General features: G+C 65.9%; 813 protein-coding genes, 14 tRNA genes, 3 rRNA genes, 1 other RNA gene, 7 pseudogenes and 2 riboswitches (2 of these 840 cut by a window edge). Of the genes and pseudogenes, 306 read left to right on the plus strand and 532 right to left on the minus strand.

Annotation, left to right across the window (positions count from 1 at the left end; genetic code table 11):
* From flhA to HNO51_RS12085, 24 genes are all read right to left on the minus strand, one after another.
* On the minus strand, positions 1-1595 hold the 5' portion of the coding sequence (gene flhA, locus HNO51_RS11970) for a flagellar biosynthesis protein FlhA (protein WP_197447571.1). The gene continues 487 nt to the left of window position 1, outside the view; the window shows 1595 of its 2082 coding nt (coding positions 1-1595); it begins with the start codon at positions 1593-1595; its stop codon lies off the left edge, out of view.
* Positions 1592-2788 carry a flagellar biosynthesis protein FlhB gene (gene flhB, locus HNO51_RS11975; RefSeq protein WP_209537523.1) on the minus strand — a complete coding sequence of 399 codons (1197 nt, stop codon included), beginning with the start codon at positions 2786-2788 and terminating at the stop codon, positions 1592-1594. The genes flhA and flhB overlap by 4 nt, the downstream gene beginning before the upstream one ends.
* Positions 2789-3110: 322 nt before the next feature.
* On the minus strand, positions 3111-3803 hold the full coding sequence (gene cheZ, locus HNO51_RS11980; protein WP_197447573.1) for a protein phosphatase CheZ: 693 nt from the start codon (positions 3801-3803) through the stop codon (positions 3111-3113).
* Positions 3804-3842: 39 nt separating this feature from the next.
* Positions 3843-4232 (minus strand): chemotaxis response regulator CheY, encoded by a 390-nt coding sequence (gene cheY, locus HNO51_RS11985; RefSeq protein ID WP_197447574.1) that lies wholly within the window; start codon positions 4230-4232, stop codon positions 3843-3845.
* A 75-nt stretch (positions 4233-4307) separates the two neighbouring features.
* Entirely contained in the window at positions 4308-6071 is a 1764-nt protein-coding gene (locus HNO51_RS11990) for a methyl-accepting chemotaxis protein (protein ID WP_209537524.1), read from the minus strand.
* A 64-nt stretch (positions 6072-6135) separates the two neighbouring features.
* Positions 6136-7197: a protein-glutamate methylesterase/protein-glutamine glutaminase gene (locus tag HNO51_RS11995; protein ID WP_242597112.1), complete on the minus strand. Its 1062-nt coding sequence runs from the start codon at positions 7195-7197 to the stop codon at positions 6136-6138.
* Between the two features lie 100 nt (positions 7198-7297).
* On the minus strand, positions 7298-8179 hold the full coding sequence (locus tag HNO51_RS12000) for a CheR family methyltransferase (RefSeq protein WP_209537525.1): 882 nt from the start codon (positions 8177-8179) through the stop codon (positions 7298-7300).
* 2 nt (positions 8180-8181) lie between these two features.
* Positions 8182-10368 carry a methyl-accepting chemotaxis protein gene (locus HNO51_RS12005; RefSeq protein WP_209537526.1) on the minus strand — a complete coding sequence of 729 codons (2187 nt, stop codon included), beginning with the start codon at positions 10366-10368 and terminating at the stop codon, positions 8182-8184.
* Positions 10369-10416: 48 nt separating this feature from the next.
* The gene (locus HNO51_RS12010) at positions 10417-12603 is read right to left on the minus strand and encodes a PAS domain-containing methyl-accepting chemotaxis protein (protein ID WP_209537527.1); all 2187 of its coding nucleotides are present in this window, start codon (positions 12601-12603) and stop codon (positions 10417-10419) included.
* A gap of 91 nt (positions 12604-12694) precedes the next feature.
* Entirely contained in the window at positions 12695-14026 is a 1332-nt protein-coding gene (locus tag HNO51_RS12015) for a methyl-accepting chemotaxis protein (protein WP_197447580.1), read from the minus strand.
* Between the two features lie 80 nt (positions 14027-14106).
* The gene (locus HNO51_RS12020; RefSeq protein WP_159552561.1) at positions 14107-14601 is read right to left on the minus strand and encodes a chemotaxis protein CheW; all 495 of its coding nucleotides are present in this window, start codon (positions 14599-14601) and stop codon (positions 14107-14109) included.
* 2 nt (positions 14602-14603) lie between these two features.
* Positions 14604-16691, minus strand: a complete 2088-nt coding sequence (gene cheA / locus HNO51_RS12025; RefSeq protein WP_209537528.1) for a chemotaxis protein CheA — start codon at positions 16689-16691, stop codon at positions 14604-14606.
* A gap of 28 nt (positions 16692-16719) precedes the next feature.
* Positions 16720-17667, minus strand: coding sequence for a flagellar motor protein MotB (gene motB, locus HNO51_RS12030; protein ID WP_209537529.1), 948 nt, complete (start codon positions 17665-17667; stop codon positions 16720-16722).
* Positions 17664-18536 carry a flagellar motor stator protein MotA gene (gene motA, locus HNO51_RS12035; RefSeq protein WP_197447583.1) on the minus strand — a complete coding sequence of 291 codons (873 nt, stop codon included), beginning with the start codon at positions 18534-18536 and terminating at the stop codon, positions 17664-17666. Before motA ends, motB begins: the two co-directional genes overlap by 4 nt.
* Before the next feature lie 183 nt (positions 18537-18719).
* The gene (gene flhC / locus HNO51_RS12040; protein ID WP_197447584.1) at positions 18720-19295 is read right to left on the minus strand and encodes a flagellar transcriptional regulator FlhC; all 576 of its coding nucleotides are present in this window, start codon (positions 19293-19295) and stop codon (positions 18720-18722) included.
* A 3-nt stretch (positions 19296-19298) separates the two neighbouring features.
* On the minus strand, positions 19299-19625 hold the full coding sequence (flhD, locus tag HNO51_RS12045) for a flagellar transcriptional regulator FlhD (RefSeq protein ID WP_197447585.1): 327 nt from the start codon (positions 19623-19625) through the stop codon (positions 19299-19301).
* A gap of 339 nt (positions 19626-19964) precedes the next feature.
* The gene (locus HNO51_RS12050; RefSeq protein WP_197447586.1) at positions 19965-20246 is read right to left on the minus strand and encodes an EscU/YscU/HrcU family type III secretion system export apparatus switch protein; all 282 of its coding nucleotides are present in this window, start codon (positions 20244-20246) and stop codon (positions 19965-19967) included.
* On the minus strand, positions 20227-21534 hold the full coding sequence (fliK, locus tag HNO51_RS12055; protein WP_209537530.1) for a flagellar hook-length control protein FliK: 1308 nt from the start codon (positions 21532-21534) through the stop codon (positions 20227-20229). The genes HNO51_RS12050 and fliK overlap by 20 nt, the downstream gene beginning before the upstream one ends.
* Positions 21531-21908, minus strand: a complete 378-nt coding sequence (locus HNO51_RS12060; RefSeq protein WP_242597113.1) for a flagellar protein FliT — start codon at positions 21906-21908, stop codon at positions 21531-21533. The genes fliK and HNO51_RS12060 overlap by 4 nt, the downstream gene beginning before the upstream one ends.
* Before the next feature lie 7 nt (positions 21909-21915).
* Positions 21916-22335 (minus strand): flagellar export chaperone FliS, encoded by a 420-nt coding sequence (gene fliS, locus HNO51_RS12065; RefSeq protein WP_209537532.1) that lies wholly within the window; start codon positions 22333-22335, stop codon positions 21916-21918.
* Positions 22336-22506: 171 nt separating this feature from the next.
* A complete protein-coding gene (locus HNO51_RS12070) occupies positions 22507-24192 on the minus strand; it encodes an HD domain-containing phosphohydrolase (protein WP_209537533.1) in 1686 nt (561 codons plus the stop codon).
* Positions 24193-24221: 29 nt separating this feature from the next.
* Complete coding sequence (locus HNO51_RS12075) at positions 24222-28253, minus strand: EAL domain-containing protein (protein WP_242597114.1); 4032 nt, start codon at positions 28251-28253, stop codon at positions 24222-24224.
* Between the two features lie 157 nt (positions 28254-28410).
* Complete coding sequence (locus tag HNO51_RS12080) at positions 28411-29631, minus strand: GGDEF domain-containing protein (RefSeq protein ID WP_209537534.1); 1221 nt, start codon at positions 29629-29631, stop codon at positions 28411-28413.
* Between the two features lie 185 nt (positions 29632-29816).
* Positions 29817-30047, minus strand: coding sequence for a DUF2835 domain-containing protein (locus HNO51_RS12085; RefSeq protein WP_197447592.1), 231 nt, complete (start codon positions 30045-30047; stop codon positions 29817-29819).
* 150 nt (positions 30048-30197) lie between these two features.
* Here HNO51_RS12085 and HNO51_RS12090 point away from each other — a divergent pair, with 150 nt between their 5' ends.
* From HNO51_RS12090 to HNO51_RS12140, 11 genes are all read left to right on the plus strand, one after another.
* Positions 30198-30698 (plus strand): hypothetical protein, encoded by a 501-nt coding sequence (locus HNO51_RS12090; protein ID WP_197447593.1) that lies wholly within the window; start codon positions 30198-30200, stop codon positions 30696-30698.
* A gap of 692 nt (positions 30699-31390) precedes the next feature.
* Entirely contained in the window at positions 31391-32389 is a 999-nt protein-coding gene (locus tag HNO51_RS12095) for a TRAP transporter substrate-binding protein (RefSeq protein ID WP_197447594.1), read from the plus strand.
* Between the two features lie 59 nt (positions 32390-32448).
* Entirely contained in the window at positions 32449-32961 is a 513-nt protein-coding gene (locus tag HNO51_RS12100; protein WP_197447595.1) for a TRAP transporter small permease, read from the plus strand.
* Positions 32962-32963: 2 nt separating this feature from the next.
* A complete protein-coding gene (locus HNO51_RS12105; RefSeq protein ID WP_209537535.1) occupies positions 32964-34232 on the plus strand; it encodes a TRAP transporter large permease in 1269 nt (422 codons plus the stop codon).
* Positions 34233-34266: 34 nt separating this feature from the next.
* A complete protein-coding gene (locus HNO51_RS12110) occupies positions 34267-35040 on the plus strand; it encodes an SDR family oxidoreductase (RefSeq protein ID WP_209537536.1) in 774 nt (257 codons plus the stop codon).
* 18 nt (positions 35041-35058) lie between these two features.
* Positions 35059-35994 (plus strand): 3-hydroxyacyl-CoA dehydrogenase, encoded by a 936-nt coding sequence (locus HNO51_RS12115; protein WP_209537537.1) that lies wholly within the window; start codon positions 35059-35061, stop codon positions 35992-35994.
* 29 nt (positions 35995-36023) lie between these two features.
* Positions 36024-36956, plus strand: coding sequence for a 3,5-dioxohexanoate:acetyl-CoA acetone transferase (kce, locus tag HNO51_RS12120; RefSeq protein ID WP_209537538.1), 933 nt, complete (start codon positions 36024-36026; stop codon positions 36954-36956).
* A gap of 12 nt (positions 36957-36968) precedes the next feature.
* The gene (locus HNO51_RS12125) at positions 36969-37487 is read left to right on the plus strand and encodes a gamma carbonic anhydrase family protein (RefSeq protein WP_209537539.1); all 519 of its coding nucleotides are present in this window, start codon (positions 36969-36971) and stop codon (positions 37485-37487) included.
* Positions 37488-37567: 80 nt separating this feature from the next.
* On the plus strand, positions 37568-38578 hold the full coding sequence (locus tag HNO51_RS12130; protein WP_209537540.1) for a LacI family DNA-binding transcriptional regulator: 1011 nt from the start codon (positions 37568-37570) through the stop codon (positions 38576-38578).
* Between the two features lie 286 nt (positions 38579-38864).
* Complete coding sequence (locus HNO51_RS12135) at positions 38865-40595, plus strand: PilZ domain-containing protein (protein WP_209537541.1); 1731 nt, start codon at positions 38865-38867, stop codon at positions 40593-40595.
* A gap of 23 nt (positions 40596-40618) precedes the next feature.
* Positions 40619-42868 carry a putative bifunctional diguanylate cyclase/phosphodiesterase gene (locus tag HNO51_RS12140; RefSeq protein WP_209537542.1) on the plus strand — a complete coding sequence of 750 codons (2250 nt, stop codon included), beginning with the start codon at positions 40619-40621 and terminating at the stop codon, positions 42866-42868.
* On the opposite strand, the gene HNO51_RS12145 is transcribed toward HNO51_RS12140, so the two are convergent.
* The gene (locus HNO51_RS12145; protein WP_209537543.1) at positions 42828-44204 is read right to left on the minus strand and encodes a DUF726 domain-containing protein; all 1377 of its coding nucleotides are present in this window, start codon (positions 44202-44204) and stop codon (positions 42828-42830) included. The genes HNO51_RS12140 and HNO51_RS12145 overlap by 41 nt on opposite strands.
* A 277-nt stretch (positions 44205-44481) precedes the next feature.
* On the opposite strand from HNO51_RS12145, the gene HNO51_RS12150 reads away from it, so the two are divergent.
* Complete coding sequence (locus tag HNO51_RS12150) at positions 44482-46449, plus strand: sensor domain-containing diguanylate cyclase (protein ID WP_209537544.1); 1968 nt, start codon at positions 44482-44484, stop codon at positions 46447-46449.
* 21 nt (positions 46450-46470) lie between these two features.
* On the opposite strand, the gene HNO51_RS12155 is transcribed toward HNO51_RS12150, so the two are convergent.
* Positions 46471-46833 (minus strand): hypothetical protein, encoded by a 363-nt coding sequence (locus HNO51_RS12155; protein ID WP_197447630.1) that lies wholly within the window; start codon positions 46831-46833, stop codon positions 46471-46473.
* A gap of 61 nt (positions 46834-46894) precedes the next feature.
* On the minus strand, positions 46895-48355 hold the full coding sequence (locus HNO51_RS12160) for a flagellin N-terminal helical domain-containing protein (protein WP_209537545.1): 1461 nt from the start codon (positions 48353-48355) through the stop codon (positions 46895-46897).
* Between the two features lie 210 nt (positions 48356-48565).
* On the opposite strand from HNO51_RS12160, the gene rfbB reads away from it, so the two are divergent.
* The 7 genes and pseudogenes from rfbB to HNO51_RS12195 form a co-directional block, all read left to right on the plus strand.
* Positions 48566-49624, plus strand: a complete 1059-nt coding sequence (gene rfbB, locus HNO51_RS12165) for a dTDP-glucose 4,6-dehydratase (RefSeq protein WP_209537546.1) — start codon at positions 48566-48568, stop codon at positions 49622-49624.
* Positions 49621-50493: a glucose-1-phosphate thymidylyltransferase RfbA gene (rfbA, locus tag HNO51_RS12170; protein ID WP_209537547.1), complete on the plus strand. Its 873-nt coding sequence runs from the start codon at positions 49621-49623 to the stop codon at positions 50491-50493. The genes rfbB and rfbA overlap by 4 nt, the downstream gene beginning before the upstream one ends.
* A complete protein-coding gene (locus tag HNO51_RS12175) occupies positions 50490-50912 on the plus strand; it encodes a sugar 3,4-ketoisomerase (RefSeq protein ID WP_209537548.1) in 423 nt (140 codons plus the stop codon). The genes rfbA and HNO51_RS12175 overlap by 4 nt, the downstream gene beginning before the upstream one ends.
* Positions 50887-51348 (plus strand): acyltransferase, encoded by a 462-nt coding sequence (locus HNO51_RS12180; RefSeq protein ID WP_276571201.1) that lies wholly within the window; start codon positions 50887-50889, stop codon positions 51346-51348. Before HNO51_RS12175 ends, HNO51_RS12180 begins: the two co-directional genes overlap by 26 nt.
* Positions 51345-52445 carry a DegT/DnrJ/EryC1/StrS family aminotransferase gene (locus HNO51_RS12185; protein WP_209537550.1) on the plus strand — a complete coding sequence of 367 codons (1101 nt, stop codon included), beginning with the start codon at positions 51345-51347 and terminating at the stop codon, positions 52443-52445. The genes HNO51_RS12180 and HNO51_RS12185 overlap by 4 nt, the downstream gene beginning before the upstream one ends.
* Positions 52446-52462: 17 nt before the next feature.
* The gene (locus tag HNO51_RS12190) at positions 52463-53215 is read left to right on the plus strand and encodes a sulfotransferase domain-containing protein (protein ID WP_209537551.1); all 753 of its coding nucleotides are present in this window, start codon (positions 52463-52465) and stop codon (positions 53213-53215) included.
* A 137-nt stretch (positions 53216-53352) separates the two neighbouring features.
* Positions 53353-53735 (plus strand): annotated as a pseudogene (locus tag HNO51_RS12195) (transposase); the annotation flags it as partial.
* A 48-nt stretch (positions 53736-53783) separates the two neighbouring features.
* Here HNO51_RS12195 and HNO51_RS21270 read toward each other — a convergent pair.
* The 9 genes and pseudogenes from HNO51_RS21270 to HNO51_RS12235 all read right to left on the minus strand — a co-directional run.
* Positions 53784-54011, minus strand: a pseudogene (locus HNO51_RS21270) (IS30 family transposase); the annotation flags it as partial.
* Between the two features lie 78 nt (positions 54012-54089).
* Complete coding sequence (locus HNO51_RS21165) at positions 54090-54230, minus strand: transposase domain-containing protein (RefSeq protein ID WP_338035283.1); 141 nt, start codon at positions 54228-54230, stop codon at positions 54090-54092.
* A 115-nt stretch (positions 54231-54345) separates the two neighbouring features.
* Positions 54346-58350, minus strand: a complete 4005-nt coding sequence (locus HNO51_RS12205; protein ID WP_209537553.1) for an O-linked N-acetylglucosamine transferase, SPINDLY family protein — start codon at positions 58348-58350, stop codon at positions 54346-54348.
* 211 nt (positions 58351-58561) lie between these two features.
* A complete protein-coding gene (locus tag HNO51_RS12210) occupies positions 58562-59395 on the minus strand; it encodes a flagellin N-terminal helical domain-containing protein (protein ID WP_209537554.1) in 834 nt (277 codons plus the stop codon).
* A gap of 297 nt (positions 59396-59692) precedes the next feature.
* Positions 59693-61054 (minus strand): flagellar filament capping protein FliD, encoded by a 1362-nt coding sequence (gene fliD / locus HNO51_RS12215; RefSeq protein ID WP_209537555.1) that lies wholly within the window; start codon positions 61052-61054, stop codon positions 59693-59695.
* Between the two features lie 129 nt (positions 61055-61183).
* Positions 61184-62551: a flagellar filament capping protein FliD gene (gene fliD, locus HNO51_RS12220; RefSeq protein WP_209537556.1), complete on the minus strand. Its 1368-nt coding sequence runs from the start codon at positions 62549-62551 to the stop codon at positions 61184-61186.
* Positions 62552-62724: 173 nt separating this feature from the next.
* Positions 62725-64605, minus strand: coding sequence for a methyl-accepting chemotaxis protein (locus tag HNO51_RS12225; protein ID WP_209537557.1), 1881 nt, complete (start codon positions 64603-64605; stop codon positions 62725-62727).
* 97 nt (positions 64606-64702) lie between these two features.
* The gene (locus tag HNO51_RS12230; protein WP_209537558.1) at positions 64703-65701 is read right to left on the minus strand and encodes an OmpA family protein; all 999 of its coding nucleotides are present in this window, start codon (positions 65699-65701) and stop codon (positions 64703-64705) included.
* Positions 65702-65829: 128 nt separating this feature from the next.
* Positions 65830-68349 (minus strand): EAL domain-containing protein, encoded by a 2520-nt coding sequence (locus HNO51_RS12235; protein ID WP_209537559.1) that lies wholly within the window; start codon positions 68347-68349, stop codon positions 65830-65832.
* A 346-nt stretch (positions 68350-68695) separates the two neighbouring features.
* On the opposite strand from HNO51_RS12235, the gene HNO51_RS12240 reads away from it, so the two are divergent.
* Complete coding sequence (locus HNO51_RS12240) at positions 68696-69061, plus strand: flagellar protein FlaG (RefSeq protein WP_209537560.1); 366 nt, start codon at positions 68696-68698, stop codon at positions 69059-69061.
* A 2-nt stretch (positions 69062-69063) separates the two neighbouring features.
* Here the strand turns inward: HNO51_RS12240 and fliE are convergent, their stop codons facing one another.
* On the minus strand, positions 69064-69393 hold the full coding sequence (gene fliE, locus HNO51_RS12245) for a flagellar hook-basal body complex protein FliE (RefSeq protein WP_209537561.1): 330 nt from the start codon (positions 69391-69393) through the stop codon (positions 69064-69066).
* Between the two features lie 312 nt (positions 69394-69705).
* Between fliE and fliF the strand changes: the two genes are divergently transcribed.
* The 13 genes from fliF (at position 69706) to fliR (ending at position 80882) form a co-directional block, all read left to right on the plus strand.
* Positions 69706-71442, plus strand: coding sequence for a flagellar basal-body MS-ring/collar protein FliF (gene fliF, locus HNO51_RS12250; protein ID WP_209537562.1), 1737 nt, complete (start codon positions 69706-69708; stop codon positions 71440-71442).
* Entirely contained in the window at positions 71439-72443 is a 1005-nt protein-coding gene (gene fliG, locus HNO51_RS12255; protein WP_197447643.1) for a flagellar motor switch protein FliG, read from the plus strand. The genes fliF and fliG overlap by 4 nt, the downstream gene beginning before the upstream one ends.
* Entirely contained in the window at positions 72436-73182 is a 747-nt protein-coding gene (locus tag HNO51_RS12260) for a flagellar assembly protein FliH (RefSeq protein ID WP_197447644.1), read from the plus strand. The genes fliG and HNO51_RS12260 overlap by 8 nt, the downstream gene beginning before the upstream one ends.
* 15 nt (positions 73183-73197) lie before the next feature.
* Positions 73198-74598 carry a flagellar protein export ATPase FliI gene (gene fliI / locus HNO51_RS12265; protein ID WP_276571202.1) on the plus strand — a complete coding sequence of 467 codons (1401 nt, stop codon included), beginning with the start codon at positions 73198-73200 and terminating at the stop codon, positions 74596-74598.
* The gene (gene fliJ / locus HNO51_RS12270; RefSeq protein ID WP_197447645.1) at positions 74595-75050 is read left to right on the plus strand and encodes a flagellar export protein FliJ; all 456 of its coding nucleotides are present in this window, start codon (positions 74595-74597) and stop codon (positions 75048-75050) included. Before fliI ends, fliJ begins: the two co-directional genes overlap by 4 nt.
* Before the next feature lie 19 nt (positions 75051-75069).
* Positions 75070-76344, plus strand: a complete 1275-nt coding sequence (locus tag HNO51_RS12275; protein ID WP_209537563.1) for a flagellar hook-length control protein FliK — start codon at positions 75070-75072, stop codon at positions 76342-76344.
* A gap of 111 nt (positions 76345-76455) precedes the next feature.
* A complete protein-coding gene (gene fliL / locus HNO51_RS12280; protein ID WP_197447647.1) occupies positions 76456-76929 on the plus strand; it encodes a flagellar basal body-associated protein FliL in 474 nt (157 codons plus the stop codon).
* Positions 76930-76947: 18 nt separating this feature from the next.
* Positions 76948-77994: a flagellar motor switch protein FliM gene (gene fliM / locus HNO51_RS12285; RefSeq protein WP_197447648.1), complete on the plus strand. Its 1047-nt coding sequence runs from the start codon at positions 76948-76950 to the stop codon at positions 77992-77994.
* Positions 77987-78559: a flagellar motor switch protein FliN gene (gene fliN / locus HNO51_RS12290; RefSeq protein ID WP_197447649.1), complete on the plus strand. Its 573-nt coding sequence runs from the start codon at positions 77987-77989 to the stop codon at positions 78557-78559. The genes fliM and fliN overlap by 8 nt, the downstream gene beginning before the upstream one ends.
* On the plus strand, positions 78556-78993 hold the full coding sequence (gene fliO / locus HNO51_RS12295) for a flagellar biosynthetic protein FliO (RefSeq protein WP_197447650.1): 438 nt from the start codon (positions 78556-78558) through the stop codon (positions 78991-78993). The genes fliN and fliO overlap by 4 nt, the downstream gene beginning before the upstream one ends.
* Positions 78990-79751, plus strand: a complete 762-nt coding sequence (gene fliP / locus HNO51_RS12300) for a flagellar type III secretion system pore protein FliP (RefSeq protein ID WP_234283462.1) — start codon at positions 78990-78992, stop codon at positions 79749-79751. Before fliO ends, fliP begins: the two co-directional genes overlap by 4 nt.
* A 62-nt stretch (positions 79752-79813) precedes the next feature.
* Positions 79814-80083, plus strand: coding sequence for a flagellar biosynthesis protein FliQ (fliQ, locus tag HNO51_RS12305; RefSeq protein WP_197447651.1), 270 nt, complete (start codon positions 79814-79816; stop codon positions 80081-80083).
* 7 nt (positions 80084-80090) lie between these two features.
* Positions 80091-80882, plus strand: coding sequence for a flagellar biosynthetic protein FliR (gene fliR / locus HNO51_RS12310; protein ID WP_197447652.1), 792 nt, complete (start codon positions 80091-80093; stop codon positions 80880-80882).
* A gap of 218 nt (positions 80883-81100) precedes the next feature.
* On the opposite strand, the gene flgL is transcribed toward fliR, so the two are convergent.
* The 11 genes from flgL to flgB form a co-directional block, all read right to left on the minus strand.
* A complete protein-coding gene (flgL, locus tag HNO51_RS12315; RefSeq protein WP_197447653.1) occupies positions 81101-82363 on the minus strand; it encodes a flagellar hook-associated protein FlgL in 1263 nt (420 codons plus the stop codon).
* Positions 82364-82383: 20 nt separating this feature from the next.
* Complete coding sequence (gene flgK, locus HNO51_RS12320; protein ID WP_197447654.1) at positions 82384-84057, minus strand: flagellar hook-associated protein FlgK; 1674 nt, start codon at positions 84055-84057, stop codon at positions 82384-82386.
* Positions 84058-84129: 72 nt separating this feature from the next.
* Entirely contained in the window at positions 84130-85266 is a 1137-nt protein-coding gene (gene flgJ, locus HNO51_RS12325; protein ID WP_197447655.1) for a flagellar assembly peptidoglycan hydrolase FlgJ, read from the minus strand.
* Positions 85266-86363: a flagellar basal body P-ring protein FlgI gene (locus HNO51_RS12330; protein WP_234283542.1), complete on the minus strand. Its 1098-nt coding sequence runs from the start codon at positions 86361-86363 to the stop codon at positions 85266-85268. The genes flgJ and HNO51_RS12330 overlap by 1 nt, the downstream gene beginning before the upstream one ends.
* A 63-nt stretch (positions 86364-86426) precedes the next feature.
* Positions 86427-87059, minus strand: a complete 633-nt coding sequence (locus HNO51_RS12335) for a flagellar basal body L-ring protein FlgH (protein WP_422674268.1) — start codon at positions 87057-87059, stop codon at positions 86427-86429.
* A 117-nt stretch (positions 87060-87176) separates the two neighbouring features.
* Complete coding sequence (gene flgG / locus HNO51_RS12340) at positions 87177-87959, minus strand: flagellar basal-body rod protein FlgG (RefSeq protein ID WP_197447657.1); 783 nt, start codon at positions 87957-87959, stop codon at positions 87177-87179.
* A 46-nt stretch (positions 87960-88005) separates the two neighbouring features.
* Complete coding sequence (locus tag HNO51_RS12345) at positions 88006-88761, minus strand: flagellar basal body rod protein FlgF (protein WP_197447658.1); 756 nt, start codon at positions 88759-88761, stop codon at positions 88006-88008.
* A 31-nt stretch (positions 88762-88792) separates the two neighbouring features.
* Complete coding sequence (gene flgE / locus HNO51_RS12350; protein WP_197447659.1) at positions 88793-90058, minus strand: flagellar hook protein FlgE; 1266 nt, start codon at positions 90056-90058, stop codon at positions 88793-88795.
* A gap of 68 nt (positions 90059-90126) precedes the next feature.
* On the minus strand, positions 90127-90819 hold the full coding sequence (locus HNO51_RS12355) for a flagellar hook assembly protein FlgD (RefSeq protein ID WP_209537564.1): 693 nt from the start codon (positions 90817-90819) through the stop codon (positions 90127-90129).
* Between the two features lie 5 nt (positions 90820-90824).
* A complete protein-coding gene (gene flgC / locus HNO51_RS12360) occupies positions 90825-91232 on the minus strand; it encodes a flagellar basal body rod protein FlgC (RefSeq protein ID WP_197447661.1) in 408 nt (135 codons plus the stop codon).
* 34 nt (positions 91233-91266) lie between these two features.
* Positions 91267-91680, minus strand: coding sequence for a flagellar basal body rod protein FlgB (flgB, locus tag HNO51_RS12365; protein ID WP_209537565.1), 414 nt, complete (start codon positions 91678-91680; stop codon positions 91267-91269).
* Positions 91681-91860: 180 nt separating this feature from the next.
* Here flgB and flgA point away from each other — a divergent pair, with 180 nt between their 5' ends.
* The 3 genes from flgA to HNO51_RS12380 all read left to right on the plus strand — a co-directional run bounded on the left by flgA (position 91861) and on the right by HNO51_RS12380 (position 93414).
* Positions 91861-92550 carry a flagellar basal body P-ring formation chaperone FlgA gene (flgA, locus tag HNO51_RS12370; RefSeq protein ID WP_209537566.1) on the plus strand — a complete coding sequence of 230 codons (690 nt, stop codon included), beginning with the start codon at positions 91861-91863 and terminating at the stop codon, positions 92548-92550.
* Between the two features lie 136 nt (positions 92551-92686).
* Positions 92687-92968 (plus strand): flagellar biosynthesis anti-sigma factor FlgM, encoded by a 282-nt coding sequence (gene flgM, locus HNO51_RS12375; protein ID WP_197447664.1) that lies wholly within the window; start codon positions 92687-92689, stop codon positions 92966-92968.
* Positions 92965-93414 carry a flagella synthesis protein FlgN gene (locus HNO51_RS12380; RefSeq protein WP_209537567.1) on the plus strand — a complete coding sequence of 150 codons (450 nt, stop codon included), beginning with the start codon at positions 92965-92967 and terminating at the stop codon, positions 93412-93414. Before flgM ends, HNO51_RS12380 begins: the two co-directional genes overlap by 4 nt.
* 146 nt (positions 93415-93560) lie before the next feature.
* On the opposite strand, the gene HNO51_RS12385 is transcribed toward HNO51_RS12380, so the two are convergent.
* Positions 93561-95558, minus strand: a complete 1998-nt coding sequence (locus HNO51_RS12385) for a diguanylate cyclase (protein ID WP_209539232.1) — start codon at positions 95556-95558, stop codon at positions 93561-93563.
* Positions 95559-95842: 284 nt separating this feature from the next.
* Between HNO51_RS12385 and HNO51_RS12390 the strand changes: the two genes are divergently transcribed.
* Entirely contained in the window at positions 95843-97588 is a 1746-nt protein-coding gene (locus HNO51_RS12390; RefSeq protein WP_197447666.1) for a putative bifunctional diguanylate cyclase/phosphodiesterase, read from the plus strand.
* Positions 97589-97612: 24 nt separating this feature from the next.
* On the opposite strand, the gene HNO51_RS12395 is transcribed toward HNO51_RS12390, so the two are convergent.
* A complete protein-coding gene (locus HNO51_RS12395) occupies positions 97613-99022 on the minus strand; it encodes an amidase (RefSeq protein ID WP_209537568.1) in 1410 nt (469 codons plus the stop codon).
* 99 nt (positions 99023-99121) lie between these two features.
* Positions 99122-100102 (minus strand): SDR family oxidoreductase, encoded by a 981-nt coding sequence (locus HNO51_RS12400; RefSeq protein ID WP_209537569.1) that lies wholly within the window; start codon positions 100100-100102, stop codon positions 99122-99124.
* Between the two features lie 192 nt (positions 100103-100294).
* Between HNO51_RS12400 and HNO51_RS12405 the strand changes: the two genes are divergently transcribed.
* Complete coding sequence (locus HNO51_RS12405; protein WP_197447669.1) at positions 100295-100534, plus strand: hypothetical protein; 240 nt, start codon at positions 100295-100297, stop codon at positions 100532-100534.
* A gap of 70 nt (positions 100535-100604) precedes the next feature.
* Here the strand turns inward: HNO51_RS12405 and HNO51_RS12410 are convergent.
* Positions 100605-100680: transfer RNA gene (locus HNO51_RS12410), tRNA-Ala, on the minus strand.
* A gap of 260 nt (positions 100681-100940) precedes the next feature.
* On the opposite strand from HNO51_RS12410, the gene uvrY reads away from it, so the two are divergent.
* The 6 genes from uvrY to HNO51_RS12440 all read left to right on the plus strand — a co-directional run bounded on the left by uvrY (position 100941) and on the right by HNO51_RS12440 (position 104570).
* Positions 100941-101588: a UvrY/SirA/GacA family response regulator transcription factor gene (uvrY, locus tag HNO51_RS12415; RefSeq protein ID WP_197451034.1), complete on the plus strand. Its 648-nt coding sequence runs from the start codon at positions 100941-100943 to the stop codon at positions 101586-101588.
* Between the two features lie 50 nt (positions 101589-101638).
* Positions 101639-103453: an excinuclease ABC subunit UvrC gene (uvrC, locus tag HNO51_RS12420; protein ID WP_209539233.1), complete on the plus strand. Its 1815-nt coding sequence runs from the start codon at positions 101639-101641 to the stop codon at positions 103451-103453.
* Positions 103454-103521: 68 nt separating this feature from the next.
* On the plus strand, positions 103522-104070 hold the full coding sequence (gene pgsA / locus HNO51_RS12425; protein ID WP_197447670.1) for a CDP-diacylglycerol--glycerol-3-phosphate 3-phosphatidyltransferase: 549 nt from the start codon (positions 103522-103524) through the stop codon (positions 104068-104070).
* Between the two features lie 71 nt (positions 104071-104141).
* Positions 104142-104216 (plus strand) — tRNA-Gly (locus tag HNO51_RS12430).
* Positions 104217-104249: 33 nt separating this feature from the next.
* Positions 104250-104323, plus strand: a tRNA-Cys gene (locus tag HNO51_RS12435).
* A gap of 161 nt (positions 104324-104484) precedes the next feature.
* A tRNA-Leu gene (locus HNO51_RS12440) sits at positions 104485-104570 on the plus strand.
* A 77-nt stretch (positions 104571-104647) separates the two neighbouring features.
* Here HNO51_RS12440 and HNO51_RS12445 read toward each other — a convergent pair.
* The 14 genes from HNO51_RS12445 to HNO51_RS12510 form a co-directional block, all read right to left on the minus strand.
* Positions 104648-104890 (minus strand): hypothetical protein, encoded by a 243-nt coding sequence (locus tag HNO51_RS12445; RefSeq protein WP_209537570.1) that lies wholly within the window; start codon positions 104888-104890, stop codon positions 104648-104650.
* Between the two features lie 64 nt (positions 104891-104954).
* Positions 104955-105122, minus strand: a complete 168-nt coding sequence (locus HNO51_RS12450; RefSeq protein ID WP_209537571.1) for a hypothetical protein — start codon at positions 105120-105122, stop codon at positions 104955-104957.
* Between the two features lie 505 nt (positions 105123-105627).
* Positions 105628-105849 (minus strand): hypothetical protein, encoded by a 222-nt coding sequence (locus HNO51_RS12455; RefSeq protein ID WP_209537572.1) that lies wholly within the window; start codon positions 105847-105849, stop codon positions 105628-105630.
* A 112-nt stretch (positions 105850-105961) separates the two neighbouring features.
* Positions 105962-106126, minus strand: coding sequence for a hypothetical protein (locus HNO51_RS12460; protein ID WP_209537573.1), 165 nt, complete (start codon positions 106124-106126; stop codon positions 105962-105964).
* Positions 106123-106455 carry a hypothetical protein gene (locus tag HNO51_RS12465; protein WP_209537574.1) on the minus strand — a complete coding sequence of 111 codons (333 nt, stop codon included), beginning with the start codon at positions 106453-106455 and terminating at the stop codon, positions 106123-106125. The genes HNO51_RS12460 and HNO51_RS12465 overlap by 4 nt, the downstream gene beginning before the upstream one ends.
* On the minus strand, positions 106455-107255 hold the full coding sequence (locus HNO51_RS12470; RefSeq protein ID WP_209537575.1) for a hypothetical protein: 801 nt from the start codon (positions 107253-107255) through the stop codon (positions 106455-106457). The genes HNO51_RS12465 and HNO51_RS12470 overlap by 1 nt, the downstream gene beginning before the upstream one ends.
* 26 nt (positions 107256-107281) lie before the next feature.
* Positions 107282-108805 (minus strand): phage tail tape measure protein, encoded by a 1524-nt coding sequence (locus HNO51_RS12475; RefSeq protein ID WP_209537576.1) that lies wholly within the window; start codon positions 108803-108805, stop codon positions 107282-107284.
* Between the two features lie 24 nt (positions 108806-108829).
* Positions 108830-110224, minus strand: a complete 1395-nt coding sequence (locus tag HNO51_RS12480) for a hypothetical protein (protein WP_209537577.1) — start codon at positions 110222-110224, stop codon at positions 108830-108832.
* Positions 110221-110580, minus strand: coding sequence for a hypothetical protein (locus tag HNO51_RS12485; protein WP_209537578.1), 360 nt, complete (start codon positions 110578-110580; stop codon positions 110221-110223). Before HNO51_RS12485 ends, HNO51_RS12480 begins: the two co-directional genes overlap by 4 nt.
* A 349-nt stretch (positions 110581-110929) precedes the next feature.
* Entirely contained in the window at positions 110930-112003 is a 1074-nt protein-coding gene (locus tag HNO51_RS12490) for a helicase RepA family protein (RefSeq protein ID WP_209537579.1), read from the minus strand.
* On the minus strand, positions 112000-113025 hold the full coding sequence (locus HNO51_RS12495) for a toprim domain-containing protein (RefSeq protein WP_209537580.1): 1026 nt from the start codon (positions 113023-113025) through the stop codon (positions 112000-112002). The genes HNO51_RS12490 and HNO51_RS12495 overlap by 4 nt, the downstream gene beginning before the upstream one ends.
* Positions 113025-113258: a helix-turn-helix transcriptional regulator gene (locus HNO51_RS12500; RefSeq protein ID WP_209537581.1), complete on the minus strand. Its 234-nt coding sequence runs from the start codon at positions 113256-113258 to the stop codon at positions 113025-113027. The genes HNO51_RS12495 and HNO51_RS12500 overlap by 1 nt, the downstream gene beginning before the upstream one ends.
* Before the next feature lie 98 nt (positions 113259-113356).
* A complete protein-coding gene (locus HNO51_RS12505) occupies positions 113357-114079 on the minus strand; it encodes a hypothetical protein (protein WP_209537582.1) in 723 nt (240 codons plus the stop codon).
* The gene (locus tag HNO51_RS12510) at positions 114076-115353 is read right to left on the minus strand and encodes a tyrosine-type recombinase/integrase (RefSeq protein WP_209537583.1); all 1278 of its coding nucleotides are present in this window, start codon (positions 115351-115353) and stop codon (positions 114076-114078) included. The genes HNO51_RS12505 and HNO51_RS12510 overlap by 4 nt, the downstream gene beginning before the upstream one ends.
* Before the next feature lie 953 nt (positions 115354-116306).
* On the opposite strand from HNO51_RS12510, the gene nadB reads away from it, so the two are divergent.
* Positions 116307-117905, plus strand: coding sequence for an L-aspartate oxidase (gene nadB / locus HNO51_RS12515; RefSeq protein ID WP_209537584.1), 1599 nt, complete (start codon positions 116307-116309; stop codon positions 117903-117905).
* Between the two features lie 34 nt (positions 117906-117939).
* Here nadB and HNO51_RS12520 read toward each other — a convergent pair whose 3' ends face one another.
* Together HNO51_RS12520 and HNO51_RS12525 are read right to left on the minus strand one after the other, a co-directional pair.
* Positions 117940-118332, minus strand: a complete 393-nt coding sequence (locus tag HNO51_RS12520) for a hypothetical protein (RefSeq protein ID WP_209537585.1) — start codon at positions 118330-118332, stop codon at positions 117940-117942.
* Positions 118292-118585 carry an FAD assembly factor SdhE gene (locus tag HNO51_RS12525; RefSeq protein ID WP_197447675.1) on the minus strand — a complete coding sequence of 98 codons (294 nt, stop codon included), beginning with the start codon at positions 118583-118585 and terminating at the stop codon, positions 118292-118294. Before HNO51_RS12525 ends, HNO51_RS12520 begins: the two co-directional genes overlap by 41 nt.
* Before the next feature lie 201 nt (positions 118586-118786).
* Here HNO51_RS12525 and HNO51_RS12530 point away from each other — a divergent pair, with 201 nt between their 5' ends.
* Genes HNO51_RS12530 through lapB form a run of 3 tightly spaced genes read left to right on the plus strand, consistent with a single transcriptional unit; the run spans position 118787 to position 120606 of the window.
* A complete protein-coding gene (locus HNO51_RS12530) occupies positions 118787-119083 on the plus strand; it encodes an integration host factor subunit beta (RefSeq protein ID WP_086508802.1) in 297 nt (98 codons plus the stop codon).
* 29 nt (positions 119084-119112) lie between these two features.
* Complete coding sequence (locus HNO51_RS12535) at positions 119113-119418, plus strand: LapA family protein (RefSeq protein WP_111414137.1); 306 nt, start codon at positions 119113-119115, stop codon at positions 119416-119418.
* The gene (gene lapB / locus HNO51_RS12540) at positions 119419-120606 is read left to right on the plus strand and encodes a lipopolysaccharide assembly protein LapB (protein WP_209537586.1); all 1188 of its coding nucleotides are present in this window, start codon (positions 119419-119421) and stop codon (positions 120604-120606) included.
* A gap of 3 nt (positions 120607-120609) precedes the next feature.
* Here the strand turns inward: lapB and pyrF are convergent, their stop codons facing one another.
* A complete protein-coding gene (gene pyrF / locus HNO51_RS12545) occupies positions 120610-121311 on the minus strand; it encodes an orotidine-5'-phosphate decarboxylase (protein ID WP_209537587.1) in 702 nt (233 codons plus the stop codon).
* A gap of 199 nt (positions 121312-121510) precedes the next feature.
* Between pyrF and cfa the strand changes: the two genes are divergently transcribed.
* From cfa to HNO51_RS12560, 3 genes are all read left to right on the plus strand, one after another.
* A complete protein-coding gene (gene cfa / locus HNO51_RS12550; protein WP_209537588.1) occupies positions 121511-122662 on the plus strand; it encodes a cyclopropane fatty acyl phospholipid synthase in 1152 nt (383 codons plus the stop codon).
* A gap of 233 nt (positions 122663-122895) precedes the next feature.
* Positions 122896-123807, plus strand: coding sequence for a GGDEF domain-containing protein (locus HNO51_RS12555; RefSeq protein WP_209537589.1), 912 nt, complete (start codon positions 122896-122898; stop codon positions 123805-123807).
* A gap of 142 nt (positions 123808-123949) precedes the next feature.
* A complete protein-coding gene (locus HNO51_RS12560) occupies positions 123950-125137 on the plus strand; it encodes an amino acid aminotransferase (protein ID WP_209537590.1) in 1188 nt (395 codons plus the stop codon).
* A 75-nt stretch (positions 125138-125212) separates the two neighbouring features.
* Here the strand turns inward: HNO51_RS12560 and HNO51_RS12565 are convergent, their stop codons facing one another.
* Positions 125213-125959: a Crp/Fnr family transcriptional regulator gene (locus HNO51_RS12565; RefSeq protein WP_197447681.1), complete on the minus strand. Its 747-nt coding sequence runs from the start codon at positions 125957-125959 to the stop codon at positions 125213-125215.
* 188 nt (positions 125960-126147) lie between these two features.
* Here HNO51_RS12565 and HNO51_RS12570 point away from each other — a divergent pair, with 188 nt between their 5' ends.
* Positions 126148-127686: an NCS2 family permease gene (locus HNO51_RS12570; protein ID WP_197447682.1), complete on the plus strand. Its 1539-nt coding sequence runs from the start codon at positions 126148-126150 to the stop codon at positions 127684-127686.
* A gap of 94 nt (positions 127687-127780) precedes the next feature.
* On the opposite strand, the gene HNO51_RS12575 is transcribed toward HNO51_RS12570, so the two are convergent.
* The 20 genes from HNO51_RS12575 to leuC all read right to left on the minus strand — a co-directional run bounded on the left by HNO51_RS12575 (position 127781) and on the right by leuC (position 149920).
* Positions 127781-128509 carry a hypothetical protein gene (locus tag HNO51_RS12575; RefSeq protein WP_209537591.1) on the minus strand — a complete coding sequence of 243 codons (729 nt, stop codon included), beginning with the start codon at positions 128507-128509 and terminating at the stop codon, positions 127781-127783.
* Positions 128510-129038: 529 nt separating this feature from the next.
* The gene (locus HNO51_RS12580; protein WP_197447684.1) at positions 129039-129509 is read right to left on the minus strand and encodes a Spy/CpxP family protein refolding chaperone; all 471 of its coding nucleotides are present in this window, start codon (positions 129507-129509) and stop codon (positions 129039-129041) included.
* 82 nt (positions 129510-129591) lie between these two features.
* On the minus strand, positions 129592-130902 hold the full coding sequence (locus HNO51_RS12585) for an MATE family efflux transporter (protein ID WP_209539234.1): 1311 nt from the start codon (positions 130900-130902) through the stop codon (positions 129592-129594).
* Between the two features lie 134 nt (positions 130903-131036).
* Complete coding sequence (locus HNO51_RS12590) at positions 131037-131621, minus strand: YceI family protein (protein ID WP_197447685.1); 585 nt, start codon at positions 131619-131621, stop codon at positions 131037-131039.
* A gap of 39 nt (positions 131622-131660) precedes the next feature.
* Complete coding sequence (locus tag HNO51_RS12595; protein WP_209537592.1) at positions 131661-132215, minus strand: cytochrome b; 555 nt, start codon at positions 132213-132215, stop codon at positions 131661-131663.
* Positions 132216-132356: 141 nt separating this feature from the next.
* Positions 132357-133553, minus strand: a complete 1197-nt coding sequence (locus HNO51_RS12600) for an O-succinylhomoserine sulfhydrylase (protein WP_197447687.1) — start codon at positions 133551-133553, stop codon at positions 132357-132359.
* An 11-nt stretch (positions 133554-133564) separates the two neighbouring features.
* Entirely contained in the window at positions 133565-135088 is a 1524-nt protein-coding gene (gene purF / locus HNO51_RS12605) for an amidophosphoribosyltransferase (RefSeq protein WP_197447688.1), read from the minus strand.
* Between the two features lie 60 nt (positions 135089-135148).
* Complete coding sequence (locus HNO51_RS12610) at positions 135149-135712, minus strand: CvpA family protein (protein ID WP_209537593.1); 564 nt, start codon at positions 135710-135712, stop codon at positions 135149-135151.
* A 4-nt stretch (positions 135713-135716) separates the two neighbouring features.
* Positions 135717-136427: an SPOR domain-containing protein gene (locus HNO51_RS12615; protein WP_197447690.1), complete on the minus strand. Its 711-nt coding sequence runs from the start codon at positions 136425-136427 to the stop codon at positions 135717-135719.
* 16 nt (positions 136428-136443) lie between these two features.
* Positions 136444-137730, minus strand: a complete 1287-nt coding sequence (gene folC, locus HNO51_RS12620; RefSeq protein ID WP_209537594.1) for a bifunctional tetrahydrofolate synthase/dihydrofolate synthase — start codon at positions 137728-137730, stop codon at positions 136444-136446.
* A 9-nt stretch (positions 137731-137739) separates the two neighbouring features.
* Positions 137740-138765 (minus strand): acetyl-CoA carboxylase, carboxyltransferase subunit beta, encoded by a 1026-nt coding sequence (gene accD, locus HNO51_RS12625; protein ID WP_209537595.1) that lies wholly within the window; start codon positions 138763-138765, stop codon positions 137740-137742.
* Positions 138766-138840: 75 nt separating this feature from the next.
* Positions 138841-139656 (minus strand): tryptophan synthase subunit alpha, encoded by an 816-nt coding sequence (gene trpA, locus HNO51_RS12630; RefSeq protein WP_209539235.1) that lies wholly within the window; start codon positions 139654-139656, stop codon positions 138841-138843.
* Between the two features lie 2 nt (positions 139657-139658).
* Positions 139659-140873 (minus strand): tryptophan synthase subunit beta, encoded by a 1215-nt coding sequence (trpB, locus tag HNO51_RS12635; RefSeq protein WP_197447693.1) that lies wholly within the window; start codon positions 140871-140873, stop codon positions 139659-139661.
* A gap of 63 nt (positions 140874-140936) precedes the next feature.
* Positions 140937-141575, minus strand: coding sequence for a phosphoribosylanthranilate isomerase (locus HNO51_RS12640; protein WP_197447694.1), 639 nt, complete (start codon positions 141573-141575; stop codon positions 140937-140939).
* Positions 141572-142516 (minus strand): tRNA pseudouridine(38-40) synthase TruA, encoded by a 945-nt coding sequence (gene truA / locus HNO51_RS12645; protein ID WP_197447695.1) that lies wholly within the window; start codon positions 142514-142516, stop codon positions 141572-141574. Before truA ends, HNO51_RS12640 begins: the two co-directional genes overlap by 4 nt.
* Positions 142517-142523: 7 nt before the next feature.
* Positions 142524-145127, minus strand: coding sequence for a FimV/HubP family polar landmark protein (locus HNO51_RS12650; RefSeq protein ID WP_209537596.1), 2604 nt, complete (start codon positions 145125-145127; stop codon positions 142524-142526).
* A 191-nt stretch (positions 145128-145318) separates the two neighbouring features.
* On the minus strand, positions 145319-146431 hold the full coding sequence (gene asd, locus HNO51_RS12655) for an aspartate-semialdehyde dehydrogenase (protein WP_197447697.1): 1113 nt from the start codon (positions 146429-146431) through the stop codon (positions 145319-145321).
* Between the two features lie 102 nt (positions 146432-146533).
* Positions 146534-147613 (minus strand): 3-isopropylmalate dehydrogenase, encoded by a 1080-nt coding sequence (leuB, locus tag HNO51_RS12660; RefSeq protein WP_197447698.1) that lies wholly within the window; start codon positions 147611-147613, stop codon positions 146534-146536.
* Positions 147614-147817: 204 nt separating this feature from the next.
* Positions 147818-148471, minus strand: coding sequence for a 3-isopropylmalate dehydratase small subunit (gene leuD / locus HNO51_RS12665; RefSeq protein WP_209537597.1), 654 nt, complete (start codon positions 148469-148471; stop codon positions 147818-147820).
* Positions 148472-148474: 3 nt separating this feature from the next.
* The gene (gene leuC / locus HNO51_RS12670; RefSeq protein WP_209537598.1) at positions 148475-149920 is read right to left on the minus strand and encodes a 3-isopropylmalate dehydratase large subunit; all 1446 of its coding nucleotides are present in this window, start codon (positions 149918-149920) and stop codon (positions 148475-148477) included.
* A gap of 351 nt (positions 149921-150271) precedes the next feature.
* Between leuC and HNO51_RS12675 the strand changes: the two genes are divergently transcribed.
* Complete coding sequence (locus HNO51_RS12675) at positions 150272-151162, plus strand: LysR family transcriptional regulator (protein ID WP_197447701.1); 891 nt, start codon at positions 150272-150274, stop codon at positions 151160-151162.
* Positions 151163-151220: 58 nt separating this feature from the next.
* Positions 151221-152549, plus strand: coding sequence for a hypothetical protein (locus tag HNO51_RS12680; RefSeq protein ID WP_234283461.1), 1329 nt, complete (start codon positions 151221-151223; stop codon positions 152547-152549).
* Between the two features lie 4 nt (positions 152550-152553).
* Here the strand turns inward: HNO51_RS12680 and HNO51_RS12685 are convergent, their stop codons facing one another.
* Positions 152554-153069, minus strand: coding sequence for a zinc ribbon-containing protein (locus HNO51_RS12685; protein WP_197447702.1), 516 nt, complete (start codon positions 153067-153069; stop codon positions 152554-152556).
* 208 nt (positions 153070-153277) lie between these two features.
* Here HNO51_RS12685 and leuS point away from each other — a divergent pair, with 208 nt between their 5' ends.
* The 6 genes from leuS (at position 153278) to HNO51_RS12715 (ending at position 159465) form a co-directional block, all read left to right on the plus strand.
* Positions 153278-155860 carry a leucine--tRNA ligase gene (gene leuS / locus HNO51_RS12690; RefSeq protein ID WP_209537599.1) on the plus strand — a complete coding sequence of 861 codons (2583 nt, stop codon included), beginning with the start codon at positions 153278-153280 and terminating at the stop codon, positions 155858-155860.
* A 22-nt stretch (positions 155861-155882) separates the two neighbouring features.
* Positions 155883-156380: an LPS-assembly lipoprotein LptE gene (locus tag HNO51_RS12695; RefSeq protein WP_209537600.1), complete on the plus strand. Its 498-nt coding sequence runs from the start codon at positions 155883-155885 to the stop codon at positions 156378-156380.
* 28 nt (positions 156381-156408) lie between these two features.
* Positions 156409-157467: a DNA polymerase III subunit delta gene (holA, locus tag HNO51_RS12700; RefSeq protein WP_209537601.1), complete on the plus strand. Its 1059-nt coding sequence runs from the start codon at positions 156409-156411 to the stop codon at positions 157465-157467.
* Positions 157468-157650: 183 nt separating this feature from the next.
* Entirely contained in the window at positions 157651-158043 is a 393-nt protein-coding gene (locus tag HNO51_RS12705; RefSeq protein WP_197447706.1) for a PA2779 family protein, read from the plus strand.
* A gap of 38 nt (positions 158044-158081) precedes the next feature.
* On the plus strand, positions 158082-159005 hold the full coding sequence (locus HNO51_RS12710; protein ID WP_242597116.1) for a PA2778 family cysteine peptidase: 924 nt from the start codon (positions 158082-158084) through the stop codon (positions 159003-159005).
* Positions 159006-159039: 34 nt separating this feature from the next.
* Positions 159040-159465, plus strand: coding sequence for a DUF488 domain-containing protein (locus HNO51_RS12715; RefSeq protein ID WP_197447708.1), 426 nt, complete (start codon positions 159040-159042; stop codon positions 159463-159465).
* A gap of 40 nt (positions 159466-159505) precedes the next feature.
* Here the strand turns inward: HNO51_RS12715 and HNO51_RS12720 are convergent, their stop codons facing one another.
* The 14 genes from HNO51_RS12720 to HNO51_RS12785 form a co-directional block, all read right to left on the minus strand.
* Entirely contained in the window at positions 159506-160471 is a 966-nt protein-coding gene (locus tag HNO51_RS12720) for a glycosyltransferase family A protein (RefSeq protein ID WP_197447709.1), read from the minus strand.
* A 23-nt stretch (positions 160472-160494) separates the two neighbouring features.
* On the minus strand, positions 160495-160986 hold the full coding sequence (locus tag HNO51_RS12725) for a DUF120 domain-containing protein (protein WP_197447710.1): 492 nt from the start codon (positions 160984-160986) through the stop codon (positions 160495-160497).
* Between the two features lie 22 nt (positions 160987-161008).
* Complete coding sequence (locus HNO51_RS12730) at positions 161009-162277, minus strand: hypothetical protein (RefSeq protein ID WP_197447711.1); 1269 nt, start codon at positions 162275-162277, stop codon at positions 161009-161011.
* A gap of 77 nt (positions 162278-162354) precedes the next feature.
* Entirely contained in the window at positions 162355-163056 is a 702-nt protein-coding gene (locus HNO51_RS12735; protein ID WP_197447712.1) for a hypothetical protein, read from the minus strand.
* 531 nt (positions 163057-163587) lie between these two features.
* On the minus strand, positions 163588-164976 hold the full coding sequence (gene sthA / locus HNO51_RS12740; RefSeq protein ID WP_197447713.1) for a Si-specific NAD(P)(+) transhydrogenase: 1389 nt from the start codon (positions 164974-164976) through the stop codon (positions 163588-163590).
* 114 nt (positions 164977-165090) lie between these two features.
* On the minus strand, positions 165091-165357 hold the full coding sequence (nqrM, locus tag HNO51_RS12745; protein WP_197447714.1) for a (Na+)-NQR maturation NqrM: 267 nt from the start codon (positions 165355-165357) through the stop codon (positions 165091-165093).
* Between the two features lie 18 nt (positions 165358-165375).
* A complete protein-coding gene (locus HNO51_RS12750; protein WP_209537603.1) occupies positions 165376-166152 on the minus strand; it encodes a hypothetical protein in 777 nt (258 codons plus the stop codon).
* The gene (nqrF, locus tag HNO51_RS12755) at positions 166149-167381 is read right to left on the minus strand and encodes an NADH:ubiquinone reductase (Na(+)-transporting) subunit F (RefSeq protein WP_197447716.1); all 1233 of its coding nucleotides are present in this window, start codon (positions 167379-167381) and stop codon (positions 166149-166151) included. Before nqrF ends, HNO51_RS12750 begins: the two co-directional genes overlap by 4 nt.
* Before the next feature lie 68 nt (positions 167382-167449).
* Positions 167450-168067, minus strand: a complete 618-nt coding sequence (gene nqrE / locus HNO51_RS12760) for an NADH:ubiquinone reductase (Na(+)-transporting) subunit E (protein WP_104201866.1) — start codon at positions 168065-168067, stop codon at positions 167450-167452.
* A gap of 1 nt (position 168068) precedes the next feature.
* Positions 168069-168737, minus strand: a complete 669-nt coding sequence (locus tag HNO51_RS12765) for an NADH:ubiquinone reductase (Na(+)-transporting) subunit D (protein ID WP_197447717.1) — start codon at positions 168735-168737, stop codon at positions 168069-168071.
* A gap of 11 nt (positions 168738-168748) precedes the next feature.
* Positions 168749-169561 (minus strand): Na(+)-translocating NADH-quinone reductase subunit C, encoded by an 813-nt coding sequence (locus HNO51_RS12770; RefSeq protein ID WP_197447718.1) that lies wholly within the window; start codon positions 169559-169561, stop codon positions 168749-168751.
* Positions 169561-170787 (minus strand): NADH:ubiquinone reductase (Na(+)-transporting) subunit B, encoded by a 1227-nt coding sequence (locus HNO51_RS12775; protein ID WP_197447719.1) that lies wholly within the window; start codon positions 170785-170787, stop codon positions 169561-169563. The genes HNO51_RS12770 and HNO51_RS12775 overlap by 1 nt, the downstream gene beginning before the upstream one ends.
* On the minus strand, positions 170787-172136 hold the full coding sequence (locus HNO51_RS12780; protein WP_197447720.1) for a Na(+)-translocating NADH-quinone reductase subunit A: 1350 nt from the start codon (positions 172134-172136) through the stop codon (positions 170787-170789). The genes HNO51_RS12775 and HNO51_RS12780 overlap by 1 nt, the downstream gene beginning before the upstream one ends.
* A gap of 364 nt (positions 172137-172500) precedes the next feature.
* The gene (locus HNO51_RS12785; RefSeq protein ID WP_197447721.1) at positions 172501-173964 is read right to left on the minus strand and encodes a glyceraldehyde-3-phosphate dehydrogenase; all 1464 of its coding nucleotides are present in this window, start codon (positions 173962-173964) and stop codon (positions 172501-172503) included.
* A 233-nt stretch (positions 173965-174197) separates the two neighbouring features.
* On the opposite strand from HNO51_RS12785, the gene mfd reads away from it, so the two are divergent.
* Entirely contained in the window at positions 174198-177647 is a 3450-nt protein-coding gene (gene mfd / locus HNO51_RS12790) for a transcription-repair coupling factor (protein ID WP_209537604.1), read from the plus strand.
* A gap of 193 nt (positions 177648-177840) precedes the next feature.
* Positions 177841-178920: a L,D-transpeptidase family protein gene (locus HNO51_RS12795; RefSeq protein WP_209537605.1), complete on the plus strand. Its 1080-nt coding sequence runs from the start codon at positions 177841-177843 to the stop codon at positions 178918-178920.
* 146 nt (positions 178921-179066) lie between these two features.
* Here HNO51_RS12795 and HNO51_RS12800 read toward each other — a convergent pair whose 3' ends face one another.
* The 9 genes from HNO51_RS12800 to HNO51_RS12840 form a co-directional block, all read right to left on the minus strand.
* Positions 179067-179330, minus strand: coding sequence for an Lpp/OprI family alanine-zipper lipoprotein (locus HNO51_RS12800; RefSeq protein ID WP_149326529.1), 264 nt, complete (start codon positions 179328-179330; stop codon positions 179067-179069).
* 192 nt (positions 179331-179522) lie between these two features.
* On the minus strand, positions 179523-180137 hold the full coding sequence (locus HNO51_RS12805) for a L,D-transpeptidase family protein (protein ID WP_197447724.1): 615 nt from the start codon (positions 180135-180137) through the stop codon (positions 179523-179525).
* Positions 180138-180327: 190 nt separating this feature from the next.
* Positions 180328-181572 (minus strand): GspE/PulE family protein, encoded by a 1245-nt coding sequence (locus HNO51_RS12810; RefSeq protein WP_209537606.1) that lies wholly within the window; start codon positions 181570-181572, stop codon positions 180328-180330.
* A 179-nt stretch (positions 181573-181751) separates the two neighbouring features.
* Positions 181752-182210: a hypothetical protein gene (locus HNO51_RS12815; protein WP_209537607.1), complete on the minus strand. Its 459-nt coding sequence runs from the start codon at positions 182208-182210 to the stop codon at positions 181752-181754.
* A 47-nt stretch (positions 182211-182257) separates the two neighbouring features.
* Positions 182258-182722: a ferritin family protein gene (locus HNO51_RS12820; RefSeq protein WP_197447727.1), complete on the minus strand. Its 465-nt coding sequence runs from the start codon at positions 182720-182722 to the stop codon at positions 182258-182260.
* Positions 182723-182876: 154 nt separating this feature from the next.
* A complete protein-coding gene (locus HNO51_RS12825) occupies positions 182877-183341 on the minus strand; it encodes a DUF6586 family protein (protein WP_197447728.1) in 465 nt (154 codons plus the stop codon).
* Entirely contained in the window at positions 183338-185965 is a 2628-nt protein-coding gene (gene topA, locus HNO51_RS12830; RefSeq protein WP_197447729.1) for a type I DNA topoisomerase, read from the minus strand. Before topA ends, HNO51_RS12825 begins: the two co-directional genes overlap by 4 nt.
* 266 nt (positions 185966-186231) lie before the next feature.
* Positions 186232-188703 (minus strand): DUF3141 domain-containing protein, encoded by a 2472-nt coding sequence (locus HNO51_RS12835; protein WP_209537608.1) that lies wholly within the window; start codon positions 188701-188703, stop codon positions 186232-186234.
* 127 nt (positions 188704-188830) lie between these two features.
* Positions 188831-189862 (minus strand): ATP-binding protein, encoded by a 1032-nt coding sequence (locus tag HNO51_RS12840; RefSeq protein WP_209537609.1) that lies wholly within the window; start codon positions 189860-189862, stop codon positions 188831-188833.
* A gap of 33 nt (positions 189863-189895) precedes the next feature.
* On the opposite strand from HNO51_RS12840, the gene HNO51_RS12845 reads away from it, so the two are divergent.
* A complete protein-coding gene (locus tag HNO51_RS12845; RefSeq protein WP_197447732.1) occupies positions 189896-190885 on the plus strand; it encodes a LysR family transcriptional regulator in 990 nt (329 codons plus the stop codon).
* Between the two features lie 179 nt (positions 190886-191064).
* Positions 191065-192117: a lipoyl synthase gene (lipA, locus tag HNO51_RS12850; protein WP_209537610.1), complete on the plus strand. Its 1053-nt coding sequence runs from the start codon at positions 191065-191067 to the stop codon at positions 192115-192117.
* A 100-nt stretch (positions 192118-192217) separates the two neighbouring features.
* Here the strand turns inward: lipA and lipB are convergent, their stop codons facing one another.
* The 11 genes from lipB to HNO51_RS12905 all read right to left on the minus strand — a co-directional run bounded on the left by lipB (position 192218) and on the right by HNO51_RS12905 (position 202622).
* On the minus strand, positions 192218-192913 hold the full coding sequence (gene lipB / locus HNO51_RS12855; protein ID WP_197447734.1) for a lipoyl(octanoyl) transferase LipB: 696 nt from the start codon (positions 192911-192913) through the stop codon (positions 192218-192220).
* On the minus strand, positions 192914-193222 hold the full coding sequence (locus HNO51_RS12860) for an HP0495 family protein (RefSeq protein WP_209537611.1): 309 nt from the start codon (positions 193220-193222) through the stop codon (positions 192914-192916).
* 67 nt (positions 193223-193289) lie between these two features.
* Entirely contained in the window at positions 193290-194489 is a 1200-nt protein-coding gene (locus HNO51_RS12865; protein WP_209537612.1) for a D-alanyl-D-alanine carboxypeptidase family protein, read from the minus strand.
* A 52-nt stretch (positions 194490-194541) separates the two neighbouring features.
* Positions 194542-195495, minus strand: coding sequence for a septal ring lytic transglycosylase RlpA family protein (locus tag HNO51_RS12870; RefSeq protein WP_242597117.1), 954 nt, complete (start codon positions 195493-195495; stop codon positions 194542-194544).
* Positions 195492-196556, minus strand: coding sequence for a lytic murein transglycosylase B (gene mltB, locus HNO51_RS12875; protein WP_197447737.1), 1065 nt, complete (start codon positions 196554-196556; stop codon positions 195492-195494). Before mltB ends, HNO51_RS12870 begins: the two co-directional genes overlap by 4 nt.
* Positions 196557-196617: 61 nt before the next feature.
* Positions 196618-197778, minus strand: a complete 1161-nt coding sequence (rodA, locus tag HNO51_RS12880) for a rod shape-determining protein RodA (protein ID WP_197447738.1) — start codon at positions 197776-197778, stop codon at positions 196618-196620.
* Positions 197779-197781: 3 nt separating this feature from the next.
* Positions 197782-199689, minus strand: a complete 1908-nt coding sequence (gene mrdA / locus HNO51_RS12885; protein WP_209537613.1) for a penicillin-binding protein 2 — start codon at positions 199687-199689, stop codon at positions 197782-197784.
* Between the two features lie 40 nt (positions 199690-199729).
* Complete coding sequence (gene rlmH / locus HNO51_RS12890; protein ID WP_197447740.1) at positions 199730-200197, minus strand: 23S rRNA (pseudouridine(1915)-N(3))-methyltransferase RlmH; 468 nt, start codon at positions 200195-200197, stop codon at positions 199730-199732.
* Entirely contained in the window at positions 200194-200556 is a 363-nt protein-coding gene (rsfS, locus tag HNO51_RS12895; protein ID WP_197447741.1) for a ribosome silencing factor, read from the minus strand. The genes rlmH and rsfS overlap by 4 nt, the downstream gene beginning before the upstream one ends.
* A gap of 66 nt (positions 200557-200622) precedes the next feature.
* The gene (gene nadD, locus HNO51_RS12900) at positions 200623-201252 is read right to left on the minus strand and encodes a nicotinate-nucleotide adenylyltransferase (RefSeq protein ID WP_197451040.1); all 630 of its coding nucleotides are present in this window, start codon (positions 201250-201252) and stop codon (positions 200623-200625) included.
* Positions 201253-201320: 68 nt separating this feature from the next.
* Complete coding sequence (locus HNO51_RS12905; protein WP_209537614.1) at positions 201321-202622, minus strand: glutamate-5-semialdehyde dehydrogenase; 1302 nt, start codon at positions 202620-202622, stop codon at positions 201321-201323.
* 90 nt (positions 202623-202712) lie between these two features.
* Here HNO51_RS12905 and HNO51_RS12910 point away from each other — a divergent pair, with 90 nt between their 5' ends.
* The 3 genes from HNO51_RS12910 to HNO51_RS12920 are packed head-to-tail and all read left to right on the plus strand — an operon-like array spanning position 202713 to position 205942.
* A complete protein-coding gene (locus HNO51_RS12910; protein ID WP_197447743.1) occupies positions 202713-203582 on the plus strand; it encodes a hypothetical protein in 870 nt (289 codons plus the stop codon).
* On the plus strand, positions 203575-204507 hold the full coding sequence (locus HNO51_RS12915) for a diguanylate cyclase domain-containing protein (protein WP_234283458.1): 933 nt from the start codon (positions 203575-203577) through the stop codon (positions 204505-204507). The genes HNO51_RS12910 and HNO51_RS12915 overlap by 8 nt, the downstream gene beginning before the upstream one ends.
* 37 nt (positions 204508-204544) lie before the next feature.
* Positions 204545-205942 carry a bifunctional DedA family/phosphatase PAP2 family protein gene (locus HNO51_RS12920; protein WP_197447744.1) on the plus strand — a complete coding sequence of 466 codons (1398 nt, stop codon included), beginning with the start codon at positions 204545-204547 and terminating at the stop codon, positions 205940-205942.
* Positions 205943-205964: 22 nt separating this feature from the next.
* Here the strand turns inward: HNO51_RS12920 and HNO51_RS12925 are convergent, their stop codons facing one another.
* The 3 genes from HNO51_RS12925 to mpl form a co-directional block, all read right to left on the minus strand.
* On the minus strand, positions 205965-206588 hold the full coding sequence (locus tag HNO51_RS12925) for a LysE family translocator (RefSeq protein ID WP_197447745.1): 624 nt from the start codon (positions 206586-206588) through the stop codon (positions 205965-205967).
* 71 nt (positions 206589-206659) lie between these two features.
* Positions 206660-207301 carry a flavin prenyltransferase UbiX gene (locus HNO51_RS12930; RefSeq protein WP_209537615.1) on the minus strand — a complete coding sequence of 214 codons (642 nt, stop codon included), beginning with the start codon at positions 207299-207301 and terminating at the stop codon, positions 206660-206662.
* Positions 207294-208673, minus strand: a complete 1380-nt coding sequence (mpl, locus tag HNO51_RS12935) for a UDP-N-acetylmuramate:L-alanyl-gamma-D-glutamyl-meso-diaminopimelate ligase (RefSeq protein ID WP_209537616.1) — start codon at positions 208671-208673, stop codon at positions 207294-207296. Before mpl ends, HNO51_RS12930 begins: the two co-directional genes overlap by 8 nt.
* Positions 208674-208854: 181 nt before the next feature.
* Between mpl and HNO51_RS12940 the strand changes: the two genes are divergently transcribed.
* Positions 208855-210114, plus strand: a complete 1260-nt coding sequence (locus tag HNO51_RS12940) for a 6-phosphofructokinase (RefSeq protein ID WP_197447748.1) — start codon at positions 208855-208857, stop codon at positions 210112-210114.
* A 63-nt stretch (positions 210115-210177) separates the two neighbouring features.
* Here HNO51_RS12940 and HNO51_RS12945 read toward each other — a convergent pair whose 3' ends face one another.
* Positions 210178-211944 (minus strand): protein kinase domain-containing protein, encoded by a 1767-nt coding sequence (locus HNO51_RS12945; RefSeq protein ID WP_422674238.1) that lies wholly within the window; start codon positions 211942-211944, stop codon positions 210178-210180.
* Positions 211945-212140: 196 nt separating this feature from the next.
* Between HNO51_RS12945 and ppa the strand changes: the two genes are divergently transcribed.
* The 8 genes from ppa to purH all read left to right on the plus strand — a co-directional run bounded on the left by ppa (position 212141) and on the right by purH (position 220879).
* Positions 212141-212671 carry an inorganic diphosphatase gene (ppa, locus tag HNO51_RS12950; protein ID WP_197447750.1) on the plus strand — a complete coding sequence of 177 codons (531 nt, stop codon included), beginning with the start codon at positions 212141-212143 and terminating at the stop codon, positions 212669-212671.
* A 230-nt stretch (positions 212672-212901) separates the two neighbouring features.
* The gene (dsbD, locus tag HNO51_RS12955) at positions 212902-214755 is read left to right on the plus strand and encodes a protein-disulfide reductase DsbD (protein WP_209537617.1); all 1854 of its coding nucleotides are present in this window, start codon (positions 212902-212904) and stop codon (positions 214753-214755) included.
* 208 nt (positions 214756-214963) lie between these two features.
* Positions 214964-215428, plus strand: a complete 465-nt coding sequence (accB, locus tag HNO51_RS12960) for an acetyl-CoA carboxylase biotin carboxyl carrier protein (protein WP_197447752.1) — start codon at positions 214964-214966, stop codon at positions 215426-215428.
* A gap of 27 nt (positions 215429-215455) precedes the next feature.
* The gene (gene accC / locus HNO51_RS12965; RefSeq protein WP_197447753.1) at positions 215456-216796 is read left to right on the plus strand and encodes an acetyl-CoA carboxylase biotin carboxylase subunit; all 1341 of its coding nucleotides are present in this window, start codon (positions 215456-215458) and stop codon (positions 216794-216796) included.
* A gap of 64 nt (positions 216797-216860) precedes the next feature.
* Positions 216861-217775 carry a 50S ribosomal protein L11 methyltransferase gene (gene prmA, locus HNO51_RS12970; protein ID WP_209537618.1) on the plus strand — a complete coding sequence of 305 codons (915 nt, stop codon included), beginning with the start codon at positions 216861-216863 and terminating at the stop codon, positions 217773-217775.
* A 69-nt stretch (positions 217776-217844) separates the two neighbouring features.
* Positions 217845-218888, plus strand: a complete 1044-nt coding sequence (dusB, locus tag HNO51_RS12975) for a tRNA dihydrouridine synthase DusB (protein ID WP_197447755.1) — start codon at positions 217845-217847, stop codon at positions 218886-218888.
* On the plus strand, positions 218885-219223 hold the full coding sequence (gene fis, locus HNO51_RS12980; RefSeq protein WP_197447756.1) for a DNA-binding transcriptional regulator Fis: 339 nt from the start codon (positions 218885-218887) through the stop codon (positions 219221-219223). The genes dusB and fis overlap by 4 nt, the downstream gene beginning before the upstream one ends.
* A 75-nt stretch (positions 219224-219298) precedes the next feature.
* Positions 219299-220879 (plus strand): bifunctional phosphoribosylaminoimidazolecarboxamide formyltransferase/IMP cyclohydrolase, encoded by a 1581-nt coding sequence (gene purH / locus HNO51_RS12985; RefSeq protein WP_209537619.1) that lies wholly within the window; start codon positions 219299-219301, stop codon positions 220877-220879.
* Between the two features lie 203 nt (positions 220880-221082).
* Here purH and HNO51_RS12990 read toward each other — a convergent pair whose 3' ends face one another.
* The 4 genes from HNO51_RS12990 to folE all read right to left on the minus strand — a co-directional run bounded on the left by HNO51_RS12990 (position 221083) and on the right by folE (position 224037).
* Positions 221083-222540: an NAD-dependent succinate-semialdehyde dehydrogenase gene (locus tag HNO51_RS12990; protein WP_209537620.1), complete on the minus strand. Its 1458-nt coding sequence runs from the start codon at positions 222538-222540 to the stop codon at positions 221083-221085.
* Positions 222541-222608: 68 nt separating this feature from the next.
* On the minus strand, positions 222609-222926 hold the full coding sequence (locus tag HNO51_RS12995; RefSeq protein ID WP_197447759.1) for a DUF4190 domain-containing protein: 318 nt from the start codon (positions 222924-222926) through the stop codon (positions 222609-222611).
* Between the two features lie 100 nt (positions 222927-223026).
* Positions 223027-223437, minus strand: coding sequence for a dihydroneopterin triphosphate 2'-epimerase (folX, locus tag HNO51_RS13000; protein WP_197447760.1), 411 nt, complete (start codon positions 223435-223437; stop codon positions 223027-223029).
* A gap of 42 nt (positions 223438-223479) precedes the next feature.
* On the minus strand, positions 223480-224037 hold the full coding sequence (gene folE / locus HNO51_RS13005) for a GTP cyclohydrolase I FolE (RefSeq protein WP_197447761.1): 558 nt from the start codon (positions 224035-224037) through the stop codon (positions 223480-223482).
* Positions 224038-224305: 268 nt separating this feature from the next.
* On the opposite strand from folE, the gene HNO51_RS13010 reads away from it, so the two are divergent.
* Positions 224306-224872, plus strand: coding sequence for a hypothetical protein (locus HNO51_RS13010; RefSeq protein WP_197447762.1), 567 nt, complete (start codon positions 224306-224308; stop codon positions 224870-224872).
* Between the two features lie 36 nt (positions 224873-224908).
* Here HNO51_RS13010 and HNO51_RS13015 read toward each other — a convergent pair whose 3' ends face one another.
* Both HNO51_RS13015 and HNO51_RS13020 read right to left on the minus strand, forming a co-directional pair.
* Positions 224909-225895, minus strand: coding sequence for a serine/threonine protein kinase (locus tag HNO51_RS13015; protein ID WP_197447763.1), 987 nt, complete (start codon positions 225893-225895; stop codon positions 224909-224911).
* 53 nt (positions 225896-225948) lie between these two features.
* Positions 225949-226731 (minus strand): ComF family protein, encoded by a 783-nt coding sequence (locus HNO51_RS13020; RefSeq protein ID WP_234283457.1) that lies wholly within the window; start codon positions 226729-226731, stop codon positions 225949-225951.
* Positions 226732-226916: 185 nt separating this feature from the next.
* Here HNO51_RS13020 and bioB point away from each other — a divergent pair, with 185 nt between their 5' ends.
* The 7 genes from bioB (at position 226917) to bioA (ending at position 232969) form a co-directional block, all read left to right on the plus strand.
* Positions 226917-228023 carry a biotin synthase BioB gene (gene bioB, locus HNO51_RS13025; protein ID WP_209537621.1) on the plus strand — a complete coding sequence of 369 codons (1107 nt, stop codon included), beginning with the start codon at positions 226917-226919 and terminating at the stop codon, positions 228021-228023.
* 5 nt (positions 228024-228028) lie between these two features.
* Positions 228029-229183, plus strand: a complete 1155-nt coding sequence (gene bioF / locus HNO51_RS13030) for an 8-amino-7-oxononanoate synthase (protein ID WP_197447765.1) — start codon at positions 228029-228031, stop codon at positions 229181-229183.
* The gene (locus HNO51_RS13035; protein ID WP_197447766.1) at positions 229183-229917 is read left to right on the plus strand and encodes an alpha/beta fold hydrolase; all 735 of its coding nucleotides are present in this window, start codon (positions 229183-229185) and stop codon (positions 229915-229917) included. Before bioF ends, HNO51_RS13035 begins: the two co-directional genes overlap by 1 nt.
* Positions 229914-230738, plus strand: a complete 825-nt coding sequence (locus tag HNO51_RS13040; protein WP_209537622.1) for a methyltransferase domain-containing protein — start codon at positions 229914-229916, stop codon at positions 230736-230738. Before HNO51_RS13035 ends, HNO51_RS13040 begins: the two co-directional genes overlap by 4 nt.
* Positions 230735-231433, plus strand: a complete 699-nt coding sequence (bioD, locus tag HNO51_RS13045; protein WP_197447768.1) for a dethiobiotin synthase — start codon at positions 230735-230737, stop codon at positions 231431-231433. Before HNO51_RS13040 ends, bioD begins: the two co-directional genes overlap by 4 nt.
* Positions 231434-231477: 44 nt before the next feature.
* A tRNA-Leu gene (locus tag HNO51_RS13050) sits at positions 231478-231562 on the plus strand.
* Between the two features lie 141 nt (positions 231563-231703).
* Entirely contained in the window at positions 231704-232969 is a 1266-nt protein-coding gene (gene bioA / locus HNO51_RS13055; RefSeq protein ID WP_197447769.1) for an adenosylmethionine--8-amino-7-oxononanoate transaminase, read from the plus strand.
* 88 nt (positions 232970-233057) lie between these two features.
* Here bioA and lpxC read toward each other — a convergent pair whose 3' ends face one another.
* The 17 genes from lpxC to rsmI all read right to left on the minus strand — a co-directional run bounded on the left by lpxC (position 233058) and on the right by rsmI (position 251968).
* Positions 233058-233969, minus strand: coding sequence for a UDP-3-O-acyl-N-acetylglucosamine deacetylase (gene lpxC, locus HNO51_RS13060; RefSeq protein WP_197447770.1), 912 nt, complete (start codon positions 233967-233969; stop codon positions 233058-233060).
* A gap of 111 nt (positions 233970-234080) precedes the next feature.
* Complete coding sequence (gene ftsZ / locus HNO51_RS13065) at positions 234081-235250, minus strand: cell division protein FtsZ (RefSeq protein WP_197447771.1); 1170 nt, start codon at positions 235248-235250, stop codon at positions 234081-234083.
* 33 nt (positions 235251-235283) lie between these two features.
* On the minus strand, positions 235284-236567 hold the full coding sequence (gene ftsA, locus HNO51_RS13070) for a cell division protein FtsA (RefSeq protein ID WP_111414243.1): 1284 nt from the start codon (positions 236565-236567) through the stop codon (positions 235284-235286).
* A gap of 194 nt (positions 236568-236761) precedes the next feature.
* Positions 236762-237484 carry a cell division protein FtsQ/DivIB gene (locus tag HNO51_RS13075; RefSeq protein WP_197447772.1) on the minus strand — a complete coding sequence of 241 codons (723 nt, stop codon included), beginning with the start codon at positions 237482-237484 and terminating at the stop codon, positions 236762-236764.
* A complete protein-coding gene (locus HNO51_RS13080) occupies positions 237481-238410 on the minus strand; it encodes a D-alanine--D-alanine ligase (protein ID WP_197447773.1) in 930 nt (309 codons plus the stop codon). The genes HNO51_RS13075 and HNO51_RS13080 overlap by 4 nt, the downstream gene beginning before the upstream one ends.
* Complete coding sequence (murC, locus tag HNO51_RS13085; RefSeq protein ID WP_197451043.1) at positions 238407-239819, minus strand: UDP-N-acetylmuramate--L-alanine ligase; 1413 nt, start codon at positions 239817-239819, stop codon at positions 238407-238409. The genes HNO51_RS13080 and murC overlap by 4 nt, the downstream gene beginning before the upstream one ends.
* Positions 239820-239877: 58 nt before the next feature.
* Complete coding sequence (gene murG / locus HNO51_RS13090) at positions 239878-240966, minus strand: undecaprenyldiphospho-muramoylpentapeptide beta-N-acetylglucosaminyltransferase (protein WP_197447774.1); 1089 nt, start codon at positions 240964-240966, stop codon at positions 239878-239880.
* Positions 240963-242219 (minus strand): putative lipid II flippase FtsW, encoded by a 1257-nt coding sequence (ftsW, locus tag HNO51_RS13095; protein WP_209537623.1) that lies wholly within the window; start codon positions 242217-242219, stop codon positions 240963-240965. Before ftsW ends, murG begins: the two co-directional genes overlap by 4 nt.
* Entirely contained in the window at positions 242212-243591 is a 1380-nt protein-coding gene (gene murD / locus HNO51_RS13100) for a UDP-N-acetylmuramoyl-L-alanine--D-glutamate ligase (RefSeq protein WP_209537624.1), read from the minus strand. The genes ftsW and murD overlap by 8 nt, the downstream gene beginning before the upstream one ends.
* A gap of 38 nt (positions 243592-243629) precedes the next feature.
* Positions 243630-244712, minus strand: coding sequence for a phospho-N-acetylmuramoyl-pentapeptide-transferase (gene mraY / locus HNO51_RS13105; protein ID WP_197447777.1), 1083 nt, complete (start codon positions 244710-244712; stop codon positions 243630-243632).
* Between the two features lie 9 nt (positions 244713-244721).
* Positions 244722-246089, minus strand: coding sequence for a UDP-N-acetylmuramoyl-tripeptide--D-alanyl-D-alanine ligase (locus HNO51_RS13110; protein WP_197447778.1), 1368 nt, complete (start codon positions 246087-246089; stop codon positions 244722-244724).
* Positions 246086-247594: a UDP-N-acetylmuramoyl-L-alanyl-D-glutamate--2,6-diaminopimelate ligase gene (locus HNO51_RS13115; RefSeq protein WP_197447779.1), complete on the minus strand. Its 1509-nt coding sequence runs from the start codon at positions 247592-247594 to the stop codon at positions 246086-246088. The genes HNO51_RS13110 and HNO51_RS13115 overlap by 4 nt, the downstream gene beginning before the upstream one ends.
* Before the next feature lie 31 nt (positions 247595-247625).
* Positions 247626-249335, minus strand: a complete 1710-nt coding sequence (locus HNO51_RS13120) for a peptidoglycan D,D-transpeptidase FtsI family protein (RefSeq protein ID WP_197447780.1) — start codon at positions 249333-249335, stop codon at positions 247626-247628.
* A complete protein-coding gene (gene ftsL, locus HNO51_RS13125; RefSeq protein WP_197451044.1) occupies positions 249332-249634 on the minus strand; it encodes a cell division protein FtsL in 303 nt (100 codons plus the stop codon). Before ftsL ends, HNO51_RS13120 begins: the two co-directional genes overlap by 4 nt.
* 35 nt (positions 249635-249669) lie before the next feature.
* Positions 249670-250626: a 16S rRNA (cytosine(1402)-N(4))-methyltransferase RsmH gene (gene rsmH / locus HNO51_RS13130; protein ID WP_197447781.1), complete on the minus strand. Its 957-nt coding sequence runs from the start codon at positions 250624-250626 to the stop codon at positions 249670-249672.
* A gap of 66 nt (positions 250627-250692) precedes the next feature.
* An RNA gene (rnpB, locus tag HNO51_RS13135) (RNase P RNA component class A) lies at positions 250693-251057 on the minus strand.
* Positions 251058-251110: 53 nt separating this feature from the next.
* The gene (rsmI, locus tag HNO51_RS13140) at positions 251111-251968 is read right to left on the minus strand and encodes a 16S rRNA (cytidine(1402)-2'-O)-methyltransferase (RefSeq protein ID WP_197447782.1); all 858 of its coding nucleotides are present in this window, start codon (positions 251966-251968) and stop codon (positions 251111-251113) included.
* A 101-nt stretch (positions 251969-252069) separates the two neighbouring features.
* On the opposite strand from rsmI, the gene HNO51_RS13145 reads away from it, so the two are divergent.
* Genes HNO51_RS13145 through HNO51_RS13160 form a run of 4 tightly spaced genes read left to right on the plus strand, consistent with a single transcriptional unit; the run spans position 252070 to position 255381 of the window.
* Entirely contained in the window at positions 252070-253824 is a 1755-nt protein-coding gene (locus tag HNO51_RS13145; protein ID WP_209537625.1) for a penicillin-binding protein activator, read from the plus strand.
* Positions 253808-254176, plus strand: a complete 369-nt coding sequence (locus HNO51_RS13150) for a YraN family protein (protein ID WP_209537626.1) — start codon at positions 253808-253810, stop codon at positions 254174-254176. Before HNO51_RS13145 ends, HNO51_RS13150 begins: the two co-directional genes overlap by 17 nt.
* A 28-nt stretch (positions 254177-254204) precedes the next feature.
* The gene (locus tag HNO51_RS13155; protein WP_197447785.1) at positions 254205-254798 is read left to right on the plus strand and encodes a phosphoheptose isomerase; all 594 of its coding nucleotides are present in this window, start codon (positions 254205-254207) and stop codon (positions 254796-254798) included.
* Between the two features lie 4 nt (positions 254799-254802).
* Complete coding sequence (locus HNO51_RS13160) at positions 254803-255381, plus strand: BON domain-containing protein (protein WP_209537627.1); 579 nt, start codon at positions 254803-254805, stop codon at positions 255379-255381.
* Positions 255382-255464: 83 nt separating this feature from the next.
* Here HNO51_RS13160 and HNO51_RS13165 read toward each other — a convergent pair whose 3' ends face one another.
* The 8 genes from HNO51_RS13165 to zapE all read right to left on the minus strand — a co-directional run bounded on the left by HNO51_RS13165 (position 255465) and on the right by zapE (position 261810).
* Positions 255465-255962 (minus strand): ClpXP protease specificity-enhancing factor, encoded by a 498-nt coding sequence (locus HNO51_RS13165; RefSeq protein ID WP_209537628.1) that lies wholly within the window; start codon positions 255960-255962, stop codon positions 255465-255467.
* Positions 255963-256011: 49 nt separating this feature from the next.
* Positions 256012-256638, minus strand: coding sequence for a stringent starvation protein SspA (sspA, locus tag HNO51_RS13170; RefSeq protein ID WP_197447788.1), 627 nt, complete (start codon positions 256636-256638; stop codon positions 256012-256014).
* 148 nt (positions 256639-256786) lie between these two features.
* On the minus strand, positions 256787-257554 hold the full coding sequence (locus HNO51_RS13175; protein ID WP_197447789.1) for a cytochrome c1: 768 nt from the start codon (positions 257552-257554) through the stop codon (positions 256787-256789).
* Positions 257554-258813, minus strand: coding sequence for a cytochrome b (locus tag HNO51_RS13180; protein WP_197447790.1), 1260 nt, complete (start codon positions 258811-258813; stop codon positions 257554-257556). The genes HNO51_RS13175 and HNO51_RS13180 overlap by 1 nt, the downstream gene beginning before the upstream one ends.
* A complete protein-coding gene (gene petA, locus HNO51_RS13185) occupies positions 258813-259412 on the minus strand; it encodes a ubiquinol-cytochrome c reductase iron-sulfur subunit (RefSeq protein ID WP_197447791.1) in 600 nt (199 codons plus the stop codon). The genes HNO51_RS13180 and petA overlap by 1 nt, the downstream gene beginning before the upstream one ends.
* Positions 259413-259623: 211 nt before the next feature.
* A complete protein-coding gene (gene rpsI / locus HNO51_RS13190; protein WP_149326461.1) occupies positions 259624-260013 on the minus strand; it encodes a 30S ribosomal protein S9 in 390 nt (129 codons plus the stop codon).
* A 13-nt stretch (positions 260014-260026) separates the two neighbouring features.
* The gene (gene rplM, locus HNO51_RS13195) at positions 260027-260455 is read right to left on the minus strand and encodes a 50S ribosomal protein L13 (protein ID WP_111414267.1); all 429 of its coding nucleotides are present in this window, start codon (positions 260453-260455) and stop codon (positions 260027-260029) included.
* A 170-nt stretch (positions 260456-260625) separates the two neighbouring features.
* Positions 260626-261810, minus strand: coding sequence for a cell division protein ZapE (gene zapE / locus HNO51_RS13200; protein ID WP_197447792.1), 1185 nt, complete (start codon positions 261808-261810; stop codon positions 260626-260628).
* A 190-nt stretch (positions 261811-262000) separates the two neighbouring features.
* On the opposite strand from zapE, the gene HNO51_RS13205 reads away from it, so the two are divergent.
* Complete coding sequence (locus HNO51_RS13205; RefSeq protein WP_197447793.1) at positions 262001-262450, plus strand: Z-ring associated ZapG family protein; 450 nt, start codon at positions 262001-262003, stop codon at positions 262448-262450.
* A 26-nt stretch (positions 262451-262476) separates the two neighbouring features.
* Here HNO51_RS13205 and HNO51_RS13210 read toward each other — a convergent pair whose 3' ends face one another.
* Entirely contained in the window at positions 262477-263238 is a 762-nt protein-coding gene (locus tag HNO51_RS13210; protein WP_197447794.1) for a Nif3-like dinuclear metal center hexameric protein, read from the minus strand.
* Positions 263239-263339: 101 nt separating this feature from the next.
* On the opposite strand from HNO51_RS13210, the gene HNO51_RS13215 reads away from it, so the two are divergent.
* Positions 263340-264545 (plus strand): Do family serine endopeptidase, encoded by a 1206-nt coding sequence (locus tag HNO51_RS13215; protein WP_197447795.1) that lies wholly within the window; start codon positions 263340-263342, stop codon positions 264543-264545.
* Between the two features lie 15 nt (positions 264546-264560).
* Here HNO51_RS13215 and hisD read toward each other — a convergent pair whose 3' ends face one another.
* The 9 genes from hisD to HNO51_RS13260 form a co-directional block, all read right to left on the minus strand.
* The gene (gene hisD / locus HNO51_RS13220; protein WP_197447796.1) at positions 264561-265883 is read right to left on the minus strand and encodes a histidinol dehydrogenase; all 1323 of its coding nucleotides are present in this window, start codon (positions 265881-265883) and stop codon (positions 264561-264563) included.
* Positions 265884-265936: 53 nt separating this feature from the next.
* Entirely contained in the window at positions 265937-266599 is a 663-nt protein-coding gene (hisG, locus tag HNO51_RS13225; RefSeq protein ID WP_197447797.1) for an ATP phosphoribosyltransferase, read from the minus strand.
* A gap of 42 nt (positions 266600-266641) precedes the next feature.
* Complete coding sequence (gene murA, locus HNO51_RS13230; protein ID WP_197447798.1) at positions 266642-267904, minus strand: UDP-N-acetylglucosamine 1-carboxyvinyltransferase; 1263 nt, start codon at positions 267902-267904, stop codon at positions 266642-266644.
* 13 nt (positions 267905-267917) lie between these two features.
* Positions 267918-268187, minus strand: a complete 270-nt coding sequence (locus HNO51_RS13235) for a BolA family protein (RefSeq protein ID WP_197447799.1) — start codon at positions 268185-268187, stop codon at positions 267918-267920.
* Positions 268188-268320: 133 nt separating this feature from the next.
* Positions 268321-268653, minus strand: coding sequence for an STAS domain-containing protein (locus tag HNO51_RS13240; RefSeq protein ID WP_209537629.1), 333 nt, complete (start codon positions 268651-268653; stop codon positions 268321-268323).
* Positions 268650-269312 (minus strand): MlaC/ttg2D family ABC transporter substrate-binding protein, encoded by a 663-nt coding sequence (locus HNO51_RS13245; protein WP_197447801.1) that lies wholly within the window; start codon positions 269310-269312, stop codon positions 268650-268652. The genes HNO51_RS13240 and HNO51_RS13245 overlap by 4 nt, the downstream gene beginning before the upstream one ends.
* 37 nt (positions 269313-269349) lie before the next feature.
* A complete protein-coding gene (gene mlaD / locus HNO51_RS13250) occupies positions 269350-269814 on the minus strand; it encodes an outer membrane lipid asymmetry maintenance protein MlaD (protein WP_197447802.1) in 465 nt (154 codons plus the stop codon).
* 37 nt (positions 269815-269851) lie between these two features.
* Positions 269852-270637, minus strand: coding sequence for a lipid asymmetry maintenance ABC transporter permease subunit MlaE (gene mlaE, locus HNO51_RS13255; RefSeq protein ID WP_197447803.1), 786 nt, complete (start codon positions 270635-270637; stop codon positions 269852-269854).
* The gene (locus HNO51_RS13260) at positions 270634-271446 is read right to left on the minus strand and encodes an ABC transporter ATP-binding protein (protein ID WP_197447804.1); all 813 of its coding nucleotides are present in this window, start codon (positions 271444-271446) and stop codon (positions 270634-270636) included. The genes mlaE and HNO51_RS13260 overlap by 4 nt, the downstream gene beginning before the upstream one ends.
* A 140-nt stretch (positions 271447-271586) precedes the next feature.
* On the opposite strand from HNO51_RS13260, the gene HNO51_RS13265 reads away from it, so the two are divergent.
* From HNO51_RS13265 to HNO51_RS13315, 11 genes are all read left to right on the plus strand, one after another.
* Positions 271587-272531 (plus strand): calcium/sodium antiporter, encoded by a 945-nt coding sequence (locus HNO51_RS13265; protein ID WP_197447805.1) that lies wholly within the window; start codon positions 271587-271589, stop codon positions 272529-272531.
* Positions 272532-272563: 32 nt separating this feature from the next.
* Complete coding sequence (locus HNO51_RS13270) at positions 272564-273577, plus strand: KpsF/GutQ family sugar-phosphate isomerase (RefSeq protein WP_234283456.1); 1014 nt, start codon at positions 272564-272566, stop codon at positions 273575-273577.
* A gap of 24 nt (positions 273578-273601) precedes the next feature.
* Positions 273602-274159 carry a KdsC family phosphatase gene (locus HNO51_RS13275; protein ID WP_197447806.1) on the plus strand — a complete coding sequence of 186 codons (558 nt, stop codon included), beginning with the start codon at positions 273602-273604 and terminating at the stop codon, positions 274157-274159.
* A 12-nt stretch (positions 274160-274171) separates the two neighbouring features.
* Complete coding sequence (gene lptC / locus HNO51_RS13280; RefSeq protein ID WP_197447807.1) at positions 274172-274792, plus strand: LPS export ABC transporter periplasmic protein LptC; 621 nt, start codon at positions 274172-274174, stop codon at positions 274790-274792.
* A complete protein-coding gene (gene lptA, locus HNO51_RS13285) occupies positions 274789-275328 on the plus strand; it encodes a lipopolysaccharide transport periplasmic protein LptA (protein WP_197447808.1) in 540 nt (179 codons plus the stop codon). The genes lptC and lptA overlap by 4 nt, the downstream gene beginning before the upstream one ends.
* A 7-nt stretch (positions 275329-275335) precedes the next feature.
* A complete protein-coding gene (lptB, locus tag HNO51_RS13290; RefSeq protein ID WP_197451046.1) occupies positions 275336-276061 on the plus strand; it encodes an LPS export ABC transporter ATP-binding protein in 726 nt (241 codons plus the stop codon).
* 158 nt (positions 276062-276219) lie between these two features.
* Positions 276220-277647 (plus strand): RNA polymerase factor sigma-54, encoded by a 1428-nt coding sequence (locus HNO51_RS13295; RefSeq protein WP_197447809.1) that lies wholly within the window; start codon positions 276220-276222, stop codon positions 277645-277647.
* A gap of 108 nt (positions 277648-277755) precedes the next feature.
* Positions 277756-278064 carry a ribosome hibernation-promoting factor, HPF/YfiA family gene (gene hpf / locus HNO51_RS13300; protein ID WP_197447810.1) on the plus strand — a complete coding sequence of 103 codons (309 nt, stop codon included), beginning with the start codon at positions 277756-277758 and terminating at the stop codon, positions 278062-278064.
* A gap of 6 nt (positions 278065-278070) precedes the next feature.
* Positions 278071-278541: a PTS IIA-like nitrogen regulatory protein PtsN gene (gene ptsN, locus HNO51_RS13305; RefSeq protein ID WP_197447811.1), complete on the plus strand. Its 471-nt coding sequence runs from the start codon at positions 278071-278073 to the stop codon at positions 278539-278541.
* A 45-nt stretch (positions 278542-278586) separates the two neighbouring features.
* Positions 278587-279507 (plus strand): RNase adapter RapZ, encoded by a 921-nt coding sequence (rapZ, locus tag HNO51_RS13310; RefSeq protein WP_197447812.1) that lies wholly within the window; start codon positions 278587-278589, stop codon positions 279505-279507.
* Between the two features lie 2 nt (positions 279508-279509).
* On the plus strand, positions 279510-279779 hold the full coding sequence (locus HNO51_RS13315) for an HPr family phosphocarrier protein (RefSeq protein ID WP_197447813.1): 270 nt from the start codon (positions 279510-279512) through the stop codon (positions 279777-279779).
* 117 nt (positions 279780-279896) lie between these two features.
* On the opposite strand, the gene pmbA is transcribed toward HNO51_RS13315, so the two are convergent.
* Positions 279897-281237, minus strand: coding sequence for a metalloprotease PmbA (gene pmbA, locus HNO51_RS13320; protein ID WP_197447814.1), 1341 nt, complete (start codon positions 281235-281237; stop codon positions 279897-279899).
* 149 nt (positions 281238-281386) lie between these two features.
* Between pmbA and yjgA the strand changes: the two genes are divergently transcribed.
* Positions 281387-281893 (plus strand): ribosome biogenesis factor YjgA, encoded by a 507-nt coding sequence (yjgA, locus tag HNO51_RS13325; protein WP_197447815.1) that lies wholly within the window; start codon positions 281387-281389, stop codon positions 281891-281893.
* Positions 281894-282089: 196 nt separating this feature from the next.
* Here the strand turns inward: yjgA and tldD are convergent, their stop codons facing one another.
* The 7 genes from tldD to HNO51_RS13360 all read right to left on the minus strand — a co-directional run bounded on the left by tldD (position 282090) and on the right by HNO51_RS13360 (position 292068).
* A complete protein-coding gene (tldD, locus tag HNO51_RS13330) occupies positions 282090-283544 on the minus strand; it encodes a metalloprotease TldD (protein ID WP_197447816.1) in 1455 nt (484 codons plus the stop codon).
* The gene (locus HNO51_RS13335; protein WP_209537630.1) at positions 283541-287374 is read right to left on the minus strand and encodes a YhdP family phospholipid transporter; all 3834 of its coding nucleotides are present in this window, start codon (positions 287372-287374) and stop codon (positions 283541-283543) included. The genes tldD and HNO51_RS13335 overlap by 4 nt, the downstream gene beginning before the upstream one ends.
* 7 nt (positions 287375-287381) lie before the next feature.
* Entirely contained in the window at positions 287382-288845 is a 1464-nt protein-coding gene (rng, locus tag HNO51_RS13340; RefSeq protein ID WP_197447818.1) for a ribonuclease G, read from the minus strand.
* Positions 288846-288898: 53 nt separating this feature from the next.
* Positions 288899-289504, minus strand: a complete 606-nt coding sequence (locus HNO51_RS13345; protein ID WP_197447819.1) for a Maf family protein — start codon at positions 289502-289504, stop codon at positions 288899-288901.
* A gap of 13 nt (positions 289505-289517) precedes the next feature.
* Positions 289518-290009, minus strand: coding sequence for a rod shape-determining protein MreD (gene mreD, locus HNO51_RS13350; protein ID WP_197447820.1), 492 nt, complete (start codon positions 290007-290009; stop codon positions 289518-289520).
* Positions 290009-290899, minus strand: coding sequence for a rod shape-determining protein MreC (gene mreC, locus HNO51_RS13355; RefSeq protein ID WP_197447821.1), 891 nt, complete (start codon positions 290897-290899; stop codon positions 290009-290011). Before mreC ends, mreD begins: the two co-directional genes overlap by 1 nt.
* 131 nt (positions 290900-291030) lie before the next feature.
* Complete coding sequence (locus HNO51_RS13360) at positions 291031-292068, minus strand: rod shape-determining protein (protein ID WP_104201758.1); 1038 nt, start codon at positions 292066-292068, stop codon at positions 291031-291033.
* A 181-nt stretch (positions 292069-292249) separates the two neighbouring features.
* On the opposite strand from HNO51_RS13360, the gene gatC reads away from it, so the two are divergent.
* The 5 genes from gatC to HNO51_RS13385 all read left to right on the plus strand — a co-directional run bounded on the left by gatC (position 292250) and on the right by HNO51_RS13385 (position 298052).
* Positions 292250-292537, plus strand: coding sequence for an Asp-tRNA(Asn)/Glu-tRNA(Gln) amidotransferase subunit GatC (gatC, locus tag HNO51_RS13365; RefSeq protein ID WP_197447822.1), 288 nt, complete (start codon positions 292250-292252; stop codon positions 292535-292537).
* Positions 292538-292609: 72 nt separating this feature from the next.
* Positions 292610-294070: an Asp-tRNA(Asn)/Glu-tRNA(Gln) amidotransferase subunit GatA gene (gene gatA, locus HNO51_RS13370; protein WP_197447823.1), complete on the plus strand. Its 1461-nt coding sequence runs from the start codon at positions 292610-292612 to the stop codon at positions 294068-294070.
* On the plus strand, positions 294070-295524 hold the full coding sequence (gene gatB / locus HNO51_RS13375; protein ID WP_197447824.1) for an Asp-tRNA(Asn)/Glu-tRNA(Gln) amidotransferase subunit GatB: 1455 nt from the start codon (positions 294070-294072) through the stop codon (positions 295522-295524). Before gatA ends, gatB begins: the two co-directional genes overlap by 1 nt.
* A gap of 57 nt (positions 295525-295581) precedes the next feature.
* A complete protein-coding gene (locus tag HNO51_RS13380; RefSeq protein ID WP_197447825.1) occupies positions 295582-296133 on the plus strand; it encodes a cupin domain-containing protein in 552 nt (183 codons plus the stop codon).
* Positions 296134-296354: 221 nt separating this feature from the next.
* Positions 296355-298052, plus strand: coding sequence for a methyl-accepting chemotaxis protein (locus tag HNO51_RS13385; protein WP_209537631.1), 1698 nt, complete (start codon positions 296355-296357; stop codon positions 298050-298052).
* 22 nt (positions 298053-298074) lie between these two features.
* Here the strand turns inward: HNO51_RS13385 and HNO51_RS13390 are convergent, their stop codons facing one another.
* The gene (locus tag HNO51_RS13390; RefSeq protein WP_209537632.1) at positions 298075-299451 is read right to left on the minus strand and encodes a DNA recombination protein RmuC; all 1377 of its coding nucleotides are present in this window, start codon (positions 299449-299451) and stop codon (positions 298075-298077) included.
* A gap of 194 nt (positions 299452-299645) precedes the next feature.
* On the opposite strand from HNO51_RS13390, the gene HNO51_RS13395 reads away from it, so the two are divergent.
* Positions 299646-300464, plus strand: coding sequence for a helix-turn-helix transcriptional regulator (locus tag HNO51_RS13395; RefSeq protein ID WP_111414303.1), 819 nt, complete (start codon positions 299646-299648; stop codon positions 300462-300464).
* Between the two features lie 93 nt (positions 300465-300557).
* On the opposite strand, the gene HNO51_RS13400 is transcribed toward HNO51_RS13395, so the two are convergent.
* Positions 300558-302057 carry an aldehyde dehydrogenase gene (locus HNO51_RS13400; RefSeq protein ID WP_209537633.1) on the minus strand — a complete coding sequence of 500 codons (1500 nt, stop codon included), beginning with the start codon at positions 302055-302057 and terminating at the stop codon, positions 300558-300560.
* Entirely contained in the window at positions 302047-303300 is a 1254-nt protein-coding gene (locus HNO51_RS13405; RefSeq protein WP_209537634.1) for a M20 family metallo-hydrolase, read from the minus strand. The genes HNO51_RS13400 and HNO51_RS13405 overlap by 11 nt, the downstream gene beginning before the upstream one ends.
* 164 nt (positions 303301-303464) lie before the next feature.
* Between HNO51_RS13405 and HNO51_RS13410 the strand changes: the two genes are divergently transcribed.
* From HNO51_RS13410 to aguA, 3 genes are all read left to right on the plus strand, one after another.
* Positions 303465-304874: an aminotransferase gene (locus HNO51_RS13410; protein WP_209537635.1), complete on the plus strand. Its 1410-nt coding sequence runs from the start codon at positions 303465-303467 to the stop codon at positions 304872-304874.
* A 92-nt stretch (positions 304875-304966) separates the two neighbouring features.
* Positions 304967-306436: a Na+/H+ antiporter NhaC family protein gene (locus HNO51_RS13415; RefSeq protein WP_209537636.1), complete on the plus strand. Its 1470-nt coding sequence runs from the start codon at positions 304967-304969 to the stop codon at positions 306434-306436.
* A gap of 8 nt (positions 306437-306444) precedes the next feature.
* Positions 306445-307572, plus strand: a complete 1128-nt coding sequence (gene aguA, locus HNO51_RS13420) for an agmatine deiminase (protein ID WP_242597118.1) — start codon at positions 306445-306447, stop codon at positions 307570-307572.
* Here the strand turns inward: aguA and HNO51_RS13425 are convergent.
* From HNO51_RS13425 to HNO51_RS13445, 5 genes are all read right to left on the minus strand, one after another.
* The gene (locus HNO51_RS13425; RefSeq protein ID WP_209537637.1) at positions 307565-308344 is read right to left on the minus strand and encodes a DUF2182 domain-containing protein; all 780 of its coding nucleotides are present in this window, start codon (positions 308342-308344) and stop codon (positions 307565-307567) included. The genes aguA and HNO51_RS13425 overlap by 8 nt on opposite strands.
* 23 nt (positions 308345-308367) lie before the next feature.
* On the minus strand, positions 308368-309000 hold the full coding sequence (locus tag HNO51_RS13430) for a DUF1326 domain-containing protein (RefSeq protein ID WP_209537638.1): 633 nt from the start codon (positions 308998-309000) through the stop codon (positions 308368-308370).
* 229 nt (positions 309001-309229) lie between these two features.
* Positions 309230-310735, minus strand: coding sequence for an aldehyde dehydrogenase (locus tag HNO51_RS13435; protein ID WP_209539238.1), 1506 nt, complete (start codon positions 310733-310735; stop codon positions 309230-309232).
* The gene (locus HNO51_RS13440; protein WP_197447828.1) at positions 310729-312132 is read right to left on the minus strand and encodes an aspartate aminotransferase family protein; all 1404 of its coding nucleotides are present in this window, start codon (positions 312130-312132) and stop codon (positions 310729-310731) included. Before HNO51_RS13440 ends, HNO51_RS13435 begins: the two co-directional genes overlap by 7 nt.
* 14 nt (positions 312133-312146) lie before the next feature.
* A complete protein-coding gene (locus HNO51_RS13445; protein WP_197447829.1) occupies positions 312147-312914 on the minus strand; it encodes a gamma-glutamyl-gamma-aminobutyrate hydrolase family protein in 768 nt (255 codons plus the stop codon).
* Positions 312915-313145: 231 nt separating this feature from the next.
* On the opposite strand from HNO51_RS13445, the gene HNO51_RS13450 reads away from it, so the two are divergent.
* Complete coding sequence (locus tag HNO51_RS13450; RefSeq protein WP_197447830.1) at positions 313146-314522, plus strand: glutamine synthetase family protein; 1377 nt, start codon at positions 313146-313148, stop codon at positions 314520-314522.
* A 57-nt stretch (positions 314523-314579) separates the two neighbouring features.
* On the opposite strand, the gene HNO51_RS13455 is transcribed toward HNO51_RS13450, so the two are convergent.
* From HNO51_RS13455 to hemA, 13 genes are all read right to left on the minus strand, one after another.
* Positions 314580-315155, minus strand: coding sequence for a glycine zipper 2TM domain-containing protein (locus tag HNO51_RS13455; protein ID WP_197447831.1), 576 nt, complete (start codon positions 315153-315155; stop codon positions 314580-314582).
* A gap of 194 nt (positions 315156-315349) precedes the next feature.
* Positions 315350-316642, minus strand: coding sequence for an NAD(P)/FAD-dependent oxidoreductase (locus HNO51_RS13460; protein ID WP_209537639.1), 1293 nt, complete (start codon positions 316640-316642; stop codon positions 315350-315352).
* Positions 316643-316668: 26 nt separating this feature from the next.
* Entirely contained in the window at positions 316669-317505 is an 837-nt protein-coding gene (locus tag HNO51_RS13465) for an ABC transporter permease subunit (RefSeq protein WP_234283455.1), read from the minus strand.
* Positions 317506-317507: 2 nt separating this feature from the next.
* Positions 317508-318416 carry an ABC transporter permease subunit gene (locus HNO51_RS13470; protein WP_209537640.1) on the minus strand — a complete coding sequence of 303 codons (909 nt, stop codon included), beginning with the start codon at positions 318414-318416 and terminating at the stop codon, positions 317508-317510.
* A 23-nt stretch (positions 318417-318439) separates the two neighbouring features.
* Entirely contained in the window at positions 318440-319516 is a 1077-nt protein-coding gene (locus HNO51_RS13475) for an ABC transporter ATP-binding protein (protein WP_242597263.1), read from the minus strand.
* Between the two features lie 168 nt (positions 319517-319684).
* Complete coding sequence (locus HNO51_RS13480; protein WP_197447835.1) at positions 319685-320785, minus strand: polyamine ABC transporter substrate-binding protein; 1101 nt, start codon at positions 320783-320785, stop codon at positions 319685-319687.
* A 65-nt stretch (positions 320786-320850) separates the two neighbouring features.
* Complete coding sequence (locus HNO51_RS13485; protein WP_209537642.1) at positions 320851-322197, minus strand: glutamine synthetase family protein; 1347 nt, start codon at positions 322195-322197, stop codon at positions 320851-320853.
* Positions 322198-322235: 38 nt separating this feature from the next.
* Complete coding sequence (locus HNO51_RS13490) at positions 322236-323531, minus strand: NAD(P)/FAD-dependent oxidoreductase (protein WP_209537643.1); 1296 nt, start codon at positions 323529-323531, stop codon at positions 322236-322238.
* A 240-nt stretch (positions 323532-323771) separates the two neighbouring features.
* A complete protein-coding gene (locus HNO51_RS13495) occupies positions 323772-324521 on the minus strand; it encodes a HesA/MoeB/ThiF family protein (protein ID WP_197451049.1) in 750 nt (249 codons plus the stop codon).
* A 5-nt stretch (positions 324522-324526) separates the two neighbouring features.
* On the minus strand, positions 324527-325027 hold the full coding sequence (locus HNO51_RS13500) for a winged helix-turn-helix transcriptional regulator (protein WP_197447838.1): 501 nt from the start codon (positions 325025-325027) through the stop codon (positions 324527-324529).
* Between the two features lie 179 nt (positions 325028-325206).
* Entirely contained in the window at positions 325207-326052 is an 846-nt protein-coding gene (prmC, locus tag HNO51_RS13505) for a peptide chain release factor N(5)-glutamine methyltransferase (protein ID WP_209537644.1), read from the minus strand.
* Positions 326052-327140: a peptide chain release factor 1 gene (gene prfA, locus HNO51_RS13510; RefSeq protein ID WP_197447840.1), complete on the minus strand. Its 1089-nt coding sequence runs from the start codon at positions 327138-327140 to the stop codon at positions 326052-326054. The genes prmC and prfA overlap by 1 nt, the downstream gene beginning before the upstream one ends.
* Positions 327141-327151: 11 nt before the next feature.
* A complete protein-coding gene (gene hemA / locus HNO51_RS13515) occupies positions 327152-328417 on the minus strand; it encodes a glutamyl-tRNA reductase (RefSeq protein ID WP_209537645.1) in 1266 nt (421 codons plus the stop codon).
* A gap of 232 nt (positions 328418-328649) precedes the next feature.
* Here hemA and HNO51_RS13520 point away from each other — a divergent pair, with 232 nt between their 5' ends.
* From HNO51_RS13520 to HNO51_RS13555, 8 genes are all read left to right on the plus strand, one after another.
* Positions 328650-330407, plus strand: coding sequence for a tetratricopeptide repeat protein (locus tag HNO51_RS13520; protein WP_197447842.1), 1758 nt, complete (start codon positions 328650-328652; stop codon positions 330405-330407).
* A 26-nt stretch (positions 330408-330433) separates the two neighbouring features.
* Positions 330434-331054, plus strand: a complete 621-nt coding sequence (gene lolB / locus HNO51_RS13525) for a lipoprotein insertase outer membrane protein LolB (RefSeq protein WP_197447843.1) — start codon at positions 330434-330436, stop codon at positions 331052-331054.
* Positions 331055-331070: 16 nt separating this feature from the next.
* Positions 331071-331925, plus strand: a complete 855-nt coding sequence (gene ispE / locus HNO51_RS13530; RefSeq protein ID WP_197447844.1) for a 4-(cytidine 5'-diphospho)-2-C-methyl-D-erythritol kinase — start codon at positions 331071-331073, stop codon at positions 331923-331925.
* 96 nt (positions 331926-332021) lie between these two features.
* The gene (locus HNO51_RS13535; protein WP_010629229.1) at positions 332022-332963 is read left to right on the plus strand and encodes a ribose-phosphate pyrophosphokinase; all 942 of its coding nucleotides are present in this window, start codon (positions 332022-332024) and stop codon (positions 332961-332963) included.
* A 111-nt stretch (positions 332964-333074) separates the two neighbouring features.
* Positions 333075-333716 (plus strand): 50S ribosomal protein L25/general stress protein Ctc, encoded by a 642-nt coding sequence (locus HNO51_RS13540; protein WP_197447845.1) that lies wholly within the window; start codon positions 333075-333077, stop codon positions 333714-333716.
* Positions 333717-333803: 87 nt separating this feature from the next.
* A complete protein-coding gene (gene pth, locus HNO51_RS13545) occupies positions 333804-334385 on the plus strand; it encodes an aminoacyl-tRNA hydrolase (protein ID WP_197447846.1) in 582 nt (193 codons plus the stop codon).
* 78 nt (positions 334386-334463) lie between these two features.
* Positions 334464-335555, plus strand: coding sequence for a redox-regulated ATPase YchF (ychF, locus tag HNO51_RS13550; RefSeq protein ID WP_197447847.1), 1092 nt, complete (start codon positions 334464-334466; stop codon positions 335553-335555).
* A 52-nt stretch (positions 335556-335607) separates the two neighbouring features.
* Positions 335608-335684 (plus strand) — tRNA-Met (locus HNO51_RS13555).
* A gap of 52 nt (positions 335685-335736) precedes the next feature.
* On the opposite strand, the gene HNO51_RS13560 is transcribed toward HNO51_RS13555, so the two are convergent.
* On the minus strand, positions 335737-337035 hold the full coding sequence (locus HNO51_RS13560; RefSeq protein ID WP_197447848.1) for a M18 family aminopeptidase: 1299 nt from the start codon (positions 337033-337035) through the stop codon (positions 335737-335739).
* 128 nt (positions 337036-337163) lie between these two features.
* Between HNO51_RS13560 and HNO51_RS13565 the strand changes: the two genes are divergently transcribed.
* Both HNO51_RS13565 and HNO51_RS13570 read left to right on the plus strand, forming a co-directional pair.
* Positions 337164-339239, plus strand: coding sequence for a carboxy terminal-processing peptidase (locus HNO51_RS13565; protein WP_234283454.1), 2076 nt, complete (start codon positions 337164-337166; stop codon positions 339237-339239).
* A 321-nt stretch (positions 339240-339560) separates the two neighbouring features.
* Positions 339561-342683, plus strand: a complete 3123-nt coding sequence (locus tag HNO51_RS13570) for a bifunctional diguanylate cyclase/phosphodiesterase (protein WP_209537646.1) — start codon at positions 339561-339563, stop codon at positions 342681-342683.
* Between the two features lie 79 nt (positions 342684-342762).
* Here the strand turns inward: HNO51_RS13570 and HNO51_RS13575 are convergent.
* The 4 genes from HNO51_RS13575 to HNO51_RS13590 all read right to left on the minus strand — a co-directional run bounded on the left by HNO51_RS13575 (position 342763) and on the right by HNO51_RS13590 (position 343266).
* A tRNA-Asn gene (locus HNO51_RS13575) sits at positions 342763-342838 on the minus strand.
* A 37-nt stretch (positions 342839-342875) separates the two neighbouring features.
* Positions 342876-342951, minus strand: a tRNA-Asn gene (locus tag HNO51_RS13580).
* 30 nt (positions 342952-342981) lie between these two features.
* Positions 342982-343057 (minus strand) — tRNA-Asn (locus HNO51_RS13585).
* Positions 343058-343189: 132 nt separating this feature from the next.
* Positions 343190-343266 (minus strand) — tRNA-Met (locus tag HNO51_RS13590).
* A gap of 162 nt (positions 343267-343428) precedes the next feature.
* Between HNO51_RS13590 and betI the strand changes: the two genes are divergently transcribed.
* The 4 genes from betI to HNO51_RS13610 all read left to right on the plus strand — a co-directional run bounded on the left by betI (position 343429) and on the right by HNO51_RS13610 (position 349813).
* Positions 343429-344049, plus strand: coding sequence for a transcriptional regulator BetI (betI, locus tag HNO51_RS13595; protein WP_197447850.1), 621 nt, complete (start codon positions 343429-343431; stop codon positions 344047-344049).
* Positions 344046-345515, plus strand: coding sequence for a betaine-aldehyde dehydrogenase (gene betB / locus HNO51_RS13600; RefSeq protein WP_209537647.1), 1470 nt, complete (start codon positions 344046-344048; stop codon positions 345513-345515). The genes betI and betB overlap by 4 nt, the downstream gene beginning before the upstream one ends.
* A 10-nt stretch (positions 345516-345525) precedes the next feature.
* A complete protein-coding gene (betA, locus tag HNO51_RS13605) occupies positions 345526-347217 on the plus strand; it encodes a choline dehydrogenase (RefSeq protein ID WP_209537648.1) in 1692 nt (563 codons plus the stop codon).
* A 151-nt stretch (positions 347218-347368) separates the two neighbouring features.
* A complete protein-coding gene (locus tag HNO51_RS13610) occupies positions 347369-349813 on the plus strand; it encodes an acyl-CoA dehydrogenase (protein ID WP_209537649.1) in 2445 nt (814 codons plus the stop codon).
* An 84-nt stretch (positions 349814-349897) separates the two neighbouring features.
* Here the strand turns inward: HNO51_RS13610 and HNO51_RS13615 are convergent, their stop codons facing one another.
* The 3 genes from HNO51_RS13615 to HNO51_RS13625 form a co-directional block, all read right to left on the minus strand.
* Complete coding sequence (locus HNO51_RS13615; protein WP_209537650.1) at positions 349898-351793, minus strand: SLC13 family permease; 1896 nt, start codon at positions 351791-351793, stop codon at positions 349898-349900.
* Between the two features lie 172 nt (positions 351794-351965).
* Positions 351966-352529, minus strand: coding sequence for a carboxymuconolactone decarboxylase family protein (locus tag HNO51_RS13620; protein ID WP_209537651.1), 564 nt, complete (start codon positions 352527-352529; stop codon positions 351966-351968).
* Positions 352530-352539: 10 nt separating this feature from the next.
* A complete protein-coding gene (locus HNO51_RS13625) occupies positions 352540-353868 on the minus strand; it encodes an aspartate aminotransferase family protein (protein ID WP_209537652.1) in 1329 nt (442 codons plus the stop codon).
* A 147-nt stretch (positions 353869-354015) separates the two neighbouring features.
* Here HNO51_RS13625 and HNO51_RS13630 point away from each other — a divergent pair, with 147 nt between their 5' ends.
* Positions 354016-354921 (plus strand): MurR/RpiR family transcriptional regulator, encoded by a 906-nt coding sequence (locus HNO51_RS13630; RefSeq protein WP_197447857.1) that lies wholly within the window; start codon positions 354016-354018, stop codon positions 354919-354921.
* A gap of 109 nt (positions 354922-355030) precedes the next feature.
* Positions 355031-357994 (plus strand): LysM peptidoglycan-binding domain-containing protein, encoded by a 2964-nt coding sequence (locus HNO51_RS13635; RefSeq protein WP_209537653.1) that lies wholly within the window; start codon positions 355031-355033, stop codon positions 357992-357994.
* Between the two features lie 69 nt (positions 357995-358063).
* Here HNO51_RS13635 and HNO51_RS13640 read toward each other — a convergent pair whose 3' ends face one another.
* A complete protein-coding gene (locus tag HNO51_RS13640) occupies positions 358064-359041 on the minus strand; it encodes an NADPH:quinone reductase (protein ID WP_197447858.1) in 978 nt (325 codons plus the stop codon).
* A gap of 91 nt (positions 359042-359132) precedes the next feature.
* Positions 359133-359693 carry a hypothetical protein gene (locus HNO51_RS13645; RefSeq protein ID WP_209537654.1) on the minus strand — a complete coding sequence of 187 codons (561 nt, stop codon included), beginning with the start codon at positions 359691-359693 and terminating at the stop codon, positions 359133-359135.
* Positions 359694-359821: 128 nt separating this feature from the next.
* Between HNO51_RS13645 and HNO51_RS13650 the strand changes: the two genes are divergently transcribed.
* Both HNO51_RS13650 and nadE read left to right on the plus strand, forming a co-directional pair.
* Entirely contained in the window at positions 359822-360586 is a 765-nt protein-coding gene (locus tag HNO51_RS13650) for a glycerophosphoryl diester phosphodiesterase (RefSeq protein ID WP_209537655.1), read from the plus strand.
* Positions 360587-360672: 86 nt separating this feature from the next.
* Positions 360673-362016 (plus strand): ammonia-dependent NAD(+) synthetase, encoded by a 1344-nt coding sequence (nadE, locus tag HNO51_RS21215; protein WP_338035268.1) that lies wholly within the window; start codon positions 360673-360675, stop codon positions 362014-362016.
* A gap of 77 nt (positions 362017-362093) precedes the next feature.
* Here nadE and HNO51_RS13665 read toward each other — a convergent pair whose 3' ends face one another.
* The 15 genes from HNO51_RS13665 to HNO51_RS13735 form a co-directional block, all read right to left on the minus strand.
* A complete protein-coding gene (locus HNO51_RS13665; protein WP_209537656.1) occupies positions 362094-363545 on the minus strand; it encodes a cobyric acid synthase in 1452 nt (483 codons plus the stop codon).
* Positions 363546-363549: 4 nt separating this feature from the next.
* Positions 363550-364161, minus strand: coding sequence for a cob(I)yrinic acid a,c-diamide adenosyltransferase (cobO, locus tag HNO51_RS13670; protein WP_209537657.1), 612 nt, complete (start codon positions 364159-364161; stop codon positions 363550-363552).
* A 9-nt stretch (positions 364162-364170) separates the two neighbouring features.
* Entirely contained in the window at positions 364171-365502 is a 1332-nt protein-coding gene (locus HNO51_RS13675) for a cobyrinic acid a,c-diamide synthase CobB (protein WP_209537658.1), read from the minus strand.
* Position 365503: 1 nt separating this feature from the next.
* Positions 365504-366271 carry an ABC transporter ATP-binding protein gene (locus HNO51_RS13680; protein WP_209537659.1) on the minus strand — a complete coding sequence of 256 codons (768 nt, stop codon included), beginning with the start codon at positions 366269-366271 and terminating at the stop codon, positions 365504-365506.
* The gene (locus HNO51_RS13685; protein ID WP_422674270.1) at positions 366271-367248 is read right to left on the minus strand and encodes a FecCD family ABC transporter permease; all 978 of its coding nucleotides are present in this window, start codon (positions 367246-367248) and stop codon (positions 366271-366273) included. The genes HNO51_RS13680 and HNO51_RS13685 overlap by 1 nt, the downstream gene beginning before the upstream one ends.
* Positions 367249-367258: 10 nt before the next feature.
* Positions 367259-368128, minus strand: a complete 870-nt coding sequence (locus HNO51_RS13690; protein ID WP_197451053.1) for a cobalamin-binding protein — start codon at positions 368126-368128, stop codon at positions 367259-367261.
* A 46-nt stretch (positions 368129-368174) separates the two neighbouring features.
* On the minus strand, positions 368175-369983 hold the full coding sequence (locus HNO51_RS13695; RefSeq protein WP_209537660.1) for a TonB-dependent receptor domain-containing protein: 1809 nt from the start codon (positions 369981-369983) through the stop codon (positions 368175-368177).
* Between the two features lie 152 nt (positions 369984-370135).
* Positions 370136-370365: riboswitch (cobalamin riboswitch) on the minus strand.
* Between the two features lie 52 nt (positions 370366-370417).
* Positions 370418-370846, minus strand: a complete 429-nt coding sequence (locus HNO51_RS13700; protein WP_209537661.1) for a bifunctional adenosylcobinamide kinase/adenosylcobinamide-phosphate guanylyltransferase — start codon at positions 370844-370846, stop codon at positions 370418-370420.
* Positions 370798-371439, minus strand: a complete 642-nt coding sequence (locus HNO51_RS13705; protein WP_209537662.1) for a histidine phosphatase family protein — start codon at positions 371437-371439, stop codon at positions 370798-370800. Before HNO51_RS13705 ends, HNO51_RS13700 begins: the two co-directional genes overlap by 49 nt.
* Complete coding sequence (gene cobS, locus HNO51_RS13710; RefSeq protein WP_209537663.1) at positions 371391-372149, minus strand: adenosylcobinamide-GDP ribazoletransferase; 759 nt, start codon at positions 372147-372149, stop codon at positions 371391-371393. Before cobS ends, HNO51_RS13705 begins: the two co-directional genes overlap by 49 nt.
* Positions 372146-372706, minus strand: a complete 561-nt coding sequence (locus HNO51_RS13715) for a bifunctional adenosylcobinamide kinase/adenosylcobinamide-phosphate guanylyltransferase (protein ID WP_209537664.1) — start codon at positions 372704-372706, stop codon at positions 372146-372148. Before HNO51_RS13715 ends, cobS begins: the two co-directional genes overlap by 4 nt.
* Positions 372703-373824: a threonine-phosphate decarboxylase CobD gene (gene cobD, locus HNO51_RS13720; RefSeq protein ID WP_242597119.1), complete on the minus strand. Its 1122-nt coding sequence runs from the start codon at positions 373822-373824 to the stop codon at positions 372703-372705. The genes HNO51_RS13715 and cobD overlap by 4 nt, the downstream gene beginning before the upstream one ends.
* A gap of 19 nt (positions 373825-373843) precedes the next feature.
* On the minus strand, positions 373844-374824 hold the full coding sequence (gene cbiB / locus HNO51_RS13725; protein ID WP_197447870.1) for an adenosylcobinamide-phosphate synthase CbiB: 981 nt from the start codon (positions 374822-374824) through the stop codon (positions 373844-373846).
* Positions 374821-375876: a nicotinate-nucleotide--dimethylbenzimidazole phosphoribosyltransferase gene (cobT, locus tag HNO51_RS13730; RefSeq protein ID WP_197447871.1), complete on the minus strand. Its 1056-nt coding sequence runs from the start codon at positions 375874-375876 to the stop codon at positions 374821-374823. Before cobT ends, cbiB begins: the two co-directional genes overlap by 4 nt.
* Before the next feature lie 55 nt (positions 375877-375931).
* Positions 375932-378208 carry a heavy metal translocating P-type ATPase gene (locus tag HNO51_RS13735; protein ID WP_209537665.1) on the minus strand — a complete coding sequence of 759 codons (2277 nt, stop codon included), beginning with the start codon at positions 378206-378208 and terminating at the stop codon, positions 375932-375934.
* A 97-nt stretch (positions 378209-378305) separates the two neighbouring features.
* On the opposite strand from HNO51_RS13735, the gene HNO51_RS13740 reads away from it, so the two are divergent.
* Positions 378306-379388: a PA0069 family radical SAM protein gene (locus tag HNO51_RS13740; RefSeq protein WP_197447873.1), complete on the plus strand. Its 1083-nt coding sequence runs from the start codon at positions 378306-378308 to the stop codon at positions 379386-379388.
* Between the two features lie 37 nt (positions 379389-379425).
* Here the strand turns inward: HNO51_RS13740 and HNO51_RS13745 are convergent, their stop codons facing one another.
* The 16 genes from HNO51_RS13745 to HNO51_RS13820 all read right to left on the minus strand — a co-directional run bounded on the left by HNO51_RS13745 (position 379426) and on the right by HNO51_RS13820 (position 395253).
* Positions 379426-380109, minus strand: coding sequence for a glutathione S-transferase family protein (locus tag HNO51_RS13745; RefSeq protein ID WP_209537666.1), 684 nt, complete (start codon positions 380107-380109; stop codon positions 379426-379428).
* A 106-nt stretch (positions 380110-380215) separates the two neighbouring features.
* A complete protein-coding gene (locus tag HNO51_RS13750) occupies positions 380216-381211 on the minus strand; it encodes a zinc-dependent alcohol dehydrogenase family protein (protein ID WP_197447875.1) in 996 nt (331 codons plus the stop codon).
* 57 nt (positions 381212-381268) lie between these two features.
* Positions 381269-382066: a DUF2797 domain-containing protein gene (locus HNO51_RS13755; RefSeq protein ID WP_422674271.1), complete on the minus strand. Its 798-nt coding sequence runs from the start codon at positions 382064-382066 to the stop codon at positions 381269-381271.
* A 49-nt stretch (positions 382067-382115) separates the two neighbouring features.
* A complete protein-coding gene (locus HNO51_RS13760; RefSeq protein ID WP_209537668.1) occupies positions 382116-382400 on the minus strand; it encodes a YeaC family protein in 285 nt (94 codons plus the stop codon).
* Positions 382401-382423: 23 nt separating this feature from the next.
* Complete coding sequence (locus HNO51_RS13765) at positions 382424-383272, minus strand: rhomboid family intramembrane serine protease (protein WP_197447878.1); 849 nt, start codon at positions 383270-383272, stop codon at positions 382424-382426.
* A gap of 209 nt (positions 383273-383481) precedes the next feature.
* A complete protein-coding gene (locus tag HNO51_RS13770) occupies positions 383482-384468 on the minus strand; it encodes a metallophosphoesterase (RefSeq protein WP_209539241.1) in 987 nt (328 codons plus the stop codon).
* 16 nt (positions 384469-384484) lie between these two features.
* The gene (locus tag HNO51_RS13775) at positions 384485-385378 is read right to left on the minus strand and encodes an NAD(+) kinase (RefSeq protein ID WP_197447879.1); all 894 of its coding nucleotides are present in this window, start codon (positions 385376-385378) and stop codon (positions 384485-384487) included.
* Positions 385379-385442: 64 nt separating this feature from the next.
* Positions 385443-386312, minus strand: a complete 870-nt coding sequence (locus HNO51_RS13780; RefSeq protein ID WP_197447880.1) for a carboxylate/amino acid/amine transporter — start codon at positions 386310-386312, stop codon at positions 385443-385445.
* Positions 386313-386370: 58 nt separating this feature from the next.
* Positions 386371-388071: a glycerol-3-phosphate dehydrogenase/oxidase gene (locus HNO51_RS13785; RefSeq protein WP_209537669.1), complete on the minus strand. Its 1701-nt coding sequence runs from the start codon at positions 388069-388071 to the stop codon at positions 386371-386373.
* A 154-nt stretch (positions 388072-388225) separates the two neighbouring features.
* On the minus strand, positions 388226-389968 hold the full coding sequence (locus HNO51_RS13790; RefSeq protein WP_197447882.1) for an ABC transporter substrate-binding protein: 1743 nt from the start codon (positions 389966-389968) through the stop codon (positions 388226-388228).
* 62 nt (positions 389969-390030) lie between these two features.
* Positions 390031-390303, minus strand: coding sequence for a DUF2160 domain-containing protein (locus HNO51_RS13795; RefSeq protein ID WP_197447883.1), 273 nt, complete (start codon positions 390301-390303; stop codon positions 390031-390033).
* A gap of 16 nt (positions 390304-390319) precedes the next feature.
* Positions 390320-391213: a carbohydrate ABC transporter permease gene (locus HNO51_RS13800; RefSeq protein ID WP_197447884.1), complete on the minus strand. Its 894-nt coding sequence runs from the start codon at positions 391211-391213 to the stop codon at positions 390320-390322.
* Position 391214: 1 nt separating this feature from the next.
* Positions 391215-392099 (minus strand): carbohydrate ABC transporter permease, encoded by an 885-nt coding sequence (locus tag HNO51_RS13805; RefSeq protein WP_197447885.1) that lies wholly within the window; start codon positions 392097-392099, stop codon positions 391215-391217.
* Positions 392096-393193: an ABC transporter ATP-binding protein gene (locus HNO51_RS13810; protein ID WP_209537670.1), complete on the minus strand. Its 1098-nt coding sequence runs from the start codon at positions 393191-393193 to the stop codon at positions 392096-392098. Before HNO51_RS13810 ends, HNO51_RS13805 begins: the two co-directional genes overlap by 4 nt.
* Complete coding sequence (locus HNO51_RS13815) at positions 393193-394281, minus strand: ABC transporter ATP-binding protein (RefSeq protein WP_197447887.1); 1089 nt, start codon at positions 394279-394281, stop codon at positions 393193-393195. The genes HNO51_RS13810 and HNO51_RS13815 overlap by 1 nt, the downstream gene beginning before the upstream one ends.
* Before the next feature lie 438 nt (positions 394282-394719).
* Complete coding sequence (locus HNO51_RS13820) at positions 394720-395253, minus strand: YqaE/Pmp3 family membrane protein (protein WP_197447888.1); 534 nt, start codon at positions 395251-395253, stop codon at positions 394720-394722.
* 223 nt (positions 395254-395476) lie between these two features.
* On the opposite strand from HNO51_RS13820, the gene HNO51_RS13825 reads away from it, so the two are divergent.
* The 3 genes from HNO51_RS13825 to HNO51_RS13835 all read left to right on the plus strand — a co-directional run bounded on the left by HNO51_RS13825 (position 395477) and on the right by HNO51_RS13835 (position 397771).
* Positions 395477-395884, plus strand: coding sequence for a CBS domain-containing protein (locus HNO51_RS13825; protein WP_197447889.1), 408 nt, complete (start codon positions 395477-395479; stop codon positions 395882-395884).
* 339 nt (positions 395885-396223) lie between these two features.
* Positions 396224-396297, plus strand: a tRNA-Gly gene (locus HNO51_RS13830).
* 145 nt (positions 396298-396442) lie between these two features.
* Positions 396443-397771, plus strand: a complete 1329-nt coding sequence (locus HNO51_RS13835) for a tyrosine-type recombinase/integrase (RefSeq protein ID WP_209537671.1) — start codon at positions 396443-396445, stop codon at positions 397769-397771.
* 132 nt (positions 397772-397903) lie between these two features.
* Here the strand turns inward: HNO51_RS13835 and HNO51_RS13840 are convergent, their stop codons facing one another.
* Complete coding sequence (locus HNO51_RS13840) at positions 397904-398623, minus strand: ParB/RepB/Spo0J family partition protein (protein ID WP_209537672.1); 720 nt, start codon at positions 398621-398623, stop codon at positions 397904-397906.
* Positions 398624-398862: 239 nt separating this feature from the next.
* A complete protein-coding gene (locus HNO51_RS13845; RefSeq protein WP_209537673.1) occupies positions 398863-399573 on the minus strand; it encodes a recombinase family protein in 711 nt (236 codons plus the stop codon).
* A gap of 923 nt (positions 399574-400496) precedes the next feature.
* Between HNO51_RS13845 and HNO51_RS13850 the strand changes: the two genes are divergently transcribed.
* From HNO51_RS13850 to putP, 4 genes are all read left to right on the plus strand, one after another.
* The gene (locus HNO51_RS13850) at positions 400497-400871 is read left to right on the plus strand and encodes a hypothetical protein (RefSeq protein ID WP_197447890.1); all 375 of its coding nucleotides are present in this window, start codon (positions 400497-400499) and stop codon (positions 400869-400871) included.
* A gap of 61 nt (positions 400872-400932) precedes the next feature.
* Positions 400933-401745 (plus strand): AraC family transcriptional regulator, encoded by an 813-nt coding sequence (locus HNO51_RS13855; protein WP_197447891.1) that lies wholly within the window; start codon positions 400933-400935, stop codon positions 401743-401745.
* A gap of 178 nt (positions 401746-401923) precedes the next feature.
* The gene (putA, locus tag HNO51_RS13860; protein WP_197447892.1) at positions 401924-405115 is read left to right on the plus strand and encodes a bifunctional proline dehydrogenase/L-glutamate gamma-semialdehyde dehydrogenase PutA; all 3192 of its coding nucleotides are present in this window, start codon (positions 401924-401926) and stop codon (positions 405113-405115) included.
* Between the two features lie 42 nt (positions 405116-405157).
* A complete protein-coding gene (putP, locus tag HNO51_RS13865) occupies positions 405158-406636 on the plus strand; it encodes a sodium/proline symporter PutP (RefSeq protein ID WP_197447893.1) in 1479 nt (492 codons plus the stop codon).
* A 56-nt stretch (positions 406637-406692) separates the two neighbouring features.
* On the opposite strand, the gene HNO51_RS13870 is transcribed toward putP, so the two are convergent.
* Entirely contained in the window at positions 406693-406989 is a 297-nt protein-coding gene (locus HNO51_RS13870) for a hypothetical protein (RefSeq protein ID WP_197447894.1), read from the minus strand.
* Between the two features lie 271 nt (positions 406990-407260).
* Here HNO51_RS13870 and HNO51_RS13875 point away from each other — a divergent pair, with 271 nt between their 5' ends.
* Both HNO51_RS13875 and HNO51_RS13880 read left to right on the plus strand, forming a co-directional pair.
* Positions 407261-407854 (plus strand): OmpW/AlkL family protein, encoded by a 594-nt coding sequence (locus tag HNO51_RS13875; protein WP_197447895.1) that lies wholly within the window; start codon positions 407261-407263, stop codon positions 407852-407854.
* Between the two features lie 226 nt (positions 407855-408080).
* Positions 408081-408713 carry an OmpW/AlkL family protein gene (locus tag HNO51_RS13880; RefSeq protein WP_209537674.1) on the plus strand — a complete coding sequence of 211 codons (633 nt, stop codon included), beginning with the start codon at positions 408081-408083 and terminating at the stop codon, positions 408711-408713.
* A 64-nt stretch (positions 408714-408777) separates the two neighbouring features.
* On the opposite strand, the gene HNO51_RS13885 is transcribed toward HNO51_RS13880, so the two are convergent.
* From HNO51_RS13885 to HNO51_RS13905, 5 genes are all read right to left on the minus strand, one after another.
* Positions 408778-409278 carry a gamma-glutamylcyclotransferase family protein gene (locus HNO51_RS13885; RefSeq protein WP_209537675.1) on the minus strand — a complete coding sequence of 167 codons (501 nt, stop codon included), beginning with the start codon at positions 409276-409278 and terminating at the stop codon, positions 408778-408780.
* Between the two features lie 32 nt (positions 409279-409310).
* Complete coding sequence (locus HNO51_RS13890) at positions 409311-409643, minus strand: YqcC family protein (RefSeq protein WP_209537676.1); 333 nt, start codon at positions 409641-409643, stop codon at positions 409311-409313.
* A gap of 68 nt (positions 409644-409711) precedes the next feature.
* Positions 409712-410458 (minus strand): amino acid ABC transporter ATP-binding protein, encoded by a 747-nt coding sequence (locus HNO51_RS13895; protein ID WP_209537677.1) that lies wholly within the window; start codon positions 410456-410458, stop codon positions 409712-409714.
* A complete protein-coding gene (locus HNO51_RS13900) occupies positions 410455-411129 on the minus strand; it encodes an amino acid ABC transporter permease (RefSeq protein WP_197447900.1) in 675 nt (224 codons plus the stop codon). Before HNO51_RS13900 ends, HNO51_RS13895 begins: the two co-directional genes overlap by 4 nt.
* A 17-nt stretch (positions 411130-411146) precedes the next feature.
* Positions 411147-411902 carry an amino acid ABC transporter substrate-binding protein gene (locus HNO51_RS13905; protein WP_197447901.1) on the minus strand — a complete coding sequence of 252 codons (756 nt, stop codon included), beginning with the start codon at positions 411900-411902 and terminating at the stop codon, positions 411147-411149.
* A 319-nt stretch (positions 411903-412221) separates the two neighbouring features.
* On the opposite strand from HNO51_RS13905, the gene HNO51_RS13910 reads away from it, so the two are divergent.
* From HNO51_RS13910 to HNO51_RS13925, 4 genes are all read left to right on the plus strand, one after another.
* Complete coding sequence (locus HNO51_RS13910; RefSeq protein ID WP_209537678.1) at positions 412222-413253, plus strand: DUF3549 family protein; 1032 nt, start codon at positions 412222-412224, stop codon at positions 413251-413253.
* Positions 413254-413289: 36 nt separating this feature from the next.
* A complete protein-coding gene (locus HNO51_RS13915) occupies positions 413290-413727 on the plus strand; it encodes an ATP-dependent zinc protease family protein (RefSeq protein ID WP_197447903.1) in 438 nt (145 codons plus the stop codon).
* A 29-nt stretch (positions 413728-413756) separates the two neighbouring features.
* Entirely contained in the window at positions 413757-414665 is a 909-nt protein-coding gene (gene rimK / locus HNO51_RS13920) for a 30S ribosomal protein S6--L-glutamate ligase (protein WP_197447904.1), read from the plus strand.
* Between the two features lie 110 nt (positions 414666-414775).
* Positions 414776-415219, plus strand: a complete 444-nt coding sequence (locus HNO51_RS13925) for a hypothetical protein (RefSeq protein WP_197447905.1) — start codon at positions 414776-414778, stop codon at positions 415217-415219.
* 15 nt (positions 415220-415234) lie between these two features.
* Here the strand turns inward: HNO51_RS13925 and HNO51_RS13930 are convergent, their stop codons facing one another.
* The 8 genes from HNO51_RS13930 to HNO51_RS13965 form a co-directional block, all read right to left on the minus strand.
* The gene (locus tag HNO51_RS13930; RefSeq protein WP_197447906.1) at positions 415235-415960 is read right to left on the minus strand and encodes a SanA/YdcF family protein; all 726 of its coding nucleotides are present in this window, start codon (positions 415958-415960) and stop codon (positions 415235-415237) included.
* Between the two features lie 65 nt (positions 415961-416025).
* Positions 416026-416598, minus strand: coding sequence for a putative Fe-S cluster assembly protein SufT (gene sufT / locus HNO51_RS13935; RefSeq protein WP_197447907.1), 573 nt, complete (start codon positions 416596-416598; stop codon positions 416026-416028).
* A 3-nt stretch (positions 416599-416601) separates the two neighbouring features.
* Entirely contained in the window at positions 416602-417861 is a 1260-nt protein-coding gene (locus tag HNO51_RS13940) for a cysteine desulfurase (protein WP_209537679.1), read from the minus strand.
* 14 nt (positions 417862-417875) lie between these two features.
* On the minus strand, positions 417876-419243 hold the full coding sequence (sufD, locus tag HNO51_RS13945) for a Fe-S cluster assembly protein SufD (protein WP_197447909.1): 1368 nt from the start codon (positions 419241-419243) through the stop codon (positions 417876-417878).
* A complete protein-coding gene (gene sufC / locus HNO51_RS13950; protein ID WP_197447910.1) occupies positions 419240-419992 on the minus strand; it encodes a Fe-S cluster assembly ATPase SufC in 753 nt (250 codons plus the stop codon). Before sufC ends, sufD begins: the two co-directional genes overlap by 4 nt.
* 199 nt (positions 419993-420191) lie before the next feature.
* Positions 420192-421634 carry a Fe-S cluster assembly protein SufB gene (gene sufB / locus HNO51_RS13955; protein ID WP_197447911.1) on the minus strand — a complete coding sequence of 481 codons (1443 nt, stop codon included), beginning with the start codon at positions 421632-421634 and terminating at the stop codon, positions 420192-420194.
* 70 nt (positions 421635-421704) lie between these two features.
* Positions 421705-422169 carry an SUF system Fe-S cluster assembly regulator gene (locus HNO51_RS13960; RefSeq protein ID WP_197447912.1) on the minus strand — a complete coding sequence of 155 codons (465 nt, stop codon included), beginning with the start codon at positions 422167-422169 and terminating at the stop codon, positions 421705-421707.
* Between the two features lie 243 nt (positions 422170-422412).
* Positions 422413-424143 (minus strand): putative bifunctional diguanylate cyclase/phosphodiesterase, encoded by a 1731-nt coding sequence (locus tag HNO51_RS13965; RefSeq protein ID WP_197447913.1) that lies wholly within the window; start codon positions 424141-424143, stop codon positions 422413-422415.
* A 264-nt stretch (positions 424144-424407) separates the two neighbouring features.
* Between HNO51_RS13965 and HNO51_RS13970 the strand changes: the two genes are divergently transcribed.
* Positions 424408-424881, plus strand: coding sequence for an Lrp/AsnC family transcriptional regulator (locus HNO51_RS13970; protein WP_197447914.1), 474 nt, complete (start codon positions 424408-424410; stop codon positions 424879-424881).
* Positions 424882-424919: 38 nt separating this feature from the next.
* On the plus strand, positions 424920-425825 hold the full coding sequence (locus HNO51_RS13975; protein WP_197447915.1) for a complex I NDUFA9 subunit family protein: 906 nt from the start codon (positions 424920-424922) through the stop codon (positions 425823-425825).
* Positions 425826-425868: 43 nt separating this feature from the next.
* On the opposite strand, the gene HNO51_RS13980 is transcribed toward HNO51_RS13975, so the two are convergent.
* From HNO51_RS13980 to HNO51_RS13990, 3 genes are all read right to left on the minus strand, one after another.
* Complete coding sequence (locus HNO51_RS13980; RefSeq protein WP_197447916.1) at positions 425869-426423, minus strand: hypothetical protein; 555 nt, start codon at positions 426421-426423, stop codon at positions 425869-425871.
* Positions 426424-426484: 61 nt separating this feature from the next.
* Positions 426485-427378: a ribose-phosphate diphosphokinase gene (locus HNO51_RS13985; RefSeq protein ID WP_197447917.1), complete on the minus strand. Its 894-nt coding sequence runs from the start codon at positions 427376-427378 to the stop codon at positions 426485-426487.
* The gene (locus HNO51_RS13990; RefSeq protein WP_234283451.1) at positions 427378-428970 is read right to left on the minus strand and encodes a thymidine phosphorylase family protein; all 1593 of its coding nucleotides are present in this window, start codon (positions 428968-428970) and stop codon (positions 427378-427380) included. The genes HNO51_RS13985 and HNO51_RS13990 overlap by 1 nt, the downstream gene beginning before the upstream one ends.
* 206 nt (positions 428971-429176) lie before the next feature.
* Here HNO51_RS13990 and HNO51_RS13995 point away from each other — a divergent pair, with 206 nt between their 5' ends.
* Both HNO51_RS13995 and HNO51_RS14000 read left to right on the plus strand, forming a co-directional pair.
* Positions 429177-430121, plus strand: a complete 945-nt coding sequence (locus HNO51_RS13995; protein ID WP_197447918.1) for a 2-dehydropantoate 2-reductase — start codon at positions 429177-429179, stop codon at positions 430119-430121.
* Positions 430122-430211: 90 nt separating this feature from the next.
* Positions 430212-430979: a class I SAM-dependent methyltransferase gene (locus tag HNO51_RS14000; protein WP_197447919.1), complete on the plus strand. Its 768-nt coding sequence runs from the start codon at positions 430212-430214 to the stop codon at positions 430977-430979.
* 87 nt (positions 430980-431066) lie between these two features.
* On the opposite strand, the gene thpD is transcribed toward HNO51_RS14000, so the two are convergent.
* From thpD to HNO51_RS14015, 3 genes are all read right to left on the minus strand, one after another.
* On the minus strand, positions 431067-431978 hold the full coding sequence (gene thpD / locus HNO51_RS14005; protein ID WP_267956279.1) for an ectoine hydroxylase: 912 nt from the start codon (positions 431976-431978) through the stop codon (positions 431067-431069).
* Positions 431979-432141: 163 nt separating this feature from the next.
* Positions 432142-432852 carry a hypothetical protein gene (locus tag HNO51_RS14010; protein WP_197447920.1) on the minus strand — a complete coding sequence of 237 codons (711 nt, stop codon included), beginning with the start codon at positions 432850-432852 and terminating at the stop codon, positions 432142-432144.
* Between the two features lie 39 nt (positions 432853-432891).
* Complete coding sequence (locus HNO51_RS14015) at positions 432892-433368, minus strand: YbhB/YbcL family Raf kinase inhibitor-like protein (RefSeq protein ID WP_197447921.1); 477 nt, start codon at positions 433366-433368, stop codon at positions 432892-432894.
* 75 nt (positions 433369-433443) lie between these two features.
* On the opposite strand from HNO51_RS14015, the gene HNO51_RS14020 reads away from it, so the two are divergent.
* On the plus strand, positions 433444-433905 hold the full coding sequence (locus HNO51_RS14020) for a flavodoxin family protein (RefSeq protein WP_197447922.1): 462 nt from the start codon (positions 433444-433446) through the stop codon (positions 433903-433905).
* Between the two features lie 72 nt (positions 433906-433977).
* Here HNO51_RS14020 and HNO51_RS21275 read toward each other — a convergent pair whose 3' ends face one another.
* The 3 genes from HNO51_RS21275 to fadB all read right to left on the minus strand — a co-directional run bounded on the left by HNO51_RS21275 (position 433978) and on the right by fadB (position 437684).
* On the minus strand, positions 433978-434163 hold the full coding sequence (locus HNO51_RS21275) for a CCGSCS motif protein (RefSeq protein ID WP_197447923.1): 186 nt from the start codon (positions 434161-434163) through the stop codon (positions 433978-433980).
* A 143-nt stretch (positions 434164-434306) separates the two neighbouring features.
* Positions 434307-435485 carry an acetyl-CoA C-acyltransferase FadA gene (gene fadA, locus HNO51_RS14030; protein WP_209537680.1) on the minus strand — a complete coding sequence of 393 codons (1179 nt, stop codon included), beginning with the start codon at positions 435483-435485 and terminating at the stop codon, positions 434307-434309.
* A 24-nt stretch (positions 435486-435509) separates the two neighbouring features.
* Positions 435510-437684 (minus strand): fatty acid oxidation complex subunit alpha FadB, encoded by a 2175-nt coding sequence (gene fadB, locus HNO51_RS14035; RefSeq protein WP_197447925.1) that lies wholly within the window; start codon positions 437682-437684, stop codon positions 435510-435512.
* Positions 437685-437940: 256 nt separating this feature from the next.
* On the opposite strand from fadB, the gene slyA reads away from it, so the two are divergent.
* Entirely contained in the window at positions 437941-438384 is a 444-nt protein-coding gene (slyA, locus tag HNO51_RS14040) for a transcriptional regulator SlyA (RefSeq protein ID WP_197447926.1), read from the plus strand.
* Between the two features lie 6 nt (positions 438385-438390).
* Here the strand turns inward: slyA and HNO51_RS14045 are convergent, their stop codons facing one another.
* Positions 438391-438927: a preprotein translocase subunit YajC gene (locus HNO51_RS14045; RefSeq protein ID WP_197447927.1), complete on the minus strand. Its 537-nt coding sequence runs from the start codon at positions 438925-438927 to the stop codon at positions 438391-438393.
* 100 nt (positions 438928-439027) lie between these two features.
* Here HNO51_RS14045 and HNO51_RS14050 point away from each other — a divergent pair, with 100 nt between their 5' ends.
* The gene (locus HNO51_RS14050) at positions 439028-439480 is read left to right on the plus strand and encodes a universal stress protein (protein ID WP_197447928.1); all 453 of its coding nucleotides are present in this window, start codon (positions 439028-439030) and stop codon (positions 439478-439480) included.
* Positions 439481-439483: 3 nt separating this feature from the next.
* Here the strand turns inward: HNO51_RS14050 and HNO51_RS14055 are convergent, their stop codons facing one another.
* Complete coding sequence (locus tag HNO51_RS14055) at positions 439484-441409, minus strand: ATP-binding cassette domain-containing protein (protein ID WP_209537681.1); 1926 nt, start codon at positions 441407-441409, stop codon at positions 439484-439486.
* 100 nt (positions 441410-441509) lie between these two features.
* On the opposite strand from HNO51_RS14055, the gene HNO51_RS14060 reads away from it, so the two are divergent.
* Together HNO51_RS14060 and HNO51_RS14065 are read left to right on the plus strand one after the other, a co-directional pair.
* Positions 441510-442403 carry a TatD family hydrolase gene (locus HNO51_RS14060; protein WP_242597120.1) on the plus strand — a complete coding sequence of 298 codons (894 nt, stop codon included), beginning with the start codon at positions 441510-441512 and terminating at the stop codon, positions 442401-442403.
* A 1-nt stretch (position 442404) separates the two neighbouring features.
* On the plus strand, positions 442405-442881 hold the full coding sequence (locus HNO51_RS14065; RefSeq protein ID WP_197447931.1) for a hypothetical protein: 477 nt from the start codon (positions 442405-442407) through the stop codon (positions 442879-442881).
* Here HNO51_RS14065 and HNO51_RS14070 read toward each other — a convergent pair.
* Positions 442867-443958, minus strand: a complete 1092-nt coding sequence (locus HNO51_RS14070; protein ID WP_209537683.1) for an ACP S-malonyltransferase — start codon at positions 443956-443958, stop codon at positions 442867-442869. The two genes, HNO51_RS14065 and HNO51_RS14070, sit on opposite strands and share 15 nt — an antisense overlap.
* Positions 443955-446180: a dehydrogenase E1 component subunit alpha/beta gene (locus HNO51_RS14075; protein ID WP_209537684.1), complete on the minus strand. Its 2226-nt coding sequence runs from the start codon at positions 446178-446180 to the stop codon at positions 443955-443957. Before HNO51_RS14075 ends, HNO51_RS14070 begins: the two co-directional genes overlap by 4 nt.
* 100 nt (positions 446181-446280) lie before the next feature.
* Here HNO51_RS14075 and HNO51_RS14080 point away from each other — a divergent pair, with 100 nt between their 5' ends.
* Entirely contained in the window at positions 446281-447132 is an 852-nt protein-coding gene (locus HNO51_RS14080; RefSeq protein WP_209537685.1) for a LysR family transcriptional regulator, read from the plus strand.
* Here the strand turns inward: HNO51_RS14080 and HNO51_RS14085 are convergent.
* Positions 447090-447674, minus strand: coding sequence for an elongation factor P hydroxylase (locus HNO51_RS14085; protein ID WP_276571204.1), 585 nt, complete (start codon positions 447672-447674; stop codon positions 447090-447092). The two genes, HNO51_RS14080 and HNO51_RS14085, sit on opposite strands and share 43 nt — an antisense overlap.
* 131 nt (positions 447675-447805) lie before the next feature.
* Here HNO51_RS14085 and HNO51_RS14090 point away from each other — a divergent pair, with 131 nt between their 5' ends.
* The 3 genes from HNO51_RS14090 (at position 447806) to HNO51_RS14100 (ending at position 451127) form a co-directional block, all read left to right on the plus strand.
* Positions 447806-449254, plus strand: coding sequence for an MATE family efflux transporter (locus tag HNO51_RS14090; protein ID WP_209537687.1), 1449 nt, complete (start codon positions 447806-447808; stop codon positions 449252-449254).
* 25 nt (positions 449255-449279) lie between these two features.
* On the plus strand, positions 449280-450278 hold the full coding sequence (locus HNO51_RS14095) for a DUF3080 family protein (RefSeq protein WP_242597121.1): 999 nt from the start codon (positions 449280-449282) through the stop codon (positions 450276-450278).
* A 135-nt stretch (positions 450279-450413) separates the two neighbouring features.
* Positions 450414-451127 (plus strand): hypothetical protein, encoded by a 714-nt coding sequence (locus HNO51_RS14100; protein WP_197447937.1) that lies wholly within the window; start codon positions 450414-450416, stop codon positions 451125-451127.
* A gap of 33 nt (positions 451128-451160) precedes the next feature.
* Here the strand turns inward: HNO51_RS14100 and tusA are convergent, their stop codons facing one another.
* Positions 451161-451418 (minus strand): sulfurtransferase TusA, encoded by a 258-nt coding sequence (gene tusA / locus HNO51_RS14105; RefSeq protein ID WP_197447938.1) that lies wholly within the window; start codon positions 451416-451418, stop codon positions 451161-451163.
* Positions 451419-451447: 29 nt separating this feature from the next.
* Here tusA and HNO51_RS14110 point away from each other — a divergent pair, with 29 nt between their 5' ends.
* The gene (locus HNO51_RS14110) at positions 451448-451735 is read left to right on the plus strand and encodes an antibiotic biosynthesis monooxygenase family protein (RefSeq protein WP_197447939.1); all 288 of its coding nucleotides are present in this window, start codon (positions 451448-451450) and stop codon (positions 451733-451735) included.
* A gap of 15 nt (positions 451736-451750) precedes the next feature.
* Here HNO51_RS14110 and rlmM read toward each other — a convergent pair whose 3' ends face one another.
* A complete protein-coding gene (rlmM, locus tag HNO51_RS14115) occupies positions 451751-452836 on the minus strand; it encodes a 23S rRNA (cytidine(2498)-2'-O)-methyltransferase RlmM (RefSeq protein WP_209537689.1) in 1086 nt (361 codons plus the stop codon).
* A gap of 250 nt (positions 452837-453086) precedes the next feature.
* Between rlmM and gdhA the strand changes: the two genes are divergently transcribed.
* Positions 453087-454439: an NADP-specific glutamate dehydrogenase gene (gdhA, locus tag HNO51_RS14120; protein WP_209537690.1), complete on the plus strand. Its 1353-nt coding sequence runs from the start codon at positions 453087-453089 to the stop codon at positions 454437-454439.
* A gap of 101 nt (positions 454440-454540) precedes the next feature.
* Here the strand turns inward: gdhA and sugE are convergent, their stop codons facing one another.
* The 12 genes from sugE to HNO51_RS14180 form a co-directional block, all read right to left on the minus strand.
* Positions 454541-454855 (minus strand): quaternary ammonium compound efflux SMR transporter SugE, encoded by a 315-nt coding sequence (gene sugE / locus HNO51_RS14125; protein WP_209537691.1) that lies wholly within the window; start codon positions 454853-454855, stop codon positions 454541-454543.
* Between the two features lie 141 nt (positions 454856-454996).
* Positions 454997-455112, minus strand: a 5S ribosomal RNA gene (gene rrf / locus HNO51_RS14130).
* 101 nt (positions 455113-455213) lie between these two features.
* Positions 455214-458194: ribosomal RNA gene (locus HNO51_RS14135) — 23S ribosomal RNA — on the minus strand.
* A gap of 198 nt (positions 458195-458392) precedes the next feature.
* Positions 458393-458468, minus strand: a tRNA-Ala gene (locus tag HNO51_RS14140).
* A gap of 86 nt (positions 458469-458554) precedes the next feature.
* Positions 458555-458631 (minus strand) — tRNA-Ile (locus tag HNO51_RS14145).
* A gap of 96 nt (positions 458632-458727) precedes the next feature.
* Positions 458728-460267: ribosomal RNA gene (locus HNO51_RS14150) — 16S ribosomal RNA — on the minus strand.
* The 16S, 23S and 5S rRNA genes sit together here with 2 tRNA genes alongside, the layout of an rRNA operon.
* 635 nt (positions 460268-460902) lie before the next feature.
* Positions 460903-462387, minus strand: a complete 1485-nt coding sequence (gene prpD / locus HNO51_RS14155; RefSeq protein WP_197447943.1) for a 2-methylcitrate dehydratase — start codon at positions 462385-462387, stop codon at positions 460903-460905.
* A 94-nt stretch (positions 462388-462481) separates the two neighbouring features.
* Positions 462482-463660 (minus strand): 2-methylaconitate cis-trans isomerase PrpF, encoded by a 1179-nt coding sequence (gene prpF / locus HNO51_RS14160; RefSeq protein ID WP_209537692.1) that lies wholly within the window; start codon positions 463658-463660, stop codon positions 462482-462484.
* 67 nt (positions 463661-463727) lie between these two features.
* Positions 463728-466337 carry a Fe/S-dependent 2-methylisocitrate dehydratase AcnD gene (gene acnD / locus HNO51_RS14165; RefSeq protein WP_197447945.1) on the minus strand — a complete coding sequence of 870 codons (2610 nt, stop codon included), beginning with the start codon at positions 466335-466337 and terminating at the stop codon, positions 463728-463730.
* A gap of 74 nt (positions 466338-466411) precedes the next feature.
* The gene (gene prpC / locus HNO51_RS14170; protein WP_197447946.1) at positions 466412-467539 is read right to left on the minus strand and encodes a bifunctional 2-methylcitrate synthase/citrate synthase; all 1128 of its coding nucleotides are present in this window, start codon (positions 467537-467539) and stop codon (positions 466412-466414) included.
* A gap of 49 nt (positions 467540-467588) precedes the next feature.
* Positions 467589-468479, minus strand: a complete 891-nt coding sequence (gene prpB / locus HNO51_RS14175) for a methylisocitrate lyase (RefSeq protein WP_197447947.1) — start codon at positions 468477-468479, stop codon at positions 467589-467591.
* Between the two features lie 33 nt (positions 468480-468512).
* Positions 468513-469223: a GntR family transcriptional regulator gene (locus HNO51_RS14180; protein ID WP_197447948.1), complete on the minus strand. Its 711-nt coding sequence runs from the start codon at positions 469221-469223 to the stop codon at positions 468513-468515.
* 234 nt (positions 469224-469457) lie between these two features.
* Between HNO51_RS14180 and pabB the strand changes: the two genes are divergently transcribed.
* On the plus strand, positions 469458-470828 hold the full coding sequence (gene pabB / locus HNO51_RS14185) for an aminodeoxychorismate synthase component I (RefSeq protein WP_197447949.1): 1371 nt from the start codon (positions 469458-469460) through the stop codon (positions 470826-470828).
* 125 nt (positions 470829-470953) lie between these two features.
* Complete coding sequence (locus HNO51_RS14190) at positions 470954-471571, plus strand: phosphoadenosine phosphosulfate reductase domain-containing protein (protein WP_197447950.1); 618 nt, start codon at positions 470954-470956, stop codon at positions 471569-471571.
* Between the two features lie 55 nt (positions 471572-471626).
* Here the strand turns inward: HNO51_RS14190 and cysB are convergent, their stop codons facing one another.
* The 3 genes from cysB to fdhF all read right to left on the minus strand — a co-directional run bounded on the left by cysB (position 471627) and on the right by fdhF (position 476194).
* Positions 471627-472598, minus strand: coding sequence for an HTH-type transcriptional regulator CysB (gene cysB / locus HNO51_RS14195; RefSeq protein WP_197447951.1), 972 nt, complete (start codon positions 472596-472598; stop codon positions 471627-471629).
* A gap of 147 nt (positions 472599-472745) precedes the next feature.
* A complete protein-coding gene (locus tag HNO51_RS14200) occupies positions 472746-473231 on the minus strand; it encodes a helical membrane plugin domain-containing protein (protein ID WP_197447952.1) in 486 nt (161 codons plus the stop codon).
* Positions 473231-476194, minus strand: a complete 2964-nt coding sequence (gene fdhF, locus HNO51_RS14205; RefSeq protein WP_209537693.1) for a formate dehydrogenase subunit alpha — start codon at positions 476192-476194, stop codon at positions 473231-473233. The genes HNO51_RS14200 and fdhF overlap by 1 nt, the downstream gene beginning before the upstream one ends.
* Before the next feature lie 398 nt (positions 476195-476592).
* On the opposite strand from fdhF, the gene trxA reads away from it, so the two are divergent.
* A complete protein-coding gene (gene trxA / locus HNO51_RS14210; RefSeq protein ID WP_197447954.1) occupies positions 476593-476916 on the plus strand; it encodes a thioredoxin in 324 nt (107 codons plus the stop codon).
* 14 nt (positions 476917-476930) lie between these two features.
* On the opposite strand, the gene HNO51_RS14215 is transcribed toward trxA, so the two are convergent.
* On the minus strand, positions 476931-478091 hold the full coding sequence (locus HNO51_RS14215) for an AI-2E family transporter (protein WP_111413743.1): 1161 nt from the start codon (positions 478089-478091) through the stop codon (positions 476931-476933).
* A gap of 177 nt (positions 478092-478268) precedes the next feature.
* On the opposite strand from HNO51_RS14215, the gene HNO51_RS14220 reads away from it, so the two are divergent.
* Positions 478269-479042 carry an SIMPL domain-containing protein gene (locus HNO51_RS14220; RefSeq protein ID WP_209537694.1) on the plus strand — a complete coding sequence of 258 codons (774 nt, stop codon included), beginning with the start codon at positions 478269-478271 and terminating at the stop codon, positions 479040-479042.
* On the opposite strand, the gene serS is transcribed toward HNO51_RS14220, so the two are convergent.
* Positions 479020-480309, minus strand: a complete 1290-nt coding sequence (serS, locus tag HNO51_RS14225; RefSeq protein WP_197447955.1) for a serine--tRNA ligase — start codon at positions 480307-480309, stop codon at positions 479020-479022. The two genes, HNO51_RS14220 and serS, sit on opposite strands and share 23 nt — an antisense overlap.
* 190 nt (positions 480310-480499) lie before the next feature.
* Between serS and ydiJ the strand changes: the two genes are divergently transcribed.
* Complete coding sequence (gene ydiJ / locus HNO51_RS14230) at positions 480500-483736, plus strand: D-2-hydroxyglutarate dehydrogenase YdiJ (protein ID WP_209537695.1); 3237 nt, start codon at positions 480500-480502, stop codon at positions 483734-483736.
* 84 nt (positions 483737-483820) lie between these two features.
* Here the strand turns inward: ydiJ and HNO51_RS21280 are convergent, their stop codons facing one another.
* Both HNO51_RS21280 and HNO51_RS21285 read right to left on the minus strand, forming a co-directional pair.
* Entirely contained in the window at positions 483821-484003 is a 183-nt protein-coding gene (locus HNO51_RS21280) for an ATP-binding protein (protein ID WP_368408052.1), read from the minus strand.
* Positions 483942-484193 (minus strand): annotated as a pseudogene (locus tag HNO51_RS21285) (ATP-binding protein); the annotation flags it as partial. The gene HNO51_RS21280 and the pseudogene HNO51_RS21285, both read right to left, overlap by 62 nt.
* A gap of 105 nt (positions 484194-484298) precedes the next feature.
* On the opposite strand from HNO51_RS21285, the gene HNO51_RS14245 reads away from it, so the two are divergent.
* Positions 484299-485549: a PQQ-dependent sugar dehydrogenase gene (locus tag HNO51_RS14245; RefSeq protein WP_197447958.1), complete on the plus strand. Its 1251-nt coding sequence runs from the start codon at positions 484299-484301 to the stop codon at positions 485547-485549.
* Positions 485550-485553: 4 nt separating this feature from the next.
* On the plus strand, positions 485554-486177 hold the full coding sequence (locus HNO51_RS14250; RefSeq protein WP_209537696.1) for a c-type cytochrome: 624 nt from the start codon (positions 485554-485556) through the stop codon (positions 486175-486177).
* A gap of 80 nt (positions 486178-486257) precedes the next feature.
* Here the strand turns inward: HNO51_RS14250 and trpC are convergent, their stop codons facing one another.
* Genes trpC through HNO51_RS14265 form a run of 3 tightly spaced genes read right to left on the minus strand, consistent with a single transcriptional unit; the run spans position 486258 to position 488738 of the window.
* On the minus strand, positions 486258-487064 hold the full coding sequence (trpC, locus tag HNO51_RS14255; RefSeq protein ID WP_197447960.1) for an indole-3-glycerol phosphate synthase TrpC: 807 nt from the start codon (positions 487062-487064) through the stop codon (positions 486258-486260).
* Between the two features lie 43 nt (positions 487065-487107).
* On the minus strand, positions 487108-488127 hold the full coding sequence (gene trpD / locus HNO51_RS14260; protein ID WP_197447961.1) for an anthranilate phosphoribosyltransferase: 1020 nt from the start codon (positions 488125-488127) through the stop codon (positions 487108-487110).
* 26 nt (positions 488128-488153) lie between these two features.
* Positions 488154-488738: an anthranilate synthase component II gene (locus HNO51_RS14265; RefSeq protein ID WP_209537697.1), complete on the minus strand. Its 585-nt coding sequence runs from the start codon at positions 488736-488738 to the stop codon at positions 488154-488156.
* A 357-nt stretch (positions 488739-489095) separates the two neighbouring features.
* Here HNO51_RS14265 and HNO51_RS14270 point away from each other — a divergent pair, with 357 nt between their 5' ends.
* Positions 489096-490082 (plus strand): metal ABC transporter solute-binding protein, Zn/Mn family, encoded by a 987-nt coding sequence (locus HNO51_RS14270; RefSeq protein ID WP_197447963.1) that lies wholly within the window; start codon positions 489096-489098, stop codon positions 490080-490082.
* An 83-nt stretch (positions 490083-490165) separates the two neighbouring features.
* Here the strand turns inward: HNO51_RS14270 and trpE are convergent, their stop codons facing one another.
* The 6 genes from trpE to HNO51_RS14300 form a co-directional block, all read right to left on the minus strand.
* The gene (gene trpE, locus HNO51_RS14275) at positions 490166-491650 is read right to left on the minus strand and encodes an anthranilate synthase component I (protein ID WP_209539242.1); all 1485 of its coding nucleotides are present in this window, start codon (positions 491648-491650) and stop codon (positions 490166-490168) included.
* A 239-nt stretch (positions 491651-491889) separates the two neighbouring features.
* Positions 491890-492555 (minus strand): phosphoglycolate phosphatase, encoded by a 666-nt coding sequence (locus HNO51_RS14280; protein WP_197447964.1) that lies wholly within the window; start codon positions 492553-492555, stop codon positions 491890-491892.
* A gap of 182 nt (positions 492556-492737) precedes the next feature.
* Complete coding sequence (locus HNO51_RS14285; protein WP_197447965.1) at positions 492738-494021, minus strand: PQQ-dependent sugar dehydrogenase; 1284 nt, start codon at positions 494019-494021, stop codon at positions 492738-492740.
* A gap of 76 nt (positions 494022-494097) precedes the next feature.
* Positions 494098-494427: a GIY-YIG nuclease family protein gene (locus HNO51_RS14290; RefSeq protein ID WP_197447966.1), complete on the minus strand. Its 330-nt coding sequence runs from the start codon at positions 494425-494427 to the stop codon at positions 494098-494100.
* A gap of 43 nt (positions 494428-494470) precedes the next feature.
* The gene (gene rpe / locus HNO51_RS14295; RefSeq protein WP_209537698.1) at positions 494471-495169 is read right to left on the minus strand and encodes a ribulose-phosphate 3-epimerase; all 699 of its coding nucleotides are present in this window, start codon (positions 495167-495169) and stop codon (positions 494471-494473) included.
* A gap of 33 nt (positions 495170-495202) precedes the next feature.
* Positions 495203-495661: a GNAT family N-acetyltransferase gene (locus HNO51_RS14300; protein ID WP_197447968.1), complete on the minus strand. Its 459-nt coding sequence runs from the start codon at positions 495659-495661 to the stop codon at positions 495203-495205.
* 164 nt (positions 495662-495825) lie between these two features.
* On the opposite strand from HNO51_RS14300, the gene HNO51_RS14305 reads away from it, so the two are divergent.
* Entirely contained in the window at positions 495826-496416 is a 591-nt protein-coding gene (locus HNO51_RS14305) for a YajG family lipoprotein (protein WP_197447969.1), read from the plus strand.
* A gap of 86 nt (positions 496417-496502) precedes the next feature.
* On the opposite strand, the gene HNO51_RS14310 is transcribed toward HNO51_RS14305, so the two are convergent.
* The 3 genes from HNO51_RS14310 to HNO51_RS14320 all read right to left on the minus strand — a co-directional run bounded on the left by HNO51_RS14310 (position 496503) and on the right by HNO51_RS14320 (position 498279).
* Positions 496503-497144 carry a thiopurine S-methyltransferase gene (locus HNO51_RS14310; RefSeq protein ID WP_197447970.1) on the minus strand — a complete coding sequence of 214 codons (642 nt, stop codon included), beginning with the start codon at positions 497142-497144 and terminating at the stop codon, positions 496503-496505.
* Positions 497145-497158: 14 nt separating this feature from the next.
* Positions 497159-497785: a TIGR04211 family SH3 domain-containing protein gene (locus tag HNO51_RS14315; RefSeq protein WP_197447971.1), complete on the minus strand. Its 627-nt coding sequence runs from the start codon at positions 497783-497785 to the stop codon at positions 497159-497161.
* A 164-nt stretch (positions 497786-497949) separates the two neighbouring features.
* Complete coding sequence (locus HNO51_RS14320; RefSeq protein ID WP_197447972.1) at positions 497950-498279, minus strand: DUF1820 family protein; 330 nt, start codon at positions 498277-498279, stop codon at positions 497950-497952.
* Positions 498280-498504: 225 nt separating this feature from the next.
* Here HNO51_RS14320 and miaB point away from each other — a divergent pair, with 225 nt between their 5' ends.
* The 5 genes from miaB to lnt all read left to right on the plus strand — a co-directional run bounded on the left by miaB (position 498505) and on the right by lnt (position 503943).
* The gene (gene miaB / locus HNO51_RS14325) at positions 498505-499848 is read left to right on the plus strand and encodes a tRNA (N6-isopentenyl adenosine(37)-C2)-methylthiotransferase MiaB (protein WP_197447973.1); all 1344 of its coding nucleotides are present in this window, start codon (positions 498505-498507) and stop codon (positions 499846-499848) included.
* A gap of 126 nt (positions 499849-499974) precedes the next feature.
* Positions 499975-501051 carry a PhoH family protein gene (locus HNO51_RS14330; protein WP_197447974.1) on the plus strand — a complete coding sequence of 359 codons (1077 nt, stop codon included), beginning with the start codon at positions 499975-499977 and terminating at the stop codon, positions 501049-501051.
* Positions 501048-501563: an rRNA maturation RNase YbeY gene (ybeY, locus tag HNO51_RS14335; RefSeq protein WP_209537699.1), complete on the plus strand. Its 516-nt coding sequence runs from the start codon at positions 501048-501050 to the stop codon at positions 501561-501563. The genes HNO51_RS14330 and ybeY overlap by 4 nt, the downstream gene beginning before the upstream one ends.
* Positions 501560-502435 (plus strand): HlyC/CorC family transporter, encoded by an 876-nt coding sequence (locus HNO51_RS14340; protein ID WP_197447976.1) that lies wholly within the window; start codon positions 501560-501562, stop codon positions 502433-502435. Before ybeY ends, HNO51_RS14340 begins: the two co-directional genes overlap by 4 nt.
* A 29-nt stretch (positions 502436-502464) precedes the next feature.
* Positions 502465-503943: an apolipoprotein N-acyltransferase gene (gene lnt / locus HNO51_RS14345; RefSeq protein WP_209537700.1), complete on the plus strand. Its 1479-nt coding sequence runs from the start codon at positions 502465-502467 to the stop codon at positions 503941-503943.
* Between the two features lie 77 nt (positions 503944-504020).
* On the opposite strand, the gene phaC is transcribed toward lnt, so the two are convergent.
* From phaC to prmB, 5 genes are all read right to left on the minus strand, one after another.
* Positions 504021-505859, minus strand: a complete 1839-nt coding sequence (phaC, locus tag HNO51_RS14350; protein WP_197447978.1) for a class I poly(R)-hydroxyalkanoic acid synthase — start codon at positions 505857-505859, stop codon at positions 504021-504023.
* Positions 505860-506028: 169 nt separating this feature from the next.
* Complete coding sequence (locus HNO51_RS14355; protein WP_197447979.1) at positions 506029-506487, minus strand: phasin family protein; 459 nt, start codon at positions 506485-506487, stop codon at positions 506029-506031.
* A 201-nt stretch (positions 506488-506688) separates the two neighbouring features.
* Positions 506689-507072, minus strand: coding sequence for a DUF6489 family protein (locus HNO51_RS14360; protein WP_197447980.1), 384 nt, complete (start codon positions 507070-507072; stop codon positions 506689-506691).
* A 69-nt stretch (positions 507073-507141) separates the two neighbouring features.
* The gene (gene aroC, locus HNO51_RS14365) at positions 507142-508227 is read right to left on the minus strand and encodes a chorismate synthase (protein WP_197447981.1); all 1086 of its coding nucleotides are present in this window, start codon (positions 508225-508227) and stop codon (positions 507142-507144) included.
* A 30-nt stretch (positions 508228-508257) separates the two neighbouring features.
* Positions 508258-509211, minus strand: coding sequence for a 50S ribosomal protein L3 N(5)-glutamine methyltransferase (prmB, locus tag HNO51_RS14370; RefSeq protein ID WP_197447982.1), 954 nt, complete (start codon positions 509209-509211; stop codon positions 508258-508260).
* Positions 509212-509327: 116 nt separating this feature from the next.
* Between prmB and HNO51_RS14375 the strand changes: the two genes are divergently transcribed.
* Positions 509328-509906, plus strand: a complete 579-nt coding sequence (locus HNO51_RS14375; RefSeq protein ID WP_209537701.1) for a Smr/MutS family protein — start codon at positions 509328-509330, stop codon at positions 509904-509906.
* On the opposite strand, the gene HNO51_RS14380 is transcribed toward HNO51_RS14375, so the two are convergent.
* From HNO51_RS14380 to HNO51_RS14390, 3 genes are read right to left on the minus strand one after another with little or no spacing between them, the layout of a single operon-like run.
* On the minus strand, positions 509903-510967 hold the full coding sequence (locus HNO51_RS14380; RefSeq protein ID WP_197447984.1) for a patatin-like phospholipase family protein: 1065 nt from the start codon (positions 510965-510967) through the stop codon (positions 509903-509905). The two genes, HNO51_RS14375 and HNO51_RS14380, sit on opposite strands and share 4 nt — an antisense overlap.
* A gap of 15 nt (positions 510968-510982) precedes the next feature.
* The gene (locus tag HNO51_RS14385; protein ID WP_209537702.1) at positions 510983-511852 is read right to left on the minus strand and encodes an alpha/beta fold hydrolase; all 870 of its coding nucleotides are present in this window, start codon (positions 511850-511852) and stop codon (positions 510983-510985) included.
* Complete coding sequence (locus HNO51_RS14390; RefSeq protein WP_197447986.1) at positions 511849-512664, minus strand: alpha/beta fold hydrolase; 816 nt, start codon at positions 512662-512664, stop codon at positions 511849-511851. The genes HNO51_RS14385 and HNO51_RS14390 overlap by 4 nt, the downstream gene beginning before the upstream one ends.
* Positions 512665-512883: 219 nt before the next feature.
* On the opposite strand from HNO51_RS14390, the gene HNO51_RS14395 reads away from it, so the two are divergent.
* The gene (locus tag HNO51_RS14395) at positions 512884-513831 is read left to right on the plus strand and encodes an AEC family transporter (RefSeq protein WP_197447987.1); all 948 of its coding nucleotides are present in this window, start codon (positions 512884-512886) and stop codon (positions 513829-513831) included.
* A gap of 31 nt (positions 513832-513862) precedes the next feature.
* On the opposite strand, the gene sixA is transcribed toward HNO51_RS14395, so the two are convergent.
* From sixA to HNO51_RS14430, 7 genes are all read right to left on the minus strand, one after another.
* Entirely contained in the window at positions 513863-514336 is a 474-nt protein-coding gene (sixA, locus tag HNO51_RS14400) for a phosphohistidine phosphatase SixA (RefSeq protein ID WP_242597122.1), read from the minus strand.
* Complete coding sequence (locus HNO51_RS14405; protein ID WP_197447988.1) at positions 514333-515406, minus strand: NAD(P)H-dependent glycerol-3-phosphate dehydrogenase; 1074 nt, start codon at positions 515404-515406, stop codon at positions 514333-514335. The genes sixA and HNO51_RS14405 overlap by 4 nt, the downstream gene beginning before the upstream one ends.
* Positions 515407-515522: 116 nt before the next feature.
* The gene (locus HNO51_RS14410; RefSeq protein ID WP_197447989.1) at positions 515523-516965 is read right to left on the minus strand and encodes an NAD(P)(+) transhydrogenase (Re/Si-specific) subunit beta; all 1443 of its coding nucleotides are present in this window, start codon (positions 516963-516965) and stop codon (positions 515523-515525) included.
* A gap of 16 nt (positions 516966-516981) precedes the next feature.
* Entirely contained in the window at positions 516982-518553 is a 1572-nt protein-coding gene (locus HNO51_RS14415) for a Re/Si-specific NAD(P)(+) transhydrogenase subunit alpha (RefSeq protein WP_197447990.1), read from the minus strand.
* Between the two features lie 281 nt (positions 518554-518834).
* Positions 518835-520739, minus strand: coding sequence for a molecular chaperone HtpG (htpG, locus tag HNO51_RS14420; protein WP_209537703.1), 1905 nt, complete (start codon positions 520737-520739; stop codon positions 518835-518837).
* 92 nt (positions 520740-520831) lie between these two features.
* The gene (locus HNO51_RS14425) at positions 520832-521302 is read right to left on the minus strand and encodes a PaaI family thioesterase (protein WP_197447992.1); all 471 of its coding nucleotides are present in this window, start codon (positions 521300-521302) and stop codon (positions 520832-520834) included.
* Complete coding sequence (locus HNO51_RS14430) at positions 521295-521816, minus strand: PaaI family thioesterase (protein WP_197447993.1); 522 nt, start codon at positions 521814-521816, stop codon at positions 521295-521297. Before HNO51_RS14430 ends, HNO51_RS14425 begins: the two co-directional genes overlap by 8 nt.
* A 195-nt stretch (positions 521817-522011) precedes the next feature.
* On the opposite strand from HNO51_RS14430, the gene HNO51_RS14435 reads away from it, so the two are divergent.
* Positions 522012-523964: a transglycosylase SLT domain-containing protein gene (locus HNO51_RS14435; RefSeq protein WP_197447994.1), complete on the plus strand. Its 1953-nt coding sequence runs from the start codon at positions 522012-522014 to the stop codon at positions 523962-523964.
* A 14-nt stretch (positions 523965-523978) separates the two neighbouring features.
* Here the strand turns inward: HNO51_RS14435 and HNO51_RS14440 are convergent, their stop codons facing one another.
* Positions 523979-524620: a LysE family translocator gene (locus tag HNO51_RS14440; RefSeq protein WP_209537704.1), complete on the minus strand. Its 642-nt coding sequence runs from the start codon at positions 524618-524620 to the stop codon at positions 523979-523981.
* Between the two features lie 329 nt (positions 524621-524949).
* Here HNO51_RS14440 and HNO51_RS14445 point away from each other — a divergent pair, with 329 nt between their 5' ends.
* Entirely contained in the window at positions 524950-525156 is a 207-nt protein-coding gene (locus tag HNO51_RS14445) for a cold-shock protein (protein ID WP_111413787.1), read from the plus strand.
* A 120-nt stretch (positions 525157-525276) separates the two neighbouring features.
* Here HNO51_RS14445 and HNO51_RS14450 read toward each other — a convergent pair whose 3' ends face one another.
* The 3 genes from HNO51_RS14450 to HNO51_RS14460 form a co-directional block, all read right to left on the minus strand.
* Positions 525277-526077, minus strand: coding sequence for a hypothetical protein (locus tag HNO51_RS14450; RefSeq protein WP_209537705.1), 801 nt, complete (start codon positions 526075-526077; stop codon positions 525277-525279).
* Positions 526078-526209: 132 nt separating this feature from the next.
* On the minus strand, positions 526210-528117 hold the full coding sequence (locus HNO51_RS14455) for a M48 family metallopeptidase (protein ID WP_209537706.1): 1908 nt from the start codon (positions 528115-528117) through the stop codon (positions 526210-526212).
* Positions 528118-528129: 12 nt separating this feature from the next.
* Positions 528130-528726: a LemA family protein gene (locus HNO51_RS14460; RefSeq protein ID WP_197447998.1), complete on the minus strand. Its 597-nt coding sequence runs from the start codon at positions 528724-528726 to the stop codon at positions 528130-528132.
* A 179-nt stretch (positions 528727-528905) separates the two neighbouring features.
* Here HNO51_RS14460 and HNO51_RS21220 point away from each other — a divergent pair, with 179 nt between their 5' ends.
* From HNO51_RS21220 to HNO51_RS14485, 4 genes are read left to right on the plus strand one after another with little or no spacing between them, the layout of a single operon-like run.
* The gene (locus HNO51_RS21220) at positions 528906-530402 is read left to right on the plus strand and encodes a DUF1538 domain-containing protein (RefSeq protein WP_330932872.1); all 1497 of its coding nucleotides are present in this window, start codon (positions 528906-528908) and stop codon (positions 530400-530402) included.
* Positions 530399-530749 (plus strand): P-II family nitrogen regulator, encoded by a 351-nt coding sequence (locus HNO51_RS14475; protein WP_111413792.1) that lies wholly within the window; start codon positions 530399-530401, stop codon positions 530747-530749. The genes HNO51_RS21220 and HNO51_RS14475 overlap by 4 nt, the downstream gene beginning before the upstream one ends.
* A 26-nt stretch (positions 530750-530775) precedes the next feature.
* Positions 530776-531162, plus strand: a complete 387-nt coding sequence (locus tag HNO51_RS14480; protein WP_010627336.1) for a CBS domain-containing protein — start codon at positions 530776-530778, stop codon at positions 531160-531162.
* 17 nt (positions 531163-531179) lie between these two features.
* Positions 531180-531467: a hypothetical protein gene (locus tag HNO51_RS14485; protein WP_197447999.1), complete on the plus strand. Its 288-nt coding sequence runs from the start codon at positions 531180-531182 to the stop codon at positions 531465-531467.
* Between the two features lie 78 nt (positions 531468-531545).
* Here HNO51_RS14485 and pepN read toward each other — a convergent pair whose 3' ends face one another.
* The 5 genes from pepN to HNO51_RS14510 all read right to left on the minus strand — a co-directional run bounded on the left by pepN (position 531546) and on the right by HNO51_RS14510 (position 536532).
* Positions 531546-534179 carry an aminopeptidase N gene (gene pepN, locus HNO51_RS14490; RefSeq protein WP_197448000.1) on the minus strand — a complete coding sequence of 878 codons (2634 nt, stop codon included), beginning with the start codon at positions 534177-534179 and terminating at the stop codon, positions 531546-531548.
* A 72-nt stretch (positions 534180-534251) separates the two neighbouring features.
* Positions 534252-534662 (minus strand): YbaN family protein, encoded by a 411-nt coding sequence (locus HNO51_RS14495; protein WP_197448001.1) that lies wholly within the window; start codon positions 534660-534662, stop codon positions 534252-534254.
* 137 nt (positions 534663-534799) lie between these two features.
* Entirely contained in the window at positions 534800-535330 is a 531-nt protein-coding gene (locus tag HNO51_RS14500; protein WP_209537707.1) for an Hsp20/alpha crystallin family protein, read from the minus strand.
* A gap of 173 nt (positions 535331-535503) precedes the next feature.
* On the minus strand, positions 535504-535989 hold the full coding sequence (locus HNO51_RS14505) for a YajQ family cyclic di-GMP-binding protein (RefSeq protein WP_197448003.1): 486 nt from the start codon (positions 535987-535989) through the stop codon (positions 535504-535506).
* Positions 535990-536073: 84 nt separating this feature from the next.
* Positions 536074-536532 (minus strand): GNAT family N-acetyltransferase, encoded by a 459-nt coding sequence (locus HNO51_RS14510; protein ID WP_197448004.1) that lies wholly within the window; start codon positions 536530-536532, stop codon positions 536074-536076.
* Positions 536533-536719: 187 nt separating this feature from the next.
* On the opposite strand from HNO51_RS14510, the gene HNO51_RS14515 reads away from it, so the two are divergent.
* The 9 genes from HNO51_RS14515 (at position 536720) to HNO51_RS14555 (ending at position 550545) form a co-directional block, all read left to right on the plus strand.
* The gene (locus HNO51_RS14515) at positions 536720-538225 is read left to right on the plus strand and encodes a RimK family protein (protein WP_209537708.1); all 1506 of its coding nucleotides are present in this window, start codon (positions 536720-536722) and stop codon (positions 538223-538225) included.
* A 367-nt stretch (positions 538226-538592) separates the two neighbouring features.
* Positions 538593-539939, plus strand: a complete 1347-nt coding sequence (locus HNO51_RS14520; protein WP_197448006.1) for a UDP-glucose dehydrogenase family protein — start codon at positions 538593-538595, stop codon at positions 539937-539939.
* Positions 539940-539948: 9 nt separating this feature from the next.
* Positions 539949-541877, plus strand: coding sequence for a glycosyltransferase (locus HNO51_RS14525; RefSeq protein ID WP_197448007.1), 1929 nt, complete (start codon positions 539949-539951; stop codon positions 541875-541877).
* 19 nt (positions 541878-541896) lie between these two features.
* A complete protein-coding gene (locus HNO51_RS14530; protein WP_197448008.1) occupies positions 541897-543456 on the plus strand; it encodes a PilZ domain-containing protein in 1560 nt (519 codons plus the stop codon).
* Complete coding sequence (locus HNO51_RS14535) at positions 543446-544321, plus strand: polysaccharide lyase (protein ID WP_234283740.1); 876 nt, start codon at positions 543446-543448, stop codon at positions 544319-544321. Before HNO51_RS14530 ends, HNO51_RS14535 begins: the two co-directional genes overlap by 11 nt.
* A 38-nt stretch (positions 544322-544359) precedes the next feature.
* Positions 544360-545604, plus strand: coding sequence for an alginate lyase family protein (locus tag HNO51_RS14540; protein WP_197448009.1), 1245 nt, complete (start codon positions 544360-544362; stop codon positions 545602-545604).
* Between the two features lie 38 nt (positions 545605-545642).
* A complete protein-coding gene (locus tag HNO51_RS14545) occupies positions 545643-548279 on the plus strand; it encodes a tetratricopeptide repeat protein (RefSeq protein ID WP_197448010.1) in 2637 nt (878 codons plus the stop codon).
* Between the two features lie 68 nt (positions 548280-548347).
* Positions 548348-549244, plus strand: coding sequence for a polysaccharide lyase (locus HNO51_RS14550; protein WP_197448011.1), 897 nt, complete (start codon positions 548348-548350; stop codon positions 549242-549244).
* Between the two features lie 47 nt (positions 549245-549291).
* The gene (locus HNO51_RS14555; RefSeq protein ID WP_209537709.1) at positions 549292-550545 is read left to right on the plus strand and encodes an alginate lyase family protein; all 1254 of its coding nucleotides are present in this window, start codon (positions 549292-549294) and stop codon (positions 550543-550545) included.
* A gap of 57 nt (positions 550546-550602) precedes the next feature.
* Here HNO51_RS14555 and HNO51_RS14560 read toward each other — a convergent pair whose 3' ends face one another.
* From HNO51_RS14560 to HNO51_RS14610, 11 genes are all read right to left on the minus strand, one after another.
* A complete protein-coding gene (locus HNO51_RS14560; protein WP_197448013.1) occupies positions 550603-551898 on the minus strand; it encodes an adenylosuccinate synthase in 1296 nt (431 codons plus the stop codon).
* Between the two features lie 100 nt (positions 551899-551998).
* Positions 551999-553204, minus strand: a complete 1206-nt coding sequence (locus HNO51_RS14565) for an ATP phosphoribosyltransferase regulatory subunit (protein ID WP_197448014.1) — start codon at positions 553202-553204, stop codon at positions 551999-552001.
* Positions 553205-553377: 173 nt separating this feature from the next.
* Positions 553378-554262 carry a protease modulator HflC gene (gene hflC, locus HNO51_RS14570; protein WP_197448015.1) on the minus strand — a complete coding sequence of 295 codons (885 nt, stop codon included), beginning with the start codon at positions 554260-554262 and terminating at the stop codon, positions 553378-553380.
* The gene (gene hflK, locus HNO51_RS14575) at positions 554263-555486 is read right to left on the minus strand and encodes an FtsH protease activity modulator HflK (RefSeq protein ID WP_197448016.1); all 1224 of its coding nucleotides are present in this window, start codon (positions 555484-555486) and stop codon (positions 554263-554265) included.
* Between the two features lie 148 nt (positions 555487-555634).
* Positions 555635-556951, minus strand: a complete 1317-nt coding sequence (hflX, locus tag HNO51_RS14580; protein WP_197448017.1) for a ribosome rescue GTPase HflX — start codon at positions 556949-556951, stop codon at positions 555635-555637.
* Between the two features lie 8 nt (positions 556952-556959).
* A complete protein-coding gene (gene hfq, locus HNO51_RS14585) occupies positions 556960-557211 on the minus strand; it encodes an RNA chaperone Hfq (protein WP_103968388.1) in 252 nt (83 codons plus the stop codon).
* Between the two features lie 90 nt (positions 557212-557301).
* On the minus strand, positions 557302-558240 hold the full coding sequence (gene miaA, locus HNO51_RS14590; protein ID WP_209537710.1) for a tRNA (adenosine(37)-N6)-dimethylallyltransferase MiaA: 939 nt from the start codon (positions 558238-558240) through the stop codon (positions 557302-557304).
* A 15-nt stretch (positions 558241-558255) separates the two neighbouring features.
* Positions 558256-560199, minus strand: a complete 1944-nt coding sequence (mutL, locus tag HNO51_RS14595; RefSeq protein WP_209537711.1) for a DNA mismatch repair endonuclease MutL — start codon at positions 560197-560199, stop codon at positions 558256-558258.
* A complete protein-coding gene (locus tag HNO51_RS14600; RefSeq protein ID WP_234283738.1) occupies positions 560196-561671 on the minus strand; it encodes an N-acetylmuramoyl-L-alanine amidase in 1476 nt (491 codons plus the stop codon). Before HNO51_RS14600 ends, mutL begins: the two co-directional genes overlap by 4 nt.
* On the minus strand, positions 561671-562171 hold the full coding sequence (gene tsaE, locus HNO51_RS14605; protein ID WP_197451064.1) for a tRNA (adenosine(37)-N6)-threonylcarbamoyltransferase complex ATPase subunit type 1 TsaE: 501 nt from the start codon (positions 562169-562171) through the stop codon (positions 561671-561673). The genes HNO51_RS14600 and tsaE overlap by 1 nt, the downstream gene beginning before the upstream one ends.
* Complete coding sequence (locus HNO51_RS14610) at positions 562152-563714, minus strand: NAD(P)H-hydrate dehydratase (protein ID WP_209537712.1); 1563 nt, start codon at positions 563712-563714, stop codon at positions 562152-562154. The genes tsaE and HNO51_RS14610 overlap by 20 nt, the downstream gene beginning before the upstream one ends.
* A 100-nt stretch (positions 563715-563814) precedes the next feature.
* Between HNO51_RS14610 and queG the strand changes: the two genes are divergently transcribed.
* On the plus strand, positions 563815-564915 hold the full coding sequence (gene queG / locus HNO51_RS14615) for a tRNA epoxyqueuosine(34) reductase QueG (RefSeq protein ID WP_209537713.1): 1101 nt from the start codon (positions 563815-563817) through the stop codon (positions 564913-564915).
* 159 nt (positions 564916-565074) lie between these two features.
* On the opposite strand, the gene orn is transcribed toward queG, so the two are convergent.
* The gene (orn, locus tag HNO51_RS14620) at positions 565075-565659 is read right to left on the minus strand and encodes an oligoribonuclease (RefSeq protein ID WP_197448022.1); all 585 of its coding nucleotides are present in this window, start codon (positions 565657-565659) and stop codon (positions 565075-565077) included.
* 87 nt (positions 565660-565746) lie between these two features.
* Between orn and rsgA the strand changes: the two genes are divergently transcribed.
* The 3 genes from rsgA to asd (HNO51_RS14635) are packed head-to-tail and all read left to right on the plus strand — an operon-like array spanning position 565747 to position 568547.
* Entirely contained in the window at positions 565747-566781 is a 1035-nt protein-coding gene (gene rsgA, locus HNO51_RS14625; RefSeq protein WP_197448023.1) for a small ribosomal subunit biogenesis GTPase RsgA, read from the plus strand.
* Positions 566782-566822: 41 nt separating this feature from the next.
* Entirely contained in the window at positions 566823-567653 is an 831-nt protein-coding gene (locus tag HNO51_RS14630; RefSeq protein WP_209537714.1) for a sulfurtransferase, read from the plus strand.
* Between the two features lie 33 nt (positions 567654-567686).
* Complete coding sequence (gene asd / locus HNO51_RS14635) at positions 567687-568547, plus strand: archaetidylserine decarboxylase (protein ID WP_209537715.1); 861 nt, start codon at positions 567687-567689, stop codon at positions 568545-568547.
* Between the two features lie 6 nt (positions 568548-568553).
* Here the strand turns inward: asd (HNO51_RS14635) and epmA are convergent, their stop codons facing one another.
* Entirely contained in the window at positions 568554-569543 is a 990-nt protein-coding gene (gene epmA / locus HNO51_RS14640) for an EF-P lysine aminoacylase EpmA (protein ID WP_209537716.1), read from the minus strand.
* A 63-nt stretch (positions 569544-569606) separates the two neighbouring features.
* On the minus strand, positions 569607-570173 hold the full coding sequence (efp, locus tag HNO51_RS14645) for an elongation factor P (RefSeq protein WP_197448027.1): 567 nt from the start codon (positions 570171-570173) through the stop codon (positions 569607-569609).
* Positions 570174-570275: 102 nt separating this feature from the next.
* Here efp and epmB point away from each other — a divergent pair, with 102 nt between their 5' ends.
* Positions 570276-571322 (plus strand): EF-P beta-lysylation protein EpmB, encoded by a 1047-nt coding sequence (gene epmB / locus HNO51_RS14650; protein WP_197448028.1) that lies wholly within the window; start codon positions 570276-570278, stop codon positions 571320-571322.
* A gap of 55 nt (positions 571323-571377) precedes the next feature.
* Here epmB and leuA read toward each other — a convergent pair whose 3' ends face one another.
* From leuA to HNO51_RS14670, 5 genes are all read right to left on the minus strand, one after another.
* Positions 571378-573084 (minus strand): 2-isopropylmalate synthase, encoded by a 1707-nt coding sequence (leuA, locus tag HNO51_RS14655; RefSeq protein ID WP_197448029.1) that lies wholly within the window; start codon positions 573082-573084, stop codon positions 571378-571380.
* A gap of 46 nt (positions 573085-573130) precedes the next feature.
* Positions 573131-573262 carry a hypothetical protein gene (locus HNO51_RS21170; protein WP_276571205.1) on the minus strand — a complete coding sequence of 44 codons (132 nt, stop codon included), beginning with the start codon at positions 573260-573262 and terminating at the stop codon, positions 573131-573133.
* 145 nt (positions 573263-573407) lie between these two features.
* Complete coding sequence (locus HNO51_RS14660) at positions 573408-573749, minus strand: protealysin inhibitor emfourin (protein ID WP_209537717.1); 342 nt, start codon at positions 573747-573749, stop codon at positions 573408-573410.
* Complete coding sequence (locus HNO51_RS14665; RefSeq protein ID WP_209537718.1) at positions 573746-574789, minus strand: M4 family metallopeptidase; 1044 nt, start codon at positions 574787-574789, stop codon at positions 573746-573748. The genes HNO51_RS14660 and HNO51_RS14665 overlap by 4 nt, the downstream gene beginning before the upstream one ends.
* Positions 574790-574854: 65 nt before the next feature.
* Positions 574855-575688 (minus strand): ion transporter, encoded by an 834-nt coding sequence (locus HNO51_RS14670; RefSeq protein WP_197448032.1) that lies wholly within the window; start codon positions 575686-575688, stop codon positions 574855-574857.
* Between the two features lie 252 nt (positions 575689-575940).
* Here HNO51_RS14670 and HNO51_RS14675 point away from each other — a divergent pair, with 252 nt between their 5' ends.
* On the plus strand, positions 575941-576795 hold the full coding sequence (locus HNO51_RS14675; RefSeq protein ID WP_209537719.1) for an SDR family oxidoreductase: 855 nt from the start codon (positions 575941-575943) through the stop codon (positions 576793-576795).
* Between the two features lie 77 nt (positions 576796-576872).
* On the opposite strand, the gene HNO51_RS14680 is transcribed toward HNO51_RS14675, so the two are convergent.
* The 6 genes from HNO51_RS14680 to pgi all read right to left on the minus strand — a co-directional run bounded on the left by HNO51_RS14680 (position 576873) and on the right by pgi (position 585194).
* Positions 576873-577130: a TIGR02647 family protein gene (locus tag HNO51_RS14680; RefSeq protein WP_209537720.1), complete on the minus strand. Its 258-nt coding sequence runs from the start codon at positions 577128-577130 to the stop codon at positions 576873-576875.
* A gap of 93 nt (positions 577131-577223) precedes the next feature.
* A complete protein-coding gene (serB, locus tag HNO51_RS14685; RefSeq protein WP_209537721.1) occupies positions 577224-578444 on the minus strand; it encodes a phosphoserine phosphatase SerB in 1221 nt (406 codons plus the stop codon).
* Positions 578441-580693, minus strand: coding sequence for a DNA topoisomerase IV subunit A (gene parC, locus HNO51_RS14690; protein ID WP_209537722.1), 2253 nt, complete (start codon positions 580691-580693; stop codon positions 578441-578443). Before parC ends, serB begins: the two co-directional genes overlap by 4 nt.
* Positions 580694-580862: 169 nt before the next feature.
* Positions 580863-582743: a DNA topoisomerase IV subunit B gene (gene parE, locus HNO51_RS14695; protein WP_209537723.1), complete on the minus strand. Its 1881-nt coding sequence runs from the start codon at positions 582741-582743 to the stop codon at positions 580863-580865.
* A 79-nt stretch (positions 582744-582822) separates the two neighbouring features.
* The gene (locus HNO51_RS14700; protein WP_209537724.1) at positions 582823-583458 is read right to left on the minus strand and encodes a YqiA/YcfP family alpha/beta fold hydrolase; all 636 of its coding nucleotides are present in this window, start codon (positions 583456-583458) and stop codon (positions 582823-582825) included.
* A gap of 56 nt (positions 583459-583514) precedes the next feature.
* Positions 583515-585194: a glucose-6-phosphate isomerase gene (gene pgi, locus HNO51_RS14705; protein ID WP_197448038.1), complete on the minus strand. Its 1680-nt coding sequence runs from the start codon at positions 585192-585194 to the stop codon at positions 583515-583517.
* Between the two features lie 232 nt (positions 585195-585426).
* Here pgi and cmoA point away from each other — a divergent pair, with 232 nt between their 5' ends.
* Complete coding sequence (cmoA, locus tag HNO51_RS14710) at positions 585427-586170, plus strand: carboxy-S-adenosyl-L-methionine synthase CmoA (RefSeq protein WP_197448039.1); 744 nt, start codon at positions 585427-585429, stop codon at positions 586168-586170.
* A gap of 1 nt (position 586171) precedes the next feature.
* Positions 586172-587164 carry a tRNA 5-methoxyuridine(34)/uridine 5-oxyacetic acid(34) synthase CmoB gene (gene cmoB, locus HNO51_RS14715; protein ID WP_209537725.1) on the plus strand — a complete coding sequence of 331 codons (993 nt, stop codon included), beginning with the start codon at positions 586172-586174 and terminating at the stop codon, positions 587162-587164.
* A 15-nt stretch (positions 587165-587179) separates the two neighbouring features.
* Here the strand turns inward: cmoB and cueR are convergent, their stop codons facing one another.
* Entirely contained in the window at positions 587180-587596 is a 417-nt protein-coding gene (gene cueR / locus HNO51_RS14720; RefSeq protein WP_197448041.1) for a Cu(I)-responsive transcriptional regulator, read from the minus strand.
* Between the two features lie 128 nt (positions 587597-587724).
* Between cueR and HNO51_RS14725 the strand changes: the two genes are divergently transcribed.
* Entirely contained in the window at positions 587725-587922 is a 198-nt protein-coding gene (locus HNO51_RS14725) for a heavy-metal-associated domain-containing protein (protein WP_197448042.1), read from the plus strand.
* 68 nt (positions 587923-587990) lie between these two features.
* The gene (locus HNO51_RS14730; RefSeq protein WP_242597123.1) at positions 587991-590552 is read left to right on the plus strand and encodes a heavy metal translocating P-type ATPase; all 2562 of its coding nucleotides are present in this window, start codon (positions 587991-587993) and stop codon (positions 590550-590552) included.
* Positions 590553-590556: 4 nt separating this feature from the next.
* Here the strand turns inward: HNO51_RS14730 and HNO51_RS14735 are convergent, their stop codons facing one another.
* The 11 genes from HNO51_RS14735 to HNO51_RS14785 all read right to left on the minus strand — a co-directional run bounded on the left by HNO51_RS14735 (position 590557) and on the right by HNO51_RS14785 (position 601274).
* Positions 590557-591813 (minus strand): MFS transporter, encoded by a 1257-nt coding sequence (locus HNO51_RS14735; RefSeq protein WP_209537726.1) that lies wholly within the window; start codon positions 591811-591813, stop codon positions 590557-590559.
* 233 nt (positions 591814-592046) lie between these two features.
* On the minus strand, positions 592047-593366 hold the full coding sequence (locus HNO51_RS14740; protein ID WP_209537727.1) for an erythromycin esterase family protein: 1320 nt from the start codon (positions 593364-593366) through the stop codon (positions 592047-592049).
* A gap of 81 nt (positions 593367-593447) precedes the next feature.
* The gene (locus HNO51_RS14745) at positions 593448-594122 is read right to left on the minus strand and encodes a zinc metallopeptidase (RefSeq protein WP_197448045.1); all 675 of its coding nucleotides are present in this window, start codon (positions 594120-594122) and stop codon (positions 593448-593450) included.
* Between the two features lie 137 nt (positions 594123-594259).
* Positions 594260-594748 (minus strand): 20S proteasome subunit A/B, encoded by a 489-nt coding sequence (locus HNO51_RS14750; RefSeq protein ID WP_197448046.1) that lies wholly within the window; start codon positions 594746-594748, stop codon positions 594260-594262.
* Positions 594749-594912: 164 nt separating this feature from the next.
* Positions 594913-595995, minus strand: a complete 1083-nt coding sequence (locus HNO51_RS14755; RefSeq protein WP_197448047.1) for an App1 family protein — start codon at positions 595993-595995, stop codon at positions 594913-594915.
* Positions 595996-596174: 179 nt separating this feature from the next.
* A complete protein-coding gene (gene cysN, locus HNO51_RS14760) occupies positions 596175-597614 on the minus strand; it encodes a sulfate adenylyltransferase subunit CysN (protein WP_197448048.1) in 1440 nt (479 codons plus the stop codon).
* Positions 597614-598585 carry a sulfate adenylyltransferase subunit CysD gene (gene cysD / locus HNO51_RS14765; RefSeq protein ID WP_422674240.1) on the minus strand — a complete coding sequence of 324 codons (972 nt, stop codon included), beginning with the start codon at positions 598583-598585 and terminating at the stop codon, positions 597614-597616. The genes cysN and cysD overlap by 1 nt, the downstream gene beginning before the upstream one ends.
* A gap of 119 nt (positions 598586-598704) precedes the next feature.
* Positions 598705-599439 (minus strand): phosphodiesterase, encoded by a 735-nt coding sequence (locus HNO51_RS14770; protein WP_197451067.1) that lies wholly within the window; start codon positions 599437-599439, stop codon positions 598705-598707.
* Positions 599439-599888 carry a DUF1249 domain-containing protein gene (locus HNO51_RS14775; protein WP_197448049.1) on the minus strand — a complete coding sequence of 150 codons (450 nt, stop codon included), beginning with the start codon at positions 599886-599888 and terminating at the stop codon, positions 599439-599441. The genes HNO51_RS14770 and HNO51_RS14775 overlap by 1 nt, the downstream gene beginning before the upstream one ends.
* A gap of 1 nt (position 599889) precedes the next feature.
* The gene (locus HNO51_RS14780) at positions 599890-600534 is read right to left on the minus strand and encodes an NUDIX domain-containing protein (RefSeq protein WP_197448050.1); all 645 of its coding nucleotides are present in this window, start codon (positions 600532-600534) and stop codon (positions 599890-599892) included.
* 104 nt (positions 600535-600638) lie between these two features.
* Positions 600639-601274 carry a TRAP transporter TatT component family protein gene (locus HNO51_RS14785; RefSeq protein ID WP_209537728.1) on the minus strand — a complete coding sequence of 212 codons (636 nt, stop codon included), beginning with the start codon at positions 601272-601274 and terminating at the stop codon, positions 600639-600641.
* A 204-nt stretch (positions 601275-601478) separates the two neighbouring features.
* Between HNO51_RS14785 and greB the strand changes: the two genes are divergently transcribed.
* The gene (gene greB, locus HNO51_RS14790) at positions 601479-602027 is read left to right on the plus strand and encodes a transcription elongation factor GreB (protein ID WP_209537729.1); all 549 of its coding nucleotides are present in this window, start codon (positions 601479-601481) and stop codon (positions 602025-602027) included.
* On the opposite strand, the gene HNO51_RS14795 is transcribed toward greB, so the two are convergent.
* From HNO51_RS14795 to HNO51_RS14805, 3 genes are read right to left on the minus strand one after another with little or no spacing between them, the layout of a single operon-like run.
* The gene (locus HNO51_RS14795) at positions 601997-603007 is read right to left on the minus strand and encodes a methyltransferase (RefSeq protein WP_209537730.1); all 1011 of its coding nucleotides are present in this window, start codon (positions 603005-603007) and stop codon (positions 601997-601999) included. The two genes, greB and HNO51_RS14795, sit on opposite strands and share 31 nt — an antisense overlap.
* Positions 603004-603813 (minus strand): methyltransferase domain-containing protein, encoded by an 810-nt coding sequence (locus HNO51_RS14800; protein WP_209537731.1) that lies wholly within the window; start codon positions 603811-603813, stop codon positions 603004-603006. The genes HNO51_RS14795 and HNO51_RS14800 overlap by 4 nt, the downstream gene beginning before the upstream one ends.
* A gap of 33 nt (positions 603814-603846) precedes the next feature.
* Complete coding sequence (locus HNO51_RS14805; protein WP_209537732.1) at positions 603847-605355, minus strand: amidase; 1509 nt, start codon at positions 605353-605355, stop codon at positions 603847-603849.
* A 120-nt stretch (positions 605356-605475) separates the two neighbouring features.
* Between HNO51_RS14805 and HNO51_RS14810 the strand changes: the two genes are divergently transcribed.
* Positions 605476-605552 (plus strand) — tRNA-Arg (locus tag HNO51_RS14810).
* Positions 605553-606109: 557 nt separating this feature from the next.
* Complete coding sequence (locus HNO51_RS14815; RefSeq protein WP_209537733.1) at positions 606110-606376, plus strand: hypothetical protein; 267 nt, start codon at positions 606110-606112, stop codon at positions 606374-606376.
* Positions 606377-606477: 101 nt separating this feature from the next.
* Here HNO51_RS14815 and HNO51_RS14820 read toward each other — a convergent pair whose 3' ends face one another.
* The 7 genes from HNO51_RS14820 to HNO51_RS14850 all read right to left on the minus strand — a co-directional run bounded on the left by HNO51_RS14820 (position 606478) and on the right by HNO51_RS14850 (position 619361).
* Entirely contained in the window at positions 606478-609849 is a 3372-nt protein-coding gene (locus HNO51_RS14820) for a DEAD/DEAH box helicase family protein (RefSeq protein WP_209537734.1), read from the minus strand.
* Positions 609849-610043 carry a hypothetical protein gene (locus HNO51_RS14825; RefSeq protein WP_209537735.1) on the minus strand — a complete coding sequence of 65 codons (195 nt, stop codon included), beginning with the start codon at positions 610041-610043 and terminating at the stop codon, positions 609849-609851. The genes HNO51_RS14820 and HNO51_RS14825 overlap by 1 nt, the downstream gene beginning before the upstream one ends.
* Positions 610040-610630: an ATPase gene (locus HNO51_RS14830; protein WP_209537736.1), complete on the minus strand. Its 591-nt coding sequence runs from the start codon at positions 610628-610630 to the stop codon at positions 610040-610042. The genes HNO51_RS14825 and HNO51_RS14830 overlap by 4 nt, the downstream gene beginning before the upstream one ends.
* Positions 610620-613970, minus strand: coding sequence for a site-specific DNA-methyltransferase (locus HNO51_RS14835; protein WP_209537737.1), 3351 nt, complete (start codon positions 613968-613970; stop codon positions 610620-610622). The genes HNO51_RS14830 and HNO51_RS14835 overlap by 11 nt, the downstream gene beginning before the upstream one ends.
* A gap of 138 nt (positions 613971-614108) precedes the next feature.
* Positions 614109-614960 (minus strand): Abi family protein, encoded by an 852-nt coding sequence (locus tag HNO51_RS14840; RefSeq protein ID WP_209537738.1) that lies wholly within the window; start codon positions 614958-614960, stop codon positions 614109-614111.
* A 211-nt stretch (positions 614961-615171) separates the two neighbouring features.
* Positions 615172-618051, minus strand: a complete 2880-nt coding sequence (locus HNO51_RS14845; RefSeq protein WP_209537739.1) for an SNF2-related protein — start codon at positions 618049-618051, stop codon at positions 615172-615174.
* 80 nt (positions 618052-618131) lie between these two features.
* A complete protein-coding gene (locus HNO51_RS14850) occupies positions 618132-619361 on the minus strand; it encodes a DUF4236 domain-containing protein (RefSeq protein ID WP_209537740.1) in 1230 nt (409 codons plus the stop codon).
* An 82-nt stretch (positions 619362-619443) separates the two neighbouring features.
* On the opposite strand from HNO51_RS14850, the gene HNO51_RS14855 reads away from it, so the two are divergent.
* Positions 619444-620535, plus strand: a complete 1092-nt coding sequence (locus HNO51_RS14855) for a hypothetical protein (RefSeq protein WP_209537741.1) — start codon at positions 619444-619446, stop codon at positions 620533-620535.
* On the opposite strand, the gene HNO51_RS14860 is transcribed toward HNO51_RS14855, so the two are convergent.
* From HNO51_RS14860 to HNO51_RS14870, 3 genes are all read right to left on the minus strand, one after another.
* Entirely contained in the window at positions 620515-621591 is a 1077-nt protein-coding gene (locus tag HNO51_RS14860) for a YagK/YfjJ domain-containing protein (protein WP_209537742.1), read from the minus strand. The two genes, HNO51_RS14855 and HNO51_RS14860, sit on opposite strands and share 21 nt — an antisense overlap.
* Before the next feature lie 178 nt (positions 621592-621769).
* Entirely contained in the window at positions 621770-623296 is a 1527-nt protein-coding gene (locus HNO51_RS14865) for a DUF3987 domain-containing protein (RefSeq protein ID WP_209537743.1), read from the minus strand.
* Positions 623293-623538: a helix-turn-helix transcriptional regulator gene (locus HNO51_RS14870; RefSeq protein WP_276571206.1), complete on the minus strand. Its 246-nt coding sequence runs from the start codon at positions 623536-623538 to the stop codon at positions 623293-623295. Before HNO51_RS14870 ends, HNO51_RS14865 begins: the two co-directional genes overlap by 4 nt.
* A 261-nt stretch (positions 623539-623799) precedes the next feature.
* Between HNO51_RS14870 and HNO51_RS14875 the strand changes: the two genes are divergently transcribed.
* The 6 genes from HNO51_RS14875 (at position 623800) to HNO51_RS21325 (ending at position 627501) form a co-directional block, all read left to right on the plus strand.
* Complete coding sequence (locus HNO51_RS14875) at positions 623800-624117, plus strand: hypothetical protein (protein WP_209537744.1); 318 nt, start codon at positions 623800-623802, stop codon at positions 624115-624117.
* A gap of 63 nt (positions 624118-624180) precedes the next feature.
* The gene (locus HNO51_RS14880) at positions 624181-625149 is read left to right on the plus strand and encodes a DUF932 domain-containing protein (RefSeq protein WP_209537745.1); all 969 of its coding nucleotides are present in this window, start codon (positions 624181-624183) and stop codon (positions 625147-625149) included.
* Between the two features lie 113 nt (positions 625150-625262).
* Positions 625263-625448, plus strand: a complete 186-nt coding sequence (locus HNO51_RS14885) for a hypothetical protein (RefSeq protein WP_209537746.1) — start codon at positions 625263-625265, stop codon at positions 625446-625448.
* A gap of 11 nt (positions 625449-625459) precedes the next feature.
* Entirely contained in the window at positions 625460-626254 is a 795-nt protein-coding gene (locus HNO51_RS14890; protein WP_209537747.1) for an ERF family protein, read from the plus strand.
* A 112-nt stretch (positions 626255-626366) separates the two neighbouring features.
* A complete protein-coding gene (locus HNO51_RS14895; RefSeq protein WP_209537748.1) occupies positions 626367-626978 on the plus strand; it encodes a lambda exonuclease family protein in 612 nt (203 codons plus the stop codon).
* A 214-nt stretch (positions 626979-627192) separates the two neighbouring features.
* Positions 627193-627501: a JAB domain-containing protein gene (locus tag HNO51_RS21325; RefSeq protein WP_479688688.1), complete on the plus strand. Its 309-nt coding sequence runs from the start codon at positions 627193-627195 to the stop codon at positions 627499-627501.
* Positions 627502-627877: 376 nt separating this feature from the next.
* Here the strand turns inward: HNO51_RS21325 and HNO51_RS14905 are convergent, their stop codons facing one another.
* Both HNO51_RS14905 and HNO51_RS14910 read right to left on the minus strand, forming a co-directional pair.
* Positions 627878-628198 carry a DUF2798 domain-containing protein gene (locus HNO51_RS14905; RefSeq protein WP_338035269.1) on the minus strand — a complete coding sequence of 107 codons (321 nt, stop codon included), beginning with the start codon at positions 628196-628198 and terminating at the stop codon, positions 627878-627880.
* 542 nt (positions 628199-628740) lie between these two features.
* On the minus strand, positions 628741-629178 hold the full coding sequence (locus HNO51_RS14910; protein ID WP_209537749.1) for a hypothetical protein: 438 nt from the start codon (positions 629176-629178) through the stop codon (positions 628741-628743).
* Positions 629179-629658: 480 nt separating this feature from the next.
* Between HNO51_RS14910 and HNO51_RS14915 the strand changes: the two genes are divergently transcribed.
* The 4 genes from HNO51_RS14915 to HNO51_RS14930 all read left to right on the plus strand — a co-directional run bounded on the left by HNO51_RS14915 (position 629659) and on the right by HNO51_RS14930 (position 633181).
* Entirely contained in the window at positions 629659-630609 is a 951-nt protein-coding gene (locus HNO51_RS14915) for a PDR/VanB family oxidoreductase (protein WP_234247253.1), read from the plus strand.
* 28 nt (positions 630610-630637) lie between these two features.
* Positions 630638-631819 (plus strand): Gfo/Idh/MocA family oxidoreductase, encoded by a 1182-nt coding sequence (locus HNO51_RS14920; RefSeq protein ID WP_209537750.1) that lies wholly within the window; start codon positions 630638-630640, stop codon positions 631817-631819.
* Positions 631820-631884: 65 nt separating this feature from the next.
* The gene (locus HNO51_RS14925; protein ID WP_086508639.1) at positions 631885-632370 is read left to right on the plus strand and encodes a MarR family winged helix-turn-helix transcriptional regulator; all 486 of its coding nucleotides are present in this window, start codon (positions 631885-631887) and stop codon (positions 632368-632370) included.
* 46 nt (positions 632371-632416) lie between these two features.
* Positions 632417-633181, plus strand: coding sequence for a class II aldolase/adducin family protein (locus HNO51_RS14930; protein ID WP_086508597.1), 765 nt, complete (start codon positions 632417-632419; stop codon positions 633179-633181).
* Between the two features lie 93 nt (positions 633182-633274).
* Here the strand turns inward: HNO51_RS14930 and nadC are convergent, their stop codons facing one another.
* From nadC to HNO51_RS14960, 6 genes are all read right to left on the minus strand, one after another.
* Positions 633275-634123 (minus strand): carboxylating nicotinate-nucleotide diphosphorylase, encoded by an 849-nt coding sequence (nadC, locus tag HNO51_RS14935; RefSeq protein ID WP_209537751.1) that lies wholly within the window; start codon positions 634121-634123, stop codon positions 633275-633277.
* 29 nt (positions 634124-634152) lie between these two features.
* Positions 634153-635049, minus strand: a complete 897-nt coding sequence (locus HNO51_RS14940) for a DMT family transporter (protein WP_209537752.1) — start codon at positions 635047-635049, stop codon at positions 634153-634155.
* An 89-nt stretch (positions 635050-635138) separates the two neighbouring features.
* Positions 635139-637055, minus strand: coding sequence for a TRAP transporter permease (locus tag HNO51_RS14945; RefSeq protein WP_209537753.1), 1917 nt, complete (start codon positions 637053-637055; stop codon positions 635139-635141).
* 35 nt (positions 637056-637090) lie between these two features.
* Entirely contained in the window at positions 637091-638089 is a 999-nt protein-coding gene (locus HNO51_RS14950) for a TAXI family TRAP transporter solute-binding subunit (RefSeq protein ID WP_086508593.1), read from the minus strand.
* 98 nt (positions 638090-638187) lie between these two features.
* Positions 638188-639180 carry a 4,5-dihydroxyphthalate decarboxylase gene (locus HNO51_RS14955; protein ID WP_086508592.1) on the minus strand — a complete coding sequence of 331 codons (993 nt, stop codon included), beginning with the start codon at positions 639178-639180 and terminating at the stop codon, positions 638188-638190.
* Between the two features lie 82 nt (positions 639181-639262).
* Positions 639263-640576, minus strand: a complete 1314-nt coding sequence (locus tag HNO51_RS14960; protein WP_086508591.1) for a Rieske 2Fe-2S domain-containing protein — start codon at positions 640574-640576, stop codon at positions 639263-639265.
* Positions 640577-641261: 685 nt separating this feature from the next.
* On the opposite strand from HNO51_RS14960, the gene HNO51_RS14965 reads away from it, so the two are divergent.
* From HNO51_RS14965 to HNO51_RS14975, 3 genes are read left to right on the plus strand one after another with little or no spacing between them, the layout of a single operon-like run.
* A complete protein-coding gene (locus HNO51_RS14965; RefSeq protein WP_209537754.1) occupies positions 641262-642641 on the plus strand; it encodes a thiamine pyrophosphate-binding protein in 1380 nt (459 codons plus the stop codon).
* A complete protein-coding gene (locus HNO51_RS14970) occupies positions 642568-642990 on the plus strand; it encodes a thiamine pyrophosphate-dependent enzyme (RefSeq protein ID WP_242597124.1) in 423 nt (140 codons plus the stop codon). Before HNO51_RS14965 ends, HNO51_RS14970 begins: the two co-directional genes overlap by 74 nt.
* Before the next feature lie 3 nt (positions 642991-642993).
* Positions 642994-643935 carry an aldehyde dehydrogenase family protein gene (locus HNO51_RS14975; RefSeq protein WP_209537756.1) on the plus strand — a complete coding sequence of 314 codons (942 nt, stop codon included), beginning with the start codon at positions 642994-642996 and terminating at the stop codon, positions 643933-643935.
* An 82-nt stretch (positions 643936-644017) separates the two neighbouring features.
* Here the strand turns inward: HNO51_RS14975 and HNO51_RS21030 are convergent, their stop codons facing one another.
* Positions 644018-644563, minus strand: coding sequence for a hypothetical protein (locus HNO51_RS21030; RefSeq protein WP_242597125.1), 546 nt, complete (start codon positions 644561-644563; stop codon positions 644018-644020).
* 92 nt (positions 644564-644655) lie between these two features.
* Positions 644656-644958, minus strand: a pseudogene (locus HNO51_RS21290) (Rieske 2Fe-2S domain-containing protein); the annotation flags it as partial.
* A 254-nt stretch (positions 644959-645212) separates the two neighbouring features.
* Here HNO51_RS21290 and HNO51_RS14985 point away from each other — a divergent pair.
* Positions 645213-647210, plus strand: a complete 1998-nt coding sequence (locus HNO51_RS14985) for an FAD-binding monooxygenase (RefSeq protein WP_209537758.1) — start codon at positions 645213-645215, stop codon at positions 647208-647210.
* Between the two features lie 80 nt (positions 647211-647290).
* Complete coding sequence (locus tag HNO51_RS14990; RefSeq protein ID WP_209537759.1) at positions 647291-647761, plus strand: MarR family winged helix-turn-helix transcriptional regulator; 471 nt, start codon at positions 647291-647293, stop codon at positions 647759-647761.
* Between the two features lie 584 nt (positions 647762-648345).
* Here the strand turns inward: HNO51_RS14990 and tnpC are convergent.
* From tnpC to HNO51_RS15010, 4 genes and pseudogenes are all read right to left on the minus strand, one after another.
* Positions 648346-649844, minus strand: a pseudogene (gene tnpC / locus HNO51_RS21175) (IS66 family transposase).
* 80 nt (positions 649845-649924) lie between these two features.
* The gene (gene tnpB, locus HNO51_RS15000; protein ID WP_276571232.1) at positions 649925-650236 is read right to left on the minus strand and encodes an IS66 family insertion sequence element accessory protein TnpB; all 312 of its coding nucleotides are present in this window, start codon (positions 650234-650236) and stop codon (positions 649925-649927) included.
* A 20-nt stretch (positions 650237-650256) separates the two neighbouring features.
* Positions 650257-650622, minus strand: coding sequence for an IS66-like element accessory protein TnpA (gene tnpA / locus HNO51_RS15005; RefSeq protein WP_209537761.1), 366 nt, complete (start codon positions 650620-650622; stop codon positions 650257-650259).
* A 117-nt stretch (positions 650623-650739) separates the two neighbouring features.
* Positions 650740-651993 (minus strand): tyrosine-type recombinase/integrase, encoded by a 1254-nt coding sequence (locus HNO51_RS15010; protein WP_209537762.1) that lies wholly within the window; start codon positions 651991-651993, stop codon positions 650740-650742.
* Between the two features lie 498 nt (positions 651994-652491).
* On the opposite strand from HNO51_RS15010, the gene HNO51_RS15015 reads away from it, so the two are divergent.
* Together HNO51_RS15015 and HNO51_RS15020 are read left to right on the plus strand one after the other, a co-directional pair.
* Entirely contained in the window at positions 652492-653526 is a 1035-nt protein-coding gene (locus HNO51_RS15015; RefSeq protein WP_209537763.1) for a sodium:calcium antiporter, read from the plus strand.
* Positions 653527-653704: 178 nt separating this feature from the next.
* Positions 653705-654640, plus strand: coding sequence for a manganese catalase family protein (locus HNO51_RS15020; RefSeq protein WP_209537764.1), 936 nt, complete (start codon positions 653705-653707; stop codon positions 654638-654640).
* A gap of 118 nt (positions 654641-654758) precedes the next feature.
* Here the strand turns inward: HNO51_RS15020 and HNO51_RS15025 are convergent, their stop codons facing one another.
* On the minus strand, positions 654759-655499 hold the full coding sequence (locus tag HNO51_RS15025; RefSeq protein ID WP_209537765.1) for a Crp/Fnr family transcriptional regulator: 741 nt from the start codon (positions 655497-655499) through the stop codon (positions 654759-654761).
* Between the two features lie 163 nt (positions 655500-655662).
* Here HNO51_RS15025 and HNO51_RS15030 point away from each other — a divergent pair, with 163 nt between their 5' ends.
* A complete protein-coding gene (locus tag HNO51_RS15030; protein WP_209537766.1) occupies positions 655663-655920 on the plus strand; it encodes a hypothetical protein in 258 nt (85 codons plus the stop codon).
* 94 nt (positions 655921-656014) lie between these two features.
* Here the strand turns inward: HNO51_RS15030 and HNO51_RS15035 are convergent, their stop codons facing one another.
* The 11 genes from HNO51_RS15035 to HNO51_RS15085 form a co-directional block, all read right to left on the minus strand.
* A complete protein-coding gene (locus HNO51_RS15035; protein WP_242597128.1) occupies positions 656015-656824 on the minus strand; it encodes a sulfite exporter TauE/SafE family protein in 810 nt (269 codons plus the stop codon).
* 214 nt (positions 656825-657038) lie between these two features.
* Positions 657039-658130, minus strand: coding sequence for a porin (locus HNO51_RS15040; RefSeq protein WP_209537768.1), 1092 nt, complete (start codon positions 658128-658130; stop codon positions 657039-657041).
* A 362-nt stretch (positions 658131-658492) separates the two neighbouring features.
* A complete protein-coding gene (locus HNO51_RS15045) occupies positions 658493-659653 on the minus strand; it encodes a ProQ/FINO family protein (RefSeq protein ID WP_242597129.1) in 1161 nt (386 codons plus the stop codon).
* Between the two features lie 115 nt (positions 659654-659768).
* Positions 659769-660293: a dihydrofolate reductase gene (locus HNO51_RS15050; RefSeq protein WP_197448062.1), complete on the minus strand. Its 525-nt coding sequence runs from the start codon at positions 660291-660293 to the stop codon at positions 659769-659771.
* Positions 660290-661144: a thymidylate synthase gene (locus HNO51_RS15055; RefSeq protein ID WP_209537769.1), complete on the minus strand. Its 855-nt coding sequence runs from the start codon at positions 661142-661144 to the stop codon at positions 660290-660292. The genes HNO51_RS15050 and HNO51_RS15055 overlap by 4 nt, the downstream gene beginning before the upstream one ends.
* An 81-nt stretch (positions 661145-661225) precedes the next feature.
* Positions 661226-662020, minus strand: coding sequence for a prolipoprotein diacylglyceryl transferase (gene lgt, locus HNO51_RS15060; RefSeq protein ID WP_197448064.1), 795 nt, complete (start codon positions 662018-662020; stop codon positions 661226-661228).
* A gap of 7 nt (positions 662021-662027) precedes the next feature.
* A complete protein-coding gene (locus tag HNO51_RS15065) occupies positions 662028-662822 on the minus strand; it encodes a sulfite exporter TauE/SafE family protein (RefSeq protein WP_197448065.1) in 795 nt (264 codons plus the stop codon).
* Positions 662819-664204, minus strand: a complete 1386-nt coding sequence (locus HNO51_RS15070; protein ID WP_209537770.1) for a response regulator — start codon at positions 664202-664204, stop codon at positions 662819-662821. Before HNO51_RS15070 ends, HNO51_RS15065 begins: the two co-directional genes overlap by 4 nt.
* 34 nt (positions 664205-664238) lie before the next feature.
* Positions 664239-665060, minus strand: coding sequence for an NRDE family protein (locus HNO51_RS15075; RefSeq protein WP_197448067.1), 822 nt, complete (start codon positions 665058-665060; stop codon positions 664239-664241).
* 10 nt (positions 665061-665070) lie between these two features.
* Positions 665071-667332, minus strand: a complete 2262-nt coding sequence (ptsP, locus tag HNO51_RS15080) for a phosphoenolpyruvate--protein phosphotransferase (protein WP_197451069.1) — start codon at positions 667330-667332, stop codon at positions 665071-665073.
* A 150-nt stretch (positions 667333-667482) separates the two neighbouring features.
* Positions 667483-667974 carry an RNA pyrophosphohydrolase gene (locus HNO51_RS15085; protein ID WP_197448068.1) on the minus strand — a complete coding sequence of 164 codons (492 nt, stop codon included), beginning with the start codon at positions 667972-667974 and terminating at the stop codon, positions 667483-667485.
* 219 nt (positions 667975-668193) lie between these two features.
* Between HNO51_RS15085 and HNO51_RS15090 the strand changes: the two genes are divergently transcribed.
* Complete coding sequence (locus HNO51_RS15090; RefSeq protein ID WP_197448069.1) at positions 668194-668850, plus strand: histidinol-phosphatase; 657 nt, start codon at positions 668194-668196, stop codon at positions 668848-668850.
* 128 nt (positions 668851-668978) lie between these two features.
* Here HNO51_RS15090 and HNO51_RS15095 read toward each other — a convergent pair whose 3' ends face one another.
* On the minus strand, positions 668979-669953 hold the full coding sequence (locus tag HNO51_RS15095) for a malate dehydrogenase (protein ID WP_197448070.1): 975 nt from the start codon (positions 669951-669953) through the stop codon (positions 668979-668981).
* 241 nt (positions 669954-670194) lie between these two features.
* On the opposite strand from HNO51_RS15095, the gene HNO51_RS15100 reads away from it, so the two are divergent.
* Positions 670195-671298: an efflux RND transporter periplasmic adaptor subunit gene (locus HNO51_RS15100; RefSeq protein WP_209537771.1), complete on the plus strand. Its 1104-nt coding sequence runs from the start codon at positions 670195-670197 to the stop codon at positions 671296-671298.
* A gap of 1 nt (position 671299) precedes the next feature.
* A complete protein-coding gene (locus HNO51_RS15105; RefSeq protein ID WP_209537772.1) occupies positions 671300-674383 on the plus strand; it encodes an efflux RND transporter permease subunit in 3084 nt (1027 codons plus the stop codon).
* A 95-nt stretch (positions 674384-674478) separates the two neighbouring features.
* On the opposite strand, the gene rsd is transcribed toward HNO51_RS15105, so the two are convergent.
* Positions 674479-674967, minus strand: a complete 489-nt coding sequence (rsd, locus tag HNO51_RS15110; RefSeq protein ID WP_197448073.1) for a sigma D regulator — start codon at positions 674965-674967, stop codon at positions 674479-674481.
* A 214-nt stretch (positions 674968-675181) separates the two neighbouring features.
* Between rsd and HNO51_RS15115 the strand changes: the two genes are divergently transcribed.
* The 13 genes from HNO51_RS15115 (at position 675182) to HNO51_RS15175 (ending at position 687906) form a co-directional block, all read left to right on the plus strand.
* Complete coding sequence (locus HNO51_RS15115) at positions 675182-677467, plus strand: bifunctional salicylyl-CoA 5-hydroxylase/oxidoreductase (protein WP_209537773.1); 2286 nt, start codon at positions 675182-675184, stop codon at positions 677465-677467.
* Between the two features lie 2 nt (positions 677468-677469).
* On the plus strand, positions 677470-678225 hold the full coding sequence (locus HNO51_RS15120; RefSeq protein ID WP_209537774.1) for an SDR family NAD(P)-dependent oxidoreductase: 756 nt from the start codon (positions 677470-677472) through the stop codon (positions 678223-678225).
* Positions 678222-678689 carry a MarR family winged helix-turn-helix transcriptional regulator gene (locus tag HNO51_RS15125; RefSeq protein WP_197448075.1) on the plus strand — a complete coding sequence of 156 codons (468 nt, stop codon included), beginning with the start codon at positions 678222-678224 and terminating at the stop codon, positions 678687-678689. The genes HNO51_RS15120 and HNO51_RS15125 overlap by 4 nt, the downstream gene beginning before the upstream one ends.
* Complete coding sequence (locus HNO51_RS15130; protein WP_197448076.1) at positions 678686-679495, plus strand: enoyl-CoA hydratase family protein; 810 nt, start codon at positions 678686-678688, stop codon at positions 679493-679495. Before HNO51_RS15125 ends, HNO51_RS15130 begins: the two co-directional genes overlap by 4 nt.
* Positions 679496-679515: 20 nt before the next feature.
* Positions 679516-680667 (plus strand): acyl-CoA dehydrogenase family protein, encoded by a 1152-nt coding sequence (locus HNO51_RS15135; protein ID WP_209537775.1) that lies wholly within the window; start codon positions 679516-679518, stop codon positions 680665-680667.
* Positions 680668-680740: 73 nt separating this feature from the next.
* On the plus strand, positions 680741-682411 hold the full coding sequence (locus HNO51_RS15140) for a benzoate-CoA ligase family protein (RefSeq protein WP_209537776.1): 1671 nt from the start codon (positions 680741-680743) through the stop codon (positions 682409-682411).
* A 72-nt stretch (positions 682412-682483) separates the two neighbouring features.
* Positions 682484-683626 carry an ABC transporter substrate-binding protein gene (locus tag HNO51_RS15145; protein ID WP_209537777.1) on the plus strand — a complete coding sequence of 381 codons (1143 nt, stop codon included), beginning with the start codon at positions 682484-682486 and terminating at the stop codon, positions 683624-683626.
* Positions 683627-683689: 63 nt separating this feature from the next.
* Positions 683690-684604, plus strand: coding sequence for a branched-chain amino acid ABC transporter permease (locus tag HNO51_RS15150; protein WP_197448080.1), 915 nt, complete (start codon positions 683690-683692; stop codon positions 684602-684604).
* Positions 684597-685643: a branched-chain amino acid ABC transporter permease gene (locus HNO51_RS15155; RefSeq protein ID WP_209537778.1), complete on the plus strand. Its 1047-nt coding sequence runs from the start codon at positions 684597-684599 to the stop codon at positions 685641-685643. The genes HNO51_RS15150 and HNO51_RS15155 overlap by 8 nt, the downstream gene beginning before the upstream one ends.
* Entirely contained in the window at positions 685636-686379 is a 744-nt protein-coding gene (locus HNO51_RS15160) for an ABC transporter ATP-binding protein (RefSeq protein ID WP_197448082.1), read from the plus strand. Before HNO51_RS15155 ends, HNO51_RS15160 begins: the two co-directional genes overlap by 8 nt.
* Position 686380: 1 nt before the next feature.
* Positions 686381-687061 (plus strand): ABC transporter ATP-binding protein, encoded by a 681-nt coding sequence (locus HNO51_RS15165; protein ID WP_197448083.1) that lies wholly within the window; start codon positions 686381-686383, stop codon positions 687059-687061.
* A gap of 10 nt (positions 687062-687071) precedes the next feature.
* Positions 687072-687485, plus strand: coding sequence for an acyl-CoA thioesterase (locus HNO51_RS15170; protein WP_197448084.1), 414 nt, complete (start codon positions 687072-687074; stop codon positions 687483-687485).
* 4 nt (positions 687486-687489) lie between these two features.
* The gene (locus tag HNO51_RS15175) at positions 687490-687906 is read left to right on the plus strand and encodes a RidA family protein (protein WP_197448085.1); all 417 of its coding nucleotides are present in this window, start codon (positions 687490-687492) and stop codon (positions 687904-687906) included.
* A 14-nt stretch (positions 687907-687920) separates the two neighbouring features.
* Here HNO51_RS15175 and HNO51_RS15180 read toward each other — a convergent pair whose 3' ends face one another.
* From HNO51_RS15180 to HNO51_RS15200, 5 genes are all read right to left on the minus strand, one after another.
* A complete protein-coding gene (locus HNO51_RS15180) occupies positions 687921-688772 on the minus strand; it encodes an alpha/beta hydrolase (protein ID WP_197448086.1) in 852 nt (283 codons plus the stop codon).
* Positions 688773-688794: 22 nt separating this feature from the next.
* Positions 688795-689316: a disulfide bond formation protein B gene (locus HNO51_RS15185; RefSeq protein WP_209537779.1), complete on the minus strand. Its 522-nt coding sequence runs from the start codon at positions 689314-689316 to the stop codon at positions 688795-688797.
* On the minus strand, positions 689316-690932 hold the full coding sequence (gene gshA, locus HNO51_RS15190) for a glutamate--cysteine ligase (RefSeq protein WP_242597130.1): 1617 nt from the start codon (positions 690930-690932) through the stop codon (positions 689316-689318). The genes HNO51_RS15185 and gshA overlap by 1 nt, the downstream gene beginning before the upstream one ends.
* Positions 690933-691049: 117 nt before the next feature.
* On the minus strand, positions 691050-693404 hold the full coding sequence (locus HNO51_RS15195; RefSeq protein ID WP_209537781.1) for a Tex family protein: 2355 nt from the start codon (positions 693402-693404) through the stop codon (positions 691050-691052).
* A gap of 71 nt (positions 693405-693475) precedes the next feature.
* Positions 693476-693721, minus strand: coding sequence for a DUF1127 domain-containing protein (locus HNO51_RS15200; protein WP_197448090.1), 246 nt, complete (start codon positions 693719-693721; stop codon positions 693476-693478).
* A 111-nt stretch (positions 693722-693832) separates the two neighbouring features.
* Between HNO51_RS15200 and HNO51_RS15205 the strand changes: the two genes are divergently transcribed.
* Positions 693833-694684, plus strand: coding sequence for a LysR substrate-binding domain-containing protein (locus tag HNO51_RS15205; RefSeq protein WP_197448091.1), 852 nt, complete (start codon positions 693833-693835; stop codon positions 694682-694684).
* On the opposite strand, the gene msrB is transcribed toward HNO51_RS15205, so the two are convergent.
* The 5 genes from msrB to yrfG form a co-directional block, all read right to left on the minus strand.
* The gene (msrB, locus tag HNO51_RS15210; protein ID WP_197448092.1) at positions 694677-695180 is read right to left on the minus strand and encodes a peptide-methionine (R)-S-oxide reductase MsrB; all 504 of its coding nucleotides are present in this window, start codon (positions 695178-695180) and stop codon (positions 694677-694679) included. The genes HNO51_RS15205 and msrB overlap by 8 nt on opposite strands.
* A 110-nt stretch (positions 695181-695290) precedes the next feature.
* Positions 695291-696847 carry a phosphoenolpyruvate carboxykinase gene (locus HNO51_RS15215; protein WP_209537782.1) on the minus strand — a complete coding sequence of 519 codons (1557 nt, stop codon included), beginning with the start codon at positions 696845-696847 and terminating at the stop codon, positions 695291-695293.
* Between the two features lie 315 nt (positions 696848-697162).
* Positions 697163-698038, minus strand: a complete 876-nt coding sequence (hslO, locus tag HNO51_RS15220) for an Hsp33 family molecular chaperone HslO (RefSeq protein ID WP_209537783.1) — start codon at positions 698036-698038, stop codon at positions 697163-697165.
* Between the two features lie 4 nt (positions 698039-698042).
* On the minus strand, positions 698043-698432 hold the full coding sequence (gene hslR, locus HNO51_RS15225; protein WP_209537784.1) for a ribosome-associated heat shock protein Hsp15: 390 nt from the start codon (positions 698430-698432) through the stop codon (positions 698043-698045).
* A complete protein-coding gene (yrfG, locus tag HNO51_RS15230; RefSeq protein WP_209537785.1) occupies positions 698425-699153 on the minus strand; it encodes a GMP/IMP nucleotidase in 729 nt (242 codons plus the stop codon). The genes hslR and yrfG overlap by 8 nt, the downstream gene beginning before the upstream one ends.
* 102 nt (positions 699154-699255) lie before the next feature.
* Between yrfG and nudE the strand changes: the two genes are divergently transcribed.
* Positions 699256-699843 (plus strand): ADP compounds hydrolase NudE, encoded by a 588-nt coding sequence (gene nudE / locus HNO51_RS15235; RefSeq protein ID WP_209537786.1) that lies wholly within the window; start codon positions 699256-699258, stop codon positions 699841-699843.
* A gap of 29 nt (positions 699844-699872) precedes the next feature.
* Here the strand turns inward: nudE and HNO51_RS15240 are convergent, their stop codons facing one another.
* The 5 genes from HNO51_RS15240 to HNO51_RS15260 form a co-directional block, all read right to left on the minus strand.
* Positions 699873-700970, minus strand: a complete 1098-nt coding sequence (locus tag HNO51_RS15240) for an oxidoreductase (RefSeq protein ID WP_209537787.1) — start codon at positions 700968-700970, stop codon at positions 699873-699875.
* A 69-nt stretch (positions 700971-701039) separates the two neighbouring features.
* Positions 701040-702884 carry a dihydroxy-acid dehydratase gene (gene ilvD / locus HNO51_RS15245; protein WP_197448099.1) on the minus strand — a complete coding sequence of 615 codons (1845 nt, stop codon included), beginning with the start codon at positions 702882-702884 and terminating at the stop codon, positions 701040-701042.
* A 118-nt stretch (positions 702885-703002) separates the two neighbouring features.
* On the minus strand, positions 703003-703548 hold the full coding sequence (locus tag HNO51_RS15250) for a hypothetical protein (protein ID WP_209537788.1): 546 nt from the start codon (positions 703546-703548) through the stop codon (positions 703003-703005).
* Between the two features lie 23 nt (positions 703549-703571).
* A complete protein-coding gene (locus HNO51_RS15255; protein ID WP_242597131.1) occupies positions 703572-705380 on the minus strand; it encodes a TRAP transporter permease in 1809 nt (602 codons plus the stop codon).
* Between the two features lie 52 nt (positions 705381-705432).
* Positions 705433-706410 (minus strand): TAXI family TRAP transporter solute-binding subunit, encoded by a 978-nt coding sequence (locus tag HNO51_RS15260; protein ID WP_209537789.1) that lies wholly within the window; start codon positions 706408-706410, stop codon positions 705433-705435.
* A 137-nt stretch (positions 706411-706547) separates the two neighbouring features.
* On the opposite strand from HNO51_RS15260, the gene HNO51_RS15265 reads away from it, so the two are divergent.
* The gene (locus HNO51_RS15265; protein ID WP_209537790.1) at positions 706548-707276 is read left to right on the plus strand and encodes an SDR family NAD(P)-dependent oxidoreductase; all 729 of its coding nucleotides are present in this window, start codon (positions 706548-706550) and stop codon (positions 707274-707276) included.
* A 69-nt stretch (positions 707277-707345) separates the two neighbouring features.
* On the opposite strand, the gene lon is transcribed toward HNO51_RS15265, so the two are convergent.
* The 10 genes from lon to HNO51_RS15315 form a co-directional block, all read right to left on the minus strand.
* Entirely contained in the window at positions 707346-709781 is a 2436-nt protein-coding gene (lon, locus tag HNO51_RS15270; protein ID WP_209537791.1) for an endopeptidase La, read from the minus strand.
* A gap of 121 nt (positions 709782-709902) precedes the next feature.
* Entirely contained in the window at positions 709903-711141 is a 1239-nt protein-coding gene (locus HNO51_RS15275) for a DUF945 family protein (protein ID WP_197448104.1), read from the minus strand.
* A gap of 54 nt (positions 711142-711195) precedes the next feature.
* Positions 711196-711669: a phosphatidylglycerophosphatase A family protein gene (locus tag HNO51_RS15280; protein WP_197448105.1), complete on the minus strand. Its 474-nt coding sequence runs from the start codon at positions 711667-711669 to the stop codon at positions 711196-711198.
* Positions 711666-712619: a thiamine-phosphate kinase gene (thiL, locus tag HNO51_RS15285; RefSeq protein WP_197448106.1), complete on the minus strand. Its 954-nt coding sequence runs from the start codon at positions 712617-712619 to the stop codon at positions 711666-711668. Before thiL ends, HNO51_RS15280 begins: the two co-directional genes overlap by 4 nt.
* Before the next feature lie 11 nt (positions 712620-712630).
* Entirely contained in the window at positions 712631-713137 is a 507-nt protein-coding gene (gene nusB / locus HNO51_RS15290; protein WP_197448107.1) for a transcription antitermination factor NusB, read from the minus strand.
* The gene (gene ribH / locus HNO51_RS15295) at positions 713134-713631 is read right to left on the minus strand and encodes a 6,7-dimethyl-8-ribityllumazine synthase (RefSeq protein WP_197448108.1); all 498 of its coding nucleotides are present in this window, start codon (positions 713629-713631) and stop codon (positions 713134-713136) included. The genes nusB and ribH overlap by 4 nt, the downstream gene beginning before the upstream one ends.
* A gap of 107 nt (positions 713632-713738) precedes the next feature.
* On the minus strand, positions 713739-714893 hold the full coding sequence (gene ribBA / locus HNO51_RS15300; protein ID WP_197448109.1) for a bifunctional 3,4-dihydroxy-2-butanone-4-phosphate synthase/GTP cyclohydrolase II: 1155 nt from the start codon (positions 714891-714893) through the stop codon (positions 713739-713741).
* A gap of 237 nt (positions 714894-715130) precedes the next feature.
* The gene (gene ribD, locus HNO51_RS15305; RefSeq protein WP_209537792.1) at positions 715131-716267 is read right to left on the minus strand and encodes a bifunctional diaminohydroxyphosphoribosylaminopyrimidine deaminase/5-amino-6-(5-phosphoribosylamino)uracil reductase RibD; all 1137 of its coding nucleotides are present in this window, start codon (positions 716265-716267) and stop codon (positions 715131-715133) included.
* Between the two features lie 14 nt (positions 716268-716281).
* Complete coding sequence (nrdR, locus tag HNO51_RS15310; RefSeq protein WP_197448111.1) at positions 716282-716764, minus strand: transcriptional regulator NrdR; 483 nt, start codon at positions 716762-716764, stop codon at positions 716282-716284.
* Between the two features lie 135 nt (positions 716765-716899).
* Positions 716900-717373, minus strand: a complete 474-nt coding sequence (locus HNO51_RS15315; protein ID WP_197448112.1) for a copper chaperone PCu(A)C — start codon at positions 717371-717373, stop codon at positions 716900-716902.
* A gap of 171 nt (positions 717374-717544) precedes the next feature.
* Here HNO51_RS15315 and dsbG point away from each other — a divergent pair, with 171 nt between their 5' ends.
* Positions 717545-718300 carry a thiol:disulfide interchange protein DsbG gene (dsbG, locus tag HNO51_RS15320; protein ID WP_197448113.1) on the plus strand — a complete coding sequence of 252 codons (756 nt, stop codon included), beginning with the start codon at positions 717545-717547 and terminating at the stop codon, positions 718298-718300.
* A gap of 60 nt (positions 718301-718360) precedes the next feature.
* Here dsbG and HNO51_RS15325 read toward each other — a convergent pair whose 3' ends face one another.
* The 8 genes from HNO51_RS15325 to HNO51_RS15355 all read right to left on the minus strand — a co-directional run bounded on the left by HNO51_RS15325 (position 718361) and on the right by HNO51_RS15355 (position 725616).
* Positions 718361-719377 carry a c-type cytochrome gene (locus HNO51_RS15325; RefSeq protein WP_209537793.1) on the minus strand — a complete coding sequence of 339 codons (1017 nt, stop codon included), beginning with the start codon at positions 719375-719377 and terminating at the stop codon, positions 718361-718363.
* 11 nt (positions 719378-719388) lie between these two features.
* Positions 719389-720036, minus strand: a complete 648-nt coding sequence (locus HNO51_RS15330) for a c-type cytochrome (RefSeq protein WP_209537794.1) — start codon at positions 720034-720036, stop codon at positions 719389-719391.
* Between the two features lie 39 nt (positions 720037-720075).
* The gene (locus HNO51_RS21225; RefSeq protein ID WP_338035270.1) at positions 720076-720351 is read right to left on the minus strand and encodes an ATP-binding protein; all 276 of its coding nucleotides are present in this window, start codon (positions 720349-720351) and stop codon (positions 720076-720078) included.
* Positions 720352-720474: 123 nt separating this feature from the next.
* Positions 720475-720888 (minus strand): DUF6691 family protein, encoded by a 414-nt coding sequence (locus HNO51_RS15335; RefSeq protein WP_197448116.1) that lies wholly within the window; start codon positions 720886-720888, stop codon positions 720475-720477.
* Entirely contained in the window at positions 720885-721346 is a 462-nt protein-coding gene (locus HNO51_RS15340; RefSeq protein ID WP_197448117.1) for a YeeE/YedE family protein, read from the minus strand. The genes HNO51_RS15335 and HNO51_RS15340 overlap by 4 nt, the downstream gene beginning before the upstream one ends.
* A gap of 25 nt (positions 721347-721371) precedes the next feature.
* Entirely contained in the window at positions 721372-723144 is a 1773-nt protein-coding gene (locus HNO51_RS15345) for a SulP family inorganic anion transporter (protein WP_197448118.1), read from the minus strand.
* Positions 723145-723155: 11 nt separating this feature from the next.
* Entirely contained in the window at positions 723156-724022 is an 867-nt protein-coding gene (locus HNO51_RS15350) for an MBL fold metallo-hydrolase (RefSeq protein WP_197448119.1), read from the minus strand.
* A gap of 184 nt (positions 724023-724206) precedes the next feature.
* Positions 724207-725616 carry an MBL fold metallo-hydrolase RNA specificity domain-containing protein gene (locus tag HNO51_RS15355; protein ID WP_197448120.1) on the minus strand — a complete coding sequence of 470 codons (1410 nt, stop codon included), beginning with the start codon at positions 725614-725616 and terminating at the stop codon, positions 724207-724209.
* A 251-nt stretch (positions 725617-725867) separates the two neighbouring features.
* On the opposite strand from HNO51_RS15355, the gene HNO51_RS15360 reads away from it, so the two are divergent.
* The gene (locus HNO51_RS15360) at positions 725868-729719 is read left to right on the plus strand and encodes an Ig-like domain-containing protein (protein WP_209537795.1); all 3852 of its coding nucleotides are present in this window, start codon (positions 725868-725870) and stop codon (positions 729717-729719) included.
* Between the two features lie 12 nt (positions 729720-729731).
* On the opposite strand, the gene HNO51_RS15365 is transcribed toward HNO51_RS15360, so the two are convergent.
* Together HNO51_RS15365 and HNO51_RS15370 are read right to left on the minus strand one after the other, a co-directional pair.
* Positions 729732-731084 (minus strand): HlyD family type I secretion periplasmic adaptor subunit, encoded by a 1353-nt coding sequence (locus HNO51_RS15365; RefSeq protein WP_197448122.1) that lies wholly within the window; start codon positions 731082-731084, stop codon positions 729732-729734.
* A complete protein-coding gene (locus tag HNO51_RS15370; RefSeq protein WP_209537796.1) occupies positions 731081-732829 on the minus strand; it encodes a type I secretion system permease/ATPase in 1749 nt (582 codons plus the stop codon). Before HNO51_RS15370 ends, HNO51_RS15365 begins: the two co-directional genes overlap by 4 nt.
* A gap of 266 nt (positions 732830-733095) precedes the next feature.
* Positions 733096-733175: riboswitch (cyclic di-GMP riboswitch) on the plus strand.
* A gap of 115 nt (positions 733176-733290) precedes the next feature.
* On the opposite strand from HNO51_RS15370, the gene HNO51_RS15375 reads away from it, so the two are divergent.
* Positions 733291-734565 carry a calcium-binding protein gene (locus tag HNO51_RS15375; RefSeq protein ID WP_209537797.1) on the plus strand — a complete coding sequence of 425 codons (1275 nt, stop codon included), beginning with the start codon at positions 733291-733293 and terminating at the stop codon, positions 734563-734565.
* Between the two features lie 102 nt (positions 734566-734667).
* Here the strand turns inward: HNO51_RS15375 and glyA are convergent, their stop codons facing one another.
* From glyA to HNO51_RS15395, 4 genes are all read right to left on the minus strand, one after another.
* Positions 734668-735933 (minus strand): serine hydroxymethyltransferase, encoded by a 1266-nt coding sequence (glyA, locus tag HNO51_RS15380; RefSeq protein ID WP_197451072.1) that lies wholly within the window; start codon positions 735931-735933, stop codon positions 734668-734670.
* A gap of 113 nt (positions 735934-736046) precedes the next feature.
* On the minus strand, positions 736047-737462 hold the full coding sequence (locus HNO51_RS15385) for a hypothetical protein (protein ID WP_209537798.1): 1416 nt from the start codon (positions 737460-737462) through the stop codon (positions 736047-736049).
* A gap of 150 nt (positions 737463-737612) precedes the next feature.
* On the minus strand, positions 737613-740213 hold the full coding sequence (locus HNO51_RS15390) for an ABC transporter permease (protein WP_209537799.1): 2601 nt from the start codon (positions 740211-740213) through the stop codon (positions 737613-737615).
* On the minus strand, positions 740210-740959 hold the full coding sequence (locus tag HNO51_RS15395; RefSeq protein ID WP_209537800.1) for an ABC transporter ATP-binding protein: 750 nt from the start codon (positions 740957-740959) through the stop codon (positions 740210-740212). Before HNO51_RS15395 ends, HNO51_RS15390 begins: the two co-directional genes overlap by 4 nt.
* On the opposite strand from HNO51_RS15395, the gene HNO51_RS15400 reads away from it, so the two are divergent.
* Positions 740958-741665, plus strand: coding sequence for an arylesterase (locus HNO51_RS15400; RefSeq protein ID WP_197448127.1), 708 nt, complete (start codon positions 740958-740960; stop codon positions 741663-741665). The genes HNO51_RS15395 and HNO51_RS15400 overlap by 2 nt on opposite strands.
* A gap of 73 nt (positions 741666-741738) precedes the next feature.
* Here HNO51_RS15400 and HNO51_RS15405 read toward each other — a convergent pair whose 3' ends face one another.
* The gene (locus HNO51_RS15405; RefSeq protein WP_197451073.1) at positions 741739-742632 is read right to left on the minus strand and encodes a DMT family transporter; all 894 of its coding nucleotides are present in this window, start codon (positions 742630-742632) and stop codon (positions 741739-741741) included.
* A 26-nt stretch (positions 742633-742658) separates the two neighbouring features.
* Positions 742659-742926, minus strand: a pseudogene (locus tag HNO51_RS15410) (Rdx family protein).
* A gap of 54 nt (positions 742927-742980) precedes the next feature.
* Between HNO51_RS15410 and HNO51_RS15415 the strand changes: the two are divergent.
* From HNO51_RS15415 to ettA, 4 genes and pseudogenes are all read left to right on the plus strand, one after another.
* Positions 742981-744296: pseudogene (locus HNO51_RS15415) on the plus strand (MFS transporter).
* 90 nt (positions 744297-744386) lie between these two features.
* The gene (locus tag HNO51_RS15420) at positions 744387-744821 is read left to right on the plus strand and encodes a PAS domain-containing protein (protein WP_197448130.1); all 435 of its coding nucleotides are present in this window, start codon (positions 744387-744389) and stop codon (positions 744819-744821) included.
* Between the two features lie 183 nt (positions 744822-745004).
* Positions 745005-745217, plus strand: coding sequence for a PA3496 family putative envelope integrity protein (locus tag HNO51_RS15425; RefSeq protein WP_197448131.1), 213 nt, complete (start codon positions 745005-745007; stop codon positions 745215-745217).
* Between the two features lie 159 nt (positions 745218-745376).
* Positions 745377-747038: an energy-dependent translational throttle protein EttA gene (ettA, locus tag HNO51_RS15430; RefSeq protein WP_197448132.1), complete on the plus strand. Its 1662-nt coding sequence runs from the start codon at positions 745377-745379 to the stop codon at positions 747036-747038.
* A 104-nt stretch (positions 747039-747142) separates the two neighbouring features.
* Here ettA and HNO51_RS15435 read toward each other — a convergent pair whose 3' ends face one another.
* The 14 genes from HNO51_RS15435 to HNO51_RS15500 all read right to left on the minus strand — a co-directional run bounded on the left by HNO51_RS15435 (position 747143) and on the right by HNO51_RS15500 (position 759645).
* Positions 747143-747301: a DUF1328 domain-containing protein gene (locus HNO51_RS15435; protein ID WP_104202220.1), complete on the minus strand. Its 159-nt coding sequence runs from the start codon at positions 747299-747301 to the stop codon at positions 747143-747145.
* Between the two features lie 137 nt (positions 747302-747438).
* A complete protein-coding gene (gene lpxL / locus HNO51_RS15440) occupies positions 747439-748353 on the minus strand; it encodes an LpxL/LpxP family Kdo(2)-lipid IV(A) lauroyl/palmitoleoyl acyltransferase (protein WP_197448133.1) in 915 nt (304 codons plus the stop codon).
* A 43-nt stretch (positions 748354-748396) separates the two neighbouring features.
* Entirely contained in the window at positions 748397-749515 is a 1119-nt protein-coding gene (gene alr, locus HNO51_RS15445) for an alanine racemase (RefSeq protein ID WP_197448134.1), read from the minus strand.
* Between the two features lie 132 nt (positions 749516-749647).
* Positions 749648-751096 carry a TolC family outer membrane protein gene (locus HNO51_RS15450; protein WP_209537801.1) on the minus strand — a complete coding sequence of 483 codons (1449 nt, stop codon included), beginning with the start codon at positions 751094-751096 and terminating at the stop codon, positions 749648-749650.
* A gap of 115 nt (positions 751097-751211) precedes the next feature.
* The gene (rpoS, locus tag HNO51_RS15455; RefSeq protein ID WP_197448136.1) at positions 751212-752198 is read right to left on the minus strand and encodes an RNA polymerase sigma factor RpoS; all 987 of its coding nucleotides are present in this window, start codon (positions 752196-752198) and stop codon (positions 751212-751214) included.
* A 144-nt stretch (positions 752199-752342) separates the two neighbouring features.
* Positions 752343-753428, minus strand: a complete 1086-nt coding sequence (locus tag HNO51_RS15460) for a peptidoglycan DD-metalloendopeptidase family protein (protein WP_209537802.1) — start codon at positions 753426-753428, stop codon at positions 752343-752345.
* The gene (locus tag HNO51_RS15465; protein WP_209537803.1) at positions 753421-754407 is read right to left on the minus strand and encodes a DUF368 domain-containing protein; all 987 of its coding nucleotides are present in this window, start codon (positions 754405-754407) and stop codon (positions 753421-753423) included. Before HNO51_RS15465 ends, HNO51_RS15460 begins: the two co-directional genes overlap by 8 nt.
* On the minus strand, positions 754404-755084 hold the full coding sequence (locus tag HNO51_RS15470) for a protein-L-isoaspartate(D-aspartate) O-methyltransferase (RefSeq protein ID WP_197448139.1): 681 nt from the start codon (positions 755082-755084) through the stop codon (positions 754404-754406). Before HNO51_RS15470 ends, HNO51_RS15465 begins: the two co-directional genes overlap by 4 nt.
* On the minus strand, positions 755071-755817 hold the full coding sequence (gene surE, locus HNO51_RS15475) for a 5'/3'-nucleotidase SurE (protein WP_197448140.1): 747 nt from the start codon (positions 755815-755817) through the stop codon (positions 755071-755073). Before surE ends, HNO51_RS15470 begins: the two co-directional genes overlap by 14 nt.
* 4 nt (positions 755818-755821) lie before the next feature.
* A complete protein-coding gene (gene truD / locus HNO51_RS15480; protein ID WP_209537804.1) occupies positions 755822-756886 on the minus strand; it encodes a tRNA pseudouridine(13) synthase TruD in 1065 nt (354 codons plus the stop codon).
* Positions 756883-757371, minus strand: a complete 489-nt coding sequence (ispF, locus tag HNO51_RS15485; protein WP_209537805.1) for a 2-C-methyl-D-erythritol 2,4-cyclodiphosphate synthase — start codon at positions 757369-757371, stop codon at positions 756883-756885. The genes truD and ispF overlap by 4 nt, the downstream gene beginning before the upstream one ends.
* The gene (ispD, locus tag HNO51_RS15490; RefSeq protein WP_209537806.1) at positions 757372-758109 is read right to left on the minus strand and encodes a 2-C-methyl-D-erythritol 4-phosphate cytidylyltransferase; all 738 of its coding nucleotides are present in this window, start codon (positions 758107-758109) and stop codon (positions 757372-757374) included.
* Complete coding sequence (gene ftsB / locus HNO51_RS15495; protein WP_197448144.1) at positions 758102-758437, minus strand: cell division protein FtsB; 336 nt, start codon at positions 758435-758437, stop codon at positions 758102-758104. Before ftsB ends, ispD begins: the two co-directional genes overlap by 8 nt.
* A 74-nt stretch (positions 758438-758511) precedes the next feature.
* Complete coding sequence (locus HNO51_RS15500) at positions 758512-759645, minus strand: GNAT family N-acetyltransferase (RefSeq protein ID WP_209537807.1); 1134 nt, start codon at positions 759643-759645, stop codon at positions 758512-758514.
* Between the two features lie 199 nt (positions 759646-759844).
* Here HNO51_RS15500 and edd point away from each other — a divergent pair, with 199 nt between their 5' ends.
* Genes edd through HNO51_RS15525 form a run of 5 tightly spaced genes read left to right on the plus strand, consistent with a single transcriptional unit; the run spans position 759845 to position 765590 of the window.
* Complete coding sequence (edd, locus tag HNO51_RS15505) at positions 759845-761731, plus strand: phosphogluconate dehydratase (RefSeq protein WP_209537808.1); 1887 nt, start codon at positions 759845-759847, stop codon at positions 761729-761731.
* Positions 761728-762696 carry a glucokinase gene (glk, locus tag HNO51_RS15510; protein WP_209537809.1) on the plus strand — a complete coding sequence of 323 codons (969 nt, stop codon included), beginning with the start codon at positions 761728-761730 and terminating at the stop codon, positions 762694-762696. Before edd ends, glk begins: the two co-directional genes overlap by 4 nt.
* 27 nt (positions 762697-762723) lie before the next feature.
* Positions 762724-763698, plus strand: coding sequence for an aldose epimerase family protein (locus HNO51_RS15515; protein WP_209537810.1), 975 nt, complete (start codon positions 762724-762726; stop codon positions 763696-763698).
* A 41-nt stretch (positions 763699-763739) separates the two neighbouring features.
* Positions 763740-764573, plus strand: coding sequence for an aldo/keto reductase (locus tag HNO51_RS15520; protein WP_209539250.1), 834 nt, complete (start codon positions 763740-763742; stop codon positions 764571-764573).
* Between the two features lie 42 nt (positions 764574-764615).
* Positions 764616-765590 carry a carbohydrate kinase family protein gene (locus HNO51_RS15525; protein WP_209537811.1) on the plus strand — a complete coding sequence of 325 codons (975 nt, stop codon included), beginning with the start codon at positions 764616-764618 and terminating at the stop codon, positions 765588-765590.
* Between the two features lie 4 nt (positions 765591-765594).
* Here the strand turns inward: HNO51_RS15525 and cra are convergent, their stop codons facing one another.
* Positions 765595-766593 carry a catabolite repressor/activator gene (gene cra, locus HNO51_RS15530; protein WP_209537812.1) on the minus strand — a complete coding sequence of 333 codons (999 nt, stop codon included), beginning with the start codon at positions 766591-766593 and terminating at the stop codon, positions 765595-765597.
* Positions 766594-766801: 208 nt separating this feature from the next.
* On the opposite strand from cra, the gene ptsP (HNO51_RS15535) reads away from it, so the two are divergent.
* From ptsP (HNO51_RS15535) to HNO51_RS15545, 3 genes are read left to right on the plus strand one after another with little or no spacing between them, the layout of a single operon-like run.
* Complete coding sequence (gene ptsP / locus HNO51_RS15535) at positions 766802-769684, plus strand: phosphoenolpyruvate--protein phosphotransferase (protein ID WP_209537813.1); 2883 nt, start codon at positions 766802-766804, stop codon at positions 769682-769684.
* A complete protein-coding gene (pfkB, locus tag HNO51_RS15540) occupies positions 769684-770658 on the plus strand; it encodes a 1-phosphofructokinase (protein ID WP_197448152.1) in 975 nt (324 codons plus the stop codon). The genes ptsP (HNO51_RS15535) and pfkB overlap by 1 nt, the downstream gene beginning before the upstream one ends.
* Positions 770655-772400: a PTS fructose-like transporter subunit IIB gene (locus HNO51_RS15545; RefSeq protein WP_209537814.1), complete on the plus strand. Its 1746-nt coding sequence runs from the start codon at positions 770655-770657 to the stop codon at positions 772398-772400. Before pfkB ends, HNO51_RS15545 begins: the two co-directional genes overlap by 4 nt.
* 185 nt (positions 772401-772585) lie before the next feature.
* Here HNO51_RS15545 and HNO51_RS15550 read toward each other — a convergent pair whose 3' ends face one another.
* Genes HNO51_RS15550 through zwf form a run of 3 tightly spaced genes read right to left on the minus strand, consistent with a single transcriptional unit; the run spans position 772586 to position 775451 of the window.
* Complete coding sequence (locus HNO51_RS15550; RefSeq protein ID WP_197448154.1) at positions 772586-773248, minus strand: bifunctional 4-hydroxy-2-oxoglutarate aldolase/2-dehydro-3-deoxy-phosphogluconate aldolase; 663 nt, start codon at positions 773246-773248, stop codon at positions 772586-772588.
* A gap of 15 nt (positions 773249-773263) precedes the next feature.
* Entirely contained in the window at positions 773264-773941 is a 678-nt protein-coding gene (gene pgl / locus HNO51_RS15555) for a 6-phosphogluconolactonase (RefSeq protein WP_197448155.1), read from the minus strand.
* 1 nt (position 773942) lies between these two features.
* The gene (zwf, locus tag HNO51_RS15560; RefSeq protein ID WP_197448156.1) at positions 773943-775451 is read right to left on the minus strand and encodes a glucose-6-phosphate dehydrogenase; all 1509 of its coding nucleotides are present in this window, start codon (positions 775449-775451) and stop codon (positions 773943-773945) included.
* Positions 775452-775647: 196 nt separating this feature from the next.
* On the opposite strand from zwf, the gene HNO51_RS15565 reads away from it, so the two are divergent.
* Complete coding sequence (locus tag HNO51_RS15565) at positions 775648-776505, plus strand: MurR/RpiR family transcriptional regulator (RefSeq protein WP_197448157.1); 858 nt, start codon at positions 775648-775650, stop codon at positions 776503-776505.
* 21 nt (positions 776506-776526) lie between these two features.
* On the opposite strand, the gene HNO51_RS15570 is transcribed toward HNO51_RS15565, so the two are convergent.
* From HNO51_RS15570 to HNO51_RS15590, 5 genes are all read right to left on the minus strand, one after another.
* A complete protein-coding gene (locus tag HNO51_RS15570; RefSeq protein WP_209537815.1) occupies positions 776527-777147 on the minus strand; it encodes a 2-dehydro-3-deoxy-6-phosphogalactonate aldolase in 621 nt (206 codons plus the stop codon).
* Positions 777144-778127, minus strand: a complete 984-nt coding sequence (locus tag HNO51_RS15575) for a 2-dehydro-3-deoxygalactonokinase (RefSeq protein ID WP_209537816.1) — start codon at positions 778125-778127, stop codon at positions 777144-777146. Before HNO51_RS15575 ends, HNO51_RS15570 begins: the two co-directional genes overlap by 4 nt.
* Before the next feature lie 10 nt (positions 778128-778137).
* Positions 778138-779286: a galactonate dehydratase gene (gene dgoD, locus HNO51_RS15580; RefSeq protein ID WP_197448160.1), complete on the minus strand. Its 1149-nt coding sequence runs from the start codon at positions 779284-779286 to the stop codon at positions 778138-778140.
* Positions 779283-780077: a FadR/GntR family transcriptional regulator gene (locus tag HNO51_RS15585; protein ID WP_209537817.1), complete on the minus strand. Its 795-nt coding sequence runs from the start codon at positions 780075-780077 to the stop codon at positions 779283-779285. The genes dgoD and HNO51_RS15585 overlap by 4 nt, the downstream gene beginning before the upstream one ends.
* A gap of 107 nt (positions 780078-780184) precedes the next feature.
* The gene (locus HNO51_RS15590; RefSeq protein ID WP_197448162.1) at positions 780185-781783 is read right to left on the minus strand and encodes a solute:sodium symporter family transporter; all 1599 of its coding nucleotides are present in this window, start codon (positions 781781-781783) and stop codon (positions 780185-780187) included.
* A gap of 263 nt (positions 781784-782046) precedes the next feature.
* Between HNO51_RS15590 and HNO51_RS15595 the strand changes: the two genes are divergently transcribed.
* From HNO51_RS15595 to HNO51_RS15605, 3 genes are read left to right on the plus strand one after another with little or no spacing between them, the layout of a single operon-like run.
* Entirely contained in the window at positions 782047-782916 is an 870-nt protein-coding gene (locus HNO51_RS15595; protein ID WP_209537818.1) for a putative selenate ABC transporter substrate-binding protein, read from the plus strand.
* Positions 782916-783680, plus strand: a complete 765-nt coding sequence (locus tag HNO51_RS15600) for an ATP-binding cassette domain-containing protein (protein WP_209537819.1) — start codon at positions 782916-782918, stop codon at positions 783678-783680. Before HNO51_RS15595 ends, HNO51_RS15600 begins: the two co-directional genes overlap by 1 nt.
* Positions 783677-785200 carry a PhnE/PtxC family ABC transporter permease gene (locus tag HNO51_RS15605; RefSeq protein WP_242597132.1) on the plus strand — a complete coding sequence of 508 codons (1524 nt, stop codon included), beginning with the start codon at positions 783677-783679 and terminating at the stop codon, positions 785198-785200. Before HNO51_RS15600 ends, HNO51_RS15605 begins: the two co-directional genes overlap by 4 nt.
* Positions 785201-785218: 18 nt before the next feature.
* Here HNO51_RS15605 and HNO51_RS15610 read toward each other — a convergent pair whose 3' ends face one another.
* A complete protein-coding gene (locus tag HNO51_RS15610; RefSeq protein ID WP_197448165.1) occupies positions 785219-785596 on the minus strand; it encodes a RidA family protein in 378 nt (125 codons plus the stop codon).
* Between the two features lie 285 nt (positions 785597-785881).
* On the opposite strand from HNO51_RS15610, the gene modA reads away from it, so the two are divergent.
* Genes modA through modC form a run of 3 tightly spaced genes read left to right on the plus strand, consistent with a single transcriptional unit; the run spans position 785882 to position 788417 of the window.
* On the plus strand, positions 785882-786655 hold the full coding sequence (gene modA / locus HNO51_RS15615) for a molybdate ABC transporter substrate-binding protein (RefSeq protein ID WP_242597133.1): 774 nt from the start codon (positions 785882-785884) through the stop codon (positions 786653-786655).
* 8 nt (positions 786656-786663) lie between these two features.
* Positions 786664-787356, plus strand: coding sequence for a molybdate ABC transporter permease subunit (gene modB, locus HNO51_RS15620; RefSeq protein ID WP_209537821.1), 693 nt, complete (start codon positions 786664-786666; stop codon positions 787354-787356).
* The gene (gene modC / locus HNO51_RS15625) at positions 787353-788417 is read left to right on the plus strand and encodes a molybdenum ABC transporter ATP-binding protein (protein ID WP_209537822.1); all 1065 of its coding nucleotides are present in this window, start codon (positions 787353-787355) and stop codon (positions 788415-788417) included. Before modB ends, modC begins: the two co-directional genes overlap by 4 nt.
* Positions 788418-788445: 28 nt before the next feature.
* On the opposite strand, the gene HNO51_RS15630 is transcribed toward modC, so the two are convergent.
* The 6 genes from HNO51_RS15630 to HNO51_RS15655 form a co-directional block, all read right to left on the minus strand.
* On the minus strand, positions 788446-788814 hold the full coding sequence (locus tag HNO51_RS15630) for a winged helix-turn-helix domain-containing protein (protein WP_197448169.1): 369 nt from the start codon (positions 788812-788814) through the stop codon (positions 788446-788448).
* Positions 788815-788900: 86 nt separating this feature from the next.
* Positions 788901-789755, minus strand: a complete 855-nt coding sequence (locus HNO51_RS15635) for a universal stress protein (RefSeq protein WP_209537823.1) — start codon at positions 789753-789755, stop codon at positions 788901-788903.
* 113 nt (positions 789756-789868) lie between these two features.
* Positions 789869-791359, minus strand: a complete 1491-nt coding sequence (locus tag HNO51_RS15640; RefSeq protein WP_197448171.1) for a SulP family inorganic anion transporter — start codon at positions 791357-791359, stop codon at positions 789869-789871.
* A gap of 339 nt (positions 791360-791698) precedes the next feature.
* Positions 791699-792613: a DMT family transporter gene (locus tag HNO51_RS15645; protein WP_197448172.1), complete on the minus strand. Its 915-nt coding sequence runs from the start codon at positions 792611-792613 to the stop codon at positions 791699-791701.
* Positions 792614-792678: 65 nt separating this feature from the next.
* Positions 792679-793482 carry a slipin family protein gene (locus HNO51_RS15650; RefSeq protein ID WP_197448173.1) on the minus strand — a complete coding sequence of 268 codons (804 nt, stop codon included), beginning with the start codon at positions 793480-793482 and terminating at the stop codon, positions 792679-792681.
* A gap of 64 nt (positions 793483-793546) precedes the next feature.
* Entirely contained in the window at positions 793547-795007 is a 1461-nt protein-coding gene (locus tag HNO51_RS15655; RefSeq protein WP_197448174.1) for an NfeD family protein, read from the minus strand.
* 278 nt (positions 795008-795285) lie between these two features.
* Here HNO51_RS15655 and HNO51_RS15660 point away from each other — a divergent pair, with 278 nt between their 5' ends.
* The 3 genes from HNO51_RS15660 (at position 795286) to HNO51_RS15670 (ending at position 799029) form a co-directional block, all read left to right on the plus strand.
* Positions 795286-796497, plus strand: a complete 1212-nt coding sequence (locus tag HNO51_RS15660) for an ABC transporter substrate-binding protein (protein WP_197448175.1) — start codon at positions 795286-795288, stop codon at positions 796495-796497.
* A 205-nt stretch (positions 796498-796702) separates the two neighbouring features.
* A complete protein-coding gene (locus tag HNO51_RS15665; RefSeq protein ID WP_197448176.1) occupies positions 796703-798397 on the plus strand; it encodes an ABC transporter permease in 1695 nt (564 codons plus the stop codon).
* Positions 798394-799029 carry an ATP-binding cassette domain-containing protein gene (locus HNO51_RS15670; protein WP_197448177.1) on the plus strand — a complete coding sequence of 212 codons (636 nt, stop codon included), beginning with the start codon at positions 798394-798396 and terminating at the stop codon, positions 799027-799029. The genes HNO51_RS15665 and HNO51_RS15670 overlap by 4 nt, the downstream gene beginning before the upstream one ends.
* Here HNO51_RS15670 and HNO51_RS15675 read toward each other — a convergent pair.
* The 3 genes from HNO51_RS15675 to HNO51_RS15685 form a co-directional block, all read right to left on the minus strand.
* Entirely contained in the window at positions 799019-799612 is a 594-nt protein-coding gene (locus HNO51_RS15675; RefSeq protein ID WP_197448178.1) for a hypothetical protein, read from the minus strand. The genes HNO51_RS15670 and HNO51_RS15675 overlap by 11 nt on opposite strands.
* 94 nt (positions 799613-799706) lie before the next feature.
* A complete protein-coding gene (locus HNO51_RS15680; RefSeq protein WP_197448179.1) occupies positions 799707-799985 on the minus strand; it encodes a hypothetical protein in 279 nt (92 codons plus the stop codon).
* 128 nt (positions 799986-800113) lie between these two features.
* Complete coding sequence (locus HNO51_RS15685) at positions 800114-802453, minus strand: PqqD family peptide modification chaperone (RefSeq protein ID WP_209537824.1); 2340 nt, start codon at positions 802451-802453, stop codon at positions 800114-800116.
* A gap of 293 nt (positions 802454-802746) precedes the next feature.
* Between HNO51_RS15685 and HNO51_RS15690 the strand changes: the two genes are divergently transcribed.
* The 11 genes from HNO51_RS15690 to HNO51_RS15740 all read left to right on the plus strand — a co-directional run bounded on the left by HNO51_RS15690 (position 802747) and on the right by HNO51_RS15740 (position 824698).
* A complete protein-coding gene (locus tag HNO51_RS15690) occupies positions 802747-803703 on the plus strand; it encodes a sulfurtransferase (RefSeq protein WP_209537825.1) in 957 nt (318 codons plus the stop codon).
* Positions 803704-804288: 585 nt separating this feature from the next.
* The gene (gene glgA / locus HNO51_RS15695) at positions 804289-805908 is read left to right on the plus strand and encodes a glycogen synthase GlgA (protein ID WP_209537826.1); all 1620 of its coding nucleotides are present in this window, start codon (positions 804289-804291) and stop codon (positions 805906-805908) included.
* Positions 805905-807719 (plus strand): malto-oligosyltrehalose trehalohydrolase, encoded by a 1815-nt coding sequence (gene treZ, locus HNO51_RS15700; protein ID WP_209537827.1) that lies wholly within the window; start codon positions 805905-805907, stop codon positions 807717-807719. Before glgA ends, treZ begins: the two co-directional genes overlap by 4 nt.
* On the plus strand, positions 807716-809836 hold the full coding sequence (gene malQ / locus HNO51_RS15705) for a 4-alpha-glucanotransferase (RefSeq protein WP_209537828.1): 2121 nt from the start codon (positions 807716-807718) through the stop codon (positions 809834-809836). Before treZ ends, malQ begins: the two co-directional genes overlap by 4 nt.
* Positions 809829-812612: a malto-oligosyltrehalose synthase gene (treY, locus tag HNO51_RS15710; RefSeq protein WP_209537829.1), complete on the plus strand. Its 2784-nt coding sequence runs from the start codon at positions 809829-809831 to the stop codon at positions 812610-812612. Before malQ ends, treY begins: the two co-directional genes overlap by 8 nt.
* A gap of 10 nt (positions 812613-812622) precedes the next feature.
* On the plus strand, positions 812623-813393 hold the full coding sequence (locus HNO51_RS15715) for a DUF2934 domain-containing protein (RefSeq protein WP_197448186.1): 771 nt from the start codon (positions 812623-812625) through the stop codon (positions 813391-813393).
* A gap of 39 nt (positions 813394-813432) precedes the next feature.
* Positions 813433-815637: a glycogen debranching protein GlgX gene (glgX, locus tag HNO51_RS15720; protein ID WP_197448187.1), complete on the plus strand. Its 2205-nt coding sequence runs from the start codon at positions 813433-813435 to the stop codon at positions 815635-815637.
* Between the two features lie 54 nt (positions 815638-815691).
* Positions 815692-817719: an alpha-1,4-glucan--maltose-1-phosphate maltosyltransferase gene (locus tag HNO51_RS15725; protein ID WP_209537830.1), complete on the plus strand. Its 2028-nt coding sequence runs from the start codon at positions 815692-815694 to the stop codon at positions 817717-817719.
* A 28-nt stretch (positions 817720-817747) separates the two neighbouring features.
* Positions 817748-821098 carry a maltose alpha-D-glucosyltransferase gene (gene treS, locus HNO51_RS15730; protein WP_209537831.1) on the plus strand — a complete coding sequence of 1117 codons (3351 nt, stop codon included), beginning with the start codon at positions 817748-817750 and terminating at the stop codon, positions 821096-821098.
* On the plus strand, positions 821091-823313 hold the full coding sequence (gene glgB, locus HNO51_RS15735) for a 1,4-alpha-glucan branching protein GlgB (RefSeq protein WP_197448190.1): 2223 nt from the start codon (positions 821091-821093) through the stop codon (positions 823311-823313). The genes treS and glgB overlap by 8 nt, the downstream gene beginning before the upstream one ends.
* 89 nt (positions 823314-823402) lie before the next feature.
* Positions 823403-824698, plus strand: coding sequence for an MFS transporter (locus tag HNO51_RS15740; protein ID WP_197448191.1), 1296 nt, complete (start codon positions 823403-823405; stop codon positions 824696-824698).
* Positions 824699-824747: 49 nt separating this feature from the next.
* On the opposite strand, the gene HNO51_RS15745 is transcribed toward HNO51_RS15740, so the two are convergent.
* The 12 genes from HNO51_RS15745 to doeA form a co-directional block, all read right to left on the minus strand.
* Positions 824748-825431 (minus strand): haloacid dehalogenase type II, encoded by a 684-nt coding sequence (locus HNO51_RS15745; protein WP_197448192.1) that lies wholly within the window; start codon positions 825429-825431, stop codon positions 824748-824750.
* An 87-nt stretch (positions 825432-825518) separates the two neighbouring features.
* Entirely contained in the window at positions 825519-826469 is a 951-nt protein-coding gene (locus HNO51_RS15750) for a cyclodeaminase (protein WP_209537832.1), read from the minus strand.
* Positions 826470-826498: 29 nt separating this feature from the next.
* The gene (gene eutB, locus HNO51_RS15755) at positions 826499-827497 is read right to left on the minus strand and encodes a hydroxyectoine utilization dehydratase EutB (RefSeq protein WP_209537833.1); all 999 of its coding nucleotides are present in this window, start codon (positions 827495-827497) and stop codon (positions 826499-826501) included.
* Between the two features lie 134 nt (positions 827498-827631).
* On the minus strand, positions 827632-829056 hold the full coding sequence (locus HNO51_RS15760) for an aminotransferase (RefSeq protein ID WP_209537834.1): 1425 nt from the start codon (positions 829054-829056) through the stop codon (positions 827632-827634).
* A gap of 127 nt (positions 829057-829183) precedes the next feature.
* Positions 829184-830683, minus strand: coding sequence for an NAD-dependent succinate-semialdehyde dehydrogenase (locus HNO51_RS15765; protein ID WP_197448196.1), 1500 nt, complete (start codon positions 830681-830683; stop codon positions 829184-829186).
* Between the two features lie 188 nt (positions 830684-830871).
* Positions 830872-833649 carry an aminotransferase class I/II-fold pyridoxal phosphate-dependent enzyme gene (locus tag HNO51_RS15770; protein WP_197448197.1) on the minus strand — a complete coding sequence of 926 codons (2778 nt, stop codon included), beginning with the start codon at positions 833647-833649 and terminating at the stop codon, positions 830872-830874.
* 67 nt (positions 833650-833716) lie between these two features.
* Positions 833717-834700: a C45 family autoproteolytic acyltransferase/hydrolase gene (locus HNO51_RS15775; RefSeq protein WP_197448198.1), complete on the minus strand. Its 984-nt coding sequence runs from the start codon at positions 834698-834700 to the stop codon at positions 833717-833719.
* A gap of 41 nt (positions 834701-834741) precedes the next feature.
* Positions 834742-836214 (minus strand): biotin carboxylase, encoded by a 1473-nt coding sequence (locus tag HNO51_RS15780; RefSeq protein WP_197448199.1) that lies wholly within the window; start codon positions 836212-836214, stop codon positions 834742-834744.
* 137 nt (positions 836215-836351) lie between these two features.
* Positions 836352-837221, minus strand: coding sequence for a carbon-nitrogen hydrolase family protein (locus HNO51_RS15785; RefSeq protein WP_197448200.1), 870 nt, complete (start codon positions 837219-837221; stop codon positions 836352-836354).
* A gap of 195 nt (positions 837222-837416) precedes the next feature.
* A complete protein-coding gene (locus HNO51_RS15790) occupies positions 837417-837896 on the minus strand; it encodes an Lrp/AsnC family transcriptional regulator (RefSeq protein ID WP_197448201.1) in 480 nt (159 codons plus the stop codon).
* A gap of 19 nt (positions 837897-837915) precedes the next feature.
* Positions 837916-838929, minus strand: a complete 1014-nt coding sequence (gene doeB, locus HNO51_RS15795; protein ID WP_209537835.1) for a N(2)-acetyl-L-2,4-diaminobutanoate deacetylase DoeB — start codon at positions 838927-838929, stop codon at positions 837916-837918.
* Between the two features lie 171 nt (positions 838930-839100).
* A complete protein-coding gene (doeA, locus tag HNO51_RS15800; protein WP_197448203.1) occupies positions 839101-840300 on the minus strand; it encodes an ectoine hydrolase DoeA in 1200 nt (399 codons plus the stop codon).
* Between the two features lie 208 nt (positions 840301-840508).
* On the opposite strand from doeA, the gene ehuR reads away from it, so the two are divergent.
* Together ehuR and HNO51_RS15810 are read left to right on the plus strand one after the other, a co-directional pair.
* Positions 840509-841915, plus strand: coding sequence for a MocR-like ectoine utilization transcription factor EhuR (gene ehuR, locus HNO51_RS15805; protein ID WP_197448204.1), 1407 nt, complete (start codon positions 840509-840511; stop codon positions 841913-841915).
* Positions 841916-841930: 15 nt separating this feature from the next.
* Positions 841931-842866 carry a 2-hydroxyacid dehydrogenase gene (locus HNO51_RS15810; RefSeq protein ID WP_209537836.1) on the plus strand — a complete coding sequence of 312 codons (936 nt, stop codon included), beginning with the start codon at positions 841931-841933 and terminating at the stop codon, positions 842864-842866.
* Between the two features lie 61 nt (positions 842867-842927).
* Here the strand turns inward: HNO51_RS15810 and HNO51_RS15815 are convergent, their stop codons facing one another.
* Positions 842928-844916 (minus strand): methyl-accepting chemotaxis protein, encoded by a 1989-nt coding sequence (locus HNO51_RS15815; RefSeq protein ID WP_242597134.1) that lies wholly within the window; start codon positions 844914-844916, stop codon positions 842928-842930.
* A 396-nt stretch (positions 844917-845312) separates the two neighbouring features.
* Here HNO51_RS15815 and HNO51_RS15820 point away from each other — a divergent pair, with 396 nt between their 5' ends.
* From HNO51_RS15820 to HNO51_RS15870, 11 genes are all read left to right on the plus strand, one after another.
* Positions 845313-846002, plus strand: coding sequence for a hypothetical protein (locus HNO51_RS15820; RefSeq protein ID WP_197448206.1), 690 nt, complete (start codon positions 845313-845315; stop codon positions 846000-846002).
* A gap of 96 nt (positions 846003-846098) precedes the next feature.
* A complete protein-coding gene (locus tag HNO51_RS15825) occupies positions 846099-847025 on the plus strand; it encodes a LysO family transporter (protein ID WP_197451077.1) in 927 nt (308 codons plus the stop codon).
* 172 nt (positions 847026-847197) lie between these two features.
* Positions 847198-848463, plus strand: a complete 1266-nt coding sequence (locus HNO51_RS15830; protein ID WP_209537837.1) for an ABC transporter substrate-binding protein — start codon at positions 847198-847200, stop codon at positions 848461-848463.
* 18 nt (positions 848464-848481) lie between these two features.
* Entirely contained in the window at positions 848482-849459 is a 978-nt protein-coding gene (locus HNO51_RS15835) for a carbohydrate ABC transporter permease (RefSeq protein ID WP_197448208.1), read from the plus strand.
* Positions 849459-850301 carry a carbohydrate ABC transporter permease gene (locus tag HNO51_RS15840; protein WP_197448209.1) on the plus strand — a complete coding sequence of 281 codons (843 nt, stop codon included), beginning with the start codon at positions 849459-849461 and terminating at the stop codon, positions 850299-850301. The genes HNO51_RS15835 and HNO51_RS15840 overlap by 1 nt, the downstream gene beginning before the upstream one ends.
* Before the next feature lie 94 nt (positions 850302-850395).
* A complete protein-coding gene (locus HNO51_RS15845; RefSeq protein WP_209537838.1) occupies positions 850396-852006 on the plus strand; it encodes an alpha-glucosidase family protein in 1611 nt (536 codons plus the stop codon).
* Positions 852007-852066: 60 nt separating this feature from the next.
* Positions 852067-853173, plus strand: coding sequence for an ABC transporter ATP-binding protein (locus HNO51_RS15850; protein WP_209537839.1), 1107 nt, complete (start codon positions 852067-852069; stop codon positions 853171-853173).
* Positions 853174-853265: 92 nt separating this feature from the next.
* Positions 853266-854321, plus strand: coding sequence for a LacI family DNA-binding transcriptional regulator (locus tag HNO51_RS15855; RefSeq protein ID WP_197448212.1), 1056 nt, complete (start codon positions 853266-853268; stop codon positions 854319-854321).
* 115 nt (positions 854322-854436) lie between these two features.
* Entirely contained in the window at positions 854437-855861 is a 1425-nt protein-coding gene (locus HNO51_RS15860; RefSeq protein ID WP_197448213.1) for an ATP-binding protein, read from the plus strand.
* A gap of 12 nt (positions 855862-855873) precedes the next feature.
* On the plus strand, positions 855874-856593 hold the full coding sequence (locus HNO51_RS15865; protein ID WP_197448214.1) for a response regulator: 720 nt from the start codon (positions 855874-855876) through the stop codon (positions 856591-856593).
* 116 nt (positions 856594-856709) lie between these two features.
* On the plus strand, positions 856710-857354 hold the full coding sequence (locus tag HNO51_RS15870; RefSeq protein WP_209537840.1) for a hypothetical protein: 645 nt from the start codon (positions 856710-856712) through the stop codon (positions 857352-857354).
* 81 nt (positions 857355-857435) lie between these two features.
* Here HNO51_RS15870 and HNO51_RS15875 read toward each other — a convergent pair whose 3' ends face one another.
* The 3 genes from HNO51_RS15875 to HNO51_RS15885 all read right to left on the minus strand — a co-directional run bounded on the left by HNO51_RS15875 (position 857436) and on the right by HNO51_RS15885 (position 860682).
* Positions 857436-858755 carry a TRAP transporter large permease gene (locus HNO51_RS15875; protein ID WP_209537841.1) on the minus strand — a complete coding sequence of 440 codons (1320 nt, stop codon included), beginning with the start codon at positions 858753-858755 and terminating at the stop codon, positions 857436-857438.
* A complete protein-coding gene (locus HNO51_RS15880; RefSeq protein ID WP_234283728.1) occupies positions 858752-859348 on the minus strand; it encodes a TRAP transporter small permease subunit in 597 nt (198 codons plus the stop codon). The genes HNO51_RS15875 and HNO51_RS15880 overlap by 4 nt, the downstream gene beginning before the upstream one ends.
* Positions 859349-859470: 122 nt before the next feature.
* Positions 859471-860682 carry a TRAP transporter substrate-binding protein gene (locus HNO51_RS15885; RefSeq protein WP_197448218.1) on the minus strand — a complete coding sequence of 404 codons (1212 nt, stop codon included), beginning with the start codon at positions 860680-860682 and terminating at the stop codon, positions 859471-859473.
* Positions 860683-861160: 478 nt separating this feature from the next.
* On the opposite strand from HNO51_RS15885, the gene betT reads away from it, so the two are divergent.
* The gene (gene betT, locus HNO51_RS15890) at positions 861161-863209 is read left to right on the plus strand and encodes a choline BCCT transporter BetT (protein ID WP_209537842.1); all 2049 of its coding nucleotides are present in this window, start codon (positions 861161-861163) and stop codon (positions 863207-863209) included.
* A 138-nt stretch (positions 863210-863347) separates the two neighbouring features.
* Positions 863348-865093 (plus strand): C4-dicarboxylic acid transporter DauA, encoded by a 1746-nt coding sequence (gene dauA / locus HNO51_RS15895; protein ID WP_197448220.1) that lies wholly within the window; start codon positions 863348-863350, stop codon positions 865091-865093.
* Positions 865094-865099: 6 nt separating this feature from the next.
* Here the strand turns inward: dauA and HNO51_RS15900 are convergent, their stop codons facing one another.
* From HNO51_RS15900 to HNO51_RS15920, 5 genes are all read right to left on the minus strand, one after another.
* Positions 865100-865519, minus strand: coding sequence for a secondary thiamine-phosphate synthase enzyme YjbQ (locus HNO51_RS15900; protein ID WP_209537843.1), 420 nt, complete (start codon positions 865517-865519; stop codon positions 865100-865102).
* Between the two features lie 159 nt (positions 865520-865678).
* Positions 865679-866116, minus strand: coding sequence for a cupin domain-containing protein (locus tag HNO51_RS15905; protein ID WP_197448222.1), 438 nt, complete (start codon positions 866114-866116; stop codon positions 865679-865681).
* 35 nt (positions 866117-866151) lie between these two features.
* Entirely contained in the window at positions 866152-866943 is a 792-nt protein-coding gene (locus HNO51_RS15910; protein ID WP_209537844.1) for a methyltransferase domain-containing protein, read from the minus strand.
* Positions 866944-867070: 127 nt separating this feature from the next.
* Positions 867071-867475, minus strand: coding sequence for an MFS transporter (locus HNO51_RS15915; RefSeq protein ID WP_209537845.1), 405 nt, complete (start codon positions 867473-867475; stop codon positions 867071-867073).
* Between the two features lie 28 nt (positions 867476-867503).
* Entirely contained in the window at positions 867504-867848 is a 345-nt protein-coding gene (locus HNO51_RS15920) for a DsrE/DsrF/TusD sulfur relay family protein (RefSeq protein WP_197448225.1), read from the minus strand.
* Positions 867849-867949: 101 nt separating this feature from the next.
* On the opposite strand from HNO51_RS15920, the gene HNO51_RS15925 reads away from it, so the two are divergent.
* The 4 genes from HNO51_RS15925 to HNO51_RS15940 all read left to right on the plus strand — a co-directional run bounded on the left by HNO51_RS15925 (position 867950) and on the right by HNO51_RS15940 (position 870932).
* Entirely contained in the window at positions 867950-868606 is a 657-nt protein-coding gene (locus tag HNO51_RS15925) for an ArsR/SmtB family transcription factor (protein ID WP_197448226.1), read from the plus strand.
* 181 nt (positions 868607-868787) lie between these two features.
* A complete protein-coding gene (locus tag HNO51_RS15930) occupies positions 868788-869411 on the plus strand; it encodes a sigma-70 family RNA polymerase sigma factor (RefSeq protein WP_197448227.1) in 624 nt (207 codons plus the stop codon).
* The gene (locus HNO51_RS15935; protein WP_197448228.1) at positions 869408-869665 is read left to right on the plus strand and encodes an anti-sigma factor family protein; all 258 of its coding nucleotides are present in this window, start codon (positions 869408-869410) and stop codon (positions 869663-869665) included. Before HNO51_RS15930 ends, HNO51_RS15935 begins: the two co-directional genes overlap by 4 nt.
* Before the next feature lie 19 nt (positions 869666-869684).
* A complete protein-coding gene (locus HNO51_RS15940; RefSeq protein WP_209537846.1) occupies positions 869685-870932 on the plus strand; it encodes a MerC family mercury resistance protein in 1248 nt (415 codons plus the stop codon).
* A gap of 106 nt (positions 870933-871038) precedes the next feature.
* On the opposite strand, the gene exaC is transcribed toward HNO51_RS15940, so the two are convergent.
* The 4 genes from exaC to pedF all read right to left on the minus strand — a co-directional run bounded on the left by exaC (position 871039) and on the right by pedF (position 876315).
* A complete protein-coding gene (gene exaC, locus HNO51_RS15945; protein WP_197448230.1) occupies positions 871039-872559 on the minus strand; it encodes an acetaldehyde dehydrogenase ExaC in 1521 nt (506 codons plus the stop codon).
* 269 nt (positions 872560-872828) lie between these two features.
* The gene (locus HNO51_RS15950) at positions 872829-874598 is read right to left on the minus strand and encodes a PQQ-dependent methanol/ethanol family dehydrogenase (protein WP_197448231.1); all 1770 of its coding nucleotides are present in this window, start codon (positions 874596-874598) and stop codon (positions 872829-872831) included.
* A gap of 297 nt (positions 874599-874895) precedes the next feature.
* Positions 874896-875822, minus strand: coding sequence for a substrate-binding periplasmic protein (locus HNO51_RS15955; RefSeq protein WP_234283727.1), 927 nt, complete (start codon positions 875820-875822; stop codon positions 874896-874898).
* A 55-nt stretch (positions 875823-875877) separates the two neighbouring features.
* Positions 875878-876315 carry a cytochrome c-550 PedF gene (gene pedF, locus HNO51_RS15960; protein WP_197448232.1) on the minus strand — a complete coding sequence of 146 codons (438 nt, stop codon included), beginning with the start codon at positions 876313-876315 and terminating at the stop codon, positions 875878-875880.
* 267 nt (positions 876316-876582) lie between these two features.
* Between pedF and HNO51_RS15965 the strand changes: the two genes are divergently transcribed.
* The 5 genes from HNO51_RS15965 to HNO51_RS15985 all read left to right on the plus strand — a co-directional run bounded on the left by HNO51_RS15965 (position 876583) and on the right by HNO51_RS15985 (position 882489).
* Entirely contained in the window at positions 876583-877755 is a 1173-nt protein-coding gene (locus tag HNO51_RS15965; protein WP_197448233.1) for an ABC transporter substrate-binding protein, read from the plus strand.
* A gap of 69 nt (positions 877756-877824) precedes the next feature.
* The gene (locus HNO51_RS15970; RefSeq protein ID WP_209537847.1) at positions 877825-878793 is read left to right on the plus strand and encodes a YVTN family beta-propeller repeat protein; all 969 of its coding nucleotides are present in this window, start codon (positions 877825-877827) and stop codon (positions 878791-878793) included.
* Entirely contained in the window at positions 878790-879566 is a 777-nt protein-coding gene (locus HNO51_RS15975) for an ABC transporter ATP-binding protein (RefSeq protein ID WP_242597135.1), read from the plus strand. Before HNO51_RS15970 ends, HNO51_RS15975 begins: the two co-directional genes overlap by 4 nt.
* Positions 879566-880381 (plus strand): ABC transporter permease, encoded by an 816-nt coding sequence (locus HNO51_RS15980; RefSeq protein ID WP_209537848.1) that lies wholly within the window; start codon positions 879566-879568, stop codon positions 880379-880381. Before HNO51_RS15975 ends, HNO51_RS15980 begins: the two co-directional genes overlap by 1 nt.
* Positions 880382-880386: 5 nt before the next feature.
* On the plus strand, positions 880387-882489 hold the full coding sequence (locus tag HNO51_RS15985; RefSeq protein ID WP_209537849.1) for a 4Fe-4S binding protein: 2103 nt from the start codon (positions 880387-880389) through the stop codon (positions 882487-882489).
* A gap of 76 nt (positions 882490-882565) precedes the next feature.
* On the opposite strand, the gene HNO51_RS15990 is transcribed toward HNO51_RS15985, so the two are convergent.
* The 9 genes from HNO51_RS15990 to HNO51_RS16030 all read right to left on the minus strand — a co-directional run bounded on the left by HNO51_RS15990 (position 882566) and on the right by HNO51_RS16030 (position 889542).
* Positions 882566-883462, minus strand: coding sequence for a beta/alpha barrel domain-containing protein (locus HNO51_RS15990; protein ID WP_209537850.1), 897 nt, complete (start codon positions 883460-883462; stop codon positions 882566-882568).
* Positions 883463-883500: 38 nt separating this feature from the next.
* Positions 883501-884610, minus strand: a complete 1110-nt coding sequence (gene serC, locus HNO51_RS15995; protein ID WP_209537851.1) for a 3-phosphoserine/phosphohydroxythreonine transaminase — start codon at positions 884608-884610, stop codon at positions 883501-883503.
* 10 nt (positions 884611-884620) lie between these two features.
* Positions 884621-885124, minus strand: coding sequence for a urate hydroxylase PuuD (locus tag HNO51_RS16000; RefSeq protein WP_197448239.1), 504 nt, complete (start codon positions 885122-885124; stop codon positions 884621-884623).
* Positions 885125-885259: 135 nt separating this feature from the next.
* Positions 885260-886399, minus strand: coding sequence for a pyrroloquinoline quinone biosynthesis protein PqqE (pqqE, locus tag HNO51_RS16005; RefSeq protein WP_209537852.1), 1140 nt, complete (start codon positions 886397-886399; stop codon positions 885260-885262).
* On the minus strand, positions 886362-886661 hold the full coding sequence (gene pqqD / locus HNO51_RS16010) for a pyrroloquinoline quinone biosynthesis peptide chaperone PqqD (RefSeq protein WP_197448241.1): 300 nt from the start codon (positions 886659-886661) through the stop codon (positions 886362-886364). Before pqqD (HNO51_RS16010) ends, pqqE (HNO51_RS16005) begins: the two co-directional genes overlap by 38 nt.
* A 90-nt stretch (positions 886662-886751) precedes the next feature.
* Positions 886752-886826 (minus strand): pyrroloquinoline quinone precursor peptide PqqA, encoded by a 75-nt coding sequence (gene pqqA, locus HNO51_RS21295; protein ID WP_114477445.1) that lies wholly within the window; start codon positions 886824-886826, stop codon positions 886752-886754.
* A 277-nt stretch (positions 886827-887103) separates the two neighbouring features.
* Entirely contained in the window at positions 887104-887772 is a 669-nt protein-coding gene (locus HNO51_RS16020; RefSeq protein ID WP_197448242.1) for an ABC transporter ATP-binding protein, read from the minus strand.
* Positions 887765-888529, minus strand: a complete 765-nt coding sequence (locus tag HNO51_RS16025) for an ABC transporter permease (protein WP_209537853.1) — start codon at positions 888527-888529, stop codon at positions 887765-887767. The genes HNO51_RS16020 and HNO51_RS16025 overlap by 8 nt, the downstream gene beginning before the upstream one ends.
* Positions 888526-889542, minus strand: a complete 1017-nt coding sequence (locus HNO51_RS16030) for an ABC transporter substrate-binding protein (protein ID WP_209537854.1) — start codon at positions 889540-889542, stop codon at positions 888526-888528. The genes HNO51_RS16025 and HNO51_RS16030 overlap by 4 nt, the downstream gene beginning before the upstream one ends.
* Before the next feature lie 220 nt (positions 889543-889762).
* Between HNO51_RS16030 and HNO51_RS16035 the strand changes: the two genes are divergently transcribed.
* Entirely contained in the window at positions 889763-890443 is a 681-nt protein-coding gene (locus HNO51_RS16035; RefSeq protein WP_209537855.1) for a response regulator, read from the plus strand.
* Here the strand turns inward: HNO51_RS16035 and HNO51_RS16040 are convergent.
* From HNO51_RS16040 to HNO51_RS16100, 13 genes are all read right to left on the minus strand, one after another.
* Positions 890403-892976: a hybrid sensor histidine kinase/response regulator gene (locus tag HNO51_RS16040; protein WP_209537856.1), complete on the minus strand. Its 2574-nt coding sequence runs from the start codon at positions 892974-892976 to the stop codon at positions 890403-890405. The genes HNO51_RS16035 and HNO51_RS16040 overlap by 41 nt on opposite strands.
* On the minus strand, positions 892963-894159 hold the full coding sequence (nosP, locus tag HNO51_RS16045; RefSeq protein WP_209537857.1) for a nitric oxide-sensing protein NosP: 1197 nt from the start codon (positions 894157-894159) through the stop codon (positions 892963-892965). The genes HNO51_RS16040 and nosP overlap by 14 nt, the downstream gene beginning before the upstream one ends.
* A gap of 110 nt (positions 894160-894269) precedes the next feature.
* Positions 894270-895418 carry a porin gene (locus HNO51_RS16050; RefSeq protein ID WP_209537858.1) on the minus strand — a complete coding sequence of 383 codons (1149 nt, stop codon included), beginning with the start codon at positions 895416-895418 and terminating at the stop codon, positions 894270-894272.
* A 172-nt stretch (positions 895419-895590) separates the two neighbouring features.
* Positions 895591-897330: a PAS domain-containing hybrid sensor histidine kinase/response regulator gene (locus HNO51_RS16055; protein ID WP_209537859.1), complete on the minus strand. Its 1740-nt coding sequence runs from the start codon at positions 897328-897330 to the stop codon at positions 895591-895593.
* Between the two features lie 16 nt (positions 897331-897346).
* The gene (gene ercA / locus HNO51_RS16060) at positions 897347-898510 is read right to left on the minus strand and encodes an alcohol dehydrogenase-like regulatory protein ErcA (RefSeq protein ID WP_197448250.1); all 1164 of its coding nucleotides are present in this window, start codon (positions 898508-898510) and stop codon (positions 897347-897349) included.
* A 114-nt stretch (positions 898511-898624) separates the two neighbouring features.
* Complete coding sequence (gene pqqE / locus HNO51_RS16065; RefSeq protein WP_209537860.1) at positions 898625-899776, minus strand: pyrroloquinoline quinone biosynthesis protein PqqE; 1152 nt, start codon at positions 899774-899776, stop codon at positions 898625-898627.
* The gene (gene pqqD / locus HNO51_RS16070) at positions 899769-900044 is read right to left on the minus strand and encodes a pyrroloquinoline quinone biosynthesis peptide chaperone PqqD (RefSeq protein ID WP_197448252.1); all 276 of its coding nucleotides are present in this window, start codon (positions 900042-900044) and stop codon (positions 899769-899771) included. Before pqqD (HNO51_RS16070) ends, pqqE (HNO51_RS16065) begins: the two co-directional genes overlap by 8 nt.
* Entirely contained in the window at positions 900041-900808 is a 768-nt protein-coding gene (gene pqqC, locus HNO51_RS16075) for a pyrroloquinoline-quinone synthase PqqC (protein WP_197448253.1), read from the minus strand. Before pqqC ends, pqqD (HNO51_RS16070) begins: the two co-directional genes overlap by 4 nt.
* 70 nt (positions 900809-900878) lie before the next feature.
* Positions 900879-901808: a pyrroloquinoline quinone biosynthesis protein PqqB gene (pqqB, locus tag HNO51_RS16080; protein WP_197448254.1), complete on the minus strand. Its 930-nt coding sequence runs from the start codon at positions 901806-901808 to the stop codon at positions 900879-900881.
* A 69-nt stretch (positions 901809-901877) separates the two neighbouring features.
* Positions 901878-901949, minus strand: a complete 72-nt coding sequence (gene pqqA / locus HNO51_RS16085; RefSeq protein WP_010627037.1) for a pyrroloquinoline quinone precursor peptide PqqA — start codon at positions 901947-901949, stop codon at positions 901878-901880.
* A gap of 212 nt (positions 901950-902161) precedes the next feature.
* On the minus strand, positions 902162-904345 hold the full coding sequence (locus HNO51_RS16090; protein ID WP_197448255.1) for an ATP-binding protein: 2184 nt from the start codon (positions 904343-904345) through the stop codon (positions 902162-902164).
* 27 nt (positions 904346-904372) lie between these two features.
* Complete coding sequence (locus tag HNO51_RS16095; RefSeq protein WP_197448256.1) at positions 904373-904894, minus strand: putative pterin-binding protein; 522 nt, start codon at positions 904892-904894, stop codon at positions 904373-904375.
* A 115-nt stretch (positions 904895-905009) separates the two neighbouring features.
* Entirely contained in the window at positions 905010-905822 is an 813-nt protein-coding gene (locus HNO51_RS16100) for a DUF2189 domain-containing protein (RefSeq protein ID WP_197448257.1), read from the minus strand.
* Positions 905823-906055: 233 nt separating this feature from the next.
* On the opposite strand from HNO51_RS16100, the gene HNO51_RS16105 reads away from it, so the two are divergent.
* Positions 906056-906430 (plus strand): c-type cytochrome, encoded by a 375-nt coding sequence (locus HNO51_RS16105; RefSeq protein WP_197448258.1) that lies wholly within the window; start codon positions 906056-906058, stop codon positions 906428-906430.
* A gap of 10 nt (positions 906431-906440) precedes the next feature.
* Complete coding sequence (locus tag HNO51_RS16110) at positions 906441-907757, plus strand: NAD(P)/FAD-dependent oxidoreductase (RefSeq protein ID WP_197448259.1); 1317 nt, start codon at positions 906441-906443, stop codon at positions 907755-907757.
* A gap of 14 nt (positions 907758-907771) precedes the next feature.
* Here the strand turns inward: HNO51_RS16110 and HNO51_RS16115 are convergent, their stop codons facing one another.
* The 3 genes from HNO51_RS16115 to HNO51_RS16125 form a co-directional block, all read right to left on the minus strand.
* Positions 907772-908200 (minus strand): universal stress protein, encoded by a 429-nt coding sequence (locus HNO51_RS16115; RefSeq protein WP_197448260.1) that lies wholly within the window; start codon positions 908198-908200, stop codon positions 907772-907774.
* A gap of 12 nt (positions 908201-908212) precedes the next feature.
* Entirely contained in the window at positions 908213-910810 is a 2598-nt protein-coding gene (locus HNO51_RS16120) for a TRAP transporter permease (protein WP_234283698.1), read from the minus strand.
* 151 nt (positions 910811-910961) lie between these two features.
* A complete protein-coding gene (locus HNO51_RS16125) occupies positions 910962-911942 on the minus strand; it encodes a TAXI family TRAP transporter solute-binding subunit (protein ID WP_209537861.1) in 981 nt (326 codons plus the stop codon).
* 310 nt (positions 911943-912252) lie between these two features.
* Between HNO51_RS16125 and HNO51_RS16130 the strand changes: the two genes are divergently transcribed.
* Positions 912253-912768, plus strand: coding sequence for a macro domain-containing protein (locus HNO51_RS16130; RefSeq protein ID WP_197448262.1), 516 nt, complete (start codon positions 912253-912255; stop codon positions 912766-912768).
* Here HNO51_RS16130 and HNO51_RS16135 read toward each other — a convergent pair.
* The 3 genes from HNO51_RS16135 to HNO51_RS16145 form a co-directional block, all read right to left on the minus strand.
* Positions 912765-914069, minus strand: a complete 1305-nt coding sequence (locus HNO51_RS16135; protein ID WP_209537862.1) for a TRAP transporter large permease — start codon at positions 914067-914069, stop codon at positions 912765-912767. The two genes, HNO51_RS16130 and HNO51_RS16135, sit on opposite strands and share 4 nt — an antisense overlap.
* Positions 914059-914538: a TRAP transporter small permease gene (locus HNO51_RS16140; RefSeq protein ID WP_197448264.1), complete on the minus strand. Its 480-nt coding sequence runs from the start codon at positions 914536-914538 to the stop codon at positions 914059-914061. The genes HNO51_RS16135 and HNO51_RS16140 overlap by 11 nt, the downstream gene beginning before the upstream one ends.
* 71 nt (positions 914539-914609) lie before the next feature.
* Positions 914610-915135, minus strand: the 3' portion of a protein-coding gene (locus tag HNO51_RS16145) for a DctP family TRAP transporter solute-binding subunit (protein ID WP_197448265.1). 485 nt of this gene lie beyond the right edge of the window; 526 of the gene's 1011 nt are visible here — the last part of the coding sequence; its start codon lies off the right edge, out of view; it ends in the stop codon at positions 914610-914612.

Here is a 915135-nt window from a genome sequence, read left to right on the forward strand (position 1 = left end):
GCCTTGGGCACCACCTCCTCGACCAGCGACTTCTGCTCCTCGCCCAGCTTGTCGAGCAATTTCTGCACCTCCTGGCGCCCCAGCATCTCGGCCGCGTGGCGGTGCAGCAGGTGGTTGAGGTGCGTGGCAATCACGGTACCGGCGTCGACCACGGTATAGCCGTAGACCTGGGCGTGCTCGCGCTGCCCCCCGTCGATCCACACCGCCGGCAGGCCGAAGGCGGGGTCGGAGGTCGGCGTGCCCTGCAGCTGGCCGGTGACCTGGCCCGGATCGATGGCCAGCCACTGGCCCGGGAAGGCCTCGGCGCGCCCGATCTCGGCCCCCTTCAGGGTGATGACGTAGGTATTGGCGCCCAGCTCCAGATTGTCGCGAATGTGCACCACCGCGGGCAGGAAGCCGACCTCCTGGGCGAACTTCTTGCGCACGCTCTTGATGCGGCCCAGCAGCTCGCCATCTTGGCGCTGGTCGACCAGCGGGATCAGGCGATGTCCGACCTCGAGCCCCAGGGTGTCCACCAGCTGCACGTCCTCCCAACTGGCCTCGGGCGCCTCGGGCGCCGGCGGTGGCTCGGCGTGAAGCTCCTGCGCCACCAGGCGCTGCTCCTGCTGACGTGTCAGCATCCAGGCCAGGCCGGCCAGGAGGCCGGTGAACAGCAGGAACACCATGTTGGGCATGCCCGGCACCAGGCCCAGCAGGCCCATGACCAGCGCCGCCAGCACCATCACCTGGGGGTTGACGAACAGCTGGCCGATCATCTGCTGGCCGACGTCCTGCTCGGTGTTGACGCGGGACACGGTCACTCCGGCGGCAGTGGAAATGACCAGGGCGGGAATCTGTGCCACCAGGCCGTCACCGATGGTCATCAGGACGTAGGTGCGGGCGGCATCGCCGAAGCCCATGTCGTACTGGAGCATGCCGATCAGCAGGCCGCCGATGATGTTGACTACCATGATCACCAGGCCGGCCATGGCATCGCCACGCACGAACTTGCTGGCACCGTCCATGGAGCCGTAGAAATCGGCTTCCTGGGCGACCTCGGCGCGACGCGCGCGCGCGTCCTCCTCGCCAATGAGGCCGGCGTTGAGGTCGGCATCGATGGCCATCTGCTTGCCCGGCATGGCGTCGAGCATGAAGCGCGCGCCCACTTCGGCAATACGTCCCGCCCCCTTGGTGATGACCATGAAGTTGATGACGACCAGGATCAGGAAGACCACCAGGCCCACGGCGAAATTGCCGCCGATGAGGAACTCACCGAACGCTTCGATCACCTTGCCCGCCGCATCGCCGCCCTGGTGGCCTTCCATCAGGATGACCCGCGTCGAAGCGACGTTGAGCGACAGCCGCAGCAGGGTGGTGAACAGCAGCACCGCCGGGAAGGCGGCGAAGTCCAGCGGCTTCTGGGTGAACATGCTGACCAGCAGCACCATGACCGCCAGCGCGATGTTGAAGGTGAACAGCAGGTCGAGTGCGAACGGCGGCAGCGGCACGATCATCATGCCCAGGATCATGATGATCAGGATCGGACCGGCCAGCAGCTTCATGCGGACATCGCCCATCCAGTCGCGGCGCCCGATGATATGGCTGAGTGACTTCATCGACGCGCTCCGTCGGGTTCGGACGACCCCGGCTCAGCGTTGCCCTCGGCCGCATCGGCCGCGGGCACTGCCAGGCTCTCCGGGATGACCAGATTCTCGGGTGTAGGCGGCACCTCTCCCCCTTCTCGTGACACGTGCTTGAGACGGAAGGCCCAGGCCAGGACTTCCGCCACGGCGGTATACAGGTCCAGTGGAATCTCGCGTTCGAGATCGACGTGTTGGTACAGCGCACGCGCCAGTGGCGGTGCCTGCAGCAGGGGAACTCCGGCGGCCTCGCCGAGTTCACGGATGCGCGCCGCCACCATGTCGGCGCCCTTTGCCACCACACGGGGAGCCCCCATGCGCGCCTCGTCGTACTGCAACGCCACGGCATAGTGGGTCGGGTTGGTGATGATCACGTCGGCCTCCGGCACCTTGCTCATCATGCGATTTCGCGCCATCGCCTGCTGCTGGGAGCGAATTCGCGCCTTGACGTGCGGGTCACCCTCGGACTCCTTGTGCTCACGCTTGATCTCATCCTTCGACATGCGCAACTTCTTGGCATGGCTCCAGAGCTGGTAGGGCACGTCGATCAGGATCACCACCAGCAGCGTCAGCACCATCAGCCCGCAGGCTTCGGCGGCCATCAGCAGCGCCCGGGCCAGCGCCTGGGTCGTCGGCTGATCCATCAGCGACAGGTACTCCCCCAGATTGTAATAAAGGTACGCCGTGCCGACCCCGCCGATGAGCACCGACTTGGCCACCGCCTTGAACAGCTCGATCAGTGCCTGAGTGCCGAACATGCGCTTCAACCCCTTGAACGGGTTGAGCTTCGACATCTGGGGCTTGAGCGACTTGGCCGAGATCAGCCAACCGCCCAGCAGCGCCGGCGCCACCAGCGCCACCAGGGTGAGCAGCAGGAACAGCGGCAGCATGGTCCACAGTGTCCGGGATCCCAGGTCGAGCACGTTGCTCAGCATGGGGCCGGTCTCGAAGGCTTGGCGACGCTCGAACAGGAAGGCCTGCTCCATCACCAGCCCCAACTGGTCGTAGAGCAGCGCTCCCATCGACCACATGCCCACCACGCCGCCCAACAGCAGCATGAAGGTGGTCAGCTCACGGGATCGGGCAACCTGGCCTTCCTCACGCGCCTTCTCCAGGCGCCGTGGCGTGGCCTCTTCGGTTTTTTCCTGATCGCTGCTCTCGTCGGCCATGGCACCCGCACACTTTTCCGCACGGTGGCCATTGTGGCGTCAACGGCAGGCTGTCGATACGCCAAAAAGCGCCGATGATCGCAGTCTTATCGACCACGACCGTCGGCGCCTATGAAGATGGAGAGCTTGAAATAGGCGGCTTAAGGACTTCAACGCCTATTCATGTCTATGCGAACGCTGAGCAAATCGCCGAGCGAGATGAAGCGCAAGGCGCGCGGCGCACAGGAACCGGAGCATATGGGGTATATGTGAGGATTCCGACCGGGCTGGCGCTCCAGCACCGCGCAACGCAGCGATTCGCTCGCGCAGGCATTTGTGCACCCTAGAAGCCCAGTTGATCGAGCAGATCATCCACCTGATCCTGATTGGTGACGACATCGACTCCCGGCTTGATCTGCGGGCCGTTGAGCAGCCCCTCCTCCCGGCGCCGGGCTTCGTTCTCCCACTGGTCATTGGCCTTGCGCTGCATGTTCTCGCGGGCCACTTCCTCGGGCACGTTGTCGATCAATACCTGTACCAGCTGGTGCTCGATCTCGCGGATGACGTCCATCATCTTCTTGATCACCTGGCCGGTCAGGTCCTGGAAGTCCTGGGCCATCATGATCTCGAGCAACTCCTTCTGCGTGGCCTGGGTCTTGTCGGGCACATCGGCCAGGTAGCTGCGTGTCTGCTTGACCAGGTCACGCGCCTCGTCTAACTCCTTGGGCTCGGCGAACCATTCGGCCCAGCGCTTGTCCAGCGACTCGGCGCCACTGCTGATCGAATCCTGCAGCGGCTGGGCACGGTCGATGGCGTTGAGGGCACGCTCCGCGGCCTGCTCGGTCATGGTGGCCACGTAGCTCAGTCGATCCCGCGCGTCGGGAATCGCCTCGGCCGCCTTCTCGATCTCCTTGTCCAGGCCCAGTTCGCGCATGCTTTCCCGCAGCATGCGGGTCAGCTGTCCGATGCGCTGGACCAGCTCCTCGCCAGCGGCGCCGGGCGATTGCGCCTGGCCAGGCTGCTCGTTTGCGCTCATCTCGTTCTCTCCTCCGCAAGCGGGACTAACCTGCCGGCGTCACTTGCCCAGTTTTTCGAAAATCTTGTTGAGCTTCTCTTCCAGCGTGGCGGCGGTGAACGGCTTCACCACGTAGCCGCTGGCCCCGGCCTGGGCCGCCGCGATGATGTTCTCCTTCTTCGCCTCGGCGGTGACCATCAGCACCGGCAACTGCTTGAGCGAGTCGTCGGCACGGATCTGCTTGAGCATTTCCAGGCCGTCGAGGTTCGGCATGTTCCAGTCGGAGACCACGAACTCGAAGGCGCCCGAGCGCAGCTTGGTCAACGCCTCCTGGCCATCCTCGGCCTCCTCGACGTTGGTGTAACCCAGCTCCTTGAGCAGGCTCCGAACGATCCGGCGCATGGTCGGAAAATCGTCGACCACCAGAAAGCTCATGTTCTTGTCAGCCATCAGGATTCCTCTTTCTCTATCAGACGTTGATCGTCATCCGACGACATCGATTGCCGTCGCGGTTGCAATGAGCGTTCAGAATTCTTCCCAGTCCCCCTCGACCACGGGCTCGGCCTGGGACTTGCGCTTGGGCTTGGGATCGATCTCGCGGCCTGCCGGGCGCTCCCGGCGTTCCGGGTTGGCCAAGGCGGGGACAGCAGTGCGTTGCGTCAGCGAAGCTCCGCCGTTCACGCCCTCTTTCTCACTCGGCGGTTGGCCATGCGCGGAGTCGCGCTGCGCATCGCCAGCCAGGCGAAATATGGCAACGGCCTGCTCGAGACGGTTGGCCTGCTCCTCGAGCGAGGCCGCGGCGACCGTGGCCTGCTGCACCAGCGAGGCGTTCTGCTGGGTGACCTGATCCATCTGGCCCACCGCCTGGCTTACCTGCTCGATACCATCGCTCTGCTCCTGGGACGCTGCGGAGATCTCGTCCATGATATCGGTCACGCGGCGCACCGCCTTGACCACCTCGTCCATGGTTTCGCCGGCCTGTTCGGCCAGGGTCGAGCCCTCCTTGACCTGGGCCACCGACCCCTCGATCAACTCCTTGATCTCCTTCGCCGCCGTGGCACTTCGGCTGGCCAGGTTGCGCACCTCGCCGGCCACCACGGCGAAGCCGCGGCCCTGCTCGCCAGCACGGGCCGCCTCCACCGAGGCGTTCAGCGCCAGGATGTTGGTCTGGAAGGCGATGGAGTCGATCACGCTGGTGATGTCGCTGATCTTCTGTGAGCTCGCGGAGATCCCACCCATGGTCTTGACCACGCGATCGACCACTTCGCCGCCACGCTCGGCCGTGGTCGAGGCGTCCAGGGCCAGCCCGCTGGCCTGGCGCGCGTTGTCGGCATTCTGACGGACCGTGGCGGTGATCTCCTCCATGCTCGAGGCGGTCTCCTCCAGCGACGCCGCCTGCTGCTCGGTGCGCGACGACAGGTCGGCATTGCCGCTGGCGATCTCACGCGTGCCGACATGGATCGAGCCGCTGCTGCCACGCACCTGACCGACGATGCGGGTCAGGCTCTGTTGCATGTTGCGCATGGCATTGAACAGCTTGCCGATCTCATTGCGGCTGCCCTCGGGGATCCTGCCCGTCAGGTCGGCCTTGGCGATGGTCTGCAGGTGATTGACCGCGGAGTTGAGCGGGCGGATCACCGTGGCACGCAGCCCGACATACACCAGCACCAGCACCAGGGCGGCCAGCACCAGCGCGGCCAGCTTGATGGCAGCGAAGCGATCGGCCCGCGCACGGAAGTCGGCCGTCATTGCCTGTCCGGTGCTGAAGCCATAGTGAACGAACTCGGTCATGCTGCTGGCCAGGGCGGCACTGGGTTCGATGAGTTCTTCGCGCAGCCTGCCGAACTGCGGCGTATCGAGCTGGTCGAGCGCGGCGTGCTGATCCCGAACCAGGCCGAGCACCGTAGTGAAGTGCTGCTCGAGGCGCTGCGCCAGGTCACGGGAGCCATCGAACTTGGGCACTGCTGAGAAGCTGCTCAGGCGTGCCTCGGCCCGGTCGATCCGATCCGCGGCGACATCGAGCTGCTGATTGGCATCGGCCGTGCGGCCCAGCATGATCTGGTTGGAGGCGATCTCGAGGCTGACCCGCGCCACGTTGAGCAGCGCATCGGCGCGGTTGACTTCGTTGAGCTGCTGGGCGTTGATGCGGTCGAGATCCGTCATGACCCGCTCCGCCTGGCGCTCGGACAGGAACGAGAGCAGCGCCACCACGCCGATCAGTACGGCGAAGCTGGCCAGTGCAGCGATCACGGACACGTTGATACTGATATTGCGAATCAGGCGGCTCATTACCGGGCGGCTCCTTGCGTAGGCTGACGACTTTTTTGTCGTCTTGTTCTTTTCTTGTAAAGGCTCAAACCCGCTGCGCGCGGCCCGAGGCCGCCACCAGCGCCATCAGGCGCTCGGGAATGTCCTCGAGGCTGGCCACCTCGGCGGCTCCGCCCAAGGCAATCGCCTCGCGCGGCATGCCGAAGACCACGCAGCTCGCCTCGTCCTGGGCCAGAGTGGCAGACCCCGCCTGGCGCATCTCAAGCAGGCCCGCGGCTCCATCCTTGCCCATGCCGGTGAGGATCACACCGATGGCGTTGCGTCCTGCCTGGGTGGCAGCGGAATGAAACAGCACGTCCACCGAAGGGCGGTGGCGGTTGACCGGCGGACCGTCGTCGAGCCTGGCCACGTAGTTCGCCCCGCTGCGTGCCAGCTTGAGGTGGGCGTCGCCAGGGGCAATGTAGGCATGACCCGGCAGCACTCGCTCGCCGTCACTGGCCTCCTTCACCGTCACGTTGCACAGGCGGTTGAGCCGCTCGGCGAAAGAGCGGGTGAAGCCGCCGGGCATGTGCTGGGTGATGAGGATGGCCGGGCTGTTGGCGGGAAGCGGCTCGAGTACGGCACGGATCGCTTCCGTGCCCCCGGTAGAGGCACCGATGATGATCAGCTTCTCGCTCGATACCAGCGGCGCCTTCAAGGTGGCCCGCGGCGCCGTCTGGGCCTGGCGCGCCTGGCGCGGGCGCGACTTGGCCGCGGCGCGAATCTTCTCGGCGATGTCATTGGCGTACTCGAGCATGCCATTGCGGATGCCCAGCGACGGCTTGGCGACGAAGTCCAGTGCCCCCAGTTCCAGTGCACGCAGGGTGATTTCCGAGCCGGCCTGGGTCAGCGACGACACCATCAGCACCGGCATCGGCCGCAGGCGCATCAGGCGCTCGAGGAAGTCGAGCCCGTCCATGCGCGGCATCTCGACGTCGAGCGTCAGGACGTCGGGGTTGTGGCGCTTAATCAGGTCGCGCGCCACCAGAGGATCGGGCGCCACGGCGACCACTTCCATGTCCGGCTGCGAGTTGATGATCTCGCTGAGAAGGTCGCGAATCAGCGCCGAGTCATCGACGCACAGCACCTTGATCCTGTTCGATCCCAAGACAAGTCTCCTGTTCATGGGTGAGTCATGGCGACCCATGGCATGCCAATATGAGATTCATCGGCACGGGCGGCGATAACTTTAGCCTCACGGCGTCTCGCTACCTGCCTGCGCCAGCCATCTCCGCCAGGGTGTAGACGGTCTGCCCACGCAGGCGAAACACCTTGCTGATATACGAAAAATTCTCCGAGTGGCCGGCAAACAGCAGGCCATCGTCCTTGAGCAGCGGCGCAAAGCGCTCGAGGATTCGAGCCTGGGTCTGCTTGTCGAAATAGATCATGACGTTGCGGCAGAAAATGGCATCGAAGGGCCCCTTGACCGGCCACTGCGGCGCCAGCAGGTTCATCGACAGGAACTCCACCATCGAGGAGACCTCGGGGCGCACCCTGGCGAGTCCCTCGTGCTGCCCCCGGCCCTTCTGGAAGAAGCGCTTTACCCGGCTCTCATCGATCTTGCGCACCTGCTCGACGGGATAGACGCCGGCCCGCGCACGCGTCAACGCCTCGGTATCGATATCGGTGGCCACGACACGCGCCTCCGTCGCCCGCGCGCCCAGGCTCTCGTGCAGGGTCATGGCGATCGAGTACGGCTCCTCTCCGGTCGAAGCGGCGGCGCTCCAGATGCGCACGGGCCCGCTGGCCTTGCGCACGTGCTCGGCCAGCAGCGGGAAGTGATGCATCTCACGAAAGAACGCCGTGAGGTTGGTGGTCAACGCATTGGTGAACGCCTCCCACTCCCTCGCATCGGGCTGGCGCGCCAGCTTTTCCAGATAGTCGCTGAAGCGGGTCAGGCCATGGTGGCGCAGGCGCTTGGCGAGTCGGCTGTAGACCATCTCGCGCTTGTGCTCCGCCAGCACGATACCCGCCCGCTGGTAGATCAACTGGCGAATCCGAGAAAAGTCTTCGTCGGTGAGGACCAGGTCACGCTCGAGGTGACCCAGCCCGGACCATTGCCCCGGTTCCACTCCGGGGCCCTGTGACATCGTCAAAATGTTTCCCACTCTTCATCGGCTGTTGCCTTGCTGGTCTTGCCAGGCGTCCGCGGCACGGGAAGCGGATCATGCCCCAAGGCGGGGGTGGCAGAACGTGGGCGCTCGGCTGAGGTCTCGGAGAATCTCTCCTGGCCGTGGGCGACGACCTGCTCGAGCCCGGCACCCCGCAGCCGAAAGACACGAATCGCCCGGTCGAGCAGCTCCGCCTGGCGCTGCAGGTCGCTTGCCGCCCGCGCGCTCTGCTGCACCCGCTCGGCGTTCTGCTGGGTCACCTGGTCCATCTCGGTGATGGCCTGGTTGATCTGGCCGATGCCGCTGCTCTGCTCCTCCGACGCCGCGGTGATCTCGCCCATGATGTCGTTGACCCGCTGCGAGGCCGCCACCACCTCGGCCATCGCGCTCTCGGCGCGCTGCACCTGGCTGGCCCCCTCGTGGATCTCGCTGGCGGAACCGTCGATCAAGCTACGGATCTCCTTGGCCGCCTCCGCGCTGCGCCCGGCCAGGTTGCGCACCTCGCCGGCCACCACCGCGAAGCCGCGCCCCTGCTCGCCCGCCCGCGCCGCCTCCACCGAGGCGTTCAGCGCCAGGATGTTGGTCTGGAAGGCGATCGAGTCGATCACGTTGATGATGTCCTTCATCTTCTCGGCGCCGGCGGTGATGCGCGCCATGGTCTGCACCACCCCATGCATCAGCTCGCCGGTGTCGCGTACGCGGCTGGCGTTGTCCAGCGCCAGCCCGCTGGCCTGGCGCGCGTTGTCGGTGTTCTGCTGCACCGTGGTGGTCATCTCCTCCATGCTGGAGGCGGTCTCCTGCAGCGAGGCGGCCTGCTGCTCGGTACGCGCCGAGAGATCCTCGTTGCCGCGCGCGATGGAACGCGACGCCGGCGTCACCACGTCGATGCCCTGCTGTACGCTGCGGGTCGTGCTGTAGAGGCTCTTGCGCATGGTGTTGAGCGCACCGAGCAGCACCCCGATCTCGTCACGAGTACGATCGGGCGAGCGCACCGCCAGGTTGCCCGAGGCGATCTGCAGGGTGAAGTCGACGGCGCGGTGTACCGGCCGGGTGATCGCCCGCAGGGTCCAGAAGCCCAGCAGGATCAGGAACAGGATGCCCACCGACAGCGCCGCCAGCTGACCCGTGAGCATCAGGGCCTGACCGCGCTCGGCTTCTTCCGCCAGCTGGTTGGCATAGCCGAGCTTGCCCTCGATCAGCACGTTGATGCTCTGGCTGATGCTCTCGACCTCCGGGCGCAGCACATCGTTGTAGGCCTCGTAGGCGGCAAAGCCGCTGCCGTCGATCAGCGCCTGCAGCGTGGGGCGGATGCCCTCATCGACGGCGACGCCGAGCTGGGCGTCGAGGGTCGCGATTTCCTCGTTCGTGGGGTCCTCGCCCTCCAGGAAGCTGTCCCAGGAGGCACCGACTCGCTCGACGACGACTTCGGATTCGTCTGCCAGCGCCTGGATCTGCTCCAGACGCAGCGCCCTGGGGTTGCGCACCGGGCGCTCCAGGTCGGTCATCAACTGGCTCAGCAGCTGGTCGACTCGTTGCAGATCGGCGATGTCCTGCACGCCATTGCCATTGATGTAGGCTACACGGTCTCCCGATACCTTGAGGCCATACAGCCCCACCGCCCCGCTGAGCAGCAGCAGCAGTACCGGCACCAGGGTCAGGGTGACCAGCTTGGCCCGCAGGGTATGCACGTTGAGCCGTGCAAACGCACCCAGCACCCCGCGCCGTACCAGCTGCCCCCGCCGGAATGCCAGCTTGGCGCGCCCTTCACGCAGCCGGGCATAGGCGCGAGCCACCGCCTCGGCGGCCGCCGGCTCGACCGCCGTGCGCACCGAGGTGTAGCCTTGGCACTTGCCGTCCTCCAGGATCGGCGTGACCGTCGCCTGCACCCAGTAGTGGTCACCGTCCTTGCGGCGGTTCTTGATCACCCCTTGCCAGGTCTCGCCCTTCTTGATGGTCTTCCACATGTCCGCGAAGGCCTCGGGCGGCATGTCGGGATGACGAATCAGGTTGTGCGGCGCCCCGATCACCTCCTCGTGGGCGTAACCACTGACCTCGACGAACGCGGAGTTGGCGTAGGTGATTCGCCCCTCCAGGTCCGTGCGGGTGATGAGCAGATGCTCCTCGCCCAGCTTGAATTCCCGCTGCGTTACCGGCTGATTGTCGCGCATCGTTATTATCCTTTGCCGCCTCGTGTAAGTGAGTCCCCTGCCACGCTACTAGAACGTCTCCCACTCCTCTTCGGGCGCCTGGTCGTGCGCCTTGGCCGGTGCCCGCTTGGCAGGAAGCGGGTCGTGCTGCGCGGCTGACGTGGCCGCCGGCGTGCTGGCGGCGCCGGCCGGCCGGCCGGCGGACTCCTTCGCGTCAGGCACCGTCTCGGGGCCAGCCCCCTGCAGGCGATAGACGCGAATGGCCTGGGCCAGCTGCTCCGCCTGGCGCTGCAGGTCGCTTGCCGCCCGCGCGCTCTGCTGCACCCGCTCGGCGTTCTGCTGGGTCACCTGGTCCATCTCGGTGATGGCCTGGTTGATCTGGCCGATGCCGCTGCTCTGCTCCTCCGACGCCGCGGTGATCTCACCCATGATGTCGTTGACCCGCTGCGAGGCCGCCACCACCTCGGCCATCGCGCTCTCGGCGCGCTGCACCTGGCTGGCCCCCTCGTGGATCTCGCTGGCGGAACCGTCGATCAAGCTACGGATCTCCTTGGCCGCCTCCGCGCTGCGCCCGGCCAGGTTGCGCACCTCGCCGGCCACCACCGCGAAACCGCGCCCCTGCTCGCCCGCCCGCGCCGCCTCCACCGAGGCGTTCAGCGCCAGGATGTTGGTCTGGAAGGCGATCGAGTCGATCACGTTGATGATGTCCTTCATCTTCTCGGCGCCGGCGGTGATGCGCGCCATGGTCTGCACCACCCCATGCATCAGCTCGCCGGTGTCGCGTACGCGGCTGGCGTTGTCCAGCGCCAGCCCGCTGGCCTGGCGCGCGTTGTCGGTGTTCTGCTGCACCGTGGTGGTCATCTCCTCCATGCTGGAGGCGGTCTCCTGCAGCGAGGCGGCCTGCTGCTCGGTACGCGCCGAGAGATCCTCGTTGCCGCGCGCGATGGAACGCGACGCCGGCGTCACCACGTCGATACCCTGCTGCACGCTCGCGGTTGTGCTGTAGAGGCTCTTGCGCATGGTATCGAGCGAGCCCAGCAGCGCACCGATCTCGTCGCGGGTCTGCTTCGGCATCGCCACCGCCAGGTTGCCCGAGGCGATCTGCAGGGTGAAATCAGCCGCGCGGCGCACCGGCCGGGTAATCGCCCGCATGATCCAAACGCTGATGATGATCAGCAACACGAAGCCGAGTGCCATGAAGCCCAGTTGGCCCACCAGCATCTGCTGCTGCCCCTGCTCAGCGTCCTCGGCCATGCCCAGGGCGGCGATGCGCTGCTGGTCGATCAATTGGTTGATCTGTACCGTCAAGGCTTCCGCACTTTCACGCAGCGGAGCCGTCTGGTTGTTCAGCGCCATCATGGCATCGAAGGCCTCCTCGCCGCCCAGCGCGTCGGCCATGGATGCCAAGCCTTCATCTAGGAAGCTCGTCAGCGAGGCGTCGAACTCCATCGCCATCGGCGTACGGTTGACGTCACGATCCAGGTACTCGTCCCACAGCTCCGAAAGCTGCCCGGCGATGCGAGAGAGTTCCTCGGCGCGCTGGTGCCGCTCGCCCAGGATATCCATGCGCTGTTCGGCGCTGAGCCCCTGCGGCCCCTCGTTGACGAGTTGACCGAGCTGCTGAAGTCGAATCACGTCCTGCAAGCCGTCACGGTTCAGTTCCGCCAGGCGCTCCCCCGACGCCTGCAAGCCGAAAAGCCCGACCCCGCCGCTGATCGCGAGCAGCAGCAGCGCCGAGAGCGTGAGCATGGAGAGGCGGGCGCGAATGGAGTGCAGGTTGATGCGTGCCAGCCAGCCCAGCGGGCCGCGCCGCACCACCAGCCCCTGGCGCAGGGCATAGGCGGAGCGCCCCTCGCGCAGGCCCGCGTAGATGCGCTCGGCCGCTTCGATCGCGCCGGGTTCGGCCACCGTGCGCACCGAGGTGTACCCCAGGCACTGCCCGTCCTCGATGATCGGCGTGACCGTCGCCCGCACCCAGTAGTGGTCGCCGTTCTTGCGCCGGTTCTTGACCAGCCCCTGCCAGGTCTCGCCCTTCTTGATGGTCTTCCACAGGTCCGCGAAGGCCTCTGGCGGCATGTCGGGATGGCGAATCAGGTTGTGCGGCGAGCCGATCAGCTCCTCTCTGCGATAACCGCTTACTTCGACGAAGGTGTCGTTGGCGTAAGTGATCTGGCCCTTGAGGTTGGTGCGGCTGATCAGCAGCTGCCGATCGTCCAACTTGTACTCCCGCTGTGTCACCGGCTGATTGTTGCGCATTGTAGTTTCCTTGCCGATTCGGCTCGATCAGGGCGGAACGGCTGGCATGACGCCGCCCCTGCGTTGTCTGGCACTGCGACTCCGGCGGGTCCTAGAACGAGGCCCACTCTTCTTCTTTCGGCTCTTCGTGCCGGCCCTTCGTGACGTTCTGGCTGCGCTTGGCGGGCAGCGGATCCTGCAGCGCAAGCGGGGCGGCCCGACCGGCTTGCCGGCCCGCCTTCGATGGTGTCTCGCCCTGCTGTCCCGCCAGGCGGAAACGCAGGACGGCCTCGCGCAGGCGAGCGGCTTCGGCCTCGAGCTGGGTCGCCGCCGTGGCGGCCTGCTGCACCAGCGTCGCGTTCTGCTGGGTCACCTGGTCCATCTGGGTCACGGCCTGGTTGACCTGGCCGATACCGTTGCTCTGCTCCAGGGAGGCCGAGGCGATCTCGTCCATGATGTCGCTGACCCGCTGGACGGCCGCGACGATCTCTCCCATGGTCCGACCGGCCTGGTCCACCCGTGCGGTACCGACATCCACCCGCTCCAGCGAGGTGTTGATCAGCGCGCGGATCTCGCCCGCTGCCGAGGCGCTGCGTCCGGCCAGGCTGCGTACCTCCTGGGCCACCACGGCAAAGCCACGACCGTGCTCGCCGGCACGGGCCGCCTCGACCGAGGCATTCAACGCCAGGATGTTGGTCTGAAAGGCAATCGAGTCGATGACGCCGATGATGTCGGACATCTTGTGCGAACTTTCGCTGATGTCGTGCATGGTCGCGACGACCTCGCCGACCACCTCGCCGCCCTGGGCCGCGGTGCGCGATGCCTCGGCGGCAAGCTGGCTTGCCTGGCGCGCATTGTCCGCGTTCTGCTCCACGGTGGAGGCCAGTTCCTCCATGCTGGAGGCGGTCTCGGCCAGCGAGGCGGCCTGCTGCTCGGTACGCGACGACAGCTCGCCGTTACCCTCAGCGATCTCCTGGGCCCCCAGGTAGATGCTCTCGCTGCTGCTGCGCACCGTGCCGACGGTGCCCGAAAGGCCATCCTGCATGTGTCGCAGCGAGGTGAACAGGCGTCCGATCTCGTTGCTGCCGCGGTTCTCCACCGGCTGGGAGAGGTCGCCCTGGGCCAAGCCCTCGAAATAACCGACCAGACGGGCGAGCGGTCGTAGCACATTGACGCTGATGCCCCACACCACGATGCCCATCACCACGACCGATCCCAGCAACACGGCGACGATCGCCAGGCGGATCAGACCGGTCGTAGCGGCAAACGAGGCCTGATGCGCCGCACCCGACTCTCCCGCGTGCGGCGCCATGGCGGCGACGGCGGCGCTGCCCTGTTGCAGAGCATAGAGACCCAGGACGCTCAGCACGACGAGCATCGCGCCGAAGAACAGCAACACCAGGAACCAGCTGGCCCGGACTGTCAGGTTGTCGAGTAACTTCACGTCATCCCCTTATGAGCGGCATGCGGAAAGACCGCCTTTCATACGGACATCGGCAAGGGCGAGGCGAACTTGAGCCCCCTTCACTCCGCCACACGCTCCACCAGTTCCATCTCGTCGCTGGTCAGCAGCTTGTCGATATCGACGATGACCAGCATGCGGTCCTCGAGACTGCCCAGCCCGCTGAGGAAATCGGAAGAGAGCGTGACCCCGAACTCCGGCGCCGGCTTGATCTGGTCGGGCGAGAGCGTCATGACGTCGGACACGCCATCAACGACGATCCCGACGACACGATCCTCGACGTTGACCACGATCACCACCGTCTGGCCGCCGTACTCCACCTTGTCGAGGTGGAACTTGATACGCAGGTCGACGATCGGCACGATCACCCCGCGCAGGTTGGTCACCCCCTTGATGAAGTCCGGCGCATTGGCGATTCGCGTGACGTTCTCGTAGCCACGGATCTCCTGCACCTTGAGAATGTCGACGGCATACTCTTCGTCGCCCAGCGAGAACACCAGGAATTCACGGTTGTGGGCTTCGGCAGCGGCGAGTGCCGCATCGTTCGTCTGGCTCATGATCAGTTCTCCAGCGCGTTTTCGGTCAGGACTTCAAGTGTCTGCAATCCCCGCTCGGGCCGGCGCTTCTCCTTCTTGGCCCGGCTGAGGCGATGCAAGCCGGTGATGTCGAGGATCAGCGCCACGCTGCCATCCCCGAGGATGGTCGCGGCGGAGACCCCCGGCACCTTGCGGTAGTTGGTTTCCAGGTTCTTGACCACCACCTGCTGCTGGCCGACCAGGTCGTCCACCAGCAGGGCATAGCGACGCCCTTCGCCCTGCACGATCACGGCGATGGTCTCGGTGAGCGTGGTCTTGGCGTTCGGCACGTCCAGCGCCTCGTGTACCGCCACCACCGGCAGGTACTCGTCGCGGACCTTGAGCACCACGTCGTCACCGGCCATGGCGTAGAGATCCTCCTTGGCCGGCTGCAGTGACTCGAGCACGGCGGACAGCGGCAGAATGAACATCTCGTTGCCGACCTTGATCGACATGCCGTCGAGAATCGCCAGCGTCAGCGGCAGCACGATGCGGATGGTGGTGCCTTCGCCCGGCGTGGACATGATCAGCACGTGCCCGCCCATGCCCTGGATGTTGCGCTTGACCACGTCCATGCCCACGCCGCGGCCGGAGACGTCGGTCACCTCCTTGGCAGTGGAGAAGCCGGGAGCAAAGATGAGCTGCCACACCTCGTCGTCGCTCATGGTGTCGGAAACGGGCAGGCCGTTCTCGCGCGCCTTGGCCAGCAGCCTGTCGCGATTGAGACCGGCGCCGTCGTCGATCACCTCGATGATGATGTTGCCGCCCTGGTGCCGGGCCGACAGCACCAGCTTGCCGGTGCGCGGCTTGCCAGCCGCCTCGCGCACGTCGGGCGGCTCGATGCCGTGATCGAGGCTGTTGCGCACCAGGTGCGTCAGCGGGTCGATGATGCGCTCGGTCAGGCTCTTGTCGAGCTCGGTGGCCTCACCCTCGGTGGTGAGCTCGATCTCCTTGCCCAGCTTGCCCGCGGTCTCGCGAACGACCCGGGGGAAGCGGCTGAAGACGAAGTCCATCGGGATCATGCGGATCGACATCACCGACTCCTGCAGATCCCGCGCGTTGCGCTGCAACAGGCTCATCCCGTTGAGCAATGCGCTGTCGGCGACGCCGTCCAGCTCGCTGACGGTCTGGTCGAGCATCGACTGTGTGATGATCAGCTCGCCCACCAGGTTGATGATCTGGTCGACCTTGTCGACCGATACTCGAATCGAGGTCGACTCGCCGCCCCCCTTGGCCTTGTTCTTCGCCTTGGCGGGTTTGCCATCGTCGGCAGCCATGGCGGCGGCCGCCGGCTTCGGCGGCTCCGCCACCGGCTCGGCAGGTGTCTCCTGCGGCGTGGGCGTGGGCTCGCCAGCCTGCATCGCCGGCGTGCCTTCGGCGGCGCGGATGTTGACCTGTTCGGCATCGACGATGAAACACATCACCGCCTCGATGTCGTCATTGCCGACCGACGAGGCGAGCGTCACCTCGTAGCACGCCTCGTCGCCACCGTGGGCGATGACCTCACCCAGCTGGCCCAGCTCTTCGACCAGCAGCTGACGGTCCTTCTCGCCCACGTTGAGCAACGTCACGATGCAGTGATTCGAGCCTGCCTCGCCGTCCTGCTCGCTCGCGGCGACGGGTTCCGGCGGCGGCTCCGGTTTGGGCGCCGGCGCTGAGGGCGCGCCCCCCTCCAGATCCTGGCCGATCTCTTCGAGCGCAATCTGCTGGAGCGTCTTGCAGATACGCTCGAAGGCCTCCTGATCGGGCTCGTCGCCGTTGCGGTAGGCGTCTAGCTGATCGCTGAGCATGTCCTTGGTTTCCAGAAAGGTATCGACGATATCCCGGCGCAGCTTGAGCTCGCCCTTGCGGGTATGGTCGAGCAGGTTCTCGAACAGGTGTGTGGTCTTCTGCAGCACGTCGAAACCGAACGTGCCCGCCCCTCCCTTGATCGAGTGGGCCGCCCGGAAGATGGCATTGAGATGCTCGGTATCCGGTGCCTCCACGTCGAGCTCCAGGAGGTAGCGCTCCATGTCGGCCAGCAGCTCTTCGGCTTCCTCGAAGAAAGTGTCATAGAAATCCGTGATATCCATGCGCTTCACCACCTGGTGTCAAAATGGGTTATTGGGGATTGAGGGTACGGCGCAGGCCTTCAGTAAATTGCTGTACGGGCGCCAGGTCGACCTCGCTGTCGAGGCGGGTGCTCATCGGACTCGGCACGCCCGGGCCGTTGAGAATGCTCGGCCGGCGAATGTACTCCGCCACCTCCGGCAGCAGTACCAGCAGCTCGATCCGGCGATTGTCCGCATCGAAGGGGTCGGTATCGGGCAGCAGCACGCGATCGGCGAAGCCGGATACCCGCAGCAGCTTGTCCGAGTCGAACCCGCCGGCGACCAGTTCGCGGCGCGACGCATTGGCCCGATCGTTGGAAAGCTCCCAGTTGCTGTAGCCCCGGTAGCCGCCCGCATAGGGCCGGCTGTCGGTGTGCCCACCGATACTCAGGTCGTTGGGCAGGTCGTTGAGCAGTGGCGCGATGGTACGCAGAAGGTTGCGCATGTAGGGCTCGACGCGGTCGCTGCCGATGGCGAACATGGGTCGCTGTTCGGTATCGAGTAGCTGGATACGCAGCCCCTCGGGCGTCAGATCGAAGCGCATCTGCTGGCGCAACTCGCGCAGCTCGGGGTCGGCATCGATCACCGTCTCGATGCGCCGCTGCAGATCCATGAAGAAGCGCCGCTGCTGCTCGCTTGGACGCGAGAACTCGCGAGTGTCGATACGCGCCCGCTCGCCCTCGCTGTGAGCCGGGTCGGGGCCGCCACCGGGAATGGCCCGGGTGCTGCCGGCACGATCCCCGCCGGTGACGGCACTGACCAAGGGCGTGCTGAAATAGTCGGCCACCCCTTCGCGCGCCTCCGGGCTTGCCACCGAGAGAATCCACATCACCAGGAACAGCGCCATCAGGGCCGTCATGAAGTCGGCCAGGGCAATCTTCCAGCTCCCGCCATGGTGAGCGTGGACGACCTTCTTGCGCCGAATGATGATCGGACGCTTGTCTCCCCCCGCACTCATTCTGCTGCCGCACCCGACTTGGCATTACGCACATAGGTCTCGAGCTCGGTGAACCCGGGGCGCTCGGCGGTATGCAAGGCCTTGCGGCCGAACTCCACCGCCAGCTGCGGCGCGTAGCCGTGCAGGCTGGCCAGCAGCGTGATGCGAATGCACTGGAGCATCTTCTCCGCTTCCTTGGCCTGGCGCTCGATGGTACTGGCCACCGGATTGACGAAGCCGTAGCCGATCAGGATACCGAGGAAGGTACCGACCAGGGCGTGGGCGATCATCTCGCCCATCTGCTCGGGGCCGGCATCGGCGTAGGTCAGCGCCTTGACCACCCCCATGACGGCCGCGACGATACCGAACGCGGGCATGGCATCGCCCACCTTGGCGATGGCATCCGCGGGGATGTGTGCCTCCTGCTCGAAGGTCTCGATCTCGTGGAGCATCAACTCGTCGATCTCCATCGGATCCATGCCACCGGCCACCATCAGGCGCAGGTAGTCGGTCAGGAAATTCATGATCATCGGATCGGCCAGCACCTTGGGGTGCTCCTGGAACAGCACGCTCTCCTGCGGGCTGTCGATGTCGCGCTCGATGCCGAGCATGCCCTCGCGGCGAACCTTGGTCAGCAGCTTGAACTGCACTGCCAGCAGCTCCATGTACATCTGTTTGTTGTACTTCTTGGTACGCCGCAGCTTGGGAAGGATCTTGAAGCTCGCCTTGATCGCCTTGCCGTTGTTGGCAGCGATGAAGGCCCCGATCCCGGCCCCACCGATCATCAGCAGCTCGGTCGGCTGGTAGAGTGGCCCAAGGAAGCCCCCCGCCAGCACGAAGCCGCCGAAGACACACGTTATGACTACGAGGTAACCCAGCAGAATCAGCACAACCGATACCCTTCAATGGATGCAAGCCGTCGTTACCATTGCTTATCGGCCAAGCGGCGCCACACTTGAGGCCCGGCGGGCTAAAAAGAACGACCGGCCTTCGGCCGACCCATCCAGCCCCCAACGACAAGACGCCGCCCGAAGGCGGCGTCTTGCTACGCAGGTGTGCCGGTCACAGCAACGTCAACCGACGCGCTTGAGCGAAACCTCACGACCGACGGCCTGCTCCGCCTCGCGCTCACGGCGCTTGCGCGTCTTGCCGGCGCGCGAAGGCGGCATGCAGATACCGCAGACATAGTCATGGTCCGGCGTGTGGGCATGGGCGACGAAGCGGCCACTGCAGTGGGTGCAGGTCGACAGCTGCAGGAGTTCGCTCTCGAAGAACCTGACCAGGGTCCAGGCGCGGGTCAGGCCCAGCACCGGCTCGGCCTGATCGATGCTGACCTGCTCGCCGTAGAGCCGGTAGGCGGTAACGAAGGCCTGCATCCGCTCGCACTTCTGCTCCTCGACCAGGCTGCGATAGATGTTGAAGAACAGCGAGGCGTGTACGTTCGGCAGCCAGGTGATGAACCAGTCGGTGGAAAAGGGCAGCATGCCCTTGGGCGGCGACATGCCACGCACTTCCTTGAACAGGCGAATCAAGCGGGCACGACTCAGGTCGGTCTCGGTTTCCAGCACCTGGAGACGAGCCCCCAGTTCGATCAGCTCGATGGCGAGCTGAACCTGCTGCATCTCCTCGACGAGGCTTTTCTGCGACATCGCTCACACCCCCCGCGACAGGGATGCGGTACCACGACCCGCCATGAGCAGCGAGGCATGGAACTGCGACAATCCATTGTCACGGGGGTTATCGATCACTTGACGCAGCTGCTCGGCGCCATCGAAGCCGAAGTGGCAAAGCAGCTGGTTGGTGCGAGCCAGGCGAGTCAACTGGGCGGCACCGAGCGACACGAGCAGATCGGCAGTCTCGTCATCGATCTTGAGACGAAACATGGCCGCCGCGCGGTCGTCGTTGAGCAGGCGCTGTGCCAGCAGCAGATAGGCGAGGTTGAGCTCCTGGATCTCATCCAGGTGATTCGTGTTCATCATTCAGTTTCCCTGCACGCTGTTGATTCGCGTGTCCTTTGTTTTCTTGTAAAGCACTTATTCAGGACTACGGCCTGGAGATACGTCGGATGGATCAACGACATGACCAGGCAGCACCTGATAAGGACATATCTCACACAGGCATTGTGACCACTGTTTTAATACCTGCCAACCTTTCTCAACGCAACATAACCTCAGCCGAAAAGATGAAGCGACTAAGCCTCAAGGATTAAATTGTTAACGCCTTGTGCCGCAACATAAAAAAAGACACATTAAAGGCTTGACAAATCCAGAAAAAAGCGCATTCGTTTACAATTTTTTACAAAAAACAGGCTGTCCGTTTCAACGCTGCTCTTGCGCTTCCGCAAGCTCATACACCCATACGAGCAATTCGGCGATCACCTGGTACAGCATCGGAGGGATGCGCTCGTCCAGATCCAGCCCCATCAGCAGCGCCACCAGCTCGGGGGCATCGTGAACGTAGATACCCTGCCGTCTGGCCTCGGCCAGAATCCGTTCGGCCATGTCGCCATAGCCCTTGGCCAGCACTCGCGGGGCATCATCACCCTCGCGGTAGGCCAGCGCGACCGCCTGGCGTCGCCGCTCAGGCTTCGGCTCCGTCATCGGCTCCTCCCCCGTCCATTGCTCCCCCCTCCCAGGGGCCGGCATCGATCAGCACCGGCGACAGCCCCGCCTCCTGAAGCCGCTGCTCCAGCTGCGGCAGCCCCCTCTTCAGGACCGACAGGCTACCCTCCTCCCTGGCCAGCAGTTGAAGGCGAAGGTGTGTCTCCTGCAGCCACAGCGCCACCCGAATCTCGCCCAGGCTTGGCACCGTGAGCTGGAGCTCGGAGTGCCAGGCCTCCTGCTGCCCCTCACCCTGACCCTGTTCGGTGCCCTCATGCTCATGCCGGGCACCGGCAGGCAGTTGGATCATCAAGGCCATGAAGATACCGGACCAGACGTCCCCTTCCCAGCGCAAGACGGGTGTGACCAGCATCTCGAGCTGATGCCGGACCAGCCCCTGGAGGCTTTCGTGGACCGGCTCCCCTCCCGTGGCCCGGGCACGAGCCGGCGGCTCGCCCTCCGCCTGCCCGGCCAGCTCCGCCCCTGCCACCCGTGACGCCGCCGGCGCCGGGGTGTCGCGCGCCGGGGCTTGAGACGGTGCCGGCATCTCGCCCCCGGCCCTCTCGCCACGCGCCGCTGCCGGATACAGCGACTCGGTGGCGACATAGGCGCTGGCTGCGGATGCTGCCTGCCCCGGCAAGGCCTGTCCAGGGGCTGGTGGCGCGGGCCGAAGCAAGCCGGGCTGCCCCGTAGCCGGCGCACCGGTGGCCGGCGCCCCGGCACCGGCCACCGGCGCCGGGGCGGGAGCGTTAGCCGGTGCCGCCGGCGTGAAGCGCAGCGTGCGCAGCATCTGGGGTTCACGTTCCAGCTGCTGGCGACTCATCTCGCCGCGGTACCAGCGGGAAAGATGCGCCTCGTAGAACAGTCCGCTGTCGCGCACGCCGGTTTGCAGCCGTTCGGCCAGGATAGAAGCGCTGGGGGCTTCGCCCGAGGTCATCAGCGGAGAGTTCGGACTGAGTACCGACGGCGGGGCCGGGAAGCGTACCAGCAGGTCGGCAATGGTACGCGCCGAGGGGCTGAAATGGGTCTGAAAGGATGCGGGAGACGGCGCCGGGTCGCTGCGCGATACCGGCACTTCGCCACGTTGATTGGGGGTTGCGGTGCCCTGCAGCGGCGCCATGCCGGGGCGGCGCCCCTCCAGGCGGGAATCGCTGTGCAGCGCCCTGGGCCCCTCGCCGGGGTCGACCGGTCTGACCGGCTCGGTCAACTCCCGCGGCGGGGCGGTATCGATACGCTTGCCCAGCACCTGATGAAGCAGCGTATCGAGCAGTGGCGTGATGCCACTCACGACGTCTCCGGGTCGAACTTGCCGGCAGCATCGATCACGGAGGCCGCCTGCTTGCCGTAACTGCGATGCAAGTCACGCTGGCGCCGGCTGGTATCCATGAGCTGCCCGAGCTCGCTGCGGCGCGCCATCAGCTGCTCACGGATCGCCAGGTCATCGGCCAGAATGGCCTCGAGCAGTTCGGCCTTGCACTGCAGACCTTCGTGATCGAGCCTGGCGTCCTTGTCGAGCTGGCGGACCCGATCGACGAGCTGCAGATAGCCCGATTGACGCTCGATGAGCGCATCCCACTCTCCGGCGCGTGCCAGTTCGAGCATGACGGCAACCTGTTGCCTGAGTCGGGTATAGCCGTCGAGTACGGCACGAGTGGTCGACATCGCCATCTCAGCCTTGCGCTCCAGCGCCGCCTATTTCTCGCCACGCCGAGGCGATGTCGTCCAGCAGCTTCTCGGCCTGGTCGAGGCTCTCCTGATCACTGTGCAGGTTGGCCGCCAGCAGCAGCCGACCGACGTAGTCGTAAAGCGAGCCCAGCCGATCGGCAATCTCGCCCCCTTTTTCAATGTCCAGCGCTGCCAGCAGCCCATTATTGACGATGTCGAGCGCCTTGGAGATGGCCTTGCCCTTCTCCACGGTATTGCCCGCCTGCATGTGGATGCGCGCCGCGCGGATGGCGCTCAGGGCACCGTCGAACAGCATCACGATCAGTTGATGCGGCGAGGCGGACATCACGGCGCTCTCGACGCCAACCCTGGCATAGGCACCGGCACCTCGTCCGTAAGCGGCAGCTCCTCGCATGGTACTCATGGGTCGTTCTCCGAAAAATCGTGGCGGCGAAACGGTCACGATGGCGATATGGCATTTTACGGATAGTTTGGCAGGCTTCGCGCCAACGGTTCCGGTGAAAAGCCCGCGACCTTGGGGTTATTTCCTGTTATCGGCGCGAAGCGCGTCGACTTTAGCCACGCACCGGAGCACTCACGTCGAGACGGGCACCTCTTCGACCATTTCTCCCAGGCGCGACGTGACATCCCCGCGCAGTACCTCCCCGAGCGCGTCTCCAGGCGGAGCCACATGCTCGGTCAGCTGTACCTGGAAGGGCTTGCCCTGCTGGTCGAGCCGCTGCACCCAGGCCAACGCGCCGCCGGAGAAACGCACCAGCGAGCCCACCGGGCGCAGCCCGAAGCGCTGCACGTATCGCTTCACCCAGCGCGGGTCGAACTGGCCAGGTGACTTGAGCAGATGCCGGTATACCGCGTCGATGCGCCAGGCGGGGCGGTCGGAGCGGTCGCGCCGCATGGCATCCACCACGTCCACCACCGCACTCATGCGGGCCAGCTCGGGCAAGCCTTCGCTCGTTGCCCCCGCCGGGTAACCGCTGCCATCGAGGCGTTCGTTGATGCCACCCACGACCGCACTCACGACCCCCGCCGCCAGCCATTGGCAACTGCCCAGCCGCTGCTTCAGCAGCATCACGTGCTCGCGGAGGCGAGCCCGCGCTTCTGGCCCCAGCGATTCGGCGGCCAGCAAGCCGGGGGGCAGCAGCCCCTTGCCCAGGTCATGCACCATGGCGCTGGCAGCCAGCGCCTTGCGTACGTCCCGCGGCACCGAGCCGCTGTTAGCCAGGGCCAGCACATGTACGGCAACCCCAAGCCCATGGCGGACCAGTAGTGGCTCCTGCCCCAGGCAACGAGTGGCGAACAGCAGCGCCTCGATGTCCTCCTCGGCCAGTTGGAGCAGCATGTCGGCATGGCGCGAGAGTTGAACCGAGTCGATCTCGTCACCCTGCTGCAGCTCGAGCAGTTGGGCATCGAGGTAGCCTGCCACCCGTGCCAGCCGACGCGCCATCGGTGTCGGGTAGGCCTGCAGGTTGCGCCTGCCGACCGGGGCCGAGGCGCCTGCCGACTGGCTCTGAAACAGCATCGAGGGCAGGCGGCCGACATCGGCATCATCGCCGTAACGCGACGACTCGCGCTCGATCTCGCGAACGAAGAACCACAGCTTGCGCTCCTGCTCGGCGGTACACTTCTCGAACTGGAACCCTACTCTCAGGGTCTGGCGATCGCTATCCGCCACCGTGTGGCGCGGCACCGCCTGTACGGTGAAGCGCGTATCGTTGGGAAAGCAAAGCTCTACCTCGACCAGCACGGCCTCGGCCAGCAGCGCAGCGGCCGAGGCGGGCAGTTCCAACTGACACCCCTGCTGGGAGAGATCCTTGAGGTCCCCTTGCACTGCGGTCTCGCCCTCGGCACCGCGCACGATGGCGCCGACTTCCATGCCCAGTCGCAGGCGGGCACGAAAGGACTCGCGCCGCTGCAGTTCTTCGAGATAGTGAGGATATTCGCAATGACACTGCACCCGCCCCCCCGCCGTCTCGACCTGCCGCGACTTGAGCGCCGGCGTGCGGATCATCTTGCCCTGCACCTGCCCCAGCAGGCGAAAGCCGACCCCGCGCTTGAGCTCACCCATGATTTCGCGAACGGCGGTGATATCGAGCAGAAGGGATTGCGGCGCCGCCTGCTCCATCACTACCACCGGCATGGGCGTGCTGTCGGGCTTGTCAAGCAGCAGTGAAGCTCCGCCGGGCTGGATCAACCGCTCCAGCAGCGCCTCGATCTCGCTCGGGCTCCCCACTCGAAGAAATTCGTCCTGAACCTGCGCCATCCTCGCTATCCCGCCCCTTCGGTAATGGTTTAGTGGTTATCGTCTGGCCACGACTGAGCCCCGGCCGTGAGCGCCTCACCGTCGAGCGGTATCGACAGGCTGTCACCTTGTCCGGGCACCGCGCCTCGTTGCGTCAAGTAGGCCTTAAGCTTTTCGAGAGGCATCGGGCGGGCAAAGAAGAAGCCCTGGAAGACGTCGCAGCCGTGCGCCGCCAGGAAGTCGCGCTGCGCCGCTTCCTCGATGCCTTCGGCCACTACCAGCAGCCCCAGGTGATGGGCCATGGAGATGATACCCTGCACGATGGCGCTGTCGTGGCGATTGACAGTGACGTCACGTACGAAGCTGCGGTCGATCTTGATCTTACCGATGGGCAGCTGCTTCAAGTAGCTCAAGCTCGAGAAGCCGGTGCCGAAGTCATCGATGGACACCTCCACTCCCATGTCGCGCAGACGATGCAGCGTCTCGACGGCCGCCGCGGTATCGCTCATCAGGATGCCCTCGGTGAGCTCAAGCTCGAGGCAGTCCGGCGACAGGCCGGTTTCCAGCAGCGCCTGCTGCAGGTTGCTCAGGAAATTGGCGCGGCGGAACTGCAGCGGTGAGAGGTTGACCGAGACGCGATAGCGGCCGTACCCCTTGGCGGCCAACCGACACATGTCACGGCACGCCTGGCGCAGCACCCATTCGCTGATCGGCCCGATCTGGCCGGTGTCCTCGGCCAGCGGAATGAACAGCCCCGGCGAAAGGTACCCCTTGACCGGATGCTTCCAGCGTACCAGCGCCTCGAAGCCGACCACCTGCCCGCCCTGTGCGGCGAGCAGGGGCTGGTAGTGCAGTTCGAAGTTCTCGGCCTCGATCGCTTCCTGCAAGTCGTTGCGCAGCGCCATGCGCTCGCTCACTTCGTCATTGATATCGCTGGTGAAACACTCCCAGGCGTTGCGCCCCTTCTGCTTGGCTCGGTACATCGCCATGTCGGCCTGCTGGATCAGCTCGACGGGATTTTCCAGCTCCTTGCGAAGGAAGGCGATGCCCACGCTGGCGCCGATGTAGAGTTCGTGCTCGCCAACCCGATACGGGCGTCCGATACAGGGAAGCAGCCTCTCGACCAGGCGGATGGCATCCTCTTCGCGCTCCAGCTCGGGCAGCAGGATGACGAACTCATCGCTGCCGAAGCGGGCCAGCGTATCGCCCGGGTCGAGCTCATCAGCCAGGCGCTGGGCGGCCTGGATCAAGACCTGGTCGCCCACTTCGTGGCCGAGGCTGTCGTTGATCGGCTTGAAATCATCCAGGTCGAGGAACAGTACCGCCAGGTGACACCCGTGCCGCTGGGCGAGCAGCACATCGTGCATCAGGTGATCCTCGAACAGCGAGCGGTTGGCCAGCCCCGTCAGCGCATCGTGACTGGCGTGATAGGAAAGCTTCGCCTCGTAGGACTTGCGCTCGGAAATGTCGTGCTGGATGCCGATGAAATGCGTCACGACGCCCTCGTCGTCCCGCACCGGCGCCAGGTAGAGATTGTTCCAGAACGGTGTGCCATCCTTGCGGTAGTTGCACAGCGTGACGTTGATTTCGCGCTGTTCGGCAATAGCCTGCCTCAACTGCGCCATGGCCTGGGTATCGGTATCGTTGCCCTGCAAGAAGCGCCCGTTGCGCCCCAACACCTCGTCGCGGCGGTAGCCGGTGATACGCTCGAACGCCTCGTTGACGTAGATGATGGGATTATTGGGCTGCCGGGCGTCGCTGATGATGATGCCGTTGATGCTGGCCTCGACGCTGCGCTGCAGGATGCGGAGCTCCGTCTCGCGGCGGTGCCGCTCCGTCATGTCCTTGGCAATGCCATAAAAGCCGATGATGCGGTCGTTGACCACGATGGGAAGGTTGGTCACGTCCAGATAGACGCTGCGCGCCTCGCGATGCGCAATGGTGACCGTATAGCGGAATGCCTCGCCCTTGTCGGCATCGCGATAGAGGGCAGCGACACGCTCACGGTCGTCCGACTCCACCAGCTTCGAGAAATGCAAGCCGATCAGCTGCTTCAGGGCGTAGCCTGTCACGCTGCTGCAGGCCGCATTGGCCGTGGTGAAATGCCCCTCCAGGTCGAGCGAGAAAACCGCGTCGGGATGGTAGGTGAACATCGAACGGTAGCGCTGCTCGTTCTCTTTCAGCGCTCGACGGTTACGCTCACGCTCCACCGCCAGCGAGACCAGTTCGGCCGCCTCGATCACACGTCGGCGGTCGCTCCGCGCAGGCTCGCCCGGCCGCTGATAGTAAATGGCGAAGGTGCCCAACAGCTGCTGGTTGCTGCCGACCACCGGACAGGACCAGCAGGCCCTCAGGCCATGGCGAGCCGTCAGCGCATGGTAACCGACCCAGCGCGGATCGTTGGCCAGGTCGGCGCATATCACGAAGTCACGAAGGTATGCCGCACGGCCGCAGGCACCGTTATCAGGGCCTATCGTCACCTCCCCGATCGCCTCGCAGTAGGCTTGCGGCAGGCTGACGCTGTACAGTCGCTCCAGCCGTTGCTGCGCCTCGTCGCAGAGCATGATCGACGCGATGCCACCCGGCACCTGGGCCTCGACGATCCGGCAGATCGCCTTCAGCGTATCCTCCAGAGGCTGGTCCCGCGCAATCAGTGTCTGTACGCGCTGCTGTGCCCTCAGGTGACGCTGGGTGCGCGCCAGGGCCAGCGAACGGCGCCGGCCCAGGCCGGCCATGCCGAGACTGAAGGCCAACAGATAGCTCATGACCAACCCGCCCACGGCGACGCCCAACGGCATCAGCCCCGTCAGGCTGGCCCTCTGCGGACCGGCATCGTGGACGCGCATCTTCATGGCCGCGCCGCCCGGCAGCATCACCAGGCCACGTCTGAGCTCCACCCCCTCGATATCCTGGCGGTGGTTGATCGGCAACAGGCTCTCATCACTCTGCAACGAGAGGCGCAGTGGGGTGACCAGCGTATTCACCTCTTCGCGAAACAGGCGCGTGAGATCGAGCACGGCGATCAGCTTGCCATGGGCGGGAGGCGACAGCGGCACGGAGACCAGGGCAAGCTCGGGGTGCGCTTCGTCCGGCAGCACCCAGCGTGGGTAGGGGCCACCCACCGCCAGCCAGTCCAGCAGCCAATCGTGTTTCGTCACCCAGCCGGCGAGTCGAAAATCGCCTTTTTCCCGCCCCCAGCGAAGCTGCTCGTCGAGCCCGGACTGCCAGTGGAGCGCCACCAGGCTCGGCATGTCACGAAAGTAGCCATCGACCTCCACTTCCCGATATCGCCGGGGCGGCAGGCCGCCAAACTCGACCCAGCGCTCCGCCATGCGCTGGATCTCGCGCTGCTTGTTGTCCACCACACGCTCGGCGCTGACCTTGAAGGTGAAGAACAGCTCCGCGGCGTGCTGCTGCCTGGCATCGTACTGCTGCATGGTAAGCGCATACCAGGCAATGCCGCTGGCCAGCACTCCACCAGTCAAGGCCAGGATCATCCCGCGATTCAGCGTGAGCACCACGCTCGGGTGCCGTGCCATCAGCATCATGGCCGTACCGCTCAGCAGCGCGGGCAAGGCGATGAAAGGCGTTGCGAAGGCGCTATCCCAGGGGCCGATGTCCAGCAGGTCGGGCCGCAGCCCCGCCACTACACTCACTCCCCCCACCAGGCACAGGCCAGCCCCTCCAAGCCACCAGGACAAGCGGGCGCGCACCGAGCGATTGCCCGCCATCAGGCAGGCGGCAACGATCAGTACCGCGACGCTGGTCATCGGCGTCAGCGGTGGCTGCCCGAACGTGAACGCCTCGCCAAACGCGGAAGCCAGCCATGCCAGCAGCGGCGCATAAAGGCCGATCGGCAGCAGCAGTGCCCCACAGAGCTGGGCCAACGGCACCCTGCTCACAAGCGTCGCCAACAGCCCTCCGCCAACCAGCACCATGATGGGCAGGCTGATGCCGGGCGGCTGCCACTCGACCGGGAGCTGCCAAGTGGCCAGGCCGTTGACGATGCCCATGATCAGCAGCAACACCGGCACCAGCACCAGCCAGGCATGGAGCGCCACTTGCTGAGAATTGTTGGGCATTCGGTCCCCACTCGCTAATTTCCCTGAGAGGGTTATCGGCAGCGAGCCGGAAGACTTGAGGAGTTCGGCGAGGGTCGTGCAGATCGCCAGGCGTGGCCACAGGATCGCCGTGCAGGAGCCGGCCATTGCCTGCCACTGAACTCATGGACCTGCGGGCTCAAGCGTCGCTTGGGTCCAGCGCGGCCACCACCTGGTTACGCCCCTCCCGCTTGGCCCGGTAGAGCGCTTCGTCGGCCCGCTTGAGTGCCTCCTGCGCCGGCTCGTCCTGCGCCAGGCGGGTCACGCCGATGCTGGTCGTGACGGGTATGGGCTCGCCAGCGTGGCCGTGAAACTCGGTCTCCTCCACGGCATGCCGAATGCGCTCGGCGACTTCCAGCGCCCTGGCCTGGCCGCTGCCGACCAGGATGATGACGAACTCCTCGCCCCCATAGCGCGCGACACAATCGTGACGGCGCGTCTGGTGCTCCAGCAGCTCGGCAAACTGGCACAGCACGCTATCGCCAGCCGAGTGGCCGTAGCTGTCGTTGATACGCTTGAAATGGTCGAGGTCCGCCAGCAGGAGCGAACAGGGTACGCTGCCGAGACTATCCTGCCCTTCGATGTCACGCTGCCAGGCCTGGACCTTCTCCAGATGTACCTCCAGCGCACCGCGGTTGTAGAGCCCAGTCAGCGGGTCGTGCGTGGCCTGGCGATAGAGCCGCAGCAGCAGGCTGAGCTGAAAGTGGTTGGCCGCCAGCGACACCAGCAACAGGCTGGAGAGCAGCCAGACGCTCTCCAGCCCGCGGCCGCTCATCCAGCTCCCGTCGTTCAGCTGCGAGAATGCCAGCAGCCCGAGCATGGCAAGGCCGGCCGCGAGCGATTCGATGAGGGTGAAGGGAAAGACGCTCAGCGCCGCCACCAGCAGGAAGGGGATGAACCCATACCCCACCAAGTTGCGTAGCTGCTCCGCCGGCAGCATGACCAGCACGAACAGGTAGAACCCCGCCGGCAGGGCCAGCAGCATGCCGGCACAGAAGCGGATGCGCCAGATCCGCTCGCGGCTGCAATAAGCCAGCACCAGCACGGCCACCAGCCCCAGCAGCAGCCCCACCCTTCCCGCCAGGGTCAGGTACAGCAGCTCGCTCGGCAGCACCAGGGCATCCACCACGATCCACAGCGGCGAGAGCAGCGCGAAGATGAGCGCCAGGGCCAGCACGCGGCTGCGCAGGTAGCGCGCATGGGCGAAAGCGAAGTCCCGCGAGTGGTGGCGGCTGCTCAGGGTATCGCGCAGGACGCTCAAGCCGACGAACAGCTCATGCCCCACTTCGGGCGGCTCGGCCAGTGCATCCAGGCGCCGGCTGTGGAACTCACGAGGCTCACGCGACTTGCTCAAGAGCATGGTAGGGCCTTGTCGTATGGCCGCACTTCCTGATGGCCGGTAACGGAGATGCCGCACGCCTGCCTGAACGGAGGGTAACTGTGCAGCTTCGTCGTTATATCAGAGCAAGCTCACGGTAACGAGCCCGAAAGACTCGATATGCGACGAACATCGTGCCATTTCATTGCCATTTCAATGCGCATGCATCATGCGAACCGATCCAGACGTGCGATCGATCGGAAGCGCCCCTCCGGCGTGAAGCAGAGGCGAAAGACGCCATGCACGCCATCCCGGCTCACCACGTGGCGCAGCGCCTCGGCAGGGAACGCCACGCGCCGGCCATCCAGGCTCATGGCCAGCACCTGCCCCACCCTGCCCTGGTAATGGGCGAGGCAGGCCTCGGCGGACAGCTTCAACACGACATCGACACTCGGCATGTGTTTCAACCGGCCCAGTAGGTTGCGTTTAAAGGTGGCGACCCCGCGGTGCGCATCAGCGACTTCTCATTCACTAGCTTCGCGCTTATTCTACGCGTCACACGATACCAACGATAAGAGCCCCGCGCTCAACCACGCAGGAACGTCACCTTGAACACAGTTGCTCTCTTCCGCGCCCCCCTGGTGGGCGGCGCCGTGATCGTAGGCACGGCCCTTTCACTCGCTACGGTCCAGGCGCAGGAGCCGGACTGGACCGCCGAGCCCAGCTACGGCAGCCACCACCTTTCCGCCGGCTTCACCCCCGACCCCTGGGTACAGAGCCTGCAGGCGGGCGGCTCCACGCCGGTGAGTGCCAAACTGGGCCCGAACTGCACCGGCTACATCATGGCCAGCGCCCCGGACATCGACCTGCACTACACCGCCGGCAGCATGCCGCTCTACATCACGGTCACTTCCAGCGCCGATACCACCCTGGTCGTCAATGCGCCCGATGGACGCTGGTACTGCAACGACGACTTCAGCGGTCTCGATCCCGTGGTCATGTTCCAGAACCCGCCCAGCGGCATGTACAACGTCTGGGTGGGCGTGCACGGCAGCGACCAGATGCAGCCGGCCACGCTCAAGATCACCGAGCTGAATCCTGCCAACTGAAGCGTGCCCCCTCCCGGGCGAAGATGCCAATAAAACTGCTGTCTTAATGCAGTAACGCCATGCTGCAAGCCCAAAGGGAGGGGGCCATGCCCTGCTCAAGCCTCAGTAACGGCCTATCTCCCCGCCACCCTTCCCTCATTGCAGCCGGTATATCTATTTGGCAGTCAGGCCGCAGGCGACATAACGCCCGGCAGTGATGTGGGTCTGGCACCTCTTTTACTCACTGCGCTGACGGCAGAGCAGCGCTGGCAGTTGAGCGGTAGAGCAGTTTCTGCTTGGGTGACTTCGACCATCCCGCCATGACAGGAGGGCCCCGCCTCTCCCGCCACCAAGGCAGCCGGGCGATTCCCACCAGCTTCCAGCCAGACCCATTTTCATATTGGCTTCACCTGGGCCCTCTTCAGGCTCGCACGCCCCGGGTGAAGCCCCGCCCACCAGATCGATTTTAAAGTTTAACGAATACGTATTCACTTTCTACTACTAAAGTATATTTACTTTAATTTCAAATAGTTATTAAGAACAGGTTTGGCAATGAACCTACCATTCATTGCATACGTATGCGCTATCACCTAGAACAACCCCTGGGCTTGGCCTTTTGGTTGGATACCGGCTGTTGAGCCCACATCGACTCAGGTAACAGACCACAACGATAACGCGCCCAGCGCTAACGCTGGCTTCATCAGGAGTTTTTCATGAACCGCTTGCAGACCAAGTCCCTACCCCTCACCTCCTTGGCAGCCGCCGTCGCTCTGGCCACATCAACTTCCGCTCTTGCCGAGCCAGAGCGTGTCATCGACGTCAGCCTCCCGCTGGGCCCCGAATCCCAGCAGGGTGTAGGCATTCTCAAGTTTGGCGAGGAGCTCGAACGCCTCTCGGGCGGCCGTCTGGCTATCGAGCCCCATTACGACAATGCCCTTGGGGCCGAGCGAGAGGTCGTCGAGGGCATGGGGATGGGCATGATCGACGCCGGCATCACCTCGACCGGCCCCATGGGGGGGTTCGTCGACGAGTTCATGCTCTTCGATCTTCCGTATGTCTTCGAGAACCACGAGCATGCCTACGCCTTCCTGGATAGCGAGCATGGCGAAGAGCTTGCTCGACTGGCCGAAGAGGGCATGAACGTCAAGTTCCTGGCGTGGATGGAGAACGGCTTCCGCCACAACACCAACTCGGTGCGTCCGCTCGAACATCCCAGCGACCTGGAAGGTATCAACCACCGCACCCAGGAAAGCCGCGTGCAGGTCGATACCTGGGAAGCGCTGGGTGCCAATGCCACCCCCATGGCCTGGACCGAGGTCTACACTGCGCTTCAGCAGGGCGTGATGGATAGCCAGGAGAACCCACTGGCGACCATCTACGATGTCAATTTCTATGAAGTTCAGGATTACCTGAACATGACCCAGCACGTCTACTCTCCGGCGCCCCTGATGATGAGCCTGGACCTTTTCAACTCCTTCAGCGAGGAAGACCAGGCCATCATCCTGGAAGCGGCCCAAATCGCGTTGCCCGTCCAGCGTGAAACCAGCCAGGAACTCGAGCAGCGCTACCTCGGTGAACTCGAGGAACTGGGCATGACCGTGACCCACCCCGATCTCGAACCGTTCCGCGAGGCTGTCCGCCCCGTCATCGACGAATGGGCCCCCACCGTCGGCGAGGACCTTGTCGACGCTGCCCTCAACTACGAGTACTGAGCCCCACGGCGCCCGCAGGCTGAAGCCCTGCGGGCGCCATGCTGACGCATGAGGCGCCCATGAAGACCTATCTATTGCTGGCCAATAGGGCCATCGACCAGTTTAACCGCCTGATTGGCTGGGGGCTGGCCGCACTCCTGCTGGTGATGACCGTGCTCATCTTCTGGCAGGTATTTGCCCGATTCGTGATAGGAAAACCTCTGTTCTTCTCCGATGAGATTGCCCGCTTTGCCATGCTCTGGCTCACCTTCATCGGGGCCGGTTACGCCTATCGCAGGGGCGCGCTGATCTCCGTGGATATCGTGCTGGAATATGCAGGAAAGACGTTGGGCTGCCTGCTGCGGATCGCCATTATCCTGTGTTCGGCGCTGTTCGCTTTCATCATGGTCAAGTACGGGCTGGATATCGTGGAACGCGTCTCGAGCCAGACCGCTCCCAGCACCCGGATTTCCATGATGTGGCCCTATCTTGCGGTGCCCGTGGGTGGCGTCGTCATTCTGATCAACAGCGTGGGGCTGCTGATCGATGAAGCACTCGGCAAACCGTACAGCCCTAAACAGGAGGTGAACTGACCATGGCACTGCTCCTGTTCCTGGTGTTGATTTCCCTGTTCCTCATCGGCGTTCCCATCGCCTTTTCGCTCGGCCTGGCTTCTGCCGTGACCGTATGGCATGGCGACCTGATGCCGATGCTGGTCATCGCCCAGCAGCTCATCGCCTCGGTGAACTCCTTCCCGCTGATGGCGATCCCGTTCTTCATCCTGGCAGGCTACCTGATGCAAGGGGGAGGCATCTCCCAGCGCCTGGTCGATTTCTCCAATACGCTGGTCGGCAGCATGACGGGGGGCCTGGCCATGGTCGCCATCGTCACCTCGCTGTTTTTCGCCGCCATCTCCGGGTCTGGGGCAGCGACTACCGCGGCGATCGGCTCCATCCTGATCCCTGCCATGCTGGCCAAGGGCTACCCCGGCGGCTACGCCGCCGCCAACCAGGCCGCCTCCGGCGCCCTCGGCGTGATCATTCCTCCCAGCATCCCGCTGATACTCTATGGCATCGCCGCCAACGTCTCGGTGGGCGACATGTTCATCGCCGGCATCCTGCCGGGCGTTCTGGTCACCTTGACGCTGCTGCTCTTCGCCTACTTCTTCGCCAAGGCCAACGGCCTGGGAGGCAACGAAAAGAGCTCCTTCAAGGACGTCCTCCGGGCCGGGCGGAAAGCCATTCTGGCAATCCTGATGCCGATCATCATTCTGGGGGGCATCTATGGCGGTATCTTTACGCCGACCGAAGCCGCAGTGGTGGCGGTTGCCTACTCCTTCCTGATCGGTTTCGTCATCTACCGAGAAATCAAGCTCGCCAGCCTGGTGGGCATCCTCAAGCAATCGGCAGTCACCACCGCGGTGGTGCTCAGCATCATCGGCGCCGCAGGGCTCTACGGTCGCATCCTGCAGCGCTTGAGGGTGCCAAACATGATTTCCGATTTCGTGATCTCGGCCATCGACAGCCCGCTGTTGTTCATTATCCTGGCCAACCTCCTGCTGCTGGTGGCCGGCATGTTCATCGAGGCGGCCGCGGCGATCCTGATCTTCGTGCCGATCCTGCTGCCTATTGCCATCGGCTTCGGCTTCGACCCGGTTCACTTCGGCATCATCATGGTGGTCAACCTGGCCATGGGCATGTTCACGCCGCCGGTCGGCCTCAACCTGTTCGTTGCGTCCCAGATCACCAACATCGGCATTGCCCGGCTCACCTGGGCCGTCATGCCCTTCGTCGGCATCGTGCTCATCAACCTGCTGATCATCAGCCTGCTGCCCTTCCTTTCCACCTGGCTGCCTTCGTTGTAAGCCCTACCCAGGTCAACCTGACTAGGAGAGACCCATGAACGTCGTTGAAAGCCTGGCGCCTCGCCATGGCCTCAGAGTCCTGATAACCGCCGGCGCCAACGGCATCGGCCTGGCCATTGCCAAGGCCTTCCAGGAAGCAGGGGGGCGGGTGCACGTCTGCGATATCGACGCCCAGGCCTTGGCCGCGCTGCCCGAGGGCATCACGCACACCCAGGCCGATGTCAGCCAGGAAGCGGATGTCGAGCGGCTGTTCCAGGACGCCGCCGCCCTGGGCGGGCTCGATGTGGTGGTCAACAACGCCGGAATTGCCGGCCCTACCGCGAGCATCGACGAGATTGATAACGAAAGCTGGCACCGCACCATCGACATCAACCTCAACGGCCAGTACCGCGTCGCGCATCGCGCCGCCCCACTCCTGCGCAAGAGCCACGGCCTACTGATCAACCTGGCCTCGGTCGCCGGCCGCCTGGGCTTTGCCTATCGCACGCCCTATGCCGCCAGCAAATGGGCCGTCGTCGGACTGACCAAGAGCCTGGCCTGCGAACTCGGCCCCGAGGGGGTACGGGTCAATGCCATCCTGCCCGGCATCGTGCGCGGTCCACGCATCGAAAAGGTCATCGAGGATCGTGCCGCCAAACGGGGCATCAGCTATGCCGAGATGGAGAAGGAAAATCTCTCCAAGATCTCCATGCGCCGCATGGTGGAGCCCACCGACATCGCGGCCATGGCGCTTTTCCTGTCGGCGCCGGGCGGCGCCAACATCTCGGGCCAGGCGCTGAGCGTCTGCGCCAACGTCGAATCCCTGTGACGGCAAAAGGAGCCCTACATGACAGCTCGAATAGGTATCGTGGGCGCCGGCCTGATCGGTCGTGCCTGGGCCATCGTCTTCGCCCGATCCGGCATGTCCGTTTCTCTCTATGACGTGGACGCAGGCGCCCTGGACAAGGCGCGGGAGGCCATCCGCCAATCCCTCACTGACCTCCAGCAGGCCGGCCTGATCGAGGACGTGGACGCCCCACTGGCACGTATCCAGACACAAAGCGACCTGACGCAAGCCATGGCAGGTGTCGAGTACGTCCAGGAGTGCGGCCCGGAGAACGTCGAGGCCAAGCGGCGCATCTATGCCGACCTGGAAGCAGTGGTAGCCAGCGATACCGTGCTGGCCAGTTCCACCTCGGGCATAGCCGCCTCGCAGTTCACCGACCACCTGAGCCACCCGGAGCGCTGCCTGGTCGCGCATCCGGTGAACCCGCCCTACCTGATCCCGCTGGTCGAGGTCGCCCCCGCGCCCGCCACATCGCAAGCCGCGGTCAACCGCACCATGCGCCTGATGGAGCAGGCCAACCAGGCCCCCATCCTGGTGCGCAAGGAGATCCAGGGGTTCATCCTCAACCGCCTGCAGGGCGCCCTGCTCAACGAGGCGCTGCGCCTGTTCCGAGATGGCTACGTCTCCGCCGAGGATCTCGACAAGACCGTCAAGCATGGATTGGGGCTGCGCTGGTCGTTCATGGGGCCCTTCGAGACCATCGACCTCAATGCGCCCTCCGGGGTGGTCGACTACGGCCAGCGCTACGGCCCCTTGTACCGCGACGTCGATCGCCAGCGCGGCGGTGACGATCCGTGGGAAACCACGAACCTCGCCGCACTGGGCGAAGCGCGCCGCGAGCAGCTGCCGAGCGACGGGCTCGCCGAGCGGCAAGCCTGGCGCGACCGTCGCCTCATGGCGCTGATGGCCCACCAGCGCCACCTTTCCGCTTCCTGACAGCCGCCAACCACGAGGAAACACACACCATGGCGAACAAACACAAGGTCATCATTACCTGCGCCGTAACCGGCGCCATTCATACCCCCTCCATGTCACCGCACCTGCCGGTCACCCCGGAGGAGATCGCCGAAGCGGGCATCGCCGCGGCCGAGGCCGGCGCCTCAATTCTTCACCTTCACGCCAGGGACCCCGAGAACGGCAAGCCCACGCAGGACCCCGCCGTCTTCGAACGCTTCCTGCCGCGTATCAAGGCTTCCACCGACGCGGTCATCAACCTCACCACCGGCGGCAGCCCGCACATGACCGTGGAAGAACGCATGCGCCCCGCCATGGAGTTCAAGCCGGAGCTCGCCTCGATGAACATGGGCTCGATCAACTTCGGTCTGTTCCCCATGCTCAATCGCTACGACAACTTCCAGCACGAGTGGGAGCGCGCCCACCTGGAAAACAGCCGCGACCTGGTGTTCAAGAATACCTTCGCCGACATCGAGACAGCGATGACGCTAGGCGGCAAGAACGGCACACGCTTCGAGTGCGAGTGCTACGATATCGGCCACCTCTACAGCCTGCGCAACGTGATGGATCGCGGCATCGTGGGGGGACGCATCTTCGTGCAGAGCGTGTTCGGCATTCTAGGCGGCATCGGCCCGCATCCGGAAGACGTGATGCATATGCGCCGCACCGCCAACCGGCTGTTCGGCAATGAGTATGAGTGGTCAGTGCTGGGTGCCGGCAGCAGCCAGATGCGCATTGCCGCTCAGGCGGCGGCCATGGGTGGTCACGTTCGCGTGGGGCTGGAGGACTCCTTGTGGCTCGCCCCGGGCAAGCTGGCCGAAAGCAATGCCAGCCAGGTGAGAAAGGTGCGTGAGATCCTCGAGGGGCTCTCCTTCGAGATTGCGACGCCCGATGAAGCGCGCGACATGCTGCAGCTGAAAGGTGCCGACAAGGTCGGCTTCTAAGGAGATTGGCTAATGCCCCTTTACCGACTCGAAGGCCATGCCCCCGAGATCGACCCTTCCGCCATGGTGTTGAACGAAGCCACCCTGATCGGAAACGTCCACCTGGACCGTGAGGTCACCGTTTGGCCGGGTGCCGTGCTGCGCGGCGATAATGAGCCGATTACCGTGGGCGCCGGCAGCAACCTGCAGGATGGCTGTGTGGTGCATACCGACCCGGGCCACCCGGTCGTCATCGGCCGTCAGGTCACCGTTGGGCACCTGGCCATGTTGCATGGCTGCCGCATCGGCGACGGTGTATTGGTCGGCATGAACGCCACGCTGCTCAACGGCGCCGAGATTGGCGAACACTGCATCATCGGGGCCGGTGCCCTGATCACCTCGGGCAAGAAGTTCCCACCGCGTTCACTTATCGTCGGCAGCCCCGCCAAGGTGGTCAGGGAATTGACCGATGAAGAAGTCCAGGGGGCGCTGGACAACAGTGCCGTCTACGTGAAGAAGATTCATCAGTATCAGTCTCTGGGGAAGCTATGAGCGCAGGGTCGGGCAAGACACGCTCTACGATTCTGGTGATTCGCTGCTTGTGATCTGCCCGGCTCCTGAGAGAGTGATGCATGAAAAGAAAATCCGTAACCTCCCGTGATGTGGCCAAGTTGGCTGGGGTGTCCCAATCGGCAGTAAGTCGCAGTTTTTCCTCCGACGCCAAGGTGGCGGAGAAGACACGCAAGAAGGTGATGGCAGCGGCCAGGGAGCTGGGGTACCGCCCCAACTCGATCGCTCGCTCGCTGATCACCCGCTCCAGTCGCACCATTGCCGTGGTGACTTACAGCCTCGACAACCCTTTCTATGCCTTCATGCTGGAAAAGGCGTCACGGTTCTTTCAGCAGCAGGGGTATCACCTGCTGCTGTTCTTTGCTCCCTCAGATAGGGGGTTCGACACCGTTATCGACGAAATCATCAGGAGCCAGGTCGAGGGCGTACTGTTGTTGGCCATCACCCTCGACAACGCCCAGGCAGAGGAAGTGGCCGATTTCGGGATACCCGTAGTGATCATCAACCGTACCGTGAACTATGCGGGGATCAGCCAAGTCGGCAGCGACAACTTCAGCGGCGGGTACTGGGCCGGTCAACACCTCGCCTCCCTTGGCCATCGCCGCATCGCCTATCTGGCGGGGCTGCCCGACTCCTCCACCGACCATCAGCGACATGCCGGCTTTATCGAAGGGCTTGCCACCATGGGTGCAGCCTGCCACGCGTTGGAGGTGGGCAACTACCGCTACACGGATGCCTGTGATGCCACGCGGCGCCTGTTTGCCGCGAAATCGCCGCCGGATGCACTGTTCTGTGCGAACGACGTGATGGCGATTGCCGCGATGGAAACCATGCGTCATGAATTCGGCCTGATGGTGCCGAATGACGTCTCGGTCATCGGTTTCGACGATGTGCCGATGGCGAGCTGGCCCAGCCACTCCCTGACCACCCTGCAACAGCCCGTCGACCAGATGATCATGAAAGCCACGGAGCTGCTGATGGGACAAATCCACCAGACAGACACCACACCGGAGCACGTCACTTTGCCCGTCACGCCAAAGCTACGCAGCAGTACCCAGCGTTTGGCGCGGTGAATGCAGGTGGCGGGTAACTGCCGTTTCCCTTTCCCAGCGGTATCCCCTAGAATGCGCCGGCTTTCGCTATACGCGTTCCCACAAAAGCCCGCCATGGGGCTCAGCGCCTCCCTTCGGATGCTTGGCTGCGGCTGGCACGGCGCCGTTCAGCCCGACCGAGGGCGATCGAACGACATGGCCGGAAGCAGCCGCTTGTCGCAAAAAAATGGGTCTGGGCTGGCTCCTCCCTTGACACATCCTAAGATATATTCACTACTCGGCACATGATCGACTCCGCAGGTAACTTATGAACGCCGCCCCACGCTCCGGCAATCCCTCCGCCCAGGTGATCCGGTCGCTGCTGCAGCACAAGCACCAGCTCTCGGTGCATTCGAAGAACGCCCCCTATGCGCTGCCGGCCCAGGTCACCGAGCTGGACCTGGAGGCCGGCCAGCTGGTGCTGGAGGCGGAGTACAGTGGCTCCGACATCGAGCAGTACACCAGCGGTGGCGGCATGAGCTTCGACATCGAGGCCCTGAAGGCCCCGGATGCCGGCGAGCGCGAGGTCTACAGCATCAGCAACGTGTCGGCGAAGATCCTGAAGACCGATAGCACGACCTACCGGCTGGAATGCCAGCTGCCTGAATCCGTCTTCGTCCAGGATAGCCGCGGGGCGATCCGCATCCCCTTTATCCTGGGTATGCAGGCACGCGTCAGCGTCGAAGTCTACCTCCACGAACTCAGCATCCCCGGGCGCCTGCGCAACCTCTCCGTCGGCGGCTGCATGGTGGATATCGACATAGCCGACAGCATTGCCATTACCGTGGGGCAGAGCGTGCCGGGCATCACCCTGGAATTTCCCAGCGGGGTGAGCTTCTTCGCCGAAGCAAGCATTCGCCACATGCGCCCCTTCGGCAACCACGGCCATGCAGCCGTGGGTTTCCAGTTCATCAACCTGACCACACCGCAGTCCGAAGCCCTGTTCCACTATGTCTCGGAAGCCGAGCGGGAAGCCGCCTACCGAACGGGAGCCAATGACGCAGTGGCCACGCACTCCCCCCTCTTCATTCCCGGTGCCAAGGAGAAGAAGATTCTGCAACGAGAAGAGCAGGAGCGCCAAAAGCACGCGCAACGCTCCCCCGTCCAGCGGGGGGTGATGGAAATCGCCCATCAGATCCAGATCGGGCTGATGTACATGAAGACCCGCCACCTCTTCCCCGAGGAGATCCTGTATGACTGTGCCGACACCCTGCTCTATCTCGTAGGGCAGGATCGCAAGGCGCTCCTCTATGCGCTGGCGTTCCTGCGCAACGAGCCGGACTGGGTACGCCATGCCATCCAGGTAGCCGGCCAGTTGGCGGACATGATGCTGCTGCGCGATCCCCATTCGCCTCATGTGCGCGAGGCCGTCCTGGGTGCGCTGCTGCACAGTATGGGCAAGCCGCTATTGGTCAGCGAGGAGCTGCCGTCCCTCAAGGTCCACATGAAGCCCTACCAGAAAGAGATCCTGAAAGGGCACGTAGCCGCCCTCAAGGAAAAGCTGCAGGCATTGGGCTGGTCGCCGAGTCCGACCTGTCGCGACGTACTGGTCAACGCCAACGAGCGACTCGATGGATCCGGCTACCCGGCGGGCAAACGAGGTGAACAGCTCTCGGAGCTGGCCAGGCTGGTTTCCGTGCTCAAGGCCATCAACAAGCTGACGCATGAGCGCAATGGCATTCCGCCGCGGGCGCCGCTCGATGCCTACCGCTGGGTCAACGATGCCTCTGGAGCCTATGACAAGACCGTCCTCGTCGAATACATCCAGTATTATGGTCTCTACCCGATCGGCAGCCTGGCCAAGTTCTCGGGCGGTTTCCTGGCCTGGATCATGGATATCGATGCCAAGGGCATGCCCACCAAAGTCAACGTCATCAAGAATCTATCTTTCAAGGACACCAATATCGACAGCGTCTTGACCAGCAAGGACTTCGCGCAGATAGGAAAGCTCGAGGGAGTGGTCAATCCCGCTGACTACGGGGTCCGGATCGCCAAGTAAGAAGCTTTGCCAAGGGGGGACCTATGCAGCTCGCAAACGCCGAGGCGAACATCGCCTTGGCCTTGGCCTTGGCGGCAGGCCTGCTGATGCTGGTCTTCCCCCTGCGGGATACCATGGGGCAGAGCGAGCCCGAGCATGACCAGTTGGTCTTTGCCGGCTCCGCGACCTACCCCCCGTTCCAGTGGCTCGACCGGCACGGCCAGGCGAAAGGCTTCGTCATCGATCTGCAGGAGAGCATGGCACACCACGCCGGGATCGACGCCGAACATCGGCTGATGGAGTGGGATAGCGCCCTGCAGGAAGTCCAGGACGGCAGGGCCGATGCCATTGCGCTGTTCGCCGCCGAAGAGCGTGCGCCTTTCCTCGATTTCACCGAGCCCTTCTATTACCTGTTTCACGGCATTTTTTCGCACGACGACGGCGAGCACTTCAGCAGCCTGGCGGCCCTGGAGGGGCACCGAGCCGCCGTGGTCTCCGGCAGCCATGCCGAAGCACGGCTGGCGGAAGAGCACCCAGATATTCCGCTGGTGCCGGTCGCCACCGAGTACGACTGCCTGCGCGCGGTGCAGGCCCGGCAGGCGGAGGCCTGTATCGAGGCCTCCCTCACCTCGATGCGCCACGCCGCCGAAATGAACGTACGCCAGTCGAGCCCCCCTTTCTGGCCGCAGCCCTACGTGTTCGGGGTTCGCAAGGGGAATACAGCCATGCTGGCCTGGCTGGAGCACCAGTTGGCCGTGGTCATGGCCGACGGTACCTTCAACGACATCTACCAGCAGTGGCGACCCGAGCTGGAGTGGCGGAAGCCCAGCATCATCGACAGCCTGCGCACCTATGCCTGGGCAGTTGCCGTTCTGCTCTTCATGGCGCTGCTGGGCTTCATGTTTTCCTGGTACCTGAAGCGTCAGGTATCCCTGCGCACGCGCCTACTGTCCCAGGAACTAAAGGCCCGTAGCCGACTCGAGGAAGAGCTGCGCTATCAGGCGGAGCATGACACCCTGACCGGGCTTCCCAGCCGCACCAGGTTCATCGAGAGCCTGGACCGGCGACTCCAGGAGCAGCCGAACTGGGAGCCCACGGTAATTCTCCTGCGCTTGCTCAGCCTGGAACAGCTCACCAGCATGTTCGGCTATCGCTTCGGCCACGAGCTGCTGCTCATTAGTTTCGCCAGGCATCTCGAATCGCTGGATTTTGCCCAGGTCAGCCACCTGGGTTCGGGCGTCTTCGCCATTCTGCGCCAGCACGACATCTCACACGACGATCTCGCGCAACGGGTGAACGATTCCCTCGTCGTCGATACGATCAGCATCGACGTGCAGGTCGCCATGGGCATCTGCGAGGGGCGCACCAAGCGGGACGAATGCAACGGCTCCGAGGCAGAAGAGCTGGTGCGCCGCGCCATGACGGCCTACTCCGCGGCAGCCGGCAGCGGCCAGGCGTGGCGTATCTACAGCCCTGACCTGGAACCCGACCCCAACGACCTGATACTGCTGCGAGACTTCCGTCGCCATGGCACACGCGACATGTACCTGCTTTACCAGCCCAAGCTCGACCTGGCGAGCGGTTATGTCCGGGGAGCCGAAGCGCTGGTCCGTTGGCAGCATCCGCAGTTGGGCAACGTGTCGCCCGCCCATTTCATCCCGCTACTGGAAGAGACGGGGCTGGTCACACGGCTGACCTACTGGGTCATGGAAGAAGCGATACAGGCCGTCGAGCGATGCCAGGAGCATGACGAGGATTTCAGCCTCAGCGTCAACATCTCATCCCGGGACCTGATGGAAGGATCCACGCTGATCGATTTTATCAAGACGAGATCGTTCGCCTACCGGAAACAGGCGCTGTGCCTCGAGATTACCGAGACGGGCGTCATCCACGACCAGCGCCACGCCCAGAAGGTCATCGAGCAGCTTCACGACGAGAACATCAGCTGTGCCGTTGACGACTTCGGTACCGGCTACGCCTCCTTATCCTACCTGAGTGCGTTTTCCGTCGATGAGGTCAAGCTGGATCGCAGCTTCATCAGCAACATGCTGGAAAACCGGCGGCACCGTACCATTATCGCCTCGACCATTGCCCTGGCGCATGAGCTGGGGCTCAAGGTGACGGCGGAAGGGGTCGAAGATGCCGCCACGCTTCGCGAGCTGGCCGGGTTGGGCTGTGACATGGCCCAGGGGTACGTCATTTCGAAACCCATCGCCGAGCGCGACTTGCATCAGCTCATCGGGCACCGGTACTTCAGCGAAACGCTTCTACAGGAAAAGGTTTCGCCTGACTGACCTCTCTCTCGCGAAGGGCAAGCGACTGCCGCTGGCGTGCGAGGCGGTTCATCACAGCGCCAAGATTGGCTTTCCATTCGCAGTGCCTTTCAACCAGATCGCTGAAGTTGCAATTGACAATGCCGCTTCCCGCGTCGGGTACCGGCACCAAGCCTGCCGGAGCAGCGAAACCGGCATCCGCCTTACGGCACAGCCACTGCAGCTCGCTGTCCTGTTCCGAGTGGCAGTTATGTATACCGGCCGCCGTAGAGGCAGCCGCCGTGCGCCAGTCCAACTCGTTGGCGCTGTCCACGGCACCGCCCAACAGGATGGCATCCCGGACATATCTCCCGGGCCCCTTACTGGCCAACGCCAGCAGAGCGAAGAAGATGACCCTGGCTCCCAGCGAATGTCCCATCAGAGTGAAAGTTCTATTCTCGGTACGGCTGATGGCCTCGGCCAGCAGCGCCCCCGCCTTCTCCGCGTTCAGCATGGCGGATTGCCAAGGGTTGAACGCTCCCTTTTCCCCACGGAACAAGATATCGCTCGTATGTGCGCCAGCTGCGGTTTTGGTCAGCAGCCCACCCAACCTACGCAGCGCTTTGGCTTCCCAATTCAAATACCAGAGCGAAGCATCACGGTAGTGTTCCGTCAGGCCATCGCACCAGTCATGGGCATCAAGATCCCCCTCGGACAAGGGACCATTGACCATAACGACCCGATGTCCACGGTCCTCGGGTGACGTACGCTTCAATACAAAATGGTAATCGGGGATGTCCTTCAGATAGGCATTTGCCAGCCCATAACCGGCCTTGCCACCCAGCCCGGCTCCGGCGGCGGCAATGATACCCAACTCTCCGCTCCCTACCTTGGTCAACGATGCCGAAGCGAGCAGGTCTTCGTGCGAAGCGTCGTGGCGGGCACGCCAGTAGGAGCCCCCCAGCGCCACCGCAATGCCTGGCGCCGCCAGGTAGCTGCTCGCCTCCCCGGCACCGGGTCCATTGCCATTGGCCAGGCCAACGAGGTTTTTCCTGCGTGGCCGCATCAGATACTTGAACTCTCCCAGTTCGAGTATCTTGGCCGTTGCCTTGGTGAAGTTCGGCATCGAGCCATCATGCTCTGCGCACAGCTCGCCATGCCACACCTGGGTCTGGCACTCATCTCCTGCCTTCCCATCGTCACCAATCACTGCGCGCGCCATGCTGTCGCAGTAGCGACACTGCGCCGTCAGAAGTTTGCATGAGGAGCACAGGAAGGTGGCGCGGCCAGAGCCATGCTTCTTGAACAAGGTATGGCGACTGAATTCTCCGCACCAGGAACACCAGGAATTCAAATGATGCAGGCGTACCTCGGACATGAGTGAATACCCCTTCAGAGCATCGCGAGCCTTCTGCTCCGAGCCATCCATACCGAACAGCACCTTGGCAGGACTCGCGTGATTTATTCTAAGAGGCTTAACGGCACCGCAAGTCGAAACTTTAATCGGATGGTACGGCTTACCCGTTTGTCCGTCTCGCTGGTAGTACCTGCCAGGCGGGCACTGCCGTCATATAAAAACAGCGTTTCCTTTCAGGGCGGCTTACCCTAGAATGCGCCGGCTCGAGCTTCGCTCGTCACTTTCGGAGGGTCGCCTGATGACGCTGCAAGTCCTCTGCAGGCGTTTGATCGCAGCCGTCGTCGTACCTGTCATCCTGGTGACGGCCACGCTGTACCCGATCCTCCAGGCCCACCTCGGCGCCCGGCTCGACGGCGCCGCCTCGGCCGCCGACGCCAAGCTCGAAGCCGGTTTGCGAGTGCTGCAGAGCGAGATCAACGCCAGCATCAACCACCTGCTGGCGACCGCCGAAATGCCGCTGCTCCAACGCTACCTGACTGGCGTGGGGACGGTTCAATCCCCACGGCAGGAGGCCACGGCACATCTCACCGAAGCCCGCCTCCACGCGCTGTTCGAAACGCTACTGCCACACTACGCACGTTATACCCAGTTAAGCCTGATAGATTCAGCCGGCCGGGAACTGGTACACGTCGGCGACGCACCGGCCCAGCCCGAGCGTCATGCCGAGGCGATTTTTTTTCTCGAAGCCATGGCGCTCGCGCCCCGGGACGTCTACGTTGCGGCGCCAAGTCATGCCCAAAACCGTCAAACGGCCGGCGCTTTCCAGTTGACTATCGCCACGCCCGTTTTCGACACGCTTGGCAAGCGCAAGGGCGTGCTGAGATTCACCCTGGATTGGCATCATCTGGCCACCGATATCCAGCGAACCGTTGCCATGGAAGTGGAATCGCTCCCCTTCATGATCGACGCACGGGGAACCTGGCTGCTGACCGAGATGGAGGGGCCGCTCGCGTTCGGTGACAGCTTTGCGGCACATTCACCGCTCATCTGGGAGGCGCTCTTGCAGCGCAATCGCGGTGAAGTGGACGATGGCGATCAGCGAGTCTTGTTTCGCGCTTACGATGCGCGTATTGACCACTATCATAGCCAGGCCGGGATGGTCACCGGCCCACCGGGCTATTATCCGTGGCGGCTGGGGATCACGGTGACCCAACCTGCTCTCGCTACGCTGCTCGCAGAGCAACCCACGGCCGTTCTGATCGCCCTGCTTCTCTATGTGCTTTCCATCACCTTCGGCGTGTACTGGGCGATCAGCCACCATCGCCAGCAGACCCTGCGCCAACAGGCGCAGCGGCTCTCCCAGCAGGCCCATGACTATGCCCATGAGGTGCGCGACCTCTACGAGAATGCGCCGTGCGGCTATCACTCGCTGGACGCCGACGGGCGCGTGGTCAAGATCAACCGTACCGAACTCAACTGGCTGGGCTACGCCGCCGAGGAGGTGATAGGCAAGCGGGACTATCGGGATTTCGTCACGCCCGAGACCCGCGAGGCGTTCGAAGCGGCATTTCGGCAGGTGCTGGGGCCGCAGCGGGAGGGCTCGGCGGAGTGCGAGCTGGTCACACGAAGCGGCGACACCCTGCCCGTGGTCATCCAGGCCACCGCCTATCACACACGGCAGGGGTTCGTGCACTCCCGCGCCATGGTGTTCGACCTGAGCGAACGCAAGCGGTTGGAGGAAGCGCTGGCTCGCCAGGCCATGACGGACCCCCTGACGGGGCTGGGCAACCGGCGCTACCTCAAGGACCAGGCCAGCCTGGAGATGGCCCGCGCCCGGCGCAGCGGCGCGCCCCTGAGCCTGATCGTCATCGACTTGGACCACTTCAAGCGTATCAATGACGAATACGGCCACGACATAGGCGACCTGGTGCTGCAGGACTTCGCCCGCAATGCCGCGGAGCAGTTGAGAGAGGGCGACGTGTTGTGCCGCATGGGCGGTGAGGAGTTTGCCGTGCTGTTGCCCGACACCCCTAAGGAGGCTGCCTTGCTGATCGCCGAGCGGCTTCGCCAGGCGCTGGAAAGTTCACCCGCAGCGGTGGATGAAGAGGTCGAGCCTTCGGGGCAGCTGCGCTATACCGCCTCGATGGGGGTCACGTGGGTCAATCCGGAAGCATCGACCCTGAAACCGGCCATCAAGCGCGCCGACACCGGGCTCTACGAGGCCAAGGCCCGCGGGCGCAACCGGGTGGTGTGGCAGGGAGAGTGACGCTAGGCGACTGTGGTAGCCTTATGCAGGATCGGTCTGCAGCTCTTGGGCGCGCTGGTAGAGACGACGAATTCTCTCGACAGCCACGGCTTCGTGCTCGTCCAGCTCCAGCCGAGTATCGTCCTTCCCTTCCGGCTCTTCCATGGCATCGACCAGCTGATCAGAGTAGCGCCGCAGCAAGTGCCCCAGGTTCATATTGATCATGGTGATCTCCAATTCGAACTCGTCCTTGAGTTCCTGAAGCCGCCGCGTTTCCCTGGGGTCGAGACTGTACTCAAGCTTGGCCCCGAGCGTTTCGCTCAGAAACTGCTCGGTTGCCTGGAGTTTCGGCAGAAGTTCGTCCAAAAGCTCCCTTGACGATAGGCTCGGATCGAATCCCGCCATGCTTTCTCTCTCAGTCAGAAATTTATGGATTATCCTACCCACCTCTCCTAAGAGCACGTGCTCAAGCCAGCAGCGACATCACGCCCCGCGGCGCCTGGTTGGCCTGAACCAGAACCGCGGAACCCGCCTGCTGGAGGAATTTCGCCTTGACCAGGGCGGAGGTCTCATGGGCGTAGTCGGCATCGACGATTCGAGACCGGGCAGCTCCCAGGCTTACCTGCTCATGCCCCAAGCTATCGAGGGCGGATTCGAAGCGATTGTGCAGTGCGCCGTAATGGCTGCGATAGCCATCCACCTGGCCCGTCGCCTGCTGGAGTTTCTGCATCGCCTCGAGGGCCTTCTCCCTCGGGTCCAACGCCACCCCCTCGAGCCCCAGTGAGTGGCTATCGGCTGGGGTAGGGCCAACGGTAATCTTATCGATTCCTTGGCCGAAGCCAGCACCGACCGCTATCTCAGTGGGCCTACTGACAGGGCTCATCAACGGTTCCGGCTCCTCGTATTCGATGGGCATCTCGTCCCAGGTTGCCCGGGCATTGAAAGCCCCCTCCCCTGCAACGAAAACGAGCAGGTTCTCGGTGACTCTGTCCAACGTGACCCGCTCCAGCATGTTGTCCGCCAAGCGACCGTCATTGAACTCGGTGCCGTCTTCATCAGCTGTATCCAGCGCCAGCCGATCGCCATCTCCGCTGTAAGCGATGTGCATGCCGTTGTAATCCAGTTGGATAGGCGGCGAATTCGGATCATGAGACCCCGCACTGTCCTGCAGCAGGCCGGCATCGTAGGAGGCATCTGCATTGAATCCGTTACCCACCGTTATCAGCCGGTCGTTGGCCGTCGCGGCGTCGCTGACGTTGCGGTACAGCCAGACATAATCGGGATGATCCCCTTCGATTGGCGTGCCGATGAGATGCTTCCCGTCTACCGTGAAAATCTGAATGTCGTCGTCGAAACTCAGCGAATCAATCTCCAGCATCACGTTGGTGGCACCCTGGGGAATGTAGGCCAATGACGCGATGCCGGAGGAGAAGCGCTTGAAAGTCGGCTCGAGCAGCTCGGTGATATGCGGTGCGTTTCCCAGCTTGACTGGCAGCGGTCGAGGTTCCTCCGGCGCAAGCGGGGTCTTGCCGAACGCCTCGGTGCCAAACGCGATCCGATCGATCTCCTTGGCAAGCTGCTGGTATTCGGCATCGATCGAGGCACGATCAGCCTCCGAGAGCGTTCCGTTGGCTGCCTGAACGGCCAGCTCACGCGAGCGATGCAGGATCTCATTGATACTGTCGAGCCCACCTTCGGCAGTCTGCATCAGCGAAATCCCATCATTGATGCCTCGCGACAGCACAGAGCCCGCGCGCAAGCCTGCCTCCATGCGGTTGGCAATGGCCTGGCCGGCGGCATCGTCCTTGGCGCTGTTCACGCGTAGGCCTGAGGCGAGCCGTTCCATGGACACCGCCAACTGGGACTGGCTGCGGGCAAGGTGGCTCTGGGTGTTCAAGGCAAGAGAATTCGATGTGACAACCACCATGCTGGCCTCCTTGGTAGGGCTCAAGCCACCATATCGTCCCCGTCGAAGAAAACTTTAACCATGACGAACCTGCAATAGGCAAGGTAATGGCCAGCTAATCGGAGGATTGTTAGCTACGGCGGCATGCCACCATCAGGCTGGGGGATGCCTGGTCGCCAGGCATGCCTCGGCGGTAGCGTGTCCACAAGGCAACAGGGTAAGCGTAGCGACATGAAAGTACTGATCACAGGTGGAGCGGGCTTCATTGGCTCGGCCGTCATACGTCACATTATAAAAAACACCCAGGATAGCGTCATCAACGTCGACAAGCTTACCTATGCGGGCAACTTGGAATCTCTATCAGAAGTCTCGAGCTCATCGCGCTACGCTTTTGAGCACGTCGATATATGCGATAGAACAAGGCTCGAAAAAGCCTTCTTCGAGCATCAGCCCGACGCCGTCATGCACCTCGCCGCAGAAAGCCATGTGGACCGCTCGATAGACAGCCCTGCAGCGTTCATAGAGACCAATATCATCGGGACCTATACTCTGCTGGAAGTGGCCCGTGCCTATTGGAAAAGTCTTGATGCCCAACGCCACGACACCTTTCGTTTTCACCACGTGAGCACGGATGAAGTCTACGGTGACCTCGAGGAAGGGACAGGGCTATTCACCGAAACTACTGCCTATGCACCAAGCTCACCCTATTCGGCTAGCAAGGCGAGTTCCGACCATTTGGTACGTGCTTGGCAGCGGACTTACGGCATGCCCACACTGATCACCAACTGCTCGAACAACTACGGCCCATATCATTATCCTGAAAAGCTCATTCCATTGATGATTCTGAATGCCTTGAGTGGAAAGCCGCTTCCGGTTTACGGCAAGGGTGAGCAGATACGCGATTGGCTTTACGTCGATGATCACGCTCGTGCTCTTTACAAAGTCATTAAAGGCGGGCAAGTAGGTGAAACCTATAACATAGGTGGCCATAATGAGAAAACCAACCTCGAGGTGGTGCATACGCTCTGTGATCTGCTAGAGGAACTGGCGCCTGCGACCATGCGCTACCATCGCTTGATCACTTTCGTCACAGACCGCCCAGGTCACGATCAGCGGTACGCGATCGATGCAAGCAAGATAGAGCGTGAGCTAGGGTGGGCGCCTCAGGAAAGCTTCGAAAGCGGTATTCGCAAAACCGTGATGTGGTATCTAGACAATCTCGAGTGGTGCCAACGGATCCAAGAACGCCCCCCTCATCAGCTACACCAACGCCTGGGAATCTCCGCATGAAGGGTATCATACTCGCCGGCGGTAGCGGCTCACGTCTGCACCCGATCACTTTGGGAATATCCAAGCAGCTTCTGCCAATTTACGACAAGCCGATGATCTACTACCCGCTTTCGGTGCTGATGCTGGCAGGTATTCGTGAGGTGTTGATCATTACTACACCAGAAGACCGCACCAGCTTCGAGCGACTGCTCGGCGATGGAAGCCAATTCGGCATCATGCTCAGCTATGCCGAGCAGCCAAGTCCCGATGGCCTGGCCCAAGCATTTACCATTGGAGAGGCATTCATCGGTAATGACAATGTATGCTTGGTATTGGGGGATAATATCTTCTATGGCCAAGGCTTTACCCCTAAGCTACGCCAAGCTGCCGCACAAATTCACGGTGCCACAGTGTTTGGCTACCAAGTTAAAGATCCCCAGCGTTTTGGCGTCGTTGAGTTCGATGCAAACAAGCGTGCGATTTCTATTGAAGAAAAACCCGCCAAGCCAAAATCTCATTATGCTGTAACCGGCCTCTATTTCTACGACAATGACGTAATCGAAATCGCCAAGCAGGTCATGCCCTCCCCCCGTGGCGAACTGGAAATCACCAGCATCAACCAGGCCTACCTGGAGAGAGGCGACTTGAAAGTCGAATTGCTTGGTCGAGGCTTCGCCTGGCTAGATACCGGTACCCATGAGAGCCTGCTCGAAGCGGCGCAATTTGTTGAGACGATTGAAAAGCGCCAAGGATATAAAATAGCCTGTTTGGAAGAGATTGCTTGGCGCAATGGCTGGTTGAGCATTGATGCGCTTGGAGCAGCAGGTAATAATTTGAACAAGAGCGGCTATGGACGGTATTTGCTCGCGTTGACGCAGGAGATGCTATGAGCCTTTTTCAGTGGATCGATTTTCCTCTCCTAGGTGATGAACGTGGCTCTCTGGTGGCTTTGGAGAGTAATCAAACAGTTCCGTTTGATGTTCGGCGCGTATATTACATTTTCGGCACACAGACAGGGGTTGCAAGGGGGTTTCATGCTCATAAGGCTCTCAAACAAGTAGCTGTTTGCGTCATTGGAAAATGTCGTATGGTACTGGATAATGGAAGAGTTCGAGAAAGTGCTTGGTTAGACAGTCCTACTAAAGGTTTATATATCACGGAAATGCTTTGGCGAGAAATGCACGACTTTAGCCCTGATTGTGTTCTTTTATTGTTGGCAAGTGAACACTACAATGAAGCGGACTACATTCGCGACTACAATACCTTCTTGAATGGTATTAATTATGAGCTATATCCATCCGTTGGCTGACGTCGGGCCATGTCTTTTAGGAAAGGGCACCCGTATATGGCAGTTTGCCGTAGTTATGAAAGGTGCCGTGATCGGTGAAGATTGCAATTTATGTGCCCATACCTTAGTTGAAGGTGATGTGGTGATAGGAAGTAGGGTGACTGTGAAGTCTGGTGTGTTCCTGTGGGCTGGGACACGTATAGAAGATGATGTTTTTATTGGTCCCAATGCAACCTTCACCAATGACAAGCACCCACGATCCAAAGTGTATCCGAAGCAATTTTCAGGCATCAAAGTTGCACGTTATGCAAGTATAGGTGCAAATGCCACATTACTGCCGGGTATTATCGTAGGTGAGTACGCCATGATAGGAGCGGGAGCCGTTGTAACAAAAAATGTTCCCGCACGTGCCGTAGTGATAGGAAATCCGGCAAAAGTCGTCAGGTACGTGAAATGAATATCCCCTTTCTCAATTTAAAGCACATTAATGCCCAATATCGAACAGCACTAATTGAGGCCGCTTCTCGTGTCATCGACTCAGGGTGGTATATCCAAGGTAAGGAAGTAAGAGAGTTCGAGCAGGAGTTTGCGGCTTTCTGTGACTCCGAAAACTGCATTGGCGTTGCTAATGGACTTGATGCACTAACTCTGGTCCTACGTGCTTGGAAAGAGCAAGGGCGGCTAAAAGATGGTGATGAAGTTATCGTGCCGGGCAATACGTATATTGCCAGCATCCTTGCTATCAGTGAAAATCGCCTAGTGCCTGTATTGGTGGAGCCTGATGAAAGGACTTATAATCTCTGTCCTTATAAGGTCGAAGCCGCGATTACCTCGCGAACCAAGGTTGTCTTGGCTGTTCATCTGTATGGCCAGTTGGCCGATATGCCTGCCATTCTAGAGATTGCCAGGCGTTATGATTTGTTGGTGCTGGAGGATGCAGCACAAGCACACGGAGCCAGTAGGCAAGGCCGCAAGGCCGGTAACTGGGGAGAGGCTGCGGGGTTCAGCTTCTACCCGGGAAAAAATCTTGGTGCTTTGGGCGATGCCGGGGCGGTTACCACCCAAGATGATGAGTTGGCTCGCATGGTTCGGACCCTTGGAAATTACGGTAGTCGAAGAAAATACGAGCATAGCGTCAAGGGTGTGAACAGTCGTCTTGATGAAATCCAGGCGGCGTTTCTGCGAGTCAAATTACGCAACTTGGAAGAGGAGATAGTACAACGCCGTCGCCTCGCCAGTACTTATCTCGCAAACATTAATAATGAAATTGTCGCTCTGCCGACGGTAAGCGACATGCAGGCTCATGTGTTTCATCTGTTCGTGGTGCGCAGTCCCCGGCGAGAGGCTTTTATTAATCATTTACACGAATCTGGAGTCGGCTCCTTGGTGCATTATCCGCTTCCTCCCCACAAACAACTGACTTACAGTGAGCTGAACGCGAGCTATCCGCTTTGTGAACGTCTGGCCAATGAGGTCGTCAGTATTCCTCTTTATCCTGGACTGACAGATGAACAGCAGGCCTTCGTCATCGAGTCCATCAACGCATTTCGATAAGTTAAGGTAAGAAAGACATGATCTATATTCACGTCGGGCTACCCAAGACTGGAACAACTGCGCTACAAAAACATTTTTTCCCCAGATTGAAAAACTCCCGATACCTGGGGGTGAGTCAACCACGGGGGACTGCCAACTCGAATATATATAAGGCCTTCCAGATCTACTCGATCGGGGGGATGACTTATGGAGATGCGGAACGTACCATTCTGAAGGAAGTAAAGGATCCTTCCGAAAAGCTAGTCTTGTCGGAAGAGATGTTCACTGTGTCCAGTCATGGGGTGACATGGGTGGAGAAACTTGAGCGGGTGGCTGAACTTGCTAAGTTGTTTAATGATTACAAAGTTATCATAACTACGCGGGAACCTACGGAAGCCAGCCTTTCGTATTATATAGAATGCTACAATAAACTGTTCAAGAAAAATGGAATAACTTGGCCGCAGGCAGTCAGGTATTCTCTCGACATGAAAATATACCATTACGATTATCTTTTAGGTGCACTGCAAGCTTGTTTTAACACAGCACGTCTGATTATCTTACAATACGCTGACATATTTGATAAACAGAAAGACCCAATGAGCAATATTTTCCAAGAGGAGGTACGATTTATCAACGCTAAGGAAAATATAACAGATAAAGAGCCTGGAGCGATATTCACGAAGCAGGGAATAAGAATCCAGGCACCTAGCGAAAACGAAATCAATGAAGTGAAAGTGCACTTGGAAGATAATTCAAGATTTTTTCGTGAGTTCATGAAAAGAGTGAGCTAAGCCTAAGTCTGGTGTATGGGAGGAAGTAGGAAGAATGGTGCCTCATGTTGATTAATCACAGCCAAGATTTTAATCAACACGAATGGATACGCCATGACCGGTTCTTCGCTTCAAACTTTTTTACACCAGAACCCCAGATTGCTGACCCCTTGCACGAACTGCTGCGCCAAGATGCCCATGATCTAATCGCCAAGGCCGTAGAAGCCGAGCTGGCCACCTTCCTGACGCAATATGCCGACCAACGGCTCGATGATGGACGGCAAGCCGTGGTCCTTAATAGCTACCTGCCCGAGCGTGCGATTCAGACCAGTATCGGTGATGTTAACGTACAGGTGCCCATGGTGCGTGACCACAGCGGCAGTGGCGCTCGCTTCACCAGCAATCAATGCCGCCCTACCGGAAGCAGGGCCGCAACAACGAGTACCTGATTCCCTGGCTCTATCTGAAGGGGGATTCTCATCGCCGATTACAAGAGGTCCTGGTGGCCCTGCTGGGCGATCAGGACAAGGGGCTATCGGCTAGGATCAGTAACTTTCTGGCAGTTGGTGTTCTCTGTAAAATGTTGTCAAATCAGTCCGTTCGTGCTTCGTTCGTCCAACGCTGACTGGAGCGGTAGGGGTCGCAGAAATAGTTGTCAGCGCTCACGGCATGAGCCACCTCTCGGTGTCCGGTAAGTTCCGAGCCGTTATCCAACGTAGAGGCTTCACGGCACCTCGACGTGGCTTCAGCAGCCAGTTCATAGTCCTGGCAGTTCCTTGTGCCGTAGTGTAGACAGCCTAGCGGTCAACAAATACCCAACTCCGGCGCTCGGTAAGCTCGCTATAAACCCCATCTGTTCAGGGCTGACTTAGAGCGGTAACGTCTCTTTCCAGCACTAGGGCAGCAGAGAATCAAGGCTACCATCGTCGACTAGGGTCGGCAACGTCTCGAGTACGAACTGCAAGCACTTGTAAGGTGAGTGACCGTTGGCCTTGGCGGTTTCGATCAGGCTGAAAATCGCTGCGGTGGCCTGAATGCTGCGCTTATTCTATGAACCCAAACTATAACTCGAAAAAGGGTGCGTAGAAAATATGCTTATAAAAGCAGCCCCTGGTGGGCTGCTTTTTAGTCAAGGTGATTGTGGCCTCTGATCAACTGTTGTATATTTGCTCGAGGCAGGAGATCCAGGCGCTTTCGATACGGGCAGCATTGTAGGTCTTCAGTATCTCCAGCTTTTGTTTCATGGCAAGCTCTTGACAATCGCTTACCTCAAAATCGTTTTCCAGCCACTCATGTCCAAAATAGAGTGCTTTCTTGTTATGCGACTCTAAAAAAGGCGTGTAATCGGATAAGCATAACGAGTTTGAGCCCATCATATTGATGGCTCTATCCGTGAATAGGTCGGGGTAACTCGGGGTCAGGTTAATATTGTAACGGGCTCTATTCATGATATGCAGAGCCTTTTTGTACTCCATTCTATCATAGAATACACAGCCTTGGTCTTTCTTGAAGGGCCACTCGCTTTTTTTCCCGCCGATGACGACGGTCTTGATGCCTCTAGCAGCGAGGACGCTGGATAACTTTTCGAGCTGGGCAGTCCGGTACTTATTCCTGAAGTGCTTGTCGACCAAGTCGAAATAGAGCAACGTCGTCTCAGTGGTCACACCTCTTTCCAGGGTGGGTTCCGCGAAGGGGTCACTACGCCGTTTTTCGATGAATTCACAAATGGCCTGCTGCTGGCTCTTGGGAATCTTCTTTTCCTTGGCCACCGCCTTGATAATGGACGTGGTGGACTTGGGTGCGTTCGGATAAAGCTTGCCGACAAAGACAGCGATGTTTTGCTTGTCTTTATACAATACAGGATCTATCTCAGGCGCCTTATGCGGTATGACGATACCCTTGATCTTTTTGGCGTTGCCGACCTGTTTGAACTCTTCGATGAGACGTGCCGACTTCGACCCGATGATAATGCTGTCGGGACTGTTGAGACATCTCGGCAACATGAAGTCAGCGTAGGCGTGATCATCAATGATAGAGAAAGGGGTTATGCCGAAGAGGTCGAAGACATTCTGCTTGATAACATACGGAGGGCTGTTCACCATGGTGTTGTAAAAAGAGTGTCCGGTGAAGAATATTTCTTTCTGGGCATCTTTTTTTGAAGCTGCAGACAAGAGCCCCTCAATGCCTTTGAGAGTTCTCTTTTTTGCCCCCACCTTAGCTAAGGCGCTATCGATTACCCCGTTATTTAAGATTTCGATGTTGTAAATCAGTGGATACTCGATCTGATTGAATATCCGGGCAGAGGTGGCGCTATCATGTGGAGGAGCATCCTCTTGGGCAACCGTTTGAGTAGACGTCAGGGGGAGCGGTACGACGCCTTTCTTCCAGTATCGCAAATAATCCTGTGCCTGTTCTTTGCCTTGCCAGTTGAGGACTTCATAGGCCGTGTCCTTAGCGCAGTAGACACTATGCAACAAAAAGGCGAGCTTTTTATGCTGGCTGCCGCTCAGTTCGGCCATACGCGTGCTTTCTGGAATGAACAGTGCGTCGGCGCTTGCCAGTTGTGAAACTTGGGCTTGCGGTTCGCCTTCCGCTGAGTTGCCTTGGTAGCTCAGAGTATTGAACCGCAGGAATCTCAAGCCGTGATCTTTAGCCCACTGGCTGATGCAAGCGAAATCGAGCTGGTGCTGATGGGTTGCTACGAAGTTGATCCGGGCCTGCAGCACCAATAGATTCTGCAGTGCGTTTTCGCCATGCTTCAGGATCGCCAAGCTATCATGGCGATCATCCAGCGCAAGAAGATCAATTGACTCCAGACCCTCGATGCTGTCCAGGGCAATACTTGGTATCGCATGTTCCTGTGTCAACGAGGTAGGCGCCGTCAGCGGCATCAGGCTGGTAATTTGCTCAGGATCGTCGCCCACCCGCAATGTAACTGGCTGACCGTCGCCAAGGGTAACCTGAGGATAATGGTGAAGCTCCCCGAACTGGGAAAGCGTTTCGGCATTCTGCAAGCATCCCGCAGGGTCGAAAGCCAGCAAAGCAATCTTTCCGCTGCCCAACAGCTGCTCCGCATCACTGCGGGATGCCAGGTTGCATCCGTTATCAAAAACGGTAACTGTCGATTCCAACTTCCAATCGAAACCTTCGTCCTGCTGGCTTGCGTTAGGAAGTGCGACTGGCGTGGCCACACCTTCAAAGCGCGCCTGACCGCTTTTAGTGAAGGTCAACGCGGTGGGCGCCTTGCCTTCACAATGGCGCTGCCAGATGGCTCGTAGTGCCGTTGTCAAATGTTTGGCGAAGCGAGGACCGTCGCAAATAGGTGAATCTGTGAGGATGGTACGCAGCGCGGCACGAATGACCGCGAGGTTTGGCAAATCGGATGCCAGCTCCTTGACACGCTTGCGAAACTCCTCCCAGTCATCGGTGACCAGTTCCGGAAGCCCGGCATTGACGAGATGGGTTGCACTGTGGCGCCCAGCGAAGGTAGGGCCAACCCGGGTCACCACCGGCACTCCCATCATCAATGCCTCGCAGGTGGTCAGGCCACCGGAATAAGGCCAAGTATCCAGGGCAATATCGATACGCTGATAGGTCGCCATGAACTCCTGGTGCTGTGCCGGGCCCTCCAGCAAGAGACGGTCCGAAGCAACGCCATGCTCCGCAAAAATATTGGTAATCTTGTCGCGATAGCGCGCACTTTCGAACTGGATACCACGTAAAAGCAACTTGCTACCGGAAACGTCATTAAGCAGCTTGGCCCATTCGGCCAGCATGGGAGGAGATAACTTGGCGGGGTTATTCAAACAACCGAAAGTAATATAACCATTGCTAAGCGCAGGAAGTGCATTACACGAAGGGGCATGCTCGGGAATATGATAGCAGATATAATCATCAGGGAGACGAATCAATTTCTCCACATAGAGATCATCGACTCCCTCGGGTGTCTCGATGCTGTCGCTCAGCAGGTAGTCGAAACAACTTAGCCCAGTCGTACTGATCAAGCTTCCCACCCACTTGACGATCAGCGGAGCTGGCTCACGAGTCAGGGTATCGTAGCGCGAGCCTTCACCGGCTCCGTTCATGTCGATCAGGATATCGATGGCATCATGGCGAATCTTCTGATCCAGTTGCTCTGCACTCAGACCTTCGACCACCTCCCAACGGCAGACGACATTCTGAAAACACTGCGTCAACTTATCCACTACTTGGTTTGTACTGTAAGCAATCAACTCGAACTGCTCAGCAGGTAAATTCTCCAGTGCAGGAAGTATCATCTGCCCTACCGGATGCATTCTGAATCCACCTGAAAGCAGTCCAACACGAATTTTTTTCGCAGGATTCTTAAGCGTACTTGCCCGAGCTGAGGCAAGCATGGCAACTTGCTTACCCCATTGTATTGTCATGTTGTAAAGATCCACCGCACTATACGCAGGATTATAGTGCGCCGCTACCAATAGATTTGAATAAACCTTCCTATTGGAAGGATTTAACTTCAGCTCTTTGTTGTAATGAAATTCGGCTTTTTCATATTCACTTTCTTTGACATAGAGTGCCGCAATATGGTTATTCACCCCCACATGTTTTGGGTTTATCTCAAGTAACCGCTTCAAGGTCTCAAGAGCGTCATCGTGTCGCTTAAGCTGTTCAAGTATGCGGGATCGCCATAGCAGTGTTTCTTCATGATAAGCGTCTAATGCTAAAGCACGATCATTTATCTCGAGCGCCCTGCGGTTATCACCCAGTTGATGGTAGGCTCGGCTCATCCATACCAATGCGGTCAAGTGGTCTGATTCTGCCTTAAGAATCTCATGCAGCGCTGCCGTCGCCTGCTTGGCCTGCCCTGCCAGCACTTGATACTGTGCCAATTTCAGCCGTTGAGCGGCGCCGGGCGCTGCCAGCTGGTCGATCACTTGGGCCATGGCCTCGCAGGCGTCGGCAAAGCGCTCCAACCGGCCCAGCACGTTTGCATGTAGCTCATGGGCCTGGGCAGCCTTCGGGTAGCGTCGCACCATGGCTTCGGCCAATTGCAAGGCTCGGAGGTAGTCTCCCCCACGATAAGCACTATCGAAAGCATCTAGCTGATCGGCTGGCAGGGCAGTGCCAGCCTGTGGAGCGGGGGAAGGGTAACGTCGACGAGCATTTTTCTTGGCCATGACCAGGGCACCTTGACAGTCGTATACGATGACAACTGCTCATGGTAAACCGCCTGGCGCCTCGGGATACGTGCAAAAGGACAAGCAACAACCCCCTTTTTCACTCTTAGGCTGAGTGGTTTCCCAGCAAGTATCCACAACGAAGCGAGGCTGGCCAATCGGCCAGCCTCGGGGGAGGGTTGCATAACACAACCCGATATCAACTTCGCGATTAGCCCAGCAGAGAGAGTACGCTCTGCGGAGTCTGGTTGGCCTGGGCCAGCATCGATGTACCTGCCTGCTGCAGGATGTTCGCGCGGGTCATGTTGGAAACTTCGACTGCGTAGTCGGCATCCTCGATTCGCGAACGGGCCTCACTGAGGTTGGTGACGTTGGTGGTCAGGTTTTCCACTACTGAATCGAAGCGGTTCAGGGTAGCACCGAGCGTAGCGCGCTGATCGTCGATCTGCTGAAGGGCAGCGTCGACAACATCGATAGCTGCTTGCGCGCTTGCAAAACTGTTAACGTCGATGTCTGCTACTGATGTGCCAGCAAGGCCAATATCGCTAGCCGTCATCGTCACGGTTGCGACTTCGATGGAGTCAGAGGTTCCGGTATTGGCACCCACTTGAATATTCAAAGTAGCAGAATTGCTGAGCAGTTGAGTGTCGTTGAAAGTCGTTGCCTCGGCAATACGAGTGATTTCTTCGACGCGCTTATCGATTTCCAGCTGGATGGAAGCACGGTCATCAGCTGAGTTGGTGTCGTTGGCTGCCTGCACCGCCAGCTCACGGATACGCTGCAGGTTGTCGCTCAGCTGGTTCAGGCCGCCTTCCATGGTCTGCACCATGGAGATGCCGTCGTTGGCGTTACGCTGAGCCTGCTGCATGCCCTTGATCTGGGCGCTCATGCGGTTGGCAATGGCCTGACCGGCGGCATCGTCGGCAGCGCTGTTGATGCGAAGGCCGGAGGAGAGACGCTCCTGCGCCTTGGCCAGCATGCTCTGGGAGGACTTCAGGTTGTTCTGGCCGATCAGGGCGGTGATGTTGGTATTGATCACTGACATGGTGTCATTCCTTCTTTACGTTGAGGGCTCCATTGACGGGCCCACTGAACCTTTCCTGCGGCCCAGCATCTCGGGCCTGTCTCAACGGCGCCGTTGGCCGTTACCCTAATTAACGGCTTACGGAGGAAAACCTTTAGGGGGCGAGACGACTTTTTTTGCTTTTTTTGAAGGATCGGACACCTTGCCAAGTCGGCTTCGGTGTCGTAAACGCTCGGGCCCGGCAATTGCCGGGCCCGGTAAATTGGCCAGGATGAGTCGTGATCCTGGCACCGCTGCAGAACTCTCTAGCGGCTTCTACTACTTCTTGGTCTGGACCATCTGCATGCTCAACATATCGAGCTGCTGCATCAAGTAAGAGCCAGTGGAGTTCATCTTGGCGAGCATGACATCGAGCTGACCGAACTGCTTGCGATAGCGCTCGATGGTTCGCTCGATGCTGAGCTCCATGCGCTCGTAGCGGCCGTTCAGGCTGTCCACCTTGGTTTCCGAACTCTTGATCGAGCTCTTCACCAAGCCCTCGGCGCCCAGCACCTGCTCCAGCGTCGTACCGAGCCGGCCAGCCATGCCGGCTTCCTTGCTATCTCCTGCAAAGAAATCAGACAGTGCCTGGGGATTGCTTGCGATCACCTCGTCGAGCTTGGTCTCGTCGAGTTCCAGCCGGCCGTTGGGCTTCAGTGAGATGCCCATCTGGGTCAACATCTGTATGTCGCCGCCCGGGACGAGATCACCCAGGTTTCGGCTGAGCCGCGATTCGATGGTGCGTACGGCACGGTCGCCGACCAGTTCACCAGCCGTATCGGCGTCTCCGGTCGCCTCGGTCATGCGACCGATGGTCGACTTCATCTCGTTGTAGGCGGTAACGAACCCTTTCACAGCCTCCTTGAGGACATTGTTGTCGCGCTCCACCACCACCGTCGCGGTTTTCCCCGCCGCCGCGGCGTCCAGTTCGAGCGTCACGCCCTGAATCGCGCCCTCAACCCGGTTGGAACTGCTGGTGATGGTGATATTGTTGATCAGAAGCTCGGCGTCTCTCCCGACCACCTTGACTGCCGTATCCTCGGTCAGCGCGGTATTGGCGAAGGCCATGCCCGTCACACTCTCTGCCAGCCCCGTCTCCTTGGAGTTCACCACCAGGCGGTAGCCGTTGCCGTCATTGATGATCGAAGCCGACACTCCGGCATCGGCATTCGCATTGATGGCATCTCGAATGTCCTCGAGACTCCCGCCTTCGGCGAGATCGACCGTGACGTCCGCCTTGCCCTGGAAACTGAGCGTCAGCGTATCGCCACCCGCGCCCACCAGCGCATCGGTGGTGCTTGCGACGCCTTGGCTGGCGATACTGCCCGCCTTGGCGGTGTGATTCACGGTGACTTCGTAGCGCCCCGGGCTCGCATCCGCTCCCGCGGTAGCGGTTATACCCTCGCCCAACACACTGGTCGTCAAGCTCTGGTACAGCTTGGCGTCATTGAGCTTGGTCACGGCGTCCTGGAACTTAGTCAGGCCGGACTGCAGCCGGCCATAGGCCGAGATCTTGGCCTGCTCCTGTGTCTTCTGGGCCGTGATCGGCTTGAGCTTCTGTCGCTCCGCCGCGTTCAGCTGATCGAGTAGCCCCGACAGATCCAAGCCAGAGCCAACACCGAGTGAGGAGATGCTTGCCATGGGACGATGCGCCCTCCGTGAGCGTCAATAACGGTTATGGGCCTACTATCGGCTGCTGAACCGGCAACTTTAGCCCTGTGGCATAATTTTTCTGACCGCTAGCGGCAGGCAAGCCCAAGCAGGGAGTGATCAGAGCATGCCCGCACCACCCTCGCCCTGGCCCGGTAAGTGGCTTAGCTGCTGCGTCAGGTAGGCGCTGGTCTGGTTCATCTGGGCCAGCATGCCGTCGAGCTGACCGAACTGCGTCTGGTAACGCGCGATGGTGGTATCGATGCTCTGCTCGGTACGGGTATAGCGCTCGTTCAGGCTGTCGATACGATTCTCGGCCCCGCCGATGGCCCCTTCCAGTGCTCCATTGCTGTCCAGCAGCTGTTCGAGTGTCGCGTCGAGCCGGCCCGCCATGCCATCCGTTGCGCTCTCTCCGGCGAAAAAGGCGCCGACCTCGCCCGGATCCTGCGCGAGCGCCGCTTCCAATTTCGTTTCGTCGAGCTCGAGCGTGCCATCGACACGCAGGGCGATGCCGAGGTCGGCCAGCATGGCGTGGTCACTCCCCTCGATCACGCTTGCCAGGTCGCTGCGCAGACGGGACTCGATGCCGCGCACCGCACTGTCCCCGATCAGCTCACCGGCCTCCCCGTCCTGGCCGTTGAAAGCCGTCAGCTTGCCTGCCGTGTCCTTGAGCTCATTGTAGGATTCGACGAAGTCGGCGACGGCCTGCCGAATGGAGTCCGTGTCCGGCTCGACCGTCAAGATGCTGCTGCCCGTGCCCTGAAGGCTGAGCGCGACCCCCTGGATGGCATCGTCAACCTGGTTGTCGGCACTCGCCACGGCGATGCCGTTCACCTCGAACCGGGCATCCCGGCCTTCCTGCAGCACCGCTTCGTCCTCCAGCGTTACCTGTGCCGCCACGGTCGCGAAGTTGGCATCGACGATGGCCGCCTGTTCGCCGGTCTCCTGCGACATCAGGGCCAGCCGGTAGCCCTCACCATCGTTGACGATCGAGGCCGTGACGGCCGCCTCGGCATCGGCATTGATGGCGTCTCGCACGTCTTCGAGAGTGCTATCTGCCGCTATGGCAACGCCATGATCGAGACTGTTATCCGCGAAGGCGAGTTCGAGCATGGCATCGGCATCGTTGAGTTCGGCATCGAGGCTCTCGACGCGCTGCGTGGCAAGACTGCCGGCGGTCGCCAATTGCTCCACCTCGATCGCATACTGGCCGGGCGAAGCCTCGGGGCCTGCCGCAGCCTGCACCGCATCGCCGTTCACGGACGTGGATAGTCCCTGAAAGAGAGCGGCGTCGTTGAGGGCCTCGTTGGCGGACTGGAAACCGGAAAGGGCTCCCTTCAATTCGCCGTAGGCGGAGATCTTGACCTGCTGGGTTTCGATCTGCTGTTTAATGGGTTCGAGCTTGCTGCGCTCGGCGTCGTGGAGCTGATTGAGCAGGCCGTTGAGATCGAGGCCCGAGCCGATGCCGAGGGAGGAGATGCTGGCCATGGGGAACTGCCTTCAGCCGGTGAGTTCGGGTATCGAGCGACACTGCATCGCTCGGTACCGTCCGTACCTAGCTTGTCGGCGGCAGCGAGCCAACCTTTAGGCTCGGAAGCGATTTTTTTCGTTGCCTATGAACAGGGCCGCCGAGCCTGTCTGGCTCAGCGGCCGGAAAGGACTCACTCCAGCTCGACGAGTTCACGCGACCGGGTTGGTGCCATCTCAATCTGCCTGGGAGCCTGCCGATCCACCCTGCGCTCGCTGAGCTTGAAACCACCCACGGCCTCGGCCAGCCGGTCGGCCTGGTCCTTGAGCTGCTCGGCCGCGACGGTGGATTCTTCCACCAAGGCGGCGTTCTGCTGGGTCATGCGGTCCAGCTCCGCCACGGCGATGTTGACCTGCCCGATACCGTCGCTCTGCTCGCCCGCCGCGACGCTGATCTCGCCCAACACCTTGGCCACGCGGCCGACCCCCTCGACCAGCTCCTCCATGGTGGCGCCGGCGCGCTGGACCAACGCGGTGCCAGAAGCCACTTTCTGGCCGGAAGCCTCGATCAACCCACGAATCTCGCGCGAGGCCTCGGCGCTGCGCGTGGCCAGCTGGCGCACTTCACCCGCCACCACGGCGAAGCCCCGGCCCTGCTCGCCGGCACGGGCGGCCTCAACCGAGGCGTTGAGCGCCAGCAGGTTGGTCTGGAAGGCGATGCCGTCCATCACCTTGACGATGTTGCCGATGCGCTCGGAGGAGGCCGTGATCTCCTCCATGGTGGTCACGACCTGGCCCACCACTTCGCCACCGCGGGCCGCCACCTCGGAAGCGGACTGAGACAGCTCGCTGGCCTGGCGCGCCGAATCCGCGGTGTGCTCGACGGTACTGGTGATCTGCTCGATGGAGGCCGAGCTCTGCTGCAGGCTCGACGCCGCGCTCTCGGTGCGCCGAGAAAGATCCTGACCGCCGGTGGCGATCTCCCCCGCCGCCACGGTCACCGACTCGCTGGCATCGCGGATGGTCAGCATGACGTCCTCGATGCGCGAGACGAAGCGGTTGAAGGCGGCGGCAACCTGGGCCACCTCGTCGCGGCCGTCCTCCGGCAAGCGCAGGGTGAGGTCGCCATCGCCGCTGGCAATGTCGGTCATGGCGTCACGCGCCACCTGCAGCCGACGGAACATCAGCTTGAGCAGCGTCCCCAGCACCAGGGCGGCACCCAGCACCACCAGCACCAGGGTTGCCAGCGAGGTACCCAATACGGCGCGCAGCCCGGCCGTGGCTTCGCGCTGGTCCAGCGCCACGACGAGTTGCCAGTCGGTTCCCTGTATCGGCACGCTGCGAAGCCACTTGCTGCGCCCCTCCAGGTCAAGCCGTACGGGCGCTTCGGCCCCGATCGGCGCAGTGAAATAGTCATTGCCGAAGGCCGGGGAGAGGCGTGACGCCGGCTCCAGCGTCATATCGGGATCGGGATGCGCCACCAGCGTACCGTCGGCGGTGACGAGGAAGGCGAAGCTTGCCGGCGTCGGCGCGATGTCGCCTACGTTGTCCACGATGGTGTCGATGGAGATATCGCCACCGCCCACCGCCACCAGCCGACCCTCGTCGTGGAAAGGCGTGGCAATGGTGACGATCAGTCCGCCGGTACTGGCATCCACGTAGGGCGGCGTGACGATGGTGCCGCCGGCCTCCACCGCCTGAAGGTACCAGGGACGCTGTCGCGGGTCGTAATCGGCGGGCGGGTTCCAGCCATCGGAGAAGATGCCCTTGCCGTCTGCCGGGTTCGCCAGGTAGGTCGACATGAAGCCACCGGCAGCGGCCACCTGCTGCAGAGCCGGCAGGGGGTCTTCGCCCTCGACGGCAGGCGCCAGCGCCTCCAGCATGCTGGCGCGGGCATCGATCCACTCGCTGATGGCGAGCCCGTTGCCCTGGGCTTCGGCTGACAGGTGGCGTGCGACCTGCTGGTCGTTATGGCGCTGGAGGGTAAAGTAGTTGATGGCGGCGTTGACGATCAGCGACGCGGCGATAACGACGGCCGTGACCAATAGCAAACGAAGTCGCAGGGAGGTGAGCATGGAGAGTTCTCGCTTGTAACGGAATGCGGAGCCGGTCACGTCCATGCGCCGGGGGTAACCGCATATCGGCTGCGAGTCGCTAGACTTTAGCCGCAAGTCAACGCGCGTGGATGATCACCTCGACACGGCGGTTCTGGGCCCGCCCTTCCCCCGTGTCGTTACTCGCCAGGGGCCGCGTGTCGGCCAGGCCCACCGCACGTAGGCGCTGCGAATCGACGCCTGAACGCTCCAGCGCGTGCACGATGGCGATCGCCCTGGCGCTGGAGAGTACCCAGTTGGAGGGAAACTCTTCGGTGCGGATCGCGCGGCTGTCGGTGTGCCCCTCCACGGCGACCTCCCCGTCATGGCGTTGGATCACCTCCATCAGACGCTGGATGAGCGCCTCGCCGTCGTCGCTCAGCTCGGCCGTGGCGGTGGGAAACAGCAGCCGGTCTTCCACGCGCAGCTTGATGCCTTCGGCCACGCGTGAAACTTCGACGCCCTCCAGGTCGGCCAGGTAGGGGGCATCGTCAAGGCGTGCACTCAGTGTCTCCTGCAAGGCTTTCGTCGCGGCAACGGCCTGCGGCGTGATCTCCATGACGCCATTCGGCGGGCGGTCGGTCAGCACCAGCGCGAAGTCGGCCGGCGAGGTCGGCACGCTGCCGTTTGCCACCAGCATCGGCAGCATGAGCGGTGGGGGTTCGCGCTGCGCCAGCAGGGCCAGCGGCGTGGGCGCCGCGAAGGCGATCCGCTCGCTCGGCGCCGGCGTCAAGCGCCGCGGCAACCCAGCCACGCCCAGCGCGGCCGAGATGGCCGACTGGCTCAGCCGCCCGGGAACCGGGCGAGGCATCTCCGCCAACGGCAGCGCCTGGGTCATCTCGCTGGGCAGCGGTATGGCGAAGGGCACCCGTGTGGCGAGCGGTGCCGCCTCGTCGCCGGGGCGCCCGAAACTCGAGAGCGTGAAGATGAGCACCATCAGCGCCACCAGCAGGGTCATGATGTCCAAGTAGCCGATCATCCAGGTACTGTCCTGATCGTGATCGTAGTGGGTCGGCATCAGCGACTCGTGGCGCATGGGGCCACGGTGATCGCCGCCGCTGGCGTGCAGGGAACTCATCGAGACGGCTGTCGATCCGGGGTTGGGGAGACGGACGAAGAAAGATACCAGACTAAGGGATCACGGCCACGGGCGAAGCCGTAAAAAGCGCCTGCCGAAGACAGTTTCTCATGGCCAGGCAATGGCCTTCAGGCATCTTGTGGTGCCACTCCGCTGCGGGAGAGATAGCGACTGGCGAAAAGATCGGCCGGTACCGGCTGACCGGTGAGGTAGCCCTGGACCAGTTCGACGCCGTGTCGAGCCAGGATGTCGCGCTGCGCCTCGGTCTCGACGCCAACGGCGGCGATACGCCACTCCATTTCTCCGGCCAGCCCCGCCACCGCAGCCACGATCGCCGCACTACCGCGCTGGCCGCTGTCCAGGCGCTGCACGAAACGGCGGTCGATCTTGAGCATGCTGATCGGCAGCTCCTGCAGGTAGCCAAACGAGGCGTAGCCGGTGCCGAAATCGTTGATGGCGACCTCGCCGCCCAACCGCCGCAGCCGCTTGAGCACGACGGCCGCCTGATGAGGCTTCTCCAGCAGCGTTCGCTCGGCGATCTCGAACCCCACCAGGCCCGGCTGAAGCTTGTGCTCGTTGAGCTTGGTAGCCACGCGTACGGGCAAATCGTGCTGCCAGAACTGGCGCGACGAGAGGTTGATGCTGACGGGGACCGGCGTAGCCCCCGAGGCACTCCAGCCGGCCAGCTGGGTGCAGACCTGCTCGAGGATGAACTCGTCCAGCTGCGGCAGCAGCCCCGCGCGCTCGGCCAGGGTCACGACGCTGACCGGCGGCACGCTGCCCAGCAGCGGATGATGCCAGCGCAACAGGACCTCGGCACCATGCAGCCGATTGCCGTCACGCTCGAACACCGGTTGATAATGGAGCTGCAGCCCCTCGCCGCTGATGAAAGCTTCACGCAGGGCGGTTTCCAGCGCGCGCTGGCGGTCGTCCTGCAGGTTCATTTCGTTGCGGTAGAGGCGGTAGCCGTTGCGCCCTTCCTGCTTGGCCTGGTACATGGCGACATCGGCATTGTGCACCAGCGACTCCGCCGTCGAGGCGTCATCGGGATAGAGGCTGATCCCCAGGCTGCAGCCGAGGCGGAACTCCTGGCCCTCGATCACGCAGGGCTCGCGCACGGCCTCCACCAGGCGCCGGGCCACCCGCACCACCTCGTCCACCTCCTCCAGATCGGGCAGCAGCACGAGGAATTCATCGCCCCCCAGGCGGGCAAGGGTGTCGTCCTCACGCAGGCGCGTCTGCAGCCGTTCGGCCATCATCACCAGCAGTTCGTCGCCGAAGGCATGGCCCAGCGCATCGTTGACCTCCTTGAAGTGGTCCAGGTCGACGAAGATCACCGCCAGCCGGCTCTGGTTGCGATGGGCGTGGCGTATCGCCAGCTCCAGACGATCCTCCAGCAGGCGGCGATTGGGCAGGCCGGTGAGGGCATCATAGTAGGCCAGCTTGCGAATGCGCTCTTCGCTGTCGCGCAAGTGGGTGATGTCGCTGAACAGCGCCGCGTAGTGGGTCGCCGTGCCGCTGCGGTCGGTGATCGCCGTGATCGTGAGCAGCTCCAGATAGAGCTCGCCGCTCTTGCGCCGGTTCCAGATCTCGCCGCGCCAGTTGCCGCTGCGCTGCAGGGTGTCCCACATCTGGCGGTAGAAGGCGGCATCGTGGCGACCCGAGGAGAGAATGGCAGGGGTCTTGCCGATCACCTCCTCGGCGCTATAGCCGGTCATGTGGCTGAAGGCGCGGTTGACGAATTCGATGCGATTGGCGGCATCGGTAACGATGATGCCTTCCAGCGAGGAGTCGATGACCCGCTCGGCCAGTTGGCGGTTCTCCCGCGACTGGGCCAGCGCACGGTCGCGCTGCTCCAGCGCATGGCGCAGGTCCTGCATGTAGAGGTGCTCGGCGCCGGCCAGCATGTCGCGAAAGCCCAGCAGCCCCACCACCTCACCGGCCTCGTCGAGCACGGCCAGGTGGCGCACGCGGTGATTCAACAGCAGGTCGCGTGCAGCAATCAGCGTGTCGTCCTGGCGCACCGTCAGCAGGGGCCGACTGGCCAGCGAATCGATCGGCGTGTTGCCCGGATGGCGCGCCACGAAGCGCACCAGGTCGCGTTCGGTGAGAATGCCCAGCTCGCCGCCCTCGCACTTGACCACCACGGCATCGCATTCCGAGAGGCGCATCGAACGCGCCGCCTGGGCCAGGCGCTGCCCCCCATCCAGCACCAGCGCCCGATGACGCATGGCCGCCTGGACCTCGCGCAGCCGCAGGTAGGGCTCGAGCCCCTGGTTCAGTGCCACGTCCGTCTGCGACAGGATGCCTAGCGGAGCGTCAGCGTCATCCACGACGAGAAAATGCCGGCGCCGCTCGGCGTTGAAGCGTAGTGCGGCCTCACTGAGCGGCGTGGAACCGTGCAGGCACACCACCGGCTGGCTCATGACCTGGGCTATCGGCTGGCGTACGGCTTCGGGGTCGGCAAAATTGACCGCCAGTGCATCGTGCTCCGTCCAGATTCCCACCGGCTGTCCTGCCTTGACCACGACGATCGAGCTGCACTGGCGCGCCGCCATGCGTTCGGCGGCCATCCACAGCGGTGTCTCGGGCTCGCACGTGAGGAGGCCGGACTGCATGATGCGTTCGATGGGTAGCTCTTGGCTCATGGCGCCTCGCTGGCTGGATACTGCTGCTTGAGTCGTCGTCGACATGGAACTCAAGAGCAACCTGCACGCGTCCCTGCACGGTTCAGGATCCCTGCCTGCCTGTCCGGAGTGGCGATGTGGAATGTAGCCAATCCGTAACTGCATTTTATCCACTTGGCCTGACTTTGCATCAACGCAGGGAAAAAAAGACCAACGCTTGGTGTTTTTCGCGCAAATAAAGCGGCACCAGACGCTAAAGTTGCCGGCTTGGCGGCCGATAGAGTTTGCGGGAGAGGCTGTCCGCCAGACGGCCTTGGGGGATGCTGAAAGATCGCTTCAGCAAGGCATACACAAGGAAAAACACGACATGTCTTCGCCACTGACCGATGCCACCAATGCCTTGAACACGTCGGCGTTACACGACCTGACACCGCGCCAGCGCAAGGAGACCGTGCTCGCCACGCTACCTTCGGCGGGCTCCGTGCTGGCCCAGGCCGCAAGCCTCGGCCAGGCACCCAGCCCAGCCGACCTGGTGGAACCGATTCAACGCATCAACGAAGTGCTTCGCCAGTATGGCGTGGAGTTCGAACTCAACGACACGTCACGGATCATCACTCGCATCGTGGATCGTGAAACGGGCGACGTGCTGCGCCAGATTCCTGCGGAGGAAGTGCTGGCCATCGCCGAACGGCTGGAGGAACTGCAGGGCAACCTGATCAGCCTCAAGGTGTAAGTTCACACCTGCATGTTCATGACGTCCTTATAGGCCGCCACCAGGCGATTACGCACCTGCAGCCCCATCTGGAAGGCGACACTGGCCTTCTGCATGTCGACCATGACGTCGTTGAGTTCGACGTTGGGATCGCCGGCCTGGAACGCCATGGTCTTGGCAGCGGATGCCTGCTGCAGGCGGTTGATGCGCTGTATCGACGCCTGCAACTCGCCAGCGAAACCGCCCTGGCCCACTTGAGTGGAAACCTGCTGCCCCTTGCCCGCCTGACCGCCGGCCTGGGTCGCCAGGGTCTGCATCTGGGCCAGTGCCGACTGGATGGCCGGTGAACTCATGATCCGCGCCCTCTCTCGTTCGCCATGGCATCTGCACCATGGAGCGTTTGCCTGCTGACGCCGGGGCCGCCGAATCGGGCCCCTGGCGAATGTAGAGCAAGGCTAACAGGTTACGAAGCGTCACCAAACTACCAAATGGCAGGAAAAAAAGGGGCTTTTCCCGCCTTTGGAGTGGATGGCGGCTCGCATAATAGCGTTCATCACAGTTGCGCCCCCACGGGGGCAGCCAGAACGCGGTGAACGGATGCAGTCGATGCCATCTTCGAGCAACATTTTCCAGGCAGCCGATGACGCTCTCCTACGGGGGGACGCATGAGCAACGGCGCCACGACGCAGGAGCGTCAGGCCTCCCCGGGCAGCGGGTCCTCCGCTGCGCTGCTGGAGCGCCTTCAGCAGCAGTTTCGCGGAAACCCGCTGATCGCCGTTCTGATCGGCGGTGCCGCCATGATCGCGATCGTGGTGGCCTTGCTGATGTGGGCGCGTGAACCGGAGTATCGCGTCCTCTACAGCAACCTCACCGAAGCCGATGGCGGGCGCATCATCAGCGAGCTGGATAGCCGCGGCGTTCCCTATCGCTTCAGCGAAGGCGGCACCGCCCTGCTGGTGCCGGGCGACAGCGTGCACAGCCTGCGCCTGCAGCTGGCCGAACAGGGCCTGCCGCGCGGCGGCAACGTCGGTTTCGAGCTGATGGACAGCCAAGCCTTCGGCGTCAGCCAGTTCGCCGAGCAGGTCAACTACCAGCGCGGCCTCGAGGGTGAACTGTCGCGCTCCATCGAGTCCCTGGGGCCGGTGGAGCGCGCCCGCGTTCACCTGGCCATGGCCAAGTCCTCCGTCTTCGTGCGCGACCGCGAACCCGCCAAGGCGTCCATCATCGTGACCCTCGAGCCGGGCCGCGTCATGGGTGAAAGCCAAGTCGCCGCCATCGTCCACATGGTCTCCAGCAGCGTACCGGACCTCGCGGCCGAGAACGTCACCGTGGTCGACCATAGCGGTCGCATGCTGTCGATGCCGAACAGCCAGGGCCGTGGGCTCGACGCGACCCAGCTCGACTACATCGCCGAAGTCGAACGCTCCTTCCAGCAGCGCATCGAGAACATCCTGGCGCCGATCCTCGGCCGCGACAGCATCAGCGCCCAGGTGGCCGCCCAGATCGACTTTTCGCGCCGCGAAGAGACCAGCGAGCGCTACGGCCCCAACCAGCCGCCCAACGAAGCCGCGGTGCGAAGCCGCCAGACCAGCCTCTCCTACAACGGCGACGACGGCGTGGCGCGGGGCATCCCCGGTGCCCTGAGCAACACCCCGCCGGGCGTGGCGCCCTCCCCCATCGAGCTGCAGACCGACGAGGAAGGCGAGCTCACCGAGGAGGCCGAGCAGAGCCTGCGCGCGCTAAACAATCTGAGCCAGGACGACGTCATCAACTACGAGGTCGATCGTAACGTCCAGCACATCCAGCATCGCCAGGGCCAGGTGACGCGCCTGACCGCCGCGGTGGTGGTGGACTATCGCGAGGAGCGCGACGAGAACGGCGAATGGCAGCGCGTTGCGCTCAGCGAGGCCGAGATCGCCCAGATCGAGCGCCTGGTGCGCCAGGCCATCGGCTTCTCCCAGGCGCGGGGCGACGCGATCGAAGTGGTCAACAGCCCGTTCAGCCGTGTGGTCGAGGAGAGCGAGGAGCTCGAGTGGTGGCAGTCGCCCGAGATCCATGCCCTGGCGCTGACCGTCGGCCGCTACCTGCTGGTCGCCCTGGGCATCCTGCTCGGCTACCTGCTGATCCTGCGCCCGTTGATCAAGCGCCACACTGAGCGTCCCGTGCTGGCGGCCGCGCCGGGCACCGGCCTGCAGGTCCGCGTGGGCGACGATGCCGAGGCCAGCGAAGGCGAGCTGCAGGCGGCCGGCGGAGAAGACGACGAACTGCGCCCGTACCAGAAGCCGAAGCGCAAGCGCCGCTCCTCGGCCTATGAGGACCACCTGGCCGAACTGCGTGAGCTCGCCCAGGAGGATCCCCGCATGATCGCCATGATCGTTCGCAGCTGGATGAACAAAGAATGAGCAGTGCCAAGCCCATGAGCGGCGTACGCCGCAGCGCCATCCTGATGCTGGCCCTCGACGAGGACAGCGCCGCGGAGGTGTTCAAGTACCTCGCGCCCAAGGAGATCCAGCAGCTCAGCATGGAGATGGCGGAGATGGATCAGGTCTCCCACGAGGACATGCAGCAGGTCATGCTGGAGTTCCATCGCGAGACCGAGGAGTTCATCGCCCTCAACCTCAACTCCAGCGACCATATTCGCTCGGTATTGACCAAGGCCCTGGGCAGCGAACGCGCCACCAGCCTGATCGAGGACATCCTGGAGTCCACCGGCACCAGCAGCGGCATCGACTCTCTGAACCTGATGGAAGCGTCGATGGTGGCGGAGCTGATCCGCGACGAACACCCGCAGATCATCGCCACCATCCTGGTGCACCTGGAGCGCCATCAGGCCGCCGATGTGCTGGAACTGTTCGACGACAAGCTGCGCAACGACGTGGTGCTGCGTATCGCCACCTTCAGCGGCGTCCAGCCGGCTGCCCTGCAGGAACTCACCGAGGTGCTCTCCGGCATGCTCGATGGCCAGAACCTCAAGCGCAGCAAGATGGGCGGCGTGAGAACCGCCGCCGAGATTCTCAACCTGATGAACTCCTCCCTGGAGGAGACCGCCATCGAGACGGTGCGCGCCCACAGCGAGGACCTGGCCCAGAAGATCATCGACGAGATGTTCCTGTTCGAGAACCTCATGGACCTGGACGACCGCAGTATCCAGCTGGTGCTCAAGGAGATCGACACCAACTCGCTGGTGGTGGCGCTCAAGGGCGCACCCGAAGGTCTCATGGAGAAGTTCCTGCGCAACATGTCGCGGCGGGCCGCCGATCTCTTGCGCGAGGACATGGAAGCCCGCGGGCCGATTCGCGTGTCCCAGGTGGAAGCCGAGCAGAAGGCCATCCTCCAGGTGGTGCGCCGCCTGGCGGATTCCGGCGAGATCGTGCTGAGCGGCGGAGACGACACCTATGTCTGAACGTTCGCCCGCCTCTTCCGAACGGCACGCGCCGTGGCAGCGCTGGCAGATGGGCCAGTTGCACGACGAAAACCCGGCCGAGCGACAGAGCCAGGAGTTGGACCCGGCCGAGCAGGCCAGGCGCCGCGCCGCCTTTCAGCGCCAGGCGGAGCTGAAGGCACTGCGCGAGAAAGTCATTCAGGAAGCCCGCGAAGAGGGTTATCGAGCCGGCTTCGAGACTGGGCGCCACGAAGGCCATGCCCAGGGCTTGAAGGAAGGACGCCAGGAGGCCGAGCAAGAGTTGAAGCGTCGCACTCACGAGGTCGTCACGCCGCTCAAGCCGCTCGCCGAGCAGTTCGCGAACGCGCTGGCAACGCTCGACGATGAGATCGCCACGGATCTGGTGGAACTGGCCTTGGCAACCGGCCAACAGCTGGCCGGGGAAGCGCTCAAGGCTCGGCCGCGCCAGGTACTGGAGCTGGTCAAGGCGCTGCTGCACACCGAGCCACCACTGGTCGGCCAGCAGCGCCTGTGGCTGAACCCCCAGGATCACAAGCTGGTGGAAGAACACCTGGGCGTCGAGCTGGCTGCCGCCGGCTGGAAGCTGCAGCCCGATGCCCAGCTGACCCGTGGCGGCTGTCGGGTGACGAGCGCTAATGGCGAGCTGGATGCCACCTGGGAAACACGCTGGCAGGCGGTAAAGTCGCAGGTGCGCAGGCGCCACTCGACGCCCCCCGCCGGCGACGGCAAAGATGACTAGCAGCGAGATGCGCCCATGACCGAAGCAGCGGTATCGACACCCAATGCGCACCGGATGCGCTGGCAGCAGGCGCTGCGGCACGTTCGCGAGCGTGTGGAGACGGTACCCGGCTACCGCACCAGCGGGCGTGTCCTGCGCGCCACCGGCATGGTGATCGAGGCCGTCGGCCTGCGTGTGGCGCTCGGCAATGCCTGCCGCATCGAACTGCTCTCCCCCGGCGGCAACGAAGCGCCGCAGTTCGCCGAGGCCGAAGTGGTCGGCTTCAACGGCGAACGCCTTCTGCTGATGCCGCTCACCGAGATCTCCGGCCTGATGCCCGGCGCCCGGGTGTACCCGCTCGGCGACGGCCCGGATCATGCCGCTCGCCGCTTCCCTCTCGGCGAGTCGCTGCTGGGCCGCGTCGTCGACGGCAACGGCGAGCCGCTCGATGGCCTCGGGCCGCTGGACGACGCCCCGCGCGCGCCGCTCAGCACGCCACCGCTCAACCCGCTCAGGCGCGCCCCGATCGACGAGCAGATCGACGTCGGTATCCGGGCCATCAACGCCCTGCTCAGCGTCGGTCGCGGGCAGCGCATGGGCCTGTTCGCCGGCTCCGGTGTGGGCAAGTCGGTGCTGCTCGGCATGATGGCCCGCTATACCGGCGCCGACGTCATCGTGGTCGGGCTAATCGGCGAGCGCGGTCGCGAGGTACAGGACTTCATCGACAACATCCTCGGCCAGGAGGGGCGCCGCCGCGCCGTGGTGGTGGCAGCTCCTGCCGACACCTCGCCGCTGCAACGGCTGCAGGGCGCCGCCTATGCCACGCGCCTGGCCGAGGGATTCCGCGATCAGGGCAAGAACGTGCTGCTGATCATGGATTCACTGACCCGCTTCGCCATGGCCCAGCGCGAAATCGCCCTCGCCATCGGCGAACCGCCGGCGACCAAGGGTTATCCGCCCTCGGTGTTCGCCAAGCTCCCCAGCCTGGTGGAGCGCGCCGGCAATGCCGAGCGCGGCCGCGGCTCGATCACTGCCTTCTATACCGTGCTGACCGAAGGCGACGACCAGCAGGACCCCATCGCCGACTCGGCACGCGCGATCCTCGACGGCCACATCGTCCTGTCGCGGGCCCTGGCCGAAGCCGGCCACTACCCGGCCATCGACATCGAGGCCTCGATCAGCCGCGTGATGACCCACATCATCGACGAACGGCAACTGGGCATGACCCAGGCGTTCAAGCGACTCTTCTCGCGCTACCAGCGCAACCGCGACCTGATCAGCGTGGGCGCCTACAGCCCGGGGCACGACCCTCAGCTGGACGAAGCCGTCCAGCGCTACCCGCAGCTGGAACACTTCCTCCAGCAGGGCATCAATGAGAATGCTTCGATCGAGGCTTCCCGACAGGTTCTTGCTGAGACCCTAGGAGTCAAGCAATGAGTGCACCGTCTCAACTCGCCATGCTGAGCGACCTGGCGCGGGATGCCCGCGATCAGGCCGGCCGACTGCTGGCCGGCGAGCGACAGAGCGAGCGCCAGGTGGCTTCCCAACTGGAGTCGCTCAGTCGCTATCGGCTCGAATATGCCGAGCGCCTGCAGCAGGCCATGCGGGAAGGTATCGACCCGGCCAGCATGCACAACTACCAGCAGTTCCTGGCTTCGCTGGATGCCGCCCTGCAGCGGGCCAGGCAGGCGCTCGATGCCCAGCAGCAACGCGTTCAGCAGAGCCAGCAACAGTGGCGACAGGAACAGCAGCGACTCTCGGCCTTCGATACCCTGGTGTCGCGCCGTGACGTCGAGCGGCAGCGTCAGGAGGAGCGCCGCGAACAACGCACCAGCGACGAGATGGCAGCCGGACGGCTACTGCGCCAGCGCGCCGGATACGCATCCTGATCCGGTCAAGGAGACAACCATGAATATCCAGATGATCCTGTCCGCCTTGCCGACGCCGCTCTCCGGCAAGCCGGACACCGGCGCCGGCCAGGGCCAGTTCGCCCTGGCACTCAGCCAGGCTGCCACGGCCACTCCCGACCAGGCGGGCAACGTCACGTTTGCCGCCCAACTGAGCGCCATGCCGACAGAGGGGTTACCGCCGCCGACCATGGCCGCTCAGCAGGCGCTGCTCCAGGCCCTGAACGGCCACGCCGGGCAGCGACTCGACGGCGAGGCCGAATCAGCCCTGCCCGATGCGGAGCTGCGCGAGATCATGGCGCGGCTCGCGCTGATCGAAGGCAGCAGCCAGGCGCCGGCCCTGCCCGATGCAGCGCTGCCGGCCGACCAGCAAACGGCACGCCCCGTTGACGAGATGAGCGTCGAGCTCGCCGAACACCCCCAGGCTGCGGCCCTGATGACGGCTGCCGTCACCGAGACACAGCGCCCTGGTACGGCAGCCTCTCCGGGCATGAATTTACCGGGTGAACGCGCCGCACAGCCCGGCCAGCCGGCTGCCGCTGCCGCCGGCCACCCGCTGACGGCGTCGCTAGCAGCCTCGGCAGCCGCCGCCGCGGAAGCGGGAGATGGTGCTGCGGCGTCGGCTCGGCCGGCCGACTTCGCCAATGCCTTGGCCAAGGCACCTGCGCCTCAGCCTACCGCCGAGCTGCGAGCCACCACCGCCGAGACACCGCGTGGCGGCTTCATACCGGATGCCGCCACCATGACACAGGCCACCACCGGCCCCACGGCACCCGCCCATGCATCGGCTCAGCCCGCCCCGCCCCCGGTCCCGGTCGCCCAGGCCAGCCTTGCCGCTCCACTCCAGAGTCCGGCCTGGCCCAGCCAACTGGGGCAACAGCTGGTGCAGTTCGCCCGCCAGGGCGGTGAACAGCAGGTCGAGATGCGCTTGAATCCCGCCGAGCTCGGGCCGCTCACGGTGACCCTGAAAATGACCGAGCAGGGGGCCCAGGCGCAGTTCCTGTCCGCCCATGCCCAGGTACGCCAGGTCCTCGAACAGGCCATTCCACAGCTCCGTGAGGCACTGGCCGAGCAGGGCATCAGCCTCGGCGAGACCTCCGTTGGCGAGCAGCGCAAACAGGACGCCCAGGCGTTCGCGGGCCGTGACGGTCAGCGTGGCCAGGGGGGAGCAACCCGGGGCGAAGACGGGCTGGCACTGCCGGATGGCGATGAGCCGGGCGTGTCCCCCTCCTCCATCACGCTCCCGCTGGATGGCCGGGTGAACCTCTACGCTTGAGACAAAAAGCCAAGATAGGCCCTTTCGCGCGGCCTGTTCCTGTCATCAGGGGTCGCGCACCTTCGGCATACTCTCCTCAACGGCTAGACCCACATTGACAAAGGCAAGGCAATGGCGAAATCGACGGGTGGCTCCTCCAAGCTCCTGTGGTTGATGATACTGCTGGTACTGCTCTCCACGGCGGCGGCCGGGGCGGCCATCTACATGGTCATGAACGATCGTAATGAAGGCGATGCCAGCCTCCAGACGCAGCAGATCGAGCGGCAGGCACCGATCTTCGTCAAGATCGACCCCTTCACGGTCAATCTCGCCGACGACAACTTCGGCTCGCGCCTGCTCTACACCGGCATCTCGCTCAAGGTCGGCGCGGACGAGACCCGCGAGATCCTGATCGAGCACATGCCACAGGTACGCAGCCGGCTGCTGATGCTGTTTTCCGGCAAGCAGGCGAGCGAACTGACCACGCCGGACGGCAAGCGCCGCCTGAGCGAGGAGGTCATCGCCGTGCTCTCGGAGCCGCTGACCGAACCCCAGCCGTCCCTCGAGATCCAGGACGTGCTGTTCACCGAGTTCATCGTGCAATAAACGGGTGCCCTGGCCACCATGTCCCAAGACGATCTGCTGTCACAGGATGAAATCGACGCCCTGCTCAAGGGCGTCAGCGGCGATGACGAGCCCGTTGCGCGCAGCGACGGCGACTCCCGCGTACGTCCTTATGACCCGGCGACCCAGCACCGCGTGATTCGCGAGCGCCTGCAGGCGCTGGATATCATCAACGAACGCTTCGCGCGGCACTTCCGCATGGGGCTGTTCAACCTGCTGCGGCGTAGCGCCGATATCACCGTCGATTCGGTACGCTATCTGAGCTACAGCGAGTTCTCCCGCAACGTGCCGGTACCGACCAATATCAACATCATCGGCATGAAGCCGCTGCGTGGGTCGGCGCTGATCGTGTTTCCGCCCAACCTGGTGTTCATGGTGGTGGACAACCTGTTCGGCGGCGACGGGCGCTTCCTGACCAAGTCCGAAGGGCGCGAGTTCACCAACACCGAGCAGCGCATCATCCAGCGCCTGCTGCAGCTGGCCATCGACGCCTACGAAGAGTCGTGGAAGTCGGTCTACCCGCTGCAGATCAGCTACCTGCGCTCGGAGATGCAGTCGAAGTTCGCCAACATCACCAACTCGCCCAACGAGATCGTGGTGAACACGAACTTCAACATCGAAGTCGGCAATCTCTCCAGCAGCTTCCAGATCTGCATCCCTTACCTGATGGTCGAACCCCTGCGCGACCTGCTGGCCAACCCGCTCAGCGACGGCCACCACGACCAGGATGGCTCCTGGACCAAGCGCATGGCCGGCGAGCTGCGTCGCTCCGAGGTGGAGCTGATCGCCAACTTTGCCGATGTCCCCACCCGCATCGCCCATGTCATGGCGCTCAAGGTGGGCGACGTCCTCCCTCTCGAGCTGCCCGAGACGGTCACCGCCAGCGTCGACGGCGTGCCGGTGATGGAGTGCGACTACGGTAGCCAGCACGAGCAACGCGCGCTGCGTGTCATCCGCATCATCGATCATGGTGCACAGAACCCGGCGTCAAAGGACGCTTTCATCAAGGGCGCAGCGCCTCAAGCCAAGGACTTCAAGCATGACTGATCCCAAGAAACCCGATCAGAACGTTTCCGACGACGACTGGGCCTCCGCGATGTCCGAGCAGGAAGGAAACGAGCCCGCGGCCGACGACGACCCCTGGGCCGAAGCCATGGCCGAGCAGCAAGCGGCCGAGTCTGCGGCCGGCGCCGAGGACGATCCCTGGGCGGAAGCCCTGGCCGAGCAGGAAGCGGCCGATGCCGCGGCCGACGAGGCCCCGGCGTCGGCCAGCGCGCCTGCCGCCGCCCCTCAGTCGGCCGGCGACCGGGTGTTCCGCCCGCTCGACAAGGGCAAGGAAGGCGGTGCCGCCCGCGACCTCGAAATGATCATGGATATTCCGGTCAAGCTGACCGTGGAGCTGGGCCGCACCAAGCTGACCATCAAGCAGTTGCTGGAGCTGACCCAGGGCTCCGTCGTCGAACTCGACGGCCTGGCCGGCGAACCGATGGACATCCTGATCAATGGCTATCTGATCGCCCAGGGCGAGGTCGTCGTGGTCGACGACAAGTACGGCATCCGCATCACCGAGATCATCACCCCCTCCGAGCGGGTACAGAAACTCAACCGATGAGCAACACCGCCTCTTCCGAGACCGCCTCGGGGCTCGAGTCCCTGGCCGTCGGTGGCGATGCCCTGGTGGGCATGGCCACCCTCGGCAAGACTGCCGCCGCCCTGGCGCTGGTCATTGCCATCATTTTCATCTGCACGGCGCTGCTGCGTCGCTGGAATCCCCAGAAGCGCGCGGCGGGCGGCCATCTGCAGGTCATCGGCAGCGCCGCCCTGGGCAACCGCGAGCGAGTGGTGATCGTCGAGGTCGAAGGTACCTGGCTGGTACTCGGTGTCGGCGGTGGCCAGATCAACAAACTGCATGAGCTCGCGGCTCCCGCCCGGCCCGCCGGAAATGGCTCGCACCCGATGCCCGAGGGGGAGCGCTTCGCCGCTCGCTTTGCACGCGCACTCAAGCACAACGCCGGCCTGGGCGGCCGCGGGCGAGGAGATGCATGATCGGCTCTCCTCGCTCGCTGCACCGGCTCGCCCTGGCCGTCGCGCTGATCCTCACCCTGTTGCCGCTCGGTGCGCAGGCCCAGCAGATTCCCGGAATCATCAGCCAGCCCCTCGAAGACGGTGGCCAGCAGTGGTCGATCCAGCTGCAAACCCTGCTATTGCTGAGCTCGCTGGCCTTCCTGCCGGCGGCGCTGCTGATGATGACCAGCTTCACCCGGATCATCATCGTGCTCAGCCTGCTGCGCACCGCCATCGGCACCCAGGCCACGCCGCCCAATCAGGTGCTGCTGGGCCTGGCCCTGTTCCTGACCTTCTTCGTGATGTCGCCGGTCATCGGCCTGGTCTACGAAACGGCCTGGGTGCCGCTGACTGCCGATGAGATCAACTTCGACGAGTTCCTGCAGCTGGCCCAGCAGCCCTTCCGCGAGTTCATGCTGGCCCAGACCCGTGAGCCCGACCTGGCGCTGTTCGCCCGCCTGGCCGAGGTCGGCCCCATGCAGGGCCCGGAAGACGTGCCGCTGCGGATCCTGGTGCCGTCCTTCGTCACCAGCGAGCTGAAGACAGCGTTCCAGATCGGCTTCACCATCTTCATCCCGTTCCTGATCATCGACCTGGTGGTGGCCAGTACGCTGATGTCGCTGGGCATGATGATGGTGCCCCCGGCGACGATCTCGCTGCCGTTCAAGCTGATGCTGTTCGTGCTGGTGGATGGCTGGCAGCTGATCATCGGCTCGCTGTCCGAAAGCTTCTTCATCTAGGCCCGGGCATTGATCCGGGCCTACGCGAAACAGGGCCGAGCCAGCCTCGGCGAGGAGTCCAAATGACACCGGAAATGGTCATGAGCATTGCCTACCAGGGCATGCGCGTCACGCTGTTCCTGGCCGGCCCGCTGCTGATCACCGCGCTGCTGACCGGCCTGATCGTGAGCCTGTTCCAGGCCGCGACCCAGATCAACGAGATGACCCTCTCCTTCATCCCCAAGATCCTTGGCGTCTTCAGCGTGCTGGTGCTGGCCGGCCCCTGGCTGATCGGCCTGATCGTCGACTTCACGCGCAACCTCTTCACCAGCATCCCCAGCATGCTGATGTGAGTCACGCATGGTCGAGGTGACTTTCGCCCAGCTGCACGGCTGGCTCGTCATCCTGCTGTGGCCCTTCGTGCGGATCCTGGCCTTCTTCTCGGCTGCCCCGCTGTGGGGCCACTCCAGTGTCCCGCGCCAGGCCAAGATCGGCCTGGCGTTCCTGGTCACGGTGGTCGTCGCGCCGGTGCTGCCCCCCATGCCCGACGTGCCGATCGTCTCCTGGGCGGGCCTCGGGCTGATGGTGGAACAGATGCTGATCGGCATTGCCATCGGCGTGGTGATGCATGTGACCTTCGCCGTGGTGCAGGCTGCCGGCGAGTTCATCGGCCTGAAGATGGGCCTGGCCTTCGCCACGTTCTTCGATGCCGGCAGCGGCACCAACACCATGATCCTCTCGCGGGTGTTCTACATGATCACGCTGCTGCTGTTTCTCGCCCTGGGCGGGCACCTGCTGGTGCTCGAAGCGCTGGTCTCCAGCTTCCACGGCCTGCCCGTCGGCATCGGTTCGTTCAACCCCGCCGCCTTCGAGATGCTGGTGCGCTACGGCGGCACCATCTTCGTGGCGGGCATGTCGCTGGCATTGCCGCTGGTGGGCTCGCTGCTGATCATCAATTTGGCCATGGGCATCCTCAACCGCTCGGCCCCTCAGCTCACCGTGTTCAACATCGGCTTCCCCATGATGCTGACTATCGGCCTGGTACTGCTGATGGTATTGATGACCGATATGTCGCGCTTCCTCCAGGGGCTGTTCAGCCACGGCATCCAGTTCCTCTACTCGCTCATCGACGCGATGGCGCCACTCGCCTGAACGCCTGAACGCCTGAACGCCTGAACGCCTGCCAGGCGAAACCCGCCCCACCCCCTGAACAAAAAAAACCGCCCCGGCGAACCGGAGCGGCGAAAAGAGACCCCATGGGTTTGCACCGACAAGGTCTGCAGGGAAGCGTAAAGCCTCGTCCGCCAGCTTTTGGACGCCGCTTAGGGAGATGCTGGCTGCACGAGCGAATTGCCGCGCAGCCTCGGGCCTCAGAGATAATTGAACAGCGACAGGCCCTTGACGTCGACGAAGGCCTTCTGCGCCGCCTGCAGCCCGACCTGACGCAGGCTGTACTCGGAAATCGCCTCGCTGTAGTCGAGGTCGACCAGGTCGGAGAGGGTCTGCTCGTAGTTGTTCATGCGGTTGCCGCCGACGGCCTCGATCACGTCCAGCTCGTTGAGACGCGCCCCCATGGAGGCGCGCACGGTGAGCACGTTGTCGAGACCGTTGTCGAGCTCCCGCATGGTGGTACGCAGCGTATTGGCCAGCTCGGCTTTCTCGGTCGGGGTGCCGGCCGGGTTCTCGAGCACACCGAGTGCCTTCTCCAGGGTCTTGAAGAGGTCATGGTTCATCTCGTCTGCGGTGGCAAACTTGACCCCATCCCCATCTTGGGGAGTTCCCTGCAGCTCGAGCCTCAAGCCGCCCACTTCGACCGTCTGGCCGGCAGGGTCGTAGGGCTCGTCGTTCAGGGCCGGTGCCGTATCGACCCAGTCGCCGTTATCGTCCTGCATCTTCACGGTATAGGTATGCGTTACGCCATCGCTGGTGAAGTCGACGCGAAACGCACGGCCATGGTTCGGGTCCGCGTTGTTCACGACCTGCGGACCGGAGAAGCGCACGTTGCCTCCGTTGCTGCCGGTAAGCGTACCGTCCGCATCCAGCGTCCCGGCCTCGGACAGGTAACCGGCACCACTCGCGACGCTGTTGAAGATGCGCGCGCCACTGTCCGACACCGGCATCTCGCGCGAGGCATCGACACGCTGCGCCCGGGCATTGTCGTCGCCGACATAGGACACGCCGTCAGCACTGCGTACGAAGGGGGGGCTCGAATCCTGATAGCCGCCGAACAGGTAGCGTCCGTTACCGTCGCTGGCATTGGCCTGGCCGATCAGCGTCTCGTAGATGCCGCGCAGCTCCGAGGCCACCGACTGGCGATCCGCATCGTTCAGGGTGTCGCTAGACGCCTGCACCAGCAGCGTCTTGGCGCTGGTGATGGCATCGCTGACACTGTTAAGTACGCTCTCGGCCTGGGCCAGCGAGTTGCGCGCCGATACGCGCGCATCGGCGAACTGCTGGCTCACCGCCATGGCCTGGGAGACGCCGACCGCCCTCGAGGCCGCCTGGGGATCGTCGGAGGGGTTCACGACGCGGCGCCCGCTGGCAATCTGCTGGCCGACCTTGAGGAAGTCGCTCTGCTGACGATTCATGGATGCCACGCTCTGATCGAACATGGTCACGGTGCTGATACGCATCGTACGAGACTCCCTGGTGATCAGTTACGCAAGCCGAGGATGGTGTCGAATACCGTGGAAGCGGTATCGATGACCCTGGCGTTGGCCATATAGAACTGCTGGTAGCGAATCAGGTTGGCCGCTTCCTCGTCCAGGTTGACGCCGGATTCTGACTGCTGCACCGCCTTGAGCTGGTCGGTGAGCCCCTGGCGGGCGTCGAGGTTGACCTTGACGATGTTGGCTCGATTGCCCACGTCGCTGACCATGCCGGCGTAGGCCTGGCTGAACGACGAGCGCCCGGCCACCAGCGCCTCGCTCTGCAGGTTCTGCAGGGCCAGGGCATTACGGTTGTCACCGGTACCGGACATGATCCAGTCGGCCGGATCGTCCGTCGGGTTGAGCGGCTGGGCCGCGGCAATCTTGTCCAGGTCGGAAACCTGCGACTCGAAGGCGGCTGCGGCACGCCGCACCGGTTGAACCTCGTAGCGATCGCCATTGGCAGGCGTACCGCTGAACTGCAACGTCACGCCTCCGAAGCCCAGCGTCGAGGTCCCGTCGTCCCAGGTGATTTCGTCGGCCGGTACCGCCTGGCCATTGTCCTTGCGAATCACCTGGGGGGGATCGCCCGGGGTACCGAAGCGCACCGTATAGTCAGTGGCGCGCAGCCTGTCGATATTGTCCGTATCGAAGCTGGCCGTCAGCACGTCCTCGCCGCTGGTGTTGCGCGGGTAGGAGTAGGCCTGAGGCTGACCGATGGTGAAGAAATCCCCGCCCGGATCGCCGTTGAGATCCATCCCTTGGCGATGCTGTTCGTTGAAACCCACCGTCAGCGATACGGCCAATTGGCCGATCTGGCTCTGGGTCTTGTCCAGGGTCTCGGCACGGAAGGTCATCAGGCCGCCCAGGGCCCCGCCCTGGATGGTATTTTCCGGTAGCGCTATCAGGTTGCCACCGGAGTCGCGATAGCCCAGCACGGTACGCTGCGGGTCGTTGGGGGCATCCATCGCCTCCAGGCGATAGTGGTTGGTGCCGGAAACCAGTGGCTGCCCGTTGGGCAGGCTGATGTTGTAGCTCTTGCCATCCTGGATATCCAGGCGCAGGTTCATGCGCTCGCTGAGCTCGGCCACCAACTGGTCGCGCTGGTTGAGCAGGCTGTTGGGGGCCTCGCCGCTGCGCGCACGGGCCAGGGCGATCTCGCGGTTGAGCGTGGCGAGCTGCTCGGTGGCGTTGTTGATCTGGGTGACTTCATCCTCGATCTGGCCGTTGATGCCCTCCTGCATGTCCTGCAGGTAACCGTCGAAGGCGCGGAACTGGGCGGTCATGGTGTCGGCGGTGCCAAGCACGCCCTGGCGCGCCGCCGGGTCGGAAGGTGCACCGGCGAGGTCTTCCAACGACGAGAAGAAGCTCTGCATCAGCGGTGCCAGACCCGCCTCCCGGTCGGCCAGCAGGTTGTCGATCTGGCTGATCTGGTTCTCGTAGGTCGACAGCGCGCTGGAGGAGCTGGTTGCTGCGTTGAGCTGCGAGGCGACGTACTGGTTGAACTGGCGCTGGATGTCGTTGACCTGCACGCCGGCGTCGGCACGGCTCTGCCCCAGGATCGTCAGTTCCCGGTTGTAGCCGGGGGTATAGACGTTGCTGATGTTGTTGCTGGTGGTGTTCAGCGCGTTCTGGGCGGCATTCAGGCCGCTCAGGCCGACGGAAAAAATGGTGCTCATGGTGTCGTTTCCTTTCGCCAATGCCCGTTATATCGGCCCGGGTCCGCGAACCTTTAGGCGCCGAGACGCAAATCAGTAGCTGAAGAAGACCAGCGAGTCGCCACGCTGCTGCACCGGCCCCATGGAGTTCATCACCGCGATCAGCTTGTCGGCGTAGGCCGGGTCGGTGGCGTAGCCGCCCGCCTGGAGGGCGCGAGCGGCCTGCTCGGCGCTGCCGGCGGTGGTGACCGCTGCATAGCGGGGGTTGTTGCCGATCAGCCGCGCATAGTCGGTGAAGGCCTGCTCGAAGGAGTCGTAGGCACGGAAGGTGTCGACCACTCGCGTGCGCCGCCCGTTGATGTATTCATGGGTGGTGACGTCAGTGGTACGCCCCTGCCAGTTGCGCCCCGCCTTGATGCCGAACAGGTTGTAGCTGTTGCCGCCATCGGCCGTGGCGATCTCGTGGCGCCCCCAGCCGGTCTCCAGTGCCGCCTGAGCCAGGATCAGCTCGGCCGGCACCCCGGTCTGGCGGCTTGCCGCCTGGGCGGGTGCCGAGAGGCGCTGCATGAAGCGTTGCACATGCTCGCCCCCCTGACCGTCGCTCGGGGCTGAGCGGAGCGCCTCGCCGGCAGCCGTGCCGGCGCTTCCTGGCTCGCCGGCGGCGCGGCTCGGGGCCGGCAGCGTGGCATCAAGGGCCGACATGAAGCCCCCGCGCACCGCTTCGAGCTCCTCGAGGAAGGTTGCCGGCAGGCTGGCCGCACGCTCTTCTCGCGCCGCCCCCGTCGCCTTGCCCTCATCCTGCGGGGCTATTGCCTCTTCGCCTGCCGGTTGCAGGGCATCCTGAAGCACCCTGGGCGTGCCGCGCGGTATCCCGGCAATCAATTCGCCCAGTTCGCGGTCGGCCACGCCCGAGCGGGACGACGAGGCACCCAACTGGCCTTCAAGCTGGGCGACGAGATGGTCGGCCAGGCCGATGCCGCGTCCGGCCATGGTCTGGGCCCACTGCTGGTCGAGCATCGACTGGTAGAACTCGCCCTGCTGGCTGTCGAGCAGGCCACCGTCAGGAATGGTGTCGCGCATGCTCTTGAGCATCATCTGCAGGAACAGTGCCTCGAACTGCTGTGCGGCACCGCGCAGGCCTGCCGCGCTATCCTGACGCGCGGTGTGCTTGAGCCGCTCGAGCCCCTGTACGTCGAGGGCGAACTGGCCGGTGGCGTCCTGAATGCTCATCAGAGGATCTCCAGCTCGGCACGCAGCGAACCGGATGCCTTGAGCGCCTCGAGAATGGCCATCAGGTCGGTGGGCGTGGCGCCGAGCGCGTTGAGCGCATTGACCACGTCGACCAGGTCGGCCCCTTCGACCACGCGCAGATAGGCATCCTGCTCCTGAACCTCGATCTCGGTATCGGGCACCACCACCGTTTCCCCTTCGCCGAAGGGCGCCGGCTGGCTGACCATGAAGCGCGGATCGATCACGATCGAGAGATTGCCATGAGCCACCGCGGCACGATGCAGCTTGACCGCACTGTTCATGACCACCGAGCCGGTGCGGGCGTTGAACACCACCTTGGCCGCCGCCTCCGTGGGCGTGACCTGGATATTCTCCACCTGGGCCATGAAATTGACCCGAGAATTGGCATTCATCGGCCCGTCGAGGGCGATGACGCGGCCGTTCATTGCTGCCGCCACCGGCCGGCCGAATTCGTCGTTGATGGCGTTGACCACGCGCTGCACGGTGCCGAAATCGGACTCCTTCAATTCCAGCTCGAGCAGCCCGCCATTGCTCCCGAGATCGAGCGGGACTTCACGCTCCACCATGGCGCCGCCGGCAATGCGCCCGCCAGCCAGCTGATTGACCTGAACCGAGGCGCCTCCCGCCGCCGCCCCAGCTCCACCAACCAGGAGGTTGCCCTGAGCGATGGCGTAGGTATCGCCGTCGGCGCCCTTCAGCGGGGTCATCAGCAGCGTGCCGCCACGCAGGCTGCGCGCGTTTCCGATCGACGAGACGTTGACATCCAGCCGCTGCCCGGGACGCGAGAAAGGCGGCAAATCGGCCGTCACCATCACCGCGGCAACGTTGCGCAGCTGCATGTTGGTGCCGGGCGGCACCGTGATGCCGAGTTGCGACAGCATGTTGGTCAGGCTCTGCCCGGTGAAGGGGGCCTGCATGGTCTGGTCACCGGTCCCGTCGAGGCCGACCACCAAGCCATAGCCCACCAGCTGGTTGTCACGCACGCCAGCGAAACTGGCGATCTCCCGGATGCGCTCGGCCTGTACCGGCAGCGCCAGCAGGAGGAGCCATGCCAGAAGCAGGAGTTTCGCCGCCATCGGAGGAGAACGGTATGGCTTGGACATCGTGAGAGTTGTCATGGTCGCCTCGCTCGCGGTCGCTCAGAAAGGCGAGATGTTGAGGAAGAAGCGCTGCATCCAGCCCATGTACTGCGCCTCGTTGATGTAGCCGTTGCCCACATATTCGATACGGGCGTCGGCCACGGCGGTCGAGGGCACGGTGTTCTGGCCGGTGATGGTGCGCGGATTGACCACCCCGGAGAAGCGAATGAACTCGACCCCCTGGTTGATGGCGATCTGCTTCTCGCCGCGCACCCGCAGGTTGCCGTTGTGCATCACCTCGAGCACCGAGACGGTGATGGTGCCGGTGAAGCTGTTGTTGGCCTGGGAGCCGCCGCCGCCGGAGAAATCGCTCTCGCCGGAGAGGTCGAAGCCGTACTCGGCCAGGCGCTCCAGCGCATCGGGCAGCTCGGCCAGGTCAAGACCGGCCGAGCCGCTGCGATCCATGTTGGAGCGCGAGTTCTTGCTTGCGCTGACCTGCTCGTCGAGCACGATGGTCAGGATGTCGCCCACCATGCGCGGTCGGCGATCCTCGAACAGCGGCTGGACCCCGCGATGCGCCTGGTAGATGGAACCATTGGCCAAGCGCGGCGGCGGCTCGACGATATTGATCTGCTCCTGCTCGCCGACCACCGAGGCACGCGGCACCTGGGCACATCCGCCCAGGGCCAGCATGATGATGGCGATAACCGCCGTGATCACTCTACCCGCCATCGAACTAGTACCCGTACCTTTCATTCTTGCTCGCTTCCGGCCGAACGCTTCAGCCCAGGATGTGCCGTTGATCGTCGATCAGAGCTGGCTCAGGCGGGCCAGCATCTCGTCGCTGGTCTGCACGGCACGGCTGTTGATCTCGTAGGCCCGCTGGGTCTGGATCATGCTGACCATCTCCTCCACCACATTGACGTTGGAGGTCTCCACGTAGCCTTGGAACAGCCTGCCGGCACCGTTCATCCCCGGCATGGCCTCGTTGCGCGGGCCCGACGAAGTGGTTTCGCGATAAAGGTTGCCGCCGATGCTCTCGAGCCCCGTCGCATTGACGAACGTCGAAATGGTGATCTGGCCCACCTCCAGCGCCTGGTTCACGCCCGGCTGGGTCACCGAGACGATGCCGTCCTCGCCGATGGAGATCGACAGGGCGTTGTCGGGAATGATGATGGCCGGCTCGAGCGGATAGCCGTTGGCGTTGACCATCTGTCCGTTCTCGTTGAGCTGGAAGCTGCCGTCGCGGGTATAGGCCGTGGAGCCATCCGGCATCAGCACCTGGAAGAAACCGTTGCCGTTGATCGCCAGGTCACGCGAATTTTCGGTCTGCTCGAGCCCGCCCTGGCTGTGCAGGCGCTCGGTGGCCACCGGACGCACACCGGTACCGACCTGCATTCCCGAAGGCAGGCGGTTCTGTACGTCGTTTTGTGCACCGGGCTGGCGCAGGTTCTGGTAGAGCAGGTCCTCGAACACCGCCCGCGAGCGCTTGAAGCCGTTGGTGCTGACGTTGGCCAGGTTGTTGGAGATGACGTCCAGCTTGACCTGCTGGGATTCCAGGCCGGTCTTGGCCGTCCACAGTGACTTGATCATGAGACTTTTCCTTTACCCTGCGCGCCGTCGGCTCGTGAGCGAGCCATCAGCCTTGTATAGAGAGCAGATTGTTGGCCCGCTGGGCATTCTCGTCAGCGGTCTTGATCGCCTTCATCTGCATTTCGTAGCGCTTGGCCACGTCGATCATGGCGACCATCGCCTCCACGGCGCTGACGTTGCTGCCTTCCAGCGCACCACTGGCAAGCCGCGCTTCCTCGTCGGCCTCCAGCGCGGCGACCTCGCCCTCCGCATTCGGCGGCACGCGGAACAGGCCATCATCGCCGCGCTGCAGGCTCTGCTGCGGCGTGACCAGCTTCAACCGACCTACGTCGACCAGTGCCTCGGGGCCTTCTCCCTCACCGATGGCGCTGAGGGTCCCGTCGGCACCGATGGTGACGCTCGAGCCCAACGGCACGATGAGGGGACCGCCCTCGCCGATCACCGGCCGCCCCACCACGGTGACCAGACCGTTGCCATCCACTTGCAAGTCGCCGCGGCGGGTATAGGCTTCGCTGCCGTCGTCGGCCTGCACGGCGAGCCAGGCATCACCTTCCAGCGCCACATCCAGCTCGCGCCCCGTTTGGGTGATCGGCCCCTGGCTGAAATCGCTGCCCGGCGTGGTCGCCGCGACCGATACGCGGGTCGGCAACACGCCGTCGCCCTGAACCGGCACGGCACGCATGGCATGCAGTTGGGCGCGGAAGCCGCTGGTCGAGACGTTGGACAGGTTGTGGCTGACCACCGCCTGCTGATCCATGCTCTGCTTGGCCCCGCTCATGGCGGTATAGAGGATACGGTCCACGATTTCGCTCCCTTGACGCTCGAATCAGCGCTTAGCGCAGGTTGATCGCAGTCTGCAGGAGCTCGTCCTGGGTCTTGATCGTCTGCGAGTTGGCCTGGTAGGCCCGCTGCGCCACGATCATGCTGACCAGTTCACGCGCCATGTCGACGTTGGACGTCTCGACCGCCCCGGAAACGATGCTGCCCAGCAGGCCGCTACCCGGCGCGCCGACCAGTTCCTGGCCCGATTCGTTGGAAGCGCGCCAGACGTTGTCGCCGGCGGGCGTCAAGCCTTCGGGGTTACGGAAGCTGACCAGGGCGACCTGACCGGCGGGGCGCGACTGCTCGTTGGAGTAGTTGCGCATGATGGTGCCGTCTTCATTGATGGTGATACCCACCAGGGTGCCCGAGGTGTAGCCATTCTGGGTCAGGCTGCTGACGGTAGAGGTGTTGCCGAACTGGGTGGTGCCGGCCAGGTTGAGGTCGAAGGTGAGATCCTCCGGCTCGCCGCCAAGGTAGTCGTTGGCGGCGAACGAGACACCCGCGATGGCGCCATTGGCATTGACGCTTCCCGCACCATTGATCAGCTTGCCGTTATTGTCGAACTGGACGGAAAATTCCGTCACGTTGCCGGCACCATCGTCCAACGTGGTACCGTCGAGCGTCATTCTCGCCGTCCAGTCGTTGGCCGCGGTCTTCTCGTAGTAGACAGTGATGTTACGCGGGTTGCCGAGCGAGTCGTAAACGGTGAAGTTATTGGAGTAGTGGTAGTCGATCATGGCCGGGTTGCCCGTCGAATCAACCGCTTCCACCGTACTAAGGTCGTCGCCGATCACCTTGCGCGCATCCAGGTTGAGCGTGGTACCGACGCGCGTGGTGGCGCTGGCATCCAGCTCTTCGGCAGAAACGTTCAGCGGCTGCGGCTGGCCGCCCACCTGTACCTGGCCGGCGGCGTTGAGGCCATAGCCCATGATCTGGAAGCCCTGAGCATTGATCAGGTTTCCGTCTGAGGTCATGGAGAGCTGACCGTTGCGCGAATAGACCACCTCGCCGCTGGTATCCATGTAGCGGAAGAAGCCTTCGCCGGCTACCGCCAGGTCCAGGTTGCGGTTGGTCGATTCGACGTTACCCTCGCTGAAGTTCTGCAGCACGGCCGACACCCGCGTTCCCAGGCCGACCTTGGAGTTGGCGAACACGTCGGAGAACTGGACGTTGGAGCCCTTGAACCCCACGGTCTGGGAGTTGGCAATGTTGTTGCCGATGGTGCCCAGCTTCTGCGACTGGGAATTCAGGCCGCTCAATGCTTGTGAAAAACTCATTGCTTCGTTCCTCTGCCTACCGGCGAAAAATGCCGCTATGCGCGGTTCTCGTATTCAGTGAATGTGGGTCAAAGAATCTGCTTGACCTGGTCGAGGCCGACCTGGCCATAGACGGCGCCCAGGTCCAGCTTCACGCCACCGTTCTTGTCGGGAGGCGTCACCCCACCGACCACGGCATAGTTGAGCGTGGTGCCGTCTACCGTCATGTCGCCGCTGGTGGCCTCGATACGAACGCGATAGGAGCCCGGAGCCGCCACCTCGCCCTCGCTGGTACGGCCATCCCAGGTGAACGACTCCACTCCCTCCTTGGCCGAGCCGATGTCGTAGCGATTGATCACCTGGCCGCTGGCATTGGTGATCACGACACGGACGTTATCGGCCGACTGGGGCAGCTCGATGCCGAACGGCGTGGTATGCGGCTCGCCCTCTTCGCCATGCTCGAGCAGCACGCGATCGCCCGGCACCAGCACGCCCTTGCCGATCAGGCCGGTGGCCTGCAGGGTCTGGCCGGCGTTCATCTGGTCGGTGATGCCCGAGAGCGTCTCGTTGAGATCCTCGATGCCGCTGACGGTGTTGATCTGCGCCAGCTGACTGGTCATCTCGTGGTTGTCCATCGGCTTGAGCGGATCCTGGTGCTGCATCTGGGCAATCAGCAGGGTCATGAAATTGTTGCGCAGGTCGGCAGACTGGCTGGCATCGCGGGCGGCCGGGCCGCCCTGGTTCATGCGCGTGACGACATTGGCATCAATGGTGTTCGACATGGCGATCAGCCCTCGCCCAGCGTGAGTGTCTTGAGCATCATCTGCTTGCTGGTGTTCATGACCTCGACGTTGGCCTGATAGGAGCGCGACGCTGAGATCATGTTGACCATTTCGTGCACCGGCTCGACGTTGGGCATCGACACGTAGCCCTCCTCATTGGCCAGCGGGTGCTCGGGGCGGTATTCCAGGCGCAGCGGCGCGGGGTCCTCGACGATGTCACGCACCCCGACGCCACCGATGCCCCGCCCGCCCTGCAGACGTGACTCGAACATGACCTGCTTGGCACGGTAGGCCTCGCCGTCCGGCCCGGCCACGCTGTCGGCGTTGGCCAGGTTGCTGGCGGTGACGTTCATGCGCTGCGACTGGGCGCTCATGGCCGAGCCGGCGATATCGAACACGGAAAACATCGACATGGTAATATCTCACTCCTCTGTCAGTTCCGGCCTGTCATTCCGGCTGCATGGCGTTCTTCAGCCCCTGGATGCGGCTGTTCATGAAGGTCAGCGCCGCCTGGTAGCGCACCGCATTGTCGGCGAACTGGGTACGCTCGCGGTCCATGTCCACGGTATTGCCATCCAGGCTCGGCTGGTCCGGAATGCGATAGAGCAGCTCATGCCGGGGCATCGCCATGGCCTGCCCCGCCAGGTGCCGCTCGGAAGTGCGCGCCAGCGATAACCCGCCGCCTGACGACCGCCCGTGCTCGACCGCCCTCTTCAGCTCGCTGGCGAAGTCGATGTCGCGCGCCTTGTAGTTGGGCGTATCGGCGTTGGCGATATTGCTCGCCAGCACCTGGTGGCGCTGCTGGCGCAGGCCCAGCGCCTGCTGGTGGTAATTAAAGGCGGCCTCGAGCTGGTCGATCATGCCGGCACTCCCGTGCAAACCCAGTGGATGACATGCGGAACTTCTTGAGGTTGAAGAATAGCGATGCCGTTGTCATGTCAATGGCAGGAACAGGCCGGTTTTCCTCGTTCATTTCCGCTGTTTCAGTCCGTCGCCTGTCGCTAGAATCTGGCCATCACCCCTGCTGGACGACCTTGCCCGATGCGTCTGATCCGCCTCGCCCTGCTGCTGCCGCTGACGCTGGCCCTCCTGCCGCTGCCTGCGGCGGCCACGGCTGACGACACCGAACTGCTGCAAGCCGTGCATGCGTTCCTGCACGAGCAGGCAAGCACCCTAGGCGACGAACTGATCATCGAGCTGCGTCTGCCATCAGCGAGGCTGCCGGCCTGCGAATCCCCCGAGCCCTTTCTTGCCCGTCCGGGCGACGTTCCCCTCGGGCGCGTTTCCGTAGGCGTACGCTGTGGCAGTGACGGCCGGCAGGTGCGCTACCTGCAGGCCGACATCGGCGCGCTGGGGGAGTATCCGGTTCTCACCGCTCCGCTGGCGGCAGGCGAGACCGTCCGTCGCGAACACTTGGCCATGCAGTCAGGCAACCTCGCCGAGCTGCCGAACCGAACCTTGCTCGATATTGACGAGATCGTCGGCCAGGTGGCGACCCGCCCGCTCAGCCCGGAGCAGCCCCTGCAGGCTCATCAGTTCCGCAGCCTGCCGCTGGTGGAGAGAAACCAGCGCGTCGTGGTCGAGGCCAGGGGCGCGGCGTTTCGCATCACCCGCGAGGGTCAGGCACTGGAGCCGGGAGCCATGGGCGACCGGGTCAGGGTTCGCTTCGACAGCCGTGAAGTCGTGACCGCCGAGGTGGTCGGCGAGGGCACCCTTGTCGTAGACTTCTGATATTGCCACGCTGGCGAGCCATACCGGACGAGGCAGGAGCAACGCCGCCTCGAAAACCTGCATCGAAGATCGGGCCTAAAGTTAATCCGCGCGCCGCCGATAACAGCTGAAAGCATCCGGTCATGAGGCCAATATCGTGAAGATCAACAGCCAGAACCCCCTGACTCGCCCGACGCAGACGACGCCGCGCGAGGAGACGCAGCCGGTCAAGGGCGCCACCTCGGCCAAGCAGCAGGAACCCGGTCCGTCGGCCGCCACCCACCTCAGCCAGAAGGCCGCCGACACCTCGCGCGACGTCGACATGGCGCGGGTCGAGGAGATTCGCGAAGCCATTCGCGAGGGGCGACTGGAAGTCCGTGCCGAGCGCATTGCCGATGCCCTGATCGAATCCCTGGCAGCGGAGCGCCGCGGGGAATGAGCCTGGCGAAGCTTCTTCAAGAGCAGCAGCAGCGCCTGAATGGCGTGATCGACCTGCTCCGGCACGAGCGCACCGTGCTGGCCGGTGCGCACATCGATGGCCATCTGCTCGGCGAGATCGCCGGGCGCAAGCAGGCGCTGCTGACCAAGCTGGAAACCAGCGAGACGCTGCGCCAGGGCGTGCAGCAGCGCCTGGGCTATGCCAGCGGAGCGCAAGGTGCGCGACAGGCAGCAGCCGACGCCGGCTGTGAGCACGCCTGGCTCCATACCCTGGAGCTGACCCGCGAGGCCCAGCGCCTCAATGCACTCAACGGCAAGCTGGTGGAGCTGCGCATGGAGCAGAACACCCGCCTGCTGGCGTTCATCCACCAAGCCGCCGAGAAGACCGTCTATCGCGCCAGCGGGCGCGTTGCCGCCCAATCGGGACGCATCAACGCCTCGGTCTAGGCACGGATTCGCCAGCCGCTTCCTCCCCTCGACTCGACAGTCGTCACAAGACCTCCTGCCACGACGCCTGACACCTCCTGCCACGACGCCTGACTCTGACGGCCCTCTGCGCTACACGCCCCACCGCTGCGGACGTGCCCGTGCCGCTACCACAGGCTGTTGATCAAATCGTCGTCGCAGGTCGTGATCACCACGGTATTACGCCCCTCCGCCTTGGCCTTGTAGCTCGCCTCGTCGGCACGCGCGAGCACGGTCTCGGCGGCTTCATCCCCCTCCTGCAGCGCCGTTACCCCCATGCTGAGAGTGATGCTGTACGTCTTGGCCTCGTTGGTTACGGTGACTTCGGACACGGCGCGGCGTAAGGACTCCGCGATCTCCCCTGCCTGCTTGAGCGTACAGCTGGGCAACAGGACGGCAAATTCGTCCCCGCCCTGGCGGGCGACGTGATCGCTGCGGCGAACCTCCCAGGCCACTACCTGGGCAACCCGGCGCAGCATCTCGTCACCCAGGGCGTGTCCGCCCTCGTCATTGATCGGCTTGAAGTGATCGAGATCGAACAGGATCAGCACCGAGGGAGTGCCCGTCTTGGCATACTCCGCCAGCGCCTCCTCGAGACGCCGCTCGAAGCCACGCCGATTGAGCAGGCCGGTCAGGGGGTCGTGTTCGGCCTCCCAGCGCTGCAGCGCCTCCTGCTGCCGACGCTCGGTGATGTCCTTGACCATGCCCACGAAGCCCAGCGCCTGCTCATTGCCCAGCACCTGGCTGGCATGCACCTCGACCCACAGCGTGGCCCCGTTGGGGTGGAGGAAGCGAAGCTGACGCACGAAGTCGCTACCGGTCGCCAGGGTATGACGCCACATGTCCTCGGCTCCCTGCTTGTCGGCCGGGTGAATGCGCTCCCACCAATCTTTGAATCCATGAGAAGCTTCCAATCCGAGGAGTTCGAGCAGTGCCGGATTCAGGTAGTTGAGGCGGCCGTTCAGATCCGCCACGAACATGCCGATGGGCGTCGAACCGAGAACGGCGTCGAGGAACGCCTGCCGATCGCGCAGGTGCTCGAGCGCCGCCAGCCGCTCATGCTCGAGCCGGTTGAAGCTGCTGGCCACCTGACGCAACTCATGCATATTGGTGGAGAGTTCCAGATAGCGCCTCTCTCCCGCCCCGACCTGGGCGATCTGCCGCTCGAGCCGATGCAGGGGACGCAGCAGCCGCCTCACCAGCAGACGCATGGTGACCAGCATGACGACCGCCAGCACCAGCCAGGCCCACCAGAGCCGCCCCAGGAAGTCACCCAGAGGTTGCCGAACCTGGGCCTGAGGCACCGCCACCTTGACGACCCAGCCGGCCGGCCAGATCTGACGATACGACATGAGGGTCGGCGTCCCCCCGCTGTCCCGGGCAACCGTCTCGCCCTGCCAGCCATCCAGCGCCAGCTGTCGCGCCGGCGCATCGGCGAGATCCTCCTCGCGGGCCAGCGATGGCTGCCGACGCGGATGAAAGAGCCGTTCTCCGCTGACGGCGAATACCGACACGTAGCCATCCTCGCCCAGGCGAATCGTCTCCAGGCGGCGAAACAGCCCCCCTCGGGCGAGGTTGATCATGCCCCCGACGACACCGGCGAAATGCCCTTGCTCATCAAAGCGCGGCACCAGCATGAGCACCAGCGACTCCCCGCTTGCCCTGCCGGTGAAGGGGCGGCTGACGTAGGGCCACGGCGAGTGCCGGACCATGCGGAAATATTCGGTGTCGGCGGTTTCCAGTCCCACACGACCTGGTACGATGGGCCAATCGGCGACCACGCGGCCTTCGGCATCGGTGACCATCAGCCCTTCGAACCACTCCATTAGCACTTGGCTGTTCGCCAACCGGGACGAAAGCTCGTCGGCCTCGACTTCGCGCAGGCTACGCTCGAGCCGCTTGAGCGCACCCAGCCGGCGCTCGACCTGCCGAGTCAGGTCGTCGGCAATCAGCCGCGATTCATAGCGCAGATGCGACAGGTTGGCCTCATCGACGAGCCCCTTGCCGAACTGCCAGGCCAATACCAGAACGATGCCGACGATGACCAGCCAGGTCATGGCCAGTCCGGCAAGGAGGCGCCCCTGCAGCGAGCAGATCGAGCGGGCCAGGGACGCGATAGATGCCATCACGTGCAATGAAATCTCCTGGATGGAGGGAAATAGGGCCTGTCGGCTTCGGCTTGACAGAGTGTGCCGCCTGTTCCTGGCAGCCCCGCACGGAGGCAGGAGAAGCTAACCTTGTTATCGGCACGCCCTAAGCGAACTTGAGCCCTGTAGACGCATCAAAGCATGTTACCCAACATGACGAACGCGCTCCTCAACGCAAGGAGGCTGCCTCGCTCAAGTCCTGGCGAGACAGGACGATATAGAACCTAGATCGAACCGAATTTCACTTTACCGAAGCCGTTCCGATGACCGAAAAAGGTAACCGCCCCCCGGGCAAGCAGCTGCACGTCCTTGCCCAGCATCCGGCTCGGCTGGTGCAACACGCCTTCGAGCAGAGCCAGACCGGCCTGGTCATCACCGATGGCGATGGCAACATTTTGCTGGTCAATGACGCCTTCTGTCGCATCGCCGGCGTCGACAGCGCTGAAACGCGCGGCTGGCCGATCGAGCACTTTTACCTTTCCCGGCGCATACCTTCGCATCTGCCGGTTACCGCTGAGACCCCTCCGAACGTGACACACTCCTGGCAGCAGGAGGTGCTCTGTCGCCGAGCCGACGGGGAATCGCTGCCGGTCCTGATGACGGTCGACGCCATTCTCGACGCACACCAGCAGCCGCGCCATTTCCTGCACACCTTCGTCCAGCTCACCAGCGCCAATGGCGAATGGCTCGACGATCGCCACTGGATACATATCGACCCCATCACCGGCCTGCCCAACTGGCTGCTGCTGCGTGATCGCCTGGGCCACGCCCTGGCCCAGGCCGAACGCGCCGACACCACCCTGGCGCTGCTGTTCATCGATATCGATCGGTTCAAGGCCATCAACGACTCGCTAGGCCATACCGAGGGCGATCGCATGCTGGGCGAGCTGGCCCAGCGCCTGCAGCGCGAAGTGCGCAGTAGGGATACCCTGGCGAGGCTCGGCAGCGACCAGTTCGTGGTGCTGCTGGAAAAGGACGGCACTCCCGAATCGGCACAGCTGGTCGCAGAGCGCCTGCAGGAGGCGCTGGAGCCGCCATTCACCTCCGGCGATCGTTACCTGCTGATGACGGCGTCGATCGGCATCGCCCTCTACCCCACCGATGCGCAGGACGTCGAAACGCTGCTCACGGCGGCTCGCGGAGCCATGTTCACGGCCCGCAAGAAAGGGCCGGGGCGACTGGCCTTCGTCGACCATCGGCTGACGGCGCAACTCAAGGAGAAGCACCGGCTCGAGACGCTGCTCAGCGAAGCCATCCACATGCCGAACCAACACTTCGAGCTGCACTACCAGCCGGAGCTCGATCGGCGCAGCCTGCACTGCACCGGCCTGGAAGCCGTGCTGCGCTGGAAGCGTCCCACGCGCTGGCAGCACCCCCCGGGGCACTACCTGGACACACTCGCCCGCCTGGGGCTAGGCGTACGGCTCAACCGCTGGATGATCCAGACGGCGGTCGCCGACCATCGTCAGTGGCACGACAGCGGGTCTGACCTCGGGCGTCTTCCCGTCTCTCTCCAGCTCTGCGAATCGCACCTGGCGCAGGACACCTTCGATCATCGACCGCTGGATCTCTTCCTGCGACACCAGGAGATGAACTCCTTCGAGTGGCTGACGCTGAAGGTGCCCGCCCACGGGCTCGGCAGCGACCTGGACCGAGCCATCCACTTGCTGAAGCGGCTCGAGCGGCTCGGCATCCGCCTTGCGGTGGAGGGCTTCGGCAGGGATTCCGTCGACCTCCCCTGGCTCGCCCGTCTGCCCTTCCAGAAAGCCACCGTCGATGCCCGGCTGGTCGGCATGCATCATGACGGACGGCGCCTGGTGGAAGCGTCGTGCCGCATGCTGAACGCTCTCGACATAGAGCCAGTGATCGTCGGTATCGACGACGAAAGCCTGGCGACAGCCGTGGAAGGCGTTTCCGCACGCCTCGTGCAGGGCAACCTGTACAGCCCGGCCATGGCGGCGGCAGCGCTGTCGCCATGGCTCGAGGCACATGGGCCGGTCGAGGAGTGACGGGGCTCGAGCCGAAAGGCGCCGCTAGCGCGCCAGGTCGAGCCGCTCGGGGAAGCTGGGCGGAAAGGCGGCGAGATAGGCCTCGCTGACCCGCAGCACCCGGGCATCGTCATGCTTGCCTCCCGCCAACTGGAATCCTACCGGCAGGCCACACGGCGTGAAGCCGCAAGGTACGGATGCGGCGGGCTGCTGGCTGAGATTGAAGGGGTAGGAAAACGGCGCCCACTCCTCCCAGTCTCGCATGCCGGCATCCGGTGGTACGTCATGATGGAGGGGAAAGGGGCGCACCGCTACCGAAGGTGTCATGACCAGGTGATAACGCTGATTGAAGTGTTCGAGCCTCTCGGTCAGGCGCGCCCGTTCCTTGAGCGCATAGAACATGTCCAGCGCACTCAGCCGTTCGGCCCGCTTGGCGTCGGCCACCAGGCCGGGGTCGAGCAGCCGACGCTGCCGCTCGCCGTGCTCGCGATACACCGCCAGCGAAGCGGTGAACCACAGCGTATTGAAGATTCGGATGGGCGACTCGAAGCCCGGGTCCACCTCCTCCACCACGGCGCCGAGTTCCTCGAGCCGATGGGCTGCCTTGCGCACGCACTCGGCCACCTCGGCCTCCACCCGGGCGTAGCCCAGCGTAGGCGAGTAGGCGATGCGCATGCCCTCGAGCCCTTGGCCGAGCTCCTCCCCCCAGTCCTGGGGCTGTCCGCGCAGCGCGTAAGGGTCGCGATAGTCGTAGCGTCCTATCACGTTCAGCATCCGGGCCGCATCGGACACGGTGCGTGTCAGAGGGCCCAGGTGCGAGAGCGAGGCCTCCTTGGAACGCGGCCACTCCGGCACCCAGCCGAAGGTGGGCTTGAAGCCGAACACACCGCAGAATGACGCGGGGATGCGGATCGAGCCACCGGAATCGCCCCCCTGGTGCAGCACCCCCATGTTGAGCGCCGCCGCCACCGCCGCGCCGCCCGACGAGCCGCCCGGTGTCAGCCCGGTGTGCCACGGATTGGCCGTCGCGCCGAAGATGCGGTTGTCGGTGATGGCCTTCCAGCCGAACTCGGGCGTATTGGTCTTGCCCAGAATCACCGCGCCGGCCTCGCGCAACATGCGTGCCGGCGGGGAATCCCGCTCGCAGGGCGCAGCCGACTCCGTCAACGACCCCTTGCGCGCCGGCAGGCCAAGAGACTCGGTCAGATCCTTCAGCGAGACGGGAATGCCATCGATATCACTGAGCGGGCGCCCTTGACGCCAGCGCCGGGCCGAGGCTTCGGCAGCCGCCTGCGCCCCCTCCCTGTCGACCACCACGTAGGCGTTGACGGCGCTGTTGAAGCGGTCGATACGCTCGAGTGCGGCATTCGTTGCCTCCAAGGGAGAAGCCGTGCCGCTTGCAAAGTGCTGGCGAAGCTGCCCCGCATCCATGGTGCCGAGATCGGTGTCGCTCACAAGAACCTCCGTTTTTCCAGTGAGACCCTCCTATGATTGTGGGAAAGACCTGCCATCTTGGGCAAATGGCGCGTACCCCACGCGGTATGGCCCCAGCGGCTAGCGGCGGACCGGTCGAGCCTCCCGCTGCCTGCTCAGCAGCCATGCGCCTGCTACCGCGGCGGCGGCCGCCGATACCAGCACCGCCCGGCGCAGGCGTGGCGAACGAAAGCGACCGTCGATGCGTCGCTCCCCCCGAGGCGGTGCGAACAGGTTTCCCGACGACTCGGCCACAGGCCGCGCCCGACGCAGCGCGGCTTCGACCAGGCCGGCATTGATTCGGCTGTAGCCAGGCAGCCATTGGGCCACCGGCGCCAGCACGGCGGGCAGACCGACGTAGACACTGTGCCGCGGGCGCATGGCGAGCCCGACGATGGCTCTCGCGGTACGCCGTGGGTCGTAGACCGGCGGCACAGGCGCAACGAGCCGGCCCGTATGGTTCGCCCCATCCCGGAAGCCCGGCGTGTCCATCACCGCGGGAAATACCTGGCAAACATGGATGTTCGGCCAGCGCCGCAGCTCACCGCGCAGGCTCTCGCCAAAGGCACGCAAGCCGAACTTCGCCGCGCTGTACGAAGCGGCGTACGGCTGCGGCGCCCACCCTCCCAGCGAGACGTTGTCGATCAGCGTACCGTACCCCTGCCGCTTGAAGTACGGCAGCACGGCATGGGCACCGCGCAGGCTGCCCAACAGGTCGGTCTGGATCACCTGCTCATGCGCCTCGCGAGGCACCTGCTCGAAGGCTCCCAGCGCGCCGACCCCGGCGTTGTTGACCCAGACGTCGATACGGCCTGCGGTCGCGTAGGCCTCCCTGGCGACTCGCGACATGTCGTCAGGCCGACTGACGTCGGCGACGACGATTCTCGCCTGGCCGCCCAGGCGATGGCACGCCTCGGCCACACCGTGCAGGGCCTGGCGGTCGCGGGCGACGAGAAACAGCGCAGCACCGCGACGCGCGAACTCGTGAGCAGCGGCTCGGCCAATGCCGCTCGAAGCACCGGTGAGCACGACGACCGTGTCGTGCAAGTCATGGGTACGCATCTCGACTCCTCCTCCCTGTTGGCGACGCTGCGGGCCGGTATCGACGGCGCGGCGCACCCGACACGCGTTGCCGTGCCCATAACGTAGCCGAGCAGGCCAGGAATGGCCCAGCGCATGCCGGCCATTTTGTATCCTTGCGTTTCAAGCGGCTAACCTTGGTTAATAGATACAAACGACGACAAGGAAATGAAAATGAACAAGGTATGGGTCGCTGCCGCCTGCGTGGCCGGCATCGGCGCCGGCATTTATCTACACAACGCCCGGAACCAGGCAGAACGGGTGAGCCCGGATGAGCTGACGCCGGACCAGCAGCGCTACTGTGAGCAGGTCGAACAGTGGTACCGGGAGGAGATGCTCGATGTCGCGCCCAAGTGGCGCCTCGGCCACCCCGACGAGCAGGGTACGTATACCCAGTGGTGCGCGGATAGATAGGACGCTGCGGCAGGCACACGAAAAAGCCGCCTGGCGCGATGCGCCAAGCGGCTGATTCGTAAAAGCTTGTTGGTGGAGCCTAGCGGGATCGAACCGCTGACCTCAACACTGCCAGTGTTGCGCTCTCCCAGCTGAGCTAAGGCCCCACGCGTTCCCGACCTCTCGAGAACGAGGCGTATCTTACCTACCGCGACAGAGCTCGTCAATAGGCTCGCGCCATGTCGTCCTTGCGTTGAGAGAAAGCGGGAATCGTGATGCTCGTTCAATTTCCCTTGCCTCACGAGTATGGCAAGCTTGCCTCTGGATGCCGAAGACTCGGCGATCGAGAGCCCAACCGAGCCCAAGCTCCCGCCGCGACTCCCGGTTCGTCGCCGCGAGCTCTCCCTAATGACGAGGAATGTCAGTCTTGATCAAGGTGCTCATTGTCGACGATCATCATCTGGTTCGCACCAGTCTTGCTCGCTTGCTTGAGAACGAAGAGGACATAGACGTGGTAGGCGAAGCCGCCAGCGGCGAGGAAGCCATCACCCTGTGCCGCCAACTCGAGCCCGACGTGATCCTGATGGACCTGCGCATGCCAGGCATCGGCGGCCTTGAAGCGACCCGCAAGATCATGCGCAACAACACCGACGTACGCATCCTGGCGCTGACCGGCTTCATGGAAGACAATTTCGCCCAGCGCATGCTCGACGCCGGCGCCGGCGGCTTCATCAGCAAGGATACCCAGGTACCGGACATGGTCGACGCCATCCGCAGCGTCTTCGCCGGGCATCGCTACATCAGTCCGGACATCGCCCAGCGCCTGGTGCTCTCCCGCTTCGATTCGGAGGAGAACCCCTTCGACAAGCTCTCGCAGCGCGAGCTGCAGGTGGCCATGATGATCGTCAATTGCCAGCGGGTCTCGGAGATCTCCGACCGGCTGTTCCTCAGCCCCAAGACCGTCAACACCTATCGCTACCGGATCTTCGAGAAGCTCGGCGTCGAGACCGACGTGGAACTCACCCACCTGGGACTGAAGCATGGCCTGATCGAAGGCTTCGACACCGCCAACTGACTGGGCCCTTCTGGTAACCTGTGGCTCCCATGCCAGACAGCCCGAGCGCCATGACCTTCGATTCGAGGCAGTTCCTTGCCAACCTCACACAAGCCCCCGGCATCTACCGGATGCTGGACGAGCACGGCGATACCCTCTATGTCGGCAAGGCCAAGCGTCTGAAGGCCCGCCTGGCCAGCTACTTTCGCGGCGCGCTCAACGCCAAGACCCAGGCCATGGTATCGCGCATCGCCGACGTACAGGTCACGGTGACGCGCAGCGAGATCGAGGCCCTGCTGCTCGAGCAGACCCTGATCAAGGAACTGCGTCCGCCCTACAACATCCTGCTGCGCGACGACAAGTCGTACCCCTTCGTGTTCGCCAGCGATCGTCACCCCTTCCCCGCCCTCGAGTACAAGCGTGCACGTCGGCGCCATGCTGACGGGCGCTACCTCGGCCCCTTTCCGAGCAGCGGCGCGGTGCGCGAGAGCCTCTCGCTGATGCAGAAGATCTTCCGCATACGCAACTGCGAGGACAGCGTCTTCGCTCACCGCACGCGCCCCTGCTTGCAATACCAGATCCAGCGCTGCAGCGCGCCCTGCGTCGGCCTGATCAGCGAAGCCGACTACCGGCGCGACCTGGAACACGCCATCATGTGCCTCGAAGGGCGCAGCGAACAGGTGACCCAGGAACTGACCGAGGCCATGGAGACCGCCAGTCGCGAGCTGGCCTTCGAGGATGCCGCCCGCCTGCGCGACCAGATCCAGCACCTGCGCCAGCTCCAGCACCGTCAGTTCGTCGACACCGAAGGGGGGGATGCCGACGCCTTCGCCCTGGCCGAACGCGAAGGAGCACTGTGCATTTCGGTGCTGGCGGTACGCCAGGGGCGACTCCTCGGGGCGCGCCACCACTCGCCTGACAATGGCCTGGGCCTGGAAGCCGCCGAGCTGCTGGGAGAATTCGTCAGCCAATACTACCTGGGCCAGGGGCGCGAAATCCCCCGCGAGGTGATCAGCAGCCTGCCGCTCCCCGACGGAGACATCCTGGAAAGCGCCCTGAGCAGCCGCGCCGAGCGCCGCGTACGGGTGACCCACAAGGTGCGCGGCCACCGCGGCCAGTGGCTCGAACTGGCGCGCACCAATGCCGAGCAGCAGTTGGCCAGCCGCTTGGCCAGCCAGAGCGAACTCGAGCGCCGCTTCGACTCCCTGCAGCAGACCCTGGGGCTCGAGGAGGCCGTCGAGAGGCTCGAGTGCTTCGACATCAGCCACAGCCATGGCGAGGCAACCGTGGCCTCGTGTGTGGTGTTCGACCGCAACGGCCCGCGAAAATCGGATTATCGGCGCTTCAACATCGAGGGCGTCACGGCCGGTGACGACTATGCCGCCATGCGTCAGGCTCTGGATCGGCGCTTCCGCCGCCTCGCCGAAGGCGAAGGGGTGACGCCGGACATCCTGCTGCTGGATGGCGGCAAGGGTCAGCTCAACCTGGCCCGTGAGGTGCTGAGCGAACTGGGGCTCACCAGCATTCGCCTGCTGGGCGTGGCCAAGGGCACCACGCGCAAGGCCGGCCTCGAGACGCTGTTCCTCGAGACGGTCGACCGCACCCTCGACCTGCCGACGGCCTCGCCGGCGCTGCACCTGATCCAGCACGTGCGCGACGAGGCCCACCGTTTTGCCATCACCGGGCACCGCAACCGGCGCGACAAGGCCCGGCGCAGCTCTGCCCTCGAAGACATCGACGGCATCGGCCCCAAACGCCGCCGGGAGCTGCTGCGCTTCTTCGGCGGGCTGCAGGGCGTCAAGCAGGCCAGCCGCGAGGAGCTCGCCCGCGTTCCCGGCATCAGTGCCACGCTGGCCGAGACAATTCATCGCTCGTTGCATGGATGATGCTGGCCGCTACAGATAGAATGGGGCCATTTCGGCTCTCCTGACCCAAGGCAAGGACCCCTCGCCACATGAACATCCCCAACATCCTGACGCTGGCCAGAATCGCCTTCATCCCGCTGCTGGTGGTGTTCGTCTACCTCCCTTATTCGTGGAGCATGCCGGTAGCGGCAGGCCTGTTCGCGCTGGCCTCGGTCACCGACTGGCTCGACGGCTACCTGGCGCGGCGCTGGAACCAGTCCACCCCCTTCGGCGCCTTCCTCGACCCGGTGGCGGACAAGCTGATGGTGGCCGTGGCCCTGGCCCTGCTCATCGAGCGCTTCGACAGTGTCTGGCTGACGCTGCCGGCACTGGTAATCATCGGTCGTGAGATCGTGATCTCCGCACTGCGCGAGTGGATGGCCGAGATGGGCAAGCGCGGCAGCGTGGCCGTCTCCTGGCTGGGCAAGATCAAGACGACCCTGCAGATGATCGCCCTGCTGCTGCTGCTGGCCTTTGCCCCCAGCACGCAGCTCTCCCTGCTGGGCGTCGTCACCCTGCATGTCGCCGCGATCCTAACGCTCTGGTCGATGCTGATGTACCTGCGCGCCGCCTGGCCCCACCTGTCCCGCTCGATGTGATCGAACGCCACCCGACGCCAACAAGTGATTGACACAAGCGAGCTTATCCGTATAATTCGCACTCGAGTCGAGCGGGAATAGCTCAGTGGTAGAGCATCGCCTTGCCAAGGCGAGGGTCGGGAGTTCGAATCTCCTTTCCCGCTCCAGTCTCTTCGTGAGGGAGACAAACGACTCAACGAGGCTGGATGGCAGAGTGGTCATGCAGCGGACTGCAACTCCGTGTACGCCGGTTCGATTCCGACTCCAGCCTCCATTCCTTACCCCTCGTCAGTTGTCTGCTCGAAACCGTGCCGCCCGGATGGCGAAATTGGTAGACGCAAGAGACTTAAAATCTCGCTAGTCAGCATGAAATATTCAATAAAATCAGAAAGTTGCACCTCCCACAATATCTCTATGTAGCGCTTATGTAGCATCGCCGGGGTGGTGGAATCGGTAGACACAAGGCACTTAAAATGCCTCGGCCCTTGGCCGTGCGGGTTCAAGTCCCGCCCTCGGCACCACCTCCGAACTACTCTGCGCACACGAAAAAGCCCCCGCATCCGCCAGGGCTTTTACTTTGGATGCAGCCATTACCGCGTCATGAAAGCTCTTTTCCTTGCGCCTCGAGGGTTCGCGCCTGCTCGTCGAAGCCTTCGGCGGCTCGTGAGCATTCCATAGCAGCAATGCCGGCTACCCGCTTCGCATGTTCCATGCCGTGCGGCGAATCGAGAAGCGCTAAGATCGCCTGAAAATGCGCCTCCGCACCTTGTAGACGCTCACGCGCCAGAGTCGTGGTGTCGTAGTGCCCATCGATAGGCAGGTTAGTATCATTGTGTGGCATATCGGCGTCTCCCTTTAGTGGCTGCCGGTGTGTATGGCCCTGGGGTGTTGCTGCACCTCGGGGCTTATTTCTTCTGTTCGTGCTCCAGGCCCGCATCTATCAGCGCACGCACCGCTGTTGCTCGCGTCACTGGCTGGCGCGTCACCTTCTCCAGCTTCTTGCGGTACTCCTCCACCCTTTGCAACAAATCTGCAGATAGCCGGATCGTGACATGCTGGTCGTGTGGTGCCATTCTGCGCCTTTCTCTGTGTTCGGTTGTGTTACAAGGTAGCCGAACCAATCACGCCAAGCAAGACCTCTTTTGAGCTCTACTGCTTTCCCCCATTGGTGGGTATTACGAAGGTTTCGTAAAACGACCCGCAGCCTGGGCACTTATCAGAGGTCACTACGAAATTTTTGTAGTGACGTGCGAATCAAATTGCCGGGCTTTTCGGTATATCTCGTCCACGCGGGGGGGGGTTGCGATGCGTCCAAACCTGGACGCACCTTCCTGAGCAAGGGGTACGCAAATTGCGTCGGCCTTGGCTACCGATTCAGCCCCCCGGTCAAATTGACCGACCAGCATGGGCAAGGGGGTACCCAAACCGATTTGGCCTTGGGATACCAGGGGTGTGAACTGGGCTCACCTCCTTACCCGTGCCGGTCGGTCAATTTGACCGGGGGACTGAACGGAACAGACCCCGAACCACCCATAACCCCCAATGGGGGAAAAGTGGTAGCGCCGAAGCCCTGGGTATCTAGCCGAACCTGCCGCGCATCTTACCCGGCCCCAGGTCGGCGTCCATGTCCTGCTCTAAGGCATCCAGGCGGCTCTCTAGCCACTCGATGACAGCCTCATCATTGCGAGCCATGGCCCACTTGAGGCGACGCATCAGGCGTTCGTGCTCTACCTGCAAGCGATCGGCACGGTAGGCGCTGGAATCGCGCATCTTGTGTGAGAACGGGTCGCGCTTGGCCATGTGGATCTCCTCGGCATGAAAATGCCCGCCACCACCTCCCGAAATGAGGTGCGCGGGCTGTCGGGGTTTTTCGCAACCGGGGCACTCGCCGACTGATCCCCATCGCCCTGGACTAGGCGTGTAGCTTTCTCATCAGCTCAAGGTGCCGATTTACGGCCTCGCTGGGCTGACGCTTATCGTTCGGGTGTTGGCGTCCCTGGTGGCCATGACGTTTTTGCCGCGCTTGCTGGCGGGCAATATCTGCGGCCTGCAAGGATGATTCTTTGCCGTAGCTCATGATTTCCACTCCATCGGGCGTCCATAGGCGTCGATGCGCTGGGCCTGGTCCATCATCAGCTCGGCCCCTTCGACGCGGCCTTGGTCTGAGGTCATTACCTGGCCGCTGTGCCGGCGCTTCATGAATGCTTGGTAGATAGCGTCTCGGCTGTCCTGGGCGTAGGTCGTGGCCGCGTCCGTGATTGCCATGGCGGGTGCGACAGACTCACCATTGCGCACAACACGGCTTGCACGACTAGGCGCGGGGCTGGCCGAATCCTTACCGCTGCGTCGGGCAACAAAGTCTTGGTAGGCCGCGTCTCGAACGGCCTGGGCATCGTTGGTGCGCATTACAGTTCCTCCACCAGCTTTTGTGTCTGGACGATCTCAACCACGCCGTCTTTCAGGTAGGCGTTGAACGTCGCATCATTCCTTGCTGCCTCGAATTGCTCTGGCGTCAGCTCGTTGTGGCCGGGGGCAAGCTTGGTACCGTTCTTGAGGCCAATGCCGGCGCGGTGATTGAACACGCCAGCGGAGTAGCCCACGTCCAGGCGGGTCGTGTAGAGCTTAGGGGCAGCCTGTTGGAGCGCCTGCATCAGCCGGTCAGCCTCGCTCAGCTCCTCGGCCTTGGCGTGCATCTCCTTGCTCAACTTCTCCATAGCTGCTGGGTCCAGCGTCTCGGCCATGGCCTGCAAGTCAGGAACGCGGAGCAGTGAGGCCCAATCCTTCGGCAGCTCAATTAGGCCGGTATCTGCTCGCTCGACTGCGGCCACCACCAGCGCGGCGTACATCTTGGCGCGTTGTTCATGGCTGTAGCCCCGCGTTGCTCCGATAATGCTGCGAGTTAGGAAAGCGCCGTCTCTGGCCTGGGCGGGCGTTAATCCTTGGTCGGCTCGGGCGATGGCGTATTGCTGAAAGACCAGCGCGGCACGCTCGGCAGTGATGGCCTTCTTGGCGGCTGCCTCGATGATGGCTTTCAGGCGCGGCCTATTGGCCTCTGTGTCGGTGTCAGCCGTCAGGGAGGTATGTAGTTCTTCTGCCTTGTCGAGCGCCTTCTGGTGGGCTTGCTGGGCGATCTTGGCGGCCTGCCGTTGGGCGGCGTCCTGCTCGTGGATCAAGCTATGCAGTTCGGCCAGGGCTGTCTTGGTCATGGTTGCGTCCTCTGTCGGTCGGTGGGTTATGCGTAGGGTTCTTGCCAGTCACGTGCGGCTTGTGTGGCATGAGTGCTCAAGCGGCGATCCACGGCAGCCGCTACGGCCTCGGGGTCGGTGGCGCCGTTGATGTGGAAATGGTTGGTCTGACTGCCCTGGTAGCGCTCGGGGAAGGATTCGCGCATCTGCTGGCGTAGGTATTCCCGATCCTCGGGCGTGAAGGTGCCGCGCTCCTGACGCTCTCGAATGGCGTCCAGGGCATCCATGTTGAGGCCGCGCTGCAGCTCATCTCCTCCAATGCCGCCAGGCACTCCGCCTCGCTGCATCTGCTGGATGGTGTCGAGCGTTTCGGGGTGCAGGTCAGGTATCCAAGTGTCGGCACCCCGGTCGATTCCTGAGCGCATTAGGTCGGACCATGCCGCGTCTACGGCGCTGGGCTGGCGTAGCTGAAACTCGGGCTCAAGCTCTACGGCGCTGGGCTGGCGTTCCCGGCGAAGTTGAGGCAGGTTGAGTGCGCCGGTGTTCGGACCTCTCAGCTCAGGGCGCGGCAGATTGTCCGGCACAAGATCCTCGATCGGTGTGAATAGCCAATCAGGCAGGTCGATACCGAAGGCTTCATTCACATCTTCAGCGGTCCAATTCCACATCGACATAAGGCCGCCAATGCCGGCAGCACCAACCAGGGTGGTCCCAGTCCCGACGGCTCCACCCATCATGCCAAGACCCTTCCTGCCGGCCTCAGCAGCCACAAGTACGCCGATACCGGCTGCAGTTGCCTTGATGTACGGCAGCGCCTCCTCGAACCCTTCTCCAAATTGTTCACGGTTATCGGCTAAGGTCTCAGCGAACCGGTCTAGGGCTTCGGACAAATCGGGAAGTATGCGCTCGCTAATTTCATCAGATACGCCGCCAATGGAATGCGACAGCTTGCCCAGGCTGCTGTTGAAGTCCTGGGCCGTCTGGATCATGTTCTGCGTGACAGGCCGCAAGCGCTGCGCATCTTGCATCAGGCTCTGAAAAGTCTCGGGGCCGGCATCGAATAAATTGAACAGAGAGCCCATCCCGAGTGAGCTCAGCATGCTGCGTAGCCGCTGCGTATCCATTCCAGCAGTGGCCATGGATAGGCGCTCCACAGCATCTGCAGCATCCTGGGCTCCCATGATGACTGACGAGTCGATACCGTGCATTTGCAGCGCTACCAGAACATCTGTGCCTTTGCCCTGCTTTAGGTCATCCAGCCAGCCGGTCATGGTCTCGAGCGCGCCCTGGGCATCGATTGCGTTGCCGCCCACCTGGTCTAGGACATAAGCCAGGTTGCTCGCATATTCGGCTGAAACGTCGAGGCGGTTGGTATATCGACCCAGCTGGTCGTAGTGCTGCGCAAAGCCCATTGTGAGCTGTTGCATGCCAAACCCACCGCCGACCGCTGCAGCAAACTGCAGCGCCGCCGAGCGCACGCCATTGAACATGGTTTCAGCTTGGCGGAAGGACTGGACATCGGAGTCGAGGCCCAGCTCGACCATGAGTGAGTCGATATGGTTGTTAGCCATGGGGTCGATACCTCTCTGTCAGGTTCATAGCCAGTCCTTGAACGGGCGGAGCTGGCGTTTCAGTCCAAGCGTTGTCACGACGCCAGCCACGCTGTTAGCGAGGTCGTCATGTCCGCCTGGGCCATGGTCGATAGTGTCCTTGCCGCTGCGTGCCGTGCGGCGCTCAAGGCTGACTAGCTCTTTCAGGAGCTGGGCATTCTCGGGTAGCGAGACTCGACCGCTGTTCATCAGCGGGAGCATGTCGCGGTACAGGTCGGAGCGAGGCCGGTCGGCAATCTCGTAGGTGATGCCCTGGTTGCGATACAGCTCGCGGGGGAACTCGCCTGCGTAACGGTCGCCGGTCACGCTTGAGATACGGTATTGCTTCAGCAGGTCAGAGAACTCGGCTACCACTGCCTCGGGCGAGAACGGCGGCTTACGGCTGCGTATGGCGTCCACCACGGCGACGCTGCCTTCCAGGTGGCCGATGGCCAGGGTGAAAGCGTCTTTGCCGCTGCCGCCTGCTGGATCGGTGAAGGCGGTATAACGGGTGCCGGTGATTGGCGGTAGCTCGATGCGGCCAAGCTCGGTGCAGGCTTCCACCACTTCGCGAGTCAGGAAGGCTTCAACGTCGCTGCGGAACTCAGCCAGGTATTCGGCCTTGGCGCTGGCCTCGTCACGCTCCAGGGCACGCTCCACAACGCGGGCGGGCAGTGTCGGATTCATGACGCGGCTTGGCGCCTGGGCTACCAGAATCTCGCTTTCCTTGCCGAAGTCCCTGCGGTACGTCTCCCAAAGCTCACCACGGCGGGCGTATGGGCTGGACAGTGCCACCAGGCGGCCCCCAAGCGTGGCCATGGCGGGACGAATGGCGTTGATGATTTCCTTGTCTGGGTTCGCGCTGTCCTCGCTACGCCAGAACGCTATCTCGTCGGCAATGACCAGCGGGGTCGAGTAGCCACGAACGGCACGGAAAGACGCGGTGTGAACCTCGATAGTGCAGCGGTTGGTCAGGTCGATGCTCTCGGCATCCTGACGCTCTACCAAGGCGGCCAGCATGGGGTTGGATTCAATCAAGCCAGTGATGTAGCGGAACGCGGAACGAGCCTGCTTGCGGTCGGCAGCCAGGACCATAACGGTAGCTCGCTCGCCTGGGCTCAGCTTGTCGCGGTAGTCGCGGAAACATGCTTCAAACACAGCCAGCAAGGCCGCTGCCTGGCTCTTACCACCACGTCGGCCTACTACCAGCCATAGCTCCTCAGCGGCGCTTGTGGGGGCAGAGCGGCGGGTTATCTGCTGCCATGCGTCCAGCTCATCATCTTGCAGCGGCAAGCCATAGAAGCCAGCCAGCAATGCACGCCAGCCAAGGAAGGATTCGTCCCCGAACTGGCCCCCGAACAATGCCGGGTCGATCATCGCATCGCGGATCGTGACGCTCATGCGTGGCTCTCACGTGCGGCGAGATAGTCAGCCAGGCTCGGCACGTCGCGGGCCTTACGCTCCAATCCCAACTTGGCGAGGATGCCTTGCAGACCGTTAGCGGCCTGAATCCAGCGGGACACGTCGAACTCTTTACCCTCGGCCAACTCCACTTCCTGCTGCTGTAGCCAGTATTCAAGCCATAGGGCACGCTCCACTAGGGAACGCTGGGCATAGCTCAGGCTCTCGGCTCCGCCAAGGTCTGAAGTCATAGCGGCGTATCGGCTGCGCATGGTCTGGGCAATGCCGGTTCGGCCATCCAGGGTGGACAGCCAGCCGGGGGAATACGTATCAGGTGGCGCTTGTAGCTTGGTCATATGCGGCCTATTCCGGGGCTATCTGATCCATATCTGATACCTATTTTATCTAAAAAAAATATAATTCATATATAACAGCAGCTTGAATAGCTTTTATTAGGGACTACATATCCCTTCCATTATCAAAATACGCTGTTCTTAGGGGTAGGGCCTAAAATTGTTAACTTTTGTTGCACCATCAGGTTAACTACCCCCTTCCTGTCCGAAACTTGTCCGAAACTTGTCCGGTTCCCGTCCGAAACGTCCGAAAAGCTGTGTCCGTCCGTCCGAAACCCCCTAGACGGGGTTCGGGACGGACAGCGGACAACGGACAGGACAGTAAAAACCCCGCTCGATGGCGGGGTATGGATCAGGTCAGGTATACGTGTGGATGGTCTACTCGAATGGCTCCCTGCTTCTCTAGGGCTTGCCGTGCTTCTGAGAATCGTCGCCGATCGGTTAGGCCGCTGGCTTCTTTCAGGGCTTCAATGTCGATGCGTGGCTCCCTGCCTGTGCCTTCTAGCCTGGCTTCGGCTTCCCGGTACAATGTCCTCAGAGCTTCGAGCAAGCGGGTCTGATTCTTCCCCTTGCCTGCGCTGGAATTGCTCTTTCGGATCGGCTCATAGCCAGCCAGCAAGTCGAGGTAGCAGCTTGTTGACGGACTGCCGTCCTCCTCACGGATCTCTGGAAGCTCCGCCACCTTGAGCGAAAACGCCAGGTTAGGCGGGGGCGCCGCGTCCTTCATGTCGATGGCTTCCATGACAATGGCCCCGGCAGCGTCCCGAGTAATGCTAAAACTTGAGTCGATGGCACCGCGGAGTGCTATAGACCCTCGCGGCCCGCTGGCCTCATCCTTGCCGGTGTGATGGACCACCAGGGCAGTGGCGTTCCAAGGTCGGCGGATCTGGTCAACGTGCTGCACAAACCGATTCATATCCTCGGTCGCATTCTCGTTACCGCCAAAGTTGCGGGCCAGGGTATCCACCACTATCAGGCTGGGTGCGCCATGCTCCTCAGCCATGCGGGCAATGGTGTTACCTACCATCATGGCGGCCTCGAGGTTCATCAAAGGGATTGCCGTAGGGGTGACGCCAATCCTTAGCTGTGAGGCTTCGACGCTGTTGGTCTGCATCCAAGCAAGGAAGCGGCGAGAAAGCCCTGCATGTCCCTCACCAGCGATATAGAACACGGTACCTGTCTTGGTGCGGTGCCCCTTCCACTCTAGGCCGCTGGCGATACAGCAAGCCCAATCGATAGCCAGGAAAGACTTTCCGCACTTAGGCGGGCCATAGATCAGCGCCAGGCTGTCCGCCTCCAGGTGGCCCTTGATGAGCCACTGGGGCGGCCTGACGTTGCGCACCATGTCCCAGACCATGGTGTAGCCGGGATGCCGCTCGGGCTCGTCATTAATCGCCGTGTCCAGGTGTTTCTTCGCCAGGCTCATCCCCTCACCTCCGAATCGAAGTACCAAGGGGACTCAAGCCACAGGTCGGCAAAGTCCGTTCCTTTGTGCCCCAGCCTGGCAGTTGGCCATACACAGCGACCCCCTACCGCGGCTGCCGCTTCCTTGCCGAGCCTGACGCCTGGATTGTCCTCCCGGTCATCACTCGGACCGTGGTCATTGTCGGCGTAGACGATGATCGGCGTCTTGGGGTGGCGCTTGCGCAGACTCAGGCAAACCGCCTTGAGGTTTCCCGCATCCATGGCGGCAGCCACAGCACATCCAAAGCCCATATGCACAGCGATAGCCGTGCCGACGCCTTCGCAGACAGCGATGTAGTCTTTGACGTGGCCCAGCGGCCAATAGGCGCCCTGCTTCGCGGTACCAGTGAGAAAGCGCTTTTCTCCGGTCGGGCTAATCGTCTGGTAACCGATGACGCCATGTCCATCGGTTAGGAACGCCACCAGATCAGGCCCTTTCTGACGAAGCGAAAACGGCTCGATGCGCTTCCTCGCCAGATACGGGTGCAGCGGGCTGGCTTCCGGCAGGCGGTGAAGCTCCTCTTGCGCCTCTGCTGCCGCCTGGGCGTGCCTCCGGGCCTGAGCTAGCCGGTACTCGCGGCGCCGGCGATCGGCTTCCTCGCGCGCCCTGCGGGCTTTCTCAGGGTCGCATGGCCCTTTGTCAAAGACATTGTGTTGTTCGCCTGTTGACCAATCGCCCCAGACAGCGAAGTCGTGACGGCAAACGTACCAAATGCGCTTATTGCCGCGCTTGCCATCGGGATGGTCTAACCGGTGAATCTCGCCATCTGCGATGACGTGGGGGTGAGCTAATCCGGTTGAGGCGAGTTGTTCCCGCAGGGCGTCCTGTACGTCTAGTTGCTCTGAAAGCGCGGCATAGACCGCCCAAGCGCCGACCGGCTTAGGGTGCGTGCTTCGGCGAGCAGTGCTATTATGAAATTCGTCAGATTTATCTGAATGCGCCCAGCCTCCCCCAAGGTTGGGCGTTTTCTTTTGGATCATCATTAGCCATCACCTCCTGTTGTGGAGGTGCGCGCGTTTTCTTCGAGCCACTCGAGAACATCATCAGCGCGATAACGGACATGCCGGCCAAGTTTAATAAAGCGGGGGCCTTCGCCAGCCCATCGGGCACGCTCACACCAGGCAGTAGACTTGCCGAGATAGTTGGCAAGCTCGCGCTGATTCATGAGTTTGGGAAGGATGGCGACAGCTTCGGGAGGGAGGGTTGTAGTACTCATAACTTGGACTCACTCGCTAATTGCTTTGAACGAGTCCAGTTTTAAGAATTACCGCTTTCCAATCGTGGGATAAGTTCGGCAGGAACTTTTACCACGGGCTATGTGCGGCGCACCTTCAAATAACGTTTTCGCCCATTGGCCGTGCGCGACTCCTTCCACAAGCCCCTTGCCTTAGAGGTCGAGATGTTCGCCGCCAAGGCCACGTAATGCGCCGCGTTATGCGGCTGGCCGGTAGCCGGCTCATCGTTACCTGTCGGAGGAATGTCGTAGAAGCTGCTAATATTATGAATAGCAAGCACGATACATGCATCAGCGATATCCTTCTTTCCGGCGCCTCCGCCCTGCTCTGCCGGCTGCGACACTTCCCGGCGCAACGCTTTTGCCCCGAACTCTACTAACTCGGTCGGTATCTCAGATCTCTGCTCTAGCAATTTCGATAATAAGTATTCGCACGCCCGGTAAGAAACCTGCCGCTGGCTAGACTCAGAAACTAACCAAGCAAGCCGCCCTTTATCGCTTACCGTGAAGGTAAGAGCCCCCCTCTTATCTGCTTCTGTTGCGGCCTCGTGGTTCGCGGTGCCTGGCATTAAATGGGCGGTAGAGGGCGACCAAGATTCGCCACAGCTATCTTCTATCTCAATGCCGGTTGACCACGCCAGGGACTTTACGAACGATTCTTGCCCATCAAATAATCTTTCTGAAGCAGGCACGCTTGAGCCGTACTCGATGCTATCAGCCGTCTCAAGGTCGCCATACCGGCGAAAATGGCGTGCCAGCTCCTGCTTGGCGACGATTAGCGCTACGTCCGGCGATAGCTTCATGCCCGCGCCCTCATCTCGATAACCTTGGCGCCTGGCTCGGACTTTCCTTCGACCATGCGGTAAAGCATCTCCAGGGATTCCAGCTTCTCATCAGCGAAGGCGTGGTGCTGGTAGTGCTTGCGCTGAACAGTGCCCATACCGTGACTCAGCAGGTGCGCCAGCACATCAGAGGACACGCGGTAAGGTTTGGCGATCAGGCGCGTCTCGACGGTAGCGCGGATCGAGCCGGCCGTGAACGGTCCGTTCTCCAGCTCCTCGGCCTTCTCCATCTCGGCGCGGATACGCTTCACTATGTCATTCAGAAATGCGTTATGAATGGGGGTCTTGCCGCCGTCGCAGCTAAAGACGTACTGGCCTCCACCAGTGATACGGTCGATTGCTTCCAGTGCCTCGGGTAGCAGCGGGATTACATGGATGCGGGGTTCTGTCCTACGGCCCTTGTAGTCAAGGATTCGCATGCTCGGTCCGTCCCGGTCGATGTCAGCCAGGGTGACGCGGGCAAGTTGTTGCTGGCGCTGGCCGCCTGTCAGGACGTGAAGCATGGCCAGGGAGCGGTGAGGTTCAGGAAGCGCCTTCACTCGCCGCCAGTAGGCGCGGAACTCAGCCAGGCTCAGCGCTCGATCCTTGGCATTGCTGCTGCCCTTCACCTTGCGCATATCTCGGGCCGGGTTGTACGTGATCTTGAGCCGGCGCATAGAGGCCGGCATGTTCACATCGCCGCGTGCATTGATGGCCTCGCTGAAGGCAGTGCGTATATAGCTGCGGATCTTGTCCGCCTGGCGGGGCTTACCCTCATCCTTGAGTTTGCCGACGATCTGCATGCAGTCCTCGAGCTGAATCTTGCTCACTGGTGCAGCCCATAGCTTCGGGAACGCCTTTTCAATGTCCCTGGCTATCTGATTCTTGACGTTGGAAGCGGATAGTTTACCCTGCTGCTCCAGCAACTCGACGTAGGCGCTCATAAGGTCGCCAAACGTTGGCTCGATCTTGTTGGTCGCATCCTTGGGGCTTGGATCTTGTCCTAGCTCCATCATCGATTGAATGCGCTTGGCGTCCTTACGGGCCTGCTCTGCCGTGATTCGGCCCAGCTTGCCTATGGTGATCTTCTTCAGCTTGCCCTTGAGGCGACCCTGGTAGAAGAATGCCCTGGACCCGCCAGGTGAGACGCGAACACCAAAGCCAACGATGTCGGTATCCCAGAAAACGAGCTGCTTGCCCTCGACCGGGGCTAGGCGCTCAACCGTTGTCTTGGTCAGCTTGATCTTAGAGGTCATGGCGGGATGCTCCCTAGCGGATATGTAGCAAATATGTACCGTGCAGGTTCAAAGCTACGCAAACAACCTAGGGATTATTTTAGGGTAAGTGCCTGTGAAATAGCAAGTTTTGGTGCTACATGGGATTTGTTCAAAGGTAGCTATCTGGACTTAAAATCTCTCGGTGGCAACACCGTGCCGGTTCGAGCCCGGCTCCGGGCACCAACGAATTCAGCCCTCACTCGCTATCGTCCCCTGCAACCTGTCACGGCGGCCAAGACCGGTGCTGTTGGTGGATGACGAATACAGCCATTTCCGCATTTTGCTGCTTAACGCAAACTGCTCGGGATCGCTGTCATCCAAGACCAACTGGGGCCTCGAGCAGCAGCGCTCGGCAGGATTCGACAAGCGAGGCCTGCGTGTCGCGCTCGGCCTGCAGTGCATCCAACCGGCGGCACATTTCCGGGGACGCCATTCCCCTGGTAGACGGCGAGTTCCGATAGCGGATATTGGCTGCTCATGACTGACCCTCTTCAGCTTGGCGGCATAGGCCATTGTCGCGGCCTTGAGCCTGCTCGGCCCTTTCTTTGATCGTGGCGCGCACAACGGACATCTCCTCCCATGAGTTTTTTATCGGCCGCGCCTCGTCGTGCTTGAACGAGAAACCTGCCTGCTTCCGTGCATCGTGGATGCGGTGGGCGTCATGGAGCCTCATGAAAAGGCGCCAGACTGATCGTTGGCGCCATGCTACAATCGCGCATTCTTCAACGATCTCAGTCAGCTAAGCTCCTGATAGAAAAGGGAACCGAAGTGCAAGCGCAGCCCCGCGACGAACTTGAAACTTCACGTTGGCAATACCGTGCCGGTTCGAAGCCGGCGCCGGGCACCAGGCGCTCCGCCGCCCACGCCTCCCTATCCTGTTGGGCCCCTTTGCGGCATGCTGGCTGATGCAACAGTCTCCAGCGAGAATGCGCATGGCCCCTATCCGTCCGGCCCGTAGCGAACACGACGTTCTTATCATCGGTGGCGGCGTTGCCGGCCTGACCCTGGCGCTGCACGTCGCCGGGACGCGCCGCGTCACCCTGGTGCGCCCCGCCAGCGACGATCAAGGCGCCAGCCGCTGGGCCCAGGGCGGCATTGCCGCCGTGCTCTCGCCCCAGGACGACTTCGACGCTCATGTCGCCGACACGCTGGTCGCCGGCGATGGCCTGTGCGACGAGCGGGCCGTGCGCTTCACCGTCGAGCAGGGGCCCGCGGCCATCGAGTGGCTGCTCTCTCTCGGTGTACCGTTCACGCGCGACGAAAGCCCAAGCGCCAGCTACCCCTATCACCTGACCCGGGAAGGCGGGCACGGCGCCCGCCGCATCATTCATGCCGAGGATGCCACCGGGCGCGCCGTGCTCGACACCCTGAAGAGCCACGTCGAGGCGCATCCGGCGATCGCCATTCGCGACGACCTGGTCGCCATCGGCCTGATGGGCGATGCCCAGCAGCGCTGTCGCGGCGCCCGCTGCGTGGACGAACGAGGCCAGCTGCAGGAGCTGCTGGCCGGCGATACGGTACTCGCCACCGGCGGTGCCAGCGGACTTTACCGCCATACCACCAGCCCCCACCCGGCCAGCGGCGAGGGCATGATGATGGCCGCTGAGCTGGGCGCCGAGCTGATGAACCTCGAGTTTCAGCAGTTCCATCCGACCTGCCTCTACGACCCGGGCGGCCCGCCCTTCCTGATCAGCGAAGCGGTTCGCGGTGAAGGCGGCAGGCTTTACAGCACGGATGGGCATCGCTTCATGCTCGAGCGGGACGAGCGCGCCGAGCTGGCGCCTCGCGACATCGTCGCCCGCGCCATCGACGCCGAGATGCAGCGTACCGGCTCGCCCCACGTCTGGCTGGACGTGACCCATCTCGGCGACGCGGCCATTCGCAGCCACTTTCCCACGATCCACGCCCACTGCCTGCATCGCGGGCTAGACATCACCCGTGCACCGATTCCGGTCGTGCCCGCCGCCCACTACAGCTGCGGCGGCGTTGCCACCGACCTCGACGGCAGCTCCAGCGTGCCGCATCTGTACGCCATCGGCGAAGTCGCCTGCACGGGGCTGCACGGCGCCAATCGCATGGCCAGCAACTCGCTGCTGGAGTGCCTGGTCTACGCGCGCAGCTGCGCCGGCAAGCTGGCGCTGCGCGCCCCCGCCGCCACGTCTTCGCCGACGGCGGGCACCGTGGGTACAAAACGGGTGGAAGCCCATCGCGTCGAGCAATGGCGCACGGCCATGCGCGACATCATGAGCCGCCACGTGGCCATCGTGCGCCGCGACGCCGGTCTGGAGGCCGCCTCGCGCGAGCTGAGCGAGCTGAGTCGAGAGATACAGGCCGCTGTCGAAAGCGCTGCACCCGATACGGCACTGGCCAGCCTGTGGCACGCCGTCAGGCTGGCCCGCCTGACCGTGATGGCGGCTCGCCAGCGCCGCGAGTCACGCGGCCTGCACTTCAACCCCGACTGCCCGCCCCACGACCAAACCGGCCTGGCGCCACGCCCTTCCCGGCTTCATCTGGCCGATCTCCCCGACTGAAGGACCCGCGCCGTCCGCCACCGACGCCTTGCCCCTAGCGAGCCAGCGCCCGCCGCAGTTGGCGCCGCGCTTCGCACGAGGCGCTGTCGGGCCACAGCCAGGTCCGTCGACGTTCGATGTCCAGCGCGATCAGCCAGGGGCCACGATAGGCGCAGCGCAGCCTGACGGGAACCGCCTCGGCAGCCGCCGCCGGGCGCCACAGCCAGCGCCAGCCGCCACCGGCTTCCGGTTGCATCTGCAGCTCACCGTGGGCCTGTCCACGCCAGAGCCACCCGCCCAGCCACAACAGCCACCCCAGGGCCGGCAGCGCCAGCCATCCGGGCGCATGGCTCAATACGCTGGCGGTGACCGCCAGCGCCAGCAGCCACTGGCAGCCCCAGGCCAACCTAGACGGGACGATGCGGATCGTTATCGGCGTTCTCGGCATGTTGCTGAATCAGCGTCACGATGCGGCGAAACTGCGGATCGGGCTCCTCGCGCTGCATCAGCCAGGCAAAGAGATCCTGGTCCTCGCCCTCGATCAGCGCGCGATAGGCCGCCTGGTCCCCGGCGCCGAGCCCATCGTAGCAGTGCTCGAGAAAGGGGATCAGCAGCAGGTCGAGTTCCCACATCCCGCGCCGGGAGTGCCAATAGAGCCGCTTGCGCAGGGCAGCGGCATCGGGGGTATTCGCTTCGCTCAACGTCGGCCTCGATGGTAGGAGGAATGAGGCACCAGTATACCGGAGCCGGAAAAATGGGGCAGCGCTTCGACCCGCATTGCCCCCTCTCTCTTGACCATGGTCGTAGTGCGTTGTTTTATCTCGGTTTGAGCAGTATGCTGACGGGAGAACAAGAATGCCACCCAGGTCCCACCGGACCAGGAAACGCCTGGAGATGACCCGATGACCAAATCCGAGTTGATCGAACAGATCGCCATGCGCCAGCCTGAGCTCTCGATCAAGGAAGTCGAATCCGCGGTTCGCCTGATTCTCGACGACATCACCGACACGCTGGCCGAGGGGGGACGGGTCGAGATCCGGGGGTTCGGCAGCTTCTCCCTGCACTACCGGGAGCCGCGGGTCGGTCGCAACCCCAAGACCGGCGAACCGGTCGCACTGGAGGGCAAGTTCGTGCCACACTTCAAGCCTGGCAAGGAACTCCGCGAGCAGGTCAATGCCAGCCGCGCCCTCGGCTATTAATACTTTCGTCATTCACAAGGGATAGACACATGCGTTGGCTCAAAGGCCTGATCCTGGCCATCATCCTGCTGGCGGTACTGCTTGTCGGCATTCTCTTCGCCGTCAACAACCAGCAGACGGTACCGCTCAACCTGATCTGGATGGAGCTGCCGGCCGTATCGCTCTCCGTGTGGCTGCTGGCCGCCCTGGTCTGCGGCGTGGTACTGGGCATGCTGGCGATGACAGGGGTCTGGCTGAGGCTGCGCACCGCGCTCTCGCGCGCTCAGCGCTTGAATCGACAACAGCGCAAGGAACTCGACCGTCTTCGCGTTCAGGAGCTCAAGGAACTGCCGTAAATGCCTGATGCCCTGCTGCTTGTACTGCTGATGGCCGCCGTTGCCATTGGCTGGTGGCTAGGCCGCCGTGAGCGCCAGGGCAGCCGCGATCACGCGCCATCGAACACGCTGTCACGGGACTACTTCGTCGGCCTGAACTACCTGCTCAACGAGCAGCCCGACCGCGCCATCGAGACCTTCGTCAGCGCGCTGGAAGTGAACAGCGAGACCATCGACACCCACATCACCCTGGGCAACCTGTTCCGCACCCGCGGCGAGGCCGACCGCGCCGTCAAGATCCACCAGAACCTGCTGGCCCGCCCCACCCTGACGGTTCTGCAAAGCGAACAGGTGCAGCTCGAGCTCGCCCGGGACTTCCTTCACCTGGGGCTGTTCGATCGCAGCGAGCGGCTACTCCAGCAGCTGGTGAACGACGCCAGCCACGACGACTTCCGTCATTCCGCCAAGCGCCTGCTGGCGGACCTCTTCGATCGCGAGGGAGAGTGGCAGGCCGCCTTCGACGTGGCCTACCCCAGCCTGATTCGTCGGCACGAGGACATCCGCCGTGCAGCGGCCCACTGGCTCTGCGAGATGGCCGACCAGGAACGCCGCTCGGCAAGCCCGGGGCTGGCCCGCAAGCACTTGCGGCGCGCGCTATCCATCGACCCGCGCTGCGTGCGCGCCAACCTGCTGCTGGCGGCACTGGCCCAGGATACCGGGCACTATCGCGATGCCATCCGTATCCTCATGCGCATCCCCGACCAGGATCTGGACATGATGCCAGTCGCGCTGGAACCGCTGCATCATGCCTTTGCGATGCTGAATGACGAAGCGGGACTGGTGGATTGCCTGGAGCGACTGCTCGAACGCGCCCATGTGACCAGCCTGATCATTCTGCTGGCGGAGACCCAGCGCAAACGCCACGGGCTGCAGGTGGCCATCGAGCTGGTCAGCGAACAGCTCAATCGGTCGCCGAGTCTGGGCGCCCTCGACTATTTGCTGGACCTCTACCAGCATCAGCAGCAGGAACAGGGGGCTCCCGACGACCGGCTGCAGCTGCTCAAGCAGCACACCCATACCCTGCTGACGGCACGGCCGAGGCATCGTTGCCAGCGCTGCGGGTTCGCCGGCCAGCCCCTGCACTGGCAATGCCCCAGTTGCCGCAGCTGGGGCACCACCCGTCCCATCACCGGCATCGAGGGGGAGTGAGGCTCAGCCCCGGGCCAGTTCCTGCTCGATGGCCGTCAGCGCCGCCATCGGATCGTCCGCCTGGGTCACCGGCCGACCGATCACCAGATGCGTGCTTCCCGCCGCCAGCGCTGCGGCCGGCGTCATCACGCGCCGCTGATCGCCATGCTCGGCACTGCGCGGCCTGATTCCCGGCGTCACCTTGAGGAAGTGTTCACCGCACAGCTCGCTCAGCCGAGCCGCCTCCTGCGCCGAGCACACCACCCCGTCCATGCCGCACCGATGCGCCAGCACGGCCAGGCGTTCGACATGCTCGGCCGGCGTGGCCGCGACGCCCACCTCGGCGAGGTCCTCTGCCGTCATGCTGGTCAGTACCGTCACGGCGATCAGACGGGTCGCCAGCGCGTGGCGATCCAGGCGTTCCCGTGCGGCCTCCATCATGCGCCGGCCACCGCCGGCATGCACGTTGACCATCCACACGCCCTGCTCGGCGGCCGCCTGTACGGCGCCGGCCACAGTGTTGGGAATATCGTGGAACTTGAGGTCGAGAAATATCTGAAAGCCGCGCCCATGCAGCGCATCGATCACCTCCGGGCCACTGCGGGTGAACAGCTCCTTGCCCACCTTGACGCGGCAGCGCTCGGGGTCGAGCCGGTCGGCCAGGCACAAGGCGGCATCGAGAGAGGGATGATCGAGGGCGATGATCAAAGGCGAATCACTGGACACGTTGGGGCTCCGGCTGCGGGGGTGATGGCCCGATTATACCAGCCACTGCCGGTTCACCGTTCTCTTCAGCCTGAACTATGCTCTTACCTAATATGAGCACGCCAGCACACGCCCGCTGTGCTCACCTCGTTCCAGGCACCACGACAACGACAACGGCTATGCCACGCATGCCCCTGAATCGATGGACCGGGAGGACTCCATGACAAGCGAACAACGCATTGGCCCGATCGTCCTGCCTGACAGCCGAGCCCAGCGAGTGCTGACCTCACTGCTGGAAGGCTCCGGCGTGACTCTCAACGGCGACGCGCCCTGGGATCCACAGATTTATCATCCTGACTTCTGCTCGAGAATCCTGCGCCAGGGTTCCCTGGGGCTGGGGGAGTCGTTCATGGATGGCTGGTGGGAATGCGAGCAGATCGACGAGATGGCCTGCCGCCTGCTCCTGCATGGCCTGGGCGAGCGGGCCCGCCCCCCTGCAGATCGCCTCATGTATCGTCTCCAGGCGGGGCTGCTCAACCTGCAGAGCAAGGCCCGGGCCTACATCGTCGGCGAAGCACATTACGATCTGGGCAACGACCTGTTCGAGCGCATGCTCGACCCCACCATGAGCTACTCCTGCGGCTACTGGAAAGACGCCGCGACGCTTCACGAGGCCCAGCTCGCCAAGCTCGAACTGGCGTGTCGCAAGCTCGAGTTGCGCCCCGGCATGCACGTGCTGGACATCGGCTGCGGCTGGGGCAGCTTCGCCGAGCATGCGGCCCGTCATCACGGGGTCTCGGTAACCGGCATCACCATCTCGCGGGAACAGGCGGAGCTGGCCAGGGAACGCTGCGCCGGCCTGCCCGTCGAGATCGAACTGAAGGACTATCGCGAACTGGCCGGCTGCTTCGATCGCATCGTCTCCATCGGCATGTTCGAGCACGTGGGCCATCGCAACTACGAGATCTACTTCCAGACCGTCGAACGCCTGTTGGCCGAGAATGGCCTGTTCCTGCTGCATACCATCGGCTCGAACCGCTCCGAGATCAGCGTCGATCCCTGGATCGACCGTTACATCTTCCCCAACGGGGTGCTGCCTTCGGCACGCCATATCGCCGATGCCAGCGAGGACCTGTTGCTGATGGAGGACTGGCACAACTTCGGCCCCGACTATGACAGAACGCTGATGGCCTGGCGCGACAACTTCGATGCCCACTGGCACGAGATCGCCGATCGCTACAGCCAGCGCACCGAGCGAATGTTCCGCTACTACCTGTCGGTATGCGCCGGCGCCTTTCGTGCGCGCGACCTTCAGCTCTGGCAGGTCGTCTTCTCCCGCGGCAGGCGGACGCGCTACGACGCACCGCGCTGAAGCCTCACGCCGCATGAGGCGTTATCTTACAAGCGCTGTAGGCAATTTCTTACAGCTTCCGCTAGATGATTTACGCTCTGTTACAACGTATATTAGACATTCTCTCAACGGCTCCCTTCCGTAGCTGGGTGGCTTCGCGTAGAAGCCAAGCATGCCCGTGACAAGGTACCGAGCCGTTACATAACAACACCAGGACTCATGCCTGTACGCAGCAGGCCACAAGGGACGCCCGCATGTCTGAAGAGAATGCCATGACGGGAGGGGAGCTGAATGAACCGACCAGCATGCGTGACTTCACGGAACGCCTGCCCGGCGTCGTCTTTCAGTTTCATCGTGACCATCACGGGCACATGCATTTCCCCTACCTGGCCGGAAGCGGCACCGGCCTGCCAGGAATCGATCGCGACGCCTTGAACCAGGACGCTCGCCACATGCTCGACCGCCTGGATGAGGAGGACTACCCGCGCGTGATGGCCGCCATCGAACGTTCGGCTCGCTGGCGCATCCCCATCGCCACCAAGTTCCGCATCCGCCTGTCGGGTCGCCGCTGTCGCTGGGTCGCGCTTCGAGCCCAGCCGGAGGATTCGGCGACCGGCGTGCTCTGGCACGGACTGATGATCGACATCACCGAACAGATGGCCGAGGAGGCCAGGCTACGCCGGCTCTCGGATACCGACGACCTGACCGGCCTGGCCAACCGCCGCAGGCTGATGACCCGGCTCGACGAGGAGATCGCGCGGAGCAATCGGCATGGAAGCCCGCTCTCCCTGATGTTGCTCGACCTGGATCACTTCAAGCGCATCAACGATACCTGGGGACACCTGCAGGGCGACCAGGTACTCGCCGAATTCGCCACCCTGTGCCACCAGCTGCTGCGCGAGGAAGACATCATCGGCCGACTCGGCGGCGAGGAGTTTGCCGTGCTGTTGCCCTTGACCCCGCTGGTCGCCAGCCACCCGCTGGCCGAACGGCTGCGCCACGCCATTGCCGCGCACGATTTCGGCATCGAGGCCGGCCAGGTCACCGCCAGTATCGGGCTTGCCGAGTACCGCCTGGGTGAGTCGAGAGACACCCTGATCGGCAGGGCCGATCGCAGCCTGTACGCGGCCAAGCATCAAGGGCGCAACCGCGTCATCAGCGGCTGAACATGCCGCCTCCCGTCGACACCCCATGTGGCAGATTGCGCAAGGCGATGGCATCATGGACAGGATGCGGGCCATGCAGAATGACGGTCCGACGTTGCCACGATTCCCTATTGTCGCCAGACCGACGAGGTAGCGAAACAACATGTTCGAACATATTGAGCGGGTCCCCGGGGACGCCATCCTCGGCCTGATCGAGGCCTTCAAGAAGGATACCAATCCCCAGAAGGTCGATCTCGGCGTCGGCGTCTACAAGGACGCCCAGGGCAACACCCCGGTGATGCGCGCCGTCAAGGAAGCCGAGGCCCTGCTGCTCAAGAACGAAACCACCAAGACCTACATCGGCTCCCACGGCGCGCCCGAGTACGGCGAAGTGATCCTGCCGATGGTGCTGGGCGAAGGCTCACCGGTCCTCGCGCCGGCCGCGCCAGCGGCGACGCAGTCGCCGGGTGGCACCGGCGCCCTGCGCCTGGCGGCCGACTTCATCAGTACCCAGCTCCCCGGCAAGGGCATCTGGGTCAGCAATCCCACCTGGCCGAACCACCACGGGATCTTCACCGCCGCCGGCATCGAGCTGCACAAGTATCCCTACGTCGACGCCGAGAATCGCCTCGATTTCGACGGCATGCTGGCCGCGGTCCAGCAGATTCCGGCCGGCGACGTCATCGTGCTGCACGCCTGCTGCCATAACCCTACCGGCTTCGACCTCTCCCGCGAGCAGTGGCAGCAGATTCTGGAAGTGGTCCGTGAGCGCGGCCTGCTGCCTCTGATCGACTTTGCCTACCAGGGCTTCGGTGAGGGTCTCGATGAAGACGCCTACGGCGTTCGCCTGCTGGCCGAGAACCTCGACGAGGTGATCATCACCAGCTCCTGCTCGAAGAACTTCGGTATCTACTGCGAGCGCACCGGCTGCCTGATCATGGTGGCGAAGAACCACGAGCAGATGGAGAACATCCGCTCTCAGGTGGCGATCGTCGCCCGCGAGAACTACTCCAATCCGCCTGCCCATGGCGGCGCCATCGTCAGCGAGATCCTCCACTCCGCCGAGCTTGCCGCCATCTGGCGCGAGGAGCTCACCGAAATGCGCGACCGCATCAACACCCTGCGCCGCGATTTCGTCGAAGCGCTGAAGCCCTATGGGCTCGACCAGAAGTATGCCTGCGTGGCCGAGCAGCGCGGCATGTTCTCCTATACCGGCCTGCAGCCGGAGCAGGTCGACCGCCTGCGTGACGAGTTCGGCATCTACATGGTACGTTCGGGCCGCGCCAACGTGGCCGGCTTCTCCCACGAGAACCTGCCCTACCTGGCCAAGGCCATCGCCGCGGTCAACTGATCCTACGCTCGCAGTCACGCCCCGCCCCGGCCTTGTCGGGGCGGGCTGAGCCGACGCACGTGCGACCAATCTTTTTTACGTAGGCGATCCGTCGAAGAGCGGGCGCATATTCTCGATCAGGTAGCGATCATCGAACCCGGCCTCATGCTTGAGCGCCTCCAGGTCCGGTATCGTCACGCGGTAGCGCTCGCGGAAGATCAACCCGTCGTCGTTCAATGCCGTGAAGGTTCGGCTGACATGGACCGGGCTGAGCCCGAGCAGGTCGGCCAGAATCTCCTGCGACAGCGGCAGGCGAAAGCTTTCGCAACCGTTACCGTGGGTCTGCTTGATGCGCTGGCACATCTCGAGCAGGAAATGCGCCAGCTTCTGGCGTGCGTTGCGCCGCGCCAGGTTGACCAGGCGCTCCGTCAGCATCACCTGCTGGCGGCTGGCGATGGCGAACAGGATCGAGGTGAGGGTAAAGGACTGGCGGAAGATGTCGACGAGGTGACGATGGGGAAAGAAGCAGACTTCGCCGTCCTCAATCATCTGCACCCCGGCCAGGCGCTGCGAAAAGGCAAATTCGCGCAGGCCGACGATATCGCCGGGCAGGTAGATATCCAGAATCTGACGCGTACCGTTCTCCAGCTCACGGTAGGAGAACGCCCAGCCGCGCTTGAGCGTGCAGAATTCGTGGGCCCGGTCGCGTTCCTCCCACAGGGGGAAGCCGGCCTTGACCGTGGTGGCGCTGTCCTCCAATCGAAACAGCAGCGCCTTGTCCTCGGCGGACAGCGGATAGTACTGATTGAAATGCCGAACGATGCAGCTCTCGTCTGGGTTCATCGAGCATCCCCCCTGAATTCATGAATGCGCCAAGCGACCCCCAGCGCAGCGAACCCCCGCAATGAGCCACTTCATCTTACGTGCTCGCCCTGCGGGTGAATACGACAAAGGCAGTCTTGACCAAATAGTCAGACAGTAGTCACACTGGACCTGCCTTGACTACAACCCCAACACACAAGAGGCTCATCATGGCGGCTTCCCCCGTGCACTACCCCTGGTACAAGAAGGAGGACACCGATGCCTTCTTCGCCCTCTTCCAGAACAATATCGCCAACTTCGTCATCATTGCCATCACCATGCTGGGCATGGGCTTTCCCGCTTCCATTGTCTTCGGTCAGGTATTGCCGGGAGCCGCGGTGGCCGTGATGGTCGGCAATTTCTACTACGCCTGGTCGGCGGCACGTCTGGCGCGCAAGGAGAACCGCAGCGACGTCACTGCGCTCTCCTATGGCATCTCCACGCCGGTGATGTTCGTCTTCCTGTTCGGCGTACTGCTGCCGGCCAAGCAGCTGACCGGCGACGCCGAGCTGGCCTGGAAGGTGGCGGTGGCGGCCTGCTTCATCAGCGGCGCCATCGAGGCGGCGGTCAGCCTGATCGGCCGCTGGGTCCAGTATCACCTACCGCGTGCCGCCATGCTCGGTGCGGTCGCGGGGGTCGCCTTGACCTTCATCGCCGGCGAGATGCTGTTCAAGACGCTCGAAATGCCGGTAATAGGGCTGCTGGTGCTGGCGATCATCATCGTCGGCCTGGTGGCGCGCGTCAGCATGCCGTTCCGCCTGCCGACCTCGCTGTTCGCCATCGTCATCGGCACCGCCATGGCCTACCTCATCGGCGATGCCGGCGGCGAGCGCTTCAGCGATGCCTTCACTCACCTGGGCTTCTACCCGCTGCTGCCCAACCTGGCCTGGTTCGAGGGGCTGGGGCTGCTGTTCACCGGCATGCTGGCGGTGCTCACCGTGGTGCTGCCGATCACGCTGTACAACGCCATCGAGACCATGAACAACGTCGAGGCAATGGAAGCCGCGGGCGACAAGTACGACGTTCGCGAGTGCCAGGCCGTGGATGGCGCCGGTACCATGATCGGCGCCCTGTTCGGCGGTGTCTTCCCCACGACCGTCTACATCGCCACGGTAGGGGCCAAGTGGATGGGCGCCGGTCGCGGCTACAGCATCCTCAACGGCGCCGTTTACGCCCTGGCCACCATGTTCGGCCTGATCGCCGCCCTCGCGGCCATCATCCCGGTCTCGGTGGTCGCACCGATCCTGGTCTTCGTCGGCATGTCGATGATCGCTACCGCCTTCCAGAGCAACGATACGCGCTATTATCCGGCGGTTGCGCTGGCCATGCTGCCCTACTTCGCCAACTACGTGATGACGCGCTTCAACCGGGCTGCCGAGGAGACGGTAACGGGAATCTCTTCGGGTGTCGTGCCGATGGGCCAGGGCGCGATGTTCATGGCCATCTTCATCGGCGCCATGACCGTCTCGGTCATCGACCATCAGTTCCGTCGCGCCGCCATCTTCGCCGCAGTGGCGGCGGCCTTCTCCTTCGTCGGACTGATGCACGCCCCGGAGCTGGCCGTGAACGCCGCCTGGGACTTCACCCTGGGCTATCTGGTGATGGGCGCGCTGTTCCTCTACTTCGCCTGGCAGCAAGAGAAGTCGGTAGCTCCCCATGCCTCCCCGTCCAAGCCCGCCGCGGCTCCCCAGCCGCCAGCGGCCGACTGAGGCACAAAGCATCGGGGGCGCAGCTGCGCCCCCGGTTCCCTTGACTGGCTCCCTCGGGATTCGTTGGGTTCGTTGAGAAGAAGCGGATCCCGGTTCAGTTGGCGTCGATGGTACTTTCGGCTTCCGTCTCGCCCTCTGCCGTCCCCCTGATGCGATCGCGATTCTCTTCGATCCGATCCTGGGCAGGTTCGGCAGCCCGCTCCGAGGCACGATCCAGCCCAGGTGCTTTCGGTTTGTCGGCTTCGGCTTCGACCTCCGTTTCCACGTCGGCATCCATATCGGACGTCGCGTCGAGGTCGTCAGTGGATTCCGATTCCGTCTCCATATCGCCGTCGAGGCTGGCATCGGTATCGCCATCGACGCTGGCATCGGTATCGCCATCGACGCTGGCATCGGTATCGCCATCGACGCTGGCATCGGTATCGCCGTCGACGCTGGCATCGGTATCGCCGTCGACGCTGGCATCGGCATCGCCGTCGACGCTGGCATCGGCATCGGCATCGCCGTCGACGCTGCCATCGGCATCGCCGTCGAGGCCGCCCTCGGCATCACCCTCGGCGCCGCCATCCAGGCCGCCCTCGGCACCACCTTCGGCGCCGCCATCCAGGCCGCCCTCGACACCACCTTCGGCTCCGCCATCCAGGCCACCCTCGGCATCGCCGGCCTGGGCCAGCAGCATGGGAGACGATTCGCTGGTCACTCCCAACGATGCCGCGGTGGAAACATTGCCGCTCTGCCACGTTTCACTCTCGGCATGAGCGGTCGCGCCGGCCAGGCCGGCAAAGATCAGGGCCATACTGGCAGTCAGTGTCTTGAGCTTCATAGCGCCTCCTTCTCCCCGTCTCCTTGGGGGTGGTTCGGTCAGACTCCTGATGAGCGGCTCGCAACGATACCGCTCATGCCCTACCTAGCGAGAGACATGCCATGCCTAACAAAAAATTCGTAAAAACAGGAAATTGAAAAAGAACGGCGTTCATGCAGCTGCCTGACAGCTGACTAGGGCAGCCTGGATACGTCGCAATCAAGAGACAGGCAATTAAAGCGCTCACCCAGAAAGCTCGCCCAGAGACACGCATGGTAAGAAGGCAAAGCCCCTGTCACCATTTCGCGACATTACGCCTCGAGCGCGGCAGAAGCCGGTCAACCCTTCCGACGCGACGAGGCCCTGCCGAACGTTCGACAGGGCCTCGTCGATACCCACCCGTGCGCTACGTCACGCAGCGTCGTGGGACACATCCAGGCCGCTCGGGTCGATGACGGCCACGCTGGTCAATCAGATCGACCAGGCATAGCTCGCCGACTTCACCCGAGGCCACAGCGACTCCCGCACGAGAGCCGCCGTGCAGGCAGCCTTACTCCGCAGGCTGGGCCGGCTGGCCCTGCTGCTGTTGCATCTGGTTCTGCAGGTCCTGCATCTGCTGCTGCTGCTGGGCAATCGCCTCGTCCAGCCGCTGCCGCTGCTCATCGGTGAACACCGACTCGATACGGGACTGCAACAGCACGGTTTCGGCGGTGATCTCCCCGGTCAGGTCGCCCAGGCGTGAAGCATCCTCACGAATGACATTCTCATCGTAGTCAGGACCGACATGATCGCCGAGGCGCGCCTGGAGGGCCTGGGCCTCCTGCTCCTTGGGTGCCAGCTGACGCTCGGCCTCGTCCAGCAGACCACGGATCTCCTGCTGCTGGTTCTCGTCCAGGTCGAGCAACTGATCGAGCTGGTCCACCTGGTCTCCCTGAGGCGGAGCCTGCATCTCCTGTGCCGCCACGACGCCAGTGATGCCCAGGGTGAGCACGATCGTTGTCAGAAACTTGGTGAGCTTCATCACTTACTCCATTCCATCAGAGTTGCTTTCATGACCCGTACGGTCGAGCCACTACGTCCTATCCCAGACAGCGCAACAGGCGTCAGGTTCGCTCACGCGGCAAAAGTTTCGACTCGACGCCTGCCTCGGCACTGCTGCGGGCCAGCATGTGGCGCATCAGCCGCCAGGCCAGCGTGCCCGCCACCACGTTACCGAAGGCCGCTCCCATGGCGAGCCCCGGCAGGCCAGCAAGCGACGATCCGAGCCAGAGGAACGGTAGGTAGCAGAGGAACAGCCTTGCGGTGGACATCAGCATGGCGCGCAGCGGCCAGCCCAATGCGTTGCCGGCAGATACCACCAGCATGCAGACCCCGAGGGCGGCGTAGCTCGGCAGCAGGAACCGGACCAGCACCGTCAAATCGCTCCGCACATCGGCGCTGCCCGCCAGGAGCTGAGAGACCCAGGGCGACAGCAGCGCCAGTCCCCCACCCAGCAGCAGCTGCCACCCGATGACGACCCTCAGCGCCAGGCGTATCAGCTGCCTGACCTGAGCCCAGTCACCGGCACCGTAGCAACGCCCCAGCCAGGGCGGGAGCGACATGGTCATCGCCAGCACCACGACCAACGCCAGCGTTTCGAGCCGACTCGCCAGCCCCCATGCCGCCACCGCCGACTCCCCCAGGCCAGCTACCACCGAGACGGCAAGCATAGCCGCCAGCGGCGGCATCAGCTGGCTGACCATGGCCGGCCCGGCGATGCCGGCGAAAGCGCCAGCCGAGCCGGCCAGCTCGCGCCTGAGCCCGTGACGCGTCAGCCAGTCGCGCCGGCGCAGCCGGTAGACGGCCAGCAGCAGCCCGCTGCCGAAGGCGATGGCCGTGGCCCAGGCCGCGCCGGGAAGACCAAGCCCTGCCCAGGGCCCGACGCCGAAGATGAACAGCGGGTCGAGCAGCAGATTGATCAGGCTCGTGACAACCATCAGCTTGCCGGGCAAACGCGTATCGCCGTGGGCGCGAAACAGGCTATAGACAAAGTAGAGGACCGCCCCCAGCCACGCCGCCAGCAGCTGCGGCGCCCAGTAGGCGCGGATCAGCGCACGTGCCGTCGCGTCGGCTCCCAGACGAGAGAAGATCGGCAACTGGGCCCACCACAGCACGAACACGAGCAGGGCGATGGTCACGCTACCCACTACCAGCACCAGCGAACCCAGGCGCCGGGCCCGTTCGACCTCGCCGGCCCCAAGCGCGCGCGAGATCAGTGCCGCTATGGCGATGCCGAGCCCTACCTGCACGCCGATGACGAGAAAGGTCAGCGGAAAGGTGAACGACTGCGCCGCCAGCGGTGCCGTACCCAGGCGGGCAACGAAAGCACTGTCCACCAGTTGGAAGCCCAGCAGCGCCAACACGCCGATCGCCATCGGCCAGGTCTGGCGCCACAGGGTCAGCCCCAACGAGGGCGCGGTATTGTCACTTTGTGTCACGCACTCTCCCGTACAAAACGCGACACCCCCGGATCAGTCCGGGGGTGGCAGTGTCATGACGTTGAGCCAGGTTACTGGCGCACCCCCTCGAAGGTGACGTAGAGCTCGAGTTCGTGCATCGCTTCTGGGAAATCGCTCATGTCGATACCGAAGTCCGCCAGGGTCAGCATGGTGCTGCCCTCGAAGCCGGCGCGATAGCCGCCCCACGGGTCTTCGCCCTCGCCCATCAGGGTGACCGGCATCTCGATCTCGTGGGTCTCGCCGTGCAGGGTCAGGTCTCCGGTCAGCACGCCCTCGTCGTCACCGTTGGGCGTGAAGCCGGTGGAGACGAACGTGGCAGTAGGATACTCACCGGCGTCCAGGAAATCGCTGCTGAGGAAATGCTTGTCACGCTCGGCATTGTTGGTGTTCAGGCTGTTTACCTGTACCTCCATTTCCACGCTGGAAGCCTCGAGATCCTCGGGGTCGTACTGGAAACGGCCCTCGAACTCCTCGAAGGAGCCGAGAATGTATGAGTAGCCCAGGTGATTGATCTTGAACTGGATGAAGGCATGCTGTCCCTCGGTATCCACCACGTATTCAGCGGCCGGTGCCGTACCGGCGGCGGCCAGGGAAACGGCGCCAAAGGCAGTAGCGAGTGCGGCTTTCTTGAACATCGAGTCTCTCCTTGGTTGAGCGCCCACAGGCGCTGGCGTTCAACGGCGACGCGTACGTGCCGGGTTCATCATGCGAATGAGAGTATCGTAGCGATCGAGGAAATGGTGCTTCAGTGCCGCCAAGGTATGGCCCGCCGCCAGCAGCATCAGCGCCACGGCACTGTACCAGTGGATCTCACCGGCAATGCTGGCCTGGTCGGGCAGGTGACTGACCAGCGCGGGCACCTCGAACCAGTCGAAGACACTGATGCCACGTCCGCGAGCGGTGGAGATCAGGTAACCGCTGACCAGCACCGCCAGCATCAGCACATAGAGGGCGATATGACCCAGATGGGCGGCAAAGCGCTCTGTGCGGCTACCGTGGGCCGCGGGGACAGGCTGGAACAGGCGCCAAGTTACGCGCAGCAGCGTGGCAAACAGCAGCAGCATACCGATGGAGCGGTGCCACCACGGAGCGCGATTGTACCAAGGGTCGTAGTAGCCCAGGTCCGTCATCCACCAGCCGAGCAGGAACAGGCCCACGATCGCCACGGCACTGGCCCAGTGGAAGAGGATGCTGACCAGGCCCCAGCCTGAGCGGGTGTTGCGCCACATCTCGTCGCTCCCGTTGCGCTGCGTGATCGATGGGAGGCAGCATACCGTAACGAATGCTCAGGATGCGCTGAAAAAACCGAACGTTACGTTCGTAAAAATTCCCGGTCGTTGTCACGGGGCGCCCTTCCACGCCCGGAGCGCTCAGATCAACGCATCGAGGCCGCGCGCCAGGTCGCTGCGAATGTCCTCGAACGCCTCGAGCCCTACCGCCACGCGGATCAGGCCCTCGCCGATGCCGGCCGCCTCCTTCTGCGCTTCGGAGAGTCGACCGTGGGTAGTGGTGGCAGGATGGGTGATGGTGGTCTTGACGTCTCCCAGGTTGCCGGTGATCGATAGCATGCGGGTGGCATCGATAACCGACCAGGCCGCCTCGCGCCCGCCTCTCACCTCGAACCCCAGCACCGCACCAAAGCCGCCCTGCTGACGCCCGGCCAGCTCATGCTGCGGGTGGCCCGGCAAGCCGCTGTAGTGAACACGCGCCACTGCCGGATGCCCCTGCAGCCATTCGGCCAGGGCCTGGGCATTCTCGCAGTGGGCGCGCATGCGCAGGCCCAGCGTCTCGAGTCCCTTGGTGAAAATCCAGGCATTGAACGGGCTCAGGCACGGTCCGCAGGTACGCACCACGCCAAACACCTCCTCGAGTTCCTTGTCACGTCCTACCACGGCGCCGCCGATCGCACGACCCTGGCCGTCCAGGTATTTGGTGGCGGAGTGGATGACAAGGTCGGCCCCCAGCGCCAGTGGCTTCTGCAGTGCCGGCGTCAGGAAGCAGTTGTCGATGGCCAGCAGCGCGCCCGAGCGATGGGCAATGTCGGCGAGCGCTGCGATATCGACAATCTCGGAGAGCGGGTTGGAGGGGGTCTCGGCGAACAACAGGCGCGTTCGGGGCGTGAGCGCCGCCTCCCAAGCCGCCAGGTCGGAGAGTTCGACGTAGCGTGTGGTGATACCCAGCTTGCCGAAGTACTTGTCGAACAGGCTGACGGTGGAGCCGAACAGCGAGCGCGAGGCGACGATCTCATCGCCGGCCTGCAGCAGGGCGAGCACGGTCGCGAGTATCGCCGCCATGCCGGAACTCGTCGCCACGCAGCGCTCGCCCCCTTCGAGCGCCGCCAGGCGGCGCTCGAAGGTGTGCACCGTGGGGTTGGTGAAGCGCGAATAGACGTTGCCCGGCTCCTCGCCCTTGAACTTGCGTGCCGCCTCGGCGGCGCTGGCATAGACGAAGCTCGACGTGGGGAAGATCGGCTCGCCGTGCTCCTGTTCATGAGTGCGGTGATGTCCGGCACGAATCGCCAGGGTTTCCAGCGCCCAGCCGTCGTCGGGGAATGTCTCGTCATGCATGCTCGGCCACCTCAGTCGTCGATGTCGTCTTCCTGATTGTGCATGCCCACCAGCGCGTGGGCACCGACGCTCTGCTGCTCCTTGGCAGCGTCGTTGCGCGAGGCCTCGAGGGCCGAGAGGTAGCCGTCGTCGATATCGCCGGTGATGTAGTTACCATCGAACACCGAGCAGTCGAACCGTTCGAGACCGGGGTTGACTTCGCGGCAGGCGGCCTTGAGGTCATCCAGATCCTGATAGAAGATGCGGTCGGCACCGATCAGCTCGCCGACCTCAGCCTCGCTTCGGCCATGCGCGATCAGCTCGGCGGCCGCCGGCATGTCGATACCGTAGACGTTAGGATAGCGCACCGGTGGCGCCGCCGAGGCGAAGTAGACCTTGTTCGCCCCCGCGTCGCGTGCCATCTGGATGATCTGCTTGCAGGTGGTGCCGCGAACGATGGAGTCGTCCACCAGCAGCACGTTCTTGCCCTTGAACTCGACGCCGATGGCATTGAGCTTCTGGCGCACCGATTTCTTGCGCTGGGTCTGCCCCGGCATGATGAAGGTACGGCCGATGTAGCGGTTCTTCATGAACCCTTCACGATAGGTCACCCCCAGGTGCTGGGCGAGCTCCAGCGCCGAGGTGCGCGAGGTATCGGGAATCGGGATCACCACGTCGATGTCGTGCTCCGGCCATTCGCTGCGGATGCGGTCACCGAGCTTGCGCCCCATCTGCATGCGCGTGCCGTAGACGTAGGCGCCGTCGAGGATCGAGTCGGGGCGTGCCAGGTAGACGTGCTCGAAGATGCAGGGCGACAGCGTGGGCGCATCGGCGCACTGCTGGGTATGGAATTCGCCCTCCATGTCGACGAAGATCGCCTCCCCCGGCGCCAGGTCGCGGTGCAGTTCGAAGCCGCCGACATCGAGCGCCACCGACTCGGAGGCGATCATCACCTCCTGGCCCGTGCCTTCGTCGCGGGTGCCGAACACCACCGGGCGGATGCCGTTGGGGTCGCGGAAGGCGACCAGGCCGACACCGTTGATGATCGCCACCGCAGCGTAGCCGCCGCGGCAACGACGATGCACCCGCCGCACCGCGTCGAAGATGTCGCCGGGGGAAAGGTGCAGCCCCTGCTTGCCCAGCTCATGGGCGAAGACGTTGAGCAGCACCTCGGAATCCGAACTGGTATTGATGTGGCGCAGGTCGGAGGAGAACAGCTCCTGCTTGAGCTGGTCGGAGTTGGTCAGGTTGCCGTTGTGCGCCAGCGCAATGCCGTAGGGCGAATTGACGTAGAACGGCTGCGACTCGGCTTCGCTGGACGAGCCCGCGGTGGGGTAGCGCACATGGCCGATACCCAGGTTGCCCTGCAGCCTCGCCATATGGCGCGTGTGGAACACATCGCGTACCAGGCCGTTGCTCTTGCGCAGCAGAAAACGTCCTTCGCTCCAGGTCATCATGCCCGCAGCATCCTGGCCGCGATGCTGAAGCACCGTCAGGGCGTCGTAGATCGCCTGGTTAACGGTCTGCTTGGCCAGAAGGCCGACGATACCGCACATTCCACCTTACCTCGCTTGCAGGGGGCCAACCGCAGTCGGCTTGATAATAGCAGTAGTGACTTACTGGGCGCCGGGCTCGGAAGTGCCGGCATCGCGGCGCTCGGGCAGCGAGAGATTCCGCCAGCCCTCGGGCGCCTCGGGAACGCGCCCTTCCCAAGCCTCGAGCTGGCTCACGGCCCAGTCGCGCAATTGCTCGAAGGTGGGCCGCAGTTCTGCATTCTGCCATGCCTGCAGCTGCGCCAGCGGCGTCAGGCTGATCAGGATGGTGGCTACCACCAGTATGGCCGCTCCGCGGGCGACACCGAAACAGGCGCCGGCGACACGGTTGAAGAAGCCCATGCCGACCCACTCCACGGCGGCATGAACCATGCGGATGACGATGCCGCACAGCAGTACCACGCCAAGGATCACCAGCACGAAGGCCAGCACCAGCCGGCCGTCGGGGTTGTCGATCAGTCCCGAAAGCAGATCGGCCACCGGCTCGGCCAGCAGTCGAGCGGCCAACAGGGCGATGATCCACGCCGCCAGGCCCAGTCCCTCACGAACCAGACCGCGCATGAAACCGGCCAGGGTCGAGACGGCCAGAACGGCGAGAAAGCCCCAGTCGATCCAGGTCAACATCATGCGTTCAGTCTCTCACACGGACCAGCAAACCCTGCAGGTTGACCTGCTCCTTGATGGCACTCATGGCGCGTTCGCCGGAATCCGAGGATTCGAAGGGCCCCACGTAGACCGTGGTCATGCCGTTCTCGCGCCGCCGGCTGTAGACGGGGAACCCCTGCTCCTGCAGCTGCGTCTGGAGGCGCTCGGCGTTGCCCGACTCGCCAAAGCTGCCCACCTGCACGGCCCACTCGCCCTCCGACGAGGCGCTCACGGAGTCCTGGCGTTCGGGTTCGGGATTCGCGGCAGTGGAGCGCTCGCCCTCCAGGCGTTCGGAGGCAGCCCGGGCCAGGTCGGCAATCGGATCCTGCCGAGGCGCCTCGGATGGCGGCGAGGCCTGCTCCGCAGCGCCGTTCGTCTCGCCCTGCTGCAAGGCCACGGCCGGTTCCGCCTCGACCCGTGCCGTATCGTCGGGCTCGGGCTCGACGTCTTGCAGTGGCGGCTGCGGTTCCACCAGCGAGGGATTCGTCTCGGGGGTGCGGATCTGCCCCAGGCTCGTCGGCGGCTGCGGGTCGGGCACGTTGCGCCGCTCCACCGGGACCGGCTGCTCGATGGTCAGCATCGGCTGGGGACGCTCGTCGCGGGGGGCCGGCTCATCGAACAGCATCGGCACGAAAATCACCGCCAGGGCAATCAGGATGATCGCACCGCTGATTCGTTCGCGCATTCCGTACTTCATCATCCCTCCTGCCCGGCTAAGCTGCCTGTGCCTGCTTCCACGCCAGTATGGCCGCTACCGTGAAGAAGGAGCCGCACACCAGCACGCGATCGTCGGGCGCCAGCCGCCCGGCCAGCCATGCCGCACCATCCTCGGGCGTCGGGGCCTGGTATGCGACATGTCCCGCTTGCCCCGCGATGCGCTCCGCCAGGTCCGCGGCGGTGCGTGCCCGCTCACCGGCCAGGGTCACGGCCACCCAGCCATCCGCCACGCCGGCGAGCGCGGCGACGACGCCATCGGCGTCCTTGTCACCCAGCATGCCGAGCAGCACCCAGGTTCGCCCGCGGCACGGCCGCTCTGCGAGACGGCCCGCCAGGTAGGCGGCAGCGTGCGGGTTGTGGCCCACGTCCAGGCACCACTGGCCCATCCACTGCATGCGGCCGGGCACCTGCAGGTCGCGCAGGGCCAGCCGGCAACTCACTTCGTCGAGCGCAATGCCGGCCGCGACCAAGGCCTGCAGCGCCGTCGCCGCATTGTCCAGCGGCAGCCCCGGGTCAGGCAAGTCCTCCACGCTTGGCGAGGCGTGATCGCCAACGGCTCCCTGCCAGCCGAAGCGGCCGACGGCACCGGGCGTCCAGCGAAACTCCTGCCCCAGCGCCAGGACCGGGGCGCCGCAAGCCTCGGCGCACTGGCGAACGCTGTCGGGGAGCTCGCTGCTGCCTAGGACGACGGGATGTCCGCCACGCATGATGCCGGCTTTCTCACGGCCGATTGCGTCGAGGTCGGTGCCGAGAAAGGCGGCATGGTCGAGGGCGATGGTGGTGATGACGGCGACGTCGGCATCGATCACGTTGACCGCATCGAGCCTGCCTCCCAGCCCGACCTCGAGAATGGCGAGGTCGGGGCGGCGGCGGGCAATGGCCCACAGCGCCGCCAGGGTCCCGGCCTCGAAGTAGGTCAGGCTGACAGGATCGTCGGCCAGGCGCGCCGTTTCCACGGCTTCGAAGCCGGAAATGAGCGTGACATCGTCCGCCTCGGCGCCATCGAGCCGCAGCCTTTCGTTGTAGCGCAGCAGGTGCGGCGAGGTGTAGGCGGCGGTGGTGAGGCCATGCGCCCTGGCCAGTGCCTCGATCATGGCGACGGTCGACCCCTTGCCGTTGGTGCCGGCGACGGTGATCACCCGCGTCGCCAGGCGCTGCTCCAGCAGTCCCATGCGGCGGGCCACCTCGGCCACTCGCTCGAGGCCGAGGTCGATGCCCACCGGGTGGATCCGCTCGAGGTAATCAAGCCAGGCGTCCAGCGTACGGGGTGACGGAGAGGTCATCACGGGCGATCAGCGCGGCGCATCGGAGCGATCGGCATCCGCGGAGGACGCCGATGGCGAAGCCTCTTCCGGTGCCTCGGGTTCGAAGGCGTCAATGACCTCGCCCTCCTCCGCCGCCGCACGCTCGGCCTCGTCGACCAGGTCCGGTTCCAGGGGCCCGGGAAGCTCCAGGCCCTGCGGAGGCTGGTGGGTGAGCTTGCGCAGCACGGCACCGAGACGGGCACGCATCTCGCTGCGGGTGACGATCATGTCCACCGTGCCATGCTCGAGCAGGAACTCGCTGCGCTGGAAGCCCTCCGGCAATTTCTCGCGCACGGTCTGCTCGATCACCCGCGGCCCGGCGAAGCCGATCAGCGCGTTGGGCTCGGCCACGTTGAGATCGCCGAGCATGGCCAATGATGCCGAGACGCCGCCGAACACCGGGTCGGTCAGCACCGAGATGTAGGGCACGCCGGCCACGCGCAGGCGTTCCAGCGCCGCCGAGGTCTTGGCCATCTGCATCAGCGAGAACAGCGCTTCCTGCATGCGCGCCCCGCCCGAAGCGGAGAAGCAGACGAAGGGAATGCGCTGCTCGAGCGCCAGGGTCGCGGCACGCACGAACTTCTCGCCCACCACGGCCCCCATGGAACCGCCCATGAAGGTGAACTCGAAGGCCACCACGACCACCGGCAGGCCGTCCAGGGTGCCACGCATGGCGACCAGCGCGTCCTTCTCGCCGGTCTCCTTCTGCGCCGCACCGAGGCGGTCCTTGTATTTCTTGGAGTCGCGGAACTTGAGGCGGTCCACCGGCTCCAGGTCGGCCGAAATCTCCTCCCGCCCCTCCTTGTCGAGGAACCAGTCGAGCCGCTTGCGCGCCGTCAGCCGCAGGTGGTGGTCGCACTTGGGGCAGACGTTGTGATGCTTTTCCAGTTCGGGAAGATAGAGTACCGCCTCGCATTTCGGGCACTTGCGCCACAGGCCGTCGGGCACGCTGGCCCGCCGGTCCTTGCGCTGAATCCGCCCCATCGAGGGAACAATCTTGTCGAGCCAGCTCATGTCAGAAAGGCTTCCGTATGCTGTTGCGCCCGGCTGTACCGGGCGTCATGAATCGAATCTCGGGCAAGGGCAAGCTCAGCGAGCGGGCAGCGCATCCAGGGCGCGGCGCATCTCCCCGAGTACCGCCTGGAGCTCGCCGGCAATCGCTTCGGGCCGCTCGGCGTTGTCGGCAATGCGACTGACCAGGGCGCTGCCGACGATGACGCCATCGGCGACCTTGCCGACCTCGGCGGCCGAGGCGCCGTCGCGGATGCCGAAGCCGACGCACAGCGGCAGCTCGGTCAGTTCACGCAGTGGCGCCAGGTGCTCGGCCACGTCCTCGGCATTGAGCGTGGCCGCCCCGGTCACGCCCTTGAGCGCGACATAGTAGAGGTAGCCCTCGCCATGGGCGCATATTGTAGCGGCCCGCTCCCGCGAAGTGGTAGGGGCAACGAGAAAGATAGAGGCCAGGCCGTGCTGCTTGAGCAGCGGGCCGAACTCGTCGGCCTCTTCGGGGGGCATGTCCACGGTCAGCACGCCGTCGATGCCGGCGGCCGCGGCCTGCTCGGCGAAGGCTTCGAGACCGATGCGCTCGACGGGGTTGAGATAGCCCATCAGCACGATCGGGGTCTGCTCGTCACGCTGGCGGAATTCGCGCACCATCTCGAACAGATGGGTGAGCCGTACGCCGTGCTCGAGGGCACGCTCACAGGCCTTCTGAATCACTGGCCCATCGGCCATGGGGTCGGAGAACGGCACTCCCAGCTCGAGCACGTCGGCGCCCGCCTCCACCATGGCATGCATGAACCCAACGGTATGCTGCGGCGCGGGGTCGCCGGCGGTGATGTAGGGGATCAGCGCGCGGCGCCCCTGGGCCTTGAGCTCGGCAAAGCGTCTGTCGATTCGATTCATCATCAGAACTCCAGCCCGTCGATCTTGGCGACCGTCATGATGTCCTTGTCGCCGCGGCCGGAAAGGTTGACCACGATGTTTTGATCGGGTCGCAGGGTCGGCGCCAGCACCTTGGCATACGCCAGGGCATGGGCCGACTCCAGCGCCGGCATGATGCCTTCCACCCGGGTCAGCTCGCGGAACGCCTCGAGCACGGCGTCGTCGTTGGCCGCCACGTACTGCACACGGCCCACATCCTTCCACAGCGCATGCTCGGGGCCCACGCCCGGATAGTCGAGACCCGCCGAGATCGAATGCGTGTCCGAGACCTGGCCGCCCTCGTCGGACATCAAGTAGGTACGGTTGCCGTGCAACACGCCGCGCGGCGCGTTGGACGCCAGCGGGGCGGCATGGCGCCCGGTGTCAACGCCGTCGCCTCCTGCCTCGACGCCGTACATGGCGACCTCATCATCTTCGACGAAGGGGTAGAACAGGCCCATGGCGTTGGAGCCGCCCCCTACGCAGGCGATCAGCGCATCGGGCAATTTGCCGAACTCTTCCAGCGACTGGCGGCGCGCCTCGCGGCCGACCACGGCGTTGAAGTCGCGCACCAGCATGGGATAGGGGTGCGGCCCGGCCACGGTGCCGATGATGTAGAAGGTGTCGTCGACGTTGGTCACCCAGTCGCGCAGCGCCTCGTTCATGGCATCCTTGAGTGTGCGGGTGCCGGACTCCACCGGGATCACGTTGGCCCCGAGCAGGCGCATGCGGTAGACGTTGAGCTTCTGGCGCTGAACGTCCTCGGCACCCATGTAGACCTCGCACTTCAGCCCCAGGCGCGCCGCGACGGTGGCCGTGGCCACGCCGTGCTGGCCGGCGCCGGTCTCGGCGATCACCCGCGGCTTGCCGCTCATCTTGGCCAGCAGCGCCTGGCCGATGGTGTTGTTCACCTTGTGCGCGCCGGTATGGTTGAGGTCTTCGCGCTTGAGCCAGATCCGTGCCCCGCCGAGCTGCTGCGACCATCGCTCCGCATGGTAGAGCGGAGAAGGACGGCCCACGTAATGGGCCAGGTCATAGTCGAATTCGGCCTGGAAGTCCGGATCGTCGCGAAGACGCAGGTAGGTCTTCTCCAGATCGTCCAGGGCGAAGCTCAGGGTCTCCGAGACGAACCGGCCGCCATAGGGGCCGAAGTGGCCGCGGGCGTCCGGCAGTCGGGTCAGGTCACTGAACTTGCTCACTAAAGACACCTCATAGGGTCGCCACAAGGGACAGGGATTGAGTCGGGCTTGGGCAGGGAGTCATCATGCCGGGCGCTTGCGATCCGCCTCGGCCACCGCCGCGGCGAACGCCGACAGCTGGCCGGGATCCTTGACACCGGGTTCGGCTTCCACTCCGCCGGAAACGTCCACCGCGAAGGGGCGCACGCGCTCAATGGCGCCGGCCACGTTGTCCGGGGTCAGCCCACCCGCGAGAATAACAGGTTTTGCCAGGCTTGCGGGGATTCGCGACCAGTCGAAGGTCTCGCCGGTACCGCCCGGCACCCCCGGGCGATAGGCATCCAGCAGCAGCGCCTGGGCGCCATCATAGGCCGCGGCGGCGGCGTGCAGATCGAGATCGTCACGCATGCGCAGCGCCTTGATCCATGGACGGCCGAACTGCGCGCAAAAGGACGGCGTCTCATCACCATGGAACTGCAGCAGGTCGAGGTGACGGCTGGCCCTCTGGACGAACTCCGGCGAGGCATCGACGAACAATCCCACCCGCGTGACGAAGGCCGGCACCTGGGCTGCCAATGCGGCAAGACGCGCCTCGTCGACGCAGCGCTTGCTGCCCGGCCACAGCACGAACCCCAACGCATCGGCACCGGCGGCCACGGCATCGGCCACGTCCCGTTCGCGGGTCAGGCCACAGAATTTGATGCGAGTGCGGGATGGCGTCATGACTTCCCCTCCTCCACCTCGGGTACACCGCTCGTCGACTCGGCGACGGGTCGGCCTCGGCGAAATTCGACCATGGGGCACGCCGGCAGTTCGCGCTCGCCGGTCCACTCGCCCAGGAAGGCCAGCAGGTTCGGACCCAGCGGCTCGCGCGGCAGGCCCCAGGTCTCATCGTAGAGGGAGTCGACGAAGTGTAGACCGCAGGCCGGCGCGGTGACGTCGGAGAGCGTACGGTCCTTCAGCGCCAGCAGCCCGGCCAGGTAGTCGTCGCCCCGCTCGCCGCGCCCCACGGTGACCAGGGCGCCGACGATGTTGCGGATCATGTGATGCAGGAAGGCATTGCCCTGCACGTCGATCACCACCAGCGGCCCGTGCCGATGCACCTCGATGAAGTGCAGGTGGCGCCAGGGCGTCTTCGATTGGCAGCCCGCCGCGCGGAAGCTGGAGAAGTCGTGCTCGCCGACCAGCGCCTGGGCCGCACGATGCATGGCATCGGCATCGAGCGGATCGCGACACCAGGTGACGTTGGCGCGCTCCAGGACCGGTCGGCTCGGCTGGTTGAGGATGACGTAACGGTAGCGACGCGCCAGCGCCTTGAAGCGGGCGTGGAAATCCTCGGGCACCTCGCACACCCAGCGCACCGCGACATCGCGCGCCAGGTTGGCGTTGACGCCGAAGACCCAGGCCTTCTGCGAACGGGGCGCGGGCGCGTCGAAGTGGACGATCTGGCGCGTGGCGTGCACGCCGGAATCGGTGCGCCCACTGGCATGGACGGTCACCGGCCGGCTTGCCACCTTGGCGAGCGCCCGCTCCAGCTCGGCCTGGACCGAGGGGGCATGCTTGAGGCGTTGCCAGCCACAGTAGGCGCTGCCGTCGTATTCCACCCCCAGGGCCAGGCGGCCGCTCAGGGGGTGGCGATCGTCAAGAGGTCGAAACAGGGTCATGCCGCCATCAGAGTCGGTAGTGAGTGAACAGATCCTGGGCCTCGCTGCGCACCTGCGGATCGCTGGCGTCCTTCAACAGCCGCTGAAGCAGCGGACGGGCCCGCTCCGCGTCACCGCTCTCGAGCAGGTGACGGGCCCGCTGCAGATCGTCACGTCCGCCGGCCTCGCCCAGGACGACACCATTATCGCGGTCCAGCGGCGGGAAGGCCACCTCCTCCACCTCCCATTCGGCTTCGCCGGCCTCCCCGGCCGCCGGGGCACTCGGGCGCGACGATGGTTCCGCCTCCGGCCCGGCGCCGCGAGCCGCGTCCATCCGCGGGAATTCGACGCTGGGCTGCATCGGCGTCTCTTCGCGCGACGGCGGGTCCGGGTCCAGCGCGGGAGGCTGGTAGTCGATCGTGCGCCACTCCAACGATTCACCGCGCTCATCCGCCGGGGTGGGCCCCTTGCCACCGCCTGGCGGTGCCTCGTCATCGGGCGAGCTTGGCGTTACGCCCGGCTCCTCGGCCCGCAGTGGCTCTCCCTGTGCCGACGATGCATCCTCGCGCCCGGCCAGCTCGCTGCGGGGGGCGTCGAGCGGCTCCCGCTCGGCCGGCAACGGCGCTTCCTGCCGCCCCACTGCGGGCGCCAGCGACTCACCCCCCGCGGCGGCGGCGGTGCGCGGCGGCTCGGCCCTGTTCGCAAGGGAATCGGGATCGGGCGCAGCGGGCTGAAGCTTGGCCAGCAACCGCCCCGCTTCGGCCACCAGGGCGGAGTCGCCGGTCTCGGCCAACCGCTGAGCCTCGCGCTCGGCCGCCTGCCGGTCACCCTGCTCCACGTGAACGTTGAGCAGTTTCAGGCGCAGGTCATGGCGCTCGGGTTCACGGGCCAGGCCCGCCTCAAGCATCTCCCTGGCCTGATCGTAGCGCCCATAGGCCATGAAGATATCCGCTTCGCTGATCGCTTCGGCCTGGGGCATGGTGGCGCGAGGCAGCTCTTCCCGATGAGTCTCCGGCTCATCCAGGCTCATGCCCGCCGTGGCGAGCGGGGCCGGACCGGCGGCGGTCCCTGGCGGCACCGCGACGTGGTCGGAGGGAGGCATGCCGTGGACCATGTTGGGCATTGCGCTACCTCCCGACGCGGGGGCGGCGTCGCGGCGCTGGCGGCGGCGCACCCACAGCCAGAGCCCCAGCAGAGCCGCCAGCCCGGCGCCGCCCAACAGCAGGTTGCGGTCGACATCGACCGGATATGCCGCCCCCCACCAGGGCGACTCGCCCGGCTCGTCCTCCTCGGCCTGTACTACCGCCCCGCCGCTGCCAACCTGCACTGCAGCCTGGTTACTGGCCAGCAGCGCCGCCAACTGCTCGCGCATGGCCTCGACCTCGTCGCGCAAATTACCAAGCTCGTGCTGCAGGGCGTCGCGCTCGGTCTGTACCGCTTCCAGCGCCGCGCGGCTCTCCTGCCAGCGCCGCTCGAGCAGCGCGAAGCGCGGGTCGTCCTGTGCCAAGGCCAGCTCGCCAGCCCCCAGCGTTGCCAACACGTCGGCATCGAGCCAGCCTTCGGCGCGCCCGCCCTCCTCACCGGCGTTCGCTGCCGCCCGGTCGCGCTCCACGGCAGCGCCCATGGCGGACTCGGCGGCCAGCTCCTCGTCGCTGAGCAGGGTCAGGCGCGGCGCGGGAAGGGCCGCCTCGGCAGCCATGCCCTGCTCGCTCGCTGTCGATTCGCCCGGCGTGCCGGAAGGCTCGGCGATCGCCTGCGCAACGGACATCGCGGCAGCCTCGAGCTCGCCGCCCGCCGCTACCCGAGCCCCCAGGGGGACGCGAGCCGGCGCACCGTTGCCGCGACTTGCCCAGGTCTGGTTCATGGCCTGCACCATCTGGGAAGCCTCTTGTGCGGAGCGCGCCGCAATGGCCTCCCGGGACGGCACGGTCAGCGTGTAGCCGGCCCGCATGGCGTTGATGTTGCCTGACGGGAACGCATCGGGATTGGCCTCGACCAGCGCCACCATCATCTGGTCCATGCTGACCCCGGCATCGGGACGCAGCCTGCTGGCCACCGACCAGAGGGTATCGCCACTGCCGACCCAGGCGCGTTCTTCCGCGCTGTTCCGCTCTCCTGCCGGTGCAGCGGATAAGCCTGAGGCGTCGGGCTCGGCATCGGCCACCTGCGCTTCGGCGGCGGATCGTGCCGCGGGGACAGGCTGACGACTCGAGCCGCTCACCAGTACCGGCATGCGATCGTAATCGGGAGGGTCGAGCAGCAGCGTCACCTCGCGCAGTTGGCGCCCTGACGGCCAATCGAAGCGCAGCAGCAAGTCCATCCAGGGCTCCCGCACCGCCCTTTCGCTCGAGAGACTCACGACCCACTGGCCCTGACGCACTTCCACGTCGGCCCGCACGCTGGCCGCCAGCGGCGTGCGCGAGAGGCCCGCAGATTCGAACTCCCGGGCCCCGGCCACGCTGACACGCAGCCGCTCGGGATCGAGCCCGTCCGTATCGGTGAGCGGAATGACGGCACGCAGCGGTGCATTGAGCGGGGAACGCACCTGAGCCTCCCCCACGCCCAGCGCCAGCGCCTGTGGGCCAGCGGCCGACAGTGCCAGCAGCATGGCGTATGTCAACTTGCGTTTCATGGAGCTCCCTTGCCTTGCTCGCTTGCCTGATAAGGCGTCCGGTTCTATTGAAGCCACGCTTCAGACCGCTGATGAATATGTACCATATCCCTGTACGCCCTGCTTCCACGCCAGCCAAGGCCAATCTCAGCCCCACGCAAAACGGGGCATCTCCCGCAGGAGATGCCCCGTCAACGGCACTGCAACGAGAATTACTGCTCGCGCAAGATCTTCAACATGCGCTTGAGCGGTTCGGCGGCACCCCACAGCAGCTGGTCGCCGACGGTGAAGGCCGAGAGATATTCGCCGCCCATGTTCATCTTGCGCAGGCGGCCCACCGGAACGTTCAGGGTACCGGTGACGGCAGCCGGCGTCAGCCCGGCAATGGTGGCTTCCTTGTCGTTCGGAATCACCTTGACCCACTCGTTGTGCTTGGCGATGCGCTCCTCGATTTCATCTATCGGCACATCTTTCTTCAACTTGATGGTGAAAGCCTGGCTGTGCGAGCGCATGGCGCCGATGCGTACGCACAGGCCATCGATCGGGACCGGGTTGGACTGCAGGCCGAGGATCTTGTTGCTCTCGACGCTACCCTTCCACTCCTCGCGGCTCTGGCCGTTGTCGAGCTTGGTGTCGATCCACGGCAGCAGGCTACCGGCCAGCGGCGCGGTGAAGTTCTCGATCGGAAAGTCCTGCCCCTTCATGGCCGCCGCCACCTTGCGGTCGATGTCGAGGATCGCACTGGAGGGGTTGTCGAGCTCGCTCTGGACCACGTCGCGCAGCGCGCCCATCTGGTTGAGCAGCTCGCGCATGTGCTTGGCGCCGGAACCGGAGGCGGCCTGATAGGTCATGGAGGTCATCCATTCGATCAGGTCGGCCTCGAACAGCCCTCCCAGGCCCATCAGCATCAGGCTGACGGTGCAGTTGCCGCCGACGAAGGTCCTGGCGCCTCGGGCCAACTGGGCGTCGATGACGTGACGGTTGACCGGATCGAGCACGATGGTCGCCTCGTCCTCCATGCGCAGGGTGCTCGCGGCATCGATCCAGTAGCCCTTCCAGCCACTGCCGCGCAGATCGCCGTAGACCTGCTTGGTGTAGTCGCCGCCCTGGCAGGTGATGACCACGTCGAGCGCCTTGAGCGCCTCGATGTCGGTGGCATCCTTCAGCGGAGGCACGTCCACGCCGATGTCGGGGCCGGGCTGACCGACCTGGGAGGTGGTGAAGAAGATCGGCTCGATGCCGTCGAAGTCCCCATCCTCCTGCATGCGCTGCATGAGCACGGAGCCCACCATGCCACGCCATCCGACGAAACCGACTTTCAACATGTGAAGTCCTCCTGGAAAGAATGAGGCCAATAGTATACACGACCCGGGCCCACCTCGCAGGCGAGCCCGGGCCAGGATAACGGCAATGGTATGCGGTGGCGTTCAGGCGGCCTCGAAGGCTGCCAGCACCGCGTCGCCCATTTCGCTCGTCGATACGGTGCGCGTGCCCTCGGAGGCAATATCCGCGGTCCGCAGGCCGTCGTCCAGCACTTTCCCGACGGCATTTTCGATGCGAGCCGCCAGCTCGGGCTCGGAGAGCGAATAGCGCAGCATCATCGCCACCGAGAGGATGGTCGCCAGCGGGTTGGCAATGCCCTTGCCGGCGATGTCCGGCGCGCTGCCGTGGCAGGGCTCGTACATGCCCTGCCCGCTCTCGTTGAGCGAGGCCGAGGGCAGCATGCCGATGGAGCCGGTGAGCATGGCGGCGGCATCGGAGAGGATGTCGCCGAACATGTTGCCGGTGACCATCACGTCGAACTGCTTGGGCGCGCGCACCAGTTGCATGGCGGCGTTGTCGACGTACATGTGCGAGAGCTCGACGTCGGGGTACTCCGGCGCCAGCCGTTCCATCACCTCGCGCCACAGGATGGTGACCTCGAGCACGTTGGCCTTGTCGACGCTGCACAGGCGCTTTCCGCGCTTCTGCGCCAACTCGAAGGCGACCCGGCCGATGCGCTCGATCTCGCTCTCGGAATAGACATAGGTGTTGAAGCCGACCCGTTGGCCGTCGCGCACCTCGATGCCGCGGGGCTGGCCGAAGTAGATGCCGCCGGTCAGCTCGCGCACGATCATGATGTCCAGCCCCGCCACCAGCTCGGGCTTGAGGCTGGAGGCGCTGGCCAGCTGCGGGTAGGTGATGGCCGGGCGCAGGTTGGCGAACAGGCCGAGGTTCTTGCGCAGGCCGAGCAGGCCCTTCTCGGGGCGCTTGGCCAGGTCCTCGAGCTTGTCCCACTTGGGACCGCCCACGGCGCCGAGCAGGATGGCGTCGGCGGCCTTGGCCTTGTCCAGGGTCACGGCGGGCAGCGGCTCGCCGTGCTCGTCGTAGGCGCTACCGCCGACCAGCGCCTCCTCCACCTCGACGTCGAGGCCTTGGGCTTGGCAGCTAGCCAGGATGCGGCTCGCCTGGGCGGTGATCTCGGGTCCGATGCCGTCACCCGGCAGTACCAGAATCTTGCGTGTCATCATTGTTTCCTTGGTTGACTACCGCCGTCGCAAGCGGGGCGCCGGGGGCAGGCCGAAGAGGAGGTCTTTTGCCATGGATGGCAAAAGTAGCGCCCAGGGATGGGTTCACAGCGCCTCCTCGCAGGCCTGCCGCCGGATCAGCCCCGCGGGGCGCCGAGGGCAAGCCGGATCAGCCCCGCATTTCCGACGGTAGAGCTGGAAGTGTCAGGCCTGAGCGCTATCGCGGAACAGCCACGGCCGCTCGGCACGGTGGCGCTGTTCGAAGGCACGAATGGCATCCTCGTCCTGCAGGGTGATGCCGATATCGTCGAGCCCCTCGAGCAGGCAGTGCTTGCGGAAGGCGTCGACCTCGAACTCGAGAATCTCACCCGCAGGGGTGATCACCCGCTGGTTCTCGAGGTCAACGTCGAGGCGATAGCCTTCGCTGGCCTCCACCTCGCGGAACAGTCGGTCGATAACGTCCTCCGGCAAAGTGATCAGCAGCAGGCCGTTCTTGAAGGCGTTGTTATAGAAGATATCGGCGAAGCTCGGCGCGATCACCACGCGAAAGCCGAAGTCCTCCAGCGCCCAGGGGGCATGCTCGCGGGAGCTGCCGCAGCCGAAGTTGCGTCGTGCGAGCAGCACGCTCGCGCCCTGATAGCGCGGCTGGTTGAGCACGAAATCCGGGTTGAGCGGACGCTGGGAAACGTCCTGACCGGGCTGCCCCTCGTCGAGGTAGCGCAGCTCGTCGAACAGGTTGACGCCGAAGCCGGTGCGCTTGATCGACTTCAGGAACTGCTTGGGAATGATCAGGTCGGTATCGACGTTGGCCCGGTCGAGCGGTGCGACGAGCCCTTCGGTGCGTTCGAATTTCCTCATGGCTCAGGCCTCCTCTGCAACGGGCTGGGCGTCGAGACGACGCACATCGACGAAGTGGCCGGCGATGGCGGCGGCGGCGGCCATGGCCGGGCTGACCAGGTGGGTGCGGCCGCCGTAGCCCTGGCGACCCTCGAAGTTGCGGTTCGAGGTGGAGGCGCAGTGCTCGCCGGCGCCGAGCTTGTCGGCATTCATTGCCAGGCACATGGAGCAGCCCGGCTCGCGCCACTCGAAGCCCGCCTCGATGAAGATCTTGTCGAGCCCCTCGGCTTCGGCCTGGCGCTTCACCAGGCCGGAGCCCGGCACCACCATGGCGAGCTTGATCGAGTCGGCCACCTTCTTGCCGCGCGCCACCTTGGCCGCCTCGCGCAGGTCCTCGATGCGCGAGTTGGTGCACGAGCCGATGAACACCTTGTCGAGCTTGATCTCGGTGATCTTCTGCTTGGGCGCGAGCCCCATGTACTCCAGTGCACGGGTGTAGCCGCGCTTGACGGTCTCATCGTTCTGCTCGGCCGGGTCGGGCACTTCGCCGGAGATACCGGTGACCATTTCGGGGCTGGTGCCCCAGCTCACCTGGGGCTCGATCTCGGCGGCATCCAACGTGACCACCTTGTCGAACCGGGCGTCCGCATCGGAGACCAGGTTGCGCCAGTCCGCCACGGCGGCCTGCCACTGCTCGCCCCTGGGGGCGAAGGGGCGCTCGGCGAGGTACTCGATCGTGGTGTCGTCCACCGCGATCAGGCCGACCCGGGCGCCGGCCTCGATGGCCATGTTGCACACCGTCATGCGCCCCTCCATGGAGAGCTCGCGAATGGCACTGCCGGCGAACTCGATGGCGTAGCCGGTGCCGCCGGCGGTGCCGATCCTGCCGATGATGGCCAGCACCACGTCCTTGGCGGTGACGCCGGTGCCGAGCTTGCCCTCGACGCGCACCTGCATGTTCTTCATCTTCTGCGCCAGCAGGCACTGGGTGGCAAGCACGTGCTCCACCTCGGAGGTACCGATGCCGTGGGCCAGCGCGGCGAAGGCGCCGTGGGTGGCGGTGTGGGAGTCGCCGCAGACAACGGTCATGCCCGGCAGAGTGGCGCCCTGCTCCGGCCCCACCACATGCACGATGCCCTGGCGCGGGTCATTGATCTTGAACTCTTCGATGCCGAACTCGACGCAGTTGTCGTCAAGCGTCTGCACCTGGATCAGCGACACCGGATCCTTGATGCCGGCGTTGCCCTCGGCACGCTCCTTCAGCGTGGTCGGCACGTTATGGTCCGGCGTGGCCAGGTTGGCGTCGAGACGCCACGGCTTGCGCCCGGCCAGACGCAGCCCCTCGAAGGCCTGCGGCGAGGTCACTTCGTGCAGCAGCTGGCGGTCGATGTAGATCAGTGCGGTGCCGTCGTCGCGCTCCTTCACCAGGTGCTGCGACCACAGCTTGTCGTAAAGCGTCTGGCCTGCCATATCGTTCTCCGGGGCTCTGTGGCCCTTTGCCTGTCCGGTCTAGGGAAAGACTCCCCAAGGTTCGCCGATCTCGTACGTATTGCCTCAAAGGGCCATTGCAGCAGAACTTGCCGAGGGGCGCCGGGGACAGGTCGGAGAGGAGGTCTTTTGCCATGGATGGCAAAAGTAGCGCCCAGGGATGGGTTCACAGCGCCTCCTCGAAGACCTTGTCGCCGGCAAAGCCCCGACATGCCAAGGCTACCCCTTTCCTGCATTGCCATGGCCGAGTGATTGCAGTCTTGCGCGGCTCGCCCATAAAAGCAATTCATGTTATTTATTCATTGGATTCCCAACAGGAATACAAGCGATAGGATGGACACCCAAAGCCTGCAAGCCTTCCTCGCCGTGGCCGACAGCGGCAGCTTCTCCCGCGCCGGCGAGCACCTGCACCTGACCCAGCCGGCGGTCTCCAAGCGCATCGCCACCTTGGAAGACCAGATCGGCGCGCGGCTGTTCGACCGCATCGGCCGCCGCGTCACCCTCACCGAGGCGGGCCGGGTGCTGCTGCCCCGCGCCCGGCAAATTCTCGTCATGGTGGACGACAGCCGCCGCGCGCTGACCAATCTCGAAGGCCAGGTGGCCGGCAGCCTGACGCTCGCCACCAGCCATCATATCGGCCTGCATCGCCTGCCGCCCCTGTTGAAAGCTTACACCCAGGCACACCCCGGGGTGCGTCTGGACCTGCGCTTTCTCGACTCGGAGCTGGCCTATCAGGGGGTACTGGACGGCGAGCTGGAAACGGCCGTGGTCACCCTGGCTCCGCACCCCGACCCGCAGCTCGAGGTGGTCCCGGTATGGGAGGACCGGATGTGCTTCGTCTGTGGCCTCGATCATCCACTGGCGACACGCGGCCGGCTCACGCTGCACGAGCTGTGCGCCTTCGATGCCGTGCTGCCCGGTCCCATGACCTTCACCCGCACGTTGATCGAATCGCGCTTTGCCGCTGCCGGCCTCGAGCTGCCGGTAGCCCTCTCCACCAACTATCTCGAAACCCTCAAGATGATGACCGCCATCGGCCTGGGCTGGAGCCTACTGCCGGAGCGAATGGTGGTAGGCGAGCTCCACGAACTCGACGTGGAGCATCCGACCATCACCCGCTCTCTGGGTTATCTGGTGCACCGCAGCCGTACGCTTTCGAATGCCGCGCGGGCGATGCTCTCCTTGCTGGAGGAGGCGCGTGACGCAACGAGTCGCAGGAGTTAGGAAGAAATTGTTAGACTGCTCACAATAAACCTGACTCCGCCTGGAGCCCTGAGCCATCGTGTCCCCACCCGACTCGTCACCGACATCCTTGCGCCATGCCCTGGCCGGCGGGCTGATCCTGCTTGGGCTGGTACAGCAGATCCTCGCCTTCGCCGGGATCGTACTTCTGCCACACGGGGTGGGTTACGTGCTATGGATGGCAACCCTGCTGCTGTGGCGCGACATTCCCCGCCGCACCCGCTGGCAGGCCGGCGCATTGGCCGCCATCGGCCTGGGACTGCTGATCCTGGCGGGTTGGCGCTACGCCAGCGACATCGCCTGGCCGGCAGTCACCAGCGGCAACACCTATGTGGTGGCGATGTTGGTCGGTGTCAGCTTCATCGGCCTGATCGGCAACCGCAGCGGCTCGTCGCGTCCGTTGGGCCGCCCGATTACGGGGCGACGGGGCACCCTGGGTACCTGGCTCGGCGTCCATCTGCTCGGCACCATTCTCAATCTTTCGACGGTGTTCATGATCGGCGACCGCCTGGCCCGCCGCGCCCCGCTGACTACACCCCAGTTGCTGGCGCTCAATCGCGGCCTCTCCAGCGCCGCGCTGTGGTCGCCGTTCTTCGCCTCGATGGGCGTGGTGATGACCCTGGCCCCGGGCATGGAGTATTTGCGTGTCCTGGCCATCGGGCTGCCCTTGGCGCTGGTCAGCGGGGCACTCACCACGTTCGAGCTGTCGCGCCGCTTCGACCTCGCCGAAGTAGCGGGCTTCTCGCTCTCGCCGCGTAGCCTGCTGATGCCGGTCTCGATGGCCATACTGGTGATGCTGTTTCACTTTCAGCTCACGCCTCGGCTCGGCATCGTCAGCATCATCACGTTTCTGCTGCCGGCGGTGGCACTGGTCAGCAACCTCCCGGCCGGGCCGCGCTGGACCCTGCGCCGCGTGCGCCAGCACACGCTGACGCGCCTGCCGGCGATGCGCGGCGAGATTGCCCTGTTCCTCTCGGCAGGTTTGCTGACCCTGGGACTCTCCACCTTCGTCGCCGCTGCGACGGGCAGCGAATGGCGGCTATTCTCTCATTTCGGCTCGGCCCAGGCCGTGATCAGCTTTCTCGCCATCGTGATCAGCGCCGTGGCCGGGCTGCATCCGATCATCGGCGTCTCGGTACTGGCCTCGATGCTGGACCTGAGTGGCAACGAGCAGACGCTGTTTGCCTTTACCGCTCTGGCCTCCTGGGCGGTGGGCACCTCGGTGGGGCCGCTGTCAGGCATCAATCTGTCGCTGCAGGGGCGCTATGGCGTCAGCGGCTACCGCATGATGCGTCACAACCTGGGGTACGCCCTGCTGCTCAGCGGCCTGGTGATGGTGGCCATCATCGCGCTCGATGCCTGGGTGTAGCGTCTCACTGGGAGATACGGTAGAAGTAGCGATGGCCGCACCGATGGCAGGGTTCGATGCGAGTCACGCCCTCCAGCTCGACGACCGCATCGCAGTGCACGCAGGCCATGCGTCCTGGTGCCGCCACCTCACCCTCGCAGTAGTCGGCCCGTGCCGCCTCCAGGTCTTCGTTGAGCTGGGCGTTCTCGACGATGCTGCGGTCGGCGATGGAGAACAGCGAATCCACCACCTTGCGCGACAGCAGGTCGAGATCGATGCCCAGCCAGGCGGCGACGCCACGGCCTCCCGCCCGCAGGTAGCGCCGCATGTCGATCAGGTCGCGCTCGACCCAGGCACGCAGCAGGGCGAGCTCATCCTTGGTGAATTCCTCGAGTTCCGCCTCGAATTCGACCGCCTCGTCCAGTTCCCGCTGCAGGTTCTCCCAGGTCAGATCATCCGCGCCCTCACGCAGCCGGGCCAGCATGCGCTCGTAGCCCTCACGCAGCCGATGTTCGCGATGGGAGTCGGGACGTTCGCTCATGGTCATCTCCTCGAAGCGGTTTTCGGCATGGACCGGGCATGGCCGGGCCTGCCCTACTGGGGTATCCTTGGTTACCATTTAGACGCCATCCCGCCGTCAGTTCAACGTTTTATCGTATGGCTGCCGGCCGGCAATGACGTCGGACAACTTTCTGCGCAAGCGCACGGTGCTACCGCGCCAACACACTCTAAGGTCATTTCGAAAGCCGATGGACGCACAGTACAAGCCCTTTGAAATCGAACGCGACGCCCAGGACTTCTGGGAGAAGAACCAGTGCTTCAAGGCGGTCGAGGATGCCAGCCGCGAGAAGTTCTACTGCCTGTCGATGTTCCCCTACCCCAGCGGCAAGCTGCACATGGGGCATGTGCGCAACTACACCATTGGCGACGTGGTCTCGCGCTTCCAGCGCATGCAGGGCAAGAACGTGATGCAGCCCATGGGCTGGGACGCCTTCGGCATGCCGGCAGAGAACGCGGCGATCCAGAACCGGGTGCCACCGGCCAAGTGGACCTACGACAACATCGACTACATGCGCAGCCAGCTCCAGGCGCTGGGGTTCGCCTACGACTGGGGCCGCGAGTTCGCCACCTGTGACACCGACTACTACCGCTGGGAGCAGTGGTTCTTTGCCAAGCTGGTGGAGAAGGGCCTGGTCTACAAGAAGATGTCCACGGTCAACTGGGACCCGGTGGACCAGACCGTACTGGCCAACGAGCAGGTCATCGAAGGTCGCGGCTGGCGCTCCGGTGCACTGGTGGAGCGCAAGGAAATCCCGCTGTGGTTCCTCAAGATCACCGACTATGCCGATGAGCTGCTCGCCGATCTCGACAAGATCGAGTGGCCCGAGCAGGTCAAGACCATGCAGCGCAACTGGATCGGCAAGTCGCGCGGCGTGGAACTCAGCTTCGACATCAGGAACGCGGACGGCAGCATCGCCGAGCCGCTGTCGGTCTATACCACCCGCCCCGACACGCTGCTGGGCGTGACCTATGTGGCGGTGGCGGCCGGCCATCCGCTGGCCAGGGCCGCGGCGCAGGGCAACGCCGAACTGGCCGCCTTCTGCGAGGAGTGCGCGCGCGGCGGCACCTCCGAGGCGGAACTCGCCACCAAGGAGAAGCGCGGCATGGCCACCGGCCAGGTGGCGGTGCATCCGCTTACCGGTCGCGAAGTGCCGGTGTACGTCGCCAACTTCGTACTGATGGAGTTCGGTACCGGTGCGGTCATGGCCGTTCCCGGCCACGACCAGCGCGACTGGGAGTTCGCCACCAAGTACGACCTGCCCATCGAAGCGGTGATCAGCGACGAGAGCGGCCTGGCCCCGGATCTTTCCGAGGGCGCCTATGTGGAGTACGGCCGGCTGATCAATTCCGGTGAGTTCAACGGCCTGGACTTCGATGCCGCCTTCGAGGCCATTGCCGGCAGGCTGGCCGAGCTGGGTCGCGGCGAGGTGAAGATCAACTATCGCCTGCGCGACTGGGGCGTGGCCCGCCAGCGCTACTGGGGCGCACCGATTCCGGTCAAGTACGGCCCCGAAGGCCAGACCGTACCGCTCTCCGACGACGAGCTGCCGGTGGCCCTGCCGATGGAGGTGACCGTCGACGCCAGCGGCTCGCCACTGAAGAAGATGCCCGAGTTCTATGACCTGGGCGACGGCTGGGTGCGCGAGACCGATACCTTCGATACCTTCATGGAGTCGTCCTGGTACTTCGCCCGCTTCTGCTGTGCCGACAATCGCGAAGCCATGCTCGACGAGCGTGCCGACTACTGGCTGCCGGTGGATCTCTACATCGGCGGGATCGAGCACGCCATCCTTCACCTGCTCTACGCGCGCTTCTTCACCAAGCTGATGCGCGACCTGGGTTTGGTGAAGGTCGACGAGCCGTTCCAGCGCCTGCTCACCCAGGGCATGGTCATCGCCGAAACCTTCTACCGCTCGACGCCGAACGGCGGCAAGGAATGGTTCAATCCCGCCGATGTCGAGGTCCAACGCGACGACAAGGGGCGCCCGGTCAGCGCGGTGCTGATCAAGGACGGCCAGCCGGTGGAGATGGGCGGCATCGAGAAGATGTCCAAGTCGAAGAACAACGGCGTCGATCCGCAGTCGATGATCGACCGCTTCGGCGCCGATACCGTGCGCCTGTTCATGATGTTCGCCGCCCCGCCGGAGCAGTCGCTCGAGTGGTCCGACTCCGGCGTCGAGGGTGCCAGCCGTTTCCTCAAGCGCCTGTGGCGCCTGGTCGCCGAGCACCTCGAGGCCGGTCAGCCGGGCAAGCTGGACACCGCTGCGCTCAACGACACCCAGCGTGAACTGCGGCGCAAGACCCACGAGACGATCAAGAAGGCCAGCGACGACATCGGTCGGCGCACCACCTTCAATACCGCCATCGCCGCGGTGATGGAGCTGACCAACGCCCTGGCCAAGTTCGACGATGCCAGCCCCCAGGGCCTGGCCGTGGCCCGCGAGGCCGTGGAAGCCTGCGTGCTGCTGCTGGCACCGATCACGCCGCATGCCTGCCATGCGCTGTGGCGCGAGCTGGGCCACGAGGAGCCGGCCATCGACGCCGCCTGGCCACAGGTGGACGAATCGGCCCTCGCACGCGACACCATCGAGCTGGTGGTCCAAGTCAACGGCAAGCTGCGTGCCCGCATCGAAGTCGCCGCCGAGGCCGCCAAGGAAGCCATTGAAGCCGAAGCCTTCGCCGCCGAGAACGTCCAGCGGCACACCGAAGGCAAGACGGTACGCAAGGTGATCGTGGTACCGGGCAAGCTGGTCAATATCGTGGTGAGCTGACGCAGACCGAACGGGAGCGCCCATGCAGCGACGCGAATTTCTCAACCTTGCCGTGGCCGCCGGGGCGGCCCTGGCACTGGCCGGCTGTGGCTTTCGCCTGCGCGGCTTCGATACGCCGGGGCTGGCCCTCGACGAACTCGCCCTGGCGGGTACGGACAGCGACCTCGCCCGCCTGGTGGAAGAGCGCCTGGTGGCGGTCGGTACCCAGGTGCACGACAACGCCCCGCAAGTGCTCAACCTCGGCCCGGAGACGTTCCGTGAGCGCCAGTTGAGTGTCCTCGACAGCGGCCCGCAGGAGCGGGAAATGGCGCTCACGGTGCCCTTCTCGGTGCAACGGCGTAGCGACGGTGTCTATCGGCTCTCCGAACAGCGTCTCGAGGTATCGACCCGTTTCACCGTCAGCGACGACAACCTGCTGGCCCAGGACGACCTGCGCGAGGAAGCGCGCCAGGAGCTGCGCCAGGAAGCCGTGCGCCGCCTGTTCGATCGCCTGCGCACGCTGGATGGGACTCAGCCGTGAAGATGGAAGCTCTCGTGAAGGCGCGCCCGTGAAGATCTTTGCCGACAAGCTGCCGGAAGCGCTGGCCAAGAAGCTGCCCCCGGTGGTGATCGTGGCCGGCGAGGAACCGCTGCAACACATGGAAGCCTGCGATGCCGTGCGCAGCGCGGCCCGCGAACGCGGCATCGAGGAGCGCGACATCCTGCATGTGGAAGCCAACTTCGCCTGGGGCCGGCTGCGTGAGGCAGCCGCCAGCCTGTCGCTGTTCGCCTCGAGCAAGTTGATCGAGCTGCGCCTGGGCAACCAGAACCTTGGCCAGGAGGGCGCCAAGGCGCTGAAGGAGTATGCCGACGCGCCGGGCAACCGCGACAACGTCCTGCTCGTCAGCATGGGCAAGCTCGACTTCCGCCAGCAGAAGAGCGCCTGGTTCCAGGCGCTCGACAAGACAGGCCTGTTCGTGCCGGTGTGGCCGGTCGATGTGGCGCGGCTGGGCTTCTGGCTACGCGACCGAGCCGAGCGCCACGGTCTCTCGCTCGACCTGGATGCCGCCCGCCTGCTCGGCGAACGCACCGAAGGCAACCTGCTCGCGGCGGACCAGGAGCTGCAGAAACTGGCCCTGCTGCTGCCCCCAGGAACGCGCGTGGGCCCCGCTCAGATCGCCGGCGGCGTGGAGGACAGCGCGCGCTACGACGTCTTCACCTTGACCGATGCCTGCCTCAAGGGCGAGCGCGAGCGCGTCTCGCGTATCATTCGCGGCTTGCGCGGCGAAGGGGTCGAGGCCCCCATCGTGCTGTGGGCCCTCAACCGCGAGTTGCGCACGCTTCTCTCGCTGCACCAGCATCTCGACCAGGGCCAGAGCTTCGAGCACGCCTGCAAGGCTCAGAAGCCAGCCATCTTCGACAAGCGCCGTCCCGCCTACCAGCAGGCCATTGCGCGTTTGCCAAGGAAACGCCTGCACAAGCTGCTGCTGTTCGCTCAACGCCTCGATCTCTCGATCAAGGGCGCGGCCCAACTGCCACCCTGGGAGGCACTTCACGATCTGGCGCTGACACTGGCGGGTGGCCGCGGCCTGCTGGCCGAACTGCCGTCCTCCTACCGCGTCGGCTGAGCCTTTAGGCCGCCCCGTGACCTCTCGCCAAATCGCTTTATGCAAGGGCATGAAATTTCACGCGCTTTCTGCTTATACTTATACAGCATCGTTGGAGCAAGTGGACGACTGCGCTCACCGAACCGGGAGCGCTGGATCATTCAAGAGCCGGAAGCCTTTCCCCAAGAAGAAGGAACACTGATCATGAAAACACTCCGCCGCTTTCTCAGCCCCCTACTGATCCTGGCCCTGGTGCTCGGCAGCGTCTCGGTTTCCGCCGCCCCGCTTCCCGCCAGCGAGCTGGTTTCCACCCAGGCGGCTCTCTCGGCCGAGCGGGCCGACGCCGACCGGGAACGCATCAACGAGATCCTGTCTCGTGCCGACGTTCAAGAGCAGCTCATCGCCCAGGGCGTCGACCTGGCCGAAGTCGAAGCCCGGGTAGCGGCGCTCTCCGACGAGGAAGCGCGCCAGATGGCCGAGCAGCTCGACCAGCTGCCCGCCGGTGCCAGCGTCGTCGGTGCCCTGGTGCTCATCTTCCTCGTCCTGCTGGTCACCGACATCCTGGGCCTGACCAACGTCTTCCCCTTCACGCGCTGATGAGAAACGACATGCAGAGCCGTTTCAAGCCAGCATGCATGAACGCCCGCTTAGCGGGCGTTCTTCTGTTGGGCTTTTGGCTGCTGGTGCTGACGGGTTGCGCCTCGACGCCTCGCCTGGCCGAAAGCACCGAGCAGGCGCTACCCCGCCAGGCCGCAATCGACGGCGTGCCTTTCCATTCCCAGCGCGAGTACCAGTGCGGCCCCGCATCGCTGGCCATGGTGCTCAACCATGGCGACGTCGACGTGGCCATGGAGAGCCTGATTCCCCAGGTATTCATCCCCGGTCGCGAGGGCAGCGTACAGCCTGAAATGCTCGCCACGGTGAGGCGTCATGGCCGCATCCCCTTCGTGCTGGACAACAGCTTCGATGCGCTGCTGACGGAAATCGCCGCTGGCCACCCTGTCGTCGTCATGCAGAACCTTGCCCTTCCAGCGTGGCCGATGTGGCATTACGCCGTCGCTATCGGCTACGATCTGGAGGCCGAGGAAATGACGCTGCACAGCGGTGAGGAAGCGGCGCGCATCGAATCCTTCCGCCGCTTCGATGCCACCTGGGCACGCAGCGACCGTTGGGCTTTCGTCGCCCTGGCTCCCGGTGAGATGCCTAGCGGTGTCGGTGAGCAGCGCGCGCTACAGGCGATCGCTGCCTTCGAGCAGGTGCAGGGGGCCGAAGCAGCCCTCCCGGCCTGGGAGGCTTTGGTCACACGCTTCCCCGGCTCCGGCATGGGCCACTTTGCCCTGGGCAATGCCCGCCATGCTGCCGGTAATGCGCCGGGCGCCATCGAGGCACTACAGAGCGCCGTGACGCAGCGCAGCGACCTGGGTGCGGCTTGGTTGAACCTGGGCCTGCTGCAACGCGCCCAGGGAGAGGAGGAGCTCGCCCGGCAGGCGCTGTCACGTGCCGCCGAGCTGCCGGGTCCATGGCGGGAGCGGGCCATGGAGGCCTTGACGCAGCGCTGATGTGCCAAGGAGAACGGAAGAGGCAGGAGGTGTCGTGAGCTACGCGATCTCGCTCAAGCGTATCTATAGTCCGCACGCACCGGAAGACGGTGCGCGAGTTCTGGTCGATCGGCTCTGGCCCCGCGGCAAGAGGCGCGAGAGCCTGGCGCTGACCGAGTGGTATCGGGACGCCTCCCCGTCGCCCTTGTTGAATCGTCAGCTACGTCAGGATGAAATCAGCCCCAAGGTCTTTGCGGTACGCTACCGTGGCGAGCTACGCGACCATCCCGAGTGCCTGATTCCTCTGATGCGATATGCCCGCCAGGGGAAGTTGACGCTGCTTTCCGCGGCACGCAACCTGGAGGAGTCCTATTTACCTCTGCTGCGGCAGGCCCTGCTGGAGGCGCTAAGGCAAGAAGATGCCGAAGATCTCGAGCCTGCATCGCCTCCGTGCTATCGGCACCAACTGCGGGATGAGTAACTGTCCGGTGCCGGATACCTAGGCGCCACCGTGAGGTTCGTCATCCTCTCGATCCTGCGCGCATGTATCTCCTGATCCGCCCCCTCGCCGGGCCATCGAACAGGTAGTAGAGCAGATATGCCAGCACCATGGGGTCACGCAATGCCAGGCAAGTCCTCACCAGCAGGTTCAAGTCGATCTCCGTTCCTGCGCTCCTGCACAGGGATACATAGCGCTTGAGAAAAAGCCTCATCCGTCGATGGATGAACGTGGTGAGCTGCCTGTCCCTCACTTTCCGGTTGAGCCTCAGGAGGGTCCTGACGGTAGCATGCATGCCCTGAACGTGCTTGGGGACCTTGTGCTGGGTCATGGTCGAGTTCAGTCTTATGCGTCTTTCAAAGTAAACCTGCTGCGTCACCAGAAAGCGTCTAGCGGCCATCACCAACGGGTAGAGGATGCATTCATCCTCATGAAAGTGTTGGATGAACCTAAGCGAGGCATCGGACCATAGGCGGCGCCTGCTCATGTACAGACAGGTCGAGGCGGAAAATCTTCCGCTAGCACGGAACGCTTCGAGAAGTTCTATCGAGGACTCGAAGACTCCATCAAATCCCCTGCCATATTCCAGCTGGATGATGCTTTCATCGACGCCGTCGTAAAAGCTCCTTCCCGAGAAGAAAACAATATCAGGAAAAGCATTGTTCTCTGCCAAACTTTTCATATCGGCTATGAAGTCCGGCGTCACCAAGTCATCCGAGTCGAAAAAATAGACGTATTCACAACTAGCCAACGAAAGTCCCAGGTTTCTGGCACTTCCCTGCCCTTGGTTGCTGGTAGAAAGAATTTTGACAGGATAGGGATGTTGGAATTTTTCAACCAATGCCAGGGTATCATCCGTGCTGCCATCATCGATAATGATGACTTCATCGGGAAGAACCACCTGGCTTGCCATGGAGGCTAGCGCCTCCATGACGTAATGCGAGACGTTGAATGCCGGCATGATCACACTGATGCTAGCCTTATTCATTGTCGCTCCGTATCGACTCGTCATCATTTTCTTTGCCCATCCCGCATGCACCTTCTGGCAAAGAAAATCATCCTGTTACTGGTGTAGGTTCTTCGGTAGTAAAGATGACTCCTACCAAACCCCCAAATCACAAGTGTGGATATTTTTTCGCGCAAGCACATTTTCTCGACAAAATCTTCATTCAAGTCGATTTTTACCTTTGACCCGTCCTTCAGGTCAAAAACCTCTCTGAGTTTTTTGTCAGAAAGAATTTCCATAATATGGAATGGCGTGCCTTGCCAACGATAGATCCAGACAGGCTGGCCGGCTATGAAAGCCGGCCAGATAAAGCGCCTCCCATTATCGAATTTCTTGGCGCAAGCGACGCGCAGCTTAACGCCATCGTCAAGGACGATATTCAAGGAACCTGGGAAGATGCGCAGCCCCGTGAGATGTTCTATCTCCTCGACGGAATGAGCTATATGTTCGTTAGCCCTCCCCCTCCCTGAAGACACGATCCCCTCAACCCTTCTCATTCTTCATCCCTCGAGCCGGATCTTAATGAATGAATTTTCCAACCTGATTGAAAGTCGGCTTAACTTGATCTTTCACCTTTCTCAAAACCTTGTTGGCGAGACGAACAGGCCTCATGGCCATTTTTCCAAAAACCCCCAATTCTCGCTCACCGAACATCGACTCGCTTAGCAATTTCACCACTTCCTTGTTGATATGAACGCCAACGTCTATGGGTTTTTCGTAGTAATAGTTATTTGATTTCAGATATCCCTTGAGCAGGCCACCCACTTGCACGTTATCATGTACATTGACATCCTGATACCAACCCCACTGCTTTTCCCTTGCAATCTCTTCGAGCAGCGCGACATAATTTTCACCAACACGACTCTTATGCACCTTACAGTGATAGAGGAGCGAAAAGAAGAGATCCTCCAGCTCGGGAACAAAGAAATTTTCATGCTTCTTCCTGCGTTCCAGCATGTCCTTCTCCCACGAACAGGGGTAATAACCATCTCCCACGAATCGAATATCGACAGGTATCGTATTGCCTGCAATATCGATAGTTCCTTTGTAAGGCCTTCCACGCTTCTGGTAGACGTTGGCCGCCGAGGCCAGTTTCTGAAAATCGGAACAAAGGAAATCCACGTCACCACAGCCGGATCTGACAGGAAGATTTTCAAAATTTCTCAGCACAAGGTATTTAACACAGTTATTCAGGACTTCAAATGGCTCATTCCAGTCCCGCCAGCCATTGGCTCCCTCTAGATCCTTGTGTATGTCTTTCTTTATCGGAACATCGGAAGACAGACACTCGCGAAGAAGTTCGCTACCGAGAACGAGCGACGTCTGGAAGATAAATTCCTCGTAATTGTTGCTGGAATGCACCTGGTACGCTTTATCAAACCAAGCGCGAAACTCATATTTTTTCTTCACGATATTTCGGTTAGAAAGCTCTATGTTACCGGATACATTTCGAATCAAGGTGTACTGTGGCTCCAGATCCTCAACAATAATGAAGCGAAACGGGGGCTTTCCGATTTTCCTGTCGTACCCTTTGAACTCAAGTGATCCCGAGGGTCTTTGGTAGAGGCGCTGAATATTCCTATTATAATTCCGCTCTGACCAATATATATTGTAATCGCCCAGTATATTAAAGTTTCGCCTTATTCCTTCAACGATCTCACCTTCTTTGCTTCGCCCCCCCTCCCATATGGCAAAACATGAGAAGTCTCGTCTTACCACACCCCTCCTTTCCTGCAACAAGGCTGGCTCACTCGCAGGCTCCCGCGCTTTTTTCGCAAGCTTGAACATGGTGCCAGACTCAGCCGAACTCCCATTCACGCGCCCGATAGTATTCATTTTTCATCTCGCTCTGGCTTTTCCGATAGCTAGACGGCTTGTATAATTTCTTCACGTTTCGGCCATAATCGTTCTTGTAAATGCCGCTCGAATCGGCGGCGGAAAATTTCGACAGCCTCATCCTCTGTATACAACCCGCGCCTAACATTAGGCCATAAATGGGCTTCCTCGAGCCTGATGACGGGGTTATCCTTATCGAACAACATGGGAATACTATCTATTTCCAGAGCCAGACATATCGCAACACGATGCCAGCCATGCCTTGGCTGGATGATTTCCTCTCCCTCAGTGGAAAATATTCTACCCCTGATCAGCCCGAACTCCTCCTTCAGCCCTATGCGCTTGATGGACTCATAAGCCTCGATAAGCCTTTTCAGCTCCATTTCCACCAACTTGGGGGAGACTGGGCCAAAACCTTTCCAACCATCCTCCTCGCGCCAGGCTTCAAAACCATTCTTTCGCGCCTCGTCGCGCATCAACTCGATGCGGAACTCCTTCTTCTCCTCCGGCGTCGACGCATCCCAAGGGTAAACATAAGCAAGTGGATCCAGGCGAAGCCACTGCTTGTTGGGCACGACATTCAGAAACTCGGCCACATTCTTTGGCTGGAATTCATCAAAATAATGGGAAAAGAACCGCAGTGCCGCATCCCTTCCACCGCGTTCATAGGCGCGAATCACCTGGATCCAGATGTGCATCAGGTTGGTGCATGCCAGCAGGGCAAGCGGCACGTCTACCACGTATCTGCGCTGCTTGCTCGAATACATGCCTTCCAAAGGAGTGGGACACCTTCCCGGTGCCCTCATATCGTGTATGAGAGCCTGCTGTCTTTCGATTCTGTAACCGGCCAGGCGCAATGGCCCAGCAAGACACGCTCTGACAATCCCTCTTCCCCACGCGCCCAGCGTTCGTTTCATAGCCCCCCCTCGGCCAATCGACTCGGCAACATGCCCGTTCTGCAGGATTTGTCGACGGTTCCCCTCCTTACGTAATCAAGACGTCAAACTCCCGGCCTCGGAAAGAACAAACTGCAACCTTTCGATACTCAAGATCACACAGCTCGCGCAGCGCTGCGTATATCATTTTTCTCATGCTTTTTTGCGAGCCCAGCGCTATGCCCCTAGAGCGGTGGCGTACTGGCCGGGTGTCAGCGTGGGAAACGCTTCCTTGGGCGTTGCAGGGTGGCCCATGACGGTAGGTACACGTGCCGGTTACGGCGACCGGCACGTGGAAGCAGAGGGGCCTGGAGCGGGACGGAAGAGTCAGAACACCCGGTTCAGCCCATTCTGTGCCGCCACCCGGTAGGCCTCGGCCATGGTAGGATAGTTGAAGGTGGTGTTGACGAAGTACTTGAGGGTATTGGCTTCGCCGTTCTGCTGCATGATCGCCTGGCCGATGTGGACAATCTCCGAGGCCTGGTCGCCAAAGCAGTGGATCCCGAAGATCTCCAGGGTGTCCTGATGAAACAGGATCTTGAGCATGCCCACCGTATCGCCGGTGATCTGGGCACGAGCGGTATCCTTGAAGAAGGCCTGCGCCACCTCGTAGGGCACCTTGGCTTCGGTGAGCTCACGCTCGGTCCGCCCGAATGAGCTGATCTCGGGAATGGTGTAGATGCCCGTCGGCACCTCATTGACGAAGCGATAGTCGCGCTCGAGCAATTCGTCGCAGGCGTTGAGCCCCTGGTCGTAAGCGGCGCTCGCCAGACTCGGCCAGCCGATCACGTCACCGGCGGCATAGATATGCGGGATGGCGGTACGGTAATGGTCGTCGACCTGGAGCTGGCCGCGCCCGTTGGCTTCGAGGCCGATGTTCTCCAGGCCAAGTTCATCGGTATTGCCGGTGCGGCCGTTGGCCCACAGGAAGGCGTCGGCACGCAGTTTCTTGCCCGACTTGAGGTAGACCACCACCCCCGACTCGTCGCCCTCGACCCGCTCGTACTCTTCATTGTGGCGGATCAGCACGCCATGCTTGCGGAGGTGGTAGGAAAGCGCATCGCTGATCTCGTCGTCGAGAAACGAGAGCAAGCGGTCGCGGCTGTTGATCAGGTCCACCTTGACGCCAAGCCCCGAAAAGATCGAGGCGTATTCGCAGCCGATCACGCCAGCACCGAAAATGACCAGCGTGCGCGGCGTGTGGGAGAGACTGAGAATGCCATCGGAGTCGTAGATGCGCGGATGGCGGAAATTGATGTCCGCGGGCCGGTACGGACGCGAGCCGGTGGCGATGATGATCTTCTGCGCCACCAGTTCCTCCAGCGCCTCCTGGTCGCGCACCAGCAGGGTGTGCTCATCCTTGAAGCGAGCCACCCCGCTGAACAGATCGATGCGATTGCGGGCATAGAACTTGGTACGCATCTCGACCTGCTGATCAATGGTGATACGCGAGCGTTCCATGACCCTGGGAAAGGAGAACCAGCGTGGCTCGCCGATGTCGCGGAACATGCGGTTGGTATTGAACTGCATGATCTGCTTCACCTGGTGGCGCAGCGCCTTGGAGGGGATGGTCCCCCAGTGGGTGCAGTTGCCCCCCAGGACCGGCTGCTTCTCCACGACCGCCACCCGCTTGCCGTGCTTGGCGGCGTTGATGGCGGCGCTCTCGCCGGCGGGTCCGGTACCGATCACCACCACGTCGTAGTTATGGACTGCCATGGGCTGTTGCGTCTCCTTTGCCTTGTCGATGTTGGTTCTCGGCTTCCGGGGCTACGGCTGCAACACGGTATCTCGAGCGATGCCTGATCCGGCGATCGACAGAATCCGAGGCCGTTAACGGCGAGTGGCATCGTAGCCGAGGTCGGCGCCACGACTCTCGTCGCTCGAACGGCGCGCACTGACCGACTCACCCTTGCGCTTGCGGTTTTCCTCTTCGCACACCTCGTCCTTGCCACCGCAGATGTCGCAACCCTCCTTGAGGCCCAGCTTGTTGAGCCCGCCACAGGAACCGGCGATGGGCTTGCGCCCCATGATCACGCCGATGGCCATGGCCGCCATGATCAGCAGCATGAATCCCAATACGACGAGAAAAGTGCTCATTGCTCATCCTCCAGGCGGCTAGGGCTCGAGCCAAGGCTCGAGGGCCGCGGTATGTTGAATTTCGATACCCTGTGGTGTCTTGACAACGACCCTGGCGGCACTATCCATGCTCTCGGCCAGCGCCAGCGCATGCTCGGGATCGGCCTGCATCAGCCGGCTGGCCTGGTGCATGGCCTCACTGGCGCTCGGCGCGATGACGCTCACCGCCAGCGGGGTCGTCAACGTGAGCAGCGGCACCCGCTCCTGCCGCGCAAAGCGATGCACCAGTGCGGCATTCCGGAGACGCAGGTGTCGTGCGCCATCGGGGCCGGGCAGCCCCGCCAGCTCGAGCGACAGGCGCCAGCCCCCGTCGGGCGACTCCCCCTGGGCGCGCAGCACACCCCCCAGCTCGACCAGCACGGCGGCCGGGGCCGGACGATGCTCCTCAAGCCATTGCACCAACCGGTCGACGGCAAGCACATGCGTCTGGCGATCCACTTCGTGCTGCAGGCCCGGTGTAGCTATCCAGAAGCGGCGAAAGGCCGTAGCCAGCGCGTGGGTAAAGACGCTTCGCTGGCGTTCGAGTGTTGCCAGTTCACCTTGTATGCCGGCCTCGAGCGCGGCGACCTGCGTCTGGTCGAGGTCGGCATACAGGGTGATGTGGTAACCCGTTCCCAGGGTCGTGCCCTGGATGAGATGCTCGTCGGACTGGTCACGGCAAGCGCTGAGCACCAGGACCATCAGAACCGGAAGAAGGAGCCGGGCCGGCCCACTGAGGGCCAGCCCGGTGTGTCGCCCGAGGGCGAAGGGGATCATCCGCCAAAGTCGTCCAGCAGGATGTTCTCGGGTTCGACGCCCAGATCGAGCAGCATCTTGATCACGGAGGCGTTCATCATGGGCGGCCCACACATGTAGTACTCGCAATCCTCGGGGGCCGGATGGTCCTTGAGGTAGTTCTCGTACAGCACGTTGTGGATGAACCCGGTGGGACCGGTCCAGTTGTCCTCGGGCAGCGGGTCGGACAGGGCCAGGTGCCATTCGAAGTTGGGGAACTCCTCGGCCAGCTGGTCGTACTCGTCGTTGTAGAAGGTCTCGCGCCAGGAGCGCGCACCGTACCAGAACGAGATCTTGCGCTGGCTCTTGAGGCGCTTGAGCTGGTCGAAGATATGGCTGCGCATGGGAGCCATACCCGCACCACCGCCGACGAAGATCATCTCGGCGTCGGTATCCTTGGCAAAGAATTCGCCGAAGGGGCCCATCACGGTCACCTTGTCGCCCGGCTTCAGGCTGAAGACATAGGTCGACATCAAGCCTGGCGGATGATTGGTACCGGGAGGCGGCGTGGCGATACGAATGTTGAACTTGAGGATGCCCTTCTCTTCCGGATAGTTCGCCATGGAGTAGGCGCGGATGACTTCCTCGGTGTTCTTGTGGGAGATCTTGAACAGGTCGAATTTCTCCCAGTCGCCACGGTACTCCTCCTCGATATCGAAGTCGGAGAACTTGATGTCGTAGGGCGGTGCGACCAGCTGGACGTAGCCGCCGGCGCGGAAATCGACGTTCTCGCCTTCGGGCAGCTTGAGGTTGAGCTCCTTGATGAAGGTGGCGACGTTGGGATTGCCGATGACCTCGCACTCCCACTTCTTGACGCCGAAGACCTCCTCGGGCACCTCGATCTTCATGTCCTGCTTCACCGGTACCTGGCAGGAGAGCCGCCAGCCCTCCTTCTTTTCGCGCAGGGTGAAGTGGGACTCTTCGGTCGGCAGGATCGAGCCGCCGCCCTCTTCCACCCGGCACTTGCACTGGGCGCATGAGCCGCCGCCACCGCAAGCGGAGGAGAGGAAGATGCCGTTGGCCGCCAGCGTGTTGAGCAGCTTGCCACCGGCCTGGGTGGTAATGGTGTGTTCCGGGTCGCCGTTGATCTCGATGGAAACGTCGCCGGTGCTGACGAGCTTGCTGCGGGCCGCCAGGATCACCACGACGAGGCCGATGACGACCACGGTGAACATGAACACACCGAGCAAGATGATAGATGTTCCAACCATGTCGGTTTCCTATTTGCTGTGTAACCTGTTTCCCGGCGGCGCGAACGCCGCCGGAAATGCGCCCGGACTCAGAGCTGGATGCCCGAGAAGGACATGAAGCCCAGCGACATCAATCCCACCGTGATGAAGGTGATGCCCAGGCCCTGCAGGCCGGCCGGCACGTCACTGTACTTGAGCCGCTCGCGAATCCCCGCCAGGGCAGTGATCGCCAGCGCCCAGCCGACGCCGGAGCCCAGGCCGTAGACCACGGATTCGCCGAAGCCATAGTTACGCTCGACCATGAACAGCACGCCCCCGAGGATGGCGCAGTTCACGGTGATCAGCGGCAGGAACACGCCCAGTGCGTTGTAGAGCGCCGGCACGTACTTGTCGAGGAACATCTCGAGGATCTGCACCAGCGCGGCGATGACGCCGATATAGGAGAGCAGGCCCAGGAACGACAGGTCGATGTTCTCGGCGCCTTCGATCCCCGTCCAGGTCAGCGCGCCCTCTGCCAGCAGAGCGTTGTAGATGACGTTGTTGACCGGCACGGAGATGGTCAGCACCACGATCACCGCGATACCGAGGCCGATGGCCGCCGAGACCTTCTTGGATACCGCCAGGAAGGTACACATGCCAAGGAAGAACGCCAGCGCCAGGTTCTCGACGAAGACCGAGGCGACGAACAGGCTGATATAGTGCTCCATGTTACACGGCCTCCTTCGGCTGGGTGTTTTCCTTCATCTTGAACTCATTCGCCTCGACCTGCTCCGGATGGGTAGAGCGCAGCGCCCAGATGATCAAGCCGATGATGAAGAACGCCGATGGCGGCAGCAGCAGCAGGCCGTTGGGCACGTACCAACCGCCGTCCTGCACGGTCGGCAGGATGGTGAAGCCGAACACGCTGCCGGAACCGAGCAGCTCGCGAACGAAGCCGACGGTCATCAGGATGAAGCCGTAGCCCAAACCGTTGCCGATACCATCCAGGAACGACAGGCCCGGGCTGTTCTGCATGGCAAAGCCTTCGGCACGCCCCATCACGATGCAGTTGGTGATGATCAGGCCGACGAACACCGAGAGCTGCTTGGACATCTCGTAGGCGAACGCCTTGAGCACCTGATCCACCACGATCACCAGCGAGGCGATGATGGTCATCTGCACGATGATACGGATCGATGACGGAATGTGATGGCGAATCAGCGATACGAACAGGTTGGAGAACGCCGTTACCGAGATCACGGCCAGCGCCATGACCAGCGAGACGCTCATGCTGGTCGTCACCGCCAGCGCCGAGCAGATACCGAGTACCTGCAGGGCGATGGGGTTGTTATTGAAGATCGGGGTCGTCAGGACGCCCTTGGGAGTCACAGCGGACATTTTCAGGCTCCTTAAGCTTCAGCTTCGAGTTCGACGTCGGCTTCCTGAGCTTCCTCCGGGTCGATTCCCTGGCGGAACCGCGCCAGGTACTCACCGAAGCCCTCCGGGCTCAGCCAGAACTGCAGCATGTTGGTGACGCCGTTACTGGTCAACGTGGCGCCGGACAACGCATCGATCTCGGTCTCGTCGTCGGCGCCACCCTTGGTCAGGTGAATGGCGGGCGTGACGTCATCCTCGCTGGCGAAGATCTTCTTGCCTTCCCACTGAGCCTGCCAGCGCGGATTGTTGACCTCGGCGCCCAGCCCCGGGGTCTCGGCGTGCTCGTAGTAGGTGATGCCGACGATGGTGTTGCCGTCACCTTCCACCGACATGAAGCCGCGCATCAGCCCCCACAAGCCCTGGCCACGGATCGGCAGGATGATCTGGTCCGGATCCTCGGGGTCACCGACCAGATAGACGGTGGCGTAGTTCTCGACGCGGCTCAGGCCGGCGATGTCACGATCCCCCGATAGGGTACGCCCCGTGGCCGGGTCACGTGCGGCCTGGAAGTGGTCGAAGGTCTCGGGGTCGAACTCGTCGGTGTACTCCCCGGTACGCATGTCCACCACGCGCGGGGTCACCTCGCCGAAGGCCGCCTCCACGTCCATGCCCGGCTCGTACAGGTTGGCCACGCTGAGGATGTTGGTCTTGCGGTCGAGCTCCTGGTTGAGCTGTTGCTTGGGTCGCAGCGCCACCGCTGCGGTGGACACGATGACCGAACACACGATACAGAGTGCGAACGCCACCGTGAGGATCTTCTTGATGGAGTTATTGCTCTGTGCCATCAGGCAGTCTCCTCGGCCGGTGCACCGACACGCCGCATGCGGCGCTTGATGTTGGCCTGAACAAAGAAGTGATCGATCAGCGGTGCGAACAGGTTGGCGAACAGGATCGCCAGCATGATGCCCTCGGGGAACGCCGGGTTGACCACGCGGATCAGCACGGTCATCACGCCGATGAGGATGCCGAAGATCAGGCGGCCCGGATTGGTCATCGAGGCGGACACCGGGTCGGTGGCCATGAACACCATGCCGAAGGCGAAGCCACCGATGACCAGGTGCCAGTACCACGGCATGGCGAACATCGGGTTGCTCTCGGAGCCGACCAGGTTGAACAGCAGGCTGGTCCCGACCATGCCGAGCAGACAGCCAAGCATGATTCGCCAGGAGGCGATCTTGGTCCACAGCAGCACCGCCGCACCCAGGAAGATGGCCAGCGTCGACACCTCACCGACGGAGCCCGGCAGGTAACCGATGAAGGCATCCCACCAGCTGTACTGTGAGCTCAGCTCCGCCATGCCCTCCTGGAAGGCGATGGAGAGCGGGGTCGCACCGGTGTAACCGTCGGCCGCCACCCACACCGCGTCGCCCGAGATCTGCGCCGGGTAGGCGAAGTAGAGGAAAGCACGGCCGGTCAGCGCCGGGTTGAGGAAGTTCTTGCCGGTGCCGCCGAAGATCTCCTTGCCGATCACCACGCCGAAGGTGATGCCCAGCGCCACCTGCCACAGCGGGATGGTGGCCGGCAGGATCAGGGCATAGAGCACGGAGGTGACGAAGAAGCCCTCGTTGACCTCATGGCCCCGCTTGACGGCGAACAGAACCTCCCAGAAGCCACCGACCACGAAGGTCACCAGGTAGATCGGCAGGAAATAAGTGGCGCCGAGCACGAAGTTGGCCCACAGGCTGTCGGGATCATGGCCCGAGGCGAACACCATCAGGATGGCTTCGCGCCAGCCGTCCATGGAGGCATAACCGTCGGCAATGGCACTGTTGGCCAACCAGCCGGCGTTCCACATGCCGAAGAACATGGCCGGGAAGGTACACAGCCACACGGTGATCATGATGCGCTTGAGGTCGATACCGTCGCGCACGTGGGCCGTGGTCTTGGTGACGCTGGGCGGAGAGTAGAAGATGGTATCGACCGCTTCGAAGAGCGGGTACCACTTCTCGTACTTGCCACCCTTGTGGAAGTGCGGTTCGAGATTGTCGAGCGTCTGTCGGATACCCATCATCAGGCCTCTTTCTCGATCATGGTGAGGTTGTCACGCAGGATGGGACCGTACTCGTACTTGCCCGGGCACACATAGGTGCACAGCGCCAGGTCCTCTTCATCCAGCTCCAGACACCCAAGCTGCATGGCCGCCTCGATGTCTCCGACGATCAGCGTGCGCAGCAGCTGGGTCGGCAGAATATCCAACGGCATCACTTCCTCGTAGACACCTACCGGCACCATGGCCCGCTCGGAGCCGTTGGTGGAGGTGTTGGGCGCGTAGTTGGAGAGCCCCTTGAACTTCGACAGGTAGATCCCCAGCACAGAATGACGGTTGTTGCCCGGCGACAGCCAGCCCAGGAAGGCTCGCTTGTTGCCCTCCTCGAGCAGAGTGAACTGATTGTGGAAGCGGCCCAGGTAGCGCAGGCTGCCCTCCGCGGTGAACCCCGAGAACACTGACCCGGAGATCACGCGCGTGTCTTCGGGTTGGAGGATTTCCCCCGCCAACAGTTCCCCGGTGCTGGCACCGATGCGCGTGCGCAGCAGGCGCGGCTTCTCAGCGCGCGGCCCGCCCACGGCGACGACCCGTGACATGTCGAGCCTGCCCTCGGCGAAGAGCTTGCCGAAGGCGATCACGTCCTGGTAGCCGATGTGCCAGACACGCTTGTGCAGGGCGACCGGCGACAGGTAGTGAATATGCGTACCGACCAGGCCGGCCGGATGCGGGCCGCCGAAGGTCTCGACCTGAACGCCTGCCACGTCGCCGCCGGGAATCCGTGCGTCGGGCGCAGTACACAGGAAGACCTTGCCCTGGGTTAGACTCGACAGCACCTTGAGCCCGTCTTCGAAGGCCTCGGGTTGCTCGTTGATGATGATGGCGGGGTCGGCGCTCAGCGGGTGAGTGTCGATCGCGGTGACGAAGATATCGGCCGGCTCGCTGTCGATGGCCGGGCTGCGCGAGAAGGGGCGGGTGCGAAGTGCCGTCCACAGCCCCGACTCGACCAGCTGGTCGACGATGCGCTGGCGTTCGAGGGATTCGAGCCCATCACGCCCGAGGGCCGTAAACTCGACCGCTTCTTCGTTCTCGTCGACCTGGATCACGACCGAGAGCAGCTTGCGCTTCTCGCCACGGTTGATGGCGACGACTTCGCCGGCAGCCGGTGCCGTGAAGCGCACGCCGGGGTTCTTCTTGTCGGTGAAGAGGAGTTGGCCCAGTTTCACCTTGTCCCCTTCCCGGACCTCCATGGTCGGCTTCATGCCGACGTAGTCGGTGCCCAGGACAGCCACGTGACGCACGGGTCGCGCATCCTCGATGCGCGGCTCGGGCGTCCCCATGATGGGGAGATCCAGGCCTTTCTTGACTTCGATCATAGTCTCGCCCAGTTGATGGATCGGAAATGCGAAGGAAAGGGGTTCGAATGGATTCGAATTCTTGTTGAGTCAGTACGTTACCAGTCAGGCCCGAGGAAATTCGGGCCACCCCGAAAAAATCCACAGCATTATAAAGACAAGCGCGACCAAAGACCACACGGCCTAAGGTCGCAAAAGGGGGTACAAAACCGCTCTACGCTTGGCTTCGAAAGGGTTCAATAGGCGTTGAAAGACGCTCGTTTCAGGGCTTTTCGTCTGTCCTGAAGAGCCGGGGCGGCGCCCCGAAAGCGCCGCCCGGAGTGACGGATCAGTGACGCGGGTCAGGTAATCCCGACCCGCGCGATCGGGTATGCGCCGACAGGGCTCAGGGCTGGACGCGCGGCAGCTTGAGGAAACGCACGTTGGAGATGTGCTGCAGGATGCGCACCACCTGACAGCTGTAGCCGAACTCGTTGTCGTACCAGACGTAGAGCACCGCCTGCCGGCCGCTGGCAATGGTCGCCTTGGCGTCGACGATCCCGGCATGGCGGTTGCCGACGAAGTCGGACGACACCACCTCGGGTGAATCGACATAGTCGATCTGCTTCTGGTAGGAGGAATCGGTCGACATGCGGCGCAGATAGTCGTTGAGCGCCCCGGCATCGGTCTCGCGGCCCAGGGTCAGGTTGAGGATGGCCATGGAGACGTTGGGGATCGGCACGCGGATGGCGTTGCCGGTCAGCTTGCCGGAGAGCTCCGGCAGCGCCTTGGCCACCGCCTTGGCCGCCCCGGTCTCGGTCAACACCATGTTGAGCGGTGCGCTGCGGCCGCGGCGATCGCCCTTGTGGTAGTTGTCGATCAGGTTCTGGTCGTTGGTATAGGCGTGTACCGTCTCGACGTGACCGCACTCGATGCCGTACTCGTCGTTGAGCACCTTGAGCACCGGCACGATGGCGTTGGTGGTACAGGAGGCCGCCGACAGGATGGTGTCGTCCTCGGCGATATCGCCATGGTTGATGCCGAAGACGATGTTCTTGATGTCGCCCTTGCCCGGCGCGGTGAGCAGTGCCTTGGACACGCCCTTGCACTCGAGGTGCTGGCCGAGGCCCGCCTCGTCGCGCCAGATGCCGGTGTTGTCGACCACCACGGCGTTGTCGATGCCGTAGGCGGTGTAATCGACGTCGCTCGGCTTGTCGGCGTAGATCATCTGGATCACGTTGCCATTGGCGGTGATCGTGCGGGCCTCGTAGTCGACGCTGATGGTGCCGTCGAACGGGCCGTGGACCGAGTCGCGGCGCAGCAGGCTCGCCCGCTTCTCCAGGTCCTTGGCGATGTCGCCCCGGCCGCGCACGACGATGGCACGCAGGCGCAGCAGGTTGCCGCCGCCGGCCTTCTCCACCAGCACTCGCGCCAGCAGGCGGCCGATGCGGCCGAAACCGTAGAGCACCACGTCCTTGGACTGGCCGTTGTTGCCGTTGGGGTCGTGGGCATCGACGATCTCGGCGAGCTCTTCGCGCAGGAAGGCCTTGGCATCACCGCCGCCGCGCTTCTTGAAGGCCACGCCCAGCTTGCCCACGTCGACGTGAGCCGGCCCCAGGTTTAGCTCGGTCATGGCCTGGACCAGGGGCAGGGTGTCCTGCACCGAGAGTTCGGTACCCTCGACCTTCCTGACGAAACGGTGGTCCTTCAGGATACGGATCACCGAGCGGTTGAACAGCGAGCGCCCATAGAGGGTGGTGACCACGTTGTTGTGGCGATAGAGGCTGCCGATCAGCGGGATCATCTGTTCGGCAAGGGCCTGATTGTCGTGCCATTCCTGGAAGACGGTCTCGAGGGGTTGCTGACTCACGTGAAGCCTCTCTGATAATCGAAAATTCCGGCTCATTATCCCGTCCGCGTTTCGCTGGGGCAATCGCAGGATGGTCGCAGGCGGTGTAGGGGGATTACAGGAATCGCGGCTTGACTACAAGCGCCGCATCGGGCTGGTATGATCCCCCTTTGCTCCTGTTGCTGCTCTCAGCCAGGCATTTGCGAACGGCCTGACGGCCTGCCCACACGAATGACGGAACGCCCGACGACATCATGCCCAAACTCTCGCCGCTCGATCCGCCCCGACCAGCGGGGACTCGCGATACCCTCTACTGGCAGACCCCGCCGGGCAGCGCGGCTGCCCTGGCGCTGGCCCACCTCGCCGGCGACGCGCCGCTGCTGGTCGTCACGCCGGACACCGCCAGCGCGCAGCGGCTGGAGAACGACCTGCGCTTCTATGCCAGTGTGCCGGTACTCCCCTTTCCCGACTGGGAAACCCTGCCCTACGACAGCTTCTCGCCGCACCAGGACATCGTCTCGGAACGGCTGCGAACCCTGCGCCGGCTCCAGGACGGCGAGCACGGCATCGTGCTGGTACCGATCAATACCCTGATGCAGCGGCTGCCACCGGTCGACTACATCGCCGGGCGCGTGCTCACCCTCGAGGTGGGCATGCGGCTGGATCGCGAGGGCTTTCGCGAGAGTCTCTCGCGCGCCGGCTACCGCGCCGTGGAAACGGTCTACGAGCCGGGTGAGTACGCGCTGCGTGGCGCCCTGATCGACCTCTATCCCATGGGCAGCGAGAGCCCGCTGCGCATCGACCTGTTCGACGACGAGATCGACACCCTGCGGCGCTTCGACCCCGATACCCAGCGCAGCCAGGACAAGGTCGAGCGCATGGAGCTGCTGCCGGCCCACGAGTACTCGCTGTCACGCAGCGCCATCGCCTGTTTCCGCGAGGGCTTCGAGACCCTGTTCGACGTCGACCCGCGCCAATGCCCGCTGTACGTCGATGCCCTGAAGGGCATTCCCTCTCCCGGCCTGGAACAGTACCTGCCGCTGTTCTTCGAGGAGACGGCCACGCTGTTCGATCACCTTGCCGACGGTACCCGCGTGGCGCTGCTGCCCGACGTCTTCGCCGCCGCCGAACACCATTGGGCGGCCATCGAGAGCCGCTACGAGAATCTCGGCGTCGACCCCACCCGGCCGCTGCTGCCGCCCCACCGCGCCTTCCTTCCCGTCGCCGAGGTATTCGCCGCCATCAAGCGTCACCCGCGAGTGGAACTGACCGAGGACCCCGAGCATCGCCACGCCCATGCCGTGGCCGCACGCGCGCTGCCGGAGGCGACCATCAATGCCCGCGCCAAGCAGCCTCTGGCGGCGCTGAGACGATTCGTCGACGAGCACGCTGGCACGCGGGTGCTGTTCGTCGCCGAATCGCGCGGCCGACGCGAGGCACTGGAGGAGCTGCTGGCCCCGCTGCACCTCGAGCTGCCCCATGTCGAGGGATTCGACGCCTTCCGCCAGGGCGACTCGCGCCTGGCCATCACCGAGGGCGAGGTCGGCGCCGGGCTATGGCTGGAGCAGCCCGACATCGCCGTGATCACCGAGACCGAGCTGTTCGGTGACGTGGTGCGCCAGAGCCGTCGCCGCGAGAAGGCCACCGACATGGGCGAACTGGCCATTCGCCACCTGGCCGAGCTGCGCCCGGGCGCCCCGGTGGTGCACCAGACCCACGGCGTCGGCCGCTACCGCGGCCTCGAACGCCTGGAGGCCGGCGGCCAGGCTGCGGAGTTCGTCGCACTCGAGTACGCCGACGGTGCCAGACTCTACGTTCCGGTGGACAACCTGCACCTGATCTCGCGCTACGCCGGTGCCGACGACGAGCTGGCCCCCCTGCATCGCCTGGGCTCCGAGCAGTGGGACAAGGCGCGCCGCAAGGCGGCCGAGAAGATTCGCGACACCGCCGCCGAATTGCTCGACGTCTATGCCCGCCGCGAGGCGCGGGAAGGCTTCGCCTGCGCCCCGCCCGACGAGGAGTATGCCCGCTTCGCCGCCAGCTTCCCGTTCGAGGAGACGCCCGACCAGCGCGCCGCCATCAGCGCGGTGATCGGCGACATGACCGCTCCCCGGCCCATGGACCGCGTGGTGTGCGGCGACGTCGGCTTCGGCAAGACCGAGGTCGCCATGCGCGCCGCCTTCCTCGCCGTGCATTCGGGGCGTCAAGTGGTGGTACTCGTGCCCACCACCCTGCTCGCCAGACAGCACTTCGAGAACTTCCGCGACCGCTTCGCCGACACCGCGGTGCAGATCGAGCTGGTGTCGCGCTTTACCGCGGGCAAGGGGCAGGCCGATTCGCTCAAGCGCATCGAGAGCGGCCAGGCCGACATCGTCATCGGCACCCACAAGCTGCTGTCGAAGTCGATGAAGCTGCCCAACATGGGGCTGCTGATCATCGACGAGGAGCATCGCTTCGGCGTGACGCAGAAGGAGCGCCTCAAGGAACTACGCGCCGAGGTCGACATCCTCACCATGACCGCCACGCCGATCCCGCGCACGCTCAACATGGCGATGAGCGGCATTCGCGACCTGTCGATCATCGCCACGCCCCCGGCGCGCCGGCTATCGGTGAAGACCTTCGTGCAGCAGCGCGACGAGTCGATCATCAAGGAGGCGATCCTGCGCGAAATCCTGCGCGGCGGCCAGGTCTACTACCTGCACAACGAGGTCAGGACCATCGAGACCGCCGCCGAGAGTCTCCGCGCCCTGGTACCCGAGGCACGCGTCGCCGTGGCCCACGGCCAGCTCCCCGAACGCTCCCTGGAGCGGGTGATGTCGGACTTCTACCACAAGCGCTACAACGTGCTGGTCTGCTCCACCATCATCGAGACCGGCATCGACGTGCCAAGCGCCAACACTATTGTCATCGAGCGCGCCGACAAGTTCGGCCTGGCCCAGTTGCACCAGCTGCGCGGTCGCGTGGGCAGGAGCCACCACCAGGCCTATGCCTACCTGCTCGCCCCGCCGCCGCGGGCGATGACCAAGGATGCCGTCAAGCGCCTGGAGGCGATCGGCGCCGCCGAGGACCTCGGCGCGGGGTTCACCCTGGCCAGCCACGACATGGAGATCCGCGGTGCCGGCGAGCTGCTCGGCGAGGAGCAGAGCGGCCAGATGGAGGCCATCGGCTACACCCTCTACATGGAGATGCTCGATCGCGCCGTGGCCGCCATCCGTGCCGGCAAGACGCCCAACATCGAAGCGCCGCTGAGCGATGGCGTCGAGATCAGCCTCAACCTGCCGGCGCTGATCCCCGACGACTACCTGCCCGACGTCCAGCAGCGCCTGGTGATGTACAAGCGCATCGCCAGCGCCGCCGACGAGGCCGAGCTCAAGGAGCTGCAGGTGGAGATGATCGACCGCTTCGGCCTGCTGCCGGCCGCGGTCAAGACCCTGATGCGCCAGACCCGCCTGCGCCAGCGCGCCGAACGCCTGGGCATCGTGCGCCTGGAGGCCGGCGCCCAGCGGGGCCGGGTGATCTTCGGTGGCCAGACCCGGGTCGACCCGCTGACGCTGGTCAAGATGATCCAGGCCGAGCCGCAGCGCTACCGGCTCGACGGCGCCGACACCCTGCGCTTCGAAGGCGAGATGGAAGACGCCGAGGCCCGCTTCCAGGCCATCGAGCAGCTGCTCGATGGCCTCAATCGCAAGGCCAAGGCCGCCTGAAGGCGGCCAGCCCCCCGATCCGGCACCGCTACTCCCGCCGGGACCGGGAACGCTATACTATGCGATGTGTCTTATCGCAGCCTTGACACCAACCCGACGCCACCCCAGCGGCAGGCGTATGATCGTCGCCCGGCGGGCACCGCCTCCCTTGGGCAACCCCGACCAGCGACCTTATGACGAGAACACGACGTAGATGAAGAACCCGACATTGACCAGGCGACTCGGTCTTGGCGCTGCCCTGTTCGGTCTCGCCGCCCTGCTGGCGACCACGACCCTTGCCGAGGAGGACGGCTCCGTGCCCCCTCAGGAGCTGCCGCGTGGCCACTATCACCTGCCCGACGAAGGCAACGTGATCGGCGAGGTCTATACCGTGACCGTCGAGGAAGGCGAGACCCTGCTCGATATCGGTCGCCGCCACAACGTGGGCTACGAGGGGATGCGCATGGCAAACCCCGACGTCAGCATCTGGGCGCCCCGCCCCGGTACCGAGGTGGTGATCCCCGCCCAGTTCATTCTCCCGGACGCGCCGCGAGAAGGCATCGTGGTCAATCTCTCGGAGCTTCGCCTGTACTACTATTCGCGCCCCGGCATCGTCGAGACCTACCCCATCAGTATCGGACGCGACGGCTTCGCCACGCCGGTAGGCGTGACCCGCACCACCGTCAAGGTGAAGGACCCCCACTGGTCGCCACCGCGCTCCATGCGCGAGGAAGCCGCTGCCCGCGGCGAGCCGGCCCCCGCCGTGGTGCCGCCGGGTCCCGACAATCCCCTGGGCCGTCATGCCATCCTGCTCGGCCTGCCGAGCTACCTGATCCATGGCACCAACCGTCCCGATGGCGTCGGCATGCGCGCCAGCCGTGGCTGTATCCGCATGTTCCCCGAGGACATCGAGTCGCTCTACGAGCGCGTGCCCAGCGGCACCCAGGTCAACATCATCGACCAGCCGTTCAAGGTTGCCTGGTCGGCCGACGGCGTGCTCTATGCGCAGTCTTTTCCCCTGCTCGAGGAGAACCAGGGCACCTTCGAGCCGATCCTCAACGCCATGGAGATCGTGGCCGGCGCCTTCGGCGAAGAACCCGCGCCGGTCGATTACGCCCAGCTGCGCCAGATCGTGGAACAGCCCGACGGTCGCCTGGTGTCGCTGCTGCGCCTCGCCGAGGAGGAGCCGGCTCCCGAGGAACGGGAGGAGACCCTCGACGAGGGATTGTTCTCCGAGCTGGAAGTCAGCCAGCAGACGGAGCTGTTTTCGGAGCTCGAAGTCAGCCACCTCTAGCGCTGGAAGCGGCAGGCGTTGGCTCGACCCAACCGCCGAGGCCTGCCGCATCGACAAGCCATCCGGAACGAGAAAACCCCGCCGAGGCGGGGTTTTCTCGTTGCAGAACCGCCATCGCCCGAAGGCGATGCGGCGCTCCGGCAGAATTACTTCTGCATGGAGCGCTGGAACATGCGGTTCATTTCCTCGCGGTTCTGCTCGGACATCTGCAGAGCCGCCTGGGCGTCACGCTGCGCCTGGTTGGCAGTGTTCTGAGCCTGAGTGGCGATGCTGCGCGCTTCCGCAGCGTCGGCCTGAGCGGCTTCAGCGGTCTGGCGAACTTCATCCAGAGCGGCGTTGCTGGCACAGCCGGCCAGGATGGCCAGAGAAGCAGCAGCGGCGGTCAGCTTCAGGGTGGTCTTCAGAGTCATGATGTTCTCCTTGAGTCTTCCTTGGTACTGCACACGTTAGTACAGCGGCGTTGATGTTGCCTGTGATCCAGGCTCCCCTGCTCAATGCAGGATTCTTGCAGCGACTGCTGCCAAGCACAGGAGTCAAACGCTGTTTTATAATACCAGACGGCGCTTGTCCATAGCTCGAAACGTCCCTTGCGTATCTTGAGCCTAGCGGATGACGACGCGAGTGCCAATGTCGATTAGCTCGGAAAGCCTTTCGATCTGTTCGTCGGTCACCGCCACACATCCCTGAGTCCAGTGATAGCTGGCATGAATCTCCGGGTCCCCCCTACCGACACCATGGATCCCGATGAAGCCCCCCAGTACGGTGCGCTGCGGCGGATACCCGTGGCGGCGGTAGTAGGCGAAATAATCTGCGTAATCCTGCTCCGTGTAAAGCCCTGATTCCAACGCCATGCGCGCATGGGAGGGCGTGGGATAGTCCAGCCCGATGAAAATGTGCCAGTCGCTCTCCCAGTTGAACCGGTTGACGCGAAATTCCCCCTTCGGGGTTGTGTTGTCCCCCTGGGTTCGCATGATGCTGGCCCCGGAGCGCCCCAGCGAGATGGGCGCGAAGCGCTCGAGGAGTCGCTCGCCACGGTAGAGGCTCAACGCGGCCTCGCGGTCGTCGACGAGAACCCACACTTCATTGGCATGACGAGGCAGGTGAGCACGCGCCAATAGGGTTTCGATGAGGTTGGCTCGACCCTCACGAGGCAGGAGGAGCGTGAAAGGCGCCAATAGGGCGAGCTGGCCGAAGCGACGGCGGGAAACGGATCTCATCGGCTCCTCACACAGACGGAATGGTAGGCGACAGGCGCTTTATAACGTATCGCTTGTCGACTGTCAGTTCACTTAACGTAACCGGACCCGGGCCCCGCCGGGCTGATGCTTGCCCTCCATCCTCAGGCCAGCAAGCTTCTTGTGCACCAGTATATTGCCAGCTCCACACCTCTCGCCGCGCTGCCACGGCTCAAGCCGACAGTATGGCTCCCATGCGAAACACTTCCCGCAGGCTGGTGATGCCCGCCTCGGCCTTGGTCAGGCCATCCTCGAGCATCAGCTCGATACCGCGCTCGAGCAGGCTGCGGCGCAGCTCTGACTCGTCGGCATGACGCAGGATGCGGGCATGGTCCTCGGGAGCCAGCTGCCAGATCTCGAACACGCCGATACGGCCGCGAAACCCGAGTCCATCGCACTGCGGACAGCCCTTGGCAACCCAGGTCAGCGCCGGCGGCACATGACCGATCGCCTCCAGCCATTCGCGGTCGCTGTGGTCGGGTGCCGCCTGCTCACGGCAATGCGGGCACAGCCGGCGCACCAGCCGCTGGGCGATGACCAGCCCCAGGTTGGCACTGATCTCACTGTCGCTGAGGCCGAGCTGGCGCATCGAGGTCACCACCCCCACGGCGTCGCGACTGTGCAGCGTTCCCATCAGCGAACGACCGCTGCTGGTCACGCTCAAGGCGGCAAGGGCCGACTCGCGGTCACGAATTTCCCCGATGAGCACGTAGTCGGGATCCAGCCGCAGGAGCGAACGGGTGCCGCTGGCGAAATCCAGACCATGGTCGAGGTCCACCTGGATCTGGTTGATGCCGGGAACGCTATATTCGACGGGATTCTCCAGGGTGACCACGTGACTGTCGGTCAACTGCAGCTGACCCAGCAGGGTGTAGAGCGTAGTGGTCTTGCCGGCACCGGTGGGACCGGCGACCAGCAACATGCTGCCCGTGGCGTCCATCCAGCGCCTGATGCCCAACGCCCCTTCCTCGCCGATTCCCAGCTCCTCGATGTCGTCGAAAGATCGCGGCGGCGCCAGGAAGCGAATCGCCAGCTTCTCCCCCGTCACGCAGTGCACCGCCGTGACGCGCAGGTAGCGCTCCCCTTCGCCGCTCGCCTCCCGTGTCCAGCGGAAGCTGCCCTCCGCGGTAACCAGGGAAGGCACCGGATTGAGCTTCGACAGCACCTTATACTGGTTCACCAGGCGCGCGCCTTGCGCTGCATCGACCCGCAGTGCATCGACGATACGCCCATCGATGCGCAGACGAATGCGATAGGCCTCCGGCTCGGGATCGAGGTGCACGTCGGTGGCCCTGGCGCGCAGGGCATCGTCGAGCAGAGCGTAAGCCTCCAGCGTTCCACCGCCCGACGCCTGCTCCGCTTCCAACTGCGCCGACAATGCCGGCAGCAAGTGGCGCTGATAGGTCTGCTCCAACACGGTCTGCTCCTCCCTGATTGACCCTGGACATGCGGCGCTGGCGCTCGGCCGCTGACAGCAGTCTAGCTCAAGCGCGCCGCGCCGCAGTCCGGCATGCCGCCACGGCACGCCAAGCACAGCGCCCCCGGCAGGCCTGCCTGCGGGGGCGCTCTCGGCACGCATCGATCCGTTCGGTTACGCTAGGGGCGTGGCTCCACGGTGAAGATGCTCTGCAGCTTGTGCTTCTTCCCGTAGATGTGCACCGTGGTCTCGGGGAACGGGTAACGGTCCAGGTACTCACTGTCACCGTTGAACCGGGGCTTGTGCGCATGGATCATGGCGGCGGACAGGCGCTCCCGGTTGGCATGGCCGCTCAAGCCCATCGAGTACCACAGCTCCTCGCCGGGCTGCAGGAAGGCACGCCATTTCTCCCTGTCGGGATGATGCTGCAAACCGTAACGCACGTTGCGATGCTCACCCACATAGAGCAGTTGCTGGACCTCCATCTCATGGGTCTCGGGGTCCGCGGCGGCACGAAAGACGCAATAGATGCCGGAGTCGTCCGGCACCTCACGCAGCGACTCATCGCTCCAGTACCCGAGCATCTCGGGAGAGAGAAGATCGTTAGAGATGGAGCTCAACATGAAACGTTCCGGCATGGCGATCTCCTTGATCGAAGGGTCTATTTGCAGTCTGGCACATAAACTCAATAGTCTTCGAGCCGCTGCATGTCACGCACCAGGCGGCGCACTTCCCCCTCGTGCCCCTTGGCCAGGGCCTCGAAGAACTCCTTTTCACGGCTGCCGCCAGCCAGATCGGCGCGATGGGCGTAAAGGTCCTGAAGGGTCCGGTGTGCGGTCAGTGCCGTTGCCAGCACGCCCTGTACGCTCTCGCCCGCGACGCCCTCCGGCAAGCGTTCGAGTACCGGGGGGTGGGGAAAGTCGTTGGGGTCGTCGAACCAGGTGTTGAGCACGCCCTCATGATCGCTGCCATCGTCGAGATAGCCCAGCAGGTCGGCTTGCAGCTTGCGCTCACGCTGCGCCAGGTATTCCAGCGCCATTCTCACCCGTTCGTCGTTACCCGTTGCGGCCAGCTGGGAATAGTGATCGGCCATACGAGCATGATAGTCGGCCGCCCACTCGACCAGCTCCTTGACTTGATGAAAGCGCATGCGAGCCCCCTCGATGTCGCTCAGCCAGCCTCGACGACCAGCTGCTTGCTTTCATCCTAGCCAAAGCCCACCGCCGTCGCTTGACTTGTATCAATCGAAGGCGATTGGCACCGATGCCGGATGGCACGGAGTAAACGGGTGACAGGCGCCTGCCCTACCACTCCTCGCTGGTCTCACGCAGCGCGGCGATCTCGCTCTTGGCCTCACGCAGGCAGGCGCGCAGCTCGTCGCCCAGCGCAGCGCCGCTGCCCACCGCTATCAGCCCCTGCTGCGAGGAGTTGCGCCGACGCGCCACGCCCTCGCTCGCATGCAGCGCCTCGATGCGCTGCAACAGCCAGCCAAGCCAACTTTCGGGACGCATCGCCAGCTCGCGCAGACGATGCAGCTCGGCAATGCCGGCCCCCTCGGCACCCAGCAGGTCGCGCCAGTCGTGGCGCTCCAGCCGGGCATGCTCGGTGACCTCACGCAGCAGCGACTCGAGCGCCAGTTCGGTCAGCGCCAGTGCGGCCTCCTCGGTGGCCATGCGCCGCGCCTCGGCGTGCTCGTCCTCACCCGGGGGGACCGCCAGGAGCAGCTCGGCCTGGTAGAGCAACTGGTTGGTACGGGCTCGCGGGCTCACTTGCGCTTGTCCTCCACCTGCCATCTACCGTCAGCGTAGATCGCCCGCCAGCCGGTCGCCTTGCTCTCTTCCTCGGTCATGACGAACTGCTCCTTGCTCTTGCGCGAGTAGCGGATCTGGGCCGGGCGGCCATCGGGATCCTCGCTGGGGGCATCGAGCAGATAGCGATACTTCTCCGGCAGCTCACCGGCGTGGGCCTTCAGTTCCCGCACCAGAGGCGGCCGCGTCTCGCGATTGCGCGGAAACTTGCTCGCCGCCAGGAACAGGCCACTGGCACCGTCGCGCAGCACGTAGTGATCGTCGACCTTCTGACAGGCCAGCTCGGGCATCGGGATGGGGTCCATCTTCGGCGGGGCGACCTCACCGTTGCGCAGCAGCTTGCGGGTGTTCTTGCATGCCTCGTTGGTGCAGCCGAAATACTTGCCGAACCGGCCCGACTTGAGCTGCATCTCGCTGCCGCACTTGTCGCACTCGATGGTCGGCCCCTCGTAGCCCTTGATGCGGAACCTGCCGTGCTCGATCTCGTAGCCCTCGCAGTCTGGGCTGTTGCCGCAGATATGCAGCTTGCGGCTCTCGTCGATCAGATAGCTGTCCATCGCCGTGCCGCACTTGGGGCAGCGATGCTTGGCGCGCAGGGCCTGGGTCTCGGCCTCTTCGCCAGCATCGGCGGGGACCGCCTCGTCGCCGGGCAGCAGGTCGATGGTGGTCTTGCAGCGCTCCTTGGGCGGCAGGTTGTAGCCGGAGCAACCCAGGAACACTCCGGTTGACGCCGTGCGGATCTGCATCTTGCGGCCACAGGTGGGGCAGTCGATATCGGTGGGCACCGGCTGGTTGGGGCGCATGCCCTCCTCGCTCTCGGCGGCCTCCAGTTCCTCGCGGAACTCGGCATAGAAGGCGTCGAGCAGCTCGCGCCAGTTGCGCTCGCCCTCGGCGACCTCGTCGAGACTGTCCTCCATGCGCGCGGTAAAGGAGTAGTCCATCAGGTCGGGAAACGACTCCTTGAGCCGCTCGGTGACGATGTCGCCGAGCTTTTCGGCATAGAAGCGCCGGCTCTCCAGCTTGACGTAGCCGCGATCCTGGATGGTGGAGATGATCGAGGCATAGGTCGAGGGACGCCCGATGCCGCGCTTCTCCAGCTCCTTGACCAGGCTCGCCTCGGTATAGCGGGCCGGCGGCTTGGTGAAGTGCTGCTGGGGGTCGAGCGCCTCGAGCCGCATCGGCGTGCCCTCGGCGAGGTCAGGCAGCGCCTGGTCCTCGTTCTTGCCCGCGGGCTTGAGCACCCGGGTATAGCCGTCGAACTTGAGCACCCGCCCCTTGGCCTTGAGCTCGTAGCCGTCGGCTTCCACGGAGAGGGTGCTGGAGAGGTATTCGGCCGGCGTCATCTGGCACGCCACGAACTGCCGCCAGATCAGATCGTAGAGTCGCTCGGCGTCGCGCTCCATGCCGGCCAGGTCGCCGGCCTGACGATTGACGTCGGAGGGGCGGATCGCCTCGTGGGCCTCCTGCGCGCCCTCCTTGCTCGAGTAGCGATTGGGCGACTCGGGCAGGTAGCGCTTGCCGTAGGCCTGCTCGATATGCTCGCGCGCCATGGCCACCGCATCCTGGGACAGGTTGGTGGAATCGGTACGCATGTAGGTGATGTAGCCCGCCTCGTAGAGGCGCTGGGCCAGGGTCATGGTCTTCTTCACCGAGAAGCCGAGGCGCCCGCTGGCGGCCTGCTGCAGGGTCGACGTAATGAAGGGGGCATTCGGCTTCGACCGGGTGGGCTTGTCCTCCCGCGCCGTGATGGCAAGGCTTGCCTTGCGCAGACGCTCGATACGCTCGAGCGTCTCGGCCTCCGAGGTGGGCCGGAAGGTCTTGCCGTCCTGGCGCACCAGTTCGAATCGCACCGGCTCGCCCTGGTCGGAGACGAGATCGGCATGCACGTCCCAGAACTCCTCGGGCACGAAGGCGCGAATCTCGCGCTCGCGCTCGACGATGAGGCGCACCGCTACGGACTGCACTCGGCCGGCCGAGAGGCCGCGGGCGATCTTGGCCCACAGAAGCGGCGAGAGCATGAAGCCCACCACGCGGTCGAGGAAGCGCCGTGCCTGCTGCGCCTCGACACGGGGAATGTTGAGCGTGCCGGGCTCCTGGAACGCCTCCTTGATGGCGTTCTTGGTGATCTCGTTGAACACCACGCGGCGATAGCGCGCGTCGTCGCCGCCGATGGTCTCCTTGAGGTGCCAGGCGATGGCCTCCCCCTCCCGGTCGAGATCGGTGGCGAGATAGACGGTGTCGGCCTTCTCGGCGAGCTTCTGCAGCTCGGCCACCACCTTCTCCTTGCCGGGCAGGATCTCGTAGTGGGCCTTCCAGCCCTGTTCGGGATCGATGCCCATGCGCCGGATGAGCTGATCCCTGGCCTTGTGTTTCTTGTACTCGGCCTTCTCCTCGGGCGACATCTTGCGCGTTGCCGCCGCCTGCCGGGCGCGCTCCTTGGGATCGGAGGCCGCCTTGCCCGAGCCGCTGGTCGGCAGGTCACGGATGTGTCCCACGCTCGACTTCACGACGAACTCGCTGCCGAGATACTTGTTGATCGTCTTGGCCTTGGCCGGCGACTCGACGATGACCAATGACTTGCCCATAGCGCTCCACATTCTGCACGGCAGGGTTCTCGAGCCCCACCTGAACGGTTCCGGTCCACCGGTTCCTCGGCGGAGACGGTGAAAAATCCGCTTACCCTACCCCAGCCACCCGTTTCACGCCAGTCGCTTCACATGGCGGCAGTAAAGCAGCAATGGGAAAGAGGCATCAAGTCGGTCATGCCCCGTCGCGACTTCGCGCCGCCAAACGACCAGCGCCCCTGCCACGATTGACAGGGGCGCCGGGGCGTCCTCGCGAAACCTCTTGCTCAGCGCTTGCGAGGCTTGCGCGAAGCGTCCGGCCTGCTGTTCGCCTCGCTCCGGGTAGCGTCGGAAGGGCTGTCGGCCTGCGGCCGGGAAGCCGCCTTCCTCACCTTTCCGGTTCGCGCCTTCGAACCGGTGGAGCGCCTCGCCTGATCGGGCTTGGCTGCCTCGGGCTCGGCCCTGAGCAGGCTCGCCATCTCGCTGCGCGCCGTGGCCTCGGCCCTGGCCCCCGTCGCCACCTGGTCGTGAAGCTCGGCCAGCGCCTGGCGACGCTCCGCCGGGTCGACCCGCTCCAGCGCCTCGCCAAACAGCGCCTGGATGTGCTCGTAGCGCTTGCGGGCGTGCTCGGAGAGCTCGCCGCTTGCCGCCAGCACGTGGTCGATATGCTCCAGCGACGCGCGTATCGACTCGCCCGACTCCCCCGCCAACAGCTGAGGAATCGCCGCCAGCGCCGCCTCACGATCCAGCTTGAGGATGAAGAACTGCTCACGCACCAGATGCTTGAAGTCCGACAGACTGGCGCCCGGCTCCAGCTCGGCGCGCGAGGCCCGCAGGCGCTTGAAGTTACGCTCATCGGTCGTGGGTGCCCCACCCAGCACATGGATCACCGAGCGCATCACCGCCTCGTGGATGCCGCCTTCGGCCACGCGCTGGCGCAGTTCGTCCTGGCGCCGCTCCAGAAAGCGACGATGTTCCGGCTCGCTGCCGGGCTGGCGGCGATGGATATGGGCGTCGCCGCCCAGGCCGACCATGGCCTGTAGCAGCGGTTGGCCATACACCGTCAGGAAGGTGTGCTCGATGCTCTGGTCGCGTATCTCGCGCCAGGTGTCCAGGCTACGGGAGATCTGCTCCGACACGGCCCGCTCCATGGTTCGCAGGAGATTGTCCTCGGCGACGGGATGGCGGTCCTCACGCACCCACTCGGCCAGCACCGGCAGCGGCACCGACAGGGGGTTGCGATCGGATAGTAGCTTGTAGCCCAGCCGGATCGGATGCAGGCGGCGCATCAGGCGAGCCGCCTCCGGGGTAATCACGGCCCGGATCCAGGGCTGCACGAACAGCCGGTAGAGCCCGAGGTTGGTCTCCGAGAGGCGCGCCACGGTGGCGAAGCGCCGGTCGTCGTCCTCGCGGTGATGCAGCACGTCGCGGTTGAGCCCCTCGATGGAGCGCGCCTTGAACTCGAGCAGGTAGTCGCGCTCGAGCAGCTCGGCATCGTCGCGCTCATCGGCACTGGTCACCGTGGTCTCGTACAACCCCGGCGGCAGCACGTCGATGTAGTCGATGTTGGCGGTGAACTCGGCATGCTCCTTGCGCGACACGCTGCCCGACACGAAGATCCCCAGATGACCGGTGCTGTCGTGCACGCAATAGACGATGGTCTGTTCGCTGGCGACGATGTCGTCGGTGTCGCCGTAGAGATCGCGCACCCAGCCCAGTGCCTGGGGCGGCGGCGTGATGTCGTCGCCCTGTGAGCAGAACACTACCACCGGCGAGCGCACGTTGCGCAGGTCGATGCGACGCCCGTCCGACGTAACCAGTTGTGCGGTGGAGAGCCGGTTGCCGACGAACAGGTTGTCGACGATGTACTGGATCTCCTCGCCGCCCAGCACCACGTGACCACCCCACCAGCGCTCGAAATTGAGATAGCGCTCGGCCTCGGTGTCGACGTTGGCATACAGCCGATACTGCTTGTCCCACCAGGTATTGGCCGGATTGAGCCGCTCGAAGTTCTGTACCAGCAGGGCACCATCGAACAGTCCATCGCCCAAGTCGCTGGCCAGGGTCGTCATCCAGCTGCCGCCGGTCATGCCGCCGGTATAGCGCATGGGCGCCTTGCCCCGCTCGCCGGACCAATAGGAGAGCGGCGCCCCGGCGATCAGGATCGGTCCGAAGACTTCGGGCTCGAGCGAGGCCGCCATCATGATCTGCCAGCCCGCCTGGCAGTTGCCGACGACCATCGGTTTCTCGCACGATTCAGGATGGAGTTCGACCACACGACGCAGGAAGGCAATCTCCGCCTCCACCACGTCCTCCACCGTCTGACCGGGTTCGGGATAAGGCAGAAAACCGATGAAATAGCAGGGATGGCCCGCCCGCAGGGCAACGCCGATTTCACTGTCGGGCTTGAATCCACCGATGCCGGGGCCATGCCCGGCCCGCGGGTCGACGACCACGAAGGGGCGCGCCTGGAGATCGACCTCGACACCGGCCGGAGGCAAAATCTGCATCAGTTCGTAGTTGACCGGCCGCGGCAGTTCGCGACCGTCCATTACCACCTCGGCGTTGAAGCCCAACACATTGGGCTTGGTCTTCTCGATGTGCTCGAGATACTGGTTGCCGCGCTCGCGCATCACATCCATGTACAGCACGCTGCGCTCGACGGCGTCCCGCCAGTAATCGAAGGCGGCACGACCGAAACCGAATGGATCCAGGAAGCTGAATACTTCTGTCGGGGGTATCGGCAAGGGTGCGTTCATGCTCGGCTCCTGTTGTCTCCGCTATTGGGTTTCGACAGCGGAAGGAGAAAAAATGCTGCGATGCAGCAAGCATAGTACGCCCTGCGTCATTGCAATGCAGCCGTTTTGTCGATTTTTTGTGAAGCGCTTACCCGCCCGTTCCGTCGCTGTCTTCGCCGACGCCAGCCGGGCGCCCATACCACTCCGTCAAGGCTCGATGCTCGCGGCGGCGGGCCTCCGCGCCGTCTCGCCCCCACACCAGCAGGCGCATCCCGGTCTCGCCCGCTTCCGGGGTGGGGCGGTCAAGCCTGACGCCGGGCCCACCTCCCAATTGCCCGCCTCCTGGCAGGAGCAGGCGCCAGCGCGCCTGCCCAGGCCGGCCCGGGCCATGCCCCATGTGGCCGACCCGGGGACGCCGCAACCGTTCTCCCGCCACCAGGCGGATCTGTTCCACCGCCAGGTCGAGCCCGGTCAGCACTTCGGCCAGCCCCTCGTAGCCCGTCAGAGCGGGGCGCATGCCAACGAACCCCAGCCGGTTGTCGGCCAGCGAAAAACTCAGCGTCGCCAGGCCGACCAGGCCGAACGAGCGGGCGCCGTGCACGGCAAGCTGCCCCAGATAGGCGCGTTGCTCGGGCGTCAGCCGCTCGCTGGGGGCCATGGCGAACCCCGCGCCGAGCAGCTCGTGCTCGACCAGGGCCAGTGCCTGGCCGCGGCAATCGGCCAGCACCGGCAGGTGTACCCGTGGCGCCTGCGGTTCGCCCAAGGGCAACCCCGCCTCACGCATCAACTGCCGCGCGGCCTCGTCATCGCACATGGCGGCGATGTGGGCCTCCTGCGGGCCGATGAAGACCAGACCCGCACGCGAACAGGCCCGGGCGAGGCGCCACTGCTCCTCGGCTAGCGCCTCCCCGGGATGCACGGCGTCGCAGCCCAGCCGCTGGGCGTGCTCCACCAGGGCATCGCCGGTCCTGCCACCGCTGCCATGCCAGACCAACTCGAGTTCCGTGCAGGCCTGGCCGGCCCGCAGCGCGCCCAGGCCGCTGCCCGCCAGCATGACGCCATGCCAGCCGCCCTGGCGCAGCACGCCGGGAGCGGGGCTGGACGACGCTTGCCGGTGTCCGGCGAGGCCGGCGGCATGACCCCGACCGTCGGCGGTGATAGCATGAAAGGGCTTCTTCAACGGGCCTCCCCGACCCCTCTAGCGGATTGATAGATGACAACGCCTAGCCTGCTGAACCGCCTGACCTTTCGCCAGCTCCAGGTGTTCCAGGCCGTGCATCGCCAGCAGTCCTATTCCCGCGCCGCCGAACAGCTGGGCCTGACCCAGCCGGCGGTCAGCGCGCAGATCCGCCAGCTCGAACAGGCCCTGGGTCAGCCGCTGTTCAAGTACGCCGGCAAGACCCTGCACGTGCTACCGGCGGCCGATGCGCTGGCGGCCTCGACCCAGGCCATCTTCGGCCAGGTCTCGCGCCTGCAGATGACGCTATCGGACATGGACGGCACGATCTCCGGCGAACTGAACCTGGCCGCCGTATCGACGGCGCAGTACGTGGTGCCCCATCTGATCGCCCGCTTTCGTGCCCACTATCCCAACGTCCAGGTGCGGCTGCAGGTATGCAACCGCAGCCAGGCGCTGGAAAGACTGGCGGCACGCCGCGACGACCTGGTGATCATGGCCATGGTGCCCGAGGACGACGACAACCTGGTCTTCATGCCGTTTCTCGAGAACGAACTGATTCCCATCGTCTGGCCCGGTCATCCGCTGCTCGAGGCCCCCTCTCCCACGCTGGAGGACCTAGCCCGCCACTACCTGCTGATGCGCGAGTCGGGGTCGGGCGTACGCACCGCCTTCGAGCAGCTCGCGGCCGAACAGGACGTCGCGCTCCAGCATACCATGGAGCTGGGTACCAACGAGGCGATCAAGCAGGGCGTGATGGCGCACCTGGGCGTCACGGTGCTGCCGCGCCTGGCCGTTCGCCTGGAGCTGGGCGCGGGGCTGCTGGCCGAGCTGCCCCTGCCCGGGTTTCCCCTGCGTCGCTCCTGGTGCACGGTCTATCCCCGGGATCGCTTCCCCACCCCCGTCACCGAACTGTTCCTGCGTTTCGTGCGCGAGCGGCTCGGCGAGATCGAAGCACACTTCAAGGCCCCACCGCAGCCGATGCCCGATCACGGCGTGGTCTGCCTGCCGATCCCGCCCGGCTGAAGGCTTCGGCCCCTGGTACCGGCGCGGAGCGCTGTGCCAGGCAGGCGGGGATATGGTAGATTACGGGCCTGCGACCATCGTATCAATTGCTGCCATGCGGGCTGGTGCCGCCCGGACCCGACGTCCCGCCGCACCGCGGCATGGTTGTGGCAGCCGCCGAGTGGAGGGGCTCACACCCTATGAGCGACAGCACCTCGAAACGCGTGCCGAGCGGCGCGAAGTTCCGTACCGAGCATGGTTTCGCCGCCATCAAGGATGGCATCAAGCAACGCAGCCAAGCCGAGGGGCGTCCCGAACCGGGTCGCAAGCCGCAGTGGCTGCGCGCCCAGATCCCCGGCGGCGGCCGCTTCGAGGCGGTGAAACGCAACGTCAACGAGCATCGCCTGAGCACGGTATGCGCCGAATCGCACTGCCCCAACATGGGCGAGTGCTGGAGCAACGGTACGGCCACCATCATGCTGATGGGCTCGGTGTGTACCCGCGCCTGCCGCTTCTGCGCCGTCGACACCGGCAATCCGCGCGGCTGGCTGGACGCCGAGGAGCCGGCCAACACCGCCAAGTCGGTGGAGTTGATGGGGCTGCGCTACGTGGTACTGACCTCGGTCGACCGCGACGACCTGGACGACGGCGGCGCCGCCCACTATGCCGCGTGTATCCGCGCGATCAAGGCGAATACCCCTGAAGTGGTGGTCGAGGCGCTGACGCCCGACTTCGACGGCGACCCGTCCGCCATCGAGCGGGTGGTCGACTCCGGCCTCGAGGTGTTCGCCCAGAACGTCGAAACGGTGGAACGACTCACCCACTACGTGCGCGACCCCCGCGCCGGTTACCGCAAGACCCTCGACGTGCTGGCCCACGCCAAGCGTCACCGCCCCGGCGTGCTGACCAAGACCAGCCTGATGCTCGGCCTCGGCGAGACCGACGAGGAGATCCTCGCCACTTTCGACGACCTGCGTGCCATCGATGTCGACATCGTCACCCTCGGCCAGTACCTGCGCCCCACCCGCAACCACCTGCCGGTGGAGCGCTGGGTGACGCCGGACGAATTCGAGCGTTATCGTCAGTTGGGTCTGGAAAAGGGCTTCATGGAGGTGGCTTCCGGACCTCTGGTACGTTCCAGCTATCGTGCCGACCGGGTGTTCGAGAAGAACAACCTGGGCCTGGCCGCGCCGGCCGAGGTGCCGGGCCAGGCAACCGACCCCAATCGCATCCAGGCGGTCAACGTCGGCTGACAACCCGCCCCACCGGCGGAGCCACGGCCCAAGCGCAAAAAAGGCGACCTCGCGGTCGCCTTTTTGTCTTCCCTGCCCCCGTCGACTGACGGCGCCGCACTCAATCGACTTGCGCAGCCTTCGCCGTCAGCCGGGCGGGCAAGGCCGCCTCATCCGGGACGAGCTCGCGTCCCAGCTGCAGCGCCAGGCACTCGGCAAGGCGGGTGCCGACCTGATCGAGGGAGAGCGGCTCGGCGACCAGGTCGGCCAGGCGTGTCATGGCCATGCCGGCATAGCCACAAGGATTGATGCGCTGGAAGGGAGCCAGGTCGGCATCGACGTTGAGCGCCACGCCGTGATAGCTCGCACCGCGCCGTATGCGCAGGCCCAGCGAGGCGATCTTGGCCTCACCGACATAGACCCCGGGGGCATCCGGCCGGGCGTGGGCCTCGACGCCGCGCTCGGCCAGCACGGCGATGACGGCATTCTCGATCGCCGAGACGAGATCGCGAACGCCCAGCCGGGCCCGGCGTACGTCGAGCAAGGGATAGAGCACGACCTGACCGGGACCGTGATAGGTCACCTGTCCGCCTCGGTCGGTCTGCACCACGGGGATATCGCCTGGCATCAGCAGATGCTCGGGCTTGCCTGCCTGCCCCTGGGTGAACACCGGGTCATGCTCCACCAGCCAGAACTGATCCGGCGTCGCCTCGCAGCGGCCGTCGGTCAATTCGCGCATGGCCTGCCATACCGGCTGGTAGGGGCGCCGGCCCAGGCGCAGCAGGGTAATCGGCGCCCCTCCCGCCTGGCCGCTCAACTACACCACCATGTGCACGCGCCCGGTGGCCTTGAGCTCGGCGAACAACGCCTTGAGCTGGGCCTCGCCGGTGGCGCGCATCGTCAATCGCACCGACTGGAAGCGGGCATTGCGGCTCGCCACCACTTCGATGCTGGACGCATCGAAGCTTTCGTCATGACGCTGCACCACCTGGCAGACGGTAGCGGTGAAATCCTCGGCAGCGTCACCCACCACCTTGATCGGGTAATCGCAAGGGAAGGTGATCGTTGGCGCCGACACCGCGGCAGCCGGCGGCTGACGCAGGTCGCGCAGTTTGTTGTCCGACATGGCCATGAGCGCCTCGTGGGGATTTCCGACTATTTTACTCAACTATCCGACGCCGACCAAGGCACGACTAGAACCACCCGCTGAGCAGGTTGCTGAAGAATCGCCGCACCTGGTCGAACATCCGCTTGAACAGCCCGCCCTCCTCGATCGACTCGAGGGCTACCAGGGGCTGCTCACCCACGACCTCCTCACCGAGACGCACCTCCAGCGTGCCCACCCGGTCACCGAGGCTGATCGGCGCGGTGAGGTCGGGGCGAATGTCGAGCCGCGCGCTGAGTTCCTGGTTGCGCGCGCGCGGCAGCGTCATCGCGACATCGCTGTCGACACCGACGCGCAGTTCGTCCTTCTCGCCCCCCCAGATGCGCGGCGAGTTCAGTACCGCCCCCTGCTCGTAGAGCTCGAGCGTCTCATAGTAGCGGAACCCGTAGCTGAGCAGCTTCTGGGTCTCCTGGGCACGCGCCTCTTCGGAGCTGGTGCCCATGACGACCGAGATGAGTCGCATGCCATCGCGCTCGGCCGAGGCCACCAGGCAATAACCCGCCTCGTCGGTATGCCCCGTCTTCAGGCCATCCACCGTCGGGTCGCGCCACAGCAAGCGGTTGCGGTTGGGCTGGCGGATGTCGTTGTAGGTGAAGTACTTCTCGGCGTAGATGGCGTAGTGCTCGGGATAGTCGTCGATGATGTACTGGGAAAGCCGCGCCAGATCGCGCGCCGTGGAGTAGTGCTCGGGATGGGGAAGCCCCGTGGCGTTGACGAACTGGGTGTTGTTAAGGCCCAGCCGGGACGCATGCTGATTCATCATGTCGGCGAAGGGCGCTTCGCCTCCGGCCAGATGCTCGGCCACGGCGACACTGGCATCGTTGCCGGACTGGATGATGATCCCGTAGAGCAGGTCGCGAATCGTGACGTCCGTGTTGACCTCGATGAACATCTTGGAGCCACCCGTTCGCCAGGCGTTCTCGCTGACGCGCACGGTATCGTCCAGGCTGACGTTGCCGCGATTCAGCTCGCGCTCGACCAGATAGGCCGTCATCAACTTGGTCAGGCTCGCCGGTGGCAGGCGTTCGTCGGCGTTGTGCTCGGCCAGCACCCTGCCGCTGTCGGCATCCATCAGTATCCACGACTTCGCCGCGATCTGCGGTGAAGCGGGTATCAGCGTCTGGGGCTGCGGCACCGCTTGCGCCATGGCCTGGGAAACGACCAGCATCAGGCCGAGCAGCGTCAATGGGAGAAGACGCGAACGGAAACGGGAAAACAGCACTCGCATGGGCATGGATCTCATCGCTACGTCGAGAAAGGTCAAGGGTAAGGTGCGCCGTTCAGTCGGCGCCATTGACGATAAAGGCTTGATCGAAACCGGCACGTCTCAGCTCATCGCGGGCGGGCTCGACCTGCCCGGCATGGGCGAGGGGGCCGACCTGAACCCGGTACATGCCGGCGGCGTCCGCCACGCGAACCGGATGCGACAGCTCGTCCTCCAGGCGCGCCTTGAGCGCTCGCGCGTTGTCGGCCGAGCCCAGCGCCGCGATCTGCAGGTAGATCGGCGTCTGGCTGCTCGCCTGGCTGGGTGCGCTGGGCGCCGAGGCGTCCCCGCTGCGTGCCGGTGCCGCCACGTCACGCCGCGGCGCGCTATCGGCCGCGGGTTGGACAGCGGCGACTGCAGGCCGGTTCGCTCCACTGCCGCCGTTTTCGGCCTGCCAGGCCACCGGGTCGATTGCTTCGACCTTCACCCGACCGGTACCGCGGTCGAGGATGTCGAGTCTTGCCGCGGCGGCGTAGGAGAGGTCGATCTCGCGGTCGTTGTGGAACGGGCCGCGGTCATTGACCCGCACGATCACCGAGCGACCGTTGTCCAGGTTCGTGACGCGGGCATAGGTCGGCAGCGGCAACGAGCGATGCGCCGCGCTCATCTTGTACATGTCATAGATCTCACCGTTCGAGGTGGCGTAGCCGTGAAACTTCTGGCCGTACCAGGACGCGGTGCCCTGCCGCGCGTAGCCGCGGGCATCCGGCAGGACGCGATAGGTCTTGCCCCATACCTCGTAGACCGGACGGTTGCCCCCCCGCGAGGGTGCCTCGGCGCGCGGCACGGCGTCGGGGATCTGGCTCACGTCGGGCGGGTCCTGGGGGTAGGCATCACCGCTCATGGCGTAGCGCTCCGTCGACGTCGCCGCTGCCGGGCCGCCGTCTCGCTGCGCCGGGGTACTCGAACCGCTGCCGGCACAGCCTGCCAGCAGCAGCGTCATGGCCAGTCCCAACCACAGCGTCTTCACAGCGCCCCCTCCTGCTCGTCGGACACGGAGGCGGACAGCGGGAAAGGCTCCAGCTCGCGCAGCTCCGCTATCGCCTCGGCCAGCTCGGTCACGGCCATGGCGTAGAGATGGCTGTGGTTGTAACGGGTGATGACATAGAAGTTCTCGTAACCCAGTCGGTAGCGCCACTGCGTATCGTCGACCTCCAGCGCCAGCGGAATGACCCGGGTCGATTCGTCGAGTTCAGCGACGGAATCGACGCCGGAGCGCTCCAGCTCGCTCAATGCCTGATAGGGCCGCCGGGTCTGGTTGAACTCGATCGCCCCGGGCGGCGTGGCAGGCCCTTCGGCCTCGGTATAGATGGGCTCGCCCGGACGCCAGCCATGCTCGGCGAAATAATTGGCCACGCTGCCGATGGCATCGACCGGGTTGGTCCACAGGTCGCGCTGGCCGTCGCCGTCGAAATCCACCGCATAGGCACGGTAGCTGCTGGGTATGAACTGCGGATAGCCCATGGCACCGGCATAGGAACCCGTGAGGCTGCCGGGCTCGACCTCCTGCTCGTGGCTGATCTCGAGAAAGGCGGCCAGTTCGCCACGAAAGAAACTTCCGCGAACCGGATGGTGGAAGGCCAGCGTCGCCAGCGAGTCGATGACCCGGTGGCGTCCCGTGAAGCGGCCGTAGCTGGTCTCGACGCCGATGATGGCGGCAATGATCTCTGGCGGCACGCCGTATTCGGCCTGGGCGCGGGAAAAGGCCTCCTCATGGGCCTCGATGAAGGCGACCCCGCGACTGATCCGTTCCGGCTGCAGGAAGATCGCGCGATACTCATCCCAACGCAGCCGGCGCTCCGCCGCCCCCGCCATGGCGTCGAGCACGCCCTGCTGGAAGGCAGCGTCATCCAGCGCCGCCTCCAACCAGCCACGCTCGATGCCGCGCCCGGCGAGCTCCTCGAGCAGTTGCCTGGCCCCTTCATGCTCGGCAGGGGAAAAGTCTGCGGCGTGCACGGCAGGCGCCGCCCACCAGAGCGCCATGGTCACCACCGCGGCGCCAGCCCCTTTGCACTTTCTCGATGGCTTCATGCTTGCGCCACTCCCTGACTGGGGCCACATCGTCCGAGCCCGCAACGCGCTGCGCCGGCCATCAGCGCGGCAGCAGGCGGCGGTGCCCATGAATGGACATGAGAATACCGAATCCCGCCAGCAAGGTCACGCTGGAGGTCCCACCGTAGCTGACCAACGGTAGCGGTACCCCGACCACGGGCAGAATGCCGCTGACCATGCCTACGTTGACGAAGACGTAGATGAAGAACGTCAGGATGATACTGCCGCCCAGCAGGCGCCCGAAGGTGTCGTGGGCCACGGCGGAGAGCCACAGCCCGCGGAGCACGATCAGCAGGTAGAGCAGCAGCACGAGCAGCATGCCCACCAGGCCGAATTCTTCGCCGAGCACCGCCACGATGAAGTCGGTGTGCCGCTCGGGCAGGAACTCCAGCTGCGACTGGGTTCCCTGCAGCCAGCCCTTGCCCCACAGGCCACCGCTGCCGATGGCCGTGGTCGACTGGATGATGTTCCAACCGGCCCCCAGAGGGTCGCTTTCGGGGTTGAGAAAGGTCAACACCCGCTGCCGCTGGTAGTTGTGCAGGTTGATCCACAGCAGCGGCAGCGCCGCCGCCGCGCCCACGCAGAGCAGGCCGATGAAGCGCCACGAGAGCCCCGCCAGCAGCACCACGAAGACCCCGGCGCACCCCACCAGCAGGGAGGTGCCGAGGTCCGGCTGCTTGGCGATCAACACGATGGGTACGCCGAGTATCGCCGCACACACCAGCAGGTCCTTCCAGCGCGGCGGGAGTTCGCGTCGCCCCAGCCAGGCCGCCAGCATCAGGGGCATGGCCAGCTTCATCAGCTCGGAGGGCTGGAAGCGGATCACCCCAGGGATCTCGAGCCAGCGCTGGGCCCCCATGCCGATGTCGCCCACGACCTCCACCGCGACCAGCATCAGCAGCCCGGCGCCATAGGTCAGCGGCGCCCAGCGCAGCAGCGTGGCAGGCGGAAGCTGTGCCAGGGTCAGCATCACCACGAGCGCGACCAGGAAGCGAGTGCCCTGGGCCATGACCACTTCGATGCGCTGGCCGCTGGCACTGTAGAGCACCCCCAGCCCCGCGACCAGCAGTACCAGCAGCAGCAGCAGCAGCCAGGGGTCGAGATGGGTGCGCTCCCAGATGCTCTTGCGCCGTGATATGCCGTCTTGCGGTGCCTTCACCGGCCGCGCGCGCAGCCCCTTTGCCACTCCCATCCACGTCATCGCTCAGTTCCCCGCCACGCTGCCGGTATCATTCTCCATCACCTCGCGCACCTCCTCGACATCGGGAGCCTCCTCCTCCAGCAGCCAGGCGTCGGTGATGGCGCGTGCCAGGTGCGCGGCATGGGTACTGCCCCCCCCGGCATTCTCCACGATCACGGCCACGGCGATCTGGGGCTCCTCCAGTGGAGCGAAGGCCATGAACAGCGCATGGTCGCGCAGCCGTTCGGCCAGCTCCTCGGCGTTGTAGCGCTGGTCTTGCCCGAGCGAGAAGACCTGGGCGGTGCCGGACTTGCCGCCCATGCGATACTCGAGATCCACCCCGGTACGCCTGGCCGTGCCCTCGTGCCCCGTGAGGACCTTCTCCATGCCGGAGAAGATGCGGTCCCACCAGGCGTCGTTCTGGATGACGATGTCGGCGGGGGTATCCGGCAGCTGGATCGGCACGTCCTCGTCGCCGATTCGCCGGGCCAGGCGCGGCTTGACCCACTGGCCGCGATTGGCGAGTACGGCGGTGGCCGTGGCCAGCTGCAGCGGCGTGACCTGCCAGTACCCCTGGCCGATGCCGACCGAGAGCGTCTCGCCGGGGTACCAGGGCTGGTTGAAGCGGGCCCGCTTCCAGTCCCGCGAAGGCATCAGGGCCGCACTCTCACCGAAGACGTCATGGCCGACGCGCTGGCCGAAGCCGAAGGCACTCATCTGCTCGTGCAGGCGGTCGATGCCCATGTCATGCGCCAGAGAATAGTAGTAGGTGTTGTTGGAGACGGCGATGGCGCGCTCCATGTCGACCCGCCCATGCCCCCAGCGCAGCCAGTTGCGGTAGCGACGGCTGTCGTTGGGCAGCTGGTAGAAGCCCGGGTCGTTGATCGTCTTCTCGGGCGTGATCACGCCTTCGGCCAGCCCGGCCAACGCCAGGAACGGCTTGATGGTGGAGCCCGGTGGATACTGGCCGCGGATGGCGCGGTTGAACAGCGGCAGGTCGATGTCCTCCTGCAGCGCGCGGTAGGAGTCGAAGTCGATCCCGGTGACGAACTGGTTGCTGTCGAATCCCGGCGTCGAGACCATGGCCAGTATCTCGCCGGTTTGGGGCGCCACGGCGACGATCGAGCCGCGGCGGCCATCGAGCAGCTCGTAGGCCAGAAGCTGCAGCTCTTTGTCGAGCGTCAGGGTCAGGTTCTGACCGGGCACGGGGTCGGTGCGCCCCAGCTCGCGCAGCACCCGCCCGCGGGCGTTGGTTTCCACTTGGCGCAGGCCGGCCTGGCCATGCAGCACGTCTTCGTAGAAGCGCTCCACCCCGGTCTTGCCGATGAAGTGGGTACCGGCATAGCGCCCGGAATCGAGCTCCTTGAGCTCATCGGCGTTGATGCGCCCGACATAGCCGAGAGCATGGGCCATGACATGGGCATCGGGGTAGTAGCGCAGCAGCTGCGCCTCGACCTCGACCCCGGGAAGCCGATGCCGGTTGACGGCCAGCCGGGCGATCTGCGCCTCGTCGAGATCGCTCATCAGCAGCGCCGGCTGGAACGGCCGCTGAGGCTGACGCGCGCGCAGCCGAAAGCCCTCGGCCTCCGGCGGCGTCAGCTCCAGCAGCTCCTCGAGCCGGTCCAGGGTGGCATCGAGATCGTCGACCCGCTCGCGCGTGAGTGTCAGGTTGTAGGTGGGGCGGTTCTCGGCCAGCAGCATTCCGTTACGATCGTAGATCAACCCGCGAGTGGGCGGCAGCGGCTCCACTCGCACGCGGTTCTTCTCGGAGCGGGTACTGTAGACTTCGTGCTGGACGACCTGGAGATACACCAGCCGCCCCGCCAGCAATCCGATCAACAGCAGGATGGTCAATACGGCAAGAAATGCCCGCACGCGAAAGATGCGCAGCTCCTGCTCGGGATTCTTCAACGTCTCGCGGCGGTCGCGCATGCCGAAAATGGTCTCGACTCAAAGTTCGTGAAGCCGCCGTTCAGCGGTGATAGGGGTGCCCGACCAGCAGGGTCCAGGCGCGGTAGAGCTGCTCTGCCAGGATCACCCTGACCAGCGGATGCGGCAGGGTCAGTGGAGAGAGCGACCAGCGCCGGTCGGCAGAGGCGGAGAGCTCCGGGGCCAGCCCGTCGGGCCCGCCCACCAGCAGCACCACGTCGCGTCCCTCGAGGCGCCAGGTCTCGGCCTCCCGGGCCAGGCGCTCGGTGCTCCAGGGCTTCCCCGCGACCTCGAGCGCGACCGTGAATTCATCGCCGCGCAGCCGCTCGCGAATCCGCTTCGCCTCGGCCGCCACGGCCCTGGCCGTGTCGGCGTTCTTGCCGCGCTGACCGGGAACGATCTCCTCGATTTCCAGGGCAAAATCGCGCGGCAGACGCTTGCGGTACTCTTCGACGCCGTCGTTGACCCAGCCCGGCATGCGCGTGCCGACCGCCAGCAGGCGGATTCTCATACGCCACCGTGTTCCTGCTGCGGCTCCGAGTCGCTCGGCAGATCGGCCCACAGCCGTTCCAGGTCGTACAGCTGGCGGGTCTCGGGGAGCATGACGTGGACGACCAGATCGCCCAGGTCCACCAGGACCCAGTCGGACCCGGCCTGCCCCTCCACACCCAGTGGCTGGATACCGCCGGCCTTGGCCTGCTGAACCACGTGATCGGCAAGCGCGGCGACGTGACGCGTGGAAGTGCCGCTGGCCACGATCATCAGGTCGGTCACGCTGGTCAGCCGGGACACGTCCAGTTGCACCACGTCCTTGGCCTTGAGGTCGTCCAACGCCTCTACCACCAGAGTCTTGAGCGAATCGTTCTGCATAGCCCCTCGTCAACGGGAAGTCTTGGTCACCGTCATTGTATCGTCTTGGGCTGCCGCTGGCAGCGCTCAGCGACGCCGATAAAGCAAGTTGGCGAGGATTCTCGCCTCGACGGCTTCGGGCAGCAGGTAGCGCACACTCCGTTCCGATGCGAGCCGCCGGCGAATCTCGGTCGCCGAAATCGCCATGCGCGTCGGTAGCGCAAGCCGCAGCAGGTGGCCCGCGGGGCGCCGCATCAACGCCTCGGCACTCGCGACTTCACGCCCTCTGATCAGTTCAGCCAGGGCCGACGGCAGCGGGGCGTCGTGGCCGGGGCGATCGATCACTACCAGGTGGGCCAGTTCGAAAAGACGCCGAGGCGACTGCCAGTCGGCCAGGCGCAGGAAGGCGTCATGCCCCAGGGCCATGACGAGCCTTGCCTGGTTGCCGTACTCGCCGCGCAGACTGGCCAGGGTATCAGCACTGTACGAGGGCCCGTCGCGCTCGAGTTCACGCGGATCGGCGACCAGCCCTGGCGTCTCGCCGATGCCCAGCCGCAGCAGCGCCAGGCGCTCCTCGGGGGTGACCTGGGGGGCACCGCGCAGGGGCGGTATCTTGGCCGGCACCATGTGGACCCGATCCAGCCCCAGGGCCTCGAGCAGCTCCACGGCGCTGCGCAGGTGTCCCAGGTGGACGGGGTCGAAGGTGCCGCCCAGCATGGCCACCCGCGGCGGCTCCAGTGGCAGCGCGGCGTGCCGGGCCGGCTGCGTACTGGTCTGGTGTGCGGTCACCGGCGGACCTGTCCATCGCCCAGTACCACGTACTTGCGGGTGGTCAGCCCCTCGAGCCCCACCGGCCCCCGGGCGTGCAGCTTGTCGGTGGAAATACCGATCTCCGCCCCCAGGCCGTATTCGAAACCGTCGGCGAAGCGGGTCGAGGCGTTGACCATCACCGAACTGGAATCGACCTCGGCCATGAAGCGGCGCGCCAAACCGTAGTCCTCGGTGACGATGGCGTCGGTGTGGTGCGAACCGTAGCGCTCGATGTGATCGATGGCGGCATCGATGCCGTCGACCACGCGTATTGCCAGCACCGGGGCCAGGTACTCGGCGTACCAGTCCGCTTCGGTCGCGGCGGCAATGCCGGCGAGAATGGCGCGACTCCGCTCGCAGCCGCGCAGTTCGACGCCATGCTCGGCATACGCCGCGGCCAGTTGCGGCAGCAGTTCCTCCGCCATGGGGGCGTCGATGAGCAGCGTCTCCATGGTGTTACAGGTGCCGTAGCGATGCGTCTTGGCGTTGATGGCGATCGCCAGCGCCTTCGCGGGGTCCGCCGAGGCATCGATATAGACGTGGCATACGCCGTCCAGGTGCTTGATCACCGGCACCCGCGCCTCGCGCGAGATGCGCTCGATCAAGGACTTGCCACCGCGCGGTATGATCACGTCGACGTACTGGGGCATGGCGATCATTTGCCCCACCGCGGCCCGGTCGGTGGTCGCCACGACCTGCACGGCACCCTCCGGCAGCCCGGCCTCGCGCAGCCCCTCGCCGATGCAGGCGGCAATCGCCGCGTTGGAGTCGCGCGCCTCGGAGCCGCCGCGCAGAATACTGGCGTTGCCCGACTTGAGGCACAGGCTGGCGGCCTCCAGGGTCACATTGGGGCGCGATTCGTAGATGATGCCGATCACGCCGAGCGGTACGCGCATCTGGCCCACCTGGATGCCGCTGGGGCGAAAGCGCAGCCCGTCGATCTCGCCGACGGGGTCGGGCAGCGCCGCCACCTGCTCCAGGCCCTCCACCATGGCATCGAGCCGCGCATCATCCAGCGCCAGGCGGTCGAGCAGCGCCGGCTCCAGGCCGTTGGCTCGGCCGCGCGCGAGGTCCGCGGCGTTGGCGGCCAGGATCTCGCAGCGGCGACGCTGGAGCTGCTCGGCCATCGCCAGCAGGGCTCGGTTCTTGTCGCCGGTGACGGCGCGGCGCATCTGGCTGGCAGCGCTGCGCGCCGCCTCGCCGAGGCGGGTCATGTAGGCGACGACATCGACCACCGCGGCTTCGGTGCGTTCGGGTTGGGAGGCGTGAGCGGGCATGCTGGACGAAGTTCTCCTGGGCAGAGCGCCACACGGCGCTGCGGACGTTATACTGGCGCGACAATACGACGAACTCCATAGTAAGGCACCATGCAGAGCAAGTACAAAGTCGGGCTGATGCGCCTGAACCTATGGGCTGCAGCGCTGCTGCTGATCCTGCTGGCGTACCTGTCGGAACAGCTGTCCAGCGCCTTGCTGCTGGTCTTGGCCAGCATCTGGCTGATGGTCACGGCCAGCCTGCTCGAACTGAGCCATCGCCGCCCCGCCACCATACCCTGGCAGTTGCTGCCCAGCCTGTTGCTGGCCGGGCTGCTCGTCGCCGACCCAGCGCGTCACGCCCTGTGGCTGTGGGTCTGGCCCGCCCTGCTGATGCTGCCGCAGCCTGGCTGGGTGCTGGCCCTCACTTGCCTTCTGGCGGCACTGACCTGGTGGCTGCTGGCGGACCTGCTGGGCATCGAGCAGACGCTGTTCTCCGGCCTGGTGCTGCTGCCGCTGATGCTGCTGGGCCTGGCTCGCAACCGCTACTGGTTCCCGACCCGCGCTGCCGCACGCCAGCGCATGCGCCTGGTACCAGGCCTGCCCCTGTGGAGCGGCCAGCAGCTTGCCACCGACCTGCGCCGGGAGCGCGCGCGCTGCCGGCGTGAGGGGGTACACGCCGAGCTGATGCTGCTGCGTACCTCACGGCATCAGCTGTGGCCGATGGCCCAGGACCTGTGCCGCCTGACCCATGAGTTCGAGAACTGCTATCGTCTCGACCACCGCACCCTGGCCACCCTGCTGCTGAGCCGGGATGACAAGCAGGCCAGCGAACGACGCCATACACTGCTCAAGGGGCTGCGCCCCAATGCCAAGGTCCGCTTCGCCTCGCTGAGCGGCCTGGGCACGCTCGAGGAAGCGGTACAGCGCTTCGAGCGCCAGCGCGAGGAACTCCAGGTCGAGACGGAGCGCGTCCATGGCTGAGGCCAACCGCCCCCATATGGGCCGAATCGTCATTGCGTACGCCATTGCCACCCTGTTGCTGGGCGGCTATGCGATCTGGCGCTACCTGATGGGCGACTACAGTCGCATCCTGCTGCCGGCCTCTCTCGCCCTGGTCATGCTGGTGGCCTGCCTGATGTGCGTCGCCAGCGCCAGCCAGGCGAGGTTGTCCGCCTACCTGGCGCTGATCGTCGGCTACCTGATGCTGGCCCTGGAGCTGCCATGGCTGGACGAGGCGGGTATCATGTGGCTCGGCTTCGCCCCGCTGCTCACGGTGCTGTTGCTGCCTCTCGCCTCTGCCATGCTGCTCAACCTGCTGCTGGCCCCTGTCTGGCTCCTGCTCAGCGATACGCAGCTGGACGTTCACCTGGCGCTGAGCTATGTCGCCATGGCACTGGTGGTGGCACTGGTTCCCTGGGAGCAGCGCCGCCAGCAGGCGCTGCTGGACGCCACCAATCCACGCGACCCGCACTGCAATGCCCTGGCTCGCGAGGCCATGCACGAACTGCTCGCCAGCGAGTACAAGCGCACCCAGTTCCTCGGCCAGCCCTTTGCCGTGCTGGCACTCCACCTGCCCCAGCTGGAAATGGCCAGCGAGCAGTTCGGCAACCGGGCACGCCAGGCCCTGCTCGATGCGCTCTGCCTGGCTGTCAATCGCTTCTCGCGCCGCCATGACTTCCTCGGCCGGCAGAGCGCCTCCACATTCTGGCTGGTACTGCCGGACACCAGCCAGAGCGGGGTCCAGATGGTACAGCAGCGCATCGGACAGGCACTGGAAACCACGGTGCTGGTGGACACCGGACCGCTGCAGGTGAAAATCGCCCACTGCCAGCGCCTCCCAGGGGAAAGCTGGCCGCGCTTCGAACAGCGGCTGCTGACCTTGACCCGCCATCTCAGCAATAACTGAAGGGATTCACGCAAGCCGGTAACCAAGGAGTCGATGCTTGAGCCTGACCGAAGCCCTGCTGCAACTCGCCCCCTCCCCCCAGCTGCTGCTGTTCACCGTGGGCGCCATCGCCATGATCGAATCGCTGGCCCTGATCGGCCTGCTGCTGCCCGGGGTGGTCCTGATGACCGCGGCGGCCTCGCTGGCCGGCCATCAGGACATGGCCGTGACCTCGCTGCTGCTGGCCGCGTTTTGCGGTGCCATACTCGGCGACGGGCTCAGCTTCACCCTGGGCTATACCCAGCGCGAGCGGGTCACCCGGCTGTGGCCACTGTCGCGTCATCCGGAGTGGCTGGCGCGAGGCGCACGTTTCTTTCAGCACTACGGCAGCCTGTCGGTGTTCTTCGGCCGCTTCGTCGGCCCGGTTCGCCCCGTCATCCCGTTGATTGCCGGCATGTTGCACATGCCGCCGCGCACTTTCCTGTGGGCCAACCTGGTCTCGGCGGCGCTGTGGGCGCCCACCTATGTGCTGCCGGGATACCTGCTGGGGCAGACCTGGCAGCAACTGCTGACGATTCCGGCGGGGCTCGAGGCGCTGCTGATCACGCTGGCCGTGATGCTCGTGGTGCTGGCGGTAGCTTTCTCGTGGCTGCGCCAGCAGGTGAGCCGCCCGGGCCGCGTCTACCGGGTGCTGGCAAGCGGCGCTAGGCGCCACCCGCTGCTGCGCCGGACCTGGTTGAAGGGAAGTTGGCACGGCGAGATGCCCCTGGCCAGCTGGCTGCTGCTGATCTTCTCGCTCGGCGGGCTTTCCGGCCTGACCATCGCCGTGATCCGCCAGGACGGCCCCTTTCCCATCGACCTTCAGGTGAACAGTTTCTTCGACGCCCTGGTGGTGCCGCTGCTGCCCGAGGCGGGCGAGCTGCTGGCGCGCGTCGGCGACATCGCTGGAATCCTGGCTCTGGTGCTGCCCTGGGGCGCCTGGCTGCTGGCCCGCCGCCACCTGGCCGCCCTCGCCCATGTTGCCGCCGGGCTCGGCGGCATTGCCGTGCTCAACATACTGGGCAAGGCGCTGATCGGCCGGCCACGGCCGGAAACGCCGGACTACCTGCTAGGCTCGCTGTCCTACCCCAGCGCCCACGCCTCCTCCGCCGTGGTACTCTACGGCCTGGCCGCCGCCTTCATCGCCCAGGAGCTGCCCCCGCAGCGGCGCTTCTGGATCTACTGGCTCGCCATTGCCCTGACCCTGCCCATGGCGCTGTCACGCCTGGTGATCGGCGTTCACTGGCTCTCCGATCTGATCGGCGGCGGTCTGCTGGGACTGGTGGTCTGCGCGCTGGTGCGCCTGGCCTGGCAACGCCGCCCCCATGCCCCGCTGAGCCCCTGCCCCTGGCCCTGGCTGACGGTCGCCTCGCTGGTGCTGCTCGGCGCCCGGGTGGCGCTGCTGCCGGCCGTGTGACGAACGCCGCGACGGCCGGGGTTCAGCCGAAGGCCAGCCAGCCCCCCACGCCCACCATCAGCGTGCCGGCGATGCGGTTGAGCAGCCGGACGTTGCCACTCTCGCCGAGCACGCGCCGCAGACCGCGCCCGCCGGCGGCATACAGCAACAGGCTCAGGAACTCGATGGTGAGAATCACACCGATCAGCGCCGCCAGCTGTCCGCCCAGCGGACGCGACGCATCGAGGAAGGGGGGCAGCAGGGCGACGAAGAAGGCCCAGCCCTTGGGGTTGGCCACCGCCGTGACGAAGCCCTGCAGCGCCAGCTGACCACGCGTGGCCGGCGCCAGCTCGACGTTCTCGAGGGGAATCGCCATGCGACCCCGGGAGCGCCACATCATCACCCCCAGGTAGCCGAGGTAGGCGCCGCCGACCCACTTGAACAGCGCGAACAGCTCCGGCTGGCGCAGCATCAGCGTGGCCACGCCGGCACCGGCGGCGGCAGCCACCAGCCCCACGCCGATGAGCTCGCCGGCCATCATCCATAGCGTGCGCTTCACCCCCTGGGTCATGCCCAGCACCATCGACAGGGTCATGCACATGCCAGGCGTCAGCGAGACGAAAAGAAAGGTCGGCACGAAGACCGACAGCAACGATAGCTTGATCATGGCGCAGGCCTGTTTCCCTTACTCCTAGCGTGACGTCCGCTCGTGACGTGGCGATGACACGACGGCGAAGTTCATTCGCCCCAGCGCGGCAGGAGCCGGTGCTCGATGCCGAGCTGATTGAGGATGCGGGCCACGATGAAGTCGACGAGATCCTCCACCCTCTCGGGCTTGTGGTAGAAACCGGGCGCGGCGGGCAGGATGACCGCCCCCATGCGGGTCAGGTTCAGCATGTGCTCGAGATGAATGGCCGACAGCGGCGTCTCGCGCGGCACCAGGATCAGCCGGCGGCGCTCCTTGAGCGCCACGTCGGCGGCGCGCTCGATCAGGTTGTTGCTCGCACCGGTGGCCACTGCCGACAGCGTGCCGGTGGAGCAAGGGCAGATCACCATGGCCGACGGCGCACCGGAGCCCGAGGCCACCGGCGCCATCCACTCCTCGCGACCGAAGCAGCGAATCTGGCCGGGGGCGGCCCCGCTGCGCTCGATCAGCGCCCGGGCCAGCCGCTCGGGTCGTGCCGGCAGGTCGGCATCGGTCTCGGTCTCGATCACCAGATGCGCGGCCTTGGAGATCATCACCCACACTTCGTGCCCCGCAGCCACCAGCGCCTCGATCAGGCGCAGGCCGTACTGGGCTCCGGAGGCGCCGGTGATCGCCACCGTCACGGGGGGCTGGAAGCCCGACTTATCCCTCGGCCCGGAACCTGCCTCAGCCATGCGCCACCTCGAGCGCCGCCAGCAGCTTCTCGTGGATACCGCCGAAGGCGCCGTTGGACATCACCACGATGCGGTCGAGCGGGCGCGCCTCGGCCACCAGCGCCGAGACCAGCGCGTCGATGTCCTCCTCGAGCCGTGCCGGCACGGGGCTGGCTTCAACCACCGGGGCCAGCGACCAGTCGAGGCCCGGCGGCTGGTACCAGAACGCCAGGTCGGCGGCGGCGACGCTCGCTGTCAGGCGGTCGCGCATGGTCCCCAGGCGCATGGTGTTGGAGCGCGGCTCGATCACCGCCAGCAGGCGACCGCGCGGCGTGGCGGCACGCAGCCCCTCGAGGGTGGCCGCGAAGGCGGTGGGGTGGTGGGCAAAGTCGTCAATGACCTGGATGCCGGCCACCTCGCCGCGCACCTCCTGGCGCCGGCGTGGCGTCTCGAAGCGCGACAGCGCCGCACACCCCCGCGCCAGGTCGACGCCGCAGGCATGCGCCGCGGCCAGGGCCGCCAGGGCGTTGCGCGCGTTGTGGCTACCGGTCAGCGCCCAGTCGACCACGGCGTCCTCGTTCACCTCGCCCTGCTGGTGTACCACCCGGAAGCGCGAGGCGTCGTCGCGCTCCAGCACCAGCCGCCAGGCGCTCTCCGCCGCGCTGCCGAAGCGCTCCACCGGCGTCCAGCAGCCCATGTCCAGCACTCGGTCCAGCGCCGGTTCGCCATCGGCCACCAGCAGCCGGCCGCGTCGCGGAACGGTACGCACCAGATGGTGGAACTGACGTTCGATGGCGGCCAGGTCAGCAAAGATATCGGCGTGATCGAACTCGAGATTGCCGAGCACGGCGATCTCGGGGCGGTAGTGCACGAACTTCGAACGCTTGTCGAAGAACGCGGTGTCGTACTCGTCGGCCTCGACCACGAAGGGTGCACCCGCGCCACCGAGCCTTGCCGATACGCCGAAGTTGCGCGGCACGCCGCCGATCAGAAAGCCCGGCTCGAACCCGGCCGACTCCAGCAGCCAGGCGGCCAGGCTCGCGGTGGTGGTCTTGCCGTGGGTGCCGGCCACGGCGATGACCCGGCGCCCCGGCAGCACGTGCTCGGCCAGCCACTGGGGGCCGGAGGTATAGGGCAGGCCCAGGTCGAGCAACGCCTCGACCTCGGGATTGCCACGGGTCATGGCATTGCCGACCACCACCAGGTCGGGGGGCGGCGTCAGGTTAGCCTCGGCGTAGCCTTCATACAGGCCGATACCGGCCTCTTCGAGCTGGGTACTCATCGGCGGATAGACGCCCGAGTCCGAACCGGTGACGGTATGCCCCAGGTCGCGCGCCAGCAGGGCCAGGCTCCCCATGAAGGTGCCGCAGATACCGAGAATATGAAGGTGCATGCAATCCGACCTTGTTCACCTGGTAGAGCTGGCGGGCGCTGCCCGCCGAAAAGGAACCGGCAGACTAGCACGGCCTGGCGGCGCCCCTCCAGCGGCGTGCAGGTTCGCCGCCTTTCGTCTAAAATGTCACGCCTCGTCGTGACGCATGAAAATGGACATTTCCCAGGAGCCCATAAGCCCCATGGCCCAGCATAACGCCTTCTATGCCCAGTCCGGCGGTGTCACCGCCGTGATCAATGCCAGCGCCTGCGGCGTGATCGAAGCCTGCCGCCAACATGCCGACCGCATCGGCAAGGTCTATGCCGGACACAACGGCATCATCGGCGCCCTGACCGAGGACCTGATCGACGTCAGCCAGGAATCGGACGAGGCGATCGCCGCCCTGCGGCATACCCCCGGCGGCGCCTTCGGCTCCTGCCGCTACAAGCTCAAGGACATCGAGAGTCATCGCGCCCAGTACGAGCGCCTGATCGAGGTCTTCAAGGCTCACGACATCCGCTACTTCTTCTACAATGGCGGCGGCGACAGCGCCGACACCTGCCTCAAGGTCTCGCAGCTCTCCGAGAAGATGGGCTATCCGCTGACCGCCATCCATGTGCCCAAGACCGTCGACAACGACCTGCCGATCACCGACAACTCGCCGGGCTTCGGCAGCGTGGCCAAGTACATCGCCACCTCCACCCTGGAAGCCTCGCTGGACATCGCCTCCATGTGCGCCACCTCGACCAAGGTCTTCGTGCTCGAGGTGATGGGGCGTCATGCCGGCTGGATCGCCGCCGCCGGTGCACTGGCCGGCGAAGGGGAAGGCGAGCCCCCCCATTTGGTGATCTTCCCCGAGGTGCCCTTCGAGCGCAGCAAGGTGATGGCGCGGGTCGAGGAGTGCGTGAAGAAGTACGGCTACTGCGTGATCGTGGTCTCCGAAGGCGCCCGCTACGAGGACGGCACCTTCCTCGCCGACTCGGGCAACACCGACGCCTTCGGCCACCGCCAGCTGGGCGGCGTGGCGCCCACGCTCGCCGGCATGGTCAAGCAGGACCTCGGCTACAAGTACCACTGGGCGGTGGCCGACTACCTGCAGCGCGCGGCACGCCACCTGGCCTCGCGCACCGATGTGGAGCAGGCCTATGCGGTGGGCCAGCAGGCGGTGGAGCTGGCCGTGGCCGGCCAGAACGCCATGATGCCCGCGATCAAGCGGGTCAGTGACACCCCCTACGAGTGGCGCATCGAGTCCGCGCCGCTGGCCGAGGTCGCCAACCGCGAGAAGTTCATGCCGCGCGACTTCATCCGCGAGGATGGCTTCGGCATCACCGCTGCCTGCCGCCGCTACCTGGCCCCGCTGATCCAGGGGGAGGACTACCCGCCCTACGAGAACGGGCTGCCCAAGGTGGCCAATCTCAAGCTGGCCAAGGTCGAGCGCAAGCTGCCCGAGTTCAAGCTCTGATCCAGCGTCGAGTTCGCGACGAAGCCCTCGCCCCGGCGGGGGCTTCGTCGTGTCGGGCCCGTGTCAGCGCAGCAGCCACGAGAGCACCAGCAGCAGCAGCAGGATACCGGCGACCCCCTGCCAGAAGTTGGCCGGCTCGCGCAGCAGCCGGCGTGGATCGCGACGCCTCGGCCGGCCTCGCCCCTCCTGGTGCCGCAGTGAGTAGAGCAGCTCGGACATGCGCCGGAAGCGCAGCGAACGCTGGGGGTCCAGCGCTCGTCGCAGGGTGTCGTCGAGCTGCGCCGAGATTTCGGGATTGAACAGCCTGGCGCTGCGGTAGCTGAGCTGCTCGAGGTCGGTATGGCTACGCAGCCGATCGGGGCTCAGCTCGTAGGGCAGCTCCCCGGTAAGCAGCCAATAGGTGGTCGAGGCCAGCGAGTACTGGTCGCTGCGCCGGCCGACGCTGTCGTCCAGCGCATACTCCGGCGCACTGTGTTCGGACAGCCCGGTCTGGCGGGCCAGCTCGCGTGAGCGGCGGTGGCCGTCCAGGTCGCGCATGTGGCAGGCGCTGAAGTCGGTCAGGACCACCTGGCCGTGGATGTCGATCAGGATGTTGTCGGGGTGGATGCGCTGGTGCAGCACCTCTCGATGATGCAGCGCCTGCACCGCCTTGCCCAGCTGCATGGCGATGTCGAGGCGCTGGGCCAGGCTGGCCTGGGGGTGGCGCTGGGCCCACTCGGTCAACGTCATGCCTTCCACGTAGGCCATCAGGTAGTAGAGGTAGCGGCGCGGACGCGAGGATTCCATGACGCGGGCCACGAACGGCGACTTGACCCGCTCCACTACCCACTGCTGCAGCAGGAAGTGCTCGAGATAGGCGTTGCGGTTGGACAGTTCAGGGCTCGGCGCCTTCATCACCATCTCGCGCTCGGTGCGGCTGTCGCGCACCCGATAGACGCGCGACTGGGCGGTACGCGACAGCACCTCCTGCACCTCCAGGCCGTCGATTCGCTCACCCGGGGAGAGCTCGGGCGGGATCGGCAGGTCGCCGTAGATGCGGCTCGGATGATCGCGCTCCTCCTCGGGCAGCTGGTCGATGCGCACTAGCTGGAAGCAGAACTGATCGGCGCCGTAGCCTCGCTCCTGGGCCCGCTCCCGTGCCGCCGCGGCCAGGCGCTCGCAGGCCGCGTCGAGGTCGCTGGCATCCTGACGAATCAGCCCTACGTAGTCGGACGGCATCAGGGTGCCGCGCACCGCCTGGGTGGTGAACAGGAAGATGTCGCCCTGCTTGAGCGGCAGCTGCATGTAGTCGATGTCGATGCTGCCATCGAGCCCCAGGGCTCGCGAGGGATAGCGATACCCCCCCAGGTCGGTGATGTGGTCACGCGAGAGCTGCTCGAACTCGGCGCCACGCAGGCGGAAGACCAGGGTATCGCCCATGTGGAACAGGTAAGCGTCACGCCCGCGGTAGATCATGGCCGAAAGGGAGGCGACGTAGCTGCCGCCTTCGACGAAGGTGCTCTGGCTGTAGCACCAGCCGTTGAGCGCCCGCAGCACGCGAGTCGCCGAGGTTTTCACGTCCCAGTGATCCGGCGTGGAAAAGTAATCGGCCAGAAACCCCCTCACGCTGAGGTCGCCGGCCTGCTTGGCGATGGCATTGCGCAAGCTGGTGTCGCTGATCACCGCGCAGGCGCCCTTGGCGGCGAACTGCCCCACCTCATCGGGAATCCGAACCGACATCGAGCTGCGGTGGTTCCGCTGATCCGGCGCCACGAAGGCCTGCCCGACGCTGAGAGACAGTCGATTGGATGGCAAGACACGCTCCTTCAAGATATCGCCACTGATCACCATTCGCTCCGCATCGCTGGCCGAACCGCCTGACGAGGGCCATCATACACGGTTGCGAGAAACGCAACCTGTCAACCAAAGCCCAAGCCGGCCAGACCCCCACCCTCACCTATGTCGCATTGGTAATCCTCGGGTCTGGTCCGTATAATTCGGCGCATTTTGCGATGTCTTCACTTTTCGCCCAACGAAGGAAGCGACGATGAACTTCGACCACATCCCTGCCGGCAAGGACCTACCCAACGACGTCTACGTCGCCATCGAGATTCCTGCCAACCACGCTCCGATCAAGTACGAGATCGACAAGGAGATGGGCGCTCTTCTGGTTGACCGCTTCATGGCCACCCCGATGTTCTATCCGGCCAACTACGGCTTCATTCCCCACACCCTGGCCGACGACGGCGACCCCCTCGACGCCCTGGTGGTCACGCCCTACCCGGTCCAGGCCGGCAGCATCATCCGCGCGCGCCCGGTGGGCATCCTCAACATGACCGACGAGGCCGGCGAAGACGCCAAGCTGGTGTGCGTGCCCCACGCCAAGCTGACCACGCTCTACGACGACGTGCAGGAGGTCACCGACCTGCCCGAACTGCTGCGCCAGCAAATCGCGCACTTCTTCGAGAACTACAAGGATCTCGAAAAGGGCAAGTGGGTGAAGGTGGAGTCCTGGGAAGGCGCCGATGCCGCCCACAAGGCAATCGAGAAGGCCGTCGCCGCCTACGACAAGGCCTGAGCAGAACTGCCTCTTCCGAGCGGGCCGCCCCATGGGGCGGCCCGCTCGCTTTCGTGCGACATCACAGCGCAGGCGTAAGGTTCTAACGCCGCCGCCGACTGAGGTATTCTAGAACCGTTCGGCACCTTGGCCCGGGGAACTCGACGCTTCGCTCGCGAGTCAACCAGGGGGCCGCCTCCTCCGAGGCGTGCCGCTGCCGACAGCCTCCGCTTGCCACAAGGACTACTGCGTTGACCCGTCGCCACCTCGTCATACGCCTGCTCTACTGCCTGCTGCTGTGGCTGCCGCTGGTCGCCCAGGCCCAGTGGTTCTCCTCCGGCAACGGCCAGGGTGACTTCCTGCCGGTGCGGGAGGCCTTCCAGCCCAGCGCCTGGCACGATGGCGAGACGCTGTTCATCGGCTTCGAGAACGCCGAGGGCTACTATCTCTACCGACACCGGCTGGGCGTCGAGAGCCGCGACGAGGCGGTGGAGATCGGCGAGCCGACCCTTCCCGAGGGCGAGTTCAAGAGCGACGAATTCCTCGGCGATGTCTACGTCTTCTACGATCGCGTGGTCTTCGAGGCCCCGCTCCCGCAAGGCGCCGAGGGCCCGCTGGACGTCACGGTCAGCTTCCAGGGCTGCGCCGATGCCGGGCTCTGCTACCCCCCCGAACGGGTCGAGCTGCAGGCCCCCGCCAGCGCCATGCCGGCCGCCTTCGTCGGCTGGCGCGAGGCCGACGGCGAGGACGACGGGATCGGCGAAGACACGGCCGGCGCATCACCTCCCGCCCTGCAGAGCGAGGATGGCCGCTTCAGTCGCCTGATCGACGAGGCCAGTCTGCCGCTGGCGCTGGGGCTGTTCTTCCTTGCCGGGCTGGGCTTGACCTTTACCCCCTGCGTGCTGCCGATGGTGCCGATTCTCTCCTCGATCATCGTCGGCCAGCATCCCAGCCGCCCGCGCGCCTTCGCGCTCTCCGCCAGCTACGTCGGCGGCATGTCGCTCACCTATGCCGTGGTCGGCATGCTGATGGGGCTGTTCGGCGCGGGACTCAACCTGCAGGCGCACCTGCAATCCGCCCCCGTGCTGATCGTCTTCGCGCTGCTCTTCGTCGTCTTCGCGCTGGCCATGTTCGGTGCCTTCGACCTGCGCCTGACGCCCCGCCTGGCAAGCCGGATCGACGCCTGGCAGGCACGCGCCCAGCGCAGCGGGCCGCTAGGCCTCGCCGGCGCCGGCGCGCTGTCGGTGCTGGTGGTCTCGCCCTGCGTGTCAGCGCCCCTGGCCGGCGCCCTGGTGTTCATCTCCTCTACCGGCGACGCACTGATGGGAGGTGCCGCCCTGCTGGCACTGAGCCTGGGCATGGGCGTACCGCTGCTGCTGGTCGGCACCTTCGGTGCCACCGCGCTGCCGCGCAGCGGTGCCTGGATGAACGGCGTCAAGATCGCCTTCGGCATCCTGCTGCTCGGCGTCGCGGTATGGCTGGTCGAGCGCCTGCTGCCTTCCGCCGCGGGCCTGCTGCTGTGGGCGGCGCTGGCGATCGGCAGCGCCCTGGCGCTGGGCGCGCTCTCGTTCAACCTGGCCCAGGGTTGGCCGCGGGTGCGCCAAGCCGCCGGCCTGATACTGCTGGCCTGGGGCATCGCCCTGGTATTCGGTGCCGCCATGGGCGGCGGCGACCCGCTGCGCCCACTGGCGCCATTCCATGCCGCAACCGGCACCGCCGAGCGCGTCCAGGTCACCACCGTGGAAGACCTCGAGGCCCTGCGCGGCGCACTTCGCTCGGGCGCAGCCCAGGGCCAGCCCGCCTTCGTGCACTTCACCGCGGACTGGTGCATCTCCTGCAAGCAGATGGAGCGCCAAGTCTATCCCGACCCCCAGGTCGCCGAGCCGCTCTCGCAATTCGCCCGCATCAACGTCGACGTGACCCGCACCGACGACACCACCCGCGCACTGCTCGATCACTTCGGCCTGTTCGGCCCACCGAGCCTGCTATTCTTCAGCGGGGAAGAGGAGATCCGCGAAGCCCGCATCCAGGGTGAAGTCAGGGCCGGCGAGCTCGCCAGCCACCTCAACGGGATACTCGACTGGTTCGAGCGACAGCGCAGCTGATACCACCGCCGGCCCAGGCTACTACCGTATCGAACAGCGTTCCCGACCGGCTGGACATCCCTCGCGATTTTAGGCACACTCCGCCAACGACGCTTATCAAGGCCTATAGAGCCGGCAATGTTCGTCATCTTGCCGCGATCTATCGAAAGTTGGCTTGGGTTGACAGCGCCCTCGCCCATCGCCATTTACTCACCGGTCGAGACTCAACATGGATATCCGTAAGGTCAAGAAACTGATCGAGCTGCTGGAAGAATCCAATATCAGCGAAATCGAGATTCAGGAAGGCGAGGAATCGGTGCGTATCAGCCGCCACCCCAACGGCGTCAGCTGGCCCCAGGCGCCCCTGCCGCAGTATGCCGCGCCACAGGCGGCGCCCAGCCCGGCCGCACCGGCTCCCGCCGCCGGACCCGCCGAAGAGGCCCCCGCCGCCAGCTACCAGGGCCACGCCCTGACCTCGCCGATGGTCGGCACCTTCTACCGCAGCCCGGCGCCGGGCTCGAAGCCCTTCGTCGAAGTGGGCCAGAGCGTCAAGAAGGGCGAGACCGTGTGCATCGTCGAAGCGATGAAGATGATGAACCAGATCGAAGCCGACCGTGACGGCGTGATCGAGGCAATCCTGGTCGAGGACGGCGAGCCGGTCGAGTTCGACCAGCCGATGCTCGTCATTTCCTGATCATTCACCGACACTGGCGGACTCCCTATGCTGGACAAGGTTCTCATCGCCAATCGCGGCGAGATCGCTCTGCGAATCCTGCGCGCCTGCAAGGAACTGGGCATCAAGACGGTCGCGGTGCACTCCAAGGCCGACCGTGAACTGATGCACGTGCGCCTGGCCGACGAGGCCGTGTGTATCGGGCCGGCCTCTTCGGCGCAGTCCTACCTCAACATCCCGGCGCTGATCAGCGCCGCCGAAGTCACCGATTCGAGCGCCATTCACCCCGGCTACGGCTTTCTCTCCGAGAACGCCAACTTTGCCGAACAGGTGGAGCGCTCCGGGTTCGTGTTCATTGGCCCACGCGCCGAGACCATCCGCCTGATGGGCGACAAGGTCAGCGCCATCGAGGCCATGAAGAAGGCCGGCGTGCCCACGGTTCCCGGCTCGGACGGCCCGCTGGGCGACGACGAAGGCGACAACGTCACCATCGCCCGGCGCATCGGCTACCCGGTGATCATCAAGGCCGCTGCCGGCGGCGGCGGGCGCGGCATGCGTGTGGTGCACACCGAGGGACACCTGCTGTCGGCGATCAACGTGACCCGCACCGAGGCGCATGCCGCCTTCGGCGACGGCACGGTCTACATGGAGAAGTTCCTCGAGCGGCCGCGTCACGTCGAGGTCCAGGTGCTGGCCGACGGCCAGGGCAACGCCATCCACCTGTACGACCGCGACTGCTCGCTGCAACGGCGCCACCAGAAGGTGTTGGAAGAGGCCCCCGCCCCCGGCATCGATCCCGAGGCCCGGGCCAAGGTGCTCGAGGCATGCCGTCAGGCCTGCATCGAGATCGACTATCGCGGCGCCGGTACCTTCGAGTTCCTCTACGAGGACGGCCAGTTCTTCTTCATCGAGATGAACACCCGAGTGCAGGTGGAGCATCCCGTCACCGAGATGGTGACCGGCGTGGACATCGTTCGCGAGCAGCTGCGCATCGCCTCGGGACTGCCGCTGTCGATCCGCCAGGAGGACGTCAAGCTCAACGGTCACGCCTTCGAGTGCCGCATCAACGCTGAGGACCCGCGCACCTTCATGCCCTCCCCCGGCAAGGTCACGCTCTATCATCCGCCGGGCGGGCTGGGCGTGCGCATGGATTCGCATCTCTACACCGGCTATACCGTGCCGCCCCACTACGACTCGCTGATCGGTAAGCTGATCACCTGGGGCGATAGCCGAGAGATCGCGCTGACGCGCATGCGCAACGGTCTCGACGAGCTGCTGGTGGAAGGTATCAAGACCAATACCGACCTGCACAAGGACCTGGTCCGCGACGGCCACTTCCAACAGGGCGGCGTCAACATCCACTACCTGGAGAAGAAGCTCGGCTCCTGAGCCGACGTTCGCTCCCGGCGGGGTGGCCACGGCCACCCCGCCTGCGTTACGCACGGAGACCCCCATGCCCTGGCTGCAACTCAAGGCCCGCATCGCCCCGGAGCAGGCCGAACGGCTCGAGGAACTGCTGCTGGCCGAAGGCGCCACCGCCATTACCCTCCAGGATGCCCACGACGACCCGGTATTCGAGCCCGAACGCGGCACCACGCCGCTGTGGAACGAGACGGTGTTGACCGGCCTGTACGACGACCTCGAGGGCCTCGAGGCGATGCTCGAGCGCCTCGCCGCGGCCTGGGCCGAGACCATGCCCGACGACCCCTGCCCGGTCATCGAGCACGAACTGCTCGCCGATCGCGACTGGGAGCGCGAGTGGATGGAGGACTTCCAACCGCTGCGCATGGGCCAGCGGCTGTGGATCGTGCCCAGCTGGCACGAGCCGCCGGACCTGGACGCCGTCAACCTGCACCTGGACCCGGGCCTGGCCTTCGGCACCGGCACCCACCCCACCACGGCGCTGTGCCTCGAATGGCTCGACGCCCTGGCGCTGGCGGGAAAGCTCGACGGCGTCGAGGTGCTGGACGTGGGCTGCGGTTCCGGCATCCTGGCCATCGCCGCGCTCAAGCTGGGCGCGACAACGGCCACCGGCACCGACATCGACCCCCAGGCCCTGCAGGCGAGCCGCGACAATGCCATACGCAACGACGTTACCGAGCATGAACTCACGCTTTGCTATCCCGAGCAGCTCGCCTCTGGACGCCGCTTTCCCCTGGTGGTCGCCAACATCCTGGCCGGCCCCCTGGTGGAGCTGGCCCCGACCATCGCCGGGCATGTCGCACCCGGCGGAAGAGTGGCACTGTCGGGCATTCTCGAAAGCCAGGCCGACGAGGTGCTCGATGCCTATCGCGGCGAGGGCCTGAGGATGGACGAGCCGCAGGTTCGCGAGGGTTGGGTCAGGCTCAGCGGACAGCGCCCGGCCTGACAACCGCCACCTTCACCCCGCCCCTCCGGGGGCGTATGATATGCAGCCCCGAACTCGTTGATCCGTCTCATGCCCGATAGCCGCCCGTTGCCCCAGATCGGCCGACACCGCCTGCCCAACCGCGTCATCCTGGCGCCCATGGCCGGCGTGACCGACCGCCCCTTCCGCCAGCTCTGCCGCCGGCTGGGCGCGGGTCTGGTGGTGGGCGAAATGGTCACCTCGGATCCGGCGCTGTGGCACACGCGCAAGTCGCGCCAGCGCATGGACCATCGCGGCGAACCCGGCCCCCGTGCCGTGCAGATCGCCGGCGGTGACGCCACCATGCTGGCCGAGGCGGCCCGCCTCAACGCCGGGCAGGGCGCCGAGATCATCGACATCAACATGGGCTGCCCGGCCAAGAAGGTTTGCAACAAGGCCGCCGGATCGGCGCTACTGCGTGACGAGGCCCTGGTGGCGGAAATCCTCGAGGCGGTAGTGGCCGCGGTCGAAGTGCCGGTGACGCTGAAGATCCGCACCGGCTGGTGCGCCGAGAGCAACAACGGCGTGCGCGTGGCGCGCCTGGCGGAAGCCGCCGGCATCCAGGCGCTGGCGGTCCACGGTCGTCACCGCCAGCAGCGCTACCAGGGGCAGGCCGAGTACGACACCATCGCCGCGATCAAGCAGGCCGTGCGCATTCCGGTATTCGCCAACGGCGATATCGACTCTCCACGCAAGGCCGCCCAGGTTCTGGACTATACTGGTGCGGATGCGGTGATGGTCGGTCGCGGCGCCCAGGGCAACCCATGGATCTTTCGCGAGATCGACCACTACCTGCGCCATGGACGCCACTGCCCGCCCCCCGATCCGGACGAGAGGGCCGATGTCCTGCGCGGGCACCTGCATGCCCTGCATGCCTTCTATGGCGATTACATGGGCGTGCGCATCGCGCGCAAGCATCTCGGCTGGTATCTCGCCGGCGACGGTCGTTTCGACGCCGACCGGCAGCGCGAGCTGCGGGCAGCCTTCAACGCCCTGGAGCAGCCTGACGAACAGTATGACTTCATCGACGTCCTCTTTCGCCCGGAGAGTGAGGCCCTCCTCCGCCGGGCAGCGAATGGAATCAGTGCCGCATGAATCGTGACGCCTTCAATCGCAATGCCGATCTGCCAGGCCTCGAAGCCAGCTCCTGCGCAGGCCTGCCGGAGCTCGACAGCCCCGCCCTGCCACCGGCCACGCTGGCGGAGCAGCCGCTGCGCGAAGCCGTGGACGCCGCCATGCGACGCTATTTCGACCACCTCGATGGCGGCACCGTGACCGACCTCTACGCCATGGTGATGGCCGAGGTCGAGGCGCCCCTGCTGGCCAGCGTGCTCGAATACACCCAGGGCAACCAGACCCGCGCCGCCGAGATGCTGGGCCTCAACCGCGGCACGCTGCGCAAGAAGCTCAAGCAGCATGACCTGATCTGAACCCGGTCGGCGCGGGTGGCCAGCCGCTGCCCGAGCCGGCTTACCTTAACCCACTCCATAGAGTTGCACCCCACCATGGCCCAAGCCTCCCCCACCCCGGTACGCCGCGCGCTGATCAGCGTTTCCGACAAGACCGGCATCGTCGACTTCGCCCGCGGCCTGTCCGGGCATGGTGTCGAACTGCTCTCCACGGGCGGCACCTTCCGTCTGCTGCAGGAGAACGGCATCGCCGTCACCGAGGTATCCGAACACACCGGCTTCCCCGAGATCATGGACGGACGCGTCAAGACGCTGCATCCGAAGATCCATGGCGGCATCCTGGGGCGTCGCGGCCAGGACGACGCGGTCATGACCGAGCACGGTATCGCGCCCATCGACATGGTGGTGGTCAACCTCTACCCCTTCGCCCAGACCGTGGCCAAACCGGACTGCACCCTTGCCGATGCCATCGAGAACATCGACATCGGCGGCCCGACCATGGTGCGGGCCTGCGCCAAGAACCATGCCTACACCACCATCGTGGTGGATGCCGGCGACTACCCGCGGGTGCTCGAGGAGATCGCTGCCCAGGGCGGCGCGGTGAGCGACGCCACGCGCTTCGATCTGGCAGTGAAGGCCTTCGAGCACACCGCCGGCTACGACGCCGCCATCGCCGACTACCTGGGCCAGCGGGTGCCCGGCGGCGAGGACGGCTTCCCGCGCACCTACAATGTCCAGTTCGTCAAGAAGCAGGCTATGCGCTACGGCGAGAACCCGCACCAGGGCGCGGCCTTCTACGTCGAGGCCGATGCCAGCGAGGCCAGCGTCGCCACCGCCCGCCAGCTGCAAGGCAAGGCACTGTCGTTCAACAACGTCGCCGACACCGATGCCGCCTTCGAGTGCGTCAAGAGCTTCACCGACACCGCCTGCGTGATCGTCAAGCACGCCAACCCCTGCGGCGTGGCGGTCGGGACGACGCCGCGCGACGCCTACGACAAGGCGTTCGCCACCGACCCCACCAGCGCCTTCGGCGGCATCATCGCCTTCAACCGGCCGCTGGACGCCGACACCGCCCGCGCCATCATCGACCGCCAGTTCGTCGAGGTGATCATCGCCCCGGGGGTCGAGGAGGACGCCGTCACCATCGTCGCCGAGAAGCAGAACGTGCGCCTGCTCGACGTCGGTGACAACTGGCCCGGCGAGCGCGAGCACGCCCACGACTTCAAGCGCGTTACCGGCGGCCTGCTGGTACAGGACCGCGACCTCGGCATGGTCGGTCGCGACGAACTGACCGTGGTCACCGAGCGCGTGCCCAGCGAACAGGAAATGCGCGACCTGGCGTTCGCCTGGAAGGTCGCCAAGTACGTCAAGTCCAATGCCATCGTCTACGCCAAGGACGGTCAGACCATCGGCGTCGGTGCCGGCCAGATGAGCCGCGTCTACTCGGCCAAGATCGCCGGCATCAAGGCTGCCGATGAAAACCTCTCGGTACCCGGCTCGGTGATGGCCTCGGATGCCTTCTTCCCCTTCCGCGACGGCATCGACGCCGCGGCGGCGGCCGGCATCACCGCGGTGATCCAGCCCGGCGGCTCCATGCGCGACCAGGAAGTGATCGACGCCGCCAACGAGGCGGGCATTGCCATGGTCTTTACCGGCATGCGCCACTTCAGGCACTAAGGTGAGGAAAACGCTGGTTCTCGGCCATGCGTCGTTGAAAGTCGGCTCAAGATGCTCATTTGCAACAGCAAACTCCGCTCTTTCGCCGACTTTCGCCTAGCCTGGCCATCGCCCAGCCGTTTTCTCAAGCCACTCGAACAAGTAAACCCCATCGGTCATGACCGATGGGGTTTTCGCGTCTTACGGCTTATAACTTATAGCGTTCAGCCCAGGTCGATGCAGAGGTACTTGGTCTCCAGAAACTCCTCGATGCCCTGATGGCCGCCCTCGCGGCCGAGCCCCGAGGCCTTGACGCCGCCGAACGGCGCCGCGGTGTTGGAGATCAGCCCGGTGTTGATGCCCACCATGCCGTACTCCAGGGCGTCGGCGACGCGCCATACCCGGCCCAGGTCGCGGGAGTAGAAGTAGGAGGCAAGCCCGTACTGGGTGTCGTTGGCCATCTGTACGGCATCCTCCTCGTCCTCGAAGGGGAACACCGCCGCCAGCGGGCCGAAGGTCTCCTCCTGGGCCACCTTCATGTCACCGTTGGCGAAGCTGATCAGCGTCGGGGTGAAGAAGTTGCCGCCCAGCGGATGGGGGTGGCCACCCAGCAGTAGCTCGGCCCCCTTGTCGACGGCATCGTGCACGTGCTCGCTGACCTTGGTCACCGCGTTGCCGTCGATCAGCGGGCCGATGTTGATGTCGGGCTCGGTACCGTCGCCCACTTTCAACTCGCTGTTCATCGCCACGGCCAGTTTCTCGCAGAAGGCGTTGACCACGCTGGACTGGACCAGGAAGCGGTTGGTGCAGATGCAGGTCTGGCCGGCATTGCGGAACTTGGCCGCCATGGCGCCCTCCACCGCGGCATCCAGATCGGCATCCTCGAAGACGATGAACGGGGCGTTGCCGCCCAGCTCCAGCGAGATCTTCTGGATGTGCTGGGAGGCCCGCGACATCAGCTCGCGCCCCACCTCGGTGGAGCCGGTGAAGGTGATCTTGCGCACCAGCGGCGACTCGGTCATGGCCGCGGCGATTTCGCCTGCCCGCCCCGGCACCACGTTGAACACGCCGCGCGGCACGCCGGCGCGCTCGGCCAACAGCGCCAGCGCCGTGGCCGAGAACGGCGTCTGGCTGGCCGGCTTGATGACGATGGTGCAGCCCGCCGCCAGCGCTGCGCCGGCCTTGCGCGTGATCATCGCCGCCGGGAAGTTCCACGGCGTGATGGCGCCGACCACGCCCACCGGCTGCTTGGTGACCACGATACGCTGGTTGGGCTTGGCGGCGGGAATGGTCTCGCCGTAGATGCGCCGCGCCTCCTCGGCGAACCAGCGGATGAAGCTTGCCGCATAGGCGATCTCGCCGGCCGCCTCCTTGAGCGGCTTGCCCTGCTCGTGGGTCATGATCATCGCCAGGTCGTCCTGATGCTCGAACATCAGGTCATGCCACTTCATCAGGATGTCGGCGCGCTCCTGGGCGGTGAGCGCTCGCCAGCCTATCAACGCCGCATCGGCAGCGGCGATGGCGCGCTCGGTCTCGGCACGCCCCAGGCGCGGCACGGTGCCGAAGGTCTCTCCGGTCGCCGGATTGACGACCTCGATCTGCTCGCCGCTGTCGGCGGCGACCCAGCTGCCGTCAATGTAGGCGAAAGGGCAATAGAGCTGTGTTTCCTTGAGGGCTTCCATGTTGTCTCTCCTGGCCTCAGCGGGGCCTCTACCGAGGGTAAGTGTGTGCGTGCCACGCCCTGCCCCTGTTACCGGGTCTCGGTGCTGCGCTGCTCGGGCACGTTCTCGGAAATGTCATCCTGTACGGGCGGCTGAAGCATCGCGTTAAGTATGGCAAGGATCAGGACCAGCGCGATGGCAATCCAGCACAGTGCACGGCCGATGTAGCGTTCCGGCTGGCGATGGACCTGGCGCAGGCCCATTACGGCGAAGATGGCGGCGGCAAGATTCAGAGGCAGCAGGCTGCCCTGGAACAACAGGGCGACGAGCGCCAAGACGATGGCCGTCATGGCCCATGGCGCATGGCGTTGCCGTGGCGAATCGCGGGACGGGGTGTCGCGTTTCAACGGGTTTCTCTCCCTGTCGGCTCGGCAATGGACCCTTCATGCTAAGCGCAAAGCCCCGCTGCCGCCAAACCCGGACCATCACCTGCAGGACACGGCGACCTCAGCGGCTCCGGCGCGGCTCTCGACTGGCCGAGAGCGTGACGGAAACCGAGTCGGCGAAACGCAGCGCATGCGGCTTGTCGATCTCGACCTGCGCCGTTAGGACCTGCTCGTGGCTCATGATCAGGTCGAGAACCTCTCGCGTCATGCGTTCCAGCAGCAGGAAGCGGCCCTCCTCCACCAGCGCGATCACCTGCTTGCAGATGGTGCGATAGTTGAGCGCCTGTTCGATGAGGTTGAAGGCGACGGCCTTGTCGGCCCGATAGCGGATCACGGCGTTGACCACCACATCCTGGCGATTCTGGATCTCTTCCTCCTTGATGCCGATGAACGTTCGCAAGCGCAGGTTCTTGATGCGAATCGTGGCCAGGTCGTGATCGAGATGCTGGTCGTCCAGGGCATGCAGCGTCATGGCGAAACTCCGGGCAAGAACGGCCGTGGGCGGGGCGCCCAGTCAGCGGCCGTTGACCAAGGTAAGAAACTCCTGCCGGGTGGGCTGGTTTTCGCGGAAAGCCCCCAGCATCACGGAAGAGGTCATGCTGGAATTCTGTTTCTCCACGCCGCGCATCATCATGCACAGGTGCCGCGCCTCGATCACCACCGCTACGCCACGCGCGCCGGTCACACGCTGCACGGCCTCGGCGATCTGGCGCGTCAGGTTTTCCTGGATCTGCATGCGGCGGGCGTACATGTCGACGATACGCGCAAACTTGGAGAGCCCCAGCACCTTGCCACTGGGCAGGTAGGCGATGTGGCACTTGCCGATGAAGGGCAGCAGGTGGTGCTCGCACATCGAGTAGAGCTCGATGTCCTTGACCAGCACCATCTCGTCGGTCTCGCTCTGGAAGACTGCGCCGTTGATGATCTCCTCGAGGGTTTGGGAGTAGCCGCGAGTGAGAAACTGCATCGCCTTGGCGGCGCGCTTCGGCGTATCGCGCAGGCCTTCTCGTTCCGGGTCCTCGCCCAGCTCGAGAATGATCTGGCGGTAGTAGTTGGCAAGCTCTTCGTTCATGGTCAGGCCCTGCGACTGGATACCGTTCGTCTGGTGATGGCCCGGCCATCGTCGTTGAATCATACAAGGACTATGCGCGCGCGCACACCTTGTACAGCTTTTTGCGCCTCTCGACGCTATTCTACCGTAACCGAAGGCTTGCCGCAGGCGGTATGCCTGAAAACGACCCCCTGCGACATTCGTGACACTGCTCCGCCTCGGTGGCTGTGGTAACATGCTGGCCTTCGAGTACCGCCGATACCCGCAGCCTGGTCCCCCGAGAGCCGATATGACCAAGATTCCAGACGCGATACTGTCAGTCAGCGGACTGGCCCTACTGCTCCTCCTGCCCCTGAATGCCTCGGCCAACAGCCTTTCCGTGCCCGGGGACGCCATTGTCGCCGTACAGGTCATCGATGATCTCATCCTGGATGGCGATAGCGGGCGCCGCGACGACATTCTGCTGCGCCCCGTCGGCGGCCAGGACGGTACCACCCATGAGCTCCCCGAGTACTGCGTCGTGGTGGGTGATGCGCGACAGGACGGTGATCGCCTGCGCATTGCCGCCAAGGCGCTGACTTGCGTCGAGACCGAAGGCGGCGACAGCGACATCTACAACGGCGAGATTTCCGCGGCCGCGTACGACAGCGACGGCAGCTACGGGCTGGCCGTATGCGACGCCGGGCGCTGCGAACTCGCAAGCGATCACGTCTTTCATCTCCAGCTGGCCAGCCAGCTGGAGATCGAGGAGCAGGACAACCCCTCTGCGCGTATCAACGAGCAGCGCCGCCAGTCCGACGGCGCCGGCGTCGCCAACCCCATCCCTGCCGAGCGCCCCGACCCCGACAGCGACTGATCTCCCGGCCCGCGCCTCCTCGTCGGGGCGCGCCTTTCACGCCAGCCAGCGCGGCGCCTGGCCAAGCACCAGGCGCTGCTGTTCCAGCTGGCGAATGTGCGCATCCCAATAGCCGCCATCGGTCACCCAGGGAAACGCCTGGGGGAAGGCCGGGTCGTCCCAGCGCGCCACCAACCAGGCGCTGTGGCGCATCAGGCGCAGCGTGCGCAATGGCTCGATGAGCGCCAGCTCGCGGCGATCGAACTCACGATGCTGTTCATAGCCCTCCAGGACTTCCGACAGCTGCATGTGCCACTCCGCCTCATGTTCGGCGGTGAGGAACATCCACAGGTCCTGCACCGCCGGCGCCATCATGGCATCGTCGAAGTCGACCAGGGCAAAGGTGTCGTCGCGACCGAGCAGGTTGCCGATGTGGCAGTCGCCCTGCACTCGGATCGCCTGTGCAGGCGTCCAGGCATGGGCCTGCAGCGCCGCATGCAGCGCCTCGGCGACCCCGGCATAGGCGTGGCGCTGGCGCCGGTCCAGCCAGGGCGCCGCCAGCACGCGCATGCGCGCCTCGTTCACCATGCCATCCAGGTCGAGCCGGACCCGATGCTCGAAGTCGGCACGCTCACCCACGGCATGCACGGCACCGATCAGCTCGCCCAGGGCAAACAGGTGGGCAGGGTTCTCGAGCTCCGGGGCCTGGCCCGGCAGCTGCGGAAACAGGGCGAGGCGGAAGCCCTCGACATGGTGCAGGCTACGTCCGGCGTCATCACGCCAGGGCGGGGCCACGGCGACACCCTCCGCGGCCAGCACATCCAGGAAATCGTGCTCCTCCTGGATCTGGGCGTCGCTCCATCGCCCGGGACGGTAGAACTTGGCCACCCAGCGGCGCCCCTCGTCATCGTAGAGCAGGAAGACCCGGTTCTCGTAACTGTTCAGGGCGAACGGCTCGCCCGGCAGCCAGAAGCCGAGGGACTCGATGGCCGACACGACGCGGGCCGGCGAGAGTGCCGCGAAGGGATGTGGCGTGCTGTGCATGGGGGTCACCGGCAAATGGGAGCCTTCATGGTAACAGCCTGCGCGACGGGGAATCACTCACCCCGTAGCGGGGTGCGGGCCACCGACCACGCCTCCACCTCGCACGCGCCGGCGGACAGGCAGGCTTGCGCCAAGGCGTCCAGGGTCGCGCCGGTGGTCATGACGTCGTCGAGCAGCGCCACGCGCGGCGGCAGCGGGCCTCTTACCTCGAAGCCGCCGCGCAGGTTGCGGTAGCGCTCGGCGCGATCGAGCCCGCGCTGCGAGCGGGTGGCTTGGCACCGCCGTGCACGCGCCAGCACCAGGCCATGACGTGTCGCCAGGCGTCGGGCCAGCCAATCGGCCTGGTCGAAGCCACGCTCTCGCGCCCGCCGGGGGTGCAGCGGCACCGGGATCAGCACTTGGGGCCAGGCCAGAGCCCCCGGCGGCAGGCCGAGTTCGAGCAGCTCGAGCAGCACGGTGCCGGCCCGCGGCGAGGCGTGAAACTTGAAGCGCTGCATCAACCTGGCCACTTCATCCTCGTAGCGCAGCGGCACCCGCGAACGTACGAACAGCGGCGGGCGGGTCAGGCAGTGGCCGCAGCGCCTGTCCGAGAGCGACCCCGGCGGTTGCGGCTCGGCACAGCCGGGGCAGGCCGGCAGGTTCCACGGCAGCGCCTCGAAGCAGGCCGCACACCAGGGGCGCTCCGGCTCGGCGGCTGCCAGGCAGAAGCCGCAGCGCCCCGGCAACGCACGGCGCAGCATGGCATCGACACCGTGCCAGAGCGAGCGCAGCCAGTCGCCCCGGCGTACCGGCGGCGTCGGGCCGTCTCGCAACGCTTGCTCCCATTCCGGTTCCATCGATGGTCGTCCTTGTCGAGTGACGGAATGCCCAAGAGCTTATCACCCCGGCACCGCGACGTTTGCCGCTCTTTCGGCCCGCCTATCGTTAACCTGTTGCACTCATGAGGTTGACAGGCAGACATTTTCACGTACGCTCACAGTCAACCTTACTGGACCATCGAGTTGACCGAGACGAGCCCTCCATGTCCGACACCCTGAATGCCAGCCCGAACGGCCAAACCATCACCGCCAATACCAGGATTCGCCATGACTGGTCGCTGGCCGAGATCGAGGCACTCTTCGAACTGCCTTTCAACGACTTGCTGTTCCGCGCCCAGCAGGTGCATCGAAACCACTTCGACGCCAACGCCGTTCAGGTTTCCACGCTGCTTTCGATCAAGACCGGGGCCTGTCCGGAGGACTGCAAGTATTGCCCTCAGTCGGGCCACTACGCCACCGGGCTGGGCAAGGAGAAGCTGCTGGAGATCGAGAAGGTGGTGGCCCAGGCCAAGGCAGCCCAGGAGGCCGGCGCCAGCCGCTTCTGCATGGGCGCGGCCTGGCGCAGCCCGCGCGAGAAGGACCTGGGCGTGGTGCTGGAGATGGTCCGCCAGGTCAAGGCGCTGGGGCTCGAGACCTGCATGACGCTGGGCATGGTCGACGGCGACCAGGCCGCCCGCCTGGCCGAGGCCGGCCTCGACTACTACAACCACAACCTAGACACCTCGCCGGAGTACTACGGCGAAATCATCACCACCCGCACCTATGCCGACCGCCTGGAAACCCTGGCCAACGTACGCGAGGCGGGGATGAAGGTCTGTGCCGGCGGCATCCTCGGCATGGGCGAGGCACCCCGCGACCGCGCCGCGCTGCTGCAGCAACTGGCCCGGCTCGATCCGCATCCCGAGTCCGTGCCGATCAACATGCTGGTCAAGGTACCCGGCACACCGCTGGAGGACGTCGAGGATCTCGACCCCATCGAGTTCGTGCGTGCCATCGCCGTGGCTCGCATCCTGATGCCGGCCAGCCACGTCCGCCTCTCCGCCGGCCGCGAGCAGATGGATGAATCGACCCAGGCGCTGGCCTTCCTCGCCGGGGCCAACTCCATCTTCTACGGCGACAAGCTGCTGACCACCGGCAACCCCCAGGCCACGCGCGACCGCGCTCTGTTCGACAAGCTCGGGCTGCACCCCGAGCGGCGCGACACCTGCCGCGACGACGACCGCCAGCAGGCCACGCTCGAAGACGCCCTGGCACGTCAGGCGAGGCAGGCCCGCAGCGCCGCGCTGGCCTACGACGCCACACAGGCCTGAACGTCATGGCATCGAGCCCCCAGGCCTGGCCTCAACGCCTCGCCGACGCCGCGACCTGGCGCCGTGCCCAGGGGCTGTGGCGTGAGCGCCTTACGTCCACCCGCGGGATGCTCGATTTCGCCGGCAACGATTACCTGGGGCTGGCCGCCGACCCCCGGCTGGCCAAGGCCCAGGCGGCGGGAGCACGGCGACTCGGCGCCGGCGCCGGGGCCTCGCACCTGGTCAGCGGTCACCTGGAGGTCCATGAGGCCCTCGAACGGCGCCTGGCCGAACTCGTCGGGCGCCCTCGCGCCCTGCTCTTCTCCACCGGCTACATGGCCAACCTGGGGACGCTGCAGGCCCTTTGCGACAGCGAGACCCAAGTCTTCCAGGACCGGCTCAACCATGCCTCGCTGCTCGATGGTGCCAAGCTAGCCGGGGCACGTTCGCGGCGCTTCCACCATCGCGACCTCGACGACCTCGACCGCCTGCTCGCGCGCGCCCCCTCCGAAGCGGCCAGGTTGGTGGTCAGTGACGGCGTGTTCAGCATGGATGGCGACGTGGCCAATATCGGCGGACTGGCGGAAATCAGCGCCCGACATGGCGCCTGGCTGATGATCGACGACGCCCATGGGCTGGGCGTGTTAGGCGCCCACGGCGACGGCTGCGTCGGTCGCGCCCATGGCGTCGAGCATGTGGCCGTGCTGGTCGGCACGCTGGGCAAGGCGCTCGGCACCGGCGGCGCCTTCGTCGCCGGCAGCGAGGCCCTGATCGAGCATCTGATCCAGTTCGCCCGCCCCTATGTCTACACCACCGCCCAGCCGCCGGGCGTTGCCGCCGCCACCCTCGCGGCACTCGATGTGATCGCCGCCGAGCCCGAGCGTCGCGAGCGCCTGCGGGACAATATCGCCTACTTTCGTCACGAGGCAGCGCGGCTCGACCTGCCGCTGACCGATTCCTTCACCCCCATTCAGCCGCTGGTGCTGGGTGAAAGCGAGGCGGCGTTGCGCTGGGCCGGCCGCCTGCGCGAGGCAGGACTTCAGGTCGGTGCCATCCGTCCACCCACCGTTCCACGGGGCGAGGCCCGGCTACGCATCACGCTGCGCGCCACCCACGATCGGGAGTGCCTGGATCGCCTGCTCGAGGCACTGGCACGACTGCCAGGGGAGATAACGCGTTGATGACGCTGGTTCTGCTCTCCGGCTGGGGCATCGATGCCCGCATCTGGCACCCGCTCGCCCCCTACTGGCCAGGCGGCATCGAGGTACGCACTCCCGACTGGCCGGGCTACGGCGAACGCAGCCACGAAACCCTGCCGAAGACGCTCCCGGTGCTGGCGGACAAGATGCGCGGCGACCTGCCCCAGGACGCCATCTGGGTCGGCTGGTCGCTCGGTGGCCTGCTGGCCGGCGCGCTGCTGCCTCACCTGCCGCCTCCACGTGCCTTGCTGCTGGTGGGTACCGGCGCCCGCTTCTGCAGCGAGGACGGCGTCAGGGCTGCCGAACTCGCCACCTTTCGCCGCGCCTTCGACCGCGACCCACGGGCAACCTGGCAGCATTTCCTGCGCTGGCAGCTGCAGGGGGAACCCGCCCCGCGAATGGCCCACCGCCGCCTGCTCGATCTCCTCGGGGGCCACCCCAGCGCGTCCAGCCAGACGCTGGCAACGGGCCTCGAGCAATTGGCTTACCTCGACCTTGGCGAGATGCTTGCCGCCCCCCCCTGTCCGATCTGGCGTATCGCCGGCGAACGGGACCGGCTGATGGGCAAGACAGCGCGACAGTCAGCCGAGCGGATACTCACCGGCTGCGGCCACTCCCCCATGCTGTCGCACCCGGAGACCCTGGTACGCCACCTCGTCGAGCTGGCGGGAAGCGATGCCGATCAGCGCAGCGACCGTGGCGGGGTCGCCTCATGAGCCCCACTTTCGCCCAGGCATCCCCCCACGCCTCTCCCTGGCAGGCCGATACGACCCACCGCTGGCGGCGACACGTCGCCAGGGCGTTCTCCCGGGTCTCGGAGCACTACGCTCGCCTGGCCCACGCCCAGCGGCAGATGGGCGAAGCGCTCTGGCCACTGCTGCCCGACCGCGCGGAGCGCGTGCTCGATCTGGGCTGCGGCCCGGGACACTGGAGCCGGCGCCTGGCAGTCCGTTTCGGTGCCGGCTGCCATGTCCTCGGGCTCGACCTCGCCCCGGGAATGCTCGACACCGCCCGCCGCGAGGCCCGCCAACGCGTCGACTGGCTGTGTGCCGATGCCGCCGCCCTGCCCCTGGCGGATCGCCAGGTGGACCTGGTGTTCTCCAACCTGGCCATCCAATGGTGCCCGGATCTCGACGCCGTGATGACGGAACTCTTCCGGGTGCTACGCCCCGGCGGCCGCGCCGTGATCAACACCCTGGGGCCCGGCACGCTGCACGAGGTAGCCCACGCCTGGTCGTCGCCCGATGCCCTGCTCGACTTCCGCACGCAGGAGCGGCACCTGGTCAGCGCACGCCTGGCTGGGTTCTCACAGCCCCGCTGCACCGACACCCACGAGCGCTTCTTCTACCCCGACCTGGCGGCGGTGATGGCCTCGATCAAAGGCGTCGGCGCCCAGACCCCACGCCCCGCCGCCCGCCTCACACGCGCCGACCTGGAGCACGCCAAGCGTCGCTACGAAGCGCTACGCGAAGCTGCCGGCCTGCCGGTCAGCTATCGGCGGCTGACCCTGGTACTCGACAAGGAGCCGTCAGCATGACGCGTTACTTCGTGACCGGCACCGACACCGATGCCGGCAAGACCCTCGTCACGGCCGGCATGCTGTCGCTGGCACGCTCGCGAGGCCTGAGCACCCTGGGCCTCAAGCCTGTCGCCTCGGGCTGCCGTCGAACCGACGCCGGGCTGCGCAACGACGATGCCCTCGCCCTGCTGGCACGCAGCGTGCCGTCGCCGCCCTACGCGACGATCAACCCCTTCGCCTTCGAGCCCCCCATCGCCCCGCACCTGGCCGCCCGTCAGGCCGGCGTGGACCTCGACCTCGAGCGGCTCTGCGCCCACGTCTCGCCCCTGCTGGACGAGCCCCGCGACCTGATTCTCGTCGAGGGTGCCGGTGGCTGGCGCGTACCGCTCAATGGCCGCGACGATCTCGCCGGCCTGGCCTTGCGCCTGCGCCTGCCAGTGATCCTGGTGGTCGGCCTCAAGCTTGGCTGCCTCAACCATGCGCGCCTGACGGCCGAGGCCATACGTGCGGACGGGGCCAGGCTGGCCGGCTGGGTGGGGAACCTGCTGACTGCCGACTTCGCCCGCGACGCCTCGTGCTATGCCGACAACCTGGCCACGCTGCAGCGTACTCTCGGTGCTCCCTGCCTCGGGGTGATACCGCGCCTGAGAGTGGCACCGGCACGGCGACCGGAAGCCGCCATCGCTCATCTCGCGCTACCCGAAGGCGATTGACTTGCGACCGAGGGTCCGTAAAATGTTGACGCCTGCCCAGCCCTGCGGATGTGGTGGAATTGGTAGACACGCCAGATTTAGGTTCTGGTGCCTTCGGGCGTGGGAGTTCAAGTCTCCCCATCCGCACCATCACGGCTCTCGCGCGTCGAGCGTCGCGACATTCCCACTGCCATCACTTTTGCCTCTCCGACGACAGCCCATCGCCGCTGTGCCGGCGCGCGCCTGTCGCACGCCTGTCCACTCCCGCTTTGCATTCACGGAGGCATGACCATGACTTCCCCCGTCTGGCATCCCTATGCCCACCTGCTCACCCAGCCCGCCGCCCCCAGGGTCGTCGGTGGCGAAGGCCCGCGCTTCACCCTGGACAGCGGCGAGACGCTGCTCGACGCCACCTGCTCGTGGTGGTGCATGATCCATGGCTACGCGCATCCGCGCCTGGTGGCGGCCATCAAGGAGCAGGCCGACACCCTATGCCACGTGATGCTGGGGGGGCTGACCCACGAGCCAGCCGACCGCCTGGCGCGCGAGCTGGTGCGCGTCACGCCGCCAGGCCTCAACCACGTATTCTTCTCCGACAGCGGCTCGGTGGGCATGGAAGTGGCCATGAAGATGGCGGTGCAGTACCACCACCTGCGCGGCAGGCCCGAAAAGCACCGCATGCTGTCGCTGATGAAGGCTTACCATGGCGACACCAGTGGCTGCATGGCGGTCTGCGACCCCGAGGAAGGCATGCACAGCCTGTTTGCCGGCTACCTGCCCAGCCACCATTTCGCCCCCGCCCCCACCGCCCCCTACGATGCCGACGCCGACGCCGTGGCGCACGATCTCGCCGCCCTGCGCACGGTGCTGGAACGGCATCATCATGAGATCGCCGCGCTGCTGATGGAGCCGCTGCTGCAAGCCGCCGGCGGTCTCAACATGACCTCGCCGAGCTACCTGACAGGTGCACGTGAGCTGTGCGACGAATTCGACGTGCTGCTGGTGTTCGATGAGGTGGCGACCGGTTTCGGCCGCACCGGCAGGCTGTTCGCCGCCGACCACGCCGGGGTGACGCCCGACATCATGGTGCTCTCCAAGGGACTGACCGGGGGCTACCTGGGGCATGCGGCGACGCTGGCCACCGACCGGGTGCACGACGCCTTCATCGGCGAGACGCCACGGCACGCCTTCATGCACGGCCCCACCTTCATGGGCAACCCCCTGGCCTGCCGGGTGGCGCTGGAGAGCCTCAGCGTGTTCGAGGAAGAGAACTACCTGGAAAAGATCGCGGGCCTCAACCAGGTGCTGCGCACGGAGCTGCTGGAGGATCCGGCGCTGCGTCGCCACCCCCGGGTGCGTGACGTCAGGGTGCTGGGCGCCACGGCGGTCATCGAGGTCGACGATGCCGCCGGCCTCGAGGGGGTCGCGGCCTTCGCCCGCGCACGGGGTGTCTGGCTGCGCCCCTTCGGCCGCTGGCTCTATACCATGCCGGCCTATATCACGCCCGAGGTGGACATGCGCAACATCACCGGGGTCATGAAGGATTGGTTTCGCTGACGAAAAGCGCCGCCCTCATGGAGGGCGGCGCGCTTGCTTGCACTTCGCAGATGCTTTGCCGGCCGCTGTCGGCCTGACAGCCTGAGGCTCAGGCCATGACAGGCTGCGCGTAGGAGATCGGCGCCAGCTCGCGCTCGTTCTCGAAGGTGACGATCTCGTAGGAATCGGGCTGAGCCAGCAACGCCCGGCACAGCTGGTTGTTCAGTGCATGGCCCGACTTCACGCCGCGGAACTCGCCGATCAGGCTGTAGCCGAGCAGGTAGAGATCGCCAATGGCGTCGAGCACCTTGTGCTTGACGAACTCGTCCTCGTAGCGCAGGCCACCCTCGTTGACGATGCGGTACTCGTCGACCACGATGGCGTTGTCGAGGCTGCCACCCAATGCCAGGTTGTTGGCACGCAGGTATTCGAGATCGCGCATGAAGCCGAAGGTCCGGGCGCGGGAGACCTCCTTGACGAAGGACGTCGTGGAGAAATCCACCACGGCGGTCTGCTTCTGATCCTCGAAGACAGGATGATCGAACTCGATGGCGAACGTCACCTTGAAGCCCTGGTGCGGCAGGAAGCGCGCCTCCTTGCCGTCGTCCTGCACCACCACCTCGCGCTTGATGCGGATGAACTTCTTCGGTGCCTCCTGTTCGGCAATGCCAGCCGACTGGATCAGGAACACGAACGGACCGGCACTACCGTCCATGATCGGCACTTCGGGTGCGCTGAGGTCGATGTAGGCGTTGTCGATCCCCAGGCCGGCCAACGCGGACATGAGATGTTCGACGGTTGCCACCTTGACGTCGCCCCGCGAAAGCGCGGTGCACAGGGTGGTATCGGTGACCAGGGCGGCGCTGGCCGGCACCTGCACCTCGGGGTTCAGGTCCGTCCGCACGAACACGATGCCGGTGTTCACCGGGGCCGGACGCAGGGTCAGGTACACCTTCTTCCCGGAATGAAGGCCGACGCCGGTGGCGCGGATGGTATTTTGCAGGGTGCGTTGTCTGATCATGGGCAGTAGCCAGGCCGTTGTATGTTATCAAACACCGTTCACTATAACACCGAACGAGCGTTTCAACAAAAAAACATCACCTGGCCCTGCCTAGGCTCGCAATAGCCTGTCTCAATCGGCTTGTCGACGCAGGAAGGCCGGGATGTCGAGGTAGTCGTCCAGCTCCTGGGGCGAGCGACGCTTCTCCGGCTGCGGCTTGGCCGCTTCCTGGGGCTCGGCCTTGGGCATGGCGCTCTGCTGGCGCATGGCCGGCTGCGCACGCTGGCGATATTCGCTGCCTTCGCTGCGCTTGACGGTCTCACGGCCTGCCGCCTTGACCTGCCGCCCCTCGAGGCCCGCCGCCACGACGGTGACGCGCAGCTCGTCGGTCATGTCCATGTCGATGGAGGTGCCCACGACGATGGTCGCATCCTGGGAGGCGAACTCCTGAACGGTGGCGCCGACGTCGTTGAACTCGCCGATGGAGAGGTCCGGTCCCGCGGTGATGTTGACCAGGATGCCGCGTGCGCCGTGCAGGTCGATATCCTCCAGCAGCGGACTGCGGATGGCCTTCTCGGCGGCTTCGCGAGCACGGTTCTCGCCGGTGGCGCCGCCGGTGCCCATCATCGCCATGCCCATCTCGGACATCACGGTGCGCACGTCGGCGAAGTCGACGTTGATGATGCCCGGGCTGGTGATCAGTTCGGCAATCCCCTGCACGGCGCCCAACAGCACGTCGTTGGCGGCACTGAAGGCGGTCAACAGGCTGGCATTCTTGCCCAGCACCGAGAGCAGCTTCTCGTTGGGAATGGTGATCAGCGAGTCGACGTGCTCCGACAGCTCCTTCATGCCCTCTTCGGCCACGCGCATGCGCTTCGGCCCTTCGAACGGGAACGGGCGGGTGACGACGGCCACGGTGAGGATGCCGAGCTCCTTGGCCACCTGGGCCACCACGGGGGCGCCGCCGGTGCCGGTACCGCCGCCCATGCCGGCCGTGATGAAGACCATGTCGGCGCCGCTGATCAGCTCGGCGATGCGCTCACGATCCTCCATGGCGGCCTGGCGCCCCACGTCGGGATTGGCGCCGGCGCCCAGCCCCTTGGTGATCTCGTTGCCGAGCTGGAGCACGGTCTTGGCGGCCACCCGCTTTAGCGCCTGGGCGTCCGTGTTGGCGCAGATGAACTCGACGCCTTCGATATTGCTCTCGACCATGTGGTTGACGGCGTTGCCGCCGCCGCCACCTACGCCGACGACCTTGATGACCGCACTGCTCGAGGGTGCGCTATCTACCAGTTCGAACATAAGCCCCGTCTCCTGGACCGCGCCGCGGCCCTATTAGAAATTTCCTTTCAACCAGCCCTTGAGTTTTGCCAGCGCCGGAATCCCTTCCCATCCTCCACGCTGGGAGACGTCTTCGCGCCTGGGTGGCGCCGCCACTACCCTGCCCTCACGACCATGCCCTTGCCGAGCCTCCTGAAGAGCGTAATGTAGCAAACCTACACCGGTGGAATAAATCGGGTTGCGCACCACGTCGGAGAGCCCGCGCACGTTATGCGGGCAGGCGATGCGCACCGGCATGTGGAAGATCTCCTCGGCCAGTTCGACGACTCCCTCCATGCGCGAGGTGCCACCGGTGAGTACCACGCCGGCGGCCACCAGATCCTCGTAGCCGCTGCGCCGCAGCTCGTCGCGAATCAGGGTGAAGAGCTCCTCGTAGCGCGGCTCGACCACCTCGGCCAGGGCCTGTCGCGACAGGTCGCGGGCGGGCCGGTCGCCGACGCTCGGCACCTTGATCATCTCGTCGCTGGCGGCCAGTTGGGTCAGCGCACAGGCGTACTTGACCTTGATCTCCTCGGCGTACTGGGTCGGGGTGCGCAGCGCCATGGCGATGTCGTTGGTCACCTGATCGCCGGCGATGGGAATCACCGCGGTGTGGCGGATGGCTCCCTCGGTAAACACGGCGATATCGGTCGTGCCGCCGCCGATGTCGACCATGCAGACGCCGAGTTCGCGCTCGTCCTCGGTCAGCACCGCCATGCTCGAAGCCAGTTGCTCGAGGATGATGGCATCGACTTCGAGACCACAGCGCCGCACGCATTTATCGATGTTTTGTACCGCATTGAGCGCGGCGGTCACCAGATGCACGCGCGCCTCGAGCCGCACGCCCGACATGCCGAGCGGCTCACGAATGCCCCCTTGGGTGTCGATGGCGAACTCCTGGGGTAGCACATGCAGGACACGCTGCCCTTCGGAGATGGCCCGCGCCCGAGCCGAATCGATGACTCGCTCGATATCGGTGGACATCACTTCACGCTCTTTTATCGCCACCACACCGTCCGAGTTCATCGAACTGATATGACTGCCCGCCACGCCGACATAGACCGAATGGATGTCGCAGCCGGCCATCAACTCGGCTTCTTCCACGGCGCGCTGGATCGACTGCACCGTCGACTCGATGTTGATCACCACGCCCTTCTTCATGCCGCGCGAAGGGTGCGATCCGATGCCGGCAATCTCGATGCCGCCGTCATCGGTAGGCTGTCCGACGATGGCCACTACCTTGGACGTTCCGATATCCAGTCCGACTACCATATTGGATGAGTTGGAAGTGACTGCCATGCGCCGGAGTGTCTCCTGAAACTTGACCCGCTGGGAATCCCATTATTCTGATAAATGGTCATTGCGCCCATTATAGAAACAACTGGCGTTAAACCACCAGTCCATTACGAAAAACCTGGTTCACGATACGGGTTATTGAAGACAAAGAAAATAGCGCAATGCTGCAAGATGAGGCCTGTGCGTGACAAAAGGTTTCAGCCCGTACCGTCATCTTCCTCTTCGATGTCGGTCTCGCCATGCCAGGCCACCGCCACGCCGTTGGGGTAACGCAGGTCGATGTAGCGGATGTGGGCCGCCTGCGTGCCCAGTTGCCGCTGCCACGCAGCCGTCAACCTGGCCAGGCGCGCCTCGCGATCGCTGCGTCCGAGCATCACCCACACGCCGTCGTCGAGTTGGAAGCGCCAGGCGCCACGCGGCTCCAGCCGCAGCTGGGTAATGTGCAATCCCAGCGTTTCGAAGCGGGGCACGAGCCGATCGTGGTAAGCCAGGACCTCGGCACCACTGCCGACCGGCCCGGCCAGATCGGGCAGTCCTTCCGGCGGCTCCACCGGCGCGAAGGCGAACGGTTCGCCGTTCGAATTCAGCAAGTATTCGTCGTTCCAGCGCGCTACCGGCACCTGCTCGACCAGCTCGAAGGCCAGGGTGTAGGGCCACTCCCGCGCCACGCGGACCTCGGCGAGCCAGTCGATGTTGCGCGCACGGCGGCGCAGCGCCGGTAGATCGGCGGACAGCCAGGTCTGTCCCTGCAGCAGCGGAGCCAGTTGAGAGCGCAGGTAATCGGCGCTGACGTGCTGCAGCTCGCCGCGGATGGCCACTCGCTCGATGGGCCGGTCGAGCCAGGTCCACAGCGCGCGACCGCCCGCACCCAGCAGAATCAGCAGCAGCAGTATGCCCAACGTCGAGCCGCGAGTGCTCATGCCTGGCGCGGCTCCAGCGTGGTGGCCAGTATCTGCAGCACCAGCGCTGCGAAATCGAGACCGGCATGGGCGGCGGCCTGGGGCACCAGGCTATGGTCGGTCATGCCCGGCGCGGTATTGACCTCGATCAGCCAGAAGCGCCCTTCGCCGTCGCGCATCACGTCGACCCGCCCCCAGCCTTCGCCGCCGACGGCATCGAAGGCCCGGAGGCACAGTTCACCCAGCGCCGCCTCCTGTTCCTCGGCGAGGCCGCAGGGCAGGTGATAGCGCGTCTCATCGGAGTTGTACTTGGCCTCGTAGTCGTAGAAGCCGCTGGGCACTTCGACGCGAATGGCCGGCAGCACCCGCCCGCCCAGCAGCGACACCGTGTACTCCTCGCCCTGGATGAAGCGCTCGGCCATCACTCGCGCATCGAAGCGTGCCGCCTCGTGGTAGGCCGCCTGCAGCGCCTCCCGGCTGTCGACGATGCTGATGCCCAGGGTCGAGCCCTCGTGGACCGGCTTGACGATCAGGGGCAGGCCCAAACGAGCGACGATGTCATCCCAGTCGGAATCAGCAGCCAGCATCAGCGACTCTGGCGTGGGCAGCCCCAGGGCCTGCCAGACGAGCTTGGTGCGCTGCTTGTCCATGCCCAGCGCCGAGGCCAGCACGCCGCTGCCGGTGTAGGGGATCCCCAGCAGTTCCAGCGCCCCCTGCAGGGTACCGTCCTCGCCCCCGCGGCCGTGTAGGGCGATGAAGACGCGGTCGGGCGCGAGCGCCTCGAGCCCGGCCAGGCCGCCGTCGGCGGGATCGTAACCGATCGCATCGACGCCGCTGCGTTCGAGCGCCGCCAGCACCGCCGCCCCACTTCTCAGCGAGACCTCACGCTCGGCGGAGTTGCCGCCATAGAGCACCACGACCCGCCCAAACTCACTCGCCTGCGTCATAGCTCCACCTCGTCGAGAATCAACCGGCTCTCGGCCAGCCCGAGGGCGATGCCGCCCACATCCCCGGCGCCCTGGGTGATCAGGATATCGTCGCCGCGCAGCACCTTGGCCAGCAGTGCCGGCAGCTCCGACTTGTGCTGCACGAAGATCGGATCGAGCGTGCCGCGCTGGCGGATCGAGCCCGCCAGCGTCTTGCCGTCGGCGCCGGGAATCGGCGTCTCGCCGGCGCTGTAGACGTCGAGCAGCAGCAGGACATCGACACTGGCGAGGACACGCACGAAGTCCTCGTACAGGTCCCGGGTCCGGGTGAAACGGTGGGGCTGGTAGATCATCACCAGCCGCCGCTGGGGCCAGCCGGCCCGCACCGCCTTGATCACCATCTCCACTTCCCGCGGGTGATGGCCATAGTCATCGACCAGCATGACCTCGCCGCTGCCGTCGGGCGGCGCGAAGTGGCCATGCACCTGGAAGCGGCGCCCCACCCCGGCGAAGCCGGCCAGGCCGCGCAGGATGGCGGCCTCGTCGACGCCGGCATCGGTGGCCACGGCGATCGCCGCCAGCGCGTTGAGCGCATTGTGGCGCCCCGGCATGCTCAGGCGGACCTCCAGCGGCGCCAGGCCGTCGGGGCGCAAGGCGGTGAAGTGAACCTCGCCGGCCTGCTGGGCGAAGTCGACGACCCGGTAGTCGGCATCCTCGCTGAAGCCGTAGGTCACGAACTGACGATGGATGCGATCGAGCAGGCCACGTACCTGCTCGTCGTCGATGCACAGGATGGCCAGCCCGTAGAAGGGCAGGTTGTGCAGGAATTCGATGAAGGTACCCTTGAGCCGCTCGAAGTCGCCGCCGTAGGTACTCATGTGATCGGCGTCGATGTTGGTGACGATCGACACCATCGGCTGCAGGTGCAGGAACGAAGCGTCCGACTCGTCGGCCTCGGCCACCAGATAGTCGCCCTCGCCCAGCCGCGCGTTGGTGCCGGCGCTGGTCAGCTTGCCGCCGATGACGAAGGTCGGGTCGAGCCCGCCTTCGGCAAGCAGCGTCGCCGTCAGGCTGGTGGTGGTGGTCTTGCCGTGGGTACCGGCCACGGCGATGCCGTGGCGGAAGCGCATCAGTTCGGCGAGCATCTCGGCCCGGCGCACCACCGGCACGCGATGCTCCTGGGCCCAGCGAATCTCGGGATTCGACGCATCCACGGCGGTGGAGACCACCACCACGTCGGCGCCGCTGACGTTGTCCTCGGCGTGGCCGATGGCCACGCGGATGCCGTGCTCGCGCAGGCGAGTCACCACCGGCGACGGCTTCAGGTCGCTGCCGCTGACCTGATAGCCCTGATTGGCGAGGACCTCGGCGATGCCACACATGCCGGCCCCGCCAATGCCGACGAAATGGATGTGCCGAATACGGCGCATGCCCAGGCCTCGCCCATGGCGGGGCAGCGTTGCCTGACCGGGAACCGGCCTCAAGGTGCTATCGCTCAAGCGCTGTCTCCAAGCAACCGGCCACCAGGCGCTCGACGGCATCGAGATGCGCGCAGCGGCGCGCCTGCCGGGCCATGGTGGCGAGAGTGTCGGGGTCGAGCAGCGTCGCCAGGCTCTCGCCCAGCGCCGCCGCGGTCATTTCCTGCTGCGGCATCAGTCGGGCCGCGCCCGCCGCCACCAGGGCGCGGGCATTGGCGGTCTGGTGGTCGTCGACCGCATGGGGCAGCGGCACGAACAGGGCCGGCTTGGCCGCCGCCGCCACCTCCGAGACGGTGAGCGCCCCGGCCCGGCACACCACCAGGTCGGCCCAGTCGTAGGCCGCCGCCATATCGTCGATGAAGGCGCTCACCTCGGCCTCGACGCCCCGGGCCGCGTAGGCCTCGCGGGTAGCCGCGTCCTTGTCGCGGCCGGCCTGGTGGCGCACCTCGGGGCGACGCGCCTCGGGCAGCACCGCCAGCGCCTCGGGCAGGCGTTGGTTGAGCGGCTGCGCCCCCAGCGAGCCGCCCACCACCAGCAGCCGCAGGCGACGGCCGCCCATTGCGGCCGCCTCGCGCGGCGACTCGCCCAGGGCAGCGATATCCTCCCGCACCGGGTTGCCGACCACCTCTCCCCGGCTGCCGAAAGCCTGGGGAAAGGCACTGAAGACGCGCCGCGCCAGCCGTGCCAGGGCACGATTGGTCATGCCCGCCACGGCGTTCTGTTCGTGAATGACCAGTGGCCGGCGCAGCAGCCAGGCCGCCAGCCCCCCGGGGCCACTGGCGAAGCCGCCGAGCCCCACCACCAGCACCGGGTCGAGCCGGCGAATGACCTGCGCCGCCTGCCATACCGCGCGGGTCAGGTTGAACGGTGCCTTGAGCCAGCCGGCCAGGCCGTTACCGCGCAGGCCGGCCACCGAGATGCGGTGCAGCGGCAGCTCGGCCGCCGGCACCAGGCGGTTCTCGATGCCTCGAGGGCTCCCGAGCCAGTGGACTTCCAGCGCCTCGGCCTGAAGCCCACGGGCCAGCGACAGCGCCGGGATGACATGCCCGCCGGTACCGCCCGCCATGATCAGAACGCGGCGCGTTGTCGACTGCGTCACTTGGTGGCCCCCTGTCCGTTGATCCTGGGTTCGCGTCGCCCTGCCGATTCCCGCGGTGCGGTCGGGCTGGCGCGACGCATCGCCCGGCGGGTATCGATGTCCGCGCGCAGCAACAGGGCCACCATCGCCGCGCTCACCAGCAGGCTCGAACCACCGTAGCTGAGCAGCGGCAGGGTCAACCCCTTGGTCGGCAGCATGCCGGTGCTCACCGCGATGTTGATGAAGGCCTGGGCACCGATCACCAGGGCGATGCCGTAGCTGACATAGGCAGCAAAGGCCATGCCTGCCAGCTCGGCCCGCCGTCCTACCGCCAGCGCCCGCCAGATCAGCAGGGCGAACAGCCCCACCACGCCAATGGCACCGAACAGGCCGAGCTCCTCGGCCAGCACGGCAAAGACGAAATCGGTATGCGCCTCCGGCAGGTAGAACAGCTTCTGCACGCTGTTGCCGAGCCCCATGCCCAGCCAGTGGCCCCGCCCGAAGGCGATCAGCGCCTGGGTGAGCTGGTAACCGCTGGCGAACTGGTCCGCCCAAGGGTCGGAGAAGCTGGTCAGACGCGCCAGCCGGTAGGGTTCGGCAATGGCCACATAGAAGCCGAGCAGGCCCACCGCCGCCAGGATGAAGACGAATCGCCCCCAGGGGGCCCCCGCCATCAGCAGCATGCCCATCACGCAAGCGGTCATCACCACGACCGCGCCGTAGTCCGGCTCCAGTATCAGCAGCACGGCGACGACGCCCATCACCAGCAGCGGACGCAGGAAGGCACCCCAGCGGCGGCGCACCTCGGGCAGGAAGCGCTCGAGGTAACCGGCGAGGTAGACGATCATGCACAGCTTGGCCAGCTCCGATATCTGCAGGTTGAAGGGCAGCAGGGGAATCGACAGCCAGCGTCGGCTGCCGTTGACCTCGCGCCCGACCAGCAGAACCAGCAGCAACAGCACGATGCTGACCAGCAGCAGCAGTGGCCCGTTGGCACGCCACCAGGCGAGCGGCGAGCGCAGCGTCGCGGCGGCGGCCAGCAACGCCATGGCCACGAACAGTGCATGGCGCTGACTGAAGTACCAGGGGTTGCCGGTGAGGCTGGCCGCCACTTCGGTGGATGCCGACGTGACCATGACCCAGCCGGTCAGGATCAGCGTCAGCGCGGCGAACAGCAGCCAGCCGTCGAACGGCTGGTCGCGGGTCGAGAGGCGCGCGCGAAGTCGGCGCAATCGAGCGAACCTGCCCGCGGATGGCGCCTTGGTCTTAGCCATGCCCAGCCTCCTCAGCGATGCGTTGGACGTGGCGCCGGAATGCCTCGCCGCGGGCCTGGTAGTTGGCAAACTGATCGAGGCTGGCACAGGCCGGCGAGAGCAGCACGCAGTCGCCCGGCTCGGCGATCGCCCGCGCGCGCCGCATGGCGGCCTCGAGATCGCCGACACGGGTCACGGCCACGCTACCCTCCAGTGCCTCGGCGAGCCTGTCGGCGTCGGCGCCGAACAGAATCGCCTCGCGGCCAAACCGGCCCATGGGCTCGGCCAACGGTGCGAAATCCGCGCCCTTGCCCAGACCGCCCGCCAGCAGCACCAGCCGCCCCGACAGGGTCGGCCCCAGGCCGGCCAGGGCGGCCAGGGTCGCACCGACGTTGGTCCCCTTCGAATCGTTGATCCAGCGCACGCCGCCGAGCTCGGCAACCGACTCGCTGCGATGCGGCAGCCCCTTGAAGCGGCGCAGCACATCGTACATCGACGCGAGGGGTAGCCCGAGGCGATTGCCCATGGCCAGCGCCGCCAGCGCATTGGCCTGGTTGTGACGTCCCGCCAGCCCCAGTTCGTCGGTCGCGATCAGGGGCTCGTCGCCGCGCATGAGCCAGTCGCGACCGTGGCGGCTGGCAATCCCCCATTCGCCGGCCTCGGGAGGCAGGGTGGTGAATCGGTCCATGGCAGGAAGCGGTGCCTCCGGCCAGGTCAGGCGGTCCTCGGCGTTGACCACGGCATGCCGCGCGCCGCGGAAAATGGCCAGCTTGGCCTTGCGGTAGCCCGCCATGTCGCCGTGCCGGTCGAGATGATCCTCGGACAGATTCAGAAAGGCCGCACTCTCGGCCCCCAGGCAGGGCGTGGTCTCGAGCTGGAAGCTGGAGAGCTCGAGCACGTAGAGCTCGGCTTCGGGCACGTCGGCAAGCAGGTCGAGGGCCGGTGTGCCCAGGTTGCCGCCGACGCCCACGCGCCGGCCGGCGGCGCGGGCCATCTCGCCGAGCAGGGTGGTGACGGTGGACTTGGCGTTGGAGCCGGTGATGGCGGCGATCGGCGCCCGCGCCGCGCGCACGAACAGGGCGATCTCGCCGACCACCAGCGGTTCTCCGTCGGCGCGACGGCACTTCCCCACCTCGGCCAACCCTGGCGTCTGCGGGTCGACCCCGGGGCTCACCACGATCTCCGCGGCTTCGCTCATGTCGAGCGCGGTGAGCGGCCCGCAGTGAAGCACGACCCCAGGGTGAGCGGCACGGAAGTCCGCGAGGCCCGGCGGCACCTCACGCGTATCGGCGACCATGAACGGCGTGCCCACCCGGGCCAGGTGCCGGCAGATCGCCCGGCCCGATACGCCGAGCCCGACCACCAGTGTCTCCCCCTTCGCCACCTTGGGCATTTCAGCCTCCTCGCGCAGTGGGATCGGCGCCACCCGGCTCAGCGTACCTTCAGCGTGGCCAGGCCGACCAGCACCAGCACCACGGTGATGATCCAGAAGCGCACGATGACCCGCGGCTCCGGCCAGCCCTTGAGCTCATAGTGGTGATGCAGCGGCGCCATGCGGAAGATGCGCCGGCCGGTCAGCTTGTAGGAGCCGACCTGCAGGATCACCGAGATGGTCTCCAGCACGAAGATGCCGCCCATGACGAACAGCACGATCTCCTGGCGCACGATCACGGCGACCACGCCCAACGCCGCGCCCAGCGCCAGCGCGCCGACATCGCCCATGAAGACCTGCGCCGGATAGGTGTTGAACCACAGGAAGCCGAGCCCCGCGCCGGAAATGGTGGCACAGAACACCGCCAGCTCACCGGCACCGGTGATGTTGGGAATCTGCAGGTAGTTGGCGAACACCGCGTTGCCGCTGGCATAAGCAAACACCGCCAGCCCCATGGCGACCATGACGGTGGGCATGATCGCCAGGCCGTCGAGGCCATCGGTGAGGTTGACGGCGTTGGAGCTGCCGACGATGACCAGGTAGGTGAGCACGACGTAGAACACGCCCAGCGGCAGCACGATGTCCTTGAACAGCGGCACGATCAGGCTGGTCTCCACCGGGCTGGTGGCTGTCAGGTAGAGCATCAGCGCGGTGCCCAGGCCGATCACCGACTGCCAGAAGTACTTCCAGCGCGCCGGCAAGCCACGGGGATTCTTCTCCACCACCTTGCGATAGTCGTCGACCCAACCGATCGCGCCGAACCCTAGCGTCACCACCAGCACGATCCACACGAAGCGGTTGGTCAAGTCGGCCCACAGCAGCGTGCCGACGGCAATCGACATCAGGATCATGGCGCCCCCCATGGTCGGCGTGCCGGCCTTGGACAGGTGCGACTGCGGACCGTCGTCGCGCACCGCCTGGCCGATCTGCCGCTCGACCAGGCGGCGGATCATCCAAGGGCCCAGCCACAGGCACAGCAGCAGGGCCGTCATGGTGCCCAGGATCATGCGCAGGGTCAGGTAGTTGAAGACGTTGAAGGCGCTCTGGTACTGCGCCAGGAATTCAGCCAGAAAAAGCAGCATGTGTTGCGTTCACCTTGATGCGTCAGCTCGTAGCGCCGCCACCACCCGCTCCATGCCGGCGCTGCGCGACCCCTTGATCAGCACGCTGGCACCGGTGGGCAGATGGCCCAGGACATGGCGCGTCAGCGCCTCGTGATCGTTGAAATGATACCCGCCATCGCCGAAGGCCCGGCTCGCGGCCAGCGCCGGTTCGCCGCAGGTCAACAGCGCGTCGATCCCCAGCTCTCTCGCGCAGCGGCCGACTTCCGCGTGGAGCCGCTCCGACTCCTTCCCCAGTTCTCCCATGGCACCCAGCAGGCACCACCTGGGGCCGGGCAGCTCGGCCAGCAGCGCCAGAGCCGCCTTGACCGCTCCCGGATTGGCATTGTAGCTGTCGTCCAGCAGGCGGCACTCACGAATGCCCGGCAGCGGACTCAATCGCCCCGGCATCGGTGCCGCCGCCGCCAGCCCCGCCAGCAGCTGGCCGTCGTCAAGCCCCAGCGCCAGTGCCCCGGCGGCCGCCGCCAGCGCGTTGGCGACGCCGTGACGCCCGAGCAGCGCGAGTTGCACCCGGCCGACCCGACGGCCATCCGCGACAAGCGTGAAAGCATAGCGCCCCAGGGCGTCGCAGGCCAGCTCGGTGGCCCGCACGCGGCTCTGCTCGGCAAAACCGAAGTCCAGTACCTCCCGCGGCGCGGCCAGCCGCGCCCAGAGCGGAAAATAGACGTCGTCGCGGTTGAGCACCGCCACTCCGTCGCTGCCCAGGCCGCCGAGGATCTCGCCCTTGGCCTGGGCGATCTGGCCCATGCCGCCGAACTCGCCGACATGGGCGCCGGTGACGTTGGTGATGATGGCCACCTGCGGCTCGGCCAGGCCCACGGTCCAGGCGATCTCGCCGAGGTGATTGGCGCCCAGCTCGACCACCGCCTGGCGGTGCTCGGCGGTGAGCCCCAGCAGGGTCAGCGGTGCGCCGATGTCGTTGTTGAGATTGCCCAGCGTGGCCAGGGTCTTGCCACGCTGGCCGAGCAGCCGGGCCAGCAGCTCCTTGACGCTGGTCTTGCCGCTGTTGCCGGTCACCGCCACCAGCGGGCCACCCCAGGCGCGGCGCCGGGCACGTCCGAGCAGACCCAGCGCCAGCCGCGTGTCCGGCACCACCAGCTGCGGCAGCGAATCGTCGACACGCCGCTCGACCAATGCCGCCGCCGCCCCCGCTTCCCGCGCCTGGGCGATGAAATCGTGGGCATCGAAGCGCTCGCCGCGCAGCGCCACGAACAGGCTGCCCGGGACCAGACGACGCGTGTCGCTGACGATGTCGCTCAGGAGCACCTCGTGGCCGGGCGCGGCCACACCCAGCGCCTCGGCGACGGCAGCCAGGCTCTGCAGGCCGGATCCGCTCATGCCCCCTCCTCGCGACGCGCCAGCGCAGCATCGGCTTCGGCAAGATCGCTGAAGGCATGGCGTACGCCGTCGATTTCCTGATAGGGCTCGTGCCCCTTTCCGGCGATCAGCACCACATCATCGCTCCCCGCCTGGGCCAGGGTACGGGCAATGGCCTCGCGGCGCCCCGCGATGCTTTCGGTGCGCGGTGCGGCGGCCTCCGACACCCCGGCGAGGATCTGCGCGCGTATCTGCGCCGGGTCCTCGCTTCTCGGATTGTCGTCGGTCACCACCAGCCGATCGGCATGACGCTCGGCGGCAGCCGCCATCAGCGGGCGCTTGCCGCTGTCGCGGTCGCCGCCACAGCCGAACAGGCACCACAGCCGACCGTCGCCGGGCAGATGCTCGCGCAGCGCGACCAGCGCATTCTCCAGCGCCTCGGGAGTGTGCGCATAGTCGACGATCACCGCCGGTCGGCCATGCCGTCCCACCCGCTGCATGCGTCCCGGTACCGGGGTCAATCGCGAAGCCGCCTCGAACAGCGCATCGAGCGGCTCCCCCAGGCCGTGCAGCGTGGCGATGGCCAGCAGGACGTTGTCGAGGTTGAAACGGCCCATCAGCGGCAGTTCGAGCGAACGCTCACCCTCGGGCGTGGCCACCAGGGCCAGCTGGCCGTCACGGCTGGGACGCCAGTCGATCACGCGCAGCGTCGCCGCCGGATCGTCGCCGACCGCCAGCACACGCACGCCTTCCGGCAACCCTGCCAGCATCAGGCGAGCCAGCGGGTCATCGGCGTTGACCACCGCGAGCGCCAGCTCGGAACGGCGAAACAGCCGCGCCTTGGCGGCAGCATAGGCCGCCATGCTGCCGTGATAGTCGAGGTGGTCGCGACTGAGGTTGGTGAATACCGCGGCGGTGACGTGGCAGCCATCGAGGCGCCCCTGCTCCAGGGCGTGTGAAGAGACCTCCATGGCCACTCGGTCGATGCCGCCCGCGGCCATCTCGCCGAGGGCCGCCTGCAGCGTCAGCGGGCCGGGCGTCGTCAGCCCCGAATCCTCCAACTGACCGGGGCGCCCCATCCCCAGCGTGCCGACAAGGCCCGCCGGGCGCCCCAGGGCCTCGCTCAGTTCGGCGACGTAGTGGGTCACGGAGCTCTTGCCGTTGGTCCCGGTCACGCCGACCAGCTCCAGCGCATCGGGCACCTCGAAGAGCAGCCGCCCCAGCTCGCCCAGACGCTGGCGCAGGAACGGCAGGCCGACGACCGGCTGCTCCCGCGCCGCATCGGGTAGCGTCTCGCCCGGCTCGAGGTGGTAGAGCACCTGGACGGCGCCCGACTGCAGCGCCTCGGCCAGGTAGGAACGGCCGTCGCCGGTCACTCCCGGCACGGCGATGAACACGTCGCCCGGCGCGACCCGCCGACTGTCGAGCACCAGACGAACCGGCGCGACACCGGCAAAGCCCGGCATCGCCATGCCGGGCCAGCAGCGGCGTAGCGCCGCCTGGAGACGGGAAATACTTACCTGCATCGACACACCTCTGTCGTGGAAACGGCAGGAATCATCTAGCACGCTGGTCCGGCGGCACGTCGAGCAGCCGCAGGGCACTGCCCGTGACGCGCGAGAACACCGGCGCCGCCACGGCACCGCCGTAGTACTCTCCCGCCCGGGGGTTGTCGATCATGACGATGGTGACGATACGCGGGTCGGAGACGGGAGCGATACCGGCAAACAGGCTGCGATAGGCGTTCTCCTCGTAGCCGCGTCCTGACGTCTTGCGTACTGTACCGGTCTTGCCGGCCACCCGGTAGCCCGGTACCGCCGCGCGCCTGCCGCCGGTGGTCGGCTGCACGGATTGCTCCATGATGCGTAATAGCTCGTGGGCCACCTGCGGGTCGATGGTCGGCGTTCCGGCAGGCGCCTCGTCCAGCTTCAGCAGCGAGGGAGCCATGCGCACGCCGCCATTGGCCAGCGCGGTATAGGCGCTGGCCAGTTGCAGCGCGGAGACCGACAGGCCGTAACCGTACGACAGCGCCGCCCACTGGCTTCGCGACCAGCGCACCGGGGCCGGCATGTGCCCCACGGACTCGCCGGGAAAGCCGGTCTCGGAGCTCTGGCCGAAGCCGAGCCGACGGTAGAGGTCAGGGACCAGAGGGTCGTCGAGCTCCAGTACCAGCTTGGACATGCCGATATTCGACGACTTCTCGAGGATGCCGGCCAGGTCGAGCTCGCCGTAGTTGCGGATGTCGCGAATGGTGAAACGGTCGATGCGCATCCAGCCCGGCGAGGTGTCGACCACCACGTCGCTCGGGAATCGACCGCTCTCCATGATCGCCGCCATGGCCAACGGCTTCATCACCGAGCCCGGCTCGAAGACGTCGACGATGGCCTGGTTGCGCAGGCCGCGCGGATCGATGCCGGCGCGATTGTTGGGATTGTAGGAGGGCTGGTTGGCCATGGCCAGCACCTCACCGGTGCGGGCATCCATCATCACCACGACACCACCCTCGGCCTCATGCTCGGCAACCGCCGCCTTGAGTTCACGGTAGGCCATGTACTGCAGGCGCTGATCGATGGACAGCGTCAGTTCACCGCCCGGCTGCGCCTCACGCAGGATCTCCAGGTCGCGCACCAGACGCCCGCGCCGGTCCTTGACCACGCGGCGCTGGCCCGGCGTGCCGGCCAGGTAGGGCTGGTAGGCCAGCTCGATGCCCTCCTGCCCCATGTCGTCGACGTTGGTCACGCCGAGCAACTGGGCGACCACCTCGCCGGCCGGGTAGTAGCGCTTGTACTCATGCTGGGCGTAGACCCCCGGTACCCGCAGGTCGAGCACCCGCTGGGCGGCCGCGGGCGTCAGCTGGCGGCGCAGGTACATGAACTCGCGCTCGCCGAAACGCTCCAGCCTGGCATCGAGGTCGTCCAGCGGCATGCCCAGCGCCTGCGCCAGCATCAGCCGTCGAATGCGATCGTCGGGCACTTCCTGAGGGTTGGCCCACAGCGTCACGACCGGCGTGGAGACGGCCAGCGGCTCGCCGTTGCGATCGGTGATCATGCCGCGATGGGCCGTCAGCGATTCCGTGCGCAGGATACGCGCATCGCCCTGGCCCTGGAGGAAAGGCCGATCGAAGACGTGCAGGGTCACGATGCGCCCCGCCAGCAACAGCAAGCCGAGGATCACCGCCCCCAGCACCACGCCATAGCGCAGCCCGCCCATTGGCGCCATGGGCGGCCGGCGACGCGGCGTCACGCCACTGCGTACCTCGGTACTCATGGCCGTATGACCTCGACTTCGTCGACATCGGGGAGGCGCATCTCGAGCCGCTCGACGGCCAGGCGCTCGATGCGCGCCGGTGATGACCAGGCGCTCTCCTCGAGCAGCAGCTGGCTCCACTCCGTCTGCAGCTGATCGCGCTCACGCTCGAGCTGCTGCAGGCGCACGTACTGCATGCGGGTCTGGTGGCTGGCGTTGATCACCGCCGTGGCGTTGGCCAGGCAGGCCAGCAGCAGGCCAAGGACGAGCAGCAGGCGCCAGCTCGGCAGCCAGGCCGGACGCCTGGCGACGCGCAGCATTCGGGATGACAGCCGTCCTTGCGCCATGCCGTTCCTCAGGTCAGCTTGCGCGCAGCGCGCATCACCGCGCTGCGCGCGCGCGGGTTGGCCTCGACCTCGGCCGGCGTGGGGCGCTGCGCCTTGCCCAGCATCTCCAGGCGCCTGGCGAGCTGCGCCTCGCGCACCGGTATGCCGCGCGGCAGGTCGCTATCACCACGCACGTGGTGGCGAATGAAGCGCTTGACCCGGCGGTCCTCGAGGGAATGGAAGCTGATCACCACCAGGTGGCCGCCCGGCGCCAGCGCCTCCAACGCGGCCTCCAGCGCCAGGTCCAACTGCTCGAGCTCGCCGTTGATGTGGATGCGCAGCGCCTGGAAGGCGCGCGTGGCGGGATGCTTGCCCTTCTCCCAGGCCGGATGGGCCACCTTGAGCACCTCGGCCAGGTCGCCGGTGCGCAGGAACGGTCTCTCGGCACGACGCGTCACGATGGCGCGCGCCAGGCGCCTGGCGAAGCGCTCCTCGCCGTAAATCTTGAACACCTGGGCGATATCGGCCTCACGGGCGCGCGCCAGCCACTCGGCAGCGCTCTCGCCCCGGGTCGGATCCATGCGCATGTCGAGCGGGCCGTCACGCAGGAAACTGAAGCCCCGCTCGGGGTCGTCCAGCTGCGGCGACGACACGCCGATGTCGAGCAGTATGCCGGCCAGGCTGCCGTGCAGGCCTCGGCGTCGGGCGATCTCGTCCAGGTTGGCGAACTCCCCCTGCTCGATGGCGAAGCGCGGGTCGTCCAGCGTCTGCGCCTCGGCGATGGCATGAGGGTCACGGTCGATGGCCAGCAGGCAGCCCTCAGGGCTCAGCCGCTCGAGGATGGCACGCGAGTGACCGCCGCGGCCGAAGGTGCCGTCAAGATAGGTCCCACTGGGGTCGTGAACGAGCGCATCCACGGCGCCGTCCAGCAGCACGCTGGCATGACGAAAGCCATGTCGGCTCGGTTCAGCGGCGGATGGCGGCATGCGCTTTCCCGGTGTCTCGAACTTGAATGAACGCACCGGCCTTGACCGGACGCGAAGGGTTTGATTCGGGGGAGTCGGCCGATAAGCCGGGTTCTGTCGAGGACAGCCATTCATCTAGGAGCCGCGTCACCGCGGCCCTCCAGCAACCTACCCGAACCCGACGCGGGCCACGCCATTGGGTTCCTATTTGGTCTTGCTCCGGGTGGGGTTTACCATGCCACGCACTGTTACCAGGCGCGCGGTGCGCTCTTACCGCACCCTTTCACCCTTGCCGGCCTCCCGCGGGAGACGTAGGCGGTCTGCTCTCTGCTGCACTTTCCGTCGGCTCGCGCCGCCCAGGCGTTACCTGGCACCCTGCCCTGTGGAGCCCGGACTTTCCTCCCCCGGCGGCGCTCGCAAGCGCTGCCGGCGGCGACTGTCTGGCCGACTCCGAGCGCAAGAATACCAGCGCGCCCGAGGCCTCTCAATGTCTTTCCACACCTTGTCAGCGCGCCTCCTTGAGCGACTGGGCGCGGCCATACCAGGCTTTCTTCGCCCCGCCCAACAGGCGCGCCGCCACCGCCGCGGCCTGCTTCACGCCCACGCCCTCGGCGAGCAGCGCCTCGAGCACGGCGTCGGCTTCCAGGCTGGCGGCGTCCGAACCGTGCCTCGCTTCGGCGCCTGCCAGCATGATCACGAACTCACCGCGGGACTGATCAGGGTCGTCCTCCATGCGCGTCAGCAGCGCCGCGGCGCTGCCGTCGAGAAAGGTCTCGAACGACTTGGTCAGTTCCCGGGCCAGGACCAGGTGGCGCTCACCGAGGACCGCCGCGATGTCGGCCAGGGTGTCACGGATGCGGTGGGGCGATTCGTAGAACACCAGCGTCTCCTGGTTGCTGGCGAGCCGCTCGAGGCGTTGCCGTCGCGCCCCCGCCTTGGCCGGCAGGAAGCCCTGGAACAGGAAACGGTCGGTGGGCAGGCCGGCCGCGCTGAGCGCAGCCACCAGCGCGCAGGGCCCCGGCACCGGCACGATGCAACGCCCGCGCGCGCGCAGCTCACGCACCAGCACGAAGCCGGGGTCGCTGATCAGCGGCGTTCCGGCATCGCTGACCAGCGCGATGCTCTCGCCGCGCACCAGCCGCTCGTCGAGCTGATCCACCCGCGCCGCCTCGTTGTGCTCGTGCAGCGAAAGCATGGGCACCGTAAGCCCGAGGTGGCGCAACAGCCGAACGGTATGGCGGGTATCCTCGGCGGCGATCAGCGACACCTCGCCCAGCAGCCTGGCCGCCCTGGGGCTCAGATCCTCCAGATTCCCAATCGGCGTGGCGACCACGTACAATGTGCCCAGATCGATGTCAGACATGGCGATTCCTCAGGGAGACTGTCGGGCTTGGCCGAACGTGATTGATGCCGGGCCCAGAGACAGGCCTGTGCCTCTCTGAGCCTGCAGACAAGGAAGGATACATGCTGAAAACGTCCCGCGGCCTGCTGGCCACCGTGCTCCTCGCCCTCCTGGTGGCCGGCTGCACCCCCTCCGGCGTCGTCGAGCGCGTGCCCGACGACGACCCCGGCGCCCTGCTCGAACAGGCCGAGCAGCAAGCCCCCGAGCAGGCCGCGCTCAGCCGACTCGAGGCGGCGGATATCCTAGCACGCCGTGACCGGCGCACCCAGGCGCTGGAGGTCGCTCGCGAGATCGACGACGCCCGGCTGCCCGCCGAGTACCGCCTGCACTGGGCCATGCTGCTGTCGGAGCTCGGCGAAGCGCTCGAGGACCCCTGGGCCGTGGTCCAGGCCGGTCAGCTGCTCGATGAGATCGAGGTGCCACGCGACGCCGACCTGATCCTGCGCGAGCGCATGGGCCGCGCCCTGCTGCAGATCGACGAACACCGCGCCGCAGCCGCCATGCTGATGGACGTGCAGGCACGCACCGACCGGGAAGCGCTCAACGAGCCCATCTGGGCCGCCCTATCGCGCCTCGAGGGCAGCGGGCTCGCCAGCCTGCGCGAGGGCGCCGACGACCTCACCCGCGGCTGGCTGGAGCTGGCCAGCCTGGTGCGCGAAAGCGACGGCGACATCGAGCGCCTGTTCGCTCGCCTAGAGTCCTGGCGTGAGCGCAACCCCCGGCATCCAGCGGCCCGCCGCGTGCCCTCCGAGCTGCTGGCACTGCGCGAACTGCGCGGCAAGGAGGTACGCCACATCGCCGTCTTCCTGCCCGGCAGCGGCCCGCTGGCCGGCGTGGCCGAATCGATTCGAACCGGCATTCGCATCCACCACCTCCACAGCGTCGAGCGCAACGGCGGCGTACGGCTCTCGTTCCTCGACGCCAGCCAGGGCGACCTCGACGCCCTCTATGCCGAGGCGCGAAACCGCGGCGCCCAGGTGGTGATCGGCCCGCTCGACAAGGACCAGGTCAGCGAACTCGAGTCCCGCGACAGCGTGCCCTTGCCGACACTGGCGCTGAACTATGGTGCCGGTTCGACGAATCGTGCCGAAGGGCTGTTCCAGTACGGGCTTTCGGCCGAGGACGAGGCGCGCCAGGTGGCTCGCCGTGCGCGCGAGGATGGCCATCGTCGCAGCGCCCTGATGGTGCCCAACAACGAGTGGGGCGCCCGGGTCGGCCGCGCCTTCGAGGATGAATGGCGCCAGCGCGATGGCACCATCACCAACGCCATCGCCTACGATCCGCGCGGCTCGGCGACCGAGAGCACCCGCCGCGTGCTGGCCGGCGGACGCCCCGACATGCTGTTCCTGCTGGCCCTGCCGAGCTACGCCCGCCAGGTGCCGCCGACGCTCGATTACTACGATGCGGCGGATCTTCCCATCTACGCCACCTCGCACCTCTACGAAGGGCGCCCCCAGCCACTGCTCGACCACGATCTCGACGAGGTCAACTTCGTCGATATTCCCTGGCAGATCCCCGACGCCGCCGTTGGCGGGGTGGAAGCACTGCCCTACCTCGCCAGCTTCGAGGAACTTCAGCAGGAAGCCGATCCCTCCACCTTCCGGCTGATGGCCATGGGCGTCGACGCCTACGAACTGGCGCGACGGCTGCCGCAGTTCCAGCTGCTGCCCGAGAGCGAACTGTTCGGCGCCACCGGCCTGCTGGTCCCCGGGCACGACGGCCGCATCCAGCGACGGCTGCCCTGGGCGCGCTTCGAGCGCGGCGTGCCGCAGCCCATCCTGACCCTCGAGCGGCTCGACGATGGCCAGCTCCGCTGACGCCCGTGCCCGTGGCGCCCGCATCGAGCGTCTGGCCGCCGAATGGCTCGCGGCACGCGGGCTCACGCTCATCGCCAGCAACCAGCAGTTCAAGGGTGGCGAACTCGACCTGGTGATGAGCGACGGCGAAACGCTGGTCTTCGTGGAGGTGCGCCATCGCGCCGACGTGCGCCACGGACATCCGCTAGAAACCGTGACTGCCGCCAAGCAGCGCCGGCTGATCCATGCGGCGCGTTTTTATCTGGCGCGTAACCGGCTATCATGTCCCTGCCGTTTCGACGTGCTGGCCGTGACCGGCTCCCCGCCCGCGCTCGACTTCGAATGGGTACAGGGCGCCTTCGAAGCGTTCTGACCGACGTTACGCGACAGGACTCGACAGAATGGATTTTCAGCAACGCATACTCGGCCACTTCAACGCCAGCATCGATACCAAGACCTACGCCAGCGAGGTGCTGCCCCCCTTCATCGAGGTCGCCAGCCAGATGATGGTTCAGTGCCTGGTCAACGAAGGCAAGATCCTGGCCTGCGGCAACGGCGGCAGCGCGGGCGATAGCCAGCACTTCTCCTCCGAGTTGCTCAACCGTTTCGAGCGGGAGCGTCCCAGCCTGCCGGCACTGGCACTGACCACCGATACCTCGACGCTGACCTCGATCGCCAACGACTACAGCTACAGCGAGGTCTTCTCCAAGCAGATCAGGGCCCTCGGCCAGCCCGGCGATATCCTGCTGGCGATCTCGACCAGCGGCAACTCGGGCAACGTCATCCAGGCCATCCAGGCCGCCCATGACCGCGACATGTCCGTCGTCGCCCTGACCGGCCGCGACGGCGGCGACATGGCCTCCCTGCTTGGCCAGGACGACTGCGAGATACGCGTCCCGGCGACTTCCACGGCTCGCATCCAGGAGGTTCACCTGCTGGTGATCCACTGCCTGTGCGACCTCATCGATGAACAACTCTTCGGCAGCAGCGAGTAATACCATGACCTCAACCAGACTGTTCGCTTGTCTTCTGGCCACCCTGGCACTGGCCCTCGGCGGCTGTACCACCGTCACCGGCGTCACCAACCCCGGCACCATCGACGAGAACTACGGCAGGCGCACGTTAGGCGCCCAGGTGGAAGACGAGAGCATCGAGACCAAGATCGCCCACAACCTGCGACGCAGCGACGCCCGTCTCGGCGATGCCCGCATCAACGTCGACAGCTACAACGGCATCGTGCTCCTCACCGGCCAGGTCCCCAGCGAAGAGCTGAAGGAGAAGGCCAATGAAGTGGCGCGGGAGGTTCGCAACGTACGCGACGTGCACAACGAGCTTTCCGTCGCCGCCAACCTTCCGGCCAGCCAGCGTCTCTCTGACACCTGGATCAATACCCGCATCCGCACGACGCTGGCGGCCGACGAGAGCATCGACACCGGCCGGCTGCGTTTCATCACCGAGAACGCTACGGTCTACATCATGGGCATGGTCACACGGGCCGAAGCGGACCGCATCGTCAATGCCGTGGCCGACGTCGGTGGTATCCAGCGTATCGTCAAGGTCTTCGACTACCTCGACTGAGCGCCCCCCAACGCAAACGCAGAACGGCAGGCCTGGGCCTGCCGTTCTGCGTCTTGGTCGCCGCGAAACCTACGCCTGCCGGGCTACTTGATCACTCGCAGCGACGGCCGTTTCCTGGACGCGGCACCCTTCGCGCCCTTGCCGGTGGGCGATGTCTCGTCGTGTTCGGGTTTCCCGGCGCCTTCTCCGCCCTCTTCGGCACCGCTGTCGACGCTGGTCAGCTCGGGCTTTTCGGCGGAGGCGCCCTCCTCCTGTTGCGGTGCCGGCATGGTCGGCTCATGCCCGAAGACCATGCCCACACCGTTCTCCTTGGCGTAGATCGCGACCAGGGCCGGCATGGGCACGACGACCTGCATGGGCTGCCCACCGAAGCGGGCGTGAAAGCTCACGGCATCGTTCTCGATGCGCAGATCGCGCACCGCAGCGGGCCCGACGTTCAGCACGATCTGACCATTCTGCACGAATTGGCGCGGCACGCTGACGCCAGGCTGCTCGGCGTCCACCACGATATAGGGAGTCTGGTCATTGTCCAGAAGCCACTCGTAGAGGCCTCGGGCCAGATAGGGGCGGCTCGACAACATGGCGTTCTGCCCTCCAGTCTGTCGGCGTCGGGCAAGCCCGACGCCTGGTTCAGGCGCGCATCTCGCGCTCGTTCTCGCTCAGCGACGACACGAAGGATTCCCGTTCGAACAGGCGCTCCATGTAGGCAACGAGCGGCTTGACCTGCTTCTCCGGAAGCTCGATGCCCAGCACCGGGAGACGCCAGAGTATCGGCGCGATACAGCAGTCTACCAGCGAGAATTCCTCGCTCATGAAGAACGGCACGTCCTCGAAGATCGGCGAGATGCCGATGAGGCTTTCACGCAGCTCCTTGCGTGCCTTCTCCACCTCCTTCTTGCTGCCGCTCTCGATCTGTTCGACCAGCGGGCACCACTCCCGCTCGATGCGATGCATCCAGAGCCGGCTCTGCGCCCGTGCGACGGGGTACACCGGCAGCAGCGGCGGATGGGGGAAGCGCTCGTCCAGGTACTCCATCATGACCTTGGACTCATAGAGCGCCAGATCGCGATCGACCAGGGTCGGCACGCTGTTGTAGGGGTTCAGGTCGGCAAGCTCTTCGGGACGTTGGTCGCCATTGACCTCGACGATATCGACCGCCACGCCCTTCTCGGCGAGCACGATACGTACGCGATGACTGAAGTGGTCATCGCCTCCCGAGTAGAAGATCATCGACGACCGCTTGGCCACTACACCCATGTAACAATCCTCGCATCAATTCGAACCAGCATGATAGCACGCACCCAACTGCGGGGGTGGCGTGCTCTCGAACTCGGAACAATACGCAGGGGGCGCATGGCACGATGGCCATACGCCCCCTGCGGCACGACCTACCGATTCGAGCGAATCAGTGGATGTCGCGCCAGTACTCACGCTTCAGCAGGTACGCCAACACGCCGAAAATGAAGATGAAGATCAGCACCTTCGGCCCCAGCGCCTGCGCATGCAGCTTGGTCGGTTCGCCGACGTAGGCCAGGAAGTTGGTCAGATCGTAGACCGCCTCCTCGAACTCCTCCGGCTCCATGGCGCCGGGCTGCGTCACCTGCAGCACCTCGCAGGACTGGTACTTGCCGGTGAGCGGATCGAGCTCCGCCCCATGGACGGGACGATCCGTCTCGGCACAGACCTTCTCCTGCACGCCCTGCAGCGGCTCCAGCACGTTGGGCATCGCGACCAGATCGAACACGTCGTTGTTGACCCCATTGGGACGCTCGGGGTCACGGTAGAAGGTCAGCAGGTACGAGTAGATCCAGTCGGTGCCACGCAGCCGCGCCTCGAGGGTGAGGTCGGGCGGGGGCGCGCCGAACCAGCTCTCGCCGTCCTCGCTGCTCATGGCGTTGTTCATCTGGTCGTTGTAGGCCAGGGACGAAGAGAAGATCAGGTTCTCCTCGATGAGCTCCTGCGGAACGTCGAGGTCCTCGGCGGCACGAGCGAAGCGCTGATGCTCGAGCGAATGACACCCCATGCAGTAGTTGACGAAGAGCTTCATGCCCCGCTGCAACGACGGCTTGTCTTGGAGATCCGGCGTCATCGAGTACGGCACGCTCTCGCCACCCGCCGCCATCGCGGTGAAGGGCACCAGCACGAAGAGCAGTGCGAACAGTTGCTTTTTCATTAGCCAGTCACCCTCTCCGGAATGGGTTTGGTCTTCTCCATCCTGGTGTAGAACGGCATCAGCAGGAAGAAGGCGAAGTAGACCGCCGTGCAAACCTGCGCCAGCACGGTACGACCGTCAGTCGCCGGCAGCACGCCCAGCACGCCGAGGATCACGAAGCTGATGGCGAACAGCGCCAGCATCACCTTGGAGATCCAGCCCTTGTAGCGCATGGAGTTCACCGGGCTGCGGTCGAGCCAGGGCAGCACGAACAGCACCGCGATGGCCGCGCCCATGAACACGACGCCGAGGAACTTGGCATCCAGCCCGAAGATCGAGAAGGTGATGGCGCGCAAGATGGCGTAGAAGGGCGTGAAGTACCACACCGGTGCGATATGGTCCGGCGTCTTCAACGGGTTGGCCGGCTCGAAATTGGGCTTCTCGAGGAAATAGCCGCCGCCCTCGGGGAAGTAGAACACCACCGCGCAGAACACGAACAGGAACACGGCCACGCCGAACACATCCTTGACGGTGTAGTACGGATGGAAGGGAATGCCATCGATCGGCTTGCCGGTCTCGTCCTTCTTGGCCTTGATGTCGATGCCGTCCGGATTGTTGGAACCGACCTCATGCAGGGCGATGAGGTGGAGCACCACCAGGGCCAGGATCACGATGGGCAGCGCCACCACGTGCAGGGCGAAGAAGCGGTTGAGCGTGATGCCGGAGATCAGGTAGTCACCGCGCACCCACTGAGCCAGGTCCGGGCCGATGCCGGGGATCGCAGAGAACAGCGAGATGATCACCTGGGCGCCCCAGTAGGACATCTGCCCCCAGGGCAGCAGGTAACCCATGAAGGCCTCGGCCATCAGCGCCAGGTAGATCGCCATGCCGAAGATCCACACCAGCTCGCGAGGCGCCTTGTAGGAGCCGTAGAGCAGGCCGCGGAACATGTGCAGATAGACCACCACGAAGAACGCGGAAGCGCCGGTGGAATGCAGGTAGCGGATCAGCCATCCCCACTCCACGTCGCGCATGATGTATTCGACGGAGGCGAAGGCACCCTCGGCGGAAGGGTTGTAGCTCATGGTCAGCCAGACGCCGGTGAGAATCTGGTTGACCAGCACCAGCAGGGCGAGTGAGCCGAAGAAGTACCAGACGTTGAAGTTCTTGGGCGCGTAATACTTGGAGAGATGGTCCTGCCACATCTGGGTGGCGGGGAAGCGGTCGTCCACCCAGCGCATGAATCCGCTCTCTGCCTTGGCACGGTTCGGATTACCCATCAGGCAGCCTCCTCATCTTCGCCGACGACGATCACGCTGTCGCTTTCAAAGCGATACGGCGGCACCTCGAGATTGGTCGGCGCCGGTACGTTGCGAAACACGCGGCCCGCCAGGTCGAAACGCGAGCCGTGGCAGGGGCAGAAGAAACCGCCCGGCCAGTCGTCCGTCCCCACCCCTTCGGCGTTCGGCTCGGGGCGGAACAGCGGCGAGCAACCCAGATGGGTACAGATACCGATCAGCACGCCGATCTCGGGCTTGATCGAGCGCAGCGGACCGCTGACGTAGCTCGGCTGCTGCGGCTCATTTGACTCGGGGTCGGCCAGACGGGAGGGATCGAAGCTTTCGGTGCGCTCGATCATGTCGGAGGTACGCCGGATGACCCAGACTGGCCTTCCGCGCCATTCGACGGTCATGCGCTGTCCCGGCTCGAGCTTCGAGACGTCCGCCGTCACTGGCGCCCCTGCCGCCCTTGCCCTGGCACTCGGCTGCCAGGAAGCCACAAAGGGAACTGCCACTCCCACGGCCCCCACCGCCCCTACGACGGTGGTAGCCCCAAGGAGGAGACGGCGCCGCCCTTTGTTCACGCCGTTGTCTGCCATTTTCTGGTTTCTCCCATCAGCTTACCCGTTGATCCCGCACGGAATGAGTTCCGCGACCACGGATACCAAATCCGCCATATCTTAAGGAATCGCACCGCTTGGTACAAGACGAAACAGTCCTGACCAAGGTGGAATTCGACCTGCAATTGCTTGAAATAAAAATAAAAAAACCCGGGCAAACGCCCGGGTTTTTGTTTCGTTCTGGACGCAATCAGCGCTTGGAGAACTGCGGACGGCGACGCGCCTTGCGCAGGCCGACCTTCTTGCGCTCCACCTGACGTGCATCGCGAGTGACGTAGCCAGCGGCGCGCAGCGCCGGACGAAAGTCCTCGTTGTACTCCATCAGGGCGCGGGTGATACCGTGACGAATGGCGCCCGCCTGAGCGGAACCGCCGCCGCCCTTGACGGTGACATAGACGTCGAACTGCCCGGTCGTCTCGGTCAGTTCGAGCGGCTGGCGAACCACCATGCGGCCGGTAACGCGACCGAAATACTGATCCAGGTCACGGTTGTTGACGGTAATCTTGCCGGTGCCCGGCTTGAGGAAGACACGGGCTGTCGATGTCTTGCGGCGCCCGGTACCGTAATACTGCTGTGCCATGGTGATGATCCCCTCAGATGTTCAGTTCTTGCGGCTGCTGGGCGGCGTGCGGATGTTCGGCGCCGGCGTAGACCTTGAGCTTGGAGTACATGGCGCGCCCCAGCGGCCCCTTCGGCAGCATGCCCTTGACGGCAGACTCGATCACGCGCTCGGGTGCATGCGCGATCATCTTCTCGAAATTCATGGAGCGAAGACCGCCCGGGTAGCCGGTGTGGCGATAGTAGGTCTTGGCCTTGGCCTTGTTGCCGGTGACCCGCACCTTCTCGGCGTTGATCACGACGATGTAGTCGCCGGTATCGACATGAGGGGTGAACTCGGGCTTGTGCTTGCCGCGCAGGCGACGTGCAATTTCGGTGGCCAGACGGCCGAGCGTCTTGTCCGCCGCGTCGACGACATACCAGTCGCGCTGCACGCTCTGCGGCTTAGCAGTGAACGTTTTCATGGAGAAATCACCACAAGATCTATCAAGTGCATTGGACCCCGTGCGCCGCGGCGCCACCGGGATCATCCCTATTTTTCTTGGTTGCCGCGCTCAGTGAGCGGCGACAACGGTCGAGGAGCGCGTATTCTACATGAACTGCGCGCTCGGGATAAAGCCCTATCTGGCTGCCGTCATGGCTTGTGGGGCAGGCCAAGATACTCGTGCGACTGCATCTCCTGCAGTCGCGACAGGGTGCGCTGAAACTCGAACGCGAGCCGGCCGTCGGCATACAGCGCCTCCGCCGGTGCCTCGGCCGACATCAGCAGCTTGACGCCGCGATCGTAGAACTCGTCGACCATGTTGATGAAGCGGCGCGCCTGATCGTCGGTCGCCGCCCCCATCCGGGTCACGTTGGAGACCAGCACGGTGTGGAATTCGCGGGCCAGCTCGATGTAGTCGTTCTGGCTGCGCGGCCCGTCGCACAGTTCGCGGAACTCGAACCACACCACGTCGTCGTGCAGGCGCCGCGCTCGCAACACGCGGTGATTGATCTCGATCGGCACCTCGGCCTCGCCCTCGTGCCTGGCGATTTCGCGAAAGCTGCGCTCGAGCTCACGCTCGGCGGCCGCGTCGAGGGGCGCATGGAAGATCTCGGCCCGCTGCAGGGCGCGCAGACGATAGTCGATCCCCGAGTCGACGTTGACCACGCGGCAGTGCCGCTTGAGCAGGTCGATGGCGGGCAGGAAACGGGCGCGCTGCAGGCCGTCCTTGTACAGCTCGTCGGGCACGATGTTCGAGGTCGCCACCAGCACCACGCCGCGCTCGAACAGCGCCTCGAGCAGGTTGGCGAGAATCATGGCATCGGTGATGTCCTTGACGAAGAACTCGTCGAAGCAGATCACCCGCGCCTCGGCGGCGAATTTCCCGGCGATCAGCGTCAGCGGGTTCTTCTCGCCCTTGTAGTGCTCCAGCTCGTTGTGCACCCGCTGCATGAAGCGATGGAAATGGGTGCGCATCTTGTCGGGGAATGGCAGGGACTCATGGAAGGTGTCGACGAGATAGGTCTTGCCACGCCCCACCCCGCCCCAGAAATAGAGCCCCTGGATCGCCGGCAAGGCCGGCTCCTCGCCCCCCTTGTCGCGCTTGCCGAACAACCCCGCCACCCGGGACTTGAGCCCGCGCCCGGTGGTTACCGCCCGGGGCTCGGTCCGCGGCGAGGCCACGAGCTGGTCGTAGAGACGCTGCAGGTGCTCCACGGCCTGCTCCTGGGCAGGGTCGTAGTGAAAGTCGTCGCGCTCGAGGTCGGCCCGGTAGCGTGCCAGCGGCGTGCCGGCACCGGCCGAACGGGGCCCCGCAGAGGTCACGGTCGCGCACATGGAAGTTTCCTTGCTGGATCATGGCTCGCATCGTTGCAGGCCCCGCATTATACGCATCCCGAGCGCGGCGCGCAGAAAAATGGCCGATCGTTGACCCGCCGACGGCCAACGCTTCTATAATGGGCCGCCAGACATGGCTCGAACCGGGCAGCGGCACGGCCCCGGTGTGTATCAGTATCAGGAGAACTTCGTGGACTACGGCAATGTGAACTGGATCGTGGCCATCGTCAGCCTGCTGGCCGGCCTTGGCATCGGTGTCATCGGCCACCGCATGCTCGGCGCCTCGGCCACGCAGCAGCAGAAGCTGCGTCGCCAGGTGGCCGAGCGCGAGCGCGAACTCAGCGTGATGCGGGAGGGCATGAACGAGCATTTCACCCAGGTGGGCATGATGGTGGGCAATATCCAGCGTGAGATGCGCACCCTCGAGCATCGCCTCACCGAGGATGCCAGCACGTTGCACTGCGAACCCCGCCACGACCGTCAGCTGAAGGCGGCCGACCAGCCCGCCCTGACCGGCAGCGAGGACGACATACCGGCGCCGCGCGACTACGCCGACGGCTCCGGCGGCACCCTGTCGGAGGATTTCGGCCTCAAGTCCAGCGGCGAGAAGAGCGAGACCCCGCAGCCGCCGCGCTACTGAGCGCCCGCGTCCGCCGGGCGCGCCCCTCAGGCCGGATTGTCGATATCCACGAAGCGATGCTCGACACCGTACTCCCGCTCGAGCCAGCCCCCCAGCGCCTGGACTCCGTAGCGCTCGGTGGCATGGTGGCCCGCCGCCAGGTAGTGGATGCCGAGCTCCCGGGCCAGATGCGTGGTGCGCTCTGAGATCTCGCCCGAGATAAACGCCTCGGCACCGGCCTCCCAGGCCTGGACGATCATGTCCTGCGCCCCACCGGTGCACCACGCCACGCGGCGTACCGCTCCGCCACCGGGTGCCTCGACGAGCAGCGGCTCGCGCCCCAGACGCTCCCCCACATCACGCGCCAGGGCCGCAGGCGATGCGGCCTCGGGCAGGCTGCCGAGCCACACCAGCCCCTGGCCGAGCTCGCCGTCGGCACAACCTTCCACACGCCACCCGAGACGACGGCCGAGTTCGGCGTTGTTGCCGAGCTCGGCGTGGGCATCGAGCGGCAGGTGGTAGGCCAGCAGATTGATGTCGTGGAGCAACAGCGTGCGGATGCGTCGCTGCTTGATGCCGGTGATCGCCACCGGCTCGTTCTTCCAGAAGTAGCCGTGGTGGACGAGCAGCAGGTCCGCCCGCCACGCCACCGCCTCGTCGAGCAGCGCCTGGCAGGCGGTCACCCCACTCATCACGCGGCGCACCTCGTCTCGCCCCGCCACCTGCAGCCCATTGACGGTATAGTCCTTGAACGCGGTGACGTTCAGCAACGTATCGCAGGCCCGCACCAGCTCGGTTCGCAAAATCATCCCTGCCTCCCGGACAGCGCTTCGGTGTCGATGTTACAATCGGCCCCATTGTAACGACTGAGCGGGACACCATCGACTTCCCGCCGACCAGGAAGCGCCGCATGCGTCGTTCTCTCATTGCCTATGCCCTGCCCGTCCTCATCGGCGTGCTGCTGGCCATCGTCCTGCTGAACACCTTTCCGCAGCTACTGCGGGCCCCGTCGACCCCGGACACCTCCTCCCAACCCGCGCCGGACCCGGAGGTGACGGTGTCGCGCCCCTCCCCCGAGCTTCAGCAGGCCTCTCCCCTGGCGCGCCAGCAGGGGCCGGTCAGCTATTCGACCGCAGTCGAGAAGGCCGCACCGGCCGTGGTCAACATCTACTCGTCGCGGGTCGTGGCGCGCGAGGAGCATCCGCTGATGTCGGACCCGTTCTTCCGCCAGTTCTTCGCCGACGACCTGCCAACCCAGCAGCGCCTGCTGTCGAGCCTGGGCTCTGGGGTCATCGTCAGTGAGGACGGCTACGTGCTGACCAACCATCACGTCATCGATGGCGCCGACGAGATCCAGGTGGCCTTGCGTGACGGCAGGGAAACGCTGGCGGAGGTGATCGGCACCGACCCCGAGAGCGACCTGGCCGTGCTGCGCATCGACCTGGAGCAACTGCCGGTGATTCATCTCGCCGATACCGAGGACGTGGTGGTGGGCGACATTGCCATGGCCATCGGCAACCCCTTCGGCGTCGGCCAGACCGTCACCATGGGCATCATCAGCGCCACGGGGCGCAGCCACCTGGGGCTGAGTGCCTACGAGGATTTCATCCAGACCGACGCCGCCATCAACCCGGGCAACTCCGGCGGCGCCTTGATCAACGCCGAAGGCTCGCTGGTGGGAATCAACACCGCCATCTTCTCCCGCTCTGGCGGCTCCCAGGGGGTCGGCTTCGCCATCCCTACCCGCCTGGCGCGCACCATCCTGGAGGATCTGGTGACCCAGGGGCGCGTGATCCGCGGCTGGCTGGGCATCGAGGCGCAGGAGATGACCCAGGACCTGGCGGCCTCCTTCGGGTTGCAGGCGCCGCGCGGCGTGGTCATCTCCGCGGTGGTGCCGGACGGGCCCGCCGCCCGCGCCGGCCTGCGCCCGGGCGACGTGCTGCTGGAGGTCGACGGGCGCCCCATCCTCGATGCGCGTGCCGCGATGAGCGACATCGCCGCCATCGAGCCCGGGGCCACGCTTCCCTTGACGCTGGTGCGCAGCGGCGAGACCTTCACCGTCGACCTGGAGGTGGGCGAACGCCCGCTGCCGCCGAGCCGACGACCCGAACGCTGAGGAGCGGCGCCCCTCCTACTCCTTGATGCGGTACTCGGCGGAGCGGGCATGGGCCGTCAGCGACTCGCCGCGCGCCAGCACCGAGGCCACCCTGCCCAGCGCCGATGCTCCCGCTTCGGAGCAGTGGATGAGCGATGAGCGCTTCTGGAAGTCATAGACGCCCAGCGGCGAGGAGAAACGCGCCGTGCCGGAGGTCGGCAGCACGTGGTTGGGGCCGGCACAGTAGTCGCCCAGCGCTTCGGCCGTGTAGCGCCCCATGAAGATGGCCCCAGCATGGCGCACCTCCGGCAGCAGCGCGTGCGGATCGGCCAGGGAGAGCTCGAGGTGCTCAGGCGCGATGCGGTTGATCAGCGTCACTGCCTCGGCGCGATCCCGGCAGCGGATCAGGGCACCGCGTCGCGCCAGCGACTGGCGCACGATCGCCTCGCGCTCCAGCGTCGGCAGCAGACGGGCGATCGCCGCCTCGACCTCGGCCAGGTGGCGCGCGTCCCAGCTGACCAGCAGCGCCTGGGCGTCCTCGTCGTGCTCGGCCTGGGAGAACAGGTCCATGGCCAGCCACTCGGGATCGGTACCGCCGTCCGACACCACCAGGATCTCGGAGGGGCCGGCGATCATGTCGATGCCCACCTGGCCGAATACCGCGCGCTTGGCGGTCGCCACGTAGATGTTGCCGGGCCCGACAATCTTGTCGACCCGCGGCACGCTCTCGGTGCCGTAGGCCAGCGCTGCCACCGCCTGGGCGCCACCGATGGTGAAGACGTGATCCACCCCGGCGAGGTGGGCGGCGGCCAGCACCAGCTCGTTGAGCACCCCATCGGGCGTCGGCACCACCATGACGATCTCGCGCACGCCGGCCACGTGGGCAGGAATGGCGTTCATCAGCACCGAGGAGGGGTAGGCGGCCTTGCCGCCCGGCACGTAGATGCCGGCCCGGTCCAGCGGCGTGACCTGCTGGCCGAGCACACTGCCGTCCTCCTCGACGTAGGACCATGACGCCGGCTTCTGACGCTCGTGGTAGAGCCGAATGCGCTCGGCGGCCTGGGCCAGGGCGTCACGCTGTTCCGCGGGCAGACCGTGGAAGGCCTGCTCCAGCCGCGCCGCCCCCAGGGTGAGCTCGCTCATGGCGGTCACCTTCAGCCGGTCGAAGCGCCCCGTGTACTCGATCAGGGCGGCATCGCCGCGCTCACGAACCGCTGCGATGATCTCCGCGACACGCGCCTGAACCTCGGCGTCCGACACGCCCTCCCAGGCCAGCAGCGCCTCCAGGCGCGACTCGAAGTCGGCAGCCTCGGTCGACAGCCGGGAAATGTCGACGGTTTCGACGGGGGGTTCGCTCATCATCGCCTGCGCCTCCTGATGAATGGTTTCGTTGCGGGTACCGAATCGCATGGCTACCGAGCCGGCGCCTCGGCATGCGCTCGCCGACGCGCCACCGCCTCGGCGAGGCGTGCGATCAGCGGCTTGAGGCGTTCGTGCTTCATGGTCATCGCCGCCTTGTTGACCACCAGGCGGGTACTGATCGGCGCGATCAGCTCTCGCGGCGACATGCCGTTGGCGCGCAGGGTATTGCCGGTGTCGACGATGTCGACGATCTCGTCGGCCAGGTTCATCAGCGGCGCCAGCTCCATGGCCCCGTAGAGCTTGATCACTTCGGCCTGGATGCCCTGCTCGGCGTAGTAGCGCCGCGCCACGTTGACGAACTTGGTCGCCACCCGGCGCCGGGCCCGCGCCGCCGCGGCCCCGTCGATACCGGCGGTCATCAGCTTGCACTTGGCGATCTCGAGGTCCAGCGGCTCATAGAGCCCCTCGGCGCCGTGCTCGAGCAGCACGTCCTTGCCCGCCACGCCCAGGTCGGCGGCGCCCAGCTGTACGTAGGTCGGCACGTCGGTGGCGCGAATCACGACCAGCTTGACGTCGTCGAGGTTGGTATCGAAGAGCAGCTTGCGGCTCTTGCCCAGGTCCTCGGCCGGCACGATCCCGGCATCCGCCAGCAGCGGCAGGGTCTCGTCGAGGATGCGGCCCTTCGACAGGGCCAGAATCAGTTGCTTGCTCATGGTCTCGCCTATGGTCGGAAACCGCGGGCGCCGCCAGCCCGCTCAGCCGGGAATGCGACGAATCCGGGCGCCCAGCAGTTGCAGCTTTTCTTCAATGCACTCGTAGCCGCGGTCGATGTGATAGATGCGGTCGACCAGGGTCTCCCCCTCGGCCATCATCGCCGCGATGACCAGCGAGGCCGAAGCGCGCAGGTCGGTGGCCATGACCGGAGCACCGGAGAGCCGCTCGACCCCGGTGATCATGGCGGTATTGCCCTCCAGCGCCACCTGCGCTCCCATGCGATTCAGCTCCTGCACGTGCATGAAGCGATTCTCGAAAATCGTCTCGACCACATGGGAGGAGCCGTCCGCCACGGCGTTGAGGGCCACGAACTGGGCCTGCATGTCGGTGGGGAAGCCCGGGTAAGGCGCGGTGCGTATGTTGACCGGACGCGGGCGCCGCCCCTCCATGTCCAGCTCGATCCAGCCGTCGCCTACGGTGACCTTGGCACCGGCCTCCTCGAGCTTGGCCAGTACCGCCTCGAGAATGTCGGCGCGGGTATTGCGGACCCGCACGCGACCGCGCGACAGTGCGGCGGCCACCAGGAAGGTGCCGGTCTCGATGCGGTCGGGCATGACGTCGTGATAGGCGCCATGCAGCTGCTCGACGCCCTCGATGACGATGTTGTTGCTGCCGTGGCCGCGGATCTTCGCGCCCATCTTGATCAGGCACTCGGCCAGGTCCACCACCTCGGGCTCGCGGGCGGCGTTCTCCAGGATCGTGGTGCCTTCCGCCAGGGTCGCGGCCATCAGCAGGTTCTCGGTCCCAGTGACGGTGACGGTGTCGAAGAAGATGGTGGCGCCCTTGAGCCGACCGTCGACGCGGGCACGGATATAGCCACCCTCGACGCGTATCTCCGCGCCCATGGCCTCGAGCCCGCGGATATGGAGGTCCACCGGCCGCGAACCGATGGCGCAGCCGCCCGGGAGCGACACGTCGGCATGGCCGAAGTGTGCCAGCAGGGGCCCCAGCACCAGGATCGAGGCGCGCATCTTCTTGACCAGCTCGTAGGGGGCGTGGCAGTCCCGCACCTGGGAACCGTCGAGCTGGATGGTCATCTTCTCGCCCATCACCGGCTCCACGCCCATGCGACCCAGCAGCTCCAGCGTGGTGGTGATGTCCTGGAGATGCGGCAGGTTGCCGATGGTCACCGGCGCGTCGGCCAGCAGGGTGGCACACAGGATGGGCAATGCCGCGTTCTTGGCGCCGCTGGCCCAGACCTCGCCGTCGACGGGGCCGTTGCCGGTAATGATCAACTTGTCCATGAATGCTCGACCGTCAGGCGCCCTGGCCAGGTGAAGCCGCGTTCTCCGGCGCGCTAGCCCACTGCGCCGGGGTGTAGGTCTTGAGGCTGACGGCATGCACGGCACCCGAGGCAATCTCTTCGGCGAGAGCCCCATAGATCAGCTGCTGCCGCTTGACCGGCGACAGGCCGTCGAAGACATCGCCCACGGCAATGACCTGGAAGTTGCAGCCTTCGCCCTGGATATAGAAATCGCAGTCCTCGAGGCGCGCCTCGAGCAGCGCCTTGACGTCACTGGGTTGCATGAAAAACGGAACTCCTGTGGGACGAATGGAGCGGCCGCGGCCCCATGAAGGCCGCCGCCGGAAACCAGAATCCCTACATGGTAAAGAAAAGCATCGCACTTGGCGATGCCGGAACCGGGCCTGGCGGTGGGGATCAGGCCTCGCCGGCGAGCGGCAGCAGCGCGTCGAGCCCGGCCACCCGGGTCAGCCGCGCCAGCGGCGTCGAGAGTTTGACCTGGTCGATCTCGACACCGGCCGCGCGTGCCTGGCGCGCCCACTCGAGCAGCACGCTGAGCGCGGCACTGCTGACCTGCTCGACCCCGCCAAGGTCGAGCACCACGCGAGCCCCGGCGGCCTGGTCGGCGAGCCAGGCACGACCCGCCTCCGCCAGCGGCGCGGCAATCTCGAAGTCGACATCGCCGCTGACGGCCAGCCCCTGCGGGCCGGTTTCCAGCCGCACACCGCCACGCTCGAGCAGCCGGCTCATGAGCGGCCGCCTTCCTCGAGCTCCTCGGTGGCGATCTCCGGCGACCAGTTGGCGATCACCGCATCGTAGTCACGGCCGTGGTCGCGCATGGCCTGGTCGAACTGGTTGCGGAAAGTCAGCCCCAGGTTGATACCGTTGACGATGACGTTGACCACCTTCCACTGGCCATCGCTCAGGCGCAGCGTGTAGCTGACCGGATAGACCGTACCGTCCATGGCTACCACTTCCATGGCCACGGAAGCCTGGTCCTCGTGGCGCGACGCTCGCCGACTCTCCAGTACGCGCAGCTCACGATAATCGAAGGTCACCAGCCCCTTGGTATAGGTATCGATCAGGGTCTGGCGGAAGACGTCGACGAACTGCGAACGCTGCCGGGGAGAGGCGTTCTGGAAGTAGCGCCCCATCACGCTGGCGCCGATGTAGCGGAAGTCGGCGATGTCGTCGAGGCTGTCGTCGACCAGCGACTTGAGTTCGTTGATATTGCTGGCGTAGTACTCCTTGCGCCCATCGATCTGTCCCATCAGCCCGTCAATGCTGTCACGTATGACCTGCTCGGGATCGCGTTCCGGCGCCGCCACCGCCGACAGGCTGACCAGGACCAGGGTCAGGCCGGCTACCAGGCGGCGAAACGGGGCGAGGGATAGCGTCATCTGACTCATGGTTCGACCTCTAGTGAAACGGTGACAAGGGTGTGGCTCAGTCATTGACCATATTGGACACGAACTGCTGGATCAGTTCTTCCAACACCAGGGCGGACTGGGTATCGCGGATGGTATCGCCAGCGCTCAGCGTCTCGGGGTCCCCGCCGACCGTCAGCCCGACGTACTGCTCGCCCAGCAGGCCCGAGGTGAGGATGGCCGCCGTGGTGTCGCGCGGCAGGCGACCCTCCAGCTCGGCGTCGAGTTCGAGGACGACCCGGGCATCGTACCATTCGGTATCCAGCTCGACCGCGGTGACGCGCCCTACCGTGACGCCCGACATGGTGACGCGGGCACGCGGCTTGAGGCCGCCGATGTTGGCGAAGTTGGCCTCCAGGCGGAAGGTGTCGTCCGGCACCGTGAAGGTCAACCCGCTGACCCGCAGCCCCAGGACCAGCAACCCCAGTATGCCGGCCAGCATGAACAGCCCGACGCCCAGCTCCATTGTCTTGCTGCGCTTCATCCTGCCTCTCCAGTAAGCGATAGGTATTTACCGAGCATCAGGAAAACCCTCCGAACATCAGCGCGGTGAGCACGAAATCGAGCCCCAGCACCGCCAGCGAGGAGTAGACCACGGTGCGCGTGGTGGCACGCGAGATGCCCTCCGAGGTGGGTACCAGGTCGTACCCCTGGAACACCGCGATCCAGGTCACCACCAGGGCGAACACCAGACTCTTGACCATGCCGTTGCCGACGTCGGCGATGAAATCGACGCTGGCTTGCATGCTGCTCCAGTAGGAGCCCTCGAACACGCCCAGCCACTCGACGCCGACCAGATAGCCGCCGTAGATGCCAACCACGCTGAAGCCGACGGTGAGCATTGGCAGCGCCACGAAGCCTGCCCACAGACGCGGCGCCACCACCCGGCGCAGCGGATCGACGCCGATCATCTCCATGCTGGTGAGCTGCTCGGTGGCCTTCATCAGGCCGATCTCGGCGGTCAGCGCCGAGCCGGCACGCCCGGCAAACAGCAGCGCCGCCACTACCGGCGACAGCTCACGCAGCAGCGACAGCGCCACCATCTGCCCCAGCGCCTGCTCGGCGCCGAAGTCGACCAGGATGGTGTAGCCCTGTAGCGCCAGCACCATGCCGATGAACAGCCCCGACACCAGCACGATCGCCAGCGACAGCACGCCGACGAAGTGCATCTGCCGTAGCCACAGGTAGCAGCCTTCGCGGGACGGGATGCCGATGGAGGACTGGACGAGGAACAGCCCCGCCCTCCCCAGGGCCTCGAGCACGTCGCAGCCGCCGCGCCCGAGGCGCATGATGCGCCCGATGATCATGGCCGCCCCTCCAGGTTGAGGATGTCGCGGAAGTAGTCCGGCGCCGGATAGTGGAAGGGCACCGGGCCGTCCGGCTCGCCGTGCACGAACTGACTGACGCGCGGGTCGTCGTCGATGTCGAGACTCCCCGGCGTACCGTGCGCCATGACCCGCCCGTCGGCGATGACGTAGACATAGTCCGCAATCGACAGGGTCTCCTGAATATCGTGCGAAACCACGATGGAGGTCAGTCCGAGCGCCTCGTTGAGCTTCTTGATCAGCTGTACCAGCACGCCCTTGGAGATCGGGTCCTGGCCCACGAACGGCTCGTCGTAGAGCACCAGGTCAGGGTCGAGCGCAATCGCCCGGGCCAGCGCGACGCGCCGCGCCATGCCGCCCGACAGCTCCGCCGGCATCAGTTCGCGCGCCCCACGCAGCCCCACCGCCTGCAGCTTCATCAGCACCAGGTCGCGAATCATCGCCTGGGGCAGATCGGTATGCACACGCAGCGGGAAGGCCACGTTCTCGAACACGCTGAGGTCGGAGAACAGCGCGCCGCTCTGGAACAGCATGCCCATGCGCCGACGCAGGGTGAACAGCGCCTTGCGCGACAGCGCGTGCACGTCCTGACCGGCGATCAGGACTCTACCGGCGTCGGGAACCAGCTGCCCGCCGATCAGCTTGAGCAGCGTCGTCTTGCCCGTGCCGCTGGGGCCCATGATGGCCGTGATCCGGCCACGGGGGATCCGCAGCTCGACGCCGTCGAAGATGGTCTTTTCACCGCGCGAGAAACGCAGCCTCTCCACCTCCACGAAGGGGGAATCGATCATGCCGCAAGGTCCAGGAAAAATTATCGAACATCGTATCCTAACTGCTCTGCCCGACGCCAGCCCGAGCCACGGCGTCGCTTGCACCCGAACCGCTGAAGACGTCTAATGTGCGGCCTCACTTGCCACCCTGATCCGTTGCCATGCTGATCGCTTTCGTCGCCGTCGCCCTCGGCCTTGCCGGCCTCACCTGGAGCGCCGACCGTTTCGTCAATGCCGCGGCCGCCACGGCCAGCCGCACCGGCCTGAGCGCGATGCTCGTCGGCATGACCGTGGTGGCGCTGGGCACCTCGGCGCCCGAGATGGTGGTGGCGCTGTTCGCGGCTCTGGACGGCCTTCCCGACCTGGCCATCGGCAACGCGCTGGGCTCCAACATCGCCAACATCGGGCTGGTGCTGGGCGCGACGGCGCTGGCGCGCCCCGTCCCGGTGCCCTTCTCGCTGGTGCGTCGCGAGCTGCCCCTGTTGCTCGGCGCGACCGGGATCACCGGCTATGCGCTGGCCAACGGCGTGCTGGGACACTTCGATGGCTTGGTCCTGCTGCTGCTGATGGTCTTCAGCCTGTGGTGGCTGATTCGCGCCGATACGCCCGATGCCAACCCGGCCGGCGAGATACCCGACATGACGCTCAAGCGCGCACTCTCCTGGCTGGTCGTCACCCTGCTGCTGCTGTCACTGAGCTCCCGCGCCCTGGTGTGGGGGGCCAGCGAGCTGGCGCGCGGCCTCGGCATCAGCGAACTGGTGATCGGCCTGACCGTGGTCGCGGTGGGTACCAGCCTGCCGGAACTGGCTGCCTGCGTAGCCAGCGCACTCAAGCGCCACCACGACCTGGCCATCGGCAACGTGATCGGCTCCAACCTGTTCAATCTTCTCGCGGTGCTGCCGATTCCGGCGCTCATCGCCCCCGGCGCCCCCCACCCGGACGCCGCGGGACGCGACTATCGCGTCATGCTGCTGCTGACGCTGGCCCTGGCCATCCTGCTGCTGTGGCAGCGCCAGGGCCGGCTCGGCCGCCTCGTCGGCGGTGCCTTCCTGACCACTTACGCCGCCTACCTGGTCTGGCTCGGCGTCAGCGGCGGGGCCACTTGAGTGAAACCTCCCATCGGGCAACAATCATCGCCATGAGCTCAGACGATTCCACCGCACCCCCCGACAGCGCCGCCCCGGGCATCACGCCGCTGAGGGAGAGCGCTCGACGCACCCTCAGGATCGAGGAGCAAGCCATCGCGGCACTCCTCGAGCGGCTCGACAGCCACTTCGACCGCGCCTGCGAGCTGATGCTCGCCTGCCAGGGCCGCGTGGTGGTGACCGGCATGGGCAAGTCGGGCCATGTCGCCGGCAAGATCGCCGCCACACTTGCCAGCACCGGCACGCCGTCGTTCTTCGTGCACCCCGGCGAGGCCAGCCACGGCGACCTCGGCATGATCACCCCAGGCGACGTGGTGCTGGCCTTGTCGAACTCCGGCGAGACCGCCGAGGTCACCGCACTGCTGCCGCTGCTCAAGCGCATCGGCACGCCGCTGATCAGCATGACCGGGCGCCCCGACTCGACGCTGGCCCGCCACGCCGACGCCCACCTCGATGCCGGCGTCGAACGCGAGGCCTGCCCCCTCGACTTGGCGCCAACGGCTTCGACCACCGCCGCGCTGGCGCTGGGCGATGCGCTGGCCGTGGCCCTGCTCGAGGCGCGCGGCTTCACCGCCGAGGACTTCGCCCTCTCGCACCCCGGCGGCAGTCTTGGCAAGCGGCTGCTGCTGCGCGTCAGCGACCTGATGCACCAGGGCGAGCGACTGCCGAGCGTGCCGCTGGGCAGCCCCTTGCGCGACGCCCTGCTCGAGATCACCCGGCAGGGGCTCGGCTTCACCTGCGTCGTCGATGAGCACAATCGGCTGATCGGTGTCTATACCGACGGCGACCTGCGCCGCACGCTCGACCAGTATCAGGACCTTAGCCAGCTGACGGTGGACGATGTCATGACCCGGCCCGGCAAGCGCATCGCCCCCGACGTGCTGGCGGCCGAAGCGGTACGCATGATGGAAGACAACCTGATAACGGCGCTGGCCGTCGTCGACGAAGCGGGCCACCCGATCGGTGCCCTGCACATGCACGATCTGCTGCGAAGCGGCGTGATCTGACCTCATCCCGACCAAGGAAAGCCCATGGCTCTGGCCACCTCCACTCTCGATCCGCATCTTGTCGACCGCCTGCGCAAGGTTCGCCTGCTGGCGCTGGACGTGGACGGCGTACTCACCGACGGCCGCCTCTATTTCCAGGCCGACGGCGTCGAAATCAAGGCATTTCACACCCAGGACGGCCTGGGCCTCAAGCTGCTGCGGCGGGCCGGCCTGCAGGTAGCCTTCCTGACCGGACGCGAATCGCCCATGGTCAGCCACCGCGCCGCCGCCCTGGGTATCGATCACGTCTACCAGAGCTGCGAGGACAAGCTCGCCACCCTGCGCGAGCTGTGCACGCGGCGGGGCATCGAGCTCGAACAGGTGGCCTACTGCGGCGACGACCTACCCGACCTGGCCGCCATCCAGCGTGCCGGCATCGGCATCACCGTCCCCAACACCCCGCCCTACATCCGCGACGTGGCCGACTACGTCACCGAACGCAGCGGGGGACACGGCGCGGTGCGCGAGATCTGCGACCTGCTGCTCGAGGCCCAAGGGCATCGCGACGCGCTGGTCGATACCTACCTCCACGGCAAGCGCTGAGGCCGAGCGAACATGCTGCGTCGGTTGCCACGCCCCTCGTTTCGTGTCTGGCTGTTCCTGCTGCTGGTGATCCTCGGCGGCCTGATCGCCTGGCTGGATCCCTGGCAGGCCCCGGCCCCCGGCCCGGTCCCCACCGACGAGGCCGGCGAACCCGACTATTACCTGGAGCAGGCGCAGCTGACCCGCTTCGACGCCACCGGTCTGGCGCATCAGCGCCTGGAGAGCCCGCGACTCGTCCACACCCCCCATGACGACGTCACCCGTGCCGTCACGCCCCTGGCCCATCTGATCGACCGCGACAACCGGCGCTGGGAGGCGAGCGGTGAGGAAGGCCGTCTCGGCCCGGGCGGCAATCCGCTGACGCTCTCGGGCGACGCCCGGCTGTTCGCGCCCGAGGAGCGCTGGCAGCTCGACACCGAGACCCTGCACTTCGACGCCAACGTGGGTCATGCCTGGAGCGACACGCCCGCCCTGCTGCAGCAACCCCCCCAGCACATGCGCGGCGAGCGCTTCGACGCCTGGATTCATGACAATCGGGCACGTTTGACCGACAATGTGCGCGGCCACCATGTCCCGGAAGGCACCCAGTCGGGACAAGCCGACGCCGTCAACCTAGAGGATTTCACGCCATGAAGCGATGCAGGCTCCCGACCCTCCGCAGGCCATTCACCCTGGCACTGGCCAGCGTGACGCTGATCGGCCTGGCGAGTATCGGGCCGGCCATGGCGCAGCAGCGCGACGCCGAGCAGCCCATCGAGGTCGAGGCCGACCGGCTCGACCTCGACGATCGCGCCGGCACCGCGGTCTACACCGGCGATGTCGACATTCGCCAGGGCAGCATGCGACTCACCGGCGACCGCGTCGAGTTTCAGCGCAATGCGGCCGGCGAACTCTCGCGCGCCACGGCCCGCGGCGAGCGCGCCTACATCGAGCAGCAGCCCGACCCCGAGCAACCCGTGGTTCGCGGCTGGGGGCGTACCATTGTCTACCATGTCGCCGAGCGCCGTGTGGAACTGATCGACCGCGCCGAGCTGCACCAGGGCGGCGACACCTTCGACGGCGGCTACCTCGAGTACTTCCTCGACCGCCGCGTGGTGCAGGCACGCTCCCAGAGCGAGGGCGTCGAAGGCAGCCAGCGCATTCGCATGACCCTGCAGCCGGAGCGCTGACATGTCGATGAAGACCCTGCACGCCCGCCACCTGGCCAAGAGCTACAAGCGTCGCCGCGTGGTCCACGACATCAGCCTCACCATCGAGCAGGGCCGCGTGGTCGGCCTGCTCGGGCCCAACGGGGCCGGCAAGACCACGTCGTTCTACATGATCGTCGGTCTGGTCAAGGCCGATGCCGGTGAAGTGCACATCGACGACCGGGACCTCTCGCACAGCGCCATGCACGAACGGGCTCGGGCGGGTATCGGCTACCTGCCCCAGGAGGCATCGATCTTTCGCAAGCTGTCGGTAGCCGACAACATCATGGCCATCCTCGAGACGCGCCGGGATCTCGACCGCCGCGGGCGACAGGAGAGGCTCGAGCAGCTGCTGGAAGATTTCCACGTCACCCACATCCGCGACAACCTGGGCATGAGCCTGTCCGGCGGCGAACGGCGCCGCGTCGAGATCGCCCGGGCGCTGGCCACCGAACCGGCCTTCATCCTGCTCGATGAACCCTTCGCCGGGGTCGACCCGATCTCGGTGGGCGAGATCAAGGGCATCATCCGCCAGCTCAAGGCGCGCGACATCGGGGTGTTGATCACCGACCACAACGTCCGTGAAACCCTCGACATCTGCGACTCGGCCTACATCGTCGGCGACGGCCAGATCATTGCCGATGGAAACGCCGAGGCCATTCTGGCCAACAAGCGGGTGCGAGAGGTCTATCTCGGCGAGGACTTTCGCCTGTAGCGCACTCCACTGCATTATGCAAGCACCTGGGACGCATTAAAACATTCTAATCAGGGATAAAAACTTTCACTGGCATGCATATTGCAGCCATTTCTCTTGCAAGTCATGGGCTACCCGTCTAGGGTAGAGCTTTTCCGGCAGATGAGCGCCTTACCCTCATGGCCATGAAAGCGTCCCTGCAATTACGTGTCGGCACTCAGCTGACCATGACCCCCCAGCTGCAACAGGCCATAGCCCTGCTGCAGCTCTCGACCCTCGACCTACGCCAGGAGATCCAGCAGGCGCTGGAATCCAACCCCATGCTGGAACTCGACGACGGCTTCGGCGAACAGGCCGTCAGCGAAACCCCGAGCGACGACTGGGCCAGCGAGATACCCAGCGAACTCTCCACCGACAGCGACTGGACGGACACCTACCCCGACCACGGCACGGGCTCCGGCTCAGGCGCCGCCACCGGCGAGGGGCCGGACTTCGAGCGCCAAGCCTCGGCGCAGACCCTCGCCGGCCATCTGATCTGGCAGCTGGCGATGACCGACCTGAACGACCGCCAGCGCCTCATCGCCGAGAGCCTGATCGACGCCGTGGACGCCGCCGGCTACCTGGCCCACCCCCTGGAGGAAATACGCGACGGCCTGCGCCGTCAGGGCCTGGAGGGGTTGCCCACCCGGGAGGTCGAGCAGGTCCTGCTGCGATTGCAGCAGTTCGAGCCCACCGGCGTGTTCGCCCGCGACCTGCGCGAGTGCCTGATGCTGCAGCTGGCGGCGCTGCCCGATGATACCCCACTGCTGCCCCAGACCCGCCGTCTCGTGCGCCAGTTCCTCGAGGCGCTGGCTGCCGACGACCGCCGCCTGCTCAAGCGTCGCCTGGGTCTCGACGACGAGTCGCTGGACCAGGTCATCGCCCTGGTTCGCTCGCTGGATCCCCGCCCCGGCAGCGACTTTGCCGAGGTCGGCAGCAGCTACGTCACCCCGGACCTCGTCGCCTATCACGACGAATCGGGCTGGCGCGTGGAACTCAACGCCGAGGCCCTGCCGCGCCTGCGCATCCAGCCCGACTACGTCGCCCTGGTGCGGCGTGCGGACAAGAGCCAGGACAACCAGTTCCTCAAGGATCACCTGCAGGAGGCCCGCTGGCTGATAAAGAGCCTGGCCAGCCGCAACGACACGCTTCTGCGGGTGGGACGGGAGATCATGGCGCGCCAGATCGAGTTTCTCGAGCAGGGCGAGGAAGGCATGAAGCCGCTGGTGCTGGCCGACATCGCCCAGGCCGTCGAGATGCACGAATCGACCATCTCGCGGGTGACGACGCAGAAGTTCATCCATACTCCGCGAGGCGTCTTCGAGCTGAAGTACTTCTTCTCCAGCCATGTCGGCGGAAGCGGCGACGGGGACGTCCACTCCAGCACCGCGATCCGTGCCCGCATCCGCAAGCTCATCGCCGACGAGCCGCCCCGCAAGCCGCTCTCCGACAGCCGCCTGGTGGATCTGCTGGCCGAGGATGGCATCCAGGTCGCCCGCCGCACGGTGGCCAAGTATCGCGAAGCCTTGGGCATCCCCTCATCGAGCGAGCGCAAGCGTTTTCGTTGACCCCGCGACGTGATGTTGACCCCGGGCAATCCCGCCGCCCGAGGGGGTATGCAGGGCAGGAAAAAGGGTTACAATCGAGCTACCACCCGAAGGACGAAGGAGCTTGTCATGCAAGTCAACATCACCGGCCATCATGTTGAGCTGACCGATTCACTGCGTGACTACGTGAGCGAGAAGCTGAACCGCGTCCAGCGACATTACGACAACATCACCAACGTGCAGGTCACGCTCTCGATCGAGAAGGAGCGCCAGCAGGCCGCCTGCACGCTGCATGCCGCCGGCGCCGATCTGCATGCCGAAGCTTCCGATCAGGACATGTACGCCGCCATCGATGCGCTGACCGACAAGCTCGATCGTCAACTGGTCAAACACAAGGAAAAGGCCCAGGCTCGCGCCCAGGGCGCCGGCGTTCGCTGAGTTGCCATGACACTGGAAACCATCCTGCCCCCGGAACGCGCTCTGTTCGACGTTCCGGGAGGCAGCAAGAAGAGGGTGCTGGAGTTCTTCAGCACCTTCATCGCGCAGAACACCCCGAGCCTCGACAGCCAGGAGGTCTTCGGTAGACTGGTCGGGCGCGAGCGGCTGGGCAGCACCGGTATCGGCAACGGCGTGGCCATTCCTCATGCCCGCAGCCCCCACTGCCACAGCCCCGTGGCCGCCTTTCTCAAGCTGGCCGAACCCATCGACTTCGACGCCATCGACGGCGAGCCGGTCGACCTGGTGTTCGTGCTGCTGGTGCCCGAAGAGGCCGACGATACGCACCTGTCGCTGCTGAGCCAAGTAGCCAGCGTCATGAACGACGCCGAGACGCGCGCCCGGCTGCGCAAGTGCACGAGCCAGCGTGAACTCCACGAGCGTCTCGTCGAAGCGATACGACGACAGTCCTCGGCCTGACCGCTTCCCTCGCCGTACGGCCAGCCCCTGATCAGGAGATTCCTCATGCAGCTTGTGATCATCAGCGGCCGTTCCGGCTCCGGCAAGTCGATCGCACTGCAGGCGCTCGAGGACATCGGTTACTACGCCATCGACAACCTTCCGGCGATGCTGCTCGGCTCGCTGGTGGATGAGCTACGCAGCTCGCCCACGATCCAGACCTCCATCGCCGTCAGCATCGATGCGCGCAACCTCCCCCACGCCCTGGAGCGCTTCCCGCGCCTGCTGGAGGAGCTGCGCAACAAGCAGGTCGACTGCCAGGTCATCTACCTGACCACCGATGCCCGCATTCTCCTCGAACGCTACTCCGCGACCCGACGGCGTCACCCCCTGACCCGCGGCCGGGACATGACCCTGAACGAGGCCATCGAGTCGGAAGACGCCACGCTGAGCGACATTCGCAACCTGGCGGACCTGATCATCGACACCTCGCGGCTGTCGGTGCATGACCTGCGCGGGCGTATCACCGAACAGGTGGCCAGCCATCGCGCCGACCAGTTGACCCTGACGGTGGAGTCGTTCGGCTTCAAGGGCGGCGTACCGCTCGATGCCGATATCGTCTTCGACGCGCGCTGCCTGCCTAACCCCTACTGGGACCCGCGATTGCGCTCGGCCACCGGCAGGGAGCCCTGCATCGTGGAGTTCCTCGAACAGTATCCTCTGGTCCAGCAGATGCTCGACGACATCATCGCCTGGGTCGAGCGCTGGCTACCGGCCTACCGCGATACCCACCGCAGCTACCTGACCGTCGCCATCGGCTGCACCGGCGGCCAGCACCGTTCGGTGTACCTGGCGGAGCGCCTCGCCAAGCACCTGGCCCGGCAGCAGCCGGACGTGCGCCTGCGTCACCGGGAGCTCGGCATCCACACCCCGGTCACCGCCACCCGGGACGTGACCGTAGAGACCTCCGAACGCAAGGAAACCTGAGTGTGCCCTGCCGCAAGCTGACCCTGACCAACAAACGCGGCCTCCATGCCCGCGCTGCCACCAAGCTGGTCCAGTGCTGCCAGCCCTTCAGCGCGCGCGTGCTCGTCAACCGCGGGCCGCAGCAGGCCGATGCCAGCAATATCATGGCGCTGCTGATGCTGGGGGCTCCCTGCGGCACCGAACTCGAGGTCAGCGCCGAGGGCGAAGATGCCGAAGCGGCGCTGGAAGCGATCGAGGCCCTCTTCGAGGCCCGCTTCGAAGAGGATACCTAGAGGAATGGCTGCGCTCGTCCATGCGGCGTTGAAGCCTGCTCGTCGGGCTTCGCCTGGCCTGGCCATCGCTCGCTCATGGCGCCGGCCAGGCGGCAAGGGATAGGAAGCTCATCCCATTCAGCTACCGGCCACGGTCATCTCGTCGATCAGCCAGCTGCCGGTATGGATGCTGCCGCGAGTGTCGATGTCATTGCCCACGGCCAGCAGCCCCTTGTACATTGCCTCGAGGTTGCCGGCGATGGTGAACTCCTCCACCGGATGTCGGATCTCGCCGTTCTCCACCCAGAAGCCGGCCGCCCCACGCGAATAGTCGCCGGTCACGCCGTTGACCCCCTGCCCCATCAGTTCGGTGACTAGCACGCCCCGACCCATGCGGGCGAGCAGCGCCTCGCGCGACTCGAGCGGTGCGGCGATGCGCAGGTTGCGTGCGCCGCCGGCGTTGCCGGTGGTCTGCATGCCAAGACGCCGCGCGCTGTAGGCCGACAGCATGTAGCTGGCCAGGCGGCCCTCCTCGACGAAGACGTTGTCGCGGGTCTGCACGCCGTCGTTGTCGAACGGCGAGCTGGCCATGGCGCCACGCTCCATGGGTCGCTCCCCCAGGCTGAACCAGTCGGGAAACAGCGGCTCGCCCAGCCGGTCGCACAGGAAAGACGCCTGGCGAAAGAGCGCACCGCCGGCGATGGCACTCATCAGGTGGCCGACGAGGCCGCTGGCGACGCTGGCATCGAACAGCACCGGCAGGCGCCCGGTCACGGGGCGCTGTGCGCCCAGGCGGCGCAGGGTGCGCTCGGCCGCGCGCTTGCCCACCTCCTCTGCGGCCAGCAGGTCGCGGGGGTTGCGCGCACTGGTGTAGTCATAGTCGCGCTGCATGCCGCCCGCGTCCTCGGCGATCAACATGCACGAGAGCGAATGGCGGCTACCACGCTGACTGCCGAGGAAGCCATGACTGTTGGCATAGACCCGCACTCCCTCGCCGCTGGAGAGCGAGGCGCCTTCGGATTGACGGATACCGGGTTCGCCGCGCCCGGCCGCTTCACAGGCCAGTGCCAGCTCGATGGCCTGCTCGGTGGAGAGCGGCCAGGGATGGTGCACGTCGAGATCCGGCAGGTCGGTCGCCATCAGTTCAGGGTCGGCCAGCCCGGCCGCGGGGTCTTCCCCGGTGTAGAGCGCGATGGCCATGGCCTTTTCCACGACCTCACGGATCGAGGCGTCACCGGCATCGGTGGAGGAGGCGCTGCCCTTGTGCCCGCGCAGGTAGACCGTCACGGCAACCCCCTGGTCGCGAGAGAGTTCGACGGACTCCACCTCCCCTTCACGTACGCTGATGCCGACGCCCTGATCGACACTGGCCCCCACCTCACAGGCATCGGCCCCCAGATGCCGAGCCAGGGACAACGCCTGCTCGGCACGGGACTCCAGCAGCGCCTGCTGGGCGGCGGCATCGAAAGCCTTGCTCATGTGTCTCTCTCCCTCATTCACCGGCCGTGCCGGTCTCCGTACGCGTCTGTTCCCGCCGTAGCACGACGGACTGATATACTGCTGTCATCGAACCTATTCATCTCTCGATGGCCAGGCTAGCGCTGACCCTCTCACTACTTGGATGCGGCATGACCCAGGATATTCCCTCTTCCTCCGATGAAAGACCCAGCAAGTCCCAGCTCAAGCGCGAGATGCATGCCCTGCAGGCGCTGGGCGAGCAAATCATCGCCATGAGTCCCGCCGAACGCGCCCGCTTCCCGCTCTCCGAGGACATGCTGGCAGCGGTCGAGGAAACCGCGCGCATCCGCTCCCACGAGGGGCGCCGGCGCCACATGCAGTACGTCGGCAAGCTGATGCGGCGCGAGGACCTCGAGGCGATACAGGCCGTGTTCGACGAGATCGAGCAGGAGGCCCGCCGGCGCGATCTGGCCTTCCACCGCCTCGAGAAGTGGCGCGACCGCCTGATCGACGAGGGCGACGGCGCCGTCGAGGCGTTCATCGAGGAGCATCCCGACGTCGACCGTCAGGCGCTGCGCCAGCTGATCCGCAACGCCAAGAGCGAGCGCGAACGGGGCAAGCCCCCCGCCAATGCACGCAAACTGTTCCGGCTGATCCGCGATACGGCCGGTTTGTAAAAGCGCAGGCCCAGGACACAGTCTGCGACCGACCGCCTGGCTTCACGGGGTCGCGGCGGCAGGCTTCCGAGGAGGCGCTGTAACCCCTTCCCTGGGCGCTACCTACGCCATCCATGGCGTAGGACCTCCCCTCCAGCCTGCCCCCTGCGCCCCCCTCGCCGCCGCTATAGGCACAGTTACGAGACTCTTGCTTCACTCAGGAGGCAGTTCCGCCTACCGTAAGCTCATCCAGCTTCAGCGTCGGCTGGCCGACGCCCACCGGCACGCCCTGCCCCTCCTTGCCGCAGACGCCAATCCCGGTGTCGAGCTCCAGGTCGTGGCCGATCATCGACACCCGCCCCATCGCCTCCGGCCCGTTGCCGATCAGCGTCGCGCCCTTCACCGGCACGGTGATCCTGCCGTCCTCGATCAGGTAGGCCTCGCTGGCCGAGAACACGAACTTGCCCGAGGTGATGTCCACCTGGCCGCCGCCGAAGCTGACCGCATAGATGCCCCGCTTGACGCTGGCGAGAATGTCGGCCGGATCGTCCTGGCCGGCCAGCATGTAGGTATTGGTCATGCGCGGCATCGGCATGTGGGCGAACGACTCGCGCCGGGCGTTGCCGGTGGGCCGCATGCCCATCAGCCGGGCGTTGAGCTTGTCCTGCATGTAGCCGGTGAGGATGCCGTCCTCGATCAGCGGGGTGTACTGCCCCGGCGTGCCCTCGTCGTCCACGCTCATGGAGCCGCGGCGATCGGCCAGGGTGGCATCGTCCACCACCGTCACGCCCCGCGCGGCAACACGCTGCCCCATGCGCCCGGCGAACGCGGAGCTGCCCTTGCGGTTGAAGTCACCCTCCAGGCCGTGGCCCACCGCCTCGTGCAGCAGGATCCCCGGCCAGCCGGGGCCGAGCACCACCGGCATCTGGCCGGCCGGGGCGTCGACCGCCTCCAGGTTGACCAGCGCCTGGCGCACAGCCTCCCTGGCGAAGCGCTCGGCCACGTTGTCATCGCGCAGCCGCGACATGGCATAGCGCCCGCCGCCACCGGCACTGCCACGCTCACGCCTGCCGTTTCTGACCGCAATGACGCTGACGTTGAAGCGCACCAGCGGCCGAATGTCCGCCGCCAAGGTGCCGTCGCTGGCGCGTACCAGCACGACCTCGTGCACGCCGGTCAGGGATGCGCTGACCTGGCTGATCGCCGGATCGGCGGCCCGCGCTACGCGGTCGGCCTGCTTGAGCAGGGCGATCTTCTCCTCGGCCGAGAGGCCCGCCAAGGGATCGATCGAGGCATAGCGCGGCGCGGCCTGGCTCACGACCCGCGAGCCGGCCGGCAGGGTCGCGCCGCTGCGCACGATGCCCGACGCCGTCCGCCCGGTCTCGGCCAAGGCGTCGGCGGTGATCTGGTTGGAGTAGGCGAAGCCCGTCTTCTCTCCCGCCATGGCGCGCACGCCGACACCGCCGTCGATGTTGTAGCCGGCCTCCTTGACCTCGCCGTCCTCGAGGACCCAGCTCTCATGCCAGCTCCGCTGGAAGTACAGGTCGGCATAGTCGACGCCGGCCGTCAGCACATGGCCGAGGCCGGCATCGAGCGCATCGATATCCAGCCCGCCGGGGTGCAGCAGGATCTCGGCGGCGGTATCGAGCATGAACGGGGAAGATGTCGTCATTCGGCGGTTTCCAGTGTGATATCCGGCGAGATCCAAGGACCCCGCACGCGATAGTGAATTCGGGTGACCCGGTCGATGGCTCTGCCGAAGAGCCGGTCGGCGATGAACAGCGCGCCGCCCACCACCGGCGCCCCGGCAATCACCGCGGCCAGCGGCAGGCTACTGCTGACGGGCACCGTGACCCCCAGGCGCTGATCCAGCTCCCGCCGGAAGAGATCGACGGTGCCGTCCAGGGTGAAGGAGGTCGCCGGGCCGTCTATCGTCACCGGGCCATTGGTCTCCAGCACGCCTTCATACAGGGTAGCAGCCCCGCTCACTCGATCGAAAGCCGTGCCCTGGCCGGTGACGTCGGAAAAATCCATGCGCAGCCGGCGCAGCAGGTTGTCGACGTTGAGCAGACCCACCAGCCGTGCCGTGGGTGACTCGAGGTAGGCGAAACGGCCGTCGCGCAGCTCGACCTCGACGCTGCCGCGTGAGCGCGCCAGGGCGAACTGCCAGGGGGCACCCGGCCAGGCCAGCTGACTGCGCACCCGGGTCTCGTTGCTGCGGATCGAGACCGGCTGGCCGAGGCTCTCCAGCGCCGTGCCCAGGTCGCGCCCGTCGAGATCGATCCGCGAGCGGGTCAGGCTGTCGCCGGCGCCGGCCGACTCCCAAACAAGCTCCCCCCGCGCCGAGACCTGGCCCAGGGTCAGCCCCAGCGGTGCCACCCGCAGCCGCTGCGGCCCGCCCTCCCAGCGAGCGGTCAGCGGGCCGATACGCCGCCCCTGGTAGAGGATGTCGGCGATCCGCAGGCGGCCATCGGGCAGCTCGGTGAGCCAGCCGGGCAGAGGCGCCGGGTCGGGCGGCACGTCGAGCTCCTCGAGCAGGTTGCCGGCGTCCTCCACCCGGGCCGACAGCAGGTCGTCGAGGGTCAGGTGCTCGAGCGCGATATCCAACGGCGCGGAGAGGGAAGGCCGATAATCGAGGATGCCCTCGAGCAGGTCGCCCTGCAGCCCGACGCGCCAGCCGCCGCCGACTTGCGGACGCGCCTCGGCGCTCATGACGCCAAGGCAGGTGTCCGGCCCAGCGAGACAGGCGGTTTCCACCCGCAGCAGACGCAGTGGCGAGGCCCCCTCCCTCGCGGTCGCGCGCCCGCCCGATAGCAGCGGCGCCAGTGCCTCGCCCCACTCAACCGGGTCGAGCCGTGACTGGTAGAGAGTCCCGGTCCAGCCCTCCTGTTCGGGCCACTCGGGAGACTCCGGCAGCCGTCCCATCCAGAACTGCCCCTGGCCCAGCTCCGACCACGGCACGCCTCGCCAGCGCAGGCGCGTATCGCCGCCCAGCTCGGCCTCCACCCGCTGCTGGTCGAGGTCGGCCTGCACCCACAGCGGGCGCGTCTCGCCCGCCGTCTTGCCCAGCGGCGCCGGCAGGTCGATGGCGACCCCCTCCAGGCTGCTGTCGAAACGAAAGCTGTTGCGCGCTTCGCCGAGCGAGAACCGGCCACGCCAGGGCAGGCGCCCCGAGACCCTGGCCGTGAGGTCGCCGATCTCGTAGCGCTGCAGCACGCTGGCGATCTCGGCGGAGCCGTTGAGGTCGGCATGACCGGCAAGGGTGTCGATCTCGGCCTGGGCCGGACCACCCCACAGGCGTGCCTCCAACTGGCCCACGAGCCCGCCCTCCTCGTCTTGCTGACGCCAGGCAAGGGGGCCGTGAACGTCCTCGAAAGGCACGTCCAGCGGCAGGTAGTCGAGTCGCTCCAGGGCCACCTCGGTGTCGAGATCGAGACGAAACCCCTCCTCGTCGCCGAGCCTCGTGGCCAGCTCGATCCGACCGGTGGCCCGCCCTTCGCCGCGCCAGTCGTCCACCTGCTGCTGCATGCCGTCGACGGGTACGGCACGCAGGTAGCGGTGCAGGGCGTCGCCGTCGGCCGTCAGGTCGCCGCTCACCCTCAGCATCTCATCCTCGAGGAAGACCCGTCCGTTGCCCGCCTCGACGCCCAGGCTCACGGCATGGTCCACCTCGGCCTCGAGGGTGCCGATACCCGCCGTGAGCCGCCCCTCGAGGGACTCGATCGCCGGCCACTCGGGATCGAACGCCAGGCGCCCCTCCTCGATCTCGAGGTCGAGCTGCAGGCGCGGCTCGAGGCCGCTGCCGCCACGCCGCAGCGGCAGGTGCAGCTTGAGCTCACCCGACGGCACGCGCCCGGCCACCCCCGCGGAGAGCCAGGTATGCAGTTCCTCCCCCAGCACATCGCCGGGCAGCCATTCCTCCAGCGGCCGCTCCAGGGCATCGGCATCTCGAAAGCGCAGATCGAGCCCCAGGCCCCCGTGCACATCGCCGCCGAGCGCCAGGCCGAAGCTCCCCTCCACCTCGGCCCCCTGCCAGCCCGCCTCGAGCCGGCGCCCGCTGACGAAGGTGCGCGGCCCCTCGTAGGTCCAGCGCACCTCGCCGCTGGCATGGGAGAGCGCCATCGGTGCCTGGTAGAGCTGCGGCACCTTGAACGTCGGCTCACCCACGCCGACGAACTCGACGCGCCCCGAAAGATCCCGCGCCTCGACCCAGGCATCGAGCGGGCCACCGCCCGGCACCTCATCCCAGGGCTCCACTTCGACCTGGTGCACGGCGGCCTGGGCGACCCAATGGCCGTCACGCCGCCCGACTCCGAGCCCCGCCACCAGGCCGCGAGGATCCAGGGCGTCGATGGTGCGCACCAGCCCCTCGGGCAGCAGAATGCGCTCGCGCCAGGCAGCCAGCGAAGCCAGCTCGAAGCGGCTGGTGGTCAGCCACCAGCCCTCGGCGTCACTGCGCACATGCCAGAAATGCGGCAGGGCCGGCTCGTGCTCGAGCTCGAGCTCGCGCGGTTCGGCCCAGTCGGCAGCGGCAGCATCGCCCTGCAGCCAGGCTTGCCAACCCTCGTCGTTGCGCAGCCACTGGCCGCGCGCCTTGAACGGTTCCAGCACGATCGGCTCGTCGTTGCGACGCAGCGCCAGCCGGGGCACGTCGATGTCGACGCGTGCATCGGCCAGCTCACCGCGGTGCCAGCGCCCCCACAGGGTGACGTCGCCGCTGGCGTCCTCCAGCCGCAGGGGATCGTCGGGAGTGAATACCTCGACCAGGTCGATCAGCGTGCCGAGCTTCATCCTGGCCTGAAGGGCCGCGCTGAAATCGCGAAAACCGGTAGGTCCCGGGAAGACCTCCAGCGCGGCCTGCAGCGTGGCCTCCTCCTGCCCCTCGAGGTGCACCTCGCCCTCCAGATGCGCTCGGCGCTCGTCACCGGTGAGCAGCAGCCGCGGCGCCAGCATCTCGACCCGGCGCTCGCGGCCGTGCAGTACCAGCCGCACGTTGTCCACCCAGGCTCGCTGGCGCAGCAGTAGCCCGACCCAGGCGTCGAGCTGTTCGAGGTGGAATTCACCTTCCAGCAGTTCGGGGGGGATCTGGGCCGGGTCCGGCCAGTGCCACCCGCCCTGCTCGTCCTGGTAGAGATGCAGCGTCATCCCGCTCATGCGGGCATCGGCGACCACCGGCACGCCGTTGCGCAGGCTCGCCGAGGTATCGAGCCGCAGGCGTGCATGCTCGACCTCCAGCAGCGGCAGGCCGGCACTCCCGGCCCGGGTGCTGAGCGACAGCCCGCGCCCCTCGATCACCGGGTCGAGCCGGGCCAGCCTGGCATCGAACTCACGCAACTGAACCGCCGCACCCGTGCGCGCCGCGAGCAACCGCTCGACGCGTGGCGCCACCTGGTCGGCCTGGGACAGGACGAGCCGCAGTGCCACCACGAGCACGGCGACAAGCGTCAGCACCACGGCCAGCAGGGTGAGGGCCCAGCGTCCTATCCGGCGTGAAGGAGGCATCGGACCCTCACATCAGCACGATGTCGTACTGCTCCTGGGAGTAGTGGCTCTCGACCTGGAAGCGAATGGTCTTGCCGATGAACGCCTCCAGGTCGGCCACGGCCGCGGACTCCTCGTCGAGCAGCCGATCCACCACCGGCTGAGAGGCCAACACCATGTAGGTTTCGGCGTTGTAGGCGCGCTCTTCACGCAGAATCTCGCGGAAGATCTCGTAGCATACCGTCTCGGCGGTCTTCAGGGTGCCGCGGCCGCTGCAGGTGGGGCACGACTCGCACAGGGTCTGCTCCAGGCTTTCACGGGTACGCTTGCGCGTCAGCTGTACCAGCCCCAGCTCGGTGACGCCGGTGCACTTGGTCTTGGCGTGATCGCGCTCCAGCGCCTTCTCGAGCACCCGCAGCACCTGGCGCTGATGCTCCGGGTCCTCCATGTCGATGAAGTCGATGATGATGATGCCGCCGAGGTTGCGCAGGCGCAGCTGGCGGGCGATGGCGTTGGCCGCCTCGAGGTTGGTCTTGAAGATGGTTTCCTCGAGGTTGCGATGGCCCACGTAGCCGCCGGTATTGACGTCGATGGTGGTCATCGCCTCGGTGGGGTCGATCACCAGGTAGCCGCCGGACTTGAGCTGCACCTTGCGCCCCAGCGCCTTTTGGATCTCGTCCTCGACGCTGTAGAGGTCGAAGATCGGCCGCTCCCCGGGGTAGTACTCGATACGCGCCGAGGAATCCGGCATGAACTCCTCGGCGAACTCGAGCAGCTTGACGTAGTTCTCCCGCGAGTCGATGCGCACCTTCTCGATCTCGTCGCGCATCAGGTCGCGCAGGGTGCGGATGAACAGCGGCAGGTCGTCGTAGATGACACTGGGTGCCGGCGCGGTCACCTTGCGCTCGCTGACCTTGCGCCACAGCCGCAGGAGAAAATGCATGTCGGCATAGAGTTCCTCCTTGCCCACGTTCTCCGCTGCCGTGCGCACGATGAAGCCGCCGGTGATCTCGATCTCCTGCTCGGTCTGACAGAGCTCGAGCAGCTCGCGCAGACGCTCGCGCTCGCGCTCATCCTCGATGCGCTGGGAGACGCCATGATGGGGGGAGTCGGGCATGTACACCAGGTAGCGCGACGGCACCGAGAGATGGGTGGTCAACCGCGCTCCCTTGGTGCCGATGGGGTCCTTGGTGACCTGGACCACCAGAGCCTGGCCCTCGTGCAGCAGCTGGCCGATGGACGCCTGCTCCTCCGGCGGGGTGCCGGGCGGCATCACCTCGTGGGCATGGATGAAGGCCGCACGATCGAGGCCGATATCGACGAAGGCCGCCTGCATGCCGGGGAGCACCCGCACCACGCGACCCTTGTAGATATTGCCGACGATGCCGCGTCGGCGCGTCCGCTCGATCAGCGCCTCCTGCAGCACGCCATTCTCCACCACCGCCACGCGGGTTTCCATCGGCGTCAGGTTGATCAGTACTTCGCCGCTCATGCGGAGGTCCTTGTCCAGTTCAGTCTTCGCCGCATTATGACATAGTGATGCGGCTAGACAGCATTACCGACTGCGTGCCACAGCGGCACGCCCTGTCGTTCGAGCAGCCGCGCCGTCTCGAACAGCGGCAACCCGACCACCGCCGAGTGGCTGCCCTCGATGCGTTCGACGAAGATCGCCGCCAACCCCTGGATGGCGTAGCCGCCCGCCTTGTCGGCCGGCTCACCGGTAGCCCAGTAGGCCGCCATCTCCCTTTCGTCGATCCGGCGCATGCACACCCGCGTGGCCACGCAGGCGTCGAGCAGGCCGGCAGGCCCCGTCACGGCCACGGCGGTAAGCACCTCGTGAGCGCGCCCCGACAGCAGGCGCAGCATGGCGGCCGCCTCGGCGCGGTCGGCAGGCTTGCCGAGAATCCGGCCGTCGCATACCACGGCGGTATCCGAACCCAGCGTCGGCAGCGTGGTGAGCCGTCCTCCCGCCACCGCCTTGTCCCGCGCCAGACGCACGACATAGGCTTCCGGGCGCTCTCCGGCAAGTGGTGACTCGTCGATGTCGACCGGCCTCACTTCGGCCGCCACGCCAATGCTGGCCAGCAGCTCGCGCCGCCGCGGCGAGGCCGACGCCAGACACAGTACGGCAGGGCTCGACGCCTCGGTCATGGGAGCCGCTCCATCAGTCGTGACTCAGCAGGCGACGTTCCAGCGCCTGGAACATGGTGACCAGCCAAGGCCACAGCGCCGCGCCGATGAGCGATGGCAGCAGGAAGGCGAGGTGCATCGAGAAGGGGCCGAACAGGGTACGCAGCCACTGCTCGACCAGCTGCACCAGCCCCAGCAGCACCAGGATCAGCAGCGCCTGCTGGACCAGGGAGTAGGTGCGAAAGCGCGGATAGACCAGCGCCGAGAGGAAGGCCAGCAGCGACAGGGTCAAGGCGTTCTGGCCCAGCGGGGCGCCTTCGATGAGATCGAGCAGGATGCCGAGCACGAAGCCGTGCAGCACACCGACCCGGTCGGGCGTGGCCATGCACCAGTAGATCAGCATCAGGCCGAGCCAGTCGGGACGCCAGATCTGCCAGCCTTCGGCCAGCGGCATCACCTGCAGGCACAGCGCCAGGAGCAGGGTGACCCACACCCAGGCCAGAGGCGTTCGCGGTCCGCTCGGCATCAGCTCTGCTCCTCCGTGGCGGGAAGGAGGGAGGCGTCGACCTCGCCCCCCTCGCTCTCCTCGGGTTCGGGCAGTTCGCGATCCCACATCTCATCCTCCGGGACCGGCGCCGGCTCGGGCGGGAAGATCAGCAGGAAGTGTCGCGAACGCTGCAGGCGCGCCACCGGCTCGGCCGTCACCCGGGCGAAGGGCTGACCCGGGTCGTGCACCACCTCGGTGATTCTTGCCACCGGATACCCCGGCGGGAAGCGCCCGGCCAACCCGGAGGTCACCAGCAGATCCCCCTCGCGGATGTCGGCCGTGTCGGGCACGTGCACGACGCGCAGGGAGTCGTACTGGCCGCTGCCCTGCAGCACGAAGCGCAGCCCGTTGCGATTGACCTGGACCGGCAGCGCATGGCTGGCATCCGCCACCATCAGCACCCGGCTGGAGTAGGCCGAAACGGCCGTCACCTGCCCCACCAGCCCCGAGGCATCCAGCACCGGCTGGCCCACGTAGACGCCATTGCGACGCCCGCGATCGATCACCATCTGGTGGGTGAACGGGTCGGAGTCCAGGGAGAGCAGCTCGGCGGTGATGTACTCCGCCTCCGAGCGCGCCGCGGCACCCAGCAGCTCGCGCAGGCGCACGTTCTCCGCTGTCAGGCTCGACATGTGCTGCACCCGGTGCGACAGGTGCAGGATCTGCTCGCGCAGCCGGCGGTTCTCCTCCACCAGGCCACGCTGGTCGGAAAGCGCCAGCGACCCCCAGGCCAGAATGTCGCTGGGCACGGCGACCAGCCACTGGATCGGCGCCACGACGGTGGTCAGCTGCGCTCGGACCTCTTCCATACGGGTAAAGCGGTGATCGACGAACATCAAGGCAGAAGCGGCCACCGCACACAGCAGCATGCGGTAACCGGGCACAGAACCGTGCGAGAACAGCGGTTTAATAGACGTTCCCCCCGCACCGGGCGCAGCACGTCGGCTGGCCGCGCCTGTTCATCCGTCGATTCGCACTGGTAGGCGGTCTGGCGCCAGCGTCAGTCGCTCGAGAGCAGCTCGAAGGTGTGGCGATCGATCATCTCGAGCGCCTTGCCACCCCCACGCGCCACGCAGGTCAGCGGGTCTTCGGCCACGATCACCGGCAGGCCGGTCTCCTCGGCGATCAGCTTGTCGAGGTCGCGCAGCAGGGCGCCACCACCGGTCAGCACCAGGCCACGCTCGGCGATGTCGGAAGCGAGTTCCGGCGGTGACTGCTCCAGCGCGCTCTTGACCGCGGCGACGATCGAGGAGAGCGTCTCCTGCAGGGCGTCGAGAATCTCGTGGGAATTCAGGGTGAAGCTGCGCGGGATGCCCTCGGCCAGGTTGCGCCCGCGCACGTCGATCTCGCGCAGTTCGCCGCCGGGGTAGGCGCAGCCGATCTCCTCCTTGATGCGCTCGGCGGTGGCCTCGCCGATCAGGCTGCCGTAGTGGCGCCGCACGTAGGCGGAAATGGCCTCGTCGAAGCGGTCGCCGCCGACGCGGATCGACTCGGAGTAGACCACGCCGTTGAGCGAGATGATGGCGATCTCGGTGGTCCCGCCACCGATGTCCACCACCATCGAGCCCTGGGCGTCGTCCACCGGCAGGCCGGCGCCGATGGCAGCGGCCATGGGCTCCTCGATCAGGAACACCTCGCGCGCACCGGCGCCCTCGGCGGATTCCTTGATCGCGCGGCGCTCGACCTGGGTCGACATGCAGGGCACGCAGACCAGCACCCGCGGGCTCGGCGTCAGGAAGGTGCTCTGGTGCACCTTGCGGATGAAGTGCTGCAGCATCTGCTCGGTGACGGTGAAGTCGGCAATGACGCCGTCCTTCATCGGCCGAATCGCGGTGATGTTGCCCGGCGTACGGCCCAGCATGCGCTTGGCATCGGCGCCGACCGCGGCCACGCTGCGCATGTTGCCGGACTGGCGAATGGCCACTACCGACGGCTCATCGAGCACGATACCGCGACCGCGGACATAAATCAGTGTATTGGCCGTACCCAGATCGATGGAAAGATCGCTGGAGAACAGCCCCCTCAAGCGTTTGAACATGGACGTCGTTACCTAGTGCAGACCGGGGACCAGTGCGGAGGCAAACGGTATCATCGCGGCCCCCGTGCAGCAAGCGACATGGCGCCGCCGCGGGTGCGAGAAGAGTGCCCGCCACGCGCCGGATATGGTACCTTTTCCTGCTGTGCATAACACTCCCAATCCGTGCGAGGACACTCAGCTCATGGCGCTTGAACACGCAGACGTGCAGCGGGCCGCCCATCTGGCCCGCCTCGGCCTGACCGACGACGAAGCCGCCCGCTACGTGGACGACCTAGGCCGCATTCTCGAGATGGTCGACATGCTCCAGGGGCTCGACACCGAGGGCGTCGCGCCGCTGGCTCACCCGCTCGACGTCACCCAGCGCCTGCGCGCCGACGAAGTCACCGAAAGCGACCAGCGCGGCCGCTTCCAGCGCTGCGCGCCGGCCGTGGAGAACGGGCTCTACCTCGTGCCTCGCGTCGTCGAATGAGCCCCGACCGCCCGTCGGTCACCTCTGGACCCACTTTCTCTCTCACGGCACGCCTTCATGGAGCCATGCCGCATGCATGACAAGACCCTGGCCGAACTGGCCCGTTCGCTCGACGCCGGCGAGTTCTCCAGCCGCGAACTGACCCAGCACCTGCTGGGCCGCATCGACCGCCTCGACGGCGAGCTGAACAGCTTCGTCACCGTTACCTACGACCAGGCCCTGGCCGCCGCCGAGGCCGCCGACAAGGCGCGCGCCGCGGGCGAGACAGCCCCGTTGACCGGCCTGCCCCTGGCGCTGAAGGACATCTTCTGCACCCAGGACATCAAGACCACCGCCGGCTCGCGGATGCTCGACAACTTCATCTCGCCCTACGACGCCACCGTGGTCGAGAAGCTCAAGGCCGCCGGTACCGTCAGCCTGGGCAAGACCAACATGGACGAGTTCGCCATGGGCTCCTCCAACGAGAACAGCCATTACGGTGCGGTAAAGAACCCCTGGGATCTCGCCGCGGTACCCGGCGGTTCTTCGGGCGGCAGCGCGGCGGCGGTGGCCGCCGGCCTGGTGCCGGCTGCCATCGGCACCGACACCGGCGGCTCGATCCGCCAGCCCGCCGCCTTCTGCGGCATCACCGGACTCAAGCCCACCTACGGGCGGGTGTCGCGCTACGGCATGATCGCCTACGCCTCGAGCCTCGACCAGGCCGGCCCCATGGCCCGCTCCGCCGAGGACTGCGCGCTGCTGCTGGGGGCCATGGCCGGCCACGACCTGCGCGATTCCACCTGCGTGGCGCGCGGCGTGCCCGACTACACCGAGGAGCTCGACACGCCCCTCGCCGGCCTCAAGATCGGCCTGCCCCGCGAGTACTTCGGCGACGGCCTCGATCCGCAGGTGGAGGCGGCGGTGCGCGACGCCATCAAGGTGTACGAGTCGCTCGGCGCCAGCGTGCGCGAGGTGAGCCTGCCGCACACCCACTACGCGATCCCGGCCTACTACGTCATCGCCCCGGCCGAGGCCTCGTCGAACCTGTCGCGCTTCGATGGCGTACGCTTCGGTCATCGCTGCGACAACCCCGCCGACCTGATCGACCTGTACAAGCGCAGCCGCGCCGAGGGCTTCGGCGACGAGGTCAAGCGCCGTATCCTGATCGGCACCCATACGCTTTCCGAAGGCTTCTTCGACGCCTACTACAAGAAGGCCCAGCAGGTTCGCCGCCTGATCCGCCAGGACTTCCTCGACGCCTTCGAGGAGGTCGACGTGCTGATGGGCCCGGCCTCGCCCACGCCGGCCTTCGACCTCGGCGCCAAGAAGGACCCGGTCTCGATGTACCTGCAGGACATCTACACCATTGCCATCAACCTGGCGGGCATTCCCGGCATGAGCGTACCGGCCGGTTTCGCCGGCAGCCGCCCCATCGGGCTGCAGATACTGGGCAGCCACTTCACCGAGGCGCGCCTGCTCAACGTCGCCCATCAGTTCCAGCAGGCCACCGACTGGCACCGTCAACGCCCCGCCTTCGCCGAGGAGAACGCCTGATGCAATGGGAAACCGTGATCGGGCTGGAGGTCCACGTCCAGCTCGCCACCCGTTCGAAGATCTTCTCCGGCGCCTCCACCGCCTTCGGCGCCGAGCCCAACACCCAGGCCTGTGCCGTCGACCTGGGCCTGCCCGGGGTTCTGCCGGTGCTCAACGAGGCCGCCGTGGCCATGGCGGTCAAGTTCGGCCTGGCGATTCATGCCGAGATCCCCGAGGTTTCGGTCTTCGATCGCAAGAACTACTTCTACCCCGACCTGCCCAAGGGCTACCAGACCAGCCAGATGTACCAGCCCATTGTCGGTGCCGGTGTGGTCGAGATCACCCTGGATGACGGCACGACCAAGCCGATTCGCGTCCACCACGCGCACCTCGAGGAAGACGCCGGCAAGTCGCTGCACGAGGACTTCCATGGCATGACCGGCGTCGACCTCAACCGCGCCGGCACGCCGCTGCTCGAGATCGTCTCCGAGCCCGACATGCGCTCGGCGAAAGAGGCCGCCGCCTATCTGAAGGCGATCCACTCCATCGTCACCTATCTCGGCATCTCCGACGGCAACATGGCCGAGGGCTCGATGCGCTGTGACGTCAACGTCTCGGTGCGCCCCAGGGGACAGGAGGCCTTCGGCACCCGTGCCGAGATCAAGAACGTCAACTCCTTCCGCTTCGTCGAGCGTGCCATCGCCTTCGAGGTGGAGCGCCAGATCGAGCTGCTCGAGGAGGGCGGCAAGGTGGTGCAGGAGACGCGCCTGTTCGATCCCGAGCGCGACGAGACCCGCAGCATGCGCACCAAGGAGGAAGCCAACGACTATCGCTACTTCCCCTGCCCCGACCTGCTGCCGGTGGTACTCGACCAGGCCTATATCGACCACCTGCGCGACAACCTGCCGGAGCTGCCCGCCGAGAAGCGCGCCCGCTTCGAGAACGAGCTGGGACTCTCCGCCTACGATGCCAGCGTGCTCTCCGCCACCCGCGAGATGGCCGACTACTTCGACGAGGTGAGGGACGTCTGTGGCGATGCCAAGCAGGCCGCCAACTGGGTCCAGGGCGAACTCTCTGGAGCCCTGAACCGTGAGAACCTGTCGATCAAGGACAGCCCGGTGTCGGCCCGCCAGCTCGGCGAGCTGATTGTGCGGGTCATCGACGACACCATCAACGGCAAGGCCGCCAAGCAGGTGTTCCAGGCGCTGTGGAACGGTCAAGGTGCAAGCGCCGACGACATCATCGAGGCCCAGGGGCTCAAGCAGGTCACCGACAGCGGTGCCATCGAGGCGATGATCGACCAGGTCATCGCCGACAGCCCGGCCCAGGTGGCCCAGTACCGCGATGCCGAACCGGACAAGCGCGGCAAGATGATCGGTTACTTTGTCGGTCAGGTGATGAAGGCCTCGCGCGGCACCGCCAATCCGCAGCAGGTCAATGCGCTGCTGAAGGAAAAGCTGGACGCGCTCTGCTAGGTCACAAGGCGCTGTCGTGTCAGCGACAGCGCCGGCTCCCCACGACGAGGAAACAGCATGTCGGATGATGTAGGCACACGTCTGCGTGCGCTGCGCACCCTGCGCGGCATTTCCCAGCGCGAGCTGGCCAAGCGCTGCGGTGTCACCCACTCCAGCCTGTCGCTGATCGAACAGGGCAAGGTCAGCCCGTCGGTCAGTTCGCTGAAGAAGATCCTCGACGCCATCCCCATCAGCGTCGGCGATTTCTTCACCATGGACATGGAGAGCCGCAACCAGGTCTTCTACTCGGCCGAGGAACTGGCCGACGTGGGTAGCGGCGAAGTCGTCTACAAGCTGGTCGGCGCCAATCGCGCCAGCCGCGCCCTGGCCTTCATGATCGAGACCTACCCGCCCGGCGCCGATACCGGCCGCGAGATGATCGCCCACCAGGGCGAGGAGGCCGGCGTGGTGCTCGAGGGCGAGATCGAGATCACCATCGGCGCCGAGACCCGCCTGCTCGGCCCCGGCGAGGCCTATTACTTCGACACCAACGTTCCCCACCGCTTTCGCAACCCCGGCAGCGAAGCCTGCCGGCTGGTGAGCTGCTGCACGCCGGCGCGAACCTTCTAGCCTGACGGATCAGCACCACCCATCCTGTACAAGTTTTCGAGAACCTGCCCTTGCGGCAGGTTTTTTTTATTTCTATCCAAGCCAGAGAATATCGCGGTGGCTGCGAGGCTATGGCGCAAATAGCGTCAAATAATTGTACATTGTTTGTACAAGATATAGAGTGCGACTTGTACAACAAGAGCCCTCCCTACGAGCTCCTCCACGCAGAAGGAACGACAACCATGAAGGCCACGAACGCCAGCCTTGCCCGCCTCGGTATCCGCACTCGATTGCTTCTCGGTTTTTCCGCCGTGCTCGCCCTGATCGTACTGCTCACTGCCATCGGCATCGTGCAGGTCAACCGTATCGACCGCAGCCTCACCACCATCAACGACATCAATGGCGTCAAGCTGCGCCACGCCATCGACTGGCGGGGCAGCGTGCATGACCGCGCCATCCTGCTGCGCGACATGACCCTGGTCGAGACACAGCCGGAGTTGGCGGCGCTGCAGCGCGACTACCGGGCTCTGGCCGATGACTATCGACTCGCCGCCAACGGCATGAACGAAATGACGCGCGAAAGCGTCACGCCACGGGAGCAGGAGCTGCTTGCCGCCGTGGAGCGCCAGGCCGAAGCCACCCAGCGCATCGCGGCCGAAGTGATGGAACAGCGTGAACAGGGGAATTTCGCCGCAGCCAGGGAACGGCTGCTCAGCGCCGCCGGTCCGGCCTTCTTCGCCTGGCTCGACAGCATCAACGCCTTCATCGACCATCAGGAGGCCGAAAGCGCCGCCGATTCCGCCCTGGCACGCGATACCGCCGCCGGATTCCAGATGCTGATGCTGGCCCTGTGTCTCGCGGCAATGCTCCTGGGTGGCGGCATTGCCTATCTTCTCGCCCGCCAATTGCTGCGCGAGCTGGGCGCCGAGCCGCATGAGGTGCGCGCCTTTGCCGAGGCGATCGGCCGTGGAGAGCTGGCCACGGCCGGCCGCCTGCGCAAGAACGACGAACACAGCATCATGGCCGCCCAGGTCGGCATGGCACGCCAGCTACAGGAAATCGTCGCCCAGGTACGAGCCGCCGCCGAGGCAGTGGCCAGCAACAGCGAGCAGATCGCCGAAGGCAATACCGATCTCGCCTCGCGTACCCAGCAGCAGGCCAGCGCCCTGACGCAGACCGCCTCGGCCATGGAGGAGCTTAACGGCACCGTGGTTCAGAATACCGAGAACGCCGGCCAGGCCAGCCGCGAGGCCGAAAGCGCTTCGCACACGGCACGCCAGGGTGGCGTAGCGGTAGAGCAGATGGCGGCTACCATGAACGAGCTCGACAGGAGCGCCGGAGAGATCGCCAGCATCATCTCTACCATTGATGATATTGCCTTCCAGACCAATATCCTGGCGCTCAATGCCTCGGTGGAAGCGGCCCGGGCAGGTGAGCACGGGCGTGGCTTCGCCGTGGTTGCCGCAGAAGTGCGCAAGCTGGCCCAGAAGAGCGCCGATGCCGCCAAGGAGATCAATGAGCTGATCACCAGCAATGTGGAGCGTGTGAAGAGTGGCAACACCCGCGCCGCCGAGGCCCGCCAGGCCACCGAGGAAATCGTTGAAGCCATCGCACGAGTCAGCCAACTGATGCGCGAGATTAGCCAGGCCAGCGTCGAACAGAGTGCCGGTGTCCAGGAAGCCGGGACCGCCGTAGCCGAGATGGACAGGGTCACCCAGCAGAACGCTACGCTCGTGGGCGAGAGCGCCACGGCAGCCGACAACCTGCGCCAGCATGCGCGACAGCTGATGACGGCCATGGCAGCCTTCCAACTGCCGAACACTGCTCGCACCGATGGCCAAGGTGCGACGAACGAAGTGATGCTTACCGCACCACGGCCCATCATGCGCCAGTTGCAGCTCGCCGCGACGGAGCGTCAGCCGGAGTGGGCCAACTTCTAAGCCCCCGCTTGGCTGGGAATCCCTAGCTTCGTCCGCCCCCGTCAGGCAGCGCCTGGCGGGGGCGTTCAGCTTCGAGCTCCAGCCCGGCCCGCTCGACCAGCTCGGCGGGCAGCTCCTTCTTCACCGCCACCCCCAGTTCCTGGAATTCGGCGGCCTGCTTGATCAGGTTGCCACGACCGTTGACCAGTTGCCCCATGGCGCGGTCGTAGCTGTCGCGGGCGCCGTCGAGCTTCGCCTGCACCTCCTGCATGCTCTCGAGGAACAGGCGCAGCTTGTTGTAGAACCGCTCGGCACGATTGGCCAGCTCGGCGCTGTGGCGGCTCTGGTCCTCGAAGCGCCACAGCTGGCGCACGATGTTGAGGCTTGTCAGCAGCGTGGTCGGCGTGGCCACCAGCACGTTGTGCTCGATGGCGCGCTGGTAGAGGGTCTCGTCGTACTTGAGCGCCTCGACGTAGGCCGACTCCACCGGCACGAACATGATCACCACGTCCGGCGAGTTGAGCCCCGGCAGGTCGTAGTAGTGCTTGTCGGCCAGCTCATTGATACGCTCGCCCACCGCCGTGGCATGGGCCGCCAGGGCCAGCTCGCGTTCACGCTCGTCCTCGGCGTTGACGTAGCGCACGTAGGCGGCCAGCGACGTCTTGGCGTCGATCACCAGGTGGCGCCCCTGGGGCAGGTAGACCACCGCGTCGGGCCGCCGGCGCCCCTCGGCCGTGGTGAAGCTGACCTCGCGCTGGTAGTCCTTGCCAGAGCGCAGGCCGGAGCCCTCGAGCACGTTCTCGAGCATCAGCTCGCCCCAGTTGCCCTGCACCTTCTTCTGCCCCTGCAGCGCCTGGGTGAGGCGCTCGGCCTGGTCGGTGATCTCACGATTGAGCGCCTGCAGGTGCCTGAGCTCGGCGCGCAGCCCGGCGCGCTGCTCGGTGTCGTGGCGGTGGATCGTCTCGACCTTCTCGCGAAAGCCCTTCATCTCGGCCTGGATCGGCTGCAGCAGCCCGCTGATGCGCTGCTGGGAGAGTTCGGAGAAGGCGCGCCCCTTGCGTTCGAGAATCTCGTTGGCGAGGTTCTCGAACTCTTGGCGCAGCTGGTCGCGGCTGTCGCGCAGCAGGGCCAGTTGCGCCTCGAAGTGCTGCTGCTTCTGCTCCAGGGTGGTGGCCAGGCGCGCCTCGCGTACCTGCACCTCGCCCAGTTCGCGCTGAAGCTGCTCGAGGCGCTGCTCACGCTCGGTGAGCCGCTCGCGAAGCTCGGCGTGAATGGCCGCATGCCGCTCCCGCTCGACGCCGCGCTGCCGCCCGGCAAGCAGGCCGGCCAGGCCGAAGGCGAGCAGAAACGCCAGCAGCGCAGTCAGTGCCATGACGTAGCCCAGAGGAAGAGCGGCCAGCAGCGTGGTGAGATCGGTCAAGGGCATTCTCCTGCTGCAGCAAAGGGATAGCTCGCAAGTCTCCTCAATACCGCCGAGTTTGTCACGGCCTGCATCGCATCCCACCTGGCATCGTTCATCGTTTCTTCGTCCGCTCAGCCATCAACGAACGGCATCCAGGCGTCAACGCAGGGTCATGCTATCGTGAAAGCCAGGCTCTACTGACGCACCTACCCATGCTCGATTTCCTTGCCCGCTCCGAAAGCCATGCCTGGCACCAGCAGCTGGCTCGCCTGCTGCGCACGGCGGCGACTCCCGACTTCCCCGCCAGGCTCGATCAATCCCTGCGCGAGCTGGTGGGTCACGAAACCGTGCTGATCAACGCCTATCGGGGTCGTCGGCAACCGCTGCTGATCCACGACGACTACCCGCCACACCGCCACGAGCAGGGCGTCGAGCGCTACCTGAGCCAGGCCTATCTGCTCGATCCCTTCTTCGCCGCAGTGAGCAATGGCCTGGACCAGGGTGCCCATCGCCTGCGCGAGCTGGCCCCGGATCGCTTCGAAGCCAGTGAGTACTACGCCCACTACTATCGTGCCTTGGGCCTGGTCGATGAAGTCGGCATTTTCTGCCGGGTCGAGGCGGAGGTGGTGATCGCCGTGTCGCTCGGCTTCGGGACGAAGTCGCCACCCTTGACCCGCCGCGCGCTGCAGGCGTTGCGCTACGTATCGCCCATTGCCGAGGCCCTGCTGACCGAGTACTGGAAATGGCAGGGAAGTCAGTTCCAGCAGCGTCTCGCGGAGCAGGAACCGGTGGAAGCCGCGCTTGCCAGCTTCGGCGCCGCGGTGCTGACGGCAAGGGAACAGGAGATCGTGCGTCTGCTGCTGGCCGGCCATTCGACGAAATCGGCGGCCCGGGAACTCGACATCAGCGACGGCACCGTGAAGGTACACCGCAAGCACATCTATCAGCGTCTCGAGGTCTCCAGCCAGTCGCAACTGTTCCGGCTGTTCCTCGATCATGTGGCGCTGGTGTCGCGCCAGCAGGCGGTCTGAGACGCGAAAAAAAAGCCGGCCCCCCGGACATGGGGAACCGGCAAGTCGAGGATTTCCTAACAGGCGATGTCGGTAGCCTGTCGTGGTGAGCCCTCAGAGCGAAAGCGACATCCACACGCTCTTCAGTTCGGAATACTCCTCCAGGCTATGATGCGACTTGTCGCGCCCGTTGCCCGACTGTTTGACCCCGCCGAAGGGCATGGTCTGGTCACCGCCGGCCCAGTTGTTGACGAACACCTGGCCCGACTGCAGGCGCCGCGTCACGCGCAGGATGCGGTCGATGTCCTGGCTCCAGAGCCCCGCGGCCAGGCCGTAGGGCGTGTCGTTGGCCATGGCCACGGCCTCTTCCTCGCTGTCGAAGCCGAACACCGCCAGCACCGGGCCAAAGATCTCCTCGCGACCGATGGTCATGGTCGGGGTCACGCCGTCGAACACCGTGGGCGGGATAAAGTAGCCCGGCCCGTCGAGCGGCACACCGCCCGTCCTGAGCGTTGCCCCCTCCTCCACTCCCTGGCGGATAAAGTCCAGCACCCGCCGATATTGCGCTTCATCGACCATGGCGCCCATGAAGCTCTGCGGGTCCAGCGGGTCGCCCGGCTGCATGTTCTCGGCGGCTTTCAGCACCCGCTCGACGACGTCGTCGCGGATCGTGTTCTCCACCAGCAGCCGGGAGCCGGCGATGCACACTTCGCCCTGGTTGTGGAAGATCGCCGCGGCGGCGTGGCTGGCTACCCGGTCGAGGTCCTTGCAGTCGGCGAAGACGATGTTGGGCGACTTGCCGCCGCACTCCAGGTAGACCCGCTTGAGGTTGGATTGCCCGGCGTACTGCATCAGCTGCTTGCCCACCGCGGTGGAGCCGGTGAAGGCCAGGCAGTCGACCTCGTGGGAGAGCGCCAGGGCCTTGCCCACGGTGTGGCCGAAGCCCGGCAGCACCTGGAACACGCCCTGGGGCAGGCCGGCTTCCTGGGCCAGCTGGGCCAGGCGCAGCGCGGAGAGCGGCGACTTCTCCGAGGGCTTGAGGATCACGCTGTTGCCGGCGGCCAGCGCCGGGGCGATCTTCCAGGCGGTCATCATCAGCGGGAAGTTCCACGGCACGATGGCCGCCACCACGCCGATGGGCTCGCGCAGCACCAGGGCCAGGGTCTCCTCGCCGGTGGGCGCCACCTCGCCGTAGAGCTTGTCGATGCACTCGGCCTGGTAGCGAATGCAGCCGATGGCGCCGGCCATGTCGCCCAGCGAGCTCGAGATGGGCTTGCCCATGTCGAGGGTGTCGATCAGCGCCAGCTCGTGCTTGTGGGCCTCCATCAGGTCGGCCAGGCGCAGCAGGGTCTTCTTGCGCTTGGCCGGCGCCAGGCGCGACCACGCGCCGCCGGCAAAGGCCTGGCGCGCCGCCGCCACGGCGCGCGCGGCGTCGGGTTCGTCGCAGCTCGCCACCTGGGCGAGGATCTCGCCGGTGGCCGGATTGCGCGACTCGAAGGTGTCGCCGCTTTCGGCCGCGACGAAGGCGTCGTCGATGAAGGCCCGCGATTCGAAAGAAAGCTCGGCGGCCCGGGCCTGCCAGTCAGCCAGGGTGGTGGGTATCTCAATGCTCATGGCGTACTCCTTGACGGTTGGCGCGTTCCAGCAGGGCATCGCAGAGTACCTGGGCGCCCAAGGCGCAGTGCTCCGGCGTGGCGTACTCGGCCTCGTTGTGGCTGATGCCGTCGCGGCAGGGAATGAAGATCATCGAGGTCGGCGCCACCCGCGACACGTAGACCGAATCATGACCGGCACCGCTCATCATCCGCCGGTATGGCACCCCTTGGGCGCGGGCAGCGCGCTCGACGGCCTCGATACAGCCGGCGTCGAAGTTGACCACCGGCGACGCCCAGATGCGCTCGCTGGCCGCTTCCACGCCGAAGGCCTCGGCCGCGGCGGCCAGCTCCCGGTCATAGCGGGCCTCCAGGGCGTCCAGCTCACCCTCGTCGACATGGCGCAGGTCCACGCTCAGGCGCACCTCGCCGGGAATCACGTTGCGCGAGGGGCTGTCGATCTCCAAGCAGCCGAAGGTCACCTTGGTGGCGCCGCTGCCGTCCGCCATGGCCAGCGCCTGAAGGCGATCGATCAGGCGCGCCGCGGAGGCCAGGGCATCGTGGCGATAGCGCATCGGCGTGGGCCCGGCATGGGCCGACTGGCCCCGCAGGGTCACGTCGAACCAGCGCATGCCCTGCACGCCGGTGACCACGCCAATGGCCTCTTGCTCCTCCTCCAGCACCGGCCCCTGCTCGATGTGCAGCTCGAAGAAGGCATCGAGTCGCGGTTCGCCCACCGGCAGCTCGCCGGCGAAGCCGCAGGCGGACAGCGCCTCGCCGAAGGAGACGCCGTCGCGATCCTTGCGAGCCAGGGTCGACTCGACACTGAATTCGCCGGCATAGGTGCCGGAGGCCACCATGGCCGGGGCGAAGCGGCTGCCCTCCTCGTTGGTCCACACCACCAGCTCCAGCGGGCGCTCGGTGACGATGCCCCGGTCATGCAGGGTACGGAATACCTCGAGCCCCGCCAGCACCCCGAGGATGCCGTCGAAGCGTCCGCCCTTGGGCTGGGTGTCGAGATGGCTGCCGGTGGCCACCGGATCGAGGTCGTCGCGCTTGCCAGGGCGACGGAGAAAGAGATTGCCGACCCGATCGGTGCGCAGCGTGCAGCCGAGCGCCTCGCACCATTCGATCAGCAGGCGCCGACCGGCGGCGTCCTCCTCGGTCAATGCCAAGCGGAAGCTGCCGCCGTTTTCCGTGGGACCGATCTCGGCCATGGCCATCAGGCTCGACCAGAGCCGCTGGCCGTCGATGGAAACGCTCATGCAGGTTGCCTCCCTTTGTCTTTATACCCCAACCCTAGGCCGACCCGTCGCGGAACCGATATACCCCAATCAGGATATATTCCCCGCTTCCGCCCCCTCGCTAGTCTGGCCCTGACCTCAACGCAGCACACTCCAACAACGACATCGGACACGCGAGGCCGACCATGACCACCGCTACCCGTACTCCGCCCCGGCCCCTTGATGCCCAGGCGCTGTGGCAGAAGGACAGGGACCACTTCATCCACCCCTTCACCGACTTCAGCCTGTTCCACGACAAGGGCTGCGATCTGATCGTCGACAGCAACGGCATCTACGTGGAGGACATCCACGGCAACCGCTTCATCGACGGCATCGCCGGCCTGTGGTGCGTCAACGTGGGTCACGGCCGCGCCGAGATCGGCCAGGCCATGGCCGAGCAGGCCACCCGCATGGCCTACTTCTCCACCTTCAACAATCTCTCCAACGCCCCGGCGGCGGAGCTCGCCGCCAAGCTCGCCGAGCTGGCCCCGGCAAACCTCAACCACGTCTTCTACAGCTGCGGCGGCTCGGCGGCCAACGACGCCACCGTCCGCCTGGTGCACTACTACTTCAACCGCCTGGGCAAGCCGAACAAGAAGCGTATCCTGTCGCGCCACAACGCCTACCACGGCACCACCTACCTGGCCGCGAGCCTGACCGGCATCGAGAGCAACAACTGGGGCTTCGATACCCTGGATCATCTGGTCACCCACCTGAGCGAGGCCAACCTCTATCGCCGGCCGAAGGGGATGAGCGAGGCGGAGTACTGTGACCATCTGGTGGCCGAGCTCGAGGAGACCATCGAGCGCATCGGCGCCGAGCACATCGCCGCCTTCATCGCCGAGCCGATCATGGGCGCCGGCGGCGTGCTGATGGCGCCTCGGGGCTACCACGCCCGCATGCAGGCGGTGTGCCGCGCCCACGAGATCCTCTACATTGCCGACGAGGTGGTCACCGGCTTCGGTCGCCTGGGTCACTTCTTCGCCTCCGAGGCGGTGTTCGATACCCAGCCGGACATCATCAACTGCGCCAAGGGGCTGTCGTCGGGCTATGCGCCCCTCGGCGCCACCCTGATCTCCGACGAGATCTACGAGGTGCTGGGCACGCCCCAGCGCAAGGGCGGCGTGCTGAGCACCGGCTTCACCTATTCCGGCCATCCGGTGAGCTGCGCGGCGGCGCTCAAGAACATCGAGATCATGGAGCGCGAGGGGATCTGCGCCAACGTACGCGAGGTGGGCCCCTACCTGGAGCGGCAGCTCAAGACGCTCTCGCATCATGCAACCGTCGGCGACGTGAGGGGCAGCCACTTCATGCTGGCCATCGAGAACGTCGCCGACAAGGCCTCCAAGGCGCTGCTGCCGGTGGAGGCACGGGTCGGCGACCGGGTCGCCGCCGAGGCCCAGAAGCGCGGCCTGATCATTCGCCCGGTGGGCCACCTCAACATCATCTCGCCGCCGCTGATCTGGGATCGTGCCGTGGTGGATCGCGTAGTGGCGATCCTCGACGAGGCCTTCACCGCGACCACGACATCGCTACGCCAGGACGGTTACCTGTAACCCGCCGGCAGCCGCCGCATGCGCATGCATGACCCGACATTTCCCGGCGGGTCCAGCCATCGTGCTATGTACAACAACAAAGGTGAACGACCATGACACACTCTCCTTCGGGCCCGACGGCCCACCCCCAAAGCTTCGGCAGCGCCACCAAGGGCGGCCTGCTGTTTCTCGGTGTCGTGCTGATTGCCAGCCTCGGCGGCTTCGCACTGTTCGACGGCGACGACTACGGCATCTACAGCCTGCTGCCCACCGCCGTGGTGCTGGGCATGGCCATCTTCACGCGACGCACCATCGAATCGCTGCTCGCGGGCGCCCTGGTCGGCCTGCTGATGGTCGACCCCACCAGCGTGGTCTCCCAGGGCTCCGACATCCTGCTCGGGGTGCTGGGCAACGATACCGTCACCTGGATCATCCTGGTCTGCGGCCTGTTCGGCAGCCTGATCGCCCTGCTGGTCAAGACCGGCGGCGTGCTGACCTTCGGCGATGCCGTCACCAGGCATATCCATAGCCGCCGCCAGAGCCTGCTGGCCACTTGGCTGCTGGGCCTGGTGATCTTCGTCGACGACTATCTCAACGCCCTGGCGATCAGCGCGTCGATGAAGAAGATCACCGATCGCTTCAACATTTCGCGCGAGAAGCTCGCCTACGTGGTGGACTCCACCGCCGCGCCGATCTGCATCCTGGTGCCCTTCTCCACCTGGGCAGTGTTCTTCGCCGGCCTGCTGGAGGAGAACGACATCGCCGGCAACGGCATGAACCTCTACATCGAGGCGATTCCCTTCATGTTCTACGCCTGGGTGGCCGCCGCCCTGGTCCCCCTGGTGGCTCTGGGCTGGATCCCCGATCTCGGCCCGATGAAGACCGCCGAGGCCCGCGCCGCGGCCGGCCAGCCGATTCCGACGGGCATCGACGACAGCGCCCTGGAAGCGGCAGACGACGGACGCAAGCGGCCGCACCTGCTCAACTTCCTGCTGCCCATCGTCACGCTGATCTTCTTCACCTGGTACTACGATATCGACATCCTGCGCGGCGTGATCGTGGCGCTCGCCGTGACCCTGGTACTGATCGCCAGCCAACGGCTGCTGAGCTTCCACGATACCTTCGACACCGCGCTCGACGGCTTCAAGGCGATGATCATGCCGCTGGGCACCCTGGTGGCCGGCTTCACCCTCAAGGAGGTCAACGACGCCCTGGGGCTCACCGACTATGTGATCAGCACCGTGCAGCCGCTGATGACGCCGGGAATGCTGCCGGCAGTGGTCTTCGTCACCATGGCCTTCCTGGCGTTCGCCACCGCCTCCTTCTGGGGGCTGTTCGCCGTGGCCATGCCCATCGTGCTGCCGCTGGCGGCCAGCCTCGACGCTCACATGCCGCTGGTGGTCGGCGCCCTGATCTCGGCCAGCGCCTTCGGCAGCCACGCCTGCTTCTACGGCGACTCGACGGTACTCTCCGCCCAGGGAGCCGGCTGCACGCCCATGGCCCACGCCCTGACCCAGCTGCCCTACGTGCTGATCGCCGCCGCCATCGCCGCGTGTATCTTCCTGCTGGCGGGGCACCTGTGAGGCTTGTCATGAACGTACCGATGATCGACACCGTGCTGGACGAATCGACACCTCGGGCGCTGGGCTTCGCCATGCCCGCGGAGTTCGCCCCCCACGACGCCTGCTGGATGCTGTGGCCCCAGAGACCCGATACCTGGCGCTTCGGGGCCAAGCCGGCCCAGCAGGCCTTCGTCGAGGTCGCCACCGCCATCTCTGAAAGCGAGACGGTCTACGTCGGCGTCAATGACGACCAATACGAGAATGCCCGCCATCAGTTGCCCGCCCACGTGCGGGTGGTGGAACTCTCCAGCAACGATGCCTGGATGCGCGACGTGGGGCCGACCTTCCTGACCCACCCGGACGGACGCCTGGCCATGGTGGACTGGGAGTTCAATGCCTGGGGCGGTCTCAAGGGCGGGCTCTACTTCCCCTGGGACAAGGACAAGCGCATCCGCACCAAGATCGCCGAGATGCTCGGCATCGAGCGCTTCAAGGCGCCGGTGGTGCTGGAGGGGGGCGCCATCCATGTCGATGGCGAGGGCACGCTGCTGACCACCGAAGAGTGCCTGCTCAACCCCAACCGCAACCCCGGCCTGAATCGCGCCGGGATGGAGCGGGTGCTGCACGAGACACTGGGTGTCGACAAGATCATCTGGCTACCGCGTGGCTGCTACCTGGACGAGACCGACGGCCACATCGACAACCTCTGCTGCTTCGTCGCCCCCGGCGAGGTGGTGCTGAGCTGGTGCGATGACGAGACCGATCCCCAGCACGCCATCTGCCGGGAAGCTCTGCAGGTGCTGGAATCGTCGACCGATGCCAAGGGCCGCAAGCTGCTTGTGCACAAGCTGCCCCAACCGGGTCCGCTGTTCATCGAGGAGGACGAGGCCAGCGGCATCGACCGGCTGAGCAGCTCCCATCCGCGGCGCCCCGGCGACCGCATGGCCGGCTCCTACGTCAACTTCTTCATCGGCAACTCGGTGGTGGTGATGCCGCTGCTGGACCCGACCCGGGACGAGCAGGCTCGCGCAATTCTCCAGGGGCTGTTTCCCGGCAGGCGGGTTGTCGGCGTGCCGGCCCGGGAGATCCTGCTCGGCGGTGGCAATATCCATTGCATCACCCAGCAGCAGCCCAGGACGAGCGGCTGGCCTAGGTGAACGCCAGCCACAGGGTGGCCGCCCCCCAAGCCATCAGCACGAACCCCAGGCCCCGGCTCAGCCAACGGCCGGCCGGGGCCAGCTTTTCGATCAACACCCACAGCGCCAGACCGGCCACCCAGACCAGGTTCATGACGCCGCCGACGAACAACAGCAGCATCAGCACCCAGCAGCAACCGACGCAGTAGAGACCGTGCCGCAGCCCCATGAGGAAGGCACCGCTCGCCCCTTCACGCCAGTGTGTCAGCACGAACTCCAGCGGTGAACGGCAGTGGTGCAGGCAGGCCTCCTTCAGCGGCGTCCACTGATAGAGGCCGGCGGCGATCAGCACCGTGGCGGCCGCCACCAGGCTGCTCATCGCCATGGCCGGCGACAGCAACGCGGCACGTTCCAGCATGGACTGCAACGCCACGGCCAGTACGCTGAACAGCGCCCAGGTCGTCAGGTACCCCAGGGCGAAGATTCCAGTGGCCGCAGCGCCTTGGCCCTGCCCGCGGCGTCGCCGTGACAGGGTGGCATGGAGCAGGAGCATCGGCGCGGCACCGGGCAGCATCATGGCGGCCATCATCACCATCCACATGACCAGCAGCAGCGCCGTCTCGGCTGGCGTTCGCACTTCCGGCTCCATGGGCATCAGCATGGCCCCCATGCGCGCCATCGAGGCGGCCTCCAGGAGCAGGTAGCTCCAGGCCAAGGCGATGACGACGCCAAGCCCGCCAAGCACCAGCAGGCGGTCGCGTCGCAGCGCGGCTTCCAGCGCGGAAGACTCCATCGCACCTGTCCCGAGTCGGCTCGCTAGGCCGCCACGCCCTGGGGCGTCTGCACCACGTACGCCAGGGTGCTATGCGATCCGTGGGTGGAAAAGTCGATCGCTCCATGGCTCTCGATGCTCGCCGAGGCGATCTCACCCTCGATATGCTCGAAGCCCTCGGGCATCACCACCCGGATGCGGTGCGGTGCACCGGTCACCGGGTTCTTGATCGGCTCGACAGCGCTCTCCAGGACCCCGGGAACGCCCAGGCGCGCCCTTCTGGCCTCCTGGTCGAACTCGAACGCGATCGGCGCGAAGATGGGATCGTGCATCCGGGTCACGATCAGGTTGAAGATATGGAACAGCGTGCCCTCATCCGAATGCTCCCCGGACATGATGGTGAACAGCGCCTCTCGCTGCTCCGCCGTGGCCCGCTCATCGATGATCGGCTGCGCCTCGCCGTTGCCTTCATGAAGCGGCCCGGGGAAATGCACGACGACGAAGAAGCCCAGGCCATCCAGGCGGGTCTCCTCGAAGAAGCCGTCATCGATCAGCATGCCCAGGAACCCGCGACATTCGCCGTGGGTGGGGGGTGCATTGAAGTCGCAGGGACAACCGTACGCACAGCTGCAGTTCTTGAGCCATCGCCCTTCGAGACGCCAGTTTGCCTTGGCCATGACGCTGCCCTCTCTTCTTGTTGCCAACAGAGGAATACCGTCCCTGGGCCGCCTCGCTCCCTGCTCTTTTCCTCGAAGTCTAGTGGGCGCCAGCCGGGCCGGCAGGGCCTCGCACGCTCAATCGGCGTCAGGCTCGGGGCTGAATTTTCTGGGCACCGCGACCGAGCCGGGGCTAAGGAGGCGCCTGCGCTTCGCGGCATGCCGTGGCCGGCAGTCGCGGTGCCTCTGCTCAGGGAGCCAGATCGATCCACACGCTCTTGAGCTCGGAGTACTCCTCCAGGCTGTGGTGCGACTTGTCGCGCCCGTTGCCCGACTGCTTGACCCCGCCGAAGGGCATGGTCTGGTCGCCGCCGGCCCAGTTGTTGACGAACACCTGGCCCGACTGCAGGCGCCGCGTCACGCGCAGGATGCGGTCGATGTCCTGGCTCCAGAGCCCCGCGGCCAGGCCGTAGGGCGTGTCGTTGGCCATGGCGATGGCCTCTTCCTCGCTGTCGAAGCCGAACACCGCCAGCACCGGGCCGAAGATCTCCTCGCGACCGATGGTCATGGCCGGGGTCACGCCGTCGAACACCGTGGGCGGGATGAACAGCCCCGGGCCTTCCAGCGACTGGCCGCCAGTGCGCAGCCGCGCACCCTCCTCCACGCCCTGGCGGATGTAGTCGAGGATACGCCGATGCTGGGCCTCGTCGACGATGGCGCCCATGAAGCTCGCAGGGTCCAGCGGGTCGCCCGGCTGCATGCTCTCGGCGGCCTTGAGTACCCGCTCGACGACCTCGTCGCGGATCGCATTCTCCACCAGCAGCCGGGAGCCGGCGATGCATACCTCGCCCTGGTTGTGGAAGATCGCCGCGGCGGCGTGGCTGGCTACCCGGTCGAGGTCCTTGCAGTCGGCGAAGACGAGATTCGGCGACTTGCCGCCGCACTCCAGGTAGACCCGCTTGAGGTTGGATTGCCCGGCGTACTGCATCAGCTGCTTGCCCACCGCGGTGGAGCCGGTGAAGGCCAGGCAGTCGACCTCGTGGGAGAGCGCCAGGGCCTTGCCCACGGTGTGGCCGAAGCCCGGCAGCACCTGGAACACGCCCTTGGGCAGGCCGGCTTCCTGGGCCAGCTGGGCCAGGCGCAGCGCCGAGAGCGGCGACTTCTCCGAGGGCTTGAGGATCACGCTGTTGCCGGCGGCCAGCGCCGGGGCGATCTTCCAGGCGGTCATCATCAGCGGGAAGTTCCACGGCACGATGGCCGCCACCACGCCGATGGGCTCGCGCAGCACCAGGGCCAGGGTCTCCTCGCCGGTGGGCGCCACCTCGCCGTAGAGCTTGTCGATGCACTCGGCCTGGTAGCGGATGCAGCCGATGGCGCCGGCCATGTCGCCCAGCGAGCTCGAGATGGGCTTGCCCATGTCGAGGGTGTCGATCAGCGCCAGCTCGTGCTTGTGGGCCTCCATCAGGTCGGCCAGGCGCAGCAGGGTCTTCTTGCGCTTGGCCGGCGCCAGGCGCGACCACGCGCCGCCGGCAAAGGCCTGGCGCGCCGCCGCCACGGCGCGCGCGGCGTCGGGTGCGTCGCAGCTCGCCACCTGGGCGAGGATCTCGCCGGTGGCCGGATTGCGCGACTCGAAGGTGTCGCCGCTTTCGGCCGCGACGAAGGCGTCGTCGATGAAGGCCCGCGATTCGAAAGAAAGCTCGGCGGCCCGGGCCTGCCACTCGGCCAGGGTGCGGGGGGATGGCGTACGGCTCACGATCGGGACTCCTCTCTTGAAGGTGACTCTGCCGCCTGTTTTCGTGCGACCAGCCGCCGCTCGGTATCGTCCAGCGCTTGTCGGGCCAGGCTCACCAGTTCGTCGATCTCGGCGCGGGAGATGACCAGCGGCGGTGAAATGATCATCGTATCACCCACCGAGCGCATCACCAGGCCAAGCTCAAAGCAGATGTCGCGACACAGGGTGCCGGCACCGAGCGATTTGTCGAAGCGCCCGCCGGTGTCGGGGTCGACCAGCTCCAGCGCACCGATCAGGCCCAGCGAGCGCACCTCACCCACCAGCGGATGCTCAGCCAGGGTGGCCCAGCGCTCGGCAAGGTAGGGACCAATGTCGTTGCGCACCCGCTCGACGACGCCCTCGGCCTGCATCAGCTCGAGATTCTTCAGCGCCACGGCGGCGCACACCGGATGGCCCGAGTAGGTGAAACCGTGGAAGAATTCACCGCCGCGCTCGATCAGCGTCTCGGCGACGCGGTCGCCCACCAGCACGCCACCGATCGGCAGGTAACCGGACGAGAGCCCCTTGGCAATCGGCATCAGGTCGGGCGCGAGGTCGTAATGCATGCTGCCGAACCACTCCCCCAGGCGGCCGAAGCCGCAGATCACCTCGTCCATCACCAGCAGGATGTCGTACCTGGCCAGCACCTCCTTGACCGCCGGCCAGTAGCTCTCCGGCGGGATGATGGCACCTCCCGCCCCCTGCACCGGCTCGGCGATGAAGGCGGCGACATTCTCCTCGCCGAGCTCGAGAATCTTCGCCTCGAGGGCCGCGGCGCACTCGCGACCGAAGGTTCCAGGATCCTGGCCCGCCGGCCGCCCTTCCCCAAACCAATAGGGCTGGCGCACATGGGTTATCTTCGGCACCAAAGGGCCGCCCTGGCCGTGCATCGGCGCCATGCCGCCGAGGCTCAGGCCGGCAACCGTCGAGCCGTGATAGGCGTTCTCGCGCGCGATGATCCACTGCTTGTCGGGCTTGCCTTCCAGCGCCCAGAAGCGGCGCACCATGCGCAGCACGGTATCGTTGGCCTCGGAGCCCGAGCCGGTGAAGAACACGCGGTTCATGTGCGCCGGCGCCAGCCGGCACAGCGCCTCGGCCAGCTTCACTGCCGGTGGATGGGTACTCTTGAAGAAGTTGTTGTAGTAGGGCAGTTCGCGCAGCTGCGCGGTAGCCGCCTCGACCAGTTCCTCGCGGCCGTAGCCCAGGTTGACGCACCACAGCCCGGCCATGGCGTCGAGGATGCGATGGCCCTCGCTGTCGTGAATGTAGACCCCCTCGGCGTGGGTGACGATACGGCTGCCCTCCTCCGCCAGTGCCTTGAAGTCGGTGAAGGGGTGCAGGTGGTGGTCACGATCCAACTGGCGGTAGGCCTGGGTCTGCATGGGTATTCTCCTGCTCAGATGGATAGCGACTCAGCAACGGCACGGTCGGCAAGATGGGCACGACAGGCAGCGGCGAAACCCACGAACAGGGCGTGGTAGAGCGGGTGCTCCTGTGTACGCCATTCGGGGTGCCACTGCACCGCCAGGGCGAAGGCCGGGGCTGCGACCACCGATACCGCCTCGATCAGCCCGTCCGGCGCCACCGCCTCCACTCTCAGGCCATCACCCAGGCGATCGATGCCCTGCTGATGCAACGAATTGACCGTCGCATGCGGCTCGGCATACAGCGCCGCCAGGCGACCACCGGCTAAAAGCTCGACATCATGCGCGGGGGCGTAGCGGGTCGCGTAGTCGGCCTCGGGCTCGCGATGGTCGGCAAGGCCGGGCACGTTCTGCACCGCCTGGTGCAGCGTGCCGCCGTAGGCCACGTTGAGCTCCTGAAAGCCGCGGCAGATCCCCAGCAGCGGCAGGCCGCGCCGAATGGCGGCGGGTATCCAGGCCAACGCCGCGGCGTCACGATGCGGATCGTCGCGGGTGTTTTCCGGTGCGCGCGCGGCGCCGTAGCGGGAGGGTTCGACGTTGGAGTAGCTGCCGGTGAGCAGCAGGCCGTCCAGGTGCGCGAGCAGGTCGCCGTCCACGGCGTCCTGCCAGACCGGCAGCATCACCGGCGCCAGGCCGTAGGCACGCAGCGCACTCAGGTACTTGTCGGTCACCACGTGGGCGGGGTGACCCTCCACCTCACGGCGACAGGCGATGACGCCCACCAGGGGTCGGCTCGGCATGACGGCCTCCTCGAAATCGTGCTGACAAAACAGTGTTGATTAAACTTTCCACCATCGAGACAAAAAAATCCACTCCACTTCCACCATCTCTCAATCAAGCTATACATACAAAGCGTTTTCGCGGAAAAACATGAGCAATACGCCACGACCAGTCGTAAAAGATTTGACAACAAAAACGCTTCATCGAAAGATAGGCACCAATGATGAACTAGCGACATTGACAGGTGCCCCATGCCGCCGCTCAGCGCCGACCAGGCCCGGGAGTTTCTCGCGCGCCATCCTGACATCGACAGCATCGACCTGCTGATCAGCGACCTCAACGGTGTCATGCGCGGCAAGCGCATCCCGCGGGACAAGCTGGAAAAAGTCTGCCAAGAGGGCGTCAACCTGCCGGCATCGGTCTTCGCCCTGGACATCAACGGCCACACCATCGAGGCCACCGGACTGGGCCTCGCCAGCGGCGACGGCGACCGCGTCTGCCGCCCTATCGGCGGCACGCTACTGCCATCGCCGTGGCTACGCAACGGCCGCCAGGGGCAACTGCTGATGACCATGGTCGAACCCGACGACTCCCCCTTCTTCGCCGACCCACGCCAGCTGCTGTCGCGCCAGCTGGGGCGACTGAGCGAGCGTGGCCTGACGCCCGTGGTCGCCGTGGAGATGGAGTTCTATCTGGTGGATCACGAACGCACCCCCGAGGGACGGATACAGCCGCCGCGCTCGCCCCGCAGCGGCGAACGCGCCAGCCAGAGCCAGCTCTACTCGATCGGCGAGCTCGACGAATACGCCGACTTTCTCGAAGACGTGCAGCGGGCGGCCGAACGCCAGGGTCTGCCACTCGATACGGCACTCAAGGAGTGCGCGCCGGGCCAGTTCGAGATCACCCTTTATCACTGCGACGATGCGCTCAGGGCGTGCGACAGCGCCGTCCTGCTCAAGCGTCTGATCAAGGGCGTGGCGCTCAATCACGGCTTCGAGGCCACGTTCATGGCCAAGCCCTATGGCCGCGAAGCCGGCAACGGCACCCACGTGCATCTCAGCATGCTCGACGCCAGCGGCCGCAACGTCTTCGCCGACGCGAGCGGCGATCCGCTCGGTAGCGCCACCCTGCATCAGGCCGTTGCCGGGTTGCTTGCGCTGATGCCGGCCTCGATGGCGATCTGCGCGCCCAATTTCAACTCGTTCCGGCGCTTCCAGCCCGGCCTCTACGTACCCATGACGCCCACTTGGGGCTTCGACAACCGCTCGGTGGCGCTGCGCATTCCCTCGGGCAGCAACGATGCCCGGCGCATCGAGCACCGGGTCGCCGGTGCCGACGTCAATCCCTACCTGCTGCTCGCCGTGCTGCTGGCCAGCATCGAGCACGGCATCGCGGAGCGGCTGGCGCCGCCCGCCCCCGTCGTCGGCAACGCCTATGAGCAGTTCGAGCCCACCCTGACCAACAGCTGGCACCGTGCCCTCGACCTGCTGGAAGCCAGCGAGCCGTTGCAGCATGCCCTGGGCCGCGATTTCGTCCACGTTTTCGTGGCCAACCGGCGCGCCGAGCGCGAGCTGGCCCTGCAGACGGTGAGTCAACTGGAGTATGCCTGGTACCTAAGACACGTGTAGGACAGGCAGGAAAGTCGCATCGCCCCGACCCAGGCCGGGGCGATGGAAGGGGAAAAATCAGCCGTCCGTGCTGGCCAGCGGCAGATCCCAGCGCGGCTGGCCCTCTTCGAGCAGCACGCGATCGCCCTGGGGCCGGTGATCGAGACGCGATACCTCGGTGAGTTCGCCGTGACGCCAGGTGACGTCATAGCCGACGGTCTCCTCGGCGCTATCCATGACCGTGTGACACTGGCGCTGCGTGGTGGTGTAGGTCTGGGTCTGGTTGGCCTCGATGCGCCCCTGGATCTCGCGTCCGGCGAAGCCACCACCCACGGCCCCCGCTACGGTGGCCAGCGTCTTGCCGCTACCGCCCCCGACCTGGTTGCCGAGCAGCCCGCCCACCACGGCGCCCGCCGCCGTACCGGCGATGCGATGCGGGTCGCGGCTGGGCGCCTGGGCCTGATGCTGCACCACGACGTCCTCGCATACCTCACGCGGCGTCTCGACGCTGCGGGTTACGGGCTGTACCGCCACGACCTCGGCGAACTGCGGCCCGCTCTCCCGGGGTGCCTGCTGTACCTGCCAGGCACCGAAGCCCAGTCCGCCGAGCCCCAGCACACTCAGTGTCGTTCCGATCACGATCGACTTGTTCATCACGCTCCTCCTGCAGGACGTCATGCCGCCCCGGGCTTTATCAGGCTCGGCTCGATGCGATGTGGAGGAGAGACGCGGGGCGGCGACTCCTTGCCGCCCGGGAATGGTTTCAGTATACGCCGCGCTCGGCCGGCGTTAAGCGCAGCGCAGCGGGTTCCACAATTTCTGACCCGCTGTCTGCCGCGGGCGACACTTCACCAGCCGAGCCGATCCCGCGTCGCGTAGTACCAGGCGCCCAGCGCCGAGAGCGGCACGCGCAGCAGCCGCCCGCCGGGAAACGGCAGGTGCGGCAGCCCGGCGAAGGCGTCGAAGCGCTCGGCCGCACCGCGCATCACCTCGGCGATCAGCTTGCCGGCCAGGTGCGAGCAGGTCACTCCGTGGCCCGAGTAGCCCTGGGCATAGTAGACGTTGTCGCGGAGACGACCGAACTGCGGCAATCGATTGAGCGTCATCAGGAAATTGCCGCTCCAGGCATAATCGATACGCGTATCGGCCAGCTGCGGAAAGGTCTTGAGCATCTTGGGTCGGATTACCGCGGCGATGTCCGAGGGATCCTGGCCGCCGTAGTTGACGCCGCCGCCGTAGAGCAGCCGGCCGTCGGCGGTGAAGCGGTAATAGTCGAGCAGATAGTTGCAATCCTCCACCGCCATGTCGTGGGGGATCAGCTCGCGACGCAGCGCTTCCGGCAACGGCTCGGTGGTGATGATCTGGGTGCCGCAGGGCATCGACTTGCTCTCCAGTTCCGGCAATACCCCCTGCAGGTAGGCGTTGCCGGCCATCACTACCCGCTGGGCACGCACGCTCCCCTGCGGCGTACGCAGCGTCACGCTCGCGCCGTGACGCACCTCGAGCACGGGCGTTTGCTCATGGATCGTGCCGCCCAGCGACTCGAACGCCGCGGCCTCGCCCAATACCAGATTGAGCGGGTGCAGGTGGCCACCGGAGTGGTCCACCAAGGCACCGACATAGCGCTCGCTGCCGATCTCGCGCCTGTAGGCCTCGCCCTCCAGCAGCTCCAGCTGCTGGTTACCGTAGCGCTCCCATAACGCCTTGTGCTCGCGCAGTCCGGCGAGTTGCTTGTGGTTGCAGGCGGCGAACAGATTGCCCTCCTTCAGGTCGCAGGCAATAGCGTAGCCGGCGATGCGGTCGCGAATGATGCGATTGCCCTCGAAGGCCATGTCGCCCAGGGCCCGCGCGGTGTCGGTGCCGTACCGGGCCTCGATCACGTCCATGTCGCGGCTGTAGCTGTTGACGATCTGGCCGCCGTTGCGCCCGGAAGCGCCGAACCCCACCCGGGCGGCCTCCAGCACCACCACCCGATGCCCCTGTTCGGCGAGATGCAGGGCCGCCGAGATGCCGGTGAAGCCCGCCCCCACCACGCATACCTCGCACTCGACGTCGCCGACCAGGGCGGGACGCTCGGGCGCGGGGTTGGCCGTGGCCGCATAGTAGGACGCCACATGCTCGGCATTGGCTTGGGTCGACATAACTACCTCATGCTCAAAGAAAAGAGTTACCTTCCAGCCGTCATATCCTGCAGCATCGCCTGTCGCCGCCTCGCCTCGCTGCGCCGCATCAGGTACCAGGCGAGGAAGGTCGCCAGCGACACCGCCAGGATGATCAGCGTGGCCAGGGCGTTGATCTTGGGCGACACGCCCATGCGCACCGAGGAGAACACCACCATCGGCAGGGTGGTGGCGCCGGGGCCGGAGACGAAGCTGGCGATCACCAGATCGTCGAGCGAGAGGGTGAACGCGAGCAGCCAGCCCGCCGCGAGCGCCGGCGCAATCACCGGCAGGGTGATCTGGAAGAAGGTACGCACCGGGCGCGACCCGAGATCCATGGCCGCCTCCTCGATCGACAGATCCACCTCGCGCAGGCGCGAGGCCACCACCACCGCCACGTAGGCGCTGCAGAAGGTGGTGTGAGCGATCCAGATGGTGACCATGCCGCGGTCCGCCGGCCAGCCGATCAGCTGCGCCATGTGCACGAACAGCAGCAGCAGCGACAGGCCGGTAATCACCTCGGGCATCACCAGCGGCGCGGTAACCATGCTGGAGAGCGCGGTCTTGCCGCGAAAGCGGGCGAAGCGAACCATCACGAAGGCTGCCAGCGTACCCAGGCACACCGCCATGGAGGCGGAGAAGAAGGCGATGCGCAGGCTGGTCCATACCGCCGAGAGGATCTGCTGGTCGCGCAGCAGCTCAACGTACCAGTGTGCCGAGAAGCCCGCCCACACGGTGACCAGCCGCGACGAATTGAAGGAGTAGACGACCAGGATGATCATCGGCAGGTAGAGGAACACCAGCCCGACGATCAGCATCGCGGTGGTGAAGGATGGCTTGCGCATGGTCACTCCTGAAGCTCGCGGGACTGATAGCGATGAAACAGGGCGATGGGCACGATCAGGATCGCCAGCATCACCATCGCCAGCGCCGAGGCCACCGGCCAGTCGCGATTGTGGAAGAACTCCTCCCACAGCACCTTGCCGATCATCACCGTGTTGGGCCCGCCGAGCAGTTCGGGAATCACGTACTCCCCCACCGCCGGGATGAACACCAGCATCGAGCCGGCGATGATGCCGCCCTTGGACAGCGGCAGGGTGACCCGAAGGAAGGTGTTGAACTGGCGCGAGCCGAGATCCTCCGCCGCCTCCAGCAGCGAGACGTCGAGCCGCGTCAGGTTGGCATAGAGCGGCAGCACCATGAACGGCAGGTAGGCATAGACGATGCCGAGGATCACGGCGAAGTTGGTGTTGAGCATACGGATCGGCGAGTCGATCACGCCGGCCCAGATCAGCAGGTTGTTGACCAGGCCGTTGTTGCTGAGGATGCCCATCCAGGCGTAGACGCGAATCAGGAACGAGGTCCACGACGGCAGCATCACCAGCAGCAGCAGCACCAGCTGCCAGTGGGCCGGAGCGCGGGCCATGGCGTAGGCCATGGGGTAGCCGATCGCCAGGCACAGCACGGTGGCCAGCAGAGCGATCTTCACCGAGCCCCAGTAGGCCGAGACGTAGAGCGTGTCGGTGGCCAGGAACAGGTAGTTGCCGAAGCTCACGACGACGTTCAACGTCTCGTTGGCGTAGTCGAAGATGGGGCCGTAGGGCGGTATCGAGATGGCCGCCTCGGAGAGGCTGATCTTGAGCACGATGCCGAACGGCAGCAGGAAAAACAGGGTCAGCCACAGCAACGGCACGGCGATGACCCAACCGCGACCGGGCTTGAGCAGCCGCCGCAGGCGAGCGGTGTAGTTAGACATGCGGATCTCCCGGCGTCATGGGCTCAGTCGTGCAGGATGACGGCGCTCTGATCGTCCCAGTGGACGAACACCGGCTCGTCCCAGCGCGGCCGGTCGCCGCGGCGCTCGGTATTGGCCATGCTGGCCTTGACCAGCTGGCCACTCTCGAGCCTCACGTAGTAGACCGAGAAGCCGCCAAGGTAGGCGATGTCCTCGACGACCCCGTGCGCCCAGTTGGCCTCGACGCTCGGGCGCTCACGGGATAGCCACGTCTTTTCCGGGCGAACCGCCACCCATACCCGACGCTCGTCGGCCTGGGTGCTGACGCCGTGGCCGATGCGAATCGAACGCCCCAACGCCGGGCTGTCGATCACGCAGTGGTCGGTCTCGTCGACCACGATCTCGCCCTCGAACAGGTTCACCGTACCGACGAACTCCGCCACCATGCGATTGGCCGGACTCTCGTAGACATCCATCGGGGTCCCCACCTGAGCGATCCAGCCGTCGGCCATGATCGCCACGCGGTCGGCCATGGTCATGGCCTCCTCCTGGTCGTGGGTGACCATGATGCAGGTCACCCCGACGCGCTCGAGGATCTGCACCACCTCGAGCTGCATCTCGGTGCGCAGCTTCTTGTCCAGCGCTCCCATCGGCTCGTCGAGCAGCAGCAGCTTGGGCCGCTTGGCCAGCGAGCGCGCCAGGGCCACGCGCTGGCGCTGGCCGCCGGAGAGCTGGTGCGGCTTGCGCCGGGCATAGCCCTCCATGTGCACCAGCCTGAGCATCTCGGCCACGCGCTCGTCGATCTCGCGGCGCGGCAGTTTGTCCTGCTTGAGGCCGAAGGCGATGTTCTGCGCCACCGTCATGTGCGGGAACAGCGCGTAGGACTGGAACATCATGTTGATCGGCCGCTCATAGGGCGGCATGGCGGTAATGTCCACGCCGTCGAGCACCACCTGCCCTTCGCTGGGTTTCTCGAAGCCGGCCAGGATGCGCAGCAGGGTCGACTTGCCCGAACCGGAGCCGCCCAGCAGGGCGAAGATTTCGCCGCGACGGATCGACAGGCTGACGTCATCCACCGCCAGGACGCCGTCGAAGCGCTTGCTGACGCGGCGGATCTCCATCAGCGACTCATCGCGGGCCGGCCGCGGCTTGCCCACCGCGGCATCGCTGGCCGAACGCCCCACGACTCGTCGCGGCGTCTCGGCGGCTTGGGTCTGGGATTGCGGCATCACGACCTCTCCTCGACCAGACGGGAAGAACGGCCGGCCCTGCGGACCGGCAGCGGGGCCTCACATGCCGGACTTGACCCGGTTCCAGGTGCGCGTGCGTACGCGCTGTACGGCCAGAGGCTTCTCTTCCTGGACGTACAGGTTGTCCATCACCTCCTGGTCGGGATAGACGGAGGTGTCGTTGAGAATCTCAGGGTCGAGGAACTCGTTGGCGGCGATGTTGGGGTTGGCATACACCACGTACTCGGTGATGTCGGCGGCGATCTCGGGCTCGAGGATAAAGTTGATGAAGGCGTGGGCGTTGTCGGGGTTGGGCGCGTCGGCCGGAATCGCCATCATGTCGAACCACAGCGCCGCGCCCTCCTTGGGAATGGTGTAGGCGATCTCGAAGTCGCGCCCGGCCTCCTCGGCGCGGTCGGCGGCCTGGAAGATGTCACCGGAGTAGCCCGCCGCCACGCAGATGTCGCCGTTGGCGAGATCCGAAATGTAGCGCGACGAGTGGAAGTAGGTGATATTGTCGCGCACCGCGGCGATCAGGTCGCCGGCCGCCTCGATGTCCTCGGTCTTCTCCGAGGTCGGCGACAGGCCCAGGTAGGCCATGCCGGCGGAGAGCATGTCGTCGCCGGTATCCAGCATGGAGATGCCGCAGCCGCCCTCGTTCAACGCCGCGGTCACCTCGGGATCGAAGATCAGCGCCCAGGAGTCCAGCGGCGCGTCCTCGCCGAGGATCTCGGTGACCCGCTCGACGTTGTAGCCGATGCCGTTGGTGCCCCACATGTAGGGAATCGAGTACTGGCTGCCCGGATCGATCGACTCCAGCTGCTCCATCAGTTCGGGGTTGAGGTGCTCCATGTTGGGGATCTTGTCGTGGTCCAGCTCCTGGTAGACCCCGGCGCTGACCTGGCGGGTCAGGTAGTAGTTGGAGGGCACCACCACGTCGTAGCCGGAGCGGCCCGCCAGCACGGCGGCGTCCAGCACCTCGTTGCTGTCGTAGACGTCATAGATCACCTCGATGCCGGTGGCCTCGGTGAACTTCTCCAGGGTGTCCGGCGCGATGTAATCCGACCAGTTGTAGACCCGCACCTCGTTGGCCTGGGCAGTAGCGGCCACGGCCAGGGAGCACAGTGCGGCGGCCCGCGTCAGCTTGCGTTGACATGACATGATGACACCTCTTGTTCGCATTGTTGTCGTACGCCTGGCCATGGCGCCGGCCAGGCACTTCCCCACTAGACGCTCAACAGCAGGAACTCCCTCTCCCACGAACTGATGACCTTCTTGAAGTTCTCGTTCTCCACCCGCTTCACCGCCACGTAGCCGGTCACGAACCGGTGCCCCATGTAGCGCTCCAGTTCGCTGCAGTGCTCCATCCGCTCGAGCGCCTGCTCGAGGGTGAACGGCAGGCGCAGGTTGCGCCGTTCGAAGGCTCGGCCCTGCACCGGCGCAGAGGGATTGAGCTTCTGCACCATGCCGAGATAGCCGCACAGCAGACTTCCCGCGATGGCCAGATAGGCGTTGGCATCGGCACCGGGCAAGCGGTTCTCGATACGCCGGTTCTGCGGCGAGGAGTCGGGCACCCGCAGCCCGCAGGTGCGATTCTCCTCGCCCCACTCGACGTTGACCGGCGCCGAGGTATCGGGCAGGAAGCGGCGGAACGAATTGACGTTGGGCGCCATCAGCGGCAGCGCCTCGGGAATGAAGCGCTGCATGCCGCCAATATGATGCAGGAACAGCTGGCTCATGGAGCCGTCCTCGTTGGCGAACACGCTCTTGCCGGTGGTGGCGTCCAGTACGCTCTGATGGATGTGCATGGCGCTGCCGGGCTCGTTGGTGATCGGCTTGGCCATGAAGGTCGCCACCACGTCGTGCTTGAGCGCCGCCTCGCGCAGGGTGCGCTTGAACAGGAAGACCTGGTCGGCCAGCACCAGGGGGTCGCCGTGACGGAAATTGATCTCCATCTGGGCGGTCCCTTCTTCGTGAATCAGGGTATCGATGTCGAGGCCCTGGACCTCGCACCAGTCGTACATGTCCTCGAACAGCGGATCGAACTCGTTGGCCGCGTCGATGGAGAACGACTGCCGGCCGGTCTCCTGACGCCCGCTGCGACCAATCGGCGGCAGCAGCGGCAGGTCGGGATCCTCGCAGCGCTTGGTCAGGTAGAACTCCATCTCCGGCGCCACCACCGGCTTCCAGCCCTGTTCGGCGTAGAGCGCCAGCACCCGCTTGAGCTGGTTGCGGGAGGAGAGCTCGATGGGGTTGCCCATCTTGTCGTAGCAGTCGTGGATCACCTGGGCGGTGGGCTCGAGCGCCCAGGGCACCGGGTAGACCGCGGAGATGTCGGGCCGGCACAACATGTCGATGTCGGCGGGGTCGAGCAGCGAGTAGTAGAGCTCATCCTCGACATAGTCGCCGGTCACGGTCTGCAGCAGGACGCTCTCGGGCAGCCGCATGCCCTTCTCGGCCATGAACTTCGACACCGGCGTGATCTTGCCACGGGCAATGCCGGTGATGTCGCTGACCAGGCACTCCACCTCGGTGATGCGTCGCTCCTTCAGCCAGCTTTCCAGATCTTTCATGGGAACCTCGTTGCGGCCCGTCCCGGGCGTCACGTTCGTTATAGTCGGTCGCGCAGCTTGTAGAAAGCGGTCGCCAGCACCAGCAGCGGCGTGCGCAGGCGCTCGCCTCCGGGAAAGCGACGGTGGGGCATGGCGGCGAAGACGTCGAAGCGCTCGCTCTGCCCGCCGATGGCCTCGGCCACCAGCTGCCCCGCCAGCCCGGCCAGCGCCATGCCGTGCCCCGAGTAGCCCTGGGCGTAGTAGACGTTGTGACCGAGGCGGCCGAAGTCCGGCGCACGGTTGAGCGTGATCGCCACGTCGCCGCCCCAGCGGTAGTCGATTCTCACCCCTTCGAGCAGCGGGAACAGACGCGCGATCTTGGCATCCATGCGCTGCTGAAGCCCGCGGGGTTCGCGGCCATCGTAGCTGACTTCTCCACCATAGATCAGCCGCTTGTCGGCCGAGAGGCGGTAGTAGTCGAGCACGAAGTTGGCGTCGGACAGGGCATCGTTGTGTGGAAGCACCTGAGCGGCACGCGCTTCGCCCAGCGGCTCACTGGCGACGATGTAGTTGGCCGCGCGCATGACGCGTCCCTCGAGCTCCGGCAGCAGGCGCCCCAGGTAGGCATTGGCCCCCACCACCACGAAGTCGGCGGCGATCTCCCCCCCGACCGTGACCACGGTGGCCGGCTGGCCGCGGCGAATCTCCAGCGCCGGGCTGTGCTCGTGGATCGTCACGCCGGCGTGCTGAGCCGCCCGTGCCAGACCGAGGGTATAGTTGAGCGGGTGCAGATGCCCCCCCTCATGCTCGAGGAGGGCGCCGGGGTAGGCGTCGGTGACCACGCGCTCGCGCAGCGCCTCGCCCTCCAGCCACTCGAGCGCCGCGTAGCCGTAGTCGCGGGCCAGGCGCTCCTGCATCTCGCGCAGCTCGCGCACGTGTCGGGGCTTGACCGCGGCGTGCAGGTAGCCCCAGGCGAGGTCGCAGGGAATCGCGTGGCGCTCGATGCGCTCGGCCGTGAGGCGCACCGCCTCGCGGCTCATCTCCCACACCACGCGGGCACGCTCGCGTCCCAGCGCCTGCTCCACGGTGGCGATATCGGTCCCCAGGCCGGGCAGGATCTGCCCCCCGCTACGTCCGGAGGCGCCGAAACCGATCTCGTGCGCCTCGAGCAGCGCCACCGAGTAGCCGCGCTCGGCCAGGTGCAGCGCCGCGGAGCAGCCGGTGATGCCACCACCGATCACACAGACGTCGACACGCCGATGGCCGGCGAGCGGCGGACACGCCTGATCGAGACGCACCGTGATCGAATCACGATAGTAGGAAGCGGGTCTGTCGGTCTGGGCGGCAGTGGCCATGCTGCGTTTCCCTGAAGCGCTACGGCGGGACATCGGATTCGACTAGTCTGGCACCATACCGACAGGGGCTGTCAAGTATCCAATAACGAAACCGGCATGCCAGCCTTTGGCGACTTTCGCCGAAACCCAACGAAACGACTTACACAACAACAATATACGGTAGAATTTCAAGGTAACGAGGCTGATGAGAGCGTTGCCGAGCCGCCCATACTTGTAAAATAATGACCATCACACGAGCACTCAGCGCGAGGCGCACACCGCGCAACCGGGGTCCCGCGGGACCTGGAAGTGACGCCACTGGCCGGAAAGCGCGTCGAAGGTGGAGAGGCCGCGATGCGGCGTGCCGGCCCCGCTGAGCAGCTTGACCGCCTCCAGCGCCTGGAAACAGCCGATCAGCCCGACCAGCGGTGCCACCACGCCGCTCTCGGCGCAGCGCAGCGCTTCATCGCCGCCTTCCCCAGGGGGGTAGAGACAGGCATAGCAGGGCGATGCGGGATCGCGGGGATCGAACACCGCCAGCTGCCCCGAGAAGCGAATCGCCGCTCCCGAGACCAGCGGCACCCCGGCGCGCTGGCAGGCGGCATTGATGGCATAGCGACTGGAAAAGCGGTCGGTGCAGTCGAGCACCAGGTCGACCTCGCGCACAACCGCTTCGAGCGCGGCTTCGTCGAGATGCGCCTCGATCGCGCGGATCTCGCAGCCCGGATTGAGCGCCGCGGCCGCGTCTCGGGCGGAGCCAGCCTTGTTGCGCCCCAGGTCGGCCATGCCGTGGGCGATCTGGCGCTGCAGGTTGGAGAGCTCCACCACGTCGGCGTCGGCCAGGGTCAGGTGCCCCACCCCGGCGGCGGCCAGGTAGAGCGCCACCGGCGAGCCCAGCCCGCCGGCGCCGACCACCAGCGCCCGCGAGGCCAGCAGGCGCTCCTGTCCGTCGATGTCGATCGCCTCCAGCATGATCTGGCGGCTGTAGCGCAGCAGCGCCTCGTCGTTCATGGCCATTACTTGCCTTCGAGCTCCTCGATGTCGGGGACGTAGAGCGAGAACTCCTCCTTGACCTCCTCCATCACCACGTAGCTCTTCGACTCCTTGACGCCGGGAAGGGTCAGTACCACGTCGCCGAGCAGCTGGCGGTAGGCGGACATCTCGGGGATCCGGCACTTGAGAATATAGTCGAACTGCCCCGAGACCAGATGGCACTCCTGGATCTGCGGCAGCCGCGACACGGCACGACGGAATTCGTCGAACACCGCCGGTGACTGGGTCTCGAGGCTGATCTCGACGAACACCAGCAGGTTGGCCTTGAGCGCGCGGGGATTGAGTATCGCCTTGTAGCCGCGGATGACACCGGACTTCTCGAGGCGCTTGACGCGCTCCAGGCAGGGGGTGGTGGAGAGCCCCACCTGGGCGGCCAGGTCGACGTAGGAGATGCGGGCATTGTCCTGCAGGCAGCGCAGGATCTTGAGGTCGATGCGGTCGAGCGAGCGAGTCTTGGATTTCATTGTCGTGTCGCGGGAAGCCGAGTCAGAGTGAGTGAAGCGTCGCCATGACAGCAGATCGACCTGAAAAAGCGCGGCAATCGGGTGCTGCGCTGGTGTTCGGTCGTACAAACATGCCGACATTTGGAATTATTTCCTGAACAGATGTACCACAGCGGCCACCCGCCCTCCAATACGCCTCCTCAACGCTGGCAGGGCCGCCGGCCGAACGTGACCCGCTCCCACCCTCCCAGGTCCCGTCGGCTGGCCACCGCGACATAGCCACCGGCCTCCAGCAGGCCGCGAACGGCGGCGGCCTGGCCATGGCCGTGCTCCAGCACGAGCCAGCCCCCCGCCAGCAGATGCCCCATGCCCTGCTCGGCGAGGTGGCGCAGGTCGGCCAGCCCGTCCTCCGCCGCAACCAGAGCGCTGCTGGGCTCGAAGCGCACGTCGCCCTGCGCCAGGTGCGGATCCCCGGCATCGATATAGGGGGGGTTCGCCGCGATCAGGGTGAAGCGCTCCCCGGACAGGGCAGCGAACCAGTCGCTGAGCAGGAAGCGCGCGTTGGCGATGCCCAGCCGGCCGGCATTGGACTCGGCCAGCGCCACCGCCTCGGGCACCCGGTCGACGCCGAGCGTCTCCCACCCGGGGCGCTCGCTGGCGAAGGCCAGCGCGATGGCGCCGGTGCCGGTGCCCAGGTCGAGCAGGCGGCCCGAGGGCTCGGGGGCCAGCTCTAGCAGCACCTCCACCAGGGTCTCGGTATCGGGCCGTGGAATCAGGGTATGCCGCGAGGTGGCCAGGGCAAGCCCCCAGAACTCACGCTCGCCAGTCAGGTAGGCCACGGGGTGGCCCGCTGCGCGCGCCGCCACCAGAGCCTCGAAGCGGGCCCGCGCGTAGGTCGCCGCCGGGCGGTCGCCCCAGGTATAGAGCCACGTGCGTTCGACCCCCAGCACATGGCACAGCAGCACCTCGGCGTCGAGCCGCGGGCTGGGCGACCCCGCTCGCGCCAGGCGCTCGGCGGCCCGCGCCAACAGCACGTCGAGCCGCATCAGGCTTCCCGCTGCAGTGCCGCCAGCTGCTCGGCCTGATGCTCGTGGATCAGCGGGTCGAGGACCTCGTCGAGTTCGCCGGACATCACCTCGCCGAGCTTGTAGAGGGTGAGATTGATGCGATGGTCGGTCAGCCGGCCCTGGGGGAAGTTGTAGGTGCGGATGCGCTCGCTGCGATCCCCCGACCCCACCAGGCTGCGGCGCGTGTCGGCCTGCTCGCGCTGGCGGCTCTCCAGCGCGCTCTGCTTCAGCCGTGCAGCCAGCAGCGACATCGCCTTGGCCCGGTTCTTGTGCTGGCTGCGCTCCTCCTGGCACTCCACCACCACGCCGCTCGGCAGGTGGGTGATGCGGATCGCCGAGTCGGTGGTGTTGACGTGCTGGCCGCCGGCGCCGCTGGAGCGGAAGGTGTCGACGCGCAGGTCGGCGGGATTAATGTCGACGTCGCCCACCTCGTCGGCCTCCGGCATCACCGCCACGGTACAGGCGGAGGTGTGGATGCGCCCCTGGGACTCCGTGGCCGGCACGCGCTGGACACGGTGGGCGCCGGATTCGAACTTGAGCCGGGCATAGACCCCTTCGCCCTTGACCCGCGAGATGAGCTCCTTGTAGCCACCCTGCTCGCCGTGGCTGGCGCTGATCACCTCGACCTTCCAGCCCCGCTTTTCGGCATAGCGCGAGTACATGCGGAACAGGTCACCGGCGAACAGCGCCGCTTCGTCGCCGCCGGTGCCGGCACGTATCTCGAGGAAGACGTTGCGACCATCGTCCGGGTCGCGCGGCACCAGCAGCTGCTTGAGCCGTACCTCCAGCACCTCCAGCCGTCGCCGCCCCTCTTCCAGCTCCAGCTGCGCCAGCTCGCGCATCTCGGCGTCGCTGTCGTCGGCCAGCAGCGCGGCGTCCTCCAGGTCGCTCTCGACCGCCCGGTAGTCGCGCCAGGCCTCGACCAGGGGCTCGAGCTCGGCGTACTCGCGGGAATAATCGCGGAAACGAGGCTGATCGCTGATCACCTCGGGCTCCGCCAGCAGGGCGGCGAGCTCCTCGAAGCGCTCGACGAAGCCATCGAGACGCTGGCGCAGGGTCGCTTTCATGGCGTGTCCTGTCAGGGTTTCGTTGATGTGGAATCCAGCAGCAGCGCCTCGGCGGCGCTGAGCAGGTCGCGTCGCTCGCCGCCCGACGCCTCGCGCAGGGCCACGGTGGGGCGGTGCAGCAGGCGATTGGTGAGCTGATGGGCCAGCAGGCGGATCACCTCCTCGGGGTCCTCGCCGCGTGCCAGCCTGGCCAGCGCCTGACGCTCGGAATGCTCGCGCAGCTCGGCCGCCTGGTCGCGGTAGCGCCGAATCAGCTCCCCGCTGCCGCGGACGCGCCGCTCGTGCAGCCAGACGTGCACGCCATGCTCGATCAGCGCCTCCGCCTGATCGGCGGCCGCCTGGCGATGCCGGCGGTTCTCCTGGATCACCTCGTTGAGGTCGTCGACGGTATAGAGAAAGATGTCGTCCAGGTCGCCGACCTCGGGCTCGATGTCGCGCGGCACGGCGATGTCGACCATGAAGATCGGCCGGTGGCGGCGCTTCTTCAAGGCCCGCTCCGCCATGCCCTTGCCCAGGATCGGCAGCGGCGCAGCGGTGGAGGAGATGACGATGTCCGCGCGGGCCAGGGCCTCGGGGATCTCGTTGAGCGAGATCGCCTCGGCATTGAACTCGCCGGCCAGCAGCTCGGCACGTTCGCGCGTGCGGTTGGCCACGATCATGTTGCGCACGCCAGCCTCGCGCAGGTGGCGGGCGACCAGCTCGATGGTCTCTCCGGCGCCGATCAGCAACGCCCGGGAACGACTGAAGTCATCGAAGATGCGGCTGGCCAGGCTCACCGCGGCATAGGCCACCGAGACCGGGTTCTGGCCGATGCCGGTACGTGTCCGCACCTGCTTGGCCACGGCAAAGGTGTGCTGGAACAGCAGCTCCAGCTCGCCGCCCAGCCCGCTCGCCTGGCGCGCCGACTGATAGGCCTCCTTGAGCTGGCCGAGAATCTGCGGCTCGCCCAGCACCATGGAGTCCAGCCCCACCGCGACGCGCATCAGGTGCCGCGCGGCGTCATTGTCCAGGTAATGGTAGGCGCAGGGCGTGAGCTCATCGAGCGCCAGCCCGTGGAAGTGGCTCAACCAGTCGAGGATGGCGCGCTCGCCGCTCGGCTCGGTGACGCAGTAGAGCTCCGTACGGTTGCAGGTCGAGAGCACCGCCGCTTCATGCACCTGAGGCAGATGGCGCAGCTCGGTCAATGCCGACTCGAGTTGGGCGGGGGTGAAGGCGACCCGCTCGCGCACCGCGACAGTGGCCGTCCTATGGTTGATTCCAAGGGCAAGGAGCGTCATGCGTTAAGCGTCTTCGGTGATGTCGGCCGGCGGCACCGTAAATGAAAAAACCGTCTCTGCGGCGCTGCATTCTATCACAGCCTTCGGATATCGGCGCCAGGCGCACGGCTCCTGCCCTTGACGCACGACAAGGCTGGTGCACTCCCATGGCGATGGCGCCGACGCAGCGATCCCTTTGCCCATCGGCTGCTAGCCGGTATGCTGGCACCTCGGGACACCGGATGAGATACGCATGCCCTCGACGCTGATACGCTCCTCGCGCCATGGACTGGCAGTGCTTGGCCTGACCGTTCTGCTGGGCGGTTGCCAGGGCCTGGCCTCCTCCCCTTTGGCTACCACGCTAGAAGAAGACCCCATGGCCTCCGCCCCGCCCATCGAGCACGGGCTGGATGCAGAGGGGCTGGCGACGCTGCTGACGGCCGAGTTCGCCGGGCAGCGCGGCGACTATCGGCGTGCCACGCTGGGTTACCTGGCCATGGCCGAACGCTACGGGGTCGCGCAACTGGCGGAGCGCGGCACGCTGGCGGCGCGCTTCAGCAACGACGTCCTGCTGCTCGAGCAGGCGGTCAACGCCTGGCATCAGCTCGACCCGCTCGCGGAGGCACCGCTGCGTCTGCTCGCCGGGCTGGCCCTGCAGCGCGGCGACTGGGACCAGGCCCTCGAGCGGCGCCTGGCGCTGGCCGAGCAGGGACAGCATGCCGAGCTGACGCTGTTCGCCGAGCTGGCGCTCGAGGCCGGCGCCGATCCGCTTCCCCTGCGCGAACGGCTGCGAGAATATCTCGAGCGTACCGGCGTCGACACCCACCCGCACTATCACGATGCCGTGCTGGCCATGGCCACGCTCGAGGCGGCCACGGGCCAGCGCCAGCAGGCCGAGCGGCGCCTGAGCCTGCTCGAGCGCAATCACTCGGAGCTGCCCGCCCTGTGGCTCACCCGTGCCCAGTTGGCGTTGGAGGCCGACAGCCCGCGCCAGGCACGCGAGGCGGCACGCCGCGGCCTGGAGGTCTCGCCCGGCGATCCGCGCTTCCAGCTGCTTCTGGCGCAGGCCGAGCTGATGCTCGGTAACGTCGCCGCCGCCGAGCAGCACACCTCGACGCTGATGGAAGAGCACGTCGGCAACCAGGAGCTGCACCTCTCGCTGGCCCGCCTCTATCTGGAGGGTGGCCACCTGGACGCGGCCCGCCGCCTGCTGCTGCCGTTGGTCAGCAGCGACGAGCCACCTCCCGCCGCCTTCTACCTGATGGGCACCATCGCCGAGGAAGAGGGCGAGATCGACAACGCCCTTCTCTACTATCGCCAGGTGGCTCCCGGCGGCGATTTCCTGCGCGCCCGCCTGCGAGCGGCCCAGATGCTGATCGCGGACGAGCGCCTGCTCGACGCCCGGGCCTTCCTGCGCATCGAGCGCCTGCGCCATGAATCGCACTTCAGCGAACTGGTCGCCCTCGAGGTGGAACTGCTCGACGAAGTCGGCCGGCAGGACGACGCCGACGCCCTGCTCGACCGCGAGCTCTCGCGTACGCCCAACGACGAGCCGCTGCTCTATCTGCGCGCCATGCGCGCCTGGGAACACGGTGACTTCGAGGGCATGGAGCGCGACCTGGGACGCATCATCGAGGCCAATCCGGAGAATGCCTCCGCCCTCAATGCCCTGGGTTATACCCTGGCCGATATCAACGACGCCGAGCGCCTGGAGGAGGCCCGTGAACTGATCGAGCGTGCCCATGCGCTCGAACCCGGCAGCCCGGCGATCATGGACAGCCTGGGCTGGGTCCACTATCGGCTAGGCGACCCCGAACGTGCCCTGGCCTGGCTGGAGCGCGCCTACGCCAGCATGCCCGACCAGGAGATCGCCGCCCACCTGGCCGAGGTGCTGTGGACCCTCGATCGCCGGGAAGAGGCGCGACGCGTCGTGGAACAGGCACTGCGCCAGCACGACGAACATCCGCTGATCGACGCGCTCCTCGAGCGCGTTCCCGAGCTGGCCCCCTGATCATCCACTGTCAACGAGACGATGCCATGAGACGCCCCATTTCTGCGATACGCGGGCTCGCCGCGAGCCTTGCCCTGGCGCTGCTGGCCGGCTGCGCCACGCCTGGCGCGGCGCCGGACGGTGAGCGCACGGCCGACCAGTGGACGGCCCAGCAGGAGCGCCTGGAGGAACTGAACACCTGGACGCTGGTTGGCAAGGCCGGCCTGCGCACCCCCCAGGAGACGACCAGCGCCAACCTCGACTGGAGCCAGCATCCGCACTACTACCGCATGCTGATCAGCGGCCCCTTCGGCAGCGGCCGCAACCTGTTGGAGGGCCGCGAAGGTCGCTTCTCGTTGACCAACGCCGAGGGGCGCTTCGAAGCCGCGACGCCCGAGGCGCTGATGCAGCAGCAGCTCGGCTGGTCGCTGCCGGTCAGCTCCCTGGCCGACTGGATTCGCGGCCTGCCCGCCGACCACAGCCGTTACCAGCTGCAGCAGGACGAGCGCGGCTTCCCGCAGCAGCTCGAGCAGGATGGGTGGCAGATCGTCTATCGCGACTGGACCCAGGTCGAGTCGCTGTGGTTGCCGCGCCGCCTGGTCATGGAATATGACGACCTGCGCGTGACGCTGGTGGTCACGGAGTGGCGTCCCGTGATCGACGAGTGAGGCGATGACGGAACCGATGAAAGAGCTCGTATTGCCGGCGCCGGCCAAGCTCAACCGCATGCTGCACATTACTGGCCGCCGGCCCGATGGCTATCACGAGCTGCAGACGCTGTTCCAGTTCCTCGACCATGGCGACGAGCTGTGCTTGCGGCCAAGGAGGGATGGCGTGATTCGCTTGGCACCCGGCCTGTCGGGCGTGCCCGACAGTGACAACCTGATCGTGCGCGCCGCTCGCCTGCTGCAGGACGAAACCGGCTGTCGGCTTGGCGCCGACATTCACCTGACCAAGCGCCTGCCCATGGGGGGCGGCCTGGGCGGCGGCAGCAGCGACGCCGCCACCACGCTGCTCGGCCTCGACCGGCTCTGGCAGCTCGACCTCACGCTCGACCGGCTGGCGGAGCTCGGCCTGCAGCTCGGCGCGGACGTGCCGGTGTTCGTGCGCGGTCACGCCGCCTGGGCCGAAGGCGTGGGCGAGCGGCTCACGCCGGTGACGCTCGACACCCCTTGGTTCGTGGTCGTACACCCCGGCATCGAGGTCGCCACCGCCGCGGTGTTCGGGGCGGCGCAATTGACACGTAACACGGCCCCGATTACCATGGCGCGCGCACTGCAGGGGGGAGCGCCCAGCTGGCACAACGACTGCGAGCCGACGGTCCGGTCACTCTATCCGCAGGTCGCCGAAGCGCTCGACTGGCTTGGCCGCCGAGCTCCCGCCATGCTGACGGGAACCGGGGCCTGTGTCTTCGCCTGGTTCGATTCAGACGCCGAGGCGAAGCGTCTATTGGCCGACCTGCCGGGCCGCTATACTGCTTTCACTGCCCGCGGCCTGAATCTCTCCCCGCTACATGCTGCTCTAGGTCGACGGCCATGATGCCAGCGAGCGCCCGACCCGAAGCGCGGTGGCGTCGCTTGCGGCAACCTGGCTCATCGTCAACAGAGCTCCCCAACACTGCATAGGTGGATGCGCGTGTCAAAATTGATGGTTTTTGCCGGGAATGCCAATCCCGAACTCGCCCAGAAGATCGCCGAGAGTCTCGATACTCGCATGGGGAATGCCACGGTCGGGCAGTTCAGCGATGGCGAGATCGCGGTCGAGATCAACGAGAACGTTCGCGGCAAGGACGTGTTCATCCTGCAGTCCACCTGCGCCCCGACCAACGACAACCTGATGGAGCTGATCCTGATGGTTGACGCGCTGCGCCGGGCTTCGGCCACTCGCATCACCGCCGTGGTGCCCTACTTCGGCTACGCCCGCCAGGACCGCCGGGTGCGCTCCGCCCGGGTGCCGATCTCAGCCAAGGTGGTGGCCGACATGATGGTCAAGGCCGGCGTCGACCGGGTCATGACCATGGATCTGCATGCCGATCAGATCCAGGGTTTCTTCGACGTGCCGGTGGACAACGTCTACGGCTCGCCGATCCTGCTCGACGACATCGAGCGCCAGAACTACGACGACCTGGTGGTGGTATCGCCCGACGTGGGCGGCGTGGTCCGCGCCCGCGCCATCGCCAAGCAGCTCAATGCCGATCTCGCCATCATCGACAAGCGCCGCCCCCAGGCCAACCAGGCCCAGGTGATGCACATCATCGGCGAGATCGAGAACCGCACCTGCGTGGTGGTGGACGACATGATCGATACCGCCGGCACCCTGTGCAAGGCCGGCGACGCACTGAAGGACCATGGCGCGCGCCGCGTGGTGGCCTACGCCACCCACCCGATCCTGTCGGGTCCGGCGGTGGAGAACATCACCGGCTCGGTACTCGACGAGGTGGTGGTCACCGATACCATTCCGCTGTCCGACGTCGCCCGTCGCAGCGGCAAGATTCGCCAGCTGAGCGTGGCCGGCCTCATCGCCGAGGCGATCCGCCGCGTCAGCAACGAGGAATCCGTCAGCGCCATGTTCCACTGAGTCTTTCACTCGGAGCAGGCGCCGGAGCAGCACCCCCACGGGGGTTTTCGGGAACGTCGCGATCAGGTCGCGGGTTGCACGTCTCCCTTACTTTCAGCAAGAGGCAACATCATGTCCGATTTCACACTCAATGCCAGCGTTCGTAACGACCTGGGGAAAGGTGCGAGCCGCCGCCTGCGTCGTGCGAACCTCGAGGTGCCCGCCATCGTCTACGGTGGCGAGAAGGCCCCCCAGCCGATCTCCGTCGAGAAGGCCGCGTTCTACAAGGCCATCGAGGACGAGTCCTTCTTCTCCTCGGTACTCAACCTGATCATCGACGGCAAGAAGGAGCAGGTCGTGGTACGTGACCTGCAGCGTCATCCGTACAAGCCGCTGGTCACCCACGCCGACTTCCTGCGCGTGGACGCCACCCACGAGATCACCATCAACGTGCCGCTGCACGTCGTGGGCGAGGAGAAGTCCAAGGGCATCAAGGACCAGGGCGGCGAGCTGCACGTACTCTCCAACGAAGTCCAGATCAGCTGCCTGCCGAAGGATCTGCCGGACTTCCTCGAGGTCGACATCAGCGATGTCGAGATGGGCACCACCCTGCACCTCTCCGACCTCAAGCTGCCGGCCGGCGTCACCCTGGTCGAGCTGACTCACGGCGCGGACCACGACAACGCCGTGCTGAGCATCACCAAGCCGAAGGGCCGCAGCGAGGCCGACGAAGGCGAGGGTGAAGGCGAGGAAGGCGAAGGCAACGCCGAGTAATCGCGCTGCCGTCGGGGGCCGCCAGCGGGCGGCCCCCTCCCCATCCGATCAAGCGCTGCGGCGCTTGTTTTTGTTTGGAGGCCCCGCATGTCCCAGGTCAAGGCCATCATCGGGCTGGGCAACCCCGGCGACAACTACGCCGCCACTCGCCACAACGCCGGCGCCTGGCTGGTGGAGATCCTGGCCCGCCAGGCCGGTACCGAGCTGCGCCCGGAGAAGAAGTTCCTCGGCCTTTACGCCAAGGTCCTGCTCGACGGCCAGGAGCTGCACCTGCTCGAGCCCACCACCTTCATGAATCGCAGCGGCGGCGCCGTCGCCGCGCTGTGCCAGTTCTACAAGATCGCCCCCGGCGAGCTGCTGGTGGCCCACGACGAGCTCGATCTCCCCCCCGGCAGCGCCCGCTACAAGCAGGGCGGTGGCCACGGCGGCCACAACGGCCTGCGCGACATCATCAGCGCGCTGGGCGACAAGGCGTTCGGCCGGCTACGCATCGGCATCGGCCACCCCGGCGATTCACGCCAGGTGACCAACTACGTGCTGGGGCGCCCCGGCAAGGCGGAGCTCGAAGCCATCGGCGCGGCCCTCGACGAGTGCCTGGCGACGCTGCCCCTGGTCGTAACCGGCAAGTGGGCCCAGGCGATGAACCGCCTGCATAGCTTCAAGCCCTGAAAGGCTTCGCCGTAGCTCACCGCTCATAGCAACGGTAGAATGGCCGCCAATTTCTCACACGCTCTCCAGGACACTCCCATGGGTTTCAACTGCGGTATCGTCGGCCTGCCCAATGTGGGCAAGTCGACCCTCTTCAACGCCCTGACCAAGTCCGGCATCGATGCCGAGAACTTCCCCTTCTGCACTATCGAGCCCAACGTCGGCATCGTGCCGATGCCCGACCCGCGGCTGGACAGGCTGGCCGAGATCGTGAAGCCCCAGAAGGTGCTCCCCACCACCATGGAATTCGTCGATATCGCCGGCCTGGTGGCGGGCGCTTCCAAGGGCGAGGGGCTCGGCAACCAGTTCCTGGCCAACATCCGCGAGACCCAGGCCATCGCCCACGTGGTGCGCTGCTTCGACAACGACAACGTGATCCACGTGGCCAACCAGGTCGACCCGCGCGCCGACATCGAGACCATCAACCTGGAACTGGCGCTGGCCGACCTCGACACCGTCGAGCGCGCCATCCAGCGCCTGGTTCGCGTGGTCAAGGGCGGCGACAAGGAGGCCATCGCCACCAAGGCGATTCTCGACCGCATCCAGCCGCACCTGGCCGAAGGCCAGCCGCTGAGAAGCGCAGGCCTCGACGACGATGAGAAGCGCCAGCTCAAGAGCTTCGGCTTCCTCACGCTCAAGCCGACGATGTACATCGCCAACGTCAACGAGGACGGCTTCGAGAACAATCCCTACCTCGATGTCGTCAACGAGATCGCCGCCGAGGAGGGCGCCGTGGTGGTGCCGGTGTGCAACCAGCTCGAGGCCGAGATCGCCGAACTCGACGACGACGAGCGCGCCATGTTCCTCGGCGAGATGGGCATGGAGGAGCCCGGTCTCGACCGCGTGATCCGCGCCGGCTACAAGCTGCTCGGCCTGCAGACCTACTTCACCGCGGGCGTCAAGGAGGTGCGCGCCTGGACCGTCAAGGTCGGTGCCACCGCCCCCGAAGCCGCCGGCGTGATCCATACCGACTTCCAGAAGGGCTTCATCCGCGCCGAGGTCATCGCCTATGACGACTTCGTCGCCCTGGGCGGCGAACAGGGCGCCAAGGACGCCGGCAAGTGGCGCCTCGAAGGCAAGGAGTACGTCGTGCAGGACGGCGACGTGATCCACTTCCGCTTCAATGTGTAACCACAAGCTTGACCTGACGGGAGTGAATCCGTAGACTTCGCCTCCGTCGATTGGCTACGTAGCTCAGTTGGTTAGAGCACATCACTCATAATGATGGGGTCCCCTGTTCGAGTCAGGGCGTAGCCACCAGAGATCGAAAAAAACCCGGCGCCTTCTGGCGCCGGGTTTTTCGTGGTGGCAATCAGGCCAGCCGCGGGCGGTTGGCGAAGGCGATCAGCGCCCGGATCAGATGCTCGACGTCATGGCTGCCCGCCGTCTCGCGGATCGAGTGCATGGCCCACTGCGGCACGCCCACGTCCAGCGTCGGCACGCCGAGCTCGGTGGCGGTGATCGGGCCGATGGTGCTGCCGCAGCCCATGTCGGCACGGGTGACGAAGGTCTGCACCGGCACCTCGGCCTCGCGGCAGACGTCGCGGAACAGCGCCGCCGTGGCACTGTTGGTGGCATAGCGCTGGTTGGCGTTGACCTTGATCACCGGCCCCCCGTTGAGCGCCGGCCCATGGGCGGCATCGTGCTTGTCGGGGAAGTTGGGATGCAGGGCGTGGGCGTTGTCGCAGGAGATCATGCGCGAGGCCTGGATCAGGCGAATGAAGCCCTCGTCGCCCGGTTCGCCGAGCTGGGCATTGACCCGGCGCAGCACGTCGCCGAGGAACGGCCCCTGGGCGCCGCAGGCGCTGGCGCTGCCGACCTCCTCGTGGTCGTTGGCGACCAGCACCACGCCCTGGCTGCCGTCGCTCTCCAGCAGCGCCTCCAGGCCGATGAAGCAGGAGAGCAGGTTGTCGAGGCGCGCACTGGCCACCAGCTCGCGCTCGACGCCGACCAGGGCCGGCGGCTGCACGTCATGCAGCGCCAGCTCGAAGTCGAGGATCTCGGCCCCCGTGATGCCATGCTGCGCCTCCAGCCACTCGAGCAGCAGGCGCTGCAGGTCGGCCTTCTCCCCACCCTGCAGGAACACCGGCGGCATCTGGGTCTGGGCGTTGATCGCGCGTCCGGCGTTGACCTCGCGATCGAGGTGGATGGCCAGGCTGGGGATGATGGCGACCGGCCGCTCCACGTGGAGCAGCACGCCCTCGATGCGGCCGTCGGGGTGACGCACGTGGACGCGGCCGGCCAGGCCCAGGTCACGATCGTACCAGGGCGCCAGCAGCACGCCGCCATAGAGTTCGATGCCGAGCTGCAGCCAGCCGGCAGACGTCTGGGCAGCCTGCGGTTTCAGGCGCAGCCCGGGGCTGTCGGTATGGGCACCGATCATGCGCAGCGCCTCGAGCCCAGCTCGGGGCAGCTGCAGCGCCACGATGGACGAGTCGTTGCGCGTGACGTAGGCCCGCTCACCGGCAGACAGCTGCCAGGCCTGGCTCTCGTCGAGCCGGCGAAAGCCGGCGGCTTCGAGACGCTCGGCCATGGCGGCGACGGCATGCCAGGGCGTGGGGGAACGGTACAGAAAGTCGAGCAGGCGCTCGAGGCGGGCTTCCCGAGACATGAGGCTCCTCATCAGGGGTCTAAGGTTGACGCGAGAGCTGCTACAATGCGATGTCTGCCTTTGGCAACTCACAGGGCATACGCTTGTCTAGGGAAGGAAGTGTACACGAAACCAGGGGTGCTTCATCGATGAGCCAGTTAGTCGTTATTCGGCGCACAGCGGTCCTGACGCTGGCGCTGCTGTCGTGGTGTGCTCAACTGGCGCTTGCAGCCCAGATCCAGCCGGGTGAAGAGCAGCGCCAGGCCGCCGTCGAGGTAGCCGAATCGCTGCGCTATGGCCACTACGCCGACACCGCCATCGATGACGACTGGTCGCGACTGGCCTTCGAACGCTATCTCGACATCCTGGATGGCCAGCGCGCCTTCCTGCTCGAAAGCGACGTCGAGGAGTTTCGCCACCTCGAGACACGCATCGACGACATGCTCTTCGAGGGCGAGCTCGAGCCCGCCTACCAGCTCTACCAACGCTATCACGACCGTGCGGAAAACCGCTTCGAGTGGCTGCTCGACACCCTCGACGAAGGGCTGAACTTCACCTACGAGACCGACATGCGGCTCGATCTCGACCGTCGCGATGCCGACTGGGCCACCAGCGAGGCGGAACTCGAGGAGCTGTGGCGCAAGCGCCTGAAGAACGATGCCCTGACCCTCGACATCAGCGGCCAGGACGAGGAGCAGGTGGAGAACAACCTGCGCCAGCGCTACGAGGGCCAGCTCACTCGCCTGCGCCAGACCAACGGCGAGGACGTGTTCGGCCTCTTCATGGCCGCGGTGACCAGCAGCATCGACCCGCACACCGAGTACCTCTCGCCGCGCCAGGGCGAATCCTTCGACATTCAGATGCGTCTGTCGCTGGAGGGCATCGGCGCCATGCTGCAGTCCGACGGCGAGTACGTGAAGGTCACCAGCCTGGTGCCCGGCGGCCCCGCGGACCGTGCCGGCGTGCTGGAACCCGCCGACCGCATCGTCGGCGTGGGCCAGGAAGACGAGGAAAAGACGGTCAACGTCGTCGGCATGCGCCTCGACGAAGTGGTCGACCTGATTCGCGGCCCCAAGGGGACCGTGGTACGCCTCGATGTCGTTCCGGCGGAAGCCGTCGACATGACCCGCTCGCATACCGTCGAGATCACCCGCGACACGGTCGACCTCGAGGACCAGGCGGCGCATGGCGAGGTCATCGAGGTGGAGCGCGACGACGGCGTCAAGCGCATCGGCGTGATCACCATCCCCACCTTCTACGTCGACTTCGATGCCTGGCAGGCCGGCGCCGAGGAATTCCGTAGCACCACGCGCGACGTGGCCCGCGAAGTGGAGCGGCTCAAGGGCGAGGGTGTCGACGGCATCATGCTCGACCTGCGCAACAACGGCGGCGGTGCGCTGCAGGAAGCCAATTCGCTGCTCGGTCTGTTCATCGATCGCGGCCCCACCGTGCAGGTGCGCGACGCGCGTGGCCGCATCAGCCTCTATGGCGACACCGAGACCGGTACCCTTTACGACGGCCCGCTGGCCGTGCTGGTCAACCGCCTGTCGGCCTCGGCCTCGGAGATCTTCGCCGGCGCCATCCAGGACTATGGCCGCGGCCTGGTGCTGGGCAGCGCCACCTTCGGCAAGGGCACCGTGCAGACCCTGAACGACCTCAGCCACGGCCAGATCAAGCTGACCCGCGCCAAGTTCTACCGCATCTCGGGCGAGAGCACCCAGAATCGCGGCGTCGAGCCCGACATCCTGTTCCCCGACATGGTCGACCCGGAGCGAATCGGTGAGAGCAGCCTGGACAACGCGCTCGCGTGGGACACCGTCCAGGCCGTCCAGTACCGCCACTACGGCGAACCATGGGAATATCTCGAGACGCTGCGTTCGCGGCACCGCGAGCGGGCCGAGTCCCACCCCAACTTCGTCTACCTGAAGGAGCGCGTCGAGCTCGCACGCCGCATGCGCGAGGAGCACACCAGCGTCAGCCTGGATCGTGAGCGACGCCAGCGAGAGGTGGAGAGCCGCGATGCCGAGCAGCTGGCGCTGGAGAATCGCCGCCGCAAGGCCTTGGGCCTGGAGCCGCTGGACGAGCTGATCGATGCGCGCAGCGAAGCGGGAGAAGAGGAAACGGAGCGCGACGAGCCGGTGGATCGAGTCCAGGTGACCGAAGCCGCCGCCATTCTCGCCGACTACGCCGAGTTGACCGAACGACGCCTGGCCGGCCGCTACTGACCTCCCTTCGAGGCGGGTCCCGCCCGGGGCCCGCCCCTCGCCGCGCCCAGGTTGCGTTGCCACCCCTCCCCTCGGTGCCGCCTCAGGCAGCCCCACCCCAGCCGGACCATGAGATACGTCATCAATTCGCCTGCGTTTCCCTGCTAGGATCAGCCCGATACGGCATGCCTGTCTCGGCTTCGTCCACGCTGCGTTGATGGCGCAAGTCAGTGGATCGGCGAGAATGACCGTAGCAACGGCCTGGCGAGCCATGGCCGAGGTTCCGGTCGTCGCACGGGCTCGGCCCGCCACGCCGATCCACGCCCCAGGGGAACAATGCGCATGCGGATTCATCGGTTGGCACGCTCGGCTCGATTCGCAAGCCAGCACTGGCCAAGCTGGCTGCTGGCCTATGCCGCGCTCTCCGTGGCGGCGCATCTGCTGCGCAACCCGTACCACGGCTTCAGCCTGATGCTGCCGCAGGGGGGCATCCTGCTTGCCGCCCTGCTCGTGCTGCCCTCCACCCATCGCCGGGAGCGGCTCCGCCTGGTTGGTGCGGTCCTGCTGGTCGATTCCGGCCTGCGCATCGGCCTTCAGGACATGCCGCCTCTCGCCGCCCTATGGGTCAGCGCGCCTTTGGTCGCGCAGGCCTGGCTGGGCGCCCTGCTGCTGCGGCACATCGCACCCGACGGCTGCAGCCCCGATACGCAGCGGGGCATCCTGCAGTTCCTGCTGTGGGGCTGCCTGCTGCCGGCAGCGCTGTCGTCCAGCCTGACGACTCTGGGCCTGCTTGAGGCGCCTGGCCACTTTCTCGCTGAGTGGCTGTGGTGGTTCATCCAGCGCCTCAACGGCCTGCTGCTCTTCGCCCCCCTGCTGGTGCTGGTCTTTCGACCCGCCTTCGGCGCAGCGACCGAGGCTCGCGAACGCCCGCCCCACTGGGAATCGGTGGCGCTCTGGGCGCTCACCTGCCTGGCGTCGGCCCTGATCTTCAGCGTCAGCAACCCCGCCGGCAGAACGCTGGCGACCTACAGCTTCCTGCTGACCCCGCTCCTGGTGATCGTCGCCATACGACTCCCCCTGACGACCAGCCTGTTCGTGGTGCTCTCGGCCAGCCTGGTCGCCAGCGTGGCCGATGCGCTGGGAGCCGGCGATACCCCCGCAAGCGCCCAGCGCAGCCTGATCGCCGTCTCGGTGTTCCTGCTGATCAATCAGATGGTCGTCTGGCTGCTCGGCGCCCTGATCGACGAACGCCATCGCGTGCTGCGCCGGGTGCAGAAGATGCGCGACATGTACGAGATGCTCAGCAACGCCAATCAGGCGCTGATCAACCTCAAGCTGACCCCGCCCCAGCTCTACCAGCGAATGTGCGAGATCATCGTTGCCGAGAGCGACTTTTACCTGGCCTGCATCACGCCGCTCCAGGCGGCACGGCCGGGCAGCGCCGATAGACCCTCCAGCGTGATTTGCGCACGCCAGGGAAGCGGCCTGCTAGCGGCGGGAGAGTGGTGCCACCCCGACGAGGAGCTGGTCCACCAGGCGCAGGCCAAGCGTCGCCATGTCATTCGACACGACTGGCGGCCAGGCGCGAGCGCCGTCCCCCCAGGGAATGAGCCCGGCACCATGGCAGCCTTTCCCATCCGTCCGGAGGACAAGCCGGTACAGGCCGTGTTGACGGTGTTCAGCCTGCGCCGCGACGGCTTCGATGCGGATATGGTGCGCCTCTTCGACGAGCTGGCCGGCGACATCGCTTTTGCCCTGACCATGCAGGCGGATCGTCAACGCCTGAAGCTGGCGTCGGAGGTCTTCGAGCACAGCCATGGATCCATCATCATCGCCGACGCCAGAGGCCATATTCTCGACGTCAACCCCTCCTTCACGCGAATCACGGGTCACAGCCGGCGGGAGGTGATAGGCCACAACCCTCGCCTGCTCCAGTCCGGCCGACAGGACCGTGCATTCTACGAAGCGCTGTGGAACAGCCTGCTGACGAAAGGACACTGGGCCGGCGAATTCTGGAACTCGCGCAAGAACGGGGAGCACTACCCGCAGCGCGGCACCATCACCGCGGTACGCGGAGAGGACGGCCAGATCGAGCACTTCATCTCGGTCATGGAGGACGTCTCGGTCCAGGTAGAGGCCGAACAGAAGATTCTCAACCTCGCCAACTACGATGCCCTGACGGGCCTACCCAACCGCCTGATGCTGGAAAGCCGCTTTCGGCATGCGGTCGAGCAGGCGGGCGATGCCCCGTTGGCGCTCACGGTGCTCTTCATTGACCTGGACGAATTCAAGCACGTCAACGATGCCATGGGGCACCAGCAGGGTGACCTCCTGCTGCAGCTGGTGTCCGCCCGGCTGGTGGGCGAGCTGCGCGACGGCGACACCCTGGCCCGCTTCGGCGGTGACGAGTTCGTGGTGTTGCTGGCCGGCCGGCGCCAGGAGGCGCGCTCCCTGGCCAAGCGCCTGATCCGCAGCGTTCGCCAGCCCTACCGGCTCGACGAGCAGCCCGTGCACATCGGCTGCAGCATCGGCATCGCCCAGGCGCCGCGCGACGGAACCAATCTCGACGAGCTGATCCAGGCCGCCGATACCGCCATGTACCAGGCCAAGGCGCGTGGGCGCGGCATCTATGCGTTCTACTCCAGCGACATGCAGCACCAGGCGCAGAACCGACTAACCCTACGGGTGGAACTCGACGGCGCCATACAGCGCAACGAGCTGCGCGCGTACTATCAGCCCAAGCTCGGCATCGCCGATGACGGCATCATCGGCTTCGAGGCGCTGGTGCGCTGGCAGCATCCCGAGCGCGGCCTGGTGCCGCCGGGGAACTTCATACCCGTTGCCGAATCGAGTGGCCAGATCGCCGCCATCGATCGCTGGATGCTCGAGGCGGTGATCGAACAGCTGGCACACTGGCGACGCCAGGGGCGCCGAATACTGCCGGTGGCAGTCAACGTCTCGGCCTCGCTGTTCTCCCGCTCCGACTTCGTTGACGAGTTGACGCGCTGGCTCGGCGAGAGCAGGGTACCGGGTCACGACCTCGAACTGGAGATCACCGAGCACGTGGCCATGTTCGATCTCGACTACACCCTTGCCACGTTGCAGGCGCTGAAACGCCTCGGCGTGGCACTGTCGATCGACGACTTCGGCACGGGCTACTCGGGGCTCGCCTACCTGCGTGACTTCCCCATCGACACCGTCAAGATCGACATGAGCTTCATCAAGCGGGTGCACGAGGACGAGAAGAACCAGGGCATCGTACGTGCCATCATCGCCCTGGCCGATACCTTGGGCCTGCACACCATCGCCGAAGGCGTGGAGACCGAGAAAGAGCTGGCGTTCCTGAAACGTCAGGGGTGCTGGGGCTATCAAGGCCACCTGTTCAGCCCGGCGCTGGCGGCAGACGAGATCGAGCATCGCTTCCTGGCGCTCGAGGCACGCCAAGGCATGCGGCTCGACCGCTGACACGACATCGGAAAACGCCACCGGGCTGCGCGGCAGCGCACGCAATGGAAACCCGTCGCTGGCAGGCGACGACGGAGATTGGCTCCCGGAGCAGGACTCGAACCTGCGACCCAGTGATTAACAGTCACTTGCTCTACCGACTGAGCTATCCGGGAACGGCATGACGGGAAAGGATTCCCAGGGCGGGGCTGATGGCTCCTCGAGCAGGACTCGAACCTGCGACCCAGTGATTAACAGTCACTTGCTCTACCGACTGAGCTATCGAGGAATGACGGGCGTCAGGATCAGCTCGTGTTCTTGGCTCCCGGAGCAGGACTCGAACCTGCGACCCAGTGATTAACAGTCACTTGCTCTACCGACTGAGCTATCCGGGAATGGCCGTGAACACGGTGCGTAGTATACGGATCGCTCACATAAGGTCAAGGGCGGATTCTGCCGGCCTGACACCGCTCTCGAACGCACGATGCCCGCGCAACCGGAGTCGCGCGGGCATCATGTGTGAAACCTGGTGGCTACGCCCTGATTCGAACAGGGGACCCCATCATTATGAGTGATGTGCTCTAACCGGCTGAGCTACGTAGCCTTTCGAACGGGAATCGAACCCCTCGACGCGGCAGGATTATGCACGAAACGAATCGGGCTAGCAAGCCGGCGCGGCTCCGGTTTTTTATTGATTGAACGTTCAATAAAAAAATGCCATGCTGACGGAAAATCCAGCGGCGTCGTTCTCAAGAGGAGGCAGCGGGTGCCCAAGACAGGTATGGAGCCGATCCGGCGTAGCCAGCTCATCAAGGCGACCATGACCGCCATCGACGAAGTCGGTCTGGCTGATGCCACGGTCCTGCGAATCGCCCGGCATGCCGGCGTATCGGCAGGCATCATCAGTCACTACTTCGGCGGCAAGGACGGCCTGCTCGAGGCCACCATGCGCCAGATCCTGACCGACCTCGGCGAGGCGGTGGCACAGCGCCGTCGCCAGCTCGTCAATGGCTCTCCTCGTGAGCATATCGGCGCGATCATCGATGGCAACTTCGATCGCAGCCAGATCATCGGTCCGGCCGCCAAGACCTGGCTCGCTTTTTGGGCCAGCAGCATGCACAAGCCGCAGCTCCAGCGCCTTCAGCACGTCAATGACCAGCGCCTCTACTCCAACCTGTGCTGCCAGTTTCGTCGTCTGATGCCGCACGCAGCGGCGCGCGATGCCGCCCGCGGCCTGGCCGCCATGATCGATGGCCTGTGGCTGCGCGGCACCCTCAGCCCCGAGGGGCTGGATACCGCACGCGCCCGACGCCTGGCGCACGCCTACCTCGACCAGCTGCTGGCCCGATACGACACCTCCCTTGCGTCCACCAAGGAGACAGCATGACCGCTTACGACACCGAGACCCTGTACATCGCGGGCCGTCGGGAGCCGGCAACGTCCGGCGAAACCTTCGACGTCGTCAATCCCTATGACGGCAGCCTGCTGGCCAAGGTCGAGCAGGCCAGCCAGGCCGACATCGATCGCGCCGTCGACTCGGCCCGGGAGGGTCAGCGCCGCTGGGCCGCCATGACCGGCATGCAGCGCGGCCGCATCCTCTACCGTGCCGTCGCACTCTTGAGAGAGCGGAATGACGAGCTCGCCGAGCTCGAGACGCGCAATACCGGCAAGCCGATCAGCGAAACCGCCGCGGTGGACATCGTCACCGGCGCCGACGCGCTCGAGTACTATGCCGGCCTGGCGCCGGCCATCGAGGGCGCCCAGATCCCCCTGCGTGAGTCGTCGTTCGTCTACACCCGCCGCGAGCCGCTGGGCGTGATCGGCGCCATCGGCGCCTGGAACTATCCGATCCAGATCGCCTGCTGGAAAGCGGCCCCGGCGCTGGCCGCGGGCAACGCCGTGGTGTTCAAGCCCAGTGAGGTGACGCCGCTGACCGCCATGAAGCTGGCCGAGATCTTCACCGAAGCGGGGCTGCCCGACGGCGTGTTCAACGTCGTGCATGGCGACGGCCGCATCGGCCAGATGCTGACCGCGCACGAAGGCATCGCCAAGGTGTCGTTCACCGGCGAGGTGGGCACCGGCAAGAAAGTGATGGCCGCGGCCGGCGGCTCGACGCTCAAGGACGTGACCATGGAACTGGGCGGCAAGTCGCCGCTGATCGTCTTCGCCGACGCCGACCTCGAGCGCGCCGCCGACGCCGCGATGATGGCCAACTTCTACTCCAGCGGCCAGATCTGCACCAACGGCACGCGGGTCTTCGTCGAGCGCTCGGTCAAGGCCGCCTTCGAAGAAAAGATCGTCGAGCGCGTGGCACGCATTCGTGCCGGCGACCCGCTCGACCCCAGCATCAACTTCGGCCCGCTGGTCAGCTTCGAACACCAGGCCAAGGTGCTTGGCTACCTCGAGTACGGCAAGCAGGACGGTGCCCGCGTGCTGATCGGCGGCGAGCCGCTGGACCAGGGCGACTTCGCCCGCGGCGCCTGGGCCCCGGCCACGGTGTTCACCGATTGCACCGACGACATGCGCATCGTGCGCGAGGAGATCTTCGGTCCGGTGATGTCGATCCTCGCCTTCGACGAGGAGGAGGAGCTGATCCGCCGCGCCAACGACACCCACTACGGCCTTGCCGCCGGGGTGTTCACCGAGAACCTCGCCCGGGCACACCGCACCATCCATCGGCTGGAAGCCGGCATCTGCTGGATCAACACCTGGGGCGAGTCGCCGGCGGAGATGCCGGTGGGCGGCTACAAGCAGTCCGGTGTGGGCCGCGAGAACGGCATCGAGACCCTGGCCCACTACACCCAGACCAAGTCGGTGCAGGTGGAGATGGGACCCTTCGAGTCGGTGTTCTGAGGAAATCGCCATGTCCCAGATTCGTGAATTCGACTACGTCATCATCGGCGCCGGTTCCGCCGGCAACGTGCTGGCCACCCGCCTCACCGAGGACGCGGACGTCAGCGTGCTGCTGCTCGAGGCCGGCGGCCCCGACTACCGCTTCGACTTCCGCACCCAGATGCCCGCCGCCCTGGCCTACCCGCTGCAGGGCAAGCGCTACAACTGGGCCTTCGAGACCGACCCGGAACCGCACATGAACGGTCGCCGCATGGAGTGCGGGCGTGGCAAGGGGCTCGGCGGCTCGTCGCTGATCAACGGCATGTGCTACATCCGCGGCAATGCCCTGGACTACGACAACTGGGCCAGCATGGCTGGGCTCGAGGACTGGCGCTACGCCGACTGCCTGCCCTACTTCAGGAAGGCCGAGTGCCGCGACATCGGCCCCAACGCCTACCACGGCGGCGACGGGCCGGTCAGCGTGGCCACGCCCAAGGAGGGCAACAACGAGCTCTACCGCGCCTTCGTCGATGCCGGTGTACAGGCGGGCTACCCCGAGACCGAGGACGTCAACGGCTACCAGCAGGAGGGCTTCGGCCCCATGGACCGTTTCGTCACCCCCAAAGGACGCCGCGCCTCCACCGCCCGCGGCTACCTCGACCAGGCCAAGCAGCGCGCCAACCTCACCATCGAGACCCACGCCACCACCGACGTGATCGAGTTCGAGGGCAAGCGTGCCGTGGGCGTGCGCTACCTGCGCCGCGGCCAGGCCCACCAGGTCCGCGCCCGACGTGAGGTGCTGCTGTGCGCGGGCGCCATCGCCTCGCCGCAGATCCTGCTGCGCTCGGGGGTCGGCAACCCGGAGCACCTGCGCGAATTCGACATTCCGGTGGTGCACGACCTGCCCGGTGTCGGCGAGAACCTGCAGGACCACCTGGAGATGTACATCCAGTACGAGTGCAAGCAGCCAATCACGCTCTACCCAGCGCTGAAGTGGTTCAATCAGCCGAAGATCGGCGCGGAATGGCTGTTTCTCGGCAGCGGCATCGGTGCCAGCAATCAGTTCGAGTCGTGCGCCTTCATCCGTACCCACGACGAGGAGCCCTGGCCCAACCTGCAGTATCACTTCCTGCCCATCGCCATCAGCTATAACGGCAAGAGTGCGGTGCAGGCACACGGCTTCCAGGCCCACGTGGGTTCGATGCGCTCGGAGAGCCGCGGGCGCATTCGCCTTACCTCACGCGACCCCAAGGCGGCCCCCAGCATCCTGTTCAACTACATGTCGAGGGAGAAGGATTGGCAGGAGTTCCGCGATGCCATTCGCCTGACCCGCGAGATCATCGCCCAGCCCGCCATGGACCCCTACCGCGGCCGCGAGATCTCGCCGGGGCCGGACGTACAGGGCGACGAGGAGCTGGATGCCTTCGTGCGAGAACACGCCGAGACCGCCTACCACCCCTGCGGCAGCTGCCGCATGGGGGGAGGCGACGACGCGGTGGTCGACGGCCAGGGCCGCGTGCACGGCCTGGAGGGGCTGCGCGTGGTGGATGCCTCGCTGTTCCCGGTGATTCCCACCGGCAACCTCAACGCACCGACCATCATGTTGGCCGAGAAGATCGCCGACCGCATCCGCGGCCGTGAACCGTTGCCACCTTCCGACGCGCCCTACTACGTGGCCGGCGACAGCCCGGCCAGGCGCGAGCCCCAGCGTCGCCTCATTTAAGGCAGCGCTTTAACTTCCTACCCAGCGCCCTGTCTCGTGTAGGGCGCTGTCATTTCGTAGGCGCCTCAGGACTGGCCAGCACTTGGGAGATCGGCTAGGCTGACACATTCAAACAACCGTTCTAAACATGAACCAAGGGAGCGCCGAACACATGCTCACCCTGTTACTCCTGATCCTCACCGTCGCTGGCCTGCTGGCGCTGATGCGGCGCGAGGCCGGCGCCATGCCGATCCTGGTCATGCTCGGAGGCCTTGGCCTGGTGAGTCTGCTGGTCTCCCCCGTGCTTGGCGTACTGCTGCTGCTCGGCGCGGCGGCGGTGGCCGTGGCCGGGCTTCCGACGCTGCGCACCCGGTGGCTCACGCCGCGCCTGTTCGCCATGTTCAAGCGCGTCTCGCCCAAGGTCTCCGACACCGAGCGCACTGCGCTGGAAGCCGGTACCGTGGCCTGGGACGGCGAACTCTTCTCGGGCCGCCCCCGGTGGGACAGGCTGATGAGCTACCGCGACGACGGCCTGAGCGAGGAGGAGCGCGCCTTCATCGATCACCAGTGCTCGGTGGCGGCGGGCATGTGCAATGCCTGGGAGATCGCCAAGGAGCGCGCCGACCTGCCCGAGGAGCTGTGGCAGTACCTGAAGAAGGAAGGCTTCTTCGGCATGATCATCCCCAAGGAGTACGGCGGCCTGGGCTTCTCGGCCAAGGCCCAGTCGCTGGTGCTGCAGAAGCTCTCGATCAGCGAGACGCTGATGGTCACCGTGGGCGTGCCCAATTCCCTGGGCCCGGGCGAGCTGCTGCTCAAGTACGGCACCCAGGCGCAGAAAGACCACTACCTGCCGCGCCTGGCCGACGGCCGCGAGATCCCCTGCTTCGGCCTGACCGGCCCCCGCGCCGGCAGTGATGCCACCTCGCTGCCCGACACCGGCATCGTGTGCAAGGAGGTGATCGACGGCAAGGAGGTACTGGGGCTGCGCCTCGACTTCGAGAAGCGCTGGATCACCCTGGCCCCCATCGCCACCGTGGTGGGCCTGGCCTTCCGCCTGTTCGACCCCGACCACCTGCTGGGCGAGGAGGAGGATCGTGGCATCACCCTGGCGCTGGTGCCGCGCAATACCGCCGGCATGGAGATCGGCCGGCGCCACCATCCCATCGGCAGCCCCTTCCTCAACGGCCCGATCAAGGGCAAGGACGTCTTCGTGCCGCTGGACACCATCATCGGCGGCACCGAGATGATCGGACAGGGCTGGCGCATGCTGGTGGAGTGCCTCTCCATCGGACGCTGCATCACCCTGCCCTCCGGCGCCAGCGGTACCTCGCGCTACGCCTTGGGCTGGACCGGCGGCTTCGCCCGCGTTCGCCGCCAGTTCAACGTCCCCGTCGCGGAAATGGAGGGCGTGCAGGAACCGCTGGCACGCCTGGCCGCGCTGGGGTACATCGCCCAGGCAGCGGTCTACCAGACCGCCAATACCATCGATCGCGGCGAGAAGCCGGCGGTGCCCTCGGCGATTCTCAAGAGCCAGCTCACCGAGTTCCAGCGCATCGCGCTCTCCGACGCCATGGACATCCACGGCGGCAAGGCGGTCACCCTGGGCCCGCGCAACTACCTGGGCATCGGCTACAGCGCCAACCCGGTGTCGATCACGGTCGAGGGCGCCAACATCATGACCCGCAACCTGATGATCTTCGGCCAGGGCGCCATCCGCTGCCACCCGTTCGTGCTCGAGGAGCTGGCCGCTTCGGACAGCAACGACTTGCCGGCCTTCGATCGCGCCTTCTTCGGCCATGCCGCCCTGGTCTTCGGCAACGCCGCCCGCGCCTTCACCATGGGGCTCGGCATCGGCAAGCCGGATGTGCCTTTCGACGCGGTCGCTGCACCCTATGCCCGCGACATGGCGCGCCTCTCGGCCGGTTTCAGCCTGTGCGCCGATGCCGCCATGGCCAGCCTCGGGGCCACGCTCAAGCAGCGCGAGATGCTCTCGGCGCGCCTGGGCGACGTGCTCTCCAACCTCTATCTCGCCTCGATGGTGCTCAAGCACTGGCAGGAGGGCGACAAGGTGGAAGGCGAGGCCGCTCTGCTCCACTACAGCTGCACTCATCTGCTGCAGCGCGCCGAACAGGCCTTCGACGAGCTGTTCGACAACCTGCCCAACCGGGCGCTCGCCGGGGTGCTGCGCGCCGTGACGATGCCGTTGGGACGGCGCTGGAAGCGCCCCGCCGACCAACTGACCCGCGAGATCGCCCAGGCGGTGTCACGCGACACCGCGCTGCGCGCCAAGCTGCTCGCGGCGGCCTGGCAGCAGAACGACGGCGTGAAGGACAATCCCCTGGCCCGCTACAACGCCCTGCTCGCCGACTACGATCGCGCCGAGGCGCTCTATCGCACCGTCAACAAGGCCTACGCCAAGGGCGAGCTGCCGCGCGAGGCGCTGCACCCCGAGGCACGCCTGGAAGCGGCGCGGGAGAAGGGTCTGGTCAGCGAAGAGGACGCCGAGTTCATGCGCGGCTTCGAAGCCGAGGTACTGGAGCTGCTGAGCGTGGACGACTTCGAGTACGACGCCTTCGCCACCGACAAGGCCAACATCCTGCGCCACAACGCGGCGTAAGGTCAGCACCACTCACCAACCCCGGCCCAGCGCCGGGGTGTCTTATTGACCAAAGCAGCGAGCGCAGCAGCGAATCGCGACCTCTTATAACGGCCAGACCAGCAATATCATCGGCATCGCCACCGCCAGCACCAGCAGCGACAGCGGCAAGCCCATCCTCCAATAGTCGCCGAAGCGATAGCCACCGGGCCCCATCACCAGGGTGTTGGACTGGTGCCCAATCGGCGTGAGAAAGGCGCACGACGCACTCACCGCGACCACCATCAGGAAGGGGTCGGCCGAGGCGCCGAAGCCGTCGGCCAGGCTGGCGGCAATGGGGGCCATCAGCAGCGCCGCCGCGGCATTGTTGATCACGTTGGAAAGCAGCATCGAAATCAGGAACAGGCCGATCAGCAGCAAGAGCACCGGCCACTGCTCGCCTGCCATCACCAGGCTTTCGGCCACCAGGGCCGCTCCGCCGCTGGTCTCCAACGCCTGGCCCACTGGCAGCATGGCCGCCAGCAGCACGATGACCGGCCCGTCGACGGCCTGGTAGGCCTCGCGCAGCGGCAGTACGCCCACCAGCAGCGAGACCAGCGCCGCCGCCGATAGCGCCACCGCTGCCGGCAGCAAGTCCATCAGCATGGCCAGGATGGCCACGCCGAAGACGGCAAGCGATACCAGCAGCATGCGTGGCTGACCCAGCGGTAGATTGCGCCGGGCCAGCGGCAGGCAGCCCAAGGTCGCCAAGCTCTCGGAAAGGTTGCTCTCGCCCCCCTGCAGCAGCAGCACATCGCCGGCGCGAAAGCGAATGTCGCGCAGGCGCTGCTTGAGCCGCCCGCCATCGCGAGCCACGGCGATCAGGTGCAGACCGTACTGGTTCTGCAGGCGCAGCTGGGTGACGGTGCGGTTGATCATCATGGAGTCGTTGCGTACCACCGCCTCGACCAGTTCGAGCCCTTCGGTGTCGGCCGATGTCTTCCCGGATTTGCTCTTCTTGTTCTCCTTGCTCGTCCTGTCGTCGTTTCCCTGCGCCGGTCCGGCATCTGTCCTGGAGGCTTCAGCGTCGCTCTCCTCCGGCTGCGCTGCATTCTCCTGCGCCTCTTGCTCCTCGGGGTCCAAGCCCACCCGCAGCCCGGCCTTGTCCTCGAGCAGCTTCATCTCCTCGGGCCCGGCCTCGACCAGCAGAATGTCGCCCTCCTTCAGGGTGCCCAGGAAGGCGTGCCCGGCCCAACGCCGCTCGTCGCGCACCACGGCCAGCACCGGCACGCTCTCCTCCACCTCCCGCTGCAGTTCCCGCAGCGTCCAGCCCATCGCCTTGGAATCCTCGGTGACCTTCAGTTCCACGAGGTAGTTGGCGGTATCGAACATCTCCTCGGTGGATGCCTTGCCCGCCCGCCTGGGCACCAGCCGCCAGCCCAGCAGCACGATGAACGCCAGTCCTGCCAGCGCCACGACCGCCCCCACGGGAAAGAACGAAAACATGCCGAAACTGTCGCCCGTCACGGAGCGACGGTAGGTGGAAATGATGATGTTGGGAGGCGTGCCGATCAGCGTCATCAGGCCGCCGAGCAGCGAGCCGAAGGCCAGCGGCATCAGCAGCAGCGAGGGGGAGGTGTCGTGCTCCCGGGCCAGGCGCATGGCCACCGGCAGCAGCAGCGCCAGGGCGCCGACGTTGTTCATGAAGCCGGACAGCACCACCACCGTGGTCGTCAGCGCCACCAGTTGCAGGAACAGCCGATCGCCGACCTTGAGCACCTGTTCGGCGATCACGTCGACCACGCCGGAGCGTTCGAACCCGCGGCTGAGTACCAGCACCGCGGCCACGGTGATGACGGCGGGATGGCCGAAGCCGAAGAACGCCTCGTCGGCCGGCACCAGCCCCAGCATCACCGAGGCCAGCAGCGCCGAGAGCGCCACCAGGTCGAAGCGAAAGCGCCCCCAGACGAAGGCGGCCAGCGTGAGTCCCAGCACGATGAATACCAACGTATGGTCGGCCATACCCGCTCCCTGTGGTGACTCAGGCCCCAGCACAACAGCCGCACGAGAAAAAATCCAGCCTTTTCTGAGAGTTCCCCCCTACGGTCGGTGCAAGAAACCCGGCCTGGGCCGGGTCTGCTGCAGGGTGGGCACCGGCTGCTTGGCCATCACCTTCGGCCAAACGGCGCCGGCCTTACGGCTCGCGGAACGGCAGGGGGGCATCCGTGTCGCGGCGCACCGCAAAGACGTTCAGGGTCATGGCCACCAGGGCGTAGTAGCCGAACACCCCTACCAGCTCGACCACCGCGGGCTCGCCGAAGGCCTCGACGGCTTCGGCATAGAGTGCCGCGTCGATGCGTCGGGTGGCATAGAGCGTCCGGCCCAGGCGATAGACCAGGCGCTCGTCATCGCGCTCGAAGACCGGCTCCTCGCCCGTACGCAACGCCTCGATCACGTCATCGGCGATGCCTGCCTCGCGGGCGATGGGCTCGTGGATCTGCCATTCGGCCTGGGACCGCCACCAGGCGGCGGTGACCAGGATCGCCAGTTCGGTCAGGCGCAGCTCCAGCCGCGTGCCGTAGCGGCAGAAGGCACCCAGCCGCTGGGCGTGATCGGCCAGGCCCGGGCTATGGATCCAGGCCAGGAAGGGGCCGTCCAGGTTGCCGCGAGGGCCGCCGAGGATCTCCTCCAGCACGCGGCGCTGTTCGGCGTCCAGGCGCGTCTCGTCGAGGGGGGTCAGGCGGGATTCGATGGCCATACCTATCTCCTTATCGGCTACCCAGCGCACTGCGCAGGGCGATATCGAGCTTGTCGACGATCTCGTCCAGATGGCTCTCCGCGAGGATGAAGGGCGGCGCCAGCAGGATGTGATCACCCTGGCGTCCGTCGATGGTGCCGCCCATCGGGTAGCACATCAGCCCCGCCTGCATGGCGGCCTGCTTGACGCGTGCATGTACCTTGCGCTCGGGTTCGAACGCCGCCTTGGTGGCCCGGTCCGCCACCAGTTCCAGGCCCAGGAAGAGCCCACGGCCGCGTATGTCGCCGACATGGGGATGTTCGCCGAGGCGCTCGGTCAGGCGCCGCTGCAGTCCTTCGCCCAGCTCACGCACCCGGGGCAGCAGGTCGCGCTCCTGAATGGTCGTCTGCACCGCCAGGGCCGCGGCACAGGCCGTCGCATGGCCGATATAGGTATGCCCGTGCTGGAAGAAGCCCGAGCCATTGGCGATAGCATCGCGGATACGCCCGCTGACCAGGGTGGCGCCGATCGGCTGATAGCCGGCCCCGAGCCCCTTGGCGATGGTGATCAGGTCGGCGGTGACGCCCTCCTGCTCAGCGGCGAAGAGGGTGCCGGTGCGCCCCATGCCACACATCACCTCGTCGAGAATCAGTAGCACGCCATGGCGATCGCACACCTCGCGCACGCGCTTGAAGTACCCCGGTACCGCGGGAACCGCACCCATGGTGGCCCCTACCACCGGCTCGGCGACGAAGGCCATCACGTTCTCCGCTCCGAGTCGCAGGATCTCGGCCTCGAGCTCGTCGGCCAGGCGCGTCGCATAGGCCTCGGGGCTCTCGCCCTCCTGCAGACCGCGGTAGGCATAGCAGGGGCTGACATGACTCACGTCGATCAGCAGCGGCTCGAACTGCTGGCGGCGCCAGGCGTTGCCCCCGGTAGCGAGCGCCCCCAGGGTATTGCCGTGGTAGCTCTGGCGACGCGCAATCAGGTGCTTGCGCTGCGGCTGGCCGATCTCGATGAAATACTGACGCGCCAGCTTCAGGGCCGCCTCCATCGCCTCGGAGCCACCCGAGACGAAGTAGACCGACTCGAGCCCCGCGGGTGCGCGCTCGACCAGAAAATCGGCCAGGGCTTCCATCGGTTCGGTGGTGAAGAAGGCGGTGTGAGCGTAGGCCACCTTGCCCACCTGCTCACGGATGGCCTCGATGGCGGCGGCATCGCTATGCCCCAGACAGGAGACCGCGGCGCCACCGCAGGCATCCAGATAACGCCGCCCCTGATCGTCGATCAGGTAATGGCCTTCACCCTTGACGGCCGTGGGGTAATCCTGCGTCAGGCTGCGGTGGAAAACGTGGCTCATGGGATTCTCCGGGTTGACAATACGCAAAATATAAATGCTCTATTTAAATTTGCAATTAAAATTTGCATATTTATCATCCAACGCCCTCAGCAGCGCCAGGAGGCTACAATGCTCCCCCGACGCCACGAGATGAAGTGAAGCGACGCCATGACGGACACCCCCACGCCCCCTCCGGAAACGCTGAGCGGCCTCAGGCAACGGCTCAAGGCCATCGAAGCCGGCGAGGCCGGCATCCGGCTGGGCAAACGCTCCCGGCACGTACTCGCGCTGCTCGTCGAGGCACCGCAGCAGGCCGCGGTCTCATCCATCAGCGAGCTGGCGGAGCGGCTGGGCGTCAATGCGTCGACGCTCTCGCGCCTGGCCCAGCGCCTGGGCTATGGGGGGTTCGGCCAGTTGCAGGATGTCTTCCGCCGCGAAGTCACCGAAGGCCAGAGCTTCTACAGCGACCAGGCCTCCCGCCTCCTCGAGGCGAGCAGCGACACGCAGGGACTGGCTCGGCTGAGCCGGTTGGGACGGCAAGAGAGCGCCAACATGGCGAGCCTGTTGGAGCGGATCGATCCGACGGCCTTCGAGCAGACGGTGACGCTGCTGGCGACGGCCCATCGGGTGCGCGTGCACGGCATGCGCCAGTTCCACTCCCTGGCGCTGTTCATGGCCTATGGCCTGGGGATGTTGCGCCCCGACGTCGCCCCACTCGACGCGGGCCGGCAAGGCGTCGCCGATGCCCTGGCCCAGCTCGACCCCGGCGACGTGCTGATAGTGGCAAGCTGCTTCCCCTATACCCCGAGCGTGCTGGCCACGGCCGAGGTCGCGGCCCGCCACGGGGTAGAGGTCATCGCCCTGACCGACTCGGAGCGCTCACCCCTGGCCCGGGTCGCGCGGCACAGCTTTCCGGTGCCCAATCATAGCCTGTTCTACAGCAACAGCATGTGTGCCTTCATGCTGCTCGCCCAAGGGCTGCTGAGTGAAGTGGCCAGCGCCCTGGGTAGCGCCGGGCTGGCGGCGCTCAAGCACCGCGAGACGATGATCGCCGAACTCGGCGCCTCCCTGTGATCGCGGACGATCGCCCAAGACGCAGTGCCACGAAAAATTCAACGAAACTTCAGACAACCTGCCTGCGCTCCTCCCTATGGTGAACCTTTCACGGAGGAAGGAGCGGAGCATGTCATACCGGATCGATATCGACTCACTGCGCCGTTATCAGGCCGACGGCGTGGCATCGAAGGCCATGACCGAGGGTGAGCGCCAGCGCTTCGAGCAAGCCGTCGAAGAAGCCCTCAACGCCCGCGCGTCAGCAGGCGGCACGGGCGAGCTCGACAGCGCAACGGAGCGGGTTTTCGTCGCCGAGGAAGGCGACAGCCTGTGGGAAATCGCCGAAGAGCTCCACGTCGATTACGACGATTTTCTCGCCCTGAACGAACGTGACGACATGCCCGACCCGGGAGAGATCGATCCGGGCGACGTCGTGTTCGTTCCGCATACCTCTCCCGAGGAGGCGGCCCGGTCGCCACGTGATAGCCAAGGCGTTCCCGTTGGAGAAGACGAGTTCATCGACGGCCTGCGCGAACGCGGCAACGAGCTTGAATACGCCGACGATCCAGCCACGGTCGATTACGACGGCGAGATCGATTCCCTCTCCCAGGAGGTTGAGCGTTACCTGGCGGCACTGCCGGTTGATGAACGACAGGCCGCCCTGCAACGCCTCTACGACCATAGCTGGCGCGATGCCGGTCCTGCCCAGATGGCCATCGAACAAGCCGCGGAGAACAGCGGCCTGGCACTTCAGCCGAGCAGTCATGCCGGCCCGGAAGCGGAAGCCGCAGCACGCGAGATCATTGACGAGGCCCGAGAACAGAGTGATCCGCAAGCGGCGCTCGAAACTCTCGAAGAGGGGTACGAAGGAGCTTCGTCGACGGTCCAGGTCGCCCTGGATCGCTCCAGTGGCGCCGGGGAGATCGCCGCCGAAGCAGGAGCTTGGATCGTCGACGCTGCCCGCGCCGAGGACGACCCGGCCAGTGCGCTGCGCACCTATGAAGCGGGGCGGGACGATGCCCCGGAGCGGGTGCAGGACGCTCTCGACCGGTCCAGCGATGCCCAGGCGATCATCGATGACGCCGCCGCCTGGGCCGCCGAACCTCTCACGGGCGAATTGCAGGGAACGGACACCCCCGAGCGGCGCACACTCGAGATGATAGAACGCCTCGACGCCCTGACCGAAGGACTGGAGCCTGAGCTCGCCAGCGAGGTAGTGGAAGCCCTGATCGGCGAGATCGAGACGGCCAACCAAGGTGATCTACAGGCTTATGGCGGAGCCATGGCCGGGCCGAACGGCACCACGCTCCTGCTGGAAATCCTCGACCGTATCGCCGGGACGGATGCGGGGGATCGTGCGGCAAACCGGCTTGCGGAACAATTGCCGGTGGACATGAATACGGTGCGCAACGAGATGCACGAAGCGATTTCCTCCGGCGAAGCGATTCCCAGCCTGGCCCTGGCGATCGCCTCGCTGGAAGGCGCGGAGAGTTTCCGCGACGAGCTGTTCACCGCCGTGGAGCAGTTCCGCGACCACACCATCGGCGGACAGGCCGACGAGTACCATGAGCATCTCGATGAACCGAGCTTCCTGATCCTCAACGGCGGTGCGGCAATGACAGAGGAGCAGCTCGCAGCGGCGATCGACGATTACCTCGCCTCCAATCCCGACTGGGAAACGGAATTCGAGGCGCTGCAGGAACAGTTGGCCGACAGCGGTGCCGGGCTGCTGGAACAGATAGAACAGCTGCGGGGGCTACCGGACGAGGCGGGCATAGACCAGCAGTCGCGTATCGAGGCCCTGTTCGAAGATGCCAATGCCCAGCTGGCTGTCTCGACGGCCCTCCAGGAGAAACCCGAGCTGGTGTCGGGGGACGCCGGCGACGCCTTGATCGAGACCTTCAACGAACTGGGTATCACCGAAGAGCACCCCTTGGCGGTAAGCCTGGTCGGCGCCTACCTGCGCGAGAACGTGATCCTGCCTGCGGTCGACATCGATCCCAGCGACCCTCAGTCGCTGGAGGAGGCCCAGGCGCGGCTGGACGAGACGCTGCGCGACAATCCCCAGCTCGCCGAGCTGCTGGGCACCACGACCGGCGAGCTCGATGCGCTCGCCGACACCTTCACAGCGTTGGTACCCGAATTCACTGAGAACTTCGACCCGCAGCGCTACCAGATCGACGTGGCGCGCAATCTCAACAACACCCTGGACAAGACCAACGAGATCTTCCGCGACTCGCCCTACAATCGCGCCTTCCGCGCTTCCGCCCTCTCCATCGTCGGCTCGGGGCTGGCCAATGCCATCGAGACCTACGGCGACGACCCTTCGCTGCGCAACGCCCTGCAAGTATCGATCGAAACAGCACGGGTCGGCGTCGATGGCGCCCAACTGGTCGACGCGCTGTTCACCGGCAGCGAAGGTTCCCGGGCCACGCCTGGCCTCAAGCTGAGCGGCAAATTCGTGCATCTGCTCGGTGCCTCGTTGGCCGGGGCCGATGCCCTGGCTCGCCTGAACCAGGGCGACGTGGTCGGTGCCGGTCTCAACGCGGCGGTGGCGGGCGGGGTCGGCTATGCAGTGTTCGGCAGCTCGACACTGGCAGGTCCAATCGGCTTCGGCATTGCCACCCTGGCCACCCTGGTCCAGTTCGGTCGTGACGCTTACCTGGCGGCGCAGCGCAACAGTCGCTTCGAGACCCAGACCACGGCGGACTTCCTCGCCCACGCCGGTTTCAGCGAAGAGGCCGCCCAACTGCTGCTCGACCAGAGCGGCGATGGGCATAGCGTAGTCCCCCTGCTGATGCGCTATGGCGAACTTCACGGACTCTCGCCCGGGCAGACCGTGGACTGGATCAACACGATTCCCGAGAGTGAGAACGGAGCCGCCATGCTCGCCGCACTGCGTGACAACCTGCACAACACGCTCGACGAGTTCGATGGCGATATCAGCCGGTTCGACGCCCATGCCGAGGGCTTCGAGCTGGCCTCGCCTTCACTCGGAGAGTCTCGTAGCGGCTCCCTGACGCCTCGTTCTCAATTCGAACTCGACGCCATCCTGCCTCAGCTCGGCATCGAGTCGCCGCGCGAGTACGCCTAACACTGCCGAGAGTTCAAGCGAAAACGACGACGCCCGCCTCGAGGAGACGGGCGTCGTGTCGGTGCGGCTTCAGGGCAACAGGATGGTCGAGCCGGTGGTCTGGCGGCCGGCCAGCGCATCCTGGGCCTTGCCGGCATCGGCCAGGGCGAAGCGCTGGCCGATGTCGACCTTGATCTTGCCGCTGCCCAGCATGTCGAACAGGTCGCGGCACATCATTTCCAGCCGCTCGCGGCTGTCGGCATAGCCGTTGAGGCTGGGGCGGGTCACGAACAGCGAGCCCTTCTGGTTGAGGATGCCAAGATTGACCCCTTCGACCGGCCCCGAAGCGTTGCCGAAGCTGACCATCAGCGAACGCGGCTTGAGGCAGTCGAGCGAAGTGATCCAGGTGTCCTTGCCCACCGAGTCGTAAACCACATCGCACATCTCGCCATTGGTGAGCTCGCGCACCCGCTCGACCACGTCTTCGCGGGTGTAGTCGATGGTTTCCCAGGCGCCGTTGGCCTTGGCCAGCTTCGCCTTTTCTTCCGAGCTGACGGTCCCGATCAGCTTGACGCCCAGCGCACGCGCCCACTGGCAGGCGATGGAGCCCACCCCGCCGGCGGCGGCATGCCACAGGATCGTCTCGCCGCCCTCGAGCGGTCGGGTCTGGCGCAGCAGGTACTGCACGGTCAAGCCCTTGAGCATGCTGGCCGCGGCGGTTTCCGTGGCGATCGTGTCGGGCAGTACCACGACCTTCTCCGCCGGTAGCACATGGTACTCCGCATAGGCCCCCAGCGGCCCCTGGGCATAGGCGACCCGATCGCCCTCCTTGAGATGGTCGACGCCCTCGCCCACCGCGTCGACCACCCCGGCGCCCTCGGTGCCGAGCCCGGACGGAAGGCCAGGCGCGGGATAGAGGCCGGTGCGGAAATAGATGTCGATGAAGTTGAGCCCGATCGCTTCATTCTTGACCCGAACCTCGCCGGAAGCGGGATCGGCCGGCGTGACGTCGAGGAATTCGAGCACCTCGGAGCCGCCGGTGCGAGCAAACTGGATGCGCTTGGCCATGAGATCTTCCTTTGTTCGCTAACGTTAAGTGAACACCATCCAACCGCCGATCATGCAGGCGGTCAAGCGCGCCGCCACCCGACAATGATGATCAGCCGGGGAATGCCGCCAGCCGTTCGACGAAACGTGCCTTCTCCTCTTCGAAGAAGCGCGGATCGTGCTTGAAACGCCGCAGCACGGCGTCGTCATCGAAGCCCAGCGCCGGCTCCAGCTCGTTCACGCCACGCGCCGGGTGGTGGGTCGAGAGGCCGACGCGCCGCCCGCCGGGCGCGGCGAACCAGCGGTTGATGCCGCAGCGGCGAAAGAACGCCTCTTCGTCCTGGTCCACCGCATCGACCCGCAGCGGGGCCTTCTGGGCCAGCTCGCGGATCAGCCGGCGCAGGCTCTCACGGTCGCCGCCGGGGGAGGCGTGCAGCCTCAGCGACATGCCCGCACCCGAGGCATCGAGTGCCAGCAGGGCCAGCGCGCCGGGCCTGCCCTGCTCGTCCACCAGCGCCCACAGGCGGGCGGCCTCCTGCGAGAACAGCACCTGTCGCGTGCCGGTGAACGTGACCAGCGGCGAGAGCCCCGCTTCCCTACCGTAGATATCGGCGCACAGGCGGGCGAGCCAGGCATCGCGCTGCTCGTCACGCTCGGGGGTCATCACCTTCATGCCTTGCCTCGTTGCATCGTCAAAGGCTGCAAGCCTAGCATAGTCGCGGTCGATTCCATGCGCGTCGCCCCGCTCGAATCGCCATTCGGATCCCATAGCTTGCCACGACCTTCACGCGGAGCCCCGACATGCCAAAGCACCCTGCTATTGCGCTGCCCCGATTGATCGCTCACCGCGGTCTCTCCGCGCATGCCCCGGAGAACACGCTGGCGGCGGTGAAGGCGGCACATGAGGCCGGCTATGCCTGGGTGGAACTCGACGTGCAGCTGCTCGGCGACGGTACCCCGGTGATCTGGCACGACGCCACGCTCAAGCGCTGCTCCGACGGCCATGGCCGACTTGCCATGCTGGATCTCGCCGCGGTACGCAGGCTCGATGTCGGTGCCTGGTTCGGCGACGGCTTCCGCGGCGAGCGCATGGCCACCCTGAGCGACATGCTCGCGCTGCTGGTGGAGCTGGACATGGGCGTCAACATGGAGCTCAAGGTGACCCACCGGCGCAGCGGTACCGAGCTGGCCGAGGTGGTGGTACCCCGCCTGCTCAAGGCACTGCCTCCCGAGCGCCTGATTCTCTCTTCCTTCGATCAGCCCGCCCTGCAGCATGCCCGCTCCCTGGCCGATGCCTCGCTGCTGGCCATCGGCGTGCTCACCGAGGGCGTACCCGCAACGTGGCGGACGCGCTGCGAGGCGCTCGATGCCTTCAGCCTTCATACCGACTGGACGCGGCTCACCGCCCGCCGCGCCCGGGAGATCAAGGACGCCGGCTATCGCCTGCTGTGCTACACGCCCAACGACCCCGCCGCGTTCGCCCCGCGCTGGGAGTGGGGCGTCGACTGCGCCATCAGTGACGATCCGGCCCTGTTCGCCGGCATCGCCCCGCCGCCGCGACTCTGAAGAACCGGAGCAAGGACAGCCATGCCTGCAGTGGTCTAGCTTGATGGTGGAACGGACAGAACGAAGCAAAGCCAGGAGGAAGTGCAATGGAACTGCTCGACAGGATCACGGACTACCTGATCGACAACGGATTGAAGCTTGCCACCGCCGAGTCCTGTACCGCGGGGCTGATCGTGTCCGAGCTGGCCCGGGTGCCCGGCAGCGGCCAGAGCATCGACTGCGGCCTTGGCGTCTATTCGCCACAATCGAAGCATCGCTACCTCGGGGTCAGCTTCGACACCATCGACCGATACGGACTGACCAGCGAGGCCGTGGCCTGCGAAATGGCCAGCGGAGCGCTGAGCAACAACGATGCCGACGTGGCCCTGGCCAATACCGGCATTGCCGGCCCCACCCCGGGCGACGACGACACTCCCATCGGCACGGTCTGCTTCGCCTGGGCCTTCCGCGAGAATGGCCAGCACCACCATTTCAGCGAAACCCGCCGCTTCGACGGCACGCGTAACGAAGTGCGCCTGGCCGCGGCCCACTACGCGCTGGAACGATTGCCTCACTATCACCGGCTGTGCGCCGGCGCCGAATCGACAGGGGCCGAAGAAGAGCGCCGTTCACGCCAGGCCGAGCAGCGCTCGATCGGCGTGCAGCTGCGCTCCAGAACGAACGTCGACGCCCGGCATGAGCTCGAGCGGCGCCGCGATTTCCTATGTGCGGCCATGCGGGAAAGTGGACAGCACACCCTGGTGCTTGGCATCAGCGGCGGTGTCGACTCCACCGTCGCGGGGCGCCTGGCGCAGCTCGCCGTGGAGCAGCTGCGCGAGGAAGGGGAACAGGCCTGGTTCGTCGCCATGCGCCTGCCCTACGGCGTGCAGCAGGATGCCGAGGACGCCGAGCGGGCGCTGGCCTTCATCCAGCCCGACGAAGTGCTGGAGGTGAACATGCAGGCCGGCAGCGATGCCTTGCTGGAAGCGCTGGAGAGCGGCGGGCTGGCATTCACGGACGCCCATCAGCGCGATTTCGTGCTGGGCAACATCAAGGCGCGCCAGCGCATGGTGGTCCAGTACGCCGTGGCCGGCGCGCGCGGCGGGCTGGTCATCGGCACCGACCAGGCCGCCGAAGCGCTGATGGGCTTCTTCACCAAGTACGGCGACGGTGCCTGCGATGTCGCTCCGCTGACCGGCCTGACCAAGCGCCAGGTACGCCTGCTCGGCCAGCAGCTCGGCGCCCCCGCTGAGCTGGTCGACAAGGCGCCCACCGCCGACCTCGAGTCGCTGGCACCGCAGAAGCTCGACGAGGTGGCCCTCGGCGTCAGCTACGATGAGATCGACGCCTTCCTGGAGAACCGGGATGTCTCCCGACCCGCCTTCGATACCATCGTGACCACCTACCGGCGCACCGAGCACAAGCGCCAGTTGCCGCTCACGCCGGACTGAAACCCTTCCCATATCACCCAAGTGGGCCGACACCGGAGTGTCGGCCCGCACGGTAGCCAACCGCCCGAACGATGCCGTCAGAGCCCCACCAGACGCGCAATGGCGGCCATGTCCAGGTTCGCTTCCAGGCAGTCGGCCAGTCGATCGAGCTCCTGCTGCCGATGGGCCCGGTAGTCCACCGCGTCGCCCTGCGCCTCGAGCCCGCAGCGGGCAAGCAGCGCCGCGCACGCCTCGGGGCCGTCGAACAGGCCGTGGAGGTAGGTGCCCATGACCCGGCCGTCGTCGCTGACGGCACCGTCCGGCCCGCCCTGCAGCTCGACGAGTGGCCGCGCCAGGGCAGGCCCTTCGCTCACCCCGTTGTGGATCTCGTAGCCGGTGACCGGCACCCCTTCGGGAAGCAAGCGCCCACTCACGTTACGCAGCTGCTTGCCCGCTACCATGCGGGTCTCGAACTCGAGCAGCCCGAGCCCTTCGCTAGCGCCCGCCGGCCCCTCCAGGCCCTCCGGGTCGTGCACGGCACGGCCCAGCATCTGCAAGCCGCCGCAGATGCCGAGCACCCGACCGCCGTAGCGCAGGTGGCGCTGGATGGCGGCTTCCCAGCCCTGGGCGCGCAGCCAGGCGAGGTCGCTGCGGGTGCTCTTGCTGCCGGGCAAGATGATGAGATCGGCCGGCGGGATCGCCTGGCCGGGTCCGACGAAGGTCAAGTCGACCTGCGGATGCAGGCGCAGTGGATCGAAGTCGTTATGGTTGCTGATGCGCGGCAGCGCCGGCACCAATACCTTGAGCGTATCCCCCTTCCCCACCCGGCCGCTGCGACCGATACTGTCCTCGGCATCGAGCAATAATCCCTGCAGATAGGGCAGCGTGCCATATACCGGCTTGCCGGTGCGCTCGGTGAGCCAGTCGAGCCCCGGCTCGAGCAGGGCGATATCGCCACGGAAGCGATTGACGATGAAGCCACGGGTACGTGAGCGCTCGCTCGCGCCGAGCAGCGCCAGGGTGCCGACCAGCTGCGCAAAGACCCCGCCGCGGTCGATATCGCCCACCAGCACGACCGGGCAGTCGACCATCTCGGCGAAGCCCATGTTGGCGATGTCGTTCGCACGCAGGTTGATCTCCGCCGGGCTACCCGCGCCCTCGGCGATGATCACGTCATAGCGAGAAGCCAGCGCCTGCCAGGCCGCCAGCACGCTTTCCCGCGCGGTGCGCTTGTAGGCGTGATAGTCCAGCGCCTCCATGTGGCCGTGGACCCGGCCGCGCAGGATCACCTGGGCGCCGCGGTCGCTCTCGGGCTTGAGCAGCACCGGGTTCATGTCGCTGTGGGGCTCGACCCCCGCCGCCAGTGCCTGCAGTGCGGTGGAGCGGCCGATCTCGCCGCCGTCCACCGTCACCGCGCTGTTGAGCGCCATGTTCTGCGGCTTGAACGGCGCCACCGACACCCCGCGCCGCGCCAGCACCCGGCACAGCCCGGCCACCACCGTGCTCTTGCCGGCATCCGAAGTGGTGCCCTGGATCATCAGGGTTGGCATGGGATTACAGCTCTATCCCGCGTTGCGCCTTGATCCCCTGATCCTTGAAGGCGTGCTTGATCACCTTCATCTCGGTGACGGTGTCGGCCAGCTCGATCAGCGGCTCAGGGGCGTAGCGCCCGGTGACGACGGCATGCTGCATGGGCGGCCGCGCCTGCAGGTCGTCGAGCACTTGGTCGAGGTCGAGGTAGTCGTAGCGCAGGGCGATGTTGAGTTCGTCGAGCAGTACCAGGTCGAAGCTGGCATCGGTGAGCATGCCGCGGGCCACCTGCCAGGCAGCCTCGGCGGCGCGGGTGTCGCGCTCGCGGTCCTGGGTATCCCAGGTGAAGCCCTCGCCCATCACGTGGTATTCGACGCCGGGCTGGCGACGGAAGAAGGCCTCCTCGCCGGTCTCCCGCGTGCCCTTGATGAACTGCACCACGCCTACCTTCATGCCGTGGCCCAAGGCACGCGCCAGCATGCCGAAGCCGGAGCTGCTCTTGCCCTTGCCCGGGCCGGTCAGCACCAGCAGCAGGCCCTGCTCCTTCTGCGCGCCGGCGATGCGCTCGTGCATGATCTTCTGCTTGGCCGCCATGCGCTGGGCATGGCGCTGGGGGTCCTTGGCGTTCTCGCGCATGGTTGTCTCCTAGTTCTTGTCCTGGGTGAAATGCAGCGGCTCGCCGCGGAAGATGGCGGCGGCCAGCGCCGGCGCCGAGGGGAAATAGCCGTGGAAGTAGCTGGCGACCAGCCTGCCCTCGACATAGACCGGTTCGCCGGGGCTCCCGGCCAGGCGCCGGGCGTGGGCAGCCGGCGTCAGCGGCGTCTCCAGCAGTGAATGGTGGTAGGTGTGGCCGCGCAGCTCGCCGGTGTCGGTCGCCAGGCTCTGCAGGCCCAGGGCGCTGAGCTTGCCGGCCATCTGCGCGGTACCGGGCAGCAGCCCCAGCATGGCATGTTCATGGCCCTCGCCATCCACCAGGGCCCCCATGCACGCCATCAGCCCGCCGCACTCGGCCAGGATCGGCCGACCGGCGTCGTGATGGGCGCGGATCGCGGCGCGCATCGGCGCGTTGACAGCAAGCTTTCCACCATGCAGCTCCGGATAGCCGCCGGGCAGCCACAGGGCGTCGCAGCCGGGCAGCTCGCGGTCGGCCAGCGGCGAGAAGAAACGCAGCTCGGCGCCCATCTGTGTGAGCAGGTCGAGGTTGGCGCGATAAAGGAAGGCGAAGGCGTCGTCACGCGCCACGCCGATGCGCACGTCCTCGAGCAGCCGCGGCGGCAGTTCGGGCGCCTCGGCGTCGAGCGTGACCCGCGCCGGCAACCGGTCGAGGCCGGCTTCCTTGAGCACCTCGGCGGCAGCATCGAGCTGCGCATCGAGCCCCGCCAGCTCGCCGGCCTGGACCAACCCCAGGTGGCGGTCGGCAACCTTCATCGCCTCGTGGCGAGGAATCGCCCCCAGCAGCGAGAGCCCCGTCGGCATGCTCTCCGCCAGCAGCCTGCCGTGGCCGGGGCTACCCACACGGTTGGCAATCACCTCGTGGATGGCGAGGTCGGGGTGGTAGTTGGCCAGCCCCTGGGCCACGGCGCCGAAGGTCTGGGCCATGCCCCAGGCGTCGATCACCGGCAGCGCCGGCAGCCCGGCGAGTATCGCCAGGTCGGCGCTGGAGGGGTCGCCGTCGAACAGCCCCATGGAACCCTCGACCAGGATCAGGTCGGCGTCACGGGCCGCCTCGGCCAGGCGCCAGCGACACTCCGCCTCGCCGGTCATCCAGGGGTGCAGCTGGTAGACCGGCTGGCCCGAGGCCACCTCCTGCACCATGGGGTCGAGGTAGTCGGGGCCATGCTTGAACACCCGCACCCGGCGCCCGGCGTTGCGGTGCAGCCGCGCCAGCGCGGCGGTGACCATGGACTTGCCCTGGCCGGAGCCGGGGGCGGTGATCAAGGCGGCATGGGTCTCGCCGCGAATCGTCGAGTCGGTCATATCACCTCACGGGAACGAAAACGGGGGCGCCGTCGATTTCGGCGGTGGCCAGGCGCTGGCCGTAGAGCCGCTCCAGGGCGGCGGGCACCAGCAGGCGCTCGGCCGCCCCCCAGCACGCCTCGCCGTCGGGATAGAGCAGCAGCAGATGATCGCACCAGCGCGCCGCCAGGTTGAGGTCGTGCAGGCACATCATCACCGCGCGGCCTTCGGCGGCCTGCTCGGTGAGCAGCGCCATCACGGCGCTCTGGTGGTGCAGGTCAAGATGATTGGTGGGCTCGTCGGCGAGCCAGATCCGCGGCGCCTGGGTCAGCACCGTGGCGACGGCCAGGCGCTGGCGCTCGCCGCCCGAGAGCGTGCTCACCAGGCGCTCGACCAGGTGGTCGACCTCAAGGCGCTCGAGGGCCGCCTCGGCAAGGCGCAGGTCCTCGCCGCCCTCCATCTGCCACGCCGAGAGCCAGGGGTGGCGGCCGATCAGCGCGGTCTCGCGCACCGTGGCGGGAAAGCCGTCGTGGCGTTCCTGGAACACCAGGCCCAGCGTCTGCGCCACCTGCCGTCGGCCCAGCGCCGCCAGCGGGCGGCCGTCGATCAGTACCTGCCCGGCCCGCGGCGCACGCAGCCCGGCCAGGGTATGCAGCAGCGTGGTCTTGCCGGCGCCGTTGGGGCCGAGCACGCCCCACACCTGCCCCGGCTCGACGCTGAGCGTGAGCGCTTGGCCGTCATGCCGCCCCGGCACGTCGATCACCAGCTCTTGAGTCTCGAGGCGGTTCATCAGCGGCTCCGGTACAGCAGGAAGAGGAAGGTGGGCACGCCGAGCAGCGCGGTGATCACCCCCACCGGCAGCTGCTCCGGGGCGATCATGGTGCGCGCCAGGGTATCGGCCAGCACCAGCAGGGAGCCGCCGGCCAGGGCACAGGCCGGCAGGATCAAGCGCTGGTCGTTGCCCAGCACCAGGCGCAGCATGTGGGGCACCACCAGGCCGACGAAGCCGATGCTGCCGGCAGTAGTCACGGCGGTGGCGGTAAGTACGCTGGCGACGAGGTAGATCGTCCACTCCAGCGGGCGCACGTTGACCCCAAGTGCCGCCGCCTGCAGAGGGCCGCGGGCCATGACGTTGAGGCTGCGCCCCAGCGGCACCAGCAGCAGGCAGATGAGCAGCAGCAGCGCCAGCGGCGGCCAGGGCGTGCGTGCATAGGAGAGATCGCCCATCAGCCAGTAGAGCATGCCGGGCAGGCGCTCGGCGGGGCTTATCGCCAGCATCAGGGTGATCACCGCGCCCCAGCCGGCGGCGACCACCACGCCGGTGAGCAGCAGCCGCGAGGGCGTCCAGCTGCCGGTGCCGTGGGCCAGGCCGAACACCAGCAGGGTGGAGAGAAAGGCGCCAAGGAAGGCGGAGCCGGTGATCACCGCTCCGCCGAGCCCCGTCAACATCGCCGCCAGCGCCCCCACCGAAGCGCCGCCGGAGAGGCCCAGCACGTAGGGGTCGGCGAGCGGGTTGCGCAGCAGCACCTGCATCAGGGCGCCGGCGACGGCGAGCAGCCCGCCCACGGCGAAGGCCGAGAGCGAACGCGGAATGCGCAGCTCGAGGATCAGCGTGCGCGCCAGGGGGCTGCCCTCGCCCCGGACTACCGCCCACACATCGCCAAGGGTGAGCGCGGCGCTGCCCCACGTGACCGACACCAGCAGCGCCGCCAGCCCAAGCAGGGCCAGCGTCCCCAGCGGCAGCCACAGCGAGCGTCGGCGCGGCATGCGCATGGCGTCAGCGCTTGTCACGGGCACGGTCGAGCTTCTCGCAAAACAGCCGGCTGCCCTCCAGCAGCCTCGGCGTGGGGCGCTGGATCAGCGACGGCGGCACGAAGTAGAGATTGCCGCGCTCCACCGCGGCCAGGTCGGGGTACTGCTCCCAGTGAGCCAGCCACTCCCGGTTCTCCTCGCCCATGCCACCGGCCAGGATCGCCTCGGGGTCGGCGGCCAGCACCGACTCGTCGTCGATGCGCGGCACCAGCCGCGACAGCTCGCCGAAGACGTTGACCCCGCCGCACAGGGTCAGCACCTTGCCGATCAGGTGGTCGTCGTTGATGGTCATCAGCGGCTCGTCCCACACCTGGTAGAACACCGAGATCGGCTCGGCCTCGGCGTAGCGCTCGGCGAGTGCCGCCATGCCATCGCGGAACTCGGCGGCCTCGCGGTCACCCGCCTCGCGGGTGTCGGCGAGCCGCGCCAGCCGCTCGATGGCGTGGGACACGCCCTCGAAGTCCCGCGGCTCGATGTAGAACACCGGCATGCCCAGCGCCTCAATGGTCTCGAGCTGCTCGGGCGGGTTGCCGGTGACCCAGCCGATCACCAGGTCGGGGCGCAGCGAAACGAGGGTCTCCAGGTCCATACGCGTGTGGCTGCCCACCGACGTGACCGCCTGAGCCTCGGGCGGATAGTCACTGTAGGCCACCACCGCCACCACCTTCTCTCCCGCCCCCGCGGCATAGACCAGCTCGGTCGCGCCCGGCGAAAGCGCGGCGATGCGCTCTGCCGGGGCCGAAAGGCACACCTCGCGGTCGCGGTCGTCGATGGCGCACAGCGAAGCGGCGCGTACCTCGCCGGCCACCGGCCCCAGCAGGGCCAGCGCCAGCAAGGCAGCGGAAACAGCAGCGGGGCCAAGGGCCCCGCCGAAGCGGCCGCTACTGGCCGAAGTGAACACTGACGAAGGCCGCGCGGCCGGCGTTGGGATAGTCACGTGCGGTCTCGTACTCCTTGTCCAGCGCGTTCTCCAGCGTCAGGCGGGCCGACCACAGCGGGGCAAACTCCCAGCCGGCACGCAGGTTGACCAGCCCGAAGCCGCCGATACGATCCTGGTTGGCCGCATCGTCGTAGCGATCGCCTTGCAGGATCCAGGACCCGCCCAAGGACCAGTCGCCCAGCTCGCGGTCCACGTCGAAGCGGGCGCTCTGGCTGGCGCGACGCTGAATACGATTGCCGGCATCGGCACCGCTACGATTCTCCGGATCGGTCCATGTCAGTGCCGTAGCCAGCGTCCACTCCCCGAGTTCGACGCCACTCGACAGTTCGACGCCGCGGATCCGTGCCTCGGCAATGTTCTGCGGCGCCCAGAGCCCGCTCGGGGTCGGTGCCCAGGCGATCATGTCGTCGAGTTCGGTGCGATAGGCCGCCAAATCCCAGAACCATTGCCGATATTGGCCGCGCACACCCACTTCGATGGTTTCGGAGGTTTCCGGATTGAGCTCGGGGTTGCCGGAGTTCGGCCAGTACAGGTCGTTGAACGTCGGCGCGCGAAAGGCAGTACCGTAGCTGGCTCGCAGGGTATGAGCATCATCCAGATCATAGCCCAGTGCCAGGCTGCCGGTGACCTCGTCGCCATAGGCTTCGTTATCGTCGTAACGCAGCCCGGCCTGTACGGCGAAGGGCGAGAAATCGAGCAGACCCTGGGTGAAGACGGCGCTGTTGTCACGGCTGGAGACGGCAAAATCCGTGGTGCCCGATACCTTGTCTTCGCTATGCTCCACGCCGGCGATCAACTCATGCATGCCGAAACTCAGGGTATTCTGCCAGCGGGCGGTCTGGGTCCGGGTCTCGATGAGCGAAGGGAAGTCGGTATTGAAGGTGTCGAGCTCATCGCGAGCTTCACTCAATGTCAGTCGGCTGGTCCACCGCTCGGTCACAGGCAGTTCGCCATAGATGCCTGCCACCTGCTGCACGAAGTCGCTCTCGCCGTCGACGAAAGCGTTGCCGCCTCGAGCACGCAGGGCCAGCATGCCCACCTCCCCCCCCCCATCGAAGGTATGCGCCAGGCGTGCCAGCGTCGAGGTGTTGTCGTAGCCTTTGTCCTCACCATCGCGGCGCAGCGGGGTGCCGTCGGTCGTGAAACGGCTGCCGGCGAAGCTGTAGCGGGTGCCGCCGCTGCTGCCGGAAAGCCCGGCGCTGTAGCGCTGGGTGTCGAAGGAACCACCACCTGCGGAGATGCGCGGGTGCGGTCCTCCCTCCTGCGCCTCATGGGTGAAGAGCTGAACCACGCCGCCCACGGCATCGGCACCGTACAGGCTGCCGCGCGGGCCACGCACGATCTCGGCGCGCTGGAACATGCGCGGGTCGAGATAGTGCCAGGCCGCGCCTCCGGCGGTGGCGGAGCGCAGGCGGATGCCGTCGATCATCAGCACGGTCGATTCACTGCCGGTACCGCGCAGGTAGATACTGCTCGCCTTGCCGAATGATCCGCGGTCGTTGACGTCGACCCCCGGCTGCCCTCGCAGCAGATCGGTCACGCTGGTGGGATCCTGCCGGCGCAGGGTGGCCTCGTCGAGCACGGTCACGGAGGAGAGACTCTCGTCGGCGGTGCGCGGCGCCAGGGTGGCGGTGACCACCAGCGGATTGAGCGCCACGGCATCGGCGCTCTCGCCGGTCGGATCTTGAGCCTGAACGGCCAGCGGAAGCGCGGCCAGGCCAAAGGCGGCCAGATGATGCTTGGTTTTCATTCTGATTCCCTTGCTCGCCGTGCCTACCCGCACGGTCTTCTTTGCGAAGCCGGGCGGCATGGGAGTCGAGAAAGGGAGAGAAGTGAGGCGTCTGCCCTGCCTCGAGGTTACCCACCGCAACCCGGCATGAAGGGAGAGCCGAACGATTTGTCGAGCTTTCCCGCTCTCAGGCCGGTCTCCGGGCTGACGAGCGAAGCGTCGACGGCACGCTTCGGGCCCATCGCCTTCCCATGCTTGAGCACAGTGGCGCGATGATGGACCCACACTCGATCACCGTTGCGGGGGCAGCGTCGGAATGCGCCTTCTTCAAACCTGAAGAGGACCACCGACTTCCCGTTTAACCTCGAAATGACAATGAGGCACCTGAGAGTGGGCGTAAGCTAGCAACCGTAGCGCCGGGCGTCAACGCATCGTTGCGCTCTGGCTGATATGGATCAACGAGTTAGCCCTTTCACCAGGCCATTCCATACGTACCACACCCGCTCGCAGCGAGCCGTGGCGTCCTGGGCGAGCCAGCCGTTGAGGTCGCGCAGGCGCCTGTTCTCGCGGCCGAGGGGCACGACGGCGCGGCCCATTTCCACCACGATCAGCACGGCCTGGCCGCCCTGCGCGACTTCCCAGTCCCGCAGCGCATCGAGCTCCCGTGCCATGGCCTGACGCAGCCGGTCGTCGTCGGGCTCGGCGGCGAGCCGCTCGCCGATCCAGCGTTCCCAGCCCTCCAGCACCAGGCATGAGGTGTCGGCCACCGATGGCCACGCCTCGAGCCGGCCTCCCGCATGGGCGGAGTGCCAGCGGGGCTCCTCGAAGCGCTGCCTTACGACGCCGCGCTTGCCGGCGCAGGTACCGCCGATGAAGAGTTGCATTGCCAGCGCTCCCCGTCATGAGTGAAGGTGAATCGCCGCCCCTCGGCCTGAACGACGCCGCCCTCCCAGAAGCCGATGTCCTCGAAGCGGCGGCGCAGCTCTCGAATCACGCCGCCATGGCAGACCACCAGCGCGCGATGGTGGCTGTGCGGCGAGCAGCCGTTCACGAGATCGGCGAACCAGTCGTCGAGCCGCTGGCGCAGCTCGGCGGTGGACTCGCCGCCGGGCGGCGGCTGCTGGCCTTCGCTGTCGATCCAGGCGCGATAGAAGGGCTGCGACTTCAGCTCATCATAGGTGCGCCCCTCGTAGTCGCCGAAGTCGAGCTCACGCAGGCGCGCATCGAAGTGCATCGGCCAGGCCTGCTCGCGCCCTTCGATCACGTGCGCCAGGGTCTGCCGACAGCGGGTCAGGTCGCTGCAGTGCACGGCATCGAAGCTCTGCTCCGCCAGCGCCTCGCGCAGCCGGTCGAGGCCCGGCAGGGCGTCGGGCAGCAGCAGCGGGATGTCGCGCTGCCCCTGGTAGCGATGCTCGCGGTTCCACTGCGTCACCCCGTGACGAACGACCACCAGCTCCAGGCGACCAGCAGCAGCCATAGCTCTCCTCCCTCGATTGCGGTTCCGACGATGTCGCCGTTGATGCCCTTGAAGGCGCGCAGCATGCCCCAGGCATAGAGCATCAGGAACGGCGCCAGTGCAAGGCACAGCCACACTCCTCCCGGCACCAGCACGGCCGGCGGCAGCAGCGGCAGCGCCGCGAGCCAGAGATCGCGCGGTGAAAGATCGCGCTTCCAGCTGGCGGCCATGCCCTCGCGCCGTGCCGCCGGGGCCACCACCAGCAGCGCCACGGCTGCCAGGCGGCCCAGCCCCAGGATCATCACCAGCAGCAGCAGGCCGGCGCCGGCGTCGAGCAGCACGAACAGCAGCGCAGCCTTCCACAGCAGCAGGAACACCAGCGCCAGGATGCCGAAGCTGCCCACATGGGGATCCTTCATGATCTCCCACTTGCGCTCCAGCGGCGCGTTGCTGCCCAGGGCGTCGGCCACGTCCATCAGGCCGTCCAGGTGCAGCCCGCCGGAGAGCGCCACCCACAGCGTGAGCAGGGCCAGCGCCAGCAGCGGCGCGGGTAGCAGGTTCTCGAGCAGAGCGGCCGCCGCCGCCAGCAGGCCGCCGAGCAGCACGCCCACCAGCGGATAGCAGCGCACCGCCCAGCGCCGGGTGGCCGGCGTCCAGGGGCAGGCGAACGGCAGCGGCAGGCGGGTGAGGAACTGCAGCGCCAGCACCAGGCCAAAGGCGGCGTCTTTCATGAGCGCTCCCCACCACGGCGTTTCCACACCTGCGGCAGCCCGGCCATCACCTGGATCACCTCGTCCGCCTCCTGCGCCACCAGGCGGTGAGCCCGCTGCAGGAAGGCCAGGTAGCGCCACACCTCGGCGTCCTCGGGGGGCATGCCCTCGTTGACGTCGTTGGAGACGATCACCAGCGCCACGTCGCGTCGCCGGGCCTCGGCCAGCAGGCGCTCGAGCATGGCGATGCCCCGCGCCTCGTCGAGTTCGCCGGCATACTCGCTTGCATAGAGCAGTTGGCTGGCCCACAGGGTCAGGCAGTCGAGCAGCAGCGTGCTGCCGGGCGCCACCCGCTCGAGGGCGGCGACCAGATCCACCGGCTCCTCCAGGGTGATCCAGCCCTCGCCCCGGGCTTGCCGATGGCGGCCGATGCGGGCCTGCCACTCGCCGTCGCTGCCGCTCCTGGCGGTCGCCAGGTAGTAGCGGGCCCCGCCCCGCTCGGCCTGCCAGCGCCGCGCCAGGGCTTCGGCATGGGTGCTCTTGCCGGAGCGCGCCCCGCCGCTGATGAAGGCGATCATGGATGTCTCCAACGCGCGATGGCCTCGACCAGCGCCCGGTTCTCCGGCCGCGAGCGCACCGCCACCCGCAGCCAGGCGCCCTCGAGGCCGATGAAACGGTGGGTATGACGGACGAGAATGCCACCGCGCGCCAGGTGTTCCAGCAGCGCCGGCATCGACCCGCCGCGAGCCTCCTGAAGCCAAGCATCCCTGAACAACAGGAAGTTGGCGTGGGACGGCACGACGTCGAGCCCCAGCGCCGCGAGCTCGCCCTGTAGCCAGGGGCGCTCGGCGTCGAGCCAGGCGCGGGTTCGCGCCAGATAGTCCCGGTCCGCCAACAGCGGCGCGACCAGCCCCGCCGCCAGGGCGTTGACGCTCCACGGCGGCTGCAACTCGGCAGCAGCGTTTACCGCGGCGGCCGAGCCCAGCAGATAGCCCAGCCGCAGGCCGGGAATGGCATACAGCTTGGTCATCGAGCGCAGCAGCAGCAGGTTGTCGAAGCGAGCCAGCAGCGGCGTGAGCCGCTCGTCCGGCGTGACGAAATCGACGAACGCCTCGTCTACCACCAGCATGGCGCCGTGGCGCTGGCCTGTCGCCAGCAGGCGCTCGATGATCCCGCGCTCGATCAGCGTGCCGGTGGGGTTGTTGGGGCGACACAGGAACAGCGCGCCGGCATCGCGCATGGCCCCAGCGGCACGCGCCTCGTCCAGCATGAAACGCTCCCCCGTCAGGGCGAGAGGCTCCACGGCGATGCCATAGTGACGACAGGCCCGCTCGTACTCGCCGAAGGTGGGCTGCACGATGGCGACCCGGCTCACGCCGCGCCTGGCCAGCAGCGCCGCGGCGAGGAAGATCGCCTCGGCACCGCCGTTGGTGAGCCTTACCTGCTCGGGCCCGAGCCCTTCGGCGTGCGCGATGGCTTCTCGCGCCTCGCGATAGTCGGGGTCGGGATAGCGGGCGAGCTCCGCCACGCTGGCGGCAAGCCGCTCCGGTAGCCACGAGGGCGGCCCCAGCGGATTGAGATTGGCACTGAAGTCGATGACCTCACTGTCGTCGGCGAGGCCGAACCGCGGCAATAGCTGCTCCGGACGCCCGCCGTGGCTTGGCCAGTCGTTCATGTTCTCGTTCGCATTGCTCATGGCATCGCTCATTGCCTCTTCACATGAGCCCCCTTCCCGCCAGCACGAACATCACCATCAGCAGGAAGAAGGCGCTCCAGGCACCGTGCATATGGCATATGGCGCGCTCGATATGGGCGACTCGCAGCGGCTCGTGGGGCTCGCCCATTAGGGCCCGCTCCGACACCTGCCCAGCGTAATGATTGACGCCGCCGAGCTGCACGCCGAGCAGGTACGCCATCATCGCCTCGGGCCATCCGGCGTTGGGGCTGGGGTGGCGCGGCGCATCGCGCCGGGTGCCGGCCAGTGCCCCTCGCCCGCGTGTCCCTGGCAGCGCCAGGGCGGCCAGCCACATGGCCAGCGCGGTCAGTCGCGCCGGCACCCAGTTGGCCAGGTCGTCGAGCTTGGCCGAGGCGTAGCCGAAGTCGGCGTAGCGCTCGCTGCGATGGCCGACCATGGAGTCCAGCGTGTTCACTGCCTTGTAGGCCAGCGCCAGGGGCGCCCCGCCGAGCAGCGCCCAGAACAGCGGCGCGGTGATGCCGTCGACCGTGTTCTCGGCCACGGTTTCCACCGTGGCCCGGGTGATCCCCGCCTCGTCGAGGGCCTCGGTATCGCGCCCGACGATCATCGACACCGTACGGCGCGCGGCGTCGAGGTCACCTTGGGCCAACGGGCCGGCCACCGCGCAGGCGGCATCGCGCAGGCCCTTGATCGCCAGCGCACTGGCCAGCAGCAGCAATTCGCCGATGAGCCCCAGCCAGGGATGCAGCCAGGCGAGCAGCGTCAGCACGCTCCAGGCCAGCGCATAGACCAGCACCACCACGCAGCCGGTGAGCAGAAAGCCCTTCAGCCGACGATTCCGGTGAGCGCCGCGGTTCCAGCGGCGCTCGAGCACCTCGATCAGCCGCCCCATGGCGGCCACCGGGTGCGGAAGCCAGCGCGGGTCGCCGATCAGCAGATCCAGCGCAATGGCCCCCAGCAGCAGCGCCAGCAGGGCCAGGCTCAGGGGCTCGACGCTCATTTAGCCTTGTCACCGGAGGCCACACCGGCCGAATCGAAGGTAGCCATCTCGCTCAGCATGCGGCAGGCGGCCTCCAATAGCGGAAACGCCAGAGCGGCCCCGGTCCCCTCGCCCAGTCGCAGTTGCAGATCGAGCAGCGGCTCGGCATCGAGCAGTTCCAGCGCCACGTCGTGGCCCGGCTCGCAGGAGCGATGGCCGAAGATCAGGTAGCCGCGTAGTGCAGGCGCCAGCCGGCAGGCCACCAGCGCGGCCACCGTGGCGATGAAGCCGTCGACCAGGATCGGCATGCGCCGGGCCGCCGCACCCAGGTAGGCGCCGGCCATGGCGGCGATCTCCAACCCGCCGAGCTTGGCCAACAGTTCGAGCGGCCGAGAGGGATCCACGCCGCGGGCCGCCAACGCGCCTTCGATCACCTCGGCCTTGTGGGCCAGCCGCGCGGGAGCGATACCCGTGCCCTGGCCGACCAGGCGACTCGCCGGCCGGCCGCTCAGCGCCGCCAGCAAGGCGCTGCTGGCGGTGGTGTTGGCAATGCCCATCTCGCCCACGATCAGGCAGCGACAGCCGGCGGCGAAGCTGCGCCCGGCGGCGCGGACTCCCACCTCGATGGCGCGCTCGGCCTCGGTAAGACTCATGGCATCCTCTCGGGCGAAGTTGGCGGTACCCGGGCGCACCTTGTCGATGATCACACCGTCGCCCTCGACCGCCCCCTTCACGCCGACATCGACGACCTCGAGCCGAGCCGCGACCTGCCGGGCAAAGACGTTGATGGCGGCACCGCCAGCGGCGAAATTGGCCACCATCTGTGCGGTGACCTCCTGAGGAAAGGCCGACACACCCTCCTCGGCCACGCCATGGTCGGCAGCGAAGACGATCACCCCGGGCGGGCTCACCGCAGGCGCAGCACTGCCGCTCAGGCAGGCAAGCTGGATGGCCAGCGATTCGAGACGACCCAGGCTGCCGGGCGGCTTGGTGAGGTTGTCGAGGCGTGTCTGCACGGCGGGGGCGAGAGCGTCATCGACCGGTACGATGGCGGCCAGGGAATCGGCGAGCATGAGCGTATCCTGATGGGGTTGGGCAGCCGCCATCTTAACAGCCTGGCTCGGTCTGTCACGGCGCCGCAGCGAGCCTCTCCGTCAGCTGGCCATCCTCTCGCGCCCCGCACGCCTCGTCTTCGCCCCACGCCAGGCGCGCCGAATTCGCCACCACGCTGAGCGAGCTGGCCACCATGGCCAGTACCGCCACCAGGGGCGGAATCGGCATGGCCACCGCCAGCCCCAGGGCCAGCAGGTTGTAGACACCCGAGAGCACCAGGTTCTGGCGCATCACCCGACGGGTGCGGCGCGCCAGGCTCCAGGCCACCTCGACACCGCCGACGCCGGGCTTCAGCAGCGCCACGCTGGCTCCCTCCTGCACCGTGCTGTTGGCGCCCAGCGGCGCCACGCCGACGCTGGCGGTGGCCAGCCCCACCACGTCGTTGAGCCCGTCGCCGACGTAGAGCGACGGCTGCGGCATGGCCGCCAGCAGCTTGGCCTTGGCCTCGGGGCTGCGCCCGGCATAGCACTCCTCCGCTTTCATGCCCACGGCATCCGCCAGCCGCCTCACCGCCGGCGCCCGGTCGCCGCTGATCAGCGCCAGGGCGAGGCCGTGACGGCGCAGCTCGGCCAGCGTCTCGGCGGTACCGGGCAGGGCCGTCTCGCCCAGGGTGAAACGGGCCAGCACTGTACCGTCGCAGGCCAGCAGCACTTCGCTCTCTCCCGAGTCGGCGGCCTGCTCGGTGGCAACGCCCTGCGCGGCGAGCCAGGCACGGCTGCCCAGCAGCAGCTCGCGTCCGTCGCCAAGTGAGACCCGGCGCCCCCGTCCGCCGACCTCCTCGGCCTGCACGACCTCGAGTTCCCCGCCCGCCCCGGCATCCTGGGCCCCTCGGGCATCTTTAATATCTTGCACATCTTGAACATAGCGACGCACGGCGCGCGCCAACGGGTGCTCGCTGCCGCGTGCGGCTACCGAAGCCAGCGCCAGCAGCTCCGCGTCAGGCAGGCCGGCCACCGTGTGCATGGCCTGCACCTGCGGCTCACCGGCGGTGAGGGTGCCGGTCTTGTCGAAGGCGGCGCTGCGGATTCGTGCCAGGGTCTCGAAGGCCCCCGGGTCGCGCATCACCACACCGCGCTCCAGCGCCTGGCCGCTACCCGCCAGGCCGGCCAGGGGAATCGCCAGCCCTACGGCGCAGGGGCAGGCCACCACCAGCACCGATAGCGCCCTCACCCAGGACTCCTCGGTCGGCACGCCGGCCAGCCAGGTCGCCACCAGGGTAAGCAACGCCAGCACCACCGCCAGGGGGCTGAGCCAGCCGGCGAAACGGTCGGCCAGACGCTGCAGCTCGCCCTTGCGGGCCTGCTGCCACCACATCTGCTCGCGCAGCCGGTCCAGACGACACTCGCCCATCGCGGCGCTGACCTCGAGCACCAGGGCAGCGCCCAAGTTACGGCAGCCGGCCGCCACGGCATCGCCCGGCAGGCAGCGGCGCGGCGCGCTCTCGCCGGTCAGCGGCGCCAGGTCGAGCAGGGCCTCGTCGTCTTGCAGGATGCCGTCCAGGGGCAGCGTCTCGCCGCGTTCGATGCGCAGCCGATCCCCCACCGCCACCGCTGCCAGTGGGCAAGGCTGCCAGCCATTGCGCCCCCAGCGCTGCACTTCGGCGGGAGGTTGATGCAGCGCCTGCAAGGCACGCAACCCGCGGTGGCGACATAGCGTTTCCACCAGCCGCCCGACCAGCAGCAGGGTGACCAGCATCACGGCGGTATCGAAGTAGACCTCCGCCGAGCCGCGCGACAGCAGCCACAGCGAGACGCCGACCGCCGTCAGCGCGCCCAGCGACACCAGTGCATCCATGCCGGGGCGCCGTGCGCGGGCCGTGCGCCAGCCGGCGCGGTAGAACGGAAAGGCCACGTAGCTGACCACCGGCAACGCAAAGGCGCCGGACACCCAGGCCATGACCAGTTCCAGTCGCGGGCTGGGCATGGCGCCGACATAGATCAATAGCGAAGCGAGCATGGTCCACATGCCGAAGGCCACGGCCATCAGCAGCCGCAGGGTGAGATAGCGGCTCTCGGCGTCGAGCCGCGCTTCGGCATCGGCGACCGCCTCGGGGGGACCGAGGCGGTAGCCGAGACGGCGCACGGCAGCCGCCAGCCGGGGCTCGTCGAGGGCCTCCGGTTCACCTTCCACCAGCAGGGTAGCGCTGGGGTAGTGCACGCTGGCGGCGCCAATCCCGGGCAGCCGCTTCAATTGGGCCTCGACGGCCAGTGCGCAGCTGGTGCACCAGAGCCCCTGCACCGAATACAGGGCTTCGGCCCGGCGGGTGGTGGGGCTGTCGGAAGTCGGCGTCATGCTCACCAGCGTAACGGTCCGCGACCATTTATCCAGCGTTGGCGCTGCATGAATGAGCCGATATACTGTATATAAATACATGAACGAGGTCGCCGCCATGCCGCCGTTCGACCAGCAGCAGCCGCGCAAGGGACGCGGCGCCACCTATAACCCCGACAACCGCTTTGCACCCACGCGCAGTGAAACGGAAGACGACGGCTGGTGGCAGGAGGCGATGCCGACGCGCCTGGCCACCGTGGTCAGCAACGAACGAGCCCGCAGCGCACTCTCCTGGAACGATTCGCCGGATCTCGGCTTCGACCGCTCGCTGAACCCCTACCGCGGCTGCGAGCATGGCTGCATCTACTGCTACGCCCGGCCCAGTCACGCTTACTGGGATCTCTCCCCGGGGCTCGACTTCGAAACCCGGCTGATCGCCCGGAGCGGCCTGGTGGAGCGGTTGCGCGAAGAGTTCTGCAAGCGCAGCTACGTGTGCCGGCCCATCGCCCTGTCCGGCAATACCGACTGCTATCAGCCACTGGAAGCGGAGCGTGGTTCCACCCGCGAGATATTGGCCTTCCTGCTCGAATGCCGCCATCCGGTCTCGATCATCACCAAGAGCGCCCTGATCCTGCGCGACTTGGATTTACTGGCCGAGCTCGCGCGCCGGCGCCTGGTCCGGGTGGCGATCAGCCTCACCAGTCTGGATACCGAGCTCAAGCGCAGCCTGGAACCGCGCACCGCCTCTCCCGCTGCCCGTCTGCGTACCGTCGAGCGCTTGAAGGATGCCGGCATCCCGGTAGGTGTCATGGTCGCACCGATCATTCCGGGCTTGACCGACCACGAGCTGGAGCGCCTGCTCGAGGCGGCACGCGATGCCGGAGCGGAAACGGCCGGATGGACGCTGCTGCGCCTGCCGCGAGAGGTGGCGCCGCTGTTCGATGAGTGGTTGCAGGCGCATTATCCGCAGCGCGCCGGCAAGGTGATGAGCCTGATGCGCCAGTGCCGGGGCGGCGCCGAGTATGACAGTCGCTTCGGCAAGCGCATGCGCGGCGAGGGGATCTTCGCCCAGCTCATCGCCCAGCGCTTCGAAAAGGCGTGTCGCCGCCTGGGGCTCAACGACCCTGAGAAGCGCGACTTGCGCCAGTTGGACACCGCGGCCTTCAGGCCGCCCCGGACCCAGGGCGACCTGTTCGAATGAGCCGAGCAACGCAGAGAGAAACGGGCCAGGCGGAGGCTCAGCCAGGCCGTCGATCCTCGATGATGGTGCCGTGCTGCTGGACTTCGGCTTCGTGCGCCGCCTCTCGCCAAGGCTCGGCCAGCGCCTCCTCGTACCATTGCTGCATGGCGGGCAGCGACAGCAGCCGCGTGACGTAACCCATTGAAGGCTCACTGAGCGTGAGCCCGAAACTCTGCACGCGGAAGGCCACCGGGGCGAAGAAGGCATCCACCGCAGTGAAGGCCTCACCTGCCAGGAAAGGCCCTCCGAAACGGGTGAGCCCCTGCTGCCAGAGCTCATCGAGGCGGGCCAGGTTGCGTGCCAAGGCATCCGGCATGTGGTGCAGCTTCACCCTGACGCCGCAATTCATCGGACACAGGCTGCGCAGTGGGGAAAAGCCGGCGTGCATCTCGCTGCTGGCACAGCGCGCCCAGGCGCGCGCCTCCTCGTCGGCGGGCCATACGCCGGCGTGGCGCTCGGCCAGGTATTCGACGATCGCCAGTGACTCCCAGACGGTGCGTTCGCCATCCTCCAGACAGGGCACCAGCCCCGAGGGCGAGAAGGCTCGAAAGGTGCTCCAGTTCGAGTCGGCTTCGAAGGGAGTGAGTACCTCTTCGAAGCGAATCTCCTTCTGACGCATCAGCACCCAGGGGCGTAGCGACCATGAGGAGTAGTTCTTGTTGGCAATATGCAGACGATACATGGCGATACTCATCGCAGCGGGTCAAAACGGGAGCATAGCCGGCCACGGCCCGCTCCTGCCACAGGAATCCCCCCACAACGCGCCCCCTCGCCGCCGTGAGGCAACGTCAGGGAATCAGCACCGCCGCCCCGGTCAGCCTGCCCTCGCGCAGGTCGGCCAGCGCCTGGTTGGCCTGCTCCAGGGGGTAGGCGCGGGTCTCGGTGCGTATCGGCACGGTAGGGGCCAGAGCGAGAAACTCCTCACCGTCCTGGCGGGTGAGATTGGCCACCGATTTGATACTGCGCTCCTGCCACAGCAGGCGATAGGGAAAGGCGGGGATATCGGACATGTGAATGCCCCCGGAAACGACCGCCCCGCCCGGGCGCACCTGAGCCAGCGCCAGCGGTACCAGCTCGCCCACCGGCGCGAACAGCAGCGCGGCATCGAGCGGCTCGGGCGGCGCCTGGTCGGCATCGCCGGCCCATACCGCACCGAGCCGCAGCGCGAAGGCCTGGGCCGCGTCGTCGCCCGGCCGGGTGAAGGCATAGACCCGCTGCCCCCTGGCCACGGCCAGTTGGACAAGGATATGCGCGGCGGCACCGAAGCCATAGATCCCCAGGCGGCGGTTCTCTTCACCGCCTGCCAGGCGCCAGGTGCGATAGCCGATCAGCCCCGCGCACAGCAGCGGCGCGGCGGCCTGGGCGTCCTCGGCGACCAGGGGGAAACAGTAGCGGGCATCGGCCACGCCGTACTCGGCGTAGCCGCCATCGAGGGTGTAACCAGTGAATCGGGCTTGCGCGCAGAGGTTTTCACGGCCGGCCACACAGGCCTCGCATTCACCACAGGTCCAGCCCAGCCAGGGGACGCCGATACGCATGCCGGGCGACAGGGGCCCGACGCCCTCTCCCACCGCCGTGATCTCGCCGACGATCTCGTGCCCTGGCACCAGCGGCAGTCGCGGCGAAGGGAGCTCGCCGTCCACGACGTGCAGGTCGGTGCGGCATACGCCGCAGGCCAGCACACGATACTGCACCTGACCCACCTCGGGCTCAGGCCGGGACACCCACTCCAGCTGCAGCGGCTGGCCCGGGCCATGCAACCGCATGGCGCGCATCTGGCTCATGGCAGCCCCCTTGGAAGAAGTCTCTCACGGGAGCATAGCGCAGCCTCTCGGCTACGCTCAGCTCACAGTGACTTCGTAGCCGGTGAACTTGCGCAGGTTGATCACTCCCGAGTCGAGGATCAGGTACTGCCCCTTGAGGCCCAGCAGCGTACCGCTCACCCGCGCCTGCTTGTCGAAGTTGTGCGAAACGACCTTGCGCGGGAACTCCAGCACCGGGTAGTCGAAAGAGACCGGCGCTTCGTCGATTACGCGGAGGGTATCGACACCGAAACGCTCACGCAGCTGGCCTAGCCCACCGTCGAGACGGGCCAGGAGGCGATCACGTTCGGCCACGAGATCGAGCGCCTCCACCTCGCCCTTGAGCATGGCGCGCCAGTTGGTGCGGTCGGCCACCTCATCCTTGAACAGCACTTCGACCAGGCCGGACTGCTGGCGCGTCTCCACCATCAGGATCGGCAGCGCCTGGATTGCGCCCTGGTCGAGCCAACGCGTCGGCACCTGGGTGCCCCGGGTGATGCCCACCTTGAGCCCCGAGGAGTTGGCCAGATAGATCACATGCGGCTGGAAGCAATGGCGCTCGGCCCACTCGGGCTCGCGGCAGGTGCCGGCATCGAAGTGGCAGGTCTCGGGCTTGACGATACAGGTATCGCACTGGGCCAGCTTCTTGAAGCAGGGGTAGCAGTAGCCTTGGGCGAAGCTCTTCTTGGTCGCCCGGCCGCAGTGGGTGCAGGCGATGGCGCCCGTCCAGTTCAGCTCGAGCGGCTGGCCCAGGCGTGCATTGAGGTCCAGGCGATGCTCGCCGGCGCGCAGCGTATACCTGACCGGCCCGCCCGGCTCCCCGGGCGCGATGGCCATCTTGCTCAGGCAGCCCTGCACGACCGGAGCCGCTTCTATCCGTCCACCTTCAATCACGGCTGGCATCCCGGGCCAGCCCCGCCAGTTCGGGCGGCACGTCGGTGCCGCTGCTGGCACTGCCGCAGGTACGCTGCTCGAGGTAGCCGACGCGCTGCCCTTCGGGCACGTGGTTCTCGTGCTCGTAGCGAATCACCGCCTCGAGGCAGAGCTCGGTCTGCTCCGCGGTCAGCCTGCGCCCATCGGGCCACTTGCGCAGGGCCACCGCCTGCTTGAGGCTCTCGTAGATGGCCGGCGTCATCTGCCGGATCATCCGTTCGAAGGTCATATCACTCATGGGAAGTCTCTCGAAGTGACGGCTCAGTGAAGACGCCTGGCTCGGCCCGAATAATACCACCCCAGCAGAAGCCCCACGACCAGCCCCCCCAGGTGCGCCTCGTTAGCTACGTTGCCGAAGCCGACCGCTCCGGCCATGTCGGTCATGGTGAACACCATCCAGCCGAGCATGAAGACCACCAGCATCTGCGGCACGAAGAAGCCGCTATGCGGCGCCCGGCGCGACATCAGCCAGACGTACCCGAGCAGGGCGAAGTCGACACCCGACATGCCGCCGAACAGCACGGTGCCGGTGGCGTACTGGGCCAGGTTGGCGCCGACGCCTGCCACCAGCAGGATCGTCAGCATGCGCCCGCTGCCCTGCAGCGTCTCGACCTGGCGGCCAAAGTACCACAGCCACATCATGTTGAAGATCAGGTGCATCCAGCCGAAGTGGAGAAAGGCCGGCGACAGCAGCCGCCACACCTGCCCCGAGGCCAGCGCATCGGTGAGGTTGCCGAAGGCCAGTCCACCACCCACGACGGCGACCGGCACGATGGTCAGCATGGCCACCACAATGTCGCCGAGCACGCCCATCAGGGCGAAGACCAGCAGCGAAATGCCCAGCGCCGCGGTCGTGACCGGCACTTGACGCAGAGCTGCGGAAAGAGAAGCCCCACTCGTCGAGCGGCGGCGCCGTTCCGGCATGATCCGCTCGCCGCGCTGCCAACGCGTCAGCAGTCGAACCAGCGCATCGTGCTGGGCGGGATCGGCGAGCCACAGCACCTGCCCTTCCGCCTCCTCGGTGAAGCGGTGTCCGATCCGGTGCGCCCACAGCGCTCGGCGCAGTTCGCTGGTGTCCGTTTCGTGGGGAAACAGCATGATGCGGTACATGAACTCTTCCTGAACCAACGTGTTATGAGCATCTTGCGCTGCGGCGGGGCTTTTCTCAAATCCACCAGAGGGGCACAGAAAAAATCCGGCGGAAGGGGGGCCGCCGGACAAGAGCAAGGGATCATTCAAGGGAACACCTACTCAGACGGGCGAGCCGAAAGGAAGTTCAGGCTGGCGACAAAAAAAGTTGTAAAACTTTGTATCCCTTTTCAGTCGAAGTCGATCTCCCACGGCCGAGGCCTCGCCGCCTCTTCCTGGGGCACCCGGACCCAGACGAAATGATTGGCATCCAGGCGCCGCTCGCCGCTCCAGCGGTAGGCCACCAGGCGGCCGAATTTCACCGCGCTGTAGTCGAGGCAGGCGATGTTGGCCGTGGGCAGCGCCGGAATGCCCTCGCACCAGTAGTGGCCAATGAACAGCGGCGGCTGATCGAGCCCGTAATGAGGCAGGCGGGCGCGTTCGTTCGCGGCCAGTTCCCGCTCCTCCAGGTCGTCGGGGAGGTTGTCGGGCTGGAAGATCACGTCACCCCAGGTGCGCGGCTCGCGGGCCCAGAAGTGGGCGCGGAAGCTATGCCGGGTGAAGCCATCGCCCGAGTGGATCTCCACGCCCTGAGGCAAGGGTATGTGCACGCCGCGAGTCAACCGGTCGAGCACCCGATAGGCCAGCGTATCCGATTCCACGGATTGACGCAGGAACGGCTCGTCGATGATGCCCCCGGGGCATTCGCGCTCGAGCGCATCGATCAGCTCCTGGTCCCAGCAGGCATGAACCACTCGGAACGCATCGAAATCGAGGTACAGCGGAATATCCATGAACCACGCCAGGGCCTCGTCCCACTCCGTGGGATGGTCGCGGTACTGATCGAGCGTCTCCTTGATGATGCGATTGTGCCGCGGGGAGTGGTCGCGCAGCCACTCGCGCCCGCCCTGGCGCGGTGCACGATGGCAGTAGGCCAGGGCATTGTATTCGTGATTGCCCATGACGATGTGGGCCTCGCCCTCCTCCACCATGCGCCGGGCAATGGACACGGCCAGGCGAATCCGCGGGCCTCGGTCGATCAGATCACCGAGGAAGATCGCCTTGCGCCGCGGATGGCGGTAGACGCCGCCGCGCTGGTGGTAGCCGAGCTTCTCGAGCAGCGCACCGAGAGTCGCCCCGCAGCCGTGCACGTCGCCGATCAGGTCGTAGCCCTCTATTGCCGCCTGCCTCACGTCAATCCCCCAGCCGGTTGCTCCAGCCCAGCTTGCTGCGCAGGACCTCGTAGAAGTTATGACCGAGGGGATGCACCAATTGCACCCGCTGGGGCTTGCGCTTCACCACCAGAACGTCGTCCGGCTTGGCCACGGCGCGTGTCTGGCCGTCGCAGCTGATGTGCGGATAAGTCTGATTGGTCTCGCCGATGTGCACGTGGATCTCGCTGGCGGCATCGATGACGATGGGACGACTGGAGAGGGTATGCGGGAACATCGGCACCAGCTCGATCACGTCCAGCTTGGGATGCATGATCGAGCCGCCGCCCGACAGCGCATAGGCGGTGGAGCCGGTGGGCGTGGCCATGATCAGGCCGTCGCTGCGCTGGCTGCAGACGAACTGCCTGTCGATGAACAGCTCGAACTCGATCATGCGCACCGCCTTGCCGGGATGCAGCACGACTTCGTTGAGGGCATCGCCGTTGCCGACCAGGGTGCCGTCGCGATACAGCTCGGCATCGAGCAGGAAGCGCTCTTCGACCTCGTACTGGCCGTCCAGCACCTGGCCGACACGTTCCTCCAGCTCGTCGGGTGAGATGTCGGTGAGAAAGCCCAGTCGGCCACGGTTGACCCCCAGCACCAGGGTGCCGCTGTGGCACAGCGTGCGCGCGGCGCCCAGCAGGCTGCCGTCACCGCCCACCACGATCACCAGGTCGCAGAGTTCGCCGAGGGTGCGTCGGCTGGCCTCGGGGTGGCCGTGGTCGAGCAGCACGGTGGCGGTGCGATCCTCGACGATGACGTGAAAGCCACGCGCGTCGAGGAAGCGCAGCAGGCGCTTCAAGGTCTCGACCACCTTGGCACTGCCCAGGCGGCCGATCAGGCCGATGTTCTTGAACCCGTCGTGCTCGTTCTGCATGCCCTGCTCTCTCGGATCATGGCCGCTCATTATGGAGGCTGGGTGCAGGGCGGGCAAACTCGGCTCAGGCAGCGGCGGGGGTGCGACGGCGCAGCCACCATTCGTTGAGCACCAGCGAGCCGACGATGATCGCCCCACCCAGTCCCAACCGCAGCAGGTCGGCGTCGCGGTTCCAGATCACCAGATTGACCAGCAGCCCGGCGGGGATCAGGGCGTTGTTCATGATCGCGAGCGCGCCGGCATCCACCCGGGTCGCCCCCAGGTTCCAGAAGAAGTAGCCAAGGCCCGAGGCCACCAGACCCAGCCAGGCGAGAACGCCCCAATGCACTGGCGTGGCGGGCAGCGCCGCGGTATTGCCGAGCAGGGCGAAGGCCGGCAGTGCCACGACCAGCGCACCGAGATAGAACCAGGCGAAGACGCTGTGGCGCGGCAGCTCGGCGGGCAGCGTCACGGAGAAGCGTCGATAGCCCACCTGACCCAGCGCGAAGCAGAGATTGGCCCCCTGTACCACCAGGAAGCCGAGCCAGAAGCCGCTGTCGACCCCGTCGTAGCGGATCACCGCGGCCCCCAGCACGGCCAGGGCGGCGGTGAGCAGGTAGAACGGCGTGAAGCGGCCGAACAGCGCGTCGTCGAGCAGCGTCACATAGAGCGGCGTGAAGATGGTGAACAGCAGCACCTCCGGCACCGACAGCAGCAGGAAGGACTGGTAGAAGAAGATGTACATCACGCCGAGCTGCACCGCCCCCAGCCCCATCAGCGCCAGGCGCTGACGCCCGGCCAGCAGCCGCGGCCGCAGGAACGGCAGGAACACCAGGGCCGCCAGGCCGACGCGCATCAGCACCGCGAAGTAGCTGTCCACCTGGCCGGCGAGATAGACACCGATCAGCGAGAACGAGAAGGCCCAGAGCGCGGTGACGCCGATCAAATAGCCCACGGTTAACCTCTTTCTTCCTTTGGGTTGACGCGTGATTATACCGCCAAGCGGCGATCCATCAATGCGACTCTCGCTGCCGCGACTCGGGTGCGCGCGAGGGACAGGTGTCGGGCACATCGTCTCCCGTGCCGCCCCCCACCTCGCTCCTCTCGCGTCGCGTGGTGGCAAAATACTCCTCCAGGCGCGCCTCGGCCTCGTCGCCGAACAGGATCGCACACGCCTCGCGCAGCCCCGGAGACTGGCGCATCGTCTCCTCGTGCACCACCAGAGCGATCTTGGAGCGACGCCGCAGGAAGTCCTCCAGGCGCGTGATCATCTCGCGCCGCTTGGCGTAGTGCAGCTCGCAGCGCAGGTACTCGGTGCCCTCGATCAGCACCTCGGCCTGGCGCGGGTCCTCGCGGATCTCCTCGAGCATCTCCAGCGCGTGGGTACCGTAGCGCCGCCACAGCCGGCTTGACAGCGGCTCGGAGGCGTCGGCCGCGGTCAGCTCGTCGAGGTGCATCAGCCTCGCCTGGTGCAGGAACTGGCGGCGCACCTGATCGGGCGGCTCACCGTACCAGCGGTGCTTCGGATAGGGCACCTCGATGCCCATGTCACCGACCGCGGCGACGATCTCCTCGCCCACGTTGAGGCAGTCGGTGAGCTTGCCGCCGAAGATGCTCAGGTGGGCATCGTGTGGATTGACGTCGATGGCGTGCTTGCGCGAGAGCTGCAGGAAGTCGCGCCCGCCGTCGCCTTCGGCCCTGATCGCCAGGGGCCGCACGCCGCAGCGGAGGGAGATGATGTCCTCCTTGTCCAGCGGCCGGTCGAGCTCGAGACGCTTGTTGATATTGTCGAGCACGAAGCGAATGTCGGCCTCGCTCGCGCTCACATCGGGCCGTTCGACGCGGGTGTCGGTGGTGCCGATACAGGTTCGCGGCCCCATGGGGATGACGAAGAACAGCCGTCCATCGTCGGCGAAGAACGCCAGCACCCGATGATTGTCGGTCAAGCGCGGCACGATCAGGTGGATGCCCTTGGAGTAGGCATGACGATGACGCGTGGCCTGACCGGTGAGGCCGTTGTGCTCGTCGACCCAGGGCCCGGCAGCGTTGATCAGGACCTTGGAGCGAACGACGAGCTCCCGCCCGGTGACGACGTCGCGAGCCTGCGTCACCCAATCACTGCCCTCGCGTCGCGCCCCCAGCGACTCGACGTAATTCGCCGCCACGGCGCCGTAGTTGAGCGCCCCGCGCACGAAGTTGAAGACGAAGCGGGCGTCGTTGTCGTGAAGGTAGGCGTCGGAGTACTCGAAACCGCCCACGGCCTCGCGCGTGTCGATGATCGCTTCGCTGTTGCGGATCGCTCGGGGCGAGAGGAAGCGCGGTATGCGGGTGAAGCCGTTACCGATCAGCCAGTAGAGCCAGGCACCGGCCCACAGGTAGCGCGGGTGGTAGCGGAACCCCCGCGTGATGGTAGTCAGGAAGCGAATCTCCTGCACCGAGGCGGGATAGCTCCGGATCAGGTGATTGCGACTCAAGCAGAGTTTTCTCACCAGCGCGAAGTCGCGGCTCTCCATGTACTTGATACCGCCCCACACCAGATTGGAGGAGTGCATACTGGTGCTGCCGGCGAAGTCGCCGCGGTCGATCAGCGCGACCCGCACGCCCTTGCCGGCCAGAGCGGCCGCCGAGGCCGCGCCGTTGATCCCGCCACCCACGATCAGGACGTCGAACGCCTCGCCGCCGAGTTTCTCGACGTTACTGCTACGCAGTTCCATGTGCGGACCTTTTACAAGCAAAGGCCCCGTTCGGCGAGCGCCGAACGGGGCCTGGAATGACCCGGACGGGCTACCGGAAACACGTGGTTCGTTGTCGGCCCGGCGCGGTGGCCGGGCCCTGGCCGCGTCGGGCACCTCGCCCGACGCCGGCTGCTTACTGACGTGTACCGGCGGCCATCCACTCCTCCATCATCTCGTCGTAAGGCACGGTGGTGCCCTGCGGCATCTCGTCGTCCAGCTTGGCCTTGGGCGAGCCCTCCTGCGACAGCCACTCCTCCGGGTCGCGCTCCTCGTTGAGCATCGGCGGGTAGGCCTCGAACACGTTGGCGCGCGCCAGACGTGCCATGATGCTGTCGAGCTCGCCGGCCAAGTCGTCGAGCGCCTCCTGGGGCGTGACCTCGCCGCTGACCGCGGGTGCCAGATTCTGCCACCACAGCGGCGCCATGCGCGGGTAGTCGGGCACGTTGGTCGAGGACGGGGTCCAGTTGGACTCATTGGGGCTGCGATAGAACTCCACCAGCCCCCCAAGCTTCGGTGCCATCTCGCTCATCTGATCGGAGAAGATGTCGGACTCGCGAATCGGCGTGAGGCCGGCCATCAGCTTCTCCAGCGACACGCTCTTGGAGACGGCGAACTGGGCGAACAGCCAGGCCGCGGTGCGCCGGTCTTCCGGGGTGGAATCGAAGAAGGTCCAGGAGCCCACGTCCTGATAGCCCACCTTCATGCCCTCCTCCCAGTACGGTCCGGTGGGCGACGGCGCCATGCGCCACTTGGGGTTGCCCTCGTCATCGGTGACCGGCAGCCCCGGGTCGGTCATGTCGGCGGTGAAGGCGGTGTACCAGAAGATCTGCTGGGCGATGTTGCCCTGGGCGGGTACGGGCCCGGCCTCGCCGAAGGTCATGCCCTGTGCTTCGGGCGGTGCGTACTTGTCCAGCCACTCGACCATCTTGGTCACGGCGAAGACCGCCGCCGGTGAGTTGGTCGCCCCGCCGCGGCTGACGCTGGCGCCCACCGGACGGCTCTCCTCGTCGACGCGAATGCCCCAGTCGTCCACCGGGTTGCCGAACGGCACGCCGGGGCTGCCCATGCCGGCCATGGAGAGCCAGGAGTCGTGGAAGCGCCAGCCCAGCGACGGGTCGCGGCGGCCATAGTCCATATGGCCGTAGACCCGTTCGCCGTCGATCTCGCCAACGTGCTCGGTGAAGAATTCGGCGATGTCCTCGTAGGCGGTCCAGTTGGTCGGCACGCCCAGGTCGTAGCCATAGATCTCGCGGAACTGCTCCTGCAGGTCCTCGCGCTGGAACCAGTCGTAGCGGAACCAGTAGAGGTTGGCGAACTGCTGGTCGGGCAGTTGATAGAGGTTGCCGTCGGGCCCGGTGCCATACTGCAGGCCGATGAAGTCATCGAGATCCAGCGTCGGCAGGGTGTAGTCCTTCCACTCGTTCTCCATCGCCTGGGTCAGGTTGACGGTAGTGCCGTAGCGGATATGCGTGCCGATGGCATCCGAGTCGTTGACGTAGGCGTCGTAGATGTTGCGTCCGGTCTGCATCTGGGTCTGCATGTTGTCCACCACATCGCCCTCGCCGATGATGTTGTGGGTAACCCGGATACCGGTGAGTTCCTCGAAGGCGGGTGCCAGCACGTCGCGCTCCCAGACGTGCGTGGTGAGGCCCTCGGCGACGGTATTGATCTCCATGCCACGAAACGACTCCGCGGCCTCGGCGAACCACAGCAGTTCCTCGATCTGCTCCTCGCGGGAGAGCGTCGAGTTCTGGAAGTGCTCGTCGACCAGCCGTTCGGCGATCGCGCGTGCATCGTCTGATTGGGCGTGCAGGCCGGCCGAGGCGAGCATCAGGCCGCCCGCGATCGCCGTCAGTTGGATCCTTTTATTCTTCATGTTGACCTCGTTCTGCGTGTGGATGTCATCCTTGACGTGGTTATCGTCCGTACGGCCTTGGTTCAGCCCCAGCGCATCAGCACCAGCAACCAGAGGACGGAGATCCCCAGGGCAAACCAAATCGAGAGCTCGGTGAAACCGACCACCGCCAGGTGGACGTAGGCGGCGGAGAGCAGCCCGATGAAGAGCCGGTCACCGCGGGTGGTGGCGATCGGCAGGAAGCCGCGCCGTTCAACGCTGGGGGACGCCAGCTCCCAGGCCGTCATGGCGCACAGGATGGCAGCGATGACGGAGAAGAAGATTGCCGTGGGCAGGGTCCAGACCATCCATTCCATCGTGGTTTCCTCCCCTTCAGGTACGGCCCAGGGCGAAGCCCTTGGCGATGTGGTTGCGCACGAAATAGACCACCACGATGCCCGGGACGATGGTCAGTACGCCGGCAGCGGCCAGGGTGCCCCAGTCGATCCCCGAGGCGGTCGAGGTGCGCGTCATGATCGAGGCGATCGGCTGCGCGTTGGTGGCGGTCAGGGTGCGAGAGAGCAGCAACTCCACCCAGGAGAACATGAACAGGAAGAACAGCGTCACGCCGATCCCCGAGCGGATCATGGGCAGGAAGATCGTGACGAAGAAGCGCGGAAAGCTGTAGCCGTCGATGTAGGCGGTTTCGTCGACCTCCTTGGGCACGCTGCTCATGAAGCCCTCGAGGATCCACACCGCCAGCGGAATGTTGAACAGGCAGTGGGCCAGCGCCACGGCGATATGGGTATCGAACAAGCCCACCGAGTAGTAGAGCTGGAAGTAAGGCAGCAGGAACACCGCCGGCGGCGCCATGAGGTTGGTCAGCAGCCAGAAGAACAGGTGCTTGTCGCCGATGAACGTGAAACGGCTGAAGGCGTAGGCGGCGGGCAGCGCCACCGAGATGCTGATCAGCATGTTCATCAGCACGTAGGCCAGCGAATTCACGTAGCCCATGTACCAGTTGGCATCGGTGAAGATGCCGACGTAGTTGCCCAGGGTGAAACTCTGCGGCCAGAACGAGAAGCTGCCGAGAATCTCGCTGTTGGTCTGGAACGAGATATTGAGCAGCCAGTAGATCGGCAGCAGCACGAAGACGAGATAGAGCCCGAGCAACGTGCGGCGACGCCAGCGAATGGTCGCGGAGCGTGCCTGCTTGCGTCGCCGCGCGGCGCTTTCGGCGGCCTGCTGGCGTACGCTTTCGGGCGTGGTCGGTACGGAGCGGGTCATGTCAGGCTCCTCCCTGAGCGGTGTGGTCTTTCTGGCTGTTCATGATGGCGGTGTAGAAGATCCAGCAGACCAGCAGGATGATGAGGAAGTAGATCAGCGAAAAGGCGGCAGAGGGCCCCAGATCCTGCTGCGCGATGGCCATGGTGGTCAGCGACTGGCTGAGGAAGGTGGTGGAACTGCCCGGGCCGCCGCCGGTGAGCACGAACGGCTCGGCGTAGATCATGAAAGAGTGCATGAAGCGCAGCAGCACGCCGATCACCAGTACGTTGGTCAGCTTGGGCAGCTGGATGTAGCGGAACACGGCCCACTTCGTAGCTCGGTCGATGCGTGCCGCCTGGTAGTAGGCGTCGGGAATCGCACGCAGGCCGCTGTAGCACAGCAGGGCGATCAGCGGGGTCCAGTGCCATACGTCCATCAGCACGATGGTGGCCCAGGCATCCGAAGCGTTGCGGGTGATGTTGTAGGGGTAGCCCAGCTCACGGATGCCCACCCCCATCAGCCCGATGTCGCCGCGAGTGAAGAGCTGCCAGATGCTGCCCACCACGTTCCACGGGATCAGCAGCGGCAGCGTGATCAGGATCAGCACCGCGGAGGCCTGCCAGCCGCGCTTGGGCATCAGCAGGGCGATACCGATGCCCAGCGGCACCTCGATCGCCAGGATGGTGAAGGAAAAGGCGAACTGACGCAGCAGTGCCGCCTGCAGGGAGCGGTCGTTGAGAATCGCCTCGAACCACTCGGTGCCGGTGAAGAAGCGCGTATTGGCGTCGAACACGTCCTGGACCGAGTAGTTGACTACCGTCATCAGCGGAATGATGGCCGAGAACGCCACCAGCAGCAGCATGGGCAGGATCAGGAACCATGCCCGATTGTCGTGGACCTTGTTCATTGCCCCACCTCCACGCGGAACTCGTCGATATAAAGGTGCAGCCACGCCGCGGGGAAGCGGACGAACGCCTGCCGCGGCGGCAGCGGCTGGTCCTCTCCCAGGCGCGCACGAAACGTCTCGCCGGCGAACGCGAACGACACGACGCGGTAGGTGCCGAGATCCTGGACGGCGTCGATCTCGATCGGGTAGGCGTCCGCGGCCGGGCTCCCCAGCACCTCGACGAACTCCGGGCGGATGCCGAGCTTGATGTTGCGCGAACGGGCCTGCTGGATGGCGCCCTGAAGCGCCGGGGAAAGGACCAGGTCGACGGTACCGGCCCGCGCCCCGCTGTCGGTTCTCGCCACCGGCATGAGGTTCATGCCCGGACTGCCGATGAAATATCCGACGAAGGTGTGCGCGGGTGTCTCGAACAGCTCGCGTGGGGTGCCGAACTGCACCACCTGCCCCTCGTACATCACCGCGATCTTGTCGGCGAAGGTCGAGGCTTCGAGCTGGTCGTGGGTCACGTAGATCATGGTGATGTTGAAGCGCTCGTGGATCTCCTTGAGCTTGCGCCGCAGCTTCCACTTGAGCTGGGGATCGATCACCGTGAGCGGCTCGTCGAAGAGGATCGCCGAGACGTCGTCGCGTACCAGGCCGCGCCCCATGGAGACCTTCTGCTTCTCGTCGGCGGTCAGGTTGCGCGCCTTGCGCTTGAGCAGCGAGGTCAGATCGAGCACGTCGGCCACTTCGGCCACGCGCTCGCGGACCTTCGCCTCGGGCGTACCCACGTTGCGCAGCGGGAAGGCCAGGTTGTCGTAGACGCTCATGGAGTCGTAGACCACCGGGAACTGGAACACCTGGGCAATGTTGCGCTCCTCGGGCGGCAGCTCGTTCATGACCTGGTCGTCGAACAGCACCTGGCCGTCCGAAGGCGTGAGCAGGCCGGAAATGATATTGAGCAGCGTCGACTTGCCGCAGCCGGACGGCCCCAGCAACGCATAGGCGCCTCCCTGCTGCCACACGTGCTCCATCTCGCGAATGGCATAGTCATCGGGGCCCGAGGGATTCGGCGCATAGCTGTGCGCCAGCGACTTGAGAGTGATCTGGGCCATCAGTGCGCTCCAGGGCGTGCGGGGATATGCACGACGTCGCCATGCCGATCGAAGGCGTAGATCTTGTGGGTCGGAAAATAGACCTTGATCTCCTGATCGACGGAAAACGGATGGATACCGGCCAGGTGCAGTACCAGATGGAAGAGGTCGTTGTGCACGTGCAGGAAGGTTTCGGAGCCGCTGATCTCGGCGATATCGACCTTCATCCTCAACTCCAGGTCGTCCTCCGCCTGACGCTGCAGCCCGATGTGAGAGGCGCGTACGCCAAATTGGTACTGGCCCGGCGCCAGGCTCGCCAGATCCCGATTGAGCGGGAAATGCACGTCGCGGTCGAAGGTGACCTCCGAGCCCGACACCATCGCCGGCACGACGTTGATGGGCGGTTCGGAGAACATCTCGGCGGTCAGCACGTCGCGCGGGCGATGGTAGACGTCCTCGGTGGGGCCGTACTGCAGCAGGCGCCCCTCGTGCAGCACGGCGGTGTGCCCACCCAGCGCCAGCGCCTCGTTGGGCTCGGTGGTGGCGTACACGGCGATGCAGTTGCGCGCCTTGAACAGTTCGCGCAGCTCCTCGCGGAACTCCTCGCGCAGCTTGTAGTCGAGGTTGACCAGCGGCTCGTCGAACAGAATCAGGTCGGCGTCCTTGACCAACGCCCGGCCCATGGCGGTACGCTGCTGCTGGCCGCCGGAGAGTTCCGCCGGGTAGCGTTCGAGCAGATGCTCGATGTGCAGCATGGTGGCGGTCTCGTGGACCCGCTGACGAATCTCCTCCGCCGGCACGCGCGCCAGCTTGAGCGGCGAGGCGATGTTGTCAAAGACGCTGAGGCCCGGGTAGTTGATGAACTGCTGATAGACCATCGAGACGTTGCGCTTGCGTACCGATTTGCGCGTCACGTCTTCGCCATGCATCAGCACGCGGCCTCGCGTCGGGGTCTCGAGGCCGGCCATGATCCGCATCAGCGTCGTCTTGCCGGCCAGCGTTCTTCCCAGCAGGACGTTGAAGGAGCCGGGAGCCAACTCGAGGTTGACCCCCTCGATATGTGTGGCCCCATTGACCACGTGGTCGATGTTTTCCAGTATCAGAGACATGCTGAACTCTTTGCCATCGTGTTGGAGTCGTTGTAGGAAGCGGCGCGGGCACTCCGACTCGACCGTCCAGCGGCAGGCGTGCCTCGAGACGGCCTGGGAAGCGGTCGTGTCTTGCTCGTAGGGAATGGGTGGGACATGGTCTCGCCCTGTTGTTCTTGTCGGGTCGTTACTCATTGAGGTCGCGGCAAACGAACAGGGAAAGGCACCAATGTTCGATTTTGAACGAAAACGAACCTCAAATGTTCGATTTACGATAGCGAGACTAGCCCAGAGAGCGCTGAGCGGCAACGCTCGTGTTCGAATAAGTACCTAGACCATGGTCTAATCTGGAAAGATGCCAGGCGGCAGCGGACGCTTCCCTCCCGGTGTCGCTCGGCGCTGTCCTTTCGTTTGAGGCGACACTGTTCGGTTCCGAAGATGGCATGCGCGCGGCCCCGATCAGCCCAGCCTGCGCCTCAACCATGACCAGGCATAGATACAGCCCGGCACCCAGCCCAGCAGCGTGAGACACAGGCAGACGATCACACGGCGCCCTCCTCCTTGCGCAAGGCCAACGGCCAGCGGCGGCAGCAGCACGGCAAGCGCCTTGTAGGAGAAGCGAAGCGCGGCCGACGCCTGCCAGGCTGACGACGTAGGAGCCCGCGCCTGCCGCGCATCGCCGGTGGCCGGCCCGGCGTCTGTCGAGGGGATGTACGTCTCTACCGCGGTGCTCGCTTCGCGTTCGGTCCGGGCGGTTTGTCCGGCCTGGCGATGTGCCTGGTGATCGAACTTCTGGTCGATGGCTTCCGCCCCCTCGGCCAGCGCCTCGTGATAGCGCTCCCAGTCCTCCCAGTCGAAGGGCGTACCGGCGCGCGGCTGGTGTCCGCCCGCCTCACGTGCGCGCTCCCAAGCCTTCTCCTCCAGGGTGTTGGGGCGCTCCTCGTCCCGACTGCCATCGAGCCCCTTTCTCGCCAGATATTCGCGTGCATCCATGTCCACCTCCCGCTCTCGAGCATCCGGTTTGCCGCCTCTGCCTCACAAGCTAGCCTACCCTCACCCTATTTGGAGCCACCCGGCCCCGGCCATGTTCCGTCGCGGCCTTCGCCCGCGCCCGGCACCAGCGTTGGCAAGATGTTGAAGACCTACCTTATATCCGGGTCGACTCGGCTATGCTGTAGATATCCCGCCAAGAGCGATCGAAACAAGGAGATGCGCCATGCCCAACAGGGCCCCTACCATCGTTCGCGAGATCATGTCCCGGGATTGCTACCGGGTCACCGGCAACACGTCGATCATCACCCTGGCCGAAGGATTGGCCCTGCATCGCCTGCCTGGCGTGCCGGTCGTCGACGATCACGACCAGTTGATCGGCTTCATCTCCGAGCAGGACGTGATGGGCAAGCTGCTCCAGAGCGCCTACCTGAACGACGAAGCCCCCCTGGTCAAGGAGCTGATGCGCAACGAGGTGCTCTCCGTTTCGCCCACCAAGAGCATCACCGACCTGGCCCAGGAGATGCTGGGCCAGAAGCCCAAGGTGTTCCCTGTGACCGAGCAGGGTCGCCTGTGCGGCATCGTGACCCGTCGCGACGTGCTGACCGCCATCCTGCGCATGCGATACAGCTGAAGCCGGCGCCCCGCCGCCCCACCCCGGAAACGAACGAGCCCTGCCCGGCGGCAGGGCTCGTTCGTTCGCCTGAACCCTCGACGTAAGCGACAGACAAAAAACCGCCCATGGAGACCATGGGCGGCAAAGATCGAAACTGCGAGCCAGAGCAACAGTGTTAGCGACTGCCATCGCGCTGTTGCCTGTACCAGATATGACAGCAGCAAGCAAAAAAGTTCGCCACTGTTCGTTAATTTTTTTGTCGCTCGTGGAAAACAAGCACTTATCGCTCGAGAAAGGAGAATTTCACCGTCCCGCTTGCAAAGCTCAACCCCTTGGTTTTACTATCGAATCCGCTCTGCGGGTGTAGCTCAATGGTAGAGCAGAAGCTTCCCAAGCTTAAGACGAGGGTTCGATTCCCTTCACCCGCTCCAGTAGCCATACAAGCCTTTGATACTAAAGGTTTTCCCCACCAATCATGGGGTTAGGGGCTACAGGAATGGCTACAGAAGTGGCTACACTTCTCCCCCGCTCCGCTGTATGCTCCGCGATCTTCCACAAGCGCACCGGAGCATCACCATGGCCAGAGGCAAGCCAGCCGACTCCCGACACCTTCGTATGAGGGGCAACGTCTGGTTTGTCCAAAAGCGGCTCTCCCCTATCCTCGCCCAGCACCTCGGCAAGAAGATGCTTCAGCAGAGCACGCAGACTGGCGACCTCGATGCCGCTTGTCGCTTCAGGGATAAGCTGTTGGTTGATCTTGCAGACCAAGAGGCATACCTGAGCGGCCAGTCGTCACCGGCACAGAAGCGCAAGCTATACACTGAAGCGTACGAACGGCTACAGCAGCAAGCCTCCGATATCGAAAGCCCCGACGGCAGCGTCGATCTTCTCGATATACTAGACCCAGACAAGCTGAACCCCATTGAGCAGGACGCTCTTCGCTCTGTCTTCTCGAAGCAGACGCCCAGCGACTATCGTCTCACCTTCAAAGGTGCCTTGGAGGACTGGCAGCAGTCACCGCTGATCGAGAGGAAGCACTCGACACGTTCCAAGAACTCCTTGGCAGTCCAGCTATTCCTCGATAGCCTAGGGGTGGACGATATGGCACTGGTCAGCGCTACCCGTAAGCAAGTCCGGGACTTCATCACCACCCAGCTCCATAACGGCAAGACCAAGCAGACAGTGGCCAACTACCTCTCAGGGCTGTCCGCCATATGGCGCCATGCAGAGTACACCATGGAGGAGGCACTGCCAGCGGGGAACCCCTTCAAAGGTCACAGCCTCAATCCCAAGGCCACCGTGAAGAGCTACGACCAGTTCACCCGCGAGGACGTCGAGGCGATCTTCAAGGCAACGGAAGAAGCTGAGGGCATTTATTATCTGCTGCCCAGGCTCGGCTTCTACACAGGCGCGAGGCTCGAAGAGCTGTGTTCGCTGAAGACAACCGACATCATCCAGCAGCAAGGCGTCTGGTGCCTGTCCGTGCGTGAAGGTAAGGGGAAAAACAGTAACGCCACGCGAGACGTCCCACTGCACTCCGCTATCAAGCCGCTGGTGCTGGAGCAGCTTAAGCAAGCTCAGGCGGCAGGGTCCGAGTACCTCTTCCCCGAAGCTGGCGCAACGAACCGCACCGATGCGAAGAAGGGACCGAAATTCTCCCAGTGGTTCTCCCGCCTGACCGGGAAGACGATTCCCAAGGAAGGCCGGAAGACCGGCTTCCACTCCTTCAGGACCACCGCCATTACCATCATGCTCGGCTCTGGATTCCAAGAGCAGCTTGTGGTCTGGGTCACCGGCCATGAACGAGGACTGACCACCGCGAGCCACGTCTATCACCGTGGACCCGACTTCAAGGCAAGGCTTGAGGCCGTGGAGGCAATTCAGCTGATGGCGCTTCATCAGTAGAGGAACCCAAGTCAACTCGCTGATGATTGGAAAGGGGTTCGGCAAAGGACAGTTTTCTCTTTCCCATCATCGGCTTAAAGCTGGCTCAGTTGCCTGTAGCGTTCAAATTGAACGGCTCTCCTTGGACACCCTTCAGAAGTCCTCGGACACCTCATGCCAGCCGTCTCCGAGCAGGTCTCTCGCGGTGTCGGTGAATGCCTTGGCAAGCTCCCGCTTGGCTTCAGGACAGGTGATGGACCGGTAGGCCTCGCGGAACTCAGCGATCTTCTCAAGGCCCGCCTTCAGGGCTGGGCTGGATCGTGTATCCATCTCTTGCAACCCCCCGTCTCCGGTGAACTCCTCATTGCCCCCGTACCGTTGGGCGATTCTCGGGAAGTCCTTCCGCATCCAGTTGAGAATGGTGGACTTGGGCTTGCCTAACTCCTGCCCGATCACCCGGTAACTCTTCAGCTTGCCCCGGCCCATGATGTGTTTTCTTGCCTTGATATACATTCGGAACACCTCGCGGATCTCCGAGTTCTTCAGCGGGAGGCCATGACTGAGGTTCGCCATAGCGGCCATCCCCAGCGCCCCCTCTCGGGTGGTCTCGATTACCTCGGCCTCGATGACCGTCTCGCCCAGCCGCTCCCGCGCTGCGACACGGTGGTAACCGTCAACGAGAATGAACACGCCATCGACCTTGGCGACCGTCACGGGTGGCAGACTAGCGCCTGACTTGAGGGCGTTCTCGTAGCGGCTGATGGTCGGCTGGTCGAGTTTCCGGCGGACTTGGAAATCGTCTGACAGCGTGAGATGGGTGAGACTGATGGTGGCTCGCTTGGGCTGCGATTCTGTCTTCATGGTGCGATCCATGCGGTAGTTAGTTTTCCTGCTGAACAGGTGTTGGGGTTGGTGGGTTCTCCATGACTGTGTGGTGATGGCTTCCCCCTTAACTGGGCGGTAATTGCAAAACCTCGTGGTTGGTCCTCCCCAGGGCTACGAAAAAATAAATACGGGGCGGGACAGTTAGACGCTGAAAAACTCTCAGTGCGCTCTGTGAGCCTCGCTGTCGGTTGGGCTATTGGTGTTTACCTGGCTTCCCTTGTCGTCACTTACGTAGCCTCTCTGACGTCTTCTGGCGTGCCTAATAGCCGATCCAATCGGTTGAGCAGGTTCCTGACTGATGACTTGTGCCAACTCCCGCCACGCGGTGTGAGCATCCCCCGAGAGTTCAGCGCATCAGCAATAGCCCCCAGAGAAGTGACTCCCTCGGTCTTCAGCCCCCTGACCACAGGAGCGAGATTCAGGGCATGGTGATCAGCATCGGCCTTGATCGCCTCTACTCCCGCGCTGTTGCCTTTACCCGCTCGCTTGAGTGCCGCTGCACCGTTGGGATTGCCCAACTTCACGCCTCGCGCCTTCGCAGCCTTAAGAGCCTCTCTGGTCCGCTTAGAGATCGCTTCTCGCTCCTGCTGTGCCACCAGTGCCATCACCCCAACGGTGAGATCATTGGCATCAGGCATGTCCGCAGCGATGAACCTCACCCCCGAGTCCCTCAGCGTCAGGAGGAACGCTGCGTTGCGTGACAGACGATCCAGCTTGGCGATCACCAGCGTTGCCCCCGTCACATTGGCTAGGTGCAGTGCCTTCTCCAGTTCGGGACGGTCGTTGTTCTTTCCGCTCTCGACCTCCGTGAAGGATGCCAACACGATGCCTCCCCGCTGGGCTGCGTACTCCTCGATGGCTTGAGCTTGAGCTGCCAACCCCAGACCGCTGACTCCCTGACGGGCTGTCGAGACCCGCTGATACGCCACCACCTTCATCGTCAACCCCCATAGGTACAGATTCACCTAACGACCGTTAGTCAATATTGTACCCTACCGGCAACCAAGTCCAGCATAGGCGGGTAGAGGCTCACAACGGATCAAGCCGGATCATGCCAACCGCCCTCTTTCTGGTGTCCTGATGGGGGTGGATGGGGGAACACGGCTCACACGTATCAATCAATCTCGGCTCGCAAGAGTGTCACAAAACAAAGCCAAGGATATTCACGACCAAAGTATTCTAAAGATCCTTGTTCCCCTGCCGATTACAATCCGGCAACATAAACGCGAGAGAGGCGACTTCGACCTCTCGTTCAGAAAAAAGGGAACTGTAATGAATTTCAATAAGTTAGCATGTATTGCTCTTGCTTCTCTCGTGGTCTCTGGCTGTGCGAGCCGGGCTAGCTCCGTGGCACCGGCGACTGTTTCAGCCGAGGAGTACTCCACCCTAACCTGTGATGAGACCAGAGCTGAGCTTTCCTCTGCCAGGGAGAGGAGTAATGCACTTACCAGAAAGCAAAACAATGCAGCAACGGCAGATGCGGCCTCGGTGTTTCTCGTTCTATTGCCCTTGGGCTCCGTCTTTGGTGGCGATGTCTCAGGTGAGCTAGCCCAGGCCAAAGGAGAGGTCGGAGCTCTGGAGCGCGCTACCAGGATCAATTGCCGTAATGAAGCACTGGCCATGGAAAGCCCTGCTGACCAGAGCTGAGTGAGCGGGGAGGTAGTCGCAGTCCTTTTCAGTAAGTAGAATGGCAGTGATGGGTGGCTAGCGTAGTGGCTACATTTGTGGCTACGGCTGGCTACCCTTAAAATATAAGCGCTTGTTTTTAAAGGCAACATGGCGAGGTGGACCGATTCCCTTCACCCGCTCCAGCAGCCGCCGCTGCGGCGGCCGGTTCGCCTCTTCCCAGCGTGGCTTCCCCATGGCTCTGTTCCTGCTTATCTTCGCCGTCTGTCTGTTCGTCATCGGCGGCGTGGTGCTGATCCTGCTGTTCTCGCGCACACCGCGCTATCGCACCGAGCCGGAGCAGCTGCTCGAGCTGTTCGACAAGGCGTTGGACAACCAGGTCGGGGAGAACGAGTGGAACCTGGTGATCAACTACCCGATCCGCCACGACGACTACCTCGACGGCGTGAGGCGCCGTGCCCAGCATCTGATGCAGGAGCATGGCCGCCCCTGGCAGGTCGCCCAAGGCAAGCCGCTGCTCGACAAGACCGGCCAAGAGGAGCTGGCTGCGCTGCGCTCCCATCTGGCTGCCCACCAGCGCCTGCGCGAGCGGCAGCGCAACCAGCCTTAGCGTCGAACAGACGCCGAGTATGGTATGCTCGGGTGCGATAGCCAGCACACGGGAGCTTCATATGCCCAGTGTCATACGCCAGACGCCGCTCGATACCGCTACCCAGCACCACGCGCACGATTTTCATCAGATCGTCATCGGTCTGCAGGGGCGGGCGGAATTCGAGATCGAAGGCCTGGGAGGGGCGATCTCGGCATTGTCGGGCTGCATCGTACCCGCCAACCACGTGCACTACTACATGGGCCAGGGCGAGAACCGCCAGCTCATACTCGACCTGCCCGCCAACGCCCCCTCGCTCACCGGCTATCACCATGAGCTGTCACGATTGTTCGATGCGCCGCGCTTTTTCGCCCTCGACAAGCCGCTCAAGCACTACCTGGACTTCCTCCTGCTCGAGCAGGCCAGCGGCCAAGCGAGCCTGAACACCGCCCAGAGCGACCGGCTGGCGGCGACCTTTCTCGGCTGCCTGCACGCCAGGCTTGGCGGAGAGACGCCACAGCCGTCGATGCGTCGGCTCGATCTGGTCAAGCTCGACCATTTCATCGACAGTCACTTGTCTTCGCCCATCACGGTGGCCGACCTTGCCGCCCAGGCATGCCTCAGCGAGGCCCACTTCCGCAGCCGCTTTCGCGAGCAGACCGGCCTGTCGCCCTGGCAGTACGTACGCCGGCGTCGCCTGGAAGCGGCCCGGCAGCTGCTCGCGGAGAGCCGTATGCCGCTGTCGCAGATCGCCCTGCACACCGGCTTTGCCCACCAGAGCGCCCTGTCCCATGCGTTCCGCAGCGCCTACGGCTGCCCGCCGAGCCAGCTTCGCCGTGCCCAACCGGACAGCGCCACGGCCCTCGCTTCCAACCGATTACAACATACGACTTAAGTCGTAATTGCAATCCCCGCATCGCCAAGTTCCGCGAATTCTGCAAATACTCCGGGGTTTTTGACAAGCAGGCCCGGCGTACGCCCCCTACAGTCAAGGATGACGCACCCATGCTCGGGTAGACCGCCTGGCGCATGGCTCTTGCCGTTTCAGGACGGGTGACATTCGGGGAATTCATATGCTCAACGCCAAAACAATGCTGGACACTGCCTCCTGGCAGCAGGATCTCGATACCCTGTTCTCGCGCATCAGCGACCATTACATCGTGGACGAAGAAACCTTCGTCAAGGAACTGGTCGAGGTGCTCAGCGCCAATCCCGAAGACTTCCGGCGCATTGCGGGCAAGACCGCCGAGCTGGTCCGCGAAGTGCGCGAGATGGACACTGCGGTCGACACGATCGATCAGCTGCTGCAGCAGTACAGCCTCGATACCCACGAAGGCCTGATGCTGATGTGCCTGGCCGAAGCCATGCTGCGTATTCCCGACACGGCCACCGCCGATGCGCTGATCGAGGACAAGCTAGGCCCCGCCGACTGGAAGGCCCACGTCGGACAGAGCGATTCCTGGTTGGTCAACGCCTCGACCTGGGGACTGCTGATGACCGGCCACGTGGTCACCCTCGACAAGCCGCGTGACGGCAAGCCCTCGGGCTTCATCAACCGCATGGTCAACCGCATGGGCGAGCCGGTGATTCGTCGCGCCATGTACGAGGCGATGAAGATCATGGGCAAGCAGTTCGTGCTCGGCCGCGACATCGACGAGGCACTGAAGCGCTCCCGCCCCCTGTTCGACAAGGGCTACACCTACTCCTACGACATGCTCGGCGAGGCGGCGCGGACCCGGACCGATGCCAAGCGCTACTTCGACGACTATGCGCGCGCCATCGAACGGGTCGGCCTGACCAGCACCAACCTCACCGAACGTACCCCGGCGCCCTCCGTGTCGATCAAGCTCTCGGCGCTCCACCCGCGCTACGAGTTCGGTCGCCGCGAGCAGGTCCTGCGCGAACTGGTGGGCAGCGTGCGCGAACTGGCCGACATGGCTCGCCAGCGCGACGTGGCGCTGACCATCGACGCCGAGGAGGTCGATCGCCTGGAGCTGTCGCTGGAGGTGTTCCGCGCCGTTTACGAGAGCGATACCTGCCAGGGCTGGGGCCATTTCGGCCTGGTGGTGCAGGCCTACTCCAAGCGTGCGCTGCCGGTACTGCATTACCTCAACCGCCTGGCCGAGCGCCAGGGCGACGAAATCCCCGTACGCCTGGTCAAGGGCGCCTACTGGGACAGCGAGATCAAGGAGTCGCAGCAGCTCGGCGTCGAGGGCTATCCGGTCTACACGCGCAAGGCGTGCACCGACGTGGCCTACCTGGTCTGCGCCCGCTTCCTGCTTTCCGACCAGACTCGCGGCCGCATCTTCCCGCAGTTCGCCACCCACAACGCCCACACCATCAGCACCATCCTCGAGATGGGTAACGAAGCCACCCGCCCCTTCGAGTTCCAGCGTCTGCACGGCATGGGCGAGGCGCTCTACGATGCGGCCCTCAAGCGTGCGCCCAAGGGCACCTACTGCCGTATCTACGCCCCGGTGGGCGCCCACAAGGATCTGCTGCCCTATCTGGTGCGCCGCCTGCTGGAGAACGGCGCCAACTCCTCGTTCGTGCACCAGCTGGTCGACCCCAAGGTGCCGGTGGAAACGCTGTGCGTGCATCCGGTGGAGACGCTGGGCCAGTACCGCACCTTCGCCAATCCGCGGATTCCGCTGCCCAAGGACATCTATGGTGAAAAACGACGCAACTCAAGGGGAGTCAACCTCAACGTGCGCAGCCATTACGACCCGCTGATGAAGGCCATGTCGGGTTTCATGGAGCGCAGCTACGACGTCGGGCCCCTGCTGGCCTTCGAGGTGGAGCGCGACCCGGCCAACGTGCATGAGGTGTTCAGCCCCTACGACCGCCGTCAGCGGGTCGGCAGCGTGCAGTGGACCAGCCGCGACCAGGCGGCGCGCGCGGTGGATGCTGCCTGGGCCGCCTTCCCGCGCTGGGAAGCCACGCCGGTCGCCGAGCGCGCCGCCATCATTCGCCGCCTGGGCGACCTGATGGAAGAGAACCTGGCCGAGCTGATGACGCTGTGCTCGCGCGAGGGCGGCAAGCTGCTCACCGATGGCGTCGACGAGATCCGCGAGGCGGTGGACTTCTGCCGCTACTACGCCATGCGCGCCGAGGAGCAATTCGGCGAGCCGCTCGAACTGCCCGGCCCCACCGGCGAATCGAACCGCCTGATGCTGAGCGGCAAGGGGGTGTTCGCCGCGATCAGCCCGTGGAACTTCCCGGTGGCGATCTTCTGCGGTCAGATGGTGGCCGCCGCCGTGGCCGGCAACAGCGTACTGGCCAAGCCCGCCGAGCAGACCTCCATCGTCGCGCATCGCGTGGTCGAGCTGCTCTACGAAGCCGGCATGCCGCGCGACGTGGTGCAGCTGCTGCCGGGCGACGGCCCCACCGTGGGCAGCGTCCTCACCTCCGACCCGCGCATCACCGGTGTTGCCTTCACCGGCGGCACCGATACCGCCCAGATCATCAATCGCGCCCTGGCAGCCCGTGACAACGCCCCGCTGCCGGCGCTGGTCGCCGAGACCGGCGGCATGAACGCGCTGATCGTCGACTCCACCGCCCTGCCGGAGCAGGTCGTCGCCGACGTGGTCCAGTCCGCCTACCAGAGCGCCGGCCAGCGCTGCAGCGCCCTGCGCGTGCTCTACCTGCAGGACGACGTGGCCGACCGGGTCATCGAGATCCTGCGCGGCGCCATGGAGGAGCTGCACGTCGGCGACCCCCGCGACCTGGGTACCGATGTGGGGCCGGTGATCGACGAGGATGCGCGCAGTAACCTGCTGGCCCATATCGAGAGGCTGAAGGGAGAAGGCCGCCTGTTGGCCGAGACCCGGCTGGATCCGGCCCATACCGCCCATGGCACCTTCGTGCCGCCGGTGGCCTTCCGCATCGATGCCATCGACGCTCTCGAGCGGGAGCAGTTCGGCCCGGTGCTGCACGTAGTGCGCTACAAGGCCAGCGAGATCGAGCAGGTACTCGAATCGATCAACGCCAAGGGTTACGGGCTGACGTTCGGCGTGCATAGCCGCAATGAATCCTTTGCACAGCTCGTTGCTCAGAGGATTCGCGTTGGCAATGTGTACATAAACCGGAATATCATCGGCGCCGTCGTGGGCGTTCAGCCGTTCGGCGGACAGGGTCTTTCCGGCACCGGACCCAAGGCGGGCGGGCCGCACTACCTGCTGCGCTTCGCCACGGAGAAGACCGTGACCGTCAATACCGCCGCGCTGGGCGGCAACGCGTCACTGCTTGCGCTGGGAGACGAGTGACAAGGCTCGTCTTTTACCACAAGAACACTGAAGGAACCCCCAATGGTTGAGAACAACATGGCTATCGGCTTCACCTTCGCGGTGTACCTCATCGTGATGCTGGGCATCGGTATCGTTGCCTACAAACGCACCACCAACCTTTCCGACTATATCCTCGGTGGCCGCTCGCTCGGCCCCTGGACCTCGGCGATCTCGGCCGGTGCCTCGGACATGTCGGGCTGGCTGCTGCTCGGCCTGCCGGGCGCCGCCTACGTCAGCGGCATCTCGGCGAGCTGGATCGCTATCGGCCTGCTGATCGGCACCTGGCTCAACTGGTTGGTCGTGGCGCGTCGCCTGCGTCTTTACAGCTTCAAGGTCAGCGATGCGCTGACGCTGCCCGAGTACTTCGCCAATCGCTTCCGCGACAAGTCGCAGCTGCTACGGGTGATCTCGGCGGTGTTCATCCTGATGTTCTTCCTCTTCTACACCAGCTCCGGCCTGGTCGCCGGCGGCCGGCTGTTCGAGACGGTCTTCGGCTACGACTACTCGGTGGCAGTCACCATCGGCACCATCGCGGTGATCTCCTACACCTTCTTCGGCGGCTTCCTGGCGGTTTCGTGGACCGACCTGATCCAGGGCCTGATGATGGCCGCGGCGCTCGCCATCGTGCCGATCATCGCCTTCGGCGACCTGGGTGGCACCAGCGGCGCCGGCGCCGCGCTCGCCGCCGAGAGCGACTACATGCTCTCCTGGTTCCGCGATGCCTCCACCGGCGAGGCACTGAGCTTCATTGGCATCGTCAGCTCGCTGGCCTGGGGCCTGGGCTACTTCGGCCAGCCGCACATCCTGGCGCGCTTCGCCGCCATCCGCAGCGATCGCGACATCCCCGCCGCACGCCGCATCGCGGTGACCTGGACCGCCATTGCCCTGATCAGCTCGGTGGCCGTGGGACTGCTCGGGGTGGGCTTCGTGCAGCGCGACCTGGCCGACGGCGAGACCGTGTTCATGGTCATGGTCAACCTGATCTTCCATCCGGTGATCGCCGGCATCCTGCTCGCTGCCATCCTGGCCGCGATCATGTCCACCGCCGATTCCCAGCTGCTGGTCTCCTCCTCGGCGCTGACCGACGACTTCTACAAGGCGATCTTCCGCAAGGATGCCAGCCAGACCGAGCTGGTGTGGGTAGGCCGCCTGGCCGTCATCGCCATTGCCGTCCTGGCCTACCTGCTGGCACTCAACCCCGATGCCACCGTGCTCGACCTGGTCGCCTACGCTTGGGCCGGCTTCGGTGCCGCCTTCGGCCCGGCGCTGATCATGTCGCTCTACTGGCGTCGCATGAACAAGTGGGGCGCACTGGCCGGCATCGTGGTGGGCGGCGTCACCGTGGTGGTCTGGGCCGAGCTGTCCGGCGGCATCTTCGACCTCTACGAGATCGTCCCGGGCGTCATCCTGGCCTACCTCGCCATCGTAGTGGCGAGCCTGGCCACCGAGGAGCCGGACCTGCGCGTGACCGCCGACTTCGACACCTTCGACGAGGCGTGATTGACCGTCACCTGCCATGAGAAAGCCGCCTCCGGGCGGCTTTCTCGTCTTTCCGCTCATGCCAGCCAGAAGGCGCGCATCGCCACCAGCAGGGTAAAGGCCCCCAGCGCCACCAGGCTCACCGGAGGGCAGGTCGCGCGCCGTAGCCAGTGGCGGCGAAACTCGAGCCCCAGCGCCTGCATGAAGGCCGCGCCCAGCGCCCAGACGCCCAGGCCGATGGCCGGCATGCGCCACACCATCGACAGGCCGCTGAGCAGCTCGGGGCGGATCAACAGCCATAAGGCCAGCGCCGCGGCCACCAGCATGGCCGCCAGCGTCAACCACGTCGAGCGACCCTGAACTTCAGACAACATCGTGCCTCTCCCGTGGACTCCTACCCCAAGGCTTAGCCCTTCATGCCTCCCCGCGCCATGCTGCGTCACAACAATATTTGTACATCGCGTAGCACGTTATTAGTCATATTCATGGCTTTGAAATTAGGCAAGTGCGCGATTGTGTCAATCAATTATGCCAATAATGGCGATAACAAAATTAAACAGGACTTTTAGAAACACTGTTCTTATACTTCTCATCGTCCAATCTCGCCGGAACCTCCGGCCAGCCGAAACCTGGAGGAAACACTATATGAAACCGATTCGTCTGATTCCCGTGGTTGCCCTCGCTGCCGGCTCCCTGTTCGCCAGCCAAGCAGTACTGGCCTATGGCGCCGGCGATGCTTTCGTACGTGGCGGCTTCGCCAAGTCGGATACCACCTCCGACAATGGCATCGCCGACGGCATCAGCAGCGGCGAGACCGGCTTCACCTACGGCGCCGGCTACCTGTTCCACGACAAGATCGGCGTCGAGCTGAACGGCTCCGAAAAAATCGAGCATGACGTGTCGCTCGGCGGCGGCACGGGCACCATCGACCGCATGCCGGTCAACCTGCTGGTGAACTACTATCCGCTCGGCGGGCTGGATTCAAAAGTTCAACCCTACGTCGGCGCCGGTCTCAACTACACCCGCTTCTCCGGCGAGCCGGAAGGTATCGACGCACGCCGCTCCTACGGCGCCGTGGGTCAGGTCGGGATCGATCTCGCCGTGACCGAAAACTTCATGCTCAACGGCTTCGCCAACTATGCCGACGTCGATTCCGACATTTCGGTCAATGGAAACGAGATCGGGGAAGCCAAGGTCGACCCGATGACCATCGGCGGTGGCGTCACCTTCCGCTTCTGAACCAAGCGAAGCCTTGTCGCACCGAAACGCCGGGCCATGCCCGGCGTTTTTCGTCCCACAGCTTTCCCATCTCGTCTTTCGGCATTAAAGAAATATTGTAAATACCTATTTAGTTGCCGAGACAACTATTGTCATGGGTCAATATTCCGCCGCCAAGCCCTGAGTAGACTGACTTCGTTTTGTTGGCAGCCCAGGCTGCTCCTTTGCTAACGACAGGAGTCGACTCATGCGCAAGCAAGCCCTTCCCTCCCTGTTCACCGCCGGCCTCACGGCGACGGCCCTTCTCGCCAGCAGCCAAGTGTTCGCCTACAACCAGGGCGACTTCATCACCCGCGTAGGCGTCGCCCATGTCGACCCCAAGAGCGGCAACGGCAGCCTGGCGGGCGGCGTGTTCGACGTCGATGTGGACAGCGATACCAACCTGGGGTTTACCCTGGGCTACCTGTTCCACGACAAGCTGGGCATCGAGCTGCTGGCGGCGCTGCCGTTCAAGCACGACATCGAACTCAACGGCGTCGAGGCCGCCTCCACCAAGCACCTGCCACCGACCCTGACCCTGCAGTACTACCCGCTGGGCGGCACCGGCACCCAAGTTCAGCCCTACGCTGGCGTCGGCCTCAACTACACCCACTTCTTCAGTGAAGAGATTGACGTCGATGACGTGGACCTGGAGCTCGACAGCTCCTGGGGGCTGGCCGGTCAGTTGGGACTCGACGTGCGCCTGAATGACAATTGGGGCGTCAATGCCGCGGCCTGGTACGTCGACATCGATACCGACGCCAGCCTGAACGGTACGGAGGTCGGCAAGGTGAGTATCGACCCCTGGGTCTTCATGGCCGGGATCAGCTATCGCTTCTGAGAACCCGCCTGAACGCCGCGAGGCCCGCCATGGCGGGCCTCATGCGTTTCCGGCCGCGACGGAGTCAGCGCGCAGAGTGACGCGACAGCCCGAGCAGCGCGAGCACGCGATCCTCCAGGCCGCCGATCGCCTCGACCCGAGCCAGGCGCCGGTGGTAGTCGGCGCTGAGGAAGGGCTCGCCGGCCAGCAGGTGATCGAGATACTCCCGCGCCGGCTTTAGCGCCTCGGCGGTGGTGCCGGGTGCAGCGATATAGACCCAGGCCTCGATCGGACCTTCCCGGGTAGCGATGGGCAGGCGATGCCGCTCGTACTCGTGCGGGTAGCCTTCGAAGGGGTCCATGCGTTCGATCTGAGCGGGCTCGAGCAGTTCGAACAGGGCACCCTCGACTCTCTCCCCTGCCGCCGGGGCCACGTTGGCATGGGCGAGGCCTGCGACCCGCGACGCCTTGTCGAAGCGCAGCGCATGATCGTCCAGCCTGCCCGGCAAGACGCGCCGTGTCGCGCCGATGCGGGCCTCGACCCGCGCCACGTTCATGTTGCTGCCATAGGCGAAGTAGTACGGCATGCGTTCCTCGTTGCGTGGGCGGACGCGCCGCTTCAGTTCTCGGTCACCAGGCGGTCGATCTCCTCGACGGCCTTGCACAGCAGCAGGCGATCGCTGGCACGGGCACCCTGCTGGGCCAGATAGGTGTCGACCACGGGCGCCACGTCGCACTTCGCCGGCATCGGCGCCTCGGCCTCGATCAGCGCATCGAGGCGGGCAATGAAGACGAAACGCAGCCACTGGGGCAAGGCCATGGTATCGATGCAGAACGGTTGCTGGCTCTCGTAGGCTTCCGGCGCCGGCGCACTCATACGCCACATGTTGGTGGCCTTCATCGTGGCCTCGAGACGGCGCAGTGCTACGTCGAGCTCCTCGTGAACGGTCATGGGGCCTCCTGTGGAACTGTGCCTCCATTATCGCACAACTCGGCCGGCCTCCCATCGGGCCGCATCGATCATGCGGGCTGTCCGGCCAGTATCTTGCGCAGGAAATCCCGCGTGCGCGGGTCGCGAGGCGCATTGAACAGCTGCGACGGCGGCCCCTGCTCGACGATGCGACCGCCTTCCATGAACACCACGCGATCCGCCACATCCCGGGCGAATCCCATCTCGTGAGTGACCACCAGCATGGTCTGGCGCTCACGGGCAAGCTGCTTCATCAGCGCGAGCACCTCCTCGACCCACTCCGGATCGAGCGAGGAGGTCGGCTCGTCGAACAGTATCACCTCGGCCTGGGCGGCCATGGCGCGTCCGATCCCGACCCGCTGCTGCTGACCGCCGGACAACGACGCCGGGTAGGCGTCCGCCTTGTCGGCCAGGCCGATGCGCTGCAGGATCTCCCCCGCGCGGGCATGCGCCTTGGCCTTGGGCCAGCGGTTGACCACGATCAGCCCCTCGGCGATGTTCTCGAGTGCCGTCTTGTTGGCGAACAGCGCATAGTTCTGGAACACGAATGCCGTGCGACGCCTCGCCGCCAGGATCTCGGCCCGGCTGACCCGGGTGACGTCGACGTCCAGGTCGCCGATGACCAGGCGGCCGGCATCCGGCCGTTCGAGAAAGTTGAGGCAGCGCAGCAGGGTCGACTTGCCGGTACCGGAAGGGCCGATCACGACGATGATTTCGCCCTGGTCGATTTCCAGGTCGATACCATCGAGCACGGTCGCGCTGCCGAAACGCTTGACGAGATTGGCGATCTTGATCATCTGCGGTAGGCCCTGTTGAGTCGCGTTTCCAGCCACTTCTGCAGCCAGGCCAGCAGCTCGACGATGATCCAGTACATGATCGCCACGGTGATGAAGGCCTCGAAGTAGAGGAAGCTGCCGGCCGCCTCCTTCTGGGTCGCCCCCATCAGCTCCGTGACACCCAGGGTGAAGGCCAGCGAGGTTGCCTTGATCATGTCGATGAAATAGTTCATCAGCGTCGGCACGGCCACGCGAGTGGCCTGGGGCAGCACGATGCGGCGCATCAGTTGGCCATTGGTCATGCCGATCGACAGGGCCGCCTCGGTCTGGCTGCGGTCGACCCCGACGATGGCCGCGCGTATCGACTCCGCCATGTAGGCCGAGAAGTGCAGCGTCAGCCCCATGATGGTGGCGGTGATGCCGTTGATCTGGGTCAGGAAGGCCAGCAGTTGGGGCAGGCCGTAGTAGAACAGAAACAGCTGGACCAGCAGCGGCGTGCCGCGAAAGAAGGAGATGAACAGCAGGGTCGCTGCGTTCAGCCCCGGCACCTTCAGCACGCGGATCACCGCCAGGCCGCAGGAGAGGAGCAGGGCCAGGGCCATACCTGCCGTCGCCATCTGCAGCGTGAGCGGCAGATAGCGCAGCAGGATGGGAATCAGCCCCAGCATGTAATCGAGATCGAGGACACGCATGATGAGCGCTCAGTGGGTCACGGACGTGTAATGTCGGTGCCGAACCAGCGCTCCGCAATGGATGCCAGGGTGCCGTTCTCGCGCAGGGTGGCAAGGGCTTCGTCGACCCGGTCACGCAGGGCACGATCCGCCTCGGTATCGCGGAAAGGCAGCGCGTTGCGGATGGTGGAGAATGGCTCGCCGGCGAGCTGTAACGGCAGTGAACGCTCCTGGATCACTTGGGTCGCGCTCACCCGGTCCATGACGAAGGCATCGACACGGCCCAGCGCGGTGTCCTGCTCGATATTGCTGTCGTAGGTGCGGATGTCGATCTCGTCGGCATAGGGCAGCTCGCGCAGCAGCTGTTCATAGTTCGAACCGAGGTTGACCGCGACCCGCCGGCCCTTCAGGTCCTCCACGCCTTCGATCTCCTCGTTGCCTGCCCTGACGACCACCTGGGCACCATCGTAGACGTACGGCTCGGTGAAGAGATATTTCGCCGCACGCTCTTCGGTAATGGTGATCTGGTTGGCAATGGTGTCGATGCGCCCCGACTCGAGCATGCCGAACAGTCCGGAGAAGTTGGCCGTCACGAAATCCACCTCGACGCCCAGTTCTTCGCCGAGCGCCCGCATGACATCCACTTCGAAGCCCTTGAGCGTGTCCTGCTCGACGAAAGTGAAGGGAAAGTAGCTCCCCGACATGCCCACCCTGAGCACATCGTCCTGAGCCTGCGCGCTACCCAGGGAGAGCGCGACGGAAAGAACCGCTGCAACGAGAAGACGCGATGTCATGATTGATCTCCATAAATATCGTTTTGGAATAGATATCGCCAATTGTTATTCGACTTTAGCAAAAAGCCGCCCATTAACCCACCGTCGCTTCATGGCATTTCGCTATGTCAGCCATAGCGTAGTCGCGCGTCGGAAGGTCATGCACAGATTCGCTGAAAGAGGCTGTGGATAAGCTCTGGAAAGCCGTCCCGGTAGCAGACAAGTCGCGGCTTTGCCAGGCATGGTCATTTCTTGACCAATCGTCGGCATGTCCAGGCGGGAGAGTGGCTGACAACTCCCCGGCCGTCACGGTAGAGTGCACGCTCAAAAGGGAGCCCCTATGCAACCGATCCACACCCTTCATGACTTCTTCGTGCGCACCGGTGCCGAGGTTCGTGTCTATCACATGGGCCGGCGGGTCGAGCCGTGCCCGCTCGACGCCCTCGCCGGCCTGGAGCAGGATGCCGCCCCCTGGCCTTTGCCCTGGCAGGGCCAGGCGCGCCTGGGCATCGTCTTCCGCTTCGGGGACCTCGTCGATCCGCTGATCTGGTTCCTCGCCCTGCCGCTGGACGAGCAGGGGCGACTGGTGCCGGCACCGCGCGATGCGTTCCTGCAGCGCCTGCTGGTCATCCTCGGACACAACGTGGATCGCGTGGGCCGTGAAGCCCAGGCCGGCGGCGAGATCGAGAACCTGATGCACGACAACCCCCTCGCCTTCACCCCGTCGCTGCCCTTCCAGGCCATGCTGCATGCTTATGCCACGCGCGACACCGGCAGGCCGGCAAGCTCGCACCTGGAGCCGGTGGAAGCCTACCTCAGCGGCCAGCAGCAGGTGGACTGGCAGTTCCTCGGCCTGCAGGGGCTGGCCGATTTCGCCGTTCGCCTAGACGAGGAAGCCGCGCGCCTGCTCGCTTCGACCCTGCCTGGCCTGCCCGACGAAGTGCTGCATTCGCTGTGCTACTGTCTAGAGCATGTCGCCGTGCCCGAGGCGCTCGCCCTGGCGCTGCGGGATCGGGGAGAGCGGGCGGCGGCCACTGGCCACCTGGAGACGCTGTGTGCCTGCGTCAGGGCCGTGGGCGGCGCCGACACGGCGATCGTCGGCTCCTGGTTCGATGCGCTGCTGTCCGATCCGGCGGCCTGCGGCCCCGACCTGCTGGCGGCGATGGCCGGTCGCGGCTGGGAGCACCTCGAGAATGGCCAGCGCCTGCCCCGTTTCCTGGAGCGCCTGGCCGCGCAGCCGCAGGCGGATTTCGCCAGCGTGGCCCGCGACCTGGCGCTGATCCCGCGCCTGCGCCTGCCGGTGCTGGTGACGCTGCGTGAAGCCCGGCAGGACTCCGCCATCGGCCGGCGCCTGGCCGGCCTGGGCCAATGAGCCTGGCGCCATGCAACGACAGCTGGAAATGACGCGATGAAGGAACTGCCTTATATTCCCAAGGCCGTGATCGGTCGCCTGGAAATGGTCACCCTGCCGACCATCGGCATGACCGTCTGCGCCAAGATCGACACCGGGGCCCGCACCTCGGCCCTGCATGCCGAGGACATCGAGATCTTCGAGGAGGAGGGCCACCTCTGGGTCAGCTTCACGACCCGCAGCGGAGGGCTGGAGTCGCCACCGCACGCCTACCGCACCCACCTGCACGATCGCCGCAAGGTGACGAGCTCCAACGGACACAAGGAGTGGCGCTACGTGATTCGCACGCCGATGCAGCTGGGCGAGCTGGAAGTGATGGTGGAACTGACCCTGGCCGATCGCAGTGACATGCGCTACCCCATGCTGCTCGGCCGTCGCGCGCTGCGGCGTTTACTCGTGGCGCCCGGCGTTACCTTCCTGCATGGCGAACCTTGACCCCCGGCCCTGCCGCCTCGGAGCCCACGATGCATATCGCGCTGCTGTCCCGCAATCGCAATCTCTACTCCACGCGACGCCTGGTGGAAGCCGCCGAACAGCGCGGCCACAAGGTACGGGTGATCGACACCCTGCGCTGCTACATGAGCATTGCCGCGCATCACCCCTCGATCCACTACAAGGGTGAGGAGATCGAGCGCTTCGACGCGGTGGTGCCACGTATCGGCGCTTCGGTGACCTTCTACGGCTGCGCCGTGCTGCGCCAGTTCGAGATGATGGGCACCTACGTGCTCAACGATTCGGTCGCCATCACCCGCTCGCGCGACAAGCTGCGTTCGCTGCAGCTGCTGTCGCGCAAGGGGCTGGGGCTGCCGATCACCGGCTTCGCCCATTCGCCGGATGACATCCCCGATTTGATCACCATGGTCAAGGGCGCGCCGCTGGTGATCAAGCTGCTGGAGGGCACCCAGGGCATCGGCGTGGTGCTGGCCGAGACCAACCAGGCCGCCGAGTCGGTGATCCAGGCCTTCATGGGCATGAAGGCCAACATCATGGTGCAGGAGTACATCAAGGAAGCCCGCGGCGCCGACATCCGCTGCTTCGTGATCGGCGACAAGGTGGTCGCTTCGATGAAGCGACAGGCGGCCGAGGGCGAGTTCCGCTCCAATCTTCATCGCGGCGGCACGGCCAGCCTGATCCGCATCACGCCGGAGGAACGCTCCACAGCGATCCGCGCGGCCAAGGCCATGGGCCTGAGAGTGGCCGGTGTCGACCTGCTGCGCTCGAACCACGGCCCGGTGATCATGGAGGTCAATTCCTCGCCGGGGCTGCAGGGCATCGAGACCGCCACCGGCAAGGACATCGCCGGCCTGATCATCGAGCACATCGAGAAGAATGCCGCCGCTCCACGCAAGGCCCCGCCTAAGCCCAAGGGGTAATTGCGAGAAAAGGGCCAGTATTTGTAGAAAGGCTACATATTTTGTCCGCGGGGGTAGCAAAACAGTGTTTCCCCCGCCACAATCTGCGTCACCGGAGGAGGTGACCGCTCATGTTTCTCGACAATCGCCAAGTGGCGATGGACAGCGTTCTGGAAGCGCTGGCTGACAGCATCGACTATTTTCAGGACAACCTCGAGCGCCTGCGCCCTTCCCTGCGCGAAACGCTCAAGCCTCACTACGAAGCCCGCGCCCAGACGATGCACAAGCTGCAGGAGCTGGCCAGGCAGCATCTCAAGCTGCTGCCGCGCGATGCCGACGTCGAGCGTGACGACTACATGTGGCTATGGAGCCGCCTGAAGAGTTTCGTCGGCAACGAGAGCCAGGTGGTCATCGGCGAGCTGCTGGAGCAGGAGCGCGTCTTGATGCAGGCCCTGGCCACGCTCTATACCCACCCGCTGCCCAATCCGCTCGAACCGATCGTCGAGCAGTGCTGGAGGGACTGCCGGGCGTTGATTCGCGAACTCTATCGTCAGCAGAAGCCGCGCCGCCGCTGAGTTCCGGCCGGGCGGTCACGGCGACTCGGTCTCCTCCGGCGCCGGCTCCAGGTCGAGCAGTTGGCGCCACACCGGCGGCGCGATCTGCAGCGGCTCGAGCGGCCCCAGGAAGTACGGCTCCCGGCCCCATACGTAGAGATCGCCCACGGTGGCCGCTCGCGCCACCCACTCCCGCGCCTGAAGCCGCCACAGGCCCGCCACCGGGCGCGACGGCGCGCTGCAGCCATGCGCCTCGAGGCCGAGCGCATCGGCAATGAACAGCGCACGCGGCAGATGCCACGCCTGGGTGACCAGCAGCACCCGGTCGACGCCGAACACGTCCCGCGCCCGCGCCAGCGTATCGAAGGTGCTGAACCCGGCGTAGTCGAGGGTCATGTCCTCGTCGCGCACGTGCTGGGCACGCAGGTCGCGCCACATGGTAATGGGCTCGTTGTACTGCCGGGTACGGTTGTCGCCGGAGAGCAGCAGATGCTCGACCCGGCTCAACCGCATCAGGCGGGAGGCGGCGTTGATGCGCGCGTCGAAGTGCGGATTGCGCACGCCGCTGCGGGTCCAGTGGGAAGTCCCGAAGACGATGCCCACGCGCTCGGGACCGCACAAGGGCAGCTCATGTTCGATACGCCCCTGGGTCTGCGCCAGAACCCATAGATTGGCGCCGACGAACAGCAGCACGGCGAGCAGCAGCAGCGCGCCGAGCGACATCAGAAGGAACTTGAAGGTTTTCCACAACAGCGCCTGCATTCACCGTCACCGGACCAGGAATCACGAAGCCCCGCCACCGCCAGCGAGCGGCCCGGGGCCAGCCGCTAGAACATGCCGAGTTCCAGCTTCGCCTCGTCGCTCATCATCTCACGGCTCCAGGGCGGATCGAAGACGATCTCGGTGTGCACGCGACTGATCTGGGGGGCACCGAGGATCTTGTTGCGCGCATCGGCGGCAATCACGTCGCCCATGCCGCAGCCCGGCGCGGTCAGGGTCATGCGAATGGTGACGATACGCTCGCCGCTGATCAGTCGCTCGATGCGGCAACCGTAGACCAGCCCCAGGTCGACAATGTTGACCGGGATCTCGGGGTCGAAGCAGGTGCGCAGCTGATCCCAGACGAACTGCTCGATCTCCTCGTCCGTGGCATCCTCGGGCAGGGTCGGCCGCGGCAACGGCTCGAGCCCCAGGGCATCGAGATTGCTGCCCTCGATCAGGTAGAGCCGGCCCTCGTAGCCGACGCTGACCGAGCTGCCCTTGGCCTGCATCACGCTGACCACGCTGTCTTCGGGCAGCGTCACGGTCTTGCCGAAGGGGATCGAGATGGCGTCCACGTCGCGCTGCAGCGGCAGCGTCTGGCCCTTCTGCAGGCTGGCGATCTGTTCGATGGTCGACATGGCTCAGCGCACCATGCCGATGACGCGTTCGAGGGCGTCGGCGAAGGCCTCGACCTCTTCCAGCGTGTTGTAGGCGGCAAACGACGCCCGGCAGGTCGCCGTCACGCCGAAGTGTGCCAGCAGCGGCTGCGCACAGTGGTTGCCGGTGCGAATGGCCACGCCGAGCTGGTCGATCAGCAGCGCGATATCCTGCGAGTGGGCGCCATCGACGACGAAGGAGAGCACGCCGGCCTTGTCCGGGGCGGTGCCCAGGATTCGCAGCCCGTCGATGCGCGACACCGCGGCGGTGGCACGCTCGAGCAGCCCTGCCTCCCAGGCGCCGATACGCTCGATGCCCGCGCCGTCGACCCAGTCCAGCGCCACGCCGAGCGCGATCACCTCGGCAATGGCCGGTGTACCGGCCTCGAACTTGTGGGGAATGTCAGCAAAAGTGGTGGGCACGTCGAAGGAGACGCTCTTGATCATCTCGCCGCCGCCCTGCCACGGCGGCATCGCCTCGAGCAGCTCGGCCCTGGCGTAGAGCGCCCCCGCCCCCGTCGGGCCATACACCTTGTGGCCGGAGAAGGCGTAGAAATCGGCCTCGATGGCGCGCACGTCGACGCGCTGGTGCGGCACCGCCTGGGCACCGTCGACCAGGATCAGGGCACCGTGCTCGTGGGCGACGGTCGCCATCTCGCGCACCGGGTTGACGGTGCCGAAGGCATTGGAGACGTGATTCACGGCCACCAGCTTCGTACGCTCGGTGAACAGCGCGCGATAGGCGTCGAGATCGAGCACGCCGCGCTCATCCACCGGAATTACCTTGACTTTGATGCCGAGCTGGGTGGCCAGGAGCTGCCACGGCACGATGTTGGAGTGATGCTCGAGCAGCGAGACCACTACCTCGTCGCCGGCCACGAGGTTGGCCCGGCCCCAGCTGTTGGCCACCAGGTTGATCGCCTCGGTGGTGCCGCGGGTGAAGACGATCTCGCGGCGGTCGGCGGCATTCAGGAAATCGCGCACCGTCTCGCGAGTCGCTTCGTAGGCCGCCGTCGCCTCGTCGGCCAGGGTATGCAGGCCGCGATGGATGTTGGCGTTGTAGCGGCTGAAGTAGTCGCGGAAGGTGTCGATCACCGCCAGCGGCGTCTGGCTGGTGGCGGCATTGTCGAAATAGATCAGCGGGCGGCCGTGCACCTGCCGCTCGAGAATCGGGAACTGGGCGCGAATCCCGGCCACGTCGAAGGCCGGTGCGCTGAGCGGTCGCTCGGTGGCCAGGTGGTTCATCGCTCTCTCCTCGCTCACTCGTCGTGCAGGGCCATGGAGGCTTCCACCAGCCCGGCCAGGTTGAAGCGCTCCGGCAGCTTACCGGCCACCGCCAGCTCCACCCGTTCGGCAACGGCGTCCAGGTCGACCAGTTCCATCACCTCGCCGGCGAAGGCCAGGGTCAGCAGGCCACGCGCCGTCTGCTCGTCGATGCCGCGGGTACGCAGGGCATAGACCGCCTCTTCGTCGAGCTGCCCGGTAGTGGTGCCGTGGGAGCACTTGACGTCGTCGGCGTAGATCTCCAGCTCCGGCTTGGCGTCGATCTCGGCGCGATCGGAGAGCAGCAGGTTGGCGTTGCTCTGGTAGCCCTCGATCTTCTGGCTGTCGCGCTTGACCACCACCTTGCCGTTGAACACGCCGCGGGCGCGGTCGTCGAGGATGCCCTTGTAGTTCTCGTTGGAGAAGGTACGCGGGGCGTTGTGGTTGGCCAGGGTGTGGTTGTCGATGTGCTGGCGCCCCTGGCCGTAGAACAGGCCGTAGAAGTTGGCCTCGGCCCCCTCGCCGTTGAGTTCGCCGATCAGGTCGTTGCGCACCAGCCCGCCGCCCAGGTTCAGGTTGAACGAGGTGTAGCGGCTGTCGCGGTTCTGCTCGACGTGGATGCTGGCCACGTGGAGGTCGCCGAGTGCAGCCTCCTGCAGCTTGTAGTGGGTCAGGATCGCCCCGCGGTCGAGCATCAGCTCGGCCACCAGGTTGGTGAAGTTGGCCGCCTCGCTCTCGCCGACGTGATGCTCGATCAGCGTGGCCTGGCTGCGGGAACCGGCCTCGACCAGGATGCGCGGGTGGCTCATCACCGGCGCGGTGTTGGCCCGTGACAGGAACTGCAGCAGGATCGGCTTCTCCACCACGCTGCCCGGCGCCAGGCGCACCACGGCGCCCTCCTCCATGAAGGCGGTGTTGAGCGCCGAGAACGGCGAGAACTCGACCCCGGTCAACCGCCCCAGCGGGCCGCCTACGGCCTCGTGATTCTCGACCAGCGCCTGGGACAACGGCAGCACGGCGACGCCGCGTGGCAGCTCGCCCAGATCGGAGAGCGCCGGCGAGAACACGCCGTCGACGAAGGTCAGCCGATGCGCCTCGATGGGCAGCGTCAGCGCCGCAGCCGAGGCGGGTGAGAACTCGGCGCTGTCGGTCAGCGCGAAGTCGCCGCGGGCGATCGCGCGCACGTCGGTGTACTTCCACGCCTCGTCGCGACGGGTGGGGAAGCCGAGCGCCTCGAAGCGAGCCGCCCCGGCCTGGCGCCGCGCGGCGATCCAGGTCGGCTCCTGCCCGCGGGAGGCACTGCGCTCCGCGAGACGGTCGAGGAAGGTTTTCACCTCGCTTGACTGTTGTTCGACATCGCTCATGCAGCAGACTCCTCCACGACCCAGTCATAGCCGCGGGATTCCAGCTCCTTGGCCAGCTCGGCGTCGCCGCTCTTGGCGATACGGCCATCGACCAGCACGTGGACGCGGTCGGGCACGATGTAGTCGAGCAGGCGCTGATAGTGGGTCACCAGCAGGATGGCGCGCTTCTCGTCACGCAGCGAGTTGACCCCATCGGCCACCACGCGCATGGCGTCGATGTCGAGGCCGGAGTCGATCTCGTCGAGCATGGCCAGCCTGGGCTGCAGCACCAGCATCTGCAGGATCTCGTTGCGCTTCTTCTCGCCGCCCGAAAAGCCCTCGTTGACGGCGCGCTGCAGGAAGCTGGCGTCCATCTTCATCTGCGCCAGTTTCTCCTTGACCAGCTTCATGAACTCCGGTGCCGGGATCTCGCCCTCGCCGCGCGCCTCGCGCTGGGCGTTGAGCGCCGCCTTGAGCAGGTAGATGTTCTTCACCCCGGGGATCTCCACCGGGTACTGGAAGCCCAGCAGCAAGCCCGCCTGGGCGCGCTCCTCGACCTCCATCTCCAGCACGTCCCGGCCCTCGAAGGTGATCGACCCCTGGGTCACTTCATAGCCATCCTTGCCCGCGATCACCGCCGAAAGGGTCGACTTGCCGGCCCCGTTGGGGCCCATGATGGCGTGCACTTCCCCGGCGTTGATGGTCAGGTTGAGGCCCTTGAGGATGTTCTTGCCTTCCACCTTGACGTGCAGATCCTTGACTTCGAGCATCTTGAGTACCTTTTCGATTCTGGCGAGCCGTAAAGCGACCCGGAAAATAATTCATCCAGCCCAGCGAAACGAGCGAGCGGCGTCTGGACAAGGCGAGCGCGGAAGAGAGTAGCGGAGTTTACGACTGTAAATGAGCATTCTCGAATCCGCGCTCAACGCCGTACAGGCGTCGCGTAGCCGTTTCCTTAGCCAAAGCGCTTTAACCCACGGCACCTTCCAGGGTGACGTTCAGGAGCGCCTCGGCCTCGACGGCAAACTCCATCGGCAGCTCCTGGAACACGTCCTTGCAGAAGCCGTTGACGATCATGCTGACCGCATCCTCCTCGGAGATGCCGCGGCTCTGGCAGTAGAACAGCTGGTCCTCACCGATCTTGGAAGTGGTCGCCTCGTGCTCGATGGTCGCGGTGCTGTTGCCGATCTCCTGGTACGGGAAGGTGTGGGCACCGCACTGGTCGCCGATCAGCAGCGAGTCGCACTGGGTGAAATTGCGCGCGCCCTTGGCTCGCGGGCCGATCTTGACCAACCCGCGATAAGACTGATTGCTGCGCCCGGCGGAAATGCCCTTGGAAACGATGTAGGAGCGCGTCCCCTCGCCGATGTGGATCATCTTGGTCCCGGTGTCGGCCTGCTGGCGTCCGTTGGTCACCGCTACCGAGTAGAACTCGCCGATGCTCTCCTTGCCGCGCAGCACGCAGGAGGGGTACTTCCAGGTGATGGCGGAGCCGGTCTCGACCTGGGTCCAGCTGATGCGCGAGCGGTCGCCGCGACAGTCACCGCGCTTGGTGACGAAGTTGTAGATGCCGCCCTTGCCGTCCTCGTCGCCGGGGTACCAGTTCTGCACCGTGGAGTACTTGATGTAGGCGTCGTCCAGTGCCACCAGCTCGACCACCGCCGCGTGGAGCTGGTTCTCGTCGCGCATCGGCGCGGTACAGCCCTCCAGGTAGGAGACCTGGGCGCCCTCCTCGCAGATGATCAGGGTGCGCTCGAACTGGCCGGTGTTGGCCGCGTTGATGCGGAAATAGGTGGAGAGCTCCATCGGGCAGGTGACGCCCTTGGGCACGAAGACGAAGGAGCCGTCGGTGAACACCGCCGAATTGAGCGCGGCGAAGTAGTTGTCCGCTACCGGCACCACCGTGCCCAGGTACTGCTTGATCAGCTCCGGGTAGTCACGGATCGCTTCGGAGATCGAGCAGAAGATCACCCCCGCCTCGTGCAGCTTCTCCTTGAAGGTGGTGGTCACCGACACGGAGTCGAACACCGCATCCACCGCCACGCCGGCCAGCGCGGCGCGTTCATGCAGCGGGATACCCAGCTTCTCGTAGGTCTCGAGCAGCTTGGGGTCGACCTCGTCGAGGCTCTGCGGACGATCCTCGGGGCGCTTGGGCGCGCTGTAGTAGGAGATCGCCTGGTAGTCGATCGGCGGGTACTCCAGGTGCGCCCAGGAGGGCGACGTCATCTTGAGCCACTGGTGGTAGGCCTTGAGGCGCCACTCGAGCATCCACTCGGGCTCGCCCTTTTTGTTGGAAATGAAGGCGATAACGCTCTCGTCGAGCCCCGGCGGTACCGTATCGCTCTCGATGTCCGTCACGAACCCTTCTTTGTACTCGCGGCGGACAAGCTGTTCCATTTCCTGACTTGCCATGGTCTCTCCCCTCCCGGGCGGTTGGGCCGGCGAGCGAGCTCGCCTCGGGTAATGAATCCGGTTCGGTGGCTCAGGCCGTATCGGCGGCCAGGCTCACGCTCTGTATGGGTAGCTGTACCGGCAGCTTGATCGGCGCGGTGTCGGCCAGGTGGGCCAGGGTCACGCTGTCGAGCAGGGTACGTACGGCCAGCGACACGCGCTGCCAGTTGTCGGAGACGCCGCAGGTGGCCAGCAGGTCGCAGTCGCCCTCGGCGTGACTGCACTCGGTCATCGCTACCGGTCCCTCGATGGCGGTGATGATGTCGATCGCGGTGATTCGCGAGGCCGGTCGTGCCAAGGAGTAGCCGCCCTGGGCCCCGCGCCGCGACTCCAGCAGCCCCGCCTTGACCAGCATCTTCAGCGTCTTGCTGACCGTGGGATGCGGCAGCTGCACGGCCTCGGCCAGCTCCGCCGCGGCATGCGGCTGCTCCGGGTGGCGGGCGATCTGCGCCATGATCACGGCGGCGTAGTCTGTCAGCCGGGAAAGCTTGAGCATGCCTGACTCCTGAATGTCACGGACACCTGGCGGAGGCCCTGCGCTCCATTTGGGACCATTTTAGTCCTGTATGAATGCGATGTGAAGACTCCATCTTCGTCCGTCGCGCGGAAGCCCCAAGATGCCGGCACGTTCGGCGCCGTTCACATCAAGAAATACAATCGTTCTCATTGGCACGGACAATCGCCGCTCCGCCGGTGGCCGCACCACCTCCGTCGCAACGAAACAGAGAGGGAAGTCATTTCAGCGGGGCGGTACGTTCCGGCTCTCCCGCCGCCTGGAGAGGGCGTCGTCTTGCCGCAGGAGCCGCTCGCGCTCGTGATGCCAGGCCAGCAGCTCCTCGACGGGCAGCGCCTTGGAATAGAGGAAGCCTTGGGCCTGGTCGCAGCCCAGCGCCTGAAGGGCGCGATGCTGTCCCAGCGTCTCGACGCCTTCGGCGGTGACTTCCAGGTCGAGCGCATGCCCCACGTCGATCAGGCAAGCCATCAGCTTGCGCGCACGCTCGTCCTTCTCCAGCCCCTCGACGAAGGCGCGATCGATCTTGAGGCCGGTGATGGGCAGGTGGCGCAGATATTCGAACGATGAAAAGCCGGTGCCGAAGTCGTCGATGCTGACCTGGATGCCGTAGCCGCGAATACGCTCCAGTGCCTGCTTGGCCGCAAACAGATCGTGCACCAGCGCGCTCTCGGTGATTTCCACCTCGAGCTGCGATGGGCTGATCCCCGTCTCCTCCACGAGCTGGTTGAACTCATCCAGCAGGTCGTCATCCATCAGGTTGCGCACCGAGAAGTTGATGCTGACCTTGCCGCCATGGCGGCGGGCGAAGTGACAGGCCTCGCGCATGACGAACCGGGTCACCGGCGCAATCAGGGTGGTGTTCTCGACCTTGGGCATGAACATGCCGGGGGCGATCAGCGCACCGCTCTCGTCACGCCAGCGAATGAGCCCCTCGAAGCCGCTGACCCGCCCGCTCGCCAGGTGCAGCTTGGGCTGATAATGGAGTTCGAACTCGCCCTGCGCCAACCCGCGACGCACTCGAGCAATCAGACGGATGTTCTGCAGGCTGCGTCGCGCGAAGGAGGGTTGGAAATGGCAGTGCGCGCGATGCTTCTCGGAAGCGGCCAGCATCGCGATTCTCGCCTCGCGGATCAGGCTGCCCGGAGTGGCGTTACCGGCGCCTTGCAGCGAGCTACCCAGCACCAGCTGCACACGCAGTGGCACTCCGAGCGTCACCAGGTTGTCCTCCCCCAGGTCGACCACCCGACGGGCGAGACGCTCCAGCTCCCTGTACCCTACCGGCCAGAACAGCAGCACCAGTTCGGCGCCGCTGACGCGGTAGCTCCCCTGGAGATTGGGGCCCAACTGGGCCAGGCGGTTACTGATCGCCACCATCAGCTCATCGGAAGCATCCGCCCCCAGGGCCTCCATGATCTCGCCGATGTCCTCGACACGCACCAGCACCACCCCGACGCCACGCCCATCCTGGCGCGTTGATCGCTTCAGCCAGCGGGCCAGGTCCGCTTCCAGGGCGATGTCATTGGGAAGGCCCGCGCGAGGATCGGTCCGCGATGCCAGCTCGGCGTCGAGGTAGCTCTGCCGCAGGCGCTCGAACAGGCCTCCGGCGAAGCCGCCGATGATCAGGTACAACCCGAGCCGAATCATCCAGTTGAGGGTGTCCTGGGGCTCGCCGGTCTCCACCGAGAGCGGTATCACCGCCATCAGCAGACCTGCCGCGAGCGCCACGAGCAAAGAGCCGTACCAGGTATACCAGGCTCCCGCCAGCAGCACGGGGATCAGCATCAGGTAGGGATAGGCGTACTGGGTGCCGCCGGTGACATGGACGAGCGCCGTGCCCAGCAGCAGCAAAGCGGCCAGCACCAGCCCCTGGCAGGCATGGCGCAACATCAGCGGGCAGGACCGCCACCACTGCTCCGCGGCACGCCAGGCGTGGACGATACGGCACATGCCTGCCATGGGCTCTCTCTCTCCGACCAAGGGCGTCAACTCAGTAGAACGCTTAGGATTTTTTGCAGTGTATACAAGTTGGCTCGAGGTGGCCTTAGCCGCTCTCAACGCTTCGAGGCGCTTCGGCTTGGTTCTCATGCCGCATCGAGCGCCTCGCGTCAGGCTCACAGCAGCTTGAGAACTGGCGAGCACGAGCCGGATTCGCCAGACTTGCAATGATGGTTAGCGGTATCGGCCAAGGAACCCCTGAACGCCACATTGACGAGGCACCCCATGCGCAACCTCAAACTCGACCGCATCGATCGTATGCTGCTCGAAGCCCTTCAGCAGGACGCCCGTCTGACCACTGCCGAAATGGCAGAGCTCGTGAGCCTCTCGCCCTCCCCTTGCGCTCGCCGTATTCGCCGGCTCGAGCAGGCCGGGTTGATCACTCGCTACCGCGCCGAATTGGACAAGGTCCGGCTCGGCCTGACGATCACGCTCTTCGTGCAGGTACGGCTCGACCAGCATCAGCAGGAGCGGGTGGAAGCCTTCGAGGAGAGCGTGCGAGACATGCCGGAGGTGATCCAGTGCCATAGCGTTTCCGGCCATTTCGATTACCTGCTGCAAGTGATCACTGCCGACCTGGGGGCCTCCGAGCAGTGGTTGCGGCAATTCCGCCAGCTGAAGATGGTCAGCGCCGTGGACAGCAGCTTCGCCATTCGTGCGGTCAAGGAGAATGGCCCTCTTCCCCTGCCGGCCTCGTGATACCAGGCGATTCCGGCAGCAGCGACCAGGGAGACAGCATGGCGAGAGCCCCCATTACCGTCTTCGGCGGCACCGGCTTTCTGGGTCGGCACGTGGTGCAGGCCCTGTTCGATGCGGGTCATGCGGTGCGCATCGCGGCACGCCGGCCGGCACTGCCGGACTGGGCCGAACCCGGTGACCCCCTGGAACCGATGAGCCTCGACATCCGCAGCGAGAGCGATGTGAGCCGGGCGCTCGAAGGGGCACGGGGAGTCGTCAATGCCGTGAGCCTCTACGTCGAGCGCGGCCAGGCGAGCTTCGACCAGGTGCATGTGGAAGGCGCCGGCCGCCTGGCCCGCCTGGCCCGGGCAGAAGGCGTGCCAACCTTCATCCAGCTCTCCGGCATCGGCGCCGCCACGTCGTCGCGCTCGCGCTATGTCAGGGCGCGGGGGCGCGGCGAGTCGGCCGTGATCGATGCCTACCCCAAGGCGATCATCCTGCGCCCGAGCGTCATGTTCGGCCGCGATGACGCCTTCCTGAACCGCCTGGCGGAGCTGACTCGGCTGCCCGTCATCCCGCTCTTCGGGCACGGCGAAACGCGACTCCAGCCGGTCCACGTGGTGGACGTGGCAAGAGCGATCGTGCGACTGATGGGCGCTGCTCCATCCGAACGGCGGCTGTTCGAGTTGGGCGGCCTGGATATCCTGAGCTACCGGGAGATCCTGGAGCTGGTCATGGCCCACCTGGAGCTTGAGCGCAGGCTGCTGCCGGTACCGTTCCCGCTGTGGCAGCTTGTCGCCCTGCTGGCGTCACCCCTGCCCGGACCGCCGCTGACCCGCGACCAGGTCATTATGATGGCCGAGGACAATACGGTCGGCGAGGGCGTGGGGACCTTCGCCGACCTCGACATCCTGCCGCGCTCGCTGCGTGACGCCCTGCCCGCCTGCCTGCCGGAACGCCGCTGACGACACACGAGCGGCCCATTCGCGCGGCGCATGCCGCCACGCATCACTGCCAGCGCCAGCCATGCCGCTCCCACCATTCCAGCGCGATGGTCCGGTTCTCCGCGTTGGCGTCTTCGTCCAGCGTCGTGGTGAGGCGGACGTAATCGCCGCCGGTCTGGGTCATCAGGCGTGGATCCTGAGTGGCCAACTGCAGCGCATACAGGGCCAGCATCAGCTCATACTCGCTGCGAGTATCGAGCAGCGCGAACAGCATCGGAACCGCGGGCTCGCCGATCTGACCCAGGCGCTCCGCCGCAATGTACCAGACCCGCGGATGCTCCTCGCCGCCGTAGACGTCGATGAAGCCCCGGTCGGCAAGACGGCTGATGTAGTAGTGGACCTCGTCCTCTTCCGAGGCGAAGTGCGGGGGCACCCAGAAGCGTTCCTGACGCGTAACGGTCACGAGAGGGCGCGTCGGCTCGGTCGGCGCGACCTGCTCGGGGTCGGCGCGAACCGGCTCGGGAGCGCTCGGCCGTTCGCCCACCTGGGCCGAGCGGCCGGCGCAACCGCTCAGGAACAGCAGCAGCAACAGCGCGCTGAAAACTCTGGTGCCAGGCATGGCGTACTCCCCGGTTTGGCTCATCGTTGCGGTGTGTTTTACGTCTTCGTGCGCTGCTTGGCTAGCCCTCGTCTATCAGCCGTGCCAGCGCCCGAGCCAGGACGGAGGCCATGTGCACGGCATTGCTCTCGTGAACGATGGTGTCGGTGCTCCAGACCTCGCCTACTCCCGCCCGACGGATGACGCTCATGGCATCGCCGGCAAACAGCGCATGGGTCACCGCCACGTCGACGCTGTCCGCCCCGGCGGCCAGCACTTGCTCGGCGGCCTGGGCCAGCGTACGACCGGAGCTGGCCACATCGTCCAGCAGCACGACGCGCCGGCCGGCAATGGCCAGGTCCGGCAGCGCGATGTCGACGTCACGGTCGCCGTGCCGCGCCTTGGTACACACGCCATAGTCGAGCCCTGCCACCCTGGCCGCACTCTCCACCCACTGCAGCGATTCCGCATCGGGCCCCAGCAGCAGCGCATCGGGGCGCCGCTGGACGATCGCCGCCCCCAGCTGCGGGGCGCCGGAGAGCGCAAGGGCATGCGCCAAGGGTATCGCCTGCTCCAGGCGCTCGATGCGATGCAGGTGTGGGTCGACGGTCACTACGGCATCGAACGACTCGGCGAGGAAGCCGCCAACCAGACGCTGGCTGACGAGCTCTCCCGGGTGGAAGGCCATGTCCTGTCGCATGTAGGCCAGGTAGGGGGCCACCAGTACCAGACGCTTGACCCCCTGCGCACGCGCGTGGCGAGCCAGCAGCATCAGCTCGACCAGCTTGTCGTTGGGGCGGTCCAGGCTGCGATAGATGACCAGGCAGGCGGGCAGCTCGACGTCAGGCAGGCGCAGGCACAGCTCCTCGTCGGGGAAGCGATGGCGCCCGACCGCACGGGCCTCGATGCCCGCCGCCGCGGCCAGGCGCCCGGCAGGCAGGGATTCCTCTTCGAAATAGAGCAGGGCGGCGCGCATCAGAACTCCACGTTCAGGCGATTGATCTCGTCCGGCTGACCGATACTGTAGCCGCTGTGGTGCTCGCTGCACTGATGGGCGAAGCCTCGTTCGCTGCGAAAGGCGGCATATACCCGGTACAGCGGCTGGCCCCGTTCGACCCGATCGCCGATCTGAGCCAGCAGATCGACCCCGGCCCCCTTGGCCTTGGGCGCCCCGGCCAGGCGCGCGATGCGGGCCAGGCGCAGGTTGTCGATGGCGGTGACGACCCCCGCCTGCGGCGCCAGCACCTCGAAGCGATGCGGTGCCAGCTCGGGGGCGTCGAGGTCGAAGGGCTTCTCGCCCTGGGCACGAATGATCGCCTGCATCTTCTCCAGCGCCCGGCCGGAGTCGAGGATGTCCCGGGCGATGCCGAAGCCGTCACCACCGCGGATGTCGGGGTCGAACTCCAGCATTCGCCCCGCCAGGCGCAGCGATTTCTGGCGCAGGTCCATGGGAGCGTGGGGATGGTTGGTGAGGACTCGCATCACGTCGCGAGCCTCCAGCACGGGGCCGATGCCGCGTCCCACCGGTTGGCTGCCGTCGGTGATCACCACATCCAGCACCAGCCCCATGCGGCCGGCCACGAACTCGAACAGCTTGCGCAGCCGGCGGGCCTCCGGCATGGAGCGGACCTTGGCATGCGGCCCGACGGGAATGTCGAGCAGCAGGTGTGTCGAGCCGGCCGCCACCTTCTTCGACAGAATGGAGGCGACCATCTGTCCCGGCGAATCGATGGAGAGCGGTCGCTCCACCGCGATCAACACGTCGTCGGCCGGGGAAAGCTCGCTGGTGCCGCCCCAGGCCACACAGCCACGGTGAGTACGCACCAACTCACCCAGCTCGTCGAAGGGCACGTCCACCTTGGCCAGCACCTCCATGGTATCGGCGGTGCCCGACGGGGAGGTGATCGCGCGCGACGAGGTCTTGGGGCACAGCAGGCCGTGGGCCGCCACGATGGGCACCACCAGCATGGAGGTACGGTTGCCGGGAATGCCGCCGATGCAGTGCTTGTCGACTACCGGATGCTCGTGCCAGTCGAGTCGACGCCCCACCCGCCCCATGGCGTCGCTGAGGTAGAAGATCTCCTCGCGATCGAGTTCGCCCAGTTCGCAGGCCACCACGAAGGCCGTCAGCTCGATTTTCGAATAGCGCAGCTCGGCGATGTCCTGGACGATCTCGCGGAAATCCCGGCGCGTGAGACGCTCACCGGCGATCTTGCGACGCAGGGCCGGAATCGAAGCGGGCGGCTCTGCCTGCGATACGCTGACCGGGTGCCCTTCTTCCACGCCGAGCAGGGCAAAGGCGTCTTCGGAAAGCCCCAACTGGGTGTGGCCGACGATGGCAACGTCGTCGACCACATTCAGGGTCGCCAGGATGCGTCGGCCATTGGCACGCACCTCGACCTTCGACAGCGCCTGGAAACCCTCGGCACGATAGAGGTCGCACTCGCGATGCAGATAGGCGACGTTCTCGCGGTACGTATCGATGGCCACGCGACACAGCGCGAGCGGTATCCCCGCTTCATCGCTGGGCTTGGCCTTGTTCGAGGCGTGCGGTCGGGTCCTGTTCATGCGGCGAATCGTCTCCCTCGGGGCATGCGCTTCAGTCTGCCGCATTTCTTTCGCCCGGGGCAGCACCAAGGACACCCGACATGACCTAGGGCAAGCGTGTCGATATGCCGGACGCCCGTGTGCGTTCCCGACAAGGAGAGAGGACACACGAATGCCATCTTGCCGCTATGCTCCGAGAGACGAGAGTGAAATCGACAGGAGGCAGCATGAAGTTCGCCATCATGGGTAGCGGCGGTGTCGGCGGCTACTTCGGCGCACGCCTGGCCGAGGCCGGCGAAGACGTCACCTTCATCGCCCGCGGCGAGCACCTCGCCGCCATGTCGAGCCAGGGATTGCGTGTGAGCAGCATCAAGGGAGACGTCATGCTGCCCCGGGTCACGGCCACGGACGACCCCGCCACGCTGGGCGAGGTGGATTGCGTCATCGTGGCGGTCAAGGCATGGCAGGTGAGGGAGGCCGCCGAGTCGATTCGCCCCCTGGTCGGCCCTGACACCCTGGTGCTGCCGTTGGAGAACGGCGTCGAAGCTGCCGACATCCTGGCCGAGGTGTTGGGCGAAGCGCCGGTGCTCGAGGGGCTGTGCGGCATCCTGGCCTGGCGGGAAGCGCCGGGGCACATCCGCCACGCCGGCGTGGACCCGTTCATCCGCTTCGGTGAGCGTGACAATCACAGCAGTGCACGTACGGCACGCCTCAAGGCCGTCTTCGACAAGGTACACGGCGTCAGCGCCGAGATTCCCGACGACATACGCGTCGCCCAGTGGAGCAAGTTCCTGTTCATCTGCGCCATGAGCGGCATTGGCAGCATCACCAGGGCTCCCATCGGGGTCACGCGACAGCTACCCGAGACGCGTGCGCTGATCCAGGCCATGCTCGAGGAGATCGACCAGGTCGCCCGTGGCCATGGCGTCGCGTTTCCTGCCGATGCCGTCGCCCGCGCCATGCAGTTCATCGACGCCATGCCGGCCGAGAGCACCTCCTCCATGCAGCGCAACATCATGGCCGGAGAGCCCTCCGAGCTGGAGTCGCAGAATGGCGCCGTGGTGCGCCTGGGCCGCGCCGTTGGCGTGACGACACCGGTTCACGCCCTGGTCTATGCGGCCCTGCTGCCCCAGGAGCTGGCGGCCCGCGGCGAAACGCCCTCCTACGAGTGAATTCCTTGCGTCGGCAGACGGTGGCATGGTTCGGTTTGGAGTATTCTGATTGAACAGGCCGTGAAGCGCCGATCCGCTGGAGCACCGATTATGAACGACGCCTCCCACCATCCTCGGGGACAGCACTGGAATGCCGCCTCCTACGCCCACAACGCCGATTTCGTCGCCGAGCTGGGCAGTGCAGCGGCCAGGCTGCTGGACCCTCGCCCCGGCGAACGCATTCTCGACCTGGGCTGCGGCGACGGCACCCTGACCGAGGTGCTGGCGAAGTCCGGGGCCACCGTCGTGGGCGTGGACGCCGCCATCGACATGGTCGAAGCCGCCCGGGCACGGGGGCTCGACGCTCGCGTCCTGGACGCTCACAACCTGCCCTTCGAACACGAGTTCGATGCGGTGTTCAGCAACGCCGCCCTGCACTGGATGCTCAACCATGAAGCCGTCGTCGCCAGCATCCATCGCTCGCTGAAGCCGGGCGGGCGTTTCGTGGCCGAGTTCGGCGGTCACGGCAACGTGGCGGCGATCTGCACCGCCCTGCTGGCGGCGCTTCAGGCGCGCGGCATCAGCGGCAAGGCCCGCTTTCCGTGGTTCTTTCCCACTCCCGATGAGTATCGTGAATGCCTCGAAGCGGCCGGGTTCGCGGTCGAGTCCATCGAATCGATCCCACGCCCGACCCGCCTGCCTACGGGCATGACCGGCTGGCTCGCCACCTTTGCCAACCCCTTCGTGCATGGCCTGGACGAAGAGATACGCGAGGCGGTACTGGACGACGCCTTGGCGCTGCTGGCGCCAAGCCTGCGCGACAGCCACGGCAACTGGACGGCCGACTATGTGCGCTTGCGCGTGAAGGCGCATCGCTGAAGCGTCAAACCCGAGCGGTCAGGTAGTGATACGCCCGGGCCAGCTGCGCCTGGCACGGCAAGCTGTCGCGCCCCGTCGCCCCGCGCTTCAGCCGACCGGCTCGAGCGGGTTCCAGTCCGTGCGATTGGCCAGGAACTCCGGACGCGGACGATTGCCGCAGAATGGGTTCAGCAACCCATTGTCGACGCTGTTGTAGACGAAAAAGAGATTGCTGCGCGGCCAGCAGGACATGTTGGTGTTGGAGCCGTGCATGGTGTTGCATTCGAACATCACCAGGGTGCCGGCCGGCCCCTTCGGCGCCTCGATATCCCCGTCGAGCATCAGCTGGCGCAGGCTGGCATTGTCGGGCACGCCCACGTACTGGCTCTTGAGCGACTCCTTGTAGTTGTCGGTCGGCGTGCGCCCCACGCAGGGGACGAAATACTTGTGCGACCCGGGGATCAGCATCAGCGGGCCGTTGAACTCGCCATTGTCGGTCAGCACGATCGAGCAGCTCAGCGAGCGCATGCGTGGCATACCGTCCTCGCTGTGCCAGGTCTCGAAGTCGGAATGCCAGTCGAAGCCCTTGCCCTTGAAGCCGGGCTTGTAGTTGATACGCGACTGGTGGATGTACACGCCCTTGCCGAGCAACTGCTCGACCATGGCCAGCAGCCGCGGATCGCGGGTCAAGCGGCTGAAGCGCTCGGAAATCTCGTGAATGCCGAAGATCGAGCGGATCTCCTCGCGGCCCGGCTCGAGAATGGTGCCTTCCGAGAGCTTGAGGTCCTCGTCCTCTTCGTAGTCACGCAGCTCCTGGATGAAGGCTTCCATCTCTTCTCGGTCGAAAAAACCCTCAAACGAAAGAAACCCCTTCTCCTCGTATTCGCGTATCTGCTCCTCGCTCAGCGGCCCGTCCCCGCGCTCGGCCCCTTCGGCGTAGACCACGGGGTCGATGCGCTCGAACATGCCGAGCTTGCGCTCCAGTCGCGTAGGGAACAGATCCTGCACGTCATTCTTCATCGCATGCTCCTCCTTGAATCCAAGCGAAACACCAATCCTCCGACTGGTAACAACCCAACTTAGCCCTGGAAACCTTTGCCTGCAAAGCGACTTTGTATCGGCCTATTGCGCCAAGAAAAGTAACCGTAATCATCGGGGTAACGACGACCGCCACGAGACCGGCTCACGCACCGGGCGACACGGAGGAGAACTCATCCTTGCTGTTCAACTGCCGGATCTCACGGCACAACCGGCGGCGCTGCCAGTGCGAGGAGAGCCGCTTGGTGTCCCAGGTTGCCGGTACCAGCCCGCAGTCCGGCTGCTGGTCGATGAACTCGAAGCACCGCTCGGCACCGACCGGCAGATCCTCCGAGCCGTAGATGCAGATGATGCGAATGGTGAGCGAGCGAAACACGACGTCGTTCAGCGGACGATACCCCGCCATCTCGAAGCCGCCATCGTGGGCCAGGCGCCGCGTCAGGGCACCGAAGCTGTCGATATGCACGAAGTGACCCGATCCCAGCGGCCCTTGGTGCGAGCCATCACGCACGATGGGAGACGAATCGGCAGCGAGTTTCGGATCGCTCTCCTGACGACTGTCGTCCCCGTCGCCATAGCTCTCGGTGCGATCGGTCACGTCGACGCGAACCACGCCATGCGAGGTTGCCAGTTCCGCCACGACGTGCTGGATGAAGACCGGCTCGGCGCTCATGTTGCTGATGATGCACAGGGCATCGATGTCCTTCTTGCGCCCCCGGTTGATCAGCAGGCGCGGCCGACGCTGGCGGCGAAAGCTGAAATAGAGCAGCTGGGCGTAGACGACCCAGACGATCAGGGTCCCGACATCCGTCAGCACGGAGACATTGTCCCCGTGCTGGCTGACCCAGTCGAACATGGCAATCCTCCCTGACTGCGACGAAAGCGACGCCAGCGATCAGCCGCGCCGGTAGGTGCCGATCAGCCGGTTCATGCCGAGCAGGTGCGGCTCGAGCTGCTTGAGCAGCTCCTCCAACCCAAGCCCCTCGGGCAGGTCGGTCGGCTTGTCGAGCGCCAGCACCCAGAAGTAATAGTGGTGCACGCCGTGCCCTTCCGGCGGCATCGGGCCACCGTAGCCGAGCTTGCCGAAATCGTTCTTGCCCCTCGTGCCGTCGCTGGTGCCTTCGGCCAGGGTCGTGGTGGAGCCTGGCAGGTTGTAGAGCAACCAATGCACGAAGCCATAGCTGCCATGCTGCACGAGGGGAGCATCGGGATCGTGGCAGATGATCGCATACCCCTTGGTGCCCTCGGGAGCATCGCGCCAGCTCAGCGCCGGCGAGGTATCGTCACCCTCACCGGTATGTCGGGTCGGAATCGCACCATGTGCCTGAAAGGCGGAACTCTCCAGTTGCATGTTCGAAAGTGCAAAGGCCATGAGCGGATTTCCTCCTGTGTGACAAAGCGGATAGGTGCCGAAACAGCGTCGGAAAAAGCCGTTAGACTGTCAAACATGAAACGTCTGCTGATCGTGGCCCATGCGCCCTCGCCCAATACCCGAACCCTGCGAGACGCCGCCGAACGCGGCGCCAGGCATCCCGATGTCGAAACCGTCGAGGTGGTGGTCAAGGCCCCTCTCGAGGCGGGCCCCGAGGACATACGCGCCAGCGATGCCATCCTGCTCGGCACCACCGAGAACCTGGGCTACATGAGCGGTGCACTGAAGGACTTCTTCGACCGCAGCTATTACGCGGTGCTGGAGGAGAAACAGGGCCTACCCTGCGCGCTCTACGTGCGCGCCGGCCACGACGGTACCGGCACGCGCCGTGCGGTGGAGAGTATCGTGACCGGGCTGCGCTGGCGCTGGGTGCAGGAGCCGCTGATCCTGCGCGGGGAGTGGCAGGCAGAGTTCGAGGAACAGATAGAGGAGCTGGGCCTCTATCTGGCGGCAGGACTCGAGGCCGGGGTGCTGTAGCATCTCACCAAAGCAAGGGAGCGGGCATGCCCGGATGAGCATGCCCATTGCTCACCGCCATGTGAAGGCGGGTCAGTGGCTGCACGAGCCGCAGCAGACTCCGGGTTCGCCATGCCTTTTCTTCCCGGCAGCCTCGGCGCTGGCAGGCTCGCCGGCGCTGGCGGCCGCTGCTTCCGGCGCTGGCGCTTCCGGCTCGAACGTGCTGACGGGTTGCTTGTCTTCTGCCTTGTCTCGCTTGAACAGATTCCTGAGCCCCATAGCAGAGCACTCCTCACTGTGGATTTAAAAGAAGCAAAACAAATGCATCTTATTGCCCAGCGATTCGGGCGTCAACGCCCAGACGAAACGGCCCCGCCTGAAAAAGGCGAGGCCGCTGGCCGTGCAGGTTCCTGCTGCTGCGCTCAGTTCAAGCGCTCGAACACCGTCGCCACGCCCTGCCCCATGCCGATACACATGGTGGCCAGCCCCAGGGTGGTGTCCTGCTGGCGCATCACGTTGAGCAGCGTGGTGCAGATGCGTGCGCCGGAGCAGCCCAGCGGGTGGCCCAGCGCAATGGCGCCGCCGTTGAGGTTGACCTTCTCGTCCAGGGCATCGAGGAAGCCGAGGTCCTTGAGCACCGGAATCGCCTGGGCGGCGAAGGCTTCGTTGAGCTCGACGGTCTGGATATCCTCGGACGACAGGCCGGCGGCCTTTAGCGCCTTCTTCGAGGCCGGCACCGGGCCGTAGCCCATGATCGAGGCGTCACAGCCCGCCACGCCGGTGGAGAGCACCCGGGCAATGGGCTCGAGCCCCAGCGCACGTGCGCGCTCATAGCTCATGATCGCCATGGCGGAAGCGCCGACCGAGAGCGCCGAAGACGTCCCGGCCGATACGGTGCCGCCGCGCGGATCGAACACCGGCTTGAGCTTGGCCATCTCCTCGAGGCTGGCGTCGATACGCACCACCTCGTCGTGCTTGAACAGCGTGCGGAAGCCGCGCTCGTCGTGCCCTTCGACCCCCACGATCTCGTTGTCGAAGTGGCCTTGCTGGTTCGCCGCGTAGGCACGCTGGTGCGAGCGCACGCCGAACTTGTCCTGCTCCTCGCGGGTGACGCCGTGCATCTTGCCCAGCAGCTCGGCGGTCAAGCCCATCATCATCGCCGCCTTGGCGGCGTACTTGCTGGCCGCCGGGTTGACGTCGACGCCATGGGTCATGGGGACATGCTCCATGTGCTCGACGCCGCCGATGACGTAGAAGTCGCCCATGCCGGCCTTGATATTGGCCGCGGCGATGTGCAGCGCGGTCATCGAAGAACCGCACAGGCGGTTGACCGTCTGGGCCGGTACCGTGCGAGGGATGCCGGTCATGATCGCCGCATTACGGGCGATGTTCATCGACTGCTCGAGGGTCTGGTTGACGCAGCCCCAGATCACGTCGTCGACCTCGGCCGGGTCGAGCGCCGTATTGCGCTCGAACAGCGCCTGCATCACCGCAGCGGAAAGATTCTCGGCCCGCACGTTACGGAACGCACCGTTCTTGGCCTTGGCCATGGCGGTGCGGACGCCGTCGACCACCACGATGTCTCTCGGGTTCAAGCTCATTTCAATACTCCTGTTCGTGGTGGTTCAGCCCTGGGCCTTGGGATAGAAGCGCTCGCCGGCCTCGGCCATCTGGCGCAGCTTGTCGGTGGGGGCGTAGAGTGCGCCCAGCTCCTCGGCCAGGCCGTCGGCCAGCTTGACGAACTCAGCCACGCCCATGGCGTCGATGTAGCGCAACGCGCCGCCGCGGAACGGCGGGAAACCGATGCCGTAGATCAGCGCCATGTCGGCTTCGGCCGGGGTCTCGACGATGCCGTCTTCCAGGCAGCGCACGGTCTCCAGGCACAGCGGCACCATCATGCGGGCGATGATGTCCTCATCGGAGAACGCCTTCTCCTGCTGGACGACCTGCTTGACCAGTTCGTAGGCCTTCTCGTCGCTGACCTTCTTCGGCTTGCCCTTCTTGTCTTCCTCGTAGGCATAGAAGCCCTTGGCGTTCTTCTGGCCCAGGCGCTCGTTCTCGAACATGACCTGGATCGCCGTCTTGCCGTCCCGCGCCATGCGCTCGGGGAAGCCTTCGGCCATCACCTCGTTGGCATGCACGGCGGTGTCCATGCCCACCACGTCGAGCAGGTAGGCCGGGCCCATGGGCCAACCGAACTTCTCCATCACCTTGTCGACGCGCTGGAAGTCGGCGCCCTGCTCGACCAGCAGGCTGAAGCCGCCGAAATAGGGGAACAGCACGCGGTTGACCAGGAAGCCGGGGCAGTCGTTGACCACGATCGGCGTCTTGCCCATGGCCCGGGCATAGGCCACGGTAGCCGCCACCGCGGCGTCGCCGGTCTTCTCGCCGCGAATGACTTCGACCAGCGGCATGCGGTGCACCGGATTGAAAAAGTGCATGCCGCAGAAGTTCTCGGGGCGCTTGAGGTTCTGGGCCAGGCGGGTGATCGAGATGGTCGAGGTGTTGGAAGTGAGGATGGTGTCCTCGCTGACCAGGCCTTCCACCTCGGTCAGCACCGCGTCCTTGACCTTGGGGTTCTCGACCACCGCCTCGACCACCAGGTCGACATGACCGAAATCGCCGTAGGAGAGTGTCGGGCGGATGTGGGTCAGCTTCTCGGCCATCTGCTCGGTGCTGAGCTTGCCGCGCTCCACCTGCTTGGCAAACAGCTTGCGCGACTCCTTGAGGCCCAGCTCGATGGCGTCCTCCTTGATGTCCTTCATCAGGATCGGCGTGCCCTTGGAGGCACTCTGGTAGGCGATGCCGCCACCCATGATGCCGGCCCCCAGCACCGCCGCCTGCTTGACCGCCTTGGCCTGCTTCTCGTACTTGCCGGCCTTCTTCTTGACCACCTGATCGTTGAGGAACAGCCCCACCAGGTTGTAGCAGACGTCGGTCAGCGCCAGCTTGGCGAAGGCCTTGGCCTCGATGGCCTGGGCGCGGGCGCGCTCCTCGCCGGCGCCCTTCTGGATCACCTTGATCGCCTCGACCGGCGCCGGGTAGTGCGGCCCCGCCTTGCCGGCCACGTAGCCCTTGGCGGTCTCGAAGGCCATCATCTGCTCGATGGCGTTGAGCTTGAGCGGCCCGGTCTTCTCGGCACGACGCGCCTGGTAGTCGAGCTCACCGGCGTTGGCTCGCGCGAGGATGTCCAGGGCCGCCGCCTCGAGCTGCTCGTTCGGCACCACGGCATCCACCGCGCCCACCTTGAGAGCGGCATCTGCACGGTTCTCGCCGCCGCCGGCGATCCACTCCACGGCGTTGTCCGAACCGATCAGGCGTGGCAAGCGTACGCAGCCCCCCCAGCCGGGCAGGATACCGAGCTTGGTTTCGGGCAGGCCGATCTTGGCCTTCTCGCTCATCACCCGGAAATCGGTGGTCAGCGTCACTTCGCAACCGCCACCCAGCGCCAGCCCGTTGATGGCGGTGACCGTGGGGAACGGCAGATCCTCGATGGCGTTGAAGATCTCGTGCACCTTGAGGTTCATCTCGACCAGGTACTCCTCGCCCTTCTCGAAGATGCCGTGGAATTCGGTGATGTCGGCCCCGACGATGAAGACTTCCTTGGCGCTGCCGATGACCAGTCCCTTGAGGCCGCTCTGGGCACGGATGGCGTGGACGGCCTCGTCCAGTTCGGCCACCACCGCGCTCGACAGCTTGTTGATGGACTCGTCCTTCAGATCGAAGGTGAGCATGGCGATGTCGTCGCCCCCGCTACTGGTACCGCGTGCCACCGTGATGGCGTTGCCTTGATAGATCATCCACGAATCTCCACACAGAGGTTGGCGTTGGAGGAGTGCCAGTTTCATACGGCCGTTTGATTCCGAAAGCTTGGTGCACTCCGGGCGGCGCGTCAAGCCCCAGAATCGCTTTGTGGAGAATGGGAGGCGAACTCCCGGGGAACCTATCCATTAGCGCGATAATCAAAATGCCAATGGCCGTTACTTGACGAGACAAGTTGCATTACACGCAAGGGGTCCGGACAATTCGGCAAATTCAACGTTTAAGCGGAGTCCCATGCACCAGAACATCGGCTTCCGACTGTCGCGCCTGCCACGCCTGTGGCGTGCCATCATCGACCGGCGCCTCGCTCCGCTGGGCCTGACACAGACGCGCTGGATCACGCTGTATCATCTCTGGCGGCTCGGCGATGGGCAGCCACAGTGCGACCTGGCCCGGGCGATCGGCGTCGAGGCGCCCTCCCTGGTCCGCACCCTCGATCAACTCTCGGAGCAGGGGCTGATCGAACGCTGTCCCTGCGAACAGGACCGGCGCACCAAGCGGGTTTTCCTGACCGCGGCGGCGGACCCGCTGCTCGAGCAGATCGACGAGGTGGTGACCCAGGCCCGGCGCGAGATGCTGGCAGGGCTCAGCGAGGCGGATATCCGTCAGCTCGACGCCCTGCTGGAGCATATCGAGAACAATGGCCTGGCAATCCAGGCCAGGGAGAGCGAAGGCTGAGCGCTGTCAGTCGCCCGACGCGCCTTCACCGAAGCCAGTCCCGACCCGGCGCTGATCGGCACGGCCGGCCAAGGCATCGCGCAACTGGCGGAAATCCTCGACGTAGGTGAGGAAGCGCTCCGCCGTCTGCGACTCCCACCACCACAGGGTGATCGAGGTCTCGCTGGACTCGACCACCAGTGCATCCTGCGGCAGGCGTGTCAAGAGCGCTTCGAGCGGTTCGCGCGCCGATGGCGGCAGGGGGCGGAGCGGCTCGATCCGCCAGCGCCAGTCGGCCACGCAGGGCTTGAGCAGATCGCTGGCTTCACTTGCCCGCACCAGCAGGAAGCGTGGCCCGGGGGCAACGGCCGGATAGCTCCAGCGATACCCCGGCATGGCGGTCTCGATACCGTGCAGAGGGGGCTTTTCCAACACCACCTTGACCCCTGCCTTGGCCGCCGCATTGCGCAGCGGCACGATGCGACGCTGCCGAGGGCTGGGCTTGAGCCACATCACCGGTGAGATCATCAGCAGCAGTGCCGCCAGAATGACTAGCCAGACCATCCCGTTTCTCCCGATTCTTGACGCAAGTCGTTGTCTTGATTCATCAGCCGTCCTAGAGTGAAGGCATATCGATCACAAGCCGTTACGCTGGAGCCCTGCCATGAGCAATGAATACCGCCACATCCTGGTCGCCGTCGATTTGACCAAGGACTCCCACAAGGTGCTTGAGCGCGCCCTGCAGATCGCCGAGCGCAACCAGGCCAAGCTGTCGATCATGCACACGCTGGAGCCGCTGGGCTTCGCCTATGGCGGCGACATCCCCATGGATCTCACCAGCATCCAGGATCAGTTGGATGAACATGCCAAGCAGCGCCTGGCCGAGATCGCCGACCCTCACGTGGCCAAGGAGAACCAGCACGTGCTGGTCGGCATGCCCGACACCGAGATCCATCGCTTTGCCGCCGAGAACGGCGTCGACCTGATCGTGGTCGGCTCCCATGGCCGGCACGGCTTCGCCCTGCTACTCGGCTCCACCTCCACCGGCGTACTGCACGGCGCCCAATGCGACGTACTCGCGGTGCGAGTGGGGAAGAAGGGCGAAACCGCCGAGTAGCGCTTACTCCCCCGCCGCCATGGACTCCAGTTCCATCCACCGCTCCATGGCGGCATCGAGTTCGGCCTGCTTGTCGCTCATGGCCTGCAATGTCTCGGACACGCTTCCCGCGTCCTGCTGGTAGAACGCCGGATCGCCAACCCGGGACTCGAACTCGGCCACCTCGGCTTCGAGCCTCTCGATCTCGGCCGGCAGGGCGTCGAGTTCCCGCTGCAGCTTGTAGGAGAGCTTGGCGGGCTTTTTCGCTGCCGGCGCTGAGGGCGCCGCACTGGCCGGCGCTTTCTCTACCGGCTTCGCCGTGGGCTCCACCTGCTGACGCGCCGCCCCCTCCCAGGGCGCCGGTGGCAGTTTCCCGCCCTGGCGCACCCAGTCGCTGTAGCCACCCACGTATTCACGCACCACGCCGTCGCCCTCGAAGGCCAGCACCCCGGTCACCACGTTGTCCATGAAGGCACGGTCGTGGGAGACCAGCAGCAAGGTGCCGTCGAAGTCGAGCAGCAACTCCTCGAGCAGCTCCAGGGTCTCGACGTCGAGGTCGTTGGTCGGTTCGTCGAGCACCAGCACGTTGGCCGGCTGGGTGAACAGCTTGGCCAGCAGCAGACGGTTGGACTCGCCGCCGGAGAGCGCCTTGACCGGCTGGCGCGCCCGTTCCGGGGTGAACAGGAAATCCTGCAGGTAGCTGATGACGTGCTTGTCCTTGCCGCCCACGTTGACCCTGTCGCTGCCCTGGGCGACGTTGTCGTAGACGCTCTTCTCCGGCTCCAGCCCCGCGCGCAGCTGGTCGAAGTAGGCCACCTTGAGGTTGGTACCCAGCCGCACCTCGCCCTCGCTGGGCTCGAGTTCACCGAGCAGGATCTTGAGCAGCGTGGTCTTGCCGGCACCGTTGCGTCCGATCAGGCCGATGCGGTCGCCGCGCTGGATCTCGAGCGACAGGTCGCGAACGATCGTCTCGTCGCCGAAACGGTGGGTCACGCCGACGAGCTCGACCACCCGCTTGCCGCTGCGTTCGCCGCTGTCGATGCCGAAGCTGGCACGGCCCTGGACCTCGCGCCGCTGGCTGCGCTCGCGCCGCAGTTGCTCGAGCGCGCGCACCCGGCCCTCGTTACGGGTTCGCCGCGCCTTGATGCCCTGCCGGATCCAGGCTTCCTCCTGGGCCAGCTTCCTGTCGAATTCGGCGTGCTCCCGCGCCTCCACCTCGAGCTCGTGGGCCTTCTGCTGCTGATACTTGGCGTAATCCCCGGGATAGCGCCCCAGCCGGCCGCGATCGAGTTCGAGGATGGTCGTCGCCAGCTTCGACAGGAAGGCCCGGTCGTGGGTGATGAACAGCACCGCGCCGTTGAAATCGAGCAGCTGCTCCTCGAGCCAGGCGATGGTGTCGAGATCGAGGTGGTTGGTAGGTTCGTCGAGCAGCAGCAGGTCGGGCTCGGCCACCAGCGCCCGGGCCAGCGCCACGCGCCGGCGCCAGCCCCCCGAGAGCGAGCTCATCGAATCGTCGGCCGGCAGTCCCAGGCGCGTCAGCACCACGTCGATGCGCTGATGGAAGGACCAGCCGTCGATGGCTTCGAGCCGGCTCTGCAGGGTCGCCATGCGCTTCATGTCGGGCTCGGCCGCCTGCACCAGGCGGTGGTACTCGGCCAGCAGCTCGCCCGCCTGGGGCAGCCCCTGGGCCACCACGTCGAAAATGGTCTGGCCGGAAGCGGCCGGCAGGTCCTGCTCCAGCACGCCGATCTTCAGTCCCGGCGCGCGCCAGATGCTGCCGTCGTCGGGCAGGATCTCCCCCGCCACCAGCTTGAGCAGAGTCGACTTGCCGGTACCGTTGCGCCCGACCAGCGCCAGACGTTCGCCCTTCTCCAGCACCAGGTCGGCGCCGTCGAGCAGCACATGGGTACCATAGGCCAGTTGCAGGCCTTCCAGACGTAGCAGGGTCACGCGCTCACCTCATCGTTCATCAAGGCGGCTAGTGTAACGCATGGCTGGCCCGCCGTGGCTTTGGTTACAATGCGCGAAAGCTGCAAAGGAGCGCTCCCCATTGGCTGATACCGACGCCGCCTTCAACGACGTTCTGCCCGAGGCACTGCGCTTTCGTTCGCCCGCCCCGCTGGTGGACATCGGCGCCAACCTGACCCACGACAGCTTCGGCCGCGATCTCGAGGCGGTAGTGAGGCGGGCGCGGGCGGCCAACGTGACGACCCTGATCGTGACCGGCACCGATCGCACCCATGCCGAGCAGGCCGTGGCGCTGGCCCAGCGCTATTCCGGGTTGTTCGCCACGGCCGGCGTACACCCCCACGATGCCAGTCGCTGGGACGCCTCCCTGGCCGCCGCCATGCGGGAGCTGCACCAACGCCCCGAGGTGGTGGCCGTGGGCGAGTGCGGCCTCGATTTCAACCGCAACTTCTCCACGCCGGCCGAGCAGGAGCGCGCCTTCGAGGCCCAGTTGGGGCTTGCCGCGGAGAGCGGCAAGCCACTGTTCCTCCACGAGCGCGACGCCGGCCCACGCCTGCGCGAGATGCTCAAGGCCTGGCGCGACGACATCGCCGATGCGGTGGTGCACTGTTTCACCGCCGATCGCGATACCCTCTACGGCTACCTCGACCTGGATCTACACATCGGCCTGACGGGGTGGATCTGCGACGAGCGACGCGGTCATCATCTGCGCGAGCTGGTGCGCGAGATCCCGTCCGACCGACTGATGGTGGAAACCGACTGCCCCTATCTGCTGCCGCGCGATTTACCTGCCAGACTCAAGGGCAGGCGCAACGAGCCTGCACTGCTACCCTGGATCGTACGCGAGATCGCTCACTGGCGAGGCAGCGATGAAGCGGAGCTGGCCCGTGCCACCACGAAGACCGCCCAACGCTTCTTCCGCCTGAACGAGGCAGGCGAAGCCCAGGAGACAGGCCGTGCCCAACAGGAGTCGTGATATGGCCGAAATACCCGGATTCATCGCCGTGGAGACCGGCGACGACAGCGATCTGCCCCTGGCCATTGCCTGGGCACTGCCCGACGGGCGTATCAAGCACACCCTGATACAGCCCGACGAGGACTGGCTCGACGATGAGTTCAACGAGCTCAACGGGTATAGCCTGGAGGAGTTGCACAGCTTCGGCGCGAGCCCCCTGGACGTGATCCGGGAGCTGGAGAGCGACCACTTCAGCGCCACCCTGTTCACCGCCGGCATCAGCGGCGATGAAGCCGCCCTGGCGCGCCTGTTCGACACCTACGGCATCGACCCCTTCGTCGAGCTGGCTCCCGCCGACAGTCTCTATCCCGAGCTGTCCGCCGGCGAATGGAGCCGAGCGCGCAACGAGCTGTTCGGTGAAATGGGGCTCGAGCCGCTACGCCCCGATCACGAGGTCGAGGTGATGCTGCATCTTCACCAGCGTCTAGCCGAGGGCTGATGCTTCCTCGGCCGTCAGCAATCGGTCACGCTGCTCGACAATGCCCATGCACAACAGGCGTGGCTCCTGCTGCTGGCCGGTCTGAAAGGCAGCCTTGTCGCTCCAACCCTGCCAGCCGAGCTGGATCAGCGCCTGGGCCGTGGCGCCACCCAGCGTCGCCCCGGGGCCGGGTATGACGATGCGGTCGGGGGCGAACTCACGCACGCCGACCTTGACGGCCATGGTGAAGTCGTAGGGGGCGACCAGCTGCTCGCCCAGGGTGTAATCCCAGAGCGCCTGCGGGTCAGTACTCCACGGCGTCCAGATATGGCCGCGGCCGTCGATCATCGGCACTTCGGGAGCACGGAACGGCCCGGCATCAAGCCGCCGACGCGCCTCGCGTTTCACTCCCTCCTGAAGGGGCGTATGGAAGGCGGCGTGCTGGTACAGCCGCAGCGGGAAGCGCTCGCGCGCCGGCAGCCGCTCGGTCAGGCGCGCAAGCCCCGTCTCGTTGCCGCCGAACACCAACATGCCCCCAAGCTCGATCGAGAGATAGAGTTCGGCCCCCGAGCTATCGTGAATACGCCCGATCAGCTCCAGTAGTTCCTGACGCAGCGCCCAGTCCGGCTGCCATGTTTCATCGACCCAAGGATAGATGACCTGGCCGCCGGCCAGGCTCTCCTGCATCAGCCATCCCATGGTGCCGATCAGGTGCAGCGTCTCATCGGGCCCCAGGGCGCCGGCCGCCGCAAGGGCAATGTACCAGCCCATGGAGTTGCCGGTGACCGCCACGATCTCGTAGCGCTCACGATCGATCGCCAGCAGGTCGGCCCAGGCGCAGGCATAGATCAGCGGCGAGGCGTGCTCGCCCCGCCCGTGCAGGCTCTGGCGGAAAGGTGTCTCGCCGTCCAACTCGGAGAGCGTCGGCAGATCGGCCTCACGGCGCATGGCATCGAAGCGCCCCAGCCACTCGCTGCCGCCCGCCAGTCGGTTGAGGGTGCCCCACTCCGCGGCATTGTAGGTGCCGCGGCCGGGACAGACGACCAATATGCGCTCGCGGATCGGTTCGCCGTTCATCTTGCTGTCGCTGCGGTTCATGCTTCACCACTCCCTGCCGTGACCTTACCCACCGCCTTCGCGGCCACTTCACCGTGCAGCCCAGGCGCCACGAGGCGACGTCCCTGCGCCACGATCGCTTCCACCGAGGGCAACGTGACCGTGGCTGCCCGCCCCAGGGGAATGAAGCTGTCCTCGGCGGTGAGCCGGTGCAGCCTGTCGCTCGCCATACCGCGCTCCACCAGGCCCGCGATCAGCTCCTCGCTGGGCGAACCGCTGCGCCGACACTCATCGACGACCAGTATCTGGGCGCAGTCGGCGACCCGACGATGCACGGCGTCATGATCGATGGCGGTCAGCCAGCGCAGATCGACGATGCGCAGCGCCACGCCGTCGGCTTCCAACCTGGCGGCAGCCTGGCGCGACAGATAGACACCGTTGCCGTAGGTGACGATGGCAAGCTCACGGCCCTCGCCCCAGACACCAAGCTCGCCCACAGCCAATCGATGCTCGGGCCCGGGATCGGCAAAACACCACCGCTGGTCTCCCTCCTCGAGCAGGTCGCGGGTGTGGTAGAGCGCGATCGGTTCGATCATGACCACCACGCGCTGCTCCTCGTCGGCCAGGCGCACGGCCTCCTGCAGCAAGCCCACGGCGTCGGCGGCGTTCGATGGGCAGGCCACCAGCAGTCCCGGGATGTCGCGTAGCACGGCGATGGCGTTGTCGTTGTGGAAATGCCCGCCGAAGCCCTTCTGGTAGCCGAGCCCGGCGATACGTACCACCATGGGGTTGGTGTACTGGCCGTTGGAGAAGAAGCTGAGCGTGGCCGCCTCGCCACGCAGCTGATCCTCGGCGTTGTGCAGATAGGCCAGGAACTGTATCTCGAGGATCGGCACCAGGCCGTTCTGACCCAGGCCGATGCCGAGCCCGAGGATGCTCTGCTCGTCAAGCAGGGTGTCGATCACCCGATGCGGCCCGAACTGCGCCTGCAGGCGCTGGGTCACGCCGTAGACGCCGCCCTTGCGACCGATATCCTCACCCGCCATCACCAGGTGCGGATAGCGGGTCATCGAGCGCTGCAGCGCCTGGTTGAGCAACTTGGCCATGGGTGCCGGGGTCGCGTCCACCTCGCCCTGCCAGGGTCGCGCACGCCCCGGCCTTGACGGCGGCACGATGCTTGCCATGACCTCGCTGGCCCCCTCCAGCTTGGGCCGGCGAATCGCCTCCTCGGCGACATGCGCGACCCGCTCGGCCACCGAGCGGTAGAGCGCTTCGATGGCAGCGGTATCGAGCACCCCATGGCGCTGGAGCAGACCGGCCGTGACCAGCAGCGGATCGCGCGCCTCATCGGCCTTGATGCGGGCAGGCGTCATATAGGCCTGCTGGGCATCGGAGCCGGCATGACCGTAGAGCCGCACGCAGCGCATGTGCAGGAAGACCGGCTGCTTGCGGCAGCGCGCGATGCGCTCGGCTTCTCTGGCCGCCCGCCAGGTATCGAGCAGGTCGAGACCGTCGCAGGCGAGGTAGTGGAAGCCGGGGCGCGAACGCATGCTGGCTTCGATCCAGCCATCCGGCGTGGGCGTGGAAATGCCGATGCCGTTGTCCTCGCACACCATCACCAAGGGCATCGGCGCCCCCTGGTAGGCGGCCCAGCCGGCAGCGTTGAGCGCCCCCTGGGCGGTGGAGTGATTGAACGAAGCGTCGCCGAAACTGCAGATCGCCACGCTGTCGGCGGGCCACTCGCCAGCGCCGCCCAGCCGCCGCCACAATCCAAAGCTGTAGGCGGCTCCCACGGCCTTGGGCAGGTGCGAGGCGATGGTGCTGGTCTGTGGCGGGATGTGCAGCGCCTTCGAGCCCAGCACCTTGTGCCGGCCGCCGGAGATCGGATCCTCCGCCGAGGCGGCAAAGCTCAGCAGCAGGTCCCACAGCGGCGTCTGCCCCGGCACCGCCCGGCTGCGCTGGATCAGAAAGGCCGCATCGCGATAGTGCAGGAAGGCGGGGTCGGTAGCACGAAAGGCACGCGCAATGGCGGCGTTGCCCTCGTGGCCCGCGCTGCCAATGGTGTAGAAGGCCTCGCCCCGAGCCTGCAGGCGTCGGGCGTGCAGGTCCAGGTGACGGCTCATCAGTTGGGTTTCGAACAGCTCGGCCAGACCGGAAGAAGTGAGCCCGACCTCGTCGAGCTGCCACTCCCGTTGTGGCGCTGGCCAGTCGCCGCTGCGTAGCGCAGCGTAGAATCGCTGCTCCTGTGGAAGAGATTCGAGCACGGTGCAGACTCCGGGGCTGCCAAGGTAATGGTTACAGCCTAGCGTGCCCGACAGGCAAAGCGATAATATCGATATCCTGCCCCAGATATAGGCTTAGTTTATGGATGTGCGAAGCCTGCGCTACTTCATCGCCGCCTACGAGGGCGGCTCGATCAGCGCCGCCGCACGGCGCTGCCACGTGGCGCAACCCTCCATCTCGACCGCGCTGATACAGCTGGAGGAGCGGCTGGGCACGCCGCTGTTCGAACGCCACCGTCGCGGCATCACGCCCACCGAAGAGGGACACCGACTCTATCCACTGGCGCGCCAGGTCAGCGAGGACCTCGATGCCATCAGCCGGCTGTTTCGCACCCCGGCACCGCCGACACCGGTTCGTCTGGGGTTGATGCGCTCCCTTGGCGCCAACCGCATGACCGCCCTGCTCAAGGAGTACATCGGCCAGGGCGACAACCTGGCCCTGACCCTGGTCAATCCGGAGGAGCGCTGCGATGCGCGCATCATCGGCGAACAGGACCTGTCGCCAGGCGAGGCCTTCCAACCGATCTGGCACGACAGCTATCGCCTCGCGCTGCCCAGCGGGCACCCGCTGGGCCTGAAGGGCACTGTCTCGCTGTCCGATCTAGACGGATTGCCGTTCATCTGGCGCCACCCTTGCGCCGCCATGCAGCAGCTGGCCACGGCGCTTAGCGATGCCGGCGTGCGCTGCCAGGTCCGTGCGCGCCTGCGTACCATCGAATACACCCTGGGGCTGGTGGCGGCCGGGGTCGGTGCCTCGCTGGTGCCGGCCTGGCCGGAGATCCTCAGTCATCCGGACGTGCAGAGCCGCCCCCTTGCCGAGCTCGATATTCGCCAGACCATCGGCGTCGCCTACCCGGCGCGGCAGGCCATGCCTGCTCTCGAGCCGCTGCTTCAGCTCGGCAGAGCGGCGTGGGAGACTCGCGAGCGCAGCTGATCGAATACAGCCAGCCCCGCTGACAGGGCGCTCTGCATGGGCTCGCCCCGTTGGTAGAAGGCCAGCAGCGCAGTGTTGAATGCGGCAGCCCGGCATGGCAGCCCCTCCCGCTCGTAGCGGGCCGCGCGCTGCTCGACGCGGTCATGGAAGGCCTCGCGGTCGACCTCGACCTCACCGCCCAGATTGTCGACGCTGATATGAAAGCGCAGCCCGCAAGCTCGGGAGAAGAGCATTTCCAGTGCCTGCGGCGCCACTTCGGCCTGCTCGAAGCGGCGTTGCTGCTCTGCGTTGCGTCCGTCGGGCAGGTACCAGTAGCCGTAATCCTCCCGCAGACGCCGCTGCTCACCGGCGATGCACCAATGGCTGATCTCGTGCAAGGCGCTCGAGTAGAAGCCTCGCGCGAAGATCACTCGATGCCAGGGAACGACATCGTCGGCGGGCAGGTAGAGCGGCTCGTCGCCGCCACGTACCAGCCGGGTATTGAAACGCTGCTGAAAGAGGCCGTCGAACAAGGCGATCACGTCATCGAGGTGATGCGTCACGGGTTCTCCATTCATGACGAATGGCCCGCCAGTATAGGCGAGTCGTTTGCGCAGCGAAATTCACCGGGAATTGCTAACATATTCGGTTTCCTTGGCATGTGGCCAAGGCCTGAGATGCATGGAGCACCCCCTTGGCAACTTTCTTCACCGACCTGCTGAGCGTCAGCCGCACGGAAACGCGGCCCCTGCTGCGGCTGACCTTGCCGATCTGCGGCGCCCAGCTGGCTCAGGCAGGCATGAGCGTCACCGACGTGATGATGACGGGCCGTGTCAGCGCCACTGACCTGGCGGCAGTCTCCGTGGGCTCCAGCCTGTGGCTGCCGTTGATGCTGTTCATGACCGGCACGCTGATGGGGCTGACGCCTATCGTCGCCCATCTGCTGGGAGGTGGAGCCACCAAGCATATCCGCCCTAACGTCCACCAGGCGCTATGGGTCGCGCTGGCCCTGGGGCTGTCGTCGGCGGCACTGCTGTGGCTCTTGGTGGCCCCTATCTTTCGCCTGATGGAAGTTCCCCCCGAGGTTGCCCATCGCTCCTCGGCCTATCTCTCCGCCGTCGCCTTCGGCATGCCGGGCGTCGCCCTGTTCCAGGCGTTGCGCGCCTTCTCCGACGGCATGAACCATACCCGTCCCTCGCTGTGGATCAGCCTGGTGGGACTCGGCGTGAACATCCCCAGCAACTTCGTACTGATCTACGGCGGCGATGGACTCACCGGGTTATTCGGCAGTTGGCTGCCGACCTGGCTACAGGAACTGCCGGCCCTGGGGGCACTGGGCTGCGGCATTGCCACCGCCCTTTCCATGTGGACCATGTGCCTGGCCATGGCAGCGTATACACGTCGCTCCAGGGCCTATGGCGACGTCTCGCTATGGCACTCCCCAACACTGCCCCGCTGGCGCCTGATCGGCGAACTGCTCTATGTGGGCGTTCCCATCGGCGTGGCGATCTTCGTCGAAGTGACGCTGTTCACGCTGATCTCGCTGTTCATCGCCAGCCTGGGAGAAGTGACGGTGGCAGCGCACCAGGTCGCCCTGAACTACACCTCGATCCTGTTCATGCTGCCGCTGGCGCTGAGCATGGCACTTACCGTCAGGGTCGGTAATACGCTCGGCCAGGGCAAGCCCATGCAAGCTCGGATGGTGGCTTGGAACGGGGTGCTGGTCTCGGTGCTGATCGCCCTGTTCAACAGTGCGCTGCTGTGGTTCACGGCAGAGCCTGTCATGGCCCTCTACACTCATGATACGGCCGTCCAGCGCCTGGCCTTGTCGCTGATCCTGCTGGCCATGCTGTATCAGATCTCCGACTCGCTCCAGGTCAACCTGGCCGGCGCCCTGCGAGGCTACAAGGATACAAGGGTCATCATGCTGATCACCCTGCTCGCCTACTGGGCGGTGGGACTGGGCGGCGGTCATTGGCTGGGAACCCGCGGCCTGCCCGGCGGGAGCGGCCCGCTCGGCGTGCATGGTTATTGGATTGGCCTGATCGCCGGGCTCACCGTGGCCGCGGCCCTGCTTGGCGCACGCTTGCGGTGCAAGGCCAAGGGAGTCGCGAATGGCAAGCTGGATATCGCTCGGGATTGAAGCGAAACGCTACCTGGCCCCTCTCATGCTCGTACTGTCACTGGTTGGCTGCCGCAGCGAGGAAGAGGCTGAAACCAGACTCGTACGATACCAGCAGGCTCTGGCCGAGGGGTTGGGCCAACCAGCCCCGCAAGCAAGCGCCCCACCCAATATTGGCGCTTTCCCCGACCGCAACGAACGCCTTCACGAAATCCCCGAGACCCGTGAGGGCATTCTCGAGGTCTATGCCCTGCGCGAGTGCCGGATCACCTCTCTGGTCGCCGCACGCAACAATCAGCTCGGTCGGGTGGCGCCACCCAGCCAGCAATGGATCTACGAGCTCGAACTCTGGCGCCGGCTGCACGCCTGCTGGCAAAGCAGCGTGCCGGAGACGCTCGCCGAGGCCGACCGTGAGCGACTCGGGCGGCTCACGCGGACCAAGACCGAGCAGTTACCCATGGTGAGCTGGAACAGTCTGTTCGATTCCGAGGAGTGGGTACGCAACTTCTCCCGCGCAAGCTCACCGCTGGCGCCAGACGACACCCATGGCATCGAGGCCCAGTTCGAGGCGCTGACTTGGCTGCACCAAGCCACCCTCAACCAGTTCAACCCCACCTGGCGTCATGAGTCGTCCACCCTGGAGCACCACCTCAAGTCGTTGCGCAGCCGTCCGCTGACGGCTGAGTTGTTGCGTGCCCTGCTGCTCGCCGAGCAGCGACTGGCAGAAGCTACCGCCATGCTGGCCGACACTCTCACTGCCGATGACACCTGCAGCAGGCTCTCGGCGACGCCCGACGAACTGGGTCGGCGCCAGGCCGCCAGGCAGGCCTTGGACTGGCTGGAACGACTCGAAGCCTTGGCCACCCGCTGGCTGACGATGCTCGACAACCTGATCGAGAGCCACATCCCTCCTCCCGAGACGGTCAGCGCCTATCGGGAACGCTGGCTATCGCTGGAGAACCCCGACGCCCCGCTGCCCGCTCTGCGCCAGGCACGCCGCGAACATCGCCAGCATTGGCATGCCCTGGTCGAGCGCTGTTCATGAAAAGGCGTCGCCGGACTTAACTTGTACGGCGACTCTGTGATATTGGTGATTCGTAAGAGGTAGGAGTCGATCCCGTCAGCCTTGCCGCAGCCGTGACCTTTCCGCTCGGCCCATGCAGAATCTGGAGGGAGAAACATGGGTATGCCACTGTCACCCCGCCCTGCCCGGGTCATCGACCTGGAAACGATGCGCCAGAAACTCCAGGCCAGGCGACGCCTGGTCCGCCTCTCCCCCGAACTCGACGGACTCGAGATGGTCTACAGCCTGTCCTCGGAGCCGGACGCCCTCTACGGCATGCCTATACTCGCCTGGGGGCTGCGTGAGGACGGCGACGTGGTCGGCCTGGTGCCCTGGATGGAAACCTTGACCCCCTGCCACCAGCTCGACGACGCCGAACACGGCTGCTTCGTCGGCTATCGCGATCCCGAAACCGAGGAACTGCTGGAGTCCCCGCCACCTCACAAGGCCTGCGAGCTGGAGCATGCCGCCGCCTATTTCGACTACGAGGAAACTCGCGAGGTGACGCTGATTCAGCAGATTCCCGATACACAGGGCACTCACGCCTTGTGCATCGACGACGACAGTCACCCCTGGCAGCTCAAGCAAGTGTTCGGCTGGCGCCTGTATAGCGACGGCAACGTGGAGGCGCTCCTGGCAGACGAATCCCTCGTCGAATCAACGCCGATCCTGCCCGGCGATGCCTGCCTCTATCCCGGAAAGAGCCGTCACAGGATGGTCTATTTCTTTCAGCGCAGTATCGCCAACCGCATCCGTGAGCAGGACCCCAGCACGCTCGAAGCGTTGGCCCTGATGGTGGTGCCTAGCGCCGCGAAGGAAGCCGATGATTGAGGGGAGGCCCCAGACCAGCGGACTGGCAGTACATCAGCCCAACCGGATAAAGTAGAGGTATTGCCCGTCCGACTCCTGCTGCGAGATCAGCTCATGGCCGAGAAAGCTGCAGAACTTGGGCACGTCACGAGTGGTCGCCGGATCCGTGGCGATTACCTTCAGAATCTCGCCAGGCTGCATGTCGCGCACCTTGTTGTGCATCAACATGATGGGCTCCGGGCAGTAGAGTCCGGTCGTATCCAGCTCAGCCTGATGGGTGGAGGTGGGCTGTGAGTCGGCGGTATTCGTCATCGATCGACCTCGGCGTAGGGAGCTGCTAGATGATCAAGATCATTATCGAACGTCGTATCATGCCTGGCCTGGAGGAGGAATACGAGGAGGCCGCACGTGAAGCCATGCGTCACTCCCTCGGTGCCAGGGGATTCGTTGGCGGTGAAACCCTGGTTGAACGAGGCCATAGCGACCGGCGCCTGATGATCGTGAAGTGGCGGGATTTGCGCACTTGGAACGAGTGGTACGCCAGCGAGGCGCGTGCGCGGGCCATGCAACGCATCCTGCCGCTGCTGACCGAGGACGAGACCATCCGCATCTACGAACCCTCCTACTGAGAGAGCCCGCCCGCGTCAGTCCCGCAGCCGGACGTGCACCGTGACCTCTTCGCGGTCGTGATAGAGATGCCGGCAACGCAACGTGGCGCGCACGCCGGCATCCGCCACTGCATCTTCCAACTGGGCCAGGCAGCGTTCGACCTCTTCCCAGCGCCGCCTCATCGGCAGCTTCAGGTTGAACACTGCCTCCCGGCACCAGCTCCGGGTCAACCAGCGCTGCACCATCGCCGTCACGCGAGCCGGCTTGTCGACGATGTCGCATACCAGCCAATCCAGCCGATACGGCGGCTCCCAGACGAAACCGTCCTCGCGTAGATGCTCGACCATGCCCGTGGCCATCAGGTCGCCTTTCATAGGGCCATTGTCGATGGCATAGACATGCATGCCCCGAGCCACCAGTTGCCAGGTCCACCCGCCGGGTGCCGCCCCCAGATCCGCCGCCTGCATTCCCTCAGAAAGGCGCACGTCCCACTCTTCGCGCGGAATGAACTCGTGCCAGGCCTCCTCGAGCTTTAGCGTCGAACGGCTGGGCGCCGCCGCGGGGAAGCGCAGCCGGCGAATACCGCCAGGCAGTTCGCTGCGGTTACCCGGAAAGCTCATGCCCAACTGCACGAGATCGCCACCCATCCAGAACAAGTGCAAGCGGCGCCCGCCGGCCTTGCGACGAAGGGCACCCCGCTTACGCAAGGCCGACTCTAGAGGACGTGTCAGCGCCTTGATCAAACCTGCTAGCGCCTTGCCCTCGTTGGTATCGGGCGTCTCATGCCAGATCGAATCGAAACTCCAGCCGCTCTCCATCACCTGCTTGAGGATGGGAGACAGCCTGTCGTCACGCTTCAGCTGTAGTGACGGCAGCGCCACCAGACTCTGGCGCGCGAAGATGAGCCGCTCGAACGCCAACTGACGATGCAGCTCATTGGCCGGCCGCTCATCGCCGACGACCAAGTTCACGAACCCGGACTGATCGATGAACTCGGCTCTGCCCTGCCAGCCGAGTCGCTCGACGTTTGCCGCCACTTCGGCTGCCACATCGGCCTCGAAACCAGGGCGACAGTAGAAGAGCAGCTGATCGGGCACCATGCGTTCTGCCAGGCTGGACATCGACGTTTCTCTCACGGATTCGTTGGTGCCGCATGGTACCAGCCCCGGCCTTCGCTGTCGGCCCTCTCGGTATCGTTAAAAAATCGTCTTTTAAAATTTCCTAATGCTCGATATTGGTGCGCAAAAAACGGCAATTTGAAAGCGATTTCGGCTCATATCAATGTCTAATTCCGACATAGCCTATGCGATTGCTGCATAATGGTGCATTGAATTATAGTGAGCGCACCTAATTAAACTCAGGATGCTCTCAATGACCTACATCCACGACACTCTCGAAGGGCTGCGCAGGAGCAGTCCGGCCCAGGGCGAGTTCTACCAGGCCGCCGAGGAAGTGCTCGAATGCCTGCGTCCCCTGCTGGAGGCCGCGCCACGTTACCACCAACACAGCATCATCGAACGCATCGTCGAGCCGGAGCGCCAGATCATGTTCCGCGTCAGCTGGGTCGACGATGCCGGCAAGGTTCAGGTCAACAAGGGCTATCGCATCCAGTTCAACTCGGCACTCGGCCCTTACAAGGGCGGCCTGCGCTTTCATCCCAGCGTCAACGCCAGCATCATCAAGTTCCTGGGCTTCGAGCAGATCTTCAAGAACGCCCTGACCGGGCTACCCATCGGTGGCGGCAAGGGAGGCTCCAACTTCGACCCGAAGGGCAAGTCCGACGGCGAGATCATGCGCTTCTGTCAGTCGTTCATGAACGAGCTGTACCGCCATATCGGGCCGACCATCGACGTTCCCGCCGGCGACATCGGCGTGGGCGCCCGGGAAATCGGCTACCTGTATGGCCAGTACAAGCGTCTCACGGGCCGCTACGAAGGAGTGTTCACTGGCAAAGGGCTGAACTGGGGCGGCTCTCTCGGCCGAAAGGAAGCCACCGGCTACGGTGCGGTCTACTTTGCCCAGAACATGCTCGAAGCGCACGGCGATAGCATTACCGGCAAGACCTGTCTGGTATCCGGTGCCGGCAATGTGGCCATCTACACGATCGAGAAGCTCTACCAACTCGGCGCCCGGCCCATTACCTGCTCGGATTCCCGCGGCACGATCCATCACCCAGATGGGATCGACCTCGACACGCTGAAGCTGCTCAAGGAGGTCAAGCGAACCTCGCTGCGCGAGTACGTCGAGCACCACCCTGAAGCAACGTATATCGATGCCCAAGACTACCCGAGCGACGGCCATGCCGTATGGCGCATCAAGGGAGAAGTTGCCTTCCCCAGCGCCACGCAGAACGAGGTGACCGAGGCCGATGCCAACGCCCTGCTTAACAACGGCGTGCACTGCATCAGCGAAGGCTCGAACATGGCCTCCACCGCCACCGCCGTCGACCGCTTCCTCGAGGCCAGGATCGCCTACGGCCCCGGCAAGGCCGCCAATGCCGGCGGCGTGGCCACCAGCCAGCTCGAGATGGCGCAGAACAGCAGCATGCAGCAGTGGACCCTGGAGAAGGTCGATACCAAGCTGCAGGCAATCATGGCAGATATTCATCGGCAGTGTGCCAGCACCGCCGAGGAGTTCGGCGAGCCAACCAACTTGGTACTTGGCGCCAACATCGCCGGCTTCCGCAAGGTGGCGGATGCCATGATCGATCAAGGCGTCGTATAAGCCACTCCATCCTTGCCGCCGAGATTTTCGGCACTACAGATGCAAAAGCCCCTGACCTCGCGGCCGGGGCTTTCGTCATATAGATATTTTCTCGCGCCCCGCTACGCAGCCACCTTCAACCCCACCAGGCCGGCAAGGATGAGCACCAGGCTGAGCAGCCGCAGCGGCGAAGCGCTATCGCCATAGATCAGAATACCCAGCAAGACCGTACCCACCGCACCAATCCCCACCCAGATCGCGTACGCGGTACCCACGGACAACACCTTCATTGCCTGTGCCAGCAGATAGAAACTGGCCACCATCGCCAGAAGCGTGAGCAGACTGGGAAGCGGTCGGGTAAAGCCGGCCGACGCCTTCAGGCCCAGCGCCCACGCCACTTCGAGAAGACCGGCAACGACCAACATCAGCCAGGCCATTGGAGATTTCCTTCTTGAGGGTCCGAGGCCGTCCCCGGGTTGCAGCACACCATCGGGTCGTCCCGCTGGCGATCAGAGTCGTTTTGGAGCCCCTGAAACGACGAAACCCAGCCTCATTCGAAGCTGGGTTTCTGAAGAGATGCCTGACGATGACCTACTCTCGCATGGGGAGACCCCACACTACCATCGGCGCTGAGCGGTTTCACTGCTGAGTTCGGCATGGGATCAGGTGGTTCCCACTCGCTATGGTCGTCAGGCGAAAACGGTTGGAATCATGCTGCGTGATCGTCTCGCCCGCGCCTACCGGCGCGCTGCGTATCCGTCAATCGTGCGCGATGCGCAGACCCCTTGGGGTTATATGGTCAAGCCTCACGGGCCATTAGTATCGGTTAGCTCAACGCCTTGCAGCGCTTCCACACCCGACCTATCAACCAGCTGGTCTCGCTGGGCCCTTCAGGAGGCTCGAGGCCTCGGGGATGTCTCATCTTGAAGGGGGCTTCCCGCTTAGATGCCTTCAGCGGTTATCCCGTCCGCACGTAGCTACCCGGCAATGCCACTGGCGTGACAACCGGAACACCAGAGGTGCGTCCACTCCGGTCCTCTCGTACTAGGAGCAGCTCTTCTCAAACATCCAACGCCCACGGCAGATAGGGACCGAACTGTCTCACGACGTTCTAAACCCAGCTCGCGTACCACTTTAAATGGCGAACAGCCATACCCTTGGGACCGACTTCAGCCCCAGGATGTGATGAGCCGACATCGAGGTGCCAAACACCGCCGTCGATGTGAACTCTTGGGCGGTATCAGCCTGTTATCCCCGGAGTACCTTTTATCCGTTGAGCGATGGCCCTTCCATACAGAACCACCGGATCACTAGAACCTACTTTCGTACCTGCTCGACGTGTCTGTCTCGCAGTCAAGCACCCTTATGCTCTTGCACTCAATGCACGATTTCCGACCGTGCTGAGGGTACCTTCGTGCTCCTCCGTTACGCTTTGGGAGGAGACCGCCCCAGTCAAACTACCCACCACACACTGTCCTCGATCCGGATCACGGACCTGAGTTAGAACGCCAATGATGCCAGGCTGGTATTTCAAGGTTGGCTCCACCCGAACTGGCGTCCGGGGTTCTTAGCCTCCCAGCTATCCTACACAAGCAACATCAGCGTCCAGTGTGAAGCTATAGTAAAGGTTCACGGGGTCTTTCCGTCTAGCCGCGGGTACACAGCATCTTCACTGCGATTTCAATTTCACTGAGTCTCGGGTGGAGACAGCGTGGCCATCATTACGCCATTCGTGCAGGTCGGAACTTACCCGACAAGGAATTTCGCTACCTTAGGACCGTTATAGTTACGGCCGCCGTTTACCGGGGCTTCGATCAGGAGCTTCGCCCGAGGGCTAACACCATCACTTAACCTTCCGGCACCGGGCAGGCGTCACACCCTATACGTCCGCTTGCGCGTTTGCAGAGTGCTGTGTTTTTAATAAACAGTTGCAGCCACCTGGTATCTTCGACCGCCTCGTGCTCCAGCCGCGAGGGCCTTCACACTAGCGCGGCGTGCCTTCTCCCGAAGTTACGGCACCATTTTGCCTAGTTCCTTCACCCGAGTTCTCTCAAGCGCCTGGGTATTCTCTACCTGACCACCTGTGTCGGTTTGGGGTACGGTCCCACTGTATCTGAAGCTTAGAGGCTTTTCCTGGAAGCGTGGCATCGATGACTTCCACCCCGTGGGGTGTTCGTCTCGCCTCTCGGCCTTGGGATCCCGGATTTGCCTAAGATCCCAGCCTACTGGCTTTCACCAGGACAACCAACGCCTGGCCCACCTAGCCTTCTTCGTCCCCCCATCGCAATACAGTGAGGTACGGGAATATTGACCCGTTTCCCATCGACTACGCCTTTCGGCCTCGCCTTAGGGGCCGACTCACTCTGCTCCGATTAGCGTCGAACAGAAACCCTTGGTCTTCCGGCGGGGGAGTTTTTCACTCCCCTTGTCGTTACTCATGTCAGCATTCGCACTCGTGATACCTCCAGCAGACTTCTCAATCCACCTTCATCGGCTTACACGACGCTCCTCTACCGCGAGCATGCATCCTTGATACCACTCTTCCCCTCCCGACTCGACGTTCGGGACGGCTTGGACGTCGCTTCGCGACGCCAATCGAATAGCATCAAGTGATGCATGCTCACCCGTAGCTTCGGTACCTGGTTTAGCCCCGTTACATCTTCCGCGCAGGCCGACTCGACTAGTGAGCTATTACGCTTTCTTTAAAGGATGGCTGCTTCTAAGCCAACCTCCTAGCTGTCTGAGCCTTCCCACATCGTTTCCCACTTAACCAGGATTTCGGGACCTTAGCTGACGGTCTGGGTTGTTTCCCTTTTCACGACGGACGTTAGCACCCGCCGTGTGTCTCCCACGCTTGCACTCACCGGTATTCGGAGTTTGCCTCGGGTTGGTAAGCCGGGATGGCCCCCTAGCCGAAACAGTGCTCTACCCCCGGTGGTGATACGTGAGGCGCTACCTAAATAGCTTTCGAGGAGAACCAGCTATCTCCGAGCTTGATTAGCCTTTCACTCCGATCCACAAGTCATCCAAATCTTTTTCAACAGATCCTGGTTCGGTCCTCCAGTTGATGTTACTCAACCTTCAACCTGCTCATGGATAGATCGCCCGGTTTCGGGTCTATTCCCAGCGACTGGTCGCCCAGTTAAGACTCGGTTTCCCTACGCCTCCCCTATTCGGTTAAGCTCGCCACTGAAAATAAGTCGCTGACCCATTATACAAAAGGTACGCGGTCACCCCACGAAGGGGCTCCCACTGCTTGTACGCATACGGTTTCAGGATCTATTTCACTCCCCTCTCCGGGGTTCTTTTCGCCTTTCCCTCACGGTACTGGTTCACTATCGGTCAGCCAGGAGTATTTAGCCTTGGAGGATGGTCCCCCCGTCTTCAGTCAAGGTTTCACGTGCCCCGACCTACTCGATTTCACGACACTCAGGTTTCGGCTACGGGACTATCACCCCCTATGGTCGAGCTTCCCAGCTCGTTCGCCTACCAGTCGTGCCGCTTAAGGGCTACTCCCCGTTCGCTCGCCGCTACTGGGGGAATCTCGGTTGATTTCTTTTCCTCGGGGTACTTAGATGTTTCAGTTCCCCCGGTTCGCCTCCCAACACCTATGGATTCAGTGTGGGATACCCAGCTGGTGCTGGGTGGGTTTCCCCATTCGGAAATGCCCGGGTCACAGGTTGTTTGCCACCTCACCGAGCCTTATCGCAGGCTACCACGTCCTTCATCGCCTCTGGCTGCCAAGGCATCCACCGTATGCGCTTAATCGCTTGACCATATAACCCGAAGGGGTCTGGTCTGCGATCACGTACGACAATTGCCGGATACGCTTGAGACGTATCACTTTTGCTTTCCCCTTGCGGGGAAAACTTGTCAGCATGATTCACATTGTTAAAGAGCAGACTGTTCAGAGAACAGTGGAAAGTCTGATGACTTGCCGCTGGTCTCTGCAGATCAAGACTGGCTTGGAGAAATGGTGGAGCCAAGCGGGATCGAACCGCTGACCTCCTGCGTGCAAGGCAGGCGCTCTCCCAGCTGAGCTATGGCCCCGAAAAGAATTTGTGTGAAACTAGGCGAAAGACGACGACGTATAGCCTGCTATACGAGGAGTCTTTCAACGACGTATCACGCAAATTTGGTGGGTCTGGGCAGATTTGAACTGCCGACCTCACCCTTATCAGGGGTGCGCTCTAACCAACTGAGCTACAGACCCGGCTTACAACCACTGGGTCGTCGACCCAAACAGTCTTTGCTCTGGCCGATCAGGTAATTCATTGTGGGCACTTGCCGCGAGGCGTGATACGTCGTTTAAGGAGGTGATCCAGCCGCAGGTTCCCCTACGGCTACCTTGTTACGACTTCACCCCAGTCATGAACCACACCGTGGTGATCGCCCTCCCGAAGGTTAGGCTAACCACTTCTGGTGCAGTCCACTCCCATGGTGTGACGGGCGGTGTGTACAAGGCCCGGGAACGTATTCACCGTGACATTCTGATTCACGATTACTAGCGATTCCGACTTCACGGAGTCGAGTTGCAGACTCCGATCCGGACTGAGATCAGCTTTCTGGGATTGGCTCACTCTCGCAAGTTCGCAACCCTTTGTACTGACCATTGTAGCACGTGTGTAGCCCTACCCGTAAGGGCCATGATGACTTGACGTCGTCCCCACCTTCCTCCGGTTTGTCACCGGCAGTCTCCCTAGAGTTCCCGACCGAATCGCTGGCAAATAGGGACAAGGGTTGCGCTCGTTACGGGACTTAACCCAACATTTCACAACACGAGCTGACGACAGCCATGCAGCACCTGTCTCTGCGTTCCCGAAGGCACCCCTTCGTCTCCGAAGGGTTCGCAGGATGTCAAGGGTAGGTAAGGTTCTTCGCGTTGCATCGAATTAAACCACATGCTCCACCGCTTGTGCGGGCCCCCGTCAATTCATTTGAGTTTTAACCTTGCGGCCGTACTCCCCAGGCGGTCGACTTATCGCGTTAACTGCGCCACAAAGTCCGCGAAGGACCCAACGGCTAGTCGACATCGTTTACGGCGTGGACTACCAGGGTATCTAATCCTGTTTGCTACCCACGCTTTCGCACCTCAGCGTCAGTGTCAGTCCAGAAGGCCGCCTTCGCCACTGGTATTCCTCCCGATCTCTACGCATTTCACCGCTACACCGGGAATTCTACCTTCCTCTCCTGCACTCTAGCCTGACAGTTCCGGATGCCGTTCCCAGGTTGAGCCCGGGGCTTTCACAACCGGCTTATCAAGCCGCCTACGCGCGCTTTACGCCCAGTAATTCCGATTAACGCTCGCACCCTCCGTATTACCGCGGCTGCTGGCACGGAGTTAGCCGGTGCTTCTTCTGTGGGTGATGTCTTTCCTCCCGGGTATTAGCCGGAAGGCGTTCTTCCCCACTGAAAGTGCTTTACAACCCGAGGGCCTTCTTCACACACGCGGCATGGCTGGATCAGGCTTGCGCCCATTGTCCAATATTCCCCACTGCTGCCTCCCGTAGGAGTTCGGGCCGTGTCTCAGTCCCGATGTGGCTGATCATCCTCTCAGACCAGCTACGGATCGTCGCCTTGGTGAGCCGTTACCTCACCAACCAGCTAATCCGACATAGGCTCATCCGATAGCGCAAGGCCCGAAGGTCCCCTGCTTTCTCCCGTAGGACGTATGCGGTATTAGCCTGGGTTTCCCCAGGTTATCCCCCACTACCGGGCAGATTCCTATGCATTACTCACCCGTCCGCCGCTCGCCACCAGGGAGCAAGCTCCCCGTGCTGCCGCTCGACTTGCATGTGTTAGGCCTGCCGCCAGCGTTCAATCTGAGCCATGATCAAACTCTTCAGTTTCAAATCATTGCGGTTCTTGCTCGCCCCTTCCCGAAGAAACGGACGAAAGCGAACCAAACTCGGCTCAAGGTCAAAGCTTCTCAAAAGACCCGAAGGTCTCGACGAGTCGCTTGCCTTGAAATGGTGTGACTTCTCACCACCTCATCGACAAGCGCCCACATGAATTACCTGATCGATTGTTAAAGAGCAGCTCGCTTGCTGTCGTGGCCGTCGATCCCGTGACCGAGGGGCCTCGCCAGCGCCCTGCGAGGAAGGCGTATTCTACTGAAGCGTCGGAGTTTGTCAACTCTCTTCGAGGCCGTCACCGAGGTGATCCTGACCGCGAAGACCCGCCTGAGCCGGCGACCGCAAGCCCGCTTGCGGACTTGCTTTCGAGTGGGGCGCATTCTACCGAATCCACCGTGGGCGTCAAGCGCGAATCTTGCGAAGCGAGTCGAAAAATTCAAAGCATGACAACCACTTACCACTCCTCCCACCGCTGGCCACGTTGCCCGTCGCCGGCAGCGGATGCGTACTTTAAGGGGTGCCGACCGATGACGCAACCCTCCGCGTCAAAAAAATATAGCTCAGGATTCAGACGTCAGCCATGACGGCGATCAATTTTCTCATGCTCGTACACGCCGTACCACGCGACATCAAATGACGAAGAGGTCGACGAATCGATGTACCGGCGTGGCTTCCAGCTGCGCCCGATCGCTGCACAACGAGAATATTCGCTCGCAGCGCCCGGCGGGGAAGCGCGTGGCCAAGTTGCGCCGAAACTTCTCCTCGAGGATGGGAATGCCTTCGTCGCGACGTCGGCGGTGGCCAAGCGGATACTCCACTTCGATGCACTCCGTGGCGCTGCCGTCGCCGAAGTAAACCTGGATGGCGTTGGCGATTGAGCGCTTGTCGGCGGCAAGATACTCCTGGGTGTAGCGGGGCTCCTCTCTCACCTCCATCTTGTCGCGCAGCGTATCGATCAGCGGATGCTGGCGATGAAAGTCATCCTCGTAGTGTTCGGCGGTCAGATCGCCGAAGATCAACGGCACGGCCACCATGTACTGCAGGCAGTGGTCACGGTCCGCCGGGTTGGCCAACTCGCCCTCCTTGGAGATGATGCGAATCGCCGATTCATGAGTGGTGATGACGATACGCTCGATCTCCTCGAGGCGGCCCTTGACCTGAGGGTGTAAACGCACGGCGGCCTCGCAGGCCGTCTGCGCATGGAACTCTGCCGGGAAGGCGATCTTGAACAGGATGTTTTCCATCACGTAGGTGCCGAATTCGCGCTGGAAGCGAAGCTTCCTCTCCCCTTCCGGCTTGAGCGCCTGGTCCTTGTTGGTCTTGGAGAAGAGCACGTCGTAGAAGCCCCACTGCGGTGCGCTGAGCACCCCGGGGATCCCCATCTCGCCACGCAGGGCAATATCAGCCAGGCGCACGCCGCGAGACGTGGCGTCTCCCGCGGCCCAGCTCTTGCGCGAGCCGGCGTTGGGTGCATGGCGATAGGTACGCAGACTCTGCCCGTCGGCCCAGGCATGCGACAACGCCGACAGCAGTTGCTCCCGGCTCGCCCCCATCAGGTGGGCGGCTACCGCCGTGGATGCCACCTTGACCAGCACCACATGATCCAGCCCGACCCGGTTGAAGGAGTTTTCCAGCGCCAGCACGCCCTGAATCTCGTGCGCCTTGACCATCGCCTCGAGCACGTCGCGCAGGGTCAGCGGTGCCTCGCCCTGGGCGACTCGCTTTTGCGAGAGGTAATCCGCCACGGCGAGAATGGCACCCAGGTTGTCAGAGGGATGCCCCCACTCGGCGGCAAGCCAGGTGTCGTTGTAGTCGAGCCAGCGCACGATGCAGCCGATGTCCCAGGCGGCCTTGACCGGATCCAGGCGAAAAGAGGTGCCGGGCACACGCGCGCCATGAGGCACCACCGTACCCTCGACGAGAGGGCCCAGATGCTTGGTGCATTCCGGAAAGCGCAGCGCCAAGAGGCCGCAGCCCAGGGTATCGATGAGACAGTTGCGTGCGGTATCCAGCGCCTCCTCGCTCTCGATCCGATAGTCGAGAACGTAGTCGGCGATCATCTGCAGTTCAGGGTCGTAATCGGGACGGACGTTGCGTTCGACGGTGGTGCTCATGCTCCCTCCTGTCTCAGGCTCGATGTCGTCTCCTCTCACTATAGAAAACGCCCCAAGCCTTGCGACCCGGGGCGATACCTGGCACGGCGAATGCCTAGAACGAATCGCCGGGCACTCGCACCCACCCTTCCATCAACACCCGGGCGCTGCGGCTCATCACCGCCTTGGTTGCCGTCCACTGGTCATTGGACTGGGAGGCTTCCGCTCCCACTCGCAGGGTGCCGGAGGGATGGCCGAAGTGCACAGAGTTGCGCTCGCCGCCGCCTGCCGCCAGGTTGACCAGGGTGCCGGGCACCGCCGCCGCCGTGGCGATGGCCACGGCTGCCGTGCCCATCATGGCATGGTGCAGCTTGCCCATGGAGAGCGCGCGCACGACAAGGTCGATGTCCGAGGCCATGATCGCCTTGCCGCTCGAGGCGACATAGTCGGCCGGCGGGGCGACGAAGGCCACCTTGGGCGTGTGCTGGCGCTCGGCCGCCTCGCTGACCTCCTTGATCAGCCCCATGCGCACCGCGGCATGGGCGCGAATCGACTCGAACATCGTCAGCGCCCGGGTATCGCCGTTGATCGCCTCCTGCAGCTCGGTGCCGCTATAGCCGATCGCCGCGGCATTGACGAACACTGTCGGAATACCGGCATTGATCATGGTGGCCTCGAGAGTCCCCACCCCCGGCACCTCGAGTTCGTCGACCAGGTTGCCGGTGGGGAACATGGCGCCCTCGCCGTCGGCCGGGTCCATGAACTCGACCGCCACCTCGGCGGCCGGGAAGGTCACGCCGTCGAGCTCGAAGTCGCCGGTCTCCTGCACCTCGCCGTTAGTGATCGGGACTCGTGAGACGATGGTCTTGCCGATATTGGCCTGCCAGATACGCACCGTGGCGATGCCGTTCTCGGGGATGCGCGAGGGATCCACCAGGCCGTTGCTGATGGCGAAGGGACCGACGGCGGCGGAGAGATTGCCGCAGTTGCCGCTCCAGTCGACGAAGGGCTTGTCGATGGAGACCTGGCCGAACAGATAGTCGACGTCGTGATCCGGACTTTCGCTCTTCGACAGGATCACCGTCTTGCTGGTGCTGGAGGTGGCTGCACCCATGCCGTCGATCTGCTTCTGGTAGGGATCGGGGCTGCCGATCACCCGCAGCAACAAGGCGTCACGGGCCGGGCCGGGCCGGCGCGCCGCCTCGGGCAGATCCTCCAGACGAAAGAAGACGCCCTTACTGGTACCGCCACGCATGTAGGTGGCAGGAATCTTGATTTGAGGAACGTGGGCCATGGCACTCGCTTCGTGAAATGACGGAGAACCCCGGCGATGACGCCGGGGCGTTCACGTGATGTGTGGATCAGGCCACCGCTTCGGACTCGAGAAAGTCCTGGGCGAAGCGCTGCAGCACGCCACCGGCGGAGTAGACCGTAACCTCCTCGGCGGTATCCAGACGGCAGATCACCGGTACCCGCTCGACGTCACCGGACTTGCGGTGAATGACCAGTTCGAGCGTTGCCCGAGGCGCCGGCTTGCCTTCGACGTCATAGGTCTCGGTGCCGTCGAGCTTGAGCGTGTGGCGCGTGGTGCCCTCCTGGAACTGCAGCGGCATCACACCCATGCCCACCAGGTTGGTGCGGTGGATGCGCTCGAAGCCCTCGGCGACGATGGCCTCCACGCCGGCCAGCGCCACGCCCTTGGCCGCCCAGTCGCGCGAGCTGCCCTGGCCGTAGTCGGCCCCGGCGATGACGATCAGCGGCTGTCCGCGCTCCATGTAGGTCTCGATGGCCTCCCACATGCGGGTGACCTTGCCTTCCGGCTCGATGCGCGCCAGCGAACCCTGGATCACCTCGCCCTTCTCGTCCCGCACCATCTCGTTGAACAGCTTGGGGTTGGCCAGCGTGGCGCGCTGGGCGGTGAGGTGGTCGCCGCGGTGGGTGGCGTAGGAGTTGAAGTCCTCCTCCGGCAAGCCCATCTTGGCCAGGTACTCGCCCGCCGCGCTGTCCAGGAGAATGGCGTTGGAGGGCGACAGGTGGTCGGTGGTGATGTTGTCGGGCAGGATTGCCAGCGGCCGCATGCCCTTCAGCGCACGCTCACGCGCCATGTTGCCCTCCCAATAGGGCGGACGACGAATATAGGTACTCTGCGGACGCCATTCGTAGAGCGGGCTCTTGGCCTGTTCTACCTCGTCGAGGTTGAACATGGGGATGTAGACCTGCTTGAACTGCTCCGGCTTCACGTACTCGTCGACAATGGCATCGATCTCTTCGTCGCTGGGCCACAGCTCCTTGAGGGTGACGGGGTTACCGGCCTTGTCGTAGCCCAGTGCGTCCTTCTCGATGTCGAAGCGCACGGTGCCGGCAATGGCGTAGGCCACCACCAGCGGCGGCGAGGCCAGGAAGGCCTGCTTGGCGTAGGGGTGGATGCGCCCGTCGAAGTTGCGGTTGCCGGAGAGCACTGCGGTGGCATAGAGGTCGCGGTCGATGATCTCCTGCTGGATCTCCGGGCGCAGCGCGCCGGACATGCCGTTGCAGGTGGTGCAGGCGTAGGCGACGATGCCGAAGCCGAGCTTCTCGAGTTCGGGCAGCAGGCCGGCCTCCTCCAGATAAAGGCGCGCGACCTTGGACCCGGGGGCGAAGGAGGATTTTACCCAGGGCTTGCGTACCAGGCCCAGTTCGTTGGCCTTCTTGGCCAGCAGCCCCGCCGCCACGACGTTGCGCGGGTTGGAGGTATTGGTACAGCTGGTGATGGCGGCGATGATCACCGCGCCGTCGGGCATCCTGCCGGCCCTCTCCTCGGCCAGGGCCTGCTCCAGGTTCACGGCGATGCCGCGCTCGGCCAGCGCCGAAGTCGGCAGGCGACGATGGGGGTTGGAAGGCCCGGCCAGGTTGCGCTCGACGCTGGAGAGATCGAAGGTGAGCACGCGCTCGTACTCGGCATTCTTCAGGCTGTCGGCCCACAGCCCCACGGTCTTGGCATAGTTCTCGACCAACGCCACCTGCTCCGGCTCACGGCCAGTGATGGTCAGGTAGTCGAGGGTCTGCTGGTCGATGTAGAACATCGCCGCGGTGGCGCCGTACTCCGGCGTCATGTTGGAGATGGTAGCGCGGTCGCCGATGGTGAGGCTATCGGCGCCTTCGCCGAAGAACTCCAGGTAGGCGCCCACCACCCGCTCCTGGCGTAGGAACTCGGTGATCGCCAGCACGATGTCGGTGGCGGTGATGCCGGGCTGGCGCTTGCCGGTCAGCTCGACGCCGATGATGTCGGGCAGGCGCATCATCGAGGGACGCCCGAGCATCACGGTCTCGGCCTCGAGCCCGCCCACGCCGATGGCGATGACGCCCAGGCAGTCGATATGCGGGGTGTGGCTGTCGGTGCCCACGCAGGTATCGGGATAAGCCACACCATCGCGGGCCTGGATCACCGGCGACATCTTTTCCAGGTTGATCTGGTGCATGATGCCGTTGCCGGCGGGGATCACGTCGACGTTCTCGAACGCGGTGCGGGTCCAGTCGATGAAATGGAAGCGATCCTCGTTACGGCGATCCTCAATGGCCCGGTTCTTGGCGAAGGCATCGGGGTCGTCGCCGCCGCACTCCACGGCCAGGGAGTGGTCGACGATCAGCTGGGTCGGCACCACCGGGTTGACCTTGGCCGGGTCACCACCCTTCTCGGCGATGGCGTCGCGCAGGCCGGCCAGGTCGACCAGCGCCGTCTGGCCGAGGATGTCATGGCACACCACCCGCGCCGGGTACCAGGGGAAATCCAGGTCGCGCTTGCGCTCGATCAGCTGCTTGAGCGCATCGGTGAGCAGTTCCGGCTCGCAGCGGCGGACCAGCTGCTCGGCCAGTACGCGAGAGGTATATGGAAGGGTGTCGTAAGCTCCGGGCTGGATCGCCTCGACGGCCTCACGCACGTCGAAGTAGTCCAGCGCGGTGCCGGGAAGCGGTTTGCGATATTGAGTATTCATGGGTCGACGGTCTTCGCGTGGTGTGAGATCGGGCGAGGAAGAAGGCGGCCCGAAGGCCGCCTGTACGTGCAGGTTCAGTCACGCTCCTCGATCGGTACCCACTGGCTCTTCTCGGGGCCGATGTAGTCGGCACTGGGACGAATGATACGGTTGTTGGCGCGCTGCTCGAAGACATGGGCACACCAGCCGGTGACGCGCGAACAGACGAAGATCGGCGTGAACAGCTTGGTGGGAATGTCCATGAAGTGATAGGCGCTGGCGTGGAAGAAGTCGGCGTTGCAGAACAGCTTCTTCTCGCGCCACATCACCGCCTCGACGCGCTCGGAAACCGGATAGAGCACGGTGTCGCCCACGTCCTCGGCGAGTTTTTTCGACCACTCCTTGATGATGGCGTTGCGCGGGTCGGACTCGCGATAGATCGCGTGGCCGAAGCCCATGATCTTCTCCTTGCGCTCGAGCATGCCCATGATCTTTTGCTCGGCCTCTTCCGGCGACGTCCAGTTCTCGATCATGGCCATGGCCGCTTCGTTGGCGCCGCCATGCAGCGGGCCGCGCAGCGAACCGATCGCACCGGTCACGCAGGAGTGCATGTCGGAGAGCGTCGATGCACACACCCGGGCGGTAAAGGTCGAGGCGTTGAACTCGTGCTCGGCATACAGGATCAGCGAGACATTCATCACCCGGGCATGCAGCTCGGAGGGGGCCTTGCCACGTAGCAGGTGCAGGAAGTGAGCGCCTACCGACTCGTCGTCGGTCTCGGTCTCGATGCGCACGCCGTCATGGCTGTAGCGATACCAGTAGCAGATGATCGACGGCAGCACCGCCAGCAGGCGGTCGGAGACGTCTTGCTGCTGCTCGAAGTTCTCCTCGGTCTCGAGGTTGCCGAGCATCGAGGCACCGGTACGCATCACATCCATCGGATGCGCGTCCTTGGGGATCTGTTCGAGCACGGCCTTGAGCGCTGCCGGCAGGCCACGCAGTCCCTTGAGCTTGCTGACGTAGGCGTCAAGCTCGGCCTGGCTGGGCAGCTTGCCCTTGAGCAGCAGATAGGCCACTTCCTCGAAGCGCGCCTTCTCGGCCAGTTCCTTGATGTCGAAGCCGCGATAGGTCAGGCCGGAACCGGTCTTGCCGACGGTACACAGGGCCGTACTCCCGGCGCTCTGGCCGCGCAGGCCGGCACCACCGATGGGTTTGTCTGACATGTCGTGTCTCCTTGATATGGCGTGTTGTTATCGGCGTAACGGGTCGGACTCAGGTGTCCGCGCCTTTCTCGGCAAACAGCGCATCGAGCTTCTGCTCGAAGGCGTGGTAATTGAGGAAGTCGTAGAGTTCGTCGCGGGTCTGCATCAGCTCGACCACGTCGCGCTGATGGCCGTTTTCCAGGATGCTGCGATAGACCTTCAGCGCGGCCGCATTCATGGCGCGGAAGGCCGACAGCGGATAGAGCACCATGCGACAGCCCACCTCGGCGAGCTCCTCCTGGCTGAACAGCGGGGTGGCGCCGAACTCGGTGATGTTGGCCAGGATCGGCGCCTCGACCCGCTCACAGAAGGCGCGGTAATCGTCCAGGGTATGCACCGCCTCGGCGAAGATCGCATCGGCGCCCGCCTCGATGCAGGCGTTGGCACGATCGATGGCGGCGTCGAGCCCCTCTTTCTGGAAGGCGTCTGTACGCGCGATCAGGGCGAAGTCCGGGTCGATGCGTGCGTCGGCGGCGGCCTTGATGCGATCGACCATCTCCTGACTGGAGACGATCTCCTTGTTGGGACGGTGCCCGCAGCGCTTCTGCGCCACCTGATCCTCCAGGTGAACCGCCGCCACGCCGGCACGCTGCATCTCCTTGACGGTGCGCGCGATATTGAACGCACCGCCCCAGCCGGTATCGATGTCCACCAGCAACGGCAGGTCGGTGGCGCCGCAGATGCGATGAGCGTCCTCGACCACATCGTTCATGGTGGTCATGCCCAGGTCGGGCAGGCCGAAGGAAGCATTGGCCACCCCACCGCCGGAAAGATAGATGGCCTGATGGCCGACCCGCTCGGCCATCATCGCGGTATAGGCATTGATGGTACCGACGATGGGCAGCGGCCGGTTGGCGTCGAGGGCGGCACGAAAGCGAGCGCCGGGCGTGGGTTGCGTCATGGATAGGCTCCTGTGTGATCGTTCGAGCCGGCCTCAGGCAGTGGCCTCGGCCTGCTCCTTGAGAATCTCGGCGTAGCGGTCGGCCACGTTGGCCCGCGAGGCGCTGACGTGACGGCGCATCAACAGCTCGGCCAGCTCGGCATCCCCCGCCTCGATGGCATCGACGATGCGGTGGTGTTCGACAAAGGCGCGCTGGGGCCGGGTGCCGCTGGCACTGAACTGGGTGCGATAGAGCCGCACCAGGTAATAGAGGTCGTCGCACAGCATCGTCATCAGCATGCGGTTATGGCTGCCCTGCACGATGCGATAATGGAAATCCAGATCGCCTTCGCGCTGGTAGTAGGCCTCACCGCTCTGGAGATCCGATTGACGCTCATGCAGCGCCAGCACCTCGCGCAGGCCGGCGATCTCCTCGCGGGTCATGTGCTCGGCGGCCAGGCGTGCGGCCATGCTCTCGAGCGCCTCGCGCACGTCGAACAGCTCGAGCAGTTCCTTCATCGACAGCTTGATCACCCGCGCCCCGACGTGAGGCACGCGCTCGATCAGGCGATGAGCCTCCAGGCGACGCATCGCCTCGCGCAGCGGGCCGCGAGAGATGCCGTAGGTCTTCGACAGGCCCGGCTCGGTGATCTTGCTGCCCGGCGCCAGCTCACCGCGGACGATGGCATCCTGAAGCTGGTGAAAGACGCGTTCGGCCAGGGTGCGAACTTCCGGAGAGGTTTGTTCTGGAGCGGCTGAGTTCATGGCAATTGTCGACAATTAGTGAATGAAGTGACTTTAGACACTGCCTCATCTCTGGTCAACCTCCCTGACGGAGCGATATCCTACGCCTTTGGTTGTAATGCGAGAAACTGTCACTGCACTTGATGTCGACAATCTTGCCAGCGTTGACGCGAGGATCGTTAACAAAGCAACGACTCTCACGACAAAACGCACACTGCCCCCTAGAATGGTTGGCCCGTTCCGGAAGGCCCCCTGATGACTGAAAGACTGCAAATCAGCTCGCTTCCCTATCGGGAGGACCCGCGCGCCTACTTCGCTTCCCTGCGCCAGCGCCCGGGAGCCGTCCTGCTCGATAGCGGCAGGCCCGCCGCCTTCGGCGGTCGTTACGACATTATCTCGAGCGACCCCGTGTCGCTGCTGAGCGTCGATGGGCAGGGCAACGTCAGGGTGGACGGCGCCCTATGCGAGCAGCGTAACCCCTTCGTCGCCCAGCAGGCGCTACTGGAGAGTCTCTCGCTCGAGTTCCCCGCCAGCCACCTGCCCTTCCTCGGCGGCCTGATCGGCTACTGGGGCTACGACCTGGGGCGGGCGCTCGAGCCGGTGGGGGACGCCTCGGCCCCCGTGGTGGCGCTACCGACCAGCCGCACCGGGCTCTACGACTGGGCCTTGATCCAGGACCATCGCGAGAAAGCGAGCTGGCTGGTAGCCACGCACGCGAGGCGCGAGCAGGTCCTGGGCTGGTTGCATCAGCCCGCTCCGCCAGGCGCCGATTTTCAGTTGCTCTCTCCCTTCGCCGGCGAAATGGATCGTGCCGGCTATGCCCGGCGCTTCGCCGCCGTCCAGGCATACATTCGCGCCGGCGACTGCTACCAGATCAACCTGGCGCAGCGCTTCAGCGCGCCCTACCGTGGCGACCTCTGGTCGGCCTACCTGCGCTTGCGCCAGGCGACACCGACCCCGTTTGCCGGCTACATGGCCTGGCCGACCGAGCGGGGCGAGCAGGCCATCCTGTCGCTCTCGCCCGAGCGTTTCCTGCACTGCCGAGCCGATGGACACGTCGAGACCCGACCGATCAAGGGCACGCGACCGCGCGGCGCCACGCCCGAGCAGGACCGACGCCTGGCCGATGAACTGAAAGCCAGCCACAAGGATCGTGCCGAGAACGTGATGATCGTCGACCTTCTGCGCAACGACCTGGGCCGCGTGTGCCGCCCAGGCAGTGTACGGGTACCCCAACTGTGCGGCCTGGAGAGCTACGCCAACGTGCATCACTTGGTCAGCATCGTATGCGGCGAACTGGAGGCGGGGCGGCGCCCGCTGGACCTGCTCGCGGCCGCCTTTCCCGGCGGCTCGATCACCGGCGCCCCAAAAGTGCGGGCAATGCAGATCATCGACGAGCTGGAACCGAGCCGACGCAGTGTCTACTGCGGCAGCCTGGGCTTCGTCGACGTGCGCGGCAACATGGACACCTCGATCGCCATTCGCACCGCGGTGGCCGATGGCGAACGCCTCCACCTATGGGGCGGCGGAGGGCTGGTAGCCGACTCCGATGTCGAGGCGGAGTACGTCGAGACGCTGGATAAGATTCGCCACCTCATGGCCGCTTTGGAAGGAGGCAAAGCATGAAATGGAATAAAGCCCGCAACTTTTTTGCCTTTCGGCTATATGCATCCAATGAAACGATATTGGGGAGCGATTCGCTGCCTTTGGTAGGGTAGGGCCAAGATGCCATCAACGACCCTGGAGCCCCCATGGCTGAACTCGACGCTATCAATCAGGAACTTGGCAACGACCCGGATGCGCTGATCCGGTGGGCCCTGGCGCAAGGCCGCAAGCCCATCATCACGACCAACTTTCGCCCCTTCGAAGCCGTACTGCTGCACATGGTGACGCGCCATCTGCCTTCCATCCCGGTGGTGTGGATGGATCATGGCTACAACACGGAGGCGACGTATCGCTTCGCCGATGCACTGGTCGAGCGCCTCGACCTCAACCTGATCACCTATCTGCCGAAGCGCACCCGGGCTCACCGCGAGGCGGTGGAGGGCCCCATGCCGGGCATCGACGATCCGCGCCACGAGGCGTTCACACGTGAGGTCAAGCTGGAGCCGTTCGAACGGGCGCTGCGCGAGATGGCACCGGACGTCTGGTTCACCGCCCTGCGCGCCGAGGACACCCCCGAGCGATCACGCATGCAGCCGGTCAGCAAGAATGCCGATGGCCTGCTGAAGGTGTCCCCGGTTCTCCACTGGAGCGCCAAGCAGATGTACCAGTACCTGCAGCAGCATGACCTGCCCAACGAGTTCGATTACTTCGATCCCACCAAGGTGGAAGAGAAACGCGAGTGCGGGCTGCACCTGCAGCACTGACCCCCTCCGGACCTGGCCCAAGGCGGGACCGAGCAGAGCTCGGCCCGCCTTTTTTCTAGCGCACCGGCAGCTCCACGTGCTGAAACAGCTCGGCCTCGTGACGCGGCCCGGCAGCCAGCGCCGCATCGACCAGGTCCCGCTCGAGATGGCCGGCGAAGCCCTTGACGAAGTCGTACATGTAACCGCGCATGAAGGTGCCGCGGCGAATGCCGATCTTGGTCACCGAACTCTCGAACAGGTGGCCCGCCTCGAGCGCCACCAGATCGTCGTCGAGCATGGGATCGTAGGCCATGTGCGCCACGATGCCGACCCCCAGGCCGAGCCTGACATAGGTCTTGATCACGTCGGCATCGGCAGCGGTAAGCACCACGTTGGGGGTGAGCCCCTTGGCCCGGAAGGCATCATCGAGCTGGGAGCGCCCGGTAAAACCGAACACATAGGTCACGATCGGCTGCTCGGCCAGACGCTCGAGGGTCACCCCCCCCTCACCGGCCAGTGGGTGGCCGCGAGGCACCAGCACGCAGCGGTTCCAGCGATAGCAGGGCAACAATATCAGGTCGGTGAACAGCTCCAGCGACTCGGTGCAAATGGCGAAATCGGCCATGCCGTCGCTGACCATCTGCGCGATCTGCTTGGGAGTGCCCTGCTGCATGTGCAGGGCGACATCCGGATACTTGCGGGTGAACTCGCCGATCACCGGCGGCAGGGCGTAGCGAGCCTGGGTATGGGTGGTGGCGATCGACAGGCTGCCGCGACGCTCGTCGCTGTGCTCCTGCGCCACTTGCTTGATGTTGTCGGTAAGCCGCAGCACCTGCCCGGCCAGCTCCACGATGGCCTCGCCGGCCGGTGTGACGCGGGTCAGATGCTTGCCACTGCGGGCGAAGATTTCCACCCCCAGCTCGTCTTCCAGCAAACGGATCTGCTTGGAGATACCGGGCTGCGAAGTGAACAGGCTCTGGGCCGTTGCCGACACGTTGAGGTTGTGGCGGGTCACTTCCCAGACGTAGCGCAGCTGCTGTAGTTTCATGGTCGACTTTGGCTCCCTGACGCCCGGCAAGACAGATGCAATGGTGATTAGACATCGCTGCCTAATCACCAAATAGCATATCGTCAAAAGAGTATTCCGGCCATGGGAGCGACGCGACCCTGCTCAGGATCTCACCACGAATGTTGCTCAAGGGCCGCTGGTCGGCTTGCCGAAGTAATCGCTGACCGGCTTGTCGACCGGTTTGTCGAGACGCTCGGCGAACGCCTTGAGCCCCTCCACCAGCGGCGCCACCGCCCGCCACAGCTCATCGTCGTTGAGCATGCGGTAGGCCCCGCTGACGCCCGGGGCATCGCCGCCCTCCTCGCCGGGCTGGTGCTGGCCGATCCGGTCCAGCGCCTCCCTGAGGGCGAACGTCACACGATAGAAGCGCTCCGGCGGGATGTCCGAAAGCATCATGCCAAGAATGGCCAGGTTCTGAATGGCATTGAGGGTGGACTCCTTGCCCAGACCATCCATCACGACACTGGCAATCGAGGTATTGGCCCCTACCAGGTCCTTGGCCAGGCGCAGCACGCCATGCTCATGCAGCACCTGCAGTAGCTGCTCGAGCTCCTCGTGGGCATCGGGGCCGATCCTGGGCGGCGTCACGTCATGCGAGATTCGTTCGGCCATTACATGTTCCTCGGGTTGGATTGCCGGGCGGGCGGCAGCGTGTAGTCTCCCCGCGCCCACTTCACCTCGACCTCGACGCCCGTCGTCGGCGTCGGGCGCCCATGGCGGTAGTTGTGGGCGGGAAGCGGCGGATCGCCGCGCTTGTCGAGCACCTCGAGCTTCACCGCGGTTTCCTTGTAGGCCGGGGTCTGCACGTCGGGGTCGTTGTGCTCGCCGGTCAGCGCATTGACCCCCGGCTTGCCGAAGTGAATGGGCATGAACAGCGTCTTGCCGGCGACCCGGTCGGTGATGACCGCCGGGAATTCGATGCTGTCGCGCCGCGATGTGATTCGCACCCAGGCACCCTCCTCGATGCCCCGTTCGGCGGCGAGCTCAGGGCTGACTTCGACATAACCGTGCGGCACCTGGTCCCAGATGCCCGCCGAGCGCCCCGTCTGGTTGGCTCCCTGGAACTGCTCGAGCAGGCGGCCATTGTCGAGGGAGAGGTCGTACTCCGCGTCGGGGGTCTCCTCGGGCTCCTGCCATTCAAGGGGGTAGAGGTTGGCCCTGCCGTCGGGATTGGGAAAGCCATCGGTGTAGAGCAGTGGCGAGTCGGTACCGTCGGCTGCTACCGGCCACTGCTGTGATTTCCACCCCTCCAGCCGCTCGTAGGAAACCCCCGCGAACATCGGCGAGATCCGCGCGCATTCGGCCATGATCTGGGCGGGATGGGTATAGCCCCAGTCGTGCCCCATGCGTGCTGCCAGCTCGGTGAGGATCCGCCAGTCGGGGCGGCTGTCGCCGAGGGGCTCGAGTACCTGGTAGGCACGCTGGATACGACGTTCCGTGTTCACGTAGGTGCCGTCCTGCTCGACGCTCGGGCAGGCGGGCAACACCACGTCGGCGAACTCGGCGGTGCGGCTCAGGAACACGTCCTGTACCACCATGAAATCGAGCGCTTCGAACGCCGAATGCACGTTATGCGTGTTGGCGTCGGAGAACGCCGTCTCTTCGCCGATGACGTACATCGCCTTGATGCTGCCCTTTTCGGCCGACTGCACCATCAGGAAGTTGCCCTCGCCGACCTTGTCGGAGAGCCGTTCGGGGGGGACCCCCCAACCCTCGGCCCAGCGCTTGCGCGCTGCGGGGTCGGTGACCTTTTCATAACCGGGATACATGTTGCGCAGGCAGCCGAAGTCACTGGCGCCCTGCACGTTGTTGTGGCCGCGCATCGGATAGCCGCCGGTTCCCGGCTTGCCGTAGTTGCCCGTGACCAGCAGCAGGTTGGACAGCGAGGTGCTGATGTCCGACCCGTGGCTGTGTTGGGTAATGCCCATCGCCCAGAGCAGACAGACGCTGTCGGCGCGGCCAATCATCTCGGCGGTCTCGATCAGGGACTGGCGCGAAATGCCGGTGATGTGCTCGGCATATTCCAGGCTGTAAGGGGCTAGCGAGTCACGATATTCTTCGACGTTATTGACCCATTTTTCCAGGAATTCCGTGTCGGCCAGGCCATGGTCGAACATGTAGCGCGACAAGGCCGAGGCCCAGATCAGATCGGTGCTGGCATTGGGGCGCAGGAAGATGTCGGCGCGTTCGGCCATCTCGTGCTTGCGCGGGTCGATCACGATCAGCTTCTGCCCGTGCAACTTGTGGGCCGCCTTGATCTTCGAAGCGATGACCGGATGATTCTCGGCGGTATTGCTGCCGACGATCACCACGACCTCGGCCTGCTCGATATCCGCGATCGAGCCTGCGTCACCGCCATAGCCGACGGTCCGGAACAGCCCCTTGGTGGCGGGGTTCTGGCAGTAGCGTGACGAGTTGTCGACGCTGTTGGTGCCGATGATCAGACGCGCGATCTTCTGTACCAGGTAGGCCTGCTCGTTGCTGCCCTTGCTCGAACCGATGAAGCCCAGGCTGTCCGGGCCGTGGGCGTCGCGCACCTCGAGCAGGCGGCGTGCCACCAGGTCGAGCGCCTCGTCCCAGCCGGCCTCACGGAAGCGGCCGTTCTCACGGATCAACGGCATGGTCAGGCGCTTCTCGCTGTTGACGAAATCCCAGGCGAACTTACCCTTGATGCAGGTGGAGATGCCGTTGGCCGGTGCCTCGGGCACCGGCTGCACCTTGAGGATGTGGCGGTCGCGGGTCCACATCTCGAACGAGCAGCCGACGCCGCAGTAGGTGCACACCGTCTTGGTGCGCTTGGTCTCGGGCTGACGCAGGCGCATGTCGATTTCCGACAGCCCTGATACCGGCACCGCCCCCGTGGTCGTCTCGAGCTTCTTGACGATTTCGATCATCGGCCGCTTGAGCGACCACGGCATGGCGGAGAACGGCCCCGCCTTGCCGTTCATGCTGTTCTCCATCAGCGCGTTGCAGGGACAGACCGTTACGCAGTGACCGCAGTGGACGCAGCTGGAGTCATTGATCTGCTTGCCGCCGTCCCACAGCACACGCGGATTGTCGCTGGCGAAGTCGATGGAGAGCGTTTCGTTGACCTCGACGTTCTGGCACGCCTCCACGCAACGCCCGCACAGGATGCACTGGTCGGGGTCGTAGGTGTAGAAAGGACTGGAGGTGTCCTTCGCGTGGGGCTTGCGCTGGAATTCGTAGCGCTGGATGGGAATCCGCATGTCCACCATGGCGTTGTGGAGCGTGCAGTCGCCGTTGTTGTTCTCGCATACCGTGCAGTAGAGCTCGTGCTTGGCCAGCAGGCGATCCATGCCCTCCTCGCGGGCCGCCCTGGCATGTTCGCCACGGGTCTCGACCTTCAGGCCATCGGCGCTCCTCAGCGTGCAGCCGCGCTTGAGTTCACCCTCGACCTCGACCCAGCAGGCATCGCAGGTCTCGAGTGCCCCCAGCGAAGGGTGGTAACAGACATGCGGCAGGTCGAGGCCGCGCTGCTTGAGGAAATCGATCAATGGCTCGTCGGCGCGGCCGCGCAGACGTTCGCCGTCGAACACAATGGTGCAGTACGTCATGAGCCGGCTCTCCCTATCGCGGCCCGACGACAAGGTCTGCCTGTCTGGTTCGCCTCGTTCTGCCCAGGCCGCTTGGCGTCTTGCACTGTCTCCTCAGCGCCTTCTGCCGACCGGGTCGCGACGATAACCATCAGCACCAGGAGCCGAGCCATATCCGTATAACTTTCACTCCGTGCTAGGCACGTTAGTCAACTTCCCCCGGCTTGTCTAAGCTGACGAACTACTCCCGGTCATGGATGGCTCGGCGCTCACCCGGCTGCCTCATAAAACGAGGCTCGGCGGGGAACGCCACCGGCCATTTGCCAGACACCCGGCCGACCGCTAACATCTGCCGACCGGACATGCCGACGCATGTCACCCGACCCGCTCGATGTAGCGCAACGTAACTGGAGATTCACATGGCCAATAACGTCGATGTCACCAATGCCAACTTCGAGCAGGAAGTCCTGAAGGCAGAGCAACCCGTGCTGCTGAAGTTCTGGGCGCCTTGGTGCGGCCCCTGCAAGGTCATGGCCCCGGTGATCGACGAGGTTGCCGAAGAGCGTTCCGACAGCCTCAAGGTGGTCAGCATCAACGTCGACGATGCGCCCGAAATCGCTGCCGAGCAGGGCGTTCGTGGCGTTCCCACCGTCATGCTGTTCAAGTCGGGCTCAAAGGTCGCCTCCCTGGTCGGCGCGCAGTCCAAGTCACAACTGGTGCAGTTCATCGACCAGAACGCCTGAACGCGGCCAAGTCGTCAACGTTCGTCCCGCCCCGGCTTCGGCCGGGGCGTTTGCGTTTCCGGCGACGACAGGCCCGGCTCGACTTCGATCCGAAACGACGTTCTCTCGTCGATCACGTCACTGACGAACGGGCGCTTTCCCGGCCCCAGCAGGTAGGCGATCCAGCGCGTCTGGGGATGGCTGTCCAGGGCGATCTTCAGGGTCATGGTCAGCACCACCGAGAGCAACATGCCGACCACGCCCAGCAGCCAGCCCCAGACCACCAGCGAGAGGAAAGCGACAAAGGCGGATAGCCCCAGCGCTCGGCCCATCAGGCGTGGCTCGACCAGGTTGCCGAGCACGAAGTTGATGGCCAGGTAGGCCATGGCCAGGCCGAAGGCCGGCAACAGCCCGCCGTCCTGGGCCACCAGCAGCAGCAGTACCGGCGGCACGGCCGCGATGGCCGAGCCGATGTTGGGGATGTAATTGAGCGCGAAGGCCAGCACGCCCCACAGCAGGGGGAAGCCTACCCCGGCAAGGAGGCAGGCCAGCCACGCCATGACACCGGTGAGCAGGCTGACGAACGTCTTGACCGCGAGATAACGCTTGAGCGTCTGGCTGAATTCCTGGAAGCGCTGCAGGCTGGCTTCCGGATTGTCGAGCGCGCGGGCCACCTTGCGCCGGAAGCTGAGCGTCTCGAACAGCATGAAGATCACCAGCAGCGCCACTACCACGCTCTGCATCAGCAGGTTGCCAAGCCCCCCCAGCAGGGCCGTGAGCCAGCCGCTCTCGTCTTCGGGTTCGACCAGGCCGGCCAGCGTATCGGGGTCGATGGCCAGGCCCATGGCGGCCAGGCTGTCGAGCAGGTTGAGGTAGTGTTCGTAGAGCCGACCCTCGATGCCGGGCAGCGCTTCGATGAAGGTGCCGAAGGCATTGACCGCAAGCAGCCCCACCAGGGAAAGAAAGCCACCGATCACCAGCAGGGTCACCACTACCGCCAGGCGCAGGCCCAGGCCCAGGCGGTGGAGCCAGTTCACCGGCGACGTGCAGATCACGGCGATGAACAGTCCCAGCAGGATGGGGATGATCAGGTCGGCGCCGGCACGTATGCCCGCAATGATCACCACCAGCGCCGCCAGGGCCAGCGTCAAGGTGAGCGGGCGACCGTATCGCACGTTGTCGTCGCGGTGAAGCATGCCATCTATCCCTGTCCGGCTCGTCCTGCTTATCATGACCGTTACCGGGCGCGTGCACAAACCTGCCCGTCCCGGTGACGGTGGGACGAGGTGCCATACCGCTCCGGGCTGGCCCCTCTATCCCGTCCGGCGCGATCCCGCGCGATTTCGCATGCTTACTGCAAGGAGGCCTACTCGATGTCCTCGAAGTCTTCGTTACGCTTACGCTACCTGCTGCTGGGCGGCCTGCTGGCTGTCATCCCGCTGACGGGAACCACCGCACAGGCCGAGGAACCGCGCGCCCGCCTGGACGTCCAGGCCGAAGCCCAGCTCGACGTGGTACCGGATCGCGCCACGCTCAACGCCCGGCTATGGGAGCGCACCCCAGCCGTGGCGCGTCACGATGACGACACCGGTGCCGATGCCCTGCGCCAGGCCCGTGATCGGCTGGAGGAGCGTGCGTCGGCCCTGATCCGTACGCTGGAAGAAGCGGGCGTGGAACGCGACGACATCAGCGCCGGCTCACTCAGCGTGCAGCCCGAGTATGTTCCCGCTCCACGGCAGAGCGACAGCGACAATGGCACGCTGATGCGCACGCGCCTGGACCGCCCCTTCCAGGTTCATGTCGATGACCTCGACCGTCTGCCGCAACTGCTCGATGCCCTGACCGCGGCCGGGGTCAACGCCATGGATGGCATCAGCTACGATCTTGCCGATCGCGATGCCGCGCTCGACGAGGCGCTGGTGAAGGCTCTGGAGAAGGCTCGCCACAAGGCCGAGCTGATGGCGCGCGCCATGAGCGTCTCGCTGGGGGCGGTGGCCTCGATCAGCGAGACGCGCCCTCCCATCTACATGCCGCGCATGATGGCGATGAGCGCCGATGCCCGCGAGAGCGCCGGCCAGGCCGACTACCGCCCCGGGACGATCGTCATCGAGGCGGGGGTCAGCGTCAGCTGGGAGATCGAGAATTGAGCGTGGCGATACCGCCCAGGTAGGGGCGCAGCGCCTCAGGCACGGTGATGGAGCCATCGGCGTTCTGGTGGTTCTCCATCACCGCGATCAGGCAGCGCCCTACCGCCAGCCCCGACCCGTTGAGCGTGTGCAGCAGCTGCGGTTTCTTCTGCTCGGGATGGCGGAAGCGCGCCTGCATGCGCCGTGCCTGGAAGTCCTCGCAGTTGGACACCGAGGAGATCTCGCGGTAGGTCTGCTGGCTTGGCAGCCACACTTCCAGGTCGTAGGTCTTGGCCGCGCCGAAGCCCATGTCGCCGGTGCACAGCGTCACCACCCGATACGGCAGCTCGAGCGCCTGCAGGATCGCCTCGGCGTGGCCGCGCATCTCCTCCAATGCCGCATAGCTCGTCTCGGGCTCCACCAGTTGTACCATCTCGACCTTGTCGAACTGGTGCTGGCGGATCATGCCGCGGGTGTCGCGACCGTGGGAGCCCGCCTCGCTGCGGAAGCAAGGCGTATGGGCGGTGAGCCTGAGCGGCAGCGCCTTGAAGTCGAGGATCTCGTCGCGGGCGAAGTTGGTCAGCGGCACCTCGGCGGTGGGAATGAGGTGATAGCTGCGCTCATCGTCCAGCCGGAACAGGTCCTCGCCGAACTTGGGCAGCTGGCCGGTGCCGAACAGCGAGGCCTCGTTGACCATGTAGGGCACGTAGCACTCCTCGTAGCCGTGCTCGAGGGTCTGCTTGTCGAGCATGAACTGGGTCAGCGCCCGGTGCAGGCGGGCGATCTGGCCACGCATCACGGCAAAGCGCGAACCGGTCAGCTTGGCCGCCAGCTCGAAGTCCAGTTCCCCCTTGAGCGCGCCGAGGTCGACATGGTCGCGTACCTCGAAGTCGAATTCACGCGGCACGCCCCAGCGGTGCAGCTCGACGTTCTCCTCCTCGCTCTCCCCCACCGGTACGCTGTCGTGGGGCAGGTTGGGAATTCCGCTGACCAGCGCCTCCCACTCCTCCTGCACATCGGCCAATCGACGCTTGGCGGCGTCGAGGCGGTCACCGAGGTCGCTCACCTCGTCGAGCAGCGGCTGGATGTCCTCGCCGGCGGCCTTGGCCTTGCCGATCGCCTTGGAGCGGGTGTTGCGCTCGTTCTGCAGATTCTCGGTCTCGGTCTGCAGTTCGCGACGGCGGGACTCCAGCGCCTCGAGACGGCCGGTATCGAGCGTGAAGCCGCGCTTGGCCAGTCGTTGGGCGACCGCATCGAGGTCGCTGCGCAGCAGTTTGGGATCGAGCATGGCATCCAGCCCCTGAGTGAAAGCGAAACGGAAATAGAGGATAAACGGCGAAACATTGTAGGCAAAAGGCTTCCTGGGTGCCACGCTGCAACGTCCGACGGGATGCGCACAGCCTCTCTCTCGCGGTAAAGTAGCGCCATTCCCCTGCCGTCCGACGCATCGGGCAGCGTCACATGACCGAATCGATACCATGATCGCACGACTGGACACCACCGAATCGAGCGCCACCGCCGCGCTCGGCGCCCATTACCTGCGCTTCATCGAGGCACTCGCGGCCGCCGGCTTCGAGGGCGAGATCGCCCCGGACTACGCCAGCCGCACAGTGCTGGCCACCGACAACTCGATCTATCAGCGCTTGCCCCAGGCGGCGCTGTTCCCGCGCCACGCCGAGGATCTCGAGCGCATCGCGCGGCTCGCCGCCGAACCTGCGCATCGTCGGGTGGTGCTCACGCCCCGCGGCGGCGGCACCGGCACCAACGGCCAGTCGCTCACCGACGGCCTGGTGGTGGACGTTTCCCGTCACATGAACGCGATTCTCGAGATCGACGTCGAACGCCGCCGGGTGCGCGTACAGGCCGGCGTGGTCAAGGATCAGCTCAATGCGGCGCTGAAGCCCCACGGACTGTTCTTCGCCCCCGACCTGTCCACCTCCAACCGCGCCACCATCGGCGGCATGATCTCCACCGATGCCAGCGGTCAGGGCAGCTGCGAGTACGGCAAGACCCGCGATCACGTGCTCGAACTCGACACCGTGCTGCTCGGCGGCGAGCGCCTGGTCAGCCGCCCGCTGGACGATGCCGAACTGGAGACGCTGTGTCATCGCCACGGCGTGATCGGCGACGCCTACCGCACCGCCCGCGAGATCACCGACACCCAGCGCGAACTGATCGCGGCCAAGTTTCCACCGCTCAACCGCTGCCTGACCGGCTACGACCTGGCGCACCTCAGGGACGCGGAGGGCCGCCTCGATATCAACAGCCTGCTGTGCGGCTCCGAGGGCTCGCTCGGACTGCTCAACGAGGCCGTGCTCAACGTGCTGCCGATTCCCCGCCACTCTACCCTGGTCAACGTCCGCTATGCCGGCTTCATGGACGCCCTGCGCGACGCCAAGGCGCTGATGGCGTCCGCCGCCAGGCCCACCTCCATCGAGACGGTGGACGACAGGGTGCTGCTGCTGGCCATGGAAGATTTCGTCTGGGATAGCGTGGCGGAATTCTTCCCCAGCGAGGCAGCCTCGGACGGCTCCGAGGGCGATACCGCCACGGCCGAGCGTCAGGCGGTGGCCATTCGCGGCATCAACCTCGTCGAGTTCAACGACGACGACCCCGAGCGGCTCGCCGAGCGCGTCGCCGCCTTCTGCCGTCACCTGGAAGCCGACGACAGCGTCGCGCGCCTGGGCTACACCCTGGCCGAGGGCCGCCCCCAGATCCAGCAGGTTTACGGCATGCGCAAGCGCGCCGTGGGGCTGCTGGGCAATGCCCGGGTCGATGCCAAGGGCGAGAAGCGCCCGATCCCCTTCGTCGAGGACACCGCGGTGCCGCCCGAACACCTCGCCGACTTCATCCGTGAATTCCGCGCCGCGCTGGACGCCCGCGGCCTCGCCTACGGCATGTTCGGCCACGTCGACGCCGGCGTGCTCCACGTGCGCCCCGCCATCGACATGAAGGACCCCGAGCAGGAGCGGCTGATCCGCGAGGTCTCCGACGAAGTCGCCGAGCTGACCCACAAGTACGGCGGGCTGCTGTGGGGCGAGCACGGCAAGGGCGTGCGTTCCGAGTATGCACCGAAGTTCTTCGGCGAGCTCTACCCCAGCCTGCAGCGGATCAAGGCCGCCTTCGACCCGCACAATCAGCTGAACCCGGGCAAGATCGCCACGCCGCTTTCACTTTCCACCCCACCCGAAACCGTGGAGAATCCGCCCGAAGCCGCTGAGACCGGCTCGCAGGAAGAAGCCGTCAAGTGGGTCGACCCGGGCCTGCTGACCATCGACGGCGTGCCCACCCGTGGCCAGTTCGACCGCCAGATCGACGAGCGCGCGTGGCAGGCCCACGCCGCGACGGTGTACTGCAACGGCAACGGCGCCTGCTACAACTACGACCCCAACGACGCCATGTGCCCGTCGTGGAAGGCGACCCGCGACCGCATTCACTCGCCCAAGGGCCGCGCCAGCCTCGTCCGCGAATGGCTACGCCTGCAGGGCAACGCCGGAGTCGATCCGGTGGAAGAAGCACGACGGCAGCGCCATGAGGGTGCCTGGGGCTTTCTCAAGCGCCTGCCGGCGCGGGTGCGCAATACCTGGCGCCGTCGCGACGAGCCCGACTTCTCCCACCAGGTCTACGACGCCATGGCGGGCTGCCTGGCCTGCAAATCCTGCGCCGGCCAGTGCCCGGTGAAGGTCAACGTACCTGACTCGCGCTCGCAGTTCCTCGAGATCTACCATGGCCGCTATCTGCGCCCCGTAAGGGACTACCTGATCGGCGGCACGGAGTTCTTCGTCCCCTATCTCGCCCGCGTCGCCCCGCTGTACAACGCCGCGCTGGGCAATCGTCTGGTGAACCGGCTGCTGTCGCAGCACGTCGGCCTGGTCGACAGTCCGCTTCTCTCTCGGGCGCGACTGGCCAGGCAGCTACACGCCTGGGGCGTGGCCGAGGCCACGCCGGTTTCGCTGGGCCTGCTCAGCGAGGCGCAGAAGGCCCGGAGCGTGGTCATCGTGCAGGATGCCTTCACCAGCCACTTCGAGGCAGAACGGGTAAGGGACATCGTCGAGTTGCTCTCGCGGTTGGACGTGAAAGTGTTCGTCGCCCCCTACTCGGCCAACGGCAAGCCGCTGCACGTGCAGGGCTTCCTCGGCGCCTTTGCCCGCACTGCGGAAAAGCAAGCGCGGCGGCTGCGCGCCCTGGCCGAGTTCGGCGTGCCGCTGGTGGGCATCGATCCGGCCATGACCCTCACCTACCGCCAGGAGTACGTGAAGACGCTGGGCCCCGACAGCGTGCCCGAGGTGCTGATGCTGCAGGAGTGGCTGGTGGCCCAGGGCAAGCGCCTGGTGCCGCCCGCCCTGGCCCGGAAGCTGGAAAGCCTCGACGATCCGGGCTTCCGGCTACTCTCCCACTGCACCGAGGCGACCAATGCTCCGGGCAGCCCCAAGGCGTGGCAGCAGATCTTTGCCGCCTTCGGCTTCGAGCTCGAGCTCGTCGCCACCGGCTGCTGCGGCATGTCCGGCACCTACGGCCACGAGGCACGCAATCTCGAGACTTCGAAAACCATCTATGCCCAGTCATGGCAGCCGGTGGTCGAGGACGAGGCCAACCGGGGCCGGCTGCTGGCCACCGGCTACTCCTGCCGCAGCCAGGCCAAGCGCCTTTCCGACCGGGACCTGCCGCACCCGCTGCAGGGGCTGCTGGCCCAACTGCGCCCGCTGAGCTGGTGATGACAGCCAGGCCATGCGGCTTGGCACTCAGTCGGTGACCGTGGCCGCTGGCGCGCTTTCGTCCGCGGCACGCCGGACTGACAATCACAGGGTGAAGGTCGTGCCCTCGCTGGGCCGACTGTCGACCTCGATGCGGCCTCCATGCTTCTGCACGATGCCATAGGAGAGCGACAGGCCGAAGCCGGTCCCCTGGCCCACCGGCTTGGTGGTTAAAGAAGGGGTCGAAGATCCGCGACCGCAGCTCGGCTGGGATGCCGACGCCGTCATCGGCAAAGGCGAGCCAGACCTGGTCGTCCTCGCACACGGTGCGCAGAGTGATGGTGCCGTGCTCCTCGATCGCCTGGGCCGCATCGACCAGCAGGTTGAGGAAGGCCTGGTTGAGCTGCGCCGGTATGCACTCGACTGCAGGCAGCTGGCCGTATTCGCGCACGATCGTGCACCGATAGAGAGAATTCATCGACCCGCCCCGAGGCGAGCTCCTAGGCTGATGTGGCAGGCCTCGCTTGACTTGAGAACACGCCGGCGAGGAAACGAAAACCTGAACAAGAACAAGGAGCCAATGATGTCTCCCTCTCCCCTGCCACGCCGCATCCTGAGCGTTTCCGCCACGGGCCTTCTCGCCGCCGCCTCGCTCGCTGCGCTGGGTGACGAGCACGAGCCCGCCTGGGCCCAGGGCCGTGCCGCCGAGCTCGGCAATTCGCCTCTCTCACCGCACGCCACCCCGCTGACGGTCACCCCGGAGGAGGACATCCCTCTCGACCGTCTGCGCCTGCCGGATGGCTTCAGCGCCGAGCTGTGGGCGCACGGCATGCCGGGGGCACGCATGATGGCACTTGGCGACGAAGGTACGTTGTTCGTCGGTACCCGCGGCATCGGGCGAGTCTATGCGGTGCAGGACAACGGCGACGAGCGCGAACACGTCATCGTCGCCGAGGGCCTGACCCAGCCCAACGGCGTCGCCTTCAAGGATGGCAGCCTCTACGTGGCGGCCATCAACCGCATCTTCCGCTACGACGATATCGAATCGCACCTGGCCGACGGCGACGACATCCCCGAGCCCGAGGAGTTGACCGACGCCTTCGGCCTGCCCGACGATGAGCACCACGGCTGGAAGTTCCTCGCCTTCGGCCCGGACGGGCGGCTCTACGTTCCCGTCGGGGCGCCCTGCAACGGCTGCGAAGTCGACCCCGATACCCATGCCACCATTCACAGCTTCGAGCCGGACGGCAGCGACATGCGCATCGAGGCGCGCGGCGTGCGCAACACAGTAGGCTTCGATTTTCATCCCGACACCGATGAGCTGTGGTTCACCGACAACAACCAGGACTGGATCGGCGAGCACGGTCCCGGCGACGAGCTCAACCGTCTCGGCGAGCCGGGCGAGCACTTCGGCTTTCCCGTGTGTCACAGCGTCGGCATCATCGACCCTGAGCTTGGCAGCGCCGATGCCTGCAATGACAAGACGCTGCCTGCCGCGGTCACCGATCCGCACAGCGCCCCGCTGGGCATGCGCTTCTACACCGGAGAGATGTTCCCCGAGGAGTATCGCAACGCGATCTTCATCGCTCGTCGCGGCTCCTGGAACCGCACCCTGAGCGTGGGCTATGACCTACTGGTGGCGAAACTCTCCGAGGATGGGAGGCGCGCCGACCTGTCGCCTTTCATGGTGGGCCTGCTCGACCCAAGCGAGAACGCTTTCTTCGGCCGGCCGGTGGACGTGCTGCAGATGCCGGACGGCGCCCTGCTGGTCTCCGACGAGCAAAACGGCGCGATCTATCGGATCAGCTACGAGACCCCCGACTATGTGGAATGAGGCCGTGCGATGCCTTGCGTGCGCGACGCCCGGACGGCGCGCGCTCGCGCTGTCACTGGTCGGGGGCGGCCTGCTGGCCACGGAGGTGCGTTCGCAGGAAGGGCCGGCGGCGGGGCTGTCTCTGGAGGAGCAGCTGCAAGTATGCGCAGGCTGCCATGGCGAGGATGGCAGCGCCGTCGAGTCAGGCGTTCCCTCCCTGGCCGGGCAGCCCGCGCTCGCCCTCACCAACCAACTGATCTACTTCCGTGAGCGCCTGAGGCGTAACGAGGTCATGACGCCCCAGGCCCAAGGGCTATCGGACGAGGAGATACAGGCGCTTGCCGCGCACTATGCCGAGCAGGCCCTGGAACCGCCCGAGGGCGAGCCGGACGAGGCGATGATGGAACGAGGCCGCGAGCTCGCCCGCCAGCACCGCTGCGCCAGCTGTCACCGCACTGACTTCTCGGGCCACGAACAGATGCCGCGCCTCGCGCATCAGCGCGAGGACTATCTCGTGCAGGCCATGCGCGCCTACCGGGAACGCACGCGCGGCGGGCCGGATACCACCATGGTCGACATTCTGCGCAATGTCGATGACGCCGAGATCGAGGCGCTGGCCCACTTCCTCGCCCATTACGAGCGCGGCTAGCCCGACGGGTATCGCGAGAAGCGGAGACACCGCCGGCAGCCCGGGGCTGTCGGCGGTGCTGACGTCCGGCCGGGGATCGCTCAGTAGAACAGTCGCCGCAACGCCTCGCCCGGCTCCTGCTCGCGCATGAAGGCCTCGCCGACGAGGAAGCCGTGCACGTCGTGCTCGCGCATGCGCAGCACGTCGCTGCGGGTGTGAATGCCGGACTCCGTCACCACCGTGACCCCCGCCGGAATGCGCGACAGCAGCTCCAGCGTGGTCTCCAGGCGGGTCTCGAAAGTGTGCAGGTTGCGGTTGTTGATGCCCACCAGGCCGATTCCCAGCTTCAGCGCACGCTCGAGCTCCAGGGCATCGTGCACCTCGACCAGCACGTCCATGCCCAGCGCCGTCGCCTGCTGGTGGAGATCGGCCATGCGCGCATCGTCCAGAGCAGCGACGATCAACAGGATACAGTCGGCGCCGATGGCACGGGCTTCGCTGACCTGGTAGCCGTGCACGATGAAATCCTTGCGAATGACAGGCAGCTCGCACGCCTCGCGGGCCGCGACGAGGAAGTCCTCGTGGCCCTGGAAGAAGTCGGCATCGGTCAGCACCGAGAGGCAGGCGGCACCGCCGGCGGCGTAGCTCGCGGCGATCTCGGCGGGGCGAAAGTCTTCACGGATCACACCCCGGGAGGGGGATGCCTTCTTGATCTCGGCGATCACCGCCGGGTCTCCCTCGGCGATGCGCTGGTCAAGTGCGGCAATGAAGCCGCGCGGTGCACTCTGCCGCTCGGCACGTTGCAACAACTCGCTCTCGGACACGGCGCGGCGGCGCTCGGCCACTTCCTCGTCCTTGCGCGCGAGGATGCGGGTCAGAATGGTCGGGGCGTCCTGGGTGGGGCTCATGATCTCGGCTCTCGATACGGGCGGCAACGGCCGCGAATGGGCGTCAGGAAACCAGTACGCGAGTGAAGTCGGCCAGTTCCTTCATCTTCTCCAGCGGCAGCTTGGAGGCTTGCGCGTCCTGGGCCATCATGACTCCTTCCTTCAGCGTATCGGCAATGCCGGCGCAGTAGAGCGCCGCTCCGGCGTTGAGGGAGACGATGTCCGCCGCGGGCCCGTCGCCTACCAATGCCTCGCGCACCAGCCGCAGGCTATCTTCGGCGCTGACCACCTTCAGCGGCGCCAGCTCCTGACGCTCGATGCCGAAGTCCTCGGGCGCGATGGTGTAGCGGTGGATCTCGCCATCCTTGAGTTCGGCAACCTGGGTCGGCGCGGCCAGGGAGATCTCGTCCAGCCCATCCTCGGCGTGCACCACCATGACGTGGCGACTGCCGAGGTTCTTCAACACCTCGGCCATCAGCGGTACCAGCTCCGCGGCGTAGACCCCCAGCACCTGGTTCGGCGCGGCGGCGGGATTGGTCAACGGGCCGAGGATATTGAACAGGGTGCGGACGCCCATCTCGCGGCGCGGGCCGATGGCGAAGCGCATGGCGGGATGGTGGTTGGGGGCGAACATGAAGCCGACGCCCACCTGCTCGATGCAGCGTGCCACCTGCTCCGGCCTGAGGTCCAGGTGGATACCGGCCATGTCGAACAGGTCGGCGCTGCCGGAGGAGGACGAGACGCTGCGGTTGCCGTGCTTGGCCACATGGGCGCCGGCCGCCGCGGCCACGAAGCTCGAGGCGGTCGAGACATTGAACAGGTTGGCGCCGTCACCACCGGTTCCGACGATGTCCACCACGTTCTCGGCCACCACATGCACCCGCTTCATCAGTTCACGCATGACCTGCGCCGCGGCGCCGATCTCCTCGGCGCTCTCCCCCTTCATCGCCAGGCCCACCAATAGCCCGCCGATCTGGGCGTCGGTGGCCTCCCCGGTCATGATCTGGTGCATCACCGAATGGGTGGCGTCGAAACTCAGGTTCTCGTGGCGCATCACCGCGGCGATGGCGTCTCGCATCTGCATGGGCAGGCACTCCTCTTTCGGGCGGGTCAGCGACGCTTCAGGAAATTGGCCAGCAGCTCGTGCCCCTGACGGGTCAGGATCGATTCCGGGTGGAACTGCACGCCTTCGATGTCCAGCTCGCGATGACGCAGCCCCATGATCAAGCCAGGCGTCACGTCATCGTCGTCGGTCCAGGCCGTGACCTCCAGGCAATCGGGCAGCGTGTCGGCCTCGACCACCAGTGAATGATAGCGGGTCACCTCGAGCGGGTCCTCGAGGCCGTCGAACACTCCCTGGCCATGGTGGCGAATCCGCGAGGTCTTGCCGTGCATCACCTGGGGAGCGCGCACCACCCTGCCGCCATAGACCTGGCCGATCGCCTGGTGCCCGAGGCAGATGCCGAGGATCGGCAGCCGCCCGGCGAAATGCGCGATGGCGGCAAGCGAAATGCCGGCCTCGTTGGGCGTGCAGGGGCCGGGCGAGATCACCAGATGGCTCGGCGCCAGCGCCTCGATCCGCTCCAGCGAGATGGCATCGTTGCGATGGGTGACCACCTCGGCCCCCAGTTCGCCCAGATACTGCACGACGTTGAAGGTGAAGCTGTCGTAATTGTCGATCATCAGCACGGACATTGCGTAAAGTCCTGTTAAAGCGAATCTTTTTTTGGTGTTGCGTATTGCTCGGCCAGCCGTGCAGGGTCTGCTTCGGACACAAAAAAGCCGCCCCGACGGCGGCATTCTCTTCAGTCGTCAGCGTGCCGCCCCTCGCTCAGGAGCGCCACCACTGGATCGACGTTGGCATATGGGCGTTTGCGTTCATGACGCAATAGTGCCGTCGTCGCGGCGGGGCTGTCAACGCAAGATGGCGGCTTGGCGCAACGCCGGCCGATGCGCAGCGCGAGTATGGCAGGGATCGACGGCACCGCTGGCAAGCCTATTGCCCAGTCTCTATCATCGGGGCACGTGCGCTGCGTAAAAAGGAGATTCACGATGCGCTTTACCCGCCGAGCCTGTACTTGGCTGGCTCCCTTCATTGCCGCCATGCTCGGTGGCGCTTCAGCGGCAGCAGCCAATCCCAAGGTGGTCGCCAGCTTCTCGCTCCTTGGCGACCTGGTCAGTCAGGTCGGCGGCAATGATATCGAACTGGTGGTCCTGGCGCCGGCAGGGGCCGAAGTGCATGAATGGGAGCTGACGCCAGACAGCTTCATCGCCCTGGAGGATGCCGACCTCATCTTCTACAACGGCTACCAGCTCGAGCAATGGATGCGCCAGGTCCACGCCACGGTGGGCAACCGTGCGCCGCTGGTGGCAGTCGCCGAGGCGTCGGAATATCCGACCCAGCCGGTCGTGACGGGAGAGTACACCGGCGAACCCGACCCCCACCTGTGGATGGACCCGCGCGCGGTCGCGGCCTACCTGCAGGTCATTGCCGACCAGTTGGCCGAGTTGCACCCTCCGGCCGCCGATAGTTTCCAGGCCAGGGCCAGCGCCGCCAAGGAGAAGCTCGCCGCGCTGCACGATGAGGTGAGCGAGCGGCTGGCGTCGATTCCCGAGGAGCGGCGGATCCTGATCACCACCGAGACGGCGTTCGTCTACTTCGCCGACGCCTATGGTTTTCGCCATGACGGCGCCTGGGGCAGCAATGCCGAGACCGAAGGCTCGCCACCGCAGGCCAAGCGCCTCATCGACCTGATCGAGGAGATCCAGCCGGCTGCCCTGTTCTGGGAAAGCACCCTGTCGGACCGCGATATTCAGGCGATTTCCGCCAACACGGGCGTACCCACGGCCGGCCCGCTGTTCGTCGATTCACTCAGCGAGCCCGACGGCGACGCCTCGAACTACGTGGCCATGATGCGCCACAATGCCAACCTGATCCGCCACGCCCTGATGCAGGAAGAGAGCAAGGAGAGCGAAGCGTGCGCAGAGGGCGAGAAGGAAACGGAACAGGCAGCGGAAGGCGCCAACGTTAGCGAGTGAGCGCTCGCCTGCTTCGATGACCGAGCCCGCTACGTTGAGAGCACGGCCGCCCGCGCCATGGAGGCGCCAGCGGCCGGAGTCGTCTAGAGGTTGTCCAGCCCCTTCTCCGCCATCGCCACGGCGCGGAAAATGGCGCGCCCCTTGTTGAGGGTCTCCTGCCACTCGAGTTCGGGCACGGAGTCGGCGACCACGCCGGCTCCCGCCTGCACGTGCAGCTCGCCGTCCTTGATCACCGCGGTGCGGATGGCGATCGCGGTGTCCATGTTGCCGTGCCAGGAGAGATACCCCACCGCACCGGAATAGATACCGCGCTTGACCGGCTCCAGCTCGTCGATGATCTCCAGCGCGCGGATCTTGGGGGCACCGGAAAGCGTGCCCGCCGGGAAAGTGGCGCGCAGCACGTCCATGGCGGACAGCCCCGGCTTCAGCCTACCGGTGACGTTGGAGACGATGTGCATGACGTGGGAGTAGCGTTCGACGGCCATCTGGTCGGTCACCTGCACCGACCCCGTCTCGCTGATGCGCCCCACGTCGTTGCGCCCCAGGTCGATCAGCATGAGGTGCTCGGCGATCTCCTTGGGGTCGGCCAGCAGCTCGGCCTCGAGCGCGCGGTCCTCCTCCTCGGTCTTGCCGCGCACCCGGGTGCCGGCGATCGGGCGCACGGTGACCTCGCCCTCCTCCAGCCGCGTGAGGATCTCGGGAGAGGAGCCCACCACATGATGATCGTCCAGGTTGAAGAAGAACATGTAGGGCGAGGGGTTGAGGCTGCGCAGCGCGCGGTAGAGGTCGAGCGGCGAGGCCTGGTAGGGGATCGACATGCGCTGCGAAGGCACGCACTGCATGACGTCGCCGGCCAGCACGTACGCCTTGATCTTCTCTACCGCCGCCTTGAAACCGGCCTCGGTGAAGCCCGAGGTGAAGTGCCCCTCCTCCACCGCGCTGCGCCCGGTACCGGGACTGGCGGCCTGCACGCCGGCGCTGCGCAGGCGCCGCTCCAGGCTCTCGAGGCGCGCCACCGCCGTGGCAAAGGCGTCCGGGATGGCCGGATCGGCATGGGTCCACAGCGTCAGCCGCCCCGAGAGGTTGTCGAAGACCACCAGCTCGTCGCAGACCATCAGCAGAATGTCCGGTACGCCGAGCGGGTCGGGTTTCTCGACGCCCCGCAGGCGCGGTTCGATGTAGCGGATGGTGTCGTAGCCGAAGTAGCCCACCAGGCCGCCGTCGAAGCGCGGCTGGTCGTCGAGGTCGGGCACGCGGAAACGCGCCTGGAACTGCTCGATCCAGGTCAGAGGATCTTCCACCTCCACGCGCTCGAGGCATTCACCTTGGCGAAAGCGGCTGACAGTGAAGCCGCGCACTTCGATGCGCTCCTGGCACGGCAGCCCGATGATCGAGTAGCGTCCCCACTTCTCACCGCCCTGTACCGATTCGAGCAGGAAGGTCCAGGGTTCGTCGGCCAGCTTCAGGTAGGTCGACAGCGGCGTATCGAGATCGGCCAACACCTCGCGGGTGACCGGAACACGGTTGTAGCCGGCGTCGGCCAGCGCACGGAAACGTTCGGGAGTCATCATGACGGGTCCTCGATGATCGGACGGTGACGGCAGGTGAATCAGGGCGATGCGTCGGCGAGCGTCACCATCGCCAGCCGGCGGGCTGGGCGGAAAATGGCACCGTCGGGATGACAGCCGGACGCAGGCCGCCACGGGCAGAGGAGTCGTCATGCAGCATCATGCTGTCCATCGAGCGTTCCCGCAGGAATAGGCAAACGGAAGGATTCCGAGGTCATTGATAAGGATCGAAAATCACCCTAAACGAGTTCCGCCAGTGAATCAACCAGCGCATCCGGGCGACTGTCGCGCACCGGTTCGCCGTGGTTGTAGCCGTAGGGTACGGCCAGGGTACGGAAGCCGGCGGCCCGACCGGCGGCGACATCGTGGCGGGAGTCGCCGACCATCAGGCAGGCCGACGGCGACAGGCCGAATTGAGCGGCCACATGCAGCAACGGAGCCGGATCGGGCTTCTTCTGCGGCAGGCTGTCGCCGCCCAGGCACAGCGCGAAGTGGTCCTCGAGCCCGAACTGCGCCAGGATCGGCCGGATGAACGCGAACGGCTTGTTGGTCACCAGCGTCAGGACCCAGCCGCCCCCGCGCAGGCCATCCAGCGCTTCGCGCACGCCAGGATAGAGCCGCGTGCGCGAGCCGGGGTCGCGGCCGTAGTGTTCGAGAAAGTCCGCGTGGGCGCGGGCCAGCAGCGCCTCGCCGGGTAGGCCGCCCGCAGCATGGGCCAGCGCCCTTTCCATCAACTTGAGCGAGCCGTTGCCCACCCAGTCGCGCACCCGCGCCTCGCCGGCCGGTGGCAGACCGAGCGCGTCGAGGGCGGCATCCACGGCCACGGCGAGGTCGGGTACCGAATCGACCAGGGTGCCGTCGAGGTCGAAGGTGACCAGACGAATATCGGTGAGGATCGGGTGCATGAGAATGCCGGACGGGCCCTCGCGGTTGGTAGCGGAAAGATGCCGGCATGGTACCCGGCCGCGAGGGCGATGCCTACTTCGCCGCCGGGGGGGCCGCGACGAGAAGGCCCCCCCCTCGCCCGGCCCCCGCCTGACAATCCCCGCGCTGGCAAGCGCACTTCCTGCCGGGCCATGCGTCGATCTCACTCCTCGTCGGGCTGGGCGGGCTCCCGGTAGGAGATACGGTAGAGCGCCCCCGCCAGGTCGTCGGAGACCAGCAGCGAGCCGTCGCGCAGTTGGGCGACGTCCACCGGGCGTCCCAGATACTCGCCATTCTCGTCGAGCCAGCCCTCGGCGAAGGGCACGGTGTCACCGGTCACATTGCCCTCGGCATCGACCGGGGTGAACATGACGCGGGCACCGATGGGCTCGGTGCGGTTCCAGGAGCCATGCTGGGCGGAGAAGATGCCGCCCCGATACTCCTCGGGGAACATCCTGCCGGTGTAGAACATCATCCCCAGGTCGGCCGCATGGGCGTCGGTCTCCACCACCGGGAAGACGACGTCTTCCGGCACCTCATCGTTCTTGTACTCGTTGGTGCGCACGTCGCCGCCGCCATACCAGGGGAAGCCGAAGTTCTGGCCGGCAGCGGTCTGGCGATTGATCTCTCCCGGCGGAATGTCGTCGCCCATGCCGTCCACCTGGTTGTCGGTGAACCACAGCTCGCCGGTCTCGGGGTGGAAGTCCTGGCCCACCGAGTTGCGGATGCCGTAGCTGTAGACCTCGCGACCGCTGCCGTCCTGCCCGACACGGATGATGCCGCCGATGCCGACCTCGTTGAACGTTTCCATGTGCTCTTCGGGCGGCACGTTGTAAGGCTGGCCCAGGGAGATATAGAGCTTGCCGTCCGGACCGACGTCGCAGACGCGCGCCGTGTGGTTGTAGCTGACGAACTCCTCGGGGATGAGTTCGCCACCGGCGATGACCGGCACGGCCACCACGTCGGGGCTCTCGTAGAAGAATTCCGCCGCCGGGTAGGCCAGCACGCGATTCTGCTCGGCAATGTAGAGCACGCCGTCCTGCGAGAAGCAGGGCCCGTTGGGGATCGCCTTGGCCAGCGACGGGGCGAAGTTCTTCACCTCGTCGGCGACCCGGTTCTTGCTGCGATCCGTCACCGCCCACACCTCCTTCTTGCGGGTGCCGACGAAGGTGACCACCCCCTGGGGGCCGACCGCCATGTGGCGGGCATCGGGCACCAGGGCGTAGAGCTCGATGGAGAAGCCTTCCGGCAGGCGAATGCGCTGCAGCGTCTGGCGGATCGCCTCGGCGGCCGGGCCATTCTGCTCGACGGTGATGAAGTCGGTGGTGCCGGTCGTCTGGAAGGCGCCGAGACGCTCGAGGGTATCGTCGTCGGCGGCCAGGGCAGGGGCGAGGGAGAGTGCCACCGCCGCGGCGGCGACACCCGCAGAGAGGGCGTTCTTGTGCATTGTTGTGGCCTCCGGTCACGGGTCGGGATCGACCTGTAACAGTGAGTAAAGCAGGTCCCGAAGAAGCGTCAAGTCGTCACTCTGCCCCTTCGCGGGAGCCGCTCACTCGGCGAAGGCCGCACTGATCGAGCGCTTCCTCCGGCCGTCCCTCAAGCGGCATGGCCCCGCCGTTACGGGCTGCGCGGCGGGACAGCCAGGCCCGCTTGTCCGTGGCGGAGAGCCGCTTCACCACTGCCTCGAGGCGCAGCGCCTCGCTGCGGCTGCCCACCGGCTCATGATGTACCAGAGCCAACGGCCCGTGCCCACGCAGGGCCTTGGCACCCCGCCCGGCCTCGTGCTGTGCCAGGCGCCGCGCGACGTCGGTGGTGATGCCGGTATAGAGCCTCCCTTGCCGGGTTTCGATCATGTAGAGGTACCACACAGGCGCCGGATCTCTCATCGCGCGCCGGCTATACCGCTGCCAGTTGCTCGCGGAAGGCGCGGATGACGCTGTCGTAGCGATTCGGGTCGCTGTCGCGGCCGGCACTGAACACCGCCGACCCCGCGACGAAGGTGTCGGCACCGGCTCGGGCGATCTCGGCGATATTGTCGGCCTTCACCCCGCCATCGATCTCGAGGCGAATGTCTCGGCCCGAGGCGTCGATGCGACGGCGCACCTCGCGCAGCTTGTCGAGCGTGCCGGGAATGAAGGCCTGGCCGCCGAAGCCTGGGTTGACGCTCATCAGCAGGACCATGTCGACCTTGTCCATGACGTAGTCGAGGTAGGACAACGGCGTCGCCGGGTTGAACACCAGCCCCGCCTTGCAGCCGCCGTCGCGAATCAGCTGCAGCGAGCGGTCGATATGCTCCGACGCCTCCGGGTGAAAGGTGATGTAGCTGGCGCCGGCATCGATGAAGTCGCCGATCAGCCGGTCCACCGGCTTGACCATCAGGTGGGCGTCGATGGGGGCGGTAACGCCGTGCTTGCGCAGCGCCTGGCACACCATGGGGCCGATGGTCAGGTTGGGGACGTAGTGGTTGTCCATCACGTCGAAGTGGACGATATCCGCTCCGGCGGCCAGCACGTTGTCCACTTCCTCACCCAGCCGGGCAAAATCGGCGGAGAGGATGGAGGGGGCAATCAGGAAGTCGCGGTTCGCGTCGCTCATCGAAGTATCAGCCATCGCACGTTTGAAGAGGCGTCATGTTACCAGACCCTCCGGCGGCCGGGGCAGTCGACGCTCCCAGGCCATCAGGGTTTCGTTCTCGCCGCTGAGCGGTTCGCGACGCTCCTCGACGACCTGGAAGCCCAGCCGACGGTAGAAGGAGACGGCTCGCACGTTGCGCGAATAGACACACAGGGTGAGACGCTCCCGCTGGCCCATGGCATGCGCCATCAAGCGGGAGCCGTGGCCGAAGTTCTGCACCTCGGGGTCGACGAACAGCGCCTCCAGATGATCGCCGTTGAGCGCGGCAAAGCCGATGGGTCGCTCGGCCGCCTCGAGCACGAAGGTTTCCGCGCCGGGCAGATAGAGGCTTGCCATGTCGTCGGCACGCGCGTGCCAGAAGTCGGCGGGTATGAAGTCGTGGGCGAGCAACGAGGCACGCAGCCAGATATCGACGAGCTGCGGTATGTCCTCGATGATGGCCGGGCGTATCATTCAGCGTCTCCCTGCGTGCGAGTCGTGACACGTGAAAAACCCAGTGTAACCGCTTCCCTCCGCCACGGCGCCATGCTGTTGTCGTCAAGCACCTGACGATATACTGCGCCTGTGCCGCCATCGCCGGCCATGTCCATGGCCTCGTACGACTTCCGGGAGGGAAAATGAACCGACGTCATGCCCTGCGTGCCGCAGCCGCTCTGCTGGCGACTGCCCTGTTGGCCGGCTGCGCCAGCCCCCATTATCTGCAGTTGAATCCTCAGCGCAGCGTCTCGGTGCCGCAGTCCGGCAGCGGCCAGGCCGTGACGGTGGCTGCCGTGGACGAACGCGAAGACGACGTGGTCGGCACCCGCACCGGTAGCGCCATGTCCACCGCGGTGATCACGGTCAGCGCCCACGAACTGGTTCCGCACCTGCAGCGCGAAGCCGAGCGCGCCGTGCGCGACATGGGCTTCTCCCCGACTACCCAGCCCGGCAACGACCGCCCCAGCCTGACGCTGACGCTGCAGCACCTCGGCTACGAACGCGGCGACAGCCGGCCGGTCATCGACGAGGCCCGCCTGGAAGCCGTCCTCGAGGTCAAGGTAACCAACCAGGGCACCACCTATACCGGCACCTATACTTCGCGGCGCACACAGAGCTACGCCGTGCGCCCGGGCCGCGATGCCAACCGCCGCATGCTCAACGACCTGATCGGCGACGCCCTGGATCGCGCCTTCAGCGACCCGGAGCTGGCCCAGCTGCTGGCCCGCTGAGGCAACCAGACCACGATATACCGAAGGGCCGCCCATGGGCGGCCCTTCGCTGTTTCCCTACGCATCGGCAATGCTAATCGCACCGCTCAAGTCATGGGGCCGCGCCGGGTCAACGCCCATACGCTTTCGCGAAAGCCGCTCTCCGCTTCCGGCTCCCCCTCCCCGAGGTGGGTGACCAGGAAGTTGGGCTCGAACAGCTCGCGGACCTCCTCGCCGGGAACGTGATAGGGAGGCCCCGCCGCTTCGTCCCCGGCTGCCCGCGACAGCGTGATCAAGAGCCCACGGGCACCCGGGGGAATGAGCTGCGCCAGGTGAAACGCGTAGCGTTGGCGAGTGGCCGCAGGCAGGGCGATCAATGCCGCCCGGTCGTAGAAGGCCCCGATCTCGGCGGCCTGGTCGATGTGGAAGTGAAAGAAGTCGCCACACCACAGCTCGACGCTGCCTTGACGGCAGATCGCGAACGGCGCCTGCTGGTAGCGCGAAACGTCCCCCGTTCCCTCGGCGACGAATTGCTCGATGGCTTCCTCGGCCAGCTCGATGCCCAGCACGGGATGATCCTGCTGGGCCAGCCAGCGCATGTCGAGGCTCTTGCCGCAGAGCGGTACCAGCACCTTGGTGCCGGGCCGCACGCCAAGCCGCGGCCAGTGGCGCACCAGTGCCGGGTGAGTCTCGGGGCGATGGAAGCCGATGCGCCCCTCGCGCCAGCGATCGAGCCAGTCGTGCGCCATGTCATCCCCTCTCGCTAGAACCAGCGGTCGCGCTTGCGCCGCTTGCGTGGCAGGTGCGGAACGATCAAGCCCACCAGCAGGCCGGCCCCGGCCACGCCGCCGCCGTACATGAAGTAGCGCATCAGCAGATCCTCCTCCTGGGTATCCAGGCGCGCCTGGAGCTGGCGAACGGTGCGGCGCGACTGCTCGACCTCGCTGTCGAGCTGCTGATTGCGCGTCTCTAGCTCGGCAATGCGCCGCTCGCGCGCCTCGAGCGTCTCGGTCATGGCCGAGACGCGCCCTTCCCAGGTTTCGTTGATATTGCCAAGCTGCGCCTCGAGCTGTGCGACCTGCTCCTCCATGTGCGGCAACCGCTCGCGGGCGCTGGGCGTTTCCTGCAGCTCGTCGCTGAGCACCCAGACCCGCTCGCCTTCGGCGCTCTCCACGCGGCTGTAGTCGCCGCTGGTCTCGAGTACCGTGACCGGCTCGCCTGAGGTCAGCGTACCGACGATGCGATAGCCGTCGGTCGGTCCGCTGCGCACATAGGTCGTCAGCTCGTCGGAAACCCAGTGGGTGGCGTCATCTGATTGCTGGGCATGCAGCGGCGAGGCCATGAGGCCCAGCGCCACCCCCGCAAGCAAAAACTTGAATCGATGCTTCATGCCGTCGTCCTGGCTTGTGTCGTTCAGCGGCCTATCCACAGAATCTGTGGATAGGCCGCGGGAAAACCGCTGGAAAGGCAGCGTCAAGGCGCACTGGCACGGGCTCGGTCACGGCTGATGGTTTGCTGAGCAGCCCCTGCCGCGGCCGGTATCGGCAACGCCGGTCAAGATTCACGCCTCGGGGGTGGCACGGGGCCACGCGGGAATTCGGCGATGCGCCCTTCACTCTTGACTGCCCTGGCCGGCCCTTCGCGCTCCACCTCGTCGATGCGCACGATGGCGTTCAACGGCAAATAGCTGCGCTTGACACCGTCGAAGGTGTGTCGCAGTCGGTCGGCCGAGGGATCCACCACCAGCTTCGAGCCATCCTCGAAGACGAATTCCTCGACCTCGATGAAGCCCCAAAGTTCGCTCTGGTAGATCTCCCTGGCGTAGAGTTCCCAGATTTCGCCCTGCTGATGAAATACCACCCGGTAGATCGGCTTGGCCGCCATATGGCCGTCTGTCCTCAACGTTGGGTTGTGCCTCGAGCCCCGCGCTGCGGGGCCTGCCAAGGCGCAAGCGTACCACAGTCGCACGCCGCCGCGGTGTCCCCCACTGGTCCCGGTGGGCGGGCTTACGTATAATGCGGCCACCTTCGAGAACGGCTTGAACAAGCCCATTCCCGCGACACTCCACTCACCGGTGACGCACGCGTCGGATAACCGACCCCAATTCTTATGGCGAAGAAACTCTTCATCAAGACCCACGGCTGCCAGATGAACGAGTACGACTCCGCCCGCATGGCGGACCTGCTCGGCGAATCGCACCAGCTCGAGTTGACCGACGACGAAGGCGAGGCCGACGTCATCCTGCTCAATACCTGCTCGATTCGCGAAAAGGCCCAGGAAAAGGTCTTCCACCAGCTCGGCCGCTGGAAGAAGCTCAAGGAAGCCAACCCCGACCTGGTGATCGGCGTCGGCGGCTGCGTGGCCAGCCAGGAAGGCGAAGCGTTGCGCAAGCGGGCGCCCTACGTTGATATGGTGTTCGGCCCGCAGACCCTGCATCGCGTTCCATCGATGCTCGATGCCAGGCGCAACGACCAGATCTCCGTCGTCGACGTGACGTTCCCCGAGATCGAGAAGTTCGACCACCTGCCCAAGCCGAGTTCCGACGGGGCGACGGCGTTCGTCTCGGTGATGGAGGGCTGCTCCAAGTACTGTACCTTCTGCGTGGTGCCCTACACCCGCGGCGAAGAGGTGTCGCGCCCGTTCGAGGCGGTGATGGACGAGGTGATCCACCTGGCCGACCAGGGCGTTCGCGAGATCAACCTGCTGGGACAGAACGTCAACGCCTATCGCGGCGAGAACCGGCTCGGCGATGAGATAGACCTGGCCGAACTGATCGCCTGCGTCGCAGCGGTGGAGGGCATCGATCGCATTCGCTTCACCACCTCTCACCCGGTGGAGTTCAGCGACAGCCTGATCGAGGCCTACGGCGAGATCCCCGAACTCGTCAGCCACCTGCACCTGCCGGTGCAGGCCGGCTCCGACCGGATACTCGCGGCCATGAAGCGCGGCCACACGGTCGAGGAGTACGTGGCCAAGATGGAGCGCATTCGCACGCTGCGCCCCGACATCAGCTTCTCGTCCGACTTCATCGTCGGCTTCCCCGGCGAGACCGCAGAGGACTTCGAAGCGACCATGGACCTGATCCATCGCATCGGCTTCGACCACTCCTTCAGCTTCGTCTACTCCGCCCGCCCCGGCACACCCGCGGCGGCGCTGCCCGACGACACCCCCGAGAGCGTCAAGAAGCAGCGCCTGGCGATCCTGCAGGAGCGCATCAATCAGCAGGCGATGCAGATCAGCCGCCGCATGGTGGGCTCTACCCAGCGCATCCTGGTCAGCGGCTTCTCGCCCAAGGACCCGGGGCAGCTGTCGGGCCGCACCGAGAACAACCGCGTGGTCAACTTCCACGCCGCCAACCCCACCGACCTGATCGGCTACTTCGTCGACGTGACGATCACCGAGGCACTGCCCAATTCTCTACGCGGCGAGCTGGCCTCCCCGGCGCTACACTGACCACAGGAGAGCGTCGTGGCGAGCCGCGGAGCGCGGCTTGGGCCATCGTTTCCACAAGGATTGCCCTGCCCGGAGGCGGGGCAGTAAGCTGGGTGCCAAACCACGCAACGCAGGAACTTCGCCACCTTGAGTCAACACGCCGCACAGGCCAACCGCATCATCACATTGAGCCTCGAGCCCAATGATCCCCAGCGTCTCGCCAACCTCTGCGGCCAGCGGGACGAGCATTTGAAGCTGGTCGAATCGCGCCTCGGCGTCACCCTGCGCAATCGCGGCAACGTCTTTCAGCTGGCGGGACCGGGTCATCGGGTCAAGGCCGCCGCCAACGTGCTCGAGCACCTCTATCGCGAAGCCGAGGCCAGCGACCTGTCGCCGGATACCGTCCACCTGTTCCTGCAGGAGTCGGGGCGCGAGGCGCTCGACGAGGAAGAGGGCCCCGGCGAGGACGAGGTGCTGCTGCGTACCCCCAAGGTGCTGATCAAGCCGCGTGGCCTGAACCAGCAGAACTACGTCGCGAGCATTCGTCAGCACGACATCAACTTCGGCATCGGCCCGGCCGGCACCGGCAAGACCTACCTGGCCGTGGCGGCAGCGGTGGAAGCACTCAACCAGCAGGAGGTGCGTCGCATCCTGCTGGTGCGCCCCGCGGTAGAGGCCGGCGAGAAGCTCGGCTTCCTGCCCGGTGACCTGGCGCAGAAGATCGACCCCTACCTGCGCCCGCTCTACGACGCGCTCTACGAGATGCTCGGCTTCGAGCAGGTGGGCAAGCTGATCGAGCGCCAGGTGATCGAGATCGCCCCGCTGGCCTACATGCGCGGGCGCACGCTCAACAACGCCTTCATCATTCTCGACGAGAGCCAGAACACCACCCGCGAGCAGATGAAGATGTTCCTGACCCGTATCGGCTTCGGCTCCACCGCGGTGATCACCGGCGACGTGACCCAGGTCGACCTGCCGCGGGGCCAGAGTTCCGGCCTGATCCAGGTGCTCGAGGTACTCAGGGACACCGCCGGCATCGGCGTCACCCATTTCGCCGCCAAGGACGTGGTACGCCATCCGCTGGTACAGCGCATCATCGAGGCCTACGAGAGCTTCGAGGCCGAGCAGGAGGTCCAGGAGCGCGCCCGCCGTGAGGCGCGAGATCGCGAGCGCGAAGCGCTGCGCCAGGAGCGCGAGCGCAACCGGGAAGATGACAGGAAATGAGTGCGCCACCGATCGTCGACCTCCAGCTCGCCATCTCGAGCGAGGAGCTACCCGCCCAGGCCGAGCTGGAGGCCTGGACCCGCGCCGTGCTGGCGCGCTTCCCGCGGGAGACGCGTCACGAGGTCACCGTGCGCATCGTCGACGCCGAGGAGGGCCAGGCGCTGAACCGCGACTATCGTGGTCGCGACAAGCCCACCAACGTGCTCTCCTTTCCCTTCGAGGGCCCGCCCGGGGTCAGTCTGCCGCTGCTCGGCGACCTGGTTCTCTGCCACCCGGTGGTGGTGAAGGAAGCCCATGAGCAGGCCAAGCGGCTCGTCGATCACTACGCCCATTTGGTGATACACGGTATGCTGCACCTGCTCGGGCACGATCACCTCGAGGAGAACGAGGCGGAGGTGATGGAGGGGCTCGAGCGTGAGATTCTGGCGGACTTCGCCATCGCCGATCCCTACGCGCCGCTCCCGGGCAGTGACGAACAACAAGACATGGACGAGAGAGACGCAAATCGATGAGTGACGACCGAACGACCGGCCAGGGCGGAAGGTCCTGGCTCGATAAGCTGCTCGGTGCCCTCTCGGGTGACAGCGAAGGCCCCAGTTCGCGGGAAGAGCTCATGGAGTTCCTGCGTGAGGCCGCCGCCCGCCTCAAGCTGGACCAGGACGCCATGATGATCATCGAAGGCGCCTTGCAGATCAGCGACCAGCAGGTACGCGAAGTCCTGATACCACGCTCCCAGGTCGCCGCCATCGCCGTCGATCAGCCCGCCGAGGAGTACCTCTCCCTGATTCACGAGACCGGCCACTCGCGCTACCCGGTGATCGGCGAAAACCTCGACGAGGTCAAGGGTCTGCTGCTGGTCAAGGACCTCTTGCAGCTCCTCAACCGTCCCGTGGAGGAGCGCGAACGCTTCCGCCTCGAGGACGTCCTGCGCCCCGCCATGTTCGTGCCGGAATCCAAGCGCCTCAACAGTCTGCTCAAGGAGTTCCGCGATACCCACAACCACATGGCGGTGGTGGTCGACGAGTACGGCGGCACCGCCGGCATCGTCACCATCGAGGACATTCTCGAGCAGATCGTCGGCGACATCGAGGACGAGCACGATACCGAGGAGGATGACGATATCCGCGAACTCGGCGACGGCCGCTACGCCATTCGCGCACTGACCCCCATCGAGGACTTCAACGAACGCTTCGGCACCCGCTTCTCCGACGACGAATTCGATACTGTGGGCGGGCTGGTGATGCAGCGCTTCGGCCACCTCCCCGGTCGCGGCGAACACGCCGAGCTGGGCGGCTGGCGCTTTACCGTGCTCAATGCCGATAATCGCCGCATTCGCCTGCTCGAGGCCGTGCTGCAGGATGAATCGGCACTGTCCCAGGACTGACCCACCGCCGTCTCAGGAAACGACACGCCATGACCCACTCCCGCCTGTCGCCGACGCTCGGCTACCTGGCTGCGCTCGTCGCCGGGGTATTGACCACCCTGACCGCCTCGCCCTATGAACTCTGGTGGCTCGGCCCGCTGGCGGCGGGTCTCGTCTACTGGGCCCTTCAGCCGCTGCGCCCGCGCCAGGCGGCGCTGCTGGGGTGGTGCTACGGCGTCGGCCTGTTCGGTTCGGGGGCCTCCTGGGTCTACGTCTCGATCCACGACTACGGCTACACCGGCGTCCCGCTGGCGCTGTTCCTGACCGGCCTGTTCGTCGCCGCCATGGCGCTGTTCATCGCCGTGACGCTATGGCTCTACCGCCTGCTGTGCGGCCCGCGCCTGGCCTTCCTCACCTTCGCCGGCGCCTGGGTACTGGGCGAGTGGCTACGCACCTGGCTGTTCACCGGCTTCCCCTGGCTGCTGCTGGGCAGCTCCCACGTCGATTCGCCGCTGGCGCCCTGGGCCCCCATCGGCGGGGTCTACCTGCTGTCGCTGATCACCGCTCTCTCCGGCAGCCTGGGGGTGGAGTTCCTGCGCCGCCGCTGGTGGGCGGCCCTGCCCGTCGCGGCGCTGTGGCTCGCGCCGCTGGCCCTGCCCGTGCAGTGGACCGAGCCCGCCGGGGAGCCGCTGCGCGTGGCACTGCTGCAGGGCAATCTGGACCAGCTGATCAAGTGGACGCCGGAAGGCCAGCGCAGCGCTGCCAATACCTACCTGGAGATGACCCGCGAGCATGCCGACGCCGCCGACCTCATCGTCTGGCCCGAGGCGGCGCTGCCGATGTTCGAGGACGAGGCCGAGCCGCTGCTGGCCCGCGCCCAGGCACACCTGGTGCCGGGCAGCGCCCTGCTCACCGGCATCCTTCAGCGCGAGGGGCGCGGGCGCTACTACAACAGCGTGATCGGCGTGGGCAATGCCGAAGGCGAGTACCGCAAGGAGCACCTCGTGCCCTTCGGCGAGTACCTGCCGCTGGAGCGCTGGCTGCGCGGCACTATCGCCTTCTTCGACTTGCCGATGCCCGCCATGACCCCGGGGGCTTCGGGTCAGGCGCCGATCCGCGCCGCCGGCAGCGTGATCGGCAACGCCATCTGCTACGAGATCATCTACGCCGACCTGGTCGCCGAACGCGCCCGCAATGCCGAGCTGCTGCTGACGGTGTCCAACGACACCTGGTTCGGCGAGTCGATCGGCCCGCTGCAGCACTTGCAGATGGCCCGCCTGCGCGCACTGGAGAACGGCCGCTACGTGATTCGCGCCACCAGCAACGGGGTCACGGCCGTGATCGACCCTCTCGGGAGAGTCGTCGCCAGGGCACCCCAGTTCGAGACCGTGACGCTGCTCGCCGAGGCCGTGCCGATGCAGGGCCTGACGCCCTTCACCCGCAGCGGCAGCTGGCCGGTGTGGCTGCTCGGCGTGCTGCTGGTCGTTCCCGGCCTGCGGCTGCCACGACGCCGGCGGCACCATTTCTAGAACTTCCCGACCCAACGCAACGAGGCCCGCTCATGCGGGCCTCGTCGTTCCATTCGGCGCTGCAGGCGCCCACGGGCTCAATCGGCCTTGGCGGGCACCTCGCCCAGCACCTCGGGGATGGTCATGCGCACGTAGCGTCCCGGCGCCTCCTCGAGCAGCTTGAGCTCCCCCTCGCCCGGCTGCCGGGCGGGCACCCGCTTGTCGGGATCGGCGTAGCCGTTCTCGGTCATCCACTGCTGCCAGTGCGGCCACCAGGAGCCCTCGTGGAACTCGGCTCCCTCCAGCCACGCTTCGTGATCGTCCGGCAGGACGTCGTTGGTCCAGTAGCCGTACTTGTTGCGAGCGGGAGGGTTGACGATCCCGGCGATGTGGCCGGACCCGCCCAGCACGAAGGTCACCGGCCCCTTGGGCAGCAGCGCCCCGTAGTAGGTGCTGTTCCACTTGGCGATGTGATCCTCGCGCGTGGAGACGAAGTAGCTCGGCGTCGATATCTTGCGCAGGTCGATCCTGACCCCATCCAGCTCGATGCCGCCCGGCTCCACCAGCCGATTCTCCAGGTACATGTGGCGCAGGTACCAGCCGTGGGTGCCGGCCGGCAGGTTGGTGCCGTCGGTGTTCCAGTAGAGCAGGTCGAATGGTGCCGGGTTCTCGCCCTTCAGGTAGTTGCTGACGTAGAAGGACCAGAACAGGTCGTTCTCGCGCAGCAGGTTGAAGGTGTAGGCCATGGAGCGGCCGTCCAGGTAGCCGTCCTCTTCCATGCGCGCCTCGATCCCTTGCAGGATCGGCTCGCTGAGCAGCACACCGAGCTCGCCGGGATCGCGGAAATCCTGCAGCGTGGCCATGTAGGTCACCGACTTCACCTTGCGCCCGCGCCGGGTGCTGGTGAGATAGGCCACGGTGGAAGCCGCCAGCGTCCCGCCGATGCAGTAGCTGAGCAGGTTGACGGATTTCTCGCCGCAGGCTTGCTCGATGGCCTCCATGGCGGCGATCGGCCCCATCTGCATGTAGTCGGCCCAGGTCAGATCGCGCTGCTCGGGCCCCGGGTTGCGCCACGAGATCAGGAACACGGTATGCCCCTGGTCCACCAGCCACTTGACCAGCGAGTTGTCCTGACGCAGGTCGAGGATGTAGTACTTGTTGATCCACGGCGGCACGACCAGCAGCGGGGTCTTGAATGCGGTCTCGGTGGTCGGCGTGTACTGGATCAGTTGGATCAACTCGTTCTCGTAGACCACATAGCCGGGCGTGACGGCGATGTTGCGTCCGATCTCGAAGGCGCTGCGGTCGGTCATGGCCACGTTGAGACCGTCGGAGGAGTTGGCCAGGTCGCGGCGCAGCTGAGCGAGCCCCTCGACCAGGTTCTGTCCCTTGGTCTCGAGGGTACGGCGCATCACCTCGGGGTTGGTGGTGACGAAGTTGGTCGGCGCCATGGCGTTAACCAGCTGACGGGCATAAAACGCCAGATTGCGCTTCTGCCGCTCGGGCAGGCCGTCGAGCTGCTCGACCAGCTCCTCGACCGCCCCCGAGAACAGCAGGTACTGCTGCATGATGGCGCGGTAGTAGGGTTCCTGCTGCCAGGCTTCGTCCTTGAAGCGCCGATCGCCCTTGGGCGGGGAGACCAACGGCTCGCCCAGTTCGCCGGCCAGGGCCTGCAACCCCTGCTGCCACAGCTGGTACTGATCCTGGACGAGGCGAGCCTGGGTCTGCCACAGCAGCTGCGGGTTGCGCATCAGCGACTCGGCGCCGGCCTGGAAGGCCTCGCGCATGTCGGTCTGGATCGAGTCGGCGGCCGCATCAGGCGCCATCCGTTCGAGCAGGTCCTGCAACAGGGCCTGGTAATGCTGGCCCATCTCCTGTAGCTGTTCCTTCCACTCTTCCAGTTCAACCTGGGAGAACACCGCATCCCCTGACTGCATCGCCCTCTCCTGTTCTCGGACCCTGTCTGCGTTCTCTACGGGCAGCGAGCCATGTGCCGGACATGTTCGCTCGACACCACCTGGGTACGGCCCGGGCCGGCAACGTGCCGGTCGGGCCGTGCGTCGACCTGTCTACCAAGGCCGCCCTGGTGCGGGCAGCCGCAAGGCGTCAGCTCTTGCGTGAGGCCTGGCTGCTGGCCTTGGCCGGGGCATCGGACTTGCTCGATGCGGCCGGCTTGGCACTCGTGTCGCTCTGCTGGGCCTGTTGCTGGGCCTGCTTGGTCTGGTCGCTCAGCTCCTGGCTGACTTCGCCGAACAGCTGCTCCAGCTCGGCACGGAACTGCTGGCTCATCTCACCGAGGGCCTGGGCGTCCTCCATCATCTGGCGCGAGAGCTCGCTCATCATCTCGGCCTGCCGCGCCCCGAAGGCCTGCAGGTCCTGGGCATCGCTGATCTCGGAAGCGCTGCGCATGCGCTCGGTGCCCATCTGGCTGTAGCGCTTCATCGCCTCGAGCTGGTACTCGGTCATCTTCTCCATATTGCCAAGCATCAGCGAGTTCAGCTTGCGCATGGGTTCGAAGAAACGCCGCGTCTGCTGGTTGAATTCATCGAGCATCTTGTCCTGCATGGGGTTGACCTCCTGTGACCGGAAACATGCGGGGCCGTCGACTTTCCTGGCGACTTTCCCTGCGCCTTTGGTGCAGGCCACGCGCAAAGACGCGGCCCGGTGGCATGCCATTCATGCTGCACCGCACAAAGCGTAGCCCGCCAGGGCTCCCGCTGCAATACCCATCCACCTCCACAGAGATCGCTGCGTGCCGGACGCCGACTATTCCGAACGCCGGGAACGCGAGCGGGCACTCGCCGTGCCGGCCTTGCCCGAAGCCTTCGGCGCGGCCTCCGGCTGGTCAGCCTCGGCAGGCTCGCGCGCCTTGCCCATGGAGCTTCCGGCCTGGCGCAGCATGTCCAGCATCATCTGCTGGTAGGTGCCGAAGCTGGCCAGCCCCTGGGAGAGTCCCTGGCTCATGTCCTGGGTGAATCCCTGCTGCAGGAAGGGCTTCATCAGGCTCATGGGATCATAGCCCTCGACGCCGGACTCCATCTGCTTCTGGATCCGGTTCAACAGCTCCTGCTGGAAGGCTTCGACGTCCGGCAGGCCGAGGGCGCGACGGAACTCCTCGGGGGTCAGGTCAAACTCGACGTTTATCTTCATGACATATCCCTGCTTCAGTGTGCTTTCAGTGTAGCAACCCCGCATCGGACGCAACCGGCCGGGCCAAACTCAACGCAGCACCGGCGTCTCGACTCTCACCGCGGCATTCTGCGCACGGTGGCGCAGCAGGTGATCCATCAGCGTGAGCGCCATCATCGCCTCGGCGATGGGCGTGGCACGGATGCCCACGCAGGGGTCATGACGCCCTTTGGTCACCACCTCGACCGGATTGCCGTGAACATCGATGCTGCGTCCGGGGATGGTGATGCTGGAGGTGGGCTTGAGCGCCAGGTGGGCGATCAGCGGCTGCCCGGAGGAGATGCCGCCGAGCACGCCGCCGGCGTGGTTGGAGAGAAAGCCCTCGGGTGTCATCTCGTCGCGGTGCTCGCTGCCGCGGCTGGCTACCGCGGCGAAGCCGTCACCGATCTCCACGCCCTTCACCGCATTGATGCTCATCAGACCATGGGCGAGCTCGGCATCCAGACGGTCGAAGACCGGTTCGCCCAGCCCCGGGGGCAGCCCCTCGGCGACCACGGTAATCTTCGCTCCCACCGAATCCTGGTCGCGGCGCAGCTGGTCCATGAACGCCTCGAGTTCGGGCACGCGCTCGGGGTCGGGGCAGAAGAAGGGGTTGTCGTCGACCGCCTCCCATTGCTTGAAGGCGATCTCGAGCGGGCCGAGCTGGCTCATGTAGCCGCGCACGGTGATGCCCTGGGTTGCCAGGAATTTCTTGGCAATGGCCCCGGCGGCCACCCGCATGGCGGTTTCCCTGGCGCTGGAGCGGCCGCCGCCGCGGTAGTCGCGCACCCCGTACTTGTGATGGTAGGTGTAGTCGGCGTGGGCGGGGCGAAACTGGTCCTTGATGTTGCCGTAGTCCTTGGAGCGCTGGTCGGTGTTCTCGATCAACAGGCCGATGGCGGTGCCGGTGGTCACGCCTTCGAACACGCCAGAAAGGATGCGCACCCGGTCGGGCTCGCGGCGCTGGGTGGTATGCCGCGAGGTGCCGGGGCGGCGGCGGTCGAGGTCGCGCTGCAGGTCGGCCTCGCTGAGCGGCAGCCCCGGGGGGCAGCCGTCGACGATGGCGCCCAGCGCCGGGCCGTGGCTCTCGCCGAAGGTGGTGACGGTGAACAGCTTGCCGAAGGTGTTGCCGGACATGGACGTGCCTCCCGATATCGTGGTGGTGGATCAGGCGAAGGACGCCGCATGGGCGTCGAGTTCCGCGGCGGTGAGAGCAAACACGCCCTGGCCGCCGCGCTCGAAGTCGAGCCACAGGAAGGGCACCTCGGGGAAGGCCGCCTCCAGGTGACGGTCGGAGTTGCCGACCTCGACGATCAGCACGCCGTCGTCGCTGAGGTGATCGCGCGCCTCGCGCAGGATGCGCCTCACAATGTCGAGCCCGTCGGCCCCGGCCCCCAGCGCCAGCTCGGGCTCGTGGCGGTACTCGGCGGGCATGGTGGCGAGATCGCGGGCGTCAACGTAGGGCGGGTTGGAGACGATCAGGTCGTAGCGCTGCCCGGCCAGCCCTGTGAACAGGTCCGAGAGCACCGCCCGCACCCGCGCGCCGACGTCATGGCGCCGGATGTTCTGCTTGGCGACGGCCAGGGCATCGACGCTGACGTCGGAGAGATCGACCTCGCAGGCCGGCAGGTAGAGCGCGGTGGCGATGCCGATGCAGCCCGAGCCGGCGCACAGGTCGAGCACCCTGGCCGGCGGCTCCTCGGGGAACCAGGCGGCGAAGCCGGTCTCGATCAGCTCGGCGATGGGCGAGCGCGGAATCAGCACGCGCTCGTCGACGTCGAAGGCGAAGCCGGCATAGAACGCCTCCCCGAGCAGGTAGGGCAGCGGCCGGCGCGAGGAGACGCGTTCGCGCACCAGGCCGACGATGCGCGCACGCTCCATGGGCAGCAGCCTGGCCTCGAGCACTGCCGGATCGACGTTCCAGGGCAGGTGCAGCGCACCCAGCGTCAGGGCGACGGCTTCGTCCCAGGGCGAGTCGGTGCCGTGGCCGTGATGCAGCCCGGCCAGGTGGAATTCGCTGGCCGCCCAGCGCAGGTAGTCGCGCAGGGTGACGAGGTCGCGACACAGCGCCTCGTCGTCCAGGGTGAGGGTCGAGTGGGAAACGGTGGGGGAGTTGGCCACGAAAGGTCCTGCGGGTCGATGATGAGCGATGTCCCGATTGTACCCGCGGCGGCAGGCGGTTCACAGCCACGCTCAGGTCGCTATACTGGCCGCTCGACGACACCACACGAGTCCCCATGAGCCAACGCCGCCCCCCCGACGACGATGACGACGACACCCATGCCTTTCGCCGGGCACTGCGCGAGGCCGGCGTGCGCCGCATCGCCGTCAACCGCGCCGACCCGGGGCGGCCCAGGCGGCGGGATCCTGCGGCGGCCGAACGGCGCGCCGCCGCAGTAGCGGCCGATTCCCAGGAGAGCGCCAGTCGCACCAGCGACGGCCGCGTGGAGGCGGTGCGGCCCTCGGAATTCCTCGACTTCGCCCTGCCCGACCTGCCCTATCGCACCCGCAGCCAGCTCAAGCGCGGCCAGATCGCCTGGGAGGCGGGGCTGGACCTGCACGGCTACAGCCTCGATGAGGCACGCCTCGAGCTCGAGAGCTTCCTCAAGGAGGCCGCCAGCAGCCATATGCGCTGCGTGCTGGTGGTGCACGGCAAGGCGTGGGGCAGCACGGCGAATTACCCGGTGATCAAGAGCCACGTCAACGCCTGGCTGCGCGAGTGGCCGACGGTACTGGCGTTCTGCTCGGCGCGTGAGTTCGACGGCGGCACCGGTGCCGTCTACGTCCTGCTACGTCGCCGAGGCCAGACCTTCTAGCCGCCCCCCGACTCGCGGTCCGCCGGCATCTGCGGCGGCTCGACGATGATGCCGCCACCTCCGCCATGGCCACTGTGGCTGCGTCCCTCGTAGCGGTCCAGCGCCTCCATGGCCAGGTGGCGGCCCAGGCGGACCAGCGCCTCGGCGCGGTGGAACTCGAAGGCGCCGCACACCGTCTTGGGTACCTCGATCAGCACGTCGGGCGGATACCCCGCGACCTTGTACTTGGCCAGCGAGGCCTGGGTGATGTCGAAGGAGGCCAGGATCATGTCCAGACGGCCCCAGGCCCGCCTGCCGCTGGCCACGCGCCCCGCCTTGCCGTTCGCCTCGCCGGCCTCGCCCTCGGGGCCGCCGAACCCTTCGAACAGCCAACGGGTCGCACCGCGCACGTCCATCCACTTGCGCGCCGCAGCCTCCTCCTCGGCCTTCACCTCCGCTTCCCCCTGCTCCTCGGCAGGCAGCAGATCGTCGAGCGATACCGGACGGGCGCTGTGGGCGGTCACGTTGACGGCCAGCATCATGTCGGCATGGGCCGACACGGTGGGCGTGATCGGCAGGGGATTGAGCAGGCCGCCATCGACCAGGGTGTTCTCGCCGATGTGCACCGGCGTGATGACGCCCGGAATGGCAATGGAGGCACGGATCGCCCGCAGCAGCGGGCCCGACTGGAACCATACCTCGCGCTGACGCACCAGGTCGGTGGCGACCGTGGTCAGCGGGATGGGCAGGTCCTCGATCTGGATGTCGCCGACCAGCTCCTCGAGCTTGCTCATCACCTTGCTGGCACGCATCGCCCCCATCGGGCTCCAGGTGACGTCGACCAGCTTGAGCACGTCGAAGTAGTCGAGCTGGCATACCCAGTCCCGATAGGCCTCGAGCTGCCCCGCGGCATAGACCCCGGCGATGACCGAGCCCATCGAACAACCGGAGATGGCGACGATCTCGTAGCCGCGCGCCTCGAGCACCTCGATCACGCCAATGTGGGCATAGCCACGCGCCCCGCCGCTGCCCAGCGTCAGCGCCACTCGCTTGCCCATCTCCACCGCCGCACTGCTGGTCATCGCTCCCCCTTTCCCTTATGCCGGCTCGGCCGCCACCAGCCATGTCTCGATCGCATCTGCCACGCAGGATACCCGGCCGGGCTCGAGATGCAGATGATGCCCGCCCGGCAATACCCGGCGCGCCAGCTGCGGCACGGCTTCCCGTGCCGCCCGGGCCATCTCGCGCTCGCCGAGGATGCCGCTCTCGCCCTCGATCAGCAAGACCGGCGCCTGGATCGCGCCCAGCAGCGCCAGTGCCTGCTCGGGGCTCAGCCGCACCGGCGAGGGCCATAGCAGCCTGCCATCGGTACGCAGGCGAACATGGCCATCGGGCTCCCGCACCAGATTGCGCTCGACGAGCGGCGTGGCCGTTGCGCTGTCGATTGGCGTCACGCCTCCTGCTACGCGCGCGGCAATGGCGGTCCTGCTATCAGGATAGCGCGGCGCCACCGAACGCGGGCGTCGGGCCGCACGCAACCCCTTGCGCAGCTGGGCGGCACTCTCGCCGACCGGGGTGGTCACGGCGCCCAGACCGTCGATCAACACCAGCCGTTCGACCCGCTCTGGCAGCGCCGCCGCGGTCAGGCAGGCCACCCCGGCTCCCATGGAGTGGGCCAGCAGCGGCACCCGCTCCAGGCCCAGTTCGTCGGCGGCGTCGAGCAGGTCGTGGCAGTAGTCCCACAGCGCATAGTCACCCTCGCGATGGGCCGAGTGGCCGTGACCGGCGAAGTCCAGCGCCACAATGCGAATGCCGAGGCGCTCCACCAGCCGGGGCGCCAGCCGGCTGAAGCTGGCGGCGTTGTCCAGCCAGCCGTGCAATGCCAGCCAGGTCGGGGCGTCCTCCCTGCCCCAGACCAGCGCCGCCAGGCGCCCCCCGGCCAGGCTCCACTGCTGCGCCTCGCTCATGCCTCGCCCTCCAGCAACGCGTCGAGCATGCCCAGCAGGGCGCGGCGGGTCTCCTCGGGGTGCTCCATGGGAAACATGTGGGTGCCCGGTACCAGGGCCAGCGGAATGCCGTGGGCGGCCAGGCGCCGGCGGCGCCTGGGCGTGATCAGGTCGGAGTCACCCCCCACCAGGACCCCGAAGGGAATGCGCAACCGGCGCGGCAGGCGGGCCAGATGGTCGGGCAGGTTGCGGAAGATCTCGGTCTCGATGGCCGGGTCATAGATCAGTTCGGCGCTGCCATCGTCCTGCAGCCGGGTACCGCCCTCGACGTAGTCGTGCAGGGCATCCGGCGTAAAGCGCCGGAACAACCCCCGGCGGCGCAGGTGGTTGGCCATCGCCTCGCGGTCGGGCCAGGAGGCACGGCGGCCCCGGCTCTTGCCGGCAGGCGTCACCCGGTCGACGAAGCCGAAGCGCTTGGCCACCTTCATGCTCCAGGCATCGAGGCCCAACATCAGCGGCGGGTCGAGCATCACCACGCAGCGGAAGCGTTGCGGCGCACGCTCCGCGGCCATGGCCATCAGCACTCCGCCCATGGAGTGGCCGACACCGATGACGGGTCCGTCGGCATCGGGCACATGCTCGAGGAGTTCGTCGCGCAGCGCCAGCCAGTTGGCCCCCACCGGATAGTCTGGGTGATGTCCGAGGCGATCGACGGGATGGATGTCGAAGCGCTCACGCAGCGGGGCCAGCAAGCTGCGATAACTCATGCCCGGGAAGCCGTTGGCGTGGGCGAAGACCAGCCGCGGCAGCGTTGGGGGGTGACGTTCGTTCATGGCGGGGTCCAATGTCAGTCAGGCAAGCCGCTAGTGGCGATAGCAGGCTAACGGGTTTACTCTATCTCGCCAAGTCGACCTCCGGTTCATGCCGTCCGCTTCCTTGGAGTCCACCATGCCTCGCCCCACCCGGCCCCGGCGCGACACCCGCTTGCGCAATCGCCTGTTCTGGATCACCGTAGCCGCCGCCATCGTCTTCGGCCTGTGGCTGGTGCGTCGATGAGCCTGTTCGAGCTCTTCTTCGCCACCCTCGAAATCACCCTGCCGGTCTTCGCCATGGTCTTCCTGGGCCTGGGCCTCAAGCGCCTGGGCTGGATCGATCATGCCTTCGTGACGACCGCCTCGCAGCTGGTATTCCGCGGCACCATGCCGACCCTGATCTTCCTCAGCATCATCAGGGCCGACCTGAACGCCACGCTGAACCCGGGCATGCTCGCGTACTTCGCCCTGGCCACGCTGGCCAGCTTCCTGCTCAGTTGGGGCTGGGCCATCCTGCGCGTGCCCCATGCCGAGCGGGGCGTCTACGTCCAGGGCGCCTTTCGCGGCAATTGCGGCATCGTCGGGCTGGCACTGGCCGCCGGCATGTACGGCGACTACGGCCTCTCCGCCGGCGGGCTGCTGCTCGGCGTAGTGATCCTCACCTACAACGCCTTCTCGGTGATCGTGCTGGCCACCTACCAGGAGGGCCGACACACCGACTGGCGCAGCATCGCCAGCCACATCCTGCGCAACCCGCTGATCCTGGCGGTGGTGGCCGCCGTGCCGGTGGCCGCCCTGGAGCTGCGCCTGCCCGGCTGGCTGATGACCTCGGGCCAGTACTTCGCCTCGCTGACCCTGCCTTTGGCGCTGATCTGCATCGGCGCCACCCTGTCGCTGGGCTCGATTCGCTCCTCGGGCCGACTGGCAACCGGCGCCAGCCTGGTCAAGATGGTCAGCCTGCCGCTGGGTGCCACCCTGGGTGCCTGGCTGTGCGGCTTCGAGGGACGCGAGCTGGGCGTGCTGTTCCTGTTCTTCGCCAGCCCCACGGCAGCGGCCAGCTTCGTGATGGTCAAGGCGATGGGCGGCAACGCCGCGCTGGCGGCCAACATCATTGCCCTGACCACGCTGATGGCCAGCCTGACCATTACCGTCGGCGTGTTTGCCCTGAAAGTGGTCGGCTGGATCTAGGGCGCGACCCGGTTTTACACGTCGTCCTGTCTCAGCGGATATCGGCGGGTGCCGTGAAACGCACCAGCCTGGCGCAGCCCGCCGCCCAGACCTCGCTCTCGAGTTCGGCCACGGCGGCGGTGGGAAAGGCGAGCCCACGGTCGCCGCGCCCCTCCACCAGCAGCCCGGTGAGCAGCCCCACCAGCGGCATGTGGCTGACCAGCACGAGGGGAGCCTCGTCGGTGTTGGCAAGCAGCCATTCGATCACTGCGGTCGGCGCATCGTCGGGCGTGACGAACGGCAGCACTTCGGGCTCGACGCCCAGCACACGCCCGACATGCCCCGCCGTCTGCCGGGCCCGTACGAAGGGGCTCACCAGCACTCGCGCCCCCGCCAGCGGCTGCCGACCGAACCAGCCGGCCATGCGCTCGGCCTCGACCTGGCCCTGCGCGCTCAGCTCCCGCTCGCTGTCGGGGCGCCCCGCGATCGCCTCGCCGTGGCGCATGATAAAAAGCCGTCCGGTCACGCCCCGCCCTCATTCGCCTCGACCCGGCGGTGGGCCTGCTGAACGGCCTCGCGCGGCAACACGAACTCGACGTCGCTGCTCTGTTCCCCGCGCATCAGCATGCGCGCCATCTCACGCGCCGGCACACCTTCGAATAGCACCTGGTAGAGCCCCTCGGCCAGCGGCATGTAGACCCCGTCCGCGCGCGCCTTGTCGCGCACCAGGCGCACCGTGTTGACCCCCTCGGCGACCTGGCCCAGCGCCTCGACCGCCTCGTCGAGACCCTTGCCCTGGCCCAGGGCGTAGCCGACACGGTAGTTGCGCGACAGCTGCGACGAGCAGGTCACGATCAGGTCGCCCACCCCGGCCAGCCCGAGGAAGGTCATGGGATTGGCGCCCAGGCTGACGGCGAAGCGCCCCATCTCGGCCAGCGCCCGGGTCATAAGCATGCTGCGGGTGTTCTCGCCCATGCCCAGCGCCGCGGCCATGCCGGCGGCGATGGCGTAGATGTTCTTCAGCGCCCCACCCAGCTCGACGCCGTAGCGGTCGTTGCTGGCGTAGACGCGGAAATAGTCACAGCCCAGCGCCTGCTGCACGCGGGTGCGTGTCAGCGCATCATCGCTGGCCACCACGGTGGCGGTGAGCTGCTTCTGGGCGATCTCGGTGGCCAGGTTGGGCCCCGAGATCACGCCGATATGGCGGAAGCCCGTCTCCTCCTCGAGGATCTGGCTCATCAGCTTGAAGCCCTCCTCCTGGATCCCCTTGGTGGTACTGACCAGGATCTGGTCGGGGTGGAGCCAGGGCCGGGCCTGGCGCACCACGTCACGAAAGGCCTTGGAGGGGATCGCCACCAGCACCAGCTCGGCGCCGTCGAGCGCCGCCTGCATGTCGCTGCAAGCGCGCACCGCCGGGTTGATGGCATAGTCCGGCAGGTAGCGCGGGTTGCGGTGCTCGCGGTCGATCTGCGCCGCGAGCTCGGGGTCGCGCAGCCACTGGCACACCTTGGCCCCGTTGTCGGCGGCGATGCTCGCCAGCGCGGTGCCGAAGCTGCCGCCGCCCAGTACTGCCACCCGCATGGGATCGTCTGACATGTCTGCCCCGTGAATCGATCGATGAATCAGGAGAACCCGTCAAGAGTGTAACGAAGAATGCCCCCTTGCGGGGGCATGTCTCATCAAAGGAAGGCGGGCCGGGAGCCCGCGACGGCTCAATCGATCTGCGACAGCAGCGAGTCGATGCTGGACCGGGCGTCGCCGTAGAACATGCGCGTGTTCTCCTTGAAGAACAGCGGATTCTCGATGCCCGAGTAGCCGGTACCCTGGCCGCGCTTGCAGACGAACACCTGCTTGGCCTCCCACACCTTGAGCACCGGCATGCCAGCGATGGGGCTGTTGGGATCCTCTTGGGCGGCAGGATTGACGATATCGTTGGAGCCGATGACGATCACCACGTCGGTGCTGGCGAAGTCGTCGTTGATCTCGTCCATCTCGAGCACGATGTCGTACGGCACCCTCGCCTCGGCCAGCAGCACGTTCATATGGCCCGGCAGACGCCCGGCGACCGGGTGGATGCCGAAGCGAACCTCCTTGCCCGCCGAGCGCAGCTTGCGCACCAGCTCGCTCACCGCGTTCTGGGCCTGGGCCACGGCCATGCCGTAGCCCGGCACGATGATCACGCTGTCGGCGTCGTTGAGCGCGCTCGCCACCCCACCGGCATCAATCGCCACCTGCTCGCCCTCGATCTCGGCCGCCGGCCCCTGGCTACCGCCGAAGCCACCAAGGATGACGTTGACGAAGTTGCGGTTCATCGCCTTGCACATGATGTACGACAGGATGGCACCGGAGGAGCCCACCAGGGCGCCGGTGACGATCAGCAGATCGTTGGACAGCGTGAAGCCGATGGCCGCCGCGGCCCAGCCCGAGTAGCTATTGAGCATCGACACCACCACCGGCATGTCGGCGCCGCCGATGCCCATGATCAGGTGGTAGCCGATGAAGAAGGCCAGCGCGGCGATCAGCAGCAGCGTCCAGAAGCCGGCGCCGTTGAGGTAGAGGATCGCCAGCAGCAGTGACAGCGCGGCCGCACCGGCATTGAGCAGGTGCCCGCCGGGCAGTTGCCTCGGCTTGCCGTCCACCTTGCCGGCCAACTTGCCGAAGGCGATCACCGAACCGGTGAAGGTCACCGCACCGATGAACACGCCCAGCACCACCTCGATCTGCAGGAACATCAGCTCGTCCGGGGCCTTGGTCGCGACCAGGGCGGCGAAGGCCGAGAACTGCTCGGCGCCCGCATCGAGGGCCCGGGCCGCCAGCACGCGGCGCCGCTCGAGGTCGGCGCTCCAGGCCACGAACACCGCGGCCAGACCGACGAAGCTGTGCAGCGCCGCCACCAGCTGCGGCATCTCGGTCATCTCGACCTTCTTGGCCACGTAGGCGCCGGCCACCGCGCCGACAATGACCATCGGGATCATCAGCCAGTAGGCACCGATGCCCGGCCCGAAGGCGGTGAAGAAGACCGCCACGGCCATGCCGACGATGCCGTACCACACCGCCCGCTTGGCCTTCTCCTGGTTGCTCAGCCCTCCCAGGGAGAGGACGAACAGTACGCTTGCCGCAATCGCCGCGGCAGACACGAATCCTTGACTCAGCATGTGTAGTCTCCGCCGCTTACGATTTCTGGAACATGGCGAGCATCCGGCGTGTCACCAGGAAGCCGCCCACGATGTTGATGGTGGCGATCAGCACCGAGATGGCTGCCATCAGCACGACGAGCCAGTTACCCGAACCGATCTGCAGGATCGCCCCGAGGATGATGATCCCCGAAATAGCGTTGGTGACCGCCATCAGCGGCGTGTGCAGCGAGTGGCTGACGTTCCAGATCACCTGGAAACCGACGAAGCAGGCCAGCACGAAGACGATGAAGTGCTGCATGAAGGAGGCGGGCGCCACCTGGCCGAGCAGCAGCATCAACAGGCCGCCGGCCCCCAGCAGGGTCGCCTGGCGCTTGGTCTGGGCCTTGAACGCGGCGTGCTCGGCGGCGCGCCGCTCCTCGGGCGTGGGCTCCTTCTCCCTGGGCTTGGGCTTCGCCGCGGCGATCGCCTTCACCTTGGGCGGCGGCGGCGGGAAGGTGATCTCGCCCTGGTGCGTCACCGTGGCGCCACGGATGACGTCGTCCTCCATGTCGTGGACGATCGCGCCGTCCTTCTCCGGCGTGAGGTCGGTGAGCATGTGGCGGATATTGGTGGCGTAGAGCAGCGAGGCCTGCGTCGCCATGCGCGAGGGGAAGTCGGTGTAGCCGACCACCACCACGCCGTTGTCGGTGACGATGCGCTCGTCCGGCACGGTCAGGTCGCAGTTGCCGCCCTTCTCGGCCGCCAGGTCGACGATCACCGAGCCGGGCTTCATCGCCTTGACCATGTCCTCGAGCCACAGCTTGGGCGCCGGACGCCCCGGAATCAGGGCGGTGGTGATGACGATATCGACCTCGGGCGCCTGCTCGCGGAACAGCGCCAGCTGCTTCTCGCGGAATTCCGGGCTGGAAGGCGCGGCATAGCCGCCGGTGCCGGAGCCGTCCTGGTTCTCCTCGAAGTCGAGAAACAGGAACTCGGCGCCCATGGACTCGATCTGCTCGGCGACCTCGGGGCGCACGTCGAAGGCGCGTACCACCGCACCGAGGCTCGTCGCGGTGCCGATGGCGGCAAGCCCCGCCACGCCGGCACCGACGATGAGCACCTTGGCCGGCGGCACCTTGCCGGCGGCGGTGACCTGACCGGTGAAGAAGCGGCCGAACTGGTTGCCCGCCTCGATCACCGCCCGATAGCCGGCGATGTTGGCCATCGAGGAGAGTGCGTCCATCTTCTGCGCTCGCGAAATGCGCGGCACCATGTCCATGGCGACGACGGTCGCCCCCTGGGCCCGGCACTTCTCCAGCAGCGCCTCGTTCTGCGCCGGCCAAAAGAAGGCGATCAGGGTCTGGCCTTCGCGCAGGCGCTCGGCCTCCTCGTCGCTCGGCTCGCGCACCTTGATCACCACTTCAGCCTCGCGCCACAACGCCTCGGCGCTCTCCACCACCGTGACACCGGCGGCGCGATAGGCATCGTCGTCGAAGCCGGCGGCGATACCGGCCCCGGATTCGATCAGGCATTCGTGTCCAAGCTTCTTGATGAACTGCGCACTGTCAGGGGTCAGCGCGACACGCGCCTCTCCTTTGGCGAGCTCCTTGGGTGCACCAATCTTCACGTTGGATCTCCCTTATGGTTATAGAAAGGTCGAATAGGGCAAACGGTTATTCATACCTGACCCTACCGCAATGCACAACCGCTGCGAGGCCTTTCGATGGCACGTCAATGTAACACTATGCAGCTGAAATATCGGAAAAAAGCGAGCATGACGTTGACGTCAAGGAGAGCGACGCAGGCGCAAATGGACATGAACAAGCCGCCCGAAGGCGGCTTGAAAATGGGGGGTGGCACGCTGCCATGAAGCGACGGGCCTCGCGGTCGCGACGCCCATCGTACGACCTAGGCCGTCAACAGTGCATTGAGCCGCTTGACGTAGGCCGCCGGGTCGTCGAGATGCCCGCCCTCGGCGATGATCGCCTGGTCGAGCAGCACCTGGGCCAGGTCGTCGAAGCGCTCGCCCTCGGCTTCCTCAAGCCGCGCCACCAGCGCATGAGTCGGGTTGAGTTCGAGGATCGGCTTGACCTCCGGCATCTTCTGGCCGGCAGCCTCCATGATGCGGCGCATCTGGAAGCCCATCTCGTGCTCGGGCAATACCACGCAGGCCGGCGAGTCGATCAGGCGGTGGGTCACCTTGACCTCCTGCACTGCATCGCCCAGCGTTTCCTTGACCCGCTTGACCAGCTCCTCCTTGGCCTTGGCGGTCTCCTCCTGGGCCTTCTTCTCCTCCTCGCCCTCGATCTCGCCGAGGTCGAGCTCACCCTTGGCCACGTCGACAAAGCGCTTGCCGTCGAATTCGTGCAGGTGGCTCATCAGCCACTCGTCGATGCGGTCGTGGAGCAGCAGCACCTCGATGCCCTTCTTGCGGAAGATCTCCAGGTGCGGGCTCGACTTCGCCGCGTTGAAGCCGTCGGCGACGATGTAGTAGATCTTCTCCTGGCCCTCCTTCATGCGCGATACGTAGTCGGCCAGCGACTGGTCCTGGGTGGCGCTGTCGGTGTGGGTGGTGGAGAAGCGCAGCAGCGCGGCGATCTTCTCGCGGTTGGCGAAGTCCTCGGCCGGGCCCTCCTTCAGCACGCTGCCGAAGGTGTTCCAGAAGGTCTGGTAGGCTTCCTGGTCCTTGGCCAGCTTCTTGAGCATGTCCAGCGCCCGCTTGGTCAGCGCGCCCTTGATCTTCTCGACCTTGGGGTCCTGCTGCAGCAGTTCGCGGGAGACGTTGAGCGATAGCTCGCGGGTATCGAGCACGCCCTTGATGAAGCGCAGGTAGAGCGGCAGGAACTGCTCGGCGTCGTCCATGATGAAGACGCGCTGGACGTAGAGCTTGACGCCGCGGGCGCCGTCGCGCTCATAGAGGTCGAAGGGCGCGCGCCCCGGCACGTAGAGCAGACTGGTGTACTCGAGCTTGCCCTCGACCTTGTTGTGGCTCCAGGCCAGCGGATCGCTGAAGTCATGGGCCACGTGCTTGTAGAAGGCCTTGTACTCGTCGTCCGAGATCTCGCTCTTGGGGCGAACCCACAGCGCGGTGGCCTCGTTGACGGTCTCCCAGGTGGTGACCTCGCTGCCCTCGATCTCGTTGCCCTCGTCGTCCTTGGCCGTCTCGACCTTGGGCATGCGCACCGGCACCTCGATATGGTCGGAGTACTTGCGCACCAGGCTACGCAGACGGAAGTCGTCGGCGAACTCCTTGGCCTCCTTCTTCAGGTGCAGGACGATCTCGGTGCCGTGCGCCTCGCGCTCGATGTCGGCGACGGTGAATTCACCTTCTCCCTTCGAGCGCCATTCGACGCCCTCGGCCTTGTCGCTGCCCGCCTTGCGGGTGCGCACCGTGACCTCGTCGGCAACGATGAAGCTGGAATAGAATCCCACGCCGAACTGGCCGATCAGCCGCGCGTCCTTCTGCTGCTCGCCGCTGAGCTGCTTGAGGAACTCCGCGGTGCCGCTGCGGGCGATGGTACCCAGGTTTTTGATCACCTCCTCGCGGTCCATGCCGATGCCGTTGTCGCGCACGGTAACGGTACGGCCCTTCTCGTCGTGCTCGATCTCGATGCGCAGCTCGCTGTCGCCCTCGTACAGCGCATCGTTGTCGAGCGCCGCGTAGCGCAGCTTGTCGCAGGCGTCGGCGGCGTTGGAAATCAGCTCGCGCAGGAAGATCTCCCGGTTGGAGTACAGGGAGTGGATCATCAGGTGCAGCAGCTGCTTCACCTCGGTCTGGAAGCCGAGGGTTTCCTCGTGAGCGGTCGTGGACATGGATCGGTTACCTCATGGCTTGAACCCACGGCGGCGCATGGCGCGCCGCCGTTTCTGAACTGTTCAGCGATATGGGGGCCGTGTCCGCGTTTTCAAGCGTCGCTCGGTTCCGGCACGCCCAGGACCAGATGCAGGCGCGCCGTGGCCACCGGCTGCGATTCCGACGCCTGCCAGGCGGTGACCTGGACGTTGGCCAGGCGCCGCCCTTCGCGCAGGAGACGGCAACGGGCGTGGGTGGGCACCACCCGAGCCGTGCGCAGGTAGTCGATGGAGAAGTCGACAATGCGCGGCAGCCGCGGCTCGCGCGCCGACAACATCAGGTCGAGGGTCCCGGCGGTTTCCATGAACGCCGCCACCACGCCACCGTGCAGCGCCGGCAGCAGAATGTTACCGACGTTGTGCTCGCGTGGTTCGAGGTGATAGATCAAGCCGTCGCCCTCGGCGTCGGATGTGACGCTGACGCCAATGTGACGGGCGTAGGGTAGCCGCTCGATCCAGGCGGCGACGTCGCCCCGGGCGCGGGTCCTGGCCAGCCAGGCCACGTCGTGAAAGCCTTCAGGCATGATCGGCCTCCCCGAACAACGCCTCGGCGAAGCCTTCCGGCGTATTGCGCTCGCCCAGGCGCACGAAGTTGCCGATCCCGCGCGCGATGGGCCGGTCCGGCACCTGCCACAGCGTGCCCTCGGTGAAGACCATGGCGCGGGTCACGCGCAGCACCCGGGCCTCGGCCCAGATCGGCATGCCCGCGACCGCCGGCCGGTAGTGATCGACGCGCAGATCGAGGGTCGGGCACACCTCCGGCGCCGGCAGCCCGCACAGCACCGCCGATCCGCACACGGTATCCAGCAGCATGGACAGCACCCCGCCGTGCACCAGGCCGCGCTCGGCATCGCCCAGCAGCGCGTCGCGCCAGGGCAAACGCATGCGTACCCGTGGCGGCGCGACCTCCTCCACCTCGAGGCCGAGTTCGCGCGTGTGCGGGATGACGTTGACGAAGCGGCCGAGGCCGGCTCGCCAGGCCTCGGGACTTCGGCCTGCTGCGGCAGGCCCACGGTACGGCGCTTGGCGTTCGTTCACCCTGCCCTCCAACAAGCGTTTGATCGATCTTGCAAGACTAGTCGGCGGACGCCGGTGAGACAAGTCCGAGACAGCCGAAAGCCTGCAGGAAAAACTTTGCTGAAGCGGCGCGAAAACGCCTTGACGGTCTACTCAAATCCGCTGCAATAGGCGAGGATACAGGAGTTCGCCAACGCCCTCCGGAGGCCATTTCCCATGCGCCATTCCCTATCGTTTCGCCGCGCGTCCGGTTGGCTCGCCGCGGCGGCCTTCAGTCTCTCCATCACCGCGCATGCCCAGCCCAGCGACAGCGCCATGCGCGCAGCCCTCGAAGCCGCCCGCAACCACCAGTGGACACAAATCGACGAGGCGGCCATACGCGGCCACGTGCTGGAGGGCTACGTGGAGTACCACCGCCTGCGCAGCCGCCTGCCCCAGGCCGAGCCGGGCCAGATCCTGGATTTCATCGAGCGCCACCAGGGTTCGCCCGTTGCCGACTGGATGCGCGGCCAGGCGATCAGCCGCTACGGCGCCGCCGGGCGCTACGGCAGCCTGCTGGCCGTGGCCGACGGCGTGCCCAGCGGCACCGAGCGCCAGTGCCACTACTACACGGCCCTGCTCGGCAGCGACCCGCAGGCGGCGGCCGAGGGCGGCCGCGAACTCTGGCACGTGGGCCGCTCGCAACCCTCGGCCTGCGACACCCTGTTCGACCACCTGCGCGACAGCGGTGAGATCAGCGAGTTCGATATCTGGGAGCGCATGATGCTGGCCTGGGAGCAGGGCGAGACCGGGCTGGTCAGCTACCTGGGGCGGCAGCTCGGCAGCCGCTGGCAGGAGGGGCGCGACGCCGTGGAGCGGCTGCAGCGAAGCTACGCCGACATCACCCGGGTGCCTACCTGTATCGGCCCCGAATGCCGCGGCAGCGGACCGCTCTTCGCCGCCGCCATGCATGGCTTCACCCGTGCCGATACCGAAGCCGCCATGGAGGCCTGGCGCAAGATTGCGTCCCACCTGCCGATCGAGGAGACACACCGCCATGCCATCGAGGAGGACCTTGCCTTCTATTCGCTGGTGCGCGGTATCGAACACAACCTGGGCTGGGTTGACGACGCCCTGCCACGGATCGGCACCACCCGCGTGCTGGAACTGCGCATTCGTCACGCCCTGGCCCAGCGCGACTGGGCCGATGCGCTGGACTGGCTCGAGAGGCTTCCCGACGACAGCCGCGAGGACAGCCGCTGGCAGTACTGGAAGGCGCGCGCGCATGAGCAACTGGGGGACGCGGAGCGGGCCGAGGTGGCCTATGCACGCGCCGCCCGTGAACGCGACTTCTTCGGCTTTGCCGCCGCCGATCGCATCGGCCGCCCCTATTCCCTGAACCTCGAGCGCAGTACCTTCAATGCCGATTTCCGCGACCAGGTGGACCAGTGGCCGACGGTACAGCGCACCGAGGCGCTGCTGCGGATCGGCGAGGAGGGGCTGGCCAACAGCGAATGGCTGCATGCCGCGGCCAATGCCACGCCGCGTGAGGTGCGGGCGCTGGCCGACTATGCCGCACGACGTGGCTGGCACGCGCGACTGGTCCAGACCACCATTGCCGCCCAGCTCTGGGATGCATTGGATTGGCGTTTTCCCGAGGCCTACCGCGAACATTTCCTGCACTGGGGCCAGCAGACCGGCGTCGACCCCTACCTGCTGATGGGCATCGCCCGCCGCGAGAGCGCCTACAACCCGGAGGCGCTCTCGCCGGCCGGCGCCCGCGGCCTGATGCAGCTCATGCCGGGCACCGCCTCCCTGCTCAGCCGGCAGCTCGGCATCAGCGACCCGGGCCCTTATGGCGTGCTGGACCCGGAGCTCAACATTCGCCTGGGCAGCACCTACATTCGCGACATGACCGACCGCTACCGCGGCAATCGCCTCGCCGCGGCGGCGGCCTACAACGCCGGCCCCGGCCGAGTCGACCGCTGGCTGCGCGACGCTCCGGAGGAGTTCGACCTGTTCGTCGAGTCGATTCCCTTCCGCGAGACCCGCGACTACGTCCAGGCGGTGCTCTCCTACCGGGTCATCTTCGAGAGCCTGGCCAACGGCGGCAGCAGCGAGGGCGTGTCGATGCTCACCCGGGCGGAGAAGACGGTGCGCTACGACGCCTCGATGCTCGCCAGGAACTGACGTTCACCTTCCGCTCAGGCAGGCTGGCGTTCCAGCGCCAGCCTGACGCCGAACAGGATCAGCACCGCGCCGGTCGCCCCGTTCAATGCACGCGCGAAGAGCCGGCTGCCGAGCCAGCGCCCGGCACTGCCCACCATGAGCACGATAGCGATCTGCCACAGATTGGCAATCACAAAGTGCACCCCGGCAAGCCACAACGACTTGAGCAGCGCCGGGTCTGACGGGGCGATAAACTGCGGCAGGAAGGCCATATAGAAGACCACTGTCTTGGGGTTGAGCACGTTCGAGAGCAGCCCTTCGCGCAGCGGGCGCCATACCGGCACGGGCTGCCGTTCGCCCTGCACCGCCTCCAGCGGCAACCCCCTGCCGCGCCAAGCGGCCATCAGACCGTTGATGCCCAGCCAGATCAGGTAGGCCGCCCCTGCCAGCTTGAGCGCGCTGAAGGCCCAGGCCGACTGGAGCAGGATCAGCGAGATGCCCAGCGCCGAGATCGTGGCGTGGACGAACAGGCCACAGCAGATCGCCAGGCTGGTGAGCACTCCATCGCGCACCCCGCCGCGGGCGGTATTGCGGATGACCAGCAGGGTATCGACTCCCGGGCTCATCGACAGCAGGGTGATGGCGATCAGGAAGGGCCAGAATTGGGCGTCCAGCATGACAGGGCTCCGGTTCGGCAATGACGTGAACGACGGGGCTGGCGTCGCAAGTGGCTGATGACGCCAGGGTTGGTTGTACTCGTATGCAGTATTACCAATTTAAGGTAGCGGATTCGCTGGACGCTCGGATTTTTTCTAACTACAGTGGATTGAGCGGCGGCACGGGAGAAGCGTGCTTTCGCGGCGTTGGCCTGCAAGTGGAAAGTCGTCCCGTCGTATGTCGAGCCTATCGATGCACCCGAAGCGCACTTTTCGCCTTTGCCCACGCAGTTTGGGTCCGGTTTCGCCGGTGCCCAGCAAGATCAATCTGTAAGTAAGGAAAATCGACAATGGCAACTGGCACTGTCAAGTGGTTCAACGATACCAAGGGCTACGGCTTCATCTCTCCGGACGACGGCGGTGATGACCTGTTCGCGCATTTCTCCGAGATTCAGGCTGAAGGCTTCAAGACCCTGCAGGACGGTCAGAAGGTGACCTTCGACGTGACCCAGGGCAAGAAAGGCCTTCAGGCCTCCAACATTCGGGTTTCCAACTGAGGCATCCCCTCCGTTGACCCGCGCCGGTCTTCGCAAGACGGCCCGGCGAATCGACGAAAGGCCCGCTCGACAGAGCGGGCCTTTTTCGTGCTTTCCATCGCACCGGCCAGCCGGTACGGCTCAGGTCTCGGGGGAAGGTTCGGCCTGAGACCGGCTATCGGGCCGGGACTCCGCCTCGGCCTCGGCCTCGGAAGCTGACGCAGCCTCGCCGCTCGACTCGGCTTGCGGCTCAGGTTCGATCTTCGGGAGGTCTCTGGCCGGCTCGCTCTGCTCCGCCTCTTCGAACTGCCTATCGAGCTCACGCTGCGCCTCCTCGAAGCGGCGCTCGGTCTCTTCGAGCCAGGCGTCGACGTCTGACTGCGAGACCTCGCCGGTTCGCTCCGCCTCGCGCTCGATGGCCGAAGCGGCCTCGCTCTCCTCGCCCTCCATCGGCTCGAGTGTCGGCTCGAAATCGGTGCCGCCCTCCATGGGCTCCAGGCCGGGCTCCCTGCGCTCCACCTCCTCGAACTGCTGCTCGATCTTGCGCTGCGCCTCCTCGAAGCGACGCTCGGTATCCTCGATGATCGCGTCCACGTCGGAACGGGTCGGCTCCCCCGGGAGCGCACCGCCCTCGTCCAGCGTCTCGGCGGGAGATTCGCCTAGCGTCTCGCCTTCGGCATCGATCTCCTCGTCCGCCCCGGCTGACGTCTCTTCGTCCGCACCGGCTGACGTCTCCTCATCCGATTCGGCAGGCGCCGGCTCGCTCCCGGTCTCTCCCTCCTCCTGCGCGGGGGGCGGGGTCGACGGCTCCTCTTCCGTGGCCTCGGGTGCAGGCTCGCCGTTCTGGGCTGGAGCGGCCACCTCGTCGCCGTCGTCGCCACAGCCACCCAGCAGCAGGGCAAGGGTCAAGGCGGCGACCGGAATCCAGGGTGTCTTGGCCATCGGTTTTCTCCCATCCATATGAGACCCGCAAAGGGGGCTATTCCAGCAGAGCCCGGCGAACGCTGCAAGCCGCTAGCGAGCGGGCCACCCTACTGCTTGGACAGTGACAAGACAAAACGATCCGCTCTCGTCTCAGCCCAGGCCGGCCATGGGCAGCGGGCAGTCGAGCGACCAGGCCACGGCGCGCAGCAGTTCGGCCTCCTCGGCGTGGATACGTCCATCCTGCGCAACGCACTGGACCATGGCGTCGAGCAGCCTGAGCCGATCGTCATCGCTCAGCTGGCGGCAACGATCCAGGGCCCAGTCGAGTTCCTGCGGGGTTGCGGGCCGGGGCTCAAAGGTGAGGCCCAGGCCCAGCGCATCGGCCGCCTGGCGGAACGCTTCCACTGCCTGCGCCTCGCCTTGGCTACCTGCCTGCGCCAGGCTCGACAGCAGGTGGGCCAGTGGCGCTTCGATCCGCTCCAGGGGCAGCCGGCGCCCGCGTCGAGGCGCTCCCCCCTCACTGCCGGCGACGATCAAGCGATGCAGCGCCCACTGCAGCGCACCGGGCTCGTCCTCGGCCGCCATCAGGCGTTCGAGGCAGTCACGAAAGCGGGCATGCTGTGCGACCGACAGCTGCCGCAGCAGGGGCAGGCAAAGCTCGATCAGCGGCAGCCGCTGGCCCGGCCTTATCCCGGCAAGCGACGGCTCGAGCCGCGTCAGTTCCGCCAGCACGCCAGGCAGCGCGGCTTCATCCAGGACCCGGCGCTGACGGTTCCGGCTGGCCGGGTGTGCCCCCATGAGGACACCATAGATCACGGCGCGGGCCGCATAGGGATCGTGCGCGGCCTCGAGCAGCACCGGGGCGATGCCCGCCAGCGCCCCGCGAGCCTGCTGCAGGTCCTGTTCACGCGGCTGGCCGACTCGCTGCATCAGCGCTGCCGGCCCCAGCACAGCACCTTCCCAGGCTTCCGTCTCGGTCGGTCGCGCCTGGGTCGGCTCCGCACTGGCGTCGGTCGTGCCAGCCGGCTCACGCTCGACGCTCGGCTCAGGCAGCTTCCCGTCCCACCCGGGCTCGAGGCGGCGGATGCGGGTGGACAAGGGCGGGTGCGTGGCGGTCAGGCCGCGCAACCCCGGCAGCCCGCGGCTGAAGTAGAAATGGCTGAACTCCTCGGCACGACTGGCACGCAGCTCGGAGCCATGGGCGTGCGCGGCCACGCGCTTCAGCGCATCGGCCAGGCCGGCGGGGTTGCGGGTGTACTGCACCGCGCTGGCATCGGCCAGGAATTCGCGCTGGCGGCTCACCGCCGCCTTGATCAGGTTGCCGCACAGGGTGCCGACGAAGCCCACCAGCATCAGCGCCAGCCCGGCACCGAGCAGCACCGCGTGGCCGCTGCCGCGGCGCGAGCTCCGGACCACGCGCCGGGCAGCCATGCCCCGCAGCAGCAGGCGACCGACGAGGCCGATCACCAGGATGCCGTAAAGCAGCGCGACGAGGCGCAGGTTGAGGCGCATGTCGCCATGCAGGACATGGCTGAACTCGTGGGCGACTACCCCCTGCAGCTCATCCCGCGAGAGGCAACGAATGGCGCCACGTGTCACGCCGATCACGGCGTCCTGCGGCGTATGGCCGGCGGCGAAGGCATTGATGCCGGGCTCGTCGAGCAGGTAGACCGCCGGCACCGGCAGCCCCGAGGCGATGGCCATCTCCTCCACCACGTTGAGCAGCCGGCGCTCGTCGGCATCGTGCGTAGCGGCATTGATGATGCGACCACCCAGCGCCTCGGCCACCGCCGCCCCACCGGAGCGCAGCTGCAGGTGTCGCGCCAGGCTCCCCGCAGCGACCACCAGCAGCACGCCCAGGGCGACCGCGCCCAGCAGCCGCGGGTCGAGCGCACGGGCCAACGGCTCTGCCCCGGGCGGGCCGCCGTCGAGCAGCAGCATGGCCAGCGCAATCACCGCAACGGCGGCTACGATCATGCCCAGCACGGCGACGACGAGCAGCACGACCAGCCAGGCCGTCAGGCGTTTCGCGCGCGCCTGGGCGCCGAAGAAATCCATCGCCGTGTTCCGTCAGAACCGCACGCTGGGGGCGGCCTGGATCTCGGCGCTGTCGTCGAACTCCAGCAGCGCCGCGTCATCGCGATGCCCCAGCGGCCCCGCCAGCAGCACCGGCGGAAAGCTCTGCTTGTAGGTGTTGTACTGCATGACCGCGTCGTTGAAGGCCTGGCGGGCGAAGGCGACGCGGTTCTCGGTGCTGGTGAGGGTCTCGGAGAGCTGGCGCATGTTGTCGGAGGCCTTCAGGTCCGGGTAGGCCTCCATCACCACGTTGAGCCGCCCCAGGGCGGCACCGAGCGCCCCCTCGGCGCCGGCCAGCTCGGCCATGGCACTGGGTTCGCCCGGCCGCGCGGCGGCCGACTGCAGGCCGGCCAGGGCGGCATTGCGCGCCTCGGTCACGGCGGTCAGGGTGTCGCGCTCATGAGCCATGTAGGCCTTGGCGGTCTCGACCAGGTTGGGAATCAGGTCGTAGCGGCGCTTGAGCTGCACCTCGATCTGGGCAAAGGCATTCTGGTAGCGGTTCTTCAGCGCCACCAGCCGGTTGTAGATGCTGACGCCGTAGATCACCAGCAGGGCCAGCACCACCAGTACGACGATCACTGTCACGCTCATTGCTCTCTCCCGTGTGCCGCCAGCGACCCGCTTGATGTGAGTCAATGCCCGAGCCTGCATTAGCGTCTGCTCAATGTCATATACCGATGGTATAGTGTGGCGGCCGAGCGGGCCAGCCACTCATGCCTGCGCTCGCAGCGTCACGTCTCGCCCAACCGATCATTGCCAGGGAGTCGGTCTTGGTAGCGCAACTCAAGGATTTCCTCCACGCACTGGTCCATGCCCTGCGCAACCTGCTGCCCATCATCGTGGTGGTGGTAGCCTTCCAGGCGCTGTTGCTGCGCGAGTGGCCGGAGGGCGGGCTGAGCATGGCGGCGGGCCTGCTGGTGGTGGCCGTTGGCGTCGCCCTGTTCCTGCAGGGACTCGAATTGAGCATTTTTCCGGTGGGCAAGCGGCTCGCCAACCAGTTTACCCGCCGTGGTTCCATGCCGCTGCTGATGCTGTTCGGTTTCGCCATGGGTTTTTCAGCCGTCGTGGCGGAACCGGCACTGATTGCCGTGGCCGAACAGGCCGCCACGATCAGCCAGGGGCGTATCGACGCCCTCACCCTGCGCCTGATCGTGGCGAGCTCGGTGGGTCTGGTGATGGCACTGGGCGTGTTTCGCGTGATCCTCGGCCACCCCCTTCACTGGTACATGATCGCCGGCTACGCACTGGTGGTTCTCGTCACCTTCTTCGCCCCCGCGGAGATCGTCGGGCTGGCCTACGATTCCGGCGGCGTCACCACCAACATCGTTACCGTGCCGCTGATCGCAGCGCTGGGGATCGGTCTTGCCTCCTCGATCCGCGGGCGCAACCCACTGATCGACGGTTTCGGCCTGGTGGCACTGGCGGTGATGGTGCCAATGATCAGCGTTCAGCTCTACGGCATCCTGGTCTATGCCGAGCCCGACGCGTTCGAGGCAGGCGCGGAGTTGCTGCTTGCCGGGAAAGACGTCTCCCCGCCGTCCGGCCCGCTGACGATCCTCCTCGATCTGTTCGCCATGCTACGCGACGTGCTGCCGATCATCCTGGTCGTGCTGTTCTTCCAGTACGCCGTGCTGCGCCATCCCCTGGCCAATCCGCTCAAGGTCGGTGTGGGTTTCGTGTTGGTGATCGTCGGTCTCTACGCTTTCGTGGTGGGGCTCAAGCTCGGCCTGTTTCCGATCGGGCAGCGCATGGCCGAGCAGCTGATCGGCTTCGACACCTGGCTGTGGGTCTACCTGTTCGCCTTCTGTATCGGCTTTGCCACTACCATGGCCGAACCGGCACTGATCGCCATCGGCCAGCAGGCCGAGGAAGCGGCTGCCGGCAAGATTCAGGGCAACGTCATTCGCCTGCTGGTAGCACTGGGTGTGGCCATCGGCATCACCATCGGGGTACATCGCATCATCAGCGGCGACTCGATCCACCACTACATTACCGGCGGTTATCTTCTGGTCATTCTGCTGACCGCCCTGGCGCCCCGCTACATCGTAGCCCTGGCCTTCGACTTGGGCGGCGTAACGACATCCGAGGTGACGGTGCCGCTGGTCACCGCGCTGGGGATCGGCCTGGCCAGCCAGATCGAGGGGCGTAACGTCCTGATCGACGGCTTCGGACTGATCGCCTTCGCCTCGATCTTTCCTATCGTGACCGTAATGGGCTATGCCATTCTGATGGAAAAACTAGCGCAGCCGGGAGGCAGGACGACATGAAGTTTTCGCTATTGGTTGCCATCGTGCCGGAGGATCTCGAGCAGGAGTGCATCGATGCCGCCACCGAAGCTGGCGCGGTCGGCATGACGTTGATGTCCGGCCGCGGGATCGGCGGTGAACGCAAGAAAACGTTCTTCGGGCTGACTTACGAGGGCAGCCAGAGCATCATGCTGCTGACGCTGGAGAAAAGTCTCTCGCTGAGAGTGTTGAAGACCATTCGCCAGGTACTCAACCCGACCGGCGAGGACTCCCGCGGTCTGGTCATGACGCTGCCGGTAGAACACCTCGGCGGTATCGACATGGCGCAGGTCAAGCGCTTCGAAGAACGCCTCAGGCAAGATGTCTGAACGAATGGTTTAACGGAGAGAACAAGATGCTGGTCAAGGACATCATGAACCGCGATGTGGTGACGGTATCCCCCTTCGCCACCTTGCGCGATGCGCTGAGCCTGATGAAGCGCCACAACCTCAAGAGTCTGGTGGTGGAGCAACAGGATCCCCACGATGCCTGGGGATTGATCACCTATACCAACATCCTCAAGACCATCGTCGCCGAGAATGGCGACATCGACCTGATCAACGTCTACGACGTCTGCGCCAAACCCGCCATCGGTGTCGGCGAGTCGCTCGACGTGCGCCATGTCGCCAGCTTGATGACCGACAGCGTGGTCAAGCGAGTGCTGGTACTCGACGACAACAAGTTGCTGGGCCTAGTCACCATGGATGATATCGTAGGCACCGTGCTCGACATGATCGAGTAGGCCGACCGGACCCTGATATGCAAGATTTCTTTTCCTGGCTGGGCAAGACCCTGGGCGAGATCATTCGCTTCGTGGTCGACCTGCTGCTCGTCTTCTTCCAGAACCTGGGCGCCTCCGCCCGCGGCTTCTTCGACGGCCTGGCGACGTCGCTGGGCATTCCCCCCACCCTGATCAGTCTGGCGGTGCTGCTGCTCGGCCTGTGGCTGCTCTATCTGGCGCTGCGCGCCCTGCTGCGCCGGCGCATCTTCGCCACGCTGATCTGGGCGGTGCTGGGGGTGACGGTGTTGAGCTGGCTCATCTATTAAGCCCAGCCAAAAAAAGTGCCGCCCCAGGGGCGGCACTTTTTTGTTATCAGGAAATCGGAATTTCCGATTACCCTTTCCTCAAGCGAGGGCCTTTTCGATCACCTCATAAACATTCGGCGAGAGCTTCTCGGCGCGGATTCGTTCGAGTTCGCCCTTCATCAGTTCCTGACGCGACTCGTCGAAGCGTTGCCAGCGCGTCAGCGGCGTGACCAGGCGCGCGGCGATCTCGGGGTTGAGTCGGTTGAGCTCGATCACCACGTCGGCCAGCAGGCGGTAACCCTCGCCATCGGCGCGGTGGAAGTTGATCCGGTTCTGGTTGGCGAAGGTGCCGATCAGCGCGCGTACCTTGTTGGGGTTCTTCAGCGAGAAGGCGGGGTGCGCCATCAGGTGCTTGACCCGGTCCAGCGCATCGGCCTGGGGTCGGGTGACCTGGATCGCGAACCACTGATCCATGACCAGCGTATCGTGCGCCCACTTCTCGCCGAAGGCACGCAGGGCCGGGGCCGCCAGGTCGTCGCGGCTGCTGTGGGTCAGCAGCGTGAGCGCATGGCGCACGTCGGTCATGTTGTGATCGGCCTCGAACTGCCGGCGAACGATGTCGATACCCTGCTCGTCCTCGATCGCCATCAGGTAGGAGAGCGCCACGTTCTTCAGGCTGCGCCGCGCAATCTGCTCTGGCTCGGGGGCGTAGGGCGCGTCGCTCACGTTTTCCTCGTAGAGGCGCAGGAAGTCGTCGCGCAGGGTCGCGGCCAGCGACTGCTTGACGAAGTCGCGTGCGGCGTGGATCGCCTCGACGTCGACCAGCGGCTGCTGCTCGGCAATATAGGCCTCGGAGGGCAGCGTCAGCATCTCGGCCAGCACCGCCTTGTCGTCGCTGCCGCGCTCGAGCAGGGCGCGGAAGGCCTCGACCACGCGCGTGTCCATGACCTTTTCGACGCCATTGCGGTGGGCGGCGATGAGGTCGTCCAGCGCCAGCATCGCCAGCCGCTGGCCGGCATCCCAGCGATTGAAGCCGTCCGAGTCGTTGGCCAGCAGGAAGGCCAGGTCCTCGCGGCCGTAGGGAAAGCGCAGCTGGACCGGCGCCGAGAAGCCGCGTAGCAGCGAGGGCACGGGCGCCTCGGCCACGTCGCTGAAGACGAAGGTCTGCTCCGCCTCGCGCAGGTGGATCACGCCATCGCTGCCGAGCGACTGTCCTTCCAGCGTCAAGGGCAGGTCACGCCCCGACTTGGTGCCCACCAGCCCCAGTCGCACGGGGATGTGCAGCGGCAGCTTCTCGGGCTGGCCGGGCGTGGCCGGGGTACGCTGGCGCAGGGTGAGGCGATACTCGGCATGGGCATAATCGTATTCGCCGTAGGCGTCGATCTCCGGGGTGCCGGCCTGGGAGTACCACAGCATGAACTGCGACAGGTCCTGGCCGGAGGCTTCCGCCATGCAGTCGACGAAATCCTCGATGGTCACCGCTTGGCCGTCGAAGCGCTCGAAGTAGAGGTCGCTGCCGCGGCGGAAGGCCTCCCAGCCCACCAGGTTGCGCAGCATGCGCACTACCTCGGCGCCCTTTTCGTAGATGGTCAGGGTGTAGAAGTTGCCGATTTCGATGTAGTGGTCGGGGCGCACCGGATGGGCGGTGGGGCCGGCGTCCTCGGCAAACTGGGCGGTGCGGAAGAAGGCCACGTCCTCGATACGCTTGACTGCCGCCGAGTTGACGTCGGCGGAGAAGCACTGGTCGCGGAAAACGGTGAAGCCCTCCTTGAGCGACAGCTGGAACCAGTCGCGGCAGGTCACGCGGTTGCCCGACCAGTTGTGGAAATACTCGTGGGCGACGATGCCCTCGACCCGCTGGAAGGCGGCGTCGGTGGCGGTATGCGGATGGGTCAGTACCGCCGCCGAGTTGAAGATATTGAGGCCCTTGTTCTCCATCGCGCCCATGTTGAAGTCGTTGACCGCCACGATCATGAACAGGTCGAGGTCGTACTCGCGGCCGTAGGTCTCTTCGTCCCAGCGCATGGCGCGCTTGAGCGAGGCCATGGCGTGGTCGGTCTTGCCCAGGTTCTCCTCCTCGACCCAGATCTGCAGCGTGACCTCGCGCCCGCTCATGGTGACGAAGCGGTCCTCGACCTTATTCAGGTCACCGGCCACCAGCGCGAACAGGTAGCTGGGCTTGGGAAAGGGATCGTCCCAGGTGACGAAGTGGCGCCCCCCGGGCAGCTCGCCCCGCTCCACCGGGTTGCCGTTGGAGAGCAGCACCGGCAGGCTCGCCCTGTCGCCAATCACGGTGGTGGAGAAGGTTGCCATCACGTCCGGGCGGTCCGGATAGTAGGTGATGCGGCGAAAGCCTTCGGCCTCGCACTGGGTGCAGTACATGCCGTTGGAGAGGTAGAGCCCTTCCAGCGCCGTGTTCTCCCGGGGGGCGATCTCCACCTCGGTATCGAGGCGGAACTGGCCGGGCGGACCATGGACGACCAGTCCGGTGTCGCTGAGCGTGTATTCGTCTCCGGCCAGCGCCTGGCCGTCGATGGCGATGCGCTTGAGGGTCAGCTGCTCGCCATCGAGCTCGAGCGGCTCATCGCCTCGACTCTGCGGATGGCGTTCCAGCTGCAGGCTCGCCTTGACCGTGGTCGCGGCGGGATCCAGTTCGAAGGTCAGCGCGACATGGGTCACACGGTAGGCGGGCGGCCGGTAGTCGTGACGATGGGTCGGCTTGGGTTCAGACATCGGGAAGACTCCTGTCCATGATCGATGCCCATTGTAAGGTTGCCGGCTCCTCAACCTCAAAGGCAGCTGACGCTAGCGCCGTACCAAGCGTGCCACCGTCCCCGCCTCGAGCCTGCCGCCGGGCTCGGGGCGCGTGACGATCCACAGCCCCAGCAGCGCCAGGCCCATCGCCAGCAGGAACTTCAGCCATACCAGGCTGAGAGTCAGGAGGAGCACCACGACCGACAGGGCGAGCATGCCACCGGCGACCCACTTGGCATGGCGCGGGATGGCGCGCTCGCCTTCCCAGGCCGCCACGGTCGGGCCGAAGCGAGGGTGCTCACGAATCCACTGGGCAAAGCGCGGCGAGCCACGGGAAGCCGCCCACACCGCCAGGAGCATGAAGCAGGTCGTCGGCATCAGCGGCACGAAGACGCCGATGACGCCAAGCGCGAAGCTGGCCCAGGCCAGGGCAATGTATACGGCACGGCGAAGCGAATGCATGCGAGTCCCCCATCCAGGCTTTCCCTGCTGACTCCATTGAAGCCCATCTCGCCGCTGCAGGCCAATCGGGCATGGCTATGGCGCCATTAGAAAAAGAAGAAGCCCGCCCGAAGGCGAGCCAATGACGTCGATAAGCTCTACTGGATCGGGATTTCGCGACGGTTCTCTTTCGCTTCACCGCTGCGCGGAACGCGAACCTTGAGCACGCCGTTCGCGAACGAGGCCGATATCGCTTCGGGGCGTGCGTCGCCGGGCAGGTCGAGCACTCGGCGGAAGCTGCCATAGGAGCGCTCGATGCGCTGGTAGCGATCCTCCTGGGTGTTGCGCTCCTGGCGCTTCTCGCCTTCGATGATCAGCCGGTCGCCATCCAGAGTGAGCTTGACGTCCTTCTCGTCCACGCCGGGCACCTCGACGCTGATCAGGTACTCCTCGTCACGCTCGGCGATGTCGAGCTGGGGCCTGAGCAGACTGGCCATGTCACCGAAGCGGCTCTCGAGCGTCGGCATGCCGAACTGACGCATGACGTCAGTCATCCAGCGGTCCAGCTCCTGATGCATGCCGAGCAACGGCGAGAGTTCGCCCTGGCGAGGCTCCACGGGTACCGGCGTCGCGGCATCGCGGCGCTCGCTCTTGAACCAGTTCCAGGGAGAGAATTTCTGCAGATTCATACGCCACCTCCTGTTCGTCATGAGACACGTGACGCATAGGACGGGCTTCGAGCCCGTTCCGGCATGAACAGAATTGGTGGCGCAGGGCCGGTTTTCAAGTGGCGTTCGACGCGCACTTGCGCCAGATCAACGATTCGCCATCGACCGGAGCCGATGGCGTGAGGCTGCGCCTCTCAATCGCGAAAATTGTCGAACTGCAACGCCAGGTCGGGGCCGCCTTCGCCGCGCAGCATGGCAATGACCTCCTGCAGGTCGTCGCGCTTCTTGCCGGTGACCCGCACCTTCTCGCCCTGGATCTGCGCCTGGACCTTGAGCTTGCTGTCCTTGATGCGCTTGACGATGTCCTTGGCCTCCTTCTGCTCGAGCCCCTGCTTGAGCTTGACCTCTTGGCGAGCCCGCACGCCCGAGAGTTCTGGCTCCTGCTCCTCCATGCAGCGGGCATCGATGCCGCGGGCGATGAGCCGATTGCGCAGCACGTCGAGCATCTGCTTGAGCTGGAAGTCGACCTCGGCCTCGAGCTGCACCGTATCGCCATTCAGCTCGAAGCTGGCCTTGACGCCCTTGAAGTCGAAGCGCCCCTGGATTTCTCGGTTGGCCTGGTCGACGGCATTGCTGGCCTCGTGCTTGTCGTATTCGGAAACAATGTCGAAAGAAGGCATGGCGGTGTCCTTGTTTGCCCAATCATGCCGGGAAGTCTACCAGCCCGGGCCCATCCCTGCGCGCCTGGGCTCAGCCGCGCCGGTTCATGTCGACACGCCAAGCGGCTTGCTCATCTGCCAGCCGGCGCAGCCATCCTCGTAGTAGTCGTCGAGCCAGCGCTCCAGCCTAAATCCCATGCGCCGGTAGAGCCCCAGGGCAACGCGATTGTCCGCCCTCACCTCCAGCCCCAGCGCCTCGGCGTCGTGTCCCAGGGCAACCCGCTCCAGTGCCTCGAGCAATTGGCGCCCCAACCCGCTGCCGCGCGCTTCTGGGTGCACGCAGAACGAGTAGAGCCGGGCGCGACGGCTGCCGCGCCGGAACAGCAGGGTGCCATACCCCATGAGCCGCTCTCCATCGTCGGCGACAAGCGTCTCGGCATGAGCGCGATTCAATAAGTGCCAGAGCTGTCGACGGCTGAAGCGATCTCCGCTGAAGGCTACCTGCTCCAGGCGGTAGAGAGCGCCCAGATCCTGTGGCTGGGCCTGGCGCAGAGCAACGGACATGGGCTTTCTCCAGGCTGGCGGTGGCCATGCGGGTACGCATGAAAGGGAACTTGACGGCAGCGCTCGACCCGCCTGCCATCATGAAATCATTTCACCTGTCGGGGCGCTTGTCGACAGCAAGTTGCAGCGGCATGCTGGCCGCAACCCGCGGCAAAGCCGCCCCTCCCCCAGCAGACGGATTTCGCCCATGTGCCCCTTGCGTATCGTCGTCGATCGACAGGAAGACTGGCGGCCCTATTACCCTTCCGAGGACCTGATCAGCGCCGACGACTTCCTGGCCCTGGACCGGCGCCATCGTAGCGCCGCCGACCAGGACCGCAGTACCCATGTGATCAACCTGTGCGGCGAACTCGATTATCTCGGCACTGGCTACTACGTTTCGCTGCTGGCCCAGGCACGCGGCCAGCGCGTGCTGCCCAGCGTGGAAACCCTCAACGAGCTGTCGCGCAAGGCCCTGGTCGACCTGCAGCTGGATACGCTGGCGCCGCTGCTCGGCGAGCTGGCGCGCCAGGGCAGGCTTGCCGGAGACAGCGTGACGCTGCGCGTGCTGTTCGGCGAATGCCTCGAGCCTGAGCTGGCCCGGCTCGCCCGCAAGCTCTTCGAGCGCCTGCCCTGCCCGCTGCTCGAGGCACGCCTGGTACGGCGCCACGACCTGTGGCGTCTGGCCCGGCTCAAGCCAATCCCTCTTCGCGACCTCAACGCCGACGAGCAGGACCTGTTCGCCTCCGCCCTCAACCGGCATTCACGCAAGGTGTGGCGCACGCCCAAGGCACGCCGCCGCTACCGCTTCGACCTGGCGATACTGGTCGATCCCAAGGAGGCCATGCCGCCGAGCAACAAGAGCGCGCTCAAGGCCTTTATCCGCGCCGGGCGCAAGCTGGGCATCGACGTCTCGCTTATCACCCGGCGCGATGCGGGGCGGCTGGCCGAGTTCGACGGGCTGTTCATCCGCGAGACCACGGCGCTGGATCATCACACCTATCGCATGGCCCGGCTCGCCGAGCACGAGGGGCTGGTGGTGATCGACTCGCCGCGGGACATCCTGCGCTGCACCAACAAGGTCTACCTGCATGCGCTGCTGCGGGCCCGCGGCGTACCGGCCCCGGAGGGTGTGCTGCTGAAGCGGCGCGACCGACGCCCGTTGGCGGAACGCATCGCCGGCCTGAGCTTTCCCCTGGTGCTCAAGATACCCGACGGCTCCTTCTCCCGCGGGGTGGTGAAGATCGAGTCGCTGGAGCAGCTCGAGCGAGAGGCCCGGCGTCTGTTCGAAGATTCCGCCCTGCTGCTGCTGCAGGAGTGGCTGCCCACCGAGTACGACTGGCGCATCGGCGTGCTGGACGGCCAGGTGCTGTTCGCCAGCCGCTACTACATGGCGCGCGGCCACTGGCAGATCTACGACCATTCCGGCGCCCGGGTGAAGAGCGGCGGCTTCACCACCCACGACCCCGCCGACGTGCCGCCCGCCGTGATCAGGGCGGCACTCAAGGCGACCCGCTTGATCGGCGATGGGCTGTACGGCGTCGACCTCAAGCAGGCCGGCGAGCGCGTGGTCGTCATCGAGGTGAACGACAACCCCAACGTCGACGCCGGTATCGAGGACAGCGTGCTGGGCCGCCAGCTCTACGAGCGCATCATGGGCGTGTTCCTGGCCCGCATGGAAGCGCGCGTCTCGGCCAGGTCGGCGGATGTCTGAGGCAGTGAACACTTGCTCTGACTGAATTAAACAAATCGATTCATTAAGTTACCTCTTCATGACCTATCCTTGTCGCTAATAAGAGACATTCCAAGCCCTTGATCTGCAAGGCTCAGGCGGCTTCGGCTCACAAATGTCTCTTATAAGCGACAGATCGTGCACGTCCTGCAAGCGTCAACTCTTCCTCGGTTGCGCCAACATTCTGATTGGAAACGGTGTTTTCTAGTTGGCGCGAATGTTGCGTACCACATGGCACGCTAACTAAATGAACACGGCCCTGCTCGCCATCGCCCGCCGGCCATTTCGGCAGCGGCGCGATGGCGTTGATTGGATGACAGGGCCACAACTGCAAGGAGCGACGACGACCATGAAGATCACCATCTTCGGATCTGGCTATGTGGGTCTTGTAACCGGCGCCTGTCTGGCCGATGTCGGCCATCGGGTCATGTGCGTAGACGTCGATGAGGAGAAAGTCGCCCGCCTCAATGCCGGAGAAGTGCCCATCTACGAGCCCGGCCTGGAGGAACTGATCAGCAAGAACAAGGGCGCGGGACGCCTCGAGTTCACCACCGATGCGGCCAAGGCGGTGGAGTTCGGCCTGCTCCAGTTCATTGCCGTGGGGACCCCTTCCGACGAGGATGGCAGCGCCGACCTCAAGTATGTGCTGAAGGTCGCCGAGACCATCGGTCAGCACATGAACGACTACAAGGTCATCGTCGACAAGTCGACCGTGCCCGTGGGCACCGCCAGCAAGGTGGAGCGCACCGTGGCCGCCGAGCTGGAGAAGCGCGGTCTCGACCAGGCGTTCGATGTCTGCTCCAACCCCGAGTTCCTTAAGGAAGGCGCCGCCATCGAGGACTTCTCGCGCGGCTCTCGCATCATCATCGGCACCGATTCCGAGCGCGTGAGGAAGGCCATGTCGGAGTGCTACGGCCCCTACAACCGCCAGCGCGACAAGATGATGTTCATGGGCATACGCAGCGCCGAGCTGACCAAGTACGCCGCGAACGCCATGTTGGCCACCAAGATCAGCTTCATCAACGAGATCGCCAATCTCGCCGAGCGCCTCGGCGCCGACGTCGAGGAGGTGCGCCACGGTATCGGCTCCGACCCGCGTATCGGCTACAGCTTCATCTACCCGGGCTGCGGCTATGGCGGCTCCTGCTTCCCCAAGGACGTCAAGGCCTTGGCCCATACCGCCGAGGAGATCGGCCACCCCGCCGAGATGATCAAGGCCGTGGAGCGCGTCAACGCCCGGCAGAAGAACAAGCTGTTCGAGAAGCTCTGCCAAGCCTTCGATGGCCAGCTCGCGGGCAAGACCATCGCCGTCTGGGGGCTCGCCTTCAAGCCCAACACCGACGACATGCGCGAGGCGCCCAGCCGCGCCTTGATGGAGGCGCTATGGGATGCCGGTGCCCGGGTCCAGGCCTACGATCCGGAGGCCGCCGACGAGTGCCGTCGGATCTATGGTGAGCGCGATGACCTGGTGCTGGCCGAGCAGCGTGACGACGCCTTGGAAGGGGCTCACGCTCTCGTCATCTGCACCGAATGGAAGGCCTTCCGCACCATCGACTTCCCAGAGCTCTACGAGAAGCTCGCGGAGCCGGTGCTGGTTGACGGCCGCAACCTGTTCCAACCCGATACCGTCAAGGCCGCCGGCCTCGCCTACTACGGCATCGGACGAGGTGATTCCGTGCGGCCGGTACTGGCCTGAGGAGTGACCATGTCCGCGACGCCCCCAGACCCGTCCACTGCCAGCCGGATCACGGAACTCACCACCTTCCTGTTCGGCCTGGCATTGATGGTGGTCATCCTCAGCGAGCTGCCCTCGAACGTGTTCTCGCCGGAGTCGGAGAGCTTCATCTTCGTCATCGGGTGGATCGCCATATGGCGCTACTCCTGGTGGGCCGTACAGGCCGTGCGCTCGGTGTGGTACAACCGGCGAGTCTTCCCGCAGATGCGGGCCGAGGCGGACGCGATCGGCGAGGAGGAGAAGCCGCCCGAGCTGTTCGTGCTGTGCACCTCGTTCCGGATCGAGGCGACGGTGAACTTTCAGGTCTATGACGCCCTGATTCGCGAGGCGCGTGACTACGGCGTGCCGACCACCATCTTCGCCTCCGTCTCGGATCGTACCGACGTGGACGTCATTACCCACGTCATGGACGAGCACGATTGGCCGCGGAACGTCGAAGTGCGCTACATGTTCCAGAAGGGGGACGGCAAGCGCTCGGCCATGGCCGAGGTGCTGCGGGCGATCTCCCGGCGCCTGCCGGCGCCGGGCTCGCTGCTGGTGTCGATGGACGGCGATATCCGGCTCGAGCCGGGTACGCTGTCTCGTTCGCTCTCCTTCTTCCAGTCGCAGGACGACCTGGGCGCCCTGACCACCAACAACCGCGCCGAAGTGACGGGCAACGATGCCACCCGCGAGTGGTATGACCTGCGCTATGCGCAGCGCCATCTGATGATGAGCTCGATGTCGGTCTCGCGACGCCTGCTGGTGTTGACCGGCCGCTACAGCGTGTTCCGCGCCGATCTGGCCACCCAGCCGGATTTCATCGAGCTGATCGAGAGCGACCACGTCGACCATTGGCGCTTCGGCAACTTCAAGTTCCTCTCGGGCGACGACAAGTCCTCGTGGTACTGGCTGCTGAAGAACGGCTGGCGCATGCTCTACATTCCCGACGTCTTCGTCACCGGGTTCGAGGAGCTGCCCGACCGGCGGCGCTTCTTCGCCTCGACCACCGACCTGATGCGACGCTGGTACGGCAACATGCTGCGCACCAGCAACCGGGCCATCGCCCTAGGGCCGCGGCCGATGGGGATGTTCACCTGGTGGAGCCTGGTGGATCAGCGTCTCTCCATGTGGACGACGCTGGTCGGCCCCACGGTGGTGACGCTGGTGTCGCTGTTCGTGAGGCCCTCGTTCTTCTTCGCCTACGTGCTGTGGATCCTCTTCACCCGCGGTATCGCGACCTCGATCCTGGCGTGGCAGCGCGGACGCTTCAGCCTGCTGTGGATCCCGCTGATCTACTACAACCAGGTGTGGGGCGCGATGCTGAAGACCTATGTCAGCTTTCGCTTCAACCGGCAGAAGTGGTCGCGCCAGGGCATCTCCGCAGGGGAGCCGGACGATCCCGTCGCGGCCAGCAGGCAGCGACGCATGGGCCACGTGCTGCACGGCTTCGCCTACGGCGTGCTGCTGTTCATTCTGCTGCTCTCCACCGGCGTGATGACACCGCCGGATCGGGTATCGCTGCACATCGCCCGCAGCCAGACCTGGGAGAGCGACCACGACCCCGAGCGGCTCGACCGCTGGCTCGGCGCCGTCCTCGCCGACAAGCGCGGCGACTCGGTGCAGCTGCCTCCCGGCTACTTCCGTCTCGAAGGCGACCTGGTCGAGACCCTGCAGCGGAACACGCTGCCGAGTGACAAGCGAATCCACGGCAACCAGGGCGCCACCCTACTGGCCATTTCACCCGCCGTGGCGGAATTGATCCAGGGCCCGAATGGCGAACCCATCCAGGATGCCGCCGAGTGCACCGTGGATGCGAACTGCCGACTGGCCTTTGACGAACATGACCTGACTCTCGTCAACGTACGACTCAGGGTCGAGCCTGCTGCGCCGACCGACGTGGCAGTGGCCCAACCCTGACGCAAGGAGCGACCAACGGATGGCTGACAACTTCTTCAACGACGACGCCAAGCGGCACGAGCCTACCCTGGGGGGGGATCGGCCGCACCGGCAACCCGATGCTTCGGCCGAGTCGAGGCATACCGATCGAGACAGCGCGCGCCTGACCCAAGGCGACCGACTGCAGCATGAGCGCCGTGACGAGCGAGGCTACATCCGTGTCAGCCTGCCGTTTCGCGTCGACCTCGACGACAGCGACGCGGAGCTGAACGGTAACGACGTTTCACTGGGCGGCTTCTCCGCACGCGGCCCGCGCGGCTTCCAGCCGGGCGAGCGCATCTCCGCCTCGCTGCTGATGATGGCCGGAGCAACCGAGCTGATCGTACCGCTCCGGGCGGAGTGCCTGCGCTCGAGGCCCGCCGACGGCGGTAGCGGCTACGACACCAGCTTCGAGATCACCGAGATCGAGCCGCAGCATCGCGAGCTGCTGCGCCAGATCATCCGCAGCGCGCTCAGCGGCCGCACCCCCAATGTGGAGGGCCTGATCGGCGGCGAGGACCCGCAGACGCCGCGCAAGCGCCAGGCGACTCGCCCTACTCCGCCGTCGCGTCCGCCCAAGCCGATGGGACGCTACCTCCTGCTGTTCGCCGCCATCGGCCTGCTGGTGCTGGTCGGGGCCGCCACGGCCTATCGCAACTTCATGCTGATCGAGCCGAGCTTCGCCGCCGTCACCGCGCCGCGCATCGACATTCGCGCACCGGGGCCGGGCATCCTCGGCGAGCACGAGCTGACGGCCGGGGACCAGGTCGAACGGGACCAACTGCTGACCAACGTGGTCAACAGCGAACTGGAGTCGGACCTGATCCTGGCCGAGGCGGCGCTCAACTACAACAACCGCTTGATCGAGAACCTGCGCGAGCACATCGAAGGCGGCATGCAGGAGGTCAGCCTGGCCAACTCGGCGCAGCCGGCCAGCGGCGACACCATGACCTTCGAGTCGGTCTCACCGGAGATCGCCCAGGCCCGCGTCGAGCAGTTCGAGACCGTGCGCGACTATGAGAGTTCGCGCATTGCCGCCCTCGAGGCGCGCATGGCCAGCAACGAGATCTACAGTCCGTGCGATTGCCTGGTGGCCTGGGCCCTGAGCAGTGCCGACGGCGTCTACATCAACGAAAGCGAACGGATCATGACCCTGATCCGCACCGACGAGGATGACGTGCTGGTCGAGGCCCTGGTGCACATGAACGACATCAGCCGCATCGAGCCCAACCAGAAAGCGTACGTGACCCTGGCCAATGCCAACCAGCCGATCCGTGCCCGGGTGCGCAACGTCGCCCTCGACGTCGAACGCCAGCCACGCGCCGGCTTCCCCAGTTGGGTGCGCCAGCAGCAGAACGTGGCCAGCGTGCTGCTGGTACCCGAGGAGCCGCTGCCTGCGGAGAGTGTCGGCCAACCCGTTGACGTGCGCTTCACCGAAGCCCCGCTGCTGGGCGCCGCCTCGGAGCGGATCTGGCAGGGCGTACGCTCGGTCATCCAGTTCGGCGACGACATCTATCGCGCCGCCACGGAGGACAACGATGAAAGCACCGATGAAAGCTGATTCCCGGCACGCCGCCTGCGGCTGGGTACCGCTGCTGGGCGCAGGGCTGCTGCTGACGAGCCTTGCCGCCCAGGCCGACAAAGCCGACGACGCCGTCGTCGGCATTCCCCAGGAGGTCGCCTGCTCGCAGCGCTACGTACAGGCCGAGACGCCGCGTCCGCATCAGGCCGTGGACGGCCATGCCGCCGTGCGCCAGAACTTTCACACCAGGCGCCACTGGGGCACCGAGGAGAACGTCGAACGCCTCGGCACCGAGCAGACCGGGATCGGCGAGCCCGGCCTGCGCGTGCACTATCCCGCCGGTACCTCCTCGCCGGGAGAGAAGCCGATCGGCGGGGCGGGCTTCTACAGCGACCCGCCCTCGATCAAGGGCGCCGAACAGGCCTGCCTGAGCTACATGATCCGCTTCCCGGCGGACTTCGATTTCGTGCGCGGGGGCAAGCTGCCGGGGCTTTACGGCGGCGACGCCCCCTCGGGAGGCGAAGAGGTCGACGGGAAGAATGGTTTCTCGATGCGCCTGATGTGGCGCGAAGAGGGGGAAGGTGAGCTCTATCCCTACGTGGTCGGCTTCGAGGGCGAGTCGGTGGGACGCGGCTTCTGGCGCTTTCCCCTGGGGCAGTGGGTCACCGTCGAGCAGGAAGTCGTGCTCAACGACCCCGGCCAGGAGAACGGCATTGCCCGGCTGTGGATCGACGGCCGCCCGGTGCTGGAGCAGCAGAACATCGTCTATCGCACCTCGCCGTCGGTCACCATCGACGGGCTGATGTTCTCCACCTTCTTCGGCGGCAGCGGCGAAGGGTGGCGTACGCCCCGCGACCAGTACGTGGACTTTGCCGCCTTTCGCTTCTTCACGTCCCACCCTTGACCATTCCGCAATCGAGCGCCAATGGAGCGACGCCGATCATGCCCCTTGCCGTAGCAAAAGGACTGACTGCAAGCCTGCTGTGCACGCTTCCCCTCGCCCTGATGGCGATGGGCGGCAGCGCGGCAATGGCCGACACACTCTCGCGCGAAGAGCGCATGGAGCTCGACCTCTCGGAGTACCGGGTCACCGATACGGATGCCGGCTACTTCGACGTCGAAGCGCGCATGGCCCTGCTCGACGAGACCGACAACTCGATCCTGCTGCAGCTTCAGGACGAGCTCGAAACGGGCCCCAGCTGTCGCCAGATGCTCAATTTCAAGCCCATTACCACGCGGGGCGGGATACCCGGCTTCTACCCCAACCCCGAGGAGTGGGAGCTGGCCACCGAGCCGCTGTTCGCCTTCGAGGACAGCGTGTCGGTACTCGCCGGCAGCTTCGTCGCCAGCGGCGACCCCTTCTATGCCGAGTGCCTGGTGCGCTTCCTGCACGGTTGGGCCGAGGCCAAGGCACTGACTACCTTCGTCTTCGACCCCAACGACCCTCAGGCCTGGTTCGCCGCGGAGTCGATGCTGTTCGCCGCCGCCATGGCCTACTCCATCGTGCGCCCCTACGTGGACGGCCTGGAGGAGGAGCGCGCCGAGATCGAGCAGTGGCTGCACGGCCTCGCCCTGCAGCACTCGGCATTTCCCGGGCAACCGGAGGAGAGCTGCTGCAACAACCACTTCTACCGCCGTGCGCTCTACGCCAGCATGATCGGCGTGCTGGTGGAGGATGACGAGCTGTTCCGCTTCGGCGTCAGCGCCATCTATTCCGCGCTGCACGACATGACCGAGGAGGGCGCCCTGCCCCTCGAAGTGAGCCGCGGCCGACGCGCCACCCATTACCAGAACTATGCGCTCAATTACCTCATCACCAACATGCAGGTCATTCAGCGCCAGGGCTACGACATCTTCGATCTGGAGTACGAAGGCAACAACATTCACGAGGCCGTCGATTATCTGTTCCAGATCCTCGACAACCCGCAGGCGCTGGGCGATTACGCACCGCTGGAACAGTTCACGGGGTTCCTGCGCGACCCGCAGTACTTCACCTGGATGGAGGTCTACCTCGCCCGCTACGACCATCCGCAGATGGCGCGTTTCATCACCCGGGTGCGGCCGACCTACAACCGCAGCGCCGGTGGCTTCATGACCCTCTATTTCATGGACCCCGAAGCCCAGCAACACGTCTACCTGGACGAGGAGCGGCGCCGCACCGAAGCCTTCCGCGGCCTGAGCAATTGAGCCAACGACAGAAAACCACACATCGAAGAGGGGAACCCATGGAACGCACGAACGTCAGGAATCGACTCATCCCCTCGCTGCGACTGGCGGCAGCGATCACCATCACGGCCGGACTCGTCGGCTGCGCAGCGCCCGGCGGCTCGGCGCCTGGCGAGCATGCCCCGCCCGTTCCGGAGGCCTACCAGGGCTGGTTCGGCGGCGTGATCGATGCCGACATCTCGGGCCGGGACTGGGACGTCATCAACTACAGCAAGCGCCTGATCGAGGAGGAGCGCTACGACGAGGCCCTGAAGCACCTCGACGCGCTGATGGCACGCAACATCATGCCGGCCTTCTACGAGGCCGGGAAGCTCTACGAGCGGGGCATCGGCGTTGAGCCGGACCCTGCCCGGGCGGCCAGGCTCTATGGCCAGGCGCTGGACCTGCAATCCTCCATCCATGGCCAGGCCTCGCTGCACCTGGGGCGCCTCTACCAGGAGGGTCGCGGGGTCGAGCAGAACGACGTGCTGGCCTACCACCTGCTCTGGCAAGCCATGGAAGAGGGCGTCGAGCAGGATGCCGAGAGCCGGCTGGCCGAGATGCTGGCCGAGGGCACCGAGAACATCGAGGCCGACCCGGACACGGCCAAGCGGCTGCTGGAGCGCGCCGCCGCCCGCGGCGATGCCAAGGCCCTGGAAACCCTGGCCGAGGCGCACTCTCCCGGCGGCTGGCTGAAGGAGGATCCCGCCCTGGCCATGGACTATGCCCAGCGCTTCGCCGAGACCCTCGAGTCGAAGGCCAGCCAGGGCGACACCGGTGCCATGCTGCAGCTGGCCTCGATGTACTCGGCGGACGGCATGCTCGGTGACCAGCCCGAGCAGCGCATCCGCTGGATGCGCCAGGCCGCCGAGGCCGGCGACGTCGACGCCCTGGCCCGCACCGGGCGCGAGCTGATCGACGCCGGCGACCACGCCCGGGGTATCGAACTGCTCGCGGAGGCGGCCGGGGACGGACAGGTCGATGCCATGACCTACTACGGCGAGGCGCTGCTCGAAGGCACCGCTGGCCAGCCGCAGCCGGTACAAGCCGAGCGCTGGCTGCGCGAGGCGATCGAGGCGGGCTCGGTGGATGCCCAGGTGATTCTCGGCCGTGCGCTGGTCAATGGCCAGGGGGGGCTCAACGACCTGCCCCGCGGCATGAACCTGCTCGAGCAGGCGGCCGAACAGGATCACGCGCTGGCGTTGGCCCAGCTGGGCGCGCTCTATCTCGACGACGAGCGGGTCGCCGGCCAACCCTACATCGCCGTCGAATACCTCGAGCGAGGCCACGAACTTGGTCACCCCTGGGCCACCCAGCAACTGGGCGAAGCCTACCTCAAGGGTCGCGGCGTGCCGCAGGATCCCGCCCGCGGCGAGGAGCTGCTGCTCCAGGCCGCTGAGCACGGGCAGTCGGGCGCGATGCGGTTGCTCGGCGAAGCCTACCTGGACGAGGAAAACCCCAACTTCCAGCCCAGCCGCGGCGAGGAGCTGCTGCTTCAGGCCGCCCAGGCCGGCGACACCACGGCCATGACCCTGCTCGGCGAAGGCTACCTGGAGGGGCCGCTGCGTGAGGATCCCACCCAGGGCATCCAACTGCTGACCCAGGCCGCCCAGCAGGGCGACGCCTACGCCATGGTGGTCCTCGGCCGCGCCTATCGCAACGGCGATGGGGTCGAGCGCGACCTGAGCGAAGCCAACCGCTGGCTGACCCGGGCGCAGGAGGCCGGGCACGAATCCGCCGACGAAGCGCTCACCTACCTGCAGCGCGACCTGGGCGCCCAGGGCAATATGGAGGCGCTGGTGGCCGCCGCCGAGGATGGCCACCCGGGCGCCATGGCCGACCTGGGTCGCGCCTTCCTCCGCGGGGAAGGGGTCCAGCAGGACCAGGGACGAGCGGAATACTGGCTGGGACAGGCGCACCAGGCCGGCCACGCCGGCGCCGCCGCCAGCCTGGGCCGCATGTACCTGGACCGCGGCGCCACCGAACGTGGCATCGAGTACCTCGAAGCCGCCGTCTCGCGGGGCCATGCCGGGGCTCGCGCCGACCTGGGCGAAGCCTACCTGACCGGGGACGGCGTCGAACGCAACGTGGAGCGCGGCATGGAGCTGCTGACCGCCGCCGCCGAAGCGGGTAACGCACAAGCCGCCTTCCACCTGGGCGAAGCCTACCAGAACGGCGACGGCGTGGAGCCGGATGCCGAGCAGGCCGAACGCTGGTACCGCCAGGCCAGCGATGCCGGCGCCATTCACGCACGCGTAGGACTGGGGCTCGCCCTGCTGCGTGGGGAAGGTGCCATCGACCAGGACGTCGAGCAGGGCCACGATCTGCTGCTCGAGGCCGCCGAGCAGGGCCACCCCGGTGCCCAGGCCTCCCTCGGCCGCGAGTACCTGCGCGGCGAAATCGTCGAGCGCGATCCCGAGCGGGGCGCCGACTATCTCTACCAGGCGGCCAGCCAGGGGCACAGAAGCGCGCGACTCGCCCTGGCCGAAGCCTACCTGTCGGCCCGGGGGCTGGAGCAGGCCAACCAGCAGCAGGCCCTGCTATGGCTCGACGAGGTGTTCGAGAGCGAAGGGCAGATGGCCATCGAGACCCTGCGTCAGCTGCTCACCGATGAAGCGGCCATCGCCGCTGCCGCCAGCGGCGGCGAGGGCGACTGAGACCGAAGGGAGCGCCTCTCCCCCGCTTGAGAGGCGCTCCTGCCCCACCTTCGACAGCGGAGGCACGGATGCCGCACACCCCACGTCGCCCAGCCCATGCCACCCTGCTGCTCGGCCTGTTGAGCGTCGCCGGGGGGCTCCCCGGCGTCAGCGCCGATGCTCCCGACGATGGCGATCTTCCCTCTCCGCGCCTGGCGCCCTGTTCGGAGCGCTATCCCCTGGTGGCCACCCTGAGACCACGACATGCGCTGCAGACCGCCAAGGGGGCGATTCGCGAGGACTTCGCCTCGACCCGTGACTGGGGCACCGAAACCAATGCCGAATTGCTCGCCGCCGTGACCAGCGGGTTGGCGGAGCCGGCCCTGCGCGCCCACTACCCCCGTAACAGCTCTTCGCCCAGCGATGCCGAACGGAAGGACATACCGCGTGGCGGCCTCGGTTTCTATACCGAGGAAAGGGGCTTGCAGGATACCGACCGGGCATGTCTACACTATCGGTTACGGTTTGAAGAAAACTTTGACTTTGTAAAGGGAGGTAAGCTTCCCGGACTCTACGGCGGTGACGCACCTAGCGGCGGCGAGGCAGTGACGGGAGAGAACGGCTTCTCGCTGCGCCTCATGTGGCGCCAGGACGGACAGGGCGAACTCTACCCCTATACGGTCGGTCTCGAAGGCGACTCCCTTGGCCGCGGCAGCTGGCACTTCCCCACCGGCCGTTGGGTGACCGTCGAGCAGGAAGTGATCCTCAACGACCCCGAAGAGCGCGATGGCATCGTCCGGCTATGGATCGATGGCTGGCCCGTCCTCGAGCGCAGGGAGATGGTGCTGCGCACCACTGAAGCGCTCGGCGTCGACGGCGTGATGTTCTCGACCTTCTTCGGCGGCACGGGCGAGAAGTGGCGTACGCCGCACGACCAGCACGTCGACTTCTCCGCCTTTCGTCTTTACGCACCCGAGCCAAGGTAGCGGCTAGCGTCAGCCGCTGCCGCATCGAAGCAGGAGGCTGACAAACGATGAGCTACCAAGGAAAGCATGCTCCCTACGCTACCATCCCCCCCTGGATCGTGCGTGCGACGGCCGCGGTTCTGCTGGCAGGCAGCGCCGCGACTCAGGCCCTGACGCTGGAGGAGCGCCGGGAACTGGATCTCTCCGATTACACCGTGCGTGACGTGGACGCGTCCTACTTCGACGTCGAGGAGCGCATGGCGCTGCTCCGGGAGACGGACAACAGCCTGTTGCTACAGCATCGTGAGGAGCTGGCCAAGTATGCGCCGAGCTGCCAACAGCGGCTGGAAATCCCGACCATCACCGACCAGATGCGCATTCCCGGCTTTTATCCCACTCCCGACGCCTGGAGGCTCGCCACCGAGCCGCTGTTCGATTTCGAGGATACCGTCTCGGAGCTCGCCGGCGCCTACGTCGCCAGCGACGACGATTACTATGCCGAATGCCTGGTCAGGTTCCTCGACAAGTGGGCCCGGGACGATGCCCTGCTGGATTTCCATTACCACTGGGAAGAGCCCCAGGCCTGGTTCTCGCTGGAGTCGATGATCTTCGCCGCCGGCATGGCCTATTCCGTGGTTCGCCCCCATGTGGAGGGGCTGGACGAGGAGCAGGCGCGGGTGGAAGCGTGGCTCAACGAACTGGCCAGCGTCCACATGGAGATCGAAGGTGCCGACAGCAGCTGCTGCAACAACCACTTCTATCGCCGTGCGCTCTATGCCGCCATGATCGGGGTGCTGACCGAGGATGACGACATGTTCCGCTTCGGCGTCAGCGCGATCCATTCCGCCCTGCATGACATGACCGAGGAAGGAGCGTTTCCGCTCGAGATGGAGCGCGGCCGTCGCGCTACCCACTACCAGAACTACGCGCTGCTCTATCTGATTCCGATCATGGAGATCACCCACCGCCAGGGCTACGACGTTTATGACATGGAGATCGGTGGCGGCAGCATGCACGATGCGGTGGACTTCGCCATGGATATCCTCGAGGATCCCGCCGAGCTGGGCGACCTGGCGCCGCGCGAACAGTACACGGGGTTTCTCAAGGACAACCAGTACTTCGCCTGGATGGAGATGTATCGCGCCCGCTTCGGGGAGTCGCGCTTCGACGACTTCCTGGCTTCGATGCGCCCCATCTACAACCGCGGCGCCGGTGGCTACGCGACCTTGTACTTCATGGACCCCGACGTGCAACGGCATCTGGTGATCGACGACGAAGGTCGGCGCGAAACGCAGGCATTCGAAGGACTCTCGCGTAACTGAGGCGGGATACGACGAGGCCGGCACCCAGGTGCCGGCCTCGTCCGCCGCGAGACGCGCTCAGCCCTCGAACGGGTTGCGCAGCACGATGGTCTCGTTGCGATCCGGACCGGTCGAGACAATGTCGATCGAGGTGCCCACCTTCTCCTCGAGGAAGCTGATGTAGGAGCGCGCATTGGCCGGCAGGTCCTCGATGCGCTTGGCCCCCAGGGTCGACTCGCTCCAGCCCGGCAGGTCCTCGTAGACCGGCTCGACCGCCTCGTAGCCCTCCGAGTCGACCGGATTGTCGAGCACGTCGCCGTCCTTGCTGCGATAGCCCACGCAGACGCGGATGTTCTCGAGCCCGTCGAGCACGTCGAGCTTGGTCAGGCAGATCCCCGAGACCGAGTTGATCTGCACCGCGTGGCGCAGGGCCACGGCATCGAACCAGCCACAGCGGCGCGGGCGCCCGGTGGTGGCGCCGAACTCATGGCCGCGCTCGGCCAGGTGGCGGCCATGCTCGTCGAACAGCTCGGTGGGGAACGGGCCCGAGCCGACTCGGGTGGTATAGGCCTTGGTGATACCGAGCACGTAGTCGAGGTAGAGTGGGCCGACGCCGGAGCCGGTGGCGGTGCCGCCGGCGGTGGTGTTGGAGCTGGTGACGAACGGATAGGTACCGTGATCGATGTCGAGCAGCGACCCCTGGGCGCCTTCGAACAGAATGTTCTCGCCGGCGCGGCGCAGCTCGTGCACCAGGCTCACCGTATCGCACACCATCGGACGCAGTTCCTCGGCCATTTCCATGGCCTCGTCGAGGATCTGCTGGAAGTCCACCGCCTTCTCGCCGTGATAGTTGACCAGCACGAAGTTGTGGTAGTCGAGCACCTCGCCGAGCTTGGAGGCGAAGCGCTCGCGGTGCAGCATGTCGCCCAGGCGCAGGCCGCGACGCGCCACCTTGTCCTCGTAGGCCGGACCGATGCCGCGGCCGGTGGTGCCGATCTTGGCCACCCCGCGAGCCTTCTCGCGGGCCAGATCGAGGCGCACGTGGTACGGCAGGATCAGCGGGCAGGCCGGTGAGAGACGCAGCCGCTCGCGGACCGGCACGCCCTTGGTCTCGAGTTCGCGGATCTCCTTGATCAGCGCCTCCGGCGACAGCACCACGCCGTTGCCGATGACACAGGTCTTGCCCTGGCGCAGGATGCCGGAGGGGATCAGGTGCAGCACGGTCTTCTCGCCGTCGATGACCAGCGTATGCCCGGCGTTGTGCCCGCCCTGGAAGCGTACCACCGCCGCGGCGGATTCGGTCAGCAGGTCGACCACCTTGCCCTTGCCTTCGTCACCCCACTGGGTACCCAGTACGACTACGTTCTTGCCCATTGTGTCTCGTCTCTCGTGTCGGCGCCGCGTACGTGCGCGTCGATGATCCGGCCCTGCGGGCCGTGCTCGTCATCCGGCCCGCTTGCCGGTCTCGTCCAATTCAGCCTCGCTCGGCTGGTTCGCCCCTGCCCTGGAGCGCCTGCGTCTGCCAGCGACCTTCAACCTGCACCAGCCGCAGGCTGCAGCGATGCGCTTCGGGCGACGTCGTCTGCCCCGGCAGCGCCTGCACCACCCGGTGCCCAGCATCGCGCAGCGAGGCGATGGCCTCTGCCACACCCTCCCCGTCGGCGGGTGCCCAGATGCCGTCACAGGCCGGTTCGCTCTGCACCAGCGTGGCGAGCAGCTTCAGGTCCATCGAGAAACCGGTGGCGGGGCGCGCCCGGCCGAAGGCGCGCCCGGTATCGTCATAGCGGCCGCCCTTGGCCAGCGCCTGGCCGTAACCCGGCACGAAGGCCGCAAACATCATCCCGGTGTGGTACTGGTAGCCACGCAGTTCGGCCAGATCGAAATAGAACTCGACCTCGGGGTGCTCCTCGGCCACCCCCCGGTACAACGCCTCGAGCTGCGCCAAGGCGCCAGTCACGGCCGCCGGGGCACCGACAAGGGCATCGCGCGCGTTGTCGAGCACTTCGGGTCCGCCATGCAGGCGGCCCAGGGCACGGAACATCTCCGCCAGCGTGGGGTCGCTCACGCCTGCCTCGATCTGCTGGGCCAGTGCCCCCGGCGACTTCAGCTCCAGGGCCTCGAACAGGGCGCGCTCCTGGTCGGGTTCCAGTTCGGCCGCCTGTACCAGGCTACGATAGATGCCGATATGGCCCAACGCCAAGTGCAGCTCGCCGGCCCCGGCAGCCTTGAGGCTCAACAGCGCCAGGCGCAGGATCTCCAGGTCCGCCTCCAGGCCGGCATGGCCGAACAGCTCGACGCCGACCTGCACCGGACTGCGCCCTCCCTGGTGCTGGTCGGCCTTGGCCCGCAGCACATTGGTGCAGTAGCACAGCCTGGCCGGCCCCTGGTGATGCATGGAGTGGGCGTCCATGCGCGCCACCTGGGGCGTCACGTCCGCACTCACCCCCATCAGGCGCCCGGTGAGTTGATCGGTCAGCTTGAAGGTTTGCAGGTCCAGATCGGTGCCGGTACCGGTCAGCAGGGAGTCGAGGAATTCCACCGGCGGCGGCATCACCTGATCGTAGCCCCAGCGGTAATAGAGGTCGAGCAGCGCCCGGCGCAGCTCCTCCATGCGGCTCGCCTGGGGCGGCAGCACTTCATCCATGCCGTCGGGCAGCAGCCAGCGGTCAGCAATGGTCATGTCGTCAATCCTGCAAGGCGATTGGGCGGGCAAAAAAGGACGCGATGGCGAAAAAGGCCCACAAAAAAACCGGGCCACGCCCGGTTGACCGATTCTACCACGTTTAGCGGCCGGTTGAACCCCGCCCGCCAACACGAGGAGGTCGGCCGCCCCTGCGGCCGACCTCATGTGGCTCACTCCCCGTTCTGGACCTCGGGGCTACGCAGGTAGCGGAAGAAATCGCTGGTCGGGTCGAGCACCAGCATGTCCCGCTCGCCGTCGAAGCTGGCGCGATAGGCATTGAGGCTGCGCCAGAAGGTGAAGAACTCGGGGTTCTGGCCGTAGGCCTCGGAGAAGATCGCGGCCGCTTCGGCATCCCCCTCGCCGCGCAGGGTCTCGGCCCGCTCGGTGGCCTGGGCCAGCAGCACCTGGCGCCGACGATCGGCATTGGCGCGGATGCGTTCGGACTCTTCCTGCCCCTGGGCACGCCATTCGCGGGCCTCGCGCTCGCGCTCGGAGCGCATGCGGTCGAACACCGCCGTCGAGACGTCGTCGGGCAGGTCGATGCGCTTGACGCGAACGTCGAGGATCGACACGCCGAGCTCCTCGCGCATCAGTGAGTCGAGCTCCTGGGTCGGCCGGATCATCAGGTCGTCGCGACGCTCGGCGATGATCTGCTGAAGGTCGAGGCGGCCGAACTCGTTACGCAGGCTCTCGTCGACCCGCGGCTGGATCAGGCGGATCGCCATGGTCTCGTCGCCGGCCGTGGCCTCGTAGTAGCGCGTGGGGTTGACCACCTGCCACTTGACGTAGGAGTCGACGATCACCGCTTTCTGCTCGAGCGTCAGGTAGCGGCTGGTGTCGGTGTCCAGCGTCAGCACCCGGGTATCGAACTTGCGAACCGTCTGGGTGATCGGCACCTTGAAGTGCAGCCCGGGCTGAATGTTCTCCTCGATGACCTCACCGAAGCGCAGCTTGACGGCGCGTTCGGTCTCGTCGACCACGTAGAGACTGTTGCTGGCAAGCCAGGCCACGGCAGCGAGGCCGCCGACGATGATCAAGGAACGGTTGTTGACCATTTAGCGGCCCTCCCTGCGGATACCACCGGTATTGCTACCCCCCTGCGACGACGAGGCGCTGCGCAGGCGCTCGAGCACACGCGGGTCGAGTTCGCCGTCTTCGCCGCGATCCGCCTCGCCGCTGCCTTCGCCGCCGGCCCCGCCGGGGCGCTGGTCGAGCGGCAGGTACATCAGCGGCGCATCCTCGCGCACGTCGACCAACACCTTCGGCGTACGCGCGAAGACGTCGGCCATGGCATCGAGGTAGAGACGTTCGCGCATGATCTCCGGCGCATTGCGGTACTGGGCCAGCAGCGCGTTGAAGCGGTTGACCTGACCCTGCGCCTCGGCCACCACCGATTCGCGGTAACCCTGGCCCTGCTCGACCAGACGCTGGGCCTGGCCCTGGGCGGCCGGGATGATGGCGTTGGCGTAGGCCATGCCCTCGTTGATGGTCCGCTGGCGATCCTCGCGCGCCCGGATCACGTCGTCGAAGGCGTCGATGACCGGTGCCGGCGCCGAGGTCGACTCGATGTTGATGGTCTGCAGGCGAATGCCGGTGCCGTAGCTGTCGAGATAGGTCTGCAGGCGGCTCGCCACGGAGCTGCCGAGGATTTCGCGCCCGGAGGTCAGGATCTCGATCATGTCGGTGCCGCCGACCACGTGGCGCAACGCGGAGTCCAGTGCGTTCTCGATGGACAGCTGCGGATTGCGCACGTTGAGCACGAAGTCACGCGGATCGTTGACCTGATACTGGGCCGATATCTCGACCTCGACAATGTTTTCGTCGCGGGTCAGCATCGACTGGGTCTGGGTCAGCGAGCGCACGCGGGTGACGTTGACCATGCGCACGTCGTCGATCAGCGGCGGGTTCCAGTGCAGGCCGGGCCCCACCACGGTCTGGTACTCGCCGAAGCGCAGCACCACGCCGCGTTCGGCCTGGTCGACCAGGTAGAAGCCCATCGCCCCCCAGATGCCCAGGGCGATGATGAGCAACAGCCCGGGCAGGGCAAAGGTGTTGCGCGGACGCCCGCCTCCGCCCTTGCCGCCACGGCCACCGCCCTTGCCGCCACGGCCGCCGAGCATGTTGTTGAGCTTGTCCTGGAACTTCTTCAGGGCCTCGTCAAGGTCGGGTGGCCCCTGGTTCCCCCCCCGGTTTCCGCCGCCGCCATTGCCACCGCCGCGCCGGCCCCCGCCGCTCCAGGGGTCATGCTGATTGCCGCCACCCGGCTCATTCCAAGCCATACGTCGTCTCCACTCTGCGTTACCCCCCGCCGGCGTCTCGATCGGCCGCATGGGGAGATCGGTTGCTATCCTGTAGGGTCATCCGAAGGCGTCCGAGGCCATGGTTACCAGGGGAAGTCAGTCCAGCCGGCCAAGACAACCGCAGTCGTCATGCATCCCATACCGGCCGCTGGTGCAGTTCGGACGGCAGGTAATCCTCCGCCCGCTCTCCCAACCGGGCCATCAGCTGCAGGAAGTCGCGGCGCGGCAGGCGCACCTCGAGCCGCACCTTCCCGCCCTCTTCGTAGTGTTCTTCTCGCACGGCGCCAAGCTCGTGCAGGCCCGCCCTCAGCCGGCCCTGCTGGGGCGCCAGGTGCATGCTGAAGTCGATGACGTCCTCCGCCAGGCACTCGGAAAGGGCCTGGCCGAGCAGCTCGAGCCCGAGCCCGTCACGCGCCGACAGCCAGACCACTTCGGGCCGCCCCTGCCCGTCGCGCTCGATGCGCGGTGCACTGTCGAGCAGGTCGATCTTGTTCATTACCTTGAGCATCGGCACGTCGTGCGCACCGATCTCGTCGAGCACGCCTTCGACCTGGGCCACGTTGAGCTCGCGGTCCGGGTCGGCGGCATCGATCACGTGCACCAGCAACGAGGCCTCGGCCGCTTCCTGGAGGGTGGCCTGGAAGGCCTCCACCAGCTTGTGCGGGAGATGGCGAATGAAACCCACGGTATCCGCCAGCACCACCGGCCCAACGTCGCCGACCTCCAGCCGGCGCAGGGTCGGGTCGAGCGTAGCGAACAACTGGTCGGCCGCATAGACCTTCGCCTCGGTCAACGCATTGAACAGCGTCGACTTGCCGGCGTTGGTGTAGCCGACCAGCGAGACACTGGGGATCTCCGCCCGGGCCCGCGCACGGCGGTTCTGGCTGCGCTGGCTGCGCACCTTGTCGAGGCGCTTGTGAATGGCCTTGATGCGCGCCCGCAGCAGGCGGCGGTCGGTCTCGAGCTGGGTCTCACCCGGGCCGCGCAGACCGATGCCGCCCTTCTGGCGTTCCAGGTGGGTCCAGCCACGTACCAGGCGCGTGGACATGTACTCCAGCTGGGCCAGCTCGACCTGCAGCTTGCCTTCGTGAGTCCGCGCCCGCTGGGCGAAGATGTCGAGTATCAGCCCCGTGCGATCCAGCACCCGGCACTTGAGCTCCCGCTCCAGGTTGCGCTCCTGGGATGGGCTCAAGCCATGGTTGAAGATGACGAGTTCGGCACCATGCACCGCCAGCGCCTCGCGGAGCTCCTCCACCTTGCCGCTACCGATGAAGGTGCGCGAATCGGGCCGATGCCGGCTGCCGCTGAGCAGCATGGCCGGCTCGGCACCAGCGGAACGGACCAGTTCCATGAACTCGCCCGGATCCTCGCGTTCCCGCTCGTCCTGGAAGTCGACATGGACCAGTACTGCCGTTTCGCCGGCATCGGGTCGTTCAAAAAACAATCAATACCTCACGCATTGCTGTCCGGCTGGGCCGCAGGGTCCTGCGGCGGTAGCCGCACGTTGCGCGAAGGCACCACGGTGGAGATGGCGTGCTTGTAGACCATCTGACTGACGGTGTTGCGCAACAGGATCACGAACTGATCGAACGACTCGATCTGTCCCTGCAGCTTGATGCCGTTGACCAGGAAAATCGAAACCGGAATGCGCTCCTTGCGCAGGATGTTCAGGTACGGGTCTTGAAGGGACTGCCCTTTGGACATGTTACCTCTCCCTAATACGTTCTCATGAGGGGTGGAAGGTTGTGTTCATTCTCGGCTGGTCACCCGGCCACTCGAAGCCAACATCTTACGCTAAGAGCCCGATTCACGCACGAAATTCAGGACGGCGTCCAGCGCATCCCGGCTCTGGCTATCGACCCAGTGTAGCGCTGTCCAGCTGCGCAGCCAGGTCAATTGACGCTTGGCCAGCTGCCGGGTCGCCACCACGGTGCGCTGGCGCAGCTGTTCGAGATCGCCCTTGCCGTCGAGGTATTCCCAGACCTGGCGGTAGCCCACGCTTTTCATCGACGGCAGGCCGAGATGCAGATCGTCACGCGCCTTCAGCGCCTCGACTTCGGCGATCAGGCCGGCCTTCAGCATGATCTCGAAGCGAGCGGCGATGCGCTCGTGCAGCACACGGCGATCGAAGGGCGTAAAACCTATCGACAGCACTTCCCAGGGGAAGGTTTCAGGACGTTGCCGACGCCACAGCTCGGTCAGCGTCGTGCCGCTGGCTCGATAGACCTCCAGCGCCCGCATCAGGCGCTGCGGATCGTTGGGGTGGATGCGCCGGGCGGCCTCGGGGTCGACCTTGGCGAGCTCGGCATGCAGCCCGGCCAGGCCGTGGCGTTCGACCTCTCGCGCCAGCTCGGCGCGGATCGCCGGGTCTGCCGCCGGCAGGTTGGCCACGCCCTCGAGCAGGCGCTTGGCATACATCATGGTGCCGCCGACCAGCAGCGGGGTGCGCCCGGCCGCGCTGATACGTCGCATCTCGCGGCGGGCATCCTCGCGAAAATCCGCCGCCGAGTAGGGCTCGGCCGGATCGCGGATATCGATCAGCCGGTGCGGTGCGCGCGCCAGCTCTTGCGGCGACGGCTTGGCGCTGCCGATGTCCATGCCGCGATAGACCATCGCCGAGTCCATGCTGATCAGCTCGCAGTCGAGCCGCTCGTGCAGTTCGATCGCGAGATCGGTCTTGCCGGCGGCGGTCGGCCCCATCAGCAGGATAGCGAGCGGGCGTCGTTCGGACATGGCGTGAAGGCTTCCTTACTGCCCGCGCAGGAACAGGCGGTCGAGCTGCTTGAGCGACATCTCGGTCCAGGTGGGGCGGCCATGGTTGCACTGGCCGCTGCGCTCGGTGCGCTCCATGTCGCGCAGCAAGGCGTTCATCTCGGCGACGGTCAGGCGCCGGTTGGCACGCACGCTGCCGTGACAGGCCATGGTGGCCAGCAGTTCGTTGATACGCGCGGCGAGGCGGTCGGAGCGGCCATAGCGCTCGAGGTCGCCCAACATGTCGCGGATCAGCGGCTCGACGTCGGCATCGGCGAGCAGCGCCGGCACCTGGCGTACCAGCAGGGTCTCCGGCCCCGCCACGTCGAGCTCGACGCCCAGGCGGCTGAAGGCGTCGCGTTCGGCTTCGGCGGTCGCCACTTCGGCGTGGCTGGCGGCCATCGACACTGGCACCAGCAGCGGCTGCGCCTCGAGCGCCCCGCCGTGCACCTGCTCCTTCATGCGCTCGTAGACGATGCGCTCATGGGCGGCGTGCATGTCGACGATGATCATGCCCTGTGCTGTCTGCGAGAGAATGTAGATGCCATGCAGCTGGGCAATGGCGAAACCCAGCGGCGGTATGCCGCTGCCCTCCGCCGCCGCCGGCAGGGACGATGCCGCCGTGGCCGAAAGCACCGGCGACGAAGACGATGCCTCGGCGCCGGCCGATTCGGTGCCGGCCGGCTGCGGTGTCAGCAGATGCTCCTCATGCTCGGGATGCAGCGCGCGATAGCCGCTCATGAAGGCGCGCACGCGATCGGCCGTGACCCGTTCTGCCGGCTCGCTGGCGTGATGCAACCCGATGGCCTGTTGCTGCCAGCGCCCGGCCGGCTCCTGCACCGCGGCTTCGCCGCCCTGACTCACGATGGGGGACGCCTCGTCTGCGGCACCCTCGGCAACACCGCCATGCGCGGCCGGACGCGCCTCGGCCAGCGCTCGGTACAGGCTGGAGAAGAGGAAGTCGTGCACCAGCCGGCCGTCACGGAAGCGAACCTCGTGCTTGGTGGGATGGACGTTGACGTCCACCACCGCGGGGTCGACCTCCAGGTAGAGCACGAAGACGGGATGGCGGCCGTGAAACAGCACGTCGCGGTAGGCCTGGCGAATGGCGTGCGCCACCAGGCGGTCGCGCACCACGCGCCCATTGACGAAGAAGTACTGCTGGTCGGCCTGGGCGCGGGAATGGGTCGGCAGGCCGACCCAGCCCCACAGGCGCAGGCCGCCGGCGGCGAGATCGAGGTGCAGGGCGTTGTCGAGGAAGCCCTTGCCCAGCAGCGCGGCGATGCGTCGCTCGCGACGGGCGGCATCGTCGCCCGCCGGCAGCTGGTGCACGGTCTTCTGGTTGTGGCGCAGCACCCAGCCGATGTCGTAGCGCGACAGCGCCAGGCGGCGGAAGGCCTCCTCCACGTGGCCGTACTCGGTCTTCTCGGTGCGCAGGAACTTGCGTCGCGCCGGCGTGTTGAAGAACAGGTCGCGTACCGTGACCGAGGTGCCCCGCGGATGCGGTGCGGGGGAGACGCGGGGCTCCATCTGGCGCCCCTCGGCCACCACGCGCCAGCCACTGCGCGGGTCGTCGTCGACGTTGGCGACGAGCTCGAGGCGCGAGACCGAGCTGATCGAGGCCAGCGCCTCGCCGCGGAAGCCGAGGCTGGCCACGCCTTCGAGATCCTCCAGCGAGGCGATCTTGCTGGTGGCATGGCGCGACAGCGCCAGCGGCAGGTCCTCCTCGGCAATGCCGCTGCCGTCGTCGCGCACGCGGATCAGTCGGGCGCCGCCGGCCTCGAGCTCCACCTCGATACGCCGGCTGCCGGCATCGATGGCGTTCTCGACCAGCTCCTTGACCACCGACGCCGGGCGTTCCACCACTTCGCCGGCGGCGATCTGGTTGGCCAGCCTGGGGTCGAGGACGCGGATGCGCCGGGTGTCGTCGACTACCGTCATGAGCGCGGAATCCGTAATACCTGTCCGACGCGGATCACGTCGCCATTGAGTTCGTTGGCCTGCTTGAGCTGCGCCACCGGCACGCCGTGCCGCGCGGCGATCTGCGACAGCGTATCGCCCGGCTGGATGCGGTACTCGTTGCCGGAGGGCGTGCGCTGATTGTCGCGCTCCCAGGCCAGCAGGCTCGCGGGCGGCGGGTTGCTGCGGAAGTGGGCCCGGATACCCTCGAAGATCGACTCCGACATTCGCTGCTGATGGCCCGAATCGCGCAGGCGGCGCTCCTCGTCGGGGTTGGAGATGAACCCTGTCTCAATCAGCAGCGAGGGAATGTCGGGCGACTTCAGCACCATGAAGCCGGCCTGCTCGACCCGCGACTTGTGCAGACGATTGACGCGCCCCAGCTGATCGAGCACCTGCCCACCGATGGCCAGCGAATCGTTGAGGGTGGCGGTCATGGTCAGGTCCAGCAGTACGCCGCGCAGCACCTCGTCCTTGTCGTTGAGCGAGAGGTTGCCGTCCACGCCGCCGATCAGATCGGCCTGGTTCTCGCTCGCCGCCAGCCACTGGGCGGTTTCCGAGGTGGCGCCGCGCTGGGACAGCGCATAGACGGAGCTGCCGTTGGGGCGCGGGCTGTTGAAGGCATCGGCATGGATCGAGACGAAGAAATCGGCCTTCTGCTCACGGGCGATGCGGGTCCGCTGGCGCAGCCCGACGTAGTAGTCCCCATCGCGGATCATCACCGCGCGGAAGCCTTCGGTGTCGTCGACCAGGCGCTGCAGGCGCCGGGCGATCTCCATCACCACGTCCTTTTCGCGGACGCCGCTGGGACCGATGGCGCCCGGGTCCTCGCCGCCGTGCCCGGCATCGATGGCGATGATGATGTCGCGACGCGGATGCGGCGCCGCCGGCTGCTGCGCCACCACCTCCGGGTCGATGCGCGGGGTCTCGCCGTCGGCCTCGTTGCGGTGTCGGTTGGCGGCGATCTCCTGCTCGCGGATCATCGCCTCTATGGGGTCGATGGGGTTCTGGACCGCGCTCTCGCCCGGATATTCCATGTCGACCACCAGGCGATGGCCGTACTGATCGTTGGGCGGCAGGGTGAAGTGGCGCGGCTCCACCTCGCGGGAGAGTTCCAGCACCACGCGCAGGCCGCCACCGTCGCGCACTCCGCTGCGCACCGCGGTGATGGCGCTGCCCTCCAGCTCCAGGCTCGCCAGGTCGGTGTCGAGCCCGCTCTGGTCGAGGTCGATCACCAGGCGCCGCGGGTTGTCCAGGGTGAAGACGTTGGCCTCGGCATGGCCCGAAAGGTCGAACACCAGGCGTGCATGATCCGGTGCCGCCCACAGGCGGATATTGTCGACCTGAGCCGCCTGGACCGGCACGGCCGGGGCAGCCAGCAGCGCCAGGACCAGCAGCAGGCAGCAGCGGGCCGCGTGACCGACATGACCGATGGGCAGGTATCGCGTACTCATCACGGCGTTTCACGCTCTCCGTTGCTGATCGTGTCGGCAAGAGCGGCCTCTCTCGCCAGCGCCTCGAGCGCCGACCGGCCATGCTCGGTATACGCCTCGAGCCGTGCCTCACGCCCGCTATCGCAAAGGCTCAGAGCCACGTGCAGGTCGGGCATGGGCAGCCAGCCTTCGCCCCGGCTCGGCCACTCGACGATGCACAGCGCATCGTCGGCGAACAGGTCGCGGCCGCCGATGAACTCCAGTTCCTCCGGGTCGCCCAGGCGGTAGAGGTCGAAGTGGTAGACCCGCCCGCCCTTCAGCTCGTAGGGCTCGAGCAACGTATAGGTCGGGCTCTTGACCGCGCCGGCATGACCATGAGCGCGCAGGATGCCGCGCGTGAGCGTGGTCTTGCCCGCCCCCAGCTCGCCCTCGAGATAGACACGACCGCGCCCCTTCAGGGCCGTGCCCAGGCACTGCCCGAAGACGACCTGACGCTCCTCGTCATCGAGTCTTATGCGCATCATGGCCCCCCGCCAGCGAATGGAACCCCGGCACGAACCCGGGGTTGACGACGATTCGCGCATAGGATGCCAGATCGGCGGCCAGCAGACCACGCTCCCCCGCGTCGCGTACGGCCATGTCGGCGGCCATGGCATGCACCATGACACCGAGCCTTGCCGCCACTGGCCCTGCCAGCCCCTGGGCCAGCAGCGCGCCGAGAATCCCGGTGAGAACGTCGCCCATGCCCCCCGAGGCCATGCCCGGGTTGCCGTAGGGGCATACCGCCATGCCATCCGGCCCCGCCACCAGGCTGCCGGCGCCCTTGAGCACGACCACGCCGCCATAGCGTCGCTGCAGCTCACGCGCCGCCGCGGGCCGGTCGGCCTCCACTTCCGCCGCGCTGCAGCCCAGCAGGCGAGCCGCCTCACCCGGGTGAGGCGTCAGGATCCAGTCGTCCCGGCGCTGCCCAGGGAAATGCGAGGCCAGCAGGTTGAGGCCGTCGGCGTCCACCACCAGCGGCGTCGAGGCAGCCAGTGCCGCCTGCAGCATGCCCTGGCCCCAGGCACCCTGCCCCAACCCCGGACCAACCGCCAGCACATCGGCCTTCTCCGTCAGCTCGCCGAGTTCGGCGGCGCCGCGCAGGCCGTGCACCATCACCTCGGGGCGGTAGGTCAGGCAGGCGGTGACGTGCTCGGGCGCCGTGGCCAGGCTGATCTTGCCGGCGCCCAGTCGCGCCGCTGCCTCGCTGGCGAGCAGCGCCGCCCCACCGAAGCCCGGCGCACCGCCCAGCACCAGCACATGGCCCATGGCCCCCTTGTGGGCATCCCGTGAGCGGGGCGGCAGCCACACCTCGAGCAAGGCCTTGTCCAGCAGCTCTGCAGCCGGCACCAGATCGGCATGGCGGCGTGCCTCGACGCCCAGGGCACGAAAGTGGACCTCGCCGGTACGTGCGGGCGCGCGCCCGGTATGCAGGCCGACCTTGTCGCCGATGAAGGTCACCGTACGTGTCGCACGCACCGCCACGCCGAGCTCGGCCCCGGTATCGGCGGCGAGCCCGGAGGGAATGTCGATGGCCAGCACCGGCAGCCCGCTGGCGTTGATCGCCTCGATGGCCTCGCGGAATTCGCCGCGCACCTCACCGGTGAGGCCGGTACCGAGCAGGGCGTCGACGATCACCTCGCCGGAGAACGCGATCCCCTTGCGCCATGGCTCGAGCCCCACGCCGGCGGCGGTTGCCATTTCGGCGGCGCGCGCAGCATCGCCATCGAGCGTCTTCGGCGGCTTCAGCGCAATGCGCTGCACCTCGACGCCGGCCACCGCCGCCAGCGCGGCCAGCACGTGGCCATCGCCGCCGTTGTTGCCGCCGCCGCACAGCACGCTGATGCGCTTCACCCCGGGCCAGCTCGCCCTGAGGCTCTGCCAGGCCGCCGTGGCCGCCCGCTGCATCAGGGCGAAGCCCTCGATTCCCGCAGCGATGGTGCGCCGATCGAGTTCGCGGACCTGGTCGGCGCGGTACAGTGGACGCAGCGTCAGCTGCTCGTGGTCGGAACGATTGCCAGACATCCCGTGTCTCCCAGCCGGCATTGCTTTATCATGGGAGTGTATGCGCTGCGGCGCACAAGCCAATCCCCCCGCTGTGTTTTTGCCCGGTTTTTTCTCGATCATGCCTCTCCCCGCGACCCTGGACGACAACGCGCTGGCCGAACTGGCTACGACGATCAAGACTTGGGGCCGCGAGCTCGGCTTCCAGCAGGTGGGCATCGCCGATGTCGACCTGGCCGAGGACGAGCGCCATCTGCAGCGCTGGCTCGATGCCGGCTACCACGGCAAGATGGGCTTCATGGCCAAGCACGGCAACAAGCGCACGCGCCCCGAGGAGCTGGTACCCGGCACCCTGCGCGTGATCAGCGTGCGCCTGGACTACCTGCCCGCGGAGGTCGAGAGCGCCAAGGTACTGGGCCAGCCGCAGACGGCCTATGTCTCGCGTTATGCGGTGGGCCGCGACTACCACAAGCTGATGCGCAAGCGCCTGGCCACCCTGGCCCAGTGGATCGAGGAACGCATCGGCCCGTTCGGCTATCGTGCCTTCGTCGATTCGGCGCCGGTGATGGAGCGCGCCCTGGCGCGCAAGGCCGGGCTCGGCTGGGTGGGCAAGAACGCCATGCTGCTCAACCCTCGGGCGGGCTCGCTGTTCTTCCTCGGCGAGCTCTATGTCGACCTGCCGCTGCCCCTCGATTCCCCCTTCGACAGCGAGCACTGCGGCAGCTGCAGCGCCTGCCGCACGGCCTGCCCCACCGGGGCCATCGTCGAGGACAAGGTGGTCGACTCCCGCGCCTGCATCTCCTACCTCACCATCGAGCTGTTCGGCAGCATCCCCGAGCGCTATCGCGAGGCCATGGGCAACCGCGTGTTCGGCTGCGACGACTGCCAGCTGGTCTGCCCCTTCACCCGCTTCACCCGCGCCACGGCGGAGGACGACTTCGCCCCGCGCCACGACCTGGATCGGGCCAGCCTGGTGTCGCTGTTCGCCTGGGGCGAGGAGGAGTTCCTCGACAAGACCGCCGGCAGCCCGATCCGTCGCATCGGCTACGAGCGCTGGCTGCGCAACCTGGCAGTGGGGCTGGGCAACGCCCCCTGGAGCGAAGCCGTGGAGGCCGCCCTGCGTGCCCGCCTCGCCTACCCCTCCGACCTGGTGCGCGAGCACGTGCGCTGGGCGCTCGAGCGGCAGCGGGAAAAGCGTAGCAGAGTCATCGCCCGCGTCTGAATAGTGGCTGAACCGCGGCTTTTCCGGGGACAGCTCACCTCGAAGTGTCACAAGCCAGGTATGCCTACTACTCCTCATTTCGCTCGTATTGTCGTCACGGCCAAATCGTTCGCATGACAGCTCCACTCATGCCTCCAAGGGCTGAGCCAGGTTTGTTGCTCACTCCTCTTCGTCGCGCTCGCTACCGGCCAGCCGCAAGAAGGTATTGCGATAGTGCGCCAGCTCGGCCAGCGACTCGCGAATGTCGTCAAGCGCCTGGTGCGTGTTGCGCTTGTTGAAGCCGGCCAGTGCGCCCGGGTTCCAGCGCTTGGCCAGCTCCTTCAGGGTCGAGACGTCCAGGTTGCGGTAGTGGAAGAAGGCCAGCAGTTCGCGCATCTCGCGTTCGAGGAAACGCCGGTCCTGATGCACGCTGTTGCCGCACATGGGCGAGGTGCCGGGCGCCACGTAGCGCTTCAGGAACTCGAGGGTCTGCCGCTCGGCCTCGGCGGTGTCGATACGGCTCTGCTTGACCCGCTCGACCAGGCCCGACTCGCCGTGAGTCTTCTGGTTCCACTCGTCCATGGCGGCGAGCAGGCTGTCGGGCTGGTGCACGGCGATCACCGGCCCTTCGGCGATGAGGTTGAGATCGTTGTCGGTGATCAGGGTGGCCACTTCGATGATGCGCTCGCGCTCGGGCTCGAGCCCGGTCATCTCGAGGTCGATCCACACCAGCAGATCTTCACGCGGCGCAGGAGTGTTGGGCATGGGTCAGGCTCCAGGTTGAAGGGCGCGGCAGGACAGGCCGAGCCACGCTGGGTACAATGCCAGCATTGTAACGATCTTCGGGCGCCCATGAGCAAACGCAAGCTGAGCCGCCAGCAACGCTGGCGAATCGAGAAGATACAGGCCGAGCGGTCTCGGCGCGCCGAGCAGCGCGACGCCAAGGATTCGCACAAGCTCGCCGCGGGCGAATACGGCCCCGAACGACCGGGACGGGTCATCGCCCATTATGGCCGCACGCTGGACGTCCAGGGCGACGACAGCGCGGCCAGCGTTCGCTGCCACCTGCGCGCCAATCTCGAGGGGCTGGTCACCGGCGACCGGATCACCTGGCGCGCCGCCCAGGATGCCGAGGGCAACGTGGTCGAGGGCGTGGTGGTGGCCCGCAGCGAGCGCGACAACGTGCTGGAACGCCCCGACGCCCGTGGCCAGCTCAAGCCGGTGGCGGCCAACATCGACCAGATCCTGATCGTCTTTGCCGTCGAGCCGGCGCCACACCCCAACCTGATCGACCGCTACCTGGTGGCCGCCGAGGCCACCGGCATCGCCCCGGTACTGGTGCTCAACAAGATCGACCTGCTGCCCGAAAGCGGCGGCGAGCTGCGAGCGCTGCTGGCACGCTACGAGGCGCTCGGCTACCCGGTGGTGGCCACCACCACGGCCCGCGAAGCGGGGCTCGACGACTTGCTCGCTCGCCTGGCCGGGCGTACCTCGGTGTTCGTCGGCCAGAGCGGCGTGGGCAAGTCGTCACTGATCGATCGCCTGCTGCCCGACGAGTCGCTGCGCATCGGCGCGCTGTCGAAGGATTCGCGCAAGGGCACCCACACCACCACCACGGCCCGCCTCTACCGCTTGCCCAGCGCCGACGCCGCCGAATTGATCGACTCGCCAGGCATTCGGGAATTCGGCCTGATGCACCTGGACGAACAGCAGGTCGCCGAGGGGTTCATCGAGTTTCGCGACCTCCTCGGCCGCTGCCGCTTCCGCGACTGCCGCCACCGCCAGGAGCCGGGCTGCGCCCTGCTCGAGGCGGTGGAGCGCGGCGAGATCCACCCCGAGCGTTTTGCCAGCTTCCGCCATATCGTCGATAGTCTCAACGAGACCTGATTCGTCCTGTCATCGCCACTTCGAGGAATAAGGAGAGCGCCATGAGTTCCGAAGAGAACCTGCTGCCGCTGATCGTCGAGCCCGAGCAGCTCGCCGCGCACCTGGACGATCCCCAGCTGCTGGTCGTCGACGTGCCGCTCAAGGCCGAAAGCTACCAGGAGGGGCACGTTCCCGGCGCCATATTCCTCGACTTCCGCCACCTGTTGCGTGGCGAAGGCGAGGTAGCCAACGAGGTGCCGAGCGTCGAGGCGCTGTCGCAGCTGTTCTCGTCGCTCGGCCTCACCCGCGACACCCACGTGGTGGCCTATGACGACGAGGGCGGCGGCTGGGCCGGGCGCCTGCTATGGACGCTGGAGCTGATTGGTCACACCCGCTACTCCTACCTCAACGGCGGCATTCACGCCTGGCGCCAGGCCGGCCAGCCCGTGTCCCGTGAGCCGACCGCCGCCACGCCGAGCGACTACGAGGCCGAGATCCTGCACCCGGAGGTCGCCATCGACCGACTGGAGCTGCAGGAGCGCCTGGGCGAGAAGGGCTTTGCCATCTGGGATGCCCGTTCGCCAGCCGAGTACCGCGGCGAGAAAGGCGAGAACAAACAGCTCGGCCACATCCCCGGTGCGGTCAACATGGAGTGGACCGAGGCCATGGACAAGGAGCGTGCGCTGCGCATTCGCGACTACGCCGAGCTCGTCACCGAGCTCGAGGCGCTGGGGCTGACGCCGAACATGGAAGTGGTCACTCACTGCCAGAGCCACCATCGCAGCGGCTTCACCTGGCTGGTGGGCAAGGCGCTGGGCTTCGAGAACATTCGCGGCTACGCCGGCTCGTGGCAGGAGTGGGGCAACCGCGACGATACGCCGATCGAAAAGTAGACAAACCAACCAAGACGCTACGGAACCCTAACCTTGTCTCTCGCCAAGTTCTTTGCCCTGATCCAGTATCCGATTCCCCACCACCTGCTCTCGCGGCTGGTGGGCTATCTTGCCGAAACCCGCATCGCCTGGCTGAAGAATGCGCTGATCCGCGCCTTCATCAAGGCCTTCGAGGTCGACATGGGCGAGGCCGCCGAGCCCGACCCCACCGCCTACGCCACCTTCAATGACTTCTTCACCCGGGAGCTGAAGCCCGATGCCCGCCCCCTGGGCGAGGGCCTGCTCTCTCCTGCCGACGGCAACATCTCCCAGTTCGGTCCCATCGAAGCCGACCGTCTGCTGCAGGCCAAGGGCCATCGCTTCTCCGTGGTCGACCTGCTCGGCGGCGATGCCGTGGCCGCCAGACGATACAGCGGTGGCAGCTACGCCAACGTCTATCTTTCGCCCAAGGATTACCATCGCGTGCACATGCCGTTGGCCGGCACCCTGACCGAGATGGTCTACGTGCCGGGCCGGCTGTTCTCGGTCAACTCGGCCACCACCGACCACGTGCCCAACCTGTTTGCCCGCAACGAGCGCCTGGTGTGCCACTTCGATACCGAATACGGTCCCATGGCGGTGGTGCTGGTCGGGGCGATGATCGTCGCGGCCATCGAGACGGTGTGGGCCGGCCAGATCACGCCGCTCTCCGGCCAGGTGCAGCGCGTGCGCTTCGACAAGCCGATTCGCCTGGAGCGCGGTGAGGAGATGGGCCGCTTCAAGCTCGGCTCCACGGTGGTGATGGCCTTCGCCGGCAGGGTCGATTTCGATGCCGGCCTGGCCCCCAAGACCAAGGTCAGCATGGGCCAGTCGCTGGGTGGCTTGCCGCAGTCACATACACCCGACTTCGTCTAGGCACCTTCAGCAGCGCGGTGTGGCAAAGGCCATGACCTCCGCCACGCTCGCCCTGCCCAGGGCAAGCTGGATCAGCCGGTCGATACCCAATGCCACGCCGCTGCCCGCGGGCATGCCGTGTTCCAGCGCGGCGAGCAGGCGCCGGTCGACCTCTACCTCGGACAGGCCCAGCCGTCGCCGGGCGGCATTGTCCTCGGCGAAGCGTGCACGCTGCTCGTCGGCATCGGTGAGCTCGTCGTAGCCGTTGGCGAGTTCCAGCCCGGCGAGATAGACCTCGAAGCGCGAGGCGACCCACTCGCCGTCCTCCGGGTCGCGATGGCGCCGCGCCAGGGCCGCCTGGCTGGCCGGGTAGTCCACCACCACGTCGACCCCCTCGTGCCCAAGCGTAGGCTCGATGGCCAGGCTCATCAGCAGGTCGAGGCAACCGTCGCGCCCGGCATCGCGCATGTCGAGGCCGCCACGCTCGCCGGCCAGTCGCCGCAGTTCATCGAGATCGACGCTGAAGGGGTCGAGCCCCAGCCCCTCGCGGAACAGCTCGCGGTAGCGCCGGCGGTGCAGCGGGCCCGCCTCACTCCCCAGTTCTCGACCGAGCACCTGATGTATCAGCGCCACGGTCTCCTCGATCAGCTCGTCGAGGGAGAAGCCCGGGCGATACCACTCCAGCATGGTGAATTCGATGTTGTGGCGGCTGCCCACCTCGCCGTCGCGAAAGCTTCTTGCCAGCTGGAAGATCGGCCCGCTGCCGGCGGCCAGCAGGCGCTTCATGTGGAACTCCGGCGACGTCTGCAGCCACAGCCGCTCGCGCCCCGCCGGCGTGGTCGCCTCGAGGGACAGCGAGGCCAGGTGCACGTCGGTGCTGCCGCCGTGACCCAGTATCGGGGTCTCCACTTCCAGCACGCCGCGCTCGGCGAAGAATGCACGCACCGCGGCCAGTAGCCTTGCCCGCTCACGCAGCGTCTCGATACTCGCCGTGGGCCGCCAGTCGATCTCTTGCATGGTCGTCACCATCGAAAACGCCGAGCCCAACAGGACTCGGCGTTGAAACAGCCAGGCACCCGGTCAGGCGCGTGACACATATTCGCCGGAGCGAGTATCGACTTTCAGTACTTCGCCCTGGTTGATGAACAGCGGCACCCGCACCACGGCGCCGGAAGAGAGCGTGGCCGGCTTGGAACCGCCCTGGGCGGTATCGCCCTTGAGGCCCGGGTCGGTCTCGACCACTTCCAGCTCGATGAAGTTGGGCGGCGTTACGCTGATGGCGTTGTCGTTCCACAGGGTCACGGTGTAGACCACCTGCTCCTTGAGCCACTTGAGGGTGTCGCCCAGCGCCTTCTTCTCCACCGCGTACTGCTCGAAGGAGCCGTCGGTCTTCATGAAGTGCCACATGTCGCCGTCGGTATAGAGATACTCCATCTCGAGGTCTACCACGTCGGCGCCTTCCAGGGATTCGCCCGACTTGAAGGTACGCTCCCACACGCGGCCGGTGATCAGGTTGCGCAGCTTCACGCGGTTGAACGCCTGGCCCTTGCCCGGCTTGACGAATTCGTTCTCGACGATCGCACAGGGGTCGCCGTCCAGCATCACCTTCAGACCGCCCTTGAATTCGTTGGTAGAATAGCTAGCCATGTTGCCTCTCGAATGATCGGGCGCGCCGCAGCAGGCTGCGGCGCGCAAGAAACCGAATCGACGAGGAGTCGAGCCCTCGCCCCTTTGTGACTGGTGTGCCGCATGATAACCCGAAGCTCCGCCCTTTTGCAGAGACCGGAATCGCTTAACGCTGACGTGAAGCCCTTGTCGCTGCCGAGCGCCTGGCAGACCCAGCTGTCGCGGGCGGTCCGCGACCCGCGTGAGCTGTGCCGGCGCCTTGGCCTGGAGGATTCGTGGCTGCCCGGCGCCGAGGCGGGCCATGCCCTGTTCGAGGTGCGGGTGCCCGAGGCATTCCTGGCTCGCATGCGCTATGGCGATCCGCATGATCCGCTGCTGCGCCAGGTGCTGCCGCTGATCGCCGAGGGTGAGAACGTACCTGGCTACGTGACCGACCCGCTGGAAGAGGCCGAGCACACCCCGGGACCGGGGATGATCCACAAGTACGCCGGCCGCGTGCTGCTGATTGCGAGCCCCGCCTGCGCGGTAAACTGCCGTTACTGCTTCCGTCGCCACTTCCCCTATGGCGACAACAGCCCCTCGCGGGCTCAGTGGGAGCGCTCCCTCGACACGCTGAGGCAGGATGCCTCGATCCACGAGGCGATCCTCTCCGGGGGCGACCCGCTGGCCGCCAGCGACCGCCAGCTCGCCTGGCTCGTCGAACGCCTCGAGGCGATCCCTCACCTCAAGCGCCTGCGCCTCCACACCCGCCTGCCGGTGGTCATTCCCGACCGGGTCGACGACGCAATGCTCGGCTGGCTCGGCGCCACGCGGCTGCAGAAGGTGATGGTGCTGCATATCAACCACGCTCAGGAGATCGACGACGCTGTGGTCGCGGCCTGCGCACGGCTCAAGCAAGCCGGCGTGACGCTGCTCAACCAGAGCGTGCTGCTGCGCGGCGTCAACGATTCGGTGGCGGCGTTGGCCCAGCTCTCCGAGCGGCTGTTCGATGCCGGCGTGCTGCCCTACTACCTGCACGTGCTCGACCCGGTGGCGGGTGCGGCTCACTTCGACGTGCCCGACGAAGAGGCCCGCGAACTGGTCGCGGGCCTCAGGGAGGAGCTGCCGGGCTTCTTGCTCCCCCGCCTGGTCAGGGAAATCCCCGGCGAAGCGAGCAAGACGCCGCTGTAGGACCCAGACCGTCGACGGCAGGGCAAGCCAGCCTAGCGGGCTGACGCAACGCCAATTACGCCAGCGTCGCCGCCGTCACATTGGCCGCCGCCGGCTCGTTGGAGACATGCCGGTTGATGGCGCTCATCACTGCCTTCATCGAGGCGCTGGTGATGCTCTCGTCGGTCCCCACGCCGAACACCGCCTTGCCGTCGATGCGCACCTCCACGTAGGCAATCGCCTCGGCGTCGGCGCCCTGGCCGCGGGAGTGTTCGTGGTAGTCGATGATCTCCACGTCATGGCCGGCCGCCGCCAGGGCCTTGATGAAGGCTGCTAGCGGGCCGTTACCCTCGCCGTCGATGGCGCGCCGCTCGCCGCGCTCCTCGATGGTCGCCTCGAGCTTGACCCTGGGGCTGTCGGGCTCGGAGGAGAGGCGATGATTGACCATGGCATAGGGTGAGGTTCGCGCCAGGTACTCGTCGGCGAAGGCCTGGTAGATCATCTGCGAGGTGATCTCCTTGCCGGTACGGTCGGCCACCTCCTGCACCACCTGGCTGAACTCGATCGAGAGCCGGCGCGGCAGCTCGATGCCGTGCTCCTGTTCGAGCAGGTAGGAGACCCCGCCCTTGCCCGACTGGCTGTTGACGCGAATCACCGCCTCGTAGCTGCGGCCGACATCCATCGGGTCGATGGGCAGGTAGGGTACCTCCCACATGGCGTCCGGATTGGCGCGACGCTCGGCCATGCCCTTCTTGATCGCATCCTGGTGGGAGCCGGAGAAGGCGGTGAAGACCAGATCGCCGACGTAGGGATGGCGCGGGTGTACCGGCAGCTGGTTGCAGTACTCCACCTCGCGCATGATCGGTGTGATGTTGGAGAAGTCGAGCCCCGGATGCACGCCCTGGGTGTAGAGGTTCATGGCCAGCGTCACGATGTCGACGTTGCCGGTACGCTCGCCGTTACCGAACAGGGTGCCCTCGACGCGGTCGGCGCCCGCCATCACGGTGAGCTCGGCTGCCGCCACGCCGGTGCCACGGTCGTTGTGGGGATGCACGCTGACGATCAGGTGGTCGCGGTTCTTCACGTGGCGACAGAACCACTCGACCTGGTCGGCGTAGTTGTTGGGCGTGGCCGCCTCCACCGTGGCCGGCAGGTTGACGATCATCTTCTTCCCGGCGCTGGCGCCGTAGGCCTCCATCACCGCCTCGACCACCTCCTTGGCGAAGTCCATCTCGGTGGTGGTGAAGAGTTCCGGCGAGTACTGGAAGGTCCAGTTGGTTTCCGGCGCCGCCTCCATCAGCTCGCGAATCTGGGCGGTGGCGTCCACGGCGATGCCGATGCACTCCTCCTTGCTGACGTTGAACACCACGCGGCGGAACACCGGGTCGGTGGCGTTGTAGACGTGCACGATGGCGTTCTTGGCCCCCTTCAGCGACTCGAAGGTGCGCTCGATCAGGTGTGGGCGCGCCTGGGTCAGCACCTGGATGGTGACGTCGTCCGGCACCTTGTTCTGCTCGATCAGCGCGCGCACGAAGTCGAAGTCGGTCTGCGACGCCGAGGGGAAGCCGACCTCGATCTCCTTGAAGCCGATCTTCACCAGCAGGTCGAAGAAGCGCTGCTTGCGCTCCTGGTCCATGGGGTCGATCAGCGCCTGGTTGCCGTCGCGCAGGTCGACGCTGCACCACTGCGGCGGCGACTCGATGCGGCGATTCGGCCACTGGCGGTCGGGCAGGTCGACGGCGACGAAGGGGCGGTACTTGGCGGCGGGGTTGTCGAGCATCATGGTGGCGGTCTCCCTGGCTGGCGGCTCTGGTTCGGACAGGCGGCGTTCAGAAACGACGACGCCCCGGCTGCGTGGCGCATACCGGGGCGTCGTGGCAATGGACGAGACGGATCTCGCGACCGATGGCGGTCACGGCGAAACGACGTACGTAGCGTGAAACAATTCGGGTGGTTGACATTTCGGTACCTCGACTGACCTGGACAAAAACGCGATGCGCAACGCATCGCCCGACACTCAAAGGCCGGCTAGTAGTCGTAGGTTCAGGCTGAGGTAGCAAAATGTCGTGTTCATGCCCCCTAGAAAATCAGCATGGCCGACGCTTGTCAAGGCCCGCCTCCCCTTTCCGCTTCGGTATCGGCCCGCTGCCACCACGCCACGAGCTCCCGGGGCAACGCTTCCTCGGCCACTGTCAGGGCCCACAGCGAAGCGCCATCGGCATCCTCCACGCTCAGGGAGAAGCGGCGCCGGTCGGCGCCGGGCGATGCCACCTGCCCGGCCCCGGCTTCCGCGCCGCACAGCAATCGCCACAGCTCGTCGCGCTGCGCCTCGCTGTAGCGGGCGCAGTCGATGCAGCGTGGCTGCGACAGGCCGGGAAAGTGAGCCACGCCCCCTTCGCGGCGCAGCCGGACCACACTGCCCGACGTCAGGCGAGGCGGCCGGCTCACGTCAATACCCCCACGCCTCGCCAACCTTCGCGCACCGCCCCGGCCTCCGTACTCGCCGCGCCATAGCGGCGCTCGGCGTTGTCCAGCGTCAGCATGGCGAAGGCGGCGAAGTCGCTATCCTGCTCCAGTCGCCGGTCGACGAGCGTGTCGTACCAGATTCGACCGGCCCGCTCCCAGGCATGGCCACCCAGCGCCATGGCCGCAAGGTGGAAGGCCCGGTTGGGAATGCCCGAATTGATGTGCACCCCGCCATTGTCCGCCTCGGTGACCACGAAAGCGTCCATGTGGCCGGGCTGAGGGTCGCGCCCCAGCAGCGGGTCGTCGTAGGCGCTCCCCGGGTTCGCCATGGAGCGCAGCGCCCGACCGGCGACCCGCTCGGTGAACAGCCCCTTGCCGATCAGCCAGTCCGCCTCGTCGACGCTCTGCCCCAGTTCGCGCTGCTTGGCCAGGCTGCCGAACACGTCGCACAGCGACTCGTTGAGCGCACCGGATTGGCCCGCGTAGGCCAGCGCCGCCTCGTGCTGGATGACGCCATGGGTCAGCTCATGGGCGACGATGTCCAGCGCCACGGTGAAGCGATTGAACAGCTCGCCGTCGCCATCACCGAACACCATCTGGCGTCCGTCCCAGAAGGCGTTCTCGTAGTCCTTCCCGTAATGCACCGTGGCCAGCAGCGCCATGCCGTCATCGTCGATGGAGTGTCGCTCGAAGGCCTCCCAGAACAGCCGGTAGGTCGCCCCCAGCCCGTGATAGGCCTCGTCGACGGCCGGGTCGCCGCTGTCGCCCTCCCCTTCGCGCCTCACCAGCCTGCCGGGCAGGATCTGGTGCTGCTCGGCGTCATGCACGTAGCGGGCCGACTCACCGCGCCGGGCGCTGCCCTGCGGCAGTGGCACGCCACCCGCACGGGCGCGGAACTGACGGTCAGCCAGCAGGGTCTGTCGAGCGCTCTCGCTGAGGCGGGCCGAACCGGCGCTGGCGATGCGCTCGAGCACGTAGGGCGGCAGAAAGTGCCTGGCACCGGCGGGTGACAAGTCGGTCATCCTTTTCCTCTCCTCCACATCCGGCTCGCCCATCGAGCCTGTTTGATTAGAGCATAGCGGAAGCGTTACTCCCCGCGCCGCCCCAGCATTGCCTCCATGCGGGCCAGCTGGTCGCTCAGCGCCCGCACGTCGTTGCGCAGGCCATGCAGCTCGGCGGCTTCCCCCTCGCCGCTCTCCAACTGCACCTGAATGCTCTCCTTCTGCATCACGTCGAGCACGATGCCGATCATCATGTTGAGAAAAATGAAGGCATTCAGAAAGATAAAGGTAAGAAAGTAGATCCAGGCGTAGGGGTAGTGCTCCATGGTCGGGTAGAGCACCGCCGTGGCCCAGCTCTCGAAGGTGGCGACCTGGAACAGGGTCAGCATGGCCAGCGAGATATTACCCCACAGCTTCTCATCGACGCTGGCGAACAGAAAACTGCCGATGGCACCGTAGATGTAGAAGATGATGAACATCAGCAACGCCACGTAACCCATGCGCGGGATCGATTTGAACAGCGCCGCGATCAGCATGCGCAACTCGGGAATCATCGAGACCAGACGCAGCACGCGGAAGATGCGCAGCAGCCGCGCCAGCAGCACCATCTCGGAATCGTCCAGGGGGATCAGGCTGGCGGTGACGATCAGGAAGTCGAAGACGTTCCAGCCGCGCTTGAAGAAGTCGCGCAGGCGCTTCTCCGCCGCCATGCGGATCAGGATTTCCACCAGGAAGAATACCGTCACCGCCGTGTCGAGCAGCAGCAGCCACTCCTGGAAGGGGCTGACCTCTTCCTCGTAGGTCTTGGCACCGATCAGCAGGGCCGAGACGACGATGATGGTGATTACCGTCAGCTCAAAGGCCTTGTGGGCACGCAGTCGCTCGAAGCGGTCGCGCCAGGTTTCGAAAGAAGCGCTCATTGGAAATTCTCGAAAGTACCTTGGACAGGAATCCGAAGTGACAGAAGCCGAACCGCCGGCGGCAGACCAGGCGACACCAGCGGTCGAGGCGGCGTGATGGTATCACGAGCGCGAAACGAAGAGAGCACACGGCCGGTGGCCTCACCAGTTCTTACGACAGCGAAACCTTTATTCACTCTCCCCGCCTTGTCCAGTCGGTTGCGCGCTGCCTACCTTCAAGACATCACGTGCACAGGAAAAGGAGTCCGGCACATGAGCCAAGAGAAACAGCCAGCTCAAGAGCAAGCCCACCAGCCCGGCGCCGAGTACAAGATGGAGCCGAGACCGGAATATATTCGCGAGAGCTACCGCGGCGCCGACAAGCTCAGGGACAAGGTGGCGATCATCACTGGCGGCGACAGTGGCATCGGCCGTGCCGTGGCGGTGCACTACGCCCGCGAAGGCGCCGACTGCGTCATCGTGCACCTGGAGGAGGATACCGACGCTCGCGAAACGCAGTCCCTGATCGAAGCGGAAGGCCGCCGCTGCCTGGTACTCAAGGGCGACGTGGGAGAACCGACGTTCTGCCAGGACATCGTCGATCGCACCCTCAACGAGTTCGGCAAGCTCAACATCGTGGTACACAACTCGGCTGAGCAGTACGACTGGGACGACATCACCGACATTCCCGACGAGCAGCTGCAGCGCACCTTCCAGACCAACGTCTTCAGTCACTTCTACCTGACCAAGGCGGCCCTGCCCCACATGCACGAGGGCGACACGATCATCTGCACCTCGTCGATCAACGCCTTCAAGGGCAACCCTTCGCTGATCGATTACACCGCCACCAAGGGCGCCATCCAGGGGCTGGTGCGCTCGCTGGCGGTGCCGCTCGCCGAGAAGGGGATCCGGATCAATGCCGTGGCGCCGGGTCCGGTGTGGACACCGCTGATCCCGGCCAGCTTCCCCGCCGAGAAGGTCGCCTCCTTCGGCGGCCAGGTGCCGATGAACCGCGCCGGGCAGCCTTCCGAGATGGGACCGGCTTACGTCTACCTGGCCAGCGAGGAGTCTTCCTACATGAGCGGCCAGACGCTGCATCTCAACGGCGGCGTGGTGCTCAATACCTGAGCCGGTCTTTCGCCGGAAAGCGCGACGCCCGCCTCTCGGAGGCGGGCGTCGTCATGTCGCTCAAGCGGTCGGCGAACTCATGTCGTCAGTTCGGCGGGGTTCAGCAACCCGGCGAGCTCCTGGGCGTAGTGGGCGGCCTCACGGCCGCGCGGCGTCAGATAGCCACCGTCGGCCTGGGTCACCAGGCCCTTGGCGTGCAGCCGCGTGGCGGCGGCGACCGCTTCCGGCGCGGCATTGGAGTGCACCTTGATGCCCTCCTGGCTGGTGTCGAGGTTGTACAGGCAGAGCAGGTTCAGCTCGTCCAGCAGCTCGGCGGTGAAATGCGCTTGGGCCATGGCGTTCTCCGATGTGATCAGATCTTTCGAGACAGGCTCTTCAAGTCATCTTCGAAGGTACGCCACTTCCCCTTGCTTCACCAGTACTGCCGGTCAACCCGCCCGACTGTCGTCCTCCAGATCCCCCTCGCGATAGCCCATCAGGTAGAGCACGGCATCGATACCCAGGGTCGAGATCGACTGGCGCGCCTGGCTGCGCACCAGCGGCTTGGCGCGAAAGGCGATGCCGAGCCCGGCGGCGGCGAGCATCTTGAGATCGTTGGCGCCGTCGCCCACGGCGATGGTCTGCTCCATGGCGAGTCCTTCGCGGGCGGCGATCTCGTGCAACAGCTCGGCCTTGCGGCTGGCGTCGAGGATCGGCTCGCGAACCTCGCCGGTGACCTTGCCGTTCTCGATGACGAGCTCGTTGGCGTGGACCTCGTCGAAGCCGAGCTTCTCCTGCAGGTGGCGGGCGAAGTAGGTGAAGCCGCCGGAGAGGATCGCGGTGCGATAGCCGAGCCGCTTCAAGTGCTTCATCAGGCGCTCGACGCCGTCCATCAGCGGAAGCTCCTCGGCGATCTCGACGAGCACCGCTTCGTCGAGCCCCTTGAGCTTGGCCATGCGCTCACGGAAGCTCTGCTGAAAGTCGAGCTCGCCGCGCATGGCGCGCTCGGTGACTGCGGCAACGTCCTCGTAGACGCCATGGCGGCGCGCCAGCTCGTCGATCACCTCGGCCTGGATCAGGGTCGAGTCCATGTCGAAGCAGACCAGGCGGCGATGGCGACGCCAGATCGAATCTTCCTGGATGGCGATATCGACCCCGTGCATGGCCCCCAAGGCCAGGGCCTTTTCGCGCAGGATATCGAGATCGACCTCCTCGCCGCGCAGCCAGCACTCGACGCAGGCGCCGAAGGGGGGGACGCCGCCGTCCAGCGCCTCGCGACCGGAGAGGCGGTGGATCAGCTCCACGGTCAGGCCGTGCTCGGCGGTGAGCGCGCCGACCTCGGCCAGGATGCCGGCGGGCAGGTGCGGCGCGAGCAGGGTCAGGATCAGCCGCGGCTCGCTGGCCTGCACGCTCCAGCGCTGATAATCCTCGGCGCTGACCTGGATCGCCTGCACGTCGAGTCCCAGACTATCGCCCGCCTGGTTGAGCGCGCTCTCCAGGTCGCTGTCGCGGTCGAGCCCGACCAGCGCTTCCAGCGAGACCATGCCGAAGGTCACGCTCTGGTTGATGTCGAGCAGCCGTGCGCCGCTGCGCGCCAGGGCCTGGCCCAGGCCGGCCAGCTGGCCGGGTCGTGCCGCGCCGGTGGCGCGGATCAGCAGTCGTCGTGTCATTCCCCACTCTCCAGGCGATCCACTTTCTGCAGGCCGCGGGGCAGCTTGCTGCCGCGTCGACCGCGTTCGCCGCGATAATAGTCCAGATCGGCGTCCTTGAGGGTCAGGTGGCGCTTGCCGGCATGCACGATCAGCCCCGCCCCCGCGGGCAGCAGCGCGATGTCGCGCACCAGTTCCTCGCGCCGCGCGGCACGGGCGCCGGGAATGTCGATCATCTTGTTGCCCTTGCCCTTGGCCAGCTCGGGCAGTTGCTCCAGCGGGAACAACAGCAGCCGCCCCTCGTTGGAGACCGCCGCCACCCAGATGTCCTCGCCCTCGGGCACGCGTACCGGCGCCATGACCCGGCAGCCCTTGGGCACCGAGAGCACCGCCTTGCCCGACTTGTTCTTGCCGATCAGCTCCTCGAGCCTGGCCACGAAGCCGTAGCCGCCGTCGCTGGCGAGCAGGTAGCGGGTCTCGGGCGGGGCCAGCATCAGCCCGGCCATGTGCGCACCGGCGACCACGTTGACCCGGCCGGTGACCGGCTCGCCCTGGCTGCGGGCGCTGGGCAGGTTGTGGGCGGCCAGTGTATAGGCGCGGCCGGTGTCGTCGAGCAGCACCAGCGGCTGGTTGGTCTTGCCGCGCCCGGCCAGGGCGAAGCGGTCGCCGGACTTGTAGGAGAGTCCTTCCGGGTCGATGTCGTGGCCCTTGGCGGCACGGATCCAGCCCTTCTCGGAGAGCACCACGGTGATGGGGTCGGCGCCCATCAGCTCGACCTCGGAGAGCGCCTTGGCCTCCTCGCGCTCGACGATGGGCGAACGGCGCTCGTCGCCGTGCTCGCGGGCGGCCTCGCGCAGCTCCTCCTCGATCAGGTCGGTGAGCTTGGCCTCGCTGCCGAGCAGTTCCTTGAGGCGCTTGCGCTCGGCTTCGAGCGCGTCCTGCTCCCCGCGGATCTTCATCTCCTCGAGCTTGGCCAGGTGGCGCAGACGCAGCTCGAGGATGGCCTCGGCCTGGCGGTCGGAGAGGCCGAAGGCGGCCATCAGCGCGCTCTTGGGCTCGTCCTCCTCGCGGATGATGCGGATCACCTCGTCGATGTTGAGGTAGGCGGCGAGCAGGCCTTCGAGGATGTGCAGGCGATCCTCGACCTTGCCCAGGCGATGCTCCAGGCGCCGACGCACGGTCTTGCGCCGGAAGGTGAGCCATTCGCCAAGCAGCTCGGGCAGCGGCATCACCCGCGGCCGGCCGTCGAGGCCGATCACGTTGAGGTTGACGCGAATGTTCTTCTCGAGGTCGGTGGTGGCGAACAGGTGTGCCATCATCGCCTCGATATCGACACGGTTGGAGCGCGGCTCGATCACCAGCCGGGTCGGCTCCTCGTGGGTCGATTCGTCGCGCAGGTCGTCGACCATGGGCAGCTTCTTGGCCTGCATCTGGGCGGCGATCTGCTCGAGCACCTTGGAGCCGCTGACCTGATAGGGCAGCGCGGTGACCACCACCTTGCCCTCCTCCATCACGTAGCGCGCGCGCAGCTTCACCGAGCCGCGTCCGCTCTCGTAGAGTTTGCGCAGGTCGTCGCGGGAGGTGATGATCTCGGCCGCGGTGGGGAAGTCCGGCGCCGGCAGGTGCTGCATCAGGTCGGCGGTGGTGGCCTCTGGATGGCGCAGCAGGTGGCAGGTGGCCTCGACCACTTCGTTCACGTTGTGCGGCGGAATGTCGGTGGCCATGCCCACGGCGATGCCGGTGCCGCCGTTGAGCAGCACGTGGGGCAGGCGCGCCGGCAGCACCACCGGCTCGTTCATGGTGCCGTCGAAGTTGGGGGTCCAGTCGACGGTGCCCTGGCCCAGCTCGGCGAGCAGCACCTCGGCAAACTTGGAGAGCCGCGATTCGGTGTAGCGCATCGCCGCGAACGACTTGGGATCGTCGGGGCTGCCCCAGTTGCCCTGGCCGTCCACCAGCGGGTAGCGGTAGCTGAACGGCTGGGCCATCAGCACCATCGCCTCGTAGCAGGCGCTGTCGCCATGAGGGTGGAACTTGCCCAGCACGTCGCCGACGGTACGCGCCGACTTCTTGTACTTGGCGCTGGCGTTCAGCGCCAGCTCGCGCATGGCGTAGACGATGCGCCGCTGCACCGGCTTCATGCCGTCGCCGATGTGGGGCAGCGCCCGGTCGAGGATGACGTACATCGAGTAGTCGAGGTACGCCTTCTCGGTGTATTCGCGCAGCGAGAGGCGCTCGACGTCGCCCTCCGCCACCTGGATATCCATGGTCATGGGGTTAGCGCCCTATCTGCCATCATGGAAAAATCGCGGGCCGTGCCCGCACGAAACGTTCTGGAAGAGTTTCGAGATGCGGGCTTCGGGCTTCGAACCCCGCAGCCCGCAGCTCGTAGCTCGTAGCTCGTAGCTCGTAGCTCGTAGCTCGTAGCTCGTAGCTCGTAGCTCAGACTTCGATATCCGCCAAGTTGCCATAATCTTCGAGCCAGCTCTTGCGGTCGGCGGCGCGCTTCTTGGCCAGCAGCATGTCCATCATCTCCATGGTGCCGTCGCCGACTTCGCGAGTGAGCTGCACCAGGCGTCGGGTCTCCACCGCCATGGTGGTCTCGCGCAACTGCAGCGGGCTCATCTCGCCGAGACCCTTGAAGCGCTGCACGTTGGGCGTGCCGCGCTTGCCCTCGAGCCGACGCAGGATCGCCGCCTTCTCGCTCTCGTCCAGGGCGTAGTGCACTTCCTTGCCCAAGTCGATGCGGTAGAGCGGCGGCATGGCGACGTAGACGTGGCCGGCATCGACCAGCGCCGGGAAGTGGCGCACGAACAGCGCGCACAGCAGCGTGGCGATGTGCAGGCCGTCGGAGTCGGCGTCGGCGAGAATGCAGATCTTGTGGTAGCGCAGTTGGCTGAGATCGTCACTGCCCGGGTCCATGCCCACTGCCACGGCGATGTCGTGGACCTCCTGGGAGCCGTAGATGTCGTGGCTGTCGACCTCCCAGGTATTGAGGATCTTGCCACGCAGCGGCAGGATCGCCTGGGTCTCGCGGTTGCGCGCCTGCTTGGCGCTGCCGCCGGCCGAGTCGCCCTCGACCAGGAACAGCTCGCCCTGGGCCGGGTCCTGGCCGGAGCAGTCGGCCAGCTTGCCGGGTAGCGCGGGGCCGGCGGTGACCTTCTTGCGCGCCACCTTCTTGGCGCTCTTCTGGCGCCGCTGGGCGGCGCTGATGACCAGCTCGGCCAGCGTCTCGGCCTGGTCGACATGGTGGTTGAGCCACAGCGAGAAGGCGTCCTTCACCACGCTGGAGACGAAGGCCGCCACGGTGCGCGACGAGAGGCGCTCCTTGGTCTGGCCGGCGAACTGCGGGTCGAGCATCTTCACCGAGAGCACGTAGGCGACCCGCTCCCACAGGTCCTCGGCGGTGAGCTTGACGCCCCGCGGCAGCAGGTTGCGGTATTCGCAGAACTCGCGCAGCGCCTCGAGCAGGCCCGAACGCAGGCCGTTGACGTGGGTGCCGCCCTGGGGCGTAGGGATCAGGTTGACGTAGCTTTCCATCAGCGTCTCGCCGCCTTCCGGGAGCCACTGTACCGCCCAGTCCACCGCCTGCTCGTCGTCGGCGAAGTGGCCTATCAAGGGCGAGGCCGGCAACACTTCGAAGCCGTCGGTGGCCTGGGCCAGGTAGTCGCGCAGGCCGTCCTCGTACTGCCAGACGCTTTCGGCGCCGTCGGCTTCCACCAGGGTGACCTTGAGACCCGGGCACAACACCGCCTTGGCCCGCAGCAAGTGCTTGAGCCGCCCCATGGCCAGCCGCGGGCTGTCGAAATAGGACTCGTCGGGCCAGAAGCGCACCAGGGTGCCGGTGGTGCGTTTGGCCACGCTGCCGATCTCGGCCAGTTCCGACACCTTGTCTCCGTGCTCGAAGGCCATGGCGTGGCGGGCGCCGTCGCGCGACACCTCGACCTCCAGGCGCCGCGACAGCGCATTGACCACCGATACCCCGACGCCGTGCAGGCCGCCGGAGAAACGGTAGCTGGACTGGGAGAACTTGCCGCCGGCGTGCAGCCGGGTAAGGATCAACTCGATCCCGGAGACGCCGTGCTCGGGATGGATGTCGATCGGCATGCCGCGGCCGTCGTCGGCCACTTCGATACCGCCATCCTCCAGCAGGCGCACGGTGACTTCCCGTGCATGGCCGGCCAGCGCCTCGTCGACGCTGTTGTCGATGACTTCCTGGGCCAGGTGGTTGGGGCGGGTGGTGTCGGTGTACATGCCGGGGCGCTTGCGCACCGGATCGAGACCGGAGAGTACTTCGATTGAGCTGGCACTGTACTGTGTCATGCGTGTCCCAAAGCCATTACGAATTCGATTGCGCTCCCAGCAGGCCTGCCCCTTCCCTGAAAGCCCGGCTGCGTCTGCGTCATTGCCCCGGTGGCCCGGCAGTCACGCGCCTCGGTGGCAGGCAGTGTCCGCCATGGGCGAGCACGGCCGGCAGGTACCTCTCCAGCATGCCGAAGACATGGTCGCCGCCGGGGTGCAGGACGGTCCGGGCGCCGCGGTAGAGGGCGAAGGCATCCGCCGGATCGAGCGTCTCGTCGGCGGTTCCCAGCAGCAGCAGGTAGCGCTCGGGGCACACGCGCTGCGGCGTCAGTTCGACCAGCTCCTCTCGATGCGCCGCCTCGATGACGAAACGCTCGTCGGTATGCTCGTTGACGAAGGCCTCGCCTACCCACTCCCCCACCAGCCGCGCCGGCCGCACCGCGGGATTGACCAGCACCGCCGGGAGGTCGTGGCGCTCGGCCAGGCAGGTCACCAGGAAGCCGCCCAGGGAGCTGCCGACTAGCAGCGGACTCGGCCCCAGCGTGTTCAACTGCGCTTCGGCCATCTCCAGCGCGGCCGCAGGACGATGCGGCAGCTGAGGCGTCTCGCAGGGCAGCGCCAGCTCCGTGCAGGCGGCCCGTATCAGCGCCGCCTTGGGCGAGCCATAGCCGCTGTTGAAGCCATGCAGGTAGAGCAGGCCGCTGGCGGGCAGCGGCGCCAATGGTGCGCTCAGCATACCGAACGAACTGTATACATTGCCAGCCCTTCCACGCTAACCCGTTTCTCCCTGCTTCAACGATCGCTCTCCCGCTCGGCCTCCCAGACCGCTTCGAGCAGCGCTCGGGTGGAGGCATCCATCTTCTCGTGGCCATGGTGGTCGGCCAGCATGCGCTCGGTTTCACCGGCGATCTGCTTGCCCAGCTCCACGCCCCACTGGTCGAAGGGGTTGATGCCCCAGATGGTAGCCTGCACGAACACCTTGTGCTCGTAGAGGGCGATCAGCGCTCCCAGGGTGGCCGGGGTCAGGCGGTCGAGCAGCAGCGTGGTGGAGGGCTGGTTGCCGCGGTAGCGCTTGTGGCCGGGACGCTCACCCGGTTCGTCGATGGCGTCATCGCCGAGCATCAGCAGGCGCGACTGGGCGAAGCAGTTGGCCAGGGTCAGGCGATGCTGCCCCATCAGGTGCCGGCGGGTTGCCGCATCCTCGACGTCGTCGTAGCGCTTGAGCGGGGCGATGAAGTCGCACACCACCGGCTGGGTACCCTGGTGCAGCAGCTGGTAGAAGGCGTGCTGGGCGTTGGGGCCGAGCTGCCCCCACAGCACCGGGCAGGTGGAGTAGCTCACCTGGCGCCCGTCGTGGGTGGCCGACTTGCCGTTGGACTCCATCTCGAGCTGCTCGAGGTAGGCGGCGAAGTGCTCCAGGCGGCCGTCGTAGGGCAGGATCGAGTGGGCGCGGATGTCGAGGAAGTTGACGTTCCAGATCCCCGCCAGCGCCAGCAGCACCGGCAGGTTGTCGCCGAGAGGCGCCTGGGCGAAGTGCTCGTCCATGGCGTGGGCGCCGGCGAGCAGCTCGCGGAAGTTGGCCATACCGATCACCAGCGCAATGGGCAGGCCAATCGCTCCCCACAGCGAATAGCGACCGCCGACCCACTCCCAGAACAGCAGCTGGTTGGCCTCGGCGATGCCCCACTCGCTCATCTTGTCGGGCTTGGCCGAGACGCCGACGAAGTGCTGACGCATGACCATGTCCTCGTCGACCCCCTGGATGCCATCGTTCACCAGGCGCGCCATCAGCCAGTCGCGGGCGGTGCGCGCGTTGGACAGGGTATCGATGGTGGTGAACGACTTGGACGAAATCACGAACAGCGTGGTCTCGGGGTTGAAGCGGGTGAGATAGTCGGCGAGCTGCGAGCCGTCCATGGTGGAGGCGAAGTGCACCTCGACATGGTGCGCATCGGCGGGTCGGTAGTCGGCCAGCGCATGGGTCACCATCAGCGGGCCGAGATCGGAGCCGCCCACGCCCAGGTTGACCACATCGTGAATCGGCCGACCGGTAGCGCCGCGCCACTGGCGGGCGTGGAGGCGTGCGACCATGGTCGCCATGCGGTCCAGCGTGGCGTGAACGCCCGGGACCACGTCCTCGCCGTCGACGGCCAGGGAGGCCTCCGGGGGCAGACGCAGCGCCGTGTGCAGCGCCGGACGATCCTCGCTGACGTTGACGTGATCGCCACTCAGCAGGGCCTGAATGCCCTCGGGCACGCCGGCTTCGCGGGCCAGGTCGAGCAGCAGCGCAAGCGTGGTGTCGCTCCAGCGCTGTTTCGACAGGTCGAGGGTCAGCCCCGCCGCCTGCTGCGTGAAGGCGCGCCCCCGCGCCTGGTCGAGGAACAGCTCGCGCAGGTGGGTGGGGCGCATCTCCTCGGCGTGCTCCATCAGCCGCTGCCAGGCGCCAGTCTGGTCGATCGGGGTGTGGTTCATAGCAATCCTCCTTGACGTTGCGGGAACACCGCGTCGTTGACGGCCAGCGTGAGACGGGCGACATCCTTCGCCCACAGGCTAGCCTTGTATCCGCCTGTAAATCCACAGCGTAAATGCAACGCGTGGCGATGCACGGCAGCGGCGCTGTCTCGCCGCCGCGCGGCGCGCCATCCGTGCAGCCGGCCAGCGGCCGGCGTAGAATATCGGCCTGATCCACGTAACCGGCCTGCTCATGAGTGACGCATCTTATCGCGACGCGATCTTTTCCACACCCCTGGACCGGGTCGCGCGCTTCTCCTTCGACGAACGGGTGGTGGCCTGCTTCCCCGACATGATTCGCCGCTCGGTGCCCGGCTACGGCCAGATACTCGGCATGCTGGGGCTGATCGCCGGGCGCCATCTTCGCCACGGCGCCCATGTCTACGACCTGGGCTGCTCGCTGGGTGCCGCCAGCCTGGCACTGGCCGGCCAGTTGCCGGCGGACGCCTTTCGCCTCACCGCGGTGGACATCTCGCCGGCCATGGTCGCCCGCGCCCGTGAGACCCTCGCCGCCGAGTGTCCCGAGCACGCCATCGAGGTCATCGAGGGCGACATTCGCACCCTCGACTACCGGCCCTCGGGCATGGTGATCCTCAACTTCACCCTGCAGTTCCTGCCACCCGAGGATCGCGAGGCGCTGCTGGTTCGCCTGTTCGAAGCGCTGGAGCCTGGCGGCGTGCTGGTACTTTCCGAAAAAGTGATCGACCCCGACGAGCGCGACAACGCCTGGCGGGTGGAGCGCTACCACGACTTCAAGCGCGCCAACGGCTACAGCGAACTCGAGATCAGCCAGAAGCGCACGGCGCTGGAGAACGTGCTGGTGCCGGACACCCTCGCGGCGCACCATGCGCGCCTGGCCCGGGCCGGCTTTCCACGCTCGCTGACCTGGTTCCAGTACCTCAACTTCGCCTCGCTGATCGCGTTCAAGGAGGCCTGAGGTGGCGATACCCGCTGATCAGCGACCGCTCTATCGCGCCTTCATCGACCAAGGCCTGGATGCTTGGCTCGCCCGCCTGCCGGAACAGTTGGCCCAAGGGCTCGACCGCAAGCGCTATGGCGACCTGCCGGCCTGGGAGAAGGCGGTGGCCAAGCTGCCCGCCCTGCCCGAGGCACGCGACGTCCAGTTGGATACCGATACGGTGACGGTGGATTGCGCGCTCGACGACAGCCGGCGGCGCCAGTGCGAGAACCTGCTGAGGAAGCTATCGCCGTGGCGCAAGGGCCCCTACCGGCTCGCCGGCATTCACATCGACACCGAATGGCGCTCCGATTGGAAGTGGCGGCGGGTGGCGCCGCACCTCACCGACCTGCGCGGCCGGCGCGTGCTCGACGTGGGCGGCGGCAGCGGCTACCACGCCTGGCGCATGGCCGGCGCGGGGGCCGCCTTCGTGCTGGTGATCGACCCTTCGCCGCGCTTCTACTACCAGTTCCAGGCCCTGCGCCACTTCGTCGGTGACGCCGACGGGGGACGCACCCACTTCCTCCCGGTGGGCATCGAAGACGTGCCCGAGCGGCTCGCCTTCTTCGACACGGTGTTCTCCATGGGCGTGCTCTACCACCGCCCCTCGCCGCTGGAGCACCTGTTGCAGCTCAAGGAGGCTCTGCGCCCAGGCGGCGAGCTGGTGCTCGAGACGCTAGTGGTGGAGGGCGACGAAACCACGGTGCTGCTGCCCGGCGAGCGCTACGCCGCCATGCCCAACGTCTACTTCCTGCCCTCTTCCGCAGCGCTGTGCCAGTGGCTCGAGCGCTGCGGCTTCGTTGACGTACGGGTAGTGGACGAGGCCCCCACCACGCTGGACGAGCAGCGCTCCACCGAGTGGATGACCTTCCAGTCGCTGGCCGACTTTCTCGACCCGGCCGACCCGACGCGCACCCGCGAGGGCTATCCCGCGCCGCGACGGTCAGTGGTGATGGCAACGAGACCAGCGTAGCGAGCAGATGCTGCGTCAGGGAGTCTCGGCTTCCATTTCGAGGCTTTCCGCCGCCAGGTCGCCGAGGATCGGACACTCCGGGCGCTCGTCGCCATGGCAGTGCTTCACCAGGTGCTCCAGGGTACGGCGCATGCCCTGCAGCTTCTTGATCTTGCCATCCAGCTCCTCGATGTGCGCCTGGGCGACGGCCTTGACGTCGGCACTGGCCCGATGGCGGTCCTGCCACAGGGCGAGCAGGTTACCCATCTGCTCCACCGAGAAGCCCAGGTCACGGGCCCGGGAGATGAAACGCAGCGCGTGAACGTCCTTCTCGCTGAAGATCCGATACCCCGACTCCGTCCGTTTGGCCGGGGCAATGAGGCCGATACTCTCGTAGTAGCGAATCATCTTTTCCGAGATGCCGGATGCCTTCGACGCTTGACCGATATTCATCGGGTGCCTCCTCTTTCAGGAACTTGGCGCGAGAGATGCCCCGATTGCCGGGAACGCTTGTCAGCGCTTGACCTTACAACAATGGGAAGGTTTATGCTGTCCAGCACACCCACCACGAGGAAGCGCTCATGCCGAAATTCAACGTGCCGGACATGTCATGTAACCACTGCGTCTCGACGATCTCCACCGCCATCGAATCCGTGGACAGCGGGGCCAGCCTGGAATTCGACCTGGCGAATCGCCAAGTCAGCGTGAACAGCAGCGCGCCGGTCGAGGCGATCCAGGCAGCCATCGAAGCGGCCGGCTACCCCAATCAGGTGGCCTAGCGCCATTACCTTCCCATGACTGGAAGGTTTGAGACATAGTAACCCTCATCGCAACGGAGGCACAAGGCATGTCGAGCAACGAGGCCGCCTTGGCGGTTCGTAATGATTCCAGCGGCAGCGAAACGTATTCCGTGGCCATCGAAGGCATGAGCTGCGCCTCCTGCGTCGGCCGGGTCGAGAAGGCGATCCGCGGTGTGCCAGGAGTCGTCGACGCTTCCGTCAACCTGGCCACGCAGCGCGCCCAGGTGGAGTTCGCTTCCGGTCAGACGGATATCGCCGGTGTCGTGCAGGCGGTCAATGCCGCAGGCTATCCCGCCTCAAGCGAGACCATCGAGCTGTCGGTCGAGGGCATGAGTTGTGCCTCCTGCGTCGGCCGCGTGGAGCGCAAGCTCGCCGGCGTGCCCGGGGTACTCGAGGCCAGCGTCAACCTGGCCACGGCGACAGCCACCGTGAAAGTGGTGGCAGGGGCCGTCACCGCGCCGCGTCTGATCGAGGCCGTGAAGGCGGCGGGCTACGACGCCGAGGCCGCCAGCGACGCACCGGATCGCAGTGATCGCGAGCGCGAGGCCCGTGAACGGGAGATCGCCGAACTGAAGCGCGCGGTCGCCATCGCCACAGTATTCACGCTGCCACTCTTCGTGCTGGAGATGGGCTCGCACTTAATACCAGGGCTTCATCACTGGCTGCAGATGAGCCTGGGCCAGCAGAACCTGTTCTACCTGTTCTTCGTTCTGGCCTCGATCGTGCAGTTCGGTCCCGGCCTGCGCTTCTACCAGAAGGGCTGGCCCGCCCTGATGCGCGGCGGCCCCGACATGAACTCGCTGGTGATGCTGGGCACCACCGCGGCCTGGGGCTATTCGGTGGTGGCCACCTTCCTGCCACAGGTGCTGCCTGCCGGCACCGTGAACGTCTACTTCGAGGCTTCGGCGGTGATCATCACGCTGATCCTCGTCGGCCGCTATTTCGAGGCCATCGCCAAGGGCCGCACCAGCGAGGCCATCAAGGCGTTGATGAAGCTCCAGGCCAAGACCGCCCGCGTGGTTCGCGACGGTGAGGAAATGGAGATCGGCATCGACGCCGTGCGCCAGGGCGACATCGTGCTGGTACGCCCCGGCGAGAAGATCCCGGTGGATGGCCAGGTGATCGACGGCAGCTCCTTCGTTGACGAGTCGATGATCACCGGCGAACCCGTACCGGTGCGCAAGGAAGCCGGCGCGGACGTGGTCGGCGGCACTCTCAACAAGGTGGGCAGCTTCAGCTTCCGCGCCACCAAGGTCGGCGCCGACACCCTGCTGGCCCAGATCGTGCGCATGGTCGAGCAGGCCCAGGGCTCGAAGCTGCCGATCCAGGCCATGGTGGATAAGGTCACTACCTACTTCGTCCCGGCGGTGATCGCCGCGGCCCTGGCCACCATTGGCGTCTGGCTGGTCTTCGGCCCCGCCCCCGCGCTGACCTTCGCCCTGGTCAACGGCGTGGCGGTGCTGATCATCGCTTGCCCGTGTGCCATGGGCCTGGCCACCCCCACCTCCATCATGGTGGGAACCGGCAAGGCCGCGAAGATGGGCGTGCTGTTCCGCAAGGGCGAAGCCCTGCAGTCGCTGCGCGACGCCAAGGTGATCGCGCTGGACAAGACCGGCACCCTGACCAAGGGCCGGCCCGAGCTCACCGACCTGGTCGTGGCCAAGGACTTCGACGAGGTCGATACCCTGCGCCTAGTGGCCTCCGTCGAGCGTCAGTCGGAGCACCCCATCGCCGAGGCGATCGCCAGCGCGGCCAAGGCCCGCGGGCTGGAGCCCGGTGCCATCCAGGGCTTCGAGGCCATTCCCGGTTTCGGCGTCACGGCCCGGGTCGATGGGCGCCGGGTGGACGTCGGTGCCGACCGCTACATGCGCCAGTTGGGCCTGGACGTGGAGACCTTCGCCGAGAGCGCACACCGGCTCGCTGACGAGGGCAAGTCGCCGCTGTACGCCGCCATCGATGGCCGCCTGGCCGCGATCATCGCCGTCGCCGACCCGATCAAGGAGTCCACGCCGGCCGCCATCCGCGCGCTGCACGCCGAGGGTCTGCAGGTCGCGATGATCACCGGCGACAACAGGCGCACCGCCGATGCCATCGCCCGCCGCCTCGGCATCGACAAGGTGGTGGCCGAGGTCCTGCCCGACGGCAAGGTGGATGCGGTGAAGCAACTGCAGGCCGAAGGCGGCCTGGTGGCCTTCGTCGGCGACGGCATCAACGATGCCCCGGCGCTGGCCCAGGCCGACGTGGGGATCGCCATCGGCACCGGCACCGATATCGCCATCGAATCCGCCGAGGTGGTGCTGATGTCCGGCGACCTGCGCAACGTGCCCAACGCCATTGCGCTGTCCCGGGCCACCATCCGCAACATCAAGCAGAACCTGTTCTGGGCCTTCGCCTACAACACCGTGCTGATCCCGGTGGCCGCCGGCGCGCTGTTTCCCGCCTTCGGGATTCTGCTCTCGCCGATCTTCGCCGCCGTGGCCATGGCCGCCTCGAGCATCTGCGTGCTCACCAACGCGCTGCGCCTCAAGGGCTTCCAGCCGCCGATCGCGCTCGATGCGGATGAGGCCGCAGCGCCGGAGGTGGAGGTCGCTAGCCGGGCTGGCGCGTGAGGCGTCACGGCGCGTCCTGGGTGGCCAACGGCTCCTCGACGGCTCGCCTGGTCGCCCAGGCGAAGCCGAGCAGCCCCACGATCGGGCCGGGGACGAGCAGCCAGGCGGCGTGCAGCCCCACGCGCTCGAACAGCGTCGTCGTGGCGGCAATGGAGACCACGGTAATGGCAAAGCCGATGGAGTTCTGGATGGCCAATGCGGCACCGACCAGCTCGCGCGGGCAGGCCTGAGCCGAGAGGGCGGAGAATTGCGGCGAGTCCGCGATGACGGTCGCCCCCCATACCAGCAGCAGCAGGCCCAGCGCGACGGCCGGCAGCGCCTGCCAGAACAGCGCGAACACCAGGGCACAGACGCCCGAGGAGGCCAGGGCGCCCAGCGCCACCCTGGCGCTGCCGATGCGCTGCGACAGCCACCCGCCGACGATGCAGCCCAGCGCCCCGACCCCGATGATGGTAAACGCCATCCCGGAGACTCCCACCGCACCGTACCGGCTGGCCAGCACCGTCTGCGATACCAGCAGCGGCACCACCGTCCAGAAGGCGTAGAGCTCCCACATGTGGCCGAAGTAGCCCAGCGCGGCCGCGCGGAAGCGATGGATCCGGAACGCGTCCAGCACCGTGGGCCTCTGCCCTGTCTCGGTGCCCGAGGATGCCTTGCGCTGGCGGGCATCCGGCAGGTGAGGTCCGTCGCCCAGCCAGCGGATCATCACCGCCCCGAGCAGGGCAAGCCCGGACGAGGCAAGAATGATCGTCTGCCAGGGAAGCTCGGCCCCCACCTCCCGCAGCCCGTGGGGCAGCGCCGTACCCAGCGTCAGCATGGCCACCAGCTGTGCCAACGCCTGGCCGGTACGCTCCGGCGCCCAGCTGACGATCAGCTTCATGCCTACCGGATAGATGCCCGCCAACGACAGCCCGACCAGGAAACGCAACACCAGGGCACTGGCCAACCCCTCCGACAGCAGGGCGAAACCGGCGTTGAACAGGGCGCCGGCCAGCGCACAGCAGACGAAGATCCGGCTGGCGCGATAGCGATCCGCCAGACCGCCGAGGGCCATCGTCAGCGTGCCGAGGATGAAGCCGACCTGCACCGCGCTGGTCAGCCAGCCGATATCGGCGGCGCTGACGTGCCAGGTGCGCATCAGGTCGTCCGCCGCGCTGTTGGCACTGAACCACAGCGAGGTACCGAACAGCTGGGCGATGGCGATCGTCGCCACGGGCCACGTATCGCTTCGGGTGCTCTCCTCGACGTTGCCTGACGCCATTGTGGTTCTCCGGGTCGCTCGAGCCAGGCACCGACACGACCCGGCGATGGTCAAGGCACCGCCGGTGCGATCCCAGGGGCACGCAGCCCGGATCCCCGGCAAGCCTCGAGACGGAAGCCTGCGCAGCGACTACCGCTCAGTCCAGCTTCATTGGCCGCTACGCCGTGCCGTCAATGCTGGCAGAATCCCGACCTCCCGTACATCAGCAGAATTCTGGTAACCGCCGCCAGGCCCTAGACCCCGAACGGATAGGTATCCGGTGCCTCCTCCGGGTGCCACTGCTCGCCCCTGTCGAACGGCTCCACGGCGCGGGTCTCGTCGACATGGAAAACGGCGTCGAACTGCCGGGCCATTGATGCCTTGAAGTAGTGGCTGATGCGCTCCGACTCGGGGCGGTAGATCACGCCGATGGCGCGCTCCCACAGCGGCTCCTTCAGGGGCGCCGCACCCTCGCCCAGCGGCAGGTAGAAGTCGCCGCGGCCGCTGTCGTGGAACAGCCGCTCGACGCTGCCCTCCATCGAGGGCCGCACCTTGCGATGCTCCACCGGGCCGTCCCAGTCGCGGGCCGCCGAGACGAAGCCGCTATGGGTGGTAAAGCCCACCAATAGCGCCTGATCGGTACCGAAGCGATGGCGCACCAGCTGGCCGACATTGTGCTGGCCGCGATGCCAGCCCATGTCGGTGAACGCGGCATCGCCCAGGTGGGAGTTGTGCGCCCACACCACCAGCTTGCCCTGCCCGCCCTGGCGGCGCAGGTGCTCACGCAGCTCGGCGATGGTATCGGTCATGTGCTCGTCGCGCAGGTTCCAAGTATCCACCCGCGAGCCGAACATGGCCCGATAGTAGTGTTCCGCATTGACCACCACGCGGGCGTTCTGCTCGGCGAAGAACTGCTCGTCGCGAGGGCGTCGGCCGTCCCCATGCAGGTAGTTGCCGGACTTCTCGAGCAGGTCGGCGAGCAGGCGCACGGCGGCATCCTCGCAGATGCGGCTGAGGCCGAAGGCGGCATCGTGACCGTAGCGCACCGGGTCGCCACCGTGGTCGAGGCAGCCGTAGCCCTCGCGGGCGATGCGCGCCTGCTCCGGGTCGATGCCCTCGAGGTACTCGATCACCGCCTCCGCCGAGCGGTGCAGGCTGTAGACGTCGAGGCCGTGGAAACCCACCTGCTCATCGGCATGCTTGCCGGCATTGTGCTCCGCGAGCCAGCCGATGAAGTCGCGCACGTCGGTGTTGCGCCACATCCACTGCGGAAACCGCTGGAAATCGTCGAAGGCGCTTTTGAGCGTGTCATCACCTTCGCCGCGGACGTAGCGATTGAGGCGCAGCGCATCGGGCCAGTCGGCCTCGACGATCACCGCCTCGAAGCCCTTCTCGCGGATCAGGCGCCGAGTGATCTCGGCGCGCATACGGTAGAACTCGGCGGTGCCGTGGGAGGCCTCGCCGAGCAGCACCAGTGAGCGCTCACCCACCTCGTCGAGCAGGCGGTCGTAGTCGCTGCTCCGTCCGGCGAGCGGCACGGCATGGTCGCGAACGTAGTCCTGGGGAGTCGTCATCTCGCACCTCCTCCATGAAGGTCCATGGTTACTCCCTGAACTCTAGAAACCCCCTCCGCTTGCACTCAAGGTCTGGTGGGGTCAGCGACGCAGGATCACCAGCCAGCGCCCCAGGTTCAGGATGCTCGCCAGCGAGGCGGCCACGTAGGTGAAGGCGCAGGCGGTCAGCACGTGGCGGGCGCCGGGCATGTCGTAGGGCGGCACGTACTCGCGCAGCAGCGGCAGGGCGCGATTGAAGCTGGCGTCGAACTCCACCGGCAGGGTCACCAGATGCACCACCGCCGCGGTGCCGAAGCTGATTACCGCCGCCACGATCACGATGGCCAGCCCCCCGGGCAGGCGGGTCAGGATGAACAGGAAAGGGGCAGCCATCATCAGCAGCGCGCCGATCTTCTCGGCCCGCTGCGCCACGCCGACCATGCGCGCCCGGGCGATCAGCGGGGCGTACCCCTCGTGGTGCTGGATGGCATGGCCCACCTCATGGGCGGCCACGGTCACTGCCGTCAGCGAGCGTCCCTCGTAGTGCTCGCGGGAGAGTCGCACCCGGCGCGCCTCCGGGTCGTAATGGTCGCCCTGGTCGGTCATCTCCACCTTGACCCCCTCGATGCCCAGGCGACGCAGCAGATGATCGGCCAGTTCGGCACCGGTACCGGGATAATCGTCGCGCCCACGGGAGTGCCGCGACAGCACCCACTTGGCCCACACGTTGGGCAGCACGAAGATGGCCAGCAGAAAGACGATCAGCAGCACGATCATGGCGTTCGGGGTCTCTTTGGGCGTCTTGACGTTGGACGTAGCGTACCCGGTTCGGGTTCATGCTGTCGCGCTGCGCCCGACGCACCAACGACGCAGCCCCGGCCAGTTGGCCGGGGCTGCGCGGGGTCTAGCCGATATCAGGTCGTCGCGGGTTCCGGCTTTGCCTCGACATCCCGCATCATCGTCGCGAAGGGTACGCCGGCCCGGGTCGCGGGCGTGACGGACTGCACCTCACCGCCGCTGTCATGGTCGCGGGTCTTGGCATATTCCACCGCCTCGACGGCGCTCTTGCCGTGGTCGATGGCAGCCAGCGCCCACTTCCAGCCGGTGCCGTAGGCGACGGGGCCGTTGACCGGAATCCGCACCAGCTTGTTGAACATCTCGAAGACGCCGTCGGGCCCGGCAATGATCATCTCGACCCTCGTCACGTGCGGCTTGTCGTTACGCGGCGCCCCGGCATTGAGCCACTCCATGACCTCCCACCACTCCTGCTGCTCGCCGGCGAAGGCGACCCACTCGCCGTTGTCGAGCTGGAACAGCTTCTGCGCATGGTTGTAGGTCGAGCCGTTAACACTGATCAGCGAATCCGTCGCCAGCGTGGTCCCATCCCATACGATCGTGGTCATGCGAGTACCTCTTCTGAAACGTGCCGAGCCTCAACGAGAAATTAACGAAGCCCTGGCGTCAGGCGCAGGGTAGAAGCGAAAAACGCAAGAAATCGACACACAGAATAACGAATTTGTAACCCGCCAAAGCGATGGACTAGCGCCGGAGCCGGCCTCAGCTCGAGCTATGCATGCGACGCCCGGCGCACCCGCTCGAGCCCCTCCTCGGCGATCAGCCCTTGGGTGAAGGCGTGCTCGGCCATGGCAAGACTGTCTTCGGCCAGCACCAGGTCGCAGCCGGTATGGCGAATCTCCTCGCGCAGCGCATCGATGGCGCGCTCGCGCTCGGGTCGGCGCTCCACCCGCCGGATGTAGACCGCCCGGATCCGCTCGGGATATTCGTGCACGATACGCGCATAGACCTCGGGGTCGTGCTGGCCGCTGTCGCCGACCAGTACACAGGGCAGCTCGTCGCGCATCGACAGCATGTGCTGGATCAGGTCGTACTTGTGATCCTCGGCACGCCGCGGCCACGGCTTGCGCCAGGAGATGCCCCACTCGCGCAGGAACAGGATGGGCCCCACGGGGATGCGGTTGAGCTGGAAGAACTCCTCGAGCATCTCGTAGATGCTCCAAGGCCCGCGCGAGACGTAGAGAATCGGCCGCTTGGCCTGGCCGCTGCCACCGACGTGCAGCGCCTGGTAGAAGTCGGCTACGCCGGGAAAGGCCATGCGCTGGTGCGCCCGCTTGACGAACAGCCGGTGCAGCATGCGCAGCTTGTTGGCCACGCCGGTGTACATCACCGTGTCGTCGATGTCGCTGATGATCAGCAGGTCGGCCTCGGCCGGGGGGATGTAGACCTCGGCGAACGACTGTACCGGCTCGATGTCCGGTAGCACCACGTGCAGTTCGGCGTGATGCCAGGCGCTGTCCTGCGGCAGGGCGTGCGCGAGCGGCATGTGCACGTCGAAGTAGCCGTCGCGGTCGGTGGTCACGGTGGTGACGTTCTGCCCCAGGGTCACCTCGACGGTGACCGCAGGGAGCCCATGGCGGAAGAGGCGCCGCACGATGTCGGCCAGGTCGCGCAGAACGCCATAGCGCGGAATCAGCTCGCCCAGCGCGGCCTGGCGGAACACCCGCCCCATGAGGAAGGCCTCGTGGCGGGAGCCGTAGCCGCGGTAGGGGTGCACGACGTAGCCACCACGCCCGCGGTCACGCTTCATCGGGCGGGCGGCAATGCGCAGCAAGCGCCTGACGAAGCCCGTCATTCACCCTCCGGCGAGGCGCCAGCTGGCGGGAAGCCACTCGAACGGTACGCTATCGGCCGATCCTGGCAGTACGGCATGTCTCCTCCCTGACACTCGACAGGGCCCGGCAAGCGCCGAGCCCTGTCCCTAGTGTGGAGGATAATGCCGCCAGTTCAACCGTCTATGGTCGGCCTGGCCGATCAGCGCAGCAGGTCGCGAACGTCCTTCGCTTCCCAATGCGGGAAATGCTTGCGAATCAGCGCATTGAGTTCCAGTTCGAAGGTCGGCCAGTCGACCTCGCGGCGCGGCTGCCCTGCCGCCTCGGCAGCGCCGCGCACCATGCCCGCCCCCACGGTGACGTTGGAGAGCCGGTCGATGACGATGAAACTCCCGGTGCCGGGGCTCTGGTCGTAGGCGTCGAGCGGTACCTCGGCGGTCAATTCGACCCGGCAGCGGGCGATGGCGTTCAGCTCCAGGCGCTCGGCCTCGTGCCGCTCCAGGGTGTTGACGTCGACCTGGTGGTGAATCGCACTCACGCGCCCGGCCACCGAGCGTCCGGCCAGGCGGATGTCATACTGCCGACCGGGCGCCAAGGGCTGTTCGTGCATCCACACGATGTCGGCATCGAAGGCGTTGGTCAGGGTGACCTCGGCATCCTCGGCGACGATCCAGTCGCCACGGGAGATATCGATCTCGTCCTCGAGGGTCACGGTGACGGCCTGCCCCGGCCACGCCGCCTCCAGGTCGCCATCGAAAGTGACGACCCGTTCGATGCGGCTGGTCTTGCCCGAGGGCAGCGCCTTGATCGCCAGGCCCGGGCGCAGCACACCGGCCTCCAGCGTGCCGGCATAGCCGCGGAAGTCGAGGTTGGGCCGGTTGACGTACTGCACCGGGAAGCGCAGGTCGACCAGGTTGCGGTCGCGGCTCACCTCCACGGACTCCAGCAGTTCCAGCAGCGCCGGTCCCGCTTCGCCGTCGATCTGGTACCAGGGCGTGCGGTCGCTGCGGTTGACCACGTTGTCGCCCTCCAGCGCCGACATCGGCACGAAATGCAGGTCCTTGACCGAGAGTTGCTCGGCGAAGCGCCGGTAGTCGGCGACGATCTCGTCGAAGCGCGCCTCGTCGAAGCCCACCAGGTCCATCTTGTTCACCGCGATGACCAGGTGCTTGATGCCCAGCAGATCGGCAATGAAGCTGTGACGCCGGGTCTGGGTCTGCACGCCGTAGCGGGCGTCGATCAGGATGATCGCCAGGTTGGCGGTGGAGGCCCCGGTGGCCATGTTGCGGGTGTACTGCTCGTGCCCCGGCGTATCGGCGATGATGAACTTGCGCTTGTCGGTGGAGAAGAAGCGGTAGGCCACGTCGATGGTGATGCCCTGCTCGCGCTCCGACTGCAGGCCATCAACCAGCAGCGCCAGGTCCACGGCATCGCCGGTGGTGCCGCTCTTCTTGGAGTCGCGGGTCAACGCCGCCAGGTGATCGTCGAAGATCATCTTGGAGTCGTGCAGCAGCCGGCCGATCAGGGTCGACTTGCCGTCGTCGACGCTGCCGCAGGTGATGAAGCGCAGCAGGTCCTTGTTCTCGTGCTCGTGCAGGTACTGCTCGATGTTGTCGGCGATCAGTGTCGATTGGTGTGCCATCAGAAGTACCCCTCGCGCTTCTTCTTCTCCATCGAGCCCGCCTGGTCATGGTCGATGGCCCGGCCGCTGCGCTCGCTAGTGCGGGTCAGCAGCATCTCCTGGATGATCTCGGGCAGGGTGTCGGCCCTGGACTCCACCGCGCCGGTCAGCGGGTAGCAGCCCAGGGTGCGGAAGCGCACCCACTTCTCCTCGGGCACCTCGCCGGGGGCGAGCGGCATCCGCTCGTCGTCGACCATCACCAGCATGCCGTCGCGCTCCACCACCGGGCGCGGGGCGGCGTAGTAGAGCGGCACGATGGGAATCTGCTCGAGGTAGATGTACTGCCAGATGTCCAGCTCGGTCCAGTTGGAGAGCGGGAAGGCGCGGATCGACTCGCCCTTGTTGACCCGGGCGTTGTAGAGGTTCCACAGCTCGGGACGCTGGTTCTTGGGGTCCCAGCGGTGGAACTTGTCGCGGAACGAGAACACCCGCTCCTTGGCGCGGCTGGCCTCCTCGTCGCGACGCGCGCCGCCGAAGGCGGCATCGAAGCCGTACTTGTCCAGCGCCTGCTTGAGCGCCTGGGTCTTCATCACGTCGGTATAGCCGCTGGAGCCGTGATCGAAGGGGTTGATGCCCGCGGCGCGCCCCTCTTCGTTGATGTGCTCGATCAGCTCCATGCCCACCTCACCGGCCATGCGGTCGCGGAAGGCGATCATCTCGCGGAACTTCCAGGTGGTGTTGATGTGCATCAGCGGGAACGGCGGCGGCCCGGGGTAGAAGGCCTTGCGCGCCAAATGCAGCATCACCGAGGAGTCCTTGCCGATGGAGTAGAGCATCACCGGGTTACGGAACTCGGCGGCCACCTCGCGGATGATATGGATCGATTCGGCTTCGAGCTGCTGGAGATGGGTCAGCCGGCGCGGCGACAGGGAGGCCGGCGAGTCGGAAGCCGGGGGCGCCGGCTTGTGCTCGGGAGCTTTGAGACTGGTCATCGGCCCGGATACCTCGCATGACGATGGGCATTAGAATCATGCGCACAGGGTAACGCCGGGCTAATAATAACGTAAAAGAATGATTGCCTATCTTTTTAGATCAAAAACGAATCGAAGCATCAAAGATCGATGCGCTCGATCCAGGTCAACCACTCGTCGCTGCGCAGGTCGACGATCCGAAAGCCCGGGCGCGACGCCTCATCGATGGCGAAGCCGTCGGAGCCAGCCAGGAACTGATCGGTGGTCGAAGGGCAGCCGTAGACCATGACCTCGCCACGCTCCAGCCGCTGGCGGCCGGCGAAGGCCTGGTGGATGTGACCGCAGAGAATGGCCTTGACCTGCGTGAACGGCGCCAGCGCCTGCCACAGGGCGTCACGATCCTTGAGCCCGATCTCGTCGAGCCAGGCCGAGCCCACCGGAAGCGGCGGATGATGCATGACCAGCAGCGTGGGGCGCTCGTCCTGGCTCAGGCGCTCGACCAGCGCCTCGATCCGCTCCGCGCCCAGTTCGCCATGGGCATGCCCCTTGACCCAGGTATCGGCGACCAACAGCCGCCAGTCGCCCAGGTCGATGTCGTCGTGGATGGCCTTGATGTCCCGCATCAGATCCTGCTGGTCGTGGTTGCCGCCCAGCCAGAACCAGGGGCACTCCAGCCTCGAGAGCACCCGATGGGCATGCTGGTAGGAGGCTGCCGTCTCGTCCTGACTGACATCGCCGCTGACAATGACCGCGTCGGGGCGTTCGGCGCGCACCGCCGCCACCACCGACTCGAGCTGGCGCAGAGGGAAGCCGGCCCGCGAGCGGGCATCGGGGTCGGCATGCAGGTGGCAGTCGCTGAGCTGGACCAGCCGCATCATCCCGGCAGTTCCGTCACGTTGGTAGGGTGGCCGTGCTCCAGGCCATGGGCCAGCCACTCTCCCAGGAAACGGTTGAGCTGCAGCTTCTCGTCGGGCTGGAACATGCGCACGTTGGGATAGCGGTAGCGCCCGTTGAAGTGGCGCTCGCGCTGGAAGTCCGTGACCTCGGCCATGCGCACGTCATGGTACAGGTGCACACGCATGCAGGGCGGCTCGATGACCGCATCCATCAGGCCGCTCTGGCTCACGCGGGCGATGGTGGTATAGGGCGCCCGCTCCAGCACCGACAGCCACAGGGTACCGAATCGGCCACGCCCACCGGTCAGCTCGAGCTCACGCGTCTCGCCCGCCCCCAGATCGCCCAGCAACCGAACCAGGCGCAGGTAGTTGGCGCTGCATTCCCCCTGCAGGCCCTTCAGATCGGTGACATAGGCGGTTCTCGCCACGCTACCCCCTTGCTCGTAGAGATGCTCGTTCAGCCGCCAACCAGTAGAAGGCGATCAGACACATGGCATTGTCGAGTCGCCCAGCCTGCAAGAGTTCCCAGGCCTGATGAAACGGTAACACGTGAACGCGGATGTCCTCATGCTCTTCGTCCAGGCCATGCACGCCGCCCAGCCCGTCACAGTCGACCAGCGCGCAGAACAGCGTCACTCGCTCCGAGCAGGCGCCCGGGCTCGGATAGTAGGTATGCAGTTCGACCAGGTCAATGACCTCGCAGCCGGCTTCCTCCATGGCTTCCCGCCGGGCCACCTCGGCCGCGCTCTCACCCTCCTCGACCAGGCCGGCGACGATCTCGAGCTTCCACGGCGACTCGGGGTCGTCCAGCGCCCCGGCACGGATCTGCTCGACCAGCACCACGCAGTCGCGCTCCACGTCGTAGAGCAGCACGCCGACGGCATCATGCCGAACGTGCACCTCGCGCACCACCGTACCACTCCAGCCGCCCTCGAACAGGCGGTGGCGCAGGTGCACCTCGTCCAGGCGGAAGAACCCCTGATGCAGGCAGCGACGCTCGTTCAGCTCGACATCGGTACCGCTGAAGCTGGGCAGGCGGGCGGCGTCCCGGCCGCTATCGTGATTATCGGTCATGCAAACCTCCGAGTCTGCGATGGCGACCATTATCGTGACCGGAGCCGAATCTGCCAACCGCCGCCTGCCGAACCCGCACGCCCCGGGCGCGCGGGAACGTCGCCTCAGAGCCGGGACAGCAGCGCCCTGGCCTCCTCGCGCAGTGCCTCGTCCGAGGCCTGGCGATCCTTGCGCGCGGTACCGTCGACGGCACGCTGGGCGTGCTCGCGCGCCTCATCGCGGCGCCCCTCGTCCTCGAGGAAGGCAGCATAGTAGTAGTTGACGTCGATACCCTCGGGGCGGATCTCCAGCGCGCGCTGGAACATGCGCTCGGCGGTCTCGCTGTTGCCGAACCCGATCGGCCTGCCCGGCGCGCGGTCGTATAAGGCGCCCAGGGTCACGTAGGCCGAGCCGTTGCCTCCCTGCGGGTCGAGCTCGATGGCGCGCTCCAGGGCATCGCGCGCCGAGCGGGCGCTGCCCAGCGCCCCCAGGCCGCTGCGCTCGCGCGCATACGACGCCTCGATGATGCCGTACCAGATCAGCGGCTGGGCCTCGCCGGCATTGGCCTCGGTCAGCTGCTCGGCTTCGCTGGCCAGCGACTTGAGCGCGCTGCGACGCTGCCCCTCGGCCTGCTGCGTGTTGATCCGCTCCCAGCGCTGCTTGAGCGCCTCCACCTCGTTCTCCCAGGCCAGGGCGCCGGAAAAGGGCGCGAGCAGCAGACCTGCCCCCAGGGCGGCGGCGAGAAACTGACGTCGTGGCATGTCCAGACTCCTTCCTTCATTCGCTTGTTATTGGCTGATGACTTCTTGACGGTGGCGCGCGGCACCGCTTCCGGCAATGTAACGAACGTTTGAATGATTCGCCAGTCCGATCACCGCCTCGGTGCTGGCCCACCGGGGGTCAATGGCGTATGTTGCCCTTTCGCCGCATGAACCTACTCGCCGCAAGAATGCAGGAGCGACGCCATGAAGGGCCGTAACATGACGCGCTGGCGCGACCCCGCCAAGGACCCGCGCCAGGAACCCAGGAGCAACCTGATCACTGCCGAGGGGGCCGAGCGCCTGCGCGGTATTCTCGATCACCTTTCCCGGGTCAAGCGCCCCGCCCTCTCGGCCAAGGTGGGCGAAGCCGCGGCGCTGGGCGACCGCAGCGAGAACGCCGACTACACCTACAACAAGAAGGAACTCAACCGGGTCATCGCCCGCATCCGCTACCTGACCAAGCGGCTCGACGAGCTGCAGGTGGTGGATCGCCTGCCGACGGATACCGGCAGGGTCTATTTCGGCGCCTTCGTCACGCTCGAGGACGAGGAAGGCGAGGAGATGCGCATCCGCATCGTCGGCCACGACGAGACCGACACCGCCAAGCGCTGGATCAGCGTCGACGCCCCGCTGGCCAAGGCACTGCTGGGCAAGGCGCTGGACGACGAGGTCACGGTCAAGGCGCCGGCGGGCGATACGACCTACCTGATCACGGAGATCGCCTATCGGGATTCTGCCACGCGGGCCCGATAAACCCGAAACCGCCGATCGTCGGCCAGGACATCGAACCCACCGAAGGCGCACTCGAGCAGGTCCGGATAGGGCAGGAAGGCGTTGGCCACTATCAGCAGCGTCCCACCCGGCAGCAGATGCGCGGGCGCCTCGCGGATCAGGCGCCCGGCCGGGCCGTAGTCGATGCTGCGCTCCTGATGAAACGGCGGGTTGCTGACGATGGCGGCGAAGCGGCGCCCATCGAGCGCCGAGTAGACGTCGCTGGACAGCGCCCGCCCTTCGAGCCCATTGGCCGCCAGGGTGCGCCGGGTGGCTTCCACCGCGAAGGCGTTGACGTCGACCGCCGTGACCCGGTGACCGCGGCGCGCCAGCCAGGCGGCGAGGATGCCATCGCCGCAGCCCATGTCGAGCACGTCCTGCGCCTTGTCAGGCCCCGGCAGTTCCGCTTCGAGCCGCTCGAGCAGCAGCCGGGTGCCCTCATCCAGCTTACCGTGACCGAACACGCCGGGATGGCTGACGAGCGTCAGCCCCTCGGCTTCGAAGGTGGTCCAGGCGGCATCCGGGTCGATGCCGACTTTGCCGAGGCGCGTCTCGAACAGGATGCAGCGCCGCGCGCTGTCGAGCTTGCGACAGCCCAGCCCCAATGCCGCCAGCACCTTGAGCACGCGCTTGATGCCGCCCTGGTTCTCGCCCACCAGCTGCAGCGGCGTTCCGGCCGGCAGATTAGCGCACAGCCACAACAGCCACCATTCGCCCAGGGCATGGGTCTTGGGCCAGAACAGCACCGCCCCGGGCGGCGCGCCGACGGCATCGCCGGCGAACGGCGAGGAGGCCGGGCGGCCGCGACCCTGCCAGGCCTGCAGCACGCCATGGTCGGCGCTCAGGACGCTGCCCTGCCCCGCCTCGAGCCAGACATCGCGCGGCGGCGCCACCCACAGCCAGCCGCGATAGTCGGCCTGCTGGCGTTCCAGCAGTTGGCAGACCGGCGTTTCGGCACTCATCGAACGTTCCCCTCGGTCGGCAGATCGCCTTCCTTCACCAGCGTATAGAGCAGGTAGCGGCCCAGTCGCCAGTGCGGTTCGACCTGGCAGTAGCGCCGCTCCAATGCCACCAGCCGCTGCCAGTCGTCCTCGCTGGCCGGCGGGTGACGCAGGTAATCGTGGAACACACGGATGCCCGCCACAGCGCGAATCGACAGCCGGCATTGGCGGCTCCAGGCGACGATCCGGTCATGGCTCAACGGGGAGATGGGGGTCAACCGCTGGCGCTTGCCGGTGCCCTCGAGGCGATCGTCCAGCGCCTTCTGCAGGTTGCCCTTGACCACGTTGGAGAAACGCAGCGCATCGCGATTGAACACCATCAGCGACAGCTGACCGCCCGGAGCGAGCCCATCCGCCAGGGTGGCGAGAGCCGCACGCGGGTCGCTGAGCCACTCCAGCACGGCGTGGCAGGCGATCAGCGGCCAGGGGCCGGGCGTGCGCTCCGGCAACGCCTGCAGCGGCGCCCGCATGAAGCTCACCGGCAGCCCCTCGAGCGACTGGCGCGCCTGTTCGAGCATGTCGCCGGCCGGCTCCAGCAGGGTGACCGGGTGGCCGCGCCGGGCGAACCAGGCGGAGAGTTGCCCCAGCCCACCCCCCACGTCCAGCAGCGGCTGGCCATCGAGTTCGAGCATCTCGGGCAGCAACGCATCGAGCATGGCCAGGCGCAGCGCACCGCGCGGCCCACCGTAAAGGCTGCCGGCGAACTTCTCGACCAGGCCGTCGAAGTGACGGTCACCGGCAGGCGAAAGCGGAGTGGAATCGGTCATGGCGGAACTGCGACAGAGGGTGTGGCGCGCATTCTACCCGTCCTGCCAAGGTCTGGGCAGGTGTCGTGCCCAACGCGCCTCGGCCTCGACCTGCGCCGCCAGCGCCAGCAGGCGATGCTCGTCCCCCATGGCGCCGATCACCTGCACACCGACCGGCAGGCCATCCGGTGTCACGTGCAGCGGCAGCGACATGGCCGGCTGGCCGGTCAGGTTGGCCAGCTGGGTATAGGGAGTGCGCGATAGCGCATCGCGCGCCAGGTGCCCGAGCATGCCCGCCTTGAGCGCCAGCCCCGCCAGGCCGGGAATCGCCAGCAGCCCCATCAGGCGCTCTTGCACGCGTGGCGGATAGAGTTCCCCCAGGCGCGGCGCCGGCGCCGCGGTCACCGGCAGCAGCAGCGCGTCGTAGCGGCGATGGAAGGCTCCCATGGCGCGCGCCGCCGCGTTCCAGTCGCGCTTGGCCAGCTCGTAGTCGCGCACCGGCAGGCAGCGTCCCAGGCGGGCAATGGCGCGGGTGGAGGGCTCAACGTCCAGGCGAGGGACGGGCACGCCGGTCTCGCGGGAGATCCAGGCCAGGTCGGCCGTCAAGTGTCCCAGGTAGAGCGTCAGGTAGGCGTTGGCCAGGCGCTCGCCGTCGATCGGCGGCTCGGCCCACTCGACATGATGGCCCAGCCCTTCGAGCATGCCTGCCGCGGCCTCCACCGCCCGGCGCACCTCGGGATCGAGCACGCTGCCCAGTGGCCTGCCCAGCGGCTCGCCGAGCGATACCGCCACGCGCAGCGGAGCGGGCGGACGCTCGAGCGCCGCAAGATAGCCCGTTTCGCGCCTGACCGGGTACGGTGCCCCCTCGTCCATGCCGTTGATGGCGTCGAGCAGCGCGGCGCTGTCCCGCACCGACCGGGTCACGGCGTGCTCCACCACGGCACCCTGCCACACCTCGGCGTGCAGCGGCCCCTGCGGCACCCGCCCGCGCGACGGCTTGAGGCCGAACAGGCCGCAATAGCTGGCGGGAATGCGGATCGAGCCGCCGCCGTCGCCGGCCATGGCCAGCGGCACCAGCCCCGCGGCAACCGCTGCCGCCGCCCCGCCGCTGGAGCCGCCGGGCGAGTGCGACGGCTGCCAGGGGTTGATCGGATGCGGGAAGGCCCGCGGCTCGGTGATCCCCATCAACCCCAGCTCGGGCGTCGCCGTCTGGCCGAGAATGGCAAGACCCGCCTGGCGCAACCGAACCACCAGGGTCGAGTCCACCGGCGGCTTCCACTCGGCCAGGGCCGCGCTGCCGAAGGCCAGCGGCTCGCCCTCGATCGCCATCAGCAGGTCCTTGGTCAGGGTCGGCACCCCGGCGAACGGCGCCGCCGGATCGACGCCGCCGGCCTCTTGCCGGGCACGCTCGAAGCGCATGCGCACTACCGCCTGAAGCCGCGGGTTGTCGCGCTCGATGGCACGGCAGGCGGTGTCGAACACCTCCTCGCGACTCACCTCGCCGCTGCGTATCAGCTCGGCCAGCCCCAAGGCATCGTGCCGTCGGTACTCATCGATTTCCATGCGCGCTTCCTGCTACTGAAGACAAGCTCGATGATGGCCGTTCGGCTTCAGGCTTGGCAACACACGCAGGGCAATCGGTTTATCTCGATGCCACAAGCGCTTATAATGCGCAGCCGTGCGGCCCCCATAGCTCAGCTGGATAGAGCGTCCCCCTCCTAAGGGGAAGGTCCCAGGTTCGAATCCTGGTGGGGGCGCCAATTATATCAGCCACTTGCTGAGCATCTTACGCTCAGCAAGTGGCTCCTCTACCGCCCCGACCCCAACAGCGACCCCAACACGATGTCTCGCTAGGCAATACAGCATGGCTGCGGCTGGGTGTGAGCGTGGCGACTACCTGCCCCACGGCTTCCGCTCAAGCTTCCACGACTTGATCAGCGGACACCACCGACAACCCCGAGGCCTCGCTGAGATGGCGCTGGCCCACACCATCGAGAATAACGTAGCGGCTGCCTATAGAGGCGGTGACCTGTTCAAGAAAGGGCAGCCAATCATGCAGGAAAGGGGAAATTAAATTTCCTTAACTGACGAGGTGTAAATCAAGCGTGTGCTAGGAGTCGACGCTGAATGAAATGCAGGCATATTCTGACCAAAGCTACTGAACAACCACACGGGAATTCCGGCAGAACCAATTAATTACCGTCCAAGGAAGTCTCACAAAGTACAATTTTCCATTGACTATTGACGCCAGGTAGGCTGCGGGGAATACTACTTGCGAACTGGGGCATTCAGCACCAGCCTACTTAGGAAAGTACGAATGAACAATACCATTGTCATCCCGTGTACAGACCAGTGCGACCCTGAATGCAAAGGTGAGCAGACATTCTATCTCGACGTTGTCGGGCTCACCCAAGAGCAAGTTGACGCCATTGTGCTAACAGAGGGCTGCGTTACGTTGCACCTATCTCACGAGCAGATGAAAATTAATCATTTAAGTGCAAACGACCCTTCATATTGCCCCATTGAGAAAGGGGTAAAGGTGGACTTGTCCCTAGACACGGTTTGCGTTAACTATGCACAATAGAGAACCAATCAAAGCATTTTATTTTACAAGCCACATCTCGAAATCACGTTAAAACCTGTCACAGCGAAATTTTCGCTGTGACAGGACAGCCCTTTTATTTTTTAAGCCACATAACAATCATTCGTTTGGCCTGCCACCACCTGCATCAGGCTATCCAGGTAGTTGGAATCCGACATGAACAATACGTGCTTGGCACGCAGTTCATCCGAAGTCATCCCCCAGTGGCTCACAATCCACTCCCGTGTAGTGCTGGAAGGCGCCAGGATGACGCTTTCCAGCTCGACATGCTCACTTTTCAGGCGCCGTTCCACATCCTTGATGCGCTCCCCAAACTCGATCTTCTCGTCCTTCGGCCCGGTATGGCGGAGCCCATGAGGGTCAACGAAAACGATGCGCTGCCTGTCGTCCTGCACATGCCAGAGGATGAAGTCGGGGTAGAACCCACCCGCCTCGAAGAAGCCAATGCCCTGCTTGACCAGGTTGCGCAGCAGGTATAGCTGTTCGCCACGTTCCGCTATTGCCTGCTGGTTTCGCTCCAGCCACTTTTTCAGATCCTCGACGAAGCGGAACTCACTGTCGTTCAGGGCAACGGGTTCGACGCGGATACGGCTGTCCTTACCCAGGTGCAGCAGCGGGTTGTAGAGATGAGCACCGATTTGCACGGCGCTGATGCCATTGGACTTGGACGACCGATACATACCCTGGCGCTGCTTCTCGATGGCCTCCTTCATCTGCTTGATGTCGTCGATCAACGCTGATTCACTGCCGTCGACGATTAGCTGATACTCCTTGGTATCCGGCAGGTTGCCTCGGGCATCCTCGAGCGCGACCAGCTCCATGCGCGGCTCCAGATAGGCTCGGCGGTGGTAGTTGAAGACCCGGTCCATCAGCAGCGATAGGAGCTCCAGCGCCATGCTCTGGTAGCGCTGGAAGTTGTCGGCATGCAGCTTCCACTGGTCCTCGGGGACCAGCAGCCTGTACCACACCCGGCTCTTCAGCAGCGCCGGCAATCGGCCGGTATCGATGAGCAGGTTGGCATAGCTGCGGGATCGCCTGTAACGCTCCAGGTCTCGCTCAAGGGCGGCCATGTCCAGGAACAGCAGGCGCTCGTCATCGAAGTAGCGCTCGTGCTGCTTGGCCTGGCCTGGCTTGGCCATTACGTCCTTCACGCCCGAGGCCTGAAGGCTTTCGACCCGAGGGTAGCGGTCGAGCTCTATCTTGCGCTCCTTGAGCACGATATCCGGCGTCAGGCCCAGCTCATGACGGAAACCGCTACCGACGGTAGCCACAGGGTGTCCGAAGCGCACCAAGGGGCCGTCGCGGTAAAAGCTGTAGGCCTGCTTGGTGTCCTGCCGGACCTTAGGACGCAGCATCTTCAACGACTTGCCAACGTCCTCCATCACGTTCAGCTTGAGCGTATGGATCTCGGGTTGGTCGTTGCCCGGCAGGTCTTCATCCTTCAGGAAGTCACGGAAGGTCGCCATGAAGTCGGCACCGACGCCGAAGACGTTGAGTGTCTCGAGCAAATAGAGGTGCTTGGGAGCCAGCACCGGATCGAGCCGGCTGGAGCGCATCAGGCTCATGTCTCGGCCTTTCAAGCGTACACCGCGACCGAACAGCTGGATGATCTGCGAGCCCTCCTTCTTGCCGGTGTTCATCAGGCCCATGCTAGAGACACGCCAGCAGTTCCAGCCCTCGATGAACTTCTTGGAGCCGATCAGCAGGTTAACCGGCGAGCTATCGCGAGTAACCTCGGAGAAAATGGGATTGGCCAGTTCCGACTTGCGGACTTGCAGATGCTGGATTTTGTAATCCTCAAGGTGCTCGGCCAGCCCCAGAGCATCACCCACGTTGATCAGGCCGAAGGGCTTCTCCGCCTCCCCCACCTTGAGCAGTAGCTCGCCGGAGTCACCGGTGATTCGGTCGACGTTCAGCGTACCGCCGCCTGGGGCATGGAAGGTATGGGTAAGGATGTCGCGGTAGAGCTCTTCGACGGTCGGTCCTAGGGCCTTGAGCCAGGGAAAGCTACCCGAGAAGATCTCGTTGCCTTGCTTGTCGATCAGCCCGGTAGTTTCTGCGTCACCTTCAAAGACGGCGCTGAGCGCCCGGCGCGCTTCATCCTTCTCCCCAAGGAACCAGGCCAGAAAGCCCAAGACCTGAGCGATATCGGAAGCACGCTCCTTGTAGTTCTTGGCAGTCTCCTTGCTGCCGTCGTCCTTGACCACGCTGGCCCCGACGAACACCCATAGCGGCGCGGCCAGGTTCCACTGGGTCAGCTGGCCGTGTTCTTCCTGGTAGTAGCGCTGCTGCTGGTAGAAAGCCAGCAGTGCCGCCGTGAGGTAGGTGTAGCGCTGCTGTGTCTCCTTCTCCGGCAGGTTGAAGATTCGGTAGTCCTTGCCGTAGCCATCTTCGTAGAAGTAGCGGTAACCATAATCGAACAGGATGCTCTTGGCGTAGGTCTCCTCCACCGCAGCATCCTTGGCGGCCACCACGGCCTCCTTGAAGGTGGCCGAGTACTCGAAGGTAAAGCCACGCCCGGCCAGCTTGTTGCGATGCGACAGCCAGCCTTTCTCTTCGCTCGCCGACCCCAGCCCGCGGTGCCCTTCATCGACCAGCAGCAGGTTGCCATCGCCGAAGCTGTCCACCGCCATGGTCTTCTTGCCCTGCTCGATGCCGAGCTTGGTGATTTCGGTCACGGCAACACGGCTCAGCGCTTTCCGCTCGCCGCTGAACAGGTCACCACCGTCCTGGCTCAGGCGCTCCGCCTCCAGGCTGGATTCACGGCACTCCAGCAGGTGCTGCTCACTGAGGCGCTCATTGGGCGTAATCAGAATGATCTGACCATAGTCGGCGATACGGTGATGCTTGCGAGCGTAATGCCGGAACTGACGCACGTTGGTGTGCATCAGCAGCGTCTTGCCCGAGCCCGTGGCATTTTGCAAGCACAGCTTGTTGAGGTCATCGTCCTCATAGGGACCGATGCCCGTCTGGTAGCCCTGCCCCTGCCAGTACCTATTGAACCGCTCGACCTGGCGGTTGAGGCTGGCCTTGAGCGCCTCACGATCGCGGAAGTATTCATGGAGGTAGATCTCGACGAACAGCAGGGTCAGCCACTGGAAGTATTTCCAATCGACCTCGGTCTCCCTCTGCTGATTGAGGGCATCGGTGTGCTCAACGATGTTGGCGTCGAAGCGCTTCAGATCCTCCTCACCGTACTTCCAGGTGGGCTGATAGCTGCCCAGCAAGGCGTGGAGGTAGTGGTGGTGGCGATCGCCGGTCAGCCCGGGATCACTCCCCTTGAGCGTCTTGCTGAGCAGGGTAATCGGACGTACCCGGCTGCCGCCGTCCCGGTACTGCTCCAACGGGTCGATACCGAAGCGCGTCAGCACCCACTGGTTGAGCACCAGCTTCTTGAGGAAGTCGGTCTTGGCACTAAGTTGCTTGATCTTGGTCTGGCGTGGCCTCCCTGCCATCAGTGCGACTCCCGGTCCTGCTCATTCTGCTCGCCCACACGCTTCGTAGGCGCATCTTCGCCCACCAGCACGGGCTTGCCGTCTTGCCAGATCACGGCGTACTGGCCGAGGCGACGTTTACGCTCCAGGGTGTCGGCGACTGCGGTACGGAGGCTATCCAGCATCTCCTGAGTATCCGGTGCCAGCTGAGTCATGGCCGTGCCTCCTTGACGAGTAGGTTGTAGTGGCGATCATCGAGAATATGGCGCTCGTCCCCGGTCTGTTCAAAGACCGGCTCCGGGGTGCCGCCGGCATTCATGAAGCAGCGCGCACGGGAAACGGAGGGCGCGTAGAGCGTCAGCAGGTTGTGTAGGCTGCGTGGGAAGCGGCGCTGAATGTCCTTCAGTGGGATATCGTGTCCACCATGAGATACTCGCTCTGCCACACGCAGACGTGACATCTCCGCCGAGGGGAGTGCCAGGTAGACCAGCTCGACCCGCCAGCCTGTTGCCAGCAGCCGCTTCACCAGGCTCAAGTAGCCTCGCCCCGAGAGTGTCGTCTCGAAGGCGAAATCCTCACCCTCCTCGATCGCGTCTTCGATCTCGCGTAGAAAAATCCGACTGGCGGTGAGAAGCTCCCGCTCCGGCGCCAGGGGAGAGAGACCAGCGGCGATCAGGTCGGCGTTGATGAACCGCGCACATTTGGCCACCTGGGGCAGGTAGTGAAGCGCAAACGTCGTTTTGCCAGCCCCATTAGGGCCGGCAACAATCCAGCAGGTAGGAGCGCTGGCTTCAGAGTTCATCGTCACATCCCTCCCACATGCGGGCATGGAAGGTCTCTTCCAGGCTGTGTACGCGGCTACGCGCACTGCCGGTCAGGTTCAAGCCGTGCGGGCCGTTGATGTAGATAGCATCGAACTCACTGTCGGTGGTGCCGATCTTGTATTTTTCCAGCAGCGCTTCCAGCACCGCGGCATCCTTCTCAGGGTCGTCGGTCAGCTTACGCCACACCACCAGCACCTTGGCCAGGTCCTCGTCGCTGCCCGGGATACGGCGCACGTGCCCTTCCACCTGGCGAATCCAGTAGGCACCGTCTTCGTTCTCTCGCAGGCCTTCTGCCTTGAGACGCGTGTTCTGGTCCTCCGGCAGCTCGGGGTCTTCCTCGCGAGTGAAGCGGGCGATATAGGTACGCGGCTTGTCGAGGTGAGTGACATGCAGACCGATCAGCCAATTGAACGTTTCGACCAGGTCGACGGCGGTTTCGCGGGTCTCGTCGCTGCCGGGCTGCTTGACCTTCAGCGTGTAGCCTTCGGGGTCACGGAACCACTCGGTATTGAGCAGGCTGGCTGAGCCGCGGGTCTCCACATCGAGCAGATACTTGAGGGTATAGTCACGGCGCAGCTCGGCATTCTGCTCCATCAGCGCATCGCGCTGGGGGTTATCGTCCAGCTCGAGATTGTTGAGAGTATCGTCGTAGCTCTCAAGGCGGAGGTATTTGAAGCATTGAGCCACGCCATTCAACTCCCCTTTGTCATCCTCTAACGGGGCCCCACCTTTCCAATCCTGTGAATATGCCGACTTCACAAGCCTAGGCTTAATTACATCCGAAAAATACTCACCCATCTCCACCAAGAAATATTTCTTCCCACCCTCCCCCAATCTCTTGCTATTTATTACAGATACACCCGTGGTGCCAGAGCCGGAAAAATAATCTATCACCCAACCATTTTTTCCAAAATACGAGAGCAGCCTGCCTATATCCTTCACATCTTTCGGGTTGTCAAAAACCCGATCCCCCATGATCGCCTCAAATGCATTGTTAGTATTTTGCGCATAGCTCCAAAAGACACTCCCCATCACTTGGCGCGAGTTCTCAAAAAGATAATACACTACACCTGGCACGGTTTTCTCATCACGGCCAAAAGATATTTCGCCTCTATCATACTTATCCCAAAAGGTTTCGGGCTTAGAATACCTCCACCCACTCTTTGGGATTTTTACGGGCAGCTTTGTTTGAGGGTGCAACACCTCATACCTTGGCCCCTTACCACCTGGCCAGTTTATATTCCCATCATCCCTATACGGCCCCCTCAAAGACATCTTGGGATATTTTGACAAAATACTTTTTGTTTCCGAGTCTTTAACCGATGACACGAAAAACTTCCATTCTTCATGGATTTTTCCCAAGTCATTCCCAACCCTTTTTTTTATTCTCTCAAACTCGGCCTTCGCCTCATCCACCCCCGCCTTAAGCTCTCTGAGTTTCCTGCCTGACTTATCCAAACCTTCTTTATCTAAGCAATAAACCGCCATATATTCATGGCCAACCGAAAAATACTTGGCATCGTTTTTTCTGTTTCTATCCCAAACCAACCTAGCAAGGCGGTTGCTCGAGCCAAAAACCTCATCCGCCAAGAGACCAAAATTCTGAATCTCTACATCATCAAAGCTTACGACAACAAAAGCATCTTTAGTCATCAAGTGCAAGCTAGATGAAATCCTGTCATAAAGCATCGCGAGCCAGCTTGAATCTTTATAGCTATCCTTGTAAACAAACCCGTCATCGCCAGTATTGTAAGGCGGGTCAATATAGCAAACCGGCATGGACTTCTCGAATGTTCTTTCAGCCATCCTTATTGCTTGAAAATTATCGGACTGAACAAGTATGCCATCCAAGCTGGAGAAAGAGACACCAGAGCGAGACAGTATGTCTATTTTGAGTTTTTCCGAAAGAAGACCAGTATCTACCATCAGAAACTTGAACTTACTACTCGACAAAATTCCTGCGGGGCCTTCACCATCTAAAACCTCATCCAGCTCATTCAGATCAACAGAGCAGTACTTTTCCCACTGCCTCCTTTGCTCCTCATTGCTTGAAATATCGACAACAAGATCCTCGCATCCCTTTAAAATATCTAAAGAAATGCAATAATCAGAACTTAAAACAAATTTTTTCTTAAGCCACAGCTTCCGCTGAAAATTCTCCAGCTGTGACAGAAATATGATAATCTGCTTGGCGATCTTACGTAGTACCTGAATCTTCTTCAGCTGCTGCTCAACGATCAGCACATCAGCATTGTCGATATCGTCAAGGCGCAGGATCTCGTTCTTGATATAGAAATCTAGCTCGCGCGATAGGAATCCACCCAGGTCCTTGTGGATAAAATAGTCCATGGTATTTCTGGCTGTGTACTGCTGCAGGTACTTGCCCAGCAGAGTGCGCTCTTTCTGCTTGTCCGTCGGCGCCCGGGTAGCAAGCCCTTCTCGGAAGGCAGCTACGCCATCGGTGAGGCGCAGCGCCGCCATGATGAACTCTTCAGCCTCCTCGAGGCGCTTTTTCTGCCAGGTGCCGCTCTGGCCCGTCTTTTCCGGGTCGGGCCGGTACTCGAACTGCAGCACGAGGTCGGCGCCCTCCAGGCGCACCGGCTCGTCGTGGTGGATGATGAAGAAGCGCTCGGTGCTCTCCTTCACATCGTTGTGCTCACCCTCGGTAGCATCGACCACACGGCAGTGCACCTTGAGCGCGGCGTCCACTGAATCGAAGCCCAGGCCACCCTGTGCGGCGGAACCATGTAGCTTCTTCAGGGCCTCGTTGAGGTTGAAGGTGAAGTTGGCCAGCGTCTCGGAGGACTTGACGTAGTACTGGTCCTTGTTGGCCCAGTGAAGGTAGACCTCTCGCCCATCGTAGGGCACCGCATAGGGGGCGGCCCGGCTGTCGTTCTCGGCGACGTGATGGCGACGACTCATGAAGTCGCCTTTGTCGTAGTAGCGGGAGAAGAAGCGGTAGAGGTGGTCGTAGATGTCCGCCGAGGCGTTTTGCTCGCGCTTGGCAACATCGTAGGCGGCACGTGCCTGCTTCACCGCCGGGGCGCTATCCGGGTCCGGAGCCCCCAGCTCCTCGGCCTGACGCCGCTTCTCCTCGATCTCCTGGCGCATCGTTGCCAGCTGCTCTTCGCCCTGCTCGGCAAACGCCTCCTCGATCGCCTGGGCCAGGTCTTCCCGGATGAACCGGGAGAGTTGGTCGCTCTTGGCATGCATGATGCGGTAGAGCCCGAAGTCCAACTCCGGCTTGTCGAGCTGGAACAGCTCGTGCAAGAGGTCGATGAAACGTTGCCTTCGGTCGTCCGTGGTTGCTACAGCCATTGGTCAGTACTCATCAGCTCGCGAAACCGACATGAATCACTATGAAATTCAAGCAGTTAAAGAATCACGACCAGGCGACGAGGCCTGGCCAGTGGAGATTCGTATGGTGCTGATGATACTCGGTGGAGGTGCCAGGCTCTAGGAGAGGCGGCTCCGCCACACGGGGCACTGCAGCCAGCCGTCGGGGAAGCCCATGCTTCCAGGGTCGATGGCATAGCGCTCGATCAGAGCCGCCAGCCTCTCTCGAAAGTGGTGATGGCGGCTGATCACATCGAGCACATAGGCAAGCATCGTTACAGTGTTGTATAGCTTACGCTGCGCCGTTTCGTCTCTGAACTTGACCAGGCTGTCCCCCAGTGGCTCCGGGTTGCGTGGCAATGTGAACTTCACCGTCAGCTCGCGGTTCCACACCCGGGCGTGGTGGGCACAGTGGTTGCGGACTACGTTCAGGTGGTGGCAGAAGGAAGTCAAGATACGCTCATCCAAGCCGTAGGGCCTAGCGATGGCGTTGCGGTCATCACTATGAGCGAGGTGCTTGAGCCACTTCGAGAGCTGGCCAAAGCTCATGATCTCTACCACCGCCCATACAGGCGGCAGGGGCTCGTCGTACCGAGAGCGGAAGTGCTCGATGAACACCTCGCGATTGCTTTGCACATCCTTGAGAAGGCCGGCCAACCCGCTCCGATAGTTCCAGCGGCTGGAGTCCGTAAACAGCGAGGTCTGCATCAGCGCATGCGGTCCATGACGGTGCCCCATCTGATAGGCAAAGTGGCCGCGCAACGACACCTCGACCCTTTCAATGGCGTCAAGCAGCAACAAGCGCAGCTCACGATCGAACAGGTAGTGGTCCAGCACCGTCTCGAACTGGGTCCCAGGGCGGAAGGTATGACTATCGTGGTCCGCCTCATAGGGAAGCCAGTAGGCGGCGAGCCGATAGTAGTTCAGGTGGGCCAGATAGTGTTCGGCTCGGGCTTCGTCCCGAACCTGCATCCCCCGCTCGCGAAGTCGCGCAAGCTGGTCGGCATAGCTAAGGGCTGGTTTTTCGTATCTCATTGATCGCACAAAAAAGTAACCCCCCATGGTGCGCTGATCTGACGGGAAGCGTGGGGGGTGTTGTTACATACAAGTTTAGGCAGTTGACCCGCCAAGGTCAACCGGCCAAGACGACCTTCGAGGCCAAGTCCTTGGGCCCGCATGCCCTTCACGTCAGCTCCCAACGGATCAGGAATAGCCGATGAGCCTGGCTCTTGCGGTGCATCTGGCGTTCCAGGGCATCGATGAGCGCGTCGCGCTTCTCCTCGATATCGTCTTGCACGTCGAAGATCGCCTGACGGTCGCGGCGCTGCTGACGCTCAAGCGTCTTGAGCGCTTCCTGCGCGGCCTTCTGCTCCTCAAGGGTCTCGGCGGTGCGTGAGCGGCGCTTGGCATCCTTGATCTTGGCCCGCGTGTCCTCCAGCTGCGCTTCACTGGAGGCGACCTGATCATCGGCCCAGGCCTCCAGTTTGTCGCGCTCGCGCTGGAAGTAGCTGTGATTCTCCTCAAGTACACGGCTAAGGGTGGCATCCAGCTGCCGCTTGGCCAGCGCAGGGAGCTCCTGAGGGGGTTCGGGTGCGCTATCGGGCCCTACCTCAGCCGTCACATTGAAGAGCCGCTCACAGGCCTCCTGGTCAAGGTGTGTGCCATCGTCGGCCAGGGCGGTGAAGACGAGGTGCTCCTCATGCTGGAAGCTGTCCAGCTCGAGCAGATTCAGCTCCAGCCATCCACTGCGGGTGGTGAGCTGTTCGAGTACCGAGATTCGCAGGGGGTGACCGGACAGCTTGAAGCGCAGGGTAGCGACCGGCGTCTCCCGGCGGCGGCCGCTATCGAGCACATGCTCGCCCAGCGGATGTGTCAGCCGATAGACGTGGGCATGCTCGGGCGGCTTTATGCCCTTTCCCTTGCGAATCAGCCAGTAGTCACCGGCGGGCACGCTCTCTACCGGAGAGGCCTCCAGGTGAAAGGTCAGGCTGCTATCTCTGAACTTGGCCTGCTCCGCCAGGCAGTGGCGGGTCAACTTCCAGAACAGCTTGCCGGTGCGGTCGAGCTGAGCCTCGGCCTTGTCACGCTGAACGCGCAGTAGGTCGTGGATCTGTTCGTCGAAATGCTCGAGCAGCTTGCTCTCCGTCTCCTTCATGCGGGCATCGATATCGGCCTCCAACTGCTCACGCAGCTCGGCGAAAGCCGCCTCGATGGCATCCGGCGTGCGGCAGGTAGCGTAGATATCGGCAATGCGCTTCTCCACATCCACACCCGACTCCAGCCGGCCGAGAATTTCATCGGAAGCACCGAACAGACCATCGAACAGCTGGAACTTCTCGCTCAGCAGTTCGAGCACGCGCTTGTCGGCCTCGTTGCGCTGGTTGAGGAAATTAACCACCACCACATCGAATTGCTGGCCGTAGCGGTGACAGCGACCTATGCGCTGCTCCACACGCTGAGGGTTCCAGGGCAGGTCGTAGTTCACCACCAGGTTGCAGAACTGAAGGTTGACGCCTTCGGCGGCCGCCTCGGTAGCCACCAGGATCTGCGCCTTGTCTCGGAAGTGGTCGATGATGGCAGTACGGCGGTCAATGGCGGGACTGCCCGTCACTCGGTCGCTACCAGCATGCTCCGCAAGCCAGCGTTGGTAGATGCCTGTCACCCCTGGGCTGTTGTTGGTGCCGCTGAAGGTCACAACCTGATCGGCAAAGCCGTTCCGCTCCAGAAACCGGCTTAGGTACTCCAGCGTGCGCCGGGATTCGGTGAACACCACCGCCTTGCGCGGTGCCCCCATCTCATCCATGCGAGCGAAGCCTGTTTCCAGCGCGGTAACCAGCGCATAGGACTTGGCATCCTCGTGAATCCCCCGAGCCAGGTTCAGATACTGCTCGATTTCGGCGATCTCACCCTGCAAGCGAGTGGGATTGACCTCTTGTTCCAGATACCGGGCATCGGCCTCCTCCACGTCTTCGGCTTCCGCAGCTTCCAAAAGCTCCTCATCGAGCGACTCATCGGCCAGCAGCCGCTCCAGCCAGTCCTGTTCGACCTGATGACGGTTCTGCAACGACTCGAGTCGCTCCTTGAGGGTCTCCAGCGTCTGGATAATGGCCGTGGTAGAGGACGCCAGCAGCTTGCGTATGACCAATGTCACGAGGTGGCGTTGCCGCGTGGGCACGCCATAGCTGTCTTCCCGCGCCAGATAGCCGGAGACTAGATGGTAGAGACGCTGCTCATCCTGGGACGGGGTGAAGGGGATCGTCAGCGCCTTGCGCTCTGTGTACTGCACATACTCCAGCACCTGGCGACGCAGGGTGCGTTTGGCAAACTCCTCCAGCCGGCGGCGCAATCCCTCAATGTCATTACCACCACGCATGAACTGGCGGCGAAAGCTGATGGCGTCGCCAAACAACTGGTCATCGATCACCGTGGAGAGGCCATAGAGCTCAAGCAGTGAATTCTGCAATGGCGTGGCGGTGAGCAGCAGCTTCCGGCTGCCGGCGAAGGCACGCTTGATGGCCTGCCCGGTGCGATGACTCTCGCGGTGGGCGTTACGCAGCTTGTGGGCCTCGTCAATTACCACCAGGTCCCAGGGGATGGTGCGCAGCTGAGGTTCCAGCTTGGCCGCGAAGTGGTAGGACATCACGCTGATGACGTCCTGATCCAACGGATCGTAGATCCCCTGATCACGCTGCTGCTTGTAGGTGCGGGCATCCAGCACCTGAGTGGGCAAGTGGAACTTCTCGGCCAGCTCGGTCGCCCATTGCTTGCGCAGGGCGGCCGGTGCAATCACCAGCAAGCGACGCCGACGCTCCGCCCAGTACTGGCAAATCACCAGCGCCGCTTCGATGGTCTTACCCAGCCCCACCTCATCAGCGAGTAGTACCCCCTTAGTCAGCGGGTTCTGCAGGGCGAAAAGGGCCGCATCGATCTGATGCGGGTTGAGATCGACCGAGGCATCGAATAGCGAAGCAGCCAGTCGGTCAACGTCTCCCCCCCTGCGCTGCCGAGTGAGCTCATAGGCGAAGTACTTGGCGTGGTAGTCGGTGATGCGCTCAGTGGTCATCCCTGCACCCTGCTCTAGCATGAGGTAACGTCACACTTTGTAACGTACACGAAGCGATATCAAGGCACCTTTGGCAGGGGCTACACTAGCTTGAACGGCTCGATGTCGCGGAAGATGCCGGTCTTGGTCATGTCGCGGCGCAGAGCAAAAGCCTCCAGAGCAGCCACCGGGTCCACCTGGTCCAGCCTGCCGAAGTGAATCCTGCCCCACTGTTCTCGGTTGACCTTCACGCTGAACAGATACTGGTCGCGCTCGCCGCCGGTGGCAGAATCAGTGACCTGGCGATAGCCGGAGACCCTCGCCTCCTGCACGGCGGGCAAGCGGGCGAACACCGCACCCAGCACGCGAAAGGCGATGCCGTGGACGTGGTCCCGATAAAGCTCACGCTGCCGGGTATCGCTGAGCCGGCGGGACGTGGGCCTGATCTGCTTGGCGGGCATGGTCCAGTAGCGGTCTGGCATCTCGTCCTCACATGGGAGGTCGATATCCACGGCAATGGTGCTGGCGTCGCTGCCCAGGTCGAAGTCGATGGCGGTTTCACGCGGCCAGTCGATTTCCTCCAGGCGTTCGCGCAGCGTCTGCTCCATGGCGTTCGGGTCGTGCAGCACGCCTTCCCCTTCGCGAAGGTGGCGTGCAAACTCGGCCTCGTCGTGCTTCGCCTTGCGCCATTCCCAGTCGCGGTAGGCCTGATCAAAGGCCGCTTGTCGGCGCCGGTTCTCCTCCACGACGTGCCGCCTGGCGGGCGGCCACAGCCGGTGCCACCAGGCAAGCTGACGCAGCACCAGTGGAGCCGGCGGTGCCTCGGTGAAGTCTCGCGTGACGTAGCCGGTGATATCCGGATGGGGTGTCTCCTCGTGGAGCCGCCCCAGGCGGTCCAGGTCGGCATTGAGACGCTCGCAGTGCTGTGCCAGCTGCTCGCGCAGAGACTCCCCGGCATGCCGCCGCAGCACCCGCGCCTCGTCGTCGCTCATGGGCGTGCCGTCCCCGTGGGCAAAGTGGATGCCGCCATCACCGTCGATATCCAGCCGGATGGGCAGCGACTCGCCCTGAGCTAGCAGCGCCTCCAGGCTCGCAGCGGGGCTGGAGCGGCCGGCGCCGCTGCTCCCATTCCCAGCCGAACGGCCCCGGGCGTTGAGCTTCTGGCGATAGGCGAGCCCGGTGCCGGGAATGCCCGCGTGGCCGTAAACGCCCCTCGGCCCCACGCTGAGGCTTGCGCCCCGCGGGCCCACCGAAAGCCCGAGGCCCCGCTTGCTCAAGTTGAGGCGGATACCCGGTGCGAGGGTGATACGGCGCTGGAAGCGAAATGCCATGGTTCTCCTTAGGTATTGCGCTAGTACAAACTGCTGATAGCCTATCAGCTTCTCGGACTGGGCATGCAGGACATCAACGGCGATGGAAACAATCGAACAGCTGCACAGCGACCCACGCCCTTTGGTCAGCCTGGCCAACGTAAGCGCAGTGACGGGCGAGTCTCTTGGAGAGTTGCTACTTCGACTGGCTGGCAACGACATACCTCTATTTATGGAGCGGCCAGAGGAAGCGCGCATTTTTTGTGTTACTCAATCGCTGCCTATGCCCCACCGTGAAGCAACATACCCAGAAGCCATTTTAAGCCCATCTAGAGGCTTGAACCCTCCTGGATTCATGACTCCAAAACGAGGTGAGACTCACATAGATGCCTCTCACTTCAACTATCTTGTATTAACGAGCGCTGATTACGCCCCCCTGACCGAAGGGGGCTCAAGACTATCAGTCAAGCTGTTCAGACAAACTGCCTACATTGACAAGGGAGGTGATGAACCGATTACAGTCAACGCGAGCGATTATTATAGAGAACATTTACCTAAAGCCAGCCCACTGGAAAAAATGAAGGCACAATTTTCGTGTTGCTATCAAAACAAAGAATGGCCTTCTACATTTAAATTTACTAGCGTGACTATAAATTCAGAAGAGCTTTTAGTATCGAGAACCTCGCTTCTGGATCGCGTCTTAAGCTATAGTAAACAAAGCACCTGTCTCCTTCCTGAGCTTCAATGTCATCTTCAGCCATGGAAAAGTGACTTACTTCTTGCGCTCAACAAGGCGGCTTTTAAAGTTCACTCAAACGACAATGAAAATAAAATATTTAGCAAGGAGCAAGTAATGGCAGCCATCAACGAACAAATTAATGGTAGCAGACCATCAGATACCACCCTCAGCAGGCTAGCCACCCTGCTCCGCCACGATCGTCAACCAGCCAACTACAGAAAGGCGGTCAACAGCAATTCCACAAACAAATATCCACCACATTTCACACCGCAACTCATTTACCTTAATGAAAAAAGCGAAAAATACTACACCGACTACCAAGGTTCGAAAAATCAAACGCTGCCAAGTGCCAAAGCTGTCCAACTTGAGTTACAGGAGGACGGAGTTATTAGCAAAGACACCGCCATCAGAGTAGCAAGCGCCCTGATCCCAAGACTAAGACACTCGACTCTCTAAACTCTGAAGCTTTCTTGGTCGCCCCCTTCTTCTTTCCGGTTTAGCATTTTTACAAGCTGAGCGAAACCACGTTCGCTCCCCTGGCGCCTCAGCTGCCATGACGTAGTCAGTCTTAACCATATAGTCAACTACCAGACCCACAAAGGCTGAATACTTTGCATCATCGTAATAGTCGAGTGTGCCTATGCCTAAATACCGATAATGGCTCTTGTGTCGATTACAATTATAGTATCGACCTTCGCCCTCTGACACGATTTGGTTTCTCCAGTGATCCCCCAACATCTTGGCAAGGGTAATGTCCTCGCGGTGCTTGGACCCGTCACATAGAGCGATGACATGGAAGTGAAAGCCACTCAGTAGCCCATATTCCAGCTTCGCCATGTAACCCACCACTCCCCGTATAGGCACGCCACGCAACAAATCTTGACGAAACCGTTCCCAGTCTTCTTTTACGTCCCCCAGCGCCGTCCTGAAGTCATCGAGGTCTACGTACTTCCCTTTTCGATAGCTGAGATCCAAGCGCAGCACCTCTAGCCTGGCATACTTGGCCCTTAAGCCGTTGACAAGTTTCTGAGCACCTTTCATGCGAGCCTGCTTAGCTCTCTCAAGCCTGCGCATGTACTGCCTCATACCCGCCCCACGGCACTCCTTTCGGATCATAGCAACAGCGGCATTTAATCTATCCACCTGCTCATAAGGGTCATAGTTATAAAGATTATCTATCCTAAAGTCCTCCGCTGCGTCATGATAGACTCTCACATAGGGATGACTATTCATGAGCTGGACACAAGAAAACTGGTTATGTCGGCTGTTTTCAATCAGTCGCTTCAGCATCTTCCCTGTCAGACTCCAGGACCTAATACATGGAGCGCGCCCCTCTTTCTCAAACACATCAAAAAGTTCTTCATCCGTTCTAAACAATCGCTCGACTACTGCTCTTACCTCCTTAAAGTAGGTTAGCACCTCCTCATCGAGGTTGCTCTCTGCCTCGTCCCTGACATGGTCTAAATCAAATTCGCAGCCAGGCCACTGCACCTCTGTCTCGTCGTAACACATTGCCTCTCATGCCTCTCATTAATGGTAGCCACATCTTATTGGTGGCTACCAACCCTGACAGTAAAAAAACCTAATAACATATACTCCAAAATAAAAACCTTAAAATAGAGCCCAATATTCCGCCTGTTTACAGGCACGAATTCCACATTCTAAACAACCAGAGAGAAATAAGTTAATGTCAATACCTCCTCCCTGAAAAAGAACCCCCTACCGACATCGCGGCCACATAATCAAAAGTAAGCCAAGGGAAGAAATCCAAACATACCGTATTCCCCGAGAAGTATTGAACAACGCTTTGTTTTTGGACAAGCCGATCAATAGCCGCATTTAGCCTTTTCGAATTTCGAAGCGATTCTGGCACTACAACTCTTCTAACAGTGTTCTTTTTGATGTAGCGAATCCCCATGCTGCGTTTTTTGTCAATCCACTCCTGCAGGAGCACCTCGTCTCTTTCTTCTTGAGAGGCCTGATTGAAAATCTCTCGATGCTGTTTGACAAAATACATAGCCAAGTGCAAAGAGTGATCTATCACAGCTGAGTTGATTTTTTCTTGAGGGCCTTGCTCAAATACGCTTAACAAGCATGCGAGCCGCAAGATTTTTTCTCCAAGCTTCGAGCCATAGCCATCATGACCCTCGAATATCCCCCCTGGATTCATCTCATGCTCAATAGCATTGTTGATCATTACCATTTTCTCCTCTGCATCTTCATCTAGTTGCACAACTATTCTGGCCTTTTCTCCCGAGAGGATTCCAGGAAGCATTCTGACATAAGCATCTAGCTTCTCATAATAATCAGAATAAATGGTGCTTCTGTTGACACTTTCCTCCTTTGCTTTATATCGCCTTCCAATAGTCGACTCAGGCCGTGCCATAAAAGTCCTAGCAAAGAAGCCAGATGCTTCCATTACCTCACCATATTTACTGAAGTACTCTTCGAAGACTCCTGGCTGAACATCTATGCTGACTGTAAGCCTGCCATTTACCACAACGCTAGACTCAGATGTCTTCCTTGTAATCTTAACTGTCTCCCCACTATACAAACATAGCACGGCCGGACTTTTTATTGCTGAGCTTTTAAGAACCACACCCCCTTCACCTGAGGCAATAGCTGCATACTTGCATCCTTTACTCATGCGATCAACAAAAGCTTCTGCTGAAGAGTCAGTATGGATAATTTGCATATCACTGGGTGGCTGGGGCTTTTCCTCATGCAATGCCTTTAACTGAGCTTCAGCATCTTTAGTACACTCCTCCTTACCAAGAAGCCTCTTAATCTTTTTTTTCAAAAAACGCTTTTTCTCCTCAAAAATCTCTAGCTCTAGAGAGTAATCACGCTGGCGCTTTTCACTTTGCTCGTCAAGCTCCTTCTGAAATTCATAAATCGGCTTGTAGGCCGCACTTTCTACAGCAGTTTTCCTCTCTCCACTTTTGGCAAGCGTAATGAAATAGCATGATATTGGAACCACTTCTCCACGTGGCGTCTGAACATCAACGAGATGTTGCAGGCCTATAGAGAGCGCAGAAAGTAGCTTGGCAATAATAAGTCCTCTAGGTGCTTGAATCTCTTGCTGCAGCTCATCCGCCACCTTTTCTATTAATGTGTTACCATGAGTTTTCCGAACTTCTTTTTGAAATCCATAGTCTGCAAGGATAATACGACTATTTTGTATAGCATACCTGATATCATCATACCCAGACATCATCGCCCCCTCACACTCTCCTCTCGTTTTTTTATACAGGACTCAATCCACTCCTCGACTTCTGACTCCACCCAGGCAACTGATGATGCTCCAATACTGACTTGGCGGGGAAATTCAGGATCATAGTGAGGGCACTTAGCATCTAGCTTATTGTAAATGCTTGACCGAGAAAGCCCTGTCCTTTCCATCACTTGCTTCAGCTTCAGAAGCACCCTTGGTTGATGACTACCAATGTAATTGCTCATTGAAAAAATCCTTGTTGACCGACAGGGCAAGGATGGCAAAGGAAGGTGATCGGCGAAATTGTTAAGAGCTGTCAAAAGGTGTCAGGTCTGACAAATACCATGAAAAGCGGCGTAGGCATGGCCCCTTCATCTGCTACTTCCGCTACTAGTAGCGGAAGTAGCAGGGGTATCGAGCCCCTATCCCAATATTTTACAGGCCTATATCACCCCTATGAGCTGAGCCCTCCTTGGGCTTGACCTACCAGCACAGGAGATGTCGATATGCCCCCACCCTGCTCGCGCTGTGCTTCCCAGCGCATCATCAATCTCGAGACTACTCGCAAGCTGGGCACGGCTGTCGGTGCGCTGGCCGGCTCCCTCAGGGGGGCCTATGCGTCGCTCTACTCTCCTGGTCGGCTGCTGGTGGCCTCGACCCAGTTCCCTCTCAGTCGAGTCGCCACTGCGGTAGTGGCTGCCACGACGGGAGGAATCGCGGGAGCCACCGCCGGGAATCAGATGATCCAGAGCCTGTTTCCGCCCGGCGAGGGCACGCCCTGGCTATGCCTGGGCTGCGGCCACGCTTTCCGCGTTATCGACTAACTCGTTTACATCCTTCCTCTACCACCGGCGATCTGCCGGTTTTTTTCGTCAAGGAGCATTTCCATGGCACACCAAATCGAACACATGGCCTACGTCGGCGATACTCCCTGGCACGGCCTGGGGCAGCAGTTATCGCGTAATCAACCGCTCGAGGTCTGGAGGCAGCAGGCCGGCATGGACTGGCACATTGAAGAATCGCCGGTGCGCTTCATTGCCGATGGCGCCGGGCACCTGGGCAGCATCCACTCCTTCCCGGAGCAGAAGGTGCTTTATCGCTCGGACACCCGAGCACCGCTGTCGGTAGTCTCCCAGCGCTACAAGGTGGTGCAGCCCGAAGAGGTGCTGGAGTTCTACCGCGACCTGACCGAGTACGCCGGCTATGAGCTGGAGACCGCCGGGGTGCTCAAGGGCGGGCGCAAGTTCTGGGCCCTGGCCCGTAGTGGCCTGGGTACGGCGCTGAAGGGGCAGGATCAGGTCAACGCCTACCTCTTGCTGGCCACGTCCTGTGACGGGTCGCTGGCCACGGTGGCCACGCCGACCTCGGTGCGGGTGGTCTGCAACAACACCTTGACCATCGCCGTGGACGGCATGAGCCAGGGAGTAAAGGTGCCTCACAGCACGGAGTTCAACCCTCAGCGGGTCAAGCAACAGCTGGGCATCTCGGTCTCGCAGTGGGACGACTTCATGTACCGCATGAAGACCCTGGCCGAGCGCAAGGTCAGCCAGGAGGAAGTGAAGACCTACTTCCAGGCGGTGATCTGCAACGCCGAGGTACCGATGGACGATCCTTCCAAGCTGCCCAACTACCGGGCACTGAACCGCGTTCAGAAGCTCTATCACGATGAAGGGCGTGGTTCGCAGCTATGCACGGCGCAGGGCACCGCCTGGGGCCTGCTCAACGCCATCACCGAGTACGTAGATCACGAGAAGCGTGCGCGCAGCAATGACTACCGCATGGATTCCGCCTGGTTCGGCCAGGGGGCGAGCCTCAAGGATAAGGCGCTCGAATCCGCCATGGCCCTGGTGGCCTGAGTCTCACCTGAGATGACGTCCCCCTTGCGGTCCCGTCCACCAGGTTCTTTTTCCCCTTTCACGGCATAGCGCCCGACCCCACCAGGTCGGGCGTTTTCGATTCTGGAGGTCCCATGCCACTGCCCCTCTCACTGGAGGCCTGTCGGGCGCTGACGCAGCTGACCCGCCAACTGCTTGGTGCTGGCCAAAAGCAAACCCAGACCCACGTGATGGCTCATGGCCAGGTGTTCCGCGTGGTCGTGTCGTTGGAGCCGGTCCCTGCCGATCAGCTCCAGGATGTCTTCAAGCACTATCAGTAAAAGGAGGTCACATGACCACACCCAGCCAACCTTCACGTAGCAAGGCCAACGGCCGGGCTCCGGCTACCCGCCAGACCTCAGTCCCAGTCACCGAGGCAGTACCGGTTCCGGCGTCACCGCTGCAGGAAAGCACCGCGATCATCCAGGTGATCGAGCGTGCTGCCCTCAACCCCGAAGTCGACATCGACAAGATGGAGCGCCTGCTGCAGATGCAGGAGCGCGTCCTCGACCGCCAGGCGCTGATGGCCTATAGCGCCGCCATGGCGGCGATGCAGACGGAACTGCCGAGCATCGTCGAACGCGGCCAGGGCAACAACGGCGCCTACGCCACGCTGGAGGACATCGTCGACACCGTGCGCCCCATCATGCAGCACCACGGCTTTGCGGTGAGCTTCCGTATCCAGACCCAGGAGCGCGGCATCCAGGTCACCGGGGTGCTGATGCACAAGGACGGCCACCGCGAGGAGACCAGCATGCTGCTGCCGGCCGATACCAGCGGCAGCAAGAACGCCGTGCAGGCCTTCGGCTCCTCGACCAGCTACGGCAAGCGCTACGTGCTGTGTGCACTGCTCAACATCACCACCCGGGGCCAGGACGACAACGGTCATGGTGCGGCGCCGCCAATGAAGGTGGTCACTCCGTTCCAGGCGAGTCAGCTCCAGCAGTTGATCAGTGCCTGCCCCGTGACTACTCAGGAGTGGTTCGTCGGCAAGTACGGCGACGTGGCGCAGGTGCCACGCAGCGACTTCGACAAGCTGCGTGCCTCCTTGCAGAAACGCGCCGTGCCCCAGCGTCAACGTCACTGACCCACCACCGAGCCCATTCACCCCTACCACCATCACCCAATCCATGACGCCTGCATAAACCGGCGAGGGTAATCCCTCGCCGCTATGCCGTGGTGTTAGAAGGAGGTTTGTCATGCAGATCCTGACACTGGAACAGGGCACGCCCGAGTGGCATGCCGCCCGTCTTGGCATCGTCACCATGTCCGAGCTGAAGACCCTGCTGGTCAATGGCAAGGGGCCGGAAGGCTTCGGAGCCGGTGCCATCAGTTACATGCATCAGCTGATCGGGGAGCGTATCACCGGTGAGCCCTCGGATGCCTTTCAGGGCAATGCGCACACTCAGCGAGGCCATGAACTTGAGCCTATCGCCAGGGAGCTTTATCACGAGGCCACCGGCCTGCCCCGCCTCGAGCAGGTCGGTATCATCCTCAACCACGGGGTGGGCTACTCGCCGGACTGCCTGGTGGACAGTAACGGCCTGGTCGAGATCAAGACCAAGCTGCCCAAGTACCAGATCGAGCTGCTGCTCGAGGGTGAGCTGCCCCAGGAGCACGTGGCACAGTGCCAGGGCGGCCTGTGGGTCAGCGAGCGGGAGTGGATCGACTTCGTCAGCTACTGGCCGGGGATGCCGCTGTTCGTCAAGCGCGCCTATCGCGACGAGGCGCTGATCCGCACCATCGCCGAGCGCGTGGAGGCGTTCTACGAGGAAATGGAGCGCCGCATGGCCATGGTCATGGTAGCCTGAGGAGACACACCATGAACCATCGCAAGCTGAGTGCCGGCGAGACCGCCGGCACCTACCGAATCACCGACACGGTGACAGAAGCGGAGCTCCTGAGCATCGTCAAGGCCTTCGCCCGTCGCCGCCTGGCCAGGGGACGCAAGATCTCCCAGTCAGCGCAGACGTTCGAGTACCTGCAGGTGCTGCTGCAGGACTACGAGCATGAGGTGTCAGTGCGATGTTCCTCGATAGCCAGCACCGCGTTATCAGCTTCGAGGAGCTGTTCCGCGGCACCATCGACTCGGCCAGTGTCTACCCTCGGGAGGTGGTGAAACGCGCCCTGGCGCATAACGCCGCTGCCGTGATCCTGGTCCACAACCACCCCTCGGGCGATCCCGAACCCAGCGATGCGGACCGGCGCATCACCCAGCGCCTGAAAGAAGCGCTGGGTCTGGTGGAGATTCGGGTCATTGATCATATCGTGGTCGGTAGCAAACGATGTGAGTCCTTTGCGGAACTGGGGTATCTTGAGTCTGCGTATAGATAAAACGCCGGTGCCGCCCCATAGGGGCGGCACCGGGACCTTGTAACATTTTTGTTTCATCGCACTTTGCCAGAAGCGAGGCCTCCTCCGTCTCGGGCTAAGAGCAAGTTTGAAATTAACAACCGACGGGCGTCAGCGAGCCGCGCAGGGACGGAGCCCGCGATCTTTGTATCATCACTATTGAAAAAACTAGTGCCTTTTGATTGCATTTTCACCTGTCATATACTACTTGTACGTGCAACTATGAATTCGCGTTTTATCGATTTTCTCACTTACTCAACCGAGTACACTATATCAGACCGAACTGTAATCAACGAAAGCACTGGGAACCTAAAACAAGTGATGGACTTGACGAATGACCCTATGGATCAGGACTTTATCAAACACGCGGGGTCCGACACGCACTGGGAATTCGGATAAGTTTTGCAGCCGCTTTCTGCACTCGAGGTGCGCCGAGAAGAATTAGCAAGAAGGCAATTGGCCAAGAGATATAGAAGGCTCGCCACCACCGGCTGAAGAAACCCGCGTCGAGACCGGTATTAATCCATGTAATCAAACATGTCATCAGTGTCACCATATAGATTGACATCAGCACGGAAAACACCAAGGGCATCAGCCTAGGCGGAAATATCATAACACCTCCACGCCAAAAATATTTAAAAAAATCATATAGCAACAGCCTAGCGCAAAGCTCCTCCATCTTCTGGACCACCTAACAGGTTATCTATGCTCTGATCGGTAGATCCTAGGCTTCAGGCGAACCTGATCTAATGGGGATCCTGCATATCGACATCCTCCGGCTGGGCAGCAATGCCCACGAGCCGCAGGTCTCCAGCCATGTCGCCGATTACAGCCAGCGTGGGGATCAGTGGCGAGAGGTGGATGCCTAGGCATGCCCATTGTACGACGAGCCTATCCTAGTGGCTGATGACTTCACGGGCAAGCCATCGATATCTAGTGTCACATCCCGTGGCCGGTGTACCGGGTGCAGGAAGCCGCCTGGATCCTTCTCGACTATGCCCAGCTCAATGCCAGCTACCGCTCGCCAACCGGAACTGAGCGCCACGCCTCACCATCCAAACGGCGCGTTCTTCTTTGCACGCAAGTACGGTGGCCGCCACAACGTATCGATACGCCCTGTGGCTCCCTGATAGAACTCGAGGACGCGACTCGATGGGACGACTACTACTTGACCATAGAGCTACCCCCAAGGGCACCGCACACGTGTCAAGAGCTATACCGTCATACAACCTTACCTAACCTTTCAAAAAATTTCGCACTGGGACAGAAATTTCGCGCCTCCGCGACAGAAGCTCCTGAGCGCATGGACTTCCAGCAGACACCAACTACTGGACAGTTATTGCAAGCTTCCTCCAAGGCTTCAAGCTGAGACGATTCGGTGTTTGAAAAGTCATTCCTCGACACCCCAAACCGACTCATCATCACCGGCATCAGCGTTTCGGCGGGTATCAAACCCCAGCGGCCACCACTGCTCAGCTGCCTCGCCACTTCTCGCTCGAAATCGACTTCAAGCTTGAAGTCGGCATCCTGAATCATCTTTCGATAGGTTTCGGCAGATCCCTCCTGTATATCGAGAACCACTTTCGAGAGAGAACTTTTATAGAAAAAATCCGAAACCCTTTGCATGCCAGCCACCAAACAATCGATACGGATATTCATGATGTCCCATCCTCCAGGTTGGTAAATCAGTGCAAAAAACGCACGCTGCAAAATACTTTCATATCTAACCATCATAGGACGACATGAGATATTTTCTTTGACACAGGTCATTTTTCTCTCTCAAGGAATAACCGACGCCTTCAACCCCGGTGACCTCTCCTCAGATGGCCATTGACAGGAGACCACGCTCAACACGGGATTCGCTCCCTGGCTGTACTTCGTTGACATACTGGACCGGCGGCACACAGCCCAGCGGACCTACGCCCTCCTCGCCTCCATCTCTTCCTGGCCATGCCAGCCCTCTCCACAGTCAGGTTGGCAGCGTGTCGAGCCGCAACAGGAGGCACCCAGTCTTTGCGACCAAAGTCGCAACCTCATGACTTGCATTGTCGCCGGAAAAATACTTAGATATAGAAGTATATTCAGCCACACGACAAGAAAGGTGGGTATCCAATGGCCAGCCCCTCCAACGAACTCCCCATGAGCGAACTGCTCGTCTCCGCACTGGACGCAATCGCTGATGGCATCTACCGCATAGAGCTCGTTGACCCCAATGGCGACGACCTTCCCGAATTCGCACCTGGAGCTCATGTGCGCATCGAGACTCCCAGCGGCCAGATGAGACATTACTCGCTGTGCAACGATCCCGACGAGCAGGAGCGGTATGTCATTGCGGTCAAGCGCGAGGAGGAAGGCACCGGCGGATCGAGGAGCCTGATTGACGAAACCCGGGTGGGCGATCACCTCAAGGTATCGGCGCCGCGCAACGACTTCGAGCTGACAGGTAACCCCGCTCGCTACATCTTCATCGCCGGCGGAATCGGCATCACCCCGATTCTCTCAATGATTCATCACCTGCAGGCAACGGGAGGCAAACCCTTCAAGCTCTACTACTTGACGCGCGAGCCGTCGCAAACTGCCTTTCTCGAGGAACTCAGCGCCCCCGAGTATCGAGGCAAGGTGGTGATCCATCATGACCATGGCGATCCCGACAACGCCTATGACCTGTGGCCGGTCCTCGAGCAGCCCAAGGGAGCCCACATCTACTGTTGCGGCCCCCGGGGACTGATGGAGGCGGTTCGCGACATGACCGGCCACTGGACACCCTCCAGTGTGCACTTCGAGGACTTCGGCGGGAGCCAGACAGCCAGCACAGCAGAGGATACGCCTTTCACCGTACGCCTCCACAAGACCGGCGAGGCGATTCCGGTACCGGCAGGCGTATCGATCCTCGAGGCATTGAGAGTGAACGGCCATCATGTGCCCTACTCCTGCGAAAGTGGTACCTGCGGCTCCTGCCGAACCCGGCTGTTGGAAGGTGAGGCGGAGCACCGTGACCTGGTTTTGTCAGAAGCCGAGCGACAGAATCACATCATGGTCTGTGTCTCGCGCGCACGTTCGAAGGAACTGGTAATCGATCTAGCGGAATAATCCATTGCATCACCACGGAGTGCTCACGATGCCAGTACCCCGCTTGAAACTCGGCGTTGCCGGCCTAGGGCGTGGCTTCATGCTGCTGTTGCCCACCCTCGCGGCCCATCCAGGTATTCGCTTAGTGGCAGCAGCCGATCCACGAGAGGAGGCTCGCCGGCAGTTTAGAGCCGACTTCGGCGCGAGAACCTATGCCGAGGTCGCCGACCTGTGCGCCGATCCTGACGTGGAAGCGATATATGTCGCCACTCCCCACCAATTTCATCGCGAGCATGTCGAACTGGCGGCGGCACATGGCAAGCATGCCCTAGTCGAGAAGCCGATGGCACTCTCCCTTGAGGATTGCCAGGCCATGATCGATGCCATGCGCCGCGCCGGACGCTGGCTAGTCGTCGGACACAGTCATAGCTTCGATGCGCCTTATCTGCGCACTCGCGAGATGATCGACAGCCAAGGGTTCGGGGCGGTGCGCATGATCAGCGCCCTCAATTACACCGACTTTCTCTACCGCCCCCGCCGTCTGGAAGAGCTGGACACCTCGCAGGGCGGCGGTGTGGTGTTCAGCCAGGCTGCTCATCAGGTCGATATCGTGCGTCTGCTCGGCGGCGGGCACGTCAAAAGCGTACGGGCCGCCACTGGAAGCTGGGATCCTGCACGCCCCACGGAAGGCGCCTATAGTGCGCTACTCACCTTCAATAACGGTGTCTTTGCCAGCATGACCTACAGCGGATTCGCGCATTTTGATAGCGACGAACTCTGCGGATGGTCTGGCGAACTAGGCCAGCCTCGAGATCCCGACCAGTACGGCACTGCCAGGGCGAAGCTGGCGAAGATTCAAGGACCCGAAGAGGAAGCCGCTCTCAAGAATACCCGTACCTATGGCGCCGGCCTATCCCTAGCCAATAGCCAACTACAAGACTCGGCACACAATCATTTTGGCTTCATCCTTGTTTCCTGCGATGGTGCCGACCTTCGTCCCCTACCGCACGGGGTACAGGTCTATGCTCATACTCGCCGCTATCTTGAAACATTGCCGTCACCGGAGATCCCGAGGCGTGAAGTCCTGGATGAACTGATAGGTGCCATACGCCATGACCGTCCCCCCATTCACACCGGCGAATGGGGCATGGCCACGATGGAAGTCTGTTTGGCACTGCTTGAATCCGCACGACATAGACATGAAGTCACGCTATCTCACCAGCAGGCATGACTGAACTGGTGTGTTATAATGAAACGTTGGAGTAGGGCAATATTGCTTTCTTGGAGGACGTCACGATGCCCCGTACCAACAATCGGGAAACGCAAACGGTTCTTCGTCATTGGCAAGAGGATGTTCCGGACGATCGCTTGGCCCACTTGATACGCGATGCAGGCCGAGTTCTGACAAAGAGCCTACAGACACGCTTGGCCGAGCACTCGGTAAGCTTCGGTCACTGGTCGTTTCTGCGCATCCTCTGGGTAACGGAAGGATTGACGCAACGCGAGCTCAGTGAACAGGCTGGACTGATGGAGCCCACGACCTTTACCGCCCTGAAAGCAATGGAGGCCAAAGGCCTGATCGAACGCCGACAACTCAATGGTAACCGCAAGAACATACATATCTACCTTACGGAAAAAGGGCGTAATCTCAAGAAAACCCTGATCCCACTTGCTGAGGAAGTCAATGATATTGCCGTGCAAGGTGTCGAATGTGAAGATCTCCGAGTGACGCGGCGCACCTTACTCAAGATCATCAGCAACCTGGCCGAGGCTAACGAATAATTCCTGACCACGACCACTTACACACTCACCACCCTATGGAATAGCGATGAATACCAATAATTCGATCTCAGTTACGGCGACCCAAAGCACAGAATATCTATTGAGGGACCTCGTAGATGCCAACCATATCCTTTTCAATGAAGGCGTACTCGATGCCTTCGGACATGTCAGCATCCGGCACCCGGAAAATACCGAACGGTTTCTGCTGGCGCGGAACATGGCACCCGGGCTCGTCACGTTGGACGATATCCTGACATTCGATCTCGATGGCACCCCCATCGATGCCGATGACCGGCCCGTCTATCTCGAGCGCTTCATTCATGGAGAGATCTACCGTGCACGACCGGATGTCATGGCGGTTGTACATAGCCACTCTCCTTCCGTCGTCCCCTTCAGTGCCGTCAAGTCGACTCCTTTGCGGCCGATGTGCCATATGAGCGGCTTCTTGGGTGCTGGTGCGCCGATCTTCGAGATCCGGGACACGGCAGGCACGGCGACTGACCTGCTGATCCGGGATCGTTCGCTGGGGGCTTCACTTGCCGATTCCCTGGGAAACGACAATGTCGTACTGATGCGTGGGCATGGCGCGACGGTCACCGGGCCTACCTTGAAGCAAGCAGTCTATCGAGCCATCTATGTCGAAGTAAATGCACGGCTTCAAGCTGATGCACTGCGACTTGGCCCCATCGAGTACCTGACACCCGAGGAGGCCAACGCAGCCAGGGAGGCGACCGAGGGGCAGGTGGAAAGGCCCTGGCAACTATGGAAAATGCGGGCACGCCAGGCTCAAGCCCACCTTGGAGGAGTTTGAGGCCTTGGTATATCGGAGATACCTCCAACTGCCGACACCATGCTTGATATTCGAGTGACGTCGGCAGTCCCGTAGGCCTCTCACCCTTTCCTTTCACATCGATAGACGCATCGACAGATCAATCGCCTTGAGGTCCTTGGTAAGGGTGCCAAGGGAGATGTAATCGACCCCTGTCCTTGCGATATCGATCAAGGTGGCCTCGGTCACGCCTCCCGAGGCCTCGAGCGTAACGCGTCCTGCTGCTAAGCTGACTGCCATGCGTATATCCTCGACACAGAAGTTGTCCAACATGATAATGTCGGGCCTCGCCTCGAGTGCTTGCTTGAATTCCTCTAGGTCTTCGACTTCCACTTCGATCGACCTCTCGGGCGCCAGACGCCTCGCTTGGTCTATCGCCATCGCGATACCCCCACAAGCTGAAATATGATTCTCCTTGATAAGAAATGCATCGTACAAGCCCATGCGATGACTATGGCAGCCTCCGCAACATACCGCATATTTCTGAGCCAAACGTAATCCTGGTAGCGTCTTCCTTGTATCTAGAAGCTTAGCAGAAGTCCCTTCAATCAATTTGCAAAAAAAACGGCTACGAGTCGCAGTACCCGAGAGAGTCTGCAGGTAATTGAGTGCCGTTCTTTCCCCTGTCAAAAGTGATCTTGCATTCCCAGCAATATGACAAATCTCTTGACCAACCTCTACCCGATCACCATCTGTGACGCACCAGTCAATTTTTACCTTAGGATCAATTTGGAAAAAAACCTCATCAACCCAGCCAGCACCACAAACTACAGCTTCCTCCTTTGCTATAATAACAGCCTTGCCAATGCAATCACCTGGCACTAATTCAGATGTAATATCACCACTTCCAACATCCTCCCTCAATGCAGCAGCAACATTCCTTTGCATGTCAGCCTTAAGACTTTTCTTTTCCACCCTATACATAAATTATACCCATCTATAAAATTAATTTTTCAAGATGCCCTAAATGACACAATCAGAGCAACACCCAAAACGGTGAAAATGGTGCCGAGAACAACCCATCTATTGAAGACCTCATCGTTTCGCATGTACAATCCTGTAACAAGCAACACAAAAAAAGGGGTCGTCGAAGCCAAGGGGGCAACAACGGAAACCCTACCCACTTGTAGCGCCATATATAGAAACACGGGACCAAGGCTCGAAAACACGCCTGCGGCTACAAATTTCGCAAGTTCTTGAGACTTACACCTGAACACACCTGAAGGCCTGTAAGCCACCAGGTATATAGCGAATAGCAACCAAGAAGTTGAGGTCGTTACCGCTGCCGCAGTAACTGCGTCCGACCCCATATCGATACCCACCTTTCTAAATACAACTGACACACCGTAAGCCAGTGATGCAGCCAATGGCAACAACAGAAACTGCTTCGGAGCGCCAGCACATTCCATCGATCCCTGTCCGCTCTGCAAGCCAAGAAGTATACTTCCAACCAGCACCAGAAATACGCCGAAAAGAGCTCCGCCACCTAGACTTTCACCCAAAAAAACGACTGCCAGAAGCACCGTAAAAATCGGATGTGTCAATGTAATAGGCGTAGTGATATTAGCGCCCAACTTGGCCATGCCCTGAAACTGAAACAGCCGCCCAAGCAAAGGCGCAAAAATACCAGCGAGCACGAAATACTGCCATTCTCCTGAAGGCGTGACACTACCCTTCTCCCTCAGCAAACTCCATGCCCAGAGAAAGCCCACGTTGGTGGTGAGGGTAACCCATAGGGCAGCTAGAGATGATAATGCTTGACCAGCCATCTTGATGAGAACAAATGTGCAAGCGAACATCAGTGACGATGCCAGAGAAAGTAAGATAGGTATGGATTGCGAACTGGCCACCTTGACCTCGCAGAAACCAGGAAAAACAGAGACAGGGTACAGCCTGCCACCCTGTCTCCATGAAGCTACGAATGTAAAAAAATATTAAATCATGCCTGCATCTTGCTTCTATGCAGCCGCAAATGAGGCGTGGCGGCTATAGCCAAGGTGAGGCACACTAAAGCCACTACTACTGCCCACCAGCTCGGCATGATAAAGAGCAGACCGGCCACACCAAAGCCTACTCTCGCAAATGGTTTAGTCAGCCGCTGGCGCCAGAAGCCTTCTACCGCGACACTGAGCAATAGCACGCCCACCACTGCAGAGATGCACGAAACAGCGATGTCTATCCAGCTACCTACCAGCAGCAAGCCCTCGCCATGAACAAAGGCGAACGGTACAATGAAGGCAGTGATGGCTAGCCTCACAGCTCCAGTAGCAATTTCCAGAGGCTTGGCATCCGCGATCGCCGAGGCCGCGAACGCTGCTACGGCCACTGGTGGTGTCATGGCCGAGAGCACTGCAAAATACAGGATAAACATGTTCGCCTGAAGCACACTCAAATCCATGCTTAGCAGAGTGGGACCGACCAGTACAGCTGCCAAGATGAAGGCTGAGGGAGTCGGCATGCCCATTCCAAGGATGATCGCGAGCATGGCAGAGATGACCAGCGCAATAACCGTACTATCGCCAGCAAGCATAAAGACGAGTTCGGCAAATTTTCCTCCCAGTCCTGTCATGGAAATGCCGCCAATCACCAGGCCAGCCGCAGCGCAGGCTGCCACGACGGACACCATACGCAGCGTGGTAACAGCCAAGGCATCCCATATTGCTTTGAGACTCATCCGAGTCGAAGGTCGAACTGCAGATACAACCAGGACCGAGACAGTAGCAATTACAGCCACATAAGTCGGGGAGTAACCCATCACCAGTGCCACAGACAAGGCTACGAGGGGAAGGATAAACAACCCACCGTTCTTGAGAGTTTCTTGGAGGCTCGGTGTTTCATCCTTTGGCAGTCCTTTCAGGCCGAGCTTCTGTGAACGCAAATGCACCTGAACATAAACGCAAAGAAAATATAGCAGCGCCGGAACAATACCGGCAATTACGATATCGCGATACTCGATGCCAGTATATTCCGCCATGATAAATGCTGCTGACCCCATCACCGGTGGCAAGAGGCTCCCACCCGTTGACGCAGCCACTTCAACACTACCCGACAGCGGTTTACTGTAGCCAAGTCGCTGCATGATTGGGATAGTAACGGAGCCCGTCGTGACCACATCGGAAGTGGGGCTGCCTGACATTGTACCGTACAGCCCTGATGAAATCACAGCGATCTTGGCCGGCCCTCCAGGCTTTGACCCAGCAATCGCCGACGATAGATTATAGAAGAACTCGGCCCCACCCGCCTTTGACAGAAAGGTACCGAACATAACAAACAGGAAGGCATAGGTCGCCGCCACTCTGAGAGGCACCCCGAACAACCCATCCGAGGTGAACATCATGATATCAAGGAAGTGGTTGTAGCTGACCTCCCGGAAGCCAAATGCACCCGGGAGGGAGTGCCCCCAAAGATTGTAAGCGACAAAGACCAGCACTACACTGGTAAGACCAAAACCCACAGTCCGTCGAGTTGCTTCAATTGTAAGCACTAGAAGCGCGCTCGCTGCTAGCAAGTCCGGCGTCTCCAGTGGGTCGAACAGGGTGATCCGCTCGGCTATCCGCTGACTTTCCACAAAGAAATAAGCACCGACTATAATGCTAGCTACGACAAAGCACCAGTCTAACAGGCTAGGGCGATCCTGTCGTCCCTCGGGCCCTGCACTCACGTTAATAAACAGCAGAGCCAGCATAGCAGATAGAAAGACGACCATCATGACATAAAGATCAATGTATATGATCGTCGTAGTATAAATGACCGACAGTGCCACAAGGGCAGCGCATCCATGCACTGCCATACTCAATTTTCCTGTCAGGTTTCGCTTGGCACCGGTGCCCGTCAGAAGCAACAAAATTTTACTCATTGCAAGCCTCTCAGCAGTATCACTATCTTCATCAATTAACGGAGGCCCACTTCCTTGAGGTAGCGTTCAGCACCATCGTGATAAGGAACCACTTCAACAGATGCCATGATTTCAGGTGTAAGGGCTCTCATTGCCGAGTGTACGCCTGCGATTTTTTCATAGTTTTCATAAAAAGCCTTTGTCAGGTTATATGCCATTTCCTCGTCCATGTCGCTGCGCACAGCTAAAGCAGCGCTGACAGTAACAGTCGGAGTATCGTTGGGCGCCCATTCATAAGCACCACCAGGGATAATGAATGGATTAGTCCCGCTCCTATCCGCTACTGTACTGATAGTCTCCTCGGACAAAGGCAGCAGGTTCAAATCGACACTCGACGCAGCCTGCATGATGGAAGCTTGTCCGACAAATAGGCTGTTCAAGAACATATCAATGCGGCGATCCTGAATCAGACTGGTCTGCTCACCTGATGCGGCATAAATGATATCGCCTCCCCAGCTCTTAATTTCATCCGGCCCAGCTCCAATAGTCTCCAGCATGGCTATGGCGACATTAGATGCGATATTTCCACGCCTATTGATGGCTATAGTAAGTGGTGCCTCGACATCAGCAATATCCTCAAAACTTTTGATGCCATGCCTTTCAGCTACAGACTCCCTTATGACAGCTTGCATAGGAGACCATGTATAAAGATAAGCGAGCACTCTGACATCGTCATTAACTGGCTCACGAAACGGTGCTTCACCATCACGAGCCAACTGCAGCACAGAATCCTCGATAATGGCAAGGTTTGCATCATCGCGCTGCAGGATGGCAACGTTAGCAATTCCTCCACCTGAAGTTTGGTAGGTGATGGTCGAGCCCGGATGATTTTCTTTCAAGGCACTGTCCAGACCCGCACCGAGCAAGGACCATAGCCCCCCCGGGGAGGCACCGGAGACAGTCAAATTATAGCTTTGAGCTGAAGCGATATTCATCACCAGCCCAGGAACCACAAGGGCCATAGCCACAACAGTCTTTTTAATTGATATTTTCATTTTATCACCTTTTGTACTGGCGTCGTCATTGGTTCTATGGATTATTCTTTTTTTTATCATGGTGTCGCTTTGCGAGGAATACAATATCTCACAAGAAACTAGATCTTAAAGCTTTCCAGCGTGGCGGGATGGAACAGTTCCTCCGGCTTCAGGAGTCGCTGGGAAAGTCCCTCCGCATGATGTTGCTCGAGAAACCGCTCCAGAGCTTGTCGGTTGGGAACAAAGCCGTAGGACCAAAAATCCTCACCCATCAAGCGTCGGGCGGCCTGGAGCTGGTCCTCGACGAACGGAAGAGTCACCTTGGTTGCGGAGGTGTCACTGAGCTTCGCCAGTGCCTTAGCCTTGGATTGCTCGAAAGCCTTGTAGACGGAGAAAGGCAGCCAAGGATGGCGCTCTACAAGCGTCTTGCGAATACCCAGCAGATGCATGATGGGGAAGATGCCGGTTCGCCGATACCAGTCCGAGGCTGCCCGCTGAGGATCACGGTAGAGGTACCCCACATGGGGATGTCCCTGCATAAAACAGGACGGCGCTCGCGGTCCCATTACCGCATCCAACTCACCGGAGGCCAGCATGCCGGAGAGCGTTTCCCCTTCGGGAATGTTCTCTACTCTGACTCCTTCGGGGAGATCGAGGTTGATCTTCTCGACCCGGCCCGGTTCCTCGTAACCGCCACGCATCCAGGTCATATCTCGGGGCTGGAGGCCATGATCCTCCTCGAGGAACAAGCGGGCCCAGACATTGGCGGTCAACTGATATTCGGGAACACCAATACGCTTACCCCGTAGGTCGGCCGGCGATGCGATGCCGCGATCGGTCCGAATGTAGATGGAGGTATGCCGAAAGGCGCGCGAGGGGAAGACGGGCACCCCGATATAGGGACAATCACCCGCCGCTGTTTTCACGGTGTAGCTGCTCAGCGAGAGCTCCGTAATATCGAAGTCGGCATGACGGAATGCACGAAAGAAAATCTCCTCCGGGTCATGCAGCATGAATACCGGGTTCACACCATCGATCTGCACCTCTCCATCGATCAATGGTCTCACGCGGTCGTAATTGCCGACGGCAATCGAAAGTTCCAGCTTGTTCATCAGGGCTCCTGCTTTCTTATCCGTGAGTCGCGATGTTCAGCAACATGAATGGGGTTGCTCCTTGGCTCAGCGTATCGATTTCCTAACGTGAGGAGTGGTGCGGCTCGCCGTCATACAGCTCCGCCTCTTCCGGAGCGGTACCCAATTGACGCCAATCCTCTTCCTTGGGGACGATGCCTTGGAAGGACTTGAGCTTGTAATGCGGAATCCGCGGCTCCTTGGTGCCAATGGCTGGCCCTCCTTGCTGCATGGTCTTGGCGGCCTGCACCATCTGGCGACGGAATTCGACGATCGCCAGGTCACTCGCACCGAGACGATCATGGGTACGATCGGCAATCGGCCCCATGGTTTCCCACATCGCGATGTCCTGATTGGGGATGCCCTTGATCCCGGTGAAACTTGTACCGAGTTGCATGATGCGGCGATCCTGCCAGTAGTTGTTCTCACGAGTACGAAACTTTCGATAATGCTTGTCCACATCGATTCCGATCTGCGTGCCGAGGAACTTACGCCAAGACTCAGTATCAGGCGTGGTACTCGCGTCGCCCCAGGCGATGAAGTGGAACGCTGTATGGGTGTCATCGATCGGCACGTGCAGGATCGCGATATCGTAGAGGTTGTTCGGTGGAATCTGCACGGTGTAGGGCGCGATGAACAGCGTGGTGCGCACGTAATCATGCGTCTTGGCGTCCTTGATCGGACGACGTATCGCTGCATAGCGGAAACCGAACGGCGTGGGCTGCACCTGCAGACGCGGTGCCTTGTCCGTGGACGGGCGTAGCCAGAGCTTGTCGGTGGCCTCGGCACCATCCTTGCGGGCCGGCACCATGTCGGTGGAATGCAGGCTCGAGGAGTGGGCCGAGTCGATGGCGCCCTCGAGGATCTGGGCCCAGTTGCAATCGACAATCACCTTGGAGATAGACACCTTGGTTTCCGGCGTCGGTTGGAACACCGGCGGCATGAACTCCGGCTGCTCCTCGGGCGGCCCCATGTAGACCCAGACAAAACCGGCCGCCTCATGGGTGGGGTACGCCTTGTGCTTGACCTTCTCGGTCATCTTCGATTCGGGTGGCTCGGAAGCCATCTCCAGGACATTGCCCTCGACATCCATCTTCCAGCCATGGTACAGGCAGCGCAGTCCACACTCCTCGTTACGACCCAGCACCAACGACGCGCGCCGATGCGGGCACATCTCGTCCAGCACCCCTACGCGCCCTTCGGTATCGCGGAAAGCCACCAGATCCTCACCGAGCAGCCGAACCCGCACCGGATCACCGTCCGGCTCCTCGATTTCCTCGGATAGGCAAGCGGGCAGCCAGTGACGACGCATGATCTGCCCCATGGGCGCATGACCTTCAACACGGCACAGCAGGTCGTTCTCTTCTTGTGTCAGCATAAGGCACGGTCTCCGTTTCAAGGGGTGGTGAGCTATACGAGCAGCTATCGCCGATAAACTTAGATACCTAACTTCAAAACCTAACCATAGCGCCTCGAACGGCCATGTCAAACCGACTTAAGTCGCATCCCGGACGGCACCGCGATTCTGACGTGCCCCGCTTCCTACCAGCTTCACCACGACCAGAGCCCTGCACCGTGAGCCCCTTCGTCGCGACGAGAGTTCAGGACAGTCGCGTCATCTAGCGCCCGGAGCGCGGATCCAGAAGCCACCGCGCAACATCTGGTGATCATCACCATGGGGCTGCTCAATAAACTGAGCCAGTAACGAAATTAGCATCGGGAAATACAAGCTTCGGGATCTCCCAAGGGAGAACTTCGACTTTAGTATATTTGACATGGACTCCTCAGGGGATACAGTAGTTTAATAAGTTAGATATCTAATAATTATGTTTGTTTTAAATAAATTATTGTTTTAAATGATTTATTTCCTAATTTCTACTCAAAAGAGGTCGAGCAGAGAGGATTGCGTGCTTTTGGCACCGAAATTTCAACGCCGCAGCATGGCAAGGCTCGACGACAAAATAAGGACAAAGAATGGCGAGCCCAAAAGACACTTTTTTTCAGAAATGGACTCTAGGCCAACTCCCCCGGACAAGGCGGAGCTGGCATGGGGAAGTGACGCAATGGCCTGGGCATTGCGCGCGTTACCAATTGATTACATAGCCCTAAATCCCGGGGCCAGTTATCGGGGCTTACATGATAGCCTGGTAAACGTCCTTGGCGACCTAGCGCCCTCTATGCTTGTTTGCCTGCATGAAGAGCATGCCGTTGCCCTTGCCCATGGTTATGCCAAAGTAACCAAACAGCCCATGGCGGTAGCACTGCACAGCAATGTGGGCCTGATACATGCCAGCATGGCGATCTATAACGCTTGGTGTAACCGGGCACCCATGCTCATTCTCGGAGCGACTGGCCCGGTAGATGCCAATCGCAGGCGCCCCTGGATCGACTGGATCCATACCTCTCAGGATCAAGCGGCGCTGATTCGCCCCTTCATCAAATGGGACAACCAGCCCGCATCGGTAGGCGCGGCATTGGAGGCCATTCTCAGGGCATGGCAAACGTCTCGCCGACGCCCCTACGGGCCGGTCTATGTCTGCCTGGACGTTAGTTTACAGGAGCAAGCCATCACCGAGCCCATTAATTTGCCAGACCCACAACGTTTCCTACCAGGTGAGCCCCCCATGCCTTGCGAAAGCAGTCTGGATGAGGCCGCCCGCCTGCTGAACGAGGCACGTAATCCGGTAATACTTGCTGGTCGCGTATCTCGTGATAGCAACGACTGGGAGCGTCGGGTCTCCCTGGCGGAGCGCCTCGGAGCCACAGTGCTGAGTGACCTCAAGGTTGCTGCTGCCTTTTCTACCGAGCATCCCCTTCATCCGTTTGCCCCGGCTTTTCGCCTTTGTGATGACGCCATCGACCTGCTTTCCCGAGCGGACCTGATCCTCAGCCTGGACTGGCTGGACCTGGGCGGAACGTTGTATACCGTCTGGCCTGACGGCAAGCCGACCGCGCACGTCATACACGCCACATTTGATGACTATGCCATGAACGGCTGGGCAATGAATCACCAGCGCATGGCGCCGGTGGACTTGGCACTGGACGGCACGCCCGATACGGTTGTCGAGGCCCTGCTTCATCGCTTGCCAAACACGTCGACTCGACCGCAGGCCAGTCGGCCTCCCGAAGCTTCCCGCACAAAAGACATCAGTGGCTTGTCACTCGACCTGCAGGCGCTGGCCGAGGCGCTGAATGAGCAACTCGATACCCAACCTGTCAGTTACCTGCGCCTGCCCCTGGGCTGGCCCGGCAGCGCCTGTCGCTTCCTCCATCCCTTGGATTATCTCGGCTACGACGGGGGAGCTGGTATCGGTTCAGGACCGGGGATGGGTCGTGGGAGCCGCCCTTGCCCTCAAAGGCAGCGGGCGTGTGCCCCTCGCCACCCTGGGCGACGGCGATCTCATGATGGGAATCAACGCTCTGTGGACCGCCGCCCACCATGACGTGCCGCTGCTGATCGTGGTCGCCAATAATCGTGCCTACTACAACGACGTCGTTCATCAAGAAACTGTGGCCCGGGAGCGCGACCGCCCTGTGGAGAACAAGTGGGTCGGACAGCGTCTCGACCAGCCACTGGTAGATATTGCTGCCATGGCCCGCGCCCAGGGCTTTCAGGCCGAAGGACCGATTACCGATGCTGCTGTCCTGCAAGACTCGTTGCAGCGGGCGCTCGAGAGTGTCGCTCAAGGTATCCCGGTACTCCTCGACGTGGTGGTGGAAGCTGGATATGTGAGCAGCGTCGTGGATTTCGATGGCGACGCTCAGCCGAGAGGCAAAAAAGGGGAAGCTTGAACGATGGCAAACGCAAACAAAGACATCACGCCTGAATCTGTCCTGCCGAACAATCGTGGCCTTTTCTATGATGGGGGATGGCATCGGGCACTCGATGGGCGGCGCATGCCCGTATACAACCCCGCCGATGGCAGTCTCCTAGGCGAGACAGAGGAAGCGACCGCGAGAGATATCGACGAGGCCGTCAAGGCCGCTCATCGAGCGCAGCCACAGTGGCGTGTACTGGCGCCGACACATCGGGCCGCGACAGTACGTGAAATGGCCCGAAGGGTACGTGATCATGCCGAAGAGCTCGCTCTGCTCGATGCCCTGGATTGCGGGAACCCCCGCTCCGCCATGATCGGCGATATGCAGATCGGCGCCAGCCTGCTGGATTACTTCGCTGGATTGGCCACCGAAATCAAGGGGGAAACCATTCCCACCCCCGCAGGCCAGTTGAACTATGTACTGCGTGAACCGCTAGGCGTCGTTGCTCGTCTCGTGCCCTTCAATCATCCGGCAATGTTCGTCTGTGCCAAGATCGCTGCGCCCCTGGTCGCCGGCAATAGCGTAATCATCAAGCCGAGCGAACACACCCCCCTTTCCGCATTGCGGTTGGCGGAACTCTTCGAGGATCTGCTCCCTCCTGGCGTGCTCAGCATCATCAACGGCAAGGCAGAGGCCGGCGCCGCATTGGCCGAGCATGAACGCATCGCCAACGTCAGCCTGGTCGGCAGCATACCGACTGGCCGCGCAGTATCGCGTGCGGCGTCAGCCACGCTCAAGAGTACCTTGATGGAGCTTGGCGGAAAGAATGCCATGCTCGTCTATCCCGATGCCGACCTGGACAAGGCCGCCACCAGTGCGGTGCATGGCATGAACTTCGGCTGGACCGCCGGCCAATCCTGCGGCTCCACGCCGTCAATCTCCACTTCCCCGTCGATCAAAGGACACATGCAGTCGTAGCTTCCCACCGCAACGGATAGTTCTCGTCTGCTCATAAGATTTCCATTACAAGTAATAGTTGTTGTCGTCGCATTCTGGAACTTCATTTAGCCCTGGGGCTAAATTTACGATGCCTCGCGATACAGCCATTCTTCCTCGGGGCGGTACCCAGTTGGCGCCAGTCGGTTTCCTTCGGCACCTCGCCCTGGAAAGAACTCAGCTTGTGATTGAGGATACGCGGCTCGGTAGTCGCGATTTCATAGAGGTTGTGCGGAGAAATCTGCACGGTATACGGCGCAATGAACAGCGTCGTGCAGATATAGTCGTGCGTCTTGGCATCCTTGATCGGACGGCGAATCGCCGCATAACGGAATCCGATCGGCGTGGGCTGCACCTGCAGACGCGGTGCCTCGTCGGTGGAGGGACGCAGCCAGAGCTTATCGGTCGCCTCGGCTCCCCCGGTGCGGGCAGGCACCATATCGGTGGAGTGCAGGCTCGAGGAGTGCGCCGAGTCGATCCACCCTTCGAGGATCTGCGCCCAGTTGCAGTCGACGACCACCTTGGAGATGGAGATCTTGATGTCCGGGGTCGGTTGGAAGACCGGGGGGGTGAATCCGGCTTTTCCTTGGGCGGGCCCATGTAGACCCACACGAACCCTGCCGCTTCATGGGTCGGATAGGCCTTGTGCTTGACCTTTTCGGTCATCTTCGATTCCGGCGGATCGGACGCCATCTCGAGGACATTGCCCTCGACATCCATCTTCCAGCCATGGTACAGGCAGCGCAGTCCACACTCCTCGTTACGACCCAGCACCAACGACGCGCGCCGATGCGGGCACATCTTGACCATCACCCCGACGCGCCCCTCCGTATCCCGGAAGGCCACCAGGTTCTCACCCAGCAGGCGCACCCGTATCGGATCTCCATCCCGCTCCTCGACCTCTTCTGAAAGATAGGCGGGCAGCCAATGACGGCGCATGATATCACCTATGGGGTCATCGCCTTCGATCCGAAACAGCAGATCATTTTGTTCTTGTGTGAGCATGGATCAGTCTCCCTACCCGGGTCACATAATCACAGCGCTTACTTGCTTAGCTTTCTAACTTACACATCTAAGATAGATGGTGAGGAGTGAGAGTCAAATCGACCAAGGTCGAATACGTCTGGGCTAGTCCTGCCGCGTATCAGAGCGGTTTCACTGCGCCGAAATTAGCAGAAAGTCGTATTGCAAATCGGGGTTGATACCGTAGGGTAATGGTCACAATAGTGATTAATTTTCCGAAACTCCTCGAGGCCTTTATGCAGTTTCATCTCAACGGTTTCCAGACCGGCGACCCGACCGTCCACGCGCCTGTCGGTGAACTTACTAACACCGACACCCTGCCTGAGGAAGTCGACGTGCTGATCGTCGGCTGCGGCCCGGCCGGCCTGACCTTGGCGGCCCAACTATCGGCGTTCCCCGATATCACGACGTGCATCGTCGAGCAAAAGGATGGCCCGCTGAAGCTCGGCCAGGCCGATGGCATCGCCTGCCGTACCATGGAGATGTTCAATGCCTTTGGCTTCGTCGACAAGGTGCTCAAAGAAGCCTGCTGGATCAACGAGACCGTGTTCTGGAAGCCTGATGAGGCAAATCGCAAGAACATCATGCGCCATGGCCGTATTCAGGACACCGAGGACGGCCTCTCCGAATTCCCCCACACAGTGCTCAACCAAGCCCGAGTCCACGACTTCTACTTAGAGCTGATGCGTAAATCTCCTACCCGGCTGGAACCTAACTACTCACGCCGCTTGGTCGATGTGGCGATCGACCACAACAAATCGGACACAGTCACCCTAGAAGCTGAAGACTATCCGATAACGGTAACACTAGAGCGGATCGACCCTGCTCATAAGGGCGAGGTGGAAACCGTGCGGGCTCGTTACGTGGTGGGCTGTGACGGCGCACGCAGCGCGGTACGCAAGTCCCTGGGACGCTCACTGCGGGGCGATTCTGCTAACCAGGCTTGGGGCGTAATGGATGTGCTGGCAGTCACTGACTTCCCAGATATTCGCATGAAAGCGGCGATCCATTCCGCCAATGCAGGAAACGTCTTGATCATACCACGGGAGGGCGGCTACCTGACGCGTTTGTACATCGAACTAGATAAACTCAATGAATACGAGCGCGTCGCCAGCCGCAACATCACCACCGCCCAGCTAGTGGCCGCAGCGCAGCGCATCCTGCACCCTTATACCTTGGACGTGAAGGAAATCGCTTGGTGGTCAGTATACGAGATCGGCCAGCGCCTTTGCGACAAGTTCGACGATGTGCCGGCCGAAGAAGTCGACAAGCGATTCCCGCATGTCTTCATTGCCGGAGACGCCTGCCACACCCATAGCCCAAAGGCGGGCCAGGGCATGAACGTCTCCATGCGCGACACATTCAACCTAGGGTGGAAACTGGCTTCGGTGCTGCAAGGAAAATGCACACCGGATATCTTGCACACCTATACCACCGAGCGCCAGACCGTAGCCAAGGAGCTGATCGACTTTGATCGAGAGTTCGCCAAGATGTTCAGTGCCCCACCAAAGGATTCTCCGGAGGACAAGGGTGACGGCGTGGACCCCAAGGAGTTTCAAAAGTACTTCATTAAACAGGGGCGCTTCACCGCCGGCACAGCCATTCAGTACTCACCCTCACTGATCTCCGCCAAACCGACCCACCAGCACCTAGCGAGCGGCCTAGAAATTGGAACTCGTTTCCATTCTGCACCCGTTGTGCGGCTGGCGGATGCCAAGCCCATGCATCTAGGTCACACAGTGACAGCAGATGGTCGCTGGCGACTGTTCGCATTCGCGGGTGCCAGCGACCCCACCGCGCCGGAGTCAGGCCTCAGTCGGCTGTGCCGGTTTTTGAGTGAATCGCCCGACTCACCGGTGCGTAGGTTCACACCTGTACGCGACGACATTGACTCGGTGTTCGACCTGCGCGCCATTTGCCAACAGGAATTCCGCGAACTCTCTCTGGATGCCTTCCCGCAGATGCTCTGGCCTAGCAAGGGACGCTACGGGCTCCATGATTATGAAAAGGTATTCTGCCCAGATCTTAAGTACGACCAAGACATTTTCAACTTGCGCGGAATCGACCGGGAGAACGGCTGTCTAGTGGTCGTGCGCCCTGACCAGCACATTGCTCATGTCTTGCCCCTGCAGGCTCATGACGAGCTAGCTATATTTTTTGACCGTTTTATGATTGATGTAGAAAAAACAAAGCCGTCAAATTACGCTTACCAAGAGCACACTATTCAATCTTAGATAAAATACCAAAGTCCCTATAAATGTATAAGTCGTGTCGCACTGGCCACGACATATGTCCAACATAGAGAAAAGACACCATGGCTAGCAAGCCCTTATCAAAAGCCAACACAATGCCAGGAAACCTGCTAAGGCGTTGCCATCAAATAAGCGTGGCAATTTTTTTACGCCAATGCGAGGAGCATAACCTGACCCAGCTACAATACATTACTCTAGCCGCATTGGAAGAACTGGGTCCAGTTGACCAAATTACTTTGGGAAGCCACACCGCCCTAGACCGCAACACAGTAGCTGTTGTGGTTAAAAAGTTGGAGGAGCGCGGCTTATTGAGCCGGCAGCGCAGTCTAGCGGACTTGCGCTCTAAGCGGGTTTCTCTGACAGAAGAAGGCAGGCGCCTTCGTCGTGCCGCCGAATCAGCAGTGACGATCGTTCAAGAAGAATTACTTTATCCACTAAGTAAAAATGAGAGGAGAACATTATGTCAACTACTGAAGAAACTTGCCAAGGAAAATAATCACCTTAGCCGCGTACCGATTCGAAAGCCGTATTGACTGGATGTATACAGTCTCTCTTCTAGCGATTGATTTGTTCTACAGCATCGGCCCTTACACCGTCTCGGCGGGCCTCCCAGTCATCGAGCCAGGCGTTCGTGAGGGCATCCTGAATTACCTTCATTGAACCTAGCCCGAAAACACTCGACAAGGACCGAGGCAGTACTCCTTGGAAGCCGGCGGTCTGTGTTTACCGAAGTGATCACTAGTGGGCGCAAACTTTCGAAAGTTTCTCACGAACGACAGCAATGTCCTCCGGAGTACGAGCGGTAAGGGCAGAGGTAAGAAATAAACAGGCCGTCTCTCTTTCTCCATCTTAACCTTCAGTGAAGAGGCAGTGACTGGTATACTGATAGTCGGCTCTTCCCAGCTATAGGCTGCACCCCCATACGGTCTACCTTCACTGACGTTGACAAGGGTGACCTAGGAACTTAGTAAGGTATGCGGTAAGCCTTCGGTGAACTGTCCACTAGCATCCGGAGGGTGCCAGAGAAAGCAAACCACAGATGTGGGTCAAAGTGTGGGTCATAAACCTTCAGGCAAATAAAAAGCGTAAGCGCCTGGCCATCACCCTTTGCGAGTGATCAGTCGACCGGTTTCCAGTGCTGAGGTAGAAGTTCGTGGATCTGGCTGGCTTTCTGTGTCGGCAGCCGAGCCAGTACGTCTTTTAGGTAGGCATGCGGTTCATGGCCGTTCAACTTGGCGGACTGGATCAGGCTCATGATGTTGGCTGCGCGCTGGCCGCTGCGCAGTGAGCCGGCAAATAGCCAGTTGCTGCGTCCGAGCGCCCAGGGGCGAATCAGATTCGCCACCCGGTTATTGTCGATCGGCAACCCGCCGTCATCCAGGTAGCGTGTCAGTGCTGCCCAGCGCTTCAGGCTGTAATCCAGTGCCTTGGCCGTCGCCGAGCCGTTGGGCACCTTCTCGCGATGAGCCAGCATCCAGCGGTGCAGCGCGTCGGCGATAGACCTCGCACTCCACCTGGTAGAGCTGGCCGATGAGCTCGATGGCCTGCTCGGCAATCTAGCTCTTGCCGGCCACGTGCAGGTCGACGAACTTGCGCCGGGCGTGGGCCATGCAGCCGATCTCGGTCACGCCGTTGGTAAAGCTCTGCTTGTAGCCGCCGTAATCGTCGCAGACTAGCTTGCCCTTCCACTTGCCGAGGAAGTCCCGGGCATGTTGGCCGCCGCGCCCGGACGCGAAGTCGTAGATCACCGCCTTCTGCTCGGCGTAGGGCGTGGTGGCATAGGCCCAGAGCTAGGCCTTATTGGGTCTTTTTCTTGCCCGGAGCCAGCATCGGCACCGGCGTTTCATCGGCATGCAGTATCGGTTCGGTGAGCAGGGTTTCGCGCAGGGCATCGATCAGCGGCTGCAGCCGCACACCACAGATGCCGATCCATTCGGCCAGGGTGGAGCGCGGAATTGCTACCCCGGCACGGGCGAATATCTGTTCCTGGCGATAGAGAGGCAGATGATCGGCATATTTGGCGATCAGCACCTGGGCCAGCAGGCCGGCGGTGGGGATGCCCTTGTCGATGATCTGCGCCGGCATCGGCGCCTAGGTCAGCGTCTCGCACTGGTCGCAGACCCACTTGCCACGGATATGCCGCTCGACGCGAAACACGCCCGGCGTGTAGTCAAGCTTCTCGCTGATCTCTTCGCCGATCCGCCGCAGCTGGCAGCCGCAGGCGTAATGTTCGCTTTCCGGATCATGGTGGATCTCGGTGTGCGGCAGCTCGGGAGGCAAGGGGGCGCGCTTGGGGACCTTCTTGGTCGCCGGCGGCGTGGAGGCGGGTGCCAGGTCCTCCAGCTCGGTCTCGATGGCGGCGATATCGGCATCTACCACCTCCTCCAGCAGGCTGATCTACAGGACGTTGAGCTGCTCGCTGCGCTTACCGAAGGCGTGGCGTTTGAGCAGCGCCAGTTCATAGGTCAGCTTCTGGTTGACCTGCTCGGTGTGGCGTAGCGTTTCTTGGCTCTGGGCCAGCGCCCGATCCTTTTCTTCCACCTGAGACATCAGCGTGGCCGCCCGGTGGCGGAGCTGATCGGGGGTGAGCTGGGACAGATCGGTCGGCATGGTCATCCGTCGAGTATGCCAGCCCGACGCTGACAGCGGGATTAGCGCATCCGCGAATAGCCGGGCCGCCACGTCTGTGCCGCGGATCACACGACAGATATCACCCCGCCGGCGCCGAGACGCTGCAAGGGCAGGCCTTGGACCAGGGCCGTCAGCTGATCGGGGCAGAGCGCGACGCGATCACCGTGCCAGTTACCGGCCCAGTGGAATTTGCCCTGGTTCAAGCGCCGGGCACATAGCCAGACGCCCAGGCCATCGTGAATCAGTACCTTCATGCGGTTGCCACGCCGGTTGGCGAAGAGATAGGCACAGTGCGGGTGCGCCGCGCCGAACACCTTAACCACGCGGGCCAGGGCCGTGTCCGGGCCGGCGCGCATGTCCAGCGGTTCGGTAGCCAGTCAGATCTCGTCGATGCGGATCATCCCAGCAGCCCCTTCAGCCAGTGGGCGCACTGGGCCGCCTCGGCGACGGGCCAACGCACGGTAATCGCGCCCTGTGATGAGGGCAGCTCAATGCAGATCTCGCTGGCAGCAGCAGGTGTCGTTGGCAGGTCGGCCGGTGGCGGCACCGGCAGGGGCACAAAATCCGGCACGGCCGGTAACTGGCTCTGACGCTTGGCCTTGCGGATCCAGGTCTGGACGAGGTTGGTATTCAGCCCGTGTTGCAGGGCGACCTGAGCAATCGACGCGTCGCCCTCCAGGCAGGCCGCGGCGATCTTGGCCCCGAACGACGGGGCGTAGCGACGGCGGCGACGGATCTCACGTTCGGTGCTTGGGGATGTCATGAATAGGTGCCCATTTATTGTTACGTGGGCACCTAATGTCGCTGGCCAGGGGGGCCGCAGAAGGCGTGTTCACCGGCCCGTTACGGAGGGGGAGTCCGACAAGCGGCATACTCAACCTTAAGTTCTGTGCCGAGACAACTCAACGAGGTTACTGGCAGCCCCCACTTCTCCGAAGCCAGCAATCATCTCTCCCCATCGCTCCCAGACATCGACCTGCATTTTGTACCGCTTTCCCTTGTTGTAGGTACCGACCAGCCTTGGGGGTACATGAGCTAGCATAGCTTCCACCAGCAGTGGATCGGCCAGGAAAGTCTCGGTCCACAGGGTCGCCACGGACCGCCTGAGGTCATGCACCGTGAAGTGCTCGAGGTGGTTGAGTGGTGCTTCGGTATCGGGAACTTTTCTCGCCCTGCCCTGCAATCGGGCTATCGCGGTGGTGATCGAATCGTAGTGGATCGGCTTTTCAACGTCGCGGCTCGATGCGAAGACGAAATCGCTTGTGGTCAGCTTTTTCTGCTCCTCTAGTATGGCTAGTGCTTGGTGGGACAGGTGGACCGTGTGTTCACGGGCACTTTTGGTTCTAGACGCGTGGATATGCCACGTATCCTTGGTGATCTCGTCCCAGCGCATGGCGGCCACCTCGGCACGGCGTGCCCCAGTCAGGATAAGAAGCCTGATGGCATTGGCTACCGTCACCGAGAGCATTGCCGTCGAGGCCAATCCCTCAGTGTTTCGGCTTTCACCGAGCACTTCCCATAGCTCCTTCAGCTCAGGAAGTTTCAGGTGGCGTTCACGGGGCTTGCCCGGACGGGCCTTGACCTTGGCTGGCTTCAGGCCAGCAGCCGGATTATCGTAGATCTGCTCGCGATCCTCGCAATAATCCAACAGCTGTCGAAGCAGAGTAAGGCACTGTCTGGCCTCCTCTCTCGCCGAGCTGGCTATCTCCTCTAGCACCTCAATCAGCAATCGACGGTTCATATCGCGTACGTAAGCACCGCCCAGCCGCTTCTCAAGGTGTAACCGCCAGCGTCCCTTCTGCTTGAGCACTGTACGTTCGGTCGGGGGTTGCCCGCCCCGTGCCGGGGCGGTGGCATAAAATACTATCCACCTTGTGAAGGCTTCCCCCATCGTCCAAGCGGCCTGATTGGCTGCCTTGATAGCCTTGCGCTGCTTGCGGGGATCGATGCCCTGCCTGACAAGCTCGAAAGCATCTCGATGTGCCTGGCGTGCCTCGCCAAGCTTCATTTGCGGAAAGCTGCCGAGCTGATACTCCACCACCTTCTCACCTTGACGGTAGCGGTAGATCCATCGCTTCGCTTCCCTATCAGAGCGAGCTTCAAGGGCCAACCCGCCGAGCTTACCATTCGACACGACTGCCCTAGCCTTCGTCTTACCTTCCGGAGCACGGAAATTCTCGGCAGCCTTGCTTGAGGTGAGCCTTTTTGGGCTTGCAGACCGCCCCGCCCCCGAAGGTACATGTTCCTTCCCTTCCATTTCTCCGACCCCAACAGCGACCCCAACAAGCATCTAGTATATCGCTGTGCTTCAGTGGATGACAATGGACAAGCCCCAAGGCACCACATCTACTAACTGATTGATTGTTATATTTATATTGGACCTATAAGAACACCTTTGGACCACGTTGGTTCAGTGAGAAATACTTCACCTTGACGCTCCTAAGGGGAAGGTCCCAGGTTCGAATCCTGGTGGGGGCGCCAACCTGTTTCCACTCTCCTTCCGCGCTTCTGCCCGGCGCATCTTGGCTACGTGAAGAAAACCCTGCCTTGACGAACGCTTGCAGCCGATCGCTTGTGCTCTCCGCCGCTGGCGGCTACGGTCAAATACCTATGCCCCAAGACGACAGGTCAGATGCCCATTCCCTTCGCCGCTCCCTCCTTGACCGTCGCCATCGTTGTGTTCGGCATCTGCACCCTAGTCATCGGATTCGTGGGGACCAAGCTGACCGGTATCGTCGACAACCTGGCGGATCGCACCAGGTTGGGCGAAGCCATGGCCGGTGCGGTGTTGCTGGGCATGGCCACCTCGCTTTCCGGCATCGTCGTGTCGGTGACCTCGGCCTGGACCGACAAGCCCGAACTCGCCATGAGCAACGCCTTGGGGGGCATCGCCGCCCAGACGGTATTTCTCGCGTTTGCCGACATCGTGCATAGACGCGCCAACCTCGAGCATGCCGCGGCCTCGCTGGGCAACATGATTCAGGGTGGGTTGTTGCTGTGCTTGCTGAGCCTGCTGCTGGTCGGGCGCTTCGCGCCGGAATGGACCATCTGGCAGATTCACCCGATCACGCCCCTGCTGTTCATTGCCTATCTGTACGGCCTGCGGCTGGTCAAGATCTCCAGGGCCAACCCCATGTGGCGACCGGCGAGGACACGCGAGACACGCCCCGACGTGCCCGAGGAAGCCTCCAACAAACGCTCGCTGACTTTCCTGTGGCTGCTGTTCCTGCTGCTTGGCGCCAGTATCGGCATCGCCGGCTGGGTGCTCGAACGCAGCGCCACGGTGATCGCCGAAGAGACCGGGCTCAGCCAGGCGGCGGTCGGCGTACTGCTCACCTCGGTGGCGACCTCCCTGCCCGAACTGGTAACCACCGTCGCGGCGGTGCGCCAGGGGGCCCTGACCCTCGCCGTGGCCGGCATCATCGGCGGCAATGCCTTCGACACCCTGTTCGCCGCCGCCTCGGATGTCGCCTACCGCGGCGGCTCGATCTACCACGCCATTCCCGATCATGTAGCGCTATGGGTCGCCCTGTCGTTGCTGATGACCAGCGTGCTGATACTCGGGCTGCTATATCGTCAGGAGAAAGGGCCAGGTCGTATCGGCTTCGAAAGCGTGACGATTATCGGTCTATATCTTGCAGGAATCGTCATGCTGGTAGCGGGTTAAGCCCCATCGTGTCATTGCCTTCGGTCATTCTCGGCTGGCAACAAGCCGGAATGGCTTAAGCTCTTCATTTCCATGGGCCGCCATTGGCTTACCAAAATTAACTTGTTGCGCCTCATCTCCCTGCCTACGTTGAAGAACGGAACAGGAATTCCAGTACAACAGATGCAGCGAGGCCAACATGTTTCATCATGCCAAAGAACTTCAATTCAATGCTCGCGTCTCGGGACCCGACCCTAGATTTGCCAGCCTTCTTCTTGAGCAATTTGGTGGAATGAATGGCGAACTCAAGGCGGCCATGCAGTATTTCACCCAGGCGTTTGCCGCTCGCCAGCCTTATCCAAAGGTGTACGACATGCTGATGGATATCGCGACCGAAGAGTTCAGTCACCTGGAAATCGTGGGCGCCACGATACAGATGCTCATGAACGGTGTGAATGGCGAGTTGAAGGATATCTCGGAACAATCCGAAATCATGCAGATGATTACCGGAAAGGCGGGAAAGGAAAACATCATTCACGAGGCGATGGTCAACCCGATGTTCCTGGCGGTGAGCGGAGGAGGCCCTACCGTTACCAATAGCCAAGGCGTTCCCTGGTCAGGCTATTACGTAGACGCCAACGGTGACCTCACCGTCGATCTTCGTTCGGATATCGCGGCGGAGACACGCGCCAAGATCACCTACGAATACCTCATGCAGTTCACCGACGATCCCGAGGTCAAGGAGACCTTGAAGTTTCTGATGACACGCGAAGTCGCCCATCATCAGATGTTCGAGGCGGCGCTCTCCACCCTGCAGCCGAACTTTCCACCCGGCGTTACCCAAGGCGACCCGCGCTACAGTAACCTCTACTTCAACATGTCCAAGGGCCAGGAGGCTAGAGGGCCATGGAATGAAGGCAAGAGCCCTATGCTGGGCGAAACCTGGCAATACATCGACGACCCTCAGTCGCACGTCGAAACCAGTGACGGTCTCAGAGACCAATCCCCTGTCGGTTCCTCGATGAGCCCGGAGGAAGCGGATAAGAAGAGCAAGGAAGTCAGTGAGCTACGCAGCCGGGAAATCAAGGACTCGGTTCCCAAGGGCAGCAACCAGTGGAGCCGCTACGACGAATAGCCATTGTGCGTCTCCACGCCAGGCGATCCGTATCATGCCCCAGCCAGGCCCGCCAGCAGCGGCGGGCCTTGGCTTGTGGAGCCTGCCTCTGCATGGCACTCGATTCCCGCTGTGTGGCTCATGCCTCGCCCCTTCTCAGATGAAGGTAGAGGGGATCGAACTCGCCCGCCTGCTTCAGTTTCTCCCAGTCGAGGATGGTCACCTTCATTTTCCTGCTCTGCACGAGGCCATCGGCCCGCAGCGCCTGAAGCGTGCGGCTGACATGCACCGCGCTGATGCCGATCACGTCCGCCAGCTCGTGCTGGCTCATCGGCAGGTCGAAGGTATCTTCCTCGGCGAGCCCCACCGCCTTCAGGCGGACCATGAGCTCACACAGCAAGTGGGCCATGCGGGTATAGGCGTCTCGCTGCCCGATGCTGAGCAGCCACTCCCGATAGATCGAGGCGTCGACCAGTGTCTCGCGCCAGAGGGCGGACGCGAGTCGTAGATGACGCTCGCACATTCGGCGCAGGTCCGCGTGCTGGATGAAGCCGACCGTACAAGGGCTGAGCGAGGCAATGCTGCTGTCCATGACCTCCAGGTGCAGGCTCTGCAGGTCCGGCATGTCACCGGGCACGTGCAGCGCCATGATCTGGCGCCTGCCCTCGTAGCTGAGCTTGTAGACACAGGTCAAGCCCGCCAGCACCAGGCAGCACTGCCTGGGCCGGTCACCAATCTGCACGACAGACTGATCGGGCTTGAGACGCGCCACCTGCACCGGCAAGTCGCGGAGCGCCTGCCTCTCTTCCTCGTCGAGAGGAAAGAGGCTCCCCAGCTTGCGGATCATCAGCGTATCGGGCAAGTACGTTTCGGCATTCATGCTGGCACTCCGCGGGCGCATCGAGGTCGTTGCCTACACCCTAGTTCATTCAAGGGCAACGCAGAGCAACACATCCCCGGCATGCGACGTAACATGAACTTCATCCGTTTCATGCTAGGATAGGAATCGCCAATATCGGTAAACTTTCAGGCAGGAGGCCGGAATGTTTCAACGCACAAGGAAGGTCGCGTGTCCCCAATGCAGCGGTGCCAATTTCTGGCACGGCAACCCCAGGCCCACGGACGTGCTTCACTGTCGCTACTGCGACGCCGCCGTCATCAGCTACGCCGAATACGTCGAGCAGACGGCCCAGCGCGAGGCCGAGAGACTGCTGGCGGAGTTCGTCGAGACCGACGTCTCACGCGATCTCGCCCATCTCAAGGCCGTGCTGGCGAACCCCGAGCAGCGGGTCAACCCCTAGCAACAGGCCAAATCCGACAGACTGCTAGCCTCCGTGCGGCACGGCCGCCCTCGGATGGCCGTGCCGCTGCAACGACGGAATGACGAGATGCCCCTTAGGCGCTGTAGACCGTGTACACCATCTGCAGCGCCAGCCCCATCAGCATGATCGCGAAGATTCGCTTCAGCATCGCCACCGGCAGGCGATGCGCCAGCCTGGCCCCCACGGGCGCCAGCAGGATGCTGAAGGGCGCCATCAACAGCAGCGCCGGTACGTAGACGAAGCCCAGCGTGGCGCCGGGCAGCCCGGGTGTCCCCCAGCCATTGATCACATACCCCAGGGCACCGGCCACGGCAATCGGCAACCCCACCGCCGCGGAGGTCCCCACGGCCATGGGCAGCCTGACGTTGCACCAGGTGAGGAACGGCACGGTGAGCGACCCACCGCCAATGGCGACCAGCGCCGATATCCCACCGATCCCCACCCCCACGCCACCGAGACCGACCGGCCCCGGAAGACGCCGCGTCGGCTTGGGCTTGAGATTGGCCAGCATCTGCAGTGACATCAGGGTCATGAAACCGGCGAAGAAGATCGCCAGTCCCCGGGTCGGCAAGGCGGCAGCGATGAAGGTGGCCAGGAAGGTGCCCACCAGGATGCCTGGGGTCAGGTAGCGGACGATCTCCCAGCGCACGGCGCCGTGACGTCGATGAGAGAGAAGGCTTGCGGTGGAAGCGGGAATGATGGCGGCCATGGCCGTGCCCAGCGCCAGGTGGGCCAAGTGCTCGTGCGGCACGCCCTGCACGACGAACAAGGCGGTCAGGATCGGTACCATGATGCCGCCACCGCCAATGCCCAGCAGGCCGGCCATGACCCCCACCAAGCCACCCAAGGCCACGTAGGCCAACCAGATCAGTTCCAAGACCACCCCCGCGCAAGCATCCGTGACGATCAGGCGAGCCAGTCTATCAGAAACGGATCAAGTAGGCCGCAGGCCCAGCGATGCCGGGCGGCAGCGTAGACCCGCCAAGCGGCAACGGCCCGGTGAGAAAGACTGAAAAAAGAAAACCGGCCCCGAAGGGCCGGTTCTGTCGTCGAGTGAATCGACGTGTCTTGCTGTCCTTGCTGGACGGCAGACTCGCTTAGAAGTGGTAGCGAGCGCCAGTCAGCCAGTACATGTCGTCGCCGTCGGCAGTGTCGATACCCTCGTCGGTGCTGACAGTGATCTCGGGCTGGTCGCCCTGATACAGCTCGGCGAAGATGTCGAAGTTGCTGGACAGCTTGTAGTAGGCACCGGCCGCCCAGGCAGTACGGTTGTCGCTGTTGTCCGGGCTCACGCGGTAGACGTCAGCGTTGAAGGCCCACTGACCCATCGCGTAGGAGCCACCCAGACCCCAGCTGTCGTAGCCGCCAACGCCAGCATCATTCTCGTCACGGGTCTCGTAGCCCAGGCGAGCGGAGAAGGCGTCGTTGAAGGCGTAGGAAGCAGAGGCGCCGTACAGCATTTCGCCGTTGCCGCCGCCGACTTCGTCGTCGTCCACATAACCAAGCGCCAGGCGCAGGCCGGCAGCGTCGTACTTCACGCCACCCTGGGTAACAGTCTCGGAACCGCTGGACGGCTCGACTTCACCGCGGTCGCTATAGTGCTTGGCGGAGAGGAAGGCCTGGAAGCCGGACAGGTTCGGGGTGATATAGCCGAGGGAGTCGCCGCGTGCCTGCTTGGCACCGCCAGCGGTAGCCAGGGTCTCAGCATCACCATTGAGGGTGAAGTTCAGGCCCTGGTCGATGTAGACATCGAACGGCGCCATGACGTGGCTGTTATAGAAGCTGTCATAGTTGCCGCCCATCACGGTACCGAAGGTATTGCTCTCGAGACCGATATAGGCGTGACGGGTTTCGGTGAAGCCGCTGTAGTCGTTCTCACCGGTACGACCGTTACCAGTGCGCTCGTCGCCACGGAAGCGCCACTCGACGCGACCGAAGGCCTTCAGGTCGCTGCTGATCTGGTGGCTCATGGAGAGGCCGAGACGGGAGAAGACATCGACGAATTCAGCGCCGTTGTCGATCTGTTCGCCAGAAGAGTTGTACTCCGGGCCGCCGCCGGCGATACCCATGGCGATACGGCCGTTGACGATCAGCTGAGTGCCGTCCTGGTCGTAAACGGTAGCGGCCTGAGCGGCAGCGGAGGCGCCCAGGGCACCGGCAATGGCAGTCGCTAACAGTGTCTTTTTCATCACGATAGTTCCTTTCACTAGCTTACTGTTTCGATCGTTACTGCACGATCCGGGATCGGTGCAGGTAGCTTGCCGGGCATGGGTCCCGCCGTGCTTGGCTCGATTCCTTCTCAGGAGTGGCCGGGCCGGTCATGACCGCAGCGAAGCCTTGTTATAGTCCAATGCTCGCAGGTAGAACTCTATACCGGGAAAAATGGGAACGCAATAAGAAAAAACACTGTTTTCCTTCGTCGCCCGCCTCCCCGACGGAACTTTTCCCTGCTGTTGCGGTCCTGGGCGCTCCCGCCCGAGGGGCCGCGTGCCGCAGGCAATGGCAGTAAGGTTGCCTGGCAGCGATGAGCCCGCACATCATGCCCCGCTGATTAAGGAGAGGCAAGAGCCGGCTTAAACGCTAGGTTTCGTCGACTCAATGCCCTTTCGCCTGGCCGTTGTGCTTGGCCAGCAGCGCCGAGAGCTTGGCCTCCATGCGCGCGGCGGGGTCGGCCGGGGTGGCGGGTGCATCGCCCGGCGCCTGGCTGTCTGCCGGGGCGGGCTTGGCGCTGCGCTGCGTCGGGCCACGCCCGGCCTTGCGCGGCTGATGGTCGGCGGCGTCGCGCCCGCGGGCGCCCTTGCCGCTGCGCCGGGGGGCGGCCCTCGGTGCGGCCGCGCTCGCGGCGTTCGCTCTGCAGGCGCTCCAGCTTGCGCTTGGCGTGCTCGGCGGCCTGGGCGTCGACGCTGCCGGCGGGCTCGCCGTCGAGGTCGATGCGCTCGGCCTCTTCACGCACGGCCTTGAGGTAGCGCGGCAGGTTGACGTAGCCCGCCAGGGCCCGGCGCACCAGCTTCTCGGGCCAGGGTTCGCGGGCGGAGAGGTCGTGATGGATGCCTACCTTGAGCGGCCGGGTGTGGCCCTTGAAGAAGGTCCTGGGGTAGCGCTGGTACCACTGTTTCAGCAGCGCATCGGCGGAAGGCGCCTGCTCGATGGCGAGCCGCCCCTGGCGTTCGTCATGGGGGGACGAAACGTCTCTCTCGCTGCCGTCGACTTGCCCGTGCCCCGCCTCGAGCCGAGGTGAAGCCTCGGCACCGGCCGGGCCAGGCGCCTGCCGCCGGGGTGTCACGTCCGCGCCGGGAGTCGCTGCGCCCTGCGACGCTGCGGCTGGCGCCGGCTCCGCCCCTGCGCCGTCGCTCGCCTCGCGCACGCCGTGCCCGGGCTCTGAATCGTCACGCGGGCGCTGGCCCATCAGCGCGGCGAGCCCCTGGGCGCGTCGCGTCGCGCCGGGAAAGACCGGCGCCGGCTCGCCCTTGCGCAGGCGTTCGCGCAGGCGAGCATTGTCCTCCTCGAGCTCGCGATTCTGTTCGTCGAGCTCGCGGTTTTCCTCCATCAGCTCGAGCCGGGACGCCTCCAGCTCCCGTCGTGCCGCCTCGGCATCGGCGAGCCGGGCCTCCAGCGCCTGCAGCTTCGCGCGACAGTCGCGCAGTTCGTCGAGCGCATCGACGGCACGAGCCTCGAGGGCGCTGAACAGTTGTAGTGAACGCTCTTCGACCAAACCGGCATCCTCCCGGAAAACGCTGCACCAATGCCTGGGCGAGCGAATCGCCGCGTTGCCCCACAAGCTTCCGCCTAGTGTGTGCCACAAGCGAGACGCTGACAAACCATCCGGCTCATTCGACCCGACGCCGATACTCGACGAAGCTGTATGCCGGCTGCCCCGGGTTGGGCGAGCCCGCCACCCGCTGCACCTCTTCCCACTCGCGCTCGTCCAGGGTGGGAAAGCGGGCGTCGCCCGCCACCTCGACCTCCACCTCGGTCAGGTAGATGCGGCTGGCATGAGGCAGCGCCTGGGCGTAGATCTCGCCACCGCCCATCACCATGATCTCGTCGACGCCGTCGATGGTGGCCTGCTGGTCGGCCAGGAATAGCGCCGACTCGAGGTCGTGGCAGACCCGTACGCCGTCGTGCCGGAAGCTCTCGTCGCGGGTCACCACGATGTTGAGCCGTCCCGGCAGCGGCCGGCCGATGGAGGCGAAGGTCTTGCGCCCCATGATCAGCGGCTTGGCCTGGGTCATGCGCTTGAAGAACTTGAGGTCGTCGGGCAGGTGCCAGGGCAGCTTGTTGTCAATGCCGATCACGCCGTTGCGCGACACGGCGGCGATCATCGCCACCGGCACCAGGGTCTCGTCCGTCATACCGCTACCTCGGCCTTGATGTGGGGATGGGGATCGTAGCCTTCTATGGCGATGTGCTCGAAGCGGAAGTCGAACAGCGAGTCGACATCGGGGGCGAGCACCAGCCTCGGCGCCGGGCGCGGCGTGCGCGACAGCTGCAGCTCGGCCTGCTCCAGGTGGTTGAGGTAGAGGTGCGCGTCGCCCAGGGTGTGCACGAAGTCGCCCGGCTCGAGCCCCGAGACCTGGGCGATCATCGCGGTCAGCAACGCATAGCTGGCGATGTTGAACGGCACGCCGAGGAAGATGTCGGCACTGCGCTGGTAGAGCTGGCAGGAGAGCCGCCCCTCGGCCACGTAGAACTGGAACAGGCAGTGGCACGGTGGCAGCGCCATCTCGTCGACCAGCGCCGGATTCCAGGCGGAGACGATCAGCCGCCGCGAGCGCGGCTGGGTGCGGATCTGCTCCAGCAACCTGGCGATCTGGTCGACGTGGCCGCCGCGGGGGTCGGGCCAGCTGCGCCACTGGTAGCCATAGACCGGCCCCAGGTCACCGTTCTCGTCGGCCCACTCGTCCCAGATGCTGACGCCGTTGGCCTTGAGATAGGCGACGTTGGTGTCGCCGCGCAGGAACCACAGCAGCTCGTGGATGATCGAGCGCAGGTGCAGCTTCTTGGTGGTCACCAGCGGGAAGCCGCGGGAGAGGTCGAAGCGCATTTGATGGCCGAACAGCGAACGCGTACCGACCCCGGTGCGGTCGGCGCTGTCCACGCCCCGCTCGAGCACCTGGCGCATCAGGTCCAGGTAGGGTTGCTCGAGAGGGGGCGCTTCACGAGGAGAGCTGGCGAGCGCGGTCTGGGCGTTGTCGTCAGACATCGTTGGCGATCTCTTTGAATAATGGTCGACAGGGCTGGGAGTGTACCGTTCTCTTGCGCTTGCGTCGCATGCCCGCTCGTATCACTTCGTGACGGCCGCCCCCACCGTCGGCTGACGCCGCGACCAGGCGATCAGCACGAGGCCGAAGGCGATCATCGGCAGCGTCAACAGCATGCCCATGGTGAACCAGTCGAAGGCGAGGTAGCCGATGTGGGCATCCGGCAGGCGGAAGAACTCCACGCTGAAGCGGAAGGCGCCGTAGAGCAGCAGGAACAGGCCGGACACCAGCCCACGGCGGCGCGGTCTGGCCGAAACCCACCACAGGATGGCGAACAGCGCCACGCCTTCGAGCAGGGCCTCGTAGAGCGAGGTGGGATGGCGCGGTGCGGGCCCCATGCCGGGGAACGGCATGCCCCAGGGCAGCTCGGTGACCCGCCCCGGCAGCTCGCGATTGATGAAGTTGCCGATGCGCCCGGCGCCCAGGCCGATCGGTACCATGGGCGCGAAGAAGTCGGTCAGGGTGAAAAAGGCCATGCCCTTCTTGCGCGCGAACCACAGTGCCGCCAGCAGCACCCCGATCAGCCCGCCGTGGAAGCTCATGCCGCCGTCCCACACGCGCAGCACCCACAGCGGATCGGCGGCCCACTGGCCCAGGCCGTAGAACAGCGCATAGCCCAGGCGGCCGCCCACCACCACGCCGAGGGCGGCATAGAACAGCAGGTCGCCGACGTCGTCCCGGGTCAGTCCGAAGCGTTCGGCCCGCTGCCGGCCGAGCCACCAGGCGCCCACGAAGCCGATGACGTACATCAAGCCATACCAGTGAATCTGGATGGGGCCGAGGGAGATGGCCACCGGGTCGATATCGGGATAGTTCATGGTTACCTCAGAACAGGAAACGGAGCCCCACGATCAGCAGCAGCGCCGCAAAGGCGAGCCGCAGCACGCGGGCCGGAAGCACATGGGCCAGGCGCACACCCAGCCTGGCGCAAGGCACGCTGGCCAGCACGATGCCGAAAAAGGCAGGCCACATCACGAAGCCGGTGGCCCCCACCGGCAGCGAAGGATGATGCCAGCCCACCACGATGAAAGTCAGGGCGCCGAACAGGGCGATGGGCAGGCCGCAGGCGGCCGAGGTGCCCACCGCTTGGGTCATGCTGGCCCCGCAGCGGGAGAGCCAGGGCACGCTGAGGGTTCCCCCGCCGATGCCGAACAGCGCCGATACGCCACCGATGACCACGCCGGCGAGGCCCATGGCCAGTCGCCCCGGCGCCGCGCGCCCCGCCCTGGGACCCACGCCCAGCGCCATCCTCAGCGCCACCAGTACCACAAACACCCCGAACAGGGTACCCAGCCGCCCGCCCGACAGCGCGCCGGCCACGAACACGCCGGCGATGGCCCCCAGCACCAGTCCAGGCAGCAGGGCGAGGAACCAGGCGCGGCGAATGCTGCCGCGCTGGTGGTGCGCCCAGGCGGACGAGGCACCGGTCACCAGGATGGTGGCCAGCGAGGTGCCGATCGCCAGGTGCATGGCGATATCGGGCGCCACGCCTTGCAGGCCGAAGGCAAAGACCAGTGCCGGCACGATGATCAAGCCGCCGCCGACACCGAACAGCCCCGCCATGGTGCCGGCCGCCGCGCCCAGCGCCAGGTAACCCAGCAATGTGAGGAGGACGCTCATGTCACTGGGGATTCCTCGAACGCGTCGGGTCGCCAGCGCTGCAGAAGCTCGATCAGCTCCCGAGGCCCGTAGGGCTTGGCCAGGTAATCGTCCATGCCGGCCTCGTCGAAGCGCCGGCGGTCGCTCTCGGTGGCGTTGGCCGTCAAGGCCACCAGCACGCTGCGCCCGGCATCGGGCTGCTGCGCCTCCTGCTCGCGCCAGCGCCGGGCGGCCTCCACGCCGTCCATGCCGGGCATGAAGATGTCCATCAACACCAGGTCGTAGGCCTGGCGATGCTGCTGTTCGAGCGCCTCCAGGCCGCTGGCGACACAGTCGACGCGCAACCCCTGCCGCTCCATGACCTGGCTCGCCAGCATGCGATTGACCGGGCCATCATCGACCACCAGCACGCGCAGCGGGGCAGCCTGCCCGGACGGAAGCCGCATGTCGCGCAGCGCCGTTGCGCCCTGCTCCCCCGCCAGGCTGCTGATCAACAGCAGAATATCGGCGATACGCTCGCTCAAGTGAGCATGCCGGTAGGGATCGCTGCGGCTGTCGTCGTCGCCCTTCATCTCCCGGGCCAGCTCGGAGAGCAGCGGCTCCAGTTCACGCTGCAGCAGGGTCAGGTAGCGCGACTTGAGCCGCGAGTCCTCGCGGGCACGCTCGCGGGCGGCCAGCAGCCCGCCGAGGTCGTGCGTGCCGGCACGCTCGAAGAACGACAGCTGGTAGGGGGGGGCATCCCACCACTCCACCTGGAAGGAACGCCAGCGGCCTTCGCCATCCATCACCTGCACCTCGCCCGGACGGCTCCCGCTCGACTCGGCGGCGATCAGACGAGTCGCCGGGTCCTGCCCTGCCAGGGTCTCCTGGCTCTCTCCCAGCAGCTGTTCCATGGCCAGGTTGGCGCCCACGATCCGCCCGTGATAGAGCAGCAGAGCCGGGCGCTGGCTGGCCATGAGCAGCTCGTCCAGTTTCGGCACCAGCTCGAGCCGGGACTGCAGTTCGAGCATGCCGTCGTGGAGCTTCTCCAACCGCTCGATGACTAGGTCCTCGTGGTCGGGTGGCGACCGGGTCACCCCAAGCCAGCGCGGCAGGCTCTGCTCGGTCTCCTGCAGCAGCCTCTCGATGCGGCCGAGCCGCCCCTCGATCTGGCCCTCGTAGTCACGCAGGCTGTGACGCAACTGCAGCAGGAAAGCCGAGACGGTCAAGGTGGTGCCTGCCAGCAGGGCGAGCAGCAGCCAGGCGGACTCGGCCCAGGACGTCGGGTCGGGCGTGGCCACCCACAGCACCACCCCCACCAGCAGGCAGAGCAGCACCAGGGCCGCCTGGGCCAGCAGCAGCGGCCACAGCAGCGGCCAGATCAGGTGCGACCAGAAGCGGTCCTTGCGAGTTCCGACAGGCATTCGCATCCCTGTGCCAGGCAATGTGGCTGTGAGTTTACGCCGACGGCCCCCGGCTGTCATGGCAGGCCGAGGCACGCAAGTGCTCGCGCTGTAGCGAAATTCTCTCCCGCGTCACGCCCAACGGAGTGCCTGCGGGACCGTAGCGGTGCTCTTCCAGGACGATGACGCCCGCCTCGTCGCTCCACTCCAGCCAGGTCGTGGCGCGGGTGCCGTACTGTTCGCCGACGATGAAGGCCGGCGACAGCCGGCGCTCCAGCTCCAGGCCTACGCCGGTGTCGGGCAGGTGATGGTCGTCGGCCGGGCAGCTGTCGGACAGCGCGCTCAGGGCATCCTCCGGCCAGCGCCGTCGCAGCGCCGTCGCCAGCCCCTGCCGGGCCGCGATCAGCTTGGGCCAGGGGGTGTCGAGGCTGGCATTCGAGAGGCCATGGACGCCGGGCGTCACCTCCGCCAGCATCAGCCGCTCGCGGCTGCGGTGAAGGTGCCAGAGCCGGTGGCCATCGCCGGCCAGCAGGTTGAAGCCGGCATAGCGCCAGCCATCGCCTTCGGCCAGCCTGGCCAGCCACCCGGGCAGGTCGGCGCACTCCAGCGCCTCGCGCACCAATCGGCCCCGGCTCGGGGCGTTTGCCGCCACCCGAAGCTCCGGGTCGCGCACGTTGGTGACCGCGGCCACGCGACCACGGCGATGCACCGCCAGCCAGCTGCCGCCGGCCTCGAGGTCGCGACCGCCGACGATGTCGGGCGCGTCCTGCCAGGCTCCCAGCGCAGCCGTCGGGCGCTGGTGGAATTCGTCACGGTTGGCGATCAGCCGCAGCGGCACGGGCGCTTCCGGCCGGAAGTCGAAGGCGATGAGGCACATGGGACGGCGTTCAGTCCCGCGGCGGCAGCAGGTGGGCCAGCTGCCACTCGCTCAGCCGGGTGAACAGGTGGCTGCGCACCGCCGCCGGCGTGTTCAACGCCAGGATCTCGCTCACCAGGACCTTGGCGGCATCGAGGGAGACCCGGCGTATCGCCGCCCTGACCCGTGGCAGGCTGGGGGCGTTCATGGAGAGCGAGTCGAAGCCCATGCCCATCAGCAGCAGCGCCCCGGCCGGATCCCCGGCCAGCTCGCCGCACACCGAGATCGGTTTCTTCAGCCGCGCCGACTCCTCGGCCAGGCGCGCCATGGCGCTCAGCACGGCCGGATGGCAGGCGTCGTAGAGGCTCGCCACGCGAGGGTTGTTGCGGTCCACCGCCAGCAGGTACTGGGTCAGGTCGTTGCTGCCCACGGAGAAGAAGTCGGCGCGTTCGGCCAGGGCGTCGAGCTGATAGAGCGTCGCCGGCACCTCCAGCATCACGCCGACCTTGGGCCGCGGCGAGACGATGCCCTCCTCGGCCAGTTCGCGTATGGCGCGGTCGAGCAGGCGCAGCGCATCGTCGACCTCGTCGACGTTGGTGACCATGGGCAGCAGGATCTGCATGTTGTCGAGGCCTTGGGCGGCACGCAGCATGGCGCGCAGCTGCACCATCAGCACTTCGGGGTGATCGAGGGTGACACGGATGCCGCGCCAGCCGAGGAAGGGATTGGCCTCGTCGATGGGAAAGTAGGGCAGGTCCTTGTCGCCGCCGATGTCGAGGGTGCGCATCACCACCGGCAACGGCGCGAAGCTCTCCAGCTGGTCGCGGTAGAGGCGCGCCTGTTCCTGCTCGCTGGGAAAGCGCTCGGCGATCATGAACGGCACTTCGGTGCGGTACAGCCCCACCCCGCTGATGCGCTTCCTGAGCGACACCGTGGTGTCGATGGCCAGCCCGGTATTGACCATCAGCGGCATGACGTGGCCATCCGGGGTCTCGCTGGGCAGGTCCTGCTCGTGCTCGAGCACTTCGACCAGCGCCGCCTCTTCGGCAATCAGGCTCTCGTAGCGGGTCTTGAGCTCGTCCGAGGGCCGCACGAACAGCCGGCCGCGGTGGCCGTCGAGCACCACCTCGGCGCCGGAGAGGCGCGGCAGCGGCAGGTCGACCATGCCCAGCACGGTGGGCACCCCCATGGCCCGCGCGACGATCGCCACGTGGGAAGTGCTCGAGCCGCGCACCGACACCAGCCCGGCGAGCCGCTCCCGCGGCACCTCGCCCAGCGTGGCAACGCTGATCTCATCGCCCACCAGGATGGTGCTCTCGGGGAAGGTATCGGGCACCTGCGGTGTCTCTTCCTGCAGGTGGGCGAGCACTCGCCGACCCAGGTCACGCACGTCGGCGGCCCGCTCGCGCAGGTAGTCGTCGTCGACCCGCTCGAGGTACTGCACGTGGCGGCGCACCACGTCGGCCAGGGCCCCCGGCGCCCACTGGCCCTCGCGAATGCGCTTCTCCACCTCCTGGGAGAGCGCCGCCTCGCTGAGCATCTGCTGGTAGACCTCGAACAGCGCCAGCTCCTGGGCCGAGATGCGGTTGGCCAGGCGCTCGCCCGCCGCACGAATCTCCTCGCGCACGCGCTCGATGGCCTCCTTGAGGCGCACGATCTCGTATTCGACGTCGGTCGGAATCAGGTCGGGTACGCTATCCAGGTCGGCCAGCGGCGCCACCACCACCACTTCGCCGATGGCCATGCCGGGCGACGCGGCGACCCCGGTAAACAGCGCCTGGCCGCCCGGCAGGGCGGGCCGGCTGAGGCTGCCGGTGGCCAGGGCATGCGCCAGCACGCCGGCGAGCTGCGCGCCCATGGTGATGAGGAAGGCCTCGTCCTCCTCGTCGTAGCGCCGCTTCTCCCCCTGCTGCACGACCAGTACGCCGAGCATGCGGCGCTGGTGGATGATCGGCACGCCGAGAAAACTGGAGTAGCGCTCCTCGCCGGTGGCCTCGAAGTAGCGGAAGCGCGGGTGCGAGGGGGCATCCTCGAGGTTGAGCGGCTCCTCGCGCTCGGCCACCAGGCCGACCAGCCCCTCCCCCACTCGCAGGCTCACGTGCCCCACCGCTTGGCTGTGCAGACCGATGGTCTCCATCAGCACGAGCTCCTGGGTCTCCTTGTCAAAGAGGTAGAAGGAGCACACGTCGGTATGCATGGCCTTGCGAATGCGCCGGACCATGGTCGCCAGCGCCGCATCGAGGTTGCGGGCGCTGTTGACCTCCTGGATGACCCGGCGCAGCACCTCCAGCATCGGCGTCTTGCTTTCCATTGTTGTCTTACCTCGCCTGGCTGAGGAATCAGGACCGCGCAGCGGCACTTGAAGGGAACGGCCCTCACGGCGGGGCCCTGCGTAAGCCCCTCGTGTCGTGTCCACCCAGTTCCCTTCTCGGGGACCCTTCGATCAGCGACCTTCGAGCGCCAGCCGCTGCGCGCGCGGCGAAAGCTCGCTCAACGCGCGGCGATACACCTCGCGCTTGAAGGGCACCACCTGGCCCAGCGGATACCAGTAGCTGACCCAGCGCCAGTTATCGAACTCGGGCTTTTCCGAGCCATCCACGCAGATGCGGTTCTCCTGGCAGCGAATGCGCAGCAGGAACCACTTCTGCTTCTGGCCGATACAGACCGGCCTGGAGTTCATGCGCACCATGCGTCGCGGCAGGCGATAGCGCAGCCATCCCCGGGTACAGGCCAGTAGCTCGACGTCATCGGCGGTCAGGCCGATTTCCTCCTCCAGCTCACGATAGAGCGCCTGCTGCGGTGTCTCGGTTGACTTGATGCCTCCCTGGGGAAACTGCCACGCATTCTGTCCAACCCGACGCGCCCAAAGCAGTTGCCCCCTGGCGTTGGCAATGATGATGCCAACGTTGGGGCGAAAGCCGTCAGCGTCGATCACGGACGTCACCTTGTGAAATACGTCATTGAGAGCATTCTTCCACAAGGGCGCAAAGCGCATCAATACAACGATCAGCGGGGAAGCGCCGAGCAGGCATCGACGGTACGAGAAAAAGTGCGGCGGGGCTTAGCAGCGCAAGGCGTTGTCTGACATAATCGCCAGCTTTCACGCAATGCAGCATGACGTTACGACAACTCACCACATCGCAAGGGGTAAGCCGTGAGTCTGGCCATCTTCGATCTGGACAACACCCTGCTCTCCATCGACAGTGACCACGCCTGGGGCGAGTTCCTGCTCGAACAGGGCGCCGTGGATGCCGAGGCCTATCGTGAAGCCAACGACCGCTTCATGGCCGACTACGAGGCGGGCACGCTGGACATCCATGCCTTCCTGGCCGTGGCGCTCAGGCCGCTGGCCGACAACAGCCCCGAGCAGCTCGCCGCCTGGCACCAGCAGTTCATGGCCAGCAAGATCGAGCCCAGCATCCTGCCCAAGGGCGAGGAACTGCTGGCACGCCACCGCAGCCGTGGCGACACCCTGCTGATCGTCACCGCCACCAACCGCTTCATCACCGGCCCGATTGCCGAGCGGCTGGGCGTCGACCACCTGATCGCCGTGGAACCGGAAGTCCGCGATGGCCGCTACACCGGCCAGGTGAGCGGCACGCCGAGCTACCGCGAAGGCAAGGTGAAGCGCCTGGAGGAGTGGCTGGCGGACAAGGACCTGACCCTCGACGACGCCTGGTTCTACAGCGACTCGCACAACGACCTGCCGCTGCTGGAACTGGTGGAGCACCCGGTGGCGGTGGACCCCGACGCCACCCTGCGCGAAGAAGCCGAAAAGCGCGGCTGGCGCATCATGAGCCTACGCGACTGAACGGCTTCGCCAGTTCATGAGTCGTAAGAACGGCGCTTCGCGCATGGAAGAGCGAAGACGAAAGACAAAAACCCCGAAGGCCTGAGACCTTCGGGGTTTTTCTTGGCTCTTACTTCTTTCTTACACGCTTAGCCCAGCAGATGCTCGACCGCGGCGCGCTCTTCACGCAGCTCGTTCTCGGTGGCCTGCATCTTGGCACGGCTGAACTCGTCGATCTCGAGCCCCTGGACGATCTCGTAGTCGCCGTTCTGGCAGCGCACCGGATAGGAGTAGATGATGCCCTCGGCGATGCCGTAGCTGCCGTCGGACGGGATCGCCATGCTCACCACCTGGTCGGTGCCCAGCGCCCAGTCGCGCATGTGGTCGATGGCGGATGAGGCGGCGGAAGCGGCGGAAGAGGCGCCACGCGCCTTGATGATCGCCGCGCCGCGCTGCTGCACGGTGGGGATGAAGTCGTTCTCGTACCAGTCGCGCTCGACCAGCTCGAAGGCCGGCTTGCCGGCCACCTTGGTGTGGGCCAGGTCAGGGTACTGGGTGGCGCTGTGGTTGCCCCAGATGATCATGCTCTCGACGTCGGTGACGCGCTTGCCGGTCTTCTGCGCCAGCTGGGTCAGGGCGCGGTTGTGGTCGAGGCGTGTCATCGCGGTGAACTGACGCGGGCTGAGGTCCGGCGCGTTGCAGGAAGCGATCAGCGCATTGGTGTTGGCCGGGTTGCCCACCACCAGCACGCGCACGTTGCGGCTGGCGTTGTCGTTGAGCGCCTTGCCCTGCACGGAGAAGATCGCCGCGTTGGCTTCCAGCAGGTCCTTGCGCTCCATGCCCGGGCCGCGCGGACGCGCACCCACCAGCAGGGCGAAGTCGGCGTCCTTGAAGGCGACGTTGGGATCGTCGGTGGCAACGATGTCCTGCACCAGCGGGAAGGCGCAGTCGTTCACCTCCATCACCACGCCGTTCAGCGCATCCATGGCCTGCGGGATCTCGAGCAGCTGGAGGATGACGGGCTGATCGGGGCCCAGCATATCGCCTGCCGCGATACGGAAGATGAGGGAGTAGCTGATCTGGCCGGCACCGCCGGTAATGGCAATACGTACGGGATCTTTCACTTGTTGCTCCTTCGGTTGAGCCGCCATGAGGGAATGAAGATGAGCCGCGCGGGCTCTGCCCACCCTGGCCGGAATCGGGACCGCCAAGATGGTATGCCTGCAGTGCACAAAACTCAATCCGACCTCTGGTTAGGGAACACCCGGCGCGCTGTCCGGGCGAGGCGACTGATACCCTTCGGCACATGCGCTATCATGCGGTGCCGAAATATGCTAATGCAGGCATTTACCCACGGAAGGCTCTATGCTCAGACGCCCCCCCAATTCCGCGCTGCTGGCCGCCCTGGTGCTGCTGGCCCTCTTGCTGTGGCTGGTGCTCGGCGACTTCCAGCGCTTCCAGCAGCAGGCGCCTCCCGCCGAGGCTCCACAGACTGAGAGCCTGCCCCGGGTCGAATACCGGGTCAGCGAAGCCGCCTCCTACCAGCCGCGGCGAGTGGTCCAGGGGCAACTGGAAGCCTTCCGCGAGGTCGAGCTGCGCAGCCGCCATGCGGGGCGGGTGGCCGAGCTGCCGGTGGCCCAGGGCACGGCAGTGGACGCCGGCACGCCCCTGCTGGTGCTGTCACGCGACGCCCTCGAGGCGCAGCTGGAGCGCGCCGAGGCTCAGCTCGAACTGGCCCGGGCCGAGCTTGCCGGGGCCAATGACCTGCGCCAGCGCAACCTGATTTCCAGGCCCGAGCTGCTGCGCCTGCAGAGCAGCGTCAGCGTGGCGGCGGCGGACGTGGCGGAGCTGCGCCAAGCGCTCGACGAGACCCGCCCGACGGCTCCCTTCGACGGTGTGCTCGACCGTCTCCACGTCGAGCTCGGCGAAGTGCTGCAGGTCGGCGAGGCCTACGCCCGCCTGGTCGACGACCGGCGCCTGACGGCCAGCGCCTGGGTCGCCCAGCGCGATGCCCAGGACCTGCGCCCCGGCCTGCCCACCGAGGTCAGGCTGCTGGACGGCAGCCGCTTGAGCGGGGAGTTGACCCACGTGGCCAGCCGCGCCGACGAGTCCACGCGCTCCTTCTACGTCGAGGCCGAGTTCGACAACCCCGAGCGTCGGCGCCTGGCCGGCGCCAGCGCGACCCTGGCGATCACCCTGCCCGAGCGCGAGGTGCACCGCTTCTCCCCCGCCCTGCTCGAACTGGACGAAGAGGGTCGGCTGCGGATCAAGCACCTGGACGACGACGATCGCGTGGTGAGCACGCCCGTCGGCCTGGTCGGCGCCGACGCCACGGCGGCCCGCGTCACCGGGCTGCCCGAGACGATCCGGCTGATCACCCTCGGCGGCGGCTTCGTCGCGCCCGGCGATCGCGTCATCGCGGTTCCCGAGCCCAACTCGAACGGCACATCGTCCGAGGAGCCGCTCTGACATGCGCACCCTGATCGAGGCCGCGCTGGACCGTTCGCGCACCACCCTGCTGCTGCTGCTCGCTCTGCTGCTGTCCGGGCTCGCCGCCTGGCAGGCGGTGCCCAAGGAGGCCAACCCCGACGTCCCCATCCCGATGATCTACGTCTCGCTATCGCTCGAAGGCGTGAGCCCGGAGGACGGCGAGCGGCTGCTGGTGCGGCCCATGGAGCAGGAGCTGCGCACCATCGAGGGGGTGCGCAAGATGACCGCCCAGGCCAGCGAGGGGCACGCCGCGATCACGCTGGAGTTCGACGCCGGTTTCGACGCGCGCCAGGCGCTGGCCGACGTGCGCGAACGCGTCGACATCGCCAACGCCGAGCTTCCCGAGGAGGCCGACGAACCGCGCGTGGTGGAGGTCAACGTGGGGCTCTTCCCGGTGCTGACGCTGGGCCTCTCCGGCCCCATCGAGGAGACCCGCCGGCTGGCCATCGCCCGCCAGTTGCAGGATGCCATCGAGGGACTGCCGGAAGTGCTCGAGGTCGAGATCGGCGGCGAGAGCGAAGAGCTGATGGAGATCGTCGTCGACCCGCTGGTGCTCGACAGCTACGGCGTCGACTTCACCGACCTGTTCAACCTGATCACGCGCAACAACCGGCTGGTCGCCGCCGGCAGCCTCGATACCGGCGCAGGGCGCAGCCCGGTGAAGGTGCCCGGCGTGATCGAGACCCTGGAAGACATCTTCGAGATGCCGGTCAAGGTGGACGGCGACCGCGTGGTGACCTTCGCCGACGTGGGCTGGATCCACCCCACCTTCAAGGATCCCGAGGGTTACGCCCGCATCGACGACGAACCGGCCCTGGTCCTGGAGATCTCCAAGCGCGCCGGGGCCAACCTGATCGCTACCATCGAAGGCGTGCGCGATATCCTGGCCGAGGCCGCCCCGCTGCTGCCCGAGGAGCTCTCCATCACCACCATCATGGACCAGTCGGTGACCGTCGAGCAGATGCTCTCGGAGCTGCTCAACAACGTGCTGACCGCCGTGGCCCTGGTGCTGATCGTGATCCTCGCGGCGATGGGGGTGCGTTCGGCGCTGATGGTGGGCCTGACCATTCCCGGCGCCTTCCTCACCGGTATCCTGCTGATCTGGGCGATCGGCTACACCCTCAACATCGTGGTGTTGTTCGCCCTCATTCTAGTCGCCGGCATGCTGGTGGACGGCGCCATCGTGGTCAGCGAACTCGCCGACCGCCACCTGCGCGAGGGCCAGCCGCCGCACCAGGCCTGGGTCAACGCCGCGACCCGCATGAGCTGGCCGGTGATTGCCGCCACCGCCACCACCCTCGCCGTATTCTTTCCGCTGCTGTTCTGGCCCGGCGTGGTGGGCGAGTTCATGAAGTACCTGCCGGCCACGGTGATCCTGTGCCTGCTCGCCTCGCTGGCCATGGCCCTGATCTTCCTGCCCACCCTTGGCGGGGTGTTCAGCACCCGTACCGCCCGCCCCCAGCGCAGCGAGGAACTGGTCACCGCCGGCGGCCGGCTCTACCGCGCCATCCTCGCCCGGCTGCTGGCCCACCCCGGCACGACGCTGGCGATCGCCCTGCTGCTGATGGCGCTGATCTTCGTCGCCTACGGCCGCTTCAACCATGGCGTGGAGTTCTTCCCCGCGGTCGAACCGGATAGCGCCCAGGTGGTGATCCGCTCCCGCGGCGACTTTTCCACCGCAGAGAAGGACGCCATCGTGCGCCGGGTCGAGGCGCGCCTGGCCGGCATGAGCGAGGTACAGGCGCTCTACGCCCGTTCCTATGGGGTGGCCAACGAGCAGATCGGCGGTGACGTGATCGGCGTGGTGCAGTTCCAGCTGATCGACTGGCAGCAGCGGCGACCGGCGCGAACGATCATGAACGAGATGGCCGAGCGCACCGACGACCTGCCCGGGGTGGTGCTCGAGTTCCGCGAACAGGACATGGGACCCGGCGCGGGCAAGCCCATCGTGCTCGAGATCAGTGCCCAGCAGGAGGCCGCCGGCGAGGCGGCGGTGGAGGCAATCCGCGCGCAGATGGAGCGGCTGGGCGGCTTTAGCGACATCGAGGACAACCGCAGCCTGCCCGGCATCGAATGGCGGCTCAACGTGGATCGCGCCGCTGCCGCCCGCATGGGCGCCGACGTCGCCGCGGTGGGCAGCGCCGTGCAGCTGGTCACCACGGGCCTGCAGGTGGCCACCTACCGCCCCGCTTACGCCCGCGACGAGGTCGACATCCGCGTGCGCCTGCCCGAGAGCTGGCGCAGCCTGGACCAGCTCGAGCGGCTGACCCTCAACACGCCGCGCGGCCAGGTGCCGATCTCCCATTTCGCCAGCCTGGAGCCGGCGCCCAAGGTCGATACCCTGCACCGCATCGACGGCCAGCGCGCGATCACCCTGGAAGCCGACGTGGCCGAGGGGTTCCAGCCCGACGAGCGGCTGCGCACCCTGCTGGAGAGCCTGGGCCCGCCACCGGAGGGCGTGCGCGTCAACGTGGCCGGCGAACAGGAAGACCAGGAGCAGGCCAGCCGCTTCCTGATCACGGCCTTCCTGGTGGCGATCGCGCTGATGCTGCTGATCCTCGTCACGCAGTTCAACAGCCTCTACCAGGCCCTGCTGGTGCTGTCGGCCATCGTCTTCTCCACCGCCGGGGTACTGATGGGCTTGCTGATCAACGGCCAACCGTTCGGCATCGTCATGGTAGGCATGGGCATCATTGCCCTGGCCGGGATCGTGGTGAACAACAACATCGTGCTGATCGACACCTACAACGAGCTTCGCCAGGCGGGGCTGGCCCCGTATGAGGCGGCGCTGGGCGCAGGCGGCCTGCGCCTGCGCCCGGTGCTGCTCACCGCCATCACCACCGTGCTGGGCCTGATGCCGATGGTACTGGAGATCAACGTCAACCTGTTCGCCCCGAGCCTGGGCATCGGCGCCCCCTCGACCCAGTGGTGGACCCAGCTCTCCAGCGCCATTGCCGGCGGACTGGTGTTCGCCACCGGACTGACGCTGCTGCTCACCCCCTGCATGCTGGTGCTGTGGCAGCGTCGCCCGAGGCGCGAAGCGGCCAAACCCGCCGAGGCGTGAGCCCTATCGTCGAGAGAACGGACATAAGACGCAACGGCGCCGCTCCGATACGAGTCGGAGCGGCGCCTGAAAGAATCGGCCTGTCAGTCAGGCGGTTACTCGGTCTGGGCTTCCGCCTTGGGCGTATGCGCCGCGTGAAGACGTGCGATCAGCTGGTCTTCCAGGGCGAAGCGCTCGGTCAGTCCCTTGGCCAGACGGTCGAGCCAGGCGGGCAAGCGAGGCAGGAAGTGCTGGCAGCGTACCGGGGTCGAGTAGTCGGCATCGAAGGCCAGGACCAGCTCGGTGGAGAGCTCCAGCCGCTCGAGCAGCTTGCCGGCGATCTCCAGGGCTTCATGGTCCTCGAAGGCGTTGGCCTCCTCGCGCAGCTGCGGGTAGATCTCGAAATGGCCGGCGCTGATGTAGTCCATCAGCAGCTCGCTGAAGCGATCGATCTGCGGCTTGCTCACGGCCTCCAGCTCGGTATCGCAGGCCTCCTTGAGCTCGAGGAAGCTGACTAGCAAATCGCGACGTTCATCCAGCCATCGGTCGATCAGCTGATGCACGCCACCCCAGCGCTCCCTGGCCGTCTTGCACTGTTCCAGCATCGTGAGCCTCCTTCCCTAATGCAGCCGGTTCCGCTCGTCGGACCCACCGAGCTCGAAGCCCCAGACTCGCCGTTGCCAACCTGCCTGTCAATCCTTGGGCGGGCGAAAATTTCGCTCACACCAATAAGTTTCAAGCTTGAAATTTCAAGCTTGAACTATCTGCTTTTCGGGTCTAGCCTGCAATCAAGTACAACAACGATACGGCCGCCCCATCATGAGAATCGCCTGCCTCGGCGGAGGCCCCGCCGGCCTCTACTTCGCCATCAGCATGAAGCGCCGCGATCCCTCCCACGAGATCGTGGTAATCGAGCGCAACCGCCCCGACGACACCTTCGGCTGGGGCGTGGTGCTCTCCGATGAGACCCTGGACAACCTCGCCGCCAACGACGCCGAGAGCGCCGCACGCATCCGCGAGCACTTCGCTTACTGGGACGACATCGCCGTGATCCACGACGGCGTGCGCACCGTCTCCACCGGCCACGGCTTCTGCGGCATCGGTCGCCACCGGCTGCTGCTCCTGCTGCAGCAGCGCGCCCGCGAGCTTGGCGTCGAGCTGCGCTTCGAGACCGACGTGCCCGAAGAGCGCATCGACGAGCTGCGCCGCGAATTCGACCTGGTGCTGGCCGCCGACGGCCTCAATTCGCGCACTCGCCAGCGCTACGCCGAGCATTTCGAACCCGACATCGAGGTGCGCGCCTGCAAGTTCGTCTGGCTCGGCACCCACCAGACCTTCGACGACGCCTTCACCTTCATCTTCGAGAAGACCGAGCACGGCTGGGTGTGGGCCCATGCCTACCAGTTCGATGCCGACACCGCGACCTTCATCGTCGAGTGCAGCGAGCCCACCTGGCGCGCCTTCGGCTTCGGCGAGATGAGCAAGGAGGAGTCGATCGCCACCTGCGAGCGGATCTTCGCCCGGCACCTCGGCGGTCATGCGCTGATGAGCAACGCCCACCACATTCGTGGCTCGGCGTGGATCAATTTCCCCCGGGTGCTGTGCGCGCGCTGGAGCTTCGACAACGTGGTGCTGATGGGCGACGCCGCCGCCACCGCGCACTTCTCCATCGGCTCGGGCACCAAGCTGGCACTGGAGAGCGCCATCGCGCTGGCCGATTACCTGCACAGCGAGCCCGACATGGCCAGCGCCTTCGCCCGCTACGAGGAGGAGCGCCGCCTCGAGGTGCTGCGGCTGCAGTCGGCGGCGCGCAACTCCACCGAGTGGTTCGAGCAGGTCGAGCGCTACCTGGACCTCGACCCGGTGCAGTTCAACTATTCGCTGCTGACCCGCTCCCAGCGCATCAGCCACGAGAACCTGCGCCTGCGCGATCCGGCATGGCTCGAGAGCGCCGAGCGCTGGTTCCAGGCCCAGGCCGGCAACGAGGGCAGCGCGCGGGCGCCGATGTTCGCCCCCTACCGACTGCGCGACATGCAGCTCGTCAATCGCGTGGTGGTCTCGCCCATGGCCCAGTACAAGGCGGTGGACGGCAGCCCCACCGACTGGCACTTCGTGCACTACGCCGAGCGCGCCAAGGGCGGCGCCGGGCTGGTCTATACCGAGATGACCTGCGTCTCGCCGGAGGGGCGCATCACGCCGGGCTGCCCGGGGCTCTACGCCCCCGAGCACGAGGCGGCGTGGAAGCGCCTGTGCGACTTCGTCCACGCCGAGACGCCGGCCAGGCTGTGCGCCCAGATCGGCCACTCCGGGCCCAAGGGCTCGACCCAGCTCGGCTGGCAGGAGATGGACGCGCCGCTCGCCGAGGGCAACTGGCCGATTCTGGCGGCCTCCGCCGTGCCCTGGTCGCCACGCAACCAGGTGCCCAGGCCCATGACGCGTGCCGACATGGACCGGGTGCGCGACGAATTCGTCGCCGCCGCGCAGATGGCCGAGCGCGCCGGCTTCGACATGCTCGAGGTGCATGCCGCCCACGGCTACCTGCTCTCCTCGTTCATCACGCCGCTGACCAACCGCCGCGACGACGAATACGGCGGCTCGCTGACGAACCGCATGCGCTATCCGCTGGAGGTGATTCGCGCGGTGCGCCAGGTGTGGCCCGCGCACAAGCCGCTCTCGGTGCGTATCTCGGCCAACGACTGGGTCGGCGACGAGGGGGTGACGCCTGACGAAGCCGTCGAGATCGCCCGCCTGCTCCAGGCCGCCGAGGTCGACATCGTCGACGTCTCCGCCGGGCAGACCTCGACCCGGGCGCGACCTGTCTACGGGCGCATGTTCCAGACCCCCTTCTCGGACCGCATCCGCAACGAGACCGGCATGGCCACCATGGCGGTGGGCAACATTTACCAGGCCGACCACGTCAACTCGATCCTGATGGCCGGCCGCGCCGACCTGGTGTGCCTGGCCCGCCCGCACCTGGCCGATCCCTACTGGACGCTGCACGCCGCCGCGGGCATTCAGGACCGCGAATGCGACTGGCCGGCCCCCTACCGTGCCGGGCGTGACCAGCTGCAGCGCCTGGCCGAGCGCGGCGAGGGGTGGGTATGACCATGAGCACGACCATGCATCCCCTCGACGGCAAGCGCGTGGTGATCACCGGCGGCGGCAGCGGCATCGGCGCCGACATGGCGCTGGCCTTCGCCGAGACCGGCGCCGAGGTGACCATCACCGGACGGCGCCGCGAGTCGCTGGAGGCGACGGCCGGACGCCACCCGGCCATCACTTTCGTGATCGCCGACGTCACCCGGGAAACCGATATGGTCGCCCTGTTCGAGCGCCTGGGCGAAGTCGACATCGTGATCGCCAACGCCGGGGCCGCCGAGAGTGCACCGCTGGCCAGGACCGGCCTCGAGCAGTGGCAGCGCATGCTGGAGGTCAACCTGACCGGCGCGTTCCTGACCCTGCGCGAGGGCCTGAAACACCTGCGCGAGGGCGGCCGGCTGATCGCCGTGGCCTCCACCGCCGGGCTCAAGGGCTATGCCTACGTGGCGCCCTACTGCGCCGCCAAGCACGGCGTGGTGGGCCTGGTGCGCGCCCTGGCCCAGGAGGTGGCGGGGCGCGACATCACCGTCAATGCGCTGTGTCCCGGCTTCACCGAGACCCCGCTGCTGGAGGAGAGCATCGCCACCATCGTGGCCAAGACCGGCCAGAGCCCCGAGCAGGCCCGTGCCCACCTGCAATCGACCAATCCCCGCGGCCGGCTCGTCCAGCCCGCCGAGGTCACCGCCACCGCACTGTGGCTGTGCGGCCCGCATAGCGGCGCCATCCACGGCCAGGCGATCTCCATCTCGGGAGGTGAGACATGACGGCCCCACCGCTGAAAGCGGAAACCCTGAGCAAGGAGCGCCTGCGCCTGTGGCTGCGCATGCTGCGGGTGACCCGCCAGGTCGAGGCGGCGCTGCGCGAGAAGCTGCGCCTCGAGTTCGACTCCACCCTGCCGCGCTTCGACGTCATGGCGGCGCTGTTCCGCGAACGCGAGGGGCTCAAGATGAACGAACTCTCCAAGCGACTGCGCGTCTCCAACGGCAACGTCACCGGCATCGTCGACCGCCTGGCCGACGACGGCCTGGTCGAGCGCATTGCCATCGAGGGCGACCGCCGCGCTACCCGGGTGCGCCTCACCCCCGCCGGGCGCGACGCCTTCAGCGTCATGGCAAAGGCCCATGAGGGCTGGGTCGACGAACTGCTGGCTGGCGTCGACGCCGAGGACGCCCACCACATCGGCGAGCTGCTGCACGGCTTGCCGGCCGACACGGGAGCACAACGATGAAACTGGCCGACCTGACGCCCAGGCATTTCCTGTGGCGCATGGAGGGCGAGGTGGCAGTGATTCGCCTCGACCGCCCCGAGCGCAAGAACCCGCTCACCTTCGACAGCTACGCCGAGCTGCGCGACACCTTTCGCGACCTGGTCTATGCCGAAGATGTGAAAGCCGTGGTGTTCGCTCCCAATGGCGGCAACTTCTGCTCCGGCGGCGACGTTCACGAGATCATCGCCCCGCTGGTCGGGCGCGACATGAAGGGCCTGCTCGAATTCACCCGCATGACCGGCGATCTGGTCAAGGCAATGATCCACTGCGGAAAACCGGTGATCAGCGCCGTGGACGGTGTCTGCGTCGGTGCCGGCGCGATCATCGCCATGGCCTCGGACATCCGCTTTGCCACGCCCCGTGCCAGCACCGCCTTCCTCTTCACCCGGGTGGGCCTGGCCGGCTGCGACATGGGGGCCTGCGCCATGCTACCGCGCATCATCGGTCAGGGCCGCGCCGCCGACCTGCTCTACAGCGGGCGCAGCATGAGCGCCGAAGAAGGCCATCAATGGGGTTTCTACAACCGCCTGGTGGAGGTAGAGACGCTCGAGGCCGAGGCCATCGCCTACGCCACCCGCTTGGCCAGCGGCCCAACCTTCGCCCACGGCATCACCAAGACCCAGCTCAACCAGGAGTGGTCGATGAGCCTGGAGCAGGCCATCGAGGCCGAAGCCCAGGCCCAGGCGATCTGCATGCAGACCCGCGACTTCGAGCGTGCCTACCGCGCCTTTGCCGCCAAGCAGAAGCCCCAGTTCCAGGGGGACTGAGCGCCCAGGGAGACTTAGCAATGAGCGATACGAGCTTTCTCGACTGGCCCTTTTTCGAGGCCCGCCATCGCGACCTGGCCAAGCGCCTGGAGGCCTGGTGCCAGCGCGAGCTGCCCCGCGACCACGCCGACGTCGACGCCACCTGCATCCGACTGGTGCGCGACCTGGGCCAGGCCGGCTTTCTCGAGGGCACCGCGGGCGACACCATCGACGTACGCAGCCTGTGCATGATTCGCGAGACCCTGGCCCGCCACGACGGCCTGGCCGACTTCGCCTTCGCCATGCAGGGCCTGGGCACCGGGGCGATCAGTCTGTTCGGCAGCGCCGGGCAGAAGCAGTGGCTGGACAAGACCCGCCGCGGCGAGGCGCTCTCGGCTTTTGCCCTGACCGAGCCGCGCTCCGGCTCCGACGTGGCCCAGCTCGACACCACCGCCGAGCGCGACGGCGACCACTACCGCATCAACGGCGAGAAGACCTGGATCTCCAACGGCGGCATCGCCGATGTGTACACCCTGTTCGCCCGCACCGGCGAGGGGCCGGGAGCCAAGGGGCTCTCCTGTTTCCTGGTGCCGGCCGACACGCCGGGGCTCGAGATCCGCGAGCGGCTCGAGACGATCTCGCCGCACCCGCTGGCGCGGCTCGGCTTCGACGACATGCGCCTGCCGGCAAGCGCCATGATCGGCCAGCCCGGCCAGGGCTTTCGCATCGCCATGGCGGTGCTCGACGTGTTCCGCTCGACGGTGGGCGCCGCGGCGCTGGGCTTCGCCCGGCGCGCGCTGGACGAGTCGCTGGACCGCGCACGCAGCCGCGAGCTGTTCGGCGCCAGCCTGGCCGACCTGCAGATGGTCCAGGGCCACCTGGCGGAGATGGCACTGGACGTGGATGCCGCCGCGCTGCTGGTCTACCGCGCCGCCTGGACCAAGGACATGGGCGCCGAACGGGTCACCCGCGAGGCGGCCATGGCCAAGCTCTACGCCACCGACCGCGCCCAGCAGGTGATCGACAAGGCGGTGCAGCTGCACGGCGGCGACGGCGTGCGCAAGGGGCACATCGTCGAGAGCCTGTATCGCGAAATCCGCGCGCTGCGCATCTACGAAGGCGCCTCGGACGTGCAGAAGGTGGTGATCGCCCGCAGCTGCCTGGCACAACAGGAGAGCGTACAAAACGGTTAGAGAGACGCCAGACCCGTATCCCCCTGTCGACGCCTCGGCGCCGAACAACAACAACGACGTACGGAGAATGGTCATGAACGCACCGTCGGCTCACGCCGATACCTTCGCCCGGGACAACCTGCCTCCCGTGGACCAGTGGCCCGAGTTCCGACTCGACGGCTTCGACTATCCCGAGCGGCTCAACGCCGCGGTGGAGCTCTGTGACCGCTGGGTCGAGCGCGGCCACGGCGAGCGCGTGGCGCTGATCGGCAACGGACGACAACGCAGCTATCGCGAACTGGCCGAGTGGAGCAACCGCCTGGCCCATGCGCTGGTCGAGGAGCTCGGCGTGCGCCCCGGCAGCCGGGTGCTGATCCGCTCGGCCAACAACCCGGCCATGGTGGCCTGCTGGCTGGCCGCCACCAAGGCCGGCGCGGTGGTGGTCAACACCATGCCGATGCTGCGCGCCGGCGAGCTGGCCAAGATCGTCGACAAGGCCGAAATCAGTCTCGCCCTGTGCGACACCCGTCTGCTCGACGAACTCGAGGCCTGCGCCGTCGGGAGCGCCTTCCTGAAGCGAGTCGTCGGCTTCGACGGCACCGCCAACCACGACGCGGAACTCGACCGCCTGGCGCTGGACAAGCCGAGCGAGTTCGAGGCCGTGGCCACCGCCGCCGACGACGTGGCGCTGCTCGGCTTCACCTCCGGCACCACCGGCAAGCCCAAGGCGACCATGCACTTCCATCGCGACCTGCTGATCATCGCCGACGGCTACGCCCGCGAGGTGCTGCAGGTGACGCCCGACGACGTCTTCGTCGGTTCGCCGCCGCTGGCCTTCACCTTCGGCCTCGGCGGGCTCGCCATCTTCCCGCTGCGCTTCGGCGCCAGCTCCGTGCTGCTGGAGAAGGCCACGCCGCCCAATATGATGGCGATCATCCGCGATCACCGTGCCACCATCGTCTTCACCGCGCCTACCGCGTATCGCACCATGCTCGCCTCGCTCGAGAGAGGCCAGGAACTCGACAGCCTGCGCGTGGCGGTCTCGGCCGGCGAGACGTTGCCGGCACCGATCTACCACGACTGGATCGCCAGGACGGGAAAGCCGATCCTCGACGGCATCGGGGCCACCGAGATGCTGCACATCTTCATCTCCAACCGCCTCGACGACCATCGCCCGGCCTGCACCGGCAAGCCGGTGACCGGCTACGAGGCGAAGATCGTCGATGCCGAGATGAACGAACTGCCGCGCGGAGAGGTCGGGCGCCTGGCGGTACGCGGCCCCACCGGTTGCCGCTACCTCGACGACGCTCGTCAACAGGGCTACGTGCAGGAGGGCTGGAACATCACCGGCGACGCCTTTTTCCAGGACGAGGCCGGCTACTTCCACTTCGCCGCGCGTAACGACGACATGATCGTCTCGTCCGGCTACAACATCGCCGGTCCCGAGGTCGAGGCCGCCCTGCTCGCCCACGAGGCGGTGGCGGAGTGTGCCGTGATCGGCGCACCGAATGGAGAGCGTGGGCAGATCGTCGAGGCCTTCGTGGTACTGTCTCCCGGGGTCGAGGCGGATTCGAACTGTGTCGAGCGGCTGCAGGATTTCGTCAAGCAGCGCATCGCGCCCTACAAGTACCCGCGCTCGATCCGCTTCGTCGAGGCGCTGCCGAAGACCGCCACCGGCAAGGTGCAACGCTTCCGGCTGCGCCAGGAGCACTATCCCGACAATGGACGGCCAGACAGCGGGAACCCGCTCGGCAGTACGACCTGACGGGCCGCAAGAGCACAAGCGCTGGACACGGCGCCGAAGCCCACAATAAACGAGAACGAAGAGGGAAAAGCCATGAAGAGACTAGCCAGCGTTGGCCTCGGCCTGCTGATGACCACCGCCATGGCGGCGGCCCAGGCCCAGGAGGTCAAGATCGGCATGATCACCACCCTGTCGGGCGGCGGCTCGCACCTGGGCGTGGACGTACGCGACGGCTTCCTGCTGGCCATCGAGCGCTCCGGCCGCGACGACGTCGAGGTGCTGGTGCAGGACGACGGCAACCGGCCGGACCTGGCACGTAGCCTGTCCAACGAGTTCATGCAGCGCGACGAGGTCGACATCCTCACCGGCATCATCTTCTCCAACCTGGCGATGGCGGTGGTACCGGCGGCGGTACGCCAGGGCACCTTCTACATTTCGCCCAACGCCGGGCCTTCCGACCTGGCCGGGCGCATGTGCCACGAGAACTACTTCAACGCCGCCTACCAGAACGACAACCTGCACGGCGCGATGGGCGCCTACATGCGCGAGCAGGGCTTCGAGCGCCCCATCATCATGGCCCCCAACTACCCCGCCGGCACCGACGCCCTGGCCGGCTTCAAGCACCTCTACGAAGGCGAGGTGGTCGACGAGATCTACACCCAGATGGGCCAGACCGACTACGCCGCCGAGATCGCCCAGATCCGCGCCAGCGACGCCGACAGCCTGTTCTTCTTCCTGCCCGGGGGCATGGGCATCTCGTTCATGAAGCAGTGGGAGAGCTCCGGGGTCGACATGCCGGTGTTCGGCGCCGCCTTCTCGTTCGACGAGACGATCATCAAGGCGGTGGGCAGCGCGGCCATCGGCGCGATGAACACCTCACTGTGGGCCTACGACCTCGACAACGAGGCCAACCACGCCTTCGTCGAGGCCTTCCGCGAGACCTACGACCGCACGCCGACGCTGTATGCGGCCCAGGGCTACGACACCGCCAACCTGATCCTCAGCGCGCTGGAGAAGGCCCATCCGGACGACCAGGACGCCTTCCGCGAGGCGCTGCGCGAGGCCGACTTCGACTCGGTACGCGGCGAGTTCCGCTTCGGCCCCAACCACCACCCGATCCAGGACATCTACGTGCGCGAGGTGGTCGAGGGCGACGACGGCCAGCCGACCAACCGCCTGGTGGGCATCGCCGTGGAGGATATCCAGGACATCTACCACACCCAGTGCGAGATGTGACGCTGCACCGCCGGGCCGGCCGGCCCGGCGGCGCTACTGCAACGCTCAACGGTTATTCGTGACATGACCCTATTCATCGAACAGCTCTTCAACGGCCTGCAGCTCGGCACCATGCTGTTCCTGATGGCCAGCGGCCTGACCCTGGTGTTCGGGGTGATGGGGCTGATCAACCTGGCCCACGGCTCCTTCTACATGGTCGGCGCCTACGCCACGGCCTCGGTCACCGCCGCCACCGGCTCCTTCCTCGTCGGCCTGACGGCCGGCCTGGCCGCGGCGGCCGCGGTCGGCGCGCTGGTGGAACTGATCGTGATCCGGCGGCTCTACCATCGCCCGCACCTCGACCAGGTGCTGGCCACCTTCGCCCTGATCCTGATCTTCTCGGAGGGCACGCGCTGGCTGTTCGGCTCCTCGCCGCTGTGGCTCAACCCACCGGCGCTGCTGGCCGGCTCGGTCACCCTGCCCGGCGGCCTGCGCTATCCGGCCTATCGGCTGCTGATCATCGCCGTGGGCGTGGTCGTGGCGGTGGGCCTGTATTTCCTGATCTCGCGCACGCGGCTCGGCATGCGCATCCGCGCCGGCGAAAGCGATCGCGAGATGATCGGCGCCCTGGGGGTCAACATCGCCCGGCTCTATACCCTGGTGTTCGCCATGGGCGCGGCGCTGGCCGGCCTGGCCGGCGCCCTGGTCGGCGCCTTGCAGTCGGTGCAGGTGGGCATGGGCGAGCCGGTGCTGATTCTCGCCTTCGTGGTGATCGTGATCGGTGGCATCGGCTCGATCAAGGGCGCACTGTACGGCGCCATCCTGGTCGGCGTGGTGGATACCCTGGGGCGGGTCTTCCTGCCGCTGTTCTTCCGCCAGTTCATGCCCTCCTCCGAGGCGGCAGGCGTCGGCTCGGCGATTGCCGCGATGCTGATCTACATCCTGATGGCCGTGATACTGGCCTTCAAACCCAAGGGACTGTTTGCCGCCAATGAATAAGCCCGACACCCCGACCCTCGCCCCTCAGCCGGGGCTGCCGGCGCCTGCGGCCAGCTGGCACGACCGCAAGGGGCTGGTGCAGATCGGCCTGCTGGCGCTGCTGCTGCTGGCGCCGCTCGCCGCCCACCTGCTGGGCCACGTCTACTACGTCAACCTGGCTTCGCGCGTCACCCTGGTCGCCATGGCGGCGGTGGGCCTCAACCTGGCCATCGGCTACGGCGGCATGGTGAGCTTCGGCCACGCCGCCTACTTCGGCCTGGGCGGCTACGTGGCCGGTATCAGTGCCTATCACGCCTTCGACTTCACCCCCGTGATCGGCTGGCCGGTGGCCATTCCCGGCAGCGACAGCATGCCGGTGATCTGGCTTGCGGCAATCCTGCTGTGCGGCCTGCTGGCGCTGGTCATCGGCGCCATCTCGCTGCGCACCACCGGGGTCTACTTCATCATGATCACCCTGGCCTTCGCCCAGATGCTCTACTACTTCGCCAACTCCTGGCCCACCTACGGCGGCGAGGATGGCCTGCCGATCTACCTGCGCAACTCACTGCCGTGGGCCGATAGCAGTGACGCCCTGACCTTCTTCCTGGTCTGCTTCGCCGGCCTGGTGCTGTCGCTCGCCCTCACCTCGCGCATCATGAAGTCGCGCTTCGGCGCCGCCCTGACCATGGCCCGGCTCAACGACACGCGCCTCGCCACCGCCGGCATCGCCCCCTACCCCATCCGCCTGGTGGCCTTCGTCATCTCGGCAATGATCACGGGGCTTGCCGGGGCGCTCTACGCCGACCTCAACGGCTTCGTCAGCCCCACCATGCTGAGCTGGCACATGTCCGGCGAGCTGATGGTGATCGTGATCCTCGGCGGCGTGGGGCGGCTCTACGGGCCGCTGGCCGGCGCCATCCTGTTCGTGATGATGGAGACCCTGCTGGGCGGGCTGACCGAGTACTGGAAGCTGTTCCTGGGCCTGGTGCTGCTGTTCGTGGTGCTGTTCGCCAAGCACGGCGTGATGGGCTGGCTGGCCGGGAGGGAGCGCCATGAGTGACGCCGTGCTCACGCTTGCCCACCTCAACAAGCGCTTCGGCGCGCTGCAGGCCACCCGCGATGTGTCGCTGGACCTGCGCCCGGGCGAGATCCATGCGCTGATCGGCCCCAACGGTGCCGGCAAGTCGACCCTGATCGGCCAGATCGCCGGCAGCCTGAAGCCCGACGCCGGCAGCATCGTGCTGGCCGGCCGCGACATCACCTCGCTCAGCGTTGCGCAGCGGGCGCGGCTGGGGCTGGGCCGCAGTTTCCAGGTCTCGTCGCTGGCCGAGCCGCTGACGGTGAAGCGCAACGTGATGATCGCCGTGCAGGCGCTGCAGGGGCACAGCTTCCGCTTCTGGAAGCCGGTGCACCGCGACGAGCGCCTGCTGGCGCCGGCCATGGCGGCGTTGGAGCGCATGGCACTCGCGCATCGCGCCGACACGCCGGTGGCTGAACTCTCCCACGGCGAGCGGCGCCAGGTGGAGGTGGCCTGCGCCCTGGCGCTCAAGCCCAAGGTGCTGTTGCTCGACGAGCCCATGGCCGGTCTCGGCCCGGAGGGCTCGGCACGCCTCACCGAGCTGCTCGAAGCGCTCAAGCACGAGGTGCCGATCCTGCTGATCGAGCACGACATGGACGCAGTGTTCCGCCTGGCCGATCGCATCTCGGTGCTGGTGGCCGGCGGCGTGATCGCCCACGGTGACAGCGCCGAGATCCGCGCCAACCCGCAAGTCCGCGAAGCCTACCTGGGGGAGTGAGATGCTCAACGTCACCGCCATTGAAACCTTTTACGGCCCCTCCCAGGCACTGTTCGGCGTCGACCTCAGCGTCCAGGCGGGCGAAATGGTGGCACTGATGGGACGCAACGGCATGGGCAAGACCACCACCATCCGCTCCATCTTCGGCCTGACCCCGGCGCGCAGCGGCAGCATCACCTTCGAGTCCCACGACCTGCGCCGCCTGCCCTCCTATCGCATCGCCCAGGCCGGGCTCGGGCTCGTTCCCGAGGGGCGGCGCTGCTTTGCCAATCTCACGGTGCGCGAGAACCTGGTGGTCACCGCACGCCCCGGCCACTGGACGCTGGCACGCGTCGAGGCGCTGTTCCCGCGGCTGGCCGAGCGGCGCAGCCAGATGGCGCGAACCCTCTCGGGTGGCGAGCAGCAGATGCTCGCCATCGGCCGCGCGCTGATGACCAACCCCCGCCTGCTGGTACTCGACGAGGCCACGGAGGGGCTGGCCCCGGTGATCCGCCAGGAGATCTGGGCCGCCATCCGCGAACTTAAGACCCAGGGTCAGGCCACGCTGATCGTCGACAAGTCGCTGGCCGAGCTGCTGCCGGTGGCCGACCGCTGCACCATCCTCGAGAAAGGATGCACGGTGTGGTCGGGCGAGCCCGACGCACTCGACGAGACCGTTCGCGACCGTTACCTCGGGGTCTAGGAGAGCCGACATGCCATTCGTCACCCAGCGCAAGGTGCGCTTCCAGCACTGCGACCCGGCGGGAATCGTCTTCTACCCTCGCTACTACGAGATGCTCAACTCGGTGGTCGAGGACTACTTCGCCGAGTCGGTCGGCCACGATTTCAACCGGCTCCATGTGGACACCCGCACCGGCGTGCCCACGGCGCATATCGAGACCGACTTCCACGCGCCCAGCCGGCTGGGCGAAACGCTCACCTTCGAGCTGACGCTGCGCGACGTCGGCCGCACCAGCCTGACCCTGCGCACCGTGGCCCATTGCGGCGGCGAACCACGCCTGACCTGCGACTCGACCCTGGTCTTCGTCGACCTGGAGAGCGGTCGCCCCCTGCCCTGGCCAGAGGCCATGCGCGCCCATTTCGCCAAGGACTGCCAACAAGGATAATCCGATGAACGACGCCACCCTGCACGAGCTGCTCCACCCCTCCCACTGGAAGGCCGCCGTGGGCTATGCCAACGGCGTGCTCGCCTCCGGCCGCACGATCTTCGTCGGCGGCCAGATCGGCTGGAACGGCGCCCAGGTGTTCGAGAGCGACGACTTCGTCGCCCAGGTTCACCAGGCGCTGGCCAACATCGTCGAGGTACTCGACGAGGCCGGCGCCGGCCCTGAGCACGTGGTGCGGCTGACCTGGTACGTCACCGACAAGCGGGAGTACCTGGCACGGCTCAAGGAGGTAGGCGCCGCCTACCGCGAGGTGATGGGCAAGCACTTCCCGGCCATGACCATGGTGCAGGTGGCCGACCTGATCGAGGATCGAGCGAAGGTGGAGATCGAGGCCACCGCGGTACTCCCCGAGGCCCAGTAGACCCGCAGGCGAACTTAGATGCTGTGGAAAGCAGCGATACGCTGAACGAAGCGCCCGCCCGGCGCGTAGTGATCGAGGATCGAGAAGTGATCGTCGCCGGGCATGAGCTCATGGCTGACCGCCGCGCCATGGGCCTCGAGGTGTTCGGCGTGGGCCTGCATCTGTCGCGCGAACTCGGCGGACTCCTCACCACCGGCCACCAGCTGCACCGGCGCGGGAACTCGATACGGCAAGAACAGCGGACTGTAGTCGGCCACGTCACGGCTGGTGAGCTGCAGCTTGGGCTGTAGCCACGACCACGGGAAGGGCCGCAGGTCATACAGCCCGCTGACGCACAGGGCACCGCCGATCAGGTCGTCAGGCAGCCCGTACTCCCCCGCCCAGTCCGTGGCCAGCAGCATGGCGGCGAGGTGCCCGCCGGCGGAGTGGCCGGAGACGCTCAGACGTGATGCATCGACACCCAGCGTAGCCCCGTTGCTCCTCACCCAGGCCACCGCGGCCCGCGCCTGCCTCACCAGTTCGCCGAAGGCCACCGTGGGGCACAGCGCATAGTTGACCACCGCCACGCTGATGCCCGCCGCTACCAGCCCCTCGGCGACGAAGCCGAACTCGCGGTGGCCCAGCGAGCGCCAGTAGCCGCCGTGGAAGAACAGATGGATCGGGGCATCGTCACGTGCGGCATGGTAGATATCCATGCGCTCGGCGAGCGTAGGGCCATAGGCGACGTCACAGGCGACCCGTCCCTGCTCGCGCACCACCTCGCTGCGCGACTGCCAACCGGCCAGCAGCTCGGCCGGGTCGCGACCCCGCATGGGATCGTACTCGCGATCGATCGCTTCCTGGGTGGCAAAATCGCGATACAGCATGCCCGCCTTCCTCCTGTCAGCCTCAGGGCCAGAGGCCGCGAACGGCACGATACAGAATCCCCAACGGGGCCAGCGCCAGCACGATGAAGCCGATCAGCGTCCAGCCCGGCAGCGAAATGCCCAGCAGCAGGAAATCGATCTCGGCGCACTCGCCGGAGCCGGAAAGCACCATGGCGACCACGTCCTGCATGGGCAGGACATCCATCATGTAGTCGAGCCCGGGACCGCAGCTCGGTACCTGATCCGGCGGCAGCGACTGCAACCACACATGGCGCGCGGCGACGCCGATACCCCCGAGCACTGCCGTCAGAGACAGCCCGCCGTAGACGACCGGGCCCAGCCGGCCGAGTGGGTTATGGATCGCCGCGACGATGAAGACCGCGGCGGCGGCCAGTACCGCCACGCGCTGGAAGATGCACAGCGGGCAGGGTTCGAGCCCGCCGATATGCTCGAGGCCCAGGGCCACGCCCATCATCAGGACACAGAAGGCCAGCCCGGCGAGGCTCCACTGGCGCACGGAAAGACGTCGAAGGCGTGCAAGCATCAGGCATTCCCCTGGCTGGCCATTGCCACGCGAGGCTCGCGGGCGCTGGCGAAATAGTGCTCGAGGAACTGCTCGAAGCGCTGGGTATCGGCGGCCTCGATGTCGCGCTGCTGCTGATGCGAGGTCTCGACCATCTGCTCGAAGGTCGCCGCCCGCGCCGGGTCGATGGCCTCCTGGCGCAGCCGCTCGGCATGCTCCTCGGCCAGGCTCGAGGCGAAGTCGACGAACTCCTCGCCGGTCTCCTCGAGCCGGGCGAGCAGGCGGCCGGAGGGCGTCAGTGACGGATCGGCGAGCCAGGGCGTGAACGCCGCCACGGCATCGGCGTGGGGGCTGCCCTGTTCCAGCGCATCGAGCACCTCGGCGGCGCGGCCAAGCTCGGCGAAGATCTCGCGCCCCCAGTCGGCCACGGAGCGGTAATGGCCGTTCTGCAGCAGTCTCAGCGCCGGGTCACGGCCGCGCTCGACCACCAGGCGCCGGTTGTCGTCCAGTCGGTCGCACTCGTCGTCGGGAATCCAGGGGCTGTCGGCGAGCAGGCACCACATCATGAAGGTATCGATGAAGCGCAGGCGCGTCTCGTCGATGCCCAGCGGCAGGAAGGGGTCGAGATCGAGACAGCGTACCTCGATGTACTCGACGCCGCGCGCCTCGAGTGCCTGGCTCGGCGTCTCGTTGGAGCGGGTGACGCGCTTGGGCCGGATGTCGCTGTAGTATTCGTTCTCGATCTGCAGGATGTTGGCGTTGAGCTGCCGCCAATCGCGGCCATCCGTGACCCCCAGCGCCTCGTAGGCGGGCCAGGGCGTCGAGATCGCATGACGCAGGGTGCCCACGTAGTTGGAGAGCGAGTTGAAGCAGATCTTGAGCTGCTCCTGCACCTTGTTCTGGTAGCCGAGGTCCGACATGCGCAGGCTGGTGGCGTAGGGCGATACCAGGGTCTCGCGAGCGTGCGGACGCAGCTTGTCGGGAATGTTGCCTTCGGGCAGGAAGCTGCGGTCGAGCGCCGGCGAGGCGCCGAACAGGTAGAGCAGCAGCCAGCTGTGGCGACGGAAGTTGCGGATCAGGCCGAAGTAGCGGCTGGAGCGATAATCGTCGAGCGACATCTGCGTGGCAGCGTCGCGCTCGCGCAGCACGTCCCACAGCTCGTCGGGCAGCGAGACGTTGTAGTGGATGCCGGCGATGGCCTGCATGATCCGGCCATAGCGCACGTCCAGCCCCTTGCGGTAGACGTGCTTCATGGTACCGACGTTGGAGCTGCCGTAGTCGGCGATGGCCACGCTGTCGTTGCCGTCGAGCCTGGCCGGCATGCTCGCCGGCCAGATCCGCTCGTCGCCGAGATGGCGATAGCTGAAGCGATGCAGGTCGGCGAGGAAACCGAGGGCGTCGCCGGGGCGGCAGTAGACCGGCGTGATGTACTCCAGCAGCGCCTCGGAATAGTCGGTTGTGATGTGCGGGTGGGTCAGCTTGGAGCCCAGCGCATGAGGATGCGGCGTGGAGACGATACGCCCCGCGCGGTCGACGCGCAGCCCCTCCTTCTCCAGGCCGCGGCGCAGGCGCCCGAAGCGCCCCCGGGCCGCCAGCCCGGCGAGGTGCGAAACGGTGGCAGAGTATGAATCAGACAAGGCGTGGACCCCGTGTCTTGGAGACCCTCGACGGGCCTTCCGATCTAAACGTGCCGGCCGCCCGGGGCGACCGATCATGCGTTTTGTGTCGAGAGTATGGCGAGTGGCGTACCGGGATCAAGATTTGCCCTTCCTGGCCTTGAGCAGCGCGGCCCCCAGCGCACCCATCTGGTTCGGCTGGGACGGCTCGCGGGGCGTGCCCTTGCGCGCTGCCTTGCCCTGGCCGCCGCGCCGTTCGCCCTGGCCAGCGCGCGACGATCTGCCGCCCTCGGCCTCACCGGGCTGATCGGTCAGGCGCATGGAGAGCCCGATGCGTGCGCGCTCGAGATCCACGCTCATCACCTTGACCTTGACGATGTCGCCGGCCTTGACCACCGAGCGCGGATCCTCGACGAACTTGTCGGAGAGCGCCGAGATGTGCACCAGGCCATCCTGATGCACGCCGATGTCGACGAAGGCGCCGAAGTGGGTGACGTTGGTCACGCTGCCCTCGAGGATCATGCCCGGCTCCAGGTCCTTGAGCGTCTCCACGCCCTCGCGGAACTCGGCGGCCTTGAACTCGGGACGCGGGTCACGGCCCGGCTTGTCGAGCTCCTTGAGAATGTCGCTGATGGTGGGCACGCCGAAGCGCTCGTCGGCGAACTCGGCCGGCTTGACCGCCTTCAGCGTGGCGCTGTCGCCGATCAGGCTGGCTACCGGGCGACCGCTGCGGCTGGCGATGCGTTCCACCACCGGGTAGGCCTCGGGGTGCACGGCGCTGGCATCGAGCGGGTTCTCGCCGTTCATGATGCGCAGGAAGCCCGCACACTGCTCGAAGGTCTTGGGGCCCAGGCGGCTGACGTCGAGCAGCTGCTGGCGGCTGGCGAAGGCACCCTCGGCGTTGCGCCGCGCGACGATGTTCTCGGCCAGCGCCGGGTTGAGCCCGGCCACCCGCGACAACAGCGCACTGGAGGCCGTGTTGAGGTCGACCCCCACGGCGTTGACGCAGTCCTCGATCACCGCCTCCAGGCTCTTCGACAGCTGCAGCTGCGAGACGTCGTGCTGGTACTGGCCCACGCCGATGGACTTGGGCTCGATCTTGACCAGCTCCGCCAGCGGGTCCTGCAGGCGACGGGCGATGGAGACCGCCCCGCGAATGGTGACGTCGAGTTCGGGCAGCTCGCGGGCTGCGTATTCGGAAGCCGAGTAGACCGAGGCGCCGGCCTCGCTGACCATCACCTTGGAGAGCGCTTTGCGCCCGGCGAAGGCCTTGACCAGCTCGCCGGCCAGCTTGTCGGTCTCGCGGCTGGCGGTGCCGTTACCCACGGCGATCAGCGCCACGTCGTGCTTTTCCACCAGCCTGGCGAGCTGGGCCAGGGACTCGCCCCAAGCATTGCGGGGCGCATGGGGAAAGATCGTGGCGTGCTCGAGGAACTGGCCGGTGGGGTCTACCACCGCCACCTTGCAGCCGGTGCGCAGGCCCGGGTCGATGGCCAGCGTTGCCTTCTGCCCCGCGGGGGCGGCCAGCAGCAGGTCCTTGAGGTTGGCGGCAAAGACCTCGATGGCCTCGAGCTCGGCACGTTCGCGCAGTCGTCCCATCAGCTCGGTCTCGAGATGGGTATAGAGCTTGACCCGCCAGGTCCAGCGCACCACGTCGGCCAGCCACTTGTCGGCGGCGCGGCCTTCGTCGCGAATATCGAAGTGCCGGGCGATGGCCACCTGGGCGGGGTGGATTGGCGCCTCGTCCTCGCCGGGCAGGCGGATGGCCAGCGTCAGCACGCCCTCGTTGCGACCGCGGAACATCGCCAGCGCCCGGTGTGAAGGCACCTTGGCCAGCGGCTCGTCGTGTTCGAAATAGTCGGAGAACTTGGCGCCTTCGCGCTCCTTGCCTTCGAGCAACCGGGCGCTGAGTTCCCCCTCGCTCCACAGCCGCTCGCGCAGCGCACCGACCAGCTCGGGGTCCTCGGCGAAGCGCTCCATCAGGATCTGGCGCGCGCCGTCCAGCGCCGCCTTGGCATCCTCGATGGCCGGAATATCGCCCTCGGCGGGGCGAAGATACTGGGCCGCTTCTATCTCGGGGTCGAGCGCGGGATCGGCCAGCAGCGCATCGGCCAGCGGCTCGAGGCCCGCCTCGCGGGCGATCTGGGCCTTGGTGCGGCGCTTCTTCTTGTAGGGCAGGTAGAGATCTTCCAGGCGCTGCTTAGTGTCGGCGGCCTGGAGCTGTCGCTCGAGCTCCGGGGTCAGCTTGCCCTGTTCGTCGATGGCGGCGAGCACGGCGGCACGGCGCTCTTCCAGCTCGCGCAGGTAACGCAGGCGTTCGTCGAGATTGCGCAGTTGGGTATCGTCGAGCCCACCGGTGACCTCCTTGCGGTAGCGGGCGATGAAGGGCACGGTGGCGCCACCGTCGAGCAGTTCCACGGTGGCTGACACCTGCTGCGGGCGAACGGCGAGTTCCTCGGCGAGGCGCGAAATGATCCGGGTCGTGGCGTCCATGACTTCCTTGGTAGTGCAACAACGAAAGATCGCGCCAAGGTACCACAAACGCCACGCCGTCGCCGCCGCGATCAGCGACGCCCGCCAATGTCGTCCCAGAAATGGCGGCGGCTCTCACGCCGGGCCTGCTCTCGCGTCAGCCCGACATCTCGCAACAGCTCGTCAGGCAGCGTCTGCAGCTGGCTGCGTTCGCGGCGCAGCTGCATCAGGTGCCGCACTCTCGCCAGCCCGATCCCGAGGCGGGAGAGGTAGGAATGGCTCTCCCGCTCATTGCCCGTTACGGCACAGCAAGAGTCGTTGCAGGTGGCGGCTCTCATGGGTGACTTCCTCCGGTTAATGGCGATAGGAGGCAGTGTCGACGAGCCACTTGAATCAATCCAACAAATAGTTATTATGCAATACATCACTACACATGATGGAAAGCCGCCATGCTGCACACCATCGATCATGAGTTGCTGCGTACCTTCGTCGCCATCGTCGACCACGGTGGCTTCACCCGTGCGGCCCAGGCGGTCAACCGCACCCAGTCGGCGGTCAGCATGCAGATCAAGCGGCTCGAGGAGGACGTGATCCAGCGCCCGCTGTTCGAGCGCCAGGGGCGCCAGATGCACCTGACCAGCGAGGGCACCACGCTGCTCGGTTATGCCCGCCGCATCCTCGACCTGCAGGGCGAGGCGCTCAATAAGCTGCGCAAGCCAGAGATGGTCGGCCGGGTGCGGATCGGCGTGCCCGACGACTTCGTCATGCGCTTCCTGCCCGGGATTCTCAAGTCCTTCTCCCAGACCTGGCCGCTGGTCGACGTCGAGGTGCAGTGCGCGCCCTCGTCCGAGCTGCTCGGGCGCCAGCAGGGCACCCTCGACCTGAGCATCGTGACCCGTGAGGTGGGCCAGGAGATCGGCACCATCCTGCGTCGCGAGGAGACCGTGTGGGTGGTGGCGGAGAGCCATGCCGTGCATCGCCAGTCGCCGCTGCCGCTGGCGCTGTTCGAGGAGCCCTGCTTCTGCCGGCGCCATGCCTGCAACGCCCTGACCCGCGCCGGGCGTCAGTACCGCATCGCCTACTCGAGCCCGAGCCTGGCCACCCTGCAGGCGGTGGTGGGCGCGGGGCTCGCCGTCTCGGCGCTGATGAAAAGCCTGGTCACCCCGGGCATGCGCATCCTCGACCAGGCGGACGGCTTCCCGCCGCTGCCCGACGGCTCCATCGTGCTGCTGCGCTCACCCGAAGCGACGTCGCCCGCGGTGGACGGCCTGGCGCGGCACATCGTGGAGGGGTTCAGGTAGCCGCCGGTACGAAATTCAGCGCCAGGCCGTTGTTGCACCAGCGCAGCCCGGTGGGCTCGGGGCCGTCACTGAAGACATGGCCCTGATGACCGCCGCAGCGGGCGCAGTGATACTCGCGCCGCGGCCAGACCAGGCTGAAGTCGAGCTGGCTGAGCAGATGCCCTTCGACATGCTCGAAGAAGCTCGGCCAGCCGGTGCCCGAGTCGTACTTCATGGCGCTCTCGAACAGCAGCAGGTCGCAGCCGGCACAGCGGTACTCGCCTTCGCGCCACTCCTTGTCCAGCGGACTCGAGAATGGCGGCTCGGTGCCATGATCGCGCAGGATCTCGAACTGCTCGGGCGTAAGGCGCTCGCGCCACTCGTCGCGTGACAGCTCGAGGCGTTCGAGACCGGGGGCCGCCTCCAGCGACAGCCTAGGAAATCCCCAGCCGAGGCCGGGTACCAGCCCCGCCGCCCCACCGACCCCCAGCAGTCCCAGGAAAAGACGTCGTTTCATTGGACCCTCCCACCTGGTCAGTCAGCCGACCTGCCAGGCCCATAACGCGAACGGGGAAGAGGCTTGCACCCCTTCCCCGTTCAGACCGCCGCGGCAACCGCGGGTTCACCTCAGGTCAGGCTGGGTCCGGCCTTGACGATGGCCTCGCTGACACCTTCGAACTTCTTGAAGTTGTCGACGAACTTGGCCGCCAGGTCGCTGCGCTTGCGGTCGTAGGCCGCCTTGTCTTCCCAGGTCTCGCGCGGATCGAGCAGGCTCGAGTCGACGCCGGGCACCGATACCGGCACGTCCAGGTTGAGCCCCTCGATGCGCTTGGTCTCGATCTCGCGCAGTACGCCGGACTGGATGGCGCTGATGATGGCGCGCGTGGTGGGGATGGAGAAACGCGAGCCGCCCTCGCCGTAGGAACCGCCGGTCCAGCCGGTGTTGACCAGGTAGACCTGGGCGTCCTTGGCCTCGACGCGCTTGATCAGCAGGTCGGCGTAGACGCGAGCCGGGCGCGGGAAGAACGGCGCGCCGAAGCAGGTGGAGAAGGTCGCCGAGAGGCCTTCGGAGGAGCCCATCTCGGTGGAGCCCACCTTGGCGGTGTAGCCGGAGAGGAAGTGATAGGCCGCCGCTTCCTTGGACAGCACCGACACCGGCGGCAGCACGCCCGACATGTCGCAGGTCAGGAAGATGATGGCGTTGGGCTCGCCGGCACGGTTCTCCGGCACGCGCTTGTCGACGTGCTCCAGCGGGTAGGCGGCGCGGGAGTTCTGGGTCAGGCTGTCGTCGGTGTAGTCGGGCTCGCGGCGGTCGTCGAGCACCACGTTCTCGAGCACGGTGCCGAACTTGATGGCGTTCCAGATCACCGGCTCGTTCTTCTCTGAGAGGTCGATGCACTTGGCGTAGCAGCCGCCCTCGACGTTGAACACGGTGCCGGGGCCCCAGCCGTGCTCGTCGTCGCCGATCAGGTAGCGTGCCGGATCGGCGGAGAGCGTGGTCTTGCCGGTACCGGAGAGGCCGAAGAACAGCGCGGTCTCGCCGTCCTCGCCGACGTTGGCACTGCAGTGCATGGGCAGCACGTCGGAGGCCGGCAGCAGGAAGTTCTGCACCGAGAACATCGCCTTCTTCATCTCACCGGCGTAGCGCATGCCGGCGATCAGCACCTTCTTCTGAGCGAAGTTGAGGATCACGCAACCATCGGAGTTGGTGCCGTCGCGATCCGGCTCGCACTCGAAGAAGGGCGCGTTGAGGATGGTCCACTCCTGCTTGGCCGAAGGATTGTAGCCCTCGGGGCGCACGAACATGGTGCGACCGAACAGGTTGTGCCAGGCCGTCTCGGTGGTGACCCGCACCGGCAGGTAGTGGGTCGGGTCGCTGCCCACGTGGAGTTCGGAAACGAAGCGCTCGCCGCTGTTCAGGTAGTCCTCGACACGCGCCCAGAGGGCGTCGAACTTGCCGGCATCGAAGGGACGGTTGACGCTGCCCCAGTCGATCTCGTCGGTAGTGGAGGGCTCGTCGACGATGAAGCGATCCGTGGGCGAGCGGCCGGTGCGCAGACCGGTGTTCACCACCAGGGCGCCGTTGGCGGCCAGGTGGCCTTCTCCGCGTGCCACGGCACGCTCGATGAGCTCGGCGCTGCTGAGATTGACGTGTGCTTGAGGAGCGGCTTGGGATGTGGTCATGTCGTTTCCTGGGCCTTGCGGCCGGTTCTCTCTCGTGTGCCAGGCGTCCGTACGCCGTTGCATTGCGTTTCCGATCGTCCGTGTGCGGATGCGTGCCGTCTTGTATTGCGGCGATCGGCCCTTAGGCGGGCGCCATTATGGCAAAAAGGGAGCCGTCAGGAAACGTTAACTTTGACCGAAGTTCATGTAGTTTTACTACTACATCGAGACATATCGCCGCAGATTGATGCCGACCAATCTTTTGCGTTGCAGCATTGCCCCGCCGAACGGGCGAGACGCTCTAAGCGTCTCGCTCGCTGCAGTGAGCCGTTGCTCTCAATGCAGGGTGGGAGACGTCCCCCCCTGGGTGCGTAGCAACGTCTCGACTTCGGTCTCCGTGAAGCGATAGCGGGTATGACAGAAATGGCACTGGGTCTCGATCTCGCCCTGCTCGGCCAGCACGTCGCGCAGTTCGTTGGCGCCCAGCGTCAGCAGGGCGTTACCGATGCGCTCGCGCGAGCAGGTACAGCCGAAGCGCAGCGGCTTGGGCTCGAAGACCCGTACCGTCTCCTCGTGGTAGAGCCGGTGCAGCAGCTCGCGCTGGTCGAGGCCCAGCAGCTCCTCGGTGCGCAGCGTGCGGGCCAGTTGCACGGTGCGCTCCCAGGCATCCTCGTCCTGGTTCTGCGATTCATCCGGCAGGCGCTGCAGCAGCAAGCCGCCGGCGCGCTCATCGTCGGCGCGCAACCACAGCTGGGTGGGCAACTGCTCGGACTGCGAGAAGTAGGCCTCGAGACAGCCGGCCAGGCTGTCATGGTCGAGCGCCACGATGCCCTGGTAGCGGTTGCCCTCGCGCGGATCGAGGGTGATCACGATATGGCCGTCGCCGACGAGATCGCGGAAACTCGCCTCGCCTTCGGGCAACGTGGCATCTTCCGCCAGGCGGGCAATGGCACGCAGTTCGCCGCCGGGGTTGGATTCGGCCATCAGCAGCGACAGCGCCCCCTGGCCGCGAACCTCGATGCTGAGGATGCCGTCGAGCTTGACCGTGTCGGTGAGCAGCGCCACGGCGGCCAGCAGCTCCCCCAGCAAACGGTTCACCGCCGACGGGTAGCCGTGACGGTCGAGCACGTCGCCGTAGGCGCGTTCGAGGGTGACGATCTCGCCACGTACGTTGGTGCGTTCGAACAGGAAACGCTGGATCTGGTCGGTCATCTCTTCACTCTTTGTCCTGCTGGCGCTGGAAACGCTGAATCTCGCGGCGCTGCTTCTTGTCGGGCCGCTTGAGCGGGTGCTGCATGGCCTGGTTGGTCAGGCGTCGGCCTTCGGCTTCCTGGGCACGGCGTTCGGCGCTTTCGGCCGTCTCGCGGTAGAGTTCGCGGGCCTCGGGGGCGCCGCGACGCTGGTCGGAAAGGGCCACGACCTCCACCTCCCACACGTCCCAGCCTTGGGGGATCCGAATCAGGGCGCCCACTTCGACATTCTTGCTGGTCTTGGCGCGCCCGCCGTTGTAGTGCACCTTGCCGCCTTCGATGGCTTTCTTGGCCAGCGCGCGGGTCTTGAAGAAACGCGCCGCCCACAGCCACTTGTCGAGTCGTACGCTATCCAATCTCGCCTCCCTCCTCGCCGTGCAGTCCTTTGTCGCCACGTATATTGTCACCACGTACTTCGGAGGGTAGCGCTTCGGGCAGGATCGTGGCGAAGCGGTCGAGGGCGATGAACTCCTTGAGTTCCTTTTCCGGCTGCGTGCTGTCGGGCTGCTTGATGCCAAGCAGATAGCGGATACCGAATTCCCGGGCGCTTTCCAACACTTCAGGATTGTCATCGATGAACAGGGTGCGCGCCGGATCGAAGGGCTCGACCTCCTGCAGCGCGAACCAGAACGCCTGGGCCTCCTTGGGTACGCCGAGGTCGGCCGAGGAGACGATGGCATCCAGATAACGCTCGAGCCCGGTGAGCGGCAGCTTGAGTTCGAGGCTTTCGCGGTCGGCATTGGTCGCCAGCACCACCCTGGGGTGAGCCTTGTGCAACCACTTGAGGAAGTCCAGCGCATCGCCGCGCAGGCCGATCAGATGCTGGATCTCGCGCTTGAGCGCCACGATGTCCACGCCCAGCTCGCGGCTCCAGTAGGCCAGGCTGTACCAGTTCAGCGTGCCCCGCTCGCGCAGGATGCGTGCGCGGATCTGCTCCTGCGTGGCCTCGTCGAGACGATGCAGCTCGACGTAGCGCCGCGGCAGGTGCTCCAGCCAGAAGTGGCTGTCGAAGTGCAGGTCGAGCAGTGTGCCGTCCATGTCCAACAGAACGGTATCGATGGCGCGCCAGTCGATCATGACGACTCCCGGTGGCGTCTGTGCGATGGAAGGCGTGGTATTGTACTCAATGGATATCGCCAGCGCATTCCCGGCAGCCCGCCCGCACGAAACGGAGCCTTCATGTCCGAGAAACGACCCTTGCAGAGACCCCAGGTACTGTCACGTCAGTCCGTGGCCAGAAGCCGCCTGTTCCATATCGAGTCGCTGGAACTGCGCTTCGCCAACGGCGCCGAACGCACCTTCGAGCGCCTGACCGGTAGCGACCAGGGCGCGGTGATGATCATCGCCATGCCCGACCCCGACCACGTGCTGCTGATCCGCGAGTACGCCGCGGGCTTCGAGGACTACGTGCTCACCCTGCCCAAGGGACTGGTGGATCCGGGCGAGGACATCGTCACCGCGGCCAACCGCGAGCTGATGGAGGAGTGCGGCTTCGGCGCCCGACGCATCGAGCCGCTGGTGGAGCTGTCGCTGGCCCCCAACTACATGCGCCACCGCATGCAGGTACTGCTCGCCACCGACCTCTACCCCAAACGCCTGCCCGGCGACGAACCGGAGCCGCTGGTGGTCGAGAAGCACGCCCTCGAGGAACTGCCCGCCCTGCTGATGCGCGACGACTTCCACGAGGCGCGGGCCATCGCGGCGCTGTTCATCGCCCGCGACACCCTGCGCGAGCGCCGCGGCGACGAGGCACCGCTGAGCTGGTGAGCCGCCGACGACGTGCCGCGGTGGTGGCATCAAGCGCCGCGGCGATGCAGCAGCTTGCGCAGGGTGCCATTGTTCTCCTTGAGGCGGATCCAGCGATCCTGGCGATAGCTGTCCAGCCCCGCTTCCAGCAGCGTCATCACCTCGATGGCTTCCTCCACCGTCACGGGCGGTGGCGTGCCTTCCGCCAGGGACTCGACGATACCGGTATAGTACGCCAGGTAATCGCCCGGCAGCCCCGCATGCTCGCGAGAGGTCAGCGCAACGGTTTCGCCCTCCCCCTCGTCGACCGACAGCTTCCCGGGTCGCGGATCGATGCCCCAGTCACGCGTCGGCGCGCGCCCCTCGCGCAGCCAGTTCTCCTGGGGGTCGCGGCCATACTTGACGAAGCTGCCCCGGGTGCCGTGCAGGGCCTGCTGCGGCGTCGGCTCGGCCACCAGCGAGCTGGCGCGCAGGGTGACGCGCAGATCCTCGTAGTCCAGCAGCGCATGGAAGTCGTCATCCACCTGGGCATCGTCGCGCGCGGCCATCAGGTCGAGCAGGATCGCCCGCGGCATGCCGAACAGCGTGCGGGCCTGATCGAGCAGGTGCGACCCCAGGTCGTACCAGATACCGCTACCCGGCTTCTGCTGCTCCCGCCAGCGATCGGCCACCTTCGGGCGGAAGCGGTCGAAGCGTAGCTCGAGCGCCACCGGGCGGCCCACGGCCCCCGCCTCGATCAGCGCCTGCAAGGTGCGAAAATCGCTGTCCCAGCGTCGATTGTGAAAGACGCTGACCCGGCACTCGGCCTTGTCGGCTTCGGCCTTGAGCAGCCGCGCCTCCGACAGCGATACGGTGAATGGCTTGTCGATCACCAGATGCTTGCCGGCAGCCATCGCCGCCTTGGCCAGCGGGAAGTGGGTCTCGTTGGGGCTGGCGATGACCACCAGGTCGATGTCCGAGCGGGCGAACAGCGCCGCCGCCTTGGGCAGCACCTCGACCTCGGGCAGCGCTTCATGCACACGTTCGGGCGAGCTGCTGACCACGGCCAGCAATTCCAACCCAGGCGTGGCCTGGATCAACGGGGCGTGGAAGATACGGCCGGCGATGCCGAAGCCGATCAAGCCGACGCCGAAGGTCTGCTTGCGCATGTCGTCGTTCCTTACTGCTGCATGAAAAAGCCCGCAACGGCGAACCGGGCCAGCCCGGTTCGCCGCATTTCAGTCGAGCTTGGAGAGGTCGCGCACCGCCCCCTTGTCGGCAGAGGTGGCCAGCAGCGCATAGGCCTTGAGCGCCGCCGATACCTTGCGCACGCGCTGAATGCTCGGTTTCCAGGCATCGGCGCCGCGCGCCTCCTCGGCTTCGCGCCGCGCCGCCAGCTCGGCGTCGGAGAGCTTGACGTCGATCGTGCGGTTGGGAATGTCGATACGGATCACGTCGCCGCTGCGCACCAGGCCGATGGCGCCGCCCGCCGCCGCCTCGGGCGAGACGTGGCCGATGGAGAGGCCGGAGGTCCCGCCTGAGAAGCGCCCGTCGGTGAGCAACGCACAAGCCTTGCCCAGCCCCTTGGACTTGAGATAGGAGGTCGGGTAGAGCATCTCCTGCATGCCGGGTCCGCCCTTCGGCCCCTCATAGCGGATGACGACGACCTCGCCCTCCTTCACCTGGCCGGCCAGGATGTGCTCCACCGCCTGGTCCTGGGACTCGACCACATGGGCCGGCCCTTCGAACACCAGGATCGAGTCGTCGACGCCGGCGGTCTTCACCACGCAGCCGTCCACGGCGATGTTGCCGCGCAGCACCGCGAGCCCGCCCTCCTTCGAGAAGGCGTGCTCGAGATCGCGGATGCAGCCGGTGGCGCGGTCGCCGTCGAGACTCGGCCAACGAGCGCTCTGGGAGAACGCCACCTGGGTCGGCACGCCGCCGGGGCCGGCCTTGTAGAACTCCACCACCTCGGGACTCGGGTTGCGCATGATGTCCCACTCGTCCAGGGCGTCCTTGAGGGTGTCGCCGTAGACCGTGGGCACGCGGGTATCGAGCACGCCGGCCCGGTCGAGCTCGCCGAGGATCGCCATGATGCCGCCGGCGCGGTGGACGTCCTCGATGTGATACTTCTGGGTGTTGGGCGCCACCTTGCACAGCTGCGGCACTTCCCGCGAGAGGCGGTCGATGTCGGCCATGGTGAAGTCGAGCTCGGCCTCCTGGGCGGCGGCCAGCAGGTGCAGGATGGTGTTGGTGGAACCGCCCATGGCGATGTCCAGCGTCATGGCGTTCTTGAACGCGGCCTGCGAACCGATGGCGCGCGGCAGCAGGTGGGCCTCATTGCCCTCGTAGTAGCGCTTGGCCAGCTCGACGATGCGATGCCCGGCGGTCTCGAACAGCCGGCGACGATCGGCATGGGTGGCCACCACGGTACCGTTGCCCGGCAGCGCCAGGCCCAGCGCCTCGGTCAGGCAGTTCATCGAGTTGGCGGTGAACATGCCCGAGCAGCTGCCGCAGGTGGGGCAGGCGCTACGCTCGACCTCGGCCAGGGTGGCGTCGTCCACCGAGTCGTCGGCAGCCATGACCATGGCGTCGACCAGGTCGAGCCCATGGTCGAGCAGCTTGGTCTTGCCGGCCTCCATGGGGCCGCCGGAGACGAAGATCACCGGGATGTTGAGGCGCATGGCGGCCATCAGCATGCCCGGGGTGATCTTGTCGCAGTTGGAGATGCACACCAGGGCGTCGGCGCAGTGGGCGTTGACCATGTACTCGACGCTGTCGGCGATGATGTCACGGCTCGGCAGCGAGTAGAGCATGCCGTCATGGCCCATGGCGATGCCGTCGTCCACGGCGATGGTGTTGAACTCCTTGGCCACCCCGCCGGCCTTCTCGATCTCCCTCGCCACCAGTTGGCCCATGTCCTTGAGGTGCACGTGACCGGGCACGAACTGGGTGAAGGAGTTGGCCACGGCGATGATCGGCTTGTGGAAGTCCTCGTCCTTCATGCCGGTGGCGCGCCAGAGGGCGCGGGCGCCGGCCATGTTGCGGCCGGCCGTGGTGGTGCGGGAGCGATATTCGGGCATGGTGTCCTCTTGAGGCGCAGTTCGCGCTATGCGGTTCTCTCGCCGTCTCTGCCACCCACGGCGGCGACGGTCTCGGTCTGAAAATCAGTTCGATTCTGTCATGCACGAGCCGGGGCGGCTAGACCAATAGCGGGCTGTCGTTTGGTAACGGCTCGGTGCCATACAGCACCCAGACGTCCAGCGCCGGGCCCAGGTCCTCGACCAGGCGCAGCGTGTCCGGGTGTGCCTCCAGGGTCTGACGGGCGCAGATGCCCGCTTCGAAGCGGCCTTCCAGCAGCCCCTCGGCCACCGCCACCGTGGTGGGCACATCGATCTCCTCCTCGAAGCCCGAGAGGTCGGTGTAGTAGCGCGTGGCCGGCTGGCGCGCCACCCGACGCGGCGCGGCGATCTGGCGTCGCGCCAGCAGTGCCAGCGGATGGCTACCGGCGACGAAGGCATCCACTGGAAAGGCGCGGTGCATGTAGCGCCCCACGCAGTCGGCGTGGCTGAAGTGCGCCGTGCACTGCAGGACCCGATCCACCTCGCCCGCCACCAGCGCCGCGAACGCCGCCGGGAAGTCCTCGAACAGCCTCACCTGCGCAGCGGCAAGCCCGCGGGTGTCGAGATAGCGGCGCAGCACCAGCACATGGTTGCTTCCTTCGGGGCCCAGCGTGGCAATGATCATCCCGTTTCTCCCAAGGGCTCATCTCAAAAGGCGAAGATCACCAGCGCGCCGGCCACCACGAGTACCACCCGCAGCCACGCTGCGCGCCGTGCGATCACCCCGTAGGAGATGGCGGCGAGGCCCAGCGCGATCTTGAGCGCATCGAAAACGGCCCAGAGCGGATCGAAGGCCAGGCGGATCACATCGGGATTGGCGACCATGGCCAGCGGAATGATGTAGAGCCCGATACCCAATGCCATGGCTTTCATCGCCACCTTGAGCCAGTTCTCCCCGACCATGCCGGCGGCGATGAACACCCCGCCGCATACCGGCGGCGTGATGGTCGAGAGCAGCGCGAACCAGAACACGAACAGGTGCGCCAATAAGGGCTCGAGCCCCAGCGCGGTGAGCGCCGGCCCCGCCACCGAGACGCAGATCACGTAGGCGGCCGTGGTCGGCACCTCCATGCCCAGCACCAGGCAGGCGAGCGCGGTGAGCAGCAGCGCCGGCCACAGCATCTCGTTCGACAGCGAGAGGATGCCGGAGGTGATCTTGACCCCGAGCCCCGTCAGCGAGAGCACGCCGATCACCAGCGAGGCACAGATGATGATGGCGCCGATCACCGCTACCTGGCGGCCGGCGGTGACCACCGCCTCGGCCATGCGCGAGGCGAAACCGCGCAGGGAGAAGGTGAGGTTCACGTCGAAGAACAGCAGCAGCATGCCGGCGAAGATGGCAATGCTGGCGGCGTACTGAGGGGTGTAGCCGCCGAGAAAGATGCGTTCGAGCAGCAGTACGAAGGGCACGGCGAAGAACAGCGAGGTGATCGCCACCTCCCTGCCGCCGGGCCGATCTCCCGCCGCCATGGGGCGCAGGTCGTGGCGGGTGGCGTAGGCGTTGATGCCCATCCACACGGTGGCGAAGTAGAGGATCGCCGGCAGCAGCGCCGCGGCCATGATCTGGGTGTAGGGCGTGCCGGTGAGTTCGACCATGACGAACGCCCCCGCCCCCATCAGCGGCGGCATGATCTGCCCGCCGGAGGAAGCCACCGCCTCGACGCCCCCGGCCAGGGCGCGCGGATAGCCCAGGCGCACCATGGAGGGAATAGTGATGGCCCCGGTGGAGGCCACGTTGGCCGAGGCCGAGCCGGAGATCGAGCCCATGAGCGCCGAGGAGATTACCGCCACCTTGGCTGCGCCACCGGTCAGGCGGCCGGCGACGGCGCTGGCCATGTTCATGAAGCCGCGACCCGCTTCGCCGGCGTTGAGCACCGCGCCGAAAATGACGAAAACCGCTACCACGCCGACGCTGACCCCCGTCAACTTGCCCCACAGGCCTCCCTCGGCGATGGTCAGGGTGCCGACGAAACTCTGTATCGGCAGCCCTGGGTGGCCGAACTGGCCGGGCACCATGTCGCCCAACAGGCCATAGAGAAGTGCCGCCAGCGTCACCAGCGGCAGCGGCCAGCCGATCGCCCGACGGGCCGTTTCCAGCGCCAGTACGATCAAGAATGCCCCGACGAGCATCTGGAAATGGGTATCGATGAAACCGTACTGGCTCGCCAACGCCTCCTCGTTGAAGGCGATGTAACCGCAGGCGGCAATACCCAGCAGGGTCAGCAGCCAACCGCTGCCGCGTTCATAAGGGGTTCGCGCCGCATGAATCAGGATCCAGGGCAGTGCCAGCGCCATGTGGATCGGCCGGCTGACCAAGGCAGGGGCCAGACCGTAAAAAATCAAACCGAGATGGAAGATGACAGTGACCGCGCCCAGGAACACCCAGGCGGGATGCGTGCGCGGCAAACCGTCGCCGACGACCGAGCCGGCCGCCGGGGAAGATAACGTCAGTGGCATAAGGAAGCCTTGAAAAAGGCCAGCGGCGAAGCTCGCCGGCTGGCCGGCAGGGTTAACGCAAGTCGTCAGGAATCTCGATGTCGGCTTCATCGTAATAGCGCACGGCCCCCGGGTGCAGGGTGCCGGCAATGTTGCCGATCATGTCAGGGGTGATACCACCCCACCAGGGCGACTCCTCGGCCATGGCATCGCGGCGCTCCCAGAACGTCTTGGTCAGGGTATAAGCGGTTTCTTCGTCCATGTTGGTCGTGGTATAGGCGATCACCGGCAGCGAGGTGGTCTCGACCGCTTCATCGATGCCGTTATAGGTGCCAGCCGGGATGGTCTGACGCGCCGCGCCGGTCTGTTCGATCTGCTCGTCGGTCAGGCTGACCAGGCTGACCGGCATGCTGGCGGCGGTCTCGATCACGTTGGGGGTGGGGAAAGAGCTTGCCGTGACGAAGGCATCGATCTGTCCATTCTTCAACGCATCCGGGCCGCTGCCGATCTCGGCATCCGCCACTTCCACCTTGTCCTGCAGGTCGAAAAGTTCGAGATAGCGTTCGGCCTCGCGAGCGCCGAAGGTGCCGCGACCGATGAGGATTTCCTTGCCCTCGAGATCCTCGAGGCCGATCACGCCCGCGTCGCCCGCCACCACGAAGTGCATGGTGATGGAGGGAATCGGGAACAGGCCGCGAATCTCCTCGAAGCGCGGGCTCTGCCGTTCGGCGAAGGGGCCTTCGCCAGCCATGGCCTGTTCGACCAGCCCCGGCGGCGTGGTGAAGACATAGTTGCCCTGGCGCGCCATCACCTCCATGACGTTCTGCACCGAGCCCTGGCTCTCTTCCAGGGTCAGCACGACCTCACCGTCGGTGCCCTGGCGAATGGCCTCGGAAAGTTCGACGCCCATCTGATAATAGGCGGTACCCGCCGAGGCGGACTTGTAGGTCACACGGGTCTCGGCCTGGGCGGACAGTGCGGTGGCGCCCACCAACACGGCGGTGGCCGATGCCAGCAGGGTGCGGGTGAAGGCGTGCTTGGGATGCGGCATGTGATTCTTCCTCGAGTGTCCAGCAGTCGTTGACGATGCACTTGTTGTAGTGTTTCAGGATGACGCATTTATTAGGAAACATCCTGCAAAAGACTATAATGCCGATTTTTTGGCGCAAGGGAAATTTAGGATTAGCCATGCGTACCACGGCCGTAATCGGCGGCGCCGGAGGAATCGGCAGCGCCATCGTCGAACAGCTGCTCGCGGCGGGCGATTTCGTTCATGTCCTGGACCTCGAGGAGCGACGCGCGACGGCGGCGCCCCTGGTCGACGCCTGGCCGCAGCGATGCGCCTTCGTCGGCTGTGACCTGGGCCGCCCCGAGGATATCTCCGCCGCCTTCGCCGGGATCGAGGCGCGGGGCGCCGGGCTCGACGTGTTCGTCAGCGCCGCCGGCGTGATCCAGCGCGGGCCTTTCGTCGAGGTGCCGGCCGACGCGCTCGACGCCATGCTGACGGTCAACGTCCGCGGCGCCTACCAGGCACTGCAGGCCGCCGCCCGATTGATGATGGCCGGTGGCGGCGGGCGTATCGTCATCGTCGCCTCGGCCCATGGCCTGCGTACCACCAGCGAGCGTTCGGCCTATGCCATGTGCAAGGGCGCCATGCTGGCGCTCACTCGCGCCCTGGCGGTGGAACTGGGCCCCCACGGCATCCTGGTCAACGCCGTAGCCCCGGGGCCGGTCAGCGTGGGCATGCAGGATGCCGAGTCCGAATCGCGGCGGCGCTGGCAGGCAGCGACGCCGCTCGGCCGGGTGGCCGAAGCCGGCGAGGTGGCCCGGGCCGTGGCCTTCCTCGCCTGCGCCGAGAACACCTTCGTCAGCGGAGAGACGCTGGTGGTGGATGGCGGCGCCAACGTCTCGATGTAGGGAAACGCTGCACAATTTGCACAGCGCTTCCATGGCACTTCCATAGCGCCGTTCTCGACGTCACTGGGGTCAAATACCAAACGCCACCTTGGCCACGTCGCGGTAACGCTTGGCGAAGTGCACCGTCATACCTTCCTTGAGGAAGTCAGGCAATTCTTCGTAGTCGCGGCGGTTGGCCTCGGGCAGGATCACCTCGAAGATCCTGCTGCGCCGGGCGGCGATGATCTTCTCGCGAATCCCGCCCACCGGCAGGACCTGGCCGGTCAGGGTCAGCTCGCCGGTCATCGCCAGCGGCCGGTCGATGCCTTGGTGGCGCGCCAGGGACAGCAGCGCCGTGGCCATGGTCACCCCCGCCGAGGGACCGTCCTTGGGCGTGGCGCCTTCGGGCACGTGCAGGTGCACGAAGGCGGAGTCGAAGAAGTCGGTATCGACCCCGTACTCGGCGAGGTGACCCAGGGTGTAGCTGTAGGCGATGTTGGCCGACTCCTGCATCACCTCGCCGAGCTTGCCGGTGAGCTTGAAGCCGCGGGTCAGCGAGTGCACCTTGCCGGCCTCGATCGGCAGCGTGGCGCCGCCCATGGAGGTCCAGGCCAGGCCGGTGACCACGCCTTCGCCCTTGAGCACCTGTTCCTGGCGGAACAGCGGCGCCCCGAGGTACTCCTCGAGGTTCTTGACCGAGATGCGTACCGAGGCCTGCTCGCCTTCGAGCAGCTTGACCGCGGCCTTGCGCACGATGCTGTGCAGCTGCTTCTCGAGCTGTCGCACGCCCGCCTCACGGGCGTAACCCTCGATCACCTGGCGCAGCGCCGCGTCGGTGAGGTTGATGCGCTTCTTCGGGATCCTGTCGCGCTCGAGCAGCTTGGGCCACAGGTGGTGCTTGGCGATGGCCACCTTCTCCTCGGCGATGTAGCCCGACAGACGGATCTGCTCCATGCGGTCGAGCAGCGGACCGGGGATGGTGTCGAGCACGTTGGCGGTGCATACGAACAGCACCTTGGAGAGATCCAGGCGCACGTCGAGGTAGTGATCGAGGAAGTCGACGTTCTGCTCGGGGTCGAGCACCTCGAGCAGGGCCGAGGCCGGGTCGCCCTGGAACGACTTGCCCAGCTTGTCGATCTCGTCGAGCATGATCACCGGGTTTTCGACCTCGACCTCCTTGAGCGCCTGGACCAGCTTGCCCGGCATGGCGCCGATGTAGGTGCGGCGGTGCCCCTTGATCTCGGCCTCGTCGCGCATGCCACCCACCGAGAAGCGGTAGAACTCCCGCCCCAGCGCTTCGGCGATGGAACGCCCGACCGACGTCTTGCCCACCCCGGGCGGGCCGACCAGCAGCAGGATCGAGCCGCCCACATCGCCCTTGAAGGTGCCCTCGGCGAGAAATTCGATGATGCGCTCCTTGACGTCCTTGAGGCCGTCATGGTCGCGGTCGAGCACCGCCCGGGCGTGCGCCAGGTCGAGCTGGTCCTGGCTGCGCACGCCCCACGGCATCGACGTGAGCCAGTCCAGGTAATTGCGCGTGGTGCCGTACTCCGGCGAGCCGGTCTCCAGCACCGAGAGCTTGTCGAGCTCCTCCTCGATGCGGGTCAGCACCTTGGGGGGCACCGTCAGCTCCTCCAGTCGGTCGCGGAAGGTATCGACGTCGTTCTCGCGGTCATCCTTGGAGATGCCCAGCTCGCGCTGGATCACCTTGAGCTGCTCGCGCAGGAAGAACTCGCGCTGACGCTCCTGCATCTGGGCATTGACCTGCTCGCTGATCTCGGTCTGCAGCTGGGCAACGTCGATCTCCTTGCGCAGCAGCGGCAGCACCTTCTCCATGCGCGCCTGCACCGGCAGCGTCTCGAGCACGGCCTGCAGCTCGCGCCCCTTGGCCGAGGTGATGGCGGCGGCGAAGTCGGTCAGCGGCCCCGGCTCGTGGGGGCTGAAGCGGTTGAGGTAGTGCTTGAGCTCTTCGCCGTAGAGCGGGTTGATCGGCAACAGCTCCTTGATGCCATTGATGATCGCCATGGCGTAGGCGCGGGTCTCGTCCTCGTCGGCCTTGACCGGCTCGCGCGGATAGCTGACCTCGACCAGGAAAGGGGGCTCCTTCGACAGCCAGCGCTGGATGCGGAAGCGGCGCAGGCCCTGGGCGATGAACTGCAGCTGCCCCTCCTCGCCGTGCATCTTGTGCACCTTGACCGCGGTGCCGATCTCGGGGAAATGCTCATGACCGAGCTCGTCCACCGCCCGGTCGCCGACGAAGGCCACCCCCAACGTCTGGTGGGGAGTATTGCCGACCCGGCGCATGGTCTCCTCCCAGCGCTCGCGGTTGATCACCAGCGGCTGGACCTGGGCGGGAAAGAAGGGGCGGTTGTGGATCGGCAGCAGGTAGATGCGCTCGGGCAGGTAGTCACTGGCCGGAATCACGGCGTTGGCGACTTCGTCCACCTCGCCATCGGAACCCAGCGCCTCGTCGGAGCCCGCCCGCGCCTGCCGCCAGTTGTGTTCGTCCTGATCATGCTCGCTCATGAAGACCTCGTCCTGAAGCTAGGAAAGCCGGTACACACTGAGCTGAGCAATGCGGGCGACGGCGGCCAACTTCAAGTCGGGCGTATCATTTGCCTGCGAAAGAAAAGGACGCCGCGCCTCTTCAGCGCCACAGGGGCGGCAGCGGGCGGCCGTTGACGCGCACCTGGCCCCGCCCGACGTCGACCTCGAGCGTGCGGGTATCCAGTGGCAAGCCGAGCCAGAGGGCAACCACGGTAGGCAGCTCGTACCAGGTGAAGTCGCCGTCGAGGCGCCGCCGCCAGCGCTCCTTGGCTTCGGGTTGGTCGAGGTCGGTCAGGCTCAGTGCCTCCAGCCGGCGGCCGTCGAAGAACAGCGCGCCATCGACGCGCGCCGCCAGCCCCAGCATCGGGCTGTCCAGCTCGAGGCGCTTGAGGTCGAGACGCGGCGAGTCCTGCAGGATCGCCAGCAGGTAGGGTTCGAGCTCGGCCAGCAGCGCCTCGCGGTCGCCAGCGTGGCGACCGCTGGCGGCCAGCTCACGCAGCCGCGACATGGTGCTGCGGATCGCATCGGCATTGAGCCGCGACAGCTCGGCTTCTACCTGCCCGGTCAACAGGACCTGCTCGGCGGTGTGGATCTCGCCCAGGTCGAGGTCGAGCTGCATGCGCAGCTCCTGGTCGTCCAGCGAGACCCGATTTGCCAGGCGCACGGCGGTGGCATCGAGCTTGAGCTGGGGCTGGTGCCAGGAGAGCGATTCGACCAGCAGGCGGTCCTCCTGGGTGAAGGCGTGCGCTCCCTCGGTATAGGCATACTGGCTGTTGAGCGTGGCGGGACCGATTTCCAGCCGCACGGCACCGTCGCTGAGCGTCCACGCCTCCAGCTGGGCGCGCAGCCGCCAGTCGCCCTGTTCGCCGCTGAAGCGCAGGCGCCCCCCTTCGAAGGTCAGCTCGCGCTGCTGCTGGGTGATACGCAGAGGGGACAGCTGAATCCCGCCCTCGAGGGCACCGTTCAGGGTGTGGTAGCTGGCCTCCCACTGGGGCGGAGAAGAGGCCAGCGAATCGCCGAACAGATTGTCACCGTCGGGGCCATGGCGGAGCATCGCCTCGCCGTCGAGCTGCGTGCTGAGCACGCCATGGCGGGCATGATAGGTCAGCTCCAGCTGCCACGTCTGGCCGAACAGCGGCGCCAGGAGAATGCGCCCGGTCGAGGACCACCAGCCCTGCTCCACGTCCACGCGCTTGATGTCGATCTCCCCGCGCGCCTCCAGGTCGGTGAGCGTACGGGCCATTTCCCGCTCGAACAGCCAGCTCGAGACCGCCTGCCCCGCCAGCCAGGCCAGCACCACCACGACCAGCAGCGGGACGATGAGCCGTTCCTTGCGCATAGCGTTCGCCTCCCTGTCGGTTTCCTTGCGCCAGCCCGTTCAACAATAGGTAACTTAGTGCAACCAGAGCCACAGGTGCATCGTGCTCCAGGCGTAGATGGCAGCCAGGACGTCATCGATCATGATGCCGAACCCGCCCGCCACGCGCCGATCGGCCCAGCGAATCGGCCATGGCTTGAACACGTCGAAGATGCGGAACAGCACGAAGCCCCACAGCGCCGCTTCCCAGGAGAACGGGACGGCGGCCATGGCGATCCAGTAGCCGACGAACTCGTCCCATACGATGCCGGAGTGATCGTGGACCCCGAGGTCGCGCGAGGTCTTGTCGCATAGCCACACGCCGGCCAGGAAGGAGACCGTCACCAGCGAGAGATACCAGGTCAGCGGCAGCTCCGAGAGCAGCCAGTAGAAGGGGATCGCCGCCAGGGTACCGAAGGTGCCCGGCGCCCAGGGCACGCCGCCGCTGCCCAGGCCGAAGGCGAAGAAGTGGACGGGGCGCCGCCAGACGCTCGGCGGGCAGCGGTTCATGACCCGCCCCCGCGGAAGTGCTGCCAGCCATGGCTACCCTCGAGGGCGACGCCCGAGATACCGGCCTCGCCACGAACCGTACCGATCGCGGTCAGCGCCAGCCCCTGCGCCGCCAGGCGACGCCTGGCCTCCTCCAGGGCGCTGCGGGGCAGGCTGACCAGAAGTTCGTAGTCGTCGCCGCCGCACAGCGCGGCGCGACTGGCCGCCGCCTCGCCCAGCGCCTCGACCAGGCCATCCGCCAGCGGCAGCGCCTCGGGCTCGAGCCCGGCGCCCACGCCCGACGCCGCGAGGAGGTGTTCGAGATCGGCCAGCAGGCCGTCGGAGATGTCGATGGCGGCACGGGCCAGGCCGCGCAGCGCCTGGCCGGCTGCGAGCCGCGGGGTCGGCTTGAGGTAGCGGGCCAGCAGCGGGTGGCCGAGGTCACGCTCGCCGCGCTGCCACAGCGCCAACCCACCGGCCCCACCGCCGAGCGCACCGGTCACGGCCAGCACGTCGCCGGCTCGGGCTCCGCCGCGGGACAGCGCTTCCCCGTTCGGCACTTCGCCCATCACCGTGACCCCGACGGCGAGTTCGCCGCGGGTCACGTCGCCCCCCACCAGCGCGACATGGCTGGCCTGGCAGAGCGAATGAAAACCGCGGGCGAACTCCGCCAGCCACGCCTCGTCGTCATTCTCGAGCGCCAGCGCCATGAGGCACCAGCGCGGCTCGGCCCCCATCGCGGCGAGATCGCTCAGGCTCACCGCCAGGGCACGGTAGCCGATTGCCTCGGCCGGTGCGTCGGCGGGAAAGTGCACGCCGGCCACCGAAGTATCGACGCTGACCGCCAGCTGCCTTCCCGGCCGCGGGGCGAGCAGCGCACAGTCGTCACCCACGCCCAGCGGCACGCCGGCCTCCGGGCCGGGTGCAGCGGGCGTGAAATGGCGGGCGATCAGTTCGAATTCGCTGGCCACCGGTGGCACCTTCAGCCGCGACGCGCCCTGACCTCGGCGCTACGCAACCGGGCGGCCAGCTTGTCGAGAATGCCGTTGACGTACTTGTGCCCGTCGGTGGCGCCGAAGGACTTGGCGAGCTCGACGCCTTCGTTGATCACGACCCGGTAGGGGACGTCCAGCCGGCGGCTGAGCTCGTAGGCGCCCAGGCGCAGGATGGCCAGTTCGATGGGGTCGAGGTCTTCCAGGCGGCGGTCGAGCAGAGGCGCGATGGCGGCATCCAGGTCGTCACGGAAACGTACCACGTTGTGCAGCAGCTCGTGGAACAGGGCCAGGTCGGCGATCTGCATCACCTTGGCCCAGTTCTCGTGATCCTCCAGGTCGTCATCGGGCAGCTGGCTGCGGAACTCGGCCTCCACGGCGGTCGCCGACTTGCCGGTCATGTGCCACTGGTAGAGGCCTTGTACCGCCAGTTCGCGGGCCGCGCGCCGTGCCTGCTGGCCTGCCGACGGGGTGCGCTGCGGACGCGATTCACTCATGAAGCTTCTCCGCTCTGGTTGTCACCGAAACCACGCAGCAACGACACCATCTCCATGGCGGCCATGGCGGCCTCGGCGCCCTTGTTGCCGGCCTTGGTGCCGGAGCGCTCGATGGCCTGCTCGATCGAGTTGACCGTCAGCACGCCGTTGGCGATGGGCGTCTCGAACTCGAGCTGGAGGTTGCCCAGCGCCGCGTTGCAGCCACCGGCCACGTACTCGAAGTGCGGCGTGCCGCCACGGATCACCGCGCCGAGGGCGATCACCGCGTCGGGACGCGCCACCTGCAGGGCGCGCTTCACTGCCAACGGCAGCTCCCAGGCCCCCGGCACGTGAACGATATCGATGTTCTCGGCCTCCACGCCGTGGCGCACCAGGCTATCCACGGCGCCTTCGACCAGGCTATCGACCACGTGATGGTTGAAACGCCCCACCACGATCACGTAACGACCGTCGACGTCGACGAAGTTGCCTTCCAGTTGAGACAGGGTATGCATCGCTGATTCCTGAAAATGATCCTGCTGAAAAACGATAGGTTCCGGCTGAAGTCGCGCGGGCCGGCAACTGGTGCCGGCCCCCCCTTGTACATGGAAAGAGCGTCGGCTCAGCCTTCGGCGACCGCCCCCTCATCCCCCGGTGCGATCAGCTCGACCACCTCGAGGTCGAAACCGGACAGCGCCGAGAACTTCCATGGCGAGCTGAGCAGTCGCATGCGCCCCACGCCGAGGTGTCGCAGTATCTGCGAACCGGTGCCGATGGTCAGGTAGTTGCCGGCACCGTCGGAGTCGCTGGTGCGAGGCAGGCGGCGGCGCTCCAGGAATACCTCCAACTGATCGCGAAAGTCCTGGTGCGGGCGGCCATCGTCGAGCAGCACGAACACGCCGTGCTCGACCCGGGCGATCTCTTCCAGCGCGCTGTGGGTCGTCCAGTTGCGGCTCTCGCTCTTCTGCAGCCCCAGCAGGTCGCGCATGGTGTCGGCCAGATGCACCCGTACCGTGGTCAGAACATCGGGGCTCGGCTCCCCCTTCACCAGCGCCACATGGTGGGCATTCTGGATCCGATCGTGGAAGATGTGCAGGGTCAGCTTGCCGACGGCCGTATCGACCAGCGTGGACTCCACCGGCTCGACCGTCTGCTCGTTGTGGATGCGGTAGTGGATCAGGTCGGCGATGGTGCCCATCTTGATGCCGTGCTCGGCGGCGAAGCGCTCGAGCTCCGGGCGCCGCGCCATGCTGCCGTCGTCGTTCATGATCTCGCAGATCACGCCGCTGGGATCGAAGCCGGCCAGGGCGGCCAGGTCACAGGCCGCCTCGGTATGCCCGGCACGGCGCAGCACGCCGCCCGGCTCCGCCATCAGCGGGAAGATGTGGCCGGGCTGAACGATGTCCTCGGCACGGGCATTGCGCGCCGCGGCCACCTGCACCGTACGTGCGCGGTCGGCGGCCGAGATCCCGGTGGTCACGCCTTCGGCGGCCTCGATGGAGAGGGTGAACTTGGTGCCGAAGCCGGAACCGTTGTCGCTGACCATCAGCGGCAGCTTGAGGCGCTCGCAGCGCTCGCGGGTCATCGGCATGCAGATCAGGCCGCGCGCATGGCGCGCCATGAAGTTGATATGCTCGGCCTCGACCTTCTCCGCGGCCATGATGATATCGCCTTCGTTCTCGCGATCCTCATCATCCATGAGGATCACCATCTTGCCCTGCCGAATGTCCTCGATCAGGTCTTCGATGGGAGCCAGGCCCCCGGGGGAAGATTGCACGCTGGAATCTCCGAATGTCGATCGACTTCCTGGGCGATAGGGCAGCGCAACAGCACGTTGCCGACCATATCGCACCACTTGAATGGGCGTCAGAGTACATTGGCGCGGCTTCGGGCGCCAGTAGCGAGTACATTGGCGCGGCTTCGGGCGCCAGTAGCGAGTACATTGGCGCGGCTTCGGGCGCCAGTAGCGAGTACATTGGCGCGGCTTCGGGCGCCAGTAGCGAGTACCCTCCCCTCAGTCCTGCCGGTGCTCCGGTCGCGCCGTGATCCGCCAGTCGCGTCCCACGGCGCGGATGTCGAGGATCTCCAGCGGCCGCTGCTGGGCCATGCGTGTCAGGCCCGGCAGGGCGAACAGCGGCCGCGCCTCGCCGCCGAGCAGCGTCGGTGCCACGAACAGCTGCATCTCGTCGACCAGGCCGGCATCGAGCATCGCCCCGGCCAGCGTGGCGCCGGTCTCCAGCAGCAGCTCATTGACCAGCTCCTGTTCGGCCAGGTAGTGCATCAGCACGGCGAGGTCGACGCGGCCATCCTTGCCGGCGCGCAACACCACCACCTCAGCGCCGGCCGCCTCCAGACGGGCGCGGCGCTGCGGCTCGTGCCCGGGCACGGTCGCCACCAGCGTGCGCCCCGGCTCGCGCAGGCAGGCCGCCGCCTGCGGCAGGCGCAGTTGCGTATCGACCACCACCCGCAGCGGCTGGCGTGCGGCGATGGCATCGGCGTCGTCGAGGCCCAGCTGCGAAGCCCGTACCGTCAGGCGAGAGTTGTCGAAGATGATCGAATCGACGCCGGTCATGATCGCACTGGCGGCGACTCTCAACCGCTGTACCTCGCCCCGTGCCTGGGGGCCGGTGATCCACTGCGATTCACCCGACTGCATGGCGGTGCGGCCGTCCAGGCTCATGGCCATCTTCAAGCGCACGAACGGTCGCCGGCGAGTCATGCGCGAGACGAAGCCGACGTTCAGCTTGCGCGCCTCCTCCTCGAGGAGCCCCACCTCGACTTCGATCCCTGCCTCACGCAGCATGGCGATACCGCGCCCGGCCACTTCGGGGTTGGGGTCCTGCATGGCGACGACGACCCGTTCGACGCCGGCCTCGATCAGCGCCACCGCGCAGGGTCCGGTACGCCCATGGTGCGAACAGGGTTCCAGCGTGACGTAGGCGGTGGCACGGTGGGCCGCCTCACCGGCCATGCGCAGCGCATGGACTTCGGCATGTGGCTCGCCGGCGCGCAGGTGCCAGCCCTCGCCGACCAGGCGCCGGTGACTGACCAGCACGCAGCCGACGCGCGGGTTGGGGTGCGTGGTATAGAGGCCGCGGCGGGCGAGCTGAAGCGCACGTGCCATCCAGGCGGCATCGGTCGGCTTGGCCATCTCTCTCCTCGGCGTTAGTCGTCGGCGGTGCCGGGCGGAAAGCCGGGTTCCTGGGCGAGACGGTCGATCTCGGCGCGGAATTCATCGATGTCCTGAAAACGCCGGTAGACCGAGGCGAAGCGAATGTAGGCCACCTGGTCCAGGCGCTTGAGAGCCTGCATGACGACATCGCCGATGTCGCGCGCCTGGATCTCGCGCTCGCCGCTGGCCCGCAGGCGGTGGCGAATCTGCTCGACGGCGGCCTCGATGGCCTCGGCGCTGACCGGACGCTTCTCCAGCGCACGCAGCATGCCGGCGCGCAGCTTGTGTTCGTCGAAGGTTTCCCGGGAACCGTCGGATTTCACTACCCTGGGCATCACCAGCTCGGCGGTCTCGTAGGTGGTGAAACGCTCGCCGCAATCGGTGCATTGGCGACGACGGCGCACCTGATCGCCCTCGGCCACCAGGCGGGAGTCGGTCACACGGGTGTCATGGGCGCCACAGAAGGGGCAATGCATGGTATCGGTCCGAACGTGGAGCGGGGCGACCGCGAGGCCGCGCAGGGTCACAAGGGTGAACTCGTTGGGCGATAGTGTACCCGTTCACCCGCTGGCCGCCCAGCATCGCCGGCCCCGGACCTCGACGGGGCAGCCTCAGTGCGCATGCCCCTGCGTGTGGCCGGCCTGCGCGGCGTCCGCGACGATACGTCGGACCGGGGCCTCGATCCGCTGGGTTTCGCCCGTCTCGAAGCGGAGCTCGATCTCGACGGGCTCGCCCTCCGCCAGCGGCGCGACCAGTCCGATCAACATCATGTGCAGCCCGCCAGGCGCCAGCTCCGTACTGCCACCGGCCGGCACCACGATCTGCGGCACCCGACGCATCTGCATCACCCCGTCCACGTCCCGATGGTCGTGCAGCTCCGCCGCCTCCGCCACCGGCGTTTCCGCGGCTACCAGCACCACGTCATGCTGCCCCGGGTTGCGCAGCGTCATGAAGGCGGCGGAGGTCTGCGAGCCGGGCGGCACGGCGCGTACCTGCGCATCCTCCACCACCAGCGGGTCGGCCAGCGCCGTCAGCGATACCAGCGACAGACCGGCGGCGACCAGCAGAGCACGAGGCAGCATCATAACGGGACTCCTTTGTTGTATCGTTGGCATGCGCCAGGAAAATGCAGCGCACAGCATACTATGACGCCCACGGTCAGTGCCCGGATGCGTCAACCCGACACGCCAGGCGGTCTCGCTGCGCGGTGAACGGTCCCTGCTCCGCCGACAGGAGCTTCTTTCAAGGAAATCGACATGGTGTTTCGCTTCACACTGCTTACGACGGCCCTCGCCACCCTTGCCGCCGCCCCCGATAGCAGGGCCGACGACTGGCCGCCTCCCGTTCGCGCGCTGATTGCCGAGGGCCTCGAGATCCATGGCGATTTCCCCGCTCCCGGTGGCCTGACGGGCTATGCCGCCAGCCACCAAGGCCGCGAGATGACCGTGTTCGTGACCGCCGATGGCGAACACGCCATCGTCGGAACCCTGGTCGATGCCGAAGGCAACGACCTCTCCGAGGCGCCGCTGGACGAACTGGTGCGCGCTCCCCAGGAGAACGAACTCTGGCGCCGGCTCGAAGAGAGCCACTGGATCGCCGACGGCAGCGTAGACGCCCCACGCACCCTCTATACCTTTACCGACCCGAACTGCCCTTACTGTCATCGTTTCTGGGAAGCTGCGCGGCCCTGGGTGGAGGCCGGCGAGGTGCAGCTGCGCCATATCATGGTGGGCATATTGGAACCCGACAGCCCGGCGAAAGCGGCTGCCCTGCTGGGTGCCGACGAGCCGTCAGCGGCGCTGCACCGCCACAGCAGCGGAAACGACGTGGCGCCGTCGGCCCAGCCCCGAAACATCGAGGACCAGGTCTACCGCAACAATCAGCTGTTCGAGGAACTAGGTTTCTACGCTACGCCGAGCACTCTTTTCCTGCTCGATGGACGTCTGGAGCGGGTGGATGGCATGCCCGACGAGGCGCGCCTGGTGGAGATGATGGGCGGCGAAGCACCTTGAATCGTCCCTTAGGGGATTGCCCGCCGGCTAGAGCCGGGCGGGGCAATCCTCTTGCCGTCATCAATCCTTGAGGTTCTCGAAGCGCGGCATCCCGACATTCCAGGGTCTAACCTCTCCTTTCTCTCCCGTGTTGGAGTGATCTCCCAGCAACACCCCGTCGTGTTCACGCTCGGTTCCATAAAGCGTGTTCTTGTGGAATGTGGCTTCGAAGCGCTCACGAGTTTCCCGGACGTCGCCGGTATAGCGTGGGTCCTGTGGCCGCTCCTGGCTGGTGAGGTAAAGGGCGACATCCCAGGCTTCTTGATCGGTCAGGCTCATAGGCTGGCCGAGCGGCATGTTGTGCTTGACGAATCCGGCCATGGTGAAGGTCCGCGCAATGCCCGCCCCCCAATTATTGGAGCCGTCACCCCACGGAGCCGGAAAGACATACTCGCCATTCTCGTAGAGACCGGAGCCGTCCTCGCTGTGGCAGATCGCACACTGCTCCTGGTAAATCTGCTCGCCGCGCGCATAGTCAGGGGCCTGTTCAGGCTCGTCGAGACGCGGGAAACCCCTCCCATATATCGGCTGCTGCGGATACATGGGCACGCCAGTAGCCAGCCACTGGTGGTAGGCTGAAAGCGCCACCATGTCATCGCTGCCATAAATGGGTGGAGAACCGTTCATTGAATAGGCGAAGCAGCCGGCGATGCGCTCCTCCAGGTTGTTGACGTGCTGGTTCTTGCCGCGGAAATCGGGCAGCGTGACGGCAGCCGGCCATACCGGCCCGCTAAATGGCTGGCGCCCCTCGCCCAAGTGGCAGCTCGAGCAGTTCATGTCATTGAAAACGTTCACGCCGCGCAATTGCTGGGTATTGGTGAACAGGTCATGCCCGCGCCGAATCACTTTCTTCAGCTCGGGATGCAGGTCTGCCTCCTCGAGGTCCTCCATGGTCGGTGGTACGTGCACCAGCTCGCCCTCCTTGGGAGCGGGATAACCCATTTCAACGAGGGTTTCGTATTCCGCCCAGACACCGGCGTTCACGCCCCCCGCCAGAACCACGCCGGTCAGAGCCAGGCCAATCGATCTTCTGTTCATGCTCTGCCCCCTCATTTTGTTGCCAAGTGCTGACGCGAGAGCCATGCCGCCACGGCTCGGATATCTGCATCGCTCATTCGCTTGGCGATGGAGCCCATCAGGTTCTGCGGATCGTTGTCACGTTCACCGGTTTGCCAGGTGCGTAGCTGAGTCTCGATGTAGCCGGCGTGCTGGCTGGCAATTCCAGGAAACGTGCTTCCTGCCCCCTGATTACCAGGACCGTGGCAGCTCTTGCACGACACGATATAAGCATTCCAATCGCCCCGCTGCGCCAGTTGCTCACCTCGCGCGAGCAGCGCCTCGTCGGCGTCTCCACCTCCCCCTGCCTCGGTGACGGGCAATTGGCTGTAATAGGCAGCCACATCAGCGACCTGCTGGTCGTCGAGCATGTTGGCGAAGGGTTGCATGGTGGCATTCTGCCGTCGGCCCGCCTTGAAATCCTGCAGCTGTTTGGCGATGTAAGCGGCATCTAGCCCCGCCAGGCGCGGCCAGGACTCTCCCCCGTCCATATGCTTTCCGCTGCCATCCGCCTGATGGCAGGCCACGCAAGCGGCGGCGGCAGTTTCACCGCGTTGCGGATTTCCCTCTTGGGCCAGGGCCGGCCCGGCCATCAGGCCAAGCATCAGGCCGAGGCTGACTACGCTATTCACGATCGTCATCTCGCATTACTCTCGTCGTTGTTATGGATCCCTTGTGGGTCATTGGTCCGGGGTTACCGAACCCCCCTGGTGCCGCACGAATGGCGGCGTCAATCGAGCTTCGAAACTACCCTCAGTGAGGCAACGGAAGCTCACGCTGCCACCAAAGCGCGCTGCGACGGCCGCCACGATAGACAAGCCAAGGCCACTGCCCTGTTGCATACCGTTTCGCCAGAAGCGATGCGTGACCTGCGTCAGTAACCCGGAATCGACGTCTGACACCTGATTACTTACTCGGAACAACAGGTCGTCATTCTCGACGAGCAACACATGCATAATGAAACCCAAGCGTTGTGCGAAATCCCGCCGCGCAAGAATTAACGCTGCGTTAAGCGACGGGAACGCTTGGCCAAGGGTGAGCGTCCTCACTCAGGCAAAAAGGGCAGCATCAACCAGTCCTCAGCCACGAGCGGGAAACGCGCGTGCCAGGAACCAGCCCGCCACCATCGCCACCAGCATGGCGAACAGCGGGGCGGTAAGCCCGGCGATGGAAGCAATGGCCGGCCCGGGGCAGTAGCCGGAGAGCCCCCAACCGATGCCAAACAGGGCGGCACCGCCGATCAGCCGGCCATCCAGATCCTGACGGGTCGGCAGTTGGAAGGTCTCGCCCAGCATTGGCCGCTCACGACGGAATACGACACGGTAGCCAATGAAGGTCGTCACCACGGCGCCGCCGAGGACGAACATCAAGGTCGGGTCCCAGGCGCCGAAAAGGTCGAGAAAGCCCAGCACGCGCGCGGGGTCGGTCATGCCGGCAAGTGCCAGACCTAGGCCGAACAGCAGCCCAGCGATGTAACCCATGACCGTCTTCATGCCCCACCTCCAATGACGTGCCGCACCACATAGACAGTCACGATGGCGCATGCCAGGAAGGTCGCAGTGGCCACCATCGAGCGGGGCGACAGCCGCGCCAAGCCACAGACACCGTGGCCGCTAGTGCAGCCGCTACCCAGGCCGGTGCCGACTCCAACCAGAAGGCCGGCCACGAGCATGAGCCCCACGCCACCAGCCGGCTGTCCAACTACCTCACCGGGTTCTCCGGCCACGTTACCCAGCCCCCCTCCTGTCAGCATGAGCAATAAAGGACCGCTGATCAGGCCCAGCACGAAGGCCACTCGCCAGGCGCTGTCTCCCTTGGGCAAGGTGGTCACCAGGCTACCGACGATGCCGCTGATACCGGCAATGCGTCCCAACGTGGCCATCAACCAGACAGCTGACAGCCCAATGAGTACGCCACCGACCAGTCCTTGCAAACTTGCGCTCCAATCCACGTCACTCCTCCCGTTTCTTTCAGATTCATTCCGTCCCCATTGTCAGCGGTGCGGACTCCACTCCACCGCATGACGTTCCAGGGGATTGTGTTTCGCCGCGTAGGTAACGCCAGGCATCGAAGGTGCTGAGAAACACCAGGCCCGTCATGTCATGGCAGAAGTCAGTGTGCTTGAGCCGATCCATCACCGGCCCCTTGACCTCCGCCAGGTGCAGCTTGACCCCAGCATCCCGCAAGCGGGTATTGATCGCCTCCAGACTCTCCAATGCCGAGGCATCGATCCGGTTGACTGCCTGACAAGCCAGCACGATGTGTTCCAGCCCAGGCTCACGCGCCGCCAACGACATCACTAAGTCCTCCAGGTAGCGTGAGTTGGCGAAGTAGAGGCTCTCGTCGACTCGCAATATGGCCAGGCGCGGATCTGTCTCGACTCGATGTCGCTTGACGTTGCGAAAGTGTTCGGTACCCGGCACCCGGCCCACCACCGCGCTATGGGGACGGCTGGTGTTGTAGAGATGCAGCGCCAGTGACAGCCCCACCCCCGCGAGGATGCCGCTCTCCACCCCATGACCGAGCGTCACACCAACGGTGGCGAACATGGCCAGGGCATCGGAGCGTGAGTAGTTCCAGGTGTGCCGCATGGCCTTGATGTCCACTAGGGAGAGCACGGCCACGATAATGGTCGCCGCCAGCGTGGCGATCGGCAGGTAGGCAATCAGCGGGGTCAACAGCAGCGCGGCGACGGCGATGCCTACGGCGGTGAATGCACCGGCGGCTGGCGTCTCGGCGCCCGCGTCGAAATTGACCACCGAGCGGGCGAAGCCACCGGTCACCGGCATGCCGCCGGTCAGCGACGCGGCAATGTTCGAGGTGCCCAGGCCCACCAGCTCCTGGTCCGGGTCGATGCGCTGGCGCCGCTTCGCGGCGAGGGTCTGCCCCACCGAGACCGACTCCACGAAGCCGATCACACTGATCAGCAATGCTGACACGAACAGCTGGCCCCACAGCTCCCCATCGAATCCGGGAAGGGTCAGTGGCGGCAGGCCTGCCGGCACCGTACCTACCACGGCCACGCCCTGCGCATCCAGACCCAGCGACCAAGTCGCCAGGGCGGTGACGGCGACGGCCAGTATCGGCGCCGCCTTGGTCAGCATGTCCGCGGGACGTGCGGGTATGCCCAGCTTCCCAAGGCCGTGCTTGAGCCAACGGCGGGCAACATGGAGGAACGCCAAAACGGCGAAGCCGATGACAAGGGTAGGCCCGTTTACCCCCTCCAGACTGCCACCCAGGCTGACCAATAGCTCCAGCAGGTTATGACCGCTGGCCTCCACACCCAGCACATGCTTTAACTGGCTAGCGGCAATGATCAGCCCCGAGGCGGTAATGAACCCCGAGATGACCGGATGACTGAGAAAGTTGGCCAGGAAGCCCAACCGGGCAATTCCCATCAGGGTTAGAATCAGCCCCGACATCAGCGCCAGCACCAGCGCCGCCCCGAGGTATTCCGGTGAGCCCTGGGGGGCGATCTGTCCCACTGCTGCCGCTGTCATCAGCGAGACCACCGCCACTGGTCCCACCGCCAGGGTCCGACTGGTGCCGAACACGGCATAGACCGCCAATGGTGCGATGCTGGCGTAGAGCCCCACTTCGGGTGGCAGGCCGGCCAGCATGGCATAGGCCAGCGACTGAGGAATCAGCATGATGGTCACGATGACTGCTGCCAGCAGGTCGCTTGCCAGGGTTGCACGCCCGTAGCCTGGCAGCCACTGCAGTATCGGCAGATAGCGCTTGGGACTCATCGCGATGGCTCTCAGAACTTGTTGATCGGCACCTTGAGGTAGACTTGGCCGTTGTCCTCGGGCGGCGGCATATGGCCGGCGCGCATGTTGACCTGCACCGACGGCAGGATCAGCCGCGGCATGTCGAGGGTGGCGTCGCGCTCGGTGCGCATCCTGACGAACTCCTCCTCGCTGATGCCCTCATGAACGTGCACGTTGTGGGCACGCTGCTCGGCGACGGTGGTCTCGTGCTGGTACGCCTCGCGCTCCGGTGCCCTGTAGTCGTGACACAGGAAGAGCCGGGTTTCGCCCGGCAGCGCCAGCACCTTCTGGATGGATTGATAAAGGGTGCGGGCATCGCCACCAGGGAAGTCGCAGCGCGCCGTACCGTAGTCGGGCATGAACAGGGTGTCGCCTACGAAGGCCGCATCACCGATCACATAGGTCAGGCAGGCCGGTGTATGCCCCGGCGTATGCAGCACTCGTCCTTCCAGGTTACCGATGGCGAAGGTATCGCCTTCCTCGAACAGGCGATCGAACTGGCTGCCGTCGCGGGCGAACTCGGTGCCCGCATTGAAGGCCTTGCCGAAGACCTCCTGGACCACGGTGATCCTGGCACCGATACCGGTCTTGCCGCCGAGCTTCCCATGGAGATAGGGAGCAGCTGAGAGATGATCTGCGTGAACGTGGGTCTCGAGGATCCACTCGACTTTCAACCCCTCGCGCTGGATGAAGGCGACGATCGCCTCCGCCGAACGCGTATCGGTACGCCCTGCGGCGTAGTCGAAGTCGAGCACTGAATCGAGGATCGCACAGGCTCGACTGTCGGGATCCCGGACCACGTAGCTGAAGGTGTTGGTGGGCTCGTCGAAGAAGTGGGTCACGATGGGTTGGGACATGGGCCATGACCTCCGTTGGGTGTCGCTGCATGTCAGATGAGGCAGCATACCTTATCTAAAGTTCTAACGATATATCATTTTTGAATATAAAGCGACCACCTTGAAGCCAACGGCGATAGCACCGCAAGCGGGGCGAGGCGCGAGCCGAGCCTGGCGCCTCGCGTCAGCGCAGCAGGCGTAAATGCTAGAGTTCAATACGCTCGCCGTAGGCGGGAATGAAGGCTTCGATGCCGCTCTCGGCCAGAGCCGATTTCAACGCCTGCTGGGTTTGCGGTTCGCCGTGCACCAGGTAGAGGCGAGGGCGCTCCCGGAAGGCGCCGGCCCAGCCGATCAGCTGGCTCTGTCCGGCATGGGCGGAGAAACCGCCGATCGTGTGCACCTTTGCCCTCACCTCCAGTTCCTGCCCCAGCACACGCACACGTTCGGCGCCGTCGACGAGTTGACGCCCCAGGGTGCCGGCGGCCTGGAAACCGACGATCACGAGCCGGGTGTTGGCCTTTTCGAGGTTGTAGCGAAAATGGTGAACGATGCGTCCACCGGTACACATGCCGGCACCGGCGATGATGATCGCCCCGCCATGGATGCGATTGATCGCCATCGACTCCTCCACCGTGCGGGTCATGCGCAGGATCGGCAGGTACTGACTGGTATCGCCACTGGCGGCGATATTGAGCACCTTGAGGTCCTCGGCATCCAGGCTTTTGCGTGCGCGGTGGTAGAGCTCGGTGACCTTGATCGCCATGGGGCTGTCGAGAAACACCATCTGCTGGCGCAGCCGCCCCTCGTGGTAGAGCACGCTCAGGTGATAGAGGATCTCCTGGGTACGGCCCACGGCAAAGGCGGGAATCAGCACGTTGCCGCCGCTGGCATGGGCTTCCTCCAATACCTGAGCGAACTCTTCGAGCGTCTCTTCGAGAGGCCGATGGTCGCGGTCGCCGTAGGTACTCTCCATCAGGACCACATCGGCGTCATACAGCCTGGCGGGATCCTTCATCAGCACCGAGCTGGGGTTGCCCAGGTCTCCCGAGAAGACGAGGCGCTTCGTCAGCCCGGCGGAGGGCACGGCCAGCTCGACGATCCCCGAGCCCAGGATATGACCGGCATCATGAAAGACCAGGGACACGCCACCGGGTAGCTCGATGGGCTGACCGTAGCCGTGGGACTTGCACAATGCCAGCGTGCGCTCCACGTCCTCCAGCGCATAGAGCGGCTCGGCCAGCGGCCTGCCGCTGCGTTGGCGCCTCTTGTTCTCCCATTCGACGTCCTTGGCCATGATGAAGGCGGCATCCTCGAGCATGATGTCGAGCAGGTCGCGCGTGCCACGGGTGCAGTGGATCGGGCCGTCGTACCCCTCGCGCACCAGCTTGGGCAACAGCCCGGCATGGTCCAGGTGCCCGTGCGAGAGCACCACCGCATCGAGCTGCTTCGCCAAGGCGCCGAACGGCACGGCGTTGGCGGCGTCCGCCTGCCTGCCGCCCTGGTGCAGTCCGCACTCCAGAAGCAGACGGTAGGTGCGATCGCCACCCTCCACTTCGATCAGATAACGTGAGCCGGTGACTTCCCCCACCGCCCCCAGGAACGTCAATGTCGACATCTGCCCATGCCCCTTCGCTGTGGCCGTTACATTTTCAGCATACTCGAAGGTGGGGCCGAGGATGCAGGCAAAACCTAGACCTGGGTCAGGTTTGGCTGCAGTCCGTACGGCGCAGCACAGACCGAAAAACGTCAGACCACGACATGGCATTCCTGCGGTGCACGGGGTTGCGTCTTTGAGGTGGAGGCGTATCGACGATACTACTTAACATACAGAAACAAACGCCCACGTGATCCTTGGGAGGATTGGCCATGAGCTCAACGGTTCAACCGGAAGAGCAGGAGCAGGACGGCCTGGTCACGCTCGACAACGTGGAGGAGGCAGAGTCAGCCTCCACCACCGTCCAGTTCCAGCAGGGCCTCGACGGTTATGCCGGGTCCGTCGATACCTACCTGCACGGCGGTTCCAAGGCCACCAGCCGGGCCGGCGCCGCCACGCTCAACGTCGACAGCGACGACAAGGGCAACGAGGTGCAGACACTGCTGCGCTTCGAGCAGATCTTCGGCAGCGGCGCCGGGCAGATCCCGCAGGGCGCCACCATTCTCTCCGCCACCCTGGAGCTTCATACCACCAGCAAGGGCGATGGCGCCCGACTGCACCGCATGCTGATACCGTGGAACGACACCGATACCTGGAACAGCTTCAGCGACGGGCTCCAGGCCGACGGCGTCGAGGCCCGCGCCAGCGCCGACCTCACCACCGGCTTCGTGCCCACCGGCACCACCCGGCTCGACGTCAGCGCCAGCCTGCAGGCCTGGGCCGACGGTGCGCCCAACCACGGCTGGGCGTTCCTGTCGACGGGTCCCGACGGCTGGGACTTCCACTCGGCGGAGGGCAGCACGCCGCCACGGCTGGTCGTCGAGTACACCACCGACGGCAGCGAACCCGACAACCGCCCGCCGGTGGCCAACGACGACAGCGCCACGACAACGGAGGGGGAGGCGGTCGAGATCGCCGTGCTGGCCAACGACAGCGACCCCGACGGGGATCCGCTGACGGTCGACAGCTTCACCCAGCCGGCCAACGGCAGCGTCACCCTCACCGATGACGACATGCTCGCCTACACCCCCGATGACGGTTTCACCGGCGAGGATAGCCTCACCTATCGCGCCTCGGATGGCGAGCTGGCCAGCGATTCCGCCACCCTGAGCGTCACGGTCGAGGAGAACGAACCACCGCCCGCGTCCGCCACGCTGCAGTTCCAGCAAGGCGTCGATGGCTATGCGGGGGTCGTCGACACCTATCTCCACGGCGGCTCCAAGGCCACCAGCCGGGCCGGCGCCACCCTCCTCAACGTCGACAGCGACGACAAGGGCAATCCGGTGCAGACGCTGCTGCGCTTCGAGCAGATCTTCGGCAGCGGCGCCGGGCAGATCCCGCTCGGTGCCACCATCGTTTCCGCCACCCTGGAGCTCAACACCAGCGGCAAGGGCGACGGCGCCCGGCTGCACCGCATGCTGGTGCCGTGGAACGACACCGATACCTGGAACAGCTTCAGCGACGGTCTCCAGGCCGACGGTGTCGAGGCCCATGCCAACGCCGACCTCACCACCGGCTTCGTGCCCACCGGCACCACCCGGCTCGATGTCACTGCCAGCCTGCAGGCCTGGGCCGACGGCGCGCCCAACCACGGCTGGGCGTTCCTGCCGACGGGCCCCGACGGCTGGGACTTCCACTCGGCGGAGGGTAGCACGCCGCCGCGGCTGGTCGTCGAGTACACCACCGACGGCAGCGAACCCGACAACCACCCGCCGGTGGCCTACGACGACAGCGCCACGACCAGCGAAGATGCCGCGGTCGAGATCGCCGTGCTGGCCAACGACAGCGACCCCAACGGGGATCCGTTGACGGTCGGCAGCTTCACCCAGCCGTCCAACGGCAGCGTCACGCTGAATCCCGACGGCACCCTCCTCTATACACCCACGGCGGGCTTCGTCGGCGATGACGTCTTCACCTACCGTGCCTCGGATGGCGAGCTGGCCAGCGACCCCGCCACCGTGACCGTCACGGTCGAGCCGGCCGAACCACCTCCCGCTTCCGGCACGCTGCAGTTCCAGCAGGGCCTCGACGGCTATGCCGGTGTCGTCGACACCTACCTGCACGGGGGGTCCAAGGCCACCAGCCGGGCCGGGGTGACCACGCTCAACGTCGACAGCGAGGACAAGGGCAACGCGGTACAGACGCTACTGCGCTTCGAGCAGATCTTCGGCAGCGGATCCGGGCAGATCCCGCTGGGCGCCACCATCGTCTCCGCCACCCTGGAGCTCAACACCACCGGCAAGGGTGACGGCGCCCGGCTGCACCGCATGCTGATGCCGTGGAACGATACCGATACCTGGAACACCTTCACCGATGGCCTCCAGGCCGACGGCGTGGAGGCCCATGCCAGCGCCGACCTGGTCACCGGCTATGTACCTGTCGGCACTACCCGGCTCGACGTCACCGCCAGCCTGCAGGCCTGGGCCGACGGCACGCCCAACTACGGCTGGGCCTTCCTCCCGGTGGGCCCCGACGGCTGGGACTTCCATTCGGCGGAGGGCAGCACGCCACCGCGACTGGTCGTCGAGTACACCACCGACGGCAGCGAACCCGACAACCACCCGCCGGTGGCCAATGACGACAACGCCACGACCAGCGAGAACGCGGCGGTCGAGATCGCCGTGCTGGCCAACGACAGCGACCCCGACGGGGATCCGTTGACGGTCGGCAGCTTCACCCAGCCGACCCACGGTAGCGTCACGCTGAACCCCAGCGGCACCCTCACCTACTCGCCGAACCAGGGTTTCATCGGCAGCGATAGCTTCACCTACCGCGCCTCGGACGGGAGCCTCCAGAGCGGTTCAGCCACGGTCATCGTCTCCGTCGAATCCGGCATGCCCCCGCCCATTCCGCTGGAAACCTCCTACATTGCGACCGAATTCGGCACAGACCACCGACGCAATTTCGAGCACACCAATGCCAACAAGAGTTTCTTTCATGCCGGTACCTGGTGGGCCGTGTTGCCGGAGCAGAGCGGCTGGCACGTGTATCGCTTCGACGGCACCCTGCCCGAACCCGGCACGATGGGCGGGTGGTCGGTGGCGAGCCCGACCATGATGACCAGCGGCCGCCGAGCCGACATCGCCTGGCATGACGCGACCGATACGCTGTACGTGCTCAATTTCGGACCCACCGAATCGACGCCGCACCTCTACGCCATGGCCTATGACGCCCAGGCCCAGTCGTTCGTCGTGTCGGCGGATATCAAGCTGGCCGGTTCGGGCGGCAAGCTGTCGGGAGTGGAATGGCAGCGCAACCCCGACATGGCATTGGGAATGGACCAGAACGGCAACCCGCTGGTGGCCATCATCGGCCCTTCCGAAGCGGGCGGCGAACAGGGCTTGAAGCTGGCCTACCCGACCTCGAGCGACCTCTCGGCCTGGAGCGTGGTCGATATCGATAACGGCCCCACCACCGTCTCGGCCAGCAACGGCGACAACAAGGTCGACTTCGTGTCCTTCCAGTTGAACGGCATCGACCATGTCGGCCTCGTCTACGGCGACAGCACCGCCAACGCCTGGAAGTTCGCCTCCCAGCCAACCTCCGCGACGCCCAGTGACTACGCCGACGGCTGGACCATCGAGCAGATCACCGACCGCGTGGCCCTGGATGATCACCTTGCCGCGGTATGGACCGGCAGCGCCATCGTCATGACCATGAAAGACGACAGGGATGCGATCTGGCTGGTCAAGGGCCTGCCCGGCGCCTGGGAGGAGCCGGTACTGGTGCATGCCGCCTCCCACAAGGCCAGCCGGCCGACCCTGGCCTATGACGAAGACAACGACTTCATCTACGTCTTCTACCAGGAGAACGCCGTGAGCCCGTATGGTGACATTCATTTCAAAGTTTCACAGGTCGCCGAGCTATCCTTCGACACCGCCGCTTCCGGCACGCGAATCCTGACCAGCGGCAGCAATGACGAGAACATGACCGACCCTCAGACCCCCGTGCACGCCGTCGGTGAAGCTACCGGCGACAAGTTCTTTCTGTTCGCCCGCAACGCCGAGGCCAAGGAGATCTGGTACAACGACTTCCAGCTTGACGACGACATCTTTCTCGCCTGAGCGCCGGGCGCGTCACGCCTCGCGCACCGACCGGGCAAACATGTCGGTGAGCGGCTTGAGCAGATAGCTGGCGAAGGTACGCTCACCGGTGCGGATCATGACTTCCGCCGGCATCCCCGCCAGCAGCTGCATGTGGCCGTCCAGGGCCTGTCGCCCCGTGTCGGACACTCTCAGCCGAACGCGATAGAACCGCGCACCGGTCGCCTCGTCGGTCTGGCTGTCGGCACTGACATAGACGACTTCTGCCAGGCTCGAATGGGTCTGGCGCTGGTTGAAGGCGGTAAAGCGGATCTCGGCCGCTTGCCCCGGATACAGCCGGTCGACATCGCGCCCGGGCACGCGAGCTTCGATGATGAAGCCATCGCCCGCCGGTACCAGGTCGAGCAGCGAATCGCCCGGACGAACCACATCGCCGATGGAATGCACGCGGCGTTCCACCACCGTACCGGCGACGGGCGCCTTTATCGTGGTTCGCAGAACCTGATCCGACAGCGAGATGATGCGCTCCTCGGCTTCCGAGACCCGCGCCTGAACGTCGCGCAGTTGCTCGCCTACTTCCTTGTGGAATTCCTGAATTCGAACCTCGCGCAGCATGCGGTTCTCGCTCAGTTGGGAGCCCAGCCGACCGATCTCGGCACGCCGGCCGGCCACCTCGCCTTCGAGTTGCAGCAGGTCGCGCTCGACCTCCCGCAGACGCAGGTTATCGACGAGCCCCTTGGAATAGAGTCCGCGCAGGTCATTCTCCTCGGCGCTCAGCGAGGCCAGGTGACGCTCTCCCAGCCGCACCGCCTCCTCCAGTCCTTCGATCTGGCGTCTCAGCTGTATGACCTGCTCGTCCAAGGCCTCCAGCGCACCGCGATGGGATTCACGCCGCGCGACGAACAGTGCCTGTTGCAGGGCCAGCACCTCCTGAACCCTCGGCAGGTCGCTCGTTGTCAGCTCCTCGGGGATCGACAGCGTTGCACTGCCTTGCTGTTCGGCCAGCAGACGCAGCTCAGTGGCCCGGTGAATGAGATACTGCGAACGCATGATCTGCAGCTGACTTCGGGCCTGGGTATCGTCGAGCACGACCAGGGGCTGGCCAGCCGTCACGCTGTCGCCATCCTCTACCAGAATCTCCCGCACGATACCGCCCTCGAGATGCTGCACCGTGCGCCGGTAGGACTCCGCCGCCACGTACCCCGGCGCCACCACCGAGACGGAGAGTTCCGCGGTAAAGGCCCAGCCTCCAAAGCCCCCCAGCCCCAGCAGCAGCACCAGCAGGCCAAGGCGGTGATAGCGGCGCTCGTCGAGGGGAACGTGCGGGACCGATGCCGGCGCCGAGCCTGCCCCCACGCATGGCTGGTCGTCTCGGGTCGTCGTCATCTTCGCCCCTCCACGGGTGGTGGCGCGGCCGCCTGGCGCGCCTGCGCCTCGGCGGCCGCGCTGGGCACCGGCTTAATGGTCAGGCTTGCCATCACCTCTTCCCGCCGGCCGAAGCGCTGCATCTCGCCCTCGCGCAACAGCAGCAGCCGGTCCATTCCCTTCAGCACGCTGATGCGGTGGCTGATCACGCAGAGGGTGACGCCCTCCTGCTTGAGCGCCGACATCGCCGCCGCCAGGGCTCGCTCGCCGCGGTCGTCGAGGTTGGCATTCGGCTCGTCCAACACCACCAGCACGGGATCGCCATAGAGCGCGCGCGCCAGGGCAAGGCGCTGACGCTGCCCCCCCGAAAGGCCGCTGCCGGAAGCGATGAGGGTGTCGTAGCCATCGGGAAGGGCCAGGATCATCTCGTGCACGCCCGCCTTGCGCGCCGCTGCCACGACCCGGAGCGAGTCGACCTCGCCGAAGCGGGCAATGTTCTCGGCGATGGTGCCATCGAACAGCTCGATGTCCTGGGGCAGGTAGCCGATGCACGGGCCCAGGGCGTCACGTTGCCAGCTGGCAATGTCGGCTCCGTCGAGACGCACCGTCCCGGCCGACACGGGCCAGATGCCCAGCATGACCCGAGCCAGGGAGGATTTGCCGGCGGCACTCGGCCCGATGATGCCGAGATGCTCGCCGGGCGCCAGCTCGAAATGGATGTTGCTCAGCACCGGAATCCGGCCGCCCGGCAAGCTCGCAGTCACGTTCTCCAGACACAGACGGCCGCTTGGCCGTGGCAAGGGCATCCGCTCGGGCTCCACCGGTACCTTGAGCAGTAGTTCCTCGAGACGGTGGTAGGCGCCACGCGCGGAAATGAAGCCCCTCCAGGTGCCGATCATTCGGTCGATGGGGGCCAGCGCTCGCCCCATCACGATGGAGCCGGCGATCATCATCCCCGGCGTCAGTTCTTCCCGCAGCACCAGCCAGGCGCCCAGTCCCAGGATCAGGGATTGGGCCAGCAGGCGCAGCACCCGTGCACTGCTGGCCAGTGCCTCGCCGCGATCGCTGGCCTGGGATTGCCCCGCCAGGTAGCGCCGGTGTCGCTGCGACCAGCGCGCCAGAATGCCCGGCAGCATGCCCATGGCGTGCAGTGCTTCGGCGTTGCGCAGGTTGGCGTCGACCAGTTCGTTCGCCTTGATCTGTTCGATGGCAGCCCCGCTCAGCAGCGGCTGGGTCATCTTCTCCCCCACCGCGGTCAGCGCCAGCAGCACCAGGCCGGCCCCCGTGGCGAACAGCCCCAACCAGGGATGGAAGAAGAAAAGCACTGCCAGGTAGACCGGTACCCAAGGGGCATCGAAGAACACCAGCAGCCCATTGCCGGCCAGGAACTGGCGCAGGGTAGCCAGGTCGGTGAGCGGCTGGGCCGACTGCCGGCTTCCCGTCAGCAGGCTGTGCCGAAACATGGCCTGGCACAGCCTCCCGCTGAGCTGAAGATCCAGGCGATTGCCGATACGCACCAGGATGCGATAACGCACCAGCTCGAGCAGCCCCATGATGAGGAACAGGAAAACCACCACCAAGGTAAGCATCAGCAGGGTCTCGCCGCTCAGGGTGGTCAACACGCGGTCGTATACCTGCAGCATGTAGATGGCCGGTACCAGCATCAGCAGATTGACGAAGAGGCTGAAGAGCCCCACCGAGACAAAGGAACCCCGACAGGCCTGCAGGGCATGGTGAAGTTCCGAGGCTTGAGGTATCCGGACCATTGCAGGTCACCGTGTGGGAGAGACGCCAACCCAACCTTCATTACGGAAAGAAACACACCGTTTCAATCACGGTAGCATGCGGATGGCTAGATGGTTGATAAGGCTTAGGAAAATGGTCGTCACGTGTGAGCCTCGTCATGCTTGGAAGCACCTTTCAGGCACTGCTCTAAACAAATTTGTTGCACAAATTTACTTTTGGATAACAATTTGAACTGAGCCTGTCGCCCGCAGGGAGCTTACTCCTCTACAGACGCTGCGCTTAGCGCCATCAGTACCGCCAAACCTGCAGCGATGCAGGGACGGAAAGCCACGGGTCTCGTCCTCACGAGACAGCCGGGCCGCCTGAAACAGGCGCCTTGATATAACCAGAAGAAACACAAGGCGGCGAAACAGGCAGTGAGCCCGACTTGGCCAATGCCTGTGCCAGCTCGAACCAAGATCAGGCATTGAGGGTTCATACGATGACATCCTTCTTCCAATACCTCGGTGACACCAATCTGGATAGCCAGAACGTCTTCTCCAAGGAGTACACGGCATGGCTCAGCAGCGTCGTACTCGGTGACCCAGGCGTCACGGCCTGGCTCGAGACCCAGCTCGAGGGCGATCAGCTCGATGCCTTCCGGGAAGGCAACTACATGGTAGAACTCAACCAGAACAGCATTGATGGCGCGCCCTACCTGACCTTCGGCGATAGCGGCAGCTTCGAGCTGACAGAACTTTTCAGCGGCGAGAAAGATTCCTTCACATGGTACAAGGGAAAAACCTCTCAGGAACGCTGGTTCTTCGATAGCTACTCCGTGCCGGGCGGCGAGGCCGAGAACCAGGCGCCAACCGATATTCGCCTCGATGTTGGCCTTGAGTTTGCTCAGAGCCTGAATGGAGCTGGCAATACTGCTGCTGGCGGACAGACCCCTTCAGGGGAAGTCATCGGCACCCTGTCGGCCATTGATCCCGATGCTGATGAAAACCACACCTTCGAGATCGTAGATGGAGACGACCGTTTCGAGATCGTCAATGGAAACCAGCTGAAGCTCAAGGACGGCGAGGCCATTAAAGAGCAGGATGACGACGTTACGGTGACCATCAAAGTCACGGATCAGGCGGGTGAAAGCTACTATAAGGCGTTCACCTTTATTGCTGGCACGGACGCAGGCCAGAATCAGCAAAATGCTGAACATATCGATGGGACGCCGCAAGCTGGTGAAGGTACCGAAAACGACCCGGCAACCGGCAATGACATCGCTCTCGGCTTCCGAGGCGTTGATGTCATCGATGGCTCCAGCGGCGACGACATCCTGTTCGGCGGCCAAGGCAACGACACCCTGTATGGCGGGGAAGGCAACGACCAGCTGTTTGGCGGCAACGGCGGCGATACCCTCATTGGCGGACCCGGCGACGATATCCTCTGGGGGGGCGCCGGCGCCGACACCTTCAAGTGGATGCTGGGCGATCAGGGCAGCGTGGACACCCCCGCCGTCGACAGGATCATGGACTTCAGCAAGACGGAAGGTGACAGGATCGACCTCAAGGACCTGCTCGGCGGCGATGCCGAACTGCTCTTTACCGAAGGGGACGGCAAGGCCGAACTGCATGTCGAGACCCAGGGCAGCGGTATCGATCAGAAGATCATTTTCGACAATGCTTCCCTCGCCGAGCTGCAGCTGGCCTTCGAGGCCACCGACGCGGCCGATCTGTTGGCCAAGATGGTCGATAGCGGCAACCTGATCATCGAATGATCCAGCGGGGCCTGTACCATCGGGCCGCTGGCAAGCTGCGCCAACGCAATGCCCCGCGCCACAGGCGCGGGGCATTGCTGTCACAAGGGAGTGAAAAAGCGCTCAGCGATAGACGGGGAACTGGGCGCAGACGGCCTCGACCTTGCCTTTCACCTCGGCTTCGACACCGGCGCTATCGTCACCCTTGGCCATGGTGTCGAGGATGTCGCAGATCCAGCCGGCCAGCTCGCGGCATTCGTTCTCGCCGAAGCCGCGAGTGGTCACCGCCGGCGTCCCGATGCGCAGGCCGGAGGTAACGAACGGGCTCTGCGGATCGCCGGGCACGGCGTTCTTGTTGACGGTGATGTGGGCGCGGCCCAGGGCGGCGTCCGCGTCCTTGCCGGTCAGCCCCTGCTTGATCAGCGAAAGCAGGAAGAGGTGATCCTCGGTGCCGCCGGAGACCACGTCGTAGCCGCGCTCGATGAACACCCCGGCCATGGTCTGGGCGTTCTTCACCACCTGCTGCTGGTAGGACTTGAACTCGGGCGCCATGGCCTCCTTGAAGCACACTGCCTTGGCGGCGATGACGTGCTCGAGCGGGCCGCCCTGGCCGCCGGGGAAGACGGCGGACTGCAGCTTCTTCTCGATCTCGGCGTCGCCCTCGCTGGAGAGGATCAGGCCGCCGCGCGGGCCGCGCAGGGTCTTGTGGGTGGTGGTGGTCACCACGTGGGCGTGGGGCAGCGGGCTCGGGTAGACCCCGGCGGCGACCAGGCCGGCGATGTGCGCCATGTCGACCAGCAGGTAGGCGCCCACCGCGTCGGCGATCTCACGGAATCGGGCCCAGTCGATGATCTGGGAGTAGGCGGAGAAGCCGGCAATGATCATTTTCGGCTGGTGCTCCTGGGCGAGACGCGCGACTTCCTCGTAGTCGATGCGGCCGCTGTCGTCGATGCCGTACTGCACCGCGTTGTAGTGCTTGCCGGAGAAATTCGGCTTGGCGCCGTGGGTGAGGTGGCCGCCGGCATCGAGGCTCATGCCCAGCACCGTGTCGCCCGGCTTGACCAGCGCCTGGAACACGGCGCTGTTGGCCTGGGAGCCGGAGTGCGGCTGGACGTTGGCATAGCTGGCGCCGAACAGCTGCTTGGCGTAGTCGATGGCCAACTGCTCGACGATGTCGACATATTCACAGCCGCCGTAGTAGCGCTTGCCGGGATAGCCTTCCGCGTACTTGTTGGTCAGCTGGCTGCCCTGGGCCTCGAGAACGCGGGGGCTGGCATAGTTCTCGGAAGCGATCAGCTCGATGTGCGCCTCCTGGCGAGCGACCTCCTTCTGCATCGCATCGAACAGGGCATCATCGAAACCGGCAATCGTCATGTCACGGCTGAACATCGGCGGGAAACCTCGCATCACGGGGAAATCGGGATGCGCCATGATACCCCAGCCCATGACGGCTTTCACATGAAAGGCCGTCATGGAGCGGTGCAGAAATTCTCATGCGGGGTTTAGCGTGTCTCGACTTTTATGTTGAGCTTCTCCGCCCCCCCCAGCGGATCGGTCTGGTAGCTGTTCACGGTGCTCTCGGCGGGCAGCTTCACCCGCACCTCCAGCTCCTCGGCGCTACCCTCAAGCAGCTCGACCAGCCCCAGCAGGACCGCCTGCGCTTCCGGGCCGAACATCATGCCGAGACCCTGGGCCTGGGTGCGCGCCTGCTCGACATACTGCGCCTCGGTAACGCCCTCCATCGCCGCGCCCAGGGTCGCCAGGCGGGCGAACAGCCCCTTGTCGGCCAGGTTCAGGCGCATGTCGCCACCCAGCAGGGTCGCGCGCTCGAGCCAATCGGTGTCGGCAAAGGCATCGGCCGGCGTGATTCCCGGCGGCAGCCGCACCGGCAGATTGATGTCGAACAGCAGGCGCAGCGCATCCTGGACGTCGACCTGGCTGTCGCTGACCAGCACGCTGTGCTCGCCCTTCTCCTGCCAGCTGCCGAGAAAAGCGGCGTCGAGCCGCAGTTCGCCGCTGCCGTCGGTCAGCACGTTGCTGGCCATGCGCAGCTGGGTGCGCTCCTCCTCGGGCGCCAGCTCGATCATGCGCGCCAGATCGAGATGCAGGCCTTCGAGGCGCACGCCGCCCTTGCCATCGTCGAAATCGCCGTCGACGTCGAGCAGGGCCAGGCTGCCGACCAGCTCGCTGGCCTCCACGTCGAGGTCGCGCAACAGCAACGACGCCAGCGTTTCCTCGCCTTCGGTATCGAGCCCGGTCAGCTCCTCGAGACGCAGCGAGGCCAGAGTGAAGGAGCCCGAGCCGATCTCGTCCAGGTCTTCCGCCGCCCCCGCCACGCCGGTGATCTCGAGCATGCCGATGGCGTCGTGGGTCAGCGACTCACCACGCACCCGTTCGATGGTCATGCGCCCCTGGCCGCGCTGCAGGGGGGTGTCGGGAAAGAGCTCCCCGGCCAGCTCCGAGGCCAGTTCGAGCACGATGCCGTCGATGGCCAGGCTGCCGAGGCGTACCTCCTCGGGGTCCAGCCCCGCATGCAGCGGGAACACGGCGCGCGAGGGCTCACCCATGACGATTCGCTCCGCGCTCATCAGCGTCAGCTCGGTCAGGCTGTCCTCGATGCGAAAGCCTTCCAGCGTCACCTCGTCGGGCGCATCGTAGTCGCCGCTGACGATGTAGCGGTCGATCAACAGGCGCTCGCCCTCTTCGGTCTCGAAGACGATCTCCTCGGCCGTGGTCCGCGAGCGCAACATCCCGCTCGAGACCTCACCCAGCGAGAGGCTGCCGCCCCCGCCGAACAGCGCCCGCAGGTCGGCCTCTAGCCGCTCGGCATCCGCGGCTGCGATGCCGCAGGCACCCATGAGCGTGGCGAAGGCCAGCATCTGGCCCAGGCGAGTCGCCGGGGGACGAAGGGCTTGCATCGACTTTATCTCCTGTGGATGGCGGTGAGGGGCTGGGTGGCAATGTCCATCGGCGCCACGCTGACACAGTGTAACCGTAATGGGCGGCGACCGCGGCCCCGCCGTCAGCGCTGGCCGCGAACAATCAACGCAGTACCGGACCGCGGGGAGTCAAGCCTCTCCCAGCAGACCGAGACTCGCCGCCGGCGCCTGCCGGCGCAGACCGCGCGACAGAACGTGGCCGATGGCGCCTATCAGCAGAGCGCCGCCCAGCGGCAGCACCAACCACAGCCACGGGTGCAGCCGCGGCGCCAGGTCGAGCCAGGCCACGTAGATGCCGGCGGTGGCCAGCTCGGCCAACAGCGCGCCCATCAGGCCGCTGGCCAGGCCGAGGATGGCGAACTCGGCCCCCTGCACGCGGGAGATGAGCCCCCCACCGGCGCCGAACACCCGCAGCAGGCCGCTCTCGTGCGCCCGGGCCGGGCGGCTCGCGGTCAGCGCCGCGTAGAGCACGCTCACCCCGGCCAGCAGCACGAAGGCCAGCACCAGCTCCACCGCGCGGGTGACCTGGGTCACCACCTCGCGTACCTGGGCCAGGATCGCATCGATGTTGAGCAGCGAGACACCCGGGAAGCCCTGTACCAGTCGGCGCAGCGTCTCGCCCTGCCCCGCCTCGAGGTGAAAGGCGGTGATGAAACTGTGGCCGAAGCGCTCCAGCACCCCGGGGGGGAAGATGACGAAGAAGTTGGGACGGAAGCTGTCCCAGTCCAGGTTGCGCAGACTCGCCACCTCCCCGACGATCTCCTCGCCACCGATGGTGAACGTCATCCGGTCGCCGAGCGCCAGCCCCAGGCGTTCGGCCAGGCCGTCCTCGAGGGAGATCGGCACCGTGACCTCCCGGGGCTCGGCATCCACCGCCCCGAGCCAGCCGTCCCCCGCCGGTGCGCTCTCCAGTTCGTCGAACCAGCGCCCGGCCACCACCCGGTTGCCCTCCGGCAGCTCGGCCTGCCAGGTGAGGTTGAGTTCACGGCGCAGCGAGCCGTCGCCGCGCGACTCCACCGGCACGGCTTCGCGTGCCGGCTCGCCGTTGATCGCGGTGAGACGCCCGCGCACCATGGGATAGAGCGCCGTGCGGTCGTCGGCATTGGCCTCGAGGGCGTCGACGAACGCCTCGCGCTCGCCGGGCTGGATGTTGATGGCGAAGTAGTTGGGCGTGTCCTCGGGGAGCTGGGCCTGCCAGGTGGAGAGCAGGTCGCCGCGCACCAGGGCGATCATCGCCATGGCGAAGAAGGTCACCGCAAAGGCGAGCAGTTGTCCCAGGCTGGCGGCTCGCCGCCTGGCCAGCTGGCGCCCCCCCAGGCGCACGGCCTGGGACAGCTCGCCCTGGCCGCCGCCCTGGGGCAGGCGATCCGCGAGCCGCAGCACCAGGCCGAGCAGCAGCGAGCCCAGGCCCCACAGCACCACCAGCATGACCAGACCGCCCAACAGCAACGCGGCCGCCAGGCCGAAGTCGCCGGAATAGAGCCACAGCAGGCCGCCGAAGACCAGGCTGGCCACCAGCACGACCAGCCAGGCCGCGGCCGGCAGCGGATCGAGCTCGCGGCGCAGCACCTTGAGCGCACTGACGCGCTTGAGTCGCAGCAGGGTCGGCCCGGCGAAGCCGACCAGCACCGCCAGCGCCGTCAACACGCCGAGCCACAGCGGCAGCCAGCCCGGCGGCGGCAGGCTGAGCGGCAGGAAAGTGGTCAGCAGAGCCAGCAGCACGGCCTGCCCGGCCAGGCCCAGCAGCGCACCCAGGACCGACGCCGCCAGTGCCAGCCACAGCAGCTGCAGGGCAAACAGCCAGGTCAGGTCACGCTGGGTGGCACCGAAGCAGCGCAGCAGCGCCGCGGTGTCGAGATGTCGCTCGACATAGCGTCGGGTTGCCATCGCCACCGCCACGCCGGCCAGCAGCACGGCGGCGAGACCGGCCAGGCTCAGGTATTTCTCGGCCCGCTCCAGGGCGTTGCCGAGCCCCGGGCGGTCGCGGCGCACGTCACGCACCTCGACCCCGTCGCGGCGCAGCCGCTCGAGCAGCGGCGCCAGTCGCTCCAGCGCCTGGGGCGGGCCGGCGGCGAGCAGCTCGAACTCCACCCGAGCACCGGGCTGTACCAGGTTGGTGGCGTCGAGGTCGTCGACATGCACCATCAGGCGCGGGTTGAAGCTGCCGAAGCCGGCGGACTGATCCGGCTCGCGTTCGACCAGGCCGGTCACCGTCAGCTCGCCCTCGCCCACCTGGATGCGATCGCCAAGCTCGGCCTCGAGCAGCAGCGCCAGGCGCGGGGCCAGCCAGGCCTCGCCGGGGGCGGGGCCGTGGTCCACGGTGTCGATGCCGGCGCCGCGGTCGACATGGAGCTGTCCGTAGTGAGGGTAGACGCCGTCGACCGCCTTGAGGCTGGCCGGCTGGAAAGCGTCGCCGAGGCTGACCATGGTCACCAGGTCGACCTGATCGCTCAGCGTCATCCCGGCCTCTTTCAGCGAGCGACGCAACGCGTCGTCGAAGGGTCGGCCCTGCTCCAGCACCAGGTCGCCGCCGAGCAGTTGGCCGGCCTGACGGGTCAGGCCGCGGTCCAGGCGGTCGAGGAAGAAGCCGATCATGGTGGAAGCCGCCACGGCCAGGGCCAGGGCGACGAACAGGGCGCGCACGTCGCTGGCACGCAGGTCGCGCAGCAGCCCGCGGGCGGAGAGTCGCAGCAGATTGGCGCCGGCCGGGCGGGATGAGCGCCGGCTCATGCGCCCACCTCGTCGCGTACGAGTTCGACCAGCCGCCCCTCCTCCAGGCGCAGGCAGCGGTCGCAGCGCGCCGCCAGGGCGTGATCGTGAGTCACCAGTACCAGGGTGGTCCCGGCCTCGCGGTTGAGCTGGAACAGCAGCTCGATGATGCGCCCCCCGGTGGCCTGGTCCAGGTTGCCGGTGGGCTCGTCGGCAAAGACCAGTTCGGCGCCGGTGACGAAGGCCCGCGCCAGCGCCACACGCTGCTGCTCGCCGCCGGAAAGCTGCTTGGGCAGGTGATCCAGGCGTTCGCCGAGCCCCACCCGGGTCAGCCAGTCGCGCGCCCGCGCCGAGGCATCGGGCAGCGGCGAAAGCTCGAGGGGAAGCAGCACGTTCTCCAGCGCCGTGAGGGTCGGCAGCAGCTGGAAGTTCTGGAACACGAAACCGACCCGGCCGGCGCGCAGCCGGGCACGTCCGTCCTCGTCGAGCTTGCCCAGTGTCTCACCAAACAGCTCGAGCTCGCCGCCGCTCGGCTCGTCCAGCCCCGCCAACAGGCCGAGCAGGGTCGACTTGCCCGCTCCGCTCTGCCCGAGGATCGCCACGCTCTCGCCGGGGAACACTTCGAGCGTCAAGCCACTCAGAATGGTGAGCCGCCGCTCGCCGCTCACGACCTGCTTGCCCAGCTGCCGAGCGTGTAGAATCGGTTGGATGTCGCGCCCGGCAGCGGGGGCAAGCGTAACCACATCGGAAGTCGAGGAGTCGGTCATGGTGAAGGATTTCCCCAGTCGTCTGGTAAGAGAGCGTCGCACCCACCACGCCCGCTGGCGCTCAGCCATCGGCATGGCCGGCATGCTGGTCGTCCTGTGGCTGGCGACCGCCGCGGCCCTGGCCGCCGAGAGGCCGGTCGTGCTGGTCATGGGCGACAGCCTGAGTACCGCCTATGGCATCGAACGGGAAACAGGCTGGGTCAGCCTGCTCGAAACGCGGCTCGACGGACGCGCCCGTGTGGTCAATGCCAGCATCAGCGGTGAAACGAGCAGCGGGGGCGCCAGCCGGCTCCCCGAGCTAATCGGACAGCACCAACCGGACATCGTTCTGCTCGAGCTGGGCGGCAACGACGGCCTGCGCGGCCTGCCGCCCAGCCAGCTCGAGGCCAACCTGGCCGGCATGATCGAGGCCAGCCAGGACGCCGGAGCCGAAGTCCTGCTGCTCGGCATCGACATCCCGCCCAACTACGGGCCGGCTTACCGCCGCGCCTTCACCGATGTATTCGCCCGCCTGGCCGATAACTACGATACACCGCTGGTGCCCTTCCTGCTCGAAGGAGTAGCGCTCGAGGAAGGCATGATGCAGGACGACGGCATTCATCCCACCCGCGAGGCCCAACCGATCATCCTCGACAACGTGTGGCCGGCATTGGCGCCACTGCTGGAGGGCAACGGCGCGGAGCTGGCCGAAGCCGCACGGGAGTGACATCTGGCCAATGGTCCATTCACGGCCTGTTTCGTCCATCGGCGCCAGGGCTCAAGCAGCTCCTCTTCGAGTATCAGCTGCTCTCCTGAGCCACCGCCGGCGCCTTCTGCCACTGTTGCAGGCCGAGCCCGCCGAGGATCAGCACCAGCCCGACCAGGGTGGAGACGAGGATCGGCTCGCCGACCACCACATAGAGCAGCAGCAGCGACACCGGCGGCGACAGGAAGATCAGGTTGGAGACCTTGGCCGTGCGCGACACGCGATGCACGGCCATCTGCCACAGCACGAAGGCGATACCCATCTCGAACAGGCCGACATAGATCCCCGCGCCAACGGCCGCCCAGCCGTGCCAGGAAAAGCCGGGGCCCAGCAGCATCAGCAGCGTGAGCACCGGCAGGCCGACACCGAAGTTTTGCCACTGGGCCACCAGCGGCGGGCGGGCGTCGCGCACGTTGAGCAGCCAGTAGAGCGCCCACAGCAGGGTGGAAGCCAGCGCCAGCCCAACCCCCAAGGGGTCGGCAAAGGCGACATTCAGCACCTGCCCCCGGGTGGCGATCACCCACACGCCCGAGTAGGCGACCAGCCCCGCCAGCACGTCGATGCGCGTGAGCCGTTGCCCCAGGATAGGCACCGCGAGAAAGGCCATGGCCAGCGCCCAGGTGTAGTTGAGCGCCATGGCCTCCTGCCCCGGCAGGCGGTCGTAGGCGCCGAACAGCACCAGATAGTAGGCCACCGGGTTCATCAAGCCGGCCCAGGCCGCGGTGCGCCAGCCATGCCGCAACGCCTCGCCGAGCAGCCCCTGGCGCACCACCAGCCCCCCCATCAGCAGCCACGACACCAGCGACGCCAGCCACATCAGCTCCAGCGGCGACATGTAGGCCAGGGCCACCTTGAAGGCGGTGGCGACGGTCGACCACAGCGCCACCGCCCCCAGCCCGAAGAGCATTGCCCCGCGATCCTGGCTCAGGATATCCGCACTCGTCATCGCCGCCCTCATCGGTCGATGTGCCCCAGATCCCGCTCGGGATCGAGCCGGTCGCACCCGCTGCTTGAGCTGCTTGCTGTCGGGAAAGCCGCCGTCGCGCTTGCGCTCCCACAGCGACTCGTCGTCGTAGAAGATCTCGAAGTAGCCCCCGTGGGAGGGTACCAGCGCCACCTCCTCCAGCTCCTCGCCGAAGGTGGAAAGCAGCTCCTGGGCCAGCCAGGCGCTGCGCAGCAGCCACTGGCACTGGGTGCAGTAATGAATGCGAATGCGTGACATGCGGACACCCTGTCGCAACAATGGAATGGAGATGATAGCAGCCAAGGAGCCTGGATGGCCGAACGCGAAATCAGCCAGTCGCGTCTCTACGAGTGGTTGACGGGCGACGACGACAGCCGCATGTGCCAGAACATCCCCGACGCAGCGTGCCGCGAGCAACCGCACAACTTCTTCCTGCACCTGTTCGCCGCCCTGGGCAACAAGCTGGCCGACGAACTCTCCAGCGCCAGGTTGGTACTGCCCTGGCTGCTCGGGGTCATCGGCGCTCCGCTGTGGATGGTCGGGCTGCTGGTACCGATTCGCGAGTCGGGCGCGCTGCTACCACAGCTGTTCGTCGCCGGCCTCATCCGCCTCGAGCCACAGCGCAAGTGGGCGTGGGTGGTCGGCGGCGGCGTCCAGGCGCTGGCCGCCGCGGCTCTCGCCCTGCTCGCCCTGTATGGCCAGGGCGGCCTGGGCGGCACCCTGGTGCTGGCCACGCTGATCGTCCTGTCGCTGGCCCGAGGGCTCTCCTCCATCGCCACCAAGGATGTGCTGGGCAAGACCATCGCCAAGGGCCGACGCGGCAATCTGATGGGCTGGAGCGGCAGCATCGCCGGCGCCGTGACCCTGGCCGCCGGCGGCGCCCTGATGCTGTTCGAGGATCGCCCCGGCGAGCTGGCCCTCGCGGCGCTGCTGGGCGTCGCCGCCCTGGGCTGGCTGCTCAACGCCGCGTGCGCGGCACGCATCGCGGAGGAGCCCGGCGCGGTGGAGGGGGGCGAGAACGCCTGGAACAGCATCAAGCTGGGGCTGCGCCTGCTGCGTGACGATCGCGATTTCCTGCACTTCAACCTGTCGCGCTCGCTGCTGCTGGCCAGCGCCCTGGCGCTACCCTACGTCGCCCTGCTCGGCCAGCAGCAGAGCGGCACCGAGCTGGGCGGCCTAGGCGTGCTGGTCGTGGTATCGGGGGTGGCGGGCATGCTGGCCAACCCGGTCTGGGGCAAGCGCGCCGACGCCTCCAGCCGCACCGTGCTGCGCGACACCGGCCTGGGAGCCGCGATCTGCTGCCTGCTCGGTGCCGGTATCGCCTGGCTGCCGGGCGAGTGGACGCAGACGGTATGGCCCTACGCCCTCGTCTATGCCCTGCTCGTCACGTCCATGCCGGCGTGCGCCTGGGCCGCAAGACCTACCTGGTCGACATGGCGGGACAGGACCGGCGGGCGCTCTACGTGGCACTGTCCAATACGCTCACTGGCGCCATGATGCTGCTGGTGGGCGGTGCGACCGGGCTGTTGGCGCAGTGGCTGGGCACCGACTGGCTGCTGGTGGCCCTGTCGCTGATGGCCCTCGCCGCCGCTGCCTCGGCCGCACGGCTGCCGGAAGTCGAGCGATAGGCTCGCGGCGTTGTCAACGTGGCGAAGGCTGGCCATGATGTAGCATAGTGACGTTGTGTTACCGCCACCTCCCAGTCAGGAATGCCTTGAATGAAACGCGCCCCATTGATCAGCCCGGAACTCCTCGAGCGCATCGTCAATGCCTCGGAGGACGGTATCGTGGTCGCCGAGCAGGAAGGTGACGAGAACATTCTCATCTACGTCAATCAGGGCTTCGAGCGGCTCACCGGCTACAGCACCGACGAGATCCTCTATCAGGACTGTCGCTTCCTGCAGGGAGACGATCGCGACCAGCCGGCGCTGGCCAATATCCGCAAGGCCCTGAGCGAAGGGCGCCCCTGCCGTGAAGTCCTGCGCAACTATCGCAAGGACGGCACTCTGTTCTGGAACGAGCTGTCGATCACTCCGGTCTTCGATGCCGACGACAACCTGACCTATTTCATCGGCATACAGAAAGACGTCACGGAGCGCGTCGAGGCCCAGATGGAGCTGGAACGGATCAAGGCCGAGTACGGCCTCTCCTGACGGGCCCGGGACCCACAAAAAAATTCCTCAAAGGCTTGCTCTCGGCTCCTCCGGGATATATATAGCCGTCAGGTGCCAGCCATTGGCGCCGATGGCGCTTCAGGTCCGTCGCTTCGGACGCGAAGCGAATGTGCGACACGTCGATCGCCGAGCGGTCGACACCGGGCCATGGGAGGACTTCGCATGAGCCATGAACCCCTTGTCAACGACACTCACGACGACGATCAGGACTTCCTCGAAGCGGTGAACGACGACGAATACGTTCGCCCGCGTGCCACCAGCCGCGCCGACACCCTGCGTGCCCGACGCCGCGTCGAGGCCCTGCTGGAAGAGCGACGCCTGCAGCGCGCCATCGAAGACGATTGGATGCTGCTCGGCGAAGAAGAAGAGGAGTAGCCCCTCCCCCCCTCGGCACGAGGCATCCGTGGATGCCTCGTCAAGCATGCCGGTCGCCGCGCCGCATCCTGGCGCGGCGCCAGCCACGGCAGTGCTGGCCTTTGCCCCGCACGACCACTATCATCGGGACCACTGAAACCCTCAACCCAGTGGAATTCCATGGCGCAATACGTCTTCACCATGAATCGGGTGGGCAAGGTCGTTCCGCCCAAGAAGCAGATCCTCAAGGACATCTCGCTGTCCTTCTTCCCGGGCGCCAAGATCGGCGTGTTGGGCCTCAACGGCGCCGGCAAGTCGACCCTGCTGCGCATCATGGCCGGCGTCGACAAGGAGCATGAGGGCGAGGCGCGCCCCATGCCCGGCATCAACATCGGCTACCTGCCCCAGGAGCCTCAGCTCGACGACGCCAAGAACGTGCGCGAGACCGTGGAAGAGGCGCTGGGGGAAATCAAGGAGGCCCAGGCCAAGCTCGACGCCGTCTACGCCGCCTACGCCGAACCGGATGCCGATTTCGATGCCCTGGCCGCCGAGCAGGCGCGCCTGGAGAACATCATCGAGGCTGCCGACGCCCACAACCTCGAGCGCAAGCTGGAGGTCGCCGCCGAGGCGCTGCGCCTGCCCCCCTGGGAGGCACAGGTGGGGAACCTCTCGGGCGGCGAGCGTCGTCGCGTGGCTCTGTGCCGCCTGCTGCTCTCCAACCCCGACATGCTGCTGCTCGACGAGCCCACCAACCACCTGGATGCCGAATCGGTGGCCTGGCTCGAGCGCTTCCTGCACGACTACAGCGGCACCGTGGTCGCCATCACCCACGACCGCTACTTCCTCGACAACGTGGCCGGCTGGATCCTCGAGCTGGACCGCGGCCACGGCATCCCCTTCGAAGGCAACTACTCCCAGTGGCTCGAATCGAAGGAGAAGCGCCTGGAGCAGGAGGCCAAGCAGGAGGCCTCGCGGCAGAAGGCGATCAAGCACGAGTTGGAGTGGGTACGCTCCAACGCCAAGGGCCGCCAGGCCAAGAGCAAGGCGCGCCTCAACCGCTTCGAGGAGATGCAGTCCGGCGACTTCCAGAAGCGCAACGAGACCAACGAGATCTACATTCCGCCCGGCCCGCGCCTGGGCGACAAGGTGATCGAGTTCCACGGCGTGTCCAAGCGCTTCGAAGACAAGCTGCTCTACGAGGATCTCTCCTTCAGCGTGCCCAAGGGCGCCATCGTCGGCATCATCGGCGGCAACGGCGCCGGCAAGTCGACCCTGTTCAAGCTGATCACCGGGAAAGAGCAGCCCGACAGCGGCGAGGTGGTGATCGGCGAAACCGTCGACATCGCCTACGTCGAGCAGCTGCGCGACGCGCTCGACGACAAGCAGACGGTGTGGGAAGCGGTCTCGGACGGTCAGGATATTCTCAACATCAACGGCTACGAGGTCTCCTCGCGCGCCTACGTCGGTCGCTTCAACTTCAAGGGCAACGACCAGCAGAAGTTCCTCAAGGACCTCTCCGGGGGCGAGCGCGGCCGCCTGCAGCTGGCCCAGACCCTCAAGCAGGGCGCCAACGTACTGCTGCTCGACGAACCGTCCAACGATCTCGACATCGAGACCCTGCGTGCCCTGGAAGAGGCCCTGCTGGCGTTCCCCGGCTGCGCCCTGGTGATCTCCCACGACCGCTGGTTCCTCGACCGTATCGCCACTCACATCCTGGCGTTCGAGGGCGACTCCCACGTGGAGTTCTTCGAGGGCAACTACACCGAGTACGAGGCGGATCATCGCAAGCGGGTCGGCAACGATACCCCGCATCGCATGAAGTACAAGCGCATCGATGCCTGAGGGTGCACTATCAAGCAAGAGGCCTCGCCATTGGCGAGGCCTCTTGTCGTTACGGCCGACTCACGTGGTCTACTCACATGGACAGAGGGCCACCGTGGAGAGGGTCATGGTCGTCTTCCGGTGATCAACGAGACGATGAACAGCACGATGAACAGGAAGAACAGGATCTGGGCGATGGTGGTGGCTGCCCCGGCGATACCGGAAAACCCCAGTACCCCGGCGATGATCGCAATGATCAGGAACAGCATGGCATTGCCGAGCATAGAAACCTCCTTGGTCGTCTAGGCGCCATCCTTCGGCACCGCGTCTATGGCTAGGTCACCTTAAGCGTTGCGTGAGCCCGAGGCAGCGTCAAGTAACCGACGGTCATCCGTTGTAACAGAGCTCCGTCCATTCGGCTTCAATAGAGGCCCGGCTCGCCCCGCGGGCGCGTCTTGAAGCGGCGGTGCAGCCACAGGTACTGCTCGGGATGCTTGCGTATCGCCTCCTCGATGATGGCATTGATGCGCGTGGCGTCGGCCACCTCGTCGCCACTGGGAAAGTCCTCCAGCGGCGGACGCCACTCGACCGTGTAGGTACGGTCGTCGGGGTTGCGGTGGAACATCAGCGGCACCACCGGCGCGCCGGTCATGCGCGCGATCTTGGCGGTGAGCCGAATCGAGGCGGCCTGGACGCCGAAGAACGGGGCGAACACGCTGGCGTCGCGACCGAAGTCCTGATCCGGCGAATACCACACGCTGTGGCCCGCCTTGATCCGCCGCACCACGCCGCGCAGATCGTGGCGATCGATCGCCTCGCCGAAGATGCGGCTGCGCGCGCGGGTCATGAAGCGGTCGAACAGCGGGTTGCCGTGCGGCCGGTAGACCACGTCGGCGGGAAAGAAGAGCGAGTGCAGCGCCCCCCCGAGGTCGAGGGTGGAGAAATGGATACCCAGGATCAGCACCCCCTTGCCCTGAGCCTGGGCCTGGGCCAGGTAGTGCGCGTTCTTGCAGGCGACGCGATGGCGCAGGTGGCGCGGATCGCGACACCAGGCGGTGGCGGTCTCGAGGATACCGATGCCATTGGCGGCGAAGGTCTTCCTCACCAGCTTGCTGCGCTGCACCTCGTCGAGTTCGGGAAAGCTCAGGCGCAGGTTGGTATCGACGATGTGGCGGCGGCGCGGCACCAGCCGCCAGGCCAGCAGCCCGATGCCGCGACCGAGGGCGAGCTTCAGGCGCCACGGCAGCCAGGCGCCCGCGCGCATGGCGGCAATGGCCAGCCAGGCCGGCCAATAGCGGGGATGGGCGAAGGAAGCGGGCCAGTTACGCTTGGACATGCAGGGTTCCGTTCGGCTCGAGTTGGGCGAAGGCAAGCAACGCTCAGGTACGCTGCGAATAGTGTCTGGGCACCCGCGGCAAGATGCCGGTCAGCAGCGTGTAGCTAATGGTATCGCAATGCCGGGCCACCTCGTCGACGGAGAGCACCGCGCCATGGCGAGACCGCCCCCACAGCACCACCTCGCTGCCGATGCCGGCCTCGGGGATGTCGGTCACGTCCACGGTGAGCATGTCCATCGAGACCTTGCCGGCAATCGCCGTGCGCCGCCCCGCCACCAGTACGGGGGTGCCATCCGCGGCATGCCGATCATAGCCGTCGCCATAGCCGCAGGCCACCACCGCGATGCGCGACGGCCGCGACGCCCGCCAGCGACCGGCATAACCCACCGGCTCGCCCACCGCCAGCTCGCGCACGGCGATGATCTCGGAACGCAGCGTCATCACCGGTTCGAGGCGGCGACTCGCCTCGCTCGGCTGTTCCAGCGGATCGCTGCCATACAGCATCACGCCGGGCCGGACCCAGCTGCCGTGGGCCTGGGGCCAGGCCAGGGTCGCCGGTGAATTGGCCAGGCACAGCGACGCCCCCAGGCGATGGGCCAGCGCCTGCATGCACGCCAGCTGCCGGTCGAAATAGGCGGAATCGCGAGCATCGGCGGTCGCGAAGTGGCTCATCAGCAGCAATCCGGTGGCATGGGCCGGCGCGGCGGACAGGCGCTCCCACACCGCGGCCACCTGATCGGGAGGGAAGCCCAGCCGGTGCATGCCGGAATCGACCTTGAGCCACACCGGGATCGGCCGGGCCGGCCGGTACGCCAGCAGTGCCTCCACCTGCCAGTCGCTGTGCACCGCCATCCACAGCCCCAGCGCCTCGACACGGGCCAGTTCTTGCGCCTCGAAGATACCCTCGAGCAGCACGATGGGCGTCACGATGCCCCCCTCGCGCAGGGCCTCGGCCTCCTCCAGACAGGCCACGGCAAAGGCCGGCGGCCGTCGTCCGGCGGGCAGGGCCTCCAGCGCGCCGGCACAGGCCACGGCACCATGGCCGTAGGCGTCGGCCTTGATCACGGCCAGGGCCCGGCTGCCGCCGGCCAGCTCACGGGCCAGCGCATAGTTGTGACGCAGGGCGTCAAGATCGACATCGGCAATCAGGGGCCTGGCCACGGGCAACCTCCCACAGGAAAAATGAGCGCACGATTATCTTCTATATGCACCGCCACTTCACGAAGAAAACCACCGATTTCTCGGTGGCTTTCGACATATCACGCCGCAAAAAGCCGGCAACTCAGCAAATCATCAGGAAGGCGCCTGCGGTCGCTCGCCGATGTTCATGACCGGGTCGTCGTTGGCCTCGTCGGGCAATTCCAGCGAGACGCGCTCCCCCTCGGAGAGCCAGGCGTTGACGGACTGGATCGAGTCCGGCCCGAGCAGCCCCGCCTGCTGCTGCAGCTGCAGCAGACCGAGGATGTAGTCATAGCGCGCCTCGGCATGTTCGGCGATGGCATTGAACAGGTTCTGCTCGGCATTGAGGACGTCGACGATGTTACGCGTGCCCACCTCGTAGCCCGAACGCGTCGCCTCCAGGGCGCTCTGGTTGGAGACGATTGCTTGGCGCCGTGCCTCGACCGTCTCGACGTCGTTGTTGACGCGCGTGAACAACGAGCGCACCTGCTGAATGGTATCGCGCCGCTGGGCTTCGAAGTCGTACTGGCTGGCTTCGAGCAGGAAGCCGCTCTGGCGAATCCGTGCCTGGGTCGAGCCGCCGGTATAGAGCGGCAGGCTGGCGCGCAGGCCGACCTGGCTCTCCGACTGCTCATCCGTGCCCGTGCGATCGGATTCCGACCAGCCGTAGCTGGCGAAGGCCGAGAGCGTAGGCTGACGCGCGGCGCGCGAGATATCGACGCTGCTGCGTGCCACCTCGATGGCGGCCTCGGCCGACAGCACCAGCGGGCTGTTGGCCATGGCGAGCTCGACCCAGGCTTCACGATCCGCTGGCACGGGGCGAGCAATCGGCACCTCGTCGTCCAGCGCTTCGATGCTGTCGTAGCGATGCCCGGTCAGGCGCTCGAGCGCCTCGAAGCTGACCCGCATGGCCCCCTCCGCGGCGAGGCGCTGGGCACGGGCCAGGTCATAGGAGGCCTGGGCCTCATGGACGTCGGTGATCGCGATCAGCCCCACCTCGAAGCGCTCCTGCGCCTGCTCCAGCTGGCGCTCGATGGCGGTTTCCTGGGCGCGCCGCGCGCTGAGGACATCGTGGGCCCGAAGGATCTCGAAGTAGGCGTTGGACACGTCGAAGAGCAGCTGCTGGGCCGCTGCGTCGACCCCCAGGGCATCCCGGTCGATCTCGCGCTCGGCCCGCTCCAGCTGGGCGCGACGGGTCGGGTCGTAGAGCGCCTGCTCGGCATCGAGGCTCAGCCCGACGCTGTTGACGGAATCTTCTGTCTCGAATGCCTCGGCCGGAACGCCAGGAATCCGCAACCCCTCGTTGGAGCTCGAATAGGTTCGGGTGTGCGCCGCATTGCCGCCCACGGAGATCTGCGGCAACAGCGTACCGCGCTGTACGTCCCGTGCGGCCTCGGTAGCCTGGAAGGCGGCCTGGGTGGACGACAGCTCGGCGTCGTTGGCCAGGGCGTCCTGGGCAATGGTCCAGAGGTCGGCCGCCTGGGCATTGCCAGCCATGAGGAAGCCGACGAGAACCGCCAGCCCCCGACGCGGCAAGCGTCGTGCGAAAGATGGGCGAAGCATATGTTCTTTTCCCTTGTTCATCCCTGCATCATGAGGACGCTAATGATACCTCAGCAGCATGCAGAAAATATGCAGCCGACCTGGAGGTCGGCTGCCGTTTCTCCCGCCACGGTGGCTATTCGTTGAAGATGTTGTCCATCGAGAGGCCCTGCTTCTCGAGCACCCGACGCAGCTTCTTCAGCGCCTCCACCTGTATCTGTCGCACCCGTTCCCGGGTCAGGCCGATCTCGTCGCCGACTTCCTCGAGGGTGGCCGCCTCGTGGCCACGCAGCCCGAATCGGCGCACCACCACCTCCATCTGCTTCTCGGTCAGCTCCGCCAGCCACTCGTCGACGTGCTGCTTGACGTCGACGTCGACCAGCGACGACTCGGGGCCCTGTTCGTTGTCGTCGGCCAGGGTCTCGATCAACGGCTTGTCGCTGTCGCCTCCCATGGGATAGTCCACCGAGGAGACCCGCTCGTTGAGCCCCATCATCTTCTTCACCGCCTCGACCGGTTTGTCGAGATGATCGGCAATCTCCTCCGGGGTGGCCTCGTGATCGAGCTTCTGGGTCAGCTCGCGTGCCGCCCGCAGGTAGATATTGAGCTCCTTGACGACGTGTATCGGTAGCCGGATGGTGCGGGTCTGGTTCATCAGCGCCCGCTCGATGGTCTGGCGAATCCACCAGGTGGCATAGGTGGAGAAGCGGAAGCCACGCTCGGGGTCGAATTTCTCCACCGCGCGGATCAGGCCAAGGTTGCCCTCCTCGATCAGGTCGAGCAGGGTCAACCCGCGGTTGAGGTAGCGCCGGGCGATCTTGACCACCAGGCGCAGGTTGGACTCGATCATTCTCGCTCGCCCCGCGGGGTCGCCCTTCTGCGCCAGGCGGCCGAAGTGGACCTCCTCCTCTGGCGTCAGCAGGGGCGAGAAGCCGATCTCGTTGAGATAGATCTGGGTGGCGTCGAGGCTGTGGTGGTAATGCTTGTCCTCGCGACTCAGCGCCTTCTCGAAGGCGGCGTCATCGTCACTGGCCGAAGTGTCCGAATCCGTCTCGAGGTCCTGGTCGGCCTCGGTGACGTCATCGAGATCAACATCCTGAAGGTCCCGTTCAAGCATGCTCATCGGTTGCTACCCCGTGGTTTCGTCCTGAAATGCCTGTTGCTCTGGCATGGCTTACAGCACGCCGAGTTCTATTTGTTATGACTCCTCATGGCACCCTTCGGTACCAAGGCCCACCTGACGCCCCGACGGCAACCGCGATACTGGCTAGCGTTCCGGCAGAAACTTCAGGGGGTCCTGAGGCTGGCCATCCTTGCGCACCTCGAAGTGCAGCCTGGCGCTCTCGGCATCGCTGTCGCCCATGGTGGCGATCACCTGACCGGCTTCGACCACGTCGTTCTCCGTTACCCGGAGGCTGTCGTTGTGGGCGTAGGCGCTCAGGAACTGGTCGTTGTGCTTGAGCAGGATGAGGTTGCCGTAGCCCCGCACCCCGCTGCCGGCATAGACCACGATACCGGGTCCGGCTGCTCTGACAGGTTGCCCCTTTTGCCCGGCGATATCAATGCCGGCGGTGATGCTTCCACCTTCGCCGAAGCGACCAACCAGCTCGCCGTCGGTGGGCCACTGCCAGGGTACGTCGTCCACCGGTGTATAGCTACGACCGTTGCTTTCGGGTTGACGTTCCGGCTCACCGGCGACCTGCGTGCCGGCATCCTCCTGGGGTTGGGCTTGCGGCTCCTGCTGCGGCTCGGATTCGGGCTGCACGGCAACGGCCGCTTCGGGCTCCACCGCGGGCTCCGGCTGGGACTGGGACTCCGGCTGGGACTGGGTCTCGGGCTGGGGCTCCGGCTGGGACGGCGCCCCGGCGACACTCTGCGCGCCGGCGATCGCGGTATCGCTCGGCCCACCTCCCTCCTGTGCAAGGGGCTCCGCCGTCAGCCGCCGGTTGCGTTCGATGGCCTCCTCGTCTGGCAGCAGCCAGTCGTCGTCGCCCGATTGCACCGCGGCGGTGCCGCCCAGCGCCGTGGCCGTCGCGACCTGCCCCTCCTCCGGCTCATCCGAGCGCGTCCCGCCGGATGGCGCCGCCTCACCGTCGCTCAGGCGCAGCTGCTGGCCGGGCTCGATACGATAAGGCGGGCCGATCTGGTTGAGCCTGGCCAGGTCGCGATAATCCATGTCGTGGCGCCAGGCGATACCATACAGGGTATCGCCGGCCTCGACCGTGTAGTGGCTGGCCGGGGCGCGCTCGCGGCCCACCGAAAGATCGCGAACCTGGGGAGTGGAATACTCCTGTTGGGCAACACAGCCGGCCATGGCCATGGCAACGGCCGAAACGAGAAATACCTTACGCATTGGAGCCCTCCTTGTTGTCGGACGATTTGCGAGAGCCGTTGCCTGCCGAGCCAGGTGTCCTGCCCCCCGAATGGCGGCCCAGCGCCAGTACCAGCGCCCCCCCGACCAGCATGGCGACCATCACGGGTACCAGCAGACCAGGCTCTCCGGTCAGGTCGGCATAGTCGCCCGGCGTCAGGTAGCGGTAATCGAGCGGGATCACCTGGTCCTGGGGGCCGAGCTGGTAGCGTACCAGCTCGCGCCACGGCCACAGCACCGGCAGCGAGCCGACGATGAAGCCGATCAATAGCTGCAGGGTCGCGGTGTGATGATGACGCAGCAGCCAGGAGAGCAGCCGCGAAAAGCCGAACAGGCCGATCAGGCAGCCCACGGCAAAGGTCGCCAATAGCGGCAGGTCGAAGCTACGGATGCCCTGCATCACGGTGCCGTAGAGGCCCATGGTCAACAGCAGGAAGCTGCCGGACACGCCCGGCAGCAACAGGGCGCTGATGGCAATCGCGCCGCCGACGACCAGCACCAGCGAGGGGCTGCCCAGCTGGGTGACCAGCGGCATCAGCGACGGCAGCCCATGGGCCAGCAGCAGGCCGACGATCAGCGGGATCAGGTGCCAGAACTTCCAGTCGGCCGGATGCCGGCTGACGACGATGGCCGAGGCCGCCACCAGGCCGAAGAAGAAGCCGTTGAGCAGCAGCGGGTAATCCTCCATGAGCCACACGACCAGGTGCGCCACGCTGACCAGGCTGGCGCCGATGCCGAGCAGCAGCGGCAGCACGAAGACCAGGTTGAGATGGGCGGAGAGCCCCCCTAGCCCCCCGCGACGCCAGGCCGTGAAGGCGCTGGGCCCGAACTGCTTGATGGTGTGGATGAGTTCCTCGTAGATGCCCGTGACGAAGGCGATGGTGCCACCGGAAACGCCGGGGACGGCATCGGCCGCCCCCATGCCGGCACCCTTGAGGAAGACACTGAGTTGTCGCTTCAACGAATCACTCCTTGCAACAACGGCACGAAGCGCACGCGTTCCAGCCGCTGGACGTCATGTTGGGAACCCGCGCGGCGCACCCGGGTCAGCCATTGCTCGCCGTCGGGGTCGGCCAGGGGCAGGATCATCACGCCCTCTTCGCCGAGCTGCGAGATCAGCACCTCGGGCAACTCGTGGGCGCAGGCCGTGAGCAGCACGACGTCGAACGGCGCCGCCTCCCGCCAGCCGTGGCCGCCATCCGCCAGCCGCAGGCGCGCGTTGTGCGCCTGCAGCAGGCGCAACCGCTTCGCCGCCCGGTGATGCAAGGCATTGATTCGTTCGACCGACCAGAGTTCCGGCACCAGGCGCGACAGGATCAGCGTCTGGTAGCCGGAGCCGGTGCCGATCTCCAGCACGCGCCCCGGGGCTTCCTGCATCACCAGTTCGGTCATGCGCGCCACCATCCACGGCTGGGACAGCGTCTGGCCATGACCGATGGGCAGCGAGGTATCCTCATAGGCGCGGTGGGCCAGCGCCTCGTCGAGAAAGAAATGGCGTGGCTCGGCGGCCATCACACGCAGCACCCGTTCATCGGTGATGCCCTGCCTGGCCAGGCGCGCCACCATGCGATCGCGGGTTCGCTGCGAGGTCATGCCGACACCGCGCAACAGTTCGGGTAATCGTTCAGGTGAATGCATCCAACCAGCCCTGCACATCCGCAATGGCCGCACGCTGCGTCAGGTCGGTCTGCAGCGGCGTGATCGAAACAAAGCCCGCCTCGATGGCGGCGAAGTCGGTATCGGGTCCATCATCGGCATTCTCCCCCACCGCCGCAATCCAGTAGCGCAGCCGGCCCCGCGGATCGCGCACTTCCATCGGCCGTGCCGCCGGGCCGCGATAGCCCATGCGGGTCACGCGAAAGCCCTGGATCTCCTCCCAGGGAAGGTCGGGCACGTTGACGTTGAGCAGGCTGCGCGGCGGTAGCGAGAGCTGGTCGGCCGCCCCCACCAGGCTCGCCGCCACGCGGCCGGCGGTATCGAAGTGGCGCGAGCCCACCAGCGACATGGCGATCGCCGGCATGCCCAGGTTGCGGCCCTCCATGGCCGCCGCCACGGTGCCGGAGTAGAGCACGTCGTCGCCCAGGTTGCCGCCGTGGTTGATCCCCGAGATCACCAGGTCGGGGCGCTCGTCCCACACGCCGTTGACGCCCAGGTAGACGCAGTCGGCCGGCGTGCCGTCGACACAGTGGAAGCCGTTGTCCAGTGCCGTCAGCGCCAGGGGGCGATTGAGGGTCAGCGAGTTGCTGGCACCGCTGCGGTCGCGGTCGGGCGCCACCACGCGCAGCCGGGCATGGGGCTCCAGGGCCTCGTACAGGGCACGCAGGCCCGGTGCATGCACGCCGTCATCGTTGGAAAGCAGGAGTCTGCGCATTCGGTTAGCCCTCTACCGGAAGCGTCAAGGTGGGATGGTCGATGAGTTCGCGCAGTACCGCCGTGGCGAAGCTGCCGCGCGGCAGGTGGAAATCGAGCTGCGCCACGCTTTCGGCCCTTTCGAGCCGCGGCTGCCCCAGGCGCATGCGCAGGGCGCGCCGCGCCATGCGTACCCCGGCCTGCTCCAGCCCTCGGCAGAGCGCAGCGTGGCGCTCGGCCAGCCCCCCCTCGTAACGTGCTGCCACGTCCGTCGCGAGCGAGGCGCCCGTCCCCCACAGCACGCCGGAGGGGTGGAGGTCGAGGCGGTCGGCCCGCTCGCTCAGCTCGGCATCGACGACGGCCACGCTGAACTGGCTTGCGCTGCCGTCGAGGATCGCCACGTCCCCAGCCACCAGCCGTCGCCAGCTGCCATCGATCAGGCGCATGGCCGTCAGTTCGTTGAACAGGTAGCTGCGAGCCGCCGAGAGCAGCATGCCCTCACGATCGTCGCGCTTGCGCCAGCCGCGCGCCAGCAGCGCCCTGGCCCGCGCCAGGTTGCGCCCCGCCGGGCCGAAGCGCTGGGGACCGAACAGGTTGGGCACGCCATGGCGGCACAGCCAGGCCCAGCGCGCCTCGAGGTCGTCGCCGATCGCCTCCCCCGTGAGGCGCAGTTGGAAACGGTTGGCCCGGTGCACGCCGCGCTTGAGCTTGCGCGGATGGCGGACCTGCTCGTGGACGTTCACGCCGCAGTCGGCCAACCGTGCGGCCAGGTCGTCCGGCGCCGACTGGCCCGGCAGGTGGACCGAGAGCCACTGCCGGGTCACGGCAACGCGATCCTTCATGCCCGAGTAGCCCACGGCACGCACCGGCACGCCGCAGGCCCGCGCCAGGTGGCGCACCGCCTCGAGGGTGGTGAGCCCGCGCTTCTCGATCCAGAGCCAGAGGTGCTCGCCCTGCCCTTCGGGCGCGAAGCCGAGGATCTCCTCCACCACGAAGTCTTCGGGCGTGGCGCGGAACTCCCCCCTGCGCGGGGGGCCGAACTCGGCTTCGGTGGCGCGCGGCCAGTCGCCCGGGCGGGTGGGTTCGCTCACGCGACGGCCTCCTCGCGGACGAGCAGAACCACGGCCTCGGCGGCAATGCCCTCGCCGCGGCCGGTGAAGCCCAGTCGCTCGCTGGTGGTGGCCTTGACGTTGACCGCATTCAGGGCGAGCTCGAGGTCCTCGGCGATGTGGCTGCACATGGCGGCGACGTGGGGCGCCAGCTTCGGCGCCTGGGCGATCACCGTGGCATCGACGTTACCGACCCGGTAGCCGGCCTCGCGCACCAGCGCCAGCACGTGGCGCAGCAGGGCGCGGCTGTCGGCACCGGCCCAGGCGGCGTCGGTATCGGGAAAGTGGCGGCCGATGTCGCCCAGCGCACAGGCGCCGAGCAGTGCATCGCTGATGGCGTGCAGCAGGACGTCACCGTCGGAGTGCGCAACGAAGCCGTGGTCGAAGGGAATGGCGACGCCACCGATCATGAGGTGGTCGCCGGCACCGAAGCGGTGGACATCGAAGCCGTGGCCGATGCGCAGCATTCAGGGGGTCTCCTCGTGCAGGTGCCCGGGGCTCGACGGGGGCTCATCCCGCTGGGCGGCCAGGATGTGGCCCGCCAGTGCCAAATCTTCCGGGTGGGTGATCTTGATGTTGTCGCGCCGGCCGGGCACCAGCAGCGGCGCAAGGCCCAGCGCCTCCACCGCCGACGCCTCGTCGGTGATGTCGCCTCCGCGCACTCGCGCCTCGCCCAGTGCGCGTCGCAGCAGGCCGTAGCGAAAGCCCTGCGGTGTCTGGGCCTGCCACAGCCCGTCGCGCGGCTCCGTGCTCGCCACGTGCCGCCGGCCGTCATCGCGCTTCATGGTATCGGCCACGGGCGTCGCCAGCAGCCCACCCACCGGGTTCCGCTTCAAGGCCGCGTAAAACCGCACCAGGTCGTCGACCCGCACACAGGGGCGCGCCACGTCGTGGACCAGCACCCAGTCGTCGGCATCCGCATCGTCGGCGATGGCCTCCAGCGCCCGCCGCACCGAATCGGCGCGTTCGCTGCCCCCCTCGCTGCGCCGCCATTGGCCGAAGGGCACCCAGGCCGGATCGAAGTGGGCGTCGTCGGCATCGAGGCACAGGCACAGCCGGGCCGCGGGAAAGGCCTGGTGCAGCCGCGCCAGGGTATGCGCCAGCACCGGCTGCCCTTCCAGCGCCAGGTACTGCTTGGGCAGCGCGCCCCCCATGCGCCGCCCGCGCCCCGCTGCCGGCACCACCAGCCACAGACGCTCACTCATTCATGCCCCCTCGTCCACCAGCCGTACCGGCCTGCTCCCGGCCAGCCTCGGACACCACGCCGGGCACCCAGTAGAACTGCTCGTCGGTGCGCACCATGCCGATGTCGCTGCGCGCGCGCTCCTCGATGGCATCGAGCCCCGTCTTGAGATCCACCACCTCGGCGGCCAGCCGCGCGTTGCGGTCGCGCAGCGGCTTGTTGGCCGCATCGAGCACGGCCACACGCTCGCGTATCTCATGCAGCTCGCGAATGCCGCCGTCGCCGAGCCACAGGCGATACTGCAGCAGCGCCAGCAGCAGGAGCAGGGCGATGGCAAGCCACTTGAGCATCGGCTGATGTCCTCATGATTCTGAATGGCCGGCATTATGCCATCATCGCCTGCCCGGCTCACGCCCTGAACGCCTCACCTGCGGAAGGGCAAAGCTCGCCCGGCGGCCCGGCAGTAGGCGTCGACGTGACGGCGCTCCTCGTCGCAGAAGCCGGCCAGGGCGTCGCGCAGTCTCGGGTCGGCGATGTGGTGCAGCGAGCGCAGCCGCCTCGGGGCGAAGCCGCGGGTGAGCTTGTGCTCGCCCTGGGTCCCGGGGTCGAAGCAGGTGAGGCCATGGGCCAGGCAGTGCTCGATGCCCTGGTAGTAGCACGCCTCGAAGTGCAGGCAGTCGGCCAGCACCTCGCTGCCCCAGTAGCGCCCGTAGAGCGTGCGACGTCCCTGCAGGCAGAGCGCGGCGGCCACCGGCTGGTCATCCAGGCGCGCCTGGATCAGCACCAGGCTTTCGGGCATGGTGCGACGCAGGCGGCGGAAGAAGTCGAGATTGAGGTAGCCATGGCGGCCGCGCTCGAGGTAGGTGATCTCGTAGCAGCGAAAGAAGTGCTCCAGGTCGCGTACGCCGATCGCCTCTCCGGCCAGACGATGCAGGCGCAGACCCTGTTCGGCCACCCGGCGGCGCTCGCGACGAATCGTCTTGCGCCGCTTTGCCGTGAGGGCCTCGAGGAAACCCTCGAAATCACCGTAGCCGCGGTCCTGCCACTGAAACTGCACGCCGTGACGGACCAGCAGACCGGGACGCGCGGCGAGCCAGCCCTCGACCTCGGCGTCCGTGGCGAACAGCAGGTGCCAGCCCGACAGCGCATCTCCCTCCCAGGCCTCGGCCAGCACCCGTCGCGCCGCCAGCGGATCGACGCCCTCCGCCAGGGCCAGCCGCTGGCCCGGCACCGGAGAGAACGGGATCGCCGTGAGCCCCTTGGGGTAGTAGCGCCCGCCGGCGCTTTCCCAGGCATCGGCCCAGGCCCAGTCGAACACGTATTCGCCGTAGGAGTGGAACTTGTGGTAGTGGGGCATGACGCCGACCAGGGTCTCGCCGCGCCACAGGGTCAGGTGGCTCGGCAGCCAGCCGGTCGACCGGCCCACCGCCCCGCTCGCCTCCAGCGCGTGGAGGAACTCATGGCGCAGGAAAGGATGATCCTCGTCGATCAGCGCATTCCATGGCGCCGCCGCCACCGCCTCGATGGCGGGCAGCCGCTTGAGAATCAGCTCGGACATGGCATTCCCGTGAGGCAGGTAACCGAAGCGCCGGCTGACAACTGGCCGACGGCCGCCTACATTGTGCCCAGACCCACCAACGCTTTTCCATCGCCGTAATAAAACTACATACTTTCGACGAGGCGCCTTCAAATTTGCCATGCGATGGGAGACAATTGTGTAAATTTACATTCATCGCCCAACGACGCGAGGTGCTCTCATGGCTCGCCCCACCGCACTAAACCCCACCGTCGAGCAGGTGACCGACCGCATCCGGCAGCGCTCACACCAGCGCCGCAAGCTCTACGAGGCGCACATGGCCGCACAGCACCAGCAGGGCGTGCACCGCGGCGAGCTCTCCTGCGGCAACCTGGCCCACGGCTTCGCCGGCTGCGACCATGCCGGTGACAAGGACCGCCTCAAGCTGACCAACAGCGCCAACTTGGCCATCGTCTCGTCCTATAACGACATGCTCTCGGCCCACCGGCCATTCGAGAGCTATCCGGAGATCATCAAGCAGGCCGCCCGCGGCATGGGCAGCACCGCCCAGTTCGCCGGCGGCGTGCCGGCAATGTGCGACGGCGTCACCCAGGGCATGCCCGGCATGGAGCTGTCGCTGTTCTCCCGCGACGTGATCGCCATGGCCACCGCCGTGGCACTGTCGCACAACATGTTCGACGCCGCCCTCTACCTGGGCATCTGCGACAAGATCGTGCCGGGGCTGTTCATCGGCGCGGCGCGTTTCGGCCACCTGCCGGCGGTGTTCGTGCCCGGCGGCCCGATGCCCAGCGGACTGCCCAACGACGAGAAGGCGCGCATTCGCCAGCTCTACGCCGAGGGCAAGGTGGGTCGCGAGGAGCTGCTCGAGGCCGAGTCGCGCTCCTACCACAGCCCCGGCACCTGCACCTTCTACGGCACCGCCAACTCCAACCAGTTGATGATGGAGATGATGGGCCTGCACCTGCCCGGGGCCTCCTTCGTCAACCCTGGCACCCCGCTGCGCGAGGCCCTGACCCGCTACGCCGCCGAACAGGCGGTGCGCAACACCGAACAGAGCGGCAGCTACCGGCCCTTCTACCGGCAGATCGACGAGCGCGCCATCGTCAACGCCATGGTCGGCCTGCTCGCCTCCGGCGGCTCCACCAACCACACCCTGCACCTGGTGGCGATGGCCGCCGCCGCCGGCATCACCATCGACTGGAACGACTTCAACGATCTCTCGGCGGTAGTACCGAGCCTGACCCGGATCTACCCCAACGGCAGCGCCGACGTGAACCACTTCCAGGCCGCGGGGGGCATGAGCCTGCTGATCCGCGAGCTGCTCGGCGCCGGTCTGCTGCACGCCGACATCCCCACCGTGTTCGGTACCGACCTCTCCGCCTACACCCAGGAACCGTTCCTCGAGGACGGCAAGCTCACCTGGCGCGAGGGGCCGACCGAGAGCCTCGACGCCGACGTGCTGCGCCCGGTCGCCAATCCCTTCGCCCCCACCGGCGGATTGGTGGTGCTCAACGGCAACCTCGGCCGTGGCGTGATCAAGATCTCGGCGGTCAAGCAGGCACACCGCGTGGTGGAGGCACCGGTACGCATCTTCGACGACCAGAACCAGGTCAAGGCCGCCTTCGAGTCGGGCGAGCTCGATCGGGACGTGGTGGTGGTGGTGCGCTTCCAGGGCCCCAAGGCCAACGGCATGCCCGAACTGCACAAGCTCACCCCCTTCCTCGGCGTGCTGCAGGACCGCGGCCACAAGGTGGCACTGGTTACCGACGGGCGCATGTCGGGCGCCTCGGGCAAGGTCCCGGCCGCCATCCATGTCACCCCCGAGGCGGTGGATCGCGGCCCGCTGGCGCGCCTGCGCGATGGCGACGTGGTGCGCCTCGATGCCGAGCGCGGCGAGCTGACCGTACTGGTCGATGCCGCCGAGTTCGCCGGTCGCAGCAGCATCGAGCCCAACCTGGAGCGCTACCATTTCGGCATGGGCCGCGAGCTGTTCGGCGGTTTCCGCCACCTGGCCGCCAGCGCCGAACTGGGCGCCGGCGTGTTCGGCGGCTTCGAGGACGAGGTCCTCTCCCGCGAGCTCGAGAAGATCTCCCAGGAGGATCAATGACCCGACCGGCCCTGATCGGCGATATCGGCGGCACCAATGCCCGCTTCGCCCTGGTCACTCCCGGCGAGTTCACGCCCCACGACATCCTCGCGCTGCCCTGCGCCGACTACCCCGGCCTGGTCGAAGCCGTGCGCGACTACCTGGCCCGGGTCGGGCTGGTTGCCGAGGCGGCGCCGCGGGAAGCCTGCCTGGCCTTCGCCTGTCCCATCGGCGACGATCGGGTGCGCATGACCAACAATCACTGGTCGTTCTCGCGCCGCGAGGCGCAGACGGCGCTCGGCCTCGAGCGGCTCAAGGTGATCAACGACTTCACCGCCCAGGCCCTGGGTGTTCCCCACCTCGCCGCCGACGAGCTGGTCGAGATCCACCCGGGCGTGGCGCGCGACCACGCCACCTGCCTGGTCATCGGCCCGGGCACCGGGCTCGGCGTGGGCGGCATCTTCCCGGGCCGTCGCGCCTGGATCCCGCTGCCCACCGAGGGTGGCCACGTCACCTTCGCTCCTACCGACGAGCGTGAGCAGAACCTGCTGCGCCACTTCCGCAACCGCTACGGCCGGGTCTCGGTGGAGCGCATCCTGTGCGGCCAGGGGCTGCTCGATCTCTACCTGGCACACTGCTCGTTGAAGGGTGCCAACCCCAGCTGCCAGACCCCGGCCGAGGTCACCGCCGCCGCCGCGGGCGGCGACGGCATCGCCCGTGATACGCTGCTGCGGTTTCTCAAGATCCTCGGCGATGTCTGCGGCGACGCCGCGCTGACCATGGGGGCACGCGGCGGGGTCTACCTGTGCGGCGGCATCCTGCCACGGCTGCTGGAGTGGCTGCCCCGGAGCCGCTTCGTCGAGGCCTTCACCGACAAGGGCCGCATGAGCGACTACACCCGCGCCATCCCGGTTCGTGTGGTCACCGCTCCCTGGCCGGGTCTGCTGGGCGCCGCCGAGGCCCTGCGCAACGAAGAAGTGGAATGACGAAGTGAAGCAAGGAGAGGAGTACGCATGATTCCGCCAAGCCTGCGAGCCCTGCTCGACGACACCGACGGCCAGCGTGAGTGCGAGTGGGCCGATCGCCGCGTGTGGCTGGCCCGTGAAGCCTGGGGCGAACTGGCCGTCTGCTTGCAGGGCGCCCAGGTGCTTCATTTTCTACCGGCGTCCGACGCCACGCCAGCTGAAGGCTCGCTACCTTACGCGTCCACCCCCGTGCGAGCTGGCGCGCCCGTGGCCATGGGCGAGGGGGAAGAAGCATTGGTGCCCGGCGGCTGGCTGTGGGTCACGCCTACGCCCCAGGCGCTGCCCGGCGCCATTCGCGGCGGTATTCCGCTGTGCTGGCCCTGGTTCGCCGACGAACGCGGCGCCGACGAGAGCCCCGATCGCTCCGGCCCCATGCACGGCCCGGCGCGCAAGGCACAGTGGCGCCTGGAAGCGGCCGACGAGCACGAGGGCGGCGTCGAGCTGCATCTCTCCCCCACCGAGCGCCTGCACAGCCAACTGGTGCCGCGCGCGGTGATCCAGGCCAATGCCCGGCGCCTGCACGTGGAGCTGATCACCGAGCACGTCGGCGAGACCCCGGTCAAGCTCAGCGGCGCCCTGCACAGCTACCTGGCCGTGGCCGACAGCTTCGCCTGCCGCGTCGAAGGGCTGGCCGGCGCCCGCTATCTGGACAAGCTGGCCGGCTTCGCCGAACGCGAGCAGCAGGGCGAACTCGCCGTGCGCGGCGGCCTCGATCGTATCTACCACAGCAACGCCGAGGCGGTGCTCGACGACGGCGACCGCCGCCTGCGCATCGCCCGCCAGGGCAGCGACTCGGTGGTGGTGTGGCACCCGGGCGAGACGCCGCCCGACGACACGCCGGTCGTGGCCGCACGCCACTTCCTCTGCGTGGAATCGGCCAATACCCGCCTCGACCCGGTGTGGCTGGTACCCGGCGCCCAACACCTGCTGGGCACGACCCTGACGTGCGAGGCAGGCTCGTGAAGCACGCGGCCGGATCGCTGGAGACGCCTTTCCTGCTGGGAATGATGCGCCTGCACGAGGTGGCCGACCTGCATGCGCCGGCGCGCCTGGCAGCCTGGATCGAAGCCCGCCTCGACGAAGGGCTCGACTGGTTCGACCACGCCGACATCTACGGCGATACCCAGGGCGAGGCCCTGTTCGGCGCAGCCCTGCGCACACGCCCCGGGCTCGCCGCACGAGTGCGGGTCGTGACCAAGGCCAGCATCGTCACACCCGGGCGCGACGCCTCATCGTTTCGCGTCAAGCACTACGACAGTTCGCCGGCCTACCTCGCCCGCAGCATCGAGGCTTCGCTGGCCCGCCTGGGCGTGGAGCGCCTCGACCACTTCCTGCTCCATCGACCCAGCCCGCTGATGGATGCCGAGGCCACGGGCCGCGCGCTGGACGACGCCATCGACGCGGGCAAGATCGCCGCCGCCGGGGTCTCCAACTTCCTGCCCACCCAGTGGCGACGCCTGCAGGCCGTCATGCATCATCGCCTCTCGGTCCATCAACTGCAGCTCTCGCTCGATCATGCCCTGCCGCTGTTCGACGGCAGCTATGATGCATTGATCGACGATGGCCTGGTACCGCTCGCCTGGTCGCCGCTGGGCGGCGGCCGGGTCTGCGAAGGGCCGGCCGGCCCGCTGCTTGCACGGCTCGCCGAGGAGCGCGGCGTCTCTCCTGCCGGCCTTGCCCTGGCCTGGCTGCGCGCCCTGCCCGGCCAGCCGCGCCCGGTGATCGGTAGCCTGCGCGCCGAGCGCATCGCCAGGCTGCAGGCGGACGCCGGGCTCGAGCTCGATCGCCCGGCCTGGTACGCCCTGCTCGAGGCGGCACGCGGACACGAGGTGGCCTGAGCGCACGCCGACCCACGACAACGACAGTTCGAGAGGACACAGATGACGCCCGTGATCGCCTTCGGCGAAGCTCTCGTCGACATGCTCTCCAGCCGCCTCGGCGAGGCGGACGGCGATGCCCCCGAAACCTTCACCCCCTACGCCGGCGGCGCGCCGGCCAACGTCGCCGTGGCCTGCGCCAGGCTGGGCGTGCCCAGCCGCTTCCTCGGCATGCTCGGCGCTGACCACTTCGGCGACTTCCTCGTCGCCGAACTTGCCTCTCACGGCGTCGACCTCTCCGGCGCCGTGCGCACCCGCAAGGCGCGCACGGCGCTGGCCTTCGTCTCCCGCGATGCCAGCGGCGAGCGCACCTTCGACTTCTACCGCCCGCCCGCCGCCGACCTGCTCTACCGCCTGGAACACCTGCCGGCCGGCGTGTTCGCCGACCCCGCCATCCTGCACTTGTGCAGCAACAGCCTGACCGAGCCGGAAATCGCCGACACGACCCTGGCCATGGCCGACATGGCCGGCCGCGCCGGCTGCCTGGTCAGCGTCGATGCCAACCTGCGCCACAACCTGTGGGCCGGCGGCAGCGCCGACATCGCCCTGGTCACCCAGCTCATCGACCGTGCCGCCCTGGTCAAGCTCTCGACCGACGAACTCGACTACCTGCGCGCCGATCACCCGGCCGACGCCTGGCTGGCCGAGCGGTTGGCCGCCGGCGTCAGGCTGGTGGTGATCACCGACGGTCCCCGCGAGGTACGCGCCCTGGGCGTGGGCAGGGAACTGCGGCATAGGCCGCCGCGGGTCGAGGCGGTGGACACTACCGCCGGCGGCGACGCCTTCATCGGCGGGCTGCTCGCCGAGCTGGCCGGCCACTGCGAAGAGAAGGGCATCGACGGCGGCTGGCACCAAGACGACGTTTTCCTGCGTCGTGCACTGAGCACCGCCGCCAACTGCGGCGCCCATGCGGTGACCCGGCCCGGCGCCTATGCCGCCCTGCCCGACCGTGACGACCTGGCCAGGCTGCGCGGCTAGCGAGTCATGAGGCGAACCTGACCGGCAGCCTGCGACGCAGCGTGCGCGGCACGACCTGCTGACCCACCCGGTAGTCGCCCTGCGAAGCCGCCAGGGCGCAGGTCAGCACCATCGCCGCCATGCGGTCGTGGTCCTGCACCGCCGAGTTGACCGGCAGCGGCAGGAAGTCGAGCAGGCGGCTGTCGCCGAAGGTGGCCAGGCGCAGCGCCTGCGGCAGGCCACCCTCCTCGAGCAGCACGTCGAAGACCCCGTCGAGCAGCGTGTAGGACGCCGTGACGACGGCATCCGGCAGGCCGTCATGCTCGAGCAGCTCGCGCATCAGCCGGGCGCCGTCGGCACGATCGTAGCGCTCGGCGCCGAGGATCAGCGGCGTCGCGCCGTGCCCCGCCAGCGCCCGCTGGAAGCCGGCCCGTCGCTCACGGCTGATGGAGAGCGCCGGCACCGCATCGAGCCAGGCGATGCGCGTCACCGACTCGTCGAGCAGCGAGCGCGTCAACTGCTCGGCGGCTTCACGATCGTTGCTCACCACGCTGGCAAAACGTCCTGGATCGAAGCCACGGTCCACCGCCACCACCGGCAGGCCTCCCTGCAGCAATTCGCCATAGAAGGGGTCGTCCATGGGCAGGCAACTGGCGGTGATCAGCACCTCGCAGCGCTGGGCACGCAGCGACAGCGCCAGGTCGCGCTCGGCGTCCGGCTGGTCGTCGGAGCCGACGATCAGCAACTGGTAGCCCTGCTCGCGGGCGCCACGCTCGAGGCGCTTGGCCAGGCGCGCATAGCTGACGTTCTCCAGATCGGGCACGATCAGGCCCAGCGTGCGGCTCGAGCCACGCCGCAGTGCCGCGGCCTGGGCATCGACCCGATAGCGGTGCTCATGCACCACCGCCATGACCCTGTCCACGGTGTCCTGGCTGATGCGTCGCTCGGCGGCCTTGCCGTTGATGACGTAGCTGGCGGTGGTACGCGATACCCCGGCCAGCCTGGCGATTTCGGCGAGAGTCATGGGTTTCCTCTGTGTCAGGGAGCGATTCTACGTCACGCCCGGGCCTTTCCGCCTCCTCCCAAAGTCTAAGTAAACGCGGCTTGCGAAACCAGATGAATCGTTCCAGCATGATTGATATGCAAGCTGACACGATTCAGCAAGAACGATCCGGACGATCCCGTTCGAGATGCGCCGGCTTGCCGCCTGAACGCGCCCAGGAGAATACACGATGCTCACGCTACGCCCCGAGGATATCCACCTCGACTGTCAGGCGCCCGACTGGCGCGCCGCGCTGGACCAGGCCGCCGAGTCGCTGCACCAGGCGGGACTGACCTCGCCCGCCTATCGCGACGGCTTGTTCCAGCGCGAGACCCAATCCTCGACCTATCTCGGCAACGCCATCGCCATTCCCCATGGCACGCCCCAGAGCCGCGAACACGTGCGTACCACCGGCGTGCGCGTGCTGCAGTTTCCGGCCGGGGTCGAATGGCATGACGGCCAGCGCGTGCACGTGCTGGTCAGCATCGCGGCCCAGAGCGACGAGCATCTCGGCATCCTGCGCCAGCTCACCCATGTGCTCGACGACGACAGCGTCGGCCAGCGCCTGGCCGAAGCCCGCTCCGCCGCGGAAGTCGCCGCGCTGCTGTCGAAGGCGCAGGTGGAAGCGCGGCTGGACGCCGAGACCCTGTGCCTCGGGTTTCCCGCCCGCGACACCCGCGAGCTGGCCCTGGCCGGAGCCGCCCGCCTGCGCCAGCTCGGCTGCGTCGAGAATCGGTTCGTCGCCGAGATGGCCGAGCGAGAGCCGCTTCCACTCGGCCAGGGGCTGTGGCTGACCGCCAGCGAGCAGGGGGTGGAGAGTCCGGCGCTGGCCCTGGCCACCCCCGATACACGGCTGGCCAATGTCGGCGAAGAGGTAAAAGGCGTGTTCTGCCTGGCCGCCCAGGGCGACGCTCATCGCGGCCTGCTGGAGCGCATCCTGGCGCTGCTCGACAGCGGCGCCGCGGCCGAACTGCCCGGCGCCGACGCCGCCACCGTGCTGGCCCGGCTGGCGGGCGAGTCGGCTACGGCCCATACCCGGCTCGCTCGGGTGCTCAACGCCCACGGCCTGCATGCCCGCCCGGCCAAGCAGCTGGTGCAGGTCGCCCGGCAGCAGGGCCTGCCCATCCATGTGCGCCTGGCCGAAGGGGGCGGCGCCGCGGTGCCGGCCACCAGCCTGACCAAGGTGATCAACCTCGGCGCCCGGCGCGGCCAGCAGCTGGCCTTCTCCGCCGAGGGCGACAACGCCCGGGCGGCGCTCGACGCCGTCTGCCGGGCCGTGGCGGACGGCCTCGGCGAACAGGTCCTGCCCTTCGACGAGAGCCGCGAGCGCATCACGCCACAAGCGGACGAAGCCCCCGCCGAGCCGCTGCCCGACGATACCCCCCACCAGGGCGTGGCAGCCTCGCCGGGGCTCGCCATCGCTCCGGTCTTCGTGCTGCAGACACCGCGCTTCGACTACCCCCAGCATGCCGCCGATCCCGCCGGGCAGCAGCGCCGCCTGCAGGACGCCATCGCCGAGGGTGCAGCACAGCTCGAGGCGCTGGAGCGCGAAGCCCGCGGCGGCGAGGTGGCCCAGATCCTCTCCATGCACGAGGAGATGCTGCGCGACCCCGAGCTGTTCGAGGCGGCCCGCGAGGGCATCCAGGACGGCCGCTCCGCCGAGGCTGCCTGGTGGGAAGCCATCGAGACCGCCGCCCACGCCCAGGAGATGCTCGCCGACCGGCTGCTGGCCGAGCGCGCCGCCGACCTGCGCGACGTCGGCCGCCGCGTGCTCGGTGTCCTGTGCGAGGTAAAGCTGCCCGAGCCGCCGGAAACGCCCTACATCCTGGTCACCGACGACATCGGCCCCTCCGACGTGGCGCGCCTCGACACGCGCCGGGTGCGTGGCCTGCTCACCGCCCGCGGCGGTGCCACCGCGCACAGCGCGATCCTGGCCCGGGCGCTGGGCATCCCCGCGGTGGTGGGCGCCGGCGAGCGCGTGCTGACGCTGGCAGGCGGCGGGGAGCTGATCCTCGACGGCGAGCGCGGCCGGGTGATCCCGGCGCCCTCCGCCGAGCGCCGCGCGGCCGCCGAGCAGCGCCTGGCCGAGCGCCAGCAGCGCGAAGCCGAGGCGTGGGAGGCGCGCTTCGAGGAGGCGCGTACCCGCGACGGTCACCGCGTCGAAGTGGCCGCCAACCTGGGCAATACCGCCCATGCCGCCGATGCCGTGGAGCGCGGCGCCGAGGGCGTCGGCCTGCTGCGCACCGAATTCCTGTTCATGGCCCATGCCCAGGAGCCGGACCTCGACACCCAGGTCGGTGAGTACCGCGAGGCGCTCGAGGCCCTCGGCGGCCGCCCGCTGGTGGCCCGCACCCTGGACGTGGGCGGCGACAAGCCGCTGCCCTACTGGCCGGTGCCCCGCGAGGACAATCCCTTCCTCGGCCTGCGCGGCATCCGCCTGTCCCTGACCCGCCCCGAGGTGCTCGAGACCCAGCTGCGCGCGCTGCTGATGGCGGCCGCACCCGCACCGGAGCAGGCGCCGAGGCCGCTGCGCATCATGCTGCCGATGATCAAGGACATCGCCGAGTTCCGCGCGGCACGCGCCATCCTCGACCGCCTGCTCGACGAGATCCCCGCCGCCGATCGGGCCACCGACGTACAGCTCGGCGTGATGATCGAGGTACCCTCGGCCGCCCTGCTGGCACCGACGCTGGCCGCCGAGGTCGACTTCTTCTCGGTGGGCACCAACGACCTGACCCAGTACACGCTGGCCATTGACCGCGATCACCCCGCCCTCTCGGCCCAGGCCGACGGCCTGCACCCGGCGGTGCTGCGCCTGATCGAGATGACCGTGGCGGCGGCCCATGCCCATGGCAAGTGGGTCGGCGTGTGCGGCGAGCTGGCCAGCGACACCCTGGCCGTGCCGGTGCTGGTCGGGCTCGGCGTCGACGAACTCTCGGTCAGCGCGCGCCAGGTACCGCTGGTCAAGGCGCGGCTGCGCGAGTTCGACCTCGCCGAAGCCCGCGCCCAGGCCGAGCTGGCGCTGGCCCAGGCCACCAGCGAGGCGGTCCGCGACGCCCTGGAGGTACGCTGATGGCCCGCGTGCTCTGCCTGACGCTCAATCCCGCGCTGGATCTTTCCGTGAGCCTGGAACGGCTGACGCCGGGCGCGGTCAACCGCACCCGCGAGACCCACCTGACGGCAGCCGGCAAGGGCGTCAACGTGGCCCGGGTGCTGGCCGATCTCGGCCACGACGTCACCGTGTCGGGCTTTCTCGGCGCCGACAACGACGGTCCCTTCCTGCGCGCCTTCGAGGCCATGGGCGTGGAGGACGCCTTCCTGCGCGTACCCGGTGAGACCCGTATCAACGCCAAGCTCGCCGAGGCCGACGGCCGGGTCACCGACATCAACGGACCCGGCGTGGCCATCGATGCCGCCGCCTGGCAGCGCCTGCTCGACGGGCTCGATACGCGCATCGACGATCCGCGACGCCGGCCCGACGCCGTGGTCATCGCCGGCAGCCTGCCACCCGGCGTGGCGCCGACCGATCTCGCCGGGCTGATCGCCCGCCTGCGCGGTGCCGGGCTGCCGGTATGGGTCGATACCAGCGGCGAGGCGCTGACCCGGGCCATCGAGGCGCGTACCACCGCGGTCAAGCCCAACGAGCAGGAGCTCGCCGCCTGGGCCGGCGAGAGCCTGGAGAGCGCCGAGGCACGGCTCAAGGCGGCACTGCGCCTCTATGCCGCCGGCATCGAGGAGGCCGTGATCTCCGCCGGCCCCGCCGGCGTGCTGTGGGTCAGCCGCCGCGGCGCCTGGCAGGCCATGCCGCCGCGCCTGGCGGTGGCCAGCACCGTGGGCGCCGGCGATACCCTGCTCGCCGCCCTGCTGCACGGTGTGCTCTCGGGCCACCCGCCCGACCAGGCCCTGCGCCTGGCCACCGCCCTTTCCGCCGAATCGGTTCGTCACCTGGGCGTGGGCAACCTCCACGCCGACGACTTTCCGCAACTCCAACAACAGACCCGCGTACGGCGCCTCAACGACGTCGACGCAGGGGGAGCCCTCGCATGAACGTGATCATCGTTACCGCATGCCCCAGTGGCATGGCCACCACTTTCCTCGCCGCCCGTCGCCTGGAGCAGGCCGCCCGTCGGCTGGGTTGGCAGGCCAGCGTCGAGATGCACAGCCAGCTCGAAGCCGTCGAGCCCGTCCCGGCCGAGGCCATTGCTGCAGCCGACCTGATCGTGATCGCCGCCGACCAGGTCCCCGCCGCCGAACGCTTTGCCGGCAAGCGCCTGTTCCAGGCAAGCACCGACGAGGCACTGCCCGACCCCCAAGCCTTCCTCGAGCGCGCTCGGCGCGAGGCTTCCGATTACACACCGCCTGCCACGATGGCAACCGTAAGTGCCACGCCCAAGGCCGGCGGCAGCAGCATCGTCGCCGTGACCGCCTGCCCCACCGGCGTGGCCCATACGTTCATGGCCGCCGAGGCATTGAGCGAAGCGGGCAAGGCGCTAGGGCATGCGATCCGCGTGGAGACCCAGGGCTCCGTCGGCGCCCAGGACAAGCTCACCGATGAAGAGATCGCCGCGGCCGAAGTGGTGATACTCGCCTGCGACATCGAGGTCGATCCGACCCGCTTCGCCGGCAAGCGCATCTATCGCACCTCCACCGGCAATGCGCTCAAGAAGCCGCGTCCCACCATCGAGGCGGCGCTGGCCGAGGCCGAGGTGGAGGACGCCGCCGGCGCCACGCGTCGCAGCGAGGCGAAGAAGAGCCTCAAGGAGAAGGGCGTCTACAAGCACCTGCTCACCGGCGTCTCCTTCATGCTGCCCATGGTGGTGGCCGGCGGTCTGCTGATCGCGCTCTCCTTCGTCTTCGGCATCGAGGCCTTCGAGCAGGAGGGCACGCTCGCCGCGGCGCTGATGCAGATCGGTGGCGGCACGGCCTTCGCCCTGATGATCCCGGTGCTGGCCGGCTACATCGCCTATTCCATCGCCGACCGGCCGGGCATCGCCCCGGGCATGATCGGCGGCATGCTGGCGGCGGAGATCGGTGCCGGCTTCATCGGCGGCATCCTCGCCGGCTTCCTGGCCGGCTACGTGGCGCTGGCGGTGACCCGCCACGTGCGGCTGCCGTCGAGCGTCGAGTCGCTCAAGCCGATCCTGATCATTCCGCTGATCGCCAGCCTGGTCACCGGCCTGACCATGATCTACGTGATCGGCGAGCCGGTGGCGGCGATATTGGCTGGCCTGACCAGCTTCCTCGCGGCCATGGACTCGACCAACGCGGTGCTGCTCGGCATCCTGCTCGGCGCCATGATGTGCTTCGACCTGGGCGGACCGGTCAACAAGGCCGCCTACACCTTCGGCGTCGGCCTGCTCTCGACCCAGACCTACGCACCGATGGCGGCGATCATGGCCGCCGGCATGGTCCCGGCCATCGGCATGGGGATCGCCAGCTTCGTCGCCCGCCACAAGTTCTCCGAGCCGGAGCGCGAGGCGGGCAAGGCGTCGTTCGTGCTGGGGCTGTGCTTCATCAGCGAGGGCGCCATCCCCTTCGCCGCCAAGGATCCGCTGCGGGTGATCCCGGCCTGCATGCTGGGCGGGGCCATCACCGGCGCCCTCTCCATGCTGGTCGGCGCGCAGCTGATGGCGCCCCATGGCGGCATCTTCGTGCTGCTGATTCCCAATGCCATCACCCCGGTGTTGCTCTACCTCGGCGCCATTGTCGCCGGTTCGCTGATCACCGGCCTGGGCTACGCCGCGATCAAGCGCGGCGCCGCCCCGGTGGCCGTCGCCGCCAACGCCTGATACCTACCTGACAGGCGTTCCAGCGCTGGTGCATGCCGCCCAAGGGCGACATGCACCAGCGCATTTCCTCAGGCACCACCGATCGCCCCCTCAGGCGACAGACAAAAAAAGCCCGGCCGCGAGGCCGGGCGCAATGACAGCCACTGGCTGCCGAGAGAGCACGAGAAAGCGATCAGCGAAGCCGTTCAGTGATGAAAGCGCTGGGCGGCTTCCTTGGCGAGCTGGCGGATGCCGTTCCAGTCTTCGGCATCGACCAGCGACTTCGGCGTCAGCCAGGACCCCCCCACGCACATCACGTTCTTCAGCGCCAGGTAGTCCTCGGCGTTGTCGAGGGTGATGCCGCCGGTGGGGCAGAAGCGTGCCTCGGGAATCGGGCCGGCAAAGGCCTTCAGCGCCTTGACGCCGCCGCTGGCCTCGGCAGGGAAGAACTTGAAGCGGCGGTAGCCGTACTGCCAGCCGGTCATCAGTTCGGAGACGGTGGCCACGCCGGGAAGCATCGGTACCGGGCTGCTGACGCCGTAGCGATAGAGCGCCTCGGTGGTGCCCGGCGTGACGACGAAATCGGCACCCACCTGCTCGCTCTGGCGATACTGGGCCGGGGTCAGCACGGTGCCCACGCCGATGCTGGCCTGGGGCAAGGCCTCCTTCAAGCGGCGCACCGCCTCCAGCGCGCAGTCGGTGCGCAGGGTCACTTCGAGTACCGTGAGCCCGCCCTCGACCAGGGCGCGGCCCAGCGGCACGGCGTCCTCCACCCGCTCGATGGCCAGCACCGGGATGACCTCGGCCTTGAGGCAGATGCTGTCGAGTTCGGTGATACGCGTGGACGGCAGCTGTTTGTCGATGGTCATGAGCAAGACTCCAGTTCAGGGGGCCCAGTAGACGGCCAGCGGGCAGGAAAGAAAGGCGCGGATCGGCAGTTCGCGCAGGTCGTCGCCGGACAGGGCGCGGGCCAGCACGCTGCGCTTGTCGTCGCCGGTGATGTAGAGCACGTGACGTCGCGCCTGGTGCAGCCGGTCGGCGCTCAGGGAAATGCGTGCCTGGGGCTGGCTCGGCGTGCGCGCGGCCAGCACCGGGGCGTCGGTGGTGAGCCCCAGCTCCAGCTCGCGACTGTCGGGAAACAGCGAGGCGGTATGTCCGTCGCCGCCCATGCCCAGCACCACCAGGCTGGCCGGCCAGGCCAGCGCCTCGATGCGCCGGGTGACCGCCTCGACGCCCTGCTCGGGGGTCTCGTCATCGGTGGTCAGCGAGACGAAGCTGGCCGCCGCCGCCCGGTCCTGCAGCAGGTGGCGCCGTACCAGCAGGGCATTGCTCGCCGCGTCGGTCTCGCTCACCCAGCGCTCGTCGGCCAGGGTCACGTCGACCCGCTCCCAGGGCAGCTCCTGCCGAGACAGGGCCTGGAAGTAAGGCACCGGGGTCGAGCCGCCGGATACCACCAGCAGGGCCCGCTCCTGCTGCGCCAGGTCCTGGCGCAGCGCTTCACAGGTGGCTTCGGCGAGCTGCGCGGCGAGCTGTTGGCGCGGCTCGGCTGCAAGATCGGTCATGTCAGTAGTCCTCGTACCAGCTGCGCCCATCCTGGGTGATCATGGCGATGGAGGCCACCGGCCCCCAGGAGCCGGCGGGATAGCGCCGCGGCGGCTCGCCCATCTCCTTCCAGGCGGCAATCAGGCTGTCGCACCAGTGCCAGGCGTGCTCGACCTCGTCGCGGCGCACGAACAGGTACTGGCGCCCCTTCATCACCTCGAGCAGCAGGCGCTCGTAGGCGTCGGGAATGCGCGTCTGGGGGAAGGCGCTGCCGAAATCCAGGTGCAGCGGACCACGGCGCAGGCGCATCCCCCGGTCCAGCCCGCTGTCCTTGGTCAGCACCTCCAGTGCGATACCCTCGTCGGGCTGCAGGCGGATGACCAGCTTGTTGGCCGCCAGGTTGCGCTGGTCGGGGTCGAAGATGTAGTGGGGCTGCTGGCGGAAGTGCACCACGATCTGGGAGAGCTTCTCGGGCATGCGCTTACCGGTGCGCAGGTAGAACGGCACCCCGGCCCAACGCCAGTTGGCCACGCCGGTCTTCATGGCGACGAAGGTCTCGGTCTCGCTGTCGCGATTGGCGCCCTCCTCCTCGAGGTAGCCTGGCACCCCCTTGCCGTGGATGGTGCCGGCGATGTACTGGCCGCGCACCACGTCACGATTGAGCCGGGCCTCGCTGAAGGGCTGCAGCGCCTTGAGCACCTTGACCTTCTCGTCGCGGATGGCGTCGGCATCGAGGTTGGCCGGCGGGTCCATGGCGATCAGGCAGACCAGCTGCAGCAGGTGGTTCTGGACCATGTCGCGCAGCTGGCCGGCACGATCGAAGTAGCCCCAGCGCCCCTCGATACCGACCTGCTCGGCCACGGTGATCTCCACGTGGGAGATGTGGTTCTGGTTCCACTGGGTGCCGAACAGCGGGTTGGCGAAACGCAGCGCGATCAGGTTCTGAACGGTCTCCTTGCCCAGATAATGGTCGATGCGATAGACCTGGGACTCTTGGAACACTTCGCCGATGGCGTCGTTGATCACGCAGGAGGACTCGAAGTCGTAGCCGATCGGCTTCTCGACCACCACCCGGGAGAGCTCGTCGAGGCACTCGCCGGCCTGAAGGTTGCGACAGATCTCACCGTACAGGCTCGCCGGCACGGCCAGGTAGACGACCAGGGGGCAGACGACGGTGTCATGGCGCACGGCCTCGCGCCACTCGGCGATGGCGCGGTAGCCCTCGGCGGTAGCGAAGTCGAGCTGCAGGTAATCGAGGCGTGCCGTGAAGCGCTTGACGGTCTCGTGATCGAGCTCGGCGGGCTTGACGTAGGTCTGCAGGGTTTCGGCGATCCGCCGGCGAAAGGCGTCGGGCTTCAACTCCTGGCGCGCCAGCCCCAGGATGCGCGTGTCGTCATGCAGCAGGCCCTCGCGGTCGAGGTGGTAGAGCGCCGGGTAGAGTTTGCGCAGCGACAGGTCGCCCAGGGCACCGAACAGCGCGAGATCGATGACCGGCCGACTCTCTTCCTCTGGCCGCGTGGTTGCCTTCATGTCCGCCCCCATTTGGTTAATTTACACAAAAAATACGTAAAAACAGCCTGTCTATCAACCAATATTTTGTAATATTACGCTCATGATCGGTATTCCCGATAGCTCGGTTCGCGCCTGACCGCGACTCCGCGATAGGATAGCCGTCGTTCATGTTGTTAAATCACTACATTATCAGCTTGAGAGAGTCCCTTCAGCCATGGCCCATCACGACCTGCTGCAACGAATCCGTCAACGCCTCGAGGAGCTCAACCGCTCCGAGCGCAAGGTAGCAGACGTCATCCTGGCCGATCCGGCCCGGGCCACCGGCCTGAGCATCGCCAGCCTGGCCCAGGCGGCGTCGGTCAGTGAACCCACGGTCAACCGCTTCTGCCGCAGCTTCAATGCCAAGGGCTATCCCGATTTCAAGATCAAGCTAGCCCAGAGCCTGGCTGGCGGCACGCCCTACGTCAGCCAGTCGGTGGAGCCCGGCGATGCGGCGGTGGACTACACGCGCAAGATCTTCGGCGCCACCATCGCCGCCCTTGACGAAGCCAGCCGCACCCTCGACCCGGACCGCATCGAGCGGATGGTGGACTACCTGATCCAGGCCAAGCAGATCCACTTCTTCGGCCTGGGCGCCTCCGGCGCCGTGGCCCAGGATGCCCAGCACAAATTCTTTCGTTTCAACCTGCCGGTCACCTCCTACGTCGACGTGCTGATGCAGCGCATGATCGCCTCGGCCTGCCACACCGGTGACGTCGTGGTGGTCATTTCGTGGACCGGCCGTACCCGCGAGCTGGTCGACATCGCGCGCCTGGCGCGCGAGAGCGGCGCCGTGGTGCTGGGCATCACCGCGCCCGGATCGCCGTTGGCCGCGGAGTGCACCGAGACGCTCGAGGTGCCCACGCCGGAGGACACCGACGTCTACATGCCGATGACCTCGCGCATGATCCAACTCACCCTGATCGACGTGCTGGCCACCGGCGTCACCCTGCGCCGCGGCGAGGACTTCCTGCCCCACCTGAAGAAGATCAAGGATAGCCTGCGCGACACCCGCTACCCGCCCCGCGGCTGAACGCCGCGTGACGCCACTGCATCATCTGGCCCCAGCCTCGCTACCGGCGGCCTGCCAGGCCGCCACCAGCGCCCGCGCCTGCCGGCACACCTGTTCGGGCGACTGCCCGGGGCGATAGAGGGCACTGCCCAGGCCGGCACCGTCCACACCGGCGGCACGCCAGGCGGCGAACTCCTCCGCACCGATGCCCCCCACGGCATAGAGCCGGGTGCCGCCGGGCAGCACCGCGCGCAGCGCCTTCATGCCCTCTACTCCCACCTGCACGGCAGGAAACAGCTTCAGCCCCGTGGCACCGGCCTCCAGGGCATCGAACGCCTCCGACGGCGTCAGCACGCCGGGCCAGCTCTGCAGGCCCAGCCGTCGGGTCTCCTCGATCACCGCGGGGCGGCAGTTGGGTGACACCACCAGGCGGCCGCCGGCGGCATGCACTTCACGCACCTGGTCCGGGCTGAGCACCGTGCCGGCCCCCACCGCGGCGCGGTCACCCAGTGCCGCGGCCAGGCGGCGGATGCTGTCGAGCGGATCGGGGGAGTTGAGCGGGACTTCCAGCGTCGTGATGCCGGCGGCGAGGACGGCCTCGCCCACCGCCACCGCCTCGTCGGGGGTGATGCCGCGAAGGATACCGATCAGGGGCAGGGTCATATCCGTCTCCATGATGAGTTGTCACCACCGGCCCGTGCCAATCCCAGGCCGGCGAGCACCGCCGTGTCGCCGTCGAGGCGCCTGCTGGCATGGCCGAGCGTCTCGAGGGCCAGCGCATAGCGCTCGCACAGCGCCGCACTGCCGACCAGGGTCACGGGCGTAGCCGGCAGCTCGCATTGCATGCCGGCAAGCTCCAGACCGATGACGAGCCCCGAGAGGCGCGCCCCCAACCGGGCTCGCCGCGCCTCCCCGGCGGGCAGCGAATCGTCGAGCAGATCGGCGGCGCGCAGGCCGAACAGCCGCTGGGCGAAGCGTCCGGGTTCGGCGGCCGCCTCGCGCACCGCACCGACGAACGCCTCGCGGCAGCCCGGCGCGTCCAGCCCGGCCTCGGCCACCGAGTGCCGCAGCACCGAGCGGCTGGCCAGCAACCGGTAGAGCTCCCCGCTGAGCGCGGTAGCGAAGCGCATCACCGTGCCCGCCTCGAGCCAGGCCCACTTGGCGTGGGTGCCGGGCAGGCAGACCAGCCCCGAGAAGCCGGGCTCGTGCGCCACCAGGCCGGCCAACTGAGTCTCCTCGCCGCGCATCACGTCGAAGTCGCGGCCCGCGGCGTCGTCGTGCTGGCACAGCCCCGGCAGCAGGTGCACCTCGAGTCGCGCATCGCGCAGCACGGGAGCCACGGCGCCGCGAGCCAGGTCGTCCAGGCGCGTCGGTACCGGCAGGTAGGCCGCCTCGCGCCAGCCCTGACGGGCGCCGGCCATGCCGCAGACCCACACCGCCACGCGCCCGGAAGCGGACAGCCAGTCGCCGATCGCCTCCAGCAGTGCGGGTTCGTACTCCTGCGGCGCCAGGGCCAGCATGCCCTTGTCGCTGCCCGCGCGGGCCAGCACCTCGCCGCGCTCGTCCAGCCCCCAGGCGCGCAGGTGGCTCGAGCCCCAGTCCACCGCGACCCACGCCAGCCGCTCGCGTACCGCATCGCTCATGACGGTCTCCTCACCATTCGGCGATGGAGCCGTCCTCATGGCTCCACACCGGGTTGCGCCAGCGGTGACCCACCTTGGCCCGCTCCTCGACGAAGGCCTCGTCGATCTCGACGCCAAGGCCGGGCCCCTGGGGAATGGCACAGAAGCCCTCCTCGATGGCCAGCGCCGACTTGTCGACCAGGTAGTCGAGCACGTCGTTGTCGCGGTTGTAGTGGATGCCCATGCTCTGCTCCTGGATGAAGGCGTTGTGGCTGACCGCATCCAAGTGGAGCGAGGCGGCCAGGGTCAACGGGCCGAGCGGGCAGTGCGGAGCCAGGGCCACGTCATGGGCCGAGGCCAGCGCGGCGATCTTCAGCCCCTCGCTGATGCCGCCGCAGTGGGAGAGGTCGGGCTGGATGATGTCGATCATGCCGTCGGCGAGCAGGTCGCGGAATTCGAACCGCGTGTGCAGCCGCTCGCCGGTGGCCAGCGGGTAGCCCAGGCCGCCGGCGATGTGCTTCAGGCTAGGCAGGTGTTCGGGGGCCACCGGCTCCTCGACGAACATGGGGTGAAACGGCTCCAGTTCGCGCAGCAATGCCTTGGCCATGGGCCGATGGACGCGGCCGTGGAAGTCGATGCCGATGCCGACCTCGGGGCCCACCGCCTCGCGGGCCTCGGCCACCCGCGCCACCGCCTCGTCGACCTTGCGGTGCGAGTCGACGATCTGCAGCTCGGCGGTGCCGTTCATCTTGAAGGCGGTGAAGCCGCGCCCCACCAGCTCCCTGGCGCCCGCCCCCACGTCGCTCGGCCGGTCGCCGCCGGTCCAGGCGTACATGCGCATGCGCTCGCGCACCGCGCCGCCCAGCAGCTGGTGCACCGGCACGCCCAGATCGCGCCCCTTGAGGTCCCACAGCGCCTGGTCGATACCGGCGATGGCGCTCATCAGGATGGGGCCACCGCGGTAGAAGCCGGCGCGATAGAGCGTGTTCCACAGGTGCTCGATGCGGTGCGGATCCTGGCCGACCAGGTAGTCGGCGAGTTCATGCACCGCGGCCTCCACCGTGGCGGCGCGGCCCTCGATGACCGGCTCGCCCCAGCCGTAGCAGCCACTGTCGGTCTCGATCTTGAGGAATAGCCAGCGCGGCGGCACCTGCCAGGTCCTGAGTCGGGTGATCTTCATGTGGAGCGCTCCCTGGTGTCGGGTTCGGCCACCGGCGTGGTGGCGGGTCGTGAGGCCGCGTCGGCGACGATCCCCAGGTCGACGGCGGTGCGCCGCAGCACGTCGGCGGCGGCCGCCTCGGCGGCGTCGGCGTCGCGGCGGCGAATCGCCTCGAGCAGCCGGCCGTGGCGCGCCAGGCTGTCCTCCAGGTCGGCAGCAAGGGGCCGGAGGTGAGCCTGGGAGCGCACGATCAGGGCGATGATCGAAGGCCGCAACAGGTGTCCCATCTGGCGCCAGACCAGGTTGTGGCTGGCGCGGTAGACGGCATCATGGAAGGCCACGTCGTACTCCGCATGCCGCGCGCTGGCTTCCGGTCTGCCGGCGGTACGCCGCATGCCCTGGTAGGCCGCCTCCAGGCGTTCGAGATCCCCCGCGTCGGCGGCCTGGGCCGCCAGCCGCGCGACGGCCGGCTCCGCCGAGTGGCGAAAGGCGAAGATCTCGCGCAACAGCTCGGCGTCGGGGGCCTCGATCTCGGCCATCCAGGTACTCACCAGGGGATCGAGCAGGTGCCATTCGTCGATCTCGCAGACCACGCTGCCCCGCCCCGCGGTGCGCTCGACCATCCCCAGCGCGACCAGGGTGGCCAGGGCGTTGCGCACCTGGTTGCGGCTGACTTCGAAGTGTTGGCAGAGATCACGCTCACGGGGAAAGGTCTCGCCGGGTCGCCAGCGCCCGGCCAGCAACGCCTGACCCAGCAGCCGGGCCAGGCCATCGGCGCCGCCCTGGTGACGCGGCAGTGAAGCCAGTGTCATGAGGCCTCCTAGGAAAGCAAATGTCAGACATTTTACCGCGCAGCACGCCACCCCGCCAGCCTGCGGCACGTCGGGGCGGGCCGCTTCGCCGCCCGCCCCACGGGGGGCTAGACCCCGGCGAAGGCTGCGTAGATGACGATCACCAGCACCACCAGCAGCAGGCCGACGGGCACGGCGCCGCGCCAGGGGGTGAGGTCGACGTCCCCACTGTACTCGTGGACCCAGGCGGTCTCGCGCGGGCGCAGCTTGCCGATCAGCAGCATCATGGCCACCAGCAGCACGAAAACCCCGGCGACGAAGTGGAACTCGTGCATCACCAGCGGCAGCTTGTTGAACGGCGGCACGAAGTAGCCTGCGGCGATCAGCAGGCAGCCGCCGACCAGGGCGATCTTGGCCGCCATGGGCGGCACGCGTGTGGTGAGCAGGCCGACGATCACCACCGCGAGGATGGGGATGAAGTAGATGGCGTTCATCTTCTGCAGGTAGTCGAACAGGCTCTCCTGGCCGGCCAGCAGCGGCGCGATGGTCATGGTGGCGAAGGCCATGATCCAGCCGAACACCTTGCCCGACCTGACCACCTGCTCCTCGCTGGCCTGCTTGTTGAGCACGCCCTTGTAGAGCCCCAGGCTGAAGATGGTGGTGGTGCTGTTGAGCGCCGAGTTGAACGACGACAGGATGGCGCCGACCATCACCGCGGCGAAGAAGCCGGTGAGATAGGGCGGCAGCACGTTGAACACCAGGTGACCGTAGGCCTCGTCGGCCTGCACGCCCTGGTCGGCGTAGAGGTGGTAGGCGATGATGCCCGGCAGCACCAGGTAGAGCGGGCCGAGCAGCTTGAAGAAGCCGGTCAGCAGCACGCCCTTCTGCCCCTCGGCGAGGTTCTTGGCGGCGAAGGTACGCTGGATGATCTGCTGGTTGGTGGTCCAGTAGAAGAGGTTGATCAGGAACACGCCGGTGAAGAGGGTGGAGAACGGCACCTGCTGGTCGGAGCCACCAATGGAGTTGAGCTTCTGCGGATCGCTCTCCTTGAGCACCTCCCAGCCGGCGAGCAGGCCGCCGTCATCGCTGACCGCCTGCAGCCCGAAGTAGACGATGACGAAGCCGCCGACCAACAGCCCGACGCCATTCAGCGTATCCGACACGGCCACCGTGCGCAGCCCACCGAACAGGGCATAGACGGAGCCGATCAGCCCCACCCCCCAGACCGTCAGCCACAGCAGCAGCGTCGACGACTCGATGCCGGTCAGGCCGGGGAGGTCGAGCATGCCGAGCAGCCCCATGGCGCCGGAGTAGAGAATGATCGGCAGCAGAATCACCGCATAGGCGATCAGGAAGATGACGTTGCAGATCAGTTGGGTGCCGGCATCGAAGCGAATCAGCAGCATCTGCGGCAGGGTGGCGATACCGCTCCTGAGGAAGCGCGGCAGGAAGAACAGTGCCAGGGCCACCAGGGCGATCACCGCCACCACCTCCCAGGCCATGACGCTCAGGCCGTCGCTGAACGCCGAGCCGTTGAGCCCCACCATCTGCTCGGTGGAGAGGTTGGTCATCAGCAGCGAGCCGGCGATCAACGGGAAGGTCAGCGAGCGGCCGGCGAGGAAATAGCCGCTGGTGCTCGCATGATCGTCGCGGCGGGTCAGGCGCCAGGTGATGAAGGCCACCAGGCCGGTGAAGAACAGGAACGACAGCAGGGTCAAGGCATGCATGCGGGGACACTCCCTTGCGGATATCCAGCAGTCCATTGCGTCAGCACAAAATGTCTGACATTGGCGAATTCACTACATTCTAAGCAAACGCAGCGCTCCCGACATGCGCCCTTGGTCGAAAATCCTCCTGATGTTTATGGAATATTACTAACAAAACTTAAGGTGAGATCGTCCCCTGCCCGCCACTTCGGTGCCGGGGTTGCCAGCCGGGCGGCGCGGCACAACAATAGCGCCTCCACCTCCGCTGTACTCAAGGATTCCCCATGCGCCGGATCGCCCTGACCCTCACGCTGCCTGCCATCGCCCTGACCCTGGCCGCCCCCGGGGCCCTCGCCGAGACCTTCCGCTTTACCGCCATCCCCGACGAGGACGAGGCGCGCCTGGTGGAGCGCTTTGCCAAGGTGGCCGACTATCTGGAGGAGCAGCTTGGCGTCGAGGTGGAGTACGTACCGGTGAAGTCCTACAGCGCCGCGGTCACCGCCTTCCGCAACGACCAGGTCCAGTTGGCGTGGTTCGGCGGGCTCTCGGGGGTGCAGGCGCGACGCCTGGTGCCCGGCTCCCAGGCGCTGGCCCAGGGCAGCGAGGACGACGCCTTCGTCAGCTATTTCATCGCCCATGAGTCCACCGGCCTCGAGCGCGCCGACGAGCTGCCCGACGAGATCGAGGGCATGAGCCTGACCTTCGGCTCGCGCACCTCCACCTCCGGCCGGCTGATGCCGGAGCACTTCCTGCGCCAGCGCTTCGACAATGCCGATCCGGAGCGCTTTTTCTCCCGCGTCGGCTACTCCGGCGACCACTCGCGTACCATTGCGCTGGTGGAAGCCGGCACCTACGACATCGGGGCGGTCAACTACACCGTCTGGGAAGCCGCCGAGGAGGAGGGCCGGATCAATACCGACCAGGTCCGAGTGATCTGGGCCACGCCGCCCTATCCCGACTACAACTGGACGCTGCGCGGCGACGCCGACGAGCGCTTCGGCGAGGGCTTTGCCGAGAAAGTCCGGGCCGCCTTTCTGGAAATGGACGACCCGGAGCTGCTCGCCACCTTCCCCCGCGAGGCGTTCATCCCCGCCGACAACGAGCTCTACGCCCCCATCGAGGAGGTGGCCGAGGCACTCGGCCTGCTGCGCTGATGGAGGGAGAGCAACGTCGCCTGCTGGTTCGCTTCGATGGTGAGGACATCGGGCATGGCGCGCATGTCGTCCTGCCACGCCTGACCCTCGCCCTGCATGAGGGCGAAAGGGTCGCGTTGCTCGGCCAGAGCGGCGCCGGCAAGTCGACGCTGCTCGGCGAGCTGCGCCGTCGGCTCGACTGCCAGGCGGCCTGGTGCCCGCAGCATCACGGCCTGGTGCCGCAGCTTGCGGTCTATCACAACGTCTTCATGGGGCGCCTGCCGGAGCATTCGGCGCTGGCCAACCTGTGGAACCTCGTGCGCCCGCTGCGCCGCCCATGGCGCGAGGTGGCCGCCCTGTGCGACGAGCTGGGCCTGGCCGGCCTGTTGCGCCGGCCGGTGGGCCAGCTCTCCGGCGGCCAGCGCCAACGGGTAGCCATCGCCCGGGCGCTCTACCAGGCCCGGCCGCTGTTCCTCGGCGACGAGCCGGTGGCCAGCATCGACCCTCACCAGGCCCTGCGTCTGCTGGACCTGATCGATGCCCGCCACACCACTTCGGTCGTCGCCCTGCACCAGCGCGAGCTGGCGCTGACCCACTTCGACCACGTCTGGGGCTTGCGTGACGGCCGTCTGGCGATCGATGCGCCCGCCGGCTCGCTCACCCTGGCCGAGCTGGACGCGCTCTACCCCGACGCCGATGCCGCGAGGCATGGCCCGGATGCGCTCGACGCCGATATCGGCGTGCCGGGCGTCGATGCTCTCCCCTGCCCTCGGGGGCGGTCGTGAACGACAGCCTGCCGGCCCTGCCCCCAGCGGGGTGGAGAGCGTGGTGGCGGGGCCAGTCGCCCGGCCTGCGCCTGGCCCGGCATACCCTGGGCCTGGTGGCGCTGGCGGTGCTGCTGGCGCCCTTCGCCGACCTGTCCATCCACACCCGCGATCCCTGGGGCGAGCTCGGCCGCATGGCGGCCGGCCTGGCGTGGCCCGCCTGGGGCGCGCTGGAGTCGCCCTTCTCGGCGCTCGGCCTCACCGTGGCGGTGGCGCTGTGGGGTACGCTTGCCGGGGTGATCCTGGGCTTTCCCCTGGCGCTGCTGTTCGCCCGCTCGCGGCTGGTCAGGGCCGGCTGCGCCTTCGTGCGCGCCATCCACGAGCTGTTCTGGGCACTTCTGTTCCTGCAGGTGTTCGGCCTCTCGGCGCTCACCGCGCTGGCGGCCCTGGCGATTCCCTACGCGGGGATCTTCGCCAAGGTCTATGCCGAGATCCTCGAGCAGACCCCGCGCGCGCCGCGCGACGCCCTGCCGCCCGGCAGCGGCCGGCTGGCCCGCTTCGTCTATGCCGAACTGCCGCTGGCCTGGACCCAGCTCGCCGCCTACACCCGCTACCGCTTCGAATGCGGCCTGCGCGCCAGCGTGCTGCTCGGCTTCGTCGGCTTGCCGACCCTGGGTTTCCATCTCGAGACGGCGTTTCGCGAGGGGCGCTACCACGAGGCGGGGGCGCTGCTGTGGCTGTTCTACGGGCTGATCGCCAGCCTGCCGTGGTGGGGGCACAAGCGCGTGATTCCGCTGCTGCTGGTGGGCGGCGCCTGGCTGCTGGGACCCTGGCCAAGTGTGGAGGGCGCGCTGCTGTGGCGCTTCGTCTCCGAGGACATCTGGCCGGCGGCGCTGCTCGCCGGCGATTGGGCGGGGCTGGTGGAGTGGCTGTCGCGGCTGCCGTCGCTGGGACCCGCCATCGGCAACACCCTGCTGCTGGGGCTGCTCGGCACCGTGGGGGCACTGGCGGTAGCGCTGGTGCTATGGCCGCTGGCAAGCCGCCACTTCGGCAACCGTGCCACCCGCCTGGCCGGGCATGGCGTGCTGATCTTCCTGCGTTCGACGCCGGAACTGATGCTGGCGTTCATCTTCCTGCTGCTGCTCGGCCCCTCGCTGCTGCCCGCCTGGTTGGCCCTGGCGCTGCACAACGGCGCCCTGATCGCCTTCCTGGCGGCACGTCACGCCGATGCCATCACGCCCGGCATGCCGGGACTGCCCGCCAGCGGGCGGCTGGCCTACGAGCTGCTGCCGCGGGTCTACCCGGGCCTGCTGGCCCTGCTCTACTACCGCGCCGAGGTGATCCTGCGCGAGACGGCAATCCTCGGCATGCTCGGTGTCGCCACCCTGGGCTTCTACATCGAGGAGGGCTTCGACTACCTGATGTTCGACGTGGCCTTGTTCCTGCTGCTCATCACCGCCGCGCTCAACATCGCCGTGGACGCCCTCTCGCGGCGGCTGCGGCCGCGAGAGGCGCCACTCGATGACCCCTGCGCCCGCTAGGGGAGCAAAGGTCTAGCGTCAGTAGGGATAATCGCCGCCGGCGACGACAGCCGCCGTGACGGTGATCTCCACCCTGAGCTCATCGGCGGGCATGGGCGCGCAGACGCAGGTGCGCGCCGGCGCATGGCCGGTGGGCACCCAGGCATCCCACACCGCGTTCATGGCGGCGAAATCGCTGCCCTCCTTGAGGTAGATCGTCGCCGTGAGCAGGTGCTCGCGATCGGAGCCGATCTCGGCGAGCAGCGCATCGACCCGGGCCAGCATGCTCTCGGTCTGCTCGGTGATGTCGCCGTGGCGCGCCTCGGGGCCGGCCACCTGACCGCACAGGTAGGCGATGCCGTGGTGGATGACGGCGCGGCTCATGCGCGCCTTGGTATCGTGACGAACGATGGTCATGCTTCCTCTCCTTGAAAGTAGGCCGGCCGATTCTACCGCATCGTCGGGCGCCGCCGACGTCGGGACGAGCGGCGAAGCGGTGGCCATGCCGGCCTTCGATGGGTCGTTCATCATGCCATCGCTCAGGGAGGGCGTCATGGGCCAGCCCCGGGACATACCTCTCGCGCGGTATGGCGCGCTCGGCGTCGCATATGGCAACATACGGCGGATCGTTATATCCCGAACGATATGACGATGCCTTGCCTGCGCCGACCGAATCTCAAGGGACAGCCGTGGAGACCTCGCGTGCCCCACCTTCTCAAACGCCTGCTGGCGGGCATGACCTCCTTCGCCCTGACGCTGACCGTGGCCCAGGCCGACCAGACAACGGCCCGCATCGCCGCCGCCGCCAGCCTGCGCCCCGCCATGGATGAGCTCGTTGCCGACTATCGGTCCAGCCATCCCGGCGCAAGGCTCGAGGCAGTCTACGGCTCATCGGGCAGCTTTCGCACCCAGATCGAGAACGGCGCCCCCTTCGATCTGTTCTTCTCTGCCGACATGGACTTTCCCCAGGCGCTCGAGGCAGCCGGCCATGCCGCCGGCGAGGCAGTGCCTTATGCCGAGGGTCGTCTGGTGCTGTGGAGCGGCGGAGACGACGCTTCGACCCTGACGCTGCAATCCCTGACCGCGGAACGGTTCCGGCGCATCGCCATCGCCAACCCCCGCCACGCGCCCTACGGCGCCCGAGCCGAGGAGGCGCTGCGCTCCAGCGGCCTGTGGGACGCGCTGGAGCCGAAGCTCGTGTTCGCAGAGAACATCGGCCAGGCCCTGCAGATGGTGCACAGCGGTGCCGCCGACGTCGGCATCCTGGCGCTGGCCCAGATGCATGGCCTGAGCTTGGAAGGGGCGGCGTTCCAGGTGATCGATGCCGATCTTCACCAGCCCCTGGAGAATGGCTACATCATCACCCGGCGTGGCGCCGAGAATCCTGCCGCCCGGGGCTTCGCCGCCTTCGTGCAGAGCCCCGAGGCGCAGCGGATCCTCGAGAACTACGGCTTTTCCATCCCGCGCAGCCACTGAGGGTGACGATGTTCGGCCTGACGCCCTCCGATTGGGAAGCCCTGCGACTGACCCTGCGACTGGCCCTGATCAGCACGGCGCTGCTGCTGGTGCTGTGCCTGCCGCTGGCCTGGTGGCTGGCTCACACCCAGCGCCGGGTGAAAGTGGTCGTCGAGGCGCTGGTATCGCTGCCGCTGGTGCTGCCTCCCACCGTGATCGGCTTCTACCTGCTGATCCTGCTCGGTCCGCGTGGCGCCGTGGGCGGCACGCTGGAGCGCCTGGGCGCGAACCACCTGGCCTTCACCTTCACCGGCCTGGTGATCGGCTCGATGATCTATTCGCTGCCTTTCGTGGTGCAGCCGATGCAGAACGCCTTCCAGGCCATGGGGCGTCGCCCGCTGGAGGTGGCCGCCACCCTGCGGGCCGGCCCGCTGGACCGCCTGGTGTCGGTCGTGCTGCCGCTGTCGCGCCAGGGTCTGCTGACTGCGGCGGTGCTCTCATTCGCCCACACCCTGGGCGAGTTCGGCGTGCTGCTGATGATCGGCGGCGGGATACCGGGCCAGACCCAGGTCGCCTCCATCGCCATCTACAGTCATGTGGAAGCCATGGACTACGCTTCCGCCCATCGCTTGTCGCTGTTCCTGATGCTGGCGGCGTTCCTGCTGCTGGTCTGCGTCTATGCGCTCAACAAGCGCTTCAAGATCGTGGGGATGACGCCGTGAGCGTCGCGGGCAGCTTTCGGCTGACGCGCGGTAGTTTCGTGCTGGAGGCCGAACTGAAACTCCCCGAGCGGGGTGTCACGGCGCTGTTCGGCCGCTCCGGTTCGGGCAAGACCACCCTGCTGCGCTGCCTGGCCGGGCTCGAGCGCAGCGAGGGCTGGCTGACGGTCAACGGCCAGCGCTGGCAGGCCCCCGACCACGTCCTGCCGGTGCACCGTCGCCCGCTGGGCTACGTCTTCCAGGAGGCGAGCCTCTTTCCCCATCTGCGGGTGCGCGACAACCTGCGCTACGGCTATCGACGAGTCGAGCCCAGCCGTCGCCGCGTCGACTTCGACGAGACCGTGAAACTGCTCGGCCTCGAAGCGCTGCTGGAGCGTCATCCCCAGGCGCTCTCAGGCGGGCAGCGGCAGCGAGTCGCCATCGCCCGCGCCCTGCTCGCCAGCCCCCGCCTGCTGTTGATGGATGAACCCATGGCCTCGCTGGACGCGACCAGCAAGGCGGAAATCCTGCCCTATCTGGAGCGGCTGCACGCCTACCTCGAGATTCCGGTGGTCTACGTCAGCCACGCGCTCGACGAGGTGACCCGCCTGGCGGATCACATGGTGCTGCTGGAAGCGGGCCAGGTACTGGCCGCCGGCCCCTTGCACGAGCTGCTGGTGCGCAGCGACCTGCCGTTGTCCCACGCCGACAACGCCGCCGCGGTGCTGGAGACACGCGTCGAGGGATACGATGCCGACCGGCAGCTCGTCGCGCTGACGTGCGGCGCCGGGCGGCTGTGGGTCTCGCGGGAAGCGGCATCGCCGGGCAAGCGGCTGCGGCTGAGCATTCGCGCCAGCGACGTGGTAATCAGCCTGACGCCGCCCCAGGATGCCAGCGTTCTCAACTGCCTGCCGGCGCAGGTGGCCGAGATCAGCGACGACCCCCACCCCGGCCATTTGCTGGTACGCCTGGCAGTCGCCGAACAGATGCTGCTCTCGCGCATCCCCCGCGAGGCTTCCCAGCGCCTGGCCTTGCACCCAGGGCAGCAGGTGTATGCCCAACTGCGAGGCAAGGCGCTGTCATGACGTAGTCGCGCCACGCCAGGCGGGATGATCAGGAAGGCGTTGGCGAAGCGATCAGAAGAGCGGCGAAGGCCTCCATCTCCTCGGCCACCGCCTCGCTGGCGATGCGCTGCATGCGCAGGTAGCGTGCCAGGACGTCCTCACCGAACGGGGTGAGGCTGGCGCCTCCGCCGCCCTTGCCCCCGGTGGCCGTGTTGACCAGGGGCTCCTTGAAGCACTGGTTCATGGTATCGACCAGCAGCCAGGCGCGCCGATAGCTCATGCCCATCTGGCGGGCTGCCGCGGAGATCGAACCGGTCGCGGCGATGGCCTCGAGCAGTTGGACCTTGCCCGGGCCGATGGCGATGGCGCGGCCCAGTTGGACACGCAGGCGAGGAGTCGACGGATTCGGGGCTGACACGCTGGCCTCCTTGGAGCGTCATCGACAGGATGCTACCACTGCGCACGCTGCGCTGGCATCGGGGTCCCGGCCGTCGGGAGCCATGCTCAGCGCAGCAGCAGCACCGGCCCCCTGGCCCGGCGCAGCATGGCGGTGGTGGTGCTGCCCACCAGCAGGTGGCGGATGCGCGAGTGGCCGTAGGCGCCCATCACCACTAGGTCGATGGCGTTCTCTTCCTGATAGGCGCGCAGGGTCTCCTCGACCTCGCCGGCACGGATCGCCCCTTCGGCCTCGTGGCCGGCCTCGCGCAGCGTGGCCAGCGCCCAGTCGAGCTGCGAGCGGTTGTCGCCGGTCTCGGCGCCGACGATCACCACGTGCACCGGGATGCCGTTGAACAGCGGGCTCTTGGCCAGCATCTCGACGCCCTTGCGGGTGGTCTTGCTGCCGTCGAAGGCGAGCATCACCCGCTGAGGCTGCGTGAAGGTCTCCGGCACCATCAGGATCGGCCGATGCAGGGCGCGCACTACCCGCTCCAGGTTGGAGCCCAGGTGCTCGCTGGCCTGGTGGGCGGTCTCGCCGCGCTTGCCCAGCACCAGCAGGCGGATCTCGTCCTGCAGTTCGGCCAGCGTCTCGACCAGGGTACCGTTGCGCTGGCGCGTGCCGGGGTCATCCACGCCATCCTCGACGGCACGCTCGCAGGCCGCCCGGAGCATCAGCCGGCCCTGCTCCTGGGCCACCTTGGCGCGCTGCTCGTCGAGCTGCGAAAGCTCCTCGAGCAGGTGCTCGCGGGAGCCCAGCCCGATGTTGCCGGAGAGATCCGCCTCGGCGGTCTGCGGGTGGTTGTCCACCACGTGGAGGAAGGTCAGCGGCGCGCCGAGCGCCAGGCTGGCCCAGGCGGCGTAGTCGCACACCCCAGTAGAGAACTGCGAGCCGTCGATGGCGGCCATTACCTGTTCTGTCATGGTGTCGTTTCCCATGCTGGCATTGTCGTCGCAGCGCTCAAGGACACTGCGACGCCCGATTCGACCCAGCGGGCCGCGGCTCCTTCAAGAGGAGCACCGGCCCGCGATTGGCGTCAATGGCCGCCCATCAACTTTTCCACGGCAGCCGGATCGTCATGGATGGCGTAGCGGTCGACGATGGTGGCGCTGGCCTCGTTGAGGCCGATCAGCTCCACCTCGGTGCCTTCACGGCGGAACTTGATCACTACCCGGTCCAGCGTCTGCACGGCGGTGATGTCCCAGAAGTGCGCGCGCGACAGGTCGATGGTGACCTTCTGCACGGTTTCCTTGAAGTCGAAGGCATTGCCGAAGCGCTCCGAGGAAGCGAAGAACACCTGGCCGACTACCCGGTAGATGCGACGGCTGCCGTCATCGGCCTCTTCGGAGCCGATGTAGAGGATGTTGCCGACCTTGTTGGCGAAGAACATCGCCGCCAGCAGCACACCGACGAACACGCCGATGGCCAGGTTATGGGTGCCCACGGTCACCGCCACGGTGGCCAGCATGACAAGGTTGGTGCTCATCGGGTGCTTCCTGAGGTCGCGGATCGAGGCCCAGCTGAAGGTGCCGATGGAGACCATGATCATCACCGCCACCAGCGCGGCCATGGGGATCTGCGACACCCAGTCGGCGAGGAACACCACCATGATCAGTAGCACCACGCCGGCCACGAACGTGGAGAGACGCCCGCGGCCGCCCGACTTCACGTTGATCACCGACTGGCCGATCATCGCACAGCCGGCCATGCCGCCGAGCAGGCCGGCGCCGATATTGGCGATGCCCTGCCCCTTGCACTCGCGGTTCTTGTCGCTCGGGGTATCGGTCAGGTCGTCGACGATGGTGGCGGTCATCATCGACTCCAGCAGGCCCACCACGGCGAGCATCACCGAGTAGGGCAGGATGATCCACAGCGTCTCGAGGGTCAGCGGCACGTCGGGCCACAGGAACACCGGCAGGGTGTCGGGCAGCTCGCCCATGTCGCCCACGGTGCGGATCTCCATGCCGCTCGCCATGTAGACGGCGGTGAGCACCACGATGCACACCAGCGGCGAGGGAATCGTCTTGCCGATCCTGGGCAGGTAGGGGAACAGGTAGATGATGCCGAGCCCGGCCGCCGTCATGGCATAGACGTGCCAGGTCACGCCGGTCAGTTCGGGAAGCTGCGCCATGAAGATCAGGATCGCCAGGGCGTTGACGAAGCCAGTGACTACCGAGCGCGAGACGAAGCGCATCAGGTCGGCCAGCTTGAGGTAGCCGGCGACGATCTGCAGCCCCCCGGTGAGCAGGGTCGCGGCCAGCAGGTACTCGAGGCCATGGTCGCGCACCAGGGTCACCATCAGCAGCGCCATGGCGCCGGTGGCCGCCGAGATCATCCCCGGGCGACCGCCGGTGAAGGCAATGATCACGGCGATACAGAAGGAGGCGTAGAGCCCCACCTTGGGGTCGACGCCGGCGATGATGGAGAAGGCGATGGCCTCGGGAATCAGGGCCAGCGCGACCACGATACCGGCGAGGGAGTCGCCCTTGAGGTTGGAGAACCACTCTTGCTTGATGGATCGGATCATTCTTCGGTCCAGTCGATGGGTTGCATACCAGCCGGCGCCAGCGCCGGAAAGTACCAGGGGTCGAGTCGCAAGCGTCCCTTGGCTTGGCGTCGAAGACACCGCCCTGGGGCTGATCAAACAGGACTCAATGAAAAAAGCGGGTACGGGCGGGATGCCCGTGACATCGGCTGATGTCGAGCGGTGGTGAGCCGATGACGGCATCACCCGGGGAGAGAGAACGCTAGGGCGGCGTGGCCAGCCCGGTTAGAGGAGTCAGCACGTAGCGTCGCATCCTTGGTCAGGGGAACTCGCGGGGCTCGGTTTTCAACCTGACACGCCCCTCACGAGCGGCGCATGTTATCAGAGACCACGCTGCGCTGCACCCCGCCCCCGCAGGCGCCGTTCCAGCCGGCGCTCATAGAGCCCCTTGGCCAGCAGCGTGCCGAGCACCAGGGCACCGCCGATCAGCGCCACCGGCGCCGGCCGCTCGCCGAGGATCCACCACACCCACAGGGTGCCCACCACCACCTCGAGCAGCATCAACAGCCCCACCTCGGCGGCCGGCAGGTAGAGCGGCCCGCGCTGGATCAGGGTGAAACCCAGCGGCAGCAGCACCAGGCACAGCAGTACCAGCAGCAGCAGGCTATCGGCCGGCGGCAGCGCAATGCCGCCGCCGGCCAGGCCGAACAGTGCCGCCACGGCCGCGACGATCAGGCCGGAAAGGGTCAGCATGGGGCTCATGTCGACGCCCGGGCGGGTGCGGCAGAGGGTGAAGTTGGCGGCCAGCGCCGTCGCCGCCAGCAGCGCGAAGCCGTTGCCGATCCACGAGCCCGCCCCGGTATCGTCGAGCACGATCAGCGAGGTACCGAGCAGGCACAGCCAGATGGCGAGCCAGGTACGCCGCGGCAGCCGCTCACCGAGAAACAGCCGCGAGAGCAAGGCGGCGATCAGCGGCGCCCCGGCCAGGATCATCAGTACGTTGCCGCCCTTGGTGTACTGGTTGCCGAGCACGAAGCCGAAGGTGGAGAAACTGAACAGCAGCGCCACGCCGATGCCGGTCCCGCCGCAGCGGCGGTAGGCCGCCAGCGTGCCGGCCCCGTGCCGCGCCAGCATGAGGAGGATGAAGCCCAGCGCGGTCAGCAGCCCGCGCCACAGCAGAATCTCGCTGTCGGGTAGACCGATCAGCTTGATCAGCAGGGCGTCGGGGGAAATGATCAGCGCACCGCCACCGGTCAGCAACAGCCCCTGTTGGCGGTGTGAAAGGGAGTGGAACAAGGCGACCTCATCTTCCGTCAGGTCGCCTCAGGATGCCACGCCCAGGCGGGCGTGGCACGTTTCGTTCAGCCTTCGCCCAAGTCGTCTGGTCTCGTTCCCGCGTTGCGCGCCTGAGCGGCCGGCGAGGCCTGCATGTGCTTGAACGCCTCCATGATGTCCATCGGCAGCGGGAAGACGATGGTCGAGGCGTTCTTGTTGCTCATGTCGCTCATGGTCTGCAGGTAGCGCAGCTGCAGCGCGGCGGAGTTCTCGGCCATCACGTTGGCCGCCTCGACCAGCTTCCTGGAGGCTTGCAGCTCGCCCTCGGCGTGAATCACCTTGGCCCGCCGCTCTCGCTCGGCCTCGGCCTGGCGGGCGATGGCGCGAATCATGCTCTCGTCCAGGTCGACATGCTTGATCTCGACGTTGGCCACCTTGATGCCCCACTCCTCGGTCTGGGTGTCGATGATCTCCTGGATGTCGTCGTTGAGCTTGTCGCGCTCGGAGAGCATCTCGTCGAGATCGTGCTTGCCCAGCACCGAGCGCAGCGTGGTCTGGGCCAGCTGACTGGTGGCGAGGGTGAAGTTCTCGACCTGGATGATCGCCTTCTCCGGATCGACCACGCGGAAGTAGAGCACCGCGTTGACCTTGACGGTGACGTTGTCCTGGGAAATGACGTCCTGCTCCGGCACGTCCATGGTGATCACGCGCAGGTCGACCACGCTCATCTGCTGGATCCCGGGAATCACGATGATCAGCCCCGGCCCCTTGACCGACTGGAAGCGACCGAGGAAGAAGATCACGCCACGCTTGTATTCCGGCAGAATGCGGATCGACGCGGCGATCAGCATGAACAGCAGCACTACCGGCACGAGATAGGAAATCATCATGAGCACACTCCTCGATATGTCTGGCCTCGATGTGTCAGGTTGCCCCTGTCGCGAAAGCGTTCCCTTACTGCGCCGCCCGATCGGCGGGCACGACCACGAGCGTCAGCCCCTCGACCGCCACCACCCTCACCTCCTGGCCGCGCGTCAGGGCGGCACTGCTGCGGGCATTCCAGCGCTCGCCCCTCAGGCGGACATGGCCCTGCCCCTGAAAATCCTCCTGGGCCACGCCAAGGCTGCCGACGAGCTGCTCCTGGCCGGTACGGGCAGGCCGCCGGCGAAGACCGGCGAAACGGATCAATACCCACAGCATGATCCCCGCGGCCAGCAGGGCGATGCCGCCGATCAGGGGAAGGGAAACCGCCAACTGTTCTGAGTCCATCAGCATCACCGAACCGATCACGAAAGCCACGATCCCCCCCATGCCGAGAATGCCGAAGCTGGGCATCAGCGCCTCGCCCACGATCAGGCCGAGCCCGACCAGGATCAGCGCCAGACCGGCATAGTTGATCGGCAACAGCTGGAAGGCGAACAGCGCCAGCAGCAGCGAAATCACCCCGATGGTGCCCGGCACCAGGCTGCCCGGGTTGGAAAGCTCGAAGATCAGCCCGTAGAAGCCGATGATCATCAGGAAGTAGGCCACGTTGGGGTTGGTGATCACCTGCAGCAGCTCGGTGCGCCAGTCGGGATCGAAGCGCTCGATGACGAGGTCTGCGGTGTTCAGGGTGCGCTCGCCACCCGCCATCACCACGTCGCGCCCGTCGATCTGGGCCAGCAGGTCGTCGATGTCGCTGGCGACCACGTCGATCACGCCACGTTCGAGCGCCTCGCGGGAGGTCAGGTTGACCGCCTCGCGCACCGCCTCCTCGGCCCAGTCGGCGTTGCGGCCGTGACGCTCGGCCAGGCCGCGAATGTAGTAGACGGCGTCCTCGAGCACCTTGCGCTCCATGGCGGTCTCACCGCGCCGGGGAGACGGCTCGGTGTCCGCCTGCTCATCGCCGGCCTCGGCGCCATCCCCGGCGGCCTCGTCGCCATCCCCGGCGGCGTCCTCGTCAGGAGCTTCCTCCGCGGGATCGTCCATGCCGGGCAACCCCCCGCCCCCCATCTGCACCGGGGTGGCCGATCCCAGGTGGGTCGAGGGGGCCATGGCGGCCACGTGGCTGCCGTAGAGCAGGTAGGTGCCGGCGCTGGCGGCGCGCCCACCGCTGGGAGAGACGTAGATGGCGACGGGCACCTGCGATGCCAGCATGGCGCGGATCATGCTGCGCATGGTGGCATCGAGCCCGCCCGGGGTGTCCATCTGCACGATGACGAGTTCGGCATCGCGAGCGGCGGCACGTCGCAACCCGCGCTCGAAATAGTCGCCGGTAGCCGGCCCGATGGCGCCCTCCACCGTCATGACCAGGGCGATGCGCCCATTCTCCTGAGCCTGGCTCTGCCATGCCAACAGGCCACCGCCAAGGAGCAGACACAGAAAGCTCGCCCACAGCACAAGACGGTGAAACCAGACGACACGGCGCACGCTCATGACAACCTTTCCTCGCGTCGTGATACGGGTATGCTTGTTAAGACCCCACTCTTGGTGTTTCAGTTTCTACTGAAATCAGGTTAGCAGGCCTCGCCATACCACGCCGTGTCGACTTACTCGGGCTCCGCTCGGCGAAGGTGTCAGCATGGCAGCTACCCTCGCGACCGCGGTGTAGGATCCGCAACGATCCGCAACGAGGGGCATCGCACCTGTGGACGGCAGGCTACGGCTCTTCACATGGGGCCACTCTCCAATCCACCCTATCGAGGAGTGAGTCGATGTCGCTGCGTCTACTTCGTGTCCTGCCATTGGCTGCCATGCTCGCCCACCCACTCCACGCAGCCTCCGCCCTGCAGGAATGGGAGAGCGTGCTCGACGAAGCCCGCGGCCAGACCGTCTACTGGCACGCCTGGGCCGGCGACACGCGGATCAACGACTATCTCGACTGGGTCAAGCGCCGGGTCAGGGACGAGCATGAGGTCGAACTGGTGCACGTCAAGATCGACGACACCGGCTCCGCCGTCTCCCGGGTCTTGGCCGAGCGCAGCGCGGGCAATCACGACGACGGCAGCGTCGACCTGGTCTGGCTCAACGGCGAGAACTTCGCCGCCATGAAAGAGAACGACCTGCTGTACGGCCCCTTCGCCGAGCAGTTACCGAATTTTTCCCTGACCCATCCTGAGCACAACCCCGAGGTGGTGACCGACTTCACGCTGCCCACGGAAGGCTATGAGTCGCCCTGGGGCAAGGCGCAGATCACCTTCTACTACGACGCGGAGGCACTCGATGAGGAGCCGCCGCGCAACATGGCGCAGCTGCTCGCCTGGGCCGAGATCAACCCGGGGCGCTTCACCTATCCGCGCATACCCGACTTCCTCGGCAGCACCTTCCTCAAGCAGGCGCTCATTGCCCTGGCCGACGACACCGATGTGCTCTACGAACCGGTCGTGCAGAGCGATTTCGAGGCCGTTACCGCGCCGCTGTGGGAATACCTGGATGCCCTGCATCCCCACCTGTGGCGCCGCGGCCGGCAGTTTCCCGCCAATGGCCCCGAGCTGCGTCGCCTGATGGGCGACGGCGAACTGTCCCTGGCCTTCACCTTCAACCCGGCGGAGCCGGCCGCCGCCGTGGCCGACTTCGAGCTGCCCGAGTCGACCCGCAGCTACGTCCTTGAGGGCGGCACCCTGGGCAACGTGCACTTCGTCGCCATTCCGTTCAATTCGCCCCGCCGGGCCGGCGCCATGGTCGTGGCCAACTTCCTGCTCTCGCCCGAGGCCCAGGCACGCAAGCAGGACCTCGCGGTATGGGGTGACCCCACCGTACTCGACGTGACACGCCTCGACGCCGAGACCCGTTCCTTGTTCGAGCAGGAGAGCGACAACCCTGCCCTGCTGCCGCCGGAGGCGCTGGCCGAGACCCTGCCGGAACCGCACCCGAGCTGGATGACGGCGCTGCAGGACGCCTGGCAGGCGCGCTACGTCGGTCGCTAGTCTCTGTCTGAAAAGTCGGCGAGCGAAGGTCAGACAAGGCAAAAATCGTCGAAAAGACGGAGTTTACGGGGTGTAAATGAGTACTTTGAGCCGATTTTTAACGCGGTATGACCGAGCGCAGCCAGTTTTCGGACAGGGCCTAGGACACGCTGAAGATGGCCAGATGCACTCGCCGACACCACCTGGCGGCAGGTAACGCGCTTTGATGCTGCGCCTCGCCCCACTGCTGATCGTCACGCTGCTGGTCGGCCCGATACTGGCCGGCCTGACCATGGCGCTGCTGCCTGCCTTCGGCTATCTGCCGGCGCTGGGCGGCGAACGCCTGAGCCTGGCCCCCTGGCGCGAACTGTTCGCCCAGCCGGGGCTGGCGCGTTCGGTGGCGGTCAGTTTCGCCAGCGGACTGGTCACCACCGCCGTATCGCTCGCCGTGGTGCTGCTGTTCCTGGCCAGCGTGTCGGGCAGCCGGCTGGATCGCTGGATACGGCGTATGGTGGCGCCGCTGCTGTCGCTCCCCCATGCCGCCGCGGCCTTCGGCCTGGCATTCCTCATTGCCCCTTCGGGGCTGTTGGCGCGGCTGGTCTCGCCGGAGCTGTCCGGCTGGCAACGCCCGCCGGACCTGCTGATCGTCAACGACCCCTGGGGGCTGACGCTGATGGCCGGCCTGGTGGTCAAGGAGATCCCGTTCCTGCTGCTGATGAGCCTCGCCGCCCTGCCCCAGTTCGATCCCGAGCGACGCGTGGCCATGGCCCGCTCGCTCGGCTATCGCCCCATGACCGCCTGGCTCAAAGTGGTGGTCCCGGCGCTCTATCCGTTGATACGGCTGCCGGTCTACGCGGTGATCGCCTACGCCACGGCAGTGGTGGATGTCGCCCTGATCCTCGGCCCGACGCTGCCCCCGACCCTCGCCGTGTCGATCCTGGCCTGGTACCAGGACCCCGACCTCTCCCGGCGCTTGGTGGCCTCGGCAGGCGCCGTGCTGCAGCTCGGCGTCACGGCGTCGGCGCTCGCCGTCTGGTGGTGCCTGGAGGGCCTCGTCGCCCGGCTGGGTCGGGCCTGGCTCGCCCGCGGTGGACGCGGCCAGGGCGAGCAGCCGTTGCGCCTGGCGGGCAAGGGGCTGATCCTGCTCGCCTCGCTTACCGCCTTCGTGGGCCTGGCCGGTCTCGCGCTCAGCTCCATCGCGGGCCTATGGCGCTTTCCCGATGCCCTGCCCCAGGCCGTGACCGCCGCTCACTGGTTGCGCGCCCTGCCAACCCTGGCAGGGCCGGTCGCCACCACGGCGCTCATCGCCATCGGCGCGACGCTGATCGCCCTGGCCTTGACGCTGGCGGCGCTCGAGAACGAGCAGCGCAGCGGGCGCCATCCGGCCGAGGGCAAGCTGCTCTCGGCGCTGACGCTGCTCTATCTGCCGCTGATCGTGCCGCAGATCGCCTTTTTGTTCGGCCTGGTGGTGGTGATGGAGTCGCTGGGTACGCGGCCACGGCTATGGCTGGTGATCTTTGGTCATCTGCTGTTCGTGTTGCCCTACGTGTTCCTGTCCCTTTCGGAAGCCTACCGTCGCTTCGACCCGCGCTGGTCGCAGCTCGCCCTTAGCCTTGGCACCTCCCGCCACGCCGTGTTCTGGCGCGTGCGCCTGCCCATGCTGCTCGCCCCGCTGCTCACCGCCGGTGCCGTGGGTCTCGCCGTCAGCATCGGCCAATACCTGCCCACGCTGCTGCTCGGGGCCGGGCGCATCGCCACGGTGACCACCGAGGCGGTGTCGCTGGCCGCCGGAGGCAACCGCCGGGTGATCGGCGTATGGGCACTGGTCCAGGCCAGCCTGCCGCTGGTGGGATTTCTCATTGCCGTGGGCCTGCCGCGGTTGCTCTGGTCCAACCGCCGCGGCATGCGAGGGTCGTTATGAACACATCCCACCACTTGGTGCTGGAGGATATCCATATCGCTCTGGTCGGGTCGCCCCTGCTGTCACTCGATGCCGAAATCGGCCCAGGCGAGGTGCTCACCGTCATGGGGCCTTCCGGCTCCGGCAAGTCGACCCTGCTGGCCTACCTGGCGGGCTTTCTCGCACCGTCCTTTCAGGCCAGCGGACGGATCCTGCTCGACGGGCGCGACATCAGCCGGCTGCCGGCGGAACGGCGCGGCATCGGCCTGCTGTTCCAGGACCCGCTGCTGTTTCCGCACCTCTCGGTCGCGGGCAACCTGCGCTTCGGCATGCCCCGCGCCGTCCCCGACAAGGCAGGGCGAATCGAGGCAGCGCTGGAGCAGGTTGGCCTGGGAGGTTTCGGGTCGCGCGATCCCGCGACGCTGTCGGGCGGTCAGAAGGCGCGTGTGGCCCTGATGCGCCTGCTGCTCGCCGAGCCCTGCGCCGTGCTGCTCGACGAACCCTTCTCCAAGCTCGACCGACCGCTACGCCACGACATGCGCCGGCTGGTCTTCGACCGGCTGCGCGAGGCGGGCCTGCCCAGCCTGCTCGTCACCCATGACAGGGAGGACGCCGAGGATACCGGCGGCCGGGTGATCGAACTCAGTCACTGAGAGCGAGCCTGGGTTTGCTCGACCTGGCGAAGGAGCCTGTCTGAGGTGGGGTTGCACTTCGCTGCCAGAATCGAAGCGTCGATGGGTGGACGCCGAAATGCGCCGGCAGGGTCACGCCGAGGCTCTCCGCCATCATTCCCAGCAGGGCCATGTGATGCACCGTATGGCTGGTCAAGAACGCCAGCTCGCGCGCCAGGCTGGTGGTCAACGACAGGCATCCGCTGGCCCCCTCGACGGGGTATCGCACCCTCAACGTGGCCGACTGATGCGCCTCCAGGCATGACAGCGCGGTGCCGATCGCGACAAGCCTCGCAACGGCCAAGGACGGCTCGGCTTCGAGCCGTTGGTCCCGCCGGCGGTTCTCATAGTCGATACTGCCAACTCCCGCGCCGGCCAGCAGGGCATCGTAGTGGTCGAGGATATGGCGCACGTGCTTGCCCAGGCTCTGGCGCCTCGTCGGGCCGAAGGCGTGCCGATAGACGGCGGGCGCCAGCCGCTCCAGGAACGTCTGCAATTGATGCAGGGCCAGCCGGTTCTCCTCGATGAGGCTGTCGAGACAGGCAGTGTCTTGTGGTTCGCTCATGCGCCTTTCCTCTTGGGTGGACGGGCCTCGGATTGCCGGCTCCGTACCGGGTCACGTCAGTGCCCGGCACGGAACACGGCGGGACGAGACATCCCTAGGTGCCTTCGGCCTCGGCTTCCGCTTCTCCTTCCGCTTCGCCCTCGGCCTCGCCCTCTGGCTCACCTTCCGCTTCAGGCTTCTTCTCCTCGTGCGCTTCGGCCAGCATCAGCGGCGCCTCCTGCCCACTGGTGTAGGCCGGCTGCGTGCCGGCCTCGTCGGCCGAGGCCTGCAGCGCGGCGCCACTGGCCACCAGCGCCAAGGCGGGGGCCGCGTAGCCGAGACGGCGGCTTAGCCGGCTCAGCAGCGTGCGGCGCTTCTCCTCGTGCTCTGTCATATCGTCTTCTCCTTCAGGGTCTTGATGTGAAGGCGGCATGCAGCATAGGGCTGTCACGCCGCCTGGCAACGAAACGGGCTCATCGAGCTCGCTTCGACAGGTGGCCCACATGGTGGGTCACCGGCTGCTCAGTTCCCGGCCGCCATCGAGTCGGCCGGGGTGGGTTGGGAGACGTCCAGTTGAGTCAGCGTGGATTCGACGCCGACCGTCCAGCACGCTCTACCCTCCAGCCAGCGGTCCAGCTGCTGTATCGTCTCCGCCGAAGGGGGCACGCCGCCTGCCGTGCGACAGCCCGGCAGCAGCACCCCCAGGGCGTCGAGCCGGGACAGCGGCGTGGGGGTAGCGGGGGCGGACTCCGTGCCGGCCATGACCCAGACCGGCAGCTCGCGTGGCAGCATCGGGAGAGCTTCCGCCTCGCTCCAACCGGCTCCCGGCCCTGGCAGGCCGAGCGGTTCCAGACGCACCTCCTCGCCCTCCGCCGTCAGCCTGACGCCACGGGAGAACCGGCTGCGGAGCGCCGAAGGCAGGGCGGCAAGCGCCTCCCGCGCTTGGGGTTCGCCGGCGACGCATAGCGCGACGCTGCCCGCCGGCGTCACCACCAGATGGGCGTCGATCACCGGCTGCCCCGGCCCCGCGGCCTGACGCAGCAGGAACTCCGTCAGTGCCGGCACGATGGCTGGGAGCGTCAGGCGGGAGGCGATCAGCGTGTCATCGGAGGCCAAGGCATAGCCCGCCGCCGCCTTCAGCAACGCCAGCCGCGGCAGTTCCCGGGCCGCCTCGGCGGAGAGCGGCAGGAGCCCGTCCCCGAACCCCGCCTGCAGGTGCTCCATGGCAGCGACGTCGGCCACCTCCAACGCCCAGCGCCGCTGCTCATGGGCCAGCAGCACCGTCTGGCCGGCCTCGTCATTCGCCGACGGTGCGCCAGCAGCAGCATCGTGTTCCGGCAGCGCGATCCCCTCGTCGCCACGCTGGCACAGCAGGCCCAGGCGGCACCACTCCGCAAGCGTCGACCCCACCTCTCCGCGCAACGACTCGGCGCCAGGGGCATCCTCCGCCTCGGCGGTCGCCGCCCCCAGCGCCTCGACGATCACCTCGGGTTCGAGCCCCTCGGTGGCCAGCAGCCAGATCAACGCCGCGGTGTCGTTGGGGCGATAGAGGCGACCACTCTCGGCGTCGTAGAGGGCCAACTGCTGGTCGTCGTAGACCTCGCTGACGCGACGGCGCATCAGCTTGGGACGCGGCACACGGCGGCCGGCCAAACCATCGGCCAGCGCCAGGTCCTCAGGCGTCGGCAGGGGAAAGTACGCCAGGTAGCGCTCGGGGTCGGCGGCGGGCAGCAGGCGCTGGAAGCCGCCGGCCCTGGCCAGCTCCGCCTCGGCTTCGGCCAGCGGGTCGGGGGCTTCGGCAGCATCGCCGTCAGCGAGGCCGGTCAGCGCGATCAGGTCGCGCACCAGGTCGCCCTTGATCCCCTCCTCGATGAGCCCGCCGCTTTCCGGTGCGGCACAGGTCCCAAGCGACGGGCTCAGGTTGCATTCGAGGATCCACGGCTTGAGGGTGTCGTCGATCAGGCAGTCGAGCCCCAGCAGCTCGTAGCAGCCCCTGGGATCGGCGCCCAAGGCGGCGGTACGGCTTCGCATCGCATCGACCCCGGCGATGGCGGTAAGACTCACGAGCTCCTCGATGCGCGCGAACAGCGCCGCGTCGTCGTGCCCTTGCTCGCGCAGCCAGGCGCGGTAGCGGTCGAGATCGATGAACTCCACCGGCACCTCGGCGCGGGTGTTGAGCGCATTGATGTCGGGATTGGTCAGCTGGCTGTAGGGGTTGTCGGCGTCGTCCGGGTCCCAGGGCTCGGAGGCGAGCTTGGCGAAGCCTTGGCGATAGAGATAGACCCGCAGCGGCGCGAGTGAGGCGATCAGCACGTAGAGCCGCAGCACGTACTTGTGCCCCCGAATGGTATGCGGTTGGTCGAGATACTCCTGGACCAGCCAGTCGGGCGCCAGCGGCGCCTCGCCGACGTCGCGCAGCACCCGTACGCCCTTGCCCTTGGAGGCATTGGTCGGCTTGAGGATCCAGCGCTGGGCGGGATTGCCCCGAGCGGCCTGCTGCAGCGCATGATAGTCGTGCGGCATGACATAGGCGCGAGGGAAGAAATCCAGCCTCGAGGTCAAGGGATGCTGCGCCCCGAAACCTTCGGCCATGCGCGTGCGCAGGTTCGCCAGGCTCTCGTGCAGCCGGCTCTTGACGGTCAGCGCCGCATTGCCGGGAACGTGGTTGATGCGGCGCCGGGGCGAGGCGTTGCGGAACTGGGCTGGCTCGGGCATGCCGGTCACCCACGCACTGTCCCACTGCTGCGCGTCGCCCTCTTCCCAGCCCCGGGCTTCGAGGGCCTCGCGAAAGAACCGATCCTGCTCGGCGGCCCGCCTGCCCGCCAGCCAGAAACGCCGCGGGGGCGGCTGCTGTTCCGTCATGCTCGCGTTCTCCTGTGTCTTGTTTGTCGGGGCGTCGCCACGGATTCGCGGCGTGACCGGCAACCGCCGGGGCCTGGCAGATCCCGAGGCCCCTCCTTTGTCGTTCAGGCTGTGTCGCCACGACTGCGCGTTCCTTACAACCGATAGCAGCCAATCGCCACGCTGTCGCCGGTGAGGTCCGGATCGTTATTCCCCTGGGGAATGTGTCCGACGGAAAGCGTTCTCGACGAAACGTTGCGAGACCAGCACCACCGACCTAGGCTCCTTCCATCCCCAGCGAGGAGGATGGACTCATGCGAATCTCTCTGTTCCTGGCGGCCGGCGCACTGGCGTTTGCCGGTACCGCCCAGGCGATGCACCCCTCTCCCCTGGTCGATGCCGAGTGGCTCGATGGCCAACGAGACAATGACGATCTCGTGGTACTGGACGTGCGCTCCGCCATTGACGACGGCGGCGACCGTGCCGCCTTCGAAGCCGCCCGAATTCCTGGCAGCCGCTACAGCAACTATGCCGAGGATGGCTGGCGCGAAGAGCGCGATGGCGTGGCCGGGCTGATGCCCGACGAGGAAAGCCTGGCCGAGCTGATCGGCGGCCTGGGCATCGGCAACGACACCACCGTGGTCGTCGTGCCCGCCGGCACCGGTCCGACCGATTTCGGCAGCGCGGCCCGGGTCTACTGGACCTTCAAGGCACTCGGCCATGACGAGGTGACCATCCTCAACGGCGGCTTCGCCGGCTGGGAGCAGCAGGGCTTCGAGACCGCCAGCGGCCCGGTCGACCCGCCCGAGGCGGTCTCCTTCAGCACGACGCTGCGCGAGGAGCTGCTGGCCACCGACGAGGAGGTCGAAGCCTCCCGCCAGGCCGGCGAGCAGCTGGTGGACGCCCGCCCCGAGGGCTTCTACCGGGGTGAGGAGCAATCGCCCGCCGCTCGCGTGCCGGGCACCATCCCCGGCGCCGTGAACCTGCCCCACCACGACGCCCTGGTCGAACGCGACGGCGCCTGGTACCTGGAGCCCGAGCGGCTGACGGCGGCCATCGATGCCCTGGCGCTGGATCGCGAGGCCCCCACCGTCGCCTTCTGCAATACCGGGCATTGGGCTTCCAGCGGCTGGTTTCAGCTCAGCGAGGTGGGAGGGCTCGACAACGTCACCATGTACGACGGCTCCATGGCCGCCTGGACCCGCGACGATTCCCGTCCGGTGCAGCTGGCCGATCGCGACACCCTGAGGGTGGGCGAACTGCTCGATTGAATCGCAATGACCACGCTGCGCAGCGGTTCCACTCCTGCGACAGCCCCCTAAGCCGTTCGAGCCGCTGTCCCGGAGCGGCCACCACTTCGACCCGGGACAGCGGAACGAGCCGACTCCTTGGCGGCGGGACACTGGCATCTATTCTGCGTTACAGACAGCAAGGCAATCACACGATTTGCTAAAAAACATCAGAAGAAAGGCCTACCAACCCCACCTAGACGACCTACCTCTTTTTTCGTCTGAGTGCGGGTGAAGCCAGCGCGTTTCCGTGTCGCCGCGCAGCGCCAGGCCCCGCTCACTGTGACGGCGAGTCAAGGAGCCTTATCACGTTGTAAACCCCGCTTTCCTTCCTTTTCGCTGTTGGCCCGGCTGAGTCCGACCCGCCTCCCCTCTGAGATTTCATTACCTAAGTTATGTGAGCATTTCTCTTCGCCGCAGTAGGATTCATCGTCTATACCTATGCAACGTCACCTTTTGACCAGCTTACTATCGAGGCCAGGAAAAGCCCGAAAGCAAGCGTTTCATACTGGCAAAAGGGGGTTATCGCGGCGTATTGGCCATGCCACTACAGGGAGGTCCGTCACAATGGGCAATGTGGCACTGAAGGGTATCGATTCCGAAACAAAAAATGACAGGCCAGGTCGCTCGATCGTGGCCACCGACGACCTGCCCCTTGGGGTGTATCACGGCACGAAGGGGGGGCGCGATCGCGGCAAGCCGTTCGGATTCGGCACGCCGAACCTTCCTTCGCAGCGCATCCTGTTCGTCACCGCCGAGATCGCCGATTTCGTCAAGGTCGGAGGGCTCGGCGACGTCTCATCCGCCCTGCCCCGGGCATTGGCGGCTCACCACGACATTCGCATTCTGCTACCGGCCTACCGTGAAGTCATCGCCTCGTCACAAGAGATCCGCCGCGTCGGCCGGCTCCCGGCCTACGCCGAGCTGCCGGCCTGCGAGGTCGGCGAGATGACCTGCGCCGACGGCCTGGTGATCTACGTGCTGCTCTGCCCCGAACTCTACGAGCGCGAAGGAGGGCCCTACGGCACCGGACCGGGCGGGTACGGCAGCAGCGGCTGGGACGACAACGACATTCGCTTCGCCCGGCTGTCGCTGGCCGCCGCCGAGATCGCCGCCGGCCACGCCGGGCTCGACTGGCAGCCGCAGCTGTTGCACCTCAACGACTGGACGTGCGGCCTGGCACCGGCCTACCTGCAGTGGCAGGGGAGCCACGTCCCCAGCGTGTTCACCATCCACAACCTGGCCTATCAGGGCCTGTACGACGCGTCGCGCTGCGCCGCCCTGGGCATTCCCGACGATGCCTTTCAGATCGAGGGGCTCGAGTATTACGGCAAGCTCTCCTTCATGAAGGCGGGGATCGTCTATGCCTCTCACGTGACCACGGTGAGCGCGACCTATGCCCAGGAGATCACCACCCCGGAGTTCGGCTGCGGTCTGCATGGCCTGCTGCGCTGCAAGGCGGAGCAGGGCCGGCTCAGCGGCATTCCCAACGGCATCGACGACTCCTGGGATCCGCGCACCGATGCTCACCTGGTGCAGGCCTTCTCGGCCAACGACTGGCGCGGCAAGCGCGCCAACGCCGAGTACGTGCGCCACCGCTTCGGCCTGGCCCCCAGCGCCGGCCCGCTGTTCGCCATGGTCTCGCGCATGGTGCACCAGAAGGGGGTCGACCTGGTCATCGAGGCGGCCCCCAGCATCGTCCAGGCCGGCGGCCAGCTGGTCTTCATCGGCAGCGGCGAGCGCCGCGTCGAGGCCCAGCTCGACCGCCTGGCCGAACGCTATCCGGGGGCCGTGGGCGCCTATATCGGCTTCGACGAGGACGAGGCCCGCTGCATCTACGCCGGCAGCGACTTCCTGCTGATGCCGTCGCGCTTCGAGCCCTGCGGCCTGAGCCAGATGTATGCCCAGCGCTTCGGCTCCCTGCCCATCGCTCACCGCACCGGCGGCCTGGCCGACACCATCGAGGACGGCGTGACCGGCTTCCTGTTCGACAAGGTCACCCTGGCCAGCTTCATGCAGGCGATCCAGCAGGCCTTCTCGGTCTATCACTCCACGGAGCTGTTCTACGCCATGCGGCGGGCGGCCATGACCGGCCGCTATCACTGGCGCCAGTCGATCGCCCCTTATACGCAGCTCTACCAGCGCATCAGCGAAGAAGCGGGTGTGGAGGCACGCACCACGGGATGAACGAAGCAGAGCGATTTCACTACAGCTTCGGCGCCCAGGTCATCGGCCCGGAGTGGACGCAGTTCTCGCTTTGGGCACCCAGCGCCAGCCGGGTCGACCTCGAAGTGGAGGGCCTCGCGCCCATCGCCATGACCCACGCCGGCGAAGGGCGCTTCGTCGGCGAGGCCCCCTGCGATCACGGCGCCCGCTACCGCTATCGTGTCCACGTCGACGGCGCGGCGCAGGGCATCGCGATCGCGGACCCCGCCTCCCGTGCCCAGGCGGGAGGCGTCGAGGGGCCGAGCATGGTGGTCGACCCCTATCATCACGCCTGGCGCCATGCCGACTGGCGGGGCCGCCCGTGGCACGAGACGGTGCTCTACGAGCTGCACCTGGGGGCGCTGGGCGGCCTGGCCGGGGCGCGCCAGCAGCTGCCCTACCTGGCCGAGCTCGGCGTCACGGCGGTGGAACTGATGCCGGTGGCTGCCTTCCCCGGGGCGCGCAACTGGGGCTACGACGGCGTGCTGCCCTACGCCGTGGACGAGACCTATGGCGATCCCGGTGCGCTCAAGGCCTTCATCGATGACGCTCATGGCCTGGGGCTGATGGTCTTCCTCGATGTCGTCTACAACCACTTCGGTCCCGACGGCAACCACCTGCCGCGCTATGCCGGCGCCTTCTTTCGCGACGACCGTCAGACGCCCTGGGGGCCGGCCATCGATTTCCGCCAGCCCATGGTGCGTCGCTTCTTCATCGAGAACGCGCTGATGTGGCTCGACGAGTACCGCTTCGACGGCCTGCGCTTCGACGCGGTGCATGCCATCGGCGAACGCGACTTCCTGCGCGAGCTGGCCGAGACGCTGCGCAGCCGCATCGACCCGCGACGCCACGTGCACCTCGTACTGGAGAACGAGCACAACGACGCCGGCCTGCTGGGCCCGGGGCTGTTCACCGCGCAGTGGAACGACGACTGGCACAACGTCATGCATGTGCTGCTCACCGGCGAGAGCGAAGGCTACTACGGCGACTTCGCCGAGGCCCCGACGCAGAAGCTGGCGCGCTGCCTGGGCGAGGGCTTCGTCTACCAGGGCGACGCCACCCGGCAGGGCACTCCCCGCGGCACGCCGAGCGCGCACCTGCCGCCGACCGCCTTCGTCGCCTTCCTGCAGAACCACGACCAGATCGGCAATCGCGCGCTGGGCGAGCGCCTGACCCGGCTTGCCGAGCCGCAGGCGCTGGCAGCCGCCACGCTGACGCTGCTGCTCTCGCCCATGGTGCCGCTGCTGTTCATGGGCGAGGAGTGGGCCAGCGAGCGCCCCTTCCTGTTCTTCACCGACCACCGTGACGAACTGGCCGAGGCCGTGCGCGAGGGCCGCCGGGCGGAGTTTGCCGCGTTCAGCGCCTTTCAGGATCCTGCCTCGCGCGCGGCGATTCCCGATCCCAATGACATGGCCACCTACGAGGCATCAAAACCCGACATCGAGGTTCGCGATGCCTCCCCCCATGCCGAATGGCGGGCCTTCGTCCGTTGCCTGCTGGCGATTCGCCAGGCCGAGATCGTGCCGCGCCTGGATGGCGCCCGTGCGCTGGGTGCCGAAGCACTCGCCGAGGGCGCCGTCGTCGCCCGCTGGCAGATGAACGACGACACCCGGCTGGTCATCGCCATGAACCTCGGCGAACGAACCGCGGCCACCCGCGCCTTCGGTGTCGGCCGGTGTCTCTTTGAGACCCGTGAGGGCGTGGCGGTCGCCACCGAGAGCGGCAGCCTGCCGCCACGCTGTGCCGCGGCCTGGCTGAAACACGTACCGGGCGACGAGGAGCTTTGCGCATGAGCGAGGAGGGTCTGGAACGACTGGCCACCGCGGCCGGCCTGATCGTCGAATGGGAAGACAGCGAGGGCCGCCCTCGCCGGCTCAGTGACGCCGTCCAGCGCGAGCTGCTGGCTCGGCTCGGTCACCCCGCCGGCAGCGCAACCGAGATCGCGGCCAGCCTGGAGCGGCTGCGGCCTCCCGCCTTGCCGCGGGAGTGGCCGCCCTTGCTTACCGCCGAACAGGGGGCGACAACGCCCCTGCCGTCGCCGCTTCCTCGCGGAACCCGCTACCGGCTCGTACTGGAAAGCGGCGAGCGCCGGGAGGGTACGCTCGACGATGACCACGGGGCATTGCCCGCCGTCGACGCGCCCGGCTACCACCGCCTGCAGCTCGCCGACGTCGAGCTGACCCTGGCCGTGGCCCCGCCGCGCTGCTTCACCCTGGCGGATGCCTGCGCCGGCGAGTCGCCACGCCGGTGGGGGTTGGCGGCGCAGCTCTATGCCCTGCGCCGGCCTGGCGACGGCGGTCTCGGCGATACCCTGGCCCTGGAGCAGCTGGCACGCCACGCCGCCGAATCCGGCGCCGCGGCGCTGGCCGTGAGCCCGACGCACGCCATGTTCAGCGCCGACGTGAACCACTATAGCCCCTACTCGCCCTCGAGCCGCCTGCACTATCACGCCCTGCACGCCGCTCCCGAGTCGCTGCTTGGCGAAGCAGCGGTGGCGGCGGCCATCGAGCGCAGCGGTCTGGCCGAGACCCGGGCCCAGCTCGAAGCGCAGGAGCTGATCGACTGGCCCCGGGCGGCGCACACCAAGCTCACCTGGTTGCGCGCGCTGTACGACGAGGTGATGCAGCGCGAGGACGCCGAGGCACGGCGCGCCCGCCAGGCCCTGGCGACCTTTCGCGAACGGGGCGGCGCCATGCTCGAGGCACACTGCCGCTTCGAGGCCCTGCAGCAGGCCCGGGGCGAACGCGACTGGCGCCAGTGGCCGGCGGCGCTGCGTGACCCGGCAAGCCCCGGGGTGGCACGCTTCGCCGAGGAGCATGCCCACGCAGTCGGCTTCCCTGCCTTTCTGCAGTGGCTGGCAAGCGAGGGGCTGGCCCGCGCCCAGGCCACGGCCCGTGAGGCCGGCATGCCGATCGGTCTGATCGCCGACCTCGCCGTGGGGGCCGACGCGGCCGGCAGCCAGGCCTGGAGCCGCCCGACCGAGATGCTGGAGGGCCTGTCGATCGGTGCGCCACCGGATACCTTCAACGTCCACGGCCAGGATTGGGGGCTCGCCCCCTTCTCGCCCCAAGGGCTGGTACGGTCGGGGTTCCGAAGCTTCATCGACATGCTGCGGGCCGGCTTCGCCCATGCCGGCGGGTTGCGCATCGATCATGTGCTGGGCCTGATGCGCCTGTGGCTGGTGCCTCACGGCGCACCGCCCGACGCGGGCGGCTACGTGCGCTATCCGCTCGACGACCTGCTGCGCCTGGTCGCGCTGGAGTCCTGGCGCCACCGCGCCATCGTCATCGGCGAGGACCTGGGTACCGTCGCCCCCGGCTTTCGCGAGCGCCTGGCACGCCACGGCATCCTCGGCATGCGCGTGCTGTGGTTCGAACGCGACGACGACGGCGGCTTCCTGGCGCCGGGGCAGTGGTCGCGGCACGCGGTCGCCACCAGCTCGACCCACGACCTGCCGACGCTGGCCGGCTGGTGGGCGGGGCGCGACATCGAGTGGCGCAGCCGCCTTGGCCTGCTCGGCGAGAACCAGGATGCCGACAGCGAACGCGCCGAGCGCCGCATCGAGCGGTCGCGCCTGGCTCGGGCGCTGCGCCTGGTCGACGATCACGTGCCGCAAGCGCCTCTCGACGCCGCCGCCCTGCCCGCCTCGCAGGTGCTCGATGCCTGCGTCCGTCGCCTTGGCGTAACACCGGCGCCGCTCACGCTGCTGCCGCTGGAGGATGCCCTGGGTCTCGAGGAGCAGGCCAACCTGCCGGGCACCCTCGACGAGCATCCCAACTGGCGGCGGCGCCTGCCGGACGACGCCGATCGCCTGCTCGCCTCGCCGGAGACGAGGGAGCGCCTGAAGGTACTGGACGAGGCGCGCCGACAAGCCGCCCACGACATCCAGGAAGGGGGGCACGATGAGTGAGATTCGCGCTACCGTACGCCTGCAGTTCCATCGTGGCTTCACCCTCGACGATGCCGCCGAGTGGGTGGGCTACTACGCCAGGCTCGGCATCAGCCATGTCTATGCCTCGCCGCTGCAGATGTCACGCGTGGGCTCGCCCCATGGCTACGACGGCACCGACCCCACCCGCATCGACCCCGAGCTCGGCGGCGAAGCGGCGCTGGAACGGTTGGTGGCACGGCTGCGCGAGCATGGTATGGGATTGATCCTCGACATCGTGCCCAACCACGTGGCGGTGGGCGGCTCGCAGAACCCCTGGTGGCAGGACGTGCTGGCCTGGGGCCGGGCGAGTCCCTATGCCGGTTTCTTCGATATCGACTGGCACTCGCCCGACCCGCTGCTCGCCGGCAAGCTGCTGCTGCCTTTCCTCGGCACGCCCTACGCCGACGCCCTGCACGGCGGCGACCTGGTGCTGCGCCACGAGCCCGAAGCGATGGATTTCCATATCGCTTACCACGAGCATCGTTTCCCCCTCGACCCGCGCCGCTATGGTGACATCCTGCGCCTGGCCGAGCACACGGCGCTGTGGGACCTGGCGCCGCGCTTCGATGCCCTGCAGCGGCGCGAGGACGCCTACACCGCCGTGGCCGAGTGCCGCCACGCACTGCGCCAGGCACTGGCGGACCCGGCCGCCGGACAGGCGCTGGCTCGAGCCCTGGCGCTGTTCGACGGCGCCACCCGCGGCGGCGCCATCCGCCTGCACGACCTGCTGGAACAGCAGGCCTACCGCCTGGCCTGGTGGCGCACCGGGGCCGACGAGATCAACTGGCGGCGCTTCTTCGACATCACCGAGCTCGGCGGGCTGCGCATCGAACGACCCGAGGTGTTCGAGGCCGTGCACGCCCTGCCCCTGCGCCTGGTGGAGCAGGGCTGGGTCGATGGCCTGCGCGTGGACCACGTCGACGGCCTGGCCGATCCGCGCGGCTACTGCCGCCGCCTGCGGGCCCGTCTGGGCGAGTGCCAGAAGCGGCGGCCGCCGCAAGCGGTGCGCCACGTGGCGATCTATGTCGAGAAGATCCTCGCCGCCGACGAGACCCTGCACCGCGACTGGGGCGTCGACGGCACCACCGGCTACGAGCTGATGAACGCCATCTCCGCCCTGCAGCACGACCCGGCCGGCGCCGAGCCGCTGCGCGGCCTATGGCGCGACGTCAGCGGCCGGGAACCGGACTTCCCCGCCGAGGTGCGCCTGGCCCGTCGCGAGGTACTCACGACCCTGCTGACCAGCGAGTTCGAGGCCTGCGCGCGTGCCCTGCATGCGGTGGCCCGCCACGCCCTGGCCACCCGGGACATCACCCTGGCGGCAGTGCGCCGGGCGCTGACGGCGCTGGTCGTGCACTTTCCGGTCTATCGCACCTACGCCGACGACGGCGGCCGCCCCGAACTCGACGCGCCCTTCTTCGACCAGGCCATGGCCGGCGCTCGCGGCGAGCTGAGCCCGCCCGATGCCGAGGTGCTGGCGTGGCTGGAACGCTGGCTGGGCGGCGAGGCACCCGCCGACGCCGGGGACGCCGAGGAGCGCTGGTTGCGCCAGCGCGCCATCGTGCGCTTCCAGCAGCTCACCTCGCCGGTGGCCGCCAAGGCCGTGGAAGACACCGCCGGCTATCGCAGCGCGGCGCTGATCTCGCGCAACGACGTCGGCTTCGACGGCGAGCACTTCAGTCACTCGCCGCGCTGGTTCCACGACGCCAACGCCTGGCGCGCGCGCCACTTTCCCCACGGCCTGGTCGCCACGGCCACCCACGATCACAAGCGCGGCGAAGACGTGCGTGCCCGCCTGGCCGCGCTGAGCGAGAACGCCGGCGGCTTCGCCACCCGCGTGGAGCGCTGGCGCGACCTGGCTGCCCCGCTGCGCCAGGCGCTGCCTGACGGGTCTGCCCCCTCCCCCGGCGACGAGCTGATCCTCTATCAGGTCCTGCTCGGCGCCTGGCCGCCGACGCTCGAGCGCCACGACACCGAAGCCATGCGCCGCTTTGCCGAGCGCCTCGCCCAGTGGCAGCAGAAGGCCCTGCGCGAGGCCAAGCTGCGCACGCACTGGCTGTGGCCCGACGAGGCCTACGAGAGCGCCTGCCGCGCCTATCTGGAGGGGCTGCTGGCCTCCCCCGCGCTGTGCCGGGAACTCGAAGCGGCGGCCCGCGAGCTGGACCTGCCGGGCGCGCTCAACGGCCTGGTCCAGACGGCGCTGCGCCTGACCGTTCCCGGGGTGCCCGACCTCTACCAGGGAGGCGAATTCTGGGACCACAGCCTGGTCGACCCCGACAACCGGCGTCCGGTCGACCATGCGGCACGCCAGGCCGCGCAGGACCGCCATCTAGCGCCCGTCACGGCGCTGGAGAGCTGGCAGGACGGTGGCGTCAAGCAAGCCCTGATCGCCCGCCTGCTGGCACTGCGCCACGACTGGCCCGAGCTGTTTCGCCACGGCGGCTACCGCGAGCTGGAGAGCGCCGGCGACCACGGCGAGCGCCTGGTCGGCTTCCTGCGCGAGCATGACGGCCGGCAGCTGCTGGTGGCGGTGCCGCGCCTGACCGCGGCGCTGCTGGCGGGCGCCGAGCGGCCCCAGGTGTCGCCATCGCGCTGGGGCGATACCCGGCTTCGTCTGCCGGATCGAAGGGATGGCGCTTGGCAATGCGCGCTGACCGGTACCACGCTGAGAGTAACCAAGGAGCAAGTCGCCGCCGGGGAGCTGCTGAGTGCCTTTCCCGTCGGCATCTATCTACGCGACACACAGAGTCAATAGGAGAGCTAGGATGGCTGACGAAGAGCGCGTACGGAACCTGGCCTACCAGATCTGGGAGTCGGAGGGACGCCCCGAGGGCCAGCAGCAGCGTCACTGGGACATGGCGCTGAAGATCGTCATCGCCGAAGAGGAAGCAGGCGTCGACGCCGAGCTGGAGGAGGTCGGCGAACCGGTGGACGAGCCGCCCCTGCTCGAGGACGACCTGCCGCTGGAGGACGACGAGACCGGCATCCAGGAGAATCGCTTGCCGCTGGACTCCCCCGACGGCGAGCCCGATTTCGATGAGCTGCCCTACCGCGACGACCGCGACGTGGGGCGCGACCCGCCGGTGCAGGATCGCGCCAGCCCCGGGCCGGCCACGAACGAGCCCGAACCCACGGCGGCCTCGACCCGACCGCTGCCGGCGGAGCAGGCCACCGCCACCGGCGCCCAGGATCAGGACGTCGCCAACCGGGGCGGAGCGGATGCACCGGCCACTTCCCCCGAGCCCTCGGCGGGGCCGCTGGAGCCGCTGCCGGAGGAATCCGCCACCATGCGTCGCCGGCGCCAGCCACGTCGCGACGACGATGGACTGACCGCCGCCGATGCCAGCGACACGTCACAAGTGCCGGGCAAGACGGCGGCACCGGAGGGCAAGACGTCACGCCGCGGCGCCGCCCGGTCCGCCACCACGGCCAAGGCCGGTTCACCCTCCACGGCGACGAGCGGCAAGCCCTCTGCCGCAGCCAAGGGCGACAAGGCACGCAAGCGCGGCGGTCGCAGCGGCTCCGGGAGCGAGTGACGGATGGCGCATCCTCCTCGAACCACAAGGAAGGCAAGCATGAATACGAGGGAAGACTGGCGCAGCGACGACCGGGCAGCGACGGCAGACGAGTCTCCCGGCGTGATCCGCCGTTCTCGGGTGCGCGAGGGCGCGCCGTTTCCGCTGGGCGCCACCTGGGATGGGCTGGGCGTGAACTTCGCCCTGTTCTCGGCCAATGCCACCCGGGTCGAGTTGTGCCTGTTCGACGCGACCGGCCACCAGGAACTGGAGCGCATCGAGCTGCCCGAGTACACCGACGAGGTGTGGCACGGCTACCTGCCGGATGCCAGGCCCGGCCAGCTCTACGGTTACCGCGTCCATGGCCCCTACGCACCGGAGGAGGGCCATCGCTTCAACCCCCACAAGCTGTTAATCGATCCCTACGCCAAGCAGCTGGTGGGCGAGCTGACCTGGGACGAGGCGCTGTTCGGCTACACTCTCGGCCATCCCGACGGCGACCTCAGCTTCGATACCCGCGACAGCGCTCCGTTCGTGCCGCGCTGCCGGGTGATCGATCCCGCCTTCACCTGGGGCCGCTCTCCCTTCGTCCAGCAGCCATGGGACCGCACCGTACTCTACGAGACCCACGTGCGCGGCTATACCATGCGCCATCCGGCGGTTCCCGAGCCGCTGCGCGGCACCTTCTCGGGGCTGATGGTCAACGAGGTGGTCGACTACATCCGCTCGCTGGGGGTGTCGTCGGTGGAACTGCTGCCGATCCACACCTTCGTCGACGACCAGCACCTGCTCGAGCGCGGGCTGCGCAACTACTGGGGCTACAACACCCTGGGCTTCTTCGCTCCCCATTCGCGCTATCTCTCGGGCGACAACATCAACGAGTTCAAGCAGATGGTGGCCTGCTACCACGCCGCCGGTCTCGAGGTGATCCTCGACGTGGTCTACAACCACACCGCCGAAGGCAACGAACTCGGCCCGACCCTGTCGTTCAAGGGCATCGACAACGCCTGCTACTATCGGCTGCTGCCTGAGGAGCCGCGCTACTACATCGACGACACCGGCACCGGCAACACGCTCAACCTGAGCCACCCGCGGGTGCTGCAGATGGTCACCGACTCGCTGCGCTACTGGGCCACCGAGATGCGCATCAACGGCTTCCGCTTCGATCTGGCGACGATCCTCGGCCGCGAGCCCCACGGCTTCGACGAGGGCGGCGGCTTCCTCGACTCCTGTCGTCAGGACCCCGTGCTGAGCCAGGTCAAGCTGATCGCCGAACCCTGGGACTGCGGCCCCGGCGGCTACCAGGTGGGCGGCTTTCCCCCCGGCTGGGCGGAGTGGAACGACCGCTTCCGCGACAGCAGCCGTGCCTACTGGCGCGGTGACGAAGGCCAGCTGGCGGAGTTCGCCTCACGCCTGATGGGCTCGGCGGACCTGTTCGATCGCCGCGGCCGCCGCCCCTTCGCCTCGGTCAACTTCGTCACCGCCCACGACGGGTTCACGCTGCACGACCTGGTGGCCTACGACGACAAGCACAACGAGGCCAACGGCGAGGACAATCAGGACGGCCACGACCACAACCTGTCGTGGAACCACGGCGAGGAGGGGCCGACCGAAGACGCCGAGATTCGCTCGCTGCGCCTGCGCCAGATCCGCAACTTCCTGGCCACGCTGCTGCTCTCCCAGGGCACGCCGATGCTGCTCGCCGGCGACGAGCTGCTGCGTACCCAGCGCGGCAACAACAACGCCTACTGCCAGGACAACGAGATCGGCTGGGTCGACTGGAATCTCGAGGGCGACGCCCACGACATGATCGACTACCTGCGCCGGCTCATCCGCCTGCGGCTGCACTACCCCATCCTGCGTCGAGGGCGTTTTCTCTCCGGCGAATACAACGAGGAGATGGGGCTCAAGGAGGTGACCTGGCTGGCGCCCGACGGCAGCGAGATGGACGTCGAGCGCTGGGAAGATCCCCAGGCGCGCAGCCTCGGCCTGCTGCTCGACGGCCGTGCGCGGCCCTCGGGCATCCGTCGCGCCGGCGACGACCGTTCGCTGCTGATCCTGTTCAACGCCAACCCAGACCCCATCGCCTTTCGCCTGCCCGAAGTGCCGCGCGGCAGCGGCTGGGTGTGCCGTCTCGATACCAGCCGCAGCCCGGCGCCGGACAACACCCTGAGGGCCTTCGGCGAGGAGTACGCCATGGACGGTCGCTCGCTGGTGCTGGTCGAGCTGCTGCAGGAGGCCGGCCCCGTGAATCGCGGGGAGTGAGAGAACATCGGCCGAGGGACCTGGCCGAGCGTTGCGACAAAGGAGGAACATGCGATGAGTTCAACTCCGTTAACGGCGCCCGTCGGCAGCTCGGCACGCGGGCAGGACCCAAGCCACGTCCTGGCGGCCGTCCAGGCGCCTCGCATCGCCATCGAGTCGGTCCAGCCGACCCTGGACCAGGGGCGGTTCGCCGCCAAGGCCATCGTCGACGAGCCGGTCAAGGTCACGGCGAGGATCTTCGCCGACGGCCACGATCTCCTGGCGGCGGCGGTCTGCTGGTACGACGCCACCGACCGCCGACATCGCGAGCCCATGCAGCCGGCCCATCCGGCGGGACTGGACATCTTCGAGGGACGCTTCACCCCGCGCGGCATCGGGCGGCACCGCTTTTTCATCGAAGCCTGGTGGGACACTTACGCCTCCTACTGCCACGAGCTGTCGAAGAAGCATCAGGCCGGCGTGCCGGTCGGCCTCGAGCTCGAGGAGGGCCGGCGTGAGCTCGTCCGGGCGATCGAGCGCAGCGAAGGCGAGCTCAGGGAGGCGCTCGAGGCCAGCCATGAGCGCTTCCGACTGCTCGGCTCCGATGCCGAGCGTGTCGCCCTGCTGCTCGACGCCGACATGGTGCAGTTGATGCACGAGGCAGACGCTCGCCCCCACCTGACCCGCAGCGACGCCATCTACCCGCTTGACGTGGAGCGGCCCAAGGCCCGTTTTTCGAGCTGGTACGAGCTGTTCCCACGCTCGGAGACCGACACCCCCCAGCGCCACGGCACGTTCAAGGATGTGCACAAGCGCCTGCCGCTGATCCGGGACATGGGCTTCGACGTGCTCTACTTTCCCCCCATCCACCCCATCGGACTCACGCACCGCAAGGGTCCCAACAATACGCTCGAAGCCGGACCGGACGACCCCGGCAGCCCCTATGCCATCGGCAGCGAGGAGGGAGGACATGAAGCGATTCATCCTGAACTGGGCACGCGAGATGATTTTCGTGATCTGGTCCGTGCAGCAGCCGATCATGGCCTGGAGGTCGCGCTTGACTTCGCCATCCAGTGCTCGCCCGATCATCCCTGGCTCAAGGAGCACCCCGGCTGGTTCTCATGGCGACCCGATGGGTCCATCCGCTATGCGGAGAATCCGCCCAAGAAGTACCAGGACATCGTCAACGTCGACTTCTATGCCGAGGAGGCGATACCGTCCCTGTGGGTCGAGCTGCGCGACGTGGTACAGGGATGGGTCGACGAGGGGGTGAAGATATTCCGCGTCGACAACCCGCACACCAAGCCGCTGCCCTTCTGGGAGTGGCTGATCGCCGACATTCGCGACCGCGACCCCTCGGTCATCTTCCTCTCCGAAGCCTTCACGCGGCCCAACATGATGCTGCGCCTGGGCAAGCTGGGCTTTACCCAGAGCTACACCTACTTCACCTGGCGCAATACCAAGCCGGAGCTGACGGAGTACCTCGAGCAGCTGAACGCCTCACCGCTGCGCGAGGGATTTCGCCCCAACTTCTTCGTCAACACACCGGACATCAATCCCTACTTCCTGCAATCGTCGGGGCGCCCCGGCTTCCTGGTGCGGGCGGCGCTGGCCACGCTGGGGGCCGGCGCCTGGGGCATGTATTCGGGCTTCGAGCTGTGCGAGGGCGAGCCGGTGCCCGGCAAGGAAGAGTACCTCGATTCGGAGAAGTACGAGATCCGCCCACGCGACTACACCGCCGCCGGCAACATCAGCTACGAGATCGCCCAGCTCAATCGCATCCGCCGCGAGAATCCGGCGCTGCAGACCCACCTGGGCCTGGCCTTTTATCCGGTACACAACGACCGGCTGCTGTTTTTCGGCAAGCGTACCGAGACGCGGGACAACTTCATCCTCATCGCCGTCAGCCTCGACCCGTTCGAACCCCAGGAAGGGGCATTCGAGCTGCCGCTCTGGGAATTCGGTCTACCCGACGAGGCGGCACTGCACGGAGAGGATCTGATGAGCGGTTACCGCTGGACCTGGCAGGGCAAGTGGCAGTCGATGCGCCTCGATCCGGCCCATCTTCCGTTCGCCATCTGGCGCATTCGCCCGGTCCGCTAGCCTCGGTGAACGCAGGGAGGACACGACAATGATGGACGCCAGCAGCGAGACCCATGCCGTCGACACCATGGCGTTTCTCGACGACCCCCTCTGGTACAAGGATGCCGTGATCTACCAGGTGCACGTGAAGTCGTTCTTCGACGCCAACGACGACGGTATCGGCGACTTCGAGGGGCTGCTCCAGAAACTCGACTATATCGTCGGCCTGGGGGTGAACACGATCTGGGTGCTGCCGTTCTACCCCTCGCCACGTCGCGACGATGGCTACGATATCGCCGAGTATACCGGCGTCAGCCCCGATTACGGCACGCTGGAGGATGCCCGCCGTTTCATCGACGAGGCGCACCGTCGCGGGCTGCGCGTCCTGACCGAGCTGGTCATCAACCACACCTCCGACCAGCACGAGTGGTTCCAGCGCGCCAGGCGCGCGCCGCCCGGCTCACCGGAGCGGGAATTCTATGTCTGGTCGGATACCGACCAGAAATACCCCGGGACGCGCATCATCTTCCTCGATACCGAGACTTCCAATTGGGCCTGGGACCCGGTGGCGGGCGCCTACTACTGGCATCGCTTCTATTCGCACCAGCCCGACCTCAACTTCGACAATCCCCAGGTGCTCGACGAGGTTCTCAAGGTCATGGAGTACTGGCTCGACATGGGGGTGGATGGCCTGCGTCTGGACGCCATTCCCTATCTGGTCGAGCGTGAGGGCACCAACAACGAAAACCTTCCCGAAACCCACCAGGTGCTCAGGAAGATTCGCGCGGTGATCGACCAACGCTACCCGGACCGCATGCTGCTCGCCGAAGCCAACCAGTGGCCGGAGGACACCCGGCCCTACTTCGGCGACGGCGACGAGTGCCACATGGCGTTCCACTTTCCGCTGATGCCGCGCATGTACATGGCGCTGGCCCAGGAAGATCGTTTTCCCATCACCGACATCCTGCGCCAGACCCCGGAGATACCGGCCAACTGCCAGTGGGCCATTTTCCTGCGCAACCACGACGAGCTGACGCTGGAGATGGTGACCGACAAGGAGCGTGACTACCTCTGGAACCACTATGCCGCCGATCGCCGGGCGCGGATCAACATGGGAATACGCCGGCGCCTGGCACCGCTGCTGGAGCGCGACCGCCGGCGGGTCGAGCTGCTCAACAGCCTGCTGTTGTCGATGCCGGGCACGCCAGTGCTCTACTACGGCGACGAGATCGGCATGGGTGACAACATCTACCTGGGCGACCGCGACGGGGTGCGCACCCCGATGCAGTGGTCGGTGGATCGCAATGGCGGCTTCTCCCGGGCCGATCCGGCAAGTCTCGTGCTGCCGGCGATCATGGACCCGCTCTACGGCTACCAGGCCGTCAACGTCGAATCCCAGCTGCGCGATCCGCACTCGCAGTTGAACAGCATGCGACGCCTGCTCGCGGTGCGCGCCCAGCACCGCGCCTTCAGCCGCGGCACCATGCGGCCACTCTATCCGGCCAACCGACACATTCTCGCCTACCTTCGCGAAATGACACTGGACGACGGCGATACCGAAACGCTGCTGTGCGTGGCCAACATGGCGCGTACCGCCCAGGCCGTGGAGCTCGACCTGTCCCCCTTCTCTGGCCAGGTCCCGGTGGAAATGGTCGGCGGCAGCGCCTTTCCGCCGATCGGGCGCGTGCCGTATCTGCTCACCCTGCCGCCCTACGGTTTCTTCTGGTTCCTGCTGGCGCCGCCCTCCGCCATGCCGGAATGGCACGTGCCGGTACCCGAGCCCATGCCCGAATACGTCACGCTGATCATCAAGCGGCGTCTCGAGGAGATCTTCCAGGCCCCGGCGCGTCAGTTGCTCGAGCGCGAGACCCTGCCCAGCTATCTGCCCAAGCGACGCTGGTTCGCCACCAAACAGGCCCGCATCGACCAGGTGCGCCTGCTCTACGTGGCCCGCCTCGAGCATAGCCAGCACAGCCTGCTGATCGCGGAACTGGAGGTCCAGCACGCCGAGGGAACCGATCGCTACCAGTTGCCGTTGGCGTTTCTCGGCGAGGAAGAGCAGACCAGCGCCCTCCCCCAGCAGCTCGCCATGGCCCGTGTGCGCCGCTTCCATGAAGTGGGGCTGCTGACCGATGCCCTGACGCTGGACGCCTTTGGCCTGGCGGTGCTCGATGCCATGCGCCGATGCGCCAAGTTGCCGTGCGACGTCGGCGAGATCCGCTTCTTGCCCACCGCGGTGTTCAGCGAGCTGGAGCTGCCCGAGTCCCCCGAGGTGGAACAGCAGAGCGTGGAACAGTCCAACAGCTCGATCGTCATCGGTCGTCAACTGGTACTCAAGCTGCTGCGACGGGTGGAGCCGGGGTTGCATCCCGAGGCGGAGATCGGCCGCTATCTCACCGAACGCGGCTTTTCCCACATAGCGGCCCTGCAAGGCGAAGTGGCCCGCTTCGACGCCAAGGGGGTGCCCCAGACGCTGATGCTGCTGCAGAGCTTCATCGACAACCAGGGCGATGCCTGGGCCTGGTCGCGTGCCACGCTGGCGCGCGCAGTGCGTGAGGCCACAGCGGACCAGGAACTGGGGCAGGACCGCCTGCTCGAGGAGTCGGGCTACGGCGCCTGCGAGGAGCTCGAGGCCTTTGCCGTCACCCTGGGCAAGCGGCTGGGCGAGATGCATGCGGTACTCGCCTCCCCCAGCGACGACCCGGCGTTCCGCCCCGAGCTTGCCACGCAGGACCATGTCGAACAGTGGACACGACGGGTGCGGGAGCGCGTCGAAGAAGCCCTGGCGCTGCTCGAGCGCCACCGGCCGGAGTGCGCCGAGGCCGAACAACGCTTGATAGGCGAGGTGCTGGCCAGCCGCGATACGCTCACGGCCGCCATCGATGCTATCGCCGCTCTCGCCCTGGGCAGTCTGCTCACCCGGATCCATGGCGACCTGCACCTCGGCCAGGTGCTGGTGGCGCATGACGATGCCTACATCATCGATTTCGAAGGCGAGCCCGATCGGCCGCTGAAGGAGCGGCGAGCCAAGGACAGCCCGCTGCGGGACGTCGCGGGAATGCTGCGCTCGTTCGATTACGCCTTCGCTCGAGTGGAAGAGATACCACCCAGCGGCGAAGGTGACATGGTCATGGCCGACGGCGGGCACGAGGTGGCGGAACGCTGCCTGCTGCGCGCTCGCCAGGCATTCCTCAATGCCTATTGGCAGGCCACCGAGCTGCTGCCGCATGAGTGGCAGCATCCGGCGGGCGCGGCTGCCGCAGTGGACCTGTTCGTGCTCGAGAAGACCGCGTACGAGATCGCCTACGAAATTTCCAATCGTCCTGCCTGGCTAGGCGTGCCACTGCGTGGCCTGGCAGCGATCGTGGAGCAGTTGAGCGAAGGAGAGCCCTATGAATGACTTCACCGCCAGGCCCATGCCGGACAGGCGCCTGTGGCTGCCGGAGGAAGAGGCCGAGGCCCTGGCGCGTGGCACCCACGGCGACCCGTTCTCGATCCTGGGTGTCCAGGAGCGCGAGGGTGTTCACTTCCTGAGAGCCTTCCTTCCCGGCGCCCTGGGGGTCGACGTGCTCGACCGCGAGGACGGCAGCTTCCGCTGCTGCCTGACCGCCATGCAGATCCCGGGACTGTTCGCCGCCTGGCTGCCCCATGCGGCCCCCTATACCCTGCGCATCCGCTGGCCCGGCGGCGAACAGCTCACCGAGGACCCGTACGGCTTCGGCCTGCTGCTCGGCGAAATGGACCTCTACCTGATCGGTGAAGGCACGCATCGTCGTTTGGGGCAGTGCCTGGGGGCGCAGCCCATGGCGATCGAGGGTGTCAGCGGGGTTCGCTTCGCCGTGTGGGCGCCCAATGCTCGCCGAGTCTCGGTCGTGGGCAGCTTCAACAGCTGGGATGGGCGCCGCCATGCGATGCGCCTGCGCCACCCCGCGGGGGTGTGGGAGCTGTTCATCCCACGCATCGGCCCGGGAGAGGCCTACAAGTACGAGATCCTCGACGCTCACGGTGCGCTCGGACTGCGGGCCGATCCGGTGGCGCTCGCCACCGAGACACCTCCCCGTACGGCTTCCGTGGTGGCCGACACCACCCCCTTCGTCTGGCACGACGAGGAGTGGCTTGCCCGTCGCGGCTCGGCGCAGGCACCGGACCGGCCCATTTCCGTCTACGAAGTACATGCCGCCTCGTGGCGCAAGCACGGTGGCGACAACGGCGAACTTTACCGCTGGCAGGAGCTGGCCGAGCACCTGATTCCCTACGTGCTCGAGATGGGCTTCACCCATATCGAGCTGCTGCCGATCATGGAGCACCCCTTCGGCGGCTCCTGGGGCTACCAGCCGCTGAGCCAGTTCGCCCCCAGCGGTCGCTTCGGCACGCCGGCCGACTTCGCCTGTTTCGTCGATGCCTGCCACCAAGCGGGTCTCGGCGTGATACTCGACTGGGTGCCGGCCCACTTTCCCACCGACCCGCATGGCCTGGCGCGCTTCGACGGCACGGCCCTCTACGAGTACGAGCACCCCTTCGAGGGCTTCCATCAGGACTGGGATACCTTCATCTACAACCTGGGCCGACGTGAAGTGCACGGCTTCATGCTCGCCTCGGCGCTGCACTGGCTGCGCCACTTCCATGTCGACGCGCTGCGCGTCGACGCCGTCGCCTCGATGCTCTATCGCAACTACTCGCGCAACGAGGGGGAGTGGATACCCAACAAGTACGGCGGCCACGAGAATCTGGAGGCGATCGACTTCCTGCGCCATCTCAACGAAGTCGTCGCCGACGAAGCCCCGGGCGCCATGGTGATCGCCGAGGAGTCCACCGCCTGGCCCGGCGTCACCCGGCCCACCGGCGAGGATGGGCTGGGCTTCGCCTACAAGTGGAACATGGGCTGGATGCACGACACGCTGAGCTATATCCGCGAGGACCCCATACACCGCCGCTTTCACCATCACGTCATGACCTTCCCCATGGTCTACGCCTTCTCGGAGCGCTACGTGTTGCCGATCTCTCATGACGAGGTGGTGCACGGCAAGGGCTCGCTGATCGGCAAGATGCCTGGCGACGAGTGGCAGCAGTTCGCCAACCTGCGCGCCTATCTCTCGCTCATGTGGTCCCAGCCGGGCAAGAAACTGCTGTTCATGGGCTGCGAATTCGGCCAGTGGCGCGAATGGAGCCATGACCGCGAACTCGACTGGTCGCTGCTCGGCGAACCACGCCATGCCGGGGTTCGACGGCTACTCACCGACCTCAACCGCCTCTACAGGGCATATCCGGCGCTGCACGAGGGCGATAGCGAGCCCTGGGGCTTCACGTGGATAGTGAGCAATGACGAGACCAACAGCGTATTCGCCTGGCTGCGTGTGAGCCATGCGGGCGAGCCCATGCTGGTGGTTGCCAACCTGACGCCGATTCCCCGTGAAGGCTACCGCCTGGGCGTGCCCCGGCCGGGCCGCTGGGAGGAAATATTCAACAGCGACGCCGAATGCTACGGGGGTTCGAACCTGGGCAATCTGGGCCAACTGCACGCCGAGGACGCGCCCCTTCATGGCCAGACCGCCAGCCTGACGATGACGCTTCCACCGCTGGCAGTGGTCATGCTGACTCCTGCCGGGCCGGCCTGAGCCGGCCGGGGACGAAAGCGGTGGCCTCGTCGCCTGGCACCACCGCCAGGCGGCACCGACCGGTAACACCACGATCACAAGGAGGTTAAATGCGGGCGATGCTGCAGCCTGTCAGATCCCTACTCTTCAGTGTCACCTTCCTTCTGCTCGGCAACGGCCTGATCAACACCCTACTGACCCTGCGCGGCACCGACGAGGGCTTCTCCTCGACGGTCGTCGGCCTGATCATGTCCGCCTATTTCGTCGGCTTCACCTGCGGCACCTGGGTCAGCAGCCGCCTGATCCGCCGCGCCGGGCACATTCGCGCCTTCGCCTTCTGCGCCGCGCTGTGCGCCTCGGGGGCGCTGCTGCACATCATCTTCGTCGACCCCTGGGTGTGGATCGTACTGCGCTTCTTCTACGGCCTGGCCTTCGTCACCTTGATGACGGTGATCGAGAGCTGGCTCAACGGGCAGGCGGCGAGCCACGAACGCGGTCGGGTCTTCGCCACCTACATGCTGGTCAACCTGGGGGCGATCGCCGCCGCCCAGCAGATCCTGCGCCTGGACACCCCCGGCAGCTTCCTGCTCTTCGCCGTCACGGCGATCCTGATCAGCTGGGCGCTGTTGCCGATCACCATGACCCGGCGCCAGCAGCCGACGCTACCGGAGAACGCCAGGAGCAGCCTCAAGGCACTGCTCGGGTTCGCTCCCCTGTGCGTCGCCGCTTCGGTGCTGTCGGGGCTGGCCATGGGCGCCTTCTGGGGCATGGCCCCGCTTTATGCGCGGCAGTTGGGCTGGAGCGCCGCCGACGTGGGCACGCTGATGAGCGTGACGATCCTGGGCGGGGCGCTGCTGCAGCTGCCCATCGGTCGCTTCTCCGACAACCACGACCGCACGCAGGTGATGACCTGGGTGGTGATCGCCGCCGCGGCGCTGGCGGCACTGATGCCCTTCGCGCCCAACCAGGCGGCACTGATGGGGCTGTTCTTCCTGTGGGGCGGCTTCTCGTTCGCCATCTACCCGCTGGCGGTGGCTCAGTTGATCGACCAGCTTCACCCCGAAGAGGTGGTGTCGGCCTCGGCGGACATGCTGGTGACCCAGGGCGCGGGAAGCGCCCTGGCCCCGATTCTCGCCGGTGCCCTGATGAGCACTCTGGGGGCCCATACGCTGCCGCTCTACATCGCCGCGGTGCTGGCCGTGCTCGGCGCTTACGCCCTCTATCGTCGGCGCCAGGTGTCCGACCTGGTCCACGGCAACGCCCACTTCGAGCCGATGACCCAGACCAGCCCACTGTCCCTGGAGATGATGTTCGACGACGCCCAGCCCGACCTGTTCGACGACCCCAGCTTCTACGAGGAGCAGGAGCGCTACCGGCTGGTCGAGGCGTACCAGCAGCGCAGATGAGCTCAGCCTGGCCCGCGGAGAGCCCTCAGCCTGGCCTGGTGGAGAGCCCTCAGCTCAGGCGGTCGGAAAGCGCCTCCAGATCGGTCACGGTGAGGTCAGGCTCGATGCCCCATGGGTCGAAGGGTGCATCGAGGCTGCGCCGCACCCAGGCGGCGTGCAGGCCGGCATGGCGGGCGCCGATCACATCGAAGGGATTGCTCGAAATCAGCCAGGTATCGCCGGGCGCCACCTCGAGGCGGTTGCGCAGATGCGCGTAGACGGCCGGGTCGGGCTTGAAGCGCTTGATCTCATCGACGCTGATCACCGCTTCGAAGCGCTCGAGGATGCCAGCCTGCTCCAGCAGACCGCTGACCGCGTCGCAGGTGCCGTTGGAGAAGGCCACGCAGCGCATGCCGTTCGCAGCCAGGCGTTCGAGGGCATTCACCGTTTCGGCAAAGGCCGGCAGGCGACCATAGGCCGCCATCAGGTGGTCCTTGTCGACGTCCGTGAGCTGTGTCTGCAACGCACGGTCGGTGAAATCCAGCGCCTCGCGGGTGCACTGGCCGAAGGGCACGTAGGCTCCCATCAGGCCGCGGCGAAAGCTGTACTCCAGCTGCTTGTCGCGCCAGCGGCGCGAGAACTCGGCGGCCATTTCCCCCCTGCCGGCCCTGCCGAGCCGCTCCTCCAGCTCGGTGACCACGCCGTGGGTATCGATCAGGGTGCCGTAGACATCGAAGGCCAGTACCGTTGCCATCTGCTGTGCTCCTCGTTTCGCTTTGTTAGCCACAGCATGGGGTCTGCCGCGCGCGGGCTCAAGGTGACCGGGTTGAGGTCCACCACACTATGGCGCCAATCGCGCCAGGGCAAAGTTGGCGATGGCGGTGTCCTGCACCCCGGTACCGGTCAGGTCGCACACGGTGATGGCCGCTTCCGATACCCGCAGGTTTTCGCCCCGCGCGATCACGCGCCCCAGCTCATGCACCTTGAACGGCGGCTCGCGCCCCGCATTGGCGAAAACCTTGAGCTCACCGTTGTGCTCGCTCTGGGCACGGCTGTCGCAGACGAAGGCGTCGGCCCGGGTCAGCACCGACTCGTCGAGTTCGCGCTTGTCGGGGCTGTCCGAACCCATGGCGGTGACATGCACGCCCTCGGGCAGGTCGCTGGCGTGCAGCAGCGGCTCCCGCGAGGGGGTGGCAGTAATGATGATGTCGGCCTGGGCACAGGCGCCGTGCACACTGTCGCGCACGGTGACGGTGAAGCCCTGGCGGCGCATGTCGTCGGCGTAGGCCTCGGCACTTTCACGGTGACGTGTCCACACATCGAGGGTGTCGATGTTGCGCACCAGGCGCAGCGCCTCGACCTGGCGCCGCGCCTGCTCGCCGGCACCGATCACGCCGACCCGCCGACTATCCTTCCGCGACAGGTGATTGGCCGCAATCGCCCCGGCCACCACGGTGCGCACCATGGTCAGGTAGCCCTCGTCGAACAGCACCGCCTCGACCTGGCCGGTTTCGGCGGAGAACAGCAGCATCAGCCCGCTCAGGCTCGGCAGGCCGCGCCTGGGGTTGTCGAAGGCGCCGCTGCTGACCTTGATCGCATAGCGCTTCCAGCCCTTGATGTGGGCCGTCTTGACGTCGACCTCGCTGTTGAACTCCTCCATGGCCATCGACAGGATCGGCGGCTGCACCACCTCGCCGCGACCCAGGGCGGCGAACCCCGCCTCGACCTGGCGCAGGGCATCTTCGTCGATACCCACCGCCGCCTCGATCTCATCACGCCGATAGAGCTCCATCCCTTCCTCCTGGTTCGTCTCTGATCACATCAGCGCCCACACATGCTCCGCGCCCGATCCAGCGTCTCCAGCGCCACGCCATTGCCGGACAGAATCAGCGCCACCCGCTGGCCGCGCACCTCGATGCCATGCTCGGCCAGGGCGGCCAGCCCCACCGCGGCGGCCCCTTCCACCAGCAGCTTCTCGTGTTCGAGTAGATCGACCATGGCGTGGGCGATGGCGACTTCCGAGACCTGGTAGTGGTCGTCCATCACCTCGCGCACCAGGCCGAAGGTGCAACGATTGTCGAGGCCGATGCCGCCGCCCAGCGAGTCGGCCAGGCTTTCGACCTCTTCCACCGCCACGGGCCGCCCCGCCTGAAGGCTCTCCCACATGGCCGCGCCATGGGAGAGGCTGACGCCGGTGAGGCGGGTCTCGGGGCGAATGGCCTTCACCGCCGCGCCGATGCCGCCCAGCAACCCGCCGCCGGAGAGCCCGACGATGACCCGGTCGAGATCCGGCGCGTCCTCCATCAGCTCCAGCCCGATGGTGCCCTGGCCGGCCGCGATCAGGGGATCGTCGAAGGGGGGAATCAGCGTCATGCCGCGCTCGTGCACCAGCCGCTCGACCTCGCCGAAGGCCTCGTCCTGGCTCTCGCCCACGCGCCGCACCTCGGCGCCCAGCGCCTCGATGGCCACCACCTTGTTGGCCGGCACCAGCCGCGACAGGCAGATCGTCGCGGCAATGCCGAGCCTGGAGGCGGCAAAGGCCACGGCGCGCCCGTGGTTGCCGGTAGAGGCCGTGACCACGCCGGCTTCCAGGGCATCGCGGCCGTGACGCTCGATCAGCGCGGCGATCATGTTGGTGGCGCCGCGCAGCTTGAAGGCACCGGTGGGCTGCTGGGTTTCGAGCTTGAGCAGGATCTCGGCGTCGAAGCGCTCGGAGAGCGCGCGGGAGCAGACCAGCGGGGTCCGTGCCGCCTGACCGGCAATGCGGCGACGGGCCTGATAGATGGAAGCGAGGGAAACGCCGTGCTCGGACTGAGTCATCGCGGATACTCACGTGGCCTAGGGCGCCGGCCGCGACCCATTGCCCATCAGCCTAGTCTGCGAACCGACACAGGGGCAAAAAACGGAATGACCGCGGGCAGGACCCGCGGTCATTGGGTTCAGCTCAGGCGCGTTCAGCTGATCGACATGGAGGCCTTGACCACGCCCTCACGAACCAGCTCGTCGGTGACCTTGTTCACCGCACGCTCGGCCCGGGCGACGATCTCGTCGACCTCGGCGCGGGTGGCAATCAACGGCGGCGCGAAGCCGAGGATGTCGCCCTGGGGCATGGCGCGGGCGATCAGGTTCTCGTCCAGCGCCGCCGCGGCGATGCGCGCGCCGACCTTGTGCGCGGCATCGAAGTGCTTACGCTTGGCCGGGTCGACGGAGAACTCCAGCGCGGCCAGCATGCCCACCCCGCGCACGTTGCCGACGATGGGGTGGTCGCCGAAGGCAGCCTGCATCCGCTGCTGCAGGTAGGCGCCGGTCTCGGCGGCGTTGCGGGTCAGCCCCTCACGCTCGATGATCGCCAGGTTGGCCAGCGCCGCGGCGCAGCCCAGGGCGTGGCCGGAGTAGGTCCAGCCGTGGCCGATGGGGCCGTACTGGCCGGTGCCCTGCTCCAGCACGTTCCACACGCGGTCGCCGACGATCACGCCGGAGAGTGGCTGATAGGCGCTGGTCAGGCCCTTGGCGACGGTGATCAGGTCGGGCTTGATGCCGTAGAAGTGGCTGCCGAAGTCGGCGCCGATGCGACCGAAGCCGCACACCACCTCGTCGGCGATCAGCAGCACGTCGTACTTGGCCAGCACGGCCTGGATCGCTTCCCAGTAGCCTTCCGGGGGCGGCACGATGCCGCCGGTGCCGAGCACCGGCTCGCCGATGAAAGCGGCCACGGTGTCGGGGCCTTCGGCCAGGATCATCTCCTCCAGCTTCTTCGCGCAGTACTGGGAGAACTCGCGCTCGCTCATGCCCTCCTGCTCGGCGGCGCGGTGGTAGTAGTACGGCGCCTCGGTGTGCAGGATGCCGGCCAGCGGCAGGTCGAACTGGTCGTGGAACGCCTTCAGGCCAGTCAGCGAGCCGGTGGCAAGCCCCGAGCCATGATAGCCGCGCTGGCGTGAGATCACTTTCTTCTTCTGCGGGCGACCGAGCACGTTGTTGTAGTAGCGCACGATCTTGAGCTGGGTCTCGTTGGCGTCACTGCCACCGAGGCCGTAGTAGACCTTGGACATGCCGGGGCCGGCGAGCTCGATGATCTTCTCGGACAGCGCGATCTGCGGCTCGTTGGAGTGGCCCACGTAGGTGTGGTAGTAGGAGAGCTCCAGCGCCTGCTGGTAGATCGCCTCGGCCACCTCGGTGCGGCCGTAGCCGATGTTGACGCAGTACAGCCCGGCGAAGCCGTCGATGAACTCGCGGCCGTCCTTGTCGACGATGTGGATGCCCTTGCCGCCGGTGATTACGCGGCCCGGCGCGTCGCCATGGGCGAAGTCACGCAGGTGGGTGGAGGCGTGAAAGGTGACCTTGCGGTCGCGCTCGATCAGATCGCGGTGCTGCTGGCTCATTGTGTTCTCTCTTCTCTTCAGGTCCCCGCCTCGGCGGGGAGATGTTCAAATTCGCATGTCGCAGTTAGGGCCGGGATGCGCCCTTGGGCAAATATCGCTCGACGGTCCATCCCGGCCGCTTGCTCGGCTAGCTCCCGGAAACTGAACCTAGAGCTCCCAAACAGTAATATTTCGTCTCCAGGTATTCATCGATCCCGGTGATGCCGCCCTCGCGGCCGAGCCCCGACTGCTTGACGCCGCCGAAGGGCACCGGCGGGCCGGTCATCTTCACCGAGTTGACGCTGACCATGCCGTACTCCAGCGCCCGCAGCAGCTTCCAGATGCGGCGGATGTCATGGGTGTAGACATAGGCCGCCAGGCCGTACTCGGTGTCGTTGGCCATGGCGATGACCTCGTCGTCGTCGCGGTAGGCGGTCACGCCGGCCACCGGAGCGAAGTTCTCCTCGCGCCACACCTTCATTTCGGGCGTCACGCCGGTGAGCAGCACGGGCATGAAGAAGTTGTCGCCCGGCGCCCGGGTCTGGTCGCCGGCCACCAGGGTCGCGCCGCGGGAGATGGCGTCGTCGACGATGGCCGCCGCCTTGTCCACCGCCTGGCGGTGGATCAGCGGCCCCAGGTCGACCTCGCTCTCCATGCCGTTGCCCACGGTCAGCGCCGCCATGCGCTCGGCGAAGTGTTCTACGAATTCGTCGTGGATCGACTCGTGCACCAGGATGCGGTTGGCCGCCAGGCAGTCCTGACCGGCGGTCTGGAACTTGGCCGCCACCGCAGCGAAGGCCGCCTCCTTGGGGTCCATGTCGGGGCCGACGATGAACGGTGCGTTGCCGCCGAGCTCCAGCGAGACACGCTTCACCGTCTGGGCGCTCTGCTCCAGCAGCAGCCGGCCGACCCGGGTGGAACCGGTGAAGGATAGCGCCTTGATGCGCTCCTCGGCACACAGAATTTTCGACACCTCGGCGGGCTCGCCCAGCACCACGTTGAACACGCCCGCCGGAATGCCGGCGCGCTCGGCCAGCTCGGCCAGCGCCAACGCCGAGAACGGCGTCTCGCCGGCCGGCTTGACGATCACCGGGCAGCCGGCAGCCAGGGCGGCGGCGGCCTTGCGCGTGATCATCGCCAGCGGGAAGTTCCACGGCGTGATCAGCGCGGCGATACCCACCGGCTCCTTGAGCGTGCCCAGCGCGGCGTTGGGGATGTGGCTGGGAATGGTCTCGCCGAAGGTACGCTTGCCCTCCTCGGCGAACCAGCGCACGAAGCTGGCGCCGTACTCCACCTCGCCGCGCGCATCGGGCAGCGGCTTGCCCTGCTCCAGGGTCATGATGGTGGCGAGATCCTCGCGGTTGGCCTGCAGCAGGTCGTGCCAGGCCAGCAGGCGCTCGGCGCGCTCGTCGGCACGCAGCGCGCGCCAGTGGGCGAAAGCGGTGTCGGCGGCGTCCACCGCCTCGCGGATCTGGTGCGCCTCGAGCCAGGGAATGTAGCCGATGACCTCGCCGGTGGCGGGGTCGAAGACCGTCTCCTCGCGGCCGCCGTCGCCGTAGGTCCACTTGCCGTTCACGTAGGCGTGCTGACGAAACAGACGCGGATCACCCAGCATGGTGGACAGTGTATTGGTCAGCTTCATGTTCATGGGCACCTCCCCTGACACCGGCCCCTCGCCCACGGGCCGGCTGTGGCAAAAACGACAGAGCAGCCGGGGCTGCTCGATGGGTACAGGGTAAGGGCAAAGCCCGGCCGGGACTTTTCGTTAGCCGGCGTAACCAATACGGTTTTTTTTGTCCTCCATGGCTAAGTTGCGTTTTTTTCTGCGCCGGGCGTTCAGGTTTCCGGCGGCGCGGCCAGCGCCTCCTCGGTGAACACGATCAGGCCCAGCTCCGGCCGGTAACCGTGGATCTCCTTGACGTCGAGCGCCTGCAGGAAGTGGAGGATCTCCTCGCTGATGACCTGCCCCGGCACCAGCACCGGGAAGCCCGGCGGGTAGGGGATCACGAAGCTGGCCGAGACTACGTCCCGGCCCGCTCGCATCTCGGCCTGGAGCTCGCCGTTGTCGAAGCGCAGGTACTCGGTATTCTCCTCGTCGTAGCTCAGGAAATAGGCACGACGGATGTCGCCCTGGGGCGTCTCGGGGCACTGGCGGAAGGCGTCGTGGAAGCGGCTGAAATCAGGCAGCGGCGGCAGCTCACGGGTCAGCGAATGCACCCGGCGCTCGATGATCTTGCGCTCGGGACGGCTGCTCTCCTCCCAACGGTACTCGAACTCCTTGGCCAGCTTGATCAGCACGTCGAGCAGGTAGGCGATGGAGCCGCGGGTGGTGCCGATGTTGGTCATGAACAGCACGGTGTTGCGCGAGGTCTTGTTGATCTGGATGCCGTACTTGTTCATCAGGTATTCGTTCTTGAAGGCGTCGCCGTCGACCCCGGTGTGGCCGATGGCGATGGTCACCCGGGTCGGGTCGACGACGAACTCGTCCCGCGCCCAGGCCTCCTCCATCTGGTTCCAGCCGGTCACCGGGTCGTAGTAGGACTCGACCCCCGACTCGCGGTACTCGGCGGGCACCATGTCGCTGTTCTTGAGCACGCGGAAGTATTTCTGCAGCAGCGGATGGGTGTAGAGCTGCTCGCGCAGCGACAGCGCCGCCTCTACCTGGGCGTGGACCAGCTCGAAGCCCTCCATCTCCGCCTGCATGCGCCCCACGTCGAGCGAGGCGAGGATCTGGTAGTTGGGCGAGGTGGAGGTGTGGGTCATGTAGGCCTCGTGGAACGGGGCCTCCACGCGCTGGCGGAACTCCTGGTCATAGACGTGGATCATCGAGCCCTGGCGCAGCGAGGTCAGGGTCTTGTGGGTGGAGTGGGTGGCGTAGGCGCGGATGCGCACCGCCTCGGGGTCGGGCATCAGCCGGCGGTCGAGCCAGGTGGCGTCGTCGTCGGGGTCGAGCGCGTCGAACTCCGCCTTCCATGCCGCGTACTCCTCGCGGTAGGCCTCGCTGCGGTAGCGGTCGCACAGGGTGCGCGCGGCGTGCATGGCGGTGCGCGGCCGGTAGGTGGGGTTGAAGGTGGCGAAGGCGAACCACGCCTCGTCCCACAGGAACACCAGGTCGGGCTTGATCGCCAGGCACTCCTCCATCACCCGGCGCACGTTGTAGACCACGCCGTCGAAGGTGCAGTTGGTCAGCAGCAGCATCTTGACCCGGTGGAGTTCGCCGGCGCGCTTGTAGGCCAGCAGGGTCTCCTTGATCTCGCGCAGCGGCACCGCACCATACATCGAGTAGTCGTTGAGCGGGTAGGAGTCCAGGTAGCTGACGTGGGCACCGGCCAGCACCATGCCGTAGTGGTGCGACTTGTGGCAGTCGCGGTCGATCAGCACGATGTCTCGCGGCTTGACCAGCGCCTGCACCACGATCTTGTTGGCCGTCGAGGTGCCGTTGGTGACGAAGTAGCTCTGGCGCGCACCGAAAGCCCGGGCGGCATACTCCTGGGCCTTCTTGATCGGCCCGTAGGGCTGCAGCAGCGAGTCGAGCCCGCCCGAGGTCGCCGAGGTCTCGGCGAGGAAGATGTTGATGCCGTAGAAGTCGATCATGTGCCCCGCCCAGTGCGAGCGGGTCACCGACTTGCCGCGCGAGATGGGCATGGCGTGGAACACCCCGGTGGGCTTCTTGCTGTATTCGCGCAGGGCATCGAAGAACGGCGTGCGGTAGCGGCTATCGATGGCACGCAGGATGGTATGGTGCTGCTCGATGTAGTCGGTTTCGCGATAGAAGATGCGGTTGAAGTGCCGGATGTCGCGGCTCGCCGTGGCCTCGACGTCGCCGCTGGTGACCAGGAACTGGTCGATCTCGGGGCGCAGCTCGTGAATCATCGAGCTGAGCAGGATGCTGCGCTCTGCCTCGGTCTGGTATTCCAGCTCCTTCTCCGACAAGCCCTCGAGGTAGTTGCGCAGGGCGCTGAGGTTGTACTTCGACTTGTAGGGAAACTCGTAGCGGATCAGGCAGGCCTGGATGTTGGGGTTGACCAGCACGGCGATCAACGCATCCTCGAAGCTGCGCACCGTCACCACGTCGTAGACGAAACGGTCCTCGGGCCGGCGCAGGCTGTGGAACGCCTCGCGCACCACCTCTTCCTCCTGGGCCGAGAGGTTGTCGACGATCAGCAGCTCGAAATAGGGCTGCGCGGAGCTGTTGGAGGCCGGGTGGCCGTGGCGCAGCTGCGCCAGGGCATCGAGGGTCTCGAGATCCTCGGCGCCGGCATCGGTCTCGGAGAGGTCGACGTGTCGCCGCCGGTAGGACTCGCTGATCAGCGCCCGCACCAGCCGCTTGACCACCTTCTCCAGCAGCACGTACTCCTCGCGATCGAACAGCGACCAGAGGTGACGAAAATCCTCCTTGGAAGGGAAGGCGTGGTAGTCCTCGATGATCTCGAGCCGCGTCATCTTGACGTCGATCGCCTTGATCAGGTTGCGCGCCCGGCCCTCATCGTCGAGCCGCACCAGTTGCCCGAGGTCGCGCTTGAGCGCGTTCCAGGTGTCGGCGCGAAGCTGGGAGATCTTGTGGTAGAAGCCCAGCGCGGTATAGGGCGTTTCGGTATGGCTGCTCTCGTGCATGGCGACACCCTTCCCATCGTTGTTCGTTATTTTCTCGAGCGGCGACGGTGCTCGCCGCTCACACCGGCTATCGGGGGCCGTAACGGACCCTCAACTGCTGTTCGGGAAAATGCTCGAAGGCCAGCTCGAGGGTCTGCCCCGGCCAGCGGTAGTTCACCCGCCCCGTCGCCGGCCAGTAGGCCGCGGTGTAGATGGTGCCGAGCCCGCGCGCATAGTCGCGGCGGAACAGCGGCGGCGCGGCGAAGGCCTCGAGCAGGCGCCCTTCGGTGGTGGCCGGGTCGTCGACCAGGATCGACAGCTGGCGCTCGCGGATCAGCGTCTCCGAGGCCAGCGCATGGGCATACCACTCGATCTTCTTCTGGTGGTTGGTGGCCACCGGCACCCGGCGGATGCTGGCCCGACGATCGGGGGCAATCATCGCCGTGACATAGCGCCCCGCGGCATCGGTCAGGGTGATGTTGTAGGCCATGTGGCTGGGCACCCGGGCCAGCACCTCGGCGGCCTGGGGCACGCTGTCGCAGAATTCCAGCAGGTAACGCAGGATGATCGGGGCACCGAAGCCCTCGCCCACCGCCTTGCGCCCGCCGAAGGCCAGCGACACGGCAAGGCCCTGCTCGTTCATGCCGTCCAGCACGCCCCACAGACAGTCGGTCATGGCGATCACGCCTCGCCCGTTCCAGCGGGTATAGAGGACGGTGCCCTCGCACAGCTCCGGCGGGTAGTCGTAGTTGCGCGCCAGCAGGGGGGCACCGGGGCGTGCCAGCACCGCCTGGGAGCAGCCGGTAATGTAGGCCGGCGGCTGGTAGAGGCTGAGAAAGCGCGCCGCCAGATCGCCCCCCCCGGCCAGCTCGCATAGCGCCCGGTAGGTATCGAGCAGCTCCGGCATGTGCCGGCGCAGGGCGTTGTAGCAGCTCAGGTAGGCCGGCCGCTCACGCTCGCCCTCGGCCAGGTACCAGGCCTCGTAGGCCGGCCAGTGGTAATCGAACAGCGACCGCCACTTGGCCCCGGGGACCGCCTCGTGCAGGGTCCGGAATACCAGCGTCTTCTCCATCTCTAGCCGCCGCGCCTCATGCTGCCCTTCGCCCCCGGCGTTCACAGGATCTTGAAATTGCCGCCACCGATGGCGTGGGTCACGGCGACCTCCTCGACCACCGGGTCCTGCAGCGGCTGGCCGGCGTACTCGCCGCGGATGCCCTCGATCCAGGCCTTGGCCCGCTCGGTCAGTTGGAAGTCGTCGTCCATCAGGCGCCCGCGTGTGATCAGGATGCCGAGATCGGCACCCTCGTAGCGGAAGTCGCCCGGCCCGCTGATACGCAGGAAGAACGCCTCGCGCTCGTTCTCGGCGGCATGGGGGTGGTAGCTGTAATGGTCGTAGGCGATGCGGTTGTCCTCGCCCAGGGTCCACACGCCGGTGCGGGGCGCGCGGGTCAGCAGGTCGACGCTCTCGTCGGTGTGCTTGATCACCAGTTGGCTCCAGCTGTCGACGCTATCGGGGTGCGACCAGCGCTCGTTGATCTCCTCGATGTCGAGATCGAAGTCGACCTCGGAGAACTCCAGCAGGTGGAACAGGAACAGCGGGATGTCGGAGTGGGCGAAGGCCGCCACGTTGGTCAACGAACTGGCCCCGGTGACGCGAGGGTTGAGCTCGCCCAGGTAGACCTCGCCGCTGTCCATGTCGATCAGGAAATCGAGTTCGAAGTAGCCGCGGTAGCCCTCCTCGCGCAGCGCCTCGCCGAACTTGAAGGTGTATTCGCGGGCCTTGTCGCGGACCTCCTGGCTGAAGGCGCCGGCGAACATCTCGTTGCCGCACCAGCCGCCCTTGTAGGGGGTCAGCGACTTGAAGCCGACCAGCTCGGTCATCAGCGGGCCGACCACGGTGCCGCAGCGGGTGGCGCAGGCCTCGATGGCCGAGCCACGGCAGTTGATGCGCTTCATGATCTTGACCTCGGGTTCGGCCTCGATCTCCTCGGCGTGCTTGTAGTAGTCCTCTTCGCTGGCGATGAAGAAGGTGGTGTGGCCGGAATCGCCGTAGGCGGTCTGCACCACCAGGTCGTCGCCCAGCTCGCGGCTGACCTCGAGCAGCTCGCGGTAGCTGCCAACCTTGGCCAGCACGTTGGGCACGCTGGGTACCCCGGCCTTGTTGCCGATCCGCACCGTCTCGATCTTGTTGTCCATGCGCGAGCGCAGCGCCGCCGGCGGGAACGCCACGCGCAGCCCGAGCTGGCGGCAGATCTCCTCGGTATGCTCGTCGAACATCAGGAACGCGGCCACCCCGGCATTCTCGCCAGCGGCTCGCGACTGGATGAAATCGATCACCTCCTTGTGCTCGAGCAGGTAGTTGTTGATGTCCTCGATGCTCTCGAAGTCGCGCGGAAACTTCTCCTTGGGCACGAAGACGTTGCGCTGCTGGCCGTCGAAGCAGTCGATGTAGTTGATATGGCGGAAGTTGCCCACCCAGTCACCGATGCCGAGCAGGTTGAAGTTGGTGGCGGAGATGAAGTAGACCGGCTCCTTGTTGTTGCGGAAATGGCGACGCACATCGGCAATGCTGGTGATCTTGTTCATTGTTGTCGCTCCATCGATGGCGGAAGGGGTGGCAGCGGCGCGTCTCGGGCGGACCGCTGCCGGAAGGGAGTCCCCGGGCCGGAAGAAGCGTTGCATCAAGCCGATCAGGAACTCCCGCATGACGATCTCCTTGGCGGTCAATACTCTTCGATATCGGTGCGCTGCGGCTTGGCCAGCGGCCCCAGGCTGGCCAGAAACGGTGAGGGGCCGTGCTCGAAGCGATAGACCGAGAAGTCCACCTGGCGGTCGCGGAAGCTCTTGAGCGGCTGCCCCAGGCCGCGCAGGCCGGTCTCGCGCTCGCGGCGCACACGGTTGAAATCCACTTCGATGGGCATGATCTCTTCGCCCGATCCGGCCTGGTGAATGACGTCACCCGAAGGCCCCACGACGATCGAGCGGCCGTTGCCGATCGCCCCCGCGCCGTTGATGTCGAAGAAGTAGCACTGGTTGACCGCGGCGTTGGTGCGGGCGATGGAGAGCTCGATGTCGCGGTCGATGGTATCGGTCATGGTCGGGTGGAGGATCACCTCGGCGCCCATCGCGGCGAGCGTCCGGGTGGTCTCGGGAAACCACATGTCGTAGCAGATCGACACGCCGAAGCGGCCGACGTTGGGTACGTCGAAGAGGACGAACTCGCTGCCGCTCTCCACGCCCGCCTCGTAGGGGCGGAAGGGGAACATCTTGCGGTAGCGCGCCACCACCTGGCCGCTTGGGTCGATTACCGACAGGGTGTTGAAGATACCGTGCTCGGTGCGCTCGAACATCGAGCCGGGAATCAGCCAGATGCGGTACTGCTCGGCAAGCTGGCAGAAGAATTGCTCGACGTGGCTCGGCAGCGGGTGGGCATGGTGCGGCGAGGCACCCAGCGGCATCAGCTCGCTGAACAGGACCATCTGCACCTGGGGGAAGCGGCTCATCAGCACATCGACCCGGTGGCGCATGGCCTCGGTATTGTCGCCGTGATGCGGGGCCTGCATCTGCACCCCGGCAATGGTGAAGTAGGACATGGGCATCTCTCTGCGTCAGGCGATCACGTCTCAGGGCGCTATCCATCTCGTCCGGCACCGCGATGACATGCCGGAAAGATCGCCCGGCCTGGTGAGCTCCCGCTCACCTTCGCCTTTAGCTTATGCCATGGAGGCCGTCGGGGCATCAACGTTGAGTTCTCGTTGGCCGCCGCGCCGCGTCCGCCGTCCGGGCCTTCAGCTGCGGAGGAAATCACCCGGCTCCAGGCCATGAGCGGGGCGCTTGACCGTCTTGGTCACGATGTAGGTGAAGTAGCGTTCGATGCCGGCGTCGGAGGTCAGCCAGTCGTCGATCAGGCGCTGGTAGGCGTCCACGGAATCGGCCTCGACCTTCAGCAGGTAGTCGACCCCGCCACCCACCGCCACGCACTCGGTGACCTCGGGGGTGTCGTGCACCAGCGCCTCGAAGCAGGCGAAGCTCTCGGCGTTGTGCTGCTTGAGCTCGATCTGTACCCAGACCGGCGTGCGCTTGACCAGCGCATGAGGGTTGATACGGGCACTGTAGCCCTCGATGATGCCGGCTTTCTCCAGGCGCCGCACCCGTTCCCAGCAGGGGCTGACCGAGAGGTTGATCGCCTCGGCCAGCCTCGACTTGGTGATGCGCCCGTCGCGGGACAGGATCTCGAGTATCTTCAGGTCATAGCGATCGAGTTTCATGGTTCTCTCTATGTCAGGCTCAACCCAGTGAGTCGACCACCTCGGCGATCACCGCGATGGTGTCGCCCATGTTGACCAGCGCCGGGAAGCGCCGCGCGGCGAGAATGCCGTCGCGGCCCGCACGGTACTCCACCGGCGCACTGCCGCTGCGGGTCATGTCGTAGACCCGGGCGATGACCTGCCCCTTTTCCACCTTGTCGCCCAGCGCCAGGGTCAGCTCGAGCAGACCAGTATGCTCGCTCTGCACGTAACAGCTGGCATCGGGCATGTCGAGGTAGACCTGGGGCTCGGCGGGCATCTCCACCTCGCCTTCGACGAGGCCGAAATGGATCAGGAAGTTACGCACGCCGCGTTCGGTGATGGCCAGGCTCTCGGGCGTCGAGGTGCCGCCGCCGCCCAGCTCGGTGGCGACGAAGACCTTGCCCTGGCTCTCCACCGCGGTATCGAACAGCGCCGCGGCGTCGAGCTCGAACATCATCATGGCATAGGGCGCGCCGAACGCCTTGGCCCCCTCGAGCGCCTGGCGCTGCTGCTCGGGGTCGTCGAGCACGTGGGAGGCGCCGAAGGGAATGATGTCCAGGGTGCGCCCGCCGGAGTGCAGATCGAGCACCACGTCGCACATCGGTGTCATGACCCGGGTGAAGTAGTCGGCGATCTTCTCGGTCACCGAGCCGTCGGGGTCGCCGGGAAAACTGCGGTTGAGGTTGCCGCCATCCATCGGCGAGGTGCGCTTGCCGGCCATGGCCGCCGGCATGTTCATCATCGGCACGATGATCACGCGCCCGCGCACGTCCTCGGCGCGAAGCTCGCTGGTGAGCTTCATCAACGCAGTGATGCCCTCGTACTCATCGCCATGGTTGCCGCCGGTGAGCAGCGCCGTGGGGCCCTCGCCGTTCTTGACCACGGTGACCGGAATCATCACCGCCCCCCAGGCGGATTCATCGGTCGAGACCGGCAGCTTGAGGAAGCCGTGCTGGACGCCGTCGGCGTCGAAGTCCACGGTGGCGCTGATCGGGCTGGGTCGTTTGGTCATGTTCCTGGAACTCCTTGTACTATGGGCAACTGCTCGGGGCTATTCCGGCAACAAACCTGCGAGGAGGCGCTGTGAATACTTCCCTGTACGCTACTTTTGCCTTCCCTGGCAAAAGACCTCCTCTTCGGCTTGTCCCCGGCGCCTCTCGCTACAGCAGTTGTCGCTTGTTACTCATCGCACAAACAGCTGGCGCGGGAAGCTGGCCAGCGATTCGCAGCCGGTGTCGGTAATCAAAATGCTCTCGGTGATCTCGAGCCCCCACTCGTCCTGCCACATGCCCGGCATGAAGTGGAAAGTCATACCGGGTTCCAGGATGGTCTCGTCGGAAGGGCGCAGGCTCATGGTGCGTTCGCCCCAGTCGGGCGGGTAGCTGATGCCGATGGGATAGCCGCAGCGGGCACCGCCACGGTCGAAGCCGTACTTGTCCATCGCCGCACCCAGCGCCATGGCGATGTCGGCGGTGCGATTGCCGGGCTTGGCCACGGCCAGGCCGTTCTCGATGCCCTCGAGCAGCGCCGATTCGGCGCGCACGAACTCCGACGGCGGTCGGCCGAGGAAGACGGTGCGCGACATCGGCGCGTGGTAGCGCTTGTAGACACCGGCGATCTCGAAGAAGGTGCCCTCGCCCTCGCGAAACGGGGTGTCGTCCCAGGTCAGGTGCGGCGCGGCGGCGTCCTTGCCGGTGGGCAGCATCGGTACGATGGCGGGATAGTCGCCGCCGTGAACCCGGCCCTGCGGATCGACCCAACCCTCGATGCCCACCCGATAGATTTCCGACACCAGCTTGCTCTTGGGCAGCCCCGGCTCGATCACCTCGAGGATGCGAGAGTGCATGCCCTCGACGATCTTGCCGGCGATGCGCATGTAGGCGATCTCCTGGGGCGACTTGATCGCGCGGCACCAGTTGACCAGCGAGTTGGCATCCATGAAGCGCGCGTGGGGCAGCTCGCGCAGCAGGCTCTGGTAGGCCTTGGCCGAAAAGTAGTAGTTGTCCATTTCCAGCCCCACCACCCCCTCGTGCCAGCCGCGGTCGGGCATGATCGACTGGGCCAGGTAGTCCATCGGATGCATGTCCGGGTTCTGGACGTAGTAGTCGGGGTAGTAGGTGATGTTGTCGGGATCGATCCAGCAGGTGCGCAGCGCCCCGTTGGCATCCATGCGCCGCCCGTACCACACCGGCTCGCCTTCCAGCCCCACCAGCACGCACTGGTGCACGTAAAACGACCAGCCATCGTAGCCGGTCAGCCAGGCCATGTTGGAGGGATCGCTGATGACCAGCACGTCGATTCCGCGGCTGGCCATTTCGGCCCGCACCTTCCATAGCCGGCTGGCATATTCCTCACGAGTGAAGGACAGGGATACCTGAGTCATTGGGCACTCGCCATTGCATCACCAAGAGCCAGCCACCTTCGCGAGGAGAGGAGCCGGGCCAGAGGGTAGTCGGCCTTCGGTCGGAAAAGGACCGGCGCCTGAAATTGTCATGAAGCTATCCAGCCAAAAGCATGACAATCCCAAGCCAATGCCGCTAAGCTGATAGTAGCACTCCCCCTTGGCAGGCGGTCAAAGGCTTTATTGAATCATGACAATTGATCTGACTCCGTACCTGACGGATACGGGGCCCAAGTATCTCGCCATCGCGCGCGCACTGTCGGAAGCGGTGCGCCAGGGCGAACTGGTGCCCGGCACGCGGTTGCCGCCCCATCGCCAGCTCGCCGAGAGCCTGGGGGTCAGCGTGCAGACCGTGTCGCGGGCCTATGCCCAGGCCGAGAAGATGGGGCTGGTGCAGGCCCGGGTCGGCAGCGGCACCTGGATCAACGCGCTGGACGATGCCCGCGAATCGGCCTACCTGCGCGGCCACGAGGCACGCCAGGAAAATCCGCTCATCGACCTGTCGATCGCCCATCCCGTGTGTACCCCGAGCCATCACCTGCGCTTCCGCCAGGCCCTGGCGGAGCTGGCCGAACAGGCCAGCCCCGAGGTGATCACCGCCTGCCGGCCCATCGCCGGACTCGTCCACCAGCGCGAGCGCGCCAGCACCTGGCTGCAGTCCCGCCTGCACGTACCCGGCGAGATGGACGATCGCATCCTCTGCAACGGTGCCGCCCACGGCCTGATGTTGGCGATCTCGAGCGTGGTCCAGCACGGCGACCTGGTGCTGACCGAGGCGCTGACCGATCACGGCCTGATCGCCCTGTCACGCACCCTGGGCTTTCAATTGCGCGGCATCGCCATCGACGCCGAGGGTATCGTCCCCGAAGCCCTCGAACTGGCCTGCCAGCGCTTCAAGCCACGCGCGCTCTACCTGACCCCGACCCAGCTCAATCCCACCGGAGCGACGATGAGCGAGGCACGCCGCGACGCCGTGGCCGAGGTCCTGGCACGCCATCGGGTATGGCTGATCGAGGACGACGTGCACGCCCTGCTGGAGGCGCCGGGCTTCACCCCGGTCGCGGCACGTATCCCGCAGTTGAGCTTTCACGTCACCAGCCTGACCAAGGTGACCGTGCCGGGCCTGCGCGCCGGCTATCTCACCGTGCCTCGCGGCCAGCTGCACCACGTGCTGCCACGCATGCGCGCCACTACCTGGATGGCCACCTCGCTGGTGTTCGAGATCGCCGACCGCTGGCTGGCCGACGGCACCGTCGAGGCAATGGCCGCCGAACAGCGCAGCCTGCTCGGTGAGCGTCAGCAGCTTACCCACCGGCTGCTGGGGCACCACGCGCTGGAGTCGCGCCCGACCAGCCTGCACGTGTGGATCTCGCTGCCCGATGCCTGGCGCGCCGAGGAGCTGCAGCAGCAGGCCGAACAGGAGGGGCTGGCCATCACCACTGCGGTACCGTTCATGGTGGAACAGACGCCGCCGCCGCGGCGCATCCGCGTGAGTCTCGGGGCCGAACAGGACATCGCCCGCCTCGAGGAGGGGCTCAAGCGCCTGGGCCTGCTGCTCGACGAAGCGCCGCCGCCCATGATGCAGATCGTCTACTGAACGAAAGGAGCCGTTATGCGCATACTGCTGCACATCGACGACATCGAGGCCTGGCGCGACGCCCTGGCCCATCGCCTGCCCGAAGCCGAGATCGTCACCGCCGAAGATCCCCCCGAGCGGCGTCGCGACGCCGACTATCTGGCGGTGTGGAAACCATCGCAAGCACTGCTCACCGAACAGACCCGCGCCAAGGGCATCATCAACCTGGGGGCCGGCGTCGATGCCCTGCTGAACAATCCCGGCCGCCCCGAGGGCGTGCCCATCGTCAAGCTGCGCGATGCCGGCATGGCCGAGCTGATCGGCGACTACGTGCGCTACGGCGTGCTCCACTTCCAGCGCGATTTCGACCGCTACCGCCGCCAGCAGGCCCGCTGCGAATGGCGAGAACACACCGTCACCGACAAGGGCGACTGGCCGGTGGGCGTGCTGGGCCTCGGTGCCATCGGCGCCAAGGTGGCCGCCATGGTCGCCGCTGACGGGTTCCCCGTGCACGGCTGGAGTCGCTCGCCCAAGTCGCTCGACGGCATCACCTGTCACCACGGCGATGCCGGCCTTGCCGAATTGCTCGGCCAGGTGCGCACCCTGGTGCTGCTGCTGCCGGGTACGAATTCGACCCGTCATATCATCGATGCCGAGGCGCTCGCCAAGCTGCCCGCGGGCGCCAGCCTGATCAACCCCGGCCGCGGCAGCCTGATCGACCGGGCGGCGCTGCTCGAGGCACTGGGCGAAGGGGAGCGGGAAGGCCGGCTGCGCGGTGCCATTCTCGATGCCTTCCCCGAGGAACCGCTGCCCGCCGACAGCCCGCTGTGGACACACCCGCGCATCTGGGTGACACCGCACATGGCCGGTCCCACGCCGCTGGTCGAGGCCGTCGACCAGGTGGTCGAGGCGATTCGCGCCTTCGAGGCCGGCGAAGCGCTCGAGACCGTCGACCCCGAGGCGGGCTACTGAGGCCGGTGGCAACCCCAGCGGCGGGCAGCCCCGCCGCTCTCCCCTCGCCAGCCGCCGTGCCTCAGGCCGGCTGCGGCAGCCGCTTGAGGTCCCGATAGCCGAGTTCGGCCACGACTTCGGTACGTTCCTGCTCCAGGGCCTCGCTGACGCGGAAGCGCGCGATCAGGCGGGCCATCTCGCTGGCCTGGTCGTCGAGCGAACGGCTGGCGGTCGCCACTTGCTCCACCAGCGCCGCGTTCTGCTGGGTGGTGGCCTCCAACTGGCTCACGGCCTGGTTGATCTGCTCGATACCCGCCGATTGCTCGCCGCTGGCCGACGAGATCTCCGCCACCAGGTCGGCGATCCGACGTACGTCGCGAGCGATGGCCGTGAGCGCCTCCGAGGTCTGTCCCACCAGCCCGTTGCCCGTCTCCACGCGCTGGGTGGTGTTGGCGATCAGCTGACGAATGCGCTCGGCCTCCTCGGCGCTGCGGCTGGCCAGCTTGCGCACCTCGCCGGCGACCACGGCGAAGCCGCGGCCATGCTCGCCGGCGCGCGCCGCCTCCACCGACGCGTTGAGCGCCAGCAGGTTGGTCTGGAAGGCAATGCCGTCGATGGCCTCGACGATAGCGGTGACCTGGCGATTGGCCTCGAAGATCTGCTGCATGGCCTGGCGCGCCTCCTCGGCGACCCGGCTGGCCTGTTCGGCCTGGGTGACGGCCTGCTCGCTCATGGCGCTGGCCTGGTGGGCGTTGTCGGCCGATTGGCGCACGGTGGAGGTCATCTGCTCCATGCTGGTAGCGGTTTCCACCAGCGAGGCGGATTGCTCCTCGGTGCGGCTGGCCAGGTCCTCGTTGCCCTGTGCGATCTCGCCGCTGGCCGAGCCGACGCCGCGGGCGCCCTGCTGGATCGAGGCGACCAGTGCCTCCATGCCGGCAGTGGAAGCATTGAAGGCGCGGTAGAGCTGGGAGAGTTCGTCGCTGCCGGGCTCGGCCAGACGCTGGGTCAGGTCGCCGCCACGCGACTCGATCTGGGACAGGGCGAGCCGTAGCGGCCTCACCATGCTGCGCACCAGCACGATGGAGAGCAAAACGGCCACCGCGATGGCCAGCGCTGCCAGGCCGGCGAAGCTCACAAGCCCCAGGTGCGCCGCAGCCGCCAGCTCAGCGGCACGCGCCTGCACGGAGTCGGCGACGGCAAGTTCGACCTCGCGCAACCGCTCGAGCTTGCCGGTCTGGGCTTCGAACCAGCGCTCGGGCCGAATGCCATACCCCCCATCGACGCCCTGGAGCATGGCGATCTGGCGCATCATGAAGAGGTTGCCATTCGCCTCGTGCTCCGTGGTGGCTGCCCGATAGCGCGCCGCGATGTCCGCATCCGCCAGGACCATGAAGCTCTCCTCGAACGCCGACTCCTCGCCCAGCAGGCGCAGGAAACGATAGTAGACGTCCGGGGACATACTGTTGGCGGCAAAGGCGCTGGCCAGCAGCGCCCGCTCGATGCCAGCCTTCTCCTTGATCTCCAGCAGGGCATAGTAGGCGCCCAGGCTGCGGGTCAGCTCACCGATATTGCCGAGCGCATTCAGCCTGCCGACCACTTCGGCCAGCCGCGCATTGATCTCGGTGTAGTACTCGAGCGCCTCCAGATTCTCGATGGCCAGCGCGTCGACCTCGCGACGCATGCCGGCGATCTCGGCCAGCAGCGCCTCGACCTCCCGCTGGCGCTGTCCGATGCCGGCGTCGCCGCTGGCATCGAGGCCGACGCGAACGTCGCGATAGACGATGAGTTGCTCATCGACCCGCTCGCGCTGGGCGGCAAGCCGATTGCCGAAGCTCTCGCCACGGCTGCCGAGGAAGCCGACCGAGAGGCCGCGTTCGACCTGCAGTTCGTGCATCAGCCCACCCAGCTGTGCCGCCAGGCCGGCGAAGCGGTCTACCTGCTGCATGTCGCCGGCCAGTCGCTGGCGCTCCATGACGCCGCTGCCCGCCAGCCAGACGATGATGACAAGAGGAAAGGCCAGCGCCAGCATGAATTTGCGTGACACTGGAATACGGTGGAGAAGGTTTCTCATGTTCAGTTCCTGCCAAGCTCAGTGATATCGAAGGGTCGGGACAAGGCTGGCGAAGCTGAGCCGTTGTTGTTGTGATATCCGTCGGCCTAGGCTGCAAATGCGCCATCATTCAGCGCACGCAGCCCTTTTTCGGCCGCGTGAGGCGAAGCTTGAACGCTTCGCTTCGTCCTGCGCCCTCTTATTGACCGGTGTCACGTTTTCGATCTCTTTACGCCTCGCAGGTCTCGCCGGTCTGGAAGCCATTGATCTCTCGCTCCCACACGAGACGGCTAACAGACAAGCGGCAATCTCTCGTCGTTGTGCATCTTGAACGAGGAAGAACCGTGCATTAAGGAACCCGCCGGGCCTGCCGGGGCTCACAGGTACTGTCGTTCTTCAGCCCAGCGGTGCCCCGACATGAGCCGAACCCTGCGAGCCCTAGCTCCCCTGCCCCTTCTCGCCCTGCTGCTGGCCTGGACCTCTGGCGCGACCCAGGCTGCCATGGCGGAGCCTGAAACCCTGCTGCAACCGTTCAGCGCCAGCTATCGGCTGGAGGTGAAGGGCTGGCCGAACGCCACCATCGAGCACCGCCTGACCCGCGAGACCGGCCACTGGCAGAGCCGCATGCAGGCCGCCATCGCCGTGGCCCGCGGCAGCGAGCGCAGCCGCTTCATCGTCACCCCGGAGGGGGTACGCTCGGTGAACTACGCCAGCGGCTATTCGCTGCTGGGCGTGGGAGGCGACTACCGGCTGGGTGGCAGCGAGCTGGCCCGCCTGCCCGACCGCCAAGCGGCGCTGGTCGAACTCTCGCGGCGCGCGCTGAACGGCGGCTGCGAGAACGAGGCCTGCCGCCTGGTCTATCTGGACCATCGTGGCCGTGAGGAGAGGCTCGACTACCGGCTGCTGGGGGTGGAAACGCTGGCTCTGCCGGCCGGCGAGTTCGAGGCGGTCAAGGTCGAGGTGAGTGACCCCGAGACCCCCGAGCGCACGATGCTGTTCCACTTTCACCCGCAGTATCCGGGGCTGCTGCTGGCGGTCGACTACCACCGCCACGGCGAGCGCAGGAGCCGCCTCACCCTCACCTCACTGAGTCCGGAGGGGCGCTGAACGCCAATTGACGGCACTGGCGCAGCACAACGAGCCAAATACTGGTAGAGTTGGCGGCTTTCGCCGCGCTGGGCGGCCTGAGTGAAGGGAATCACGATGCTCTCGGGGCTCTTGATCGTGCTGCTGCCGCTGGTGCTGGGCTACCTGGTGCCGGTTCGCCACGCCGGCGTGTTGGGCGGCATCAACCGCGGCGTCAACGCCTCGGTCTATGTCATCCTGCTGCTGATGGGCATCGGCCTGGCGGGGCTCGACGAACTCGGCCACGAGCTGTCGCGCATGGGTGGGCAGGCCGTCAGGCTGCTCGCGGTGATCACCGTGTGCAATCTCGGCGCGCTGTGGTGGTTGTCACGTCGCCTGGGGCTGCGCATGGCTCCCTCACCGGTGGTGGCGGGCGCCCCCACCACCAAGCTGGCCGCATTGCTCGGTTCGCTCTCGCTGGTCGCCGTGGTGGCCGGCGGCGTGCTGCTCGGACTCGCGCTCGCCTGGCTGGGCGGCGACGTGATCTTCCGGCACGCCGAGCAGTGGGCCGAATGGGTGCTCTACGTGCTGCTGGCGCTGATCGGCTGCCAGCTGCGCAACTCGGGGATGCCGCTGAAGCAGATCCTGCTCAACCGTCACGGCCTGGCCATCGCCATGACGCTGGCCATCAGCTCCCTGGCCGGCGGCCTGCTGGCCGCCCCCCTGCTCTCGTTGCGCTGGAACGAGGGCCTGGCGCTGGCTTCCGGCTTCGGCTGGTACTCGCTCTCGGCGATCCTGGTGGGCGACCAGTTGGGTCCGCTGCTCGGCGGCGTGGCCTTCTTCAACGACCTCGCCCGGGAGCTGCTCGCCTTCATCCTGATTCCGCTGGTCATCAAGCGCCATGCACCGCTGGCCATCGGCTACGGCGGGGCCACCTCGATGGATTTCACCCTGCCGGTGATCCAGCAGCACGGCGGCGTGGCCTGCGTGCCCATCGCGGTGGTCAGCGGCTTCATCCTCTCGCTGCTGTCGCCGCCGCTGATTCTGTTCTTCCTCTCGTTGTAGGCTCGTGACGAGGCTGGACTATGCTTGCGGTGAGCACGGCGCCGGCTCTCCATTAGCCGAAAGTCTAGGTTGAACTCGTCGAACAGAAACGGCTAACTGAGCGCCGTATGAACTTAATCGTTTAAGTTCCTTCAGTAGCCCGCGATAACAACAAGCCGACAAGGATACCTTCATGTTCAAGAAGTCGTTGATCCCATCCCTCCTCGTGGTGGGTGCCGCCGGCCTCGGTCAGGCCCAGGCCGCCGATCTGACAATCTCCTGCGGCGCGGTGGGCGCCGAGCTCCAGCTCTGCCAGCAGGGCGTACGGGCCTGGGAAGAGAAGACCGGCCATAGCGTCGACGTGGTCTCGACCCCCAACTCCTCCACCGAACGCCTGTCGCTCTACCAGCAGATCCTCTCCGCCAACTCCACCGATATCGACATCATGCAGATCGACGTGGTGTGGCCGGGCCTGCTCGCCAACCACCTGCTCGACCTGCGCGAGGTGCTGGGAGACGACGCGGGCGAGGGGCATTTCGCGGCCATCATCGAGAACAACACCATCGACGGCCGCCTGGTGGCGATGCCCTGGTTCACTGATGCCGGGGTGCTCTACTACCGCGCCGATCTGCTCGAGCAGTACGGCCACGAGCCGCCCCAGACCTGGGAGGAGCTGACCGAGATCGCCCGCGAGATCCAAAACGCCGAGCGCGAAGCGGGCAACGATCGCATGCACGGCTTCGTCTTCCAGGGTCGCGCCTACGAGGGGCTGACCTGCAACGCCCTGGAGTGGGTGGCGAGCCATGGCGGCGGTACCCTTGTCGACGCCGACGGCGAGGTCACCATCGACAACCCGCAGGCCGCCGCGGCCCTCGACCTTGCCGCCTCCTGGATCGGCGAGATCGCCCCCGAAGGCGTGCTCAACTACACCGAAGAGGAAGCTCGCGGCGTGTTCCAGGGCGGCAACGCGGTGTTCATGCGCAACTGGCCCTACGCCTGGGCGCTGGCCCAGAGCGAAGACAGCGAGGTGCGCGGCAAGGTGGGCGTGACCCAGTTGCCCCACGCCGGCGAGGGCAGCAGCGCCGCCACCCTGGGCGGCTGGAACCTGGCGGTGTCTCGCTACAGCGAGAACGCCGAGCTTGCCGCCGAGCTGGTGGCCTTCCTCGCCGGCGAGGAGGAGCAGAAGCGCCGCGCCATCGAGGGTGCCTACAACCCGACCCTCGAGACGCTCTACCAGGACGACGAGGTGCTCGAGGCGGTGCCCTTCTTCGGCGATCTCTACGAGACCTTCGTCAACGCCGTGGCGCGCCCGTCAGCCCCCACCGGCGATGCCTACGGCCGCGTCAGCAACGCCTTCTTCAGCGCCACCCACGACGTGCTCTCCGGCAACCGCAGCGGTGAGCAGGCGGTCAGCGACCTCGACCGCGAGCTGGCCCGCCTCAAGCGCCGCAACTGGTAATCTCCCCAGGAGCCCGAGATGTCGACTCCCGTGACCGAAAGCGCGCCGATCCCGGCGCGCCCCCTGCCGGCCAGCTATCGCAGCACCAAGGTGCGTCGCCAGCGGGTGCGCGCCGCCTGGTATTTCCTGGCGCCGATGCTGGTGACACTGGCCATGGTGGCCGGCTGGCCGCTGCTGCGTACCTTCTACTTCAGCTTCACCGACGCCTCGCTGTCGGACCTGGGCGATACCCTGTTCATCGGCCTGGAGAACTACCTGGTCTACGACGACGGCCGCTGGTTCGGCGTGCTGGCCGACCCCGTCTGGTGGCGGGCGGTGTGGAACACCGTCTACTTCTCGGTGGTCTCGGTGTCGCTGGAGGTGGTCTTCGGGGTCATCGTGGCGTTGATCCTCAACGCCGAGTTCAAGGGCCGTACCCTGGTGCGTGCCGCCGTGCTGATTCCCTGGGCGATCCCCACCATCGTCTCGGCGCAGATGTGGGCGTGGATGCTCAACGACCAGTTCGGCATCATCAACCATCTGCTCATGGGCGTGGGCCTGATCGACAGCCCCATCGCCTGGACCGCCGACGCCGCCTACTCGATGTGGGCGGTGATCATGGTCGACGTGTGGAAGACCACGCCGTTCGTCGCCCTGCTGGTGCTGGCGGCGCTGCAGATGCTGCCCAAGGATTGCTACGAGGCCGCCGAGGTCGACGGCATCCATCCACTTAAGGTGTTCTTCCGCGTCACCCTGCCGCTGATCACCCCGGCGCTGATGGTGGCGGTGATCTTCCGCCTGCTCGATGCCCTGCGCGTGTTCGACGTGATCTATGTGTTGACCTCCAACTCCACCAGCACCATGTCGATGTCGATCTACGCCCGCCAGCAGCTGGTGGAGTTCCAGGACGTGGGCTACGGCAGTGCCGCGTCCACGCTGCTGTTCCTGGTCATCGCGCTGGCTACCATCGCCTACCTCTATCTGGGCCGCAAGCAACTGCAACTGGGGGGTGAGTGATGACCTCGCACCAATTTTCCAAGCTCACCGTGCGCCTCGGCTTCTGGCTGCTGGTGGCACTGGTCGTGGTGATGGCGGTGTTCCCGTTCTATTACGCCATCAAGACCTCCTTCACCCCGTCGGGCGACCTGTTCCGCGTCGAACTGTGGCCGACGCGGACGACCCTGGCCAACTACCTGCAGATCTTCTCCCAGCGCAGTTTCCTGCAGGCGATCTTCAATTCGGTGGTGGTCGCCACCAGCGTGGTATTCATCGCCCTGCTGCTTGGCATCACCGCCTCCTACGCACTGGGCCGGGTACGCTTTCGCGGCCGGACCACGGTGCTGCTGGTGATCCTTGGCGTCTCCATGTTCCCGCAGGTGGCGGTACTGTCGGGGCTGTTCGAGGTGATCCGTGCGCTCAACCTCTACAACAACCCGGGCGGGCTGATCCTGAGCTATACCATCTTCACCCTGCCCTTCACCGTGTGGGTGCTGACCACCTTCATGCGCCAGCTGCCCATGGAGCTTGAGGAGGCCGCGATCATGGACGGCGCCACGCCCTGGGTCACCATCACCAAGGTCTTCCTGCCACTGATGTGGCCGGCCATGGCGACCACCGGGCTGCTCGCCTTCATCGCCGCCTGGAACGAGTTCCTCTTCGCCCTGACCTTCACCCTGACCGACAGCCAGCGCACCGTGCCGGTGGCGATCGCCCTGCTCTCCGGCGGCAGCGCCTACGAGCTGCCCTGGGGGCCGATCATGGCCGCCTCGGTGGTGGTCACGGTGCCGCTGGTCATCCTGGTAATCATCTTCCAGCGCCGCATCGTCTCGGGGCTGACGGCCGGCGCGGTGAAGGGATGAGCCGGCTGGATTGAACCCGGTGCGAACCTCACGGTCCACGCCGACTCGCACCCGACGAACACTGCACCAATCGAGGCTTGAACAAGGGAAACCCATGCAAGACAACACCTTCTGGTGGCGCGGCGGCGTCATCTACCAGATCTACCCGCGCAGCTTCATGGACAGCAACGGCGACGGCGTCGGCGACCTGCCGGGCGTCACCGAGCGGCTCGAGTACGTCGCCTCGCTCGGCGTGGACGGCATCTGGCTGTCGCCTTTCTTCACCTCGCCGATGCGCGACTTCGGCTACGACATCAGCGACTACCGCGACGTCGACCCGCTGTTCGGTACCCTCGATGACTTCAAGGCGCTGCTGGAACGTGCCCATGCGCTCGGCCTCAAGGTCATCATCGACCAGGTGATCAGCCACACCTCGGACCAGCATCCCTGGTTCCAGGAGAGCCGCCGGTCAGCCAGCAACCCGCGAGGCGAGTGGTATGTCTGGGCCGATCCCAACCCGGATGGCACGCCGCCCAACAACTGGCTGTCGATCTTCGGCGGGCCGGCGTGGACCTTCGACAGCCGGCGCCAGCAGTACTATCTGCACAACTTCCTGTCGAGCCAGCCGGACCTCAACTTCCACAACCCCGAGGTGCGTGCCGCCCAGCTCGACAACATGCGCTTCTGGCTCGAGCTGGGGGTCGACGGCTTCCGCCTCGACACGGTGAACTTCTACTTCCACGACCAGCACCTGCGCAGCAACCCGGCGCTGACCATCGATGCCACCCGCACCCTGGGCGCGCCCAAGGAGAACCCCTACACCTGGCAGCGCCACCTCTACGACATCAGCCGCCCCGAGAACGTCGACTTCCTGCGCGAGCTGCGCGCGCTGATGGACGAGTACCCGGGCACCACCACGGTGGGCGAGATCGGCGACGACAATCCGCTGGAGCGCATGGCCGAGTACACCTCCGGCGGCGACAAGCTGCACATGGCCTACACCTTCGACCTGCTCAACTCGCCGCGCTCGCCGGCCTACATCCGCGGCGTGCTCGAGCGCTTCCAGCAGTTCGCCGGCGATGCCTGGCCCTGCTGGGCGCTGTCCAACCACGACGTGGTGCGCAGCGCCACCCGCTGGGGCAGCGAGGAGTGCGCCTTCGCCTACCCGCGGGTAGCGCTGGCGCTGCTGTTCTCGCTGCGCGGCAGCGTCTGCCTCTACCAGGGCGAAGAGCTCGGCCTGCCCGAGGCCGACGTCCCCTTCGAGCGCATCCAGGACCCCTATGGCCTGCCCTTGTGGCCCGACTTCAAGGGCCGCGACGGCTGCCGCACGCCGATGCCATGGGACGACACCCCGCTGGCCGGTTTCTCGACCATCGAGCCCTGGCTGCCGGTGGCGGAAGCGCACCTGCCGCTGTCGGTGGCACGCCAGCAGGACGACCCCGAGTCGATGCTCAACGCCACCCGGCGCCTGCTGCGCTTCCGCCACCAGCACCCAGCGCTGTTCGACGGCGACATGACGCTGGTCGAGCTGGGCGAGGCGCTGGTCGCGTTTACCCGCCAGCGGGGCAACGACAGGCTGCTGTGCGTCTTCAACCTCACCGGCCAGCCGCAGACCGCGGCGCTGCCCGAGGTGCGCGAGGCGCTGCAGCAGCACGGTTTCCAGTACGAGGTCAGCCACGGCACGCTGCACCTGCCGCCCTACCAGGCAGCCTTTTTCCGCCTCTAGGCGGCGTCTCACGCACTTCGCACAACAACGACCGGCCACATGCGGCCGAGGATGGGTCAAATGGCAAGCGTCTCTCTCAACAAGATCAACAAGGTCTTCGGTAGCACCCACATCATCAAGGACGTGGACCTGGCGATCGGTGCCGGCGAGTTCGTGGTCTTCGTCGGCCCCTCGGGCTGCGGCAAGTCGACCCTGCTGCGCCTGATCGCCGGGCTGGAATCGATCAGCGACGGCGAGCTCTCGATCGGCGATCAAGTGGTCAACGAGCTGCCGCCGCGGGAGCGCGGCGTGGGCATGGTGTTCCAGTCCTACGCCCTCTACCCGCACATGACCGTGTACGAGAACATGGCGTTCGGCCTCAAGCTGGCCAAGACCGCCAAGGAGACGGTGCACGAACGGGTCATGGCCACGGCCCGCATCCTGCAGCTCGAGGAACTGCTCGAGCGCAAGCCCAAGGCGCTCTCCGGCGGCCAGCGCCAGCGCGTCGCCATGGGCCGCGCCATGGCCCGCGAGCCGCGCATCCTGCTGTTCGACGAGCCGCTCTCCAACCTCGACGCCTCGCTGCGGGTACAGATGCGCAACGAGATCGCCCGGTTGCACAAGCGGCTCGGCTCGACCATGGTCTACGTCACCCACGACCAGGTCGAGGCCATGACCCTGGCCGACAAGATCGTGGTGCTCAACGGCGGCCGTGTGGAGCAGGTGGGCAGCCCCCAGGAGCTCTACCAGCGCCCGGCGACCAAGTTCGTTGCCGGCTTCATCGGCTCGCCGACGATGAACTTCCTGCCGGCGCGGCTGGTCGGTGCCGATGCCAACGGCTGCCGCGTCAGCGCCGCCGGGCTGGCCGAGCTGGCCCTGCCCCAGGACGCCTCGGGCCATGCCCAGGGCGACGACCTGACGCTGGGCATTCGCCCCGAGCACCTGCGCCTCACCGAGGCCCGGGGCAGCGAAGGCTTCGAGATCGTCAACGTCGAGTATCTGGGCAACGAGGTCTACGTCTACCTCGAGCTAAAGGAGGGCGACACCCTGCTGATCCAGCGCGGCGAGGCCCCAACGCAGTGGTCGATCGGTCAGCGCGTGGCGCTCTCCCCCGACCCCGAGCACGTCCACCTGTTCGACGCCAACGACCGGGCGCTGCCGGCCAAGCCGGCACGAGCCGCCGCCTGACGCGGCGGCAGCCCCCGAATCGGGCGACAGGGCTGTCCCGGCCATGACCGGGACGGTATCCTTGGGGCTTACTCATTAGCAGGAAAACCAACGTGTCGCCACCGGTCCGTCGCATCACCCTCAAGGATCTGGCCCGGGAGCTCGGCGTCTCCACCGCCACCGTCTCCAATGCCTTCAACCGGCCCGATCAGCTCTCGCCCAACCTGCGCGAGCGCATCCTCGCCGAGGCCAAGCGGCTGGGTTATCGCGGCCCCGACGCCAAGGCGCGCAGCCTGCGCACCGGCCGCTCGCGCATCATCGCGGTGATCCTGGCCGAGAGCCTCACCTACAGTCTCAACGACGCCGTCTCCAGCGAATTCCTCTCGGGCGTGGCCGAGGTGCTCGACACCCAGGGCCACACCCTGCTGCTGCTCTCGGCGCGCCAGGCCAAGTGTCAGCTGGTCGACTCGGCGAGCATGGCCGACGGCTTCATCGTCTACGGCCTGATGCCCTCCGACGAGCTGTTCGATTCGCTGCCGCTCGATGCCTCGCTGGTGGCCGTCGACTTCAACGTCTCGGGCCACCCCTCGGTGCACGTCGACAACGAGCCGGCCTGTCTCGAGATCGCCGACCATGCCCTGACGGCCACGCCCCGCAAGCGCCCGGCCATCGTCAACCTGCGCCTCACCCGCGAGCCCTGCAACGGCCGCATCGCCCCCGGCTACACCCTGCTGCCGGCCGAGCGCACCATCACCCGCTCACGCCTGTCCGGTTTCCATCGCGCCCTGGAGAAGCACGGTTTCGCTACCGACCGGATCCCCATGTGGAACGTGGAGGAGAACACCTTCGAGGTCTGCGCCCCGGTGATCGAGGAGATCCTCGAGCTGCCCGCCGACGAACGCCCCGATCTGCTGCTGTGCATGTCCGACCGCATCGCCCTGACCGCCCTCACGCTCGCCGAGCAGCGTGGCCTGCGCATTCCCGAGGACATCTGCCTGATCGGCTTCGACGGCATCGCCGAAGGCCAGTATCGGGCGCCGCGCCTGACCACGGTACGCCAGGAGAGCGGCGAGAAGGGGCGTCTGGCGGCACGCATGATCCTCGGCCTGGAACCGGGCCATTCGCGCCTGCTGGGCACCGAGCTGCTGCTGGGCGAGACCTGCCCCTGAGGCCGTTCCGGCATCGCTTGCACACTGCTTGCACGCTGCGTGACCATTGGCTGCATCGGGATGCCGGAGACTGCCCAGGAGGTATCTCTCGCAACGCCATTCAGGAGCCGACACGATGAGGCCACGCCTGCCTCGCCCGCCCTTTTCTCACCTGGGCGTCAAGCTGTTCGTCATCATCCTGTCGGTCAACGTGCTGATCGCCGGGCTGGTGTTCCTGGCGGTGTCGCGCAGCCTCGATCGCGGTTTCCTCGAGTACCTCGAGACCACCCAGGCCAACCGCGCCGAGACCCTGGCCGAAGGCCTGGGGCAGGAGTGGGCGCGCCGCGACGGCTGGCAGTGGCTGCGTAACTCGCCGCCGGCCTGGGAGCGCCTGGTCCGCCAGCAGCTGTGGCCCGGCGAGCGTCCGCCCCACGGCATCGAGCGTCGCCTGGGCGATGCCCGCGACTTCGTGCTGCACGATGCCGATGGGCTGCCGGTGATCGGCCTGCCCCCGGACGACCGCGAGATGGCCGCCGAGCTGAAATGGCTACCCATCGAGTACCAGGGCCAGCGGGTCGGCACCCTGGGCTATCGCCCGCCGGAGCAGTTGATGGCGCGCATGGATCGCATCTTCCTGTCCCGCCAACAGCGCAACCTGGGCATCATCATCGCCGCCCTGGGCCTGGCCTCGCTGCTGCTGGCCGGCGGCCTGGCCTGGTGGCTGGGACGGCGCACCCGCAGCATGGCCCTGGCGACCCGGCGCCTGATCGAGGGCGACTACAGCGCACGGCTGCCGGAGCGCGGCCGCGACGAGCTCTCGCGCCTGGCGCGCGACTTCAACAGGCTGGCGGCAACCCTCGAGGCCAGCCGCGAAGCGCGCAGCCGCTGGGTCTCCGACATCGCCCACGAGCTGCGCACGCCGCTGGCGGTGCTGCGCGGCGAGATCGAAGCCATGCAGGACGGCATTCGCCCGCTCGACCAGGATAACCTGCGTTCGCTGTCGCAGGAGGTGGGGCAGCTCGAGCGACTGGTGACCGACCTGCGCCTGCTCTCTCAGAGCGATGCCGGCGCCCTCGAAGTACAGCTTGCCCCGCTCGACCTGGCGGCGAGCCTCGCCTCGCGCCTCGAGGAAGCCAGCGGCTGGCTCGACGACTGCGGCATGGCCGTCACCACCACGATCGAGGGCCCGGCCTGGATCCGTGGCGATGCGCGTCGATTGCGCCAGCTGTGGACCAACCTGCTCGACAACAGCTGCGCCTATACCACCTCGCCGGGGCTGCTCGAGGTTCGCCTGGACCAGGTGCCGGACCGGGTGCGGGTGATCTGGCAGGACAGCTCGCCGGGGGTACCCGAGGCCGCGCTGGGCCGGCTCACCGAGCGGCTCTACCGGGTCGAGGGCTCGCGCAGCCGGGCCAGCGGCGGCAGCGGCCTGGGGCTCTCCATTGCCAGTGCCCTGGTCAAGAGCCACGGCGGCACCATGCAGGCCTCCCCCTCCCCGCTGGGTGGGTTATGCTGGACCCTCGAGTTCCCCACCTTGGATGTCGAAGAACGGACCCGTTGAGGAAGGACGCCCATGCACGACGCCGACGCCCCGCGTGACACCCTGCTGATTGTCGAGGACGAGCCCAAGATCGCACGCCTGGTCGCCGATTATCTCGAGGGCAGCGGCTTCGCCACCCGGCACATCGACCATGGCGACCAGGTACTGCCCTGGCTGCAGAAGCAGCACGCCGACGAACAGTTGCCGTCGCTGGTGCTGCTCGACCTGATGCTGCCCGGCATCGACGGCCTCACCCTGTGCCGCGAGATTCGCCAGCGCTGGCCCGGGGTGGCGATCATCATGCTGACGGCGCGAGTCGAGGAAGTGGACCGTCTGCTGGGCCTCGAGCTCGGCGCCGACGACTACATCTGCAAGCCGTTCAGTCCGCGCGAGGTGGTCGCCCGGGTCAAGGCGGTGCTACGCCGCAGCCAGGCGCTGCGCGATCCGGCCTCGATCACCGGCAGCCAGCTCGAGCTCGACGACGAGGGCTGGCGGGCGCTGGCTAACGGCCAGGACCTCGGCCTCACCGCGGTGGAGTACCAGTTGCTCAAGGTGATGATGCAGGCCCCGGGGCGCATCTTCACCCGCGACCAGTTGATGGATCGCATGTACCGCGACCACCGCATCGTCTCCGAGCGTACCGTCGACAGCCACGTCAAGAAGCTGCGGCGCAAGATCGCCGACGTCTGGCCCGAGCGCGAGATCATCCGCTCGGTCTATGGGGTGGGCTACAAGTATCAGCCTGAGGAGTGAGAGGCTCGTTTGTCGCACATCGATATCCGAACCCTTGCTCGTTGCATATTTGCTGCAAGTTGGTTGCACAGCGCCCTACGATACTGCCAGCATCCCAACCCGAAGGAGTGACCGAGATGCCCCGTAACGTGTCCCGCAAGCTGCTGATCCCCGCCCTGCTCGCCGTGGCCATCGCGCCCCTGTCGCTGGCGGCCGTCGGCTTCCCCGGCAAGGGCGATGGCGGCTGGAGCGAACAGCAACAGGAGCGCTTCGAGGAGCGCCGCCAGGCCCTGTTCGAGCGCGCCGGTCTCGACGAGGAGACCCGCCGCGCCCTGGAAGAGGCTCATGACGAGCACCGGCAAGCCATGCGCGAGCTGCACGAACGGCACCGCGAGCGCATGGACGAGATTCTCGACGAGGAGCAGCGCGACGCCCTGCGCGAGGCCAGGCAGGAGATGCGTCGCGAGATGCATGGCGAGCGTCATCAGGACATGCAGCAACGCCTGACCACCCTGGTCGACAGCTGGGCGCTCTCCGACGAGGAGCGCGAGCGCCTCACCGAGCTGCGCGAATCGCTGTATGCCGACGTGCGGGAACTGCGCGACCAGCAGTTCGACTCCCGCGAGGAGCGCCGCGAGGCGTGGCAGGCCCTGCGCGACCAGCATCGCGAGGCGCTGGGAGAGGTGCTCAGCGAGGAGCAGATCGCCGCGCTCGAGGCCTTCATGCAGCCCCGCCATCGCAAGGGTCATGGTGGGCATCACGGCGCGCACCGCCACGGCTGATCGCTACGCGACGCCTCGTAACGCCATCGGGCCCGGCTTGCGCCGGGCCCGATGCGTTTTGCCGTCTCTTGTCTGCCTGTCTCAGTTATAGAGCACGCCCGGCAGCCAGAATACGATGCCCGGCACCAGGTAGAGGATGAGCATGGCCACGAACACCATCAGCAGGAACGGGGCGATGCCGATGAAGATGTCGCCCAGTTGGATGCCCTTGGGCGCTATGCCCTTGAGATAGAAGGCCGACATCGCCATGGGCGGCGTGAGGAACGAGGTCTGGATGTTGAGCGCCACCAGCACGCCGAAGAACAGCGGGTCGATGCCGAACATGTTCAGCAGCGGCAGGAAGATCGGCACGAAGATGATGATGATCTCGGTCCACTCCAACGGCCAGCCGAGCAGGAAGATCAGCAGCTGCGCCAGCAGCAGGAACTGCAGCGGGGTCAGCGACAGCCCGCCGATCCAGTGTTCGATCAGGGTATGGCCATCGAGGAGCGAGAACACCGAGGAGAAGATCCACGAGCCGACGAACAGCCAGCACACCATGGCGCTGGTGCGCGCGGTGAGGAAGACCGCCTCGCGCAGCCTGGCGAAGGTGAGCTGACGATAGGCCGCCGCCAGCACCATGGCCCCCAGGGCACCGATGCCGGCCGCCTCGTGGGGCGTGGCCAGGCCGAAGAGAATCGCCCCGAGCACCGCCATGATCAGCACGAACAAGGGCGCGAACGAGGTGAGAAGCCCCCAGTAGACTTCCTTGAGTGGCACGTCGAGACTCTCCGGCGGCAGCTTGGGCGCCACCTTGGGATTGACCATCGCTCGTCCCATCACGTAGAGGATATAAAGCCCCGCCAATAGCAACCCCGGGATCAGCGCCGCGGCATACAGGCGCACCACCGAGACCCCCGCCATCGCCCCGTAGAGGATCAGCATGATGCTCGGCGGAATCAGGATCCCCAGACACCCCCCGGCACAGATCACCCCGCTCGACAGGCGCTTGTCGTAGCCGGCGTTGAGCATCGCCGGCAGTGCCAGCAGCCCCATCAGCGTCACCACCGCGCCGACGATGCCGGTGGCGGTGGCGAACAGCGCGCAGGTGATCAGGCTGGCCACCGCCAGCGAGGCCGGCATGCCGCGTGCGGCGAGCTGCAGGCTGGCGAACAGGCGGTCGAGGATGTTGGCCCGTTCCACCATGTAGCCCATGAACAGGAACAGCGGCACGGCGATCAGCACGTCGTTGGACATGACGCCGTAGGCGCGCTGCACCAGCAGCGGGAAGATGATGTCGCCGATGGCGAAGTAGCCGAAGCCGATGCCCATGGCGATCAGCGTGAAGGCGATGGGGAAGCCGAGCATGATCAGGATGACCAGCATGCCCAGCATCAGGATTCCGATTTCCGGTTCGCTCATGGCTGCTTGTCTCCCGATTCATGCTGGGCGGCCTTGATCTCGGCCTCCTTGTTCAACGGGATCTCGATCTCCTCGACGTCCTCCAGGCGCCGCGGCCACTTGCCGTGCCGAAGGCACAGGAAGCAGCGCGTCACCTCCGCCATGCCCTGGATCGCCAGGAAAGTGGCGCAGGCGGGGATGACGAACTTGTAGGGCCAGATGGGCGGTCCGCCCGGGGTGAAGGAGCTGTGCTCGTTCTGGCGGAAGGAAGCGTGGAAGAAATCCCAGCCGCTCCATACCAGCGCCAGGATGCCGGGGTAGAAGAACAGCAGGTAGAGCGCCAGCTCGACCCCCGCCTGCCAGCGCGGCGAGAAGTAGCGCGACACCACGTCGGCGCGGACGTGGGCGTTGTGGGCCAGCGCATAGGCCCCGCTCATCATGAACAGCGTGCCGTACAGCATGTAGCTGGTGTCGTAGGCCCAGGCGGTCGGTGCGCCCAGGGCGTAGCGCATGAAGACTTCGTAGCTCACCACGAAGGTCAGCAGCAGAATCGCCCAGGCAAAGGTCTTGCCGACCCAGGTGCTGAGATGGTCGATGAAGAAGATGAAGCGCATGGTCACCTCTCACCGCGCCGCATCGCCCACCAGGGCGATGCGGCGCGGAACATGGATCCCGGCAGCATCCGGCGCCGGGGGAGCAGGGTGCCGGGCCCGGCAAGCCCGGCAGGCCCGGCGACTCACAGGATGGTGGAGGTGTCGGTCGGCTCCTTGCCGAAGAAGTGCCGGTAGGCCGGTTCCTTGGGTGCCGTGCCCTCGAGGTGCCAGCCGACCACGCGCTCGCAGTACTCGCGCTGATGATCGATGACCTTCTTGAAGAAGGGGTCCTGCGATTCGTTCTCGATCACCGTGTTCCACGCTTCGAGCTGCGCCTGAAGCACCGAGTCGGGGGTGATGTAGGTCTGCACCCCCTGCTGCTCGCGCATGGCCTGGAGGTCCTTCGGATAGCGCTCCATGGCCTTCCAGTACATCTCCGACGAAGCGGCCTTGGCGGCGTACTGCAGGATGGCCTGGAACTCCTCGGGCAGGCTGTCGTGCTTGGTCTTGTTGAAGATGATCTCGAAGGATTCGCAGTCCTGGTGATAGCTGCGCAGCATCCAGGTCTTGCTGACGTCGGGGAAGCCGAGCAGGCGGTCCGAGGAGGGGTTGTTGAACTCGGCACCGTCGAGCAGGCCACGGTCCATCGCCGGCACGATGTCGCCGCCGCCCATGATGGTCACCGCCGCACCGAATTCGCGCATCAGGTCGGCGGCCAGTCCCACGGTGCGGTATTTGAGCCCGCGCAGGTCGTCGGCGCTGGCAATCGGCTCCTTGAACCAGCCCAGCGCCTGGGTCGGCATCGGGCCGGTGAGATAGCCGACCAGGGGAAGCTCGAGCATCTCGAGCAGCTCCGTGTAGAGCTCCATGCCGCCGCCGGTCCAGTACCAGGCGAGGAACTGGTTGGCATCCCAACCGAAGGGCGGCGGCGTGCCGAACAGCGAATAGGCCTTGTGCTTGCCGTACCAGTAGGCGCAGACCCCGTGCCCGCCGTCGAGCGCGCCGGAAATCACCGCGTCCTGCAGCTGCAGCGCGCCCACCACGGCGCCGGCCGGCAGCAGGTTCAGGCGCAGCCGCCCTCCCGACATCTCGTTGACGATACGCACGTAGTCGGAGGCGAACTCGTGGAAGATATCCTGGTTGGGCCAGGTGCTCTGGAAGCGCAGCGTGGTGGTCTGGGCCACGGCAATGCTGGGGAAGCCCACCGCGGCGGCGGCCCCTGCCCCCACGGCGGCGGCCGAGCCGGTGAGGAAGCGTCGACGCGAGGTGCCGGCGGCGTTGCTGGCGGCGGAAGGGGTGTCGCTGGCGGTTTGCCCGTCGGCCTGGGCCGCGGGCGCATTCTTGTCTTGAGCCATCAGTTACTCCGGAAGCGGTTGTCGTTGTACTCCTGGCTGCCAGGGCCGGCACGGGCCGGCCGTGCAGTCATCCCGAAGCCTCCATGCCGATGCTGGCACAGCATGCGCCCGGCTTCCCTAATACGCATTCGGTTACATCAGGTATAGCTGGGGTAAGCGAAGTCGCAAGCGCGGCTTCCTATGTTCAATTAACGCTGCTGCCGAATCTGTTAACGCAAAGTTGAAGGCGAAGGAGAAAGTGCGTATTTTATTTGAACGTTCATTCAAAAAAACAAGGAACGGCTTCCCGCCGGAGTCGTCAGCCCTGACCCCTTCCCCGCCACGAGCGGCGTCCCGGCCCATGGCCACGAAGGCGACCTCAGGTCTGTAACATTGGGCATTCTTCAGGCGTGCTTTCGATTGTGAGGAACAATCCTCAGCGCGTCTCGGCAGGGAATCGGCGGGAAGGTTTCATTCACCTCGAAAAGGAGTCGCCTCCATGGCGCGAAACCTACCCCTGAACGAACGGCGCGACCGGCTCAATCCCGTGGTGTTCCACGGCTCGGTGGCCGGGATCCTGGTCTTTCTCGTGCTCACCATGACCTTCACCGAGCAAGCCGGCAACTTCTTCGACGCCGGCCTGGCCTGGGTCAGCGAGACCTTCGGCTGGTACTACATGCTGGCGGTACTGGCCTACCTCGTCTTCGTCGTCGCCATCGGCCTGTCCCGCTTCGGCCGGATCCGGCTGGGGCCGGATCATTCCCGGCCGGAGTTCTCGACGCTGTCGTGGGCGGCGATGCTGTTCGCCGCCGGCATTGGCATCGACCTGCTGTTCTTCAGCGTCGCCGAGCCGGTGGCGCACTACCTGGCGCCGCCCGACCTCGCCCCCGAGAGCCAGGAGGCGATGCGCTACGCCGTGGTGCAGACCTTCATGCACTGGGGGCTCTCCGGCTGGGGGCTCTACGTGCTGATGGGCATGGCCCTGGCCTACTTCAGCTACCGCCATCGCCTGCCGTTGGCCATCCGCAGCGCGCTCTACCCGCTGCTGGGCAAGCGCATCCACGGACCCATCGGCAACGCCGTGGACATCACCGCGGTGATCTCCACCGTTTTCGGTATCGCCACCAGCCTCGGCATCGGCGTGATGCAGCTCAACTACGGGCTCAACTACATGTTCGACGTGCCCGAGAGCCTCTCGGTGCAGGTGATCCTGATCGTGCTGGTGGTCGTGCTTGCCACCATCTCGGTGGTCAGCGGCGTGGAGAAGGGCATTCGCCGGCTGTCGGAGTTCAACATGCTGCTGGCGCTGGCCCTGCTGCTGTTCGTGCTGTTCCAGGGCCATACCCTGCGGCTGCTCGACATGGCGGTGAACAATGCCGGCGACTACTTCACGAGCTTCATCGCCAAGAGCTTCGACACCTACGCCTTCGCTGGCGACGACGCCAACGAGTGGAAGATGTGGTGGACGATCTTCTTCTGGGGCTGGTGGATCGCCTGGACGCCGTTCGTCGGCCTGTTCCTGGCGCGCATCTCGCGTGGGCGTACCATTCGCCAGTTCGTCGCCGGCGCGCTGTTCATCCCGCTGGCCTTCATGATGGTGTGGATGTCGGTGTTCGGTAACAGCGGCATCGAGCTGGTGGCCAACCAGGGCGTTGCCGAACTCGGTGAACAGGCGCTGAATACGCCGCAGACCACCATGTACACGCTGCTCGAGTACTATCCCTGGGTCGGTCTCACCGCCGCCGTGGTTACCGTGCTGGGGATCGTGTTCTTCGTCACCTCGGCGGATTCCGGCGCGCTGGTGCTGGCGAACTTCACCTCGATCCTGTCCGACGTGAACCATGACGCACCGATCAAGCTGCGCATCTTCTGGTCGGCGGTGATCGGTCTGATCACCGTGGCGCTGCTGATGGCCGGCGGACTGGCGGCGCTGCAGAGTGCCGTGGTGATCACCGCCCTGCCCTTCTCGCTGGTGATCTTCGCCATCATGCTCGGCATGTACAAGGCGCTGAAGCTGGAGGGCAGCAAGGCCGAGGCGCGCCGTCGCATCGCCGGCACCGCCCCGGGCGGCGACTGGCGCGAGCGTCTCGATCGGGCCCTCGATGTCTCCAATCGTGCCGGCGCCGCCGCCACCATCGAGCATGCCATCCGCCCGGCGCTGACGCAGTTCGCTCAAGAGCTCGAGAGCCGCGGCCAGGAGGCCAACGTGACCGAGGAGCCGTTGGAGGGAGAGTCGCTACCCTGCCTGACGCTGCAGGTCGATCTCGAGAATGCCGCGAGCTTCGTCTACCAGGTATGCCCGCACCGCATGCGCACGCCGAGCTTCCTGCCGGCGGACGATGACTACTACGTACGGCTCGACGTCTATCTGGCCGAGGGCGGCCAGGAGAAGGACCTCAACGGCTACACCCGCGGCCAGGTGATCGCCGACGTGCTCTCGGAGTATGAACGCCATCTGCACTTCCTGGCCCTGACCGACCAGGGCGGCAACGTGCAAGCCATGCCGGGCGCGGTGGGCGAGCCGCCGCTCGACGCCACCCCGGCCTGATCGGGCTTTCCCTCCCTCGCCACGGCGGCATCCTTCGGGGTGCCGCCGTTTTTGATGCGGCATCGACCTTGGCCGGCTTGTGGCGGCGCAATATGCAGGAGTAACGTTACCGTTACCTTGCTCACGTTCGGTACCGCCATGGCCCGCTCACGACGCTCCACCCGCTACCGGCCCCCGCTGCCCGGTAGCGCCATCCTTGCCGCCTGGCGCCAAGGCTACGGCCTGACCGAGCTCAAGCGCGACCTGCTCGCCGGCCTGACCCTCGGCATCGTCGCCGTGCCGCTCTCCATGGCGCTGGCCATCGCCACCGGTGTACCGCCGCAGCATGGCCTGTACACCGCCATCGTGGCGGGCGCCATCATCGCGCTGACCGGCGGCTCGCGATACAACATCTCCGGCCCCACCGCCGCCTTCGTGGTGATCCTGTTTCCCATCGTCGCCAGCCACGGTCTCGGCGGGCTGCTGCTCGCCACGCTGATGGCGGGCGCGATCCTGGTGGCGCTGGGGCTGGCGCGGCTGGGCAACCTGATACAGTTCGTGCCCTACCCGGTGGTGCTCGGTTTCACCGCCGGTATCGCCGTGGTGATCGCCCTGCTGCAGCTGCCCGACTTCCTCGGGCTCGATGACGTCGCGCTCGGCGACAGCACGCTGCACAACCTGGCCGCCATCGCTCACGCCGCTTCCTCGCTGGACCCGGCCGAACTCGGCATCGGGCTGCTCACGCTGGCGGCACTGATCCTGTGGCCGCGCTTGAAGCTGCCGGTGCCGGCGCCGCTGGTCGGCCTGGCGGTGGGCACGCTGGCGGCGCTCGCCGTGGCACCGCTGGGCGTGGAGATCGAGACCATCGCCTCACGCTTCAGCTGGGAGCACCAAGGCCAGGCCGGCAGCGGCATCCCGCCCTTCGCCCCCGGCCTGGTGCTGCCCTGGCGCCTGCCGGGGCCGGACGGTACGCCGCTCACGGTGGATTTCGCCCTGGTCCGCGAGCTGCTCGGCCCGGCGCTGGCCATCGCCATGCTGGCGGCCATCGAATCGCTGCTCTGCGCGGTGGTGGCAGACGGCCTGACCCGCACCCGCCACGACCCCAACGCCGAGCTGATCGGCCAGGGTCTGGGCAACCTCGCCGCGCCCTTCTTCGGCGGCATCACCGCCACCGCGGCGCTGGCGCGCACAGCCACCAACATCCGCAGCGGGGCGGTCTCGCCACTGGCCGCGGTCGTCCATGCGCTGGTCGTACTGCTGGCGGTGGTGGCGCTGGCCGGCGTGCTCGCCCGGGTGCCGATGGCGGCGCTCGCCGCGCTGCTGTTCGTCATCGCCTGGAACATGAGCGAGGCACGCCACTTCGTGCATACCCTCAGGAGCGCGCCGGGCAGCGACGTGGCGATCCTGGTGATCTGCTTCCTGCTCACGGTGGTATTCGACATGGTATTGGCGGTGGCGGTGGGCATCGGCCTCGCCGCGGCGCTATTCATCCGCCGCATGGCCCACCTGACCCACGCCCGCCGCCTCGAACCCGACCGTGACGAGGAGAGCCGCGACCTGCCGCGCCAGGTGGCGCTCTACGACGTCAACGGCCCGCTGTTCTTCGGCGCCGCGGAGAAGGCCGTGTCGTCGCTGCGGGTGGTCGACCCCGAGGTGCGCGTGGTGATGCTCGACATGCGCGACGTGCCGAGCCTGGACGCCACCGCCATCGTCGCCCTGCAGGCGCTGGTCGAGGAGCTGCGCGCGCGTCAGGTGGGGCTGATCTTCGTCGGCATGCCGGCGCGCATGGTGATGAAGCTCAGGCGCGCCGGGGTCAGGCGTCAGGCCGGTCGGCTGGCCGCCGTGCGCCAGCCGGAGCGCGCCCGACGTCTGGCCGAGCGCTGGCTGGCCGTGCCGGCCGAATGAAACGCGCTACTCGCCCTGCAGCGTGGCGATCAGCCGCCGCGCCCCGCCGTGATCGCGGTGCTCGCCGAGCCAGATGCCCTGCCAGGTACCCAGCGACAGGCGGCCGTTGCGCACCGCCAGGGTGAGCTGGGTGCCGAGCAGGCTGGCGCAGACGTGCGCCGGCATGTCGTCCGGTCCCTCCAGGGTGTGGCGGAAATAGGGCAGGTCCCCCGGGATGCGCTCGCGCAGGAAGGCATCGAGGTCGTGGCGCACGTCGGGGTCGGCGTTCTCGTTGAGCGTCAGCGAGGCCGAGGTGTGCAACAGCTGCAGGTGCAGCAGCCCCACGCTCAGGTCACGCAGTCCGCTAACGGCCGAACTCACCTCGTCGGTGATCAGATGAAAGCCGCGCGGGCGCGGCGCCAGGCGCAGTTCCTGCTGGTGCCACATGGTCGGGCTCCTCGTGTGGGGTTTCCGGCCATGCTAGCGTGCTGTCCCGCTACCGCAAGGGGGCTTCGCCACACCCGACGGGCAGCTCTCCGACGCATTGGCGTGACGTTGCGGCTGTCGCGAGGCCGCCTCGACCCCGCGACAGCCATTGCCGGCGGGTTACTCGCTGGTCACCGTGGTGGGCTGGCCCTGTGCCCCGGCGAACACGACCAGGACCCTGGCGTCGCTGTCGGTTACGTTGAACAGCTGGTGATCGCGGTTGAGCGCCTCGACATAGGCTTCCCCCGTGCCGTAGACCTGCGGGTCGCCGCCCTCGGTGCGCAGCTCCACCTCGCCTTCGAGCACGTAGACGTAGACGGGCACCGGATGCTGATGCAGCGGCGTTCGCCCGCCAGGCTCGATGGTGCCGACCACGGAGACGATCTCCGGCGTCCCGTCGGGCCAGGCGATGGCATCGCCGTCACGAGTAGCGGTCGTCTTCAATACCGGCGAGGTCTCGAATCCCGCCGGCAGGGCATCGTCCTGGGCGAAGGCGGCACCGACGGGCAGGGCCGCCGCCAGCCCGAAGGCCAGTGCGATCGGTGTGATGGTTTTCATGTCGCGTCACTCCTCTGTCATGGGGGCCACTTGGCTCAGCGTTTGACCGCCAGCAGCGAAATGCTCTTGACCCCGTAGCTGGCGCTGGCGCCCTGGGCCGAATCGGTCAGGAAGCGGTACTCGGGGTGTTCGCGCCAGGCCTCGATGACGAGGCCGCTCGCCTCGATGGCCGCACGATAGGCGTCCTGCTGCAGCGCCCCGCCGATGCAGGCGGCCCATAGTGTGGCATTGCAGGAGACGCTCTCCGGCAGCGGCTTCTCGGTGACGATGTCGGCCAGCGCCAGGCGGCCTCCGGAGCGCAGCACCCGCGCCGCCTCGGCGAAGACCCGCGGCTTGTCGGCGGAGAGGTTGATCACGCCGTTGCTGATCACCACGTCGACGCTGCCGTCGGCAAACGGCGGCGCCTCGATATAGCCGTCGTGGAAGGTGACCTGGCCGAAGCCGGCCTCGCGGGCCAGCCGCTCGGCCTTGTCACGCTGGGCCGCGGTCATGTCGAGCCCCAGCACCTGCCCGCCGGGCCCCGTCGCCAGGGCGGCCAGCAGGCTGTCCATGCCGGAGCCGCTGCCCAGGTCGAGTACCGTCTCGCCGGGTTGTATGGCGGCCAGGTCGAGGAAATGGCCGACCCCGGCGAAGGAGTCGATGGCGGCGGCGGGGATGCGGTCGAGGGCATGGGGGTCGTAGCCCAGCCGCTCGGCCAGGGCACGCCCCATCTCGAAGTGGAACTCTCCGTGTGGCGCTTCGGCCACCTCGCGATACATCGCCTTGACCCGCGCCTCGAGCTCCTGCTTGTCCACTCCGGCGCTGGCCGGCTTTGCCGTGATTGTCATTGTCTTGCTCCTCTTGGCTGCTCACGACGACACCGAGCGGTGCCGTGTGCGCCAGGACGCGGCACCAGGCAAAAGGGTTCCCGGGTGAATATCGTCGACCACCTCAGGCGCCACCGGGGTGGTGGCGTTATGATTCAGATAGACGGGGGCCCAGGTGGTGAAACAGTTGCCCGGCCATCAGCGAGCCGATGGTCACCAGCGTGAAGATGATCAGGTCGTTGATGCCCTGCACCTTGCCCCGCCCGGCCTCGCCATGAACCGTGGCGAGCATGGCGCTGCCACCCACGAACGGGAAGTTCCAGCCCACGCCCAGCAACACCAGTGCCACCCAGAAGTGCGCCAGGCTGGTGCCGAGATTGGCGACCAGTACCGTGCCGATGAGCAGCGTCGCCCCGTCGATCAGGATGCGTTGCGCGCCGAAACGGGCGATCACCAGATAAGGCCCACCGGAGGGCACGCCGGCGATGAGGCCGGTGGCGGCGCTGGCGTTCCAGGGGCCGAGGAAGGCGGCGGCCACGCCGCCGGCCATCACGAAGAAGATTGAGATCGTTTGGTTGGGGCTAGAACACCAGCACCTTGTCGGCCTGCTCGGTGGCTTCCGCCAAGGCATCCATGGTGCTGCGCTCGGCGCCCTCCACTACCTCCTCGTCGGTAAGCCCGCGGGCATCCATGCAGGTGCCACACAGCAGCACGCGTCCCTTGGTGGTGACCCGCTTGACCATGCGCTCGGCGTTGTAGAAGCCATCCGGGGTCTTCTGTCCCGCCTTGGCTCCGGACACGGCATCTCCCATCAGGAAGACGGTGACGTCGCCTTCGCGCTTCAGCAGCGCATGGGCCAGGCGCAGGCCGTTGTAGAGACGTTCGGTGCCGTAGGGGGGGTCGTTGACGATGATGAGCGTCTTCATGGCTTCTCCTTGCTATCATTCAATGAATTGATAGAATGATGGATAGAGATATCTAAATCTGTCAAGTGTTCGCTGTTCTGCTGACGCCCTCGGAGAGACCCATGACCTCGCAACAGGACCTTCTCGATACGCTGGCCCAGGTCGCACGCGCCCTGGGTAATGGGCACCGCCTGGCGTTGCTGGAGCGCCTGGCCCAGGGTGACGCCGCGGTCGAAACCTTGGCCAATACCACCGATCTGACGATCGGCAATGCCTCCCAGCACCTGCAGCATCTGCGTCGGGCGGGGCTCGTCACGGCCCAGCGCTCCGGCAAGCAGATGATCTACCGCCTGACCGATGAGCGAATCGTCAATCTGCTGGGCCTGCTCAGGCAGGTGGCCGAGACCAACCTGGCCGAGATGGAGCGTCTGGTCAGTCGGCTGTTCGCGGAGGATGACGCCGATGGCGCACTGGAGGCGGTCGGCCGGGACGAGTTGCTGGCAGGGCTTGCCAGCGGCGAGGTGACACTGCTGGATGTGCGCCCCGAGGAGGAGTACGAAGCTGGCCACCTGCCCGAGGCGATCAATATCCCACTGGAGCAGTTGGAAGACATGCTGGGCAAGCTGCCCAAGGACAGGGAGTTCGTTGCCTATTGCCGTGGCCCCTATTGCGCCCTGTCGCACGAGGCCGTACAGCGCCTGCGTCAACTCGGCTATCGAGTCCGACGCTTCGAGGAAGGGTATCCGGAGTGGAAAGCGGCGGGGCTGCCCATCGCATGACCCGAGAAGGAGTGGGAACCGAAACGGTAGCTGCTGCGTCCCTACCCATGTCCGATTACTTGCCCAGCGAGGGCGAGCGGACCATGCTCGAAGAGGTGTCGCCATGTCGCTGGCAGGTTCACTCCTTGACCATCCACGGTCGCAACCACGCGCTCGATACCGGAACGCCACGGGGGCCACCATGCGTTTCGACGAAACCGCCAGCCGGCGGGAGTGGTTCGAGCAGCGCCTGGCGCCGCTGATGGACCGCCTCTACGGCACGGCACTGCGGCTCACCCGCCACCCCGCCGACGCCGAGGATGTGGTGGCCGAGGCGGTGACCAAGGCCTGGACGCAGCTCGACCAGCTGCGCGCCCCCCAGCACTTCGAAGGCTGGCTGTTCCACATCCTCAGCAACACCTTCGTCAGCGAATGGCGCCGGCGACGCTGCCACCCGCAGGCGGCCGACAGCGATGCCGCCGAGCCCGCCGAGCTGGACAGCGCCAGCTTCGCGCTGTTCCAGCAGCTGCACCAGCCTTTCCTGCTGTGGTGGGGCAGCCTCGAGGAGCAGTTCTTCAACGGCCTGCTGCAGGAGGACCTGGAACGGGCGCTGGACGCCCTCCCCGACGCCTACCGGGTGACGATTGTGCTGGTCGAGGTGCAGGGCTATACGTATGAGGAAGTGGCGAACCTGCTCGGCATCCCCTTGGGTACCGTGCGCTCGCGACTGAGCCGGGCGCGCTCGCAGCTGCAGAAGACGCTCTGGGAGCAGGCCAGGGAGGCGGGCATGACGCTCGGCCCGGGAGAGGGAGGAGCGCAGCGATGAAGTCGAAGGCCATGAGCTGCGAGGAGGTCATCGAGCGCCTCTTCGACTATCTCGACCGGGAGCTCGACCCGCAGGAGGCAACCGACGTCGAACGGCACCTCCACCGCTGCCGCGACTGCTTCACGCGCGCCGAATTCGAACGACGACTACGGGCCAGGGTGACGGCCACCGGCACGGCGAAGGCCCCGCCTCGGCTGCACCAGCGCATACGGACTTTGCTCGACCGCTTCGACGAGTCCGACACTACCCGCTGACCCGTGAGGAGAACGCCTCATGGTGGCCATACTCGGCTATTCCCGCCCGCAGATCCTGGCGGCAGTGCAGCAGATGTACACCGCCGTGGCGGATGCCCCCGCCTCGCCCTTCCACTTCCCGGTCGGCGCGGAGGCCAGCCGCCGCCTGGGCTATCCCCCCGAGCGGCTCGCTCAGCTGCCGGCCGAGGTGCGTGAGGCCTTCGCCGGGGTCGGCTACCCGTTCCGCGCCGGGGCCATCCGTCCTGGCGACCGGGTGCTCGACATCGGCGCCGGGGCCGGCGGCGATGCGCTGATCGCGCGCCAGCTGGCCGGCCCCCAGGGGCGGGTCATCGCGCTGGACCTCACCGCGGCCATGACGCGCCGGCTGCAGCAGGCCAGCGAACGCCACGCCATCGACCGCCTCGGCGTGGTGCAGGGCTCCGCCGAGCAGTTACCGCTACCCGATGCCAGCATCGACAGTATCACCAGCAACGGCGCCCTCAACCTGGTACCGGACAAGCGCCGCGCCGTGGCCGAGATGTTTCGCGTGCTCAAGCCCCACGGGCGCGTGCAGCTGGCCGACGTGGTCATCCACCGCCCGGTGTCGGTCGACTGCCACGAGGATCCGCGCCTGTGGGTCGAGTGCGTGGTGGGCGCCACGGTGAAGGAGGAGCTGCTGGCCCTGTTCGAGGAAGCCGGCTTCGAGGAGGTGCGCGTCGTCGGCAGCCACGACTACTTCTCCCTGAGCCCCAGCGCCCAGACACGCGAGGTCGCCGTCGGCTTCGGCGCCCACTCGGTCGAACTCGCCATGCGCCGAGGCGCCGCGAAGCCCGCCTGGATTCAGCGCTGGGGTTGTCGCCTCGATCCGCGCCGCTGGCTGCGGCTGTGGTATCGCCGCGGCCTGCTCGGCATGCTGGCCTACCTGCTGGCCCTGTTGAGCTGTTACGGCACCCTGGCACTGGTTGCCCTGCTGCCGCTGCTGGGTGTTCACCTGACGCTCGACGACGGGCTCTGGGCCGGCGCCATTGCCACCCTGGCGCTGCTCGCCCTGGCCAGCGTGGCCGTCGGCATGCGCCGGCATCGCGTGCCCTGGCCAACCTTGGTGGGCGTTATCGGCTCGCTGCTCATCCTCCATGCCCTGTTCGTCGACTACTCCATGGCACAGGAGCTGAGCGGCTTCGTGGTGCTGGCCGGCGCCGTCGGCTGGGATCTGCACCAGCGTCGACGCCACGAAGCCAGGGTCCTGGGCCTGGACAAAAAAAAAGAGCGCGACCCGGGTCGCGCCTGAAAGTCGCCAGTGATCGGCAACGAGAGAGCATTCTGTCCTGCGGCCGGGCCTGACGGGGCCGGCCGAGAAGGAGGTTACCGCCCGGCCCGGCCGGGCGGCAGGCGGCTCAGAAGAAGCCGAGCGGGTTGATGTCGTAGCTCACCAGCAGGTTCTTGGTCTGCTGGTAGTGCTCGAGCGCCACCTTGTGGGTCTCGCGGCCGACGCCGGACTTCTTGTAGCCACCGAAGGCGGCGTGCGCCGGGTACTGGTGGTAGCAGTTGGTCCACACGCGGCCGGCCTGGATGCCGCGCCCCATGCGGAAGGCGACGTTGATGTCGCGGCTCCACACGCCGGCGCCGAGGCCGAACTCGGTGTCGTTGGCGATGGCCAGCGCCTCGGCCTCGTCCTTGAAGGTGGTCACCGCCACCACCGGACCGAAGATCTCCTCCTGGAACACGCGCATCTTGTTGTTGCCCTTGAGCAGCGTCGGCTGGATGTAGTAGCCCTTGTCGTAGGCCGGGTCGAAGCTCTCCTTGTCGCCGCCGGTGAGGAACTCGGCGCCCTCCTCGCGGGCGATGTCCATGTAGGACATGATCTTGTCGAACTGCTCCTGGGAGGCCTGGGCGCCGACCTGGACGTCGGTGTCCAGCGGGTTGCCGCGCTTGATCTTCTGCACCCGCTCCATGACCTTGGCCATGAAGGCGTCGTAGATGCTCTCCTGGATCAGCGCCCGCGACGGGCAGGTGCACACCTCGCCCTGGTTGAAGAAGGCCAGCACCAGGCCCTCGGCGGCCTTCTCGATGAAGGCCGGCTCGGCGTCCATGATGTCGGCGAAGTAGATGTTCGGCGACTTGCCGCCCAGCTCCACGGTGGAGGGAATGATGTTGTCGGCGGCGCACTTGAGGATGTGCGCGCCCACCGGCGTGGAGCCGGTGAAGGCGATCTTGGCGATGCGCTTGCTGGTGGCCAGCGCCTGGCCCGCCTCGGCGCCGTAGCCGTTGACCACGTTGACCACGCCCGGCGGCAGCAGGTCGCCGATCAGCTTCATCAGCTCGAGTACCGAGGCCGGGGTCTGCTCGGCGGGCTTGAGCACCACGCAGTTGCCGGCGGCCAGCGCCGGGGCCAGTTTCCACACCGCCATCAGCAGCGGGAAGTTCCACGGAATGATCTGCCCCACCACGCCCAGCGGCTCGTGGAAGTGATAGGAGACGGTATTGGCGTCGATGTCGGCCGCAGTACCCTCCTGGGCGCGGATGCAGCCGGCGAAGTAACGGAAGTGGTCGACGGCCAGCGGCAGGTCGGCGTTGAGGGTCTCGCGCACCGCCTTGCCGTTGTCCCAGGTTTCAGCCACGGCCAGCATCTCGAGGTTCTGCTCGATGCGATCGGCGATCTTGAGCAGGATATTGCTGCGCTCGGTGGCGGAGGTGCGGCCCCAGGCGGGGGCGGCGGCATGGGCGGCATCCAGCGCCTTCTCGATGTCCTCGGCGGTGGAGCGGGGGATCTCGCAGAACGCCTCGCCGTTGACCGGGCTGACGTTGTCGAAGTACTGACCGCGTACCGGCGGCACGAACTCACCGCCGATGTAGTTGCCATAGCGCGGTTCGAAGGTGATGACGGAACCGGGCTGACCGGGATTGGCATAGATCATGATGCATGCTCCTGGGTTGCGTTGTCGTTGCTCCGAGGTGGCGGAAGGCGGCGATGCTGGCGGCTTCGCGGTCACCGGACACTCTGTCCTACATGGGGTCCCCTTGCTTTCCTGGTCCGGTGCGCCGGCCTCTCGAGGTGGCGCCGCCCGGCCTCAGTTCGCAGTTTAGATAACCCTGGGGGGAGTACCTCATACTCCCTTGGGGGGCATTAGGGAGGGTCTTTGGTCGTAGTCTGCCGGGCCCGCCCGGCGCCCGGCAGACCGTTGCGTTACAGCGCTGCCTCTCCGTTCGGCAGCTTGAAGGTCCACAGCATGCCGCCCTGGTTGAAGTTCTTGACCACCTTGGCCACCTCGCCGCCCCACAGCGGCACCGCTCCGCCCCAGCCCGAGGCGACGGAAACGTACTGCTCGCCGTCCATCTCCCAGGTGATTGGCGTGCCGACCACGCCCGAGCCGGTGTTGAAGCGATACAGCTCCTCGCCGGTGCGGGCATCGAACGCCTTCAGGTAGCCTTCGGGCGTGCCGGTGAACACCAGGTTGCCGGCGGTCGTCATCACCCCGCCCCACAGCGGTGCGCGGTTCTCGTGGCGCCAGACCTCCTCACCGGTGCTCGGATCGATCGCCCGCAGGACGCCGATGAACTCCTCGTTGGCCGGCTTGATGGTGAAGCCGGCGCCGAGATAGGCCGCGCCACGCTTGTAGGAGACCGGCTCGTTCCAGATGTCCATGGCCCACTCGTTGGAAGGTACGTAGAACAGGCCGGTGCCCTGGTTGTAGGCCATCGGCATCCAGTTCTTGCCGCCGAGGAACGCCGGGCGCGCGAGCACCGGCTCGCCCTTGTCGTCCTCGGTGGCGGCCGGATCGCCCGGTCGCCCGCCCTCGGTGTAGATGGGTCGCCCCTGGTCGTCGAGCCCTTCGGCCCAGGAGATCTCGTCGACGAAGGGGAAGCCTCGAATAAAGCTACCGTCGGTGCGGTCGAGCACGTAGAAGAAGCCGTTGCGATCGGCAGTGGCCGCCGCCCTGACCAGCTCGCCATTCTGCTCGTAGTCGAACGAGACCAGCTCGTTGACACCGTCGTAGTCCCAGCCGTCGTTGGGCGTGGTCTGGAAGTGCCACTTGATGCTGCCGTCGTTGGGATCGATCGCCAGGCGCGACGAGGAGAACAGATTGTCGCCGGGGCGCAGGTGCGAGTTCCAGGGGGCCGGGTTGCCGGTGCCGAAGAACAGGGTGTCGGTGTCGGGGTCGTAGGTGCCGCCCAGCCAGGTGGCGGCCCCGCCGGTCTCCCACATGTCGCCGGGCCAGGTCAGCCCCGCCTCGCCCCCCGAGATGCCGTTCTCGACGGCTTCGCCGTCACGGTAGACGTAGCCCATGTGGCCTTCCACGGTCGGTCGTGTCCACAGCAGGTCGCCGGTGCGGGGATCGTAGGCCTCGACCTTGCCGACGATGCCGAATTCGCCCCCGGAGACGCCGGTGATCAGCTTGCCGTTGATGACGATCGGCGCCGCGGTGATCGAGTAGCCTTCCTGGTAGTCGGCGACCTGCTTGACCCATACGACCTTGCCGGTGTCCTTGTTCAGGGCGACGAGCTTGGCGTCCAGGGTGCCGAAGATGAACAGGTCGTCGTACAGCGCGCCGCCGCGATTGACCACGTCGCAGCAGGGCATGATGCCGTCGGGCAGGCGTGCGTCGTACTGCCAGATCTCCTCGCCGGTGCGGGCGTCGATCGCGTAGGCGCGCGAGTAGGAGGCCGTGACGTACATGACGCCATCCTTGACGATGGGCTGGGACTCCTGGCCGCGCATCTTCTCGCCGCCGAAGGAGAAGGCCCAGACCGGCTGCAGCGATTGGACGTTCTCGCTGTTGAGGATCTCGAGGCCGCTGTAGCGCTGGCCCTGCAACCCCATGCCGTAGGTCACCACGTCGTCGACGGTAGCGTGGTCGTTGAGGATGTCCTCGTCGGTCACCGCCTGGGCGCCAAGGGAGACGGCCAGCGCCAGGCTGCCAAGGGTAAAGCGTGTGCTGATCGAGCGATATGTCATGGTTGTATTCTCGCTTCTCTTGTCATGCGTTTTTGCCGAAGGCCGCGAGGCCTCTCCAACCCTGTCGTCATTCTTGGCAGGGCATGAACGATCAACAATGAACCTCTCGGACGACTTCCTTCGTCCCTTGGTAGTAAGACCTGCGCCCACGAAAAAGCCGCAGCGGAGCTGCGGCTTTTATGGCATGAAGACACTCGGCATCTGCGTGCCTTTGCGGCGACAAGGTTCGTGTCATTTCCGCCTCGCGGGGGCCATCACAATGGGACCATCGCAACGAGTGAGGGCCCGCGCCTCGTGTCACGACTCTTCGTCAGGCGCCAGGATGCCGTCGTAGTAGGCGGGCGGGCTGTAGCGCAGGCCGTGGCGAGCGAAGAGTTCGGCGACCTCCCCCTCGCGCACCATGCGATCGATGATCTCCTCGATCACGTGCCCCAGCTCACGATGGGTATGCTTGACCGCCATGCCGACATCCCAGCCCTGCTTCACCAGCCCCGGGAATCCGTTGTCCGCCGCCTGGAAGGGTCGGTCGGCGTGCCGTCCCAGCTGATGATCGATCTCGGCGCGGGTGCCCATGACGGCATGCACGCGACCCTCGGCCATGGCCTCGAAGGCACGCGCGACGTCGCGGAAATGCCGCGTGCGGTCACGCAGGGCGCCGCCGAAGGCGGAGCTGAGGTAGGTGTCGGGCAGGGTATCGATCTCCACCCCGATGGGGTGGTACTGGAACACCGCCATCGTCGTCACCGAGTCGAGCGCGTCGGCGTCGTGGGCGATCTGCCAGCGCTCCTGCTGATAGGGGCCGAACATCACCACCTGGTCATTGACCACCTCGCCGGTGGAATCGCGCATGTAGGCAAACCGGCGGTCGTAGGGCACCCGTAGCATGACGTCGGCGATACGCCGTTTCGCCAGATAGTGTCCCTTCCATACGTTATTGCGCAGATCGTCTTCCAGGGTCTCGTCCGGCGTGATCCAGTGCACGCGGAACGCCACCCCCAATTCCTCGGCGATACGCTTGCCGATCGCCACATCGACGCCCGCGGGCTCGCCGTTCTCCAGATAGGAATAGGGCGGAAAATCCCGATAGAGGCCGACGTTGAGGTAGCCCGACTCGATGACGGCATCGTAGCTCCGCTCGGGTGGGCGGTCGAGGGCCGAGTCGCTCGCCTGGACGAACGAACTCAAGGTCAGCGCCAGCATGAACATCCAGCGAATCGCATTCATGTCGCCTCCGTCATTGACGAGATGCCACGCCTCCCCCTGGCGCCCGTTCCTCGGCCTACTCCTTGACCGATTCGACGTAGGTCTTGATCGCCCAGATGGCGTTCTGGTCGAGATTGTCCTTGAACGAGGGCATGCCCTTGCCGGTGCCGTTGCGCACGCGTCCGATGAAGTACTCGTCGTCCCACTCCTCGAGTTCGCGAAGGTCGGGGGTGAGGCCGCCGGATTGGGCCTGGATGCCGTGGCAGACCGCGCAGTTGCCGGCATAGCCGCTCTCCCCGACCTTGACGGCTTCTTCATGGTATTCACCATGCTCGTTGCCGGGACGGAAGGGATTCTCGCTGAGCGGCTCGCTGCCCAATGTCGGAAGAGCGCCGGTATCGACCTCCTGCGGGGTCACGTCGCCGTGCCCCATGGCAACGACCGAAAGAGTGAGAAATCCGAGCGCTAGGCCGGTGCTGATAACGCGGGTATTGAGCAGGCTAGTGGCTTTCATTTCGGTCGCCTCCGGCTTGGATTTGTTGAACGCTTTTCGTCGCCTCGTCGGGTCAAGCTCGGCGAATCTGGTCCAAGTCTAGGAAGCCGTTGTCACGCGAGGAATGGCACTTTGGGCCGCGAAAACCACTTCCTTGGTAGTAACCAGCCGCCTCTGAGACCTAGGGTATAGTGCTTAGGTACCGCCTCATTGCGACCATGGAAAGATTCTCCCTTCCCCCTGCCTTGCCTAAGGTCATGAACACGACACCAACCGGGGGAATGACTCATGTCGATCCACGTCACGAGAGTCGCGACCATCCTCGGCCTCTGCTGGCTGGCACTCCCTGCTGCGGTCATGGCCCTGGACGTACGCATCGGCTATGTCCAGTGGGTGCCGGACACCGGCCCGGTGCTGTCGAACGTGACGCCCGCCCCCGAGGACGCCGGCCTACGCGGCGCCGAGCTGGCCGTCGACGACAACAACGCCAGCGGACGCTTCCTCGACCAGCGCTATGCCTTGGAGTCGCACGTCGTCGAAAGCGAGGAGCAGGCGCACGCGGCCTTCGAGCAGATGCTCGACGCCGGCATCGCGCTGTTCGTGCTGCGCGTACCCGCCGAGACGCTCATGACCATGGCCGATACGGCGACCGGGCGGGCGTTGCTCTTCAACGCCGGGGCCCAGGAGGACTCGCTGCGCACCGGCGATTGCCGCCCCCACGTGCTGCACACCCAGCCGAGCTACGCCATGCTCACCGACGCCCTGGCCCAGTGGCTCAACCTGCGGCGCTGGCAGCGGGCCTTTCTCATCGCCGGGCCGACCGAGGCCGACCGCGCCTGGGCGGATGCCTTCCGGCGCTCGGCCGGACGCTTCGGCGTCCGACTCGTCGCCGACAAGACCTGGACCTTCGACGCCGACCTGAGGCGTACGGCATCGCGCGAGCTGCCGCTGTTCACCCAGGCGGACGACTACGACGTCGTGGTCGTCGCCGATACCCGCGGCGACTTCGGCGAGTACGTGCCCTTCAACACCTGGCTGCCGCGCCCCGTGGTGGGCACCCAGGGCATGACCCCGGTGGCCTGGCATCGGGTGGTCGAGAGCTGGGGCGCCGCCCAGCTGCAGAACCGTTTTCGCGAGCTGGCCGGGCGCGACATGAACGGGGAGGACTACGCCGCCTGGGCGGGCGTGCGCTCGATAGGCACGGCGGTCACCGAACTCGGCGCCGCCGGCCATGAGGCAATTCGCGATTTCACCCTCTCCGAGGACTTCCAGCTGGCCGCCTTCAAGGGCCGCCGTCTCGGCTACCGCCCGTGGAACGGCCAGCTGCGTCAACCGATACCGCTGGTGCATCCCCAAGGGCTGGTCATTGCCGCCCCCATCGAAGGCTTTCTGCACCCGGTCACCGATCTCGACTCCCTGGGCTACGACGCCGCCGAGAGCGACTGTCGCCTCCAGCCCTGATGGCTGATCGCCTCACCGGCCACCGATTGGCGGCTCAACAACAACCTCCCTGACGCAAGGAACCCGACGATGAACCCGCTACTGCGCACCGCCCTGGCCACGACGCTGCTCACCCTGGCCTCCCCCGCCCTGGCCGGGCTGGCCTACGTCTCCAACGAGAAGGACAACAGCATCTCGGTGATCGATACCGAATCGCTGGAGGTCATCGAGACCATTCCGGTCGGCAAGCGCCCGCGCGGCATCCTGCTCTCCCAGGACCGCACCAAGCTCTATATCTGCGCCAGCGACGACGACACCGTGCAGATCATGGACCTGGCGACGCGCCGCATCGTCGATACCCTGCCCTCGGGCGAGGATCCCGAGCAGTTCGCCCTGCACCCCAACGACCGCTGGCTGTTCATCGCCAATGAGGACGACGCCATCGTCACCGTGGTCGACGTGCCGACCAAGGAGGTGCTGGCCCAGATCGACGTCGGCATCGAGCCCGAGGGCATGGCGGTCAGCCCCGATGGCCGCTGGGCGGTCAACACCAGCGAGACCACCAGCATGCTGCACTGGATCGACACCGAGGATTTCACGATCAAGAAGAACATGGTGGTCGGCCAGCGCCCCCGCCACGTGGAGTTCAGCGTCGACGGCAAGGTGGCCTGGGCCTCGGCCGAGATCGGCGGGACGGTCCACGTGATCGACGTGGAAGCGCTGGAAGAGATCGCCACGCTGGAGTTCGCCATCCGCGGCGTCAACCAGGACAAGGTGCAGCCGGTGGGGGTCGCGCTCACCTCCGACGGCCGCTACGCCTTCGTCGCGCTCGGCCCCGCCAACCACGTCGCGGTGGTCGATGCCCGGACCCATGAGGTGCTCGACTACCTGCTGGTGGGTCGGCGCGTCTGGCAGCTGGCCTTCAACGAGGACGAGAGCCTGCTCTTCACCACCAACGGCATCAGCGGGGACGTTTCGGTGATCGACGTCGAACAGCTGGCCGTGACCCGTTCCATCGAGGTCGGCCGCTACCCCTGGGGCGTGGTCGTCGCGCCATGAACGCCTCGGTCCAGGTCGTCCACGCGCCGATGCTCGAGGTCGACGACGTCGAGCACCGCTACGGCGTCCGCTGCGCCCTCGACGGGGTGAGCTTCGCCCTGGGGCGCGGCGGCTTCCACGCCCTGCTCGGCCCCAACGGCGCCGGCAAGAGCACCCTGATCGGGCTGATGACCGGCCTGCTGCGCAGCCAGGCCGGCGAGATCCGCATCGCCGGCCATTCGCTGCGCCACGAGCCGCGCCGGGTGCGGCGACAGCTGGGCGTGGTGTTCCAGCAGCCGACGCTGGATCTCGACCTCAGCGTACGCCAGAACCTGCTCTATCACGCCTCGCTGCACGGGCTGGGGTGGCGCCAGGCGCGCCAGCGCTGCGACCGCGAGCTGGCCCGCCAGGGGCTCGAGGCGCGCGCCGACGAGCGGGTGCGCCGGCTCAACGGCGGCCACCGCCGCCGGCTGGAGATCGCCCGGGCCCTGCTCCACGAGCCGGCGCTGCTGGTACTCGACGAGGCCAGCGTCGGGCTGGACGCCGCCAGCCGCCAGGCGCTCAACGAACACGTGCGCGCGCTGTGCCGTGAACGCGGCATGACGGTGCTGTGGACGACCCACCTGCTCGACGAGATCGCCCCTGAAGACAACGTCGTGATGCTGTGCGCCGGCAGCGTAGTCGCCGCCGGCCAGGCCGGCGCGCTGTGCCGGCGTACCGGGAGCCGCACCCTGCAGGATGCCTTCCGCCGGCTGACGGCACCACATGAGATCGCCGCAGAGGAGCGCCCCTGATGCTTGCCGCCTACTGGTACTGCTTCCTCGGTGTCGGCGGCCGCGAGTGGCGCCGCTTCGTGCAGCAGCGCACACGCTTCTTCAGTGCCCTGGTACGTCCACTGCTGTGGCTGGTGGTGTTTGCCGCCGGCTTCCGCGCCGTGCTGGGCATCTCGATCATGGAGCCCTACGGCACCTACATCGTCTACGAGGTCTACATCACCCCGGGGCTGTGCTGCATGATCCTGCTGTTCAACGGCATGCAGGGCTCGCTGTCGATGGTCTACGACCGCGAGATGGGCAGCATGAAGGTCCTCTTGATGAGCCCGCTGTCGCGCCCCTTCCTGCTGCTGTGCAAGGTATTGGCGATCTCGCTGGTGTCGCTGGTCCAGGTCTACGCCTTCCTCGCCATCGCCTGGTGGTACGGCATTCGCCCCCCGCTCGTCGGCCTGGCCACGGCGCTGCCGGCCTTGCTGCTGGTGGCGATGATGCTGGGCAGCCTGGGGCTGGTGCTGGCCAACGCCGTGCGCCAGCTGGAGAACTTCGCCGGGGTGATGAACTTCGTGATCTTCCCGCTGTTCTTCCTCTCCTCGGCGCTCTATCCGCTGTGGAAGATGCAGGAGGCCGGGCCCTGGCTCTACTGGCTGTGTGCCAACAACCCCTTCACCCACGGCGTCGAGCTGGTGCGCTTCGCCCTTTACGGTCGGCTCGCGCTCGAGCCCCTGCTGTGGTGTCTGGGGCTGACCGCACTGTTCGCCACCTTGGCGGTGCTCACCTTCAACCTGCAGCGCGGCCAGGGCGTCACCCCCGGGCGCCCGGCCAGCGCGGGGCGCTGACGATCATGCTCCCGTTGCGCTCGCTCGTGCTCGCGATCGTCCTGCTGCTGGCCTCCCCCACGCTGCTGGCGGAACCATCCCCCGAGATGCAGGCACGCATCCAGCAGCTCTTTCCCAAGGCCACCCGCATCGAGGACAAGCGCGGGGACACCTCGGTCTACCCGGTCTACCAGCTCGACGAGCTGCTGGGCTATGCCTACGAGTCGCGGGACATTCGCGATCTTCCCGGCTACTCGGGTCGCCCCATCGGCCTGTTGATCGGCCTGGACGTCGACGGCATCTTCACCGGGGTCCAGGTGCTCGACCACCATGAACCGGTGTTCCTGCATGGACTGGGCGAAGCGCCGCTGCAGGCCTTCGTCGGCCAGTACCGCGGGCGCTCCCTGACCGAGCACATCGTGGTCAGCAGCCGAAGGGCCGGCAGCGGGACCCCGGGCGGGACGGTCTATATCGACGGCGTCACCTCGGCGACCGTGTCGGTGATCATCATCAACGATACGGTACTGTCGTCGGCCATCGAGGTGGCGCGCAGCCAGTTGGAGGCCTTCGCCCAGAAGGCGGCCACGCGGCCCCGCCAGGCGCTCTACGAACCCCTGACCTGGCGGCAGATGGTCGACCGCGGCTACATCGGCCATTGGCGGATCTCCGTGGCCGAGGCCGAAGCCGCCCTGGGCGCCGCGCTGAGCCGCTACCCCGAGCTGCCGACGGCCGCCCCCGACGACGCCTTCCTCGACCTCTACTACGCCTACGTCAGCGCGCCGATGGTCGGTCGCAACCTGCTGGGCGACGAGGCCTTCTCGCGCCTGGCCGACGAACTCGCGGAAGGCCGGCAGATCCTGGCGGTCATGTCCAGTGGCCTCGTCGGTCATGTGGCGCAGGAGTTTCGCCCCCAGAGTGTCGCCGAGCGGCTGAGCCTGGAACAGGGCCCGCTGGCGGTGGCGCTGCGCGACATGGACCGCCTGCCGCCCGAGGCGCCCCTGCGGGCCGAGGGCATGCCGGCCTTCCGCCAGGCCCACCTGTTCGAGATGGGGGGGAGCGGCGGGTTCAACCCCGGCGCCGACGCCGACCTGGTGCTCGACCTGCCCCTGGCCAGGAACCCGCTGGTCGCGGATCGCGCCGAGTTTCGCACCGAACTGCACCTGCCCGACGAGCTCTTCGAGCCGGTAGCGGTCAGCGCTCCGCTGGCGCGCCCCACCCGGCCGGCCTGGGTGGGGGTGTGGCAGGAACGCTGGCTGCAGGTCACGCTGCTGATGGCCGGCCTCACCGTGCTGAGCGTCCTGTTCGCCGGCCAGCACCGCTTCAGCCGGTATCCGCGAGGGCTGCATCGCTTCCGCTGGGGGTTCCTCTTCTTCACGCTGCTCTTCATCGGCTTCTACGCCCAGGGCCAGCTCTCGGTGGTGAACGTCTTCACCCTGCTGCTGGCCCTCTACGACGGCTTCGAACTCGGCCCCTTTCTGCTTGACCCGGTGCTCTTCGTGCTCTGGAGCTTCACCTTCGCGACCCTGTTCCTATGGGGTCGCGGCCTGTTCTGCGGCTGGCTGTGCCCCTTCGGGGCGATGCAGGAGATGGCCTCCTGGCTCGGCAAGCGGCTGGGACTTCGCCAGCGCAAGGTTCCCGGCGCCTGGCACCGCCGCCTGGTCTACCTCAAGTACCTGATCCTGATCGTTCTCCTCGCCACCGCCTTCCACTCCCCCACCCTGGCCGAGCGGCTGGCGGAAGTGGAGCCCTTCAAGACCAGCCTGACGCTCTACTTCTGGCGCGCCTGGCCGTTCGTGGCCTACGCCGTCGGCCTGCTGCTGGCGGGGATGGTCGTGCACAAGGTCTTCTGCCGCTACCTCTGTCCGCTGGGGGCCGGCCTGGCGATCCTCGGCCGGTTCCGCCTGTTCAGCTGGCTGACGCGCATCGAGGCCTGCGGCCAGCCCTGCCAGCTCTGCCACCAGCGCTGCGAGATCAACGCCATTCGTCGCGATGGCAGTATCGACTACGACGAATGCATACAATGCCTGGAGTGCCTGGTGATCCTGCACGATGACGACCAGTGCGTGGACAAGCGGCTGCGACGCAAACGCCGGCAGCGCGACCGGATCACCGCAGTGAACGTGGCATGACGCCGCGCGCCTGACACGGCTCGCCCCCGCCAGCGGGTCATGGCCTGGCCGGCCCGGGCCACGCCCGGCGCAGCCGTCAGCACAGCTCCCTCAGCATGCCCAGGGCCACCCGCGGCCCCTCGTAGACCAGGGCATCGTGCACCTGGACCAGGGCCGCCCCCGCCTGCAGACGCGCCTCGGCATGCGCGGCGGTCGCGATGCCGCCCACCGAGACCAGCGACACACGCCCGGCGAGGCAGGCGTGCGCCTGCGCCACCTGGCGACAGGCGAGGCGCTGGCGCAGCGGGTCATGCCACGCCGCGTAGCGCTGTGGCGTTGCCGGCGGCCCGGCATCGCTGGCGAGAATCAGCCCATCGATACCCAGCACAGCGAGGTGCGCCACGATGGCGGGGAGCGGCGAATCGAGCGTGAGCCGCAGCTTGACGGCCAAGGGCAGGCAGCGACCGGCCTGTGCCGCCAGCCGATCGCGCCGCTCGACGAGCGCAGCCAGCAGGCTCTCCAACTCGCCTAGCCGTGGGGGCTGTGTCAGCGCGTGAGCCTGGGGACTCCCCAGGTTGATCACCGCATAGTCCGCCGCGTGCCAGGCGGCGGCGAGCCCGGCAAGATAGGCCGGGGCCGCCTGCGCCAGGTCGCAGCGCGGCGGCAGGCCCAGGTTGAAGCCGATGACGAGGCGCGAGGCCTGGGGCGGCCGCGGCCCGAGGCTGAGCGCACTCGCCTGCCGTGGCGTCAGCGAGCCGAGCTCGAGGCAACCGAACCCCAGGGCCTGGGCCCGCCATCCCAGCCGCCCCCAACGGTCGAAGCCGGCGGCAATCCCCAGCGGATTGGCAAATCCCAGCCCCATGGCGTGCACCGTTGCCGGCGCACGCCTCCCGTCCGACCGTGCCGGCGAGGCGAGCCAGTGGGCGGCCAGCTGCGCACGGGCGTAGGCGACGCCACGCCCCAGGCGCGGCGCTTGCCGCATCAAGGCGGTCATGAGGCATCGCGACACGCCGGCGCTGCCAGGCACGACGACTATCCGCAGCGCCTGCGCGACCGGCCATGGCGCGCGGCAAACGCCGCCATGAAGGCGATCAGCGCCTCGACCCCGGCTTCGGGCATGGCGTTGTAGAGGCTGGCACGCAGTCCGCCCACGGCGGCATGGCCCTGCAGGTTGAGCAGCCCCTGGCGGCGCGCCTGAGCGACGAACTCAGCAGTCAGCGACGGCACGGCGAGGTGGAAGCAGACATTCATGCGCGAGCGGTCGGCGACCCGCTGCGCACAGGCGTAGAAGTCGCTGGCGTCGATGAAGGCATAGAGCGCCTCGCTCTTGCGCCGGTTGCGCGCGGCCATCGCGCCCAGGCCGCCCTGCGAGCGCAGCCAGCGAAAGACCAGCCCGGCCAGGTAGATCGCCTGGGTCGGCGGCGTATTGAAGCGGTTGTCGCTGTCGACCTGGACGCGGTAGCTGAACGCGGTGGGGCACGCCGGCCAGGCCGCTCGCAACAGGTCATCGCGGATGATGACGAGGGTCAACCCGGCAGGGCCGATGTTCTTCTGGGCGCCGGCGTAGATCACGCCGAAGCGCTCGATGTCGAGCGGGCGGGAGAGGAAGTCGGAGGTCATGTCGGCGACCAGCGGTACGCCCCGCGTGTCGGGCAGGCGGTGGTAGGCCAGCCCGTCGGCGGTCTCGTTGCTGGTGATGTGGCAATACCCGGCCCCGGGGTCGAGACGCCAATGCCGGCGGCACGGCAGCCGGCGGTAGCCGTACCGGGCACCGCTGGCGGCCACGTTGACCGGCACGTAGCGCCGGGCCTCGGCGATCGCCTTGCGCGACCAGTGGCCGCTGTCGACGTAGTCCGCCCGGCCATCCGGCGGCAGCAGGTTCATCGGCAGCAGCGAGAACTGGGTCGAGGCCCCGCCCGGCAGGAACAGCACCCGGTAGTTCGGCGGCAGGCCGACCAGTTCGCGCAGGTCGCGCCGCGCCTGATCCGCGATGTCCTGGAACGCCTCCCCCGTGAACGGCATCTCGAGGATCGACATGCCGCTGCGGCGGCAGTCGAGCAGCTCCCGCTGGGCCTCCAGCAGCACCTCCTGCGGCATGACACCGGGGCCCGCGGCAAAGTTGTAGACCGCCGAGGCGTGCATCGCGGTGCGCCTAGAAGAGCTGCAGGCCGTGACCGCTGGCCAGCATCAGGAACAGCAGCGGTATCGACAGGATGGTATTGGTCCGTGACGACAGGAAGGTGATGCGCGAGCAGCGCACCCGCTCCTCCATCGGCGCGGGTACGAAGCCGAGCACCTTCTTCTGGTGCGGCCAGAGCACCAGCCACAGGTTGAGCAGCATCAGCGTGCCGATCCAGGCGCCCATGCCGATCACCGCCAGCGGCCCCTGCAGCAGCAGCGCGTCCGGCAGCCAGCCGCGCTGCCACAGCATGGCCATGCCGGACGCCCAGACCACGATCGAAGCGTAGCGAAAGGTGCCGTGCTCGCGCTGCATCCGCGCCTCGAGATCGGCGCTGCGCGACGGCTCGTCGCGCTGCCCGCCGAGCGGCATGAAGGTCGGTTGCTTCACGACGTTGGCGTAGTTGTGCCCGATCCAGACCAGGGCGAACAGCAGGTGCGACCAGCGCAGCAGCAGGTCGAGGAACGAGGCGATCATGGCGGACTCCTATTCCGTTGAGGCGTCACACAGGGACGCGAAGGGCCTAGACCAGCATGCGCAGCCAAAGATAGAGCACGGCCGTCAGGGCGATGCCGGCCGACAGAGTCCCGGCCAGCGAGTCATGGGGCAGCCTCATGCGCCTCTCCTCCCGGAGGCCAGGCCGCCCTGCCGGGCGATGAGTTCGCCCCGTCCACCCACTGCCTGCGACTGGGCGATGGCCTGCTGGATCACGCCATGATGCGGCGACTTGCTGCAGGCCGGGTCCGCGTTGGCGGCGTCGCCGGTGAGCAGCAGCGCCTGGCAGCGGCAGCCGCCGAAGTCGCGCTCGCGCTCGTCGCAGCTACGGCAGGGCTCCTTCATCCACTCGTCGCCCCGGTACTTGCGGAAGGTGGGCGATTCCCGCCACAGCCATTCGAGGCTGTGCTCGCGCACGGTCGGGAACGCTAGCGTCTCCAGGGTGCGCGCCTGCGAGCAGGGCAGCGCCGCCCCGTCCGGGGCGATGGTCAGGTGGATCGAGCCCCAGCCGTTCATGCACGCCTTGGGACGGCCTTCGTAGTAGTCGGGGATGACGAAGAAGATGGTCATCGAGCCCCCCAGCCGGCGGCGCGCCTTGGCGACCTCGGCCTCGGCCCAGGCCAGCTCCTCGCGAGTGGGCAGCAGGCGGTCGCGGTTGAGCAGCGCCCAGTTGTAGTACTGGACGTTGGCCAGCTCCAGGTACTCCATGCCCAGCGAGCTGGCCAGCTCGATGATCTCGGGAATCTGGGCGATGTTGTGGCGGGTGATCGGTACGTTGAGCACCATGGGAAAACCGTGGGCCTTTATCTCGCGCGCCATGGCCAGCTTGCGATCGAAGCTGTTCACCCCCGCGAGCCAGTTCGCCGTCTGCCGGTCGCTGGACTGAAAGCCCAATTGGATATGCTTGAGCCCCGCCTCCTTCAGCGCTGCCAGGCGGCGTGAGGTCAAGCCGATGCCCGAGGTGATCAGGTTGGTGTAGTAACCCAGGTCGTTGGCCTCGGCCACCAGCGCCTCCAGGTCCTTGCGCAGCGTCGGCTCGCCACCGGAGAAACCGATCTGCATCGCCCCCAGATCGCGGGCCTCACGCATCACCCGCTTCCACTCGGCGGTGCTCAGCTCCTCCTCGCCGTAGCGCTCGAAATCCACCGGATTGCTGCAGAAAACGCACTTGAGCGGGCAACGATAGGTGAGTTCCAGCAAGACCCAGATGGGCTTGCCCTCACCGTCGAGGCTCGGCACGGATCCAACCCTTGTCATGGGCCACCTCCAGAAACTTGACGACGCCCTCGGCAACGGTATCGCGCTTGGCGTCGTAGCATGTGGCGAGCGCATCGATCATCGCCGTCACGGTGGTATCGCCGTCGCAATGCGCGAGGATACGACCACCGGTCTCGTTCAGCTTGACGATGCCTTCGGGGTAAAGCAGGACGTGGGCATCCTGGGACGCTTCCCAGCGAAAGAGGAACGTCGGGTGGATCGAATAGCAAGCCGCCATGTCGATGCTCGATTGGTCAGTCATCGTCTCCTCCCCTGCCCTTTGCTCTTGCGGACCTGCCCGTTTCGTCTCAGAAAAGCGGGAGTGGCGCCTGCCATTCCCGCCCGGTCTCGATCAGCGAACGTAGACGTAGGCCGTCACTTCGAAGCCCAGACGCAAGTCGCAGAATGCCGGATCAACCCATTGCATGGCGCACCTCCCATGATGCGATTCGTTGTCTGCAACGACAGTGTTGCCTTATCGAGGCTAGGCGGGTCGCCGCGCCCCTGGAATGGCACTTTGGCCGCGTCCCGTTACTCCTTTCGTACTGATTTTGAACTAGTTTTTGTGAAATCACGGCGCTACGCAGGGTAATTGACCCCACTCAAGGAAGCTTGGCTTGGCACTTGCCTGCCGGCGTTTTCGGGCGGCAACGGCGCACGCACGGGGGGCAGCGAGGGGGAACCGTCACCCGGCGGCACGCGGGTCAGAGGGGGTCGGCCAGGCGCGACAGGGTCTGCACCACCGCGGCCCGATCGCTGTCCTGCGCGAGCCGCTCGTCCCAGCGCAGCTGCGCCGGCCGACCGTCGAGATACCAGACCCGGTTGGCCAGGCGCGCCGCATCCTGCGCGTCGTGGGTCACGCAGATCATCGCCATCTGCGGGTGCTGCTCCAGCAGCGCGCCGAGACATGCGCGCAGCGCCTGCGCCCGGCGCGAATCGAGCGAGGCGAAGGGCTCGTCGAGCAGCAGCAGGTCGGGCTCGACGGCCAGGCAGCGTGCCAGCGCCGCCCGGCGCGCCATGCCCAGCGACAGCTGGTCGGGCAGGTCGTCGCCGTGGCCGGCCAGGTCGACCCGGGCCAGCAGCGTGTCGACGTCCTCCGGGGCGGCGCCGACCAGGAGCAGGTTCTGACGCAGCGTGCGCCACGGCAGCAGTCGGTGCTCCTGGAACAGGTAGCCGATTCGCAGCGCGGCCTCGCGCGTCACGCCGCCACCCGAGGAGGGAGCATCCAGGCCGGCGATGAGGTTGAGCAACGTGGTCTTGCCGCTGCCCGAGGGACCCAGCAGGCAGATGCGGTCACCCGCGGCGACACGCAGGGAGAGACGGCCGAGAATCGTCCGAGGCGTGCCGTGGCGGGTGACGTCCAGCTCAAGCATGGCGCGCTCCCCCGACCCGGCGCCAGCGCGTGGCGCGGCGCTCCAGCGGGCGCAGCACGCCGCGTTCGGCCAGCTGCACCACGGTGATGAAGGCCAGGCTGTAGGCCAGGAGGGTGGCCACGTCGAAGAGCTGGAAGGCCATGTGCAGCTGGAAGCCGACCCCGTCGGAGCGCCCCAGCAGCTCGACCACCAGCACGATCTTCCACACCAGCGCCAGGCCGCTGCGGGCCGCTGCCATCAGGTAGGGGGCCAGCTGCGGCAGCCACACGTGAACCAGGCGCCTGGCGCGGCCGAAACGGTAGACGTCGGCCATCTGCTCGAGGCGCTCGTCGAGGCTGCGTGCGCCCTCGCGCACCGTGACCGCCACGTTGGGTACCTTGTTGATCACCACCGCCAGCACCGCAGCGGCCTCGACCAGGCCGAACCACACATAGAGCAGGATGATGGTGACCAGGGCGGGCAGGTTGAGCAGCGCCACCAGCAGCGGGTCGAGCAGATCGTCGACGAGCCGACTGCGCCCCATCCAGACCCCCAGCAGCGTGCCCAGGGCCATCGCCAGCAGGAAGCTGATCGCCACCCGGCGCAGCGTTACCGCCAGGTGATGCCAGAGTTCGCCCGCCTGCTGCGCCTGCCACAGCGTCTCGAACACCACCCCCGGTGTGGGCAGCAGCGCGCTGTCCAGCAGGCCGGCGACCAGCCACCAGACGAGCAGCAGCGCCGGCAGGCCGACCCAGCCGGCCAGGGCGCGCACGCTCACGGCGGCTCCGTTCGAGCCGCGTGGCGGTAGAAGAGCCGGGGCGGCAACAGGCGCTCGGCATCGGCGCCGGCCAGCCGCAGCAGCGCCTGGAGGTCGGCGATGCGCCGCTCGTCGAGCGGCGCGGGCACGCCGCCGAGGAAGCCTTGGCGAAACGCCTCGAACTCGGCGTCGCTTGCCACGCGCATCAGCGGTCGCAGCGCGTCCCAGTGGGACTGGCTGCCTGCCAGCGAGCGCTTGGTCGCGTCCAGCGCGGCGGCGAAGCGATCCAGCAGCGCGCGGTTCTCGCGGGCCCAGCCCTCGTGGAACACGTAGCCCAGCACCGGCAGGTCGCGCTCGAGCGCCAGGGCGTCGAGCAGGTCCGCCATCTGCAGCAGCCGGCGCCCCTCGCCCGCCGCCTCGAGCCGTGCGGCGAAGTGCCAGTAGGTCACCAGCGCATCGATCCGGCCGCGGCGCAGCGCCTCGCTGAGCAGCGGCGGCGCGGCGTACTGCACCTCGGCCTCGCGCTCCAGGTCGAGGCCGCGCTCGGCCGCGACCCGGCGCAGCAGGATCCAGCCCTTGCTGTCGGGCCCGCCGGCCACGCCGATGCGCTTGCCGCGCAGGTCGTCGAGCGAGGCGATATCGGCATCCGGGGCCACCATGATGTCGCCGATCTGTGCGGAGAACGGCAGGAACAGATAGGGTTCGCCCTGTTCGAAGCGCGCCTGGACCCACAGCAGGTCGGCCACGGCGCCGGCCACCTCGCCGCTGGCCAGCGCGATGCGCGACGCCGGCAGGTGCGGCACCAGGCGTACCTCGAGCGCGAATCCCGCCTGGCGATCCAGCCCCAGGCGGCGCATGTGCTCCAGCTCCCAGTGGGCGGTGCCCGACTGCAGCACGCTGAGCCGCAGCGGGGGCGGCTCCCCGGCGTGCGCGAGCGGCAGGCACAGGCCCAGCCCGAGCCCGAACACGAGCAAGATGCGACTGAGGGCATGGCACAGCGCGAGTGGCCATGAGGCGTGAGTGCGTATCGTCATGCCTGCACGATACGAAGGGCGCGGCGGCCTCAGAATAGTACCTTGGTACCTGCCACGTTGAGACAATGGTGGCATTCCCTGCGGCGTGATACCTATCGTTCAATGAACGCAACATGACCCGTCGAGGTGCATCCCTGGCATTCGGATCCGAGAATGACGGACCGTGACGAGCGGCCTGGCGCCTGTATACCATTACAACGACAACCTTCGGGGCCTGCCCATGTACAAGCTGCTGATCGCCGACGATCACCCTCTCTTCCGCGAAGCCATCTGTCGCGTGGTCCGCGACGGCTTCGAGCATGCCGAGGTCCTCGAAACCGAGGATCTCGAATCGACCCTGGCCCTGGCGCAGCAGCACGAGGACATCGACCTGATCCTGCTGGACCTCAACATGCCGGGCGTGCACGGCCTCTCCGGGCTGATCCAGCTGCGCAACGAGGCGCCGACCATCCCGGTGGTGATCATCTCGGCGGAACAGGAGAAGCAGGTGATCCTGCAGGCGGTCACCTACGGCGCGGTCGGGTTCATCACCAAGTCGTCACCGCGCGAGCAGATGACCCAGGCCATCGCCCAGATCCTGGAGGGAAACATCTACCTGCCCTCGGACATCATCCGCGCCAGCGGCGGCTCAGCGCGCACCAGCCGCGGCGAGCCGACGGTGACCGCACGCCAGCTGGAGACCCTGACGCGCAAGCAGCTGCAGGTGCTCGAGCACATGACCCGGGGCGAGTCCAACAAGATGATCGCCTACCACCTGGAGATCGCCGAGACCACGGTCAAGGCGCATGTCTCAGCGATCCTGCGCAAGCTCGGCGTGAACAACCGGGTCCAGGCCATCCTGTCGGCCAGCGACATCGACTTCAGCGTCTTTCACAAGCGTGCTCCGCGACTAGACGACTGAGCGCCACGCGCAGCTTGAGCGGCTTGACCGGCTTGTGCAGCAGGGCGTAGCCGAGCTCGCGCATGCGCTGCTTGAGCTCGTGGCTGTGGTTGGCGGTGATCGCCATGACCGGCAGCGGCTCGCGGCGCCGGGCGTTGATGCGTTCGGCCAGCGCCAGGCCGGTGTCGCCGTCGTCGAGGTGATAGTCGACGATCAGCACGTCGGCGGGCGTCTCGCCCGGCACCACCTGGGCCGCCAGGGCGGCCTCGCTGTCGGCCACCCACACCTCACAGCCCCAGCGCGACAGCAGCACGCGCATCGCCTCACAGATATCGGCGTCGTTGTCGACCACCCAGATGCGCTTGCCCATCAGCACCGTCTCGTCGGCGATCGTGGTCGCCACCACCACGGCGGGGCGACGGCGTGGCGCCAGCTCCGCGTACGGCAGCAGCACGCGGAAGCACGAACCGCGACCGGCCACCGAGGCCACCCCCAGCGGATGGTCGAGCATGCGCGAGATCTTGTCGGCGATCGCCAGGCCCAGCCCCAGGCCGCGGTCCTGGCGTCGGCCGGCGGCGTGGGAGCGGCGGAACTCCTGGAAGATCGCCCCCAGTTCCTCGCTCTCGATGCCCATGCCGGTATCGCCCACCACGATCTCGAGCCCCGTCGCGCGGCGCCGGCAGCCGAGCAGGATGCGCCCCTCGCGGGTATAGCGAATGGCATTGGAGAGAAAGTTGCGCAGCACCCGCGTCAACAGCTGGATGTCGCTGCGCACCACGGCGCTGCTCGGCACGTAGTGAAATGCGAGCCCCTCGCTGGCCGCCACCTGGCGGTACTCCCGGGCCAGCCCGTCGAGCAGCTCCGCTACCGCGAAGGCATCCGGGTCGGGGGTCACCACCCCCGCGTCGAGCTTGGAGATGTCCACCAGGGTACCGAGCAGGCTCTCGACGTCCTTGAGCGAGCGTCCGGCCTGCTCGATCAGCTCGTGGTGTTCGGGCGCCACGTCCTGCTCGCTCAGCGCGCCGATGAACAGTCGGGCGGCGTTGAGCGGCTGCAGCAGGTCGTGGCTGACCGCGGCGAGGAACTTGGTCTTCGACAGGTTGGCCGCCTCGGCTTCCGCCTTGGCCTCGCGCAGGCGCTGCTCGATCGCGGCGCGTTCGGCGATCTCCTCGCGCAGCTGGCCGTTGACCTGTGTCAGCTCGACGGTACGCTCACGCACACGCTGCTCCAGGTTCTGGTAGGCCTGGTGCAGCGCCTCGGCAGTGCGTCGCCGCTCGGTGATGTCGCGGATCAGCACGAACAGCCCGATCACCTCGCCGTCGCCGTCGAAATGGGGCACGTAGGCGCGCAGCAGCACCCGCCGCTCGCCGCTGCCGCTGACTTCGGGGAACTCGAAGGAGACGCTCTCGCCGGCCAGCGCTCGGGTCAGGTAGGGGCGCAGCTGGGCGCAGTGTTCGGCGCTGTGCAGAGCCTCGAGCTCACCGCCCAGCAGCAGATCTCGCGGCCAGCCGTACCACTCCTCGTAGACGCGGTTGGTGAACACGTAGCGCAGGTCGCGGTCGAGATAGGCGATCATCGCCGGCAGCTCGTCGGTGATGGTGCGAATCCAGTGCTCACGCTCGCGCAGCGTCTCGGCATGGCGAATGCGCTCGGTAACGTCGGTAAAGGTCAGCACCTGGCCGCCGCCGGGCATCGCATGGCCACGCACCTCCACCACGCGACCGTCGGCGAGATGCCGCTCGCAGGCCTGCGTCACGCCGTGGGCGTCGCCCGCCTCGATCAGCTCGCTGCGGTGGCACAGCGCCGCCAGATCATGCGGCACCGCCAGCGCCGCCAGCCCGGTCAGCTCGCGGAACCGCTGGTTGCACATCTCCAGCATGCCGCTGTCGGCGACCACGGCCACGCCCTGCGACAGGCTGTCCATGGTGGCCTGCAGCAGCCGGGTCTTCTGCGCCAGGGCATGCTCGCGCTGGGCGTGCTCGTGGCGCTTGAGCTCGGTGATGTCGACGTAGAGGAAGACGCGCCCCCCGCCGCGAGTCGGGCGCTGATGCACCTGCACCCAGCGGTCGTTGTGCAGCCGGTAGATCGTACGCCGGTCGCGATGGCCGAGCTGCTCGCTGACCACCAGCCCCGAACTCAGTGCCAGGCGCCGCAGGTCCTCGAGCTGCATGCCCTGGCGGATACGGATGCCGGCCGGACGCCAGAATTCGGCGAAGCGGCTGTTGTAGCGCAGGATGCGCTGATCGGCATCGAACAGCACGAAGGCGTCGGTGATGCTCTCGATGGCATCGGCCAGGTACTGGCCGGCGGCTTCCGCCCGCTCACGCGCCTCGGCCAGCAGCCGGTTGCTGGCACGCAGCTCGTGGGTGGTCTGGTTGAGCGCCTGGGTGCGCTCGCGCACCTGCTCGGCGAGCAGCACGGCGTGTTCGAAGGCGGCGTAGGGTGCACTGCGCGGCAGGTTGCTGGCCTCGACGCGCTCGATCAGCGCCGCGTTGATGCGCTTGAGCTTGGCGATCTCGCGTTCGAGCTCCCGCTCGCGCTCAACGGACGCCATGGCCCCGTCGCAGCTGGCCGATGACGACACCGGTGAAGGTCTGGTTGAGGTGCATGCCATTGCACTGCTCTCCGTAGGTGTTGAATCCCACCACGCGCTGCTCGCGCAGCAGCGCCGAGGCGGCCTCGCCGATGCCGTCGGCCTCGATCTCCAGGCGGCGCAGGAAGCAGTCGCAGCCGATCACCAGCCGCGGCGGCCCCAGGCGCTCACGGATGTCGTCGAGCGCGGCGCGCAGGTCGTCGAGAATGGGCGCGGCGCGCATGGCCGTCAGTACGATGCCGTTCTCCACGGCGCAGTAGAAGCTCAGGCTGAGGTCCTCGTTGACCCGTTGGATCGAACGCACGTAGGCATGGTCGTGCAGGCGTACCGCCAGCGGGTGGCGGGCGAAGACCACCTCGTCGAGCTCGTCGACCCGACACCCCACCAGTCGCGCATACTCCTCGGCGGCCGGCTCGGCGTTGAGCTCGATCACGCGCCGATGCTCGCGGTCGGCGGCAGTGACCACCAGCTTGTCGTCGAGCGGACGCAGGTGGTGGGTGGTGAACACCTCGAAGTCGAGCGGGGTGTTGATCATCACCACCACCGCGGCGGCGGTGCGAAAGCGCCCGTTGCCGTAGACGTGGGTGCCGGCCAGGCGGTTGTCATCGCCGGCGCTGCCGCCGAAGTGCGGGATGCTGCCGAGCGCCGCGTTGAGCGTTGCCAGCACGCGCTCTTCGCTGGCCGACAGGCCATCGAGCAGGGTCAGGGCGAAGGTATGGCCCTTGATCGGGGCGATGCCCGCCTGTCGGCAACGATCGAGGAGCCCATCGGTGAGCTGCTGCGCGGCGAGCAGCGAGACCTGCTCCAGGTCGTCGAGCACCGCATGGTCGAGGGCGAAGTCGCGCTGGTCGAAGCCGATGGCGGTGATGCCGCCGCGGCTGTAGCCGGCATCGGTGATCTCGCCGGCGGTGGTGCAGCCGCACAGGGTCACGCCGCCGAAATGCTGCTCCAGGGCTTGGCCGAGCGCCTCGAGGTCGTACTCCGCCGAGCAGAAGAACAGCACGCCGCCGAGACAGGGGTGAAGCAGCCGGCTCGCCAGGTCCTGGGCGGCCATGTCGGGGTCGCGAGAACCGCTGTGGGCGACCAGCACTGCCGCGTGGCGGTCCGGGCTGGTGACGTAGGACGTGGGGAGTTCGATATCCATGGGGCGCTCGCAGTGAATGGCTCCTCAAGTATAGGAAGCGCCCGGGGGCGGGGATATGCCACTTGGGTGGCGTCCTTGGCACCCAGTGGCATACCTAGGTAGTAGACGACCTACCAGGACATGGTGACGCCCAGCGCCACGGTGTCGGTCTGCTCGACGTCACCGCCACCGTCCAGCGCGGCGATGTCGTGTCGATTGACCTCACCGACCAGGGTCAGGTAGTCGTTGATGTCGTGAAACAGCGCCAGGCCTCGCGTGCGGAACTCGAGGCCGGTCTGCTCGTCCTCGGTCTCGCCGAACGACAGCGCCACGCGGTTGGAGCCGAAGCGATAGCCGCCCTGCAGCAGGTAGCCGTCGCTGTCCACCTCGCGCAGCGCGGCGTTGCCCACGTTGTTGGTGAAGAAGGCGTTGACCCCCTCGGCGTTGAACCCGGACGCGCTCAGCGTGAGCGACCCCATGGTGGCCTGAACGCCGTAGCCCACGCCGCGCGAGGTCACCTCTTCCACGTCGGCGTCGCTGTTCTCGGAGGTCTGGTACTGGCCGTTCAGCCAGGTATAGACATCGATGCCGCCCAAGGTGGTTTCCCAGGTGAGCTCGGACTCGAACCGCGGTGCCTCTTCATAACGCCGCCCCAGCGGGCTTTCGTCGGCGGTATGCACCGGATCGAAGATGCCCGCGGCCAGGCGCAGACCGCCGGCCTTGGGCGTGCGATAGGTGATCTGGGCGGTGGGGAACGGATAGGGGTAGCCGGAGCCGATGTTGCCGAACGAGACGCCGCCGAAATCGACCAGCCCCAGGGTGTCGCTGACCTGCCCATGGCCGGAGAGCAACTGGTCGAGGAAGATGTTGGAGCGGGCGAAGAGGCCGAAATCCTTGCCCACCAGCACCTCGCCCCAGTCGCCCTCGATGGTGCCGTAGAACTGGCGCACGTCGATGCCGGTCTCGGTACCGTTGTCGTCGCTGTCGTTGATGGTGACCCAGAAGGAGGAGCGGGCTCCCAGCGTCAGTGCACCGACCTCGCGCGAGGCGTTGAAGCCGATCCAGTTGGGCAGGAAGCCCATCTTGACCCGCGACTGACGGCGGTCGAAGCGCGAATCGGCCGCATCGACCTCGGTATTGACGTAGAAGACGTTGATGTAGCCGTCGGCGCTGAAACGGGTGCTGTCGCGCTCATAGAGAGTGATGTCCGCCTGGGCGGCGTGGCCAGCGGCGGCCAGGATGGCGGCCAGGCCGAACGCCAACGGGGTTTGTGCACGCATATGATTGTTCTCCCTTTTTCCTTGCTGGACCGCGGATTGCGGCCCCCGGAGGGAGTATCCGGAGCGCCTTGCTTCGCCTCCATGCCTCATGGGTGGGAAGGACGGCTGGCCTTGGTGGGTGGTACCGAAGCCTTACGCCCCGCTACCGAAGCAGGACATCGGCCCAGCGGCCCTACTCCTCGCCGGTGCTGGAGAGCAACTGGCTGAGCACGGCGCGCAGCTTGCCCGGGCGCAGCGGCTTGTTCAGGTACGGCAGGCGAGCCGCGCGCAGGCGCTGCAGCCAGGCGTCGCTGCGCTCGGCGGTGATGATGACCGCCGGCAGTTGCGGGCGGCCCCAGTGCTCGCGAAGCCACCGCACCAGCTCGTCGCCGGTCAGCCCTTCGTCCAGATGCAGGTCCACCAGCAGGAGGTCCGGTGGCGGCGGCGAGGCGGCGAGCGCCTCCTCGGCATCCAGCGCCAGCATGCAGGTCATGCCCCAGCCGCCGAGCAGGTCCTGCATGCTGGCCAGGATGCTCGGCTCGTTGTCGATCACCAGCACTCGATAGCCACTCAGGCCGGCCTCGGACAGCGCAGGGGGGGCCGCCAGGCGCGGCTGGCGGCCCGAGGGCCCCAGCGGCACCCGTACCGCGAAGCAGGAGCCCCGCCCGGGCCAGGAGCGCACCGTCACCTCGTGCTCGAGCCGCGCGACGATGCGCTCGACGATGGCCAGGCCCAGCCCCACCCCCTTGCGGTCGCGGGCGTGGCGCGCCCCGACCTGGTGAAATTCGCGAAAGATCGCCCCGAGCTGATCCGCGGGGATGCCCGAGCCGCTGTCCCACACCTCGATCCAGAGCGCCTCGCCGCGGCGACGTGTGCCCAGCAGCACCCCACCCTGGCGCGTATAGCGGCAGGCGTTGGCGAGCAGGTTGCGCAGTACCCGGGCCAGCAGCCGGTAGTCGCTGACGACCCAGGCGTCGGTAACGCAGTGCCGGAACGCAAGGCCCTGGCTGTCGGCCAGCGAGGAGAATTCCGCCGCCAGCGACTCGGTCAGGTCGCGCAGGGCGAAGGGCTCGAGCTGCGGCTCGACCCGGTCCTGGTCGAGACGGGCGATGTCCAGCAGGTCGGTGAGCAGCTCCTCGGCGCCCTCCAGCGACAGGTGGATACGCTGCGCCAGGTCCTGGACCTCGCCCGCCAGGCGGCGCTCGAGCAGGGTGGCCACCAGCAGCCGCGCGGAGTTCATCGGCTGCAGCAGGTCGTGGCTGGCGGCGGCCAGGTAGCGATCCTTGCTGCGGTTGGCCTGCTCCGCGGCGTCGCGCGCCTCGCGCAGCTCGGCCTCGATGCGCCGGCGTTCGGCGATCTCCTGGCGCAGTTCGTCGTTGAGGCGCTCGAGCTCGCGGGTGCGATCCTGGACACGCGCCTCGAGCTGCTCGTTGAGCTGCTCGAGACGGCGCCGCGCCTGCTCACGCTCGGTGATGTCGGCGACGAAGGCCTCCATCACCACCTCCTCGTCCGAGGTTGGCTTCTGCACCACCGTCATCGCCACCGGCACGCTGCGCCCGCCGCCGCCGCGCAGGTGGGTGGTGTAGCCGACGAGCCGGCCTTCGGCGAGCAGGCGCCGCTGCACCTCGCAGGCATCCGCGGGATCGGCGAACAGGGCCGCCAGGGTGGTGCAGCGGGCCAGGGTGGCGGCCACGTCATCGTCGCCCAGCATGCTCGCGAGCGCGGGATTGGCGGCCCGCAGCCCGCCGCTCAGCGACGCCTGGAAGATACCGTGCAGGGCATTCTCGAACAGCCACTTGTAGCGGTTGCGCTCGGCCTCGAGTTCGGCCATGCGCGCCGTCAGTTCGGGGTAGTAGCTCTTGCGCGCCGACTGGCTGCCCAGGCCGATCAGCTCGCTGACCGAGAGCCCATCGGGGTCGGAGGGTTTCTTCACAAGGCCTCCCAGGGCGCTAGAGTGCCTCTTCGTAGACCACCGCCACGTCGCGCAGGCAGGAGCGCCGCGGGTTGGTCAGGATGCAGGGATCCTCCACGGCGTGTTCGGCCAGAAACGGCACGTCGCTGCTGCGCACGCCGGCGCCGCCCAGCGTTCCGGCGAGGCCCACGGCCCGCTTGAGCTCGACCAGGTGGGCGAGAAGCCGCTGCTTGACCATGTTCTGCGACAGCCCGCGGCAGTCGATGCCGAGCGTCTGCGCCACCCGCGTGAAGCGCTCCGGGGCGGCCTCGAAGTTGAAGGCGACCACGTGCTCGAGGAGCATCGAGTTGCACAGCCCGTGGGGCAGGTCGAGAAAGCCGCCCAGGCTGTGCGACATGGCGTGCACCGCGCCGAGGATGGCGTTGGAGAAGGCCAGCCCCGCCTGCATGCTGCCCAGCATGACCTGGGCGCGCAGCTCGCCATCGTGGGGGTTGTCGACCAGCGCCACCAGGTTGGCGTTGATCAGCCGCATCGCCTCCAGCGCGTGGCTGTCGGTCAGCGGCCCGCTACCGGTGGAGACAAAGGCCTCGATGGCGTGCACCAGCGCATCGACCCCGGTGCAGGCGGTGAGGAACGGATCCATGGTCAGCGTGACCTGAGGGTCGATCAGCGAGACGTCGGGCACCACCGACTTGCTGATGATCGAGAACTTCATGCGCCGCTGGGGATCGGAGATGATCGCGAACTGGGAGACGTCGGCCGAGGTGCCCGCCGTCGAGGGAATGAAGATCAGCGGCGGGATCGGCACGCGAATGGTGTCGACGCCTTCGAAGTCGAGAATGTGGCCGTCGTGGGCCACCACGATGCCGATGCCCTTGGCGCAGTCCATTGGACTACCGCCGCCCACCGCGACGATGGCATCGCAGCCGTAGTCGCGGTAGACCGCAGCCCCCGCCATGACCTCCTCGGCCCGCGGGTTCGGCGACACCTGCAGAAAGCGGTGACAGGGAATGCCGCAGGCGGCCAGGTCGGCCTCGACCTCGGCGACCCAGCCGGCGGCCAGCACCCCCGGGTCGGAGACCAGCAGGATGCGGTGCGCCCCGAAGGTCTGGGCGTAGTTGGCGACGGCGTGACGGGAGCCGTCGCCGAAGATGATCTCGGGGGCCACGAACTTGCGTAACTGGGCGATGCTGCTCGACATGGCGCCCGTACCTCGTTGTCGTTGTCATGGGTGTCATCGCTGAGAGTACCCGATGCCACCGGCGGCTTCCCTACACCCATGGTCTCAACGTCTCGCACCGCGGGCAGCCACTGCTCACCGGCGGCAGAACACCCGTGACTCGTGCACGTTGCGCGGGGTCAGGCCGGTAACGGAGCGCTCGCCGGCCTCGGCCTGATGGCGGGCGGCCTCGATCAGGTGGTGCTCCGGCGACAGCGAACAGACCGGGTCGGTGGCGGCGGCGTCACCGGTGAGCAGGTAGGCCTGGCAGCGGCAGCCGCCGACGTCCCGGTGGCGCTCGTCGCAGCGGCGGCACGGCTCGCGCATCCAGCCATCGCCGCGGTAGCGGTTGAAGGCCTCGCTGTCGTACCAGATCTCGCGCAGCGGCCGCTCGCGCACGTTGGGAAAGGTCATCGGCAGTATCCGTGCGCTGTGGCACGGCAGCACCGCGCCGTCGGGCACCACGGTCATGAAGATCGCCCCCCAGCCGCCCATGCACGCCTTGGGACGGTCGTTGTAGTAGTCGGGCACCACGAACAGCAGGCGCATGTCGCGCCCCTGCGCCGCCAGCCGCTCGCGCCAGCGCGCGGTGGTGGCCTCGGCCGTTTCGAGCTGCTCGCGGCTCGGCAGCAGCCCCTCGCGATTGAGCTGCGCCCAGCCGTACATCTGGCAGTTGGCCAGCTCCACGGCGTCGGCACCCAGCTCGTCGCACAGGGCGATGATGGCGTCGAGCTCGTCGATGTTGTGACGATGCAGCACCACGTTGAGCACCATCGGGTAACCGGCGGCCTTGACCGCGCGGGCCATGGCGAGTTTCCTGGCGTGGGCCTTGGGCGAGCCGGCCACCGCCGCGGCGACGTCCGGGTCGGAGGCCTGCAGGCTGATCTGGATATGGTCAAGGCCGGCCGCGTGCAGCGCCGCGATGCGCGCCTCGTCGAGCCCCAGCCCGGAGGTGATCAGGTTGGTATAGAAGCCGAGCCGGCGCGCCTCGGCGACCAGGGTCTCGAGGTCCTGGCGCACCAGCGGCTCGCCGCCGGAGAAGCCCATCTGCACCGCGCCCATGGCGCGGGCCTGGGCCAGCACGTCCAGCCACTCCTCGGTGGCGAGCTCCTCCTTCACCGCGGCGAAGTCGAGCGGATTGGAGCAGTAGGCGCACTGCAGCGGGCAGCGGTAGGTCAGCTCGGCGAGCAGCCACAGCGGGGCGCCGGTGGCACCGTTGACGGCAGCGGTGTGAGTACGGTCAGTCATATTCGATCCAGCCCTGCCGCAAGGCCTCGTCGAAGAACTCGATGACGTCCTGAGCGAGCTCACCGCCTGCCCCCTCGGGGTAGCGACGGCTGAGCTCGTCGATCACCTCGGCGATATCGCGCTCACCGTCGACCAGTGAGAGAATCGCGCCGGCGCTGTCGTTGAGCTGCACCATGCCCTCGGGATAGAGCAGCACGTGGCGGCCCTGGGCCGCTTCCCACTGCAGGCGCCAGCCGCGGCGAAGCGCCGGCACCGAGCAGGCGTTCATGCCACCCCCCGATGGAACACGGCCCGATCGGTCACGCTGTGGTAGGGCGGGCGCCCGAGCTGGTAGGCCAGGGTCATGGCGTCGAGCATGCTCCACAGCACATCGAGCTTGAACTGCAGGATCTCCAGGGCGCGCTGCTGGGCGGCGGCGGTGGTGCACACCGCCAGCGCCACCTCGAGGCCATGGTCGACGTCGCGTCGGGCCTCCTTGAGGCGCTTGCGGAAGTAGCCGTAGCCGGCCTCGTCGATCCAGGGGTAGTGACCCGGCCAGGTGTCGAGCCGGCTCTGGTGCGCCTGGGGGGCGAACAGCTCGGTCAGCGACGAGATCGCCGCCTCCTGCCAGCTCGCCCGGCGCACGAAGTTGACGTAGGCGTCGACGGCGAAGCGCACGCCGGGCAGCACGTGCTCCTGGGCCCACAGTTCATCGCGGGTCAGCCCGACCGCCTCGCCCAGGGTCAGCCATGCCTCGATGCCGCCGGCGTCGTCATCGCGACCGTCGTGGTCGAGCAGGCGCTGGATCCAGCGGCGGCGGGTGGCGGCATCGGGGCAGTTGGCCAGCAGCGCGGCATCCTTCTGCGGGATCATCACCTGGTAGTAGAAGCGGTTGGCGACCCAGCCGCGGATCTGCTCCGGCGTGGCGCGCCCCTCGGCCATGTCGACCTGGTAGGGGTGATGGATATGGTAGTAGGCCCCCTTGGCCAGCAGGGCCTGGCGGAAAGCCTCGGGCGTCAGCGCAGCGGCGGTCGGTGTTTCAACGATGTTCATGGCGAGCCCCTATGTGTACTGGCTTGTTGTTATCTTCAGTTCAGCGGCGCGACGACGATGCTCCTGGCCGCTACAGGGTGAGCTGCATGCCGTCGTGGGCGACCTCGATGCCGTGCCGGTCGAGCACGGCGCGCTCGGCCGAGGTTTCGTCCAGGATCGGGTTGGTGTTGTTGATATGAATAAGGATGCGCCGCGTCGTCTCGGGCAGTGCGTCGAGCTCGGCGATCATGCCGCCCTCCCCGGCCAGGGCCAGATGCCCCATCTCGCGCCCGGTGGCGTCGGTGATGCCCAGACGCGCCATCTCGTCGTCGTGCCACAGGGTGCCATCCACCAGCACGCAGTCGGCCTCGGCCATCAGCGCCCGCGCCGCGTCGCTCGGCTCTCCCAGGCCGGGCGCGTAGAAGAGCGCGCCGCCCGTCAGCCTGTCGTGGAACAGCAGCCCCAGGTTGTCGCCGGTCGCCGGCGAACCGCGGCGGGGAGAGTAAGGTGGCGCATTGGAGCTCAGCGAGAGTGCAGTGATCTCGAGTTCGGGGCAGCTCGGCACCCGGAAGGTGCAACGCTCGCATGCGTCCGCCAGCGGAATCTCGCGCCAGGCGAGCCCACCGTTCCAGTGGCGCAGCATGGGAAACAGCGGGAAGCCGCTGGAAAGGTCATCATGCACGCGAGGCGTGCACCAGACGTCGAAGGGGCACCCTTCGCGCAGCGACAGCAGGCCGCTGACGTGATCGATCTGGGCATCCACGAGCAGCACCTCGGCGATGCCGCTGTCACGCAGGCCACGGGTCGGCCAGAGCGCCGGATGGGCGTTGAGCTGGGCGCGGATATCGGGCGAGGCGTTGCACAACAGCCAGCGCTCGCCGTCCATGCTGACGGCGATGGAGGATTGGGTCCTGGGGCTCAGGCCGACGCGCCCCTGGCGCACCCCACGGCAGTTGTCACAGTTGCAGTTCCATTGCGGAAAACCGCCGCCGGCAGCCGAGCCGAGTATGAGCACCTGCATGGCGACTCCCCCCGAATCGAACGGGGCCGTACGGCCCCGTTCATGAATGGCACGGTTCGGATAGTCCGATCAGCGGTTGGCGATGTAGAGGGTGACCTCGAAACCGAGGCGCAGGTCACGAAAGCTGGGCTTGGTCCACATGGCGTCTCTCCTGTTGGATTCCTGGGTGATTGGCAGCCGTGCCGTGGGGCGACGGCACGAACCCAGTAAAGCATTCGAGGCGCACTCGGGAGGCGCTACTTTGGAGGGAGGCCGCCTCCTTCATTGGAGCCAACCGGGAAGTCGGGCCGCGCCTCCTGACCGGTGCACGCAGGAAGCGCCGGGGCCGAAGCCCCGAGGCCGGCCCTGCCCGGCTAGCGCTCCTCCCGCCGAGCCTCGAGCCAGCCTTCCAGCGCCGCCAGGGTCACGGGGATACTGGCCAGCAGGACCTGGAGTTCGGCCGCCGCCTCGCGACGCTGCTCGGCGCGGGCAAATCGTTCCAGGCGCTGGGCGATGCCGGCCAGGCGGCGCCCGCCCAGGCTGCCCGATTCGCCCTTGATGCGATGGGCCCCCTGCTCCAACCGCGCCATGTCGTCCCTCTCCCAGGCGGCGTGAAGATTCTCGGCATGCTGCTGCAGCTGCTCGCGATGCACGGCCAACAGGGTGGCGAGCGCCTCCGCCCCCAGCGTTTCCTGCAGTTCGACGAGCACGTCCTCATCCACGATGCCGTCCGGCGAGCCCTCGGCCGGCGCCGGGTCCGATGTGCCGGGCAGTGCTCTCCCCGACAAGCCATGCCGGAGCGAGGCCGCCAACTCGTCGCGCCGCAGCGGCTTCACCAGGTAGTCGGTCATGCCGGCCATCAGGCAGCGTTCGCGCTCGGCGCCCGGCCCGCCTGCGGTCATGGCCACGATCGGCACCCTGGCGCACCAGCCGCCGGCCGCGCGCAAGCGTCGAGTGGTTTCCAGGCCGTCCATGCCCGGCATCTGCACGTCCATGAAGATCAGGTCGAAAGTCTCGCTGGCGGCCAGTTCCAGCGCTCGGCTGCCGCTCTCCACCACGCTGACGTGGCAGCCGTGGCGTTCGAGCAGGGCCACCGCCACCTGCTGGTTCACCGGGTCGTCCTCCACCAGCAGCACCCTGACGCCCACCGCCGGCTCCAACTTTGCCGGCTCGGGCGTTTCCGGCTCATGCTCGCCGTGGGACGGCTCCAGCGGCAGCTCGATCCAAAAACGGCTGCCCCGGCCGGGATGGCTATCCACGCCAATGGCGCCGCCCATGGCCTCGGCCAGGCGCCGGCAGATGGCGAGCCCGAGCCCGGTCCCGCCGTAGCGCCTGGCCGTCGAAGCATCGCCTTGACGAAAGGGTTCGAAGAGCCAGGCCAGCTTGTCTTCCGGGATGCCCGGACCGGTATCGCAGACCGCCAGGTTCAGTCGCCCCTGCGCACTCAGCGTCGCCTCGACACGCACTTCGCCCTGCTCGGTGAACTTGATGGCATTGGAGAGAAGGTTGAGCAGCACCTGGCGCAATCGGGTCGGGTCCCCCATGAGCGACTCGGGCAGGACCGGCGATATCTGCGTCACCAACGCCAGGCCTTTGCCCCGGGCGCGCGGTGCGAAGAGTTCGCAGGCGTCGTCGATCAGCGCAGCCAGGCGGAACGGACGCCGCTCGAGTTCCAGCTTGCCCGACTCGATCTTGGAGAAGTCGAGGATGTCGTTGATCAGTTCCAGCAGGCGCGCCGCGCTGACGTGCAGGGTTCGGGCATACTCGCGGGACTGGGCGTCGATCGGCTGATCGAGGAGCAGGTCGCTCATGCCGATGACGCCGTTGAGCGGCGTGCGAATCTCGTGGCTGACCGTGGCCAGGAACTCCGATTTCGACTGGCTGGCGGCTTCGGCCCGGCGGGCAGTGAACTGGAGCTTGCGGCTCAGCGATTCCAGCGAGCGACGTGCCTCGGCATTGTCACGCGCCTCGCGCACCAGAAAGACGATCACCAGCATGGCGGCCAGGCTCATGGCCAGGATCAGCGCCAGCAACAGGGCATAGAGGGTCTGCAGCACCTTGCGATCATGGGTCGCCGACTCGGCCAGGTGGCCGTTGACGGCGATGATCAGCTGCTCGGTCAGCCCCCCCACGCGCTCCAGGCGGTCGGCCAATACCCAGCGCTCCCCCTCTTCCAGCTGGGCGATCTCCTGGAGCAGGCGATCCAGGTCGTCAATGAGCACGATCAGGTCGGACAGCAGCCGGTCGGCCAGGGACACCTGGGCGAGGGCGCGACTGATGTCGCCGCGCTGCAGCAGATTGACGCGACTGTAGATCAGTTCGAAGCGCAGTCTCAGCGCCTCCAGGGAGCTTACATTGGCCGTGTGCAACGCCAGGTCGCTGCGCAGCTGGGTGATGTCGCGGTCGAGCTTGTAGGCGTGCCAGGCCGCGTCTTCGATCACGCTCTGGTGGAGCTGCTCCTGACGCCAGGCGGTCAGCCCCACCACCACCAGGGCGGCGGTGAAGAACATCAGGGCCGCCGCCGCCCCCAGCTTCAGTCGTAGCGGGTAGCGCAGCATGCGGCGATGCCTCGCGTCGGATCGGGGTTAGGGGACATGGACGCTGCCCACATGCCATACCGAACGGTGGCGAATGGTTTCGTTGAGCAACTCCGGATGCTCGTCGAAGGGATAGAGGACGAACATCGGCCCCAGGTCACGTACGGCAATGGGCTCCCCGTCGCGTTCGAGGGCCAGGATGACGTCATAGGCATGAAAGTCGGCGACCGGCACCTCGGATTCGTACTCGTTCAGCGCCCGGATCCGCACATGGTCGCTGCGGGTGCCGGCCGCCTCCAGCAGGGCGCGCAGCAGTGGCCCCTCGAAGCGGCCGACGCCCTCGGTCCAGGGGGTGCTCGTCTCGATCACACCCTGGGGGAGGGACTTCAGCATCGCGCGATCAAGATGCAGCTCCTCACCGACGTTGGGGTGCTCGATATCGCCCACCACCCTGAGCAGCACGTCGCCCTGCGGGGGTGGCAACGGCTCCGCCATCAGCGGCAAGGCAACGCTGGACAGGAGAAACAAGCTGACGGTCAAGACGGCGCGACCAGGCCACAATGAAGACATCGAGGGGCTTCCGTGTTTTTGCAAAGCCCCAAGCCTACGCGAATCGCCGAAAAAGTTCAGGTCGAACGACTGGCTAACCAACGGCAGGGGGCCGCGCCCCCTGCCGGGCCCGTCGTCACGCCTCCCCGTCCTTCTGTTCGCAGCGCACCAGGTCCTCGTAGGCGTGCCAGCTGGCATGCCCCAGCACCGGCAGGATCAGCGCCAGACCGATGTAGAAGGTCAGCACTCCCACCAGCACGCACGCGGTCAGGATGACGGCCCACAGCAGCATCGGCCGGAAGTTGCGCGCCACGGCACGCACGCTGGCTTCGATGCCCTCCATGAAGGTCAGGTCCTGGTCCATCAGGGTCGGGATGGCCACCACGCTGATGGAGAAGGCGCCGAAGGCCAGCACGGCCCCCACTGCGGTGCCCACCGCTATCAGGCCAAGCCCGTCCGGGGTGGTCAGCAGGGAGGCGTAGAGTTCGACCGCCCCAGGCGCCTCGAAGCCGAAGAAGAGCGCGAACAGCAGCGTGGCCAGGCGGATCCAGGCGAGAAAGAAGATCATCATCATCACGCCCATCATCGCCAGTTGCCCCGCGTGCGGGCGCCAGGCGCCGAAGGCGTCGCCCAGGTGCGGCGCGCGCCCCTCCTCGAGGGCACGGCTGATGCCATAGGAGCCGACCGCCACCAGCGGCCCGAGGAACATGAAGCCCGCCACCAGTGGCAGCAGCCAGTGCCACAGGTCGAGTAAGACGGCACCTGCCGTGATGGCAATACTCAGGCCGACCCAGAACATGCCGTAGGCGAGGCTGACCGCCGCGGCCTGACGGAAGTCCTCGAAGCCGGCCGACAGCCAGGCCTTGGGCCTGTCCATGCCGATCGGGTTGATGATGATCTTGACGTTGGGAGTGGAGGGCTGTCCGGCACTTCTTGTGGCTGCATTCATTGTCGTACCCCGTTTGGTCGCCATGAGAAGGACGATGCGAGCGTTTTTCCGGCCGGGAGGTCCGGATGACGTCTTGTTGTCTTCGTACTCCTCTACTGTAGTTGAGCGGGCTCAAGGCTGCCGCGCAATGTTGTCAACGCAGCGCGCAAACCAGCCTGCCCCGAGTGCGTTCGACATGAACGTGCGCTTCGCAGGCGTGGTCCAACGGGAGGAAATCCATCAGGAACTTGCCGATGAAACGGACCCTTCACGAGGCGATCGCGATGCTGCTCGGCGTGCTGCCGCTGCTGGGAAGCGCTATCCCAAGCCTTGCCGAAGACACCTTCTCCACCGAGCAGATGGCCCTCATGGCGGGCGCCTGCGCCAACTGCCACGGCACCGACGGACGACTGGCCGGCAGCGTGCCGACCATCGCCGGGAGGCCCGCCGCCGTTCTCGAAGCGCGACTGCTCGCCTTCAAGCGCGACGAGGCGAGCGATGCCACCGTCATGAACCGTATCGCCAAGGGCTTCAGCGACGAGGAACTGGCTGCCCTGGCCGGCCATTTTTCCGCCATCGACCCACAGGCCGACGAGGCCTGGGAAACCGAACAGGGAGCACAGGAGTGAGACCCACGCCATGACAAAGGATTGCCTACGTCCTGACCTCGACCGTCGCCGGTGGCTCAAGCGCCTGGGGGCCGCCTCGCTGCTGCCGCTGGTCGGCGGCGTCACGCCCTTCGCCATTGGCAACCGGCACGCCGGTCAAGTCGTGGTGGTGGGCGGAGGCTTCGGCGGCACCACTGCGGCCAAGTACCTCAAGCGAGCCAATCCAGCAATCGAAGTGATCCTGGTCACGCCCGAAGAAGTCTTTCATACCGGCCCTTTCAGCAACCTGCACCTGGGCGGGCTGCGCAGCATGGACGCCCTCGCCCATGGCTACGACGAGCTGCAGGACCGCTACGGCGTGCGCGTGATCCATGCCACCGTGGAGAGCGCCGACACCAACGCGCATCGCGTCAGGCTCTCCACCGGGCGCGAACTGGAGTACGACCGGCTGATCCTCTCCCCCGGCATCGACATGCGCTGGGACGCCCTGGAGGGCTACACCGAGGAAGCGGCCGAGAAGGCGCCCCATGCGTGGCGGGCCGGCCCCCAGACGGAACTGCTGCGCACCCAGCTGCTGGCCATGGAGGACGGTGGCACCTTCGTCATGGTCGTCCCCTCCGCCCCCTTCCGCTGCCCGTCTGCTCCCTACGAGCGCGCCAGCCTGGTGGCCAGCTACCTGACCCGCTACAAGCCGAAATCGAAGATACTGATCCTCGATGCCAAGGACGGCTTCTCCAAGCAGGCGCTGTTCATGGAGGGCTGGGAGCGACTCTATGGCGATCGCATCGAGTGGGTGGGGCGCTCCGCTGGCGGCCGCGTGACCCGGATCGATGCCGAGCGGCGCGAGGTCGAGACCGAGCTCGGCAGCGTGCAGCGGGCCGAGGTGCTCAACGTGATACCGCCGCAGAAGGCCGGCGGGATCGCCGAGCGAGCCGGCGTGACCGACGCTTCCGGTTGGGTACCGGTCAAGCCGGAGACCTTCGAGTCGCAACGGGCCGAGGACGTCTTCGTGATCGGCGATGCGGCGGCCGCCGACCCGATGCCCAAGTCGGCCTTCTGCGCCAATGCGCAGGCCAAGGTCGTGGCGGCGGCCGTTGTCGCCTCGCTGGCGTCTCGCCCGGCTCCCGAAGCGTACTGGACCAGTGCCTGCTATAGCCTGGTTGGGCCCGAGTACGGCATCTCGGAGGTCGGCGTCTATCGGGTGCGGGACGGCGCCATCGCCGAGGTCGAAGGGGCCGGCGGCCTGAGCCCGCAGGGCGCTTCCGAAGCCACCCGCGCCCTCGAGGCCGAATACGCCACCGGCTGGTACAACGCGATCTGCCAGGACACCTGGGGCACCAGGGCCTGATGTCCCGGCGCGCCTCAGCGCACGATCATCACCGACATCTTCGAGTGGTGCACGACATGTTCGGCATTCGGGCCCAGCACGTAGTCGGCGAACTTGCGCTTGTTGTGCGAGGCCATCACGATCAGGTCGACCTGGAGCTTCTTGGCCGCCTTGACGATGGCCTCCCAGGGGGAGCCATCGACGATCACCGACTGCACCTTGACGTCGTCGGGCACGTGTTCCTGGATGAAGCGGTGCTGCGCCTGCGACAGCGCCTCGTGCGCCTTCTCCGCGAAGTCGCTAGGAAAGTAGGAGCCGACCAGCGGCATGTGGTAATCCGGCAGCACCGTCACCACGTGCAGCGAGGCCCCGAAGGTGCGGCACAGGGTCAGCGCCGTGGGCAGCGCCTTGACCCAGGAGGACTCTTCGTTGAGGTCCACCGGCAGCAGTATCTTTTCGTACATCGTTCCCCCTCCTCAAGCAGCGTGGGCAGTCGTCGGCCGCTGCTGGCGCCGCCGACGCTGCAGCACTACCACCAGGCCGAACACCAGGAAGCCCGGGAGCCACATCCACTCCTTGGCCCAGCGATCCACCGGGGCCAGCACCTCGACGATCTCCTGGTCGAAATCGAAGCCGAGATCCTCGGCCGTGCTACCGAACTCGACGAAATCGACGAGGGTCCGGTCGTCCTCGGTCATCAGCTCCAGCCCCAGCCGCTCCATGCGCTCCTCGGCGGTGTCACCGCGCGGGACCGGCACCAGGACGTAGGTCGTCAGGGGATCGCCGAAGGCATCCTCGCCGGCCACCTGCACGCGCAGCTGGCTGCCGTCGTCCACGCTCGCCAGCGCCTGGGCGAAGTCCGCCGGCGGCACCGACTCGTAGGGGTCGTGGATCCGATCCATCCAGAAGCCGGGGCGGAACAGGGTGAAGGCGACCAGCAGCAGCAGCAGCGACTCGTACCAGCGGTTACGTACCAGGAAGTAGCCCTGCGTGCCGGCGGCGAAGATGAGCATGGCGATCGTCGCGATGATGAATATCACGATGCCCTGCAGCCAGCCCACCTCGATGAGCAGCAGGTCGGTATTGAAGATGAACAGGAACGGCAGCGCCGCGGTACGCAGGCTGTAGTAGAAGGCCTGAAAGCCGGTGCGCAGCGGGTCGCCGCCCGAGACCGCCGCCGCCGCAAACGACGCCAGCCCCACCGGTGGCGTTACGTCGGCCATGATGCCGAAATAGAACACGAACAGATGCACCGCGATCAGCGGCACGATCAGGCCGTTCTGCTGGCCCAGCAGCACGATCACCGGCGCCATCAACGCCGACACCACGATGTAGTTGGCGGTGGTCGGCAGGCCCATGCCGAGGATCAGGCTGAGCAGCGCGGTGAGCAGCAGGATCAGCATCAGGTTGCCCATGGCCAGGACTTCGACCACGTCGGCCAGCACCAGGCCCACGCCGGTCTGCGAAACCGCCCCCACCACGATGCCGGCGGTGGCGGTGGCGATGCCGATGCCGATCATGTTGCGGGCACCGGCCACCAGGCCGTCCCACAGGTCGAGGAAGCCCTCCTTGACGTCCGCCGCGAGGCGGCTGCGGCCGCGGAACAGGGCGGTGATGGGGCGTTGGGTAAGCATGATGAAGATCATGAACACCGTGGCCCAGAAGGCCGAGAGCCCCGGCGACAGGCGTTCCACCATCAGGCACCAGACCAGCACGACCACCGGCAGGATGTAGTGCAGGCCGACCATCACCGTGGGCCGGGTCTGGGGCAGCGTGACCACCTGGGAGGTGGGGTCATCGAGCTCCAGCTCAGGGTAGAACGAGCCGAGCTTGAGCAGGCCCACGTAGACGATCGCCAGGATGACCCCGACCACCCAGGGCGTGGCCTCGCCCAGCACCGGCTTGAGCCAGCCGAGGCCATAGTAGACGCCAAACGAGAGCGCCATCAGCAACAGCAGGCCGGTCAGGAAGCCGACCGCCTTGTTGAGGAAGGGGCGTACCGGGTTGCTCGACGGCAGGCCCTGCATGTCGGCCTTGAGCGCCTCGAGGTGAACGATGTAGATCAACGCGATATAGGAGATCAGGGCCGGCAGGAAGGCATGCTTGATCACCTCCACGTAGGAGATGCCGACGTACTCCACCATCAGGAAGGCCGCGGCGCCCATGACCGGCGGCATGATCTGGCCGTTCACCGACGACGACACCTCCACCGCACCGGCCTTCTCGGCCGAGAAACCGACCCGCTTCATCATGGGGATGGTGAAGGTGCCGGTCGTCACGGTATTGGCGATGGACGAGCCCGAGATCAGGCCGGTCATGCCGGAGGCCACCACGGCCGCCTTGGCCGGCCCGCCCTTGTAGTGGCCGAGCAGCGAAAACGCCACCTTGATGAAATAGTTGCCGGCCCCGGCCTTGTCGAGCAGGGCGCCGAACAGGACGAACAGGAACACGAAGCTGGTGGAGACACCCAGGGCGATGCCGAACACACCCTGGGTGGTCAGCCACTGGTGGTTGATCAATCCGTACAGGCTGACCCCGCGGTGGGCCAGGATGCCTGGCATGTAGGGGCCGAACAGCGAGTAGACGATGAACAGCGAAGCCACGATGGCCAGCGGCGGCCCCAGCGCCCGCCGGGTCGCCTCCAGCAGCACCAGGATGCCGACCACGCCCACGATCACGTCCTGCAGGATCGGCGATCCGGGGCGGTTGGCGAGCTCGGCGTAGAACAGGAAGATGTAGGCGGCACAGAAGGCACCCACCAGGCCGAGCACCCAGTCCTGCAGAGGAATGCGGTCACGGGGCGAGCGCTTGAGCGCCGGATAGGCCATGAACGCCAGGAAGGTGGCGAAGGCCAGGTGAATCGAGCGCGCCTCGGTCGCGTTGAACACCCCGAAACGGAGCAAGAACGGTAGCGGCGAGGCGATCCAGAGCTGGAACAACGACCACGCGGCCGCGATGCCGACCAGCAGCTTGCCGGGAGCCCCCAGCGGCTTGCGCGCCCCGCTGTCACTCGAGGCCACCATGTCCTCGAGATCCACCTCGGGCTTTTGTGGATTCGTATTTTCGTTAGTCATTACCGTCGTGCCCCACGATCGCTTCGCCTCGATGATGGCCCGCTCCAAAGCATAGCCGGTCCATCCAGACGTCTGTGCCGGTCCAAACGGATGCGCGGACCCCTAGGGTCCGCGCATCTCACCAGAGGGAGTCCTTACCCCTCGATCCTACTCACTCGATCCAGCCACGCTCACGATAGTAGCGCGCAGCGCCGTCGTGCAGCGGTGCGGTCAGGCCATCGGAGATCATCTCCTCTTCGTTGAGGTTCTCGAACGCCGGATGCAGGCGCTTGAAGCGATCGAAGTTCTCGAATACCGCCTTGACGGTCTCGTAGACGATCTCTTCGTCCACCTCGGCGGAGGTCACGAAGGTGGCCGCCACGCCGAAGGTCTCGACGTCCTCGTCGTTACCACGATACAGGCCGCCGGGGATGACCGAGCGGGTGTAGTAGGGATGCTCCTCGATGAGGGCGTCGATCTCGTCGCCGGTCACCGGGACGAGGCGAGCGTCGATGGTGGTGGTGGCTTCCTGGATGGAGCCGTTGGGATGCCCTACCACGTAGACCATGGCATCGATGTTGTTGTCGGCCAGGGCCGCGGCCTGCTCGGCGGCATCGAGCTGGGAAGCCAGCGAGAAGGTATCGGTATCCCAGCCCATCGCCTCCATCACCACGTTCATGGTGTTGCGCTGGCCGGAGCCCGGGTTGCCGATGTTGACGCGCTTGCCGGGGAAGTCGGTGAAGTGCTCGATGCCGGAGTCGGCGCGCGCCACCACGGTCAGTGGCTCGCCGTGCATGGTGAAGACGGCCCGCATGTCCTCCCAGGCGCCGTCGGACTCGAAGTTGTCCTCGCCATGGTAGGCGCGGTACTGGACGTCGGACTGCACCACGCCCATGTCGAGCTCGCCGCTGCGCATGCCGTTGACGTTGGCCACGGAGCCGCCCGTGGACGGGGCGTTACAACGGATGTTGTGCTCGTCACTGCCGCGATTCACCATGCGACAGACGGACTGGCCCACCACGTAGTAGACGCCCGTCTGGCCGCCGGTACCGATGGTGATGAAGCGCTCTTGGGCCACGGCCGGGGCGGAAAACATGGCGGCACCGAGGAGGGCACCCGAAAAGGCTGCCGCGGAAAAAGCATGGCGTTTCATTAACACACCTCTTTGACGTTATTGGCTAGTCGTCATTGCTGACGAGCATGATCCCTGGGTAGCCAGGCGCTGAAGCCACTGGCTGGCGGAAACAACCGCTCCCCTCTACTTTAGCGAAAAAAACGTCGGGACGATGGGTCTTTTTCAACTGGCCTAATTTTAGTCTGGCTTTTCGTTTAGTGTGCGTTAATTCCTGATATGCATGGGCCATGAGAAGACCTAACCGCCCGAGTGGCCGCCCTGCAGCGCGCCTTGGACACCGGCGCTGGCGACCGCCACACTCAAGGCACAGCCAAGAGGGAGAGCACACATGACAGGGCAACTGGAGTGCTGCCAGGGCGACATCGCCCGACAGTCCGACATCGACGCCGTGGTCAATGCCGCCAACGCCGAGCTGCGCCCCGGCGGGGGCGTGGCCGGCGCTCTGCATCGGGCGGCCGGGCCACGGCTCGATCGCGCCTGTCGGCCGCTGGCGCCGATCGCACCGGGTGAGGCGGTGATCACCGAGGCCTTCGACCTGCCCAACCGCTACGTCATCCACTGCCTCGGTCCGGTGTACGGCCGCGACAGGCCGGAAGCGGAACTGCTCGCCGCCTGCTACCGCAACGCCCTCGAGCTGGCCGAACGCCACGGGCTGACCAGCATTGCCTTCCCGGCCCTGTCGGCGGGCGCCTTCGGCTATCCCCTCGAGGAGGCCGCCCGGGTCGCCCTCGCCACGGTGCACGAGACGCTGCCTCGCTGTCCCGGCATTGCAAAAGTGCGCTTCGTGCTGTTCGATGCCGGAAGCGCCGAGGTCTTTCAGCGCAGCCTGGATGCGCTGGGCTAGACGTTGTACCCCAGCGTTCTCGGCAACCACAGGGCGACCTCGGGGAACAGCGCCACCAGCGCCAAGGCGCCGGCCATGGCCAGCACGAACAGCAGCGCCCAGCCCAGGGTCTGCTCCAGGCGTATCCTGGCGATCTCGGTGGTCACCATCAGGTTGACCGCCACCGGCGGCGTGAACTGGCCGATGGCGATGTTCATCGCCAGCAGCACGCCGAACCATACCGGGTTCCAGCCGAAATGCTGCATCACCGGGATCAGGATCGGCATCATGATCAGGTAGATCGAGATGGCGTCGAGCAGCATGCCCGCCAGCAGCACCGCCAGCATGACCAGGATCAGCAGCAGTGCACCGTTGTCGGACAGGCCGATGATCCACTCCGCCAGGTGGCGGAAGGTGCCGAGCATGGTGCCGGCCCAGGCGAAGATACCCGCCAGGGCGATGATCAGCATCACCACGCCGGAGATCACCGCCGCCTCGCCGAACAGGCTCCACAGGTCGCGCCAGCCGATCTCGCGGGTCAGGAACAGCCCCACCAGAGCGCCATAGGCCACCGCCACCACGGCCGCCTCGGTGGGCGTGAACAGCCCCGAGCGCAGCCCGCCGAGTATCAGCACCGGGGCGAACAGCGCCGGCAGTGCCTGCTTGAAGGTCTCGCCCACCGCGAGGCGCTCGTCGCCCGACGCCGAGGTGCCGCCCTCCCAGCCGTAGCGTCGCGACACCAGCAGCGCCGGCACCAGCAGCGCCAGGCCGGCGAGGATACCGGGAAAGAGCCCGGCGGCGAACAGCGCGCGCAGGTCGACGCCGGGCACCACGATCGAGTAGAGAATCAGCGCCACCGAGGGCGGGATCAGGATCGCCGTGGAGGCGGAGGCGGCGATCAACGTGGCCGAGAAGGGCTTGGGATAGCCCGCCCGGGTCATGCTCGGCAGCATCACCATGGCCACCGCGGCGGCGTCCGCCGGGCCGGAGCCGCTCATGCCGCCCATGATCATGCACACCAGCACCGCGACCAGCGCCAGGCCGCCGTGGCGCGGCCCGATCAGCGCCTGGGCGAAGCGCACCAGGCGCAGCGCCACCCCCGCGCGCTCGAAGATCAGCCCGGTCATGATGAACAGCGGGATGGCGATCAGCGGGTACTTGGCGATGCTGTTGTAGGTGTTGGTGCCGAGCGTGGCCAGCATCGCCGGCGAGAGGCCCGAGACGATGCCCACTGCCCCGGCCAGGGCCAGCGAGAAGGCCACCGGTACGCCGGCGATCAGCAGCCCGGCGAAGGCCAGGATCATCCACAGGTCAGGGCTCATCGTCGAGCCTCCCGCGCCAGCGGTCGAGGAGCTGCTGCGCAAGGCGCACCAGCATCGTGGCCGAGAGCAGCGGCAGCCACACCAGGTACCACCACTGCGGCAGGCCGAGCCCCGGCGACAGCGACTCCCACTGGTACTCCTCCCAGGTCAGCTTGGCGCCGTACCAGGTGATCAAGCCCAGCACGATGGCACAGCTCAGGCCCTGGAAGAGGATCAGGGCGCGACGCGGCGCCGTCGGCAGCGCGCGTTCGAGCAGGCCGATGCGGATATGGCCGTTGCGTCGCAGCGCCACCGAAGCGCCGGTGAAGGTCAACACCACCAGCAGGAACACCGAGAACTCCTCGGTGAAGGCGAGCGACCCGCCGGTCACGTAGCGCGTCACGACATTGCCCAGGCTGATCAGCGAAATGACCGCCAGCGCCAGTGCGCCCAGCCAGCGCTCCGGCCTGGCGTCGGGGGAGAGTTTCATCGAAGCCTCGCGATAACGGGCCCGGCGTCGGCAGGCGACGCCGGGGTCAGGCTTGTTCCAGCGCGATGGAGTCAGCGCGCCTCGATGGCCTCACGCGCGGCATCGACCAGCTCCTCGCCAATACGCGGGGTCCACTTGTCATGCACGCTCTGGGTCGCGTTGACGAATGCCTGGTGCTGCTCCTCGGTGAGCTCGGTGACCTCAACGCCGCGCTCCTGGATGGCGGCCAGGCGCTCGCTCTCCTGTTCGCGGGTCATGGCGATCTCCCACTCGCCCGCCTCGATGGCGGTCTCGCGCAGGATCTCGCGCTCCTCCTCGGAGAGCGTTTCCCAGACCTGCTGGTTGACGGCAAAGATCAGCGGATCGTTCATGTAGTTCCACAGCGTCAGGTACTGTTGGCCGACCTGATCGATGCGCGCCACGTCGAACACGGAGAGCGGGTTTTCCTGGCCGTCCACGGCGCCGGTGGTCAGCGCGGGCTGGGCGTCGGTCCAGCTCATCTGGGTCGGGTCGGCGCCCAGCGCGGTGAAGGTATCCTGGAACAGCGGCGAGCCGACCACGCGGATCTTGAGGCCGTCGAGGTCGCCGGGCTCGTCG

This window comes from Billgrantia sulfidoxydans, assembly GCF_017868775.1.
GTDB lineage: Bacteria > Pseudomonadota > Gammaproteobacteria > Pseudomonadales > Halomonadaceae > Halomonas > Halomonas sulfidoxydans.

Excerpts from the sequence above, each read along its gene's own strand:
- pqqE (WP_209537860.1), bottom strand. The coding sequence starts at position 899,776 with ATGACTGACCGTACTCACACCGCTGCCGTCAACGGTGCCACCGGCGCC.
- rsfS (WP_197447741.1), bottom strand. The coding sequence starts at position 200,556 with ATGCAGAACGATTCGCTCAAGACTCTGGTGGTAGAGGCGTTGGACGAC.
- HNO51_RS12910 (WP_197447743.1), top strand. The coding sequence starts at position 202,713 with ATGCAGAGCAAGTACAAAGTCGGGCTGATGCGCCTGAACCTATGGGCT.
- HNO51_RS14675 (WP_209537719.1), top strand. The coding sequence starts at position 575,941 with ATGAGCCAAGAGAAACAGCCAGCTCAAGAGCAAGCCCACCAGCCCGGC.
- rpsI (WP_149326461.1), bottom strand. The coding sequence starts at position 260,013 with ATGGCACAGCAGTATTACGGTACCGGGCGCCGCAAGACATCGACAGCC.
- HNO51_RS21275 (WP_197447923.1), bottom strand. The coding sequence starts at position 434,163 with ATGGGGCTCAGGAATCTGTTCAAGCGAGACAAGGCAGAAGACAAGCAA.
- HNO51_RS13790 (WP_197447882.1), bottom strand. The coding sequence starts at position 389,968 with ATGAAGAATAAAAGGATCCAACTGACGGCGATCGCGGGCGGCCTGATG.
- HNO51_RS12835 (WP_209537608.1), bottom strand. The coding sequence starts at position 188,703 with ATGAACGCACCCTTGCCGATACCCCCGACAGAAGTATTCAGCTTCCTG.
- HNO51_RS12725 (WP_197447710.1), bottom strand. The coding sequence starts at position 160,986 with ATGAGAAGGGTTGAGGGGATCGTGTCTTCAGGGAGGGGGAGGGCTAAC.
- HNO51_RS14515 (WP_209537708.1), top strand. The coding sequence starts at position 536,720 with ATGTGCCCCTTGCGTATCGTCGTCGATCGACAGGAAGACTGGCGGCCC.
- htpG (WP_209537703.1), bottom strand. The coding sequence starts at position 520,739 with ATGTCCACGACCGCTCACGAGGAAACCCTCGGCTTCCAGACCGAGGTG.
- HNO51_RS12125 (WP_209537539.1), top strand. The coding sequence starts at position 36,969 with ATGCCCCTTTACCGACTCGAAGGCCATGCCCCCGAGATCGACCCTTCC.
- treZ (WP_209537827.1), top strand. The coding sequence starts at position 805,905 with ATGAACGAAGCAGAGCGATTTCACTACAGCTTCGGCGCCCAGGTCATC.
- HNO51_RS13640 (WP_197447858.1), bottom strand. The coding sequence starts at position 359,041 with ATGGCCAAGCGCATCCAGTTTGCTCGCACCGGCGGCTCCGAGGTGCTC.
- HNO51_RS14910 (WP_209537749.1), bottom strand. The coding sequence starts at position 629,178 with ATGAATATCCGTATCGATTGTTTGGTGGCTGGCATGCAAAGGGTTTCG.
- HNO51_RS14870 (WP_276571206.1), bottom strand. The coding sequence starts at position 623,538 with ATGAGCAATTACATTGGTAGTCATCAACCAAGGGTGCTTCTGAAGCTG.
- HNO51_RS13035 (WP_197447766.1), top strand. The coding sequence starts at position 229,183 with ATGACGCTGGTTCTGCTCTCCGGCTGGGGCATCGATGCCCGCATCTGG.
- HNO51_RS13705 (WP_209537662.1), bottom strand. The coding sequence starts at position 371,439 with ATGGCTGCTGCTGGTCGCCTGGAGCTGGTGGTCGTTCGTCACGGGGTG.
- HNO51_RS13445 (WP_197447829.1), bottom strand. The coding sequence starts at position 312,914 with ATGCCGAGCCGACCCCTGGTGGGCGTCATCGCCTGTCGCCGTGAGGTG.
- HNO51_RS15315 (WP_197448112.1), bottom strand. The coding sequence starts at position 717,373 with ATGATGCTGCCTCGTGCTCTGCTGGTCGCCGCCGGTCTGTCGCTGGTA.
- HNO51_RS13240 (WP_209537629.1), bottom strand. The coding sequence starts at position 268,653 with ATGAGCCGGCTGCTCGAGCGTGGCGGTGTGCGGCTGGAAACCGGCCCG.
- HNO51_RS13805 (WP_197447885.1), bottom strand. The coding sequence starts at position 392,099 with ATGAACAAGGTCCACGACAATCGGGCATGGTTCCTGATCCTGCCCATG.
- pfkB (WP_197448152.1), top strand. The coding sequence starts at position 769,684 with ATGGCCCGCGTGCTCTGCCTGACGCTCAATCCCGCGCTGGATCTTTCC.
- HNO51_RS13570 (WP_209537646.1), top strand. The coding sequence starts at position 339,561 with ATGCGGATTCATCGGTTGGCACGCTCGGCTCGATTCGCAAGCCAGCAC.
- prpB (WP_197447947.1), bottom strand. The coding sequence starts at position 468,479 with ATGACGCAACCCACGCCCGGCGCTCGCTTTCGTGCCGCCCTCGACGCC.
- mraY (WP_197447777.1), bottom strand. The coding sequence starts at position 244,712 with ATGCTGCTTTTTCTGGCTGAATTCCTGGCGCAGTACCAGAGCGCCTTC.
- rfbB (WP_209537546.1), top strand. The coding sequence starts at position 48,566 with ATGAAAGTACTGATCACAGGTGGAGCGGGCTTCATTGGCTCGGCCGTC.
- HNO51_RS12590 (WP_197447685.1), bottom strand. The coding sequence starts at position 131,621 with ATGTTCAAGAAAGCCGCACTCGCTACTGCCTTTGGCGCCGTTTCCCTG.
- fliO (WP_197447650.1), top strand. The coding sequence starts at position 78,556 with ATGAGCAACACCGCCTCTTCCGAGACCGCCTCGGGGCTCGAGTCCCTG.
- HNO51_RS12925 (WP_197447745.1), bottom strand. The coding sequence starts at position 206,588 with ATGATCAAGCTATCGTTGCTGTCGGTCTTCGTGCCGACCTTTCTTTTC.
- HNO51_RS12470 (WP_209537575.1), bottom strand. The coding sequence starts at position 107,255 with ATGACCAAGACAGCCCTGGCCGAACTGCATAGCTTGATCCACGAGCAG.
- HNO51_RS13745 (WP_209537666.1), bottom strand. The coding sequence starts at position 380,109 with ATGTATCGTCTGCATATTGCCAACAAGAACTACTCCTCATGGTCGCTA.
- HNO51_RS15345 (WP_197448118.1), bottom strand. The coding sequence starts at position 723,144 with ATGAGTCCCAAGCGCTATCTGCCGATACTGCAGTGGCTGCCAGGCTAC.
- nqrM (WP_197447714.1), bottom strand. The coding sequence starts at position 165,357 with ATGAGCACTTTTCTCGTCGTATTGGGATTCATGCTGCTGATCATGGCG.
- HNO51_RS12695 (WP_209537600.1), top strand. The coding sequence starts at position 155,883 with ATGCAGCGACGCGAATTTCTCAACCTTGCCGTGGCCGCCGGGGCGGCC.
- HNO51_RS13560 (WP_197447848.1), bottom strand. The coding sequence starts at position 337,035 with ATGTCTCGGGAAGCCCGCCTCGAGCGCCTGCTCGACTTTCTGTACCGT.
- HNO51_RS12140 (WP_209537542.1), top strand. The coding sequence starts at position 40,619 with ATGCAGCTCGCAAACGCCGAGGCGAACATCGCCTTGGCCTTGGCCTTG.
- HNO51_RS12560 (WP_209537590.1), top strand. The coding sequence starts at position 123,950 with ATGTTCGAACATATTGAGCGGGTCCCCGGGGACGCCATCCTCGGCCTG.
- HNO51_RS15935 (WP_197448228.1), top strand. The coding sequence starts at position 869,408 with ATGAAGTCGAAGGCCATGAGCTGCGAGGAGGTCATCGAGCGCCTCTTC.
- HNO51_RS13465 (WP_234283455.1), bottom strand. The coding sequence starts at position 317,505 with ATGCGCAAGCCATCCTTCACCACCGCGATGCTGATCGTCGGGCTGGTG.
- HNO51_RS13245 (WP_197447801.1), bottom strand. The coding sequence starts at position 269,312 with ATGAGTCAGATGACGCTATCCCTCGCCCCGTTTCGCCGCCTGGTAGCC.
- HNO51_RS13810 (WP_209537670.1), bottom strand. The coding sequence starts at position 393,193 with ATGGCCCAGATCACTCTCAAGTCGCTGGCGCACAGCTATGCGCCGAAT.
- hfq (WP_103968388.1), bottom strand. The coding sequence starts at position 557,211 with ATGTCCAAAGGGCAGTCCCTTCAAGACCCGTACCTGAACATCCTGCGC.
- HNO51_RS15975 (WP_242597135.1), top strand. The coding sequence starts at position 878,790 with ATGAACGCCTCGGTCCAGGTCGTCCACGCGCCGATGCTCGAGGTCGAC.
- HNO51_RS14540 (WP_197448009.1), top strand. The coding sequence starts at position 544,360 with ATGCCCCTTGCCGTAGCAAAAGGACTGACTGCAAGCCTGCTGTGCACG.
- HNO51_RS12355 (WP_209537564.1), bottom strand. The coding sequence starts at position 90,819 with ATGTCGAACACCATTGATGCCAATGTCGTCACGCGCATGAACCAGGGC.
- leuS (WP_209537599.1), top strand. The coding sequence starts at position 153,278 with ATGGACGCACAGTACAAGCCCTTTGAAATCGAACGCGACGCCCAGGAC.
- HNO51_RS16000 (WP_197448239.1), bottom strand. The coding sequence starts at position 885,124 with ATGATCGCCTCGTTCCTCGACCTGCTGCTGCGCTGGTCGCACCTGCTG.
- HNO51_RS13430 (WP_209537638.1), bottom strand. The coding sequence starts at position 309,000 with ATGGCCAAGGCAAACTGGCGTCTCGAAGGGCGATGGCTCAAGAACTGC.
- fliD (WP_209537556.1), bottom strand. The coding sequence starts at position 62,551 with ATGGCCAGCATCTCCTCCCTCGGCATCGGCTCGGGCCTCGATCTCAAC.
- lapB (WP_209537586.1), top strand. The coding sequence starts at position 119,419 with ATGCCTGATGCCCTGCTGCTTGTACTGCTGATGGCCGCCGTTGCCATT.
- hpf (WP_197447810.1), top strand. The coding sequence starts at position 277,756 with ATGCAAGTCAACATCACCGGCCATCATGTTGAGCTGACCGATTCACTG.
- HNO51_RS12990 (WP_209537620.1), bottom strand. The coding sequence starts at position 222,540 with ATGGAAGCCCTCAAGGAAACACAGCTCTATTGCCCTTTCGCCTACATT.
- HNO51_RS14395 (WP_197447987.1), top strand. The coding sequence starts at position 512,884 with ATGAGCCTGTTCGAGCTCTTCTTCGCCACCCTCGAAATCACCCTGCCG.
- HNO51_RS12130 (WP_209537540.1), top strand. The coding sequence starts at position 37,568 with ATGAAAAGAAAATCCGTAACCTCCCGTGATGTGGCCAAGTTGGCTGGG.
- fliD (WP_209537555.1), bottom strand. The coding sequence starts at position 61,054 with ATGGCAAGCATCTCCTCACTCGGTGTTGGCTCTGGCTTGGATCTGTCG.
- HNO51_RS13020 (WP_234283457.1), bottom strand. The coding sequence starts at position 226,731 with ATGGAACCGGAATGGGAGCAAGCGTTGCGAGACGGCCCGACGCCGCCG.
- HNO51_RS13880 (WP_209537674.1), top strand. The coding sequence starts at position 408,081 with ATGCGCAAGCAAGCCCTTCCCTCCCTGTTCACCGCCGGCCTCACGGCG.
- HNO51_RS15105 (WP_209537772.1), top strand. The coding sequence starts at position 671,300 with ATGCGCACCCTGATCGAGGCCGCGCTGGACCGTTCGCGCACCACCCTG.
- HNO51_RS13385 (WP_209537631.1), top strand. The coding sequence starts at position 296,355 with ATGAAGGCCACGAACGCCAGCCTTGCCCGCCTCGGTATCCGCACTCGA.
- ehuR (WP_197448204.1), top strand. The coding sequence starts at position 840,509 with ATGACAATTGATCTGACTCCGTACCTGACGGATACGGGGCCCAAGTAT.
- HNO51_RS13750 (WP_197447875.1), bottom strand. The coding sequence starts at position 381,211 with ATGAGCCAGATGCGCGCCATGCGGTTGCATGGCCCGGGCCAGCCGCTG.
- HNO51_RS14000 (WP_197447919.1), top strand. The coding sequence starts at position 430,212 with ATGAACGACGCCTCCCACCATCCTCGGGGACAGCACTGGAATGCCGCC.
- HNO51_RS15425 (WP_197448131.1), top strand. The coding sequence starts at position 745,005 with ATGAGCCATGAACCCCTTGTCAACGACACTCACGACGACGATCAGGAC.
- HNO51_RS14975 (WP_209537756.1), top strand. The coding sequence starts at position 642,994 with ATGGCAAACGCAAACAAAGACATCACGCCTGAATCTGTCCTGCCGAAC.
- HNO51_RS14405 (WP_197447988.1), bottom strand. The coding sequence starts at position 515,406 with ATGTCAGACGATCCCATGCGGGTGGCAGTACTGGGCGGCGGCAGCTTC.
- nosP (WP_209537857.1), bottom strand. The coding sequence starts at position 894,159 with ATGGATATCGAACTCCCCACGTCCTACGTCACCAGCCCGGACCGCCAC.
- HNO51_RS14180 (WP_197447948.1), bottom strand. The coding sequence starts at position 469,223 with ATGAACTCAGCCGCTCCAGAACAAACCTCTCCGGAAGTTCGCACCCTG.
- HNO51_RS13540 (WP_197447845.1), top strand. The coding sequence starts at position 333,075 with ATGTCCGATTTCACACTCAATGCCAGCGTTCGTAACGACCTGGGGAAA.
- HNO51_RS14475 (WP_111413792.1), top strand. The coding sequence starts at position 530,399 with ATGAAGTTTTCGCTATTGGTTGCCATCGTGCCGGAGGATCTCGAGCAG.
- mlaD (WP_197447802.1), bottom strand. The coding sequence starts at position 269,814 with ATGAAGCGCAGCAAGACAATGGAGCTGGGCGTCGGGCTGTTCATGCTG.
- HNO51_RS15545 (WP_209537814.1), top strand. The coding sequence starts at position 770,655 with ATGAACGTGATCATCGTTACCGCATGCCCCAGTGGCATGGCCACCACT.
- HNO51_RS15745 (WP_197448192.1), bottom strand. The coding sequence starts at position 825,431 with ATGGCAACGGTACTGGCCTTCGATGTCTACGGCACCCTGATCGATACC.
- HNO51_RS14095 (WP_242597121.1), top strand. The coding sequence starts at position 449,280 with ATGCTCGTACTGTCACTGGTTGGCTGCCGCAGCGAGGAAGAGGCTGAA.
- HNO51_RS14495 (WP_197448001.1), bottom strand. The coding sequence starts at position 534,662 with ATGCATTCGCTTCGCCGTGCCGTATACATTGCCCTGGCCTGGGCCAGC.
- HNO51_RS15790 (WP_197448201.1), bottom strand. The coding sequence starts at position 837,896 with ATGAAACTCGATCGCTATGACCTGAAGATACTCGAGATCCTGTCCCGC.
- HNO51_RS15690 (WP_209537825.1), top strand. The coding sequence starts at position 802,747 with ATGCGAATCTCTCTGTTCCTGGCGGCCGGCGCACTGGCGTTTGCCGGT.
- exaC (WP_197448230.1), bottom strand. The coding sequence starts at position 872,559 with ATGATCTATGCCAATCCCGGTCAGCCCGGTTCCGTCATCACCTTCGAA.
- HNO51_RS14215 (WP_111413743.1), bottom strand. The coding sequence starts at position 478,091 with ATGCTTCACCGCGACGACAACGTGCGATACGGTCGCCCGCTCACCTTG.
- HNO51_RS14445 (WP_111413787.1), top strand. The coding sequence starts at position 524,950 with ATGGCAACTGGCACTGTCAAGTGGTTCAACGATACCAAGGGCTACGGC.
- HNO51_RS14435 (WP_197447994.1), top strand. The coding sequence starts at position 522,012 with ATGCGCCATTCCCTATCGTTTCGCCGCGCGTCCGGTTGGCTCGCCGCG.
- HNO51_RS14100 (WP_197447937.1), top strand. The coding sequence starts at position 450,414 with ATGGGTATGCCACTGTCACCCCGCCCTGCCCGGGTCATCGACCTGGAA.
- HNO51_RS15120 (WP_209537774.1), top strand. The coding sequence starts at position 677,470 with ATGAGCACGACCATGCATCCCCTCGACGGCAAGCGCGTGGTGATCACC.
- HNO51_RS12070 (WP_209537533.1), bottom strand. The coding sequence starts at position 24,192 with ATGGCGCAGGTTCAGGACGAATTTCTTCGAGTGGGGAGCCCGAGCGAG.
- HNO51_RS12010 (WP_209537527.1), bottom strand. The coding sequence starts at position 12,603 with ATGCGCAACAATCAGCCGGTGACACAGCGGGAGTACAAGTTGGACGAT.
- HNO51_RS12205 (WP_209537553.1), bottom strand. The coding sequence starts at position 58,350 with ATGGCCAAGAAAAATGCTCGTCGACGTTACCCTTCCCCCGCTCCACAG.
- HNO51_RS13360 (WP_104201758.1), bottom strand. The coding sequence starts at position 292,068 with ATGTTCAAACGCTTGAGGGGGCTGTTCTCCAGCGATCTTTCCATCGAT.
- HNO51_RS21225 (WP_338035270.1), bottom strand. The coding sequence starts at position 720,351 with ATGCATGTGTTGCTCGTCGAGAATGACGACCTGTTGTTCCGAGTAAGT.
- HNO51_RS12500 (WP_209537581.1), bottom strand. The coding sequence starts at position 113,258 with ATGAGTACTACAACCCTCCCTCCCGAAGCTGTCGCCATCCTTCCCAAA.
- HNO51_RS15785 (WP_197448200.1), bottom strand. The coding sequence starts at position 837,221 with ATGTCCTACTTCACCATTGCCGGGGTGCAGATGCAGGCCCCGCATCAC.
- HNO51_RS12110 (WP_209537536.1), top strand. The coding sequence starts at position 34,267 with ATGAACGTCGTTGAAAGCCTGGCGCCTCGCCATGGCCTCAGAGTCCTG.
- ydiJ (WP_209537695.1), top strand. The coding sequence starts at position 480,500 with ATGATCGCACGACTGGACACCACCGAATCGAGCGCCACCGCCGCGCTC.
- mfd (WP_209537604.1), top strand. The coding sequence starts at position 174,198 with ATGCCCAAACTCTCGCCGCTCGATCCGCCCCGACCAGCGGGGACTCGC.
- HNO51_RS12555 (WP_209537589.1), top strand. The coding sequence starts at position 122,896 with ATGTCTGAAGAGAATGCCATGACGGGAGGGGAGCTGAATGAACCGACC.
- HNO51_RS14610 (WP_209537712.1), bottom strand. The coding sequence starts at position 563,714 with ATGTCTGGCAATCGTTCCGACCACGAGCAGCTGACGCTGCGTCCACTG.
- HNO51_RS15255 (WP_242597131.1), bottom strand. The coding sequence starts at position 705,380 with ATGCCACTGACGTTATCTTCCCCGGCGGCCGGCTCGGTCGTCGGCGAC.
- HNO51_RS13990 (WP_234283451.1), bottom strand. The coding sequence starts at position 428,970 with ATGAACAGGACCCGACCGCACGCCTCGAACAAGGCCAAGCCCAGCGAT.
- ftsA (WP_111414243.1), bottom strand. The coding sequence starts at position 236,567 with ATGGCAGTCACTTCCAACTCATCCAATATGGTAGTCGGACTGGATATC.
- putP (WP_197447893.1), top strand. The coding sequence starts at position 405,158 with ATGGTTGAGAACAACATGGCTATCGGCTTCACCTTCGCGGTGTACCTC.
- HNO51_RS13480 (WP_197447835.1), bottom strand. The coding sequence starts at position 320,785 with ATGTCATGTCAACGCAAGCTGACGCGGGCCGCCGCACTGTGCTCCCTG.
- mpl (WP_209537616.1), bottom strand. The coding sequence starts at position 208,673 with ATGCACCTTCATATTCTCGGTATCTGCGGCACCTTCATGGGGAGCCTG.
- lptA (WP_197447808.1), top strand. The coding sequence starts at position 274,789 with ATGAAGCGATGCAGGCTCCCGACCCTCCGCAGGCCATTCACCCTGGCA.
- HNO51_RS13910 (WP_209537678.1), top strand. The coding sequence starts at position 412,222 with ATGCAACCGATCCACACCCTTCATGACTTCTTCGTGCGCACCGGTGCC.
- HNO51_RS12445 (WP_209537570.1), bottom strand. The coding sequence starts at position 104,890 with ATGCCACACAATGATACTAACCTGCCTATCGATGGGCACTACGACACC.
- HNO51_RS15155 (WP_209537778.1), top strand. The coding sequence starts at position 684,597 with ATGAATAAGCCCGACACCCCGACCCTCGCCCCTCAGCCGGGGCTGCCG.
- hslO (WP_209537783.1), bottom strand. The coding sequence starts at position 698,038 with ATGACCGACCAGATCCAGCGTTTCCTGTTCGAACGCACCAACGTACGT.
- doeA (WP_197448203.1), bottom strand. The coding sequence starts at position 840,300 with ATGACTCAGGTATCCCTGTCCTTCACTCGTGAGGAATATGCCAGCCGG.
- HNO51_RS13680 (WP_209537659.1), bottom strand. The coding sequence starts at position 366,271 with ATGAACCGCCTCGAGACTCAAGAGCTGGTGATCGACGTGCCGGGGCGG.
- HNO51_RS12685 (WP_197447702.1), bottom strand. The coding sequence starts at position 153,069 with ATGAGCGAACGTCCCGACTCCCATCGCGAACATCGGCTGCGTGAGGGC.
- HNO51_RS12510 (WP_209537583.1), bottom strand. The coding sequence starts at position 115,353 with ATGACCTCTAAGATCAAGCTGACCAAGACAACGGTTGAGCGCCTAGCC.
- HNO51_RS12385 (WP_209539232.1), bottom strand. The coding sequence starts at position 95,558 with ATGGCATCTATCGCGTCCCTGGCCCGCTCGATCTGCTCGCTGCAGGGG.
- HNO51_RS12150 (WP_209537544.1), top strand. The coding sequence starts at position 44,482 with ATGACGCTGCAAGTCCTCTGCAGGCGTTTGATCGCAGCCGTCGTCGTA.
- HNO51_RS14355 (WP_197447979.1), bottom strand. The coding sequence starts at position 506,487 with ATGCAGGACAAGATGCTCGATGAATTCAACCAGCAGACGCGGCGTTTC.
- HNO51_RS15585 (WP_209537817.1), bottom strand. The coding sequence starts at position 780,077 with ATGACACTGGCTTCACTGCCGCGTCACCAGGGCGGCGCCGATGGCCTG.
- HNO51_RS14425 (WP_197447992.1), bottom strand. The coding sequence starts at position 521,302 with ATGCCTGAAGGCTTTCACGACGTGGCCTGGCTGGCCAGGACCCGCGCC.
- HNO51_RS12930 (WP_209537615.1), bottom strand. The coding sequence starts at position 207,301 with ATGGCTGAGGCAGGTTCCGGGCCGAGGGATAAGTCGGGCTTCCAGCCC.
- HNO51_RS12075 (WP_242597114.1), bottom strand. The coding sequence starts at position 28,253 with ATGCCCAACAATTCTCAGCAAGTGGCGCTCCATGCCTGGCTGGTGCTG.
- HNO51_RS12330 (WP_234283542.1), bottom strand. The coding sequence starts at position 86,363 with ATGGCGGCGAAACTCCTGCTTCTGGCATGGCTCCTCCTGCTGGCGCTG.
- HNO51_RS14865 (WP_209537743.1), bottom strand. The coding sequence starts at position 623,296 with ATGATGTCTGGGTATGATGATATCAGGTATGCTATACAAAATAGTCGT.
- HNO51_RS15750 (WP_209537832.1), bottom strand. The coding sequence starts at position 826,469 with ATGGAGCTCTATCGGCGTGATGAGATCGAGGCGGCGGTGGGTATCGAC.
- HNO51_RS14070 (WP_209537683.1), bottom strand. The coding sequence starts at position 443,958 with ATGAACCGCAGCGACAGCAAGATGAACGGCGAACCGATCCGCGAGCGC.
- pqqC (WP_197448253.1), bottom strand. The coding sequence starts at position 900,808 with ATGAACATCGTTGAAACACCGACCGCCGCTGCGCTGACGCCCGAGGCT.
- flgE (WP_197447659.1), bottom strand. The coding sequence starts at position 90,058 with ATGAGTTTTTCACAAGCATTGAGCGGCCTGAATTCCCAGTCGCAGAAG.
- lgt (WP_197448064.1), bottom strand. The coding sequence starts at position 662,020 with ATGAACTATCCCGATATCGACCCGGTGGCCATCTCCCTCGGCCCCATC.
- HNO51_RS14520 (WP_197448006.1), top strand. The coding sequence starts at position 538,593 with ATGAAGATCACCATCTTCGGATCTGGCTATGTGGGTCTTGTAACCGGC.
- HNO51_RS13265 (WP_197447805.1), top strand. The coding sequence starts at position 271,587 with ATGCTGATCGCTTTCGTCGCCGTCGCCCTCGGCCTTGCCGGCCTCACC.
- HNO51_RS13885 (WP_209537675.1), bottom strand. The coding sequence starts at position 409,278 with ATGCCGTACTACTTCGCCTATGGCAGCAACATGAACGTGGCGCGGGTC.
- HNO51_RS13150 (WP_209537626.1), top strand. The coding sequence starts at position 253,808 with ATGGCCAGCTCCGCTGACGCCCGTGCCCGTGGCGCCCGCATCGAGCGT.
- HNO51_RS15055 (WP_209537769.1), bottom strand. The coding sequence starts at position 661,144 with ATGTCTGACGACAACGCCCAGACCGCGCTCGCCAGCTCTCCTCGTGAA.
- ptsN (WP_197447811.1), top strand. The coding sequence starts at position 278,071 with ATGACACTGGAAACCATCCTGCCCCCGGAACGCGCTCTGTTCGACGTT.
- miaA (WP_209537710.1), bottom strand. The coding sequence starts at position 558,240 with ATGTCCGAACGACGCCCGCTCGCTATCCTGCTGATGGGGCCGACCGCC.
- HNO51_RS12185 (WP_209537550.1), top strand. The coding sequence starts at position 51,345 with ATGAATATCCCCTTTCTCAATTTAAAGCACATTAATGCCCAATATCGA.
- HNO51_RS13160 (WP_209537627.1), top strand. The coding sequence starts at position 254,803 with ATGACCTCAACCAGACTGTTCGCTTGTCTTCTGGCCACCCTGGCACTG.
- ftsZ (WP_197447771.1), bottom strand. The coding sequence starts at position 235,250 with ATGTTCGAACTGGTAGATAGCGCACCCTCGAGCAGTGCGGTCATCAAG.
- fliQ (WP_197447651.1), top strand. The coding sequence starts at position 79,814 with ATGACACCGGAAATGGTCATGAGCATTGCCTACCAGGGCATGCGCGTC.
- fliP (WP_234283462.1), top strand. The coding sequence starts at position 78,990 with ATGATCGGCTCTCCTCGCTCGCTGCACCGGCTCGCCCTGGCCGTCGCG.
- sufC (WP_197447910.1), bottom strand. The coding sequence starts at position 419,992 with ATGCTCGAAGTCAAGGATCTGCACGTCAAGGTGGAAGGCAAGAACATC.
- zwf (WP_197448156.1), bottom strand. The coding sequence starts at position 775,451 with ATGAAGGCAACCACGCGGCCAGAGGAAGAGAGTCGGCCGGTCATCGAT.
- HNO51_RS13960 (WP_197447912.1), bottom strand. The coding sequence starts at position 422,169 with ATGCTCAAGCTTTCCCGGCTGACAGACTACGCCGCCGTGATCATGGCG.
- HNO51_RS14550 (WP_197448011.1), top strand. The coding sequence starts at position 548,348 with ATGCCGCACACCCCACGTCGCCCAGCCCATGCCACCCTGCTGCTCGGC.
- HNO51_RS15520 (WP_209539250.1), top strand. The coding sequence starts at position 763,740 with ATGATGCGCCTGCACGAGGTGGCCGACCTGCATGCGCCGGCGCGCCTG.
- HNO51_RS12530 (WP_086508802.1), top strand. The coding sequence starts at position 118,787 with ATGACCAAATCCGAGTTGATCGAACAGATCGCCATGCGCCAGCCTGAG.
- HNO51_RS12730 (WP_197447711.1), bottom strand. The coding sequence starts at position 162,277 with ATGTTCAAGCTTGCGAAAAAAGCGCGGGAGCCTGCGAGTGAGCCAGCC.
- HNO51_RS14795 (WP_209537730.1), bottom strand. The coding sequence starts at position 603,007 with ATGAGTGCCGAAACGCCGGTCTGCCAACTGCTGGAACGCCAGCAGGCC.
- HNO51_RS12595 (WP_209537592.1), bottom strand. The coding sequence starts at position 132,215 with ATGTGGCGCAACACCCGCTCAGGCTGGGGCCTGGTCAGCATCCTCTTC.
- HNO51_RS14835 (WP_209537737.1), bottom strand. The coding sequence starts at position 613,970 with ATGGCTGTAGCAACCACGGACGACCGAAGGCAACGTTTCATCGACCTC.
- cheY (WP_197447574.1), bottom strand. The coding sequence starts at position 4,232 with ATGGCTGACAAGAACATGAGCTTTCTGGTGGTCGACGATTTTCCGACC.
- HNO51_RS12115 (WP_209537537.1), top strand. The coding sequence starts at position 35,059 with ATGACAGCTCGAATAGGTATCGTGGGCGCCGGCCTGATCGGTCGTGCC.
- HNO51_RS13015 (WP_197447763.1), bottom strand. The coding sequence starts at position 225,895 with ATGCACAGCACGCCACATCCCTTCGCGGCACTCTCGCCGGCCCGCGTC.
- HNO51_RS15655 (WP_197448174.1), bottom strand. The coding sequence starts at position 795,007 with ATGAGCGTGCGCCGTGTCGTCTGGTTTCACCGTCTTGTGCTGTGGGCG.
- HNO51_RS15515 (WP_209537810.1), top strand. The coding sequence starts at position 762,724 with ATGATTCCGCCAAGCCTGCGAGCCCTGCTCGACGACACCGACGGCCAG.
- cobT (WP_197447871.1), bottom strand. The coding sequence starts at position 375,876 with ATGCTCGCCGATTCCCTGGCCGCCATCGTACCGGTCGATGACGCTCTC.
- HNO51_RS15435 (WP_104202220.1), bottom strand. The coding sequence starts at position 747,301 with ATGCTCGGCAATGCCATGCTGTTCCTGATCATTGCGATCATCGCCGGG.
- HNO51_RS15775 (WP_197448198.1), bottom strand. The coding sequence starts at position 834,700 with ATGGAGAAGACGCTGGTATTCCGGACCCTGCACGAGGCGGTCCCCGGG.
- cmoA (WP_197448039.1), top strand. The coding sequence starts at position 585,427 with ATGAGTGACGCATCTTATCGCGACGCGATCTTTTCCACACCCCTGGAC.
- HNO51_RS13875 (WP_197447895.1), top strand. The coding sequence starts at position 407,261 with ATGAAACCGATTCGTCTGATTCCCGTGGTTGCCCTCGCTGCCGGCTCC.
- aguA (WP_242597118.1), top strand. The coding sequence starts at position 306,445 with ATGAACGTACCGATGATCGACACCGTGCTGGACGAATCGACACCTCGG.
- bioF (WP_197447765.1), top strand. The coding sequence starts at position 228,029 with ATGGCATCGAGCCCCCAGGCCTGGCCTCAACGCCTCGCCGACGCCGCG.
- HNO51_RS13520 (WP_197447842.1), top strand. The coding sequence starts at position 328,650 with ATGCCCTCGACGCTGATACGCTCCTCGCGCCATGGACTGGCAGTGCTT.
- HNO51_RS12160 (WP_209537545.1), bottom strand. The coding sequence starts at position 48,355 with ATGGTGGTTGTCACATCGAATTCTCTTGCCTTGAACACCCAGAGCCAC.
- HNO51_RS21280 (WP_368408052.1), bottom strand. The coding sequence starts at position 484,003 with ATGACGGCGTCGGCATCCCAGCCGAGCTGCGGTCGCGGATCTTCGACC.
- HNO51_RS12610 (WP_209537593.1), bottom strand. The coding sequence starts at position 135,712 with ATGATGTTGACCTGGATCGACTGGGGCTTTCTCGCCGTTCTGGCCGTC.
- rsd (WP_197448073.1), bottom strand. The coding sequence starts at position 674,967 with ATGCTGGAACAGTGCAAGACGGCCAGGGAGCGCTGGGGTGGCGTGCAT.
- HNO51_RS13895 (WP_209537677.1), bottom strand. The coding sequence starts at position 410,458 with ATGATCAAGATCGCCAATCTCGTCAAGCGTTTCGGCAGCGCGACCGTG.
- purF (WP_197447688.1), bottom strand. The coding sequence starts at position 135,088 with ATGTGCGGTATCGTCGGCCTTCTGGCCAAGCAGACCGTTAACCAGGCG.
- HNO51_RS15985 (WP_209537849.1), top strand. The coding sequence starts at position 880,387 with ATGCTCCCGTTGCGCTCGCTCGTGCTCGCGATCGTCCTGCTGCTGGCC.
- HNO51_RS16120 (WP_234283698.1), bottom strand. The coding sequence starts at position 910,810 with ATGACTAACGAAAATACGAATCCACAAAAGCCCGAGGTGGATCTCGAG.
- cysD (WP_422674240.1), bottom strand. The coding sequence starts at position 598,585 with ATGACCAGTCTCAAAGCTCCCGAGCACAAGCCGGCGCCCCCGGCTTCC.
- HNO51_RS15680 (WP_197448179.1), bottom strand. The coding sequence starts at position 799,985 with ATGACAGAGCACGAGGAGAAGCGCCGCACGCTGCTGAGCCGGCTAAGC.
- HNO51_RS16095 (WP_197448256.1), bottom strand. The coding sequence starts at position 904,894 with ATGTCTTCATTGTGGCCTGGTCGCGCCGTCTTGACCGTCAGCTTGTTT.
- folX (WP_197447760.1), bottom strand. The coding sequence starts at position 223,437 with ATGACGCTGCATGCCCTGGACGACCAGCATCTCGATCACGACCTGGCC.
- HNO51_RS16030 (WP_209537854.1), bottom strand. The coding sequence starts at position 889,542 with ATGACGATACGCACTCACGCCTCATGGCCACTCGCGCTGTGCCATGCC.
- HNO51_RS14560 (WP_197448013.1), bottom strand. The coding sequence starts at position 551,898 with ATGGGCAAGAACGTAGTCGTACTGGGTACCCAGTGGGGTGACGAAGGC.
- putA (WP_197447892.1), top strand. The coding sequence starts at position 401,924 with ATGCTCAACGCCAAAACAATGCTGGACACTGCCTCCTGGCAGCAGGAT.
- HNO51_RS12050 (WP_197447586.1), bottom strand. The coding sequence starts at position 20,246 with ATGACGGAGCCGAAGCCTGAGCGGCGACGCCAGGCGGTCGCGCTGGCC.
- accC (WP_197447753.1), top strand. The coding sequence starts at position 215,456 with ATGCTGGACAAGGTTCTCATCGCCAATCGCGGCGAGATCGCTCTGCGA.
- HNO51_RS13175 (WP_197447789.1), bottom strand. The coding sequence starts at position 257,554 with ATGAAAAAGCAACTGTTCGCACTGCTCTTCGTGCTGGTGCCCTTCACC.
- glyA (WP_197451072.1), bottom strand. The coding sequence starts at position 735,933 with ATGTTCAGCCGTGACATGACGATTGCCGGTTTCGATGATGCCCTGTTC.
- HNO51_RS14665 (WP_209537718.1), bottom strand. The coding sequence starts at position 574,789 with ATGACCGACTTGTCACCCGCCGGTGCCAGGCACTTTCTGCCGCCCTAC.
- fliN (WP_197447649.1), top strand. The coding sequence starts at position 77,987 with ATGACTGATCCCAAGAAACCCGATCAGAACGTTTCCGACGACGACTGG.
- HNO51_RS14825 (WP_209537735.1), bottom strand. The coding sequence starts at position 610,043 with ATGACTCAGCTGGCACCGGATACTCAGGAGATGCTGGATAGCCTCCGT.
- eutB (WP_209537833.1), bottom strand. The coding sequence starts at position 827,497 with ATGACTCAGTCCGAGCACGGCGTTTCCCTCGCTTCCATCTATCAGGCC.
- HNO51_RS14290 (WP_197447966.1), bottom strand. The coding sequence starts at position 494,427 with ATGATCGAAACCCGGCAAGGGAGGCTCTATACCGGCATCACCACCGAC.
- HNO51_RS14190 (WP_197447950.1), top strand. The coding sequence starts at position 470,954 with ATGGCTGAACTCGACGCTATCAATCAGGAACTTGGCAACGACCCGGAT.
- HNO51_RS13395 (WP_111414303.1), top strand. The coding sequence starts at position 299,646 with ATGCTCGATTTCCTTGCCCGCTCCGAAAGCCATGCCTGGCACCAGCAG.
- HNO51_RS14510 (WP_197448004.1), bottom strand. The coding sequence starts at position 536,532 with ATGTCCGTTGCTCTGCGCCAGGCCCAGCCACAGGATCTGGGCGCTCTC.
- HNO51_RS15950 (WP_197448231.1), bottom strand. The coding sequence starts at position 874,598 with ATGACATATCGCTCGATCAGCACACGCTTTACCCTTGGCAGCCTGGCG.
- HNO51_RS15575 (WP_209537816.1), bottom strand. The coding sequence starts at position 778,127 with ATGAGCGATGCGGTACGCGAGCGGCTGGCGTGGGTCGCGGTGGACTGG.
- HNO51_RS14730 (WP_242597123.1), top strand. The coding sequence starts at position 587,991 with ATGTCGAGCAACGAGGCCGCCTTGGCGGTTCGTAATGATTCCAGCGGC.
- HNO51_RS15825 (WP_197451077.1), top strand. The coding sequence starts at position 846,099 with ATGCTCTCGGGGCTCTTGATCGTGCTGCTGCCGCTGGTGCTGGGCTAC.
- HNO51_RS12450 (WP_209537571.1), bottom strand. The coding sequence starts at position 105,122 with ATGGCACCACACGACCAGCATGTCACGATCCGGCTATCTGCAGATTTG.
- HNO51_RS15600 (WP_209537819.1), top strand. The coding sequence starts at position 782,916 with ATGGAGGGAGAGCAACGTCGCCTGCTGGTTCGCTTCGATGGTGAGGAC.
- HNO51_RS13900 (WP_197447900.1), bottom strand. The coding sequence starts at position 411,129 with ATGCGTGTCCTCGATCTCGATTACATGCTGGGGCTGATTCCCATCCTG.
- HNO51_RS15360 (WP_209537795.1), top strand. The coding sequence starts at position 725,868 with ATGAGCTCAACGGTTCAACCGGAAGAGCAGGAGCAGGACGGCCTGGTC.
- fliS (WP_209537532.1), bottom strand. The coding sequence starts at position 22,335 with ATGAGTACCATGCGAGGAGCTGCCGCTTACGGACGAGGTGCCGGTGCC.
- HNO51_RS14700 (WP_209537724.1), bottom strand. The coding sequence starts at position 583,458 with ATGCTGAGCGCACCATTGGCGCCGCTGCCCGCCAGCGGCCTGCTCTAC.
- ptsP (WP_197451069.1), bottom strand. The coding sequence starts at position 667,332 with ATGCTGGAGGTGCTGCGCCGGGTCATCCAGGAGGTCAACAGCGCCCGC.
- fliF (WP_209537562.1), top strand. The coding sequence starts at position 69,706 with ATGAGCAACGGCGCCACGACGCAGGAGCGTCAGGCCTCCCCGGGCAGC.
- hemA (WP_209537645.1), bottom strand. The coding sequence starts at position 328,417 with ATGACGCTCCTTGCCCTTGGAATCAACCATAGGACGGCCACTGTCGCG.
- HNO51_RS13440 (WP_197447828.1), bottom strand. The coding sequence starts at position 312,132 with ATGCAGACCCAGGCCTACCGCCAGTTGGATCGTGACCACCACCTGCAC.
- ppa (WP_197447750.1), top strand. The coding sequence starts at position 212,141 with ATGAACTTCGACCACATCCCTGCCGGCAAGGACCTACCCAACGACGTC.
- HNO51_RS16140 (WP_197448264.1), bottom strand. The coding sequence starts at position 914,538 with ATGAAACTCTCCCCCGACGCCAGGCCGGAGCGCTGGCTGGGCGCACTG.
- HNO51_RS13930 (WP_197447906.1), bottom strand. The coding sequence starts at position 415,960 with ATGCAGGCGCTGTTGTGGAAAACCTTCAAGTTCCTTCTGATGTCGCTC.
- HNO51_RS14845 (WP_209537739.1), bottom strand. The coding sequence starts at position 618,051 with ATGACCACTGAGCGCATCACCGACTACCACGCCAAGTACTTCGCCTAT.
- HNO51_RS12455 (WP_209537572.1), bottom strand. The coding sequence starts at position 105,849 with ATGGCCAAGCGCGACCCGTTCTCACACAAGATGCGCGATTCCAGCGCC.
- ercA (WP_197448250.1), bottom strand. The coding sequence starts at position 898,510 with ATGTCGAGCAGCATCGCCCAGTTACGCAAGTTCGTGGCCCCCGAGATC.
- HNO51_RS14785 (WP_209537728.1), bottom strand. The coding sequence starts at position 601,274 with ATGCCACGACGTCAGTTTCTCGCCGCCGCCCTGGGGGCAGGTCTGCTG.
- folE (WP_197447761.1), bottom strand. The coding sequence starts at position 224,037 with ATGAACGAAGAGCTTGCCAACTACTACCGCCAGATCATTCTCGAGCTG.
- HNO51_RS12710 (WP_242597116.1), top strand. The coding sequence starts at position 158,082 with ATGAACGCCCGCTTAGCGGGCGTTCTTCTGTTGGGCTTTTGGCTGCTG.
- HNO51_RS13485 (WP_209537642.1), bottom strand. The coding sequence starts at position 322,197 with ATGAAAGATCTGGAAAGCTGGCTGAAGGAGCGACGCATCACCGAGGTG.
- rlmM (WP_209537689.1), bottom strand. The coding sequence starts at position 452,836 with ATGTCCAGCCTGGCAGAACGCATGGTGCCCGATCAGCTGCTCTTCTAC.
- HNO51_RS15770 (WP_197448197.1), bottom strand. The coding sequence starts at position 833,649 with ATGCACGAGAGCAGCCATACCGAAACGCCCTATACCGCGCTGGGCTTC.
- HNO51_RS15265 (WP_209537790.1), top strand. The coding sequence starts at position 706,548 with ATGCGTACCACGGCCGTAATCGGCGGCGCCGGAGGAATCGGCAGCGCC.
- sthA (WP_197447713.1), bottom strand. The coding sequence starts at position 164,976 with ATGGCAGTCCATAACTACGACGTGGTGGTGATCGGTACCGGACCCGCC.
- fliI (WP_276571202.1), top strand. The coding sequence starts at position 73,198 with ATGACCGAAGCAGCGGTATCGACACCCAATGCGCACCGGATGCGCTGG.
- HNO51_RS15810 (WP_209537836.1), top strand. The coding sequence starts at position 841,931 with ATGCGCATACTGCTGCACATCGACGACATCGAGGCCTGGCGCGACGCC.
- HNO51_RS13775 (WP_197447879.1), bottom strand. The coding sequence starts at position 385,378 with ATGCAGAACGAGCACGACGGGTTCAAGAACATCGGCCTGATCGGCCGC.
- HNO51_RS12485 (WP_209537578.1), bottom strand. The coding sequence starts at position 110,580 with ATGACCAAGCTACAAGCGCCACCTGATACGTATTCCCCCGGCTGGCTG.
- HNO51_RS21325 (WP_479688688.1), top strand. The coding sequence starts at position 627,193 with ATGTTCCTCGATAGCCAGCACCGCGTTATCAGCTTCGAGGAGCTGTTC.
- hisD (WP_197447796.1), bottom strand. The coding sequence starts at position 265,883 with ATGAGCGAACCCCCCGTCGAAACCGTCGACATTTCCCGGCTGTCGACC.
- HNO51_RS15325 (WP_209537793.1), bottom strand. The coding sequence starts at position 719,377 with ATGAACAGAAGATCGATTGGCCTGGCTCTGACCGGCGTGGTTCTGGCG.
- HNO51_RS15075 (WP_197448067.1), bottom strand. The coding sequence starts at position 665,060 with ATGTGCCTCATCGCCTTCGACTTCCGGCCGGAAGCGCCCGTGCCGCTG.
- HNO51_RS13615 (WP_209537650.1), bottom strand. The coding sequence starts at position 351,793 with ATGGCCGACCATACGTTGGTATTCATCGTGCTGGGACTCACGCTGGCC.
- HNO51_RS13980 (WP_197447916.1), bottom strand. The coding sequence starts at position 426,423 with ATGCCTGGCACCAGAGTTTTCAGCGCGCTGTTGCTGCTGCTGTTCCTG.
- lptB (WP_197451046.1), top strand. The coding sequence starts at position 275,336 with ATGAAGACCCTGCACGCCCGCCACCTGGCCAAGAGCTACAAGCGTCGC.
- HNO51_RS15930 (WP_197448227.1), top strand. The coding sequence starts at position 868,788 with ATGCGTTTCGACGAAACCGCCAGCCGGCGGGAGTGGTTCGAGCAGCGC.
- ribH (WP_197448108.1), bottom strand. The coding sequence starts at position 713,631 with ATGCATACCCTGTCTCAACTGGAAGGCAACTTCGTCGACGTCGACGGT.
- HNO51_RS14315 (WP_197447971.1), bottom strand. The coding sequence starts at position 497,785 with ATGAAGCATCGATTCAAGTTTTTGCTTGCGGGGGTGGCGCTGGGCCTC.
- dgoD (WP_197448160.1), bottom strand. The coding sequence starts at position 779,286 with ATGAAGATCACCCGACTCAGGACCTGGCAGGTGCCGCCGCGCTGGCTA.
- HNO51_RS15140 (WP_209537776.1), top strand. The coding sequence starts at position 680,741 with ATGAACGCACCGTCGGCTCACGCCGATACCTTCGCCCGGGACAACCTG.
- HNO51_RS16115 (WP_197448260.1), bottom strand. The coding sequence starts at position 908,200 with ATGTACGAAAAGATACTGCTGCCGGTGGACCTCAACGAAGAGTCCTCC.
- edd (WP_209537808.1), top strand. The coding sequence starts at position 759,845 with ATGGCTCGCCCCACCGCACTAAACCCCACCGTCGAGCAGGTGACCGAC.
- HNO51_RS15990 (WP_209537850.1), bottom strand. The coding sequence starts at position 883,462 with ATGACCGCCTTGATGCGGCAAGCGCCGCGCCTGGGGCGTGGCGTCGCC.
- cueR (WP_197448041.1), bottom strand. The coding sequence starts at position 587,596 with ATGAATATCGGTCAAGCGTCGAAGGCATCCGGCATCTCGGAAAAGATG.
- lolB (WP_197447843.1), top strand. The coding sequence starts at position 330,434 with ATGAGACGCCCCATTTCTGCGATACGCGGGCTCGCCGCGAGCCTTGCC.
- HNO51_RS15880 (WP_234283728.1), bottom strand. The coding sequence starts at position 859,348 with ATGCGCTTCATCTTCTTCATCGACCATCTCAGCACCTGGGTCGGCAAG.
- HNO51_RS12335 (WP_422674268.1), bottom strand. The coding sequence starts at position 87,059 with ATGCTGGCCCTGGGCGGATGTGCCCAGGTGCCGCGTGCCTCGGTGGTC.
- hisG (WP_197447797.1), bottom strand. The coding sequence starts at position 266,599 with ATGAGCAAGCAACTGATTCTGGCCCTGTCGAAGGGCCGCATCCTCGAC.
- HNO51_RS15470 (WP_197448139.1), bottom strand. The coding sequence starts at position 755,084 with ATGCATTCACCTGAACGATTACCCGAACTGTTGCGCGGTGTCGGCATG.
- trpE (WP_209539242.1), bottom strand. The coding sequence starts at position 491,650 with ATGACTCCCGAACGTTTCCGTGCGCTGGCCGACGCCGGCTACAACCGT.
- cheA (WP_209537528.1), bottom strand. The coding sequence starts at position 16,691 with ATGGATATCACGGATTTCTATGACACTTTCTTCGAGGAAGCCGAAGAG.
- pabB (WP_197447949.1), top strand. The coding sequence starts at position 469,458 with ATGACTGAAAGACTGCAAATCAGCTCGCTTCCCTATCGGGAGGACCCG.
- HNO51_RS15050 (WP_197448062.1), bottom strand. The coding sequence starts at position 660,293 with ATGACGGACGAGACCCTGGTGCCGGTGGCGATGATCGCCGCCGTGTCG.
- rng (WP_197447818.1), bottom strand. The coding sequence starts at position 288,845 with ATGAGCGGCGAAGTACTGATCAACCTGACGCCGATGGAAACCCGCGTG.
- dsbG (WP_197448113.1), top strand. The coding sequence starts at position 717,545 with ATGGTGTTTCGCTTCACACTGCTTACGACGGCCCTCGCCACCCTTGCC.
- flgC (WP_197447661.1), bottom strand. The coding sequence starts at position 91,232 with ATGTCGATGTTTTCCGTGTTCGATATCGCCGGCTCGGCCATGAGCGCC.
- HNO51_RS12720 (WP_197447709.1), bottom strand. The coding sequence starts at position 160,471 with ATGAATAAGGCTAGCATCAGTGTGATCATGCCGGCATTCAACGTCTCG.
- HNO51_RS13450 (WP_197447830.1), top strand. The coding sequence starts at position 313,146 with ATGCCGCCGCTCAGCGCCGACCAGGCCCGGGAGTTTCTCGCGCGCCAT.
- HNO51_RS15860 (WP_197448213.1), top strand. The coding sequence starts at position 854,437 with ATGAGGCCACGCCTGCCTCGCCCGCCCTTTTCTCACCTGGGCGTCAAG.
- HNO51_RS14375 (WP_209537701.1), top strand. The coding sequence starts at position 509,328 with ATGAGCCAACGCCGCCCCCCCGACGACGATGACGACGACACCCATGCC.
- HNO51_RS14885 (WP_209537746.1), top strand. The coding sequence starts at position 625,263 with ATGCCACTGCCCCTCTCACTGGAGGCCTGTCGGGCGCTGACGCAGCTG.
- HNO51_RS12000 (WP_209537525.1), bottom strand. The coding sequence starts at position 8,179 with ATGTCACAGGGCCCCGGAGTGGAACCGGGGCAATGGTCCGGGCTGGGT.
- rlmH (WP_197447740.1), bottom strand. The coding sequence starts at position 200,197 with ATGAGAATCCGCCTGCTGGCGGTCGGCACGCGCATGCCGGGCTGGGTC.
- HNO51_RS14850 (WP_209537740.1), bottom strand. The coding sequence starts at position 619,361 with ATGGCATTTCGCTTCCAGCGCCGTATCACCCTCGCACCGGGTATCCGC.
- HNO51_RS13970 (WP_197447914.1), top strand. The coding sequence starts at position 424,408 with ATGCGCAACCTCAAACTCGACCGCATCGATCGTATGCTGCTCGAAGCC.
- HNO51_RS13685 (WP_422674270.1), bottom strand. The coding sequence starts at position 367,248 with ATGCCGCGCCGACGCTCGCTGTGGCTGCCGCTGGGGACGCTGGCCCTG.
- HNO51_RS12235 (WP_209537559.1), bottom strand. The coding sequence starts at position 68,349 with ATGAGCCAAGAGCTACCCATCGAACGCATCATGCAGTCCGGCCTCCTC.
- HNO51_RS16130 (WP_197448262.1), top strand. The coding sequence starts at position 912,253 with ATGACAGGGCAACTGGAGTGCTGCCAGGGCGACATCGCCCGACAGTCC.
- HNO51_RS15865 (WP_197448214.1), top strand. The coding sequence starts at position 855,874 with ATGCACGACGCCGACGCCCCGCGTGACACCCTGCTGATTGTCGAGGAC.
- HNO51_RS15200 (WP_197448090.1), bottom strand. The coding sequence starts at position 693,721 with ATGAGAGCCGCCACCTGCAACGACTCTTGCTGTGCCGTAACGGGCAAT.
- pmbA (WP_197447814.1), bottom strand. The coding sequence starts at position 281,237 with ATGAGCAAGGCTTTCGATGCCGCCGCCCAGCAGGCGCTGCTGGAGTCC.
- efp (WP_197448027.1), bottom strand. The coding sequence starts at position 570,173 with ATGGCTAGCTATTCTACCAACGAATTCAAGGGCGGTCTGAAGGTGATG.
- HNO51_RS12945 (WP_422674238.1), bottom strand. The coding sequence starts at position 211,944 with ATGGTGATCAGTGGCGATATCTTGAAGGAGCGTGTCTTGCCATCCAAT.
- HNO51_RS14265 (WP_209537697.1), bottom strand. The coding sequence starts at position 488,738 with ATGTCCGTGCTGATGATCGACAATTACGACAGCTTCACCTTCAACGTC.
- HNO51_RS14380 (WP_197447984.1), bottom strand. The coding sequence starts at position 510,967 with ATGACCAGCAGTGCGGCGGTGGAGATGGGCAAGCGAGTGGCGCTGACG.
- HNO51_RS15180 (WP_197448086.1), bottom strand. The coding sequence starts at position 688,772 with ATGCTGTATCGCGATTTTGCCACCCAGGAAGCGATCGATCGCGAGTAC.
- leuC (WP_209537598.1), bottom strand. The coding sequence starts at position 149,920 with ATGGCAGGCCAGACGCTTTACGACAAGCTGTGGTCGCAGCACCTGGTG.
- HNO51_RS15125 (WP_197448075.1), top strand. The coding sequence starts at position 678,222 with ATGACGGCCCCACCGCTGAAAGCGGAAACCCTGAGCAAGGAGCGCCTG.
- aroC (WP_197447981.1), bottom strand. The coding sequence starts at position 508,227 with ATGTCCGGCAACACCTTCGGCAAGCTGTTCACCGTCACCACCTTCGGC.
- HNO51_RS12650 (WP_209537596.1), bottom strand. The coding sequence starts at position 145,127 with ATGAAACGCAAGTTGACATACGCCATGCTGCTGGCACTGTCGGCCGCT.
- HNO51_RS14855 (WP_209537741.1), top strand. The coding sequence starts at position 619,444 with ATGGAAACAATCGAACAGCTGCACAGCGACCCACGCCCTTTGGTCAGC.
- HNO51_RS13650 (WP_209537655.1), top strand. The coding sequence starts at position 359,822 with ATGCCAAAGCACCCTGCTATTGCGCTGCCCCGATTGATCGCTCACCGC.
- HNO51_RS14310 (WP_197447970.1), bottom strand. The coding sequence starts at position 497,144 with ATGGCGCACGACTGGCTCGATCGCTGGCGCGAGGGGCGCATCGGCTTC.
- orn (WP_197448022.1), bottom strand. The coding sequence starts at position 565,659 with ATGCCCAACACTCCTGCGCCGCGTGAAGATCTGCTGGTGTGGATCGAC.
- HNO51_RS13500 (WP_197447838.1), bottom strand. The coding sequence starts at position 325,027 with ATGAAATCCAAGACTCGCTCGCTCGACCGCATCGACCTCAAGATCCTG.
- HNO51_RS14745 (WP_197448045.1), bottom strand. The coding sequence starts at position 594,122 with ATGATCGTGCTGCTGATCGTCTTTCTGCTGGCCATCTTCGTGCTGCCC.
- HNO51_RS12460 (WP_209537573.1), bottom strand. The coding sequence starts at position 106,126 with ATGAGCTACGGCAAAGAATCATCCTTGCAGGCCGCAGATATTGCCCGC.
- tusA (WP_197447938.1), bottom strand. The coding sequence starts at position 451,418 with ATGACGAATACCGCCGACTCACAGCCCACCTCCACCCATCAGGCTGAG.
- HNO51_RS14965 (WP_209537754.1), top strand. The coding sequence starts at position 641,262 with ATGGCCTGGGCATTGCGCGCGTTACCAATTGATTACATAGCCCTAAAT.
- HNO51_RS13795 (WP_197447883.1), bottom strand. The coding sequence starts at position 390,303 with ATGGAATGGATGGTCTGGACCCTGCCCACGGCAATCTTCTTCTCCGTC.
- HNO51_RS15870 (WP_209537840.1), top strand. The coding sequence starts at position 856,710 with ATGCCCCGTAACGTGTCCCGCAAGCTGCTGATCCCCGCCCTGCTCGCC.
- HNO51_RS13455 (WP_197447831.1), bottom strand. The coding sequence starts at position 315,155 with ATGAACAAGTCGATCGTGATCGGAACGACACTGAGTGTGCTGGGGCTC.
- HNO51_RS15815 (WP_242597134.1), bottom strand. The coding sequence starts at position 844,916 with ATGAGAAACCTTCTCCACCGTATTCCAGTGTCACGCAAATTCATGCTG.
- HNO51_RS15715 (WP_197448186.1), top strand. The coding sequence starts at position 812,623 with ATGGCTGACGAAGAGCGCGTACGGAACCTGGCCTACCAGATCTGGGAG.
- sufT (WP_197447907.1), bottom strand. The coding sequence starts at position 416,598 with ATGTCGACCATCGAACAGATCGCCAGCCTGCAGAAGGGCCAGACGCTG.
- HNO51_RS15725 (WP_209537830.1), top strand. The coding sequence starts at position 815,692 with ATGAGTTCAACTCCGTTAACGGCGCCCGTCGGCAGCTCGGCACGCGGG.
- HNO51_RS14945 (WP_209537753.1), bottom strand. The coding sequence starts at position 637,055 with ATGAGTAAAATTTTGTTGCTTCTGACGGGCACCGGTGCCAAGCGAAAC.
- fis (WP_197447756.1), top strand. The coding sequence starts at position 218,885 with ATGAATCGTGACGCCTTCAATCGCAATGCCGATCTGCCAGGCCTCGAA.
- glk (WP_209537809.1), top strand. The coding sequence starts at position 761,728 with ATGACCCGACCGGCCCTGATCGGCGATATCGGCGGCACCAATGCCCGC.
- HNO51_RS14050 (WP_197447928.1), top strand. The coding sequence starts at position 439,028 with ATGAGCAATGAATACCGCCACATCCTGGTCGCCGTCGATTTGACCAAG.
- HNO51_RS15910 (WP_209537844.1), bottom strand. The coding sequence starts at position 866,943 with ATGACAATCACGGCAAAGCCGGCCAGCGCCGGAGTGGACAAGCAGGAG.
- trxA (WP_197447954.1), top strand. The coding sequence starts at position 476,593 with ATGGCCAATAACGTCGATGTCACCAATGCCAACTTCGAGCAGGAAGTC.
- bioB (WP_209537621.1), top strand. The coding sequence starts at position 226,917 with ATGTCCGACACCCTGAATGCCAGCCCGAACGGCCAAACCATCACCGCC.
- HNO51_RS13180 (WP_197447790.1), bottom strand. The coding sequence starts at position 258,813 with ATGGGTAATCCGAACCGTGCCAAGGCAGAGAGCGGATTCATGCGCTGG.
- HNO51_RS13765 (WP_197447878.1), bottom strand. The coding sequence starts at position 383,272 with ATGTACCGCATCATGCTGTTTCCCCACGAAACGGACACCAGCGAACTG.
- HNO51_RS14280 (WP_197447964.1), bottom strand. The coding sequence starts at position 492,555 with ATGCACCCGATCCTCACCGATATTCGTCTGGTCACCTTCGACCTCGAC.
- HNO51_RS15335 (WP_197448116.1), bottom strand. The coding sequence starts at position 720,888 with ATGAAGACGGTCATGGGTTACATCGCTGGGCTGCTGTTCGGCCTAGGT.
- HNO51_RS12750 (WP_209537603.1), bottom strand. The coding sequence starts at position 166,152 with ATGATCCCCTTCGCCCTCGGGCGACACACCGGGCTGGCCCTCAGTGGG.
- HNO51_RS15240 (WP_209537787.1), bottom strand. The coding sequence starts at position 700,970 with ATGCGCAAGCAGACCTTCGGCGTCGGCTTGATCGGCTTCGGCATCGCC.
- HNO51_RS15905 (WP_197448222.1), bottom strand. The coding sequence starts at position 866,116 with ATGAAAACCATCACACCGATCGCACTGGCCTTCGGGCTGGCGGCGGCC.
- HNO51_RS15635 (WP_209537823.1), bottom strand. The coding sequence starts at position 789,755 with ATGACAGAACAGGTAATGGCCGCCATCGACGGCTCGCAGTTCTCTACT.
- HNO51_RS12020 (WP_159552561.1), bottom strand. The coding sequence starts at position 14,601 with ATGAGCCAGACGAACGATGCGGCACTCGCCGCTGCCGAAGCCCACAAC.
- fliL (WP_197447647.1), top strand. The coding sequence starts at position 76,456 with ATGGCGAAATCGACGGGTGGCTCCTCCAAGCTCCTGTGGTTGATGATA.
- HNO51_RS14015 (WP_197447921.1), bottom strand. The coding sequence starts at position 433,368 with ATGGCCTTTGCACTTTCGAACATGCAACTGGAGAGTTCCGCCTTTCAG.
- HNO51_RS16050 (WP_209537858.1), bottom strand. The coding sequence starts at position 895,418 with ATGCGTGCACAAACCCCGTTGGCGTTCGGCCTGGCCGCCATCCTGGCC.
- cobS (WP_209537663.1), bottom strand. The coding sequence starts at position 372,149 with ATGAAAGACGCCGCCTTTGGCCTGGTGCTGGCGCTGCAGTTCCTCACC.
- HNO51_RS13235 (WP_197447799.1), bottom strand. The coding sequence starts at position 268,187 with ATGCAACCCAGTGACGTCAAGGCGCTGCTCGAGGCGCGCCTCGAGGAC.
- HNO51_RS14010 (WP_197447920.1), bottom strand. The coding sequence starts at position 432,852 with ATGTTCGACTGGGTCAGCCAGCACGGGGACAATGTCTCCGTGCTGACG.
- HNO51_RS13630 (WP_197447857.1), top strand. The coding sequence starts at position 354,016 with ATGACGGACACCCCCACGCCCCCTCCGGAAACGCTGAGCGGCCTCAGG.
- HNO51_RS15550 (WP_197448154.1), bottom strand. The coding sequence starts at position 773,248 with ATGACCATCGACAAACAGCTGCCGTCCACGCGTATCACCGAACTCGAC.
- rplM (WP_111414267.1), bottom strand. The coding sequence starts at position 260,455 with ATGAAAACGTTCACTGCTAAGCCGCAGAGCGTGCAGCGCGACTGGTAT.
- modB (WP_209537821.1), top strand. The coding sequence starts at position 786,664 with ATGTTCGGCCTGACGCCCTCCGATTGGGAAGCCCTGCGACTGACCCTG.
- bioA (WP_197447769.1), top strand. The coding sequence starts at position 231,704 with ATGACTTCCCCCGTCTGGCATCCCTATGCCCACCTGCTCACCCAGCCC.
- HNO51_RS14740 (WP_209537727.1), bottom strand. The coding sequence starts at position 593,366 with ATGACGACTCCCCAGGACTACGTTCGCGACCATGCCGTGCCGCTCGCC.
- HNO51_RS15850 (WP_209537839.1), top strand. The coding sequence starts at position 852,067 with ATGGCAAGCGTCTCTCTCAACAAGATCAACAAGGTCTTCGGTAGCACC.
- epmA (WP_209537716.1), bottom strand. The coding sequence starts at position 569,543 with ATGCAAGAGATCGACTGGCGGCCCACGGCGAGTATCGAGACGCTGCGT.
- HNO51_RS14220 (WP_209537694.1), top strand. The coding sequence starts at position 478,269 with ATGTCCTCGAAGTCTTCGTTACGCTTACGCTACCTGCTGCTGGGCGGC.
- tsaE (WP_197451064.1), bottom strand. The coding sequence starts at position 562,171 with ATGCGCATAAGACTCGATGACGAGGAGCGTCAGGTCGTCTTCGGGCAG.
- HNO51_RS13080 (WP_197447773.1), bottom strand. The coding sequence starts at position 238,410 with ATGACGCAGGCGAGTGAGTTTGGGCGGGTCGTGGTGCTCTATGGCGGC.
- cysN (WP_197448048.1), bottom strand. The coding sequence starts at position 597,614 with ATGGCACACCAATCGACACTGATCGCCGACAACATCGAGCAGTACCTG.
- fliJ (WP_197447645.1), top strand. The coding sequence starts at position 74,595 with ATGAGTGCACCGTCTCAACTCGCCATGCTGAGCGACCTGGCGCGGGAT.
- flgL (WP_197447653.1), bottom strand. The coding sequence starts at position 82,363 with ATGCGTATCAGCACCGTGACCATGTTCGATCAGAGCGTGGCATCCATG.
- flgG (WP_197447657.1), bottom strand. The coding sequence starts at position 87,959 with ATGATCAAGTCACTGTGGACGGCCAAGACCGGCCTGGAATCCCAGCAG.
- leuA (WP_197448029.1), bottom strand. The coding sequence starts at position 573,084 with ATGATGCTCGACAACCCCGCCGCCAAGTACCGCCCCTTCGTCGCCGTC.
- HNO51_RS15920 (WP_197448225.1), bottom strand. The coding sequence starts at position 867,848 with ATGAAGACGCTCATCATCGTCAACGACCCCCCCTACGGCACCGAACGT.
- HNO51_RS12095 (WP_197447594.1), top strand. The coding sequence starts at position 31,391 with ATGAACCGCTTGCAGACCAAGTCCCTACCCCTCACCTCCTTGGCAGCC.
- HNO51_RS13975 (WP_197447915.1), top strand. The coding sequence starts at position 424,920 with ATGGCGAGAGCCCCCATTACCGTCTTCGGCGGCACCGGCTTTCTGGGT.
- ribD (WP_209537792.1), bottom strand. The coding sequence starts at position 716,267 with ATGGCCAAGCCGACCGATGCCGCCTGGATGGCACGTGCGCTTCAGCTC.
- HNO51_RS15135 (WP_209537775.1), top strand. The coding sequence starts at position 679,516 with ATGAGCGATACGAGCTTTCTCGACTGGCCCTTTTTCGAGGCCCGCCAT.
- HNO51_RS13675 (WP_209537658.1), bottom strand. The coding sequence starts at position 365,502 with ATGACCGACTCGACGATTCGCGGCGAGACCCATGCCGCCTTGATCACC.
- cysB (WP_197447951.1), bottom strand. The coding sequence starts at position 472,598 with ATGAAACTACAGCAGCTGCGCTACGTCTGGGAAGTGACCCGCCACAAC.
- ispF (WP_209537805.1), bottom strand. The coding sequence starts at position 757,371 with ATGCTGCGCATCGGCCACGGCTTCGATGTCCACCGCTTCGGTGCCGGC.
- HNO51_RS15660 (WP_197448175.1), top strand. The coding sequence starts at position 795,286 with ATGTCGCTGCGTCTACTTCGTGTCCTGCCATTGGCTGCCATGCTCGCC.
- HNO51_RS15160 (WP_197448082.1), top strand. The coding sequence starts at position 685,636 with ATGAGTGACGCCGTGCTCACGCTTGCCCACCTCAACAAGCGCTTCGGC.
- HNO51_RS13835 (WP_209537671.1), top strand. The coding sequence starts at position 396,443 with ATGGCCAGAGGCAAGCCAGCCGACTCCCGACACCTTCGTATGAGGGGC.
- prpD (WP_197447943.1), bottom strand. The coding sequence starts at position 462,387 with ATGAGCACCACCGTCGAACGCAACGTCCGTCCCGATTACGACCCTGAA.
- HNO51_RS15365 (WP_197448122.1), bottom strand. The coding sequence starts at position 731,084 with ATGACGACGACCCGAGACGACCAGCCATGCGTGGGGGCAGGCTCGGCG.
- HNO51_RS16020 (WP_197448242.1), bottom strand. The coding sequence starts at position 887,772 with ATGCTTGAGCTGGACGTCACCCGCCACGGCACGCCTCGGACGATTCTC.
- HNO51_RS12380 (WP_209537567.1), top strand. The coding sequence starts at position 92,965 with ATGAGCCTGGCGAAGCTTCTTCAAGAGCAGCAGCAGCGCCTGAATGGC.
- HNO51_RS14905 (WP_338035269.1), bottom strand. The coding sequence starts at position 628,198 with ATGGAGGAGCTTTGCGCTAGGCTGTTGCTATATGATTTTTTTAAATAT.
- flhC (WP_197447584.1), bottom strand. The coding sequence starts at position 19,295 with ATGTCGCAGAAAAGCCTCGTCGAGGAGATGCAGCAGGTTCAGCTCGCC.
- purH (WP_209537619.1), top strand. The coding sequence starts at position 219,299 with ATGGCCCAAGCCTCCCCCACCCCGGTACGCCGCGCGCTGATCAGCGTT.
- sufD (WP_197447909.1), bottom strand. The coding sequence starts at position 419,243 with ATGAGCGATGTCGAACAACAGTCAAGCGAGGTGAAAACCTTCCTCGAC.
- HNO51_RS14815 (WP_209537733.1), top strand. The coding sequence starts at position 606,110 with ATGAACAATACCATTGTCATCCCGTGTACAGACCAGTGCGACCCTGAA.
- HNO51_RS15100 (WP_209537771.1), top strand. The coding sequence starts at position 670,195 with ATGCTCAGACGCCCCCCCAATTCCGCGCTGCTGGCCGCCCTGGTGCTG.
- treY (WP_209537829.1), top strand. The coding sequence starts at position 809,829 with ATGAGTGAGATTCGCGCTACCGTACGCCTGCAGTTCCATCGTGGCTTC.
- HNO51_RS15610 (WP_197448165.1), bottom strand. The coding sequence starts at position 785,596 with ATGACCATCGTTCGTCACGATACCAAGGCGCGCATGAGCCGCGCCGTC.
- HNO51_RS13940 (WP_209537679.1), bottom strand. The coding sequence starts at position 417,861 with ATGAACCACCTGGCCACCGAGCGACCGCTCAGCGCACCGGCCTTCGAC.
- cobO (WP_209537657.1), bottom strand. The coding sequence starts at position 364,161 with ATGCGCGAGAACGCCAAGGACCCCCAGCGCCATGCCCAGCGCATGGCG.
- HNO51_RS14600 (WP_234283738.1), bottom strand. The coding sequence starts at position 561,671 with ATGAGTACGCGATACCTGCCCATCGGTCATGTCGGTCACGCGGCCCGC.
- trpD (WP_197447961.1), bottom strand. The coding sequence starts at position 488,127 with ATGCAGATGCGAGACGCCATCGCCGCGGTGATGCGCCACGAGAACCTG.
- HNO51_RS15685 (WP_209537824.1), bottom strand. The coding sequence starts at position 802,453 with ATGACGGAACAGCAGCCGCCCCCGCGGCGTTTCTGGCTGGCGGGCAGG.
- HNO51_RS14245 (WP_197447958.1), top strand. The coding sequence starts at position 484,299 with ATGTCTCCCTCTCCCCTGCCACGCCGCATCCTGAGCGTTTCCGCCACG.
- leuD (WP_209537597.1), bottom strand. The coding sequence starts at position 148,471 with ATGAGGAAATTCGAACGCACCGAAGGGCTCGTCGCACCGCTCGACCGG.
- HNO51_RS12585 (WP_209539234.1), bottom strand. The coding sequence starts at position 130,902 with ATGGCGATCGGCGTGTTGGCGCTGCTGGGCTTCCAACTGGTGGACAGT.
- HNO51_RS12405 (WP_197447669.1), top strand. The coding sequence starts at position 100,295 with ATGAACAAGGTATGGGTCGCTGCCGCCTGCGTGGCCGGCATCGGCGCC.
- topA (WP_197447729.1), bottom strand. The coding sequence starts at position 185,965 with ATGGGCAAGTCATTGGTCATCGTCGAGTCGCCGGCCAAGGCCAAGACG.
- accD (WP_209537595.1), bottom strand. The coding sequence starts at position 138,765 with ATGAGCTGGCTCGACAAGATTGTTCCCTCGATGGGGCGGATTCAGCGC.
- rpoS (WP_197448136.1), bottom strand. The coding sequence starts at position 752,198 with ATGAGCATGCTTGAACGGGACCTTCAGGATGTTGATCTCGATGACGTC.
- HNO51_RS12820 (WP_197447727.1), bottom strand. The coding sequence starts at position 182,722 with ATGCGCTTTCATCAAGTCAAGGAGCTGGTCGAGTGGGCGGCCGACTAT.
- HNO51_RS15450 (WP_209537801.1), bottom strand. The coding sequence starts at position 751,096 with ATGCTTCGCCCATCTTTCGCACGACGCTTGCCGCGTCGGGGGCTGGCG.
- HNO51_RS13740 (WP_197447873.1), top strand. The coding sequence starts at position 378,306 with ATGCCGCCGTTCGACCAGCAGCAGCCGCGCAAGGGACGCGGCGCCACC.
- phaC (WP_197447978.1), bottom strand. The coding sequence starts at position 505,859 with ATGCAGTCAGGGGATGCGGTGTTCTCCCAGGTTGAACTGGAAGAGTGG.
- mreC (WP_197447821.1), bottom strand. The coding sequence starts at position 290,899 with ATGCTGCTGTGTGCGGTGGCCGCTTCTGCCTTGATGTTCGTCGATCAC.
- HNO51_RS14460 (WP_197447998.1), bottom strand. The coding sequence starts at position 528,726 with ATGAGCGTGACAGTGATCGTCGTACTGGTGGTGCTGGCCCTGCTGGTG.
- HNO51_RS15400 (WP_197448127.1), top strand. The coding sequence starts at position 740,958 with ATGGTGAAGGATTTCCCCAGTCGTCTGGTAAGAGAGCGTCGCACCCAC.
- truA (WP_197447695.1), bottom strand. The coding sequence starts at position 142,516 with ATGACCCTGTTTCGACCTCTTGACGATCGCCACCCCCTGAGCGGCCGC.
- fliR (WP_197447652.1), top strand. The coding sequence starts at position 80,091 with ATGGTCGAGGTGACTTTCGCCCAGCTGCACGGCTGGCTCGTCATCCTG.
- HNO51_RS15115 (WP_209537773.1), top strand. The coding sequence starts at position 675,182 with ATGAGAATCGCCTGCCTCGGCGGAGGCCCCGCCGGCCTCTACTTCGCC.
- HNO51_RS15845 (WP_209537838.1), top strand. The coding sequence starts at position 850,396 with ATGCAAGACAACACCTTCTGGTGGCGCGGCGGCGTCATCTACCAGATC.
- HNO51_RS13840 (WP_209537672.1), bottom strand. The coding sequence starts at position 398,623 with ATGGATCGCACCATGAAGACAGAATCGCAGCCCAAGCGAGCCACCATC.
- rpe (WP_209537698.1), bottom strand. The coding sequence starts at position 495,169 with ATGAGCGACGCGAACCGCGACTTCCTGATTGCCCCCTCCATCCTCTCC.
- HNO51_RS14305 (WP_197447969.1), top strand. The coding sequence starts at position 495,826 with ATGAACCGACGTCATGCCCTGCGTGCCGCAGCCGCTCTGCTGGCGACT.
- betA (WP_209537648.1), top strand. The coding sequence starts at position 345,526 with ATGTCCCAGATTCGTGAATTCGACTACGTCATCATCGGCGCCGGTTCC.
- HNO51_RS14880 (WP_209537745.1), top strand. The coding sequence starts at position 624,181 with ATGGCACACCAAATCGAACACATGGCCTACGTCGGCGATACTCCCTGG.
- HNO51_RS12865 (WP_209537612.1), bottom strand. The coding sequence starts at position 194,489 with ATGCGAGTGCTGTTTTCCCGTTTCCGTTCGCGTCTTCTCCCATTGACG.
- HNO51_RS12085 (WP_197447592.1), bottom strand. The coding sequence starts at position 30,047 with ATGCCGAGTGTCGATGTCGTGTTGAAGCTGTCCGCCGAGGCCTGCCTC.
- HNO51_RS13870 (WP_197447894.1), bottom strand. The coding sequence starts at position 406,989 with ATGTTGTCTGAAGTTCAGGGTCGCTCGACGTGGTTGACGCTGGCGGCC.
- HNO51_RS15070 (WP_209537770.1), bottom strand. The coding sequence starts at position 664,204 with ATGCCTGTCGGAACTCGCAAGGACCGCTTCTGGTCGCACCTGATCTGG.
- HNO51_RS13915 (WP_197447903.1), top strand. The coding sequence starts at position 413,290 with ATGAAGGAACTGCCTTATATTCCCAAGGCCGTGATCGGTCGCCTGGAA.
- HNO51_RS15330 (WP_209537794.1), bottom strand. The coding sequence starts at position 720,036 with ATGACGATCGTGAATAGCGTAGTCAGCCTCGGCCTGATGCTTGGCCTG.
- HNO51_RS15965 (WP_197448233.1), top strand. The coding sequence starts at position 876,583 with ATGTCGATCCACGTCACGAGAGTCGCGACCATCCTCGGCCTCTGCTGG.
- HNO51_RS14735 (WP_209537726.1), bottom strand. The coding sequence starts at position 591,813 with ATGGCGTCAGGCAACGTCGAGGAGAGCACCCGAAGCGATACGTGGCCC.
- fadB (WP_197447925.1), bottom strand. The coding sequence starts at position 437,684 with ATGATCTATCAAGGCAACGCCATCACGGTGGCACGCGGTACCAGTAGC.
- ftsL (WP_197451044.1), bottom strand. The coding sequence starts at position 249,634 with ATGCTGCGCGTCGCCAGGCGTCCGGCCTGGCTGCCGAGCTGGCGCCTG.
- HNO51_RS15565 (WP_197448157.1), top strand. The coding sequence starts at position 775,648 with ATGGCCCATCACGACCTGCTGCAACGAATCCGTCAACGCCTCGAGGAG.
- HNO51_RS12905 (WP_209537614.1), bottom strand. The coding sequence starts at position 202,622 with ATGCCCGCTCACGCCTCCCAACCCGAACGCACCGAAGCCGCGGTGGTC.
- HNO51_RS15195 (WP_209537781.1), bottom strand. The coding sequence starts at position 693,404 with ATGGACGCCACGACCCGGATCATTTCGCGCCTCGCCGAGGAACTCGCC.
- HNO51_RS14860 (WP_209537742.1), bottom strand. The coding sequence starts at position 621,591 with ATGTGTTACGACGAGACAGAGGTGCAGTGGCCTGGCTGCGAATTTGAT.
- HNO51_RS14020 (WP_197447922.1), top strand. The coding sequence starts at position 433,444 with ATGAAACGTCTGCTGATCGTGGCCCATGCGCCCTCGCCCAATACCCGA.
- HNO51_RS14805 (WP_209537732.1), bottom strand. The coding sequence starts at position 605,355 with ATGGAAATCGATGAGTACCGACGGCACGATGCCTTGGGGCTGGCCGAG.
- HNO51_RS15675 (WP_197448178.1), bottom strand. The coding sequence starts at position 799,612 with ATGAGCGAACCACAAGACACTGCCTGTCTCGACAGCCTCATCGAGGAG.
- tldD (WP_197447816.1), bottom strand. The coding sequence starts at position 283,544 with ATGACGACATCTTCCCCGTTCATGCTCGATACCGCCGCCGAGATCCTG.
- HNO51_RS15065 (WP_197448065.1), bottom strand. The coding sequence starts at position 662,822 with ATGAGCGTCCTCCTCACATTGCTGGGTTACCTGGCGCTGGGCGCGGCG.
- HNO51_RS12210 (WP_209537554.1), bottom strand. The coding sequence starts at position 59,395 with ATGTCAGTGATCAATACCAACATCACCGCCCTGATCGGCCAGAACAAC.
- gdhA (WP_209537690.1), top strand. The coding sequence starts at position 453,087 with ATGACCTACATCCACGACACTCTCGAAGGGCTGCGCAGGAGCAGTCCG.
- HNO51_RS12505 (WP_209537582.1), bottom strand. The coding sequence starts at position 114,079 with ATGAAGCTATCGCCGGACGTAGCGCTAATCGTCGCCAAGCAGGAGCTG.
- HNO51_RS15350 (WP_197448119.1), bottom strand. The coding sequence starts at position 724,022 with ATGTCCCAACCCATCGTGACCCACTTCTTCGACGAGCCCACCAACACC.
- HNO51_RS14200 (WP_197447952.1), bottom strand. The coding sequence starts at position 473,231 with ATGGCCGAACGAATCTCGCATGACGTGACGCCGCCCAGGATCGGCCCC.
- fliM (WP_197447648.1), top strand. The coding sequence starts at position 76,948 with ATGTCCCAAGACGATCTGCTGTCACAGGATGAAATCGACGCCCTGCTC.
- HNO51_RS15165 (WP_197448083.1), top strand. The coding sequence starts at position 686,381 with ATGCTCAACGTCACCGCCATTGAAACCTTTTACGGCCCCTCCCAGGCA.
- nudE (WP_209537786.1), top strand. The coding sequence starts at position 699,256 with ATGTCCGAGAAACGACCCTTGCAGAGACCCCAGGTACTGTCACGTCAG.
- betB (WP_209537647.1), top strand. The coding sequence starts at position 344,046 with ATGACCGCTTACGACACCGAGACCCTGTACATCGCGGGCCGTCGGGAG.
- prpF (WP_209537692.1), bottom strand. The coding sequence starts at position 463,660 with ATGGCCCACGTTCCTCAAATCAAGATTCCTGCCACCTACATGCGTGGC.
- HNO51_RS14840 (WP_209537738.1), bottom strand. The coding sequence starts at position 614,960 with ATGCAGGTTCGGGACGAAGCCCGAGCCGAACACTATCTGGCCCACCTG.
- rsgA (WP_197448023.1), top strand. The coding sequence starts at position 565,747 with ATGAGCAAACGCAAGCTGAGCCGCCAGCAACGCTGGCGAATCGAGAAG.
- HNO51_RS13855 (WP_197447891.1), top strand. The coding sequence starts at position 400,933 with ATGCCCAGTGTCATACGCCAGACGCCGCTCGATACCGCTACCCAGCAC.
- HNO51_RS12390 (WP_197447666.1), top strand. The coding sequence starts at position 95,843 with ATGACCGAAAAAGGTAACCGCCCCCCGGGCAAGCAGCTGCACGTCCTT.
- HNO51_RS16100 (WP_197448257.1), bottom strand. The coding sequence starts at position 905,822 with ATGAATGCAGCCACAAGAAGTGCCGGACAGCCCTCCACTCCCAACGTC.
- acnD (WP_197447945.1), bottom strand. The coding sequence starts at position 466,337 with ATGAATACTCAATATCGCAAACCGCTTCCCGGCACCGCGCTGGACTAC.
- HNO51_RS14565 (WP_197448014.1), bottom strand. The coding sequence starts at position 553,204 with ATGACCATTGCTGACCGCTGGCTGCTGCCCGACGGCATGGATGAAGTG.
- lon (WP_209537791.1), bottom strand. The coding sequence starts at position 709,781 with ATGAGCGAGCATGATCAGGACGAACACAACTGGCGGCAGGCGCGGGCG.
- cheZ (WP_197447573.1), bottom strand. The coding sequence starts at position 3,803 with ATGAGCGCAAACGAGCAGCCTGGCCAGGCGCAATCGCCCGGCGCCGCT.
- malQ (WP_209537828.1), top strand. The coding sequence starts at position 807,716 with ATGAGCGAGGAGGGTCTGGAACGACTGGCCACCGCGGCCGGCCTGATC.
- HNO51_RS13635 (WP_209537653.1), top strand. The coding sequence starts at position 355,031 with ATGTCATACCGGATCGATATCGACTCACTGCGCCGTTATCAGGCCGAC.
- thpD (WP_267956279.1), bottom strand. The coding sequence starts at position 431,978 with ATGAAGAATGACGTGCAGGATCTGTTCCCTACGCGACTGGAGCGCAAG.
- pqqD (WP_197448252.1), bottom strand. The coding sequence starts at position 900,044 with ATGAACGCCTGCTCGGTGCCGGCGCTTCGCCGCGGCTGGCGCCTGCAG.
- rapZ (WP_197447812.1), top strand. The coding sequence starts at position 278,587 with ATGCAGCTTGTGATCATCAGCGGCCGTTCCGGCTCCGGCAAGTCGATC.
- HNO51_RS12275 (WP_209537563.1), top strand. The coding sequence starts at position 75,070 with ATGAATATCCAGATGATCCTGTCCGCCTTGCCGACGCCGCTCTCCGGC.
- yrfG (WP_209537785.1), bottom strand. The coding sequence starts at position 699,153 with ATGATCGACTGGCGCGCCATCGATACCGTTCTGTTGGACATGGACGGC.
- zapE (WP_197447792.1), bottom strand. The coding sequence starts at position 261,810 with ATGTGCGCGACCGTGACCTCTGCGGGGCCCCGTTCGGCCGGTGCCGGC.
- HNO51_RS12135 (WP_209537541.1), top strand. The coding sequence starts at position 38,865 with ATGAACGCCGCCCCACGCTCCGGCAATCCCTCCGCCCAGGTGATCCGG.
- ispE (WP_197447844.1), top strand. The coding sequence starts at position 331,071 with ATGAAAGAGCTCGTATTGCCGGCGCCGGCCAAGCTCAACCGCATGCTG.
- HNO51_RS13785 (WP_209537669.1), bottom strand. The coding sequence starts at position 388,071 with ATGGAACTGCGTAGCAGTAACGTCGAGAAACTCGGCGGCGAGGCGTTC.
- HNO51_RS14820 (WP_209537734.1), bottom strand. The coding sequence starts at position 609,849 with ATGGCAGGGAGGCCACGCCAGACCAAGATCAAGCAACTTAGTGCCAAG.
- trpC (WP_197447960.1), bottom strand. The coding sequence starts at position 487,064 with ATGAGCCCCACCCAGGACGCCCCGACCATTCTGACCCGCATCCTCGCG.
- HNO51_RS16090 (WP_197448255.1), bottom strand. The coding sequence starts at position 904,345 with ATGCTGCGCTACCCGCTACGACTGAAGCTGGGGGCGGCGGCGGCCCTG.
- HNO51_RS16110 (WP_197448259.1), top strand. The coding sequence starts at position 906,441 with ATGACAAAGGATTGCCTACGTCCTGACCTCGACCGTCGCCGGTGGCTC.
- surE (WP_197448140.1), bottom strand. The coding sequence starts at position 755,817 with ATGCGCAGACTCCTGCTTTCCAACGATGACGGCGTGCATGCACCGGGC.
- ettA (WP_197448132.1), top strand. The coding sequence starts at position 745,377 with ATGGCGCAATACGTCTTCACCATGAATCGGGTGGGCAAGGTCGTTCCG.
- slyA (WP_197447926.1), top strand. The coding sequence starts at position 437,941 with ATGCACCAGAACATCGGCTTCCGACTGTCGCGCCTGCCACGCCTGTGG.
- gatB (WP_197447824.1), top strand. The coding sequence starts at position 294,070 with ATGCAATGGGAAACCGTGATCGGGCTGGAGGTCCACGTCCAGCTCGCC.
- HNO51_RS15385 (WP_209537798.1), bottom strand. The coding sequence starts at position 737,462 with ATGCAAGCCCTTCGTCCCCCGGCGACTCGCCTGGGCCAGATGCTGGCC.
- HNO51_RS12565 (WP_197447681.1), bottom strand. The coding sequence starts at position 125,959 with ATGAACCCAGACGAGAGCTGCATCGTTCGGCATTTCAATCAGTACTAT.
- HNO51_RS13380 (WP_197447825.1), top strand. The coding sequence starts at position 295,582 with ATGTCGGATGATGTAGGCACACGTCTGCGTGCGCTGCGCACCCTGCGC.
- HNO51_RS15040 (WP_209537768.1), bottom strand. The coding sequence starts at position 658,130 with ATGAAAAAGACACTGTTAGCGACTGCCATTGCCGGTGCCCTGGGCGCC.
- mutL (WP_209537711.1), bottom strand. The coding sequence starts at position 560,199 with ATGACGGTAGTCGACGACACCCGGCGCATCCGCGTCCTCGACCCCAGG.
- HNO51_RS15570 (WP_209537815.1), bottom strand. The coding sequence starts at position 777,147 with ATGACCCTGCCCCTGATCGGTATCCTTCGCGGCATCACCCCCGACGAG.
- HNO51_RS15215 (WP_209537782.1), bottom strand. The coding sequence starts at position 696,847 with ATGACCACATCCCAAGCCGCTCCTCAAGCACACGTCAATCTCAGCAGC.
- HNO51_RS14780 (WP_197448050.1), bottom strand. The coding sequence starts at position 600,534 with ATGACCGATAATCACGATAGCGGCCGGGACGCCGCCCGCCTGCCCAGC.
- HNO51_RS14340 (WP_197447976.1), top strand. The coding sequence starts at position 501,560 with ATGAGTGACGACCGAACGACCGGCCAGGGCGGAAGGTCCTGGCTCGAT.
- HNO51_RS12775 (WP_197447719.1), bottom strand. The coding sequence starts at position 170,787 with ATGATGGGTATCCGACAGACGCTCGACAATCTCGAACCGCACTTCCAC.
- HNO51_RS15015 (WP_209537763.1), top strand. The coding sequence starts at position 652,492 with ATGCCCATTCCCTTCGCCGCTCCCTCCTTGACCGTCGCCATCGTTGTG.
- dauA (WP_197448220.1), top strand. The coding sequence starts at position 863,348 with ATGGCCCGCTCACGACGCTCCACCCGCTACCGGCCCCCGCTGCCCGGT.
- HNO51_RS14485 (WP_197447999.1), top strand. The coding sequence starts at position 531,180 with ATGCAAGATTTCTTTTCCTGGCTGGGCAAGACCCTGGGCGAGATCATT.
- nadD (WP_197451040.1), bottom strand. The coding sequence starts at position 201,252 with ATGCTGGGCGGCACCTTCGACCCCGTCCACCTGGGACACCTGCGCAGC.
- HNO51_RS15145 (WP_209537777.1), top strand. The coding sequence starts at position 682,484 with ATGAAGAGACTAGCCAGCGTTGGCCTCGGCCTGCTGATGACCACCGCC.
- HNO51_RS13335 (WP_209537630.1), bottom strand. The coding sequence starts at position 287,374 with ATGCCTCCTTCACGCCGGATAGGACGCTGGGCCCTCACCCTGCTGGCC.
- yjgA (WP_197447815.1), top strand. The coding sequence starts at position 281,387 with ATGACCCAGGATATTCCCTCTTCCTCCGATGAAAGACCCAGCAAGTCC.
- sspA (WP_197447788.1), bottom strand. The coding sequence starts at position 256,638 with ATGGGTGTAGTGGCCAAGCGGTCGTCGATGATCTTCTACTCGGGAGGC.
- nqrF (WP_197447716.1), bottom strand. The coding sequence starts at position 167,381 with ATGGTTGGAACATCTATCATCTTGCTCGGTGTGTTCATGTTCACCGTG.
- mrdA (WP_209537613.1), bottom strand. The coding sequence starts at position 199,689 with ATGCGCGACCGCCGCGAGACGTTGAAGAATCCCGAGCAGGAGCTGCGC.
- HNO51_RS14410 (WP_197447989.1), bottom strand. The coding sequence starts at position 516,965 with ATGCTGAGTCAAGGATTCGTGTCTGCCGCGGCGATTGCGGCAAGCGTA.
- HNO51_RS13995 (WP_197447918.1), top strand. The coding sequence starts at position 429,177 with ATGAAGTTCGCCATCATGGGTAGCGGCGGTGTCGGCGGCTACTTCGGC.
- HNO51_RS13565 (WP_234283454.1), top strand. The coding sequence starts at position 337,164 with ATGAGCCAGTTAGTCGTTATTCGGCGCACAGCGGTCCTGACGCTGGCG.
- HNO51_RS12570 (WP_197447682.1), top strand. The coding sequence starts at position 126,148 with ATGGCGGCTTCCCCCGTGCACTACCCCTGGTACAAGAAGGAGGACACC.
- lnt (WP_209537700.1), top strand. The coding sequence starts at position 502,465 with ATGACCCACTCCCGCCTGTCGCCGACGCTCGGCTACCTGGCTGCGCTC.
- HNO51_RS15830 (WP_209537837.1), top strand. The coding sequence starts at position 847,198 with ATGTTCAAGAAGTCGTTGATCCCATCCCTCCTCGTGGTGGGTGCCGCC.
- sugE (WP_209537691.1), bottom strand. The coding sequence starts at position 454,855 with ATGGCCTGGCTGATGTTGGTCGTTGCCGGTCTTCTCGAAGTGGCGTGG.
- HNO51_RS15185 (WP_209537779.1), bottom strand. The coding sequence starts at position 689,316 with ATGCTTGCACGCCTTCGACGTCTTTCCGTGCGCCAGTGGAGCCTCGCC.
- HNO51_RS14500 (WP_209537707.1), bottom strand. The coding sequence starts at position 535,330 with ATGAATCTGCAGAAATTCTCTCCCTGGAACTGGTTCAAGAGCGAGCGC.
- HNO51_RS13275 (WP_197447806.1), top strand. The coding sequence starts at position 273,602 with ATGGCTCTGGCCACCTCCACTCTCGATCCGCATCTTGTCGACCGCCTG.
- ispD (WP_209537806.1), bottom strand. The coding sequence starts at position 758,109 with ATGAGTGAGCGTCTGTGGCTGGTGGTGCCGGCAGCGGGGCGCGGGCGG.
- bioD (WP_197447768.1), top strand. The coding sequence starts at position 230,735 with ATGACGCGTTACTTCGTGACCGGCACCGACACCGATGCCGGCAAGACC.
- HNO51_RS12535 (WP_111414137.1), top strand. The coding sequence starts at position 119,113 with ATGCGTTGGCTCAAAGGCCTGATCCTGGCCATCATCCTGCTGGCGGTA.
- ychF (WP_197447847.1), top strand. The coding sequence starts at position 334,464 with ATGGGTTTCAACTGCGGTATCGTCGGCCTGCCCAATGTGGGCAAGTCG.
- HNO51_RS13755 (WP_422674271.1), bottom strand. The coding sequence starts at position 382,066 with ATGGCCATCGCGCCCGGGGAGCCGGGCGGGCCGGTCAGGTATACGCTG.
- HNO51_RS13475 (WP_242597263.1), bottom strand. The coding sequence starts at position 319,516 with ATGGAGATCCGCCGCGTCAGCAAGCGCTTCGACGGCGTCCTGGCGGTG.
- epmB (WP_197448028.1), top strand. The coding sequence starts at position 570,276 with ATGATAACCCGAAGCTCCGCCCTTTTGCAGAGACCGGAATCGCTTAAC.
- mlaE (WP_197447803.1), bottom strand. The coding sequence starts at position 270,637 with ATGATCATCGGGCGCATCATGCGCCTCGGGCGCGGCGGCTGCGACGTG.
- doeB (WP_209537835.1), bottom strand. The coding sequence starts at position 838,929 with ATGACCAAACGACCCAGCCCGATCAGCGCCACCGTGGACTTCGACGCC.
- HNO51_RS14450 (WP_209537705.1), bottom strand. The coding sequence starts at position 526,077 with ATGGCCAAGACACCCTGGATTCCGGTCGCCGCCTTGACCCTTGCCCTG.
- mltB (WP_197447737.1), bottom strand. The coding sequence starts at position 196,556 with ATGAAGCCATCGAGAAAGTGCAAAGGGGCTGGCGCCGCGGTGGTGACC.
- HNO51_RS13110 (WP_197447778.1), bottom strand. The coding sequence starts at position 246,089 with ATGAGCGGATCCGGCCTGCAGAGCCTGGCTGCCGTCGCCGAGGCGCTG.
- HNO51_RS14955 (WP_086508592.1), bottom strand. The coding sequence starts at position 639,180 with ATGAACAAGCTGGAACTTTCGATTGCCGTCGGCAATTACGACCGCGTG.
- HNO51_RS13470 (WP_209537640.1), bottom strand. The coding sequence starts at position 318,416 with ATGTCTAACTACACCGCTCGCCTGCGGCGGCTGCTCAAGCCCGGTCGC.
- HNO51_RS14525 (WP_197448007.1), top strand. The coding sequence starts at position 539,949 with ATGTCCGCGACGCCCCCAGACCCGTCCACTGCCAGCCGGATCACGGAA.
- HNO51_RS13010 (WP_197447762.1), top strand. The coding sequence starts at position 224,306 with ATGACCAAGATTCCAGACGCGATACTGTCAGTCAGCGGACTGGCCCTA.
- HNO51_RS13260 (WP_197447804.1), bottom strand. The coding sequence starts at position 271,446 with ATGATCGATTCCCCCTTCGTGGAGGTGGAGAGGCTGCGTTTCTCGCGC.
- accB (WP_197447752.1), top strand. The coding sequence starts at position 214,964 with ATGGATATCCGTAAGGTCAAGAAACTGATCGAGCTGCTGGAAGAATCC.
- pgsA (WP_197447670.1), top strand. The coding sequence starts at position 103,522 with ATGAACATCCCCAACATCCTGACGCTGGCCAGAATCGCCTTCATCCCG.
- fadA (WP_209537680.1), bottom strand. The coding sequence starts at position 435,485 with ATGAGCTTGAACCCGAGAGACATCGTGGTGGTCGACGGCGTCCGCACC.
- HNO51_RS12225 (WP_209537557.1), bottom strand. The coding sequence starts at position 64,605 with ATGCTCACCTCCCTGCGACTTCGTTTGCTATTGGTCACGGCCGTCGTT.
- HNO51_RS14545 (WP_197448010.1), top strand. The coding sequence starts at position 545,643 with ATGGAACGCACGAACGTCAGGAATCGACTCATCCCCTCGCTGCGACTG.
- fliE (WP_209537561.1), bottom strand. The coding sequence starts at position 69,393 with ATGAGTTCACCGGCCATCCAGTCGGCACTGGCCCAGATGCAGACCCTG.
- treS (WP_209537831.1), top strand. The coding sequence starts at position 817,748 with ATGATGGACGCCAGCAGCGAGACCCATGCCGTCGACACCATGGCGTTT.
- HNO51_RS13210 (WP_197447794.1), bottom strand. The coding sequence starts at position 263,238 with ATGATTTTGCGAACCGAGCTGGTGCGGGCCTGCGATACGTTGCTGAAC.
- HNO51_RS13815 (WP_197447887.1), bottom strand. The coding sequence starts at position 394,281 with ATGTCTCTGATACTGGAAAACATCGACCACGTGGTCAATGGGGCCACA.
- petA (WP_197447791.1), bottom strand. The coding sequence starts at position 259,412 with ATGGCAGACAACGGCGTGAACAAAGGGCGGCGCCGTCTCCTCCTTGGG.
- HNO51_RS14895 (WP_209537748.1), top strand. The coding sequence starts at position 626,367 with ATGCAGATCCTGACACTGGAACAGGGCACGCCCGAGTGGCATGCCGCC.
- HNO51_RS15780 (WP_197448199.1), bottom strand. The coding sequence starts at position 836,214 with ATGAACAAGATCACCAGCATTGCCGATGTGCGTCGCCATTTCCGCAAC.
- HNO51_RS15925 (WP_197448226.1), top strand. The coding sequence starts at position 867,950 with ATGACCTCGCAACAGGACCTTCTCGATACGCTGGCCCAGGTCGCACGC.
- HNO51_RS12860 (WP_209537611.1), bottom strand. The coding sequence starts at position 193,222 with ATGTCGGACAACAAACTGCGCGACCTGCGTCAGCCGCCGGCTGCCGCG.
- HNO51_RS15375 (WP_209537797.1), top strand. The coding sequence starts at position 733,291 with ATGACATCCTTCTTCCAATACCTCGGTGACACCAATCTGGATAGCCAG.
- HNO51_RS13415 (WP_209537636.1), top strand. The coding sequence starts at position 304,967 with ATGACACACTCTCCTTCGGGCCCGACGGCCCACCCCCAAAGCTTCGGC.
- pqqE (WP_209537852.1), bottom strand. The coding sequence starts at position 886,399 with ATGACAAGGGTTGGATCCGTGCCGAGCCTCGACGGTGAGGGCAAGCCC.
- HNO51_RS13825 (WP_197447889.1), top strand. The coding sequence starts at position 395,477 with ATGCCCAACAGGGCCCCTACCATCGTTCGCGAGATCATGTCCCGGGAT.
- HNO51_RS12480 (WP_209537577.1), bottom strand. The coding sequence starts at position 110,224 with ATGAGCGTCACGATCCGCGATGCGATGATCGACCCGGCATTGTTCGGG.
- hflC (WP_197448015.1), bottom strand. The coding sequence starts at position 554,262 with ATGGTCAACAACCGTTCCTTGATCATCGTCGGCGGCCTCGCTGCCGTG.
- HNO51_RS13645 (WP_209537654.1), bottom strand. The coding sequence starts at position 359,693 with ATGAAGGTGATGACCCCCGAGCGTGACGAGCAGCGCGATGCCTGGCTC.
- HNO51_RS15275 (WP_197448104.1), bottom strand. The coding sequence starts at position 711,141 with ATGCGCAAGGAACGGCTCATCGTCCCGCTGCTGGTCGTGGTGGTGCTG.
- prmC (WP_209537644.1), bottom strand. The coding sequence starts at position 326,052 with ATGCGGCTCGACGTGCTGTTGGCGCGGGCCGCCGAGCGCCTGGCGCGA.
- HNO51_RS15025 (WP_209537765.1), bottom strand. The coding sequence starts at position 655,499 with ATGAATGCCGAAACGTACTTGCCCGATACGCTGATGATCCGCAAGCTG.
- HNO51_RS12260 (WP_197447644.1), top strand. The coding sequence starts at position 72,436 with ATGTCTGAACGTTCGCCCGCCTCTTCCGAACGGCACGCGCCGTGGCAG.
- HNO51_RS12230 (WP_209537558.1), bottom strand. The coding sequence starts at position 65,701 with ATGAGTTCCCTGCACGCCAGCGGCGGCGATCACCGTGGCCCCATGCGC.
- HNO51_RS12490 (WP_209537579.1), bottom strand. The coding sequence starts at position 112,003 with ATGAGCCTGGCGAAGAAACACCTGGACACGGCGATTAATGACGAGCCC.
- HNO51_RS14320 (WP_197447972.1), bottom strand. The coding sequence starts at position 498,279 with ATGGCGGCCAAGCCGATCTACCGGGTGGTATTTCATCAGCAGGGCGAA.
- gatC (WP_197447822.1), top strand. The coding sequence starts at position 292,250 with ATGGCGCTTGAACACGCAGACGTGCAGCGGGCCGCCCATCTGGCCCGC.
- HNO51_RS14990 (WP_209537759.1), top strand. The coding sequence starts at position 647,291 with ATGGCTAGCAAGCCCTTATCAAAAGCCAACACAATGCCAGGAAACCTG.
- lipA (WP_209537610.1), top strand. The coding sequence starts at position 191,065 with ATGAGCGACAGCACCTCGAAACGCGTGCCGAGCGGCGCGAAGTTCCGT.
- HNO51_RS16135 (WP_209537862.1), bottom strand. The coding sequence starts at position 914,069 with ATGAGCCCTGACCTGTGGATGATCCTGGCCTTCGCCGGGCTGCTGATC.
- HNO51_RS15590 (WP_197448162.1), bottom strand. The coding sequence starts at position 781,783 with ATGCATGCCTTGACCCTGCTGTCGTTCCTGTTCTTCACCGGCCTGGTG.
- HNO51_RS13040 (WP_209537622.1), top strand. The coding sequence starts at position 229,914 with ATGAGCCCCACTTTCGCCCAGGCATCCCCCCACGCCTCTCCCTGGCAG.
- nqrE (WP_104201866.1), bottom strand. The coding sequence starts at position 168,067 with ATGGAGCACTATATCAGCCTGTTCGTCGCCTCGGTCTTCGTCGAGAAC.
- HNO51_RS14925 (WP_086508639.1), top strand. The coding sequence starts at position 631,885 with ATGCCCCGTACCAACAATCGGGAAACGCAAACGGTTCTTCGTCATTGG.
- ybeY (WP_209537699.1), top strand. The coding sequence starts at position 501,048 with ATGAGTGCGCCACCGATCGTCGACCTCCAGCTCGCCATCTCGAGCGAG.
- HNO51_RS14670 (WP_197448032.1), bottom strand. The coding sequence starts at position 575,688 with ATGAGCGCTTCTTTCGAAACCTGGCGCGACCGCTTCGAGCGACTGCGT.
- HNO51_RS12800 (WP_149326529.1), bottom strand. The coding sequence starts at position 179,330 with ATGACTCTGAAGACCACCCTGAAGCTGACCGCCGCTGCTGCTTCTCTG.
- HNO51_RS14360 (WP_197447980.1), bottom strand. The coding sequence starts at position 507,072 with ATGAAGATAAACGTCGAGTTTGACCTGACCCCCGAGGAGTTCCGTCGC.
- HNO51_RS12770 (WP_197447718.1), bottom strand. The coding sequence starts at position 169,561 with ATGGCACAGAGCAATAACTCCATCAAGAAGATCCTCACGGTGGCGTTC.
- HNO51_RS12615 (WP_197447690.1), bottom strand. The coding sequence starts at position 136,427 with ATGAAGTACGGAATGCGCGAACGAATCAGCGGTGCGATCATCCTGATT.
- parE (WP_209537723.1), bottom strand. The coding sequence starts at position 582,743 with ATGACACAGTACAGTGCCAGCTCAATCGAAGTACTCTCCGGTCTCGAT.
- serC (WP_209537851.1), bottom strand. The coding sequence starts at position 884,610 with ATGCACGCCTCGGCGGTCTACAACTTTGCCGCGGGCCCCGGTGTCATG.
- greB (WP_209537729.1), top strand. The coding sequence starts at position 601,479 with ATGAAGGGCCGTAACATGACGCGCTGGCGCGACCCCGCCAAGGACCCG.
- HNO51_RS15020 (WP_209537764.1), top strand. The coding sequence starts at position 653,705 with ATGTTTCATCATGCCAAAGAACTTCAATTCAATGCTCGCGTCTCGGGA.
- HNO51_RS12580 (WP_197447684.1), bottom strand. The coding sequence starts at position 129,509 with ATGAAGCTCACCAAGTTTCTGACAACGATCGTGCTCACCCTGGGCATC.
- HNO51_RS15355 (WP_197448120.1), bottom strand. The coding sequence starts at position 725,616 with ATGTCGACATTGACGTTCCTGGGGGCGGTGGGGGAAGTCACCGGCTCA.
- HNO51_RS13075 (WP_197447772.1), bottom strand. The coding sequence starts at position 237,484 with ATGAGCACTCGCGGCTCGACGTTGGGCATACTGCTGCTGCTGATTCTG.
- HNO51_RS14110 (WP_197447939.1), top strand. The coding sequence starts at position 451,448 with ATGATCAAGATCATTATCGAACGTCGTATCATGCCTGGCCTGGAGGAG.
- HNO51_RS13495 (WP_197451049.1), bottom strand. The coding sequence starts at position 324,521 with ATGAACGACGAGGCGCTGCTGCGCTACAGCCGCCAGATCATGCTGGAG.
- HNO51_RS12475 (WP_209537576.1), bottom strand. The coding sequence starts at position 108,805 with ATGGCTAACAACCATATCGACTCACTCATGGTCGAGCTGGGCCTCGAC.
- HNO51_RS12155 (WP_197447630.1), bottom strand. The coding sequence starts at position 46,833 with ATGGCGGGATTCGATCCGAGCCTATCGTCAAGGGAGCTTTTGGACGAA.
- HNO51_RS12520 (WP_209537585.1), bottom strand. The coding sequence starts at position 118,332 with ATGCCGAGAACGCCGATAACGATCCGCATCGTCCCGTCTAGGTTGGCC.
- HNO51_RS12240 (WP_209537560.1), top strand. The coding sequence starts at position 68,696 with ATGTCTTCGCCACTGACCGATGCCACCAATGCCTTGAACACGTCGGCG.
- sufB (WP_197447911.1), bottom strand. The coding sequence starts at position 421,634 with ATGGCAAGTCAGGAAATGGAACAGCTTGTCCGCCGCGAGTACAAAGAA.
- HNO51_RS12575 (WP_209537591.1), bottom strand. The coding sequence starts at position 128,509 with ATGAAGCTCAAGACACTGACTGCCAGTATGGCCCTGATCTTTGCCGGC.
- nadC (WP_209537751.1), bottom strand. The coding sequence starts at position 634,123 with ATGTATAGGGTGGAAAAGAAAAGTCTTAAGGCTGACATGCAAAGGAAT.
- HNO51_RS15980 (WP_209537848.1), top strand. The coding sequence starts at position 879,566 with ATGCTTGCCGCCTACTGGTACTGCTTCCTCGGTGTCGGCGGCCGCGAG.
- nusB (WP_197448107.1), bottom strand. The coding sequence starts at position 713,137 with ATGAGTGAATCGCGTCCGCAGCGCACCCCGTCGGCAGGCCAGCAGGCA.
- HNO51_RS14455 (WP_209537706.1), bottom strand. The coding sequence starts at position 528,117 with ATGGATTTCTTCGGCGCCCAGGCGCGCGCGAAACGCCTGACGGCCTGG.
- HNO51_RS14045 (WP_197447927.1), bottom strand. The coding sequence starts at position 438,927 with ATGGTCTGGCTAGTCATTCTGGCGGCACTGCTGCTGATGATCTCACCG.
- HNO51_RS14390 (WP_197447986.1), bottom strand. The coding sequence starts at position 512,664 with ATGAACGAACGTCACCCCCCAACGCTGCCGCGGCTGGTCTTCGCCCAC.
- HNO51_RS15875 (WP_209537841.1), bottom strand. The coding sequence starts at position 858,755 with ATGAGCGAACCGGAAATCGGAATCCTGATGCTGGGCATGCTGGTCATC.
- hflK (WP_197448016.1), bottom strand. The coding sequence starts at position 555,486 with ATGGCTTGGAATGAGCCGGGTGGCGGCAATCAGCATGACCCCTGGAGC.
- HNO51_RS15390 (WP_209537799.1), bottom strand. The coding sequence starts at position 740,213 with ATGAGCCGGCGCTCATCCCGCCCGGCCGGCGCCAATCTGCTGCGACTC.
- HNO51_RS15760 (WP_209537834.1), bottom strand. The coding sequence starts at position 829,056 with ATGAGCCAGCAGCACCGCGATCTGATCGAGCGCGACCGCAAGGTCACC.
- pgl (WP_197448155.1), bottom strand. The coding sequence starts at position 773,941 with ATGACCGATCTTGCAGCCGAGCCGCGCCAACAGCTCGCCGCGCAGCTC.
- HNO51_RS15205 (WP_197448091.1), top strand. The coding sequence starts at position 693,833 with ATGCTGCACACCATCGATCATGAGTTGCTGCGTACCTTCGTCGCCATC.
- HNO51_RS13760 (WP_209537668.1), bottom strand. The coding sequence starts at position 382,400 with ATGAGTGATATGACCTTCGAACGGATGATCCGGCAGATGACGCCGGCC.
- HNO51_RS13925 (WP_197447905.1), top strand. The coding sequence starts at position 414,776 with ATGTTTCTCGACAATCGCCAAGTGGCGATGGACAGCGTTCTGGAAGCG.
- HNO51_RS14300 (WP_197447968.1), bottom strand. The coding sequence starts at position 495,661 with ATGATACGCCCGGCCATCATCGAGGACATACCGCAGCTCGTCGATATC.
- HNO51_RS15740 (WP_197448191.1), top strand. The coding sequence starts at position 823,403 with ATGCGGGCGATGCTGCAGCCTGTCAGATCCCTACTCTTCAGTGTCACC.
- rimK (WP_197447904.1), top strand. The coding sequence starts at position 413,757 with ATGCATATCGCGCTGCTGTCCCGCAATCGCAATCTCTACTCCACGCGA.
- HNO51_RS15885 (WP_197448218.1), bottom strand. The coding sequence starts at position 860,682 with ATGGCTCAAGACAAGAATGCGCCCGCGGCCCAGGCCGACGGGCAAACC.
- queG (WP_209537713.1), top strand. The coding sequence starts at position 563,815 with ATGCCTCTCCCCGCGACCCTGGACGACAACGCGCTGGCCGAACTGGCT.
- HNO51_RS13695 (WP_209537660.1), bottom strand. The coding sequence starts at position 369,983 with ATGAAAACCAAGCATCATCTGGCCGCCTTTGGCCTGGCCGCGCTTCCG.
- serB (WP_209537721.1), bottom strand. The coding sequence starts at position 578,444 with ATGACACGACGACTGCTGATCCGCGCCACCGGCGCGGCACGACCCGGC.
- flgK (WP_197447654.1), bottom strand. The coding sequence starts at position 84,057 with ATGAGCACCATTTTTTCCGTCGGCCTGAGCGGCCTGAATGCCGCCCAG.
- HNO51_RS15595 (WP_209537818.1), top strand. The coding sequence starts at position 782,047 with ATGCGCCGGATCGCCCTGACCCTCACGCTGCCTGCCATCGCCCTGACC.
- prmA (WP_209537618.1), top strand. The coding sequence starts at position 216,861 with ATGCCCTGGCTGCAACTCAAGGCCCGCATCGCCCCGGAGCAGGCCGAA.
- glgX (WP_197448187.1), top strand. The coding sequence starts at position 813,433 with ATGAATACGAGGGAAGACTGGCGCAGCGACGACCGGGCAGCGACGGCA.
- HNO51_RS16105 (WP_197448258.1), top strand. The coding sequence starts at position 906,056 with ATGAAACGGACCCTTCACGAGGCGATCGCGATGCTGCTCGGCGTGCTG.
- msrB (WP_197448092.1), bottom strand. The coding sequence starts at position 695,180 with ATGAAACGACGTCTTTTCCTGGGACTGCTGGGGGTCGGTGGGGCGGCG.
- motB (WP_209537529.1), bottom strand. The coding sequence starts at position 17,667 with ATGAGTGCGGGGGGAGACAAGCGTCCGATCATCATTCGGCGCAAGAAG.
- rodA (WP_197447738.1), bottom strand. The coding sequence starts at position 197,778 with ATGACGTGGATGGGAGTGGCAAAGGGGCTGCGCGCGCGGCCGGTGAAG.
- HNO51_RS13165 (WP_209537628.1), bottom strand. The coding sequence starts at position 255,962 with ATGTTGTCGAGCCGCCCCTATCTGGCCCGAGGCCTCTACGAGTGGCTT.
- HNO51_RS15840 (WP_197448209.1), top strand. The coding sequence starts at position 849,459 with ATGACCTCGCACCAATTTTCCAAGCTCACCGTGCGCCTCGGCTTCTGG.
- rsmI (WP_197447782.1), bottom strand. The coding sequence starts at position 251,968 with ATGTCTGACATCGATCTGGGCACATTGTACGTGGTCGCCACGCCGATT.
- tnpA (WP_209537761.1), bottom strand. The coding sequence starts at position 650,622 with ATGACATCCCCAAGCACCGAACGTGAGATCCGTCGCCGCCGTCGCTAC.
- HNO51_RS12940 (WP_197447748.1), top strand. The coding sequence starts at position 208,855 with ATGGCCCAGCATAACGCCTTCTATGCCCAGTCCGGCGGTGTCACCGCC.
- HNO51_RS14930 (WP_086508597.1), top strand. The coding sequence starts at position 632,417 with ATGAATACCAATAATTCGATCTCAGTTACGGCGACCCAAAGCACAGAA.
- dusB (WP_197447755.1), top strand. The coding sequence starts at position 217,845 with ATGCCCGATAGCCGCCCGTTGCCCCAGATCGGCCGACACCGCCTGCCC.
- HNO51_RS15670 (WP_197448177.1), top strand. The coding sequence starts at position 798,394 with ATGAACACATCCCACCACTTGGTGCTGGAGGATATCCATATCGCTCTG.
- HNO51_RS15665 (WP_197448176.1), top strand. The coding sequence starts at position 796,703 with ATGCTGCGCCTCGCCCCACTGCTGATCGTCACGCTGCTGGTCGGCCCG.
- HNO51_RS13850 (WP_197447890.1), top strand. The coding sequence starts at position 400,497 with ATGGCTCTGTTCCTGCTTATCTTCGCCGTCTGTCTGTTCGTCATCGGC.
- trpA (WP_209539235.1), bottom strand. The coding sequence starts at position 139,656 with ATGAATCGAATCGACAGACGCTTTGCCGAGCTCAAGGCCCAGGGGCGC.
- HNO51_RS15525 (WP_209537811.1), top strand. The coding sequence starts at position 764,616 with ATGACGCCCGTGATCGCCTTCGGCGAAGCTCTCGTCGACATGCTCTCC.
- HNO51_RS14440 (WP_209537704.1), bottom strand. The coding sequence starts at position 524,620 with ATGCTGGACGCCCAATTCTGGCCCTTCCTGATCGCCATCACCCTGCTG.
- lpxL (WP_197448133.1), bottom strand. The coding sequence starts at position 748,353 with ATGTCCAAGCGTAACTGGCCCGCTTCCTTCGCCCATCCCCGCTATTGG.
- HNO51_RS13155 (WP_197447785.1), top strand. The coding sequence starts at position 254,205 with ATGGATTTTCAGCAACGCATACTCGGCCACTTCAACGCCAGCATCGAT.
- HNO51_RS13410 (WP_209537635.1), top strand. The coding sequence starts at position 303,465 with ATGACCACCGCTACCCGTACTCCGCCCCGGCCCCTTGATGCCCAGGCG.
- HNO51_RS16040 (WP_209537856.1), bottom strand. The coding sequence starts at position 892,976 with ATGGCGTCCGTTGAGCGCGAGCGGGAGCTCGAACGCGAGATCGCCAAG.
- fliG (WP_197447643.1), top strand. The coding sequence starts at position 71,439 with ATGAGCAGTGCCAAGCCCATGAGCGGCGTACGCCGCAGCGCCATCCTG.
- lpxC (WP_197447770.1), bottom strand. The coding sequence starts at position 233,969 with ATGATCAGACAACGCACCCTGCAAAATACCATCCGCGCCACCGGCGTC.
- HNO51_RS12705 (WP_197447706.1), top strand. The coding sequence starts at position 157,651 with ATGAAAACACTCCGCCGCTTTCTCAGCCCCCTACTGATCCTGGCCCTG.
- HNO51_RS15150 (WP_197448080.1), top strand. The coding sequence starts at position 683,690 with ATGACCCTATTCATCGAACAGCTCTTCAACGGCCTGCAGCTCGGCACC.
- HNO51_RS15820 (WP_197448206.1), top strand. The coding sequence starts at position 845,313 with ATGAGCCGAACCCTGCGAGCCCTAGCTCCCCTGCCCCTTCTCGCCCTG.
- HNO51_RS15650 (WP_197448173.1), bottom strand. The coding sequence starts at position 793,482 with ATGATGATTTCCTATCTCGTGCCGGTAGTGCTGCTGTTCATGCTGATC.
- HNO51_RS15940 (WP_209537846.1), top strand. The coding sequence starts at position 869,685 with ATGGTGGCCATACTCGGCTATTCCCGCCCGCAGATCCTGGCGGCAGTG.
- HNO51_RS12815 (WP_209537607.1), bottom strand. The coding sequence starts at position 182,210 with ATGCCGGAACGTTTCATGTTGAGCTCCATCTCTAACGATCTTCTCTCT.
- HNO51_RS15370 (WP_209537796.1), bottom strand. The coding sequence starts at position 732,829 with ATGGTCCGGATACCTCAAGCCTCGGAACTTCACCATGCCCTGCAGGCC.
- HNO51_RS15955 (WP_234283727.1), bottom strand. The coding sequence starts at position 875,822 with ATGAATGCGATTCGCTGGATGTTCATGCTGGCGCTGACCTTGAGTTCG.
- HNO51_RS12400 (WP_209537569.1), bottom strand. The coding sequence starts at position 100,102 with ATGCGTACCCATGACTTGCACGACACGGTCGTCGTGCTCACCGGTGCT.
- murD (WP_209537624.1), bottom strand. The coding sequence starts at position 243,591 with ATGCCCAAGGTGGCGAAGGGGGAGACACTGGTGGTCGGGCTCGGCGTA.
- HNO51_RS14480 (WP_010627336.1), top strand. The coding sequence starts at position 530,776 with ATGCTGGTCAAGGACATCATGAACCGCGATGTGGTGACGGTATCCCCC.
- HNO51_RS14985 (WP_209537758.1), top strand. The coding sequence starts at position 645,213 with ATGCAGTTTCATCTCAACGGTTTCCAGACCGGCGACCCGACCGTCCAC.
- HNO51_RS12915 (WP_234283458.1), top strand. The coding sequence starts at position 203,575 with ATGGCTGAGGCCAACCGCCCCCATATGGGCCGAATCGTCATTGCGTAC.
- HNO51_RS14555 (WP_209537709.1), top strand. The coding sequence starts at position 549,292 with ATGAGCTACCAAGGAAAGCATGCTCCCTACGCTACCATCCCCCCCTGG.
- HNO51_RS13965 (WP_197447913.1), bottom strand. The coding sequence starts at position 424,143 with ATGGCAGGCATGTGCCGTATCGTCCACGCCTGGCGTGCCGCGGAGCAG.
- HNO51_RS12145 (WP_209537543.1), bottom strand. The coding sequence starts at position 44,204 with ATGTCCGAGGTACGCCTGCATCATTTGAATTCCTGGTGTTCCTGGTGC.
- HNO51_RS11990 (WP_209537524.1), bottom strand. The coding sequence starts at position 6,071 with ATGAGCCGCCTGATTCGCAATATCAGTATCAACGTGTCCGTGATCGCT.
- HNO51_RS12100 (WP_197447595.1), top strand. The coding sequence starts at position 32,449 with ATGAAGACCTATCTATTGCTGGCCAATAGGGCCATCGACCAGTTTAAC.
- pedF (WP_197448232.1), bottom strand. The coding sequence starts at position 876,315 with ATGAAAGCCACTAGCCTGCTCAATACCCGCGTTATCAGCACCGGCCTA.
- HNO51_RS13625 (WP_209537652.1), bottom strand. The coding sequence starts at position 353,868 with ATGAGCCACGTTTTCCACCGCAGCCTGACGCAGGATTACCCCACGGCC.
- HNO51_RS15250 (WP_209537788.1), bottom strand. The coding sequence starts at position 703,548 with ATGATCATTGCCACGCTGGGCCCCGAAGGAAGCAACCATGTGCTGGTG.
- HNO51_RS14530 (WP_197448008.1), top strand. The coding sequence starts at position 541,897 with ATGGCTGACAACTTCTTCAACGACGACGCCAAGCGGCACGAGCCTACC.
- HNO51_RS12180 (WP_276571201.1), top strand. The coding sequence starts at position 50,887 with ATGAGCTATATCCATCCGTTGGCTGACGTCGGGCCATGTCTTTTAGGA.
- HNO51_RS13295 (WP_197447809.1), top strand. The coding sequence starts at position 276,220 with ATGGCCATGAAAGCGTCCCTGCAATTACGTGTCGGCACTCAGCTGACC.
- HNO51_RS14750 (WP_197448046.1), bottom strand. The coding sequence starts at position 594,748 with ATGACCACGATCGTATGGGATGGGACCACGCTGGCGACGGATTCGCTG.
- uvrC (WP_209539233.1), top strand. The coding sequence starts at position 101,639 with ATGACCTTCGATTCGAGGCAGTTCCTTGCCAACCTCACACAAGCCCCC.
- HNO51_RS15640 (WP_197448171.1), bottom strand. The coding sequence starts at position 791,359 with ATGATCCGATCCATCAAGCAAGAGTGGTTCTCCAACCTCAAGGGCGAC.
- ftsB (WP_197448144.1), bottom strand. The coding sequence starts at position 758,437 with ATGCTCAAGTGGCTTGCCATCGCCCTGCTCCTGCTGCTGGCGCTGCTG.
- prpC (WP_197447946.1), bottom strand. The coding sequence starts at position 467,539 with ATGTCAGACAAACCCATCGGTGGTGCCGGCCTGCGCGGCCAGAGCGCC.
- HNO51_RS12780 (WP_197447720.1), bottom strand. The coding sequence starts at position 172,136 with ATGATCGAAGTCAAGAAAGGCCTGGATCTCCCCATCATGGGGACGCCC.
- HNO51_RS13425 (WP_209537637.1), bottom strand. The coding sequence starts at position 308,344 with ATGGAGTCTTCCGCGCTGGAAGCCGCGCTGCGACGCGACCGCCTGCTG.
- HNO51_RS13405 (WP_209537634.1), bottom strand. The coding sequence starts at position 303,300 with ATGAGCGTTTCCATCGACGGCCAGCGGCTCTGGTCGAGCCTGATGGCC.
- murC (WP_197451043.1), bottom strand. The coding sequence starts at position 239,819 with ATGCGCCGTATTCGGCACATCCATTTCGTCGGCATTGGCGGGGCCGGC.
- mreD (WP_197447820.1), bottom strand. The coding sequence starts at position 290,009 with ATGCCGAGCGGACCGCGAACGCCTCTGGCCTGGGTGTGGGTCACCCTG.
- serS (WP_197447955.1), bottom strand. The coding sequence starts at position 480,309 with ATGCTCGATCCCAAACTGCTGCGCAGCGACCTCGATGCGGTCGCCCAA.
- HNO51_RS12805 (WP_197447724.1), bottom strand. The coding sequence starts at position 180,137 with ATGAGATCCGTTTCCCGCCGTCGCTTCGGCCAGCTCGCCCTATTGGCG.
- cfa (WP_209537588.1), top strand. The coding sequence starts at position 121,511 with ATGACAAGCGAACAACGCATTGGCCCGATCGTCCTGCCTGACAGCCGA.
- HNO51_RS14680 (WP_209537720.1), bottom strand. The coding sequence starts at position 577,130 with ATGGCCCAAGCGCATTTCACCGCCGAGCTGCTGGACGAGCTGAACCTG.
- miaB (WP_197447973.1), top strand. The coding sequence starts at position 498,505 with ATGGCGAAGAAACTCTTCATCAAGACCCACGGCTGCCAGATGAACGAG.
- lptC (WP_197447807.1), top strand. The coding sequence starts at position 274,172 with ATGCTGCGTCGGTTGCCACGCCCCTCGTTTCGTGTCTGGCTGTTCCTG.
- leuB (WP_197447698.1), bottom strand. The coding sequence starts at position 147,613 with ATGACACGCAAGATTCTGGTACTGCCGGGTGACGGCATCGGACCCGAG.
- HNO51_RS12005 (WP_209537526.1), bottom strand. The coding sequence starts at position 10,368 with ATGCGCGACAATCAGCCGGTAACGCAGCGGGAATTCAAGCTGGGCGAG.
- HNO51_RS14285 (WP_197447965.1), bottom strand. The coding sequence starts at position 494,021 with ATGCACAAGAACGCCCTCTCTGCGGGTGTCGCCGCCGCGGCGGTGGCA.
- flgJ (WP_197447655.1), bottom strand. The coding sequence starts at position 85,266 with ATGAGCATTCAGGACGCCACCGGCCAGTTCGCCCTCGACGTACAGGGG.
- HNO51_RS14890 (WP_209537747.1), top strand. The coding sequence starts at position 625,460 with ATGACCACACCCAGCCAACCTTCACGTAGCAAGGCCAACGGCCGGGCT.
- HNO51_RS14920 (WP_209537750.1), top strand. The coding sequence starts at position 630,638 with ATGCCAGTACCCCGCTTGAAACTCGGCGTTGCCGGCCTAGGGCGTGGC.
- HNO51_RS12190 (WP_209537551.1), top strand. The coding sequence starts at position 52,463 with ATGATCTATATTCACGTCGGGCTACCCAAGACTGGAACAACTGCGCTA.
- flgA (WP_209537566.1), top strand. The coding sequence starts at position 91,861 with ATGCGTCTGATCCGCCTCGCCCTGCTGCTGCCGCTGACGCTGGCCCTC.
- cbiB (WP_197447870.1), bottom strand. The coding sequence starts at position 374,824 with ATGAGCGTCGAGCCCCTGAGCCTGGCCCTGCTGGCGCTGCTGCTGGGG.
- HNO51_RS13120 (WP_197447780.1), bottom strand. The coding sequence starts at position 249,335 with ATGAGTACCGAGGTACGCAGTGGCGTGACGCCGCGTCGCCGGCCGCCC.
- HNO51_RS14630 (WP_209537714.1), top strand. The coding sequence starts at position 566,823 with ATGAGTTCCGAAGAGAACCTGCTGCCGCTGATCGTCGAGCCCGAGCAG.
- parC (WP_209537722.1), bottom strand. The coding sequence starts at position 580,693 with ATGACCATGGATATCCAGGTGGCGGAGGGCGACGTCGAGCGCCTCTCG.
- HNO51_RS15765 (WP_197448196.1), bottom strand. The coding sequence starts at position 830,683 with ATGAACATGAAGCTGACCAATACACTGTCCACCATGCTGGGTGATCCG.
- HNO51_RS12640 (WP_197447694.1), bottom strand. The coding sequence starts at position 141,575 with ATGACGCCATCCCGCACTCGCATCAAATTCTGTGGCCTGACCCGCGAA.
- HNO51_RS13115 (WP_197447779.1), bottom strand. The coding sequence starts at position 247,594 with ATGCAGGTAAGTATTTCCCGTCTCCAGGCGGCGCTACGCCGCTGCTGG.
- ftsW (WP_209537623.1), bottom strand. The coding sequence starts at position 242,219 with ATGGCTAAGACCAAGGCGCCATCCGCGGGCAGGTTCGCTCGATTGCGC.
- HNO51_RS14270 (WP_197447963.1), top strand. The coding sequence starts at position 489,096 with ATGCGCTTTACCCGCCGAGCCTGTACTTGGCTGGCTCCCTTCATTGCC.
- pth (WP_197447846.1), top strand. The coding sequence starts at position 333,804 with ATGTCCCAGGTCAAGGCCATCATCGGGCTGGGCAACCCCGGCGACAAC.
- HNO51_RS13665 (WP_209537656.1), bottom strand. The coding sequence starts at position 363,545 with ATGCCAACCCTGATGATCCAGGGCACCACTTCGGATGCCGGCAAGAGC.
- asd (WP_197447697.1), bottom strand. The coding sequence starts at position 146,431 with ATGTTGAAAGTCGGTTTCGTCGGATGGCGTGGCATGGTGGGCTCCGTG.
- HNO51_RS12105 (WP_209537535.1), top strand. The coding sequence starts at position 32,964 with ATGGCACTGCTCCTGTTCCTGGTGTTGATTTCCCTGTTCCTCATCGGC.
- HNO51_RS14080 (WP_209537685.1), top strand. The coding sequence starts at position 446,281 with ATGGATGTGCGAAGCCTGCGCTACTTCATCGCCGCCTACGAGGGCGGC.
- pepN (WP_197448000.1), bottom strand. The coding sequence starts at position 534,179 with ATGTCTGAACCCAAGCCGACCCATCGTCACGACTACCGGCCGCCCGCC.
- flhB (WP_209537523.1), bottom strand. The coding sequence starts at position 2,788 with ATGGCCGACGAGAGCAGCGATCAGGAAAAAACCGAAGAGGCCACGCCA.
- HNO51_RS16035 (WP_209537855.1), top strand. The coding sequence starts at position 889,763 with ATGTACAAGCTGCTGATCGCCGACGATCACCCTCTCTTCCGCGAAGCC.
- HNO51_RS13145 (WP_209537625.1), top strand. The coding sequence starts at position 252,070 with ATGCTGAAAACGTCCCGCGGCCTGCTGGCCACCGTGCTCCTCGCCCTC.
- glgA (WP_209537826.1), top strand. The coding sequence starts at position 804,289 with ATGGGCAATGTGGCACTGAAGGGTATCGATTCCGAAACAAAAAATGAC.
- HNO51_RS13905 (WP_197447901.1), bottom strand. The coding sequence starts at position 411,902 with ATGACATCGCGTCTTCTCGTTGCAGCGGTTCTTTCCGTCGCGCTCTCC.
- HNO51_RS15835 (WP_197448208.1), top strand. The coding sequence starts at position 848,482 with ATGTCGACTCCCGTGACCGAAAGCGCGCCGATCCCGGCGCGCCCCCTG.
- HNO51_RS13490 (WP_209537643.1), bottom strand. The coding sequence starts at position 323,531 with ATGGCCACTGCCGCCCAGACCGACAGACCCGCTTCCTACTATCGTGAT.
- HNO51_RS13985 (WP_197447917.1), bottom strand. The coding sequence starts at position 427,378 with ATGCGCGCCGCCCTGCTCTATTTCGAAGAGGAATCCCTGCCTGCCGGG.
- HNO51_RS14950 (WP_086508593.1), bottom strand. The coding sequence starts at position 638,089 with ATGAAAATATCAATTAAAAAGACTGTTGTGGCTATGGCCCTTGTGGTT.
- flhD (WP_197447585.1), bottom strand. The coding sequence starts at position 19,625 with ATGATGAACACGAATCACCTGGATGAGATCCAGGAGCTCAACCTCGCC.
- HNO51_RS12080 (WP_209537534.1), bottom strand. The coding sequence starts at position 29,631 with ATGCTCTTGAGCAAGTCGCGTGAGCCTCGTGAGTTCCACAGCCGGCGC.
- nadB (WP_209537584.1), top strand. The coding sequence starts at position 116,307 with ATGGCCCCTATCCGTCCGGCCCGTAGCGAACACGACGTTCTTATCATC.
- HNO51_RS15175 (WP_197448085.1), top strand. The coding sequence starts at position 687,490 with ATGAACGACGCCACCCTGCACGAGCTGCTCCACCCCTCCCACTGGAAG.
- HNO51_RS13820 (WP_197447888.1), bottom strand. The coding sequence starts at position 395,253 with ATGGATGCACGCGAATATCTGGCGAGAAAGGGGCTCGATGGCAGTCGG.
- HNO51_RS14830 (WP_209537736.1), bottom strand. The coding sequence starts at position 610,630 with ATGAACTCTGAAGCCAGCGCTCCTACCTGCTGGATTGTTGCCGGCCCT.
- pqqB (WP_197448254.1), bottom strand. The coding sequence starts at position 901,808 with ATGCAGGTGCTCATACTCGGCTCGGCTGCCGGCGGCGGTTTTCCGCAA.
- HNO51_RS14755 (WP_197448047.1), bottom strand. The coding sequence starts at position 595,995 with ATGACGGGCTTCGTCAGGCGCTTGCTGCGCATTGCCGCCCGCCCGATG.
- nadE (WP_338035268.1), top strand. The coding sequence starts at position 360,673 with ATGGAACTGCTCGACAGGATCACGGACTACCTGATCGACAACGGATTG.
- HNO51_RS16125 (WP_209537861.1), bottom strand. The coding sequence starts at position 911,942 with ATGAAACGCCATGCTTTTTCCGCGGCAGCCTTTTCGGGTGCCCTCCTC.
- HNO51_RS14800 (WP_209537731.1), bottom strand. The coding sequence starts at position 603,813 with ATGACCGATTCCACTCCGCTTTCGCCTGCCGGTGACCGTCACTTCGAC.
- HNO51_RS13735 (WP_209537665.1), bottom strand. The coding sequence starts at position 378,208 with ATGACGCCGACTTCCGACAGCCCCACCACCCGCCGGGCCGAAGCCCTG.
- HNO51_RS15500 (WP_209537807.1), bottom strand. The coding sequence starts at position 759,645 with ATGTCCGAGCTGATTCTCAAGCGGCTGCCCGCCATCGAGGCGGTGGCG.
- HNO51_RS13890 (WP_209537676.1), bottom strand. The coding sequence starts at position 409,643 with ATGACCGTTCACGAGGAGCTCGACGTAGCACTGCGCCGTCTCGAGGCC.
- HNO51_RS12465 (WP_209537574.1), bottom strand. The coding sequence starts at position 106,455 with ATGCGCACCAACGATGCCCAGGCCGTTCGAGACGCGGCCTACCAAGAC.
- ptsP (WP_209537813.1), top strand. The coding sequence starts at position 766,802 with ATGCTCACGCTACGCCCCGAGGATATCCACCTCGACTGTCAGGCGCCC.
- prfA (WP_197447840.1), bottom strand. The coding sequence starts at position 327,140 with ATGAAAGCGACCCTGCGCCAGCGTCTCGATGGCTTCGTCGAGCGCTTC.
- HNO51_RS12675 (WP_197447701.1), top strand. The coding sequence starts at position 150,272 with ATGGACACCCAAAGCCTGCAAGCCTTCCTCGCCGTGGCCGACAGCGGC.
- HNO51_RS12060 (WP_242597113.1), bottom strand. The coding sequence starts at position 21,908 with ATGTCGACCACTCGTGCCGTACTCGACGGCTATACCCGACTCAGGCAA.
- glgB (WP_197448190.1), top strand. The coding sequence starts at position 821,091 with ATGAATGACTTCACCGCCAGGCCCATGCCGGACAGGCGCCTGTGGCTG.
- HNO51_RS14065 (WP_197447931.1), top strand. The coding sequence starts at position 442,405 with ATGGCCGAAATACCCGGATTCATCGCCGTGGAGACCGGCGACGACAGC.
- fdhF (WP_209537693.1), bottom strand. The coding sequence starts at position 476,194 with ATGACGTACTGCACCATTGTGTTCGACGGCGAACGTCTGCGCGGCCGC.
- HNO51_RS12795 (WP_209537605.1), top strand. The coding sequence starts at position 177,841 with ATGAAGAACCCGACATTGACCAGGCGACTCGGTCTTGGCGCTGCCCTG.
- cobD (WP_242597119.1), bottom strand. The coding sequence starts at position 373,824 with ATGAGCAATGCGAACGAGAACATGAACGACTGGCCAAGCCACGGCGGG.
- HNO51_RS12765 (WP_197447717.1), bottom strand. The coding sequence starts at position 168,737 with ATGTCCGCTGTGACTCCCAAGGGCGTCCTGACGACCCCGATCTTCAAT.
- HNO51_RS13800 (WP_197447884.1), bottom strand. The coding sequence starts at position 391,213 with ATGACCCGCTCCGTACCGACCACGCCCGAAAGCGTACGCCAGCAGGCC.
- HNO51_RS21170 (WP_276571205.1), bottom strand. The coding sequence starts at position 573,262 with ATGTCAACCACCCGAATTGTTTCACGCTACGTACGTCGTTTCGCCGTG.
- rfbA (WP_209537547.1), top strand. The coding sequence starts at position 49,621 with ATGAAGGGTATCATACTCGCCGGCGGTAGCGGCTCACGTCTGCACCCG.
- pqqD (WP_197448241.1), bottom strand. The coding sequence starts at position 886,661 with ATGACTGACCAATCGAGCATCGACATGGCGGCTTGCTATTCGATCCAC.
- cra (WP_209537812.1), bottom strand. The coding sequence starts at position 766,593 with ATGACTCTCGCCGAAATCGCCAGGCTGGCCGGGGTATCGCGTACCACC.
- folC (WP_209537594.1), bottom strand. The coding sequence starts at position 137,730 with ATGACCTCTCCGTCACCCCGTACGCTGGACGCCTGGCTTGATTACCTC.
- HNO51_RS14725 (WP_197448042.1), top strand. The coding sequence starts at position 587,725 with ATGCCGAAATTCAACGTGCCGGACATGTCATGTAACCACTGCGTCTCG.
- murA (WP_197447798.1), bottom strand. The coding sequence starts at position 267,904 with ATGGACAAGTTGATCATTACCGGCAACGGCCCCGTCGACGGCGAGGTC.
- HNO51_RS13460 (WP_209537639.1), bottom strand. The coding sequence starts at position 316,642 with ATGTCGACCCAAGCCAATGCCGAGCATGTGGCGTCCTACTATGCGGCC.
- HNO51_RS13610 (WP_209537649.1), top strand. The coding sequence starts at position 347,369 with ATGCTCACCCTGTTACTCCTGATCCTCACCGTCGCTGGCCTGCTGGCG.
- HNO51_RS13400 (WP_209537633.1), bottom strand. The coding sequence starts at position 302,057 with ATGAGCATTGAGATACCCACCACCCTGGCTGACTGGCAGGCCCGGGCC.
- HNO51_RS15030 (WP_209537766.1), top strand. The coding sequence starts at position 655,663 with ATGTTTCAACGCACAAGGAAGGTCGCGTGTCCCCAATGCAGCGGTGCC.
- HNO51_RS14385 (WP_209537702.1), bottom strand. The coding sequence starts at position 511,852 with ATGAGCGAGGCGCAGCAGTGGAGCCTGGCCGGGGGGCGCCTGGCGGCG.
- HNO51_RS14875 (WP_209537744.1), top strand. The coding sequence starts at position 623,800 with ATGCCCCCACCCTGCTCGCGCTGTGCTTCCCAGCGCATCATCAATCTC.
- HNO51_RS14535 (WP_234283740.1), top strand. The coding sequence starts at position 543,446 with ATGAAAGCTGATTCCCGGCACGCCGCCTGCGGCTGGGTACCGCTGCTG.
- HNO51_RS15420 (WP_197448130.1), top strand. The coding sequence starts at position 744,387 with ATGAAACGCGCCCCATTGATCAGCCCGGAACTCCTCGAGCGCATCGTC.
- HNO51_RS15900 (WP_209537843.1), bottom strand. The coding sequence starts at position 865,519 with ATGTGGCACCAGCAGGAACTGCGCCTGGCGCCGCGCCCGCGCGGCTTT.
- HNO51_RS15170 (WP_197448084.1), top strand. The coding sequence starts at position 687,072 with ATGCCATTCGTCACCCAGCGCAAGGTGCGCTTCCAGCACTGCGACCCG.
- gatA (WP_197447823.1), top strand. The coding sequence starts at position 292,610 with ATGCATGACAAGACCCTGGCCGAACTGGCCCGTTCGCTCGACGCCGGC.
- pgi (WP_197448038.1), bottom strand. The coding sequence starts at position 585,194 with ATGAACCACACCCCGATCGACCAGACTGGCGCCTGGCAGCGGCTGATG.
- HNO51_RS15970 (WP_209537847.1), top strand. The coding sequence starts at position 877,825 with ATGAACCCGCTACTGCGCACCGCCCTGGCCACGACGCTGCTCACCCTG.
- HNO51_RS13700 (WP_209537661.1), bottom strand. The coding sequence starts at position 370,846 with ATGCAACTCTTCATCGGCGGTACCTGCGCCGGCAAGCGCGGCGTCGTA.
- HNO51_RS13345 (WP_197447819.1), bottom strand. The coding sequence starts at position 289,504 with ATGACCGAGGCGTCGAGCCCTGCCGTACTGTGTCTGGCGTCGGCCTCG.
- HNO51_RS13620 (WP_209537651.1), bottom strand. The coding sequence starts at position 352,529 with ATGGCCATCGAATCCCGCCTGACCCCCCTCGACGAGACGCGCCTGGAC.
- HNO51_RS13270 (WP_234283456.1), top strand. The coding sequence starts at position 272,564 with ATGAGCTCAGACGATTCCACCGCACCCCCCGACAGCGCCGCCCCGGGC.
- HNO51_RS15260 (WP_209537789.1), bottom strand. The coding sequence starts at position 706,410 with ATGCCGCATCCCAAGCACGCCTTCACCCGCACCCTGCTGGCATCGGCC.
- betT (WP_209537842.1), top strand. The coding sequence starts at position 861,161 with ATGGCGCGAAACCTACCCCTGAACGAACGGCGCGACCGGCTCAATCCC.
- HNO51_RS14960 (WP_086508591.1), bottom strand. The coding sequence starts at position 640,576 with ATGCTGACACAAGAAGAGAACGACCTGCTGTGCCGTGTTGAAGGTCAT.
- HNO51_RS12600 (WP_197447687.1), bottom strand. The coding sequence starts at position 133,553 with ATGCATGACGAGACATTCCCCGACGACGGCTGGGCGCTGGAAACCCTG.
- HNO51_RS13715 (WP_209537664.1), bottom strand. The coding sequence starts at position 372,706 with ATGATCGCCTTCATCAGCGGCGGGGCGCGCTCCGGCAAGAGCACCCAT.
- HNO51_RS14505 (WP_197448003.1), bottom strand. The coding sequence starts at position 535,989 with ATGCCTTCTTTCGACATTGTTTCCGAATACGACAAGCACGAGGCCAGC.
- HNO51_RS13845 (WP_209537673.1), bottom strand. The coding sequence starts at position 399,573 with ATGAAGGTGGTGGCGTATCAGCGGGTCTCGACAGCCCGTCAGGGAGTC.
- HNO51_RS15280 (WP_197448105.1), bottom strand. The coding sequence starts at position 711,669 with ATGAACCGCTGCCCGCCGAGCGTCTGGCGGCGCCCCGTCCACTTCTTC.
- rsmH (WP_197447781.1), bottom strand. The coding sequence starts at position 250,626 with ATGCCGCCATCCGCCGCTGAACCGAGCCGACATGGCTTTCGTCATGCC.
- HNO51_RS12495 (WP_209537580.1), bottom strand. The coding sequence starts at position 113,025 with ATGATGATCCAAAAGAAAACGCCCAACCTTGGGGGAGGCTGGGCGCAT.
- HNO51_RS14770 (WP_197451067.1), bottom strand. The coding sequence starts at position 599,439 with ATGCGGCTGGTCCAGCTCAGCGACTGCCACCTGCATGCCGACCCCGAT.
- HNO51_RS15395 (WP_209537800.1), bottom strand. The coding sequence starts at position 740,959 with ATGACCGACTCCTCGACTTCCGATGTGGTTACGCTTGCCCCCGCTGCC.
- flgB (WP_209537565.1), bottom strand. The coding sequence starts at position 91,680 with ATGATCGACCAGCTCGAGGCCGCCTTTAATTACCACCAGCAGGCGCTG.
- HNO51_RS15460 (WP_209537802.1), bottom strand. The coding sequence starts at position 753,428 with ATGCGTAAGGTATTTCTCGTTTCGGCCGTTGCCATGGCCATGGCCGGC.
- kce (WP_209537538.1), top strand. The coding sequence starts at position 36,024 with ATGGCGAACAAACACAAGGTCATCATTACCTGCGCCGTAACCGGCGCC.
- HNO51_RS13215 (WP_197447795.1), top strand. The coding sequence starts at position 263,340 with ATGCGTCGTTCTCTCATTGCCTATGCCCTGCCCGTCCTCATCGGCGTG.
- ilvD (WP_197448099.1), bottom strand. The coding sequence starts at position 702,884 with ATGCCCGAATATCGCTCCCGCACCACCACGGCCGGCCGCAACATGGCC.
- HNO51_RS14915 (WP_234247253.1), top strand. The coding sequence starts at position 629,659 with ATGAGCGAACTGCTCGTCTCCGCACTGGACGCAATCGCTGATGGCATC.
- HNO51_RS12845 (WP_197447732.1), top strand. The coding sequence starts at position 189,896 with ATGACAACGCCTAGCCTGCTGAACCGCCTGACCTTTCGCCAGCTCCAG.
- HNO51_RS12175 (WP_209537548.1), top strand. The coding sequence starts at position 50,490 with ATGAGCCTTTTTCAGTGGATCGATTTTCCTCTCCTAGGTGATGAACGT.
- HNO51_RS15130 (WP_197448076.1), top strand. The coding sequence starts at position 678,686 with ATGAAACTGGCCGACCTGACGCCCAGGCATTTCCTGTGGCGCATGGAG.
- nrdR (WP_197448111.1), bottom strand. The coding sequence starts at position 716,764 with ATGCATTGCCCCTTCTGTGGCGCCCATGACACCCGTGTGACCGACTCC.